Annotated in this window: 799 protein-coding genes, 14 tRNA genes, 3 rRNA genes, 12 pseudogenes and 2 riboswitches (2 of these 830 running past the window's edge); of the genes and pseudogenes, 322 read left to right on the top strand and 506 right to left on the bottom strand. The window is 67.8% G+C overall.

What is annotated here, in order from left to right; all coding sequences use genetic code 11:
• From M3M28_RS04410 to M3M28_RS04400, 3 genes are all read left to right on the top strand, one after another.
• Positions 1 to 1,048, top strand: the 3' portion of a protein-coding gene (locus M3M28_RS04410) for an MFS transporter (protein WP_249387611.1). It extends 314 nt beyond the left edge of the window; only the last 1,048 of its 1,362 coding nucleotides appear in the window; the start codon falls outside the window, past its left edge; the stop codon is at positions 1,046 to 1,048.
• Positions 1,049 to 1,151: 103 nt separating this feature from the next.
• Positions 1,152 to 2,414 carry an IS30 family transposase gene (locus M3M28_RS04405; RefSeq protein WP_431193840.1) on the top strand — a complete coding sequence of 421 codons (1,263 nt, stop codon included), beginning with the start codon at positions 1,152 to 1,154 and terminating at the stop codon, positions 2,412 to 2,414.
• Positions 2,415 to 2,503: 89 nt separating this feature from the next.
• The gene (locus M3M28_RS04400) at positions 2,504 to 3,364 is read left to right on the top strand and encodes a VOC family protein (protein ID WP_249387610.1); all 861 of its coding nucleotides are present in this window, start codon (positions 2,504 to 2,506) and stop codon (positions 3,362 to 3,364) included.
• Here M3M28_RS04400 and M3M28_RS04395 read toward each other — a convergent pair.
• Positions 3,361 to 4,962, bottom strand: coding sequence for an FAD-dependent oxidoreductase (locus M3M28_RS04395; RefSeq protein WP_249387609.1), 1,602 nt, complete (start codon positions 4,960 to 4,962; stop codon positions 3,361 to 3,363). The genes M3M28_RS04400 and M3M28_RS04395 overlap by 4 nt on opposite strands.
• 70 nt (positions 4,963 to 5,032) lie before the next feature.
• On the opposite strand from M3M28_RS04395, the gene M3M28_RS04390 reads away from it, so the two are divergent.
• Entirely contained in the window at positions 5,033 to 5,629 is a 597-nt protein-coding gene (locus tag M3M28_RS04390; RefSeq protein WP_249387608.1) for a helix-turn-helix domain-containing protein, read from the top strand.
• Positions 5,630 to 5,669: 40 nt separating this feature from the next.
• Here M3M28_RS04390 and M3M28_RS04385 read toward each other — a convergent pair whose 3' ends face one another.
• The 5 genes from M3M28_RS04385 to M3M28_RS04365 form a co-directional block, all read right to left on the bottom strand.
• The gene (locus M3M28_RS04385; RefSeq protein ID WP_249387607.1) at positions 5,670 to 6,947 is read right to left on the bottom strand and encodes an MFS transporter; all 1,278 of its coding nucleotides are present in this window, start codon (positions 6,945 to 6,947) and stop codon (positions 5,670 to 5,672) included.
• Positions 6,948 to 7,226: 279 nt separating this feature from the next.
• Entirely contained in the window at positions 7,227 to 8,792 is a 1,566-nt protein-coding gene (locus M3M28_RS04380; protein ID WP_249387606.1) for a cation:proton antiporter, read from the bottom strand.
• Between the two features lie 78 nt (positions 8,793 to 8,870).
• The gene (locus M3M28_RS04375) at positions 8,871 to 10,454 is read right to left on the bottom strand and encodes an MDR family MFS transporter (protein ID WP_249387605.1); all 1,584 of its coding nucleotides are present in this window, start codon (positions 10,452 to 10,454) and stop codon (positions 8,871 to 8,873) included.
• Entirely contained in the window at positions 10,451 to 11,119 is a 669-nt protein-coding gene (locus M3M28_RS04370; protein WP_249387604.1) for a TetR/AcrR family transcriptional regulator, read from the bottom strand. The genes M3M28_RS04375 and M3M28_RS04370 overlap by 4 nt, the downstream gene beginning before the upstream one ends.
• 99 nt (positions 11,120 to 11,218) lie before the next feature.
• A complete protein-coding gene (locus tag M3M28_RS04365; protein WP_249387603.1) occupies positions 11,219 to 11,761 on the bottom strand; it encodes an RNA polymerase sigma factor in 543 nt (180 codons plus the stop codon).
• Positions 11,762 to 12,018: 257 nt separating this feature from the next.
• Between M3M28_RS04365 and M3M28_RS04360 the strand changes: the two genes are divergently transcribed.
• From M3M28_RS04360 to M3M28_RS04345, 4 genes are all read left to right on the top strand, one after another.
• A complete protein-coding gene (locus M3M28_RS04360; RefSeq protein ID WP_249387602.1) occupies positions 12,019 to 12,876 on the top strand; it encodes a hypothetical protein in 858 nt (285 codons plus the stop codon).
• A 161-nt stretch (positions 12,877 to 13,037) separates the two neighbouring features.
• Complete coding sequence (locus M3M28_RS04355; RefSeq protein ID WP_249387601.1) at positions 13,038 to 14,114, top strand: hypothetical protein; 1,077 nt, start codon at positions 13,038 to 13,040, stop codon at positions 14,112 to 14,114.
• Between the two features lie 112 nt (positions 14,115 to 14,226).
• Positions 14,227 to 14,709 carry a hypothetical protein gene (locus M3M28_RS04350; RefSeq protein ID WP_249387600.1) on the top strand — a complete coding sequence of 161 codons (483 nt, stop codon included), beginning with the start codon at positions 14,227 to 14,229 and terminating at the stop codon, positions 14,707 to 14,709.
• A 109-nt stretch (positions 14,710 to 14,818) separates the two neighbouring features.
• A complete protein-coding gene (locus M3M28_RS04345) occupies positions 14,819 to 15,736 on the top strand; it encodes a hypothetical protein (RefSeq protein ID WP_249387599.1) in 918 nt (305 codons plus the stop codon).
• Between the two features lie 121 nt (positions 15,737 to 15,857).
• Here the strand turns inward: M3M28_RS04345 and M3M28_RS04340 are convergent, their stop codons facing one another.
• The 10 genes from M3M28_RS04340 to M3M28_RS04295 form a co-directional block, all read right to left on the bottom strand.
• Positions 15,858 to 17,306, bottom strand: a complete 1,449-nt coding sequence (locus M3M28_RS04340) for a dynamin family protein (RefSeq protein ID WP_249387598.1) — start codon at positions 17,304 to 17,306, stop codon at positions 15,858 to 15,860.
• Positions 17,306 to 19,537 carry an Hsp70 family protein gene (locus M3M28_RS04335; RefSeq protein ID WP_249387597.1) on the bottom strand — a complete coding sequence of 744 codons (2,232 nt, stop codon included), beginning with the start codon at positions 19,535 to 19,537 and terminating at the stop codon, positions 17,306 to 17,308. Before M3M28_RS04335 ends, M3M28_RS04340 begins: the two co-directional genes overlap by 1 nt.
• Positions 19,538 to 19,622: 85 nt before the next feature.
• Positions 19,623 to 21,470: a dynamin family protein gene (locus M3M28_RS04330; RefSeq protein WP_249387596.1), complete on the bottom strand. Its 1,848-nt coding sequence runs from the start codon at positions 21,468 to 21,470 to the stop codon at positions 19,623 to 19,625.
• A 75-nt stretch (positions 21,471 to 21,545) separates the two neighbouring features.
• Complete coding sequence (locus tag M3M28_RS04325) at positions 21,546 to 22,622, bottom strand: glutathione S-transferase family protein (protein ID WP_249387595.1); 1,077 nt, start codon at positions 22,620 to 22,622, stop codon at positions 21,546 to 21,548.
• Positions 22,623 to 23,230: 608 nt separating this feature from the next.
• Positions 23,231 to 24,160, bottom strand: a complete 930-nt coding sequence (locus tag M3M28_RS04320) for a 4-(cytidine 5'-diphospho)-2-C-methyl-D-erythritol kinase (RefSeq protein WP_249387594.1) — start codon at positions 24,158 to 24,160, stop codon at positions 23,231 to 23,233.
• 40 nt (positions 24,161 to 24,200) lie between these two features.
• A complete protein-coding gene (gene rsmA, locus M3M28_RS04315) occupies positions 24,201 to 25,046 on the bottom strand; it encodes a 16S rRNA (adenine(1518)-N(6)/adenine(1519)-N(6))-dimethyltransferase RsmA (RefSeq protein WP_249387593.1) in 846 nt (281 codons plus the stop codon).
• Complete coding sequence (locus M3M28_RS04310) at positions 25,039 to 25,971, bottom strand: TatD family hydrolase (protein ID WP_249387592.1); 933 nt, start codon at positions 25,969 to 25,971, stop codon at positions 25,039 to 25,041. Before M3M28_RS04310 ends, rsmA begins: the two co-directional genes overlap by 8 nt.
• Before the next feature lie 4 nt (positions 25,972 to 25,975).
• Entirely contained in the window at positions 25,976 to 27,535 is a 1,560-nt protein-coding gene (metG, locus tag M3M28_RS04305) for a methionine--tRNA ligase (RefSeq protein ID WP_249387591.1), read from the bottom strand.
• Between the two features lie 54 nt (positions 27,536 to 27,589).
• Entirely contained in the window at positions 27,590 to 28,420 is an 831-nt protein-coding gene (gene rsmI, locus M3M28_RS04300; RefSeq protein WP_249387590.1) for a 16S rRNA (cytidine(1402)-2'-O)-methyltransferase, read from the bottom strand.
• A gap of 3 nt (positions 28,421 to 28,423) precedes the next feature.
• A complete protein-coding gene (locus M3M28_RS04295) occupies positions 28,424 to 30,118 on the bottom strand; it encodes a dolichyl-phosphate-mannose--protein mannosyltransferase (RefSeq protein WP_249387589.1) in 1,695 nt (564 codons plus the stop codon).
• A 45-nt stretch (positions 30,119 to 30,163) separates the two neighbouring features.
• Here M3M28_RS04295 and hrpA point away from each other — a divergent pair, with 45 nt between their 5' ends.
• Positions 30,164 to 34,072 carry an ATP-dependent RNA helicase HrpA gene (gene hrpA, locus M3M28_RS04290; RefSeq protein WP_249387588.1) on the top strand — a complete coding sequence of 1,303 codons (3,909 nt, stop codon included), beginning with the start codon at positions 30,164 to 30,166 and terminating at the stop codon, positions 34,070 to 34,072.
• Between the two features lie 67 nt (positions 34,073 to 34,139).
• Positions 34,140 to 35,348 (top strand): IS30 family transposase, encoded by a 1,209-nt coding sequence (locus tag M3M28_RS04285; protein ID WP_249386060.1) that lies wholly within the window; start codon positions 34,140 to 34,142, stop codon positions 35,346 to 35,348.
• 65 nt (positions 35,349 to 35,413) lie between these two features.
• Here M3M28_RS04285 and M3M28_RS04280 read toward each other — a convergent pair whose 3' ends face one another.
• Entirely contained in the window at positions 35,414 to 36,046 is a 633-nt protein-coding gene (locus tag M3M28_RS04280) for a class I SAM-dependent methyltransferase (protein ID WP_249387587.1), read from the bottom strand.
• A gap of 66 nt (positions 36,047 to 36,112) precedes the next feature.
• Here M3M28_RS04280 and M3M28_RS04275 point away from each other — a divergent pair, with 66 nt between their 5' ends.
• The 6 genes from M3M28_RS04275 (at position 36,113) to M3M28_RS04250 (ending at position 42,706) form a co-directional block, all read left to right on the top strand.
• Positions 36,113 to 37,417 (top strand): enterochelin esterase domain-containing protein, encoded by a 1,305-nt coding sequence (locus tag M3M28_RS04275; RefSeq protein WP_249387586.1) that lies wholly within the window; start codon positions 36,113 to 36,115, stop codon positions 37,415 to 37,417.
• Between the two features lie 130 nt (positions 37,418 to 37,547).
• The gene (fepB, locus tag M3M28_RS04270; RefSeq protein WP_249387585.1) at positions 37,548 to 38,573 is read left to right on the top strand and encodes a Fe2+-enterobactin ABC transporter substrate-binding protein; all 1,026 of its coding nucleotides are present in this window, start codon (positions 37,548 to 37,550) and stop codon (positions 38,571 to 38,573) included.
• A gap of 20 nt (positions 38,574 to 38,593) precedes the next feature.
• Positions 38,594 to 39,727: a FecCD family ABC transporter permease gene (locus M3M28_RS04265; protein ID WP_249387584.1), complete on the top strand. Its 1,134-nt coding sequence runs from the start codon at positions 38,594 to 38,596 to the stop codon at positions 39,725 to 39,727.
• Positions 39,724 to 40,788, top strand: a complete 1,065-nt coding sequence (locus M3M28_RS04260) for a FecCD family ABC transporter permease (RefSeq protein ID WP_249387583.1) — start codon at positions 39,724 to 39,726, stop codon at positions 40,786 to 40,788. The genes M3M28_RS04265 and M3M28_RS04260 overlap by 4 nt, the downstream gene beginning before the upstream one ends.
• Positions 40,788 to 41,672 (top strand): ABC transporter ATP-binding protein, encoded by an 885-nt coding sequence (locus M3M28_RS04255; protein ID WP_431193857.1) that lies wholly within the window; start codon positions 40,788 to 40,790, stop codon positions 41,670 to 41,672. The genes M3M28_RS04260 and M3M28_RS04255 overlap by 1 nt, the downstream gene beginning before the upstream one ends.
• The gene (locus M3M28_RS04250; protein WP_249387582.1) at positions 41,669 to 42,706 is read left to right on the top strand and encodes an LLM class flavin-dependent oxidoreductase; all 1,038 of its coding nucleotides are present in this window, start codon (positions 41,669 to 41,671) and stop codon (positions 42,704 to 42,706) included. Before M3M28_RS04255 ends, M3M28_RS04250 begins: the two co-directional genes overlap by 4 nt.
• Before the next feature lie 90 nt (positions 42,707 to 42,796).
• On the opposite strand, the gene M3M28_RS04245 is transcribed toward M3M28_RS04250, so the two are convergent.
• From M3M28_RS04245 to M3M28_RS04215, 7 genes are all read right to left on the bottom strand, one after another.
• On the bottom strand, positions 42,797 to 43,321 hold the full coding sequence (locus tag M3M28_RS04245; protein ID WP_249387581.1) for an aminoacyl-tRNA deacylase: 525 nt from the start codon (positions 43,319 to 43,321) through the stop codon (positions 42,797 to 42,799).
• A 42-nt stretch (positions 43,322 to 43,363) separates the two neighbouring features.
• Positions 43,364 to 44,722, bottom strand: coding sequence for an iron uptake transporter deferrochelatase/peroxidase subunit (gene efeB, locus M3M28_RS04240; protein ID WP_431193856.1), 1,359 nt, complete (start codon positions 44,720 to 44,722; stop codon positions 43,364 to 43,366).
• 40 nt (positions 44,723 to 44,762) lie between these two features.
• Positions 44,763 to 45,974, bottom strand: coding sequence for an iron uptake system protein EfeO (efeO, locus tag M3M28_RS04235; protein WP_249387580.1), 1,212 nt, complete (start codon positions 45,972 to 45,974; stop codon positions 44,763 to 44,765).
• A 65-nt stretch (positions 45,975 to 46,039) separates the two neighbouring features.
• On the bottom strand, positions 46,040 to 46,951 hold the full coding sequence (efeU, locus tag M3M28_RS04230) for an iron uptake transporter permease EfeU (RefSeq protein WP_249387579.1): 912 nt from the start codon (positions 46,949 to 46,951) through the stop codon (positions 46,040 to 46,042).
• Positions 46,952 to 47,122: 171 nt separating this feature from the next.
• Positions 47,123 to 49,702 (bottom strand): esterase-like activity of phytase family protein, encoded by a 2,580-nt coding sequence (locus M3M28_RS04225; RefSeq protein WP_249387578.1) that lies wholly within the window; start codon positions 49,700 to 49,702, stop codon positions 47,123 to 47,125.
• A gap of 109 nt (positions 49,703 to 49,811) precedes the next feature.
• On the bottom strand, positions 49,812 to 50,591 hold the full coding sequence (locus M3M28_RS04220; RefSeq protein ID WP_249387577.1) for an amino acid ABC transporter ATP-binding protein: 780 nt from the start codon (positions 50,589 to 50,591) through the stop codon (positions 49,812 to 49,814).
• A gap of 9 nt (positions 50,592 to 50,600) precedes the next feature.
• On the bottom strand, positions 50,601 to 52,922 hold the full coding sequence (locus tag M3M28_RS04215) for an ABC transporter permease subunit (protein ID WP_249387576.1): 2,322 nt from the start codon (positions 52,920 to 52,922) through the stop codon (positions 50,601 to 50,603).
• Between the two features lie 298 nt (positions 52,923 to 53,220).
• Between M3M28_RS04215 and M3M28_RS04210 the strand changes: the two genes are divergently transcribed.
• A complete protein-coding gene (locus M3M28_RS04210; RefSeq protein ID WP_249387575.1) occupies positions 53,221 to 53,502 on the top strand; it encodes a DUF1540 domain-containing protein in 282 nt (93 codons plus the stop codon).
• A 160-nt stretch (positions 53,503 to 53,662) separates the two neighbouring features.
• Here the strand turns inward: M3M28_RS04210 and M3M28_RS04205 are convergent, their stop codons facing one another.
• Positions 53,663 to 54,505, bottom strand: a complete 843-nt coding sequence (locus M3M28_RS04205; RefSeq protein ID WP_249387574.1) for a hypothetical protein — start codon at positions 54,503 to 54,505, stop codon at positions 53,663 to 53,665.
• 117 nt (positions 54,506 to 54,622) lie between these two features.
• Between M3M28_RS04205 and M3M28_RS04200 the strand changes: the two genes are divergently transcribed.
• The gene (locus tag M3M28_RS04200; RefSeq protein ID WP_249387573.1) at positions 54,623 to 55,696 is read left to right on the top strand and encodes a flavin-containing monooxygenase; all 1,074 of its coding nucleotides are present in this window, start codon (positions 54,623 to 54,625) and stop codon (positions 55,694 to 55,696) included.
• Here M3M28_RS04200 and M3M28_RS04195 read toward each other — a convergent pair.
• On the bottom strand, positions 55,662 to 56,630 hold the full coding sequence (locus tag M3M28_RS04195; RefSeq protein WP_249387572.1) for a YibE/F family protein: 969 nt from the start codon (positions 56,628 to 56,630) through the stop codon (positions 55,662 to 55,664). The genes M3M28_RS04200 and M3M28_RS04195 overlap by 35 nt on opposite strands.
• Positions 56,631 to 56,839: 209 nt before the next feature.
• Between M3M28_RS04195 and M3M28_RS04190 the strand changes: the two genes are divergently transcribed.
• The 5 genes from M3M28_RS04190 (at position 56,840) to M3M28_RS04170 (ending at position 61,855) form a co-directional block, all read left to right on the top strand.
• Entirely contained in the window at positions 56,840 to 57,418 is a 579-nt protein-coding gene (locus M3M28_RS04190) for a TetR/AcrR family transcriptional regulator (RefSeq protein ID WP_249387571.1), read from the top strand.
• Positions 57,419 to 57,621: 203 nt separating this feature from the next.
• Complete coding sequence (locus tag M3M28_RS04185) at positions 57,622 to 58,890, top strand: ABC transporter substrate-binding protein (protein WP_249387570.1); 1,269 nt, start codon at positions 57,622 to 57,624, stop codon at positions 58,888 to 58,890.
• Positions 58,891 to 58,892: 2 nt separating this feature from the next.
• Complete coding sequence (locus M3M28_RS04180) at positions 58,893 to 60,047, top strand: ABC transporter ATP-binding protein (protein WP_249387569.1); 1,155 nt, start codon at positions 58,893 to 58,895, stop codon at positions 60,045 to 60,047.
• 1 nt (position 60,048) lies between these two features.
• Positions 60,049 to 60,975 carry an ABC transporter permease gene (locus M3M28_RS04175; protein WP_249387568.1) on the top strand — a complete coding sequence of 309 codons (927 nt, stop codon included), beginning with the start codon at positions 60,049 to 60,051 and terminating at the stop codon, positions 60,973 to 60,975.
• 10 nt (positions 60,976 to 60,985) lie between these two features.
• The gene (locus M3M28_RS04170; RefSeq protein ID WP_249387567.1) at positions 60,986 to 61,855 is read left to right on the top strand and encodes an ABC transporter permease; all 870 of its coding nucleotides are present in this window, start codon (positions 60,986 to 60,988) and stop codon (positions 61,853 to 61,855) included.
• An 89-nt stretch (positions 61,856 to 61,944) separates the two neighbouring features.
• On the opposite strand, the gene nrdF is transcribed toward M3M28_RS04170, so the two are convergent.
• Together nrdF and M3M28_RS04160 are read right to left on the bottom strand one after the other, a co-directional pair.
• A complete protein-coding gene (gene nrdF / locus M3M28_RS04165; RefSeq protein WP_125106361.1) occupies positions 61,945 to 62,913 on the bottom strand; it encodes a class 1b ribonucleoside-diphosphate reductase subunit beta in 969 nt (322 codons plus the stop codon).
• Positions 62,914 to 63,014: 101 nt separating this feature from the next.
• The gene (locus tag M3M28_RS04160; RefSeq protein ID WP_249387566.1) at positions 63,015 to 64,382 is read right to left on the bottom strand and encodes an NAD(P)/FAD-dependent oxidoreductase; all 1,368 of its coding nucleotides are present in this window, start codon (positions 64,380 to 64,382) and stop codon (positions 63,015 to 63,017) included.
• Between the two features lie 119 nt (positions 64,383 to 64,501).
• On the opposite strand from M3M28_RS04160, the gene M3M28_RS04155 reads away from it, so the two are divergent.
• Positions 64,502 to 65,095, top strand: coding sequence for a TetR/AcrR family transcriptional regulator (locus M3M28_RS04155; RefSeq protein ID WP_249387565.1), 594 nt, complete (start codon positions 64,502 to 64,504; stop codon positions 65,093 to 65,095).
• A gap of 169 nt (positions 65,096 to 65,264) precedes the next feature.
• Here M3M28_RS04155 and M3M28_RS04150 read toward each other — a convergent pair whose 3' ends face one another.
• From M3M28_RS04150 to nrdH, 4 genes are all read right to left on the bottom strand, one after another.
• Positions 65,265 to 65,864, bottom strand: coding sequence for a GrpB family protein (locus M3M28_RS04150; RefSeq protein WP_249387564.1), 600 nt, complete (start codon positions 65,862 to 65,864; stop codon positions 65,265 to 65,267).
• Between the two features lie 153 nt (positions 65,865 to 66,017).
• Positions 66,018 to 68,093: a class 1b ribonucleoside-diphosphate reductase subunit alpha gene (gene nrdE, locus M3M28_RS04145; protein ID WP_249387982.1), complete on the bottom strand. Its 2,076-nt coding sequence runs from the start codon at positions 68,091 to 68,093 to the stop codon at positions 66,018 to 66,020.
• Between the two features lie 62 nt (positions 68,094 to 68,155).
• The gene (gene nrdI / locus M3M28_RS04140; protein WP_249387563.1) at positions 68,156 to 68,575 is read right to left on the bottom strand and encodes a class Ib ribonucleoside-diphosphate reductase assembly flavoprotein NrdI; all 420 of its coding nucleotides are present in this window, start codon (positions 68,573 to 68,575) and stop codon (positions 68,156 to 68,158) included.
• 14 nt (positions 68,576 to 68,589) lie between these two features.
• The gene (gene nrdH, locus M3M28_RS04135) at positions 68,590 to 68,826 is read right to left on the bottom strand and encodes a glutaredoxin-like protein NrdH (protein ID WP_125106366.1); all 237 of its coding nucleotides are present in this window, start codon (positions 68,824 to 68,826) and stop codon (positions 68,590 to 68,592) included.
• Between the two features lie 372 nt (positions 68,827 to 69,198).
• Here nrdH and M3M28_RS04130 point away from each other — a divergent pair, with 372 nt between their 5' ends.
• The 6 genes from M3M28_RS04130 (at position 69,199) to trxA (ending at position 75,738) form a co-directional block, all read left to right on the top strand.
• A complete protein-coding gene (locus tag M3M28_RS04130; protein ID WP_249387562.1) occupies positions 69,199 to 70,758 on the top strand; it encodes a Mur ligase family protein in 1,560 nt (519 codons plus the stop codon).
• 53 nt (positions 70,759 to 70,811) lie between these two features.
• Entirely contained in the window at positions 70,812 to 72,035 is a 1,224-nt protein-coding gene (locus M3M28_RS04125) for an MFS transporter (protein WP_249387561.1), read from the top strand.
• 44 nt (positions 72,036 to 72,079) lie between these two features.
• Complete coding sequence (locus M3M28_RS04120) at positions 72,080 to 72,907, top strand: aldo/keto reductase (protein WP_249387560.1); 828 nt, start codon at positions 72,080 to 72,082, stop codon at positions 72,905 to 72,907.
• 119 nt (positions 72,908 to 73,026) lie between these two features.
• Complete coding sequence (locus M3M28_RS04115; protein WP_249387559.1) at positions 73,027 to 74,214, top strand: DUF4349 domain-containing protein; 1,188 nt, start codon at positions 73,027 to 73,029, stop codon at positions 74,212 to 74,214.
• A gap of 79 nt (positions 74,215 to 74,293) precedes the next feature.
• A complete protein-coding gene (locus tag M3M28_RS04110) occupies positions 74,294 to 75,226 on the top strand; it encodes a PRC-barrel domain-containing protein (protein WP_249387558.1) in 933 nt (310 codons plus the stop codon).
• Positions 75,227 to 75,327: 101 nt separating this feature from the next.
• A complete protein-coding gene (trxA, locus tag M3M28_RS04105; protein WP_249387557.1) occupies positions 75,328 to 75,738 on the top strand; it encodes a thioredoxin in 411 nt (136 codons plus the stop codon).
• 91 nt (positions 75,739 to 75,829) lie between these two features.
• Here trxA and M3M28_RS04100 read toward each other — a convergent pair whose 3' ends face one another.
• Complete coding sequence (locus tag M3M28_RS04100; protein WP_349305343.1) at positions 75,830 to 78,706, bottom strand: FAD-binding and (Fe-S)-binding domain-containing protein; 2,877 nt, start codon at positions 78,704 to 78,706, stop codon at positions 75,830 to 75,832.
• Between the two features lie 395 nt (positions 78,707 to 79,101).
• On the opposite strand from M3M28_RS04100, the gene M3M28_RS04095 reads away from it, so the two are divergent.
• Entirely contained in the window at positions 79,102 to 79,479 is a 378-nt protein-coding gene (locus M3M28_RS04095; RefSeq protein WP_249387556.1) for a VOC family protein, read from the top strand.
• Between the two features lie 26 nt (positions 79,480 to 79,505).
• Here M3M28_RS04095 and M3M28_RS04090 read toward each other — a convergent pair whose 3' ends face one another.
• The 3 genes from M3M28_RS04090 to M3M28_RS04080 all read right to left on the bottom strand — a co-directional run bounded on the left by M3M28_RS04090 (position 79,506) and on the right by M3M28_RS04080 (position 83,532).
• Positions 79,506 to 79,742 (bottom strand): hypothetical protein, encoded by a 237-nt coding sequence (locus tag M3M28_RS04090; protein ID WP_249387555.1) that lies wholly within the window; start codon positions 79,740 to 79,742, stop codon positions 79,506 to 79,508.
• Positions 79,743 to 79,846: 104 nt separating this feature from the next.
• A complete protein-coding gene (locus tag M3M28_RS04085; protein ID WP_249387554.1) occupies positions 79,847 to 81,178 on the bottom strand; it encodes a DNA methyltransferase in 1,332 nt (443 codons plus the stop codon).
• Positions 81,175 to 83,532 (bottom strand): ATP-binding cassette domain-containing protein, encoded by a 2,358-nt coding sequence (locus M3M28_RS04080; protein ID WP_249387553.1) that lies wholly within the window; start codon positions 83,530 to 83,532, stop codon positions 81,175 to 81,177. The genes M3M28_RS04085 and M3M28_RS04080 overlap by 4 nt, the downstream gene beginning before the upstream one ends.
• Before the next feature lie 87 nt (positions 83,533 to 83,619).
• Here M3M28_RS04080 and thrC point away from each other — a divergent pair, with 87 nt between their 5' ends.
• Both thrC and M3M28_RS04070 read left to right on the top strand, forming a co-directional pair.
• Positions 83,620 to 85,053, top strand: coding sequence for a threonine synthase (gene thrC, locus M3M28_RS04075; RefSeq protein ID WP_249387552.1), 1,434 nt, complete (start codon positions 83,620 to 83,622; stop codon positions 85,051 to 85,053).
• Between the two features lie 23 nt (positions 85,054 to 85,076).
• A complete protein-coding gene (locus tag M3M28_RS04070) occupies positions 85,077 to 86,279 on the top strand; it encodes a hypothetical protein (protein ID WP_249387551.1) in 1,203 nt (400 codons plus the stop codon).
• Between the two features lie 48 nt (positions 86,280 to 86,327).
• On the opposite strand, the gene M3M28_RS04065 is transcribed toward M3M28_RS04070, so the two are convergent.
• The 4 genes from M3M28_RS04065 to M3M28_RS04050 all read right to left on the bottom strand — a co-directional run bounded on the left by M3M28_RS04065 (position 86,328) and on the right by M3M28_RS04050 (position 89,615).
• Positions 86,328 to 87,575, bottom strand: a complete 1,248-nt coding sequence (locus M3M28_RS04065) for an MFS transporter (protein WP_249387550.1) — start codon at positions 87,573 to 87,575, stop codon at positions 86,328 to 86,330.
• Between the two features lie 68 nt (positions 87,576 to 87,643).
• Positions 87,644 to 88,363: a hypothetical protein gene (locus M3M28_RS04060; RefSeq protein WP_249387549.1), complete on the bottom strand. Its 720-nt coding sequence runs from the start codon at positions 88,361 to 88,363 to the stop codon at positions 87,644 to 87,646.
• Between the two features lie 2 nt (positions 88,364 to 88,365).
• The gene (locus M3M28_RS04055) at positions 88,366 to 89,259 is read right to left on the bottom strand and encodes an ABC transporter ATP-binding protein (protein ID WP_249387548.1); all 894 of its coding nucleotides are present in this window, start codon (positions 89,257 to 89,259) and stop codon (positions 88,366 to 88,368) included.
• Complete coding sequence (locus M3M28_RS04050) at positions 89,256 to 89,615, bottom strand: GntR family transcriptional regulator (protein WP_249387547.1); 360 nt, start codon at positions 89,613 to 89,615, stop codon at positions 89,256 to 89,258. Before M3M28_RS04050 ends, M3M28_RS04055 begins: the two co-directional genes overlap by 4 nt.
• A 155-nt stretch (positions 89,616 to 89,770) precedes the next feature.
• On the opposite strand from M3M28_RS04050, the gene M3M28_RS04045 reads away from it, so the two are divergent.
• Positions 89,771 to 90,442, top strand: coding sequence for a DNA alkylation repair protein (locus M3M28_RS04045; RefSeq protein ID WP_249387546.1), 672 nt, complete (start codon positions 89,771 to 89,773; stop codon positions 90,440 to 90,442).
• A gap of 131 nt (positions 90,443 to 90,573) precedes the next feature.
• Positions 90,574 to 91,425 carry an HpcH/HpaI aldolase/citrate lyase family protein gene (locus tag M3M28_RS04040; protein ID WP_249387545.1) on the top strand — a complete coding sequence of 284 codons (852 nt, stop codon included), beginning with the start codon at positions 90,574 to 90,576 and terminating at the stop codon, positions 91,423 to 91,425.
• A gap of 69 nt (positions 91,426 to 91,494) precedes the next feature.
• Here the strand turns inward: M3M28_RS04040 and M3M28_RS04035 are convergent, their stop codons facing one another.
• Positions 91,495 to 92,859 (bottom strand): NAD-dependent succinate-semialdehyde dehydrogenase, encoded by a 1,365-nt coding sequence (locus M3M28_RS04035; RefSeq protein ID WP_249387544.1) that lies wholly within the window; start codon positions 92,857 to 92,859, stop codon positions 91,495 to 91,497.
• 433 nt (positions 92,860 to 93,292) lie between these two features.
• Between M3M28_RS04035 and M3M28_RS04030 the strand changes: the two genes are divergently transcribed.
• A complete protein-coding gene (locus tag M3M28_RS04030) occupies positions 93,293 to 93,466 on the top strand; it encodes a BCCT family transporter (protein ID WP_431193855.1) in 174 nt (57 codons plus the stop codon).
• On the opposite strand, the gene M3M28_RS04025 is transcribed toward M3M28_RS04030, so the two are convergent.
• Positions 93,463 to 93,873, bottom strand: coding sequence for an EamA family transporter (locus M3M28_RS04025; RefSeq protein ID WP_249387543.1), 411 nt, complete (start codon positions 93,871 to 93,873; stop codon positions 93,463 to 93,465). The genes M3M28_RS04030 and M3M28_RS04025 overlap by 4 nt on opposite strands.
• A gap of 69 nt (positions 93,874 to 93,942) precedes the next feature.
• Here M3M28_RS04025 and M3M28_RS04020 point away from each other — a divergent pair, with 69 nt between their 5' ends.
• A complete protein-coding gene (locus tag M3M28_RS04020) occupies positions 93,943 to 94,839 on the top strand; it encodes a LysR family transcriptional regulator (RefSeq protein WP_249387542.1) in 897 nt (298 codons plus the stop codon).
• Positions 94,840 to 94,858: 19 nt separating this feature from the next.
• Here the strand turns inward: M3M28_RS04020 and M3M28_RS04015 are convergent, their stop codons facing one another.
• The gene (locus M3M28_RS04015) at positions 94,859 to 95,683 is read right to left on the bottom strand and encodes an endo alpha-1,4 polygalactosaminidase (RefSeq protein WP_249387541.1); all 825 of its coding nucleotides are present in this window, start codon (positions 95,681 to 95,683) and stop codon (positions 94,859 to 94,861) included.
• A gap of 2 nt (positions 95,684 to 95,685) precedes the next feature.
• A complete protein-coding gene (locus M3M28_RS04010) occupies positions 95,686 to 95,958 on the bottom strand; it encodes a hypothetical protein (RefSeq protein ID WP_249387540.1) in 273 nt (90 codons plus the stop codon).
• Positions 95,959 to 96,023: 65 nt separating this feature from the next.
• On the opposite strand from M3M28_RS04010, the gene M3M28_RS04005 reads away from it, so the two are divergent.
• On the top strand, positions 96,024 to 96,278 hold the full coding sequence (locus tag M3M28_RS04005) for a hypothetical protein (RefSeq protein ID WP_249387539.1): 255 nt from the start codon (positions 96,024 to 96,026) through the stop codon (positions 96,276 to 96,278).
• A gap of 46 nt (positions 96,279 to 96,324) precedes the next feature.
• On the opposite strand, the pseudogene M3M28_RS04000 reads toward M3M28_RS04005, so the two are convergent.
• Positions 96,325 to 97,212: pseudogene (locus tag M3M28_RS04000) on the bottom strand (ABC transporter ATP-binding protein).
• Positions 97,213 to 97,308: 96 nt separating this feature from the next.
• Here M3M28_RS04000 and M3M28_RS03995 point away from each other — a divergent pair.
• Positions 97,309 to 98,115 (top strand): annotated as a pseudogene (locus tag M3M28_RS03995) (EamA family transporter); the annotation flags it as partial.
• An 86-nt stretch (positions 98,116 to 98,201) separates the two neighbouring features.
• Here M3M28_RS03995 and M3M28_RS03990 read toward each other — a convergent pair.
• Positions 98,202 to 98,967: pseudogene (locus M3M28_RS03990) on the bottom strand (transposase); the annotation flags it as partial.
• 9 nt (positions 98,968 to 98,976) lie between these two features.
• Here M3M28_RS03990 and M3M28_RS03985 point away from each other — a divergent pair.
• The 3 genes and pseudogenes from M3M28_RS03985 (at position 98,977) to M3M28_RS03975 (ending at position 101,518) form a co-directional block, all read left to right on the top strand.
• Complete coding sequence (locus M3M28_RS03985) at positions 98,977 to 99,420, top strand: PadR family transcriptional regulator (protein WP_349305342.1); 444 nt, start codon at positions 98,977 to 98,979, stop codon at positions 99,418 to 99,420.
• The gene (locus M3M28_RS03980) at positions 99,417 to 100,046 is read left to right on the top strand and encodes an HAAS signaling domain-containing protein (RefSeq protein ID WP_048769063.1); all 630 of its coding nucleotides are present in this window, start codon (positions 99,417 to 99,419) and stop codon (positions 100,044 to 100,046) included. The genes M3M28_RS03985 and M3M28_RS03980 overlap by 4 nt, the downstream gene beginning before the upstream one ends.
• 165 nt (positions 100,047 to 100,211) lie before the next feature.
• Positions 100,212 to 101,518: pseudogene (locus tag M3M28_RS03975) on the top strand (ISL3 family transposase).
• 297 nt (positions 101,519 to 101,815) lie between these two features.
• On the opposite strand, the gene dld reads toward M3M28_RS03975, so the two are convergent.
• Positions 101,816 to 103,531, bottom strand: a complete 1,716-nt coding sequence (dld, locus tag M3M28_RS03970; RefSeq protein WP_249387538.1) for a D-lactate dehydrogenase — start codon at positions 103,529 to 103,531, stop codon at positions 101,816 to 101,818.
• Positions 103,532 to 103,903: 372 nt separating this feature from the next.
• Between dld and M3M28_RS03965 the strand changes: the two genes are divergently transcribed.
• Positions 103,904 to 105,021, top strand: a protein-coding gene (locus M3M28_RS03965) for an IS3-like element ISAar43 family transposase (protein WP_249387537.1) whose coding sequence is annotated in 2 segments (ribosomal slippage) — positions 103,904 to 104,174 and positions 104,174 to 105,021 — 1,119 coding nt in all. Because the reading frame shifts where the segments join, the coding sequence is not laid out codon by codon here.
• A 47-nt stretch (positions 105,022 to 105,068) separates the two neighbouring features.
• On the opposite strand, the pseudogene M3M28_RS03960 reads toward M3M28_RS03965, so the two are convergent.
• Positions 105,069 to 105,892, bottom strand: a pseudogene (locus M3M28_RS03960) (IS3 family transposase); the annotation flags it as partial.
• A 76-nt stretch (positions 105,893 to 105,968) separates the two neighbouring features.
• Here M3M28_RS03960 and M3M28_RS03955 point away from each other — a divergent pair.
• Positions 105,969 to 106,400 (top strand): annotated as a pseudogene (locus M3M28_RS03955) (ISL3 family transposase); the annotation flags it as partial.
• Positions 106,401 to 106,459: 59 nt separating this feature from the next.
• On the opposite strand, the gene M3M28_RS03950 reads toward M3M28_RS03955, so the two are convergent.
• Positions 106,460 to 107,080 carry a GyrI-like domain-containing protein gene (locus tag M3M28_RS03950; protein WP_249387536.1) on the bottom strand — a complete coding sequence of 207 codons (621 nt, stop codon included), beginning with the start codon at positions 107,078 to 107,080 and terminating at the stop codon, positions 106,460 to 106,462.
• A gap of 11 nt (positions 107,081 to 107,091) precedes the next feature.
• Positions 107,092 to 107,772, bottom strand: a complete 681-nt coding sequence (locus M3M28_RS03945) for a TetR/AcrR family transcriptional regulator (protein WP_249387535.1) — start codon at positions 107,770 to 107,772, stop codon at positions 107,092 to 107,094.
• Positions 107,773 to 107,883: 111 nt separating this feature from the next.
• Here M3M28_RS03945 and M3M28_RS03940 point away from each other — a divergent pair, with 111 nt between their 5' ends.
• Positions 107,884 to 108,720 carry an aldo/keto reductase gene (locus M3M28_RS03940; RefSeq protein WP_249387534.1) on the top strand — a complete coding sequence of 279 codons (837 nt, stop codon included), beginning with the start codon at positions 107,884 to 107,886 and terminating at the stop codon, positions 108,718 to 108,720.
• A gap of 254 nt (positions 108,721 to 108,974) precedes the next feature.
• The gene (locus M3M28_RS03935; protein WP_249387533.1) at positions 108,975 to 110,219 is read left to right on the top strand and encodes an acyl-CoA dehydrogenase family protein; all 1,245 of its coding nucleotides are present in this window, start codon (positions 108,975 to 108,977) and stop codon (positions 110,217 to 110,219) included.
• Positions 110,220 to 110,280: 61 nt separating this feature from the next.
• Here the strand turns inward: M3M28_RS03935 and M3M28_RS03930 are convergent, their stop codons facing one another.
• Both M3M28_RS03930 and M3M28_RS03925 read right to left on the bottom strand, forming a co-directional pair.
• Entirely contained in the window at positions 110,281 to 111,090 is an 810-nt protein-coding gene (locus M3M28_RS03930) for a thioesterase family protein (protein ID WP_249387532.1), read from the bottom strand.
• A gap of 10 nt (positions 111,091 to 111,100) precedes the next feature.
• Positions 111,101 to 111,916, bottom strand: coding sequence for a shikimate 5-dehydrogenase (locus tag M3M28_RS03925; RefSeq protein WP_249387531.1), 816 nt, complete (start codon positions 111,914 to 111,916; stop codon positions 111,101 to 111,103).
• Between the two features lie 74 nt (positions 111,917 to 111,990).
• Here M3M28_RS03925 and M3M28_RS03920 point away from each other — a divergent pair, with 74 nt between their 5' ends.
• On the top strand, positions 111,991 to 112,281 hold the full coding sequence (locus tag M3M28_RS03920) for a cupin domain-containing protein (RefSeq protein ID WP_249387530.1): 291 nt from the start codon (positions 111,991 to 111,993) through the stop codon (positions 112,279 to 112,281).
• 21 nt (positions 112,282 to 112,302) lie between these two features.
• Here M3M28_RS03920 and M3M28_RS03915 read toward each other — a convergent pair whose 3' ends face one another.
• From M3M28_RS03915 to M3M28_RS03905, 3 genes are all read right to left on the bottom strand, one after another.
• Entirely contained in the window at positions 112,303 to 113,379 is a 1,077-nt protein-coding gene (locus tag M3M28_RS03915; RefSeq protein WP_249387529.1) for a Gfo/Idh/MocA family protein, read from the bottom strand.
• Positions 113,380 to 113,540: 161 nt separating this feature from the next.
• Positions 113,541 to 114,866 carry a threonine/serine exporter family protein gene (locus tag M3M28_RS03910; RefSeq protein WP_249387528.1) on the bottom strand — a complete coding sequence of 442 codons (1,326 nt, stop codon included), beginning with the start codon at positions 114,864 to 114,866 and terminating at the stop codon, positions 113,541 to 113,543.
• A gap of 207 nt (positions 114,867 to 115,073) precedes the next feature.
• Complete coding sequence (locus tag M3M28_RS03905; protein ID WP_249387527.1) at positions 115,074 to 117,566, bottom strand: excinuclease ABC subunit UvrA; 2,493 nt, start codon at positions 117,564 to 117,566, stop codon at positions 115,074 to 115,076.
• Positions 117,567 to 117,867: 301 nt separating this feature from the next.
• On the opposite strand from M3M28_RS03905, the gene M3M28_RS03900 reads away from it, so the two are divergent.
• Positions 117,868 to 119,958 carry a heavy metal translocating P-type ATPase gene (locus M3M28_RS03900; protein ID WP_249387980.1) on the top strand — a complete coding sequence of 697 codons (2,091 nt, stop codon included), beginning with the start codon at positions 117,868 to 117,870 and terminating at the stop codon, positions 119,956 to 119,958.
• 10 nt (positions 119,959 to 119,968) lie between these two features.
• On the opposite strand, the gene M3M28_RS03895 is transcribed toward M3M28_RS03900, so the two are convergent.
• Complete coding sequence (locus M3M28_RS03895) at positions 119,969 to 120,418, bottom strand: ASCH domain-containing protein (RefSeq protein WP_249387526.1); 450 nt, start codon at positions 120,416 to 120,418, stop codon at positions 119,969 to 119,971.
• 65 nt (positions 120,419 to 120,483) lie between these two features.
• Here M3M28_RS03895 and M3M28_RS03890 point away from each other — a divergent pair, with 65 nt between their 5' ends.
• From M3M28_RS03890 to M3M28_RS12780, 14 genes and pseudogenes are all read left to right on the top strand, one after another.
• Positions 120,484 to 121,260, top strand: coding sequence for an enoyl-CoA hydratase-related protein (locus M3M28_RS03890; protein WP_249387525.1), 777 nt, complete (start codon positions 120,484 to 120,486; stop codon positions 121,258 to 121,260).
• 100 nt (positions 121,261 to 121,360) lie between these two features.
• Positions 121,361 to 122,119, top strand: coding sequence for an SDR family NAD(P)-dependent oxidoreductase (locus M3M28_RS03885; protein WP_249387524.1), 759 nt, complete (start codon positions 121,361 to 121,363; stop codon positions 122,117 to 122,119).
• Positions 122,120 to 122,124: 5 nt separating this feature from the next.
• Positions 122,125 to 123,282 carry an acyl-CoA dehydrogenase family protein gene (locus tag M3M28_RS03880; RefSeq protein ID WP_249387523.1) on the top strand — a complete coding sequence of 386 codons (1,158 nt, stop codon included), beginning with the start codon at positions 122,125 to 122,127 and terminating at the stop codon, positions 123,280 to 123,282.
• 14 nt (positions 123,283 to 123,296) lie between these two features.
• Positions 123,297 to 124,475: a thiolase family protein gene (locus M3M28_RS03875; protein ID WP_249387522.1), complete on the top strand. Its 1,179-nt coding sequence runs from the start codon at positions 123,297 to 123,299 to the stop codon at positions 124,473 to 124,475.
• A 53-nt stretch (positions 124,476 to 124,528) separates the two neighbouring features.
• The gene (locus M3M28_RS03870; protein ID WP_249387521.1) at positions 124,529 to 126,406 is read left to right on the top strand and encodes a sensor histidine kinase; all 1,878 of its coding nucleotides are present in this window, start codon (positions 124,529 to 124,531) and stop codon (positions 126,404 to 126,406) included.
• Positions 126,403 to 127,122 (top strand): response regulator transcription factor, encoded by a 720-nt coding sequence (locus tag M3M28_RS03865; protein WP_249387520.1) that lies wholly within the window; start codon positions 126,403 to 126,405, stop codon positions 127,120 to 127,122. The genes M3M28_RS03870 and M3M28_RS03865 overlap by 4 nt, the downstream gene beginning before the upstream one ends.
• Positions 127,123 to 127,217: 95 nt before the next feature.
• Positions 127,218 to 128,795: a hypothetical protein gene (locus M3M28_RS03860; protein ID WP_249387519.1), complete on the top strand. Its 1,578-nt coding sequence runs from the start codon at positions 127,218 to 127,220 to the stop codon at positions 128,793 to 128,795.
• Positions 128,796 to 128,997: 202 nt separating this feature from the next.
• The gene (locus tag M3M28_RS03855) at positions 128,998 to 129,492 is read left to right on the top strand and encodes an RNA polymerase sigma factor (RefSeq protein ID WP_249387518.1); all 495 of its coding nucleotides are present in this window, start codon (positions 128,998 to 129,000) and stop codon (positions 129,490 to 129,492) included.
• Positions 129,492 to 130,100: a methylated-DNA--[protein]-cysteine S-methyltransferase gene (locus tag M3M28_RS03850; protein ID WP_249387517.1), complete on the top strand. Its 609-nt coding sequence runs from the start codon at positions 129,492 to 129,494 to the stop codon at positions 130,098 to 130,100. Before M3M28_RS03855 ends, M3M28_RS03850 begins: the two co-directional genes overlap by 1 nt.
• Positions 130,097 to 130,738: a DNA-3-methyladenine glycosylase I gene (locus M3M28_RS03845; RefSeq protein ID WP_249387516.1), complete on the top strand. Its 642-nt coding sequence runs from the start codon at positions 130,097 to 130,099 to the stop codon at positions 130,736 to 130,738. Before M3M28_RS03850 ends, M3M28_RS03845 begins: the two co-directional genes overlap by 4 nt.
• A gap of 42 nt (positions 130,739 to 130,780) precedes the next feature.
• Complete coding sequence (locus M3M28_RS03840; protein WP_249387515.1) at positions 130,781 to 132,211, top strand: dihydrolipoyl dehydrogenase family protein; 1,431 nt, start codon at positions 130,781 to 130,783, stop codon at positions 132,209 to 132,211.
• A 93-nt stretch (positions 132,212 to 132,304) separates the two neighbouring features.
• Positions 132,305 to 132,922, top strand: coding sequence for a TetR/AcrR family transcriptional regulator (locus tag M3M28_RS03835; protein ID WP_249387514.1), 618 nt, complete (start codon positions 132,305 to 132,307; stop codon positions 132,920 to 132,922).
• Positions 132,922 to 134,598 carry an MDR family MFS transporter gene (locus M3M28_RS03830; RefSeq protein ID WP_249387513.1) on the top strand — a complete coding sequence of 559 codons (1,677 nt, stop codon included), beginning with the start codon at positions 132,922 to 132,924 and terminating at the stop codon, positions 134,596 to 134,598. The genes M3M28_RS03835 and M3M28_RS03830 overlap by 1 nt, the downstream gene beginning before the upstream one ends.
• A 402-nt stretch (positions 134,599 to 135,000) precedes the next feature.
• Positions 135,001 to 135,198: pseudogene (locus tag M3M28_RS12780) on the top strand (IS481 family transposase); the annotation flags it as partial.
• Between the two features lie 490 nt (positions 135,199 to 135,688).
• Here M3M28_RS12780 and M3M28_RS03820 read toward each other — a convergent pair.
• The 5 genes from M3M28_RS03820 to M3M28_RS03800 form a co-directional block, all read right to left on the bottom strand.
• Positions 135,689 to 136,444: a TatD family hydrolase gene (locus M3M28_RS03820; protein WP_249387511.1), complete on the bottom strand. Its 756-nt coding sequence runs from the start codon at positions 136,442 to 136,444 to the stop codon at positions 135,689 to 135,691.
• A 172-nt stretch (positions 136,445 to 136,616) separates the two neighbouring features.
• Positions 136,617 to 137,525: an NADP-dependent oxidoreductase gene (locus M3M28_RS03815; protein ID WP_249387510.1), complete on the bottom strand. Its 909-nt coding sequence runs from the start codon at positions 137,523 to 137,525 to the stop codon at positions 136,617 to 136,619.
• Between the two features lie 64 nt (positions 137,526 to 137,589).
• Positions 137,590 to 138,015, bottom strand: coding sequence for a cupin domain-containing protein (locus M3M28_RS03810; protein WP_123575383.1), 426 nt, complete (start codon positions 138,013 to 138,015; stop codon positions 137,590 to 137,592).
• A 126-nt stretch (positions 138,016 to 138,141) separates the two neighbouring features.
• The gene (locus M3M28_RS03805; RefSeq protein ID WP_249387509.1) at positions 138,142 to 140,142 is read right to left on the bottom strand and encodes a heavy metal translocating P-type ATPase; all 2,001 of its coding nucleotides are present in this window, start codon (positions 140,140 to 140,142) and stop codon (positions 138,142 to 138,144) included.
• Positions 140,143 to 140,230: 88 nt separating this feature from the next.
• A complete protein-coding gene (locus M3M28_RS03800) occupies positions 140,231 to 140,464 on the bottom strand; it encodes a heavy-metal-associated domain-containing protein (RefSeq protein ID WP_249387508.1) in 234 nt (77 codons plus the stop codon).
• Between the two features lie 161 nt (positions 140,465 to 140,625).
• On the opposite strand from M3M28_RS03800, the gene M3M28_RS03795 reads away from it, so the two are divergent.
• On the top strand, positions 140,626 to 141,309 hold the full coding sequence (locus tag M3M28_RS03795; RefSeq protein ID WP_249387507.1) for a Crp/Fnr family transcriptional regulator: 684 nt from the start codon (positions 140,626 to 140,628) through the stop codon (positions 141,307 to 141,309).
• 132 nt (positions 141,310 to 141,441) lie between these two features.
• Here the strand turns inward: M3M28_RS03795 and M3M28_RS03790 are convergent.
• The 6 genes and pseudogenes from M3M28_RS03790 to M3M28_RS03765 all read right to left on the bottom strand — a co-directional run bounded on the left by M3M28_RS03790 (position 141,442) and on the right by M3M28_RS03765 (position 147,720).
• Positions 141,442 to 142,612, bottom strand: a pseudogene (locus M3M28_RS03790) (IS3 family transposase).
• Positions 142,613 to 142,617: 5 nt separating this feature from the next.
• Positions 142,618 to 142,887, bottom strand: coding sequence for a cation transporter (locus tag M3M28_RS03785; protein WP_249387506.1), 270 nt, complete (start codon positions 142,885 to 142,887; stop codon positions 142,618 to 142,620).
• A complete protein-coding gene (locus M3M28_RS03780) occupies positions 142,880 to 145,336 on the bottom strand; it encodes a phosphoketolase family protein (protein WP_249387505.1) in 2,457 nt (818 codons plus the stop codon). Before M3M28_RS03780 ends, M3M28_RS03785 begins: the two co-directional genes overlap by 8 nt.
• Positions 145,337 to 145,426: 90 nt before the next feature.
• Positions 145,427 to 146,592, bottom strand: a protein-coding gene (locus tag M3M28_RS03775; RefSeq protein ID WP_249387504.1) for an IS3 family transposase whose coding sequence is annotated in 2 segments (ribosomal slippage) — positions 145,427 to 146,322 and positions 146,322 to 146,592 — 1,167 coding nt in all. Because the reading frame shifts where the segments join, the coding sequence is not laid out codon by codon here.
• A gap of 64 nt (positions 146,593 to 146,656) precedes the next feature.
• Positions 146,657 to 147,403: an IS3 family transposase gene (locus M3M28_RS03770; RefSeq protein WP_249387503.1), complete on the bottom strand. Its 747-nt coding sequence runs from the start codon at positions 147,401 to 147,403 to the stop codon at positions 146,657 to 146,659.
• A gap of 5 nt (positions 147,404 to 147,408) precedes the next feature.
• Positions 147,409 to 147,720: a transposase gene (locus tag M3M28_RS03765; protein ID WP_064914646.1), complete on the bottom strand. Its 312-nt coding sequence runs from the start codon at positions 147,718 to 147,720 to the stop codon at positions 147,409 to 147,411.
• An 8-nt stretch (positions 147,721 to 147,728) separates the two neighbouring features.
• On the opposite strand from M3M28_RS03765, the pseudogene M3M28_RS12775 reads away from it, so the two are divergent.
• Positions 147,729 to 148,094 (top strand): annotated as a pseudogene (locus M3M28_RS12775) (recombinase family protein); the annotation flags it as partial.
• On the opposite strand, the gene M3M28_RS03760 reads toward M3M28_RS12775, so the two are convergent.
• The 7 genes from M3M28_RS03760 to galU all read right to left on the bottom strand — a co-directional run bounded on the left by M3M28_RS03760 (position 148,077) and on the right by galU (position 153,668).
• On the bottom strand, positions 148,077 to 148,562 hold the full coding sequence (locus tag M3M28_RS03760; protein WP_249387502.1) for a hypothetical protein: 486 nt from the start codon (positions 148,560 to 148,562) through the stop codon (positions 148,077 to 148,079). The pseudogene M3M28_RS12775 and the gene M3M28_RS03760 sit on opposite strands and share 18 nt — an antisense overlap.
• Before the next feature lie 133 nt (positions 148,563 to 148,695).
• Positions 148,696 to 148,768 (bottom strand) — tRNA-Ala (locus M3M28_RS03755).
• Positions 148,769 to 148,979: 211 nt separating this feature from the next.
• Positions 148,980 to 149,954: a hypothetical protein gene (locus M3M28_RS03750; protein WP_249387501.1), complete on the bottom strand. Its 975-nt coding sequence runs from the start codon at positions 149,952 to 149,954 to the stop codon at positions 148,980 to 148,982.
• Positions 149,955 to 150,037: 83 nt separating this feature from the next.
• The gene (locus tag M3M28_RS03745; protein ID WP_249387500.1) at positions 150,038 to 151,288 is read right to left on the bottom strand and encodes a hypothetical protein; all 1,251 of its coding nucleotides are present in this window, start codon (positions 151,286 to 151,288) and stop codon (positions 150,038 to 150,040) included.
• 9 nt (positions 151,289 to 151,297) lie between these two features.
• The gene (locus M3M28_RS03740) at positions 151,298 to 152,074 is read right to left on the bottom strand and encodes a YwaF family protein (protein ID WP_249387499.1); all 777 of its coding nucleotides are present in this window, start codon (positions 152,072 to 152,074) and stop codon (positions 151,298 to 151,300) included.
• Between the two features lie 14 nt (positions 152,075 to 152,088).
• Positions 152,089 to 152,724 (bottom strand): GNAT family N-acetyltransferase, encoded by a 636-nt coding sequence (locus tag M3M28_RS03735; protein WP_249387498.1) that lies wholly within the window; start codon positions 152,722 to 152,724, stop codon positions 152,089 to 152,091.
• A 2-nt stretch (positions 152,725 to 152,726) separates the two neighbouring features.
• Positions 152,727 to 153,668 carry a UTP--glucose-1-phosphate uridylyltransferase GalU gene (gene galU / locus M3M28_RS03730; protein WP_249387497.1) on the bottom strand — a complete coding sequence of 314 codons (942 nt, stop codon included), beginning with the start codon at positions 153,666 to 153,668 and terminating at the stop codon, positions 152,727 to 152,729.
• A 43-nt stretch (positions 153,669 to 153,711) separates the two neighbouring features.
• Between galU and M3M28_RS03725 the strand changes: the two genes are divergently transcribed.
• Both M3M28_RS03725 and mscL read left to right on the top strand, forming a co-directional pair.
• The gene (locus M3M28_RS03725) at positions 153,712 to 154,293 is read left to right on the top strand and encodes a 5-formyltetrahydrofolate cyclo-ligase (RefSeq protein ID WP_249387496.1); all 582 of its coding nucleotides are present in this window, start codon (positions 153,712 to 153,714) and stop codon (positions 154,291 to 154,293) included.
• 169 nt (positions 154,294 to 154,462) lie between these two features.
• Positions 154,463 to 154,858, top strand: coding sequence for a large conductance mechanosensitive channel protein MscL (gene mscL / locus M3M28_RS03720; protein WP_249387495.1), 396 nt, complete (start codon positions 154,463 to 154,465; stop codon positions 154,856 to 154,858).
• Between the two features lie 7 nt (positions 154,859 to 154,865).
• Here mscL and M3M28_RS03715 read toward each other — a convergent pair whose 3' ends face one another.
• From M3M28_RS03715 to M3M28_RS03705, 3 genes are read right to left on the bottom strand one after another with little or no spacing between them, the layout of a single operon-like run.
• The gene (locus M3M28_RS03715; RefSeq protein ID WP_249387494.1) at positions 154,866 to 156,176 is read right to left on the bottom strand and encodes an MFS transporter; all 1,311 of its coding nucleotides are present in this window, start codon (positions 156,174 to 156,176) and stop codon (positions 154,866 to 154,868) included.
• 6 nt (positions 156,177 to 156,182) lie between these two features.
• Positions 156,183 to 156,353, bottom strand: coding sequence for a hypothetical protein (locus M3M28_RS03710; protein ID WP_249387493.1), 171 nt, complete (start codon positions 156,351 to 156,353; stop codon positions 156,183 to 156,185).
• Between the two features lie 17 nt (positions 156,354 to 156,370).
• Complete coding sequence (locus M3M28_RS03705; RefSeq protein WP_249387492.1) at positions 156,371 to 160,423, bottom strand: AAA family ATPase; 4,053 nt, start codon at positions 160,421 to 160,423, stop codon at positions 156,371 to 156,373.
• Positions 160,424 to 160,510: 87 nt separating this feature from the next.
• Here M3M28_RS03705 and M3M28_RS03700 point away from each other — a divergent pair.
• Positions 160,511 to 160,582 (top strand) — tRNA-Arg (locus M3M28_RS03700).
• Between the two features lie 57 nt (positions 160,583 to 160,639).
• Here the strand turns inward: M3M28_RS03700 and M3M28_RS03695 are convergent.
• Positions 160,640 to 162,058: an aldehyde dehydrogenase family protein gene (locus M3M28_RS03695; protein WP_249387491.1), complete on the bottom strand. Its 1,419-nt coding sequence runs from the start codon at positions 162,056 to 162,058 to the stop codon at positions 160,640 to 160,642.
• A gap of 155 nt (positions 162,059 to 162,213) precedes the next feature.
• Here M3M28_RS03695 and M3M28_RS03690 point away from each other — a divergent pair, with 155 nt between their 5' ends.
• Positions 162,214 to 162,882 carry an AIM24 family protein gene (locus tag M3M28_RS03690; RefSeq protein ID WP_249387490.1) on the top strand — a complete coding sequence of 223 codons (669 nt, stop codon included), beginning with the start codon at positions 162,214 to 162,216 and terminating at the stop codon, positions 162,880 to 162,882.
• A 9-nt stretch (positions 162,883 to 162,891) separates the two neighbouring features.
• Complete coding sequence (locus tag M3M28_RS03685) at positions 162,892 to 163,401, top strand: SRPBCC family protein (protein WP_249387489.1); 510 nt, start codon at positions 162,892 to 162,894, stop codon at positions 163,399 to 163,401.
• On the opposite strand, the gene M3M28_RS03680 is transcribed toward M3M28_RS03685, so the two are convergent.
• From M3M28_RS03680 to M3M28_RS03665, 4 genes are all read right to left on the bottom strand, one after another.
• Complete coding sequence (locus tag M3M28_RS03680; RefSeq protein ID WP_249387488.1) at positions 163,402 to 163,896, bottom strand: HNH endonuclease; 495 nt, start codon at positions 163,894 to 163,896, stop codon at positions 163,402 to 163,404.
• A 356-nt stretch (positions 163,897 to 164,252) separates the two neighbouring features.
• Positions 164,253 to 165,317, bottom strand: coding sequence for an NlpC/P60 family protein (locus M3M28_RS03675; RefSeq protein WP_249387487.1), 1,065 nt, complete (start codon positions 165,315 to 165,317; stop codon positions 164,253 to 164,255).
• Positions 165,318 to 165,522: 205 nt separating this feature from the next.
• On the bottom strand, positions 165,523 to 166,557 hold the full coding sequence (locus M3M28_RS03670; RefSeq protein WP_249387486.1) for a C40 family peptidase: 1,035 nt from the start codon (positions 166,555 to 166,557) through the stop codon (positions 165,523 to 165,525).
• A 226-nt stretch (positions 166,558 to 166,783) separates the two neighbouring features.
• Entirely contained in the window at positions 166,784 to 167,473 is a 690-nt protein-coding gene (locus tag M3M28_RS03665) for a metal-dependent transcriptional regulator (protein ID WP_249387979.1), read from the bottom strand.
• Between the two features lie 99 nt (positions 167,474 to 167,572).
• Between M3M28_RS03665 and serC the strand changes: the two genes are divergently transcribed.
• The gene (gene serC, locus M3M28_RS03660; RefSeq protein ID WP_249387485.1) at positions 167,573 to 168,682 is read left to right on the top strand and encodes a phosphoserine transaminase; all 1,110 of its coding nucleotides are present in this window, start codon (positions 167,573 to 167,575) and stop codon (positions 168,680 to 168,682) included.
• On the opposite strand, the gene M3M28_RS03655 is transcribed toward serC, so the two are convergent.
• Together M3M28_RS03655 and M3M28_RS03650 are read right to left on the bottom strand one after the other, a co-directional pair.
• Positions 168,683 to 169,147 (bottom strand): DUF3027 domain-containing protein, encoded by a 465-nt coding sequence (locus tag M3M28_RS03655; RefSeq protein WP_249387484.1) that lies wholly within the window; start codon positions 169,145 to 169,147, stop codon positions 168,683 to 168,685.
• Complete coding sequence (locus M3M28_RS03650) at positions 169,140 to 169,523, bottom strand: cold-shock protein (protein WP_249387483.1); 384 nt, start codon at positions 169,521 to 169,523, stop codon at positions 169,140 to 169,142. Before M3M28_RS03650 ends, M3M28_RS03655 begins: the two co-directional genes overlap by 8 nt.
• A gap of 90 nt (positions 169,524 to 169,613) precedes the next feature.
• On the opposite strand from M3M28_RS03650, the gene M3M28_RS03645 reads away from it, so the two are divergent.
• The 4 genes from M3M28_RS03645 to M3M28_RS03630 all read left to right on the top strand — a co-directional run bounded on the left by M3M28_RS03645 (position 169,614) and on the right by M3M28_RS03630 (position 174,211).
• Positions 169,614 to 169,874 (top strand): hypothetical protein, encoded by a 261-nt coding sequence (locus tag M3M28_RS03645; RefSeq protein WP_249387482.1) that lies wholly within the window; start codon positions 169,614 to 169,616, stop codon positions 169,872 to 169,874.
• Between the two features lie 68 nt (positions 169,875 to 169,942).
• Positions 169,943 to 171,550 carry a helicase-associated domain-containing protein gene (locus tag M3M28_RS03640; RefSeq protein ID WP_249387481.1) on the top strand — a complete coding sequence of 536 codons (1,608 nt, stop codon included), beginning with the start codon at positions 169,943 to 169,945 and terminating at the stop codon, positions 171,548 to 171,550.
• 11 nt (positions 171,551 to 171,561) lie between these two features.
• Positions 171,562 to 173,205 carry a DNA repair helicase XPB gene (locus M3M28_RS03635; RefSeq protein WP_249387480.1) on the top strand — a complete coding sequence of 548 codons (1,644 nt, stop codon included), beginning with the start codon at positions 171,562 to 171,564 and terminating at the stop codon, positions 173,203 to 173,205.
• 7 nt (positions 173,206 to 173,212) lie between these two features.
• Complete coding sequence (locus M3M28_RS03630) at positions 173,213 to 174,211, top strand: LLM class flavin-dependent oxidoreductase (protein ID WP_249387479.1); 999 nt, start codon at positions 173,213 to 173,215, stop codon at positions 174,209 to 174,211.
• Between the two features lie 12 nt (positions 174,212 to 174,223).
• Here the strand turns inward: M3M28_RS03630 and M3M28_RS03625 are convergent, their stop codons facing one another.
• Complete coding sequence (locus M3M28_RS03625) at positions 174,224 to 175,033, bottom strand: methyltransferase domain-containing protein (RefSeq protein WP_249387478.1); 810 nt, start codon at positions 175,031 to 175,033, stop codon at positions 174,224 to 174,226.
• 80 nt (positions 175,034 to 175,113) lie between these two features.
• Between M3M28_RS03625 and M3M28_RS03620 the strand changes: the two genes are divergently transcribed.
• The 3 genes from M3M28_RS03620 (at position 175,114) to M3M28_RS03610 (ending at position 177,955) form a co-directional block, all read left to right on the top strand.
• A complete protein-coding gene (locus M3M28_RS03620; RefSeq protein ID WP_019618916.1) occupies positions 175,114 to 175,815 on the top strand; it encodes a response regulator transcription factor in 702 nt (233 codons plus the stop codon).
• Between the two features lie 68 nt (positions 175,816 to 175,883).
• Positions 175,884 to 177,572 carry a sensor histidine kinase gene (locus M3M28_RS03615; RefSeq protein WP_249387477.1) on the top strand — a complete coding sequence of 563 codons (1,689 nt, stop codon included), beginning with the start codon at positions 175,884 to 175,886 and terminating at the stop codon, positions 177,570 to 177,572.
• Between the two features lie 92 nt (positions 177,573 to 177,664).
• Positions 177,665 to 177,955, top strand: coding sequence for a WXG100 family type VII secretion target (locus tag M3M28_RS03610; protein ID WP_249387476.1), 291 nt, complete (start codon positions 177,665 to 177,667; stop codon positions 177,953 to 177,955).
• Between the two features lie 64 nt (positions 177,956 to 178,019).
• Here the strand turns inward: M3M28_RS03610 and groL are convergent, their stop codons facing one another.
• From groL to M3M28_RS03590, 4 genes are all read right to left on the bottom strand, one after another.
• On the bottom strand, positions 178,020 to 179,639 hold the full coding sequence (groL, locus tag M3M28_RS03605; protein ID WP_249387475.1) for a chaperonin GroEL: 1,620 nt from the start codon (positions 179,637 to 179,639) through the stop codon (positions 178,020 to 178,022).
• 110 nt (positions 179,640 to 179,749) lie between these two features.
• Positions 179,750 to 179,962 (bottom strand): cold-shock protein, encoded by a 213-nt coding sequence (locus tag M3M28_RS03600; RefSeq protein WP_249387474.1) that lies wholly within the window; start codon positions 179,960 to 179,962, stop codon positions 179,750 to 179,752.
• Positions 179,963 to 180,030: 68 nt separating this feature from the next.
• The gene (locus tag M3M28_RS03595; protein WP_249387473.1) at positions 180,031 to 180,606 is read right to left on the bottom strand and encodes a LytR C-terminal domain-containing protein; all 576 of its coding nucleotides are present in this window, start codon (positions 180,604 to 180,606) and stop codon (positions 180,031 to 180,033) included.
• A 29-nt stretch (positions 180,607 to 180,635) separates the two neighbouring features.
• The gene (locus tag M3M28_RS03590) at positions 180,636 to 180,923 is read right to left on the bottom strand and encodes a DUF3263 domain-containing protein (RefSeq protein ID WP_249387472.1); all 288 of its coding nucleotides are present in this window, start codon (positions 180,921 to 180,923) and stop codon (positions 180,636 to 180,638) included.
• Positions 180,924 to 181,035: 112 nt separating this feature from the next.
• Between M3M28_RS03590 and msrB the strand changes: the two genes are divergently transcribed.
• On the top strand, positions 181,036 to 181,440 hold the full coding sequence (gene msrB, locus M3M28_RS03585) for a peptide-methionine (R)-S-oxide reductase MsrB (RefSeq protein WP_125106435.1): 405 nt from the start codon (positions 181,036 to 181,038) through the stop codon (positions 181,438 to 181,440).
• Here msrB and M3M28_RS03580 read toward each other — a convergent pair.
• The 3 genes from M3M28_RS03580 to M3M28_RS03570 all read right to left on the bottom strand — a co-directional run bounded on the left by M3M28_RS03580 (position 181,430) and on the right by M3M28_RS03570 (position 182,905).
• Positions 181,430 to 181,975: a YceI family protein gene (locus M3M28_RS03580; RefSeq protein WP_249387471.1), complete on the bottom strand. Its 546-nt coding sequence runs from the start codon at positions 181,973 to 181,975 to the stop codon at positions 181,430 to 181,432. The genes msrB and M3M28_RS03580 overlap by 11 nt on opposite strands.
• A gap of 56 nt (positions 181,976 to 182,031) precedes the next feature.
• Positions 182,032 to 182,107, bottom strand: a tRNA-Thr gene (locus M3M28_RS03575).
• A gap of 45 nt (positions 182,108 to 182,152) precedes the next feature.
• The gene (locus M3M28_RS03570; protein ID WP_249387470.1) at positions 182,153 to 182,905 is read right to left on the bottom strand and encodes an SDR family NAD(P)-dependent oxidoreductase; all 753 of its coding nucleotides are present in this window, start codon (positions 182,903 to 182,905) and stop codon (positions 182,153 to 182,155) included.
• An 84-nt stretch (positions 182,906 to 182,989) separates the two neighbouring features.
• Here M3M28_RS03570 and M3M28_RS03565 point away from each other — a divergent pair, with 84 nt between their 5' ends.
• The gene (locus tag M3M28_RS03565; protein ID WP_249387469.1) at positions 182,990 to 183,988 is read left to right on the top strand and encodes an ABC transporter ATP-binding protein; all 999 of its coding nucleotides are present in this window, start codon (positions 182,990 to 182,992) and stop codon (positions 183,986 to 183,988) included.
• Here the strand turns inward: M3M28_RS03565 and rlmB are convergent.
• Genes rlmB through M3M28_RS03545 form a run of 4 tightly spaced genes read right to left on the bottom strand, consistent with a single transcriptional unit; the run spans position 183,985 to position 188,078 of the window.
• Positions 183,985 to 184,956: a 23S rRNA (guanosine(2251)-2'-O)-methyltransferase RlmB gene (gene rlmB / locus M3M28_RS03560; RefSeq protein WP_249387468.1), complete on the bottom strand. Its 972-nt coding sequence runs from the start codon at positions 184,954 to 184,956 to the stop codon at positions 183,985 to 183,987. The two genes, M3M28_RS03565 and rlmB, sit on opposite strands and share 4 nt — an antisense overlap.
• Positions 184,953 to 186,359 carry a cysteine--tRNA ligase gene (gene cysS, locus M3M28_RS03555; protein WP_249387467.1) on the bottom strand — a complete coding sequence of 469 codons (1,407 nt, stop codon included), beginning with the start codon at positions 186,357 to 186,359 and terminating at the stop codon, positions 184,953 to 184,955. The genes rlmB and cysS overlap by 4 nt, the downstream gene beginning before the upstream one ends.
• A gap of 5 nt (positions 186,360 to 186,364) precedes the next feature.
• On the bottom strand, positions 186,365 to 187,579 hold the full coding sequence (ispD, locus tag M3M28_RS03550) for a 2-C-methyl-D-erythritol 4-phosphate cytidylyltransferase (RefSeq protein ID WP_249387978.1): 1,215 nt from the start codon (positions 187,577 to 187,579) through the stop codon (positions 186,365 to 186,367).
• 16 nt (positions 187,580 to 187,595) lie between these two features.
• A complete protein-coding gene (locus M3M28_RS03545; protein WP_249387466.1) occupies positions 187,596 to 188,078 on the bottom strand; it encodes a CarD family transcriptional regulator in 483 nt (160 codons plus the stop codon).
• A gap of 162 nt (positions 188,079 to 188,240) precedes the next feature.
• Between M3M28_RS03545 and M3M28_RS03540 the strand changes: the two genes are divergently transcribed.
• The gene (locus M3M28_RS03540; protein WP_249387465.1) at positions 188,241 to 188,780 is read left to right on the top strand and encodes a hypothetical protein; all 540 of its coding nucleotides are present in this window, start codon (positions 188,241 to 188,243) and stop codon (positions 188,778 to 188,780) included.
• Between the two features lie 69 nt (positions 188,781 to 188,849).
• On the opposite strand, the gene M3M28_RS03535 is transcribed toward M3M28_RS03540, so the two are convergent.
• Both M3M28_RS03535 and M3M28_RS03530 read right to left on the bottom strand, forming a co-directional pair.
• Entirely contained in the window at positions 188,850 to 189,533 is a 684-nt protein-coding gene (locus M3M28_RS03535) for a response regulator transcription factor (protein ID WP_249387464.1), read from the bottom strand.
• Positions 189,534 to 189,598: 65 nt separating this feature from the next.
• Positions 189,599 to 190,783, bottom strand: coding sequence for a sensor histidine kinase (locus tag M3M28_RS03530; RefSeq protein WP_249387463.1), 1,185 nt, complete (start codon positions 190,781 to 190,783; stop codon positions 189,599 to 189,601).
• Positions 190,784 to 190,963: 180 nt separating this feature from the next.
• Here M3M28_RS03530 and phoU point away from each other — a divergent pair, with 180 nt between their 5' ends.
• Positions 190,964 to 191,623, top strand: coding sequence for a phosphate signaling complex protein PhoU (phoU, locus tag M3M28_RS03525; RefSeq protein ID WP_249387462.1), 660 nt, complete (start codon positions 190,964 to 190,966; stop codon positions 191,621 to 191,623).
• A gap of 67 nt (positions 191,624 to 191,690) precedes the next feature.
• On the opposite strand, the gene M3M28_RS03520 is transcribed toward phoU, so the two are convergent.
• The 7 genes from M3M28_RS03520 to M3M28_RS03490 all read right to left on the bottom strand — a co-directional run bounded on the left by M3M28_RS03520 (position 191,691) and on the right by M3M28_RS03490 (position 197,745).
• Positions 191,691 to 192,446: a phosphoglyceromutase gene (locus tag M3M28_RS03520; protein ID WP_249387461.1), complete on the bottom strand. Its 756-nt coding sequence runs from the start codon at positions 192,444 to 192,446 to the stop codon at positions 191,691 to 191,693.
• An 18-nt stretch (positions 192,447 to 192,464) separates the two neighbouring features.
• The gene (locus M3M28_RS03515; protein WP_249387460.1) at positions 192,465 to 193,082 is read right to left on the bottom strand and encodes a response regulator transcription factor; all 618 of its coding nucleotides are present in this window, start codon (positions 193,080 to 193,082) and stop codon (positions 192,465 to 192,467) included.
• On the bottom strand, positions 193,079 to 194,176 hold the full coding sequence (locus tag M3M28_RS03510; RefSeq protein WP_249387459.1) for a sensor histidine kinase: 1,098 nt from the start codon (positions 194,174 to 194,176) through the stop codon (positions 193,079 to 193,081). The genes M3M28_RS03515 and M3M28_RS03510 overlap by 4 nt, the downstream gene beginning before the upstream one ends.
• 25 nt (positions 194,177 to 194,201) lie before the next feature.
• Entirely contained in the window at positions 194,202 to 195,029 is an 828-nt protein-coding gene (locus tag M3M28_RS03505) for an ABC transporter permease (RefSeq protein ID WP_249387458.1), read from the bottom strand.
• A 9-nt stretch (positions 195,030 to 195,038) separates the two neighbouring features.
• Positions 195,039 to 195,974, bottom strand: a complete 936-nt coding sequence (locus M3M28_RS03500; RefSeq protein WP_249387457.1) for an ABC transporter ATP-binding protein — start codon at positions 195,972 to 195,974, stop codon at positions 195,039 to 195,041.
• A gap of 89 nt (positions 195,975 to 196,063) precedes the next feature.
• On the bottom strand, positions 196,064 to 197,125 hold the full coding sequence (ygfZ, locus tag M3M28_RS03495; RefSeq protein WP_249387456.1) for a CAF17-like 4Fe-4S cluster assembly/insertion protein YgfZ: 1,062 nt from the start codon (positions 197,123 to 197,125) through the stop codon (positions 196,064 to 196,066).
• On the bottom strand, positions 197,122 to 197,745 hold the full coding sequence (locus M3M28_RS03490) for a heme-binding beta-barrel domain-containing protein (RefSeq protein WP_249387455.1): 624 nt from the start codon (positions 197,743 to 197,745) through the stop codon (positions 197,122 to 197,124). The genes ygfZ and M3M28_RS03490 overlap by 4 nt, the downstream gene beginning before the upstream one ends.
• A gap of 236 nt (positions 197,746 to 197,981) precedes the next feature.
• Here M3M28_RS03490 and M3M28_RS03485 point away from each other — a divergent pair, with 236 nt between their 5' ends.
• The 4 genes from M3M28_RS03485 to M3M28_RS03470 all read left to right on the top strand — a co-directional run bounded on the left by M3M28_RS03485 (position 197,982) and on the right by M3M28_RS03470 (position 201,956).
• Positions 197,982 to 198,563, top strand: a complete 582-nt coding sequence (locus tag M3M28_RS03485) for a hypothetical protein (RefSeq protein ID WP_249387454.1) — start codon at positions 197,982 to 197,984, stop codon at positions 198,561 to 198,563.
• A gap of 116 nt (positions 198,564 to 198,679) precedes the next feature.
• Complete coding sequence (locus M3M28_RS03480) at positions 198,680 to 199,351, top strand: hypothetical protein (protein ID WP_249387453.1); 672 nt, start codon at positions 198,680 to 198,682, stop codon at positions 199,349 to 199,351.
• Positions 199,352 to 199,611: 260 nt separating this feature from the next.
• The gene (locus M3M28_RS03475; RefSeq protein WP_249387452.1) at positions 199,612 to 199,866 is read left to right on the top strand and encodes a hypothetical protein; all 255 of its coding nucleotides are present in this window, start codon (positions 199,612 to 199,614) and stop codon (positions 199,864 to 199,866) included.
• A 29-nt stretch (positions 199,867 to 199,895) separates the two neighbouring features.
• Positions 199,896 to 201,956: a M3 family metallopeptidase gene (locus tag M3M28_RS03470; RefSeq protein WP_249387451.1), complete on the top strand. Its 2,061-nt coding sequence runs from the start codon at positions 199,896 to 199,898 to the stop codon at positions 201,954 to 201,956.
• On the opposite strand, the gene M3M28_RS03465 is transcribed toward M3M28_RS03470, so the two are convergent.
• The 6 genes from M3M28_RS03465 to clpX all read right to left on the bottom strand — a co-directional run bounded on the left by M3M28_RS03465 (position 201,953) and on the right by clpX (position 206,622).
• Positions 201,953 to 202,489, bottom strand: a complete 537-nt coding sequence (locus M3M28_RS03465) for a hypothetical protein (RefSeq protein ID WP_249387450.1) — start codon at positions 202,487 to 202,489, stop codon at positions 201,953 to 201,955. The two genes, M3M28_RS03470 and M3M28_RS03465, sit on opposite strands and share 4 nt — an antisense overlap.
• Positions 202,490 to 202,506: 17 nt before the next feature.
• Positions 202,507 to 203,091, bottom strand: coding sequence for a hypothetical protein (locus tag M3M28_RS03460; protein WP_249387449.1), 585 nt, complete (start codon positions 203,089 to 203,091; stop codon positions 202,507 to 202,509).
• Positions 203,092 to 203,147: 56 nt separating this feature from the next.
• Entirely contained in the window at positions 203,148 to 203,786 is a 639-nt protein-coding gene (locus M3M28_RS03455; protein WP_249387448.1) for a lipoprotein LpqH, read from the bottom strand.
• 42 nt (positions 203,787 to 203,828) lie between these two features.
• Positions 203,829 to 204,443, bottom strand: coding sequence for a hypothetical protein (locus M3M28_RS03450; RefSeq protein WP_249387447.1), 615 nt, complete (start codon positions 204,441 to 204,443; stop codon positions 203,829 to 203,831).
• A gap of 167 nt (positions 204,444 to 204,610) precedes the next feature.
• On the bottom strand, positions 204,611 to 205,249 hold the full coding sequence (locus tag M3M28_RS03445) for a lipoprotein LpqH (RefSeq protein ID WP_249387446.1): 639 nt from the start codon (positions 205,247 to 205,249) through the stop codon (positions 204,611 to 204,613).
• Between the two features lie 83 nt (positions 205,250 to 205,332).
• The gene (clpX, locus tag M3M28_RS03440) at positions 205,333 to 206,622 is read right to left on the bottom strand and encodes an ATP-dependent Clp protease ATP-binding subunit ClpX (protein WP_249387445.1); all 1,290 of its coding nucleotides are present in this window, start codon (positions 206,620 to 206,622) and stop codon (positions 205,333 to 205,335) included.
• Positions 206,623 to 207,198: 576 nt separating this feature from the next.
• On the opposite strand from clpX, the gene M3M28_RS03435 reads away from it, so the two are divergent.
• Positions 207,199 to 208,080, top strand: coding sequence for a DUF1684 domain-containing protein (locus M3M28_RS03435; RefSeq protein WP_249387444.1), 882 nt, complete (start codon positions 207,199 to 207,201; stop codon positions 208,078 to 208,080).
• 357 nt (positions 208,081 to 208,437) lie between these two features.
• Here M3M28_RS03435 and M3M28_RS03430 read toward each other — a convergent pair whose 3' ends face one another.
• From M3M28_RS03430 to M3M28_RS03405, 5 genes are all read right to left on the bottom strand, one after another.
• A complete protein-coding gene (locus M3M28_RS03430; RefSeq protein WP_249387977.1) occupies positions 208,438 to 209,064 on the bottom strand; it encodes an ATP-dependent Clp protease proteolytic subunit in 627 nt (208 codons plus the stop codon).
• A 61-nt stretch (positions 209,065 to 209,125) separates the two neighbouring features.
• Positions 209,126 to 209,743: an ATP-dependent Clp protease proteolytic subunit gene (locus M3M28_RS03425; protein ID WP_125107407.1), complete on the bottom strand. Its 618-nt coding sequence runs from the start codon at positions 209,741 to 209,743 to the stop codon at positions 209,126 to 209,128.
• 166 nt (positions 209,744 to 209,909) lie between these two features.
• Complete coding sequence (gene tig, locus M3M28_RS03420) at positions 209,910 to 211,277, bottom strand: trigger factor (RefSeq protein ID WP_249387443.1); 1,368 nt, start codon at positions 211,275 to 211,277, stop codon at positions 209,910 to 209,912.
• 216 nt (positions 211,278 to 211,493) lie between these two features.
• Positions 211,494 to 213,218 carry an ABC transporter permease/substrate binding protein gene (locus M3M28_RS12750; RefSeq protein WP_349305340.1) on the bottom strand — a complete coding sequence of 575 codons (1,725 nt, stop codon included), beginning with the start codon at positions 213,216 to 213,218 and terminating at the stop codon, positions 211,494 to 211,496.
• Complete coding sequence (locus M3M28_RS03405; protein ID WP_249387442.1) at positions 213,215 to 214,534, bottom strand: quaternary amine ABC transporter ATP-binding protein; 1,320 nt, start codon at positions 214,532 to 214,534, stop codon at positions 213,215 to 213,217. The genes M3M28_RS12750 and M3M28_RS03405 overlap by 4 nt, the downstream gene beginning before the upstream one ends.
• A gap of 574 nt (positions 214,535 to 215,108) precedes the next feature.
• On the opposite strand from M3M28_RS03405, the gene M3M28_RS03400 reads away from it, so the two are divergent.
• Positions 215,109 to 216,167, top strand: a complete 1,059-nt coding sequence (locus M3M28_RS03400; protein ID WP_249387441.1) for an FUSC family protein — start codon at positions 215,109 to 215,111, stop codon at positions 216,165 to 216,167.
• A 214-nt stretch (positions 216,168 to 216,381) separates the two neighbouring features.
• A complete protein-coding gene (locus M3M28_RS03395; RefSeq protein WP_249387440.1) occupies positions 216,382 to 217,824 on the top strand; it encodes an HNH endonuclease signature motif containing protein in 1,443 nt (480 codons plus the stop codon).
• Between the two features lie 35 nt (positions 217,825 to 217,859).
• Here the strand turns inward: M3M28_RS03395 and M3M28_RS03390 are convergent.
• Positions 217,860 to 217,936, bottom strand: a tRNA-Pro gene (locus M3M28_RS03390).
• Between the two features lie 94 nt (positions 217,937 to 218,030).
• Between M3M28_RS03390 and M3M28_RS03385 the strand changes: the two genes are divergently transcribed.
• Complete coding sequence (locus M3M28_RS03385) at positions 218,031 to 218,606, top strand: DNA-3-methyladenine glycosylase (protein ID WP_249387439.1); 576 nt, start codon at positions 218,031 to 218,033, stop codon at positions 218,604 to 218,606.
• 62 nt (positions 218,607 to 218,668) lie between these two features.
• Positions 218,669 to 219,505, top strand: a complete 837-nt coding sequence (locus M3M28_RS03380; RefSeq protein ID WP_249387438.1) for an NADPH-dependent oxidoreductase — start codon at positions 218,669 to 218,671, stop codon at positions 219,503 to 219,505.
• 281 nt (positions 219,506 to 219,786) lie between these two features.
• Here M3M28_RS03380 and M3M28_RS03375 read toward each other — a convergent pair.
• Positions 219,787 to 219,857, bottom strand: a tRNA-Gly gene (locus tag M3M28_RS03375).
• 180 nt (positions 219,858 to 220,037) lie between these two features.
• Here M3M28_RS03375 and M3M28_RS03370 point away from each other — a divergent pair.
• Positions 220,038 to 224,645 carry an SCO7613 C-terminal domain-containing membrane protein gene (locus M3M28_RS03370; protein ID WP_249387437.1) on the top strand — a complete coding sequence of 1,536 codons (4,608 nt, stop codon included), beginning with the start codon at positions 220,038 to 220,040 and terminating at the stop codon, positions 224,643 to 224,645.
• A gap of 1 nt (position 224,646) precedes the next feature.
• Here M3M28_RS03370 and M3M28_RS03365 read toward each other — a convergent pair whose 3' ends face one another.
• From M3M28_RS03365 to M3M28_RS03335, 7 genes are read right to left on the bottom strand one after another with little or no spacing between them, the layout of a single operon-like run.
• On the bottom strand, positions 224,647 to 225,630 hold the full coding sequence (locus M3M28_RS03365) for an Fpg/Nei family DNA glycosylase (RefSeq protein WP_249387436.1): 984 nt from the start codon (positions 225,628 to 225,630) through the stop codon (positions 224,647 to 224,649).
• A gap of 2 nt (positions 225,631 to 225,632) precedes the next feature.
• Positions 225,633 to 226,166 (bottom strand): ribose-5-phosphate isomerase, encoded by a 534-nt coding sequence (locus M3M28_RS03360; RefSeq protein WP_249387435.1) that lies wholly within the window; start codon positions 226,164 to 226,166, stop codon positions 225,633 to 225,635.
• Entirely contained in the window at positions 226,166 to 226,777 is a 612-nt protein-coding gene (locus M3M28_RS03355) for a mycothiol-dependent nitroreductase Rv2466c family protein (protein WP_249387434.1), read from the bottom strand. Before M3M28_RS03355 ends, M3M28_RS03360 begins: the two co-directional genes overlap by 1 nt.
• A 19-nt stretch (positions 226,778 to 226,796) precedes the next feature.
• A complete protein-coding gene (locus M3M28_RS03350; protein WP_249387433.1) occupies positions 226,797 to 228,611 on the bottom strand; it encodes an ABC transporter ATP-binding protein in 1,815 nt (604 codons plus the stop codon).
• Positions 228,608 to 230,356, bottom strand: coding sequence for an ABC transporter ATP-binding protein (locus M3M28_RS03345; RefSeq protein WP_249387432.1), 1,749 nt, complete (start codon positions 230,354 to 230,356; stop codon positions 228,608 to 228,610). The genes M3M28_RS03350 and M3M28_RS03345 overlap by 4 nt, the downstream gene beginning before the upstream one ends.
• Positions 230,357 to 230,406: 50 nt before the next feature.
• Positions 230,407 to 231,123: an ABC transporter ATP-binding protein gene (locus tag M3M28_RS03340; RefSeq protein WP_249387431.1), complete on the bottom strand. Its 717-nt coding sequence runs from the start codon at positions 231,121 to 231,123 to the stop codon at positions 230,407 to 230,409.
• A 20-nt stretch (positions 231,124 to 231,143) separates the two neighbouring features.
• The gene (locus M3M28_RS03335) at positions 231,144 to 232,229 is read right to left on the bottom strand and encodes an ABC transporter permease (RefSeq protein WP_249387430.1); all 1,086 of its coding nucleotides are present in this window, start codon (positions 232,227 to 232,229) and stop codon (positions 231,144 to 231,146) included.
• A 139-nt stretch (positions 232,230 to 232,368) separates the two neighbouring features.
• On the opposite strand from M3M28_RS03335, the gene M3M28_RS03330 reads away from it, so the two are divergent.
• The 3 genes from M3M28_RS03330 to pepN all read left to right on the top strand — a co-directional run bounded on the left by M3M28_RS03330 (position 232,369) and on the right by pepN (position 236,806).
• Entirely contained in the window at positions 232,369 to 233,586 is a 1,218-nt protein-coding gene (locus M3M28_RS03330) for a sensor histidine kinase (protein ID WP_249387429.1), read from the top strand.
• Positions 233,583 to 234,197, top strand: a complete 615-nt coding sequence (locus tag M3M28_RS03325) for a response regulator (protein ID WP_249387428.1) — start codon at positions 233,583 to 233,585, stop codon at positions 234,195 to 234,197. Before M3M28_RS03330 ends, M3M28_RS03325 begins: the two co-directional genes overlap by 4 nt.
• 62 nt (positions 234,198 to 234,259) lie before the next feature.
• Positions 234,260 to 236,806 (top strand): aminopeptidase N, encoded by a 2,547-nt coding sequence (gene pepN / locus M3M28_RS03320; protein WP_249387427.1) that lies wholly within the window; start codon positions 234,260 to 234,262, stop codon positions 236,804 to 236,806.
• A 64-nt stretch (positions 236,807 to 236,870) separates the two neighbouring features.
• On the opposite strand, the gene M3M28_RS03315 is transcribed toward pepN, so the two are convergent.
• Both M3M28_RS03315 and M3M28_RS03310 read right to left on the bottom strand, forming a co-directional pair.
• On the bottom strand, positions 236,871 to 238,034 hold the full coding sequence (locus tag M3M28_RS03315) for a YeiH family protein (protein ID WP_249387426.1): 1,164 nt from the start codon (positions 238,032 to 238,034) through the stop codon (positions 236,871 to 236,873).
• A complete protein-coding gene (locus tag M3M28_RS03310; RefSeq protein ID WP_249387425.1) occupies positions 238,034 to 238,213 on the bottom strand; it encodes a hypothetical protein in 180 nt (59 codons plus the stop codon). Before M3M28_RS03310 ends, M3M28_RS03315 begins: the two co-directional genes overlap by 1 nt.
• A gap of 137 nt (positions 238,214 to 238,350) precedes the next feature.
• Between M3M28_RS03310 and M3M28_RS03305 the strand changes: the two genes are divergently transcribed.
• Positions 238,351 to 239,280: a mechanosensitive ion channel family protein gene (locus M3M28_RS03305; RefSeq protein ID WP_249387424.1), complete on the top strand. Its 930-nt coding sequence runs from the start codon at positions 238,351 to 238,353 to the stop codon at positions 239,278 to 239,280.
• Positions 239,281 to 239,327: 47 nt separating this feature from the next.
• A complete protein-coding gene (locus M3M28_RS03300; RefSeq protein ID WP_283255716.1) occupies positions 239,328 to 239,732 on the top strand; it encodes a globin in 405 nt (134 codons plus the stop codon).
• Positions 239,733 to 239,796: 64 nt separating this feature from the next.
• Here M3M28_RS03300 and M3M28_RS03295 read toward each other — a convergent pair whose 3' ends face one another.
• Both M3M28_RS03295 and M3M28_RS03290 read right to left on the bottom strand, forming a co-directional pair.
• Positions 239,797 to 240,903: an NAD(P)-dependent alcohol dehydrogenase gene (locus tag M3M28_RS03295; protein ID WP_249387423.1), complete on the bottom strand. Its 1,107-nt coding sequence runs from the start codon at positions 240,901 to 240,903 to the stop codon at positions 239,797 to 239,799.
• A 79-nt stretch (positions 240,904 to 240,982) separates the two neighbouring features.
• Positions 240,983 to 241,555, bottom strand: a complete 573-nt coding sequence (locus M3M28_RS03290) for a hypothetical protein (protein WP_249387422.1) — start codon at positions 241,553 to 241,555, stop codon at positions 240,983 to 240,985.
• Between the two features lie 79 nt (positions 241,556 to 241,634).
• Between M3M28_RS03290 and M3M28_RS03285 the strand changes: the two genes are divergently transcribed.
• Positions 241,635 to 242,270, top strand: a complete 636-nt coding sequence (locus tag M3M28_RS03285; RefSeq protein ID WP_249387421.1) for a rhomboid family intramembrane serine protease — start codon at positions 241,635 to 241,637, stop codon at positions 242,268 to 242,270.
• On the opposite strand, the gene M3M28_RS03280 is transcribed toward M3M28_RS03285, so the two are convergent.
• The 13 genes from M3M28_RS03280 to M3M28_RS03220 form a co-directional block, all read right to left on the bottom strand.
• On the bottom strand, positions 242,176 to 242,847 hold the full coding sequence (locus M3M28_RS03280) for an ABC transporter ATP-binding protein (RefSeq protein ID WP_249387420.1): 672 nt from the start codon (positions 242,845 to 242,847) through the stop codon (positions 242,176 to 242,178). The genes M3M28_RS03285 and M3M28_RS03280 overlap by 95 nt on opposite strands.
• On the bottom strand, positions 242,844 to 244,487 hold the full coding sequence (locus M3M28_RS03275) for an ABC transporter permease (RefSeq protein WP_249387419.1): 1,644 nt from the start codon (positions 244,485 to 244,487) through the stop codon (positions 242,844 to 242,846). Before M3M28_RS03275 ends, M3M28_RS03280 begins: the two co-directional genes overlap by 4 nt.
• Positions 244,474 to 245,526 carry a thiamine ABC transporter substrate-binding protein gene (locus M3M28_RS03270; protein ID WP_249387418.1) on the bottom strand — a complete coding sequence of 351 codons (1,053 nt, stop codon included), beginning with the start codon at positions 245,524 to 245,526 and terminating at the stop codon, positions 244,474 to 244,476. Before M3M28_RS03270 ends, M3M28_RS03275 begins: the two co-directional genes overlap by 14 nt.
• Positions 245,527 to 245,574: 48 nt before the next feature.
• Positions 245,575 to 245,678: riboswitch (TPP riboswitch) on the bottom strand.
• Positions 245,679 to 245,715: 37 nt separating this feature from the next.
• Positions 245,716 to 247,062, bottom strand: a complete 1,347-nt coding sequence (gene gdhA, locus M3M28_RS03265) for an NADP-specific glutamate dehydrogenase (RefSeq protein ID WP_249387974.1) — start codon at positions 247,060 to 247,062, stop codon at positions 245,716 to 245,718.
• Positions 247,063 to 247,111: 49 nt separating this feature from the next.
• The gene (locus M3M28_RS03260; protein WP_249387417.1) at positions 247,112 to 247,849 is read right to left on the bottom strand and encodes a hypothetical protein; all 738 of its coding nucleotides are present in this window, start codon (positions 247,847 to 247,849) and stop codon (positions 247,112 to 247,114) included.
• Entirely contained in the window at positions 247,846 to 248,382 is a 537-nt protein-coding gene (locus M3M28_RS03255; protein ID WP_249387416.1) for an acyl-CoA thioesterase, read from the bottom strand. Before M3M28_RS03255 ends, M3M28_RS03260 begins: the two co-directional genes overlap by 4 nt.
• Positions 248,382 to 250,064, bottom strand: a complete 1,683-nt coding sequence (gene ettA / locus M3M28_RS03250) for an energy-dependent translational throttle protein EttA (RefSeq protein WP_249387415.1) — start codon at positions 250,062 to 250,064, stop codon at positions 248,382 to 248,384. The genes M3M28_RS03255 and ettA overlap by 1 nt, the downstream gene beginning before the upstream one ends.
• A 14-nt stretch (positions 250,065 to 250,078) precedes the next feature.
• Positions 250,079 to 250,540: a DUF6993 domain-containing protein gene (locus tag M3M28_RS03245; protein ID WP_249387414.1), complete on the bottom strand. Its 462-nt coding sequence runs from the start codon at positions 250,538 to 250,540 to the stop codon at positions 250,079 to 250,081.
• A gap of 116 nt (positions 250,541 to 250,656) precedes the next feature.
• Positions 250,657 to 251,151 carry an acyl-CoA dehydrogenase family protein gene (locus M3M28_RS03240; RefSeq protein WP_249387413.1) on the bottom strand — a complete coding sequence of 165 codons (495 nt, stop codon included), beginning with the start codon at positions 251,149 to 251,151 and terminating at the stop codon, positions 250,657 to 250,659.
• Positions 251,054 to 251,908 (bottom strand): acyl-CoA dehydrogenase family protein, encoded by an 855-nt coding sequence (locus tag M3M28_RS03235; protein ID WP_249387412.1) that lies wholly within the window; start codon positions 251,906 to 251,908, stop codon positions 251,054 to 251,056. Before M3M28_RS03235 ends, M3M28_RS03240 begins: the two co-directional genes overlap by 98 nt.
• 185 nt (positions 251,909 to 252,093) lie before the next feature.
• A complete protein-coding gene (locus M3M28_RS03230; protein WP_249387411.1) occupies positions 252,094 to 252,543 on the bottom strand; it encodes a single-stranded DNA-binding protein in 450 nt (149 codons plus the stop codon).
• A 111-nt stretch (positions 252,544 to 252,654) separates the two neighbouring features.
• Complete coding sequence (locus M3M28_RS03225; RefSeq protein ID WP_249387410.1) at positions 252,655 to 254,001, bottom strand: acyltransferase family protein; 1,347 nt, start codon at positions 253,999 to 254,001, stop codon at positions 252,655 to 252,657.
• An 82-nt stretch (positions 254,002 to 254,083) separates the two neighbouring features.
• The gene (locus tag M3M28_RS03220) at positions 254,084 to 254,788 is read right to left on the bottom strand and encodes a response regulator (RefSeq protein WP_249387409.1); all 705 of its coding nucleotides are present in this window, start codon (positions 254,786 to 254,788) and stop codon (positions 254,084 to 254,086) included.
• 148 nt (positions 254,789 to 254,936) lie between these two features.
• Here M3M28_RS03220 and M3M28_RS03215 point away from each other — a divergent pair, with 148 nt between their 5' ends.
• A complete protein-coding gene (locus M3M28_RS03215; protein WP_249387408.1) occupies positions 254,937 to 256,718 on the top strand; it encodes a sensor histidine kinase in 1,782 nt (593 codons plus the stop codon).
• 31 nt (positions 256,719 to 256,749) lie between these two features.
• Here M3M28_RS03215 and putP read toward each other — a convergent pair whose 3' ends face one another.
• Together putP and M3M28_RS03205 are read right to left on the bottom strand one after the other, a co-directional pair.
• On the bottom strand, positions 256,750 to 258,327 hold the full coding sequence (gene putP, locus M3M28_RS03210; protein WP_249387407.1) for a sodium/proline symporter PutP: 1,578 nt from the start codon (positions 258,325 to 258,327) through the stop codon (positions 256,750 to 256,752).
• A gap of 72 nt (positions 258,328 to 258,399) precedes the next feature.
• Positions 258,400 to 261,951 (bottom strand): bifunctional proline dehydrogenase/L-glutamate gamma-semialdehyde dehydrogenase, encoded by a 3,552-nt coding sequence (locus tag M3M28_RS03205; RefSeq protein ID WP_249387406.1) that lies wholly within the window; start codon positions 261,949 to 261,951, stop codon positions 258,400 to 258,402.
• Positions 261,952 to 262,144: 193 nt separating this feature from the next.
• On the opposite strand from M3M28_RS03205, the gene M3M28_RS03200 reads away from it, so the two are divergent.
• Positions 262,145 to 263,077, top strand: a complete 933-nt coding sequence (locus M3M28_RS03200; protein WP_249387405.1) for a LysR family transcriptional regulator — start codon at positions 262,145 to 262,147, stop codon at positions 263,075 to 263,077.
• On the opposite strand, the gene msrA is transcribed toward M3M28_RS03200, so the two are convergent.
• Complete coding sequence (msrA, locus tag M3M28_RS03195; protein ID WP_249387404.1) at positions 263,058 to 263,582, bottom strand: peptide-methionine (S)-S-oxide reductase MsrA; 525 nt, start codon at positions 263,580 to 263,582, stop codon at positions 263,058 to 263,060. The genes M3M28_RS03200 and msrA overlap by 20 nt on opposite strands.
• A 130-nt stretch (positions 263,583 to 263,712) precedes the next feature.
• Here msrA and M3M28_RS03190 point away from each other — a divergent pair, with 130 nt between their 5' ends.
• On the top strand, positions 263,713 to 263,955 hold the full coding sequence (locus tag M3M28_RS03190) for a hypothetical protein (protein ID WP_249387403.1): 243 nt from the start codon (positions 263,713 to 263,715) through the stop codon (positions 263,953 to 263,955).
• 7 nt (positions 263,956 to 263,962) lie between these two features.
• On the opposite strand, the gene nadE is transcribed toward M3M28_RS03190, so the two are convergent.
• The 3 genes from nadE to M3M28_RS03175 all read right to left on the bottom strand — a co-directional run bounded on the left by nadE (position 263,963) and on the right by M3M28_RS03175 (position 266,078).
• On the bottom strand, positions 263,963 to 264,775 hold the full coding sequence (nadE, locus tag M3M28_RS03185; RefSeq protein ID WP_249387402.1) for an ammonia-dependent NAD(+) synthetase: 813 nt from the start codon (positions 264,773 to 264,775) through the stop codon (positions 263,963 to 263,965).
• 101 nt (positions 264,776 to 264,876) lie between these two features.
• Complete coding sequence (locus M3M28_RS03180) at positions 264,877 to 265,074, bottom strand: hypothetical protein (RefSeq protein ID WP_249387401.1); 198 nt, start codon at positions 265,072 to 265,074, stop codon at positions 264,877 to 264,879.
• Positions 265,071 to 266,078, bottom strand: coding sequence for an NAD-dependent epimerase/dehydratase family protein (locus tag M3M28_RS03175; protein ID WP_249387400.1), 1,008 nt, complete (start codon positions 266,076 to 266,078; stop codon positions 265,071 to 265,073). Before M3M28_RS03175 ends, M3M28_RS03180 begins: the two co-directional genes overlap by 4 nt.
• A gap of 124 nt (positions 266,079 to 266,202) precedes the next feature.
• On the opposite strand from M3M28_RS03175, the gene M3M28_RS03170 reads away from it, so the two are divergent.
• Positions 266,203 to 267,072, top strand: a complete 870-nt coding sequence (locus M3M28_RS03170; protein ID WP_249387399.1) for a transporter substrate-binding domain-containing protein — start codon at positions 266,203 to 266,205, stop codon at positions 267,070 to 267,072.
• A 6-nt stretch (positions 267,073 to 267,078) separates the two neighbouring features.
• Here M3M28_RS03170 and M3M28_RS03165 read toward each other — a convergent pair whose 3' ends face one another.
• Positions 267,079 to 268,101: an NADP-dependent oxidoreductase gene (locus M3M28_RS03165; RefSeq protein ID WP_249387398.1), complete on the bottom strand. Its 1,023-nt coding sequence runs from the start codon at positions 268,099 to 268,101 to the stop codon at positions 267,079 to 267,081.
• A 41-nt stretch (positions 268,102 to 268,142) separates the two neighbouring features.
• Positions 268,143 to 268,532, bottom strand: a complete 390-nt coding sequence (locus tag M3M28_RS03160) for a DUF1304 domain-containing protein (RefSeq protein WP_249387397.1) — start codon at positions 268,530 to 268,532, stop codon at positions 268,143 to 268,145.
• A gap of 86 nt (positions 268,533 to 268,618) precedes the next feature.
• Here M3M28_RS03160 and M3M28_RS03155 point away from each other — a divergent pair, with 86 nt between their 5' ends.
• Together M3M28_RS03155 and M3M28_RS03150 are read left to right on the top strand one after the other, a co-directional pair.
• A complete protein-coding gene (locus tag M3M28_RS03155) occupies positions 268,619 to 269,212 on the top strand; it encodes a TetR/AcrR family transcriptional regulator (protein ID WP_249387396.1) in 594 nt (197 codons plus the stop codon).
• A gap of 360 nt (positions 269,213 to 269,572) precedes the next feature.
• A complete protein-coding gene (locus M3M28_RS03150; protein ID WP_249387395.1) occupies positions 269,573 to 271,045 on the top strand; it encodes an HNH endonuclease signature motif containing protein in 1,473 nt (490 codons plus the stop codon).
• 26 nt (positions 271,046 to 271,071) lie between these two features.
• On the opposite strand, the gene M3M28_RS03145 is transcribed toward M3M28_RS03150, so the two are convergent.
• Positions 271,072 to 271,144, bottom strand: a tRNA-Arg gene (locus tag M3M28_RS03145).
• A gap of 70 nt (positions 271,145 to 271,214) precedes the next feature.
• Between M3M28_RS03145 and orn the strand changes: the two genes are divergently transcribed.
• Positions 271,215 to 271,853 (top strand): oligoribonuclease, encoded by a 639-nt coding sequence (gene orn / locus M3M28_RS03140; protein ID WP_249387394.1) that lies wholly within the window; start codon positions 271,215 to 271,217, stop codon positions 271,851 to 271,853.
• Between the two features lie 42 nt (positions 271,854 to 271,895).
• A tRNA-His gene (locus tag M3M28_RS03135) sits at positions 271,896 to 271,971 on the top strand.
• On the opposite strand, the gene M3M28_RS03130 is transcribed toward M3M28_RS03135, so the two are convergent.
• The 4 genes and pseudogenes from M3M28_RS03130 to M3M28_RS03115 all read right to left on the bottom strand — a co-directional run bounded on the left by M3M28_RS03130 (position 271,964) and on the right by M3M28_RS03115 (position 275,291).
• Entirely contained in the window at positions 271,964 to 272,299 is a 336-nt protein-coding gene (locus M3M28_RS03130; RefSeq protein WP_249387393.1) for a hypothetical protein, read from the bottom strand. The genes M3M28_RS03135 and M3M28_RS03130 overlap by 8 nt on opposite strands.
• A gap of 102 nt (positions 272,300 to 272,401) precedes the next feature.
• Positions 272,402 to 272,641: a recombinase family protein gene (locus tag M3M28_RS03125; RefSeq protein ID WP_249387973.1), complete on the bottom strand. Its 240-nt coding sequence runs from the start codon at positions 272,639 to 272,641 to the stop codon at positions 272,402 to 272,404.
• 58 nt (positions 272,642 to 272,699) lie between these two features.
• Positions 272,700 to 272,762, bottom strand: a pseudogene (locus tag M3M28_RS03120) (hypothetical protein); the annotation flags it as partial.
• 948 nt (positions 272,763 to 273,710) lie between these two features.
• Positions 273,711 to 275,291 (bottom strand): SDR family oxidoreductase, encoded by a 1,581-nt coding sequence (locus M3M28_RS03115; RefSeq protein WP_249387392.1) that lies wholly within the window; start codon positions 275,289 to 275,291, stop codon positions 273,711 to 273,713.
• A 30-nt stretch (positions 275,292 to 275,321) separates the two neighbouring features.
• Between M3M28_RS03115 and M3M28_RS12725 the strand changes: the two genes are divergently transcribed.
• From M3M28_RS12725 to M3M28_RS03105, 3 genes and pseudogenes are all read left to right on the top strand, one after another.
• The gene (locus tag M3M28_RS12725) at positions 275,322 to 275,450 is read left to right on the top strand and encodes a hypothetical protein (protein WP_283255715.1); all 129 of its coding nucleotides are present in this window, start codon (positions 275,322 to 275,324) and stop codon (positions 275,448 to 275,450) included.
• Between the two features lie 14 nt (positions 275,451 to 275,464).
• Positions 275,465 to 275,869, top strand: a pseudogene (locus M3M28_RS03110) (MMPL family transporter); the annotation flags it as partial.
• Positions 275,866 to 276,312 (top strand): pyrimidine dimer DNA glycosylase/endonuclease V, encoded by a 447-nt coding sequence (locus M3M28_RS03105; RefSeq protein WP_249387391.1) that lies wholly within the window; start codon positions 275,866 to 275,868, stop codon positions 276,310 to 276,312. The pseudogene M3M28_RS03110 and the gene M3M28_RS03105, both read left to right, overlap by 4 nt.
• A 13-nt stretch (positions 276,313 to 276,325) precedes the next feature.
• Here the strand turns inward: M3M28_RS03105 and M3M28_RS03100 are convergent, their stop codons facing one another.
• Positions 276,326 to 276,790 carry a MarR family winged helix-turn-helix transcriptional regulator gene (locus tag M3M28_RS03100; RefSeq protein WP_249387390.1) on the bottom strand — a complete coding sequence of 155 codons (465 nt, stop codon included), beginning with the start codon at positions 276,788 to 276,790 and terminating at the stop codon, positions 276,326 to 276,328.
• A gap of 82 nt (positions 276,791 to 276,872) precedes the next feature.
• Here M3M28_RS03100 and idi point away from each other — a divergent pair, with 82 nt between their 5' ends.
• The 7 genes from idi to M3M28_RS03065 are packed head-to-tail and all read left to right on the top strand — an operon-like array spanning position 276,873 to position 282,338.
• Positions 276,873 to 277,403, top strand: a complete 531-nt coding sequence (gene idi, locus M3M28_RS03095; protein ID WP_249387389.1) for an isopentenyl-diphosphate Delta-isomerase — start codon at positions 276,873 to 276,875, stop codon at positions 277,401 to 277,403.
• On the top strand, positions 277,391 to 278,422 hold the full coding sequence (locus tag M3M28_RS03090) for a polyprenyl synthetase family protein (protein ID WP_249387388.1): 1,032 nt from the start codon (positions 277,391 to 277,393) through the stop codon (positions 278,420 to 278,422). The genes idi and M3M28_RS03090 overlap by 13 nt, the downstream gene beginning before the upstream one ends.
• Positions 278,419 to 279,291 carry a phytoene/squalene synthase family protein gene (locus M3M28_RS03085; RefSeq protein ID WP_249387387.1) on the top strand — a complete coding sequence of 291 codons (873 nt, stop codon included), beginning with the start codon at positions 278,419 to 278,421 and terminating at the stop codon, positions 279,289 to 279,291. Before M3M28_RS03090 ends, M3M28_RS03085 begins: the two co-directional genes overlap by 4 nt.
• Complete coding sequence (gene crtI / locus M3M28_RS03080; protein ID WP_249387386.1) at positions 279,288 to 280,820, top strand: phytoene desaturase family protein; 1,533 nt, start codon at positions 279,288 to 279,290, stop codon at positions 280,818 to 280,820. The genes M3M28_RS03085 and crtI overlap by 4 nt, the downstream gene beginning before the upstream one ends.
• Positions 280,820 to 281,161: a lycopene cyclase domain-containing protein gene (locus tag M3M28_RS03075; protein ID WP_249387385.1), complete on the top strand. Its 342-nt coding sequence runs from the start codon at positions 280,820 to 280,822 to the stop codon at positions 281,159 to 281,161. Before crtI ends, M3M28_RS03075 begins: the two co-directional genes overlap by 1 nt.
• Positions 281,158 to 281,466, top strand: a complete 309-nt coding sequence (locus M3M28_RS03070; protein ID WP_249387384.1) for a lycopene cyclase domain-containing protein — start codon at positions 281,158 to 281,160, stop codon at positions 281,464 to 281,466. The genes M3M28_RS03075 and M3M28_RS03070 overlap by 4 nt, the downstream gene beginning before the upstream one ends.
• Positions 281,463 to 282,338 carry a prenyltransferase gene (locus M3M28_RS03065; protein WP_249387383.1) on the top strand — a complete coding sequence of 292 codons (876 nt, stop codon included), beginning with the start codon at positions 281,463 to 281,465 and terminating at the stop codon, positions 282,336 to 282,338. The genes M3M28_RS03070 and M3M28_RS03065 overlap by 4 nt, the downstream gene beginning before the upstream one ends.
• A gap of 304 nt (positions 282,339 to 282,642) precedes the next feature.
• Here the strand turns inward: M3M28_RS03065 and M3M28_RS03060 are convergent, their stop codons facing one another.
• A complete protein-coding gene (locus M3M28_RS03060; protein WP_249387382.1) occupies positions 282,643 to 283,584 on the bottom strand; it encodes a GlxA family transcriptional regulator in 942 nt (313 codons plus the stop codon).
• A gap of 107 nt (positions 283,585 to 283,691) precedes the next feature.
• Here M3M28_RS03060 and M3M28_RS03055 point away from each other — a divergent pair, with 107 nt between their 5' ends.
• Together M3M28_RS03055 and M3M28_RS03050 are read left to right on the top strand one after the other, a co-directional pair.
• Positions 283,692 to 284,003, top strand: coding sequence for a putative quinol monooxygenase (locus tag M3M28_RS03055; RefSeq protein ID WP_249387381.1), 312 nt, complete (start codon positions 283,692 to 283,694; stop codon positions 284,001 to 284,003).
• A 131-nt stretch (positions 284,004 to 284,134) separates the two neighbouring features.
• Positions 284,135 to 284,545 carry a GlcG/HbpS family heme-binding protein gene (locus M3M28_RS03050; RefSeq protein ID WP_249387380.1) on the top strand — a complete coding sequence of 137 codons (411 nt, stop codon included), beginning with the start codon at positions 284,135 to 284,137 and terminating at the stop codon, positions 284,543 to 284,545.
• A gap of 366 nt (positions 284,546 to 284,911) precedes the next feature.
• Here M3M28_RS03050 and M3M28_RS03045 read toward each other — a convergent pair whose 3' ends face one another.
• A complete protein-coding gene (locus tag M3M28_RS03045) occupies positions 284,912 to 285,754 on the bottom strand; it encodes a variant leucine-rich repeat-containing protein (protein WP_249387379.1) in 843 nt (280 codons plus the stop codon).
• Between the two features lie 77 nt (positions 285,755 to 285,831).
• Positions 285,832 to 286,662, bottom strand: a complete 831-nt coding sequence (locus M3M28_RS03040) for an HAD family hydrolase (RefSeq protein ID WP_249387378.1) — start codon at positions 286,660 to 286,662, stop codon at positions 285,832 to 285,834.
• A gap of 55 nt (positions 286,663 to 286,717) precedes the next feature.
• Between M3M28_RS03040 and trhO the strand changes: the two genes are divergently transcribed.
• Positions 286,718 to 287,617 (top strand): oxygen-dependent tRNA uridine(34) hydroxylase TrhO, encoded by a 900-nt coding sequence (gene trhO / locus M3M28_RS03035; RefSeq protein WP_249387377.1) that lies wholly within the window; start codon positions 286,718 to 286,720, stop codon positions 287,615 to 287,617.
• Here the strand turns inward: trhO and M3M28_RS03030 are convergent.
• From M3M28_RS03030 to gltB, 4 genes are all read right to left on the bottom strand, one after another.
• Positions 287,598 to 288,152 (bottom strand): hypothetical protein, encoded by a 555-nt coding sequence (locus tag M3M28_RS03030; RefSeq protein ID WP_249387376.1) that lies wholly within the window; start codon positions 288,150 to 288,152, stop codon positions 287,598 to 287,600. The genes trhO and M3M28_RS03030 overlap by 20 nt on opposite strands.
• A gap of 3 nt (positions 288,153 to 288,155) precedes the next feature.
• The gene (locus M3M28_RS03025; protein WP_249387375.1) at positions 288,156 to 288,575 is read right to left on the bottom strand and encodes a hypothetical protein; all 420 of its coding nucleotides are present in this window, start codon (positions 288,573 to 288,575) and stop codon (positions 288,156 to 288,158) included.
• Between the two features lie 161 nt (positions 288,576 to 288,736).
• On the bottom strand, positions 288,737 to 290,197 hold the full coding sequence (locus tag M3M28_RS03020; RefSeq protein ID WP_249387374.1) for a glutamate synthase subunit beta: 1,461 nt from the start codon (positions 290,195 to 290,197) through the stop codon (positions 288,737 to 288,739).
• Entirely contained in the window at positions 290,190 to 294,728 is a 4,539-nt protein-coding gene (gene gltB / locus M3M28_RS03015) for a glutamate synthase large subunit (protein ID WP_249387373.1), read from the bottom strand. Before gltB ends, M3M28_RS03020 begins: the two co-directional genes overlap by 8 nt.
• A 135-nt stretch (positions 294,729 to 294,863) precedes the next feature.
• Between gltB and M3M28_RS03010 the strand changes: the two genes are divergently transcribed.
• Entirely contained in the window at positions 294,864 to 295,517 is a 654-nt protein-coding gene (locus tag M3M28_RS03010) for a trimeric intracellular cation channel family protein (protein WP_249387372.1), read from the top strand.
• A gap of 9 nt (positions 295,518 to 295,526) precedes the next feature.
• Positions 295,527 to 295,892, top strand: a complete 366-nt coding sequence (locus tag M3M28_RS03005) for a metallopeptidase family protein (RefSeq protein ID WP_249387371.1) — start codon at positions 295,527 to 295,529, stop codon at positions 295,890 to 295,892.
• On the opposite strand, the gene M3M28_RS03000 is transcribed toward M3M28_RS03005, so the two are convergent.
• Together M3M28_RS03000 and M3M28_RS02995 are read right to left on the bottom strand one after the other, a co-directional pair.
• The gene (locus M3M28_RS03000; protein ID WP_249387370.1) at positions 295,889 to 296,443 is read right to left on the bottom strand and encodes a nucleoside/nucleotide kinase family protein; all 555 of its coding nucleotides are present in this window, start codon (positions 296,441 to 296,443) and stop codon (positions 295,889 to 295,891) included. The two genes, M3M28_RS03005 and M3M28_RS03000, sit on opposite strands and share 4 nt — an antisense overlap.
• Positions 296,444 to 296,659, bottom strand: coding sequence for a hypothetical protein (locus M3M28_RS02995; protein WP_249387369.1), 216 nt, complete (start codon positions 296,657 to 296,659; stop codon positions 296,444 to 296,446). It lies immediately after the preceding gene.
• An 85-nt stretch (positions 296,660 to 296,744) separates the two neighbouring features.
• Between M3M28_RS02995 and glgX (M3M28_RS02990) the strand changes: the two genes are divergently transcribed.
• The 3 genes from glgX (M3M28_RS02990) to treZ are packed head-to-tail and all read left to right on the top strand — an operon-like array spanning position 296,745 to position 303,071.
• Positions 296,745 to 298,922 (top strand): glycogen debranching protein GlgX, encoded by a 2,178-nt coding sequence (gene glgX, locus M3M28_RS02990; protein WP_249387972.1) that lies wholly within the window; start codon positions 296,745 to 296,747, stop codon positions 298,920 to 298,922.
• Positions 298,923 to 298,935: 13 nt separating this feature from the next.
• Complete coding sequence (treY, locus tag M3M28_RS02985) at positions 298,936 to 301,278, top strand: malto-oligosyltrehalose synthase (RefSeq protein WP_249387368.1); 2,343 nt, start codon at positions 298,936 to 298,938, stop codon at positions 301,276 to 301,278.
• The gene (treZ, locus tag M3M28_RS02980) at positions 301,278 to 303,071 is read left to right on the top strand and encodes a malto-oligosyltrehalose trehalohydrolase (protein ID WP_249387367.1); all 1,794 of its coding nucleotides are present in this window, start codon (positions 301,278 to 301,280) and stop codon (positions 303,069 to 303,071) included. Before treY ends, treZ begins: the two co-directional genes overlap by 1 nt.
• A 7-nt stretch (positions 303,072 to 303,078) precedes the next feature.
• Here treZ and M3M28_RS02975 read toward each other — a convergent pair whose 3' ends face one another.
• Entirely contained in the window at positions 303,079 to 303,720 is a 642-nt protein-coding gene (locus tag M3M28_RS02975) for a Type 1 glutamine amidotransferase-like domain-containing protein (RefSeq protein WP_249387366.1), read from the bottom strand.
• A gap of 70 nt (positions 303,721 to 303,790) precedes the next feature.
• On the opposite strand from M3M28_RS02975, the gene M3M28_RS02970 reads away from it, so the two are divergent.
• The 3 genes from M3M28_RS02970 (at position 303,791) to M3M28_RS02960 (ending at position 306,670) form a co-directional block, all read left to right on the top strand.
• Positions 303,791 to 305,101, top strand: coding sequence for a Cpe/LpqF family protein (locus tag M3M28_RS02970; protein ID WP_249387365.1), 1,311 nt, complete (start codon positions 303,791 to 303,793; stop codon positions 305,099 to 305,101).
• Positions 305,102 to 305,190: 89 nt separating this feature from the next.
• Positions 305,191 to 305,823: a TetR/AcrR family transcriptional regulator gene (locus M3M28_RS02965; RefSeq protein WP_249387364.1), complete on the top strand. Its 633-nt coding sequence runs from the start codon at positions 305,191 to 305,193 to the stop codon at positions 305,821 to 305,823.
• Complete coding sequence (locus M3M28_RS02960; RefSeq protein WP_249387363.1) at positions 305,816 to 306,670, top strand: 3-hydroxyacyl-CoA dehydrogenase; 855 nt, start codon at positions 305,816 to 305,818, stop codon at positions 306,668 to 306,670. The genes M3M28_RS02965 and M3M28_RS02960 overlap by 8 nt, the downstream gene beginning before the upstream one ends.
• 6 nt (positions 306,671 to 306,676) lie before the next feature.
• Here the strand turns inward: M3M28_RS02960 and dinB are convergent, their stop codons facing one another.
• Complete coding sequence (dinB, locus tag M3M28_RS02955) at positions 306,677 to 307,951, bottom strand: DNA polymerase IV (protein WP_249387362.1); 1,275 nt, start codon at positions 307,949 to 307,951, stop codon at positions 306,677 to 306,679.
• Between the two features lie 29 nt (positions 307,952 to 307,980).
• On the opposite strand from dinB, the gene M3M28_RS02950 reads away from it, so the two are divergent.
• From M3M28_RS02950 to M3M28_RS02935, 4 genes are all read left to right on the top strand, one after another.
• Positions 307,981 to 309,705, top strand: a complete 1,725-nt coding sequence (locus M3M28_RS02950; RefSeq protein ID WP_249387361.1) for an AMP-binding protein — start codon at positions 307,981 to 307,983, stop codon at positions 309,703 to 309,705.
• On the top strand, positions 309,702 to 310,673 hold the full coding sequence (locus M3M28_RS02945; RefSeq protein ID WP_249387360.1) for a LacI family DNA-binding transcriptional regulator: 972 nt from the start codon (positions 309,702 to 309,704) through the stop codon (positions 310,671 to 310,673). The genes M3M28_RS02950 and M3M28_RS02945 overlap by 4 nt, the downstream gene beginning before the upstream one ends.
• Before the next feature lie 45 nt (positions 310,674 to 310,718).
• Positions 310,719 to 311,729 carry an agmatine deiminase family protein gene (locus tag M3M28_RS02940; protein WP_249387359.1) on the top strand — a complete coding sequence of 337 codons (1,011 nt, stop codon included), beginning with the start codon at positions 310,719 to 310,721 and terminating at the stop codon, positions 311,727 to 311,729.
• Between the two features lie 78 nt (positions 311,730 to 311,807).
• A complete protein-coding gene (locus M3M28_RS02935; protein ID WP_431193866.1) occupies positions 311,808 to 312,719 on the top strand; it encodes an acyl-CoA thioesterase in 912 nt (303 codons plus the stop codon).
• Here the strand turns inward: M3M28_RS02935 and M3M28_RS02930 are convergent.
• The 3 genes from M3M28_RS02930 to M3M28_RS02920 are packed head-to-tail and all read right to left on the bottom strand — an operon-like array spanning position 312,703 to position 316,199.
• Entirely contained in the window at positions 312,703 to 314,166 is a 1,464-nt protein-coding gene (locus tag M3M28_RS02930) for an MFS transporter (RefSeq protein WP_249387358.1), read from the bottom strand. The two genes, M3M28_RS02935 and M3M28_RS02930, sit on opposite strands and share 17 nt — an antisense overlap.
• Positions 314,163 to 315,506, bottom strand: a complete 1,344-nt coding sequence (locus tag M3M28_RS02925; RefSeq protein WP_249387357.1) for a M20/M25/M40 family metallo-hydrolase — start codon at positions 315,504 to 315,506, stop codon at positions 314,163 to 314,165. Before M3M28_RS02925 ends, M3M28_RS02930 begins: the two co-directional genes overlap by 4 nt.
• Before the next feature lie 30 nt (positions 315,507 to 315,536).
• Positions 315,537 to 316,199 carry an NUDIX domain-containing protein gene (locus tag M3M28_RS02920; protein ID WP_249387356.1) on the bottom strand — a complete coding sequence of 221 codons (663 nt, stop codon included), beginning with the start codon at positions 316,197 to 316,199 and terminating at the stop codon, positions 315,537 to 315,539.
• A gap of 34 nt (positions 316,200 to 316,233) precedes the next feature.
• Between M3M28_RS02920 and M3M28_RS02915 the strand changes: the two genes are divergently transcribed.
• Entirely contained in the window at positions 316,234 to 316,983 is a 750-nt protein-coding gene (locus tag M3M28_RS02915) for an MBL fold metallo-hydrolase (RefSeq protein ID WP_249387355.1), read from the top strand.
• Between the two features lie 46 nt (positions 316,984 to 317,029).
• Here M3M28_RS02915 and gatB read toward each other — a convergent pair whose 3' ends face one another.
• From gatB to M3M28_RS02880, 7 genes are all read right to left on the bottom strand, one after another.
• Positions 317,030 to 318,538, bottom strand: coding sequence for an Asp-tRNA(Asn)/Glu-tRNA(Gln) amidotransferase subunit GatB (gatB, locus tag M3M28_RS02910; RefSeq protein ID WP_249387354.1), 1,509 nt, complete (start codon positions 318,536 to 318,538; stop codon positions 317,030 to 317,032).
• Between the two features lie 4 nt (positions 318,539 to 318,542).
• Entirely contained in the window at positions 318,543 to 320,051 is a 1,509-nt protein-coding gene (gatA, locus tag M3M28_RS02905) for an Asp-tRNA(Asn)/Glu-tRNA(Gln) amidotransferase subunit GatA (RefSeq protein WP_249387353.1), read from the bottom strand.
• Positions 320,051 to 320,350 (bottom strand): Asp-tRNA(Asn)/Glu-tRNA(Gln) amidotransferase subunit GatC, encoded by a 300-nt coding sequence (gene gatC, locus M3M28_RS02900; protein ID WP_164509824.1) that lies wholly within the window; start codon positions 320,348 to 320,350, stop codon positions 320,051 to 320,053. Before gatC ends, gatA begins: the two co-directional genes overlap by 1 nt.
• Before the next feature lie 281 nt (positions 320,351 to 320,631).
• Positions 320,632 to 322,944 carry an NAD-dependent DNA ligase LigA gene (ligA, locus tag M3M28_RS02895; protein WP_249387352.1) on the bottom strand — a complete coding sequence of 771 codons (2,313 nt, stop codon included), beginning with the start codon at positions 322,942 to 322,944 and terminating at the stop codon, positions 320,632 to 320,634.
• Positions 322,945 to 322,946: 2 nt separating this feature from the next.
• Positions 322,947 to 323,420 (bottom strand): hypothetical protein, encoded by a 474-nt coding sequence (locus M3M28_RS02890; protein ID WP_249387351.1) that lies wholly within the window; start codon positions 323,418 to 323,420, stop codon positions 322,947 to 322,949.
• A complete protein-coding gene (gene mnmA / locus M3M28_RS02885) occupies positions 323,417 to 324,580 on the bottom strand; it encodes a tRNA 2-thiouridine(34) synthase MnmA (RefSeq protein WP_249387350.1) in 1,164 nt (387 codons plus the stop codon). Before mnmA ends, M3M28_RS02890 begins: the two co-directional genes overlap by 4 nt.
• Before the next feature lie 34 nt (positions 324,581 to 324,614).
• Entirely contained in the window at positions 324,615 to 326,459 is a 1,845-nt protein-coding gene (locus M3M28_RS02880) for an ABC transporter ATP-binding protein (protein WP_249387349.1), read from the bottom strand.
• 87 nt (positions 326,460 to 326,546) lie between these two features.
• Here M3M28_RS02880 and M3M28_RS02875 point away from each other — a divergent pair, with 87 nt between their 5' ends.
• A complete protein-coding gene (locus M3M28_RS02875; protein WP_249387348.1) occupies positions 326,547 to 328,244 on the top strand; it encodes an amidase in 1,698 nt (565 codons plus the stop codon).
• Here M3M28_RS02875 and M3M28_RS02870 read toward each other — a convergent pair.
• Both M3M28_RS02870 and M3M28_RS02865 read right to left on the bottom strand, forming a co-directional pair.
• Positions 328,241 to 329,545, bottom strand: coding sequence for a uracil-xanthine permease family protein (locus tag M3M28_RS02870; protein ID WP_249387347.1), 1,305 nt, complete (start codon positions 329,543 to 329,545; stop codon positions 328,241 to 328,243). The genes M3M28_RS02875 and M3M28_RS02870 overlap by 4 nt on opposite strands.
• Positions 329,546 to 329,690: 145 nt before the next feature.
• Positions 329,691 to 330,884: a cysteine desulfurase family protein gene (locus tag M3M28_RS02865; RefSeq protein WP_249387346.1), complete on the bottom strand. Its 1,194-nt coding sequence runs from the start codon at positions 330,882 to 330,884 to the stop codon at positions 329,691 to 329,693.
• 26 nt (positions 330,885 to 330,910) lie between these two features.
• Here M3M28_RS02865 and glgX (M3M28_RS02860) point away from each other — a divergent pair, with 26 nt between their 5' ends.
• The 3 genes from glgX (M3M28_RS02860) (at position 330,911) to glgB (ending at position 337,284) form a co-directional block, all read left to right on the top strand.
• Positions 330,911 to 332,965: a glycogen debranching protein GlgX gene (gene glgX, locus M3M28_RS02860; RefSeq protein WP_249387345.1), complete on the top strand. Its 2,055-nt coding sequence runs from the start codon at positions 330,911 to 330,913 to the stop codon at positions 332,963 to 332,965.
• A gap of 143 nt (positions 332,966 to 333,108) precedes the next feature.
• A complete protein-coding gene (locus tag M3M28_RS02855) occupies positions 333,109 to 335,061 on the top strand; it encodes an alpha-1,4-glucan--maltose-1-phosphate maltosyltransferase (protein WP_249387970.1) in 1,953 nt (650 codons plus the stop codon).
• Between the two features lie 42 nt (positions 335,062 to 335,103).
• Entirely contained in the window at positions 335,104 to 337,284 is a 2,181-nt protein-coding gene (glgB, locus tag M3M28_RS02850; protein ID WP_249387344.1) for a 1,4-alpha-glucan branching protein GlgB, read from the top strand.
• A 22-nt stretch (positions 337,285 to 337,306) separates the two neighbouring features.
• Here the strand turns inward: glgB and M3M28_RS02845 are convergent, their stop codons facing one another.
• The 5 genes from M3M28_RS02845 to M3M28_RS02825 all read right to left on the bottom strand — a co-directional run bounded on the left by M3M28_RS02845 (position 337,307) and on the right by M3M28_RS02825 (position 342,053).
• Positions 337,307 to 338,308, bottom strand: coding sequence for a proline racemase family protein (locus M3M28_RS02845; protein WP_249387343.1), 1,002 nt, complete (start codon positions 338,306 to 338,308; stop codon positions 337,307 to 337,309).
• On the bottom strand, positions 338,308 to 339,771 hold the full coding sequence (locus tag M3M28_RS02840) for an FAD-dependent oxidoreductase (RefSeq protein WP_249387342.1): 1,464 nt from the start codon (positions 339,769 to 339,771) through the stop codon (positions 338,308 to 338,310). Before M3M28_RS02840 ends, M3M28_RS02845 begins: the two co-directional genes overlap by 1 nt.
• Positions 339,771 to 340,094 carry a (2Fe-2S)-binding protein gene (locus M3M28_RS02835; RefSeq protein ID WP_249387341.1) on the bottom strand — a complete coding sequence of 108 codons (324 nt, stop codon included), beginning with the start codon at positions 340,092 to 340,094 and terminating at the stop codon, positions 339,771 to 339,773. Before M3M28_RS02835 ends, M3M28_RS02840 begins: the two co-directional genes overlap by 1 nt.
• Positions 340,091 to 341,290, bottom strand: coding sequence for an NAD(P)/FAD-dependent oxidoreductase (locus tag M3M28_RS02830; protein ID WP_249387340.1), 1,200 nt, complete (start codon positions 341,288 to 341,290; stop codon positions 340,091 to 340,093). The genes M3M28_RS02835 and M3M28_RS02830 overlap by 4 nt, the downstream gene beginning before the upstream one ends.
• Before the next feature lie 91 nt (positions 341,291 to 341,381).
• Positions 341,382 to 342,053, bottom strand: a complete 672-nt coding sequence (locus M3M28_RS02825; RefSeq protein WP_249387339.1) for a GntR family transcriptional regulator — start codon at positions 342,051 to 342,053, stop codon at positions 341,382 to 341,384.
• Positions 342,054 to 342,276: 223 nt separating this feature from the next.
• On the opposite strand from M3M28_RS02825, the gene M3M28_RS02820 reads away from it, so the two are divergent.
• Together M3M28_RS02820 and M3M28_RS02815 are read left to right on the top strand one after the other, a co-directional pair.
• Positions 342,277 to 343,815, top strand: a complete 1,539-nt coding sequence (locus M3M28_RS02820; RefSeq protein WP_249387338.1) for an alanine/glycine:cation symporter family protein — start codon at positions 342,277 to 342,279, stop codon at positions 343,813 to 343,815.
• 35 nt (positions 343,816 to 343,850) lie between these two features.
• Positions 343,851 to 345,197, top strand: a complete 1,347-nt coding sequence (locus tag M3M28_RS02815; RefSeq protein WP_249387337.1) for an MFS transporter — start codon at positions 343,851 to 343,853, stop codon at positions 345,195 to 345,197.
• 63 nt (positions 345,198 to 345,260) lie between these two features.
• Here M3M28_RS02815 and M3M28_RS02810 read toward each other — a convergent pair whose 3' ends face one another.
• From M3M28_RS02810 to M3M28_RS02795, 4 genes are all read right to left on the bottom strand, one after another.
• Positions 345,261 to 346,232, bottom strand: a complete 972-nt coding sequence (locus M3M28_RS02810; RefSeq protein ID WP_249387336.1) for an ornithine cyclodeaminase family protein — start codon at positions 346,230 to 346,232, stop codon at positions 345,261 to 345,263.
• Between the two features lie 116 nt (positions 346,233 to 346,348).
• Positions 346,349 to 347,254, bottom strand: coding sequence for a dihydrodipicolinate synthase family protein (locus tag M3M28_RS02805; protein ID WP_249387335.1), 906 nt, complete (start codon positions 347,252 to 347,254; stop codon positions 346,349 to 346,351).
• A gap of 191 nt (positions 347,255 to 347,445) precedes the next feature.
• Entirely contained in the window at positions 347,446 to 348,411 is a 966-nt protein-coding gene (locus M3M28_RS02800; RefSeq protein WP_249387334.1) for a co-chaperone YbbN, read from the bottom strand.
• Positions 348,412 to 348,421: 10 nt separating this feature from the next.
• Complete coding sequence (locus M3M28_RS02795) at positions 348,422 to 350,830, bottom strand: hypothetical protein (protein WP_249387333.1); 2,409 nt, start codon at positions 350,828 to 350,830, stop codon at positions 348,422 to 348,424.
• Positions 350,831 to 351,146: 316 nt separating this feature from the next.
• On the opposite strand from M3M28_RS02795, the gene M3M28_RS02790 reads away from it, so the two are divergent.
• Both M3M28_RS02790 and M3M28_RS02785 read left to right on the top strand, forming a co-directional pair.
• On the top strand, positions 351,147 to 352,745 hold the full coding sequence (locus tag M3M28_RS02790) for a DivIVA domain-containing protein (protein ID WP_249387332.1): 1,599 nt from the start codon (positions 351,147 to 351,149) through the stop codon (positions 352,743 to 352,745).
• Between the two features lie 5 nt (positions 352,746 to 352,750).
• Positions 352,751 to 353,797, top strand: coding sequence for an AI-2E family transporter (locus tag M3M28_RS02785; protein ID WP_249387331.1), 1,047 nt, complete (start codon positions 352,751 to 352,753; stop codon positions 353,795 to 353,797).
• Positions 353,798 to 353,973: 176 nt separating this feature from the next.
• Here the strand turns inward: M3M28_RS02785 and M3M28_RS02780 are convergent, their stop codons facing one another.
• The 8 genes from M3M28_RS02780 to rpsB form a co-directional block, all read right to left on the bottom strand.
• Entirely contained in the window at positions 353,974 to 354,258 is a 285-nt protein-coding gene (locus M3M28_RS02780; protein WP_249387330.1) for a hypothetical protein, read from the bottom strand.
• Positions 354,259 to 354,264: 6 nt separating this feature from the next.
• A complete protein-coding gene (locus M3M28_RS02775) occupies positions 354,265 to 355,035 on the bottom strand; it encodes an aggregation-promoting factor C-terminal-like domain-containing protein (RefSeq protein ID WP_249387329.1) in 771 nt (256 codons plus the stop codon).
• Positions 355,036 to 355,136: 101 nt separating this feature from the next.
• A complete protein-coding gene (locus M3M28_RS02770) occupies positions 355,137 to 355,703 on the bottom strand; it encodes a DivIVA domain-containing protein (protein WP_125107912.1) in 567 nt (188 codons plus the stop codon).
• 12 nt (positions 355,704 to 355,715) lie between these two features.
• Positions 355,716 to 356,720, bottom strand: a complete 1,005-nt coding sequence (locus M3M28_RS02765) for a phosphatidate cytidylyltransferase (RefSeq protein WP_249387328.1) — start codon at positions 356,718 to 356,720, stop codon at positions 355,716 to 355,718.
• On the bottom strand, positions 356,720 to 357,274 hold the full coding sequence (frr, locus tag M3M28_RS02760) for a ribosome recycling factor (protein ID WP_249387327.1): 555 nt from the start codon (positions 357,272 to 357,274) through the stop codon (positions 356,720 to 356,722). Before frr ends, M3M28_RS02765 begins: the two co-directional genes overlap by 1 nt.
• A gap of 63 nt (positions 357,275 to 357,337) precedes the next feature.
• The gene (pyrH, locus tag M3M28_RS02755; RefSeq protein ID WP_249387326.1) at positions 357,338 to 358,069 is read right to left on the bottom strand and encodes a UMP kinase; all 732 of its coding nucleotides are present in this window, start codon (positions 358,067 to 358,069) and stop codon (positions 357,338 to 357,340) included.
• Between the two features lie 117 nt (positions 358,070 to 358,186).
• The gene (gene tsf / locus M3M28_RS02750) at positions 358,187 to 359,044 is read right to left on the bottom strand and encodes a translation elongation factor Ts (protein ID WP_249387325.1); all 858 of its coding nucleotides are present in this window, start codon (positions 359,042 to 359,044) and stop codon (positions 358,187 to 358,189) included.
• Positions 359,045 to 359,063: 19 nt separating this feature from the next.
• Positions 359,064 to 359,939 (bottom strand): 30S ribosomal protein S2, encoded by an 876-nt coding sequence (gene rpsB, locus M3M28_RS02745; RefSeq protein ID WP_249387324.1) that lies wholly within the window; start codon positions 359,937 to 359,939, stop codon positions 359,064 to 359,066.
• A 299-nt stretch (positions 359,940 to 360,238) separates the two neighbouring features.
• Here rpsB and M3M28_RS02740 point away from each other — a divergent pair, with 299 nt between their 5' ends.
• Both M3M28_RS02740 and M3M28_RS02735 read left to right on the top strand, forming a co-directional pair.
• The gene (locus M3M28_RS02740) at positions 360,239 to 360,829 is read left to right on the top strand and encodes a M23 family metallopeptidase (protein WP_249387323.1); all 591 of its coding nucleotides are present in this window, start codon (positions 360,239 to 360,241) and stop codon (positions 360,827 to 360,829) included.
• A gap of 36 nt (positions 360,830 to 360,865) precedes the next feature.
• Positions 360,866 to 362,500 (top strand): LPXTG cell wall anchor domain-containing protein, encoded by a 1,635-nt coding sequence (locus tag M3M28_RS02735; protein WP_249387322.1) that lies wholly within the window; start codon positions 360,866 to 360,868, stop codon positions 362,498 to 362,500.
• Positions 362,501 to 362,538: 38 nt separating this feature from the next.
• On the opposite strand, the gene M3M28_RS02730 is transcribed toward M3M28_RS02735, so the two are convergent.
• From M3M28_RS02730 to M3M28_RS02715, 4 genes are read right to left on the bottom strand one after another with little or no spacing between them, the layout of a single operon-like run.
• Positions 362,539 to 363,444 carry a tyrosine recombinase XerC gene (locus M3M28_RS02730; protein WP_249387321.1) on the bottom strand — a complete coding sequence of 302 codons (906 nt, stop codon included), beginning with the start codon at positions 363,442 to 363,444 and terminating at the stop codon, positions 362,539 to 362,541.
• A 37-nt stretch (positions 363,445 to 363,481) separates the two neighbouring features.
• Positions 363,482 to 364,747: a DNA-processing protein DprA gene (gene dprA / locus M3M28_RS02725; protein ID WP_249387320.1), complete on the bottom strand. Its 1,266-nt coding sequence runs from the start codon at positions 364,745 to 364,747 to the stop codon at positions 363,482 to 363,484.
• A gap of 20 nt (positions 364,748 to 364,767) precedes the next feature.
• Entirely contained in the window at positions 364,768 to 366,339 is a 1,572-nt protein-coding gene (locus tag M3M28_RS02720; RefSeq protein WP_249387319.1) for a YifB family Mg chelatase-like AAA ATPase, read from the bottom strand.
• A complete protein-coding gene (locus M3M28_RS02715) occupies positions 366,340 to 366,699 on the bottom strand; it encodes a YraN family protein (protein ID WP_249387318.1) in 360 nt (119 codons plus the stop codon).
• Positions 366,700 to 367,095: 396 nt separating this feature from the next.
• Between M3M28_RS02715 and M3M28_RS02710 the strand changes: the two genes are divergently transcribed.
• Entirely contained in the window at positions 367,096 to 368,787 is a 1,692-nt protein-coding gene (locus tag M3M28_RS02710) for a thiamine pyrophosphate-binding protein (RefSeq protein WP_249387317.1), read from the top strand.
• A 40-nt stretch (positions 368,788 to 368,827) separates the two neighbouring features.
• Here M3M28_RS02710 and M3M28_RS02705 read toward each other — a convergent pair whose 3' ends face one another.
• The 6 genes from M3M28_RS02705 to M3M28_RS02680 form a co-directional block, all read right to left on the bottom strand.
• Positions 368,828 to 369,151: a DUF2469 family protein gene (locus M3M28_RS02705; RefSeq protein ID WP_249387316.1), complete on the bottom strand. Its 324-nt coding sequence runs from the start codon at positions 369,149 to 369,151 to the stop codon at positions 368,828 to 368,830.
• Between the two features lie 29 nt (positions 369,152 to 369,180).
• Positions 369,181 to 369,843: a ribonuclease HII gene (locus tag M3M28_RS02700; protein WP_249387315.1), complete on the bottom strand. Its 663-nt coding sequence runs from the start codon at positions 369,841 to 369,843 to the stop codon at positions 369,181 to 369,183.
• A complete protein-coding gene (gene lepB / locus M3M28_RS02695) occupies positions 369,840 to 370,688 on the bottom strand; it encodes a signal peptidase I (protein WP_249387314.1) in 849 nt (282 codons plus the stop codon). Before lepB ends, M3M28_RS02700 begins: the two co-directional genes overlap by 4 nt.
• 100 nt (positions 370,689 to 370,788) lie before the next feature.
• A complete protein-coding gene (rplS, locus tag M3M28_RS02690; protein ID WP_249387313.1) occupies positions 370,789 to 371,136 on the bottom strand; it encodes a 50S ribosomal protein L19 in 348 nt (115 codons plus the stop codon).
• Positions 371,137 to 371,297: 161 nt separating this feature from the next.
• Positions 371,298 to 371,912 (bottom strand): hypothetical protein, encoded by a 615-nt coding sequence (locus M3M28_RS02685; protein ID WP_249387312.1) that lies wholly within the window; start codon positions 371,910 to 371,912, stop codon positions 371,298 to 371,300.
• A gap of 38 nt (positions 371,913 to 371,950) precedes the next feature.
• Positions 371,951 to 373,042 carry a carboxylate-amine ligase gene (locus M3M28_RS02680; RefSeq protein WP_249387311.1) on the bottom strand — a complete coding sequence of 364 codons (1,092 nt, stop codon included), beginning with the start codon at positions 373,040 to 373,042 and terminating at the stop codon, positions 371,951 to 371,953.
• A gap of 219 nt (positions 373,043 to 373,261) precedes the next feature.
• Between M3M28_RS02680 and rpsP the strand changes: the two genes are divergently transcribed.
• Genes rpsP through trmD form a run of 4 tightly spaced genes read left to right on the top strand, consistent with a single transcriptional unit; the run spans position 373,262 to position 375,218 of the window.
• A complete protein-coding gene (gene rpsP, locus M3M28_RS02675; protein ID WP_249387310.1) occupies positions 373,262 to 373,693 on the top strand; it encodes a 30S ribosomal protein S16 in 432 nt (143 codons plus the stop codon).
• Positions 373,694 to 373,711: 18 nt separating this feature from the next.
• Entirely contained in the window at positions 373,712 to 373,942 is a 231-nt protein-coding gene (locus tag M3M28_RS02670; RefSeq protein WP_125107893.1) for an RNA-binding protein, read from the top strand.
• Between the two features lies 1 nt (position 373,943).
• Entirely contained in the window at positions 373,944 to 374,495 is a 552-nt protein-coding gene (gene rimM, locus M3M28_RS02665; protein WP_249387309.1) for a ribosome maturation factor RimM, read from the top strand.
• A gap of 6 nt (positions 374,496 to 374,501) precedes the next feature.
• Positions 374,502 to 375,218 (top strand): tRNA (guanosine(37)-N1)-methyltransferase TrmD, encoded by a 717-nt coding sequence (trmD, locus tag M3M28_RS02660; protein ID WP_249387308.1) that lies wholly within the window; start codon positions 374,502 to 374,504, stop codon positions 375,216 to 375,218.
• A 24-nt stretch (positions 375,219 to 375,242) separates the two neighbouring features.
• On the opposite strand, the gene ffh is transcribed toward trmD, so the two are convergent.
• Together ffh and M3M28_RS02650 are read right to left on the bottom strand one after the other, a co-directional pair.
• Positions 375,243 to 376,802: a signal recognition particle protein gene (ffh, locus tag M3M28_RS02655; RefSeq protein ID WP_249387307.1), complete on the bottom strand. Its 1,560-nt coding sequence runs from the start codon at positions 376,800 to 376,802 to the stop codon at positions 375,243 to 375,245.
• 50 nt (positions 376,803 to 376,852) lie between these two features.
• On the bottom strand, positions 376,853 to 377,758 hold the full coding sequence (locus tag M3M28_RS02650) for a LysR family transcriptional regulator (protein WP_249387306.1): 906 nt from the start codon (positions 377,756 to 377,758) through the stop codon (positions 376,853 to 376,855).
• A gap of 52 nt (positions 377,759 to 377,810) precedes the next feature.
• On the opposite strand from M3M28_RS02650, the gene M3M28_RS02645 reads away from it, so the two are divergent.
• On the top strand, positions 377,811 to 378,365 hold the full coding sequence (locus tag M3M28_RS02645) for a gamma carbonic anhydrase family protein (RefSeq protein ID WP_249387305.1): 555 nt from the start codon (positions 377,811 to 377,813) through the stop codon (positions 378,363 to 378,365).
• 61 nt (positions 378,366 to 378,426) lie between these two features.
• Here M3M28_RS02645 and M3M28_RS02640 read toward each other — a convergent pair whose 3' ends face one another.
• Positions 378,427 to 379,698, bottom strand: coding sequence for a S1C family serine protease (locus M3M28_RS02640; protein ID WP_249387304.1), 1,272 nt, complete (start codon positions 379,696 to 379,698; stop codon positions 378,427 to 378,429).
• 257 nt (positions 379,699 to 379,955) lie between these two features.
• Here M3M28_RS02640 and M3M28_RS02635 point away from each other — a divergent pair, with 257 nt between their 5' ends.
• On the top strand, positions 379,956 to 381,395 hold the full coding sequence (locus M3M28_RS02635; protein ID WP_249387303.1) for an amino acid permease: 1,440 nt from the start codon (positions 379,956 to 379,958) through the stop codon (positions 381,393 to 381,395).
• Between the two features lie 74 nt (positions 381,396 to 381,469).
• On the opposite strand, the gene ftsY is transcribed toward M3M28_RS02635, so the two are convergent.
• A complete protein-coding gene (gene ftsY, locus M3M28_RS02630) occupies positions 381,470 to 382,351 on the bottom strand; it encodes a signal recognition particle-docking protein FtsY (protein ID WP_249387302.1) in 882 nt (293 codons plus the stop codon).
• Between the two features lie 38 nt (positions 382,352 to 382,389).
• Between ftsY and M3M28_RS02625 the strand changes: the two genes are divergently transcribed.
• Both M3M28_RS02625 and M3M28_RS02620 read left to right on the top strand, forming a co-directional pair.
• Entirely contained in the window at positions 382,390 to 382,971 is a 582-nt protein-coding gene (locus tag M3M28_RS02625; RefSeq protein WP_249387301.1) for a histidine phosphatase family protein, read from the top strand.
• A 140-nt stretch (positions 382,972 to 383,111) separates the two neighbouring features.
• Positions 383,112 to 384,140 carry a TerC/Alx family metal homeostasis membrane protein gene (locus tag M3M28_RS02620; RefSeq protein WP_249387300.1) on the top strand — a complete coding sequence of 343 codons (1,029 nt, stop codon included), beginning with the start codon at positions 383,112 to 383,114 and terminating at the stop codon, positions 384,138 to 384,140.
• Positions 384,141 to 384,195: 55 nt separating this feature from the next.
• Here M3M28_RS02620 and M3M28_RS02615 read toward each other — a convergent pair whose 3' ends face one another.
• From M3M28_RS02615 to M3M28_RS02595, 5 genes are all read right to left on the bottom strand, one after another.
• Positions 384,196 to 385,305, bottom strand: a complete 1,110-nt coding sequence (locus tag M3M28_RS02615) for a bifunctional 2-methylcitrate synthase/citrate synthase (protein WP_249387299.1) — start codon at positions 385,303 to 385,305, stop codon at positions 384,196 to 384,198.
• Between the two features lie 26 nt (positions 385,306 to 385,331).
• Positions 385,332 to 386,231 (bottom strand): methylisocitrate lyase, encoded by a 900-nt coding sequence (gene prpB / locus M3M28_RS02610; RefSeq protein WP_249387298.1) that lies wholly within the window; start codon positions 386,229 to 386,231, stop codon positions 385,332 to 385,334.
• Positions 386,232 to 386,241: 10 nt separating this feature from the next.
• Positions 386,242 to 387,777 (bottom strand): MmgE/PrpD family protein, encoded by a 1,536-nt coding sequence (locus M3M28_RS02605; RefSeq protein ID WP_249387297.1) that lies wholly within the window; start codon positions 387,775 to 387,777, stop codon positions 386,242 to 386,244.
• A complete protein-coding gene (locus tag M3M28_RS02600) occupies positions 387,770 to 388,426 on the bottom strand; it encodes a GntR family transcriptional regulator (RefSeq protein ID WP_249387296.1) in 657 nt (218 codons plus the stop codon). Before M3M28_RS02600 ends, M3M28_RS02605 begins: the two co-directional genes overlap by 8 nt.
• Before the next feature lie 90 nt (positions 388,427 to 388,516).
• Positions 388,517 to 389,383, bottom strand: a complete 867-nt coding sequence (locus M3M28_RS02595) for a LuxR C-terminal-related transcriptional regulator (RefSeq protein WP_249387295.1) — start codon at positions 389,381 to 389,383, stop codon at positions 388,517 to 388,519.
• A gap of 124 nt (positions 389,384 to 389,507) precedes the next feature.
• Between M3M28_RS02595 and M3M28_RS02590 the strand changes: the two genes are divergently transcribed.
• From M3M28_RS02590 to M3M28_RS02580, 3 genes are read left to right on the top strand one after another with little or no spacing between them, the layout of a single operon-like run.
• Positions 389,508 to 391,547: an AMP-binding protein gene (locus tag M3M28_RS02590; protein ID WP_283255714.1), complete on the top strand. Its 2,040-nt coding sequence runs from the start codon at positions 389,508 to 389,510 to the stop codon at positions 391,545 to 391,547.
• An 8-nt stretch (positions 391,548 to 391,555) separates the two neighbouring features.
• The gene (locus M3M28_RS02585; RefSeq protein WP_249387294.1) at positions 391,556 to 391,924 is read left to right on the top strand and encodes a DUF485 domain-containing protein; all 369 of its coding nucleotides are present in this window, start codon (positions 391,556 to 391,558) and stop codon (positions 391,922 to 391,924) included.
• Complete coding sequence (locus M3M28_RS02580) at positions 391,921 to 393,552, top strand: solute symporter family protein (protein ID WP_249387293.1); 1,632 nt, start codon at positions 391,921 to 391,923, stop codon at positions 393,550 to 393,552. Before M3M28_RS02585 ends, M3M28_RS02580 begins: the two co-directional genes overlap by 4 nt.
• A gap of 113 nt (positions 393,553 to 393,665) precedes the next feature.
• Here M3M28_RS02580 and M3M28_RS02575 read toward each other — a convergent pair whose 3' ends face one another.
• Entirely contained in the window at positions 393,666 to 396,224 is a 2,559-nt protein-coding gene (locus M3M28_RS02575) for a DEAD/DEAH box helicase (RefSeq protein ID WP_249387292.1), read from the bottom strand.
• 52 nt (positions 396,225 to 396,276) lie between these two features.
• Between M3M28_RS02575 and M3M28_RS02570 the strand changes: the two genes are divergently transcribed.
• From M3M28_RS02570 to ribH, 7 genes are all read left to right on the top strand, one after another.
• Positions 396,277 to 396,981, top strand: coding sequence for a hypothetical protein (locus M3M28_RS02570; RefSeq protein WP_249387291.1), 705 nt, complete (start codon positions 396,277 to 396,279; stop codon positions 396,979 to 396,981).
• A gap of 80 nt (positions 396,982 to 397,061) precedes the next feature.
• Positions 397,062 to 397,589, top strand: coding sequence for a copper chaperone PCu(A)C (locus M3M28_RS02565; protein WP_249387290.1), 528 nt, complete (start codon positions 397,062 to 397,064; stop codon positions 397,587 to 397,589).
• Positions 397,590 to 397,591: 2 nt separating this feature from the next.
• Positions 397,592 to 398,815, top strand: coding sequence for a Dyp-type peroxidase (locus M3M28_RS02560; RefSeq protein WP_249387289.1), 1,224 nt, complete (start codon positions 397,592 to 397,594; stop codon positions 398,813 to 398,815).
• Positions 398,816 to 398,884: 69 nt separating this feature from the next.
• A riboswitch (FMN riboswitch) is annotated at positions 398,885 to 399,033 on the top strand.
• An 82-nt stretch (positions 399,034 to 399,115) separates the two neighbouring features.
• Positions 399,116 to 400,171, top strand: coding sequence for a bifunctional diaminohydroxyphosphoribosylaminopyrimidine deaminase/5-amino-6-(5-phosphoribosylamino)uracil reductase RibD (ribD, locus tag M3M28_RS02555; RefSeq protein ID WP_249387288.1), 1,056 nt, complete (start codon positions 399,116 to 399,118; stop codon positions 400,169 to 400,171).
• A 1-nt stretch (position 400,172) separates the two neighbouring features.
• Entirely contained in the window at positions 400,173 to 400,784 is a 612-nt protein-coding gene (locus M3M28_RS02550) for a riboflavin synthase (protein ID WP_249387287.1), read from the top strand.
• Positions 400,781 to 401,413 carry a 3,4-dihydroxy-2-butanone-4-phosphate synthase gene (gene ribB / locus M3M28_RS02545; protein WP_349305339.1) on the top strand — a complete coding sequence of 211 codons (633 nt, stop codon included), beginning with the start codon at positions 400,781 to 400,783 and terminating at the stop codon, positions 401,411 to 401,413. Before M3M28_RS02550 ends, ribB begins: the two co-directional genes overlap by 4 nt.
• Positions 401,410 to 401,904, top strand: a complete 495-nt coding sequence (gene ribH / locus M3M28_RS02540; protein WP_249387286.1) for a 6,7-dimethyl-8-ribityllumazine synthase — start codon at positions 401,410 to 401,412, stop codon at positions 401,902 to 401,904. The genes ribB and ribH overlap by 4 nt, the downstream gene beginning before the upstream one ends.
• Before the next feature lie 266 nt (positions 401,905 to 402,170).
• On the opposite strand, the gene M3M28_RS02535 is transcribed toward ribH, so the two are convergent.
• Positions 402,171 to 403,511, bottom strand: coding sequence for an APC family permease (locus tag M3M28_RS02535; protein WP_249387285.1), 1,341 nt, complete (start codon positions 403,509 to 403,511; stop codon positions 402,171 to 402,173).
• Positions 403,512 to 403,564: 53 nt separating this feature from the next.
• Positions 403,565 to 404,431, bottom strand: coding sequence for a carbon-nitrogen hydrolase family protein (locus M3M28_RS02530; RefSeq protein ID WP_249387284.1), 867 nt, complete (start codon positions 404,429 to 404,431; stop codon positions 403,565 to 403,567).
• A 165-nt stretch (positions 404,432 to 404,596) separates the two neighbouring features.
• Here M3M28_RS02530 and M3M28_RS02525 point away from each other — a divergent pair, with 165 nt between their 5' ends.
• Complete coding sequence (locus M3M28_RS02525) at positions 404,597 to 405,316, top strand: FadR/GntR family transcriptional regulator (RefSeq protein ID WP_249387283.1); 720 nt, start codon at positions 404,597 to 404,599, stop codon at positions 405,314 to 405,316.
• A gap of 4 nt (positions 405,317 to 405,320) precedes the next feature.
• On the opposite strand, the gene M3M28_RS02520 is transcribed toward M3M28_RS02525, so the two are convergent.
• The 3 genes from M3M28_RS02520 to smc are packed head-to-tail and all read right to left on the bottom strand — an operon-like array spanning position 405,321 to position 409,728.
• Complete coding sequence (locus M3M28_RS02520; RefSeq protein ID WP_249387282.1) at positions 405,321 to 405,632, bottom strand: hypothetical protein; 312 nt, start codon at positions 405,630 to 405,632, stop codon at positions 405,321 to 405,323.
• Positions 405,633 to 405,665: 33 nt separating this feature from the next.
• Positions 405,666 to 406,157, bottom strand: coding sequence for a GyrI-like domain-containing protein (locus M3M28_RS02515; RefSeq protein WP_249387281.1), 492 nt, complete (start codon positions 406,155 to 406,157; stop codon positions 405,666 to 405,668).
• Between the two features lie 34 nt (positions 406,158 to 406,191).
• On the bottom strand, positions 406,192 to 409,728 hold the full coding sequence (gene smc / locus M3M28_RS02510) for a chromosome segregation protein SMC (protein WP_249387280.1): 3,537 nt from the start codon (positions 409,726 to 409,728) through the stop codon (positions 406,192 to 406,194).
• 78 nt (positions 409,729 to 409,806) lie between these two features.
• On the opposite strand from smc, the gene M3M28_RS02505 reads away from it, so the two are divergent.
• Together M3M28_RS02505 and M3M28_RS02500 are read left to right on the top strand one after the other, a co-directional pair.
• The gene (locus tag M3M28_RS02505; RefSeq protein WP_249387279.1) at positions 409,807 to 409,986 is read left to right on the top strand and encodes a hypothetical protein; all 180 of its coding nucleotides are present in this window, start codon (positions 409,807 to 409,809) and stop codon (positions 409,984 to 409,986) included.
• Between the two features lie 50 nt (positions 409,987 to 410,036).
• Positions 410,037 to 410,606: an amidohydrolase family protein gene (locus M3M28_RS02500; RefSeq protein WP_349305348.1), complete on the top strand. Its 570-nt coding sequence runs from the start codon at positions 410,037 to 410,039 to the stop codon at positions 410,604 to 410,606.
• A gap of 141 nt (positions 410,607 to 410,747) precedes the next feature.
• On the opposite strand, the gene M3M28_RS02495 is transcribed toward M3M28_RS02500, so the two are convergent.
• The 14 genes from M3M28_RS02495 to M3M28_RS02430 form a co-directional block, all read right to left on the bottom strand.
• Complete coding sequence (locus M3M28_RS02495) at positions 410,748 to 413,435, bottom strand: excinuclease ABC subunit UvrA (protein ID WP_349305338.1); 2,688 nt, start codon at positions 413,433 to 413,435, stop codon at positions 410,748 to 410,750.
• A gap of 105 nt (positions 413,436 to 413,540) precedes the next feature.
• Positions 413,541 to 413,861: a DsbA family protein gene (locus M3M28_RS02490; RefSeq protein ID WP_249387277.1), complete on the bottom strand. Its 321-nt coding sequence runs from the start codon at positions 413,859 to 413,861 to the stop codon at positions 413,541 to 413,543.
• 184 nt (positions 413,862 to 414,045) lie between these two features.
• Positions 414,046 to 414,636 (bottom strand): HNH endonuclease, encoded by a 591-nt coding sequence (locus tag M3M28_RS02485; RefSeq protein WP_249387276.1) that lies wholly within the window; start codon positions 414,634 to 414,636, stop codon positions 414,046 to 414,048.
• Positions 414,551 to 415,438 (bottom strand): adenine-specific methyltransferase EcoRI family protein, encoded by an 888-nt coding sequence (locus M3M28_RS02480; protein ID WP_249387969.1) that lies wholly within the window; start codon positions 415,436 to 415,438, stop codon positions 414,551 to 414,553. The genes M3M28_RS02485 and M3M28_RS02480 overlap by 86 nt, the downstream gene beginning before the upstream one ends.
• 533 nt (positions 415,439 to 415,971) lie before the next feature.
• Complete coding sequence (gene mutM, locus M3M28_RS02475; protein WP_249387275.1) at positions 415,972 to 416,838, bottom strand: bifunctional DNA-formamidopyrimidine glycosylase/DNA-(apurinic or apyrimidinic site) lyase; 867 nt, start codon at positions 416,836 to 416,838, stop codon at positions 415,972 to 415,974.
• A gap of 10 nt (positions 416,839 to 416,848) precedes the next feature.
• The gene (gene rnc, locus M3M28_RS02470) at positions 416,849 to 417,589 is read right to left on the bottom strand and encodes a ribonuclease III (protein ID WP_249387274.1); all 741 of its coding nucleotides are present in this window, start codon (positions 417,587 to 417,589) and stop codon (positions 416,849 to 416,851) included.
• A 23-nt stretch (positions 417,590 to 417,612) separates the two neighbouring features.
• Positions 417,613 to 417,816, bottom strand: coding sequence for a 50S ribosomal protein L32 (gene rpmF, locus M3M28_RS02465; RefSeq protein ID WP_019619328.1), 204 nt, complete (start codon positions 417,814 to 417,816; stop codon positions 417,613 to 417,615).
• Between the two features lie 198 nt (positions 417,817 to 418,014).
• On the bottom strand, positions 418,015 to 418,575 hold the full coding sequence (locus M3M28_RS02460; protein ID WP_249387273.1) for a YceD family protein: 561 nt from the start codon (positions 418,573 to 418,575) through the stop codon (positions 418,015 to 418,017).
• Positions 418,576 to 418,598: 23 nt separating this feature from the next.
• Complete coding sequence (coaD, locus tag M3M28_RS02455) at positions 418,599 to 419,102, bottom strand: pantetheine-phosphate adenylyltransferase (protein ID WP_249387272.1); 504 nt, start codon at positions 419,100 to 419,102, stop codon at positions 418,599 to 418,601.
• 63 nt (positions 419,103 to 419,165) lie between these two features.
• The gene (locus tag M3M28_RS02450; protein WP_249387271.1) at positions 419,166 to 419,879 is read right to left on the bottom strand and encodes a copper resistance CopC family protein; all 714 of its coding nucleotides are present in this window, start codon (positions 419,877 to 419,879) and stop codon (positions 419,166 to 419,168) included.
• 34 nt (positions 419,880 to 419,913) lie between these two features.
• Positions 419,914 to 422,061 (bottom strand): ATP-dependent DNA helicase RecG, encoded by a 2,148-nt coding sequence (locus tag M3M28_RS02445; protein ID WP_249387968.1) that lies wholly within the window; start codon positions 422,059 to 422,061, stop codon positions 419,914 to 419,916.
• 8 nt (positions 422,062 to 422,069) lie between these two features.
• Entirely contained in the window at positions 422,070 to 424,511 is a 2,442-nt protein-coding gene (locus M3M28_RS02440) for a transglutaminase family protein (RefSeq protein ID WP_249387270.1), read from the bottom strand.
• Positions 424,508 to 425,770 carry a DUF58 domain-containing protein gene (locus tag M3M28_RS02435; RefSeq protein WP_249387269.1) on the bottom strand — a complete coding sequence of 421 codons (1,263 nt, stop codon included), beginning with the start codon at positions 425,768 to 425,770 and terminating at the stop codon, positions 424,508 to 424,510. The genes M3M28_RS02440 and M3M28_RS02435 overlap by 4 nt, the downstream gene beginning before the upstream one ends.
• A gap of 6 nt (positions 425,771 to 425,776) precedes the next feature.
• A complete protein-coding gene (locus tag M3M28_RS02430) occupies positions 425,777 to 426,745 on the bottom strand; it encodes an AAA family ATPase (RefSeq protein ID WP_249387268.1) in 969 nt (322 codons plus the stop codon).
• Between the two features lie 71 nt (positions 426,746 to 426,816).
• Between M3M28_RS02430 and rsmD the strand changes: the two genes are divergently transcribed.
• Positions 426,817 to 427,380, top strand: a complete 564-nt coding sequence (gene rsmD / locus M3M28_RS02425) for a 16S rRNA (guanine(966)-N(2))-methyltransferase RsmD (protein WP_249387267.1) — start codon at positions 426,817 to 426,819, stop codon at positions 427,378 to 427,380.
• On the opposite strand, the gene M3M28_RS02420 is transcribed toward rsmD, so the two are convergent.
• Positions 427,356 to 428,384: a thiamine-phosphate kinase gene (locus M3M28_RS02420; RefSeq protein ID WP_249387266.1), complete on the bottom strand. Its 1,029-nt coding sequence runs from the start codon at positions 428,382 to 428,384 to the stop codon at positions 427,356 to 427,358. The genes rsmD and M3M28_RS02420 overlap by 25 nt on opposite strands.
• A 58-nt stretch (positions 428,385 to 428,442) precedes the next feature.
• Between M3M28_RS02420 and M3M28_RS02415 the strand changes: the two genes are divergently transcribed.
• Positions 428,443 to 428,931 (top strand): DUF3515 domain-containing protein, encoded by a 489-nt coding sequence (locus M3M28_RS02415; protein WP_249387265.1) that lies wholly within the window; start codon positions 428,443 to 428,445, stop codon positions 428,929 to 428,931.
• Between the two features lie 36 nt (positions 428,932 to 428,967).
• Here the strand turns inward: M3M28_RS02415 and M3M28_RS02410 are convergent, their stop codons facing one another.
• The 8 genes from M3M28_RS02410 to M3M28_RS02375 all read right to left on the bottom strand — a co-directional run bounded on the left by M3M28_RS02410 (position 428,968) and on the right by M3M28_RS02375 (position 436,672).
• On the bottom strand, positions 428,968 to 430,077 hold the full coding sequence (locus M3M28_RS02410; RefSeq protein WP_249387264.1) for a D-alanine--D-alanine ligase family protein: 1,110 nt from the start codon (positions 430,075 to 430,077) through the stop codon (positions 428,968 to 428,970).
• Complete coding sequence (locus M3M28_RS02405) at positions 430,074 to 431,159, bottom strand: NAD(P)H-dependent glycerol-3-phosphate dehydrogenase (RefSeq protein WP_249387263.1); 1,086 nt, start codon at positions 431,157 to 431,159, stop codon at positions 430,074 to 430,076. The genes M3M28_RS02410 and M3M28_RS02405 overlap by 4 nt, the downstream gene beginning before the upstream one ends.
• Positions 431,156 to 431,971 carry a lysophospholipid acyltransferase family protein gene (locus tag M3M28_RS02400; RefSeq protein WP_249387262.1) on the bottom strand — a complete coding sequence of 272 codons (816 nt, stop codon included), beginning with the start codon at positions 431,969 to 431,971 and terminating at the stop codon, positions 431,156 to 431,158. Before M3M28_RS02400 ends, M3M28_RS02405 begins: the two co-directional genes overlap by 4 nt.
• A gap of 3 nt (positions 431,972 to 431,974) precedes the next feature.
• Positions 431,975 to 433,351 carry a UDP-N-acetylglucosamine 1-carboxyvinyltransferase gene (murA, locus tag M3M28_RS02395; protein ID WP_249387261.1) on the bottom strand — a complete coding sequence of 459 codons (1,377 nt, stop codon included), beginning with the start codon at positions 433,349 to 433,351 and terminating at the stop codon, positions 431,975 to 431,977.
• Positions 433,348 to 434,001: a 3-isopropylmalate dehydratase small subunit gene (gene leuD / locus M3M28_RS02390; protein WP_249387260.1), complete on the bottom strand. Its 654-nt coding sequence runs from the start codon at positions 433,999 to 434,001 to the stop codon at positions 433,348 to 433,350. Before leuD ends, murA begins: the two co-directional genes overlap by 4 nt.
• A complete protein-coding gene (gene leuC, locus M3M28_RS02385; protein ID WP_249387259.1) occupies positions 434,001 to 435,461 on the bottom strand; it encodes a 3-isopropylmalate dehydratase large subunit in 1,461 nt (486 codons plus the stop codon). The genes leuD and leuC overlap by 1 nt, the downstream gene beginning before the upstream one ends.
• A gap of 177 nt (positions 435,462 to 435,638) precedes the next feature.
• Entirely contained in the window at positions 435,639 to 436,493 is an 855-nt protein-coding gene (locus tag M3M28_RS02380; RefSeq protein WP_249387258.1) for a PP2C family protein-serine/threonine phosphatase, read from the bottom strand.
• Between the two features lie 103 nt (positions 436,494 to 436,596).
• Positions 436,597 to 436,672: transfer RNA gene (locus tag M3M28_RS02375), tRNA-Glu, on the bottom strand.
• Positions 436,673 to 436,800: 128 nt separating this feature from the next.
• Here M3M28_RS02375 and M3M28_RS02370 point away from each other — a divergent pair.
• Entirely contained in the window at positions 436,801 to 437,454 is a 654-nt protein-coding gene (locus M3M28_RS02370; RefSeq protein WP_249387257.1) for an MBL fold metallo-hydrolase, read from the top strand.
• 78 nt (positions 437,455 to 437,532) lie between these two features.
• On the opposite strand, the gene M3M28_RS02365 is transcribed toward M3M28_RS02370, so the two are convergent.
• Together M3M28_RS02365 and M3M28_RS02360 are read right to left on the bottom strand one after the other, a co-directional pair.
• Positions 437,533 to 438,333, bottom strand: coding sequence for an aldo/keto reductase (locus tag M3M28_RS02365; RefSeq protein ID WP_249387256.1), 801 nt, complete (start codon positions 438,331 to 438,333; stop codon positions 437,533 to 437,535).
• Positions 438,334 to 438,394: 61 nt separating this feature from the next.
• Positions 438,395 to 439,225, bottom strand: coding sequence for a siderophore-interacting protein (locus tag M3M28_RS02360; protein WP_249387255.1), 831 nt, complete (start codon positions 439,223 to 439,225; stop codon positions 438,395 to 438,397).
• A gap of 128 nt (positions 439,226 to 439,353) precedes the next feature.
• On the opposite strand from M3M28_RS02360, the gene M3M28_RS02355 reads away from it, so the two are divergent.
• Entirely contained in the window at positions 439,354 to 440,406 is a 1,053-nt protein-coding gene (locus tag M3M28_RS02355; protein ID WP_249387254.1) for an NAD(P)-dependent alcohol dehydrogenase, read from the top strand.
• A 2-nt stretch (positions 440,407 to 440,408) separates the two neighbouring features.
• Here M3M28_RS02355 and treS read toward each other — a convergent pair whose 3' ends face one another.
• Both treS and M3M28_RS02345 read right to left on the bottom strand, forming a co-directional pair.
• Positions 440,409 to 442,655 carry a maltose alpha-D-glucosyltransferase gene (gene treS / locus M3M28_RS02350; protein ID WP_249387253.1) on the bottom strand — a complete coding sequence of 749 codons (2,247 nt, stop codon included), beginning with the start codon at positions 442,653 to 442,655 and terminating at the stop codon, positions 440,409 to 440,411.
• 61 nt (positions 442,656 to 442,716) lie between these two features.
• On the bottom strand, positions 442,717 to 443,661 hold the full coding sequence (locus tag M3M28_RS02345; protein WP_249387252.1) for a ribokinase: 945 nt from the start codon (positions 443,659 to 443,661) through the stop codon (positions 442,717 to 442,719).
• A gap of 153 nt (positions 443,662 to 443,814) precedes the next feature.
• On the opposite strand from M3M28_RS02345, the gene M3M28_RS02340 reads away from it, so the two are divergent.
• Positions 443,815 to 444,780 carry an MsnO8 family LLM class oxidoreductase gene (locus tag M3M28_RS02340; RefSeq protein WP_249387251.1) on the top strand — a complete coding sequence of 322 codons (966 nt, stop codon included), beginning with the start codon at positions 443,815 to 443,817 and terminating at the stop codon, positions 444,778 to 444,780.
• 19 nt (positions 444,781 to 444,799) lie between these two features.
• Here the strand turns inward: M3M28_RS02340 and M3M28_RS02335 are convergent, their stop codons facing one another.
• Positions 444,800 to 444,952 carry a hypothetical protein gene (locus tag M3M28_RS02335; RefSeq protein ID WP_249387250.1) on the bottom strand — a complete coding sequence of 51 codons (153 nt, stop codon included), beginning with the start codon at positions 444,950 to 444,952 and terminating at the stop codon, positions 444,800 to 444,802.
• Positions 444,953 to 445,074: 122 nt separating this feature from the next.
• On the opposite strand from M3M28_RS02335, the gene M3M28_RS02330 reads away from it, so the two are divergent.
• Entirely contained in the window at positions 445,075 to 446,277 is a 1,203-nt protein-coding gene (locus tag M3M28_RS02330; RefSeq protein WP_249387249.1) for an MFS transporter, read from the top strand.
• Between the two features lie 4 nt (positions 446,278 to 446,281).
• Here M3M28_RS02330 and M3M28_RS02325 read toward each other — a convergent pair whose 3' ends face one another.
• From M3M28_RS02325 to M3M28_RS02310, 4 genes are all read right to left on the bottom strand, one after another.
• Positions 446,282 to 447,184 (bottom strand): TIGR01777 family oxidoreductase, encoded by a 903-nt coding sequence (locus M3M28_RS02325; protein WP_249387248.1) that lies wholly within the window; start codon positions 447,182 to 447,184, stop codon positions 446,282 to 446,284.
• Positions 447,181 to 449,367 carry an MMPL family transporter gene (locus M3M28_RS02320; RefSeq protein WP_249387247.1) on the bottom strand — a complete coding sequence of 729 codons (2,187 nt, stop codon included), beginning with the start codon at positions 449,365 to 449,367 and terminating at the stop codon, positions 447,181 to 447,183. The genes M3M28_RS02325 and M3M28_RS02320 overlap by 4 nt, the downstream gene beginning before the upstream one ends.
• 119 nt (positions 449,368 to 449,486) lie before the next feature.
• Positions 449,487 to 450,044: an NADPH-dependent FMN reductase gene (locus M3M28_RS02315; RefSeq protein ID WP_249387246.1), complete on the bottom strand. Its 558-nt coding sequence runs from the start codon at positions 450,042 to 450,044 to the stop codon at positions 449,487 to 449,489.
• A 153-nt stretch (positions 450,045 to 450,197) separates the two neighbouring features.
• Positions 450,198 to 451,013, bottom strand: a complete 816-nt coding sequence (locus tag M3M28_RS02310; RefSeq protein WP_249387245.1) for a DUF1206 domain-containing protein — start codon at positions 451,011 to 451,013, stop codon at positions 450,198 to 450,200.
• Positions 451,014 to 451,141: 128 nt separating this feature from the next.
• Here M3M28_RS02310 and M3M28_RS02305 point away from each other — a divergent pair, with 128 nt between their 5' ends.
• A complete protein-coding gene (locus tag M3M28_RS02305) occupies positions 451,142 to 452,185 on the top strand; it encodes a YeiH family protein (RefSeq protein WP_249387244.1) in 1,044 nt (347 codons plus the stop codon).
• Between the two features lie 16 nt (positions 452,186 to 452,201).
• Positions 452,202 to 452,765 carry a 4'-phosphopantetheinyl transferase family protein gene (locus M3M28_RS02300; RefSeq protein WP_249387243.1) on the top strand — a complete coding sequence of 188 codons (564 nt, stop codon included), beginning with the start codon at positions 452,202 to 452,204 and terminating at the stop codon, positions 452,763 to 452,765.
• Here M3M28_RS02300 and M3M28_RS02295 read toward each other — a convergent pair.
• From M3M28_RS02295 to M3M28_RS02270, 6 genes are all read right to left on the bottom strand, one after another.
• Positions 452,752 to 454,071 (bottom strand): M1 family metallopeptidase, encoded by a 1,320-nt coding sequence (locus M3M28_RS02295; protein WP_249387242.1) that lies wholly within the window; start codon positions 454,069 to 454,071, stop codon positions 452,752 to 452,754. The genes M3M28_RS02300 and M3M28_RS02295 overlap by 14 nt on opposite strands.
• 28 nt (positions 454,072 to 454,099) lie before the next feature.
• A complete protein-coding gene (locus M3M28_RS02290; RefSeq protein WP_431193854.1) occupies positions 454,100 to 458,077 on the bottom strand; it encodes a Pls/PosA family non-ribosomal peptide synthetase in 3,978 nt (1,325 codons plus the stop codon).
• 159 nt (positions 458,078 to 458,236) lie between these two features.
• Positions 458,237 to 459,277, bottom strand: coding sequence for a DUF998 domain-containing protein (locus M3M28_RS02285; protein WP_249387241.1), 1,041 nt, complete (start codon positions 459,275 to 459,277; stop codon positions 458,237 to 458,239).
• Between the two features lie 134 nt (positions 459,278 to 459,411).
• On the bottom strand, positions 459,412 to 459,618 hold the full coding sequence (locus M3M28_RS02280; protein ID WP_249387240.1) for a cold-shock protein: 207 nt from the start codon (positions 459,616 to 459,618) through the stop codon (positions 459,412 to 459,414).
• Positions 459,619 to 459,772: 154 nt separating this feature from the next.
• Positions 459,773 to 459,928 carry a hypothetical protein gene (locus M3M28_RS02275; RefSeq protein WP_249387239.1) on the bottom strand — a complete coding sequence of 52 codons (156 nt, stop codon included), beginning with the start codon at positions 459,926 to 459,928 and terminating at the stop codon, positions 459,773 to 459,775.
• Positions 459,925 to 460,797, bottom strand: a complete 873-nt coding sequence (locus M3M28_RS02270) for an alpha/beta hydrolase family protein (protein ID WP_249387238.1) — start codon at positions 460,795 to 460,797, stop codon at positions 459,925 to 459,927. Before M3M28_RS02270 ends, M3M28_RS02275 begins: the two co-directional genes overlap by 4 nt.
• 646 nt (positions 460,798 to 461,443) lie before the next feature.
• Between M3M28_RS02270 and M3M28_RS02265 the strand changes: the two genes are divergently transcribed.
• The 10 genes and pseudogenes from M3M28_RS02265 to M3M28_RS02220 all read left to right on the top strand — a co-directional run bounded on the left by M3M28_RS02265 (position 461,444) and on the right by M3M28_RS02220 (position 469,542).
• Positions 461,444 to 461,620, top strand: a complete 177-nt coding sequence (locus M3M28_RS02265; RefSeq protein WP_249387237.1) for a hypothetical protein — start codon at positions 461,444 to 461,446, stop codon at positions 461,618 to 461,620.
• Between the two features lie 156 nt (positions 461,621 to 461,776).
• A complete protein-coding gene (locus M3M28_RS02260) occupies positions 461,777 to 463,291 on the top strand; it encodes an amino acid permease (RefSeq protein ID WP_249387236.1) in 1,515 nt (504 codons plus the stop codon).
• A gap of 13 nt (positions 463,292 to 463,304) precedes the next feature.
• Positions 463,305 to 464,183, top strand: a complete 879-nt coding sequence (locus tag M3M28_RS02255) for a hypothetical protein (RefSeq protein WP_249387235.1) — start codon at positions 463,305 to 463,307, stop codon at positions 464,181 to 464,183.
• Positions 464,184 to 464,225: 42 nt separating this feature from the next.
• Positions 464,226 to 464,345, top strand: a pseudogene (locus M3M28_RS02250) (nucleoside triphosphate pyrophosphohydrolase family protein); the annotation flags it as partial.
• A 16-nt stretch (positions 464,346 to 464,361) separates the two neighbouring features.
• Positions 464,362 to 464,580 carry a DNA/RNA helicase domain-containing protein gene (locus M3M28_RS02245; protein ID WP_349305337.1) on the top strand — a complete coding sequence of 73 codons (219 nt, stop codon included), beginning with the start codon at positions 464,362 to 464,364 and terminating at the stop codon, positions 464,578 to 464,580.
• Between the two features lie 9 nt (positions 464,581 to 464,589).
• Entirely contained in the window at positions 464,590 to 465,366 is a 777-nt protein-coding gene (locus M3M28_RS02240) for an IclR family transcriptional regulator (RefSeq protein WP_249387234.1), read from the top strand.
• Positions 465,367 to 465,518: 152 nt separating this feature from the next.
• Positions 465,519 to 466,631, top strand: a complete 1,113-nt coding sequence (locus M3M28_RS02235) for a zinc-binding dehydrogenase (protein ID WP_249387233.1) — start codon at positions 465,519 to 465,521, stop codon at positions 466,629 to 466,631.
• A 32-nt stretch (positions 466,632 to 466,663) separates the two neighbouring features.
• Positions 466,664 to 467,986: an MFS transporter gene (locus M3M28_RS02230; RefSeq protein WP_249387232.1), complete on the top strand. Its 1,323-nt coding sequence runs from the start codon at positions 466,664 to 466,666 to the stop codon at positions 467,984 to 467,986.
• On the top strand, positions 467,979 to 468,767 hold the full coding sequence (locus M3M28_RS02225) for an HpcH/HpaI aldolase family protein (RefSeq protein WP_249387231.1): 789 nt from the start codon (positions 467,979 to 467,981) through the stop codon (positions 468,765 to 468,767). The genes M3M28_RS02230 and M3M28_RS02225 overlap by 8 nt, the downstream gene beginning before the upstream one ends.
• Before the next feature lie 196 nt (positions 468,768 to 468,963).
• Complete coding sequence (locus tag M3M28_RS02220; protein WP_249387230.1) at positions 468,964 to 469,542, top strand: NADPH-dependent F420 reductase; 579 nt, start codon at positions 468,964 to 468,966, stop codon at positions 469,540 to 469,542.
• Between the two features lie 115 nt (positions 469,543 to 469,657).
• Here M3M28_RS02220 and M3M28_RS02215 read toward each other — a convergent pair.
• Positions 469,658 to 469,732: transfer RNA gene (locus tag M3M28_RS02215), tRNA-Gln, on the bottom strand.
• Positions 469,733 to 469,898: 166 nt separating this feature from the next.
• On the opposite strand from M3M28_RS02215, the gene M3M28_RS02210 reads away from it, so the two are divergent.
• Positions 469,899 to 470,279 carry a VOC family protein gene (locus M3M28_RS02210; RefSeq protein ID WP_249387229.1) on the top strand — a complete coding sequence of 127 codons (381 nt, stop codon included), beginning with the start codon at positions 469,899 to 469,901 and terminating at the stop codon, positions 470,277 to 470,279.
• A 41-nt stretch (positions 470,280 to 470,320) separates the two neighbouring features.
• Here M3M28_RS02210 and M3M28_RS02205 read toward each other — a convergent pair whose 3' ends face one another.
• The gene (locus tag M3M28_RS02205; RefSeq protein ID WP_249388051.1) at positions 470,321 to 470,458 is read right to left on the bottom strand and encodes a hypothetical protein; all 138 of its coding nucleotides are present in this window, start codon (positions 470,456 to 470,458) and stop codon (positions 470,321 to 470,323) included.
• Positions 470,459 to 470,732: 274 nt separating this feature from the next.
• On the opposite strand from M3M28_RS02205, the gene M3M28_RS02200 reads away from it, so the two are divergent.
• Positions 470,733 to 472,391: a DEAD/DEAH box helicase gene (locus M3M28_RS02200; RefSeq protein WP_431193853.1), complete on the top strand. Its 1,659-nt coding sequence runs from the start codon at positions 470,733 to 470,735 to the stop codon at positions 472,389 to 472,391.
• A gap of 143 nt (positions 472,392 to 472,534) precedes the next feature.
• Here M3M28_RS02200 and M3M28_RS02195 read toward each other — a convergent pair whose 3' ends face one another.
• From M3M28_RS02195 to M3M28_RS02165, 7 genes are all read right to left on the bottom strand, one after another.
• On the bottom strand, positions 472,535 to 473,845 hold the full coding sequence (locus M3M28_RS02195; RefSeq protein ID WP_249387227.1) for an O-acetylhomoserine aminocarboxypropyltransferase/cysteine synthase family protein: 1,311 nt from the start codon (positions 473,843 to 473,845) through the stop codon (positions 472,535 to 472,537).
• Complete coding sequence (locus tag M3M28_RS02190; RefSeq protein ID WP_249387226.1) at positions 473,842 to 474,894, bottom strand: LLM class flavin-dependent oxidoreductase; 1,053 nt, start codon at positions 474,892 to 474,894, stop codon at positions 473,842 to 473,844. The genes M3M28_RS02195 and M3M28_RS02190 overlap by 4 nt, the downstream gene beginning before the upstream one ends.
• Before the next feature lie 14 nt (positions 474,895 to 474,908).
• Positions 474,909 to 475,940 carry an ATP-grasp domain-containing protein gene (locus M3M28_RS02185; RefSeq protein WP_249387225.1) on the bottom strand — a complete coding sequence of 344 codons (1,032 nt, stop codon included), beginning with the start codon at positions 475,938 to 475,940 and terminating at the stop codon, positions 474,909 to 474,911.
• Entirely contained in the window at positions 475,940 to 476,461 is a 522-nt protein-coding gene (locus M3M28_RS02180; protein WP_249387224.1) for a flavin reductase family protein, read from the bottom strand. Before M3M28_RS02180 ends, M3M28_RS02185 begins: the two co-directional genes overlap by 1 nt.
• Positions 476,458 to 477,870, bottom strand: a complete 1,413-nt coding sequence (locus M3M28_RS02175; RefSeq protein WP_249387223.1) for an LLM class flavin-dependent oxidoreductase — start codon at positions 477,868 to 477,870, stop codon at positions 476,458 to 476,460. The genes M3M28_RS02180 and M3M28_RS02175 overlap by 4 nt, the downstream gene beginning before the upstream one ends.
• A 143-nt stretch (positions 477,871 to 478,013) precedes the next feature.
• The gene (locus M3M28_RS02170) at positions 478,014 to 478,604 is read right to left on the bottom strand and encodes an HD domain-containing protein (RefSeq protein ID WP_249387222.1); all 591 of its coding nucleotides are present in this window, start codon (positions 478,602 to 478,604) and stop codon (positions 478,014 to 478,016) included.
• A complete protein-coding gene (locus M3M28_RS02165; protein ID WP_249387221.1) occupies positions 478,598 to 478,996 on the bottom strand; it encodes a hypothetical protein in 399 nt (132 codons plus the stop codon). The genes M3M28_RS02170 and M3M28_RS02165 overlap by 7 nt, the downstream gene beginning before the upstream one ends.
• A 284-nt stretch (positions 478,997 to 479,280) precedes the next feature.
• Here M3M28_RS02165 and M3M28_RS02160 point away from each other — a divergent pair, with 284 nt between their 5' ends.
• Positions 479,281 to 479,919 carry a SatD family protein gene (locus M3M28_RS02160; RefSeq protein WP_249387220.1) on the top strand — a complete coding sequence of 213 codons (639 nt, stop codon included), beginning with the start codon at positions 479,281 to 479,283 and terminating at the stop codon, positions 479,917 to 479,919.
• Positions 479,920 to 480,272: 353 nt separating this feature from the next.
• Positions 480,273 to 481,571, top strand: coding sequence for an HNH endonuclease signature motif containing protein (locus M3M28_RS02155; protein WP_249387219.1), 1,299 nt, complete (start codon positions 480,273 to 480,275; stop codon positions 481,569 to 481,571).
• On the opposite strand, the gene M3M28_RS02150 is transcribed toward M3M28_RS02155, so the two are convergent.
• Together M3M28_RS02150 and gltX are read right to left on the bottom strand one after the other, a co-directional pair.
• Positions 481,568 to 482,500, bottom strand: coding sequence for an NAD(P)/FAD-dependent oxidoreductase (locus tag M3M28_RS02150; protein WP_249387218.1), 933 nt, complete (start codon positions 482,498 to 482,500; stop codon positions 481,568 to 481,570). The two genes, M3M28_RS02155 and M3M28_RS02150, sit on opposite strands and share 4 nt — an antisense overlap.
• 9 nt (positions 482,501 to 482,509) lie before the next feature.
• Positions 482,510 to 483,994 carry a glutamate--tRNA ligase gene (gltX, locus tag M3M28_RS02145; RefSeq protein WP_249387217.1) on the bottom strand — a complete coding sequence of 495 codons (1,485 nt, stop codon included), beginning with the start codon at positions 483,992 to 483,994 and terminating at the stop codon, positions 482,510 to 482,512.
• A gap of 38 nt (positions 483,995 to 484,032) precedes the next feature.
• Between gltX and M3M28_RS02140 the strand changes: the two genes are divergently transcribed.
• Together M3M28_RS02140 and M3M28_RS02135 are read left to right on the top strand one after the other, a co-directional pair.
• Entirely contained in the window at positions 484,033 to 485,067 is a 1,035-nt protein-coding gene (locus M3M28_RS02140) for a magnesium and cobalt transport protein CorA (protein ID WP_249387216.1), read from the top strand.
• Between the two features lie 84 nt (positions 485,068 to 485,151).
• On the top strand, positions 485,152 to 486,000 hold the full coding sequence (locus M3M28_RS02135; protein ID WP_249387215.1) for an ion transporter: 849 nt from the start codon (positions 485,152 to 485,154) through the stop codon (positions 485,998 to 486,000).
• On the opposite strand, the gene M3M28_RS02130 is transcribed toward M3M28_RS02135, so the two are convergent.
• The 3 genes from M3M28_RS02130 to M3M28_RS02120 all read right to left on the bottom strand — a co-directional run bounded on the left by M3M28_RS02130 (position 485,975) and on the right by M3M28_RS02120 (position 489,279).
• The gene (locus tag M3M28_RS02130; RefSeq protein WP_249387214.1) at positions 485,975 to 486,745 is read right to left on the bottom strand and encodes a fumarylacetoacetate hydrolase family protein; all 771 of its coding nucleotides are present in this window, start codon (positions 486,743 to 486,745) and stop codon (positions 485,975 to 485,977) included. The genes M3M28_RS02135 and M3M28_RS02130 overlap by 26 nt on opposite strands.
• A 19-nt stretch (positions 486,746 to 486,764) precedes the next feature.
• On the bottom strand, positions 486,765 to 488,327 hold the full coding sequence (locus M3M28_RS02125) for an APC family permease (protein ID WP_249387213.1): 1,563 nt from the start codon (positions 488,325 to 488,327) through the stop codon (positions 486,765 to 486,767).
• A 61-nt stretch (positions 488,328 to 488,388) separates the two neighbouring features.
• Complete coding sequence (locus M3M28_RS02120) at positions 488,389 to 489,279, bottom strand: universal stress protein (RefSeq protein ID WP_249387212.1); 891 nt, start codon at positions 489,277 to 489,279, stop codon at positions 488,389 to 488,391.
• Between the two features lie 124 nt (positions 489,280 to 489,403).
• On the opposite strand from M3M28_RS02120, the gene M3M28_RS02115 reads away from it, so the two are divergent.
• Positions 489,404 to 490,069, top strand: a complete 666-nt coding sequence (locus tag M3M28_RS02115) for a TetR/AcrR family transcriptional regulator (protein WP_249387211.1) — start codon at positions 489,404 to 489,406, stop codon at positions 490,067 to 490,069.
• Here M3M28_RS02115 and gabT read toward each other — a convergent pair.
• Positions 490,050 to 491,381, bottom strand: a complete 1,332-nt coding sequence (gabT, locus tag M3M28_RS02110; protein WP_249387210.1) for a 4-aminobutyrate--2-oxoglutarate transaminase — start codon at positions 491,379 to 491,381, stop codon at positions 490,050 to 490,052. The genes M3M28_RS02115 and gabT overlap by 20 nt on opposite strands.
• 143 nt (positions 491,382 to 491,524) lie before the next feature.
• On the opposite strand from gabT, the gene M3M28_RS02105 reads away from it, so the two are divergent.
• A complete protein-coding gene (locus tag M3M28_RS02105) occupies positions 491,525 to 492,976 on the top strand; it encodes a PucR family transcriptional regulator (RefSeq protein ID WP_249387209.1) in 1,452 nt (483 codons plus the stop codon).
• Here the strand turns inward: M3M28_RS02105 and M3M28_RS02100 are convergent.
• The 13 genes from M3M28_RS02100 to M3M28_RS02040 all read right to left on the bottom strand — a co-directional run bounded on the left by M3M28_RS02100 (position 492,973) and on the right by M3M28_RS02040 (position 508,737).
• Positions 492,973 to 494,070 (bottom strand): branched-chain amino acid aminotransferase, encoded by a 1,098-nt coding sequence (locus tag M3M28_RS02100; RefSeq protein ID WP_249387208.1) that lies wholly within the window; start codon positions 494,068 to 494,070, stop codon positions 492,973 to 492,975. The genes M3M28_RS02105 and M3M28_RS02100 overlap by 4 nt on opposite strands.
• Positions 494,071 to 494,089: 19 nt before the next feature.
• Complete coding sequence (locus tag M3M28_RS02095) at positions 494,090 to 495,139, bottom strand: 3-isopropylmalate dehydrogenase (RefSeq protein ID WP_249387207.1); 1,050 nt, start codon at positions 495,137 to 495,139, stop codon at positions 494,090 to 494,092.
• Between the two features lie 42 nt (positions 495,140 to 495,181).
• Positions 495,182 to 497,005, bottom strand: a complete 1,824-nt coding sequence (locus M3M28_RS02090) for an ABC transporter ATP-binding protein (protein WP_249387206.1) — start codon at positions 497,003 to 497,005, stop codon at positions 495,182 to 495,184.
• Positions 497,006 to 497,075: 70 nt separating this feature from the next.
• On the bottom strand, positions 497,076 to 498,101 hold the full coding sequence (gene ilvC / locus M3M28_RS02085; RefSeq protein ID WP_249387205.1) for a ketol-acid reductoisomerase: 1,026 nt from the start codon (positions 498,099 to 498,101) through the stop codon (positions 497,076 to 497,078).
• 48 nt (positions 498,102 to 498,149) lie between these two features.
• The gene (gene ilvN / locus M3M28_RS02080; protein WP_249387204.1) at positions 498,150 to 498,656 is read right to left on the bottom strand and encodes an acetolactate synthase small subunit; all 507 of its coding nucleotides are present in this window, start codon (positions 498,654 to 498,656) and stop codon (positions 498,150 to 498,152) included.
• A 5-nt stretch (positions 498,657 to 498,661) separates the two neighbouring features.
• A complete protein-coding gene (locus M3M28_RS02075; protein WP_249387203.1) occupies positions 498,662 to 500,422 on the bottom strand; it encodes an acetolactate synthase large subunit in 1,761 nt (586 codons plus the stop codon).
• A gap of 29 nt (positions 500,423 to 500,451) precedes the next feature.
• A complete protein-coding gene (ilvD, locus tag M3M28_RS02070) occupies positions 500,452 to 502,173 on the bottom strand; it encodes a dihydroxy-acid dehydratase (protein ID WP_249387202.1) in 1,722 nt (573 codons plus the stop codon).
• Between the two features lie 9 nt (positions 502,174 to 502,182).
• A complete protein-coding gene (gene mnhG / locus M3M28_RS02065; RefSeq protein WP_249387201.1) occupies positions 502,183 to 502,635 on the bottom strand; it encodes a monovalent cation/H(+) antiporter subunit G in 453 nt (150 codons plus the stop codon).
• Complete coding sequence (locus M3M28_RS02060) at positions 502,625 to 503,053, bottom strand: monovalent cation/H+ antiporter complex subunit F (protein WP_249387200.1); 429 nt, start codon at positions 503,051 to 503,053, stop codon at positions 502,625 to 502,627. The genes mnhG and M3M28_RS02060 overlap by 11 nt, the downstream gene beginning before the upstream one ends.
• On the bottom strand, positions 503,053 to 503,733 hold the full coding sequence (locus M3M28_RS02055) for a Na+/H+ antiporter subunit E (protein WP_249387199.1): 681 nt from the start codon (positions 503,731 to 503,733) through the stop codon (positions 503,053 to 503,055). Before M3M28_RS02055 ends, M3M28_RS02060 begins: the two co-directional genes overlap by 1 nt.
• Positions 503,733 to 505,316, bottom strand: coding sequence for a Na+/H+ antiporter subunit D (locus M3M28_RS02050; RefSeq protein WP_249387198.1), 1,584 nt, complete (start codon positions 505,314 to 505,316; stop codon positions 503,733 to 503,735). Before M3M28_RS02050 ends, M3M28_RS02055 begins: the two co-directional genes overlap by 1 nt.
• Positions 505,313 to 505,801, bottom strand: a complete 489-nt coding sequence (locus tag M3M28_RS02045; protein ID WP_249387197.1) for a Na(+)/H(+) antiporter subunit C — start codon at positions 505,799 to 505,801, stop codon at positions 505,313 to 505,315. Before M3M28_RS02045 ends, M3M28_RS02050 begins: the two co-directional genes overlap by 4 nt.
• Positions 505,798 to 508,737, bottom strand: a complete 2,940-nt coding sequence (locus M3M28_RS02040; protein WP_349305336.1) for a Na+/H+ antiporter subunit A — start codon at positions 508,735 to 508,737, stop codon at positions 505,798 to 505,800. The genes M3M28_RS02045 and M3M28_RS02040 overlap by 4 nt, the downstream gene beginning before the upstream one ends.
• A gap of 119 nt (positions 508,738 to 508,856) precedes the next feature.
• On the opposite strand from M3M28_RS02040, the gene M3M28_RS02035 reads away from it, so the two are divergent.
• A complete protein-coding gene (locus M3M28_RS02035) occupies positions 508,857 to 509,660 on the top strand; it encodes a sugar phosphate isomerase/epimerase family protein (RefSeq protein ID WP_249387195.1) in 804 nt (267 codons plus the stop codon).
• A gap of 62 nt (positions 509,661 to 509,722) precedes the next feature.
• On the opposite strand, the gene rrf is transcribed toward M3M28_RS02035, so the two are convergent.
• From rrf to M3M28_RS02005, 6 genes are all read right to left on the bottom strand, one after another.
• Positions 509,723 to 509,839 (bottom strand): 5S ribosomal RNA (gene rrf, locus M3M28_RS02030).
• A 90-nt stretch (positions 509,840 to 509,929) separates the two neighbouring features.
• A 23S ribosomal RNA gene (locus M3M28_RS02025) occupies positions 509,930 to 513,000 on the bottom strand.
• Between the two features lie 454 nt (positions 513,001 to 513,454).
• Positions 513,455 to 514,977: ribosomal RNA gene (locus tag M3M28_RS02020) — 16S ribosomal RNA — on the bottom strand.
• The 16S, 23S and 5S rRNA genes sit together here, the layout of an rRNA operon.
• A 432-nt stretch (positions 514,978 to 515,409) precedes the next feature.
• Positions 515,410 to 517,749 carry a YhgE/Pip domain-containing protein gene (locus tag M3M28_RS02015; RefSeq protein WP_249387194.1) on the bottom strand — a complete coding sequence of 780 codons (2,340 nt, stop codon included), beginning with the start codon at positions 517,747 to 517,749 and terminating at the stop codon, positions 515,410 to 515,412.
• A complete protein-coding gene (locus tag M3M28_RS02010; RefSeq protein ID WP_249387193.1) occupies positions 517,746 to 520,685 on the bottom strand; it encodes an MMPL family transporter in 2,940 nt (979 codons plus the stop codon). The genes M3M28_RS02015 and M3M28_RS02010 overlap by 4 nt, the downstream gene beginning before the upstream one ends.
• A gap of 12 nt (positions 520,686 to 520,697) precedes the next feature.
• A complete protein-coding gene (locus M3M28_RS02005; protein WP_249387192.1) occupies positions 520,698 to 521,276 on the bottom strand; it encodes a TetR/AcrR family transcriptional regulator in 579 nt (192 codons plus the stop codon).
• 168 nt (positions 521,277 to 521,444) lie between these two features.
• Here M3M28_RS02005 and M3M28_RS02000 point away from each other — a divergent pair, with 168 nt between their 5' ends.
• A complete protein-coding gene (locus M3M28_RS02000; protein ID WP_125107780.1) occupies positions 521,445 to 521,639 on the top strand; it encodes a hypothetical protein in 195 nt (64 codons plus the stop codon).
• 104 nt (positions 521,640 to 521,743) lie between these two features.
• Complete coding sequence (locus M3M28_RS01995; protein ID WP_249387191.1) at positions 521,744 to 522,589, top strand: hypothetical protein; 846 nt, start codon at positions 521,744 to 521,746, stop codon at positions 522,587 to 522,589.
• A 70-nt stretch (positions 522,590 to 522,659) separates the two neighbouring features.
• On the opposite strand, the gene M3M28_RS01990 is transcribed toward M3M28_RS01995, so the two are convergent.
• The 7 genes from M3M28_RS01990 to M3M28_RS01960 all read right to left on the bottom strand — a co-directional run bounded on the left by M3M28_RS01990 (position 522,660) and on the right by M3M28_RS01960 (position 528,450).
• Complete coding sequence (locus tag M3M28_RS01990; RefSeq protein WP_249387190.1) at positions 522,660 to 523,304, bottom strand: vitamin K epoxide reductase family protein; 645 nt, start codon at positions 523,302 to 523,304, stop codon at positions 522,660 to 522,662.
• A 3-nt stretch (positions 523,305 to 523,307) separates the two neighbouring features.
• The gene (locus M3M28_RS01985) at positions 523,308 to 524,141 is read right to left on the bottom strand and encodes a DsbA family protein (RefSeq protein ID WP_249387189.1); all 834 of its coding nucleotides are present in this window, start codon (positions 524,139 to 524,141) and stop codon (positions 523,308 to 523,310) included.
• Positions 524,142 to 524,236: 95 nt separating this feature from the next.
• Positions 524,237 to 525,520, bottom strand: a complete 1,284-nt coding sequence (locus tag M3M28_RS01980; RefSeq protein WP_249387188.1) for a D-arabinono-1,4-lactone oxidase — start codon at positions 525,518 to 525,520, stop codon at positions 524,237 to 524,239.
• A 125-nt stretch (positions 525,521 to 525,645) separates the two neighbouring features.
• A tRNA-Lys gene (locus M3M28_RS01975) sits at positions 525,646 to 525,718 on the bottom strand.
• An 83-nt stretch (positions 525,719 to 525,801) separates the two neighbouring features.
• Entirely contained in the window at positions 525,802 to 526,581 is a 780-nt protein-coding gene (locus M3M28_RS01970) for an amino acid ABC transporter ATP-binding protein (RefSeq protein ID WP_283255713.1), read from the bottom strand.
• The gene (locus M3M28_RS01965) at positions 526,578 to 527,540 is read right to left on the bottom strand and encodes an amino acid ABC transporter permease (protein ID WP_249387187.1); all 963 of its coding nucleotides are present in this window, start codon (positions 527,538 to 527,540) and stop codon (positions 526,578 to 526,580) included. The genes M3M28_RS01970 and M3M28_RS01965 overlap by 4 nt, the downstream gene beginning before the upstream one ends.
• Positions 527,530 to 528,450, bottom strand: a complete 921-nt coding sequence (locus M3M28_RS01960; protein ID WP_249387186.1) for an ABC transporter substrate-binding protein — start codon at positions 528,448 to 528,450, stop codon at positions 527,530 to 527,532. Before M3M28_RS01960 ends, M3M28_RS01965 begins: the two co-directional genes overlap by 11 nt.
• Before the next feature lie 292 nt (positions 528,451 to 528,742).
• Between M3M28_RS01960 and M3M28_RS01955 the strand changes: the two genes are divergently transcribed.
• A complete protein-coding gene (locus M3M28_RS01955; RefSeq protein WP_249387185.1) occupies positions 528,743 to 529,219 on the top strand; it encodes a peroxiredoxin in 477 nt (158 codons plus the stop codon).
• Here M3M28_RS01955 and M3M28_RS01950 read toward each other — a convergent pair whose 3' ends face one another.
• Complete coding sequence (locus tag M3M28_RS01950; RefSeq protein ID WP_249387184.1) at positions 529,220 to 529,630, bottom strand: hypothetical protein; 411 nt, start codon at positions 529,628 to 529,630, stop codon at positions 529,220 to 529,222.
• 164 nt (positions 529,631 to 529,794) lie between these two features.
• Here M3M28_RS01950 and M3M28_RS01945 point away from each other — a divergent pair, with 164 nt between their 5' ends.
• Entirely contained in the window at positions 529,795 to 530,043 is a 249-nt protein-coding gene (locus M3M28_RS01945; RefSeq protein WP_125107770.1) for a WhiB family transcriptional regulator, read from the top strand.
• Between the two features lie 57 nt (positions 530,044 to 530,100).
• Here M3M28_RS01945 and M3M28_RS01940 read toward each other — a convergent pair whose 3' ends face one another.
• The 3 genes from M3M28_RS01940 to M3M28_RS01930 are packed head-to-tail and all read right to left on the bottom strand — an operon-like array spanning position 530,101 to position 533,595.
• Positions 530,101 to 531,606, bottom strand: a complete 1,506-nt coding sequence (locus tag M3M28_RS01940) for a sensor histidine kinase (RefSeq protein WP_249387183.1) — start codon at positions 531,604 to 531,606, stop codon at positions 530,101 to 530,103.
• A 9-nt stretch (positions 531,607 to 531,615) separates the two neighbouring features.
• Positions 531,616 to 532,983, bottom strand: coding sequence for an AAA family ATPase (locus tag M3M28_RS01935; protein ID WP_249387182.1), 1,368 nt, complete (start codon positions 532,981 to 532,983; stop codon positions 531,616 to 531,618).
• A 3-nt stretch (positions 532,984 to 532,986) separates the two neighbouring features.
• Complete coding sequence (locus M3M28_RS01930; protein ID WP_249387181.1) at positions 532,987 to 533,595, bottom strand: SAF domain-containing protein; 609 nt, start codon at positions 533,593 to 533,595, stop codon at positions 532,987 to 532,989.
• A 136-nt stretch (positions 533,596 to 533,731) separates the two neighbouring features.
• On the opposite strand from M3M28_RS01930, the gene M3M28_RS01925 reads away from it, so the two are divergent.
• Entirely contained in the window at positions 533,732 to 534,019 is a 288-nt protein-coding gene (locus M3M28_RS01925; RefSeq protein WP_249387180.1) for a helix-turn-helix domain-containing protein, read from the top strand.
• On the opposite strand, the gene M3M28_RS01920 is transcribed toward M3M28_RS01925, so the two are convergent.
• A complete protein-coding gene (locus M3M28_RS01920) occupies positions 534,016 to 534,624 on the bottom strand; it encodes a hypothetical protein (protein WP_249387179.1) in 609 nt (202 codons plus the stop codon). The two genes, M3M28_RS01925 and M3M28_RS01920, sit on opposite strands and share 4 nt — an antisense overlap.
• A gap of 166 nt (positions 534,625 to 534,790) precedes the next feature.
• Here M3M28_RS01920 and M3M28_RS01915 point away from each other — a divergent pair, with 166 nt between their 5' ends.
• Positions 534,791 to 535,246, top strand: coding sequence for an Rv3235 family protein (locus M3M28_RS01915; protein WP_249387178.1), 456 nt, complete (start codon positions 534,791 to 534,793; stop codon positions 535,244 to 535,246).
• Between the two features lie 7 nt (positions 535,247 to 535,253).
• Here the strand turns inward: M3M28_RS01915 and M3M28_RS01910 are convergent, their stop codons facing one another.
• The 7 genes from M3M28_RS01910 to mtrA all read right to left on the bottom strand — a co-directional run bounded on the left by M3M28_RS01910 (position 535,254) and on the right by mtrA (position 544,852).
• Complete coding sequence (locus M3M28_RS01910; RefSeq protein WP_249387177.1) at positions 535,254 to 535,964, bottom strand: tyrosine-protein phosphatase; 711 nt, start codon at positions 535,962 to 535,964, stop codon at positions 535,254 to 535,256.
• A gap of 2 nt (positions 535,965 to 535,966) precedes the next feature.
• Entirely contained in the window at positions 535,967 to 538,963 is a 2,997-nt protein-coding gene (secA, locus tag M3M28_RS01905) for a preprotein translocase subunit SecA (protein ID WP_249387176.1), read from the bottom strand.
• A 118-nt stretch (positions 538,964 to 539,081) separates the two neighbouring features.
• Positions 539,082 to 539,774 (bottom strand): ribosome hibernation-promoting factor, HPF/YfiA family, encoded by a 693-nt coding sequence (gene hpf, locus M3M28_RS01900; protein ID WP_249387175.1) that lies wholly within the window; start codon positions 539,772 to 539,774, stop codon positions 539,082 to 539,084.
• A gap of 113 nt (positions 539,775 to 539,887) precedes the next feature.
• Positions 539,888 to 540,559, bottom strand: a complete 672-nt coding sequence (locus M3M28_RS01895; RefSeq protein ID WP_249387174.1) for a ComF family protein — start codon at positions 540,557 to 540,559, stop codon at positions 539,888 to 539,890.
• Positions 540,560 to 540,614: 55 nt separating this feature from the next.
• A complete protein-coding gene (locus M3M28_RS01890) occupies positions 540,615 to 542,318 on the bottom strand; it encodes an LpqB family beta-propeller domain-containing protein (protein WP_249387173.1) in 1,704 nt (567 codons plus the stop codon).
• A complete protein-coding gene (gene mtrB / locus M3M28_RS01885; protein ID WP_249387172.1) occupies positions 542,315 to 544,165 on the bottom strand; it encodes an MtrAB system histidine kinase MtrB in 1,851 nt (616 codons plus the stop codon). The genes M3M28_RS01890 and mtrB overlap by 4 nt, the downstream gene beginning before the upstream one ends.
• A 3-nt stretch (positions 544,166 to 544,168) precedes the next feature.
• Positions 544,169 to 544,852 carry an MtrAB system response regulator MtrA gene (mtrA, locus tag M3M28_RS01880; protein WP_283255712.1) on the bottom strand — a complete coding sequence of 228 codons (684 nt, stop codon included), beginning with the start codon at positions 544,850 to 544,852 and terminating at the stop codon, positions 544,169 to 544,171.
• 99 nt (positions 544,853 to 544,951) lie between these two features.
• On the opposite strand from mtrA, the gene M3M28_RS01875 reads away from it, so the two are divergent.
• The 8 genes from M3M28_RS01875 to M3M28_RS01840 all read left to right on the top strand — a co-directional run bounded on the left by M3M28_RS01875 (position 544,952) and on the right by M3M28_RS01840 (position 553,807).
• Entirely contained in the window at positions 544,952 to 546,508 is a 1,557-nt protein-coding gene (locus M3M28_RS01875; RefSeq protein WP_249387171.1) for a glycerophosphoryl diester phosphodiesterase membrane domain-containing protein, read from the top strand.
• Between the two features lie 6 nt (positions 546,509 to 546,514).
• Positions 546,515 to 547,162 (top strand): DUF4129 domain-containing protein, encoded by a 648-nt coding sequence (locus M3M28_RS01870; protein WP_249387170.1) that lies wholly within the window; start codon positions 546,515 to 546,517, stop codon positions 547,160 to 547,162.
• A complete protein-coding gene (locus M3M28_RS01865) occupies positions 547,159 to 548,451 on the top strand; it encodes a DUF4350 domain-containing protein (protein ID WP_249387169.1) in 1,293 nt (430 codons plus the stop codon). The genes M3M28_RS01870 and M3M28_RS01865 overlap by 4 nt, the downstream gene beginning before the upstream one ends.
• Complete coding sequence (locus tag M3M28_RS01860; RefSeq protein WP_249387168.1) at positions 548,444 to 549,397, top strand: AAA family ATPase; 954 nt, start codon at positions 548,444 to 548,446, stop codon at positions 549,395 to 549,397. Before M3M28_RS01865 ends, M3M28_RS01860 begins: the two co-directional genes overlap by 8 nt.
• Positions 549,398 to 549,405: 8 nt before the next feature.
• On the top strand, positions 549,406 to 550,713 hold the full coding sequence (locus M3M28_RS01855; protein WP_249387167.1) for a DUF58 domain-containing protein: 1,308 nt from the start codon (positions 549,406 to 549,408) through the stop codon (positions 550,711 to 550,713).
• A 460-nt stretch (positions 550,714 to 551,173) separates the two neighbouring features.
• Positions 551,174 to 552,721 (top strand): HNH endonuclease signature motif containing protein, encoded by a 1,548-nt coding sequence (locus tag M3M28_RS01850; RefSeq protein ID WP_249387166.1) that lies wholly within the window; start codon positions 551,174 to 551,176, stop codon positions 552,719 to 552,721.
• A 327-nt stretch (positions 552,722 to 553,048) separates the two neighbouring features.
• Positions 553,049 to 553,333, top strand: coding sequence for an RES family NAD+ phosphorylase (locus M3M28_RS01845; RefSeq protein ID WP_249387165.1), 285 nt, complete (start codon positions 553,049 to 553,051; stop codon positions 553,331 to 553,333).
• A gap of 90 nt (positions 553,334 to 553,423) precedes the next feature.
• On the top strand, positions 553,424 to 553,807 hold the full coding sequence (locus tag M3M28_RS01840; RefSeq protein WP_249387164.1) for a hypothetical protein: 384 nt from the start codon (positions 553,424 to 553,426) through the stop codon (positions 553,805 to 553,807).
• A gap of 6 nt (positions 553,808 to 553,813) precedes the next feature.
• Here the strand turns inward: M3M28_RS01840 and M3M28_RS01835 are convergent, their stop codons facing one another.
• From M3M28_RS01835 to M3M28_RS01825, 3 genes are read right to left on the bottom strand one after another with little or no spacing between them, the layout of a single operon-like run.
• A complete protein-coding gene (locus M3M28_RS01835; protein ID WP_249387163.1) occupies positions 553,814 to 554,500 on the bottom strand; it encodes a response regulator transcription factor in 687 nt (228 codons plus the stop codon).
• Positions 554,497 to 555,978: a sensor histidine kinase gene (locus M3M28_RS01830; protein WP_249387162.1), complete on the bottom strand. Its 1,482-nt coding sequence runs from the start codon at positions 555,976 to 555,978 to the stop codon at positions 554,497 to 554,499. Before M3M28_RS01830 ends, M3M28_RS01835 begins: the two co-directional genes overlap by 4 nt.
• A complete protein-coding gene (locus tag M3M28_RS01825) occupies positions 555,968 to 556,963 on the bottom strand; it encodes a stage II sporulation protein M (RefSeq protein ID WP_249387161.1) in 996 nt (331 codons plus the stop codon). The genes M3M28_RS01830 and M3M28_RS01825 overlap by 11 nt, the downstream gene beginning before the upstream one ends.
• 16 nt (positions 556,964 to 556,979) lie before the next feature.
• Here M3M28_RS01825 and M3M28_RS01820 point away from each other — a divergent pair, with 16 nt between their 5' ends.
• Entirely contained in the window at positions 556,980 to 557,849 is an 870-nt protein-coding gene (locus tag M3M28_RS01820; protein ID WP_249387160.1) for an RDD family protein, read from the top strand.
• Here M3M28_RS01820 and M3M28_RS01815 read toward each other — a convergent pair.
• The 4 genes from M3M28_RS01815 to M3M28_RS01800 all read right to left on the bottom strand — a co-directional run bounded on the left by M3M28_RS01815 (position 557,846) and on the right by M3M28_RS01800 (position 564,702).
• Positions 557,846 to 560,077, bottom strand: coding sequence for a hypothetical protein (locus M3M28_RS01815; RefSeq protein WP_249387159.1), 2,232 nt, complete (start codon positions 560,075 to 560,077; stop codon positions 557,846 to 557,848). The two genes, M3M28_RS01820 and M3M28_RS01815, sit on opposite strands and share 4 nt — an antisense overlap.
• 11 nt (positions 560,078 to 560,088) lie before the next feature.
• Positions 560,089 to 561,864 carry an HSP90 family protein gene (locus tag M3M28_RS01810; RefSeq protein ID WP_249387158.1) on the bottom strand — a complete coding sequence of 592 codons (1,776 nt, stop codon included), beginning with the start codon at positions 561,862 to 561,864 and terminating at the stop codon, positions 560,089 to 560,091.
• Between the two features lie 21 nt (positions 561,865 to 561,885).
• Positions 561,886 to 563,115, bottom strand: a complete 1,230-nt coding sequence (locus M3M28_RS01805) for an MFS transporter (RefSeq protein WP_249387157.1) — start codon at positions 563,113 to 563,115, stop codon at positions 561,886 to 561,888.
• A gap of 108 nt (positions 563,116 to 563,223) precedes the next feature.
• Positions 563,224 to 564,702 (bottom strand): NAD-dependent succinate-semialdehyde dehydrogenase, encoded by a 1,479-nt coding sequence (locus M3M28_RS01800; protein ID WP_249387156.1) that lies wholly within the window; start codon positions 564,700 to 564,702, stop codon positions 563,224 to 563,226.
• A gap of 165 nt (positions 564,703 to 564,867) precedes the next feature.
• On the opposite strand from M3M28_RS01800, the gene M3M28_RS01795 reads away from it, so the two are divergent.
• Positions 564,868 to 565,599 carry an IclR family transcriptional regulator gene (locus M3M28_RS01795; RefSeq protein WP_249387155.1) on the top strand — a complete coding sequence of 244 codons (732 nt, stop codon included), beginning with the start codon at positions 564,868 to 564,870 and terminating at the stop codon, positions 565,597 to 565,599.
• A gap of 378 nt (positions 565,600 to 565,977) precedes the next feature.
• Positions 565,978 to 566,562 (top strand): septum formation family protein, encoded by a 585-nt coding sequence (locus M3M28_RS01790; RefSeq protein ID WP_249387154.1) that lies wholly within the window; start codon positions 565,978 to 565,980, stop codon positions 566,560 to 566,562.
• A 72-nt stretch (positions 566,563 to 566,634) separates the two neighbouring features.
• Here the strand turns inward: M3M28_RS01790 and M3M28_RS01785 are convergent, their stop codons facing one another.
• Genes M3M28_RS01785 through M3M28_RS01775 form a run of 3 tightly spaced genes read right to left on the bottom strand, consistent with a single transcriptional unit; the run spans position 566,635 to position 569,468 of the window.
• Positions 566,635 to 567,840: an NAD(P)/FAD-dependent oxidoreductase gene (locus M3M28_RS01785; RefSeq protein WP_249387153.1), complete on the bottom strand. Its 1,206-nt coding sequence runs from the start codon at positions 567,838 to 567,840 to the stop codon at positions 566,635 to 566,637.
• Positions 567,841 to 567,842: 2 nt separating this feature from the next.
• Positions 567,843 to 568,160, bottom strand: a complete 318-nt coding sequence (locus M3M28_RS01780) for a 2Fe-2S iron-sulfur cluster-binding protein (RefSeq protein WP_249387152.1) — start codon at positions 568,158 to 568,160, stop codon at positions 567,843 to 567,845.
• 36 nt (positions 568,161 to 568,196) lie between these two features.
• Complete coding sequence (locus tag M3M28_RS01775; protein ID WP_249387151.1) at positions 568,197 to 569,468, bottom strand: cytochrome P450; 1,272 nt, start codon at positions 569,466 to 569,468, stop codon at positions 568,197 to 568,199.
• Between the two features lie 151 nt (positions 569,469 to 569,619).
• On the opposite strand from M3M28_RS01775, the gene M3M28_RS01770 reads away from it, so the two are divergent.
• Entirely contained in the window at positions 569,620 to 570,537 is a 918-nt protein-coding gene (locus tag M3M28_RS01770) for a LysR family transcriptional regulator (protein WP_249387150.1), read from the top strand.
• Here M3M28_RS01770 and M3M28_RS01765 read toward each other — a convergent pair.
• Positions 570,520 to 571,944 (bottom strand): MFS transporter, encoded by a 1,425-nt coding sequence (locus M3M28_RS01765; protein ID WP_249387149.1) that lies wholly within the window; start codon positions 571,942 to 571,944, stop codon positions 570,520 to 570,522. The genes M3M28_RS01770 and M3M28_RS01765 overlap by 18 nt on opposite strands.
• A 194-nt stretch (positions 571,945 to 572,138) precedes the next feature.
• Here M3M28_RS01765 and M3M28_RS01760 point away from each other — a divergent pair, with 194 nt between their 5' ends.
• The 3 genes from M3M28_RS01760 to M3M28_RS01750 all read left to right on the top strand — a co-directional run bounded on the left by M3M28_RS01760 (position 572,139) and on the right by M3M28_RS01750 (position 575,064).
• Positions 572,139 to 573,161 carry an AraC-like ligand-binding domain-containing protein gene (locus M3M28_RS01760; protein WP_249387148.1) on the top strand — a complete coding sequence of 341 codons (1,023 nt, stop codon included), beginning with the start codon at positions 572,139 to 572,141 and terminating at the stop codon, positions 573,159 to 573,161.
• A gap of 89 nt (positions 573,162 to 573,250) precedes the next feature.
• Positions 573,251 to 574,144 (top strand): transketolase, encoded by an 894-nt coding sequence (locus M3M28_RS01755; protein ID WP_249387147.1) that lies wholly within the window; start codon positions 573,251 to 573,253, stop codon positions 574,142 to 574,144.
• Positions 574,141 to 575,064 carry a transketolase family protein gene (locus M3M28_RS01750; protein ID WP_249387146.1) on the top strand — a complete coding sequence of 308 codons (924 nt, stop codon included), beginning with the start codon at positions 574,141 to 574,143 and terminating at the stop codon, positions 575,062 to 575,064. The genes M3M28_RS01755 and M3M28_RS01750 overlap by 4 nt, the downstream gene beginning before the upstream one ends.
• 5 nt (positions 575,065 to 575,069) lie before the next feature.
• On the opposite strand, the gene M3M28_RS01745 is transcribed toward M3M28_RS01750, so the two are convergent.
• The 11 genes from M3M28_RS01745 to M3M28_RS01695 all read right to left on the bottom strand — a co-directional run bounded on the left by M3M28_RS01745 (position 575,070) and on the right by M3M28_RS01695 (position 586,048).
• Complete coding sequence (locus tag M3M28_RS01745; RefSeq protein WP_249387145.1) at positions 575,070 to 576,044, bottom strand: ornithine cyclodeaminase family protein; 975 nt, start codon at positions 576,042 to 576,044, stop codon at positions 575,070 to 575,072.
• 35 nt (positions 576,045 to 576,079) lie between these two features.
• A complete protein-coding gene (locus M3M28_RS01740) occupies positions 576,080 to 577,117 on the bottom strand; it encodes a zinc-dependent alcohol dehydrogenase (protein WP_249387144.1) in 1,038 nt (345 codons plus the stop codon).
• Positions 577,107 to 577,811: an ABC transporter ATP-binding protein gene (locus M3M28_RS01735; protein WP_249387143.1), complete on the bottom strand. Its 705-nt coding sequence runs from the start codon at positions 577,809 to 577,811 to the stop codon at positions 577,107 to 577,109. Before M3M28_RS01735 ends, M3M28_RS01740 begins: the two co-directional genes overlap by 11 nt.
• Complete coding sequence (locus M3M28_RS01730; protein ID WP_249387142.1) at positions 577,804 to 578,595, bottom strand: ABC transporter ATP-binding protein; 792 nt, start codon at positions 578,593 to 578,595, stop codon at positions 577,804 to 577,806. The genes M3M28_RS01735 and M3M28_RS01730 overlap by 8 nt, the downstream gene beginning before the upstream one ends.
• A 2-nt stretch (positions 578,596 to 578,597) precedes the next feature.
• Positions 578,598 to 579,581 (bottom strand): branched-chain amino acid ABC transporter permease, encoded by a 984-nt coding sequence (locus M3M28_RS01725; RefSeq protein WP_249387141.1) that lies wholly within the window; start codon positions 579,579 to 579,581, stop codon positions 578,598 to 578,600.
• A complete protein-coding gene (locus M3M28_RS01720; RefSeq protein ID WP_249387140.1) occupies positions 579,581 to 580,468 on the bottom strand; it encodes a branched-chain amino acid ABC transporter permease in 888 nt (295 codons plus the stop codon). Before M3M28_RS01720 ends, M3M28_RS01725 begins: the two co-directional genes overlap by 1 nt.
• Positions 580,469 to 580,481: 13 nt before the next feature.
• Positions 580,482 to 581,750 (bottom strand): ABC transporter substrate-binding protein, encoded by a 1,269-nt coding sequence (locus M3M28_RS01715; RefSeq protein ID WP_249387139.1) that lies wholly within the window; start codon positions 581,748 to 581,750, stop codon positions 580,482 to 580,484.
• Between the two features lie 61 nt (positions 581,751 to 581,811).
• Complete coding sequence (locus M3M28_RS01710; RefSeq protein ID WP_249387138.1) at positions 581,812 to 582,564, bottom strand: SDR family NAD(P)-dependent oxidoreductase; 753 nt, start codon at positions 582,562 to 582,564, stop codon at positions 581,812 to 581,814.
• 11 nt (positions 582,565 to 582,575) lie between these two features.
• Complete coding sequence (locus M3M28_RS01705) at positions 582,576 to 584,027, bottom strand: aldehyde dehydrogenase family protein (RefSeq protein ID WP_249387137.1); 1,452 nt, start codon at positions 584,025 to 584,027, stop codon at positions 582,576 to 582,578.
• Positions 584,028 to 584,047: 20 nt separating this feature from the next.
• Positions 584,048 to 585,247 (bottom strand): iron-containing alcohol dehydrogenase, encoded by a 1,200-nt coding sequence (locus tag M3M28_RS01700; RefSeq protein ID WP_249387136.1) that lies wholly within the window; start codon positions 585,245 to 585,247, stop codon positions 584,048 to 584,050.
• Positions 585,248 to 585,379: 132 nt separating this feature from the next.
• The gene (locus tag M3M28_RS01695) at positions 585,380 to 586,048 is read right to left on the bottom strand and encodes a GntR family transcriptional regulator (RefSeq protein WP_249387135.1); all 669 of its coding nucleotides are present in this window, start codon (positions 586,046 to 586,048) and stop codon (positions 585,380 to 585,382) included.
• A gap of 164 nt (positions 586,049 to 586,212) precedes the next feature.
• Between M3M28_RS01695 and M3M28_RS01690 the strand changes: the two genes are divergently transcribed.
• Both M3M28_RS01690 and M3M28_RS01685 read left to right on the top strand, forming a co-directional pair.
• Positions 586,213 to 586,977, top strand: a complete 765-nt coding sequence (locus M3M28_RS01690; protein ID WP_249387134.1) for an SDR family NAD(P)-dependent oxidoreductase — start codon at positions 586,213 to 586,215, stop codon at positions 586,975 to 586,977.
• 2 nt (positions 586,978 to 586,979) lie between these two features.
• Complete coding sequence (locus M3M28_RS01685) at positions 586,980 to 587,714, top strand: SDR family NAD(P)-dependent oxidoreductase (protein WP_249387133.1); 735 nt, start codon at positions 586,980 to 586,982, stop codon at positions 587,712 to 587,714.
• 76 nt (positions 587,715 to 587,790) lie between these two features.
• Here M3M28_RS01685 and M3M28_RS01680 read toward each other — a convergent pair whose 3' ends face one another.
• Positions 587,791 to 588,501 (bottom strand): GntR family transcriptional regulator, encoded by a 711-nt coding sequence (locus M3M28_RS01680; RefSeq protein WP_249387132.1) that lies wholly within the window; start codon positions 588,499 to 588,501, stop codon positions 587,791 to 587,793.
• Positions 588,502 to 588,551: 50 nt separating this feature from the next.
• Here M3M28_RS01680 and lhgO point away from each other — a divergent pair, with 50 nt between their 5' ends.
• Both lhgO and M3M28_RS01670 read left to right on the top strand, forming a co-directional pair.
• Positions 588,552 to 589,781, top strand: a complete 1,230-nt coding sequence (lhgO, locus tag M3M28_RS01675; protein WP_249387131.1) for an L-2-hydroxyglutarate oxidase — start codon at positions 588,552 to 588,554, stop codon at positions 589,779 to 589,781.
• A gap of 31 nt (positions 589,782 to 589,812) precedes the next feature.
• Positions 589,813 to 590,526 carry a Pr6Pr family membrane protein gene (locus tag M3M28_RS01670; protein WP_249387130.1) on the top strand — a complete coding sequence of 238 codons (714 nt, stop codon included), beginning with the start codon at positions 589,813 to 589,815 and terminating at the stop codon, positions 590,524 to 590,526.
• Here the strand turns inward: M3M28_RS01670 and M3M28_RS01665 are convergent.
• The 13 genes from M3M28_RS01665 to M3M28_RS01605 form a co-directional block, all read right to left on the bottom strand.
• Positions 590,492 to 591,589 (bottom strand): Atu2307/SP_0267 family LLM class monooxygenase, encoded by a 1,098-nt coding sequence (locus tag M3M28_RS01665; RefSeq protein ID WP_249387129.1) that lies wholly within the window; start codon positions 591,587 to 591,589, stop codon positions 590,492 to 590,494. The genes M3M28_RS01670 and M3M28_RS01665 overlap by 35 nt on opposite strands.
• Before the next feature lie 101 nt (positions 591,590 to 591,690).
• Complete coding sequence (locus tag M3M28_RS01660; protein WP_249387128.1) at positions 591,691 to 593,160, bottom strand: APC family permease; 1,470 nt, start codon at positions 593,158 to 593,160, stop codon at positions 591,691 to 591,693.
• A gap of 36 nt (positions 593,161 to 593,196) precedes the next feature.
• Complete coding sequence (gene solA, locus M3M28_RS01655; protein ID WP_249387127.1) at positions 593,197 to 594,372, bottom strand: N-methyl-L-tryptophan oxidase; 1,176 nt, start codon at positions 594,370 to 594,372, stop codon at positions 593,197 to 593,199.
• 15 nt (positions 594,373 to 594,387) lie between these two features.
• A complete protein-coding gene (locus tag M3M28_RS01650) occupies positions 594,388 to 595,521 on the bottom strand; it encodes a tyramine oxidase subunit B (RefSeq protein ID WP_249387126.1) in 1,134 nt (377 codons plus the stop codon).
• Positions 595,522 to 595,786: 265 nt separating this feature from the next.
• Entirely contained in the window at positions 595,787 to 597,304 is a 1,518-nt protein-coding gene (locus M3M28_RS01645) for a GMC family oxidoreductase (protein ID WP_249387125.1), read from the bottom strand.
• A gap of 357 nt (positions 597,305 to 597,661) precedes the next feature.
• Entirely contained in the window at positions 597,662 to 599,884 is a 2,223-nt protein-coding gene (locus M3M28_RS01640) for an arginine/lysine/ornithine decarboxylase (RefSeq protein ID WP_249387124.1), read from the bottom strand.
• Between the two features lie 30 nt (positions 599,885 to 599,914).
• On the bottom strand, positions 599,915 to 601,237 hold the full coding sequence (locus M3M28_RS01635; protein WP_249387123.1) for a class-III pyridoxal-phosphate-dependent aminotransferase: 1,323 nt from the start codon (positions 601,235 to 601,237) through the stop codon (positions 599,915 to 599,917).
• Positions 601,234 to 602,127 carry a MurR/RpiR family transcriptional regulator gene (locus M3M28_RS01630; RefSeq protein WP_249387122.1) on the bottom strand — a complete coding sequence of 298 codons (894 nt, stop codon included), beginning with the start codon at positions 602,125 to 602,127 and terminating at the stop codon, positions 601,234 to 601,236. Before M3M28_RS01630 ends, M3M28_RS01635 begins: the two co-directional genes overlap by 4 nt.
• Positions 602,120 to 603,313 carry a M20 metallopeptidase family protein gene (locus M3M28_RS01625; RefSeq protein WP_249387121.1) on the bottom strand — a complete coding sequence of 398 codons (1,194 nt, stop codon included), beginning with the start codon at positions 603,311 to 603,313 and terminating at the stop codon, positions 602,120 to 602,122. Before M3M28_RS01625 ends, M3M28_RS01630 begins: the two co-directional genes overlap by 8 nt.
• Complete coding sequence (locus tag M3M28_RS01620; protein ID WP_249387120.1) at positions 603,310 to 604,473, bottom strand: amidohydrolase family protein; 1,164 nt, start codon at positions 604,471 to 604,473, stop codon at positions 603,310 to 603,312. The genes M3M28_RS01625 and M3M28_RS01620 overlap by 4 nt, the downstream gene beginning before the upstream one ends.
• A complete protein-coding gene (locus M3M28_RS01615) occupies positions 604,463 to 605,788 on the bottom strand; it encodes a type I glutamate--ammonia ligase (protein WP_249387119.1) in 1,326 nt (441 codons plus the stop codon). Before M3M28_RS01615 ends, M3M28_RS01620 begins: the two co-directional genes overlap by 11 nt.
• The gene (locus M3M28_RS01610) at positions 605,785 to 607,224 is read right to left on the bottom strand and encodes an APC family permease (protein WP_249387118.1); all 1,440 of its coding nucleotides are present in this window, start codon (positions 607,222 to 607,224) and stop codon (positions 605,785 to 605,787) included. The genes M3M28_RS01615 and M3M28_RS01610 overlap by 4 nt, the downstream gene beginning before the upstream one ends.
• A gap of 94 nt (positions 607,225 to 607,318) precedes the next feature.
• On the bottom strand, positions 607,319 to 607,993 hold the full coding sequence (locus M3M28_RS01605) for a GntR family transcriptional regulator (protein ID WP_249387117.1): 675 nt from the start codon (positions 607,991 to 607,993) through the stop codon (positions 607,319 to 607,321).
• A 262-nt stretch (positions 607,994 to 608,255) separates the two neighbouring features.
• Between M3M28_RS01605 and M3M28_RS01600 the strand changes: the two genes are divergently transcribed.
• From M3M28_RS01600 to hpaD, 5 genes are all read left to right on the top strand, one after another.
• Positions 608,256 to 609,566: an MFS transporter gene (locus tag M3M28_RS01600; protein WP_249387116.1), complete on the top strand. Its 1,311-nt coding sequence runs from the start codon at positions 608,256 to 608,258 to the stop codon at positions 609,564 to 609,566.
• A 630-nt stretch (positions 609,567 to 610,196) separates the two neighbouring features.
• A complete protein-coding gene (locus M3M28_RS01595; RefSeq protein ID WP_249387115.1) occupies positions 610,197 to 611,660 on the top strand; it encodes a fumarylacetoacetate hydrolase family protein in 1,464 nt (487 codons plus the stop codon).
• The gene (locus tag M3M28_RS01590; RefSeq protein WP_249387114.1) at positions 611,660 to 612,352 is read left to right on the top strand and encodes a GntR family transcriptional regulator; all 693 of its coding nucleotides are present in this window, start codon (positions 611,660 to 611,662) and stop codon (positions 612,350 to 612,352) included. The genes M3M28_RS01595 and M3M28_RS01590 overlap by 1 nt, the downstream gene beginning before the upstream one ends.
• A gap of 30 nt (positions 612,353 to 612,382) precedes the next feature.
• On the top strand, positions 612,383 to 613,876 hold the full coding sequence (hpaE, locus tag M3M28_RS01585; RefSeq protein WP_249387113.1) for a 5-carboxymethyl-2-hydroxymuconate semialdehyde dehydrogenase: 1,494 nt from the start codon (positions 612,383 to 612,385) through the stop codon (positions 613,874 to 613,876).
• Positions 613,877 to 613,915: 39 nt separating this feature from the next.
• Complete coding sequence (gene hpaD, locus M3M28_RS01580) at positions 613,916 to 615,058, top strand: 3,4-dihydroxyphenylacetate 2,3-dioxygenase (protein WP_249387112.1); 1,143 nt, start codon at positions 613,916 to 613,918, stop codon at positions 615,056 to 615,058.
• Between the two features lie 116 nt (positions 615,059 to 615,174).
• Here the strand turns inward: hpaD and M3M28_RS01575 are convergent, their stop codons facing one another.
• Together M3M28_RS01575 and M3M28_RS01570 are read right to left on the bottom strand one after the other, a co-directional pair.
• Entirely contained in the window at positions 615,175 to 616,599 is a 1,425-nt protein-coding gene (locus M3M28_RS01575) for a purine-cytosine permease family protein (protein WP_249387111.1), read from the bottom strand.
• A 116-nt stretch (positions 616,600 to 616,715) separates the two neighbouring features.
• A complete protein-coding gene (locus M3M28_RS01570) occupies positions 616,716 to 617,324 on the bottom strand; it encodes a TetR/AcrR family transcriptional regulator (protein WP_249387110.1) in 609 nt (202 codons plus the stop codon).
• A 177-nt stretch (positions 617,325 to 617,501) separates the two neighbouring features.
• On the opposite strand from M3M28_RS01570, the gene M3M28_RS01565 reads away from it, so the two are divergent.
• Positions 617,502 to 619,472, top strand: a complete 1,971-nt coding sequence (locus M3M28_RS01565) for a primary-amine oxidase (protein WP_249387109.1) — start codon at positions 617,502 to 617,504, stop codon at positions 619,470 to 619,472.
• Between the two features lie 92 nt (positions 619,473 to 619,564).
• On the top strand, positions 619,565 to 620,221 hold the full coding sequence (locus M3M28_RS01560) for a hypothetical protein (RefSeq protein ID WP_249387108.1): 657 nt from the start codon (positions 619,565 to 619,567) through the stop codon (positions 620,219 to 620,221).
• A 250-nt stretch (positions 620,222 to 620,471) separates the two neighbouring features.
• On the opposite strand, the gene M3M28_RS01555 is transcribed toward M3M28_RS01560, so the two are convergent.
• From M3M28_RS01555 to M3M28_RS01540, 4 genes are read right to left on the bottom strand one after another with little or no spacing between them, the layout of a single operon-like run.
• On the bottom strand, positions 620,472 to 621,962 hold the full coding sequence (locus M3M28_RS01555) for an aldehyde dehydrogenase family protein (protein ID WP_249387107.1): 1,491 nt from the start codon (positions 621,960 to 621,962) through the stop codon (positions 620,472 to 620,474).
• A 15-nt stretch (positions 621,963 to 621,977) separates the two neighbouring features.
• A complete protein-coding gene (locus M3M28_RS01550; protein ID WP_249387106.1) occupies positions 621,978 to 623,192 on the bottom strand; it encodes an amidohydrolase in 1,215 nt (404 codons plus the stop codon).
• Positions 623,185 to 623,862, bottom strand: coding sequence for a DUF1028 domain-containing protein (locus tag M3M28_RS01545; RefSeq protein WP_249387105.1), 678 nt, complete (start codon positions 623,860 to 623,862; stop codon positions 623,185 to 623,187). The genes M3M28_RS01550 and M3M28_RS01545 overlap by 8 nt, the downstream gene beginning before the upstream one ends.
• Positions 623,863 to 623,864: 2 nt before the next feature.
• Positions 623,865 to 624,290 carry a RidA family protein gene (locus M3M28_RS01540; RefSeq protein WP_249387104.1) on the bottom strand — a complete coding sequence of 142 codons (426 nt, stop codon included), beginning with the start codon at positions 624,288 to 624,290 and terminating at the stop codon, positions 623,865 to 623,867.
• A 143-nt stretch (positions 624,291 to 624,433) separates the two neighbouring features.
• Here M3M28_RS01540 and M3M28_RS01535 point away from each other — a divergent pair, with 143 nt between their 5' ends.
• The 6 genes from M3M28_RS01535 (at position 624,434) to M3M28_RS01510 (ending at position 630,023) form a co-directional block, all read left to right on the top strand.
• Positions 624,434 to 625,378, top strand: a complete 945-nt coding sequence (locus tag M3M28_RS01535; protein ID WP_249387103.1) for a LysR substrate-binding domain-containing protein — start codon at positions 624,434 to 624,436, stop codon at positions 625,376 to 625,378.
• A gap of 196 nt (positions 625,379 to 625,574) precedes the next feature.
• The gene (locus tag M3M28_RS01530; RefSeq protein WP_249387102.1) at positions 625,575 to 626,864 is read left to right on the top strand and encodes a flavin-containing monooxygenase; all 1,290 of its coding nucleotides are present in this window, start codon (positions 625,575 to 625,577) and stop codon (positions 626,862 to 626,864) included.
• A gap of 140 nt (positions 626,865 to 627,004) precedes the next feature.
• Positions 627,005 to 627,631 (top strand): DUF4232 domain-containing protein, encoded by a 627-nt coding sequence (locus M3M28_RS01525; protein ID WP_249387101.1) that lies wholly within the window; start codon positions 627,005 to 627,007, stop codon positions 627,629 to 627,631.
• A gap of 93 nt (positions 627,632 to 627,724) precedes the next feature.
• Positions 627,725 to 628,510 (top strand): 2-oxo-hept-4-ene-1,7-dioate hydratase, encoded by a 786-nt coding sequence (gene hpaH / locus M3M28_RS01520; protein WP_249387100.1) that lies wholly within the window; start codon positions 627,725 to 627,727, stop codon positions 628,508 to 628,510.
• A complete protein-coding gene (locus M3M28_RS01515) occupies positions 628,495 to 629,319 on the top strand; it encodes an HpcH/HpaI aldolase family protein (RefSeq protein ID WP_249387099.1) in 825 nt (274 codons plus the stop codon). The genes hpaH and M3M28_RS01515 overlap by 16 nt, the downstream gene beginning before the upstream one ends.
• Positions 629,320 to 629,468: 149 nt before the next feature.
• Positions 629,469 to 630,023 (top strand): lipoprotein LpqH, encoded by a 555-nt coding sequence (locus tag M3M28_RS01510; protein ID WP_249387098.1) that lies wholly within the window; start codon positions 629,469 to 629,471, stop codon positions 630,021 to 630,023.
• Positions 630,024 to 630,093: 70 nt separating this feature from the next.
• Here the strand turns inward: M3M28_RS01510 and M3M28_RS01505 are convergent, their stop codons facing one another.
• Both M3M28_RS01505 and M3M28_RS01500 read right to left on the bottom strand, forming a co-directional pair.
• Entirely contained in the window at positions 630,094 to 631,266 is a 1,173-nt protein-coding gene (locus M3M28_RS01505) for an acetyl-CoA C-acyltransferase (RefSeq protein ID WP_249387097.1), read from the bottom strand.
• A gap of 141 nt (positions 631,267 to 631,407) precedes the next feature.
• The gene (locus M3M28_RS01500; protein ID WP_249387096.1) at positions 631,408 to 632,454 is read right to left on the bottom strand and encodes an enoyl-CoA hydratase/isomerase family protein; all 1,047 of its coding nucleotides are present in this window, start codon (positions 632,452 to 632,454) and stop codon (positions 631,408 to 631,410) included.
• Between the two features lie 400 nt (positions 632,455 to 632,854).
• Here M3M28_RS01500 and M3M28_RS01495 point away from each other — a divergent pair, with 400 nt between their 5' ends.
• Both M3M28_RS01495 and M3M28_RS01490 read left to right on the top strand, forming a co-directional pair.
• A complete protein-coding gene (locus M3M28_RS01495; protein ID WP_249387095.1) occupies positions 632,855 to 634,393 on the top strand; it encodes an aldehyde dehydrogenase (NADP(+)) in 1,539 nt (512 codons plus the stop codon).
• A gap of 341 nt (positions 634,394 to 634,734) precedes the next feature.
• Positions 634,735 to 635,976 (top strand): winged helix-turn-helix domain-containing protein, encoded by a 1,242-nt coding sequence (locus tag M3M28_RS01490; RefSeq protein ID WP_249387094.1) that lies wholly within the window; start codon positions 634,735 to 634,737, stop codon positions 635,974 to 635,976.
• A 142-nt stretch (positions 635,977 to 636,118) separates the two neighbouring features.
• Here the strand turns inward: M3M28_RS01490 and M3M28_RS01485 are convergent, their stop codons facing one another.
• From M3M28_RS01485 to M3M28_RS01475, 3 genes are read right to left on the bottom strand one after another with little or no spacing between them, the layout of a single operon-like run.
• On the bottom strand, positions 636,119 to 637,087 hold the full coding sequence (locus M3M28_RS01485) for an ABC transporter permease (protein ID WP_249387093.1): 969 nt from the start codon (positions 637,085 to 637,087) through the stop codon (positions 636,119 to 636,121).
• Entirely contained in the window at positions 637,084 to 638,178 is a 1,095-nt protein-coding gene (locus tag M3M28_RS01480; protein ID WP_249387092.1) for an ABC transporter permease, read from the bottom strand. Before M3M28_RS01480 ends, M3M28_RS01485 begins: the two co-directional genes overlap by 4 nt.
• A gap of 48 nt (positions 638,179 to 638,226) precedes the next feature.
• Complete coding sequence (locus M3M28_RS01475) at positions 638,227 to 639,798, bottom strand: ABC transporter substrate-binding protein (RefSeq protein ID WP_249387091.1); 1,572 nt, start codon at positions 639,796 to 639,798, stop codon at positions 638,227 to 638,229.
• 301 nt (positions 639,799 to 640,099) lie between these two features.
• Between M3M28_RS01475 and M3M28_RS01470 the strand changes: the two genes are divergently transcribed.
• The 5 genes from M3M28_RS01470 to M3M28_RS01450 all read left to right on the top strand — a co-directional run bounded on the left by M3M28_RS01470 (position 640,100) and on the right by M3M28_RS01450 (position 645,876).
• Positions 640,100 to 641,032 (top strand): 2-hydroxyacid dehydrogenase, encoded by a 933-nt coding sequence (locus M3M28_RS01470; protein ID WP_249387090.1) that lies wholly within the window; start codon positions 640,100 to 640,102, stop codon positions 641,030 to 641,032.
• A gap of 212 nt (positions 641,033 to 641,244) precedes the next feature.
• The gene (gene kdgD, locus M3M28_RS01465) at positions 641,245 to 642,171 is read left to right on the top strand and encodes a 5-dehydro-4-deoxyglucarate dehydratase (RefSeq protein ID WP_249387089.1); all 927 of its coding nucleotides are present in this window, start codon (positions 641,245 to 641,247) and stop codon (positions 642,169 to 642,171) included.
• 117 nt (positions 642,172 to 642,288) lie between these two features.
• Complete coding sequence (locus M3M28_RS01460; RefSeq protein WP_249387088.1) at positions 642,289 to 643,017, top strand: FadR/GntR family transcriptional regulator; 729 nt, start codon at positions 642,289 to 642,291, stop codon at positions 643,015 to 643,017.
• Between the two features lie 212 nt (positions 643,018 to 643,229).
• Positions 643,230 to 644,567, top strand: coding sequence for an MFS transporter (locus M3M28_RS01455; protein ID WP_249387087.1), 1,338 nt, complete (start codon positions 643,230 to 643,232; stop codon positions 644,565 to 644,567).
• A 34-nt stretch (positions 644,568 to 644,601) separates the two neighbouring features.
• Positions 644,602 to 645,876 carry an alpha-hydroxy acid oxidase gene (locus tag M3M28_RS01450; RefSeq protein WP_249387086.1) on the top strand — a complete coding sequence of 425 codons (1,275 nt, stop codon included), beginning with the start codon at positions 644,602 to 644,604 and terminating at the stop codon, positions 645,874 to 645,876.
• Positions 645,877 to 646,070: 194 nt separating this feature from the next.
• Here the strand turns inward: M3M28_RS01450 and M3M28_RS01445 are convergent, their stop codons facing one another.
• Both M3M28_RS01445 and M3M28_RS01440 read right to left on the bottom strand, forming a co-directional pair.
• On the bottom strand, positions 646,071 to 647,054 hold the full coding sequence (locus M3M28_RS01445; RefSeq protein WP_249387085.1) for a 2-hydroxyacid dehydrogenase: 984 nt from the start codon (positions 647,052 to 647,054) through the stop codon (positions 646,071 to 646,073).
• The gene (locus tag M3M28_RS01440) at positions 647,048 to 648,382 is read right to left on the bottom strand and encodes a glucarate dehydratase family protein (protein ID WP_349305335.1); all 1,335 of its coding nucleotides are present in this window, start codon (positions 648,380 to 648,382) and stop codon (positions 647,048 to 647,050) included. Before M3M28_RS01440 ends, M3M28_RS01445 begins: the two co-directional genes overlap by 7 nt.
• Before the next feature lie 164 nt (positions 648,383 to 648,546).
• Between M3M28_RS01440 and M3M28_RS01435 the strand changes: the two genes are divergently transcribed.
• From M3M28_RS01435 to M3M28_RS01420, 4 genes are all read left to right on the top strand, one after another.
• Positions 648,547 to 649,485: a LysR family transcriptional regulator gene (locus tag M3M28_RS01435; protein ID WP_249387084.1), complete on the top strand. Its 939-nt coding sequence runs from the start codon at positions 648,547 to 648,549 to the stop codon at positions 649,483 to 649,485.
• A gap of 147 nt (positions 649,486 to 649,632) precedes the next feature.
• Positions 649,633 to 651,294, top strand: a complete 1,662-nt coding sequence (locus M3M28_RS01430) for a dipeptide ABC transporter ATP-binding protein (RefSeq protein WP_249387083.1) — start codon at positions 649,633 to 649,635, stop codon at positions 651,292 to 651,294.
• Positions 651,295 to 651,510: 216 nt separating this feature from the next.
• Positions 651,511 to 652,848: a M20/M25/M40 family metallo-hydrolase gene (locus M3M28_RS01425; RefSeq protein ID WP_249387082.1), complete on the top strand. Its 1,338-nt coding sequence runs from the start codon at positions 651,511 to 651,513 to the stop codon at positions 652,846 to 652,848.
• A gap of 44 nt (positions 652,849 to 652,892) precedes the next feature.
• Positions 652,893 to 653,399: a HutD family protein gene (locus M3M28_RS01420; protein WP_249387081.1), complete on the top strand. Its 507-nt coding sequence runs from the start codon at positions 652,893 to 652,895 to the stop codon at positions 653,397 to 653,399.
• A 130-nt stretch (positions 653,400 to 653,529) separates the two neighbouring features.
• Here M3M28_RS01420 and M3M28_RS01415 read toward each other — a convergent pair whose 3' ends face one another.
• Genes M3M28_RS01415 through M3M28_RS01400 form a run of 4 tightly spaced genes read right to left on the bottom strand, consistent with a single transcriptional unit; the run spans position 653,530 to position 655,080 of the window.
• Positions 653,530 to 653,745 (bottom strand): hypothetical protein, encoded by a 216-nt coding sequence (locus M3M28_RS01415; protein WP_249387080.1) that lies wholly within the window; start codon positions 653,743 to 653,745, stop codon positions 653,530 to 653,532.
• The gene (locus tag M3M28_RS01410) at positions 653,742 to 654,431 is read right to left on the bottom strand and encodes a DsbA family oxidoreductase (RefSeq protein WP_249387079.1); all 690 of its coding nucleotides are present in this window, start codon (positions 654,429 to 654,431) and stop codon (positions 653,742 to 653,744) included. Before M3M28_RS01410 ends, M3M28_RS01415 begins: the two co-directional genes overlap by 4 nt.
• Before the next feature lie 48 nt (positions 654,432 to 654,479).
• Positions 654,480 to 654,683, bottom strand: coding sequence for a hypothetical protein (locus M3M28_RS01405; protein WP_249387078.1), 204 nt, complete (start codon positions 654,681 to 654,683; stop codon positions 654,480 to 654,482).
• Positions 654,684 to 654,726: 43 nt separating this feature from the next.
• Positions 654,727 to 655,080, bottom strand: a complete 354-nt coding sequence (locus M3M28_RS01400; RefSeq protein WP_249387077.1) for a hypothetical protein — start codon at positions 655,078 to 655,080, stop codon at positions 654,727 to 654,729.
• A 157-nt stretch (positions 655,081 to 655,237) separates the two neighbouring features.
• Here M3M28_RS01400 and M3M28_RS01395 point away from each other — a divergent pair, with 157 nt between their 5' ends.
• From M3M28_RS01395 to M3M28_RS01380, 4 genes are all read left to right on the top strand, one after another.
• The gene (locus M3M28_RS01395; protein ID WP_249387076.1) at positions 655,238 to 655,645 is read left to right on the top strand and encodes a VOC family protein; all 408 of its coding nucleotides are present in this window, start codon (positions 655,238 to 655,240) and stop codon (positions 655,643 to 655,645) included.
• A gap of 41 nt (positions 655,646 to 655,686) precedes the next feature.
• Positions 655,687 to 656,109, top strand: a complete 423-nt coding sequence (locus M3M28_RS01390) for a helix-turn-helix transcriptional regulator (RefSeq protein ID WP_249387075.1) — start codon at positions 655,687 to 655,689, stop codon at positions 656,107 to 656,109.
• Positions 656,110 to 656,236: 127 nt separating this feature from the next.
• Entirely contained in the window at positions 656,237 to 656,599 is a 363-nt protein-coding gene (locus tag M3M28_RS01385; protein WP_249387074.1) for a YidH family protein, read from the top strand.
• Positions 656,596 to 656,940, top strand: coding sequence for a hypothetical protein (locus tag M3M28_RS01380; RefSeq protein WP_249387073.1), 345 nt, complete (start codon positions 656,596 to 656,598; stop codon positions 656,938 to 656,940). Before M3M28_RS01385 ends, M3M28_RS01380 begins: the two co-directional genes overlap by 4 nt.
• A gap of 161 nt (positions 656,941 to 657,101) precedes the next feature.
• On the opposite strand, the gene M3M28_RS01375 is transcribed toward M3M28_RS01380, so the two are convergent.
• Complete coding sequence (locus M3M28_RS01375) at positions 657,102 to 658,310, bottom strand: cobalamin-independent methionine synthase II family protein (protein ID WP_249387072.1); 1,209 nt, start codon at positions 658,308 to 658,310, stop codon at positions 657,102 to 657,104.
• A 107-nt stretch (positions 658,311 to 658,417) separates the two neighbouring features.
• Between M3M28_RS01375 and M3M28_RS01370 the strand changes: the two genes are divergently transcribed.
• Positions 658,418 to 658,651 carry an RNA-binding S4 domain-containing protein gene (locus M3M28_RS01370; protein ID WP_249387071.1) on the top strand — a complete coding sequence of 78 codons (234 nt, stop codon included), beginning with the start codon at positions 658,418 to 658,420 and terminating at the stop codon, positions 658,649 to 658,651.
• Between the two features lie 169 nt (positions 658,652 to 658,820).
• On the opposite strand, the gene M3M28_RS01365 is transcribed toward M3M28_RS01370, so the two are convergent.
• A complete protein-coding gene (locus tag M3M28_RS01365; protein WP_249387070.1) occupies positions 658,821 to 659,306 on the bottom strand; it encodes a pyridoxamine 5'-phosphate oxidase family protein in 486 nt (161 codons plus the stop codon).
• Between the two features lie 342 nt (positions 659,307 to 659,648).
• Positions 659,649 to 659,738 (bottom strand) — tRNA-Ser (locus M3M28_RS01360).
• A gap of 206 nt (positions 659,739 to 659,944) precedes the next feature.
• On the opposite strand from M3M28_RS01360, the gene M3M28_RS01355 reads away from it, so the two are divergent.
• Positions 659,945 to 661,717 carry a hypothetical protein gene (locus M3M28_RS01355; protein ID WP_249387069.1) on the top strand — a complete coding sequence of 591 codons (1,773 nt, stop codon included), beginning with the start codon at positions 659,945 to 659,947 and terminating at the stop codon, positions 661,715 to 661,717.
• Positions 661,718 to 661,899: 182 nt separating this feature from the next.
• Positions 661,900 to 663,390: a DNA repair protein RadA gene (gene radA / locus M3M28_RS01350; protein ID WP_249387068.1), complete on the top strand. Its 1,491-nt coding sequence runs from the start codon at positions 661,900 to 661,902 to the stop codon at positions 663,388 to 663,390.
• A 7-nt stretch (positions 663,391 to 663,397) separates the two neighbouring features.
• Here the strand turns inward: radA and M3M28_RS01345 are convergent, their stop codons facing one another.
• From M3M28_RS01345 to M3M28_RS01330, 4 genes are all read right to left on the bottom strand, one after another.
• Entirely contained in the window at positions 663,398 to 664,075 is a 678-nt protein-coding gene (locus M3M28_RS01345) for a hypothetical protein (protein WP_249387067.1), read from the bottom strand.
• A 301-nt stretch (positions 664,076 to 664,376) separates the two neighbouring features.
• Complete coding sequence (locus tag M3M28_RS01340) at positions 664,377 to 667,025, bottom strand: 5'-nucleotidase C-terminal domain-containing protein (protein WP_249387066.1); 2,649 nt, start codon at positions 667,023 to 667,025, stop codon at positions 664,377 to 664,379.
• 149 nt (positions 667,026 to 667,174) lie between these two features.
• Positions 667,175 to 668,128: an aldo/keto reductase gene (locus tag M3M28_RS01335; protein WP_249387065.1), complete on the bottom strand. Its 954-nt coding sequence runs from the start codon at positions 668,126 to 668,128 to the stop codon at positions 667,175 to 667,177.
• A gap of 79 nt (positions 668,129 to 668,207) precedes the next feature.
• Complete coding sequence (locus tag M3M28_RS01330) at positions 668,208 to 669,194, bottom strand: helix-turn-helix transcriptional regulator (RefSeq protein ID WP_249387064.1); 987 nt, start codon at positions 669,192 to 669,194, stop codon at positions 668,208 to 668,210.
• 101 nt (positions 669,195 to 669,295) lie between these two features.
• Between M3M28_RS01330 and M3M28_RS01325 the strand changes: the two genes are divergently transcribed.
• Positions 669,296 to 669,751, top strand: a complete 456-nt coding sequence (locus M3M28_RS01325; RefSeq protein ID WP_249387063.1) for a VOC family protein — start codon at positions 669,296 to 669,298, stop codon at positions 669,749 to 669,751.
• Positions 669,752 to 669,859: 108 nt separating this feature from the next.
• On the opposite strand, the gene M3M28_RS01320 is transcribed toward M3M28_RS01325, so the two are convergent.
• Positions 669,860 to 673,087 carry an ExeM/NucH family extracellular endonuclease gene (locus M3M28_RS01320; protein ID WP_249387062.1) on the bottom strand — a complete coding sequence of 1,076 codons (3,228 nt, stop codon included), beginning with the start codon at positions 673,085 to 673,087 and terminating at the stop codon, positions 669,860 to 669,862.
• A gap of 402 nt (positions 673,088 to 673,489) precedes the next feature.
• Positions 673,490 to 673,999, bottom strand: coding sequence for an amino-acid N-acetyltransferase (locus M3M28_RS01315; RefSeq protein ID WP_249387061.1), 510 nt, complete (start codon positions 673,997 to 673,999; stop codon positions 673,490 to 673,492).
• A 57-nt stretch (positions 674,000 to 674,056) separates the two neighbouring features.
• On the opposite strand from M3M28_RS01315, the gene M3M28_RS01310 reads away from it, so the two are divergent.
• A complete protein-coding gene (locus M3M28_RS01310; protein ID WP_249387060.1) occupies positions 674,057 to 675,010 on the top strand; it encodes a Ppx/GppA phosphatase family protein in 954 nt (317 codons plus the stop codon).
• A gap of 281 nt (positions 675,011 to 675,291) precedes the next feature.
• Here M3M28_RS01310 and M3M28_RS01305 read toward each other — a convergent pair whose 3' ends face one another.
• The 5 genes from M3M28_RS01305 to M3M28_RS01285 form a co-directional block, all read right to left on the bottom strand.
• Complete coding sequence (locus M3M28_RS01305; protein ID WP_249387059.1) at positions 675,292 to 676,590, bottom strand: MFS transporter; 1,299 nt, start codon at positions 676,588 to 676,590, stop codon at positions 675,292 to 675,294.
• 210 nt (positions 676,591 to 676,800) lie between these two features.
• A complete protein-coding gene (locus M3M28_RS01300; protein WP_249387058.1) occupies positions 676,801 to 677,430 on the bottom strand; it encodes a YdcF family protein in 630 nt (209 codons plus the stop codon).
• 2 nt (positions 677,431 to 677,432) lie between these two features.
• A complete protein-coding gene (locus tag M3M28_RS01295; RefSeq protein ID WP_249387057.1) occupies positions 677,433 to 678,548 on the bottom strand; it encodes an NAD-dependent epimerase/dehydratase family protein in 1,116 nt (371 codons plus the stop codon).
• Between the two features lie 150 nt (positions 678,549 to 678,698).
• Complete coding sequence (locus M3M28_RS01290; protein WP_249387056.1) at positions 678,699 to 679,292, bottom strand: arsenate reductase/protein-tyrosine-phosphatase family protein; 594 nt, start codon at positions 679,290 to 679,292, stop codon at positions 678,699 to 678,701.
• A gap of 11 nt (positions 679,293 to 679,303) precedes the next feature.
• Positions 679,304 to 680,920, bottom strand: a complete 1,617-nt coding sequence (locus M3M28_RS01285; protein WP_249387055.1) for a tyrosine-protein kinase domain-containing protein — start codon at positions 680,918 to 680,920, stop codon at positions 679,304 to 679,306.
• Positions 680,921 to 681,061: 141 nt separating this feature from the next.
• Between M3M28_RS01285 and M3M28_RS01280 the strand changes: the two genes are divergently transcribed.
• Entirely contained in the window at positions 681,062 to 682,390 is a 1,329-nt protein-coding gene (locus tag M3M28_RS01280) for a hypothetical protein (RefSeq protein WP_249387054.1), read from the top strand.
• Positions 682,387 to 683,415 (top strand): glycosyltransferase family protein, encoded by a 1,029-nt coding sequence (locus M3M28_RS01275; RefSeq protein ID WP_249387053.1) that lies wholly within the window; start codon positions 682,387 to 682,389, stop codon positions 683,413 to 683,415. Before M3M28_RS01280 ends, M3M28_RS01275 begins: the two co-directional genes overlap by 4 nt.
• 201 nt (positions 683,416 to 683,616) lie before the next feature.
• Here the strand turns inward: M3M28_RS01275 and M3M28_RS01270 are convergent, their stop codons facing one another.
• The 11 genes from M3M28_RS01270 to M3M28_RS01220 all read right to left on the bottom strand — a co-directional run bounded on the left by M3M28_RS01270 (position 683,617) and on the right by M3M28_RS01220 (position 695,181).
• Positions 683,617 to 684,825 (bottom strand): hypothetical protein, encoded by a 1,209-nt coding sequence (locus tag M3M28_RS01270; RefSeq protein WP_249387052.1) that lies wholly within the window; start codon positions 684,823 to 684,825, stop codon positions 683,617 to 683,619.
• A gap of 13 nt (positions 684,826 to 684,838) precedes the next feature.
• Complete coding sequence (locus M3M28_RS01265) at positions 684,839 to 686,065, bottom strand: glycosyltransferase family 4 protein (RefSeq protein WP_249387051.1); 1,227 nt, start codon at positions 686,063 to 686,065, stop codon at positions 684,839 to 684,841.
• Positions 686,062 to 687,243: a DegT/DnrJ/EryC1/StrS family aminotransferase gene (locus M3M28_RS01260; protein ID WP_249387050.1), complete on the bottom strand. Its 1,182-nt coding sequence runs from the start codon at positions 687,241 to 687,243 to the stop codon at positions 686,062 to 686,064. The genes M3M28_RS01265 and M3M28_RS01260 overlap by 4 nt, the downstream gene beginning before the upstream one ends.
• Positions 687,240 to 689,090, bottom strand: a complete 1,851-nt coding sequence (locus M3M28_RS01255) for a polysaccharide biosynthesis protein (RefSeq protein WP_249387049.1) — start codon at positions 689,088 to 689,090, stop codon at positions 687,240 to 687,242. The genes M3M28_RS01260 and M3M28_RS01255 overlap by 4 nt, the downstream gene beginning before the upstream one ends.
• Positions 689,091 to 689,550: 460 nt before the next feature.
• The gene (locus M3M28_RS01250; protein ID WP_249387048.1) at positions 689,551 to 690,195 is read right to left on the bottom strand and encodes a DUF6226 family protein; all 645 of its coding nucleotides are present in this window, start codon (positions 690,193 to 690,195) and stop codon (positions 689,551 to 689,553) included.
• 188 nt (positions 690,196 to 690,383) lie between these two features.
• The gene (locus M3M28_RS01245) at positions 690,384 to 691,064 is read right to left on the bottom strand and encodes a haloacid dehalogenase type II (RefSeq protein WP_249387047.1); all 681 of its coding nucleotides are present in this window, start codon (positions 691,062 to 691,064) and stop codon (positions 690,384 to 690,386) included.
• 34 nt (positions 691,065 to 691,098) lie between these two features.
• Positions 691,099 to 692,301, bottom strand: coding sequence for an FAD-dependent oxidoreductase (locus tag M3M28_RS01240; RefSeq protein WP_249387046.1), 1,203 nt, complete (start codon positions 692,299 to 692,301; stop codon positions 691,099 to 691,101).
• Between the two features lie 51 nt (positions 692,302 to 692,352).
• A complete protein-coding gene (locus M3M28_RS01235) occupies positions 692,353 to 693,003 on the bottom strand; it encodes an amino acid ABC transporter permease (protein WP_249387045.1) in 651 nt (216 codons plus the stop codon).
• Positions 693,000 to 693,656, bottom strand: a complete 657-nt coding sequence (locus M3M28_RS01230; protein WP_249387044.1) for an amino acid ABC transporter permease — start codon at positions 693,654 to 693,656, stop codon at positions 693,000 to 693,002. Before M3M28_RS01230 ends, M3M28_RS01235 begins: the two co-directional genes overlap by 4 nt.
• The gene (locus M3M28_RS01225; RefSeq protein ID WP_283255711.1) at positions 693,653 to 694,429 is read right to left on the bottom strand and encodes an amino acid ABC transporter ATP-binding protein; all 777 of its coding nucleotides are present in this window, start codon (positions 694,427 to 694,429) and stop codon (positions 693,653 to 693,655) included. The genes M3M28_RS01230 and M3M28_RS01225 overlap by 4 nt, the downstream gene beginning before the upstream one ends.
• A gap of 8 nt (positions 694,430 to 694,437) precedes the next feature.
• Complete coding sequence (locus M3M28_RS01220) at positions 694,438 to 695,181, bottom strand: substrate-binding periplasmic protein (protein WP_249387043.1); 744 nt, start codon at positions 695,179 to 695,181, stop codon at positions 694,438 to 694,440.
• 334 nt (positions 695,182 to 695,515) lie between these two features.
• On the opposite strand from M3M28_RS01220, the gene M3M28_RS01215 reads away from it, so the two are divergent.
• Positions 695,516 to 696,502: an Lrp/AsnC family transcriptional regulator gene (locus M3M28_RS01215; RefSeq protein ID WP_249387042.1), complete on the top strand. Its 987-nt coding sequence runs from the start codon at positions 695,516 to 695,518 to the stop codon at positions 696,500 to 696,502.
• A 13-nt stretch (positions 696,503 to 696,515) separates the two neighbouring features.
• Here the strand turns inward: M3M28_RS01215 and M3M28_RS01210 are convergent, their stop codons facing one another.
• The 4 genes from M3M28_RS01210 to M3M28_RS01195 all read right to left on the bottom strand — a co-directional run bounded on the left by M3M28_RS01210 (position 696,516) and on the right by M3M28_RS01195 (position 701,781).
• A complete protein-coding gene (locus M3M28_RS01210; protein WP_249387041.1) occupies positions 696,516 to 697,484 on the bottom strand; it encodes a D-2-hydroxyacid dehydrogenase in 969 nt (322 codons plus the stop codon).
• 173 nt (positions 697,485 to 697,657) lie between these two features.
• On the bottom strand, positions 697,658 to 700,186 hold the full coding sequence (locus tag M3M28_RS01205) for an ATP-dependent Clp protease ATP-binding subunit (RefSeq protein ID WP_249387040.1): 2,529 nt from the start codon (positions 700,184 to 700,186) through the stop codon (positions 697,658 to 697,660).
• Positions 700,187 to 700,308: 122 nt separating this feature from the next.
• Entirely contained in the window at positions 700,309 to 701,409 is a 1,101-nt protein-coding gene (locus M3M28_RS01200) for a hypothetical protein (protein ID WP_249387039.1), read from the bottom strand.
• A gap of 183 nt (positions 701,410 to 701,592) precedes the next feature.
• Positions 701,593 to 701,781, bottom strand: coding sequence for a hypothetical protein (locus M3M28_RS01195; protein ID WP_125108038.1), 189 nt, complete (start codon positions 701,779 to 701,781; stop codon positions 701,593 to 701,595).
• A 231-nt stretch (positions 701,782 to 702,012) separates the two neighbouring features.
• Here M3M28_RS01195 and M3M28_RS01190 point away from each other — a divergent pair, with 231 nt between their 5' ends.
• Both M3M28_RS01190 and M3M28_RS01185 read left to right on the top strand, forming a co-directional pair.
• Complete coding sequence (locus M3M28_RS01190) at positions 702,013 to 702,918, top strand: SDR family oxidoreductase (protein ID WP_249387962.1); 906 nt, start codon at positions 702,013 to 702,015, stop codon at positions 702,916 to 702,918.
• Between the two features lie 92 nt (positions 702,919 to 703,010).
• The gene (locus tag M3M28_RS01185; protein ID WP_249387038.1) at positions 703,011 to 703,631 is read left to right on the top strand and encodes an FHA domain-containing protein; all 621 of its coding nucleotides are present in this window, start codon (positions 703,011 to 703,013) and stop codon (positions 703,629 to 703,631) included.
• Between the two features lie 52 nt (positions 703,632 to 703,683).
• On the opposite strand, the gene lysS is transcribed toward M3M28_RS01185, so the two are convergent.
• The 4 genes from lysS to M3M28_RS01165 all read right to left on the bottom strand — a co-directional run bounded on the left by lysS (position 703,684) and on the right by M3M28_RS01165 (position 707,381).
• On the bottom strand, positions 703,684 to 705,186 hold the full coding sequence (gene lysS / locus M3M28_RS01180; protein ID WP_249387037.1) for a lysine--tRNA ligase: 1,503 nt from the start codon (positions 705,184 to 705,186) through the stop codon (positions 703,684 to 703,686).
• Positions 705,187 to 705,237: 51 nt separating this feature from the next.
• The gene (gene panC, locus M3M28_RS01175) at positions 705,238 to 706,086 is read right to left on the bottom strand and encodes a pantoate--beta-alanine ligase (RefSeq protein WP_249387036.1); all 849 of its coding nucleotides are present in this window, start codon (positions 706,084 to 706,086) and stop codon (positions 705,238 to 705,240) included.
• Positions 706,087 to 706,295: 209 nt separating this feature from the next.
• Positions 706,296 to 706,520, bottom strand: coding sequence for a hypothetical protein (locus M3M28_RS01170; RefSeq protein WP_249387035.1), 225 nt, complete (start codon positions 706,518 to 706,520; stop codon positions 706,296 to 706,298).
• Entirely contained in the window at positions 706,521 to 707,381 is an 861-nt protein-coding gene (locus M3M28_RS01165) for a hypothetical protein (protein WP_249387034.1), read from the bottom strand.
• A 200-nt stretch (positions 707,382 to 707,581) separates the two neighbouring features.
• Here M3M28_RS01165 and M3M28_RS01160 point away from each other — a divergent pair, with 200 nt between their 5' ends.
• Together M3M28_RS01160 and M3M28_RS01155 are read left to right on the top strand one after the other, a co-directional pair.
• Positions 707,582 to 708,415 (top strand): LppP/LprE family lipoprotein, encoded by an 834-nt coding sequence (locus M3M28_RS01160; protein ID WP_249387033.1) that lies wholly within the window; start codon positions 707,582 to 707,584, stop codon positions 708,413 to 708,415.
• Between the two features lie 127 nt (positions 708,416 to 708,542).
• Positions 708,543 to 710,342, top strand: a complete 1,800-nt coding sequence (locus tag M3M28_RS01155) for a hypothetical protein (RefSeq protein WP_249387032.1) — start codon at positions 708,543 to 708,545, stop codon at positions 710,340 to 710,342.
• A gap of 1 nt (position 710,343) precedes the next feature.
• On the opposite strand, the gene M3M28_RS01150 is transcribed toward M3M28_RS01155, so the two are convergent.
• From M3M28_RS01150 to M3M28_RS01140, 3 genes are all read right to left on the bottom strand, one after another.
• Positions 710,344 to 710,925 (bottom strand): YdcF family protein, encoded by a 582-nt coding sequence (locus M3M28_RS01150; RefSeq protein WP_249387031.1) that lies wholly within the window; start codon positions 710,923 to 710,925, stop codon positions 710,344 to 710,346.
• A gap of 1 nt (position 710,926) precedes the next feature.
• The gene (locus M3M28_RS01145) at positions 710,927 to 711,670 is read right to left on the bottom strand and encodes a DUF2520 domain-containing protein (RefSeq protein WP_249387030.1); all 744 of its coding nucleotides are present in this window, start codon (positions 711,668 to 711,670) and stop codon (positions 710,927 to 710,929) included.
• A gap of 112 nt (positions 711,671 to 711,782) precedes the next feature.
• Positions 711,783 to 712,385, bottom strand: coding sequence for a DUF3558 domain-containing protein (locus tag M3M28_RS01140; protein ID WP_249387029.1), 603 nt, complete (start codon positions 712,383 to 712,385; stop codon positions 711,783 to 711,785).
• A gap of 62 nt (positions 712,386 to 712,447) precedes the next feature.
• Between M3M28_RS01140 and M3M28_RS01135 the strand changes: the two genes are divergently transcribed.
• Positions 712,448 to 712,915, top strand: a complete 468-nt coding sequence (locus M3M28_RS01135) for a protease inhibitor I42 family protein (RefSeq protein WP_249387028.1) — start codon at positions 712,448 to 712,450, stop codon at positions 712,913 to 712,915.
• A 13-nt stretch (positions 712,916 to 712,928) separates the two neighbouring features.
• On the opposite strand, the gene M3M28_RS01130 is transcribed toward M3M28_RS01135, so the two are convergent.
• Positions 712,929 to 713,747, bottom strand: coding sequence for a universal stress protein (locus M3M28_RS01130; RefSeq protein ID WP_249387027.1), 819 nt, complete (start codon positions 713,745 to 713,747; stop codon positions 712,929 to 712,931).
• A gap of 341 nt (positions 713,748 to 714,088) precedes the next feature.
• Here M3M28_RS01130 and M3M28_RS01125 point away from each other — a divergent pair, with 341 nt between their 5' ends.
• From M3M28_RS01125 to M3M28_RS01090, 8 genes are all read left to right on the top strand, one after another.
• Positions 714,089 to 717,616 (top strand): family 78 glycoside hydrolase catalytic domain, encoded by a 3,528-nt coding sequence (locus M3M28_RS01125; protein ID WP_249387026.1) that lies wholly within the window; start codon positions 714,089 to 714,091, stop codon positions 717,614 to 717,616.
• A gap of 173 nt (positions 717,617 to 717,789) precedes the next feature.
• Positions 717,790 to 719,520: a glycosyltransferase family 4 protein gene (locus M3M28_RS01120; protein WP_249387025.1), complete on the top strand. Its 1,731-nt coding sequence runs from the start codon at positions 717,790 to 717,792 to the stop codon at positions 719,518 to 719,520.
• Between the two features lie 83 nt (positions 719,521 to 719,603).
• Positions 719,604 to 720,596: an ABC transporter permease gene (locus M3M28_RS01115; RefSeq protein ID WP_249387024.1), complete on the top strand. Its 993-nt coding sequence runs from the start codon at positions 719,604 to 719,606 to the stop codon at positions 720,594 to 720,596.
• Entirely contained in the window at positions 720,580 to 721,518 is a 939-nt protein-coding gene (locus M3M28_RS01110; RefSeq protein WP_249387023.1) for an ABC transporter ATP-binding protein, read from the top strand. The genes M3M28_RS01115 and M3M28_RS01110 overlap by 17 nt, the downstream gene beginning before the upstream one ends.
• A 35-nt stretch (positions 721,519 to 721,553) precedes the next feature.
• Positions 721,554 to 722,690: a non-hydrolyzing UDP-N-acetylglucosamine 2-epimerase gene (gene wecB, locus M3M28_RS01105; protein WP_249387961.1), complete on the top strand. Its 1,137-nt coding sequence runs from the start codon at positions 721,554 to 721,556 to the stop codon at positions 722,688 to 722,690.
• A gap of 56 nt (positions 722,691 to 722,746) precedes the next feature.
• A complete protein-coding gene (locus M3M28_RS01100) occupies positions 722,747 to 723,631 on the top strand; it encodes a hypothetical protein (protein WP_249387022.1) in 885 nt (294 codons plus the stop codon).
• A gap of 2 nt (positions 723,632 to 723,633) precedes the next feature.
• A complete protein-coding gene (locus M3M28_RS01095; protein ID WP_249387021.1) occupies positions 723,634 to 725,232 on the top strand; it encodes a CgeB family protein in 1,599 nt (532 codons plus the stop codon).
• Complete coding sequence (locus M3M28_RS01090; protein WP_249387020.1) at positions 725,232 to 727,706, top strand: CgeB family protein; 2,475 nt, start codon at positions 725,232 to 725,234, stop codon at positions 727,704 to 727,706. The genes M3M28_RS01095 and M3M28_RS01090 overlap by 1 nt, the downstream gene beginning before the upstream one ends.
• Positions 727,707 to 728,049: 343 nt before the next feature.
• Here M3M28_RS01090 and M3M28_RS01085 read toward each other — a convergent pair whose 3' ends face one another.
• The 9 genes from M3M28_RS01085 to M3M28_RS01045 all read right to left on the bottom strand — a co-directional run bounded on the left by M3M28_RS01085 (position 728,050) and on the right by M3M28_RS01045 (position 741,094).
• Entirely contained in the window at positions 728,050 to 729,363 is a 1,314-nt protein-coding gene (locus M3M28_RS01085; protein ID WP_249387019.1) for an ISL3 family transposase, read from the bottom strand.
• A gap of 896 nt (positions 729,364 to 730,259) precedes the next feature.
• On the bottom strand, positions 730,260 to 730,925 hold the full coding sequence (locus M3M28_RS01080; RefSeq protein ID WP_249387018.1) for a DUF6270 domain-containing protein: 666 nt from the start codon (positions 730,923 to 730,925) through the stop codon (positions 730,260 to 730,262).
• Between the two features lie 143 nt (positions 730,926 to 731,068).
• Entirely contained in the window at positions 731,069 to 731,881 is an 813-nt protein-coding gene (locus M3M28_RS01075) for an ATP-grasp fold amidoligase family protein (protein WP_249387017.1), read from the bottom strand.
• Between the two features lie 385 nt (positions 731,882 to 732,266).
• Complete coding sequence (wecC, locus tag M3M28_RS01070) at positions 732,267 to 733,544, bottom strand: UDP-N-acetyl-D-mannosamine dehydrogenase (RefSeq protein WP_249387016.1); 1,278 nt, start codon at positions 733,542 to 733,544, stop codon at positions 732,267 to 732,269.
• Between the two features lie 16 nt (positions 733,545 to 733,560).
• A complete protein-coding gene (locus M3M28_RS01065; RefSeq protein WP_249387015.1) occupies positions 733,561 to 735,444 on the bottom strand; it encodes a glycosyltransferase family protein in 1,884 nt (627 codons plus the stop codon).
• Between the two features lie 142 nt (positions 735,445 to 735,586).
• The gene (locus tag M3M28_RS01060; protein ID WP_249387014.1) at positions 735,587 to 736,360 is read right to left on the bottom strand and encodes a DUF6270 domain-containing protein; all 774 of its coding nucleotides are present in this window, start codon (positions 736,358 to 736,360) and stop codon (positions 735,587 to 735,589) included.
• Between the two features lie 108 nt (positions 736,361 to 736,468).
• The gene (locus M3M28_RS01055; protein WP_249387013.1) at positions 736,469 to 737,428 is read right to left on the bottom strand and encodes a type IV toxin-antitoxin system AbiEi family antitoxin domain-containing protein; all 960 of its coding nucleotides are present in this window, start codon (positions 737,426 to 737,428) and stop codon (positions 736,469 to 736,471) included.
• A 524-nt stretch (positions 737,429 to 737,952) separates the two neighbouring features.
• Positions 737,953 to 739,848 carry a hypothetical protein gene (locus tag M3M28_RS01050; RefSeq protein WP_249387012.1) on the bottom strand — a complete coding sequence of 632 codons (1,896 nt, stop codon included), beginning with the start codon at positions 739,846 to 739,848 and terminating at the stop codon, positions 737,953 to 737,955.
• Positions 739,841 to 741,094: a glycosyltransferase family 4 protein gene (locus M3M28_RS01045; RefSeq protein ID WP_249387011.1), complete on the bottom strand. Its 1,254-nt coding sequence runs from the start codon at positions 741,092 to 741,094 to the stop codon at positions 739,841 to 739,843. Before M3M28_RS01045 ends, M3M28_RS01050 begins: the two co-directional genes overlap by 8 nt.
• 87 nt (positions 741,095 to 741,181) lie before the next feature.
• Here M3M28_RS01045 and M3M28_RS01040 point away from each other — a divergent pair, with 87 nt between their 5' ends.
• Positions 741,182 to 742,198 (top strand): LCP family protein, encoded by a 1,017-nt coding sequence (locus tag M3M28_RS01040; protein WP_249387010.1) that lies wholly within the window; start codon positions 741,182 to 741,184, stop codon positions 742,196 to 742,198.
• Between the two features lie 36 nt (positions 742,199 to 742,234).
• On the opposite strand, the gene M3M28_RS01035 is transcribed toward M3M28_RS01040, so the two are convergent.
• The 5 genes from M3M28_RS01035 to M3M28_RS01015 form a co-directional block, all read right to left on the bottom strand.
• Positions 742,235 to 743,131 (bottom strand): dihydrodipicolinate synthase family protein, encoded by an 897-nt coding sequence (locus M3M28_RS01035; protein ID WP_249387009.1) that lies wholly within the window; start codon positions 743,129 to 743,131, stop codon positions 742,235 to 742,237.
• A gap of 44 nt (positions 743,132 to 743,175) precedes the next feature.
• Positions 743,176 to 743,526, bottom strand: a complete 351-nt coding sequence (locus tag M3M28_RS01030; RefSeq protein WP_249387008.1) for an antibiotic biosynthesis monooxygenase family protein — start codon at positions 743,524 to 743,526, stop codon at positions 743,176 to 743,178.
• On the bottom strand, positions 743,523 to 744,497 hold the full coding sequence (locus M3M28_RS01025) for a MerR family DNA-binding transcriptional regulator (protein ID WP_249387007.1): 975 nt from the start codon (positions 744,495 to 744,497) through the stop codon (positions 743,523 to 743,525). Before M3M28_RS01025 ends, M3M28_RS01030 begins: the two co-directional genes overlap by 4 nt.
• Before the next feature lie 210 nt (positions 744,498 to 744,707).
• Positions 744,708 to 747,290, bottom strand: coding sequence for a PH domain-containing protein (locus tag M3M28_RS01020; protein ID WP_249387006.1), 2,583 nt, complete (start codon positions 747,288 to 747,290; stop codon positions 744,708 to 744,710).
• The gene (locus M3M28_RS01015; protein ID WP_249387005.1) at positions 747,290 to 747,772 is read right to left on the bottom strand and encodes a PH domain-containing protein; all 483 of its coding nucleotides are present in this window, start codon (positions 747,770 to 747,772) and stop codon (positions 747,290 to 747,292) included. The genes M3M28_RS01020 and M3M28_RS01015 overlap by 1 nt, the downstream gene beginning before the upstream one ends.
• Before the next feature lie 268 nt (positions 747,773 to 748,040).
• On the opposite strand from M3M28_RS01015, the gene M3M28_RS01010 reads away from it, so the two are divergent.
• Positions 748,041 to 748,790: a hypothetical protein gene (locus M3M28_RS01010; RefSeq protein ID WP_249387004.1), complete on the top strand. Its 750-nt coding sequence runs from the start codon at positions 748,041 to 748,043 to the stop codon at positions 748,788 to 748,790.
• A gap of 95 nt (positions 748,791 to 748,885) precedes the next feature.
• Complete coding sequence (locus M3M28_RS01005) at positions 748,886 to 749,275, top strand: hypothetical protein (protein WP_249387003.1); 390 nt, start codon at positions 748,886 to 748,888, stop codon at positions 749,273 to 749,275.
• Between the two features lie 193 nt (positions 749,276 to 749,468).
• On the opposite strand, the gene M3M28_RS01000 is transcribed toward M3M28_RS01005, so the two are convergent.
• From M3M28_RS01000 to folP, 3 genes are read right to left on the bottom strand one after another with little or no spacing between them, the layout of a single operon-like run.
• Positions 749,469 to 750,011, bottom strand: a complete 543-nt coding sequence (locus M3M28_RS01000) for a DUF3180 domain-containing protein (RefSeq protein ID WP_249387002.1) — start codon at positions 750,009 to 750,011, stop codon at positions 749,469 to 749,471.
• A complete protein-coding gene (gene folK, locus M3M28_RS00995; protein ID WP_249387001.1) occupies positions 750,008 to 751,132 on the bottom strand; it encodes a 2-amino-4-hydroxy-6-hydroxymethyldihydropteridine diphosphokinase in 1,125 nt (374 codons plus the stop codon). The genes M3M28_RS01000 and folK overlap by 4 nt, the downstream gene beginning before the upstream one ends.
• Entirely contained in the window at positions 751,129 to 752,016 is an 888-nt protein-coding gene (gene folP, locus M3M28_RS00990) for a dihydropteroate synthase (RefSeq protein ID WP_249387000.1), read from the bottom strand. Before folP ends, folK begins: the two co-directional genes overlap by 4 nt.
• A 162-nt stretch (positions 752,017 to 752,178) precedes the next feature.
• On the opposite strand from folP, the gene M3M28_RS00985 reads away from it, so the two are divergent.
• On the top strand, positions 752,179 to 753,675 hold the full coding sequence (locus M3M28_RS00985) for a purine-cytosine permease family protein (RefSeq protein ID WP_249386999.1): 1,497 nt from the start codon (positions 752,179 to 752,181) through the stop codon (positions 753,673 to 753,675).
• Between the two features lie 269 nt (positions 753,676 to 753,944).
• Here the strand turns inward: M3M28_RS00985 and folE are convergent, their stop codons facing one another.
• The 11 genes from folE to M3M28_RS00930 form a co-directional block, all read right to left on the bottom strand.
• Positions 753,945 to 754,571, bottom strand: coding sequence for a GTP cyclohydrolase I (gene folE, locus M3M28_RS00980; RefSeq protein ID WP_249386998.1), 627 nt, complete (start codon positions 754,569 to 754,571; stop codon positions 753,945 to 753,947).
• Between the two features lie 2 nt (positions 754,572 to 754,573).
• Positions 754,574 to 756,811 carry an ATP-dependent zinc metalloprotease FtsH gene (gene ftsH / locus M3M28_RS00975; protein ID WP_249386997.1) on the bottom strand — a complete coding sequence of 746 codons (2,238 nt, stop codon included), beginning with the start codon at positions 756,809 to 756,811 and terminating at the stop codon, positions 754,574 to 754,576.
• Between the two features lie 361 nt (positions 756,812 to 757,172).
• Positions 757,173 to 758,258: an HTTM domain-containing protein gene (locus tag M3M28_RS00970; RefSeq protein WP_249386996.1), complete on the bottom strand. Its 1,086-nt coding sequence runs from the start codon at positions 758,256 to 758,258 to the stop codon at positions 757,173 to 757,175.
• The gene (locus tag M3M28_RS00965; RefSeq protein ID WP_249386995.1) at positions 758,255 to 759,022 is read right to left on the bottom strand and encodes a DUF5819 family protein; all 768 of its coding nucleotides are present in this window, start codon (positions 759,020 to 759,022) and stop codon (positions 758,255 to 758,257) included. The genes M3M28_RS00970 and M3M28_RS00965 overlap by 4 nt, the downstream gene beginning before the upstream one ends.
• A 338-nt stretch (positions 759,023 to 759,360) precedes the next feature.
• Positions 759,361 to 760,320: a sugar ABC transporter substrate-binding protein gene (locus M3M28_RS00960; RefSeq protein ID WP_249386994.1), complete on the bottom strand. Its 960-nt coding sequence runs from the start codon at positions 760,318 to 760,320 to the stop codon at positions 759,361 to 759,363.
• 57 nt (positions 760,321 to 760,377) lie between these two features.
• Positions 760,378 to 761,379 carry an ABC transporter permease gene (locus M3M28_RS00955; protein ID WP_249386993.1) on the bottom strand — a complete coding sequence of 334 codons (1,002 nt, stop codon included), beginning with the start codon at positions 761,377 to 761,379 and terminating at the stop codon, positions 760,378 to 760,380.
• Entirely contained in the window at positions 761,379 to 762,242 is an 864-nt protein-coding gene (locus M3M28_RS00950) for an ATP-binding cassette domain-containing protein (RefSeq protein WP_249386992.1), read from the bottom strand. The genes M3M28_RS00955 and M3M28_RS00950 overlap by 1 nt, the downstream gene beginning before the upstream one ends.
• Before the next feature lie 205 nt (positions 762,243 to 762,447).
• A complete protein-coding gene (locus M3M28_RS00945) occupies positions 762,448 to 763,908 on the bottom strand; it encodes an APC family permease (protein WP_249386991.1) in 1,461 nt (486 codons plus the stop codon).
• Positions 763,909 to 763,934: 26 nt separating this feature from the next.
• Complete coding sequence (locus M3M28_RS00940) at positions 763,935 to 764,909, bottom strand: D-2-hydroxyacid dehydrogenase (RefSeq protein ID WP_249386990.1); 975 nt, start codon at positions 764,907 to 764,909, stop codon at positions 763,935 to 763,937.
• A gap of 35 nt (positions 764,910 to 764,944) precedes the next feature.
• On the bottom strand, positions 764,945 to 766,714 hold the full coding sequence (locus M3M28_RS00935; protein WP_249386989.1) for an IlvD/Edd family dehydratase: 1,770 nt from the start codon (positions 766,712 to 766,714) through the stop codon (positions 764,945 to 764,947).
• Between the two features lie 54 nt (positions 766,715 to 766,768).
• The gene (locus M3M28_RS00930; protein WP_249386988.1) at positions 766,769 to 767,560 is read right to left on the bottom strand and encodes an SDR family NAD(P)-dependent oxidoreductase; all 792 of its coding nucleotides are present in this window, start codon (positions 767,558 to 767,560) and stop codon (positions 766,769 to 766,771) included.
• Between the two features lie 196 nt (positions 767,561 to 767,756).
• Between M3M28_RS00930 and M3M28_RS00925 the strand changes: the two genes are divergently transcribed.
• Entirely contained in the window at positions 767,757 to 768,944 is a 1,188-nt protein-coding gene (locus tag M3M28_RS00925) for a Gfo/Idh/MocA family protein (RefSeq protein WP_431193852.1), read from the top strand.
• Between the two features lie 66 nt (positions 768,945 to 769,010).
• Here the strand turns inward: M3M28_RS00925 and iolG are convergent, their stop codons facing one another.
• The 12 genes from iolG to M3M28_RS00865 all read right to left on the bottom strand — a co-directional run bounded on the left by iolG (position 769,011) and on the right by M3M28_RS00865 (position 787,045).
• Complete coding sequence (gene iolG / locus M3M28_RS00920; protein WP_249386987.1) at positions 769,011 to 770,018, bottom strand: inositol 2-dehydrogenase; 1,008 nt, start codon at positions 770,016 to 770,018, stop codon at positions 769,011 to 769,013.
• 8 nt (positions 770,019 to 770,026) lie between these two features.
• Entirely contained in the window at positions 770,027 to 771,382 is a 1,356-nt protein-coding gene (locus M3M28_RS00915) for an aldehyde dehydrogenase family protein (protein ID WP_249386986.1), read from the bottom strand.
• 99 nt (positions 771,383 to 771,481) lie between these two features.
• Entirely contained in the window at positions 771,482 to 773,428 is a 1,947-nt protein-coding gene (iolD, locus tag M3M28_RS00910; RefSeq protein WP_249386985.1) for a 3D-(3,5/4)-trihydroxycyclohexane-1,2-dione acylhydrolase (decyclizing), read from the bottom strand.
• A gap of 105 nt (positions 773,429 to 773,533) precedes the next feature.
• Complete coding sequence (locus tag M3M28_RS00905) at positions 773,534 to 775,039, bottom strand: PucR family transcriptional regulator (protein ID WP_249386984.1); 1,506 nt, start codon at positions 775,037 to 775,039, stop codon at positions 773,534 to 773,536.
• Between the two features lie 38 nt (positions 775,040 to 775,077).
• Positions 775,078 to 776,226, bottom strand: coding sequence for a Gfo/Idh/MocA family protein (locus tag M3M28_RS00900; RefSeq protein WP_249386983.1), 1,149 nt, complete (start codon positions 776,224 to 776,226; stop codon positions 775,078 to 775,080).
• 141 nt (positions 776,227 to 776,367) lie between these two features.
• Positions 776,368 to 778,128, bottom strand: a complete 1,761-nt coding sequence (locus M3M28_RS00895; RefSeq protein WP_249386982.1) for a hydantoinase B/oxoprolinase family protein — start codon at positions 778,126 to 778,128, stop codon at positions 776,368 to 776,370.
• Positions 778,125 to 780,326, bottom strand: a complete 2,202-nt coding sequence (locus M3M28_RS00890) for a hydantoinase/oxoprolinase family protein (RefSeq protein WP_249386981.1) — start codon at positions 780,324 to 780,326, stop codon at positions 778,125 to 778,127. Before M3M28_RS00890 ends, M3M28_RS00895 begins: the two co-directional genes overlap by 4 nt.
• Complete coding sequence (locus tag M3M28_RS00885) at positions 780,265 to 781,152, bottom strand: fumarylacetoacetate hydrolase family protein (RefSeq protein ID WP_249386980.1); 888 nt, start codon at positions 781,150 to 781,152, stop codon at positions 780,265 to 780,267. The genes M3M28_RS00890 and M3M28_RS00885 overlap by 62 nt, the downstream gene beginning before the upstream one ends.
• Entirely contained in the window at positions 781,149 to 782,444 is a 1,296-nt protein-coding gene (locus M3M28_RS00880) for an aspartate aminotransferase family protein (protein WP_249386979.1), read from the bottom strand. Before M3M28_RS00880 ends, M3M28_RS00885 begins: the two co-directional genes overlap by 4 nt.
• A 19-nt stretch (positions 782,445 to 782,463) precedes the next feature.
• Positions 782,464 to 783,384 carry a C-terminal binding protein gene (locus M3M28_RS00875; RefSeq protein WP_249386978.1) on the bottom strand — a complete coding sequence of 307 codons (921 nt, stop codon included), beginning with the start codon at positions 783,382 to 783,384 and terminating at the stop codon, positions 782,464 to 782,466.
• A 227-nt stretch (positions 783,385 to 783,611) separates the two neighbouring features.
• Positions 783,612 to 785,411: a helix-turn-helix domain-containing protein gene (locus tag M3M28_RS00870; RefSeq protein WP_249386977.1), complete on the bottom strand. Its 1,800-nt coding sequence runs from the start codon at positions 785,409 to 785,411 to the stop codon at positions 783,612 to 783,614.
• A gap of 176 nt (positions 785,412 to 785,587) precedes the next feature.
• Complete coding sequence (locus M3M28_RS00865) at positions 785,588 to 787,045, bottom strand: phytoene desaturase family protein (RefSeq protein ID WP_249386976.1); 1,458 nt, start codon at positions 787,043 to 787,045, stop codon at positions 785,588 to 785,590.
• A 98-nt stretch (positions 787,046 to 787,143) separates the two neighbouring features.
• On the opposite strand from M3M28_RS00865, the gene M3M28_RS00860 reads away from it, so the two are divergent.
• Positions 787,144 to 788,646 (top strand): RNB domain-containing ribonuclease, encoded by a 1,503-nt coding sequence (locus M3M28_RS00860; protein ID WP_249386975.1) that lies wholly within the window; start codon positions 787,144 to 787,146, stop codon positions 788,644 to 788,646.
• A gap of 115 nt (positions 788,647 to 788,761) precedes the next feature.
• Here the strand turns inward: M3M28_RS00860 and M3M28_RS00855 are convergent, their stop codons facing one another.
• From M3M28_RS00855 to M3M28_RS00830, 6 genes are all read right to left on the bottom strand, one after another.
• Positions 788,762 to 789,700, bottom strand: coding sequence for a class C sortase (locus M3M28_RS00855; RefSeq protein WP_283255710.1), 939 nt, complete (start codon positions 789,698 to 789,700; stop codon positions 788,762 to 788,764).
• 87 nt (positions 789,701 to 789,787) lie between these two features.
• The gene (locus M3M28_RS00850) at positions 789,788 to 791,287 is read right to left on the bottom strand and encodes a SpaH/EbpB family LPXTG-anchored major pilin (RefSeq protein WP_249386974.1); all 1,500 of its coding nucleotides are present in this window, start codon (positions 791,285 to 791,287) and stop codon (positions 789,788 to 789,790) included.
• Between the two features lie 95 nt (positions 791,288 to 791,382).
• Complete coding sequence (locus M3M28_RS00845; protein ID WP_249386973.1) at positions 791,383 to 794,001, bottom strand: prealbumin-like fold domain-containing protein; 2,619 nt, start codon at positions 793,999 to 794,001, stop codon at positions 791,383 to 791,385.
• Between the two features lie 396 nt (positions 794,002 to 794,397).
• Complete coding sequence (locus tag M3M28_RS00840) at positions 794,398 to 797,010, bottom strand: helix-turn-helix transcriptional regulator (protein ID WP_249386972.1); 2,613 nt, start codon at positions 797,008 to 797,010, stop codon at positions 794,398 to 794,400.
• Positions 797,011 to 797,380: 370 nt separating this feature from the next.
• Positions 797,381 to 799,891 carry a helix-turn-helix transcriptional regulator gene (locus M3M28_RS00835; RefSeq protein ID WP_249386971.1) on the bottom strand — a complete coding sequence of 837 codons (2,511 nt, stop codon included), beginning with the start codon at positions 799,889 to 799,891 and terminating at the stop codon, positions 797,381 to 797,383.
• A gap of 124 nt (positions 799,892 to 800,015) precedes the next feature.
• Positions 800,016 to 802,442, bottom strand: coding sequence for a helix-turn-helix transcriptional regulator (locus M3M28_RS00830; protein ID WP_249386970.1), 2,427 nt, complete (start codon positions 802,440 to 802,442; stop codon positions 800,016 to 800,018).
• Positions 802,443 to 803,025: 583 nt separating this feature from the next.
• Between M3M28_RS00830 and M3M28_RS00825 the strand changes: the two genes are divergently transcribed.
• Positions 803,026 to 804,741 (top strand): sensor histidine kinase, encoded by a 1,716-nt coding sequence (locus tag M3M28_RS00825; RefSeq protein ID WP_249386969.1) that lies wholly within the window; start codon positions 803,026 to 803,028, stop codon positions 804,739 to 804,741.
• Here the strand turns inward: M3M28_RS00825 and M3M28_RS00820 are convergent.
• A complete protein-coding gene (locus M3M28_RS00820; RefSeq protein WP_249386968.1) occupies positions 804,738 to 805,235 on the bottom strand; it encodes a mycothiol transferase in 498 nt (165 codons plus the stop codon). The two genes, M3M28_RS00825 and M3M28_RS00820, sit on opposite strands and share 4 nt — an antisense overlap.
• Before the next feature lie 147 nt (positions 805,236 to 805,382).
• Positions 805,383 to 806,399 (bottom strand): hypothetical protein, encoded by a 1,017-nt coding sequence (locus tag M3M28_RS00815; RefSeq protein ID WP_249386967.1) that lies wholly within the window; start codon positions 806,397 to 806,399, stop codon positions 805,383 to 805,385.
• A gap of 165 nt (positions 806,400 to 806,564) precedes the next feature.
• On the opposite strand from M3M28_RS00815, the gene M3M28_RS00810 reads away from it, so the two are divergent.
• Positions 806,565 to 807,005 carry a hypothetical protein gene (locus M3M28_RS00810; protein ID WP_249386966.1) on the top strand — a complete coding sequence of 147 codons (441 nt, stop codon included), beginning with the start codon at positions 806,565 to 806,567 and terminating at the stop codon, positions 807,003 to 807,005.
• 49 nt (positions 807,006 to 807,054) lie between these two features.
• Here the strand turns inward: M3M28_RS00810 and M3M28_RS00805 are convergent, their stop codons facing one another.
• Positions 807,055 to 807,762, bottom strand: coding sequence for a lysophospholipid acyltransferase family protein (locus M3M28_RS00805; RefSeq protein ID WP_249386965.1), 708 nt, complete (start codon positions 807,760 to 807,762; stop codon positions 807,055 to 807,057).
• Between the two features lie 111 nt (positions 807,763 to 807,873).
• Between M3M28_RS00805 and M3M28_RS00800 the strand changes: the two genes are divergently transcribed.
• Complete coding sequence (locus tag M3M28_RS00800; RefSeq protein ID WP_249386964.1) at positions 807,874 to 809,724, top strand: heavy metal translocating P-type ATPase; 1,851 nt, start codon at positions 807,874 to 807,876, stop codon at positions 809,722 to 809,724.
• A gap of 65 nt (positions 809,725 to 809,789) precedes the next feature.
• On the opposite strand, the gene M3M28_RS00795 is transcribed toward M3M28_RS00800, so the two are convergent.
• The 3 genes from M3M28_RS00795 to M3M28_RS00785 form a co-directional block, all read right to left on the bottom strand.
• Positions 809,790 to 809,862 (bottom strand) — tRNA-Phe (locus tag M3M28_RS00795).
• A 61-nt stretch (positions 809,863 to 809,923) separates the two neighbouring features.
• Positions 809,924 to 809,997: transfer RNA gene (locus M3M28_RS00790), tRNA-Asp, on the bottom strand.
• Positions 809,998 to 810,054: 57 nt separating this feature from the next.
• Positions 810,055 to 810,127: transfer RNA gene (locus M3M28_RS00785), tRNA-Glu, on the bottom strand.
• 326 nt (positions 810,128 to 810,453) lie between these two features.
• On the opposite strand from M3M28_RS00785, the gene M3M28_RS00780 reads away from it, so the two are divergent.
• Complete coding sequence (locus M3M28_RS00780; RefSeq protein ID WP_249386963.1) at positions 810,454 to 811,863, top strand: M23 family metallopeptidase; 1,410 nt, start codon at positions 810,454 to 810,456, stop codon at positions 811,861 to 811,863.
• An 88-nt stretch (positions 811,864 to 811,951) separates the two neighbouring features.
• Here M3M28_RS00780 and M3M28_RS00775 read toward each other — a convergent pair whose 3' ends face one another.
• Entirely contained in the window at positions 811,952 to 812,440 is a 489-nt protein-coding gene (locus tag M3M28_RS00775) for an inorganic diphosphatase (RefSeq protein ID WP_125107622.1), read from the bottom strand.
• 174 nt (positions 812,441 to 812,614) lie between these two features.
• Here M3M28_RS00775 and tilS point away from each other — a divergent pair, with 174 nt between their 5' ends.
• Together tilS and hpt are read left to right on the top strand one after the other, a co-directional pair.
• Entirely contained in the window at positions 812,615 to 813,634 is a 1,020-nt protein-coding gene (gene tilS, locus M3M28_RS00770; protein WP_249386962.1) for a tRNA lysidine(34) synthetase TilS, read from the top strand.
• A 21-nt stretch (positions 813,635 to 813,655) separates the two neighbouring features.
• Positions 813,656 to 814,285 carry a hypoxanthine phosphoribosyltransferase gene (gene hpt, locus M3M28_RS00765; protein WP_249386961.1) on the top strand — a complete coding sequence of 210 codons (630 nt, stop codon included), beginning with the start codon at positions 813,656 to 813,658 and terminating at the stop codon, positions 814,283 to 814,285.
• Between the two features lie 67 nt (positions 814,286 to 814,352).
• Here hpt and yccX read toward each other — a convergent pair whose 3' ends face one another.
• Entirely contained in the window at positions 814,353 to 814,628 is a 276-nt protein-coding gene (gene yccX / locus M3M28_RS00760; protein ID WP_249386960.1) for an acylphosphatase, read from the bottom strand.
• Positions 814,629 to 814,778: 150 nt separating this feature from the next.
• Here yccX and M3M28_RS00755 point away from each other — a divergent pair, with 150 nt between their 5' ends.
• On the top strand, positions 814,779 to 815,528 hold the full coding sequence (locus M3M28_RS00755) for a MerR family transcriptional regulator (protein ID WP_249386959.1): 750 nt from the start codon (positions 814,779 to 814,781) through the stop codon (positions 815,526 to 815,528).
• A 402-nt stretch (positions 815,529 to 815,930) separates the two neighbouring features.
• Here M3M28_RS00755 and M3M28_RS00750 read toward each other — a convergent pair whose 3' ends face one another.
• Together M3M28_RS00750 and M3M28_RS00745 are read right to left on the bottom strand one after the other, a co-directional pair.
• Complete coding sequence (locus M3M28_RS00750; RefSeq protein WP_249386958.1) at positions 815,931 to 817,484, bottom strand: PTS ascorbate transporter subunit IIC; 1,554 nt, start codon at positions 817,482 to 817,484, stop codon at positions 815,931 to 815,933.
• Between the two features lie 95 nt (positions 817,485 to 817,579).
• A complete protein-coding gene (locus tag M3M28_RS00745) occupies positions 817,580 to 818,407 on the bottom strand; it encodes a PTS sugar transporter subunit IIA (protein ID WP_249386957.1) in 828 nt (275 codons plus the stop codon).
• A gap of 187 nt (positions 818,408 to 818,594) precedes the next feature.
• Here M3M28_RS00745 and M3M28_RS00740 point away from each other — a divergent pair, with 187 nt between their 5' ends.
• Positions 818,595 to 818,888: a YciI family protein gene (locus tag M3M28_RS00740; RefSeq protein WP_249386956.1), complete on the top strand. Its 294-nt coding sequence runs from the start codon at positions 818,595 to 818,597 to the stop codon at positions 818,886 to 818,888.
• Between the two features lie 54 nt (positions 818,889 to 818,942).
• On the opposite strand, the gene M3M28_RS00735 is transcribed toward M3M28_RS00740, so the two are convergent.
• The gene (locus M3M28_RS00735; RefSeq protein WP_249386955.1) at positions 818,943 to 820,139 is read right to left on the bottom strand and encodes an MFS transporter; all 1,197 of its coding nucleotides are present in this window, start codon (positions 820,137 to 820,139) and stop codon (positions 818,943 to 818,945) included.
• Positions 820,140 to 820,248: 109 nt separating this feature from the next.
• Complete coding sequence (locus M3M28_RS00730) at positions 820,249 to 821,292, bottom strand: FUSC family protein (protein ID WP_249386954.1); 1,044 nt, start codon at positions 821,290 to 821,292, stop codon at positions 820,249 to 820,251.
• A 66-nt stretch (positions 821,293 to 821,358) separates the two neighbouring features.
• Here M3M28_RS00730 and M3M28_RS00725 point away from each other — a divergent pair, with 66 nt between their 5' ends.
• Positions 821,359 to 822,216: an aminotransferase class IV gene (locus tag M3M28_RS00725; protein ID WP_249386953.1), complete on the top strand. Its 858-nt coding sequence runs from the start codon at positions 821,359 to 821,361 to the stop codon at positions 822,214 to 822,216.
• A 77-nt stretch (positions 822,217 to 822,293) separates the two neighbouring features.
• Here the strand turns inward: M3M28_RS00725 and M3M28_RS00720 are convergent, their stop codons facing one another.
• A complete protein-coding gene (locus M3M28_RS00720) occupies positions 822,294 to 826,205 on the bottom strand; it encodes a DUF7937 domain-containing protein (protein ID WP_249386952.1) in 3,912 nt (1,303 codons plus the stop codon).
• 273 nt (positions 826,206 to 826,478) lie between these two features.
• On the opposite strand from M3M28_RS00720, the gene M3M28_RS00715 reads away from it, so the two are divergent.
• From M3M28_RS00715 to M3M28_RS00705, 3 genes are all read left to right on the top strand, one after another.
• The gene (locus M3M28_RS00715) at positions 826,479 to 826,778 is read left to right on the top strand and encodes a rhodanese-like domain-containing protein (protein ID WP_249386951.1); all 300 of its coding nucleotides are present in this window, start codon (positions 826,479 to 826,481) and stop codon (positions 826,776 to 826,778) included.
• 89 nt (positions 826,779 to 826,867) lie between these two features.
• Positions 826,868 to 828,676 (top strand): DNA helicase RecQ, encoded by a 1,809-nt coding sequence (recQ, locus tag M3M28_RS00710; RefSeq protein ID WP_249386950.1) that lies wholly within the window; start codon positions 826,868 to 826,870, stop codon positions 828,674 to 828,676.
• Between the two features lie 566 nt (positions 828,677 to 829,242).
• On the top strand, positions 829,243 to 830,721 hold the full coding sequence (locus tag M3M28_RS00705) for an HNH endonuclease signature motif containing protein (RefSeq protein WP_249386949.1): 1,479 nt from the start codon (positions 829,243 to 829,245) through the stop codon (positions 830,719 to 830,721).
• A gap of 57 nt (positions 830,722 to 830,778) precedes the next feature.
• Here M3M28_RS00705 and M3M28_RS00700 read toward each other — a convergent pair whose 3' ends face one another.
• The 6 genes from M3M28_RS00700 to M3M28_RS00675 form a co-directional block, all read right to left on the bottom strand.
• On the bottom strand, positions 830,779 to 831,165 hold the full coding sequence (locus tag M3M28_RS00700) for a hypothetical protein (protein ID WP_249386948.1): 387 nt from the start codon (positions 831,163 to 831,165) through the stop codon (positions 830,779 to 830,781).
• 6 nt (positions 831,166 to 831,171) lie between these two features.
• Positions 831,172 to 832,056: a KPN_02809 family neutral zinc metallopeptidase gene (gene ypfJ / locus M3M28_RS00695; RefSeq protein ID WP_249386947.1), complete on the bottom strand. Its 885-nt coding sequence runs from the start codon at positions 832,054 to 832,056 to the stop codon at positions 831,172 to 831,174.
• A 47-nt stretch (positions 832,057 to 832,103) separates the two neighbouring features.
• A complete protein-coding gene (locus M3M28_RS00690; protein WP_249386946.1) occupies positions 832,104 to 834,188 on the bottom strand; it encodes an acyl-CoA dehydrogenase family protein in 2,085 nt (694 codons plus the stop codon).
• A 216-nt stretch (positions 834,189 to 834,404) separates the two neighbouring features.
• Positions 834,405 to 835,598 carry an ABC transporter permease gene (locus M3M28_RS00685; protein ID WP_249386945.1) on the bottom strand — a complete coding sequence of 398 codons (1,194 nt, stop codon included), beginning with the start codon at positions 835,596 to 835,598 and terminating at the stop codon, positions 834,405 to 834,407.
• Positions 835,598 to 836,494, bottom strand: a complete 897-nt coding sequence (locus tag M3M28_RS00680) for an ABC transporter ATP-binding protein (RefSeq protein ID WP_249387958.1) — start codon at positions 836,492 to 836,494, stop codon at positions 835,598 to 835,600. The genes M3M28_RS00685 and M3M28_RS00680 overlap by 1 nt, the downstream gene beginning before the upstream one ends.
• Before the next feature lie 43 nt (positions 836,495 to 836,537).
• Positions 836,538 to 836,933 carry a response regulator gene (locus M3M28_RS00675; protein WP_249386944.1) on the bottom strand — a complete coding sequence of 132 codons (396 nt, stop codon included), beginning with the start codon at positions 836,931 to 836,933 and terminating at the stop codon, positions 836,538 to 836,540.
• Positions 836,934 to 837,093: 160 nt separating this feature from the next.
• Between M3M28_RS00675 and M3M28_RS00670 the strand changes: the two genes are divergently transcribed.
• From M3M28_RS00670 to M3M28_RS00660, 3 genes are read left to right on the top strand one after another with little or no spacing between them, the layout of a single operon-like run.
• Entirely contained in the window at positions 837,094 to 837,651 is a 558-nt protein-coding gene (locus M3M28_RS00670; RefSeq protein WP_249386943.1) for an ECF transporter S component, read from the top strand.
• Complete coding sequence (locus tag M3M28_RS00665) at positions 837,648 to 839,321, top strand: ABC transporter ATP-binding protein (RefSeq protein ID WP_249386942.1); 1,674 nt, start codon at positions 837,648 to 837,650, stop codon at positions 839,319 to 839,321. The genes M3M28_RS00670 and M3M28_RS00665 overlap by 4 nt, the downstream gene beginning before the upstream one ends.
• Positions 839,318 to 840,088, top strand: a complete 771-nt coding sequence (locus M3M28_RS00660) for an energy-coupling factor transporter transmembrane component T family protein (protein WP_249386941.1) — start codon at positions 839,318 to 839,320, stop codon at positions 840,086 to 840,088. The genes M3M28_RS00665 and M3M28_RS00660 overlap by 4 nt, the downstream gene beginning before the upstream one ends.
• A 66-nt stretch (positions 840,089 to 840,154) precedes the next feature.
• Here M3M28_RS00660 and M3M28_RS00655 read toward each other — a convergent pair whose 3' ends face one another.
• The 3 genes from M3M28_RS00655 to M3M28_RS00645 form a co-directional block, all read right to left on the bottom strand.
• Positions 840,155 to 843,145: a lamin tail domain-containing protein gene (locus M3M28_RS00655; RefSeq protein WP_249386940.1), complete on the bottom strand. Its 2,991-nt coding sequence runs from the start codon at positions 843,143 to 843,145 to the stop codon at positions 840,155 to 840,157.
• A gap of 111 nt (positions 843,146 to 843,256) precedes the next feature.
• The gene (locus M3M28_RS00650; RefSeq protein WP_249386939.1) at positions 843,257 to 844,642 is read right to left on the bottom strand and encodes a DEAD/DEAH box helicase; all 1,386 of its coding nucleotides are present in this window, start codon (positions 844,640 to 844,642) and stop codon (positions 843,257 to 843,259) included.
• Between the two features lie 38 nt (positions 844,643 to 844,680).
• On the bottom strand, positions 844,681 to 847,851 hold the full coding sequence (locus M3M28_RS00645) for an efflux RND transporter permease subunit (RefSeq protein WP_249386938.1): 3,171 nt from the start codon (positions 847,849 to 847,851) through the stop codon (positions 844,681 to 844,683).
• Positions 847,852 to 847,907: 56 nt separating this feature from the next.
• Here M3M28_RS00645 and M3M28_RS00640 point away from each other — a divergent pair, with 56 nt between their 5' ends.
• Genes M3M28_RS00640 through M3M28_RS00620 form a run of 5 tightly spaced genes read left to right on the top strand, consistent with a single transcriptional unit; the run spans position 847,908 to position 851,486 of the window.
• Complete coding sequence (locus M3M28_RS00640) at positions 847,908 to 849,164, top strand: GNAT family N-acetyltransferase (protein ID WP_249386937.1); 1,257 nt, start codon at positions 847,908 to 847,910, stop codon at positions 849,162 to 849,164.
• A 30-nt stretch (positions 849,165 to 849,194) separates the two neighbouring features.
• Complete coding sequence (locus M3M28_RS00635; protein WP_249386936.1) at positions 849,195 to 850,169, top strand: DUF4097 family beta strand repeat-containing protein; 975 nt, start codon at positions 849,195 to 849,197, stop codon at positions 850,167 to 850,169.
• Positions 850,166 to 850,717 (top strand): PadR family transcriptional regulator, encoded by a 552-nt coding sequence (locus M3M28_RS00630; RefSeq protein ID WP_249386935.1) that lies wholly within the window; start codon positions 850,166 to 850,168, stop codon positions 850,715 to 850,717. The genes M3M28_RS00635 and M3M28_RS00630 overlap by 4 nt, the downstream gene beginning before the upstream one ends.
• 9 nt (positions 850,718 to 850,726) lie before the next feature.
• The gene (locus M3M28_RS00625; protein ID WP_249386934.1) at positions 850,727 to 851,110 is read left to right on the top strand and encodes a fluoride efflux transporter FluC; all 384 of its coding nucleotides are present in this window, start codon (positions 850,727 to 850,729) and stop codon (positions 851,108 to 851,110) included.
• Positions 851,103 to 851,486 (top strand): fluoride efflux transporter FluC, encoded by a 384-nt coding sequence (locus tag M3M28_RS00620; RefSeq protein WP_249386933.1) that lies wholly within the window; start codon positions 851,103 to 851,105, stop codon positions 851,484 to 851,486. The genes M3M28_RS00625 and M3M28_RS00620 overlap by 8 nt, the downstream gene beginning before the upstream one ends.
• Here the strand turns inward: M3M28_RS00620 and M3M28_RS00615 are convergent.
• Positions 851,483 to 852,616 (bottom strand): NAD(P)-binding domain-containing protein, encoded by a 1,134-nt coding sequence (locus tag M3M28_RS00615; RefSeq protein WP_249386932.1) that lies wholly within the window; start codon positions 852,614 to 852,616, stop codon positions 851,483 to 851,485. The two genes, M3M28_RS00620 and M3M28_RS00615, sit on opposite strands and share 4 nt — an antisense overlap.
• 169 nt (positions 852,617 to 852,785) lie before the next feature.
• On the opposite strand from M3M28_RS00615, the gene M3M28_RS00610 reads away from it, so the two are divergent.
• Positions 852,786 to 853,022: a DUF3073 domain-containing protein gene (locus M3M28_RS00610; protein WP_249386931.1), complete on the top strand. Its 237-nt coding sequence runs from the start codon at positions 852,786 to 852,788 to the stop codon at positions 853,020 to 853,022.
• Positions 853,023 to 853,064: 42 nt separating this feature from the next.
• A complete protein-coding gene (locus M3M28_RS00605; RefSeq protein ID WP_249386930.1) occupies positions 853,065 to 853,412 on the top strand; it encodes an SdpI family protein in 348 nt (115 codons plus the stop codon).
• Here the strand turns inward: M3M28_RS00605 and purM are convergent.
• The gene (gene purM, locus M3M28_RS00600; RefSeq protein WP_249386929.1) at positions 853,409 to 854,512 is read right to left on the bottom strand and encodes a phosphoribosylformylglycinamidine cyclo-ligase; all 1,104 of its coding nucleotides are present in this window, start codon (positions 854,510 to 854,512) and stop codon (positions 853,409 to 853,411) included. The genes M3M28_RS00605 and purM overlap by 4 nt on opposite strands.
• Before the next feature lie 10 nt (positions 854,513 to 854,522).
• Positions 854,523 to 855,290, bottom strand: coding sequence for a tyrosine-protein phosphatase (locus M3M28_RS00595; protein ID WP_249386928.1), 768 nt, complete (start codon positions 855,288 to 855,290; stop codon positions 854,523 to 854,525).
• A gap of 107 nt (positions 855,291 to 855,397) precedes the next feature.
• Here M3M28_RS00595 and purF point away from each other — a divergent pair, with 107 nt between their 5' ends.
• Positions 855,398 to 856,855: an amidophosphoribosyltransferase gene (purF, locus tag M3M28_RS00590; RefSeq protein ID WP_249386927.1), complete on the top strand. Its 1,458-nt coding sequence runs from the start codon at positions 855,398 to 855,400 to the stop codon at positions 856,853 to 856,855.
• Between the two features lie 18 nt (positions 856,856 to 856,873).
• On the opposite strand, the gene M3M28_RS00585 is transcribed toward purF, so the two are convergent.
• Together M3M28_RS00585 and M3M28_RS00580 are read right to left on the bottom strand one after the other, a co-directional pair.
• Positions 856,874 to 857,305: a hypothetical protein gene (locus M3M28_RS00585; protein ID WP_249386926.1), complete on the bottom strand. Its 432-nt coding sequence runs from the start codon at positions 857,303 to 857,305 to the stop codon at positions 856,874 to 856,876.
• 17 nt (positions 857,306 to 857,322) lie between these two features.
• Entirely contained in the window at positions 857,323 to 857,691 is a 369-nt protein-coding gene (locus M3M28_RS00580; protein ID WP_249386925.1) for a sterol carrier family protein, read from the bottom strand.
• A 53-nt stretch (positions 857,692 to 857,744) separates the two neighbouring features.
• Between M3M28_RS00580 and purD the strand changes: the two genes are divergently transcribed.
• Positions 857,745 to 860,027 carry a phosphoribosylamine--glycine ligase gene (gene purD, locus M3M28_RS00575; RefSeq protein WP_249386924.1) on the top strand — a complete coding sequence of 761 codons (2,283 nt, stop codon included), beginning with the start codon at positions 857,745 to 857,747 and terminating at the stop codon, positions 860,025 to 860,027.
• 6 nt (positions 860,028 to 860,033) lie between these two features.
• On the opposite strand, the gene M3M28_RS00570 is transcribed toward purD, so the two are convergent.
• Positions 860,034 to 861,269, bottom strand: a complete 1,236-nt coding sequence (locus M3M28_RS00570) for an AI-2E family transporter (RefSeq protein ID WP_249386923.1) — start codon at positions 861,267 to 861,269, stop codon at positions 860,034 to 860,036.
• Positions 861,270 to 861,417: 148 nt separating this feature from the next.
• Between M3M28_RS00570 and purS the strand changes: the two genes are divergently transcribed.
• Positions 861,418 to 861,681, top strand: coding sequence for a phosphoribosylformylglycinamidine synthase subunit PurS (gene purS, locus M3M28_RS00565; protein WP_249386922.1), 264 nt, complete (start codon positions 861,418 to 861,420; stop codon positions 861,679 to 861,681).
• Entirely contained in the window at positions 861,681 to 862,373 is a 693-nt protein-coding gene (gene purQ / locus M3M28_RS00560) for a phosphoribosylformylglycinamidine synthase subunit PurQ (RefSeq protein ID WP_249386921.1), read from the top strand. Before purS ends, purQ begins: the two co-directional genes overlap by 1 nt.
• 12 nt (positions 862,374 to 862,385) lie before the next feature.
• On the opposite strand, the gene M3M28_RS00555 is transcribed toward purQ, so the two are convergent.
• The 16 genes from M3M28_RS00555 to M3M28_RS00480 all read right to left on the bottom strand — a co-directional run bounded on the left by M3M28_RS00555 (position 862,386) and on the right by M3M28_RS00480 (position 876,197).
• Complete coding sequence (locus tag M3M28_RS00555; protein WP_249386920.1) at positions 862,386 to 863,369, bottom strand: helix-turn-helix transcriptional regulator; 984 nt, start codon at positions 863,367 to 863,369, stop codon at positions 862,386 to 862,388.
• 80 nt (positions 863,370 to 863,449) lie between these two features.
• Complete coding sequence (locus tag M3M28_RS00550; RefSeq protein WP_249386919.1) at positions 863,450 to 863,611, bottom strand: hypothetical protein; 162 nt, start codon at positions 863,609 to 863,611, stop codon at positions 863,450 to 863,452.
• Positions 863,604 to 863,966: a hypothetical protein gene (locus tag M3M28_RS00545; RefSeq protein ID WP_249386918.1), complete on the bottom strand. Its 363-nt coding sequence runs from the start codon at positions 863,964 to 863,966 to the stop codon at positions 863,604 to 863,606. The genes M3M28_RS00550 and M3M28_RS00545 overlap by 8 nt, the downstream gene beginning before the upstream one ends.
• A complete protein-coding gene (locus tag M3M28_RS00540; RefSeq protein WP_249386917.1) occupies positions 863,963 to 864,958 on the bottom strand; it encodes a thiopeptide-type bacteriocin biosynthesis protein in 996 nt (331 codons plus the stop codon). Before M3M28_RS00540 ends, M3M28_RS00545 begins: the two co-directional genes overlap by 4 nt.
• Entirely contained in the window at positions 864,955 to 867,405 is a 2,451-nt protein-coding gene (locus M3M28_RS00535; protein WP_249386916.1) for a hypothetical protein, read from the bottom strand. The genes M3M28_RS00540 and M3M28_RS00535 overlap by 4 nt, the downstream gene beginning before the upstream one ends.
• Positions 867,402 to 868,550, bottom strand: a complete 1,149-nt coding sequence (locus M3M28_RS00530; RefSeq protein WP_249386915.1) for a M50 family metallopeptidase — start codon at positions 868,548 to 868,550, stop codon at positions 867,402 to 867,404. The genes M3M28_RS00535 and M3M28_RS00530 overlap by 4 nt, the downstream gene beginning before the upstream one ends.
• A gap of 101 nt (positions 868,551 to 868,651) precedes the next feature.
• Complete coding sequence (locus M3M28_RS00525; RefSeq protein ID WP_249386914.1) at positions 868,652 to 868,831, bottom strand: thiocillin family RiPP; 180 nt, start codon at positions 868,829 to 868,831, stop codon at positions 868,652 to 868,654.
• Positions 868,832 to 868,934: 103 nt separating this feature from the next.
• Complete coding sequence (locus M3M28_RS00520; protein ID WP_249386913.1) at positions 868,935 to 869,117, bottom strand: thiocillin family RiPP; 183 nt, start codon at positions 869,115 to 869,117, stop codon at positions 868,935 to 868,937.
• Positions 869,118 to 869,171: 54 nt separating this feature from the next.
• Positions 869,172 to 869,351, bottom strand: a complete 180-nt coding sequence (locus tag M3M28_RS00515) for a thiocillin family RiPP (RefSeq protein WP_249386912.1) — start codon at positions 869,349 to 869,351, stop codon at positions 869,172 to 869,174.
• Positions 869,352 to 869,401: 50 nt separating this feature from the next.
• On the bottom strand, positions 869,402 to 870,151 hold the full coding sequence (locus M3M28_RS00510) for a nitroreductase family protein (protein WP_249386911.1): 750 nt from the start codon (positions 870,149 to 870,151) through the stop codon (positions 869,402 to 869,404).
• On the bottom strand, positions 870,148 to 871,818 hold the full coding sequence (locus M3M28_RS00505) for a nitroreductase family protein (protein ID WP_249386910.1): 1,671 nt from the start codon (positions 871,816 to 871,818) through the stop codon (positions 870,148 to 870,150). The genes M3M28_RS00510 and M3M28_RS00505 overlap by 4 nt, the downstream gene beginning before the upstream one ends.
• Entirely contained in the window at positions 871,811 to 872,518 is a 708-nt protein-coding gene (locus tag M3M28_RS00500) for a hypothetical protein (protein ID WP_249386909.1), read from the bottom strand. The genes M3M28_RS00505 and M3M28_RS00500 overlap by 8 nt, the downstream gene beginning before the upstream one ends.
• 24 nt (positions 872,519 to 872,542) lie before the next feature.
• On the bottom strand, positions 872,543 to 873,886 hold the full coding sequence (locus M3M28_RS00495) for a YcaO-like family protein (RefSeq protein WP_249386908.1): 1,344 nt from the start codon (positions 873,884 to 873,886) through the stop codon (positions 872,543 to 872,545).
• On the bottom strand, positions 873,883 to 874,941 hold the full coding sequence (locus tag M3M28_RS00490) for an ABC transporter permease (RefSeq protein ID WP_249386907.1): 1,059 nt from the start codon (positions 874,939 to 874,941) through the stop codon (positions 873,883 to 873,885). Before M3M28_RS00490 ends, M3M28_RS00495 begins: the two co-directional genes overlap by 4 nt.
• Positions 874,938 to 875,954 carry an ABC transporter ATP-binding protein gene (locus tag M3M28_RS00485; RefSeq protein WP_249386906.1) on the bottom strand — a complete coding sequence of 339 codons (1,017 nt, stop codon included), beginning with the start codon at positions 875,952 to 875,954 and terminating at the stop codon, positions 874,938 to 874,940. Before M3M28_RS00485 ends, M3M28_RS00490 begins: the two co-directional genes overlap by 4 nt.
• Positions 875,955 to 876,005: 51 nt before the next feature.
• Entirely contained in the window at positions 876,006 to 876,197 is a 192-nt protein-coding gene (locus tag M3M28_RS00480; protein WP_249386905.1) for a hypothetical protein, read from the bottom strand.
• A gap of 305 nt (positions 876,198 to 876,502) precedes the next feature.
• On the opposite strand from M3M28_RS00480, the gene M3M28_RS00475 reads away from it, so the two are divergent.
• The 12 genes from M3M28_RS00475 to M3M28_RS00420 all read left to right on the top strand — a co-directional run bounded on the left by M3M28_RS00475 (position 876,503) and on the right by M3M28_RS00420 (position 890,018).
• Positions 876,503 to 877,582, top strand: coding sequence for a DMT family transporter (locus M3M28_RS00475; protein WP_249386904.1), 1,080 nt, complete (start codon positions 876,503 to 876,505; stop codon positions 877,580 to 877,582).
• 9 nt (positions 877,583 to 877,591) lie between these two features.
• Positions 877,592 to 878,017: a DUF3817 domain-containing protein gene (locus M3M28_RS00470; RefSeq protein WP_249386903.1), complete on the top strand. Its 426-nt coding sequence runs from the start codon at positions 877,592 to 877,594 to the stop codon at positions 878,015 to 878,017.
• 66 nt (positions 878,018 to 878,083) lie between these two features.
• Positions 878,084 to 879,520, top strand: a complete 1,437-nt coding sequence (locus tag M3M28_RS00465) for a phytoene desaturase family protein (RefSeq protein ID WP_249386902.1) — start codon at positions 878,084 to 878,086, stop codon at positions 879,518 to 879,520.
• Between the two features lie 7 nt (positions 879,521 to 879,527).
• Complete coding sequence (locus tag M3M28_RS00460) at positions 879,528 to 880,073, top strand: hypothetical protein (protein WP_249386901.1); 546 nt, start codon at positions 879,528 to 879,530, stop codon at positions 880,071 to 880,073.
• Positions 880,073 to 880,960: a hypothetical protein gene (locus M3M28_RS00455; RefSeq protein ID WP_249386900.1), complete on the top strand. Its 888-nt coding sequence runs from the start codon at positions 880,073 to 880,075 to the stop codon at positions 880,958 to 880,960. The genes M3M28_RS00460 and M3M28_RS00455 overlap by 1 nt, the downstream gene beginning before the upstream one ends.
• A gap of 108 nt (positions 880,961 to 881,068) precedes the next feature.
• Positions 881,069 to 882,193 carry a P-loop NTPase family protein gene (locus M3M28_RS00450; protein WP_249386899.1) on the top strand — a complete coding sequence of 375 codons (1,125 nt, stop codon included), beginning with the start codon at positions 881,069 to 881,071 and terminating at the stop codon, positions 882,191 to 882,193.
• The gene (locus M3M28_RS00445) at positions 882,193 to 883,893 is read left to right on the top strand and encodes an ABC transporter transmembrane domain-containing protein (RefSeq protein WP_249386898.1); all 1,701 of its coding nucleotides are present in this window, start codon (positions 882,193 to 882,195) and stop codon (positions 883,891 to 883,893) included. The genes M3M28_RS00450 and M3M28_RS00445 overlap by 1 nt, the downstream gene beginning before the upstream one ends.
• Positions 883,894 to 884,001: 108 nt before the next feature.
• Positions 884,002 to 885,105 (top strand): hypothetical protein, encoded by a 1,104-nt coding sequence (locus tag M3M28_RS00440; protein ID WP_249386897.1) that lies wholly within the window; start codon positions 884,002 to 884,004, stop codon positions 885,103 to 885,105.
• A gap of 78 nt (positions 885,106 to 885,183) precedes the next feature.
• A complete protein-coding gene (gene purL / locus M3M28_RS00435) occupies positions 885,184 to 887,493 on the top strand; it encodes a phosphoribosylformylglycinamidine synthase subunit PurL (protein WP_249386896.1) in 2,310 nt (769 codons plus the stop codon).
• A 41-nt stretch (positions 887,494 to 887,534) separates the two neighbouring features.
• The gene (locus M3M28_RS00430; RefSeq protein WP_249386895.1) at positions 887,535 to 888,014 is read left to right on the top strand and encodes a hypothetical protein; all 480 of its coding nucleotides are present in this window, start codon (positions 887,535 to 887,537) and stop codon (positions 888,012 to 888,014) included.
• A 122-nt stretch (positions 888,015 to 888,136) separates the two neighbouring features.
• On the top strand, positions 888,137 to 889,279 hold the full coding sequence (locus M3M28_RS00425; RefSeq protein WP_431193865.1) for a fatty acid desaturase family protein: 1,143 nt from the start codon (positions 888,137 to 888,139) through the stop codon (positions 889,277 to 889,279).
• 61 nt (positions 889,280 to 889,340) lie between these two features.
• Entirely contained in the window at positions 889,341 to 890,018 is a 678-nt protein-coding gene (locus M3M28_RS00420; protein WP_283255709.1) for a metal-dependent transcriptional regulator, read from the top strand.
• 6 nt (positions 890,019 to 890,024) lie between these two features.
• Here the strand turns inward: M3M28_RS00420 and M3M28_RS00415 are convergent, their stop codons facing one another.
• On the bottom strand, positions 890,025 to 891,263 hold the full coding sequence (locus M3M28_RS00415) for an Nramp family divalent metal transporter (protein WP_249386894.1): 1,239 nt from the start codon (positions 891,261 to 891,263) through the stop codon (positions 890,025 to 890,027).
• A gap of 122 nt (positions 891,264 to 891,385) precedes the next feature.
• Here M3M28_RS00415 and M3M28_RS00410 point away from each other — a divergent pair, with 122 nt between their 5' ends.
• From M3M28_RS00410 to M3M28_RS00395, 4 genes are all read left to right on the top strand, one after another.
• Positions 891,386 to 892,063, top strand: coding sequence for a YoaK family protein (locus M3M28_RS00410; protein WP_249386893.1), 678 nt, complete (start codon positions 891,386 to 891,388; stop codon positions 892,061 to 892,063).
• 141 nt (positions 892,064 to 892,204) lie between these two features.
• A complete protein-coding gene (locus tag M3M28_RS00405; RefSeq protein WP_249386892.1) occupies positions 892,205 to 893,059 on the top strand; it encodes an ABC transporter permease in 855 nt (284 codons plus the stop codon).
• A gap of 59 nt (positions 893,060 to 893,118) precedes the next feature.
• Positions 893,119 to 894,162 carry an ABC transporter substrate-binding protein gene (locus tag M3M28_RS00400; RefSeq protein WP_249386891.1) on the top strand — a complete coding sequence of 348 codons (1,044 nt, stop codon included), beginning with the start codon at positions 893,119 to 893,121 and terminating at the stop codon, positions 894,160 to 894,162.
• A 35-nt stretch (positions 894,163 to 894,197) separates the two neighbouring features.
• Entirely contained in the window at positions 894,198 to 894,983 is a 786-nt protein-coding gene (locus M3M28_RS00395; RefSeq protein WP_249386890.1) for an ABC transporter ATP-binding protein, read from the top strand.
• A gap of 424 nt (positions 894,984 to 895,407) precedes the next feature.
• Here M3M28_RS00395 and M3M28_RS00390 read toward each other — a convergent pair whose 3' ends face one another.
• The 4 genes from M3M28_RS00390 to M3M28_RS00375 all read right to left on the bottom strand — a co-directional run bounded on the left by M3M28_RS00390 (position 895,408) and on the right by M3M28_RS00375 (position 899,882).
• Complete coding sequence (locus tag M3M28_RS00390; RefSeq protein WP_249386889.1) at positions 895,408 to 896,283, bottom strand: sugar phosphate isomerase/epimerase family protein; 876 nt, start codon at positions 896,281 to 896,283, stop codon at positions 895,408 to 895,410.
• The gene (locus M3M28_RS00385) at positions 896,280 to 897,503 is read right to left on the bottom strand and encodes a dihydrodipicolinate synthase family protein (RefSeq protein WP_249386888.1); all 1,224 of its coding nucleotides are present in this window, start codon (positions 897,501 to 897,503) and stop codon (positions 896,280 to 896,282) included. Before M3M28_RS00385 ends, M3M28_RS00390 begins: the two co-directional genes overlap by 4 nt.
• Positions 897,503 to 898,693 (bottom strand): Gfo/Idh/MocA family protein, encoded by a 1,191-nt coding sequence (locus tag M3M28_RS00380; RefSeq protein WP_249386887.1) that lies wholly within the window; start codon positions 898,691 to 898,693, stop codon positions 897,503 to 897,505. Before M3M28_RS00380 ends, M3M28_RS00385 begins: the two co-directional genes overlap by 1 nt.
• A gap of 151 nt (positions 898,694 to 898,844) precedes the next feature.
• The gene (locus M3M28_RS00375; protein ID WP_249386886.1) at positions 898,845 to 899,882 is read right to left on the bottom strand and encodes a LacI family DNA-binding transcriptional regulator; all 1,038 of its coding nucleotides are present in this window, start codon (positions 899,880 to 899,882) and stop codon (positions 898,845 to 898,847) included.
• A gap of 72 nt (positions 899,883 to 899,954) precedes the next feature.
• On the opposite strand from M3M28_RS00375, the gene M3M28_RS00370 reads away from it, so the two are divergent.
• Together M3M28_RS00370 and M3M28_RS00365 are read left to right on the top strand one after the other, a co-directional pair.
• Positions 899,955 to 901,094: a glycerate kinase gene (locus M3M28_RS00370; protein WP_249386885.1), complete on the top strand. Its 1,140-nt coding sequence runs from the start codon at positions 899,955 to 899,957 to the stop codon at positions 901,092 to 901,094.
• A 304-nt stretch (positions 901,095 to 901,398) separates the two neighbouring features.
• Entirely contained in the window at positions 901,399 to 902,823 is a 1,425-nt protein-coding gene (locus M3M28_RS00365; RefSeq protein ID WP_249386884.1) for an HNH endonuclease signature motif containing protein, read from the top strand.
• Positions 902,824 to 902,953: 130 nt separating this feature from the next.
• On the opposite strand, the gene M3M28_RS00360 is transcribed toward M3M28_RS00365, so the two are convergent.
• Complete coding sequence (locus M3M28_RS00360; protein ID WP_249386883.1) at positions 902,954 to 904,333, bottom strand: dihydrolipoamide acetyltransferase family protein; 1,380 nt, start codon at positions 904,331 to 904,333, stop codon at positions 902,954 to 902,956.
• The gene (locus M3M28_RS00355) at positions 904,333 to 906,522 is read right to left on the bottom strand and encodes an alpha-ketoacid dehydrogenase subunit alpha/beta (protein WP_249386882.1); all 2,190 of its coding nucleotides are present in this window, start codon (positions 906,520 to 906,522) and stop codon (positions 904,333 to 904,335) included. Before M3M28_RS00355 ends, M3M28_RS00360 begins: the two co-directional genes overlap by 1 nt.
• Before the next feature lie 151 nt (positions 906,523 to 906,673).
• Here M3M28_RS00355 and M3M28_RS00350 point away from each other — a divergent pair, with 151 nt between their 5' ends.
• Positions 906,674 to 907,189 carry a VOC family protein gene (locus M3M28_RS00350; RefSeq protein WP_249386881.1) on the top strand — a complete coding sequence of 172 codons (516 nt, stop codon included), beginning with the start codon at positions 906,674 to 906,676 and terminating at the stop codon, positions 907,187 to 907,189.
• Here the strand turns inward: M3M28_RS00350 and M3M28_RS00345 are convergent.
• From M3M28_RS00345 to M3M28_RS00320, 6 genes are read right to left on the bottom strand one after another with little or no spacing between them, the layout of a single operon-like run.
• Positions 907,186 to 908,457, bottom strand: a complete 1,272-nt coding sequence (locus tag M3M28_RS00345) for an NAD(P)/FAD-dependent oxidoreductase (protein ID WP_249386880.1) — start codon at positions 908,455 to 908,457, stop codon at positions 907,186 to 907,188. The genes M3M28_RS00350 and M3M28_RS00345 overlap by 4 nt on opposite strands.
• Positions 908,454 to 909,149 (bottom strand): type 1 glutamine amidotransferase, encoded by a 696-nt coding sequence (locus M3M28_RS00340; RefSeq protein WP_249386879.1) that lies wholly within the window; start codon positions 909,147 to 909,149, stop codon positions 908,454 to 908,456. The genes M3M28_RS00345 and M3M28_RS00340 overlap by 4 nt, the downstream gene beginning before the upstream one ends.
• Before the next feature lie 17 nt (positions 909,150 to 909,166).
• On the bottom strand, positions 909,167 to 910,171 hold the full coding sequence (locus M3M28_RS00335; RefSeq protein ID WP_249386878.1) for a dipeptidase: 1,005 nt from the start codon (positions 910,169 to 910,171) through the stop codon (positions 909,167 to 909,169).
• Positions 910,168 to 911,310, bottom strand: a complete 1,143-nt coding sequence (menC, locus tag M3M28_RS00330) for an o-succinylbenzoate synthase (protein ID WP_249386877.1) — start codon at positions 911,308 to 911,310, stop codon at positions 910,168 to 910,170. Before menC ends, M3M28_RS00335 begins: the two co-directional genes overlap by 4 nt.
• Entirely contained in the window at positions 911,300 to 911,971 is a 672-nt protein-coding gene (locus M3M28_RS00325) for a MurR/RpiR family transcriptional regulator (RefSeq protein WP_249386876.1), read from the bottom strand. Before M3M28_RS00325 ends, menC begins: the two co-directional genes overlap by 11 nt.
• On the bottom strand, positions 911,968 to 912,723 hold the full coding sequence (locus tag M3M28_RS00320) for a GNAT family N-acetyltransferase (RefSeq protein ID WP_249386875.1): 756 nt from the start codon (positions 912,721 to 912,723) through the stop codon (positions 911,968 to 911,970). The genes M3M28_RS00325 and M3M28_RS00320 overlap by 4 nt, the downstream gene beginning before the upstream one ends.
• 92 nt (positions 912,724 to 912,815) lie before the next feature.
• Here M3M28_RS00320 and M3M28_RS00315 point away from each other — a divergent pair, with 92 nt between their 5' ends.
• The 7 genes from M3M28_RS00315 to M3M28_RS00285 all read left to right on the top strand — a co-directional run bounded on the left by M3M28_RS00315 (position 912,816) and on the right by M3M28_RS00285 (position 922,426).
• Entirely contained in the window at positions 912,816 to 913,889 is a 1,074-nt protein-coding gene (locus M3M28_RS00315; RefSeq protein ID WP_249386874.1) for a M20/M25/M40 family metallo-hydrolase, read from the top strand.
• Positions 913,890 to 914,198: 309 nt separating this feature from the next.
• Entirely contained in the window at positions 914,199 to 915,923 is a 1,725-nt protein-coding gene (locus tag M3M28_RS00310; RefSeq protein WP_249386873.1) for an ABC transporter substrate-binding protein, read from the top strand.
• Positions 915,924 to 915,943: 20 nt separating this feature from the next.
• Complete coding sequence (locus tag M3M28_RS00305) at positions 915,944 to 916,987, top strand: ABC transporter permease (protein ID WP_249386872.1); 1,044 nt, start codon at positions 915,944 to 915,946, stop codon at positions 916,985 to 916,987.
• Positions 916,984 to 917,892: an ABC transporter permease gene (locus tag M3M28_RS00300; protein ID WP_249386871.1), complete on the top strand. Its 909-nt coding sequence runs from the start codon at positions 916,984 to 916,986 to the stop codon at positions 917,890 to 917,892. Before M3M28_RS00305 ends, M3M28_RS00300 begins: the two co-directional genes overlap by 4 nt.
• Positions 917,892 to 919,550 (top strand): ATP-binding cassette domain-containing protein, encoded by a 1,659-nt coding sequence (locus tag M3M28_RS00295; RefSeq protein WP_249386870.1) that lies wholly within the window; start codon positions 917,892 to 917,894, stop codon positions 919,548 to 919,550. The genes M3M28_RS00300 and M3M28_RS00295 overlap by 1 nt, the downstream gene beginning before the upstream one ends.
• A 3-nt stretch (positions 919,551 to 919,553) precedes the next feature.
• Entirely contained in the window at positions 919,554 to 920,387 is an 834-nt protein-coding gene (locus M3M28_RS00290) for a serine hydrolase (RefSeq protein ID WP_249386869.1), read from the top strand.
• Positions 920,384 to 922,426 (top strand): D-alanyl-D-alanine carboxypeptidase, encoded by a 2,043-nt coding sequence (locus M3M28_RS00285; RefSeq protein WP_249386868.1) that lies wholly within the window; start codon positions 920,384 to 920,386, stop codon positions 922,424 to 922,426. The genes M3M28_RS00290 and M3M28_RS00285 overlap by 4 nt, the downstream gene beginning before the upstream one ends.
• On the opposite strand, the gene M3M28_RS00280 is transcribed toward M3M28_RS00285, so the two are convergent.
• A protein-coding gene (locus tag M3M28_RS00280; protein ID WP_249386867.1) for a DMT family transporter crosses the window boundary here: on the bottom strand, positions 922,423 to 922,746 show its end. The gene runs 576 nt beyond the window's last position; the window shows 324 of its 900 coding nt (coding positions 577–900); the start codon falls outside the window, past its right edge — the gene reads right to left on this strand; it ends in the stop codon at positions 922,423 to 922,425. The genes M3M28_RS00285 and M3M28_RS00280 overlap by 4 nt on opposite strands.

The raw sequence follows: 922,746 nt of genomic DNA, 5'->3' as shown, positions 1-922,746 counted from the left end.
CACCCCGACCGCCGAGACGATCGGTGCCGGTGCCGCCGTCATCCTCATCCTCTGCCGCCTGCTGCAGGGCTTCGCCACCGGTGGTGAGTACGGCACGAGCGCGACCTACATGTCGGAGGCCGCGATCCCCGGCCGCCGTGGTTTCCTCTCGTCGTTCCACTACGTCACGCTCGTCGGCGGCCACGTGCTCGCGCAGACGACGCTGCTCATCATGGTGCTCACGATCGACACCCAGGCGATCTCCGAGTGGGGCTGGCGCGTCGCGTTCGGTATCGGTGGCGTCGCTGCCCTCGTCGTGTTCTGGCTGCGCCGCACCATGGACGAGTCGCTCTCGGCCGAGGTCATCGCCGAGACGAAGGCGGGTGGAGCGAAGGCTTCGGGCTCGATGCGCGAGCTGCTCGTGAACCAGTGGCGCCCGCTGCTGCTTTGCTTCCTCGTCACCATGGGTGGCACGGTCGCGTTCTACACCTACTCGGTCACCGGCCCGGCGATCGTGAAGTCGGCCTTCGCCGGCGACGACGTCGTGACCGGCACCGTCATCAACCTCATCGCGCTGACCATCCTCATGCTGCTGCAGCCGCTCGGCGGCTGGATTTCGGACATCGTCGGTCGCAAGACGCTGCTCGTGTTCTTCGGCATCGGCGGCGTGCTCTACACCTGGGTGCTGCTCACCCTGCTGCCGCAGCAGACGAGCGCACTCACCTCGTTCGCGATCCTGGTCGGCGGCTTCATCATCCTCACCGGCTACACGTCGATTAACGCGGTCGTGAAGGCCGAGCTGTTCCCGTCGCACATTCGCGCGCTCGGCGTCGGCTTCGGCTACGCCATGGCGAACTCGATCTTCGGCGGCACGGCACCCGTGCTCTACCAGGCCGCCGGCGCGGCCGAGCAGGTGCCGATGTTCATCGTCTACGTGACCGCCGTCATCGCCGCATCGCTCGTCGTCTACGTCTTCTTCCTCAAGAACCACGGCCGCACCTGGCTCGACCACGAGAAGGAGCTTCACGCCGAGGCCGAGGGCCGCACCCTGGAGCGCCAGCCCAGCTAACCCTTCCGTCGCCACCTAACGCAGTTGAGTGGGCAGTTTTTGTAGTTCTGGCGCCGGCGGGTTCGTGGGGTGAGTGCAATTCCCTGAAGTTCAGGGAGTTGGTATGTATCCACTGGCGTACCGCGTACGCGTGATCGAGTTGGTGCTGGACGGGATCCCGGCACGGTCCCGGGCACTGCGACAGCAGTGTCCGGGCCTGGGCATGGCAACGTTGTCGCGTTGGCTTCGATGGGCAGGAGTACGCATGCAACAAGGACGACCAAGCGCGACCCGCTCCCCGGTCGTGTTCCCCACCCCGCTCGACCCGGACACGCTCCCGCCGACCGGGCACGGGCGCCGCCTCCAACTCGGCGACCGGATGCTGATCCAGCTCGGCCTGGAACAAGGCCTGTCCCAGGCCCGGATCGCGAAGCTGATCGGGTTCTCCCCGGCAACCGTGTCCAGAGAAATCCGTCGCTCCCAGCTCACGCTCGACACGAGCGGGACGACACAACACCAGTACAGCGCCAAGTTGGCGCAGTACCGTGCAGAACATGCCCGCGCCCGCCCGAAACCCCGCAAACTCGACACGAACACGCCGTTACGGGACGTGGTCATCGGCTACCTCAACAAGAAATGGTCCCCGCCCCAGATCGCCGCGCGCCTGCCGGTCGTGTTCCCGGAGAATGCGGCCATGAGGATCAGTCACGAAGCGATCTATCAAGCCTTGTACGTCCAAGGCACGAGCGGGCTGCGCCACGAACTCACCGTCGCGCAAGCACTACGGTCGGGCCGCACCGGCCGCAAACCTCAATCGAAACTCCCTCCACGCAACTCCCGGCCGTGGCTGGACGGATACCGGCTCGCGGACCGCGACGAGCAACTCGCGGCCGAACACGCCGGCCGCGCGGTACCCGGGCATTGGGAGGGCGACCTCGTGGTCGGGCCGAACAATTCCGGGATCGTGACATTGATGGAACGCGCGAGTCGGGTGTGCCTGATCGGCCGACTCCCCGGAGCGCGGGACTCGCAGACCGTGATCGATGTGCTCACGAGCATGGTCGAACGACTCCCGGCCGCGGTGCGCGCGTCAGTGACGTGGGACCAGGGCACGGAAATGGCGCAGCATCGACAGTTCACGGTCGCGACCGGATGCCCCGTGTTCTTCTGCGATCCGCACTCGCCATGGCAGCGGCCAAGTAACGAGAACTTGAATGGCCAATTGCGGTGGGACTTCCCGAAGGGCACTGACTTCAACACGATCACGGACCAGGAACTCCAAGCCGTTCAAGACAGTCTGAACTCCCGGCCCCGTGTCGTGTTGCAGGGCTACACGCCAGCTGAAAGACTCCAACAACTCATCGATGGAGTTGCACTCACCGACTGAACACCCCAGTGCCAGAACTACAAAAACTGCCCACTCAACTGCGTGAGCGATTGACTTATTTAGTTGTAGTTGCAAGTATTTGAGATGTGATGAATGAAAAACTTGCTGCCGACACGACCATGGGCGCCGTCACCCTGTTCGTCGCCGACCTCGACGTGATGATCCGCTTCTACCGCGATGGCGTGGCTCTCGACCTCATCGCGCAGGAGGGTGACACCGCGTATCTCGGCCGCGGCGCCAAGACTCTCGTAATCCTGAAGCACTCCCCCGAGCTGAAGCACGCAGCGCCACACGAAGCCGGGCTATTCCACACGGCCATCCTGTTCGACAGCGAGGCCGCGCTCGCCGCATCCGTCTATTCGACGGCGCAGAGGTACCCCGGCCAGTTCACCGGCAGCGCCGACCACCTCGTGAGCCGCGCGTTCTACTTCAACGACCCCGAGGGCAACGGCGTCGAGCTGTACTGGGATCGCGACCGCACCGAGTGGTCATGGGTCCACGGCCAGGTCGAAATGGACAGTCTCTTCCTCGACCCCAACGCCTACCTCCGCGAGCACCTCACCGAGGCGACCGTCGCGGCACCGAACGTCGGCGACGCCACCGTCGGCCACGTGCACCTCAGCGTCGGCGACATCGACTCGGCCCGCGAGTTCTACGTCAACCAGCTCGGCTTCGACACGACGAACGACTTCCGGGGTTCGGCCCTGTTCGTCAGCGCCGGCGGCTACCACCACCACATGGCCATGAACATCTGGAACAGCCGCGGCGCCGGCCGCCGCCAGCCCACCCTGGGCCTCGGCGAGGTCGACCTCGTCGTGCCCACGTTCGACGAGATCGGCACACTGACCGAGCGGATGCGCCACTACGGTGTCGACGCCCGCGACGACGGCCGCTCGGTCACCTTCGACGACCCCTGGGCGAACCAGGTGCGCGTCACCGTCGCTGCCTAACCCCGATCGACGCCGACGCGGCGCAGCAGCACGACCGAGTCGTCGATCGTCGACGGGGTGCCGTCGGGCGCCGTGATCTCGCGCTGGCGCAGCTCGGCGAGCTCGACCTCCCACTCCGCGCCGTCGAGGTCGAGCGCCGCGAGCTCGTCCGCGGGCTGAATGAAGCGCCCGGGCCCGTGCCCGGCTCCGGCATCCGCGTGCTCGGCAGCCCACGCGGGCGGCGCGGCGTGCGAGGTCAGCAGCAGTCTCCCACCGGGGCGGATGCGCGCCGCTGCAGTCCGCAGCGCGGCCGCACGCTTGAACGCGACGGGCGACTGGAAGAAGCTCGCCGTCACGAGATCGAACTCCTGCCCCGAGAGCTGCGCCAGCGCATCCACGACGTCGGCGGCGACAAACGTCGCGCCGCTCACGCCGGCATCGGCGGCCACGGTCTGCGCCCGAGCCACCGCGCTCGACGAGAGGTCGATGCCCGTCGCATCCCAGCCACCGGCGGCGAGCCAGAGCACATCGGCGCCCTCGCCACAGCCGAGGTCGAGCGCGCGGCCGACGGGCAGGGGCGCCACCACGTCCTCAAGCACGCGGTTGACCCGGCCCGACCAGACGCGGTCCTCGCCACCGTACTTGGCCTCCCAGAACTCGGCGGCGATCGCCCGATCGGCATCCTCTTCGACAAGGAACCAATTCACAATCGAACCCGTCATTGTGCCGCTACCGAGCGAGATCGGCACATTCGCCATCGGCGTGACGACGTTGCCGGTCGCCCACACGCGCGGGTTGCTCGTCTGACCAGTTTGGTCAACCTTGATGACCGAGCCGAACGGCGTCTCATCGCGCACGAGCTCGAGCCCGGCGACCATCGCGTCGTGCGGCACGAACGCGCCGGCGGCGAACACCGCGTCGATGTCGAACGATCGCCCGTCGTCGAGCCGCACCTGCTCGAGCCCCAGCCCCTCGCCCGAAAACGCCACGACGGCCGCATCCGCAACCACCTCGACGCCGCGCGCCCGCAGACGCTGCGCGACCTCGTCGGGCACCGTCACCGCGGGCACCACGAGCTCGCCCTCGGCGTTGCGCGCGCCACCGACGAACACGGTCATGCGATCGCTCAACTGCCGCACGAGCTGGGCCGGATGCAGTGCCGCCTCGCTCGTCACGAGCACGCCGAGGCGCTGGTCGCGCACCTCGTAACCGTGGCAGTACGGGCCGTGCAGCACCGAAACGCCCCACCGCTCGCGCAGCCCCGGCACGTCGGGCAGCACGTCGGTGAGCCCGGTCGCCACGACGAGCGAGCGCGTGACTTCGACGCCCGCCCCGGTCACGACCTCGAGAGCATCGCCGCGATCGCGCACCGTCGTGACCTCAGCCGCACGAAACTCGACGCCGTACGCGGCGGCCTCGTCGCGGCCACGAGCGCGCAGCTCGGCCGGCTCAGCGCCATCGAAGCCGACGACGCCGTGCATGTGCTCGGCGAAGCGGTTGCGCCCGCTGCCCGAATCGAGCACGAGCGTGCGGCGGCGAGAGCGCCCGAGCATCTGCGCTGCCGCGAGGCCGGCCGGCCCGGCGCCGATGATGATTACGTCCCACTTTGAAGTCTGCATGTTCGTAGGTTGCGACGAACTTGTTATTCTTGCAATCGAGTTTGCAGAAATGGCAAGTTAGGAGCATCTCATGCACGCCGACCTCGAACTCCTCGGCGCCCGAATTCGCGCCGCCCGGCAGGCCCGCGGCATGACGCTTGCCGAACTCGCCGCGGCGGCCGACATGTCAACGAGTACGCTCTCGCGCCTCGAATCGGGCAAGCGCCAGGCGAACCTCGAACTGCTCATCCCGATCAGCCGTCGCCTCGGCATCCGGCTCGACGACCTCGTGCATCCCACCGCACCCGACCCGCGCGTGCGTCGCGACACCGAAGAGCGCGGCGGCATGCGCGTCACTCCGCTGACCCCGGAAGACTCGCCCGTGCAGACCTACCGCGTGACCTACCCGCCCTCGCAAGAACTCCCCCAGCTGCGCATGCACGACGGTTACGAGTGGTGCTACGTGCTCAGCGGCAAGCTGCGCCTGCGCGTCGGCGACCACGATCTCGAGCTCTCGCGCGGCGAGGCCGCTGAATTCGACACCCGCACGCCGCACGCGATGTCGGCGGCCGGCGGCAAACCCGCGACGGTGCTCAGCATCTTCAACCAGGCCGGCGAGCGGATGCACACCCGCCTCGGCGACGCCGGCGCGGCTCCCAGCGCCGGCGAGCCCGCGCCTGAGAGCTAGCTCACCGCGACGCTCTCGCCAACACTGTGGCGAACGAGCGCTACCCGATGCGGATCGGCCCGGTGCCCGAGGCCGCGAGCGCGCGATCGCGAGCCTCCCGCTCCGCCTCGGTCTCCGAGCTCGAAGCGCCGGCGCTCTTGCGCCGGTCACCGGCCAGGCTGAACAGTACGAGGATGAAGCCGACCCCGGCGAGCGTGAAGCCGACCCAGCCGGGCGCGAAGTAGCCGAGCCCCTGGGCGATGACGAGCCCGCCGCCCCAGGCGCCGATGCTGTTGCCGATGTTGAATGCCGCGTGGTTTGTCGCCGCGCCAATGAGTGGGGCGTCGCCGGCGAGGGCGATCAGGCGCGACTGCACCGACGGCGTGAGCGTCGACGAGGTGCCCGCGACGAGCGGCATGAGCACGAACAGCAGCACGGGCGTGGTCGCGAGGGTCGAGAACAGCGCGAACATCGTGAGCAGCGCGATGAAGCCGACGACGATGCTGCCGCGCGGGAACCGGTCGCTGAGCCAGCCGCCGACGAAATTGCCGATGGTCATACCGACGCCGACCATGGCGAGCAGCCACGGCACCTGCGATTCCTCGAGCCCGACGCCGAGCACGGCGATGTCGGCAATGTACGAGTACACGGCGAAGAAGCCGGCGAAACCAATCGCGCCGACGAGGATCATGAGCAGGAACGGCCCGCGCGTATACGCGCGCAACTCATCCATGGGGTTGCGCTCGGGCGTGCCGGCGAGGCGGGGCAGGCTGAGCCAGGCGAGCAGCAGCGAGAGCGCGAAGATGCCCCCAACCGCGACATAGGCCCAGCGCCAGCCGGCGGTCTGGCCAAGCCAGGTGCCAAGAGGCACACCGAAGATGTTCGCGATCGTGAGGCCTGAGAGCGCGATCGAGATGCCCAGCCCCTGCTTACCCGGCCCCATGATGCGGGCGGCGAGCAGCGACGCCACACCAAAGTAGGCGCCGTGTGGCAAGCCCGACAGGAAGCGGGCGATCGCGGTCGTCGTGAAGTCGGGCATCAGCGACGAGAGCGCGTTCGTGACCGCGAGCGCGGCGAGCAGCAGCATCGCGAGGCGGCTCTGCGACATGCGCGAGCCGAAGACGGCAATCGTTGGCGCGCCGACGACCACGCCGAGCGCATACGCCGTCACGAGCCAACCCGCGTCGGCGATCGCCTGCTCGCGGTGGCTCTCGAACGCCGGCACGAGGTCGGCCGCGATCTGAGGCAGCACGCCCATAGTGCTGAATTCGGTCGTGCCGATGGCGAACCCGCCAAGCGCGATCGCGAACAGCGCCAGCAGCGTGCGCGACTTCGACATCAGCGGCATCTTGAGACCTTTCCACGGTTATGAACAGACGTGGAGCCTCGTTGCGCCAGGTGCCAAGACTACGACGAATTCGCCCTACGCAACAGAGCTGAAGGTTCGCTGAGCGCGCACGGCAGCCGCGCGCGCCCAGCGGCCTAGGCCTGGCCGAGCTGCATCGTGCCGTTGTCAATGACCGCCTGGGCGCTCTCGATCGTTTCGGAGCGATACGTGCCCGAAGAGCGCGCCTCGATCAGCGCCGCATGCTCGGTCGTCAGGACGATGCGCTGCAGTTCAGCGTGCTGCGCGCACGCCGTCGGCGCGTGTGTGTTCGAGCAGTTGCGCGTCGCCCTGCTCGAGCATCATCGTGTTGCGGTCGAGGATGCTCTGCACGATCTCCTGGTCGAACTTCGACCCGTCCGGTCGACGCAGTTCGGGGCTGCTGAGCGCGTCGTTCGTCGCGGCCGCGAGCTCGCGCAGCAGCCGGATGCGCTCCCGAGCGAGCTCCTCCTCCGGCGTCCCCTGCACCCCAAGCACGCGGATGAGCAGTGGCAGTGTGCCGCCCTGCAGTACGAGGGTCACGATGGCGACGGTGAAGGCGATGAGCACGAGCTGGGGCCGATACGGAATGTCGACCGGTAGGGTCTGCGCCGCCGCGAGCGTGACGACGCCGCGCATGCCCGACCACGCGAGCACCGCGCCGCCGCGCCAGTCGAGCCCTTCGTTGACGTAGAACTTCGCGTCGGCGACGCGATGTCGGATCGCCCGTTCGATGCGCGGCGAGGTCGCCTTCAGCGTGCGCTCCGGGTCATCAATGGTCGAAATCACGCGTTTATACGCGGTGATGCGGTCTTGATGCTTCGCCTGGTTCTGCCGCAGCCAGTAGACGAGCGGCACCATGAACACGGCCCGCAGCAGGATCAGCGCGACGGTGGCGATGAGGCCGATGCCGATGGTGGCGGCAACGCCGAAGTCGGCCGAGTCGACGCCCTCGAGGATGTGCGTCAGCTGCAGGCCCATGAGCAGGAACACGCCGTTCTCGAGCAGCAGCTGGATGGTGCGCCAGTTCGTGCGCTCAGATATTCGGTCCTCGGCACTGAGCTTGCGCGGGCTGAGGGCTCCGGTCACGAGCCCCGCGGTCACCACCGAGAGCACACCCGAAGCGTTGAGTGCCTCGGCCGGCAGGTAGGCCAGGAACGGCACGACGAACGATACGGCCGTCGTGAGCTGCACCTGGCTGATCTTCGAGCGGAAGTACGTGGTCGCGAGGCCAACGACGGCGCCGAGCACGATGGCGACGATGACCGCGTAGCCAAAGTCGACCACCGCATCCCAAGCCGAGAAGGTGCTGCCGATCGCGGCGATCGCCGAACGCAGCAGCACGAGGGCGGTCGCGTCGTTGACGAGCCCCTCCCCCTCGAGGATGGTCACGAGGCGGGTCGGCAAGCCGAGCTTCTTACCGATCGACGTCGCCGCGACGGCGTCGGGCGGGCTGATCACGGCACCCACGGCGACCGCCGAGGCGAACGAGAGATTCGGAAACACGAGGTAGATGAGCGCGCCCGCGCCGAACGCGGAAACGAGCACGAGCACGACCGAAAGCGCCGAGATGGTGCCGAAGTTGCGTCGGAAGTCGGTCGTCGGCATGTTCACCGCGGCGCCGTAGAGGATCGGCGGCAGCACGACTGCGAGGATCAGCTCGGGTTCGACCTCGAAGTCCTCCATGCCGGGCAGGAAGCTGACGCCACGGCCGAGGAGTGCCACGATGATCGGCACGGCGACGCCGAGTCGCGACGCGAACACCGAGCCGAGCACGATGACGAGCACGCCGATGACGACGAACAGTTCGGTTTGGAGCAAGGCTCGTTCCTATCTGTCTCTGGAAACGACGCGGCGGGGACGCCGGAAGCGCTCCGGCGTCCCCGCCATACCGAAACATTATGCGGTTACATCCGCAGATTGGCTGGCTTCCGCCTCCTCGTTTGCCACCGTGGTCGCGAGGTTCTTCTCCTTGACGAAGAAGACGAGCACGAGCCCAATCAGCACGAGCGGCACGATGTAGAGCAGGATCGGCAGGAGCGCCTCGTTATAGGCCTCGATGATCGGTTGGCGCACCGCATCCGGCAGGCCGTTCACGACGGCCGGCGTGAGCGAGGTCGCGCCAAGGTCACTGCCCGAAGCGGCCGGCGCCTGCGACATTTTCTCGGTGAGCAAATCGACGAGCCGGGATGAGAAGAACGAACCGACGACGGCCGAGCCGATGGTCGCGCCGACCTGACGGAAGTAGTTGTTCGCGGCGGTCGCCGTGCCGACCACGCGGCCGGGGAACTCGTTCTGCACGACGAGCGTGAGGATCTGCATGCTAAAGCCGATGCCGATACCCATCACCGCAAGGTAGGCGCACATCACCCAGATCGGCGAGTCGACAGCGAGCGTCGACAGCAGCGCGAGGCCGATCGAGAGGATCACGAGGCCCACGAGCGGGAACGCCTTGTAGCGGCCCGTGCGTGAGACGACCTGACCCGAGACGATCGAGGTGACGAGCAGCGAGCCCATCATCGGCGTCATGAGCAGGCCCGCCTCGCTCGCCGTCACGCCGGTGACCATCTGAATGTAGGTCGGCATGTAGCCGAGCGTGCCGAACATCGCGATGCCGACCGCCAGGCTGGCACCGGTGGTGAGCAGGAAGTTGCGGTTCTTGAACAGGTAGCCGGGCAGCACGGGGCTCTCGGCCTTGCGCTCGACGAGGGCAAAGGCGATGACCGCCACGACGGCGCCGGCGATGAGGCCGATGATCGTGGGCGAGTTCCACTCGTAGGTGGTGCCGCCCCAAGTGCACACGAGCACGATGGCCGTGGTCGCGGCCGCGATGAGGGCCATGCCGAGGTAGTCGATGCGCGGGATGTCGCGCTCGCGCTTGTGCGGGTGCAGGAAGAGCAGCACGGCGACGATCGCGAGCACGGCGAGCGGGATATTCATCCAGAAGGCCCAGCGCCAGCCGGGTCCGTCGGTGAGCCAGCCGCCCACGAGCGGGCCGGCCACCGAACAGACGGCGAACACGGCGCCGAAGATACCCATGTACTTGCCGCGCTCGCGAGCCGGAATGACGTCGGCCATCGCGGCCTGCGAGAGGATCATGAGGCCACCGCCGCCGAGTCCCTGAATGACGCGGGCGACGATGAGCCACCCCATGTCCTGCGCGAGGCCACCGATGACCGAACCGATCATGAAGAGGGCAATCGCGACGACGAGGATGGCCTTGCGGCCGAAGATGTCACTGATGCGGCCGTAAATCGGCATCACAACAGTGCTGGCGAGGATGAATGCGGTCACGACCCACGCCATGTGGTCGGCGCCGTTGAGTTCGCCAACGATGGTCGGCAGCGCCGTCGAAAGCACGGTCTGCCCGAGGGCCGACATGAGCATCGTGACGAGCAGGCCGACGAACAGCATGACGATGCTCTGCTGCTTTTCGGGCTCGGCCCGCTGAGGTGCGCCCGTAGTTGGGAGCGTCTTGGTCATTGCACTTCTTTCAAGGCGGTACGGAAGGCGCGAATGGTGGGCTCGAAGGCCTCGCGCGTTGGGTTATCGAGAATGTCGGGGTTGCGGCGGAAGCTGTACTTCAGCACCGCGCCCGCGAGCGTGATCATGGCTTCGGAGAGGGCCTGCGCGTCCGCGCCGTCCTCGCCGATCTTTTCGACGTCGCCGAGCTGATCGAGCTTGTCGAGTGCGAGCTCGGCGACCTTGTCCTGGATCTCCTGGAACCGCTGGTGCATGCGCTCCTGCAGCTCCGGGTAGCTCGTGGCGAGGCGATGGACCTCTTTCCGGCTCGTGCCGCTCTGGCGCATGTTCAGCGCAGTGCGCGCGAGCAGAACGACGATGCGGGCGAGCCGGTCGCCGGCCTGCTGGTTCTCGAAGAACTCGTCGATCGCCTCGGCGGGGATGATCGTCTCGGCTAGTCCGAGCACAGCATCCTCTTTGGTTGCGTAGTAGTTGAAGAAGGTGCGCCGCGACACACCAGCACGCTCCGCGATGGCCGCGATCGTGGTCGCGGCGAAACCGTTCGCCTCGACGAGGTCGCGCGCGGCTTCGTGAATCTGCTTCAGCGACTCAAGCCGCTGACGCTCCCGAAGTCCGGGTGCCGGTGCAGTCTCAGCGACCTGACCGGTCGAAATAGAATTTTGCACCCGTGCATCTTATGCACTGATGCACCTCGTAGGCAAGGAGCACACACAGCAAACTCCCCACCACGAGACGTGATGGGGAGTCGGAAATGTGCCGGGCGGCTAGAGCTCCTGCGCGAGCAGGGCTTCCTTGAGTTGCTTGCGCGCCCGATTGAGCCGCGAGCGAACCGTCTGGACCGGCACCTGCTGGTACTCGGCGATCTGCTCGTAGGTGTAGTCACCGAACTCGCGCAGCACAAGCGCCACGCGGAAATCTTCGCCAAGCGTACTGATCGCCTGTTGTACGCGGTCGCGCACCGCGTGGTCCTCCGCGAAGTCCGGCCCGCCGTCGCCCTCGAACACGAACTCGGCCTCATCATCCACGGTAATTTCGCGGCGCTTGCGCACGAGGGCGAGCGCCGCGTTCGTCGCGATGCGGAACGCCCACGTGCTGATCGACGCCTCGCCGCGGAACTTCGGCAGGTTCTGCCAGATCGCGATCATCGCGTCCTGCAGCGCATCCTCCGCATCCGCTCGGTTGCCGATCGTGCGCACGCACACGGCGAAGAGCCGGTCGCGGTACGGATGCAGCAGCGCACTGAACGCGGCACGGTCCCCCTGCTTCGCCTTTGCCAGCAGGGCGGCTTCGGTGGCGGATGCGTCCAAGATTTCGTCTTCCTTTACGTCGATTCCCCCAGATCCATCGCGGCACCGATCGGGCGGCCGCGACGCGTAATTGTTCGATCGTAACCGCCACAAGCTAACGGGAGTCTCCGCACCCGCCAGGCGTACGCGGGGATTCACCCAAAGTCGGATGCGACGGTCAGGCGAAGTTCTACATGATGTTCTTATTGCCGCGGGAACTTTCCGCGCATCCGGCACATCCAATCTTCGTTCTGCACGCCAGATACAGGGAGAACCCAATGACTACCAACGGACCCGAAGCGACCAACGGCTACGCGAGCCAGACCGGCTACGACACCGACGGGGACGGCAACGTCGAGACCGTCGAGTACGACGTCTACGGCCAGGGAGAGGTCGACGAAACGCACTACGACACGAATGCCGACGGCAAGATCGACGACATCTACTCGGACACCGACGGCGACGGCTACATTGACGCCCGCTTCATCGACACCGACGGCGACGGCGTGATCGACTACGCCGATGTCGACACCGACGGCGACGGCATCATCGACACCACGATGTACGACACCGACGGCGATGGTGTGCTCGACGAAGCGCACGTCGACACCGACGGCGACAGCTACGCCGACGAGTACTACTCGATGGCCGACGGTGAGGCGCCAGCCCCAAACGTCACGCCGAACGCCGATGTCGACGAGAGCAACACGGCCCCCGAGGGCGAAACCCCCGCCGAGCCCGACGCCCCGGCCGACGAGGCTGGCGCCGAGGACATCCCCGGCAGCGAGGACGCCGAGAGCGGCGAGGGTGGCGACACCGCCGAAGACGACGGCACGATCGACACCGACAGCGTCGACTACTCCGACTCGCAGTACCTGGAGGGAGAGGCGACGGTCGACAGCGACGGCGACGGCGTCGCCGACAGCGCCGAGGTCGACATCGACGGCGACGGCGAGATCGACGGTCTCATGACCGACCTCGACGGCGACGGCCTGGCCGAGGACATCGCGTACGACAGTGACGGCGATGGCGTCTACGACACGTTCGGCCACGACACCGACGGCGATGGCGTTGCCGATGAATACTCCATCGACACCGACGGCGACGGCGTCGCCGACACCCCGGTGGACATGTAGTTCGACGATTGGGCCCGGCCGCATTGCGGTCGGGCCCTTCCGCCGTTCATGCCCATCCCCGAAGAACTCGCCAATCAGGATGCACGGGTCGGGAACTTTACCGGCCCCGACCGCATCCAATAACCGATCGCAGCCCACACCACCAACAAAGGACGAGGATCATGAGCAATACGAACGGCATCCAGCACTCCGACGGCGCCCAGGACCCCACCACTGACACGACGACCGGCAACGCCGATGAGTACAGCAACTACTCGTCGGACGGACGCAGCCAGTACGTCGACACCGACGGTGACGGCCTCGGCAACGTCTACAACGTCGACGAAGACGGAGACGGCTACGCCGAATCGACCTACATCGACACTGACGGCGACGGTACCCCAGACTCGATCGTGACCGACACCGATGGCGATGGCGTTCCCGACGAGAACTGGTCGGGTAACGACACGACCGACGAGTACTCGAGCGACAGCTCGACTGACTCGAGCGAGTCGGAGCCGATCCCCGCGAGCCCCGAGTCGACTGACTCGACCGACACGACTGAGTCGACCGAGTCGAGCTACACCGACGACCCAACCGACGTCATCAACCCCGACATCACCGGCTACGCCTCCTCGGTGCAGTACGACGTCGACGGCGACGGCGTCATCGACGCGACCGAGTACGACACCGACGGCGACGGCTACGTCGACACCACCACCTACGACAACAACGGTGACGGCGTCGCCGACGAGATGCTCATCGACGCGGACGGCGACGGCTACGCCGACACTCAAGTCATCGACACCAACCGTGATGGCACCTACGACTACGCCGAGATCGACACGAACGGCGATGGCGTGACCGACGTCTGGGCCTACGACACCGACGGCGACGGCAAGATCGACACCGTCGACTACGACACCGACGGCGACGGCCTCGCCGACGTCACCGAGAGCGCCAACGGCGCCGAGTCACAGAACACGAGCTACGCGGCGCCCACCACCGGTGCGCAGCTCGACCTCGACGGCGACGGCGTCAACGAGTCGACCTACGTCGACGTCGACGGCGACGGCGTGATCGACGGCATCGGCAGCGACTTCGACGGCGACGGCATTGCCGAAACCGTGTACGTCGACACCGACGCCGACGGCGTGGTCGACACGGTCATCATGGACACCGACGGCGACGGCTACCTCGACAGCGCGGCGACCGACGCCGACGGCGATGGCTACGCCGAGACCGAGGTCTCGTTCTAGCGAGAACGCGGCTGCAAAGAATCTCGCAAAAAAATCTGCGCGGGGCGGGAACTTTTCTCCCGCCCCGCGCATCTCATACGTAACGCGACATTTGTAATCGAAGGATCCGATCATGGTGAATGAACCACAAGAAGAGTCACTCCTCGGCGATGTCCCCGCCGTCAGCGACGCGCAGTGGGACAGCATGCTCTCGTCGACGTTCAGCGCCCCTCCGGGCTTCGCTGACTACCTCGTCGACATGTTTGACTCCGTCACGGAAGATGGCACGACCCCCGATGCGGCGGCCGGCGAGACCGACACCGCAGACGACGGCTCGATTGATCCCGACGCGATTGACGACCTCGACGCCGACGACACGCAGCCGCAGGCCGACGCATCCGACGATGCCGAGACTGACAACCAGAGCGACACCGACGACCAGACGGCCGGCGAGCACGTCGACGACACCCTCGTCGACGACGACCCCACCGACTCCCTCACGGGTGCCGGCGAGTCCACCGACACCGACTACGACGCGTACGACACGACCGCCGACTACTCGCACGACGATGCGCTCGGCGGCGACGACATCGACCTCGGCGACCTGGGACTCTAGGCACATCCCCAACGTGGCCAAATAAGTTTTTCGCCACGGGAACTTTCGACCGCCCAACCGCATCCAATCTACGTCCCCCAGCAGCAAGCACAAACAAGGGAAAGCAGACATGAGCAACTACCAGCCCAACGAGAGCATCGACCTCAACCAGGACGGCATCACCGACGCTCAGGCAGTTGACAGCGACGGCGACGGCTACGCCGAGTCGGTCGTGATCGACAGCGACCAGGACGGCGACATCGACATGTCGGTCTCCGACCTCGATGGTGACGGCTACGCCGAGACCACCCTGCTTGACACCGACGGCGACGGCGCCGCGGACACGCAGCTGGTCGACACCGACGGCGACGGCTACGCCGACGAGGTAACGAGCCTCAACGGCAGCGAGCCGGTGGCCCCGACCGACACCACCACCGAGACTGAGACCGACACGGTCACGGACACCACGACCGAGACCGACACCGACACCACGACCGACACCGGTTCGGGCTACTCGGGCGGCTCGGGCTACACCGACGCCCAGTACGACACCGACGGCGACGGCGTGAACGACTCGGCATACTTCGATCTCGACGGCGACGGCTACCAAGAGACCTTCGGCACCGACACCGACGGCGACGGCTACATCGACACGGCGGTCATCGACACCGACGGCGACGGCTCGTTCGAGACCTACGCCGAAGACACCGACGGCGACGGCGTGCTCGACTCGACCTCGAGCGCCGACGGCACGAGCTCCGGCACCGAGACCGACTCGGTCTCGAACGAGACCTCGACCACCGACACGTCGGGCACCGAGACCTCGACCTCGACCTCGACCTCGAGCGACGGCTACTACGACCTCGACGGCGACGGCTACGAAGAGACCTACGGCGCCGACACGAACGGCGACGGCGTCGTCGACGCGATGGCCTCGGACACCGACGGCGACGGCGTCTATGACCTCTACGGCGAGGACACCGACGGCGACGGTGTGATCGAGAGCTTCGACACCGACGGCGACGGCGTCATCGACACCGTCTACTAGGCCGCGAGCCACTCCGCACCGCGAAGATCCCCGCCAGGCACCAGCCTGGCGGGGATCTTGCTTGTATGCACGGCAGACAAAACGGCGCGTGGCAAGTGCGTCGGTGCGTGCCGAAATCGGCTCAGCCCTGGCGGACCGCCATGAGCGTGAACGAGCGGTCGAGGATCTGGTAGGCGTTCTGGCGTTCGGGGTACGGCTCGACAACGGCCGCGCGGCGCGCCTCAACACTCCAGCTCAGCGCCTGCTCGCGCAGCTGCATCGGCGAACTCTGCGCCGGCATGGCGAGGCGCTCGGCGTCGTTACGCGCCGAGAGCTGGCGGTCGAGCATCCCGACGAGCGGGTGGTTCGGTTCGATGGCGGCGAGACGCTCGAGCGCATCCAGCTCGGCGAGCGGATGCAGTTCGGCCCGCAAGCGCGCCTCGGCCACGATCGCGCGCAGCGGCGGTGGGGCTCCGTTCGACCAGGCGAGCCGGTCGAGGGCGTCGAGCGCGCGACGCGCCTTGACGTGGGCGTAGCGGCCCACGTAGCGGTTCGCGAGGGCCCGGCGCAGGTCGTCGATGCCCGAGGCCTGCACGAGCCAGTCGCTCATGGCCCGGGCGCCGCGACGCGCCTCGTTGCGACCGTGGCGGATGCCATACTCGCCGATCAGGTCGGCCAGGCGTGAGATCTCGGAGCCCGGGATGCCCGGGCCGACGACGCCTTCGCCGCTCGGGTCGCGCAACTCGAGGTCGAGGTCGTCGACGTTTGCGAGCTGCGAGAGTGTGCCGGCATCGTGCTCTCGCACGAGCCCGGCGCGCGCCGCCTGCGCCATGTTGCCCGCCACCGCGATGACCGTACCGAGGTGGGCGCCGTGCTGACGCGAGAACTTCTCGGCGCCGGTGCGTGCGAGCTCGATCGGGTCCTGATTGCCCCAGGGCGTGCCGCCAAAGGTGTCGGCGTGACTGAGCACACCGATCGCCCGCGAGGCCGACTCGGCCGGGGTATCGGTGATCGACCCCCACTCGTGTAGAAAGTCGGTGTCGTCGCGCAGCATCATGTCGTGGAACACGTAAATGAGCGCGTCGGCCTGCTGCACGCTCTCGTGCCCGAGCACCGTGCGGCGTGCCGCATCCTCGAGTTCGGTGGTGGTGGTCGACAGACCCGGGGTGTCGATGAGCGTCAGGTCGCGCAGCACCTCGGACTGCAGGAACACGACCGCGTGCGCGATGTGTTCGGTCGGCACGGGCAGCCGCTCGGGCAGGCAACCGTGGTCAAGGTCGAACGGCACTTGCTGGCCGTCGCGCGTGATGACGAGCCCGCGTTCGGGCCCACCGAAGGTGTAGTGCGTCGAAATGCGCGTGCATTCGGTCGCCCCGGTTGGCGCCACCACGCGCCCGACAAGCGCGTTCACAAGTGTCGACTTACCCGCCTTGACGCGCCCGACGACCGCGAGCCGGATCGTCTCGTTGAGCTGCCGCCGAACGCCGTCGGTTACCCGCGCGGTGCCGCGCCGGTCAACGTGGTCGAACGCATCGCACACGTCGAGCACGGCTCGACGCATGAGTTCGGTGACGGTAGCCCACGTGCTCATTAGTTACTTGAGGAGGTGCGGTCGGTCGTCGCGACGGCGTACGCAACGTCGGCGAGCGGCTTCGGCGTGAAGCGGCCCTGGATGTCCGAGAGGTTGTCGTGGTTGCCGCTGTCGTCGTTGCCGAGGGCGATGAAGACGCCGTACGGCTGGTCTTCGTAGACGTAGTAGTGCGAGTAGCCGCCGCCAGCGTCGGTGTACTCCCCCTCAAACTGCGTGCCCGCGACCTCGTCGCCGACCTTCCAATCGGTGTCGGTGTCGTACGACGTCTGCCCGTACTCGAGCGCCTGCTCGTAGCTGTCGAACTCCATGACGTAGAGGTGGGTGTTCGAGCGGTCGTACCAGGTGCAGTCGATCGTCGACTTCACACCGAGGTCGGCATCGGTGCAGCTCGCACCGTCGACCTTGACCACCCATTCGAGCCCCTGCGTGCCCGTGAGTTCGGCGCAGTTTTCCTGGCCCGAGACGGTCGAACCGTCCCAGCACTCGATCTCGCCCGAGGGAACCTCCGGTGAGAGCGCCTCTTCGGCGGGCTGCTCATTCTGGTTGCTGAAGAGGGCGATGCCGCCCCAGATGCCGCCGCCGATGACGATGACCGCGATCACCGCGATGATCGAGATGAGCAGTCCGCGGCGCTTCTTCTTCGGCTGGCCACCCGAGTTCGAGTCGGGGCCAGAGCCATAGGCCGCCTGCGCCGTGGGCGTGTAGCCCCCGCCGTAGCCCGAGCCACTGTTGTTCGACGACGAGTAGGCGCCATACGACGGCGCCGACGAGCCGGAGTCCTGGCGGTCACCGCCGGGGCCGCGGCCGGTCGACTGTGAGTCGAGGCTGCCGAAGCTGCGGGTCGGCGCCGACGACGTGTTCTGCCCGTAGCCCTGCGCGCCCGAGTTCGACTGCTGCTGTTGCTGCGGCGGCGCACCGTACTGCTGGGTCGAGTTGTACTGCTGCGTGTTGTATTGCTGCGTCGGCGGCTGCTGCTGATTGCCCTGTTGCTGGCGCGGCATGCTGCTCGTCTGCGGCGCCACCGAGGGCTGCGCGGCGGTGTCGTTCGGTCGCTGGCCCTGCGGCCCCGTCGGGCCCACCGGAGCGGCCGGGGCGGGCGGGAAGTGGCCGGTGGGAGGCACGGTGCCCGGGGCCTGCGCGGGCCGAGTCGAACCCAGCGGCGCAACGTAGAGCGCGCCCTCGGCGACGACGAGCTTCGGGTCGTCGAGCGTCGCAATGCGAATGCCGGTGCGCTCGCGAATCATCTCGCTAATCGCGGGCGTCCGCGACGAGCCACCCGTGAGGTACATGACCTCGGCGCCGGGGCCCGAGACGGTGTCGAAGACTTCCTTGAGCAGCTTGCCGGCTCGGTCGAGGTCGTCGGCGATGAGCGTCTCATACTCCTGCCGCGTGATCGTAACCACCGCATCCTCGTCACCGAGGCTCACCGCAATGTCGGCGTCGGGTCGCGTCGACAGCTCGGTCTTCGCGGCCGTCACGGCGCGGCTCAGTGAGGTCTGCGCGCGGAGCTCGGCCATCGTCTTCGGCTGGTGCAGGCGCTTCGCGAGCTCCTCGCTCCCGCGGTTCGACAGCGTGTCGAGGGTCCAGTCGAGCAGGCGAGCGTCGAACGAGCGGCCACCGAGCACCGGGTCGCCACCGTAGGCGAGCACGCGGTAGCCCTGGGGTTCGAGGGGCGCGCGCTCGAGCACCGCAATGTCGAGCGTTCCGCCACCGAAGTCGAACACCGCGACGCGCGAGCCCGGCGCCGCCTGGTGGTTGCGTGCGTAGTGCGCGGCCGCGGCGATCGGCTCGTTCACGGTGCGGATGCTCTCGGGCGCGAAGCCCGCGGCCACCGCGGCGCTGCGCAGCGTTTCGATCTGCGAGGGCGCCCACGCCACGGGATGCGTCAGCCACACCTCGGCCGGCGGCTCGTTGTTCTGACGGCGCAGGCTCGCGGCGCGCACATAGCTGTAGATCTCGCGCGCGATTTCCTCGGGGTCGACGATCTTGCCGGCGAGCACCACCTCGCTGCGACCGATCAGCGTCTTTGGCGTGCGCTCGAACCCGTCGGGGTGGCGCAGCTGCGCGTTAATCGCCTCGTCGCCGACGCGGTAGCCGTTCGGCGTGAGCACGATTGCCGAGGGCATCGAAATGCTGACGTCCGACAGGGCGACGGGACGAACGTTGCCGTTCGTGTGGATCGCCGCAGCCGTGTTTGACGTACCGAAATCGATCGCGAGTCGCCAAGCCATCTGTGCGGTTTCCTTTACTGGTGAGGGTGTGCGTGCGCGGGCTTTCCACGAAATCCGCAACGCGTGTGCAAATTAGGATACGAGGTCAGGGTTTCTCGCCCGTGCGTTTCTGTTCAATTGCACGTGCTTCCTGCTCCGCGAGCGCGATTGCGTCACGCAATTGCTTGATCTGCGGGTCGAGTTTGCCGATGCGTTCGCGGCGCTCGGCCTCGGATGCGCGGCGCGCCGACTCGAGGCGCTGCAGCTCAGACTTCGCGGCATTCGCTGACTCGCGCAGGTCGCGGTCAAAGACCTTCTTCGCGTCGGTCGTGATCACGCCAAGCACGCCGCGCACGGCTCGGTCGAGCACCTCGCGCATCTCGGTCGAGGCGTCGGCGACAACCTGAATGACCGACTGCCGCTTCGCCTGGCGGCGCGCGAGCACGAACGAGAGGGAGCCCATCACACCGGCGCCGATGGCCGTGCCGATGCCCGGGAAGATCATCGAGCCGATGCCCGAGCCCATGAGGAACCCCGACATGAGCATGCGCGGGTCGGAGCTTGCGGCCTTGCGATCGCCGAGCTCGCGCTTGCTCTGCCCTGCCTCGTGCGCACGTCGCTCGACCTCGCCGAGCAGGCTGCGCTGCGGGTCCATGCCCGCGGCCGAGTAGAGCTCGTGCAGCAGCATCGTCGAGCGCTGCACGATGCCGTGCATGGCCCGGCCGATCTGCACTTCGACGTCGGCGGCCATCTCGTTCGTCATCGCCTGCGACTGGCGCGCGCTCATGCCCGTGCCCTTGCTCTGCGCGAGCTCTTTCCAGTGCGTGCCGAAGTCGCGGGCGAGTCGCGCATTCGCGCTCGTGAGGTCGACGCGCACCCGGTCGACGTTCGCGCCCCAGTCGTACTTCGCATCCTCGAACTTGCGCAGCAGCTGGTCGCGGTGTTCCTTCACGGCCGTCATCGACGACTGGTCTTCCACCACGCCTCCGAGGGCCTCGCGCTCAGTTTCGAGGGCGATGAGGGGCTCGCGCAGCAGGTCGGCACCGCGGCGCAGCGCGTTGAGCGTCGGCAGCTGGCCGGCCATGCGCAGCGGGTCGCGCAGCGTCGCCGCGAGCTGTGGGATGCCGCTCATCTCGAGCAGCCGGCCGCGGCGCTGCTCGTCGGGCTCGGCGGCGGCACGCTCGCCCCAGGCGCCCGAAACCCCGACGATCGGGATGTTGCCGAGGCGCGGCTCGCGCTGGGCCAAAATCTGGCGGTTCTCTTCGAGCACGGCCTGCCAGTTGCCCCGGTAGAGGTCGATCTTCGTCACCGCAAGCACGAGCTGGTCGATGGTCGCGCTGCAGCGCACGAGGAACTCGAGCGCGGGCGCGGTGATGCGGCCGGATGCGTCGGTCACGAGCAGCAGCACGCTCGCGTCGTGCGAACGGGCGATCGCGCGCATCGCGTAGGCCTCGCTGAGTCCGCCCGAGCCGGGCGTATCAACGAGGGTGGCGTTCGGCACGTAGCCCGGCCGCACGGCGAGCGACGCCTGCAGCGGCTGCTCGTCGGCGTTCATGAAGATCGGCGAATCGACCTGCACCCAGCCCGGCAGCTGCTGCGCGGGGATGCGCCGGCGCGTCGGCTCCGACGCAAACTCGAGCTCGGCGGTGCCCTGCGGGAACTCCTTGGTTGCCGGCGTGTAGTTCACCGCGAGGGCGGTCGTCTCGATCGGCGCCGTCGGCGCGAGGCCGGGGGCTGCGAGCAGCGCGTTGATGAGCGTCGACTTGCCGCGGTTCATCTCGCCGACCACCACGACCGACGGTGCGACGCCCTGGGCGTTCTTCACCATGCGGGCGATCGCCGAGAACTCCTGGCCGAGACCGTGCGCCTTCGCGGCCTGGCCTACGCCACGAAACGCGACGGTCGCCGGGTTCGCCTTCTTGGCGGGCCGTTGCGCGGGGACAGTCGTCGTCATGACGTCCACGCTACTTGCTCAGCGCATCCGCCTGCCACCTTCGGCCGGTGCACGAGACGTACTACTCCAGGCGGTTTAGCCCGCGAACTGGGCCGCTTGCGCCGCCACGAGCTCGTCGATGGTGTGTCCGGGCTCGAGCGGTTCGCGGATCTCGCCGGGCGCCGTGCCGTCGCCGAACGGCGAACCGCCGAGCTGTTCGCGGTGGTGCGGCGTGAGCCAGTTCGCGAAGAGCGGGCCCTGCGGCACGATGCGGGTCGGGTTGATGTCCTCGTGCACCTCGTAGTAGTGGCGCTTGATGTCGACGAAGTCGATCGTGTCGCCGAAGCCGGGCGTCTGGAAGAGGTCGCGGGCGTAGGCCCAGAGCGTCGGCAGCTCGCTGAGCTTGCTGCGATTGCACTTGAAGTGGCCGTGATAGACCGCGTCGAAGCGCGCGAGGGTCGTGAACAGCCGCACGTCAGCTTCGGTGATGTGGTCACCCATGAGGTAGCGGCGGGTCTCGAGCCGCTCAGACACCTTGTCGAGTGCCGTGAACAGGCGCAGGTACGCCGCATCGTAGGCCTCCTGGGTGCCCGCGAAGCCGCAGCGGTAGACGCCGTTGTTGATTTCGGTGTAGATGTGGCGCATGACGGCGTCCATCTCGTCGCGCAGGGCCTCGGGGTAGAGCTTGGGCGCGCCATCGCGGTGGAACTGCGTCCACTCCGTCGAGAAATCGAGGGTGATCGAGGGGAAGTCGTTCGTCACCACGCCGCCCGTCGGCACGTCGACGATCGCCGGCACCGTGATGCCCTTCGGGTAGTCGGGGAAGCGGGCGAAGTAGGCCTCCTGCACGCGCTCGTAGCCGAGCACGGGGTCGCGGCCGCCCGGGTCCTTGTCGAAAGTCCAGGAGCGCACGTCGTGCGTCGGCCCGCACACGGCCATAGAGATCGCGTCCTCGAGGCCGAGCAAGCGGCGGACGATCGTCGTGCGGTTCGCCCAGGGGCATGCCCGCGAGACGACGAGCCGGTAGCGGCCAGCCTCGACCGGCCAGGTCTGGATGCCCTCGCCGACCGAGCGGCCGTCGCGAGTGATGCGATCTTCGATGTAGTTCGTGTCGCGCGTGTACGCGTCGCCGGCGTTCATGTACGCGCCCTTTGTTGAAAAGTCATCGACCATGATGCAAGCCTAGGCGGCCAAGGTGCGTGCCGCATGGATGCGCGGTGCGGGTTGAGCCGCGAGCCCGGTTGGATACGCGGCACAGCTTCGACAGCAATCCCCGCCGGATGCGCGAGCCGCGCTAGTTGTAGCTCCCTGACACGTTGTGAACGTCTTAGCCGGTGGGGTCCTCTCCGATCCCCGAGGCCGGCCTGCGCCGCACCACCGTGCCGTCGCCGCACGAAGGGGCGCCGTCAGCGACAACTGGCGCCGGCAGCATCGCGCCAATTGTCGCTGAAAGCGCCCCTTTCGCTCCCACCGCGTCGCTGAGCGCGCCACTTCCATTCGGCCGCGTCGCTGACAGCGCCACTGCTGAGACGAAAGTCATCCGAACGCAGTTGGGCGACGGCCGCGACACAAATTGGGGCCCCCTGGCACCGAAGTCCGCGGACACTTCACGAGGCGTGCCCGCTCCATATGACCCAGCTGTCCCCCATATGGCGCAGGAGGTATCTATCCCTTCTGCGCCATATATGGGACGGCTGGGTCACGTTGCCTCGTCGAGCCGTTGAGCCGTTGAGCCAACGAACTCGCCATCACACCGTTCACAACGTGACCGGGAAGAACAGCTAGTCGGCGAGGATACGAGCGCCGCCACTCGGCCCGTTCGCGCGCACGACGGTGTCGCCACGCGCGCGGAACTGCTCGGCCAGCGCATCCGCCGCCGCCGCATCCGCCGCGAGGAACGCGAGCGTCGGGCCCGAGCCCGAAACGATGCCGGCGAGCGCGCCGGCGCCCTCGCCAAACTCGAGCGCCTCGACGAGGTCGGGGCGCAGCCGCAGCGCCGGCGCCTGCAGGTCGTTCTGCATTGCGTCGGCGAGCGCGACCGGGTCGCCCGAGCGCAGCGCGAGCAGCGCGGCCTGGGGCACCACGGGAACCGGCTTCGTGAAGAGGTGGCTCGCGTGCTGGGCGCGGTGTTCGTCGAGCGCGCGGTAGGTCGCGGGGGTCGACATGCCCTCGTCGCTGAGCCGCAGCACCCACTCGAAAGCGCCTCCGGCGAGCGTCGGCGCGAGCTCGGTGCCGCGGCCGGTGCCGACGGCGACGTTGCCGAGCAGCGCGAACGGCACGTCACTGCCGAGCTTCGCGCCGAGATCGGCGAGGTCCTCGCGTGTGAGGTTCGTCTGCCAGAGCGCGTCGAGGGCCACGAGCGTCGCGGCCGCGTCGGCCGAGCCACCGCCCATGCCGCCGGCGATCGGCACCTGCTTGCGGATCACGAGCTCGGCGAGCGGCGCGCGACCGGTGAACTCGGCGAGCAGCCGCGCGGCTCGGATCGCGAGGTTGCCCTCGCCCGCCTCGAGCCCCTCGGTGTCGATCGGGCCGGGCGCGAAGCGCAGCGACAGCGTTTCGGCCTCGCGGGCCTCGACCTGCTCGACGAGGTTGAGCGCCATGAACAGCGTCGCGAGCGGGTGGTACCCGTCGTCGGCGACCTCGCCCACAGACAGCGTGACGTTGACCTTGCCTGGGGCCGTCGCCGTCACGCGCCGCGGTGCGTCTGTCATGGCTCCTAGCCTACCCGGGCGGCCGCGCCCGGATTCGCCGCTAGGAGGCGTCGCGCGCGAGGCGCAGAAAGTCGTCGGCCGCGAGCTGCTCGCCGCGCGCCGTCGGCTCGAGTCCGACGCGTTCAAGCGCCGCCGAGGCCTCCTGGGCCGAACCGCCGAAGCTCGGCGCGAGCGCCTGGCGCAGCATCTTGCGCCGCTGGCCGAAGGCGGCGTCGACAAGCTCGAACAGGCGCCGGCGCAGTGCGTCGTCACCGAGGGGCTCGTCGTGAGCGCGGAACTCGACGAGGATCGAGTCAACGTTCGGCACGGGCCAGAACACCTTGCGGCCGACGAGGCCGGCCGTGCGCCACTGCCCATACCAGGCGGCCTTCACGCTCGGGGCGCCGTAGATCTTCGAGCCTGGGCCGGCGGCGATGCGCTCGCCGACCTCACGCTGCACCATGACGACGCCGCGGCGCAGCGAGGGCACGCGCGCGAGCAGGTGCAGCAGCACCGGCACCGAGACGTTGTAGGGCAGGTTCGCGACGAGCGCGACGGGGTCGCCCTCGACGGCATCGACCTTGAGCGCATCCGACTCGACGACCCGCAGCTCGGCGCCCGGCGCGCGCTCGGCCACCGTGAGCGGCAGCTGCTCGGCGAGGCGAGGGTCGATCTCGATCGCGGTCACGCGCGCGCCCGCCTCGAGCAGGGCGAGCGTGAGCGAGCCAAGGCCGGGCCCGACCTCGAGCGCGTGCTCCCCCGGCGTCACCTCGGCCGTCGCCACGATGCGGCGCACCGTGCCGTGATCGTGCACGAAGTTCTGGCCGAGCTTCTTCGTCGGCTGCAGGTCGAGCCGCTCCGCGAGGTCGCGGATCTGCGCCGGGCCGAGCAGTTGGACGTCAGCCACGTCGCGCCGCCCGCCACGAGGCTCGTGCTTCGACGCCGAACGGGCCGTAAAGGTCGAGTGTGTTGCTCGCGATCTGCGCCGCGAGCTCCTCGGCGTCGACGCCGAGCTCGGCCGCCATGAAGCGGATGGTGACCGGAATCAGGTAGGGCGCGTTCGGCCGGCCACGGAACGGGACGGGCGTCAGGAACGGCGCATCGGTCTCGACCAGGATGCGCTCGCGCGGCACGACCTGGAGCGCGTCGCGCAGCAGCTGCGCGTTCTTGAAGGTGATGTTGCCCGCGAACGAGCAGTACCAGCCCTCGTCGCCGGCGATCTGCGCGAGCTCGGGGCCGCCAGAGAAGCAGTGGAACACCGTGCCCTCGGGCGCGCCGACGCGGCGCAGCAGGGCGACCACGTCGTCGTGCGCGTCGCGGTCGTGGATCTGCATCGGCAGCCGCTCGCGCTTGGCAATGTCGATGTGCCCCTCGAACGACGCGTGCTGCGCGCGCAGCGCCTCGTCGCCCGAGGTGCGGAAGTAGTCGAGGCCGGTCTCGCCGATCGCCGCGACCCGAGCATCCTGCGCGAGCCGCGCGATCTCGGCGAGGCCCTCGTCGAGCTCTCCGGCCTCGGCGTAGCGCGGGGCCTCGTTCGGGTGAATCGCGACGGCCGCGAGCAGGCGCTCGTGCGCGTTCGCCGCCTCGACCTGCCACCGGCTCGACGGCAGGTCGCCGCCGACGGTGATCGCTCCGACGACGCCGGCCTGGGCCGCGAGCTCGAGGTGCTCGGCGAGCTCGAGCCCCGCCTCACCGTCCTCGATCTCGAGGTGCGTGTGGTTGTCGTAGCTCGGCACCGCGAGCGCCTCGGGCACGTCCGGATACCGCAGGTCGCGGCGCTGGCCGTGCTCGGCCGTCGCGTCGCGCTTGCGCGGATGCTGCGAGACGGTCACGAGGCTAGTCGGCCTGGTCGATGCGCGGGAACAGCGCCTGCAGCTCGCCGATGCGACCGGTCGAGCGCCACTCGAGCGCCGCATCCGGCCGTACCTCGCCGAGCTCGCCCTCGCCGCCGACCGCGGCCCAGAGCTTCTCGGACGCGAGCGGGATGATCGGGTGCAGCAGCACCGCGAGAATGCCGAGGCCGCGCACGGCCGTGCCGAGCACGCCCTCGAGGCGCTCGCGCAGCGAGTCGTCCTTCGCGAGCTGCCAGGGCGCCTGGTCGGTGATGAACTGGTTGAGCGCGTCGACGAGCCGCCAGACTTCGGCGATGGTCTGGTCGATCGCGAAGCGGTCGATGGCGTCCTCAGCACCGGCCACCGCGGACTTCGCGAGGTCGAGGAGGGCGAGGTCATCGACATGGGTCGAAGCCGCGGCCGGGATCTCGCCATCGAAGTACTTGTTCACCATCGCGACGACGCGCGAGGCGAGGTTGCCGAGGCCGTTCGCGAGCTCGGAGTTGTAGCGCGCGTGGAGGTCCTCCCACGAGAACGAGCCGTCCTGGCCGAGGTGGATGGCGCGCATGAAGTAGTAACGGAACGCGTCGGAGCCGAAGGTGTCGGTGATCTCGCTCGGCTCGATGCCGGTGAGCTTCGACTTCGACATCTTCTCGCCGCCCACGAGCAGCCAGCCGGTCGCGAAGACGCGCTGCGGCGGCTCGATGCCCGCGGCCATGAGCATGGCGGGCCAGATCACCGCGTGGAAGCGGATGATGTCCTTACCGACAATGTGGTTCGCGGGCCAGCGGCGGTCGAAGTTGCCGTCGTCGTCGCCGTAGCCGACTGCCGTGATGTAGTTGAGCAGCGCGTCGACCCAGACGTAGACGATGTGCGCGTCGTCCCACGGCACCCGCACGCCCCAGTCGAAGCTCGTGCGCGAGATCGACAGGTCGTGCAGGCCGCTGCGCACGAAGCTGACGACCTCGTTGCGCGCCGACTGCGGCTGCACGAAGGTCGGGTTCGCCTCGTAGAAGTCGAGCAGGCGCTGCTGGAAGTCGGAAAGCTTGAAGAAGTAGTTGCGCTCGGCCATGAGCTCGAGCGGCTTCGAGTGGATCGCGCAGACCTTTTGGCCCTCGTACTGGCCCTCGCCGTCGACGATTTCGTTGTCGGGCTTGAATTCCTCGCAACCCACGCAGTAGAGCGCCTCGAACTCGTCTTCGTAGATGTAGCCGGCGTCGTTGAGGTGCGTCAGGAACTTCTGCACGCGGGTCTCGTGGCGCTCCTCGGTCGTACGAATGAAGTCGTCGTTCGAGAGGTTGAGCGTCTTGAGCATCGGCTTCCACGCGCCGTCGACGAGCTTGTCGGCCCACTCGCGCGGCGTCATGCCGTTCGCGACGGCCGAGCGCATGATCTTCTGCCCGTGCTCGTCGGTGCCGGTCAGGAACCAGGTGTCGTCGCCGCGCTGACGGTGCCAGCGGGCAAGCACGTCAGCAGCCACCTCCGCATACGCATGCCCGATGTGGGGCACGTCATTGACGTAGAAGATGGGAGTGGTGACGTAGAACGATTCGCCAGAAGCCATGCCGGAAAGTCTATCGGGTTGCGTGGGCGTCAATGACACGGCCGTTGCCGATGGTCATACGGCACCATTCACACCGCGTGCCGCGAGCGCCGCGTCGTAGAGCGCGCGCTTGCGCAGGCCCGTGCGAGCCTCGACCTCGGCCGCCGCATCCTTGAGCCGCAGGCCGCCCGCCGCGAGCCGCAGCACCTCGGCAACGGCGTCGTCGAGCTGCACCTCGCGCGCCTCCGCGCCCGCGAGCACGAGCACGATCTCGCCCCGCACGCCCTCGCTCGCCCACTGCGCGAGCTCAGCGCAGGTGCCGCGACGCACCTCCTCGTGCAGCTTGGTGAGTTCGCGGCAGACGACGACCTGGCGCGCGGGCCACGCGGCGGCGAAGTCGTCGAGCGTGGTCGCGAGGCGGTGCGGCGACTCGTAGAGCACCGTTGTTCGGGGTTCGTCGGCAAGCTGCTCGACGAGCTTCGCCCGGTCGGACTGCTTGCGCGGCACGAAGCCCTCGAAGCAGAAGCGATCGGTCGGCAAGCCGGCCACCGCGAGCGCCGTGATGACCGCGCTTGGCCCGGGCACCGACGTGACCGTCACGCCGGCCTCGGCACAGGCCCGCACGACGCGGAAGCCGGGGTCGGAGATCGCCGGCATGCCCGCATCCGACACGAGCACGACCGTCTGCGCGGCGGCCAGGCGGGCTACCTCATCCGCCGCCTCGTGCTCGTTGTGTTCGTGTAGCGCGATGAGCTTCGGGCGCTCGGTGACCTCGAGCAGGCCGAGCAACTTCGCCGTGGTGCGGGTGTCCTCGCACGCGATGAGGTCGGCCGCGCGCAGGGTGTCGGCCAGGCGACTCGAGGCGTCCCCGAGATTGCCGATCGGGGTTCCGGCAAGGATGAGCATGGCCTAGTACCAGCCCGGCAGCCAGTGAGTGAGGTTGAAGTACCAGTCGGGAATCTGCAGGCCGGTCCACACCGGGTAGAAGAACACCGACACGAGGATCGCAAGCACAAAGAACCCGGTAATGAGGTTGACGGCGAGCGTGCGCTGTTTTCGCGGATCCTTCGCTTCGCCCGCGAGCGTCTGGAGCGCGAGGGCGGCCGCGAGGAACATGAACGGCAGCCAGACGATGACGTAGAAGTGGTACACCGAGGTGCGGCCCGTGAGCAGCCAGGGCAGGTAGCCCGCCGCGTACGACACGAGAATCGCGACGTACGGCCAGCGCGGCTTCACGAACAGCATCATGATGAGGAACACGACGGCGATCGTGCCGAGCCAGTACAGCAGCGGGTTCGACAACGAGGTGACCGCCTGCACGCACTGGTCGGCATGGCAGCTCGGGTCGGTCGCCGGGTCGATGTAGGTGTACTGGAATGCGGTGGGTCGCAGCAGGAACGGCCACTCGTACGGCGCCGAGTTGTAGGAGTGCCCCGCCGCGAGCCGCGAGTGGAACTCGTAGACCTGCATCTGATAGTCGACGAAGTGCGAGAGCGACAGCTTCGCCCACTCGAAGAAGTTGCCGCCCTGCCACGCGCCGGTGTCGACGATGCCGTTGAAGCCGCGACCGGTGATGAACCAGCCCGCGTAGCTCGTGAGGTAGATGACGACCGTGAGCGGCACGGCGAGCAGGAACGAGATGGGCCCCTGCTTCAGCGTCGCCGACGAGAGCCAGAGCGTGATGCCCGACTGCTTGCGGTTGTATGCGTCGAGCGCGATCGTGAGCACGCAGTAGAACGCGAGGTAGTAGAGGCCCGACCACTTCACGCTCGTGGCGAGCGCGAGGGCAATGACCATCGCCACGAACCAGGGGCGGCGCCAGACGACCGGACCCCAGTCCGGACCGGTCGGCCGCTTGGCGGGCGGGTCGATCGTGCTCGTCCACTTGACCGGCGTGCTCTCAAGCGGCACCGACGCATCCTTCGCGTGCTCGCGCTGCCGCCACGCCGCCACCCAGCTCGCGAGCTGCCGCTGCTGGTCGTCGCGGTCGTAGAGGAGGAAAAGGAAGGCGAGCAGCACGAAAAACATCACGAAGATGTCGAGGATGCCCGTGCGGCTCATCGCGATGGCGTGGCCGTCGATCGCGAGCATCGCCGCGGGGATCGCGCCCATCGCGATCGAGCGGAACAGCTTCTTGCCGACGAGGTAGAGCAGCGGCACTGAGGCGGCGCCGAAGAGGGCGACGCCGAAGCGCCAGGCCCAGACGTGCTCGACCCCGAACAGGTGCATGAAGATGCCGATGAGGTACTTGCCGAGCGGCGGGTGAACGACGTACTCGGCATCGTTGAGGTAGCCGCCGTAATCGCCCGTCGCCCAGAGCTCATCTTTGTTCTCGGGCCACTCGGATTCGTAGCCGTTGTTCGTGATGGTCCAGCCATCGGGCACGTAGTAGATCTCGTCAAAGACGATGCCGTTCGGCTGGTCGAGCCGCACGAACCGCACGAGCACCGCGACGAGCGTGATGATGCCGACGATGATCCACTCGGTGCGGCGCCGAGCCTGCGGCGTTGCCGTCCACCGGCCCCAGCGATCGTCCGCCCACGACCCCACCGGCGGCGTCGGGGTGCTCGCGCCGTCACGTTGGAGTTGGGTCGGGGCAGTCACTCGACCATCGTAGGGGATGCCCCTGTCACCTAGACTGGTGGGCCGATGGTCGCCATTCACTTCCCACCCGAGCTGCCGGTCTCGCAGCGCCGCGACGAAATCGCCGCGGCGATTCGCGAGCACCAGGTGGTGATCGTCGCGGGCGAAACCGGCTCGGGCAAGACGACGCAGCTGCCAAAGATCTGCCTCGAGCTCGGGCGTACCGCGATCGGGCACACGCAGCCGCGCCGCATCGCGGCCCGCACGATCGCCGAGCGCGTGGCCGAGGAGCTCGGGGGCAAGGTCGGCGAGCTCGTCGGCTACCAGGTGCGCTTCACCGACGCCTCGAGCGAGTCGACGCGCATCAAGCTCATGACCGACGGCATCCTGCTCGGCGAGCTGCGCCGCGACCGGCTGCTGAAGCGCTACGACACGATCATCATCGACGAGGCGCACGAGCGCTCGTTGAACATCGACTTTCTGCTCGGCTACCTCAAGCGCCTGCTTCCCGAGCGCCCCGACCTCAAGCTCATCATCACCTCGGCAACAATCGACCCCGAGTCGTTCTCACGGCACTTCGACGACGCGCCGGTCATCGAGGTGTCGGGCCGCACCTACCCGGTCGAGGTGCGCTATCGGCCACTCGTCGGCGAGGCCGCCGAAGACGACGAGGCGGATGCGCAGGACGCGCCGTCGGCGACCGACGACCGCGACGTGAACGAGGGCATCGTCGCGGGGCTGCGCGAGCTCGCCGGTGAACGGGCCGGCGACGTGCTCGTGTTTCTGCCCGGCGAGCGCGAGATTCGCGAGGCCGAGGCGGCGATTCGCGCATCCCTCTCGACCCGCGAACTCGAGGCGACCGAACTCCTCCCCCTCTATGGCCGGCTCAGCGCGCACGATCAGCACCGCGTGTTCGAGCCGAGTACGCGGCCCGGCGTGCGGCGCCGCGTCGTGCTCGCAACGAACGTCGCCGAGACCTCGCTCACGGTGCCGGGCATCGCCTACGTCATCGATGCGGGCCTCGCGCGCATCTCGCGTTACTCGGTGCGCGCGAAGGTGCAGCGGCTGCCGATCGAGGCGATCTCGCAGGCCTCGGCGAACCAGCGCTCGGGCCGCTCGGGTCGCACCCGCGACGGCATCGCGATTCGGCTCTACAGCGAAGAGGACTTCGAGCGTCGGCCCGAGTTCACCGACCCCGAGATTCTGCGCACGAACCTCGCGAGCGTGCTGCTGCAGATGCTCGAGCTCGGACTCGGTGCGATCGAGGACTTCCCCTTCCTCACCCCGCCCGACTCGCGTGGCGTGAAGGACGGCGTCGATCTGCTGCGCGAGCTCGGCGCGATTCGCGGCGGCACCGCCCGCAGCGTGCCGCAGCTGACGAAGATCGGCCGGCAGCTCGCATCCCTGCCCATCGAGCCCCGCTTCGCCCGCATGGTGGTCGAGGCGAAGCGGCTCGACGTCGCCCGTGACGTGCTCATCATCGTCGCCGGCCTCACGGTGCAGGACATCCGCGAGCGGCCGCTCGAGCAGCGCGCCAAGGCCGACCAGTTGCACGCGCGGTTCCGCGACCCATCGAGCGACTTCTTGTCGCTGCTCAAGCTCTGGGGCTACCTCGAGGAGCAGCAGCGCGAGCTCGGCTCCTCGGCGTTCCGCCGGCTGTGCAAGGCCGAGTTCCTCAATTACGTGCGCCTGCGCGAGTGGCAAGACCTTTTCCGACAACTGCGCGAGACCGCGAAGCCGCTCGGCCTGCGCATCCAGCGGCCGGATGCGGGGGCCGAGCCGGGCGAGAACGCCGACGCCGTGCATCGCGCGCTGCTCGCGGGCCTGCTCAGCCACATCGGGGTGTTCGACCGGCAGCGGCGCGACTATCGCGGGGCGCGGAACACGCGATTTCGGGTGTTCCCAGGTTCGGGGCTCAAGGGCTCGAACCCCGAGTCGGTCATGGCCGCCGAGCTCGTCGAGACCTCGCAGCTGTTCGCGCGCACCGTCGCGAAGATTCAGCCCGAGTGGGCCGAGTCGCTCGCGGGCGAACTCGCGAAACGGCAGCACTCCGAGCCGCACTGGGAGCGCAAGCAGGGGCAGGCGGTCGCGCTCGAGACGGTGACGCTCTACGGCGTGCCGATCGTGACGCAGCGCCGGGTCGGTTTCGCGAAGATCGACCCGTCGTGGAGCCGCGACCTGTTCATTCGGCACGCGCTCGTCGAGGGCGATTGGACGGGCCGGTACCCGTTCGTGCGCCGCAACCAGCAGCTGCTACGCGACGTGGCCGAGTTTGAGGAGCGCACGCGCACGCGCTCGCACCACGACGACACCGAGGTGCTGTTCGAGTTCTTCGACGAGCGGTTGCCGGCCGAGGTCGTATCGCAGTCGACGTTCGACCAGTGGTGGCGCGCCGCGCAGCAGGAGCAGCCGAAGCTGCTCGACCTGCGCCGCGGCGACCTGCTCGAGGACGAGGGCGAGACCGAGGACGCCGAGGCGTACCCGCGCACCTGGCAGCAGGGCGAGCAGCAGCTGCGGCTGCGCTACAAGTTCGACCCGCAGGCGCCCGACGATGGCGTCACGGTCGTCGTGCCCGTGCAGCTGCTCGCGATGCTCACGCCCGACGGTTTCGACTGGCAGGTGCCGGGCCTGCGCGCCGAGCTCGTGACGGCGCTGCTGCGCACCCTGCCGAAGGCGACGCGACGCAACTTCGTGCCGGCCGCCGACTGGGCGACGCGCCTGCTTGAGCAGGTCGGCGAGGTGCGGCCCGATCGCGGCGAGCCCGTCGACGCGCCCCTCACCGAGGTGTTGCACGGGCACCTGCAGCGGCTCGGCGGTATCCGCTTCGACGCCGGCGAGTTCGAGCCCGAGCGGGTGCCCTCGCACCTGCGCATGCGCTTCCTCGTGCTCGACGACCGCGGCCGCGAACTCGGTGACGGCAGCAACCTGCTCGAGTTGCAGCAGCGGCTGAAGCGCCAAAGCGAGGCCGCGCTCGTGCGCGCGACCGAGGCTCCTCCGACGCCCGGAAATCGGCGCGGCCGCGGCAGCCGCAAGGATACGCCGGGCGGCGATGCCGCAGCCTCGGCGGGGCCCCCGGGTGGGTCGAAGGAGTCCGTCGCCGAGCAGCGCGAGCTCGACGGCTGGCCGGAACGCGATCTGCCCGAGACCTTCGAGATTCGCCGCAAGAACGGCGTGATTCGGGCCTGGCCGACGCTGCAGCTGCGCGACCCCGCGCATCCCGCGGCGAGCGAGGTCGACCTCGTGCTCGCGACGACGAGCGCCGACCAGGTGCGGGAGCATCCACGGGCCGTCGCTGTGCTGCTCGCCCGGAGCGTGCCCTCGCCGGCGACCTACGTGCTCGCGCACCTCACCTCGCAGGAGAAGCTCGCGCTCGCGGCGAGCCCGTACCGCTCGACCGAGCTGCTGCTCGCCGACGCCACCATCGCGCTTGCCCAGCGGGCCGTCGACGCGGCCGGCGAGCCGGTGCGGACGCGGGCCGCGTTCGACGCCATGCGCGAGCGGTTCAACGCCGAACTCATCGACGCGCTGTTCGACGTCGTGCGGCTCGTGGGACAGGTGCTCACAGCGCACCGCGACGCCCTGCGGACGATCAAGGGCAGCAACGCGATGGCGTACCTCGCGACCCTCACGGATGTGCGCGGGCAGCTCGAGGCCCTCGTGTTTGACGGCTTCGTGTCGCGCACCGGGCTCGAGCAGCTGCAGCACCTGCCTCGGTATCTGCGGGCCGCCACGGCGCGCATCGAGCGGCTCAGCATGAGCGCGGCGACCGAGCGCGCGGGCGCCGCCGAGCTCGAGCAGGCGCTCGCGCTCTACCGGGATGCGGGCGGCACGCTGCCGCTCGGGCTCGACGCGCCGGAGCACCTCGTCGCGGCGCGCTGGCTGCTTGAGGAGTTCCGCGTCAGCCTCTTCGCCCAACAGCTCGGCACGGCCCAACCGGCCAGCCTCAAACGCCTCCGCAAACTTTTAGGGGGTTGAGTGGTCACTTTTGTAGGTTTGGCGGCGGTGGATTCATACGGTCGTTGCAACATGAGGAGGATGTTGCATGCCGAAGAATCCCCACGGGAACCGATACAAGCAGGCCGTTCGGGACCAGTTCGTTGACCTGATCTGCAAGGACGGGTTGCCGCCCGCCAGGGCGGCAACCCGTCTCGGCATCGGGTCAGGCACTGCGGCCAGGTGGCGACGGAAGTATGTCGGAATGACCGCGTTCGAACTCCGCCACCACACCCCAATCACTATCGATCAAGAACACATCGGACGCGGCCTCACGTTCGAAGAACGCGTGCTCATCCAGGCCGGGATCCGTGACCAATGGACCCAATCCCGCATCGCGGCAGAGATCGGCCGGGACCGGTCCGTGGTCTGCCGCGAACTGCACCGCAACACCCACGCAGACGGCCAGTACTCGGCCGCGGCCGCGCACCTGAACGCCCGCCACCGACGACGTCGGCCAAAACCCCCGATCCTGTGCCGCGAGGACACCGCTCCGTTACGCGGGTTCATCGAAGACGCGATGGATGTGGGCTGGTCCCCGAAACTCATCGCGGACATGTTGCGCCGGGAACCCGACGCCACAATGGGGCGTGTGAGCCACGAAACGATCTACCGCGCCCTGTACGTCCAAACCCGGGGCGGGCTGCGGCAAGACCTGGCAAAACAGCTATCCCTGGGGCGTAGCCAACGCAAACCCCAGGGCACGACCGAGCGGCGGGGCCGGTCAATCTACCAGGATGCGTTCACGATCAGTGAGCGCCCGCCCGAGGTCGAAGACCGCGCCATCCCCGGGCATTGGGAAGGCGACCTCATCGTCGGGCCGGGGAGTAAGTCCGCGATTGGCACGCTCGTGGAACGCGCGACCCGGTTCGTGATCCTGCTCCACCTCCCCGACGGGCACACCGCGAACCAGGTCGCGACGCAAATGATCCAACAAATGCGCCAACTCCCAGAACAACTACGGCAATCGATCACCTGGGACCGCGGCACCGAATTAGCGGAGTACCGGCGCATCCAAACCGAACTCGTGGACGCCGTGTACTTCGCCGACCCCCACTCGCCCTGGCAGCGCGGATCGAACGAGAACACGAACCGACTGCTGCGGCACTGGTTCAAAAAGGGCACCGACCTGTCCGGGCACACGCAACAGGACCTGGACGAGGTCGCACGCAAACTCAACACACGACCCCGCCCAACCCTGGACTACGACACCCCAGCCAAGCGCCTCAACCAGATCCTTGTTGCATCCACCAGTTGACAATGCCGGCGCCAAACCTACAAAAGTGACCACTCAACCCCCTCTCCGCTCGCCAGAGGGAGTGGTTATTCGTCTTGTTCGGGGGCGTCGGGGGTGCGGGTGAGCACGGCGACGAGGAAGTCCTCGGCCGGGGCGTGGAGCTGCCACGTCGAGTAGTGCTGCTCGAGCACGAGACCCGACTCGAACGCATCCGCCGTGAAGTCGACGAAGTCGTAGCCGCGGCCCGCGCCGAAGCCGACGACGAGACGACCGTTCGGCGCGAGGTGGCCACGCAGTCTCTCGAGCGCAGGCTTGCGCTCGGCCTCCGAGAGGAACGTCATGACGTTGCCGGCCGACACGATGAGGTCGAACTCCTGCAGATCGCCAAACTCATCGTCGACCGCGAACGTCGCGAGATTGCCGACCTCCCAGCGCGCCTGCGGGTAATCGGTGCGCGCCACCGAGATGAGGTACTCGTCGAGGTCGACGCCGACCACCTCGTGCCCGCGCTCGGCGAGCCAGCCGCCGATGCGCCCGGTGCCGCAGCCCGCGTCGAGGATGCGGCTGTGTCGTTCGGCCATCGCGTCGATGAGCCGCGCCTCGCCGTAGATGTCGCGGCCCGCATCGGCGAAGCTGCGCCACCGCTCGGCGTAATTGCGGGCGTGATCGGGGTTTGCTCGCACGGCGGCGAGCCAGACGTTTTCTTGGGGAGCGGGCATTCTTCCAGTATCTCGCACCCGGGCCCGGCCGGGCTCCCAGCACCGCGGCGAGTAACGTATCGCCCCGTGACTGACTCCGCGCCCTCCCCCGACCACCTCCGCCGCACGACTCCGCCGCACGCGCCTCGGCCCTGGCCGCTGCCGGTCACCGAGTCCCCGCGCATCCGGGCGCTCGAAACGGCACTCGCCGGCGCAGCTGCCGCGGATCGCGCCGGGCACGTCGACGCGTTCCTCGCCGAGCTCGGGGCCGCGGGCGCGCCACTGATCGAGCCAGCGGATGTGCCGAGCCACCGCGTCGTCACGTTCCTCTACCGCGGCCCGGCACCCTTCGTGTATCTCTTCGCGAACAAGCTCACCGACCCGTTCACACCGGCCGAGGGGCGCCTTCGCCAAGTCGGCGAGAGTGACCTCGCAACACTCTCGCTGCGCATGCCCGCCGACTGGATCTGCTCGTACCACTTCCTCACTCCCGAGGCCGAGCTCGAGGCGGGCGGCCGTCTCAGCATCCGCGACGTGATGCGGCAGTCGGCCTCGCTGCTGCCCGACCCGCGCAACCCGCGCCAGCGCCCGAACAAGCTGCTGCCGCAGGCGCCGCACAGCATCGTCGAGCTCGATCGCGCGCCGCAGGAGCCCGCCACCGCGGACTTCGACGACTGGCGCTCGGTGGGCGCGCCCATCACGCTGCCCGTGAGCCGCACCAAGGTCGAGGCGACCGTGCGCAGCCACCCCGCCGCGAGCCCCGATTCCCCGACAATGCTGCTGCTCGATGGTGAGGTGTGGCTCGACGACGAGCTGCTCGCCGGCGCGCTGAGCGCCCGGATCGCCGAAGGCACGTGCCCGCCGCTGCACCTCGTCTACCTGCCGTCGGGCGGCCCGGACGACCGCATCCTCGACTACCCTGCCGGGCCGCTGCAGCAGCGCGAGCTACTCACGCAGGTGGTCGACGCGCTCGAGGCCGCGGTGCCGGGCTGGCACGGCGGCCTGATCCCGGCCGGGCAAAGCCTCGGCGGGCTCTTCGCGCTGTTCGCCGCCGTGCGCGCGCCTGAGCTCGTGCGCGCCGCGGTCGGCCAGTCGCCCTCGCTCTGGTGGCCCACGGTCGAGGCCCCCGAGCTGAGCCCCGGCGCCTGGTTCGCCGAACTCGGCGCCGCAGGCGAGTGCGCGCCCTGCGTCGTGCAGCTCGGTCGCACCGAGTGGGTGCTGCAGGAGGCGGTGCTGCACGCCCGCGAGTTCCTGCGCGGCATCGGCAGCCTCGTCGAGACGCCGACCGATCTCGTCACGGGCGGTCACGACGTCGCCTGGTGGCGGCGCACCCTCCCGGACGCCATCGCCGTCGCGGCCACGTCGATCGGCGGGCCGTCGGCGAATTCCTGACTTTGCGTCGTGTCCGGCCGCGCCGTCATGTAACTTAGGTAAGCCTTACCTTCCTTGGAGAGCTGTCTGATGCTCAGGTCGGTGCGGAATGACCATGCCTGTGGCGCAGCCGCAGCGGAAGGGATGCACAGTGAAGTCTGGTGCGATCAAGTCGACAGGAATCCCGGGGCGCGTCCGCGCCGCGCTCGTCGGGGTGGCGGTGACCGCACTCGCGCTCACCGGCTGCGCCGCGAGCGACGCCGACGCCGAGTCGACGGATGCGGCCACGGGCGAGGCCGCCGCGTCGAACGTCGAGTACCCCCTCACGTTCGAGAACGCCGACGGCACCACGACCGAGATTCCCGAGCAGCCGACGAACATCGTCTCGACGTCGGTCACCGTCACCGGCTCGCTGCTCTCGTTTGGCGCGCCCGTCACCGCCTCGGGCGCCGCCGCGAACGGTCAGTTCTTCGCCCAGTGGGCTGACATCGCCGACGAGGCCGGCGTCGAGGCGATCTGGGCGGCCGGTGAGGTCGACGTCGAGTCGGTCATTGCAGCCGACCCCGACCTCATCGTCGTCGCCGCCACCGGTGCCGACTCGGCGATCGACAACCTCTCGGACTTCCAGGACATCGCCCCGACCATCGTCGTCGACTACGGCGGGGAGACCTGGCAGGAACTCACCCTCGAGCTCGCCGAGGCGACCGGCCTCACCGAGGATGCGCAGGCCACGATCGATGGCTTCGAGGCGCACGTCGCCGAGGTGAAGGAGCAGATCACCGTGCCCGAGGGCGAGGCGAACATCATCTCGTGCAACGGCCCGGGCGAGAACAACCCAATCGGTCGCGTCGGTGGCCCGCACGCCGAACTGCTCACCGAGCTCGGCTTCACGATCGAAGACCCGAACGTCGAATGGCACAACCAGGAGGGCGACCCGCGCAACGACTTCGTGTGGGCCAGCTACGAGAACCTCACCGAGCTCACCGCCGACACCACGTTCATCCTGTCGCAGGACAACGAGGGTGCCCAGGCATTCGCTGACGACAGCGTGCTCGCGAACCTGCCGAGTGTGCAGAACGGCCAGGTCTACGGGCTCGGCGTGAACTCGTTCCGCGTCGACTTCTACTCGGCAACCGAGATCGTCGACGGCGTGCTCGCGAACTTCGCCACCGCGTAAGCGCCTTCGTTTCTGAGGACTTGAGCACGACCAACGCGCGCAGCGCGCAGACCGCACGGGGCACCGCCAATTCGGCACTGCCCCGTGCGGCGTCCCCGTCGCCGGCCACAGCCCCGGCACGGGCTCCGCGCTCGCGCCGCCGCGGCACCCCGACGGGCGCCAAGCGGCCCGGCCTCTGGCTGACCCTCATCGGCGTCCTGATCGTGGCGCTGTTCCCAGTCTCGATCGTCGTCGGCACCGTCGATGTGTCGTTCGCCGACGCCTGGAACGCCTACTTCGCCTTCGACCCCGCGAACACGAACCACCTGCTCGTGCGCGAGGTGCGGATGCCCCGCACCGTGCTCGCGATCATCATCGGTGTCGGCCTCGGCGCCTCGGGCGTCGTGATGCAGGCCATCACCCGAAACCCACTCGCCGAGCCCGGCCTGCTCGGTGTGAACGCCGGCGTCACCTTCACCGTCGCCGTCGCGATCGCGTTCTTCGGCTTCGGCACGCTCACCGCATCGATGGTGTTCGGCTTTCTCGGCGCGGGCCTCACCGGCGCGGTCGTCTACATTCTCGGCGGGGTGCGCCGCGGAGCCGGCCCCGTGCGCCTCGTGCTCGCGGGCGCCGCGGTCAACGTCGTGTTGCTCGCGGGCACCCGCATCATCCTCGTCAACGTCGACACGACCGTCTTCGACCGCTTTCGAAGCTGGACCGTCGGTTCGCTCGAGGGCCGCGGGCTCGAACTCCTCCTGCCCACCGGCAGCGCCGTGCTCGCGGGCCTCATCATCGCCTACGCGCTCTCGGGCGCCCTCGACGCGAGCGTGCTCGGCAAGGACCTCAGCCGCTCGCTCGGCGCGAACCCGAACGTCGTGCTCTCGTTCGCGGCGCTCGCCATCATCGTCATGTGCGGCGCCTCAACCGCCGCGGCCGGCCCCATCAGCTTCGTCGGGCTGACGGCCCCGTTCGTCGGCCGCCTCATCGTCGGGCTCAACCACCGCCCGCTGATTCCCGCGACCGCGCTCGTCGCGGCCGCGGTCATGCTCGTCGCCGACATCGCCGGCCGCCTCATCGTGCCCTCCGGCGACATCGGCGTCGGCATCATGGTCTCGCTCGTCGGCGCCCCGACCTTCATCGCCATCGTGCGCCGGCGAAAGATTGCGCAGCTTTGACCGATTCCAAGACCCGTCCTGCCCCGCGGCTCGTGCGCGGGCGCGCGGTGCGCCTGCGCCGCGTCTCGTTCATCGTGCATCCGCGCGCCGTCACTATCACGCTGGCGCTGCTGCTCATCACGCTCGCGCTCGCCTCGCCCGCGATGACGCTCGGCAAGGTGAGCGTGCCGCTCGACGACCTGCTGCCCTCGATGTTCGGCCTGTCGGACGAGAGCAAGCACAACACCGTGGTGCAGAACCTGCGGTTCCCGCGCGTACTCGCCGCACTCTCGGCCGGCGCCGCGCTCGGCGTCTCGGGCGCGGTGTTCCAATCGGTCTCGCACAATGCGCTCGGCTCCCCCGACATCATCGGCCTCACCTCGGGCGCCGCGACCGGTGCCATCAGCCAGATCATTTTCTTCCAGGCCGGCCCGATTCAGGTCACGATCGGCGCCCTCATCGGCGGTGTCGGCACCGCGCTCATCATCTACCTGCTCTCGCTCAAGGGCGGCGTCACGGGCGGCTACCGGCTCGTGCTCATCGGTATCGGCGTCGGCGCCCTGCTTTCGTCGCTGAACAGCCTCATGATGGTGCGCGGCGACATCGACAACGCGTTCGCAGCGAACGTTTGGATCTCGGGGTCGCTCGACGACGTGAAGTGGGCGCAGGCGCTGCCGGCGTTCCTCGTCACGCTCATCGTGATTCCGCTCGTCGCGCTCTCGGCCCGACGTGCGACCCTGCTCGAGATGGGCGACGACATGGCCCGCCAGCTCGGCGTCAACGCCGAGGGCACGCGCCGCACGCTCATGCTGCTCGCCGTGATCCTCGCGGGCATCGCCACGAGGGCGGTCGGCCCGATCGCCTTCATCGCGCTCGCCTCGCCGCAGCTCGCGAAGCTCCTCACCCGGTCGACGACGTTCTCGGTCGTGGGCGCCGCGGCGATGGGCTCGTGCCTGCTCATGGTCGCCCACGTCATCACCGCCGTGCTGCCGGTGAGCATCAACCTGCCGATCGGTCAGGTCACCGGCCTCATCGGCGGCGTCTACCTCGCGTGGCTGCTCACCCGCTCAAACCAGGTCTGATGCCGAACCCGACCCCCGCATCCGCGCACCCAAACCAGCCCGACCCCGCCACCGCATCCGAAGGACTCTCGACCGCCGTGACCGCCGCACCTGCCCTGATCAAGGGCGAAGACCTCTCCCTTTCGTACGAGGAACGCCTCGTGTCGGAGCACCTCGACGTCGAGATTCCCAAGGGCGAGATCACGATCATCATCGGCCCGAACGCCTGCGGCAAGTCGACTCTGCTGCGCGCGCTCTCGCGCCTGCTCACGCCGAAGACGGGGCACGTCTCCCTCGACGGCAAGGATGTGCATCGGCTGCCCGCGAAGGAGTTCGCCCGCCGCCTCGGGCTGCTGCCGCAGCAGTCGAGCGCGCCGTTCGGCATCACGGTCGGAGACCTCACCGCCCGCGGCCGCTACCCGCACCAGAACCTCATGCAGCAGTGGACCGAGGCCGACGAGACCGCCGTCGACCGCGCCCTGCGCGCGACCGACCTGCTCGCGCTTGTCGACCGGCCCGTCGATGAGCTCTCGGGCGGGCAGCGCCAGCGCGTGTGGATCTCGCTGCTGCTCGCGCAGGACCCGCCCGTGATGCTGCTCGACGAGCCGACGACCTACCTCGACATCGCGAACCAGCTCGAGGTGCTCGAGCTCTGCCACCGACTCAACCGCGAGGAGGGGCGCACGATCGTGCTCGTGCTGCACGAGCTCACGCTCGCCGCACGCTACGCCGACAACCTCATCGTGATGCGCCAGGGCGAGATCGTGCGCCACGGCCCGGTGCGCGAGGTGCTCACCGAGCCCCTGCTCGAGGAGGTCTTCGGCATCACCTCGCACATCATCGACGACCCGGTGTCACACCGCCCGCTCGTGATCCCTCTCGAAAGCGTCAAGGCCCGCGCATGAGGCCGGCGCCGCTCGCAGGCCTCTCGCTCTCACCTACCTGGCTTCGCGGTGGGGCATGGCGGGATGCGCCGCAGCGCGCCCGCGAGTACGTCGCGGGTGCCGGGGCCATCGCCGTCGCGCAGCGCGCCGAACGCGCGGGCTGGGACTACCTCCTCAAGCCGGATGTGCCGGCACTGCCCCTCGTGCGTGCGGGCCGCGGCGCGGAGTTCTTTGGGCCCGACCCGCTCACGCTCATGAGCGTCATTGCGGGCGCGACCGAGCGCATCCGGCTCTTCCCCACCTGTTCCACGACATTCTCGCGACCGTATCAACTCGCCCGCGAGTTGCGATCGCTCGACGCCCTCAGCGGTGGCCGAGCCGGCTGGAACGCCGTGTGGTCGCTTGCCGGACACGACAACTTCGGGCTCGTGCGCGAGGATGCGCCGGCAACCCGCCTGGCGGCAGCGAACGCGGCGCTCGCGGCGCTGCACGACCTCTGGTCAGGCTTCGACGCGGATGGCCTCGTCGCCGACGCCGCGACCGGCGAGTTTGCGCGACTCGAGCGGCTGCGCGTTGGCGATGCGCAGCTCGCCGCCGGCGTGCAAGGCCCGCTCACGCTGCCCGGCCGCGGAGCGTTGCCCATGATGACCGCGGCTGGTTCGCCGTTGATGCTCGACTTCGCCGCCAGGTGGGCCGATTCGATGTTCGCGGCGACCGGCAACGTCGCAGCTGCCCGCTCGCTCGCCACTGACGTCTCGCGCCGCGCGCTCGAGCATGGCCGGGCCGCCGACGTCGTTGGCGTGCATCCGGGCATCATCATGTCGGTGCGCTCCGGCGGCGCCGCGCCCCTACCAGAGGCGGACGGCGCGGGCGCGCGTCACTTCGTCGCGGCGGGCACACCCGAGGAGGTCGCTGCTCGCGTCGCCGAGTTTCTGCACGACAGCGATGCGCCCGGCTTCGTCGCCCTGCCGTTCGGCGGGTGGGAAAGCCTCGAACTCGCTCTCGAAGAGGTGCTCCCCCGCCTTCGTGCCCGGCTCGGGGCCGCCACCACGTGATCGGCCCGCGGCCGGCCGTCGCGCCATGGGTGTCGGGTTTGGCCACGTTCGCGGCTCGTTGTCGCGAGTTCTTGGGGCTGACCGCAACACCTATGCTTCGGCGGGCGCCTCGACGAATGCCGGGTCGGGCTCGGTGATGTCGACGCGCTCGGCGCCGAAGTGGGCGAGCAGGTCGTCGCCGTCGAGGTAGATCCCGACCGAGTACGCCCCGCCGCCGACGGTGATGGGCCCGGGCTCGACGAGCACGTCGGCCACGACGTCGAGCGGCGTCAACGTGCCGAACGGCGTGATCGTGCCGCGGGCGAAGCCGGTGACCGCCTTCGCCTCGTCGGCCGAGGGCATGGCGGCCTTGTTCACGCCGAGCACGGCGCGCAGCTTCGGCCACGAGATGACCCGGTCGCCGGGCACGAGCACCACGTGGTACTCCCCCGTGCCGTCCTTCACGATCATCGACTTCACGATCTGCCGGGGCCGCACGCCGCGCAGCGCCGCCGCCTCGGCGAGCGACGACGCCTTGCCGTGCGTGCGCACCTCGTGGCGGATGCCCGAGGCCGCGACAGCCGCGACCGCCCGGTTGTTCGCGGGGTCGAGCTCGGGTGATTGCACAGAAGTCATACGAAAGAAGACGACGCAGCTCTGCCGATTATTCCCGCCCCACTACGCCTCGAAGAGCGTCGCCCCCGCGTAGCTGCCGTCGGTCGGAATCGGCGGTACGGCCCAGACCCCGCTCGAGACGTGGCGAATGTACTCGTTGAGCAGGTCGCGCGAGAGGTTCTTCTGAATGTCGATGAACTGCTGCGGGTCACGCTGGAACGAGATGAACAGCAGGCCCGCGTCGAGCAGCCCGAGTTCGTCGTTGCCGTCGACGTAGTTGAAGGCGCGACGAAGGATGCGCTTGCCCCCGTTCTGCTCGGGATGCGCGAGGTGCACGTGCGATTGCACCGGGATGCGGGGCTCCCCGGCCGAGTCGGTCGCGGCGAAGTTCGGCGCGGTGAACTCGTCGCCGCCCGAGAGCGGCGCCCCCTCGCCCTTGTCGCGGCCGAAGACGCGCTCCTGCTCGCCGAGCTGCGAGCGATCCCACGACTCGATGAGCATGCGGATCTTGCGCACGATCATGTACGAGCCGCCGGCGAGCCAGTCGGGGCCGTCGCCCTGCTGCACCCAGACGTAGTCGTTCGTATCGTCGACGTCCTCCGCCATGATGTTGTGCGTGCCGTCTTTGAACCCGAAGAGGTTGCGGGGCGTGCGCTGGGCGCGGCTCGTCGAGGAGGTGCGCCCGAAGCCGAGCGAGCTCCATTTCAGGGTCGCGGTGCCGAATGCCATGCGGGTGAAATTGCGGATCGCGTGCACCGCGACCTGCGGGTCGTCGGCGCATGCCTGCACGGCGAGGTCGCCGCCCGAGATCGCCGCGCGCAGGTCGTCGCCCGAGAATGCCGGCAGCGGGGCGAGGGCCTCGGGTCGCTGGTCGCGCACGCCGAAGCGGTCGTTGCCATCCGCATCCTCAAATACCCCGGGGCCGAAGCCGATCGTGATCGTAAGGCCCGACGGTGGCAGACCAAGCGCCTCGCCGGTGTCGTCGGGCGGCGCGTACTCCGACCCGCCGACGGCGCCCGAGGCCGAAACGTCGAGCCCAAGCTGGAGGCGCGACGCGGCGTAGCTCCACCGCTGCAATAAGTCGATGAGTTCCTCGCGCGACGCGTCGTCGTCGATGTCGAAGGCCGCGAAGTGCACGCGGTCCTGCATCGGCGTGGTGATGCCGGCCGGATGCTCGCCGAAGAAGGCGTACGTCGTGCCGTCGCCCTCTGACTGCTCGGCGATGGTCTGGCCGAGCCGCACCCCGGCGCCGCCAGCGAGCATCCCCATCACGCCGCTCGCGGCGATGGCGCCGAAGAGCCCGCGCCGGCTGACGTGCTCGGGCTTGGGTGTCGCCGCCGAAGCGCCCGCCTCGCCCGAGTCGGTGGACTCGGGCGAGGCGGGCTGGTCGTCGTCGGCGCCGGTGAGACCGGTTGTTGCCATGGTGTTCTTCCTCCCGCTCACGCGGGGTTACGGATGTGCCTTAGCCGAGCAGCAGCGCGGTGAGCTGCGACAGCGGTTCGGCGAGTGCCGAGACCTTGTCGCTGAGCCCCTTGATCTGCTCTTCGGTGAGATCCTCGTAATTCGTGAAGCCGTCGTCAAGCGACCCGTACTGCGCGAGTTCGGCGTTGAGTTCGTCGAAGCCCGCGTCGATGTCGGCGACGAGCTGCGCACCCTCTTCGCCCTTCGCGAGCGCCATGTCGCGCACGATGCCGAAGGCCACCTCGGCGCCCTCGACGTTCGCCTGGAAGTCGGTGAGGTCGGTGCCCGACCACCAGTCTTCCTCGCCGGTGATCTTGCCGGTCGCGACCTCGTCGAGCAGGCCGATGGCGCCGTTCGAGATGTCACCGAGCTGCAGCTCGAAGTCGTCGGAGGTCACGAGGTCGTTGAGCTCGGCGATGTCCGAGACGAGCTGCTCACCGAGTTCGGCGCGCTCGGCGTCGGTCGACGGGGTCCAGCCCTCGAGCGCATCGGTGTCGTCGGAGTTGAGGTCGCCATCGGTCGGCGGCCAGAGGTCCTTCTCGATGCGGTGGAAGCCGGTCCAGTCGAGGCCCTCCTCGCGGGCATCCACCTCGCGGTAGTCGATCTTCGGGTCGAGGTCGCCGAAGGCCTCGGCGGTCGGCTCGATGCGCTCGTAGTAGACGCGGGTGCTCGCGAACAGCTCGCGCGCGGTCTCGTCGTCGCCCGAGACGTAGGCCTCGACGAACTCGTCGACGGCGGGCACGAGCTGCGACACCTGGTCGCGCACGTAGGCCTTGTAGTTGTCGATCGCCGTTTGCTGCAGCTCGGCGTCGTCGCCCGAGAGCTCGACGCGGTCGCCCGAGACCGAGAAGTCGGTCTGGCCGACGTTGTCGCCGACCATGCCCGGCTTGCAGGCGGTGAAGTAGCTGCCCGGTTGCGCGACAACGGTGAGCGTTCGCACGGTGCCGGGCGCGATGTTCTCGACCTCGCCCACAATGCGCAGGCCGTCATCGGCGAGCAGGTAGAACTCGGTGACCCGGTCGCCGTCGTTCGACACGTTAAACGTGAGGGTGCCCGCGGTGGCCTCGGCGGTCGAGACCGTGCACTTCGAGTCGGTGCTCGAGACGGTGATTGCTTCGCCCGCCGCGTCGGTGCCGGCGTTCGGCACGCAGCCAGCCAGCACGAGCGTGAGCGCCGCAAGGCCGGGCACGAGCCCGAATCGTAGTTTGCGCATGAGTGTCCTGTTCTTCTGATGCGTGAGAAGGGTGATCTAAAGGTGCTGGCGGGCGGATGCCGGGGTCAGGCGGTCGCGACGCGTGCGGCTTTGGCCGCGGCCCGGGCCGCGCGGCTGCGGCGGTACTGGCGCAGGAACAGCAGCATCGTGATGAGGAGGTAGGCGATCCAGGCAATGACCGAGAGCTTTGACATGTCGGGCACGAAGCCGATCGTGCCCTTGAGCAGCGAGGCGACGAAGCCGTCGGGCGGGATGCTGCTCGAGAGCTGGAATGCCCAGGCGTCCTGCCCGTACCAGCTCGCGAGCCAGGCGGGCGCGCCGTCCGGCGCCGCGAGGTACGGGCCGGGCAGCACCGCGGCTTCCTGGAGGTCGCCGATGGCGTAGGCGAGCACGCCGCCCGCGAGCACGACGAGCACGATACCGGTGACGAGGAAGAACTTTGAGAGGTCGACGCGGAGCATGCCGCGCATGAGCAGCCAGGCGATCGCGACGGCGGCGAGGATGCCGAGCACCGCTGAGCCGAGGCCGGTGTACCACGGGGTATCGCCGGTGCCGCGGGTCGTCGACCAGACGAACAGCGCGGTCTCGAGGCCCTCGCGGCCGACCGACACGATCGCGAGCGCGACGATGCCCCAGCCGCTGCCCTGGTGGATGCGCGCATCCACTTCGCGCTCGAGGTCACCGCGGAGGTTCGCCGAGGTCTTGCCCATCCAGAAGACCATGAAGGTCACCATCGCGACCGCGACGAGCGAGAGCGAGCCGCCGATGATCTCCTGCGCCTGAAACGAGAGGCCGTAGGCGCCGAAGGTGAGGATCGCGCCGAGCAGCAGGCTGATGGCGACGGCGATGCCGACGCCGATCGTGATCGGGCGAATCAGATCGCGGCGGTCGATGCGGCGCACATAGGCGAGCAGAATGCCGACGACGAGTGCGGCCTCGAGCCCCTCACGGAGGCCAATCAGGAATGCTCCGAGCATTGGGGTAGCGGATCCATCTCTGGTGCAGTACGGCCCCACCCGGGTTAGGTAAGGCTCACTTAATAAACTATAAATCACACGCGGACCCGAGATGAGGAAAAACGAGCCCCGGGCCCCAAAAACCTGCGGCGGCAGGGTTTCGGAACCCGGGACTGTGGTTGCGCGCTACTACTACGTTTGGTTGCGGCGGCGCAGCACGAGCGCCGCGCCCGCGGCGATGGCGCCCGCGGCGAAGAGGCCGATCAGCGCGATCGTGCCCGCGTCGGCACCGGTGGTGGCGAGGTTGCCGTTAGCGTCGGTGGCGGTGTCGCTCGGCGAGGCGGCCGGCTCGGATGCGCCATCGGTCGACGAGGCGCTGGCCGTCGTGGTGGGCACGGCGGTCGAGGTCGGCTCGGTCGTCTCGGTGGGCTCGGGCGACTGCGTCGGTTCCGGGTCGGTACCGAACGCGTCGTCCGCCGAACCGAGGCGGAGGAACACGGTCTCGCCGGTGGCGTCGTCGAGGCCGTCGTTGTCGGTCACCGCGTAGAGCTGGCCGTCGGCCGAGATGGTGAAGCCCTCGAGCTTCTCCTGGGTCCAGCCCTTCACGGACTGCAGCTCGGGCAGCACGTCGATCGCGAGGTTCTTCTCAACGGGAATCACCGCGCCATCCGCGTCGGCGATCGCCTGTGCATCCGGAATCTCGACCGTGTAGATGCGCTTGATCGCGGCATTCGGGCCGTTGAGCTTGTCGCGCTCGATCACCGCGAGGGTGTTGTCGTCGACGACGGTGATCTCCGAGAGGCCCATCCAGTCGCCGGCGACGTCGGTCGACTCGAGCTCGTAGCCGAACCAGGCGAACTCGCCGGTCGCCGTCGAGAACTGGCCGATGCGGGTCGTGTTCGCGCCCTCGAGCGGCTCAAGCGGCGACGCGGCGGGGTCAACCCACAGCGGGCGCTGCACCGCGAAGTAGAGCACCTCGTTGCCGTCGGCGTCCTCGGTCACCGTGACGCCCTCGAGGCCCCACTTGCCGATGTGCGCCGAGACGTCCTCCGGCAGCGAGATTTCCTGCACCACGTTGAGCTCGGCGTCGAGTTCGACGAGGAGGTTCTCGGCGCCCGTCGCCCCCTCCGAAGCGAGCCAGAATCCGCCGTCGGCCTTTGCCGCGATACCCTCGATGTCGTACGAGGTGACCACGCCATCCTTCGTGACGTCGCGGGCCTCGGTGATGAGGGCGGGCTCAGCCGACACGTCGATCGTGTAGATGCGGTTGTTCTTCAGCGCCGCGTCGGTCGCCGAGTAGAGCAGGTTCGCGTCGCTCGGGTCTGCCGTGAGCGCGCCGAGCGCCGACCAGCCGATGGGCAGGCCGTTCTCGTCATCGCCCGAGACGATGCTCGGCTGCGCCGGGGTGGCGTCGCCGAACTGGAAGATGTTCACCGAGCTGCGGAAGCCGGCCGAAGCCTCGTCGACCTCGCTCGAGACGAGTAAGAGGTCGCGCGACGGCACGGGCAGAACGCCCTCGGGGCCGTTCGTCGTGAACAGCAGCTGCTCGTAAGCCGGGTTGGCGGGGTCGTCGACGTTGTAGACCGCGACGAAGTTCGAGCGCTCCGAGGCGATGAACGCATAGTTCGTGCCGTTGTACTCGGCGATCGCGAGGCCCTCGGGCTCGGGGCCCTTCTTGCCGGCGCGGCCGTCGTTGTAGAGGCCGTGCTGGATCGCGAGGTGCTCGAAGCTGTTGCCGGCGTCCCACTGCACGGTGCCGTCGATGCCGAAGACGGTCCAGCCGCGGGTGCCGCCCTTCCAGTCGCCCTCGTTCGCGGTCGCGAGCGTGGTGTTGTTCACCCAGCCGACCGCGTCGGGCTCGCGCGGGGTGTCGGTGATCGAGCCGCTGAGGTCGATCACGCCGTCGTCCTCGGTGTCGAGCTGGTTGACCGAGACCGTGCCGGCGCTCCACGCATCGGTGACGGTGCGCGTCTCGAGGTCGATGATCGCGACGCCGTTGTTCTCCTGCAGGGTCACCGCGGCGACGTTGTCGCTGTTGATCGAGACGTACTCGGGCTCCGGATCCTCCGGGGTGTCGAGGCCGGCGTTCGCCATGACCTCGATCGGGGCGCCAGTCTCGTCGACGAGGTCGACGCGCTCCGACTGCCAGGTCGTCGGGTCGCCCGCGAGGTCGATCACCGAGACGAAGCCGGCGGGGAGCTGCGGTAGGCCGCCGTCGACGTCCTCGCGCTCCTCGTCGCGCTGGTTCTCGATCGCGATGGCCGCATACTGGCCGTCGTCCGAGATGTCGATCGAGTCGGGCTGCCCCTCGAGGTCGATCGAGGCAACGCGCTCGCGGTCGCTGATGCGGAGCACGTCGACGCGGCCCTTGGGGTGCTCGAAGTCGCCGCCGGTCTCGTCGATGACGACGAGCACGTAGTCGCCGATCGCCGCGACCGAAGTCGGCTGGTCGTCGGCGTGGCCGAGCTCGGCCAGCGAGACGGTGCCGGTGCCCTGGGGCGACGAGGGGTCGGTGACATCGATGAAGCCGATGCGCTGGCCGAGCGCGTCGGTGTAGATCATCGTCGAGCCGTCGGGGGTGATCGTCGAGATCTCGGCGACGGTCTCGGCCGCGGGGTCGACGCCTTCCGGCACGTTGAGGTACACGGGATAAGTGGCCGTGCGGGTGAATGCCCCGTCGGCGGCAACGGCGGGTCCGGCAGCCACGAAGCAGCTCAGGGCGAGGCCCGAAACGGCAAGCGCGGCGACCGGAGCGATGCGGCGAATGCGCATGGTGCTCCTTTGCAGATGTCAGCGTGTGCGACTTCCCACTCTGGTCTGCGCGCGGAAACGCACAGCGACCTCCGGGTAAACACGGAGGTCGCTGTGGGTGGTGATTTCGCTAGAGCACCTTCGAGAGGAAGTCCTGCGTGCGGGCCTCCTTGGGCGAGTCGAACAGCACCTTGGGGTCGCCCTCTTCGACGACGACGCCCTCGGCCATGAACACGACCCGGTCGGCGACCTCGCGGGCGAAGCCCATCTCGTGCGTGACGAGCACCATCGTCATGCCGGATGCGGCGAGGTCGCGGATCACCTGGAGCACCTCGCCGACCATCTCGGGGTCGAGGGCGCTCGTGGCCTCGTCGAACAGCATGATCTGCGGGCTCATCGCGAGCGCGCGGGCGATCGCCACGCGCTGCTTTTGCCCGCCCGAAAGCTGCGACGGGCGCGCATCCGCCTTGTCGGCGAGACCGACGCGCGTGAGCAGCTCTTCGGCCCGCTTGCGCGCATCCGCCTTCGACATCTTCTTGAGCTCGGTCGGCGCGAGCGCGACGTTCTGCAGCACCGTCATGTTCGGGAACAGGTTGAAGTGCTGGAACACCATGCCGATGCGCTGGCGCACCTTGTCGAGCTTCTCGCCCTTCGCGGCGGCGATGTTCTCGCCGGTGATGAAGACCTCGCCGCTCGTGACGTCCTCGAGTCGGTTGAGGCAGCGCAGCAGCGTCGACTTACCCGAACCCGAGGGGCCGATGACGGCGATGACCTCACCGTTCGCGACCTCGAGGTCGATGCCCTTGAGCACCTTGTTCGAACCGAAGGCCTTGTGCAGGTCGACGACCCGGATCGGCGTCTCGTCGGCGGTGGAGACAGGCTGCGTGTACAGCGTTTTGTCGTTCGTCATGTTCTCGCCTTACTTGTTGAGCTTGCGGTCGACCCAGTTGCTCAGCAGTGTGAGCAGCCAGATCACAATGAAGTACATGAACGCGACGACGATCCAGATCTCGAAGGAGCGGAAGGTCGAGGCGATCACGATGCGGCCCTGGTAGGTGAGCTCGGCGAAGCCAAGCACCGACAGCAGCGAGGTGTCCTTCAACGTGATGATGAACTGGTTGATGAGGTTCGGCGTCATGATCTTGAACGCCTGTGGCATCACGACGCGGCGCATCGAAGCGCCCCAGCCGAGACCGAGCGAGCGCGACGCCTCCATCTGTCCCGGGTCAACCGACTGCACGCCACCGCGCACGATCTCGGTGATGTAGGCACCGGCGTTGAGCGAGAGGGTGATGACACCGGCCGTCAGCGCGTCGAGCGTGACCTGCTGTCCCAGGAATTGCTGGAAGAACGCGGGCACACCGAAGTAGAAGAAGAACGCCTGCACGATGACTGGCGTGCCTCGGAAGATGTTCACGTACGCGCCCGCGAGGCCGCGCAAGAACCAGTTGCTCGAGAGCTTGAGAATGCCGAAGAGGATACCGAGCACCATGGCGAAGACGATCGAAAGGAACGTCGCCCAGAGGGTGAAGCCAAGACCCTGCATGAGGGCCGGCATCGCGTTCGCGACGAGGGCGAAGAACGACGTGCCCGCCGCCTCCTCTTCATTCGCGAGGTAGCGGTCGATGATCTGCTGGTAGGCACCCGATTCCATCGCGGCGTCGAGGCCGGCGTTGAACATCTCGAGCAGCTCGGCGTTCTCACCCTTGTTCACCGCGAAGCCGTAGTCGGCACCGGGCTCGGGGTCGGTCACGATCTTGAGCGGTACATTGCCCGAGGCGATGCCGTACTGCAGCACGGGCGCATCCTCGAACGCGGCCACCGAGTTGCCGGTCGCGACGTCGTTGTACATGTCGGCCGAGTCCTGAAACGAGTTGAGTTCGAAGCCGATGTCCTTCGAGAGCGTCTCGGCGAACGCGTAGCCCTCGGTGCCGGTCTTCACGGCGACGGTCTGGCCCGCGAGGTCCTCGTAGGTCGAGATGTCGCTGTCTTCGGCGACGGCCATCTGCACGCCCGACTGGTAGTAGGGCTCGGAGAAGTCGAAGACTTCCTTGCGCTCGTCGGTGATGCTCATGCCGGCCATCACCGCATCCGCCTGGCCCGACTGCACCGCCTGCAGGGCCGCGTCGAAGCCGAGCGACTGGATCTCGACCTCGAAGCCTTGGTTCGCGGCGATGGCCTTGAGGAGGTCCATGTCGATGCCGACCATCTCGCCGTTCTGCTGGAACTCGAAGGGCGCGAAGGTGGTGTCGGTGGCGACGACGAAGGTGCCGTTCTCGACCGGGGTGTCGGTCGCGAAGTTCGGGTTGTCCGGCAGCTCGCCGGGCTCGCCGTAGTCGAGCTGCTCGTTGCCGAGCGCAGCCTGGCCGTTACCGATCGAGGCGGCCTCGGGCGCGTTCTCGCCGAGGTACTCGTCGAGGATGTCCTGGTAGGTACCGTTCTCGATGACGTTCTTCAGACCGTCGTTAAAGGCGGCGACGAGCTCGGGGTTCTGGCCCTTCTGCACGCCCATGCCGTAGCTCGAGGCCTTCTCCTGGTCGGTGACCGTCTTGAGGCCCGAGTTACCGGTCGCGATGGCGTAGGCGAGGATCGGGTAGTCGTCGAACACGGCGACCGAGTTGCCCGACGTGACGTCGTTGTAGGCGTCGGCCGCATCCTGGAAACCGGTGACCTCGAAGCCGTAGTCCTCCGCGAGCGTCGTCGCGAAGTCGTACCCTTCGGTGCCGGTTTTCGCCGACACCGTCTCGCCGGCGAGATCCTCATAGCCCTTGATGCTGTCGTTGTCGTCGGCGACGGCCATCTGGATGCCCGAGTCGAAGTAGGGGTTCGAGAAGTCGAACGACTGCTTGCGCTCGTCGGTGATGCTCATGCCGGCCATCACCGCATCCGCCTGGCCCGACTGCACGGCCTGGAGCGCGCCGTCGAAGCCGAGCACCTGAATGTCGATGTCGAAGCCTTGGTCTTCGGCGATCGCGTTGATCAGGTCCATGTCGATGCCGACGAGCTCGCCGCCCTCTTCGAACTCGAAGGGCGCCCACGTCGTGTCGGTGGCGATAACGAAGGTCTGCCCCTCCGCGGGCTTCGGATCCTCAGCCGACTGCGCCTGGTTGCCGGTGATCGCCTGCGCTGCGCCGGCGGCGGTGCCGACCGTGAGCAGCAGTACGAGTAGCACCGCGAGAGTCGAGAGTGCCGAATTGCGGTGGTGTTGCCACTGCAGGAGGCGTTGCTGGAACGATTTCATGCTCTTCCTCTGGTCAACGTTGACCCCAGCTTGTGAATCAGATGCTCACTTGCTGAGAATTCACCTCACCACCCTAGGTGACTTGGCTCGCATGCCGTGGAAGTCGGCGCGATCCGCGCGCGATCGTTACCCGATTGCGGGAGATACCGGGGTTCTCACGGCCATTTGTCCGGGTGGAGCGTGTTCACACGCGTCGCACAGGGCAGCCTTCCCTTGCTGGTGCGTTCGCTGCGAGCACAGTAACTTGGCCGCAAGCGGCGCGAAAAAGCGGATGCGTGCCAGGCGGAAGGCGAACATCATGACGGACCTCACGGCAGTTCAGGCGTGCAGCACCACGGCATGCTCGTACAACAACGGCGGCTGCACCGCAGCCGGCATCACCGTCGGCGGCAGCGAGCAGGGCGCGAGCTGCACGACCTTCATCACGCTCGACGCGCGCGGCGGCCTGCCTGTCGCGAACTCGCACGTGACCGCGTGCCAGCGCCTCGAGTGCGTGCACAACACCGACCTCATGTGCTCGGCAGCGGCCGTCTCGATTCAGGGCGACACCGCGAACTGCTCGAGCTACGAGGTTCGCTAGCCCTTCTTATCGAATTCGCCCGGGCTCACCGGCGTCTCGGTCGCACAGTCTGCGCGGCCGGCGCCGGTGAGCTTTTTCGTGAAGAAGACGCGATTGAAGCCGCCATCGCGGCGTCACTCGGTTTCGACGTGGCCGCGCGAGCGCCGACATTGGGGTGGAGCTATTCGCTCGCGGACAGGTCGAGGTCGAGCAGCGCCTTGAGGTCGGCGCGGAGTTCGCTCTCGCTGCGCGCGGCCTCATCGAACGGCGCGAACACGATGGTCGTGTCGTCGTCGCCGACGTGCATGAGTGTGAGGCCCGACTGGTCGACGTCGACGACGAACGTGCGGCCGACGACGGGAACGCACGGCTCGGTCGTCTCGCGGCGCGACAGCGTGATGCCGCCGAACCAGCCCTCGATGAAGGCGGCCGCGTACATGCTGAGTAGGTCGTCGTCTGCCGCGAAGGTGAGTTCCGCGGCGACGTCGTCGACGCGGCGCGCGAAGAGGGCATCGCAGGTGCGGTGGCGGGCCGCGATCTCACCGAAGGGCATCGCTGTGATGCCGTTGCTCGTGTGTGTGACGACGCGGTCGCTATGAACGATGCCGAGGCGGCCGCCCGGCTGCGACGCGAGCTCGACGAGGTGCGCCGGCAGCAGCACGTCGCGGAGCGCGAAGTCGGCCTCGGCCAGCGTGAGCCACTCGAGTGTGCCGAGCAGGTGGGTCGTCGCCGAGATGATGCGCACGTCGAAGGCGGGCGACTCCTTGAGGAAGTCGAGGCGCACCTCGATCGGCTCGTCGCCGCGGAAAGCGTCGTCGACGTCGTCAACCGCGACATTCGCGGCGACAAGCAGCGTGCCATCGCTCGCGAGACCGTGCGCGACCGAGTGCAGGTGCGGCTGCTCGGCGGCCTCGAACGCAATGATTGCGCAGGTGCCGGCGCCAGTGAGGATGCGGTGGGTCAACGAGTGCGCCCGGTTGTCGAGCAGTGTCTTGGTCTGCACGGACTCCGCAGCGTTCGTCATTTGCATCCTCTTCTCGGTGGGCAAGTAAGTACAGCCTAAGCTAAGTGACCCTGTGGGCATAAGTCCCACGTCATTGCGTTACCTCTCAGGGACGAATTCGCGCGCATGGAGGCTGGGATGTTTGACGTTGTGGTGATCGGTGCCGGGCAGGCCGGGCTCGCGGCGGCGTACTGGCTGCAGCGCCGCAGCCTCGTACCCTGGCGCGACTTCGTCGTGCTCGATCGCAACGACGGCCCCGGCGGCGCCTGGCGGCACCGGTGGCCGACCCTGACGCTGGGACGCGCCCACGGCATCCACGACCTGCCGGGCCTCGCGCTCGGCGAGCCGGATGCGGAGCGGCCCGCGAGCGAGGTCGTCGCCGAGTACTACGGGCGGTACGAGCGCGAGTTCGGGCTGCCGATCGAGCGCCCCGTGCGCGTTGGCCGGGTTGAGGCGGAGCATGCGGGCGCGGATGCGCCGCTCGTGGTGCGCGCCGGCAAGCGGAGCTGGCGAACGCGGCTCGTCATTTCGGCGGCGGGCACGTGGACGAAGCCGTTCGTGCCGCACGTGCCGGGCATCGAGTCGTTCGCGGGGCGGCAACTGCGCACCGTGGATTTTTGGGATGCCGAGGAGTTTCGCGGCCAGCACGTGGTCGTCGTGGGCGGCGGGCTGAGCGCCGTGCAGTTCATCCTCATGCTCGAGCAGGCCGGGGCGACGACGACCTGGTCGACGCGGCGCGAGCCGGACTGGGTCGACGACCCGTTTGACGAGCGCTGGGGTGTCGCGGTCGAGGAGCGCGTGGATGCTCGTGCGAGCGCCGGGCTCGTGCCGTTCTCGGTCGTGCGCAACACCGGCATCCCGCCCTGGCCCGAGTATTTGGCCGCGCGCGACCGCGGCCGGCTCGTGTCGTCGGGGCCGATCCGCCGCATCCGGCCCGACGCCGTCGAGTTCGCGAGCGGCGAGGTGGTGCGTGCCGACGCGATCCTCTGGTCGACCGGCTTTCGCGCCGACCTCGACCATCTCGCGCCCCTGCGTCTGCGCGAGCCGGGCGGCGGCATCGCGACGCGCAACGGCGTCGAGGTTGTGCGCGACGACCGCGTGCTGCTCGTCGGCTACGGCGCATCCGCCTCGACGGTCGGCGCGACGCGCGCGGGCCGCCGCGCCGCCCTCACGGCCCTCACCCGCCTCCCCGCCCCCGCGCTGCTCGGTTGAGTGGTCGTTTTTTGTCGTTTCCAGTCCCTGGAAACGACAAAAAACGACCACACAACCGGCGGGAGCGGAGGCGAGGGCGGCTACCAGACGGCGCGGTCTGCGTCGAAGCGGGGGCCGCGTTTGACCGTGCTGGCAAGCATCGCCGCGATGCCCGTCGTGAGCGGGATCGCGAGCACGAGGCCGATCGAGGCGACGAGCGTGCGGAACACCTCGGCGCCGATCTCGCCGGCGGTGATCGTGTCGAAAAAGCCGCGATGCCGGCGCAGGTGCCGATCACCGCCGTCGTGGTGCGGATCGAGATGCCGTGGGCGATGTAGACGCTAGGGAAGATCATCGCGCCGGCCGCGACCAGGGCGACGAGGGTCGGGCTCACGCCCGACAGTAGCGCGGGTGCGAGGAACCACGCGACGACGCCGACACCGACGCTGAGGCCGAGCACCGCGCGCAGGCCCCGACCTCGGGCGACGAGCACGACGACAAGCAGATAGAGCACGAAGAGCAGCCCGAGCGGGAGCTTTCGCTCGTGGTCGAAGTAGGAATAGGTCTGCGCCGCCTCGGCGTTGGCAGCCGGGTCGGTCGCGCCCGTCACCGAGATGATGCGGATGCGGTCGCCCTCGTGCATGCCGCTGAGCACGTCGGCGGTTACGTGCACCTCGATTGACTCGCCAGCGATGGAGTCGGAGACGCCCGTCGCGCTGACGGTGCCGAGCTGCGGATCTGCGGGCACCTCGTCGACGGTCGCCTCAAGCAGTTCGACGCCCGGCGCGAGCAGCTGCGTTTGCGGCACCTGCGACGCGTTCGGCCAGAGGGCGATGAGCCCGACGATGGTGGCGATGAACAGCGCCACCGCGATCGCGCCGAGGGTGATGGTCGAGGCGCGCGAGGGCGCGGTCTCATGGTCGACGGTGTGCCCGCGCACGTGGGAGGAACCCATGCCGCCAACCCTAAGACGCGAGGACGCTCCCCCACCTCTGCCTCGCCGCGAGGGGGTTGAGTGGTCAGTTGTTGTAGTTCTGGCAGTGCCAGAACTACAACAGCTGACCACTCAACCCCCGCACGAGACTGGAGCGGGTGACCGTCTAGCCGGTACACTCAGCCGAACTCCGTGCATCGAAGCACGGGCCAGGTCATAAAGGAGCTGCCATGCCTCCGATCGCCACCAACCGTCGCGTCGAGTTCATCGACGCCTACCGCGACCTCGTGCTCGAGCGCGGCGAGCGAGGCGCCACCCTCGACGCGCTCGCGAAGCACGTCGGCGCCTCCAAGGGCGGACTGCTCCACCACTTTCCCTCGAAATCCGCGCTCGTCGACGGGCTCTGCGAACGCTTCACCGAGCTCGTCGCCGAAGACATCGCCGACCTCCCCGGCAGCGGGCTCACGCCAACCGAGTGGTACCTCGGCACCTCGAACGACTACACGGCGCCGCTCGAGCGCACCATGTCGGCGCTCATCCGTCTCACCCCGGCGAACGAGGCGACGATCCGGCCAGTGCTGCGCCGCGCCCGAGCCCAGTGGTACAGCATCATCCTCGCCGACGTGGGCGACGCGGTGCTCGCGAAGTCGATCATCCTGCTCGGCGACGGCATCGCATATCACGCCGAGACGTATGGCACGAGCGATGACTCGGAGTTCACCGATTCCGCCAGCGTCGAGCGGGTCGTCGAACTCGTCGCGCAACTGCGCGAGCAGCGGGCCTCGCGGCCCAACGCATCCCCCCACTGAAATTCGTTGAGATATACCGACCAGACGGTGTACTCTCAGTCCAACTCAACCCGACGCCACTACGTACGCGACCCGGCAACATCCCACCGGCACCGCGCCACGGCACTGGTAACCCTCGGAATGCCGAAGTTTCGAGCAGTGCACACCGCGGAGTCGGACCCGGTGCGCAAATGTCGAGGCGTCCTGTTCAACCAGGAGCCGATATGTCTCGTGAGTTCGTTTTTCCCGACGCCAACGCACCCCGCGACCCAATGATCGAGTCGCTCGTGCGCATGAGCCGCCAGGCCGCAGGCACTGGCCTCACGCGGCGCTCCCTCCTCGCCGGCGCCGGCGCCGCCGGCCTGCTGTCGCTGCTCGCGGCCTGCGGTACCGGCGGCACGACCCCTTCAGGCGGCGGCGAAACCGGCGCCGCGCTCACCCCGGCGACCGACCTCTCCGACACCGAGAAGCTCGTGCGCTGGTCGAACTGGACCCTCTACCTCGACTACGACGACTCGAGCGGCACCTACCCCACACTCGAGAAATTCATCGAGACCTCGGGCATCGACGTCACCTACACCGAAGACATCGACTCGAACGACTCCTACTTCGGCAAGTACCAGAACCAGCTCTCGAACGGGCAGGACATCGGCGCCGACGTCATGACCCTCACCGACTGGATGGTCGCCCGCCTGATGCGCCTCGGCTACGTGCAGCCACTCACCCTCGACAACATGCCGAATGTGCAAGCGAACCTGCTGCCCGAGTACATGAACGCGAGCTTCGACGAGGGCCGCAAGTATTCGGTCACCTGGCAGGGCGGCTTCACCGGCCTCGCCTGGAACAAGGAACAGGTGCCGAACGGCCTGCACACGCTCGACGACCTGTGGGACCCGGAATACAAGGGCCGCGTCGTCGTGCTCGACGAGATGCTTGACACCATGGCCCTGCTGCTCATGGGCAACGGCGTCGACATCGCGAGCGACTGGGGCGACGACGAGTTCGACGCCGCGCTCGACGTGCTCAAGGAGCACATCGCCTCGGGCCAGATTCGCCAGGTCAAGGGCAACTCCTACAAAGAGGACCTCATCTCGGGCGACGCCGTCGCGGTGCTCGCATGGTCGGGCGACATCACACAGCTCAACTTCGAGAATGGCGACCGCTGGGACTTCGCGCTGCCCGAGTCGGGCGGCGACCTCTGGGCCGACAACTTCACGGTGCCGATGGGCGGCACCCACACGAAGAACGTCGAAACGCTCATCGATTACTACTACCAGCCGGAGGTCGCCGCCGAGGTCGCGGCCTACGTGAACTACATCTGCCCGGTCGAGGGTGCCCGCGAGGAGATGGAGAAGATCGACCCCGAGCTCGCGAACAACGAGCTCATCTTCCCGACCGAGGAGTACCTCGCGAACTCGCAGACCATGCGCGCGCTCACGCCCGAAGAAGACTCGAAGTACAACCAGCTCTTCCAGCAGGCGATCGGAAACTAACCATGACCACCACATCGGCTGCAGACCGCGCCACGGGCGCGTCGAGCTCGGGCGGCTCCATGCTCGAGCTCGACGCCCTGGCGAAGCACTACGGCGAATTCACCGCGGTGCACCCACTCGACCTCAACATCCCTGCCGGGCAATTCTTTGCCCTGCTCGGCCCATCCGGATGCGGCAAGACCACCACCCTGCGGATGGTCGCAGGCCTGGATGCGCCGAGCGCGGGTTCGATTCGCATCGGCGGCACCGACATCACCCAGCTGCCGGCCCACAAGCGGCCGGTGAACACGGTGTTTCAGTCGTACGCACTGTTCCCGCACATGAGCGTGTTCGAGAACGTCGCGTTCGGCCTCAAGCGTCGCCGGGTCGGCGATTGGAAGGCACGCGCGCAGGAGTTCCTCGAACTGGTCGAGCTCGAGCACCTTGCCAATCGCAAGCCCACCCAGCTCTCGGGCGGGCAGCAGCAGCGCGTCGCCCTGGCGCGGGCGCTCGTGAACAAGCCTGAGATCCTGCTGCTCGACGAGCCGCTCGGCGCGCTCGACATGAAGCTGCGGCGGCAGATGCAGACCGAGCTCAAGCGCATCCAAACTGACGTCGGCCTCACCTTCGTGCACGTGACGCACGACCAGGAAGAGGCCATGTCGATGGCCGACACCGTCGCCGTCATGAACGCGGGCCGCATCGAGCAGCTCGGACCGCCACAGGAGCTCTACGACCTGCCGCGCACGGCGTTCGTCGCGAACTTCCTCGGTCGCTCAAACCTCATGCCGGGCACGGTGGTTGGCCGCCGCGGCGAGTTTCTCGAGGTGGATGCGGCGGGGCACCGCGTGCTGCTCTCCTCGGCTCGCGCCGTGTCCGAGTCGGGCGGCGTGCTGGTCGGCGTGCGGCCCGAGAAGCTCGACATCCGAGCCGCGACGCCCGGCGAGGACTCCACGGCCGAGAACGAGCTGGCCGGCACCGTCACCGACACCGCCTTCGCGGGCATGTCGAACGAGTACCACGTTGAGGTGCCCGGGCTCGGCGACTTCGCCGTGTTCGCGCAGAACCGCGGTGCGGCGATCCTGCAGCCGGGCGACGCGGTGAAGCTGTCGTGGCACCCCGAGCACGCGTTCGGATTGGACGGCGCCGAAGACGCCGACGCGGGCGAGGAATCGTGACATGGCCCGCACCGACTCTGACGCCACCACCGCCATTGTGGTGAAGTCGGGCGGCGAGGTGCCGAAGGGCCGCCGCTCGAGGGCGGGCTATGGCCTCATCGCCCCCGGTCTGCTGTTCCTGCTCATCTTCTTCGTCGTGCCGGTGTTCACGCTGCTCGCGACGTCGCTCTACGTGAAGCCGCCGGGGGCCGACATCGGACAGTACGCCCCGGCGCTCGAGTTTGGCAACTACGCCATCGTGCTCGGCGACTACTGGCCCGAGCTGCTGCGTTCGTTCGGCTTCGCGCTCATCGCGACGGTGCTCTGCCTCGTCATCGGGTACCCGATGGCCTATCTCATCGCGGTGCGGCTGCGGGGGCACGGGTTCTTGCAGGGGTTACTGCTCGTGCTGCTGATCGCGCCGTTCTTCACGTCGTTCGTGCTGCGCACGCAGGCGTGGCGGCAGGTGCTCGCCGACGAGGGCTTCATCGTGCAGTCACTGAAAACACTGCACCTCATGCCCGCCGACGCGACGCTCACCGCGACGAGCTTTGCCGTGGTCGCCGGCCTCACCTACAACTTCCTGCCGTTCATGGTGCTGCCGATCTTCGCGAATCTGCAGGCGCTCGACGGGCGGCTGCTCGAGGCGGGGCGCGACCTGTACGCGAACGACATGACGGTGTTCCGCAAGGTCACCTTCCCGTTGTCGGTGCCGGGCGTGCTTGCGGGCACGCTGCTCACGTTCATCCCCGCGGCGGGCGACTACGTCAGCGCCGCGATCCTCGGCAATAACCGAAATACGACAATGATCGGTCAGGTCATCGAGTCGCGGTTCATGCGGGTGCTCGACTATCCCGGCGCGGCCGCGCTGTCGTTCATCCTCATGCTGTCGATCCTGATTCTCGTGTCGCTCTACGTGCGCCGCTTCGGCACTCGAGACCTCGTCTAGGAGACCCGCAATGGCTATCGCAACTCAAAGCCGCGGCGCGAAGATCGGCGCCGCGCTCGGACGCTGGGCGATCCCCGTGCTCGGCGGACTCGCGTTTCTCTACCTGCTGCTGCCGATCGCGTACATCTTCGTGTTCTCGTTCAACGAACCGGCGCGCACGAACCTCACGTGGCGCGGCTTCACATTCGAGAACTGGGCGAACCCGTGTGGTGCGCCGGGCGTGTGTCAGTCGGTCGGGGTGTCGATCCAGATCGGCCTCGTGGCGACCCTCATCGCGCTCGTGCTCGGCACACTCCTCGCCTACGGACTCGACCGCTTCGCGTTCAAGTTCCGCGACTCGATGGGCTTTCTCATCTACCTGCCGCTCACGACCCCCGACGTCGTGCTCGGCGCATCTCTGCTCGCGTTCTTCCTCAACGTCGGCCTCGAGCTCGGGTTCTGGACGATCGTCATCGCGCACTCGGTGTTCTGCATGTCGTTCGTGATCGTGACGATTCGGGCGCGCATCGCGACGCTGAATCCGTCGATTGAGGAGGCCGGCCGCGACCTCTACGGATCGCCAGCCCAGGTGTTCCTGCGGGTCACGCTGCCGCAGCTCATCCCCGGCATCCTCGCCGCCGGCCTGTTGTCATTCGCGATGAGCTTCGATGACTTCATCATCACGAACTTCAACTCAGGCACGGTCGAGACGTTCCCGAAGTTCGTGTACGTCGCGGCGGCCCGTGGCATCCCGGCCGAGGCGAACGTCATCGGCTCGGCGATGTTCCTCATCGCCGTGCTCGTGGTCGTGCTCGGCCAGGTCGTGCCGTGGCTGCAAAAGCGCCGGATGCGGGCGGCCACCGAGGTGCCAACAACCACCCGAGCCCTCTCCCGCCGCTAACCCCCTCTCGGCGGGCAAGGAAGAGGCCCGGTCCGCGAATTGTCGCGGGCCGGGCCTTTCGCGCGAGCCAGGAGCTCAGCGGGACGGGGCTAGAACGCCCAGTCGTCGTCCTCGGTGTTTTCGGCCTTGCCGATGACGTACGACGAGCCCGAACCCGAGAAGAAGTCGTGGTTCTCGTCGGCGTTCGGCGAGAGCGCCGACAGGATCGCCGGGTTCACGTCGGTCACGGTCGACGGGAACATCGCCTCGTAGCCGAGGTTCATCAATGCCTTGTTCGCGTTGTAGTGGAGGAACTTCTTGACGTCCTCTGACCAGCCGACCCCGTCATAGAGGTCGTGCGTGTAGGCAACCTCGTTCTCGTAAAGCTCGTACATGAGCCCGAAGGTCCAGTCCTTGAGCTCGTCGCGACGCTCCTGCGATTCGCGCTCGAGGCCCTGCTGGTACTTGTAGCCGATGTAGTACCCGTGCACGGCCTCGTCGCGAATGATGAGGCGAATGAGATCGGCCGTGTTCGTGAGCTTCGCGTGCGACGACCAGTACATCGGCAGGTAGAAGCCTGAGTAGAAGAGGAACGACTCGAGCAGCGTCGAGGCCACCTTCTTCTTCAGCGGGTCGTCACCGTGGTAGTGGTCGAGCACGATCTGCGCCTTCTTCTGGAGCAGCGGGTTCTCCCGCGACCAGCGGAACGCGTCGTCGATCTGCGGCGTGTTCGCGAGCGTCGAGAAGATCGACGAGTAGCTCTTCGCGTGCACCGACTCCATGAACGCGATGTTCGTGTAGACGGCCTCCTCGTGCGAGGTCACGGCGTCGGGAATCAGTGAGATTGCACCCACGGTGCCCTGCAGCGTGTCAAGCAGGGTGAGCCCCGTAAACACGCGCATCGTGAGGCGCTGCTCGTCTTCGGTCAGCGTCGCCCACGACTGAATGTCGTTCGACAGCGGCACCTTCTCGGGCAGCCAGAAGTTGTTGGTCAGCCGGTTCCAGACCTCAAGATCTTTATCATCCTGGATCCGGTTCCAGTTGATTGCCTCCACGTGCGTGAGCAGGTGATCACCCATAGAAACGCTCCTCCTTGTCGCGACGAGTCTAGCCCGAGTGGAGGGCCGACTCGGGTGTAAACACGGGCCCCAGCCATTCGATTCCGCCCGCGGTGAACACGCTACGAATCGAAGCCGAGCCCGACCGCATCCATCGTGCGCAGCCAGAGGTTTCGCCGCCCCGTTTCATCCTCGCGCGCCATCGACCAGCGCGAGAGGTTGACGCCGAGCGCGCGGGCCGGTTCGGGCGGGAACCGCAGCGGATGCTTGCGCACGAGATCGAGCGCGAGACGGTCGGTCTGCTCCCCCGTGAGCTGGTCGAGCATCACCTGCGCGCCGAAGCGCGTGGCGGCGACGCCGAGCCCCGTGAACCCGACCGCGTACGCGATGCGCCCGCGCGACACGACATCGCTCGTCACGCAGAACTGCGTCGACGTGTCGATCATGCCACCCCACTGGTGTGTGAACCGCACGCCCTCGAGCTGCGGATACGTCGCGAAGAAGTTGCGCTCGAGGGTCGCGAACGTCTCGGCGCGCTGCGTCAGTGACTCGCTGCGGCGCGAGCCGAAGTAGTAGACGGCGTCGTAGCCGCCCCAGAGAATACGGCCGTCGTCGGTCTTGCGGTAGTAGTGGAACTGATTGCCCGCATCCGAAAGCCCCTCCTGGCCCGTCCAGCCGATGCGCTCGAACTGCTCGTCGCTCAGCGGCTCGGTCATGAGCGCATAGTCGTACACCGGCACCGTCACACCCGCGAGGCGGCGCAGCAGCGGCGGATACGCGTTCGTCGCGAGCACGACCTGCTTCGCTCGGATGCTCCCCCGCTCGGTGTGCGCCCGCAGCTCGCTCGCGTGGTCAAGTCGACGCACGATGCTGTGTTCGTACACCTCGACGCCCGCCGCGAGCACCGCATCCAGTAGACCGAGGGCGAGCTTGTACGGGTCGACAGTCGCGCCGGCCGACGTGTGCGTCGCGGCGACGTAGGCGGGCGACTTCGTGAACTCACCGATGCGATCGGGCCCGATGAAGGTCGTCGGCTCGCCGTGCGCCGTCGCCTCGGGCGCGAAGTCTTCGAGCGCATCCGCCTGCCACTGCGTGCGCGCGAACGTGAGGTTGCCGGCCTCGGTCCAGTCGCACGCGATGCCGTGACGGGCGACGTCGGCGCGCATCCCCTCGAAGTTTTCGTCGCTGAGGCGCGCGATCTCGCTCGCCTGCTCGGGCCAGCGTTCGAGCGCGTTGCCAATGCCGTGGCTGATGCTCGGCTCGACAAAGCCACCGTTGCGGCCGCTCGCTGCGTGGCCGATCGTGCCGCCCTCGAGCAGGGTGATGCGGCGGCCGGGTTCGCGTTCGGCCGCAAGCAGGGCCGACCAGAGGCCGGTGTAGCCGCCGCCGATGATGAGCAGGTCGGTGTGCTGATTGCCGTGCAGCGACGGGCGCGGGGCGCGCTTCGGTGCGCGATCGATCCAGAATGAGCGAGCAATACGGTCGTGCATCGGTGCCACGGGTGCATCCCGGCGAGGTGCCGGCTGGGCGACTGCACCCACCCCCTACCGTCCAGACGGTACAGTATCAAGCCGGGAGTCCGCCACCCCCACGCCAGTAGACTGTCACGATGACTTCGCCAGGAGCAGCACCCGCAGCCGGCACCGAGCGAAACCGACGTCGCGATCTCCTCATCGCGTTCGCCGATCTCGTGCTCGAAGAGGGCGAACGCGCCGCGACCCTCGACGCCGTCGCCGCCCGGGCCGGCGTCTCGAAGGGCGGCCTGCTCTATCACTTCCCGAGCCAGCGAAAACTTCGGCACGGACTCGCCGAGTTCTACCTCCAGCAGCTCGATCTCGAGATCGAAGAGCTGCTGGCCTCAGGCGAGTCGCCCGCGCGCTGGTACCTGCGCACCTCATCCGACTATCTCAGCGAGCTCGAGCGCATCACCGCCGCGCTCGTCGCGATCGAAAACACGAGCACCGACGAGATTCGCGAGACACTGCAGCGCGGACGCGACCGGTGGGCAGAGCTCATCCGCGACGAGCTCGGCGATGACCTCACGGTCGTCGTGATCCAGCTCGGCGACGGCATCGCCTACAACGCGCAGGTCGACGGCACCGGGGATGCGGGCGGCAGCGCGAGCGAATTTGGCACCTCGGCGCGTGCCGAGCGCCTGCTGGATGCGCTGCGCGAGTATCGCGCGAGCGAATCCATGTCCTAGCGCGACAACACGGATGCTCGAGGCAAGCACGCGCTCACCCCGAGCATCCGTCGGGTCACGATCAGTCCGTGCTCGTCTTCGCCGGTCGACTCGCGCCCATCATGACGGCGACGATCGAGACCGGCATATCGGTGCGGTTGCTCCATGCGTGCACCGCGCTGACCGTCCGCTAATACCCGGCCGCAGCAAACGCGCGCGCGTAGATTTCGCGGATGTACGCCTGCTTGCGCGCGTTGTATTCCATGACGGTCTCGGCGCCGGCCGTGGCCAGGCGCGATGCCTCGCGCTTCACCTCGGCATAGCGCTCCCGGTCGCCGTCGTCGCGACGTAGGTGGTCGCGGAAGATCCGGTGCTTCCACGGCTCGGGCGAATCGGGTGAGAAGGCGTGCACGTTCGCAATGGGATCCGCATGCTTGACCAGGCGGTGCTCGTGCCACCAGGGCTCGCGCACCGTGAGCACGAAGCCGGCTTGCTCAAGCGCCGGTAGCCAGCCCGCCTCATCCCCGGGATCGGCGACGATGAGGTCGGCGTCAATCACCGGCTTCGCCGGAAGCCCAGGCACCGAGGTCGACCCGACGTGCTCGAGCGCGAGCACGCGCCCTCCAAGCGCAGTACGGATGCGCGCGTCGAGTTCGTCGAACCGTCGCGGCCATTCGGGGTCGGGCTCGGCGACGACAATCGGCTCGCGCGTCTGCGGCACCACCCACGGCGACTGGCCGACGGGCGGCTCGTCGTCGGCAAACTCAAGAATCTCAGCAGCACTCGGCACCCGCCCACCCTACTAAGGGGGTTGAGTGGTCACTTCCCTAGGCAGCAGCACGTGGGGGGCCAACCTGGTTGGGGCGGAAACGGAGGGCGGCCGGCCCCTGGTGGGGTCCGGCCGTCCTGGTGGGCGCGCGTTAGCGCGTGGGAGGGGTGGAGATTAGAGCATGCAGCTGACGCAGCCCTCGACCTCGGTGCCCTCGAGCGCGAGCTGGCGCAGGCGGATGTAGTAGATCGTCTTGATGCCCTTGGTCCATGCGTAGATCTGCGTCTTGTTGATGTCGCGGGTCGTCGCGGTGTCCTTGAAGAAGAGCGTCAGCGACATGCCTTGGTCGACGTGCTGCGTCGCCTCGGCGTAGGTGTCGATGATCTTCTCGGGGCCGATTTCGTAGGCATCCTCGAAGTACTCGAGGTTGTCGTTGTCCATGAACGGCGCTGGGTAGTAGACGCGGCCGATCTTGCCTTCCTTGCGGATCTCGATCTTCGAGGCGATCGGGTGGATCGACGAGGTCGAGTTGTTGATGTACGAGATCGAACCGGTCGGCGGCACCGCCTGCAGGTTGCGGTTGTACATGCCGTGCTGCTGCACGAGGGCCTTGAGCTCGCGCCAGTCATCCTGCGTCGGGATGTGGTGCTCGGCGAACAGCTCGCGCACGCGCTCGGTCTTCGGCGTCCACTCCTGCTCGGTGTACTTGTCGAAGAACTCGCCCGACGCGTACTTCGAGTTCTCGAAGCCGCGGAAGCGCACGCCGCGCTCACGCGCGATCTCCATCGACTCACGGATCGCGTGGTACACGACCGTGTAGAAGTACATGTTCGTGAAGTCGAGGCCCTCTTCGGAGCCGTAGTGGATGCGCTCGCGACCGAGGTAGCCGTGCAGGTTCATCTGGCCGAGGCCGATGGCGTGTGAACCGTCGTTGCCCTCGCGGATCGACGGCACCGAGTCGATGCTCGACATGTCGCTCACCGCGGTGAGCGCGCGGATCGCCGTGCCGACGGCCTTGCCAAGGCTGTCCGAGTCCATCGCGAGCGCGATGTTCATCGAGCCGAGGTTGCACGAGATGTCCTCGCCGATGTGGTCGTACGAGAGGTCGTCGTGATAGGTCGACGGCGAGTTGACCTGGAGGATCTCGCTGCAGAGGTTCGACATGTTGATGCGGCCCTCGATGGGGTTCGCACGGTTCACGGTGTCTTCGTACACGATGTACGGGTAGCCCGACTCGAACTGAATCTCGGCGAGGGTCTGGAAGAACTGGCGCGCGTCGATCTTATGCTTGCGGATCTTCGCGTTGTCGACCATCTCGTAGTAGTGCTCGGTGATCGAGATGTCGCCGAACGGCTTGCCGTACTCGCGCTCGACGTCGTACGGCGAGAAGAGGTACATCGGTTCCTTGCGCTTCGCGAGCTGGAACGTGATGTCGGGAATCACGACGCCGAGCGACAGCGTCTTGATGCGGATCTTCTCGTCGGCGTTCTCACGCTTCGTGTCGAGGAAGCGCATGATGTCGGGGTGGTGCGCGCTGAGGTACACCGCGCCCGCGCCCTGGCGAGCGCCGAGCTGGTTCGCGTAGCTGAAGCTGTCTTCGAGCAGCTTCATGATCGGGATGATTCCGCTCGACTGGTTCTCGATGTGCTTGATCGGGGCGCCGGCCTCACGCACGTTGCTCAGGCTGAAGGCGACGCCGCCGCCGCGCTTCGAGAGCTGCAGGGCAGAGTTGATCGAGCGACCGATCGACTCCATGTTGTCTTCGATGCGCAGGAGGAAGCACGAGACAAACTCGCCGCGCTGCTTCTTACCGACGTTGAGGAAGGTCGGGGTGGCCGGCTGGAAGCGGCCCGAGACCATCTCGTCGACGAGCGCGGTGGCGAGCTTTTCGTCGCCCTGCGCGAGGCCGAGCGCGACCATGAGCACGCGGTCCTCGAAGCGCTCGAGGTAGCGCTGGCCATCGAAGGTCTTCAGCGCGTACGAGGTGTAGAACTTGAACGCACCGAGGAAGGTCGGGAAGCGGAACTTCGCGCGGTAGGCGCGGTCGCGCAGCTGACCAATGAACTCGAGCGAGTACTGCTCGATGACGCCACCCTCGTAGTACTCGTTGTCGACGAGGTAGGTGAGGCGTTCTTCGAGGTCGTGGAAGAACACGGTGTTCTGGTTGACGTGCTGCAGGAAGTACTCGCGCGCCGCCTCACGGTCCTTGTCGAACTGAATTCGCCCCTCGGCGTCGTAGAGGTTCAGCATCGCGTTGAGCGCGTGGTAGTCAATACCCGAGCTCTGCCCCTTCTTCGGGGCCTCGATCGTGATCACGTCGTCGCGAGCGTCGGTTGCTGTTGCCAAAACTGGTCCAATCCCTTGTTGACGTTCTGCACATCTTCTGGAGTGCCGAAGAGTTCGAAGCGGTAGAGCACGGGTACCTGGCATTTCGCCGCGATGACGTCGGCTGCCAGACCGTAGGCCCGACCGAAGTTGGTGTTCCCGGCGCCGATGACGCCGCGCAGCAGCTCCCGATTCTCTGGGAGGTTCAAGAACTTAATGACCTGCTTGGGTACCGCGGTTTTCGGTGTACCCCCGCCGTAGGTGGGAACGATGAGCACATAGGGCTCGTCGGCGAGGATCGTGGGTTCGTAGGTAAAGAGAGGGATGCGCCTGGCCTCGCGCCCCAGCTTGGTCAGAAACCGGTGCGTGTTTCCCGAAGCACTCGAGAAATACACGAGGCCAGACATGACACCTCCCGAAGTTATGCGCTGCGCAGCTGCGCGAGCTCGGTGATCTTGTCGGGGCGGAAGCCCGACCACGAGTCGTCCTCGGTCACGACGACGGGCGCCTGGAGGTACCCGAGCGCCTTGACGGCCTCGAGCGCCTTGTCGTCAGCCGACACATCGAAGACTTCGTACTCGATGCCCTGGTTGTCGAGGGCACGGTAGGTCGCGGTGCACTGAACGCAGGAGGGCTTGCTGTACACGGAAACGGTCATGCTGCTGCCTAACTAAGCGAGATCTGACTGGGGTAAAACTTTGCGATCGTCATGGTGTCTCCGAAGCGGTGGCGCCACTAGATGTTGTGTTCAAGGAATCTAGCACCACTACATCTCGGATTACAAGCGTGTAATTATCCACATGAACATCCACAGATTCACGGCGTGTCTGCACAGTTTTTCGGGTGTTATCCACACGGCCTCCACAGTTCGATGCACACTGACACGACAAGTCGACCATGAGCCTCCGACATGCTTTGCCTGGCGCGAACGACCCGGCAAATCTGCGGCCCCTCACCGTGTCCAAGTGCCGTTCCGGACGCCGATCCACTAGCGTTCGTACCGGCCCTCAACCCGTCTTACGGAGCACCCATGAGTTACAACCCCGCACGCCCCGAAGGTCTTCCCGCGACACGCCTTGCAGCGATCGCCCAGGCCGTCGGCGCGACTTTTGCCGACCCCACAGCCACCAACGGTGACGTGGAGGTGAACGGTGTTTCGAGCTCGACCAACACTGTCGTCGCGGGCTCGCTCTTTGTCGCACTCCCCGGCGCACGCACGCACGGTGGGAAGTTCGCGGGCAAGGCGGCCGAATCCGGTGCCACCGCGGTACTCACCGACCCGACCGGCGTCGAGCTCGCGAGCGAGACAGGCCTGCCAGTGCTCGTGCATCCGGACCCCCGCGCGGTGCTCGGCCAGGTGGCCGCGCTCGTCTACGGCACGCACCGCGACTCCCCCGTGCTCATCGGCGTGACCGGCACGAACGGCAAGACCACCACCGCCTACCTCGTCGACGCCCTCCTGCGCGCGCTCGACATTCGCAGCGGCCTCTCAGGCACGGTCGAACGTCGCATCGGCGACACGAGCATCACGACCCGCGACTCCGGCCGCCTCACGACGCCCGAGGCCGACGACCTGCACGCGCTGAACGCCGCCTTCCGCCTCGCCGAGGTCGAAGCCGCCGCGATCGAGGTGTCGGCGCAGGCGATCACGCATCACCGCATCGATGGCCTGTTCTTCTCGAGCGCCATCTTCACGAACTTCGCACAGGACCACCTCGACGACTACGGCACGATGGACAACTACTTCGCGTCGAAGCTCGCGCTGTTTACGCCCGACCGGGTCGGCCACGCCGTCACCCTCGTCGATGACGAGTGGGGTGCTCGGCTCGCGAACGAGGCGAAGGTGCCAGTCACGACGATCAGCACGGATGCGCAGACCGCGGCCGACTGGCACGTCACGACCCGAGAGGTCGAGCTCGACCGCACCGAGTTCACGCTCACCTCGCCCGACGGCCGCTCGCTCACAAGCTGGGTCAATCAGCCCGGCTCGTTCGTCGCCGTCGACCTCGCGCTCGCCGTCGTCGCCCTCGTCGAGGCCGGCTTTGCCTTCGACCGCTTCCTCGCGGCCCTCGACACCGAGCGTGGCGTCGAGTTCACGCTGCCCGGCCGCCTTGACCCCGTCAACCCGGGCGGCTCCGGCCCCCGCGTGTACGTCGACTACGGCCACACGCCTGCCTCGTTCGCGGCCGTGCTCACGACGCTGCGCCAGTTCACGAAGGGCCGCCTGTTCATGGTGTTCGGCGCCGATGGCGACCGTGACCAGACGAAGCGCCCCGACATGGCCCGCTCGGCAGCGATCGCCGACGTCGTTGTCGTCACCGACTACAACCCGCGCTTCGAAGACCCCGCGGCGATCCGCAAGACGCTCGTCGACACGCTCCACACCGAGTTCCCCGACCGCGAGGTCTACGAGATCGGCGACTCAGCCGAGGGCATCGCCAAGGCCGTATCGCTCGCGAACGAGAATGACATCATCTTTGTCGGCGGCCACGGCCACCGTCAGGATGTCGAGGTGCGCGGAACGCTCGTGCCCTACTCGGTCAAGGACGCCGTCCGCGACGCCCTGCGCGCATCCGGTTGGGACGCGTAAGCGCGCCAGTTTCACCGTCACGCACGCCGCGAGCCCTCAACTAGGCTCGTGGCGTGCGTCACTATTTTGAGGTGCTGCGGTCGCGCGGAGTTGCCCGGCTCCTGTTCTCGCAGCTTGCTGCCCGCTTTCCCACCGGGATGCTCGCGATCGGGCTGCTCATTCACGTCGAGCAGCGCCTCGGCAGCTACACGGCCGCCGGTATCGTGCTCGCCGCGTTCGGCATCGCCGAGGGCATTGCCGGCCCGCTCGGCGGCCGCCTTATGAGTCGCTTCAGCATGCGCGGCATCCTCGTGCCCACCATGCTCATCTGCGCCCTCGCGCTCGGCGCGATCGCGCTCGTGCCGATGCCCACCTGGCTCACCGCCGCCGTGGCGTTCGTGGCCGGCATCACGGTACCGCCCGTGTCGTCCGCCGTGCGCACCGTCTACCCCACCCTCGTGCGCGGGCCGAAGCTCGTCACGCTCTTCTCGTTCGACGCGACGCTGCAGGAGCTCATCTGGATTCTCGGGCCGCTCGTCACGATCGGCATCGGCGCGATCTGGGGCACGAGCCTCACGATCCTCATCGCCGCGATCGTATTGCTCGTCGGCAGCGTCTGGTTCGCGAGCGCGCCGGAAATCGGCATGGTAAAGATTCCACCCTCGCCTCGGCGCATGGGCGCGGTGCTGCGCAACCCCGTCGTCGTCATCATGTGCGTCGTGCTCATGCTTACGCTGAGCATCTGGGGCGCCATCGACGCGTCGATCGTCGCGCACTACGGCCACGACTCCCCCATCACTGGAGTGATCCTCGCGGTCTCGGCGGTCGGCTCGTTCGCCGGCGGCCTACTCACCGGCAACCTGCCGATGCGCCGCAGCTCGCTCACCTCGCGCGTGTTCCTCGCCGTCGTCGGCACCATGCTCGCGCTCCTCGTCGCCGAGACGCCCTGGCTACTCGCGATCGCGCTGTTCGTCGCCGGCGCCTCCTGTGCGCCCGTCATCGCCGTCGCGAACGCGAGCGTCAGCGCGAAGGTGCGCTTCAGCGACACTGCCGAGGCCTTCGGCTGGCTCGCGACCGCGATCATGTTCGGTTCATCGCTCGCGAGCAGCCTCGCGGGCATCGCGATCGACCACCTCGGCGCGCGCGGCGGCCTCTACGTTGCCGCGGGCCTCGTCACCGCGGCCTTCCTCGTGGCGTTCGCGACCATCCGCTGGCACCCCGACCTGCGCCAGGCCAGCCTTGAACCGAAGGCCGATACCGGAGCAGCACCCATCATCGATCTCCGGCAGGAGATCTAGCGGGCCGGATGCGCCGGTCACCGCCGAGGGTTAGGGTCGAGGGCGTGAGTGAACTTTCGCCTACACGTGAACTTCGCTGCGGCAGTCGCATCCCGCTCCTCGGCCTCGGCGTCTACAAGATCAGCAACGAGGATGTGCCCGGCGCGATCGAGTCCGCGGTCGAAATCGGCTACCGGCACTTCGACACGGCCACCCTCTACGCGAACGAGGCCGGAGTCGGCGAGGGACTGCGCCGCAGCGGCATCGACCGCAGTGACGTCTTCCTCACGACGAAGGTGTGGCAGGACAGCCACGGTTATGACGCCACCCTGCGCTCGTTCGACGATTCGCTCGAGGAACTCGGCGTCGAAGAGGTCAACCTCTACCTGATCCACTGGCCGTCGCCCGCGCAGAACAAGTTCGTCGAGACGTGGGAGGCCCTGCTCCGTCTGCGCGACGAGGGGCGCGCCCACGCCATCGGCGTCGCCAACTTCACGCCGGCCCACCTGCAGCGCCTCATTGACGAAACCGGCGAGACCCCCGAGGCAAACCAGGTCGAGCTGCACGTGCGCTTCCAGCAGCCCGAGCTGCGCGCCTTCCACGACGAGCACGGCATCGTCACCGAGGCCTGGTCGCCGCTCGGCCGTGGCATCGACCTCGAGAACCCCACGGTGCAGGGCATCGCGCAGCAGCACGGATGCACGCCCGCCCAGGCGATCCTCGCGTGGCAGCTCGCGATCGGCAACGTCGTGATCCCGAAATCGGTGCACGCCGACCGCCAGCGCGAAAACTTCGAGTCGCTCCAGGTGCGCCTCAGCGAAGCCGACCTCGAGGCCTTCGCGGCGCTCGACACCGGCGAGCGCGCGGGCAAAGACCCGAACCTCTTCGGTTAGGCCCGGTGGGCGGAAAGTTCCCGCCCACCGCGAAACTACTCCCGCCGTTGCGTGTCTGACAGGTCACGATCTGACGTCAGGGTGACGATTTTGCTGCGCAGAACGCGGAGACTGAGGGCATGACTCCTACACGACGACGCCTCATTGCCTCCCTCACCGGTGGGTTCGCTCTCGTGGGCCTGCTCACCGCCTGTGCCGTCGGCCCCGGTACCTCCGGCGACGCCGACCAGCAGGTCTCCGAACCGCAGCCAGGCTACGACTCGAGCGAAGGCGGGGCCCAAGACGAGGCCGCGCCCCAGGAACAGGCCGGCGACTCGGACCCCACCGCCGAGCGCGCCGTCATCACGACGACCTCCGCCTACGTCACCGTTACGGACGTACCCGGCGCCATCTCAGCGCTGCGCACCCTCGTGGACAAGTACGACGGCTACATCGAGGCGCGCGACGAGTCGCTCGACTCGAGCAGGCCGAGCGCCTACGTCACGGTGCGCGTGCCCGCCGAGCACAACGACGCCTTCATCGCCGAGCTGAGCGACTTCGGCGAGGTGACGAGCCTGCAGTCGAGCTCGCAGGACGTCACGATGGAGAAGGTCGACCTCGAGTCGCGCATTTCCGCGCTCGAGTCGTCGATCACCTCCCTCGAGGCCATGCTCGAGGCGACCGACAACGTCACCGAGCTGCTCGAGGTCGAGGAGAAGCTCAGCGAGCGCCAGGCCGAGCTGCAGAGCCTCGAAAGCCAGCTCGAGGTGCTCGACGACGACGTGGCGATGTCGACCGTCACGGTGAACTTCAGCACCGAGTATGCCGCGCCCGATGACGACAACGGCGGCACCTTCCTCGACGGCCTCGGCCAGGGCTGGCACGACTTCGTCTCGTCGCTCGGCCGTTTCTTCCAGGGCCTCGGCTACGCGATCCCCGGCCTCGCCATCTTCGCGATCATCATCGCCGTGCTCTGGTTCGCGGTGGTCCGCCGCCTCATTCGCCGGGCGCGACGCGGCCCAGGCGGCCCGCGAGGCGGCCGCGGCAACTCCGGCCCGCAGCCGCCGACCTGGCCCGCCGGCCCCGGCGCACCGCAGTCCGCGGCGCCGCAGCAGCCAGCGCCGCAGCAGGGCCCGCAGCCCCAGCCACAGCGGGAGCCGGCCCGCCCGGAGTCAGCAAGCAGCGCATCCGAACCACCGGCGAACGGCGCCGGCCGCCCCGCCGACGCGACGAGCGACGCCCCGGTCAAGCCCCACGACCACGACGCGACCCCGCAGCAGCGCCTCGCCGACGGTTTGCCGCCCTTGCCGCCACCCGGTGACCGCTAGCGGGCAGCAGGCGCTCTGCGTGATTGGATAGTCTGCACAGTGCGTGTATTCGCGCGAAGTCCAACCGCAGAGGAAAGCAATGGCTGATTCGAACGACTTTCAGGACGACGCTGTCGACCCGACCAGCGACGACGCAGCGTCGGTGCCCGCCGACGCCGTGAGCCCCTCGGACGACTCCGTTGACGCATCGATCGAGACGCCCGAGGGCGGCGACGACGAGATCTCGGTCGCTCCGAGCGAGGTCGAGAACGCCGCGCCGAGCGAGGAGGAGCTCGCCGCGCGCGAGGCCGAGGCCGCGCTGCTGCTGATCTTCCAGTCGACCGTGTTCGACAAGAACGGGGCGAAGATCGGTCGCGTAGGCCAGGTCTACCTCGACGACCAGACACAGGAGCCCAACTGGGTCACGGTGAAGACCGGCATGTTTGGCACCAAGGAGTTCTTCATTCCGCTCGACGAGGCCGAGCAGACCGAGAAGCGCATCACCGTGCCCTATGAGAAGGCGAAGGTGCACGGTGCCCCCTTCACCGAGATCGACCAGAACCTCTCGCCCGAAGAAGAGGACGAGCTCTACAACTACTACGAAGTGCCAGGTCGCACCACGACCGAGGGCACCCTCAACGTCGCCGACCCCAACGACGACGCCCCGAAGCAGAAGGCCGAGCCCGAGACCATCGCTCCGCTGGGCGGCGGCGTCTCGCGCGAGGACACCCCGCTGAAGGCATCGGAGCTCCTCGGCGACGACACCGAAGCGGCAACCGACGACGCCCCCACGACGTCGGCGTTTGACGACATCGTCGCGGATGCGCCGAGTTCGCCGGGCGCGGAGGACTCGGCCCCCGACGCGGACACCAGCGATGCGTCACCGTTCGACGCGCTGGCGGCCGACGCCGAGGCCGAGACCCCGCAGCGCGGCGACTCGGATGCGTTGAGCTTCGACGCCTTCACTGACGACGGCCAGGACGCGGTGGATGGCGATGCCTCGCCGTTCGAGCGCCCCGACCGCGAGAACTGATACCCACGCACACGGCCCGGCGGAATATGACCGCCGGGCCGTGTGTTCTCTCCACTATCGATCGAACTCCGCACCGGGTGTGCGGTTAGGAGGAGGCGTTTATGGCAACCACCGAGCTCACCGAGCAGAACTTCATGGAGACCGTGACTGGCGAGGGCATCCACCTCGTCGACTTCTGGGCCGCCTGGTGCGGTCCGTGCCGCCAGTTCGGCCCCATCTACGAGAAGGTGAGCGAGACTCACCCCGACATCACCTTCGGCAAGGTCGACACTGAGGCGAACCAGCAGCTCGCTGGCGAGCTCGGCATCCGCTCGATCCCGACGCTCATGGCGTTCCGCGACGGCGTGCTCATGTTCAACCAGGCCGGCGCCCTGCCCGCAGCCGCCGTTGAGCAGGTCATCGAGGCCGTCGCAGCGGCCGACATGGACGAGGTGCGCGCCGAGATTGAGAAGCAGCAGTCGGCTGCCGCAACCGGCGAGCCCACGCCGCGCACCGACGGCGCGCAGGTCTAGGGCTAGCTCACCAAGCGAGCCAGCAACGCCAACGGGGCGTGGTAACGAGGGTTCCCTCGCGACCACGCCCCGTTGGCGTTTGGGCGGCGGCTCAGAACCGCTGCGCGAGCAGGGTCGCAAGGTGCACGCCCTCCTTGCCCGCGAGCTGCTCGGCCTGGGTGCGGCATGAGAACCCGTCGGCGAGGAAGATCGCGTCGTCGCTCGCCTGCCGCAGCGCCGGCAGGAGCGCGTTCTCGGCGACCGCGACGGAGACGTCATAGTGACCCTTCTCGAGGCCGAAGTTGCCCGCGAGGCCGCAGCAGCCGGCGAGCTGCGTGAGCTCGGCGCCGAGCGAGGTGAGCAGCTGCCGATCGGGCGCGAAGCCCATCACCGAGTGCTGGTGGCAGTGCGGCTGCACCACGAGCTCGAGGCCATCGAGGCGCGGCAGCTCGACGTCGGCGTCGGGGGTCACCGGCGAGCGCCCCATGAGCACCTCCGAAAGCGTGAAGGTGTTCTCGGCGATCAACTTCGCGCGGGGGTCGTCGGGGAACAGCTCGAGCAGGTCGCTGCGCAGCACGGCGGTGCAGCTCGGCTCGACGCCGACGACCGGCACGCCCGACTCGACGATCGGGGCGAACTCGTCCATCAGCTGCGCGAGGCGCTTGCGCGCGCCATCGAGCTGGCCCGTTGAGATCCACGTGAGGCCGCAGCACACGGGCTGCGCGGGCGTGACCACCTCGAGGCCAACGCGCTCGAGCACGCGCACGACGTCGTGGTCGACGCCGGGCGCGAAGCCGTTCGAGAACGAGTCGGCCCACACGAGCACGCGGTCGGTCTTGGTGCGGGCATCGGTCACTCGCAGGGCCACGCCTGCTTTCTCGGCGCGGCGGCGGTCGGCCGCGAAGCTGCGGCGCGCGACCTTCGGGATGCGTCGGCGCGAGTCGACGCCCGCGACCGGCAACAGCAGCTTGCGCAGCCAATCCTGGCCCATCACGCCATTCACGACGGGCGCGAACGGCACCATGAGCTTCTCCCAGCGCGGCAGCTGGCCGAGCACGTAGTGGTTCATCGGGCGCAGCTTGCCCTTGTACTTGCGGTAGAGCGACTCCGACTTGTACGCCGCGACGTCGACGCCCGCCGGGCAATCGCTCGCGCAGGCCTTGCAGCTCAGGCAGAAGTCGAGCGAGTCGGCGAGCTCGTGCGAGCTGAAGCCGCCCTTGATGATGCCGCCGTTCGTGACCTCCTGCAGCACACGCGCGCGGCCACGGGTCGAGTGCGTCTCGTCCTTCGTTGCCTGGTAGCTCGGGCACATGAACCCGCCCGCGGCCGAGTTGTCGGCGCGGCACTTGCCCATGCCGACGCAGCGGTGCACGGCGCGCGTGAAGTCGCCGCCGTCCTCGGCCCACGAAAACCCACCGCGGATGCGCGGGGTCGGCAGGGCTTGCGGGCGCCGCAGGTCGGCGTCGAGCGCCGCGGGCTGCACGAGCACGTCGGGGTTGAGCACGTTGCGGGGGTCGAACAGCGCCTTCACCTCGCCGAACGCGGCGATCGCCTCGTCGGAGTACATGAGCGGCAGCAGCTCGCTGCGGGCGCGGCCGTCGCCGTGCTCGCCCGAGATCGAGCCGCCGAAGTCGGCGACGAGGCGGCCGGCGTCGAGCATGAAACGGCGCATCGCGGCACCGTCGCGCTCGAGCGGAATCGACAGGCGCACGTGGATGCAGCCGTCGCCGAAGTGGCCGTAGGGCATGCCCTCGATGCCGTGCTGCTCGGTGAGTTTGTCGAACTCACGCAGATAGTCGCCGAGGCGCTCCGGCGGCACCGCCGCATCCTCGAACCCCGGCCAGGCCTGCTCCCCCGCCGGCGTGCGGCTCGCAAGCCCCACGCCGTCCTCGCGCACGCGCCAGATCGGGCGCGCCTCGGCCGGGTCGGCGATGACGTTCGAGGAGATCGCGGCGGAGGCGCGGATCAGCTTGTTCGCGCGATCGAGCGCGTCGGCCTCGTTCTCGCCGGGCATCTCGATGAGGAGCCAGCCGGCGCCCTCGGGCAGCGCTGAGACCGCCTCGGCGCCATGGCTGCGACGCACGGCGTCGACGAGGCGCGCATCCATACCCTCGATCGCGCCGGGGCGCTGCTCGAGCAGGTACGGGATGTCGTCGGCGGCCGCGTACATCGACGAGTAGCCGAGCGCGATGGTGACAGGCGCCGACGGCACATCGACGAGCCGCACGGTCGCGCCGAGCGTGACGCCGAGGGTGCCCTCGGAACCGACGAGGAACTGCGCAAGATTGTGTCCGCGTTCGGGCAGAAGCGCCTCGAGCGCGTAGCCCGACACCTGGCGGCCGAAGCGGCCAAACTCGGTGCGAATCAGCGCGAGGTGGCTCGTCGTGAACTCCTGCAGGCCCGGCACGACGCTGAGGTCGTCGGCCGCGGTAAAGCGGCGGCCCTGACCGTCGACGACGTCGAGGTCGATGACGTTGTCGGCGGTGCGGCCGAAGCGCAGCGAGTGCGATCCGCAGGCATTGTTGCCGATCATGCCGCCGACGGTGCACCGGGTCCACGTCGACGGGTCGGGGCCGAAGCGCAGGCCGTGCGGTTTCGCGGCGTTCTGCAGCTGCGCGACGATGACGCCCGGGTCGATGCGGGCGATCTTCTCGACCGGGTCGATCTCATGAATGCGGTTGAGGTAGCGCGAGGTGTCGACGACGATGCCGGGGCCCATCGCGTTGCCCGCGATCGACGTGCCCGCGCCGCGCATGTGCAGCGGCGTGCTCGTGGCACGCGACACGTCGGCGACCGCGACGAGGTCGTCGGCCGAGCGCGGGAACACCACCACCTTGGGCACGATGCGGTAGTTCGAGGCGTCGGTCGAGTACTCACCGCGGCGCAGCGTCGACGAGTCGACATCGCCCTCAATCGCGTCGCGCAACATACCCGCCAACTCGCGGGATTCGTCGTGCTGAGTGCTCGTCAGGGTGTCGCCGACCGTCACGTGGAACCTTTCTTCCGCACCACTGCCGCGGCCTGGGGGTGCCGCGCAGAAAGCGTGTCTTCGATCGTACCGGCTTCCACGCAGCCGACTTTCGGACGCGGTTTTTACACTGGCGCCGCGGGCACCGCAGCCCGCGCTCATCCGTTCGTGCGCCGCCCGCGCACCCAACGACAAGGAGCCGCTATGACCACCAACGAGTCCCAGCAGACCAACGACGACGACGCGCTGGCCGCCGCCCTCGCCACTCCGACGAAGTCCGAAGCGAGCACCACAGCGACGGGCAGCTGGATGCGCCCGTCGCGGGCACGTCGAACGCCAACGACACCGATGCAACCGCAGCCCCGGCAGCCGAAGGCAGCGCCGCACCCGACGCGCAGTGGAGCACGGGCCGCCCCGTGCACTTCGAGATTCACGCGGCCGACCCGAAGCGCGCCGCGGAGTTCTACGCGGCCGCGTTCGGCTGGAAGCTCGAGGACTGGAGCGAGTACGCCGGCATGCCGTACTTTGGCGCCACCACCGGCGTCGGCAACGGCATCGACGGTGCGATCATGCAGCGGCAGGGCGCGAACCCGCCCGCCGGCGGCGCCGTCGCCGGTGCGGTGATCACGATGGGCGTCGCCAACTTCGACTCAGCCGCCAATGCGATTCTCGCGGCGGGTGGCACCGTGGCGCTACCGAAGTACGCGCTGCCGGGCATGGCGTGGCAGGGGTACTTCCTCGACACCGAGAACAACGTCTTCGGCATCCACCAGCCCGACCCGAGCGCCGCGTAACGGCGCCGAGCTACCGAAGCGAGCGGTTAGGGCTCGTCGCGGTTGCGGCGGTTGCGGATGAGAATGAGCGCCGTGCCCAGCACGAGCAGGGCCGCAACCACGCCCGCGGCGATCCCGAAGCCGCTCGCGCCGGTGACGGCGAGGGGCATCGCGGCGATCGGCGTGATGTCGGCCGCGTGGGCCACGCTCACTCCGGTGAGAATCAGGACGAGGCTCAGCATTGACGTCAGCACACCGAAAATAACGTTCTTGATCTTGTGCATGGCATCTCCTCCCCGAGAAGCCGGCTGCGGCGCCGGGCCCTTAGCTACGACTTTAGGCGCAAACGACACCGAAATGTGGCGCTGACCCGAGTTATTTACCCGCGTTACGCCGACGGCGTAGCCACGCTCGTGACTCCGGCGAGGTCGATCACCTCAACCGTGACTTCGGCGGGGTCGACGCCTGCCGGAACCTCAAGCTCGGTCTCGAGTCGGCCGCGCGCATCCCGCCACGCACTCGCGAGGCGCGCGTCGCGGTACCGCAGCGTCCACCCGCCGACGCCGGCGAGGGCGTCGGCCCCGACCCGGGTCACCGCATTGGCCGGCGCGTTGCGGGCGGCACGAAACGCGCCGAGCGCCGCGCACGCGCTCGACTCGAGCCGCACCGTCGTTCCATCGACCGACGCGCGGATGCTCGCCTCGCCCCAGTACTCGCGCCCCACGAGGTACTCGTGGCCGCCGCCGTCGAGCCGCGCCTGCGTCGTCGCGACGGCCTGCGGGTTGCTGTCGACGCTCATCCACTCGCGCCCGAGGCTCGCCGCCGCGAGCGCGGTCGTGCCCGAGCCGCCAAACGCGTCAACGACGAGATCGCCGGGGCCCGTCGTCCAACGCAGCAGCACCTCGAGCAGGCCGAGCGGCTTCTGCGTGGCGTAGCCGGTGCGTTCGGCCGAGACGTTGAGCACGGGGCGCACGCTCACCGAGTGCACGCCGCCGTCGCTCACGAGATTGAACGAGCCCTCGAGCACGTCGCGCAGCAACGTGTCGACGTAGTGGCGGCCCTCGTCGTCGACCTTGCTGCCGATGAACGGCCGCTCGAGATATTGCCGCTCGGTGAGCGGGCGGATGCGAAACGCGTCGCTGCGGCGGTAGAGCAACAAGTCGTCGTGCTTGCGGGGCACCGAGCGCGTGCGCGAAGCACCGCCCGAGCGGTAGCTCCACACGAGCGCGTTGACGAAGTTGTCGACGCCGAAGATTTCGTCGAGCACGACCCGCACCCAGTGCGAGGCGTGCCAGTCGACGTGCACGCACACCGCACCGTCGGCGGCGAGCAGCTCGCGCACGAGCACGAGCCGGGCCACGAGCATCCTCAGGTAGTCGGGTGTGCCGCCGCCCCAGCGGTCGGAGTAGGCGAGGTGTTCGAGCGCCACGATCTCGCCATCGGCGAGGGCGGTCGTGACCCGCGAGCGGTAGTCAGCCTTCGAATCGAACGGCGGGTCGAGGTAGACAAGTGCTGGGCGCCGCTCCCCCGCCTCGGCACCGACGACGAGCTCGGCGAGCGCCCGCAGGTTGTCGCCGCACACGAGTCGGCCGGGCACGGCGTGGGTGTGCGGCACGATCGGCGCCTCGCCGGCGCGCGCCCGCTCGAGCGCCGCCTGCGCATCCGCCTCGGCCGCCCGCAGCAGGCCGGGCAGCTGGCCGAGCACGCCGGTCACGGTCACGCGCTGACGTAGGCGGCGAGGTGCTGCCCGGTCAGGGTGGAGCGGGCCTCGACGAGCTCGCGCGGCGTGCCCTCGAACACGATCTCGCCGCCCTCGTTGCCGCCGCCGGGGCCGAGGTCGATGATCCAGTCGGCGTGGGCCATGACGGCCTGGTGGTGCTCGATGACGATCACCGATTTGCCGCCGTCGACGAGGCGGTCGATGAGCCCGAGCAGCTGCTCGACGTCGGCAAGGTGCAGGCCGGTGGTCGGCTCGTCGAGCACGAAGATCGCGCCCTTCTCGGTCATCTCGTTCGCAAGTTTGAGGCGCTGTCGCTCGCCGCCCGAGAGCGTCGTGAGTGGCTGGCCGAGCGTGATGTAGCCGAGGCCGACGTCGACGAGGCGCAGCAGAATCTTGTGCACGGCGGGGATGCGCGCGTCGCCCTCGGCGAAGAACTCCACGGCCGCGGCGGCCGGCAGTTCGAGCACCTCGGCGATGTCCTTGCCCCCGAGCGTGTACTGCAGCACCTCGCCGTCGAAGCGGCGCCCCTGGCAGACCTCGCAGGTCGTGGTGACGCCCGAGGCGATCGCGAGGTCGGTGTAGATGACGCCCGCGCCCTTGCAGTTCGGGCAGGCGCCGTCGGAGTTCGGCGAGAACAGCGACGGCTTCACGCCGTTTGCCTTCGCGAACGCCTTGCGGATGCCGTCGAGCATGCCCGTGTAGGTGGCGGGGTTGCTGCGGCGCGAACCGCGGATCGCCGACTGGTCGACGAGGATCACCCGGTCATCCTTGCCCACAACGTCGCCAAGTAGCGAGCTCTTGCCCGAGCCCGCGACGCCCGTAATGGCGGTGAGCACGCCGAGCGGGATGTCGACGTCGACACCCTTGAGGTTGTGCGTGCTCGCGCCACGCACCTTGATCGCCTCGGTCGACGAACGTGTGACCTCCTTGAGCTGAGTGCGGTCGTCGAGGTGGCGGCCGGTGAGCGTGTCGCTGCGGCGCAGCTCGTCGACGGTGCCCTCGAAGGTGATCGTGCCGCCGGCCGTGCCCGGGCCAGGCCCGATGTCGACGACGTGGTCGGCGATCTGAATGGTCTCGGGCTTGTGCTCGACCACGAGCACGGTGTTGCCCTTGTCACGCAGCTCGCGCAGCAGCTCGTTCATGCGCTCGATGTCGTGCGGGTGCAGGCCGACGGTCGGCTCGTCGAAGACATAGGTGACGTCGGTGAGTGAGGAGCCGAGGTGGCGAATCATCTTCGTACGCTGCGCCTCGCCGCCAGAAAGCGTGCCCGAGGCCCGATCGAGCGAGAGGTAGCCGAGGCCGATGCGCACGAACGACTCGAGCAGGTGCGAGAGCGAGCGCAGCAGCGGGGCGGCCTCGTGCGCATCCAGTTCGCGCACCCACGCGGCGAGCTCGGTGAGCTGCATCGCGCAGAGCTCGCCAATGTGCTTGCCCGCGATCTTCGACTCGCGAGCGGGCTGCGCGAGACGTGTGCCGCCGCACTCGGGGCACGGCCGGAACGCGACAGCGCGATCGACAAACGCGCGGATGTGCGGCTGCATCGACTCGCGGTCCTTCTGCAGGAACGACTTCTGGATGCTCGGCAGCAGGCCGTTGTAGGTGATGTTGATGCCGTTGAACTTGATCTTCGTCGGTTCTTTGTCGAGGAAGTCGTGGCGCTCTTGCTCCGTGAAGTCCTTGATCTTCTTGTCGGGGTCGAAGAAGCCCGAGTCGATGAACATCTTCACGTTCCAGCCGTCGGGCGTGTACCCGGGAATGTCGAACGGCCCCTCGCGCAGCGACTTGTTCTTGTCGAAAAGCTCGTCGAGGTCGAGATCGCTCACCTGCCCCATTCCATCGCAGTTCGGGCACATGCCGCCGAGCACCTCGAAACGGCGCACCTCTTTCTTGCCGCCCTGCACCGACACGGCGCCCTGGCCCGAGGCCGACGCGACGTTAAACGAGTAGGCCTGCGGCGAGCCGAGGTTCGGCTCGGCCAGGCGAGAGAAGAGGATGCGCAGCAGCGCGTTCGCGTCGGTCACAGTGCCGACCGTCGAGCGCGAGTTCGCGCCCATGCGCTCTTGGTCAACGATGATCGCGGTCGTAAGCCCCTCGAGCAGGTCGACCTCGGGGCGGCCGAGCGACGGCATGAAGCCCTGCACGAACGCGCTATAGGTCTCGTTGATCATGCGCTGCGACTCGGCGGCGATGGTGTCGAAGACGAGCGAGCTCTTGCCCGAGCCCGACGCCCCGGTGAATACGGTGAGGCGACGCTTCGGCAGATCGACCGACACGTTCTTGAGGTTATTCTCGCGAGCGCCGTGCACCCGAATGAGGTCGTGCTGGTCGGCGGGATGCGGCTGGGTCGCAGTCATGCGCCCAATCTTGCCACTGGGCGCGGGTCGGTCACCTACCCCTGGCAGAATGGACACGAGTAGTCGTCGAGTCAAAAGAGGACCCCAGTGCAGTTCGTATCCACACGCGGCGGCATGCAGCCCGCATCCTTCAGCGACATTCTTCTTGAGGGGCTCGCGCCCGACGGCGGCCTCGTCGTACCGCAGGAGATTCCGCAGGTGACGAGCGAGCAGCTCGAGTCGTGGCGAGGGCTGAGCTACCCCGAGCTCGCGGCCGAGGTGATCGGCTTGTTCTGGACCGACATCCCGCGCGAGGACCTCGACGCGATCTGCGCCCGGGCCTACGGCGAGCAGTTCTCGGCGGTCGTGCCGATCACGAAGCTCGACGAGCAGCTTTCGCTCGTCGGCCTCTCCGAGGGTCCGACGCTCGCGTTCAAGGACATGGCGATGCAGTTCCTCGGTGAGGCGATTCCCTACGTGCTCGAGCAGCGCGGCGAGACCCTCAACATCCTCGGTGCCACCTCCGGCGACACCGGTTCGGCGGCGGAGTATGCGTTCCGGTCAAAGCCGAACATCGGGGTGTTCATGCTCTCGCCCCAGGGCCGCATGAGCGAATTCCAACGCGCCCAGATGTACTCGCTGCAGGATGACAACATCCACAACATCGCCGTCGAGGGCGTCTTTGATGACTGCCAGAACCTCGTCAAGGCGCTCAACGGCGACCTCGAGTTCAAGGCCGAAGTCACCCTCGGCACCGTGAACTCGATCAACCTCGGCCGCGTCGCGGCACAGGTCGTCTACTACTTCTGGGCCTGGTTGCGGGTGACCGACGCGCTCGCCGAGTCGGGGGCGGATGCGGCGACCCTCGCGGGCACGCAGGTCTCGTTCTCGGTGCCGTCGGGCAACTTCGGCAACATCTTCTCGGGGCACTTGGCGAAGCAGATGGGAGTGCCGGTCTTCCTGCTCGTGCTCGCGACGAACGAGAACAATGTGCTCGATGAGTTCTTCCGCACCGGCATCTACGCGCCGCGCTCGCGCGCCGAGACGCTCGCGACCTCGAGCCCGTCGATGGACATCTCGAAGGCATCGAACCTCGAGCGCTTCATCTACACGCTGCTTGGCAGCGACCCGGCCAAGCTGCGCGCAGCTTGGGAGGAACTCGACGCCACCGGCACACTCGACCTCTCGGCCGAGCAACCGCGCTTCGTACCCGAGTTCGGCATCGTGGGCGGCATGAGCACGCACCTCGACCGCATCGCCGCGATCCGCGCGACGTATGAGAAGTCGGACTACATCCTCGACCCGCACACCGCCGACGGCGTCACCGTCGCGCGCGGCTTCCACGAGCCCGGCGTGCCCATGCTCGTGCTCGAGACCGCGAAGCCGCAGAAGTTCGCCGAAACGGTGCGCGAGGCGATCGACCGCGACCCCGAGGTCTCCGAGGAGCTCGCCGACCTCCTGCAGCGGCCGCAGCGCACCGTGAGCATGCCCGACGATGCCGAACAGCTGCGGGCTTTCATTCGCGCGCACGCCATCCGCTAGCCACCAGGGCAAGCAACGACATCGTGTTGCGAGTTATCTGGTTCATTGCGTTCGGGATGGTGCTCGCCGCCATTTCCATGTCGTTGCTCGGTGCCTGGGACGCGTTTACGTGGACGTTCACCGTCGGGATGGTGGTGTTGGTGCTCGCCAGCATCCTCATCATCCTCGCTTCGGTGTCGGACGTCGGCATGGCGAGCGCCGCGCCGAAGCTGATTGAAACGGCGCTTCGGCAGCGACGCGGCGCCGTCGCGCGCATCGACAAGATCCGCACCACCGGCACCGAGCTGAATGACCAGCCGCTGTGCGAACTGGAATTAACCGTGCGCTCGGCCCACGGTCTCGCGTACCGCACGAAACTGCGCAAGGTCATTCGTCTGACCGACCTCGGCCTGTTCCAACAGGGCACGGTGCACCCAGCCGCCGTGCTCACTGAGGACGGCCCCGAGCTGGCGCTGCTCGCCAATGACGCTGCCGCCGCAGGTACCGCGCTCGAGCAGACCCGAGGGCTCGAGATTCCCGACGCCACCGCGGCGGGTGAACTGCGCGTCGCTCCCGACGGCATCGTGCGCGACGATGGCACCCGGAGAAAGCCGGTGCTCGGCCGCGGCAAACAGGGCCGCGCCGGCCGACGCGTGCTCTTTGCGGTAGCCGTGATCGTCGGCTTCGCAATCGCCGTGCTGCCGAACGCGCGTTTCGTGAGCTACACGGCGCTCGCGCTGCAACAGGGGCAACTCACCCTCAACAACTGGGACTCGGACTACCTTGGGTTCATCATTCCGAAGCTCGAAGACGAACTCGGGCACGACCTCGTCGAGTCGGTCTACCTCGGCAGCGCGATCATCTCGGTCAACGCGCCGATCGGCACGGATACCACCAATACCGACGGCTGGACGATTCGCGCTGGTGGGTTTGAGCACGACGGACCGTACTCGTCCCAGCCGGAATCCACGGCGGAATTCTTCTCCCTCAGAGAAGTCAATTGGGCCGGCATCGAGTCGCTCGTTGCGGAGGCGCTCGTCGAGGCGAACCCCGAAATCGGCGAGGTGGCCGAGGACGACATCTCGGTGTCGATCACCAGGGCAACCATCAGCGACGTTGACTCGGACCACTTCGGCCAGAGCGGGGGCAGCATCGAGATTCGTATCAATCTCACCGGCGCCTACTCGAGCGCCCAATTCCTCGCCGATGGCGACGCCGAGCACCTGGAACTAATTTCGGTCTCGTAACCGAGGCAACACGCGCCCGCCACGAGCCCGACGAGATCTGCGCGGAGCCTAGCGAGCGACTCGACGCCCCGCCGCCGTGAGCACGGCGAGGGGAACTAACAGCGCAAGGGCAACGAGCGCAAGCACCGAGAAACTCGTGGCCGCCATGAGCGGCCCCGACGCGAAGGCGGCGACCGCGGCACAAAGGTTCGCGAGCGCATCCACGCCGCCCTGCGCCTGCGCGCGGTGCGCGTCCGCCACTACCCCGCTGAAAAGTGCCGAGGCGGCGACGTTGACGAATGACCAGCCCACGCCGAGCAGCACGAGCGAGACGACGACCCAGTTCGTGTCGCCGGGGCGCAGTGCCCCGACGATGCACGAAGCGGCAAGGCCGACCACGCCGATCGCGATCGTGGCGCGGTGGCCGAACCACCCTACACACCAGCCAACGACGGGCGCAAGCACGTACATGCCCGCGACGTGGAGCGAGATGGTGATGCCGATGATGGTGACCGAGTCGCCAAGATGGGTGAGATGCACCGGCGTCATCGTCATCACCGCGACCATGACCGATTGCGCCACGAGGATGGCGATGAGCGCGTAGCGGGCCTGCGGGTTGCGCCGGATTTCAGCCGCGACGAGCCGAAGCCGCGTGCCACGGTGCGTGTCGCTCGCAAGAGGTGCTGGCGCCATCAGCTGCAACGTGCGCAGTGGATCGGGCCGCAGCAGCGACCAGACCACCATCGCCGCGACCGCGAGGCAGACCGCGGCGATCAGAAATGCGCCCGCGAACACCGTGAGCCCGAGCCGTTCGCCGAGCCAGGCTCCCGGCACACCGAGGTTCGGCCCGAGCACCGACCCGAGCGTGCCGACCCAGACGACGAGCGCGAGCGACCTTGCCTTCGCGGATGCGGGGGCGAGGTCGGTCGCGGCAAAGCGGGACTGCAGGCCGGCCGCCGTGCCCGCACCAATGCCAAAGAGCCCGAGAAAGAGCGGCACGACGAGCGCCCCCTGAGCGGCAAGGACGAGCAGGCCGGCACCCAACGCGGCCACGAACCAGCCGAGGGTCAGCGCGGTGCGGCGCCCGAAGCGGGCGGCAAGGCTGCCCAGCGGCAGGCCGAAGAGCGCCGCGCCGAGCGTGGTAGAGCTTCGGGCGAGCCCCGCGACGGCCTCATTCTCGGTGACCTCATTCGCGAGCAGGATGCCCACCGAAGGCGCCGCTCCCACGCCGATCATGCCGATTACCTGCATGCCCACGAGCACCCACATGGTGCGCTGCTGCACCGACACCGCGTCGAAGTTCTGACTGGAGCTCACCCGCTCACACTACTGGCGCCCGGGCGGGGCACATGACCCGCCCGGGCGCCAGTTTCGCAGGCCTCGTGCTAGCGCAGCTGGGTGCGCCGCACGAGCACGAGCCAGGCCACGCCCGAGACCACGGCAACGATGGCGAGGGTGAGCATGTATGCCCACCAGTCGAGGGTGAAGAGGCTCCCGAACCACGTCGCGAATTCGAACGACCGCATCGACAGAATCGCGACGGCGAGGCCAACTACCGCCACGGTGACGAAGAAGCTCCAGATGAAGGTCTGGCGCCAGCGGAAGTAGCCCGAGATAAACGCCGCACCCACGAGCATCGCGCTCATGGCGATAAGGAAAGTCTGAATCGCCGTCTGCCACAGCGGGCCAAAGCCGACGTACGCGACATCAAAGAACCGAACCCGCAATCCGTAGCCGTCCGTTGCGAGCTCGATGCTCTTGCCGATGAGCACGATCGCGGTGAACACGACGGCGTAGCCGAGGAACACGAGCGAGGTGCCGAGCACGTATTCGCGCCGGGTCAGCCCCAGGCCGAGGGCGAGCGGGAAGTACTGCCCCATCGAGATGAAGCCGAGCATGACGATCGGGCCGAGCACGGTGAAGATCGCGCCGTTGAAGCGCATGCCATTGTTCATGCCCTCGACGCCCTCGGCGTCCGACACCGAGTGCACCGTGAGGCCGATCGCGATGACGAAGGCCATCGCAATCAGCATAATCACGAGCGGCCAGCCGTACGTCTGCATGCGGTTGACGGTGTGCATTTTGACGACACTCTTGTAGCGCATGGCTACTCCTTTCCTGCCGTGACGGCGCCCGGCGCCGCCGAGGTCGTGAGGTGAACGATGTAGTCCTGCAGCGACACGGGCGCGGTGTCGAGCCCAGCGGCGGATGCCGCGGCGACGATCTCGCCCCGGTCGCCGAGCACCGCGGCCGTCGCGAGGCTGCCGAGTGTCTGCAGCTGCAGTGTCTCGCGGTCGGCGGCGAAGGCGCGCACGTCGCTGGCCCGCCCCGAGACCTCGGTCGCCGCGCTGCGCAGTTCGTCGACCGAGGCGTCGGCGAGCACGCGGCCCTCGTCGAGCAGCACGACGTGCTCGAGCAGCTTCGAGACCTCGTCGATGTGGTGAGTCGAGAGCAGGACGGTGCGCGGATGCTCACCGAAGTCGGCAAGCAGGCGGTCGAAGAACAACCGGCGCGCGATCACGTCGAGGCCGAGGTACGGCTCGTCGAAGATGGTGAGCGGTGCCCGCGAGGCGAGGCCGATGATGATACCGACGGCCGAGAGCTGGCCGCGCGAGAGCTTCGGGATCACCCGTTTCACGGGCAGGCGGAAGTCTTCGACCAGCTGCGCCGCGAAGTCGGCGTCCCACTCGGGGTAAAGCCCCGCGGTGATGTCGAGCAGGTCGCTCGCGCGGAACTGTTCGGGGTATTTTTGGCTCTCTTGGATGAACGAGGTGCGCGACAGCACGCGCGCCGACTCGACGGGGTTCTCGCCGAACACCCGCACGCTGCCGGAGGTCGCGAATTGCTGCCCCGTGAGCAGCTTCATCAGGGTGGTCTTACCCGCACCGTTGCGGCCGAGCAGACCGTAAATTCGGTGCTCGTCGAGGGTGACGGAGACGTCGTCGAGCGCGTGGACGTCGCGGAAGTGCTTGCTGACATTGGTGAGTTCGATAGCGTTCATGAGGTGGTCTCCTCCGTGATCATGGTGGCGATCTCTTCGGGGCGGATGCCGAGCTGCGCGGCTTCTCGCAGCAGCGGCCGGATGTACTGCTCGCGAAAGCCGTCCTTGCGACGGCTCCGCAGGCGGTCGATCGCGCCGACGGCAACAAACATGCCGATGCCGCGGCGCTTCGTGAGGATGCCGGCATCGACAAGGCGGTTGAGTCCCTTGCCGGCGGTGGCCGGGTTGATCCGCAAAAATGCGGCCAGTTCGTTGGTAGAGGGGACGGCGCTGTCTTCGGCGTAGGTGCCGTCGAGAATGCCATCTTCGATCTGTTCGGCCACCGCGATGAACAGCGGTTTGGAATCGTCGAGCATGTCACCTCCGGTCGGTCAAGGCGATGGGTTCACCACCGCCGTGGTTCATTACTCAACTAACTAACCATGGAACCTAGCCCAGGTCAACCCCCAGCAACCGCCGTGCCTTACTAGGCTGAGGGTGAACCACCCAGGCCAGCCCCGAGGAGACCGCCATGACTGAGAACGTGCCCGCGCTGCTCGCCGAGTTCGACACCATCAGCGACCCGAAGATGGCCGCCATCAACGCAAAGCATGGCGACGCGCACTCGGTCAACCTCACGAAGCTGCGCGCGATCGCGAAGCGCGTGAAAAAGCAGCAACCACTCGCGCGCGAACTCTGGGCGACCGAAGACCCGAACGGCCGCCTGCTCGCGCTCCTCATCTGCAAGCCGCGCGAGTTCGACCGTGCCGAGCTCAACGACTGGCTGCGGGGCGCGAACACGCCCAAGGAGCAGGACTGGATCGTCAATTACGTGGTGAAGAAGAGCAAGCACTCGGAATCGCTGCGCGAGGAATGGTTCGCCGACGCGGACGCCGTCGTCGCGAGCGCCGGGTGGGCACTTACGAGCGAGCGCGTCGTGAAGAGCCCCGAGGGCATCGACGGGCCAGCACTGCTCGACCAGATTGAGCGCGAGATGCGGGATGCGCCCGAGCGCCTGCAGTGGGCGATGAACCAGACCCTCGCCGAAATCGGCATCGCGAACCCCGAGCTGCGCGAGCGAGCCATCGACATTGGCGAGCGGCTCGAGGTGCTCAAGGACTACCCGACTCCCCCGAACTGCACGTCGCCGTTCGCGCCGATCTGGATCACCGAGGTCGTTCGCCGCAACGAGGCGAAGGCGTAACCCCCGCCTCGCATCACCCCGCTGCGCGAAAGGGGCGATGCGGCTTGCGTATCGCTGGCCCAACACTGCTGCCCTCACGGGCCCATGTTGGCTAGGCTTGCTAGTCGGGCCACTCTCACGAAAGGGAATGCATGTCGAACTCGCCGAAGCAGAAACTCGAGGTTCCTCCGGAGATCTCGCGGTCGTGGCTACTTCTCTCTGCCCGCTCGACCGACAAGTTCGACTCGGCCCGCGCATCCCGTACCGACCAGCTCATCCTCGACCTCGAGGATGGCGTCGACCCGAACTACAAGAACGAGGCGCGCGAGGATGTGCTCGAGTGGTTCGCCGGCGGCGGCTCGGCCTGGGTGCGCATCAACCCCCGCAGCACCGAGTTTTGGGCGGGCGACGTCGACGACCTCGCCGGGGTAAAGGGCCTGCAGGGCGTCATGCTCGCGAAGACCGAATTTCCCGAAGAGGTCTCGGAGACCTTCGACCGCCTCGGCGGGAACACCCCCGTCATTCCGCTCATCGAGTCGGCCCTCGGCATCGAGTCGGCCGTCGCGATCGCCCAGGCGAAGGGCGTGTTCCGCCTCGCGTTCGGCTCGGGCGACTACCGCCGCGACACCGGCACCGAGGCGTCGGACCTCGCCATGGCCTACCCCCGCTCGCGCCTCACGACGGCGAGCGCGATCGCCGGCCTCACCGGCCCGATCGACGGCCCGACCGTGAGCAAGAGCCACCCGGTGATCCGCGATCAGTCCGAAACCGCGGTCAGCCTCGGCCTCACCGGCAAGCTGTGCCTCGATGTGAACCAGCTGCCGGTCATCAACGAGTGCCTGAGCCCGCCGCCCGCCGACGTCGGCTGGGCGCGCGACTTCATCGCCGAGTTCGACGCGCGCGGCCGCATCGTGCGTGACGGCAGCGACCTGCCGCGCCTCAAGCGCGCCGAGCGCATCGACCACCTCGCGCGCGCCTTCGGCATCGAGCCGGTGCGCTACTAGCGTCGCCGAGCAAGCGAAAACGGCCCCGGAACCCACCAGCGTGGATTCCGGGGCCGTTTCCGTTGTGCGCTACTTCTTCGCGGCGAAGCGGAAGAGCTTCTTGTTCGCGAACTCGAGCATGCCGACCTTGCCGAGCTCACGGCCGTAGCCCGACTTCTTCACGCCGCCGAAGGGCACGTCGGCTCCCTCGAGGCCGGTGGCGTTGATGAACACCATGCCGACGTCGAGCTGGTTGCCGACAGCCTCGGCGTGCGCCTCGTCGTCGCAGAACACGGCCGAGCCGAGCCCGTACGGCGACGAGTTCGCAAGGCTGATCGCCTCGTCGTCGGTCGAGAACTTGTAGAGCTGCGCGACGGGGCCGAAGAGCTCCTGGCTGTAGACGTCCATCTCGGGCGTGATGCCCGTGATCACCGAAGGCGTGTAGAGGTTGCCGTCGGGCGTGTTGTTGCCGACGAGCTGCTCGGCACCCTGGTCGAGCGCGCCCTGCACCTGCTTGGTCAGGGTGCTCGTCGCACCGGCCGACGAGAGCGGGCCGAAGTCGCCGTTCTCGTACGACTGGCCGGCGATGGCCTCCTTGAACTTCTGCGCGAACTCCTCGAAGACCGACTCGTGCACGACGATGCGCTTCGAGCCGTTGCAGGCCTGGCCGGTGTTCTCCATGCGGCCACCGACAGCGTGGCGCACTGCGCGGTCGATGTTCGTGGTGCCCTCGAGCACGACGAAGACGTCGGACCCACCGAGCTCGAGCACGCACTTCTTGAGGTGCTTGCCGGCCTGCTCGGCGACGATCGCGCCCGCGCGCTCCGAACCCGTGAGCGAGACACCCTGGATGCGGTCGTCGGCGATGATGTCCGAGAGCTGCTCGTGCGTCGCGAAGACGTTGACGTAGGCACCCTCAGGGAAGCCAGCGTCGAGGAAGAGCTGCTGCAGCGCGAGCGCCGACTCGGGGCACTGGGCCGCGTGCTTGAGGATCACGGTGTTGCCGAGGATCAGATTCGGCACGGCGAAGCGGGCGACCTGATAGTACGGGTAGTTCCACGGCATGATGCCGAGGATCACGCCGGTGCCCTGGAAGCGGAAGAACGAGCGCAGGCCGTCCTCCACCTCGAGCTCCTCGTCGGCGAGCCACTTCTCGGCGTTCTCACCGAACGCCTTCGAGATGGCGCCCGAGAACTCGGCCTCGCCGATCGACTGGTCGAGCGGCTTGCCCATTTCGCGGTTGATGATCGCGCCAAGCTCCTCCTGGCGCTCCTCGAACAGCTCACCGAGACGCACCGCGAGCTTCGCCCGCTCGGCGACCGTGGTCTTGCGCGACCACTCCTGGTAGGTCTGCTGCGTCGATGCGAGCGCCTGCTCGATCTCGGCCGCAGTCGCGTCGGGGTACTCGGCAAGAGTCTCTCCCGTGGCGGGGTTAATGACAGCAAAGGTGGTCATTCTGGACTGCTCCATTCTGGGTTCGGCGTTGAAGCGGTAAATGGCATTCAATTATTGCAGCACGGGGCTGAACGCGACCCCAGCATGCGTAAATCCGAACATTTTCGTGCGGCTGCACGCCGTTCGAGGGCGGGGAGCGATACCACTTCTGCCGGGAAATTCCCCGAGTGCTAGGACGAGCCCTGGTTGGTCCGGTTCAAGTACCGCGCAGTTTCGCGAGCCGCTGGCGACAGGTCTTCTCGGGCACGCTGCCGCCGGTCGCCGCGACCGTGCGGCGGCGCAGGCGACCGCCCTCGCGCTCGGCCCTCTACATGCGCAACACCTTCTGGAACGCCGCCATCACGAGCCGCGCCACGATCGTGACCGGCAGGGCGAAGATGAGCGTCGCGTACTCCATGGTGCGCACGCCGCCGGCGTCGACATCGACATCGACATGCTGTTCTACTCGGTGACCGGCCCGATCACGCAGTACATGACGCCGCCCGACGCCGACCCGCAGAGCGCCGCGGCGCTGCAGGACTCGGTGGTGTGGACGATGTTCCACTACGGCGTTGCCGGCTGGGCCATGTGCTCGCTGCTCGGCATGGCGATGGGCTACTTTGCCTAAGGCTGGGGCATGCCGCTCTCGATTCGCGCGGCGACGGGCCCGAGAAATTCGAGGGTGATGGTGAGTCCGAGCCCGATGCGGTCGATGGCGACGTACACGCAGAGATTCATGAGCATGAACGTGAAGGCGAGCACGAGGATCGGCCGCCACTGCGAGGCCCGGAATCGCCAGAACTTTGGCCGCGCCGCCGCGCCGAGCACGATCACCGCCACCCATTGCCGCACCGCAACGACGCCCACCGGGCCGATCGCGGGGAACGCGAGGGCGCCGAACGAGGCGCCGAACAGCGTCGAGGTCCCCGCCGTGAGCATGAGCGCCACGCCGGTCGCCCGCTGCCGCCCCGTGCTCTCGATCGGAGCGGGAACCGGCGCGGTCGGCAAATGCTGCGGGGACAGGCTGCGGGCCATGCTGCCCACGCTACGGTCGCGCCATCATTACGCAAAATGCAATTGAACGGCCATTGATACGCTGAGCGTATGGATGTGTTTGGCCCAGATCGCCTCGAGCTGCGGCACCTGCAGCACTTCGTTGCCGTCGTCGATGCCGGTAGCTTCACGAGTGCCGCGCAGCAGCTCGACGTGTCGCAGGCCGCGGTGTCGCGCAACATCAGCTCGCTCGAGCGCGCGCTTGGCGTACAGCTGCTCGTGCGCAACAGCCGCTCGGTACGGCTCACGACCCCGGGCACGCGCATCCTGCCGCGGGCGCGGGCCACCCTCGCGTCGGTGGATGAGCTGCTGCGCGAGGCGGCGTCGGGCGCCGACACTGTGCTCCTCGGCCACGCGTGGTCGTCGTTCGGCGCGCGCACCCAGGCCTTCCAGCGGCGGTGGCAGCGCGAGCATCCCGGCACCACGCTGCGGTTGGTGCACCACAACCTCGCCAACGGTGGCCTCGGCCAGGGGCTCTGCGACATCGCGGTGGTGCGCGACCCGGTGAGCTTCGGGCCCTGGCCGCACGCCCTCATTGGCTACGAGCGGCGCTTCGCCGTACTGTCCTCCGACGACCCCTGGGCCCGGCGGCGCAGCGTGAAGTGGGACGAGCTGCGCGAGCGCACCCTGCTCGTCGACCGAGCCTCGGGCACGACGCATGCCGGGCTCTGGGACGGCGAACCGAAACCGCGCGTGCTTCCCACGGGAGGCATGGACGACTGGCTCGCGATGATCGCGGCCGGCGAGGGCACCGGGGTGAGTTCGGAGGCGACGGCGGCGCAATACCGGCGCGAGGGCATCACGTATCGCCCGATTCGCGACGCGCCGCCGATCAGCGTGCACCTCATCTGGGGCACGCAGGATGCGCACCCGCTCACGCCCGCGCTCGTCGCGCTCGCGATCGACCTCTACCGCGACAGCCTCGCGTTGCAGCCCGGCGCGAGCTAACGGGCCCCACTCCCCCGATTCACGACTGCGGGCAGGCCTCGAAGACGTAGTCGGGGTCGCCCGCCGCCACGAGCTTCGGGTCGCGCAGGATCATCGTCGTGGGGCGATCGGGTGCCTCGCATGCTGCCGCGAAACCGGCCTCGCCGAGTTCGTCGGTGTACTCGATGTCGAGTACCACGGGGTACGCGTCGGCATAGTCGGCGCACTCGTCGAACTCGGCGCACGACTCGGTAATCGCGAAATCGAAGCCGACGTCGCGCAGCTGGCTCGCAAGCTCGACCGCGTTCTTCTGCGCGACCGCGAGGCCCGCCTGGTGTGCGAGCTGCGCGTAGGTGCTCGCGAGGGCGACGTTGTCGGCCTCGGTCAGCGCCCCGTCGGCACGCAGGTAGGAGTCGAGGTTGTCGAACTCGACGGCGTCGTACCCGGCTGCCTGGCAGTCGTGAATTTCCTCGCCCACGAGCTCCGCAATCCAGGCGCGGTTCGCCTCGGTCGAGGTGTCGTAGAGGAATTCGTCGGGCCAGCCGGGGTCGATGAGCGGCTCGCCACCCGCCGTCACGAGCAGCTCCCGATGCTCGGCGGCGAACGTCTCCGATGCCTCGGGTTGGGTTTGAAAGCCGTTCACGTAGCAAATGTCGTAGCCGAGCCCGGCAGGCTCCGCCGTGCGGTCGCGCTCGACGACCGTCACACCCTCGGGTGGGTCGTACGCGCCACCGAGCTGGTAGTCGAAGCCCGCATCCGTCGGCGGCTGGCGCACCTGCGCGCCCGAGTCGGCCGCGCATCCGCTCAGCGACAGCGCCGCCGCGAGCGCGAGCGGGCCGAGCGCGGCGAGTGTCGGTCGTGCCATGCCTACCTTCCGATGTCTCGGCGCCGGAAGCTGACGACGCCGACCAGGGTGAGCGCGATCGTCACGAGACTGATCCAGAGTAGCCCCCACCAGTCGGCGTTCGCGTCGGTCACACTCGGCACGTGCCAGAAGGGACTGATCGCGAGCGCCCAGTCCCACAGCTTGAACGTCGGGCCGAGCAGCGTGAGCACGAACGAGACGAGCACGCGGGCCCAAGCGGCGAGCGAGACGGCGGGATGCGCGCCGATCACCGCCACCGCGACGGCGAGCGTCACGGCCGAGCGCGCCCGAGGCGAGTAGCTCGGCCTGCCCCGAATCCTCCTGGCCGCGGGCGGCGCGGGTGACGGTGAGGATCGCGCCGAGCGCGACGAGGAAGCCGCCGAGCGCGAGCGAGCGCCACGAGGTGAAGCCGTCGTTGGTCGAGAGGTCGAACACGGGCCCGAACACCAGCCCGAGCGCCGGGTTGCCGTCGATGACGGCCGAGAGCCCGGCGCGCTCCGCCGCATCCGGAAACACCCAGGGGTACGCGACGACCGACGATACTGGCAGCAGCGTCGCGATCGCGATCCACGGCGCGAAGCGTCGCCCGTCGTAGCGCAGGTTGGCCCGCAGCAGGGTGCCCGCGCCGGTGAGCGCGCTCATCAGCGGTCCTCATACAGGTCGAGAAAGAGCGACTCGAGTGACGGCGGCTCGACGGTGAGCGCGACGATGCCGTACGGCGCGAGGCGCGCCAAGGCATCGCTCACGCGATCGCTGTCGACGGCGGCGGTGAGCCGGGCGCCGTCGACGTGCGCGTCGTGCAGTCCGTGCAGCGCGGCCCGGTCGATCGGCCGCTCGAGCGTCGCGCGCACCTCGGTGCGGGCATGCGCCCGCAGTTCGTTTAGGGTGCCCGCGCGCACCGTGACGCCGTCGCGAATGATGCTGAGTCGGTCGGCAAGCTGCTCCACCTCGGCGAGAATATGGTTCGACAGCAGCACGGTCGCGCCCCGCGCCGTCGCCTCGCGAATCACCTCCTGGAACACGTTCTCCATGAGCGGGTCGAGGCTGCTCGTGGGCTCGTCGAGAATGAGCAGCTCGGCGTCGGAGGCGAGGGCCGCGACGATCGCGACCTTCTGCCGATTGCCCTACGAGTACTGGCGCCCGCGCTTGCTCGGGTCGAGCTCGAACTGGTCGATGAGTTCGTCGCGCCGCGCCTCGTTGAGGCCGCCCCGGAGCGAGCCGAGCAGATCGATGGCTTCGCCGCCACTCATGTTTGGCCAGAGCGACACGTCGCCGGGCACGTAGGCGAGCCGGCGATGCAGCGGCACGACGTCGCGCCAGGGGTCGAGGCCGAGCACGGATGCGGTGCCCGCGTCGGCGCGGAGCAGGCCGAGGAGCACGCGGATCGTCGTGGACTTGCCGGCGCCGTTCGGCCCGAGCACGCCGTGCACCTCGCCGCGCGCGACCCGCAGGTCGAGGCCGCGCAGCGCGGGGAACTTGCCAAACGACTTCGTGAGGCCTTCGATCGTGATGACGTCGGAATCGGTCATGCGTGACCCTCCTGATTCGCGAGCCCGCGCGGGGTGCGCGCGGGGAGCATCCGCTTGAGGTCAACCTACGCCGAAATCTCGCCCCAGGCTGAGGGAATGACCAACCCCGCGGCGCCCTCACGCGAGCCAGGAACGCATGGCGGACCCGACCGGACCTCGGTGCTGCGGGCCCTCGGGCTCGTGCTCGTCGGCTCGCTCGGAATTCAAACCTCGGCCGCGATCTCGTCGAGGCTGTTCGGCGACTACGGCACGTACGGCACCTCGGCGGTGCGCATGCTCATTGCTGCCGTGATCATGCTCGTGATCGTGCGGCCCCGGCTGCGCGGGCGCGGTGGGCGCGAGTGGCTCGGCATCGCCGTCTACGGCGTCGCAATGGCCGCGATGAACCTCTGCCTCTACAACGCGATCGACCGCATCCCGCTCGGCGTCGCCGTGACGCTTGACTTCCTCGGGCCGTGCGCGATCGCACTGCTCGGCTCGCGACGACTGCGCGAAGGCCTCTGCGCGCTCGTCGCCGTAGCCGGGGTGGCGCTCATCTCGGCGGGCCCGCTCGGCTACTTCGACCTCGCCGGGTACCTGTTCGCGCTCGGGGCGGCGTTCTTCTTCGCGGTCTACACCGTCGGCGCCGACCGCATCGGTAAGGCGAGCAGCGGACTCGACGGCGTGGCGCTCTCGGTGACGATCGCGGCGATTGTGACGCTGCCGATCGCCGTGCCGCAGTTGCCGCGCATCGACGGCCCCGACTGTTGGCTGTTCACGCTCTCGGCCGTGATCGGCGTCGCGATTCCGTTCTCGGTCGACACCATCGCCGGCCGCATTACCTCGGCGCGCATCATCGGCGTGCTCTTCGCGGTCGACCCGGCGCTGAGCAGCCTCGTCGGCTTCGTGCTGCTCGGCCAGGCGATGTCGCCGCAGGCAATCGCGGGCATCGGCCTCGTCGCCGTCGCGGGCGCGCTCATCGTCTGGTTCGCGAAGCAGCCGAATCCGGCTCATCGCATTCCAGGGTGTAGGCGGGGTCTGAAGCCACCCGCCCCGAGCAGGGATCGGGCGATGCAGTGCGTGAGATCTCGGAAGCCGAGGGCGGATCCGTGGGGGTGTTTGAGCCTGCCGTTGGTGGCCTCGGTGGGGCCGTTGCTGGCGCCGGGTAGGTCGAAGAATGCCAGCACGTCGCTGGCTCGCCGACGCAGAGCTCGACCGAGGCGGGCCTGTTCGTCGAGGCCTTCGGGGATAGCCGTGCGGAGGACGTCCATGACGGCCTGCATCTCTGGTTTCCCGAGTGTGCGGTCCGGGAGGCGGCGATCATGCGCTGGGAGATGCCCCAGGTCGCTTTCATTTCGACGTGTTGCTCGTCGGCATACAGGTCCTGGATCCGTTCGACCTGGCGGTCGGTGATGAGCGCTGCTCCAGTGTGAAGGGTGCATCGGCAGGAATAGAGCGGGTCGCCGGCGCGGCGCGGTGTCCGTGCAGGAGTAACTGGATGCGCCGTCGGCAGACGTCGACCGCTTCCCCGGCGAGCCGCCCGACGCGGAAGGGGTCCATTACCGCGACCGTGTCCGGGAATTTCTCGGCTGCGGCGGTCTTGAACCCGGTGAAGCCGATTGTCACAACAACTTCCACTGCCTCGCGCCAAGTCTAGGGGCGGGCGGCGAGCCAGGTCTTGAACACTGCCTTGGAGCGGCCTTCGACCATGTCCAGCAGCCTGGAAGGGCCGCTGTCCTGGCGAACCGTGGTCAAGTCGATGATCACCGTACAGTGCGGCCCGATATGCGACGGCGGGCTTGCAGGGCGGAGACCACCCGCGCGCAGGATCCTTGGCCTCGTCTACCCCACACCGAACAGATCCTGGCGGAGCGTGCTACCTTGTGGCGCATGGAACCTGACGCTGTTCACCTCGTAGGGCAGTTGCGCCGCGGCGCCCTCGAACCATGTGTCCTCGCCGTCATCGCCCAGCAACCGACCTATGGTCTCGACCTGGCTCGAACGCTGAGCGAACGAGGACTCCTCGAGAGCGAAGGGACGCTGTACCCGCTCCTGTCGAGACTCCGAAAACGCAACCTCGTGACCACTGCCTGGCAAGAGTCCCCGAGTGGACCCCCGCGCCGCTACTACCACATCACCCCGGCAGGCAAGACCGGACTTGCTACATTCACCCAGGAATGGGGCCGCTTCCGGCAAGCCGTCGACCTCGTCATTGGAGACCACGCATGACCACTCTGCCCTCGTCCGCCGCCGCCCAGGCCTACCTCAAGCGCCTCACTGCCCTGACCGAATCGCTCCCCTCCAGCGAGCAGCTGGATCTTCTCACCGGAATCGAGGAACACCTCAGGGACGCCGAACAGCGAGGCGTGATCCAGGCGGCACTCGACAGTCTCGGCCCACCTGAGCAGATCGCCCTGGAAGCCGGGGCAGAGACGGCCGGCACACCGCGGTGGATGCGGCTGCTCGCCGTAGCAAGCGCCGTGGCCACAGTGGGAGGCTTCATGGCACTGGGGGCACTGCTGTGCTTCACGGCGTACTTCGACGATGACTCCGAATACGCTCTACACCCGATGCTCATCCTGCTCGCCTTCGGTGCCGGCAGCATGACAGGAGTCTTCTCGACCGTGCTGTCCTTCCTCGTCAGAGAGCTGACCGGACAGCAGCGGGTTCTGCTGACCGCTTCGTGGATCGCCTCCTCGCTGCTGGCCATCGTGTTCGGCATCGCGGGCGGGAGCGTCCCGGTCGGAGTCAACCTCCCTCTCAGCGCCCTCCCGCTCCTGATGGGTGCCATCGGGGTCGTCCTCGTCCTGCGCTACACCGCACCGAACCCCGCTCGCAAACTGGTCCGAAGCTGAGCCACCCTGGGCCCCATCGCACGTCGCGCTGGGCCGGGTTTCGGGGCTCCTCACAGATGAGGGTGTAGCTGTGGTGCGACCTGGGGCGGCGCGTCGGTGTCGGGGTGAGGGTCGAGGTCTTCCGATGATGGGAGTTCTCACACAACCCGTCCGGAAGACCTCGACGTGCCTGACGCTACCTTCACGCGCCCTGACCTGACTACCTTCACCCGCCTCGACGGCCTCGGTCTGGAGGTCACCGGCCAGCTGCTCGAGCCTGACCGGTCCGTGCTGGCGTGCCGGGTCGTGGAGCCGGACGACTGGTGCAGGCGGTGCGGCTGCCAGGGCGTGCCCCGTGACACGGTGAGCAGGGAGTTGGCGCACGAGCCGTTCGGGTGGCGCCCTACCACGCTGGTGCTCACCGTGCGCCGCTACCGTTGCAAGGAGTGCTCGCACGTGTGGCGTCAGGACCCCACCGCTGCGGCGCCGCCGCAGGCCAAGATCTCCCGCGCCGGCCTGCGGTGGGGTCTGGTCGGGATCGTCGTCGGCCACCTGTCGATGGCCCGAGTTGCCGAAGGACTGGGCGTGGCGTGGAACACCGCCAACGACGCGGTCCTGGCTGAGGGCCGGCGTCTGCTCATCGAGGACCCGACCCGCCTGGACGGTGTCAAGGTCGTCGGGGTCGATGAGCACGTGTGGCGGCACACCGGCGCGGTGACAAGTACGTCACCGTGATCATCGACCTCACCCCGGTCCGGGACGGCACCGGGCCCTCACGCCTGCTGGACGTGGTCGAAGGTCGGTCGAAGAAGGCGTTCAAGGACTAGCTGGCCGAGCGGGACCAGGCTTGGCGCGATGGGATCGAGGTCGTGGCCATGGATGGGTTCGCGGGCTTCAAGACCGCCACCACCGAGGAGCTGCCGGACGCCGTCACGATTACGGATCCCTTCCACGTCATCCGGTTGGCCGGGGACGCTCTCGATGAGTGCCGCCGCCGAGTCCAGCAGGAACTGCACGGACACCGCGGACGCAAGGGCGACCCGCTCTACACCGCGCGGCAGACCCTGCACACCGGGGCTGACCTGCTCACCGACCGCCAGCACGAGCGCCTTGACAAGCTCTTCGCTGGGGACCGGCACGTGCAAGTCGAGTGCACCTGGGGGATCTACCAGCGCATGATCTCCGCCTACCGTCACCCCGACCGGGCAGCCGGCCGCGTCGAGAAAAGCTCCGTGATCGACGCCCTCGCCGACAGTGTGCCTGAGGCGTTGGTAGAACTGCGCAAGCTCGGCCGCACCCTGACCAGACGCGCCTGCGACGTCCTGGCCTACTTCGACCGGCCGCGCACGAGCAACGGACCTACCGAAGCCGTGAACGGTCGCCTCGAGCACCTGCGTGGCCTGGCCCTCGGCTTCCGCAACCTCACCAACTACATCGCCCGCGCACTCCTCGAAGCCGGCAGATTCAGACCACACCTACACCCCGAATTGTGAAGAGCCCAATATGTTCAGGCAATGTGTTTCAGCAATAGCCTCCGGGCTCGTCGATGTGGCCGGTGGCGAGGATTTCGCCGGTGTGCCGGCCGTCGCGGGTCAGCTGACGGCGTGAGGCGATGACCCGTTCTCGGACCGGGCGCGGCCCTCGCCGCCACGCGATTCTATGGCCTGCCCAGCCTCTGACCGATGTCTCGACTCATCCGTCCCGGTGGACCTAGGGAGTCGAGCCCTAGGTCCACCCGAGATGGATAAGACATCGCTCAGGCTCTCACGGCGTCGCGCTACCTTGGGGACTTAGGCCCAGTCCTTGTGCGGCGACGTGCCGCCGATACCGGCGTTGAACGTATTCGTCGGATCGAGCTCCTTGAAGTGCTCTTCCATGGACTCCGGCAGCTTGTAGATGCGACCGTAGTTGTGCTCGGCGGGCAGCTTCGCGCCGCGCTCCTCCAGCAGGTGCTGGATGCGGTCGTGCAGCGCCTCGGGATCCACGCCCTGCTTGGCGACATAGTCCTGGTGCATCACATGGCAGAAGAAGTGCCCGTAATACGCCTTGACCTCAAGCTGGTCGTCGATCTCCTCCGGCAGCACCTCGAGCCAGTTCCAATCGTCGCGACGCAGGGCCACATCGATGGGGATGAGCCCTGCGATGTGCCGGCGCTTCAACGCGGCGTAGCGAGTGGCGGCACTGGCCGCGCCGAACCGGTTGAGCGACGCGCTCTTTTCTTCATCAGACGTGCAGATGAAGAACTCACCAGTGTGCTCGGGCTCTGCGAAGAACTCCTTGAGCATCTTCTCGCTCGCGGCCTTCTGCGACTCGCTGACGGTGAGCAGCAGGTGATGCTCGAAACGGTTGCGGTACTCCATCATGCGCTTGGGCAGCTGGTTGGGCAGCACGCTGAACATGGCTTGCGATACCGTGTCGGCGAAGGTCGGACCAATGCCGGGAATCTTCGAGAACAAGCCGTTGGCCCACGTCTTGAACGAGAACATGCGCGTCTGCAGCGCTGGACTCATGAACTTCAGGAAGACGAAGGTGTCTTTGCCGTACTTCTCGGCCAAGTCGAAGGCACTGCGGCCCATGTACTCACCAGAGATAGGCAGCGGCATGTCGGCTTCGAGGAACAACCGACGGATCTCTTCGAGCTCGTGCGTGTTGTTCGTGCCGATGTAAAACACGGTCGGGTGCACTTCGCGAGGGAAGGTGCGGGTGCGCACCGCGAACACCATCAGCTTGCCGGCCGAGCCGGATGCCTCGAACAGGTACTCGGGGTTCGCATTGTAGCGAGCAGGCGAAGGCACGATCTTGCGCAAGTGCTCGGCGTACTCGGTCTCGTTCGAGTCTTCGGGAGCTGGGGTGACATCCTCGGGAGACCACTCGCCGCGCTGTAGACGGTCGAGTGCGACCTCAGGGTCGTCTCCGAGCGGGATGCCCAGGTGATTGACCAGCTCGACCTTGCCGTCGTCGTTGACGCGGGCGAAGATCGCTTCGCGCGTGAATGCCGGACCCTTGCGAATCTGGCTGCCGCCCGAGTTGTTCGCGATGCCGCCGATGACCGAGGCGCCGATTGATGTCGACCCGATCACCGAGTGCGGCTCGCGCTGGTGCTTGGCGAGCGCGTCGGTCAGGTGTGTCAGCGGGGTGCCCGCGAGCGAGATCGCCTCGCGCGCGTCGTTGATGAGGTGCACCTCATCGATGCGGTGAGTCGAGATGATCACAATGGGGCGATCGTAGTCTTGGAAGCCGGGGCCGGATCCACCAGTCAGGCCCGTGTTCGATGCCTGCGGGATGACGATGAGGTTGTTGTCGACGGATACCTGCAGCGCCCGCCACATCTCGACCAGCGTGCCGGGGCGCACCACGGCGAAGACTGGTCCTCCGCCGAATCGATAGCCTTTGCTGAATGGCATCGTGGCACGCTCAGAGGTCAGTACATGTTCGTCGCCGACGATTCTCTTGAACGCATCGATCGCTTCGTGCGAAGTCGTGGTGGTCTGTCCTCGTTGCGTCATCTCTAAGCTTCCTATATTCAGTTGCATCACAAGCGCGTCATGATGCTGAAGGGGATGTCGCCTTGATCCGAGCTAGTCCGCGGTCGTTCATTTTTTGATGGGCGGGGAAACGAGCCAGGGGGACGACGTCTGCGACCGTCTGCCCGGAAGCTCGCTACGGCGTCCAAGGAGTGTGCGTGTGCGTATGCATGTGCATACGCGCATCCTCATTGTAGAAGATGCGCATCAGATAGTTTCGGACCGCGGTACTTTCGGACTCCGGTAGGTTCGGACCGCGATAGTTCGGACTGGGCTGACCCCGTTCGGTAGGTCCGGTGGTTGTGTGAGTCGTCCTGTTGCCCGGGGGGGCCGGGCAGGGAGACTGGTCAGATCATGACGAACAGCAGGAAGCGCCACACTCCGGAGCAGGTCGTCCGTAAGCTCGGGCAGGCCGACAGGATGCTCGCGGGCGGGAGCGACATCGCCGGGGTGTGTCGAGAGCTCGGGGTGTCCGAGCAGACGTACTACCGGTGGCGGAACCAGTACGGCGGATTGAAGGCCGACGACGCGAAGCGGCTGAAGGAGCTCGAGAAGCAGAACGCCACGCTCAAGCGGCTGCTCGCCGAGGCAGAGCTCGAGAAGGCCGCGCTCAAGGAGCTGGCTGAGGGAAACTTCTAGGACCGGGCAGGCGCCGCGCCGCCGTCGACCACCTCAAGCGCAAGCTGCGGGTGAGCGAACGAATGGCGTGCCGTCTGGCCGGGCTGAGCAGGTCCGCATACCGTCGCCCGCTCCAGGGCGAGACGACAGCCGACCCGGACCTGGCGTTGCGGGACTGGCTGCGGGCGTATGCGAAGAAGCGCCCGCGGTGGGGATACCGCAGGGCCTACCACGATGCCCGCGGCGAGGGGTGGGTCGTGAACCACAAGAAGATCCAACGGCTCTGGCGCGAGGAAGGGCTGCGCGTCCCGCAGCGGCGTCGCCGCAAACGCGTTGGGTCTTCGACCGTCGACGCCCCGGCAGCGGTCGCACCGAACCTCGTGTGGGCGGTGGACTTCCAGTTCGACGCGGACGAGCAGGGCCGTCCGATCAAGATCTGCTCCATCGTCGACGAGCACACCCGCGAGTGCATCGGCGGGCTCGTCGAACGGTCGATCACCGCGGACCGGCTCACCGCCCACCTCGAGGACCTCGTCGCAGTCCGCGGCGCCCCCGCGGTGCTCCGATCCGACAACGGCCCCGAGTTCATCAGCGACGCGATGGCCCACTGGGCCGGCAACCGCACCGGCCTGTTCTACATCCCGCCCGGTTCGCCCTGGCACAACGGGTACGTCGAGTCGTTCAACAGCAGGCTCCGCGACGAGTGCCTGAACATCAACAGCTTCTACTCGCTGCTCCACGCCCAGGTCGTGATCGGCGACTGGAAGACCGAATACAACCACGACCGCCGGCATTCATCGCTCGGCTACCTCGCACCCGTCGACTACGCTCGGCAAGGCACCCATCAATCGTAAACCGACGACTCGCACAGCGACCGGACCGAATGAAGGGGGCGGCCCACCATCTCCACCGCGTTCACCGCGATGCGGGCCTTCATCCGCGAATCGATCGAGTACCCGACGACACGGTTCGAGTAGACGTCTTGAACCGCGCAGCAGTACAACCTCCCCTGGGCGGTCCGGTGCTCGGTAATATCGGTCAACCACAGCTGGTTCGGACCATGCGCGGTGAACTCGCGATTCACGAGATCGTCATGCACCGGCGGCCCCGCTGTCCGATACCGGCGTTTGCGGGACGTGATCGTCGAACGAATCCCCGCGACACGGCATAACCGCCACACACGCCGCTCGCTGAGCTGGTAACCACGCTCGGCAAGATCGTCCGACAGCACCCGATACCCGCCCTCAGGGTCGTCCTCGTGCAGTTCCCGGAGCACCTCGATCAGGTGCGCTTCCTCGACTTCACGCGCCGACACAGGCCGGCGCAGCCACTTGTAATACGCCTGCTCAGAGAACCCGAGTACCCGACACGCCACCGCGACCGGCACCCGTACAGGGGCGTCGACCGCGGCCATCTCACGGACGAGCGGGTAGATCATTTTGGGGGCAGCAGATGCGCCTGCGACAGATACGCCGCAGCCCGCCGGAGTACCTCGTTCTCCATCTCCAGCTCCCGGATCCGCCGCAACGCCGCGGTCATCTCGCGACGCTCATCAAGATCCGTCGTAGGGGTCATCCCATGCGAACGGAACCGGTCATCTCGGATCCAGGTCTGCAACGCGGTCTTCGAGATCCCCAGATCCCTGCACACCTGCCGCTGCGACGAGCCCGCAGCCACCATCGCTACAGCGTCCCGTTTGAACTCATCAGAATAGATCTTCGGCACGATAGCCATCCTTCCAGCACGACTCCTGCTTCGGAATCATGCGGTCAAGGACTCAACCAAACCTTCAGCAGACCCGACCCTGCACACCGGGGCTGACCTGCTCACCGACCGCCAGCACGAGCGCCTTGACAAGCTCTTCGCTGGGGACCGGCACGTGCAAGTCGAGTGCACCTGGGGGATCTACCAGCGCATGATCTCCGCCTACCGTCACCCCGACCGGGCAGCCGGCCGCGTCGAGAAAAGCTCCGTGATCGACGCCCTCGCCGACAGTGTGCCTGAGGCGTTGGTAGAACTGCGCAAGCTCGGCCGCACCCTGACCAGACGCGCCTGCGACGTCCTGGCCTACTTCGACCGGCCGCGCACGAGCAACGGACCTACCGAAGCCGTGAACGGTCGCCTCGAGCACCTGCGTGGCCTGGCCCTCGGCTTCCGCAACCTCACCAACTACATCGCCCGCGCACTCCTCGAAGCCGGCAGATTCAGACCACACCTACACCCCGAATTGTGAAGAGCCCCGAATCCCGTCGGCGTGCATCCACTGCCGCCCGAATAGCTAGGGTCGACGGCTCAGGCCGGCGCGACGGGCTGCCGCAGGATCGTGCAAAGGCGCTCGGGTGCGGTGCGCCGCGGGTCGCCGAGGTAGACCTCGTGGTGCAGGCCGCGCGGGCGCAGTCCGTTCGCGGGCAGGAATTCGTCGTGCAGCCGGGCGAGCACCGGCGTCTCGTCGTCGTAGCTGCCGATGTGCAGGGTCTGCACGCAGGCGCCCTCGTCGAGCTCACGCAACTCGACTGCGTCGAGCCAACCCGGCGCATCCTTGCTGCGCACCTGATCGATTGCCGCAGCGACCTCGGCTTCGCCGAGCCAGTCGGGCACGAGCAGCAGCATCGTCCAGCGCCAGCGTGACTTGTCGCGCGCGGTGGTGAAGCTCGCGTAGTCGTCAGCCCACCAGAGCCCCTCGAGCGGCGGCACGACGTAGTCGCGCTCGAGCGTGCGTTTGCTCGCGAACTTCAGCGCGTACGCGACCGGGTAGAGCGCCGCGAGCGCGGCCGCGTATTCGGGCGCCGCGTTCGGGTCGCCTTGTCCGTCGACCGCGAGGTACTGGCGGGGCGGCAGCTCGAGCTGGCGAAACTCGCCACGTTTCGCACGGTAGGAGTCGAGCGACTTCTTGAAGTCAACTTTCTCGGGCATGCGGGCTCCCATCACTCGGTGACGTCATCACCCGACACAGTTTGTCGCAGCAGGGCGTGCGTGTCATCGGTGCTGAGCGCAGGGATGGGCAACTCGGTTCGCGTCGCCGGCTCGCGGATGCCGTCGAGGAATACCCCGAGGTAGCGCCGATACAGCTCCGGGGCGTCGGCGCGATTGATGTGGTCGGCGCCGTCACGCGCGGTGGTGGCGATCGCCGTAAGTCCGATCTGGAGAAAGATGAGATCGGTGCCGGTGAGGTCGGCCCGCACGACACCGGTCTCGCGCGCCCGGTCAGCCAGCCGATTCACGAGGGGCGCGAGCCGGGCTCGCTGCGCGTTGTACTCTTCAAGGCTGGCCCAGCTGCCCGAGAGAATCTGCGCCATGCCGCGGTCACGGGCCTGTATCGCGAGGGTGCCCTCGAGGTAGTTCACGAGACCCCGCCAGGCGTCCTCATCGGCAAGTGACTCATTGAGAATCGCGCCGAGTTCGTCGACTTGCCGCACGAAGATCGCGTCGATGAGCTCGTCCTTGTTGGCGAACCGCCGGTACGCGGTGCCCACGCCGACCCCGGCCGCCTTGGCGACGTCGTTGAGACTCGCGCCGAGGCCGCGCTCGGCGAACACCTTGCGCCCGGCCTCGAGTAGCCGCTCGCGGTTGCGCTCCGCGTCCTTCCGAAGACCCTGCTCGTTCATGCAGACAACTCTAACGAAAAAACGGATGCGCGGCATCCACTTATTCGCTACACTCGCTAACCGGAAAGAAAATTCCACTTTTATGTTCGACGCAGGAACGGACGCACGCACATGACTTCCAACGACACACTGACCCTGAACAACGGCCTCGCGATTCCGGCGCTCGGCTTCGGCGTCTTCCAGACCGCACCCGCCGAGACCTCCGCCGCGGTCAGCGAGGCGCTTCGCGTCGGCTACCGTCACATCGACACCGCCGCGGCCTACGGCAACGAGCGCGAGGTCGGCGCCGCCATCAAGGCGAGCGACCTTGCCCGCGACGAGATCTTCATCGAGACGAAGATCTGGATCAACGACTTCGGCTACGACGAGACCCTGCACGGCTTCGAAAAGTCGGCCGGCAAGCTTGGTGTCGAGCAGGTCGACCTACTGCTCCTGCACCAGGCCGTCTCGACCGAGTTCGACCGCGCGCTCGAGGCGTACCGCGCGCTCGAAACCCTCCTCGCCGACGGCCGCGTGCGCGCCATCGGCGTGAGCAACTTCATGGTGCCCGAGCTCGAGCGAATCCTCGCCGAGCGCGACGTCGTGCCCGCCGTGAACCAGATCGAGGTGCACCCGTACTTCCAGCAGCGCGAAGTCGCCGAGTTCGGTGAGTCGCACGGCATCCTCACCCAAGCCTGGTCGCCCATCGGCGGCATCACGTTCTATCAGGACGGCAGCAACGGCTCGACGCTGCAGGACCCGATGCTGCTCGACATTGCTGCGGCCCACGACAAGTCGGCCGCCCAGGTCATGCTCGCGTGGCACCGTCAGCAGGGCCGTCAGGCGATCCCGAAGTCGATCACGCCGAGCCGCATCGCCGAGAACTTCGATGTGTTCGACTTCGAGCTCACCTCCGACGAGCTCGCCCGCATCGACGCCCTCGAGACGGGCGTACGCGGCGGCCCCTAACCCGCGTCGATCACTATCGAGAGCTTCTCGATCGAAATCCCCGAGGCGTAGTTCGACCTCGTTCGAAGCCACAGCCCCATTCGCGCCGATCGCCCTACCTCGAGTGGGCGGTCGGCGCGACGCTGTTGACGGGGTGTGTCATGGCTGCGTCACATGTGACGCCCCGTGAATCATCGTGACGCGGCCCACTTTTGCCCGCGCAGTCTAGCCCCTAGCTTGGCCGGACGTTGAAACGACCGACCAAGTGAGGGGCCATGACCACGAACCAGCAATTGCAAGACCATTTCGCGCCCGTGTTCGCGGCGATCGCGGCGGGTGCCGTCGAGCGCGAACGCGGGCGCGCCCTGCCGGTCGCCGAGGTGCGCGCCCTCGCCGAGGCGGGCTTCGGGCGGGTACGCCTGCCCGAAGGCGCCGGCGGCTTCGGCGCGACCGTGCCACAGCTCGCCGCGCTCCTCGTCGAGCTCGCCGCTGCCGACTCGAACCTCGCGCAAATCTGGCGCGGCCACATCGCCTTCGTCGAGGATGTGCTCGTGTCCCGCCACAGTGACTTCCGCACCCGCTGGCTGGCCCGCCTCGCCGAGGGTGCCGTGGTGGGCAACGCGTGGAGCGAGATCGGTGCGGTCGAGCGCGGCCAGCTCGGCACGCAGATCGATTTCGTGGGCGACGCGGCCAGCGTGACCGGCGAGAAGTTCTACACGACCGGCTCGATCTACGCCGACTACTCCGATACCACGGTGCAGGGCGACGATGGCACGCCGTACATCGCCGTCGTGCCGCTCGCGCAGGACTCGGTGACGATCAGCGACGACTGGGACGGCTTCGGCCAGCAGCTCACCGGCACGGGCACGATCGTCTACGGCGGCGCCGTGGTCGAGCGCGCCGACGTGATTCCCTTCGACGACCGCTTCGCCTACCAGACCGCGCTCTACCAGCTCGTGCTGCTCGCGACCCACGCCGGCATCGCCCGCGCGGTGCTCCGCGACGCCTCGTCGGCGGTCGCCGCCCGCGAACGCACCTACAGCCACGGCAACGCCGACCGGGTGCGCAACGACCCGCAGATTCTCCAGGCCGTCGGCGAGATCGGGGCGACCTCGTACGCGGCGGATGCGCTCGTGCAGCGCGTCGCCGAGTCGATCGAGCACGCGTACCAGACCGCCGCAGCGGTGCGGGGTGGGCTCGGTGGGGACGACTCGGTGTCGGCTGCGCAGGCCGCCGTGGTCGCTTCCGAGCTCGATTCGGCGCGCGCCCAGGTGACGCTCTCGCGCCTCGTGCCCGAGGCCGCGACCCGCCTGTTCGATGCGCTCGGCGCATCCGGCGTGCGCGCCTCGGCCGCGCTCGACCGACACTGGCGCAACGCCCGCACCGTCGCCTCGCACAACCCCTGGCTCTATAAGGCGCGCACCATCGGCGACTTCGAAGTCAACGACACCGAGCCCGGGTACCAGTGGGCGATCGGCACCGTGACGCAGCCGACGCCGGCAAGCGCGCCGGTGTCGTAGCGTTCGTGTGCAGAAGTCGGGCCGCGCAGCTGGTAGCTGGGCGGCCCGACTTCGTGGTGCGCTAGGCGCGCCGCGGACGCACCGTGAGCGTCTGCGCGAGGGTACCGATCGGCCCTGCGGCGTCGTGCAGGACGCTCTGGGTGAGCCCGGCGCCGCGCGGGCCGATCGAGACGTGCGTGTCGAAGCCGAGCCACTCCCCGACCGGCACGCGGAAGAGGTGCGCCGTGAGGTCGAGGTTCGGGAACGCGACCTCGTCGGGCGACACGAGCGTCGCCGAGCCGTTCGCGACATCGGCGACCGAGAGCATCCGAGCCGTGCTGCTGACCGGCTCGCCCGTCAGCAACGGCCGCTGGGGCCGGATCCAGTACTGCGCGACCCCCGGGCCGCTCGACTGGCGACGCACATCGAGCGTCTCGACGAAGGCGCCGTCCCAGGTGTCTTCCATGTCCCAGCTCGGCAGTTCGTCGACCGACGGGATGCGCGGCACGGTCGAGCCCGCGATGTCGTCGGTGTCGAACTCCTTCGTGAGCCAGGCGCGGGCACTCACCGCCGGGCGGCCGCCGTGCGTCAGCACCGCCTCGACGAGTTCGATCGTGCGGCCGGGGCGCACGACGCGAATCTCGACGTCGAATGGCTCGATCGGGATCACGCCGAGGATGTCGCACGAGAGCCGGCTCATGCGCAGCGCGCTGTCGCCATGACGCTCATCGCGATCGGTGAGGATCAGGTGACTGATGAGCCCGACGACGGGCGCGATGTGCTGCTCCTGCTTGTTCCAGCTGCCGCCGGTCTCGGGGTTCGGGCGGAACCGCGTCGCGGACTCGCGCACGAAGTAGGGCGCGGCGTCGGGGTTGAGATTGGGAGTCGTCATGCCGTCGGGTCTACGCCTCACGAGCGAAGGCGGCGGCCCGGTCGATCTGGTCCTGCGTCAGCTCGACGCCCGTGTAGCGCTTGAATTGGCCGGCGGCCTGCAGCGCGAACACCTCGGAACCCGAGATGGTCGGCACGTTCGCGGCCTGCGCGGCGCGAATGAGCGGCGTCTCGGCGGGCAGTGCGACGACATCGAAGACCTGCTTCGCCGCGCCGATGTGCGCCTCCGAGAACGAGAGTGTCTCAGCATCCGCCCCTTGCATGCCGAGCGGCGTGACGTTGACGAGCAGGTTGTGGCCGGGCTCGGGGTCGTCGGTGACCGCGGGGTAGTCGTAGCGGTCGGCGATGGCCTGGCCCGCCTCGGCGTTGCGCGCGACGATCGTGAGGTCGTCGAAGCCGGCGCCGCGGAACGCCGCGATGACGGCCTTCGCCATGCCGCCCGAGCCGCGCACGAGCACCGACATCGAGGTGTCGAGCTGGTGGTTCTTGAGCAGCTGCACGACGGCCTCGTAGTCGGTGTTCGCGGCAGCGAGGTGACCATCCGTGTTGACGATCGTGTTCACCGAGTCGATGGCCGCGGCCGATTCTTCGAGCTCGTCGACGAGCGGAATCACGGCCTCCTTGAACGGCATCGAGACCGAGCAGCCGCGGATGCCGAGGGCGCGCACGCCGGCGATGGCATCGGTGATGTTCGTCGTCGTGAACGCCTTGTAGATGTAGTTCAGGCCAATTTCGTCGTAGAGGAAATTGTGAAACCGCGTGCCGTAGTTCGACGGCCGCCCGGCGAGCGAGATGCAGAGAGACATGTCTTTGTTGAGAATCGGCACATCGCCATTATGTACCCCGTAGGCTGGGCCCGAGCGGCGGACTTCGCCGCGAACGAGCCGAAGGAGCCCCGCGCATGAGCACCGGATCAACCGGCGAACTACAGCTCGAAACCGAGCACTTTCGCGTGATGAAGTGGACGATCGCGCCTGGCGGGGTGATCCCAATGCACCGCCACGACTTCGAATACGTGGTGGTACCGATGGTGACCGACCGCATGCACGTCGTCACCGCCGAGGGCGAAGAAATCGTGGCCGAGCTCGTCGCGGGCACGAGCTACACGCGCGCCGCCGGGTCGGAACACCAGGTCGAGAACCGGGGCAGCGCATCCGACATCGTGTTCGTCGAGATCGAGCGACTCGCCTAAGCGGTCGCTCGGCGCGGGTCGCTACGCGTCGACCCAGGCCTGGCTCGCGGCCGAGGCGAGCACCCGCTCGGTGAGTTCGACGGCCCGCAGGCCGTCGCGCACCGTCGGCAGGCCGTCCGGAATCACGCCGGTCGACATCGCCGCGTAGCTGTCGCCGACGAAGGCCGCGAACGCGTCGAGGTAGCCGAGCGGATGCCCGGAAGGCACGTTGCTGAGGCGGGCGACGTCGCCGCCGATGAGCTTCGGGTCGCGCTGCAGCAGCGCCGAGCCCCCGCGGTGGCCGATCCAGAGCGTTTCTGGGTTCTCCTGCTCGAAGCGGACCGTCTCGTGGGCGCCGCCGATCTCGACGCTGAGCGAATTCTTGCGGCCGGCCGCGACCTGCGAGATCGAGAGCGTGCCGAGGGCCCCCGACTCGAACTCGACGAGCAGCACCGCGAGGTCTTCGGTCGTGACCTCGCGGCCGGAGCGCTCGGCGTGCACAGTCTTGGTGCGCGCCGTGAGCCGCGCGATGCGCTCGCCCGCGAGGAACTCGGTGAGGTCGGCAAGGTGCGAGCCAATGTCGGCGAACGCGCGGGAGGCGCCACCCGCCTCGGCGTCGACGCGCCAGTTGTCGTCGCCAGGCTCAAGCAGCCAGTCCTGGTGGTAGACGCTCGTGATGCCCGTGAGGTGGCCGAATGAGTGGGCGGCGATGCGGCGACGAGCCTCCCGCGTCATCGCGTGGAAGCGGTAGGCGAAGGGCACGGTAAGCAGCCGATCGCTCGACTCGACGTCGGCGACGAGCTGGGTTGCCGCGTCGAGGTTGACGCCGATCGGCTTCTCGCAGACGACGTGCTTGCCGGCCGCGATGGCCGCGCGGGCGAGCGGCACATGGCTCGCGTTCGGAGTGCAGACGTGAATGACGTCGATGTGCGGGTCGCCGATGAGTTCCTCGGCGTTCGCCGCGCGGTCGATGCCGATCGTGGCTGCCGCCTCGCGAGCTCGCTCGAGGCTCGACGAGGCGATGCCTGCGATCTCGCCGCCGGCGATGCGGATCGAGCGCGCGTGCACCTCCCCCATGAACCCGGCACCGATGATGCCGGCGCGAAGTCGAGTCGTCATGAGGTTCTCCTTTGAACCGGGCCCCGTGGGGCGAGGGGTGGGTGATGCGGTGGTCGCGCGCGGCTCGCGCACCGAGCGTGGTGGGCCGAGCGCCATCGCTCGCCCGCCCATCCTGCCACCGCTTCTGCAACGCTGGCCGGAAGCGCCCGGCCGGTCGGCCGTTAGCGAATGCGACCCCGCCGCCGCGTGACGCTCTGCAGGGTGTCGCGAATCGGCGCGCCGAGGAACAGGCCGAGCGACGCCCCCGACGCGAGGGCGAGGCCGATCGCGCCAGCGCTGACGAGTTCGGCGAAGCCGACGATGAGGCCCTGCGGGTCGTTCTCGGCCGCGACGATCGCGAGGATGCCGCGGAAGACCATCGAACCGGGCACCATCGGCACAATCGCGGCCGTGGTCACGGCGATCGACGGCACGTGCCAGCGGTGCGCGATGAGCGTGCCGAGGAAGCTTGCGAGCAGTGCACCGAAGCCGCTCGCGGGGGCCATACCTATGCCGCCCAGCAGCGCGATGCTGTAGCCGCCCCAGGCGGTCGCGCCGAGCGCCGCCGAGATCGCGATCGTGCGAAGGCCGGCGCCGTTCCAGACCGCGACGGTGACGGCGATGAGGATCGCTCCGATGACCTGCATACCCACCGAGCCGAGCGCAGGCGGTTCGCTCGCGAGCGGGATGCCGATGCCCAGCGACTGGGTCAGCGCTACCCCGCCGACAATGCCGATGACGACGCCGAGGGTGAGCAGCGCGAGGTCGAGGATGCGCCCGCCGGCCGTGAGCGAAAAGCCGTCAATCGCATCCTGTGCGGCCGCGACCACCGACATGCCCGCGAGCATCAACACGATGCCGGCCGCGACGATGACGGTCGGCCGCACCTCGTCAAACAGCGGCACGCCGAGGTCGCGGAGCCAGTTCGAGACCGCGGCGATCGCGACGACGACGAGGGCGCCGGCGGCCTGCGAGAAGAAGAAGGGGACGTGCCATTTCCCGAGCAGCCGCTGCGTCATCGCGGCCGAGCAGGCGGCGAGCGCGATGATGAGCAGCACAAACCAATTGGCGCCGTAGAGCACGCCCACGCCGAGGGCGAGGGTGCCCTGGGCAAGCACGATGACGGCGGGGCGGTACGGGAACGGTCGGCGGCGGATCTTGTGGAAGCGTACTCGCGCGTTGTCGAGGGTCACGCTGCCCGATTCGATGTCGGCGACCAGCGCCTGAAGCTGTTGGAGCTTCGTGTGGTCGGGCACGGGCGCGCGCACCACACGGATGAGCGTGAAGGGCAGCTCGGTCTCGTTGCGGTGGTAGGAGACACCGATTGAGTTGTAGGTGATGTCGACGTGCACGGGCTTGATGCCGAGCGCTGCCGCGACGCGGATCACGGCGAGCACGACCTCGTTCGCGGAGGCGCCCACGGCGATGAGCGCCTCGGCGATGCGCATCGCGAGGTCGATGACCTTGCGGGCATACACCTCGTCGATCGACAGCAGCGCCTCAGTCATCGGCCTCGACGCGGGGTCGGTGCGGATGACGTTTTCGATGCGAGCTCGCCACTGCCTACGTGAATTCACGGCCCCATCGTCCCACGCCCCTTTCCCCCTGTGTCTAGTCGCGGTTGAGTGGTCGTTTTTTGTGGTGTCCAGCGCCTGGAAACGACAAAAAACGACCACTCAACTTCTCGGAGAGAGCGGCGAGACCGGCGGGGCGGGTTATGGGAGGAGCGGGGAGAGGTAGGGGGCCGTGGCGCTGGCCGGGGATGCGGCGACCTCGGCCGGGGTGCCGGTCGCGACGACGCGACCGCCGTCGATGCCGCCGCCCGGGCCCATGTCGATGAGGTAGTCGGCGTTCGCGATGAGGTCGAGGTCATGCTCGATGACGACCACGGTGCCACCCTGGTCGACGAGGCGCTGCAGCACACCAATAAGCACCCGCACGTCGAGCGGATGCAGGCCGACGGTCGGCTCGTCGAACACGAAGAGCGTGTGGCGCTGGCTGCGATCGAGCTCCGACACGAGCTTGAGTCGCTGCGCCTCGCCGCCCGAGAGCGCGGGCGTCGACTCCCCCAACGTCAGATACCCAAGCCCCACATCTCGCAGCCGCGCCATGCGCGTCGCAGCGCGCGGCAGGTCGTCGATGAACGCCACGGCCTCGTCGACAGTCAAACGCAGCAGCTTCGGCAGCGAAATCGCCAGCTCTCCGGCGCCGCGCTCGAACGCGTCGGCCTCGGGCCCGTACCGCGTGCCATCGCAGTCGGGGCACACAATGTCGATGTCGGGTAGGAACTGCACGTCGAGCGAGATCTGCCCCGTGCCGTCGCAGCGCGGGCAGCGCAGCGAGCCCGTGTTGTACGAGAAGTCGCTCGCCTTGAGGCCCGCCGCCTTCGCGCCGTCGACCTTGGCATACGCCTTGCGCAGTTCATCGAGCACGCCCGAATACGTCGCCACGGTCGAGCGCACGTTCTGCCCGATCGGCGTCGCGTCGACGACATTCACCCGCTCGATCGTCGCCGGTTCGATCGACGCGACGTGCTCGGGCAGCGCGCCGTCACCCGCAGACAGCGCCGGCGCCAAGCTCTCGAGCACGAGGGTCGTCTTGCCCGAGCCTGAAACGCCCGTCACCGCGGTGAGCCGGCCCACCGGAATCGCGACATCGAGCGCCTCGACGGTATGCACCGGCGTCGTCTGCAGCCGGATGCTCCCGAACGCAAACGTCTCGGCCCCGGCCACGCGCGGGCGCACCACGATTTCCTCGCGGCCCGCGAGGAAGCCGCCGATCCGCGACTCGCTCACCCCGGCAACCTCGTCGACCGTGCCCTGCGCCACAACCGCTCCGCCGCCGCGCCCCGAATCGGGACCGATCTCGATGAGGTGGTCGGCGTGCCGCAGCACGGCGACGTCGTGGTCGACGAGCACGACCGAGTTGCCGCCGTCGAGCAGGTCGTCGATCACCCCGAGCAGTCCTTCGAGATTCGACGGATGCAGCCCGATCGATGGCTCGTCGAGCACATACAGGACTCCAGTCGTCTCGTTGCGCACGGCCCTCGCCAGCTGCACGCGCTGCCGCTCGCCAGTCGAGAGCGTCGAGCCCGCCCGGTCGAGCGAGAGGTACCCGAGCCCGAGCTCGAGCAGGCGCCGAGCCATCGGAATGAGCGTGTCGGCGAGATTCGTCGCCATCGGTCGCATCTCGGGCGGCACCTGCTCCGCGAGCCGCCCGGCCCACTCCACGGTGTCGTGGAGCGCGAGTGCCGTCACCTCGGCAAGGTTCTGGCCGTCGATTGTGGGCGCGAGCGCCATCGGCGACAGCCGCGTGCCGTGGCAGGCTGGGCACACCGACTCGACGAGAAACCGACGCACCCGCGCGAGTCGCTTCTCGTCGGCGGCACGCTCGAGCTCTTTCGTGACGGTAAGCCGCGCGTTGCGGAACGTGAAGTCGAGGTCGTGCACCCCCTTCTTCGACGTGACGGTGATGTGCTTCTTCTCTTCGGGCCCGTCGAGCACGATCTCGCGCTCCCAATCTGCGAGCTCGCGCCACGGCACGTCGGTGCGCACACCAAACTCGCGTGCGATCTGCGGCTGCACGTTGAACCCGAACGTCTGCCACGGCAGCACGGCCCCCTCGTCGATGGTGAGGGCTTCGTCGCGAATCAGCGTCGCGTCGTCGACCTGCCGCACCGTGCCGATGCCCTCGCACGTCGGGCAGGCGCCCGCCGAATTGAACGCGAGCGCCTCGGCTCCCGGCGCTTCAAACTCGACGCCGCACGTCTCGCACGCAATCGGTTGTTCGGCCGCGACGGCGAGCGTCGGCGGGTTGCGGTGCCCGTTCGGGCAGACATGGGATGCGAGGCGAGAGAACATGAGCCGCAGCACGTTGAGCAGTTCGGTCGAGGTGCCAAACGTCGACCGCACACCCGGCACACCCGGCCGTTGCCGCAGGGCGAGCGCGGCGGGCACGTGCGACACGCGGTCGACGTCGGCGCGCGTCGCCTGCCCCATGCGCCGGCGCGTGTAGGTCGACAGTGCCTCGATGTAGCGGCGCGAGCCCTCGGCATAGAGCACGCCCATCGCAAGCGACGACTTGCCCGAGCCCGAAACGCCGGCGATCGCAACGAGACGGTCGAGCGGCACATCAACGTCGACGTTCTTGAGGTTGTGCACGCGCGCGCCGCGCACCTCGATTACCGACGGTTGACGATTTGTTCCCATAGGCCGCCACGGTACTCGCCGCCTCCGACACGGAGAGGAAGTTTGCCGAATCTGGAATGCTGGACACGAACGCTCGGTTATACCCCACAGGGGTATAAAGGATGCGTGGCCCGGGCGGTCGCGCGAGGGAAGCAAGAGGGTAGACGAGATGGCGAATCACACGCACGACGAACACCAAGAACTGGCCGGGCAGGAGGCTCAGCCGAGCGCCGATCCGCACGCCGGGCACGAGCTGCCTGCCGGTCACAGTGGGCACGATGCTCATGCGGGTCACGGATCGCACGATATGCACGCCGGCCACGTGAAGCACGCCGATCACTCGAGCCACGAGGGACACGACGCACACGCTGGACACGACATGCACGCCGGTCACGACATGCACGCCGGACACGGCGGTCATGCAGGCCACGGCGATCACGTCGGCCAATTCCGCCGCCTCTTCTGGCTCATGCTCGTCATCGCAATCCCGGTCGTCGCAGCCAGCGCCATGTTCGCGAGCATCATTGGCTACGAGTTGCCCGACGTGGCCTGGCTCGCGTGGGTCTCGCCAGTGCTCGGCACGGTCATGTACGTGTGGGGCGGCCGCCCGTTCCTCACCGGCGCGGTGAGTGAGATCCGCAGCCGTAAGCCGGGCATGATGCTCCTCATCGGCCTTGCGATCACGGTCGCGTTCCTCGCTTCGTGGGGCGCGAGCCTCGGACTGCTCCACCACGAGCTCGACTTCTGGTGGGAGCTCGCGCTGCTCATCGTGATCATGCTGCTCGGCCACTGGGTCGAGATGCGCTCGCTCGCGCAAACCACCTCGGCCCTCGACTCGCTCGCGGCGCTCCTCCCCGACGAGGCCGAGCGCGTCGTCGGCGACACGACCGAGACGGTCTCCCCCGCCGAGCTTGCCGTCGGCGACGTTGTGCTCGTGCGCCCCGGCGCGACCGTGCCGGCCGACGGCGAGATCGTCGACGGCGCCGCCGCGATGAACGAGGCGATGGTCACCGGCGAGTCCACGACCCAGCGCCGAGGCGTCGGTGACCACGTCGTCGCCGGTACCGTCGCGACCGACTCGGCCCTGCGCATCCGCGTCACCGCCACCGGCGACGACACGACGCTGGCGGGCATCCAGAAGCTCGTGTCCGACGCGCAGGCCTCGTCTTCGCGCGCGCAGCGCATCGCCGACACGGCGGCCGGCTGGCTGTTCTGGTTTGCCCTCGGCGCCGCGGCCATCACCGCGGTCGCCTGGTCACTCGTCGGCCTGCCCGACGAGGCGGTCGTGCGCACCATCACCGTGCTCGTCATCGCCTGCCCGCACGCGCTCGGCCTCGCGATTCCGCTTGTCGTGTCGATCGCGACCGAGCGCGCGGCCCGCGGCGGCGTGCTCGTCAAGGACCGCCTCGCACTCGAGTCGATGCGCTCGGTCAACGCCGTGCTCTTCGACAAGACCGGCACCCTCACGAAGGGCGAGCCGACCGTCACCGACATCGAGCCCACCTCGGGCCTCGAGGCGGATGCGGTGCTCGCGTTCGCGGCCGCCGCCGAGTCCGACAGCGAGCACCCGCTCGCCCGCGCGATCGTCGGCGCAGCCGAGCACCGCGGCCTCGCGCTCGCGAGCGCCACCGACTTCTCGAGCTCGCCCGCGGTCGGCGTGCGCGCATCCGTCGAGGGCCGCACCATCGAGGTCGGCGGCCCGTACCTGCTCGAGCAGCATGGACTCGCCGAGGCTGCCCCGGCCGCGGCCTGGCACGCCGAGGGCGCCATCTTGCTCCACGTACTCGCCGACGGCGAGATCATCGGCGCGCTGCGGCTCGCCGACGAGGTTCGTTCCGAGTCACGCGACGCCGTGGCCGCCCTGCACGCGCAGGGGGTCGAGCTCGTCATGATCACCGGCGACGCCCAGGCCGTCGCCGAATCTGTCGCGGCCGAGCTCAGCATGGACCGCGTATTCGCGGGTGTGCGCCCCGAGGACAAGTCGGCGAAGGTCGCCGAGTTGCAGCGCGAAGGCAAGCGCGTCGCAATGGTCGGCGACGGCGTCAACGACGCCCCGGCCCTCGCCCAGGCCGACGTCGGCATCGCGATCGGCGCCGGCACCGACGTTGCCATCGCCTCGGCTGGCGTCGTGCTCGCGTCGAGCGATCCCCGCTCGGTACTCTCGGTGATCGAACTGTCGCGTGCGAGCTACCGCAAGATGCGCCAGAACCTCTGGTGGGCGGCTGGCTACAACCTCATCTCGGTGCCGCTCGCCGCGGGCGTCCTCGCACCGATCGGCTTCGTGCTGCCGATGAGCGTCGGCGCGATCCTCATGTCGCTGTCGACGATCGTGGTCGCGCTCAACGCGCAGCTGCTGCGCCGCCTCGACCTGACGCCCGAGGCGAGCGCGAGGCGGATGCGCGCCGGCAGCTAGCGGCGCCCGCTCACGAATACACGAGCACGAACGCCTCGCACACGACCGGCATATCGGGCTCGAACCCGCGCGGGTTCTCGGAGTATTCGCGCCAGAACCGCTCGTGCACCGCGCGCCAGTGCGCGAGCGTGCGGTCGCCCTCACCCTCGGCGTGCGCGTGGCGCGCATCCACCTCGTCAAAGGGGCGGATGCGCACCTGCGTCGTCTCGATGACCGCGCGGGGCTCGCCCACCCCGTCGAGCAGGATGCTGTGCTCGCCCTCGCGGGGCATGGCCTCGCCGGTCGCCTCGAAGTCCCAGAGCGACGAGGCCGTCGAGGTCTTCGTGCCGGCGAGCACCAACGCGAGCAGCTCGTCGGCGTGCGCCGGGGTCGCGCCGAAGGCCCACGCTTCGGGCACCGCTTCCGGCAGCTCGGGCTTCACGTCGCGCACCTGGCGCCAGTACTCGGCGGGTGTTGTCATTCCGCCAGCATAATTGGCCACACGAGGGCCGCCGCCCGCGCCGCCACCGCACGCTAGGAGCATCCGTGCCGCAGTACGACCTCATCCTCACCGAAACCCGCAACCGCGTCGGCTACATCACGCTGAACCGGCCCGAGGCGCTCAACGCGCTCAACCTGCAGCTCAGCGGCGAGATCATCGAGGCCGCGCTCGCCTACGATGCCGACCCCGAGATCGGCGCCATCGTCATCACGGGCTCGGAACGTGCCTTCGCCGCCGGCGCCGACATTCTCGAGATGGCCGACCGCAGCTACGCGAGCATGTTCCTCAACGGCCCGTTCGCTCGCTGGGACGCCTTCACCGCGATGCGCACGCCCGTCATCGCCGCCGTCGCGGGCTTCGCGCTCGGCGGCGGCTGCGAGCTGGCGATGATGTGCGACATCATCCTCGCCGCCGACACCGCGAAGTTCGGCCAGCCCGAGATCAATCTCGGCGTGATTCCCGGCATGGGCGGCTCGCAGCGCCTGCCCGCCGCGATCGGCAAGTACAAGGCCGCCGAGATGCTGTTCACGGCGCGCGTCATGCACGCCGATGAGGCCGACCGCGCGGGCCTCGTCTCGCGCGTCGTGCCGGCCGCCGAACTGCTCGACGAGGCGACCAAGGTGGCCGAGACGATCGCCGCAAAGTCGCTGCCCGTCATCTACGCCATGAAAAACGCGCTGCGCGTCTCGCAGGACTCCGGCATCACCGACGGCGTGCGCTACGAGCAGCAGGCGTTCACCTCGGGGTTCTCGCTGCACGACCAGAAGGAGGGCATGGCTGCCTTCCGCGAGAAGCGCGACCCGGAGTTCCGCGGCGAGTAGCCGCCGCACGCCGCCGCCTCCATGAACTTTTGCGGTGGCGTGACTACGGTGGGCGGTACGCGCGCGACCGCCAACGGCGGCGGTCGGCGGAAAGGTCGACATGGACGTCACTGACCAGGTAGCGGTCGTCACCGGGGGCGCCTCGGGCCTTGGCCTCGCCACCGCGAAACGGCTGCGCGACCGCGGCGCGCGGGTGCTCGTCGTCGACCTGCCGGGCACGCCGGCGACCGACGCCCTCGCTGCCGAGCCGGGCATCGCCTTCGCCGACGCGGATGTGCGCGACGAGCAGCAGGTCGCGGCCGCCCTCGACGCCGCGGCCGAGCTCGGCGACCTCCGCGTCGTCGTCAACTGCGCCGGCGTTGCCGAGGCCCTCAAGGTCGTCTCGAAGCACGGCCCGCACCCGCTCGACCGCTTCGAGCGCGTGCTTGCGATCAACGTCGTCGGCACGTTCAACGTGATTCGGCTCGCGACCGAGCGGATGCTCCGCCTCGACCCGCTCGGCGAAGAGCGCGGCGTCGTGGTCAATACTGCGTCGGTCGCCGCCTTCGACGGGCAGATCGGCCAGGCCGCCTATTCGGCGTCGAAGGGCGCGATTCACGCGATGACGCTGCCGATCGCGCGCGAGCTCGCCGAATATCAGATCCGCGTCGACACGATCGCCCCGGGCACGTTCGACACGCCCCTGCTCGCGGCGCTGCCCGAGGCGGCGCGCGAGTCGCTCGGCAAGCAGGTACCGCATCCGGCCCGGCTCGGCCGCCCCGAAGAGTTCGCGCTCCTCGTTACCCAGATCATTGACAACCCCATGCTCAACGGCGAGACGATTCGGCTCGACGGAGCGATTCGAATGGCTGCGAGGTAAGCACAATGCGTTCCACGTTCTATGACGATGACCACCAGGAGTTTCGCGAGCTGGTGCGCGACTTCATCGCGCGCGAGATCACGCCGAACTACGCGCGGTGGGAGGCCGACGGTGGGCTGCCGCTCGAGCTCTACCCGAAGATGGGCGAGACCGGGCTCGTCGGCCTCGCGATTCCCGAGCAGTACGGCGGCATGGGCCTCGACGATTACCGCTTCCGCATGGTCATCAACGAGGAGCTCTCGCGGGCGCAGGCTCCGAGCGTCAACGCGGCCTTCGGCGTGCACGACGACATCGTCATCGCCTACTTGCTCGACCTCGCGACCGATGAGCAGCGCGAGCGCTGGCTGCCCGGCATGGCCGACGGCACGCGACTCAGCGCCGTGGCCATGACCGAGCCCGGCGCCGGCAGCGATCTGCAGGGTATCCGCACCCACGCCGAGCGCGACGGCGACGACTGGGTGCTCAACGGCTCGAAGACGTTCATCACGAACGGCGTGAACGCGTCGCTCGTGCTCGTGTTCGCCCGCACCGACCCCGACGCGGGCTCGCACGGCTACTCGCTTTTCGTGGTCGAGAACGGCATGCCCGGCTTCGAGCACGGCCGCAAGCTCGACAAGGTCGGCCTCCACTCACAAGACACGGCCGAGCTGTTCTTCAGCGACGTTCGGGTGCCCGCCGCAAACCTCCTCGGCGAGGCCGGGCAGGGTCTCATCTATTTGCTCGAGCGGCTCCCCCGCGAGCGCATCTCGATCGGCGCGGCGGCGCTCGCCTCGGCCGAAACGGCCTACGACTGGGGCCGCGAGTACGTGTTCAACCGCAGCGCGTTCGGCCAGACCATCGGTGACCTTGCCACGGTGCGATTCACCCTCGCCGAGCTCGAGACCGAGATCGACATCACGCGCGCGTACGTCGAGCGCTGCATCCTCGCGCTCAACGACGGCGAGCTCACGACGGTCGAGGCATCGAAGGCGAAGTGGTGGGCGACCGAGCTCGAGCAGCGCGTTATCACCCGCAGCCTACAGTTGCACGGCGGCTACGGCTTCATGGAGGAATACCCGATCGCGCGGGCCTTCCGCGACTCGCGCGTGCAGTCGATCTACGGCGGCACGACCGAGATCATGAAAGAGATCATCGGCCGCGACATCGCGAAGCGCTCGCGCTAGCAAAGGGGCGACGGATGCGCGAAGCAGTCATCGTCGACGCGGTACGGACCGCGTCGGGTCGCGGCAAGCCGGGCGGCGCGCTCTCAGGCGTGCATCCCGTCGACCTGCTCGCCTCGGTGCTCGAGCAGCTCGTCGAGCGCACTGGCCTCGACCCCGAACTCATCGACGACGTCATCGCCGGCAACGTGAGCCAGGTCGGTGAGCAGGGCGGCAACATCGGCCGCACCGCCGTGCTCGCCGCCGGGTTTCCGCACACCCTGCCCGCGACGACGATCGACCGGCAGTGCGGCTCCAGCCAGCAGGCCGCGACCTTTGCAGCGCAGGCGATCATGTCGGGTAGCCAGGACGTCGTGATCGCGTGTGGCGTCGAGTCGATGAGCCGCGTGCCGCTCGGCTCCTCGACCGCGGGGCAGGATGCACTCGGCCCGCGCGTGCGCGCCCGCTACCCCGAGGGCCTCGTGCACCAGGGCGTCTCGGCCGAGCTCATCGCCGCGAAGTGGGGCTTCTCGCGCGCCGAGCTCGACGACTATGCGGCCCGCTCGCACGCGCTTTCCGCGGCCGCCGCGAGCGCGGGCGACTTCGACGCCGAGCTCGTGCCGATCGAAACCGAGGCGGGTGCGCATCTCGTCGACGAAACGGTGCGGCCGAGCACGACCTCCGCATCCCTCGCCGGCCTTTCGCCCGCGTTCGCGACGCCCGAGTACACCCGGCGCTTCCCCGAGCTCGACTGGAAAGTGACGCCCGGCAACTCCTCACCCCTCACCGACGGCGCCTCGGCCGCGCTGATCATGTCCCGCGAGCGAGCCGATGCGCTCGGCCTGCGACCGCGCGCCCGCTTCGTCGCGTTCTCGGTCGTCGGCGACGACCCGATTCTCATGCTGACCGGGCCGATCCCGGCGACCGAACGCGTTCTGAAGCGGGCCGGCCTTGGCATCGACGACCTCGACGCCTTCGAGGTGAACGAGGCCTTTTCTTCGGTCGCGCTCGCGTGGCAGCGCGAGACCGGCGCGCCGATGGAGCGGCTCAACCCGCGCGGCGGCGCCCTCGCCCTCGGCCACGCGGTCGGCTCATCGGGCACGCGGCTGCTCGCAACGCTCCTCAACCAGCTCGAGGCGAGCGGCGGACGCTACGGGCTACAGACGATGTGCGAGGGCGCGGGTATGGCGAACGCGACCGTCATCGAGCGGCTCTAACTCTCATTCGAAATGCACTCGCCGAGGCGCCACGCCCGCTCTAGAGTGACCTCATGGCGGGTTTGCGGTGGCGCAGCCACCGGCACTGGATCTTCGTCGTTCTCGTGGGTGTGTGGACGACCTATTTCTTGAGCCCGCCGGCATCGCCGTGGGTGTGGAGCGTCGTGCCGGTATCCGTCGCCGGCGCCGCGATGCTCATGAATCGGCCGATCGCCGGCAATGTCGTGACCCTCGCCGCGAGCCTGATGTCGGCGGGTTTCGAGGTCGAATACGGGCGCACCGAGGTGCTGCTGCCCGTCATCGGGGCCCTGTTCATGTTGGGGCGCTCGCGCGCGCCCATCAGCGTCGGGGTGGCGTTTTTGCTCGCGCAGATCGGCACCACGCTGCTGCGCGACGGCGCGACGATCGAGTCGATCCCCACCCAGTTCATCGTCTATGCCACGCCCTGGCTCTTCGGCCACATCGCGGGTCGGCGCGCCGACTCGGCGCTCGCCGCGGTGCACGAGGCCGAACGGCTCGCGGCGATCGACGTCGCCCGCGTCGCCCAGAGTGTCGCCGAAGTCGAGCGGCAGCGCGTCGTCAACGACTCGATCGACACGCTCGGCACCGCCCTCACGCAGATTCAGCAGCGCACGACGTTCGCGTTGCAGGCGCCACGCGACGACCGCATCCGGGCGATTCAGGATGCGGCGAAGGCCGCGATCCAGCGGCTCCACGTCACGCTCAGTGCCCTTCAATCCGTGCCGCCCGCCGTGGCGCACAAGCGCAGTTCCGGGCCGGCCAAACCGCCGCTGACGCCGCGACGACGCCTCATATTCGGCGCGCTGCTCGCGGTCGTCGGTACCCTCGTCATGCTGCTCTTCTCGGCGCCCCTCGACAGCGACTGGTACCGGCCGGTGTCCCTCGTGCCCGCGCTCATACTGCCCGCGGCCGCGCTGCTTGCCCGACAGTTCCCTCTCCCGGCGGCGCTCGCGGCGGCCGCGGCGCTCGTCACCGCGGCGCTTGACTCACCGCATCCGCCCGAGGCGCTTACGCCCTGCGCATTCCCTGTCGCCGCGCTGTGTTGGCGCATCGCGCAGGCCGAGTCACGGCAGCGAACCTGGGCGATCGCACTCGTTACCATCGCGTCACCCGTGCTCGGCATGAACCATGGCCGCGAGGGCGTCGGGTTCTCGCTGCTCGTCGTGTTTCTCGGCGTCGTCGGCGGGCTCGCGTGGAGCGACCGCGACGCGGTGTTGCAACGCGAGGAAGCCCGCGCGGCGAAGCTCACGGCGCAGCTCGCTGCGGTGCGCATCGGCGCGGCCCGCGAAGAACGAGTGCGCGTCGCCCGCGAACTCCACGACGTCGTGAGCCACGCCATCGCGAGCGTGAGCCTGCAGGCGCAGCTCGCGCGCGTCCGCCTCGACGACGACCCCGACGAGAGTGAAGCCGCGCTCGGGCGTGTGCTCGTCACGACCGCGCACGCCTCGCACGAACTCGCGGTCATCGCGCGGCTGCTGCAACCGAGCGACGCAGGGCTCGACGTGTGGCGACTCGTCGAAGGGGCAGCCGACCTCGGCCTGCGCGTCTCGCCGCACATCTACGACTCCCTACGCGGCGATGAGCTCGCGTACCGTGTCGTGCAAGAGTCGCTCACGAATGCCTCGCGCTACGCGCAGGGTTCGAGAGTCGACGTGCGGGTCGCTCTCGAGAACGGACGGGTACACATCATGGTGCGCAACGAAGCGCCGCTGCTGCCGACGATCGACTCGGTCGGCACCGGCTCAGGTTTGGCCGGGCTGCGCGACCGGGTGGATGCGCGCGGCGGCGCTATTACCTGGGGGCCGGTCGGTGACTGCGGCGGCTTCGAGGTGAACGCGAGTTGGCCCGTCGGCCGCGTGCCGCTTGACGATCCGGAGGGCATGCGCCACGGCGACGGGGTGCGGCCGTGATCCGCGTCGTAGTCGTCGACGACCACGAGCTCTCGCGCGAGGGGATCGCGGCGATTCTTGCGAGCGAGCCGGATATCGAGGTGGTGGGTACGTTGCCCGACGGCGCACCGGCCGCAGCGTTCGTGGCCGACAACGCGATCGATGTCGTGTTGATGGATGTGGCGATGCCCGTCGTTGATGGCATCACCGCGACCGCCCAGGTGCTCGAGCGCACGCCGCAGGCCGCGGTGATCATGCTGACGACGCTGCCCGATGACGAGCACGTGCGCGAGGCCCTGCGGGCGGGCGCGCGTGGGTACCTCCTCAAAACCTGCTCGGCCGAGGAACTCCGCTTCGCGGTGCAGGCAGCTCGGGATGGGCGACGCTGGTTCGACCCACTCGTGCTGGAACGCCTGGCCGCGGGTTTCGCCGGCCTCAACCCCGCCTCGTCGGGTGGCGTCGACGAGCCCGGCGAGGTGCCCGAGGTGCTCATGACGCTCACCCAGCGAGAGCTCGAGGTCTTCCGCGAAATCGGCCGGGGCCGCTCGAACGCCGAGATCGGCGAGACGCTCTTCCTCAGTGAGAAGACCGTGAAGACCTACGTCAACCGCATCCTCGGCAAACTCGGGCTCTCGAGCCGGGTGCAGGCGGTCGTGCTCGCATTCGAGTCGGGTTTCATCACGCGGGCGAGTACGACGCCCGACGTCGAGTCACCAAACGTCAACGATCGTCGTTGACTTCGGGTGATTCCGAATTCGTAACGCCGAGGTCACGATGAGCTGGGGGTGACCTGGGAGCGCGGTGCTCTCGCCCTGAGCGAAGGACGAACGTAGTGCAGCGCAGAGCAAGACTCGGGAAAAGGACGGCCTCGGTCGTCGCACTAGGGGCGCTCGCGGGCGCCGGACTCATCGGCCTCGGCAGCGGTGCCGCGAACGCCGCGCCAGGCCAATTCTTTACGGTATCCGGCGTCGTACTCGATGAGAACGGGCAGACCGTCATTCTTCCCTACGACGAGCCGTGGGACGTCACCGCGACGTCGGCGGCGGCGAGCTACAACAGCGTTGAGCAGGACAATCCCTGGGGCATCAACGCCGATGACGCACCCGCCGGCACCTATCACGTCACTATCGACCCTTTCCAAGACGCCCTCGAGTTGGCCACGTTCGCCTGCTACGAGTTCGACGCGAACAACGCCGAGCTCCCGACCGCCGTGGCAAGCGTCACCGGTAGCAGCACGAGTGGCTGGAACGTGCCGGTCGGCGAACTCTCAATCGCCTGTATCGCCGAGTACCGACCGGCTGGCCAACTCGCCGAACCTCGCGTTTCGATCGACCTCTCGGTCTTGATCGGCGATGGAGCCGACGGCCAACCCACTCCGGTCGGCACGGAGTCGGACTTCGAACTCGGGCTGCGAGATGCCTCGGGCACGGTTCACGCGATTCCCGCCGAGGGCGAAATATCGGTGCCCGCGGGTGATTACACCCCGGTGCTGAGTGCCTCCGCCAACGCCCAGGCCGGTTTCGACATCAGCGAGTGGTCCGTCTACCTCTGGGGATGCACGGGACACATCGGCAACGAGTTCGGCGACGCACTGACCCTCACTGCGGGCACGCTCACTTCCTGTCAGCTCTTTGTCGCGAACAGCGACGTCGACCTTTCGCTCGATACCGAGGTCGAGGGCGACTACGGGCTCGACTGGTACGGCATCACCGGCGCCGTTGGTACGCCCATCGACTACTCGCTTACCGTGACGAACTCCGATATTTTTACGGTTGGCGCCGGCCGGACTGCCCCGGTGGCGATTCGCGTGACGCTCGGCGACAACATGCAGGCCCGCGACCCGTTCGTCCTCACCGACGGCTTCACGGCCGAACTCGAGAGCGAAGGCACCTACCTCATTACCGGCGACGCGCAGCTCGCCTCGGGTGAATCGGTCACCGTGCGACTTGGCCTCGAGTTGACGGCCGAGGTGCCCGGCAGCCCCCTCAGCGCATGTGTGCTGGTTCCCGCGGGGTACACCGATTTGTACGCGCAAGACAACTGCTGGACCGAAGAGCTCAAGGCAGACGGTGGCGGCGATGGAGGCGAGCCGACGCCCACTCCGACCCCCACACCAACGCCGACCGCGACTCCCACGCCGACGGCCACACCCACCGCGACGACGCCGGTAGTGCCGACCGTCACGCCCACGCCCACGCCCACGGCGACCGAGTCCGCGACGGCGACCGAGTTGGCCACGGCATCGGCAATCCCGAGTTCCGATGACGACCCGGCGGCCCCTGCAGCCGACGGCGACCTTGCGACGACCGGTGCTAACACGGCACCGATGATCACGCTCGTCCTCGCTCTCCTCGTCGCGGGCGGCGCGCTCCTCGTGCTGCAGCGCCGACGCGAGCAGCAGTCGGCCTAGCGCGAACTAGCGGATGCGCGGGACTGGTCGGCTTCGGTCGGCCGCCCCGCGCATCCCGCGTTTTCCCGAAATCGGATGCGGCAGGAACTGGCACCGCGTCCGCCCGCACTCTCCCGGCAACTCGGCTCAAGAAAACTCCCACAAAAAAACTCATCCACAGGGGTCACGTTTTACCGTTCTGATGCGTCTACCTTGTGTGAGCATGAAGCAACCCTTCGACCAGGCCGTCGAGCGTCACGGCGTCACGGTGCTGCGCGTCTGTCGCGCGGTGCTCGGGGCGACCGCCGACGCTGACGATGCCTGGTCGGAGACGTTTCTGGCGGCCCTTGAAACCTGGCCAGAGTTACCACCCGACACGAACGTCGAGGCGTGGCTGGTGCGCGTTGCCTATCGCAAGGCCATCGACGTCACCAGAGCCCGGGCGAGGCACGCGGTCCCGGTCGCCGATGTGCCCGAATCGCGCACCGAGCTGGGCGTGCCCGAGCGCGACGAGGATGACCTTTGGCGCGCTGTCGGCACCCTCCCCGAACAACAGCGGTTCGCCATCGCGTACCACTTCTTCGGCGGACTCACCCATGCCCAAACGGCCGAACTCATTGGCAGCACCGAGGCCGCGGTGCGCCGAGCTGCGGCCAACGGCATGCGCACCCTCCGCAAAACGTTTGCACCTGAAGACTCCTTGAAGGGAGGCCACTGATGCCCGGCCCCACACCAAACCTCTCCCCCGACTACCTGCCGCTCGGGCCGGTTGATCTCACCTCGCTCCGCGGCCACTTGGCCGAGCAAGCGAACCGACGAGGTCTCCTCGACGTCGCCTACCGCACCGTCGACAGCCCAGTCGGCCCGCTCTTGCTCGCCGCCACCGAGCGCGGTCTCGTGCGGGTGGCCTATGAGCGCGAGGATTTTGACGCCGTGCTCGAGCGACTCGCTGCCAAGGTCAGCCCCCGAGTGCTTCGTGCGCCCCACCAACTCGACGACGCTGCTCGGGAACTCGACGAATACTTCGCCGGCCGCCGCCGCTCGTTCGACCTCCGGCTCGACTTCGCGCTCTCCAACGGCTTCCGTCAGTCGGTGCAGCGGTACCTGCCGCACATCGACTACGGGCGCACCGAGTCCTACCGTGAGGTCGCCGAGCACGTCGACAATCCCAAGGCCGTGCGCGCGGTCGGCACCGCGTGCGCGACCAATCCCCTCCCCATCGTGGTGCCGTGCCACCGCGTGCTGCGCGCCGACGGAACCCTCGGCGGCTACATCGGCGGCCTCGACGCCAAATCCACCCTTCTCGAACTGGAGCAGACGACATGAGCGACCACACCCCTACCGCGACTCAGCCCTCCATTATCGACCTGACCCCCGGCCTCGTCATCGGCGACGATGGTCTCGCCCGGCCACTCTGGGCGAGCAGCGACGAACTGCTGCGCGACTACTACGACACCGAATGGGGCATGCCGGTGCGCGACGAGCACGGCATGTTCGAGCGGCTCAGCCTCGAGGCCTTCCAGTCCGGGCTGTCGTGGGCGACCATCCTGCGCAAGCGGCCCGCCTTCCGCGCGGCGTTCGACGACTTCCACCCCGACGTCGTGGCCGAGTACGACGAGCGCGACGTCGAACGTCTGCTCGGTGACGCGGCAATCGTACGCAATCGCGCGAAGATCATGGCCACCATCGGCAATGCCCGCGCCACGGTGCAATTGCGCGACAAAGGTGGGCTGAGCGAGTTTGTCTGGTCGTTTCAGCCGGCCGTTACGCCGGCGCCACGGTCAGCTGAGGAGGTGCCGAGCCGGTCGGCGGAATCGGTCGCTTTGGCCAAGGCGCTCCGCAAGGAGGGATTCTCGTTTGTCGGCCCGACCACCATGTACGCGCTCATGGAGGCCGTCGGCATGATCGACACCCACCTCATGGGCTCCCACCGACGCGGAAGTTCTGGGGTTTGGCCCGAGTAGCTGTGCTTCGCTGGGCGCATTCGTTCGATCGCAGGAGCTGACATGTCAACGCAGAACGCACCCGTCGGGCCACGCGCCGTCGACTACGACCTCGTCGTCATCGGCGCAGGCCCCGTCGGCGAGAACGTCGCCGACTACGCCGCGAAGCAGGGCCTGCGCGCGGCCATCGTCGAGGCCGAACTCGTCGGCGGCGAATGCTCATACTGGGCGTGCATGCCGTCGAAGGCACTCCTCCGCAGCGGCCAGGCGCTCGCCGCAGCGCGACGTGTCGACGGCGCGAAGCAGGCCATTGGCGAGATCGACGTCGAGGCGGTGCTCCGGCGCCGCACGGCGTTCACGAGCAACTGGCGCGACGACGGTCAGGTTGCGTGGCTCGAGTCGGCGGGCATCGAGCTGCTCCGCGGCACGGGGCGGCTCGTGGCGCCGGGTCGCGTCCAGGTCGGCGAGCACACCTATTCCGCGAGCGCCGTCGCGCTCGCGACCGGATCCGTGCCAACGCTGCCGAGCATCCCGGGCCTCGCCGAGGCCGAGCCCTGGGGCACGCGCGATGCGACCTCCGCGAGGTCGGTACCGCCCCGGCTGGCGGTGCTCGGTGGCGGCGTCGCGGGCGTCGAGCTCGCCTACGCCTACGCCTCGCTCGGTTCGAAGGTCACGTTGCTCGCGCGCAGCGGCCTGCTGCGGCAAGAAGAACCATTCGTTGGCCAGCTCGTGGCGGATGCGCTGGTCGAGGCCGGTGCCGAGGTGCGCGTGGGCGTCTCGCCGCGTCGAGTCGACCGATTCCCCACGAACGATGGTGGCCGCAACGCAGTCCGCATCGAGCTCGACGACGGCACGATCCTCGAGGCCGATGAGCTACTCGTGTCGACCGGTCGACGCGCCAACACCGACGGGCTCGGACTCGAGGCCGCCGGAGTCGACGCGCTCGAGGTCGACGACACCATGCTCGTGACTGGCACCGACTGGCTCTACGCGGTCGGCGACGTGAACGGGCGCGCCCTCCTTACCCATCAGGGCAAATATCAGGCACGCGCCGCTGGCGAAGCAATCGCCGCGCGCCTACGGGGTCAGTCTCTCGATGATGCGCCCTGGGGCCGCCACGTCGCGACGGCCGACCACGACGCGGTGCCCCACATCGTGTTCAGCGACCCCGAGGTCGCGAGCGTCGGGCTCACCGAAGCCCGCGCGCGCGGGCGTGGGTTTCGCATCCGGGCCGTCGAGTTCGACCTTGGCGCAGTGGCAGGCTCGGCGCTGCACGCCGACGGCTACACGGGCCGGGCCAAGCTCGTCGTCGACGAAGACCGACGCGTCGTCATCGGCGCCACCATTGTCGGCCAGGACGTCAGCGAGCTTCTGCACTCCGCCACCATCGCGATCGTCGGCGAGGTGCCCGTCGACCGGCTCTGGCACGCGGTGCCCTCCTACCCCACCATCAGTGAGGTTTGGCTACGCCTGCTCGAGACGTATTTCAGCTAACGACGCCCCGCGCCGATACCGCGGACGAGCCGCACTCCGCGTTACCAAAATTTCAATTGCACTTTCACTAACAATAGTGCAGACTTGCACTCTGTGATTGAGAGTGCAACTGACGCCCGGGAGCAGCGCAAACGCGAAACTTCCCGGGCGTTAACTTGTCATGCCCGCCAGCTGACCTCCGAACTTGGCTTCTCCGGTTTCACGATCGAAGAACTCTGTTCCTCCGTTGGCGTCTCCCGGCGCACCTTCTTCAATTACTTCGAGTGCAAAGAGAACGCGGTGCTCGGCTATGGCTTCGCCACGGCCGACCCCCGCGAACACGCGATCGGTGAGGACTTCGTTGCTGCCCGGGGCGACCTGATCGACGACTTCGTCGAGATGATCATCTCCCGGTGGGAGATCGTGAACCCCGTCGAAGACACCGAGGCGATGTTCGCGGCGATCGAAGACGAGCCTCGCCTGATCAAGGCCGCGTTCAGAGAGCTCCACAAGAACGAGCTCCGCGACGTCGAACTCATCACGCGGCGCTTGGGCGACAGCCCAGAGACGCAACTTCGAGCCGAGGTGATCGTGCACGGCATCGGCGCGCTCATCCGGCTCGCTCTCGACCAACTCATCCACCACCACTCGACCGACTCACCGCGCGAGTTGCTCCTGCAGCGAGTGCGAATCGCCCGAGCCGAATTCACCACCTCACAGAAAGCCAGCTAATGCCAACCTCCGCAGCGCAGGGCGCACCATTCCTGCTCACTCGGCGACGAATCTGGCTCATCTTCGGCGCCCTCATCGCGGGCATGCTGTTGTCGAGCCTCGACCAGACCATCGTGTCAACCGCCATGCCGACGATCGTCGGCCAGCTCGGCGGCGTCGACCACCAGGTGTGGATCACGACCGCCTACCTGCTCGCCAGCACGATCGTCATGCCGATTTACGGCAAGTTCGGCGACGTCCTCGGCCGCCGCAATCTGTTCTTGATCGCGATCGCGATCTTCACGCTTGCCTCGATTGGCTGCGCCTTCGCGGGCAACTTCTGGGCGTTCGTCATCTTCCGTGCCGCGCAAGGCCTTGGCGGCGGCGGCATGATGATCCTGTCGCAGGCCATCATCGCCGACATCGTGCCGGCGAACGAGCGAGGCAAGTTCATGGGCCCGCTCGGCGCCGTGTTCGGCCTCTCGGCCGTCGCCGGCCCGCTCCTCGGCGGCTACTTTGTCGACCACCTCACCTGGCAGTGGGCGTTCTACATCAACATCCCGATCGGCATTGCAGCGTTCGCGATCGCATACTTCGCGCTCCAGCTGCCGTCACGCAAGCCCGAGAAGCGCATCGACATTCTCGGCGTCGTGTTCATCTCAATCACAACGGTCTGCCTCATCTTCTTCGCCGACTTCGGTGGCGACACCGCCTTCGGTTGGGGCTCGCTCGCGACCTGGGCGTGGGGCGCGGGCTTCGTCGTGGCGGCAGCCGCGTTCGTCTTCACCGAGGCGCGCGCCGAAGACCCGATCATCCCGCTGAGCCTCTTCCGCAACCCCGTCTTCATCAACGCCACCGCGATCGGACTCATGCTCGGAATCGGCATGTTTGCCGCCATCGGCTTCATCCCGACGTTCCTGCAGATGGCCTCCGGAACCTCGGCCGCGGTCTCGGGCTTGCTCCTCGTGCCGATGATGGTCGGCATGATGGGCACCTCGATCGCCTCCGGCCTGCTCATCACGAAGACCGGTCGGTACAAGATCTATCCGATCCTGGGCACGGTCGTCACGGCGCTCGCGATGGTCGCGTTTACGAGCCTCACCGCGGAGACGCCGATCTGGCTCACCTGTGTGTTCCTGTTCGTCTTCGGCGTTGGCCTCGGCCTGATCATGCAGGTCGTGGTGCTCGTGGTGCAGAACGCGGTACCCGCCGACGAGATCGGGACCGCGACGAGCACGAACAACTACTTCCGTGAGGTCGGCGCGTCGCTCGGCACCGCGGTGTTCGGCACGATCTTCACCACGCGGCTCACCGAGAACCTCGTGAACGTCTTCGCTACGAGCGGGGCGTCGGCCGATGCGGCATCCCAGGCCGCCTCGACGATCGACCCGGAGACGCTCAACGCGCTTCCCGACGACGTGCGCACGGGCATCATCTCGGCCTACGCCGACGCACTTGCGCCCGTGTTCTGGTACCTGCTGCCGTTCATCGCGCTCGCGTTCATCCTCGCGCTGTTCCTCAAGCAGATCCCGCTCTCGGATCAGGCCGGGCTCGTCGCGCGCGGCGAGGCGATCGGCGGGGCCGAAGCCGAGCAGCTCGAGGCGCAGCGACACGAGAACGCGCTCGTGGATGTCGTCACCGGCCCGACCACGACACTCGAGTCGGGCGACGTCGAACCTGATCGCCTCTCTTCATAGCGTTCAATCCTGATGCGACGGCCGCTGCCGCCCGCCATACACGGGCGGCAGCGGCCTTCTTCGTGTCGCTGGCCGATCGGCACGGTTTCGATCCACCACCGCTTGTGTCCGATCCTTATGCGTTGGGTCCCTCGGCAACGCACACGAGATCGCGCTCAAGGAGTCGATCAACGAGATCTACCAAGCCGAGTGCGGGCACACGGAACTCTTCCGCGACGGCCAGCACAAGACGATCGCCATCATCGACTTCGCTACCCTGACTTGGTCAACTTGTACAACGCCCGCAGACTCCACGCTAGCCTCGGGACGGTCAGCCCCGACGCGTTCGAGCCTGCCTACTCAGCCGCGCTCAGGAGAGCGCCGCTCCCCCGCATAGCAGCGGCGCAGATCTCGGGACGGTTCGTCCTCAACTGGCTCGACGACCACGACCGATACCTGCTCTCCTGCACCGTCCACACCTCAGTCACCGGCGACGACGTCGTCCCCAGCTTCCTCGCGAACATCGAACGCCACGGCCCACCCGCGTCCACCCTCACCGACAACGGCCGCGTCTACACCACCCACCACGGCGGCGGCCGCAACGCCTTCGAATACGTCCTCGCGATCGCCGACGACACCACCGTCACCGTCACCCACCTCACCACCGGCGAAGTGCTCTCCACCCACGACATCGACCCCGACCGCGGCTACTGGAGAAACAAACAACGAGAGCCTGGCCGATGGCCAGGCTCTCGTTGAGTGACATATCCCGTGACTCATCTGGGACATATGTCCCGACTCATCACAATGGTGGACCTAGCGGGAGGCTTGTCGAAACTTGCCCCGCCGCTGGCCCGCTTGAGTTTGATGCACCGCGCGATCCGTCTTCGTGCGCGGCATGGTGTCCGTCGCGAGGAGCCTCACGTCCGACAGCAGGCAAGGGTCAGCGGTGAGGTGCTCCTTTCGGCAGAGGCTCAATACGCCGCCGGTGAGACGCTGCGCACGATAGCCACGGAAGTCGGCGTGAGTCGGCAGCGGCTAGCGTCACTGTTGCGCGAGCGAGGTGTGCGTCTTCGTCGCACCGCTCCCTCGAATGCGGAGGTTCAGGAAACTATAAGTACAAGAGCGTGTCCGCGACAGGTTCGGGTAGGCGGTCGATGGCACCGGAGCGCTCGCTGAGCGTGCGCAAGTTCCACCAGGTCGCTGCGCGAACCTCTTGTGAGCTTGTACCCCAGGCCTGACTCAGCAGTAACTCGATGCTTCCTGTGTCGGCTGGCCTGCGGGAACGCACCTTGCGTGCGGGAAAGTCGGTCTCGCACAGAACCCGGTCCCGCGGAAGTCGTCGGATCTGATCTTCGGACATTGCAGCGTTGACCGAAAAGTATGCATCGACGTCGATCGCCCGCTTGACATCGGTGTCATCTCCGTTGAACCAGTGCAGGATCGCTCCGCGCGTCTTGGCATCGGTAAGGTACTGGACGACCTCGGTTGTCGCTCCGGAGCTGTGAATGGAGACCAGCACGGGCCCGCTGCGCACGATGGTCAGTACGTCTTGGAAGATGGAGCACTGCCGAGCCCAGTCGCCTCCGCGGCGGTCCAGGCCGACCTCGCCAACTAGCGCGAAGGAACGGAGGAGGTCTTTGAACCGTTCCGGGTCCCATGCGGCGCGGGCGGTTGCGACTGCCGGATGGATACCGAGCCCCCAGATGAGCGAGTGATCGCGTCGGTTCTTGACCTGACTAGCTTCGTGGAGGCTTCGGGTCATAGCGAACACGACGGCGTCGCCGAGGGCTGTGATTTGGTCTCGGGTGACGTCGGGAGTGATGTGGACGTGGGCGTCCAGCGCCGGAAGGTCGGCGCTGGTCACGTCAGGTCGACCTTCCCGAGTTCGGCGAGTCCGCACCAATGCGGCTGACATCATCACGTGCCAGGGACGAGGTTCGCGCCCTCGTCAGCGACGACGCAGATCGGGCCATGATGGACGCGTTGCGTAAGGGCATCCGCAGTACGCAACTCGCCCCCACGCCCGGCATGGCTGATCAGCCTTCGGGAACCACGACGACCTTGCCGCCGGCGTGCCCGGTCTCCACGGCTGCGATCGCCTGACCTGCGTCATTGAGGTCGTACTGGGTGTCCGCATGGGGGTCGACCAGCCCGTACTGGATCACCTCGGTGATCTTCCCCATGGCCTCAGTCGTACGTGCCAAGCCCCGGCCGCCCAGTTCGACCGCGGCGTCCGGATCGGCCGCGGAGATAATCCGCCCCGGATCGGCCACCAGATCGGCGACGGCACGCAGCGCGTCACCGCCGACGAGATCGACGATCAGGTCGATGCTGGAAGCGACTTCTCGCACGCGATCGGCCACGCCCGAACCGGATCCGATGAAGGCCGCACCGGTGGACTCGATCAGTTCCCGCTTGGCCACGTCGGCCACGCCGAGGACCGTGAACTCGTGTACCCGGCCGATCTGCGCGGCCATCAGCCCCACCCCGCCGCCAGCGCCCAACAAGAGCAGGGTCTGGCCTGGTTCCAGTTCGATTTGGTGGGTGGCGTCATAGGCGGTGGCTGCGGCCACCGGAATGGTGGCGGCGTCGATGAAGGAGATCTCCTCGGGCTTGGCCACAGTGGTGGAGGCGCTCAAGAGCGTGTGCTCGGCCAGTCCGCCCTGCCCGGGCGCCACCAGGCCGAGCACCTCATCGCCCACCGCGAAGCCTTCGGTCCCGCCGCCCACCGCGATGACCACGCCGGCGGCTTCACGGCCCATCGGCGCCGGCAACGACCAGGCACGACCCAGCCGGCCCTCGCGCATCTTCCAGTCGGCCGGATTCACACCGGCGGCCCGGACCTCGATGGCCAGTTCCCCGGGTCCAGGCTCCGGAATAGGCCGGTCGATCAGCTGCTGGGTTTCGGGTCCGCCGTAGTCGGTGAAGACGTAGACCTTGGACATGAATGCGATCTCCTTCTGATCTGAGCGGTGTGTCTTAGTGCCCTAGATAACGTGACGATGGGGGTCAGAGCCGAGGGGGTTCGTCCTCACCGGCGGCTTCGGCGGCGTCGGCTTCCTCCCGGGTCGCGAAGGCGGCGCCGGCAGCATGCTCCGGTGGGCTGTAGATGGTGTAGAGCACCAGCGGCTCGTCGCCGGTGTTGCGGAAGTTGTGCCGGGCTCCGGCCGGTACCGCGCATTGGTCACCGGCATCGATGGGGTGGGTGTGGCCGTTGAGATCGGCTTCGCCGGTGCCGGAGACGAAGGTCAGGATCTGGTCGGTGTGCTCGTGGACCTCGTCGCCGATCTGGCCGCCGGGCGGGATGGTCATCACCACGATCTGGGCGTGTTCACCGGTCCACAGCACCTTCCGGAAGTCGGGGTTGTCCCGGGCCACGTCCGCGATGGTGAAATGCTCGACGTTGTCTCCCAGGGTGAAGTTCTTTCCGTTCATGATTGCTCTCCTCCAGTTGCGTTTTTCGTTTTCGGTGTTCGGGTCGTTGTTGTGAATTTGTCGGTGTGTCCCGCGCCGGGAGCGGTAGCGGCTGGGTACCTGTTTGCCGCTTACGCGGGTTCGATGTCAGGCGTTGACCTGTTGCACCGCTGTTCCGGTGGTCCTCTCGCTCTTGGGCATCGTGGTGGAGCCGCGGGCGTTGCGCAGTAGTCGCATCGCGTTGGCGATGACCACCAGTACGGAGGCTTCGTGGACGAGCATGCCGATCGACATGGTCACTCCGCCGGCGAAGACGCCGGCCAGCAGCAGCACCACGGTGATCAGGGCGATCGCGATGTTCTGCCGCATGACGGACACGGTCCGCTTGGCCAATCCGATAGCTTCCGGCAGCTTGAGCAGGTTGTCGCCCATCAGGGCGATGTCCGCGGTCTCCACGGCTACGGCCGAGCCGGCCGCCCCCATCGCCACGCCGATGTTCGCGGTGGCCAGGGCCGGGGCGTCGTTGACGCCGTCGCCGACCATGGCGATCGTGTGGCCCTCTTGCTGCAGCTGCGCGACCACGTCCAGCTTGTCCTCGGGAAGCAGGGAGGCGTGGATCTCGTCGATCCCGGTCGCCTTCCCGATGGCCTCGGCCACCAGCCGGGTGTCACCGGTGAGCATGACCACCTTCTCCACGCCGGCCCGGTGCAGGCGGGCAACCATCTCGGGTGCATCCTGTCGGACCTGATCGGCGACGGCGACGACGCCGATCACCTTGTCATCGACCGCCACGATCATCGGCGTCTTGCCCTCGGCGGCCAGCGATTCCGCCGCCTGGGCGGCGCTGCCGTCATCGACAACGCCGTACTGGAGTAGTAGCGGCGGGTTACCGATCAGTACCCGCCAACCGTCGACATCGGACACGATGCCCTTGCCGGGGACCGGGGTGACCGTGCCGGGGATGCCGTGCGGGCCTACTCCCTCGGCCTGGGCGGTGTCCAGGATGGGACGGGCCAGCGGGTGTTCGGAGCCGGCCTCAGCGGCGGCAGCCCAGCGCAGCACCTCGCTGCGCTCCAACGCCGAGTCCAGGACGACGACGTCGGTCAGCTGCGGGCGTCCCTCGGTCAGGGTGCCGGTCTTGTCCACGGCGACCGCGGAGATCTTCGCCGAGGTCTCCAGGAATTCGCCGCCCTTGATCAGGATGCCGTTGCGGGCGGCGCGGCCGATGCCGGCCACGATCGCGACCGGGATGGAGATCACCAGGGCGCCGGGACAGCCGATGACCAGCAGAGTCAGGGCCAGCACCACGTCGCCGGAGATCAGTCCGGCCGCCAGGGCCAGCACCATCACCGCGGGGGTGTACCAGCCGGAGAAGCGGTCGATGAACGCCTGGGTGCGGGCCTTGGCGTCCTGGGCCTCCTCGACCCGGTGAATGATCCGGGCTAGGGTGGTATCGGCACCGATGCCGGTGGCCAGCACCTGCAGGAAACCGCCGCGGGAGACGGTGCCGGCGAAGACCTGTCCGCCCTTGGATTTTTCCACCGGGATCGATTCGCCGGTGATCGAGGCCTCATCGATGGCGCCGGTGCCCGAGACGACTCGACCGTCGACGGGGACCTTCGCGCCGTTCTTGACCAGCACGATCTCGCCCATTCTCACCTGCGCGGCAGGGACCTCCTGTTGCTGACCGTCGCGCACGACGGTCGCGGAATCCGGGGCAACAGCGACCAGTTCGGCCAGTGCCGAGCGCGTCTTGTTCAAGGTGGCAGCTTCCAGGGCGTGGCCGATGGCGAACAGGAACGTCACCGCCGCGGCCTCCCAGAAGTTGCCGATGATGACAGCGCCGATGGCCGCGACCGACACCAGCAGGTCGATGCCGATGACCTTGGCGATCAGCGCGCGAACCGCCTTGAGTACGATCCCGTAGCCGGCGACGGCGGCCGCGGCGATCATGAAGACATCCCCGAGGGTGAAGGCCGCGCTGGCATGCGCGGCGTGGGTGCCGGCGTCCAGCCACCACTGCGGGCTGACGGTGAGGTTGGCGACACCTCCGCCCAGCCACTGGAGGGCGAACGAGATGATGATGAGCACGCCGGACACGACGGGAACGGACCAGTTTCCATAGACCCATTTCTGGAGCCTGTTCACTTTCGGGTACGACCTTTCTGCGTCTTGAGCCGGCGTACCGGCAGGATGAAGGGGGAAATGTGAGCGGGCCCCGTGGGGCCCGCTGGCGTTAGAAGGCCGCGGGCGTGGCCTTGTAGCCGGCCTTCACGACGGCGGCAACAAGGTCATCCACCGAAACGCGCTCGGCGTCGTGGTCGATCTCGATGCGGGCGGAGGCGAAGTGGACCTTCACGTTCTGGACACCCTTGAGGCGGCCGACCTGCTTCTCGATCTTGGCCACGCAGGAAGGGCAGGAAAAACCTTCCGCGCGGAGGATGGTGTGGGTTGTGGTCGCGGTGGTCATTGTGGAGTCCTTCCGTCTTGGTGTTTCTTACTGACACCTTCACCGTAGGTTCGCCGTGCCGCGAACTCCTTGACATAGATCAAGTTCGCGGGGCTCCTCCCCGAGCGCCGCTGGCCCGTCCGTTACGGTCGCGTCGGGTCGGCGTGGGATAAAGTGGTGTCATGCCCGAGGATGACTTGTGCGTCACCCGCGTCCCGATCTTCCAAGGCCTCACCCGTCAGGAACAGTTGCGTGTTGCGGACTTCGCCCGCCCGGTACTCGCCGAAAAGGGGGAGATCGTCTATGCGCCCGGACAGCCGGTCTCGCGCCTGCTGGTGATGCACAGTGGGCAGCTCAAGGTCAGCCACGCGGCCGCCAATGGTCAGGAGCAGATCCTGCGAACGGTGACCGAGGGTGACGTCGTGGGTGAACGTGCCTTCCTGACGGGCCACCGTCCGAACGATCTCGCCGTCGCGCTGGAAGAGAGCAGGATGTGCGTGTTCGACCATGCCGACCTTGCAGTCCTACTTCGTGACTACCCCGACATCAGTCAGCGGATGCTGCGGACGCTCTCCGACCGCCTCTCTTCCGTCGAGCGACTGCTGGCCGCCATCACCTCCAGCGATGTCAATGCCCGTGTCGCGGCCTACCTCCTGGACTTACCTGGCACCATGCGGGACGGAGCGGCCACGGTGAGACTTCCGATGGCGAAACAGGAAATCGCGGCGTACCTCGGCACGACACCAGAGACCCTGAGTCGACGCCTTGCCGCGCTCTCTGCCTCCGGCCTTATCGAATTGCACGGGCGCCGGGAGGTCACGATTCTCGATATCGATGCGCTCGAACACGTAGCCACACCTCGATAGTCGGGTGCCGCTGCGGCGTGGCGGCCTCCTGGGCAGTATCCGGTGCAACTCGAACCCGCCCTTGACCTTCTTGCAGTGGCGTCACCTGTGTGGGCTGCTCGGGTCTGCTGAGGGTTGAGTTGAGTCCGGGGTTTATGCCGCCAGAGCGACGGCATCCATCATTATGGTCTCGAACTCGACCGGTGTCAGCTTCCCGAGCCGGCGCTGTCTCAGTTTCCGGTGATGCTTCCCCTCGATCCACGACACGATCGCGAGGCGCAGCTCCTGCCGGCTCCGCCAGGGCCGCCGGTCGAGCACGTTCTTCTGCAACAGCGAGAAGAAACTCTCCATCGCCGCGTTGTCCCCACACGCCCCGACTCTGCCCATCGACCCCTGAAGCCCATACTGTTTCAGAGCCTTCTGGAATTTCCGGCTTCGAAATTGGCCCCCACGATCAGAATGTATGATCACACCCTTCGGGTAGCCGCGCTGCAAGAGCGCATTCTCGAGCGCACGAACCGCGAGCGACGCCTTCATTCGCTTATCGATCGCGTACCCCACGATCCGGTTCGAACAGACATCCTTGATCGCGCAGAGGTAGAGCTTGCCCTCCCCGGTCCAATGCTCGGTGATGTCGGTCAACCACTTCTGGCCGAGAGCATCTGCGGTGAAATCACGCCCCACAAGATCGTCCCCCACGGGCTCCCCGGCCTTCTGATAGCGGCGTTTCCGCCTCGAGATCACGGGCTGGATGCCAGCGATCATGCACAGCCGCCACACCCGCCGCTCCGAGACCTGATAGCCAAGATCGTGGAGGTCATCGGCAAGGACCCGATACCCACCCTCGAGGTCGTCTTCGTGCAACTCCCGTAGCACCCCGATCAGATGCTGCTCTTCGGCCTCACGGGCCGACACTGGCTGCTTAAGCCACTGGTAGTACGCCTGCTCACTGAACCCCAGCACCCGGCACGCCACCGCGACCGGCACCCTGACACGGGCGCCGGCCGCAGCCATCTCACGGACTAGCGGGTAGATCATTTTGGGGGCGTGATGTGCACCTGTGACAGGTACGCTGCCGCACGGCGCAGCACCTCGTTCTCCATCTCGAGCTCACGGATACGCTTCAACGCTTGCCGCATTTCGCGCTGCTCGTCAGGATCCTTCGACGGGGTCATCCCACAGGTTTTGAATCTGGAATCTTGGATCCACGCGCCGAGCGCGGACTTCGAGATCCCAAGGTCTTTGCACACGGTTTTCTGTGCGATACCGGACTCCACCAGCGCGACAGCGCACGCTTGAGCTCCTCGCTGTACTTGATCGGCATGGCGATTATCCTTTCAGCGCTGCTCTCCCGAGCGGAGCAGTCTTGGACTCAACCAAACCCTCAGCAGACCCATACCCGCAGTCGATGACCCACTGCTGCAGGTGCGCGACCGAGGTGGTCTCGGGGTCGTAGGTGACGGTCGCGGTCTGCGAGACCGGGTTCGCGTCCACGGCGATCACCCCGGGTTGGCGGCTCAGGTGGGCTTCGGTGACGTTCTTGGAGGTCGCGCGGATCATGCCGCTGACCTGCAGGGTCACGGTTCTGGTGTCACTCATTTCGGTTCCTTCCCGATGGTGGGTCGGTGGTGTCGGGGTGGGGCCAGTGCCAGTCGGCGACGGCGGGGATGTCGGTGCCGTGCTCACGGGTGTGGGCGCGGGCATGCAGGCGGGCGTCCTGCAGCTCCTGCCGCAGCTCCGCGTGGCGGGCGGCGAGGCCCGGGACGTGGTCGAGGACGTCGATCGCCAGCCGGTACCGGTCGAGGTCGTTGAGCATGACCATGTCGAACGGGGTCGTGGTGGTGCCGCGCTCCTGGAAGCCGTGCACGTGCAGGTTCTGGTGCCCGGCGCGCTTGTAGGTGAGTCGGTGGATCAGCCACGGGTAGCCGTGGTAGGCGAAGATCACCGGCTTGTCGGGAGTGAAGATCGCATCGAACTCCCGGTCCGGGAGACCGTGCGGGTGCTGGTCCTCGGATTGCAGCCGGGTCAGGTCGACCACGTTCACCACCCGCACTCTCAGGTCGGGGATGTGCTCGCGCAGCAGCGCCGCCGCGGCGAGGGTCTCGAGGGTGGGGACGTCGCCGGCGGCGGCGAGCACCACATCCGGCTCGGTGCCTTCGGTTTCGGTGCCCGCCCACGGCAGGATCCCGAGCCCGCGGGTGCAGTGCTCGATCGCCTCGTCCATCGTCAGCCACTGCGGGGCGGGCTGCTTCCCGGCGACGACGACGTTGATGTACCCGGCCGAGCGCAGGCAGTGGTCGTAGGTGGACAGCAGCGTGTTCGCGTCGAACGGCAGGTAGACGCGGACGATGTCGGGGCTCTTGTTCAGGGCGAGGTCGATGAACCCGGGATCCTGGTGAGAGAACCCGTTGTGGTCCTGCCGCCAGACGTGGCTGGAGAGCAGGTAGTTGAAGCTCGGGATCGGGTCCCGCCACGACACCTCCCGGGCCGCTTCGAGCCATTTGGCGTGCTGGTTGAACATCGAGTCGACGATGTGGGTGAACGCCTCGTAGCAGTTGAACAGCCCATGCCGGCCGGTAAGGACGTAGCCCTCGAGCCAGCCCTGGCACTGGTGCTCGCTGAGCACCTCCATCACCCGCCCAGTCGGGGCCAGGTGCTCGTCGACGGGCTCCACGGCCGCGTTCCACTGCTTGCCGGTGGCCTGGTAGACGGGTGGGGCGAGCCGGTTGGAGGCGGTCTCGTCCGGGCCGAAGATGCGGAAGTTGTCCGGGTTGTCCCGGATCACCCCCGCCAGCCACTCGCCCAGCACGCGGGTCGCTTCCCCGGTTCCCGCACCCCGCTCGGCCGGGTCGACCGGCTGCGCGTGCTTGTGGAAGTCCGGGAGCCGCAGCGGGACGGTGAGTTGTCCGCCGTTGCCGGCCGGGTTCGCGCTCATCCGCCGATCCCCGTCCGGGGCGATCGCGACCGTGGCCGGGCGGGGGGCGCCGGTCACGTCGAACAGCTCGTGCGGGCGGTAGGACGCCAGCCAGTCCTCGAGGATCCGCAGGTGCTCGGGATTGTCGCGGACCTCGGCGAGCGGCACCTGGTGTGCCCGCCAGGTGCCCTCCACCGGCAGACCGTCGATGATCTTCGGGCAGGTCCACCCCTTCGGGCTGCGCAGCACGATCGCCGGCCACGCCGGCCGCCCCTCCAGCGTCCCGGCCGCCGCGGCGGCCTTGATGTCCGCGATCTCATCCAGCACCGCATCCAGGACCGCCGCGAACGTCGCGTGGGACTCCTGCGGGGTCTCGCCATCGAAGCCGACCGTGACGACGTGGGGGTGATGGCCGTAGCCGCGCAGCAGCGCGACCAGCTCTTCCTCGGGGATGCGGGACAGCACGGTCGGGTTGGCGATCTTGTACCCGTTCAGATGCAGGATCGGCAGCACCACCCCATCCGCGGCGGGGTTGAGGAACTTGTTACCGTGCCACGCGGTCGCCAACGGCCCGGTCTCTGCCTCCCCGTCACCGATCACGCAGGCGACCAGCAGGTCGGGGTTGTCGAACGCGGCCCCGTAGGCGTGCACCAGGGAGTAGCCCAGCTCGCCGCCCTCGTTGATCGACCCCGGCGTCTCGGGTGACGCGTGCGAGGGGATCCCGCCGGGGAAGGAGAACTGCCGGAACAACGCCCGCAGCCCCTCTTCGGTGCGGTCGATGCCCGGGTAGCGTTCGGTGTAGGTGCCGTCCAGGTAGGCGTTGGCGACCATGCCGGGTCCGCCGTGCCCGGGCCCGGTCACGTACAGGGTGTTCAGGTCGCGGTCGCGGATGGCGCGGTTCAGGTGGGCGTAGAGGAAGTTCAGGCCCGGGGTGGTGCCCCAATGGCCCAGCAGCCGCGGCTTGATGTCGTCTCGGATCAGGCGGTGGCGCAGCAGCGGGTTACCCTGCAGGTAGATCTGGCCGATGCTCAGATAGTTCGCCGCCCGCCACCACGCATCCACCGCCGCCAACTGTTCGGCGGTGGCATCGGTGGTGCGGTGCGCCCACGCGGGGGGTGCCGGTGTGGGGGTCATGGTCGGTCTCCTTCCGATCCGCGGCCGCTCGGGTCGCGCCAGGTGCGAATGACGGTGGGGGTCTGCTGAAGGTTTGGTTGAGTCCGGGGTTTATGCCGCCAGTGCGACGGCTTCCATCATTATGGTCTCGAACTCCACCGGGGTCAGTTTCCCAAGTCGTCGTTGCCGCCGCTTGCGGTGGTAGACCCCCTCGATCCACTGCACAATCGCCAGACGCAACTCAGCACGCGTGGCCCACAAGTGCCGATCCAGGACGTTCTTCTGTAACAAGCTGAAGAACGATTCCATCGCGGCGTTGTCGCCACACGCACCCACACGCCCCATCGAGCCGATCAGGTTGTACGTGTGCAGGGCCTTGACGAACTTCCGGGACCGGAACTGCGAACCGCGGTCGCTATGCACGATCACACCCTCAGGGATACCGCGATGCGCGATCGCCATCTCCAACGCGTTCACCGCGATGCGGGCCTTCATCCGCGAATCGATCGAGTACCCGACGATACGGTTCGAGTAGACGTCTTTAACTGCGCAGCAGTACAACTTCCCCTGGGCGGTCCGGTGCTCGGTAATGTCGGTCAACCACAGCTGGTTCGGACCATGCGCGGTGAACTCGCGATTCACGAGATCGTCATGCACCGGCGGCCCCGCTGTCCGATACCGGCGTTTGCGGGCCGTGATCGTCGAACGAATCCCCGCGACACGGCATAACCGCCACACACGCCGCTCGCTGAGCTGGTAACCACGCTCGGCAAGATCGTCCGACAGCACCCGATACCCGCCCTCAGGGTTGTCCTCGTGCAGTTCCCGGAGCACCTCGATCAGGTGCGTTTCCTCGACTTCACGCGCCGACACAGGCCGGCGCAGCCACTTGTAATACGCCTGCTCAGAGAACCCGAGTACCCGACACGCCACCGCGACCGGCACCCGTACAGGGGCGTCGGCCGCGGCCATCTCACGGACGAGCGGGTAGATCATTTTGGGGGCAGCAGATGCGCCTGCGACAGATACGCCGCAGCCCGCCGGAGTACCTCGTTCTCCATCTCCCGGATCCGCCGCAACGCCGCGGTCATCTCGCGACGCTCGTCAAGATCCGTCGTAGGGGTCATCCCATGCGAACGGAACCGGTCATCTCGGATCCAGGTCTGCAACGCGGTCTTCGAGATCCCCAGATCCCTGCACACCTGCCGCTGCGACGAGCCCGCAGCCACCATCGCTACAGCGTCCCGTTTGAACTCATCAGAATAGATCTTCGGCACGATAGCCATCCTTCCAGCACGACTCCTGCTTCGGAATCATGCGGTCAAGGACTCAACCAAACCTTCAGCAGACCCGCTCGGTCTTGTAGAGGTTGTTGACCGCCTCGGCGAGGGCGTTGTCATACGAGTCCCCGACGGTTCCCGTCGAGGGTGTTGCGCCAAGCTCGACGACCCGGTCGGTGTAGACCATCGACATGTAGTTCGAGCCGTGATCGGCGTGATGGATCAGCCCGTCCAGCGGGCCGTCCGCGCCCCAGGCGGCCATGTCCAGCGCTTGCAGCGGCAGCACCTCCGCGCGCAGCGTCGCCGCGACGTTCCAGCCCACGATCCGACGTGAATAGACGTCGGTGACGAACGCGACGTATGCGAAGCTCGCCCAGGTGGCCACATACGTGATGTCTGCAACCCAGAGTCGGCGCGGCGCGTCCGCACGGAACCGCCGCTGGACGAGGTCCCGCGGTAGGGCCTGCGCCTTGTCCGGCCTGGTCGTGAACACCTTCTTCGACTTGCGAACCCCACGCACTCCCGCGAGGCGCATGAATCGCTCGGTCTGGTCGCGGCCGATGTCCCACCCCTGCCGTTTCAGGAGAGCATGCATCTTCCGCCGCCCGTAGACGCCGTAGTTCTCCGCATGCAGCCTGGCGACCTCGGGCACCAGCAGCTCGTCGCGCAGCTGCCGGGCGGAGGCTACGCGGGTCTTCGCGGCGCGATACCCGCGGGACGTGATGAATCCCTGCACTGCCGGGCGCAGCGTCCGGCAGATGAGCTCGACCCCGAACCGCTCTCGATACTCGTCGATGAAGCGGATCATCTCGGTCAGGGCCGGTCGAGCTCCTTCGCGAAAAACACGCTCGCAGCCTTGAGGATCTCATTCGCCTTTCGCAGCTCGGCCACCTCGCGGCGCAGGCGCTTGTTCTCCTCAGCGACATCGCTCGGGACACCGGGCTTCGCGCCGGCGTCGACCTCGCGGCGGCGATGCCACACCCGCAGCGTCTCCGCGCTCATGCCGAGGAGCCCCGCAACATGCCGCACGGCGGACATCAGATTCGAGTGCTCACCGGAGGCCTTGGCCTCATCGAGCATCCGCAGCGCGCGCTCGCGCATCTCGGGAGAGTACTTCTGGTTCATCGTGTTCCATCCTTGCTTCAAGAACGGAACGAAACCCAGGCCGATTCACCACACCCTCCCAGCCGGCGAAGCCGGTCACCACCACGGGGCTGCACAAGGTCCTGACCAACCCCTACTACCAGGGCAGCACCGTCACCTTCCGCGGCGTCACCTACGACGGCGCCCACAGCCCGCTGGTCGACACAGACACCTGGCTGCGAGTCCGGACGCAGCTCGATGCGAAGAACGCCGTCGGTGAGCGGCCCCGGAAGTACGACCACTACCTCAAGGGGACCGTGTGCTGCTCGTGCGGCGCCAAGCTCATGATCGAACGGCCCCGTGACAAGCAGGGCGATCGCTACGAGTACTTCACCTGCTCAGGGCGACGCAAGAAGAACGGCTGCACCCGCTCGGCGATCCTCGCCGAACGGGTCGAGGACCGCATCGAACGCGACTACGGCACCAACGGGCTCACCAATGAGGAAGCCGAGCACGTCAGCCAGGTCCTGCATCAGGTGTTCGCCCAGCTCGAAGCCTCCAGCGACGATGAACGCGCCGTGCTGACCGCCCAGCGCGACAAGCTCGAAGCCGAACGCCTCAAGCTCGTCCAGGCCCACTACGCCGATGCCATCCCGCTCGACCTGCTCAAGAGCGAACAGGACCGCATCCGCACCAGCCTGGACGCGATCACCAACCGCCTCGACAGTCTCGCGACTACCTACCACAACGCTCACGAGGGACTCGATCAGATCCTCGGTGTCCTCACCGACCTCGGGGACCTCTACAGCAAGTCCGAACCTGCTGAACGCCGCATCCTCAACCGCGCGCTGTTCAAGCGGATCTTCATCGACGAGGACGAACACGTCACGTTCCTACCAGCCGAGCCGGCTGCCGCTGTCCTCGCTCAGGAGCACCGGGGCGAGACGCCCCAACCGGACCCGGACGCGAACCTGCCCCGCCATCAGGCGGGGCAGGTTTCGAATTTCTCAACTTACGTGGACCTAAGGGGATTCGAACCCCTGACCTTCTCATTGCGAACGAGACGCGCTACCAACTGCGCCATAGGCCCTTACAACAAGAGTCAACGTTACCATCCGTTTCGCGGCAGCGCGAAATCGATGGCGGCCACCCACGCGCACGAGCGAACTGGCACCGACGCCAACAAGCTCGCGGCGCGCGGGCGAGGCGCGAACAATATGGGAATGTTGGCTTACTGAACTCAGCCCAATAGTCCTGCGCCCCATGAAGACTCAGGCGAGTCGACGGACGAGCAGTAAGCCTTAACCGTTGCCCAGGCCGTTGCCGCCGCCGTTACCGGTGTCGTCGCTGGTCTGCGTGGGCTCCGGGTCAACCGGGTCCGAAGGGGGCTCGGGGTCACTGCCGCCGCCACCGATGCCACCGGTCTCGGTGGGCTCCTCGGTCTCCTCGGGCGCCTCGGGCGCCTCGGTTTCTTCGGGCTCCTCGGTCTCCTCGGGCGTTGCGCTCGGGCTGGGGTCGGGCGTCGCAGTCGGCGAGGGCGCGACATAGGTCACGCGGTTCGCGTAGTGCTCGTCACGAGCGTCACCCAGCGCGGTTGCCAGCTGAATCACCGCGTTGGCAATCTGATCAAGCTGGCCCCCGGCGAGCGCCGTGTTGACCTGCTCGGCGGCCGTGTCGATCTCGGTCGAGGTGTCCCAGTTCATCGCCGACCAGTTCGCCTTGTGCTCGGGCACCATCGACACGAGCTCGGGCGCGTAGGTGCCCGTGAAGTACGAAATCGAGTCATCCGAAAGCGACTGCGTCTCGCCAGCATTGTTGTCAATGACCGACGACGACACGGCCTCGATGCGCTGCTGCATCTCGTCGCTCGTCTCGTCGGCCACGAACGCCGACGACATCGCGTAGGCGCCGAGCACGGGGCTCGACGAATCGGCCGCCGCCTGCACATCGGCGTCGATCACGACCACATTCACAGGCTGCACGCCAGCAGCATCCGCCGCGGCAATCGCCTCGCGACGATTCGCCCCCACAAAAGAAATGAGCATGGGCAGCACGATCACGACGACGAGCACGACGATGAGCAGCGTGACGAGGTTGACGCGGCGCTGCTGCGAAGAACTCCGCCAGCGAGCCCCGGGGCCACCGCCCGCCGCACGGGCATTCGACGCGCCGGTGCGACCGCGGTCGCGACCAGCGGAGGTAAACAGGCCCGACTCAACCTGCAGCGAATCGTTGCTGGTCTGGTCGAACGGATCCGGACCTTCGCGTCGCGCCATCGAGTGCCTGCCAACCTTGTTGCTGAATACGGGGAGCTGCCGGGCCGTCACGAACGACGACCGTCAGCCCCTCATCCTACTGACTAACCCGCGCGACGGCGACGAAGCAACGCGTCCAAGTCGTCGTATTCGCCGGCGCCGGCGTCCTGCACGATCGCGTCGACGTCGCCCATGTGGCTCCACTCGCTCGCGCTGCCGACGGTGATCGGGCGGATGCGCTGCACACCGTTCGGCAGGCTCGCGACATCGCGGTGCGCGTCGCGCAGTGCCTGCGTCGAGCGGTCCGACTCCTCGCGCAGCAACTGCGCGAGGTCAGCATCCATCTGGTCGCGCTTGCCGCCGGGCCCGTCGGGACCACCGTCGGGCCCGTCAAGCTCGTCCGACGTCGCCCGACCGAGGTAAAGCGGCTTCGGCAGCGGCACGGGCGTCCACGAGTTCGCGGGCGCCGGCGCCGCATCCTCTCGCGTCTCGACGTCAAAGAAGATGAGGTCGCGCTGCTTCGGCCGCGCCTCGGCAATCTCCTCGAGCTGCTCGGCAATCTCCTGTGCTTCGGGGGCCGCCGCAACGACAACTTCGTCCTGCTGCGCGAGCCACACCGAATTAATGCGAGAAAGCATCCAGCCAGCGCCAACCGCCGCCGTGGCGCCGAACACCAGCAGCGAAATACCGAGCCCACTGAGACCGACGACCAGGCCGATCACGGCGAGCAGCAGACCAAATGCGCCCACGCCGGTCGCCGTCAGTCGGCCACGCTGCCGACGCTTCGCCGCCTCACGCGAGCCATCGATGCGGGGCACCTGACCCGTGATCTTCCGCTCGACTGCACGTTCCGAACCCGACGAGCCACCAGCCCACCGCTCCTGCGCCGTCTCGCACGTGCCGCGAATCTCTGCTTCGCGCTGCGCCGCACGCGCCGCCGCGGCCCGTGCCCGGGCAGCGGCCTCACGTCGTGCAATTGCGTCTGCCATCTCCGCCTCCGCTGCCTCTCGTTCTTGTCTGCTTGCCCGTGCCTCGGCCAGTCGCAGCCGGGCGGATGCCTCTCGTTCTGCCGCGACCGCGCGCGCCTGCTCCCGCACCGCGTCGGCCTCAAGCTGCCGGGCACGCTTCAGCTCGCGGCGCTGCGTGCGAACCTCGCGGGCGTTCGCCTCGAGTTCGTACACCTCGGGGTGGGCCGCCGTCTGCGCGAGCGCGCGAATCGTCTGCTGCAGGCGCACCGCATTTCGTTCGCTCGCCCGAGCGTTGTGCTCGCGAACCCACGTCGGCACGTAGAATCCGACGGCAAGCAACGCGATCAACGCGAGCGCGAGACTGCTTGCCCCTCCGAATTCCTGCATGCGATCACGTTAGGGTGCCGCCCGATCGTTGCCGCGGATTGTTCCGGGAGTGTCTGGTGTGACGTATGTGGTTTCCCAGGTATTTCGCAGTTTCCCGCATCCGTGGACGAACTGCCAGGTCATCAGCGCCCACACTCCCCCAACGAGCAGCAACAGAATCGGCACGTACCAGGGCCACTCCGGCATCGCGTCCAGGGCGGATGCGGTGGGCGGCTTATGCGCGAGGAACCCGTAGTTGGCACCCGAAATCACGTTGCCAACTCCTGCCACAACGGCCCACGCCACCGCCGACCCGAATGCCCACCAGTACTCGCGCCAGCTCGGCCGATACCCGTGGCCCCACACGATGACGATCGCCGCGAGCTGGACGAGCAGGTGAAAGCTCCAGTAGTCAACGAATTCGGCCCCGGGCGACACGTAGTAGTTCAGCGACGGCGTCACGACGGCCTGCAGGTTGAGCGTGAGACCCCAGAAGAACAACAGTGCGAGCCAAAACCGCTGGCGCGTGATCAGCGCGAGCGCCGCGATGAGCCGCAGCGCATCCGAATAGTGCAGCGGCAGCGACTCCGCGGGGTTCCAGTTCTCGGGCAGCATCGCCCAGACCCACCACCCGATCGACCAGAGGAGCAGTGCCCAACCGCACCAGCGATACGCCTGCGCTTCGCGCGCAGTGTCACGGATGCGCCGGCCCAGCGGCACGCACACGGCCACGAGCACGACGAGCAGCGCCAGCATCGCCCAGTGCGCGGCCCCGTAGTTCGGCATCGAGCCGATGATCTCCTGCACGCCCGCAGCGCTATCTAGGAAAGCGGTCCCGTTTCGGGCCGCGCCGCAACCCGCTCATCGACGTCGCCCGCGCGCCAGCGTGCCAGCACGCCCTGCGGCACCTCGTCACGCACGAGACCGAAGCAGTAGTGATCGCGCCAGTCACCATCGATGTGGATGTACCGGTCACGGCGCCCCTCAAAGCGAAAGCCGAGCTTTTCCACGACCCGCAGCGACGGTCCGTTCTCGGGGCGAATGCAGATCTCGACCCGGTGCAGGCCAAGCTGGCGAAAACCGTAATCGGTGGCCATCGCCACCGCGCTCGGCGTAAACCCGCGACCCGCGACGCTCTGCGCGACCCAATACCCGATCGTCCCTTGCAAGACCGCGCCCCACTGAATGTTCGACATCGTGAGCTGCCCCACGAGCTGCCCGCCAACCTCGAGCACCCAGGGCACAGCGGTGCGCTGCCCCGACTGCTCAAGCAGCGAGCGCACCGCGCCGCGCACGTTCCAGTTGCCCGAACCTCCTGGCAGCGTCGCCTCCCACGGCTGTAGCCAGGGTCGGTTCTCGAGCAGCACGCGCTCGAGTTCCCGCGCATCTCGCGTGCGCAGCGAACGCAGGGTGAGCTCGCCGTCAGTGAGCGCGGGATGCTCCACCCCGGCAAACATAGCTAGCTTCCGCTCTGCGACTGCTGCGCGAGTTGCTGCGCGTACTGCTGGATCCACTCGCGCACCTCGGGGCCGTGGTCAGAGTTCGCAATCGCGAGCTCGATGTTCGCTTTGAGGTACTCGAACTTGTTGCCGGTGTCGAAGCGACGGCCGCCGTAGACGAGCGCGACGACGCCGCCGGTCTCCTCACGGTTCGCGGCCATCTCGACGAGGGCGTCGGTGAGCTGAATCTCACCGCCGCGTCCGGGAGGCGTGTTCTCGAGAATCGCGAACGCCTCGGGGCGCAGCACGTAGCGACCGATCACCGCGAAGTTCGACGGCGCGTCCTCAACGGCGGGCTTCTCGACGAGTGAGTTCACCCAGTAGGTCGGCCACTCATAGTCACCCGCGCTCTTGAACTCGCCGTCGACGAGCTGCGGCGCGACGACACCGTACGACGACACCTGCTCCTGCGGCACTTCCTGCACCGCGACAACGCTCGCGCCGGTCTCGCGGTGCACGCGCACCATCTCACGCAGCAGCTGGCCACCCTCGGCAATGATGTCGTCGCCAAGCAACACGGCGAACGACTCGTCGCCAACGTGCTGGTGGGCGCGGTACACCGCGTGGCCGAGGCCGAGCGGGCTGCCCTGACGCAGGTAGTGCACGTCGGCGAGGTTGCTCGCGTGCCGTACGGCCTCGAGCTTGTGCTGGTCGCCGCGCTCCTCGAGCGCCGACTCGAGCTCGAGCACGCGGTCGAAGTGATTCTCGAGCGGCGTCTTGTTGCGCCCGGTCACCATGAGGATGTCGGTCAGCCCCGCCTCGACGGCCTCCTCGACTACATACTGGATCGCGGGCCGGTCGACGACCGGAAGCATCTCCTTCGGCATCGCCTTCGTTGCCGGCAAGAATCGGGTGCCGAGACCAGCTGCGGGAATGACCGCCTTGTTCACCTCAAACGTCATAATGTGCATCCTAATCATCCGCGTTGACCGCTAGCGTTGACCCATGGCCAGCAAATACGAGCTCCGCGCAACGGTGCGCGGCATGCGACGGATGCGCGGGCAGACCGCCACCGCGGCCCTCGCCGACAGCCTTGCCGAGCAGCTGCGCGGCCTCACGCGCAAGTTCGACGCCCGCGTGGTCGCCTGCTTCGCGTCCACCACCCTCGAGCCACCGACCACCGCGTTCCTGAGTTGGGCCCGCGACCACGACGTGCAGGTACTCCTCCCCCGCGCCAGCTCCGAAACCACCCTCGAGTGGTGCGTCGACACGGGCGAGCTCACCGAGCATCCCCGCCTGCGCGTGCCCGAGCCGCTCGGCCCGGCCCTCGCATCCGGCCTCGACACGGCCGAACTCCTCCTGCTACCGGCGGCCGCGGCCGACCGAAGCGGCACGCGCCTCGGCTGGGGCGGCGGCTACTACGACCGTGCCCTCGAGGTGCTCGAACCCGAGCAGCGGGCCCGCCTCGTCGCGGTCGTGCACGATGACGAGGTGCTTGAGCGGCTGCCGCGCGAGCCCCACGATGTGCGCGTCGCGGGCATCGTGACCCCATCGATGTATCTCGATACCCGCGCCAATTCCAGCTAGCCAGCGCCCCAAATTCCGATGAACTGTGCGGCGTGTCGCACTTGTTTATTTAGCGCAGGGTTATGCTCAGTTCGCTGCTGCGATGATTGCGCCCAGCCGCAAGCGCGACGGGTGCGCTCTCTCCCCGGTAGCCGGACATGACGCTAATTCCGACTCACAAGGAGGAGCCATGCAAGGCTTCAAAGAATTCATTATGCGGGGCAATGTTGTCGAACTTGCCGTCGCGGTCATCATCGGTACGGCATTCACTGCGATCGTCAACGCGCTCGTTGAGGGCATCTTTAACCCCCTCATCGCCGCAATGTTCAACGCTGACCAGCTCGCCAGCGCCGTGTGGCAGGTTGGCCCCGTCGCCTTCGGCGTCGGCCAGGTCATCGCCGCCGTCATCAACTTCCTGCTCATCGCGCTCGTCGTCTACTTCGTCATCGTTCTGCCGATGAACAAGCTGAACGAAGCCATGTACATCCGAAAGCACGGCCACCGCCCAGAAGAGGAAGAGGCCGCGGCGACCGAGACCGACCTGCTCGTCGAGATCCGCGACCTGCTCGCGACCCGCCACCAGTAGTCGCTGCTTACCGAATTGGGCTCGGCCGTTGGCCGGGCCCACTTTCGTTTCCCGGCAACGTGTCGCGAGTGAACGCCCACGCAATCGCCGGCAGCAGCAGCACACCGGCGGCAACCACAAAGGCGAGCTCGTAGCTCACGAAATCGATGAGCAGCCCCGCAATCATCGGCCCGGCGATCTGGCCGAGGTCCTGCAGCATCTGGAACAGCGACAGCGCGCGGCCGCCCGAACGGTTCGGCCCGATGATGTCGCCCACCGCCGCCTGCGACACGGGGCCGCAGAGGCCGCTGCCGATGCCGGCGACGAAGCTGACCAGCAGCACCGCCCAGAGTTCGTGCGACCACACCATTGCGACCATCGCCGCGGCCGACACGACGAGTCCCGCGAGAATGAGCGGCCGACGCCCGCGGTGGTCGCTCGCCCGACCCGACCACTGCAGAATCAGCACCATGCCCACCGCCGCGGCGGCCACCACGAGGCCCGCGGCGTACGGCTCGTCGTTGACGACCTGGCTCACGAACAGCGGAATCACGGCGGCGCGCATGCCGAGGTTCGCCCAGCCGTTCGCAAAGCCGAACAGCAGCGAGGTGCGGTAGGCCGGAATCGCGAGGGCCTCGGCGAACGTCATCGGCGGCGCCTTCACCGCACCCTTTCCAGCGCGCGTTGGGCCGCCCCGCAGCAACACCGCCACGAGCACCGCGGCGACCACCAGCGCGCAGCCGTAGACGAAGAACGGCACGCTCATGCCAGCCTGACCGAGGATGCCGCCGAAGATCGGCCCCGAAATGTTGCCGATGAGGAACGTGCCCGACCACAACGAGGTCACGCGGCCGCGGATCCGCGGCGGCGAGAACTTCACGACCATCGCCGACGCCGACAGGGTAAAGAGTGCCGAGCCGATGCCGCCAAGCCCGCGGAAGATGAGCAGCTCGACATAGCTGCTCGCGAAGGCAGATGCGAAGCTCGAGATCGCGACGATGAGCAGGCCGGAAATGTACATCGGCCGTTCGCCGAAGCGATCGACGAGGATGCCGCCGACGGGCGCCGTGATGAATCGCATGAATGCGAACGCGCTCACCACCACCGACACGAGGAAAGCGCCGACGCCGAAGCTTTCGGCGTACTGCGGCAGCACCGGCACGACGAGCGCGAATCCGACGGCCACGAAGAACGTTGCACCGATGAGAATCCAGATCTCGCGTGGGATGCGGTCGGCCTGCTTCGCGGCGGCGGCGATGTCGCCCAGGGGAATCTGCCCGGTTTCGGCGGCGACGAGATCACGTTCTTCGTCGTCGCGCTCGGGGTGACGCGTACTCATCGACACCTAAACGTTCACGTTGTGTGGCGGCACGTTATCGCGCAGCCGGTCATCGTTCGCGGAGTCCTCCGCCTTGCGCGGCGCATCCCCCCACTGCTCGGGGCGGTCTTCGCCCGCGAGCTCGGGATAGGTTTCGGCCGGATGCGGATCGCTGCCAGCGGGTGCCTCGGTGGTCACCCGCCGATGCTTGCGGGTCACTCCGCCTCCGCTCGCGGCAGCTGCGGCTTGCCGCGCGTGAGCTCAGGCAGGTCGGCGGCATCCTCGTCGGGAATCGGCACGTCGAGCGCGATCGCGATGCGCCGGGCCACGGCCTCGGGGTTCGCGAACAGCTCGAACGCGCGCACGCGCAGGTAGTACCAGCCGAGGCGCTTGAGTAGCTCGGGCCGCAGGCGCAGCGACTCCCGCAGCGTCGTGGTCGGCGTCGACTCGCCGGCGGCGACATCCATGTCGATGACGATGGCGCGGTTGCCGTACGACGCGGCGAGCGGAATCTCGCCGCGGAAGCCGAGCTCGACGCGCATCCCGAACGACGCGAGGCGGCGTGCGAGGTCAACGAGCATCGGCGCCTCGCCGCTGCCGTCGGGGTCGGAGCCGCCGGGCTGCTCGGTGCGCTCGCCGAGCTCGGTGAGGATCTCGGCGAGCCCGACGGTGCCTCGGGTCAGGCGCGACACCTCGAACTGGTCGGGGCGCACGCAGGTGACGATGACGAGCGAGCGACGCGCGCGGGTCATTGTCACCGCGAGTGCGCGCTCGCCGAGCGGGCTGCCGAGTACCCCGAAGTCCGAGAGCACGCGGCCGTGCGGCGTCACACCGTAGCCGAGCGAGAAAATGACACGGTCGCGCGCCTGCGCCGCCGAAGCCTCGATGGTCGCGACGGTGAACGGCTCGTTGCGCGGCTTCGTGAAGAACTCAGCGAGGTCGCTGCGCTGCGAGACCGCCGACCAGATCGCCTGCTCGACGCGTTCGGCGTGGGCCGCCGACGCGCTCACAATCATGAGCGATTCGCGCGGGCGGTGAATCGCGTGGTCGAGCACGAGCTCAACGACGCGGGTGACCTCGGCATCGGTCGCCTCGACGGTGCCGGTGCGGCGGTCGGGCAGGCCGGTGCCGCCGGGCACGTACGAGTACGTGAGCGACGAGTGGCCGAGGAACGCGCCGGCCCAGGGCATCGAGTGCAGCCGGCCGCCGTAGAAGCGCTCGTTGACGAGCTCGGTGAGGTCCTCGCCGCCGGCGCGGTACGAGCGCGTCAGCGAGATCGTCGGCAGCAGCTGCGCGAGCTGCGCGTACGCGGTGTCGTCGATGCTCGCCTGCACCTCGGCCTCGCTGCGGTTCACGCCCGGCTGCGGCTCGCTCGGCGGCAGCACGGCCACGCTGAACGGGGTCGGGTACTGCGTCACCGGGTCGCCGAAGGCGATCACCTGCGTGCCGCGGCGAATCGCGCCGACGACTTCGGCGGTCTGCACGGCCGCGGCATCGACGAGCAGCACGGCGTCAAACTTCGCGCGCGGGTCGATGCGGGGCACGTCGTAGGGCGTCGTGATCCACACCTGCGACACCGAGCGCGAGAGGCCCGCTGCCTGATCCACGAGCTGGCGCGAGGTGAGGCCCGGCGTGCGCAGCAGCTCGCGCAGCGAATCCGCTTCCTCGGCCCGGTCGACGAGAGCGACCTTCCACGCCTGCGCAAGCTGCCAGGCGAGCTGGTCGGCGCTGGATGCGGTGTGCGCCTCGTCGACGACGCGGAAGTCGCTCTCGAGTCGCGTCAACACGCGCGTGTTCGCGTTGAGCAGCGCCTTCTCGTTCGCGAGCTGCTCCTCGAGCACCGACTGCCACCAGGCGAGCTCGAGCTCGTCCTCGACCTCATGGGACTCGAGGTGGCGCTCGCCGAGGTCGTCGAGCAGCTCGCCGAGGCCCTGGCCCCGCAGCTGCTCGTTGAGGGCGAGCCGATCTACGGCGTTGTCGAGCACCTCCGACTTCGCCGCGAACTGCTGCAGGCGCTCCTCGAGCTCGTCGAGCTTCGTGTCGGCGAGGGTCGTCTTACCGGCGTCACCGAGGGGCGCGTCGACAATCTGCACGAGCGCGTTCACATCTCGCCACTCCGAGCGCATGCGGTCGATGCCGGTCGGCACGTTCGGCTGCGCCGCGTCACGCACGTAACGGTGCCACATGATGCGCTGTCGCTGCACGTACTTGAGCGACTCGTGCAGCTCGTTCACGGTCACGCCGGGGCGCACGAACTCGCGCGAGTAGTTGCGCAGCTCACGGCGACGGGAGGCCGACATGTCGCTGCCCTCGCGGCGTGGGCCGGTCGCCTCGATGAGCTCCGACAGGTCGGCGTCGAAGATCTCGGGCGTGAAGCGGTCGAGCGTCTCGCGAATGTCGGCGAGCAGCCGCAGGTAAATGCCGAGCTCGGCGAAGGTCTCGGGCGCGCGGAGGTTCGTCTGCTCGATGAGCTTCTCGCCCGAGCGCAGCAGCTCGCTCGTGCGGCCGTCGGCGAGGCGCACTGCGGTCGAGTGCACGTGCTCAACCTCGTCGGTGCTCTGGAAGCCGAGCCCGTACCAGGGCGATTCGTCGTGCGAGAAGCGGAACTCCCCTAGCTCGGCGAGGTCGCGCATCTGTGCGGCGACGCCGGCTCGTTTCGCGGGTTCGCGCAGCGCGACGAGCTGCTCGTGGCCGAGGCGCGCGGTCGTCGACGGCGGCACATCGCGCAGCTCGAGTCGGCTGAGTTCCTCGAGCGCGTCGAGCGGCGACACCCCAAACTCAGGGTGGTCGGTCGTGAGCGCGCTGCGGTAGTCGGCGAGGACGCGACGCAGGCGCACGAGCGCGTCGTCGAGGTCGGCCGTGTTCGGGCGATCCGCGCGCTCATTGCGCGAGATCGCGGCGATGACGTCGCGGCGCAGCGTGCGGGGCGTCACCGCGAGGCCCTCGAGCCCCACGTGCTTGAGCCGTGCGCGAATGGCGCGAATCGAGGCGATACGCGGCGTCACGACGAGCACGCGGCGGTCGCGGTCGACGAGGTGGCCGATCGCGTTCACGACGGTCTGGGTCACGCCGGTGCCGGGCAGCGTCTCGACGACAAAGCTCGAGCCGCCGAGGATCGCGTCGACGACGCGCTCCTGCTCGGTGTCGGCATCGAGCAGTAGGCGGTCGGATGCGGGGTCGCGGCGGTCGGGATCGATCGAGGTCTCGGCGCTGATCGGCCGCGAGAGCCGCTCGCGCGCATCCCGATCGCCCGCGAGGGCGTCGAGCACCGGGTGGCGCAGCTCCTCGGCGTCGTCGAGCATCGCGCCCGAGAAGTCGGCGAAGGTGGAGAGCGCTGCCATCGAGTCGACCTCAAACTTCGGCAGCTTCGCCCCCGCCTCGCGCACGTACTCGAACGCCGAGTCGGGGAACAGCGAGCCCGAGTCGCCGACGCGCGTCTGCAGCTCGCTCGCTCGCACGGTCACGCCGTCGTCAAACAGGGCGCGCAGCAGGGCGATGTTCGGCTGCAGCTTGCCGCGGAGACGAATCTCGTAGTCGCGCCCGAGGCGGCGCAGGGTCGCGGTGCGCAGGAAGATGGGAGCGTGGAGCTCGCCGTCGCTCGACAGCCAGCTCGCGAAGCCGATGGCGAGCTGCACGCAGCTCAGCCCCCGGCCCGCCTCGAGCTCGGCGCCACGACGGGCGACGAGGCCGGCGGCCTCGAGCGCGGTGCGGAACGCGATGGGCTCGCGCACGAGACTCGAGAGCATGACGGGGCGTCGCGCGAGCAGCGTCGCGATGCCGGAGGGATGCGCTGTCGTCAGGTCAATGTAAGTGCCGCGGCGAGCCGCGAAGTTGCGCAGCGGCGAGGTGCCGCCGAGCTCAGCGATCTCTTCGCGCCAGCGAACGTGCGTGTCGACAATATTGACCGGCTGCGCCGCCACAGGCGAGGTCTCGGGTGCGGCGAACTCGCTGTCGGCCGGCGACTCGGACTCGGCATCCTGCTCCTCTACCTCGACTGCGGGCAGGGTCGGCATCGGCGCAAACGCCGTGGTGTCGGTCGACTCGGATGCTTCCTCGGCGGGCTTGGTCGCACGGGTCGCGCGCGCCTGGTTGATCCACTCGGTTGGGCGGTCGCCAACCGCGACGCCGTCCTCGAGTTCTCGCTCACCCTGTTCGCGTTCGAGAATGGGTTCGGTCGCGCTCGCCTCCTTGCGATCGCGCTCCGCCGAGACGTCGACGGCTGGTTCGTCGTTGTTCTTGGCGTTCTGCCTACGGAAAATGCCCCACACAGGTTTCAACCTATTCGACGTTGCCCGGTGATTGCCGCAGTGGCCGTGGAGTTTCACGCATTCGCGGGCCCGCTACGATTGCACTGCGCCTTCGTAGCTCAGTGGATAGAGCGTCCCTCTCCTAAAGGGTGTGCGCGGGTTCGATTCCCGCCGAGGGCACGAAACACGATCGCGGCCCCACTCATGCGAGTGGGGCCGCGATCTTCTTCAGCGCGATTACGCCTTGGGGATGGTGATCACGTGCGGCTGGCCGAGCGCCTTGAGGCCGGCAGTGCCGAACTCGAGGCCGTAGCCCGACGCCTTCGCGCCGCCGAACGGGATGCGCGGGTCGATGGCGCCGTGCGCGTTGATCCACGTGGTGCCGGCCTCGAGCTGGCGGGCGACCTCGACGGCCTTGGCCGTGTCGGAGCTCCACACGCTCGACCCGAGGCCGACCTCGAGGCTGTTCGCCCACTCGATCGCCTGGTCGAGCGAGTCGTACTTGATGATCGGCAGGGCGGGGCCGAACTGCTCCTCGGCCACGAGCGGATTGTCGTTGCTGATGTTCGACACGATCGTGGTCGGGTAGAAGAAGCCGGGTGCCGAGGCATCCGGGTCGCCGCCGACGTTGATCGTCGCGCCGCCGTCGCGGGCTGCGTTCACGAGGCGGTCGACCACCTCGTACTGGCCCTGATTCTGCAGCGGGCCGAGCACGTTCTGCTCGTCGAGGCCGTTACCCATCGGCATGTTCTTCGCGACCTCAACGAGCGCCTCGACGACGTCGTCGTAGATCTCGGCCGGAACGTAAAGGCGCTTCAGCGCCGCGCAGGTCTGGCCGGTGTTGATGAACGCGCCCCAGAAGAGATCCTCCGCGATCGCCTTGGCGTCGACGTCGGGCAGCACGATGCCCGCGTCGTTGCCGCCGAGTTCGAGGGTGACGCGGGCGATGTTCTCGGCGGCGTCGCGCGCGATGATGCGGCCGACCTCGGTCGAGCCCGTAAACATGACCTTGCCGATCTTCGGGTGGCGCGTGAGCGCCGCACCGACCTTGCTGTTCGCTGGCACGACGATGAGCACGTCTTCGGGCAGCGCCTCGTTCATGACCTTCGCGAGCGCGAGCACCGAGAGGGTGGTCGAGCTGGCCGGCTTCGAGACGACCGTGTTGCCCATCCGCAGCGAGGGCGCGAACTGCCAGATGGCGATCATCATCGGCCAGTTCCACGGGTTGATCGCGGCGACGACGCCGATCGGGTCGTAGTGGAGCTCGGCGCGCTGGGTGTCGTCCTCGACGAGCACCTCGGGCTCGAGCTCAAACGCGGCATTCGCGCGCAGCCAGCTGACGCAGGCGCCAACCTCGAAGCGGGCGTTCGGGCCGTTGAGCGGCTTGCCCTGCTCGCGCGACAGGAGCACCGCGAGGGCCTCGCTCGACGCTTCAATCGCATCCGCCGCCTTATTCAGGTAGTCGCTGCGCTCTGCGTGCGACAACTTTGCCCACGACTTCTGCGCGGCCTCGGCGCGGTCGACCGCCGCATCGAGGTCCTCGGGCGTGGCGACGGGCACCTGCGTGAATGCTTCACCGGTGCTCGGATCAATAACGTCTCGACCGCCGCTTGCGGGCTGCAGCGCGGCAATGAGTTCGTCAGCAGTGGAGAACATGGACCCTCGTTTCATCGACGTTGATGGTGTTCGGCCAGCCTATGTCCGCCCCCTGGAGTAATCCGCCTCCGCCGCAAGGGGTGCACCGGCGGGCAAGCAGTGAGCGCGCCTGGTCAACGCGTGTATAACTTGCAGCAAGACGAAAGGAACGCACCATGCGCAGCCCCATCTTTGACAAGGACAACTTTCGCGACCCGTCGACCGACCGCTGGGTGCTCGAGAGCAGCAGGCTCCTCCGTACTGGCTTCGGCCCCGGCGTGATCGCGCGCAAGGGCGTCATGGTCGCCTACCGTGGCGGGCTCGACTTCGCGCACCAGGGCTCAAAGTCGGTTGGTCAGTTCTTCAAGAAGCAGTTCACGGGCGAGGGCAAGGGACTCATGCACGTGACTGGCCAGGGCGAGGCGTGGTTCGCGAATCGCGCCCAGCAGGTCTTCATGATGGAGCTCGAGAACGAGGGCATCACCCTCAACACCGACCACCTCCTCGCCTTCGACGACACCCTCCAGTACGAACCGCGGATGCTCGGCAACGCCGGGCTGCTTGCTGGCGGCCTCTTCAACCTCGAGATTGGTGGCACGGGCACCGTCGCGCTGACTTCAGACGGCACGCCCTTCGTGCTCGACGCGAGTCAGGGCCCCGTGTACACCGACCCGCAGGCCACCGTCGCCTGGTCGGCCAACCTCCAGCCCACGCTGAAAAACGACTTCAAGATGGGCTCGCTCATCGGTCGCGGCAGCGGCGAGGCGTTCCAGCTCGCGTTCCATGGGCAGGGATTTGTCGTGATCCAGCCCTCCGAGGGGTGGCCGCTGCAGACCAGTTCGTAGACTGGAAGCATGTCGCAGTCGTACGAGGTCACGGCCACCGTTCCACTCATCCCCGAGGAAGCGTTCGCGCTCGCGCACACGCTCGGCCCCGACCGCACGGCGTGGGACACGCGGGTCGTCAAGCAGCTCTTGCTGCGGGATGCGGAGGCACTCGGCGAGGGCACGCAGGTGTTCGTGCGCCTCGATGACGGCCTGCGACTCATTCAGGAGTACGACCTCTGGTTGCCCGGGCAGCTCTCGAGCACCAGGCTCATCAAGGGCCCGTGGTGGCTCGAGAGCTACGGCGAGGGTTGGCACTTCACTCCGACGAACGGCGGCACGCGCGTCACGTGGAAGGTGGCCTTTCGCCACCGAATCCCCCTGTTCGGGCCGCAGGCCGAGCAGGTCGTGCTCGTCAAGCTTCGCGCCCAGCTCGAAGCGCGCATGGAAGACTTCCGCGCGGCTGCCCGCGACGTTGAGCTCATCGAGCGCGCGACCGCGGAGTCACTCCCCCACGGCGCGCGCCACCGCGACCGCTAGCTAGGCCGCGAGGTACGGCGCCCACTCCTCTGAGGACTCCCGGTCGACGCCGCGCACGTGCCAGCCGTGGCTGACCGGGGCCGCAGGGCGGCGCAGCAGTTGCCAGCCCATCTCCTCGGGTGTGCGGTCGCCCTTGACGTTGTTGCAGCGCAGGCAGCACGCCACGAGGTTCTCCCACGAGTCGCGTCCACCGCGCGAGCGGGGCTGCACGTGGTCGATCGTGTTCGCGAAGCGGCCGCAGTAGGCGCAGCTGTTGTCGTCGCGACGCAGCACGCCCTTGCGCGACACTGGCATGCGGCGCGCCATGGGGATGCGCACGTAGCGCTTGAGCAGGATCACCCGAGGCCGCGAGAACTCCTCGTTCGTGGAGCGGAGCGGCACGGTGTCGTCGGCCTCGAGCATGGCGGCTTTACCGCCAAGCACCAGCACGAGTGCGCGGCGGTCTGAGACCACGGCGATCGGTTCGTACCCGGCGTTCAAAACGAGTGTGCGCATGTTTGCTCCTGGAATGCAGACAAAAAATGGCACTGCCACAGGGCAGTGCCATCACTGGACGCAGGCGCGACTATTCCATGGTGGAAATGGCGCTCGAAACCGGAGCAGGCGCACGCCTGCGGCCTGACCTGACGACGTTGCAAGGTCATGACTGCTCCTTTCGGACTCGAGTCACCGGGGTGATCTGTGGAAGATGCTACTGCCCCACTCGCGGGAGTAGCCGATTTTGCCGCGGCGACGCGCGAGCTCGTCACGCAGAGTTCACGCATTCGACACCTCGCCGGCGTGCTGGGGCGGAAACGCAAACGGGCGGACACCACTCGAAGAGTGCTGCCCGCCCGCATGCGAAACCGGTACTAGCCGTTGACGCGAATGATGACGTCGTAGAAGTACGGGTCGGCCTGGTACGAGGTGAGGACGTTGTCGTCCGCCGCACCGTTCCAGCCACCGTGGTACGCCTGGCCACCACCGGCGTACACCGAGACGTGGTAGCCGTACTTGATCATGATGTCGCCGGCCTGCGCCTGGCTCGGGTCGATCTGGGTGCCGAACTGCGTGAAGTCGCCCACACCGTAGTCGTAGCCGCCGTCGAGGCGAGCGGTCGTGAGGCCAGCCGCGGCAAGCGCGTTCTGCACGTAGTCGGTGCAGTCCATGCCGTACGAGCCGAGCATCGACTGGAGGTAGCTGAGCATGACCTGCTGCACGTTGCCGGTCGCCGGGGCCGGAGCCGGGGTCGAGGCCGAGCTGCTGCTGCCGGTGCTGTCGGACGACGAAGCCTCGGTCGACGACGAGCTGCTCGTGTCGGCAGCAGTCGTGGTCTCTTCGGGCTCTTCGGTCGGCACGGCGACGGCCGCCGAGGCGACGGTTGCGGTGTCGAACGACTCGATCTCGGTTGCCTCGGTCGACTCGGCGGCGGGAGCGGCCTGCTCCTGCGCGGCGGCCTCTTCGGCCTTCTCGTCTTCGGCGGCCTGGCTCGCGGCGTCGGCGGTCGCGCCGGTCACCTGCGAGTTGACGGCCGAGAGCAGGTCGGCCTGGTGCTGCGTGTCGGCAACAACGGCGCCCTGACCGGCGACAGTGGTGAGGCCGACGGCGGCGAGTGCGGTCACCGAGGCCGCGGCGGCGAAGCCACCCGCGGTACGACGACGACGCTGCGCGATGAGCGCGGCCGGGCGGGCGGCGCGGACCGTGAGGCCGCGGGGTGCCTCGGCCTCGGCGGCCGGCTCGCTGAGCTGCGTAATGAGTTCGGTCGGGAGCACCGAGATGAGCGCGGTCATCTCGTTGCGCTCGATGCGACCGGTGTCCTCGCGGTGGAACGACGAGCCGGGCTCGGCGTTTGCTACGGGACGGACGCCGGTACGACGCTCGATCTCACGTGCCTGACGGCGGGTGAGCGTTGCGCCATTCTGAGTGGTGTTGTCCAATTTCGACCCTCCGCACCGCGGATATTTCCCCGCCCACCGAGACTTTGGTGAGTGTACCGAGGGGGCGGGTTTGCGGTGCCTCGGTATGACCTGAACACGGTCGTGTTCGTCGACAAAAATGAGCGTAACGAAAGATCACGGGAATGTCACGCCCATGTGACGGAAATCTCACAAAAAGATAACGAGATTTGTCACGGAGTCCGATTTAACCGAGGTGCACGAAGTAGTGCGAGCCCCAGTCAATGGTGCCGTAGCGGACGACATCGCCTGCGTACGGAGCGTGCAGCATCGAGTTCGGGCCGGCATAGAAGCCGATGTGACCGTCGTAGATCACGAGGTCGCCCGGCTGCGGGTCGGTCGTCACAGTGCCCATCGACGCGAGCTGCGCGATCGAGGTCGTGGCGCTGTAGCCAGCCTCGTTGAGCACCCACGCGACGTAGCCGGCACAGTCGAAGCCCGACGGCGTAGTGCCACCCCAGACATAGGGAGTGCCCAGGTACTGCTCGGCGATCGACATGATCGAGCTGCCCGAGGTGCTCGCAGATGCGGTGGCGCTCGAGTCGGCGGCGGCCGTGGTGTCGTCGGTCGCGGTCTCGGTGGACCCTTCGGCGCTCACCTCGGTGACCTCGACCTCGGGCTCCTCAACCTCGGTGGCCGCAGCAGCGGACGACACCGAGGCGGCGTCGAACGACTCGATCTCGGTCAGCTCGCTCGACTCGGCGGCCGGCTTGCTGGTCTCAGCGGTTGCATCCTTCTCAGCGTCGCTCGCTTCGTCCGACTTCACGATGCCGTCGGACTGCTTGAGCGCCTCGTTTGCGCCGACGCGGGCGAGCAGGTCAGCCTCGTGGTTCGAGCTGTCGGCCACAACGGCACCCTGGCCAACGACCGAGGTGAGGCCGACCGCGGCAAGCGCGGTGATGGATGCGGCGGCGGCGAATCCGCCGGCGGTGCGGCGACGGCCCCGGGCCACGAGCGCGGCGGGGCGCTCGGCGCGAACCGTGAGGCCACGGCCTTCGCCGCTCGTCGCGGCGGCGGCCTCAGCTTCGGCAGCGAGCTCGGTAGGAATCACCGAGAGCAGCGCGGCCATTTCGTTGCGGTCGATGCGACCGGTGTCCCAGACGTTCGAGGTGGTGGGGCACGGGGAGGCAGTCGTCGACGCGAGGGGCCGGACGCCGGTGCGGCGCTCGATCTCGCGGGCTTCCCGACGAGTAAGTGCGCCAGTGGGGGTGGTGTTCTGCAAGGTTTCGACCCTCCGCACCGCGGATGCTCCCCCGCCCACCGAGATCTAGGTGAGAAGTACCGAGGGGGCGGGTTCGCGGTGCCCCGGTACATCGTGAACGCGGCTGCGTTCGTCGATATACCAACGGTAACGAAAGATCACGAAAATGTCACGGTAATGTAACGAATTCGGATACTTTAGATAACGTTTCCCTGGTCAGACCCACTTTTTAATTATAACGGCGCGTCTACTCGGCCGTGATGTACACGTGCCGGGCGAGCTGAATTGGCACGTCGACCTTCGTCGACCCGCCCACCGGCGAGAGCCGAATGTCATCGCCGAGGTACTCGACCACGACGCGACTGCCAGGCAGCACGCCCTGTTCCCGGAACATCCGCATCGACTCGAGATCGGCCTGCAGCGGCTCGCCCAGGCGGCGCACCTCGGCGACATCGCCCGAAGAGATCTCGGCCTGGTCGAGCGACGCGACGCCGCGAAAAAACTCCACGTCGGGCTGCAGCCCGCAGTCGACCTCCGAGGGGATCGGTGTGCCGTACGGCGATTCGGTCGGTTCCCCGAGCAGCTTGTAGATGCGCTCTTCGGCCTCGTCGCTCATGACGTGCTCCCAGCGGCAGGCCTCATCGTGCACGATGGCGAGGTCGAGGCCGATCACGTTCGCCAGCAACGACTCGGCGATGCGGTGCTTGCGCAGCACCCGAATCGCTTTTTCCCGACCCGTCGTGGTCAGCACGAGTCGTCGGTCTGGGGCTACCTCAACGAGGCCATCGCGCTCCATGCGCGCAATCGTCTGCGACACCGTCGGCCCCGAGTGTCCGAGTCGCTCGGAAATTCGGGCACGCAGCGGAGTGATGTCCTCTTCTTCGAGGTCAAGAATCGTTCGGAGGTACATCTCCGTTGTGTCCACCAGGTTCGACACCATGCACCCCCTTCCGCTGTTCGCCAGGCACGTTATCCAAATATATCGGCTCCGCCCGAATGCAATGCGCAGGCGCACGCCGGACGTATTCTTATTGTCATGACTGACATTCGCATCCCCGTCGATCTTCTGCCCGCTGACGGCCGGTTCGGCTCGGGCCCCTCGAGGATCCGCGAAGCGCAGCTCGACGAACTCGTGGCCCGCGGTCGTGACGTGCTCGGCACCTCGCACCGCCAGGCGCCGGTGAAGCAGTTGGTGGCATCGGTGCGGGCACAGCTCGCCGAGCTCTACGCCCTGCCCGACGGCTACGAGGTCGTACTCGGTAACGGCGGTTCGACGGCATTTTGGGACGCGGCGGCATTCGGGCTGATCGAAACGCGCGCACAGGTCGCGTCGTTCGGCGAGTTCGGCGGCAAGTTCGCCAAGGCCGCGGCCGCGCCGTGGTTGCAGGCGCCGGATGTTCGACAGGCGCCGGGCGGCGAGGTCGCGCTCCTCGAGGCGGCCGAGGGCATCGACCTCTACGCCACCCCGCACAACGAGACCTCGACGGGTGCCATGGTCACGCCGAAGCGAGTCGACGTCGCCGGCGCGCTGACGATGGTCGACGCGACAAGCTCGGCCGGCGGCACCGAGGCCACGCCGAGCGAGTGGGACGTCTACTACTTCGCCCCGCAGAAGAACTTTGGCAGTGACGGCGGCCTCTGGTTCGCGCTGTTGAGCCCCGCGGCCCTCGAGCGCATCGAGCGCGTCGCCGCATCCGGCCGCTACATCCCCGAATCGCTGAGTCTCACGCAGGCCGTCGCGAACTCGCGCAAGGAGCAGACGCTCAACACGCCCGCGGTCGCGACGCTCTCGCTGCTCGACTCGCAGCTGCGGTGGATGCTCGAGCTCGGCGGCCTGCCCGCCGTTTCGGCACGCACGAAGGCCTCGAGTGACTACCTGTACGCCTGGGCAGGCGAGCGCGACTGGGTCACCCCGTTCGTGCAGCAGCCCGAGTACCGCTCGCAGGTCGTCGCGACGCTCGATCTCGTGCCCGAGGTCGACAGTGCGCAGTTGCGCACGATCCTGCGCGAAAACGGCGTCGTCGACATCGACCCGTACCGCAAGCTCGGCCGCAACCAGCTGCGGGTCGGCACCTTCGCCTCCGTACCAACCTCCGACGTCGAGCGCCTCGCGGCCGCGATCGACTACGTCGCCGAGCGCCTCTAGCTAGGAGCTCCGGCGGCGGCGCCGGCGGCGCGTGCGACGTTGCGTGCGCGTCGAGGACTTGCCGCGCGTGCTGCGGGGCGCGTCCGACTCGGCTTCGGCTTCCTCGACTTCGGGCGCTTCGCCCTCGTCGTCGAGTTCGTCATCCTCGTCCACGAGCTTGCCGTTGCGGTCGTGGGTCGCGCGGAACTCGGCCAGGCGCTCGGCCCACGGAATCCATGCGGGCGCGAGCAGGGCATCCTCGCCGGGCAGCAGATCGCACTCGAGCACGGTCGGTTCGTCGTCCTCGACCTGCGTCGTCCAGACGGTCCAGAACCAGTCGGGGTGCCCCGGAACATCCGAGGCGAAGCGGAGCGTGCGCACGCCCTCCTCGTTGGGCTCGCTCGTCGAAACGAGCTCGCCAATCTGCTCGGCGGGGGCGACCTCACCGAGCGCGACGAGCGCGAGCTGCGTCAGCGGCTCAGGCATCGAAGTCATCCGCAACGCGGCGCAACATCGCCGCAATCTTGGCGCCGGTGGCACCCTCGGGGTACTTGCCGTGACGCAGCTGGCCGGCCGAGCGGTCGAGCACCTTAATGAGGTCTTCGACCACGACCGCCATGTCGTCGGCCGACTTGCGCTTCATGCGCGTCACCGAAGCGGGAGCCTCCACGACGCGCACCGACAGCGCCTGCGGGCCGCGACGGCCGTCAGCGATGCCGTACTCGAGCTTGGTGCCGGCGCGCAGCTGCGTCACCTCGGCGGGCAGCGCGGTGGCGTGCAGGAAGACTTCCTGACCGTCGTCGCCCTGCACGAACCCAAAGCCCTTGTCGGCGTCATAAAACTTGACCTTGCCCGTTGGCATGGCACATCTCCTTGTGCAGCGCGGTCGCGGCTGCGTCGAATCGAACGAACCCTCATTCTACCGACGCCCGCGGTGGCTTAGGCTTGTTCGGTGACCAAGTCCCAGAACCAGGCTCCGGTGGGTCGAGGCGAGCGTGTGCTCGCCAATGCCACCGCGACACTCGCGATCGTGGCGGTTATCTGCCTGCTCGCCGTGCTCATCGCCCCGCTCGTGGGCGTCGATTTCGCAACTGACGCGACGTGGTTCTGGCCCGTGGCGTTGCTCGTCGCCTGGTGGGGGTTCCCGATCGCGCTCATCGGCGTCACCGCGGTGATCGTCTGGCGCATCATCGCGAACCGCAGGTACAAGTGACTCCAGTCCCCGACTCGCTACGAATTCTCGCTGCGCTCCGACAGCTTGATGAGTCGGGGTTTGTCCGTTTGCTGCGCGCGCGGCGCGTGCCGACGCGCGGGCTCACCGACCCGATCGACCTCGCAGAGTGGCTCAGCGACGACGTGAACGTCGCCTCGGGACTGCGCCGCCTGCACTGGCGTCTGCTGCGCGGCCTTCGCCTCGGGAGTGACGCTGCGCTCGAGGCCGCCGCCCGGCTACAGCTCGCGGTGCGCGGCGATGCCATCGAGCTGCTGCCGCACGCGCGGGCCGAACTCGAGCGCATGCTGCCCGAGGTGCCCGAGTACGCGGCCTCGCTCGCCGACGACGCGCCGAGCGGCAGCGACCGGGCCCAGGAGGGCGCACAGCTCGCGCTCGACGCGCTCTGGCAGCTGGATGCGCGGCGCCGCGCCGTGCAGCACGCGCGCACCGGCGTTCGGCTCAGCGCGATCGAACTGCGACGCCTCGCCGGCGAGCTCGAGCGGCCCGTCGAGGTCGTCTCGGCCGTGTTCGCCTGGCTCGCCCACGCAGAACTCATGGCACCAGCCAGCGATATTTGGGCGCCCACCGAGGCCGGTCGCGGCCTCGCCGCGCAGCCGATCCAGCAGCGTTGGCGCATCCTCGCCGAGGCCTGGCTGGCCGAGCTCACGCTCGACGAGGTGCGCGAGGCCGCCTGGCTGCGCGACCCCGAGCATCCGGCGGTTGCGCTCGGCCTCGCCGACGCCGCGCGTGGCACGCTCACGCGGCTCGGCGCGCTCGTGCTCGACGGGCGCGGCGACGAGGCGAGCGAACTGCTCGCGGGCGAGCTCACGCCGCCGGTGCGCGGCGTCTACGTGCAGCCCGACCAGACCATCATCGCTCCAGGCCCGCTCAGCGCGGCCGACGATGCCGCCCTGCGCGGCGTCGCCGATCTCGAGCACCGCGCCCTCGCGAGCCAGTTCCGCCTGACGCAGGCGTCGATCGAGCGGGCCCTGCTCTCCGGCGAGACGCTGGCCGGCATCCGAGGGCAGCTCGAGCAGCTCTCGCTCACGGGCATCCCACAGCCCGTCGCCTACCTGCTCGAGTCGAGCGCCGAGCGCTTCGGCCGGGTGCGCGTGCGCGCACATGTCGACGACCTCGGCCGCATCAGCTCGCGGGTGCGCGCCGAATCGCCGGAGCTGCTCGACACTCTGCGGATCGACACCGCCCTGAGCTCGCTCGCGCTGCGCCCAACCGAGGCCGAACTCGCCTCCGCTGCGAGCCCCGAGACGACGCTACTCACGCTCATCGAGGCCCGCTACCCCGCGGCGCTCGAGGACCTCGACGGCGAACTTCGCCGCGGCGTCGACCCGGTCACGGCACCCGCCTACCGGCCCGAGCCGAGCGCGACCCTCCGCGCCGCAGCCGCCGCCCTCGCCGAGCACACCGCGGCCGAGCCCGAGCGCGACGACGAGGCGACCTGGCTGCGCCGCCGCCTCGAGCTCGCGCGGCGCGACCGGGCCGAGCTCCGGCTCGAGATTGCCCTCGGGGGCGACCGCACCGCGCAGCTCGAAGTGGTGCCGATTTCGGTCACCGAGCAGCGGCTGCGGGCCCGTGACACCGAGGCCGAGGTCGAGCGCACGGTTCCACTGCGGGCGATCGTCGCGGTCGAGGGCACCCGGGTCGCCGGACGCGACTAAACTTGCAGGTTATGGCTGACGGACCTCTCATCGTTCAAAGCGACCGCACGGTGCTGCTCGAAGTGGCGCACCCCGACGCGGATGCGGCCCGTCACGAGCTCGCGGTGTTCGCCGAGCTCGAGCGGGCGCCCGAGCACATCCACACCTACCGCATCACGCGGCTCGGCCTCTGGAATGCGCGGGCGGCCGGCCACGACGCCGACGAGATGCTCGGCACGCTGAATCGTTACGCAAAGTTTCCGGTGCCCGATGCCGTCGCGATCGACCTGCGCGAGACCGTGAACCGCTACGGCCGCCTCACGGTCGACCGCGATGAGGACGGCGGGCTCGTGCTGCGCAGCACCGACGAGTCGGTGCTGCGGCAGGTCTCGTCGAACAAGAAGATCGCGCCGATGCTCCATGGTGAGCTCGCGCCCGGCGTCATGCGGGTCGACGACTGGGCGCGCGGCGAGCTGAAGCAGCAGCTCGTGAAGCTCGGCTGGCCAGCCGAAGACCTCGCAGGCTACACGCCGGGCACTCCGCACGAAATCGACCTCAACGAGGACGGCTGGAGCCTGCGCGACTACCAGCGCGACGCCGTCGACCACTTCTTCACCGGCGGCTCGGGCGTCGTCGTGCTGCCCTGTGGCGCGGGCAAGACGATCGTCGGCGCCGGCGCGATGGCCGCGGCCGACACAAACACCCTGATCCTCGTGACGAACACCGTCTCGGCGCGCCAGTGGCGCAGCGAGCTGCTCGCCCGCACCTCGCTCACCGAGGAAGAAATCGGCGAGTACTCGGGCGAGGTGAAGGAGGTCAAGCCGGTCACGATCGCGACCTATCAGATCCTCACCGCGAAGCGGAAGGGCCAGTACGCCCACCTGTCGCTGCTCAACGCGCTCGACTGGGGCCTCATCGTCTACGACGAGGTGCACCTCCTCCCCGCCCCCGTCTTCAAGCTCACGGCCGAGCTGCAGGCGCGCCGACGCCTCGGCCTCACCGCGACACTCGTGCGCGAGGACGGCCGCGAGGGTGACGTGTTCTCGCTCATCGGGCCGAAGCGTTTCGACGCGCCCTGGAAAGAGATCGAGGCGCAGGGCTACATCTCGCCCGCCGAGTGCTTTGAGGTGCGCGTCGACCTGCCGTATGAGGCCCGCATGGAGTACGCCGGTGCGAGCGACGAAGACCGCTATCGCATCGCCGCAAGCGCCGAGGTGAAGCACGACGTCGCGCGCCGGCTCGTGCACAAGCACGCGGGCGAGCGCATCCTCATCATTGGCCAGTACCTCGACCAGCTCGACGCGATCGCCGAGGAGCTCCAGGCGCCGAAGGTGACCGGCCAGACCCCGGTTGCCGAGCGCGAGGAACTATTCAACGCGTTCCGCTCGGGCGCCGAGCCGATCCTCGTCGTGTCGAAGGTCGCGAACTTCTCGGTCGACCTGCCGGATGCCTCGGTCGCGATTCAGATCTCGGGGTCGTACGGCTCGCGGCAGGAGGAGGCGCAGCGCCTCGGCCGCCTGCTGCGCCCGTCGTCATCCGGCGTCACCGCGTCGTTCTATACCGTCGTGGCGCGCGACACTGTTGACCAAGACTTCGCGCAGAACCGACAGCGCTTCCTCGCCGAGCAGGGGTACTCCTACTCCATCCTCGACGCGGACGAAATCCCCGCAAGCTAGGAGCATCATGGCGTTCACCCACCTCGGATTCATCCACCTCGTTCCCTTCGAACGCGACGCCCCGCGCGCCGGTTTCGAGGATGCAATCGAGCTGTTCCGCTTCGCCGACGAGCTCGGGCTCGACTCGGGCTGGCTGCGCACGCGGCACATGCAGTACGGCGTGCCTTCACCCGCGGTGCTCTTCGGCGCCCTCGCGCGCGAGACCTCCCACCTCCAGCTCGGCAACGCCGTGATTCCGGTCGAGTTCGAGAACCCGTTCCGGCTCGCGGAAGACCTCGCGACGGCGGATGTCCTCACGGGCGGCCGTGTGCTGCCCGGCCTGAGCGTGCATCCTCCGCGCTACGAGGAGGCGACGAACGACCTCGTCTTCGACTCCGGCTGGCGCGAGGAGGACTACGGCTACGGCCGCATCGAGCGGCTACGCTCACTGTTGCGCGGCGAGCGAGTGCGCGAGCTCGAGGCGTACTCGGGCTTCGGCGGCGACTTCGACTCCGAGCGCGTCGAGCCGCACGCCGAGGGCCTCGCCGAGCGCCTCTGGTATGGCGGCGGCTCGCTCAAGTCGGCCACGTGGGCCGGCGAATCAGGCCTCAACTGGCTCGTGAGCAACATCTCGTCGTCGGAGAACGGCATCACCAACTTCTCGGAGGCGCAGCGCAAGCAGATCGACACCTACCGCGCGGCCGGCGGCTCGCGCGTCACGGTGGCTCGCGTCATCGTGCCCACCGACGGGGCGACGGATGCGCAGGTCGAGAAGTACCGCGCGTACGCCGAGGGCCGCAACCCGCGCACCGAGGGCATCGTCGGCCGCAACACAATCATCGCGAAGGATGTGCTCGGCTCGCTCGACGAGATCCTCGAGTTTGTTGCGAACGACGCCGCGATTCAGGCGGCCGACGATCTACTGTTCGAGCTGCCGTTCGAGATGGAGCTGGCCGACTGGAAGCAGATGCTCGAGCAGCTCGCGACGCGCATCGGCCCCGCGCTCGGCTGGTCGCCGAAGCGCTAGGCCGCACGCCCGCTAAACCGTCGGCCGGAAGGCGAGGAGCTCGCCGTGCGTCATGATGAACATGGCGTCGGCGTCGCTCCCCCAGGCCTGCCAGGCGCTCGAGATCTCCTCGAGTTCCTGCTGGCTCGCGAGCTCGCGTTCGAGCACCTCCTCGGTGAAGCGTGACGTGAGCGCCCGCTTCTGCCAGAGGTTGCCCCACCACGAGCAGGTCTCCTCATCGGCGTAGGCCCAGGTCGAGGCACCGAGCTCGATGTTCTCGAGCCCCGCGGCCCGCGCCCACGCGCGCAGGTGACGCGCCGCATCCGGCGTCGCCTCGTTCGCGCGCGCGATCGCCAGGTAGAGCTCGCGCCACCGGTCGAGCTCACGCGGCTGCGGGTGCCAGGACATCTCGGCATAGTCGGCGTCGCGCACCGCGAGCACCCCGCCCGGCGCGAGCACGCGCCACATCTCGCGTAGCGCTGCGACCGGGTCGGTGAGGTGCTGGAGCACCTGGTGGGCGTGCACGACGTCGAAGCTGCCGTCGGCGTAGGGCAGCGCCATGACGTCGCCGGCCTCGAAGCGGGTGCGCTCGTCGCCCCGGCGTGCGGCCTCGGCGCGCCCCAGCTCGAGCGTCTCCTCGAGCAGCTCGAGGCCCGTCACCTGCCCGCTCGGCCCGACCAGCTCGGCGAGGTCGAGCGTGATCGTCGCTGGCCCGCAGCCGACGTCGAGCACGCGCATCCCCTCGCGCAAATGTGGCAGGAGATGACCGCACGAATTCTCGGCGGTGCGAACGGTGTGGGACGCGAGCACCGAGGGTGCGTGTCCGTGCAGGTAACGAGCCATGTGCTCAACGATATCGACACATAACTTCCGCATAACCGCGCATCAGACGGCATTCAGCAAGCTCGCGCCAAAATAGCTGCATGACTGATGGTGGACCAAAGATCCTGGTGGTAGACGACGAGCCGAACATTCGCGAGCTGCTCTCGACGAGCCTTCGCTTCGCAGGGTTCATGGTGCGCACGGTGGGCAACGGCGCGGGCGCGATCGCGGCCGTCATTGACGAGGAGCCCGACCTGATCGTGCTCGACGTCATGCTGCCCGACATGTCCGGTTTCGCCGTGACCAAGCGCCTGCGGGCCTCGGGGTACGTGTCGCCGATCCTCTTCCTCACGGCGAAGGACGACACCGACGACAAGATCGAGGGCCTCAACTCGGGCGGCGACGACTACGTCACGAAGCCGTTCAGCCTCGACGAGATCGTCGCCCGCATCAAGGCGATCCTGCGCCGCACGATGCACACCGAGGAGGAGGCCGTCATTCGTGTCGGCGACCTCACGATGGACCAGGACACGCACGAGGTGTTCATCAACGACGAGCCGGTGGATCTCTCCCCCACCGAGTTCAAGCTGCTGCGCTACCTCATGCTCAACCCGAACCGAGTGCTGTCGAAGTCGCAGATCCTCGACCACGTGTGGGAGTACGACTTCAACGGTGACGCGGGCATCGTCGAGTCCTACATCTCGTACCTGCGCCGCAAGCTCGACGCGCACACGTCCGAATCGCTGATCCAGACGAAGCGTGGCTTCGGCTACATGCTCAAGGTTCCCGGGGTCAAGGCGTAACGCGTTTGACCTCCGGCCCCTCGCGGTGGGATCAGTTTTCCCTCCGAAACCAGCTCACGATCGTCAACGTGGTGCTGCTTGCCCTCTCTCTCGTGATTGCGGGCAGCGGCACCACGTTGCTGCTGCGACCCACGCTCGTGGGGCAGCTCGACGCGAGCCTGCGTTCGATCGCGGCCGATCCGACGCTCGTGCTCGGCGGCGACGCGAGCACGGGCGAGTTCGGCTTCGAGAACATCCGCACGGCGCCGCAGCCGTACTACGTCGCGGTCGTCGACGACTCGGACCAGGTCATGGTCGACAACTGGGAGTGGCAGCCGCGTTCGGTGGCCCCCGACCTGTCGACCATGGAGCTGAAGTTCGACAGCAATAGCGGGGCCGGCTTCGCCATCTACGAGCTCAAGGATGGGCTCGGGGCGCCCTGGCGCGCGGTCGTGGTGCCCGAGGACCAGTACAACTCGAACCAGGTGTTCGGCACGCTCATCGTCGCGATGCCGATGTCGAGCGTGAACGCGACAATGGCGAGCTTCCTCGCAATCTTCTTTGGCTTCGGCCTTTCGGTGCTCATCTTCGCCGCCGTGCTCACGCGCATGCTCGTCTCGGCGACGCTGCGCCCACTGCGCAAGGTCGAGTCGACCGCCATGAACTTCGCCGCCGGTGACTACGACCAGCGCCTGCCCGAGGCCACCCCGAACACCGAGGTCGGCAGGCTCTCACGCTCACTCAACTCGATGCTGGGGCAGATCGACTCGGCGCTGATCGAGCGAGATAGAACAATCAGTCAGATGCGCCGATTCGTCGGCGATGCGTCCCACGAGTTGCGCACGCCGCTTGTGACGGTGCGCGGCTACGCCGAGCTCTACCGCATGGGCGCGCTCGACGAGCCCACCAAGGTGGGCCAGGCCATGGACCGCATCGAGGGCGAGGCGAAGCGCATGGGCGGCCTCGTGGAGGACCTCCTGCAGCTCGCCCGGCTCGACGAGAACCGCGAGATGGCGAAGGATGTGCTCGACCTCGAGCCGCTCGTCGAGGATGCGGCGATGGACACCCGCGCGCAGGCGCCCGACCGCACCATCCGCGTGCATCCGACCGTGCTCGTCGCCGACGAGGATCACCCCTACCGACCAGAGGAGACGGCGTTCACCGATCTGCCGGTCGAGACGGAGGCCCCCGCCGAGCCCGAGCCTGACACCGACGCACCGGAGCCCGCGAAGGACACCACCCGCGGCCGCCTGGCGCGCGTTCTCGGCCTGCGGCGACGCTCCACCCCCGCTGTCTCGGCCGAGCCTGCCGACGCCGCAGACGCGCCCGCGGGCGTACCGCTCGAGGCCGCCGACGAGTTCGAGTCGGACGACGACGTGCCCGCGATGATCTACGGCAACAGCGACAAGATTCGACAGGCGATCCAGAACATCGTCGGCAATGCGCTGCGCTACACGCCCGAGGGCACGCCGCTCGAGCTCGGCGTCGTGATCGACGTGACGCGCGAGCGGGCGATCATCGAGGTGATCGACCATGGCGAGGGCATCCCCGAGCAGAGCCGCGCGCAGATCTTCCAGCGGTTCTGGCGCGCCGACACCTCGCGCACGCGCGACACCGGCGGCACGGGGCTCGGCCTCGCAATCGTGTCAGCGATCGTGCAGACCCACGAGGGCACGGTCGACGTCGTGGAGACGCCGGGCGGCGGTGCCACATTCCGCCTGAGCTTCCCCCTGCTCATGGCGCCACCTGTGGATGAAGAACCCTCCACAGAATCATGACTCAGAGCCCGGCGCACGCAGCGCCGGGCTCTACTTTTGGGGCCGTGCCTCGCACGAACCAAGGGTGTGGGGCCGCAGGAAGGGAGCCCCACATGGCCAAGTTCACCGTTGACAGCGAAATTATTCAGAGCGCGGTCTCGACGGTGCAGATCGACATCGAGTCGGTCCGCACCGCAGCCACTCAGCTCACCACGCATCTCACGAGCCTCCAGGGCTCATGGCAGGGTCAGGCACAGGCCCAGTTCCAGGGCATCGTCGACCAGTGGAAGTCGACCCAGGGACAGGTCGAGACCTCGATCGAGCAGATCAACCAGGCGCTCTCCTCGGCGGGCGTGCACTACGGCAACACCGAGAACGACGTCATCCGCCTGTTCACCGTCTAACGACAGCGACGGCGGGCGACTCGGTCGAGTCGCCCGCCGTCGCGGGAGCAGCTAGCGCTACGGACTAGAAGTCCATGCCACCCGTGGGGTCACCGGCAGGAGCGGCGCCAGCCGGCTGCGGCTTGTCGGCGACAACGGCCTCGGTGGTGAGGAACAGGCCGGCGATCGATGCGGCGTTCTGCAGCGCCGAGCGGGTCACCTTGACCGGGTCGAGGATGCCCTCGGCGATCATGTCGACGTACTCGCCGGTCGCAGCGTTGAGGCCGTGACCGGTCTCGAGGCCGCGGACCTTCTCTGCCACCACGCCCGGCTCGAGGCCAGCGTTGAGGGCGATCTGCTTGAGCGCGGCGTCGAGGCTCGACTTCACGATCGCAGCACCGGTTGCCTCGTCGGCCGACAGCTCGAGGCCGTCGATCGCGGCGCCCGACTGGGTGAGCGCAACGCCACCACCGGCGACGATGCCCTCCTCGACGGCAGCCTTCGCGTTGCGGACGGCGTCCTCAATGCGGTGCTTGCGCTCCTTGAGCTCAACCTCGGTGGCCGCGCCCGACTTGATGACGGCAACGCCGCCGGCGAGCTTGGCGAGGCGCTCCTGGAGCTTCTCGCGGTCGTAGTCGGAGTCGGTGTTCTGGATCTCCTGCTTGATCTGCGCGACGCGACCCTCGATCTGCGCGGCCTCGCCGGCGCCCTCGACGATCGTGGTCTCGTCCTTCGAGATGATGACTTTGCGTGCGCGGCCGAGCATGTCGAGGTTCGTGTTCTCGAGCTTGAGGCCGACCTCTTCCGAGATGACCTGGCCGCCGGTGAGGATCGCGATGTCCTGCAGCATGGCCTTGCGGCGGTCGCCGAAGCCGGGAGCCTTGACGGCGACCGACTTGAAGATGCCACGGATCTTGTTGAGCACGAGGGTGGCAAGGGCTTCGCCCTCGACGTCCTCGGCGATGATGAGCAGCTGCTTGCCAGCCTGCATCACCTTGTCAACGACGGGAAGGAGGTCCTTCACGTTCGAGATCTTGCTGTTGACGATGAGGATGTAGGGGTCCTCGAACACCGCTTCCTGGCGGTCGGTGTCGGTGACGAAGTACTGCGACAGGTAGCCCTTGTCGAAGCGCATACCCTCGGTGAGCTCAAGGGTGGTCTCGAAGGTGTTCGACTCTTCGACGGTCACGACGCCCTCGCGGCCGACCTTGTCGATCGCCTCGGCGATGAGCTGACCGATGTGCGGGTCAGCGGCCGAGATCGACGCGGTTGCGGCGATGTGGCCCTTGCTCGAGACCTCGACGGCCGAGTCGAGCAGGTGCTTCGTGACGGCCTCAACGGCCTTGTCGATGCCGCGCTTGACCGAGATGGGGTCGGCGCCGGCAGCAACGTTGCGCAGGCCTTCCTTCACGAGGGCCTGAGCGAGCACGGTCGCGGTGGTCGTACCGTCACCGGCGACGTCATCAGTCTTCTTCGCGACCTCCTTGACGAGCTCCGCACCGATCTTCTCGTACGGGTCCTCAAGCTCGATTTCCTTTGCGATCGAGACTCCATCGTTCGTGATGGTGGGGGCGCCCCACTTCTTCTCGAGCACAACGTTGCGGCCGCGCGGGCCGAGGGTCACCTTGACGGTGTCAGCGAGCGTGTTCAGGCCACGCTCGAGACCGCGACGAGCCTCTTCATCAAAGGCGATCATCTTCGACATAAATGTGTCGTCCTTTCAGGACCTGAGTGGTCTTCGGATTAGCACTCAGTGTCGTGGAGTGCCAAGACCAATGTTGGCACTCTCACCCTGAGAGTGCAAGGAGAGTCCGCCTACAGCGAGCGCACGTGCTCGGCCTGCGGCCCCTTCTCGCCCTGCGTCACCTCAAACTCGACCGCCTGGTTCTCCTGCAGCGTGCGGAAACCAGTCATATCGATCGAGCGGTAGTGCACGAATACTTCCTGCGCGGGGGTGGTGTCACCGTCGACGGTGATAAAACCGAAGCCCTTTTCCGCGTCGAACCACTTCACGATGCCTGTAGCCATAGCGGCACCCTAGGCAAGGCTCGCAACAGGCACGTGAAATTCGAGTGACGAGATGGGCAACGTTGCCGCTAGAGCAGCGCGTCACCCGCATCCGAGCCAAGGATCACGACGAGCGTGCCCTCGGCGGCGATGTTCGGGTCGACCGAGATCTCGCCGAAGCCGAGCGTCTCCTGCGCACCGAGGGCCGCGCCGCGCTGGTCTTCGCTCGCGACGACAATGCTCGTGGTCTGGTAGTCGAAGCTGTCGGCGTCGGCGACCGTGCCGACGGTCCAACCGCCGCTCGTCATGGCCTCCGAGCCCGCGGTCGCGAGGCCGGGCGTGCCAATGCCGTTGAGCACCGTGACGCTGAGCGAAGCATCCACCGTCGCGCTTGGGCCGGTCTCGGTCGGCGTGGGGGTCGGCCCAGCGCTGCTCGACTCGGTCGGTGACGTCGTCTCTTCCTGCCCGCCCATGTCGGCGGTGAACTGCACCTGGTTGTCGATCGCCCACATCACGCCGACGCCGATGCCGACGAGCAGCACGAACGCGACGATCGCCACAATCCACGACATGAACTTCGACGCCCAGGTTCGCGGCGCGCGGTGCGCCCCGCGGCGCTTGAGCGTGCGGGGGAAGTCGTCGAAGCGATCCTTGGGGTACTTCACGTGTGCTGAATCTTCCTGCAGGGGTGGGGCTAGTTGCGGCCGTCGACCGTACCGAAGCGGTGCGCTCGACGTGCCTCGCGCATCCGCCGAAGCCGGTGCACAAGCATCGGATACGCGACGAGCGCCGAGGGCGACTCAATGAGCGTACCGAGAATCTGATAATACCGAGCAGCGGAATAGCCGAACTGGGCGCGAATCGCATCCTCTTTCGCGCGTCCGTGGCGAGGATGCTCCGCTTCGAATTCGAGCAAGGCTCGGTCTTCGTCGTGGAGCGGCGGCGGGCTCGAGTGGCGCAGGGCGCCTGCGGCTTCGGGCATATTCGCCTCCTCAGCGGTGTTGAACTCATTACGGAATGCTCGTCCCGAGCCTACGCGCGCTCGGGCAGATTGCCCTCGCGGCGCGCGTACACTTGCCTATCCAGGAGGTCCCATGTCGTACGAAGTTGAACGCACTGATGCGCAGTGGCGCGAGGTGCTCAACCCCCAGGAATTCCAGGTGCTGCGACAGGCCGGCACCGAGCGGGCATTTACCGGCGCGCTGCTCAACGAAGAACGCCCGGGGACCTACACGTGTCGCGCCTGCGGCAACGAGCTCTTTAACGCGACGACGAAGTTCGACGCGGGGTGCGGCTGGCCCAGCTTCTGGGAGCCGCTGCGTGAGGGCGCCGTGGAGTACCTCGAAGACAACACGCTCGGCATGCGCCGCGTCGAGGTTCGCTGCGCGAAGTGCGGTTCGCACCTCGGGCACGTGTTCCCCGACGGCTACGGCACCCCGACCGGCGACCGGTTCTGCATGAACTCGGTCAGCCTGGAGTTCGTGCCCGCTACTGCTTAACTAGGGCGAGTTCGAACTCGAGCGTGATCTTGTCGCTGACCAGCACCCCGCCCGAATCGAGCGGGGTGTTCCAGCGAACATCCCACTCGCGGCGGTCAATGCGTCGCGAGCCTTCGAGGCCAGCACGCGTTGCGCCCATCGGGTCGTGCTCAACACCCATCAGCTCGAGCGGGATCGACGTTTGACGGGTAATCCCCCGAATGGTCAGGTCTCCGGTCACGATGAATTGGTTGTCACCAATCTCGTCAATCGAGCTCGAAACGAACGTGATCTGCGGGAACTCGCCGACGTTGAGAAAGTCGGGGCTGCGCAGGTGGTCGTCGCGCTCCGGCTGGCGAGTGTCAATGCTCGCGGCCTCGATCGTGACCTGCACGTTCGACTCGGCCAGGTTCTCAGCGTTGATGTTGGCCTGACCCTGCACGTTGTTGAACGCACCGCGAACGCGCGACACCATGGCGTGGCGCGTCGAGAACCCCACGCGCGAGTGCGCGTTGTCAATCTGCCAAGTTCCGGCAAGCTGCGGATCAATTGCCATGTGCTGGCTCCTTTTGTCGTGCAGTGGTAGCGACTCACCTTACCCCTGCAAAACACTGGAGCCGCCTATCGGGTTCGAACCGATGACCTTCTGTTTACAAGACAGATGCTCTACCAGCTGAGCTAAGGCGGCAACAGCATCCCATACTACGGGGTGATGGGATGCTGCGGTGACAGGCTAGACGGCCGTGTAACCGCCGTCGATGAGGTAGTAGCCGCCGGTGACGAACGAGGCGTCCTCGCTGAGCAAGAAGCGCACCACCTTGGCGACCTCCTCGGGCTCGCCGAGGCGACCCAGCGGGTGCTTCGCGGCGAGCGCGTTGTACATCTCGTCGGGCATCTGCTTGAGCAGGGGCGTGTTGATGTAGGCCGGGCCGACCGAGTTGATGCGCAGGCCCTGGGCGCCGTACTCGGCGGCGGCGTTCTTCGTGAGGCCGACGACCCCGTGCTTTGCCGCTGTGTACGCGCCATTGCCGAGCGCCGCGACGGTGCCGTGAATCGAGGCCATGTTGACGATCGCGCTCTCGGCAGCACCGGCTTCGAGCATGGCGGGAATCTGGTAGCGCATGCCGTAGAGCACGCCGTTGAGGTTAATGTCGATGACGCGGTCCCAGTCGTCAAGGTCGACCTGCCCGGCGGGGGCGTTCGCGCCGCCGATGCCGGCGTTGTTCACGGCGTAGTTGAGCTTGCCGTAGGTCTCGATCGCGAACGCGACCGACTTCTCGCTGTCTTCCTTCACCGCCGTGTTCGCGACGAAGGCGACCGCGGTTCCGCCGGCGCCGGCGATCTCGTCGACGACGCGGTTGGCGCCATCCTCGTTAATGTCCGACACGACGACCTTGACGCCCTGTGCGGCGAGTTCCTTCGCGATGGCTTCACCGATGCCCGAACCGGCTCCAGTGACCAGTGCGACGCGACCTGCAAATGACATGAATATGACCCCTTCTGTTCTCGATGGGAGGTCTCCTCATGGTCGCACCGCGCACTGAACGACACCCGACTACGATGGCTCGGTATGGCCGCAGTTACCTTCGCGAGTGTCTCGCGCCGCTTCCCCGGCGCCACCCGAAACGCCGTTGACGATCTCAGCATCGAGATTGCCGACGGCGAGTTCTTGGTACTGGTGGGCCCCTCGGGCTGCGGTAAGACCACGACGCTCCGGATGCTCGCGGGCCTCGACCCGGTCGATGACGGCCGCATCCTCATCGGCGACGATGAGGTGACGAACGTCGCGCCGAAGGATCGCGATATCGCGATGGTGTTCCAGAATTACGCGCTCTACCCCCACCTCACGGTCGAGCAGAATATGGGCTTCGGCCTCAAGACGCGCGGCGTCTCGAAGGCCGAGCGCAACGAGAAGGTACGCGAGGCGGCGAAGCTGCTCGACCTCGAGCCGCTGCTGCACCGCCGGCCCTCGGAACTCTCGGGCGGCCAGCGCCAGCGCGTGGCCATGGGTCGCGCCATCGTGCGCGAGCCCCAGGTCTTCCTCATGGACGAACCGCTGTCGAACCTCGACGCGAAGCTGCGCGTACAGACGCGCGCGCAGATCGCCTCGCTGCAGCGCCGGCTCGGCACCACGACGGTCTACGTGACGCACGATCAGACCGAGGCGATGACCATGGGCACGCGCATCGCGGTACTCAATGAGGGCAAGCTGCAGCAGCTCGGCACGCCGCAGGAGCTCTACGACCGCCCCGTGAACGAGTTCGTCGCGAGCTTCATCGGCACGCCGGCGATGAACCTCTGGACCGAGAACGGCGAACGCGTCGGTGTCCGTGCCGAAGACCTCCGCCTCACAAACGAGGGCGGCATTCCGGCGCGCGTCACCCTCGTCGAAGAGCTCGGCTCCGACGGCTACCTGTTCTGCTCCGGCGAGATCGCGGGCGACGAGGTCCAGCTCGTCGCGCGCGTCGACGGCCGCGATCACCCGCAGATCGGTGACGAGGTGCGCCTCGAGGCGAACCGGCAGCGACTGCACCGGTTCCGCCTCGACGACGGCACTCGCCTGAACTAGAGCAGGGCTTCCTTCGCCTCGGCGGCCGCCGCACGCAGCTTCGAAATCTCGTAGCAGGTGACGGATGCGGCGATGCCCGCATTGAGCGACTCGGTCGCGGCATCGATCGGAATCGACACGATCGCGTCGCACTGCTCGGCGACGAGACGCGACAGGCCCTTGCCCTCCGAGCCGACAACGACGAGCAGCGGCGAGGTCGCGAGGTCGAGTCCGGGCAGTTCGACGTCGCCGTCGCCGTCGAGGCCGACGACGAAGACGCCCTGCTGCTTGAGCGACTTGATCGTGTTCGTGAGGTTGCTCGCGAGCGCGACGGGCAGGCGCGCGGCGGCACCCGCCGAGGTGCGCCACGCGGTCGCCGTCATACCCGCGGCGCGGCGCTGCGGGACGATGACGCCGTGGCCGCCGAACGCGGCCACCGAGCGGATGATCGCGCCGAGATTGCGGGGGTCGGTGATGCCGTCGAGCGCCACGAGCAGCGGCACGTCACCGCGCGAGATCACTCGTTCGGCCAGCTCGACCGGGTCGGAGTACTCGTACGGCGGAACCTTGACTGCGACGCCCTGGTGCACGGCGTCGAACGGCACCATGCGGTCGAGCTCCTGGCGGGTCACCTCGAGCATCGGGATCTGGCGCTTCGCCGCGAGCTGGATGATCTCCTTGATGCGGTCATCCACCTCGATGTTCTGCGCGACGTACACCGTCGTGGCGGGAATCTCAGCACGCAGCGCCTCGACCGCGGCGTTGCGCCCGGTCACCAGCTCAGTGTCGTTCTGCGCGCTCGACGACGCGCGGCGCTGCCGCTGCTGCGGGCGCGCCTGACGGTTCTTCGCCTCGGCAGCCTGCTTGCGCCGGCGGTCCTTTGCCCAGTGACGGTCTTCCGCCCGCGGGGTCGGGCCCTTGCCTTCGAGTGCCTTGCGGCCGAGGCCGCCGGTGCCCTTCGAGGGGCCTTTCTTCTGTGACTTGGTCATTCGTTCACGCTCCAGTGTGGTCCCTGCGGGCTGTCTTCAATCGTGATGCCGGCCGCGGCGAGGCCGTCGCGGATCCGGTCGGCAGCGGCCCAGTCCTTCGCCGCGCGCGCCGCGGTGCGCTGTTCGAGCAGTTCGCCGACGAGCTTGTCGAGCACGGGTTCGAGCGAGGCCGACTGGCTGTCTTCGGCCCATTCCTCGGCGAGCGGGTCGAGGCCGAGGATGCCGAGCATCCCGCGCACCGCCGCAACGGAGTCCCGCACGCGCTCGGCGTCACCCGCGCTGACCGCGTTATTGCCCTCCGACACGGCGTCGAAAATGACGGCGAGGGCCTGCGGCACCGAGAAGTCGTCGCGCAAGTGCGCCTCGAAGGCCTCGGGCAGCTCGACCGCGGCGTCGACCGCACCGACGAGCCGCGTGGCCCGCTCGAGGAAGTTCTCGACGCGCGCGAACGCGGCCTCGGCCTCTGCGTAGGCGCTGTCGCCGGCCTCAATCGTCGAGCGGTAGTGACCGGTGCCGAGCAGGTACCGCACGACGATCGGCCGGCGCGTGCGCACGAGCTCGGTCGCCGAAATAACGTTCCCGACCGACTTCGACATCTTCGTGCCGCCAAGCGAGACGAGTCCGTTGTGCAGCCAGTACCGCGCAAACTCGTCGCCCGCCGCCTTCGACTGCGCGAGTTCGTTCTCGTGGTGCGGGAACCGCAGGTCGCGGCCGCCACCGTGAATATCGAACGCGGTGCCGAGGTACTTCGTCGACATCGCCGAGCACTCGATGTGCCAGCCGGGGCGCCCCTCACCCCAGGGCGAGGCCCAGGCGGCCGAGGCGGGCTCGTCGGCCTTGCGGCCCTTCCAAAGCGCAAAGTCGGTCGCGTTGCGCTTCGCGCGCTCGGGGCCGTCCTCGGCTTCGACCATGTCCGCCGGGCGCTGATGCGTGAGCTCACCATAGGCAGGCCAGCTCGCGGTGTCGAAGTAGACGTCGCCCGAGCCGTCGTTCGCGGCGTAGGCGTGGCCCCGCTCGATCAGGCGCGTGATGAGCTCCTGCATCTCGGGGATCGCGCCGGTCGCGCGCGGCTCGTACGTCGGTGGCAGGATGCGCAGCGCGCCGTAGACCTCACCGAACTCGCGCTCGACGCGGTACGCCAGCGCCCACCACGGCTCCTCGGGCGTCGCGTTCGCGAGCGTCTTGTCGTCGATGTCGGTCACGTTGCGCACGAGCGTCACGCGGTAGCCCTCGTGCGTGAACCAGCGGCGAATCTGGTCGTACACGAGCGCCGAGCGCAGGTGCCCGAGATGCGGCCCCGACTGCACCGTCGGGCCACAGACATACAGCGATACCTCGCCCGGGCGGAGCGGGGCGAAGTCGACGAGCGATTGCAGTCGAGTGTCGTAAAGGCGCTGAGTCACGCCCTCTATCTTAGGTTCTCGTTTTCGAGCAGCGCCGTGGCGATCGCGAACACGCCGCCATCGGTCGTGCGGGCCATGAATCCGAGCCCATCGCTCGTCGTCGCACTCACCGAGATCGGTGCGCCGAGCACGCGGCTCAAGAGCTCCGAGGCCTCCTCAGACCTGCGGCCGAAGCGGGGCCGGCGGCAGATTACCTGCACGGTGGCATTGCGGATGCGCCACCCGGCCTCCTCGAGCAACTCGCGCGTCGCGCGCAGAAAGACCTCGCCGTGCGCGTTCGCGAAGCGCGGGTCGTCGGTGCCGAAGGTGCTGCCGATGTCGCCGAGTCCGGCGGCGCCGAGTAGCGCGTCGACGAGGGCGTGGCTCGCAGCGTCGCCGTCGCTGTGGCCCGAGAGGCCCGGCTCCCCCGGGAAGTGCAGGCCAGCAAGCCAGCAGGGCGAGTGGTCGTCGAAGGCGTGAATGTCGGTGCCGACGCCGACTCGCAGCTCGACCGTGGCGCCGGCTCGGCGGGCAAGCTCTCGCTCGACCCGCGCGAAGTCGTGCGGCGTCGTGATTTTGAAGGCGTCCTCGTGGCCGGGGATGATCTTGACCGTGCCGCCGGCGGCGGCAAACGTCGCCGCGTCGTCGGTGTCGGCGACGCTCCCCCGCTCGTACGCGCGACGGAGCGCATCCGCGGGAAATCCCTGCGGGGTCTGCATGGCGCGCAGCGGCGAGCGATCGACCGTCTCGAGCACGACCTCGTCGTCGTCGACGCGCTTGATCGTGTCAACGACGGGCAGGCCGGGCACCGCACCGTGGCCGGTGGCGCGCACCGCGCCGGCGACGCGCTCGTGCAGTTCGCCGGGCGTAAGCGCACGCGCGGCGTCGTGCACGAGAATGACGTCGCAGACGTCGGGCAGCTGCGCAATCGCGGCCCGCACCGAGTCGTACCGCGTCGCGCCGCCCTCGACGACGGCGGCGCTGATGAGTCGTTCGGACCCCATGCTCGCGGCGAGTGCCGCCAGCAGCTCATGGGCGATGCCGCCGCGCTCGGCATCGGCGGGCGGGGTCGCGATCGCGACGGCCACGCGCCCCGGCAACGCGTCGAGGGCGCGCACGGTATGCGCGAGCATGGGCTCACCGGCGAGCTCCGCGAACGCCTTCGGCACCCCAAAACCAAGGCGGGTACCGCTGCCCGCCGCCACAATCACGACGCCGGTGCAGGGCACCCCCAGGTGCATAGTGGTCACCGCGGAACTAGGCCGCGAGCACCTTGTCGAGGTGCTCGTTTGCGGCAACCTCGTCAATTTCTTCGGCGAGCGCGAGCTCGCTCACGAGCACCTGGCGTGCCTTCGCGAGCATACGCTTCTCGCCTGCCGACAGGCCCTTGTCCTGGTCGCGGCGCCACAGGTCGCGCACGACCTCCGACACCTTGAGCACGTCACCCGAGGCGAGCTTCTCCTGGTTCGACTTGTAGCGTCGCGACCAGTTCGTGGGCTCCTCGGTGATCGGTGCTTGGAGGACATCGAAGACCTCCTGGAGGCCGCGCTCGTCGATGACGTCGCGCACTCCGACCAGTTCGACGTTCTCGGCCGGCACCTCGATCGTCAGGTCGCCCTGCGATACGTTGAGCTTCAAGTAGGTCCGCTCTTCACCCTTGATGATGCGAGTCTTGACTTCTTCGATCGTTGCCGCGCCGTGGTGCGGGTAAACGACGGTCTCGCCGACCTCAAGATTCATAGATGGGCCCCTTTCTCCAACGGCCCATTCTATCACGGAGGAGTGCTAGTATTCCGCGCCGCCGACGCGGTGCGCGGCGCAGCGCCCACAATCCGCTAGGCTTGGGACAGCTTTATTGGGCGAACCGGGAGCGGTTCGCAACCACACCGGGAGGCCCCTGCCGTGAAGATCCGTGCCGTCGCCGCATCCGCCCTGGCTCTTGCGCTTGCTGCAGGCCTGACCGGCTGCAACATGTTCAGCCCGCAGCGCACGACCATGGAGTACGCGGCGAGCGATGGCGTCAACATCGACCTCGGCGACGTGCACGCGCGCAACGTGCTGCTGCTCACCAACGACGCCGGCACCGAGGCGAACCTCGTCTTCACCGCGGTCAACACGACTTCCGAGAACGCCCAGCTCAACCTCGACATTGAGGGCACGACGGTGAGCCTCCCCCTCACCTACACTGCGGGCCAGCAGCTCACCGACATCGGCTTCGGCGACCAGGGCCAGCAGCTCGTGCAGGGTGACTTCACCACCGGCACGACGGTCGAGGTGACCTTCCAGGCTTCCTACACCGACGCCGACGGCGCTCGCCAGACGGTCGAAGAGACCCACGCGGTGCCCGTGCTCGGCGACGACGACGCCGCTTCGGTGCATGAGGAATACCAGACGCTCCTGCCGCAGCAGTCGACCGACGCTGAGAACGCACCGGTCGGCTAAGGCCACGCAGGCAAAGAGGGAGGGCCCCAAGCGATCGCTTAGGGCCCTCCCTCTTTGCGTATCGCGCGCTTAGCCCTCGAAGCGGTAGCCGAGGCCACGCACGGTCACGAGCAGCTTCGGCGACGACGGGGTCACCTCGATGCGCGAGCGGATGCGCTTGATGTGCACGTCAAGCGTCTTCGTGTCGCCGTAGTAGTCGGGCCCCCAGACCCGGTCGATGAGTTGGCTGCGGGTGAGCACACGGCCGGCGTTGCGCATGAGGTACTCGAGCAGTTCGAACTCCTTGAGCGGCATCTGCGTGAGGTTGCCGCGTACGAGCACGGTGTGGCGATCGATGTCCATGCGGATGTCACCGACCTGCACGATGCTCTCGTCTTCGTCCTCCGAGTCGACCTCGCTGCGACGCAACACGGCGCGCACGCGGGCGAGCAGTTCACGGGTCGAGTAGGGCTTCGTGACGTAGTCGTCGGCGCCGAGTTCGAGGCCGACGATGATGTCGACCTCGGAGTCCTTCGCCGTCAGCATGATGATCGGCACGGTCGAGGTGGCGCGGATGCGCTTGCACACCTCGGTCCCCGGCATCTCGGGCAGCATGAGGTCCAGCAGGATGAGGTCGGCCCCGTCGCGCTCGAACTGTTCGACCGCGTCGGTGCCGGTTTCGGCGATCGCGGTCTCGTAGCCCTCCCTCTTAAGCAGGAATGCGAGTGGTTCGTTCAGGGATGACTCGTCTTCGACGATCAGGATTCGTGTCACGTCTCCATTGTGCATACGGCGGGGAAACGTTTCGTGAACCTGCAGGCGCGCTGCATGTTCGGGTGTTAAGAGTTCACCTTTTTGGGCAGCCGGATGCTCTCGGTCGTTTCGTCGCGGCCCGAGCGGCGCGCTTCCGCCGCCTGCAGGCGAACCGTGAACGTCGAGCCCGAACCGAGCTTCGACCACACGCGGATCTCACCGCCGTGGTTCTCGATGATGTGTCGCACGATGCTCAGGCCGAGCCCGGTGCCGCCGGTGTTGCGCGAGCGCGCGGCGTCGACCCGGTAGAACCGCTCGAAGATGCGTTTCTGGTCGTCCTCCGAGATGCCGATGCCGCGGTCGGCCACCGAGACCTCGATGACGTCGCTGAGGCGGCGCGCGCCGATGCCGATGTGCGAGCCGACCGGAGAGTAAGTGATCGCGTTGGTGATGAGGTTCTGGAAGCACATGAGCAGCAACCGCTCGTCGCCCCAGACCACGAGGCCCTCGGTGATCTTCGCGTGCACCCGGATGTCCTTGCGCTCGGCGTTGACGCGCGTGAGTTCGATGGCCTGTTCCACGATGTCAGACACCTCGACGTCGGCGGCCTCTTCGAGCGTGTCCATCGCCTGCAGCCGCGAGAGGTCGATGAGCTCGCGCGTGAGTCGCGCCAGCCGTTCGGCCTCGAGCAGCATCCGGTCGGAGAAGTACTGCACCTGCTCGTGATCGTCGGCAGCCTCTTTGACCGCCTCGGCGAGGAGCGTGACCGCGCCGATCGGCGTCTTGAGCTCGTGCGACACGTTCGCGACAAAGTCACGCCGGGTTGCCTCGACGCGGAGCGACTCGGTGATATCGGTCGCGAGGATCAGCACGTAGCGCGGTTCGAGCAGCGCGGCACGCACGCGGTAGGTCAGCTCGACCGAGCCGAACGGCCCACGGGGCACCCGCACCACCTCTTCAACCGGGTTACCGGTCTGCCAGGCGCGGGAGGCGATGTCGTGGATGTCGGTCGTGAGCCGCCCCGGCCGCGAGACGAGGCCCGAGGTGTAGGCGTTGTCGGAGGCCCGAACGACGTTGTGCGACGGGTCGGCGACGATCGCGGTCTGCGGCAGTGCCCGCAGCACCTCCTCGACGCCCTGGGGCACGTGCGGGTTGCGCAGCGCCGCGACCTCGGCCCGGTTGCGTCGCGCAACAAAGACCACCGAGGTGCCGACGATGCCGATGACAACGCCCGTCAGAATCGCGAGGAAGAAAATCAGGCCGGGGCTCACAACCTCTAAGCATAGGAGCCGTCGGTTTCCTCGCCCCTGAGTTCGTCAATCATCGGTTTGGCGCGTGCTGTTCACCGCCACGTCACCGGAAACCACTAGCTTGGAGAATGAACCCCGAGTTCATCGGCCCTTCTTTTTGGCACAAGCCCACTAAGTTCCACTTCCATCGAAGGACAGACCATGCGTGAAATTTTCCAGCAAGAGCTCGCCCAGGTGCAGGGCGGCCTCGTCAACATTGCCAACCACGTGCAGTCGGCCATGACTCGTGCCCTCGCCTCGTTCGCGCACTCTGACGTCGCAGTTGCTGACGAGGTCATCGGTGATGACCTTAAGATCGACGAGCAGACCGCGCAGCTCGACGACCTCACCCTCGAGATCCTGCTCATGCAGGCACCGGTCGCGAACGACCTCCGCTTCATCGTCTCGACGATGCGCATGAGCGGCTCCCTCGAGCGCATGGGCGACCTCGCCGCGCACATCGCGCAGCTCGCCCGCATGCGCTACCCCGAGGAGTCGGGTGCGTCGCAGGTGCGTCAGCACCTCCTCGAGATGGGTGCGCTCGACGTCGCGCAGGCCGAGCGTCTCGTTCGTCTCTTCGAGACTGAGGAGCCCCGCCTCATCGACGAGATCGTCGCGGCAGACGACGAGATCGATGCAAAGCACAAGCAGGTGCTCGACACCCTCGGCGAGCTTGAACAGGACGGTAACCAGGAGGCCTCGCCGACCCAGGTCGTCGACGCGACCCTCGCGAACCGCTACCTCGAGCGCTTCTCCGACCACGCCGTCTCGATCGCCAAGCGCATCCGCTACCAGCAGGAGGGCACCGAGCAGGAGGCCTAGGCCCGCTCGACGCCAACGAAGAACGGCCCGCTTCCACTCGGAGGCGGGCCGTTCTTCGTTGGGCTCGCTACTTCTGGGCGCCCTGGTTTGCGACGGCGGCGGCACCCGCGGCGGCGGCCTCCGGGTCAAGGTAGGCGGCAGGGGCGACGGGCTGCAGCGTCTCGGGGTCGAGCTGGTAGACGAGCGGGATGCCGGTGGGGATGTTCAGCCCTGCGATCTCGTCGTCCGAGATGCCGTCGAGGTGCTTCACGAGCGCGCGCAGCGAGTTACCGTGCGCCGCGACGAGCACCGTCTTACCGGCCTTGAGGTCGCCCGCGATGTCGGACTCCCAGAAGGGCAAAAGTCGCTCGAGCACGTCCTTGAGGCACTCGGTGCGGGGCGCGTCGTCGCCAAGGGCGGCGTAGCGGCGGTCGCCGATCTGCGAGAACTCATTGTCGTCGGCGATGGCGGGCGGCGGCGTGTCGTACGAGCGACGCCAGGTCATGAACTGCTCCTCGCCGAACTCATCGCGCACCTGCGCCTTGTTCTTGCCCTGCAGCGCGCCGTAGTGGCGCTCGTTGAGACGCCAGTCGCGCTTCACCGGAATCCAGTTAAAGCCGGCCTCCTTCAGCGCGATGTTCGCGGTCTCGATGGCGCGCGTGAGCAGCGAGGTGTAGAGGATGTCGGGAGCGAGCTCGGCGTCGCGGATCAGCTCGCCGGCGCGCTTGGCCTCCGCGCGACCCTGATCCGTGAGGTCGACATCGACCCAGCCGGTGAAGAGATTCTTTTCATTCCAGTCACTCTGACCGTGGCGGACGAGGATGAGCGTGAGCGGTGCGTTCATGCCTTCAGCGTAGCGAGGTCACGTGTCCAATAACCATCCACGGTCCCGAGCAATCCGCGCGGCCTCGGCACGGTTGCCGGCGCCGGTCTTACCGATGGCCGCCGAGAGATGATTTCGCACCGTGCCGGCCGAAAGATGCACCCGCGAGGCGACCTCTCGCACGCTCGCACCGTCGGCCGCCGCGGCCAGCACTTCGGCCTCGCGTGGGCTGAGCGGGCTCTCCCCCACCCCCATTGATTCGGCCGCGAGCACGGGGTCGACGACGCGGCGCCCCGCCGCGACCTCGCGGATCGTCTTTGCGAGCTCCTCGGCCGGGGTGTCTTTCACGACGAAGCCGCGCGCACCGGCCGCCATCGCACGGCGAAGGTAGCCCGGGCGGCCGAACGTCGTGACGATGAGGGCCCGGCACGACGAGCCCGAGCTCGTGAGCTCGGCCGCAACGTCGATGCCGTTGCGGCCGGGCATCTCGATGTCGAGCAGCGCCACGTCGACGTCGTGCTCGGCCACGAGCGCCGCCACCTCGTCCCCGCGGCCGGTCTGCGCGACGATCTCGAGGTCCTCCTCGAGCCCGAGCAGGGCCGCGAGCGCCCCGCGGATGAGGTCCTGGTCGTCGGCGATAAGGATGCGGATGCTCATGACTCGTACTCCACGATGAGTTGGGTGCCGGGGCGCTCGAGCGCGGCGTTCGCGGGCCGCAGGCGCAGGGTGGCCCCAGCATCCTCAATGCGCCGACGCAGCCCGGTCAGCCCGTGGCCCTCCTCGGCGCAGATGCCACGACCGTCGTCGGCAACCTCGAGGCGGTCGGGCTCGAGGGCGATCATCACGTTCGCGGCCTGGGCGTGGCGCACGACGTTCGTCGTTCCCTCGCGCAGGGCCCAGGCAAACAGCGCCCGGCGCGACGCGGGCACCCGTTCGCTCGCACCCCGCACCTCGACGTGAATCTCGGCCGCCTCGAGCACTTCGCGCGCCGCGGCGAGCTGCGATGTCAGGTCGGGGGTGCTCATGCGCCCCACGACGCCGCGCACCTCCTCGAGCGAGCGCTGCGTGAGCTGCAAAAGCTCCTCCAGCTCGGCCTCGGCGCGATCCGGGTCGGCACGCAACAAGCGCCGAGCCACCTGCGCCTTGAGCGACACGGCCGTGAGCGAGTGGCCGAGCAGGTCGTGCACATCGCGCGCGATCTCCTCGCGTTCGCGCGCCGTCGCGAGCTCGGTCGCGAGCGACTCCTCGCGGGCCGCGCGTTCGTTGAAAAAACGGAAGAAGCAGATGAACAGGAGCGCCATGGTCGGGCCGATCCAGACGCTGGCCATGTCAGTGCCGAGGTAGAGCCAGATGAACCCCATCGACACGCACCACCACGCTACCGCCGCGAACATCGCGAGGCCCATCGGCAAGGCCCACATCCACACCGCCGCGAGGAACGGCATCATCGCCGTCGCGTTCGGGCCGAGCGACGGCAGCGTGAGGGCGACGCAGCCGAGCAGCAGCACCGTGCCGATGCTCGCCAAGCCGAGGTTGGGGCGAGCACCGGCGACGATCGACGGCATGTCGCGCGCGATCATGCATCGAAAGACCGCGATGTAGATCACCGAGAACGCGGCGATGGCGAGGTAGGCTGCGACGTCCCACCACACGCCGGCGTCGGAATAGAGCGCGACGAACAGCACCGGGAGGAGCAGGAAGACCAGCCATACCCCGGCGTAGAGGTCTTCGTATCGCAGGATTCGCTTCACAGTGCCATCAGCCTAGAGGCTGGAGTCAGCGACGGCTCGTGCCGCGGCGCGCCCCGAGCGCGGCCAGACCGGCGAAGATGAGGCCCCACACCACAACGTTGGTGATCGGCTGCCACAGCTCGTACTGCGTGAGGGCGTCGGCGCTCAGCACCGTTCCCTCTTGCAGCGGCCACAGGGCGAGCTGCATGACGCCCCAGACCGGAGTGAACGGCGAGAGGTCGAAGAGGAAGCCCGACAGCGGCATGAACGCGTTCCCGAGGAACATGAAGATCACGATCATGCCGCTCGCGGCGCCCACGGCCGTCTCGCTGCGAAACAGCGTGCCGATCGCGAGCCCGTAGAGCGAGAACACGATGGCGGGCACGAGCACGAGCACGCCGCACGCGACCCAGATCCAGCCGTCAAGCCGTGCCGTCGTGAGAGCACCGGCGAGGAAGATGACGCCGACCGGCAGCAGCGCGAGCACCATCGCCACGATCGTCTTTGAGATAAGGAAGTGCGTGCCGCGGAACGGGGTGATACCGAGCTGGCGTCCCCAGCCTTGCTGCAGCTCAATCGCGGCCGAGCCGGCCAGCCCTGCGGTGGCCGTGATCGCGCCGTAGGAGGCGAACGACACCATGATCGACGCCGACACGTTGCCGTTGCCATTCGGGAGTTCGGTGGTCGAATACTCCTGCATGGCGCCGAAGATGAGGAAGAGCATGAGCGGCAGGCCGACCATGAACACGAGATTTGAGACCTGGCGGAGCTGGCGCACGAGCTCGATGCGCACATACGTGCCGATCATGTTGGTGCTAGCCACCTTGGCGCTATCGCGGGGTGTGGCGGCGGGGGCGGTGGCAGTTGCAGACATCTCTGGCTCCTACTTGGTCGTGGCCGGCGTGCGGTCGGTCGAGGTGAGCGCGCTGAAGGCATCGTCGAGGCTGGCCGCAACGATTTCGAGGTCGGATGCGGCGGTCTCGGTGAGGAGGTAGCGCGCGGTCGCGTCCGCGTCGCCCGACTCGAAGGTGATGCGCTCGCCGGTGCGGCGCAGCACCCGCTCGGCGCCCGCGACCCGCGCGAGCTCGTCATCGCGCGCATCCGCCCACCTGGCCGACACGTGCTTGCGGCCCGCGAGGGCGCGGATCTCGGAGACGCTGCCGTCAGCGACAATCTCGCCACCGGCCATCATGACGATGCGCTGGGCGAACTCGTCGGCCTCCTGCAGGTAGTGCGTCGCGAAGATGATCGTGCGGCCCTCGAGCGCCTCCTTGCGCATGGTGCCCCAGAAATCACGGCGGGCGTTGACGTCCATGCCCGAGGTCGGCTCGTCGAGAATGAGCAGTTCGGGCTCCGAGAGCAGCGACAGCGCGAAACGCAGCCGCTGCTGCTCGCCGCCGGAGCACTTCGCGACCGTGCGATTCGCGAGCCGATCGAGACCCGTTCGGCGCATCACCTCGTCCACGTCGAGGTGGTGGCGGTAGGTGCTCGCGATGAGCTGCACCGTCTCGCCAACCTTGAGGTCGCGCAGCAGGCCACCGGTCTGCAGCACAGCCGAGATGCGGCCGTTCGCGACCGCCTGCTCGGCCGTGCCGCCAAGCACGCGCACCTCGCCCGAAGTGGGCGGGGTGAGACCGAGCACCATGTCGAGCGTCGTGGTCTTTCCGGCGCCGTTCGCGCCGAGCAGCGCGACGATCTCGCCGCGCTCAATGGAGAGGTCGATGCCTCGGACGGCGCGGACCGTTTCGGTGCCGACGCGGAAGGATTTCGTGACGCCCGTGAGTTGCAGTGCGGTGCCTGAGCTGCGTTCGGTGTTCATGCCACCAGCATGCGTCGCGAGGCAACGCTCGGGCTCGCTGAAGCGTCACGACTTCGCCGTGACATTCGTCACAGCGTTCGTGGGCTTAGCTAGCGGCCGCGGAAGGCGCTGAGGTCGACCGTGCTGCCGGCGCCCTGGGGCACAATCACGGTCTGCGCCGCCGCGATGCGCGCGTCGTCGCCGTCGGCGACCTCGAGCTGCGCGTCGACGTCGGTGCCGCGCTTCACGATCGCGAGCGCGATCGGGCCGTCCTCGAAGTGATTCGCGCTCGACGTCACGCGGCCGACCGGCTTGTCATTGCCGGGCACGTACACGAGGGCGCCCGGCTGGGCGAGCGTGCCGTCGAGGTCGAGCTGCACGAGACGCCGCGGCGGGTGGCCGAGGTTGTGCACCTTCGCGACCGTCTCCTGGCCGCGGTAGCAGCCCTTCGTCAGGTGCACGGCGCTGCGCAGCAGGTCGAGCTCGTGGGGCAGCACGCGGTCGTCGAACTCGCGGCCCTCGCGCGGTCGCCACGCGGCGATGCGCAGCGCCTCAAGCGCGTCCACGCCGGCGAGCTGCTCGGCCTGCGCGGCGGCACGGTAGGCGTCGGCCTCGAGCAAGTGCAGCTGCAGGGTGTATGCAGTGCCGGGGTGAGTGCCGGTCGCGGCGTAGGTCACGCCGCCGATCGCGCCCTGCGCCCACGGGTCGCGCCACACGAGGGTGGCCCCGAGGTCGCGGTCGGCCAGGGTTCCGACCGGGAAGATGTCGTCGCTGCGGTCGAGCACCTCGACGCGCATCATGAATCGCATCTTCGTGAACCAGGCGGCCAAGTCGGCGGCCGCGGCAGTCTCGGTGATGAGCCAGGCGCTGCTGCCGTCGTCGAGCATCCCAAATTCGTGCTCGATGCGACCCTGCGCCGAGAGGAGCAGGTTGTCTGCACTCACGCCATCGGCGAGGTTGACGACGTGCTGGCTCGTGAGCGAGTTAATCAAGGTGAGGCGGTCGGCGCCGCGCACCTCGACGACGCCGAGGTGGCCGAGGTCGACGATGGCTTCGCCGGCCGCGAGCGCACGCTGCTCGGGCAGCGGCTGACCGTAGTGCGCCGCGACGCCGACGTCGGGGCCGGACTCAACGGCGACCGCGCCGGCGCGGTCGAGGAAGGGGGAGGTCACGATTCGTCCGATTCGTTCGAAACTCGGCTGAGCTGGCCGGATGCGTGAGTCGCGAGCTCCTGCCCGAGCGCCGCGATGTCCCACGCCCAGAACAGCATGTTGTTGACGAGGCCGTACATGCGCGTCGCGGACTCGTAGGCGTGCGCGCCCTCGGCGAGCTGCACCGAGCACGTCGCGAGGTCGATGCGCGGGCCAGCGATGGTGCCGGTGTAGATCTCGGTGAGGCCGGTCGGATGCGCCAGCGTCACCTCGAGGTCGAAGCCGCCCGTCGCATTGCGGAGCGCCTCGACGTCGTCAACGCCCTGCACCGGAGCGTCGCCAGACGGCGGTAGGATGCCCGGGCCGACGTCGCCGTCGGTGCGCGGACGCGCAAGTCGCCAGTAGCCGGACTCGGCCGTGAGCGGGGTCTCTTCGCCCGACTCGTCGTCGAGCAGCCACAGCTGCGAGCGATACTCGAGGAACGGCAGCTCGCGGTGGGTGAATTCGAGTTGCTGGCGGAACGCGTGTTCGCGGAGCTGCCCGTCGACCGAGTATTCGATCATGCCGGTGCCCTCCCAGGTGCCAATCACCCAGGCCAGCGGAACCAGTTCGGGTTGCAGCCCGACCGGAATCTCGATCATTTGGTTTAGCTCTGGCCCTTGAAGAGGCGGCGGAGCACGACGACGCTGACGCCCAGGATGCCGATAACCGCAGCGCTGAGCAGACCCAGGAAGAGAATCTCGAAGAACATTTCCATGCCCCTAGCCTATCGGGTGTTTCCGCGCCGGGGCGACGGTTACTCGCCTGTGGATAAGTCGGACCTCCGATTGCTGAAGTTTCGTACCCTCAGCGAGTTGCTTCATTTTGAGGAGGGCGGATGCGCACACCAGGTTCACCCCGCGGGGTCCGGCACGCCGCCGCGCTGCTCGCGGCCGCATCGATGCTCGCGCTGACCGGATGCGCCGGGGGCGGCGACGCGGCCCCGACCGGCACCGCTGCGCAAGAAACGTCGGCGGCTGCACCTACCCCAACGGCCACCGAACTGACCGAGGCCGAGGCCCTCGACATCGCGGTCGCGACCTACGAGGAGTACTTGGCCGCCGAACGTGAAGTGATTGCTTCGGGTGGCGACAAAACTGACGCGTTTGAGTCACTGACCACAGAGAACATGCAGGACTACTTCGACCAACTGGTCCAGCTTGCGGCATCTGACAATTTCACTGTTGAGGGTGACCTCTCGGTCGCGAACGCAGAAGTCCAACAATACAAAGACGACGAAATCACCGTGTACGTGTGTATCGATCTTGCGGATAGCCAGGTCTATGACGGCACCGGTGTCGAATATGGCGAAGAACGATCCGGCGTCATTCAACCTGCAGAGGTTCGCGTTGTGAATCTCACTGACACCCCACAGATTGACGCACAGAAGCTATGGCCCGAACTCGATCTCTGTCAGTAGCGGTTCTTTTCGGATTCCTCGTTAGCCTGATCGCTCCTCAGGCTGTGGCAGCGGCCCCGAGTTGTGACTCGTCGTCGCCCTGGTTGACCACATGCGCTGATAGTGACGGGGCCTCGGTGGACGTCTCCATCGACTACTCGCAGGGCAGCGGTGGCTCGGGTGGATCCGGTGGCGGCTCCAGCGGTGGAGGATCCGGCGACTCCGGCGGCGGCACGTCGTATGTGCCGGAGGGTCCCTGTGTGAACGGCACCGCCGAGGAGCGCTGCTTGGACGGCCTCGACTTCGGCGACCCCGCCCCGGCCGATAACAACACATCGGGCCCGGCGCCGTTGCCCGATGTGATCCAGGTGACCGACCTCGCGAACGTCACCCCGGCGCAGGCGCAGCTCTTCATGGAGCCCAACGGTTGGGCAATCCTCGGCCAGCCGGTGAATTTCTGGACCACCGCATCCGCCCATTCGGTTGGGGCGACGGTGCTCGGGCATGAGGTCACCGTCACCTTCACGCCCGTCTCGACCACGTACGACTACGGTGATGGCACCTCACAGACCCTCGAGACGCCGGGCTCGTCGTGGGCTGACCAGGGACTCCCAGAGCTCAGCGACACCCACACGAGTCATCGCTACGACAGCAAGGATCCCGTCACCGTCGTCGCGACCATCAACTACTCGGCCACCGTCACCACCGACGGGCGCACGATCACCGTTAACGGCACCGTGCAGAACCTCACCGGCACGCTCTCGTTCGACCTCTACGAGTCCGACACGTATCTCTCGGCGAACCCGTAGCGCAGGGAGGCGGAAACGAGAGAACCGGGTGGCGGCGTTCCCCCTGAACACCACCACCCGGCGATTCCCTCCCCAGGGTCCCGGCAAGAAGTACCGGGAGTGCCACGGCTAGCGCGGCACAAACTCAATCTATGAGGAACACCGTCCAGGCACCATCACCCGCTTCGCCTATCCTCGTGTACAACTCACTGATGACTTCTGCGACGCAGGCCAAGTTGTCGCCCAAGTACGTCACATTTCGTCGCCAAATCGGAGGCAGCATGCAGATCGGCACCCGTTGGGCGGTCGGTTCTCCGGCCCCGAGTAGCATCCCGGCTGCGGTGGCCGAAGCCTGCACGAAGTTCGAGTCCGATGGCGACTTCGCCGGCGACTGGACCCTCACGTGGCTCGAGGGGCGCGCGGTCGCAACCCACACATCCGGGCTGCGCGTGCTCGAACGCGAGGATGGCACCGCCGCGACGCTCGCGCCGGGCGAATCCGAGTTCGACCTCGACGACGACGACTGGCTCAGTTAACCCAGACTGCGACGCGTAGGGTGAGGCGCATGACTGCCGCGCTCTCGCCTGAGAATCCGTTCGCCGCCCCTTCGCCGCTCCCCTACGAGCTCCCCGACTTCGAGCAAATCCTGCCGGAACACTTCGCGCCGGCCATCGATCAGGGTTTCCGCGACCGCGAGGCAGCGATCGACGCGATCACGAGCAACGCCGAGGCCGCGACCTTCGCCAACACGCTCGAGGCGCTCGAGGCCTCAGGCGAACTGCTGTGGCGCGCAGGCTCGGTGCTGTTCGCCCTCGCCTCGTCCGACGCAACCCCCGAAATTGAGGCACTCGAAGAGGAGTACGCCCCCAAGTTCGCGGCGCACGAAGACCGCATCCACCTCAACAGCGCCCTCTACGCCCGGGTGCACGAGCTCTACGAGCAGCGTGACTCGCTCGGCCTCCGCGACGACCAACTCAAGCTGCTCGAGGACTACGACCTCCAGTTCCGCCTCGCCGGTGCCAACCTCGGCGACGCCGACAAGGAACGCCTCGCTGAACTCAACCAGCGCGAGGCGCGCCTGCAGTCGCAGTTCGTGCGGCAGCTGCTCGCCGACACGAACGAACTCGCGGTCGTCGTCGACGACGAGGCCGAACTCGACGGCCTCGACCCGGCCGACAAGGCCTCTGCGCTCGAGGCCGCGACGGCCGCGGGGCTCGAGGGCAAGTACCGCATCACACTGACGCTGCCGGTCGGCCACGCCTGGCTCGCGAAGCTCACCAACCGGGCCCTGCGCGAGCGCATCTACCGCGCGTCCCGCAGCCGCGGCGCCCGCGATAACGGCAACAACAACTCGGCGATCGTGCGCGAGCTGCTGCAGCTGCGTGCGGAGAAGGCGACGCTGCTCGGCTTCGACACCTACGCCGACCTGCGCCTCGCCAACTCCACCGCGGGGTCGAAGGATGCGGTCAACGAACGCCTCGCACGCCTCGGCCGCGCGGTCGCCCCGAGCGTCGAACGCGAGCAGGCGAAGCTGCAGGAACTCGCCGGCGACACCCCGATCGAGCCGTGGGACTGGGCCTTCTACGCCGAGCGCGTGCGCCAGCGCGACTTCGACGTCGACGAGACCGCCCTGCGACCCTACTTCGAGGCGGGCCGCGTGCTCGTGGAGGGCGTGTTCCGCGCCGCGAACCTGCTCTACGGCATCACCTTCCGCGAGCGCGAGGATCTCGTCGGGCACCACCCCGATGCTCGCGTCTTCGAGGTGTTCGACGAGGACAGCAGCGGCCTCGGCCTCTACATCGTCGACTTCTACGCCCGCGACGTGAAGCGTGGCGGCGCGTGGATGTCGACCTACCTGCAGCAGAACGAACTGTTCGGGCACAAGACGGTCGACTTCAACATCCTCAACGTCACGAAGCCGCCGGTGGGCTCGCCGACGCTGCTCACCTTCGACGAGGTCGAGACGCTCTTCCACGAGTTCGGCCACGCACTGCACGGGCTCCTCGCGCACACCGTGTACCCGGCGCAGTCGGGCACCGAGGTGAAGCGCGACTTCGTCGAGTTCCCGAGCCAGGTCAACGAGTCGTGGATGCTCCACCCGCAGATCCTGCCCGGTTACGCACAACACTTCGAGACCGGCGAGACCCTGCCCGAAGAGATCGCGGGCAAGCTTCGGGCCGCCGCGACCTTCAACCAGGGCTTCCTCACCGCCGAGAACGTCGCCGCAAGCACGCTCGACCAGGCGCTGCATCAGCTGTCGCCCGACCAGGCCGCGAACGTCGGCGACCTCGCCGAGTTCGAGCAGCGCGTGCTCGCCGATGCTGGCCTCGATTTCACCGCAGTGCCGCCGCGCTACTCAATCACGTACTTCCAGCACATCTTCGGCGGCGGCTACGCGGCGTCGTACTACGGCTACCTCTGGTCGGAGGTGTTCGACGCGGCCTCGGTCGACGTGTTCGAGCGCTCAGACGACCTCGCGGCCACCGGCCGCCGTTTCCGCGAGGCCGTGCTGCAGCCGGGCGGTTCGCGTGACGAGCTCTCGATGGTGCGCGACTTTCTCGGCGAAGACCCGAGCATCACGCCCCTGCTGCGCCGTCGGGCGCTGCTCGACGGCGAGGAAGCCTAGTTCCAGCTATCGCAGGTGAGGCGGACCTCGAAGTTGATCGGGGTCGCATACTCAAAGTCGGAGTACTGAAATGCTTGCCCCTTGACGACGACGCGGTCGCCCTCGAAAACCACCTTCCCCGGGTCCACCTTGGTGGGCATTCTCGAGGTCTCGGCCGACGAATACCAGAGGAAGTTGTCGTAGGAGTCGGAGCTCCCAGCTGCCTGCAACTGCTCGACGGCCCCGTCGTCGTCAATGCGGATCGAGATGTAGGGGTCCGCCGCGGAATTGGTGCTGCCATAGGCAAACACGGCATAGTACTCATTCGGCTGGCAGTCGACGTCCCAGTCGACGCCGCTCAGGTCGGGCCCGCCATCCCACGTCACGACCTCGCCCCACGCCGAAGTGAAGTCGATACCGACCTCGTACCAATTACCGTCGGTAGGGTCGATGTCGGCCTTAGCGCTGCTCTGCGGCGAGCATCCGGCCGTTGACAGCATGACGGCACTGGCTGCCGCGACCGTGCCGATCCCTTTGCCAAGCTTGCCTCGCATGCCGCATCCCCTCTTCGCTAGTTCGTGGTGTCGCAGGTGAGCGTGACGTCGTAGCTGATGGGTTTCGCGTAATCGAAATCGTCGTATTCGTACGTTTGGCCGGTGATCGTCACCTTGTCATCCTTGAAGTCGGGCCCCGACGTTTCGAGGGCAGTGGACTCGCCCTCGTGCTCGTTGACCCAGTACCAGTACCGCACCGTCGAAGTACCGTCGTCGGGCGCGAATTCGAAACGTTCGAACTTGCCCTCGGTATCGACGAGCACGTACAGGTAACCGCCGTTGTCATTCGAGGCGTTGACGCGGTACGTACCCGTCGCGTCAGGCGAGCAAATGACCTCCCACGACGTCTCCGTGACATCAGCACCGTCAAAGCTAATGGTGTCCGTGCCGTCGCTCTCGCCACCGCCATTCGACGAACTACTCGGCGTCGGGTCAGGTTCGGAAGTCTGAGTCGGTGTCGGGTCGGACTCGTCATTTCCCGGCAGCGCAAACGGGAGGTTGCTGCCGTCCGACTCCGGGCGTTCGGGCTCAGGGTCGTTCCCGCCGGGCTGCGTGCAGGCGGTCAGCGCCAGGAGCGATACCGACAGGACACCGATTGTCATCAGCGCGCGTCGCGTTCGTGAGTTCACTGCCACTCCCAAGAGAATTGCCGTGTCAGTTAGAGCTTCGAGTCGCAGGTGAGCTTGATCTCGAACTGGGCGAGGTTTGAAGTGTCGTAGTCAAGGAAGGCCTCGCCGCTCACCTCAAAGTCCATGCCCTCGAACGACACCTTGGGCGGGTCGCCCTCAGAGAGATCGCTCGAGTAATAGAGCGACGACCCCTCCACCGGCATCACCATGACGTAGTCGACGTTGCCGTCACTGTCGAGCGAGACGCTGACGCTGTTGTAGTCGGCCGAGTAGTCGGTGCCCTCAATGTCACTCGCCATCAGGTAGTCATCCATGCACGTGACGGTCCAGTTCGAGTCGGACAGGTCAACGTCGCCGTACTTCACGACCGAGGTGCCATCGCCGCCGCCGGAGCCTCCCGAGTCACCGGAGCTGTCCGAGTCACCGGAGCTGTCCGAGTCACTGTTCGAACCGGAGTCGCTGCCTGTGGTCTCGGTCGGCCCGGGATCAGTTGTCGTACTGCCGCCGCCGCTGGCTGGCAGGTCGAACGGCAAATTGCTGCCGTTCGATTCGGGCCGGTTCTCGTCAGCTTCGGGCGAGTCACCATTCGAAGTCGAGCAGCCGACGAGCAATGTCATCGCGGCCAGCGCGGCGATGACGCCGCTCACGTGTCGCAGGTTTGCTCGCATGGCATGCACCTCTCCTAGGGGTCTGTTCAAGTTACTTGCTCGCTAGAACGTCGAGTCGCACTTGAGCGTGATCTCGAAGTCCTCATACTCGGTGAACTCGTAGTCGACCGTACCTGTTCCGCTCGCCTGCAGTTCAACGCCGGGCGTGTAGCTCGCGGTGGCCGCAAGCTCCGGGTAGCCGCTGACGCCGTCCGAGTAGTACAGCGAGAAGTTCGTGTCAGAGTCGATCATGACGTAGTCAACGGAGCCATCTTCATTCAGTGAGACCGACACGCTGTGATAGTCATCGCCGTTCTCGCCGTCAAACACGTAGCCGTTGGCGTAGTCATCCGTGCATGAGACGTCCCAGTCTTTGTCAGAGAGGTCAACGTCGCCGTACTTGACGACGTTGCCCCCGCTCGAGCCGCTTGAGCCGCCCGTGTCGGCCGTGGCCTGCGGAGTGTCCTGCGTTGCCTCCGGCGCTTCGGCCGTGGGCGGCGGTTCGATGGGCGCCGGGGACGGCTCGGGTTCGGTCGTGGCCGACTCCTCGCCCCACACAAACGGGGGCGCGGGACGCGTCGAGCCGGCGTCGTTGCTGCTCGAGGAATCGCTGTCCCCCGCTTCGGGTGAGCTGGTGCTCGCGCAGGCCGTGAGGCCGAGAGCGGCAACCGGAATCATCGCGGCAGCAAACAAACTTTGCAGAAGTCGGTCGTTCCGAGGCACGATGACGTCCTTTCAGTGGGTAACTCGTGGCAGTGAACGCCACGAAAGCCAAATTACCGACTCGCCATTCGTGAGTCGTCGGCCTGTGGGCGGAGGCGATCGCCAACCATCGGCGCCGGCGCCTACGCCGATGCGCAGGTCACTGCGAACGAATAGATCGTATCGGCACTCGTGCCGGTGACGTCGGGCCCAAATTCGAGGCCACGACCGGTCGACGTCACAGTCGACGAGTCGATCTCGAGCGAGCCGCTCCCGTGGCCCGCGCCGGGGTTCACCGTGAGGCCGGTGTTCGTGTGCGAGCTGCCGCCCGCTTCGCCCGCCGACAGCGTGAGCGAGTTCAGCGACGAGGGCGATGAGCCGAGCAGCACGAGGGTGAGGTGCAGCTCGCCGTCGCTCGCCGACGCGATGATCGTCGGGTTCGCTTCGAGTCCTGAGCAGGAGACGTGCCAGTCGAGGTCGGTGTAGTCCTCGTCGCCAACTTCGAGGGTGGTGAGTTCGGATGCGCGCGGGCCGTCGTCGGCCGACTGCGTCGGCACGACCACCTCGGAGCCGTCGGTCGGCGCGGGCGCGGCCTCGCCACCAAACTCGCTCGTGTTCATCGGCGGCTCGGTGCTAGGTTCGTCAAGCGGCTGCGCCGACGGCGACGCCGAGCTACTCGGGGTGACGCCCGTCGCGGTGCAGCCAACGAGCAGCGCTCCCACGGCACACAGCGCCGCCGCCCCCAGCAGGGCGGTGGCTACGGAACGCTGGCGAAGCGGCATGAGTGGAGCTCCAGGCGGATTGCCGAACAGGTGCGACAAATTCTACCTGGCGCGCCGTCGCCGCGCGCCCCGCGTCGTGCCGGCTACGCTGACTTCTCGTTCGGAACGGCCTTCGGGGGCTTCGGCACGATGGTCGGGGCCGCGTTCTTGCGCACCACGTCGGCCGTGATCTCGACCGTGCCGACGTCCTCACGCGAAGGAATGTCGAACATGATCGGCCCGAGCACCTCCTCGAGGATCGCGCGCAGGCCGCGCGCGCCGGTCTTGCGCTCGACCGCGAGCGTCGCGATCTCACTCAGCGCCTCGTCGGTGAACTCGAGCTCGACGTCGTCGATCTCGAACATGCGCTTGTACTGCCGGACGAGCGCGTTGCGCGGCTCGGTGAGGATGCGCACGAGCGCGTCCTCGTCGAGCGGCTCGACGGTCGTGAGCACCGGGAGTCGGCCGATGAACTCGGGGATGAGCCCGAACTTGTGGAGGTCTTCCGGCTGCACGTCAGAGAAGACGTCCTCAGTAATGTGCGGCGTGTGCAGGGGCGAGCCGAAGCCGATGCCCTTCTTCCCCGCACGCGACGAGATGATGTCTTCAAGCCCGGCGAACGCGCCGGCGCAGATGAACAGCACGTTCGTCGTGTCGAGCTCGATGAACTCCTGCTGCGGGTGCTTGCGGCCACCCTGCGGCGGCACCGAAGCGGTTGTGCCCTCGAGGATCTTGAGCAGCGCCTGCTGCACGCCCTCGCCCGAAACGTCGCGGGTGATCGAGGGGTTCTCGGCCTTGCGCGCGATCTTGTCGATCTCGTCGATGTAGACGATGCCGGTCTCGGCGCGCTTCACGTCGTAGTCGGCGGCCTGAAGCAGCTTGAGGAGGATGTTCTCGACGTCCTCGCCCACGTAGCCGGCCTCGGTCAGCGAGGTCGCGTCGGCGACGGCGAACGGCACGTTGAGACGGCGCGCGAGCGACTGCGCGAGATAGGTCTTACCGGTGCCCGTGGGGCCGATGAGCAGGATGTTCGACTTCGCGATCTCGACGTGGTCGTCGGACTGCTGCTCGTCGACCGCGGCGATCTCGCCGCGCGAACGGATGCGCTTGTAGTGGTTGTAGACGGCCACCGACAGGGCGCGCTTCGCGGCTTCCTGACCAACGACGTACTGCTGCAGGAACTCGAAGATGTCGCGCGGCTTCGGCAGCTCGAGCTCCGAGACCTCCTCGCCAACTTCTTCGCTCATCCGCTCGCGGATGATCTCGTTGCACAGTTCAACGCATTCGTCGCAGATGTAGACGCCAGGGCCAGCAATGAGCTGCTTGACCTGCTTCTGGCTTTTTCCGCAGAACGAACACTTGAGCAGGTCGCTGCTCTCACCGATTCGTGCCATGAGTTCCTCCCAACGCGGTGCGACCCAGCCTAACGCGAGCACCCGACAAAGCCGAGAGCGACGCACGCGAGGTTACGTTCGCCTACCGCGAGCAAACTCCCCCGAGGGTGCTAGACGTACGTGGATGGGTCGAGGCCGAGCCTGCGCCGGAAGATCGCGGTGCCCGCCCACTGCAAGCCAGCGATGCCGAGCAGCACGCTGCTATGGATGCTCGTTCTCTGCGATGTTCCACCCTGTCCGGTGCCGGCGGTACGGACCACGGCGACCACCCGACGTGGACCAATACGAGAGCTGCCCCGTGTAATTCTGGAAGTCGACGAAGTCGCTCGGGAACGAGCCCCCGTAAGCCAGGTGGTCAGAGCTCTTGGCGACCGACTGCTTAGCCATCGCGCGTCACTCCCCCGCGCCTCCTGCCCATCGCCCGAAGCGGACGAGCGCCCGCGCGTATTACCGAGCGTGACGCATCGTGACGTCGGGCGCTCGCCGGGTGCAAATTCCGGCGGCCGCCCGGCGCATACTGGCCCTAGTTCCGGCCGCTGCACACCCACCCGCGGCCTACGAGGCAGGAGCACGACGATGACGCAGACCACGCCGACGACACCGAGACCGAGCGACGAGACGGCCTTCGCGAACGACTGGCGCGAGTGGCGCGCGTCCCGCGAGCAGAACCTGCGTGACCCGAAGGGCTTCCTCGCAATCACGAGCCTGCTCTGGCTCGGCGAGGAGCCCATCTCGGCGTCGGATGCGCCCGGCGCCTGGACTTCCATCGACGACATCGTGCGCGTCAGCCTCGCCGACGGCGAGTGGCTCGAGCTCGACGGCGAGCGCATCACCGGCGAGTACGAGTTTGCGCCGATCCCCGAGCGCGGCGGCGTGCTCGTGCGATTCGACGGCGGCTGGATCGAGGTTGCGAAGCGCGGCGGCTTCGACATCATCCGCCCCCGCCGCGACGAGGCGAGCTTCCTCGACACCTACACGCAGACCCCGGCCTACGAACCCGACGCCCAGTGGCGCCTCGACGCGACCTTCCTGCCGTTCGACGAGCCCCGGCCCGTCACGGTCGACGGCGCGGTCGACACGATCCAGCACGTCTACGACTCCCCCGGTGAGCTCGAGTTCACCGTCGATGGCGAGGCGCACCGCCTGCTCGCCTTCCCGGGCCGCGACGACGGCCTGCTCGTGCTGTTCAAGGATGCGACGAGCGGCGTGACCACCTACGGCGCGCTGCGCTCGCTCGCAGTGGGCGCACCCGACGCCGACGGCCACACCCAGCTCGACTTCAACCGCGCGAGCAACCTGCCCTGCGCCTACACCGACTTGGCGACCTGCCCACTGCCGCCCGCCGAGAACCGCCTCGACTTTGCAGTCGAGGCCGGCGAGCGGACACCGCTCGAGCGCAACCACGCCGCACCGACTGAGATCGGCCTCGAACTCGTCGACGCCGCTCCCGCCTCCTAGCAGCACTAGCGCACTCGGCACCGGGTGCCGGCCGCCTGACGTTCGACGCCTGCCTCGGCGCGGGCTTCGCCACGGTGCTCGATTCCTCCGTCATTGCCTTCGTTGCCCCGGTGGCGCCGGCATCATCAGCGCGCATGGCCGCCGCGAACTGGGGCGCCGCGATCTACCTGCGGCACGGCGCGAAGTCGGTCGCGGCCGGCCTGGCAACGCAGGTGCACAGCATCTGCGGGTGGCCTCGCGCTCGCGCTCATCGTTTGTCTCGTAGCCACCCTCATAGCAGCGATCGCCTCACTGTCGCCGGCGCTGGTGGCGCCGGAACAGTGAGGCGATCGTGCGTGTGGTGACCGGGGCGTCGAACTAGTCGACGATCACCGGCTGCGCGCCCTTACGGCTCGTCAGCACCTGGTCGATGAGGCCGTACTCGAGGGCCTCATTCGCCGAGAGGATCTTGTCGCGCTCGATGTCGCTCGAGATCGACTCCTGGTCCTTGCCCGAGTGCTTCGCGAGGGCCTCTTCGAGCCACTGGCGCATGCGCAGCACCTCGTTGGCCTGGATCTCGATGTCCGAGGCCTGGCCCTGGCCCTGGCCGCTGACGGCGGGCTGGTGAATGAGCACACGCGCGTTCGGCAGCGCGAGGCGCTTGCCCGGCTGGCCGGCGGCGAGCAGCACGGCGGCGGCCGAGGCTGCCTGGCCGAGGCACACGGTCTGCACCTCGGGGCGGATGTACTGCATCGTGTCGTAAATCGCGGTCATGGCCGTGAACGAGCCACCGGGCGAGTTGATGTACATGGTGATGTCGCGGTCCGGGTCCTGCGACTCGAGCACGAGCAGCTGCGCCATGACGTCGTCGGCCGAGGCGTCATCGATCTGCACGCCGAGGAACACGATGCGGTCCTCGAAGAGCTTCGCGTACGGGTCCTGGCGCTTGAAGCCGTAGGCCGTGCGCTCCTCGAAGTTCGGCAGGATGTAGCGCGAGCTCGGCATGTTGTCGGCTGCGCCGGATGCGGGGTAATTGAACACTTTGGTAGTCCTTCTTCCTTCGCGCCTAGTTCTCGTCGCCCGGCTTGGAGGCTTCGCCCGGGTCGCTCGAGATGCGACGGTCGGTGCCGCCACCGCCGACGACCGAGGTGGCCGTCTCGGAGATGTGGTCGACGAAGCCGTACTCGAGGGCCTCTTCTGCGGTGAACCAGCGGTCGCGGTCACCGTCTTCGTTGATCTGCTCGACGGTCTTGCCGGTGCGCTTCGCCGTGATCTCGGCGAGGCGCTGCTTCATGTCGAGGATCAGTTGCGCCTGGCGCTGGATGTCCGACGAGGTGCCACCGAAGCCGCCGAGCGGCTGGTGCAGCAGCACGCGGGTATTCGGGGTGATGTAGCGCTTGCCCTCGGCACCGGCGGTCAGCAGCAGCTGGCCCATCGACGCGGCCATGCCCAGGCCGACCGTGACGACGTCGTTCGGCACGAGCTGCATGGTGTCGTAGATCGCCATGCCCGCGGTGACCGAGCCACCCGGCGAGTTGATGTAGAGGTAGATGTCGCGCTCCGGGTCTTCCGCCGAAAGCAGCAGCATCTTTGCGCAAATTTCGTTCGCGTTGTCGTCTCGAACGTCTTCGCCCAACCAGATGATGCGGTCCTTCAGGAGTCGGTCGAAGACACTATTCGGCATTTGCAGTTCAGCCACGGATGCTTCTCCTTCGTAGGTCTCCTGGAAAACCTAGCCGAGGCGACCTTGAGGATTCGCACCTGTTCGCCGTGGGCGTGGACGAGCATCCGTGGCCGGAAACGGCGGCGCCGGGCCGGTCACAATGACCGGCCCGGCGCACGTGCGGGAACTACTTGCTTTCGTCAGTAGCCTCGGCGGTTTCGGCCTCGACCTCAGCGTCGGCTTCGGACTCAGCTTCGGCCTGCTTCTCGCGGGCCTGCTTCACGACGGCGGTGTACTCCGAGATGTCGACCGCGTTGCCGGCGGCGTCAACGACCTCGGCGTCCTCGAGCACGTAGAGGATCGCCTTCGAGCGAGCAACCTCGCCGATGATCTGCGGCATCTGGTTGTTCTGCTGCAGCACCTCGACGTACTGCTGGGGAGCCATGCCGTACTGCGAGGCCTGCTGGAACAGGAACTCCGTGAACTCGTTCTGCTCGACCTCGACCGACTCGGCCTTGATGATCTCGTCGAGAATCACCTGCTGCTGGAACGACTTCTGCGCCGACTCGCGCACCTCTTCGCCGTGCTTGTCGTCGGGCTGGAGGCCTTCTGCCTCGAGGTGGCGGGCCACCTCTTCCTCGATCATCTGCTCGGGAACGGGCACCTCGGTCGACTCGATGAGCGCGTCGATCGCCTTGGCGCGGGCCTGCTCGACCTGGGCAAAGGTCTTCTTCTTCGCGGCCTGCTCGCGCAGGTCGTCACGAAGCTCGTCGACGGTGTCGAACTCGCTCGCGAGCTGGGCGAAGTCGTCGTCCACCTCGGGAAGCTCGCGCTCCTTGACCGAGGTCACAGTGACCGAGATCTCGGCGGTCTCGCCGGCGCGGTCGCCACCGAGGAGGGTCGAGTTAAAGGTGGTGTCCTCACCGGCGGTCAGGGTAAGCAGGGCTTCGTCGGTGCCCTCGAGCAGCTCGCCCGAGCCGACCTCGTGCGACAGGCCGGTGGCCTCGTCGACGATCTCGCCGTCGATCTTCGCGACGAGGTCGATGATGGCGAAGTCGCCGTTCTCGATCGGGCGGTCGACGGTCTTCAGGGTGCCGAAGCGCTCGCGCAGGGTGGTGAGCTCCGCCTCGACATCCTCGTCGGCGACCTCAGCGGTGTCGACCTCGATCTTGAGGCCCTTGTACTCGCCGAGTTCAACCTCGGGGCGCACGTCGACCTCAACGGTGACGACGAGGTCGCCCGAGAAGTCCTTGAGGTCAGGGGTGTCGGCGACGTCGGCCTCCGGACGGCCGAGCGGCAGCAGGCCCGACTCGTTGAGGGCGCGCTGGTAGAAGGTGTCGAGACCATCGTTGATCGCCTGGTCGACGACGACCTCGCGGCCGACGCGCTGGTCGATGATCTGGTTCGGCACCTTGCCCTTGCGGAAGCCGGGGATCTGAACCTGGTTCGCGATGGCCCGGTAGGCCCCATCGAGGTAGGGCTTGAAGTCCTCCGGCGTCACGTTGATCGTGAGCTTGGCGTGGGTCGGGTTGATCTTGTCGACCGTGGTCTTCACGTGCGAATTCTCCTGCGGATAGATGGAGGCCGAACGAGCGGCCAGAGCGTGGTGATGGCGCCGAACCCGAAGTCGAGTCACGTTACGGCACACAAACAGCGTCTAATACTACGCGCCGCAGGTGAAACTGCCCGAATTTTCCTTTTCTAGTGGAAAAGGCGGATGCGGTGGTCGCGCGCTCGCGCAACCACCGCATCCGGCTGGTCGAGGTCAGGACTACTCGGTCAAGCTATTGACGTAGTCCTGGTTCTCGCTGATCCACTCTTCGACGATCGGACCGTAGTCGTTCCCGTCGTATTCGTTGAACATCGCGTTCTCGAGCGAGTAGAGCGTCTCCGAATCCATCTTGAAGTCGGTGATCCACTGCGTCACGTTCGGGTGGGTGTCACCGAACTCCTGCGAGCTGAAGCTGTAGATCGACTCCGTCTCGCCGAGGGTGCCCTCCGGGTCCTCGAGATCCTTGATGTCGTACTCGTCGTAGGCCCAGTGCGGGCGCCACAGCGTGACGACGACGTTCTCGCCCGACGACATCGCCGAATCGAGTTCCGCGAGCATGGCCGGCGTCGATGAGGTGATGTATTCCATCCCCTCAAGGCCGTAGGTCGGAATCACGTTGTCCTTGGTGGCCGCCGTGAGACCAGCGCCGGGCTCGATGCCGTAGATGGTGTTGCCAAACTCGTCGGCGTGCTCGGCGAGCTCGTCAATCGAGTCGATCGGCGCATCCGCGTTCACCGCGAAGGTGAGCACGGCCTCGTCGTTCCACGCGCCGAGCTGCGTGATCTGGTCGCCGTATTCCTCGATGTACTGGGCGTGCGTGATCGGCAGCCAGGTGTCGAGTAGGAGGTCGTAGCGGCCCTGCGAGAGGCCGATGTACCCGGCGACGGCGTCGACGTACTCGAGGTTGACGGTATAGCCCTTCTCCTCGAGGATCGCCTTCCACAGCTCGCTGACGGCCTCACCCTCGGGCCAACCGGTGAAGACACCAATGGTGACCTCGGCTTCGTCCCCATTGTCGGGGCCGGAGCCCGCCGCGGGGCTCGGGATGAGGTTGGCGACGACCACCGCGACGATGACGGCGATGGCGACGATCTTGCCCCACAGGCCGCTGAAGCGCGACTTGCCGATGGAGCCGGTGATGCGGTCGAGGATCATCGCGAGAATCACGACGGACATACCGGCCTCGAAGCCGAGCGCGACATCCGCGGTACCGAGCGAGGAGGTGACCTGCTGACCGAGGCCACCCGCGCCGACCATACCGGCGATGACGACCATCGACAGCGAGAGCATGATGACCTGGTTCACACCGGCCATGATCGACGGCATGGCGAGGGGCAGCTGCACCTGGCGCAGGATGCGACCAGGCGTCGCGCCGAACGCGTAGCCAGCCTCAACCATTTCCTTGTCGACGCCGCGAATACCGAGCTCGGTCATGCGCACACCCGGCGCGACCGCGAACAGCACGGTCGCGAAGATGCCGGGCACCGGGCCGACGCCGAAGAGGATCAGCGCCGGGATCAGGTAGACCATGGCGGGCATGGTTTGGAGGAAGTCGAGCACGGGTCGGATAACCGATGAAGCTCGCGCGGATTTCGCCGCCCAGATGCCCACCGGAATCGCGATGATCAGCGCCAGCACACTCGCGACGAGGACGAGCGACAGCGTCGACATCGCGTTGCCCCACTGGTCGACGAAGTAAATGAAGAACAGGCCGATGATCGACCCGACCGCGAGTTGCCAGCCCTTCATCATGAAGGCGAAGGCCGCGATGAGGATGATCATCACCCAGAACGGGGGCCAGTTGAAGAAGGTGTTGAGGGCGTCGTAGAAGAACTCGAGGACAACGCGGACAACGTCGAAGAAGCCGCCGAAGACCTGGACAATCCAGTCAACGGCGATTTCGATCCACGTGCCGAATGGGGCGCGCCAGAACGGTTCGCTCATCGGGTGGCCTCCTCTCCGGGCTCGCTGGTGGATGCTTCGGTCGCAATCGCCTCCGCGGCAGTCTCAGCGGTGGTTCCCTCAGGCACGACGGGCAACTGCGGGTCGGTGAGGGCCGCGCTCTGCGGCAGATCGAGGGTGCCGGTATTCGTCGTCATCGAGCTGAGCAGCGCCACGCGCGGCACGATGCCGAGGATGCGATCGCGCTCGTCGACGACAGGCAGCGGCATCGAGGTGTCGACCGACGCTTCGAACAGGTCGCTCAGGATGTCTTCGGGCTTCACACGCGGAATGTCGCGGTCGACGATGTCGGCGAGTTGCACATCCCCGCGGCGACGCGCGCGGCCGATCTGCGCCTCGGTGACGCCGCCGACGAGCTTGTTGCGCTCGACGAGGAACACGCCCGACACCTGCATGTCGCGCATGACCTTCGCAACGCCGTTGACGCCGACGCTGAGCGGCACGACCGCGAGGGCCGGCTGCATGACCGCCGAGGCGGTGAGCACGCGCGAACGGTCGACGTCCTGCACGAACTGCTCGACGTAGTCGTTCGCCGGGCTTGTGAGGATCTCCTCGGGGGTACCGATCTGGACGATTTCACCCGCGCGCATCACGGCGATGCGGTCGCCGAGGAACATGGCCTCGTTGAGGTCGTGGGTGATGAAGACGATGGTCTTGCCGAGCTGCTGCTGCAGGTCGACAAGCTCTTCCTGCATTTCGCGACGGATCAGCGGGTCGAGCGCGCTGAAGGCCTCGTCCATGAGCAGGATCTCAGTCTCGGCGCAGAGGGCGCGCGCGATGCCGACGCGCTGCTGCATGCCGCCCGAGAGTTCGTTCGGGAACGAGTCGGCCCACTGATCGAGGCCGACAGTCTCGAGCACCTTGCGGGCCTGTGCCTCCCGCTTGTCCTTCGGCACTTCCTGGACCTCGAGGCCGAACGCCACGTTCTCGAGCACCGTGCGGTGCGGGAAGAGCGCGAAGTGCTGGAAGACCATCGAGATGTGCTCACGGCGGATCTTGCGAATCGTCGCCGGGTTCGCCCCGACGATCTCCTGGCCGCGCACCTTGACCGAGCCGGACGTCGTCGGGTTGAGGCCGTTGAGCATCCGGATCAGCGTCGACTTTCCGGAACCCGACAGACCCATGACGACGAAGATCTCGCCCGGTTTCACGTCAAAACTCGCGTCGATCACGGCTGCCGTTGAGGCAGGCGCGAGATCATCGCGAGTGGCGCCTTGCTTAAGACGCTCAACAGCCTCCTTGGGCTGCCTGCCGAACACCTTGTACAGGTGCTCGACCGAGATGGCTGTGTCTGGCACGAACGCTCCTTTTGGGTTAGTCGTTGCCGCGCACGCAAATCGCGCACGAGGGATGCTCCACGGCATCCGCTTGATTCGGTGCGGTGTCGCACATCGCCGAGCAATGACATCGGGTCTTGAACTCGGCGGGTTTCACCGCAAATGGCGCGGGAGCGCAGTGCTCACCGCGGCGCAATTTGGGCGGCGGGGCGCCCGAATTACGGCTCAATAGCAACGCAATACTACCGACTTGAGTGTTTCCGACAGGCGCCGGGAAGCCCGATTCGGCCGGTTTCGCGGCGATGTCGGGTGCTTCGAGGGGCGTCGGATCCTTGCGCTTTCAAGCGAGTCGCGCGTGCGGGGCTATCGTTATGAAGACGTTAAGTCTCCGTGCTGCCTGCCATCGATTCCGCGGTGTTGCGCTGTCAGTAGGTGGTCGCGTCACTTTGCTCGCCTCGGTGCCGCTGCCGTTGGGCGCATCCCGAGGATGTGTGCCCGAGGCTGCCGATCGCACGAACCGAAGGGAGCCACGCAATTGACGTCACCGAGCACCGGCCAGGATCCCGAGCGGAAGCCCGAGAGTGCGTGGACCGAAGTGAACCCGTTTACCTCGGTGCTGCGCATTGACCCGGCGAATCGAGACCACGAGGTGGCGATTCGCTGCACAATTACCGTGCTCGTGCCGCTATTGGTGTTGCTGCTGACCGACCGGCTCGACCTCGTCGTGTTCGTGTCGTTCGCCGCTTTTCCAGGCATCTATGGGCGCAATCTCGAGCACGGGCCGCGGCTGCGGATGCAGTTGCGCGCCGGCGTGCTCATGTTCGCGACGCTGATGTCGGCGACGATCATGGCACGGCTGCTCGACGGGGTGCCGGGTGAAGTCTGGATCGCCGTGCTGTGCACCTCGGTGATGGCCGGGTTGAGCGCACTCGTGGCGCAGTATTGGCAGCTGCGGCCCGGCGGCGCGATTTTCAACGTGTTCGCCTTTGGCGCGGTGGTTGCCGTGCCGAAGCAACCGGTGCTGTGGGAGGCCGCGCTCGCAACGCTGGTGGTGATTGCCTGGGCGGTGTTGATGGGCATGTCGTCGCGGCTGCTCGGTCGGCGCTTTCGGCAGCCGATTGTCTGGCCGCGGGAGGCGACGTTCGCGGGTCGGCCGCATGCCACGTTCTTGACGGATGCTGGACTCAACTTCGTCGCTGCGGGTGCGGCCGGGGGCGTCTCGCTTTCGCTAAGCGGGCCGTGGAACATCGACCACACCTACTGGGCGCAGCTCGCCGCGGTGGTGCCGCTCGCCGGCCACACGACCAAGCACGCCGTGAACCGTGGTTTTCACCGCATCATCGGCACGTTTCTCGGGCTGTTTGGCACCGCACCGATTCTTTGGTTGGCGACGCCGGTGTGGGTGCTCATTCTCGTGATCGCGCTGCTGCAGGGGCTGACCGAGCTGTTCGTGCTGCGGTCGTACGGGCTCGGGCAGGTGTTCGTCACTCCCCTGGCGCTCGTTTCGATTGCACTGGCGACGGTTGGGAGCGGCGGGTCGGTGCGCGCGGATGGGCTCGTGTACGACCGGTTGATTGAAACGGTGATTGGCTCGCTTTTGGGTGTTGTTGTCGTGTTGGTGCCGTGGGCGGTGCGACGGGCGCGGCGGGGGTAGTCGGCTGGAGTCGGCTGGTTTCGGCGGTTTAGCGCGCATGTCGGAGGCTCGTGCGAGAGTGAGGCTGAGCCAGGAATGGCTCACGGATGATCGAAGCGCCGAACGTTCACGGCGACGAATTTAGAACATCTGTTCGCTACCAATTTCACTGGCATACGTATATACTTGCTACAACGGTTCGCCCATTGACGCACCTTCGAGGAGGTGACGCCCGATGACCGCAACGTCTCCCGACAATGACTCCCCCGAGCAGCCCCGCCGCGCAAAGAAGCACCGACCCGATGGCACCACACCCGAGCCCGAGACCGACGGTCTGAACGAACTGTTCAGCGACATGACCGGCACATTCGTCGATGTGTTCAACGCTGTGAAAGCCGGCGAGTTCGCGATGGCGCTGATTCTGGCGAGGGCGTACGAGGGTGCGGAACTGCGCACGAAGTGGCAGACCGACGAGCGCAGCTATGTTGCGAACTACGACGACCAACTGCGCCTCAATCTGCGTTCCGTGCTCGCAAGCTTCGGAGTGCCGACGAACTTGTCCGACGTCGCGCTCATCAATCGTGCCTATGACGCGCACTGGTTGACGACAGAGTTCGCCAACTGGTGCGAGCCTCTGCAAACGGTCGAAGTGACCATGCAACATTCCGGAGCGCTTCTGCGCCACGCGAACAAGGTCCCCCAAGACCGTCGAGACGAGTTCTCGGAGCGCGTCCTCGACTTCGCTCGCACGGCAACGGTCGGACAAACCGAGACCTTCGCGAAGAAGCTCGCCGCCGCACTCGGGGCGGCGGAGTTTGAGGAGACCTGCGAGCGTGAATACGCCGAACGCCGAGTGACGATCGAAGACCTCGACTTTGGCATGTCAGTCATTACCGCGACCGTCCGAACTGGCGAAGCGCACGCGCTCTACGACCTGCTCACGAAACAGGCGATCGTGCTGCGAGACGAGCACCGCGACGACGCAAAGGCACACCGTCAGCGTGTGCGCGAGGCCGCGAACACGGGCACCGCTCTGTCGACAGTCGATGCGGAATTCGTCGAGGATCCCCGCACGCTCGACCAGATCCGCGCCGACCTGTTCATCGAGACGATACTCACCGCGACGCCGCAGAGCATCCTCGAGTCGCACACCGCAGGCGCGGCTCGAATCACCGCCAACGTGAGCATCGTCATCCCTGTCATGTCGCTGCTCAACCCCGACGCACCGCGTGATGTCGCCACCATCGACGGCCTGAACCCGATGAGCATGGTCGAAGCTCGCGAGATCGCGGGCACGGCGTCCTGTTTTCATCGGCTCCTCACCGACCCGATCACCGGGCACGCGCTCACCGTCGACACACGAAAACCGACCGCCGAGATGCGCAGATTCCTGCAAGCTCGCGACCAAACGTGCATATTCCCGGGCTGCCGCAGGCCAGCACCCCAAAGCGAACTCGATCACACGCACCCCTGGGCCGCGGGTGGCAAAACGAGCGTCAACAACATGGCACACCTCTGCGTGCGCCACCACACGCTGAAACATCAGAAGCCGTGGAGGTGCCGGCATAAGGGCAACGGAGAAATGGAATGGATCCCGCCCTACGGCGAAACCATCACGGTCGAACCGGCACGCGTCGGCCCGGTGTTCAAACCACTCGAAGACCCTGTTCCCTTCTAAGGGAGAGCTCTGTCCGAATCGCGACATCAGCAAATTGGTCGGGACGACAGGATTTGAACCTGCGACATCCTGCTCCCAAAGCAGGCGCGCTACCAAACTGCGCCACGTCCCGATGTGCATACGCACGCGCGATCTCCAAAGAGATCAGCCTCACGAAGTTACCACGCCCCAAGAGGGTTCACCAATGCGCTCGGTAGCCTGAAGTGATGAGTAACGACGGCACCTGGGACTGGCTCCACGCGCCCGTTGAGGTCGCGGCGCGCCGACTGCTCGGCTGCACCGTCGTGCGCGAACTCGACGGACGCATCCTTCGAGCCCGCATCGTCGAGGTCGAGGCCTACGACGAAGAGGATCCCGCGAGTCATACCCATCGCGGCCCAACTCCGCGCAATGCCGCGATGTTCCTCGCCGCCGGTCACGCCTACGTCTACCTCAGCTACGGCATCCATCACTGCCTCAACGTCGTCGTCGGCGAGGCCGGGCACGGCGCCGGCCTGCTGATCCGCGCCGTCGAGCCGCTCGAGGGCGAGGACGTGATGCTCGCACGCCGCGGCACGAGCCGCCGGCAACTCACGAACGGTCCCGGCAAGGTGTGCGCCGCCCTCGGCATCGACCTCTCGCTGACCGGCCACGACCTCAGCCTGCCGCCGCTGCAACTCGAGCGCGAATGCGAGCATCCGCTGAGCGACATCGTCGTGACGACCCGCATCGGCATCAGCAAGGCGGCCGAGGCACCCCGGCGCTTTTATCTCGGCGGATATCCGGATGTTTCGCGCAAATGACACGTTCTTAGGCCCTGCCCCACCGCGTCGTTACGATCGACGCACGCCTATCAGGAGCACGCATGACCACCACGAACACCGCCCACACCACCGAACAGCTCGTCAGTGAGCGCTACGGCGCTGACCCCGAATCGCCGGTCGCCGACGGCACCGAAACGATCGATCTCCAGCTCGCCCACCGGTCGGTGCGCGAGTTCTTAACCGACGAGATTTCGGATGCACAACTGCGGCTCATCATCGCCGCGGCCCAGTCCGGTTCAGTTTCGTCGAACCTGCAGACGTGGAGCATCATCGCGATCCGCGACGAGGACCACAAGCGCCGGGTGTCGCAGGCAATTGGCGGACGTTCGTATGTCGAGGACGCCGCTGTGTTCCTCGTGTGGGTCGTCGACTACCACCGCGCGGCGCAGATCGCGCAGCAGCGCGGCTCCGAGGTCGAGACCGTGAAGTACCTCGAGAACACGCTCGTCTCGTTCGTCGACGCCGGCATTAGCGCGCAGAACGCGCTGCTTGCGGCCGAGTCGCTCGGACTCGGCGGGGTCTTCGTCGGGTCGATCCGCAACAACCCACCCGGCGTGGTCGAAGAACTTGAGCTTCCCGAGCACGTGTTCCCAATCGTTGGGCTCGCGATCGGCGTACCCGACCCCGATGAGGCGGCGAGCACGAAGCCTCGACTCCCCCAGGCGGCCGTGCTGCACGAGGAAACCTACGATGCTGACGCGTGGGCGGATGCGTCGGCCGAGTACGAGACGCGCCTCGCCAGCTACTACGCGAACTACGACAAGCCCGACTACAGCTGGGCCCGCACGCTCGAGCGCCGCATCGGCAACGTGAAGGGCCTCTACGGCCGCGAGCGCATGCGCGAGTGGCTCGGCGAGCAGGGCCTCACCTCGGAATAGCGGCGAAGCCGCGAGGGAGGGGATGACGGGAATCGAACCCCGCACGCCGATGAAGCGACGCATCGCGTCGCGCGGCGGGCGCCGGCGGAGCCGGTTCTCGGGTTCTGAGGATTCCCGAGTCCCTGAGTGAAGCGGCGAAGCCGCGAGCGAGGGGATGACGGGAATCGAACCCCGCACGCCGATGAAGCGACGCATCGCGTCGCGCGGCGGGCGCCGGCGGAGCCGGTTCTCGGGTTCTGAGGATTCCCGAGTCCCTGAGCGAAGCGGCGAAGCCGCGAGTGAGGGGATGACGGGAATCGAACCCGCGTGACCAGTTTGGAAGACTGGGGCTCTACCATTGAGCTACATCCCCGCGTCGTGCAATACGACTCCGCAAGTCTAGCGGAAATCTGCTGAATCACGCGCGTCGCATTCTCCGCGCCAGCTTTCGGCTACTCCTCGTCGTCCTGAAGATGTCCTTTGTGGATAAACGGGCGATCCGTGATCCACGTTCGCCTAATCTGCGAAGAGGACGGGACTTCGAGGAGCGGCTATGGATTCGGGCAATGACACCCACGCACCGCGCTTTCCAGAAAGCCCGCAGGACCTCCTGTCGACGACGACGTGCCCGTACTGCTTCACGCCAACGCACGGCGCCCCGCGGTGCGTGAGCTGCGGACTCGACCTCACGAATCCGCGGCTCGCCGAGGTCTTCAAACTCTCGACGTCAAGCGCCGAACTGCTGACACAGCGGGGGCGAATCCTGGCGGAGATCCGAGCTGAGCAGGATGCTCAGTATGTCGAAGCGGAGGTGCCGGCACCGCCCGCGCTCCCCCAGCAGCAATCTGCGCCCAGCCCCGCGCCACAGGGCTCCATCGCTGGCGCGTGGCTCAACCAACCTGCCCCGCCCCTGCCACAGCCTGAGCCACGGTCTGAGGCAGAGCCTTCGACACCCAAGCGCTCGGGCGTGCAGCTCGCGATGCTCATCACGGGCATCGGCTTCCTCGCCGTCGCGGCGCTCGTCTTCGTCACGGTCGCCTTCGTCCTCTTCGATCTCATCGTTCGCGCGGCGATCACGGTCGCGATCACGGCGGGCGTCATCGCCCTCGCGAGTTGGCTGCGGCGCCGCAAGCTCGGCGCGACGGCGGAGGGCGTTGCGGTGCTCGGTGCCGTGTTGCTCGCGCTCGACGCGTGGGCGATACCGGCGCTGAAACTCTTCGGACTCGACCGAGCCGACCCCGCCCTGTACTGGGGTGTGGCGTTGCTGGTGCTTACCGCCATCTTCGGCGCGTGGTGGCGCTGGTCGAAGCTCTCCACGCCCAAGCTGCTTGCGTCGATCACCCTACTCCCGGCCATCACCCTCCTCATCGCCTGGCTGGCACGGTTGCCGCTCGACGACCACCTCGGCTGGGCACTCGGCCTCGCCACGGCGAGCGTCGGGAGCGTGGGCGCCGCCCGCGCCTGGCAGCGCGCGGCCGAGGCGCGAATCGACACTGACCCGCTCCCCGTGGGCATCTCGCTCGCGCTCGGCGTCGCCTCCCTGCTCCTGGTGCCGACGGTGCTGGGCATCGCGCCCGAGCCGAATGCGGGCATCCTCGTCGCGATCCTCGCGCTCGCGATTGCGGCGGTCGCGGCCGTGCTCATGGTGCTCTGGACGACCCGCGAGCCGCAGGCGCGCAAGTTCGCCTCCTTCGCCGATATTGCGGCAGCCGTCGCGGCGGTGCTGCTGCTCGGCATCGGCCTGCGCACCGGTGCGGCCCTCGTGCGCGCGCTGCCCGAGTATCCGAGCGGCATCGGCGACGACCCCGGCGTCGTGGGGCTCGGCTTCGCGCTCCCGTTTCTATTCGCGGGCGTGCTCGCGTGGCGCGTCGCCGCGAGCCAACAGCCCGCGCTCCGTCGCAGCGCCATGTTCGGCTCGTACAGCGCGGCCGCCCTCGCGACCATCCCGCTTCTTGTCATCCTCCTCCAGCTCGCGATCGCCGGCGTCGTCTTCACCGACCGAGGTGCGGATGCGCCGGCCCACCTCGCGCTCCTGCTCGCGAGCCTCCTCGGTCTGCTCGTGAGCGCCGTGCCGCTGTTCTGGCGGGGCGACGCGCATCTCGGCAAGGGCTTCCCAAGTCTCCTGCCCATCGCGGCCCCCGTCACCGGCACGCTCGCTTCGGTGACCGCCGCGTCGCTCCCCGGCGCGGCACTCGGTGCCGGCCTCAGCGTCATCGCCACGGCGGCGTGCGCCGGACTTGTCGCGACGCGCTTCATGTCGCCCGATCGCACGCTGACCCTACGATCCACCTCAATCGCCGCGCTCGCCTCGTCGCTCGTGCTCATGACCCTGTTCTTCGGCGTTGGCGAGCTGCTGCCGACAGTGCTGCTCGCGAGCGTCGCGTGCATCCTGCTCGTCGCCCGCACCCTGCGCCCCGCAACGCCAGGCCTCGCGGTCACGATCTTCGCGGTCGTCTTGGCCGTCGTCGCCTGGTGCAGCGTCATCGTGGGGATCGCGCTCGAACTCGAAGAGGTGGCGAGCGCCGGGTTCATGATGCGCATGGTCACTGGCGTGGTGATCATCGCGATGCCGCTCGTGGTCGGCGCCGCGGGGGCACGACTTGAGCTGCCCCGGGGCGAGTCACACTTGGTCGCCATCGTCGGCTTCGTGATCGCCTGCACGGGCATGCTGCTGCTCACGTTCGACACCAGTAACAACGACAGCGACTGGATGTTCTGGTCGTTGGGCGCCCTGTTCTTGCTCGTCGTGGCAGCGCTCGTCGCCGCAATTCTCTGGGATGCGCGAGGCAGTACTCCGCAGCCGACGCCGCGCTTTCAGGGCACGATCGCGCTCGCGTCGCTGTGGATGCTCGTCGGTACCGCCATCTTCGCGTTCGGTCAGCCACTCACCGACGAGTTCCGCTTCGGCTGGGGCTACGCGTTCGTTGGCCTCATCGTCTTTGGCGTCACACTACTCATTCGGCGCGCGTGCAACGGTCACATCAACACCGTGCCGGCCGAAGGATTTGGGCTAGTTGGGGTTGCGGGCGCGCTCGCCGCCGCCTTCATTCGCGCCGACCCGGACCGTCTCTGGCCCTGGTTCGTGTTCGCGATCGCCTGCGCGACGCCGCTGCTCGCCCGAGTTCGCCCCGACGCGGTACACCCCGGGTGGTCGCGCGCTGCGACCTGGGTCAGCGCGGCCAGCCTCGCCGTAATCGGCCCGATCTTCGTCTCCAGGTCGGTGGCGGATGCGCTGGCCGTCGTCATCGCCGCACCGACGCTGCTCGCGCTCGCGATCGTCGCGATCGTCGCCGTGGTGCGCGCATCGCGCTACCCCGCCGCGCCCGCGCAGGCGACGATTGCACTGTCGCTCGGGATCTCGCTCGCGACGACCACCTTCCTCGCCGACTGGCAGACCTCACCGACGGCCTGGTTCACGCTTGCGCTCGGCATCGCCGCCATCGTCGCGGCGATCACGCTGCCGGCACGCGGCGTGTGGGCGTGGGCCCGGCTCGGGCTCGCGGCGCCCGGTGGCCTCGGCGCCGCCCTCGGAATGGTCGCGCTCGGCCTCCGGTCGCTCGACGCCATTGACGCCACCGGCAGCATTCCGGGCGGGCTCGCCTCGGCAGTCTTCGTCACCCTCGGGATTGCCGTGCCACTTATCTTGCTCGCGCCGATCAGCCGCGTGCTCGGCACCTCCCCCGGCATCGACCCCGAGCTACGCCGCAACCTCCAGCTCGGCGTCTGGGCGGCGGTGTTGCTCACGGCGACGATCGCCCCCATCGGCATCGCGGCCGCGAACGCGCGCTCGGTCGACCTCGTCGGCACGCTCGTCGGTGTCGCGGCCGCGATCGCCGTGCTCGCCGCGATGTTCCGGCACACGAACCTGCTCGCGTGGGTCGTCATCGCCCTGCTCACCGGCGGCGCACACGCGTTCTTCGTCGCGACGCAGCCGGCGGGAGTCGCGAGCGAACTGCCGCTCGTCGTCGCCGCGCTCATCGGCCTCGGCGCCCTGGCCACGCTTCGAAGCGCAAGACCGCTGCTGCCGCTCGCGGCCTGGCTCGTGCTCACGACGCTCCCGCTCGCCGGCACCGGACTCGGCCTGTGGTGGACGGTCATCGCCGCGGGCATCCCCGCCGTCGCGGTCGCGGTGCTCGCCGTCGTGCGGTTCCGCCGCGACCGCGAAGCGACACCCACACTTGACCTGCTCACCCTGCTACTGCCGCTGTTCGCGACCGGCCTCACGTTCGACACCGACGCCATCAAGGTCGGCCTGCTGCTCAGCGCCGTCGCGGGCCTCGTCGCGGCGTTCGGCATCACGCTCCCCCGGCCGCGCACCTCCTGGGGCCCTGCGGCCCGCGCAGGCACCGCCGTCGCGACCATCGCAGCCGTGCTCTGGCTTTGGGAAGGCAGCAGCGAACTCGCGATCGGTGTGCCGGTCGGCGTGATTCTGGCCGCCTTCGTCGCCGGACTTTGGCTACTGCTGCGCCTTGCCGAGCGCGCCAGCAGCAACGTGGAACGCGCCGGCTACGCCGCGGCGGTTCCGCTCGCGTTCACGGTCGCCGCGCTCCCGGCTCTGCTCGAGCATCCGCTCGCGGCCGGCATTGCCGCCGTCGTCGGCGCGGCCGCCGCCGCGGCGCTCGTCAGCGCGTCGTTCCCCACTCGGCGCCTGGACCTCCGCCTCGGCGGCAGCGGCTTCGGCGCCGTGAGCATCGTGTTCGCGGCGATCGCCGTCGCCCAGGACGTCGAGGCGAGTGATGCCTGGGTGCTGCAGCCGCTCTGTCTCGCGGCCGCGGCCGTCGGCGCGGTCGCGCTGCGCACCTATCCGAAGCTGCGCAGTTGGGCGGCGCTCGGCGCGCCCCTCATCGCTTCGCTCGCCATCGCGCTCGCGGCCGAGTTCCAGCTGCCAAGCTGGTGGCGCATCGGCCTCGCGACGGCGCTCATCGTCGCGGCGATCCTCGTCGGCGCGCTCCTGCGTCTCCAGGCGCCGCTGCTCATCGGCATCGCCGCGGCGGTGCTCCACATCGTCGTGATGTGGCAGATGTTCCTGCCCCCGATCGCCGTGCCCTGGTGGGCATGGCTCGCGGCCGCGGGCGTCGTGCTCGTCTTCGTCGCGGCCACCTACGAGAAGCGGATGCGCGACGCGCGCAAACTCGCGGCGAGCATCGGCAGCCTGCGCTAGTTCAGGCCTGGCAGCTCGGGCACCAGTAGAGCTTGCGGTTCTGCATCTCGGCGAGCGAGATCGGCGTACCGCAGCGACGGCAGGGCTCGCCCGCGCGACCGTAGACCCAGTGGCGGTGGCGGACATCCTGCAGCGCCGCCTCATAGTCGTCACCGGTGAGCCCGTCGATCGTCATCATGCGGCCGACCTCGACGCCGACGCCCAGCAGCTTCACCCAGTCATTCCAGATGCCGTGCAGCACGTCGAGCGGCACCTCGTTGCCCGGCGTATAGGGATTGAGTCGGGCGCGGAACAGGATCTCGGCGCGATAAATGTTGCCGATACCTGCGACGACCGACTGATCCATGAGCAGCTGCCCGATGGGCACGCGACGCTTGCTCGCACGTTCGATGAAGCGGCGCTCCCCCACCTCGAGCTCGTCGACAAGCGGGTCGGGGCCGAGGCGATCGAGCACGGTGTTCACGCCGGCGGCGTCGAGCACCTCGCAGGCGGTCGGGCCGCGCAGATCGGCCACGACGTCTTCGGTGAGCAGGCGAAGCCGCACGGCGCCCACCGGCTCGGGCGGCCAGCCCTGGTCAAGCTCGGTTTCCTTCTCCTGCTCGGCCATGCGCAGCCGGGCGCGACGGGGCGCGCCGATCGACGACAGCGAGTCCTCGGCGTCCGCATCCTCGATGCGCGCGCCGCGGCCGTACTCGCCGGTCTGCCCGAGCTTCGTCGTGAAGTCGCCCGCGAAATCCCAGGCACCGTAGATGCCGAGGTGCACGCGCAGCCATACCGACGCATCCGCGCCGGGCGCCGTCGGGTCGTCACCGAACTCGGCGAACATCTGCTTGCCCACAGCGAAGCAGCGCAGCATCTCGCGGCCCGACAGCACCGCCGCGCCCTCGACGAAGCGCCCCTGCGGGCTCGAGGCCTCGCAGATGCGCCCGACGAAGTGCTTCGTGAACTGGCGCGCAATGCGGTGGACGGAATGCCCCTCGGGCACTCCTACGCCTCCGCCGCCGGGAGAACTGCCGGCACGTCGGAGTTCGTCGGCGCCAGCACCTCCTTGCCCGCGATCGACCCGGTGCCCTCGTACTCGCGCAGCTGCGAGATGCGGCGCACGTGGCGCTCCTCGCCAGGGAACGGCTCGGCGAGGAACGTGTCGACGAGCGTCACGGCCTCCTCAAGCGAGTGCTGGCGGGCGCCGATCGAGATGACGTTCGCGTTGTTGTGCTCGCGCGCGAGCTTCGCGGTCGCCTCGCTCCAGACGAGCGCCGCGCGCACGCCCGTGACCTTGTTCGCCGCGATCTGCTCGCCGTTGCCGGAGCCGCCGAAGACGACTCCGAGCGAGAACTCGCCCGCCGCCCAGTCGTTCGCGACCGCCTGCGCAGCGTTGATGCAGAACGACGGGTAGTCGTCGACGGCGTCGTACTCTTCGGGACCATGGTCGACAACCTCGTGCCCCGCAGCGCGCAGGTGCTCCTGCAGCTGCTGCGAGAACTCGAGCCCGGCGTGGTCGGTTGCTAGGTGGACCCGCATTAGTCGAACTGGGGGCCGCGCGTGCGCGAGCGCTTGATCTCGAAGAAGCCCTCGTAGCCCGCGGCTGCGACGACACCGTCGAAGAGCTGCAGCGCCATGTCGCCCTTCGGCGCCGGCGAAATCACGGGGCCGAAGAACGCAACACCGTTGACGGCGATGACCGGGGTGCCGACCTCGTCGCCGACGCGGTCGATCGCGCCGTTGTGCGAGGCGAGCAGCACCTCGTCGAACTCGCCAGCGTCGGCGCGGGCGATGAGCTCGCCGGGGACGCCGGCCTTCGCGGCGGCCTCCTCGAGCGTGCCGGCCTCGCCCGAGCGACCCTCGGGGTGGTTGATGGTGCCGATGGCGTCGTAGAACTTCACCATCGCCTCGTTGCCGAGCTCGGCCTTGACGCCGGCGGCGACGAGGCAGGAGCACTTCGAGAACGCGTGCGCCTTGCGGTGCTCGTCGGACATTTCGCGGCCCTCGTTGAGGATCGCGAGCGACATGACATTCCAGTCGACCTCAACGTCGTCGCGAAGTCGTTCGACCTCCTGAATCCAACGGGAAGTCATCCATGCCCACGGGCAGATCGGATCGAACCAAAACTCAACCTTGGTGCTTTCAGCCATGCCCCAAGACTACTGCGTTCTAGAGCGAGTCCTGCCAGGCTCGATACAGCTGCGCGAAGCGCCCGCCGGCCGCGATGAGCTCGCGCGGCGAACCGTCTTCGGCGATACGGCCATCGTGCACGACGAGCACGCGATCAGCGATCATCACGGTCGCGAGCCGGTGCGCGATCATGATGGCGGTGCGGTCGCCGAGCAGCTGCTCGAGGCCGTTCTGCACCGCCCGCTCGCTCGGAATGTCGAGCGAGCTCGTCGCCTCGTCGAGGATGAGCACGCGCGGGTCGGCGAGGAAGGCCCGGGCGAACGAGACGAGCTGCCGCTGCCCCGCCGAGAGGCGGCCGCCGCGCGTGTGCACGTCGGTGTCGTAGCCATTCGGCATGCGCTCGATAAACGCATGCGCGCCGATCGCCTTCGCCGCGGCCTCGATCTCATCGCGGGTCGCACCGGGCTTGCCGATCGCGATGTTGTCAGCGATCGAGCCGCCAAAGAGGTACGACTCCTGCGTCACCATGACCATCGCCCGGCGGAGGTCGTCGTCTCGGAGGTCGCGCAGGTCGATGCCGTCGAGCGTCACCCTGCCCTCGCTCGCGTCGTAGAACCTCGAGATGAGCTTCGCCACGGTTGACTTGCCCGCGCCGGTCTGTCCGACGAGCGCGATGGTCTGCCCCGAGGGAATCGAGAGGTCGAGCGGATGCAGCACCGTCGGGCCATCCTCGGTGTACTGGAACGACGTGCCCTCGAACTGAATCGCGCCGCCGCCCGTGGCCGGCAGCTGCTTCGGCTCGGCCGGCTCGGGAATGTCGGGGTCTTCGGCGAGCAGCGCCGAGATCTTCTCGAGCGCCGACACGGCCGACTGCAGCACGTTGTAGAAGTTCGCGATCATGTCGATCGGCTGGAAGAAGCGACGCGAGTAGAGCACGAGCGCGAGCAACATGCCGACGTCGAGGTTGCCGCTGAGCACGCGCAGGCCGCCGACGACGAGCACGACGACGACGATCACGTTACCGAGCAGGCGCAGACTCGGCTGGTAGATGCCCCAGATCTTGATGGCGGCGAGCGACGAGCGACGGTAGTCGTTCGCGATCTCGCCGTAGCGGCGGTCGTTCGCGGCCTCGCGGCGGAACGCCTGCACCGCGCGCATCCCGCCCATCATCTCAACGAATTCGACCGTAAGCCGCGCCGAGTGCGTGCGCTGCTCGCGGTAGGTGCGGCTCGACGCCTTCTGAAACCAGCGGCTCATGAACACCGCGGGGATGAGCATGAGCAGCATGATGAGGCCGGTCACCCAGTCCATCCAGAGGATGGTGACGACGGTGAGCACCATGAGCACGGGCGCGCCGACGATGGTCTCGACGCCGAACTCGAGCAGCTCGCGCAGCGACTCGGTGTCGTTCGTCTGTCGCGAAATGACGCGGCCCGAGGTGTAGCGCTCGTGGAAGCCGAGGCTGAGGCGCTGCGTGTGGCGGAACATGCGCCGGCGCAGGTTGTAGAGGATGTTCTGGCCGGCCCAGGTGGAGATGCGCAGGTACCAGTAGGTGGCGAGGGCGCGCCCGATGGCGATGAGGATGTAGGCGACCCCGACCCCCACCGCGAGCGCCGCGTCGCCGTCGATAAGGGTCGGCAGCGCGGTGTCGACGCCGTAGGCGATGAGGGCGGGGCCGACAACGGTGCCGAGCTGCACCAGCAGCGTCAGCACGGCGACCCAGGCGACCTGCCAGCGGTACGGCTTGATGAGCCCGCCGAGGAGCCCGAGCGAGCGGCGGCGCTTGTCTTTGTCGCTCACCGCGTCGGCGGCGAGGCCGCCATCGAGGTCTTCCTGCGTGGTATCGCTGCTCATCGTTCCTCCTCCCGGAGCTGTTCGAGGTCGAGCGCGCCCGTGAGGTTGAAGCTCGAGCTCGAGAGATCGGCCATGACGAATCCATAGCGCGGGTCGTTGAGCAGCAGCTCGGTGTGTGTGCCGACCGCGACGACGCGGCCGCCGTCGAGCAGCGCGACCCGGTCGGCGAGCGCGACGGTCGAGGTGCGGTGGGCGACGACGATCGTGGTCGTGCCCGCGAGCACGTCGCGCAGGCGGGCGGTAACGCGCTCCTCGGTGCTCGTGTCGAGCGCCGAGAGCGGGTCGTCGAGCAGCAGCACCTTCGGCTTCGCCGCGATCGCGCGGGCGAGGGCGACGCGCTGGCGCTGCCCGCCCGAGAGCGACATGCCCTGCTCACCGATGCGGGTCTCGATACCGTCGGGCAGCTCGTAGGCGAACAGCGCGTCGGCGGTTTCGAGCGCGAGGCGCGCGAGTTCGTCGAGTTCCTCCTCGCTCATACCCGGGGCAGCGCCGAGCAGCACGTTCTCGCGCACGCTGCCAGAGAACAGCGTCGCGTCCTCGAACGCCACCGAGGTGAGCTCGCGCAGTTTCTCGAGCGCGAAGTCGCGCACGTCGACACCGTCGATGCGGATGCTGCCTTCGGTGACGTCGTAGAGTCGCGGCACGAGCTGCAGCAGCGTCGACTTGCCCGAGCCGGTGATACCGACGAGCGCGAGGGTCTCGCCCGGGCGCACGCGCAGGCTGGCGTGGTGCAGCAGCAGGTCGTCCTCGGCCGCATCCGGGTAGCGGAAGGTGACGTCGTCGAACACGACCTCGCCGCGTACGACCTCGGGCTCGGTGGCGTGGGCGGGCGTCGTGATGGCCGGCGGTTCGTCGTTGACCTCGTTGATGCGCTGCAGCGAGGTGATCGTCGAGATGAGGTCGCTGATCTGCATGCCGAGCATCGCGACCGGCATCGTGATGAGCATGGCGGTGGCGAAGAATGCGCTCAGCGCGGCGACGGTTGTCGTGCCGTCGGCGACCTGGAACAGGCCGACGAGCAGGGCTACGCCAAGCGCGAGCTCGGGCAGGAGCGCGATGACCGAGTCGAAGCTCGCGACGAGGCGGCCGCGGCGAATCTCGGTGGCGCGCACCCGGCCGGCGTACTCGGAGTAGTCGTCGAGCGCATCCTCGGCCCGGCCGAAGGCCTTGAGGACGCGGATGCCGTGCACCGACTGCTCGACGTTCGTCGCGAGGTCGCCCGCCTGGTCTTGGCTGAGCCGCGAGATCTTCTGGAAGCGGGTGCCGAAGTTCGCGAGGATGATCACGAGCGGCAGCGCTCCGGCGAGGTAGATGAGAGCGAGCCAGCCGCTCGCGAACGACATGAGCACGATGCCGACGACAAGCATGAACACATCGTTGACGAGCATGATCGAGCCGAAGGCGAGCCAGCGGCGGATGCTCGTGTGGTCGCTCATCGAGCGCGAGAGCAGCTGCCCCGACTCCCACGCGTCGTGGAAGCTCATCTGCAGGCGCTGCAGCTTGGAGAAGAAGCCGCGGCGCATCTGGTACTCGACGCCCATCGCCGGGTCGACCGTGAAGACCCGGCGAAGCCAGATGAACAGGGCGTCGAGGATGCCAATGCCGAGCAGCGCCGAACCGGCCACGAGCACGGTCGTGACCGTCGCATCCTCACCGACCGCGTTGCTCACGAACGCTGCGAGAATCTGCGGCATGGCGAGGGTGGTGACGGCTGCGAGCAACGCCACCACGAGGCCGAGCAACATTCGGCCGCGAATTGGTTTGGTGACTGCCCACAAACGCCGCATTCAGCCCATTATGCCCCGTGGGCCCCAGCAACCGACATCCGTCGCTCGGCTGACAGTCGCCCGTCGTGCATCTCGTACTGGGCGTCGAAGCGCGGCAGCTGGCCGAGATCATGGGTGACGACAACGGTCGCGAGCTTGCGCTCGTGCGTGAGGTCGCGCAGCAGGCACATGATCTCGTCGGAGCGTGCCTCGTCGAGCGCGCTCGTCGGCTCGTCGACGAGCATGACCTCGGGGTCGTTCACGATCGAGCGGGCGATGTTGACGCGCTGGCGCTGGCCGCCCGAGAGCTGCGAGGGCATGAAGTGGGCGCGGTCGAGCATGCCGACCTCGTCGAGTGCGTGGTCGATGCGCTCGCGCAGCTGCGCCTTCGGGAGGTCGGCGAGCGGCTTCGCGCCCATGCGGGCCACGATTTCGAGCTGCTCGCGCACCTTGAGCGAGCCGATGAGGTTCGGCGCCTGGAACACGATGCCGAGCTTGTCGCGGCGCAGTTGGGCCGCCTGCGCCGTCGAGAGGCTGGATGCGGTGATCCCGTCGATCGTGACGGTGCCGCGGTCGGCGGTCACGAGCGTCGAGGCGAGCGCGAGCAGGCTCGACTTGCCCGAGCCCGAGGGCCCGGTGACGGCGACGAACTCGCCGGGCGCCACCGTGAGGTTCGCGTCGTCGACGGCGGTGAGGCGGCGGTCGCCGTCCTGGTAGGTGAGGGTGACGTGGTCGAGCTTGAGCATGGCGATTCTCCTTAGGCGAGTTACGCGGCGGTGGCGTTGAGGGCGACGAGCGGGTCCACGCGGTTGATCTGGCGCAGCGACACGAGCGCGCCGATGAGGCCGGCGATGAGCATCGCGAGGGCGGGCGGCAGAATCGTCCACCACGCGACGATGAAGGGGGCGACGGGTGCGATGAGCGCGCCGAGGCCAAGCGCGAGGGCCGAGCCGATGGCGATCGCGACGACGAGCAGGAACGCGGCCTGGCCGAGCGCGTCGCGGCGCAGCCAGCCCATCGGGGCGCCGAGCGCCTTGAGCACCGAGATGTCGCGCTGGCGCTGCATCGACCAGACGAGGAAGAAGACACCGACGATGAGCGCCGAGATGCCGAACAGCATGCCGATCATCATGCCGAGCGTGCCGATCTCGCTCTTGAAAGCCTCGAGGCCGAGGAGCGAGGGCAGCAGGCCCTGCGCCTGGGTGTCGCTGTCGGCGGCGACGGTGTCGGCGTGGTCGATCGTGCCGTTGACGAGCAGCACGCTCGCGGTGCGCTCGGGCTGCATCCTGTCGCGGAGGTAGCCGCGCCAGTCGTCGAGGGTGACGCGGGCGATGTCGGTGTGCGAGAACTGGCCGGTGTCGGCGACGGCCGCGACGGTGAGCTGCTCGCCCGCGAGCTCGATGGTGTCGCCGGTCGTGATGCCGAGGCTCGTCGCCGCATCCTCGGGCAGCACGATCTGGCCGTTCTCGAGCGGCGCGAGGTCGGTGCCGAGCGGGGTCGCGTCGGTGGGCTCGGCCCAGAGCGTCACGGCGGCGCTCGCGTCGCCGTGCTCGAGCCGGGTGGTCGAGACGCCCACGGGCGTGACGGTCGCGTCGGTGCCGGCGGCCGCATCCTGCCAGGCGGCGAGCTGCGCCTTGTCGACCTGGGCGGTCGACCAGCTGAATTCGTCGTCGGAGTTCGCGGCGACGACCGAGGAGGCGCCGGTGCCGAGGATGCCCGAGATGTTCTGGCCCGCGAGGCCACCGGTGAGGCCCGTGAGGAAGCCGACGAGCAGCATCATGAGCGCGATGACGGCGCCGATGAGGGTGAAGCGACCGGGGGCGTGCCGCAGGTCGCGAAGTGCGAGGTACATGCGAAGTCCTTTCTGGGATCCAGCGATCCGATACCTCCACACTCCGCTCGGCCGGCCCCCTCCACAGCGGCAGAACGGTCGGATTCGATCCCCTCCGTTTGGAGGAGGCGCCCGGCCGCAGGGCGCCTAGCATCGAGGTATGGCCGACCCCACAGCGCCAAGCGCGACCCGCCGCATCCAGCTCGGCACGCTCGCCGCGCTCTCGCTGCTGCTCGCGGTGCTGCTGTGGGTGCCCGTCTTGGTCGCGGTCGCCGACCCGATCACGGCAATCAGCGGCCGGCTCGGCTGGATGCTCTTCACGGCGATCGCGGGCACGGCCATCGCCGCCGGCGTCGCGGTCGTCGTGTGGCGCCGCCCCGACGCGTTCGGCGCGCCCGCGAGTCACCTCGACCCGCTCGGCATCGTCTGCGCGTTCCTGCTCGCGCTGCCGGTCGCCTCGATGACAGCGTTTTCGGTCGAGGGCGCCTACTCGGCGCTCGCCCTCTTCTTTATCGTGCTCTGGCTGCTGCCCGAGGGCCTCGGCATCGTCACAGTGCTCGTGCTCATGCTCGGTGTCGTAGCAGGCCAGGCAGTGCACCACGGCCTCGGCTTCGGAGGCGTCGCGGGGCCCGTCATCAGCGCCATCGCCGCGGTCGCGGTGATGTGGGGCTACCGCATGCTCGTTCGTTCGGCCGACGAGAACGCGCGGCTCGTCACCGAACTGCGTGAGACGCAGGCCGCGCTCGCGGCGACCGAGCGCGAGGCCGGCCGCGTCGCCGAGCGCGCTCGGCTCGCGCGAGACCTCCACGACACGACGGCGCAGCACCTCTCGAGCATCCGGCTGCTCGCCGCGAGCGGTGCCAGCCTCGACGAGATCGAGCGCACCTCGGGGGTGGCGCTGCGCGAGGTGCGCTCGATCATCGCCGGGCTCACGCCGTCCGAGCTGCGCGACGTCGACCTCGCGGCGGCGCTCGAACGCCTCGCCGTTGCCCGCCCGGGCGTAAGTTTCAGCGCGTCCCCCGCTCCGTGGCCGCTCGGCATCGCTGCAAGCACCGCGCTGCTGCGCGTCACGCAGGAGGCACTCAACAACGCCGAGACGCACGGCGAGGCCCCGCACGTCGCGGTGCGCCTCGAGTTCACCGAAGACGCCGTGAGCGTCGAAATCGACGACGACGGCGTGGGGTTCGACGCCGAGCGCTGGTTCGAGCAGCCCGAGCTCGCCGCGGCGCGCGCCGACGGCAGCGGCACGGGCCTGCGCGGCCTGCAGGCGCGCCTGCGCGAGCTCGGCGGCTTCGTCTCGGTCGTCGCCGACCCCGGCGAGGGTACGCTCGTGCGCGCCGAACTCCCCCGCCCCGCCGCCGAATCGAGGCGCTCATGACCCGCGTGGTCATCTGCGACGATCACCCGGTCGTGCGCGCCGGCCTGCGCGCCGTGCTCGCGCACGCCGACGGCCTCGACGTCATCGGCGAGGCCGCGAGTGCCGACGAGGCGGTCGCCCTCGCGCCGGGCGCCGACGTCGTCACGATGGACCTCCGCCTCGGCGAAGGCGGCGACGGTGTCGACGCGACCGCGCGCATCCGGGCCCTGCCCTCGCCACCGACCGTGCTCATCCTCACCAACTACGACACCGACAACCACATCCTCACGGCCATCGAGGCCGGTGCGTGCGGGTACCTGCTCAAGGATGCGCCGCCCGAGCGGCTCGTGCGGGCCGTGCAGCGGGCCGCCGCAGGCGAGAACGTCATGGACGCCGACATTCTCGAGCGGCTCGTCGGTACCCTGCGCGCCCCGCGCATCCACCTCACCCCGCGCGAGGCCGACGTGCTCGCCCAGCTCGCCACCGGCGCGACGAACCAGACCATCGGCGAGCGCCTGCACCTCAGCCCGACGACGGTGAAGAGCCACCTCGCGGCGATCTACGGCAAGCTCGGCGTCTCGAGCCGCACGGCGGCCGTGAGTCGGGCCCGCGACCAGGGCCTGCTCGACTGACCGCACTAGGCTGGTCGGGTTGCCAAAAGCGGCACCCAACACAACTGAACGAAAGGACGCACATGCCGGGCGAAAACCTCACCCGAGTCGAAGCCGACGAGCGTGCAGACCTCATCGCGGTCGACCACTACGACGTGGCGCTCGACCTGACGACTTCGGACACGACGTTCCGCACCATCACGAAGGTCACCTTCACCGCCACGGCCGGTTCGTCGAGCTTCATCGACGCCATTACCGAGACCGTGCACCGCATCGAGCTCAACGGCGAATCGCTCGACCCCGCCCAGCACGCCGACGGCGTGCGCATCGCGCTGCCGAACCTCGCCGAGCGCAACGAGCTGCTCGTCGAGGCCGACATGTTCTACATGAACACCGGCGAGGGCCTGCACCGCTTCGTCGACCCCGCCGACGGCGAGGTCTACCTCTACTCGCAGTTTGAGGTGCCCGACGCGCGCCGCATGTACCCGAACTTCGAGCAGCCGAACCTCAAGGCGACGTTCGCGTTCACCGTGACCGCGCCCGCGGCGTGGAAGGTCGTGTCGAACCAGCCGATCGCGCAGCGCACCGAGCTCGGCGAGGGCGTCGCGAAGTGGGAGTTCGAGACCACCGCGCGCATCTCGAGCTACATCACGGCGCTCGTCGCGGGCCCGTACCAGGAGTGGACCGACGAACTCACCTCGTCGGACGGCCGCACGATTCCGCTCGGCGTCTTCAGCCGCGCGTCGCTCGGCGAGTTCATGGACCCGGAGTACATCTTCGACATCACGAAGCGCGGCTTCGAGTTCTACGAGCGCGAGTTCGGCGTGCCGTACCCGTTCGACAAGTACGACCAGCTGTTCGTGCCCGAGTACAACATGGGCGCGATGGAGAACGCGGGCTGCGTCACCTTCACCGAGACGTACGTCTTCCGTTCGAAGGTGGCGGATGCGGTGCGCGAGCGCCGCGTCGTGACCATCCTGCACGAGCTCGGCCACATGTGGTTCGGCGACCTCGTCACGATGAACTGGTGGAACGACCTCTGGCTCAACGAGTCGTTCGCCGAGTTCATCTCGACGCTCGCGACCGCCGAGGCGACCGAGTGGACGAACAACTGGGTCACCTTCCTCGCCTCCGAGAAGACCTGGGCGTACCGCCAGGACCAGCTGCCCTCGACACACCCGATCGTCGCCGAGATCCGCGATCTCGACGACGTGCAGGTGAACTTCGACGGCATCACCTACGCCAAGGGCGGTTCGGTGCTCAAGCAGCTGTTCTTCTGGGTCGGTCGCGAGGCGTTCTTCAAGGGCGTCAACGCGTACTTCACGAAGCACGCGTTCGGCAACACCGAGCTGCGTGACCTGCTCGTGGAGCTCGAGGCGGCCTCGGGCCGTGACCTCAAGGACTGGTCGCAGAAGTGGCTCGAGACGGCCGGCGTGAACACGCTGCGCCCGAAGATCGAGATCGACGCCGAGGGCGTCATCACGAAGTTCGTGATCGAGCAGACGGCGACCGCCGACTACCCGACCTTGCGCCCGCACCGCCTCGGCGTCGGCCTCTACGACCTCAGCGACTCGGGCGACCTCGTGCGCCGCGAGCACCTCGAACTCGACGTCGACGGCGCCGAGACCGACGTGACCGAGCTCGTCGGCAAGGTGCGCGGCGACCTCGTGCTCGTCAACGATGAGGACCTCGCGTACGCGAAGATCCGCTTCGACGAGCAGTCGCTCGCGACCGCCCTCGCGCACGCCTCGAACATCAGCGACCCGATGGCGCGTGGCCTGGTGCTCGCGAGCCTGTGGGATGCGACGCGCGACGGCGAGCTGCCCGTGGCCGACTTCATCCAGCACCTGCTCACGTCGGTCGAGCACGAGACCGAGTCGACGACGCGTCGTCAGCAGCTCGGCCAGCTCGTGGTCGCCGCCCGCCGCTTCACGCCGAAGACGCAGCGCCAGGCGACGGTCGAGGGCGTGGCCGACCGCCTGCTCGAGCTCGCGAAGGGCGCCGAGCCGGGTTCGGATGCGCAGTTCGCGTTCGTCCGCTCGTTCGGCGACTTCGCGGCCACGGGCGCGCAGCTCGACGCCGTGCAGGCGCTGCTCGACGGTGACCTCGCGTTCGAGGGCCTCGAAATCGACACCGACCTCGGCTGGGAGCTGCTCACCGCGCTCGTCGCCGGCGGTCGTGCCGGCGAGGCCGAAATTGTTGCCCGCAACGAGCAGGACAAGACCTCGGGCGGCAACAAGCACGCCGCCGTCGCCCGCGCCGCCGCCCCGAACGCCGACGCGAAGCGCGCGGCGTGGGAGCTCGTGTGGGTCGGGAGTGAGCAGCCGAACGAGATTGTGCGCGCCACGATCGCGGGCTTCTGGCACGCCGACGACGAGCAGCTCGTCGCGCCGTACATCGCCCCGTACTTCGCCGAGTTGCGCAGCATCTGGGATGCGCGCAGCTTCCACAGCGCGGAAGACCTCATCGAGGGCTTCTACCCCACCTCGCTGCCGAGCGACGAGGTCGTCACCGCCGCGGAGGCCTGGCTCGAGGCGAACGCGGATGCGCCCGCCGCGCTGCGCCGGATGATCGTCGAGGGCCTCGACGACACCCTTCGCTGCCTGCGCGTGCAGGCCGCGGCGCAGTAGCCGCGACCGCAACGACGAAGCCCGGCGCCCACTGTGGGTGCCGGGCTTCGTCGTTGGCGCAGCGTTACGGGAACAGCACGCCGAAGAGCAGCGTCGACAGCGCGAGGCCCGCGATGAGGTTGACGATCGTGCCGGCGAAGAACACGAGCACCGGCTTCCAGCCCGCGTCGCGCAGCGCACCGAAACGGAACTCGAGGCCGATCGACACGAACGCGAGGGTGAAGAACACCGTCTGCAGCGTCTTCGCGGCGCTCATCCCGTTGTCGAGCCACGCGCCGTCCTCGAGCGCGGCCGGGAATGCTGCGGCGAGCATCGACACGACGAGCGAGGCGGCGATGAAGCCGAGCACGAACTTCGGGAAGCGCGACCAGACCTCGCCCCAGCCCGAGCGGGTGACGCGCATCGCATCCACGCCGGCAGGGCGGTCGACGCGCAGCGTGAAGTAGATCGAGAGCGCGACCGCGACGAAGCCGATGAGCGCGTTCTGAATCATCTTGACGATCGAGGCGTACTGGAGTACCTCGTCGCCCGCGACGGCGCCGGCCGCGGTCACGGCGGCGGTCGTGTCGATGTTGCCGCCGATCCAGGCGCCGGTGACGATCGGCGAGAGGCCCATGAGGTCGGCGAGCCACGGCAGCAGGAAGATCGCGGGCAGCGCGAAGACGATCACGAGGCCGGCGACGTAGGCGAGCTGCTCTTTCTTCGCGTGCACGGCGCCCGCCGCGGCGACGGCGGCCGAGACACCACAGATCGAGAGCGCCGAGGCGAGCAACGCGCGCAGGTGCGGCTCGAGGCCGATGATGCCGGCGAACCACCAGGTGAAGAAGAAGACGACCGCGATAAGCAGGAGCGCCTGCAGCACGGCGGGCAGGCCCATGTCGAGAATTACGGTGACGTTGACGCCGGCGCCGAGCAGCACGAGGCCGATCTTGATGAAGAACTCGGTGCGGAAGCCGCCCGACATGCGGTCGCGAATGCCGAGCAGCGAGAGGATGCCGTTGAAGGCGAAGCCGAGGATGATCGCGTAGACGGGGAACTCGATCGACTTCGAGACCTGGCCGAACCAGGTGCCCTCCGTCCAGTCGGGCAGGTTCGTCGTGAGCACCTGGACGATCCAGGCGAGGACGAGCACGAGCACGAAGCCCGCGAAGCCCCACGCGGGCGAGCCCTGCGGCTGCTCCTGCGCATCCTCGTTGACGATGGGCGCGTTCGTGTTGGTGGTAGCCATTAGAGGAACAGCCCCTTGATGTCGGGGATGACCTGCAGCAGGCACAGCCCGAGAATCACGAGACCGATGGCGGTCGCCGCCCAGTCTTCGTTGAGCGAAAACTTGCCGTGCGCATCCGGCGCTTCGACGTTGCTCGGCGGCACGTCGACGTAGTCGCCTGATTGGTTCGCCTGGGACATGGCAGCTCCTGTGTTACAAGATGTTCCGGTGACCTAACAATTCGTCATTGTAACCACGGCGCGTGGCTCAGAGGTTGCCCCGAGGTAACGGTCGCTGCAGGATTTCTCACGCTTCACGCCCTACGCTCGGTGGCGATATGCAAGAGTTTTTCGACAACGTCATCGCCGCACTCGGACCGTTCTGGCCCCTCGTGCAGGTCATCCTCATCATCGTCGGCGCCTGGGTGGCGCACTGGTTGCTGCAGCAGCTCATCAAGCGCTTCGTGCGGCAGATCGTCGAGGGGGTGAAGCGCAAGCGGGGCGTCGATGACACCCAGATGCTCGCGATCCGCTCGCCGCTCGAGTCGGTGCGCACCGTGCAGCGCACCCGCACGATCGGGCAGGTGCTGTCGAACATCCTCACAGTCGTCATCGTGATCATCGTGGTGCTCTGGTGCATCGGCGTCATCAGCCCGAGCTTCCTCCAGTCACTCACCGTGCTTTCCGCTGCGATCGGTGCCGGCCTCGGTTTCGGTGCACAGAAGATCGTCGGCGACGTACTCAACGGCATGTTCATGGTGATCGAAGACCAGATCGGCGTCGGCGACGACGTCGACATGGAGTACGCGATCGGCACGGTCGAGGCCGTCGGCATTCGTGTCACCCAGGTGCGCGACGTCTACGGCCAGCTCTGGTACGTGCGCAACGGCGAGATTCAGCGCGTCGGCAACTATTCGCAGGGCTGGAACCGCGCGATCATCGACCTGCCCGTGCCGTACTCGGAGGACCGCGAGCGCGTGCAGCGCGTGATTGAGCAGGTCGGCAGCGACATGTACGAGGACATCGACTGGATGATGAAGCTGCTTGAGAAGCCGAGCGTGTGGGGCCTCCAGACCCTCTCGGCCGACGCCGTCATCATGCGCCTCGCGGTGAAGACCTCGCCGGGCGAGCGCTGGAGCGTCGAGCGCGAGCTGCGCGCCCGCATCCAGGATGCACTCAAGGCCGAGAATATCGCGCTGCCGCCAATGAACCTCGTGCGCTTCGACGGCCCCAACGGCATCGAGCCCCGCCCGACCGAGGAGGACTAGACCTGTCACCGCCGGAGTATAGGTGCCCCTGTGGCTAGGCTGGAGGCATGTCTGATTCGTTGGCGCCCACTCTGTATGACGAAGTCGGCGGAATGACGACGTTCGAAACGCTCGTGCGGCGTTTCTACGACGGCGTGCAGCAGGATCCGGTGCTCTGGCCCATGTACCCGGCCGACGACCTCGAGGGGGCAATCTGGCGCCTGAGCCGGTTTCTCGGCCAGTACTTCGGCGGGCCGGCCACCTACTCGTCGATGCGCGGGCACCCTCGCCTGCGCATGCGCCACGTCGAATTTCATGTGAACCCCGACGCGCGCGACCGCTGGCTCACACACATGTGTGCGGCCCTCGACACCATGGGCTTTTCGCCGATGGTGCGCTCGTCGATGGATGCCTACTTCGACCGCGCCGCGCACGCGATGGTGAACACATTCGAGCCAACGCCCGAGCCATAACCACCACGCGGAAAACGAGCAACGCCCCGGCCTGACGACCGGGGCGTTGCTCGTAGTGCGGTGCTTACTGTTCGAAGACGAGCACTGGCTTGATAACCTCGCCCGACTTCGACGCCTCGAAGGCCTCGTTGATCTGCTCGAACGAGAAGGTCTTCGAAATCTTCTCGATCGGGAACTTGCCGAGGCGCCACAGGTGCACGAGGCGCGGAATGAAGTCCTGCGGCACGGCGTCGCCCTCGACGATGGTCTTGAACGACCAGCCCTTGATGAGCGAGGCGCCCACCTCGAAGTTCACCTCGGCGCCGGGCTTCGCGGCACCGACGAGGCCAAGGGTGCCCTTCACTGCGAGCAGCGGCGCGGCCGAGCTCGTCACGGCGGGCACGCCGGTGGTGTCGAGCACGAAATCGAGCCCGCGGCCGCCGGTGATCTCGGCGACGCGCGCCTCGACGTCTTCCTTGCCGGAGTTGATGCTGTGGGTTGCGCCAAGCTCCTTCGCGAGCGCGAGGCGATCGTCGTTGAGGTCGAGCGCGATGATCGTGGTGGCGCCAACTGCTGCCGCGGCCATGATCGCGGCCGAGCCGACCGCACCGGTGCCGAAGACGCCCACGCTCGCGCCGGCGCCGACCTCGAGCGAGTTGATGATCGCGCCGGCACCGGTCGAAAGGCCACAGCCGAGGGGGCCGAGCAGTTCGAGCGGGGCGTCGTCGTCAACCTTCACGACGTTGCGCTCGGTGGCGATCGCGTAGGTGGCGAAGCTCGACTGGCCGAAGAAGTTGCTGCTGACGGGCTCGCCGTCGCGGCTGATGGCGCTCGAGCCGTCGGTGCGGCCGCCGCCGAAGTTGTAGGCGTTGAACTCGAGGCAGTACGCGGGCTTGCCGCCGAGGCAATTCTCGCAGTGACCGCACGAGTTGAAGCCGAGCACGACGCGGTCGCCGGGCTTCACCGAGGTGACAGCGGTGCCGACCGACTCGACGATGCCGGCGCCCTCGTGGCCGAGCACGACCGGGAAGTTCGTGGGATACCCGCCGTCGCGGATGAACGCGTCGGTGTGGCAGACACCGGTCGCGACGAGCTTGACGCGAATTTCGCCTGCGCGCGGGTCCTCGAGGTCGAGGGTCTGAATTTCAAAGTCGGCGGAGGCCGCCGACACGACTGCTGCACTAATTTGCATGCGTTTTCCTCTTTTCTGAAAGGAGTGACCATACTCCTCCTACACGAGGAATGCATGCAGGTTTGTTGATATGTGCGTGTTAGGCGTCGCCGAGGCGAATCGACGAGTCGATCGTTTCGATGAGCGCCACGCTGTCGTCGGTGTCCTCACCGGTGAATTCGACGGCGTAGATCGTGCCGGTCTTCTCGTCCTGGAGGAACCACCAGTGCGTCACCATCTCGGTGCCGGCCTCGGTCGCGAAGTAGTGCTCGGCGGTGCGGGCGGTCACCGCGCCCGGATACGGCTGGCCGGGCTGCGTCGTCGAGCCGGTGATGCCGTGCTCGGTCTCGGCGTCCTCGTCGGGCGCGCTCACCTGTGAGACGGCCTCGGCGACGGTCGTGGCGTTGTGATAATCGGGAGAGAAGCGCAGCGTCGAGGTCGCACCTCCCTTGTCGGTGCTCGAGTAGGCGACGGGATACACCTCGGTCGCGTCCGAGCGGCTCACGTCTTCCCAGTTCATCGGGACGTCACAGTGGAGCGCTGCGATCGAGATCGTCTCGGTCGCCATCGTCTCTTCCTGGCTGTCGGCCGCGCTCCATTGACTCGCGGTGTTCGACAGCGTCGGGGCGCACCCGGTGAGGCACACAGCGACGAGCGCCGACAACGCTGTCACCACTGCTCGCCTCGATTGCACCCCTAGACACTAGCAACACCTGAACCGATGCAAAAACCGATTCTGCTTGACTTGCTGCATGCGCGCGCACGAGCTGTCCCCCGCCGATCCCAAACCTCGTCGCTGGCCAGCCGTTTTTCCTCCGGCCGCGATGCTTGCCGTGATGTGGCTCGTCGAGATCTTTGACCGGATCCTCCCAGGTCAATGGGAGCGCTTCGGTATTCGGGCGTGGGATTTCTCGTCGTTGCCGGGAATCGTGCTCGCACCGCTGCTCCACAGCGACTGGAATCACCTCATCGGCAACTCCCTGCCGTTCCTCGTGCTCGGCGCGCTCGTGGCGCTCGAGGGGGCGCGGCGATTCTGGCTCGTGACGCTCATCGTCGCGCTGATCGGCGCACTCGGTCCCCTCTTCCTGACGGCGCCGGGCACCATCACGGTCGGCGCGTCGGGGCTCGTGTTCGGCTACTTCGCCTACCTCCTCACCCGAGTCTTCGTTGCCCGCGAGATGCGCCATCGCCTCCTCTTCGGCGTCATCGCGGTGGTCATCGTGCTGCTCTACGGCGGCGCGATGCTCACCGGCATCTTCGCGGCGGGCGCTGGAGTCTCGTGGCAGGGCCACCTCACGGGCGCGTTCGGCGGTCTGGCTGCTGCCCTAGTGCTTCGAGATCGACCACGCGATCCGCAATCGTCGTCGCCTCTTGGCGGTCGTGCGTGACGTAGATCGCGGCGGTTCCTGTCGATTTCAGAATATTGCGAAGATCGACCGCGAGTCGCCCCCGCAGGTCCGCGTCGAGCGCCGAGAGCGGCTCGTCGAGGAGCAGGAGACGCGGCGTCACCGCGAGCGAGCGCGCCAGAGCGACGCGCTGCGCCTGGCCGCCCGAAAGCGTCTGCACGGCGCGATCCTCGTAACCGGGCAGGTCAACGAGTTCGAGCATCTCCGCGACGCGCTCGCGGCGCTGCGCCTTCGGCATGCCCGCAACCTCGAGCCCATAGGCAAGGTTCTTCGCGACGGAACGATAGGGAAACAGCTGGCCGTCTTGAAACACCATGCCGCACCCACGTCGGTGCGTGGGCAGCTCGGTGACCAGTTCCCCGCGCATCCACACCTCACCCGCGCTGACGCGTTCGAGGCCCGCGATGCCGCGCAACAGCGACGACTTGCCGAGGCCGGATGCACCGAGCAGGGCAACGACCTCACCGTCGGCGACCGTGAGGTCAATATCGCGCACCGGCGTGCTGCCGTCGGGGTAGCGCACGGTCACGCCGCGCAGTTCGAGTGCCGGTTTGGTCACCAGGCACCTCCGATCGTGGTTCGGGCCGAGCGTGGGCGCAGGTATTCGCTGAGCAGCATCATGGTGCCGCAGATCACGGCGAGCAGCACCGACGCCGCAAGCGCCATGCCGTAGTTGTCGCCGCCTGGTCGGCCGAGCAGACGGGCAATGAGGATGGGCAGGGTCGCCCGCTCGGGTGAGGCGAGGAAGCTCGTGGCCCCGAACTCGCCGAGCGAGGTCGCGAACGCGAAGCCCGCGCCGATGCCGAGCGCCCGCGCGAGCACTGGCCCGTCGACAGTGCGCAGGATGCGCCAGGGCGTTGCGCCAAGGGTCGCGGCGGCGTCGCGGAGCCGTGGGTCGATCGCGCGCATCGCCGGCACGAGCGAGCGCACGACGAGCGGCAGGGCAACGACCGCCTGGGCGAGCGGCACGAGCGTGCCGGAGTGCGCAAGCTGCGGGGCGACGGCCTGGAGCGAGACGACATAGCCGAAGCCGAGCGTCACGGCCGAGACGCCGAGCGGCAGCATGATCGCGAGGTCGAGCACGCGCTGCCCGGCCGCTGCGGCACCGCGCACGCGCCGCGACAGGAGCAGGGCGAGGGGAATGCCGAAGAGCAGCGAGATCCAGGTGGCGTCGACCGCGGCCTGCAGCGAGTGTTGCAGGGCTTCAACCACGGTCACTCCCCCAGAGAAACCGTCGCCACTGCTCGAGAGCGCCGCGTAGTTGTGCAGGCTCCAGGCGCCGTCGACGCGCACCGAGCGGATGAGCAGGGTCGCGAGCGGCAGCAGTTCGAGGCCGAACACCGTGAACGCGGCGACGACCGCGGCCGGAACGTCGCCACGGCGCAGCGGGAGCTCGGGGTTGTCGCGCAGCTTGATGCGCGCCTCGGTGCGCCGGTTGAGCCGGGCCGACACCACGAGGGTCGCGACGACGATGAGCAGCTGCAGGGTCGAGAGCACCGCCGCGGTGCGAAGGTCGAGGAACACCGTGGTCTGGGTGTAAATCTCGGTCTCGAGCGTGCCGGGCGCTGGCGTGCCGAGCGTGAGCACGATGCCGAAGGCGGTCGAGCAGAACAACAGCACGAGGCACGCTGAGGCAACGATGGCCGGCATGAGCTGCGGCAGCGTGACGGTGCAGAACGCGCGCGTCGGCGACGCCCCGAGCGTGCGGGCCGCCTCGGCGAGGCGCGGGTCGAGGCCGCGCCAAAAGCTCCCCACCTGCCGAGCGACGACCGCGACGTTGAAGAATACTAGCGCGAGCACGACTGAAAACGTCGTGCCGTCGAGCCCGAGCCACCCGAGGGGGCCGGTCGACCCGAGCAGCGCCCGGAAGGCGACCCCGACCACCACGGTGGGCAGCACGAACGGCACGGTGATGAGGCCGCGCAGGAGCGCTCCACCGGGCACTCGGCGGCGATAGAGGATGCTCGCGGTCGGCACCCCCAGCACGACCGCGCCGAGCGCGGCGGCGAGGGCGAGGCCGACCGTGTTCGCGAGCAGCTGCCAGGTGCGGGCGCTGGCAAGCACCTCACCGTAGCCGGTGAGGTCAATGCCAGAGTCGCTCGAGATGCCCCGCCAGAGCATGCTGGCCACTGGCCAGCCAAAGAATATGGCGAGGAACGCGAGGACTACTGCGCCCGCAAGCCAGCTAGCTCGCCTCATACAGCGTGTTCCACTCCTCCAGCCAGGCGTCGCGGTTGGTGGCGACCTCGGCCGGGTCGAGGTCGAGCGGCTCCTCGACGAGGCTCGCGTGCTGCGCCCACTCGCTCGGCAGCTCGACCGCGTCGTCAACCGGGTACATGTACATCGACTCGGGCAGCGCCTGCTGGAAGTCTTCGCTCAGCATGAAGTCGATGAAGGCCTGCGCGCCGGTCGGGTTTTCGGCGCCCTTCGTGACGCCGGCGTACTCGACCTGGGTCGTGCAGCTCGCCTCGAGCACGCCCGTGGTGCCGCCCGATTCGGCCGGCGACGACGAGTAGCTCAGCACGAGCGGGAACTCGCCTTCACCCTCGGCGCCCGAGAAGTCGACATAGTAGACATCAGACCAGCTGCCTTCGACCTTGGCGCCGCCGTCGAGCAGCTGCTGCCAGTAGTCCTGCCAGCCGTCGCCGTACTCGGCGACGGTGGCGACGAGGAACGCGAGGCCGGGCGACGAGGTGAGTGGGTTCGTCACGGCGAGCAGCGGCGCGTACTCGTCGGTGGCGAGGTCGTCGAGCGTCGTCGGCTCGTCGACGCCATTCTCTTCGAACCATTCGTGGTCGATGTTGACGCAGACCTGTCCCTGGTCGATCGGCGTGAGCTCATCGCTGAGCGTGAGGGCGCCGGCGGATGCGGGCAGGTTTGGCGAGGTGTACGGCGCGAGCACGTCGGCGTCGATGACCGTCTGCGCCGAGTAGTTGTCGAGGCCGTAGACGCCGTCGACGCCCGGGGCGTCGCCCGCGAGCAGCAGCTGGCTCGTCACGACGCCGGCGTCGCCGGGCGAGGTGATGACGAGGTCGTAGCCGGTCGCCGACTCGAACTCGGCGATGAGCTCGTCGCTCACGTTGAACGAGTCGTGCGTGAGCATCGTCACGGTGCCCGAGGCCGACGAGCTCGGCTCGTTCGCCCCGGTACCGCCGACGAGCGTGCATCCGCTCAGCAGGAGTGCCGTCGCCGCGAGGGCCGCGGTCGAGGTGAGTCGGGTGGATGATCGACGTAGCATTGTGTCCTCCATTCGCATGGAGGGCATCCGCGCGCGATGTCGCGCCCGGATGGAGAGAACTCGACTTCCTTCGCCGGTACTAACCGGATCAGGTTCGAGGGTCTGCCAGTGTGGCACTCTCAGCGCCGCTCGGCGCTCCCCTGTCGTTGTCGTTCATCCTACCCGGCTGGCGGGCAGCGGCGAATCGGCCTAGACCAGGCCCTGCGCGATCATCGCGTCGACGACCTTGGTGACACCGGCGATGTTCGCGCCGAGCACGTAGTCACTCGGGGCGCCGTACTCCTGCGCGGTGGCGCGGCAGGTCTCGTGCACGTCGACCATGATCTCTTCGAGGCGGGTCTCGGTGTAGTCGAACGTCCAGCGGTCGCGCGAGGCGTTCTGCTGCATCTCGAGCGCGCTCGTGGCGACGCCACCGGCGTTCACGGCCTTCGCCGGGCCGAACAGCACGCCCTCGGTCTCGCGCATGAGCGAGGCGGCGTCGGCGGTGAGCGGCATGTTCGCGCCCTCGGCGACGACCTTGAGGCCGTTGTTGATGAGCGTCTGCGCCGCGTGCACGTCGAGCTCGTTCTGCGTGGCGCAGGGCAGCGCGACGTCGACGGGCACCTGCCACACGTCGTTGCGGTTCTCGTGGAACTCAACGCGGTTGCTGCGGCGGTCGGCGTACTCGCTGATGCGGCCGCGCTCCTCGAGCTTGATCTGCTTGAGCAGGTCGAGGTCGATGCCGTCGGGGTCGTAAATCGCACCCTTCGAGTCCGAAGCGGTCACGACGACCGCGCCGAGCTCCTGCGCCTTTTCGATCGCGTAGATCGCGACGTTGCCCGAGCCCGAGACCGAGACGCGCTTGCCCTCGAAGTCCTCGCCGCGCGTCGCGAGCATCTCGCGCGCGAAGAAGATCGTGCCGTAGCCGGTCGCTTCGGGGCGCACGAGCGAGCCGCCCCACGAGAGGCCCTTGCCCGTGAGCACGCCCGACTCGAAGCGGTTGGTGATGCGCTTGTACTGGCCGAACATGTAGCCGATCTCGCGCGTGCCGACGCCGATGTCGCCCGCGGGCACGTCGGTGTACTCGCCGATGTGGCGGTAGAGCTCGGTCATGAACGACTGGCAGAACGCCATGATGTCGCGGTCGCTGCGGCCGTGCGGGTCGAAGTCGCTGCCGCCCTTACCGCCGCCAATGGGCAGGCCGGTGAGCGAGTTCTTGAAGGTCTGCTCGAAGCCGAGGAACTTCACGATGCCGAGGTTGACCGTCGGGTGGAAGCGCAGACCGCCCTTGTACGGGCCGAGGGCCGAGTTGAACTCAACCCGGTACCCGCGGTTGATGTTGACGTTGCCCTTCGAGTCGATCCAGGGCACGCGGAAAATCACCTGACGCTCGGGCTCGCAGAGGCGGCGGATGACGTCCTGGTCGAGGTACTCCGGGTGCGTTTCGAGCACCGGCGCGAGTGAGTCGAGCACCTCGACCACTGCCTGATGGAACTCCGGCTCTCCGGCGTTGCGGGCGAGCACATCGTTCTTGAGCACCTCGATGGTGGCGTGCATTGCGGTCAAGGTGTGGATCCTCTCGGTTATCGTCCCTAGCCTTTGTAGCCTAGTGCGCGCTGGCGTAATTTCTGCGCCGCACGAGCACTTGGCCCGCCGCGAAGCCGAGGCGCCACCAGCCGGGCGCCGTCGAAAGTGTCCCAGTTTCTCCGGCGCGAAGGAACCCCAGCGCGTGCGCCGCGAAGGCCGCGCCGGCCGGCGGAAGCCGATCGGGCGCATCCTGATCAGCGATTTCGCTCGCCACCGCGTCGTCCGGCAGCATGCGCGTCCAAACATCGGTGCGCACCCGCTCGGCGAGTAATTGGCCGAGTTCGTTGCCGGTCGCCTGCGTGATTTCGGCGATGCCCGCATCCGCGACGCGCGTGAGCACGCCGGCGTCGAGGGACGTGACCCGGTGCCAGCCGCCGAGCGGCGGCCGCGTGCCGGTCCAGGCCTCGTGCAGCCGCTCGGGCGGCAGCGGGATGCTGCGGGCCTCCGCGTCGCTCTCTGGCTCGCGCGCGAGCCGGTCGAGCATGCCCCGCAACGGCACGATGGCGTCGAAGTAGCCGTCGAGCCGGTCGGACTCGTCGGCGCCGGTAACCTGCGCGCTCAGCGCGCGCACGCCGATGACGAGGGGCGAATCGGTGAGGATGCCCGCGGGCCGAAGCACCGGCACCCAGAGGGCAATGCCGGTTTCGGCGACCTGCTGGATGCGCACGCCCGAGTCCTCGATGCGGCCCGCGCGCCCGAGATAGGTCGCGAGGTCGGCGCGGGCAATGGGGTTGCCCAGCTGAAGGGTGGCTGTCATACCCGCAGCTTCTTGTCGGCGCGCAGCTCGACCCGGGGGCCGACGTACGGCCGCCAGGCAGCGCGTTCGGCCTCGGTCAGCCGGCGGGGCCGGCCGCTTGCCGCATCGATAAACACGATCGTGCTGCGCGCGACGGTGTAGAGCGTGCGCTCGGCGTCGCCGACGGGGCTCCACACCTCGTACGAGACCTCGGCCGAGGCCGCGCCGATCTCGCTGATCCACAGCGCGATGTCGAGGGGACGGTGCAGCTGCGGAATCGGCGCGCGGTACTCGATCGACTGCGCGGCAATGAGCGTGTTCGTGTCGGCGTCGGCGCCGGCGTTCACGACGCCGAGCGGCCTGGGTGGTTCGCCACTTTCCGGCGGAACCACCCAGAACGCCTGCACACGGGCCTCTTCGAGCAGCGTGAACATGGTCGCGTTGTTGACGTGACCGTAGCCGTCGAGGTCGCGCCAGCGCACCGGAATCGGCACGTGGTAGCGACGCTCGCCGTCGACGTCACCGCTCGACCAGCACTGGGCGCCGCTCGACATTAGTCGCGCGTGAGCTTGCGGTAGGTCACCCGCGACGGCTTGGCCGCCTCGGGACCGAGTCGCTCGACCTTGTTCGCCTCGTAGCCCTCGAAGTTGCCCTCGAACCAGTACCAGTTCGACGGGTTCTCCTCGGTGCCCTCGTAGGCGAGGATGTGCGTCGCGACGCGGTCGAGGAACCACCGGTCGTGGGTGATGACGACGGCGCAGCCGGGGAACTCGAGCAGCGCGTTCTCGAGGCTCGAGAGGGTCTCGACGTCGAGGTCGTTCGTCGGCTCGTCAAGCAGCAGCAGGTTGCCGCCCTGCTTGAGCGTGAGCGCGAGATTGAGACGGTTGCGCTCACCACCCGAGAGCACGCCGGCCTTCTTCTGCTGGTCGGGGCCCTTGAAGCCGAACGACGACGCGTAGGCACGCGACGGGATCTCGACCTGGCCGACCTGGATGTAGTCGAGACCGTCGGAGACGACCTCCCAGACCGACTTCTCGGAGTCGATGCCCGAGCGGCCCTGGTCGACGTATGAGATCTTGACGGTCTCGCCGATCTTGAGGTCGCCGCCATCGAGGGGTTCGAAGCCGACGATCGTCTTGAACAGCGTCGACTTACCGACACCGTTCGGGCCGATGATGCCGACGATGCCGTTGCGCGGCAGCGAGAACGAGAGGTGTTCGAAGAGCACTCGGTCGCCGAAGCCCTTCTTGAGATCCTTCGCCTCGATGATGATGTTGCCGAGGCGCGGCCCCGGCGGAATCTGGATCTCTTCGAAGTCGAGCTTGCGGGTGCGCTCGGCCTCGGCAGCCATCTCTTCGTAGCGCGCGAGACGCGCCTTCGACTTCGCCTGGCGACCCTTCGAGTTCGAGCGGACCCACTCGAGTTCTTCGGCAAGACGCTTCGCGAGCTTCGCATCCTTCTTGCCCTGAATCTGCAGGCGTTCCTGCTTCTTCTCGAGGTAGGTCGAGTAGTTGCCTTCGTAGGGGTAGAGGCGACCGCGGTCGACCTCGGCGATCCACTGGGCGACGTGGTCGAGGAAGTACCGGTCGTGCGTCACGGCGATGACGGCGCCGGGGTACTTCTGCAGGTGCTGCTCGAGCCAGAGCACGCTCTCGGCGTCGAGGTGGTTGGTGGGCTCGTCGAGGAGCAGGAGGTCGGGCTTCTCGAGCAGGAGCTTGCACAGCGCGACGCGGCGACGCTCACCACCCGAGAGGTTGGTGACGGGCTCGTCGGCGGGCGGGCAGCGCAGTGCATCCATCGCCTGCTCGAGCTGGTTGTCGAGGTCCCACGCGTCGGCCGCGTCGATCTCGGTCTGCAGCGAGCCCATTTCTTCCATGAGCGCGTCGAAGTCGGCGTCGGGGTTGGCCATCTCGGCCGAGATCTCGTTGAAGCGGTCGAGCTTCGCCTTGATGGCGCCGACACCCTCTTCGACGTTCTCGCGGACGGTCTTTTCCTCGTTCAGCGGCGGCTCCTGCAACAGGATGCCGACGGTGAAGCCCGGCGTGAGCTTCGCGTCGCCGTTCGAGGGCTCGTCGAGCCCGGCCATGATCTTGAGGATGGTGGACTTACCGGCACCGTTGGGACCAACCATGCCGATCTTGGCGCCGGGGAAGAAGGACATGGTCACGTCGTCGAGGATGAGCTTGTCGCCCACCTTCTTGCGAGCGCGGACCATTTGATAGATGTACTCGGCCATATGTTCCAGTCTACTTACCAGTCGATGTCTTGCGTCTTACCGATGAGGCACTTGCCGGTGCTCATGGGCTCGGCAACCATCGAGGCGTACCCCTTGCTGCTGCGCTGCCCAATGAGGCACTGGTCGTCGGGCATCTTGACCGACACGATGATGTAGTCGGCGTCGAGGTCGATGGTGGTCTTGTCGAACGTGACCTCCATCTTCGACTTGTCGAAGCCCGCATCCGCGAGGGTGTCGACGAAGTCGTGCGAGCTCGCCTTGTCGTTGTCGGCGAGCATGTCCTCGAGCGTCGCGTCGAAGTAGGCCTTGTTCGCCTCGGCTCCACCGTTCGGGTCAAACGTCGGCTCGGCGCTCTGCGTCGCCTGCGTCTCGTTCGGTTCGGGTTCGGCATTGCTGGCACAACCCGCGAGGAGGGCGGTCGCTGCCGCCGCGGTCACAAGCAGGCGGATCAGGCCGGGCGTACGAGACGTGCGCACTCGCATCCTTTCAACGACTCTCTGGAGGCGATGGCCGGGAAGCGGCCATGACGCACCCACACTACTGGAGCGTCATGGCCGCCACCTCTGTTGCGCCGCTGCCCGTTTGCTTGGTCTCAGCTGTACCAGGTCGGCTGCGGGATCTCGTTGACGAGGACATACATGCCGACTTCGTGCTTCTTGTAGGGGACGGGGTCGTGCAGGCTGTGGGTGCGGAGGTTGCGCCAGTAGATGTCGAGCCCCACCTTGTTCGCGCTGGCGCGGGCGCCGGTGAGCTCGAAGATCTTGGTGGCGACCTCGAGGCCGTCCTCGATGATGCGCAGCTTGCCCGCGGCGATGCGCACGGCCACCTCGCCGCGAGCGCGCTCGGTGAGCTGTTCGCGTGGTGCGTGCAGGATCTCGCTAATCTCGTGGTCGATCTGGTCGATCAGCGCGGCATCGGCCCAGAGCTTGGAGGCGAGCTCGCCGTACCCCTCGAGGACGTAGAACTCCTCGACGCCACGCTGCTTGTGCTCACCGCCGAACGGCCACGCGCGCGTGTTCTCGCGGGTGTAGGCCGCGGCCGTCTCGAGCGCGCCCTCGGCGATGCCGAGATAGAAGTTGTTGAACACGGACTGGAGTGCCGGGACGTTGAGGGTGTTGTACACCAGCGGCTGGAACTCCTTGTCGACGAAGCCCGCGGCCCCCGGCCCAGTCGACGCGCACGTCGTTGATATCGACGGAGCCAGATTCGGTGAGCCGCTGACCGAGGTTGTCCCAGTCACCCGCAAACACGATGCCGTCCTGCGCTGTGGGCACAATGGCAAAAATGTGCGTCTCGGTGTCCTGAAGCACGCCTTCGAGCACGGTGAGGTCGGCGACGCGGCCACCCGTTGAGAACGACTTGTGGCCGCTGAAGACGAGTTCGTTCCCGTCTTCGACGATCGTGAGATCGCTGTCACGGGGATTGACGGCGCCCCCGAAGAAGAAGTTGTTGGTGGTGTAGAGCTCCTCGACCGCCGCGATTTGGCCCTCGGTGCCGACGAGCCGCACGGCCCACGCCCAGAGGTAGTGGTAGCCGAGGAGTTGACCGATGGAACCGTCGGCGCGGGCGATGATGCGCACAATTTTCAGCACGGTTTCCCACTGCAAACCGGCACCGCCATGCTCCTGCGGGCCGAGCACCGTGACGAGGCCCGCGCCCTTCAGGAGTTCGACCTCGGCGTGAGGTGCGGCGCCGATGCGGTCACGCTCGAGGGCGTCGGCGGCGAGAATATCGGCGACCTCCTGCGCGCGGGCGAGCCAATCCGCGTCGGTGGCAGGACGCGGGGCATCCTGCCACCGGTTCAGCAGTTGGTCTGGGGCGGAGGTCAGCGTGGTGTCAGACATGGTGGTGGCGCTCTCTTTCTGTTGGCGGCGTCACCTCGCGCGGGTTGCGGAGGCAACTGCCACCGAACTTCGCAGCGCTCCGGCGTCGCGGGCAACGGCGCAACGCCAAATGGTCGTACGTTGACGCCGCGTTACCGCCGTGCGTCAGTTGGTCGTCACATTGCGCAACCAGCGCCATGACCGACTCAGAACGTCGGCTCGACCTTGGCGTCGGCAAGATTCGCCCACGCCGGCTGCGCCCCGGCAGGCTCGGGCTCGCTCGCCGAGGGGGTCTCGATCTGCTGCGGCTTGGGTCGCTGTGCGTAGGCGAGGTCGCGGCCGACGTGCGAGGCAATGACCTCGATGCCGTTGCCGGTCGAGCCGTCAGAACGCTCGAATGTCGTCACGCGCTGCTTGCCGGTGAGAATGACGCGCTGGCCCTTGTCGAGCGCCTCGCTGGCGTTGTTCGCGAGCTTGCCGAAGGCGGTGACCGAGTACCAGTTCGTGTGCACGTCCTCCCACTCGCCATCGCGGTTCTGGCGGCGCTCGGAGCTCGCAAGGCGGAAGGTGAGGCGGTCGATCGTGTTGCCGGCGCCGACCTTGCGGAGCTCGGGTTCGGTGCCGATAGTGCCGGTAAGAGTGATGTGGTCGGTCATGATGCTCCTTCGTTCGAGAGTGTGCGCGGCCCGGCGCGGAGGTGCCGTGCGAGGTGGTGGTTCCGCGCCGGGACGCACCCACAGCTTGCGGGGCCGAGGCGACCGCCGCAGCTACCGGCCGTCGCGCGGTGGAAAGCCGCGCATCCACAGCTCCCCCGGTTGCGGTGCTGGCTGAACGCGAGCTGCGGGTTTCGGCGAGGTGAGCCGGTTGGCACCCGCGATGCTCATCGTGAGCAGGGCGAGCGCCGCGGCCACGACGACCGGCTGCGCGAAGCCGAGCACGAGCACCGCGCCGATGCCGACGACGCCGGCGGTCACGCTGAGCGCGGCGAGCGCGCGGTCGCCGATGCGTGGGGTCGGCAGCACGAGCCGGGGCGTCCAGCGCTCGATCGGCGCGAGCCGCCCGGCCAGCGGGAACACGAGCAGCGCGACCAGCGCGAGCCACGGTAGGCGTGTGAGCCACCACGCGAGTGAGTGCACCTCGGGCATCGGCGCACCGAGGGCAAAGCCGACCCCCACCAGCGTGAGCATGAGCGGCATGTGCCAGAGATACATGGTCATCGAGCGAGGACCGAGCGCAGCCGAAACTCGGGCGACACCTGGCCTGGCCGCGATGCGATCGAGCCATGGCTTGCCGAGCCGCACGAGCCCGAACGACACGACCCCGTAGAGCCCGAGCACAACATTCGGCGGGTTGAGGTTCTCGTACATGTCGGCCGAGGCGCCGGTCGCGACGCAGAGCAGCACGCCGACGAACGCGGCTACGGGCAGCGCGACGCTCCCCCGCGCGCCCGGGCCGACCTCGCCGTCGAGCAGCAGGTAGCCGAGCTGGTGCACGAAAAGCCAGACGAACGCGAGGTTCGCGTAGGCGAGCCCAGGCATCCCCGTTGCCGCCGCGAGCGCGTCGACCGCGACGACGGCGCCGGCGAGCGCGATGAGCGTCGCCGCGCGGTGGTGTTCGTGCAGCCAGCTCGTCACCGGCACGAGCGCGGTGACGCCGAGATAGACGGCGAGGAACCAGAGCGGCTGCCCGGCCCGCAGGCTCGCCTCCCCCACGAGTTCGGGTGCGAGGCCGAGCTCACCGGCGAACGTGATCGCGACGCCCACGACGGCGATCATCACGGCGGCGGGCACGACGAGCCGACGCGAGCGGCCCGCGACATACGCCCGCCAGCCCTCGCCGCGCTCGCGCATCCGCCGCCACTGGCTCAACGAGGCGAAGCCGCCCGCGATGAAGAACAGCGGCATCATCTGGGTGACCCACGTGATCGGCACGAAGAACGACTCGCCCACGAGCGCGACGCTCGTGCGCAGTTCGCCGTTCGCCGCGATCTCGGCGCCGACCATGAGCGAGTGCAGCGTCACCACCGTGATGAGGCTCGCGGCGCGCAAGAGGTCGATCGCGCCGTCTCGGTGGCTGGCTCGCGGTGGGCTGGGCTTCGTCGTGATGACGGTCATGGGGTGCTCCTCGTTTCGATGTGCGAGGAACGTATGGCCGCGGTCGCGGAGCGCGCGCCACCCGATCGGGTGGCCGAGGACCCTACCTTTGGGTCGAGTCGGGCGCGTCGCCCACCCGCACGAGGCCCGACTCATACGCGGCGACGACGAGCTGCGTTCGATCGCGCAGCCCGAGCTTCTGGAGCACGCGGGAGACGTGCGTCTTCACGGTCTGCTCGCCAAGGAACAGTTCGCCGGCGACCTCGGCGTTCGACATGCCGCGCGCGATGCGCTGCATCACCTCGAGCTCGCGCGCCGTGAGGTCGTTGAGCCGGGCCGAGTCGCGAGGCGCGGCGGGGCGGGCGGCGTAGTCGGCGATGAGTTTCTGGGTGATCGCGGGCGCGAGCAGCGCCTCGCCGCCCGCGACGACGCGCACGGCCTCGACGAGCGCATCCGCCGTCGCGTCCTTGAGCAGAAAGCCGCTCGCGCCCGCACGAATCGCCTCGAACACGTACTCGTCGGCGTCGAAGGTCGTGAGGATGATCACGCGCGGATGCTGCTCCCCCGGCAGCGCGAGGATCTGCCGGGTCGCCTCGAGGCCGTTCATGTTCGGCATGCGGATGTCCATGAGCACGACATCGGGCTGTGTGCGGCGCACGAGCGCGGCCGCCTCGCTGCCGTCACCCGCGCTGCCGACAACGGTCATGTCGCCCTGCGCGTCGAGCAGCGCCCCGAAACCCTGCCGCACCATCGCCTGATCGTCGACAATGAGCACGCGGATGCCGGATTCGGCCGTGTTCTGCTTCATGCTCCCCAGCGTAGGTCGGCGGCGGGGGCGCGGGCTCCCCCAAAGGTAGCGGTCGCGATCACTCCGTACAGTGACGTCCACGCGGTGGATTCGCCCGTATGGTGCCTGCGCACGACACGCACGACCACCGCAGACGAAAAGGAATCTCATGCAATCGCGTCAGCACTCCACCGCCACCCTGCGTCGCGACTTTGCTTACCTCCTGCCCGGCCCCGTATTTGCCCTCGCGTCGTTCACCTCGCTGATCACGCTGTTCTCGCTGTCGGTCGGCACGTTCATCATCTGGGTCGGCGCGGCCCTGCTGCCCATCACGCTGCGCCTCGCGACCTGGTTCGCCGACCGCTCGCGCGGCCGAGTGCGGGCATGGGGGCTCGAGGTGCCCGAGGAGGAAGTGCCGCCGCGGCAGCCGGGATTCGGCGGGCTGCTGCGCGAGCTGCGCCGCCCCGGCGCGTGGCGCGACCTCGTGTTCGAGCTGCTCGTGACGATGCCGCTGCGCTTCACGACGGGACTACTCGCCTTCTGCTGGCCGCTCGTCGCGGTCGGCGGCCTCACCTATTGGGTGTGGAGCTGGTCGCTGCCGGAGGGCGGCGGCAGCATGGCGGAATTGTTTGGTCTCGTGTTCCCCGACGCGCAGCTCGCGGCCTGGTTCGACGGCAACCTCTTCGACATCGTCATCAACCTCGTGCTCGGCCTCGCCTTTCTCGCGACCCTGCCCGCGGTGCTGCACGGCCTCGCCTGGTTCGACGCGCACGTCACGAGGTTTGTGCTCGGCCGGGTCGATTGGTCGTGGCTGCTCGGCGGCATCGCGGGCGTGACGCTGCTCGCCGTGACCTGGCCGGTGCTCGCCGCGATCTATGGCGTGCACGCCGCCCTCGCCGGGGCGCTCGCGCTCGCGACCGCGGGTGCCGTCGTGCTCGCCGTACGGCTGCCGGTAACCTCGACCATCGTCGCCGCGATCGGGCTACTCGCGACGGCGCTCGCGTCGGCCCCGGCGCCCGGGCTGCCGTGGCCCGTGCCGGCGACCGGCATCGTCGCGGGCGTGCTCGTCATCGCGATCGTCGGGCTGCGGCGACCCTGGTACCTCGCGGTGCTCACTTGGGTCGTGCTCAGCGGCGCGAGCCTCGCCGGCGCACTCATCGGCACGGGCGGCGGCACCGGCGGCGCGCTGGCCAACTTCACGACCTTCGCGTCGATCGCGGCGGGCGTGGCCGTGCTCGCGATGGTGGCTCGCACGCTGCGCTCGAACCGCGGCGAGATTGAGCAGGTGCGCGCACTGACAGCGCAGGAGCAGCGCAAGCGGGCCGAGCTTGAGGAGCGCAACCGCATCGCGCAGGAGCTCCACGACGTAGTCGCGCACAGCCTCTCGGTGACGAGCGTGCAGGCCACGACCGCGAAGTATCGGCTGCCCAACCTCGTCCCCGAGGTCGTCGACGAGTTCGACACCATCGCCGACTCGTCGCGCCGTGCCCTCGGTGAGATGCGTGGCCTGCTGCGGCTGCTGCGCGGCGACGGCGACGCCGAGCTCGCCCCGCAGCCGACGCTCGCCGAGCTTCACCACCTCATCGAATCCTCTCGCGCGAGCGGCGCCGAAGTCGAGTACATCGACGGGCTCGGCGACGCCGCCGCGCGCGAGATTCCGGCGACCGTCGCCCTCGCCGCCTTCCGCATCGTGCAGGAGAGCATCAGTAACGCGCTGCGCCACTCGCACGGCGCCAGGATTCACGTGGAGCTGCGCCGCGCATCCGACGCACTCGAGGTCGAGGTGGTGAATGGGTCGCCCGACGAGTCGAGGCCAGTGCAACCGAGCCCGGGCGCAGGGCTCGGCCTTGCGGGGCTCCGCGGCCGCACCGAGGCCCTCGGCGGCACCTTCGCTGCCGGCTCCGAGCGGGGAAACGGCTTCGCGGTGCGCGCCCGGTTGCCAATCGACTAACCGGGAGCGCACCGCGAAGGTGGGGCGGTGCCTACTGGCGCTTGGCCTGCTCGGCGGCGACGCGACGTGCCTCGACCCGCGCGGCAGCCGCATCCGCGGCGTCCTTGCGGTCGCGAATCGCGACGATCGCGCCGGTTTCGGTGAACTCGCGCTCGATCTCCTCGTTCGGCTTGGGCGCCGCAATGCTCACGATCATCGCCGTCGCGAGGGCGAGGATGAACGCGGGCAGCAGCTCGTAGAGGCCGATGCCGAGCGCCGCGTCAATCGCCTTGTAGACGAATACCGCGACCGCGCCGACGATCATCCCCGCGAGCGCGCCCCAGTTCGTGAGCTTGCGCCAGTAGAGGCTGAGCAGCACGATCGGGCCGAAGGCGGCGCCGAAGCCGGCCCACGCGAAGCTCACGAGGCCGAGGATCGAGTCGTTCGGACTGATCGCGAGAATACCCGCGATGATCGCGACCACGAGCACGCCGACGCGACCCAGCCAGAGCAGGTTCTTCTGGCTCGGCGGGGTCTTCTTGAGCGCACGGTAGGTGTCCTCGACGAGCGCCGACGAGCAGACAATGAGCTGGCTCGACAAGGTACTCATGATGGCCGCGAGCACCGCGGCGAGCACGAGGCCCGCGACGAGCGGGTGCAGCAGCACCTGCGAAAGCAGCAGCACGACCGTCTCGGGGTCGGAGGGGCCATCGCCGAACTTCGCGAAGTACGCGATGCCGACGAGGCCGCTGACGACCGCACCCAAGAGCGAAAGGAACTGCCAGCTCGTGCCAATGCGGCGCGCGGAGGCAGCCTCCTGCGGCGAGCGCAGCGCCATAAAGCGCACGATGATGTGCGGCTGGCCGAAGTAGCCGAGGCCCCACGCGAGGCCCGAGAGGATGAACATCACGACCGCGAACGTCGAGAGCGAGCCATCGCCGAACAGCGACAGCGCGACCGGATTGTTCTCGGTGATGAGCGTCGTCGTCTCTTGGAAGTTGCCGATGGTGAACAGCGCGACGACCGGCACGACGATGAGCGCGATGACCATCATGAGGCCCTGCACGACGTCGGTGAGCGAGGCGCCGAGGAAGCCACCGAACAGCGTGTACGCGAGCGTGACGACCACGACGAGGATCATGCCGAGCGTGTAGTCACCGCCGAACGCCGACTCGAAGAACTTGCCGCCGGCGACCATCCCACTCGACGCGTAGAGCGTGAAGAACACGAGGATGATGATGCTCGAGACCGTGCGCAGCAGCCGCGAGCGGTCGCGCGTGCGGTTTTCGAAGAAGCTCGGGATCGTGATCGAGTTGCGCGAGACCTCGGTGTAGGCGCGCAGTCGCGGTGCGACGAGGCGCCAGTTGAGGTACGAGCCGATGAGCAGGCCGATCGCGATCCAGCTTTCGAGCAGGCCGCTCAAGAAGATCGCGCCGGGCAGGCCCATGATGAGCCAGCCCGACATGTCGGAGGCGCCGGCGCTCAGCGCCGCCACCCACGGGGGCAGGCCGCGCCCTCCGAGCATGTAGTCCTCGTGGTCGCTGGTGCGGCGGAACGCGAGGTAGCCGATCAGCAGCATGGCGGCGAAATAGATTCCGAGTGCGATGTAGAGATACACCTGGTCAGACACCGTTGTCACCTTTCTCTCTCTATTGGGCGGCCGCGGCACGGCCAGGATAGTCGGACGATAGGCCGTCGGAGGCTAAATGAGCCCCTCCGACAGATGGTTCGGTGTGCCAAATCGATGGGCGGTGATGGAGACCGCCTGCTCACGCAAGTGTGGCAGCATTTCGACCCGCCCGGCGCGAACGACGTCACCGGAGTACACGGCAATGTCGGGTTTGCCAGCGCTCGCCTCGGTGATCGCGGCGTGCTCGGCCGCGTGCGAGGCGCCCGCGACAAGGCGGATGCGCGCCCCGGCGTGCGGCCCATCCTGCGCGGCGAGGCGGGCGACCCGGCCGCGCCAGATGTCGTCGTCCTCGACCACGACGGTGGCGCCGAGGCCGCGCAGCTGCTCGGCGATTTCGGCGGGCAACGCGGTGGCGGTCGACACCGTCGGCGTCGACTCGGCGGCGAGCGCGGCCGCGAGCACGCGCACGGCGTCGCGCAGAACGGCGTCGGCCGCGATGCGCACCGTGACGGGCACGGAGCGGTAGCGCAGCAGGTTGCGCTCGACGCCGAGCTGCGACGCGTCGCGGGCGATGCCGAACTCGTCGTTCCACGCGTGGGCGTCGGAGCTTGCGGCGTCGCGCAGCCACTCGAGGTCGCTGCCCGCGACGCCAGCGCGTTCCGCCGCGGCGAGCAACTCGGCCACGCGCGGGCGGGGTGCCGCGGGCGCAGCCGTCACCGGCGCATCCGCCCACTCGCCGAGCGCGTGCAGGTAGTTCGGGCCGCCGGCCTTCGTGCCGGGGCCGATTGCCGACTTCTTCCAGCCACCGAACGACTGGCGGCGCACGATCGCGCCGGTGATGCCGCGGTTGATGTAGAGGTTGCCGGCCTCGGTGCGCTCGAGCCAGGTCGCGAGGTCGCCGCGGTCGAGCGAGTGCAGGCCCGAGGTGAGGCCGTAGTCGATCTCATTGACCATGTCGATTGCCTCGTCGATGGTGTCGGCGGTCATGATGCCGAGGATCGGCCCGAAGTATTCGGTGAGGTGGTACTCGGAGCCGCGGCGCACGCCCTCGCGCACGCCCGGGGTCCAGAGCTTGACGTTGCCGTCGGCGTCGCTCGCGAGCGGGCCGGCGTGCTCGACCGGCTTCGGCTCGACGAGCCACGACTCGCCCTCGCCGAGCGTCGTGAGGCCGCGCAGCAGCTTGCCGCTCGGCGCCGCGATGATCGGGCCCATCTGGCTCTCGAGGCGGTCGGGGGTGCCGACCTTGAGCGAGTTCACCGCGTCGAGCAGCTGGCGGCGGAAGCGCTTCGACTTTGCGACCGAACCGACGAGCACGACGAGTGACGCAGCCGAGCACTTCTGGCCGGCGTGGCCGAAGGCCGAGTTCACGACGTCCTTCACCGCAAGGTCGAGGTCGGCGTGCGGGGTGACGATGATTGCGTTCTTGCCGCTCGTCTCGGCGAGGATCGGCAGGGCGGGGCGCAGCTCGCGCATCTGCACCGCAGTCTCGTAGGCGCCGGTGAGGATCACGCGGTCGACGCGCTCGTCGGCGACGAGCTTCGACGAGAGGCCGCGGTCGGCGAACTGCACGTACTGCAGCACCTCGCGGGGCACGCCGGCCTCCCAGAGTGCCTCGACCATCACGGCGCCGGTGCGGGCCGCCGCCGAGGCGGGCTTGAAGATGACGGATGCGCCCGCCGCGAGCGCTGCGAGGGTGCCGCCGGCCGGGATCGCCGTCGGGAAGTTCCACGGCGGAATCACCGCGATGAGGCGCTTCGACGCATAGCTTGCGCCGTCGACATGCTCGAGCGCCTGGCCGAGGCTCGCGTAGTAGTGGGCGAAGTCGATCGCCTCGCTCACCTCGGGGTCGCCCTGGTCGAGCGTCTTACCGCACTCCGAGCCCATCACCTCGAGCAGCTCGGCGCGGCGGGCCTCGAGGCGCTCGCCGGCGCGGTGCAGGATGCGCGTGCGCTCTTCCACGCCGAGGTCCTGCCAGGTCTGCTGGGCCTCGACGCCGCGGGTGATGACCTCGTCGAGCGCGGCCTCGTCGGCGATGCGCGCGGAGCCGACGAGCTCGGTGCCGAGCTGCGAATCGACCATGCGCTCAGCGATGCCGCGGCCCCAGGCTCGGTTGCCCGGCAGGTCGGGGTCGGTGTCGGGGGTGTTGTGGAAGCCGTCGATACCGCCGGCGGTCCACGCGTCGACGCGCGCCTCGAGGCCGGCGTCGTCGAACTCGCGGCGGTCCTGGCGTCGGTTCGGCAGCGGCACCGCGTAGTGCTCCTCCGAGCCGTCGCCGGTGATGGTCTCGAGTTCGGCGAGCGAGGCGAGGAAGCGGTCGCGCTCGCGGTCGAACAGCATCGGCGAGTCGTGCAGCTCGAATACGGCCGACATGAAGTTCTCGTGGCTCGCGCCCTCCTCGAGTCGGCGGATGAGATACGCGATCGCGACATCGAACTCGTTCGGGTGCACGACCGGGGTGTAGAGCAGCAGCGAGCCGACCTCGCGCTTGATCACCTCGGCCTGGCCGGTCGCCATGCCGAGCAGCATCTCGAACTCGACGCCCGACTCGGCGCCGCGTGCCTTCGCGAGCAGCCACGCGAGCGCGACGTCGAAGAGATTGTGGCCGGCGACGCCGACCCGCACGTGCTGCACGTGCTCGGGGCGCAGCGCGTAGTCGAGCACGGCCTTGTAGCTCGTGTCGCTGTCGCGCTTCGTCGACCACGTGGCCTGGGGCCAGCCGTGAATCATCGCGTCGACGTGTTCCATCGGCAGGTTCGCGCCCTTGACGACGCGCACCTTGACGGGCGCCCCGCCGATCGCGACGCGGTCGGCGGACCACTCCTGCAGTCGCATCATCGCGCCGAGCGCGTCGGGCAGGTAGGCCTGCAGCACGATGCCGGCCTCGAGGTTTCGGAACTCAGGGCGGTCGAGGATGCGCATGAACACCGCCATGGTGAGGTCGAGGTCCTTGTACTCCTCCATGTCGAGGTTGATGAACTTCCGCGGCGTCGCGGCCGCCGCCTTCTCGAACAGCGGCACGAGCTGCGACTCGATGTGGTCGACGGCCTCGTCGAACGACCAGTGGTTGTGGGGCGCGACGGTGGCCGACACCTTGATCGACACGTAGTCGACGTCGTCTCGGTCGAGCAGTCGGTGGGTGCCCTCGAGGCGGCGCTGCGCCTCGTTGTCGCCGAGGATCGCCTCGCCGAGCAGGTTGATGTTGAGGCGCACATCGTCGCGCTTGATCTTCGCGATGGCGGGGCCGAGCTTCTCGTCGGTCGCGTCGATGATGAGGTGGCGCACCATCTGGCGCAGCACCGTGCGCGCGATCGGCACGACGACGCCGGGCAGCACCTTGCCGGCGGCGCCCCCGAGGCCAATGGCGCCGCGCAGGGGTGCCGCGAGGAACTTCGGCGTGATCGGCGTGAGCTTCGCGAGGTTCGCGGCGGCGGCCGAGAGGTCCTCGGGTCGCACGACGCCGTCGACGAAGCCGACGGTGAAGTCGAGGCCGTTCTCGTCGCGGAGCACGCCGGCGAGGCGTTCGGCAGCGGCGTCGACGGGCTGCTTCGCCGACTCATCGAGCCACCGGCGCACGAGCGTGATCACCTCGTCGGCGAGGTCTTGCGGGCGAACATCACGGGTCACGTTGGGGTGCGACAGCACAATCGGCCTTTCGACAGATCGAGCACGGCTCGATGAATGGGGCGCCGAGTCAAGCCATCTTTGGCCCGCGGTCGCCGGGATTGACTCAAGTGTGCCGCCGAGAAACCTTGACGTAAAGTAACGACTTGTACCGATTACGGTGCAGTTTTTCTACTGTATTCGACGGGAGTCGACCTTGCTCGAGATGAAGCGTCTGCGCCTGCTGTGGGAGCTCAGCACCCGCGGCACCGTCGCGGCCGTCGCCGAGGCGCTCCGGTACACGCCGTCGGCGGTGTCGCAGCAGCTCGCGCTGCTCGAGCGCGAGGCGGGCGTGCCGCTGCTGCGCAAGGCGGGCCGGCGACTCGAGTTCACCGCCGCGGGCGAGTCGCTCGTGCGCGAGGTCGAGGGCCTGCTCAACGGCCTCGAGCGCGCCGAAGCGATGCTCCACTCCGCCGGCGACGAGATCACGGGCACGATTCGCGTCGCGTCGTTTCAGACCGCGGTGCTCGCGCTGTTCCCCGCGGCGCTGCGCCACCTGCGTGAGACGGCGCCGCACCTGCGCGTCGAACTCGTGCAGTATGAGCCCGGCGCCGCGCTGAGCGAGACCTGGGCCCGCAGCTTCGACCTCGTCGTCGCCGAGCAGTACCCGCACCACGCGACCCGGCACATCCCAGGGCTCGACCGCGTGCCGCTGACGACCGACCGCATCCAGCTTGCGGTGCCGCCGCTCGGCAGCGGCGTCGCCGAGTTCGACCGGGTCGAGTCGATCACCGATGCGGCTGGGCTGCCCTGGGTGATGGAGCCGCAGGGCGCCGCGACCCGGCACTGGGCCGAGCAGGCCTGCCGGCTGGCGGGGTTCGAACCGGATGTGCGGTTCGAGACCGCTGACCTCCAAGCGCACGTGCGGCTCATCGAAACGGGCAACGCGGTCGCGCTGCTGCCGTCGCTCGTGCACACCTCGACGCCGCGGGTGCGGCTGCTCGAACTCGAGGGTGCGCCTAGGCGCACCCTGTTCACGGCGGCGCGGGAGGCGAGCCAGGGCCACCCCGCGATCTCGGCCGTGCGCGACGCGCTCGACGTTGTCGTGCGCGAGGCCGAGGCGGCGCGGCTTACTTCATCCACTCCGTAAAGCCGGCGCGCACCTTGTTCACCTTGGGCACGGCGACCGCGAGACAGTAGCCCTGACCGGGGTTCTTCGCGAAGAAGTCCTGGTGGTAGTCCTCGGCGTCGTAGAACACGTCGGCGTCTTCGAGCGAGGTAACGACGCCGCCGCCCCACATCTCGTTCGCGCGCTCGACGGCCGCCTCGAACAGCTCCCACTGGTCTTCGTCGCTCGGAAACATCGCCGAGCGGTACTGCGTGCCGATGTCGTTGCCCTGCCGGTTGAGCTGGCGGGGGTCGTGCAGCGTGAAGAACATGTCGAGAATGACGTCGCCCGGAATCACCGACTCGTCGAACACGACCTTGACAGCCTCGGCGTGGCCGGTGCTGCCGGTGCAGACGAGCTCGTAGTTCGGGTGCTCGACGGTGCCACCGGTGTAGCCCGAAATGACGTCCTCAACGCCCTTCACATTGCGGTACACCGCATCGAGGCACCAGAAGCAGCCACCGGCAAGAACGTACGTCGTAGTCATGCCTCAATGCTAGGCGCCCTTGCTGCGCGGCCGCCAAGTGCGAGCGACCTCGCGAACGTGTCGGAGGCTCGGCTTAGCGTGCGAGTACGCAGCACGCGGCGCCGCAGGCGCCATTGCGAAGGGAATCGAAATGACCGTCACGCTTCTGCCCCGAACCACCGACCTCATCCGCGAACGCGCGGGCCTGCGCATCCACCAACTCACCGAGACGCGCTGGCGCGTATCGCAGCCAGCCGGCGCCATCGTCGGCTACCTCGAGCGGCGCGGCGCCGAGGTCGCGGTCATGCGCATGACCGCCGACCGGCGCGGCTTCTTCGACCTCGGCACGTTTGACGACCTCGACGAGGCGTTCGACGCGCTACGGCGCATGTAGCTCGCGGCTAGCGCCACCAAGTGTCGAAGGGCGTCACCGGCACGGTGCGCTTGTGGCGCGTGCGCGAGAAGTAGCCCTCGAGCTTCTCGGCGACCTCGTCGGCCACCTCGCCGCCGGTGAGGTAGGTGTCGATGTCGGCGTAGCTGAGCCCAAGTTCGTCTTCGTCGGCGCGGCCGGGCGTGCCGTCGAGCAGGTCAGCGGTGGGCTGCTTGAGGTAGAGCCGCTCGGGCGCGCCGAGGTGCTCGAGCAGCTGCCGCCCCTGCCCCTTCGTGAGGCCGGTGAGCGGCGTGAGGTCGCAGGCCCCGTCGCCGAACTTCGTGAAGAAGCCGGTGACCGCTTCGGCGGCGTGGTCGGTACCGATGACGAGCGCGCGGCGCTCGGCGGCAATCGCGTACTGCGCGACCATGCGGGTGCGCGCCTTCGAGTTGCCACGAGTGAAGTCGGCGAAGGTGAGACCATCGGCGCCGTGATCGAGGCCATCGACGGCGGGCTTGATGTTGAACGTGACCGCGTCGTCAGCCTGGATGAACTCGAGGGCGAGCTGCGCATCCGCCTCGTCGGCCTGCACGCCATACGGCAGGCGCACTGCGGTGAACTTGGCGTCGTGCCCCTCGGCTCGCAGCCGCTCGACCGCGAGCTGCGCGAGGCGGCCCGCGAGGCTCGAGTCCTGCCCGCCCGAGATGCCGAGCACGAAGCCGTGGCTGCCGGTGGCGACCGCGTAGTCGTGGAGGAATGCGACGCGGGCTTCAATTTCCGCGCCGGGGTCAATCTCGGCTTTCACGTCGAGTGCTTCGATGATCGCTGCCTGTGCCTCTCGCATGCGCCTAGTTTTGCACGATGCGCGACATCTGACGCGAAAACTTTCACCCAGGCAACGCTTACCTAGAATCCCTGCCGCCACCCCCACGACATCGAGTCAGGTCAGACCACCACTCGCTGCATGCCAACAATCCCGTCCTGCGATACGGCGGCACCGAAGTGGTCCACGGCGTCCCGCTCGTAGGCGTGCACGCGGTGGGTGGCGGCGAGCGTGGTCTGCTGCAGCCTCATCAATTCGAGCGAGCCGTCGCCCTCGACCTCCTCGGAGAGGTCGTGGCCGTTGATGGCGATGCGCGTCACCACTTGGCGTTCGCAAAGTCGGCGAGCAGCTCGCGCTCCTCAGCGTCGGTCAGGCCCGCGCCGTGGGGGTTCGGGATGCCGTGCTCGAGTTCGTGGCGCAGCGAGTCGGTGAGCGTCTCGCCGAGCGGCCGCAGCGTGAGCCCGGCCGCGCGGGCCCGCTCGGTCGAGCGCGCGTTCATGCCGTACCAGTCGCGCGCGGCGATCCAGAGCGGCAGCGAGCGCGGGCCCATCCACTGCGCGACCTCGCGGTCTTGGAGCCATGCTTCGGGCGCGGCCACGATCTCGGCCGGGCTGCCGGCGGCGGCGCGGGCGGAGTCGAGGTGGGCGGGCAGCGGATGCGCGTCGCCGAGCGCATTGAACGCGCCAGTTGCGCTGCCGGCCGCGAGCGCGACGATGAAGTCGGCGAGGTCGCGCACGTCGATGATCGCGGTCGGAAGCTCGGGGGTATCGGGCGCGAGCACCTGCGCCTCTTCGTTCGAGGGTGCGGCGAAGCGGCGCACCCAGTAACTCGTGCGGCCAGTCGGGTCGCCGGGGCCACCAATGAGCCCGGGCCGCACGATTGCGGCGCGCCGCTCGCCGAAGGCGTGGCGGACGGCCTGCTCGCACGCGGCCTTCGCCTCGCCGTACTGTTCCATGCTCGCCATCGCGTCGGCCTCCAGCGCAGGCAGCAGCTCGGTCGACTCGTCCGCTCCGATCGTCGCGTGACTCGCGTAGGCGCTGCAACTCGACACGAAGACGTATTTGGCAGCCACGGGCTCGAGGGCGCGCACCGCGCGGCGCACCCGACCGGGCTCGCTCGCGAGGTCGACCACGGCATCCCAGCGCTCTTCGCTCACTTCGTGCAGGGCATCGTCGGCATCGCGGTCGGCCCGCACGAAGCGTGCACCTTCCGGCGCTGGGGCACTGCCTCGGGCGAGGCAGGTGACGTCGTGGCCTTCGCCGATGGCGGCTTTGGCGACCGCGTGGCCGAGCCAGGCGGTGCCGCCGAGCAGAAGCAGGTTCATACCTTCAGCTTTGCAGCCGTGCCCGAACGCGAGGTGGCCGTTCGCGCTCGGCGGAGGCTGGGCATCCGGGCCGACAAGTGTCGTTTGCTAGGGTCGGCCGCACTACGTGACGAAGGAGACACGCATGAAGAAGCCACGTCGATACCTCGTGCCGATCGCGATCGCGGCGCTTGCGCTCACCGGCTGCCAGTCTGGCGGCGACACCGCCTCGACGGACGCGGCGACCCAGGATGCGGGGGCCACTGCCACGGCCGAGTCCGCTGCGCTCGAAGACGGCGTGCTGCAGGCCTGCTACACCGGCGACTATCGACCGTTCAGCTATGACGACCCCGACACCGGCGAGCGCACCGGCATCGACGTCGCCCTCATGGAGGACCTCGCCGAAAACCTCGGCGTCGAACTCGAGTGGGTCAAGACCTCGTGGTCTGACCTCATGTCGACCTTCCTGAGCTCGTGCGACATCGCGGTCGGCGGCATTTCCGTCACCGACGAGCGTGCCGAACAGGTGGCTTTCAGCGACCCCGTCATCGTCGGCGGCAAGGCCGCGATCACGACGTGCGGACGCGAGGATGAGTTCGACGAGCTGGAGGAAGTGAACCAGCCCGACACCACGCTCATCACTCCCGTCGGCGGCACCAACGAGGCGTTCGCTGACGAGAACGCGCCCGAAGCCGACATCGTGCGCTACGACGACAACAACACGATTTTCGACCAGATCGTGGCGGGCGACGCCGATGTCATGATCACCGATGCGCCCGAGGTCGTCTGGGCCGCCCACGAGCATCCGGAGCTCTGCGAGGTCAACGCCGACGACCCGTTCACCGACGCGACCCTCGCCTACATGCTGCCGCTCAACGATGCCGAATTCGCGGCGACCGTGAACACCTGGCTCGCGAGCACCCACGAGGATGGCACCTGGGATGCGGCCGTCAGCGATTGGTTCGGCGACGACTCGGTGTTCTCCGCCGAGCAGTTGCAGGAGGTGCTCGACTAGGGGCGATTAGGCCTCCGGGTCGATGCGCACGAGCATCTTGCCGGTGTTCGCGCCGCGCATCATCTCGAGGAACGCGTCGACCGAGTGGTCGATTCCGTCGACGATCGTCTCGTCGTAGGCAATCTTGCCCTCGCCGAACCAGCTCGACATGTGCTGCTGAAACTCGGGTGCGAGGTGAATGTAGCTGCCGAGCGTGAAGCCCTTGAGCGAGAGGGCGCGCGTGATGATGTTTGCCATGTTGTCGGGACCCGCGGGCTTCTCATCGGTGTTGTAGCCGGCGATCGCGCCGCAGAGCGCGATGCGGCCGCCGTCGTTCATGACGTCGAGCGCGGCCTCGAGGTGGTCGCCGCCGACGTTGTCGAAGAAGACGTCGATACCCTCGGGGGCGATCTCGGGCAGCTGCTCGCGGACCGGCGCATCCTTGTAGTTGATGGCGGCGTCATAGCCGTACTTCTCGGTGAGCAGCGCGACCTTCTCAGCCGAACCTGCCGAGCCGATGACGCGCTTCGCGCCGAGGAGGCGCGCGATCTGGCCCGCGGCGGTGCCGACGGCGCCGGCAGCGCCCGAGATAAAGACGGTGTCGCCCTCCTTGAGGCCGGCGATCGCGGTGAGGCCGACGTAGGCGGTCATGCCGGTCATGCCGAGGATGCCCATGCGCACCGAGTGCGGCACACCCGGCAGCTCGGGGACAGCGCGGAATGCGCTGGCGTCAGCCTGGGCGATGTCGCGCCAGCCGAGGTCGTGCTGCACGAGCGTGCCGACGGGCAGCGCATCCGAAGTCGAATCGACAACGCGGCCGATCGCGCCGCCGGTCATCGTCTCGCCGAGCACGTACGGCGGGGTGTAGCTCTTGACGTCGTTCATGCGGCCGCGCATGTACGGGTCGACTGAGATGAACTCGTTGCGCACCCGAACCTGGCCGGGCTCGGGGTCGGTGTACTCGACCTCGACGTAGCGGAAATCCTCGTGCGTCGGCCATCCCTGCGGGCGGGCGACAAGTTGAACCTGGGTGCTGACGGCTGCGGGCATGGAGGTCCTGCTTTCTGTTGGTGCGGTCGCGGTTGGACGGGCTAGAGCGCGACGCCGATGGCGAGGGCGATCACGCCGAGCGCCGGGATGACGCCCTGCTTGAGCGCCGCTGCGGCCTTGTCGGGACTCGTGATGAGCAGCACGAGCGAGGCCGCGACCATCGAGCCGGCGCCGGTGAAGACGAGGGTCGCGCCGATGGCGGGCTGGCCCGCGGCGTAGAAGATGATGCCGAGGATCACGGCGATGGCGAGGAAGAGGTTGTAGAAGCCTTGGTTGAAGGCAAGCTCTTTCTGCACGGCGGCCTCTTCTTCAGTGCCGGTGCCGAACGTCTTGCGGGCAAGCGCTCCCGTCCAGGCGATCGACTCGAGATAGAAGATGAACACGTGCACGACCGCCGCGATACCGGCGAGTACGAGACCTGCAATAACCATGATGAAGTTGCTCCCCCTTGCGTCGACTAACGCTTTCAATAGTGAACCGACCGGTTTAGAATATACTGAACCGGTCAGTTCACGCAATGGAGGAAATCATGGGTCGCACCCAAACCTTTGACACCACCGAGGTGGTGCGGGCGGCACGGGCAGTCTTCTGGCAGCACGGTTTCGAGAATGCCTCCCTCACTGAGCTTGAGCAGGCAACCGGACTTAACCGCTCGAGCATCTACTACGCATTTGGCTCGAAGCGCGGTCTGTTCGATGCAGCAGTCGAGAGCTATCTCGACGAGATCATCCGGCCGCGACTGCAGCCACTGACCAGCGCTGAAGTTTCAACAGACGCCCTCGACAGTTACCTCGTCGGCTTGCGCGCCGCACTGCTGCGAGGCGGTTCGCTGGCGGCGACGCACGGATGCATGCTGGTCAACACTGCCGGCACGCCGATCAGCCACGACGAAGCCGTTGCACAGACCATCCGCGCCTATACCGCGGAGTTGCGCGCAGCAATGACCGCGGGAGTGCGCGCCGCTCTTCCCAACGCACCCGCCGCATCGCAGGATGCACTGGCCGAGGCCTGCACGAGCCACGTGATTACCGCCATGGCGATCGTGCCAATCAGCCCCGATGACGCCGCCCGGGCGCTGGATGCGGCGCGCGGGTTGATCGCCGCGGGGTAGTTCGCGGGGCTCGCCTGCGAGTTGGCCAGGCCGCAGCCTTGTGAGCAGAGCGTGGTCACGTTGATATGGCTCCGGCGCTACCCAACACCATCCCACGCTGCACGATAGCCATGCCGATGCCGGAGGGTGGCGGTGAACTGAAACCAGCCACCAAACCGTCAGGAAACCGGCCCACCTAGGGCATGTCGGTGGCTCGTGCGAGAGTGAACCTAGGTCGAAAACCGGCCCATGGATGCTCGAAACCTCGAACATCCACGCCGGCAATATTAGAACGTATGTGCGCTTCAATCTTGACTCCATGCGTATATACTTACGACAACGGTTCCCCGCATTGACGCACCTTCGAGGAGGTGACGCCCGATGACCGCAACGACTCCCCCATCAGGCTCTGATGCTGATGAGCCGATGCGTCGTGCACCGAAGCACCGGCCAGACGGCACCACCCCTCCACCCGAGACCGACGGGCTCAATGACGCGCTCGCGGCGATTGAGGGCATGGTGTTGAACGGGGCGAAACTTGAACAAGTCGGCGCGTACATGAAGATGATGGGGCTCGCGCAGGCCTACGCGGTCGCAGAGCACCGGACGCACGCGCAACTGCAGGAACGTTCCTCGGTCGCGAGCCCGGACGATTTGCTGCGGTTGAACCTGCGGTCGATCGTGGCGGAGTTCGGGATTCACACGAACGAGTCCGACACCGCGCTCCTGAACCGGGCGTATGACGCGCATCGACTGGGTACCGATTTTGTTGTGTGGCTCGACCCACTCCGCGAGGCGGCGGTGACGATGCGGCATGCTCGCGCGCTGTTGCGGCATGCGGGCATCGTGCCCGACGGGCGCCGCGATGACTACGCGACCAAGGTGCTCGAGTTCGCGACGGGCGAGACCGTCGCCGCGACCGACACCTACGCCCGCAAACTCGCCGCCGAACTCGGGGCCGAAGAGTTTGAGGCCGCGTTCGAGCACGAATACCAGGCCCGCCACGTCAAGATCGAGGACCGCGAGTTCGGCATGTCGCGCATCACCGCCGACATCCCAACGCTGCAGGCCCACGCGATGTACGACCTCATGCAGCAGCAAGCCAAAGCGCTCCGTGAGGAGCACGTGACCGAGGCCGACGAACACCGGCGCCGCGTCCGCGACGCACAAGCACGCGGGGAAGCACTCTCTGCTGCAGACGCCGAGTTCATCGAAGACCCCCGCACGGTGCGCCAGCTGATGGCCGACCTGTTCGTCGAGACCTTCCTCACCACGACGCCGCAGAGCATGCGCGAGTACGACGCCAAGGGCCACTCGCGCGTGACCGCGACGGTGAGCATCGTCATCCCGGTCCTGAACCTCCTCAACCCGGACGCACCGCGTGATGTCGCGACACTGAACGGGATGATGCCGGTCAGCATGACCGAGGCCCGCGACATGGTCTCAAAGGCGAAGTGCTTCCAACGAATCTTCACCGACCCGATCACCGGGCACGTGTTGACCGTCGATACCCGCACCCCGACCCCATCGATGCGCAGATTCCTGCAAGCCAGGGACCAAGTGTGTTTATTCCCGGGCTGCCGCAGACCCGCACATCAAAGCGAACTTGATCACACGAAACCGTGGGCCGCGGGCGGCAACACCGATGTCGAAAACCTGGGACACCTCTGCCCAAAACACCACACGCTGAAACATCAGCGTCCGTGGGCGTGCGAGCAACTCGGTGGCGGCAAAGTCAGGTGGCGAACCCCGCGCGGCGAATGGGTCACCGTCGAACCAAGACCAGTCGGACCGATCTTCAAACCCGTCGACGACCAGAGCTATGACGCGATCAATGATCCCGCGCCGTTCTAGCGCGGCGGGACTCCGTCTCTCAGTTGCGCCCCCGGCAGGAATCGAACCTGCGACCAAGAGATTAGAAGGCTCCTGCTCTATCCGCTGAGCTACGGAGGCAACCATCTCAGTCTAGCGAGTTATGCACATCCGACGGGCAGATGGCCCGCACGGAACTACGATGAACTGCATGAGTGCCTCGAGTGACAAAAATGGCCGCATGGTGTGGATCGACTGCGAGATGACGGGTCTCGACATTGGCGTCGATGAGCTCTGCGAAATCGCGGTGTTCGTCACCGACTCCGAGATCAACGTGCTCGACGCGAAGGGCCTCGACGTCGTAATCAAGCCGTCGCAGGCGGCCATGGACAACATGGGTGAGTTCGTCACGAACATGCACAAGACGTCGGGCCTCGCGGAAGAGATCCCGAATGGCGTCACCGTCGAGGAGGCGCAGCAGCAAGTGCTCGACTACGTCAAGCGGTTCGTGCCTGGCGAGCGCACCGCTCCCCTGGCCGGCAACACCATCGGTACCGACCGCATGTTCCTCGCGAAGCAGATGCCTGAACTCGACACCTACTTGCACTACCGGAACATCGACGTGTCGACGCTGAAGGAGCTCGCGCGACGGTGGTACCCGCGCATCTACTTCCAGTCGCCAGAGAAGCACGGCGGCCACCGTGCGGCGGCCGACATCCTCGAGTCGATTCGCGAGTTGCGCTACTACCGCCAGGCCATGATCGTGTCGGCGCCCGGCCCCGACACCGAGTCGCTCAAGCAGATTTCGAAAAGCATCGTCGACGAGTTTTCACCCCTGCTCGAATCGTGATGTAAGATCGTGTGGTTGCCGCGCGAACGGTGCGGCGACATGGTGGGTATAGCTCAGCTGGTAGAGCGCTTGGTTGTGGTCCAGGAGGTCGCGGGTTCAAGCCCCGTTACTCACCCCAAATGGGTCAGGTTTGACCTTTCGACCAAGGGTCCGCCCTTGGTCAGGGTTCCAACCTGGCCCTCGTTCTTTTCTTGGGCGGACCAGCTCAGGGCGTCGGCATGGAGGCCGGGGACGCTCAGCCCGTCGCACGGGTTGCGGTAGCCGACGCGCACGTCGTTGTCCTCGTCGATCCAGGACTCGATGGTCTGCAGCGACGCGGTGATCCGATTCTGGAGGTCGGGCGGGATCGCTCCTGCGTAGTGGGCCTGGAGCAGCTTATGTTGCTCGCCTTCGCGATGGGTCCTCCGGGACGCGAGGTCGGCGAGTTCGGCGGCGCCTTCAGCCATGCCGGCTCGCGCACACGAAGTAGGGGTAGATCGTGCCCTAGTTGCCCTTGGCGTTGCACACGATCAGGCGCGAGCCGCACTGCCCGCAGAACATCCTGCCCTTCAAGTAGTGCTCGTGCACCCGCGTTGCGTCCGCGGCGAGCGGTGCCTACCGAGCACGGTCTGCACGTAATCCCACACCTTGTTCGGGACGATCGCCTCGTGCGCTCCGGCATAGGTGACACCTTGGTACCGCACGCTGCCCTTGTAGTACGGGTTCGTCAACATCCGGTGCACCGATGGCTTGGCGATGGGCCGAGAAGGTCGCCGCGGCGTCGCAGCTGTCGTCAGCCCGCGCGCCACCCGCGTCCTTGAGTGCAAGGTGGATCGTCACATCGTCGGCACGGTTGCGGGCGAGCCGGTCGACCCTGTGGACGATGCAGTAGTTCGTCGAGTGCTTGGCGACGTACTCGATGATCCGCATGAGTTCGGTCCGGTCAGCCTTACGTATGGACTCCCCCGCGTCGGCACCCTCCGCGGCGTCCGCGCCTCAACTGAACTCGGGTACACCTCCCTCGTCGTCAGTTACCGCAACACCGCAGAATGGCCACGAGTCGGACCCGGCCGAACAACCCTCGGCCGCACAGAGACGAACGGTGTAGACGAGGCCATCGGGTTCGCCGTTCGACGTCGAGCGCAACGCGTCGCGCTTTTCGGCCGGTCAATGGGTGCCGCCATTGCCCTCCAACTCGCCGACCACCCCGACACGAAGAGCTGATCGCTGCGCTCATCCTCGCTTCACCGGTCCTCAACTGGGCGGAAGTCATCACGACCAACTGCGCTTGCAGTGGACTACCCGCCGCAGCAGGGAAGCTCGCAATCCCGTGGCTCACCCTCGACTGGACCGCATGAGCCGTATACCTCGCCACGCCGACCCTGATCCTCCACGGCGCCCGAGACGACTCCGTTCCCGTCCGAATCTCGCAAGCACTCCGCGACGTCCGCCCGGACCTCATCGAGCTGGAGACCTTTGAGGCCGGCCACACCCTCTGCTGGAACACGGACCCCGACCAGGGGCGTGAAGACGCCCAAGGTATCGGCAGGCCATCCGAAGCCCCGGGCAGGCCGGCCTGGACGCTGAGAATCCACGAGGCGTTGAGCAGTTGTGACGCAAGGATCCACCATCCCGTGCCGCAATGCCTCTCCCGTGCGGCTTGGCGGGGAGCTCCTGCCAGCCAGCGTAGCCGAGCAGTCCGAGATAGATTACGCACCAGATCGAGAAGGTGGGAACGGCGGGGACGATGACCGTGGCGGTCGCGGACAGCGCCCCGTCCGCGGCATCCTGCACCCGCCGACGACGGAGACCTGCCGCGCACGGTCGGCGACGGTGCCTGCGGATTCGATCTCAGCGCTTGCGGTGATGTGCTCTATTTCATTCTGCGGCCTCCGCTGCTGCGGTGAAGCGATGAGCCATTCCACGGAAGATGAGCCCGTGAAAGGGCAGGACGGCGAGCCAGTACAGACGCCCGGCGAGTCCGCGCGGAAAGAACACCGCACGCTGGTCGAAGCGCGACCCGGTGCTTTCGGGACTTGCCCTCAGTTCGAGCCAGGCGAGCCCCGGAACCCGCATTTCGGCGCGCAAACGTAGCATTCTTCCCTGTTCCAGTGCCTCGACACGCCAGAAGTCGATGACGTCGCCGACTGCCACCTCAGAACGGCTGCGTCGTCCCCGCGACAGTCCCACGCCACCGGCCAGCTTATCGGCCCACCCGCGCAGCGACCACAGTAGCGGCGTGGAGTACCAGCCGTTGCTGCCGCCGATCCCAGCGATCACGGCCCACAACTGCTCGGCTGGCGCTCGGGTGCGCGCCGTCCGCACGTCGGTGTAAACGGTACGCCCCGCCCAGTCTGGGTCGCTCGGCAGCGGGTCGCTGGGTGCGCCGAGTACGGCCTGGTCCTGCCAACTCGTCTCGATCGAGTCGGCATCGATGCGGCCGAGCGCGAGCTGCACGGCGCGCCGGTAGGGAGTGAGTCCTCCCGCAGGCGGGGGGATGATCGCATCCACGCTGCGGTCGCGGACCACGCAGTCATGTTGAAGAGATTCGACGAGGGGCCGTGCGATGGAGCGCGGGATCGGGGTGACCAGGTTCACCCAGTGCGAGGCTAGCCACGGTGTCAGCACCGGCAGCGCGGCGATGTGTCGCTGGTGCAGACCTGCCTCAACGGCATACGCGTTCATCATCTGGCCGTACCGCAGAACGTCCGGCCCGCCGATGTCAATAGCCGCGTTGACCTCGGGCGGCACGAGGGCGGCGCCGAGCAGATAGTGCAGCACGTCGCGGACCGCGATCGGCTGGATGTGATTTCGCACCCAACGTGGCGCGGGCATATACGGCAGCACCTCCGTGAGGTGTCTGACCATCTCGAACGAGGCGGAGCCGGATCCGATCACCACACCTGCTTGAAGGGCCAGCGTGGGGACGCCGCTTCCCAGAAGGATATGACCGACCTCGACGCGTGAGCGCAGGTGCGGGGAGAGGTCCCCATCCGGATGCAAGCCGCCGAGGTACACGATACGACCGACGCCGCTTTCGGCAGCCGTCCGAGCTGTCGTATGTGCAAGCTGTCGATCGGTCTGCTCGAATCGCGATCCGGATGTCATCGAATGGATCAGGTAGTACAGCACCTGTACGCCTTCGGTAGCCGCTCGCATCACGGACTCATCTGCGGCATCCCCGACGATAACGTCCACGCGGCCCGCCCACGAGAAGGCGTCGAGTCGTTCCGGACGCCGAACGAGCACGCGAACCCGATAGCCGCCGTTCAGCAGCCGGGCCACCAGTCGACCGCCGAGGTATCCTGTGGCGCCGAGGACGAGCGCAAGAGGTGGTTGACCGTCGGCCGGAATGCGCGCGCGCAACTCTGGCTCCGCACCGGTCGGGGCGGACGTGCGGTCTGAATTCTGCTCCACGCGGCGACCTCCGATGATTGGAACCGCTGTTCGTTCCCTCATAGTGTTTCACTAGCGTATCTAGTGAAACAAGTGGGTTCCCATCGCACCCAGGCTGCCCTCGCGGTCCGGCAGCCCGCCTACATCCTCGTCGGCAAGAGCAATCTGACGGGTGCGGCGGATGCCGTGCTCGACCTGCCGGCGCGAGCAGCGCCGAGGTGAAGCTGCCGAACCACGGTGCGGACCCGGCCGTGCCGCTGTTCTCATTCGTGTTCCTGGTAGCGCTGAGGATCGACTACAGTATCTTCCTCGTGACGAGAGTGCGCGAGGAACCCCATCGGCACGGCATCCGTGAGTGGGATGTGCGCAGGCTTGGCATGACCGGTGGTGTCACCACATCCGCCGGCCTGGTGCTGGCGGCGACGTTCGCCGCACTCTCGATCATCCCCATCCCCTTCCTCGTCCAGATCGCGTTCATCGTCTCGTTCGGTGTGCTGCTTAACACCTTCCTCGTTAGGAGCCTGCTCGTGCCCGCGCTGAGCTATGACATCACCCGCGCGATCTGGTGGCCGTCGCGTTTGAGCCGAGAGTCTGCACCGCCGATCGGGCCTGACGAAGTGCGAAGCGAGGAGTTGGCATGAGGATCTGGTCGTTGCATCCTCGGCACCTCGACCGGATCGGTCTGGTCGCCTGCTGGCGTGAGGCGCTCCTCGCCCAGGCGGTGCTCGCCGAGCGCACGAAAGGCTACCGCCACCATCCACAACTGCTGCGGTTCCGTGCCGCACCCGACCCGCTCGCGGCCATCGGCTGCTATCTCGAAGGGGTCGCCGCCGATGCTCGCCGGCGCGGCTATCGTTTCGACAGCGAGCGGATCCTGCGACCAGGATCGGAGGCCGTCGCGTTAACGGTGACGCTCGGTCAGCTCGACTTCGAGTGGCGGCATCTCGGTGAAAAACTACGCGCCCGCAGCCCCGATGACGCGGCGATCTGGCTGACGGACGCCGCATCACCGCACCCGATCTTCCGAACGATTCCCGGAGGCATCGAATTGTGGGAACGCGCGGCGTCCGAACCGAAGAGCTGAGGCGAGGATGCCGTCATTCGTCGTCCATCGCTACGCCGATCGCGCTCAGTAGTCGCCGCGCTGCATCCAACTCGGCATCCGTGAAGTCCGTGAGCACGGCGCGCATGGCGGCGAGCCTCCGACCGAAAAGCCGGAAGAACTCCGCGCGAGCGGCATCCGTCAACTCGATCGAGCGAGCACGACGATCCGACGCATGCGGGTGGCGTGTCACGTGACCGGACTCCACCAGTCGATCAAGAAGCTTCGTCGTCGAGGCAGTGGAGATCCGAAGATGGCGAGCGATGTCGGCTGGAGTTACCACGAGCCCCTGTTCTTTTCGCATGATGAGCAGGCGCAGGGTGGCGACATCGGTGATGTTCATGTCCATCCCGTGCTTCATCCCACTGCTCATGCGGTCATGTGCATCGCCGAACGCACGAACTTCGCGAAGCACGTCCATGACCAATGCTTCGCGATCAGATGGCTCGATTCCAGGCATAGTCCTCCATTCTCCACGCGTGGCTATTCCATCATTCACCCGACTTTGCTAGGTTGCTAGAAAATCTAGTGATTGGGGCAGAATGGATGCGCGTGAGCAGGTTGTGCTCCTGAACGAGGCAGGCGTGCCGATCGGGACCGCGCTCAAGCATGAGGTTCATCATCGGCAGACCCCACTGCATCTGGCGTTCTCCTGCCACGTCATCGACGCCGCAGGCCGCCTCCTCGTGACGCGGCGGGCGCTGGGGAAGCAGGCCTGGCCCGGGGTGTGGACAAACAGCTTCTGTGGCCATCCTTCGCCGGGTGAAGAGATGGCGGATGCTGTCCGCCGACGTGCGCGGCAGGAGCTGTCCGTCGAACTCGACGATCTCGCGGAGGTGCTGCCCGACTTCCGCTACCGTGCGCTGGACGCGAGCGGCATCGTCGAGAACGAGATCTGCCCGGTCTTCCGCGCGACGATCGTGGGCGAGCCCAGGCCGGATCCGAACGAGGTATGCGAGCACGTCTGGGCGGAACCGGGTCGCATCCACGCCGCCGCGCAACTGACGCCGTGGGCGTTTAGCCCGTGGTTCGTGATGCAGCTCGCCCAGTTGGAGCAGCGATGTGCAGCCTGACCGACGCGGACCGCAGCCGTATCGAAGAGGAGCTGCAGACCGCCATCGATGCTCTCCCTCTCCCCGGTGAACCGGGTGAAACGCTTCGAGGACAGATGCGGGCAGCGGTCGCCGGCGGCAAGCGCTTCCGACCCGAACTCGTCATCCGCTCGTTTCGATCGTTCAGCACCCGGCGGCCCGAGCCTGCGGCGCTGTGGCAGGTCGCCGCGGCGTTCGAGCTCCTGCACGGCGCGTTCGTGGTGCACGACGACATCATCGACCAGGACACTCGTCGCCGCGGTGTGCTCAACGTGCGCGGCACCCTTGCCCAGGACGCTCGACGCATGGGAGAGGGCCTGGACGCGAGCCGTCGTGTGGGCGATGCCGGCGCGCTGCTGGTCGGCGACCTTCTGCTCTACGCTGCGTCGCGCACCCTGCTCACGGCAGATGTGCGATCGCCGATCAGAGGTCGCCTGGTGGCTCACCTCGACGAGGCGATCGCGGTGTCAGCCGTCGGCGAATGGGCCGATGCCACTCGCGGGGGCACGGACTCCGCAGCCGCGCTGCGGATAACCGCCGACAAGACTGCGGCCTACTCCTTCTCCGCACCGTTGCGCTGTGGTGCGCTGATGGCCGGCGCGGGGGGCGAAGACGACCGCGACCTCGCCGGGATCGGCATCCACCTGGGTATCGCGTATCAGCTCGTCGACGATCTCATCGGCGCCTTCGGTACTCCGGCGCAAGCCGGACGCGAAGCCGGATCCGACCTACGCGAGGGTAAGCGGACGCCTCTGGTCGCCTTGGCACGCGGCGCCGCGACATGGCCGGAGGTCGAGGGAGCGTTAGCGCTCGCCCGCACCGGACCGGTTGCCCTGCGGCATGCGCGGCTGGAACTCGAGCGCAGTGGTGCGCGGGATGCGGTCGCCGAGCTGGTGGAGCAGCACCTGGAGAGCGCTCGCTCGCTGGCGCGATCGTTCTCGAACGGCGTCGCGGCCCTCGTGGAGGACGTCGCGACCGAGATTGAGGGGCGGATGCCATGAGAGATGCCCTGGGAAGGGAAGCGACTGATGCCGAGCGTTACGACGCGGTCGCACGTGCCGCTGCGCTGGTGGTGATCGATCACTACTCGACGTCGTTCACGCTCGCGACCCGCCTGCTCGGACCCCGAGTACGTGATCACGTGCGCACCGTCTACGCTCTGGTACGCATTGCCGACGAGATCGTTGACGGACCCGGTCGCGCCGGAGCAGGGGACGAGACCGGGCTGCGTCGACTCGTCGATGCCTTCGAGTCCGAGACGATCGCCGCCGTTGCATCGGGGTTCAGCACCGACCTCATCATCCACGCTTTCGCGAGCACCGCGCGAGAATGCGGCATCCAAGAGGGTTTGATCCGCCCATTCTTCGACGCCATGCGCACCGACGTCACCGTCACCACGCACGATGCCGCGTCGCACGGAACGTACGTCCACGGGTCTGCTGAGGTCGTCGGACTGATGTGCCTGCAGGTGTTCCTGAACGCCGGACGACACCGCACTCTGACCGCCCCCGCTCATCTCAGGGCAGGTGCGCGGCACCTGGGGGCCGCGTTCCAGGACATCAACTTCCTGCGCGATGCCGACCATGACCGACAGGTACTCGGGCGCGACTACCTTGGCGGCGACGACGCGACCGTGCGAGCGGCGACCCTCGATCGCATCCGCCGCGATCTCAACGTCGCCGCCCGTGCGATCCCCGACCTTCCCCCGGACTGTCGCCGTGCTGTCGTCGCCGCCCATCAGCTCTTCGCGGCACTTGCACGACGCCTGGAAGCAGGAGGATCGGGCCGCGCCTCGGTGCCCAATTCGCACAAGGCGCTCATCGCGTTGCGCGCCTCGTTCGGGGGCACCGCCCGCGAGGTCACGGCATGACCCGGGCGATCGTCATCGGCGGCGGTGTCGCCGGGCTCGCGACAGCGGCGCTGCTGGCCGAAGGCGGACTTCAGGTCGACCTGCACGAAGCGCGCAACGAACTAGGTGGGCGGGCAGGCACGTGGGAGCAGGACGGGTTCCGCTTCGACACCGGACCGAGCTGGTACCTGATGCCGGAGGTGTTCGATCACTACTTCCGGCTGCTCGGGACCACCGCGGCCGATGAGCTCGATCTAGTGAGCCTCACCCCGGCGTATCGGGTGTTCAGCGAAGGTCACGACCCCTTCGACATCGTGACGGGTCGCGCGCAGACCACGTCGCTGTTCGAATCGATGGAGCCCGGCGCGGGGGCGCGGCTCGACGCATACCTCGAATCCGCCGGCAGCGCCTACCGGCTCGCGCTCGACCACTTCCTCTATGACAGCTTCTCCACCGCCGCCGTGCTGCGGCATCCGAAGGTCCTGCGCAGCCTGCCACGGCTCGCACCGGCACTGCTGCGCACGCTCGCCGGGCACGTAGAAGACCGCTTTCACGACCCGCGACTCCGTCAGGTGCTGGAATACCCAGCCGTATTCCTAGGTGGCTCGCCGTACGAGGTTCCCGCGCTGTACCAGCTGATGAGCCATCTCGACCTCGATGACGGCGTCCTCTACCCGATGGGCGGAATGCGAACGGTCGTCTCCGCGCTGGAGCGACTGGCGACGACTCGGGGTGTGCGCATCCACCGAGGCAGTGATGTGCGGCACATCGCCCACCGTGACGGGGCCGTCACCGGCGTTGATCTCGCCGACGGAGCGCACCATTCAGCGCAGATCGTCGTCTCCTCCACCGACCTGCACCACCTCGAACACGACCTCCTCGAAGGTGCGGCCGACAAACCCAGACGAAGTGACCGGTCACCGAGCTCCGGGGCGCTGCTGCTTCTGCTTGGTGTGCGTGGGGAGATCGAGCAGCTCGCGCATCACACGCTGCTGTTCACGGACGACTGGCGTGCGAACTTCGAAGCGATCACCCGCTCACCCGGCCACCTTCCCGACCCGGCGTCGCTCTACGTGTGCGCGGCGTCGCACACTGACCCCAGCGTTGCGCCGCCGGGCCACACCAACCTTTTCGTCCTTGTTCCCTCACCCGCTGACCCATTGTCCGGTCGTGGCGGAATCGACGGGACGGGAGATGCTCGCATCGAGCGCGCCGCAGACCGCGTCATTGAACAGATCTCGCAGTGGTGTCAGATTCCCGACCTCGCCGACCGGATCGTCGTGCGGCGCACGATCGCGCCCCAGGATTTCGCCACTGATCTGCGAACGTGGCGCGGGAATGCCCTCGGCATGGCGCACACCCTGCGCCAGAGCGCGATGTTCCGTGACCGGAACACCGTGCGTGGAATCGACGGGCTCTACAGGGTGGGCGCTGACGTGGCACCGGGCATCGGGTTACCGATGTGTCTGATCTCCGCCGAGATCGTCACCAAGCTCATTCGCGGGGATCGATCACCCGGACGGATGCCCGAGATGACGGCAACTGGCTGATGCCTGGCCTCTACCTGACAGCCATCGTCGCCGCGACCGCCGGTGTGATGGCGTGCGACGCCCGCTGGAAGCTAGCGCTGTGGCACCAGCCGGCGCGCACCGGCATCCTCCTCGGCGGCGGTTGGTTGTTTCTGCTCGCCTGGGACATCGTGGGCATCGCCACGGGCGTGTTCGTGCGCGGATCGGGCCCATGGTTCGTGGGTGTCGACATCGCGCCGCACCTGCCCATCGAAGAGCTGGGGTTCCTCGCCTTCCTCACCTACCTTGCGCTGGTGCTGTTTGCCGTCTTCGAGCGCGTGATCGGGGTGCGCTCGGCTGATAGTGACGGTGGTGACCGGTGACGTACTTCCTGATTAGCCTGCCGTTCCTTGTGGCTGCTGCGACCGCCGTCGGGTTCTCGATGCGGCGACCAGGGGCGAAGCGTCGGCTGGCCGCGTCGTCGTGCACGGCAGTGGTGCTGGTGGTACTGACGGCGATCTTCGACAACATCATGATCGCTGCCGACCTGTACAGCTACCCCGATCAGCTGGTCAGCGGTCTGCGCATCGGACTCGCCCCGATCGAGGACTTCGCCTACCCGATCACGATCGCATTCGGACTACCCGCCGTCGGTGCTCTCGCCTTCGACCGAGAGGTGACACGATGACCACCTCCGCAACGCCCCTCGCAATTCTGGTCTCATCGCGCCCGATCAGCTGGATCAACACCGCTTTCCCGTTCGCTGCCGCCTACCTGATGACGACACGCCACCTCGACATCGCCCTCGTGGTCGGAGCCGTATTCTTCCTGATCCCGTACAACCTGCTCATGTACGGCATCAACGACGTCTTCGACTACGAGTCCGACCTGCGCAACCCACGCAAGGGAGGCGCGCAGGGTGCCGTGCTTGATCGGCGTCTTCACCGCACCACGGTGATCGCCGCGACCCTGTCGAGCGCGCCCTTCATCGCCTGGCTGCTGATCATCGGCAACCCGGCGAGTCGCATCGTGCTCGTCGTGAGCGTGTTCTTCGTCATCGCCTACTCGGCCCCGCCGTTTCGATGGAAGGAGGTGCCATTCCTCGACTCCGTCACCAGCTCAGTGCACTTTTTCTCGCCGGCGGTCTACGGCCTTGTTCTCGCTGGTGCCGCATGGGACTTTCCGCTTGTGCTGACAATCCTCGCGTTCGCCCTGTGGGGGATTGCGACCCACGCGTTCGGCGCGGTGCAGGACATCATCGCCGATCGCAACGCCGGCATCGCCTCGGTCGCGACCTTTCTGGGGGCCGGACGCACCACCCGGTTCGCGCTGATCGGCTACATCGGGGCCGCTCTGGTGATGCTGCCCAGCTCGTGGCCGGGTCCACTCGCCGCCGTCGTCGTGCTGCCCTACATCGTAACGATCTGGAAGTACAGATCTCTGGCGGACGAACGCTGCGAAGAGGCCACGATCGGCTGGCGACGTTTTCTCTGGCTCAACCAGATCGCCGGTTTCCTCGTTACGATGCTGCTGATCTGGACGTGGGCGGTGCACGCCTGAACACTCACCTCAACCGTGCACGACACGTGTTATTCCTTGACACGTTCACTCGCGCAGTACCGGTTCAAGCCGCAAGCAAGGACAGTGCGGTCGCTGCATGCAGAGGCAACACTCCGTTGCCGAGCGCGGTGATCTTTTGATTCTGTGTCAGCTCGCCGCTGTCCATGACTCACGCTATGGGTCAGCGAGTCCACAGCACGTAGGGGGTCACGTCACCAAGATCGTCCAGGGGCGACTGGCCAGTCACTATCGCCTGGAATCAGTGCCGCCCGGCGAGGACACCGGCTACAGGCATGGCGATAGGTCAGGAACGGCGTCGCTCCCTGCGCAGGAGGGAGCGCAGAGTCTCGGCGTTCGCGTAGCCGACCCGTAGCGCGATCTCGGCGGAGGTGAAGTCCGTGGTTGCTGAGAGGTGCCGAGCTCGTTCGATGCGAAGCCGTTGGACGAAGCCGAGCGGAGTGAGGTTGAGCGCCGCACGGACTCGTCGTTCGAGGGTGCGCCGGCTGGTGCCGAGCGACTGCGCGACGGAGGCGACGTTGAACGGTTCGTCCAGGCGGGCGCGCACGAAGCGTTCGAACTCGACGACGATCGGGTCCTCGTGCCGGAGATGTTCGTAGGCGACGAAGGCCGCCTGCGACGGACGCTCGTCGATGATGAGGAGCTTGGCGACATGTTGGGCCAGGTCGGGGCTGATCGATCGCACGAGTGAGAGCGCGAGGTCGATGTGGGCGAACGCGGCGCCGGCGGTGACGAGGTTCCCGTCGGCCACGACCATGGTGTCGAGATCGAGGGCGACGGTCGGATAGCGCTTCAGGAACTCCGGCCCCAGGAACCAGCTAGTCGTCGCCCTCCGATGATGCATCCGTCCGGTCTCGGCGACAGCGAACACGCCGGTGCACGCCGCGGCGATCCGGGTGGTCGCCTCGTCGAGGCGCCCGAGCGAGGTGATGACCGAACGAGCATCTCGGCTCTGGAGGACGTCGTTGGTGGCGGCGGCCGTAAGGGTTCCAAGCGCAGGGACGACGACCACGTCGAACTCTCCGGACTCCGACAGCGGGTGGTCCACCGACAGGGTCATCGATGCCGTCGTGGTCACTCGCCGTTTCGGTCCGAGGATGGCGAGTTCGATCGGGTCGATCCGCGGGTCGACATCGCCGCGGGCTCCGTCGGCCACCCGCACGATGTCGATGATCGACGCGATAGCCGAACCGAAGCAGCCGTCGATCGCGATGAGTCCGATACGCATGACGTAAACAATAGCAATACTGCCGTATACGCCACTCCCCACCGGCCCTCGCTCGTCATACGCTCAACTCGTCCCACGAAGAACCCCGACGTCAAGGAGAGTCCCTCATGTCCACACCCGCATCACTCCCGTATGCCTTCGTCGCCAAGATCGTCGCGGCCGATGGACAGCACGACGCGGTCGCCGATCTGCTCGCCGGCGCTGTCACCCTCGCCAACGAAGAAGTAGGAACGATTGTCTGGTTCGCGGTCAGGACCCACGCCGACACCTTCTGGATCTTCGATGCATTCCCCGACGAGGCCGCTCGCGACGCCCACGCCAACGGCGCCATCGTCGCCGCCCTGATGGCCAACCAGCACCTCCTCGGCGCAGCACCCGAGATCCTGGCGGCCGACGTCCTCGCGTCCAAGCTCCCGTAGTCCGCCCACGCACGTTCGCAACGCGAAGCACAACACGAGCGCTGTCTGTCACAAACTCAACAGGCAAACCAACGGGCGGCTCTGGAGCGGCTCGAGTCACAAAGCGCACGCCACATTCGAAGGAGCAAGCGATGCTATCTATTCCTACATTGTCGTTGGACGACGCCAAACGTGTCATCGCGGCAGCAGAAGCTGAATCCAGCACGCAGGGTCAGCCCAGTAACATCGCCGTCGTCGATGCCGGCGGCAATCTCGTCGCTCACGTACGGATGGACGGAGCGTGGCTGGGCAGCATCGACATCTCGATCAACAAAGCCTTCACGGCCCGCGCGTTCGACACAGCCACCAACGACCTCGGCGACCTCGCCCAACCCGGTGAGCAGTTCTACGGCATCGACGCCTCCAACGACGGTCGGGTGATGATCTTCGCCGGTGGCATCCCGCTCGAGCGCGACGGCCAGGTCGTCGGCGCCGTCGGCGTCAGCGGAGGAACCGGTGACCAAGACCAGGCCGTCGCCGAAGCCGCCGCCAGCGCCTTCTGAGACCGACCCGCACCGAACCCGGCCCCCGGCCGGCAGCCCACCCACCGAAGGAGCCGCACCATGCGTGCTCTCGTGTACCACGGTTGTGAAGCGCCCCAGGTTTGATGCCGCTTTCTTGATGCGAGGACCTCGATCGTCGTGAATCAGAGTTGGGGTTTGAGAACTGTCTATGCAGGAACCTCACTCTGTAGGCCAGGACCCCAGCAAGACGCCGGGAAGGCGGAGAATTCGGCCAACGCTTCGAGGTACTCGTCACGCCGAAGCGATGCGCGGAGTGCGCCTTAGCAGGTGCCATTGCGGGCACGATGAAACGAACGATGGCCACGGTCGCGCAGACCGTGGCCATCGTCATGATCGACTAGCGACCTAGCCCTTGCGGCGCTGCATGATGTCGAGCACCGTGCCGGCGATGATCGCGAGGCCGACGAGCAGCACGACGAAGATGCCGAGGCCCGGTCCGAAGCCGGAGCCGGCGACGTTTGCCAGGGTCGCGATCGCGTCGATCACCGAGACGACGCCCGCGATGAGCGCGACAACCCACGAAGTGATGAGTACGGGTCGCTGCGTCGAGTAGCCCGAGAATATCGTGAGGCCGATCGTGCCGAGGAACAGAATCAGCAGCAGCACGCCGTCACCCGACTGAATGAAGCTCGCCGAGACGCTGAACCCGTACGCGCTCGCCGAAACGGCAGGCAAGAAGAGACCGATGAATCCAACGACGGCCGCAATCACGACGCCGACCTGACCCCACGTGAACTTGTTGAGGAAGCTATTCGGGTCGTCGCTCGCCCGCTTGCTCGCGCGCTGACCGGCATCGTTGAGGAAGCTCTTCGCGCCCTGTGCCATCTGCTGAGCACCATCGAAGAACTGGTTTGTGCCGCCCTGTTGCTGACCGGGCTGGCCCTGCTGCTGGCCGTACTGGTTCTGCTGCTGGCCGTACTGGCCCTGCTGCTGATCGGGCTGGCGCTGCTGCTGACCGGGCTGCGCCTGCTGCTGGCCGTGCTGGTTCTGCTGCTGCGCAGGCGGCACGTTCTGGACACCCTGCTGCTGGCGGATCCAGTCGCCGAGTTCCGGGTAGCAGTTCGGGTTCGCGAGAATAGCCGACCACAGGTCGGGGCGCACAGCGGCGGCCCGCGCGAGTGTCGCGGCGTCGGTGCTCGGGCTAGCAAGCTCTTCGGCGGTGAAGCTGCCGGGTTCGCGATCGGTCATCGTGGTCTCCATCCAGTTGTCCGCACCGAGGCGGGTCGTCGTGCCGGCCCTACGATTTTCCGACACCTGCGGGCAGCCTAGCTGGAGAGCAAGTACGTCAGCACCCGCACGACGCCGAACTCGTCGTTGCTTGGTGCCACGTAGTTCGCCTCGGCGAGCACGTCTGGGTGGGCATTCGCCATCGCGAACGACCAGTCGCCGGTCGAGATCATGTCAAAGTCGTTGAGGTAGTCCCCGAACACGGCGGTCTGCGCGGCAGTCACACTGAGCGCCTCCTGCAGGGCCCGCACGCCGAGCCCCTTGTGCACGCCGGGCACCATGATGTCGACCCAGTTCGCGCTTGAGACCACCACCTGAAGCGACTTGGCGAGGTCGCCGAGCAGCGCATCCGCCACCGCCTGCGAGCTCGTGAAGTCGAAGATCGCGAGCTTGAGCGCCGGGTCGTCAACGTGAGTGAGGTCGTCGACCACATCCAACTTCGCGTAGTACTTGCTCGCCTCGGCGAGGAAGGCGTCGTCAGTGCGCTCGACATACGCGCCGTTCACGCCGCAGTAGACAAGCCCGATGTCGAAGCCCTCGGCCTCGCGCACGGTGGCAACCACTCGCGTCACGGTGTCGCGGTCAACGCTCGTAGTCGAGATGACCTCGCCGTTGTGCACGACGATACTGCCGTTCTCGGCGACGAACGAGCCACCCTCAAGCCCGGGAAACATGTGCTCGAGCGTCGCAAGCTGGCGACCGCTCGCGGGCACGAACGTCACACCCCGCGCCCGCACGAGCTCACGCAGCTCGTCGAAGCCTTCGGGGAAATGCCCGGCGGTCGTCAGCAGGGTGCCGTCCATGTCACACACGACAAGCTGAATGTCGGTGGCGGCGGGGTCGATCGTTGTCCAGGATGCGGCAGTCACCAGCCCAGTCTAGGGATACGCGGCGAACGCCCTCGCGAACGTAGAATTGGCGACTATGGCCACTCCGAAGATCCTCCTCTATTACGTCTTCACTCCCCTGGCCGACCCCGACGCGATCCGGCTCTGGCAGCACACGCTGTGCGAGCGACTCGGGCTGCGCGGCCGCATCATCGTGTCGCCGCACGGTATCAACGGCACGGTCGGTGGCGACGTGGTGGAGTGCAAGAAGTACGTGCGCGCGCTGAAGCAGTACGCGCCGTTCAAGGACGTCGACATGAAGTGGTCGGAGGGCACCGGCCTCGACGACGAGGGCTTCAGCCTCGACTTCCCCCGCCTCACGGTGCGAGTGCGCCCCGAGATCGTGTCGTTCGGCACACCCGACGAGCTCGAAGTCGACGAGCAGGGCGTCGTCGGCGGCGGCACGCACCTCGCCCCGGAGGAACTCCACAAGCTGCTCGAGCAGAAGCCCGATGCCGTCTTCTTCGACGGCCGCAACGCAGCCGAGGCCACGGTCGGCCGGTTTAAGGATGCGGTGGTGCCGGACACCGTCACCACCCACGACTTCATCCGCGAGCTCGACTCGGGCAAGTACGACGACCTCAAGGGCAAGCCCGTGGTCACCTACTGCACCGGCGGCGTGCGCTGCGAGGTGCTCTCGGCGCTCATGATCAATCGCGGCTTCCAGGAGGTCTACCAACTCGACGGCGGCATCGTGCGCTACGGCGAGCGCTTCGGCAACGACGGGCTCTGGGAGGGCTCACTCACCGTGTTCGACGGCCGCCAATACATCGACTTCGCGCCCGACGCCAAGGTCATCGGCCGCTGCGTCGTCTGTGACTCCCCCACCCCGCGCCTGCAGAACTGCGCCGATGACACCTGCCAACAGCGGCTCGTAGTGTGCGAAAACTGCTCGGCCACCCACCCCGTGTGCGCGGCTACTGCGGCGAAACAGTGACGTCGTCGACCGAATCGACACCGAGGTCGTCGAGCGAGAACTCATAGGCGTAAACGGCCTGCGGGCTCCATGCACAGTTCATCTGGTCGTCGCCGCTCGACTCGCTCGTGACGAGGTCATAGGCGATTTGCCCCGCGCCGTCGGTCGCGAACGTCAGCGACTGCGGCGGGCATGAACCGAAGTTTGCGATGACGAGCACTTCGCTCGCAAACTCCGGGTTTGGCGTCTGCAGGCTCTCGTCGCGGAGGTCTTCCGGCAGATCCGACCACCAGGCCTCCCACCCGTCTTCGTCGGTGAAGAGCAGTGGCAAGTCATTGTTGGCGACGAGCGCATCGAACTCGCTGCGCGCCGCCACCACATCCTGCTGCCAGAGGTAGCTCTTGGATGCGGGGTCGAGTTCGGTGAGCTGCGTCGTCGCACCGTCGCTGGGGCCCGGCGCCGGGTTCGGCCCGGGCACTCCGCCCGCGCCGCAGCCCGCGAGCATTCCCACCGCAAGGGCCGCCGCGACGGTCTGCCACCAGCGAGAACGCGACATCGGCTACTCCTCTTCTTCTTCCGCCACAAACTTCACCTTAGTGCTTGCATCGACACCGAGATCGTCGAGCGCAAACTCATACAACACGACCTCGCGGGGGTCTTCCCCGCAGTCGTAATTGTTGTCGAGGTTGATCGGACGAAACTCGAGAAAGAGGTCGCCACCACCCGACGTCGCGAACTCCGCCTTCATCGGGTGGCACGTGCCGTGCACCACGAGCACCGCGACCGTGCTGCCGAAATCGAGTTCGGGCAACGGGCCCCACTGGTTCGCGACGTCGTCCTCGGTGGCAATGAACTCGCTCGAGTCGCGAAACGTGTAGCGGTCGACGAACGCATCGCGTTCGTCCTCACCCACCGAGTACTCGGTCCACAATTCCGTCGTCAACGCCGGGTGAATCTCATCGGCGTAACTCGGGGTCACGCTCCCCACACTGTCCGCACCATCACCTGTGCACCCCGCCAAGGGTGCTCCGGTGACGCCGGCCGCGGTGAGCGCGACCCCGCCCCGCATCACTCGCTGCTCCCCAACCATGGCCGCCACTGTTCCATAGTGGGCAGGATGCTGGGTGAACGAGCGCCCAACTACGAGAGCCTCAGCGGCCGCTCACTCGCACGCACCGGCGCGGGCAGCACCGTCGAGCCCGTGAGGTAGCGGTCAACTGCGGCCGCGGCTGATCGGCCCTCCGCAATGGCCCACACGATGAGGCTCGCGCCTCGACCGGCATCGCCCGCCACATATACGCCAGGCTCCTCGGTCGCGTAGTCGTCATCGCGCGACACTGCGCCGCGTTCGAGCGTCACACTGAGCTGCTCCGGCAGCGACTCCGCGTCGGTGCCGGTGAAGCCGAGCGCAAGCAGGCACAGCTCGGCGGGAATCTCCCGCTCGGTGCCCGCCTTCGGGCGGCGCACGCCGTCGACAATCTCGGTCTCGGCCACGAGTAGCGCGCGCAGTTTGCCGTCGTCGTCCGCGAGGAACTCGACGGTCGACGCGAGGTACTTGCGCTCGCCGCCCTCCTCATGGCTCGTCTGCACCTCGAACAGGTTCGGATGCGTCGGCCACGGCTGGTGTGCCGGACGCTCGCTCGGTGGCTGCACGCCAATCGCGAGGTTCGTCACGCTCTTGGCTCCCTGACGGTGCGCGGTACCGATGCAGTCCGAGCCGGTGTCGCCACCGCCGAGCACGACCACGTGCTTGCCCTTCGCCGAGATCTGCTCGGCGACCTGGTCGCCCGCACTCGCGTGGTTCTGCTGCACGAGGTACTCCATCGCGGTGTGCACCCCGTCGATGTCGCGCCCCGGCACTGCCAACTCACGCGACTTCAGTGCTCCGGTCGCCACGACGACCGCGTCGAAGCGCTCGCGCAGCTGGCGCCACGTCATGTCGCGGCCGATCTCGATGCCGGTGCGGAAGCGCGTGCCCTCGGCCGTCATCTGCTCGATGCGGGCGTCGATGCGGTCCTTCTCGAGCTTGAAGTCGGGGATGCCGTAGCGCAGCAGGCCGCCGATGCGGTCGTCGCGCTCGTACACCGCGACGGTGTGACCGGCGCGCGTCAGTTGCTGCGCCGCCGCGAGACCCGCGGGCCCCGAGCCGACAACCGCGACCGTCTGGCCAGTGAGGCGGGCGGGAGCGTGCGGCTCCATCCAGCCGTTCTCGGCGATGTCGTCAGCGATGGCCTGCTCGATCGACTTGATCGCGACGGCGGGCTGGTTGATGCTCAGCACGCACGACGACTCGCAGGGCGCCGGGCAGAGACGGCCCGTGAACTCGGGGAAGTTATTCGTCGAGTGGAGCCGGTCGGCGGCAAGCTTCGACTCGCCCCGCCAGATGAGGTCGTTGAACTCCGGAATCAGGTTGCCGAGGGGGCAGCCCTGGTGGCAGAACGCCACACCACAGTCCATGCAGCGACCCGCCTGACGCTGCAGCACCGCACCGTCACGTTGAATCTGCTGCACCTCTTTGAAGTCGAGGATGCGCACCGCCACCGGTCGCTTCGGCGGCAGTTCACGCTCAGTTACCTTGAGAAATCCACGCGGGTCAGCCACGGGTCACCTCCTTGATCTTTTCCCATACGAGTTCGCTGTCGGGGTCATCGCCCTGCTGCTCGGCCCGGTCACGAATCGCGTGCACCGCCGCCCAGTCGCGCGGCACGAGCCGCGTGAAGCGCGACCAGTCCGCAGCATCCAGCAGCCGTCGCGCGACGGCCGACTCGGTGAGCTCGGCGTGCCGCTCAAGCAGCACGCGCAGCTCCATGACGTCCTCATCGCTCAACGACTGCAGCTGCAGCTCGCCGCTCGCGAGGGCCTCGGGGTTCACCTTGCGGGTGTCGAGGTCGAGCACGTACGCCGTGCCACCCGACATGCCCGCGCCGATGTTGCGGCCGGTCGGGCCGAGAATCACCGCGGTGCCGCCGGTCATGTACTCCAGCGCGTGGTCGCCGACACCCTCGCAAATGCCGATCGCGCCCGAGTTGCGCACGAGGAACCGTTCGCCCACGACGCCGCGCAGCGCCAGAACACCGCTCGTCGCGCCGTAGCCGATGACGTTGCCCGCGATGACGTTGCGCTCGGCGACGAAGCTCGCGCGGCGGTCGGGGCGCACCACGACCTGCCCGCCCGAGAGGCCCTTGCCGACGTAGTCGTTCGCGTCGCCGAACAGCGTGATGTTGATCCCGCGAGGCACGAACGCGCCGAGCGACTGCCCCGCCGAGCCCGTGAAGTTGAGCTCGATCGTGCCGGGCTCCGCGCCGGCCTCGCCGAGCAGCTTCGTCAGCTCGTTGCCGAGCATCGTGCCCACGGAGCGGTCGGTGTTCGCGATCGCGAGATCAAGGCGGATGCGCTCCCCCGACTTCAGCGCCTCGCGCACCTGCGGAATGTAGGCCCAGTCGAGTTGCGCCTCAAGCTCGTGGTCCTGCTGCGTCGTGTGGCGGCGATCGCCGCGACCGGCCACAGCAAACACGCCCTCGAGGTCGAGTCCGTCGGCCTTCCAGTGTTCGACGGCGTCGTCGAGGTTGAGTAGCTCGGCGTGGCCGGTCGCCTCCTCGAGACTGCGGAAGCCGAGCGACGCGAGAATCTCGCGAACCTCCTCAGCGATGTACTCGAAGAAGGTCTCGACGAACTCCGGCTTGCCGGTGAAGCGCTCGCGCAGCTGCGGGTTCTGCGTCGCGACGCCGACCGGGCAGGTGTCGAGGTGGCACACGCGCATCATGATGCAGCCCGACACGACGAGGGGCGCGGTCGCAAAACCGAACTCCTCGGCGCCAAGCAGCGCGCCGATGACGACGTCGCGGCCAGTCTTGAGCTGTCCATCCACCTGCACCGTCACGCGACCGCGCAGCCCATTGAGCATGAGCGTCTGCTGCGCCTCCGCGAGGCCGATCTCCCACGGCGTGCCCGCGTGCTTGAGCGAGTTGAGCGGGCTCGCGCCGGTGCCGCCGTCGTGGCCCGAAACGAGCACCACATCCGCCTTCGCCTTCGCCACGCCGGCCGCCACTGCGCCGATGCCCGAGTGGGATACGAGCTTCACGTGGATGCGGGCGTCGCGGTTCGCGCGCTTGAGGTCGAAGATGAGCTGCTTGAGGTCTTCAATCGAGTAAATGTCGTGGTGCGGCGGCGGTGAAATGAGGCCGACGCCGGGCGTCGCGTGCCGCGTGCGCGCGACCCATGGGTAGACCTTCTCGCCGGGCAGCTGACCACCCTCGCCGGGTTTCGCGCCCTGCGCCATCTTGATCTGAATGTCGTCGGCGTGGGTGAGGTACATGCTCGTCACGCCGAAGCGACCCGAGGCAACCTGCTTGATCGCGCTGCGGCGCTCGGGGTCGAGCAGGCGGTCGGTGTCTTCGCCGCCCTCGCCGGTGTTCGACTTGCCGCCAAGGCGGTTCATCGCGATCGCGAGCGTCTCGTGCGCCTCCTGCGAGATCGAACCGTACGACATCGCGCCGGTCTGGAACTTCTTGACGATCTCGCTCACCGACTCGACCTCGTCGATCGGAATCGGCGAGCGCGCCTCGGTGCGCAGCTTGAACAGGCCACGCAGCGTCTTCAGCTCGCGCGCCTGGTTGTCCACAAGCGAGGTGTACTCGCGGAACACGTCGTAGCGCTGGCTGCGCGTCGAGTGCTGCAGCTTGAACACGGCCTCGGGGCTGAACAGGTGCGGGGCACCGTCGCGGCGCCACTTGTACTCGCCACCCGACTCGAGGCGGCGGTGATCGAGCGCCGCGCGTTCCGACTGGTACGCGAGCACGTGCCGCTGCCGGGTCTCCTCGGCGATCGTGTCGATGCCGATGCCGCCGAGGCGGCTCACGGTGCCGGTGAAGTACGTGTCGATGAGCTCCTGCGAGAGGCCGACCGCCTCAAATGCCTGCGCGCCGATGTACGACGACACAGCCGAGATGCCCATCTTCGACATGATCTTCATGACGCCCTTGCCGAGCGCCTTGATGAGGTTGTGCACGGCGTCGTCGACGGTGATGCCCTTAAGCGAGCCGCTACGCACGAGCTCCTCGGCCGACTCCATCGCGAGGTACGGGTTCACCGCGCTCGCGCCGTAGCCGAGCAGCGTCGCGATGTGGTGCACCTCGCGGGCGTCGCCGGTCTCGACGAGCAGGCCGACCTCCATGCGGTGTCCCTCACGAATGAGGTGCTGGTGCACGGCGCTCACGGCGAGCAGGGTCGGGATCGGTGCAAGCTGCTCGTCGGAGTCGCGGTCAGAGATGATGATGAACTGCGAGCCGCGCGCGACCGCCGCATCCACCTCTTCGCACATCGCCTCGAGGCGATGCTCCATGGCGTGCTCGCCCTCGGCCACGGCGTAGAGCGCCGAGATGACGCGCGTGCGGCGCGAACCGGGCGTGCGGTCAATGTGACGAATCTTCGAGAGCTCATCGTTATCGATCACCGGGAAGTCGAGGATGACCTGGCTCGCGTGCTCCTCGGTCGCGGTGAGCAGGTTGCGCACCGGGCCGAGCCCGCTCGACATCGACGTCACGACCGACTCGCGGATCGAGTCGAGTGGCGGGTTCGTCACCTGCGCGAACGCCTGGGTGAAGTAGTCGAACAGCAGGCGTGGGCGCTCGGACAGCACGGCGATCGGGGTGTCCGAGCCCATCGCGCCGAGCGGCTCGGCGCCGGTGCGAGCCATCGGCTCGATGAGCATCTTGAGCTCTTCTTCGGTGTAGCCGAAGGCGCGCTGGCGGCGCACGACCGAGGCGGGCGTGTGGCTCACGTGCTCGCGCTCGGGCAGGTCGTCGAGCTTGATGCGGGTCGACTCGAGCCACTTCCCCCACGGCTTCGAGCGGGCGAGCTCCATCTTCACCTCGTCGGAGGGAATGATGCGGCCGGCCTCGGTGTCAATGAGGAACATCACTCCGGGCTGCAGACGGCCGCGGGCGCGGATGCGCTCGGGCTCGAGGTGCGGCATGACGCCGGTCTCGCTCGCCACGACGACGAGGCCGTCCTCGGTGACCATCCAGCGGCCCGGGCGCAGCCCGTTGCGATCGAGCGTCGCGCCGACGAAGCGGCCATCGGTGAACGAGATCGACGCGGGCCCGTCCCACGGCTCCATGAGCAGCGAGTGGAACTCGTAGAAGTCGCGCAGCTGCTGGGGCATGTCGTCGGAGTTTTCCCACGCCTCCGGCACCATCATCATCATGGCGTGCGGCAGGCTGCGGCCCGAGAGCGTAAGCAGCTCGAGCACCTCGTCAAACGAGCCCGAGTCGCTCAGCCCCTCGGTGATGATCGGGTAGAGCGGGCGCAGGTCGCCGAGCAGCTCGCTCTCGAGCTGCGACTGACGCGCGAGCATCCAGTGGCGGTTGCCCTCGACGGTGTTGATCTCACCGTTGTGCGCGATCATGCGCAGCGGCTGCGCGAGCGGCCACGAGGGGAACGTGTTCGTCGAGTAGCGCGAGTGCACGATCGCGAGGCGCGAGGTGAAGCGCTGGTCGCTGAGGTCGGGGTAGAAATCCTCGAGCTGCAGCGTCGTCACCATGCCCTTGTAGGTAACGGTGCGCGCCGACAGCGAGGGCAGGTAGTCGCCGAGTTCGCGCTCGATGCGCTTGCGCATGCGGAACGTGAGGCGGTCGAGCTCGATGCCGCTCGCCCTGGTTGTCGCCGAAGTCACGAAGATCTGGCGGATGACTGGCATCGCGTCGCGCGCGAGCGAGCCGAGCACCTCGGGCCGCGTCGGCACCTCGCGCCAGCCGAGCACTTTGAGGCGCTCCTGCGACGCGATGCGCTCAATCGCCTTCGCCGCGGCGTCGGGCTCGTCGACCGGCAGGAACACGAGGCCGGCGGCGTACTCGCCCGGGCTCGGGAGCGAAAAGTCGACGACCGCACGGAAAAACTCGTCGGGAATCTGCGACAGGATACCGGCGCCGTCACCGGTGCCTTCGTCCGAGCCCACGGCGCCGCGGTGCTCGAGGTGGCGGAGCGCGTCGAGGGCGCCCTCGACCACGTCGTGGCCCGGTGCGCGGCGCAGGGTGGCCACCATGGCGAGGCCGCATGAGTCCCGTTCAAACACGGGATCGTATAGGCCCTGTCGTTCGGGCGTGTTGAGCGCCGAAATGCGCTGCTGCGACATGTCTCACCTCTTTGCGGGTTGGGTTTTGTGGCAGGTCGAAACGTCGTCGATTCGACCGACAGTTCGAAAGTTTACACAGAGCGCAGATCACACTAAATGTATGGGCTTCATTCTTGGTGGTGCGACCATGGCTCTGTGACTACCGCCGAACTCATCGTGAGGCTCTTCGACTACCTCGGCACCTTCGCGTTCGCTTTGAATGGCGCGATGGCGGCGACGCGTGTCGTGCGCCTCGACATTGTCGGCGTCGTCACGCTCGGCATCATCACGGCGACCGGCGGTGGCGTGGTGCGCGACGTGCTGCTCGGCGACACACCACCGGCGATGTTTGGCGACTGGATCTATCTCGCGGTGGCGCTCGTTGGCGCGCTCATCGCGTTCTTCGTCGCGCGGCCCCACCACATCCTCAACTCGACCGTGCAGGTGCTCGACGCGGTGGGTCTCAGCCTCTTTTGCGTCGTCGGCGCTCAGAAGGCGCTCGCATTCGGCGTCGAGCCAATTCCCGCCGTGCTCCTTGGCGTCATCACGGCCGTCGGCGGCGGCACGATCCGCGACATGATGCTCGGCCGGGTGCCGACCGTGCTCACGAGCGAGCTCTACGCGATTCCGGCGCTCGTCGGCGCCACCCTCGTGGTCGTGCCATTCGCCATTTGGCACCTCGACGGCCTACTCGGCGTCTCGACACAACTCGTCGGCGCGATCGTCTGCTTCCTCATCCGTACCCTCGCGATTCACTTCAAGCTCAGCGCGCCGATCGCGCGAGCGACGCCTGACAAGCACGATCACTAGGCTGGCGTCATGCCCGACGCGCCCCTCGAGTTCCCGAACATCGACCTGGATGCCTTCGAGCAACTCGTCTTCGCCGAGCTCGATGCCCTGCCAGATGCCGCGGTCGACGGGCTCGATAACGTCGTTTTTCTTGTCGAGGATCGCCCCGAAGATGGCTGGATGCTCGGGATCTACGACGGCGTCGACCTCACCGAACGCGGCACCTACGACTGGGGCCCGCTGCCCGACCGCATCATCTTGTTTCGCGAACCGCTGCTCGAGTTCTGCAGCTCACTCGACGAACTACGGCACGAGATTCACGTCACGCTCGTGCACGAGATCGGGCATTACTACGGCATCGACGACGCACAGCTCCACGACCTCGGCTGGGGCTAGGCCACCCGCTGCGGGGCCGGCCAGCCGTGGTCGGCGAGCACCGCGATCGCCTCGGCGACGCCGATGTCGGCGGGCAGTGTGAGGTCGGCAAGTTCGGCCGAGCCCTCGGCCGCGTAGAACGTGTCCTCCTGCTGACGCCACGCCTCCCACCAGGCGTCATCGCCGTCGCGCAGTGAGGCGCGACGGTGACGCAGTTCGGCATCGACCTCAAACCACGCGCCCACGGTCACGAGCCGTCGGCTCGCGCGCGTCAGGGCACCGCATCCCTCGACCACAATGAGCCCGGGATGCACGGGTACGCCGAGTTCGAACGCGTCGGCATGCCAGTTCCAGCGCCGCGGCACGACCACGTCACCCGCAAGCACGGGCTCGAGCACCTCGCGCACGAGGTAGTCGGCACCGTCGGCGAGTCCACCCCAGCCTGGGTAGAAGTCCTCGACGTGCACGAGCTGCGCGCCCGTCACGAGGGCGACATCGCTCGCAAGCGTCGTCTTGCCGGCGCCCGAGCGACCATCGATGGCGAGGATGCAGCTCGTGCGCTGCGTCGCCACCTAGCGGCGCTTCTTCTTCAGCGCCTTGAGAATGCGCGGCACCGCCCAGCCCGACACGACCATGAGCGGCGTGAGCACGGCCAGCAGCGCGACGATGTTCGGGCGGAAGCGAGTGCCATAGCCGTCGGTGAGCACGTAGCCCAGCGGCAAGGAGACGTTGCCTGCCGTGAACTCGACCTGTTCGATCGACTCGGATGCGGTGGTTGCGTCAGTCATACAACTCACGATAGGCGGCTCGTCTGGGCAGAGTCAGGAAGCCGCCGACCCCGCGCACTACGCTGGCAGCGTGACTCAAGACACCATCGAGAGCTGGCCAGGCACGCCTTACCCGCTCGGAGCAACCTATGACGGCTCGGGCACGAACTTCGCGATTTTCTCGGAGGGCGCCGAGTTGGTTGAGCTCTGTCTGTTCGACGACGAGGGCGTCGAAACGCGCGTGCGGTTGTACGAACGTGACGGCTTTGTCTGGCACTGCTACCTGCCCAAGGTGCTGCCCGGACAGCGGTACGGCTTCCGCGTGCACGGCCCCTACGACCCGGCGAGCGGTCAACGCTTCAACCCAAACAAGCTACTGCTCGACCCGTACGCGAAGGCGATCGACGGCAACATCGAGTGGAACCAATCGGTGTTCGCGTACAACTTCGGCGACCCCGACTCTCGAAACGACGAAGACTCCGCGGCGTCGATGCCGAAGGGTGTCGTCATCAACCCCTTCTTCGATTGGGTCGGCGACCGCCACCCGCGCACGCCCTACGCCGACTCGTTCATCTACGAGGCGCACGTAAAGGGCCTCACCCAGCTCCACCCGGATGTGCCGGAGGACATGCGCGGCACCTACGCGGGCATCGCGCATCCCTCAGTTGTCAACCACCTCAAGAACCTCGGCGTGACCGCGATCGAGCTCATGCCGGTGCACGAGTTCGTGCACGACTCAACCCTGGTCGAGAAGGGCCTGCGCAACTACTGGGGCTACAACACCCTGAACTACTTCGCACCGCACGGCGACTACTCATCGGCCGGCGACAACGGCCAGCAGGTGCAGGAGTTCAAGGCGATGGTGAAGACCCTGCACGCGAACAACATCGAGGTGATCCTCGACGTCGTATACAACCACACGGCGGAGGGCAACCATCTCGGCCCGACCCTGAGCTTCCGCGGCATCGACAACGAGGCCTACTACAAGCTCGAGGGCAGCGACAAGCGGTACTACACCGACTACACGGGCACGGGTAATTCGCTCAACATGCGCAGCCCGCACTCGCTGCAGCTGATCATGGACTCGCTGCGCTACTGGGTGCTCGAGATGCACGTCGACGGCTTCCGCTTCGACCTCGCCTCGACGCTCGCGCGCGAGCTGCATGACGTCGACAAGCTCTCGAGCTTCTTCGACCTCGTGCAGCAGGATCCAATCGTCTCGCAGGCGAAGCTCATCGCCGAGCCGTGGGATGTTGGTCCCGGCGGCTACCAGGTGGGCAACTTCCCGCCGCTGTGGACCGAGTGGAACGGCAAGTACCGTGACACCGTGCGCGACTTCTGGCGCGGCGAACCGGCAACGCTTGGAGAATTCGCCACCCGCATCACCGGCTCGAGCGATCTCTACCAGCGCGACGGCCGCCGGCCCGTCGCATCCATCAACTTCGTCACCGCCCACGACGGCTTCACGCTGCGCGACCTCGTGTCGTACAACGACAAGCACAACGACGCGAACGGCGAAGAGAACCGCGACGGCGAGAGCCACAACCGCTCGTGGAATTCGGGGGTCGAAGGCCCGACCGACGACCCGGCGATCAACGAGTTGCGCGGGCGCCAGCAGCGCAACTTCATCGCGACGCTCATGCTCTCGCAGGGCGTGCCGATGCTGCTGCACGGTGATGAGCTTGGCCGCACACAAAACGGCAATAACAACACCTACGCTCAGGACTCGGAGCTGAGCTGGGTGCACTGGGACACCGCCGACGCCGAGCTCGTTGACTTCACGCGGAGCCTCGCCGAGCTTCGCCACAACCACCCGACGTTCCGTCGCCGGCACTTCTTCTCGGGCCGCATCGCAAAGCGTGGCGAGGGTGAGGGCCTGCCTGACGTCGTCTGGCTGTCAACCGACGGCAGCCGCATGGAGAGCGAGGACTGGAACGAGGCGTTCGTGCGCGCCATGGGCTACTTCCTCAACGGCGACGCCATCACCGGCCGCGATTCGTGGGGCCAGCGGATCACCGATAAGTCGTTCCTCATCTACTTCAACGCGTCGGAAACCGACGTCGAGGTGACCGTGCCCTCACACGAGATCTCGATGACGTGGGAAGTCGTCGTCGACACGGCCAGCGGCGAGCGCACGCACGCGCAGCCCGGCGACACCTTCGTGATGCCCCAGCGGTCGATGGTGGTGTTACGCGAATGGAGCGAGGCGGATGCCGTGCCGACGGTCACGTCATCGATCTCCGTCGTCACCCCGTCGCCGACCGATCAGACGTCCATGAGCTAGCGAAAGGAATCGCATGCGCACCCCGGCGAGCACCTACCGACTCCAGCTTTCTTCGGAGTTCACCCTCGACGATGCCGCCCGTCTTGTGCCCTACTTTGTCGATCTCGGCGTGGATTGGCTCTATCTCTCCCCCATCCTGCAGTCGACCGAGGGGTCAACGCACGGGTACGACGTCGTTGACCCGAGCCGCGTCGACGAAGCCCGCGGAGGCCGCGAAGCCCTCGTACGCCTCGCCGAGGCCGCGCACGAGGCCGGCCTCGGCATCCTCGTCGACATCGTGCCGAACCACGTGGGCGTCGCAGTGCCGCGGCAGAACCCGTGGTGGTGGGACGTGCTGCAGCACGGCAAGGGCTCGCGCTACGCGCACTTCTTTGACATCGACTGGCCGGCTGGCGGCGGCAAGCTACTCCTGCCGGTGATCGGCGACGCCGACATGCCCACCGAACCGGGCGCGCCCATCAACGGCATGTCGGTTGATCGCGAGGCCGGCGTGCTCCGCTACTACGACCACGAGTATCCGCTCGCCCCCGGCAGCGCCGACGACGAGTCGCTCGGCGTGCGCACGGTGCACGACGCCCAGCACTACGCGCTCGTGCACTGGCGCCGCGGCGACTGGTCGCTCAACTACCGCCGCTTCTTCACGGTCACCGAGCTCGCAGGGGTGCGGGTTGAGGAGCCGGAGGTGTGGGATGCGGCGCACGCCGAGATCCTCTCGTGGGTGCGGGAAGGACTCGTCGACGGGCTGCGCATCGATCACGTCGATGGCCTGCGCGACCCCCGCGGCTACCTGCAGCGCCTGCGCGAGCACGCGAACGTCTACATCTCGGTCGAGAAGATTCTTGAGCCCGGCGATCAGCTGCAGCCGTGGCCGATCGACGGCACCACCGGCTACGACGCCCTCGGCGAGTTCGAGCGCGTGCTCGTCGACGACGAGGGCCGCGACGATCTCGACGAGCAGTCGGCGTCGCTCTCGCACGAGGACGTCGACGACTGGCAGACCCTCGTGCACGGCGCCAAGCGATTCGTCACCGATGGACCCCTGCACGCGGAGGTTCGCCGCGTCGCACGAGACCTCGACGGCGTCGCCGAACCCGACGAGCGCACCGTCGACGCGATCAGCGAGATCGCCGCGTGCTTCGGCGTCTACCGCACCTACCTGCCCGACGGCGTCGAGCACCTCGAGCAGGCGGCACGGGATGCGGCCGACTGGCGCAGCGATCTCGCCGACGCGATCGAGCGGGTGCTCGGCAAACTGCGCGACCCCGCCAACGAGGGCGCGCTGCGGTTTCAGCAGACGAGCGGCATGATCATGGCGAAGGCGGTCGAGGACCGCTCGTTCTACCGGTACTCGCGGCTCACCTCGCTCAACGAGGTCGGCGGCGACCCCTCGGTCTTCGCGTACTCGCCCGAGCGGTTCCACGAGTTGCAGGCCGAGCGCCAGGATCGCTGGCCGCACGCGCAGACCGCGCTGACCACGCACGACACGAAGCGCAGCGAGGATGTTCGGGCCAGGCTGGATGCGCTGAGCGAGCACCCAGAGCTCTGGCGCGACTCGCTCGAGCAGCTGCTCGAGATCGCGCCGATCTCGAACCCGGCCTTCGGCAATCTGCTCTGGCAGGCGATCATCGGCGTCTGGCCTGCGAGCCGCGAGCGCCTCTATGCCTATGCCGAGAAGGCGGCGCGCGAGGCCGGCGACCACACGACTTGGACCGAGATCAACAGCGGCTACGAGGAAGAGCTGCGCGCCGCGATCGACGCGGCCTTCGACCATCCGGCCGCCCGCGCAATCGTCGCGAACCTCATCGAGGAGCTGCGGCAGCCCGGCTGGTCGAACTCGCTCTCGATGAAGGCGCTGCAACTGCTCGGCCCCGGCGTGCCCGATGTCTACCAGGGCACCGAGCTCTGGCAGCACTCGCTCGTCGACCCCGACAACCGCCGGCCCGTGCCGTGGCTCGAGCAGACGGCGGCGCTGAGCGCGATTCTGCGCGGCGCTCGCCCCGCGTTTGACGAGAGCGACCTCACCGGCAGCGTGAAGCTGCTGCTCACGGTAATTGGTCTGCGCCTGCGCAAGGGCCTGCCCGACCGCTTCACCGAGTACCGGCCGCTGCACGCGCACGGCGCCTCGGCCGACCACCTCATCGCGGTCGACCGCGGTGGCGTCGTCGTGCTCGCGACGCGGCTGCCGATCGACCTCGAGCGCGGCGGCGGCTGGCACGACACCCGCCTGCAGCTGCCCGAGGGCCGCTGGGTCGACCAGATCGACGGCATCACCTATGAGGGCGAAGTCGGCGTCGCCCACCTGCTCAAGCACTGGCCCGTCGCGATGCTCGCGCGCAGCGATCGTGAGGAGCAGTAATGCGCGACAGTCGCTTCGATGTGTGGGCGCCACGGGCGCAGCGGATGCGCGTGCGCATCGAGTCCGACACTCACGACATGCGCCGCGAGCGCGGCGGCTGGTGGCGACCCGAGGGGCTCCCCGAGCTGCCGAGTGAAGTCGACTACGGCTACCTCATCGACGACGAGGAGACGGTGACGCCCGACCCCCGCTCGCGTCGGCAGCCGGCCGGCGTGCACGGCCCCTCGCGCACCTTCGACGCCGACGCCTACGAGTGGCAGGACGAGCAGTGGCGTGGCCGCCAGCTCGCGGGCAGCGTGATCTACGAGTTGCACGTCGGCACGTTCACGCCCGATGGCACCCTCGATGCCGCGATCGAGCGACTCGATCACCTCGTCGACCTCGGCGTCGACTTCGTCGAGCCCATGCCTGTCAACGCCTTCAACGGCGACGTCGGCTGGGGCTACGACGGCGTCTACTGGTATGCCGTGCACGAGCCCTACGGCGGGCCCGGTGCCTACCAGCGTTTCGTCGATGCCTGCCACGAGCGCGGCCTCGGCGTGATTCAAGATGTCGTCTACAACCACCTCGGCCCCTCGGGCAACTACCTCGGGAAGTTCGGGCCGTATGTGTCGTCGCGCCACCAGACCGACTGGGGCGACGCGATCAACCTCGACGACTTCGACTCCGACGAGGTGCGCCAGTACATCATCGACAACGCGCTCATGTGGGTCACCGACTTCCATGTGGACGGCCTGCGGCTCGATGCCGTGCACGCGCTCATCGATACCCGGGCGACGCACATTCTCGAGGAGCTCGCGAACGAGGTCGAGGCGCGCTCGGCGTTTCTGGGCCGGCCGCTGACGCTCATCGCGGAGTCCGACATGAATGCACCGCGGCTCATTTCGCCGCGCGCCGCCGGCGGCTACGCGCTCACCGGCCAGTGGTCAGATGATTTCCACCACGCCGCGCACGTGTCGCTCTCGCGCGAGTCCGACGGCTACTACGAGGACTTCGCGAGCACGCCCGGCCACGGCCTCGGCGCGCTCGAGAAGGTGTTCACGCAGGGTTTCTTCCACAACGGCGCGATGTCGACGTTCCGCCGCCGTCACCACGGCCGGCCGCTCGGCCCCGCCACGAACGCGTGGCGCCTCGTCGTGTCGACGCAGAACCACGACCAGATCGGCAACCGGGCCCGCGGCGACCGACTCAGCGAGACGCTCAGCGTCGGGCAGCTCGCGGTGGGCGCGACGCTGATGATGTGTTCGCCGTTCACGCCGATGCTGTTTATGGGCGAGGAGTGGGGCGCGACGACGCCGTTCCAGTACTTCTCGTCGCATCCCGAGCCCGAGCTCGCCGAGGCCGTGAGCCGCGGCCGCATCAGCGAGTTCTCGCGCATGGGCTGGGACGAGTCGCAGGTGCCCGACCCGCAGGATCCCGACACGTTCCGCGCATCCCGCCTCGAGTGGATGGAGCTCGACGGCCCCGAGCGCCAGTGGCTGCTCGACGTCTACCGGCGACTCATCGCGCTGCGCCGCAGCCGGCCGCAATTCACGCGGCCGTGGCTGCGCGACGTGTCGGCGAAGGCCGACGCCGAGCTCGGCGTGTTCACGTTCTGGCGCGGCGACCTCGAGGTGGTCTGCAACTTCTCGGATGCGGCGCGCGAGCTCGAACTCGACGTCGACATCGCGTGGACCTCGTACGAGGAACTGCCCGAGATCGTGTTCGCGACCGACGAGCGCGTCACGGTGGCCGGCACGCACGCGTTCCTGCCGCCGCACTCGGCCGCGGTGTTCGCCCCGCAGCTCGAGTAGCGCAGCGCTACTCGGCCGAGGAGATCAGGCGCTCGCCGCGGTCGTCGACGACGTAGGCCTGGTCGTCATCGACGGGCTGCAGCTGGTAGCGCTCGCCGTAGGTGGTGAGGATGCTCGAGATCAGCTCGGGCGGGTACGGCGGCAGCTGGCCATCGGCGTGCGGGACGATGACCGCGTCGATGAGGCCGAGGCCCCGGTAGCTCGGAAGGTTGGGAGCCTCGTCTGGGTCGTCCATCGGCACGATCGGCTCGAGGCTCGGGCCCACGACGATCGAGCCCGCGCTGAGGCCGATGTAGGGCAGGCCGGCCTTGACTCGCTCGATGATGAGCTTGTCGGCGCCCGAGATGCGCATCGCCTCGCGCAGCAGGAAGGTGTTGCCGCCGCGCACGTAGAGGGCGTCGATACGGTCGAGCGCCTCGGCGACCTCGTCGGGCTTCATCTCGGCGAGGAAAAGGTCGTCGACCGTCTCGACGAGGTCGACGACGCGCTGGCGCTCCTCATAGAGCCACGCCTGCATGGTGTCGTGCTCGGGCACGCGCCCAATCGCGTCGTGCACGAAGCCGATTCGCGCCTTGCCCGGATGCTCGAGGTGGTTGCGCAGGAAGCCCCACAGGGCACCGGCCTGCATGGACAGCAGCAGCAGCTTCATGCGCACAGGGTACCGAAGCCGCGTGTGCCGCGACCGATACCCTGGACGTTCGCCAGCCGACAGGAGCCCCATGCGAATCCGACACCTGCTGACAGTGACCCTCGCGACGGCGATGCTGCTGCTCGCCGGCTGCGCGAGTGGCGCATCCGAACCCGAACCGACGCGCACCGAGGCGGCCGGAACGAAGCCGGCCGAGTTGCCCGAGACGCCCGCGGGCGAACGGATGCGCTGGCTCCACGAACTGCTCGAGGGTGACGACGACGTCACCCCGCACGACCTCGACGGCGTGTTCAGCGAGGAGTTCACGGCCGCGGTTCCGCTCGACGAGGTCGTCTCGCTGCTCAACACGAACATCCGCCCCGCCGCGCCATTCGCGCTGCGCGACTACGTCGGCGACGAGCTCAGCGCGAGCGTCGTGTTCGAGGGCGCGATCGGCGAGCCGTTCACGGCACAGCTTTCGGTGACGAGCGACGGCACGATCACCGGCCTGCAGCTGCTGCCCGAGCTCGAGCACGAGGCGGCCACGAGCCTCGACGAGGTGCAGGAACGCCTCGCGGCCCTGCCAGTTTCGACGGAGCTGTTCGTGCGCGTCGACGATGACGATGTCGCCGCCACGGACGGCGAGGCACGGCCGATCGGGTCGATCTTCAAGCTGTGGGTGCTGCTCGCGGTCGTCGACGCGATCGACGCCGGCGAACTCTCGTGGGGCGACGAGCTCACGGTGACCGACGACGCCAAGTCGCTCCCGAGCGGCCGACTGCAGGACGAGCCGTCGGGCACGACCGTGACCGTCGCCGAGGCGGCCGAGCTCATGATCTCGATCAGCGACAACACCGCGACCGACCTGCTCATGACGGCGGCCGGCCGCGAGCGCGTCTCCACCGCGGCGCCCGAATCGATGCGCCCCGTCGCGTCGACCGCCGAGATGTTCGAGCTGCTTTACGGCGGCGACGCCGAGCGGCTCGCGGCGTACGAGGCGGCGGATGCGGCGGGCCGGCAGGAGATCCTCGACGGCATCGACTCGCTCACGGTCGAGGTGAGCGACGTCGACCTCACGGTCTCGATGGTGGCGGCGCCGACCTGGCAGGCGACGCCCGCCGACATCGTCGATGCCTACGACCAACTCGCCGAGGACGCGACCGCGCATCCCGAGGTCGACGCGGCGCTCAGCGCGAACCCCGGCGTACCGGTCGAGGGATACGACTCGCTCTGGTTCAAGGGCGGCTCGCTCTCGGGCGCCGTCGCGGGTTCGTGGCGCGGCATGCTGCCGAGCGGCGAAACGGTCACCGTCGTCGTCATCGCATGGGGTGACACGCAGCCCGTCGCCGACGCCACCGTCGAGACGCTGCTGCTGGCCGGAGATGCGCTCGCGCTGCCTTGACCGAGCCTGTCTTGACCCGCACTTAAAAATGAGTATGCTCATTAATAATTGAGGTCAAGGTTTCGGACTCAGTGAAGAAGGTGATCCGGATGACCGACGCACCGCAGGGGCGGCGCGAGCGCAACAAGCACGAGAAGCGCACTCGCATTCTCGCCGAGGCGGGCCGCCTGTTCGCCAAGCACGGCTACGCCGCGACGACCACGAGCGCCATCGCCGAGGCCGCCGACGTCTCGCACGGCACGCTCTTTCGCTACGCGCCCTCGAAGCCCGCGCTCATGCTCATGGTCGGCAACGCCACGCTGAGCGCGCGGCTCGCCAAGTACTCGGTTGCGGGGCACGGCACCCCGACCGACCGCATCGTCGCGCTCGTGGCGCCGTTCTTCGACGACCGCACGCAGCTCGAGAACCTCGTCGCGTACCAGCGCGCCGCGCTCGACGGCGACCCACACGAGGAGCACTGCGCCGAGGCGGTCGCCATCGTCGAGCGGCTCATCGACGCGATCGGCGAGCTCCTGCTCGAGGTCGCGGAACGACCCGATTCGACCGACGGGGCGCACCTGGCGGCCGAGGCGATCTACGCGTCGCTGCACCTGCAGATCGAGCTCGCCGACCGTGACGGGCGCTCCCCCGCCGACCTCACGACACACTTCCGTGGCCAAACCGAGCTGATCGTTCGGGGCTATCTCGCCACGGTCACAGGAAAGAAGGAAAGCAATGACTGACATCAAGAACGTCACCGTGCTCGGCTCGGGCGTGCTCGGTTCGCAGATCGCGTACCAGACCGCCTACGCCGGCTTCACCGTCACCGCATGGGACATCAACGACGACGCCGTCGCCGCGGCGAAGGAGCGCTTCGCGGGCCTCGCCCAGCGCTACGACGCCGAGGTTGAGGGCGCGAAGGACGGCAAGTCGGCCGCCGCGCTCGAGCGCCTCACCGCGACGAGCGACCTCGCCGCAGCGGTGGCCGACGCCGACCTCATCATCGAGGCCGTGCCCGAGAGCCCCGAGATCAAGACCTCGACGTGGGAGCAGGTCGGCGCTCTCGCCCCCGAGAAGACGATCTTCGCCACCAACTCGTCGACCCTGCTGCCCTCGAGCTTCAAGGATGCGACCGGCCGCCCGAACAAGTTCCTCGCGCTCCACTACGCGAACCAGATCTGGGCGCAGAACACCGCCGAGGTCATGGGCACCGCCGACACCGACCCCGAGGTCTATAAGACCGTGGTCGAGTTCGCGAAGGAACAGGGCATGGTGCCGATCGAGGTAAAGAAGGAGCAGCCGGGCTACGTGCTCAACACGCTGCTCGTGCCGCTGCTCAACGCCGCCGGCTACCTCTATGCGAACGGCATCGCCGACGCCGAGACGATCGACAAGACCTGGCGCATCGGCACCGGCGCACCCCGAGGCCCGATGGAGATCTTCGACATCATCGGCCTCACGACCGCCTACAACGTGTCGATCATGGGCGACGAGGAGTCGCAGAAGTTCGCAAAGATCCTCAAGGAGGACTTCATCGACAAGGGCAAGCTCGGCATTGCCACCGGCGAGGGCTTCTACAACTACAAGTAAGCCCACCTAGGTCGACGGTCGGTTCGGGCGCTCGCTGAGTCCCGTGCCGCCGTCGCGCCGTTCACCCCGGCCGAGCAGCGACGCGGGGCGGATCGCGGCCTTGCCGAACTTCGCAACCGCCGCATCCGCCGCCCGCTCGGCCGCCGACCACTCGTCGTCGCGTTGCTCGTCCCAGAGCAGCAGCGACGTCGCCTGCCCGGCCTCGACGAGGTCGGCCGCGCGCACTCCGATGAGCCGCACCGGTCGGCCCTCCGCATGCAGCTCGTCGAAGAGCTGCCCGGCCGCGCGATACAGCGTAAGGCCCGTGTCGGAGGGCCGCTCGAGGCGCACCTGCCGCGAGACCGTCTCGAAGTTCGACCAGCGCAGCTTCACCGCGACGGTCGCCGCCGCGAGGCCGGCCCGGCGCAGGCGCGCGGCCACCGCATCCGCCTGCGCCCGCACCTCGCGCAACAGGGCCGCGTGCGAGGTCACGTCATCTTCAAACGTCTGCTCGTGCGACACCGACTTCTCGCGTCGCGTCACCTCGACGGGCCGCGAGTCGCGCCCCCACGCGAGGTTCGCGAGGTGCGCGCCCATCGACTTGCCGACGATACGCTCGAGCGCCGCGGGCGGCGTGTGCGCGAGCTCAAACACGGTGTGGATGCCGCGGCCCCGCAGCTTCGTCTCGGTCGTCTCGCCGACGCCCCAGAGGGCGCCCACCGGCAGGGCGTGCAGAAACGGGATCGTCTCGGACTCGGGAATCACGAGCAGCCCGTCGGGCTTGCACTTGCCGCTCGCGAGCTTCGCCACGAACTTCGTCGATGCGACGCCGACCGAGCAGGTAAGACCCGTGCGCGCGTGCACCTCGCGGCGGATGCGCCGGGCGATCTCCGAGGGCGAGCCGAAGAGTCGCACCGAGCCCGACACATCGAGAAACGCCTCGTCGATCGACAGGGGCTCGACGAGCGGCGTGAACTCGCGGAAGATCGCCATGACCTCGTCGGACGCCTCGCGGTACTTGTGCATGTGGCCCGAAATCACGGTGGCGCCGGGCGCGAGCTGCAGTGCCCGCGCCATCGGCATCGCGGCGTGCACGCCGAGCGCCCGCGCCTCATAGCTCGCCGACGACACAACGCCGCGGCCGCCGGCGCCGCCCACAATGACGAGTTCGCCGCGCAGCTCGGGGCGGTCACGCACCTCGACGGAAACGAAGAACGCGTCCATGTCGACATGCAGAATCGTGGCGCTGCCGTCGTCGTGGGCATCACCCACTTCGCGCGCGCCGAGCTGTTTCCGAGACATGCATCCATTCTGGTCAATAAACTGCACATATGAGCGATGCCGCAGTCAACGTTGCCGAGTTCAACGCGAATCGCGTGTGGACCAAGAACTACGCGCCGGGGGTACCCCGCGATATTGAGCCAGTCACCACCTCGCTCTACGACGAACTGGCCGACCGGGCCCGCAACTTCGGCGATCGGCCCGCGCTCGAGTTCTTCGGCGCCGAGCTCACCTTCGCCCAGCTGCACGATCACGTCGTGCGCTTCGCGAACGGCCTGCGCCGCATCGGTGTGAAGCGCGGCGACCGCGTCGCGATCGTGCTGCCGAACTGCCCCCAGCACGTCATCGCCTACTACGCGACCCTGCGCCTCGGCGCGACCGTCGTCGAGCACAACCCGCTCTACACCCGCAGCGAGCTGCGCACGCAGTACCAGGACCACGGCGCCGTGTTCACCATCGCCTGGGACAAGCTCGCGCCGGTCGTGCAGTCGCTCGCGGGCGAGGTCGACGTGCGCCGGGTGATCTCGGTGAACATGACGAAGATGATGCCGACGAAGATGCAGCTGCTGCTCAAGCTGCCGGTGAAGAAGGCGCGCGAGTCGCGTGACAAGCTCACCGGCAAGGCGCCCGGCACCGTGCCGTTCGAGAAGATCCTGCACCAGGTGCCGATCGGCGACGAGGTGCCGAAGCCCGGCCCCGACGACATCGCGATGCTCGCGTACACCTCGGGCACGACCGGCACCCCGAAGGGCGCCAAGCTCTCGCACGCGAACCTGCTCGCGAACGGCCGCCAGGGCAAAGCATGGATGCCCGAGTTCACGATGGGTGAGGAGACGATCTACGCGTTCCTGCCGATGTTCCACTCGTTCGGCAACCTGCTCGGCACGATCTACGGCGTCGTGACCGCGTCGCGCGTCACCCTCTTCCCCACTTTTGACCCCGACCTCATCGTCGACGCGTCGAAGGTGCACCCCGCCACGTTCTACCCCGGCGTGCCGCCGATGTTCGACCGCCTCGCGCGCATCGCCCGCGAGGGTCGCCTTGACCTCTCGAACGTGCGCTACGCGATGAGTGGCGCGATGACGCTGACCGATGCCGTGGTCGAGCGCTGGGAGGCCGTCGCCGGCGGCGGGCTCAACGAGGGCTACGGGCTTACCGAGGCCTCCCCCATCGTGTTCTCGAACCCGTTCGGTCCGACCCGCAAGATCGGCACGATCGGCCTGCCCCACGCCTCCACGACGATTCGCGTCGTGAACCCCGACAACCCCGATGAGGATGTTCCGCTCGGCGAGGTCGGCGAGCTCATCGTGCACGGACCCCAGGTTTTCCAGGGCTACTGGAACAACCAGGAAGAGACCGACAAGGTGCTGCTGCCCGGCCGCTGGCTGCGCACCGGCGACCTCGTGACGCAGGACGCCGACGGCTTCATCACCGTCGTCGACCGCGCGAAGGAGCTCATCATCACGGGCGGCTACAACGTCGCCCCGACCGAGGTCGAGCAGGTGCTCGTGCAGGTGCCGGGCATCGCCGAGGCCGCCGTCGTCGGCATCCAGCGCGGTTCGTCGGGCGCCGAGTCGGTGACCGCGGCGATCGTGCTCGAGGAGGGCGCGAGCTTCGACGAGGCGGCGACCCGCGCGTACGCGCACGACCACCTCGCCGAGTTCAAGGTGCCGCGCAGTTACACCGTCGTCGACGAACTGCCGAAGTCGCTGCTCGGCAAGGTGCTGCGCAAGAAGGTGCGCGAACAGCTCAGCGCCCCCAAGGCCGGCAAGTGAGCCGACCCACCCTGCGCGACGTCGCGGCCCGCGCGGGCGTGTCGACCGCCGCCGCCTCGCTCGCGCTGCGCGATCTACCGGGCGTGAGCCCCGCGACGCGCGACAGCGTGCTCGACGCCGCGGGCGCCCTCGGCTACGTCGTCAACGTGAGCGCCCGCAACCTGCGCCGCCGCCGCACCGACACGATCGGCATTTACCTGCCGCCCGGCACGACACTGCAGTGGTACTACGCCGACTTCGCGGTCGGGGTGAGCAACGCAGCCGGCGACCGGGGCGTCGCCGCCCTGATCCTGCCGCAGCACGGCGACCCTCGCCCGTTTCTCGCGCACGTCGACGGCATCGTCACGGTGGATGTGCGCACCACCGACCCGCTCGCCCGCGCCGTGCTCGGGGCGGGCCGCGAGGTCGTCACCGGCGAGCGCGTGCCCGAGGGCCAGCCACAGCCCGACGGCGTCGTCTTCGTCGACCACGAGCGCGAGATGACCGGGCTGCTGCGCCACCTCGAGCAGCGGGGCTCGACCTCGATCGGAGTGCTGCTGCCGCCCGAGGACACCGCCTGGGGCATCGAGGTCGCCCGCGCCGCCCGCCGCTTCGCCGACGACTCGGCGGTCGAGGTGCACGAGGTGCCGGTGTCGTTCTCGCCCGAAACCGAAGAGATTCAGGCCGCCTGCGCCGCGCTGCCCGCCGGCGTCGACGCGATCGTCGCGGTGCCCGACGGCACGGCCACGAGCGTCGCCGGCGTGCTGCGCTCGCGCGGCCAGCGCATCCCCGAGGATGTTCGGCTCGCGTCATACACCGACGCGCAGTCCGACCGCCTGCTCGACCCGCCGGTCACCGCGATCGACCTGCGGCCGAGCGAGTTCGGGGCGCGCTGCGCCCAGCTGCTGCTCGATCTGCTCGAGGGCGCAGACGTGCCCCGCGAGCAGCAACTCGACGTCGAGCTTCGTGCCCGAGCAGCAACCAACTAAATCGATTAAGCTGGCGAGCGTACCCGCCCGAAAGGACCTGCAACGATGAAGATGCCCGCGGAATGGGAGCGCCACGAGCGCACCTGGATGGCCTGGCCCGGCCCCGGCTACCTCTTTGGTAGCTCCGAGGCCGATGCCGACGAAGCCCGCGCCACGTGGGCCTCGGTCGCGAACGCCACCGTCGATTTCGAGCCCGTGACGATTCTCGTGCCGAGCTCCGAGCTCGGCGCGGCGAAGCGCGCGCTCTCGAGCCGCGTGCACATCGAGGAGGCCGAGCTCAACGACGCTTGGATGCGCGACATCGGCCCGACCTTCGCCTTCGACGGCGACGAGCTCGTCGCGGTCAACTGGGTGTTCAACGGCTGGGGTGCCCAGTCGTGGGCGAACTGGGACAAGGACCAGCACATCGGCCGCCGCGTCGCCGAGCTCGCCGGCGTGCGCGTCGTCGACTCGCCCCTCGTCAACGAGGGCGGCGGCATCCACGTCGACGGCGCGGGCCAGGTCATGGTGACCCGCACCGTGCAGCTTGACCCGGGCCGCAACCCGAACTGGAACACCGCGAAGGTCGAGCAGGAGCTCGCCGACAAGCTCGGCACGACCTCGACCGTCTGGCTCCCCCGCGGCCTCACCCGCGACTCCGAGGAGTTCGGCACGCGCGGCCACGTCGACATCGTCGCGAGCTACACGCCCGACGGCCGCGTGCTCGTGCACGACCAGCGCGACGAAGCACATCCTGACTTCGCCGTGACGAAGCAGGTCATCGCGGCCCTCACCGAGGCGTTCGACGCGACCGACACGCCCCGCGAGATCCTCCGCGTGCCCGCGCCGAAGGAGCTCCGCGACGCCGAAGGCTGGGTCGACTACAGCTACATCAACCACCTCGTGGCGAACGACGCGGTCATCGCCTGCGGCTTCAACGACGCGAACGACGCCGAGGCGTTCGAGGTGCTCGCCGAGGCGTACCCCGGCCGCGAGATCGTGCCGGTGGATGCGCGCCCCATCTTCGCGCGCGGCGGCGGCGTGCACTGCATCACCCAGCAGCAGCCCGCTCGCTAAGCTGACGGTGTGAACGAATCGCCACAGCACCCGGTCTCGCCGCTCGCGGCAAGTAGCAATCGCCCGAGCGGCGCGATCCTGGCGCCGGGCGACACCGTCGACCTCACCGAGCTCGAGAAGGTGCCACCGCTCGAATCGTTCCTGGGCACCCTCGCGCTCTCAGAGACCGGTGCGCGCACCTCGCGCGACATCTTCACGGGGCAGAGCCAGTGGATGCCCCACGGGCGCATCTTCGGCGGGCAGGTCGCGGCGCAGTCACTCGTCGCCGCGACCCGCACCGTCGCCGACGACCGGCACATCCACTCGATGCGTGGCAACTTTCTCCGCCCCGGCAACGTGCACGAGCCGATCACCTTCTCGGTCGAACGCAGCCACGACGGCAACTCGTTCTCGACGCGCCTCGTGCAGGCGTTCCAGTACGGCGAGCCGATCTGGTCGATGATCGCGAGCTTCCAGGTCGACTCGGAGGGGCTCGACCACTACGCCGAGATGCCGCACGGCATCCCCGGCCCAGAGCAGCTGCCGAGCGCAGCCGCCCAGGTCGCGGTTGCCGGTGAGGCCCTCGCGAACTACTGGATCAACCGGCGCCCGTTCGAGCTGCGCTACGCCGACGAGCCCATCTTCCTCCAGCCCGCCTCCGGCCGCGTCGCCGAGCAGGCCGTGTGGATTCGCGCCGTCGACCAGCTGCCCGACGACGAGGTCGTGCACCGCGCATCCCTCGCCTACGCGAGCGATTACCTCATGCTCGACCCCGTGCTGCGCCGCCACGGCCTCGCCTGGACCGAGCCGCGGCTGCGCGTCGCGAGCCTCGACCACAGCGTGTGGTGGCACCGCTTCGCGCGCGCCGACGAGTGGCTGCTGCTCGTGCTGCACTCGACGAACGCGCACGGCGGGCGCGCGCTCACGCACGGCGAGTTCTACACCCGCGAGGGCCTGCTCGTCGCGAGCGTGTCGCAGGAGGCGATGATTCGCCTCAAGCCCGAGGCGTAGGCGCTGGCGCCGCCGCGTCGGTGAACGCCGCCTTCGGCACGAACAGCAGTAGCACGGCCGCGATGAGCCCCGTGACGCCGCAGACGATCCAGACGGTGAAGTAGCCGGCGAGCGAGCCGGCGGTCGCATCGGCCGTCGCCGTGGGGCCGGCCGTGCCCTGCATGAGCGCGATGCCGAAGGTGGCCGACGCGATCGCGCCGCCGACGGTCTTCACCGAGTTCGTGAGGCCCGTCGCGACGCCGGTCTGCGTCGGTGGCGCGGCGGCTGCGGCGGCGGCCGGAAGCGCCGCGACAAGCGCGCCCGAGCCGACGCCCGCGACGACCATGTTCACGATGACCTGCGCGTACGTGTTGTGGAGCGGCAGGAAGAGCAGGTAGCCGACGCCGACGAGCAGCGCCGCGGCGACGAGCGTGAGGCGCGGCGTGATCCAGCGCGACACCCGCGAGAAGAGCAGCGCGCCCGCGATCATCGCGATGAGGTAGAGGCCGATGATGAGCGAGGTGCTGAAGCCCGAGGTGCCGAGTCCATAGCCGTAGACCTCGGGGTCGGTGCGGGCGAACGTCGACAGCGGCGCCTGCGAGCCGAGCACGCTCACGCCGAAGAGCCCGGCCGTGAGGAACACGGGCGCGAGGGCTGGCGAGCGGAACATCCGCACGTCGATGAGCGGGTCGGGGTGGCGCAGCTCGTAGCGCACGAACGGCACGAGCAGCAGCAGGCCGAGCGCGACGACGCCCCAGGCCACCGGGCTCGCGGCTCCCCCGAGCCGCAGCAGGCTCAGGCCGCCCGTGAACGCGATCAGCGCGAGTGACACGAGCACGAGCCCCACGAGGTCGATCTTGCCGCCCGTGAGCAGGTCGGACTCGCGCACGCCGAAGCGAATCACGAAGAAGCACGCGACGACGAGCAGCGCCGGCACAAGCAGCACGACCCAGAGCGGCAGCGTGTCGACGAGCTGGCCGCCGAGCAGCGCGCCGGTGATCGCGCCGGCCTCGAGGGTGGCGACGAGGATGCCGGCGGCGCGGGCTGTGAGCAGCGAGGCGTCCTCGCGGCCGCGGGTGCGCGACCAGATGATTGCGACCTCGAGGGGCAGCCACACGACGTAGACGCCCTGCAGCGCCCAGGCGGCGAGGAAGAGCCCGAATGAGTTCGAGAACGGCAGCGCGAGCGACGCGATGGCCGTGATCGCGGTCGACCAGAGCAGCATGCGCTTGTGCCCGAACATGTCGCCGAGCTTCGCGAACGCCGGCACGACGAGCGCGCTGAGCATGAGCTGCGCGCCCTCGAGCCAGTTGACGTCGGCATCGTGCACGTCGAGGTGCCGCGCGATGTCGGTGAGCATCGGGGTGTAGTACCCCTGCAGCACCCCGCTCGTGAACTCGACGAAGGCGAGCAGGCCAACGATGCCCGCGAGCGGGCCGAGGGATGCGCGCCGGCGCCGGGCGCTCACGCTCGGATTCCTTCGATGAGGGTGCGGTGGAACCGCTCGCCGCGCTCGAGCTCGGCGATGTCGACTCGCTCGTCGACGCCGTGAATCGAGGCGCGCTGCTCGGCGTTCATGAGCAGCGGCGCGAAGCGATACGTCGCGGGGCAGATCTGGTGGAAGTACCGCGAGTCGGTCGCAGCCATCGTCACATAGGGCACCGTGATCGCGGCCGGGTGAGAGACGCGCACCGCCTCGGCGATGAGCGCGAACTGCGGGCCGTCGCTCGGCGACTCGGGCGACGCGTCGCTGCCTTCGAGCACCTCGACCGCGACGCTGCGGTCGGCGATGCGACGCTGCAGCCGCCGCACCGTGCCGGCGACCGTCTCGCCGAGCGCGAGCCGCAGGTTGACGACGGCCTCGGCCTGCGAGGGCAGCACGTTGTGGGCCGTGCCGCCGGTGATCTTCGTGGGTGCGACGGTCGTGCGCACGAGCGCGGCGGCCTCCCCGCCGAGCCGCGCGAAGCCGCGCGCGTTGAGCCAGGGCCATGCCGCGAGCAGCCGGTAGAGCAGCCGGCCGACGCCGGTGCTGCGCGCGGCGAACAGCCCGAGCATCCGGGTAATCGCCGCCGGCACCCGCGCCGTGAACGTCGTGGGCGTGAGCCGCGAGACTGCGCGCGAGACGCGGCCGACGGCGGTGAGCGGCGGCGGAGTCGAGGCGTGGCCGCCGTCGCTGCGGGCAGTGAGCTGCACCGTCGCGACGCCCTTTTCGCCGACGCCGACCATCGCGGCGAGGCCCAGCACGAACGGGAGCGGCGCGTCGGTGACCGCGCCGCCCTCGTCGAGCACGAGCCACGGCGTGAGCTCGCGCTCGCGGAACACCTCGACGATCGCTTGCGCCGCGGCGCCGAAGGTCTCTTCATTGCCGCCGAACGAGAGGTAGACGTCGCGTGCGGGCACGAACTCGTCGGCGAGCAGGTTCTCAACGGCGTCGAGCAGCACGACGAGCGGCCCCTTGTCGTCGAGCGCGCCGCGGCCGTAGACGCTGCCGCCCTCGATGTGACCCTCGAAGGGCGGGTGGGTCCAGGGGTCAGACTCGTCGACCGGCACGACGTCGTAGTGCGCCATGAGCACGACCGGGTCGGCCGTCGGCGTTGCGCCCGGCCAGCGATAAAGCAAGCCGAAGTCGGTGATGCGCTCGAGCTCGAGCGAGGCGTGGATGCGCGGGTACAGCTCGGCCAGCAGACTGACGAACGCCTCGAACGGCTCGTGCCCGCGCACGTCGAGTTCGGCCGACACGGTTGGCACTTGAATCATGCGCGAGAGGCGTTCGGCAATGCCGGGCCGAGGCGACGCTGCTTGGCTCATGTGCTCAGCGTAGTGCGGTCTGGGCGGCGATTAGCCCCGGAGGTAGCGCCAGGGTTTCGTGGCCGTCTCGACGCGGTGGCGGGCCTCGCCGAGGGCCTCGGGGTCGTCGTAGATCGCGTCGCCCGGCCAGCAGATGATGCCGCCGTCGCGCGCCCGGGTCGGGAGTTCTTCGAAGCCGCCCGAACGCAGCTCGGCGAGGGCCTCGGCGACGCCGGCATACTTCGTGAGCTTGTCGAGCATGACCCAGGTCGGCACGATCAGCGTGAGCGCGTCGTTCGCGTGCGCGTCGAGCATCTGCTGCGGGCGCACCCACTCGAGCGCCACCGCCTCGGCCTCGGCAGGCACCGGCGTGCCCGAGAACGTCGGGGCGACGAAGAACCAGGTGCGAAATCGCGGCGTGACGCCCTGCGGCGGGCTGAAGATCGCGAGCGGCGTGAGGCTCGCCGGGTCGACCACGAGCTCGGTCTCCTCGCGCACCTCGCGGGCGGCCGCGACGCGCGCCGCTGCCTCCTCGTCGGCCAGGTGGCCGTCTTCGGGGTCGACCTTGCCGCCCGGGTACACCCAGGCGCTCGCAAAGGAGCCGCGCGACGGGCGCTGCAGCATGAGCACCTCGATGCCCTCGTCGCCGTCGCGCAGCAGGAGCACGGTGGCGGCGAGGCGTTCGGTGGTTTCGGGCGATGCGGGTGTGGTCACCTGTGCACCATATCTCGGGCGATACGCTGGCGGTATGGCTGTCGACATCGCGCAGGTGCGGGCGAACAACCCGTCACCGATGACCCTGACCGGAACGAACACGTACGTCATCACGAGCGGCGAGGTGAGCTGCGTCGTCGACCCGGGCCCGCTCGAGGCCGAGCACCTCGATGCGATCGTCGCGACCGCCGAGCAGATCGTGCTCGTGCTCTCCACCCACCGCCACAGCGACCACACGGCCGCGGTCGACGAGCTCGTGACGCGCACCGGCGCATCCGCCCGCGCCATCTCGCCCGAGTGGTGCCGGGGTGCCGAGCCGCTCCACAACGGCGAAGCGATCGCGCTCGGCGACACGAGCCTGCGCATCCTCGCCACCCCGGGCCACACGAGCGACTCGATGAGCGTGCTCGTGCCCGAGGCCCACGCCGTGCTCACCGGCGACACCGTGCTCGGCGGTTCGACCACCGTGCTCGAATACCCCGACGGCACGCTGCGCGACTACCTCGCGTCGCTCGACCAGCTCGAGAAGCTCGGCGCCAGCCGCATCCTGCCCGGCCACGGCGACGAGATCGAGGCGGGCGACGAGGCCGTACGCGAGCTGCGCGAGCACCGCCTCGGCCGACTCAAGCAGATTCAGGATGCGCTCGCGCAGCTCGGCGAGGCACCCCGCGTCGACGAGGGGCTCATCGACCGCCTCGTCGAGCTCATCTATCCGGGCGTCGCCGCGGCGGGCGCCGCCCGGTTGTCGGTCGCGGCTCAGCTCGACTACCTGGCGGAGACGTAAGAAGTGGGCGGTGGGCATCGTGCCCACCGCCCACTACTTTCTGTGGTTACGCCTGTGCGCGCTCGAGAATGAGCTCGCGCACGCGCTTCGCGTCGGCCTGGCCGCCCATGGCCTTCATGACCGCGCCGATGACGGCGCCGGCGGCCTGCACTTTGCCGTCCTGAATCTTCGCGAGCACGTCGGGCTGTGCCGCGAGCGCCTCGTCGATTGCGGCGATGAGCGCGCCGTCGTCCGAGACCACCGCGAGCCCGCGCGCATCCACGACCTCGCGCGGCGACCCCTCGCCCGCGAGCACGCCCTCGAGCACCTGGCGCGCGAGCTTGTCGTTGACGGTGCCGTCGGCGATGAGTGCCTCGAGCTCGGCAACCTGCTGCGGCGTCGCGAGGGCGGTCGGGTGCACGCCCTGCTCGTTCGCGAGGCGGCTCAGCTCGCCGAGCCACCACTTGCGGGCGCCCTGCGGGGCCGCACCGGCCTTGACCGTCTCGTCGACCGCGTCGAGCAGGCCACCGTTGACGATGTCCTGGAACACTTGACCGCTGAACTCCCACTCGCCGCGCAGGCGCCGGCGGCGCAGCACCGGTTGTTCGGGCAGGGCCGCCCGCAGTTCCTCGACGAGCTCGCGGCTCGGGCGAAGCGGCATGAGGTCGGGCTCGGGGAAGTACCGGTAGTCATCGGCGTCAGACTTCGGACGCCCCGACGAGGTGCGGCCGGTGTCTTCGTGCCAGTGTCGCGTCTCCTGCGTGATCGCGGTGCCCTGGTCGAGCAGCGCGGCCTGACGCTGAATTTCGTAGCGCACGGCGCGCTCGATCGAGCGGAACGAGTTGATGTTCTTCGTCTCGGTGCGCGTGCCGAGCTTCTCCTCGCCGCGGGGACGCAGCGACACGTTCGCGTCGCAGCGCAGGTTGCCGCGCTCCATGCGAGCGTACGAGACGCCGAGCGAACGGGCGATGTCGCGAATCGTCGACACATACGCCGCCGCAAGCTCGGGGGTGCGTGCCTCGCCGCCGAAGATCGGCTTCGTGACGATCTCGACGAGCGGCACACCCGCGCGGTTGTAGTCGACGAGCGACGAGCTCGCGCCCTGGATGCGCCCGGTCGAGCCCATGTGCGTGAGCTTGCCCGCGTCGTCCTCCATATGCGCGCGCTCGATCGGCACCTGGAACACCGTGCCGTCCTCGAGCTCAACCTCGACCTCGCCCTCGAACGCGATCGGGTCGTCGTACTGCGAGATCTGGTAGTTGCGGGGGCTGTCGGGGTAGTAGTAGTTCTTACGCGCGAACGACGACTCCTCGGCGATCGAGCAGCCGAGCGCGAGCCCGAGCTGAATCGAGTAGCGCACCGCCTCCTCGTTCACGACGGGTAGCGTACCCGGCAATCCGAGGTCGACGGGGCCGATCTGCGTATTCGGCTCGGCGTCATGTTCGTCGCCCGAGGGGTTCGGTGCGGGCGAGAACATTTTCGTCTTCGTCGAAAGCTCGACGTGCACCTCGAGGCCGATGACGGGCTCGTACTTCTCGAGCGCGGCATCGAAGTCCATGAGTTCCGGCTTCGCCATCTCGCTACGCCTCCTTCAGCTCGGGGGCCTGCGCGTAGAGCGGGCTCCCCCATTGTTCGTTGAGTGCTGCCTCGAGCGCGGCGCCGACCTTGTAAAGGCGGGCGTCCTCGCGCGCGGGCGCCATGAATTGGAAGCCGACCGGCAGGCCCTCGCTCAGGCCCATGGGCAGCGACAGGGCCGGGATGCCCGCAAGGTTCGCGGGAATCGTCGTGATGTCGGCGACGTACATCGCGGTCGGGTCGTCGAGGCGCTCGCCGAGCTTCCACGCGACCGTCGGCGACGTCGGTGCGACCAGCACGTCGACCTCGCCGAACGCGCGGTCAAAGTCACCTTGCACGAGGGTGCGCACCTTCTGCGCCGAGCCGTAGTAGGCGTCGTAGTAGCCGCTCGACAGGGCGTAGGTGCCGAGCAGGATGCGGCGCTTCGCCTCGTCGCCGAAGCCGGCGGCACGGGTCGCGCTCATGACCTGCTCGACGTTCGCGCCCTCGGGCGTAACGCGCAGACCGTAGCGCACCGAGTCGTAGCGGGCGAGGTTGCTCGAAACCTCGGCGGGCATGAGCAGGTAGTACGCCGCGACGGCGTAGTCGAGGGTGTCGAGGTCGATCCAGGTGATCGTCGCGCCGCGAGCGGTGAGCACGTCGAGCGCCTCCTGGAAGCGCTCGCGCACGCCCGCCTCGAAGCCCTCGCCCTCGGCCAGCTGGCGCGGCACGCCGACGCGCAGGCCAGCCACCGCATCCGACTCGAGGCCAGCTTGCGCGGCAGACGCGAACGACGGCCAGTCGTGGGTCATCGAGGTCTGGTCGCGCACGTCGTGGCCACCGATGACGTCGTGGAGCAGCGCCGCGTCGAGCACCGTGCGCGCGGCGGGACCGATCTGGTCAAGCGAGGAGGCCATCGCGATGGCGCCGTAGCGGCTCACGCCGCCGTAGGTCGGCTTCACGCCAACGGTGCCGGTGACCGAGGCGGGCTGGCGCACCGAGCCGCCCGTGTCGGTGCCGAGCGCGATCGGTGCCTCGAAGGCGGCGACGGCCGCGGCCGAACCACCGCCCGAGCCACCAGGGATCCGGTCGAGACCCCACGGGTTGTTCGTGGCGCCAAAGCCCGAGGTCTCGGTCGACGAGCCCATCGCGAACTCATCCATGTTCGTCTTGCCGAGAATCGGCATGCCGGCGGCGCGCAGGCGTTCGATGACGTGCGCGTCGTACGGCGGCTGCCAGCCCTCGAGGATGCGGCTGCCCGCCGTGGTCTCGAGGCCGCGGGTGACGAGGTTGTCCTTGACCGCGATCGGCACGCCGGCGAGCGGCGAGGTGGTGTCACCGGCAGCGCGGGCCGCGTCGGCGGCCTCAGCCTGCTGCAGCGCGCCCTCGGCGTCGACAGTGAGGTACGCGTGCACGACGCCGTCAACGGCGGTGATGCGGTCCAGGTGCGCCTGCGTCGCTTCGACCGAGGTCGTTTCGCCGGCCGTCAGGCGCTGCGCGAGTTCGGCGGCGGTGAGCTTGGTGAGGTCGGTCATTAGGCTTCCTCCCCCAAGATCGCGGTGACCTTGAACCGGGTCTCGTCGCGGTCGGGGGCCTGTTCGAGCACCTCATCGCGGTCGAGGGTCGGCGCCGCCTCGTCGGGGCGCGTGACATTCGCGTTCACGAACGGGTGGCTTGCGGGCGCAACGTCGGGCGTCGCGACCTCCTGAACCTTGCTGATGAGCTGGTTGATGGCGCCGAGCTGCTCGGTCATGCGCCCGATCTCTTCTTCCGTGAGATCGATGCGCGAGAGCTCCGCCAGGTGCTCGACGTCTGCACGAGTGATGTCTGACATACCGTTCCGTCTTCGAGTGCGATTACGACCAATCCAGTCTAGTTCGCCCACCCCACACCCCGACCCCTTCCGTTGAGTGGTCGTTGTTTGGAGTTTCCAGGGCGGTGAGACTACAAAAAGTGACCACTCAACATCGAGCAGGGCAGCCGAACCGCACCTGGCATATCACCCGACCCGGCGATTCCAGCTGAACTGGCGCCGTCACCGACAAGTGGCACGATCCTCACGGCGCCGGTTGTCGTTCACGGCGCCACTTGCGGCGCGGGCGACTGCGTCAGGCGTCAGGCGTCGGCGTCGGCAGCAAGCCCTGCCACCGCATCCGGGCCGCCGTCGAGCAGCAGGCGGAAGCCGTCGGCGTCGAGCACCGGGATGCCGAGCTCTTCAGCCTTCGTGAGCTTCGAACCCGCGCCGGGGCCCGCAGCGACGAAGTCGGTCTTCTTCGAGACCGAGCTGGCGGCCTTGCCGCCCGCAGCGATGATCGCCTCCTTCGCGCCCTCGCGCGTGAAGCCCTCGAGCGTGCCGGTCGCGACGACGGTGAGGCCGGTGAGCGGGCCCTCGATGTCTTCTTTCGCGCCCGGGCCCGGGTGACCGGGCGTCGCCCACTGCACGCCGGCGGCGGTCCAGCGGTCGACGATCTCTAGATGCCAGTCGACCTGGAGCCACTCGGCGATGGATTCGGCGATGATCGGGCCAACACCCTCGACGGCCGACAGCTCTTCGACCGAGGCCGCGCGAATCGCGTCGAGCGAACCGAACCAGTCCGCGAGCGCGCGCGCCGCAACCGGCCCGACGTGGCGGATGTTCAGCGACACGAGCAGGCGCCACAGCTCCTTCGTCTTCGCCTTCTCGAGCTCGTCGAGCAGCTTCTGGGCCTGCGTCGACGCGCCGTACACCGGCACATCCTTCTTGAACCCGGCCTTGCGGCGCTCGGCCGCGGTCATGCCCTCGGCCTCGGGCGCGTAGGTCTTCGACTTGACGACGCGGAAAGGCGTGCGCCGCCGCGGCGTCCCGTCAGCATCCACCTTCGGCTCGCCCGTGTCGGCGTCGCGCACTGTCACGACGATGGGCACGAGCTCGTCGAGCGTGAGGTCAAACAGCGAGGCCTCGGTCACGAGCGGCGGTGTCTCGGGTTCATCCGGTTGGGTGAGCGCCGCCGCGGTCACCTCGCCGAGTACCTCAATGTCGAGGCCCGAGCGTGAACCGATGTGCTCGACGCGGCCGCGCACCTGCGCCGGGCAGCTGCGAGCGTTCGGGCAGCGCAGGTCGACGTCACCCTCTTTCATCGCGCGCAGCTCGGTGCCGCACTCGGGGCACACCGTCGGCATCTCGAAGGGGCGAGCGTCGTCGGGCCGCTCCGCGAGCACCGGGCCGAGCACCTCGGGAATCACGTCGCCGGCCTTGCGCAGCACGACGGTGTCGCCGATGAGCACGCCCTTCGCCACCACGACATCCTGGTTGTGCAGCGTCGCGAACGTCACGGTCGAGCCGGCGACGCGCACCGGCTCCATCACGGCGTACGGGGTCACCCGGCCGGTGCGGCCCACGCCGACGCGCACGTCGATGAGCTTCGTGTGCACCTCTTCGGGTGGGTATTTGTAGGCGATCGCCCAGCGCGGGGCGCGCGAGGTCGCGCCGAGCTCGTCGTGCTGCGCGAGGTTGTCGACCTTCACGACGATGCCGTCGAGCTCGTGCTCGATCGAGGCTCGGCGCTCGCCGTACTCGGCGACGTAGTCGACCACCGCATCCGCCGAGTCGAGCACGCGCGTGTGCGGGCTCGTCGGCAGGCCCCAGCTCGCGAAGAGCTCGTAGTAGTCCGACTGATTCTCGAGTCGCGGGCTCGCGTTCGCGCCCTGCTCCCACGCGCCGATGCCGTGCACGTACATGCTGAGGCGGCCGAGCCGCCTGCGCATGAGGTCGAGCTTCGTGCCGGTCTTACCCTCGCGCTTCTGCCGCAACGAGCCGGATGCGGCGTTGCGGGGATTCGCGAACAGCGGCTCGCCCGCCTCGGCCTGTTCGGCATTGAGCGCGCGGAAATCGTCGACGCGGAAGAACACCTCGCCCCGCACCTCGACGAGCTCGGGAATGCCCTCACCGGTGAGCTGCTGCGGGATCGCCGCGATGTCGGCAATGTTCTCGGTGACGTCCTCACCCGTGCGCCCGTCGCCCCGCGTCGCGGCGATCGTCAGGGCGCCTCGCTCGTAGGTGAGCGAAATCGCGAGCCCGTCGATCTTCACCTCGCTGAGCCAGCGCACCGTGCCACCGGCCGCCTCGCCGGTACGCCCGAGCCAGGTGCGCAGCTCGTCGACCGAGAACACGTTGTCGAGCGAGAGCATCCGTTCGCGGTGCGTCACCTCGGCGAAGAGCGAGGAGGCGCCACCGCCGACGACCTGCGTCGGCGAGTCTTGCGACTGCAGCTCGGGGAACTGCGCCTCGAGCTCGCGCAGGCGCGCCATCGCGGCGTCGTACTCGGCGTCGGTGACGAGTTGCGTGTCGCCCTCGTAGTACGCGGCCGACCACTGGGTGAGCTGATCGGCGAGCCGATCAGCCTCCTCGCGAGCCTCGTCGAATTCCAGAGCGGGATCGCGGTCGGCCATGGCTAGCTCCTCTTGGCGCGGCGTTCGCGCACGACCGACTCGGCGGCGCGCAGGGAGGCTCCGAGGAGCCATTCGGTCTTGTCGTGCAGGCGCTTCTCGGCGCGCGCCGTGCTCGTCGTGTCGCGGTAAACGAGCGCGACGCCGAGCACGAAGATGACGATGGCGACGGAAACGAAGATCCAGAACCAGGTGATGTCGGGCTGCATCAGGAAGATCGAGGCCATGAGTACGCCGGCCGCGATGATGAGCCAGAGCAGCACGGCGAGAATCCAGTCCTTGACGCCGAATCGCCTCGCCGGCTGCGTGCAACGCGCGGCGAGCTGGCCGGCCTCGTGGCGGAACTTCGCGTCAAAGTCGGCGCGCAGCTTCGTCTCGTCATCGATGTGCTTGTAGCCGCGCGCCCAGCGCTCGGCCTGCTCGCTGAGACGATCGAGCGCCTGCCCATCCTTGAGCTGGGGTGCGGCTGCGCCGGTCAACTGGCCTCCTTGGCGAGGGATGCGGGCTCGAGGTCGAGCTGCGAGGTTGCGATGTCGATGGTGAACTGGCCGAGCACGCGGCTGCCGACGTAGACCACGGCCGACTGGCCGGTCGCGACGCCGACGAGCGGGGTGTCGACCCGCACCGAGATCTCGACGCCCGGCTCGGTCGCGTCGGGCCGGGTCGAGCGCGCGGCGCGACGGATGCGGCAGGTGCCGGGCTGCGGGTCGGCGTGCGCGCGAATCTGCACGTCGCAGCGAAACTCGGTGATGTCGGGGGCGGCGCCCGCCCAGCTAAAGCGCTGGCCGGCGATCTCGCCCACCGCGAGCGCCTCCTTCGGCCCGACCGTGACGGTGTTCGTCTGCGGGTCGGTGCCGAGCACGAACCGGGGGCGGCCGTCGGCAGCCGGACGCGAGAGGTTGAGGCCCTTGCGCTGGCCGACCGTGTACGAGCTCGCACCCTGGTGCTCACCAAGCACCTCGCCAGAGCGGTCGACGATCGCGCCGGGGCGCAGCGGGATGTGCTCGCCAAGCCACGAGCGCGTGTCGCCGTCGGGGATAAAGCAGATGTCGTAGCTATCGGGCTTGTTCGCCGTGACGAAGCCGCGCTCGCGCGCCTCCTCGCGAATGAGCTCCTTCGACGGCGTCGCGCCGAGCGGGAACCAGCAGTGCTCGAGCTGCTCGGCGGTGAGAACTCCGAGCACGTACGACTGGTCCTTCGCCTCCTCCGACGAGCGGTGCAGCTCGCGCTGGCCGTCCTCGCGGTCGACGACCTCGGCATAGTGGCCGGTGACGACCGCGTCGAAGCCGAGGTCGAGCGCCTTGTCGAGCAGCGCCGCGAACTTGATCTTCTCGTTGCAGCGCAGGCACGGGTTCGGGGTGCGGCCCTGGGCGTACTCGGCAATGAAGTCGTCGACCACGTCGAGCTTGAAGCGCTCCGAGAAGTCCCAGACATAGAAGGGAATGCCAAGGGCGTCCGACACGCGCCGCGCATCCATCGCATCCTCGATCGTGCAACAGCCGCGCGAGCCCTGCCGCAGGGTGCCGCCCGCGCGCGAAAGCGCGAGGTGCACGCCAACCACCTCGTGGCCAGCGTCGACCGCGCGGGCCGCCGCGACCGACGAGTCAACGCCGCCGCTCATTGCTGCAAGAACCTTCATAACCCGTCTAGTTTACGAGGGTCGCTTGGATGCGCTACTCTCCCGACTCGGCGTACAGGGTCGCGTAAGCTCCGCCGGCCGCGAGCAGCTCGTCGTGCGTGCCGCGCTCGACGATCTCGCCGTGGCTCACGACGTGAATGACGTCGGCCTCGCGGATCGTCGAGAGCCGGTGCGCAATCGCCACCACGGTGCGGCCCCGGCTCGCCTCATCAATCGCCGCCTGCACGTGCCGCTCGCTCACCGCATCCAGCGCGCTCGTCGCCTCGTCGAGCACGAGCACCGCCGGGTCTTTCAGCAGCACGCGGGCGATCGCGACGCGCTGCTTCTCGCCGCCCGAGAGGCGGTAGCCGCGCTCCCCCACGATCGTCTCGTAGGCGTCGGGGAACGTCATGATCTGCTCGTGGATGCTCGCCTTGCGGCACGCGGTCTCGAGCTCCTCGAGCGAGGCGTCGGGTTTCGCGAGCCGGAGGTTCTCGGCGATGCTCGCGTGCACGAGGTACGACTCCTGGCTCACCATGCCGACGTTTGCGACGATGTCGGCCCGGCGCAGCTGCTTCACGTCGGTGCCCGCGAAGGCGACCACCCCATCCGTCGCGTCGTAGAGCCGCGCCGAGAGGTAGGCGATGGTCGATTTGCCGGCGCCGGATGGGCCGACGAACGCCACGAACTCGCCCGACTTCGCCGAGAACGAGACGCCGCTCAACGTCGCCGGCTCGTCGTCGCGCTGGTCGGGGTAGCGGAAGACGACGTCGCGGAACTCGATGTCGCCGACGCGCTCGGGCCGCAGCGGCTGCGGCTGCTCGGGCTCGACAATGGCCGGCTGGAGGTTGAGGTATTCGAAGATGCGCGCGAACAGCGCCTTCGAGGTCTGCACGTCGAGGCCGGTGCGCATCAGGCCGAGCAGCGGGCGGCGCAGCTGCGTGTTCACGCTCGTGAAGGCGACGATCGTACCCGCCGTGAGCGTCGCGCCGCCGGTGATGAGGTAGCCGGCGACGACGTAGATGATGACGGGAACGAGCGCCATGACGACGCTGACGAAGGCGAAGAAGCGCTGGCCGGCCATGGCCTGCTGAATCTGCAGGCCCACCTGCTGCTCGTTCGCGGCGCGGTAGTCGGCGGTCGCGGCGTCTTCGCGGCCGAGCGTCTTCGTGAGCAGCACACCCGACACCGAGAGCTGCTCCTGGGTCATCGCCGTCATATTCGCGAGCGACTGCTGCGTCTTCGTTGCGATGCGCGCGCGGCGCTGGCCGACGCGACGCTGCAGCAGGAGCAGCGGCGGCAGGATAATGAGCGAGAGCACCGCGAGCTGCCAGCTCAGCACGAACATCGCGACGATCGAGGCGATGGTCGTGACGATGTTGCCGACGATCGAGGTGAAGGTGTTCTGCAGCACGTTCGCGACGCCGCCGACGTCGTTCTGCAGGCGCGACTGCACCTCACCCGTCTTCGTGCGGGCAAAGAACCCGAGCTCCATCGACTGGAGCTTCTCGAACAGGCGCATGCGCAGATCGGCCGTGACCGAATTGCCGACCTTCGCGGTGAGCCACGTCTGCCACACCGAAATGCCGGCGCTCACGATAAGCACGGCGACCATCGCGCCGACGATCCACCACAGGGCGACCAGGTCGGGGCCGCCACCCGCGACCGGGAACAGGCCGCGGTCGAACGCCTGCTGCGTGAGCAGCGCGGGCGCGACACCGAGTGCCGCGGTGATAAGCACGAGGATGAGCGCGACCGAGAGCGGCGCGCGGTAGGGCACGAAGAGGGTGCCGATGCGGCGCCAGAGGTGCGGTACCTCGGGCGCGGCGCCGTTCTGCTCGCGCATCACCGACTCGTCAGGAATGTTCCGACCGGTGCCTCGCCCGTGCATCATTGTCATGCGACCAGCGTAGGTGGGCCGGGCCTACACTTCGGGAACTAAATCGATTAAGCTGGCGCCGGTGCAGCCGGATACAAGGAGGTCGCCGTGACCCAACGCCCAGTCGACGTCGTCGAAGCGAGCATCGCCGAACTTCGCGAGGCCCTCGAAACGGGCCAGGCCACCGCGGTCGACCTCGTCGAGGCCTATCTGGCTCGCATCGACGCCTACGACGGGGCGCTCAACGCGATCGTCGTGCGCAACCCCGACGCGCTCGCCGAGGCGCGCGCATCCGACGAGCGCCGCGCCCGCGGCGAAACCCTCGGGCCGCTCGACGGCATCCCGTACACGGCGAAGGACAGCTACATGGCGCGCGGCCTCACCGTCGCCGCCGGCTCCCCCGCGTTCAAAGACCTCGTCGCGCAGCGCGACGCGTTCACAATCGAGCGGCTGCGCGCCGGCGGCGCCGTGCTGCTCGGGTTGACGAACATGCCACCGATGGCGAATGGCGGGATGCAGCGGGGCGTCTACGGCCGCGCCGAGAGCCCGTACCAGCGCGAGTGGCTCACCTCGGCGTTCGGCTCGGGGTCGTCGAACGGCTCGGGCACTGCGACCGCCGCGTCGTTCGCCGCGTTCGGCCTTGCCGAGGAGTCGTGGTCGTCGGGCCGCGCGCCCGCCTCGAACAACGCGCTCTGCGCCTACACGCCCTCGCGCGGCGTCATCTCGATGCGCGGCAACTGGCCGCTCGTGCCGACGATGGATGTCGCGGTGCCGCACACCCGCAGCATGGCCGATCTGCTCGAGGTGCTCGACGCCGTGGTCGCCGACGACGCCGAAACGCGCGGCGACTTCTGGCGCGTGCAGCCCTGGGTCACGATCCCCGCCGCCTCCGAGGTGCGGCCCGCGTCCTACCCGGCGCTCGCTGCGTCGGCGTCGCTGCAGGGCAAACGTTTCGGCGTGCCGCGCATGTACATCAACGCCGACGAGGCGGCCGGCACCGGCGAGCAGCCGCGCTTCGGCGGGCCGACCGGCACGCGCATCCATACCCGCGAGTCGATCATGGAGCTCTGGCGCGCTGCCCGCGCCGACCTCGAGGCGGCCGGCGCCGAGGTCGTCGAGGTCGACTTCCCCGTCGTGAGCAACTACGAGGGCGACCGACCCGGCACCCCGACCATCGGCACCCGCGGCCTGCTGCCCGAGGGCTACCTCGACCACGAGATTCTCGAGCTCTCGCTCTGGTCGTGGCACGACTTTCTCGATGCGAACGGCGACCCGCGACTCAACCGCCTCGCCGATGTCGACGAGGAGCTCATCTTCCCGCAGCCTGCCGGCGCGCTGCCCGACCAGTACGGCTCGCTCGACTTCGACATCCGCCGCTACGTCTGGTTCGCACGTGAGCACGGCATCCCGGTGCTCGAAGACATCCCAACCATCGGCGAGGGGCTGATGGGTCTCGAAGCGACGCGCCGCATCGACCTCGAGAACTGGTTGCAGGCGCTCGGCCTCGACGCCGTGGTCTTCCCCGCCGTCGCCGACATCGGGCCGGCCGACATGGATGTGAACCCGGCCTCGGCCGAGCTCGGCTGGCGCAACGGCGTGTGGGTCGCGAACGGCAACCTCGTGCCACGCCACCTCGGCATCCCGACCGTCACCGTGCCGATGGGCACGATGGCCGACATCGGGATGCCCGTGGGCCTCACCTTCGCCGGTCGCGCCTACGACGACAATGCGCTGCTCGGCTACGGCGCAGCGTTCGAGGCCATTCGCCCGCGCCGCACCGTACCGGGCGGAACCCCGCGGCTCTAGCTGCGGGGCGCATCCTGCACTGGGACCGACGACGTCGCGGTTTCGCGCGGGTCGGTGCCGGTGAGGCGGCCGAGCTGGTTCATCAGGTGGTAGATGATGAGCGCCGCGAGGGTGCCAAGGGCGATGCCGTTGAAGATGATGCCACCGAAGTCCCACGTGACGTTCGCGATGCCGACAACGAGTGCGACGCCCGCGGTCATCTGGTTCTTCGGCTTGGCGAAGTCCACCTTCGAGTCAACCCACATGCGAATGCCGACGATGCCGATGAGGCCATAGAGCACGAAGGTAACGCCACCAAGCACGCCGGCCGGAATCGAAAAGATGATCTCGCCGACCTTCGGGCTCATCGCGAGCAGGATCGCGGCGATGCCCGCGACCCAATAGGCCGCCGTCGAGTAGACGCGGGTGGCGCTCATGACGCCGATGTTCTCGCCGTAGGTGGTCGTCGGCGAACCGCCGAACGTCGCCGAGAGCGCGGTCGCGATGCCGTCGGAGGCGAGCGTGCGGCCAACCATGTGGTCGAGCTTGCGGCCGGTCATTTGGCCAACCGAGGTGACGTGGCCGACGTTCTCGGCGATGAGCACGAGAATCACCGGGAGGAACATTGGCAGCACCGCGAGGTTGAACTCGGGGGTGTGGAATTCGGGCAGGCCGATCCAGGCCGCATCGGCGACGCGGTCGAAGTTCACCTCGCCGCGGAAGATCGCGAAGACGTACCCGACGACAACGCCGAGGAGCACCGAGACGCGGCCGAGGATGCCGCGGAACAGTGCGGTGCAGAGCACCACCGCGAACAGCGTGACGACGGCAGTCGGCGCCGACTGTTCGAAGTTGTCGTAGGCCGTGGGCGCAAGGTTGAAGCCGATGAGCGCGACGATCGAGCCCATGACAACCGGGGGCATGAGCCAGGTGATCCAGCGCGTGCCGACGAGCTGCACGAGGATGCCGATGAGGGCGAGCACGATGCCAGTGATGAGCACACCGCCGAGGGCGACCGCCATATTGTTCGACGCGGTCGCGGCCATGATCGGCGAGATGAACGCAAAGCTTGAGCCGAGGTAGCTCGGCACCTTGTTCTGCGTGATGAGCAGGAACAGCAGCGTGCCGACGCCCGAGAACAGCAGCGTCGTCGAGGGCGGAAAGCCGGTGAGCAGCGGCACGAGGAACGTCGCGCCAAACATCGCGATGACGTGCTGAGCCCCGATGCCGATCGTGACGGGCCACGCGAGCCGCTCATCCGGTGCGACCACCTCGCCCGGCTTCACCGTGCGGCCATTCCCGTGCAGCTTCCAACTCAACATGCGCTCCCCATCCTCAAACCAGACCCGACAATTCTCCCCCACCGCAACCCCCTACGTTGCCGCCCTACTTAGGTTGAGTGGTCGTTTTTTGCAGTTTCCAGGCACTGGAAACTCCAAACAACGACCACACAACCCCCTCAGGGGGTCAGCGGGGGCGGTTGCTGAGGCCCGCTCGGCGGGCCGTGTTGTAGGCGGCGGGGAGGGCGTCGAGGAGGGCTGCGACGTCGGCGGAGGTCGAGTCCCAGCCGAGGGTGAAGCGCAGGGCGCCTCGCGCCGTCGCCTCGTCGTCGCCCATCGCGAGCAGCACGTGGCTCGGTTCGGGGATGCCCGCCTGGCACGCCGAGCCGGTCGACGCCGACAACTGCGCCATGTCGAGCAGATAGAGGAGCGAGTCTCCCTGCGCGCCCGGGAACGTGAAGTGCACGTTGTTCACGAGCCGCGGATCCGCACCATCGGCCGGTTCGGCCCCACGCAACCGCGCCTCGGGAATCGCCTCGCGAATTCCTTGGATGAGCGCATCACGCAGCCCGCGCAGGCGCTCGCGCTCGGCGGGGTCGGCTGCCTCGTCGAGCGCCGCCGCGAACGCCGCCGCGCCCCCAACATCCTGTGTGCCGCTGCGCAGCCCGCGCTGCTGGCCGCCGCCGTGCACGAGCGCCTCGAGCGTCGCATCCCGCGACACCACGAGCGCGCCCACGCCGACTGGCCCGCCGACCTTGTGCGCCGACACGCTCACCGCCTGCACACCCCAGCCGCGCAGATCAACATCCTCGTGCCCGAGCGACGCCACCGCATCGATGTGCACCGGCACGCCAAACCGCCGCCCGAGTTCGCCGAGTTCGGCCACCGGCTGCACCGTGCCCACCTCGTTATTGGCGTGCAGCACCGAGATCACGGCCGTGCGATCGGCGCCGTCCGCGAGCAGCCGCTCGAGCGCATCCAGGTCGACGCACCCCCGCGCATCCACCGGCACGAACTCGGCCTCGGCGCCCTGGTGCGCGACGAGCCACTCGACCGCGTCGAGCGTCGCGTGGTGTTCGGCCCGGGTGGTGAGGATGCGCGGCCGAGCGGGCGCGCCGGGCACCGGGTTCGCCGCCCACCAAAACCCCTTGATCGCGAGGTTGATTGACTCGGTGCCGCCGGAAGTCAGTACGACCTCGATCGCCTGCGCGCCGAGGTGCCGCGCGAGGCGATCGCGCGATGACTCGAGGCTCGCGCGGGCGCTCTGCCCGTGGGCGTGAATAGAGGCGGGGTTGCCGACGCGTTCGTGAGCCGCAAGCCAGGCGTCGCGGGCTGCGGGGCGAAGCGGCGTGGTCGCCGCATGATCCAAATAGATCGGCATACTCCTAATTGTAAAATCGGTGACCGATGCAGGCACACGACCTTCCCCCACTCGGACTCCACACGGGCACGCTCCGGGTTTGGTCCCACCACGCGAGCGATATGGCGCTCGTGCTCTTCGACGACGCCGGGCAGCTTTCCGAGCGCCTGCGGATGCGCCGCGACGGCGACATCTGGTCGGTCACATGCGATCGGCTGACGCCCGGCCGCCGCTACGCACTTTCGGTCGACGGCCCGAGCGGCGACGTGCACCGCTTCGACCCCGAGCGCTTCGTGCTCGACCCGTACGCCCGCTCGGTCGAAAACCTCGGGGATGCGCGTGAGCAGCGCTGGGTCGCGATCGTCACCGAGCACGAGGCGTTCGACTGGTCGACAAAGCCCGCGACGAAGCTGCAGGACTCGGTCATCTACGAGCTCCACGTGAAGGGCTTCACGAAGCTCGCCGAGTTCGTGCCCGAGCCGCTGCGCGGCACCTACGCCGGCCTCGCGGATCCGAACATCATCGCCCACTTGCAGCGCCTCGGCATCACCGCCGTCGAACTGCTGCCCGTGCAGGCGTTCACAAGCGAGACGCACCTGCGTCGCGCCGACACGACGAACTACTGGGGCTACAACACGCTCGGTTTCTTCGCGCCCCACGCCGACTACGCGACGGCCGATGCGCAGGCCGCCGGCCCCGAGGCAGTCGCCCGCGAATTCAAGTCGATGGTGCAGACGCTGCACGACGCGGGCATCGAAGTGCTGCTCGACGTCGTCTACAACCACACCGCCGACGAGGGCGACACCGGCGAGCCCGTGCTGTTCGCCGGCATCGACCGCGCGAGCTACTACCGCCACCTCGACGGCGAGCAGCTGCTCGACGTCACCGGCTGCGGCAACTCGCTCGACACGAACCTGCCGGCCGCGCAACGCCTCGTGCTCGACTCGCTGCGGTACTGGACCGAGGAGTTCGGCGTCGACGGCTTCCGCTTCGACCTCGCCGTGACGCTCGGCCGTGGCGCCGACCACGCCTACCACCGCGACCACCCGCTGCTGCAAGCGATGACGAACGACCCGGTGCTGCGCGAAACAAAGCTCATCGCCGAGCCGTGGGACGTCGGCACCGGCGGCTGGCAGACCGGCAACTTCCCCGGCGACGAGGAGTTCAGCTGGGCCGAGTGGAACGACGAGTTCCGCGACCGCGTGCGCAGCTTCTGGGTGCACAGCTTCTCGCAGGCGCGCATCACCGGCCAGCACCGCCAGGGCCTCGGCGAGTTGTCGACCGCGATGGCGGGGTCATCCGATCGCTTCAACGATGCCCGCGGCCCGCTCGCCTCGATCAACTTCGTCACCGCCCACGACGGCTTCACGCTTCGCGACCTCGTGAGTTACAACGTCAAGCACAACCTCCTCAACGGCGAGCTCGGGCGCGACGGCACGAACGACAACCGCTCGTTCAACTTCGGCCGCGAGGGCGACAGCGCCGACCCGCTGATTGACCGCAGCCGCCAGCTTGCGATCCGCAATCTGCTCGGCACGCTGCTCATCTCGGCCGGCGTGCCGATGCTCGTCGCCGGCGACGAGTTCGGGCGCACGCAGCACGGCAACAACAACCCGTACAACCAGGACAACGCCGAGTTCGGCTGGGTCGATTGGAACCTCACCGGCCCGCAGGAAGCCCTCATTCCGCACGTGCGCCGACTCATTCAGCTGCGGCAGGAGCATCCGGTGCTGCGGCCGCGCCTCTTCAACCACACCGACACCACGCGCTCCGAGGCCGCCCGCCTAAGCTGGTTCGACCCGCTCGGCGAGCCGATGCACGACTGGCAGTGGCACACCCCAACGCTGCGCTCGCTGCAGTTCCTCGCCTCGACCGAGGTGCCGGGCGATGGCCGCGACCGTGTGCTCGTGCTCATTCACGGTGTCGAAGACCCGGCGCCTTTCCGCATCCCGCTCGGCCCGAAGATCGACGGCTACCGCCTGCTCTGGGATTCGAGCGCCGAGCAGGTGGCCGAAATCGACTCGGATGCGATGAGCGTGCTGGTGCCCGGCGACCGTCTGCGCATGGTCGGCCCGTCGATGCGGATTTACGCGGCGGTCTAGGTCGCTCGGCGTTCCGCGAATCCAGGCAAGTTTCGCCCGCTGTTGCTAGCGTCGAAAATGTGGCAATGACAGCTGGCAACAACGCGAATGACCCCCACGAGTTCCCGGGCGACTACAGGCCGCGCTACGGGCGGATTCCCGTGATGCAGCTGCAGCCGCAGCTCGACGACAACCGGTTCCCGTCCCGCGCCTCGGTCGGTGAGGTCGTGCCCTTCCAAGCGGTCGCGTACCGCGAGGGCCACGACCTCATCGGCGCCGAGATCGTGCTCACCTCGCCCGAGGGCGTGACCGAGCGCATCCGCATGCGCCCCGGCCGCCCCGGCCTCGACGAGTGGGTCGCGTCGGCGCAGGTCACGACGGTTGGCACCTGGAGCTGGCACGTCGAGGCCTGGGGCGACGACTTCGCTACCTGGCAGCACAACGCCGAGATCAAGGTGCCCGCCGGCATCGACGTCGAGCTCATGCTCGAAGAGGGCGCCCGCGTGCTCGAGCGCGCGGCCGCCGACGCCGCCCTCACCGTGGCCGAGCGCGACACGCTCCTGCAGGCCGCGATCGTCGCCCGCGAGACCACACGCCCGGGGCAGGAACGCCTCGACGCCGCGACGACGGATGCGGTGCTCGAGCTGCTCGCGCAGCACCCGGTTCGCTCGCTGGTCACGCCCTCCGACACCCTCGAGATCCGCGTCGAGCGCGAGCGCAGCGGCTTCGGCGCCTGGTACGAGCTCTTCCCCCGCTCGGAGGGTGCGCGACGCAACCCGGACGGCACCTGGGCCTCGGGCACGTTCCGCACCGCCGCATCCCGCCTCGACGGCGTTGCGGCGATGGGCTTCGACGTCGTCTACCTGCCACCGATCCACCCGATCGGCCGCACCAACCGCAAGGGTCCGAACAACACCCTCAATGCAGGGCCAAACGACCCGGGCTCGCCCTGGGCGATCGGCGCCGCCGAGGGCGGACACCGCGAGGTGCACCCCGACCTCGGCACGATCGACGACTTCACCGCCTTCGTCGCGCGGGCTGAGGAACTCGGCCTCGAGGTCGCGCTCGACCTCGCGCTGCAGGCGACCCCCGACCACCCGTGGGTCGCGGAGCACCCGGAGTGGTTCACGACGCTCGCCGACGGCACGATCGCCTACGCCGAGAACCCGCCGAAGAAGTACCAAGACATCTACCCGATCAACTTCGACAACGACCGCGCGGGCATCTACCGCGAGGTGTTCGAAATTGTCGAGTACTGGATCGGCCTCGGCGTGCACATCTTCCGCGTCGACAACCCGCACACGAAACCGCTGCAGTTCTGGGAGTGGCTGATCCACGAGATCAACGCGCGCCACCCCGAGGTGATCTTCCTCGCCGAGGCGTTCACGCGCCCCGCGGTGATGCAGTCGCTCGCGAAGGCCGGCTTCCAGCAGTCCTACTCGTACTTCACGTGGCGCAACACCCGCGAGGAGCTCGAGGAGTTCCTCACCTCGGTGTCGCACGAGACGAGCCACTTCATGCGGCCGAACCTCTTCGTGAACACCCCCGACATTCTCACCGAGTACCTGCAGCACGGCGGCCGCGCCGCGTACGAGGCCCGCGCCGTCATCGCCGCCACAGCCTCGCCGAACTGGGGCGTCTACGCGGGCTACGAGCTCGTTGAGAACGTCGCGCGCCCCGGCTCGGAAGAGAACATCGACAACGAGAAGTACGAGTACAAGGAGCGCGACTGGGCCGCCCGCGAGGCCGACGGCTCGTCGCTCGCCCCGCTCATCACGAAGCTCAACGAGATTCGCCACGCGCATCCGGCTCTCGCGCAGCTGCGCAACTTCGAGGTGCACGACGCCGACTACGACCAGATCCTCACGTTCTCGAAGCACCTCTCGGGCGCCTACACGCCAACCGGCATCGACGACACGATCATCGTCGTCGTGAACCTCGACACCGCGAACACGAACATTGCGAACGTGCACCTCGACCTCGAGAAGCTCGGGCTGCCCGCAGCGAGCGCCTTCGGCGTCGTCGACCTGCTCAGCGGCCAGCGCTGGACGTGGCGCTCGTCGAACTACGTGCGCCTCGACCCCGGCCAGGCGCACGTGCTGCACGTGCAGCGCTAACCCAACTCGAAAGATCCACCTCGAAGAGGAGAACGCAGCATCATGAGCACGCCGACCGTACCCAGCCAGCCGAATCTCGGGCCGACCATCCCCGACGGGGAGTTGCTCGCACTCTCAGAGGGGCGCCACTCGGGCCCGCACGGCGTGCTCGGTCAGCATGAGCTCGACGGCGGCAACGTGTGCGTTCGCGTGCGCCGCCCGCTCGCCGACTCGGTCGCGGTGCTGCTCGCCGACGGCGGGCGCGTGCCGCTCACCCACGTCGCGCACGGCATCTGGGTGGGCGTGCACGAGCAGGGGCTGCAGGCCTACCGCATCGAGGCCCGCTACGGTGGCGGCACGACCGACGTGGCCGAAGACCCGTACCGATTCCTGCCCACGCTCGGCGACACCGACCTCTACCTGTTCGGCGAGGGCCGGCACGAGGAGCTCTGGCGCTCGTTTGGCGCGCACGAGCGGGTGATGGATTCGGTGCGCGGCACGGCGTTCAGCGTCTGGGCCCCGCACGCCGCTGCGATTCGCGTCGTCGGCTCGTTCAACGACTGGGATGGCGCGCGCCACGCGATGCGCAAGCTCAACGACCAGGGCGTGTGGGAGCTCTTCATTCCCGACGTGACCGCGGGGCACTCGTACAAGTTCCAGATCCGCACCGCCGAGGGCACGTGGATCGATAAGGCCGACCCGCTCGCCCGCTCCGCGGAGGTGCCGCCGCACACCGCATCCGTCATCACTGCCGCCTCGCAGTACGAGTGGGGCGACGAGAACTGGCTCGCCTCGCGGGCGACCCATGACCCCCACAACTCCCCCATGAGCGTCTACGAGCTGCACGCCATGTCGTGGCGCGAGGGCCTGAGCTACCGCTCGCTCGCCGACGAGCTCATCGACTACCTCGACGAGATGGGCTTCACCCACGTCGAGTTCATGCCGCTCGCCGAGCACCCCTTCGGCGGCTCGTGGGGCTACCAGGTCTCGGGCTACTACGCGCCGACGTCGCGCCTCGGCACGCCCGACGAGCTGCGCTACCTCATCGACCGGCTGCACCAGGCGGGCTACGGCGTGCTGATGGACTGGGTGCCCGGGCACTTCCCGAAGGATGCGTTTGCTCTCGCCCGCTTCGACGGCCAGCCGGTCTACGAGCACCCTGACCCGCGCCTCGGCGACCAGCAGGACTGGGGCACGCACGTCTTCGACTTCGGTAACTCGCAGGTGCGCAACTTCCTCGTCGCGAACGCGCTCTACTGGCTCGAGGAGTTCCACATCGACGGCCTGCGCGTCGACGCGGTCGCCTCGATGCTCTACCGCGACTACTCGCGCGACGACTGGCTGCCGAACAAGGACGGCGGCCGCGAATACTACGAGGCGATCGACTTCCTCAAGGAGGTCAACGCGACTGCCTACAAGCGCAACCCCGGCATCGTCATGGTCGCCGAGGAGTCGACGAGCTTCCCCGGCGTCACGAAGCCCACGAGCATGGGCGGGCTCGGCTTCGGGCTGAAGTGGAACATGGGTTGGATGAACGACAACCTGCGCTACTTCGAGAAAGACCCGATTCACCGCAAGTGGCACCACGGCGAGCTCACGTTCTCGTTCGTCTACGCGTGGAGCGAGCAGTACGTGCTGCCGATCTCGCACGACGAGGTCGTGCACGGCAAGGGCGCGATGTTCGCGAAGATGCCGGGCGACGACTGGCAGAAGGCGGCGAACCTGCGTGCGTTCTACTCGTACCAGTGGAGCCACCCGGGCAAGATGCTGCTGTTCATGGGCCAGGAGTTCGGCCAGACGCAGGAGTGGAGCGAGGCGCGCGGCCTCGACTGGTGGCTGCTCGACAACCCGACGTTCTCGGGCATTCAGCGCTATGTCGCCGAGCTGAACCAGCTCTACCGCGACGTGCCGGCACTCTGGGAACTCGACAACGACCCCTCGGGCCTGCAGTGGATCAGCGGCGGCGACAGCGACAACTCGCTGCTCGCCTACCTGCGCCGCGACCGCTCGGGCGGCGTCATCGCGTGCATCCACAACTTCTCGAACCAGCCGCTCGAGAACTACCGCCTCGGGCTGCCCGAGGGCAACTGGCGCGAGGTGCTCAACTCCGACGACATCGCGTTCGGCGGTGGCGGCGTCACGAACGCCGAGGTGCGGCTCGATGCCGACGGTTGCAACGGCTTCTCGCACTCGGCCGCGCTTCGCATCCCGCCGCTCGGCGCGACGTTCCTGCTGCGCGACTAACCGCCGCGCAGCAGGCGGGCGCCTAGAACTCGAACCCTTCGGGGAACGGGTCGCTCGGGTCGAGCAGGTACTGGCCGATGCCGGTCACCCAGGCGCGGCCGGTGATGGTCGGGATGGCCGCGTCGTACTTGCCGACCTTGGTCTCGGCGATGAGGCGGCCGGTGAACTGGCTACCGATGAACGACTCGTTGATGAAGTCGGTGTCGAGCGGCAGCTCGCCGCGGCTGAAGAGCTCGGCCATGCGGGCCGAGGTGCCGGTGCCGCAGGGCGAGCGGTCGAACCAGCCCGGGTAGATCGCCATGGCGTGGCGCGAGTACTCAGCGGTCGAGCCGGGCGCGATGAACTCGACATGGTGCACGTGGTCGAGGCCCTCGATCGTCGGGTGCTTCGGCGGCTGGGTCTCGTTGATCGCATCCATGATCTTCAGACCGGCCTGCAGAATCTCCTGCTGGTGTTTGCGGTCGAATTCGATGCCGACGTCGTCGAGGTCGACCATCGCGTAGAAGTTGCCGCCGAACGCGAGCGAGTACGGCACCGTGCCGAGCCCCGGCACCTCGACCTGCGCATCCAGCCGTTCGGTGTAGCTCGGCACGTTCTCGATCGTGACCGAGTCGGCGTGGCCGTCCGACACCGCGACGCGCGCGATAACGAGGCCGGCGGGGGTGTCGAGGCGGATGGTCGTGACCGGCTCGACGACCTCGACCATGCCGGTCTCGACGAGCACCGTCGCGGTGCCGATCGTGCCGTGGCCGCACATCGGCAGCAGGCCCGACACCTCGATGTAGAGGACGCCGAAGTCGCAGTCGTCGCGGGTCGGCGGCATGAGAATCGAACCGCTCATGGCGCCGTGGCCGCGCGGCTCGGTCATGAGCAGCCGGCGCAGGTGGTCAAGGTTTTCCTGGAAGTAGAGGCGCTTGTCGTTCATCGTCTCGCCGGGAATCGGCGCGAAGCCGCCCGTAACGACGCGCGTCGGCATGCCCTCGGTGTGCGAGTCAACGGCAGAGAACAGGAGTTTCGAACGCATCAGCTTTCGCTTTCTTCGGTGCAGGTGGTGGGCGCCGCGGCGCCAGCGGTGGCGAGGTCGGCAAGTCGAATGGGCGCGACGATCGGTCGTCGATCGGTGCGCGCGCTGTCGCCGACGGGGTCGCCGGTCGCCTCGGCGAGCAGCGCCTCGACGTTGCGGCCGCAGATGCGGCCCTGGCAGATGCCGAGCCCCGCGCGGGTCGTGAGCTTCGTCGAGCGGAGGCCCGCCGAACCGGTCACCGCGACGGTGTAGCGGAAGCTCTTCACGCTTGTCTCTTCGCAGCGGCAGAGCGTCGTGTCGTCGCTGAGCCAGGAGGTCCAGCCGGGGCGGATGCCGTGGGCGGCCTCGAGCCGACCGGCGAAGTGAGTAAAGGTGGCGCGCTGTCGCACCGCGCGGCGCAGCTCGGGGTCGGCGACGTCGCCGCCGGCGGCGCAGTGGCCGGCGATCTGCCCCTCGTAGAGGGCGGCATCGCTGCCGCCGATCGAGGTGATCTCGCCCGCGGCGTAGACGCCGTCGACGCTCGAGCGCTGGGCGTCATCGACGCGCACGAACTTCTGCGGCGAGATGTCGCAGCCTGCCGCGATCGCAAGTTCGATGCGGGGCGTGAAGCCGTGACTCACACAAACCGCGTCGGCAGCGTACCGCCGCTCGGTGCCGGCGATCGGGCGCCAGTTGCGGTCCACCTTGGCGATGGTGACCGCCTCGACGCGGTCGGTGCCGTGGGCCGCGACGACGGCGCGGCCGGTCTTGTAGGGCACGCGGTGGCGCACGTGCGCGCCCACGTACTCGAGCAGCTCGCCCGCCTTGTGGGATGCGCCGGCCAGCTTCCAGGGGCGGTCGGCGACCCAGCCGCCCAAGTTGCGCAGCGGGTTTGCCTCGAACACGCCGACGACGTTCGCGTTCGCCGAGACGAGCGACGTCATCACCGGCAGCAGGAACGGGCCCGCGCCAGCAATGACGACCTTCTGGCCGAGCGCGATGCGCTCACTCTTCGCAAAGGCCTGCGCGGCGCCGGCGGTGAAGACGCCCGGGAGGGTCCAGCCGGGGAACGGCAGGGTGCGGTCGTGCGCGCCCGTCGCGAGCACGAGCGCATCCGGCGCGAGTTGGAAGGTCTCGCGGCTACCGGAGTCGACCGGACCGCGGGCGATGTTGAGCTGGATGCTGCCCTGCGGGTCGCGCTCAAGCGACCAGACCTGGGCGTTCGTGAGCACTTCGCAGCAGGCCGCGCCGAGCACGGTGTCGCGCAGCTGCGTGTAGGTCGACCAGTTGTGGTGCAACCGCGATTCCTTCGCGCCGGCACGTTCCTGCGGAAGGTGCCGCCAGAACTGGCCGCCGAGTTCGTCGCCCGACTCGAGCAATGTGACCCGAGCGCTTGCCGCGATCGCGGCGGCAGCAGCGGCGAGGCCAGCCGGGCCGCCGCCGACCACGACAACGTGCCTGTTGCGTGAGGTCTCCCCCGCCATCAGTGCTTCACCTCCGGAAGTTCGTCGTGCTGCGGGCAGACGACGTCGCCGTCCTGCACCCGCCGCTGGCACGCGCGCACATCGCGCTCGTCGTTCACCGTGACGATGCAGTCGAAGCAGACGCCGATACCGCAGAAGAGCCCGCGGGGTCGTCCGTTGACGCTCGTCGTGCGCCACGAGTCGATGCCGTTGGCGAGCAGCAGGCCGGCCACGGTCTGGCCGGCCTCGCCTTCAAGGTGCTTGCCATCGAACGTCGCGGTGAGACGCGCGGCCGCCCGGCGCTCGATCGGGTCGTCTTCGGCGCGGATGAGCCGAGCGGTCATGCGGCCTCCTTGAGGTAGCTGGCGAGCGAGGGCCGGCGCAGGTCGAAGGGCTCGGTCTCGATCGGGCCGAGCGCGCTGCGCGGGGTGCCGCCGAGGATGAGCGCGGCGAGGATCTCGGCGGTGACGACCGAGAGCCCAATGCCCGCGCCCTCGTGCCCCGAGGCGAAGAACAGGCCGGGCACGCGCGGGTCGTCGCTCGCGACGGGAAGGTGGTCGGGCATGTAAGGGCGGAACCCGCCGTAGCTGCGCATGATGCTCGCCTCGGCGAGGAACGGGAACACCCGGAGCGCCTTCTGCGCCATCTCGCCAAGCACGCGCGCCCGCATCGACTCGTCGAAGCCGACCTGCTCGCGACTCGAGCCGATGAGCACGGTGCCGGCCTGCGACGATTCGATCACCGCGGCCGTCTGCAGGGCGGCGTCGGCTGACTGGGTCGCCCCGAAATAGTCGCCGTCGTAGACCTTGTGGAACACGCGGTGCGGCATGCGCGAGGTGACGAGCACGTTACCCCGCCGCGGGGCCACCGGCACGGGTGCGCCGAATCGCTGCGAGAGCTCGCCAGTCCAGGGGCCCGCGGCGATCACGACCGACTTCGCCGCAATGGTGCCGGTGGCAGTCTCGACGCCCGTGACCGCGCCACTCGCGTCGCGCACGAGCCCGGTCACCTCGGTGCGCCCGAACACCTGCGCACCGTGCTTCTTCGCGACCGCGAGCAAACCCTCAGTCGCAATCGTTGGCTGGATCTGCGCATCCTCGGGGTAATACACCGCGGCCGTGCACTCGGGGTTGAGCCACGGCTCGCGCTCGAGTGCCTCGGCAATGGTGAGCACGCGCGCGTCGATGCCCGCCGCACGCTGCTTCCCTGCGAAGTCGAGCAGGGGCTGCGCGCCCGCGGCGGTCGTCGTCACGACGATGCCGCCCTTCGGCTCGAACTCGAGCGACGGCATTCCTTGGCCCAGCTCATCCTCGATCTCGCGCGCGAGGGTCGGCCACATCGCGAGCGAGTGCCGGGCGAGGTCAAGCTCGGGCCCTGGCCCCTTGTCTGAGACGAGCAGGTTGCCCTCGCAGTGGCTGCTCGTGCCGGATGCAGGCAGCGAGCGGTCGAGCACGGCGACGGATGCGCCGCGGGTCGCGAGCGCGTGGGCGCACGCGGCGCCGACGATGCCCGCGCCGATGACGGCGATGTCAAAGGCCATATTCGCTCCCTGTGGTCACTTCTGCGTGAGTAATATGTCACACATTAAAGCGTGGGATGCGCGCTTCGCAAGCAGCCCCGCCAGGCTCGCGCTACTCGGTTTCGGCGCGCCCAGCCCAGATGCCGACGGTGTGCCCGACGTGGCGCCGCATGATCTCTTCGGCGAGTTCCATGTCGTGCGCGACCAGGGCATCCACGAGCTCGTGATGCTCCGCCGCCGAGGCATCGAGGTGCCCCGATTCGGCCATCCTCTGCAGATTCGTGAGACGGGCGCGGGTGCGCAGATCGTCGACGAGCTGTGTCAGCAGCGGATTGCCGAGCATCGAGGTGAGCCGCGAGTGGAACTCCACGTCGGCCTCGAGGTAGAGCTTGAGGTCGACCTCCTTCGCGCCCTGCGTGATGCGGTCGGCCAGCTCGCGCATCTCGGCTTCGCGCTCGAGGTCGAAGTTCGGCGCGAGGTCGCGCATGCTCGGCGGTTCGAGCAGCAGGCGAATCTTCGCGAGCGACTCGAGCTCCGCATCCGACACCGCGGTCACCCGGAAACCCTTGTTGCGCACGGGTTCGACCAGCCCGCGGTGCGCGAGGTCGAGGAGCGCCTCACGCACGGGAGTCGCCGACACCTCAAACTTCACGGCAAGCGTGGGCACCGTGAGCAGCTCCCCCGGCTCGAGCTGCCCCGAGACGATGGCGGCCGACAGGGCACGCTCAACCTGCGCGCGAAGACTCGGGCGGCTCGCGACATCGGCACCAATAGAAAAGGCCATGTGATCACGCTCCATCAGGTTGTCCACGCGGCTGCCCCATGGTACCGCGTGACACGGCACTGCTTTCTTCGAGCCAATTCGAATGTAAGGAAATTCACGCGGAACCCTCGACAACTTGACGACCACTTGTAATATGTCACATATTAACCAGCAAGCCGCGCTGCGCACCTACAGGCAGAGCGGCTCCGATTCCAGGCACACCACGACGACGTGAAGGAACCAAATGGACGGGCTATCAGGATTCATGGACTCGCTCACCGGCGTACTCCAGACCATTGGCAATATTGGCTGGGAGTGGCTCGCGTATCTCGCGCTCGCGCTCGGCCTGCTGTTCACCATCGTTGTTAAGTTCACCCAGGTCCGCCGCTTCCCCGACATGATCCGCCTCATCACGAGCGGCGGAAACAAGGACGAAGACGGCGGCGTCTCCTCTTTCCAGGCGCTTGCGCTCACGCTCTCGAGCCGCGTCGGCGTCGGCGCGATCGCCGGTGTCGCGACCGCCATCGCGGCCGGCGGCCCCGGCGCGATCTTCTGGATGGCCGTAACCGGCCTGCTCGGCGCGGCGAGCTCGTACGCCGAGTCGACCCTCGCCCAGGTGTACAAGCGCCGCATCGACGGCGAACACCGAGGCGGCATTCCCTATTACATTTACCACGGTCTCAAGCTGCGCTGGCTCGCAGTGGTCGCCGCGCTCGTCGCGTTCCTCGCCTACGGCTTCCTCGTGCCGGGCATCCAGTCGAACAACATCTCGTCGAGCGTTGAGTACGCCTTCGGCATCGACCCGTGGATCACCGCGACGATCGTGACCGTGCTCCTCGGCCTCGTGATCATCGGCGGCACGAAGCGCATCGTCAACGTCGCGCAGCTCATCGTGCCGTTCATGGCGGCTGGCTACATCATCGTCGCGCTCGTCGTCATCTTCTGGAACTTCCAGGCGATCCCCGAGACTGTCAGCGTCATCATCTCGAGCGCGTTCGGCGCGCACGAGGTGTTCGGCGGCATCCTCGGCTTCGCGATCACCTGGGGCATCCGCCGCGCGATCTTCACCTCGGTCGCGGGCGTCGGCGAGGGAACCTACGGCGCGGCCGCCGCCAAGGTGAGCCACCCCGGCAAGCAGGGCCTCGTGCAGGCCTTCTCGATCTACGTCGACGTGCTGTTCGTCTGCATGGCCACGGGCCTGCTCATCGTCGCAACCGACTCGTTCAACGTCATCACGCCCGCGGGCGAGCTGATCCACCAGGGCAACATCCCGGCCGACCTCGTGACCGGCGGCGCGAACGCGCAGGCCGCGATTGACACGGTCTTCCCCGGCTTCGGCTCGGCATTCGTCGCCGTCGCGATCTTCCTGTTCGCCTTCACGAGCCAGGTCGCGTTCTACTACATCGCCTCGTCGAACCTCATCTTCCTCACGAAGGAAAAGGTGAACAACACCGCCCTGTGGGTGCTCAAGATCGGTTCGCTCGTGATCTCGTTCGTCGGCGGCGTGATCTCGGCCGACATGATGTGGGCCGCCGGCGACATCGGCTACGTCGTGCTCGGCTTCATCAACATGGCGAGCATCATCCTGCTGCTGCCGGTCGTGCGCAAGGTCTACCGCGACTACGAGCGACAGCGAAAGGCCGGCAAAGACCCGGTCTTCCATCCCGAAGACCACGGCATCACCGGCGCCGACTTCTGGCTAGCGCCGAGCGCCACCACCCCCATCCCGACCGAGGAGCGTCGCCACCTCCAACGAGAGATCGATAACTCCGACAACCGGTAACTCTCCCCGCCTACGCACCATCACGAGGAGTCCCCATGTCAACGCAACAACCAACAACGTCAACCGATACCGCCGCCAAGAAAGGCATCGGCAAGGTGATGGCCGCCTCGGCCATCGGGCACTTTGTCGAGTGGTTCGACTTCGCGGTGTACGCCTACGCCGCACCGGTCATCGCCAGCCTGTTCTTCCCCGAGTTCGACCCGGCGTCGGCGCTGCTGTCGACGTTCGCGGTGTACTCGGTCGGGTTCATCGCCCGGCCGGTTGGCGCGTTCCTCATCGGCGCGCTCGGCGACCGCTTCGGGCGAAAGCGCGTCCTCGCGATGGTCATCCTGCTCATGGGTGTGAGCACCACGCTCATCGGTCTGCTGCCGACGTATGCGGTCATCGGCATCTTCGCGCCGATCCTGCTCATCGTGCTGCGGATGCTGCAGGGCCTCTCCGCCGCGGGCGAGACGATTGGCTCGAACTCGTTCGTGGCGGAGCACTCTCCGATCGCGACACGCGGCCGCAACGTCGGCTTCGTCTACACGGCGTCGAACTTGCCACCCGTGCTCGCGGCGCTGCTCGTGCTCTGGCTCACGGCGATCATGGCGCCCGAGGCGTACCACGAGTGGGGCTGGCGCGTGCCGTTCCTGCTCGGCGCACCGCTCGCCATCGTCGGCCTCTACATCCGCACCCGCGTCGATGAGTCGCCCGCGTACGTCGAGATGCGCAAGTCGAAGGCGGTCGAGTCGGCACCGATTCGCACCGTGTTCGCGACGCACTGGCGCGCGATGCTCGTGGTGTTTGCGATGTCGGCGGTGGCGAGCCTCGGGTACTACTCGCTCACGGGCTACTTCTACTCGTACATGACCGTGACGATCGGGCTCTCCTCCGACGACGCACTCATCTCGAACAGCATCGCGCTGCTGATCACCTTCGTGATAGTGCCGGTTTCGGCGGCGATCTCCGACAAGATCGGGCGCCGCAAGATGCTCCTGATCGCGATCGCGTTCAGCGCGATCGTCTCGCTGCCAGCCTACTTCCTCGTCGGCACCGGCACCCTGTGGGCGGCCATTGTCGCGCAGGGCCTGCTCGGTCTCGCGCTCGGCCTCGTGTTCGGGCCCGCGGGCCCTGCCTACGTCGAGATGTTCCCGGCACGGGTTCGCTACACCGGCGCATCGATCAGCTACAACCTCGCCTTTACGGTCTTCGGTGGCACGGCGCCATTGCTTGCGACGGCGCTCATCGCAATGACCGGATCGAATGTCTCGCCGGCCTGGTACATCGCGGCGGTCTCGGTGCTCGCGCTGGTCGTGCTGTTCGCCATGATGCCCGAGACGAAGGATCGCTCGATGCAGCACGGTGCCGACGAGCAGGACTTCGCGACAACTCGCCCCTAGGCACGGTGGCAGGAAAACGGGCCCCGCGATTCGTCGCGGGGCCCGTTCTCTTCTGTGACTTAGCTACTCGACCGCGTCGGTCTGCTGGCCGCGGTAGACGATGCTCGCGAGCACGAGGTCTTCCCACGACATGCCGACGCCGGTGTAGAGCGCGGGCTTGCCGGCCGTGCGCGTGAACTCGCCGCGCACGGCATCCCTGATGTTGCTCGGCTGCAGCTGCTGCCACTCCTCAAGGCTGCGGGCCGGAATGATGTTGCCGCCCTCGCGGAACATGCCGGTGCGACTCTCGAGCATAACGTCGGCGCGTTGCACGAGCTCCGCGTCGACCTCGTGGGCGTCGAGCCCGTGCTGCCCCACCGAGGCGACGAGAGCCCCGCCGTGCACGAGGCTGCCATCGAACACCGGCGTGCTCGACGACGTCACCGTAATGATGACGTCGGCGGCGCGCACCGACGCGTCGGCGTCGTCGCTCACGTCGGCAACCTCGATCCCCTCGGCTGCGAGTGTCTCGATGGCGACCTGGATTCGCTCGGGGCGACGGCCGACCACCTGGAAGCGGGCGTCGGGCCAGGCCCACTTCGCCGCGCGGATGTGGTTGATGCCCTGGATGCCGACGCCAAACACGAGCACCGTGGGCGCTGCCGGCAGTTCGTCGCCGGCCGGCGCGGCGGCCGCGAGCGCGCGCAGGCCGGTCAGCGTGACCGCGGGCGTACGCACGGCCGTCACCTCGATGCCGTCCATGACGCACAGCGGTGCGGAGGTGTCTGCGTCGTAGAGCAGGTAGAGACCCTGAATCTTCTCGAGCCCACGCGCCGGGTTGTCGGGCGACACCGTCAGCACCTTGACCCCCATTACCTCCGGGGCCGTGGCGGGCATGATCAGGAACTCACCGTTCGGCGTGGGCGCAAAGATACGTGGCCCGTCCGCCTCCGGGTCGACGCCGCCGCGGAGGGCCGCTTCAACACCCTCGATCGCGACGTCCCAGGGAAGGGCTTCGCGCACATCCGGCCCCGAGACATAGGGAATGCTGCTCATTGTGAAATCTCTCCTTAGCTTGTTCTGACTGACTGCATCACACACCGTGCCGAAGAACAAAACGGAGCCCGCCAACCGACACGGTTGACGGGCTCCGAAAGGTCAAATGGCAAGGCCTACTTGTAGCCCTTTGCGAGCACGGCCTCGGTGTCGGCGATGATCTTCGCGCGCACCTCGTCGGCGAGCGGGAGGCGCGGCGGGCGGCTCGGCCCACCGTAGCGACCGACGACATCCATCGAGAGCTTGATCGATTCGACAAATTCGGTCTTCGTGTCCCAGCGCAGCAGCGGGTGGAGGTCGACGTACATCTCGCGGGCCTTCGCCCAGTCCTCGGCCTTGCCCGAGGTCGAGAGGCGGTAGAGCTCGACGGTGCTCTGCGGGATTGCGTTCGGGTAACCGGCGACCCAGCCGACGGCGCCGGCAATGCCGACCTCAAGCACCGAGTCGTCGGTGCCGATGAGGATGTCCATCTCGGGTGCGAGTTCCTTGATCTCGTACGAGCGGCGCGCGTCACCGGTGAACTCCTTGATGCCGACGATGAGACCAGCTTCGTGGAGACGAGCAACGAGAGCCGGCTTGAGGTCGACCTTCGTGTCCTGCGGGTTGTTGTAGGCGACGACGGGGAGGCCGGCCTTGGCGACCTCTTCATAGTGCGCGAACACCTGATCGTCGTTGGCGCGGTAAGTGTTCGGGGGCAGCTGCATCACGGCCTGGGCGCCAGCCTCGGCGGCCTGCTCGGCCCAGCGGCGGCTCTCCATGGAGCCGTAGGCGCCGGTGCCGGCCATGACGACGAAGCCCTCAGGAGCGGCGTCGACGGCAACCTCGACGACCTTCGCGCGCTCCTCGGGGGTGAGGTTCTGGTACTCACCGAGCGAGCCGTTCGGCGCAATGCCATCGCAGCCGTTCTCGGCGAGGAACTGGACGTGCTCGGCGAACTTGTCGTAGTTCACCGAAAGGTGGTCGTTGAGGGGCAGCGCCGAAGCGACGAGCACTCCGTGCCAAGGCTTCTTGTTCTCAGACATGTGGGTTCCTTTCCGAGCTGTCGAGGTGCGTGGCGACCATCGCTCAGTAATATATTACCTGTCGCTTTGAATAATATGTTACTGATCCGCTTTTCGCCACCCAAGCCCGGAAATCGCTGAAAATACCTGATCAACGACAAGGGAGGGCGTGGCCTGCTGGCCACACCCTCCCTTTTTGCTTGTCAGTTCGACTACGCGAACAGCAGGCTCGTGAGCCGCTGTCGCGCGCGCACGACGCGGGGCTCGTCGCCGCCCACGACGTCGAAGAGTTCGATGAGTCGCTCGCGCACGCGCGTCTTGCCGTCGGCGTCGACCTTGGTGAACAGGCTGAGCAGGCGGTTGAACGCGTCGTCGACGTGCCCGCCCGAAAGGTCGAGGTCGGCGACATCGAACTGCGCGTCGATGTCATTCGGGTTCTCGGCGGCCGCCGAGCGAATCTGTTCGAGGGTCTTGCCCTGCAGCCGCTCGAGCAGGCTCACCTGCGCGAGACCGATCTTGGCGTCGTCATCGGCCGGCGATTCCGCGAGTGCACGCTCGTAGGCCGACTTCGCGGTGGCGATGTCGCCGCGCTCGAGGGCGTCCTTCGCCTCCTGGTGCAGCGGGTGCAGCGGCGCCTCCGCCGGCGCCGCGTCCTCGGCCACACCATCCGCGTCGCCCGTAATCTCGGCGTAGCCGGTGAGGCCCTGTTGCGCGGCGACGGCGAGCACCTCGCTGATCACCTGCACGAGCTGGTCCTTCGGCGGGTTGCCCGCAAACAGCGGCGCGGGACGGCCGCCAAGCAGCGCGAGCACCTGCGCCTGGTTGCCGAGGGTCGGATGCGCGTCCAGGTCGAGCCGCAGCAAGACCAGGCGACCTTCCGCCGATCGCACGATTTCCGCGAGCACCGGCGAGAGCGCCTTCGAGTCGGGCGACGACGCCGAGTGCATCTCCACGAGAACCGGCATGCGCTGCGAGAGCGCCGCGAACTGCTCGAGGTCGGCCTCGCCACCGTTCACCACCGCATCCGGCAGCGACAGCAGCGCCTCCCCCGCTGGCGCGCCGGGTTGCTGCGGCGGCTGTGCGGCGCCCGGCGCCTGGCCAAGGCCAGACAAATCAACGGCGCCTTGCAGCGAGATATCTGGCTGGGGCTGCGACGATGCGGCATTCGGCTGGGTCATCTAAATCCTCCTACTCGCTGAGTTCGCTGGCGCTGGTCATCGCCTGCGACACTCCAAGGAACTGCACCTCACCGCCGGTCTCGGCCGAAGGCACGTAGAACAGCAACTGGTCGGTATAGGTGCGGGTAAAACCGTACTCGGTTGTCTCGATGCCCGACAACGCGGCGGTGGCACCCGAGACGGTGATGCGCGCGCGGTCGTTCGCGGCGCTGACCGTCTCGATCTCGTTGATCGACACCGCGATGATCGCTCCGTCGTCGAGGCTGACCATGCCGAGCGGAGCGGTATCGGTGCCCTCGTACTGGAACTCGACGTCGGTCGCCTCCGGGTCGAGGGCCTCGGTCTGCGAGTCGCGGTAATCCTGGTTCACCTGCGCACGCAGCGTGTCGTTGTCGGCCGAGAAGAGCGACGCGTACTGCGAGTCGCCGCCGTTCGCGATCACGTCGGCGTACGCGCCCGCGAGGTCGCTCGGGGCGACGACGAGGTCGCCGGGCAGATCGCGGATGCTCGCCGAGCCAACGCTCGTCGGGGCCGACTCGGGCAGGCTCACGTTCGCCGCGAGCTGCGTCAGCGATGCCACCTTGAAGTTGTCGCGCGCGGTGTCCTGCACGAGCATGACGCCGAACGGCGCCTCGGAGGCCTCGGCATTCGCATTGACGACCACGAAGATCGTGCGCGGGAACTGATCGGTCGACTCCGGCACGGCGTACACCACGTCGCCGGTCGGGAACGCCGCCGGGCTTGGCAACTCGTCGTCTGCCTTCTTCGCCTTGTAGAGCGCGATGCGCTCGGCGAGGGCGTCACCCTCAAAGCGGGGCTCGAGCACCGACGAGTCGAGCTCACTGTCGGCCTGGTTCGCGAGGTCGGCGGCCTCGGTCACGACGTTCTGAATCTGCTCCATGTTGAGTGCGGGCGGATGCGCACCCTCGTCGAGCAGGGCCGCGTCGACGGTCGAGGTCGCGGTGCCCGTCGGCTGCAGCTCGGCGTTCGTCCACTCGGCGGGCCAGTACTGCGGCGCGCAGCCGGCGAGCGTGAGGCCAACCACCATCGCGACGGGCGCGATGAGGAACGAGCGCTTCGGCGCGCTCGAGCGGTTGCGGCCGCGCGGGCGGCGCCACTTCGAGTCGTCGTCGTCGGATGCGGTCGCCGCGGGCGTCTCCGGCGCAGGCTGCGGCTCGGGCTCAGCGTCGTCGTGCGACACGGTCTCCTCCGATTCGGGGGCACCCGCGTGCCGCGAGACGTGCTCGGGCTCGGGCTCGGGCTCGGATGCAGTTTCCGACGCCGACGCGGGCTCGGTCGCGTCGGTGAGTTCCTCGGCGGTCCAGGTGTCTGAAGAGTCCTCGCTCGGCGGGGCAAATGCCGAGTTCGGTGCCTCGGTCTGCTCGGCTTCAGCAGGCGCAGCCTCGGCGGGAGTCTCGACGACGGGCGTCTCTTCGGCGGGCTTCTCCTCGATCGACTCCGTACTGGGCTCCGGCTCGACGGGTGTGGGCGCAATTGGCTCGAGTTCGATCGGCTCCGCCACAACAGACTCCGATTCGTCGGACTCGGCGGCGACAGGCTCCGATGCAACGGGCTCCGGCACGACCGACACCGGCGCAGTCGCGGGCTCGGCCGGGAACTCGATCGGCGCATCCTCGTCGACGGCAGGCTCGCCGCCGGCCACCACGTTATCGGCGCGGGCCTGCGCGGCCTCGGCCACCTCGTCGTCCCACGGCACGGCCGACCACTCGGCATCCGCATCCGTGCCGGCGGCCGCGACCGCGACGGCACGGCTGCGCTTGCGCGTAGCCGTGGCGAGCTGACGCTTGACGCGGCGACGGTGCGCGATGGCCCACCACAGCAGCGCGAGGGCGAGCACGAACAGCACAGCGCCGATCACGAGCAACGGGCCAGACATCGGGGCATAGCCGCCGAGCGGCCAGGTCACCGAAACGCTCGAGGGCGCGGGGTTGTCGCCGTCGGAAGTAATGAGCATCGAGTAACCGGGAGCGACGACCGTGCTGAGCTGCACCGAGCCCTCACCCTCGTGCTCCTCGTACCAAAGGTCGTTGCCGATGGGGTTCGGCACCGACTCTTCGGTGCCTGACTCGGTGAACTTGAGGCCGATGTGTTCGCGCGAGTGGGTCGCGTCTTCGTCGAGCGTCACTACGTCGTGCCGCGCGTTGCCAACCCAGGCCTCGATGTCGCTCGTGCGACCGATGATCACGTTGATCGCGCCGTCGCCCTCGATCAGGATGTCCTGCAGGCCGGCTCGCGATGAGAAGACGTCGTCGTTAATGACGATGACCGGGGCGCCGCTGTCGGTGGTGCCGTCGGCGGTCACGGTCGTCGCCTGCGCGGCGCCAACGAATTGAACTCCTCCGACGACAAGCGCGACGACGCTCGCCACAAAGGCTACGGCCGCAAGGATGAAACGCACGGAGAAGCTCCTCGGGTCTCGGATACAGGGATAACGTTCGTTGCCCACTGCTTACCGGAAGCGTAGGGGCGCGGACGACGCCGCGGGGCACGCCACGCGCGAATTACCAGCAACCGGCAAACGGACAAGCGTCCAGACTAGCGCATTCACCAATTTGTGACCTTATTGTGACCAGGCTTCCTTCAGGGTGAACTCCACCGACGAGGACGAACTCGCGCGAATCTGCTGAGCTCTCAACCGCACCGATCTAGACTTTCATCACATCCTGCTTGCCGGTTCGGGCCAGCACCCCAACAATCCTTGGAGGATCACGCACGTGGAATCGTTCAACTTCACCACTGCAATGCGCGGCTACCAGCGCGAAGAGGTGGATCAGGCCCTGAACGACCTCCAACAGCAGCTCAAGCAGGCCCAGGCCGCCTACGAACGCGCGCAGCAGCGCACCAGCGAGCTCGAGCAGCGCCTCAAGAAGGCCGAAGCCGATCTCGCCGAGGCCGAGGCCCCGAGCTACGCCGGGCTCGGCACGAAGCTCGCGGGTACGCTGTCGACCGCCGAAGAGCAGGCGATGCGCATTGTCTCGGATGCGCAGCGCGAGTCCGAGAAGCTGGTGTCTGACGCGCGCAAGAACGCCGCGCGCATCCACGAAGACGCAAACGACTACGCCGAACGGGTCACCCGCGAGGCAGATCAGTCGGCGCAGCGTGTGGCGCAGGAGGCGCAGTCCTCCGCCGACCAGCTCGTTGAGAACGCGAAGCAGGAGGCCGAGCTCACGCGCATTAACCAGGAGCGCGAGATCGACTCGGTGAAGGACCAGGTCACGAGCGAGCTGCGCGAGCGCCGCCACGCGGTCGACCGCGAGATCGAGGCGAACCGCGCCGAGGTTGCCCAGGAGCTCGCCACGAAGCGCCAGCGCCAAGAGGCCGAGCTCGCGGATGCGCTCGCCAAGTTCACCGAGCAGCAGCGCGAGTTCGAGGCGAACCGCTCGGCGACCGAGCAGGATCTCGAGGAGCGCCGCGAGGCATTCGAGCGCGAAATGGTCGAGCGCCGGGGTGCGCTCGAGAGCGAGCTCTCGAAGCAGCGCGCCGAGCAGGAGAACGAGCTCGGCGAGGCACGGGCAAAGTTCGTTCGCGAGACGACCGCCGAGCGCGAGTCGCTCTCGGCCGAGGTCGCGCGCCAGCGCGCCGAGCTCGCCGACTCGATCGAGGCGACGAAGTCGGCGCACGAGCGCGAGCTGACGACGGCACGCGAGAACCACATCCGCGAACTCGAGCAGACCCGCGCCGAGGCCGAGGTGGCCGCGGCCGAGCTCGCCGGCACCCAGCGCCGCGAGCTCGAGGCCGAGCGCCTGCGCGTCACCACCGAGCTGGCCGAACTGCGCGAGACCACAATGCGCGAGCTGGCCGAGGCCCGCAGCTCGCAGGAGGTTGAGCTTACGACCAAGCGCAACGAATTCGAGCAGCAGCTCGTGGTCGCCGGCCGCAACGCCGAAGCGGCAGCCAAGCGCATGATCGACGAGGCCACCGAGCAGCTCGCCGACCTCAACCAGCGCAGTGAGCAGGTGCGCCGCGAGGCCGGCAAGATCACCGCGGATGCTCGCAAGCGCGCCCAGGAGACGGTGCAGGCCGCCGAGCGGCAGGCCGCCAACCTGCTCGAGAACTCGAACAAGCAGGCCCGCGAGCGCGCCCGCGAGCTCGAGACGCGCACCCTCGCCGAGCAGCAGGCCGCTGAGCAGCGCCTCACCGCCGTGCGCGACGAGCGCGATCAGATCGAGGCGTACCTCGAGCAGATGCGCGAGCTCGTCGGCCGCATGCCGCTCATGTCGTCAAAGAAGCAGGAGTCGCAGCCCGACCAGGGCACCGCGTCGCAGCAGGGCGCTGCCCCGAAGCAGGGCGCTTCGCGGCCCCAGAACGGCTAACACCAATGCGCATCGAGAATCCGTTCAAGATCGGTTTCCTCGCCACCCTCGGTGCGCTCATTGCGCTCACGCTCGGCGGCATGGTCGAGTCGCTCTCGACGGTGCTCACCTACATTGCGACGGCACTCTTCCTTGCCCTCGGCTTTGACCCCGCGATTTCGTGGCTCGAGCGCCGCCGCTGGCCTCGCTGGGCCGCGGTGCTCGTCCTAATCGTCGGGGTCATTGTCGTTTCCGCCCTCGTGGTCTGGGCGATCGTGCCGTCGATCACGGCGCAGGTGAACGAGATCTCGGCGCGCTACGGCGCGATCATCGGCGACATCGTCAATTCGAATGCGGTCGAGTGGCTCACGGTCACCTTCCCCGCGCTCGACGTGCAGTCGATGGTCGCGCAGGCCGCGTCGTGGCTGCAAGGCAACCTCGGCGCCATCACCGGCGGCGTCTTCCAGGTCGGCGTCGGCATCGTCAACGGCCTGTTCGCCACCATGATGGTCACGATCCTGACGATCTACTTCGTCGCGAGCCTCCCGAGCATCAAGCGGGCCTTTTACCAGCTCACCCCAGCGTCATCGCGCCCCCGGGTCGCGGAACTCTCAGAGCGCATCACAGGGTCGGTGGGTGCCTACGTGCTCGGCATGGTCACGCTCGCCCTGATCAACGGCGTGCTGACGTTCATCTTCCTGTCGATCGTCGGCGCCGCGATGCCGATGGTGTTCGCGGTCATCGCATTCATCGGCTCGATGATTCCGATGATCGGTACGATCTCGGCCTCGGCAATCATCGTCCTCGCCCAGCTCTTGCTCCTCGAACCCGGCTCGCCCGTCTGGTGGATCGCCGCGATCTACTACCTCGTCTACATGCAAGTCGAGGCCTACATCCTCACCCCACGCGTCATGTCGCGCGCCGTGCAGGTGCCCGGCGCGATCGTCGTCATCGCGGCCCTCACCGGTGGCACCCTGCTCGGCCTGCTCGGGGCGCTCGTCGCGATCCCTGTTGCGGCCAGCCTGATGATCATCATCAACGAGGTGCTCATCCCCCGCCAGAACGAGCGCTAGCCCCGCGGCGTGCTCAGCGACAATTGGCGCTGTCAGCATCGCGCCAGTTGTCGCTGAGCGCGCCCTGTCGTTCGTGCAGCGTCGCTGACGGCGCCACTGCTCGCCTCCCCGCCGGGAACGCAACTAGCCCCGCGCGGAGCATGTCCGCGCGGGGCTAGTTCTATTAGGTCTCGGGGCTAGGCGATGCGCCAGCAGTGGCTGTGCCAGTGGCGGCGATCGGCGATGGCCGCGTCGTCACCCATGATGTTGTCGGCGCTGAACACGACGACGTGCGCCTGCCCGACGGGAATCTCGAGGTTACAACCGGGGCAGGTGTACACCTTGATCGCTCGCTCGGCGCTCACCTGCTGCACGGTGTACTCACGACCGCGCCGCACCTCGGTGCGGCGAAGGCCGCCCCGGATGCGGTCGAGGTCGAGCGGGACGAACTCCCGGTTACGCCGGGAGTTGCGACGCCCCATCTCGGCTTAGTACCAGCCGACGGACTGCGAGTGGCCCCACGCGGAGCAGGGCGTGCCGTAGACGCCCGAGATGTAGCTCAGGCCCCAGGCGATCTGCGTGGTCGGGTTCGTCGCCCAGTCGGAGCCGGCGGTCGCCATCTTGCTGCCGGGCAGCGCCTGCGGGATGCCGTAGGCACCGGATGAGGAATTGGATGCCGACGGGTTCCAGTTCGACTCCTTGGTCCACAGGCTGTCGAGGCACGCGAACTGGTCGGAACCCCAGCCGTACTGCGACGAAGCCATCGACGCAGCCGTCTCCTTGATCGAGCCCGCGCTTGGCGCAACGTAGTCGGCGCTTGCGCCCGACGTGTCAGTCGACTCGGTCGAGGTCGAGTCGCTCGTCGTGGTGTCTTCGGTCGTCGTGTCTTCTTCAACGACCTCAGGCTCAGGCTCAGGCTCGGGTTCGGGCTCGAGTTCGACGCTCACGTCGCTGCGGCCCGAGGTAATCGACGCCGAGGAACCGGCGTCGTCGCCCTCATCGGCGGAGCCGCCGGTCGGCTGCTCCGAAACATAGCTCTGGGGGTTCGCCTTCGTGATGTCAGCCAGCGAGGGCTGGTACGACCCGGCGGCCTGCGTGGCAGTGGGCGCTGCGAGGAACGGCTGCGCGATACCTACTGCGGCGACTGCAGCCAGCGCGCATCCGGCGACCACCGAGGTGACCTTGCGGTTGCGACGCGACGAGCGAACTGCCCACGGCACGGCGGCTCGGGTCGACCCCGATCGCGTGATTTCCGTCATCTGCTGCTCTCCATTCGTAACTGGCACCCGTCTACGATAACGGATTGGTTACGAAGAGACAACGGAATGGTATAGCGCGTTCAGCTTGCGGTCAGACTTCGTTAGCGAATCGCGAGCATGACGTCGACGACCGCGTCAATGAGTAGGTCGACCTGACCCTCTTCATAGCCGCGACGCTTCGACGTGAACGCGACGCCGCGGGCCTCGCGCAGCGTCATCGACGCCTTGCCTCGCAGGAAGTCGTCGACGCGGTTGCAGAACGACTCGACCTCATCGACCGAGTAGCCCCGCTGCAGCAGCGAGACGCGACGGAAACGGTCACCTGAGGGGCGCTCGAGGCGCTTCAGCACGGCGCGGGCCGCGTCCTTGATCTCGGCCATGTACTCGTCGCGGCCGCGGTGTGCGATGCGCTCCTCATGCTCGCGCACGGCAACGGCATCTTCCAGCCGCTCGAGCGCGGCATCGACGTGGGGTGCGGAGTAGCCGCGCTTACGCATGGTGAATGCGGTGTGGCGGATGCTCTTGGCCGTCAGGCGCTTGCCTTCAGACCCATTGTCAAAGTTCTCGTACCGCTCGCGGGCGACGCGCAGAGCCCGGTCGACCTCTTCAGGGTCGTAACCGTACTCCCCTCGCGGGGCTCGGGGGAAAGGCGCCTCAGTCTTCATCATTGCTATTTTGCCTCAGCCGAGTCGCTGCGCAAACTCCATTAGCGGCGTTGACCAGAAATAGAGCGCGAACGCCATCGCTCCAGACGGAATCATCGAGTCGACCCTATCGAAAAAGCCGCCGTGACCGGGCAGCCAGTTCGACATGTCCTTCACCCCGAGGTCGCGCTTGATCATCGACTCGGTGAGGTCGCCGCAGACGCCGGTCACCGTGAGCGTGACGCCCATGATGATGCCGAACCACCACGGCAGCCCGAGCAGCAGCACGCAGGCCGCGATGGCGATGAGCGTGCCGAGCACGACACCGCCAGCGATGCCCTCCCAGGTCTTGCCCGGGCTGATGCGTGGCGCAAGCTTCGTACGCCCCCATTGCAAGCCCGCCGCGTACGCGCCCGTATCGACGGCCACGACGACCGCGATGAACGAAAGCACCCAATACTCCCCCAGCGGCTGCGAGAGCAGCATGACAGTAAAGGAGGCGAGGAAAGTCACGTAGAAGTGCACGAATGCGGTCGACGATGCATCGATCGCGAGCTGCCGCTTCGACGTCACAATACGGCCGCGCTGCAGTCGGTGGATGCCCGCCTCGACGAGCCGCCAGCCAACGACAAACATGACGCCGACCAGAAACGCGACCCAAAACGCCGAGGGCGGGAAGAAGTAGGCGATCGGCACGGTCGCAAGCGCGACGATCGCAGAGGGCACGCGGGGCACGCGGCGACCCACGCGCCGCATGGCAATCGTGAGCTCCATGACGACGAGCACGGCGATGGCCATGCCAAGCGGAATGAACAGCCGCTTGTCGATGAGCAGCGACAGCAGCACCGCCGCGATGAGCACGACGGCGATGCCAATCGCGCTGAGGAGGTTGCGGCCAGATCGCTCGTTGACCTGGTCGTTGATGCGGCGCACCTGGCGACGGATGCGCGCCGCCTCGATTTCCAGGGAGCGCGACGCGGGCGGGGTGGCGCCTGGTTGCGCGTCCCGCCCGTCCTCGTGCTCGCTGGGGGGAGTAGGCACTAGACCTCGAGCAGGTCGGCTTCCTTGTTCTTGAACGCCTCGTCGACGCGGTCAACGAAGCCCTTCGTGATCTTGTCGAGTTCCTTCTCGGCGCGACCGACCTCATCCTCACCGAACTCGCTCTCGAGCGCGGAGAGGTCGGTCATGCCCTTGCGGCGGATGTTGCGCACGGCAACGCGCGCCTCCTCGGCTTTGTCGCGGGCGATCTTCACGTACTCCTGGCGGCGCTCCTTCGTGAGCTCCGGCATCGTGACGCGAATGACCTGGCCCTCGTTCGAGGGGGTGACGCCGAGGTGTTGAGCAGCGACAATCGCCTTCTCGATGTCCTTCAGCGCGCCCTTGTCGTAGGGGGTGATGACGAGCATGCGTGCCTCGGGCTGCTGAAGCGAGGCGAGCTGGCCGAGCGGAGTCGGGGTGCCGTAGTAGTCGACCAGGAGCTTGGTGAACAGCGCCGGGTTGGCGCGCCCGGTTCGGATGTTGCCGAACTCCTCGTGGGCGTGCTCGAGGGCCTTTTCCATCTTCTCTTTGGTGTCGTCGAGGACGTCGGAGATCACAGGGGTTCCTTTCGGTGCGTATCAGCCCCATCCTACGCAGGGCCGAGATGCGGGCGGATGCCGCTAGCTGCGGAAGCTGTTGGAGACGAGCGTGCCGATGTCGTCGCCCAGGATGGCGCGCTCGATGTTGCCGTCGGGGCTCATACCGAACACGCGCATGTCCATACCGTTGTCCATGCAGAGGCTGAACGCGGTCGAGTCGACTACGCGCAGGCCGCGACGGAGCGCATCTTGGTACGAAATGCCGTGGATCATCTCGGCGGTCTCGTCACGGTTCGGGTCGGCGGTGTAGACGCCGTCGACACCGTTCTTCGCGACGAGGAGCACGTCGGCGTGCACCTCGAGCGCGCGCTGCGCGGCGACGGTGTCGGTCGAGAAGTAGGGCAGGCCTGCGCCGGCGCCAAAGACGACCACGCGGCCCTTTTCCATGTGGCGCTCGGCGCGCAGTGGAATATAGGGCTCGGCGACCTGGCGCATCTCGATGGCCGACTGCACGCGGGCGCTCGCGCCGGCCTGCTCGAGGAAGTCCTGGAGCGCGAGCGCGTTCATGACAGTGCCGAGCATGCCCATGTAATCAGCACGCGAGCGGTCCATGCCCGCGTTGGCGAGCTGGGCACCACGGAAGAAGTTGCCGCCACCGACAACTACGGCGATCTGCACCTTCTCGGCGGCGCGGGCGATTTCGTTCGAGATGCTCGTGAGCACCTCGGAGTCGACCCCGAGCTTGCCGCCTCCGAAGGCCTCTCCTGAGAGCTTGAGTAGAACGCGGCGAGGCTTGTTGGCAGACGAAGTCATCTGGCTCCTTTGGGAGGCGAGGTCGATAGGGGTCGGGGATCCACACTAGTGCGCCGAGGGCGGCCCATGCTGTGCATGGGCCGCCCTCGGCGTGAGTCGCGCGTGCGCGCGGCGAGACTACTCGGCGTCGTCGCTTGCTTCGACGCCAGCGCCCACCTTGAGACGAGCGAAGTCGACGATCGTCAGACCGGCCTGCTCGGCGATCTGCTTGACCGAGTGCTTCGGGTCGCGCGCGTACTCCTGCTCGTTGAGCACGATCTGCTTGAAGAACGCGCCGAGGCGGCCTTCAACGATCTTCGGCAGCGCGGCCTCGGGCTTGCCCTCGGCGCGAGTGATGTCCTCGACGACCTTGCGTTCCTTGTCGATGTCTTCCTGCGGGACGTCTTCGCGGTTGAGGTACGACGGGTTCGCGAACGCAATGTGCTGCGCGATACCGTGCGCGGTCTCCTCGTCGCCACCGGCGTAGCCGACAACAACGCCAACCTGCGGCGGGAGGTCCTTCGACGTGAGGTGCAGGTAGATGTCGAACTGCTCGCCCTTGACGAGGCGAACGTTACGCAGCTCGAACTTCTCACCGATCACCGCGGCGACAGCGTCGATGCGCTGCGCAACGGTTTCGCCATCGGCGTCAGCCTTGAGGGCTTCCTCCGCGTTGCTCGCGCCGGCGGCAGCAGCCGCGTTGAGCACGACGTCGGCCAGTGCGATGAACTTTTCGCCCTTCGCAACGAAGTCGGTCTCGCAGTTGAGCTCGATGATGGTCGCGGTGCCGTTGCCGTTCGTCTTGGCAGCGATGAGGCCCTCCGCGGCCGAACGGTCGGCGCGCTTCGCGTTGCCCTTCGCGCCCTTGAGGCGGAGCAGCTCCACGGCCTTCTCGAGGTCGCCGTCGGCTTCCTCAAGTGCCTTCTTAGTGTCGGTGAGTCCGGTACCGAGCTGCTCGCGCAGCGCCTTCACGTCAGCGATGGTGAAGTTTGCCATTGACTGAGTCTCCTCTTGGTTACTTGGTCTCGTCGGCGGGGGTAGCCGCAGCTTCTTTAGTCTGCGCGGCGTCGGTTGCCGGCTCCTGAACAGCCTCGGCAGCGGGGGCGGCGGCTTCTTCAGCCTTGGCCTCGCCCTGCTTGAGCAGCTCGAGCTCCCACTCAGCCAGCGGCTCAGCGGCCTCGCCAGCGCCCTCGGCGGGCTTCTGGTGGCGGGTCATGAGGCCCTCAGCCGCAGCGTCGGCGACGATGCGGGTGAGGAGGCCGACCGAACGGATCGCGTCGTCGTTGCCCGGAATCGGGTAGTCAACGTCGTCAGGGTCGCAGTTGGTGTCGAGGATCGCGACAACCGGGATGCCGAGCTTCTTCGCCTCGTCGATGGCGAGGTGCTCCTTGTTGGTGTCGACCACCCAGAGCGCCGACGGCGTACGCGACATGTTGCGGATACCACCGAGGGTCTTCTCCAGCTTGTCGCGCTCGCGACGCTGGATGAGGAGCTCCTTCTTGGTGTAACCGGTTGAGGTGTCCTCGAAGTCGACGAGGTCGAGCTCCTTGAGGCGGTTGAGGCGCTTCTGCACGGTCTGGAAGTTCGTGAGCAGGCCACCGAGCCAGCGCTGGTTGACGTAGGGCTGGTTCACGCGGAGCGCCTGCTCAGCGATAACTTCCTGCGCCTGCTTCTTGGTGCCGACGAAGAGCACCGAGCCGCCGTGCGACACGGTCTCCTTGACGAAGTCGTAGGCCTTGTCGATGAAGGCGAGCGACTGCTGAAGGTCGAGGATGTAGATGCCCGAACGCTCGGTGAAGATGAAGCGCTTCATCTTCGGGTTCCAGCGGCGGGTCTGGTGACCGAAGTGGACACCTGCGTCAAGCAGCTGACGCATCGAGACGACTGCCATGGTCGAATCTCCTTGGGTAGGGCACACCTGTGGTGTGCGGTTTTGGTTGCTACTGCCGCGATGCGGCAATCCTGGTGTCCGGTCACAACTCCGCTCACCGCTCGGGTGAGACCGTCGAAGTTGATCGCATAGTGGACACGCGAAGTCAGCCCGTTGACGGACTGCAATCGATTACTCTAGCGCGTTTTGGCCTTGTACGGCACCCCGAAGCGCCTACCGCGCCGCCTGTGGATGAGTGACTGTCCACCGGTGGCGCCCTTTGGCGGGCACCGCGAGCGCAAGCCGGCGACGCTGGGGCCATGATTTCACGACGTCGCGGGTCGCGCATCCTCACCGCACTGGCGCTGGCCAGCCTGCTGTTCTCGACGCTGCCCGCGACCCCGCCGGGTGCCAGCGCCGCCCCTTCCCACGCGGCGCCGGCCGAGGCGGATGCGCCGGGCCAGTCGGATGCGGCAGCCGAGGCGGATGCGCCGGGCGACGCGATCTGGTCGTGGCCGATTCAGCCTCGGCCCGAGGTCACCCGACTGTTCGACCTCGAACATCGTTACAGCGCCGGCCACCGCGGCATCGATCTCGCGGTGCCCGCGGGCACCGCCGTCTACGCCCCCGACGACGGCACGGTGCACTTCGTCGGCTGGGTGGTCAACCGACCGCTGGTCTCGGTGCAGCACGCGAACGGCATTCGCTCGACCTTCGAACCCGTCGACGCTGTGGTCGCCGAGGGCGACGTCGTGACGCGCGGGCAACTCATCGGCCACGTCGCCGACTCCCCCGCGCACGAGCCATCGGGTGGCCTGCACCTCGGCGCCCGGCTCGGCGACGACTATCTCGACCCGCTCGCGCTGCTCGGCGAGGTGCCGCGCGCGATCCTCCTGCCCATCTCGCCGTAACCCCAGTCACGCTTCACTCGACGCGAAAGGCCGCTCATGCCCACTCTTCCGTCTCCGCCACCCGGCAGCCTCGCGCGCCGCGTTCCCCCGCCCGAATTCCCCTCGCCCCGCCTCCGGCTCGGGCTCGCGTTCGTGTTGCTCGCGGCGATCGTCGCGCTCCTGCTTCCTCTTGGGATGCGCGCCGCCTCCGCGGCCGAGCTCGGCGCCGGCTACTCGAACTCGAACGGCACCTTCATCGGCGCCATGCGCTACGACGGCCAGAACGCGTACTGCATCGAGCTCACGAAGCCTCGCCCCGTCGGCAAACCCACTCGACCACTCGGCCGCGACGAACCGATGCCGGCCGCGGTGTCGTCGCTCTCGGCCACCGAGCGCGCCCAACTGCACTGGGCGGTGAGCAATGCCGGCGCCTCGAGCGACCCGACCCTCACGACGGCCGTCGCGATGCTCGTCTGGTCGATCGCCGACGCGGGCCACTACCCCGGCGACCAGCACTACTTCACGAAGATGCCGCAGGCGACCGCCTCCGCGGTGGCCGAACAGCTCGAGCAGCTTCGCGGCGAGCTCGCGATGGTGCAGGTCATCGAGCGCCCCAAGTCGGTGGCGGTCACCGTTGTGCGCCTCAACGACGGCGTGCACGTGCAGGTGCCGAAGGTCGGCACCGGTGTGCACGTGACCCTGTCGCTCGAGGCCGCAACCATCGACGGCTCATCCGTCGTCGCGCTCGATGGCGGGAGGTCGCACGACCTCCTCGTGAAGCACGACACCCGCAAGCCAGAGGTGATCGCCGATGTCAGCACCGCGCCGGCAGCGGGCTACGCCACCTCCGACCTGCGCGTGCTCGTCACCGAGGGCAGGCAGCTGCTGATTCAGTCGAGCCAGGCCGCATGGCCCCAGGCGAGCGACCGCCTCGGCATCGGCGCCATCGCGAACAAGACAAGGGTTCCCGAGACGACCCCGCCGGCGTCAACTCCGGTTGGAAACACACCGAGCCCGACGCCGGTCGGGTCGACGCCGAAGCCCTCACTCGTCGGCAAGCCGAGCACGCCCGCCCCGACGCCGACTCCAACATCGACGCCTACGCCTACGCCTACGCCCACGCAGAGCGTGCCGAACACCCCAACGCCCACCACGACGCCGACACCCACGGCAACGCCAACGCCGAAGCCGAAGCCGAAGCCGACCAAGACTCCGGTGCCCACGACCACGCCCACCCCGGCTCCAACTCCGACTCCAAAACCAACGACGACGCCGACACCGACACCTGAGACGCCCAAGCCGAGCCCCACCCCGACACCCGAATCGACGACCCCGGCCGCTCCCCCGGCGCCGCCCGAGCGTGTCGAGACTCCGGAAGCTCCGCCGACCGAGTCGCCGACGCCCACGCTGACCCCGACCCCCGCACCGACGCCACCACCGACACCAACGGCGACGGCAACGCCAAGCGAATCGCCAGCACCGCCGGCCGCCGCGTCGCCAACTGAGTCGCACGACGACGAGACGCCCGCACCACCCGCACCCGAGGCCAACGACGAGACCCCGCGGCTCGCCGAGACCGGCGCAAAGCCGGGGATCTGGTTCGGCGTGGCCGGCGCCGGACTCGCGCTGATCGGACTCGGCGGCTGGCTCATCGCGCGCGACCGCCAGCGGCGCGAAGCGACGAGCTGGTAGCCGCGTACCGCCCAGCACAGGCGGGTGCACCCCTGCGCTTAGGCGCGGGGGTGTGCCCGCTTGTAGGTCTCGCGGAGTCGTTCGGCCGAGACGTGCGTGTAGATCTGCGTCGTGCCGAGGTCGGCGTGGCCGAGGTATTCCTGCACGCCGCGCAGATCGGCGCCGCCGTCGAGGAGGTGGGTCGCGGCCGTGTGCCGGAATGTGTGCGGCCCGGACGGCCCCTGGCCCGGAGCGAGCTGCAGGAGTTGGCGGCTCAGCTCATACACGCTGCGCGAATTGAGGCGACCGCCGCGAGCGCCAAGAAACAGGGCGTCGCCCGATGCCGCACCCGCGAGCACGCCGCGGCCTCGCTCAAGCCAGGCGTCGATGGCGCGTGCCGCCGGCTGCCCATACGGAATGACGCGCTCGACATTGCCTTTGCCGATGACGCGCACGAGGCTCGCCGAGGGGGTGAGCGAGTCGAGATCGAGCGCGCAGAGTTCCGAGACGCGCATCCCGGTCGCGTAGAGCAGCTCGACGATCGCGAGGTCGCGCAGGGCGCCCGGTTCGTCGGAGTCGGCGCGGTCGCGCAACGAGGCGAAGATGTCGTCCATCTGCCCCTCGCTGACGAGCCGCGGCAGCGAGCGCCCGACCTTGGGCGACTTCAGACGACGCGCGACGTCGTCGCCGCGGCCGGTCGAGTGGCACCAAGCAGTGAAGCGGCGGGCGACGGATGCGCGGCGCGCGATGGTCGCGGGCGCGTGGCCCTGTTCGCTTTCGCGCCAGAGCCAGTCGCGAAGGTCCTCGAGCGTGAGCTTGCTCGTGTCGACGGCCCCCTCCCGCTCGACGGAGTCGGCGAAGCGCGAGAGGTCGCCGAGGGCGGCCCGGCACGTGTTCGGCGAGCGGCCAAACTCACGTTCGAGCGCGAGGACGTAGTCCTCGATCGCCGCCCGGAGTTCTGCCATGCCGCCATCGTAGTTGCGGCGGCATGGCGCCCCGCGTCTAGGACACGCGCCGCCAGCCGGTGTCGCCGAGGTCGGCGCGGCCGAGCAGCTCGAGCTCGGCGAGCCCGGCGCGGGTGTCGGCGAGGCTGAGGCCCGCGAGGGCGGCGAGTTCGGCCTCGCCGTTCCCCCGGCGGGGCCGAAGCGCGTCGAGCACCCGCACCGCCTCGTCGCTGAGCCGCGGCGAGCGTTCCACGACCTCGAGGAGCGGGACGGGCGCATCCACCGCGTTGCCCGGTGCTTCGTCGCTCTCGAACAGACCGCCGCCCGAACACGCGAGCCGCCACAGCTCGACCGCGTCGTCGCCCGAACAGACCATGCTCGCGGCGCCGTCACGAATGAGCCGGTGGCACCCCACCGACGTCGCCGAGGTGATGGCGCCGGGCACCGCGCCGAGCTCGCGCCCGAGCGCACTCGCGTGGTTCGCGGTGTTGAGCGCACCGGATCGCGCGCCCGCCTCGACGACGATCGTCGCCGGGGCGAGCGCCGCGATCAACCGGTTGCGCTGCAAAAATCGCCACTTGGTCGGCGCCTGCCCGCAGGGCGCCTCCGAAACGATGAGCCCGCCCTGGGCGAGCAGCCGTTGGAATAGCTCGCTATTGCCAGCCGGGTACAGGCGGTCGACCCCGCCGGCGAGCACGGCGACGGTGTCGGCCTCGCTCGCGATCGCGACGCGGTGCGCCTGGGCGTCGATGCCGTAGGCGCCACCGGAGATGATCGACAGTCCGGCACCGGCGGCCGCAACGACGAGTTCGCCGGTGACGTTGTTGCCGTACTCGGTGCTCGCACGCGAGCCGACGACGGCGAGGTTGCGCGCATCCCGGTGCAAAGCGTCGAGGCGGCCCCGGGTCCACAGCCCGACGGCAGTGTGGACGCCGAGGTCGTCGAGCTGCGCGGGCCAACTCGGGTCGCCCGGCATGAGGAAGCGCGCGCCGACCTTCGTCGCCGCCCGCACGAGCGGAATGACGTGCTCGTAATTGAGCCGGGGCCGCCATCGGGCGATGGCGGCCGACCAGTTGCGGGAGCGAGCCTCGAGTGGGTCGGCCGCGTGCATCCGATGTACGACGACGTCGGTCCACCCCGCGATGAGGTCGAAGATGCACTCCACCCCGAGGGTGTCACGCAGCACACCGGCGTCGCCGTCGCCCGGCTCGACGACGCAGCTCCAGCAGATGCGGGCCGCGATATCGGCAAGATCGTCGTCGTCACCGCCAAAGCGGAGCTCGCGCACGAGCGGAGCGAGTCGGCGATACGAAGAGGTAGACATGGTGGCTCCTTGACGTGCGTTCAGGCGTCGACCGACGACGCGATGCGGGTGCGGTAGAAGAGGGCCTCGGAGATATGGCCGCGATCGGGCCGGGCGGCGCCGGCGAGGTCGGCGAGCGTCCAGGCAACGCGCTGGGCGCGGGCGTAGCCGCGCATCGTGATCTGCCCTCGGCTCAACGCCTGGTCGAGCGGCTCGGCCGCGCCGGGCTCGCAGCGCAGACTCGCGTGCCGCAGCAGGGCGCCGTCGAGCTGCGCGTTGGCGCGCACGCCGAACTCCGCGAGCCGGTGCCGGGCGCGCTCCCGGGCGATCCGAACATCCGCCGCCGCCGACTCGGTGGTGACGCTGCCGCGCTCCCCCGCAGCGGCGAGCCGCGCCGTCGCGGTCGAGACGCGCTCGACGCGCAGCTGCAGGTCGATGCGATCGAGCAGCGGCCCGCTGAGTCGCTGCAGGTAGTTGCGCTGCATCGTCGGCGAGCAGTGACACTCGACGCCCCGCACCCCGGAATTGCCGCAGGGGCACGGGTTCGCCGCGAGCACGAGCTGCGGGTTCGCCGGGTACGTTACGGTGCTGCGCACCCGATGGATCGTGATCGAGCCCGACTCGAGCGGCTGGCGGAGCGCGTCAAGCACTCGGCGCGGAAACTCGGGCGCCTCGTCGAGAAACAGCACCCCGTGTGCCGCGAGCGAGAGCGCGCCGGGCTGAATGACGCCCGAGCCACCGCCGATGAGCGCGACGGCCGAGGCGGTGTGGTGCGGCGCCTGCAGCGGCGGGCGCCGGTCGAGCCGCTCGCCGAGCGGCAGCCCGCGCAGCGAGCGCAGCGCGGCGACCTCGATCGCGGCATCGTCGTCGAGGTCGGGCAGGATGCCCGGGAGCCGCTCGGCGAGCATCGTTTTGCCCGAGCCAGGGGGACCGATCATCGCGAGGTGATGCCCGCCCGCTGCGGCGATCATGACCGCCCGCACCGCGCTGTCGTTGCCGACCACGTCGGCCAGGTCGCCGGCCGGGCTCGCGCTCACCGCGGCCTCGGGCAGGTGAAACTCGCGCTCGGCGCGGGTGGGTGCCGCGAGCGCCTCCGGGTCGGCGCCGTAGTATTCGGCCAGTTCGGCGAGCGAGGCAACCGGCACCACGCGGATGCCGTCGACGAGCTCGGCTTCGGCCCGCGCCGACGCGGGCACGAGGATCGCCTCAAAGCCGTGCCGCTTTGCTGCGTGCACCGCCGGCAGGATGCCCGCGACAGGCCGGATCGCGCCGGTCAGCGCGAGCTCGCCGATGTGCGCGTTGCGAGCGGGCGCCTCGGCATCGATCACGCCGAGCCCGGCGAGCACCGCGCAGACGATCGGCAGGTCGAAGCCCGCACCGTGCTTGCGCAGCTCGGCCGGCGCAAGGCTCACGGTGATTCGCTTCGGCGGCAGCGACTGCTTCGACGACTGCAGGGCGGCGCGGATGCGGTGCTCGGCCTCGCCGATGGTCGCGTCGGGCAGGCCGATAATGAGCAGCTTCGGCACCCCGGCCGCGACCTGCACGTCGACCTGCACCGCATCGCCCCGCAGGCCCGCGAGCGCTATGCCCCAGGTGCGGGCATTGCGCGCCATCTACTCCCCCACCCCTTCAATGTGGAGCAGGCTCGAGCTCGCCAAGCGGGGCATGACGATCGACACGACGTCGAGGCGAATCGGCACGAACGGGCCGGGATGCTCGTCAAGCCAGCGATACGCGACCCGCGTCATGCGCGTGATCTTCGTCGGGGTGATCGCGTCGAGCGGATGCCCACTGCCGATCGAGCTGCGGGTCTTCACCTCAATGAAGACGAGGTAGCCCTCGCCGCGCGCGACGATATCGACCTCGCCGTCGGCGCAGCGCCAATTGCGGTCGATGATGTCAAAACCCGCGTCAGCGAGGTACTTCGCGGCGAGTTCCTCGCCCTCGCGACCGAGCGTGATGTGCCGTGCCATGTGTGCCTCCCCAAACTGCGGTGAATGCAGTCATCTTGAAGAAGCGCGCCGGCGTACACCCGGCAGTGGGCTCGGACGGTGGAAAGTCACGCATCCACAGGCGCCGCGGGAGGCGCCGCGACACGCGCGCAAGTCGTGGCGGAGCGGCCTGAAGTGCAACCTGGGTGTGCGTAAAGGCACGTGCGGCGCCGCTCAGCGAGTTCGCCCCGCATGCTCGCCCCCCGCGATTTACCATTCGCGCACCGACGCCACGCCGGCGTGACACTTCACAGCGTGTTCACCACACACTTTGTAATGCTTTTTCGCCGCAGATGTTGCAGAAAGCACATCTCGAGTACCGTCAGCAGGTATCCGGAGACGCCGAAGTCCCGCATCCACCCGTGCCAAGGAGTGACTATGACCACCGTCGCCGAGCGACTCGCCACCGCCCTCGCCCCCTACGCAGACGAGATGTTCGGCCTGCTCGGCAACGGCAACGCCTTCGTCGTCGACGCGATGCTGCGCCTCACCCCGATCCGCTATACCGCGGTGCGCCACGAGGTCGCGACGGTTGCCTCGGCCGACGCGTACTACCGCGCCACGCGCAAACTCGCGATCGCCACGGCCACCTACGGCGCCGGCTTCACGAACACCATCACGGCACTCGCGGAGGCGTCGATGGCGCGCATCCCGATGCTCGTGCTCGTCGGTGACGCACCGACCACCGGAGCGCGGCCCTGGGATCTCGACCAGGAGGCCATCGCCCGCGCCGCGGGCGTGAAGACCGTCACGGTGCGCGCCGACTACGTCGCTGCCGCCGTCAACGACGCGGTGCGCCTCGCGCTCACCGAGCGCCGCCCGGTCGTGCTCTCGCTGCCCTATGACCTCCCAGTCGCGGCGACCGACGAGGGTGACGTCGCGCCAATCGACTTCGACCAGGTGCTCGCCTCCGAGCGTCCGCAGGCCGATGCGGCGGTGCTTGAGGCGCTCGCGCGCGACCTCGCCGCGGCCCGCACCCCGATCATCCTCGCCGGTCGCGGCGCGCTCGACGCACGCGGCGACCTCATCGAACTCGCCGACCGCCTCGGCGCCATCACCGTCACGACGGCGGCCGCGCGCGGCCTGTTCACGGGGCGTGCGCTCGACGCCGGCATCTGCGGCGGTTTCTCGTCGGAGCCGACCGCCGAGTATCTCGCCGCGGCCGACCTTATCGTCGCGTTCGGCGCCGGCCTCAACCAGTTCACGATGGGCTTCGGCCGCATGTTTGCGCAGGCCCGCCTCGTGCAGCTCGACCTCGCCGATGCCGCCACCCACCCGGCCGTCGAAACGTTCATTCGCACGGATGCGGCGAGCGCGGCCGCCGCGCTGCTCGCGCATACCCCCGTTCCCGAGCACACGACGTGGCCGTTGCTCGGCCGCGAGGCCGTCGCCTCGGCCCAGTTCGACCGCCCGTTCGGCCGCACGAGCACCGACGCCGCGCAGCCCTCGCCGATCGCGGCCGACGGCCAGCTCGACCCCCGTGCCGTCACCGCCGCGATCGACACACACCTGCCCGCCGAGCGGCTCATCGCCACCGACGGCGGCCACTTCATCGGCTGGGCGAACACCTACCTCAATGTTCCGGGCCCCGACTCGATCGTGCTCGTCGGCACGGCCTTCCAGTCGATCGGCCTCGGTTTCTCGAGCGCGCCCGGCGCCGCCATCGCGGCGAACGCCGACGGCCGGATGCTCGTACTGGCGACCGGCGACGGCGGCGGTCTGATGGCGCTCGCCGACCTCGACTCGCTCGTGCGCACCGCCGAGCGCGCCACGGTCATCGTCTACAACGACGCGGCCTACACGGCCGAGATCACGCAGTACGGCATGCAGGGCCTCGACGAGCGGCCGATGCGCATCGACCAGGTGAGCTTCGCCGGCCTCGCGCAGGCCGTCGGCGCCAACGGCACCGAGGTGCGCACCCTCGACGACCTCGACGCGTGGGCCGAGTGGGTCGCCTCGGACGAGCGGGGCACCTGGGTGCTCGACTGCCGCGTCTCGGGCGAGGTCATCGCGCCGTACCAGCTCGAGATCATGGAAAACCTCAAGCGCCAGGCCGCCGCCGCACGCTAAGTCGCTTTCGCGACGTCAGCCCGTCCCACTTTGGGGCGGGCTATTCGTCGATCGAGAGTTCCTTCGGCAGCTCGAAGTCGTGCACGTTGAGCTCCTCGATGTTCACGTCCTTGAACGTGAGCACGCGCACCTGCTTGACGAAGCGGTCGGAGCGATAGATGTCCCAGACCCACACGTCGCGCATCGACAGCTCGAAGTAGAAGTCGTTCGCCGCATCCTTGCGTTCGAGGTTGACCTCGTTCGCGAGGTAGAAGCGGCGCTCGGTCTCGACGACGTATTTGAACTGCTTCGCGACGTCGCGGTACTCGCGAAACAGTGCCAGCTCTACGCTGCGCTCGTAGTCGTCAAAGGCGTCCTCGTTCATAACGCACCAGTCTAGGCCCGACAGGTGACTTACGCGTCAAGGATCTTGCCGAGCCAGCTTCGGCGATGCTCTGCGCTCGGCCCGAGCTCGCGAATCGCGTCGCGATGCCCCTGCGAGCCGTACCCCTTATTCTTCTCCCAGCCGAACGCGGCGAGACCCTCGTCGCCCAGCGCGAGCTCGCGCATCCGAGTATCCCGCGCGACCTTCGCGACGACGCTCGCGGCCGCGACGCTCGCGCAATCGCGGTCGGCCTTCGGCTGCACCATGACGCGCAGCGGCTGCGTGAGCGCCGGCGAGAGCCAGTCGTGGCTGCCGTCGAGCAGCACACTCGCGAGGTCGACCGGCACGCCTGCCTGCCAGAGCTCGCCGAGCGCGCGCACCGCGGCGGCTGCGAGGCACTGCCTGATGCCAAACTCGTCAATCTCGGCGGCGGAGGCCCAGCCGACGGCGCTCGCAAAAGCCCACTCGGCCGAGGCGGGCGCGAGCCGTTCACGGGCCTTCTCGGTGAGCAGCTTCGAGTCGCGCAACCCCTCGGGGTACCCCTGCTGCGCCTCGACCTCACGAATCGCGCAGGCCCCCACCGCGACCGGCCCAGCGATCGCGCCGCGGCCGACCTCGTCGATGCCGATCACGAATTCCGTGTCGGTGAACAGCACCCGCTCGACCTCGAGCGTCGGCGAGACCGGGGTCACGGCTGCCGGGTCGGGATGCCCGCGAACACCTCGGAGTAGTTGCTGAGGAAGCGGAGCCGGTCGAATGGCCAGTTGATCATGAACGCGCGGCCCACGATGTTCTCGTACGGCACGAAGCCGCCGGTCGGGGTGTCCTGGTGCGCGCGCGAGTCGGCCGAGTTGTAGCGGTTGTCGCCCATGACCCACACCGCGTCGGCGGGCACGGTCACATCGAACTCGGTGCCGGATGCGGCGGTGTTGTCGCCGAGATCGACATACGGTTCGCTGATCGGCACGTCATTGATCATGATCTGGCCGTAGGCGTTGCAGCACTCGACGTGGTCGCCCGGCAGCCCGATGACGCGCTTGATGAGGTGGCTGTTCGTCTCTTCGGCCTTGAGCCCGATGAGCTCGAGCGTGCCATCGGCGAACGCCTGCAGCGGCGCCTTCTCGATAGTGGGCTGCTCGGGCAGCCACCCACCCGGGTCCTCGAACACGATGACGTCGCCGCGGTTGAGCGGCACGAGGTCGGGCACGAGCTGGTTCACGAGCACGCGATCCTGCTCGATCAGCGTCTCGTGCATCGAGGCCGAAGGAATATAGAAGGGCTTGAGGAAGAACGTCTTGACGACGATCGAGACCACGAGCGCGATCGCGACGATGACGACGACGTCGCGGATGAACATCCCGAGCGTCGCGCCACGGGCCACGACGTTGCCGCGGTCGTCGACCGCGATGTCGTCTCTGAGCCGGTGCCGCGGGGCGTGGGCGTGCCGAAAGACCTCGTAGACGAGGGCATCGTCCTGGCCATCGGCGCCGGCGTTGCCACTCAACTTCGGCAACTGATACTCGGCGTCGTCACGCACCCATGGGCTCCTCGTCGATTGTGGTCAGTTGATCTAAGCACGAACGAGATTGACCCCAGTGCACAAACGCACTGGGGTCAATCAAATCGTGATAAACGAACTAGCTTTCGCGACGCTCGCGGATCTTCGCGGCCTTACCGCGACGGTCGCGCAGGTAGTAGAGCTTCGCACGGCGAACGACACCGCGGCTGACGAGCTCGATGCGGTCGATGATCGGCGAGTGCACCGGGAAGACGCGCTCGACGCCGACCTGGAAGCTCACCTTGCGGACCGTGAAGGTCTCCTTGACGCCGGCGCCCTGGCGGCCGATGACGATGCCCTGGAACACCTGGATACGGCTGCGGTTACCTTCAACGATGTTGACGTGCACCTTGACGGTGTCGCCCGGGCGGAAGTCCGGGACGTCCTTGAGCGACTGTGCGTCGATCTGGTCAATGAGGTTGGTCATGATGATCAATCACTCTCTGCGCCGCCACAGGTCGAACGCAATAGAAGTAAGTTTCTGAATTCCGCGGGCAGAGTGTCCCCTGTGGCAGAGTCACGCCGCGGCACAAACGACAAGCTTAGCGGGCAATCGGCCGCACAGACAAGCCTCGAGTTCGGCGTCGGCTAGCTCGCGTGGGGCCGCGCAGTCCACTCATCGGGCTCGTCGTCGTCGCGTGAGGTCGGCTCGTCGATGATCTCGGCCTCAATCGCCTCGGATTCGCGGCGCACGGTGCCACCCGCTTGCTCCTGCCAGGTCTCGTTCGTGTCGACGATGATCACGCGGCCGGCCTGCGGGCCGCGGGCTCGGCCGAAGCCGGCATTCGGGGATGCGCCGGCGGCACGCTCGGCGCGCTGGCGCAGCTGCTCTTCCGCCTCCTGACGGTTGCGGCGCCACAGCTGGGCGATCGCGACGCCGGCGAAGATCGCGGCCGCGACCTGCGCAACGGCGCCCCAGGTGCCGGGGATGGCGACGGCGGCGAGCCAGAACACGAGCGAGCCGAGGTACCAACCCGCGTCGATCGCCGTCGCCTTCTTCGAGATGCGGAAGCTCGGGCGCAGCCAGAGCGCGAGGCCGAGGATCGCCATCTGCGCGAACGACACGGGAATGAGAATGAACAGGCCGAGGAAGCCGCTCACCGAGCGCTGGAAAACGATCCACGCAATGACGGTCCAGGCACCTACCAGGAACGGTGCAGGTGCGAGGAGCGTGCTGAGTATTCGGTGGATCCGCTTGGGCATACCCATAAATTACGGAAACTTGCTCCGCGAACGCCGGATCAGCGCAGGAATTCCGCGCGCAGCGTATCGACGACACCGACGGCCGAACCCGAGCGCATCGTGGCGCGCTGGCGGTCGGCCGGGGTCGAGTCGACGATGACGAGCCCCGAGACGAGCTCGCCCTCGCAGCCGAGGTCGCGGGCGATCTCGAGCAGTTCGTCGATGCGGCGGGCGAAGCTGCCGCGGGCGGCCTCTTCGCGGCCGTCGGCCGAGACGATGAAGTTCGTGTCGAAACCCCAGCGGGATGCGCGGAACTTGTTCTCCTGCACGACCCAGTCGGGCAGGTGCATCGGTTCCTCACCCCGGTCGAGTGCCCGCAGCGCCTCTTCGACGATGCACTGGGTCAGCGCGGCGCCGGCGCCGATGTCGAAGAGTGACGGGGCGGAGTCGGCGATGCGCACCTCGATCGTGCCGAAGCGCGGCGCGGGGCGCACATCCCAGCGGAGCTCCTTCGCGTCGAGGATCGTGCCCGAACGCACCATCGCGTCGACGGTGTCACTGATGTCGTCCCAGTCGCGCAGCTGCGGCGGAATGCCACCCGTGGGCAGTTGCTGGAAGAGCATCGAGCGGTGCGAAGCGAACTGCGTGTCGACGCCGCCCCAAAACGGGCTCGAGCTCGACAGAGCGAGCAGCCAGGGCAAGTTCGCGAGCACCGCGTTCATCACCGGCACCACCACATCCGACGAGGGCAGGCCGATGTGCACGTGCAGCCCCCAAATCGAGAGCTGACGCCCCCAGTCGCGCGAGCGCTCGACGACGCGCAGGTAGCGGTCCTCGGGCACGAGCGTCTGCACGTGCCAGTCGGAGAACGGATGCGTGCCGGCACCGATCGCGGCGACGCCGAGTGGGTCGCACGCGGCCGCCAGCTTGTCGCGCAGGGTGCGCAGATCGGCGATGGCTCCGGGCACATTGCGATGCACCTCGGTGACGAGCTCGACCGTATTGGTAAGGAACTCGCCGACGCAACGGGGCTCGTTCACCGCGGCGATTACTTCACCGGCGCGACCGGCGAGATCGCCGGAGGCACGGTCAACTAGCGCGAGTTCCCACTCGACCCCGAGGGTGGCGCGTTCGGACAGGGTGAAGTCCATGGATGACATCGTACGCGGGGAGGGGATGCGATTATTTGATTGATCTGATTCCGCTCGGGACTCCCGCGGGGCCGAGAAATCTGCAAGAATGGTTAGCTGAGTCTGTGCCAGCGACCCTCTATCCGCAGCGTGCAGCGAATCCGGACGTCGGCTCGTGCGCCCCACGCACTGTGCCGCTCAGTCTTTGATCGTTAACTAGTTTCAACAAGCAGGAGACACGTGTCTGTCAAGATTCGTCTGAAGCGCCTGGGCAAGATCCGGGCACCGTTCTACCGCGTCGTGGTCGCCGACGAGCGCTCGAAGCGCGATGGTCGAGTGATCGAGGAGATCGGCAAGTACCACCCCACCGAAAACCCCTCGCTCATCGAGATCGAGTCGGAGCGCGCCCAGTACTGGCTTTCGGTTGGCGCGCAGCCCACCGAGGCCGTCCTCGCGCTGCTCAAGCTGACCGGCGACTGGGGTAAGTTCAAGGGCGAAGGCTCGACCGAATCGCAGGTCAAGCTGCCCGAGGCCAAGGAAACCTTCCAGGCCGACGAGAACAAGAAGCCCGTCCTCAAGCCGAAGTCGGAGCCGAAGGCTTCGCAGGCCGAGGCAGATGCTGACGCCGACGTTGCCGAGCCGGCCGCCGAGGCCGAGGCATCCGCCGAATAATCCCAAGAAGGAGTCCCCATGCTTGCTTCCGCGCTTGAACACCTCGTCCGTGGCATCGTTGACCGCCCGGACGACGTCCGCGTGGACGCAATCGACTCCGCCCGCGGCGAGGTCCTCGAGGTGCACGTGCACTCCGAGGACCTCGGCCGCGTCATTGGTCGACAGGGACGCACAGCGACGGCGCTGCGCACCCTCATCACCGCACTTGCCGACGGCCGCCGCGTCCGCGTTGACGTGGCCGATAACTAAGTTGTCCGCACGCAGCCGCAGCGGGATCACCCAGCTGCGCGTCGGACGCCTCGTCAAGGCACACGGGCTCAAGGGAGCCCTCAAAGTCGAGCTGTACACCGACGAACCCGAGCGACGCTTCGTGCCCGGCGCATCCTTCTCGCTGCAGGTGCCGACGACGTCGCCGTGGCGCGGCAAGAACGTGACCCTGCGCGAGCTGCGCTGGTTCAACGAGTCGCCCGTCGCATTCTTTGAAGACGTCACCGACCGCACCACCGCCGAGACCCTCATCAAGGCGATCCTCTGGGTCGACCAGGACGAGGCCGAGGAACTCGCGCCCGACACCTGGTACGACCACCAGCTCGTCGAACTCGACGTGCAGATCGACGGCGTCTCGGTCGGCACCGTCGAGCGCGTCGACCACTTCCCCGCGCAGGATCTCCTCGTCGTGAAGACGCCGAAGGGCGACGTCATGGTGCCGTTCGTGAAGGACATCGTGTCCGCGGTCGACCTCGAGGCGGGCGTCGTCACGCTCACCCCGCCCGGCGGCCTGTTCGACGACGCGAGCGAGTAGCCCGCGATGCGCATCGACATCGTCACGATCTTCCCGCAGTTCTTCGACATCCTCGATCTCTCGCTGCTCGGCAAGGCGCGCACGCAGGGCATCATCGACCTGCACATCCACGACCTACGCGACGCGGCGCACGACCGCCACCGCACGGTCGACGACACCCCGTACGGCGGCGGCGCCGGCATGGTCATGAAGCCCGAGCCGTGGGGCGAGACGCTCGACGGCATTCTCGCGGCCTCGCCCGCCGAAAACGGCCCGCTCATTGTCTTCCCTTCCCCCGCCGGCGACGTGTTCACGCAGGCGCGCGCGCACGACTTCGCGGGCGAGGAACACATCGTCTTCGGCTGCGGCCGCTACGAGGGCATCGATCAGCGCGTGTTCGACTGGGCCGCCGAGCGCGCCCGCGTCTCGCTCGTGTCGATCGGCGACTACGTGCTCAACGGCGGTGAGGTCGCCGTCATGGCGATGATCGAGGCCTTCGGCCGCCTGATTCCCGGCGTCGTCGGCAACCCCGCGTCGCTCGTCGAGGAGTCGCACTCCGACGGCCTACTCGAGTACCCGAGCTATACGAAGCCCGCGCAGTGGCGCGGCCTCGACGTGCCCGACGTGCTGCTCAGCGGCCACCACGGCAACGTCGCGAAGTGGCGCCACGAACAGCAACTCAAGCGCACCCAGCGCGTGCGCCCCGACCTCTACGAGGCCTTCACCACCCGCGACGACGCGTAAGTCTGCGCCGTCGCGGGCGCGTGCCTACTTGCGCAGGTACTTCTGCAGCTTCTCGAGCTCTTCGGGGCTCGGCTGACCGCCGCCGGCGCCGCCGCCGAAGGCACCGCCGCCGAACGACGAGCCGCGCGGCGCGCTCTGTGCCGGCGCCTCGATGCCGCGCTTCGCGGGGTTGCCCGAGAACTTCTTGCCCTTCTTGGCGTTCTTCTTCGCCTGCTTCGCCGCCGTGGCGCGGCCACCGCCCGACGAGGGCATGCCGGGCATCGACGGCATGCCGCCGCGCGCGACCTGGCGCATCATCTTCGACGACTGCTCGAAGCGCTTCATGAGGTCGTTGACCTCGCTCACACTCGTGCCCGAACCTCGGGCGATGCGCGAGCGGCGCGAGCCGTTGAGCACCTTCGGCGTCTTGCGCTCGAGCGGCGTCATCGACTGAATGATCGCCTCGATGCGCACCATGCTCGACTCGTCGAAGTCGTCGAGCTGCTGGCGCATCTCTTTCGTGACGCCCGGCATCATGCCGATCATCTTCTTAAAGTTGCCGGCGCGACGCAGCTGCTGCATCTGCTTGAGGAAGTCGTCGAGCGTGAACTCGTTCGCCGCGAGCTTCTCGGCGGCCTCGCGTGCCTCCTCTTCATCGAACGCCTTCTGCGCCTGCTCGATGAGCGAGAGCACGTCACCCATGTTGAGGATGCGGCTCGCCATGCGGTCGGGGTGGAACAGCTCGAAGTCGTCGAGGCGCTCACCGGTCGAGGCGAACATGATCGGGCGGCCAGTGGTCTGCGCGACCGAGAGCGCCGCACCACCGCGGGCGTCACCGTCGAGCTTCGTGAGCACGACACCCGAGAAGTCGACGCCGTCCTGGAACGCCTTCGCGGTCGCGACGGCATCCTGACCGATCATCGAGTCGATGACGAACAGCACCTCATCGGGGTTCGTCGCCTGCTTGATGTCGCGGGCCTGCTGCATGAGCGTCTCGTCGACACCGAGCCGACCGGCGGTGTCGATGACGACGACGTCGTGGAGCTTCTCGTTGGCGAGGCGGATCGACTCGCGCGCGACGCGCACCGGGTCGCCCTCGCCGTTGCCGCGCTCGGGCGCGAAGACCGGCACGCCGGCCTGGTCGCCGACGATCTGCAGCTGCTGCACCGCGTTCGGGCGCTGCAGGTCGGCCGCGACGAGCATCGGCGAGTGCTTTTGGCCGACGAGCCACTTCGCGAGCTTGCCCGCGAGCGTCGTCTTACCGGCACCCTGCAGACCGACGAGCATGATCACCGTCGGCGGGCGCTTCGCGAACTGCAGCTGACGGGCCTCCTCGCCACCGAGGATGCGAATGAGCTCATCGTTGACGATCTGCACGACCTGCTGCGCCGGGTTCAGCGCGCGGTTCACCTCGTCGCTCAGGGCGCGCTCGCGCACGTGCGCGGCGAACTCCTTGACGACGGGAAGCGCGACGTCGGCCTCCAGCAGGGCGCGACGAATCTCGCGGACGGTGCCGTCGACGTCGGCTGGAGTGAGCTTGCCCTTCGAGCGCAGATTGCTCAGCGCGTCGACAAGGCGGTCTGAAAGGTTCCCGAACAAGGCCATAGTGTCGGCCATTCTACCGGCAATCGGCCGGGACTACCGGGCGCGCGGGGTCAGTCGGCGGCGTGCTGGGCTGCGATCCGGATGAGCTCGCTCGCGCTGGCGGGCAGCTCGGGTTCTTCGCGCCAGATCGCGGTGAGCGGCCGGTGCAGCTCGAGGTCGGCGACGTCGACGCGGCGCAGGCGCCCCGCCGCGAGGTCCTCGGCGACCGTGAGCGCGCTCATGACCGCCGGGGCAATACCGGCCGTGACGGCGCCCCGCACCGAGAGGATCGCCGAGAACTCGGCCCGGGGCTCGGCGGCCTCGAGCTGGGGGTGCTGCTCCCCCAGCAGTTGCTCAAGCACCTGGCGCGTGCCCGAGCCCGACTCGCGCACGACGAGCGGCATCGCCGCGAGCTCCTGCGCGGTGATGAAATCGCGCGACGCCCAGTCATGGCTCGGCGCCACGACGACGACCAGTTCGTCGTGGCCGACCACGTGGTGCTCGAGGCCGCTCAGCTCGTCGAGCGACTCGATGAAGCCGATCACGGCGGCGCCCGAGTGCACCTCGCGGATCACCTCGACCGAGTTCACGGCGTGCACGTGTGGGCTCGTCGCGGTGCCGGCCTGCTCGAGCTGGCTCAACCACTGCGGCAGCAGGTAGCCCGCGATCGTCTGCGAGGCCGCGACCCGCAGCGTGCTCGTGCGGTCGGCGCGCAGCGACGTGAGCCGCTCTTGAAAGCGGTCGGTCGCGACGAGCAGCTCGGCGATCCAATCAGCCACCACCTGCCCGGTTTCGGTCGGCTGCGAGCCGCGGGCGCCGCGCTCGAGCAGGTCGAGGCCGAGTTCGTGCTCGAGCTTGCGCATCCGTTCTGACACCGCCTGCTGCGAGCGGTCGGCGGCCGCTGCGGCCGCGTTGATGCTGCCACGCTCGACAACACGCACGAATAGTTCGAGCGAATCCAGGTCTAGACGGGTCACAGAGTCAAGGTAGCGCCTCCCGGTGTCCGCGGCTCCCAATACACTGGGCAACATGCAAGGACCACTGTTGCTCCCCTTCAATGGCGTCAGCCCCCGCATCCACCGTTCGGCGTGGATCGCGCCGAACGCCACGATCATCGGCGACGTCGAGATCGGCCCCGACTCGAGCGTCTTCTATGGCTGCGTGCTGCGCGGCGACTCGGGCGCGATCCGCATCGGCGCGCGCTCGAACCTGCAGGACGGCACCGTCGTGCACGTCGACGCCGACGCGTCCTGCACCCTCGGCGACGACGTCACGGTCGGCCACGCCGCGATGCTCCACGGCACGACCGTCGGCAACGGCACACTCGTCGGCATGCGCGCCTCGCTGCTGAGCCACTCGGCCATCGGCACCGGCTCCCTCATCGCGGCCGGCGCAGTGGTGCTCGAGGGCTTCGAGATCGGCGACCGCGTGCTCGCCGCGGGCGTGCCCGCGAAGATTCGCCGCGAACTCACCGAAGAGGAGTCGGCCGGGTTCATCCCCCACGCCGGCGGCTACGTCGAGCTGTCGAAGCGCCAGCCGACGCTGCCCGAGGCGCTCTCGCTCGACACCTGCTGGTTCGAGTAATCCGCCAACAACAAGCGTGGGGCCGGTCACTTTCGCGACCGGCCCCACACTCGTTTTCCGCCTAGTTGGCCGGGCCCTCAACGAGGGTCGTCGTGCCGCTCTGCTCAGCGCCCGAGGCCGTCGTCCACGTCAGGGTCACCTCGGTGCCCGGCGTGTATTCGGCGATGAGGCCCTGCAGTTCGGATGCGCTGCCTACGGCGATTCCGTCGACCGCGGTGATCGTGTCGCCGGCCGCGAGGCCGACCTCGGCCGCGGGGGTCTCGTCGTAGACGCCCGCCACCGCGGCCCCTGCCACGGTGCTCGGGCTCGTGCCCGACGTCGTGTCGGCGAGCGCGATGCCAAGGAACGCGGGCGTGCCAAGCGTGTTCGAGTCGGTCTCGACGCCGTCGATGATGTCCTGCGCGACGCTGAGCGCTGTGTCGATCTCGATCGCGTAGCCCGAGATGTTCGTGCCACCGCTCGAGGCCGCGGTCGTCATGCCGACGACCTCGCCCTCGTCGTCGAGCACGGCACCGCCCGAGTCGCCCGACACCACGTCGGCGTCGATCTCGATCATGTTCGTGAGCGTGTTCGAGCCGGTCGTTCCGCCACTCGCTGCCTCGTTCGACGGCGTCACCGAGGTGTTGAGATCGGTCACGACGCCGTCGGCAGCCATGAGCTCGCCGCCGCCCTCGGCGTTGCCGACCGCGGTCACGGCGTCGCTCACGGCGAGGTCGTCGTCATCATCGATCGTCGCCGTGGTGAGGCCGCTCGCATCCTCGAGCTGCAGCACCGCGACGTCCTCCGTCGAGTCGGTGCCGACGACGGTCGCGTTGTAGCTCGTGCCATCGGTCGTGGTCACCTGCACCGAGGTCGAGCCCTCGACGACGTGGTTGTTCGTCAACACGAGCCCGTCAGAGCTGAGCACGATGCCCGTGCCCGCGGCCGCCGCGCTCTGATACTCAAGCTTCGTGTCGATGAGCACGATGCCGGTCGATTCGTCGGCGCTCGCGGCCGAGATGTCGAGGCTGTCGGTCGACTGCTGCGTCGAGCCACCGAGCGAGCCGCCGCTCTGCCTATCCGTGCCCTGCCCGAGCCCGCCGCTCGAGGTGCCCTCGTCGACCCACGGCACGAGGTCGAGTAGCTGCTGTTTCAGCGCCTGGGATCCGAGGCTGGGGCTCTGCGCCTGCTCGGCCGAGGCATCCGCGCCACGCCAGGCGCTTTGCGCGGTGTTGCCGGTGCTGACGGCAAGGCCGCCGAGCGCGCCAGCGAGGACGAGGCCACAGCCGGCAGCAACTGCTGTCAGGCCGCGCCAAACACGAGGTTTCGGAGAGGTGGGGACTGAGTCGTTCATGGCACTGATATCACCCCTCGTCGCGATGAGCCGGGCATGGGAAAGCTATGAGCCAGTTATGCGTCGATGTGACACGCGGCCAACACCCTGCGTAAAATCCTCATCGCCGACGACGACGCTTCTTGCACCGCCGCCGAGATACCCCGATGGCGGGATGCACGTTTGTACGGCACAGAGTGACAGCGCAGTGAGCCCGGACGTCTGCCGACAGCGGGACCCATGACCGAGCGCCCCGCGCGCGCAACCCGGAACGCGAAATGTCACAACAAACCGCCCAGGCTGGCACCGAAGCACAGCCAGCGAAGAAGCTTCGCAACCGCCACGTGACGATGATCACGCTCGGCGGCATCATCGGTTCGAGCCTGTTCGTCGGCTCGGCCAACGTCATCTCCCAGGTCGGCCCCGCCGCCCTCTTCTCGTACGCCATCGGCGGCCTGCTCGTCATGCTCGCGATGCGGATGCTCGGCGAGATGGCGACCGCCCGGCCGTCGATCGGCTCGTTCATGGAGTACGCCCGCAGCGGCCTCGGCGAGTGGGCCGGCTACCTTGTGGGCTGGCTCTACTGGTACTTCTGGGTCGGGGTCGTCGCCTACGAGGCCGTCATCGGCGGCGCGATCCTCAACGGCTGGTTCCCGGTGATTCCCTCGTGGGTCTTCGCCGTCGCGCTGCTCGTCATCTTCATCATCACGAACCTCGTCTCGCTGCGGTCGTTCGGTGAGGTGGAGTTCTGGCTCGCGAGCATCAAGGTCGCCGCGATCATCGTGTTCCTCGCCGTCGGTGCGCTGTTCATCTTCGGCCTCTGGCCGAACGCAACCCCCGGCATCAGCAACCTCTGGAGCCACGGCGGCTTCGCGCCGAACGGTGTCTGGCCAATCCTCTCGGGCGTCGCCATCGTGATCTTCTCGTACTTCGGCACCGAGATCGCCGTCATGGCGGCGGCCGAGTCGGAGGACCCTGCCCGCGGCGTGCGGCAGGCCACCAACACGATCATCTGGCGCATCCTGCTCTTCTACCTAGGCTCGGTGTTCCTCATCGTCGCGATCGTGCCGTGGAACGGCCTGCCCGACACTGACGACCAGGGCCCCTTCGCCTACCTGTTCTCGCAGTACGGGATTCCCGGCGCCGACCTCATCATGACCGCCGTGATTCTCACCGCCGTCTGCTCGGTGCTCAACTCGGGTATCTACTCGGCCTCGCGCATGTTCGCCTCGATCGCCGAGCGCGGCTTCGCCCCGAAGTTCATCGCCCGCAAGGCGAAGAACGGCGTGCCGGTCGCGGCCGTCATCGCCTCGACGCTCGGCGGCTTCGCAGCCGTGCTCGTGAGTTTCCTGTTCCCCGACAGTGGCATCTTCGACTTCATCATGAACAGTTCGGGCCTCGTCGCCCTGTTCGTGTACGTCTTCATCGCCCTGACGCAGGTGCGCCTGCGCAGCAAGATGAGCCCAGAGGAGCGGTCGCAGCTCAAGCTGAAGATGTGGCTGCACCCGTGGCTCGCGTACCTCACCGTCGCCGCCGTCGCGGGCATCGTCGTGATCATGCTCGTGAGCGGGCCGAGCACGCAGGTGCAGGTGTGGACGAGCCTCATCTCGGTCGTCGTGCTCGTGGCCGTGTGGCCGTTCGTGCGCCGCAACCTCAAGAAGTCGGGTCAGTACGGCAAGCCGATCACCGAGGCCGTCGAGGCCCCGATGGGCGAGTAACTCCCCCGCAGACAAACGAGCGGCGGCTCTCGACTTCGGTCGGGAGCCGCCGCTCGTTTGTCTGTCGGTCACCGCTACGCGTCGGCGAGCAGCTGCTCGGCGAAGACGTGCGGTGTGAAACCGGTGAGGTCGTTGATGCCCTCGCCCGTGCCGATGAGCTTGATCGGCAGCCCCGTGCGCTCCTGCACAGCGAGTACAAAGCCGCCCTTGGCCGAGCCGTCGAGCTTCGTGATGACGAGGCCCGTGACGCCGGCGTATTCGATGAACGCCTCGGCCTGCTGCACGCCGTTCTGCCCGGTCGTGGCGTCGAGCACGAGCAGCACCTCGCTCACGGGCGTGAGCTTCTCGACGACGCGGTGCACCTTCTTGAGCTCGTCCATGAGGCCGGCCTTCGTCTGCAGGCGGCCGGCGGTGTCGATAATCGCCATCTCGATGCCCTCGCGCATCGCGACCTCGACCGTCTGGTACGCGACGGAGGCGGGGTCCTGGCCGAACTGCTGCGGCCGCACGATGCGCACATCGGCCCGCATTGCCCACGTGTCGAGCTGCTCGACCGCGGCGGCGCGGAAGGTGTCGGCCGCGCCGACCACGACGGTGCGGTCAAAGTTGCGTAGGAACCGCGCGAACTTGCCGATCGTCGTCGTCTTGCCGACGCCGTTGACGCCAACCATGAGGGTGACGGCGGGGCGAGCCGAGAGGTTCAGCGTCGTGTCGAACTTCGACAGGCGCTCCTCGATCACCTCGCTGAGCATGCGGCGCAGGTCGCGCGCATCCGTCGTCTGGTGGTGTGCGACCTGCGCGCGCAGCTCGTCGACAATCTCGTCGGTGATGTCGGGCCCGAAGTCGGCCGTGAGCAGCGCATCCTCGAGGTCTTCCCACGTCGATTCGTCGATCGTGCGTCGTGCGAACATGCCGCGCAGGGCGTTTCCGAGAGACCAGGGTTTGCGTTCCGCCATGGGGCCAAGCCTAGCCGGGCGGGCCGTACCCTAGAGGCATGCGAATTGGGCTGATCAGGCACGGCGAAACCGAGTGGAACCGAAAGGCCCTCTTCCAGGGTATGAGCGACATCCCGCTCAACGACACCGGCTACGACCAGGCCCGGCGCACCGCGGTGCTGCTCGAGGGGCAGCCGTGGAGCGCGCTGTTCTGCTCGCCGCTCACGCGTACGACGCAGACCGCGACCGAGCTCGGCCGCATCACCGGGCTTGGCGAGCCCACCCCGTTGCCCGACATCGTCGAGCGCAGCTTCGGCGAGCTCGAGGGCGAGACGGTGTTCCTGCCCGACGGCACGCGGCGCCTCGCCGACCACCCGACCGTCGAGCCCGTCGCGGCGGTGCTCGAGCGCACCTACCGCGCCCTCGAGCACGTGGCCGCGACCGGCGCATCCGATGCCCTCATCGTCACGCACGGCACCGTCGTGCGATTGCTGCTCAACGACCTGCTCACGGTCGCCTCGCCCGCGATCAATAACCTCGCGCTCACGGTGCTCGAGACCGACCCGGATGCGCGACACGGCTTCCGCGTGCGACTCGCGAACGGGTACCCCGTGGCAGTGGAATTGACCCACAGCGTGTAACCTAGTGCGGTGTTGAAGGGGAGTATTCCTCCTCAACGTTCTCGTCATCACGGTGAAACACGGAGTTTCATCCGGGAACGTTGGTCGCAATCGCGGCGGAAGAGACCTTCGGAACGTTCAACGAACCTTCTGGAGGCTTCATGAATCACGTCGATATTTGGATCTGGGCGATCAGCATTGCGGTCGTCGTCGGGTTCTTCTTCTTTGACTTTTACTCGCACGTGCGCCACGCCCACGTGCCCTCGATGAAGGAAGCCGGCTTCTGGTCGGTCTTCTACATCGTGCTCTCGTTCGGCTTCATGTTCCTCGTCGCCTGGCAATGGGACTGGGCGCACGCGGGTGACTTCATCACCGGTTACTTCACCGAGAAGGCGCTCAGCGTCGACAACCTCTTCGTGTTCCTGCTGATCATGATCAGCTTCAAGGTGCCGAAGCTCGCGCAGCAGAAGGTGCTGCTAATCGGCATCGCGATCGCCCTCGTGCTGCGCACAATCTTCATCATCGCGGGTGCCTGGGTGCTCGAGGCCTGGGCCTGGGTCTTCTACATCTTCGGCGCATGGCTGCTCTACATCGGCGTCAAGCAGTTCATCGACTCGTTCGACGACTCCGACCCCGAGATGCCCGGCTGGGTGCGCCACGTGAAGCGCGTCATCCCCGCCTCGGAGAACTACAACGGCGACAAGTGGACCATCGTCGAGAACGGCAAGAGGGTCTTCACGCCGCTCGTGCTCGTCATCGTGTCGCTCGGCTTCACCGACCTGCTGTTCGCGCTCGACTCGATTCCCGCGATCTTCGGCATCACGCAGGAGCCGTACCTCGTGTTCATGGCGAACGCGCTCGCGCTGCTCGGCCTACGCCAGCTCTACTTCCTGCTCGATGGCCTGCTGTCGCGCCTCAAGTACCTCGACCTGGGCCTGGCGTTCATCCTCACATTCATCGGCGTGAAGCTCGTGTTCCACGCGCTTCACGTCAACGAGGTGCCGTTCATCAACGGTGGCGAGCCCGTCATGTGGGTGCCCGAAATTCCAACTTGGTTCTCGCTCATCTATATCTTCGGGGTGCTGCTCATCGCGGTCATCGCGTCGCTGATCTACTCGAAGCTCAACCCGGAAGACGAGAACGACGCCGTCGAAGCCACCCCGGCCGCCGACGGAGTCGACACCAAATAACCCCCAGAACCTCAAGAAGGAGGCCCCCGCCGTGGCGGGGGCCTCCTTCTTGAGGTTAGAGGTGGCGTTCTTCTGGGCCGTTGTAGACCGAGAGGGGGCGGATGAGGGCGTTGTTCGCGTTTTGCTCGAGCACGTGCGCCGTCCAGCCCGTGACACGCGCCGCGACGAACAGCGGCGTGAACGTCTGCGTGTCGAAGCCCATGAGGTGGTACGTCGGGCCGGCCGGGTAGTCGAGGTTCGGGTAGATGCCCTTGCGCTCGAGGAACTCCCCTGCGAGCGTGCGGTAGAGCTCGAGCATGTCGTCGCGGCCGTAGTACGCAATCATGCGCTCCATCGCCGCCTGCATCGTCGGCACGCGCGAGTCGCCGTGCTTGTAGACGCGGTGACCGAAACCCATAATCTTGCGCTTGTTCGCGAGCGCATCGTCGAGCCACGGCACGACGTTCTCGGCCGAGCCGATCTCCTCGAACGCGTGCATGACGGCCTCGTTCGCGCCGCCGTGCAGCGCACCCTTGAGCGCGCCAATGGCCCCCGTGACCGCGCTGTAGAGGTCGGCCGTCGTCGACGCGATCACCCGAGCGGTGAACGTCGAGGCGTTGAACGAGTGCTCGGCGTAGAGCACCATCGACACCCGGAACGCGTCGACCACCTCGGGCGCGGCCTCCTCACCGAAGGCCATCCAGAGGAAGTTCTGCGCGTAGTCGAGGTCGTCGCGCGGCTCCACGAGCGCCTCGCCGCGGCGGCGCCGCTGGTCGTACGCGACCACCGCGGGCAGCGCCGCGAACAGCCGCTTCGACTTGAGCAGATTCATCGCCTCGGAGTTGTCTTCGGTCGTCTCGTCGAGCGCGCCGAGCACCGACACCGCCGTGCGCACGACATCCATCGGGTGCGACGTAACGGGCAGGTCGTCGATCAACTGCTTGACGCGCTCGGGCAGCGCGCGGTTCGCGCGCTCGAACGCGGTGAACTCGGCCAGCGCATCCGCGCTCGGCAGCTCGCCGTGCCAGAGCAGCAGCGCGACCTCCTCGAACGAGCTACGCTCGGCGAGCTCCTGCACCGGATACCCGCGATAGAGCAGCGAATTCGTCTCGGCATTCACCTTCGAGATCGCGGTGTAGTCGACCGGCACACCGGCGAGACCCTTGTAAATTTCTTTGGCTTCCATAGCTCGCTCCTTTGCGGGGTTCGGGGCTACCGATCGACGCGGAAGTTGAAGATCGACGTATCGAAGTGGTTGTACGCCTCGTAATCGATGAGCTCGTACAACTCCGCACGGTGCTGCATCTCCCCCAGCTTCCCGCGCAGATGTCCGGTTTGCCTGAGTTCGTCGAGCGCGCGCTCGGTCGCGCCCATCGAGATGCGCAGCATCGACACGGGCCAGATCACCAGGTTCATGCCGACGTCGCGCAGCTCGTCGACCGAGAACAGCTCGCTCTTGCCGAACTCGGTCATGTTCGCGAGCAGGGGCACATCGACGGCCGCGCGCATCGCCGCGAACTCGTCGAGGGTGCGCATCGCCTCGGGGAAGATCGCGTCGGCGCCGGCATCGACGAGCGCCTTCGCGCGGTCGATCGCCGCATCGAGCCCCTCGGCGGCGCGGATGTCGGTGCGCGCCATGATCAGGAAGTTCGTGTCGCGGCGCGCGTCGACCGCGGCGCGGATGCGCTTGATCGCGGTGTCCTCGTCGACGACCTGCTTGCCGTCAAGGTGCCCGCAGCGCTTCGGATTGATCTGGTCCTCGATGTGGGCGCCGGCGAGCCCGGCGTCCTCGAGCTCCTGGATGCTGCGGGCCACGTTCATCGGCTCGCCGAAGCCGGTGTCGGCGTCAATGATCGTCGGCAGCTCGGTCATACGTGCGATCTGCTTGCCCCGGCCCGCGACCTCGCTCAGGGTCGTGAGGCCGATGTCGGGCAGCCCGAGGTCGGCCGCGAGCACGGCGCCCGACACGTAGACGCCGTCGAAGCCCTTGCGCTCGATGAGCCGCGCCGAGAGCGGGTTGAAGGCACCGGGGAACCGCAGCAGTTCGCCCGAGGCGAGCCGCTCGCGAAACGCCGCGCGCTTCTCGGCGGGTGAGGTGGATGCGTAGAGCACGGTCGGCCTCCTAGAAGATGCCGTCGGCGGGCGGGGTGAGGAGCTTGCCGGGCGCGGCCACGATCGTGAGTTGGCCGAGCTCCTCCGGCCCGAGCTCGGGCAGGCGCTGCGCGACCTCGAGGAAGCGCTCGATCTCGCCCGCCTCGAGCACGTCGGCGGCGAGCGTGCGGAACTTCTGCGCGTACTGCTCGCGGGCAAACGGCCGGGCGCCGAGCGGATGCGCGTCGGCGACCGCGATCTCGTCGCGAAGCTCGGTGCCGTCGGCGAGGCGAATGACGACCGCGCCGCCGAAGGCCTTCTCGCTGATGTCGAGCGAGTGGTAGCGGCGGGTCCACTCCGGGTCCTCGACCGTCGTCACCTTGTGCCAGAGCTCAACGGTGTCGGGCCGGGCCGCGCGCTCGGGCGAGTAGGAGCCGACGTGGTGCCACGTGCCGTCCTGCAGCGCCACCGTGAAGATGTACGGAATCGAGTGGTCGAGCGTCTCGCGCGACGCCGTCGGGTCGTACTTCTGCGGGTCGTTCGCGCCCGAACCGATGACGTAGTGCGTGTGGTGCGACGTCTCGATACGCACCGACTCGATGCGCTCGGGGTGCTCGACGAGCTCGGGATGCGCGTGGTGCAGCTTGCGCGCGAGGTCGATCCAGGCCTGCGCCTGGTACTCGGCCGAGTGCTCCTTCGTGTAGGTGTCGAGGATCGCGCGCTTCGCCTCGCCCGCCTCGGGAAGCGGCACCGTGTAGCGCCCCTCCGGGCCGTCGAGCAGCCACGCGACGACACCATCCTCACCCTCATAGATCGGCGTCGGGCTCGTCTGGCCGCGCATCGCCCGGTCGACCGACTCGACCGCCATCTTGCCGGCGAATGCGGGCGCGTGCGCCTTCCATGTCGAGATCTCACCCTTGCGCGACTGCCGCGTCGCGGTGGTGGTGTGCAGCGCCTGGCCGACGGCCTGGAAGATCGTCTCGGCGTCGAGGCCGAGCAGGGTGCCGATGCCGGCCGCGGCCGACGGGCCGAGGTGCGCGACGTGGTCGATCTTGTGCTTGTGCAGCGAGATGCCCTTGACGAGGTCGACCTGCACCTCATAGCCGGTCGCGATGCCGCGCACGAGGTCGCGACCGCTCAGGCCGCGGGCCGCCGCGAGGTGCTGCGCCACCGCGAGAATCGGCGGGATGTTGTCGCCCGGGTGCGAGTACTCGGCGGCGAGGAAGGTGTCGTGGAAGTCGAGCTCGCGCACGGCGACGCCGTTTGCCCAGGCGGCCCACTCGGGGCTCGTGCGCTCACCTGCGTCGAGGCCGAACACGGTCGCGCCCTCGCCGTGGCGCGAGACGGGATGCGCGGTGGCCTGCCCGCGCGCGGCAACGATCGGCGCGCGGTTGAGCGAGGCGGCGGCGACCGAGGCGTTGTCGATGACGCGGTTGATCACCATGTCGGTGACCTCCTCGCTCACCTCGACGGGGTCGGCGGCGACCTCGGCGAGCTTCCACGCGAGCTGGTCTTCGCGGGCGAGGTTCTCTTCGGATCGGTGGACGCGAACTTCGTGGTTACGCACTGGTGTCCTTTCGGTCGGTGCTGCGCGCGAGCGCGCTGTTGAGGCTTCGGTGCAGGTGGACGTGGGTCGCGTGCGCGGCGAGCTGCGCATCGCGCGCGAGGATCGCGTCGACGACGAGCAGGTGCTCGGCGGCGGCCTCGCGGAGGCGGTTCGGGTCGTGGCTCGCCAGGCGGCGGATGCGCGCCGAGTGCAGCCGCGCGCTCGCGAGCGCCGAGGCAAGGTAGGGGTTGTCGAGGGCATCGGCAATCGCCTCGTCGAGGGCGTCGACGACCTCGAAGTACGGCGCGATGCCGGCCTCCCCCGCGTCGAGCAGCCGCGGCGCCGCCTCGACGCGGGCGCGCAGCTCGGTGAACACGGCGGCGTCGCCCCGCTCGGCCGCAAGGGCCGCGGCGCTCGTCTCGAGCACGCGGCGCAGCTCATAGAGCGTGCGGATGCGCTCCTCGCTCAGCTCGGCAACGACGAGCACGCGCGGCGAGAGCGCCTGCACGAGCCCGTCGGAGGCGAGTCGGTTGAGGGCCTCGCGCACCGGGGTGCGGCTCACGCCGAGTCGCTTGCTCTGTTCGACCTCGGCGAGCTGGGCGCCGGGCTCAAGCACGCCGTCGAGGATTTCCTCACGCAGTGTCGCGTAGACGCGTTCGCTCGCTCGCATCTCGCCTCCCTCCACCGGTTTATGTATACATTAACCGCGATTCAAGGAAGCACAACTCGTAATTTCTCAGACTGTGCATGCACTAACGAGTCACGGCAGCAGTCCCGCCCGCCGCGCCGTGGTGACGGCGGCCGAGCGCGAGGGCTGCCCAAGCTTCTGCATCACCGAGCCGAGATAGCTCTTCACCGTCGATTGCGTGAGCCCGAGCGCCTCGGCGATCGAGGCGTTGCGCCAGCCGAGCGCGACGTACCCGAGCACATCGAGTTCGCGCGGCGAGAGCGTCGGGCGCTCAGCGGCGTCGGCCCCGAATTCGGGGTGCGCGATGCCGAGCAGCTGGTGTTCGAGCGCCTCGAGCCGGCGTCGCAGCTGCGCGTCGCTAACGTCGGCGCTGATCGCGCGCAGCTCGGCGTAGCTTTCCCGCAACTGCTCGAGCTGCGCGGTCGGCAGCGGGATGGGCTTGGTCTCGGCCGCGCGCGCAAGCTCGGCCTGCTCGCGGGCCCGGCGCACCGCATCCCTCGCCGCGAACTTGCGCCGCAGCTCGGCCGCCGCGCGCTCAGCCGGCACGATCGAGACGTCGCCGACTGGCGCGTCCGCCCGCTGCCCGCCGTAGAGCACGGCCCGCATCGCGCCGTCCACCTCGACGGGCACCGCGAGCAACGAGCGCACGCCTTCGCCGAGCACCGCGCGGTCGTAGTCGTGCGTGATCGAGCGTGACTTGCCATAGTGCGTCGTGAGCTGCGGCCGGCGTTCGGCGATGACGCGGCCGCCGAGGCCGCGCTCGGTGCGCACATGCAGCCCGGCCATGGTGCCCGTGAGCTGGCCGCGCAAGGCCGTCACCTGCACCCCGTCTTCGCTCGCAATGCCGCCAAAGACCAGCGAGAGGCCACTTCTGCGTTGAAATTCCTCGAGGGCCTGTTCGAGGAGTTCGTATTCGGAGACAACACTGCGCCGTTGCATGTTCATCGTTCGTTACCAACTTTCGGAGGTAGTGGGCAGCGTAGCGAATGCCTAGCTTGATGTCGACGTTGCGCACCGATGCGCAAACATGTTTCGCAATGACGCGAATCGTCAGGAGTTCTGGATGACCAATCCCCATATTCCGTCCGCGCCGGCGACCCCGGCCAACGAAACCCAAGCACCCGAAACCCCCGGAGCAGCCCGCGCCACCTGGCAGCGGAGCATCGACGATCCGAACCAATTTTGGCTCGAGGCCGCGAGGCTGCTCGACTGGCAGACCCCGCCCACCGTTGCCCTCGAGCAGCCGAGCGACGACGAGTGGACCTGGTTCCCCGACGGCACCCTCAACGCGAGCGTGAACGCCCTCGACCGGCACGTCGCGGCCGGCCGCGGCGACCGCACCGCCGTCATCTACGACTCGGCGATGACGGGCAGCCAGCGCTCGCTCACCTACGCCGAGCTGCTCGAGCGCACCGCGAAGTTCGCGGGCGTGCTGCGCGACCACGGCGTCGCGGCCGGCGATCGCGTGCTCATCTACCTGCCGATGATTCCCGAGGCGATCGTCGCGATGCTCGCCTGCGCCCGCCTCGGCGCCGTGCACTCGGTGGTCTTCGGCGGCTTCGCGGCGCCCGAGCTCGCGGTGCGCATCACGGATGCGCAGCCCAAGCTGCTCGTGACGGCGAACGGCGGCTTCGAGCCCGGCCGCACGATCGAATACCTGCCGATCGTCGAGCGGGCGCTCGAGCTCGCCGACGGCTCGGTCGAGGCGGTCGTCGTCACCCGCCGCCCGAGCGTGCCGGGCTCGGCCGCCGACTACGACGGAGGGGCCGTGCGCTACCTCGACTGGGTCGAGGCCGAGGCCGCATCCGAGCCGGCCGATCCCGTGTTCGTGCCTTCGGCGCATCCGGCCTACGTTCTCTACACCTCGGGCACCACCGGCACACCGAAGGGCGTCGTGCGCGACACCGGCGGCCACGCCGTCGCGCTCGCCCGCTCGATGGGCGCGATCTACGACATCGGCCTGGGCGACGTGTTCTGGTGTGCCTCCGACGTCGGCTGGGTGGTCGGCCACAGTTACATCGTCTACGGCCCGCTGCTCGTCGGCGCGACGACCGTGCTCTACGAGGGCAAGCCCGTCGGCACCCCCGACGCGGGCGCGTTCTTCCGCGTCATCGAGCAGTACGGCGTGAAGGCGCTGTTCACCGCACCGACCGCGGTGCGCGCAATCCGCCGCGAGGACCCGCAGCTCACTGGCGCCGCGCGCCACAACCTCGCGAGCCTCGAAACGCTGTTTCTCGCCGGCGAGCGCCTCGACCCCGAGACCTACCACTGGGCGAACGACGGGCTCGACTGCCCAGTCATCGACCACTGGTGGCAGACCGAGACCGGCTGGGCGATTTGCGCGAACCCGCGGGGCACCGAGCTGTTGCCAGCCAAGCCAGGTTCGACCGCCCTGCCGAGCCCGGGCGTGCAGCTGCGCGTGCTCGATGGGCAGGGTCGCGAAATCGATCGGCCCGGTGTCGAGGGCAACATCGCGCTGCGCCTGCCGCTGCCGCCGGGCTACCTGCGCGGCGTGTGGGGCAACCCCGAGCGGATGCGCACCTCGTACCTCGACGCGTTCCCCGGCTACTACGCGACCGGCGACTCGGGCTACGTCGACGACGACGGCTACGTCTTCATCATGGGCCGCACCGACGACGTCATCAACGTCGCCGGCCACCGGCTCTCGACGGGCTCGCTCGAGGAGGTGCTCGCGCGCCACGAGGCGGTCGCCGAGGCCGCCGTCGTCGGCGTCACCGACACGCTCAAGGGCCAGCGTGCCTACGGCCTCGTCACGCTGAAGCACGGCGCCAAGATCGAGCCGGATGCGCTCCGCCGCGAACTCGTCGGCCTCGTGCGCGAGCACATCGGGCCGGTCGCCGCGTTCCGCGAGGTCGCGGTCGTGCCGCGGCTGCCGAAGACCCGCTCGGGCAAGGTGCTGCGCAAGACCATCCGGCAGATTCTCGACGGCGAGGCGGAGATCCGCGTGCCCGCAACGATCGAGGATGCGAGCGTGCTCGACGACGTGCGCGCGCTCGGCCTCGCCGACCCATCCGGCGCCGCCACCGACATGTTTACCGCACCAATCGAAGTCGTTCGCAACGACGCGGACGACGACAACTAGGAGGATCAGTGTCCCATCCAGAATCGGCAACACCGTCGCCGGTCGACTACGTCGCCGTGCAAGAGTCCGAGAAATTCCAAGGGCACCGGCGAAGGCAACGCTCCTTCGTCTTCCCCATGGCGATCTTCTTCCTTGTTTGGTATTTCGCCTACGTGCTGCTCGGCGCCTACGCGCACGACTTCATGGCGACGCCCGTGTTCGGCAACATCAACATCGGGCTGATCCTCGGCCTGTTCCAGTTCGTCACGACCTTCGCGATCACGACGCTCTACGTGCGCTTCGCGAACCGCAAACTCGACCCCGTCGCCGAAGAGCTCCGTGGCGAGCTCGAAGACATTGAGGCCGGCGCCGCAACCATTGAGGGGAACGCCCGATGAATGAGTTCTTCAGCAATGTCGGCACCGTGCTCGCCGACACCGTAACCACCGTCGAAAACAATCCGGTGCTCAACATTTCGATCTTCGTCGTGTTCGTGGGCATCACCCTGTTCATTGTGATCCGCGCGAGCCGCAACTCCCGCTCTGCCGCCGACTTCTACGCCGGCGGCCGCTCGTTCTCGGGTACGCAGAACGGCTTCGCGATCTCGGGCGACTACCTCTCGGCCGCGTCGTTCCTCGGCATCGTCGGGGCGATCGCGATCAACGGCTACGACGGCTTCCTCTACTCGATTGGCTTCCTCGTCGCCTGGCTTGTCGCCCTGCTGCTCGTCGCCGAGCTCATGCGCAACACCGGTAAGTTCACGATGGCCGACGTGCTCTCGTTCCGCCTCAAGCAGCGCCCCGTGCGTATGGCGGCGGCGATTACGACGCTCGCCGTGACGCTGTTTTACCTGCTCGCGCAGATGGCCGGCGCCGGCGGTCTCGTCTCGCTGCTGCTCGGCATCGACGACAGGGTCGGTCAGAGCATCGTCGTCGCCGTCGTCGGCGTGCTCATGATCGTCTACGTGCTCATCGGCGGCATGAAGGGCACCACCTGGGTGCAGATCATCAAGGCGTGGCTGCTCATTGGCGCCGCGTTCGCGATGACGATCTGGGTGCTCGTGCTCAACGGCTTCAACCTCAGCGCCGTGTTCGACCGCGCCATCGAGGCGTCGTCGAATGGCGCCGCGATCCTCGCGCCGGGCCTCCAGTACGGCACCAACCCGCTCGACTTCGTCTCGCTCGGCATGGCCCTCGTGCTCGGCACCGCGGGCCTGCCGCACGTGCTCATGCGCTTCTACACGGTGCCCACCGCGAAGGAGGCCCGCAAGTCGGTCGTCTGGGCCATCTGGCTCATCGGCGCGTTCTATATCTTCACGCTCGTGCTCGGTTACGGTGCTGCGGCCCTCGTCGGCCCCGAGACCATCGCGGCCGCACCCGGCAAGGTGAACTCGGCGGCGCCGCTGCTCGCGCTCGAGCTCGGTGGTCCGATCCTGCTCGGCGTCGTCTCGGCGGTCGCGTTCGCGACCATCCTCGCGGTCGTCGCGGGCCTCGCGATCACGGCCGCAGCATCCTTCGCCCACGATATCTACGGCAACGTCATCAAGCGCGGCAAGGCCACGCCTGACGCCGAGGTGCGTGTCGGTAAGGTCACCGTGGTCGTGCTCGGCATCGTCGCGATCGCCGGCGGCATCGGCGTGCAGGGGCAGAACATCGCGTTCCTCGTCGCCCTCGCCTTCGCCGTCGCCGCGTCGGCGAACCTGCCGACGATCCTGTACTCGCTCTACTGGAAGGGCTTCACCACCCGCGGCGCGGTGTGGAGCATGTACGGCGGCCTCATCTCGGCGCTCGTGCTCATCACGTTCTCGCACGTCGTCTCGGGCGCCGAGACCGCGCTGTTCGGTGCCGGCGTCGACTTCGCGTGGTTCCCGCTATCGAACCCGGGCATCATTTCGATCCCGCTCGGCTTCTTCCTCGGCTGGCTCGGCTCGGTCACCTCGCGCAAGCGAGAAGACCCGCGCCTCGCGGCCGAGATGGAGGTGCGCGCCCTCACCGGCCACGGCGCCGAGCCGCCCGTGCACCACTAGCCCACCGGCCTGCTTCGGCAGGCGATCCGAACGCCGAGCGGCCCCCGCGTTTGCGGGGGCCGCTCGGCGTTCGCAGCAGGTTCGGATGCGCTGCCGCGGCTACGCGAACAGGCTCACAGCTCGACTACCTCGGTTAGGCGCACGATGGCCTCGCCTTCCTCCGCGGATGCGGTGAGGTCGACCTCGGCCCGGATGCGCCAGTCGTGGTGGTGCTCGGGGTCGTCGATCGTCTGCTCGACGAGCCAGAGGCCCTCGCGCTCGCGGCTCGTGTCGATGCGGCACAGCTGCGGCGAGCGGGCGGCCCCGTCGATGTTGATGTCGTCGTAGCGGTCGTAGTAGTCGTCAAGAATGTCGGGCCAGCCGAGCTCGGGGTCGAGCTTCTCGAGTTCGTCGTCGCGCTCGAGGGCGGCGAGCTGCACGCGGCGCCAGAGCTCGTTGCGCACGAGCACGGTGAACGCGCGGCGGTTCGCGACCACGCTCGGGGGCGTCGGCGGCAAGACCGGCTGGCCCTGCGCATCCGTCGGCGCGACGAGCTCGGCCCACTCGTCGACGAGGCTTGAGTCGACCTGGCGAATCAGCTCGCCGAGCCACTCGATGATCGACTCGAGTTCGTCGGTGAGGCGGTCTGACGGCACCGAGTGCTGCAGGGTGCGGTAGGCGTCGCTAAGGTAGCGCAGCACGACGCCCTCAGCGCGGGCGAGGTCGTAGAAGCCGGTGAACTCGGCGAAGCTCATCGCCCGCTCGTACATGTCGCGCACGACGGTCTTCGGCGCGAGGTCGAAGTCGCGCGCCCACGGCTGCCCCTCGGCGAACTGTTCGTAGCTCTGCTCGAGCAGCTCCTCGAGCGGCTTCGGCCAGCTGATCTCCTCGACCCGCTCCATCCGCTCGTTGTAGTCGAGGCCGTCGGCCTTCATCGCGGCGATCGCCTCGCCGCGGGCCTTGCGCTGCTGCGCCATGAGAATCGGGCGGGGGTCGTCGAGAATCGACTCGACGACGCTGACGACGTCGAGCGCGTAGTGGCCGCTGCCGACCTCGTCGGTCTTGCCGTCGGTCTCGACGGCCGGGTCGAGCACGTCGAGCACCGCGATCGCGAACGGCGACAGCGGCTGGTTCAGCGCGAAGTTCGGCTGCAGGTCCACGGTGAGGTGGAGGCTTGGGCGCGAGGTGCCGGGCACTGGCTCGAGGTAGTCGACCTCGACGATGCCAGCGTCGAGCAGGGTGCGGCCGAGCGCGAGGGCCCGGCGCGCAAGGTCGAACTGCCGCGAGCGCGACTCGTGGTTGTCGAAGCAGAGCCGACGAACGTTCGCGAACACGTCGCCGCCGCGGGCGACGACGTTGATGAGCATCGAGGAGGTCATCTCCATGTGGCTCGAGAGCTTCTCGGGCTCGGCGGCGACGATCTTCTCGAAGGTCTTGTCGGTGTAGTTCACGAAGCCCTGCGGCGGCTGGCGGCGCGTCACCTTGCGCTGCTTCTTCGGGTCACCGGCGGCCTTCGACATGGCGTGCTCGTACTCGACGACGTGGTCGGGTGCCTGCACGACGACGGTGCCGTGGTCGTCATAGCCCGCACGGCCGGCACGGCCCGCGATCTGGTGAAACTCGCGCGCCGAGAGGTGGCGCTGCTTCGTGCCGTCGAACTTCGTGAGCGAGGTGATGAGCACCGAGCGGATCGGCACGTTAATGCCGACCCCGAGGGTGTCGGTGCCGCAGATGACGCGCAGCAGGCCGCGCTGCGCGAGCACCTCGACGAGGCGGCGGTAGCGCGGCAGCATGCCGGCGTGGTGCACGCCGATGCCCTGCCGCAGCCAGCCCGAGAGCTTGCGGCCGAACGCGGTCGTGAATTTGAAACCGCCCATCGCCGCGATGATCTCGTCGCGCTGCTCGCGCGAGGCGACGCGGATGCTCGAGAGCGCCTGCGCGCGGTCGACCGCCTCTTTCTGCGAGAAGTGCACGACGTAGATCGGCGCCTCGTGTTCCTCGAGCAGGCGCTCGACGGTTTCGTGCACGGGGGTGAGCACGTATTCATAGCTCAGCGGCACGGGGCGCGTCGCGCCGGCGACGAGCTCGGTGGGGCGGCCGGTGCGGCGGGTGAGGTCGTCGCGCAGCGCGTCGGTGTCGCCGAGCGTCGCCGACATGAGCAGGAACTGCACGCGCGGCAGCAGGAGCAGCGGCACCTGCCAGGCCCAGCCGCGCTGGTGGTCGCCGTAGTAATGGAACTCGTCCATCACCACCTGGTCGACGTCGGCCGCCTCGCCGTCGCGGAGGGCCTTGTTCGCGAGGATCTCGGCGGTCGCGCAGATGATCGGGGCGTCGGGGTTCACCGAGCTGTCGCCCGTGACCATGCCGACGCGCTCGGCGCCGAAGATCTCGACGAGGGCGAAGAACTTCTCACTCACGAGCGCCTTGATCGGCGCGGTGTAATAGCTGCGCTTACCCTCCGCGAGCGCGATCGCGTGGGCGGCGATGGCGACAAGCGACTTGCCCGTGCCGGTCGGGGTCGCGAGCACGACGTTCGCGCCCGAGACGAGGTGCACGATCGCCTCGTCCTGGGCGTCATAGAGGTCGATCCCACGCCCGCTCGTCCACTCGAGAATCGCGTCGTAGACGTGGTCGGGGTCGTAGGGTGCCCCCGGGTCAGCGAGGGTCGGGATGAGCTCGGGCAGGGTAGGCATCCCCTCGATCATCCCACGCGCCTGCGACGTGATTACGACGTATCGTAGAGCTGTGAGTTTGCTGCGCCTCGAGAACGTGCCCGCGCCGGGCGTCGACTCGCGTTCGCGCGCCGCGACTCGTCGGCGACGGATGCGCCTCGCGCTCGTCGCCGCATCGTTCTCAACCTTCGTCGCGCTCGCCTCGCACCTCATCGCCGGCGGCGAACTGCCGGGCCTCGCGGGCATCCTCGTGCCGCTCGCGCTCGCCTACGTGTTCTCGCTCTGGCTCACGCCGATTCGCTCAAGCTGGTTGCGGCTCGGCCTCTCGGTCGGGCTGAGCCAGTTCGTGTTCCACGCGATCTTCACGATCGGCGCGCCCGCCGGCGTCGGCGGCGGCACCCTCGCACACCACCACGCGTCGAACGCCGAGATGGCGAGCGCGATCGCCGCGCACACCCAGTCAGCGTCGGTCTCGGTGCACCTCGGCCACGACACCCCACTCATGTGGGCGATGCACGGCGTCGCGGCGCTCGCGACGACGCTCGTCCTGTTCTTCGGTGAGGCGATCCTGCGCCGCCTGAGGCTCGTCGCCACGACGGCGCGCGAGTTCTTCGCGTTCCTGCTCGTGCTCGTGCGGGCCGTCACGCCGCGCCCGAGCGCGGCCCCGGCACCCCTCGCGCTGCCGTGGGTGCCGCGCCTCGCGGCCCGCGTCGCCGCGACGGCACCCCGACGAGGGCCGCCGTCGCGCGTATTCCTCGCGCACTCCATCCTGGCGTAGCTCCCCCGGCAGACGGGGTGCTCGCTGTGCGCGACGACCCCCGGCCCTGCCACATCGCCAACGCACTCAGGAGCATCCCTATGTCTATTTTCCGTACCGCCACCACGACCTTCCGGACCCTCACCGCACTCGCCGCGGCGGGCCTCCTCGCCGCCACCCTCGCCGGCTGCAGCGGCGCCCAGGCCGGCGCCGACGACGCGGCCCTCATCATCACCGACCCGTGGGTGAAGGCGACCGATACCGACATGACCGGCGTGTTCGCGTCGATCGAGAACACGTCGGGCCACGATGTCGTCATCGAGTCAGCCACGGTCGAGGGCGCCTCGATGACCGAGCTGCACGAGACGATCGTGCAGTCCGACGGCTCGAGCCTCATGCAAGAGATCGAGGGCGGCTTCGCGATCGCCGACGGCGAGACGCTCGAGCTGCAGCCCGGTGGCAACCACATCATGCCGATGGGCCTCGAGTCGGCGATCGAGCCCGGCGACGAGGTCGCGGTGACGCTGACGCTCGACGACGGCACCGAGGTCGACTTCACCGCGACGGCGAAGGAGTACACCGGCGCCGAAGAAACCTACGCGCCCGAGTCCGGGCACGAGGGGCACTAGTCATGGCCGCCGTTCGGGGGCCGCGGCGCCGCGACGTGCTCGTCGGCGCCGCCGCCATCGGCGTCGGCGCGGCCGCGGGCGTGGCGGGGGTGCGCCTGAACGAGCGCCTCACCGAGGCCGCGCCGCTCGGCCAGCAGCGCCGCGAGGCGAACGACGCATCCCTGCCGCCGGGCCTCGGCGTCGAGTCGGCGCACGCCGTGTTCATCGGGCTCGACCTCGCACCGGGGCTCGAGCGCGACCGCATCGCGAGCTTGCTGGGGCTCCTCCACGACGACGCGACGCGCCTCACCCAGGGCGCCGCGCCGATCGGCGACCAGGAGCCCGAGCTCGCCGAGCAGCCCGCGAACCTCGCGGTGACGTTCGGCTTCGGCCCGGGCCTCGTCGAGCGGGTGAACCCCGCCGCGCGGCCCGAGTGGCTCGCGCAGCTGCCGGCGTTCTCGATCGATGCGCTCGAGGATCACTGGAGCGAGGGCGAGCTGCTGCTGCTCGTGACCGGCGACGACCCGCTCGCGGTCGCGCACGCGCAGCGCATGCTGCTCAAGGATGCGCGGGCGTACACGACGATTCGCTGGCAGCAGCAGGGGTTCCGCAACGCCCACGGCGTCGCGAAGCCCGCCACGACGCAGCGCAACCTGTTCGGGCAACTCGACGGCACCTCGAACCCGATCCCGGGCACCGACGAGTTCGAGACGGTCGTGCGCATTACCGAACCGGGCTGGCTGCAGGGCGGCACGAGCCTCGTGCTGCGGCGCATCGAGATGAACCTCGAGACGTGGGACGAGGTCGACCGGCCCGGCCGCGAGGCCTCGGTGGGGCGCCGCCTCGACACGGGCGCGCCGCTCACCGGCACGCACGAGCACGACGAGCCCGACTTCGAGGCGGTCACCCCGCAGGGCTTCACCGTGATCAACGCGGCGAGCCACGTGCGGCGTTCGCGCCCCGACGACCCGAGCCAGCGCATCTTCCGCCAGCCCTACAACTACGACCTCCCCGTCTCCCCTGCGGCGGGCGAGGATGCGGTGGGCGGCCAGGGCGCGCAGGTCTCGAACTCGGGGCTGCTGTTCGCGTCGTTCCAGGCGAATCCGACGCTGCAGTACGTGCCGATTCAGCAGCGCCTCGCCGACGCCGACCTGCTCAACACCTGGACGACGCCGATCGGCTCGGCGGTGTTCGCGATCCCGCCGGTGACCGGCGATTTCCCCGGGCAGGCGCTGTTCGACGCCTAGCGCGCGTGGCGAAGTGTTACGACGGGGGTCTTGTGGCACGGGGTGCGGCTGCGTAGGGTTACCGCCAGCAACATGCTCCGGGGTCGGTGAAAGTCCGAACCGGCGGTGATAGCCCGCGACCGCAGCCCGTGCCCGACGCCTCGGCGTCGGGCACGAGCCGCGCTGATCTGGTGGAATTCCAGAGCCGACAGTCAAAGTCTGGATGGGAGGTGCATGGCTGCCGAGGTCTCCTCGGCAGTGGCGTGATTGCGTGCACGCGTCTCGTTTCCCCGGTGTGGTTCGACACCGGAAGGAAACGCAGTGCAACTCACCCCCGTCGACGCGATGCGGCGCGCCATCGAGCTCGCCGCTCGCGGCCCCGAGCGCGGCCCAAACCCGCGCGTCGGTGCCGTGCTGCTCGCGCCCGGCCCGGCCTCGGCGCCGCGCGAGGTGCTCGGCGAGGGCTGGCACCGCGGCGCTGGCACGGCGCACGCCGAGGTCGCGGCGCTCGCGGATGCGCGGGCTCGCGGCCTCGACGTGCGCGGCGCCACCGCCGTGGTCACCCTCGAGCCGTGCAATCACACCGGCCGCACCGGGCCGTGCGTCGATGCCCTGCTCGACGCGGGCATCGACGAGGTCATCTATGCCGTCGACGACCCGAACCCCGCCGCAGCGGGTGGTGCCGCGCGGCTGCGTGCCGCCGGCGCCACGGTGTACGCAGGCCTCGAGGCCGCGAGCGCCGGCGAGCTCATCCGCGCCTGGGCCACGCCGGCTCGGCTCGGCCGCCCCTTCGTCACGCTCAAGCTCGCGTTGACGCTCGACGGCAAGATCGCCGCCGCCGACGGCACGAGCCAGTGGATCACTTCCCCCGCCGCGCGGGCCCACGCGCACGGCGTCCGCGGCCGGGTCGACGCCATCGCCGTCGGCACCGGCACCGCCCTCGCCGACGATCCCGCGCTCACGGCCCGCACGCCCGAAGGCGCCCTCCTGCCCGAGCAGCCGGTTCGGGTCGTGCTCGGCGCCCGCGAGCTGCCCGCATCCGCCCAGCTGCGCGCCGGCCTCGCGCCGCTGCTGCAGCTGCGCACCCACGACGTCACCGTGGCGCTCGCCGAGCTGGCCGAGCGGCACATCCACCACGTCCTCGTCGAGGGCGGCGCGACCGTCGCCGCGGCGCTGCTGCGCGCGGATGTCGTCGACGAACTGCACGTTTACCTCGCGCCGCTGTTGCTCGGCGAAGGCACCGCCGCGGTCGCACCGTTCGGCGTCAGCACGCTCGCCAACGCGCGCCGCTGGCGCTTCGACGCCCCCGAGCCCCTCGGCCCCGACGTCTTCCTGCGCGCCCGCCGCGCCACCGACCCCACCCCAGAAGGAGCCTGAAATGTTCACTGGACTCATCGAAGCGCGCGGCGAGGTGCTGCGCCTCGACCACGAGCCGGGGCAGCCGGATGCTCGCCTCGAGATCCGCGCGCCCCGCGTCACCGACGATGCCACCCCCGGCGACTCGATCGCCGTCAGCGGCGTCTGCCTCACCGTCGTCACGGTCGCCGACGGCAGCTTCACCGCCGACGTGCTGCCCGAGACGCTGCGCCGCACCGCGCTCGGCGACCTCGCGCCCGGCGCGCCGGTCAACCTCGAGCGCGCGCTCGCCGCATCCGCCCGACTCGGCGGGCACATCGTGCAGGGCCACGTCGACGGGGTCGCGACCCTCGCCTCCCGCACCGCGGGCGAGCGCTGGGATGACCTCGTGTTTGAGGCGCCCCGCGAGCTGCTGCGATACGTCGCCGAGAAGGGCTCGGTCGCAGTCGACGGCATTTCGCTCACCGTCACCGGCGTCACGGCGCGCGGCTTCGGCGTTTCGATCATCCCGACGACCTCGCGCGACACGACGCTCGGTGCCCTCGAGGTCGGCGCCCGCGTGAACCTCGAGGTCGACGTGCTCGCGAAGTACGTCGAGCGCATGCTGCAGTGGCGAGAGGAGGAGGCGCGATGAGCACGACCGGCTCCCCCGACCTCGATCGGGCCATCGACGCCCTCCGCGCCGGTCTGCCCGTGCTCGTCGCCGACGCGGCCGACCGCGAGAACGAGGTCGACGCGATCTTCGCCGCCGATCGCGCGAGTGCGAAGTGGGTCGCCTGGGTCGTGCGCCACTCCTCCGGCTACCTCTGCGCGCCCCTGCCGGCGGCACGTGCCGATGCCCTCGAGTTGCCCCTCATGGTCGCGCAGACCCAGGACTCGCTGCGCACCGCCTACGCCGTCTCGGTCGACGCCGCCGTCGGCATCACTACGGGCATCTCGGCCGCCGACCGCGCGACGACGCTGCGCGCGCTCGCGAACCCTGACGCGAAGCCGAGCGACCTCATCCGCCCCGGCCACGTGCTGCCGCTGCGCGCCGTGCCCGGCGGCGTGCTCGCCCGCGCCGGCCACACGGAGGCAGCCGTCGACCTTATGCGCCTTGCCGGCACGGGCGAGGTCGGCGCGATCGCCGAGCTCGTGCACGACTCGGGCGAGGTCATGCGCTACCCCGAGGCCGCCGCGCTCGCCGAGCGCGAGGGCCTCCCCCTCATCACCATTGCCGAGCTGCGGGCGCACCGCACCTCTCACGAAAGGACCGTTGCATGAGCCGCGAAGGCGCCCCCACCATTAATCTCTCGCACCTCGACTCGTCGGCGGGCTCGCTGCGCGTCGCGATCGTCGTCGCGAGCTGGCACCGCGACATCACCGACGCGATGCTCGCCGACGCCATCACCGTCGTCGAGGCGGCCGGCGGCACCGCCGAGGTGATCCGCGTGCCCGGTACCTTCGAGCTCTCGGTCGCGGCGATGCGCATCGCCTGCAGCCCCCAGGCGCCCGACGCGATCGTCGCGCTCGGCGTCGTCGTGCGCGGCGGCACCCCGCACTTCGACTATGTCTGCCACGCGGCGACGGATGGGCTCGGTCGCGTCGCGCTCGACACCGGCATTCCCGTCGGCTTCGGCGTCCTCACCTGCGACACCGTCGGGCAGGCCCTCGAGCGCTCGGGCCTGCCCGGCTCGCTCGAGCGCAAGGGCGCCGAGGCGGCGGAGGCGGCGATCGCGACCGTCGTGGCACTCGCTGAGTACCCGCGAGGCTGAGACCCGGTTAGGTCGGCGTTCACTTCGGTCGCTCGGGTGCCGCGCATGCGCAACGACGCGTGCGACCGGGCCTTACGAGATGCACTGATTCACCTCGGCGCGCGCAAGATGCTCCGCAAGGTTGGCGTCGAGGGAGTTGCCTGGCACGTCGTGAACGTCTGGGTCCGGCGAAGGCATTCGCGCTCCCCGAGGCCGTCAGCGCCACTTCCACTCAGCCGCATCGCTGACAGCGCCACTGTCATTAGCGCCGCGGCGCGGCGCTCGCGCTAGCCCGAGAACGCCTCGCCCTCGACCTGCGGCGGCTGCCGGCGGAAGCCACCCGTGAGCGACGCAAGAATGACGATGCCGATCACGAGCCAGACGGCGCCAATGATGAGGGCGTTCGAGTCGAGCTGCGTGAGCAGGCCGATGATGACGATCGCGCCGATCGAGGGCGCGACGTAGTCGAGCAGCACGTTGACCCGCTTGCCCTCGCGACGTGCCTTCACGGCGAGCACGATGACCGAGATGTTCACCATCGCGAAGGCGATGAACGCGCCGAAGTTCACGAACGAGGTCGACGTGGCGACGTCGAGGAACATCGCGATGAGGCCCACGACACCGACGACGACGATCGAGCCCCACGGGGTCTGGAAGCCGCGGTGGAGGACCCCGAAGATGCGCTTTGGCAGCACACCGTCGCGGCCCATCGCGTAGAGCAGGCGCGAGCCCGAGGCCTGCGCGGCGAGGCCCGAGGTGAACTGGGCGATGATGAGGCCCGCGACGAAGATCGCCGAGAACACGTTGCCGCCGATCGTCTGCGCGATCTCGAACGCGGCCGACGACTCGTCGGTGAAAGTGCCGCCCGGATGCACGAGCTGCGTGAAGTAGGTGACGACGATGAAGATGCCGCCGCCGATGAGGGCGATGAGCAGGATCGCGCGGGGCATGACCTTCTGCGGGTTCTTCGTCTCTTCGGTGAGCGTCGTGACGGCGTCGAAGCCGAGGAACGAGTAGGCCGCGACCGCCGCCGCCGCGATGACGTTCGAGAACTGGGCGTTCTCGCCCACGAACGGCGAGGCACTCACGAGCGCGTCCGCACCATCCGCGCCCACGACGCTCGCAATGCTGAGCACGACGAAGATTGCGATGACGAGGAACTGGAAGGCCATGAGCACGAAGTTCACGCGGTCGGCCACCTTGATGCCGATGATGTTCAGCGCGGTCGTGATGAGAATGAATGCGATGATCCACACCCAGCTCGGCACGCCCGGCACCGCCGTCGAGAGGTACGAGGCGCCGATGAGCCAGATCACCATGGGCAGGAACAGGTAGTCGAGCAGAACGGCCCAGCCGACGAGGAACCCGGCGCGGCCGTCGATCGAGCGGCCGACGTAGGTGTACGCCGAGCCCGCGACCGGGAAGCGGGCGGCGAGGCGCCCGTAGCTCGCGGCGGTGAAGAGCATCGCGATGAGCGCGATGAGGTAGGCCGAGGCGCTCGCCCCGGCGCTCGCGCTCGCGATGACGCCGAAGATGCCGAGCACGATCATCGGGGTGAGGTAGGCGAGCCCGAACAGCACGAGCGAGCGCAGGCCGAGCGTGCGGTTGAGGTGGGTGGTATCGGTCATTGCTGGTCCATTCGAGCGATGAGGGGGAAGTGGTTGAGCGGCCGGATGCGCGGCTACGCGCCCGCGCCGGGTCGCCAGGTCGTGGGGTCGAGTCGGCCGTTGTAGAGCGGCAGCGGCACCGCGGCGTCACCGTCGGCGAACTGGCGCCACGGCACGACCGAGCCCTCGGTGCCGTCGCGCCGCACGCGTGCGACCTCGTCGAGGTCGAGCTCGACGACGAGCACCTCGGGCGCCTCGCCGGCGGTGGCGATCGGGCTGCCCTCGGGGTCGACGACGATGCTGCGGCCGCGGCCGATCGGGCCGGCCGTGTTCACGCTCACGGTGAAGTTCTGGTTCACGATCGCGTTCGCCTGCGCGAGCACGAGCTCCTGCTTGCGGTCGGGCGTCGTCGTCTTGACGATGTTGAGCACGACCTCGGCGCCCATCCAGGCGAGGTGGCGGGTGGCCTCGGGCCACCAGGCGTCGTAGCAAATCGAGATGCCGACGCGGCCGAGGCCGGGCAGGTCGACGACCTCGAAGCGCTCGCCCGAGGCGTAGGGCTCGGTGGGGCGCCACGGGAACACCTTGCGGTAGCGGCCGGCGATTTCGCCGCTCGGCGCGAGCAGCACGGCGGTATTAAAGGGGTCGCCGTCGGCACGTTCGACGAGCGAGCCGGGCAACAGCCAGACGCCGAGCTCCCGCGCAAGGTCTTGTAACGGCGCAACGAACTCGTCGAGGTCGACGGCGCCGTCGCGCAGGCGCGCGTTTTGTGCCTCGAGGTCGGCGTTGTCGGCGCCGAAGAGGTGCAGCTCGGGGTAGACGACGAGGTCGGGGCGATGCTCGGCGACGAGCTCACGGACCTCGCGCTCGAACGCGTCGAGCGCGGTGCTGATCGGGTGTGGTGCTGCCTGCACCGCGGCGATGCGGATGTGACGGGGCACGGTCCCTCCTTCGGGCGCCGCACGGTGACGGTGGTGTCACGGCGTGCAAATTGATCACAGTGATCACTTACTCGAGTCAGTATGCACCCCGCCCGCCGCGAGCGCAATTGCGCCCTCGCCCACGCCTTCGCCGCCGCGCTTAGCCGGCATCGCTACGCTGAGGCCATGCCCCGTTCAACCCCCGATTCGCCCGAGCCGGCGCCCGCCGTCGCGAGCCTGCGCCCGGTGAGCGCGCTCGAGTCGGTGCGCGCGCGCATCCTCGTCGCCCTGCGGCTCGGCACGCTGCGGCCGGGCGACCGCATCCGCTCGGCGCACGTCGTCGCCGCGGGGCTCGACGCGAGCGAGATCACCACCCGGCGCGCGCTCGAATCGCTCGTCGCCGACGGCACGCTCGTGCGCCGACGCGGCGCGGGCGGCGGCACCTTCGTCGCCGGCGAGCCAACGATCCCGGCGGATGCGGCGGTCGAGGCCCTCTTCGCCGCCGGCTCAACCGCGCGCGAGCTCGTCGACAGCCGCGTGCTCATGGAGTCGGCGCTCGCCAGCTTCGCGGCACAGGCGGCCGACGACGCGGCGATCGCGAGCATCCGCGACGCCGTCGACCTGGGCGAGGCCGCCACCGACTGGGCCGAGTTCCACGCCGCCGACCGCGCGTTCCATCACGCAGTGGCCCGAGCATCCGGCGTCGATCGCCTCGACACCTACTTCGCGGCGCTCGAGTCGCTCTACGCCTACTTCATCCCCTACCCGATCGAGCACCTGCACGCGTCGAACGACGCGCACCGGCGCATCCTCGAGGCCATCGTCGCGGGCGACCGCGCGCTCGCGGCCGACGAGGCCCGGGCGCACGTCGCCGCGCTCTACGACGAGATGTTCTTTGCGCTCTAGGCGCCTAGATGTCGTCCTCGCCGGGCATGCCGCCCTCGTCTTCCCAGTTCTCGACGCGGGCCGAGCTCGTCACACCGAACTTGCGGCGCACGCCGTAGCCGCCGTGCTCGTCATCAGGGAAGAACTCGACGCCGTAGTGCTCGAGGGCGCGGCGCAGGGCGAGGTTCTCGTCGGCGGTGATCGACACCTCGCTGAGCTCGAATTGGCGAAGCTGTTCGACGGTGAAGCCGGTCGCCGAGGCGACGGTTTCGCGGGACACCTGGGCGAGGGCTCGGCCGGCCCGGGCGAGGTCAGGGGGTAGCTGCTGCGTGCTCATGGGTGCTCCTTCTCGTGCGGGTGGTTCGGTGGGTCAGTCTATGACGGCGACGAGCTCGGTGCGCAGCGCCTGCGGGTCCGCGCCCGGGCCCGGGGTGGCGTGGTACGACTCCCAGTAGGGCTTGCGAGGCGCGCGGCCCGCCGCGGTGAGCTCGCCGAGGAAGCCCTGCCAGACGTCGGCGAGCTCGGAGTACGGGCCGACGTGGATCGCCCGCGCGAGCTCGCCGCCAGGTAGCTCGCCCGGCACGATCGTCAGGCCGTTGAATTCGAGGGGCGAGTCGAGCTGCGCGAGCAGCGGCATGCCCGCCTCGACGGTGACGTTGCCGACGAGCTCGGTGTCGTAGCGGCTGAACGCGAAGCCATCGGGCGCGATCGCCGCCGCGTCGACGGCGGCCCGCAGCACGGTGAAGGCGTCGTCAAGAAAGGCGATCATCTGCTCGACGGGCACGCCCTCGCCGCGCACCACGGCCGTGTGCTGCGGCTTGCGATGAACGAACTCGGGGGTCAGCTTAGGGACGTCAGACATGGCGACTCCTTTGTCGAGAACATGTCGTCTCATCCTACGTCTCGGCGAGTTCGCGAACCCGCTGACCGACCACGGTCGAGATGCCGTCGCGGTGCATCGAGACGCCGTAGAGCGCGTCGGCGATCTCCATCGTGCGCTTCTGGTGCGTGATGACGATGAGCTGGCTCGACTCGCGTAGGCTCTCGAACACCTCGAGCAGGCGGCCGAGGTTCGCGTCGTCGAGGGCGGCCTCGACCTCATCCATGATGTAGAACGGGCTCGGCCGGGCCTTGAAGATCGCGACAAGCAGGGCGACCGCCGCGAGCGAGCGCTCGCCGCCCGAAAGCAGCGAGAGCTTGTCGATCTTCTTACCCGCGGGCTTCACCGCGACCTCGATGCCGGTCGTGAGCAGGTCGTCGGGGTTCGTGAGCGAGATGTCGCCGCTGCCGCCCGGGAACAGCACGGGGAACACCTCGTGGAACGCCGCGCGGGTGTCGTCGAACGCGGCCGCGAACACCTCGCGCATGCGCACGTCGATATCGTCGACGATCTTGAGCAGGTCGGTGCGGGTGCGCACGAGGTCTTCGAGCTGCTCGCCGAGGTAGGTGTGGCGCTGCTCGAGCGCCGCGAACTCCTCGAGGGCGAGCGGGTTGATGCGCCCGAGCTGCGACATCTCGCGCTCGGCACGCGCGAGCCGCTGCTTCTGGCGCTCGCGATCGTAGGGCTCCTCGCCCTCGTCGTCCGTCGGCACCGGCTGGTCGGGGCCGTACTCGGCCACGAGCACCGCTTCGGCGAGGGAGAGCTCGCTCGCGGCGCGCTCGAGCAGGTTCGACAACTGCAGCTTGCGCTCGTAGATCTGCAGCTCGAGCGCGTGCACGTCCTCGGTGATCTGGTTGAGCCGTGCCCGCAGCTTCGCCTCCTGCTCGCGCAGTTCGACAAGCTCGCGGTCTTGCTCGGCGCGCTCGCGCTCGCGCTCGACGAGCTCGGCTCGGGCCTGCTCGAGCGAGGCGTCGACCTGGCGCTCGAGGGCCGGGATGCGCGCGTGCACCGCCGCCGTGCGCTCGAGTTCGGCGCGCCGCAGCACCGTCTCGCGCGCCGCCTTCTCGGCGGCCTCGCGCTCGGCGTCGCGCTGCTTCACGAGCTCGGCGGCGCGCAGCTGCTCGCTCCGCAGGCGCTCGCGAAGCGTCTCGAGGCTGAGGCGCGCCTCGACCTCGGCTTCGCGGGCGGCCTCGACCGCATCCGCGAGCTCTTGCCGCTTCGAGGCGTCGAACACGGGGCGCGGCTGCGACTCGTGGGTCTCGAGCTCGCGCTTCGCGGCCTCGACCTTCGCGACCGCCTCGTCGACGTTCTGGCTCGCGAGCTGGTGCGACTTCTCGGCGCGGGCGAGTTCGGCGGTCGCCGACTCGACGCGCGCCTTGGCCCGGTTGAGCGCCTCGCGGCGGGCGGCGAGTTCGGCGTCGAAGCCGCGCAGTTTCGCGAGGGCCGCGGCGGCGACGTCCTTCGCCGACTTCAGGGTCGCGCGGTGCTCGGCGAGCGTGAGCGAAGCGGTGTCGATCGCCTGCTGCACGCGCTCGAGGCTCGCGGCCGCTCGGTCGCGCTCGGCGACGAGTTCGAGGCGGCTCGCGCCCGAATCGGCGTCGCCGCCGGGGGCGATGAGCGTCGCGGCGTCGATCGCGGCGCCCGCGCGGCTCACGAGTCGGGTGCCGGCGGGCAACTCTTTGAGCAGGCGCGCCGCGGTGTCGGCGTCGGGCAGCTCGTTGACGATGAGGGTGCGGGTGAGCAGCCGCGCGATCGTCGCGTCGCCCGAGACGGATGCGGTGGCCGGCCGCAGCTCGACGCCCACCTCGGCCCCGAGCCGCGTCGCGAGTTCGGCGAGATCCTGCTCGGCCGGCGACTCGGCGAGCTCGGCGACGAGGTGAACGCTGCCGAACTCCTTCGCGGCGGCCGCGAGGTCGAGGGCGGCGCCGCCGGTGTCGGCGACGATCGCGTCGGCGAACGCCCCGAGCGCGGCGGTGATCGCGCGCTCGTCGCCGGGCTCGACGCGCAGCAGATCGCTGACGCGGCCGCGCACGCCGTCGGGCGTGCTCGCAAGGAGTGCCTGGGCACCGTCGTTCACCTCGGCCGCGAGCGCGAGGGCCTTGCGGCGGGCGTCGAGCGCATCCCGTTCGCGTTCGAGGCCGTGGAGCTCGTCGCGGAGTTCCTCGACGGCCGCCTGCGCCGTCGTGACCTGCTCCTGCGCGTGCGCGTAGTCGGCGTCGAGCCCGCTCGAGTCGGCCTCGCCGGCCTCCGCCTGCGATTCGACCTCGGTGAGTTCGCGGTTCGCCGCGGTGAGCCGGTCGGCCGCCGCTCGGCGCGAGTTTTCGCCGCGGAGCACCTCGCCGCGCACGGCCGCGAGCCGGCCGGCCGCCGCATCCGCCTTGCCTTGGAGTTCGGTCGTACGCAGCTCATGCTGCGAGAGCAGCGCTGCCTGGGCCGCGAGCTCGCGGTCGAGCGCGTCGAGATCGGCGCGCGCCCGCGCAGTTGCCTGCTGGGCCGCGTGCCAGGCCGACTCGGCCTCGGCGGCGCGCTCCTCAAGCGACTCGGCCTCGGCGCGCGCCTCGGCGACGCTCTGCTGCGAGATCGACACCGTGAGCGCGGGCTCGTCGAGGCGGGCCTGGAGCATCGACTCGCGCTGGCCGACGAGCATGAGGAAGTTGCGGAGGCGCTCGCGCACGCTCTCGAGGTCGAAGGCGACGCGGCGGGCCTGGTCGACGGCGTCGCCGCGCTGCGCCTCCTGGAGGTTCTGGATTCGCAGCACCGCGCGGTCAAGCTGCTCTTTGAGCACCATGCGCTCGGTCGTGCGCTCCTGCTCGGTGCTGCCGGCGTCGCGCAGCTGCTCGCGCAGGGTGACGGCGTCGTCGGCCATGATGCGGGCCTTCGCGTCGCGCACGACGGCGGCGATGCCCTGGGCGCGGCGGGCGACCTCGGCCTGCTTGCCGAGCGGTTTGAGCTGGCGGCGCACCTCGGCGACGAGGTCGCGCAGGCGCTGGAGGTTCTGCTCCATGCCCTCGAGCTTGCGCACTGTCTTTTCCTTGCGGCGGCGGTGCTTGAGCACGCCTGCCGCCTCTTCGATGAAGCCGCGGCGGTCTTCGGGAGTCGCGCGCAGCACGGTGTCGAGTCGACCCTGGCCGACGATGACGTGCATCTCTCGGCCGAGACCCGAGTCACTGAGCAGCTCCTGCACGTCAAGCAGGCGCACGCCCTCGCCGTTGATCGCGTACTCGCTGCCGCCGGTGCGGAAGAGGGTGCGCTGGATCGTCACCTCGCTGTACTCGATCGGCAGCGCCCCGTCGGCGTTGTCGATCGTCAGCGTCACCTCGGCGCGGCCGAGCGGGCCGCGAGTGGCGGTGCCTGCGAAGATGACGTCCTCCATCTTGCCGCCGCGCAGCGACTTCGCGCCCTGTTCGCCCATCACCCAGGCGAGCGCGTCGACGACGTTCGACTTGCCCGAGCCGTTCGGCCCGACGACACAGGTGACGCCGGGTTCGAATTCGAGGGTGGTGGGCTTCGCGAACGACTTGAAGCCCTTGAGGGTGAGGCGCTTCAGGTGCATGCGGCGGCTTTCGATCGGGGCGTGGTTGCCCTTAGTTTAGGTGGCAGCAGGCCGCCAGATGCGCTTAGGCTCGGGGGTATGCGCAATTCTCGTCGACTGTTTGCGGCCTCTGCCGCCCTCGTCGGCATCGTGCTGCTCTCGGGCTGCGTCTTCACGCCCTTCTTCTCGGAGATCTTTTACGAGGGCCCGACCTCGACCCCGGACTACACCGACCCCGTCGACTTCGGCTTCACCGAGTCCCCCACCCCCACTCCCTAAGTGAGGGGGAGGTTGAGTGGTCGTTTCAGGCGTTCGACCAGGGGTATCTCATCGACGCGCTCGCCGCCCTCGGCCCCACCTACGTCGGCGTCACCCAGATCCCAAGCGACACGAGCGACGAGCGCATCCGAGACCTCAACGCGGCCGGCGTGCGCGCCGTGCGCTTGAACGTCGCGCGCGGAGGCTCGGCTGACCTCGATGAACTCGAGCTGCTCGCCCGCCGCGTGTACGACCTTGCCGGCTGGCACGCCGAGTTCTATATCGACGCCCGCACGATCGACGACGAGCTCTCGCGCCGCATCGCCTCGCTGCCAGCGGCGAGTATCGACCACCTCGGCATGCACGGGGACGGCCTTGCGAACCTCCTGCGCCTCGTCGAGCAGGGCGTCAAAGTGAAGGCGACCGGCTTCGGCCGGGTCGAGCTCGACCCGGCCGCGACGATCAAGGCAATCATGTCGGTCGACCCGACCGCCCTCATGGTCGGCACCGATCTGCCCTCGACCCGCGCGCGCCGCCCATTCGAGAACGGCGACTTCAACACGGTCGCGGACGCACTCTCACCCGAGCAGCTCGACGCCGTGTTTTGGGGCAACGCGGCGCTGTTCTATCTGGACCGCTGATCGCTTGACGCACTGATTGCTGCGAGCCAGACGCGATGCGCGCCATCAATCTGTGGGCGGTGAACGACGCCGCGTTGACACCTGAGTGTCGCGAGCTGTGATCATACGCTCAGCTGCCTCAGGAAGCGACTGCTTCCACCCCTACACGGCAGCAGCCTCTTCGAGCGCAGTTGCCAGATACGGTGCCGACGCGCTCTTGGATGATGTCGCCACCTCTGCTGGAGTGCCGGTCGCGACGACTTGTCCACCGTTGTCCCCAGCACCGGGCCCGAGATCGATGACGTGATCGGCCTGTGCGATGACTCGCATGTCGAGCTCGACCATGACCACGGTATTCCCCGCGTCGACGAGCGTTTGTAAGTGCGTAAGGAGTTGGTCCGCGTCGGCGCAGTGCAATCCGGAAGTCGGTTCATCGAGCACGTAGAGCGTGTCGCCGCTTTGGGCGCGCTGCAGTTCGCTGGCAAGCTTGACTCGCTGGGCCTCACCACCGGACAGCTCAGTTGCGGGTTGCCCCAGACGCAGGTAGCCGAGTCCAACGTCGACCAGCGCGGTGAGTGAGCGCATGATGTCAAACTCTCCCTCGAAGAATTCGTGCGCCTCCGCGACGCTCATTGCGAGGATCTCCGCGATATTGCGTCCGTGCCAGAGGATCTCGAGTGTGCTCGACTGGTAGCGGGTGCCGTGACAGTCAGGGCACTCTGTGTAAACGGAGGGGAGGAAGAGCAGCTCGACCATGACCGATCCCTCTCCCTCACAAGTCGGGCACCGGCCACCAGCGACGTTGAATGAGAATCTTCCGGGCTTGTAGCCGCGTGCACGAGCTTCCGGGGTCTCGGCGAATCGACGTCGCACGTGGTCGAACAGACCTGTGTACGTTGCGACGTTCGACCGAGGTGTTCGTCCGATCGGCTTCTGATCGATGCTTACTACTCGGCGGATTTCACTGAGGTCTCCCGAGACAGAACCCTTGAGCTCTTCAGGCTCATCAGCAAGCAGCAATTCATCGCCGTCGAGCACTGGCTCGTCAGTCTTGATGGGGCGTCCGAGATGCTCGCTGACCAAAGTGGGGACAACTTGGCTCACGAGGCTGGATTTGCCCGACCCCGACACACCTGTGACTGCGGTGAATGCGTGTAACGGGATCTCGACTGAGATGTTCCGCAGATTGTTGCGTCCGATATTCTCAAAACGCAACCATCCTTGTGGCTTCCTTGGCTGATGAGGAGGGAGCCCGCTGCCGCCGAAGAGATAACCTCGAGTGACGGATTCCTCGACTTCGGCCAGACCTTCGGTCGGTCCGCTATAGATGACACGACCTCCACGTTCACCTGCGGCCGGCCCGATGTCGACAAGCCAATCCGCGTGGCGCATCACGTCGACGGAGTGCTCGACGATGAAGAGACTGTTGCCACTTTCCTTGAGCCCGTCGAGGATGTCCAACAGTGCACTGACATCTTGCGGGTGGAGCCCGGCAGAGGGTTCGTCCAGCACGTACACGACGCCGAAGAGTTCGGAAGTGAGCTGGGTTGCCAAACGCAGCCGCTGAAGTTCGCCACCTGAGAGCGTCGGCGTCGTGCGATCCAAGGACAGGTAGCCCAGACCGAGATCAATGATCGGACGAATGCGATCGATGAGTCCAGACCCTAAGCGGACGGTTGCCGCAAGTTTTTCGACCGATTGGTTTGGAGTTCGGCGGACATCAGGGGCCGTGGAATGGGCCGACCCTCCGGCTGCCACGCGCTGTTCATCCGCTTCGCGACGCAGGGCCTCGTCGAGGGCCTCACCCGATGAGGAAACCTCATCACGGGCATCAGGAGTTGCGTCTGCGGCCTCAGCGACTGCGGCTTGGATCAACGACATGAGCTCACGCAAGGGCATCTGTGAAAAGTCGGCGATGTCGAGCCCCTCGAATGTCACCGAAAGCGCCTCAGGCTTCAACCGTTTGCCATGGCATGCGGGGCACGGGGCCACTGTGAGGAACTCCGAGACACGGCGTTTCATCGAGCTGCTCTTCGTGTTCGCGAATGTGTCAAGGACATAGCGTCGCACCCCTACGAAGGTTCCCGAGTAGGTGGGCTCGACGCCCGCGGCTATGGCTTCACGTGCTTCAGCAAGGGTGAGTCGTGAGTGAACCGGCACGTAGGGCGTTTCGTCCGTGTACAGGATCCAGTCGCGGTCCTTCTTGGCGAGGTCTTTCCACGGAATGTCGACGTCGTAGCCAAGCGCAACGAGGACGTCCCTCAGCTGGTGACCGTGCCAGGCCGTGGGATATGCGGCGATTGCGCGTTCCCGGATAGTCAGTGTCGGATCGGGGACCATCTTTTCCTCCGGCACGTCATAGACGCGTCCGATCCCGTGGCATTCCGGGCATGCGCCCTGGACCGTGTTGGTCGAGAAGTCCTCCGCATAGAGCATCGGCTGCCCATCTGGATACTGACCCGCGCGGGAATACAGCATGCGGACCAAGCTGGAGAGCGTCGTGATGCTTCCGACCGATGACCGGGTGCTGCTCCCGCCGCGTTGTTGTTGCAGCGCCACCGCGGGCGGCATTCCGGTAATGGAATCGACGTCGGGGACTCCCGCCTGGTCGATGAGTCGCCTCGCATACGGTGCCACCGACTCTAAGTAGCGTCGCTGAGACTCCGCATATAGGGTGCCGAACGCCAGCGAGGACTTACCTGAGCCAGAGACACCGGTGAAGACCACCATGGCGTCACGCGGTACCGACAAGTCGATGTCTTTGAGGTTGTGCTCGCGAGCGCCTCGCACTCGAACGTCCGGTTGGATTAAGGCGGAGTTTTCACGAGTCGGCGTGGAGGGCCTGTTCATGAGCCAACGCTATCAACGAGTAGGTTCTGCAACCTGGCCAATCAACAGCAGTGCCGAACGACCGGCAGGTCACGACAGATTCTCCGCGCTCCGACGCCGACGCTCTCAACCCTTTCCGCTGGATGTCTCCCGGGTTCGTGTGCCGCGCCGGCTCGATTCGAGCGCCGCAGTTAACGTCCGGGCGTCATAGTCGCCCAATAGGCGGCGGCCCTCGATGAAGAAGGTTGGGGTGGCGTGTGCACAATATTCGCACTCAAAGTCGACATACTCGACCAGCGTCAGATTGGCGTCCTCCGGTCCGCGGATGTGATCAACTTCGGGATCGACCGGAGGGTCGAGCACCATGGGCAGATTTGCTGTCTCCTCGCCCCACCACTTCGCGGCAATCCTGAAAATCGACCAGCCCAGGGCGACGGCGAGCACCATTGACACCAGTACTCCAAGAGTCGCCTGTCGCCCTAAATCAGTTGTCGAGCCGCAGCTTCCGCCAGAACTTTGCCGCTTCGAACTGCCCTTGAGCCGAATAGACAGCACTCTCATGAATGCGGGAGGCCTCTTGCTCCAAGGCTGCACGCTGCGCCTGTTCGTCGCCGGGCTGCACGGCTATCGGTTACCCTTCGACCGGTTGTGCGGCACACAGAGCATCTCGCAGTTTTTCAGGTCGGTCGGCCCCGCCGTTGGACCAAGCCGTGACGTGATCTGCGTCCATTTCTTCGAGGCTGTAGATCCGCTTCGCATCGTTGTTGGTGCCGGCGGCACACATGGGGCAGTTGGAGGTGTCGGCCGCTTCTGCCGCGGCGGTCTGCTTGCCGTAGGCGGCGAGTTTGGTCTTCTCGTCGAAGACGCGGACCTCGAGCAGCTTCGTGTCGCTACTGCCACCGAGCAGGTACTCGTAGATGCCGGTCTTCTTCTTCACATCGGTGTCCGCCATAAGCTTGGCGACTGCGGCCTCAAGAGCGACGGGGTCGAAGTTCGTGCTCTTGTGCTGGTTGTACAGCGGACCCCACTTGACCGACTTCATCTGAGAGCGCGTCTTGGGAAAAATCGTCTGCACCCAGTCGATCACACCCTTGAAGTAGAGCCAGAGTTCGTTGGCATTGGTGTCGAACTGATGATCACGCATGTACTCGTCGACTTTGCCGTCGTTGAGCCATTCGATCGCTGTCTCGAGGTAGTCCTGGCGGATCGGTGAGCCGGTCATGTAGTCGAAACTGGTCGGGGTTGTACTTGCCCAGGAAAGTAATCGGCACGCCCATCGCTCCTAGGTAATCCATGGGGATGTCGACGACCTTGGAGACCTCGATCGCGTCGTAGTTGGCGTAGGCAGGGTACTGCTCGGGGTCGTAGCTCCGGTAGAGGACGATCTCCTCGTGCCGCTTGGAGTGGTCGAGGTTGGTGAACCACGCCGAATTCCCAATTGTCTGCCAGCGCTGGCCGTTTTCGTCGGTCTTCTGGCCCGACTTCACAGGGAAGTCGTCGTTGATGCGGAACCACATCTGGCCGGTGCCGGTGCGTGTGACGCCGAGCCACATGCGATCTTGTTTTACGTACGGCCAGATGTCCTTGTACTTCAGCGCATTCATGTTGCCGATGATGATGAACTTCTTGTCGTATTCCATCAGCTGGGACACATATTCGCGGAATAGGGAGAATGGCGGGTTGGTGACGACGATGTCGGCCTGTTCGAGGAGTGCGATGCTCTCAGCGGAGCGGAAATCGCCGTCGCCGGCGAACTCTTTGACCTCGATCTCCTCGTGTTCGGGGACGAGGTTCCCGTCTTTGTCGCCGGTGTATTCGAGGTAGACAGCACGCTCGGTGTCGCCCGTGGAGAAGAGATCGACATCCTGGCTCTTGTAGCAGGCGGCGATGAGCTTCTTGAGCCCGAGCTTCTCGAAGTTGTAGCTGAAGTAAGGGAAGAACTGAGACTCACGCGGGTCGTCGCAGTTCAGGTACACCGTCTTACCCTTGAAATGCTGCTTGTAGTGCCGCAGCTCTTTCTCGATGTCTGAGAGCTGTGTGTAGAACTCATCTGCCTTCGCGCCCTTGGCGGCACCAAGGCTCTTCTACTTCGACGCCATTTCCTATCCCCCGATCACCACGGTTCTGCACCGCCCGACTAGGAGTGACTCATATGACGGCATCCTATCGGCGACCCACGACATGGGCGCTGGAGCGCTCCGAGAAGGAGGAACTCGCCTGCAGCGATGCCCCTGCGCGGCCTCCACGACGAGGGCCCGGCGCGGAAGCTGAAGGCGGTGACGTGCTGAGGCTGGTCTGCGGGTGCAGTAGTGAGTGGCTCTATCCGCCAGGAACACTTCCGCTCTGTTCCACCGGAGGGGCGGCTTGGTTCCTCCGGGAAGGGCCCGCAGGTTACCCGCAGTGCGGACCCGACACGCCCGCGATGCACACAATCGGAGATCCCATCCGAAGTGATCTTTGTGAGTACTAGGAGACCATATCGAGTACCTATCGATACTCTCGCGAAATTACACTTGATCAGGGAACAACTGCCTCCAAGAGCCGCATCGGCTTGTGACTACGAAGAGCGCTTGCGCTGACACTGAGGACAGAAAAACGAGGATCGGTTCATAAATTTCACCCGGCGGATGGGTGACCCACATCGTGCACATGCCTGGTCGGTACGACCATAGGCATTTAAAGAGTGCGCAAAATAGCCCGATTCACCGTTGACGTTCACGTACAGCGCGTCGAACGAGGTGCCACCCTCGGCCAGCGCATCCTGAAACACCTGCACGACGTGGCCGAGCAACTCGCGCAGCTTCGCTGGCGAGATCGAACGACCAGGCCGGCCCCAGTAGAGCCGCGCGCGCCAGAGCGCCTCGTCGGCGTAGATGTTGCCAACACCTGACACGAGCTGCTGATCGAGAATGAGCGTCTTGATGTTGCGGCCGGATGCGCGCATGCGCGCCACGACCGCATCCACGTCGAACGCCGGGTCAAGCGGGTCGCGGGCGATGTGGCCAACCTGCGAGGGCAGCAACTCACCGTCGTCGGCGGGCAGCAGTCGGTCGACCGCGAGCGAGCCGAACAACCGCTGGTCGCTGAAGCGCAGCTCCAGCGCTCCCCCGCCGCGCTCGATGCGCATCCGCACGCGCAACTGACGCTCATCGACCGAGCCAATCGGCCGCACGAGCAGCTGGCCGCTCATACCCAGATGCGCCATGAGCGCGAAGCCGGCGCCGAACGGAATCCAGAGAAACTTGCCGCGCCGCTGCGGCTCGCCGAGCACGGCGCCCTCAATGCGGTCGACAAAGTCGAGCGCATCGCCGGTGTGCCGCTTCAGCGCGCGCTCGTCGCGCACCTCCACCGAGCGCACCGTGGCGCCGAACACCGCGGGCTGCAGCCCACGACGCACGACCTCAACTTCGGGAAGCTCCGGCACCCTCGACCGCCTAGGCCTGCGGCCGCTCGGTGCCGCTCAGCTCGTACCAGGCCTCGAGCGCCGCGGCCATCTCGGCCTGCTTTTTGCTCGGGCCCACGCCGGTGGCCGAGACGAGCTGCTGCCGACCGCGCTGCACCGTGACGGTCGCCTCGTAGCTGCGGTCATGGTCGGGGCCGGTACCCTCGACCACGTACTCCGGGTTGTCAGCCTTGTTCGCGGTGACCACCTCTTGCAGCGCCGTCTTCGGGTCCATTGCCGCACCGAGCCGGTCGACCTGGTCGAGATATGGGTCGAGCAGCCGCACAACGAAGGCCTCGGCCTCGAGGTAGCCGAGCGAGAGATACGCGGCGCCGATGAGCGCCTCGACGGCGTCGGCGAGGATCGAGTCCTTGTCCCACCCGCCGGTCAGGTGCTCCGAGCGCCCGAGGCGGAGGTACTCACCGATACCTTCGCGCCGGCCGATCTCGGCAAGCGTCACCGTCGACACGAGCGCGTGGTGGCGGGGGGAGAGCTCGCCCTCGCTGAGATCGGGATGCACGCGGTAGAGCAGCTGGGCGACCGACATGCCGAGCACCGAGTCGCCGAGGAACTCGAGTCGCTCGTTATCGGGCGCGCCATTGTGTTCGTATCCCCACGACGAATGCGTCAGCGCGAGATCGAGCAGTTCGGGAACGAAGTCGACCCCGAGTGCCTGTGCCAGCGGAGCTGGGTCGGCGACCTCGGGGTCGTGCTTCTTACGTTTGCGAGCCAATTGCCTGCCTGAGACGATCAGGCTTAGGCGTCAGCGACCTTGCGGCCCTTGTACTCGTAGTGCAGCGGGGTGCCCGCGGCGTCCTCAACGAGCTTCGCGCGGTGCGGGAGGCTGTAGGTGACCTTGCCGTTTTCGACGGTCTTGACGAGTGCGGGGGCCTGAGCCTTCCACTGCGAGCGGCGCGAACGGGTGTTGCTGCGGCTCATCTTGCGCTTGGGGAGTGCCATGCGTGCTTTCCTTCTAAGTTGCGATGTCTACACACCACCTGCAGCGAATCACAATGCGCTGCGGGGTGAAGCGGTGTTGGGAGTGCGCTGCGGCAATCTTGCCGGCGCTGAGTGCCTGCATCCGATGCGGCAACTAAACCCAACTGGATACTTTACGCGAGAACTGTCGCTCACGCGACCCCCGCGCCGTCGAATGGCCTACTTGTTCGACTCGGTCGAGTCGTTCGACTCGTCGCTGTCGGCCGCTGCCTCGCCCGACTGAAGCAGCTGCTCGAGCTGCGCCCAGCGCGGGTCGACGGCGTCTTCGACCTCCGGCAGCGGCTCGGTGAGCTTCTCGCCGGTCTGCGGGTCGAGCCCGAGGCAATCGGGCTCGCAGAGCGGCTGGAACGGCAGGTCGAGCACGACCGCGTCGCGGATCGGCCCCTCAAGGTTGATCACGTCGCCGTCGAGTGCATACTCGAGCGACTCGTCGGCCTGATAGCCGAACATCTCGGCGACGTGGCCCGACCACGCCTCTTCGAGCGGCTTCAGGCACCGGCTGCAATTGCCGGTGAGGGTGCCGCGCACATCGGCGCTCGCGAGGATGCCGTCGACAAGCGTCTCGAGCCGAAGATCAACCTCGAGCTGGGCGCCCTTGTCGAAGTAGAGCATGCCCTCGCCGATGCGTTCGGGCACCGTGACGTCAAGCTCAAGCTCGCGCATGCTGCCGGGCTTGTGCATGATCGTCGCGACATTGACTTCGTACGGGGATGCTGCCATGCCCGTAAGTCTACGGCTGCGAGCTAGTTCTTGATCGAGGTGTCCATATGCCCTTGGAGAAATTCGCGCACGACCGCGGGCACATACGGGGTGACGTCGCCGCCGAGCGAGGCGACCTGGCGCACGAGCGAGCTCGACACGTGCGCGTGCTCGGGGCTCGGCGACATGAACATGGTCTCGAGCTTGCCGAGGTGGCGGTTGACGATGGCCATCGGCAGCTCGTACGTGACGTCGTTCGCGCCGCGCACGCCCTTGACGATGACGTTCGCCCCGACATCGGTGCAGTAGTCGACGAGCAGCCCCATGCTCCACGAACGAACGACGATGTTCGTGGGCGCGCCGGCGTCGACGAGCGCCGACTCGATGAGGTCGACTCGGCGAGCGATGGGGATCATCGCCTGCTTGTCAGGGTTGTGAACGACCACCACGTGAACTTCTTCGAACACGTTGGCGGTGCGGATGATGACGTCGAGGTGTCCGAGTGTGACGGGGTCGAACGAGCCGGGCAGTACGGCGATTTTGGACATATTGAGGATCCTAGACCTTGCGGTAACGCTGACTACGAGATTGTCGCGGATGCGTACGACAGATTACGCGTCGGCGTCGGGCGATTTGTGCGCGTCAGACGAAGCCTCGCCCGCAGCGGGCGTCTGGCCGCCCGGCATGTTGCCCCGGCGCATCCGCATGACGATGAGCACCGCGGCGCCACCGATGACGAGCACGCCGACGAAGCTCATGATGCCGACGAGCCAGGGGCTCGTGCCCGAGTCGCTGCTCGCGCTGACGTCGACGTCAGCGGGGTCGGCGGGCTGGTTCTGGAACTGACCCGCGTCGGCAGTCGAGGCGCCACCGCCGAGGGTCGAGCCGACACCGAAGCCGATGGTGCCCGAGATGGGGTGGCCGTCTTCAGAGACGACGCGCCAGTTGAGCGAGTACTCGCCGTTCTCAAGCTCGGGCAGCGGCTGCGTGATCGAGGTGCCCGAGATCGTGTAGGTGTCGGGCAGCTCCACCGTGGCGCCGGAGGCGTCTTGCAGCGCAAACTCGGTGCCGACCTCCTGCACACTGCCCGAGAACTCGAGCACGGCCTCGGTCGGTGCACTGTCGAGCGAGTCGCCGTCGGCCGGGGTCGAGCTCACGAGCTCGTCGTGGGCAGAGGCGGCCGTCGCGGCACCCCACACTGCGGCCGCGAGCGCAAGCACGAGGGCGGCAAGCACGACGAGCACGCGGCGTGCGGCGTCGCTTGCGCTCGCCTGCCGGGCGATGGCAATCGGGCGGGGGCGGGTGTCGGGGCGCTGTTCAGTCACCCCACTATTTCAACATGAACGCCGTGGCGAACGCTTAGCCCATCTCCAGATGCGCGACGGTCGACCCGCCAAGCCGCTCGATGGCGGCCCGCAGCTCGGGGAAATCGGTGAGGTCTGGGTCGCTCTCGAGGAGTTGGGTGGCCACCTCACGCGCCGCATCAATGATGTCGATGTCCTGCGTCACCCGCAGCACCTTCAGCGACGAGCGGCTGCCCGACTGCGCGGCGCCGAGCACGTCGCCCTCACGCCGCAGCTCGAGGTCTTGTTCGGCGAGCTCGAAGCCGTCGAGCGTCGCCGCGACGGCCTCGACGCGCGTGTGCGCGAGCGACGCGGGCGGCGCCGAGGTGACGAGCAGACAAACACCGGGCCACTGGCCGCGACCGACGCGGCCGCGCAGCTGGTGCAGCTGCGACATGCCGAAGCGGTCGGCGTCGAGCACGACCATCACCGAGGCGTTCGGCACGTCGACGCCCACCTCGATCACGGTTGTCGACACGACGATGTCGATCTCGCCCGCCGCGAACTGCACCATGACGCGGTCCTTGTCGTCGGCGTGCATGCGCCCGTGGAGCGATTCGATGCGTCGGCCCGCGAACTCGGGCAGCTGCCGCAGCTGCGTCGTCACCTCGAGCACGTTCGCGATCGGTCGCGCGTCGTCGTCCTCGGCGGGCTGCGTGCCCTCTTCCTCGCCCGGCTCGATCGCGGCGCAGACGATGAACGCCTGCCGCCCCCGCTCGAGCTCCTCGGCGGTGCGCTGCCAGACGCGGGCGATCCACTGCGGATGCTCGGAGAGGCCGACCATGAACGACTCGATGCCCGCGCGCCCCGACGGCAGCGTGCGCAGCGTCGACACTTCGAGGTCGCCGAAGACGGTCATGGCGACGGTGCGTGGAATCGGCGTTGCCGTGAGCACGAGCTGGTGGGGCGGGTGAAGGCCGCGGCGGCGCAGGCGCTCGCGCTGCTCAACGCCGAAGCGGTGCTGCTCGTCGATCACGAGCAGCCCGAGATCCTCGAATTCGACGCCCTCGGTGAGCAGGGCGTGCGTGCCGACGACGATCTTCGCGTCGCCCGTGACCATGCGCAGCAGCGCCCGCTGCCGCTCCCCCTTGCTCAGCGAGCCCGTGAGCAGGGTCGGCATGAGCTCTCCGGCGAGCTCGGGGCCGAGCGACCGCGTGATCGAGCGCAGGTGCTGCGTCGCGAGCACCTCGGTGGGCGCCAGCAGCACCGATTGGCCGCCCGTTTCGGCGACCTGCAGCATCGCCCGTACCGCGACGAGCGTCTTGCCCGAGCCAACCTCGCCCTGCAGCAGCCGGTACATCGGCGTTGTGGTCGCGAGCTCGGCCTCGAACTGCTTGCCCACCTCGGCCTGGTCCGCCGTGAGTTCGAACGGCAGGGCGGCGTCGAAGCGCTCGCGCAGGCCTCCGAGATGAAGAGGTCGGGCGAGGGCCCCGACCAGCGTCGCGCGCGCCCGCTTCTGCGCGAGCGCCGCCTGCAGTTCGAACGCCTCGGTGAACTTGAGCGCCTCGCGCGCGGCGTCGAGATCGGTGTCGATCTTCGCGAGGTGGAAGGCGCGGATCGCCTCGTCGAAGCTCAACTCGCCCCGATCGGCGCGAACGACGCCGGGCACGGGGTCGGGCAGCTCGGGCAGCTTCGGCAGCGTCGACTGCATGAGCCGCGCGAACCGCCAACTCTGGTAGCTCGCGGTCGCGGGATAGATCGGGATGGGTCGGCTCGCCCAGTCGTCGGCCGCACTCGCCGCGTCTTGGGCGTCGCCAAACAGCTGGTACTCGGGGTGCGAGAGCTGCGGCGTGCCGTTGTAGAACGTCACCTTTCCCGAGAACAGGCCCGTCGTGCCGACATGCAGCTGCCCCTCTCGGTAGTGCTGGTTGAACCAGAGCATGTCGATGCTGCCGTGCCCGTCGGTGATCGTGACGGTGAGGATGCTGCCGTTGCGGTTCTGCATGCGCCGCAGATTCACCTTCGTCACCTGCGCGACGAGCGTGACGTATTCATCCCGCTCGAGGTTGGCGATGCGGGTGAGTTCGCCCCGGCGGGCGTGGCGCCGCGGCAGGTGCCCAACGAAGTCGCCAACCGTCTCCATCTCGAAGGCCTTCTTGAGCGCCTTCGCTTCCTTCGCCTCCACGATTGACGTCAGCGGTGCCATCAGCGGTGACGTCGGCATCGCGACCATTACGACTCCTTTCGACGCTGCTTCGCGGCCCGCGACCGGCGGCGGCGCAGCAGCCAGCCGCGCAGGCCGGTGGGCAGCGCCGACAGGGGCACGGTGCGGGCCGCGCGGCGCGCATCCTTGCCGGCCCGCTCGTGCAGGGCAGCGCGGATCGTCGCGACGTCGTCCCACGCCGCGACCCGGTAGTCGGGGCGCTCGGGGTCGGCGAAGTGCGCGGCGTTGTGGGCGTCGGTGAGGCGGCTGGCCGCCGCGAGCGCCGCATCGTGGCCGCGCAGCTCGCGCGCGAGTCGCGAGCGCTGCGCCCCCGTCGTGGCCGAGCGCGAAATCTCGATGCCGTAGTCGCGCGCCGTGTCGAGCACTTCTTGCCACGCGGCCTCGCTCACCGCGATCGCGGTCGAGCCCTCGGCGCGTACCTGGCGGCGTCGTGTGGCCGTGCGCTGCTGTCGCAGCAGCTTCGGCAGCAGGAGCAGCAACGCGATGAGTGCGAGCGGCACGAGCACGGCGAGCGCGATGCCGATCCAGCGGAACACCGCCTCGATGTCGAGCCCGCCGGCGTCGCGCTCACTGTCGTTGCTGCTGCCGCCGCCGCCGTTGTCGTCGGTCGCGTCGGGCGTCGCCTCGGCGTCGGTCGGCGTTGGGGTGGGTGTGGGTGCCTCGGTCGTCGGCGTCGGCACCTCGGTCGGGGCCGCCGTCTGCTCGGGCGTCTCTTGGTCGAGCGTCGGCTGGTTGAGGCCGTCCGACGGCGTGGTCTCGAACGGCACCCAGCCATAGCCGGGCAGCCAGAACTCGGCCCACGCGTGGAGGTCGTCGGTCGTGACGACGTAGACCGACTGGCCGATGGCGTTGACGCTCTCTTCGGTGCCCGGCGTGAAGCCGACCTGGATGCGCGTGGGGATGCCGAGCAGGCGACCCATGACCGCCATCGCGCTCGAGAAGTGCACGCAGTAGCCGCTGCGCACCTGCAGGAACTCGGTGATGACGTCGAGGCTCGTGCCGTCGTAGTCGTTCTCGACCGGTGCCTGCTCGGAGTAGTCGAAGGCGCCGCCCGTGAACCAGGCCTGCAGCTGCAGCGCCTGCTGGTACGGGGTCGCGTTCGCGTCGACGACCTGCTCGAGCTGCGCGCGGATCTCGTCGAGCGCCGCGCTGTCGTCGGGCAGCTCGGTGTAGGGCTCGAGCTGCGACGCAACGTTGAGCGGCGCGGTCGAGATCTGCTCCTCGGTGGGCCGCGGCACGGTGCTGTTGCCCTGGTAGCTCTGCGCGAGCGGCTCGTCGTTCGCCTCGCGCAGGTCGCCCGTCTCTTCGTCGCGCAGGTAGTCGCCCTCGAGGTCGCTGATCTCATTGAGGGTGCCGATGTGCGGCAGGTAGGCGCTCACGCCCTGCTCGAGCACGATGTTCGAATTCACCTGCAGCACGTTCGCGCCCGAGGCGAGGGCGCCGTCGGCAGGCTGTTCGCCGTTCGTCACGTCGCTCGTCTGGTCAAACTCTCCGGGCACCCATTCGGTGTCGCTGCTGAGCTGCGTCAGCGTCGTTAGCGAGAGGTACGGCAGCTGCCCCTGCGACTGCGAGGTCGCGTAGCGGAGGATATCGACGGGGTCGTCGCGCCGCAGGTCGTCGCCGAGGTCGATGATCGGGTTGACGCGGTTCGTCGCGAGCGAGGCGTTGCCGTTGAAGATCCCCCACCAGGCGCCGCTGGTCGGCGGCAGCAGCACGGCGATGAGGGCGGCGACCGCGATGGCCGCGACCCCACCGACCAGTGCACTGACGATGCCACCGCTGCCACGACCATCCGCCGTGAAGCCAACCGCGGCGCGGGCTTCGTCGTCGCCCTGCTGCAGCCAACGGTGGCCGACGTAGAAGAAGAGCACGAGCGCGAGCAGCGTGAGCGCCCAGAAGTACCAGGCCGCCGGCTCGACGCCGACCGTCACGGGCACGATGATGAGCGGCAGCAGCGTGATCGGGGCGAAGGCCGGGGCGCGCAGGGACTGCGCGATGATATCGGCGAGCGCCGCGAGGGCGACCGCGACGGTGCCGATCATCAGCGTGACCGGCTGGCTCTCGCGGATCGGCGGCGTATCGCTCGCGACCTGCTCGGAGAACTCGCGGAAGCGTTGGAACGGGGCCGAGAGGATGCTCAGCGGGTCGCTCGGGGTCGAGAGCACGACGATCGTGAGCACGACGAGCAGGAACGCGACGACCGCGCTCACCCACATTTGGCCGGTGAACTGGCGGGCGGCCTGCACCGCGACGAGCGAGACCACGACGGCCACCGCAACGGGCAGGTACCAGCCGAAGCCGTTCACGATCGGCGCGACGAGCGTCAGGGCCGCGAGCATGAGCAGCACGAGCCCGGTCGTGACGAACCACGAGCCGCGCTGCGTCGCTGCGGCCGCGCGCTCGCGCATCGCCGAGTTGCGGCGGGGGTTCAGGGTTGACTGCACACTCATGCGGCGGCTCCCAGCACTCGCACGCTCTGCCAGGGGTCGCGGGCGCCCGCCTGCATGAGCGCGACGCGCCAGCCGGCGCGCAGGAACTCGGCGACGCCCTCGGGTCGCTCGCCGGGGCCGTTCACGAGAATGGCGATGGCTGGCTCGCCGACCTCGCAGAGCGGCACGGCGGCCGTGTCGTTCACCTTGCCGACGTAGATGAGGGGCCCGCTGCCGACCCGGGCGATGACGTCGGCGAGCGCCTCGACCTCGGCCGGGGTACCGGCGGGCGCGGGCTGGATAAGCATGAGCCGGCGCATGAGCGGATGCAGCGCGTCGCTCGCCGCGGTCTGCAGCCGGTCGAGTTCGACGCCCTCGGCGTCGGGGGCGGGATGCGTGGCCGACGTCTCGGTGTCGAAGCCAAGCTCGTGCAGGCGCACGACCACCGACGCCGCGACCGACACGGCGAGGTCAAAGGAGTCGTCGAACCATTCGTCTTTCGACGGCGCCGTGCCGAGCACGACCATGCCGACGGCCTCGGAGTGGTGTTCCTCCTGCCGCACGCGCAGCTCGCCAGCACGGGCGCTCGCCTTCCAGTGCACGCGCCGCAGCGGGTCGCCGCGGCGGTACTCGCGCGTGATCACGTCGTCGGCCTCACCGCCGCGGCCGAGGGTGACCTCGACCTCCTCGCCGCTACGCAGAACCGGCACGTCGAACTGCGACACGTCGTGAACGTGCGGCCAGACCTCGATCTCCTGCACGTCACCGACGCGCACGACCCGGCGCGTCAGGCCGAGTCCGTCGGTGTTCTCAAGCAGCAGCGGGCCAACCTGGCGAATGCCGCGGCGCATCCGGTCGAGGCCGTACGCGATGCGGCGCCGGCGGCGCCCCTCGCGCGGATGCAGTCGGCTCGCGATCGCCGGCAGCACGCCACCGACGTGGGCGCGGTCGGCACCCGTGACGACGTCGAGGTATGAACCCGGCTCGACCCCGAAGATCGATTGATTCTGCACCTCGGCGACGACGCGCAGGCGGTCGCCCGCGGCAACCGTGGTCGGGTAGACCGTGCGTTCGACCTCGAGTCGGGGCCGCACGATGAACCGCGCGAGGAGCATGAGCACCGGCAGCACCGCGAGCGCGATGCCCGACCAGCGCATCGGCGGCACGTCGAGCAGATCGCCGAGCACGGCGATCACGACGCCGGCGCCAAGGAGCCACCACGCCCGCGCGGTGGGGCGCAGCGGGGTCGCGCGGATGCCGGAGTTCTCGAGAACCGACACCGGTGGCTACGCTCCGGTCGGCGCGGGGATGTGGTCGACGATCTCGGCGAGGACGCGCTCGGCCTCGGCGTAGGAGGACGCCTGGCGCCCGCGGGCGCCGAGCACGAGTCGGTGGCCGAAGACGGGGCCGACGAGCGCGCGCACGTCATCGGGAATCACGTAGCCGCGGCCGGCGACCGCCGCGGCGGCCTTCGCGGCGCGCAGCAGGTGCAGCGAGGCGCGCGGGCTCACGCCGACGCGCACCGCCTGGTGCTCGCGAGTGGCGCGCGACAGCTCGACGACGTAGGCCTTGATGCTCGGGGCGACGTAGATTTCCTGCACCTGCGCGATCATCTCGCGCATCTGCGCCGCGGTGACCTGCGGCGCGAGCTGCGTGAGCGGGTCGCTGCGGTCGCGCGACTCGAGCATCGAGAGCTCGGCCGAGCGGTCGGGGTAGCCCATCGAGATGCGGGCCATGAAGCGGTCTCGCTGCGCCTCGGGCAGCGGGTAGGTGCCCTCCATCTCGGAGGGGTTCTGCGTGGCGACGACGGTGAAGGGGTCGGGCAGGCGATGCGTCTCGCCGTCGACCGACACCTGGCGCTCTTCCATGCACTCGAGCAGCGCGGACTGCGTCTTTGGCGACGCCCGGTTGATCTCGTCGCCGATCACGATGTTCGCGAAGATCGGGCCGGGCTGGAACTCAAACTGCGAGGTGTGCTGGTCGTACACCGCGACGCCGGTGACGTCGCTCGGCAGCATGTCGGGCGTGAACTGAATGCGGCTCGCCTTCGAGTCCATCGCCCGCGCGAGGGTCTTCGCGAGCACGGTCTTGCCGACGCCCGGCACATCTTCCATCAAGAGGTGGCCTCCGGCGAGCAGCACGGTGACGGCGAGGCGTACCTGCTCGGACTTGCCGACGATGACGCTGCTCACGGCGTCGCGCAGATTGCTCGTGAGTTGGAACAGATGCGCGGCCGAATCTTGGTGCTGGCTCATGCGCGCTATCTTTCCACGACCCGGCGACAAATCCCGCATCGACCGGGCATCCTGGGGCCTAGGATCGGTGCGTGACCCGGATTATTGGTGGCCAGGCGGCCGCGGTGCGCCTCGAGGTGCCCCCGCGCGGCACCAGGCCGACGAGCGACAAGGTGCGCGAGGCGATGTTCTCGACGCTCGACTCGGCGTTCGAGCTCGACGGCGCCCGGGTGCTCGATCTCTATGCCGGCACCGGCGCGCTCGGGCTCGAGGCGCTCTCCCGCGGCGCCGAATCGGTCGTGCTCGTCGAGAAGTCCGAGCAGGCGTCGCGGCTGCTGCGCGCGAACGCGCGGGCTGTCTCCCGGCAGCTGCCCCGCGCATCCGCCTCGGTCGAGACCTCGGCCGTCGCCCGCTGGCTTGCGCGCGGCATCGGCGAGTTCGACCTCGTGTTCATCGACCCGCCGTATGACGTCGCCACCGCGACCGTGCACGCCGAGCTCGAGCTGCTGCTGCCCCTGCTCTCCCCCGACGCCCTCGTCGTCGTTGAACGGTCGAGCCGCAGCGACGCGATCGAGGCGCCCGAGGGGTATGCCCTGTGGCGGCAGAAGGACTACGGCGAGACGGTGCTGCGCTACTTCGAGCTCGCGTCGCGGTAGGGGTCCCAGCCCCGCGCCACCGCCGCCGGTCGGCCCCCGACCGTGACGCCGGACATGCCCTCGCGCACCGTGCCGATGCGCGTGAAGCCGTCGGGCAAGGCGACGCCCTCGGGGAACGTCGCGAGCATCGTGTGCTCCTCGCCGCCCGTGAGTTGCAGCTCGAGCGCGAGCTCCGCGCTCGCGAGCGGCTTGAGGCCGAGCAGCCGCGCGAGGTGCGAGGCGAGTCGGTCGCTCAGGTGCGCGAAGCGGGCCGGCTCGAGGTCGACGCGCACGCCCGAGGCCTTCGCCAGCCGGTCGGCGTCGAGCAACGGGCCGTCCGAGAGGTCCATCATGGCGGATGCGCCGGCCCGGGCCGCGTGGATGCCCGCCGAGAGCTCGGGCTCGGGCGCGAGCTGCGCAGTGATGAGCCGCTGCGCCTCGGCGTCGCGACTCTCGCGCAGCCCGGCAAAGAGCAGCTTCAGGCCGGCGGCGGCCTGACCGAGCGCGCCCGAGACGGCCAGCACATCCCCCGGCTTCGCGCCCGAGCGGAGCACCGGCGCCTGGCCGTCAAGCGACCCAAAGGCGGTGACGGCGATGAGTACCTGCGGCGCGGTCGCGAGGTCGCCGCCGGCGATACCGCAGCCGGGCGCGTGCCGGCGCAGGGCTTCGGCCATGCCCTCGGCGAGGCCCTCGACGAACGCGGCGGGCGTCGAGCCCGGCACCGCGAGCGCGACGACGAGCCCGGTGGGCCGGGCGCCCATCGCGGCGATGTCCGACAGGTTCGACACCATGGCCTTGTGGCCGAGCTGCTGCGGTGACGACCACTCGAGGCGAAAGTCGGGGCCCTCGATCATCGTGTCGCTCGTCACGACCACCTGGCCGTCGGGCGCGGCGAGAATCGCCGAATCGTCGCCCGGCCCAAGCGGCAGCTCGACGTCGGGCAGGCGGCGCAGGATGCGCGCGAGCAGCTCGCGCTCGCCAAGCTCGGCAACGGTCTCGGCCGCGGCAGCGATGGGTTCGGTCACCGCGCCACCATACCGCGCCGAGCGGCCCTCGGCCGCGGGCGGATAAGCTTGGGGCACAATGTCTCGCTTCTCGCTGCGCCCCCTTGCGGCGCTCACCATCGCCGGAATTGCCGTGTTGTTGTCAGGCTGCAGCGGCCCCTCGGTGGCGATGCAGCCCGCAGAGTCCGCCGCCGCGCCCGAGTGCGCCGACGTGACGGTGCGGCTGCCCGACACCGTCGACGGCCTCGAGAAGCGCGAGACGAACGCACAGGCCACCGGCGCCTGGGGCAATCCGGCATCGGTGCTGCTGCGCTGCGGTGTGCCCTCGCCCGGGCCGACGAGCGACCGCTGCATCTCGCTCAACGGCATCGACTGGATCGAAGACGCCTCCGAGGCGCCGACCTACCGCTACACGAGTTACGGCCGCACGCCGGCCGTCGAGGTCGCGATCGATTCGAGCACCGGTGTCTCGGGCACGAACGCCCTGATCGACCTGCAGGATGCGGTGGGCATGCTGCCGCAGACCGGCGAGTGCGTCGGCCCCGACGACCTGCTCAACACCCCGTAGCCGGGCCCACCCGCGGCGCGGACGAGCCCACGCTCGCTACTTCGTGTGGCGCGAGAGCGCGACCTCAATGAGCTCGGTGATGAGCTCGGGGTAGCTCACACCCGATTCCTGCCAGCAGCGCGGGAACATCGAGATCGGCGTGAAGCCGGGCAGCGTGTTCACCTCGTTGATGAGGAAGCCCTCGTCATCAAGGAAGAAGTCGACGCGCGCGAGGCCGTCGCAGCCGAGCGCTTCGAACGCGCGCACCGCGAGGTCCTGCGCGGCCGCGAGCTGCGCATCCGTCAGCTCGGCTGGGCACACGAGCTGCGCCGCCGAGTCGTCGAGGTACTTCGACGCGAAGTCGTAAAAGCCGCCGTTCGAGATAACGATCTCGCCGGCCACCGAGGCGCGGGCGCGCTCCCCCGGCCGCGACGCGAGCACCGCAATCTCGACCTCGCGGCCCGAGATGCCGCGCTCGATGAGCACGTGGTCGTCTTCGGCGAGCGCGACGCGCATCGCCTCGGCAAGCGCCTCGGGCACATCCACCTTCGACACCCCCACCGACGAGCCGGCGCGCGCGGGCTTCACGAAGGCCGGGTAGCCGAGCTCATCGCTGACGCGCGACGTGACGATGTCGCCCGCCTGCGCCCACTCCTGCGCGTGCACCGTGATGCCGGGGGCGGTGCGGATGCCCGCGGCCTCGAGCACGAGCTTCGTGTAGTGCTTGTCCATGCCCACGGCGCTCGCGAGCACCGACGAGCCAACGAACGGCAGGCCGACGAGTTCGAGCGCGCCCTGCAGGGTGCCGTCCTCGCCGAACGGGCCATGCAGCACCGGGAACACGAGGTCGATGTCGCCGAGCGACGAGATGACGCCGTCGCGCAGCACGCGCAGCTCGCGGGTGTCGGCCGAGTCGGGCAGCAGGATGCGTGTGCCGTTGTCGACGACCTCCGGCAGGTGCTCGGGGTCGAGGCGGAACTTCTCGGCGTCGTCGTCCTCGAGCACCCACGCGCCCTGGCGGGTAATGCCGACGGGAATCACGCGGTAGCGGTCACGATCGATCGCCCCGAGCACGCCCGACGCCGTGGCGCACGAGATCTCGTGCTCGCTCGAACGGCCGCCGAAGACGAGCATCACGGTCGTGAGCGGTGCGGCGGTGTCGGTCATGCGGTTTCTCCCTGCGGTTGTTCGTCGTGTTCGGTGGCGAGGTGCGGCGCGAGGTCGGAGGGATGCATCTTGCCCTGCAGCACATCGGCGATCTGCTGCACGATCGGCATCGGCACGCGGCGCGAATTCGCAATCTGGAGAATCGACGATACCGAGCGCAGGCCCTCGGCCGTCTGTTCCATGCGCGAGTTGACGTCTTGGTAGCTGTAGCCCTGGCCGAGCAGGCGGCCGGCGGTGAAGTTGCGCGAGAGCGGCGACATGCACGTCGCGATGAGGTCGCCCATGCCGGCGAGGCCCATCATCGTGTCGCGCGAGGCGCCGAGGGCGACCGCGAAATCGGTGATCTCGGCGAGGCCGCGGGTCATGATCGACGCCTTCGTGTTCTCGCCGAAGCCGACGCCGTCGCAGATGCCGATCGCGATAGCGATGAGGTTCTTGAGCACGCCGCCGAACTCGGTGCCGATGACGTCCTCATTGACGTAGCTGCGCAGGTAGCCGTTGCGCGCGACCTGCGCGACGCGCACCGCGAGCTCGCGCGACTGGCTTGCGACGACGATCGCGGTCGGCTGCTCGCGCGCGATCTCGAGCGCGATGTTCGGGCCGCTCGCCGCCGCGACGCGTTCGCCGCCGAGGTGCGCGACCTCGGCGATGACCTCGCTCATGCGCTTGCCGGTCGAGCGCTCGACACCCTTCATGAGGCTCACGATCGCCGCGTCGGGCGACAGCGCCGAGGCGAACTCTTCGAGGTTCTCGCGGGCCGACTGCGCGGGCACCGAGAGGAAGATGATCGAGCCGTCGGCAACGGCCGCGCGGGTGTCGCAGGTGGCATGGATGCGCGCGGGCAGGTTCACACCCGGCAGGTAGAGCGTGTTGCGGTGCGCCTCGTTAATCTCGGCGGCGAGCTCGGGGCGCCGCACGACGAGCGTGACATCGCGGCCGCCGTCGGCGACGACCTTCGCGAAGGTCGTGCCCCAGTTGCCGCCGCCGACCACGACGACGCGCTCCTGCTCAGCGGGCTGCCGATCGCTTTCCGCGAACGCGGGCAGCGTCAGCGGTTGGGTGAGCGGGTACCACTCGCTCATTGCGCCGCCCCCTCGTTCTTGCCGCGGCGGCGACGCAGCTTCGCCGCGGCGCGTTCCTCCCGCACCTTCGTCGGCAGACCGAACTCGGTCTCGCCGTGGTTCGCGGGGTCGTAGACCTCGGCGGGGGCCTCGCCCTCGCGAATCTCTTCGAGCAGGCGGGTGATCTCGGCCATGACCCGGCGCGTCGCTTCTTCGACCGCGCTGCGCGAGGTGTGCTTGCCGGCGAACTCGCTCAGGTCGAGGGGCTCGCCGACGTTGATGATGATCGGCGTGCGCCAGCGAAACTTGAACTTCTTCTCGAAGCGCGGCATGAGCGCCTGCGCGCCCCACGAGGCCATGGGGATTAGCGGCACGTTCGATTCGAGGGCGAGGCGCACCGCGCCCGACTTACCGCGCATGGGCCACGAGTCGGGCTCTCGGGTGAGCGTGCCCTCGGGGTACACGATGACGATGCCCTGCTGCGTCACGAGCTCGCGCGCGGCCGACATGCTGCCGCTGCGGTTCGCGGCGCGGGCGCGCTCGACCGGAATCTGCCCGGACTTGCGCAGAAACCAGCCGACGACGGGCACCTTGAACAGCGAGGCCTTCGCCATATAGCGCGGCTTGCGGCCGAGCTTCCACACCGCGACGCCGTTCGAGATGGGGTCGATGTCGGAGTAGTGATTCGGCGCGAGCACCGCCGCCCCGGTGGGCGGCAGGCTCCCGCGAATCTCGTACTTCGTCAGCAGCGACCACGGCGGCACCACGATGCCCGCCATCACCCAAAACAGCGACGGTTTGCGCCGTTCCGGGTAGCGCCCGCCTCGCACCATCGTCTAGTTCTCGATCTCGAAGTCGGCGCCGAGGTCGCGCAGCTTCGAGAGGAAGTTCTCGTAGCCACGCGCGATGATGCCAACGTTCGAGACGCGCGATTCGCCCTCCGCCATGAGCGCGGCGATGAGGTGACTGAAGCCACCGCGCAGGTCGGGCACCTGAATGTCGGCGCCGTGCAGCTGCGACGGGCCCGAGATGACGGCGGAGTGCACGAAGTTGCGCTGGCCGAAGCGGCACTTCTGGCCGCCGAGGCACTCGCGGTGCAGCTCGATCGTCGCGCCCATCGCCGAGAGCGCCTCGGTGAAGCCGAAGCGCTGCTCGTACACGGTCTCGTGCACGATCGAGACGCCGGGTGCCTGGGTCAGCGCGACCACGAGCGGCTGCTGCCAGTCGGTCATGAAGCCGGGGTGCACATCCGTCTCGATCACGACGGGGCGCAGCGGGTGCTCGTCGCCGGGGTGCGTGAAGCGAATGCCGTCGTCCTGCACCTCGAAGCGCCCGCCCGCCTTGCGGAAGACGTTGAGGAAGGTAAGCATCTCGCTCTGGGTCGCGCCCTCGACGAAGATGTCGCCCTTGGTCGCGAGCGCGGCGGCGGCCCAGCTCGCGGCCTCGTTGCGGTCGAACAGCGACTTGTGGTCGTAGCCGTGCATCGTCGAGACGCCCTCGATGCGGATCACACGGTCGGCGTCCACCGAAATGACGGCGCCCATCTTCTGGAGCACGTTGATGAGATCCATGATCTCGGGCTCGATGGCGGCGTTCGACAGCTCGGTGAGGCCCTGAGCGCGCACGGCGGTGAGCAGCACCTGCTCGGTCGCGCCGACCGACGGGTAGTCGAGGTGGATCTTCGCGCCCGTGAGGCCGTTCGGCGCCGTGAGGCGGATGCCCTCGGGCAGCTTGTCGACGACGGCACCGAACGAGCGCAGCGCCGAGAGGTGGAAGTCGATCGGGCGGTCGCCGATGCGGCAGCCGCCGAGGTCGGGAATGAACGCCTCGCCGAGCTGGTGCAGCAGCGGGCCGCAGAACAGGATCGGGATGCGGCTCGAGCCAGCGTGCGCGTTGATCTCTGCCGAGTGCGCGCGCTTCACGTTCGACGGGTCGAGGCGAATCTCGCCGCCCTCGACGTCGCGGTCGATCTCGACGCCGTGCACGCCGAGCAAGCCCGAGACGATGCGCACGTCAGAGATGTCGGGCACATTGCGCAGCACGCTCGGCGTATCGGCGAGCAGGGCCGCGACCATAGCCTTGGTTACGAGATTCTTGGCACCACGTACGTGGACACGTCCGTTGAGGGGCTGACCCCCGTGGAAAGTGATGGTGTCGGCGTCGAGTCCCGAGAACTTTGCGAAACGTGCAGCGTCCTCAGTCAGTGTGCTCACGCGCGATTCCCTCCAGTTGCTTCGGTAATTGCCGGGATTCCCGGCTCAGTTTCGCCCAGCGCGGGCAGGGTCCGCGGCATCCAGCTCGGGCGAGTCTTCTCAAACTCGTCGATCGCGGATTCGTCGCGGAGGGTCAGCCCGATGTCGTCGAGCCCCTCGAGGAGGCGCCAGCGCATGTACGGGTCGATCTCGAAACCAAACTCGAGTTCGCCCGCGCGCACAAGCTGCGCCTCAAGATCAACAGTCACCGCGGCGCCGGGTTCGGCCTCGAGGTACTCCCAGATCTGCTCGACCTGGGGCTCCTCGATGATCGCCACGAGCAGGCCCTGCTTGCCCGCGTTGCCGCGGAAAATCTCGCCGAAGCGCGAGCCAATGACGGCCTGGAAGCCGTAGTCCTTGAGCGCCCACACGGCGTGCTCGCGGCTCGAGCCGGTGCCGAAGTCGGGGCCGACGACGAGCACGCCGGGGTTCGCATACGCCGGCTGGTTGAGAATGAACTCCGGATCCTGCCGCCAGTTGGCGAACAGCGCATCGTCGAAGCCGGTCTTGGTGACCCGCTTGAGGAACACGGCCGGGATGATCTGGTCGGTGTCAACGTTCGAGCGGCGCAGCGGAACGCCGGTGCCGTTGATCTGCGAGATCTTGTCCATTAGGCGGCCTCCCCCGCGTGTGCCGGCGCCACGACGGGCTCCAGGTCGGATGGGCTTGAGAGCGTTCCGCGCACCGCGGTCGCGCCGGCAACGAGCGGCGAGACGAGGTGGGTGCGGCCGCCCTTGCCCTGGCGGCCCTCGAAGTTGCGGTTCGAGGTCGACGCGCAGCGTTCGCCCGGGGCGAGCTGGTCGGGGTTCATGCCGAGGCACATCGAGCAGCCGGCGAAACGCCATTCGGCGCCGAAGTCCTTGACGATGCGGTCGATGCCCTCGGCCTCGGCCTGCAGGCGCACGCGGGCCGAGCCCGGCACGACCATGACGCGCACGCCGTCGGCCTTCTGGCGGCCCTCGATGATGCTCGCGAAGGCGCGGAGGTCTTCGATGCGCGAGTTCGTGCACGAGCCCATGAACACCGTGTCGACCTTGACGTCCTTGAGCGGCGTGCCGGCCTTGAGGTCCATGTACTCGAGCGCGCGCTCGGCGGCGGTGCGCTCGTTCGGGTCGGCGATGTCGGCCGGGTTCGGCACGGTCTCCGACAGCGGGGCGCCCTGGCCGGGGTTCGTGCCCCAGGTCACGAAGGGCTCGAGCTCGTTCGCGTCGATGAACACCTCGGCGTCGAACGTGGCACCCTCGTCGGTGCGCAGCGTGCGCCAGTACTCGACCGCCGCATCCCAGTCGGCGCCAGCCGGTGCGTGCGGGCGGCCCTTGAGGTAGTCAAACGTCGTGTCGTCGGGGGCGACGAGGCCCGCGCGGGCACCCGCCTCGATCGACATGTTGCAGATCGTCATGCGGCCCTCCATCGAGAGCTCGCGGATCGCCGAGCCGCGGTACTCGAGCACGTAGCCCGCGCCGCCGCCGGTGCCGATCTTCGCGATGACGGCGAGGATGATGTCCTTCGCCGTGACGCCGGGGCGCAGGGTGCCCTCGACGTTGATCGCCATGGTCTTGAACGGCTTGAGCGGCAGGGTCTGCGTGGCGAGCACGTGCTCGACCTCGGAGGTACCGATGCCGAAGGCCATCGCGCCGAACGCGCCGTGCGTCGAGGTGTGCGAGTCGCCGCACACGACGGTGACGCCGGGCATCGTCAGGCCGAGCTGCGGGCCGACGACGTGCACGATGCCCTGCTCGCGATCGCCGAGCGAGTGCAGGCGAACGCCGAATTCCTTGGCGTTGTGGCGCAGGGTGTCGATCTGCGTGCGCGACGTGTCGTCGGCGATGCGGTCGAGGATGTTCACCGTCGGGGTGTTGTGGTCCTCGGTCGCGATCGTGAGGTCGGGGCGGCGCACCGGGCGGCCGGCCTGGCGCAGGCCGTCGAAGGCCTGCGGGCTCGTGACCTCGTGCATGATGTGCAGGTCGATGTAGATGAGGTCGGGCGCGCCGTCCTCGCCGCGCTTCACGATGTGGGCGTCCCACACCTTCTCGGGCAGCGTCTTGGGCGCCTGTGCGGCTTCTGTGCTCATGGTTCCAATTTCTCCTGGTTCAGCGGTTCAGGCGATGACTGACTCCGCGACGGGGTTGCCTGTGGCTAAATCCCGTCGCGGCACAGAAGGAGCCGCAGAACACGCATGCAGGTCATCGTAGCAACCGGCCCGAATTCGACCGAGTGACCGTTTTCGCCGTTCGCTGAGAACGTAGTGTCACGCGCCCGGCTCGGCGGGGGCGCTCGGGGGAGCTTCGACGCCCTCGGGCGCGACCACGGTCGACTCGACCACGACGACACTCACGTTGTCGCGGCCGCCGTGCCGCAGCGCATCCGCTACCAGCGCCTGCGCGAGGGTGTCCTGGTCGTGGGTGTTCTCGATGTGGTGGCGAATCGTCGCCGAGATCTGCTCGTCCTCGAGCTCCTTCGTGAGGCCGTCGGAGCAGATGATGAACACCTGATGGCCCTGCACCGGCATGAGCCAGAGGTCGGTGTCGACGAAGCTGTCCGAGCCGACCGCGCGGGTGATGACGTTGCGGTCGGGGTGTACGAGGGCTTCCTCGGGTGTGATGACGCCGAGCGCCACGAGCTCTTGCACGGCCGAGTGGTCGACGGTGATCTGCACGACCTCGCGGCCGTTCCAGCTGTAGACGCGCGAGTCGCCGACGTTGAAGATCATCCAGTGCGGCAGAATCTCGCTGCCGTCGCCAGTCGCGACCTCGACGAGCGCGACGCCGGTGAGGGTCGTGCCGGCGACCGCACCTGGGCCGTCGGCCTCGGTGATGAGGTCTTGGATGCGGTCGTTCGCGGCGTCGATCACCGCGAGCACTTCGGCGGGGGTGGAAGGCTCATCTGTGGGCAACAGCTCGTCGAACGCAGCGCCGATGGCTTGGCTGGCCCGGTCACCGTAGTGGTGGCCGCCCATACCATCGGCAACGAAGAAGATCGGGGCACGGGTGTATACGGAGTCCTCGTTGACGGCGCGCACCGCCCCGACGTCGGTCGCGGCGACGGCGCGGAGTTCGATATTGCCGCTGCGTGTCGCGAGCGTCGTAATCAGCTCTTCGGCCAACTTTCACCCCTATGCGTTCTGCCTGCCCAAAAACCTTAGCGGGTTCGAGGCATGCCGGGGAAACCAACAAAGCCCGGACCTTGCGATCCGGGCTTTGTCAGGTTGGTGACCCCAGCGGGATTTGAACCCGCGCTGCCGCCGTGAGAGGGCGGTGTCCTAGGCCGCTAAACGATGGGGCCGCGCTGACAACTCGTCTATCTTGGCACATGATTCAGCGCATGGTCAAATCGGCGTGCGAAAATTCTGAGGTTGCCCATTTTTCGGGCCCAAAGTCGGGCCAGTCCGAGCGATCCGAAAGGAAGACTCCGTGCGCGTCACCAAGCTTGAGCACTCCTGCATCGTCATCGAGGCGGGCGGCCGCAAGTGTTTCATCGACCCGGGCAAGTTCACGACCCCGATCACCGAGGCGGCGCTCGTCGATCTCGTCGCCATCACCCACGAGCACGACGACCACTGGACGCCCGAGCAGCTCGCGCGGCTCGCCGAGCGCTCCCCCGGACTGACGGTCGTGACCACCGCGGCGACGGCCGAGCGCATCCGCGACGCCGGCATCGAGGGCCTGCGCAACGTCATCGTCGGCAAGCCGGGCGCGACGTACGAGATCGGCGAGTTCAAAATCTCGTGCTTCGGCGGCAAGCACGCCGAGATCCACTCATCGATTCCGATCATCGACAACCTCGGCGTCGTCATCAACGGCAAGCTCGCCTACGGCGGCGATGCCTACGACCTGCCGCCGCTGCCCGTCGAGGCGCTCGCCGTGCCGAAGTACGGGCCGTGGATGCGCATGGCCGAGTCGATGGATTACCTCGCGCAGGTGCGCCCCAAGAAGGCCTTCGGCGTGCACGAAATGCTGCTCGCACTGCCGGGCAAACAGCTCGCGACGGCGCGCTTCAGCGAGATCGCCGAGTCGGTCGGCGCGAAATACCTCGACCTCGCGCCCTACGACTCCTTCGAGCTCTAGCCGCCGCGCGCATCCGTCATCGGGCGCAGCGAGAGTCACGGCAACCGCGGCAATCGTGGCTGCCGCGCACCCGCCCTGTTAGCGCTCGTCATGGGTGCGCGGGTCGAAGTCGCCGAGCTCGCGCTGCGGCTGCTGCGCGATCGCGGCGAGTTCGTCGTCGCTGAGGTGGATGCTGATGGCCTCGAGGTTCTGCAGCTGGCGGTCGGGATTCGACGAGCGAACAATCGGCACGCTGCCGATCGCGGCGTGCCACGCGAGCATCACCTGCGCCGGCGCAAGGCCGCGGTCGCTCGCGATCTTGCTCACCGCATCCTGCCCAACATCGCCGCGCGCGAGCGGCGACCAAGCCTGGATGTTGATGTCGCGCGCCCGCAGCTCGGCGACGAGGTCGTCGCGGCGCAGGCCCGGGTCGAGCTGAATCTGGTTCGTCCACGGCCGCTCCCCCGTGCGCTCCTCGAGCGCGTCGAGGTGCTCGGGCAGGAAGTTCGAGACGCCAATCTGGCGCACGAGCCCCTCGTCGCGCGCCTGCAGCATCTGCTCGAACGCGTCGACGTACTTGCCGAGCATCGGCAGCGGCCAGTGGATAAGCCACGAATCGAGATAGTCGACGCCAAGCAGCTCGAGGCTCGACTTCAGGGCGTCGCCGACGCGCTCGTGATCATCGCCGCGCAGCTTCGTCTGCACAAACAACTGCTCCCGCGGCACCCCGCTGCGCGCAATCCCCCGGCCGACCGCCGCCTCGTTGCCGTAGCGCGACGCGGTGTCGATGAGGCGATAGCCGACACCGATCGCGCTCACGACCGCGGCGGTCGCCTCGTCGTCCTGGAAAGGCCAGGTACCGAATCCAATGGTCTGCTGCTGAAGTGCGTTGTCGGTCATGGCCAAACGCTATGCCCGCAGGCTGAGCCGCGGCCGGATGCGGTGGCCACCCACCAGCCCGCTAGTCGATCTTCCCGATCGGCTCGCGCTTCTCGGCTTGGAAGCGATCCTCGGTGCGGCCGAGGGCCCAGTAGCCCGAGATCGAGAGGCGCTCGCGCGGCACCTCGCGCTCGCGGAACACGCGGCGTAGCGCCTTGATCGTCTCGCGCTCGCCGTGCGCGAACACCTGCACGTCGCCCTCGGGCCACTCGCGCGCGGTCACGAGACCGGCAAGGCGCTCAGTGTCGGCCGCGGTGCCCGCCTCAACGTGCCAGACGAGCTCGACCCCGGCCGGATGCGCGACCTCCTGGCGCTCCGCCTCGTGGTCGAGCGCGACGATCGCGAGGCCGCGGGCGTCGGCCGGCAGGCTCTCGAGCGCCGCCGCGATGGCGGGCAACGCCGACGAGTCACCGACGAGCAGGTGGAAGTCGGCCGCTGCGTCTGGCGCGTAGCCACCGCCGGGGCCGAGCAAGACGAGCTGGTCGCCGGGCTGGGCCTTCGCCGCCCACGGGCCGGCGTAGCCCTCCTCCCCGTGGATGACGAAGTCGATGTCGAGTGTGCCCGCTTCGGCGTCGATCGAGCGGATCGTGTAGGTGCGTGTGATCGGGCGGTCGTCAGGGTCGAGTTCTTCGCGCAGCACCGCCATGTCGTACGGCGGCGTGAGGCCGAGCTCGGGCTTCACGAACACAAGCTTCACGTAGGCGTCGGTCGAGTCATTCGGCACGAAGTCGGCGAAGCCCGGGCCGCCGACCGTGACCCGCTGCATCCAGTCGTTGAGCCGGGTGGTGCGCACCACCTCGAGCACCGTCTGCGGCTTGGCCTTGCGGGGTTGCTGTGTGTTCGCGGTAGTCATATTAGGTAAGCCTAACTTGCAACCCTGACCGTGCGAAATCATTCAGATTCCGAGACCTACACTTGTCGTGAACGCCACGCCCACGCGGTTCCAGGCGGGAACCCGGCGCGGTCCCCCAGGAGGAAATCATGAAGGCAGTTCGCTTCACGAACTGGAAAACATTCCCCGAACTCAAGGACATCGAGAAGCCGACGCCCGGCCCCGGCGAGGTGCTGCTCAAGGTGGCCGGCGCGGGCGCCTGCCACTCCGACGTCGCCGTCTTCAGCGACTACGACGCCGACTTCCCCGTCGCCCGCATGATGCAGCCCGAATTCACGCTCGGCCACGAGAACTCCGGCTGGGTCGAAGAGGTCGGCGAGGGCGTCACCGGCTTCACGAAGGGCGACGCCTACCTCGTCTACGGCCCCATCGGCTGCGGCCACTGCGCCGCGTGCAGCCGCGGGCAAGACACATACTGCGACAACGTCGCCACGATGCCCTACCTCGCGTCGGGCCTCGGTCGCGACGGCGGCATGGCCGAATACCTCGTCGTGCCGGCCCGCAACCTCGTGCCGCTCGGCGACGCCGACCCCATCGACGCCGCGCCGCTCTCGGACGCCGGCCTCACCCCGTACCACGCCATCAAGCTCGCGCTCCCGAAGCTCGCGGGCGGCGGCAAGACCGCGCTCGTCATCGGCCTCGGCGGCCTCGGTCAGGTGGCCGTGCAGATCCTCCGCGCCATCACCGGCGCCACCGTCATCGCGACCGACATGAAGCCCGAGGCGATGGCCGAGGCCGAGCACAACGGCGCCGTCACGGTGCCCGGCGGCGAGGGGCAGGTCGAGCGCATCCGCGATCTCACCGGCGGCAAGGGCGTGGATGCGGTGTTCGACTTCGTCGGTGTCAAGCCGACTATCGAGACGGCCCAGCAGGTCGTCGCGCGCCGCGGCCGCATCACGATCGTCGGCATCGCCGGCGGCGAGGTGAGCTGGTCGTTCTACTCGAACCCCTACGAGGCCGAGCTCACGAACACCTACTGGGGCACGATCGAGGAGCTCTATGAGGTGGCCGAGCTCTACCGCAACGGCCAGATCAAGCCCGAGGTGACGCGCTATGCGATGGCCGACGCGCTGCAGGCCTACCACGATCTCCACGACGGCAAGCTCTCGGGCCGCGCCGTCGTCGTGCCGCACCAGGCCTAGCCTCAGCCAGCCTGCCCACCCCGCTCGGCGAGCATCGCCGACGTCACGACCGGAATCGCTGACGTCGGCGTCTCGTCGCCACCGATGAGCAGGAACAGGCCCTCCATCGGCCCGATCTGCACCGGGAAACTCTGCAGGTCGTCGACGCGGCCGATGACCTCACGGCTCACCGCATCCGTCACCAGCCGTCGTGCCGGCAGCTCGTCCGAGCGCACGATGCCGAACACCGGCTCGTTCGAGAAGTTGAGCACCGTCACCTGCATCTGCGCGTCGAGCTGGTTCGGGTTGCCCTCGTCGAGCCGGTGCACGAGCACCAGCAGGCCCGGATGCGACACCTCGGGCACATCGACCTGGCTCGCCTGGGGCAGGCGGTGCTGCTCGCGCACGTGGATGACCCGCGCGAGTTCGCTGAGGAACGACGCGTCGTCGTCGAGCTGATCGGGGATCGAATCGTAGAGCGTGCGGGCGCGCGGCAGCCCCGCGTCGGACGCCTTGGCCTCGGGGTTCGAGTTCATGATGTCGACGGCGCCGCGCTCGATCCAGCGGGTGTCGCCGCCCGCGATCAGCTCGTCGACCGCCTGCTGCGGCACGGTGAGCGCGCCGAGCACATCCCACGCCGAGAGCGCGAACGCGCCCGGCTGCCACGCGTTGTACTTCGCGAGCAGCAGATGACCCTTGCGGATGCGCGCCGCGAGCTCGTCGTCGATGTCGTCGAGCCGCTGCACGCCGAGGGCCGCGGCGACGACGGTCGCGCTCGTGCAAGCGATGCCATTCGTCGTGAACACGAGGTTGTAGTCGATTTCGCCGCCGGTGAGCTTCTCGGTGAGCTCGTGCCGCACGGTCGCCGCGATCGAGGCACCCGCGACCTCCTGGTCGCGGAAGATGTAGGTGTCGGCGCCGTGGCGTGAGGTCCAGTGCACGAGCTCGTAGGTGAGCTCGTCGTGGTTCTGCATGCCGTGAATCAGGCTCGCGGGCTCGACGCCGTACTCGAGCGAGGTGCGCAGCGTCAGGCGCAGGAACTCGGTGTCGCCGGTGAGCAGCGCGTGCTGGTACGCGGGCCGGGTGATGAAGTCGTACGAGAGGTCGGCGCCGGCCGCGCCCGAGTCGCGGATGTCTTCGACCGTGAGGTTGAGCTCCTGAAACGAGAAGCCGCCGACCTTGCGAATCATGCTGCCGATGAACTGGTTCGCGGCGTGCGAGAGCGGGTGCCCCTCTGACCACGCCGGCCGCCCGTCGACCGAGCGCTCGGCGGCGAGGAAGCCGTTCGCGTCGAGACGCAGGGCGGTCGCCCCGAGGTCGCCGAGCGAGTGCAGCGCGTCGCCGATGACGAGGCGCATGCCGGCAAACGTGGGGTCGAGCCAGTTGATGGTGGGCTGCCCGGCCTTGAAGTAGTGCAGGTAGACCCAGCGGCGCGTGACGCCGTCGACGCCGAGCACCTCGCCCGTCGCGCTCCAGTTCGTCTCTTTTACGCCGGGCTGGTAGAAGATGACGCGCTGCAGCGAGCCGATGATGAGGCCCTCGCGCGCGAGCGAGGCCTCGGCCGAGGGGCTGAGGTTCGCCGAGTCCTCCCCCTCGGACACCTCGGGCAGCAGGTGCCAGAACTCCTCGGGGATGTTCACCATGTGGAAGATGCCCGGGTACTCCTTGTACCCCATCTCGGCGAGGCGGAAGTCGGCGCCCTTGCCGGTGTGGCCGGGAACGATGTCGTCGATGACGATGCCGCCGTACTCCTCGGCCCGGTCGGTGAGGCGCTGGAACTCGGCCTCGGTGCCGAACGCGCCGTCGACGCGGGTCGAGATGCGGTCGAACTGACCGTCGACGCTCGGGCTCGTCTGCCAGCCGACGATGCCGCCGGCGATCTTCGTCGGGCCCGTGTGAATCGCGCCGATGCCGATGCGCGCGAACGCCTGCCACAGCTCCTCGTTGCCGAGGGTCGCGAGGAACGACTCCCCCGGCTTCGTGATCATCGCGCTCGGGTAGGTCGTGAACCACACCGACGCCTGGTCGAGTGCGCGGCGCGCGTCGGGCACGGCGTAGGCGTTGCGCCACATGCTCGCCTGGCCCGACAGCCCGCGCGCCATGACGTTCGCGTCGCCGAGCATCGAGTGCCGCTTGAGCCACTCGACGTACGAGGGGTTCGACGCGTCGGCCCGGCGGGGGTCGGCGAACGTGCGCTGGATGCGGCTGATGCCGAGGCTCAGGCGGGGGCGTCCGCGGCCCTTGGGTTCGTTGGAATTCTGCTCGACCATTCGGCCTCCCATCGCTCGGGGCCAGTGTAGGAGCGGCGAGTACGCGCAGCCTGGATGGCCGCTAGCGTCGCGCCGCGAGTTCGCGATCGACCTCGTCGCGCGTCGGAATCGACTCGGATGCGCCGGGTCGCGTCGCCGCGAGCGAACCGGCCGCGAGTGCTCGCGTGACGGCCACGCGCAGTTCGGCGCCCGCCGCGAGCGCGGCGCCGAGGTGGCCCGCGAACGAGTCGCCGGCCGCGGTCGTGTCGACGGCGTCGACTGCGGCCGCGCGGAGGTGCCCGACCTCGACGCTCGTGACGAGACTCGCGCCGGCCGCCCCGCGCGTAATGAGGGCGACACTGGCACCCCGCTCGAGGAACCAGCGCCCCGCGCGCTCGGCCGAGGCGTCGTCGGTCACCTCAATGCCCGAGAGCAGGCCGGCCTCGTGCTCGTTCGGGGTGACCACCTCGACGTCGTGCCAGAGCGACGCGGGCAGCTCGCGCGCGGGCGCGGGGTCGAGCACGACCCGTAGGCCGAGCTCGCCGGCCGCGGCCGCAACGGCGACGACCGTCTCGAGCGGCACCTCGAGCTGCAGCAGCACGACGACAGCCTCGCTGGCGACCGCCCGCAGACTCGCGACCGCCCGCTCGGGGGTGAGGGCGGCGTTCGCCCCTGGAATCACAAAGATCGAGTTGTCGCCGCTCGCCGCGTCGACGCGAATGTGCGCGACGCCGGTCGTGCCGTCGACCTCGTGCAGCTCGCCGAGGGAGACGCCCGCCTCGCGCAGTGCGTGGATCGCGACGACGGCGAAGGTGTCGTCGCCGACGCAGCCGACGAACTTCGTCGACGCCCCCGCCCGTGCGGCCGCGACGGCCTGGTTCGCCCCCTTGCCGCCAAGCCCCATGGCGAAGTGGTCGCCGGTGCGGGTCTCGCCCGCGCTCGGCACCGGCGTGCCCGTCGCGGTGAGGTCGACGTTGACGCTGCCGACGACAATGACTTGGGTTCGCGGCGCTGCAGAGTTCGACATACGCACATGCCCTCTCGTGTTCGCTGGATGCTGCCGTGCCAACATACGACGAGCATCCGACACGGAGCCTCGACGCCCAAACTGGCGCGACGCCATGCGGAATTTCACCGCTCCATCTCCGTTGTCATCTGAGGAGCTCGGCGAAAGGAACCCATGCAGATCTCGCTGCTCGACCGCACGCGCACGCGCGTCGGCGAAACGGATGCGCAGGCCGTCGCGGCCACGGTCGAGCGGGCCGTGCGCGCCGACGAGCTCGGGTTTCACGGTTTCTGGGTCGCCGAACATCACAGCGTGCCCGGCATCGCGAGCGCGACCCCGGGCCTGCTACTCGCATCAATCGGCGCGCGCACCCGGCGCATCCGCCTCGGCACCGGCGGCATCATGGTGCCGAACCACCGCCCGCTCCTCATCGCCGAGCACGCGGCGCTGCTCGAAGCCCTGCATCCGGGCCGCGTCGACCTCGGGCTCGGCGGCTCGCTCGGCTTCATCCCCGCGGTGCGCGAGGCGCTCGGCCGGATGCGCGTGAGCGACGAAGAGTATCGCGACGAGATCGCGCAGGTGCGCGGCTTCCTCCGCGACGAGGGGCCGGTGCGCACGATGCCGCGGGTCGCCGCCCCGCCGATCTATCTGCTCGCGATTCGCGGCGGCCTCAAGCTCGCGGCTGAACTCGGCCTGCCCGCCATCGTCGGCGGTTCGCTGCTCAACAACGCCGAGGCGCTCGAGCGCTACCGCAACAGCTATGTACCGAGCGAAGCGGCGCCCGAGCCGCGGCTGGTCGCGAACGTCGACGTCATGGTGGCCGTAACCCGCGAGCGCGCCCGCGAGCTGCTCCTCCCGGAGGCGTGGGCGCTCGCCGACTCGCGCAACGTCGGCGAGTTCCGCGCCCTGCAACCGGTCGACGAGGTGCACCGCCGACGCGCGGCCGCCGGCGCGAAGCAGCAACAGGAAATCGCCCAACAGGTGCGGCGCGGCATCGCGGGCACGGCCGACGAGGTCGCCGAGCGGCTCAAGGAAATCGTCGCGCGCACCGGCGCCGAGGGCCTGCTCGTGAGCTCGAGCACCTTCGACCGCGAGGCCGTCGCCGCCACCGATGAGGCGCTCGCGACGCTGCTCACCTAAGCGTCAACCGCAGCCCAGCTCAGTCGTCGTCGTGGCCCTTCTCGACGGCGCCGCCCTCGTCGGCCCAGTCGGAGCCCGGCTCGATGTTCTCGGCGGGGTCGCTGACGACATCGGGCACGTGCGTCGGCACGTCGACGTTCGGCAGTGGCACGGAGATGGGGTCGATAGACATGGTCGTACCTTTCTCTCGTCAGGGATTTGGGCGTCAGGGTACGCCGCCTGGGTCGATGTTGCCTCAACGTTTTCGAGCCCACCGGGGGCGCACCGAAACTCCCGAACGATACGATCGCGAGCATGTCGTTGAGCCCCGCCGCCCCGCTCCCCGAGGACGCTCGAGCCCGGCGCGCGGTCGGCGCCCTTTTCCTCACGAACGGAGCGATCTTCGCGAACATCGTGCCCCGCTTCCCCGAGATCAAGGCGCAGCTCGGCCTCGACAATGCGGTCTACGGCCTCGCGGTCATCGCGTATCCCCTCGGCGCGATCCTCGCGGGCCTCGCGGCGGGCGCGCTCATCCGCCGCTTCGGCTCGGGCAAGCTCGCGGTCGCTGGCACGGTCGCGACGGGGCTCGGCGTGCTCGCCGCCGGCGCGTCGCCGACGCTCGCGCTGTTCGTCGCGGCGCTCGCCTTCGGCGGAGCGATGGATGCGGTCACCGACGTTGCGCAGAACACACACGGTCTGCGGGTGCAGCGCCGCTACGGCAAGTCGATCATCAACAGCTTCCACGCGATCTGGTCGATCGGCTCGGTGATCGGCGGCGCGATGTCGGCCGCCGCGATCGCGCTGCACGTACCGCTCGCGCTGCACCTCGGCATCTCAGTGGTGCTGTTCGCAACCGTCGCGCTCATCGCCTACCGCTATCTCTTACCGGGCCGTGACACCGAGGTTGAACTGGATACGCAGGGCGTCGAGGTCGTTCCCGCGCCTGCGGCCCGCCCGGGCCCGCGCATCTACGTGACGCTGCTCATGCTCGTACTCATTGCGATCGCCGGTGCGACGGTCGAGGACGCGGGTTCGTCGTGGGCCGCGCTCTACCTCTCGGACTCGCTCGGGGCGCCCGAGTCGCTGGCCGCGCTCGGCTTCATCGCGCTCGTCGGCGCGCAGTTCGTCGGCCGCATCATCGGCGACCCCCTCACCGACCGCTTCGGGCAGCGCACCGTCGCCTTCGCGGGCGGCGCCGTCGCGTTCGTCGGCATGGGCCTCGCGCTCTGGTTCCCGAGCGTGCCCGGCACGATCGCGGGCTTCGCGGCGGCCGGCTTCGGCGTCGCCACGCTCATCCCGGCGGCGATGCACCGGGCGGATGAGCTGCCCGGCTTCCGCCCCGGCACCGGCCTCACGCTCGTGTCGTGGCTGCTGCGCCTCGGCTTCCTGCTCTCGCCGCCGCTCGTCGGCTTCGTCGCCGACCATGCCTCGCTCCGGCTCGCCCTGCTCGTCGTCCCGCTCGCGGGGCTCGTCGTGATGGCGACGGCGTGGGCGCTCGACGGCCGCACGCGCGAGTAGCGACCTAGCCGCGCGCGGGCACCGCCGCGGCCACCGCATCCGCCACCGTCGGATGCTCGAACTCGAACCCACTCTCGACAAGCCGGGTTGGCTGCACGGCCGCGTCGGCAAGCAGCAGCGAGTCCGCGGCCCGGCGCCCGAGTGCCGTCCGCAGGCCCCACTTCGGCACCGGCAGCAAGTAGGGTCGCCGCAGCCGCTGCGCGAGGGCGCGCCCGAGGTCGTTCGAGGTCGCCAGGGTCGGGCCGGTGAGATTCACGGGGCCGGTGAGCCCCTCGTCGATGATGTGGCGAATCGCCCGCACCTCGTCGTCGAGCGAGATCCACGGCATGACCTGATGCCCGCCGCCGAGCGGCCCGCTCACCCCGAGCTTCGTCAGCGTGAGCAGCGGCTTGAGCACGCCGTCGGCGTGCACGAGCGGCGCCGTGCGCAGCAGCGCGACCCGCGCATCCGGCCCCGCGAGCAGGGCCGCCGCCTCCCACTGCGCGCAGAGCCGCGCGAGGTACGTGTCACCGGGCGCGCCCCGTTCGTCGAGGGTGGCGCCCGGCTGGTCGCCGTAGAAGCCGACGGCCGAGGATGAGACGAACGCCGGCGCCTCCTTACCGAGGGCGCGCAGCGCGTCGGCAAGCACGCGGGTCGGGCGCAGCCGCGAGCGCCGCAGTTCGGTCGCGTAGGCCGGCGTCCATGGCAGGCGGCCGATGCTCGCGCCGCAGAGGTTAATGACGGCCTTGCTGCCGGCCAGAATGCTCGGGTCGAGTGGCTCGAAGTTCGCCAGCCACTGCACCTCGTCGGGCGACTCGGTCGGCCGGCGCACGAGCCGAACGACGGTTGCGCCGTCGCGCTGCAGCGACTCGGTGAGCGCCCGCCCGATCAGCCCGGATGCGCCCGCGATTACGTACCGATCCATCATTGGTCTTCCTTCCGAGCGAGTTTCGAGGGCCACCAGATGGCGCGGCCTACGTCAGTGAAGAGCGCAGGCACGAGCACGGCGCGTACCAAGAAGGTATCGAGCAGAACTCCGAACGCCACGATGAACGCGATTTGGGCGAGGAAGAGGATGGGGATGACGGCGAGCGCCGCGAACGTCGCCGCGAGCACGAGGCCAGCCGAGGTGATGACGCCGCCCGTGGCCGCGAGTCCCCGCAGGATGCCCGCGCGGGTGCCGACCCGCAGCGTCTCCTCGCGCACGCGCGTCATGAGGAAGATGTTGTAGTCGATGCCGAGCGCGACGAGGAACACGAAGCCGTAAAGCGGCACGGCGGCGTCGGCACCCGGGAACTGGAACACCCCGTTAAACACGAGCGCCGCGACGCCGAGCGCGGCGAAGAACGACAGCACGGTCGTGAGCACGAGCAACACCGGCGCGAGCACTGACCGCAGCAGCAGCATGAGGATGAGCAGGATCACCACGAGCACCGCGGGGATGATGAGGTTGCGGTCGTGAATCGATGCGGCGTTCGTGTCGATGGCCGTCGCGGTGACGCCGCCGACGAGCGCGTCGAGGCCCGCGTCGGCGTAGGCGGCGCGCACCTCGGTCACGGTGGTCTCGGCGGCGGCCGAGTCGGGCGCGTCGGTGAGCGTGCCCTGGAGCAGCACGTGGCCGTCGACGACCGTCGGCTCGGGCGTTGGGGTGCCGGGTGGGCCCGCTGCGGAGATGCCGTCGGCCGTCACGGTCGCCGAGCCGGATGCGCTGTCGCCGCTCGCGACGGTGACGCTCGCGATGCCGTCGCGGTCGAGCAGCACGTCGGCTGCCTGCTGCAGCGAGTCGGCGTCGACGATGACGTTCACGGGGCTGCCCGAACCACCCGGGAAGTGCTCGCCGAGCGCGGTCTGGCCGTCGCGCGCATCCGAGCTCACGAGCACGAGGTCGGACTGCGGCACGCCGTGCGCCTGCAGCTGGGTCACGCCGAGCGCGCCGGCGAGCAGCACGAGCGAGGTGACGATCCAGACCGCCCGCGGTCGGCGCTGGATGCGGCGGCCGAGGCCGGCCCACCCGCCGGTCACGGCCTCGCTCGCCGCGGCGTCGGCGCCCGCGGCGTGCACCGGCTCGTACTTCGGTCGGCGCGGCCAGAATGCCGCGCGCCCGAACGCGTAGAGCACGGCCGGCAGCAGCGTGAGCGCTGCGAGCATGGCGAAGGCGATGCCGATCGCGGCAACCGGGCCGAGCGTGCTGTTCGACTTGAGGTCGCTGAGCAGCAGGCAGAGCAGGCCCGCGATGACGGTGCCACCCGAGGCCAGGATCGGCTCGAACGCGCCGCGCAGCGAGTTCTTGGTGGCCCGCCATTTGTCGTTCGTGTGGCGCAGCTCTTCGCGGAAGCGCGAGACATAGAGCAGCGAATAGTCGGTCGCGGCGCCGATGACGAGGATGAACAGGATGCCCTGGGTCTGGCCGCTCAGCAGCAGCACGCCTGCCTTCGCGAGCCACCAGACGGTGAGCAGGGCGACCGTGAGCGCAAACACGCTCGTCGCAAGCACCGCGATCGGCAGCAGGAGCGAGCGGTAGACGACGATGAGGATCACGAAGACGGCGAGGAGCGCCACGAGCAGCAGCACGCCGTCGATGCCCGAGAACGCCGCGCTGAGGTCGGCTGTAAACCCGGCCGGGCCGGTGACGTAGGCCGTGACTCCCGCGGGCGCGGCGGCCTCGAGCCGCTCGGAGAGTTCGGCCACGACGTCACCGATCTCGGCGTCGGCCGAGATCGGTACGAATGCCTGCGCCGCGAGGCCGTCGTCGGAGGGTATCAGCGGCGAAATGTCGTCGGGCACCGCGTCGAGCTGCGACAAGTCGGCCACCGCGGCCTCAAGAGTGTCGAGCTGCTGCGCATCCAACTCGGTGGACGACGTGAACACGACCACCGCCGGCAGCACGTCGTCGTCGGTGAAGCCGCTCGCAAGCTGCTGCACCCGCGTTGCGTCGGCTGAGTCGGGTAGGTAGGCGGTTTGGTCGTTCGACGAGACCTCGCTCACTTTGCCGAAGTACGGGCCTCCGATGCTCGCCCCGAGTAACCAGAGCAGGATGATCGCGGCGGGAAGGATCACCCTCAGCCAGCGCGGGATGGCGGCGGTCGTCGCAGACGAATTCGCGTGGCTCATGGGGCTCCTGTCGACTCCGACCAGTATTCCCGTCGTGCACCCACAAGTCCAACCAGAATGCACCGAAAACGGCGACGGCCCGCGAATCACCGCGGGCCGTCGCCGTGTCGAGGAGGCGCCTAGGCGTTCGCCTTCTGCACGCGCTCGATGAGCGAGATGAATGCGCCGAGGTAGGCGGTCAGGAACTCCTTGGTGCCATCGTTCGTGATCTCGCCGTGCTCGTTGATGAGGCCTGGAGTCATCTGGATCATGCCCTCGGGCTGACCCATGACGATCGCGTTGAAGTGGCCCATGATCGCGCGCAGGTGTTGCTGCGCCGCCGCGGTCGAGATGGGGCCGCCCGAGGCACCGATGACCGCGACGGGGCGGCCGCTGAACGACATGTTGCCGTAGGGGCGGGTCGACCAGTCGAACGCGTTCTTCAGCACACCGGGAATCGAGCGGCTGTACTCGGGTGTCGCGATGAGCACGCCGTCGACGTCAGCAATCGCCTGCTTGAAGTCGGTTGCGACCTGCGGGAAGTCGGCCTCAAGGTCCTCCGAGTAGAACGGCAGGTTCTTGATTTCGATCTCACGGAACTCGACGCCCTCGGGCGCGAGCTTCGCGATCGCCTCGACGAGGGCGCGGTTGATGGACGTGCTCGAGAGGCTGCCGACGATGTAACCGATGGTGGTCACGGATGTGCTCCTAAAAGTCAGGGGGAAGGGTCGGACCGACGCTGCGGCCCGAAGGAATGCAATGCGCGACGGCGCGCATCTATTCCCCCACTCGCTTGTTCGCCCCTTGTTCACCGCCCAAGCGCAGCGTGCGCTCGCGGCAGGCGAACGGAGTTACGCGTGCTTCGCGTGGCGCAGCAGGTGCCAGCACCAGAAAGCGAAGCAGCCGATGCCGACCGCGAGGACGACGAGCAGTGCGACGCCGAAGGGCTGCTGCGTGAGCGCAGTGAGCGCCTCGTCCATGCCGCCCGCCTCCTCGGGGTCATGGGCGATCGCCGCGGCGACGAACAGGCCGCCGATGAGCGAAATCGCGACGCCCTTCGCGATCCAGCCGGCGCCGGCCAGCCAGCGGGGCGTGCCGGTGAGCTCGGTCTCGAGTTCCTCGTTGAACTTGCCCGAGACGCCCTTCACGATCTGCGCAACACCGACGGCGACGATGCCGAGCCCGATCGCCACGACGAGCCAGGGCCCGAACGGCATCGACATGAGCCGCGAGGTGAGCGATTCCTCGCCGCCTCCCCCACCGCCCGACCCGCCACCGATCGCGGTGGCGATCGACGAGGCCGCGAGCACCGCGTAGAGCACCGCCCGCGCGAACGCGCCGAGTCGCTTGCGCAGGCGCTTGCCGCCATCGAACTCGCGGTAGCCGACGAACCCGGCGACGAGCTGCCACACGACGAGCGCGATGAAGCCGACGCCAACGATCCAGAGCAGCATGCCACCGAGCGGCGTCTGGGCGAGCTCCTTGAGTGCGCCGGTGTTCGAAGCATCGGCGTTGTGGTCGCCGAACGCGACGCGCAGGGCGAGCCAGGCGATGACGAGGTGCATGAGGCCGTAGGCGACCACGCCGACCTTGACGAGGGCGCGGTAGGCAGGCTGCCGTTGCACCTGGTGCGCGGCATCCTCGGCAGACTTAGCGACGTTCGACATGGTTTGACGCTAGCGAATCCGCGCGGCATTGGGCAGACCGCACACGAGGTTCCGGTTACAAGATGACCCGGTACCCCTGCCGAAAGGTGCCTCTACCGAGCGATCACGCGCCGCGGAAGCATCGAGGCATGGCCTCCACCACCGTTGACACACCTGCCCCGACCACTCGCACCCCGCGCATCCGTTCGACGATGCCCGGCGTCGCAGTGGCGCTCGCGGCCGCGGTGGCGTCGATGGGAGTCGGGTTGCTCGTGCCCGGCCTCAGCGCGATGCTCGTCGCGATCATCCTCGGCGTCGTCGCGGCAAACACCGGCCTCGTTCGGGCACCGCTCACGCCCGGCATCAGCTTCGCCGCGAAGCACCTGCTGCGGGCGGGCATCGTGCTGCTCGGCCTGCAGCTCGTACTCGGCGACATCGTCGCGCTGGGGGCACCCATGCTGCTCGTGGTGCTTGCGATTGTGACCGGCGGTATCTTCGGCACCCTCGCGCTCGGCCGCCTCTTCGGCGTGCCGCGGCAGTTGCGGCTGCTCATCGCCTGCGGCTTCTCGATCTGCGGCGCCGCGGCGGTCGCGGGCGCGGCCGGCGTCACCGACCCCGACGACAAGCACGAACACGACACCGTCACCGCGGTCGCGCTCGTCGTCATCTTCGGCACGATCATGATCTTCGCGGTGCCCGGCATCGCGACACTGATGGGCCTGGATGCGCGCACGGCCGGCATGTGGGGCGGCGGCGCAACCCACGAGATCGCGCAGGTCGTGGCGATCGGCGGCGTCCTCGGCGGCGGCGCGCTCACGGCAGCCGTGCTCGTGAAGCTTGCCCGCGTGCTCATGCTGGCGCCGGTCATGGCCGTGCTGAGCATCCGGGCACGCCGCAATGCCGCGGCGAGTGCCGGGCAGTCGGCGCCGAAGCTGCCGCCGATCATGCCGCTGTTCGTAGTCGGGTTCCTCGCCACCGTGCTGCTGCGCTCGTTCGTGCCGCTGCCGGCTCTGGCCCTCGACATCGCGGGCCAACTCCAGACCCTGCTGCTCGCGGCCGCGATGTTCGGGCTCGGCTGCGGCGTGCGCATCGCGCAGCTGCGCAAGGTCGGCGCGCGGCCATTCGCCCTCGCCGCCGCCTCCACCTTGGTCGTCGCTGGCATCGCCTTTGGCGGAGTGCTCATCGCCTCCTGACGCGTACGATGCTCGCGTGGAAACCCAGCAACTCGAGACCCCCGGCGGGGCCCGCCTCGCATGGGCGCGACCGGCGGTCGCGTCACGCCGCGAGGTCGCCCGCGGCGTGCTGCGAGAGCTGCTCGTTCCCGAATTCGGCGACGTCGCCTTCGAGCAGGAGTGCGCGGTCTGCGGCAGCCGCGAGCACGGCCCGCTGCGGGTCGTCACTCCGGCGGGCGCGAGCGTCGCGCGGGTCAGCGTGAGCGTGAGCTACGCCGGACCGGTCGCGGTCGTCGCGGTCGCGCCGCTCGGCGTTACGGAGTTCGGCATCGATGCCGAGACCGACTCGCCGCGCACCCGCGCCGCGATCGCCGAGGCGCTGCCCGACTCGCCCGAACCGAGCATCCAAACGTGGACGGCGCTCGAGGCCGTCGCAAAGGCGCGCGGCATCGGCCTGCGCGGCGACTGGCAGCGAGCGGATGCACGGGGGTTCACCGTCGAGCACGTCACGCTGCCCGTGGGCCCGGGCAGGCCCGACGCTGACCGCTGGCCGATCGTCGTGGCCCTCGCCGCGCGAACGCGCGACGCTACGCCGAGGTGACCGGTGGCAGCGGGGGCACGGGCTTTTCGTAGAGCCATGCCTTCCAGAGGTCGGCCTGCGGCGGAATGCCCGCGACCTCCTCGACCACCGCGAGGAAGTCCTCGGTGCCGACGAGGCGGTGGCGGTACTCGGTCACCCAGCGGTGCAGCACGGCCCGGAACACGTCGTTGCCGACCGTGCGACGCAGCGACTCGAGCAGCAGGGCGCCGCGCTTGTAGACGCGGTCGTCGAACAGCTGCTTCTCGCCCGGGTCGGCGAGCACGAGGTCTTGCCGCTCGCGCACGAGCCGCCCGTAGTGGTGCTGCGCGCACTCGGCGATCGTCCGGCCGCCAGCCGCCTCCGACCACACCCATTCGGCGTAGCAGGCGAAGCCCTCGTTGAGCCAGATGTCGGCCCACTGGCGAATGTCGACGCTGTTGCCAAACCACTGGTGGGCGAGCTCGTGCGCGATGAGTCGCTGCTCGTCGGGCGCGCAGTGGTTCACGCCAAAGGTCGCCATGCCCTGGGCCTCGAGCGGAATCTCGAGTTCCTCCTCGGTCACGACCGTCGTGAGGTCGACCTGCGGGTACTCGCCGAACCAGTCTTCGAACACCTCGACCATCTTCGGCATCGGCGAGAACGCCTGGCGCACCCGCGACCACTGGGCGGGCGGCGTGACGATGCGCCCGGTGCCGAGCTTGTACTCGCGGTACTCACCGACGTGCACGGCGACGAGGTAGGTCGCCGTCGGCACCGAGCTCGCGAAGCGCCACGTGCGCTTGCCGCCGCGCGACGACACGCGCCCCGGCTTGCCGGTCGCCGCGACAAAGAAGTCCTTGTCGCAGGTGAAGGTGATGTCGTAGGTCGCGCGGTCGTCGACGCGGTCGTTGCACGGAAACCAGGTCGGCGCGCCGGTCGGCTGCGAGGCGACGAGGGCGCCGTTCTCGAGCTCCTCCCAACCGATTTGCCCCCACTTCGAACGGGTTGGCCCTGGTCGGCCCGCGTACTCGATCTCGACCTCGAAGCGCGCGCCGGCCTCGAGCCGATCGCCAAACTTGAGCTGCACGCTGCGGCGATCCTGCGAGAACTGTTTGTGCACCTTGCCGCGCACCTTCATCTTCGACGCCTTGAGCGCGTGCAGGTCGACCCGCAGCGACTTCGTCGCCTCGAGCACGAGGACGCGCAGGGTCGCGGTGCCCTCGAGCCGATTCGTGCGCGGCGTGTAGTCGAGCTCGAGCTCGTAGTGCTCTACCGAGTACCGGCCGTCGCCCGAGTCGGGCATATAGGGGTGCGGAAAGGCAGTGGGCAGCGTGGAAAGTGACTTCATTCGGGAGTATCTCAGCGCGTGTGCGCGGTTAGTTGGTGGATTGGTAGGCGCGCACCTTCACGGCGCGCCACGGGCCGATGGGGTTGCCGCTCCAGCGCGAGCCGACGGGCACCGATTCGCCGCGCATGACGAGCGACGCGGGGCCGACCGTCGCGTGGTCGCCGATGCTCGCGGCGGGCAGCACCACGCTGTGTGGGCCGAGCGTCGCGCCTGCGCCGAGCTCGACGGTGTCGATGCTCATGATGCGGTCGTGGAACAGGTGCGTCTGCACGACGCAACCGCGGTTCACGGTCGAGCCGTCGCCGAGCGTGACGAGGTCGGGCTCGGGCAGCCAGTAGGTGTCGCACCAGACGCCGTGGCCGACCTTCACGCCGAGCGAGCGCAGCCACACCGCCATCGCTGGCGTGCCGATGGCCGAGCGGGCAAACCAGGGCGCGGCGAGCATCTCGGTGAACGTGTCGCTCACCTCGGTGCGCCACACGAAGCTCGACCAGAGCGGATGCTCGCCAACGCGGATCGGGCCGACGATCGTCCACTTCGCGATGGTCGTGATGAGCGCGGCGATGCCACCGGCGACGAGCATGACGACGCCCGAGAGCAGCAGGGTCCACAGCGGGCCTGTCGCGTCCCACAGCCACGCGAAGGTGAACAGCACCGCGACCCCGAGGCCGCAGGTGACGAACACGGGCACGATGCGGCAGAGCTCCCAGAGCGTGCGCGCGATGCGCAGGCGACCGCCGGGGTTGTATGTGCGCTCGTCGTCACCGTCCTGCGTCACGCGACGCAGGCGGGTGGCCGGCGAGCCGAGCCACGACGAGCCCGACTTCGCCTTCGACGGGGCAACCGAGAGCACCGCGACGAGCGAGTTCTTTGGCACCTTGTGGCCGGGGCCGGCCATGCCGGAGTTGCCGAGGAACGCCTTCTTGCCGATGCGCACCTGGCCAATGCGCAGCCAACCGCGGTGCAGCTCGTACGAAGCGACCATCGTGTCGTCGGCGAGGAACGCGCCGTCGTCGATGCGTGCCATCTTCGGCAGCAGCAGCACGGTCGAGGCCTCGACGTTCTTGCCGACCTTGGCCCCGAGCATCCGCAGCCAGATCGGCGTGAACAGGCTCGAGTAGAGGGGGAAGAGGAAGTTGCGGGCCGCGTCGAGCAGGCGCTCCGTGGTCCAGGCCGCCCAGCCCTGGCGGCTGTGCACCGGGTAGGTGCCCTCGCGCATCCCAATCGACAGCAGGCGCACGAGCACGACGACCGCGCCGGCGTAGACGATGCCGGCGGCGAGCACGGCCGGCACGAGCCAGGCCATCACGCCACCGAACGCGCCGAGCAGCGTCTCGGCGCCGCGGATGCCCGGTGCGAGCACCAGCGCGCCGACCGTAAAGGCGACGAACGGCAATAGCGCGAGGCCGACCGATGAGATGCCGTAGGCGAGCTTCCAGACGGGGCGCTGCGGGGCGACGCCCCTCGGCCAGCCCTCGAGCGCCTTGCGCTTCTTCGAGTCCTTCGCGCCGCCGATGCGCACCGCGGGCGAGCCCGCCCAGAGCTGCTCCGACTTCACGCGGCCGAACACAGCCGAGCCGGGCGCGATCTCGGCGCCGTCGTCGACGCGGGTGCCCGGTGCGAGCGTCGAGCGCGCGCCGACCGTGACGTTGTTGCCAATCTGCACACCGCCGAGGCGCAGCAGGTCGCCGTCGATCCAGTAGCCGGTAAGGTCGACCTCGGGCTCGATCGCGCTGCCGCGGCCGACCTCGAGCATGCCGGTGATCGGCGGCAGCGAGTGGAGGCTGACCTCCTTATCGACCTTCGCGCCGAGCAGCCGGGCGTACACCGAGACCCAGGGGGCGCCGGCGAGGCCGACCGCGTCGATCTGCGTCGCGAACTGTTCCGCGAGCCAGAGGCGCATGTGCACGCCGCCGCCGCGCGAGTAGTCGCCGGGCTTCACGCCCGCGAGCAGCAGACGCGAGACGAGCACCGCGATCGACATGCGACCAAACGGCGTCGAAACGATGACGAGACCAATGATGAGCGCCACCCACGAGACCTCGGGCAGCACGGCAAACGCGACCGGGTCGATCGCGTGCAAAATCGTGCTCGCGGTGAGCAGGTAGAGCAGCCAGCGCACGCCGCTCGCAATAAACAGCGGGATGCCCGCGAGGGTCTGCGCCCACTGCGTGCGCTTCGGCGTCGGCCGGGGCTGGTGGTAGCTGTCGGGGTCGGCGTTCGCGTCGGTCGCCGCGACGGCCTTCGCCATGGCGGCGAGGCGCGGCACGTCGTAGATGTCAGCCACCGTGAACTCGGGCACGCGGGTGCGGATGCGCGACACGAGCTGCGCCGCGGCGAGCGAGCCGCCACCAAGGTCGAAGAAGTCGGCGGTCACCGACGGCACCGGCACGCCGAGCACGGCCTGCCACTGCTCGCCGAGCCAGCGTTCGGCATCGGTGAGATCGGGATTCGCGTCGAGCCCCTCCCCCGCGCCGGCGCCCGGAATCGGCCACGGCAGTGCGGCGCGGTCGACCTTGCCCGAGGTGCGGATGGGCAGCTCGTCAACGACCGCGAGCAGCGGCATGACGCCGGCCGCGAGGCGCGAAGCGAGGTAGTCACGGGCGTGCGCTCGGTCGAGTTCGCCACCGTTGCCCTCGACAACGAGGTAGCCGACGAGCACGGCAACGCCGGCCTCGCTCTTGCGCACGGCGGCCGCGGCCGCGGTCACGCCGGGCAGATCCTGCAGCGCATTTTCGACCTCACCGAGCTCGATGCGGCGACCACCGACCTTGACCTGGTCGTCGGCGCGGCCGAGGAACATCAGGCCGGTCTCTTCGAAGCGCACGAGATCGCCCGAGCGGTACGCGCGCTCCCACCCGAGCGACGGCATCGGCGCGTACTTTTCGGCGTCCTTCGCGGGGTCGAGGTAGTGGGCGAGGCCGACGCCGCCGATGATGAGCTCACCCTGCTCGCCCGGGGCGACACGGTTGCCCTCGGCGTCGACGACGGCGAGGTCCCAGCCATCGAGTGGCAGGCCGATGCTGATCGGCGAGACGCCGTCGAGCTGGCAGCCGCACGAGACGACGGTGGCCTCGGTCGGGCCGTAGGTGTTCCAGACCTCGCGGTCCTCCTCGACGAGGCGGGCGGCAAGCTCGGGCGGGCAGGCCTCGCCGCCGAAGATGAGCAGGCGCACGTTCTCAATCGACTCGGCGGGCCACATCGCGGCGAGTGTCGGCACGGTCGAGACCACCGAGATGCTCTGGCGCACGAGCCACTGCGCGAGGTCCTCGCCCGAGCGCACGAGCGCGCGCGGGGCGGGCACGAGGCAGGCCCCGTGGCGCCACGCGAGCCACATCTCCTCGCACGACGCGTCGAACGCGACCGAGAGGCCCGCGAGCACGCGGTCGCCGGGGCCGAGCGGATCCTGCTGGAGGAACATGTTCGCCTCGGCGTCGACGAACGCGGCCGCCGAGCGGTGCGTCACGGCAACGCCCTTCGGCACGCCGGTCGAGCCCGAGGTAAAGATAATCCAGGCGTCCTCTTCGAGGGCCGGGTCGGCCGAGTCGATCGGCGCCTCGGGCGGCTCAACGCCGCCGAGTTCGCGCTCGCTCGACACGTAGCCGTCGTTGCCGATAATGCCGGCGACGTGCGCTTCGCCGAACACGAGGTTCGCGCGCTCCTCGGTGTCATCGGCGTCGACCGGCACGTAGGCCGCGCGGGCGCGCATGATCGCGAGAATCGCGATGTAGAGCTGCTGCGAACCCGAGTCGACGCGCACGCCGACGCGGTCACCGGGCCGAACGCCCGCGGCACGCAGGGTGTCGGCCATCGCCTCGACCTCCTCGAGCAGCTGGCCGTAGCTCAGCGCCGCCGAGCCGTCGTCAATCGCCGAGGCGTCGGGATGCTCCGCCGCCGTGGCCCGCAGAATATCGATCAGCGTGCGGGGCGCCGGGGCATGGCTGGCGCGCCGCAGCACCTCTTGCGCGTTCGGGGAGGACTGCGCTGGGGGCAGGGCTGTATCCAAGTTCTCCGGTGCTCCTTCTTCGGGATCCGCGGAAGTCGGATCAATGCGACAACCTCTATTCTCACACCAGCCAGCGACACCGGCGGCCCCGCATCGGCGCCAGTTCGGCGAACTTCGCCGGTTGTTTACTTTGGCGGGCAGCCTTGGTGCGCGCGCGACTCACCGAACGATGAAGATCGTCGTGCGCCGCGCCGGGCGGGTCACCTGCGGTGTCAGCACCGCGAGCATCCGCACCTGCGTCGTGAGCCAGAGCAGGCCGAGGCCGATCACGATCGCCTCGAGCGCCGTCACCGAATAGAGGTCGAAGCCGAACGCGAGCACGGCCGCGAGGACGATGAGCGCGGCGATCGCGACCGACGTCACCACGAGCGGCCGCGGTGGGCCGGGCATCACGATCGTCGTGACGACGCCCGCCACCGTGAACAACACGAGCGCCGACAACGCGAAGAGGTTGTGGCCGAGCAGGTTGCGTTCGAGCGGCACCATGCCGACGCCCGCGAGCGCGACGCCCGTCGCGGCCCAGAGCACGACGACCCACGCGATCCGCCCGAGCGCCGCATCGCCGAGGATGCGGTGCAGGTCGCGGCCGATATACGAGCCGACGGTTGCGATGAGGAGTCCCGCGACGACGAGCGTGCCGTTGAACGCCCACGCGCCGGCCCCGATGCCGAGCTGCGAAAAATTGAGCTCCCACCAGCGCGGGTCGGCGGCCGTAATCATCGCGAACAGCGTGCCGACGATGAGATAGACGAACAGCAGGTTTGCGAGGTCGGTTGTGCGCAGCTCGATGCCGGCTTCGAACGTGAGGCGTCCACCCACCGCGCTCGCGACGCCCGTGAGGATCCCGCCGCCGACCGCCGGCAGTTCGAGCCCCTGCAACCCAACGGCGAACACCTCGCTCGCGAGCAGCACCGCGAGCGCGGTCACGCCCGCGAACGCGATCGTGAGTGCGACGGCCGAGAGCGACGAGATCGCGACCTGCCAGCCGGGCATGCTCGCGTGGTCGCCGCGGCGGTGCATCCCCGTGCTCACGACGAAGGCCGCGGCCGCGACGAACCCCGCGACGAGCGCCATCGGCATCGCGACCGAGCCGTCGCCGGCGACCGGGCGGGGGTTGCCCCAGAGCACGAGCACTCCCCCGAGCAGGCCGGCGACGAAGCAGACGGCGGTTGCCCAGACCGCCCGAGTCTCCTGTGCCATGCGCCGTTGCGTGTCCATGTGTTCATCCCACCACCAGATCTCGCACTCGCGCCGATGCCGCGGCGTCGCGCGGAAACGACAAGAGCGCCCCGCCCGAGCGATGAAGCCCGGGCGAGGCGCCCTACGTAGTCGTACTACGAGATAACGGTGATGTTCGCCGCCTGCATGCCCTTGGGGCCCTGCTCTGCGTCGAACTCGACCTTCTGGCCCTCTTCGAGACCGCGGAAGCCGGTGCCGTTGATCGCGCTGAAGTGCGCGAACAGGTCAGCCGAACCATCGTCGGGCGCGATGAAGCCGTAGCCCTTTTCCGAGTTGAACCATTTGACGGTGCCTGTGGCCATGACGTCATACTTTCTTTGTCGTGGACCGGTGGTGATCCCTGATACCGCGACGATGGCACCGCCGCGGGTAGGTCGTACGGGCGCGCATCCGAGGACACACGTGACCGCACTATTCGCGTGCGCACTGCGTACGGCACGGAATCCTTCTGCAACCCTATCGTGCCCCAGCACCTGCTCGGCGCGCCCGGAGCTTTACGTACAGCGACGAGAGCCGCCCGGTGGCCATGAGCAGGAACAGCGAGAAGTAGCCAATCATCGGCAGCGCGACCGCGATGACGACCAGCACGATCGTGCCCTCAGCGGCAATCACGCGGATGCGGTGAGCCAGTCGACGAGTTCGGGCCAGGCCGCTTCGCCCACCTTTCGACGCAGGAGGCCGTGGTGTCCGAGCTTCGCGACGCCGAGTTCCGCGGGTGAGTAGGTGCGCCGCTCGACGCGGGCCGAGGTGAGCCGCGAGGTGAGCGCATCCATCTGCCGCGGCGAGGCCCACGGGTCATCGACCGCGCCGATTGCATAGACGTCACGATCGACCGCGGCGGCCCGCTCGATGGCGCCCATGCTCGGGTCGTCGAAGAAGTAGCCCGGCTTGCGGGCCCAGCGGCCCCACTCGATCATCGCGGCGGCCGGGATATCTTCGCCGATGCCGAGGCGCTTGCCGGGCATGTACCCGAGTCCGCGGCTCAGCGTCGGGCCGATCACGCTGAGGATGGCGCCGACGCGCAGTCGCTCGCCCCGCGGCTCGATCGACCGTGTGTAGGCGGCGTGCGAGGCGACGATCGCGAAGCGGTCGAGCTCGTCGATGCCATAGCCGAGCACCATCGCGTGCCCGCCAATGCTGTGGCCGACCGCCGTGATCGGCACCTGCGGGAATCGCGAGCGCGCCCACCCTGCGACGGACGGCACGTCGACCTGCATCCAGTCACGCATGCGCAGTTGCTTGTGGTCGCGAGGCGAGCCGGATGCGCCGATGCCGCGATAGTCGTAGGTCACGGCGGCGAGGCCGCGGCTCGTGAGGTACTCGGCGAAGGTCGAGTAGAAGCGTTCGGGTGTCGCGGTGGCCGGATTGACGATCACGACGCCGCTCGGCTCCGCTGCGGGGAGCCAGACCGTGCCGGCAATCGTGTCGCCACCGACCGAGATGGCGAGTCGTTCGGTGCTCGACGTTGAGGCTGAAGACATGTCGAGGAGCCTAGAGCGGGGCTCAACCGCCGAACCAGAATTTGGATGCTCCCACCCAATTCCTAGCCTCCGAGTCGCTCCGAGTTGTGCATCAATTCGAACCCCGGTCGTTCGTTGAATTCGGATACACCACGCGCGAAACTTGCACGAGCGCGAGCACCACAGACAATTTTCAAGATATTTCGCGAATTGACTTGACTCGCGCGCATTTGGGTGCGTACGTTGAAGAGGTCTCAAAGAAAGGGGGCAGGAAGATGATTAATTCAACTCGGTACATCACGTCAGGCAACGTCTTTGCTGGCACGCCGATTTTCCTTCGCTGCGCCCCAGGAGTAGCCCTCCACTAGGCACGAAGCTGGGCCTCCGCCCGCTTGATCTGCGCGAATCAGCATCGCTGGGCTCGATGCGGGAGACGTCGCTGCACTGCCGCCGTGCATCCCCTCGATCATTCTCGAGCCAGGAACTCACGCACCGCCGCAATTCCCCACCGCCAATTCTTTGGCGTGCGCAATTACTTCTTTGTGACTCGAAAGTCTTTCTCGTGAACAATAGCGTTCAACTCATATCCACCGACCGCAATCACCAACAACTGTCCGTTCAATTACCCGTTCAAGAACAATTCGAAGGGCTCAGTTTCTTCGACCGCGTGTCACTCCGCATGGGCGTCTGGCTCGTGCTGCGCGCCGAACGCCGACGCGTCGAGGAGGCACACGAGCGCGAGACCCTGCTGCTGCGGCACCGCCTACAGCACGAGGCCGAGCGTATGAAGGCCGAGCACGAACGCAAGTTTGCGGTTCCTGGCCTGCAGCGCCGCATGTTCTAGGCGCGTGTGTCATGGCACCGCCGACATCACCGGAGGTGGGACCCGGGGTGGTCGCTGTTCAGACCGCCCCGGGCGTCACCGCCGCCGGGCCAGCGATGCCTGTTCATCCTCATCGCCGATTTCGACTGGCGCCGCGCGCGAGTACCGTAGACCCCCATGAGCCCGCAGACGAACCCGACCGCACCCACGCCGACCGTCAGCGCAGCCGCCTCGCCGCACGGCGAGCAACCGCACCTCAAGCGGGCGCTGCAGAGCCGCCACATTCAGCTCATCGCCATCGGCGGCGCGATCGGCACGGGCCTATTTATGGGCTCGGGCAAGACGATCTCGGTCGCGGGCCCCTCGGTGCTGCTCGTCTATCTCATCATCGGCGGCATGCTCTACTTCGTCATGCGCGCGATGGGTGAGTTACTGCTCTCGCGGAAGTCGTACCGCAACTTCGCCGACATGACCGGCGACCTGCTCGGCCCGTGGGCCGCCTACTTCACTGGCTGGACGTACTGGTTCTGTTGGGTCGTAACCGCCGTCGCCGACGTCATCGTCATCGCGTCGGTCTACGTCGTCCACCTCGCGCCGGCGCTGCCCGAGTGGTCGCTGCCGGTCATCGCGTTCGTCGTCATCCTCATTCTCATCGGCTTGAACCTGCCAACCGTGCGGGCCTTCGGCGAGACCGAGTTCTGGTTCGCGATGGTGAAAATCGTCGCGATCGTCGCCCTCATCATCGCCGGCCTCGCCCTCATTCTGCTCGGCTACGAGGGCGAGCACGGCCGCGCGAGCTTCGCGCACCTCTGGGCCGACGGCGGCTTCTTCTCGACGGGGTTCATGGGCTTCGTCGCCGCGTTCCAGATCGCAACGTTCGCCTTCGTCGGCATCGAGCTCGTCGGCACGACCGCGGCCGAGACACAAGACCCGGATCGCAATCTGCCGAAGGCCGTCAACTCGATTCCGGTGCGCATCCTGCTCTTCTACATCGGCTCGCTCGTCGTGCTCATGTCGGTGATGCCGTGGACTGCCTACGACGCCGACAACTCCCCCTTCATTCAGGTGTTCGACGCGGCGGGGCTGCCGGCGGCCGCCGCGATCGTCAACCTCGTCGTGCTCACCTCGGCCATGTCGTCGGCGAACTCGGGTATCTACTCGACCTCGCGCATGGTCTACGGCCTCGCGACCGAGCGGGATGCGCCGTCGCTGTTCGCGCGCCTGTCGCGGCGCAACGTGCCGCAGAACGCGCTGTTCCTCACCGGTGTCGTGCTGCTTTCAGCTGTGGTGATGCTCGCATTCGGACTCGGCGAGTCAACCGGCTTCGCAATCGTCACCACCGTGTCGTCGCTCTGCTTCATGTTCGTGTGGAGCATGATCCTCATCAGCTACCTCGTCTACCGCAAGCGCCGGCCGCAGGAGCACGCGGTGAGCAAGTTCCGCATGCCCTTTGGTCGGGTCATGCCATGGGTCGTGCTCGCGTTCTTCGTGTTCCTCCTCTGGGCGTTCACGGGTGACGCCGACACGAGAGTCGGGCTCGTCGCGACGCCGGTGTGGTTCGCGCTGCTCGGTATTGGCTACCTCGGACTGCGCCGCACATCCGCCCATCGTCGCGCCCGCGACGAGCACCGCGCCGTCGCGGCTCGCGAGCGTGAGCTCGCCGAGCGGTGGCGCCAGGGCACCGATCGCTAGCGCGGTATTTGGCATGAAGTTCACTCGCGACACGCAGCGTGGCGACTGGCTGCGCCACCGCGTCGGAGATTGGGCCCACGTCGGCGGCGTCGCCGGCACGGGCTTCGAGGCCTACGCGCGCATCCTCCACCCCGCCAACGCGTGGCGCTTCGGCCCCGAGATCGATGAGTGGGGCTCGCCCCGCATGACCGAAGATGGGCGCTGGGGATGGGCGCGCATCGCCGAGCGCAACGGCCGCGTCATGCATCCGCTCGTGCAGTGGCGCCGGCTCACCGACGACGAGACGTCGCTCTCGTTCAACGACGGCTGGGAAGTCTCACAAGGTGACGAGGGCCGCCTTGACCCCCGCTTGCTCGCCGCGCTCACGGCGCACCTCAGCGCCGCGACGACCACGCCTGACGAGGTCACCGTCGGCGTCTGGAACGGCTGGGGCGAACTCCACGATGGCGGCTCGAGCGCCTACATTGCCTTCGGCACCGACGAGGCCGAGGCGAAGCGCGAGCGGGCACGACTGGAGGCCGAGGCACGCGCGTCCGTGGCGCCCGAGGTGCGCGAGGCCGTGCGCCGGGGCCCCTGGCTCGAGTGGCCCGGCCGCGAGTTCCTGCTGTTCGACACGAGCCTCGCCGAGCTCAGCGACCCGGGCTGGATGCGCGGTGCCGGCCTCGGCGCAACGAACGATGACGACGGGGTCACACCACAGCTGCTCTGGCCGGCCGACCAATCGTGGGTCGTCGCTAGCGAGATCGACTGGGACTCGACCATCGTCGCTGGTAGCCGCGGGCTCGTCGACGCGGTGCTGGCCGACCCCACGTTCGAGGCATTCGAGGTTGACGAACACTCAGATCTGTCTTGGGAAGGCGACACCGTCAACCCGGCGGGCACCCATAACTGACACCAGTGCGGCGATCTCCTGGACGACTGCGAGCTTGAGGTCATGGCTGAAGATGTCGTCCGTGAGCGGCTGCGCGCATTCGTCGCGGAGCGAGACGGGGCACAGTTCCACTCGCCAGAAAACCTCGCGAAGAGCATCACCATCGAGGCTGGTGAACTGCTCGGCGACGCAGCACCTGGTGTTTGATCGTGGCGAGTATCACGACAAGAAGGGCCGAGAGAACAACCCGAAACTCGGCATCACCTGTTCCGACGCCGACCTCCTCGAGTATGTGAAGAACATCTACTCGGTGCTCCTCACCCGCGGCATCCGCGGCACCTACGTCTATGTCTGCGACGAGGCGCTCCGCGAATATCTGCGTCCGTTCTTCGCGCGGGCGACGACAGGAGTCGCATAAACTGACCGCATGAGTTCCGATGAGCGGATCACGCCGCGTTCGATGATTGGCCGAGTTGCCGCCGTGCTCGGTGCCTTTTCCGGCGAGCGACCGGTCATCGGCGTTAACGAAATTGCGCGCAGCAGCGGGCTCGCGAAATCGGTCGTGTCGCGCATCGTGAGCGAACTCATCGAGGTCGATTTTCTCGAGCGGGCCGACTCCGGGGTCCGGGTAGGCATCCGCCTCTTCGAACTCGGCGAACTCGCCCAGCGATCGAAGGAGCTCCGTCAGCTGGCCCTCGGCGCCATGGCCGACCTCCGACAGGCGACCGGCATCACCGTGCAGCTCAGCGTGCTCAAGGGGGCCGACCAGGTCTACGTCGAAATCCTCCGCGGGCGCGACTCCGACATGAACATCCGCTCCCGCATTGGCGGGCGAGTTCCCGCCTACGCAACCGCCGGCGGCAAGGCCGTACTCGCGCACTCCACTGAGGCGGCGGTGCAGCTCGCCATCCCCGAAAAGTTCGAGCTGCTCGGCCCCGGCACCGTCGCCGACGAGCGGTCGTTCCGCAAGCAACTCGAGCTCGTGCGCGTCAACGGCTACTCCCACGAGGTCGAGGAATCGAACCCGGGCGTCGAGTGCGTGGCATGCCCCCTCCTGCGAGCCGACGGCACCCCGATCGCGGCGATCTCGGTGACCGGGCCTGCCGGCCGAATCAATGTGCTCCAGCACGCCACCGCAGTGCGCATCACAGCCCTCGGACTCAGCCGGCGCATTCGCGCGAACTCGGCATTCAGCACTCTTTAAGCGTCCCGCTCACCGGAACTACTCTTACCCGCCTCACTCGGCGTCGAAATAGTGTGACCGGCGGCAGATACCGCACTGCCGCAGCAACGCTCGCGTGGCGATGACGCCAGCGCCGTTGCTGCGCCACATTGATTCAACGAGGAGGCGCTCAGATGAGGGCGATGGTGATGCATGAGGCGGGTTCCCCGCTCGTACTTGAGGACTTGGACCTGGATGCGCCAGGCCCCGGCGAAGTCCAGGTACGCATCGAGGCTGCGGGCGTCTGCCACAGCGACGTTCACTACCTAACCGGTGGCTTGAATGCGAAGACGCCGATCGTGCTCGGCCACGAAGGCGCCGGCATCGTCGAATCGGTCGGCGAGGGCGTCACCCGCGTCGCTCCCGGCGACAAGGTCATCATGCTGTGGCGTCCGCGCTGCGGCGAGTGCCAATACTGCCTCAAGGGCATGCCCGGCCAGTGCGAGCTCGGCAAGATTCATGGGCAGACCAACGAGCTCCTCCGTGGCGGCACCCGCCTGAGCAAAGATGGCGTGCGCTACCACCACCTCATGGGCGACTCCGTCTTCGCCGAGCGCGCCGTCGTCTCGCAGGAATCGCTGATCGCAATCGATCCGAGCATCCCTTCCGAGGTTGCCGCGATCGTCGGCTGCGCCGTCATCACCGGCATGGGCGCGATCCTCAACCACATGCCCGACCTGGCGGGCAAGTCGGTCGTCGTCATCGGCGCCGGTGGCGTCGGCCTCTCCGCGATCATGGCGGCAGAACTCGTCGGCGCGGCGCAGATCATCGTGTCTGACCTCGTGCCCTCACGCCTCGAAAAGGCCGTCGAGCTCGGCGCGACCCACACGATCGACTCGAGCAAGGAAGACTTCGTCGAGCGCGTGCGTGAAATCACCGGCGGCGGCGCGCACTACGTGCTCGAGGCCATCGGTCGCTCGCAGACTATCCGTGCCGGCTTCGAGTCGCTGCAGCCCGGCGGCACCGAGGTCGTCGTGGGTCTCGGCGCGGTCGGCGACGAGGTCGCGCTGCCTGTCAACGTGCTCGTGCAGGGCGACCGACGCCTCGTCGGCTCGCTCTACGGCACCGCGAACAGCCCCATCCAGATCCCCGAGATCCTCGGCCTCTATAAGTCCGGCAAGCTTCAGCTCGAAGCGCTGCTCGACGAGAGCTTCCCGCTCGACGAGGCAAACGCCGCGATCGCCCACCTCCGCACGGGCGCGATCGGCCGACCCATCTTGACTCCGAACACCCCCGCATCCGCGTAGCAACGCAACTCACGGCTATCAAAGGAGACAGCATGACTGCTACAAATTCCAACGTGTCGCCCGCGACTGACATTCAGGTCAGCGCGCGGGATCGACGTCGTGCCCTCTGGGGCAGCGCCGTCGGCTCCACGATCGAGTGGTACGACTACTTCCTCTACGGCACGATGGCGACCGCCGTCTTTAACGTGCACTTCTTCCCGAGCGACGACGCCACCGTGAGCTCGATGCTTGCGTTCGCATCGTTCGCGCTCGCCTTCGTCGTGCGCCCGCTCGGTGGCGTGGTCTTTAGCCACATCGGTGACCGCATTGGCCGCAAGAAGACCCTCGTGATCACCCTGACGCTGATGGGTGTCGCGACCATGCTCATGGGAGTGCTGCCCGACTACGCCGCGATCGGCGTTGCGGCGCCGATTCTTCTGACGCTCCTACGCCTCGTCCAGGGACTCGCCCTCGGTGGCGAGTGGGGCGGCGGCCTGCTGCTCGCCGTCGAGTACGCGCCGAAGAACAAGCGCGGCTTCTACGGCGCTGTGCCGCAGATCGGCGCCCTCACCGGCCTCGCGCTCGGCAACATCGTGACGATCGTCGCCCGCGCGATCTTCCCTGAGGATGCCTTCGCCGAGTTCGGCTGGCGCATCCCGTTCCTCCTCTCGGGCGTGCTGCTCGCGGTCGGCCTCTGGATCCGGTCGAAGATCGACGAGACCCCGTCGTTCCGTAAGGTCAAGGCTGAGGGCACCACCGAGAAGCTCCCGATCGCGACCGTCTTCAAGCACTACTGGCGCGAGGTCCTCATCTCGACCGGCGCGAAGTTCATCGAGACGAGCACGTTCTTCATCTTCGCGACGTTCTCGATCTCTTACGCCACCGGCTTCGGCTACGACTTCACCGCCATCCTCGGCTTCGTGCTCGCCGGTTCGATCATCGGCGTCGGCGGCATGCTGTTTTACGGCGGCCTCTCCGACCGCATCGGGCGCAAGAAGGTGTTCCTCGGCGGTAGCGTCGCGGTCGCAGTTTTCGTGTTCCCCTACCTCGCCATGCTCTCGAGCGGCAGCCTCGCGCTCGCCGGCATCGCGATCATCGTCTCGTTCGCGATCATCTGGCCGACCTACGGTTCGCTCATCGGCACCGTGCTCGCCGAGAACTTCGCGCCCGAGATCCGCTACACCGGCGCATCCCTGGGCTACCAGATCGGCGCTGCGCTTGTCGGTGGCCCGGCCCCGCTCATCGCCACCGCTCTGCTCACCACGTTCTCGGGCAGCTGGATTCCGGTCGCGCTGTTCGTCGTCTTCTGTGCCGTCGTGAGTTTCATCTCAGTGTCGTTTGTGAAGGTGCGCCACAACGAGGATCTCGATGCCTAACGCAACGATCGGACGACAGCAGGATGCGCCGAGCTTCGGCGCCTGGGTCACGCTCGATTCGCCGGTGGGCACCGAACAAATCGCGCGCAGCGGTTTCGACTACGTCTGCGTGGATGGTCAGCACGGACTCGTCGGCTACGACGCGCAGGTGCGTGCACTTCTCGCGATCACTGCGGGCGGCGCGACCCCGTTTGCGCGAGTCTCGACGAACTCACCCGCCGAGATCGGCCGTGTGCTGGACGCTGGCGCGCACGGCGTGATCGTGCCGCTCGTGAATTCCGCGGCCGAGGCGGCGAGCGCGGCCCGTGCGGCCCGCTACCCAACTTCGGGTGGCGACCGCTCGTATGGACCGATGCGACTTGGCTCGCATTTCGAGAACACCCCGGGAGAGACGGATGCTTCGGTGACCGTGCTCGTGATGATTGAGACCGCCGCGGGGCTTGCCGATCTCGAGGCAATCCTTGAGGTCGATGGTGTCGACGGCGTGTACGTCGGTCCCTACGACTTGTCACTGGCCCTCGGCGCGAAGGTGCCGTTCGAGGACGAGATCCTGCCTCGGCTGGATGCGGAGCTCGAGCGGGTCGCGCAGGCCGCGACCTCGCGGGGCAAGATCGCGGGCGTGCACTGCGCCGACGGCGAGCAGGCCGCGCAGCGGGTGGAGCAGGGTTTCACGTTTATCACCGCGGCGACCGACATCTCATCGCTGCGTGCCGATGCTCAGCGACAGCTCGCGGCCGCAAAGCGGGCCGAGCCTGCCGAGCGCGAGGGGATGAGCTACTAGGGTTCGACGACATAGTTGTGCCGAGTGGGGTGCTGGCCAGTATTGGTCGGCACCCCACTCTCGTTTCCCGACGCATCCGTGACGCGAGCTTGAAGTTCCCTCCACATCTCCCCAATTAGTTGCACCTTGAAGTGAATCGTGCTTCTATTTACTTGAAGCTGCAACAAAGAGCTGCGGCACGAAAAGGAGTTCAATCATGACCACCTTCACGATCTTCGGCACTGGCAACATGGCCAACGCGATCGGCGGCGTCCTCGCTGCCGGCGGCGCTTCGGTCGACCACATCACGCACGAACAGGGTGCGGGCGCCACCATCTCGGGCGACGTCGTCGTGCTCGCAGTGCCCTACCCCGCCCTCGCCGAAATCGTCGCGAACTACGGCGAGCAGCTCAGTGGCAAGGTTGTCGTCGACATCACCAACCCGCTCAACTTCGAGACCTTCGACTCGCTCGTCGTGCCCGAGGGCAGCTCCGCCGCGGCTGAGCTGCAGAAGCAGCTGCCGGGCGCTCGCGTACTCAAGGCCTTCAACACGAACTTCGCCGCGACGCTTGCCTCGGGCAAGGTCGGCGAGAACGCCACCACCGTGCTCGTCGCGGGCGACGACACCGACGCCAAGTCGCAGCTCGTGAACGCCGTGGTTGCGGGCGGCCTCAAGGCCATTGACGCCGGTTCGCTCAAGCGCGCGCACGAGCTCGAGGCCCTCGGCTTCCTGCAGCTCACGCTCGCTGCAGGCGAGAAGATTCAGTGGACGAGCGGTTTCGCGGTCGTCGCGTAGTTTTCGCAGCCACAACAAGGGGCGTGCGCCGACTTCGGTCGGCGCACGCCCCTTGTTGCTTCCGGCAAACATCCACCGGAAACGAACAAACCCTCGCTCTCGCGAGGGCTTCGATTGGCTGGGGTACCTGGACTCGAACCAAGAATAACGGTACCAGAAACCGTCGTGTTGCCAATTACACCATACCCCATTGGTGCGCCCGCCGACCCGTGGAAGAGGCCGCGGCACAACGGATTACTTTACAGGGTTTCGAGCGAAACGCAAAACGGGCCAGGCTTCGGCAACCACACACCTCCGCACGCAATACTGACCGAGCCCAGCATCCCCACACCGAAGCCAAGGCCACGGAGGCAGCCATGATCACCAAGTTCGGCAACGTCATGATTTACGTCGAGAACCCCCGCGATGTCGCGGACTTCTGGGTCGACACCGTCGGCTTCACCGAGGTCGACGCCCAGCAGGTCGACGGCGCCACCCTCTTCGTCGAGCTCACGCCGACCGCCGCATCCGACGCCCACATCACCCTGTTCGACCGCAACGTCGTCGCGCAATCCTCGCCCGAGCTCGACCTCGCGACCCCGTCCATCCTCTTCAAGAGCCCCGACATCACGGCGATGCGCGACAGCCTCGCCGCGGCAGGCACCACGGTCGGCGACATCGTCGAGGCGGGTGGCATGACCACCTTCAATTTCGCCGACCCCGAAGGCAACTGGTTCGCGGTCAAGCAGGTCGCGTAGCCCACCAAATTCGAGAGGAACCCACGATGTCCTCCACCACCTCACGCGTTCGCGTGCACAACTTCACGATTTCGCTCGACGGCTTCGGCACCGGCGCTGAGCAAACCCACGAGTCGCCGTTCGGCCACGCCGGTGAGCACCTTCAACATCGAGTCCGTCACTTCGCCGAGCGGCGTCATCCACCTGACACTCTGGCGACGCGGCTAACCGCAGCGTGCCGGCTACGTGCCGCCGGGCGTTCGCGTTCGGCGGCATATTTCTGCGTGCGCCCGGGGCGCCGACTCTGGCCGCGCATCCCAAGCGCCTGTAGACTAGGCAGTCGGTCCTCTTTGAGGCCCATCGTCGCTGACGTAACTTGCCCGGGCATTCCAGCACCGTGCGGCACTCTTCCGCGGCGAACCGATGCGCAACATCCTGCGCACTCGCCGACTAAGTCACGATACATTCTGCGCGATGCAATCCGTCGCGCTGGAGCCCGTGGCTGCACACCGAAAGCACAACTTGACTTCACCTACCTTCGCCGAGCTCGGCGTTCCGGCCCCAATGGCCGCCGCCCTCGAGCAGAACGGCAAGACCACCGCCTTCCCCATCCAGCGCGACACTCTCCCCGACTCGCTCGCCGGCCGCGACGTGCTCGGCCGCGGCCGCACCGGCTCAGGCAAGACCATCGCCTTCGGGATCCCGCTTGTCGCGAACCTCGCGACGGATGCGCAGGCCAAGCGCAAGCAGGCGCACCCGCGCGGCCTCGTGCTCGCGCCGACGCGTGAGCTCGTCACGCAGATCGCCGAGACCATCGAGATGCTCGGCACCCCGATGGGCGTGCGCGTCACCACGATCTTCGGCGGCGTCTCACAGAAGCGCCAGGAAGACGCACTCAACCGCGGCGTCGACATCGTCGTGGCCGCGCCGGGTCGTCTCGACGACCTCATGCGCCAGGGCGTCGTGAGCCTCGACTCGGTCGAGATCACCGTGCTCGACGAGGCCGACCACATGGCCGACATGGGCTTCCTGCCCGTCGTCACCCGCATCCTCAACGCCACGCCGAAGCGCGGCCAGCGCCTGCTGTTCAGCGCGACCCTCGACGGTGGCGTCGACGGCGTCGTGAAGAAGTACCTCCACTCCCCCGTGCTCCACTCGGTCGACAGCGCCGAGTCGCCCGTGCCGCAGCTCACCCACCACGTGTTCGACGTCGCGGGCAAGGCCGAGAAGGATGCGCTCATCGAGGCGCTCGCGTCGGGCACCGACCGCCGCATCTTCTTCACGCGCATGAAGCACCAGGCGAAGAAGCTCGCGCGCCACCTCACGGCCCGGGGCATCCCCGCCGTCGAGCTGCAGGGCAACCTCTCGCAGAACGCCCGCGACCGCAACCTCGCCGAGTTCGTGAGTGGCGAGGCCAAGGTGCTCGTCGCGACCGACGTCGCTGCGCGCGGCGTGCACGTCGATGGCGTCACCCTCGTGGTGCACATCGACCCGCCCGTCGAGCACAAGGCCTACCTGCACCGCTCGGGCCGCACCGCGCGTGCCGGCAACGAGGGTGACGTCGTCACCATCGTGCTGCCCGAGCAGCGCGGCGAGATGAAGCAGCTGCTGCGCGCCGCGAAGATTCGCGTCACGCCCGAGCAGGTCACCGCGACGAGCCCGTCGGTCGCGCCCCTCGTGGGCGAGGTCGCCCAGCGCGTCGACCCGAAGGTCACCGAGCGCAAGCGCGCCGACGCGCAGGCCGCCCAGCAGCGCGCGAACGGCCAGGCTCCCGCCGGCGAGGGCCGCTCGCAGGGCGCCAACGCGAAGCGCAAGCGTTCACGCGGTGGCCGCGGTCGTGGCAACGGTTCGGGTCAGGGACAGAGCCAGGGTCGTCAGGACTCGCAGTCGCGCGGCGACAGCCCGCGGCAGAACACCGGCGGGCACCGCCCCGCGGGCGAGCGCGCCGGCTCCGGCCAGCGCTCGGGTTCGGGCCAGCGCTCGGGTTCGACGTCGGGCAACGGCCAGCGCTCCGGCTCGGGCCAGCGCTCGGGCTCAACCTCGGGCAAGTTCGCGAGCCAGTTCCCGACGCAGGGTTCGGGCCAGCGTCGCGGCGGCCGCCGCGCGCAGAGCCCCGGCGGGAGCACCCGCTAGCTAGCCGTTCGTCGCGGTTCGCCGCGACGTGATTGGACGAAGGCCGAGATTTTGGCGGTTTGAACGGGCTGAGCCCGTTCAAACACCCGAAATCTCGGCCTTCGTCCACGTTTCCGGGCCGCACCCGCCCCAAAGGCGCAAAGTTACCGCGCCACGACCGCCGCGAGCGCGCCGGCAAGGTCGGCGCGCAGGTCGTCGACCGACTCGATGCCGATCGAAAGCCGCACGAGCCCCTCATGAATGCCGAGCGCGGCGCGGCGCTCGGGCGTGAAGTTCACGTGGGTTGTCGTGCCGGGATGAATCACGAGCGAGCGGGTGTCACCGATGTTCGTCATGCGCGAGAACACCCGTAGGTGATCGATAAAGGTGCGCGCGCCCTCGAGCCCGCCCGCAACCGTCACCGAAAACACCGAGCCGCTGCGTCCGTCATAGAGCCGCTGCGCGAGCTCGAAGTCGCGGCTGCCAGGCAGCCCGGCGTAGTCGACCGACTCGACGCCCGGCTGTTCGGCGAGCCAGAGCGCGAGTTCGTGCGCGTTCGCGGCGTGCCGCTCGAGGCGGAGCGACAGCGTCTCGAGGCCCTGCTGTAGCAGGAAGGCGTTGAACGGCGAAAGCGTCGCGCCGAAGTCGTAGAGCTGGTTGAAGCGCATGAACTGCGCAAACGCCTGGCGCTCGCCCCAACGCGTCACCGCGTCGGCGAGCTGCGGGTAACGGTCGGCATTCGCCGCCCAGTCGAACGTGCTGCCGTCGACGACGACGCCCGAGAGCGTCGCGCCGTGGCCGCCGAGAAACTTCGTCGACGAGTGCACGACAATGTCAGCACCGTGCTCGATCGGGCGGATCAGCGCGGGCGTGCCTATGGTGTTGTCGACGATGAGCGGCACGCCGGCCCCGCGTGCCACCTTCGCCACCGCGGCGACGTCGACAATGTCGTTCTTCGGGTTCGGAATCGTCTCGGTGAAGACCGCGCGGGTCTCGGGTCGCAGCGCCGCGCGCCACTCGTCGGCATCGCGCCAGTCGGCGACGAACGACACCGAGATGCCGAGCCGGCTCAGCGTGCGCTCGAACCCGGCGATCGTGCCGCTGTAGATGCTCGCGGTCGAAACGAAATGCTCGCCCTGGCCGCAGAGCGCGAGAATCGTCGCCATGATCGCCGCACTGCCCGAGGCAAACGCAACCGCGCCCGAGCCGCCCTCGAGCGAGGCGATGCGCTGCTCGGCGACCTCGACCGTCGGGTTGAGGTGCCGCGAATAGAGTTGGCCATCTTCGACACCGGCGAAGCGATCCCAGGTGTCCTGAAACGAGTCGAAACGAAACGCATTGCTCACGTGAATCGGCACGACTCGGTCGCCGTGATCGGCGTTCGGCCGCTCGCCCGCGTGCACCTGGCGCGTGTCGAAACCGAACGCATCCCAGTCGTAGTTCGGCGGCACGACGCCGTCGCCGGGCGTCGTCATTGGCCGACCAGTTCGGCCGCCCGCAGCTGCTCGACGAGCGGAATCACCTGCTCGCCGAAGCGAATCAGCTCGCCCTCGGGGTCGGCGAATTGGAACAGCAGCACGTCGAGACCGACGCGCTCAAACTCGAGGATGCGCCGGGCCACCTGTTCGGGCGTGCCGACGAAGTTCGGGCGCAGGCCACGATTCGAAACCGAGTAATCCTCGGGTGAGACGTTGACGTTGAGCTCCGACTTCGAGATGAAGTCCTGGTACGACTCGAAGCCCGGCGAGCCCTCGGCGACGTTCGTAATGCGCTCGCGCTCGGCGAGGGCCTCGGCTTCGGTGTCACGCACGATCGCGAAGGCCGCCATGCCGAAGTGCTTGAACGGCGCGAGACCGGTCGCCTCGCGGCGCACGCGCATGTCGGCGATCTTCTCGCCCAGCTCTTCGACGGTGCCGCCGTGGGTCAGGTATGAGTCGGCGTACTGCGAGATGGATTCGCGGCCTGCCGGCGACTCACCGCCCGCGAAGATGTGCGGGGCCGGGCTCGGCTTCGGCTGCAGGTGCGTGCCCTCAAACTTGATGAACTCGCCGTCGAAGTTCGCGACGTCGTCGCGCCAGAGCGTCGTCAGCGCGTCCACGTACTCGCGCGTGAACGCGTAGCGGTCGTCGTGCGCGGCAAACTCGATGCCGTACTGGCGCGCCTCTTCGGCCCACCAACCCGACACAACGTTGAGGCTGAATCGGCCGCCGGTGAGGTACTGCAGCGTCGCCGCCTGCTTCGCGGCGAGCTGCACCGGCTGGTGATAGATCGGGCGAATCGCCGCGAGGATCTCGAGCCTCTCAGTCGAAGCCCCGAGCGCCGAGGCGAGCGACCAGGCGTCGAGCACCGGCCCATCCGCCCCGCCGATGTCGCTGAGGTTGAGTTCGAGAATCAGCGTGATGTCGAAGCCGACCCGCTCGGCCGCGCGCGCGATGCGCTGCTGCGCCGCGAGGTCGATCGGGAAGGTCTCATCAACGTTGCGAAGCCAACGATCCATCGTCGGCGTCCAGTAGCCAAAGCGCATCGGGGGAAGGTTTCTTACTTTCGGAGCTGGTCGAGTTCGCGGCCGAGGGCACGAACGAGGGATGCGGCGGCCGACGCGGGGGCGATGGCCTCGACGTCGGGGTTGTAGTTCGTGTTCGTGTTGATGTCGTAGACGACGCGGCGGCCGTCGACCGTCTCCATGAACTCGATGCCGGCGATCTCGATGCGGTTCGCGGCGAGGAAGTCGCGCAGGCGCACGATGAGCTCGTCGTCGACCGTCACCGACTCGCGGATGCTGAATAGGCTGTCGGCGCCGACCTCGCACGCGGCGGCGGCCGGCGCGAAGTCACCGAGTTGAATCGGCGCGGCCGCGAGGCCCTCCGCCTCGACGCCACCGGCGCCGACGGGCACGGCGCACGCCTCGGCTGGGCAGAGCTCGAAGCTGCCGGCCGACGTGTCGACGCGCACGGCGTAGACGAACTCGCCGTCGACGAACTCGGCGCGAGTGATGAACGCCTCGGCGCCGACGAGGTACTCCTGCAGCAGCGTGATGCCGTCGATCGGCTCCTCGAAGTCGGGCCCGTCGACGTACGCGACGAACTCCTCGAGGCTGTCGAAGCGGCGCACGCCGAGGCCCTTGCCGCCCTGGTTGTGCTTCGTGATGAATGGCGTCGCGAGCTCGGCCGCGCGGGCGACCAGCTCATCCTTGCCGAACACCGCGACGGTGTGCGGCACGTCGAACCCGGCCGCCGCGAGCGCCGCGGTCTGCGCAACCTTCGACACCTCGAACTCGATCACGTGCGAGCCATTCACGACCCGGCGGCCGTGCGCCTCGAGCCAGCGCAGCACGGCGCGGGCGTACTCCTTGGCGTGGCCGTGGTCGCGCGTGTGCGACGACGCGCTGAGCCGCGACCAGAAGACGCCCTGCGGCGGCTCGGCCGCGAGGTCGATCGACCCGGCGGTGAGTTCGATCTCGCGCAGCGGCACACCCGGCGCGGCGAACGCCTCGCGCAGCGGCGGCAGCCAGTCCTCGTTCTCGTGCAGCACGTAGACGGCAGGCTCAGCCTGCCGGGTGAAGTCGCTCACTAAATCTCGAACTCCTCGAAGCGGCCGAAGCGGCCGCGGTAGTACGCGAGCGGTCCGCCGGATGCGGCGGTCGCCTCGAGCGCGCGGCCGAAGTACACCGTGTGGGTACCGCCGACCGGCGTGTCCATGACCTCGCAGACGATGGTCGCGAGGGCGTCGTCGAGCGTCGGCACGCCGCCGAACTGCGAGCGGCTGTAATTCACGGTGGCGAACTTGTCGTCGTTCTTGCGCGAGAAGTGCTTCGCGAGTTCGGCGTTCTGCTCGCCGAGGATGTTCACCGCGAAATAGCCCGAGCCGGTCACGGCCGGGTTGGTCGTACTCGTCTTGTTGAGGCAGACGAGCACCGACAGCGGGTCCATCGACAGCGACGAGAAGGCCGATGCCGTCGAGCCGTAGAGCTTGTCGCCGAACGCGGTCGTGACGACCGTGACGCCCGAGGCGAAGTGGCCAACGACGTTCTTAAACTCGGCTTCGGTCAGCGCGTCGAACTGCGTGTGCGTGGTGGTGTTGGTGTCTGTCATAGTGCGAACTCCCGATCCTCTGCATCTTCCACCGTCTCAGTGAATGCGCCCCGATAGCGGGCGGCCGGGTGCGAGTCGAGCACGCGCGACTGGCCTTCACCGTAGAGCCCCTCGCGGAGGGTCGAACCGGTGTACTCGGTCTGGGCGCGGCCGCGGCGCTGCAGCTCGGGCACCACGTAGTCGACGAGGTCTTCGAACGTACCCGGCGTCACCGCGTAAGCGAAGTTGAAGCCGTCGAGCCCGCCGACCTCGACCCAGCGCTCAAGCTCGTCGGCGACGGTTTCGGGGCCACCGACGATCACGGGGCCCATGCCGCCGATGCCGCGGCGCTCGACGATGTCGTTGACCGTCCACTGCACGGTGTTGTCCGACGAGGCGAGCGATGCGAGCACCGAGCGCAGGCTGTCATTGTCGACGGCCTCGAGCGGCTGGTCGCTGTCGAACTTCGAGTAGTCGATGCCCGTCCATCCGCCGTAGAGCGCGAGCACGCCCTCGGGGCTGGCGTAGCTCAGGTAGTCCTTGAGCTTCTCGACCGCCTTCGCGTCGGTCTCGTCGGTGACGACGGTGACGAGGGCGAAGATCTTCACGTCGTCACGCGAGCGGCCCTGCGCCTCGGCGCGGTCGCGGATGTCGTCGGTGATGACGCGGGCGCCCTCGGGCGTCGCCGGCGAGATGAACACGCCCTCGCCGTGCGAAGCGGCGAAGGTGCGGCCGCGGGGCGAGGCGCCGGCCTGGAAGATCACGGGCGTGCGCTGCGGCGACGGCTCGGTGATCGCGAAGCCGGGCACCGAAAAGTGCCTGCCTTCGTGCTTGATCGGGTGCACCTTGGCGGGGTTGGTGAAGACGCCGTTCTCCTGGTCGAACACGACCGCGTCGTCGTCCCACGAGCCTTCGAGAAGCTTGTAGACGACGTCGAGGAACTCCTCGGCGAGCTTGTAGCGGTCGTCGTGACCGAGCTGCTTCGTGAAGCCGTGGTTGAGGGCGGCCGAGTTGAGGTATGAGGTCACGACGTTCCAGGCCACGCGGCCCTTCGTGAGGTGGTCGAGGGTCGCGATGCGGCGCGCGAACGGGAACGGCTGATCGTAGGTGACTGCAGCGGTGACGCCGAAGCCGAGGTGCTTCGTGACGGCGGCCATGGCCGGCACCTGCAGGAACGGGTCGTTGACCGGCGTCTGGGCGCCGTCGCGGAGGGCCGCTGCGGCCGAGCCGCGGAAGACGTCGTAGGTGCCGAGCACGTCGGCGATGAAGATGCTGTCGAAGCGGCCGCGCTCGAGCGTCTGAGCGAGGTTCGTCCAGTAGTCGAGGTCTTTATAGCGGTGAGCCTGGCTGTCAGGGTGGCGCCACGTGCCCGAGCTTTGGTGCGTCGTCGTGGTCATATCGAACGCGTTGAGAATAATGCGTTTCGTCATCGGCGTTCCGTTCTCTCGAGGTCAATTGGCCGCGCGCACGAGTGGCGCGACCAATTCATCTTGTGGGTGATGGCCTGCCGAAGCGAACCGCGGTGACCCCGAGTTACAGCTATTACGGTGTGTGACGAGTTGGGCGATTGGGGCTAGCGAAGATCGTCGAGTTCGCGCAGCAGGTTCACGCGGGCCCGGTCCTCCCAGTGTTCGCGGCCATAGTCGGTGAAGAAGATCTGCGGCCGCGCGACCAGGCCCTCGACCTGCTTGCGGCGGCGGGCACGCCAGGCTCGACCGCTGAGTTCCGGCAGTTCGACGCGGATACCCTCGATGTTTTCCTCGTACGCGTCCCAGTCGAGCGCGAGGCCGACCAGGTCGGCGTCGGACACCCGCGCGCCCGCCGCGTCCTGCGCATCCGGCCGGTGGTTGATGGTGATGAGGATGAGCCGGGTCACCTCGTCGAGTTCGCTGTCGGTGAGGTTGCCCCAGAGCAGTTGCTCGGCGATGTCGACCGAGGCGTGTTCGTCGTCGGGCGAGGTGTTCGTGTGCACCGCGTCGTGGCACCAGAAGGCGATCTTCTCGAGCTGCGTGCCGCCGAGCGTGTCGAGCGCCGCGAGGCCCGACTCGAGGTGGGTCACGCCGTGATAGTCGCGGTGGGGCTCCTGCCAGAGCTCGAGCAGTCGGTGCTGCACCGAGTCGGGCAGCCCCGCCGCGTCGAGGTTGCTGCCGTCATAGGTCACCACAGTCGCACCACTCCATACGCGATTCCAGCGAACGCGGCCGCCCAGAGCATGCTCGCGAACGTTCCAATAATGAAGAGCTCGCCCACGCGAGAGTCGGCCTGTGCGCGCAGCTCGGGGTATCGCCCGAGGCCCTTGATCGCGATGATCATCGCGAGGCCCGCGGGGAAGCCGGCGACGAGCGTCGCGTAGACCGCGGCGCGCTCGAGGATGCCGATCCAGCGGCCGCCGCGCAGCACGCGGCCGGTCTCGAGCAGCGGTAGGCCCGCCTCGGCCGACGGTTGCGGCGCGTCGATGCGGCGCAGCAGGAGACGCACGACCGGGTTGCCAAGCAGCGCGACCACGCCAAGAGCGGCGATGATGAGGGCCTTGAGCAGGAGCTCGAGGGGGTCCATGTCGCCTCCTTGGTGCGGTTTTCAGGGCTGAAGCACGGTGAGGGCGTGCAGGTGTTTCCTTCATTCTTGAAAGATGAAGGATTGCCGCGCATCACGTACAGGCGGGTGCACCGACTTATTGATTCTTGCAGTTTCACCCGACACACATTGAGGTGCGCCAGCTCACTGCAGCTTCCTCAAGTGAATCAGACGCCCCCGACATCGACGACCAAACGTGGGCCCCGAAACCTCGCGCCAGCACGCCAGTCCTTCAAATTTCGGCGAAATAAAGGTAAAGTCTTCATATGAGCAAAATGAAGGCAAATTCTTCATGTGTGGCGCTGCTCGTCGACATCGTCGACTCGCGCGGCTCTGACCGCTCGACGACACACGCGGCGATCTTGGCAGCGCTGCCGGAGCTCGACTCCGAGGCGGCACTCGAGCCAGTGCACCCCACCGTTGGCGACGAACTGCAGGGCATCTTCCGCACGCTCGGCGCCGCCCTCACCGCGAGCTACCACCTGCGCCTGTTGCTCGACGGCGCGGTCGAGCTACGCTTCGGGCTCGGCGGCGGCGAGGTGCGCGTCATCGACGAACAGCGCAACATCCAGGATGGCAGCGCCTGGTGGCGCGCTCGCGAAGCGATCGAGGCCGTCGAAACCCTCGAATCCGACCCGCAATACCCCGGCATCCGCACCGGCATCGTCGACGGTCGCTCCGAAAGTAATTCACTGGCACCGGCGACCGCGCAGCTCGTGGATGCGCAGCTCGCGCGGCTCCGCGTCGGCGCGCGCCACAGCCTCCGCCTCCTGCTCGACGGCCTCGACAACCAGCGTGCCGCCGAGGCCATCGGCATCAGCGCATCCGCGAACTCGCAACGCGTGCGCACAAATCAACTGCGCATCCTTGCCGACACCATGCTCGAACTCGGCAAGCTCGACTAGGCAGCATGAAGACGCTGCGCCGAGCCAGGCAGCAGCATGTCGAGCTTCAGCCACACTGACTCCATGTCGTAGGCCCGTGGTGTGCTTGCTTCAGCACCACATGACTTCGGCTCGCACGACGAGAGGATGCACGCTAAAGCACCTGACCTTAATTAGCATGTTTGTTCTAATCACATGAAATTCTCTCTTGCATTTACGTTCTAATAGTGCGAGAATTGAGTCACCCGCGAAGGAGGTACAGTTCGATGTCATCTACTCCACCAGCCGACGACTACTTCGGCGCTGCCACGCCTCCTCCCGAGACTGATGGACTTAACGAGCCACTGCAGCAGATCGGCGACTTCCTCGTAGAAGTGAAGGCAGCACGCGGGAAGGCAGACGCCGCCGAGGCACAGGCACTCTCCGCCGCATTCCTTATCACCGAGCAGCGGTCACACGCCGAGCGTGCGGAACACCCAGGGCGCGGGGCATATGCCGAGCTGTTTCGCTACAATTTGCGCTCGATCATGGGCTCCTACGGCGCCCTCCTCAACCTCAGCGACACCGCGCTGATCACACGCGCGCACGCCGCACACCGACTCACTTCGAAGTTCCCCTCTTGGCTCGAGCCGTTGCGCGCTGGCGAGGTGTCGAAGCAACAAGTCGACTCCGTGCTGCGGCATTCGAAAGACCTGCCCGACGAAGTCATCGATTCTTTCGGCGAGCAGGTGCTCAACTATGCCAAGAACCACCTCCCCGGCAAGACCGAGAAATACGCCGAATGCCTAGCCGCACGACATGCGGCAAGCGAGTTCGAAGCGAATCATGCACGAGAGGTGAAAGAACGCCGCGTCGTCATCCAAGATGTCGAGAACGGCATGTCTTGGCTCTCGGCGTACCTTCCCTCCAGCTTCGCGAACGCCGCTTTCGACCTCCTGACCACCGAGGCCAAGATCCTGCGTGACGAGAACAAGCGCGAGATCGCCGAGCTCAGGGCTTCGAACGACGAAGATGCAGCCGACACTGATTCTGCCGAGTTCCTGCCCGACGAACGCACGATCGAGCAGATCCGTGCAGACCTCCTCCTCGACACCCTGCTCACCTCCACCCCGCAAGGCATTCTCGAGAGCAAGTCCGCCGGTAAGCGGCGAGTGGAGGCCAACATCAGCATCGTCGTGCCTGTGCTCGCACTTCGCGACCCTGAGACGCCGCGCGACATCGCGACACTCAACGGAACACAGCCGATGAGCGTCGATGAGGCTCGCGACTGGTTCGGCGACGTGCCCTCGATCGAGCGCATCCTCACCGACCCCATCAACGGCCACGTCATCACCGCCGACACGCGCGTCGCGACTGCTTCGCTCACTCACTACCTACGTGCACGAGACCAAACTTGCCGGCACCCCGGTTGTCGCCGGCCCGCGGCCAAATGCGAACTCGATCACACGGTTCCATGGGAAATCGGCGGCAAGACCGTGCCCGAAAACCTGCAATACCTCTGCAAATGCCACCACATACAGAAACACCGGAAGCCATGGAGAGTACGACATCTCGGCGGCGGCGTGCTCGAGTGGACCTCGCCACTCGGACATGTGTTCATCGATTACCCAGAACCGATGGGCCCGGTGTTGGGCCCAGAGTTCAAGTACGCCGACGACCCGGCGCCGTTCTAGAACCCGATGGCGTCGCGGTGCGCGGCGATCGCGGTACGCGCACCCTTGCCCGCCGAGATGATGAGCACCTCGGGGCCCGGCGCGGTGAGCTCACCGGTCGCGTAGAGGTTCTGCACGCGGGTGCGACCGAAATTATCGGCGACGATGAGCCCCTCGGCATCCAGATCGGGCCGCAGATCGTCGTCGAGAAAACCGATCTGCGCTTCGAACGCCGGCAGCACGAAGGCCGCCTCCACCGGCACCACATCGCCATCGACGGTACGCACGCCGGTCATGGTCGCGCGCTCCCCCACAACATCCTCGATGTCGCGACGGTCGACGGCCACACCGAGCAAGCGCAGCCGCTCGGCATCGACCTCGTGCACCTGCTCCTCATTCGCGAACAGGGTGACGTGCGAGCCAATCCGCGACAGCTGCGCCGCCCGGTACGCGAGCGTCTTCGCGCTCGGCACGCCGAACACCGCGATCGACGCATCGCGCTTATTCCATGCGTCGCACACCACACACGAGTGGATGTGCGTGCCGTAGTACGCGCGCAGGGTCGGCAGTTCGGGGAAGATCTCCTTCAGTCCGGTCGCGAGAATCACGCGCTCGCCGTGCACGAGCCGCGCACGCGAACCGCGCACGCCCTTCGCCTCGACCCGGAAGCCCTCGCCATCACGCGAGATCCGCGTCACCTGTGCGAACTGAATCTCGGCGTTCTCGTACGCCTCAACCGACTCGCGGCCGGCGGCGCGCAGCTCGTTCGGCGGAATGTTGTCGCGCGAGAGAAACCCGTGTGCCTCCATCGTCGCCGAGTGCCGCGGTCGATTGCCGTCGAGCACCAGCACGCGGCGCAGCTGCCGCGCGAGCAGCAGCGCGGCCTGCAGCCCGGCGGGGCCGCCACCGACGATGACGACCTCGTAGTGGTCTTCCGGCGCGATGGTCACAGCGGCCTCCTAGGCGCTCAGGTGGTCGCGGAGCTTCTGGATGCGCGCCAGCGTCGCGTCGCGACCAAGCAGCTCCATCGACTCAAACAGCGGCGGCGAGATGCGGCGGCCCGACAGGGCCACGCGGGCCGGGCCAAACGCGAGCCGCGGCTTGATGCCGAGCTCGTCGATGAGCTTCGCGCGCATCGCGGCCTCGATCGGCTCGGTCGCCCACTCGCTCACGCCCTCGAGCGACTCGGCGGTTGCCGCGAGCACGTCGAGCGCGCCGTCCTTGAGCGTCTTGAGCGCGTCGTCCTCGAACACGAGGTCGTCGGTCGACACGAAGAGGAAGCCGAGCAGACCCGGCGTCTCGCCGAGCAGCTGCATGCGCGACTGCACGAGCGGCGCGGCCTGGCGCACGATCTCGAGCTGCGCATCCGTCGCCGGCGTCGCCACGAGCTCGGCCGCCTGCAGGTACGGCACGAGCCGAGCCGCAAAGTCTTCGGGCTCGAGCAGGCGCACGTGCTCGGCGTTGATCGCCTCGGCCTTCTTCAGGTCGAAGCGCGCCGGGTTCGGGTTGACGTCGGCGACGTCGAACGCCGCGCACATCTCTTCCATCGTGAACACGTCGCGGTCGGCAGCAATCGACCAGCCGAGCAGCGCGAGGTAGTTGAGCAGGCCCTCGGGGAGGAACCCGCGGTCGCGGTGCAGGAACAGGTTCGACTCGGGGTCGCGCTTGGAGAGCTTCTTGTTGCCCTCGCCCATGACGTACGGGAGGTGACCGAAGCGCGGAATGAACTTCGCGACGCCGATCTCGACGAGCGCGTGGTACAGCGCGATCTGCCGTGGCGTCGACGAGAGGAGGTCCTCGCCACGCATGATGTGCGTGATCTCCATGAGCGCATCATCAACTGGGTTCACGAGCGTGTAGAGCGGCTGGCCGTTCGGGCGCACGACGACGAAGTCGGGGAACGAGCCCGCCTTGAACGTGATCTCGCCGCGCACGAGGTCGTCGAAGCTGAGGTCGGTGTCGGGCACGCGCAGACGCAGGCTCGGCTCGCGGCCCTCGGCGCGGAACGCCGCCTTCTGCTCGTCGGTGAGCTCGCGCTCGAAATTGTCGTAGCCCTGGCGCGGGTCGCGACCGTTCGCGACGTTGCGCGCCTCGATCTCCTCGGCCGTCGCGAACGACTCATAGAGGTGACCGGCCTCGAGCAGCTTCTGAATCACATCCTGGTAGATGTCACCACGCTGCGACTGGCGGTACGGTTCGTGCGGGCCGCCGACGCCGATGCCCTCGTCCCAGTCGAGACCGAGCCAGTTCAGCGCCTCGAGAATCTGCTGGTAGCTCTCCTCCGAGTCGCGCTGCGCGTCGGTGTCCTCGATGCGGAACACGAACTTGCCGCCGACGTGCTTCGCGTACGCCCAGTTGAACAGGGCGGTTCGGATGAGCCCGACGTGCGGGGTGCCGGTGGGCGACGGGCAGAAACGAACACGAATCTCTGATGGTGCAGTCATGGTGTCTCCATCCTAGTGTTCGTGAGACCATTCGACTCGTGACTCATGGCCCGATCATTCGCCTTATCTCTGGTGGGCAGCCCTCGAAGGCCCCCGCCGACACGACGCCCGCCGACGCGCTCGACTTCGTTGGTGACGCGCCCGATCGCATGGCCATGTCGTTCTACCCAGAGCCCACGCCCGAGCAGATCGCCGAGCTCGGCACCGCCTGGCAGCTGCACCCGGTCATGCTCGAAGACATCCTCATCGCGAACCAACGGCCGAAGCTCGAGCGCGCCGGCGACGTGCTGCTGCTCGTACTGCGCTCGGCCCGCTACCTTGACGACATCGAAGAGATCGACTTCGACGAGTTTCACGTGCTCGTGCGCCCTGGTAACGTCGCCGTGCTCTGCCAAGACAACGAATGGATCGACGGCACGCGGGTGAGCGATCACGACGCCGAGCATCCCTTCAGCCTGATTCGCCGCGACGACGACAGCGTGCTGGCGCAGACGAACCTGCTCTCGCTCGGCCCCGAGGCGGTCGTTTACCGCGTCATCGACGCGATCGTCGACGGTTACGAGCCGGTGCTCCGCGGCCTCGAGATCGACCAGGAGCAGATCGAGCGCCAGGTATTTAGCGGGGATGCGGCGGTCACCGAGCGCATCTATCGCCTGAGCCAGGAGGTCATCGACATGCTGCAGACCATGTCGTCAATGACCGAAGTCGTGACGGCTCTGCGCGGCGGCTTCGGGAAGTACGACATCCCCGCCGAGCTGCAGAAGTACCTTGACGACGTCGCCGACCACCTGGCGCGCCACGTCGCGCAGACGCGCGAACTCAAGGAGTCGCTCACGCAGATTCTCAGCGTCAACTCAACCCTTGTGGCGCAGCGCCAAAACGAAGACATGAAGAAGATCTCCGGTTGGGCCGCGATCCTCTTCGCCCCGACCCTCGTCGGCGCCATTTACGGCATGAACTTCGACGATATGCCTGAACTCCACTGGGCGTTCGGCTACCCGATGGCGCTCGGCATGATGCTCGCGGTCGGCGTCGGGCTCTACTTCTTCTTCAAACGCGCAAATTGGATGTAGCTGGCCGCGTCCCGTCCGAAGGCGCAGGCCAAGTACGCCGACGGGGCGATGTCGATGCGCCCGCACGCTTTCTAGGCTTAGCGAATGCGCACCGCCTCCCCGCCTGAGCCCTGGCAGCCCAATCCCCACGCGACGGGCATTCGGCGCCGCGTCGGCGAACTCGTGCTGCACCCCGCCGTGCAGAACTTCATCATCGCCGTGATCATCGTGAATGCGGTGACGCTCGGCCTCGAAACCTCGGATGCGGTGATGGCGCGGGCGGGCGGGCTCCTGCACGTGCTCGACGTGGCCGCGCTCGTGATCTTCATCATCGAGCTCGCGGCGAAGATGTTCGCGCTCGGGCGCGCATTCTGGCGCGATGGCTGGAACGTGTTCGACTTCCTCGTCGTCGCGATCGCGCTCATCCCTTCATCGGGCCCGCTCGCGGTGCTCCGCGCCCTGCGCGTGCTGCGGGTGCTGCGGCTCGTCAACCGACTCCCTCAGCTGCGCCGCATCGCCGAGGCGATCATCCGGGCCATCCCCGGCATCGGCGCGATCGCCGCGCTCATGGCGATCATCTTCTACGTCGGCGCCGTCATGGCGACGGTGCTCTTCGGCGACTCACACCCCGAGATGTTCGGCTCGATCCCGACGTCGCTGCTCACGCTCTTTCAGGTGATGACGCTCGACAGCTGGGCGCTCGGCGTCGTCGTGCCGGTGATGGATGCGCATCCGAGCGCGTGGCTCTTCTTCATCCCGTTCATCCTCGTCTCGGCATTCGTCATGCTCAATCTCTTCATCGCGGTCATCGTCGACACGATGTCGAACCTGCACGAGACGGCGCCCGAGGACGAACGCCAACCCCTCCCACACGACCGCGAGCTCGCGGCCATGCGCCACGAGCTCGCAGAAATTAAGGCGTTGCTACTTAAGCAGCAGTCACCGGGTTCATGAGCGCGCCGATGCCTTCGATCGCGCAGGTAACCTCGTCACCCTCGACAATCTGGCCGACGCCCTCGGGGGTGCCGGTGAGCAGCACGTCGCCGGGCAGCAGCGTGAAGATGCTCGACGCGTACTCGATCAGCGTGCCGATCGAGCGCTCCATCTGGTTGAGGTTGCCGACCTGGCGGGTCTCGCCGTTCACCTGGCTGCCGATCGCGCCCTCGGTCGGGTCGAACTCGGTCTCGATGTAGGGGCCGAGCGGGCAGAACGAGTCGAAGCCCTTCGCGCGCGACCACTGGCCGTCCTTGCGCTGCAGGTCGCGTGCGGTCACGTCGTTGCCGACGGTGTAGCCGAAGATGACCTGCTCGGCGTCGTGCGCGGGCACGTTGCGCGCGACCTGGCCGATCACGACGGCGAGCTCGGCCTCGTAGTGCACCTCTTCGGACTGCTTCGGCAGGATGATCGGATGCCCGGGGCCGACGATCGACGTGTTCGGCTTGAGGAACATGAGCGGCTCGCCCGGTACCTCGTTGCCCATCTCGGCGGCGTGGGCGGCATAGTTACGGCCAAACGCAACGACCTTCGAGCGCGGGATGACCGGGGCGAGCAGGCGCGCCTCGTCGAGCGGGATGCGCTCGTCGGTCGTCTCGAAGCCGGTGTAGAGCGGGTCGCCGAAGAGCTTGACGAGTTCGTTGGTCTCTTCGTCGAGAATGCCGTAGGCGAGCTGGTTCTGGTAATCGAAACGTGCGATCTTCACCGGGCCAGCCTAACGCGCCCTACTCGGGCAACAACTCGACACCCTCGACCTTGTCGCGCTCATACTCCGACACCTCGAGGGTCTCACCGCGGAAGTAGCGTGGGTTCACGAGGCGCATCACGATCATGAGCACCACACCGAGCAGCAGCACACCGATGCCGAGCACAAACACGAGTCCCAGGCCCCCGATCGACGAGCCCGAACCATACTCCGGGTCGATCGAGTCGATGCAGGTCTGCACGAACATCCACACGAGCGTCGCGCCGCCGGCGAGCGGCAGCAGGAATCGCATGAAGAAGTTCCGCACGCTCGTGAACCAACTGCGGCGGAAGTACCAGACCGCCGCCAAGCCGGTCGCGCCGTAATAGAAACACACCATCATGCCAAGGGCGGTGATCGTGTCCCACAGCGCGTTCTCGCTGACCAGGCGCATCACCACGTAGAAGACGATGGAGGCGGTGGCCGCGACGAACGTCGCGACGCCCGGCGACTTGAAGCGCGGCGAAATCTTCGCGAACGACTTTGGCATGGCCTCGTAGAAGCCCATCGCGAGCATCGTCCGCGCCGGCGACACCATCGTCGACTGCAGTGAGGCGAGCGATGAGGTGAGGATCGCGATCGACATGAGAATCGCGAACGGCCCCATCACCTCGGGCGCGAGCACCGCGAAGATCGACTCCTGGTTCTTGGGGTTGCCGGCTCCGAGCCCCTCATCGCCGACACCAGCCCACATCAGGGTCGCGACCGTGACGAGCAGGTAGAGCATGACGATCGTGATGATCGTGACGGTGGCGGCGCGGCCCGGCGTGCGCTTCGGGTCCTTCGTCTCCTCGTTCATGGTGATCACGGTGTCCCAACCCCAGAACATGAAGATCGAGAGCGAGACGCCGGCGATGACCACCGAGAGGTCGCCGACCTCAAACGGGTTGAACCAGCTCACGTCGACGGGCGTCGCGTCGAAGGCGTCGCCGCCGAGCGCCGAGGTGATCGCGGCGACCGAATACCAAACGAGCGCGATGAGCTGGAACACGACGAGGCCCCACTGCACGCGCTCGGTCGTCTCGATGCCGCGATAGCCGATCCACGCCGCGAGCGCGACGAAGATCGTGGTGACGACGATATTGAGAAAGAGATGATCGGAGGGGATGTCCGAGAGCGCCGAGTTGCCGCTGATCTGCGCGAGCAGAATGAAGAAGAAGTCGGTGGCGACCGCCGCGAGGTTCGAGAGCACGAGAATCGTCGCCGACACGAGGCCCCAGCCGGTCATCCACCCGATGATCGGGCCAAACGCGCGCGTTGCCCAGGTGAACGAGGTGCCCGAGTCGGGCAGGGCCATGTTGAGCTCTCGGTACCCAAAGAGCACGAGCAGCATCGGGATGAAGCCGATGAGCAGAATCGCGGGCGTCTGCAGTCCGACCTCCGAGACGGTCGGCCCGAGCCCCGAGGTGAGGGTGTAGGCGGGCGCAATGGTCGAGACGCCGATGACGGCGCCGCCAATCACGCCGACTTTGCCGACGCTGAGGCCCTTCGAGCTCGGGCCCTTAATCGCGGTGGTGATGGGGCCGTCAACTTGGTTCGTCATGCCGCTCCATTAATCGATTTAGTTCAGACCAATAGGATGCGCCGCTCAGGCGCGTGAAGACTCAGTCGCGAAACTCGCTCGGCAGCACGACGACGGGCGCCTCGAGGGCATCGAGGATGCGCCGGGCGCGCGAGCCGAGGAACACGCTGAGCCCGCGGCCGAGTCGGCTCGACCCGAGGTAGGCGACGTCGCCAGGGAGCCACTCGATCTTCGCGAGTGCATCCTCGAGGCGGTGCCCCTCGGCGATCTCAATCGTCGCGCGGCCCGAATCGAGCAGCCCGGAGGCGACGGCCTCGAGTTGCTCGCCGCCGAAGCGCCGTGCCTCGTCGGTGATCTCGCGCACCTCGCGCGGGGCGATCTGGTCGACCTGCACGAGCGACACGAGCCGCAGCGGCACGTCGCGGCGCACGGCCCGCACGACCGAGCGGCCGATCACGACCTCGCTGCCCGAACGCGTGCCGTAAATGCCGGTGACGCGTTGCACGCCGCCGCCCGGGTTCTTGAAGCGGCGCGGGGCGAGCCCAACGGGCACCGGCGAGGCGTGCAGCAGCGCATTCGCAACCGAGCCGAGCGTGAACTTGCCGAGCAGCGGCCCGGCCTGCGCGCCGATGACGATCATCTTCGCGTCGAGCTCGGCCGCCGCATCCAGCAGCCCGTGGGCGGCCGAGTCGTTGAAGCGAAAGTCGACCTGCGCGTGGATGCCCTCGGGCACGCGCCGCAGGGCATCGTCGGCCCAGTCACGCAGCTGCTGCGAGTAGATGTGGTCGCTCGGCACGGGCGTACCGACGCTGGCGGTGCCGAAGGCGTTCGGCTCGGGCAGCACCATGACGATGCGCACCTCGGCGTCGATGCCCTCGGCCATAAAACTCGCGAACTCGAGGGCGTCGTAGCCGCGCGCATCCGCGATATACCCAACGACGAATCGGTCGCGGGATACCTGCGTTTCGGCCATACGTTGCCACTCCTCTGTGTCGCGCACGCAACTCTGCGCACCGACAATGCTACCCCGAGTGGCGACACTGACGAATGACAATCATTTATTGATTACGCTGGAGACATTCACCAAGGAGGTCGAAATGGTTGGCAATCGACGCCCGGCAGGGCGGCCGCGCACGCGCATCCTCGGCCGCGAGGTCATCACCGAGGCGGCCCGCAAGATCATTGCCACGAACGGCGTGCAGTCGTTCACGATGACGCAGCTCGCGTCACAACTCAACGTCACGCCCTCGGCGGTCTACAACCACGCCGATTCGAAGCTCGAGATCCTTCGTTGGATCGAGGACGCGATCATGGGCGAGGTCGACACCTCGGCATTCGAGACGCAGCCGTGGCGCGAGGCGCTCAAGGTCTGGGCCCGCAGCTACCGCGACATCATGGCGCGCCACTCCGAGCTCATCACGGCGATCGCGACCACCGAGGTGATCGAGTCACCCCAGACCGTGGCGATGTACGAGCAGGTGACGAAGGTGCTCGTGGCGGCCGGTTGGCCGCTCGACTCGGTCGTGCCGCTCATCACGGCGCTCGAGTCGTTCATCTACGGCAACGCGATCAACGAGCACGCGCCGGAGGATATTTACAACGTCGGCGAACTCGCCGGCTACGCCCCAACCTTCTCGAAGGCGGTTGAGGCGCAGCCGACGCGCAGCCAACATGACGTGAATGACGAGCTGTTCGATATCGGCTTCGAGGCCATCGTCAGCTGGTCATACGACCACTACGTCGTTACGCGTTCGCGCGGATAGCCTCGACGAGCACGTTCAGGCCGTCGCGGAGGGTCTCCTCGGGCATGACGAGGGGCGGCAGCAGGCGGATCACGTTGCCGAAGGTACCGCACGTGAGGAACAGGACCCCCTGCTCGAGCGCGGCCTTGACGATCTTGCCAACGACCTCGGCGTTCGGCTCCTTCGAGCCGTCCTTGACGAACTCGATCGCGAGCATGGCGCCGCGACCGCGCACCTCACCGACGATGCCGATCTCGTCGACGAGCGGCTCGAGGATCTCCTTCGCCACCTCGCCGATCTTCAGCGCGGCGTCGAGCAGGCCCTGCTCTTCGTAAGCGTCGAGGGTTGCGAGCGCCGAGGCATTCGCCACCGGGTTGCCCGAGTAGGTGCCACCGATGCCGCCGGGCTGCGGAGCATCCATGATCTCGGCGCGACCGACGACGGCCGACAGCGGCATGCCGCCCGCGAGGCCCTTCGCGGTGGTGATGAGGTCGGGCTCGATGCCGCTCCACTCCGAGCAGAACCACTTCCCGGTGCGGGCCATGCCGGCCTGCACCTCGTCGGCGACGAAGACGATGCCGTTGTCATTCGCGAACTTCACGAGCGACTCGAGGAAGCCGTCGGCGGGCACGAGGAAGCCACCTTCGCCGACGAGCGGCTCGATGACGATCGCGGCGACGTTGTTCGCGCCGACCTGCTTCTCGATGGCGGTGATGGTGCGGGCCGCAGCCTCTTCACCGGTCATGCCCTCGGGGTCGCGGAAGGGGTAGCTCAGCGGCACGCGGTAGATCTCGTTCGCGAACGGGCCGAAGCCATCCTTGTACGGCATGTTCTTCGCGGTCATCGCCATGGTGAGGTTCGTGCGGCCGTGGAAGGCGTGGTCGAACACGACGACGGCGTTGCGGCCGGTGTACTTGCGCGCGATCTTCACGGCGTTCTCGAGTGCCTCGGCACCCGAGTTGAACAGCGCGGCCTTCTTGTCGAAGCTGCCGGGGGTGAGCTCGGTGAGGCGCTTGCAGAGCTCGATGTAGTTGCCGTAGGGCGCGGTGTTGATCTGCAGGTGCAGCGCATTCGCGGCGGCCTCCTGCACGGCCTTGACGACCTTCGGGTTCGCGTTACCGACCGTGGTCACACCGATGCCCGAGCCGAAGTCGATGAACTGGTTGCCGTCGACGTCGCGAAGTACGACACCGTCGGCGTCCTCGATGTAGCTGGGCAGAGCCGAGCCGATCGACGCGCTCACGTACTTGGCACGCTCCTGCGCGAGCTCCTGCGACTTGGGGCCGGGGATCTCGGTGACAATCTTTCGCTGCTGTTCGAGACGGAACTCCATTGCTCTGCCTTCCTTTCGTTGTTGACGGACGCAATTCTTCGCCACTGAGGTCAGCGTACGCTGATGGCCCCGGCGATTTGATGTGGCCTTGCACCACACTCATTTCGCTTGTTGTGCATGCGCACGAGCAATAGGCTCGGTCCATGGTCACGACAATTGCCGGTCTGCTGCGCACCCCCGAGCTCGGGCTGCGGCCCCGCCTCGGCGACGACGCGCAGCTGCGCCGCCCCGTCGACTGGGCCGTCGTTACCGAACTCATCGACCCCTCCCCCTACCTCGCGGGTGGCGAGCTTGTTCTTACCACCGGGGTGCGGCTGCGCACTCCCGGCAATTTCGAGCAGTTCGTCTCGACGGCCGCGAAGGCCGGCTCGGCGGGCATCGGCTTCGGCGTTGGCATCAGCCACGATGAGCTGCCGGATGCGCTGCTCGCGTCCGCGAGGCGCGCGGGCCTGCCGGTGTTCGAGGTGCCCTTCGAGGTCGCGTTCTCGGAGGTAATCCGTCGCGTCGCCGAGCTCAACGAGAGCGAGCGCGTCGCGAAGCTCGAGTCGCGCTACCGGCAGCGCCACCGCCTGGTCGAGCTACTGCTCAGCGACGGCGGGCTCGACGCCATGCTCGAGCGGCTCGAGAAAGAGACCGGCGCCCACTTCGCGGTGTCGCTCAACGGTGAGGTCGTCTCGGGCACGCTTGAGGTCGACGACCCCGCATCGAGCGGCTGGGATGCGCTGCCGATCGCCCTCGGCAACTCGGGCCAGGCGACGCTGCACGCGACGCGCCCGCGCGACGACGACCTCGTCAACGTCGCCCGATCGCTCGTCGGCCTCTACCTCGCGCAGGCGGCCCGACGGGTCCGCGCGGCGCGCGAGCAGGCCGGGCAGGTGCTCGCCGAGCTCGGCGACGACCGCCTCGACGACGCGGCCACCGCATCCCGCCTCGAGCAGCTCGGGCTGCGCCCCGGCCGCAACTACCGGATGGTCGTGGCCGAGCAGCAGCGCGGCTCGCGCGGGGAGCTCGGCGGGATGCGCATCCCCGTCTCGCTGCAGGCGACGGCGACGGCGATCATCGACGACGCGCTCGTCGTCGTGCTCGACGAGCGCGTCGTCGACCCGCACATCGCGGCCGAGGTGCTGCTCGTGACCGCCCGCGCGGCCGGCATCTCGGTGCATCTCGGCGTCGGCGGGGCTTACCCCGTCAGCCCGGCGCTGCGGTGGAGCTGGTACGAGGCGCGCGACGCCCTCGCGTCGCTCGGCGAGGGCGAAGAGATCGGTCACGCCGAACGACTCTCGCTCGCCTCGCTCATCCTCAGTGCCGAAGAGGCGCCGCTGGCGCAGCTCGCGCAGCAGGTGCTCGGGCCGCTCGAGCGCAGCGACGCCGAGCACGGCACGGCGCTCGTCGACACCCTCGACGCCTGGCTCGCCCATTCGGGCAGCGTCGCCGAGGTGGCTGACGCGCTCGGCACGCACCGCAACACGGTGCGCTATCGCATCGAGCAGATCGTCAAGGTCTCGGGGCTCGACCCGCGGGTCACGGCCGACGTCGTGCAGTTCTCACTCGCCCGCACCGCGACCCGCTTGCTGCGCCGGAGCGCCCGTCGCTAGACGAGCTGGTGCAGCCAGCCGTGGGTGTCGGGCACCTCACCGTTCTGAATGCCGGTGAGCTGCGCGCGGATGCGCATCGAGAGCGAGTCGAGGGTAACCGGCGGGTTCTCGATAACGAAGTCGGTCGCCTTGAGCGTGCCGATCGGCGCGATCACGGCGGCGGTGCCGACGGCAAACGCCTCGGTGATCTCGCCGGCCGCGGCGCCCTCGCGCCACTCGTCGAGCGTGATGCGGCGGCGCTCGACCTTGTGGCCGGCCTCGGCGACGAGCTCAAGGATCGCCTCGTTCGTGACGCTCGCGAGAATCGAGTCCGACTCTGGGGTCGCGACGGTGCCGTCCTTGAACGCGAGCACGATGTTCATACCACCGAGCTCCTCGAGGTACTTCTGCTCGAACGCGTCGAGGAACAGCACCTGCTCGCAACCGTTCGCATACGCGGTCTGCTGCGGCAGCAGGCTCGCGGCATAGTTGCCGCCGCACTTCGCCGCACCCGTGCCGCCCTTGCCCGCGCGCGACAGCTCGCGCTCAAGCCAGATGCTCACCGGCTGAGTTGGGTCTTGGAAGTACGAGCCCGCGGGCGACGCGATGACGTAGTACGAGACCGACTCCGCGGCCCGCACACCGAGGAAATCCTCGTTCGCGATCATGAAGGGGCGCAGGTAGAGCGACTGGTCCTTGCCATACTCGGGCACCCAGCGCTGGTCAATCTCGACGAGTTGGCGCAGCGACTCGATGAACAGTTCCTCGGGCAGCTCCGGCAGCGCGAGGCGACGGGCCGAGCCCGCGAAGCGGGCGGCGTTGCGGTCGGGTCGGAAGGTGTGCACCGTACCGTCGGCGTGACGGTAGGCCTTCATCCCCTCAAAGATCTCCTGCGCGTAGTGGAGCACCGCGCTGGCGGGGTTGAGCATGAGGGGGCCGTAAGGCACGACGCGGGCATCCTGCCAGCCGCCGTCCTTGGTCCAGTCGATGACCACCATGTGGTCGGTGAAGTAGTGCCCGAATCCCGGGTTCTGCAGGATTTCGGCGACCTCGGCATCCGACTTCGCGCTGCTGTTGCGCTCGATCCGGAATTCGAGTTCGGTCGTGGTCGACATGGGAGTCCTCTCAAAAAACTTAGTTCGTGAGCTGCGCGACGATGGCGTCGCCGATCTCGCTCGTGCTGCGAGGCGCGCCGTCACGGGCGACGAGGTCGGCTTCGCAGGCCGCCTCGACACGGTCGGCCGCATCGGCGTGACCAAAGTGGCGCAGCAGCAGTGCAACCGAGAGGATGGCCGCGGTTGGGTCCGCCTTGCCGGTGCCTGCAATGTCTGGTGCCGAGCCATGAACGGGTTCGAACATGCTCGGGAACGCGCCCTCGGGGTTGATGTTGCCCGAGGCTGCCAGGCCGATACCACCGGTAACGGCGCCAGCAAGGTCGGTGATGATGTCACCAAAGAGGTTGTCGGTCACGATCACGTCGAAGCGAGCGGGATCAGTAACCAAGAAAATTGTAGCCGCGTCGATGTGCAGATAGTCGACGGCGACCTCGGGGTACTCGGCCGCGACCGCGTTCACGGTGCGGTTCCAGAGCAGGCCGGCGTTGATGAGCACGTTCTTCTTGTGCACGAGCGTGAGCTTGTTGCGGCGCGTCCTCGCAAGCTCGAACGCGTAACGCACGGTGCGCTCGACGCCGTACGCGGTGTTCACCGAGGTCTCGGTTGCGACCTCGTGCGGGGTGCCGGTGCGCATCGTGCCACCGTTGCCGGTGTAGAGGCCCTCGGTGCCCTCACGCACGACGACGAAGTCGATGTCGCCGGGCGTCGCGAGCGGGCTGCGCGCGCTCGGCCAGAGCTTCGACGGTCGCAGGTTGATGTAGTGGTCAAACGCGAAGCGGAGCTTGAGCAGCAGGCCGCGCTCGAGAATGCCGCCCGCGAGCTTCGGGTCGTTCGGGTCGCCGCCGACGGCGCCGAGCAGCAAGGCGTCGTGGCCCTTGAGCTTGTCGAGTGACTCGTCGCTGAGCACCTCACCGGTCGCGAGGTAGTGGGATGCGCCGTGCGGGTATTCCGTCTCGGTCAGCTCCACGCCCTCGGGCAGCGCCGCGCGCAGTACCTTCCGCGCCTCAGTAATGACCTCGGGGCCAATTCCGTCGCCCTGAATGATCCCAAGATCTAGCTGCTGTGCCACCCGGTGTGTCCTTTCACTCACGTCCTCCCAGCTTACCGCTCGCTATCCGTCGATGCCGTAGTCCTCCCGCAGCCGCTCGCGGCTCGCGGAGGTGCCCTCGAGCTGCAATGCAAGCAGCTCGGCATAGATGCCGCCGGATGCGGCGAGTTCGGTCGGTGAGCCGATTTCGTCGATGTGGCCGTCGCGCAGCGTGATGATGCGGTCGACGTCGCGGATCGTCGAGAGCCGGTGGGCGATGATCAGGCTCGTGCGGTCCCCCGCCATGAGCGCATCCAGGCCCGTCTGCACGGCGCGCTCGCTCTTCGTGTCGAGCGCGCTCGTCGCCTCGTCGAGAATGAGCACCGGGGCGTCCTTGAGCATGGCTCGGGCCACGGCGATGCGCTGCTTCTGCCCGCCCGAGAGCTTCAGCCCTCGCTCGCCGATGACGGCGTCGAGGCCCTTCGGGAACCCCGAGATGAAGTCCCAGGCGTTCGCGCGCCGGGCCGCGTCGACGATCTCGGCCTCGCTCGCATCGGGGCGACCGTACGAGATGTTCTCGCGGATCGTACCGCTGAACAGCGACGGCTCCTGGAACACGACGCCGATCTGGTCGCGCAGCGAGCGCATCTTCAGGTGCGCGATATCTTCGCCGAACAGCTCGATGCTGCCCGCGTTCACGCGGTAGAAGCCGAGCAGCAGGCTGACGATCGTGCTCTTGCCACCGCCCGAGCCGCTCACGAACGCGATGCGCTCGCCTCGACGCACGTCGAACGAGATACCCCGCAGCACGGGCGTCTCCTCGTCGTAGGCGAAGCGCACGTCGTCGAAGCGCACGGGCAACGCCGTCGCCTGACCTTCGCGGCTCTCGGCGATCGCGGCCGGGTCACGCAGTTCGAGGCCCTCGCGCTCGTCCTGCGGCAGCTCCATCACCTTGAAGTAGTCGCGCGAGCCGGCCACGGCGTGCTGAGCCGCGTCGACCATCCACGACATCATCGACACGGGCGCGCGAGCCATGCTCACGAGCTGAATTAGCAGCACCATGTCGCCGAGGCTGAAGTGCCCCTGCGCGGTCTGGATGAACAGGATGAGGTAGATGCCGAAGAACGCGAGGTTGAGGGCGAGGCGGCGCAGCGCATCCATGCCGTGCCACAGGCGCGACTGCGAGCCCGTGAGCCGCACGGTCGCCGTGAACTCCTCGACAAAGAGCTTCCACTCGCGCCGCTCCTGCGCGAACGAGCGCACGGCGGGCAGCTGGCCGACGACCTCGCTGAAGCGGCCGCGCGCGGTGTCAACGTGGGCGTTCTTCTCGTGCTCGATGCGCTGCCAGCGCTTCGACGTGAGCGCGGTGAGCCACATGTAGATCGGGAACAGCAGGAACAGCAGCAGCGCGATCGGCCACGAATAGAACGCGGTGATGACGAGCACCGCGACCGTCGTGATGAGCATCGAGAACATGTTGTTCGCGAACGACTGCATGAACCGCGTCACCTCGGTGATCGTGCGGTCGAGGCGCGAGACGATCGTGCCCGTGAGCTCGTCGTCGAAGTAGCGCTGCGGCAGCTGCAGCAGCTGGTTGTAGTAGCGCGTCGAGAGCAGCGAGCGCATCTTCGCGCTCATGACGTCGCCGAAGTAGCCGCCGCCGGCATCGGCCCCGGTGACGACGAGCTCGATCGCCAGAAACGCGACCGCGAGCCAAACGACGCCGGCGATCGCGGCCTCGAACGTGCGCTCGCCGCCGACGATCGCGACGATCTCGTCGGTCGCGGCGCCGATGATGAACGGGGTCACGAGCGCGCCGCCCGCCGAGACGAGCGTGAGCAGAATGATCGCGAGGTAGTACGGGTTGAGTTCCTTCGTATACGTAACCAGCTTCGCGAGACTCTTCACTTCGCCAATACTAGGCAAGGCGCCACCCGCGAACGGGTGGCGCCTTGCCGAAAGGTGGTGCTGTTCGCGACTAGCGTGCTGCCTGGCCGTCGGTGTAGTCGCTGTCCTGCTGCGACCACGAGAAGAGCTTGCGCAGTTCCTGACCGGTCTTCTCGATCGGGTGGCCCTGCTCCTGTTCGCGGAGCTTCTTGAACTCGGGTGCGCCCGCGTCCTGGTCCTCGATGAAGCGCTTCGCGAAGGCACCCGACTGGATGTCCGCGAGCACGCCCTGCATGTTCTGCTTCACGTTCGCGTCGACAACGCGGGGGCCCGAAACGTAGTCGCCGTACTCGGCGGTGTCCGAGATGCTCCAGCGCTGCTTCGTGATGCCGCCCTCCCACATGAGGTCGACGATGAGCTTGAGCTCGTGCAGCACCTCGAAGTAGGCGATCTGCGGCTGGTAACCAGCCTCAGTGAGCACCTCGAAGCCCGCCTGCACGAGGTGGCTCATGCCACCGCAGAGCACGGCCTGCTCGCCGAACAGGTCGGTCTCGGTCTCTTCGGTGAAGGTCGTCTTGATGACGCCGGCGCGGGTGCCACCGATCGCCTTCGCGTACGACTTCGCGGTCTCCCAGGCCGAGCCCGACGCGTCGTTCTCGACGGCGATGATGTCGGGGATGCCGCGGCCGGCCTCGTACTCGCGGCGCACGGTGTGGCCCGGCGCCTTCGGTGCAACGAGGATCACGTCAACGCCGGCGGGCGGGGTGATGTAGCCGAAGCGGATGTTGAAGCCGTGCGCGAAGGCAAGGGTCTTGCCGTCGGTGAGGTTCGGCTCGATCTCCTCGGCGTACAGCGAGCGCTGGTTCTGGTCGGGCGCGAGGATCATGATGAGGTCGGCCCACTTGGTGGCTTCGGCGTTCGTGAACACCTGGAACCCGGCCTCTTCTGCCTTCGCGGCCGACTTCGAGCCCTCGCGGAGCGCAATCGCAACCTCGACGCCCGAGTCGCGCAGGTTCTGCGCGTGCGCGTGGCCCTGCGAGCCGTAGCCGACGATGGCTACCTTCTTGCCCTGGATGATCGACAGGTCTGCGTCGTTGTCGTAGAAGATCTCAGCCATGTGTGATCGGTTCTCCCTTGAATTCTGTTCTGTATGTGATGTTCGTGGTTAGCGCAGCACGCGCTCAGAGATGGACTTGGGGCCGCGGCCAACCGCGATCAGGCCGGACTGCACGAGCTCGCGGATGCCGTACGGTTCCAGCATGCGCAGCAGCGCCTGAACCTTGCCCGAGTCACCCGTCGTTTCAATGACGAGCGAGTCGGGGGCGACGTCCACGACGCGCGCCCGGAACAGGTTCACGGCCTCGATAACTTCGGAGCGCGTCTGCTTATCCACGCGCACCTTGACGAGGACGTGCTCCCGCTCGACCGCGCTGGCTGGGTCAAGCTCAACGATCTTGATGACGTTGACCAGCTTGTTGAGCTGTTTCGTCACCTGTTCGAGCGGGAAATCTTCGACGTTCACAACCACGGTCATGCGCGAGAGGCCTTCGACCTCCGACGCACCGACCGCGAGTGAGTCAATGTTGAAGCCGCGACGTGCGAACAGGCCCGCGACGCGGGTGAGCAGGCCGGGCTTGTCTTCGACGAGCAGCGAAAGAATGTGCTTCGACATCTGAGTTACTCCCCCTCGTAGGCCGGGCTGGCTTCGCGCGCGTAGCGAATGAAGCTGTTCGAGACGCCCTGCGGCACCATCGGCCACACCATCGCCTCGGCCGACACGACGAAGTCGATGACGACCGGACGGTCGTTCGTCTCGAGCGCGAGCTTGATCGCGTCGTCGATCTCGTCTTCCTTCTCAACGCGAATGCCGAGGGCACCGTAGGCGTCCGCGAGCTTCACGAAGTCGGGCACCCGCACCGAGGCGTGCCCCGTGTTGAGGTCGGTGTGCGAGTAGCGACCGTCGTAGAAGAGGGTCTGCCACTGGCGCACCATGCCGAGGGACGAGTTGTTGATCACGGCGATCTTGATCGGGATGTTGTTGATGACGCAGGTCGCGATTTCCTGGTTCGTCATCTGGAAACAACCGTCACCGTCGATCGCCCACACCACGCGGTCGGGCTGGCCGACCTTGGCACCCATGGCCGCGGGAACCGCGTAGCCCATGGTGCCGGCGCCGCCGGAGTTGAGGAACGAGTTGGGTCGCTGCAGGCTGAGGAACTGTGCCGCCCACATCTGGTGCTGACCGACGCCGGTCGCGTAGACCGCCTCGGGGCCCGTGAGGTCGCTGATGCGCTCGATGATGTGCTGCGGCGCGAGCAGGCCGTCGGTCGACGGGGCGAAGCCGCGCGGGAACTCCTTGCGGAGGCCGTTGAGGAACTCCCACCACTCGCTGAGGTCGGGCTTCTCGCCCGAGTCCTCGCGCACGGCGCGAATCACGTCGGCGAGCACCTCCTTCGCGTCGCCCACGATGGGCACGTCGGCGGTGCGGATCTTCGAGATCTCGGCCGGGTCGATGTCGATGTGCACGACTTTCGAGTTCGGCGAGAACAGCTCGGATTTGCCGGTAACGCGATCGTCGAAGCGGGCGCCGACTGTGAACAGCAGGTCGGCTTCCTGCAGCGCGAGCACCGCGGGCACAGTGCCGTGCATGCCCGGCATGCCGAGCATCTGCTCGTGGTCGTCGGGGAACACGCCGCGCGCCATGAGCGTCGTGACGACGGGCGCGCCGGTGAGCTCCGCGAGCTCCTTGAGTTCGGGGGATGCGCCGGCTCGGCCAACGCCGCCACCCGCGTAGATCACGGGTTTGCGAGCCGCGCGCAGCGCCTCACGCGCCGCGACGATCTGCTTGCCGTGCGCCTTCGTAATGGGGCGGTAGCCGGGCAGGTCGATCTTGACGGGCCAGCTGAAGTCGAATTCGTTCTGCTGGGCGTCCTTCGTGATGTCCACGAGCACGGGGCCAGGTCGGCCGGTCGAGGCGATGTGGTAGGCGCTCGCGATCGCGGCGGGCACGTCCTCGGCACGCTTCACGAGGAAGGAGTGCTTCGTGACGGGCATCGTAATGCCGACGATGTCGGCTTCCTGGAACGCGTCGGTGCCCATGAGCGTCGAGAACACCTGGCCGGTGATCGCGAGCATCGGCACCGAGTCCATGTAGGCGTCGGCAATCGCAGTGACGAGGTTGGTGGCGCCGGGGCCGGAGGTGGCGATGCAAACGCCGACCTTCCCGCTCGCGGCGGCGTACCCCTCGGCCGCGTGGCCGGCGCCCTGTTCGTGGCGTACGAGGATGTGGTTGAGCGTCTTTGCGTCGAGGATGGCGTCGTAGGCAGGCAGAATCGCGCCGCCGGGCAGACCGAACACGTCGGTCACGCCCAGCAGCTCGAGTGTGCGCACCACGGCAGCGGCACCCGTCATCCGCTCCGGTGCAACTTGAGTTGTCATATGCGTCGATATCTCCAGTGAGAAGGGAGTTAACCCGTGACGGCACCCTCAGAAGCGGAGTGCACAAGCTTGGCGAACTTCGCAAGCACACCGCGCGTGTAGCGCGGAGGCAGCGGTTCCCAGCCTTCACGGCGGGAGGAGAGCTCGGACTCGTCGACGAGTAGGTCCATAGTCCGAGCGGCGATGTCAACCCGAATGAGATCACCGTCGCGCACAAAGGCGATGGGTCCTGCATCTACTGCCTCGGGCGCGACGTGGCCGATGCACAGGCCAGTTGTGCCGCCTGAGAATCGACCGTCAGTGAGCAATAGTACATCCTTGCCGAGACCGGCTCCCTTGATCGCTCCGGTGATCGCGAGCATCTCGCGCATGCCGGGGCCACCCTTCGGGCCCTCGTAGCGGATCACCACGACGTCGCCGTGGTGAATCTCACCGCGGGTCAGCGCATCCATGGCCTCGCGCTCGCGCTCGAACACGCGCGCCGGGCCCTCGAACACGTCGAGGTCGAAGCCGGCCGACTTCACGACGGCGCCCTCGGGGGCGAGCGTGCCGTGCAGCACCGAGATGCCGCCCTTCTCGTGGATCGGGTTGTCGAGGGTGTGGATGACCTCGCCGTCGAGCGGCTCGGGCGAGAGCTCCTCGAGGTTCTCGGCCACGGTCTTGCCGGTGCAGGTGAGCGCGTCGCCGTGGATCATGCCGGCGTCGAGCAGGGCCTTCATGACGACGGGGATGCCGCCGACGAGGTCGACGTCGTTCATGACGTACTGGCCGAAGGGCTTCATGTCGGCGAGGTGCGGCACCTTGTCGGCGATGCGGTTGAAGTCGTCGAGGGTGAGCTCGACCTCGGCCTCGTGCGCGATGGCGAGCAGGTGCAGCACGGCGTTCGTTGAACCGCCCATGCACATGACGACGGCGATCGCGTTCTCGAACGCCTTCTTCGTGAGGATGTGCTCGGTGGTGATGCCGAGACGCAGCATGTTCACGACGGCCTCGCCCGACTTGTGGGCGTAGTAGTCGCGGCGGCGGTCGGCCGACGCGGGCGCGGCCGAGCCGGGGATCGACATGCCGAGGGCCTCGGCGACCGAGGCCATGGTGTTCGCGGTGTAGAAGCCGCCACAGGCACCCTCGCCCGGGCAAATGGCCTCTTCGATGCGCTTGCGGTCTTCCTCGCTCATGAGGCCGGCCTTGCAGGCGCCGACGGCCTCGAACGCGTCGATGACCGTGACGTTCTCTTTCAGGGTGCCGTCAGTGAGCCGCACCTTGCCGGGGTAGATCGAGCCGGCGTAGAGGAAGACGCTCGCGAGCTTGAGGCGTGCGGCGGCCATGAGCATGCCGGGCAGCGACTTGTCACAACCGGCCAGCAGCACCGAGCCGTCGAGGCGCTCGGCCTCCATGACGGTCTCGACCGAGTCAGCGATGACCTCGCGCGAGACGAGCGAGAAGTGCATGCCCTCGTGGCCCATCGAGATGCCGTCGGAGACCGAGACGGTGCCGAACTGCAGCGGGTAGCCGCCGCCGGCGTGCACGCCCTCCTTGCAGCCCTGCGCGAGGCGATCAAGGCTCAGGTTGCAGGGCGTAATTTCGTTCCACGAGCTCGCAATACCGATCTGGGGCTTCGCCCAGTCGTCATCGCCCATTCCGACCGCGCGAAGCATGCCGCGCGACGCGGTGGCCTCGATGCCGTCGGTAATGACGCGGGACTTCGGCTTGATGTCAACGCCGTTGGTGGATGCAGAAGCTTGCTCGGTCATGAGCAAAGTCTATAGCTTCGGCGCGTTCGGATTTCTCGTCTCGGGCTCAGGCGCATCAGCCGCGTCACCGGCAATCGTGACCTGCCCGCGGGCCGCTTCTTCCTCTTCCGCTCGCTGGGCGCGCTTGACCTCATCCTCGAGCTCATCGATGCGAAGTTCGACGTGCTCGAAGTGGCGCGAACGATACCCGCCGCGGGCAAGCACCATACCCGCGGCTGGGGTGGTGAGGAACTGGAAGACGACGATCGGCACGAGGAACGCGATGGTCCACGCATCCGTCTGCTGCAGCGCGAGGCCGATGAGAATGAACAGCAGGCCGGCCGCCTGCGGCTTCGACTGCGCGTGCAGGCGCGCGATCATGTCGGGGAACCGCAGCAGGCCGAGGCCCGCGGTGAACGAGAGGAAGGCGCCCGCGAGCACCAGGATGATGGTGGCGAGGTCGAGCCAGGTGTTACCGCTCACGGCGCACCTCCCGGGCAACCACGTCGTGCGCGAGCTTGTGCCGCGACGCTTCCTCCTGCGCGATCGAGCCGTCGGTGTCGCGGTGCCGCTCAACATCGTCGTGCTCGGGGCGCTCGGGGTCGGCGGTGCTCGAGCTCAGCGAGTTGCCCGAGCGGCCGCGCGAGACGAAGCGGGCGACGGCCATGGTACCGATCGAGGCGGTCATCGCGAGCCCGAGCACGAGGGGCAGGGTCGTGGTGTGGCCCCGAAGCGCCATGTCGGCCGAGAGCACGCAGATGAGCACGGTCGCGAGTGTGTCCGAGCCGACCATGCGGTCGACAACGCTGGGCCCGCGAATGATGCGGATGAGCGACATCAGGGCCGCCGCGGCGAAGAACGCCGCGATGATCCAGATGAGCACGGTGAATAGCGGTTCCATCAGAGCTCCGCCTCCCATTCGGCTTCGCGTGCCTTGCGATCGGCCTCGCGCAGCACCTCGTAGCTCTGCTGCTCGCGCGACGCGAACAGCGGCGGGCGGTCGTGCAGGCGCCGGTCGTCGTTGATGAGCGCGATGTCCTCGTGGTTGCCGAGTGCGACGACGATCGCGTCCTCGATCTGCTCGGCGGCGAGGCGGGCCCGCTGAATCTTCTCGTCGGTGTCGGCATCGAGCACGTGGAGATAGAGGATGCTGCGCAGGCGGTCGACCTCGACGACGACCGAGCCGGGCACGAGCATGTTGATCTCGGCGGTGAGCGTGAGCAACCAGTCGGAGTGCACGCGCATCCGCACTGCGAGAATCGACGCTTGCGGCACCGCCTTCGGCCGCATCGCGAGCCAGGCCATCTGGAACGTCGAGCCGATGAGCCACCAGAAGAACTTCGCGAGCAGCACGATGGTGTACCAGACGTGGATGCGCCCCGACAGCAGCACCGGCGGCAGCGAGAACAGGCGCACCACGATCAGCGAGAAGACCACACCGGTGACGAGGCTGATGACGTCGAGGTGGCCCCAGAGCACGATCCAGAGCACGACCAGCCCGATGAGCAGCGGCAGCTGCGTCAGCAGGGCAACGCCCGGGCGCTGGAGACGCTCGGCGCGGATGTGCGGATCGGCAGACATTAGGGCTTCGTCCCTTCTGTTCCGGTCACGATATCGACGTAGTGGTCGGGAATCGTGAGATTGGCCGCGGCCGCACTCGCAAATTCGTAGATCTGGCCCGCGAAGATCGTCATGCAGACGGTGACGAGCACCATCGCCGCGGTGGCGGTGTTCATGATCATGGAGTTCGCCTTACGCTCGGCGACGACCTCGCCGTCGGGAGTCTCCTCGAGGTGCGAGGTGAGCGGCGACTCGAAGCCGGTCACCTCCTCCTGCGAGCGCCAGAAGCCGAGGTTCCAGACACGGATGAGGGCGTAGAGCGTGAGCAGACTCGTCAGGGCACCGATGCCGATGCCGACCCAGACGAGCCACTGCGGCACCGAGAGGGCGGTGCCCTCAGCACCCGCGATGAACAGCCCGAGCTTGCCGATGAAGCCCGAAAAGGGTGGGATGCCGCCGAGGTTGAGCATCGGGATGAAGAACAGCACGGCCACGAACGGCGAGCGCACGAGCATGCCGCCGAGGTGCGTCAGCGTCACCGTGCCCGCGATGCGTTCGATCAGACCCGTCACGAGGAACAGCGCGGTCTGCACCAGAATGTGGTGCGCGATGTAGTAGACCGTGGCCGCCCAGCCCACCTCGGTGCCGAGCGCGATACCGAAGATCATGTAGCCGATATGGCTCACGAGCGTGAACGAGAGCATACGGCGGATACCCGCCTGAGCGACCGCACCGAGGATGCCGATCACCATCGTGAGCATCGCCACCACGATGAGCAGCACCGAGATGTCGTTCTCGCCGAAGAGCAGCGACTCCGAGCGCAGGATCGCGTAGACACCGACCTTCGTCAGCAAGCCGGCGAACACGGCCGTGACCGGCGCGGGCGCCGAGGGGTACGAGTCGGGCAGCCAGAACGAGAGCGGGAAGAGCGCGGCCTTGATGCCGAAGCCGACGAGCAGCAGCAGGTGCAGCGGCAGCTGCACCTCTTGCGGCAGCTCGGCCATGCGCACCGCAATCTCGGCGAAGTTCACGGTGCCGACGGCGGCGAAGATCGCCGCGATCGCGACAAGGAAGATGAGCGACGAGACGAGCGACACGACGATGTACGTGATGCCGGCGCGGATGCGCGACGCCGTGCCGCCGAGGGTGATGAGCACGAAGCTCGCGACCAGCAGGATCTCGAACCCGACGTAGAGGTTGAAGAGGTCACCCGCGATGAACGCGTTGTAGACGCCCGCCGCGAGCACGAGGTAGGTCGGGTAGAAGATCGACACCGGCGTCTCGTCGTCGCCGTCGGTGGCGCCCTGGCCGATCGAGAACGCCATGACCGCGATGAGCACGATGCTCGTCACGAGCACCATGAGGGCCGAGAGGCGGTCGACGACGAGCGAGATGCCGAACGGCGCGGCCCATCCCCCGACTTGAATAACGAGCGCCTGATCGGTCTGGTGCACCGCGATGAGCAGCGCGATCGAGATCGCGAGGGCGATGACCATCGTGATGCTCGCGAACAGAATCTGCAGTCGCTGCTGCCGCGCGGCGGTCAGCGTGATCGCGGCGCCGAGGAGCGGCACGAGCACGACGAGGGGAACGAGCCAACTCATGCGTCTCCCCCGTTCTTCGCGTCGAGTTCTTCCTTCGTCCGTGCGCCCTCTACGGCGGCCTCGGCGTCCTCACCGAACTCGGTGTCGCCGGAGTCGTCTTCGTGGAACACCTCGTCGTCGTCTTCGGGGTCGACGTGCCGCAGCGAGATCGAGTCATCGTCATCGTCGACCTCGTCACCGTGCGCGAGGCGCCACGAGCGGTACAGCAGCGCGAGCATGAACGCCGTCGTCGCGAACGTGATGACGATCGCGGTGAGGATGAATGCCTGCGGCAGCGGGTCGGAGAACGTCGAGGGGTCGGCGTCGTCGCCCATGATCGGTGCGTCGCCGAAGCCGCCCGAGGTGAGGAAGATGAGGATGTTCGTCGCGTTGCCGACGAGCATCACGGCGAGGATCATGCGGGTGAAGCTGCGTTCGAGGAGCATGTAGACGCCACAGGCGTACATGATCACCATGCCGATGAGCAGCATGAAACTGAGAGTCATCGCTTCGCACCACCGTCGTGTCGGCGGATCGCCGGCAGCGAGCCGGTGATCGGGTCGTTGGCGGGGGTGGTGCCGCGAATCTCGGCGTCGTCGATGACGGTCGCGGCGACGTTGCGCTGGCTGAGGTGCTCCTCTTCGGCCTGGAAGTCAAGCTCGGAGCCGAGCGAGCGCAGGATGTCGATGACGAGGGCGATCACGATGAGGTAGACGCCGATGTCGAAGATCGTCGAGGTGACGAAGATGATGTGGCCGATGCCTGCGATCTCGTTGTCGATCCAGAAGCTCATGAGCGGCGGGTAGCCGAACAGCATCGGGGCGAGCGCCGAGCCGGCCGCGAGCACCATACCGATGCCGAGCAGGCGACCCGCGTCGACCCGCACCGCGGCATCGAGCTCTTCGCGGCCACCCGCGAGGTAGCGCGCGGCGAGCGCGAGGCCCGCGACGACACCGCCCGCGAAACCGCCGCCGGTCGAGTTGTGCCCCGCGAAGAGCAGGTAGAGCGAGGTGATGAACAGGGCGTGGAAGATGAGGCGCACGACGACCTCGACCACGATCGAGCGGTTGTCGGGGGCGAGCGAGTTGCCCGCGATGAGCCAGGCGCGGCGGTCCTCGCTGAGCTTCTGCAGCATCGCCTTGCGCTTCTTGAGCGGCGGGCGCGGGGGCGGCGGCGTCTGCCGCTGCGAGCCGCGCGCACTGAGGTAGACGAGGCTCGCGACACCCGTGGCCGCGGCGATGAGCACCGACAGTTCGCCCATCGTGTCCCACCCGCGCAGGTCGACGAGGGTGACGTTGACGACGTTGTAGCCGTGCCCGCCCTCGACCGCGAGCTCGGGGAAGCTGAGTCCGTCGGAGGGCGCGATGCGGAAGCCCATCGCGATGGCGGTGATGACGCCGATGGCGATCGCGACGGCGAAGGCGATCACCCAGCGCAGCCACGACGGCAGGTTGTTGTCGATGTGCGCGTGCTTCGCCGGCAGTCGGCGCAGCACCAGCACGAACACCACGAGCGACAGGGTCTCGATGAGCGCCTGCGTCATCGCGAGGTCGGGCGCGCCGTGGAGGGCGAAGATGATCGAGATGCCGTAGCCCGTCGCGCTCACGAGGATCACGCCGTGGAAGCGCCGCTTGCTCTGCGTCACTGCGATGGAGGCGAGCACGAGCACCACCACGATCGCGAGCTGCACCCACGAGAACTCAAGGGTGAGGTCGAGCTGCGAGTAATCGATGAACGGCAGCGGCACCGCGATGGCCGCGACGAGCACGATGAAGATGATCGCGAGGTAGAAGGGCAGCGAGCCTCGCTGGGTGCTCGAGGTGACGCGGGCCGCGACCGAGTCGACGATGCGCAGCGACAGCCAATACCCGCGGGCCGCCTCGAACACGTCGGGCACAAACGACTGGATGCGCTCAACCTTGCGTCGTGCGGCGAACAGCCCGAGGCCACAGAGCAGGGTGATTGCCGAGAGCAGCAGCGCCGGTTCGAGGCCGTGCCAGATCGCGAGGTGATAGAGCTCCTCGGAGTCGATCGCGGGGGCGGTGTCGGCGAACTGCGCGATGAGGTGGTCGATCGGCGTCGCGAAGAACGGGATGACGATGGTCGCAACCACGAGGATCACCGGCGAGATGAGGTCTTCGACGTGGCTCGTCGCCTTCTCCACCGGGTCGACACCACGCTTCGTCGCGAAAGCGCCGAAGAGGAAGCGGCAGGTGTACGCCACCGTGAGGATCGAGCCGACGGCGGTGCCGACCAGCGCCACCCAGCCCCACGCATCTCCCGCCGAGGCGGCCTCGAGGAAGCTCGAGAACACGCCCTCCTTCGCCACGAAGCCCCACAGGGGTGGAATGCCCGCCATCGAGGCCGCGGCAATGATGGCCGTGGTCGCGAGCACCGGCGCGCTGCGCCCGAGCCTTGAGATCTTGCGGATGTCACGGGTGCCGAGCTGGTGGTCGATGATGCCGACGATGAGGAAGAGCGCGGCCTTGAACAGCGCGTGGCCGAGCACCATCGCGATGGCGGCGAGCACGGCGTTGCGACCGCCGAAGCCCGCAATGGTCATCATGAAGCCGAGCTGCGACACCGTGCCGTAGGCAAGGATCAGCTTGAGGTCGAACTGGCGCAGTGAGCGCCAACCGCCGACGAGCATCGTCCAGACGCCGACGATGACGAGCGTCTCGCGGAACCCGGGCACGTCGCTGAAGGCGGGCACGAGGCGGAGCACGAGGTAGACGCCGGCCTTCACCATCGAGGCGGCGTGGAGGTAGGCCGAGACCGGGGTCGGTGCGGCCATGGCGCCGGGAAGCCAGAAGTGGAACGGCAGCTGCGCCGACTTCGTCAGCGCACCGACGATCACGAGAATGAGCGCGGTGATGAGGAAGCCATCGCGCGGGATCTCGGCGGTGAGGATCTCGCTAAACAGCGCGGAACCGGCAGCCACGTGCAGCATCACGAGGCCGACGAGCATCGCGAGGCCGCCGAGCGTGGTGACGAGCAGTGCCTGCATCGCGGCACCGCGCGAGGGTCGTCGACCGGTGTAGTGACCGATGAGCAGGTACGACAGGATGCTCGTGGCCTCCCAGAACACGAACATCAGGTAAATATTGTCGGTCGTGACGAGGCCGAACATGACGCCCGCGAAGCCGAGCAAAACCCCGGCGAATCGGCCGAGTCCGGGCTCATCCTTCTTGAAGTAGCTCGCACAGTAGAACAGCACGAGCGAGCCGATCGCGGTGACGATCATCGCGAGCACCCAGCTCAGGGCGTCGATCCGGAAGTCGAGGTTCATGCCGAGCTGCGGCAGCCACTCGTAGGAGACCCGCCAGGTTTCGCCCGCGAAGATCTCGGGCGCATGGCTCGCAGTCCAGATCGCGGCGACCGCCGACACGGCGGCGGCGACGTAGAAGAGTGAGGTGCCGGGCAGTTTGCGAAGAAGTGGCATGGCGACGCTCGCTACTGCGAAGAGCGCGAGCAGGAAGGCCATCCACGTCTCCCATCTTTTCGACCCACAACTGAGATCATTTTACCGGGTCGCAAGGGTGTGGGGTTACGCTGACCGCGATGATCAAGATCGGTATGAGCACCTCGTGCACTTTCCCTAAGCCCACCGCGCAGTCTTTCCAGATTGCGGCGGCCGCAGGCTACGACGGCATGGAGGTGATGGTGTCGACGGAAAACGACTCGCGCAACCCCCATGCATTGCGTGCGCTCTCGCATCGCTTCGAGCTGCCCGTGCTGTCGATCCACGCGCCAGTGCTGTTCTACACGCAGTTTGTCTGGGGCACGAAGCCCGACGAGAAGCTGGTGCGCACCGTCGACCTCGCCCACGAGGTCGGCGCGACGACCGTCGTCGTGCACCCACCCTTCCGCTGGCAGGGCCAGTATGCGACGCGGTTCGAGGAGCTCGTGACGAAGCTCGAGCGTGACTCGGGCATCACGATGGCCGTCGAGAACATGTTCCCGTGGAATGTCGCCGGCAGCCAGAAGGCGTACCTGCCGGGAACGAACCCGATCGAGATGAACGTCGATTCGATCACCCTCGATTTCTCGCACGCCGCGCTCTCGGGCGACGACTCGTTCGAGATGGCAAAGGCGGCCGGTGATCGCCTGCGCCACATCCACCTCTGCGATGGTGAGGCGCCGAACGGCAAGAAGCGCCTCTTCGACGAGCACCGGATGCCCGGAGAGGGCGGCCAGCCCGTCGAGAAGACGCTGCGCTACCTTGCCGATCGAGGCTGGGACGGCCAGGTCGTCGCCGAGGTGAACACCCGCTCGGCACGGAAGGACGAGGCGAAGCGACTGCACATGCTGCGCGAGACACTTGAATTCGCTCGCCAGCACACGACGGTCAATTCACTCAGCTAAGAAAGTTCCGGAAAAAGCAAGAAGAGGTTCCCCATAACGGGGAACCTCTTCTTTAACGTTAAGTTCGGCGGTGTCCTACTCTCCCACAAGGTCCCCCTTGCAGTACCATCGGCGCAAAGACGCTTAGCTTCCGGGTTCGGAATGTAACCGGGCGTTTCCATCTCGCTAAAACCACCGAAACACTTTCTAACACACTCATCGTATGTCAAGAACCACACAGGGACGCGAACAACTCACAACAGCAACAAGCACATACATTGGTGAGAAAAATATTGAAGTCTTCGGCGTATTAGTACCGGTCAGCTCCACACCTTACAGCGCTTCCACATCCGGCCTATCAACCCAGTCATCTACTGGACACCTCACCCCAACAAAGGGTAGGAAGTCTCATCTTGGAGCCGGCTTCCCGCTTAGATGCTTTCAGCGGTTATCCGTCCCGAACGTAGCCAATCAGCCATGCCCTTGGCAGAACAACTGACACACCAGAGGTTCGTCCTTCTCGGTCCTCTCGTACTAAAGAAAGATCTCCTCAAACTTCCAACGCGCGCAGCGGATAGAGACCGAACTGTCTCACGACGTTCTGAACCCAGCTCGCGTACCGCTTTAATGGGCGAACAGCCCAACCCTTGGGACCTACTCCAGCCCCAGGATGCGACGAGCCGACATCGAGGTGCCAAACCATGCCGTCGATATGGACTCTTGGGCAAGATCAGCCTGTTATCCCCGAGGTACCTTTTATCCGTTGAGCGACAGCGCTTCCACAAGCCACTGCCGGATCACTAGTCCCGACTTTCGTCCCTGCTCCACCTGTCAGTGTCACAGTCAAGCTCCCTTGTGCACTTACACTCGAAATCTGATTACCAACCAGACTGAGGGAACCTTTGGGCGCCTCCGTTACTCTTTGGGAGGCAACCGCCCCAGTTAAACTACCCACCAGGCACTGTCCCTGAACCGGATCACGGTCCGAAGTTAGATAATCAGAGTGACCAGAGTGGTATTTCAACAACGACTCCACCAACACTAGCGTGCCAGCTTCACAGTCTCCCACCTATCCTACACAAGCCACACCAATCACCAATACCAAGCTATAGTAAAGGTCACGGGGTCTTTTCGTCCTGCTGCGCGTAACGAGCATCTTTACTCGTACTGCAATTTCGCCGAGTTCGCGGTGGAGACAGCTGGGAAGTCGTTACGCCATTCGTGCAGGTCGGAACTTACCCGACAAGGAATTTCGCTACCTTAGGATGGTTATAGTTACCACCGCCGTTTACTGGGGCTTAAATTCTGTGCTTCGCCAAAGCTAACACTTCCTCTTAACCTTCCAGCACCGGGCAGGCGTCAGTCCGTATACATCGTCTTGCAACTTCGCACGGACCTGTGTTTTTGATAAACAGTCGCGTCCCACTAGTCTCTGCGGCCACCACACCCTTTCGGAGTAAATCCTAATAAGTGGATGGCCCCCCTTCTCCCGAAGTTACGGGGGCATTTTGCCGAGTTCCTTCACCACGATTCTCTCGAACTCCTTAGTATTCTCTACCTAACCACCTGTGTCGGTTTGGGGTACGGGCAACTCAGACCTCGCGTCGATGCTTTTCTTGGCAGCAGAGGATCACCAACTACGCCTTTACGGCTTCCGCGTCAGTTCTCAGGCATCCACGTGGCGGATTTACCAACCACGAACCCTACAACCTTGCCCGGATACAACCATTCACCCGGATTGGCTACCTTTCTGCGTCACACCTGTTAATACGCTACCCGCCCCAGCATAGGTTCGAACGCTCCATCCCCACACCACACCAAAGGCGCAGCAGGGAACTTCAGGCTCTTAGCATCACTGGATTGGATTGGACGGTCTTTCGCCGGTACGGGAATATCAACCCGTTGTCCATCGACTACGCCTGTCGGCCTCGCCTTAGGTCCCGACTTACCCAGGGAAGATTAGCTTGACCCTGGAACCCTTGGTTATTCGGAGGACGGGTTTCTCACCCGTCTTTCGCTACTCATGCCTGCATTCTCACTCGTGTACCGTCCACGACCACGTTCCCGTGCCGCTTCACCCAGTACACGACGCTCTCCTACCCAGCCCAACAAATGGACTGCCACAATTTCGGTGGTGTGCTTGAGCCCCGTTACATTGTCGGCGCGGAATCACTTGACCAGTGAGCTATTACGCACTCTTTCAAGGGTGGCTGCTTCTAAGCCAACCTCCTGGTTGTCACTGCAACTCCACATCCTTTTCCACTTAGCACACGCTTAGGGACCTTAATTGGTGGTCTGGGTTGTTTCCCTCTCGACAATGAAGCTTATCCCCCACTGTCTCACTGCTGCGCTCTCACTTACCGGCATTCGGAGTTTGGCTGACGTCAGTAACCCGGTAAGGCCCATTAGCCATCCAGTAGCTCTACCTCCAGCAAGAAACACGCAACGCTGCACCTAAATGCATTTCGGAGAGAACCAGCTATCACGAAGTTTGATTGGCCTTTCACCCCTAACCACAGCTCATCCCCCCAGTTTTCAACCTAGGTGGGTTCGGTCCTCCACGACGTCTTACCGACGCTTCAACCTGGCCATGGCTAGATCACTTCGCTTCGGGTCTAGAACATGCGACTCAACGCCCTCTTCAGACTCGCTTTCGCTACGGCTACCCCACACGGGTTAACCTCGCCACACATCACTAACTCGCAGGCTCATTCTTCAAAAGGCACGCCGTCACCCCGAAAGGCTCCGACGGATTGTAAGCAAACGGTTTCAGGAACTATTTCACTCCCCTCCCGGGGTGCTTTTCACCTTTCCCTCACGGTACTCGTCCGCTATCGGTCATCTGGAAGTATTTAGGCTTATCGGGTGGTCCCGACAGATTCACACAAAGTTTCACGGGCTCCGTGCTACTTGGGATACTCATCAGCACCAACACACTGTTTCGGATACGGGACTCCCACCCCCTACGGTCAGGCATTCAAACCTGTTCTCCTACACTGCATTGCCATACTCGCCGCGTGGTAGCACGACACAACAAGTCCCACAACCCCGATCATGCAACCCCTACCAGGTATCACACACAACCGGTTTAGCCTCATCCGCGTTCGCTCGCCACTACTAACGGAATCACAATTGTTTTCTCTTCCTGCGGGTACTGAGATGTTTCACTTCCCCGCGTTCCCCCTCAACACCCTATATATTCAGGTGCGAGTAACCACAATAAATGTGGCCAGGTTTCCCCATTCGGAAATCCTCGGATCAACGCCCGTTTATCGGCTCCCCGAGGCTTATCGCAGATTACTACGTCCTTCATCGGCTCCAGATGCCAAGGCATCCACCGTTCGCTCTTAGCAACTTCAAAATCACCAAGTACGATACATAAGAATAAGAATCAAAAAATTTGAACTCTAAAAATCTAGAAACTATTACACCATCACGCAACACCACACCCACTCACGTGACTGCGATCTACGCGACAGCTAATAAGATGCTCGCGTCCACTATGTAGTTCTCAACATACAATCAGCACCACCCCACACCACCAGACAATCCGTCCAGCAGCCTGCAGTGGCCTGCAGGAAACCGCCACCCAACCCGAAGGCCTGGCAGTTGACCGGTCCCCAAGGACCCAACAGCGTGCACACCATGCGCCGGCTCCACCACCCCCGTTCCACCAACTCCGAAAAGCTAGGTACTAGAGTGCGATCTCACCCACACACTTGTCATATGTTCCACCCTTGAGCACCCACTCACCACACTCGGGCAAGACTGGGCACCACGACCACACGAATCGTGACCGTGTCAATGCTCCTTAGAAAGGAGGTGATCCAGCCGCACCTTCCGGTACGGCTACCTTGTTACGACTTAGTCCTAATCACCGATCCCACCTTCGACAGCTCCCTCCACAAGGGTTAGGCCACCGGCTTCGGGTGTTACCGACTTTCATGACTTGACGGGCGGTGTGTACAAGGCCCGGGAACGTATTCACCGCAGCGTTGCTGATCTGCGATTACTAGCGACTCCGACTTCATGGGGTCGAGTTGCAGACCCCAATCCGAACTGAGACCGGCTTTTTGGGATTCGCTCCACCTCGCGGTATCGCAGCCCATTGTACCGGCCATTGTAGCATGCGTGAAGCCCAAGACATAAGGGGCATGATGATTTGACGTCATCCCCACCTTCCTCCGTGTTGACCACGGCAGTATCCCATGAGTTCCCACCATAACGTGCTGGCAACATAGGACGAGGGTTGCGCTCGTTGCCGGACTTAACCGAACATCTCACGACACGAGCTGACGACAACCATGCACCACCTGTATACCGACTGCAAGCAGGGCAACCATCTCTGGAAGTTTCCGGTATATGTCAAGCCTTGGTAAGGTTCTTCGCGTTGCATCGAATTAATCCGCATGCTCCGCCGCTTGTGCGGGCCCCCGTCAATTCCTTTGAGTTTTAGCCTTGCGGCCGTACTCCCCAGGCGGGGCGCTTAATGCGTTAGCTACGACACAGAAACCGTGGAATGGTCCCCACATCTAGCGCCCAACGTTTACGGCATGGACTACCAGGGTATCTAATCCTGTTCGCTCCCCATGCTTTCGCTCCTCAGCGTCAGTAACGGCCCAGAGATCTGCCTTCGCCATCGGTGTTCCTCCTGATATCTGCGCATTCCACCGCTACACCAGGAATTCCAATCTCCCCTACCGCACTCAAGTCTGCCCGTACCCACTGCAGGCCCGAGGTTGAGCCTCGGGATTTCACAGCAGACGCGACAAACCGCCTACGAGCTCTTTACGCCCAATAATTCCGGACAACGCTTGCACCCTACGTATTACCGCGGCTGCTGGCACGTAGTTAGCCGGTGCTTTTTCTGCAGGTACCGTCACTTTCGCTTCTTCCCTACTAAAAGAGGTTTACAACCCGAAGGCCGTCATCCCTCACGCGGCGTTGCTGCATCAGGCTTGCGCCCATTGTGCAATATTCCCCACTGCTGCCTCCCGTAGGAGTCTGGGCCGTGTCTCAGTCCCAGTGTGGCCGGTCACCCTCTCAGGCCGGCTACCCGTCGTCGCCTTGGTGGGCCTTTACCCCGCCAACAAGCTGATAGGCCGTGAGCCGATCCGAAACCGAAAAATCTTTCCAACCAGAGGAGATGCCTCCCTGGCACATATCCAGTATTAGCCACCGTTTCCGGTAGTTATTCCAGAGTTTCGGGCACGTTGCTCACGTGTTACTCACCCGTTCGCCACTAATCCACCCAGCAAGCTGGGCTTCATCGTTCGACTTGCATGTGTTAAGCACGCCGCCAGCGTTCGTCCTGAGCCAGGATCAAACTCTCCGTAAAAAATGAGTTCAATCCAGAATCAAAACACCAAAATTAATCTGGCGATCATCATCCAAAATATTAAAAAAGGAACCAAATAAACCAACCAGCCGAAGCTAGCCAGTCACGAGGTAACCATATAAAAAATGGCATATGACAATTTATTTAGTGCACACTGTTGAGTTCTCAAAGACCAATCGCTTTCGGTTTCTGCGGCGGTTATTTCCCTGCCGCTTCTCTCCGAAGCAACCTGATTAGCTTATACCCAGTAACTTTCGTTTGTCAACCTGGCGTTTCCGTCTTGTTCAGACTCTGTTTCCGGTCAGACCCTCGGAGCTCTTAGAGCATCGAGCTTGGCTCGTAATGAGCCTTGCACCCGGTCTTGGGCTTTGCTGCCCCTTCCGGCGCAACTCCATAAGCTTATGACATGGATTTCAGTTCCGTCAAATCCCGTCATGCGTGGCGCTCCGACAACGCGCTGATCTGGGATTTTGCGGTCGCGTGTCGGCGTGTCGTCATGACGATTGTGGCGATCACGGCCCCCGCAACCGTCATCAGTATGAGGATGATGACCGGCCCAACGACTGCTCCGGCGCTCGCACCCGCATAGCCGGCCTGTATTCCGGCAGCCAGCTGCGCGAGCGGCGCCCAGCCGCTCAGCGTCTCGACCCAGCCCGAACGAAGCTCGAGCGGGAAGAACCCGCGCACGAGCAACAGCTGTAGCGCCAGCGCGACGAGCGAACTCAATACGGCGGTGCGCCGCTTCGCGCAGGCGGCAAAGAGCAGGTGCAGCGCCACGGTCACCGCGGTGCCGAGCAGTGCGAAGAGGATCGTGATGCCGATCCCCGACCACGGCACCCCGAAGAAGACGTGCTGCGCGAGGGTCACGACGCTGGCAACGAGGAGCACCGGCTGTGCCAGGCGGCGCGTGGCCGCGAGCAGGATGCTCCAGGTCGATGCGCTCGACGCGAGCATCTCGTCGGTGACGAGGCCACGGCGCAGCGAGGCGATGAGGCCGGCAAGCCAGATGCCGATGGGCAGGAGGAGCGCGGCGAGCATCCCGGCAAAGGTGGGGTTGTGCACGCCGTTCACCTCGGCAACGACCGGCTGCGCAACCGCGTCGGCGAACGCATCCGGGTCACCGATCGCGTTCTTCGCCTGATCGGCGCCGTCCTGCAGCGACTGCGACATCGTGCTCGCACTCTCGCGCAGGCTCTGAATGCCGTCGCCGAGTTCGTCGCCGCCCTCCACGAGTTGCTGCTGGCCGTCGGCGAGCTGGGTCAGCCCATCCGAGAGTTCGCCCGCGCCACTCGACAGCTCGCTCGCGCCGCCGGTGAGCTGGCCGCCCGCATCCTGCAGCTGGCCGCCCGCGTCACTGAGCTGCGTCGATGCACCGCTGAGCTGCGATGCGCCCGACGAGAGTTCGCTCGCACCGGAAGAGAGTTCTCCCCCACCGCTGACGAGCTCGTCGCCGGCGGCCGAGAGTTCGCTCGCGCCCTGCGCCGAGGCGGTGACGCCCTCGGTGTACTGCGTGAGGCCGTCGGCTAGCTGGCCGAGCTGATCGCCGGCATCCTGCACGCCACCGACCTGGTCGATGAGCGAGTTGAGCTCGCTCTCGATGCCGCCGAGGTCGATCGTGCCGCCGGGCAGCTGGCTCACCATCTGCTCGATCGCGCCACGGCAGGCGTCCGCCTGCGCCGGGTCGATCGCTTCGAGCTGATCGCAATAGGTGGTCAGCGCGCTCGGGTCGAGCGAATCGAGCTGCGAGATCAGGGTGCTGAGTTGCTCGAGCCCCGCGAGCGCCTGGTCGATGTTGCCGCTGTTCGACTCGAGCTGGCCGGCGATGTCGTTGAGCTGGCCGGCCGCATCCTGCAGCTGACCGCTGCCCGCATCCAGTTGCCCGAGCCCGTCGGCGAGCTGCTGCACGCCGTCGACGTACTGGCCAACGCCGTCGGTGTAGGTGTCGATGCCGCCCGCGAACTCGGTTACACCCGAGGCCAGCTGGTCGGAGCCCGAGGTGTACTGCTCAACCCCGTCGATGTACGAGTCGACGCCCGACACGTACTGTTCGACGCCGTCGCCGAACTCGCCCGCGCCGTCGGCAAGCTGCGAGGCGCCGTCGGCGGCCTGGCCACCCGCATCCGCGAGCTCCTGCGCGCCGTCCTGGTACTGCGTGAAGCCCGAGCCGAGCTCGCCCGCGCCATCGGCGAGCTGCTGCGCACCGTCGGCAGCCTGTTCGAGTCCGTCGGCCGAGTCGTTGAGCCCGTCCGCGAGGCCGACCGCGACCTGGTTCGTGAGCTGCTGCCCGAACTCGGCAGTCATGCCGTCGAAGAGCTGCTGGGTGACCTCGCCAGTCATCCAATCGGACGACTGGCTCACCGTCACGTTGATGCGCGCGGCCTCGGGCTCGCCTCCGCCGAGCGACACGACCGCGGCCGAAAAGTTCTCGGGAATCTCGACGGCCGCGTACGCGGTGCCCGCGTCGAGCCGCTCCTGCGCCGTCTCAGCGTTGACGAGCTCCCAGTTATAGGCGCCGGCGTTCTCGGGGTCGGTGAGCCAGGTGACGAGCAAGCGGCCCGCGACGACCTGGGTCGTCGTGCCGTCGTTGTTCGTCTGCTCGACCATCTGGTCGTTGTTTACGAGCACGACGGGCAGGGCGTCGTCGCGCTGGCTGCTGCCGCTCAGCGCGGCGAAGTAGAGGCCGACGATCGCGAGTGGGAGCAAGACCGCGATGAGGATGTTGCGAATACGTGCGCCGGTGAAGCCGGTCGCGGTGCGCTGCGTGCCGCTCATCGGTGCAGCTCCTTTCGGGCAGAAGAGTCAAGATTGGCGGATGCTGGGCTCGATTTCGCGCGGACGAGGTTGATGACCTCGATCTCACGCCCGAGCTCGCGCAGCTGCGCGGCGTCGAACGCCACGCCCGTCGTGAGTACGAGGGTGACGTCGTCGCGGATCAGCCGCTGCACGGCCGCGACGGCCCGTGCGACGAGCGCGCCCGCGCGGAAGTCGAAGCCGAGCGCACCGACCTCGAGCACGAGCAGCTCGGGAAGCTCGACCACGGCGGCGCCTGCGAGCGCGACGGCGCGGCCCAGCGCATCCAGGCTGGTGAGCCGGGTCTGCGCCGTGAGGCGCGGGCCGTCCCAGCCGACCGAACGCAGCGCGGCGTCGAGGTCCTCAATCACCGACACGACCTGATGCTCGGGCAGCTCGGTGCGCAGGTCGGTGCGGCCGAACGCGCCGTGGCGGCCGATGAGCTGGCCGAGCGACAGTTCGCGCGCCCGGTCGTCGAGGTTGCCGAGGTCGGCGATCGCGACGCGTGAGATCAGGGCGCCGCCGTCGCCGGGCAGCGTGCGGCCGAGCACGTGAAGTCGGCCACCGTAGGGGTTCACCCGGCCGGCGAAGGTCGCGGCGACGACGGCGCGCGGCGCCACCTCGCCCCGCACTACGAGCACGCCGCCCGCGTGTACCTCGCCCGTCACCGGGGCGAACTGCGCGCGCTCGCTGCCCACGACGAGGTCTTCGAACGCGATCGCCGCGTGGTGCTGCTGCGCCCACTCGGCCCGTCCGCGGTACTCGCGCAGGTGCTCGCCCTCGATGTCGAGGTCGGGTAGATTGCGCTCGAGCCACTTCGGCAGCTGCCAGGCGTGCCTGCCGAACAGCGCCATGAGCGCGGGCACGAGGGTCATGCGCACGAGGAATGCGTCGAAGAAGATGCCGACAGCGAGGCCGAGCGCGATCACCTTGATCACGCCCGCGCCCTCGGGCACGAAGGCGACGAACACGAAGAACATGATGAGCGCGGCCGCGGTGACGACGCGGGCGGCCGACGCGAACCCCTCTTCGATCGCCTCCCTCGGTTCCAGCCCGCGCACGTGCGCCTCGCGCATGCCCGAGACGAGGAACACCTCGTAGTCCATCGCGAGCCCGAAGACGATTGCGAGCAGGATGACCGGCAGGAACGAGATGATCGGCCCGGGCACGATGCCCATGATCGTGCCGAGCACGCCGTCTTGGAACACCATAACCACCACGCCGAACGCGGCGAACGCCGAGAGCAGGAAGCTCACGGCCGCCTTGAGCGGCACGAGGATCGAACGGAAAACGAGGGCGAGCAGGATGAAGCTGAGCCCGACGACGACGCCAGCGAAGGGCAAGAGCGCGCCGTTGAGCCGGTCGGTGATGTCGATCTGCACGGCCGTCGAGCCAGTGACCGAGCTCACAGCGTTGTAGTCGGCCTCGATGCCGGCCGCGAGCGCGCGGAGCGCGGCGACGGTCTTCGTCGTCTCGGGGTCGGCGGGCCCGGTCGTCGGGATCACCTGGATGATCGCGGAGTCGACCGTGGGATTCGGCAGGGCGTCACCGGCGGACGCGACACCCGGCACTGCCGCGACGCGGTCACGGATCGCTGCGAGATCGTCGACGAGCGTGTCGTTGTCCATCTGCGTGATGTCGAGCATGACGAGCATCGGGCCGTTGCTGCCCTCACCGAAGTGATCGGTGATCATGTCGTACGCCTCGCGGGCGGTTGCGCCCTCGGCCTCGTTCTTGCCGCTCGGCAGCGAGGTCTCCATGTGCAGCGCCGGCAGGGCGGTGACCCCGAGCACACCGATGACGAGAATGACGAACACGATGGGGGCCCGCAGCACCAGCCGCACCCATCGGCGACCCATCGTCGGCTTCGCGTTCTCGCCGGTCTCGCGTCGCCAGACGCGGCTGCCCTCCTTCGGGCGCAGGCGCTCGCCCGCGAGCCCGAACAGCGCGGGCAGCAGGGTGAGCGCGGCGAGCAGCGCCATGAGCACGCCGCCCGCCGCCGCGACGCCCATGACCGAGAGGAAGGGGATGTCGACGATGAGCAAGCCAAGCAGCGCCACCATGACGGTGGCCGCGGCGAAGGTCACCGCCGAGCCGCTCGTGCCGACGGAGGTCGCGGCCGATTCCTCGACCCGCATCCCCTTTGCCAGCTGGTTGCGGTGCCGCGACAAGATGAACAGGGCGTAGTCGATGCCGACCGCGATGCCGATCATTACGGCGAGCAGCGGGCTCGCGTTCGAGACGACAACGAAGCGGGTGACGAACAGCAGCGCGCCCATCGTCACGCCGACGGCAAGCAGCGCGGAGGCGAGGGGCAGGCCCGCGGCGAGCACCGAGCCGAAGGCGACGATGAGCACGATCGCGGCGAAGGCCACGCCGATCGCCTCGGTGACGGTGAGCCCGTAGGTGATGTCTTGATAAAGGGTGCCGCCGAACTCCACGCGCAGGCCGTCGTCTTCCAACGTCTCGGCGATGTCGACGACGTTCTGCTTGTCGTCGCCGAGTTTGTCCATCATGTCGGTGTCGAACTGCACCTGGATGATCGCGGCCTCGCCGTCGTCGCTGAGCGTGCCGGTCGCGTACTCCGAGTACGGATCGAGCGCCTGCGTCACGTGCTCGAGGTCGCTGATGTCACTCGCGACCTGCGCGAGTTCGTCGCGGTGGGTGTCGATTGAGCTGCCGTCGGTCGTCTCGATTACGACCTGGGCGCTCAGCCCCGCGACTTCGGGGAACACCTGCGCGAGGCGGTCGAGCGCATCCTGCGACTCGCTGCCGGGAATCTCGAACGACTCGTTCATCTGCCCGCCGAGCCCCAGCCCGAGGCCCAACGCGGCGGCAAATACGACGAGCCAGGAGACAAGCACCTGCCAGGCGTGCCGAAATGAAAAGCGTCCGATGCGATAGAGAAGCAGCGCCACGGGATGAAGTCCTTAGAGCGAGGGGGCGAGGGTGAGTTGGCAGACGAGCTGCGCGATGGCGTCGAGGCTCGTGAACCCCGGGAAATCAACGTCGAACTGCGGGAAGTCGGCAGCGTCGGCGTCTTCGGGGTCGACCGAGAGCACATAGGCGATACCGATGAACGCGACCACGGCGCGCGTCGGCGCGGTCGGATCGTTCGGCGCAAGCTTCGCCGCAACGCGCTGGATGATGTCGAGGAAGAAGTTCGCCTCGCGGGCGTCTGGCAGCGAGCGGTGGTGGAAGACGAGCATCCTCACCGCGTGGCGGTTATTCACCATGAGTTCGGCCGCGCCTCGCGCCGGGTCGAAGTCGGGCTCGACGTCGAGGCGACGCTCGAGCTCGCGGCTCGCCTCGATCACCGGCGCGAGCACCGCCCGGAAGAGCTCCTCTTTACTGCCGAAGTGATAGAGCACATTCGCCTTCGTGCAGCCGCTGCGCTCGGCAATCTGCTGGAGTGAGACGCCATAGCCGCGGGCGGCGAACTCTTGGAGGGCAACGGTACGGATGCGTTCGGCGAGCTCATGCTTGGCCGGCGCGCTGGGTTCTGTCACGGGGGTCCTTCAGCGGGAGGGGCGATGAATCGTCAAGCCCTGACCGATCGGTCAGCATTTACGGTACACGCCGCCACACCGCGTCGCAATGGCCGCAATGGGGCGCTAGGCTGGTTCGCGACATCGCGGCGCTGCGAGCCGCCAACCCACCGCAAGGAGTGATGACCGGTGCGCAAGTATCTACTCAACGGGGCAGTCCTTTCCGCGGTCGCGGGCATCGTCCCCGCGGTGAAGACGACGCAGGAATCGAACTCGACGCTGCGCATCGTCGCGACGTGGATCGCCGTCGGCGCCACGCTCGCCCTCGCGATCGCCGGAGTGCGCGAGCGCGTCGAAGAGGCACGCCAGGAAGAACTCGACTAGTTCCCTGAGCGCGAGTGTCGCACCCGGATTCTGAGGCGCTGAATCCGTAGGCTTCGTGTACGCGCGCGAGTTTCGCGTGCCCACACGTAGGAAAGGGGTGCCCAATGTTCGGCTGGTTCCGCAAACTCGCCGGCCTCGGCGAACCGCAGGCAGACAGCGCTCAGACCGCACCGGCTCCGCAGGCCGAGCCGACCTCCCCGTCGCAGGCACCCGTCTCGATGCCCGAGCAGTGGGCGCAGCCCCGTGTCGCGGCGCCCCTGCAGGCAGCCGCGCCGCAGCCGACCCCCGAGGCTCGCGCCGTCGTGACCACCCCCGCCGACTATGTCGTGCCCGAGCCGCCGACCGTCGCGGTGCCGGAGCACCGAGTCGAAGCGCCGGCCGCGGCCGCCTCGCCGCCCGCCGAGGTCGCACCCGCGCCGGCCGCCGAAGTCGCGCCCGTCGAGGCGCCGGTGGAAGCACCGAGCTTTGAGGTCGCCGAGCTCGACTCGATCGACGAGGACGACTACGAGGAGCCCGAGGCGACCGAGGTCGAGGCCGAGTCCGAGGAGCCCCGCTACGCCGGTCTCATCCCGACGCCCTCCGGCCGTCCGGCGATGCCGCTCAGCGCGCATCCGAACTTCGCCGGTCTCGGCCTCGCGCCGGCGCCCCAGCACCCGCCGCGCATGCTCCAGCCCGAGGCCGCGCTGACGACCGAGGCCCAGCTCGAGCTGCTGCGCCTGTTCGACGACCTCTTCGGCCCGCGGGGCCGCTACCGCCTCGAATGGCGCACGGGCCGCGACCCGGGCGACGACGCGGTGTTCTCGGAAATCATGTCGGCCGACCTCGTGCGCCGCGTGCAGAACACGATCGCCGACGTCGCCGAGCTCGAGCGACCCGAGCCCCTGCGCGCCATCGAGCCCGCGAGGCCGGCAAACGACGCCGGCGACGACGAGCTCAAGCGCGCGAGCTAAGCACCGCTACAAACGCTTCGGGCGGGTGACCGGTTGGTCACCCGCCCGAAGCGTTTGTGGGGATGCGCTGCTAGATCAGGCTGAGCCGGATCGGTTCCCACATGCCGGCGAGCACGAGGCCGATGACGGCGAGGTACCAGATCACGACGACGACCCACGCCCAGTTGGCGAGGCCCTTGCCGAGCTTCACTCCCCCGCGGCCGAGGCGGCCGTTCGCGAGGTTGCCGATCGTGGTGAGGGTGACGGTCGGGATCGTGGCGGTCCAGATGACCATGCACCAGAGGCAGAGGGCGCGCAGCTCGAAGGCCGAGAACCACTGCAGGTAGGTGATGAGCACTGCGGCGCCGATCAGGCCGATCTGCAGGCCGACGAAGTACCAGTCCGGCAGCTTAACACGGGCGACGAGCACGACGCCCGAGACGACCGCGATCGTGAAGCAGACGAGGCCGAGAATGACGTTCGGGAAGCCGAGGATGGCCCCCGCGGTCGAGTTCATCGCCGGCTGGCAGGTGACAAAGACGCTGAGGTCGCAGAGCAACTCGGCGCTCGGGTCGGCGAGGTTGTGGAAGTACTCGATCGTGAGCATGAAGCTCGCGATGAGGCCAATACCGCCGCCGATGAGGAGGGTCCACCCCGTGACGAGGGTGCGGGCGGCAGCCGGAATGGCCGTGTCGCTCGCCTCCTCGCCGAGGCGTTCGTCAAGGGTCGCGCTCAAGAGCTAGTTCCCCGTCGTGGCGGTCGGCTCGGTGGTCGAGTCGGTCGTCGCCGCGGGCTCGGCGCCGATGGCGTCAAGCAGCTCGTCGAGCGAGGCGGGCACGGTCTCGAGGAGCGTGCCGTTCACTGCAACGGAAGGGGTGCCCGAGATGCCGTCTTCACGGGCGCGCTGGGTGTTGTCGCTGATCCAGCCGCCGTAGTTGCCGTCGGCGATGTTCTGGATAACCTCTTCGTCGGTGAAGCCGAGGGTCTGTACGTACGACGCGTAGTCGCTGTAGCCCCAGGTGACCTGCGTCTCGGCCGGCACCGAGAAGATGCCGTTCACGACGGTGTAGAAGAGGCTCGGGTCTGCGCTGATGACACCCGCGGTGGCCGAGCCAGCGTACTGGCCGTAGTCCTGCACGAAGCGGATCATGTGATAGGTCACCTGCACGTCGCCGTCGGCAATAACCTGCTCGTACGACGACTCCATCGCGGTGTGGTAGTCCTGGCAGTGCGGGCAGGAGAAGTCGAAGTAGTAGTCGAGCTTCGCGGGCGCGTCGTCAGAGCCGACCACGACGCCGCCATCTTCCTCGACACGGATGGGCAGGCTCACTGCCTCGCCCGCCGAGTTCGTGAGTTCGATCTCGCCTTCAGCGGACGGTGTCACCTGGTTACTGAACCACTTCGGGCCCATCACGACGAGGAGCACGAGCGCCGCAATCACGACGACGGCGCCGGCCACAATACCGAGCTGGGCGAACATCCGGCTGCGACGCTTGCGAGCCTCTTCCTTCTTGCGAAGCGCGTTGGCTTCCTCACGAAGCTGTCGAATACGGTCGCGGTCTTTACTGGCCATGCCCTGGGATTTCCATTCGTCGTGGGAAGGTGCTGAACGCACCGATTCTAGGACGCCCGCATGCGAGCCCCCTAAAAATAAGTTTCCTCTGAAACTTAATGCACCAGGCGGTCCGCCGCCGCGTTCCTGAAGATTCCATCAGGATCAAGGTCGTGAGCGATGTGCACGAAGTCGCTGTAGCGGGGCATGACGTCGGCAGCTTCGCCGGCGGTGAAGGTGTTCCAACCCGCCCAGTTCGGCAGCCCGCCGAGGTAGATGAAGAGTTCCTCGGTCTGCTGCAGGGCCTCGAGGTTGCGGCCGGATGCGTCACTCACGTCGAGCGCGACGGCCACGACATCCTGTCCGTACGCCGGCGACAGCCACACGTCGTCGCGCGCGACCATGCCGAGGCGCGCCTGGACGCCCGAGAACGCGCGGTTGCGCTGCGCGAGCTCGTGCAGCGCCTGCAGCACGAGGTCGACCTTGTAGAGCGGGAACTGGTATTCCATCGTCACCGCGCTCGAGTTCGCGCCGGCGACGTCACGCCCCTCGGCGAGCGAGCCGGTCGAGCCCTCGCGGCGCTCGTCGAGGCGCTCGGTGCCGCCGCCGAACAAGCGACGCACGCCGGCGCGGAGGCGACCAAACAGGCTCGGCTTTTCGTCCTGCGCGTGGAGCGCCGATGACAGATTGCCGCGACGTGCCGCGACCTGCGCGGGCGACGCATCCTCGAGCCAGCCGAGCGTGAGCTTGACGGCGTCGTGGCCGGGGCGCCAGGCCGCGACGTAATAGTCGACCTTGCTGCGCGCCTCGGGCAGGTCGCGGAGCATCGAGCGCAGGTCGGCCTTGACCCGCTTGACCCGGAGCGCCTGATAGCGACGCACCCGCACAGTCACCTCGGTGACAATGCCGAGCGCGCCGAGCGAGAGACGCGCGGCACTCCAGTAGTGGGGGTTGCGCGAGGCCGAGACGCGGAGGACTGCGCCGGTCTCGTCGACGAGCGTGACGCCGGCGATGGATGCGGGGAAGCTCGCGTCGCGCGGTGCGCCGCTGTGACCGCCGAGCACGACGCCCTCGCCGAGCGTGAGCTTCGCGTTGCTCGGCGCACCGACCATCGACAGGCCCTCGGCCTCGAGTTGGGTCGCAGCCTGATCGATCGTCGTGCCGGCGAGGAACGTCGCCGTGCCCGCCGCCGGGTCGACGCTCACGAGCCCGCGGAGGCCGCGCGGGTCGATCGTGATGCCGGGCTGCGCGGCGTCGCCGCTACCCTGCAGGTCGATCAGCCGCACCTGTGCGCCGGTGAGATGCGCGCGCCGCACCGTGTCTTGCACCTGCGCAAGTGTGGTGGGACGAACGAGTTCGATCGCTGACTCGCGCTTGTCGAGGACGGTACCTACAGCCACGCTCTGCCTTCTTTCGGATCCCAGGAAAGTCTGCGTTGTTCTATTCTGCCCCAGCATTGTCACTGTCAGGTTCACGCGGAAACGAGGAATCCCCACCGCGGCGATGCCGTGGTGGGGATTTGTCGTGCGCCCCCCGGGACTTGAACCCGGAACCCGCTGATTAAGAGTCAGCTGCTCTGCCTATTGAGCTAGAGGCGCGAATCGAGCGGCGGAGTCTACTTGTCAACCTCGCCGTACCGACTGGAAGACACTACCACCGCTCGACACGTGTTTGCAAGTCGTTAACCAACCCGCGAGAGGAACGCCTTCGTGCGCGCGTGCTGCGGGTTCGAAATGACGTCCCGCGGGTCGCCCTCCTCCACTACGACGCCCGCGTCCATGAACACGAGGTGATCGCCGACATCGCGTGCGAACGCCATCTCGTGCGTCACGACGACCATGGTCATGCCGCTCTCGGCGAGCTGCTTCATGACGCCGAGCACGTCACCGACGAGCTCGGGGTCGAGCGCCGAGGTCGGCTCGTCGAAGAGCATGAGCTTCGGCTGCATCGCGAGCGCCCGGGCGATCGCGACACGCTGCTGCTGGCCGCCCGAGAGGTGCCCGGGGTACGACTTCGCCTTGTGGGCGAGGCCGACCTGCTCGAGCAATTCCATCGCCCGCTTCGAGGCGACCGACTTCTTCTCGCGCTTGACTCGCATCGGGGCCTCAATGATGTTCTCGAGCGCGGTCATGTGCGGGAACAGGTTGAAGCGCTGGAACACCATGCCGATGTCAGCGCGCTGCGTCGACACCTCCTTCGGCGTCATCTCGTAGAGCTTGTCGCCCCGCTGCCGATAGCCGATGAGCTCGTCCTCGACCCAGAGCCGCCCGCCGTCGATCGTCTCGAGGTGGTTGATGCAGCGCAGCAGGGTCGACTTACCCGAGCCTGACGGCCCGATCAGGCAGAGCACCTGGCCGCGCCCGACCTCGAGCGAGATGTCCTTGAGCACTGTGTTCGAGCCGAAGCGCTTGACGATGTGTTCCGCGCGCACCATCGGCGTCGCGGTGGCTGTTGCGGTCATGCGCCGTCTCCCGTCGTTCGCGTCGAGGTCGCCGAGTCGGCCGTCGGCACCGCCCCGGTTTGCTCCCCTGCCGGGAGCTTGAGCACGCCGGTGTCGGCGACGCCCGTGTCCTTCTGCGGCGCTACCCCGCGGCCGAAGTATGCCTCGAGGTAGTGCTGACCGACCATGAGCACGCTCGTGACCACGAGGTACCAGATGCTCGCCACGATGAGCAGCGGCACCGGCTCGTAGAGCGCGGCCGAGATCTCCCGCGAGCGCGCATAGAGGTCGAGCGTGAACCCGAGCGCTGTCACGAGCGAGGTGGTCTTCAGCATCGAGATGAGCTCGTTGCCGGTCGGCGGAATGATCACCCGCATCGACTGCGGAATGATGATCCGCAGCATGGTGTCGCGCCAGCTCATGCCGAGCGCCTTTGATGCCTCCTCCTGACCAGCATCGACCGAGAGAATGCCCGAGCGCACGATCTCGGCCATGTACGCGGCCTCGTTGAAGGCGAGGCCGAGCACGGCGAGCCAGAACAGGTCGATTGCCTCGAACGGGGCGATCGTGAAGAAGGTCGTGTCGGTGAACGGCACGCCGACCTCGATCGACCGGTAGATCGTCGACAGCAGACCCCAGAACACGAGCTGCACATACACTGGCGTGCCGCGGAAGAGCCAGAGGTACAGCCACGACAGGGTGCGCAGCACCGGGTTATCGCTGAGCCGCATGACGGCGAGCACGAGGCCCATGACCACCGCGAGCACCATCGAGAGAATGGTGAGGGCGAGGGTCACGCCGACGGCCTGGAAGATCCGAGTGTCGAAGAGGTACGCCCCGACGAGGTGCCAGCGGAAGGTCTCGCGCGTTGCCGCGTCGTAAATGAATACGGCGAGCAGCAGCACGAGGACGATCGCGACGGTCGTCCGCCAGGGGTGTCGCAGCTTGACCGCGACGATGGGTTCGGTGCTAGCTGACACCGTTGATCACAGCTTCGTCGACGGCGCCGTCCTGAACACCCCAGTTGCTGAGGATCTGTTCGTAGGTGCCATCATCCATGAGCTCCTGCATGGCGGTCTGAACCGCCTGCGTCAGCTCGGTGTCCTTCGCGAACACGAGGCCGTACGGTGCCGCGTCGAAGACGTCGCCCTCAAGGGTGATCTTGTCGGAGGCCTGCAGCACGCTGTTCTGCGCAATCGGAGAGTCGGCGAGCATGTAGTCGGTGTTTCCAAGCACGACGTCGTTCGTGGCCTCGTCCTGACCGTCCTTCTTCACGAGGTCGATCGGCTCCTCGCCGTTCGCCTCGCACTCGTCGCTCGCGGCCATGAGGTAGTCGTCGGAGGTGGTGGTCGCCTGCGCGCCGATAGTGAGGCCGCACAGCGAGTCCGGCAGCGGGTCGACGTCAACGCCGCGTACATACTGGAGGCCGGCAGAGTAGAAGTCGACGAAGTCAACCGACTCCTGGCGCTCGACGGTGTCGGAGAAGCTCGACGAGCCCATGTCGAGCGTGCCACCGGTGACCTTCGGGATGATCTGGTCGAAGCCCTCCTTCGACCACTCGACGTCGAGGTCAAGCTTCGTGCCGATCGCCTCGACGAGTTCGACCTCCCAACCTACCGGCTGCCCGTCGGGGCCGGCGTACTGGTTCGGAGCGTAGGTGGCGTCGGTGCCCACGCGGAGCACGCCAGCGCTCGAGATCTCCTCGGGCACGAGCGCGGCGGCGGTGTCAGACTTCGTCACCGAGATTTCGGCGCTCTCGGTGGGGTTGGCGTTGCCGCCGGTCCCCTCGGTGTTCTGGACGCAGCCGGTGAGCACGAGGGCAACCGCGGCGAAGGCGCCAAGGGCACCGAGGGCTTTCCGGGAAGAACGAGCGACGGACGATTTCACCATTGCTTTTGCCTTTCAGACGCCGACGCAGCACGCTGCGCCGACACGGGAACCACCGCGCCCCACCTCAATTGAGCTTCGTTGCTGCTGCGGGCCGCAAGCAACGCTGATCGCGTCGCAGCCGAGTGAGGGCGCTGGGTTCCAATTTTCAGATGTGTGGGGAGCATAACCCGCACCCGGGGCATTATGTGCACTCTGATGGGGAACAGACCAAAGTGTGTTCAAATTGCCGCATGATCCTGGCTGCGGCGTACATTCGTCCGTCGCGGCTCCGCCCGACCCTGAGGAGAACTCCGTGACCGAACCCATCCGACTGCAGCCCGGCGACAACTTCCCGGAATTCACGCTCAGCGACCAGGACGGCAAGCAGGTGTCCCCCAGCGATTTCCGCGGCTCGAAGCTCGTGGTCTACACCTTCCCGCAGGCGTTCACCCCGGGCTGCACGCAGGAGGCCTGCGACTTCCGCGACAGCGACGCGCGCCTCACCGCCGCCGGCTACAAGGTGCTCTCGCTGTCGGCCGACTCGGTAGACAAATTGGCACAGTTCAAGACGGAGTACGAGCTGCCCTACACGCTGCTGAGCGACCCGGGCCACGAGGTGCAGACCCGCCTCGCCGCCTACGGCGAGAAGAACAACTACGGCCGCATCGTCGAGGGCGCGATTCGCTCGACCTTCCTCGTTGACGAGGACGGCAAGGTCATCGAGGCGCTCTACAACGTCAAGGCCACCGGCCACGTCGACCGGATCCTCAAGAAGCTCGGCGACAGCTAGCTACTTCAAGCGCCCGCTCACCGCGGGGTGGAAGACGAGCAGCAGGCCGACGAGCGACGCCACCGCGAGCGCCCAGCCGAGGCCGGGCATCATGTCGCCACGGATCACCGTGACGGCGGCCGCGACCTGCAGCGCCTGCCACACGGCGGTGAGCCCGCGCACCCAGCGCTGCCCGAGGCAGACACCCACCGTGAGCGCGATGAGCAACACGGTGGCGAGCCCCGCCATGACGATGAGCGCGATCGACGACGCGACCGAGAGCGCGTCCTCCGCGAAGAACTCGACAAACAGCAGCACCGTCACCCACGCCATGACGAGCGCCTCGAGCCCGAGCACCATCGCCAGAAGAATTAACGGCCACACCGGCCCGGTCGTGGCGGCCCCGGTGGGGTGTTCGCCCTCTGCGTTCACTCGAATATTCCCTTGATCAGCATGCAACTGCGTGGCAAAATACTACAGATCAGGACTTCGGCGCCCTTGCGCAAACCCGCAGTTTGGTGTGCCGCTGTCATCACGACTCCGTCTGAGAGTACGGCCTCCGCGTGCCAAAACGCGTAGACAAGGAGCCCATTTACATGGATTGGCGTGATCGCGCTGCATGCTTGCATGCTGACCCCGAGCTGTTCTTCCCGGTTGGCAACACCGGCCCCGCGATTGAACAGATCGACGCCGCCAAGTCAATCTGCTCGCGCTGCCCGGTAACCGAGCAGTGCCTGCAGTACGCACTCGACACAAACCAGGACTCTGGTGTTTGGGGTGGCCTTTCTGAGGACGAGCGTCGCGCGCTCAAGCGTCGCGCTGCCCGCGCCCGCCGCGCCAGCTAACCCGAGCAGCTCGACACTGCGTGCCTCGGCGGAATCTCCGCCGAGGCACTTCGTTTGTTACCCCACGCCCCAGCGGCGCGGGATGCTGATCTGCACGATGGTGCCGCCGCTCGGGTTTTCCTGCCACGAGATGGCGCCGCCGAGCTCACCCTCGACGAGCGTTCGCACGATCTGCGTGCCGAGGCCCGAGCCTTCGTGGCCGCCGACCATGCCCACGCCGTTATCGCGCACCTGAATGGCGAGGTTGTCGTCGTCGCGCTCGACGGTGACGGCGACCTGGCCGTCGGAGCTGCCCGCCGGAAACCCGTGCTCGACAGCGTTCGTAACGAGCTCGGTGAGCGCGAGCGCGAGCGGTGTCGCGAACTCGCTCGGCACCGAGCCGAACGACCCCTCGAGCACCGGTCGCACCTCGGTGCCGGTGCCGCCGGCGACCTCGGTCGCGAGCCGCATGACGCGGGCGAACACCTCGTCGAAGTCGACCGACTGCGAGAAGCCGCCCGAGAGGGTGTCGTGCACGACGGCGATCGACGAGACGCGGCGCATCGCCTGCAGCAGCGACTCGCGGGCCTCGTCGGCCTTCGCGCGGCGGGCCTGGATGCGCAGCAGCGCCGCGACGGTCTGCAGGTTATTCTTCACCCGGTGGTGAATCTCGCGAATCGTCGCGTCCTTGGTGATGAGCTCCTGCATCTGATTACGCACATCGGTCGTGTCGCGGCAGAGCACGATCGCGCCGAGGCGCTCGCCGCCGCGCCGCAGGGGAATCGCCCGCAGCGTGACCGTGACGCCGCGCGCATCCACATCGCTCATCCACGGCGCCCGGCCGGTCACGACGAGCGGTAGCGCCTCGTCGACCGTGACGTTGCGCTTGTCGTCGACGAGGGTCGAGGCGACCTCCGAGAAGATCTCGCCCTCGAGCTCGCCGCCGAAGCCGAGCTTGTTCAGCGCCGACAGGGCGTTCGCGCTCGCAAAGGTGACGACGCCGTCGGTGTCGAGCCGCACGAGACCGTCCGAGGCGCGGGGTGCGCCGCGACGCGAGAATTCGGGGGCGTCGAGGTCGGGGAACTCCCCCGCCGCGATCATGTCGAAGAGGTCCTCCGAGCACTCGCGGAAAGTGACCTCCTGGCGGGTGGGCTGCCGGGTGCCGGCGAGGTTCGTGTGCCGCGTGATGATCGCGATCGGCCGCTCGGAGCGCTGCGCCCGGCCGTCGGCGTGACGGGTTGAGAACACGGGGCTCGTCGTGAGCTGCGCCGGAATCTCGTCAAACCAGTCGGGGGCGGATGAACGGATGGTCACGCCGCGCTGGTAGACCGCCTCGACCTCCATCTCCCACTGCTCGCGCACCCGCTGCCCGATGAGGTCGCGGTAGAACAGCGTCGGCGCCGACGCCGGCCGCGCCTGGCTGACGGCGACCCAGCGAGCCTCGGAGTCGCGCACCCAGAGCACGAGATCGGCGAGGGCGAGGTCGGCGAGCAGCTGCCAGTCGGCGAGCAGCAGCATGAGCCACTCGCGATCGCTCGAATCGAGGTCGCTGTGGCGTTGAATGAGGTTGGTGAGGCTCGACACGCCTCCACATTATTGGACGAGTGAGCGATCTGATTGGAGATCCGCCGCAATCGGTGCTGCGGTGTCGTCAACGTGGGCGAGCCGGAGGGCCAGCGCGTCGAGCTGTTTCGCGAGTTGCGACCTCGGTGCCGCGTCGACCACGGCGATCGCCTCGGCCATCGCCCGGTCGACGGCCTTGGGGTCGTCGGGCAGCAGGGTGGCCCGTTCGATACCGCCGAACCGCAGCAAGACCTGACGCACCTGCCCGGCCGAGTCGGTGCCCGTGGCCCCGCGGCGCAGGCGGGTGATCACCGTCTCGAGGTGCGCCGCGTCGCCGCGAAGGTCGACGAGGCCGAGCCGCGCCCGCAGGTAGCGTTGCAGGCCGACCGGGGTGGCCTCGCCGACCGCGACCACGGCATCCGCCGCCTCGATCGCGGCGTGCGCGGCGGCGTTGCGGCGCGGGGCCGCGACATCGCTCACGAGTTCCTCGTCGCGCTCGAGGTTGAACCCGACGTCGACGACGACAAACTCATACTCGTCGCGCGCGAGCCACAGCACGGCGCGCATCCGCTCGCTCGGCAGCTCGGGCCAGCGGGCGGGATTGCTGATGCCCGAGAGCACGCGCAAGGTACCGCGGGCGCACGCGAGTTCGGAGCTCACGCGGTCGAGCTCGCCGGCTGAGAGCGAGCCCGCCCCGGCGAGGCGGCAGGCGGCCGCGAGCCCCGGCGCCTCATCGGCGATGCCGAGCGCGGGAGCGATGGCCCCGCCGTAGGTGTCGGCGTCGACGAGCAGCACCCGGTGGCCCTGGTTCACGAGCGACGCCGCGAGCGCGATCGCCACCGTAGTCACGCCCGGCGATCCGTGCGGGCCCCAGACGGCGAGGACGCGGCCGGGCGCGGGTTTTGTGGGTGGCGGCGTCGTACCCGACTCGGGTGGCCGCGGGGCGGCGTCGCGCGGCGCGTTGCGGCGGCCACGCCGCGATTCCTCGCGGCGGCGATCCTTGCGGCTGCGCGGCGGCTCCTTCGCCGCCGCAGGTGCCGCGGTCGGCGGCGCAACGCGGGCGGCCTCGCCCTCGAGGAGTCGCTCGACCGCATCCCACCCGTCGTCGGCGCGGATGCGGTCGACGAGCCCGAGCTCGGTGGCCTGCCGCCGCTCCTCCTCGTTGCCGACGACCGCGATGGTGCGGGCCCCGGCGCCGTCGCACGCGGCGAGGCTGCGGAGGTTAAGGGTCTCGGGGCCGGCCTGCGCGAGCACGAGTTCTGGCCGCGCGCGCTCGACAGCCACGGCAAGCGAAGTGGCGCCGGTGACGCGGTCAACGATTTCGTGCCCGGCGCGGATGATGCCCTCGAGCAGGTTTGCCTCGACGTCGTAGTCGACGGCCAGGATGATGCGCGCCACCGGTTACTCCTGCACCGGCTCGTGAATGGGCACAAGCTGCAGCCGTGCCCCGTTCGAGGTCGCGCTCATGACGGTGGCGATCTCGCCGTCGGGGATGCGCAGCTCGACGTCGACCTGCGCCGTCGCGACAAAGTCGTCTTGCTCGATGACGCGAATGACCTGCGCCTCGGCGACGATCACCTGCGGCGCGTCGTAGGTGCCCATTCGTTCACCCGCGGCGGCCGACCAGATCTCGACCGTCGTGCCGGTGCCTACCCCGCCCGGCAGCTCGCCCGGGATGCTCACCACCACGGCCGCGCTCGAGGTGTCGGCCTCGCCGAGCGCGGTGAGCGGCACGAGCTCGCCCGCGCCGATGGGGCGGGTCGCGATGTAACTGTCGGCGCTCGCGTCGGTGAGGTAGAGCTCGGTGGGCGTTGCGGCCGAGACCTCAACCGCGGTGAGTTGTTCCGCGGTGATCGTCTCGCCCGCGGCGACGGCCTGCCCCAGCGCGTAGACCGTCGTCGTTTGCGCCGTGGACTGCACGACGCCGACGACACCCGCGATCGACCCGGCGACGAGCACGATGCCAATAACGAGCCGTGGATCGACTCGGCTTCTACGAGCTGTTGCCACGGAAGCGCTCCTTAGTTACGGGAGATTGCGGACGCGCGTCCGCCTTGACGTGTCTATGTTGCGACATCGTCCGAATTCGCTGGGCAAGTTATCCACAGGCGGCGAGCGTGCAGGGAATCGCTGGGATACTTGGGGCATGTCTTCGAACCCCAACCAGGGGCTTCCCCGTTTCCTCACCCTGTCCGACGTGGCCGAGATCCTCAACGTCGAACTCGACGTCGTCCGCGACCTCGTGGACTCCAACGAACTTGCCGCGATCCGCATCGGCTCGGCCGGCGCGCTGCGCGTCGAACAGCTCGAGCTCGAGCGCTTTGTCGCCGATCAATACGAAGCCCGCCGCCGCGAGGCGATGTTTGGGCAGCAGGAATTCATCGATATTCCCGAGATCACCGGCTCGGGCAGCTGGCGCGACGGCAACAACTAGTTCCGCGCGTCGCCGGCGACCCGCACGAGGCGAATCTCGTCGAGCGGCACGACCCGAAAGGCGGCGACGTCGGGCGTGCGCCGCGGGGTGTCGAGGTCGTGCACCGCGAGGTCGAGGTGGTCGCGCGCGACGAGGTCGATCGTGCCGCGCAGCACGCCGAGGGTGGTCGTCAGCTCGCAGTGCACGCGTCGCCGCGCGAGATCGCGCAGCGGCATGACGAAGCCGAGCCGTGCCGTGAGCGATTCGGGAGCCTCGGGTCGTGGCGCGAGCGAGCGGTCAAGCTGGCTTCGCGTGAGCATCACCGAGCTCATGCCCGCGAGTGGCACGAGTACGCTCGCGTAGTGGCCGGCCGGCGACGCGAGCCTGGCGAGGAACCATTCGGCGCCGAACTCGATCGGCTCGGCGCGCAGGCGATCGCCGCTGCGAAGCTCGATGTCGATGCACTCCCCCGGCTCGAGCGCCGCCTGCAGTGCGGCGAGTCGCTGCCGCAGGGTCGTGCGCGCGACGCGAAGGCGCTCGTCCTCGACCGCCTCGAGGCGGCGGGCCCGCTCGTGTTCGGCGTCAAACTGCCCCGCGAGGTCGTCGAAGAGGTCGTTCCAGCGCACCAGACCAGTCTGATGCATCTCGGCCGCAGCCCGTCAAGTTATCCACAGGATGATTTGCACGTCACCCGAGCGGTGGACTTATCCACAGATTTTGACGAAACGCCCCACGGCCTGGCCTCGGATTGTTGAATGGCGACGTACGCCTGCCTCTCGACAGGAGCCAACGATGCCCCAGCCGCAGTCGCGCCTCTCCACCGCCCTCAACGACGATGTTCCGCAACCGCTGCGTTTTGGCGAGGGTGTGCTCACCGCGCTGCCCGCACCGCGCGGCACCGCCGCGCCGACGGGCGACCCCGAGCCGATGCTCCGCAATCTCGCGCGCGGCGTGTTCGAGGCGATGGCGGGCATCCGCGAGATCGAACAGCTGACGCGCTGGCTCGCGCCCGAGGTTGCAAGCAAACTGCTCGCGCGGGCGCAGCACGCGGCCCGCGCTCGGCAGCGCCGCGGCGGCGTGGCGATGCGGCCGATGATCGAGCCCATCCACTGCGTCTGGCAGTCGCCCCGCGAGGGCGTCGTCGAGGCGACCGTCGTCGTCGACCTCGGCAGCCGCTGCCGCGCCGTCGCGATTCGGCTCGAGTCGTATCGCGGTCGCTGGCGTGCGCAGCGCCTGCACGTGCTCTAGCGCGTTGCTAGCGCGACGCGATCAGCCAATCGCGCGCCCGCTCGACCGCCGCATCCGCCACCCCGTGGGTGCGCAGAAATTCATGCGCGTCGAAGCCCTCGGCAAACTCGCGCACCGCGTCGCCGCACGAGCGGATGATCTCGGCGAGCTCGGTCTCGTCGTGCCAGCGCTCATACGGGTGCGGCTTCGCGCGGTGCAGGTGATGCTCGTTGACGGCGCGCACGGCAAGCTCGTCCTCGTGCGCGAGCACCTCGGCGTCGGCACCGTAGCGCAGCAGCAGGATGCCCGTGACGAGTCCCGTGCGATCGCGGCCAGCCGAGCAGCAGACGAGCGTTCCCGGGCCGGCCTCTAGCACCTCGCCGACGGCGACGGCGACGCGCTCGGCGAAGAGCCCGACAAAGTCGGGGTACCCCGAAGGGTGGTTCAGATAGGGGTCGAAGCGCGCGCGGAACGCGGGCAGCTCCGGATCTTCGACCGGCGTGAACCGGTAGTCGATGCCGTCGGTGCCCGTGGCGCTGCCCCGCGGCTCGCTCGGGTCACGCAAATCGAGCACGCGGCGCACGCCCTCGGCCTCGGCGCGCACCCAGGCGTCGGGGCCCCACGTTTGCGGCTGCCCCGAGCGGAACAACACCCCGGGCGCGAGCACGCCCGCGGCCACGGGGATTCCCCCGAGGTCGCGGGCGTTAAAGGCGCCGGGCCAATCGCGTTCGCGAGCCACGACTAGTTGTCGGACTCGTCGGTGACCTTCTGGCCGAACGAGCCGCGCTGCTGCTTGCGCGTCGTCGCCTGCTGCTCGCGCGCAACCGCCGAGGCCGAACGGCCCTGCTCGCTCGCGTGCTTCGCCGGGTTGCCCGAGCGCGACTTCTTCTTCTGCGACGCGGTCGGCTTGCCCGCGGGCTTCTTCGCGGTCGTCGTCGCCGTCGCGGTGCGCTCGCTCGCCGCGGCCTCTGCCGCGGCGTCAGCCGATTCACCCGCGGCCTCGCGCATCGCCGAGGCGGTCCCGAGCGTCATCTCGCGGCGCATCGCGGCACGCGTCGCCCCCACGTTGACCCGGCCGGTGCCGTCGGTGACCCGCACGTTGCCGCTTTCGTCGGCTGCCGAGTAGTTGAGCTGCTGGGTCGGCTGCGCTTCGCCGTCGAGGTTGCGCTGGCGCACCTTGATCGACTTATGCTTTGTGCCGTCCTCGTGCTCGTGCTCTTCGACCTCGACCTCGGTGTTCATGAGGAACTGCACCGACTCCTCGCGAATACCGCCGAGCATCTGCTGGTACATCGTGAAGCCCTCACGCTGGTACTCGACGAGCGGGTCACGCTGAGAGAGCGCGCGCAGGCCGATGCCCTCCTTGAGCGCATCCATCTCGTAGAGGTGGTCGCGCCACTTGCGGTCGATCACCTGCAGCAGGATGCGGCGCTCGAGTTCGCGACTCGCCTCGTGGCCAAGCTGCTCCTCGCGTTTCTCGTAGGCGAGCTTCGCGTCGGCGATGACCTCTTCTTCGACGTGCTCGTCGGTGACCTGGTTCATACCGCCGTGCTCGTCGATGATCTCTTCGACCGTGATGGTCATCGGGTAGAGCTGCTTGAGGTCCTGCTCGAGCATCTCGACGTTCCAGTCGTCGGGGTTGCCCGCCGTGTGCTCGAGCACGATGTCGTGAATCGCGCCCTGGATGAAGTCCTGCACCTTGTCTTCGAGGTCGTCGCCCTCGAGGATCGCGCGGCGGTCGGCGTAGATGGACGAGCGCTGCTCGTTGAGCACGTTGTCGTACTTGAGCACGTTCTTGCGAATCTCGGCGTTGCGCGACTCCACCTGGCCCTGCGCCGACTGGATCGCGCGCGACACGATGCGCGACTCGAGCGCGAGGTCGTCGGGCGTCGAGTCGTTGTCCATGATCGCCCGCGCCGCGCCGGTGTTGAACAGGCGCATGAGGTCATCGGTCATCGAGAGGTAGAAGCGGCTCTCGCCCGGGTCACCCTGACGACCCGAACGACCGCGCAGCTGGTTGTCGATGCGGCGCGACTCGTGGCGCTCGGTGCCGAGCACGTAGAGACCGCCGAGCTCGGCGACCTCCTCGGCCTCGTCCTTCACCTCGTTCTTGACCTGCTCGAGCACCTCAGGCCACTTGGCCTCGTAGGCCTCGGCGTCCTCTTCGGGGTCGAGCCCGAGCTCGGTCATCTTCGCCACGGCGAGGAACTCGGCGTTGCCACCGAGCATGATGTCGGTACCACGACCGGCCATGTTCGTCGCGACGGTGACGCCGCCCTTGCGGCCGGCCTGCGCGATGATCGCGGCCTCGCGAGCGTGGTTCTTCGCGTTGAGCACCTCGTGCTCGACGCCGCGCTTCGCGAGCAGCTTCGAGAGGTACTCGCTCTTCTCGACCGAGGTCGTACCTACGAGCACGGGCTGGCCAGTCTCGGCGCGGTCGACGATGTCTTCGACCACCTGCGCAAACTTCGCGCGCTCGTTCTTGTACACGAGGTCGGGCTTGTCGAGGCGCTGCATCGGCTTGTTCGTCGGAATCGGCACGACGCCAAGCTTGTAGGTCGACTGGAACTCGGCCGCCTCGGTCTCGGCGGTACCGGTCATGCCCGCGAGCTTCTCGTACATGAGGAAGTAGTTCTGCAGCGTCACGGTGGCGAGTGTCTGGTTCTCAGCCTTGATCGTGACGCCCTCCTTCGCCTCGATCGCCTGGTGCAGACCCTCGTTGTAGCGGCGGCCCTTAAGAATGCGGCCGGTGTGCTCGTCGACGATGTTGACCTCGCCGTTCTGCACCACATACTCCTTGTTGCGGTGGAACAGCGCCTTGGCCTTGATCGAGTTGTTGAGGAACGAGATAAGCGGCGTGTTTGCCTGCTCGTAGAGGTTTTCGATGCCGAGCTCGTCCTCGACGCGGTCGATGCCCTCCTCGAGCACACCGATCGTGCGCTTCTTTTCGTCGACCTCGTAGTCGCGGCCCTCCTTGAGGCGCTTCGCGAGCTTCGCGAACTCGGTGTACCACCGGTTGACGTCGCCCGAGGCAGGACCCGAGATGATGAGCGGGGTGCGCGCCTCGTCGATCAGGATCGAGTCGACCTCGTCAACGATCGCGAAGTAGTGGCCGCGCTGCACGAGCGCCTGCTTCGAGACGGCCATGTTGTCGCGCAGGTAGTCGAAGCCGAACTCGTTGTTCGTGCCATAGGTGATGTCGGCGGCGTACTGCACGCGGCGCTGGTCGGGCGTGAGGCCCGAGAGGATGCAGCCGGTCGTCATGCCGAGCGCACGGAACACACGGCCCATGAGCTCCGACTGGTAGCTCGCGAGGAAGTCGTTCACCGTGATGACGTGCACGCCCTTGCCGGGAATCGCGTTGAGGTAGGCCGCGAGGGTCGCGACGAGCGTCTTCCCCTCACCGGTCTTCATCTCGGCGATGTTGCCGCCGTGCAGCGCCGCGCCACCCATGAGCTGCACGTCGTAGTGGCGCTGCCCGAGCGTGCGGCGCGCGGCCTCGCGCACGGCCGCGAACGCGAGCGGCAGCAGCTCGTCCAGGATGTCTTGATCTTTCTTGCCCGCGTCGACACCCTCTTGGTATTGCTCGCGGAACTCCTCGGTCATGTCGCGAAGCTCGTCGTCGCTGAGTTCCTCGAACTCACCCTCAAGCCCGTTGATCTGATTTGCCAACCGCTCGAGTCGACGAAGCTGGCGGCCCTCGCCGAAGCGAAGGACCTTATCGAGGATCGAAGCCAATGAAATTCTCCTGACGTTGCGTCCGGGTACCCGGGAAACTCGCTCAATCGTACTCGCCCCGGTTCAACAGAAACTCGGGCAGGGCGGAGGTTCCGCCCTGCCCGAGTTCGGGAGCGAACTAGGCCACCGAGTTCGCGGTGACTTCTTCGGGTGCGCTGCCCTCGGTCGCACCGTTCTCATCGAGCGCGATGACACCGTAGTCCCAGCCGCGGCGGCGGTAGACGACGGCGGGGCGCTCGGGGCCAGCCTCAATAAAGAGGAAGAAGTCGTGGCCGAGCAGCTCCATGTGGTCGACGGCCTCGTCGGGGGTCATGCGCTTGGGGGCAAAGACCTTCTCGCGAATCACGATCGGGTTGTAGTCGTCGTACGACGGCGCTTCGTCGACGCCCGCGGCCGGCTGTGCCTGCCCCGAGACGACATCAATGACACCGGTATCAGCGGGAACGATGTCGAGGTGCGAGAAGTCCTTCGCCGACGCATCCGCGAGGCTCTGGCCGCCGTGGCGGTGCTTCTTCTTGTCCTTCACTCGGCGCATCCGCTCGACGAGCTTATCGAGCGCGATGTCGAATGCCGCATACTTGTCGCCCGCGTCGGCCTCGGCACGGATAGTCGGGAACGGCCCGAAGACCGTGATCTCTACCTTCCCCTTGTCGAGGATGTTGCCGGCTCGGTCGGTGCGACGCTTGAGCTTCACTTCAACCGATTGGGCGCGCTCCGAAAGTTGCTGCACCTTCGCAGTGACTTTCTCTTCCGCGTAGTCCTTAAATCGGTCGGGAATCTCGGTGTTGCGGCCGCTGATTGTGACGTCCATCTCACCCTCCTGATCTGCGAACTCGGGGTTCGCGAACTCGGGACCCCGAGCCGGATGTGTATGTATGTCTCTCAGATACTACGAGAATCAACCTCCACGATTCCCCTACGACGTCAAGAATTTGCCGAGGTAATGTTGTGCTTTATGACTCGGGCGACTACGGCCGCCCCGAGCACCTTCGCGCCCGCCGCTTCGAGGGCCCGCTGGGCCTCGAGCAACGTCGAGCCGGTGGTCGAGAAGTCGTCGACCACGATGCAGTTGGCGCCGCGAAGTGCTGGCCGCGCGCGCAGGGCACCGTCGAGGTTCTCCGCCCGCTGCTCGCGGCTCAGCGCCGCCTGATCACGCACCCTGCGAATGTGCGCGAGCCCGGCGATGCCGGGCTGCCCCACGGCGCGCTCGAGCAGCAGCTGCACGTGGTCGAAGCCGCGGGCGGCGCGTGCCGAACGCCGCGAGGGCACGGCGACGAGCACGGTCTCGGCCGGCCGCTCGGGCAGGCTGCGCAGCAGCGCGAGCAGGGATGCACGCAGAAGCGGCGCGAGCACCCTCGCGACATCGACCCTGCCGCGCTCCTTGAACGCGTCGGCAAGCAGGCGCAGCCGGTCGCTGTAGTGGGCAGCGGAGGCGAGCGGGAGCGCGCCGAGCATCCCCACCTCGGGCACACACGCGGCCCGTAACTCGCGCCGGCAGGCCTCGCACACGCCAGTGTCGCGAGCGCCGCAGCCCGCGCAGCTCACGGGGAAGAGCGTCGCGAGCGCGTCGCGGGCGGCCTGCAGGGGATGTGCCATGTGGCCAGGGTGGCACGCGCGGCCCGGAGCGGGGCCGCGGTATCCACAGGCTCGGCTACATCTGGGCGAAGAGGAAGTTCACGACCGTTTCGGAGGCCTGCCAGCGGGTGCCCCGCGGCGCGTAGACGATGCCCTGGCGGTCGACGACGCGCATACCGGCGAGCGTGTTCGAACCGGCGACCTGCACGGCGTTGGGAATCGTGCCGAGCGAGGTGAGTTCGCCGCCGACGCGGTAGAGGCGCACCTCGGTCGTGCCGTCGCCGTCGTCAACGAGCATTGCGACGCTGTTGCTGTCGACCCACGCCACGTCGTTCGCGGTGTCTTCGGTGCCCGGCATCTCGAGCAGCAGCGGATCGCCGAGCGCCATCGGCTCGCCGCCGTCGCGCATGATCGGCATGATCGCGAGGGTGACGCCGTCGCCGTCGTCAAACAGCACCGCGAGGCGCGTGCCGTCACGCGACACCTGGTGCGAGATGAAGTTCGGGGCGACGCCCGACGGCAGCGGGATCTCGAAGATCGAGCCCTCGCCGATCTTCGACACGTAGAGGCCGGTCTGCGAGGTCGACTGGGTCCACACCCAGTCCCAGTTGTCGAGCGCGGGCTCGATCTGGCCGCCGCGGCTGTCGATGAGCGTCGGCGAGGTGTCGTCGTAGCGCATCGCATACGTGCCGTCTTCGGTGAGCATCGTCACCGTCTGCCTCGACGCCGAGAGGGCGCCACGAATCGGGTTAATCTCGGCCGCCGCGGCGTCGACATTCTCGGTGCCGTTCGGCAGCGACAGCGAGTTGCTATTGAGGTAGCCGATGCTGCCGTCCTGGTAGACGAGCGGCAGCGAGTTGACGTCGGGGCTCGTGATGACGGTGTCGGCGCCCGGCAGGCTCGCGTCGATGCGCGCGCCGTTCACGCGCAGTTCGACCGACTGCACCTCGTCGAGCACGGTGAGGCTTCGCTCAAGTTGCAGGCGCATGAGCGAGAGGTCGGAAGCGCTCGCCGCGGCCGAAGCATCGCCCGAGAGGTTCACGGTGGCCTGCCCGTCGGCGATCGTCACGTCCGACAGCAGCGAGGTGCCCGAGGGGAACGCCGTCGTGACGGCGTCGCCCGGATAGAGCCACTCGGCGGGGCCGCGCAGCAGTTCCTCGACCACGCGGGTCGCGTAGTCATCGGTGTTCGGGAACCAGCGGAGGTCCTGCGTCGCGTAGCGCTGCTCGACGTCGAGGAACGTGAGCGCGGTTGAGCGGTAGAGGTCGGTGAACGCCTGGCGCATGAGCACCACGCCGTCGGGCGCCTCGGAGATGCGCCACTCGCCGTCGACCTGTTGCAGCGTGAACTCGAGCGCTTCGCTGCTACTCGACAGCTCCTCGCGGTAGACGCCGTGCGCGTTCACCTCGCCGCTCACGGCGACCGACACGTTGATGACATCGTTGTCGTTCGTGCGCATCGAGACCTGGCCCGAGGTGATGAGCACCTGTTCGGTGGGATCCCACGACGCGGCGGCGTCGTCGGTGAGGTACTGGCGCGCGGTCGCGAAGTCGTTCTGGCTGCCCGTGCCGGCGTCGATGAAGCCCTGCACGATCTCCTCGCGGCTCGCGCCGTCGCTCGGGCCGGCCGGGTAGTAGCGCAGGCTCTGCGTCGTCGCTTCTTCCTGCGCCGAACCCTGCTCGACCGAGCCGGAAGTCGGTATCGACGCGCACGCCCCGAGGGCAAGGATGCTCACGCCCGCCACGAGGGCGAGCAGGGCTCGGCGGATGCGCGCGCTCACTTCGACTCCTCCTCGCTGTCCGTGTCGTCGTCCGACGCGTCGGCCCCGGCGGGGAAGCCCGGTTCGAGCCCCGGCAGGGTGATGGGCAGCGTGATCGGCTGCGTCGTGACGTCCTCGTTCGAGAACCCCTCCACCTTCTCACCCTGGTGCTCGCGCGTATAGGTCTCGGCCCCCGCATCCTCAGGCAGCAGCGGCAGCGGCGACGAGACGATCGGTTCGTCGGCGGCGATCGGCAGCGTGAGGCGGAAGTTCGTGCCAAGCTTTGGCACCGACCACACCTCGAGCAGGCCGTGGTGCAGGTGCGCGTCGTCCTTCGCGATCGCCATGCCGAGGCCCGAGCCACCCATCGTGCGCTTGCGCGAGGGGTCGGCGCGCCAGAAGCGCTCGAACACGTTCGCCTGCTGCTCTTCGCTCATGCCGATGCCATAGTCGCGCACCGAGAGTGCGACCGCCGTTGCGTTCGAGTCGACGGTGACGACGATCGGCCGCCCCTCGCCGTGCTCGATCGCGTTCGCGACCAGGTTGCGAGCGATGCGGTTGACGCGGCGGTCGTCGAACTGCGCAAGCACGGGGCGGTCGGGCGCGCGCAGCACGAGCGACTCGCCGTGCTCGATCGCGACCGGCAGCATCGCGGCAATGACGTCCTCGGCGAGCGCCTTGAGGTCGTGCTCCTTGCGCATGAGTTCGACGGCGCCGGCGTCGTAGCGAGAGATCTCGAGCAGGTCGGCGAGCAGGAGCTCAAAGCGCTCGACCTGGTCGTGGAGCAGCTCGGCCGCGCGCGAGAGTGTCGGGTCGAAGTCTTCTTTGCGCGAGTACACGAGGCCGCCCGCGAGCCGGATCGTCGTGAGCGGCGTGCGCAGCTCGTGCGACACGTCGGAGACGAAGCGCTGCTGCACCTTTGAGAGATTCTCGAGCTGCTCGATCTGATGCTGCAGGTTGTCAGCCATGTGGTTGAACGAGCGCGCGAGCGTACCGATGTCGTCCTCGCCTTTTTCGGGGATGCGCTCCTCGAGTTGGCCTGCCGCGAGCAGGCGACTCGTCTGGGCAGCGAGCCGCACCGGCTGCATGACGGCGCGCATGATCGAGCCGATGATGAGCCCGACGAGCAGCACGAGAATCGCCATCGAGATGGCGAGCGTGCGCTGCACGAAGTCGAGGGTGTCCTGTGACGACTGCAGCGAATAGACGAGGTAGAACTCGTAGTTGCCGGCGCTCGGCACCGTGACCACACGGCCGATGACGATGCCGGGCTCGACCTGGCCCTCCGCATCCGGCAGCCCAACCGACTGATAGTGCACGGTGTCGGGTTCGGCGCGCACGGCCGAGCGCAGCTCATCGCTCGTGAGGTTGCGGTCGACGCCCTCCGACGCGATGTCCTGAATCACGCTCGTCGTCGACTGGTCGGGTACGCGGTAGAAGGCCCAGCCGATCGCGTTGGGGGCCTGCGCGGTCGCCGCGTCAATCGCATCCTGCCGCAGCGCCGAGATCGCGAGCTCGTCGGTCTCGCCGCCAGACTCGAGCGTCGCCTGCGCGACCGAGGCCGCGCGCTGGGCCTCGAGCTGAACATCCTGCGTGCGCGAAGTAAAGAGGTCGCGCGCGATGGTGTTGCTCATGACCAGCGCGACGGCGATCACCGTGATGCTCGTCAGCGTCACCGCGACGACGGTTGTGCGAAACGGCAGCGAGGTGCGCCAGAGAAAGCGGATGTTCTGCCAGAACTCGCGCGGCCGCCACCAGCGCCCCGGGGGCGTGTCGACCCAGCCGGTGTCGACGCTGCTCGGCAGCCGAACCTGGATGCGATCGGAGTCGGGGGCGGCGCGCCCGCCACGAAAAAGTCGAAAGCGCATCACCTAGTTGCCGGTGTGCCCCGCTCGGTAGCCAACGCCCCGGACGGTCTGCACGATCTTCGGCTGGTCGGGGTCGATCTCGACCTTCGCGCGCAGGCGCTGCACGTGCACGTTGACGAGGCGGGTGTCTGCCTTGAAGCGGTAGCCCCAGACCTGCTCGAGGAGTTCCTCGCGCGTGAAGACGCGGTTCGGCTTGGCCGCGAGGGTGTGCAGCAGGTCGAACTCGAGCGGCGTGAGGTTAATGGAGGTGTCGCCGCGCATGACCTCGTGCGCCGCGAGGTTCATAGTGAGGTCGCCGACCTTGATGACCTCGCTCGGCTCGCTCGTCGTGGCGCGCAGGCGCGTCTTGATGCGGGCGACGAGCTCCTTCGGGTCGAAGGGCTTAACGATGTAGTCGTCGGCCCCGGCCTCGAGGCCGCGCACGACGTCGGTCGTGTCGGACTTCGCGGTGAGCATGATGATCGGCACGCCGGACTCGGCGCGGATCGCCTCGCAAATCTCAATGCCGTCCATGCCCGGGAGCATGACGTCGAGGAGCACAAGGTCGGGTTCTTCGTCTCGGAACTTCGCGACGGCGAGCGCGCCGTCGGAGCAGAAGCTGGGGTCGTACCCTTCTGAATCGAGCACGATGCCGATCATCTCGGCCAATGCGGTGTCGTCGTCGACGACCAAAACTCGACCGGGCACGTGTCCTCCCCAATGTTGATGATCTAGGCAGAGCCTACCCGGTCGTGGTCGTTCTTGTGGACGATGAAACGCGCGGCCGCGCTGTGGGACGATGAAAGGGTGAGTTACGAGCCGTACCCGAACCAGCCCGGAGCGACGCCCCAGGGTGCGAGCAATTGGCAACAACAAGGTTCCGCATCGTGGAACTTCGATGGCGGCGCTCCGCAGCAGCCGCTCGGCTGGCGCCCGCCGCCCAAGCCCGGCCTCTTTCCCCTGCGCCCGCTGACCTTCGGCGAGATCTTCAGCGCGACCTTCCGCCTGCTGCGCGTCAACGTGGCGGCGAGCTTCGGCGGGGCGTTCCTGATCCAGCTCGTCACCGGGCTCGTCACGGCCGTGCTGCCGACCATCGCGCTCATCGTCGGCCTCAACCGCATCTCGATGGCCGAGGTCAGCGACCAAGACGACCTCGCGATCTCGATGACAACGTGGCTGCTGCTCGCGCTGATCCCGGGCATCGTGATGTCGCTCATAAGCAGCAGCCTCGTACAGGTGATCGTGGCGCAGGTCGTCGCGGCCGGCACGCTCTCGCGCAAGCTCACGCTCGGCGAGGCGTTCCGCACCGCCTGGCGCCGCGTGTGGGCGGTGCTCGGCTACGTCGTCGTGGTGGCCGTCGCGAGCATCATCGCCATGGGCATTCTGCTGCTACCGATCATCATCTTCTTCGTGATCCTCGCGCAGAACGACAACCCCGTCGTCGTGCTGCTGCTGTTCGGCATTCTCCTGTTCTTTGCGGGACTCGCGTTGTTCTTCTGGGTAAACACGAAGCTGCTCGTCGCCGTGCCGTCGATCGTGCTCGAGGGCTACGGCCCGATCAGCGCCATCGCGCGCAGCTGGCGCCTCACGAACGGCTACTTCTGGCGCACCTTCGGCATCTGGATCCTCGTCTCGCTCATCGTCAGCGTTGCAACCCAGACCATCTCGGGCATCTTAAGCTTCCTGTTCTCCTTTACCAGCGTGCTCGTGCCGTTCGGGCAGACCACGACCGGCCAGGAGGGCGTCGTCTTCGGCGTCGCTATCGGCATGGCGCTGCTCTCGGTGCTGCTGTCGACCGTGCTGCAGGCGATCTCGACCGTGCTGCTCGGCGGCAACGCCGCGATCATGTACACCGACCTGCGGATGCGCAAGGAGGGGCTCAACATCCACCTCCAGCAGGCCGCCGAGGACTACAACGAGGGCCGCGAGCCCGAGCGCGATCCCTGGACCGCGCCCGACCTCGGGCCGGCCGCACCGCCCGCCGGGTACGCGCCGCAGCAGCCGTTCCCGCAGCCCGCGGGCGAGTACGGGCCTGCCGGGTATGGGCAGGCGTCGTATGGGCCGGGCCAGCCTGGGCAGCAGCAGCCGTATCAGCCGTATGGGCAGCAGCAGGCTGGGTATGGACAGCAGGATGCTTCGCAGCAGGGCTTTGGGCAGCGGGCTGAGTTCGGCCAGCAGTCCGGTCAGCCGTACGGTGGGGAGCCGGCCGTTGACGCGCCGACCTCCCCCTACGCGTCGGGCGGCCAGCAGGCGTGGAACAGCCAGCAGCCGAGCACCGGCGAGCAGGGTGGCGACGGCCGCGAGCCGGGCACCGGGGCTGCGACCGACAAGACCGACGGCCCTGAGCATCCCCGACCCTTCTAAGGCCGCATGACGATCCCACTCGACCCCGACGAGGACACCGCTCGCGATTGGCTCCTGCAGGAGCTCGCGAAGAGCGAGTATCAGCAGGCGAAGCCGAACCCAATCGACCAGTTTTTCAACGAGCTCTGGGAGTGGTTCGCCTCGCTGTTTAACTACGCCCCGAACGGCGTCTTCGGCATCAACCCCGCGTGGATCTTCATCATTATTGGCATCATCGCGGTGGTCGTGCTCGTCGTAATCTTCGGTCGGCCCCGCGCGGTCGCCCGGCGCCGGGCCGAGCACGGCGCCGTGTTCCTCGACAACGACACGCGCACGGTCGCGCAGCTGCGCGCGGCGGCGGATGCGGCGGCCGCGAAGGCGGACTGGTCGCTCGCGCTCACCGAGCGCTTCCGCGCGATCGCCCGCGGCCTCGCCGACCGCACCGTCATTCGACTGCGCCCCGGCACGACGGCGCAGGGCGTCGCCGCGGCCGCGACCGCACCGTTCCCGGACGAGGTCGAAGAGCTGCGCCGCGCATCCGGCTCGTTCGACCAGGTGCGCTACGCGGGTCTCGCCGCGGGCGAGGGCGATTACGAGCAGGTACGCGACCTCGACACCCGCCTCGAGCACACGCGACCCCACCTCCTGCCCGAGCCCGAGGCGCTGACGCGATGAGCGCATCCGCCCCCGAAACCACGACCGCCACGGCGCCCGCCGCGGCCGAATCGCTCACCCCGGATTCGCGGGGCGCGTGGCGCCGCATGCGCGGCTGGCTCGTCGCGATCGGCGGCCTGCTTGCGGCCGCGCTCGTCACGGTGCTCGCGCTCGGCTCGATGGGCTCGGTGTCGAACCGTCCGCTCGACCCGACGTCGCCAGCGCCGACCGGCGCGAAGGCGCTGTTCGAGGTGCTCGGCCAGCAGGGCGTCGACACGCAGCACGCCAACTCGCTCGACGAGCTCTCGTCGGGCCTCGATCAGGGCGGCTCGTCGACGGTCGTGATCGACGACCCGTCGTACATCCTCGCCGAGGAGCAGATCGATCAGATCGCGGCCGGCTACTTCGGCGACATCGATCGCATCGTGCTGCTCAACCCGTCGGGCAGCAGCTACGAGCTGAGCAGCCGCGTCGCGACGTTCGGCGGGCAGTACTCGTCGAACGAGAACGACCCGGATGCGGCGGCCACGTTCGACGCGGGCTCGGCCTGCGGGTTCGGCGAGCTCGCCCCGGAGATCACGAACGAGGGCGGGCACGAGTTCGAGCCGAGCGGCGACTCGGTCGGCTGCTATCAGGTGCGCGACGGCTACGCGGTCGTGATCGGCGTCGAGCAGGGTGTCGAGATCGTCGTGTTCGGGGCGTCGTCGAACCTCATGAACGCGATGATCGGCGAGGGCGCGAACGCCGCGATGGCGATCAACCTGCTCGGCGCGAACGAGCACCTCGTTTGGTACACGCCGTCGAGCGCCGACAGCCTCACCGACACCCCCTCGCTCGGCGACTACGTGCCGCCGTGGCTGACGCCGGTGATCATCCTGCTCATCGGAGTCGGCGTTGCCTGCGTCATTTGGCGCGGCCGACGGTTCGGCCCGCTCGTGGCCGAGCGCCTGCCCGTCACCGTGCCGGCCGCCGAGACCATCGAGGGTCGCGCCCGCCTGTACGACAACAGCGACGCGCGACTCCACGCGCTCGACAGCATCCGCCTCGGCACCATCACCCGCCTCGCAGAGCTGCTCGGCCTTGGCCGCGGCGAGGCGACCGAAGCCGTGATCGAGGCGACCGCCCAGACCGCCGGGGTGACGCGCGAGCACGCCTACCAGGTGCTGCTCGTTGGCTACCCCGATTCCGATTCGGCGCTCGTGGACCTCGCGAACGCCGCCGCCGAGCTCGAACGGCGCGTGCGCGCCGCGACGGGCCGCACCGAAACGACACGACGAACCGCCACGAAGGAGCACCCAAGCGATGAGTGACCAGATCCGTAACCAGCTCGGCCGCGTGCGTGCCGAGGTCGCGAAGGCCGTCGTCGGGCAGGACGCCGCCGTCGAGGGGCTCGTGCTCGCACTGCTCGCCGACGGACACGTGCTGCTTGAGGGCGTTCCCGGCACCGCGAAGACGCTGCTCGTGCGCACGCTGAGCACGGTGCTCGCGCTCGACACGAAGCGCGTGCAGTTCACGCCCGACCTCATGCCTGGTGACGTCACCGGTTCGCTCGTGTACGACAACAAGTCGGGCGAGTTCGAGTTCCGCGAGGGGCCCGTGTTCACGAACCTGCTGCTCGCCGACGAGATCAACCGCACCCCGCCGAAGACGCAGTCGTCACTGCTCGAGGCGATGGAGGAGCGCCAGGTGTCGGCCGACGGCGTCACCCGCAAGCTGCCCGACCCGTTCATGGTGGCGGCAACGATGAACCCGATCGAGTACGAGGGCACCTATACGCTGCCCGAGGCGCAGCTCGACCGCTTTCTGCTCAAGCTCGTGCTCGACCTGCCGCCGCGCGACGCCGAGATCGAGGTGCTGCGGCGCCACGCCGCCGGCTTCAACCCGCGCGACCTCGGCTCGGTCGGTGTGCAGCGCGTGCTCGGCGCGAGCGAGCTGCAGCAGGCCCGCGCGCAGGCGCAGCGGGTGCAGGTGAGCGGGGATGTGCTCGCGTACGTCGTCGACCTCGCTCGCGCGACGCGGCAATCGCCCTCGGTACGCATGGGCGTTTCGCCCCGTGGCGCGACGGCGCTGCTGCGCGTCGCGAAGGCGAGCGCGTACCTCTACGGCCACCCCGCTGTGACCCCCGACCACGTGCAGCGGATGCTGCTGCCGACCTGGCGCCACCGCATCGTGCTCGAGCCCGAGGCCGAGCTCGAGGGGGTTTCGGCCGACTCCGTGCTGCGGTCGATCATGCAGCAGGTGCAGGTTCCGATCTAGTTTTCGTCATGGCACTTAGCGGTATCTACGTCGGCTTGCTCCTGCTCGGGGCGCTGCCCATCATGCTGTTCGGCACGACCGCCGGCAGCGCGCTGGGCACGCTCGGCATTGTGCTGCTGGTGTGGCTGCTGCTCGGCGTCATCGACTGGCTGCTCGCGACGCCCGCCCGGCGCATCTCAATTGCGCGCGAACTGCCCGAGCGGGTGCGGCTTGGCGAGACGGTGTCGTCGACGCTGCTGCTCACGAACCTCGCCGGGCGCACGCTGAACGCGCAGGTGCGCGATGCCTGGGAGCCCTCGGCCGGTGCCCCGCGGATGCGCGAGCGCGTGCGCATCCCCGCCGGCGAGCGGCGCGCGGTCACGACCGACTTAAAGCCGTGGCGCCGAGGCGACCGGCGCAGCGAGGTCGTCGTTGTGCGGTCGTGGGGGCCGCTGCGGTTGGTGGCACGGCAGGCGACGCTGAAGTCGGCCGGTCGCGTGCGCATCCTGCCGCCCTTTAATTCGCGCCGGCACCTCGCGTCGCGCGTGCAGCGACTGCGCGAGCTGGATGGGCAGACGACCCTGCAGGTGCGTGGCCAGGGCACCGAGTTTGATTCGCTGCGCGAGTACGTGCGTGGCGACGATGTGCGTTCGATCGACTGGCGGGCGACCGCGCGGCAGCAGGAGCTCGTCGTGCGCACCTGGCGGCCGGAGCGCGATCGCCGCGTCGTAATCATCATCGACTCGGGCCGCACCTCGGCCGCGCGCATCGACGACGAGACGCGGCTCGACACCGCGATCGAGTCGGCGTTGCTGCTCGCTGCGCTGGCGACGCGGGCCGGCGACCGGGTTGATCTCGTTTCGTACGACCAGCGCGTGCGGGCGCGCGTGCAGGGGGCGAGCGGGCCTACCGTGCTTGCGAAGATCACCGATGCCATGGCGAATGTCGAGCCCGAGCTGCTCGAGATGAACTGGCTCGACGTGCCGAAGCTCGTGCGCGAGGTGACGACGCACCGTGCGTTCGTTGTGCTGCTCACGACCGCCGACAACGAGGGTTCGTCGCGCGCGCTGCTCGAGGCCGTGCCCGAGCTTGCGCAGCGACATCTCGTGCTGGTGGCTTCGGTGACCGATCCCGAGGTGGCCGAGGCCGCGCAGGATCTCAGCGAGCGCGACACCGTTTTCCGCGCCGCCGCCGCCGAACGGTCAATGCTGGATGCGCAGCGCGTCCGCCGCGCCCTCGGTCAGCTCGGCGTCGACACCATTACCGCGACGCCGTATGAGCTGCCGCCGCGAGTGGCCGATCGGTACCTGGAGCTGAAGAAGGCTGGGCGGCTGTAGCGGGGCGCGGATGGGCGCGAGTCTGGGCTCGGGCTTGGGCTCGGCGTACCACCATTCCTAGATCGTCGGATGGCAACAACCGGGCGCGAGCACTAGGTCCTCAGTGAGGGGCTAGCTGTCGACGACGAGTTTGGTTTGTTCACAGAGTGTGGGCCCCTGCAGAACCGCCCTGGCGAAGGATCCCAGCGCGTTCCAAAGCCGTCAGTTGTGTCGGTGGCTCGTGGTCCTCTTGATATGGGAAGAGCCCCCACGACTACCAGTTTCAGACAGGCCACCACAGCAATGTCGGTGGCTCGTGAAAGAGTGAACCTAGGTCGAAAACCGGCCCACCAAGGCTCGAACAATCGAACATCCAAGCAAGCAACATTCGCACATATGTTCCCTTCTGATTTTTCATCGATGCGTATATACTTGCTATAACGGTTCCCCCATTGACGCACCTTCGAGGAGGTGACGCCCGATGACCGCAACGACTCCCCCACGAGGCTCTGATGCTGATGAGCCGATTCGTCGTGTACCGAAGCAGCGGCCAGACGGCACCACGCCCCCGCCCGGCACAGGCGCTGCTCCTGACGAGCCGAGCCGTCGCACACCAAAGCACCGACCAGACGGCACCACGCCGCCACCCGAGACCGACGGGCTCAATGACGCGCTCGCGGCGATTGAGGGCATGGTGTTGAACGGGGCGAAACTTGAACAAGTCGGCGCGTACATGAAGATGATTGGCCTCGCGCAGGCCTACGCGGTCGCAGAGCACCGGACGCACGCGCAACTGCAGGAACGTTCCTCGGTCGCGAGCCCGGACGATTTGCTGCGGTTGAACCTGCGGTCGATCGTGGCGGAGTTCGGGATTCACACGAACGAGTCCGACACCGCGCTCCTGAACCGGGCGTATGACGCGCATCGACTGGGTACCGATTTTGTTGTGTGGCTCGACCCACTCCGCGAGGCGGCGGTGACGATGCGGCATGCTCGCGCGCTGTTGCGGCATGCGGGCATCGTGCCCGACGGGCGCCGCGATGACTACGCGACCAAGGTGCTCGAGTTCGCGACGGGCGAGACCGTCGCCGCGACCGACACCTACGCCCGCAAACTCGCCGCCGAACTCGGGGCCGAAGAGTTTGAGGCCGCGTTCGAGCACGAATACCAGGCCCGCCACGTCAAGATCGAGGACCGCGAGTTCGGCATGTCGCGCATCACCGCCGACATCCCAACGCTGCAGGCCCACGCGATGTACGACCTCATGCAGCAGCAAGCCAAAGCGCTCCGTGAGGAGCACGTGACCGAGGCCGACGAACACCGGCGCCGCGTCCGCGACGCACAAGCACGCGGGGAAGCACTCTCTGCTGCAGACGCCGAGTTCATCGAAGACCCCCGCACGGTGCGCCAGCTGATGGCCGACCTGTTCGTCGAGACCTTCCTCACCACGACGCCGCAGAGCATGCGCGAGTACGACGCCAAGGGCCACTCGCGCGTGACCGCGACGGTGAGCATCGTCATCCCGGTCCTGAACCTCCTCAACCCGGACGCACCGCGTGATGTCGCGACACTGAACGGGATGATGCCGGTCAGCATGACCGAGGCCCGCGACATGGTCTCAAAGGCGAAGTGCTTCCAACGAATCTTCACCGACCCGATCACCGGGCACGTGTTGACCGTCGATACCCGCACCCCGACCCCATCGATGCGCAGATTCCTGCAAGCCAGGGACCAAGTGTGTTTATTCCCGGGCTGCCGCAGACCCGCACATCAAAGCGAACTTGATCACACGAAACCGTGGGCCGCGGGCGGCAACACCGATGTCGAAAACCTGGGACACCTCTGCCCAAAACACCACACGCTGAAACATCAGCGTCCGTGGGCGTGCGAGCAACTCGGTGGCGGCAAAGTCAGGTGGCGAACCCCGCGCGGCGAATGGGTCACCGTCGAACCAAGACCAGTCGGACCGATCTTCAAACCCGTCGACAACCAGAGCTATGACGCGATCAACGACCCCGCGCCGTTCTAATGTTGCCGGAGTTCGTCTTAGCAATGCCGGAGTTCGTCTTGAGGAAGCCGGAGTTCGTCACCGATGCGGCGTTGATCGAGCATCGCCTGCGGATCTCGCGATTCGCGCGAGATGGCATGCTGGGCAGGTGGCAAGCATCGACTCGACCTTCGGTTCGGCAATTCGGGGAACCTTCTACCGAGCAATTGGTCCTCGCTTCCGTGAGTTCGCGATCGCCGGCTCGCGTTCGGCAGGACGGTACTCGAGGGCGCACGAGCCGACGCTGTATCTGAGTTCGTCTCCTAAGGTGTCGAAGCCGCGATGGTCGCGCACAAAGACGCCCGGTCGGTGACGCTCGAGATCGTCGAGGTCGAAGTCGAGGCGTCCGGCATCGTCGATCTGCGCGATCCGGACGCACTCACGGCGGCCGGCATCGATCTTGCTGACGCGATCACGCCCTGGCAAGACCTCGTCGCCACCGGAGGAACGCCGACGTCCTGGGCGGTGCGCGACCGCCTCCTCGAGATCGGTGCAAACGGGCTCATCGATCCCTCTCGCAAGCGCCCGGGGCTCTGGGACCTGGTGCTATTCCGCTGGAACGAGACCGACGCACCCAACGTCCGACTCGTGTGAACATGAGAGTTCTCTCATCTCTGCCTCATACGGGCGACTCGGCGCGCTGGCTACGCTCGCAGCATCCCGAGACCAACTAGGAGATCCGCCATGCACCGCCTCGCCCCCGTGCTGCTATCTGCCGCATCCGTGCTCGTGCTCGCGCTGCTCGCCTTCTCGGGCATCGCGATGGCGAACAGCGACCAGCAGCAGGAAGTCGGCGACGCCGTGACGATTCCCGCGAGCGGCACCCCGATCCCGACTTCGACTTCCTCGGCGACTTCCTCGGCGACGCCGACCGCAACACCGACTGGCACACCTGACCCATCCGACGATTCCGGCTCGCTGCCCCAGCCGCAGCCCGTCAACCCGGCGCCGGCACAACCGATTCAACCCGAGAGCGGGTCGGGGTCGGGCGGCAGCTACGACGACGATGACGATGATGAGTGGGATGACGACGAGTGGGACGACGATGACGACGAATGGGACGACTAGCGCCGCCTACGAGCGCGACGCGAGCCGGTAGCCAACCCCGCGAACGGTCTCGATGCGCTCGCTGCCGAGCTTGCGGCGCAGGTAGCGAATGTAGACATCGACGACATTCGACGCCGGGTCAAAGTCATAGCCCCACACCCGCGACAGCAACTGCTCGCGCGTGAGCACCTGCCCGGCATGCTCGAGCAGCTCCTGCGCGAGCGAAAACTCCCGCGCCGACAGCTCAACCTCGGCGCCGTCGACGGTCACTCGCCGAGTGCGCAGATCGAGGCGCACGCCACCGTGCTCGAGCGAGGTCGCACTCGCCGCGGCGGCTGAGCCCGGCGCATCCGCCGTCGCGCGCAGCCGCAGCCGCACGCGGGCGAGCAGCTCCTCGAAACGGAACGGCTTCGGCATGTAGTCATCGGCCCCGGTCTCGAGCGACTGCACGGTGTCGTCGACCGAGGTGCGCGCGGTCAGCACAATCACGGGCGTGCGCACGCCCGAGCCGCGCAGCTGATCGAGCACGTCGAAACCATCGATGTCGGGCAGACCGATGTCGAGCACGATGAGGTCAAACTCCTCGCTCAGCCCGTGATCGATACCCTCGCGCCCCGTCGCGACGCCGACCGCCGCGTATCCGGCCGCCTTGAGCCCCTTGGTAATGAACGCGCGAATACGCGCCTCGTCTTCGACAATGAGGATGCTGGTCACGCTGCGGCTCCGCTCGCTTCGGGTTCGGGGTCGGGTTCGGACTGACGTAGTGGCAGCACGAGCGTAAACCGGCTGCCGACGCCGGGCTGCGACTCGAGGTCGACGGCGCCGTCGTGGCCGCGGGCGATCGAGGTGACGATCGCGAGGCCGATGCCGAGCCCGCCGCCGATCGTCGGCAGTTCACCGCCGTCCTCCTCGCGCTCGAAACGCTCGAACACGCGCTGCCGCTGCTCGGGCGCGATGCCAACCCCCGCATCCTGCACCCAGATGCGCAGTATGCCGGCGGCCGGCTCGAGGTAGGCGCCAATCGCGACGCGGCTGCCGGGCGCGGAATACTGCACCGCGTTGCCCGCGAGCTGCAGCAGCGCCTGCGTGATGCGCTGAGGGTCGAGGCGCACGACCACCTCGGGCCGCGACTCGAGCTGCCAGTCGCGGTCGCCGAGCGGGCGCACCTTCTGCATGACGCCGTCGAGCAGCTCGGCGAGGTCGACCTCACTGCGGCGCACAAAGTCGGGCCGCCCCGACTTCGCGAGCAGCAACAGGTCTTCGATCAGCCGGTTCATGCGCGCGAGCTCGTCGAGCACGAGCGCGCGCGTGTCGGCGACCTCCTCGGGGTCATGCTCGTCGAGCAGCTCGAGGTGCCCCTGCACGATCGTGAGCGGCGTGCGCAACTCGTGGCTCACCTCGTCAAGCAGCTCGCGCTGCCCGGCAAACGCGGCCTCGAGCCGGTCAAGCATCGCGTTGATCGTGCCCACGAGCAGCGCGAGATCGTCGTTGCCTTCGACCGGAATCCGGCTGCTGAGATCGGATGCCGTGACCTCCTCGGCCGTCTGGCGCGCGGCCGTGAGCGGCGCGAGCACGCGGCCAAACGCGCGCCACGCGAACAGCCCGGCGAGCGCGAGCACGAAGGCGCCGACTAGGAGGCTGAGCAGATGCTGCTGCAGCAGCGCGCTGCGCCCGGTCGACACGTCATAGGCAATGACAAACGCATCGGTGCCGTCAGTCGCATCGTTCGCCGCCATCGCGATCGGCACGAGCAGCACGCGATAGGTGCGCTCGGCGGTACCAAAGGTGAGCTCGGTGGTGCCGCTCGCGCCCTCCGCCTCGGCCTCAACGCGCTCGACAAACTCCGGGTCGTCCTCGACGCGCAGCGCCACGGTCGTCGGCGCCGCCCACCGCGCCTCGCCGTCGACGATGCCGAGGAAGCCCTGCCCGGGCTCTGACACGGCGCGCTCAATCGCGAGCTGCACGAGCGCCTCGGCCGACGCGAACGGCTCGCCCGTCGCCGGGTCGACACCGTTGCGCGCGAGCTCGGTCACCTGCGCGAACGAGCGATCGAAGCCGCCGGCAACCTGCTCGTCGTAGTCGATCCAGTCGATGACGAAGTCAACGAGCGTCGTGATGAACAGCGTGATCGCGGTGATGCCGATAAGTGAGACGAGCACGCGATTGCGCAGCGACATCGTTTTAGTCGGCATAGACCTGGGTGTACCCAGCCTCGGATGCGCGCAGATCGCCGCGATGCCCCGCCAGGTACGAGCGCCGGCCAAGCACGAGGCTGTAGGCGAGATACGCGCCAAGTGCGAGCGCGCCGATGCCGATCTTCACCGCCCACGGCCATTCCTGCCGCGTGACGAAGCCCTCGACGAGGCCCGAGAGCAGCAGGAAGATCGTCGTGCCGACCGCGACGATGATGAGCGTGCGCCCGGCCGCGCCCATCGCATCCACCCGCGTGCGGTTGCCGGGCACGACGAGCGACCAGAACAGCGCGAAGCCCGCCCCGCCCGCGACGAAGATCATCGTGAGCTCAAGCAGGCCGTGCGGCGCGATCCAGAGGAAGAACGCGTCGAGGTGCCCGAACGACGCGAGCACCGCCGCCGACATGCCGAGGCCGATGCCGTTCTGAATGAGCACGAAGATCGGATAGATGCCGGTGATACCGAACGCGATACACTGCGCCGCGATGAACGCGTTGTTCGTGAACACTTGGGCAGTGAAGGCCGACTCGGAATACTCCGAGTAGTAGTTGATGAAGTCCTCCTCGGCATACTGCTGCAGGCCCGACTGGCTGCCGTAGAAGCTGAGGATCTCGGGGTTCGACATGTGCCAGAAGTACGAGAAGACGCCCGCGACGATGGTGAGCACGGCGGCCGCGAGAGTCCACCAGCGCACGCTATAGAGGGATGCGGGCAGCTGCTCAACGAAAAACTCGCGCAGCACGACGAGCACGTTGCGGCGCACGCGGGTGAAGCGGCGGCGGGCCCGAGCAAGGTCGAGCGAGAGGCGCACGCTCTCGGCACTGTCGCCGGTCGCCGTGCGGATGGCCGAGAGGTCGGTCGCGCCAGCCTGATACCGGGCGATGAGCGCATCCGAATCGGCGCCGCTAAGTCGGCGGCTGCGCGACAATTCGCTGAGCCGCTCCCATTCCGCGCGTTGCGCGGCCGCGTAGGCGTCGATGTCCATGTGGTGAAATACTCTCATGTCTTCGCAGCCCGCGCCCCGAGTTGCCTCGTTTGCCGACGACGATGTCGTCATTGGCGAGGGCGTCGCCCTGAGCATCCCGGCCGCCGGCTGGCTGTTGCGCGCGGGCAGCGCCGCGATCGACGCGTTCGTGATCTTCGTCGGCTACCTGGTCTCGCTGCTCCTGCTCGCCTGGATGCTCACGAACTTCCTACAGAACAGCAACGTGAGGTTCGAGGACGTCTGGATCAACGTGATTCAGATCACCTGGGCGGTGCTCTGGTTCATCCTCGTGCCCCTCACGATCGAGGTGCTCTCGAACGGCCGTTCGCTCGGCAAGCTCATCTTCGGGCTCCGCGTCGTGCGCGACGACGGCGGCGCGATCGGCTTCCGCCACTCGTTCGTGCGCGCCCTCGCGGGCCTCGCCGAGATCTTCCTCACGCTCGGTAGCATCGCCGCGCTCGTCGGCCTGTTCAATGGTCGCTCGAAGCGTGTCGGCGACTTCCTCGCCGGCACCTACGCGCAGTACGAGCGCGCGCCGCGGCCCCAACCGCTCGCCCTCGCGCTGCCGCCGCAGCTCGTGGCCTGGGCCCGCGTCGCCGACGTCGCGCGCCTGCCCGACCCGCTCGCCCGCCGCATCCGCGACTTCTTCGTGCAGTCAACGAAGCTCGCGCCGGCGGCGCGCCAGCACCTCGCGGGTGACCTGGCGCGCCGGGCGCGACCGTACGTGCATCCGATTCCCGACGTCGACGCCGAGACTTTCCTCGTCGGCGTCAGCGTCGTGCGTCGCGACCGCGAATACTTCGGGATGCAGCGGCGCCGGCAGCGCTCGGCCCGCCTCGAGGGCGTGCTGCACGGCAACCCGCACGGCTTCCCGACCCGCGGCTAGCCCTGCTGCTGCGCGTCGCGCAGCCACTGCGTATGCAGCCGCCAGCTCTGGAAGCTGTTGCCGTTGCGCGCATCGAGCTCCGCGGCAATGCGCTGCGCCTCGTCGCGGAACTGGGGCCCGCGCGGGTCGTCGGGCCGATGCGTGAGCAGGAAGTGCGCGGCGGTCGCAAAGATGTCGATGTCGACCGGCGCCCCCTCGTAGTCGACATTGTCGAGCGCGGCCTCGACGACCCACGCGAGCTCGTCGGGGTCCGTCTCCGCGAGCTGCACGAGCACCGAGTCTGGCACCGAGCCGAACTCACTGAGGTCGCGGTCAATCTCCTCGATGCTCGCGACGACCTCGGGCACCCGCTCGGCGCGGCCGTCCTGCAGCTCGCGCCACGCCACCCAGGCGAGCGCGGCGCGGCGGTGCTCGGCGTCGTGCGTCTCGTCGAGCACCTGGCTCGCAAGGGCCGCCGTGTAGTCGGGGCTGAACGGGGCGACGAGGCCCGCGGCCTGGAGCAGCAGCTTGTGCTCGTCGACCTGCTCGCTCTCGTGTTCGAGCCAGCGCGTGAACGTGGTGAGGAGCTCCTTGAGCGCGTCGACATTGCCGAGCTGGGCCGCGACCTCCGCTTGGCCGAGCGCGAGCTGGCTCGTCGAGCCGCCGACCTTCGCGCGCACCTCGTGCTCGCGGGTGATGAACTCGGCGACCGAGTCGATCGACACCTCCGGGTCGCCGAGGGCCTGGTGCACGACCTCGACGTAGCCGCCCTCGCCGGCGGCGCGCACGCCGGGCTCGATCGCGTCGTTGTCGTCGAGGCGCAGACGCTGGGTGCGCGCGAGGCCCTCGAGCATGGCGCGGTTCTCACCCACGACGGCGTGCTGCATCGCCCCGACGAAGAGCGTGCCAAACACGACGGTCGTGAGGCGCAACTCCTGCGCACGGGCGATGATCTTGTCGACGAGCTCGGGCTGCGTCGACTCCTCGCTCAGCTCCTGCACGGCCGAAATGGACTCGTAGTAGCGCTCGTTCATCGAGACGGGGGCACCGTCGATCGAAACGCCGTGAGTCTGGCGCGGCAGCCAGCCGGCCTGCAGGATGTGCTCGGCACGGGCCTGAGGGTCGCCCCAGACCGCCGCGTCGTCGACGATGTCGAGCTTCGGCGCATGCGGCAGGCCCTCGAGCCAGAACTCGCGCAGCTCGTCGAGGTGGCGGGTCGCGACCCCGCCGCGCTCGTCGTGCAGCTCCGCCGCATCCTCGGCGATCTTGAACAGCAGCCAGCCCTCGTCGTTCGCCGGGTCGGCGAGCACGCGCACGCGGGCGACCGCGGCGGTGGTGCGCCAGTTCGTCTCGTCGAGGTAGAGCTGGGTGAGAAGGTGGTCGGCGAACTCCTCCGCCTCGTCGCGGCGGTGCTCGAGCACCACCAGGAGATCTTGGGCCTCGATCTCGTCGATGAGCGAGTCGAGTTCGAACTGCTCGCGCAGCTCGTCGCCGATCTGCGCGGCGACCGCACGCTGGCCGGCACGGGCGTAGAGCACGCCCTGGCGCGCGCGGAGGCTCACGAGGTGCGCCAGCTCGGGGTGGTTGGGGTCGAGGGGGCCCGGGCCGACGCCGAGGCCGGCGAGCCGCTGCTCGAGCGTGCGCAGCGCGAGTTGCGGGTCGACGCGCACGAGCATCGAGCTCTCGTAGACCGAGCTGTACGGGCTGCCGGGCTGCCAGTAGTCGTTGTCGGTGGTGAGCCACTCGTTGAGGTGCTGCAGCGTTGCGTCGCGGTCGCCGAAGTCGGCGCTCAGCTCGGCCTTCGCGAGGAACGCCTCGCCGAGGTCGAGGCCCCGCTCGCGGATCTGCGCCTCGACGAGGCCGACGACCTGCTCGAGCTGGGCGCGCGGGATGCGCGGGTCGTCGACGAGCGTCGAGGCGACGGTGCTGATCGACTCGAGGAAGGTCGCGAGGTTCTCGGGGTGCAGGTGGTCGCCGTAGCGGGCGATGATCTGCATGAGGCGCGCATACGCCTCGAGCGCCTCCTGCGCCTTGCCGGACTGCGAGAACAGCGAGTACTGCCCGTAGCGGGCGCTCGCCGCGAGGTGCGGCACACCCTCGGCCTCGCAGTCGGCGACCTGCTGTTCCCACGCATCCGCGGTGTCGCGGTCGAGCGGCATGTCCCAGATCGCCGAGCTGCGGTCGATGAGGGCGCGGACGCGAATCGCTTGCTCGCCCTCGAGGTCGGCGACCTCGTCGTATCGAATCATCGGTGTTCCTTTCAGGTGGCCGCGACGAGCAACTCGCCCAGCGCATCCGCCAGGGTTCGCTGCTCATCAGCGTTGAGTCGTTGACCTGCCTGGAGCAGGCTGAGGAGGTAGAGGGCGCGCACGGCCTGCTGCTGCAGCTCGGGCGTGCGCGCGGCGACGACGGCGCGCACCGCGTTGGCGCGCACGTTGAGCACGAGCTTCGGGCGTCGGTCGACGGGGTCGGGCTTCTTGGCGTCGCCGATGAGGGCGGCCCACGGGTCATCGTCGGCAGCCTCGTCGGAGAAGTCGAAGCCGGCGGGCGCGGGCGGCACGTGCAGCGAAAGCACCGATGCCGGGGCGAAGTCGCGCAGGTCGAGCCCGACGCCGAGGTCGTCGAGCACCGGCGTCGCGACGGCCCGCAACTGCTCGGCGAGCGACCGCCGCTCGGGCTTCGGCTGCGGCAGTGCGTCGAGCTGTTCGGTGCGCGAGAACGGGCTCACCCGCACGCGCGTCTGGGCGCGACTGAAGGCCTCGAGCACGACGATCGAGTTCGTGTAGCCGCCGTTGACGAGCATCCCGCCCTGCGCCGCGACGAGCGGGGCGTTCGCGCTGAACTCCCCCACCGTCGAGGCGTAGCTGATCTTGCTCGGCATCTGCGCGAACGGCACGAGGCCCGAGCTCGTCTCCCAGAGGTAGTGGCGCGCGACGAACTGTAGCATCGCGTCGTCGGCAGCGGCCATCGCAAGCAGGTTCGTCGAGTGCACGTCGAGGAACTGGGCGAAGCGGTCGCCGCCCTCGGCCGCGAGGCGCTCGATGCCGGTGCGCAGCTGCCGGCCGACCTCGGCCTGCACGTCGCGCACGAGCTCGGTCTCTTGCAGGGATTCGCGGGATGCGGTGAGCGGCAGCGAGCCCGCCTCAAGCGCGACCTTCACGAATGTCGCCCACTCGGGCACGAGCTGGGTGTTGTCGTCGGCGACGAACATGCCGTTCGAGAAGACGCGGTCGCCGCCGCGGTGCTTCGTCGAGATCGAGTTGCTCGAGACGAACGCGAGGCCGCGCACGCCCGCGACGGGCACGTCGATCGGGAAGGCCGCGAGCGGCGAAATGCCGAACGTGCGCGAGCACCATTCGAGCGCATCCGGCTCGGCCAGCTGCCACGGCGGGGTATGCCGGCTCACGACTCGGCCGGGGCCGGTGTCGGCGCCGCGGCGCACCGTGATCGGCACCGGCAGCAGCTCGGCGAACTTCGATGCGAGCAGCTCGACGCGGTCGTAGCTCACCCAGTCGGCGTCCTCGGGCCGCGCCCGCACCCACACCTCGGTGCCGGGTGCGGCGAGCGGGCCCGCCGCCTCGGTCACGGTGAAGGTGCCGTCGCCGCTGCCGATCCAGTGCATCGTCGGGGCGTTCGGCTCGCGGGCGCTGCGCGAGCGCACCTCGATCTGGTCGGCGACGAGGAAGCACGAGAGCAGGCCGATGCCGAACTGGCCGAGGTAGTCGCGGCGGGCCTGCGCGAACTCGCCGCGCTTGCTCGACGCGCCGATGGTCGACAGCAGCTGCCGGGCCTCCTGCTCGGTGAGTCCGATGCCGGCGTCGCGCACGAGCAGCGCGCGGTGCGGCTCGTCGACGATGAGCTCGATCGGCGCCTGAAAGCCGGATGCGGTGGACTGGCCGAGGCGCTCGCGCGCGACCAGCGCATCCCTCGCGTTCTGGATGAGCTCGCGCACGAATACCCGCGGGCTCGAGTAGAGATGGTGCGAGAGGATCTCGACGATGCCGCGCAGGTCAACCTGGAAGTTCTCGGTTGTCACCCCGCCAGCATAGATACCGTTTTATGTGCGGTCTCCACGTTGCAGGTACGCGAGCACGAGCGCGAGCCCGAAGCAGAGCGCGTAGGTGCAGGCGACGGCGCCCCAGCTGGCGAGGAAGCCGCCCGTGTGGTCGACGAGCCAGCCGATGATCGCGGGGCCCGACGCGAAGCCGAGGTACATGCCCGCCGAGACGAGGCCGGAGGCGATGCCAATGCGGGCGCGCGGCGCGGCCGCGATGATGCCCGAGTTGATGACGACGTTGGCGGCGAGCGGGAGGGCCGCGTGCATCGCGATGCCAACCCAGACGAGCCATGCCTGGCCGGTAATCGACGCGAGGCAGAGCGCGCCGAGGCCCGCGATGCCGCCGAGATTCATGATCGAGATGAGCGGCACGGGGCGGCCCCAGCTGCCGTTGACGCGGCCCCAGCCGACGCGGCTGAGGATGCCGATAACGCCGATGACGCCGAGCAGCAGGCCGCCGAGCTCGACCGGGAAGCCGAACTCACGGATCGAGAACAGCGACACGTAGGTGTTCACGCCCTGCGTGCCGACGGCGTTGAGGAACGAGATGGCGGCGAAGACCCAGACCGCGGGCGGCAGTTTCGTCGCCTCGCCCGGGTTGGTGACGATCGTGCCGGTCGACGGCGTCGGGGCGCCATTGGCGGGGCGGCGAAGGCGGTTGAGCACGACCCAGCTGATCGCGAAGCAGGCGGCGCTGATCGCGGCGCCGAAGAGCGCTGCGGCGGCCCAGTCGCCGACCGCGGCAATGAGCGGGAAGCTCAGGCCGGCGACGAGCATGCCCATCTGCACGCCCGACTGTTTCCAGCCCATCCAGATCGAGCGCTGCGCGGCCGGCACGCGCGTCGCGACGAGCCGGTTCGTGACCGGGTTCGACATCGCCTGGGCTGGGCCGACGAGCAGCGCCGCGACGATGAAGCCGGCGAAGCTGTGCCAGACGATGGTGACGACGAAGGCGAGCAGCGTGCCGATCATGATGATCGCGAACTGCACGATGGTGCGCAGCCGGTCGGCGAGCACACCGAGTAGCGTCGAGGTGAGGCCGGCCGAGAGGAAGATCGTCGAGAGGATGATGCCGAACTGGCCGTCGGTGATGCCGAACGTCTCGATGAGCGGCGCGCTCAGCGAGGTGACGCCGAAGTTGAAGACGATGCCGACCGCCATCGCGGCGATCAACACAAACAACAGGATGCCCGGCGCGCGCTGCGCCCCACCCTCACGACTCTCCACCATCAGTCCCCTCTCCTCCCCTCGCGAAGAACAGTTGAGTGGTCACTTTTTGTAGTTCTGCGGTGGCAGAACTACAAAAAGTGACCACTCAACTGTTCTAGGTGGCCGCGGTTAGGCCGTGGCGTAGGGGTTCGGGATGGCGGTGTACTTCGTGTAGAGGTACTCCTCGATGCCCTCGAACGAACCTTCCTTGCCGAGGCCCGACTGCTTCACGCCACCGAAGGGCGCGGCCGCGTTCGACAGCACGCCGACGTTGAGGCCCATCATGCCCGACTCGATGCGGTCCATCATGCGCTGGCCGCGGTCGAAGCTCTCGGTGAAGACGTACGACATGAGGCCGTATTCGGTGCCGTTCGCGAGCGCGACGGCTTCGTCCTCGGTCTCGAAGGTGATGATCGGCAGCACCGGGCCGAAGATCTCCTCGCGGAAGATCTTGGCGCCCTCGGTGATGTTCTTCAGCACGGTCGCCTCGAAGAAGTACCCGTCGCCGTCGACCGGGCTACCGCCCGACACGACCTCGGCGCCCTGCTCCACGGCGTCGTCGACGAGCTCCTTGACCTTGTCGACGGCCTTCTGCTCGACGAGCGGGCCGATCACGACGCCGTCCTCGATGCCGGGGCCCATCTTGAAGTCGTTCACCTTCGCGGCGACACGCTTCGAGAACTCGTCGGCGATCGACGCCTGCACGATGATGCGGTTCGCGGCGGTGCACGCCTGACCGATGTTGCGGAACTTCGCGGCGATGACACCCTCAACGGCCTTGTCCAGGTCGGCGTCCTCGAACACGACGAACGGGGCGTTGCCGCCGAGCTCCATCGACGAGCGCAGCACCTTGTCGGCGGCCTTCTTCATGAGGCCAACGCCGACCGGGGTCGAACCCGTGAACGAAATCTTGCGGAGACGGTCGTCCTCCATGATCGCGTTCGTGACGCCACCGGTGTTGCGGGTGGTGATGACGTTGACGACGCCCTTCGGCACGCCGACCTCTTCGAGCACCTTCGCGAAGTAGAGCGTGGTGAGCGGCGTCAGCGACGCCGGCTTCACGATGACGGTGTTGCCTGCCGCGAGCGCGGGGGCAATCTTGCGCGTCGCCATGGCAAGCGGGAAGTTCCACGGGGTGATGAGGAAGCAGGGGCCGACCGGGTGGTGCGACACGAACATGCGCTGCGTGCCCTCGGGGTTCTCGGTGTAGCGGCCGACGATGCGCGGGGCCTGCTCGGAGAACCAGCGGAGGAACTCGCCACCGTAGTTCACCTCGCCCTGCGCCTCGGCGAGGGGCTTGCCCATCTCGAGGGTCATGAGCAGGGCAAACTCGTCGCGGCGGGCCATGACCTCGTCGAAGGCCTTGCGCAGCAGCTCAGCGCGGGTGCGGGCGGGCGTGCGAGCCCACTCGTCCTTGACCGCGACGGCGGCATCGAGGGCCGCAATGCCCTGCTCGACGGATGCGTTCGCCACGCGGACGAGTTCGGTGCCGGTCGCGGGGTTGTTCACGACGAATGCGTCGCCGCCTTCGCCATCGACCCATTCGCCGCCAATGAGCAGCTGGGTCGGAACCTTCGCGAGGAGCTCTGCCTCAGTTGGGTAGGTCATCTATGACTCCAATTCGTTGCGCTGGTATCTGGACGCGAATCACGCGCTCACGCGTCCTTCGACGGTACACCGCGCAGCTTCCGTCACCGCTGGTCCGGGGGCACGCATCCAGCCGGAATCTTTGTGCGAAACCACAACGGATTGCGCGCATGCCAAACTAGCGGCATGGCCCACACCACCGCGAACCGACAGACGTCCTCGCACGCGCAGACGCTGTCCCGCGGTATCCGGGCCCTCGAGGTGCTCGCGGAGGCCGGCCGGCCGATCTCGATCGCCGACCTCGCCGCGGCACTCGACGTGCACCGCTCGGTGGCCTACCGCATCCTGCGCACCCTCGAAGACCACGGGCTCGTGCGCCGCGACTCGCAGGGGCTCATTCGTCTCGGCCCGCGCATGGCGCAGCTCGCGCGCGGCGTGCAGCGCGACCTGCAGACCGTCGCGCTGCCCGAGCTCACCGACCTCGCGAACCGCTTCGCCGTCACCGCCTTCGTCGGCCTGCTCGACGAGGACGACATCGTCACCCTCATGAGCGTCGAGCCGCGGGTCGCGTCGACCTCAGTCGCGCAGCGCCCGGGCAGCCGGCATCCAGTCACGGCGGGCGCAGCCGGCCTCGCGGTGCGGATGCAGATGAGCGGCCCCGAGCTCAACGAACTTCGCGCACACGGCCTCGACCCCGACGACGAAGGCATCCGCGCGGCGCACCTGCGCGGCCACGCGACCTCGTCGAACGAAGCGGTGCCGGGCCTCTCGGCGCTCGCCGTGCCCCTCCCCCTCGCGGATGAGCAGCTCGCGTCGCTCGCCGTCGTGTTCCTCAACTCGGGCGAGGACCGCGACGAGGCCGCGATCGTCGCGGACCTGCACGAGGCGGCACGCACGATCTCGACCGCGCTCGCGTAGGCCACCGGAAAAGCGTCGTTGCCCCGGGGGAACACGGCATCCCCGAGGCAACGGACTCGCTCGCACCCCGGCGTTGCGGCGCGAAACTCGCGGATCTGGACTGGGCCGGTGCAACCAGCGGGGGCGGTCACAATTTCGACTCGGTTTTTGATCCTGTCCATAGTTTGCACCAAGATCTCAGATAGCACAAAGCCCGGCGTACATCCGCACAAGCACGCCGATGCCGCGCACGGTCGGAGGTGTCGATCAGCCTTCGGTCTGATTCCAACGACGGGACTGCAATCTTGCGGATGACGCCCCGGGCCGCCGCGAAAACCTAGGCTGTTCTCAGCCGGTTGGTGACCTGCATCCCGACCCCCAGCAAAGAAGAGGAACATCATGTCGACTAAGAAACTGCGCATCCCTGGCGTCCTCGCCGCCGTCGCGATCGCTGGGCTTGTGCTCACCGGTTGCCAGAGCGGCAACGAGCGCATCGAAGACCGCTCGAACACCGAGGCCGAGGCCGAGCAGGACACCACCGAAGAGACGACGGACATCGAGGAGACCACGGCGCCCGAGGAGTCGGACGAAGAAGAGTTCCAGGCTCCCGAAGAGCAGAGCGTCTTCGACATCACCGTCGGCGACTGCGTGACGCAGCCCGAGGAAGAGTCGTCCGAATACCAGAGCCTCGAGGTTGTGCCCTGCACCCAGGCACACGAGTACGAGGTGTTCTACGAGTTCAACGTCGAAGACCTCGACGAGTTCGACCAGACCGCGATCGAAGACGAGATTCTCGACCAGTGCTACGGCCAGCCGTTCGAGGACTTCATCGGCACCGCCTATGACCAGTCGACCCTCGGCGTGCAGTACCTCATGCCGACTCAGGGCAGCTGGGACAGCGGCGACCGTCTCGTGAGCTGCATGGTCTACGAGGCCGACGACACCAACGAGACGACGCAGTCGCTCGAGGGCTCGCGCCTCTAACGCCACCCCAAACAACAAGGCCCGCCCGGGCGAGGAACGAACCTCACTCGGGCGGGCCTTTTTGCCGCCTGATTACGCGGGCACGAGCGCCGACTTCAGCGTGAAGCCGGGCTCGGCCGCGGCGGCCGGGGTGACGGATGCGGCGCCCGCGGATGCGAGCAGCTTGCGGGCGGCGACGTGGTCGGCCGGCTTGTTCACCGACTCGACGCAGACGAGCCGCTCCCCCGCGAACCGCAGCACCGAGAACTTGCCCGCGGCGGGATCGCCGAGCACGACCTCGGCGTCGGCACCGTCGGCGAGGCCGGCGATCTGGAGCTTCGCGCCGGCCTGGATCGACCAGAACCACGGCACCTCGTCGTAGTCGCTCGCGCCGTGCACGATGGCGCGGGCCACGTGGCGGCCCTGCTCGGTGGCGTTTTGCACCGATTCGATGCGCTGGAACTCGCCCCGCGCATCCGGGAAGCGCGCGATGTCGCCGATCGCCCAGATGCCCGGCAGGCTCGTGCGCAGCGACGCGTCGACGATGACGCCGCGGTCGGTGGCGAGGCCGGCGGCTCCGGCGGCGTCGGCAAACACGGGGCAGTCGTCGACGCCGATGCCGACGACGGTGAGGTCGGCGGGCCAGTCGGCCAGGTCGCGCTCGTCGGCGAGGGCCTCGACGCCGAAGACGAACTCGACGCCGGCCGCGCGCAGGTGCGCCGTGAGCCAGTCGGCGGTCGTCGCCGAGGCCGAGCGCCCGAGCACGCGCGAGCCGCGGCTCAGCAGCGTGACCCGCTTGCCCTTCGTCGCCGCGACGGCCGCAAACTCGAGCCCGATGAAGCCGCTGCCGACCACGACAACACGCTCGGCGTCGGCGAGCCGGTCGCGAAGTATCTCGGCGTCGTCGGCCGTGCGCAGCACGTGCACGCGGGAGGCCTGGGCGTCGCCGCAGCGCAGGCGCCGGGCGCGTGCGCCGACCGCGAGCACGAGCTCGTCGTAAGTGATGTGCGAGCGCTCGCCCTGCGCATCCGCGAGCTCGATTACCCGGGCGCCCGGGTCGATGCCGCGCAGCTCGGCCCCGAGGCGCAGTTCGATGCCGAGGCGCTCGTAGAACACGGCGCCGCGCAGGGGCAGCGGCTCGTCGCCCGAGGCGAGGCCGTCCTTCGACAGCGGCGGGCGCTGATACGGCAGCCGCGCGTCACGGTCGAGCAGCACGATCTCGCCGTCGAAGCCCTCGTCGCGCAGCGTCTCGGCCGCCTGCACGCCCGCGTGCCCGGCGCCCACGATGACGACGCGCATCGCTACACCTGCGATTCGGGCAGGTCGACGGTGAGCTCGTCGAAGTCGCGGCCGGCGAGCAACTGGCAGCCGAGGCGCGAGTTGTCGAGGCGGTCCGAGGTGGTGCACTCAAGCATCTCGTCCTCATCGTCGCTCACCTCGGGCAGCTCGACGCCCTCGGGCACGTAGACGTGGCAGGTGGCGCACATGGCCTGGCCGCCGCACTCGCCGACGATGCCGGCCACATCGTTCTGCAGGGCGGCGCGCATGATCGAGGTGCCCTCGTCGACGACGACGGTGGCCGAGGTGCCGTCAACGCGGCGGTAGGTAATGCTGGGCATACGGGGTGTCCTTTCGGAAGAGTAAGCGGGGGCGGCCTAGGCGTCCCACGTGATCGGCATGTGCGTCATGCCGCGGAAGACCCAGCCGGTCTCAACGGCCTGCTGCTCGGGGTCGAGGCGCAGGCCCGGGAACTCGGCGAACAGCCGGGGCAGAGCGACGTCGGCCACCTGAGAGCGGGCGAGCCACGCGCCGGCGCAAAAGTGCACGCCGCCGCCGAACGCGAGGTGCGGCTGCTTCTCACGGCCGAGGTCGTAGCGGTCGGCGTTCGCAAACACTGACTCGTCGCGGTTCGCCGAGAGTGCCACGACGCCGAGCTTCGCGCCGGCCGGCAGCACGGTGCCGCCGAGCTCGACCTCGCGGGTGGTCTGGCGCGGGTACATGCCGATCGGGGCGATCCACCGCACGCCCTCCTCGAAGGCTTCCTTCCACGTGCGGGTGCCGTCGAGCACTGCGGCGCGCTGCTCGGGCTCGCCGAACAGGCCCATCATGATCGTCGTGATCGCGTCGCGCGGCTCGTTGATGCCGCCGCCGATCGACATCTTGAGGTTCGCGCGGATGTTCGCGAGCGTCACCTCGTCGCCGTTCGACGTGTGGATGATGTTCGAGATAAGCGTTTCGTTCGGGTGCTCCCAGTAGTGCGCGATCATTTCGTCGAGGGCGGTGTTCACCTCGTCGTAGCTGCGCTTCGCCTCGGCCCACACGTCGGGGTCGTCGGCGTAGTTGCCGGTGCCGTTAATCATCGTCTGCGACCAGCGGATCATGTCTTGGTCGGTCGCGTTCTCGAAGCCCATGACGCGGCGCAGGTTCTCGGCCGCGTAGGGGCCAGCGAAGTGGTGTACGAACTCGACGCCCGGGCCGACCTCGCGCAGCACGGCGGCGTAGCGCTCGTAGCTCTCCTCGAACACCTGGCGCCAGCTCGCCTTGATCGCCTTCGGCTTGAGCACGTTGCCGTAGGTCGCCCGCTGAACGGCGTGGTTCGGGTCGTCCATGCGCAGCATCGAGTGGCCCATCGACTTCTTCATGAGCGAGCCGCGCTCGTTCGCCGTGAAGGTGTCGGGGTCGTTGTCGACGGTGTGCACGTCCTCGTAGCGCGTCACGAAGTAGCGGCCGGCCGCCGGCACATACGGCACCGGATGCTCCTGGCGCAGCTTCGCGAACGTCGGGAACGGGTCGCGCGTGAGGTCCTCGAGCGTCACCCAGTCGGCGATGTACGTGCCGGGCAGCGGCGCAGGCGCCTCGTAGGGCGTGTACTCGGGCTCGGCGACGGCGGTCGCAGAACCGGCAAAGAACGGGCAGGTCGCGGTCATGGTGTGCTCCTCGGACGGCGGTGTCACGGTGCGGTGGGGACGCGTCGGTGCGGCCCAGTACTGCAACAATTCCACCGAGCGAACCAAAGCAAAAGCACGGAGTTTTGCAGAACATCCCCTATTTGAATGATGTTATGGGAAGATCGAGCGCATGTCCGACTTCACCCTGCGCCAGCTCGAGTACCTCGTCGCCGTCGCCGAGCACGGCACCATCGCCGCGGCCGCCGCGAGCTTGCACGTTTCAGAATCGGCGGTCGCGACCGCGCTCACCCAGCTCGAGCGAAGCCTCGGCACGACGCTGCTCGTGCGCCGCCGCGCGCACGGTGTGCAGCTCACCTCTGAGGGCACCCTCGCCGTCCAGCGCGCGCGCTCGCTGCTCGTACAAACGCAGGACTTCCAGGCGGAGTTCTCGTCGGTCGAGCTGCGCGGCACCGTGCACATCGCGACCTACCCGACGCTCGCACCCACGCTCGCGCCGCGACTCGTGCGCAAGCTCGAGGATGCGCATCCCGGCCTGCGCGTGCAGGTGTCGACCATGCCCGCCGCCCGCCTGCAGCAGGAGGTCGAGCACGGTCAGGTCGACCTCGGCATTTGCTACGGCTTCGACCTCGCCGGCGACTTCGAACGCAGGGTGCTGCGCCAGCTGCACGCCCACGTCGCGCTGCCACCCGACCACCGCCTCGCCGACGCCGAGCGCGTCGACCTGCGCGAGCTCGCCGACGAGCCGTTCATTCGCTACGACCAGTCGCCGAGCTGGGAGCACACGCAGTCGGTGCTCGAGGCTGCGGGCATCTCGGTGAACACACGCTTCTCGACCGACGGCTACGAGCTCGCGCGCTCGTATGTCGCGGCCGGCCTCGGCTGGAGTCTCTTCGTCATGCGCTCGCTCAACGAGGGCACGCGCGACGGCGGCCACATCGTCGTGAAACCAATTTCGCCGCCACCCACCCCGACCGAAGTCGTGGCGGTGTGGCGGCGAAACCGGCCGATGCGGCGGGTGCAACCGCTCATCGACGCGCTCGTGGCCCTCGTGCAGGAGGACGCGCGAACGCTACCGGAGCTTGGTTAGCTTGTCGGCGCCGTAGTACTCGACCATGATCGCCGAGGTCTCGGTGGGCAGCCGGTCGGGGTCGAACAGGTGGTACCGGCCCGACTCCTCGAACCCGACGTCGAGCGGAATGCCGCGGCGGTCGCGCAGCACGAGCACGGCGCTGAGCGAGATGAGGATCATGACGAGCAGGTACTGCGACACCGCCTGCGTCGTGCCGAACTGCGCGACGAGCGCGGCGGCGATGGTCGGGGCGAACGCGCCGCCGAGGATCGCGCCGAGCGCGTACGAGATCGAGACGCCCGAAGTGCGCACCGAGGCCGGGAAGGTCTCGGCATACCAGGCGGCCTGCGGGCCGTAGGTGAGGCCGAGGCCGACGGCGAAGATGACCATGCCGACCGTGAGCCAGAGCAGGTCGCCGGTGTTGACGAACCAGAACAGCGGGAACGCGAACAGGGCCATCCAGAGGAAGCCGATGATGTACGTGTTCTTGCGGCCGATGCGATCGGCGAGGTAGCCCGAAACCAGCGTCGCGACGAACCACATTCCCGCGGCGAGCGTGACCGCGTTGAGCACGCTCGTGCGGTCCATGGCGAGCAGCCCCTCGGGGTTCGTCGAGTAGTTGAGGATGAACCCGCCGGTGATCATGTAGCCGGCCGCGTTGTTGCCCGCGAAAACGAGGGCGAGCAGGATGACGAGCTTCCAGTGCTTGCGAAAGAGTTCGACGATCGGCATCTTGATGCGCGAGCCCGCATCCTTCATCTCGGTGAAGACCGGCGACTCCTCGACCGACTGGCGCACGATGAAGCCGACGATGACGAGCACGATCGAGAGCAGGAACGGCACGCGCCAGCCCCACTCGTTGAACGCCTCGCCGGGCGAGATGACGCCCGACATGAGCGCGAGCACGCCGGTCGCGAGCAGCATGCCGATCGGCACGCCGAGCTGCGGGAACATGCCGTAGCGGCCGCGCTTGTTGACCGGGGCGTATTCGACGGCCATGAGCACCGCGCCGCCCCACTCACCGCCGGCCGAGACACCCTGCAGGATGCGCAGGATGATGAGCAGGATCGGCGCGATGACGCCGACGTCTTCGTAGGTCGGCAGCACACCGATGAGCGTCGTGGCCGCGCCCATGAGCACGAGCGTGATGACGAGCATGAGCTTGCGACCGAGGCGGTCGCCGTAGTGGCCGACGAGGGCGGCGCCGAGCGGGCGGAACAGGAACGAGATGCCGACCGTGAGAAAGGTGAGGATCTGGCCGAGCGTGCCGCCGACCTCGGCGAAGAAGAGCTGGTTGAACACGAGACCGGCGGCGTTCGCGTAGATGAAGAAGTCGTACCACTCGATGGTGGTGCCGACGATGGTCGCGCCGACGACGCGCCGGCGCTCTTTCGCAGAGCGCTGCTCCGCGGAGGTTTCAGACATGGGGGACTCCTTTGTCAACCACGATGCAGCGTGGCTTGGTGAGGTTCGCTTCTTCGGCGATGAAACATGCGGGCGCTCGTCGACCGCGGAAGAAGTTGCCTCCTCAGTTTCCGTCGAATCGTATTTGAAATCAAATCTAATTCTGGGAGGATCTCCGGCCGCCTCTACGCTCGACTGGCTACGATGAGTGGCAAATGTCGCAGGCATGGACTGACACCGAAGTCACCGAGGGCCCCGATGGCACGCCCACCGGTACCATTGACGCGCCTGGCGGCGGGCCCGACCAGTTTGGCCCCGTCAACCTCACGCTCGCGCAGTTTCAGCAGCAGGTGAACGCCTCGTTCGTGCCCCTCATCGTCACGAGCGAGCTCGGCGACGACTTCCGCGGCCGCATCAACGGCGTCAACGTGCACGGCGTCGGCTTCACCGATGTGCGCGCCGACCCGCAGCTCGTCGAACGCACACCCGAGCTCATCGCCGAGGCAACCGAGCACTTCTACAAGATCTCGCTGCACCTCGAGGGCACGGGCATGCTGCGGCAGGGCGGCCGCAGCGTCACGCTCTCGCCCGGCGACCTCGCGATCTACGACACCTCGGTGCCGTACGAGCTCGAGTTCACGCACCGCTTCCGCTCGCTCGTGATCATGCTGCCGCACGCGCGCCTCAGCGTGCCGCACCGGCTCTCGTCGCAGTTCACGGCGATCCTGCTCGCCGGCTCGGAGGGGCTCGGCCGCGTCGTGTCGCCGTTCCTCGCGACCCTCGGCACGAACATGCACGAGTTGCGCGGCCCCGCCGGCGCCAAGCTCGTGCAGAACGCCGTCGACCTGCTCGACACCCTGCTATCGAACGAGCTCGATCTCGCGAAGTTCGCGGCCGACCCGCACCTCTCGCTGCTGCAGCAGGTGCGCGACCGGATTGACGACAATCTCGGGGATCCGGGGTTGAGCCCGAACTCGATCGCCGCCGACGCCTTCATCTCGGTGCGCCACCTCCACAACCTCTTCCAAGATCAGGGCCAGACGGTCGCGTCGTACATTCGCACTCGCCGCCTCGAGCGCACCTACCTCGACCTCACGAGCCCAGAACACGCGGATGTCTCGGTCGCCGCGATCGGCAACCGCTGGGGCTTTAAGGATCCGGCGCACTTCTCTCGCGCCTTCAAGCAGGCCTACGGCGAGTCGCCCCGCGACGTGCGCCGGCACGCGCTGGGTCGCTAGCCGCGCATCCGCCCTCACCTTTTTCGTGGCGAGGTGCGCCCCGCGTACAGTACGATTGGATCCAATCAGCAGATCAAGGGAGAGGCTGCATGGGACCCAACGACGCGACCCACCCCACGACGTCGCCGCGCATCGACGAGCTCGAAGCACTCGCTCGCGAGGGGCGCTGGCACGTCATTAACACCGTCACCGCCTCGAAGGCCGGCCACGTCGGCGGCCCGCTCTCGGCCATGGACCTGCTCGTCGCGCTCTACTTTGCGCAGCTGCGGGTCGATCCCGAGAACCCCGACGATCCGGGCCGCGACCGCTTCATTCTCTCGAAGGGCCACAACGCGATCGGCCTCTACTCGGTGCTCGCGATGCGCGGTTTCTTCCCCGTAGACGAGCTCGCAACCTTCGACCACGGCGACTCGCGCCTGCAGGGGCACCCCGACATGCGCCTCACGCCCGGCGTGGATGCGTCGACCGGCTCGCTCGGTCAGGGCCTCTCGGCCGGCGCGGGCATGGCGCTCGGTGCGAAGCGACTTGGATCCGATAACCACGTCTGGGTCATGCTCGGCGACGGTGAGATGGAAGAGGGGATGGTGTGGGAGACCGTGCTCTCGGCGCCCCGCTACCGGCTCGACAACCTCACCGCGATCATCGACCTCAACGGCCTGCAGCAGTACGGCTGGCCCGCAACTGACGACGACCGCTTCGACCGCAGCGAGCCGCTCGGCCACGTCGACCTCGCCGCCGTGTTCGCCGGCTTCGGGTGGCACGTACTCGAGATCGACGGGCACGACTTCGACGAGATCCTCGACGCGTTCAACACCGTCACCGAGGCGCGCGACCGCGACGGCCGCCCATCCGTAATTCTCGCGACCACGTCGAAGGGCCGCGGCATTTCGTTCACCGAGGGCACCTACGCGTGGCACAACGGCGTCGCGACCCCCGAACAGCTGGCGCAGGCGCGCCTCGACCTCAAGCAGGAGCAAGCATGACCGCGCAACGAAGTGTGTGGGGCGAGACCCTCGCCCGGCTCAGCGTCACCGACGAGCGCGTGATCGTGCTCGACGGCGACCTCGCCACCTCGACGAAGGCCGACACCGTCGCGAAGCAGAACCCGAAGGCGTTCGTGCAGGTCGGCATCGCCGAACAGAACCTCGTCGGCATGGCCTTCGGCCTCGCGACGATGGGCTATCGACCGTGGCTGTCGACGTTCGGGGTGTTTCTGACGAACCGCGCCCTCGACCAGATCCGCATGCTCGTGTCACAGACGAAGGTGCCGGTGCGTGTTTGCGCCGCCTACTCGGGCCTGCTCAACGGCTCGAGTGGCAAAACGCACCAGGACATCGAAGACCTCGCGATCATGCGCGCGATGCCGAACATGACCGTGCTCGCGCCCGCCGACGAGCACGAGGCCCGCGCGGTCACCGAGTGGGCGGCCGGCTTCGACGGCCCCGTCTACATTCGCTACGCCCGCGACGCGGTCGCCCCGGTGTTCGACGCCGACTACGAGTTCGAGCTCGGTGCGGTGCACACGCTGCGGCGCGGCGGCGACGTCACGCTCGTGTCGACCGGCGTGCAGGCCTCGCGCATGCTCGAGGCAGCCGGGCTCCTCGCGGCGGCCGGCATCGAGGCGCAGCTCGTGCACCTGCCGACGCTGAAACCGCTCGAGGATGCGCGGGTGCTCGCCGCGCTCGAGGGTGCGCCGATCGTCGTCTCGGTCGAGGAACACACCGAGATCGGTGGCCTCGGCGGCTTGCTCGCCGAAATGTTCGCGCGCCACGACGTGTCCACGCCGCTGCGCGTGCTCGGCCTCGCCGACGCCTGGTCGGAGTCGGCACCGAACGACTTCCTGCTCGACAAGTACGGCCTCAGCCCCGAGCGCGTCGCCGAGCGAGTCCGCGCGCTGCTCTAGGCAGGCTAGCGTCGATCGCGGGCGGGGGCTCCGTCGATCGGCAGCTCGATGCCGACGCCGCGTTCGGCGGCCCGGGTGGCGGCGACGGCCGCGAGCGCCGTGTCCCATGAGCCGGCGCCCTGCGAGACGAAGGCGGTGATCGCATCCGCGTCGCCGCGCACCTCGCCGAGCGCGAGCAGTTCGCCGAGCTCGCGCACGTCAGCCCAGTCGATCGCCCCGGCCTCGGCTGCGCGGATGAGCGTGCCGCCCTCGCGCTGCGCGGCCACGACATCGTCAGTCACGAGCAGGTCGATCTCACGCATCGCCTCGGGTTCGACCTCGGCGTTGGCGGCGTTGTTTGAGCCCGCGAAGATGTAGTGCTTGCCCGGCCACATGTGCCTGCGGAGGATCACCGGGTCGTATGCGCTCGTCATGGTGATGACGACCTGGGCGTCGGCGATCGCCTCGTCGATGGTGTCGAAGCGGCTCGCGGTCACGCCCGTGCGCTCGGCAAGCAGCGCGGCGAAGGCGTCGGCGCGCTCGGCGTTGCGGCCGTAGACGTGCAGCTTCGTCGCGCCGAGGGCGAGCAGCACCGCCTCGGCTTGCGTCTGCGCCTGGTACCCGGTGCCAACGATCGCGACGGTGTCAGCGCCGCCGGGCGCGAGCTCGCGGGCCGAGATCCCGCTCGCGGCGCCGGTGCGCAGCTGGCCGAGCCGGTCGGCCTCGTAGAGCGTCGTGAGCGTGCCCTCGTCGTCGAACAACAGGCCCCAGAACTTCGCGGCGCCGTTGCCGGTGACGTAGACCTTCGCGCCGATCGCATTCGCGCTCGCGACGCTGCCACCGAGCACATTGAGCACGAGCGGGCCGAGCTTCGCGCGCGTGCGGGGCGCGTTGCCCGAGTCGCCGCGACCCTGGTCGCGCAGCGCGTCGGTCACCGCCTCGAGCGCGTCGCGCTGATCGATGAGCCCGTCGATGTCGGCCTCAGTGAGAAAACGAACCACGATGGTCTCCTTCCACCCGGGAGCCTCCCGGGAAGCTATGCCGGGAACACGACGACCGGCTTCACGACGGTCGCGTCGGCCGCCGCGCGCAGCGCCGTCTCGGTCTCGGCAATGGTGAACTCTTCGACGATGCCACGGAGCGCATCGACGCGCTCCCCCACGATGCGCTCGGCCGCCGCGAAGTCCTCGCGGGTGTAGGCGTAGGAGCCGCGCAGCGTGAGTTGCCCACGCACGATCGCGTTCAGGTCGAGGGCGACCTCGGCCGCGAATATCGCCGGCACGCCGATGACCCCGCCGCGGCGCACGCGTGGCAGCGCTCCGCGCAGGGCGGCGCCGGCGCCGGAGGCGTCGAGCCACGCGTCGAACTCGCGGCCGGACGCATCAGCCCGCATGCCGAGCGCGAGCGCCGCGGCCATGCGTGACTCGGCGCCCGAGGGTGGGCCGCTGATCGTGACGTTCGCGCCAGCGACGAGCGCGGCACAACCGGCGAGGAGGCCGACGGCGCCGGGACCGCTCACGCAGAGCTCGATGCCCCGCAGTGGCTCGAGCCCGGCCGCATTGCTGTCGAAGACGGTCGCGATGCCCCGCAGCGCCTGATGCGCGACGGCGGTCGGCTCGATGAGCGCGGCAAGCCGGGCATCGAGCGACTGCTCCGTGAGCACGTGCAGGCGGCCGGCCGGGAACACGAACGACTCGGCGAGGCCGCCGTCGAAGTGCATGCCCATGCAGTTGCGCTCGAGGCAGCGGTTCGCCTGCCCGGCGCGGCAAACAGCGCAGTCGCCGCAGCCATCGATGGCGATCGGCACGACCCGGCGGCCGACGAGCGCCGCGTCGACGCCCTCGCCCACCGCATCCACCACCCCGACCACCTCGTGCCCGAGCACGACGTTCTCGGGCACCCATTCGTAGCCGGCATCGGCGCGCACCGCGTGCACGTCGCTGCCACAGAGTCCGACGGCCTCGGTGCGGATTCGCACCTCGCCCGCCGCGGGGCTCGGCTCGGCCACGCGGTCGATCACGAGATCCCACGGCGTGCGCGAGCGAAGCCGCGCCGCGAGCTGCTCAGTTGCCAAAGTACGACTCTCGCACCACGTCGCTGTCGAGCAACTCGCGCGCTGTGCCGCTGAGGCGCGACTGCCCGCCCTCGATGATGGTGCCGTGTTCGGAAACCTCGAGCGCGTTCTGCACGTGCTGCTCGACCAGCAGCACCGTCATGTCGGCAGTCGCGATCTCGCGCACGAGCGCGAACATCTGCTCGACGATCACCGGGGCAAGGCCGAGTGACATCTCGTCAATCATGAGCACCTTCGGGTTCGCCATGAGCCCGCGGCCGATGGCGACCATCTGCTGCTCACCGCCCGAGAGCAGCCCGGCCTCTTGCTTGCGCCGCTCGAGCAGACGCGGGAAGTGGTGGTAGACCTCGTCGAGCCGCGACTGGGCGTTGCCGTCCCCGCGGCTGACGAAGCCGCCGAGCAGCAGGTTGTCTTCGACCGACATCGACCCGAAGAGCTTGCGCCCCTCGGGCACCTGCACGATGCCGAGTTCGACGCGGCGCTTCACCGGCGCGTTCGTGATGTCCTCACCGTTGAAGATGATCTTGCCGGTCGCCGCCTTGAGCAGGCCCGAGATAACCCGCAGCGTCGTCGACTTGCCGGCCGCGTTTGGGCCGAGGAAGGCGGTGATGCCGCTGTCGGGCAGCGTCAACGACACGTCTTCGATGGCCTGGGCGTCGCCGTAGAAGGCGCTGATGTGCTGAACCTCAAGCATTGGATTGGCTCCCTCGCTGCTCGGCTTCCGAGATGATGTTGCTCGCGATGGTGTCGTCGGTGTGCTTCGTGCCGAGGTACGCCTCGATCACCTTTGGGTCGGTGATGACGTCCTGCGGGTCGCCCGCGGCGAGCACCTGGCCGTTGTTGAGCACCATCATCTGGTCGGAGACCTCCATGACTGCCGCGACGATGTGCTCGATCATGAGAATCGCGACGCCGCGGTCGCGCACCCGCGTGACGAACGGCAGCACCTCGATGACCTCGCGGCTGTTCAGGCCGGCGAGCACCTCGTCGAGCAGCAGCAGCTTCGGCTCGGTGCCGAGCGCCTTCGCCACCTCGACGCGCTTGCGCATCGCGAGGGTGAGCGACTCGGTGGGCCGCTCGGCGATGTCGGCGATGCCGAGGTCGTCGAGCAATTCCATCGCCTTAGTTCGGGCGACGGATGGGCGGGGATGGTTGATCAGCACCGGCACCATGACGTTCTCGACGACGGTCATGCCCGAGAACGGTCGCACGACCTGGAACGTGCGGCCGATGCCGCTGCGGGCGCGGGTGGGCAGGTCGGTCTTCGTGATGTCCTTGCCGTCGAACTCGATCGTGCCCGAGTCCGCGGGGAACAGCCCCGAGATGAGGTTGAAGAACGAGGTCTTGCCCGCGCCGTTCGGCCCGATGATGCCGATGATCTCGTCGCTGCCGAGCTCGAGCGAGACGTCGTTGACCGCCTGCACGCCGCCAAAGCGCTTGCTGACGTTGCTCACCTTGAGCAGAGTGTCATTCGCCATTGCTACTCACCGTCCTTCTTGTTCGAGTTCGCGCCCCGGCGCATCCAGCCGCGCAGCTTCTTCCAGCCGTCGACGAGGCCGCCGGGCATGAGGCGCACGATGACGATGAGCGCGACGCCGTAGATCATGAAGTTGAGGCCCTGCACACCCGAGAACGAGGTGCGCAGCCATTCACCGAGCGGTGTCATCAGCACCGCACCGATGATCGGGCCGACGATCGTGCCCATGCCACCGATGATGCCGTTCAGCGCCGGCTGCACCGAGTAGAGCGTCATCGAGAACTGGGTTTCGGGTTCGATCACGAACAGGTAGAGGGCCGCAAACGCGCCGAACGCGCCGGTGATCGCCGCCGAGACGGCGAGCGTGCCCACCTTGAGGCCGTTCGTGTGCACGCCGAGTGCACGGATCGCCTCTTCGTCGGTCTTCATCGCGCGCAGGTGATAGCCGATGCGCGAGTTGTAGAGCCAGACCGAGAACGCGACGACGACAATCACCATGGCGAGCACGATGAAGTAGTACGGCTGCCGATTCTCGAAGGAGATGAAGGCGAAGCCCTGGTCGGGCGGGGTCGTGATGCCGACCGAACCGTTCGTGAGCGGCACCGCCCAGATCGCGAGCAGGCGCAGCACCTCGACGAACGCGAGCGACGAGAGGGTGAAGAACGGCCCGCGCAGGCGCAGGAGCGGCACCGCGAGCACCATCGACGCGGCGGCAGCCATGACCATGGCGGCAAGGATGCCGACCCACGGGTTGACGCCGAGGTTCACGTAGAGAATCGCGACGGTGTAGGCGCCCACGCCGAAGAACGCGGCGTGGCCGAGCGAGAGGGTGCCGCCGATCGCCATGAGGTTCCACGCGACGGTGACGCCGACGTAGATAAAGGTGATGACGGCGATGTGGAGCACGTACTGGTCGTGCACGACAAGGGGCAGCAGCAGCGCGACGAGGCCGGCGATGCCCAGGCCGAGAATATTGCGGTTCGACATTACTTGAGCCCCACTTCTGCGTTGCGGGCCGAGCCACCGAAGATGCCCTGGGGGCGCACGATCAGCACGACGATGAAGACGGCGAACACTGCGACCTGTTGCAGCGCCGGGTCGATGTACGTTCCGGTGAGGGTTTCGATGACGCCGAGGAACAGACCGCCGATGAGCGCGCCGGTCATGTTGCCGAGGCCGCCGAGCACGACGACGACGAACGCCATGAGCGTGTAGTGCGCGCCGACGAGCGGGTACGCGGCCTGGAACGGGATGATGAGCACGCCGGCGATGCCGGTGAGGGCGGCGCCGAGGCCCATCGCAACCATGTAGTAGCGCTTGACCGGGATGCCGAGCATCCGGGCCGTGTCGCGGTCCTCGGCAATCGCGCCGAGCGCCTTGCCGAGCATCGTGCGCTTCATCATCCAGAACAGCGCGACGACAAGCAGGATCGCGACGACGAAGGCGATGACGCGGCCGTAGGTGGCGCTGACGCCGCCGACCGTGATCGACTGCTCGGCCCAGCCCACTGTGACGGTGCGGAACTGGCCGCCGAAGAGGAACAGCGCGAAGTTCTGCAGGAACACCGAGAGCCCGAGCGTGACGAAGATTTTCATGTTCGCCGAGGAGTCCTGCATCGGTTCGAGGATGAACTTCTGCAACAGCACGCCCGAGATGAACATGATGGGCGTGACGATGAGCAGCGACACGTACGGGTTGACGCTCCACGAGGTGTAGAGGAACCAGGTGAAGTACATCGCGATCATCACGAGCTCACCGTGCGCGAAGTTCGTGATCTTCACGACGCCGAAGATGATGTTGAGGCCGACTGCGACGAGCGCGTAGACCCCGCCGAGCAGGAGCCCGGCGACGAGGGCTTGAATGAGGAATGTCATGGCTTCGCTGACCTCACTGTCCGAACGGGCTGGTGTGCTTGGGCTCGGAGACGGCGACCTCGGTCGGGAACACCGTGACGAGCTCGTTGTCCTGCCACTGCATGATGTAGTCCTCGGAGCGCTCGTTCTGGTTGTTCGGGCCCATCTTGTAGCCCCAGGTGTTGACGCTCTGGCTGTTCGGCGCCTCGTACTTCAGGGCCGCCTCATGGAAGACATCGGGGTCGTCGCTGCCGCCGGTGAGCTCGAGGATGTCGAGCACGTACGAGGTGCCCGCGTAGTTACCCTGCGGGTAGCCCGAGCTCGGGAACTTGTTGTACTTCTTCTCGTAGCGCTCGAGGAAGCCCGCAAGCTCGGGCGCGGCGTCCGGGCTGAGGCGCGGCTGCGGGAAGTCGCAGTCGTAGACGCCCTCGGCGGCCGAGCCGAGCGCATCCCCGAACTCCTGCAGCGTGTAGCCGCCGCCGATGCCGATGAACGCGCCAACCTTGACGCCGGCGTCGCGCATCTGGCGGCCGAGCAGCACGGCGTCGGAGGCATAGGACACGGCAAGGATGACGTCGGGCACGGCCTGCTTGATGCGCGCAACGGTCGACGAGAGGTCGGTCTGCTTTGCCGAGTAGGCCTCGTGGTCGGCGAACGACATGCCGAGCGCGTCGGCGTTCGTGTCGGCGCTCGCCGTGACCGACTGGCCGTAGTTCGAGTCCTCGTGCACCATCATGAGCTTGAGGTCGGCCGGCTTCTTGCCGAGCTGCGGCGCGAGCACTTCGGCGGTGAACTTCAGCGCCTGCTCGGTCTGCTTCGTCGAGGCCGGGTTGATGCGGTAGACGCGCGGGTAGCCGCGGTCGGTGATGCCGGCCGCGACCGCGCCGAGCTCGACGAAGCTGTTGCCGGTGCGGGCGAAGACCTCGCTTGCCGCGGTCGACAGCGACGAGCTGTAGGTGCCGAGGCCGAGCTTGATGTTGTTGTTGAATACGAGACGGCGGGCCTCGGAGGTCGCGGCGTTGACGTCGGGCACGTCGGCGAGTACGACTTCGACGCGCTTGCCGGCGACGCCGCCGCGTTCGTTGCGGTCGGCGACCGCCATCTCGACGCCCTCCCAAGAGGCCTGGCCGAGGAGCGCATTCGTGCCCGACATCGGCATCATGACGCCGAGGCGAAGCACCTCCTCGGTCGTGCCGGGCGCCGAACAGGCCGCGAGCGAGCTGCCCGCCGCGACGGCGACGGCGGCCGCGCCGCCGAAGCGGAACAGGCTTCGCCGATCGAAACTTGCATGCAGTGGATTCATCTGAACTCCGTTGTTCTGAGGAGCTGGCCGAGGTGAGCCAGAGCGAGGGGAAGGGTGCAGATTAGGCGGCGGTCCAGCCGCCGTCGACGGTGATGAGCTGCCCCGTCAGATACGAGGCGGCGTCGGAAGCAAGGAACACGGCGGCGCCAGCGAGCTCCTCCGGGTCGCCGAAGCGGCCCATCGGGATGCGTGCGAGCATTTCTGCGTAGCGCTGCTCGTCGGTGAACACGGCCTCGGTGAGCTCGGTCCGGAAGTAGCCGGGCGCGATCGCGTTCGCGCGGATACCGCGGCCCGACCACTCAGAGGAGAGGCTGCGGGCGACGCCATAGACGCCGGACTTTGTCGCGGTGTATGCCGAGATCTGCGGCATCGAGATCGTGCTCGTGAGCGAGCCGATGAAGATGTGCGAGCCGCCCGCGCCGCGCTCGAGCTGGCGGCGCCCGAGCTCCTGGCTCAGCGCGAACGGCGCCGTGAGGTTGATGCGCAGCAGGCGCTCCCACTGCTCGGGGTCGAAGTGCTCGGCGGCCTGGCGGTGCTGCACGCCGGCGGCGTGGAGCACGATGTCGAGCGGCGCGCCGAGGGCGGCCTCGGCGTCATCGAGCAGCTGCGCGGGGGCAGCGGTGACGTCGGCCGCGATACCGATCGCGCCGAGCTCGTCGGCGGTCGCGGCCACCGCATCCGCCGAGCGCGCCACGACGACGACGCGCGCGCCGGCGTCGACGAGGCCACGGGCCATCGCCTTGCCGAGCCCGCGACTACCGCCGGTCACGAGGGCGGTCTTGCCCGCGAGCGAGAAACGGTCGTGAAGTGACATGCTGCTGCTTTCTAGTGCGTGCGAATCGCAACGGCCTTGGTGCGGGTGTAGAACTCGAGGGCGACCTCGCCCTGTTCCTTGTAGCCCGAGCCCGAGTCCTTGAACCCGCCGAAGGGGTGGTGGATGTCCCAGCCGCTCGTGGGCTGGTTGACCGACACTTGGCCGGTGTCGACCTGCGCGACAAACTGCATCGCAGAGCCGAGGTTCTGCGTAAAGATCGCGGCCGAGAGGCCGTAGCTCGAGTCATTCACGGCCTCGACCGCCTCCTCGAAGCTGTCGACCTCGAGCATCCCGACGACCGGGCCGAACACCTCGGTGCGCCAGATATCGTGCTCGCGCGTGACGTCGAGCAGCGTTGGCTCGACGAAGGCACCGGCCTCAGCGGCCGCGCCCGTGAGCTCAGTGCGGGCCACGACGGTCGCGCCCTCGGCGACCGCGCGCTCGACATGGCCGCGAATCTCCTGCTGCGCGCCCTCGTCGACGACGGGGCCCATCGCGACGCCCTCGGCGGTGCCCGGCGCGACGTTGATGCCGCGCACGTAGTCGGCGAGTCGCTCGCGCACCTCGGCGGCGACTTCGCGCTGCACGATGAGACGGCTCGTCGCGGTGCAGCGCTGGCCAGCCTGGCCGTAGGCACCCGCGGCGATGGTCGGAATCGCGAGGTCGAGGTCGGCGTCGGCGAGCACGACCGCGGCGTTCTTGCCGCCCATCTCGGTCTGCACGCGGATGCCGCGGCCCGCGAGCTTGCGCTGCAGCTCGAGGCCGACGGCGGTCGAGCCGGTGAACGACACGGCGCGAATCGAGTCGTCGTCGAAGAGCGCGTCGCCGAGGTCGCGGCCGCGACCCGTGACGGTGTTGAGCACGCCGGCGGGCAGGCCGGCCTCGTGGAAGAGGGCGGCGAGCTTGAGCAGGATGAGCGGGGTCGCCGACGCGGGTTTGATCACGACCGCGTTGCCCGAGATGAGCGCCGGGCCGAGCTTGCGGGCCGGGGTGAGCAGCGGGTCGTTCCACGGCGTGACGAGCACGACGACGCCGAGCGGCTCCTGCACGCGCGCGGCGAAGGTGTTCGGGCGGCCGTCGGCGAGGAGGCCGCCGAACTCGTCGCGCCCCATTCCGCCGTAGTACTCGAAGAACTCGGCGGTCTTGCCGACCTCGCCGGTTGCGTCGGCGACGGTCTTGCCGAGCTCGGCGACGATGAGGTCGCGCAGCTCGGTCGCGTGCTCGCGGATCAGCGCCGCGGTGCGCAGCAGCACGGCGCCGCGGGTGAGGCCGTTCGCGCGGCGCCACTCGGCCGCGCCCGCGCGGGCCGCCTCGAACACGGCAGGCAGCTCGTCGGCCGTCATGGCCGGCACGCTGCCGACGACGTCGCCCGCGGTGGCGGGGTTCGTCACCTCGAGGGTGCCGCCCGCGCTCGCGTCGACGAACTCGCCGCCGATGAGGTTCTTCAGGTGTCCAAACTGCATTGGGGGTGCTCCTCAGGTGGTCAGTTGGCGGTGGCGGCGAAGGCCGCGTCGAGGTCGCCGGTTTCGACGGCGGCGAAGAGCGCGCGCAGGCGCGGCTCGTCCATCGCCTCGGGGTTGGTGGGCCGCTGGTATTCGGCATTGCAGTAGCGGGCGAGCTCGTCGACCTGATCGGCCTCGATGCGCGCCTCGCCGAGGGTCGTCGGCAGGCTCATGCGCCGCGCGAGCTGCTGCACGGCGTCGGCGGCGTCGCGGAGCGAGGTGCTCGCGCCGTTCGTGAGCGCGAGCGCGATGCGCTCGGCGAGGCGGGGCTCGAGGTGTTGGTTATACGCGATGCAGTACGGCAGCGCGAGGGCGCACGAGACGCCGTGCGGCATTGGGGTGACGTGTGCGAACGAGTAGGCGATCGAGTGCCCGACGACGACGCCCGCGTTGAGCGCCTGCCCGCCGAGGTGCGAAGCCCACTGGGTGCGGGCGAGCGCCTCGGCGTCGCCGTTGTAGGCGGCCTCGAGGTTCGCGACGAGCAGCTCCATGGTGTGGAAGGAGGCGTGGGCCGAGAGCATCGACGCCTTCGACGACATGAGTGCCTCGACGGCGTGCGCGAGCGCGTCCATGCCCGTGGCCGCGATCACCTTGTTCGGCAGGCTGCTGACGAGCTCGGGGTCGAGCACCGCAACCTCGGGCACGTAGCTGCTGCAGACCGAGGCGCGCTTGGCGCCGTCGATCGTGACCATGGCGATGTTCGTCGCCTCGGATCCGGTGCCGACCGTGGTGGGCACGAGCACAAGCGGGGCGAGAGCGAGCTCGTCGGCAACGGGGCCGACCCAGTCGGCGCTCGTGCCGCCCTGGCGCAGCATGAGCGCGATGAGCTTCGACGAGTCGAGCACCGAGCCGCCGCCGACCCCGATGACTGCGGTGGCCCCGGCGTCGCGGGCAGCCTGTGCGACCTCATCGACGACCTCGGCCGTGGGCTCGGCGCCGAAACCACCGCGCACGAGCACGTCGATGCCGCCCTCGCGCAGGCCCGCTTCGATCGGGTCGATGAGGCCGGCGCCAGCCACCGCGTCGTCGATCGCGAGCAGGACGGTGCCGCCCTCGTAGCTCGAGTGCTTGCGGAGCGTCTCGGGCAGGCGTCGGGCGCTGCCGGCGCCGCCAACGACGGCGGCGGGGGCAAGGAAGATCGAGTCGGAAACCGGATTCGGCCACCAGGGTGCGGACGTCATCGTCGCTTCTTTCTGTGCTCGGTGCGGGAACTGCGCAGGGGACGCGATGCGCGCCCCAGGGATCCATCATTGGATCCAACAGTTTCCGATCGAACCACAGTTGCACGCAACCGTCAACCGGATTGGATCCAGCTACCCCTCGCCGAGTGCCTCGATGCTCGCCTCGCCGAGGATGCGCGTGCGGCGAATGTGCAGGCGCAGCACCTCGCCGAGCGACTCGGCATCGTTGTGGTCGATGTAGTAGCAAATGAGCTGGTGGTCGGCGTGCGTTGCGACGTTGTCGGCGTCGGTGAAGCGCGGCACCGTAATGCGGCGATAGCGCTGGGTCTTGTTCCACAGCTGCACGACGCGCTCGTAGAGCGACTCCTCGCGCACGCCGGCGAAGGTCGCGAGGTGGAACTCACGGTCGCGCCGCGTGAACTCCTCCACCACATCCGAGCGACCCGTCACCTCGGCCGTGGCCGCCGCCAACTCGTGGATGCGCTCGCGGTGGTCATTGGTCAACTTCGGCAAGCTGGCACGGATCGCGAAGGGCTCGAGCACCTCGCGCAGCTGGTACGTCTGCACGAAGTCCTCGGGGTCGATGCTGCTCACCCAGGCACCCGCGTTGGGCCGGAGCAGCACGAGCTCCTCCGCCTCGAGCTGCTTGAGCGCGACGCGCACCGGCATGCGGCTGGTCTCGAAGCGCTCGGCGAGTTCCTCCTGCCGGATGCGCTCCCCCGGTGCGAGCTCGCCCGTGAGAATGAGCGTGCGTAGCGCGTCGGTGATGCCCTCGCTACCGCTGGTGTCGCTGGTCCTCACACGTCGCTCCCTCTCTGGTGCAGGCAATCTTCGCATTCATCATGTCGCGAGTGCCGCGGAATTGCATCCAGCATGAGGTCGGCATTCGCCAGTTTGGATCCAATTCGCAATTTCGGAGTAGGGTTTCGGGCAGAACCTCGACTACCCGCACGAAGGAGTGCTCTGTGACCGAGCCCGACCAGATTCTCGCTATTACCGGCGGCGCCAGCGGCATCGGCTTTGCCACCGCGACGCACTGGCTGCGCGACCCCGCGCGCCGCGTGGTGCTGCTCGACCTGAACCAATCCACCCTGGACGAGGCGGTCGCACAGCTCGGCGACAGCGCGCGGGGCATCGTCGTCGACGTGACCTCGCGCGAGAGCGTCGATGCGGCGTTTGCCGACATCGCGACGACCGAGGGCGTGCTGCACGGCCTCGTGAACAGCGCGGGCGTCGCCCGGCCCCGCCCCACCGCCGAGCTCAGCGACGAGGACTGGAGCTTCCTCATCAGCGTGCACCTTGACGGCACGATGCGCGCCTCCCGCGCCGCCTATCCGCTGCTGTGTGCTGGCCGGGGCGCGATCGTTAACCTCACCTCGGTCGCGAGCAAGGTGGGCATGCCCCAGCGCGCGAGCTACAACGCAGTGAAGCACGGCATCGATGGGTTCACGAAGACCATCGCGGTCGAGTGGGCGCGCGACGGCATCCGGGCGAACTCGGTCGGACCGGGCTACGTCGACACCCCGTTCAACCGCAAGCTCGAGGCCGAGGGGCGCCTCAACACCGAGCGCATCAGCCGGCGCATCCCGATGCGGCGCTTCGCTGACCCGGCCGAAATCGCGGCGCCCATCGTCTTCCTGCTCGGCGCCGAGGCGAGCTACATCAGTGGCCACAACCTCATGGTCGACGCCGCGATGACCGTCGCTGGCGAGTGGTACGAGGAGGCGTAAGCGTGGCACGCTTCACCGACAAAACCGTCGTCATCACCGGCGCCGCGGGCGGCATCGGCTCGGCCCTCGCGCTCCTGCTGCGGGCCGAGGGTGCGCGGCTCGTGCTGCACGACCTCTCCCCCGACGCGCTCGCCGCGCTGCCGGCCGAGCTCGCCGCATCCGCCGAGGTCGTGCATGTCGCGGGCGACGGCACCGACGACGAGGTGCAGGCGCGCATCGTCACGGCGGCCGAGTCGCTCGGCGGGGTCGACGGCTTCGCGCCCGCCGCGGGCATCTACCTCGAGGCACCCCTCGCCGAGCTCAGCTTCGCGCAGTGGCGGCAGACGCTGTCGATCAACCTCGACGCGGTGTTCGCGCTCACGAGCAAGCTGCTGCCGGTGCTCAACGACAACGCGGCAATCGTGACGTTCGCCTCGGTCGCCGGCGAGCGCGGCTCGCGGGGCCACGCCCATTACGCCGCGTCGAAGGGCGCGATCGTCGCGTTCACCCGCACGCTCGCGCTCGAGCTCGGCTCACGCGGCATCCGCGCAAACGCCGTGGCGCCGGGCATCATCCGCACCCGCATGACCAACGACTCGGTGTCGAAGCACGGCGATGAGTGGGCCGCGGGCACGCCGCTCGGCCGCCACGGCGAGCCCGAGGAGGTCGCCCGCGCGGTCGCGTTCCTACTCTCCCCCGACTCCTCCTTCATCACGGGCGTGCAGCTCGACATCAACGGCGGCCTCTACATGGCGTAACGCTTGCACCATCGTGAGTTGCATGCAACACTGCAAGAGTTACATGCAACTTGCGAGGAGGGCGAGGATGCGCGGACTAGACCAGCCGCTCGAGCGCGACCAGCGCATCCGGAGTGCCGAAGTCGGCGCGGCTCGCCGACTCCTGTCGCAGCAGCAGCTCGGCGGTGTTGAGGATGTGCGCGCGCATCGCCGCGCCCGCGGCCTCGCCGTCGCCCGCCACGACCGCGTCGACGATCGCGCGGTGATCCTCGGCGCACTCGACCGTGCTGCGCATGTGCGGCACCGTGCCGACGCCGGTCTTCAGCACCATGTTTCGCTGCTCGGTGAGCACCTCGACGGCGCGCACATTGCCGGCAACCTCGAGCAGGCCCCGGTGAAAGTCGCGGTCGCAGCGCAACGTCGCGTCGACGTCGCCCGATTCGGCGACCTCGACGAAGCGCGCGAACTGCGCGGCAATCTCGGCGCGCTGCTCGGGCGTCGCCGCACTCGCCGCGCGGCGCGCGAGCGGCAGCTCGAGCATGAGCCGCACTTCGAACCCCTCAACGAATGCCTCAAGACTGGTCGGCAGCACGCGGATGCCCCGGTTGCGCTCGACCGACACGAGGCCGAGGCGCGCGAGCTCCTGCGTGGCCTCGCGGATGGGCGTGCGCGACATGCCGAAACGCTCGCCGAGTTCAGTTGCCGAGTACCGCTCCCCCGCCTCGAGCTCGCCGAGGACAATCGCCCGTCGCAGCTGCTCCACGGCACGCTCGCTCAGTGTCGGGCCTCGATCATTCACCGTCGCCATGCCGACAGTCTCTCATTCTCCACAACGTCTCTCAGAAAGGGGCTCCCCCTATGACCACCCCAACCACCCGTATCGCTGTCATCGGCGCCGGCATCATCGGTGCCGCCGTCGCCCGCGAGCTCAAGCAGCGCTACCCGCAGTCGCACGTCGTGCTCTTCGAGAAGGAAGACCACGTCGCGGGCCACCAGACCGGCCACAACTCGGGCGTCGTGCACGCTGGCCTCTACTACCAGCCCGGCAGCCTCAAGGCCCGGCTGTGCCGCCGCGGCGTCGACCTCATCACGAACTTCGCCGTCGAGAACGACGTCGCAATCGACGAGTGCGGCAAGGTCGTCGTCGCCCAGAACGAGGTCGAGCGCGAGCGCCTCGCCGAGATCCACAAGAAGGCGACCGCGAACGGCGTGCCCGACGTCGCGCTCATCGACGCAGGGCGCCTGCGCGAGCTCGAGCCGAACGTCGTCGGTGAGGCCGCCGTGCACTCGCCGCACACCGCGATCATCGACTACACCGGGCTGACGATGGCGCTCGTCGCCGACTTCGAGCGCGACGGCGGCGAGATCCGCCTCAGCACCGAGGTCGAGCGGGTACAGAGCGCGAACGGGCTCGTCACCGTGATCAGCACGACGAGTGCCGAGGTGTTCGACCACGCGATTGTCTGCGGCGGCCTGCAGTCCGACCGACTCGCCCGCGCCTCGGGCGCCGGGGCCGACCCGAGCATCCTGCCCTTCTTCGGCCAGTACTTCATCCTCGAGCACAAGCACGCCGACGTCGTGAACGGGCTCATCTACCCGGTGCCCGACCCCGCGTATCCGTTCCTCGGCGTGCACATCACGCGTCGCATCGACGGCGAACTCATGATCGGCCCGAACGCGTTCCTCTCGTTCGCGCGCGAGCAGTACCAGGGCTTCCCGTTCAGCCTTCGCGACTCGCTCGCGATCGCGAAGGATGCGGGGTTCTGGAAGTTCGCATCGCAGAACGCCGGCGCCGCGCTACGCGAGCTCGGCGGCGTGATCTCGATGGACCGCTTCGTCGAGGGCGCCGCGAAGTTCGTGCCGCAGCTCGAGGGTGCGAAGGGCAAGCGGGCGCCCCGCGGCGTGCGCGCCCAGGCGGTCGACCGCCAGGGCAAGATGGTCGACGACTTCGTGATTCAGCAGAGCGGCGGCGCGATGTTCCTACGCAACGCCCCCTCGCCCGGCGCGACCTCGTCGATGGCGATCGCCGAGTACCTCGTCGACGAACTCGCCGAGCGCTACGAGCTCGGCACGGCGCGCGCGGCGTAGGCGCCGCCCGGCGTCGACTAGCGTTCCCCGTATGGGGAGAACGACGACGTTGCCCGCGGTCAACCGCTTCGCACGCACGAACCGTGCCGTGCATCCAGACCGAGCTTGGGTGCGCATCCTGCGCCTCGCGCTCGGCCTCGCGGCGCTCGCCGGCGTCGCCCGGAACTTCTACCGCGCCGCGAACGGCATGGTCGAGTCGACGCTGATCGAGTCGATGTCGCAGTTCACGAACATCTCGAACCTGCTCTTCGGCGTCGTGCTCATCGTCGGCGGGCTGCGGGCCCGCGCGCGCCTGCCACTGTGGTGGGACGACCTGCGGGGTGCAGCCGCGTTCTACATGGTGATGACCGGCCTCATCTACGCGATTCTCGTCGCCGAGCCGGGCGCGCTCGCGCGCTGGGATCTCGAGTGGTCGAACATCCTGCTGCACCGCATCACGCCCGTGCTCGGCGTTGTCGGCTGGCTCGTCATCACGCAGACGCGCCGCGCCTCGTGGGGTCGGCCGCTCGCCTGGCTCGTCTATCCGCTGCTCTACCTCGTGTACACGTGGGTGCGCGGCGGCATCGTCGGCTGGTACCCGTACGGCTTTCTCGACCCGACCGGCTCGGGCGGCTGGGGCTCGGTGATCGCGACGACGGCGCAGGTGTTCGTCGCGTTCCTCGCCGTCGCCGTCGTGCTGCACGTGCTCGGCCTGCTGCGGGTGCGGCTCGCTAGTCGGCCAGCAGTTCGCGCACGCGGGGAATGACCTCTTCGCCGTAGAGCTTCAGCGACGACATCGCGTATTCGTGGGGCATCTGGCCCGACTGGTACTTGAGGTCGAAGCGCTGGGCACCGAGCGAGCGCATGCCGAAGGCGATCTTGCGCGCGACGGTGTCGGGGCTGCCGACGTGCAGGGCGCCGTCACCTTCGATGCCCGCCTCGAACTGCTCGCGCGTCGCGGCCGGCCAGCCGCGCTCGCGCCCGATGCGCGTCGTGTTCGCCTGCCAGAACTCGTAGAGCTGCTCCTTCGCCTCGGCATCGGTCGCGGCGATGTGGCCGGGCGAGTGGTAGCCGATCGTGGCGGTCTCGTGGCCGAACTTCGCCTGCGCCTGGCGGTAGAGGTTCGCAAACGGGGCGAAGCGGCTCACGCCGCCGCCGATGATCGCGAGCATGAGCGGGAAGTCGTAGTGCGCGGCGCGGATGACCGACTCGGGCGAGCCACCGACCGCGACGGCCGTCGGCAGAACGCCCGGGGTGCCGTCGGCCTGCGGCTCGACCGGCGGGTACACCGAGACATCGGTGAGGGGCTTGCGCACCGAGCCCGTCCAGGTGACGGGGCCGCCGGCCGCGAGCTGCGACCAGAGCTGCGCCTTCTCTTCGAAGAGGCGCTCGTAGTCCTGCATCTCGAAGCCGAACAGCGGGAAGGACTCGGTGAACGAGCCGCGGCCGATCATGATCTCGGCGCGGCGCTGCGAGAGCGCGTCGAGGGTCGACCAGCGCTCGTAGAGGCGCACGGGGTCGTCCGAGCTGAGCACGGTCACGGCCGAGCCGAGGCGGATGCGCTCGGTCTGCGCCGCGATCGCCGCGAGCACCATTTCGGGCGACGACACGGCGAAGTCGTCGCGGTGGTGCTCGCCGATGCCGATGAGGTCGATGCCAACCTGCTCGGCAAACACGCCCTGCTCGACGATCTCGCGGATGGTCTGCGCGTGGCTGTTCAGCTCGCCGTCGGCGCGCTGCGTGAGGTCGCCGAACGTGTTGATGCCGAACACGAGGGCGTTGGGGTCTACCTCGGCCGGGATCTCCGCCGCGCTGGTCTGGTCGGTCATCGCTCACTCCAATTTGCTTGAAAAGTCATTCAGCTTAATTGAACACGGGCCGGCGCGCTTCCATTCCCAGGATGCGCGCCGGCCCGTCCGCGACCGTGCGGCTAGCCGAGCTCGTCGACCCCGACGACCTCGGTCTTCGGCGTCATCTCGGCGCCGATGAGCGCATACCGCTCGGGCCGCGCGCGGCGCAGCCAGAGCGTGTAGAGCACGCCGGCGATGCCGGGCACGATGATCAGCGCGGGCAGGATGAACGTGGTCGCATTCGACTCTTCCTGGCCGAGCATGAGGTCGAAGTTCATGAGCACGAGCACGAACACGACCGCAAGCGCGAGGCCCGAAATCGCGGGCGCGATGAGCCGCGACCAGACGCCGACGCCCCGAGCATCCCGTCGGAAGAAGGCGATGACCGCGATGGCGACGAGCACCATGAGCAGTACAAGGCCGAACGCACCGGTGTTCGTGAGCCACGTGAACATCGTGAGCACGGGGAACAGCGGGTCGCCGGTGTCGGCGATGATGAAACCGATCGTCGCGAGTAGGGCGAGGAGGCTCTGCGTGAGCGAGCCGACGACGGGCGAGCCCGCGCGGTTGAGGCGGCCGAAGGCCTTCGGCAGCACCTCCTCGCGGCCGAGCTCCGAGAAGTAGCGCGAGACGGCGTTGTGGAACGACATGAGCGCCGCGAACAGGCTGGTGATAAAGAGGACATTCGCGAAGTCGACGAGGATGCTCGCGGCGTGCTCCCCGAGGAACGCGAAGAGCAGGCCGGGGCCGAGTTCGCCCGACTGCTCGACGATGTTCGACTGGCCGTAGGCGACGGTGAGCGACCACGCCGAGATGGCATAGAAGACGCCGATGACGATGACGGCGAGGAAGGTCGCGCGGGCGATCGTGCGGCGCGGGTCCTTCGCCTCGTTCGCGTAGATGGCGGCCGACTCGAAGCCCATGAACGCCGCGACGCCGAAGGCGAGCAGCACGCCGACGCCCGGGGTGAACAGCGAGGCGGGGTTGACCGGCTCGAGGCTGTACCCCTCGGGCGCGACCGTGATCGCGATGATGTCGAAGACGAGCACGACGAGGAACTCGAGCGCGACGAGCACGCCGATAACCTTTGCCGAGAAGTCGACGCGAAACAGGCCGAGGGCACCCACGACGACGATGCCGATGAGCACCCAGAGCCACCACTGGGTGGTGACGCCGAAGCGGCTCGAGAGCCAGTCGGCGATGCTGAAGCCGAACATCGCGAAGATGCCGATCTGCATGCAGGCGTAGGCGACGACGGCCGAGACCGCGGTGCCAACGCCCATGGGGCGGCCGAGGCCGCGGGCGACGTAGGCGTAGAACGCGCCGGCATTCTCGATGTGGCGGGCCATGGCGGCGTAGCCGAAGGCGAACACCGCGAACACGGCGGCGAGCACGATGTAGCTCGCGGGCACGCCCGTGAGCCCGCTGACGGCGAAGCCGGTCGGCGCCCCGCCCGCGATCGCGGTGAGGGGTGCCGAAGCGGCGATGATCATGAAGGCAATCGCAAGCACGCCAAGGCGGCGCTGCGGCAGAGGTGACGACGTTGTCATCGGAGTGCTTTCTCTTGGATTCGATCTGGGGAGGGGTTAGTGCCCGGTGCCCGAGTAGGCGCCGTGCTCGGCGAGGTAGTCGAAGTGGGCGGCGAGGGTGAACTGCTCGTTGCCGAAGCGTGCCTCGCCCTCGAGCGCGAGCTCGGTCGCGGCGGCGCCGAACGCCGTCGCGAACTTGAAGCCGTGACCCGAGAGGCCGGCGGCGACGATGATGCGCTCGCTCGGGTTGAGGTCGAGCACCGGCAGCCGGTTCGGCGTGTAGGCGCAGTGGTGCACGCTCGCGCGCACCGGCTCGGGGTTGATGCCGTTGAGCAGCTCGGCGGCGCGCTGGCCGAGCAGGTTGAGCTGGTCGGGCGTGTACTCGGTGGGTACGTCGGCGACGTCGCGCTCGACCGGCCACACGGGGTTGCCCGAGGCCTTGATGCTGTAGCCGTCGAGCGCCGGCACGCCGAAGAAGTGCGTGGTGCCGTGGTCACGCAGGAACGTCGGGAACTTGTCGGGCGTGAACTGCGACGGGTCCTTCACCATGAACCAGGTGAGGCCGAGCGGCAGCAGGCGCAGCAGCTCGTCGAGTTCAGGCAGCACGCGCTTCGTCCACGAGCCGCTCGCGACGATCACCTTGTCGGCGAGGATCGTGCCCTGCGAGGTGCGCACCGCGACGCCGCCGGGCTGCTCGTCGAGGCCGAGCACCTCGGTGTTGAAGCGGAGGTCGGCGCCCGCGTTCTCGGCGAGTTCGAGGGCCGACATGATCGCGACCTCGGGGCGGAGCCCGCCGCCGTATTCGTCGAGCACGGCGACGTCGCCGTCGTAGATCTTGTGCTGCGGGTAGGCCTTGCGCAGTTCCTCGGTGCTGAAGATCCGGTGCGGCAGGTCGTAGTCGCGCACGCACTCGAGCGTGGTCTGAAACTCGGGCTGCGACTCCTGCGCGATCGAGAGCGTGCCGGCCTCGAGGTAGACCTCGCGTCCCGACTCGACCTGCAGCTCGCGCCAGAGCTCGCGCGACTCGAGCAGGAGCGGCACGTAGAGGCCGCCCTCGTGGTAGGCGGCGCGGAACACGCGCGACTCCCCCGCGTACGAGCCGTGCGAGTGCACGCGGCCGTACTGTTCGAGGCCGATGACGTTCGCCTCCTGGCGCTTCGCGAGCTGCCAGGCGGTCATCGACCCGACCGAGCCGAGGCCGATGACGACGATGGTGGGCTTGTGCTGTGCCATCTTGCTGTTCCTTATCTACGCGCGCGCCGGCGCATCCCAGAGGTTGAGCGAGGTACCGATGCCGCGCTCGACGGCGTTGCGGTAGACCGCGGTGCCCCACGCGACGTCTTCGATCGGCATGCCGCCGACCGAGAAGAGAATGATCTCGTCGTCGTTCCGGCGCCCTTCCGCGGTGCCGTTAAGCACATCCGGGAGGTTCTCGAAGCGCTCGGACGCGAGCGTGCCGGCGGCGACGCGGTCGAGCAGATACATGCCGAGCAGGCCGACATACTCGTGCCCGGGGGTGGGCAGTTCGCGCTGCCACTCCTCGTAGAGGCCGCGGTGGTCGGCGAAGTGGCGGGCGCCGTCGACGAGGGCCTCGTCGATCATGATGTCGGCGGGCAGCGACACGAACGCGCCGGGCTTGAGCCACTCGCGCTCGAGGCGCAAGTAGTTCTCGCTGCCGGCGGGCGTCGTCGGCGCGATCGAGACGATGTCGCTGTCGCGCACCGCCTCCTCGACCGTGGCGACCGTCTGCACGTCGAGCTGCGGGAACGTCGTGCGCGCCCAGTCGACGAATGCCTGCGTGCTGCCGGCGCTGCGGCCCTTCACCTTGACCGTCGTGATGCTCGGGCGCACGGCGACGAACGCCTCGAGCGAGGTCTGGTTCATGACGCCGGGGGCGACGATGCCGACCGTGCGCGCATCCTGGATCGCGAGGTGGCGCGCGCCGACGCCCGGCACCGCGCCGGTGCGGTAGGCGCTGAGCAGGTTCGCCGACATGTAGGCGACGGGGGCGCCGGTGTCGGCGTCCGAGAGCGTGAACATGAGGATCGAACGGGGCAGGCCGTGCTCGCGGTTCGCGAGGTTCGAGCCGTAGAACTTACAGCCCGACATGCGGAAGCTGCCGCCGAGGTACGCCGGCATCGCCATGAAGCGGCGGTGCGGGCCGTCGGCGGGCATGCCTTCATGTTCGGGATGCGCCGGGAACGTCACCATCGCGCCGTGCGAGTTGCCCTCGGTCCCGGCCATCCGGTAGTCGCCGCGGCCCGCGAGCTGCAGGGTCTCCTCCATGACGTCGACGCACTGGGGCATCTCGGTGACGCCGGCCGCGATCATGTCGGGTTCGTTCAGGTAGAGAAAGTCGATGCGGGCTCCGTTGCCGCTCATGGTCAGTCCTTCAAAGTTGCGTCGAGGGATTCCGCGTTGTGGGCGGACGGCCTCGCTGCCGTTGAGCGTTAACGCTAGGCCGGGTCGCGGCGTGATCGGCCAGTTTTCGGGTTGCTGTGCACTCGGGGGCAAGCGTTGGGCCGTCCGAGTCATCCCGCATCGGGGTGTGCGGGAGGTTACACGGCGGGTGTCGGAAACGCGGCGGGCCCGCCGCATCCGCCCTCTTCGGGGTGGATGCGGCGGGTCGGCTTGGTGGGTTGCGGCGCTAGTTGCCGAGGATGAAGTCGGCGCCGCGCTCGCCGATCATGACCGACGGCGCGTTCGTGTTGCCGCTCGTGACCGAGGGCATGACCGAGGCGTCGATGACGCGCACGCCCTCGAGGCCGCGCACCTTGAGGCTGGTCGGGTCGACGACGGCGAGGTCGTCGCTGCCCATGCGGCAGGTGCCGACCTGGTGGTGGTAGGTGACGCAGTTCTTGCGGGCGTAGGCCGCGATCTCTTCGTCGGTCTGCACCTCGGGGCCGGGGTAGACCTCGACGGCGCCCCAGCCCTCGGCGAGCGGGGCCTGCGCCGCGATCTCGCGGCACTGCTTGACCGAGTTGACGAGGCTCGTGATGTCTTCGTCGGTCGAGAGGATCTGCGGGTCGAGCAGCGCGACGTCGTGCGGGTCGTTCGACGCGAGGCGGAACGTGCCGCGCGAGGTCGGGCGCACGAGGCCGGCGTGGAGGGTGATCGCGTTCGGGATCGGCTCCTGGAACTCGCTCACCATCGGCACGTCGAAGTAGATCGGCTGGGTGTCGGGCACGTCCTCGCCCTCGCGGAAGGTCGTGAAGTGGTGCATCTGCGAGACCGGCTCGTTGACGTCGCGCTCGGGGATGTCGCGGGTCGTGGTCTGCGCGATGACCGGCGCGAGCACGTGGTCGTGCAGGTTCTCGCCGACGCCCGGCAGTTCGTGCTGCACGTCGATGCCGACCTCGGTGAGGTGGTCGCGCGGGCCGATGCCGCTGAGCAGCAGGATGCGCGGGGTGTCGAGCGCGCCGGCCGAGAGGATGACCTCGTCCGCGGTGAGCTGCTCGGTCGCGCCGTCGATCTCGGCCTCGATGCCGGTGACGCGGCCGCCGTCGAGCAGCAGCTTCGTTACCCACACGCCGGTGCGGATCGTGAGGTTCTCGTGGGCTTTGATCGGGTCGACGTAGGCGCGGTAGGAGCTGAAGCGCCCGCCGTCGCGCACCGTTAGCTGCTCCCAGCCGACGCCCTCGATCGATTCGCCGTTGTAGTCGGGGTTCGCCGGCACGCCGGCCGCGACGGCCGCCTCGTGCATCGACTCGAAGACCGGGTTGTGCTGGTAGCCGTCGACCGTGACGTCGAGCAGTCCGTCGCGGCCGCGCAGCTCGTCGTCGCCGACGGTGGTCTTCTCGATGCGCTTGAAGACGGGCGCGACGTCGACCCAGCTCCAGCCCTCGGCACCCTCGCGCTCCCAGCGGTCGTAGTCGCCGTGCGCGCCGCGCACCCAGATGGTGGCGTTGAGCGAGTGCGAGCCGCCGAGCACCTTGCCGCGCGGCCAGTGCAGCTTGCGGTCGGCCGCGCCCGCCTGCGGGGTCGTGAAGTAGCCCCAGTCGTCCTTGCTGAGCCAGAGCTCGCCGAGGCGGCCGACGTCTTGGATCGCGGGGTTCACGTCGGATCCGCCTGCTTCGAGCAGCGTCACCTGGTGGCCCGCATCGATGAGACGGCGAGTGACGACCGAGCCTGCGGATCCGGCTCCGACGACGATGTAGTGCGACATGTACTCTCCCTTGAGCTTGCGCCAGCCACCATGGATGACGCGGTAATCGCGACTCTACGAAAACTGACTGAAGAGTCAGTATTTTTTGCGCGGGTGGTTGCGCGCGTTGCGAAGGACCGTGCACTGGGCGACAAGTGGGGTCGCGGTCGGGCGTGCGGTCATGCGTGCCTACGCCCTTACGTGACCCCGCGCATCCCGTGCGATTCCTGCCCGCGTGACCCAGCGAATCCCGTGCGGTCGTTGCGCACACGGGTTGCGTTGGGGCGTTCGCGGCGCAGGGTGTCCCCAATGTCCCACTTTTCGCGGAAAAAGTGGGATGTCGGGGACACTAAGCGGCGCGGAAGCGGGCCGAGCGACCTAGTCGACGACGCAGGCGACGGTGTGGGTGCCGTCGGCGGCCGTGCCGAGGCCGTGGGTGATGCCGTTGAAGCCCGGGAACCGCGCCGCGAGCTCGGCCTCGACCCGCAGATACTCGACGATGCGCTCGGTCACCCGCTCCCCCGGCACGAGCAGCGGAATGCCCGGCGGGTAGGGCGTCAGCAGTACGGCGGTCACACGTCCGGCGAGCTCGTCGATCGCGACGTGCTCGATGCGGCCCGAGGTCATCGCGGCCCACGCATCGGCGGGCAGCAGCGCGACCTCCGGCGCATCCAGGTAGATGTCGGTGGTGAGGTTCGCGATGTCGAAGCCGCGGTAGGCCGCGTGCAGGCGATCGCACAGCTCGCGCAGGCCGAGCTCGGCATATTGCGGATGCTCGTCGGCGAACTCGGGCATCGCCTCGCGCACCTCGACGTCGCGGTCGTAGAGCCGCTTGAAGCGGTGCAGCTCGGCGATGAGCGTGTTCCAGCGCCCCTTCGTGACGCCGATCGTGAAGAGAATGAACAGCGAGTAGAGGCCCGTCTTCTCGACGACGACCCCGTGCTCGGCGAGGTACTTCGAGAGCACGAGACCCGGAATCCCGCTCTCGCCAAACTCACCGTCGGTCGACAGACCCGGCGTCGTCAGCGTCACCTTGATCGGGTCGAGCATCGTGAACCCATCGTCGACCGCGTCGAAGCCGTGCCACGTCTGCTCGCCCGTGAGCTCCCACTCCGAGCGCTCGGCGAGCCCCTCGCGCGGCGGCGTATCGGGCCCCCACACGCCGAACCACCAGTCGCCCTCCGGCTGCTCGTCGGCGATGCGGATGATCGCGCGACGGAACTCCATCGCCTCGGTGATCGCCTCCTCGATGAGCGCGTGTCCGCCGACCCCGCGCATCATCTCGGCAGAGATGTCGCAGCTCGCGATAATTGCGTACTGCGGCGACGTCGAGGTGTGCATGAGGTACGCCTCGTTGAAGATGTTCGTATCGAGCTCGGCCGACTCCGCGTTCTGCACGAGAATCTGCGACGCCTGCGAGAGCCCAGCGAGCAGCTTGTGCGTCGACTGCGTCGCGTACACGAGCGAGCGTTCGGTGCGCTCGGCGCGATCGTCAACCGCGTGCATCCCGCGGTAGAGCTCGTGGAAGCGCGCGTGCGGCAGCCATGCCTCGTCGAAGTGCAGCACGTCGACGTGCCCGTCGAGCGTGCGCTTGATCTCGGCGGCGTTGTAGACGATGCCGTCGTAGGTGCTCTGGGTGAGGGTGAGGATGCGCGGGGTGCGGGTCTTGTCGGCGATGAACGGATGCGCCTCGATCTTGCGGTGGATCTCGGCCGGGTCGAACTCGCTGCGCGGAATCGGGCCGATGATGCCAGCGCGGTTGCGCGTGGGCATGAGGTAGATCGGGATCGCGCCGGTGAGCATGATCGCGTGGAGGATCGACTTGTGGCAGTTGCGGTCGACGAGCACGATGTCGCCGGGGCCGACGGCCGAGTTCCAGACGATCTTGTTCGACGTCGAGGTGCCGTTCGTCACGAAGTAGAGGTGGTCGGCGCCGAAGGTCTCGGCGGCGCGGGCCTCGGATTCGGCGACGGGGCCGGTGTGGTCGAGCAGTTGCCCGAGCTCCTCAACCGCGTTGCAGACGTCGCTGCGCAGCAGGTTCTCGCCGAAGAACTGGTGGAACAGCGTGCCGGCCGGCGACTTGAGGAACGCGGTGCCGCCCGAGTGTCCCGGGCAGTGCCATGAGTACGCGCCATCGTTCGCGTAGTTCGTGAGCGCGCGGAAGAACGGCGGCGCGAGCCGCTCGACGTAGCGGTTTGCCTCGCGCTGCAGCGTGCGCGCGACAAACTCGGGGGTGTCCTCGTAGGCGTTGATGACGCCCTCGATTTCGCGCAACACCTCGGTCGGCAGCTGGCGCGCCGTGAGCTGCTCGCCGAAGAGAAACAACGGCAGCTCGGCGTTGACGGCGCGGATCGCACGCACAAATTCGCGCAGGTCGCCGTGCTCGGCCTCCCCCGCCGCATCCGGCACGACGTAGACGACGAGCGCCTTGTCGTTGAGCGTGCGCGCGAACGCGCTCGGATTCGCGACCGCGGTGACGTCGACCGCGGCCGAGCCGAGCTCGCGCAGCTCGGCCATGAGCCGCGCGATTGAGGCGGTGAGTTCGGCGCCGACGGGGCGGGCGCCCGTGGCGAAGGCGACCGAGAGTCCGGAGTGTTGCACTGTCGTTCCTTTCGAGAAGGGCGGGTGCGGCTACCAGCCGCCGAATTCGGTGAGGATGCTGCGGGGCACGTCGCCCGCGACCGCGTCGTCGGCGGCGCGGAGGATCACGTCGAGGCCGGCCTCGAACTCGGCGGCCGTGATGCCGAGCGGCGGCGTGATCTCGAGCACGTTGTCGCGCACGACGTAGAGCACGCAACCGAGCTCCCACGCGCGGTACACGGTGAGGGCGGCGAGTTCGGCGCCCGTGCTGCCACCGGCGTCACCGAACTCGACGCCGAGCAGCAGGCCGCGGCCGCGCACCTCGGTAATCGCGGCGGCACCGGGCCGCCCGGCCGCCCGGGCCTCGGCGAGCCGCTGCCGCGCGGGCGCCTCGAGCCCGGCGGCGTTGCGGGCGAGCGTGCCGTCGGCGAGCAGGTCGAGCACCGCGTGGGCCGCGGCGACCGGCACCGGGCTGCCCGCGGTGGTGAGCAGGGCGGATGCGCGCGGCGAGCCGAGCGCCGACGCCGGGCCGACGACGGCCGAGAGCGGCAGGCCGCCGCCGAGCGACTTACCGAGCGTAACGAGGTCGGGCTCGATACCGCTCGCCTCGAAGGCGAACAGGCGGCCGGTGCGGCCGAGCCCCGCCTTCACCTCGTCGACGATGAGCAGCGTGCCGGTGTCCTCGCACGCGCGGCGCAGCGTCGGCAAGAAGTCGGCGTGGGGCACGCGCACGCCGCCGTCGCACTGCACCGCCTCGACGATCACCGCGGCGGTCTCGCGCGGGGCGAGCGCGGCCTCGAGCTCCTCGGCGACGCGCTCGAGGCCGGCCGCGTCGACCGGGTACTCGAGCACGTGGCCGTGCGCGCTCGCGCCGGGCTCGACGCCCATGCCCGAGACGGCGGCCGAGGGCCCGTGCCCGCCGTGGTAGCTCCCGCTGAACGACAGGATGCCCGCGCGGCCGGTCGCGCTGCGGGCGGCGGCGATGGCGACCGTGTTTGCGTCGGTGCCGCCGAGGCCGAGGTAGGCGCGCTCGGCGAGCCGCACCGGCACGAGGTCGACGAGGCGCTGCGCGAGCCGGGTCGTCTCGGTGACGGCCGACGAGAGCACCGAGGCACCGGCGCCACGCAGCGCGGCCGCGTGCACCGCATCCGCAATCCCCGGGTTACCGTGCCCGAAGGCCGAGGCGGTCCAGCTCGCCGAGAAGTCGAGCAGCTCGCGGCCCGCGGGCGTGACGAGCGTGCAGCCGTGGCCCGAGGCGACCACGAGCGGGAAGAAGCGGAGGTGCTCGACGCCGGCCACCGCATTCTGGTCGTCGGCGTAGGCGGCGAGCTCGACCTCGCGCGCAGCGTCGGTGAGTGCCTGGGGCGCGGTCATGAGTCCTCCCGGATGCCCGACTCGAGTGCGGTGCGCAGTGGATCGATTTGGCGCAGGCGCGCGATGCCCGCGTCGCCGAGCTGCTCGACGGCGAGCTCGCAGAGACCCTCGACGAGGGCGAGGCCCGGCACGAGGCTGTCGGAGGGGCCGTTCGCCTCGACGCGACAGCTCATGACGACGTCGGCGATGGCAGCGATCGGCGAAAGCCAGCGGTCGGTGATGAGTGCGACGCGCGCGCCGTGCGACTTCGCCTGCCGCACGATGCGCTCGGTCTCGGTGGTGTAGCGGCGGAAGTCGAACACGACCCACACGTCGGTCTTCGCGCCGGTGTCGACAAGCTGCGTCGCGAGCTCGACCGGGTCGCGCGGGCATTCGAGCACGTTCGGGCGGAACAGCAGGAGCTCTTTCACGAGGTGCTGCGCGAGCAGGCCCGAATAGAGCCCGCCTCGCGCCGTGATGCGCAGCTTCGGGTCGGCGAGCCAGCTCACGAGCTGGCGCACCTCGTCATCGCGGAGCGAGTCGAAGGTGCGCTCAATTCCCTCGGTGAAGGCGCGCTGCGAGGCCGCGAGCGTGCCGACCTTGACGCTACCCGACGCGGATTCGCGCCGCAGCGCCTGGCTCAGCGCCGAGTCCTCGCGCGTGCCGAGCTCGTGGCGCAGGCGGTCTTGAAACTCGCGGAAACCGTCGAAGCCGAGCGACTGGGCGAAGCGCACGATCGTCGCGCTGCTCACCGAGGCGCGCTCGGCGAGCTGCGTCACGGTGCCGAGCCCGACCGCCGGGTAGTCGGCGACGAGCGCGCGGGCGGTGCGCTTCTCGGCCGCCGTGAATTCAGCAAAGTGCAGCTTGATGAGCTCGGCGACGCTGCGGTCGGCCGCGGCCTGGTCACTCACCCGACACCCCCGCGGCCTCGAGGCGCTGGCAGGCGGCGAGGTAGCCGGCGACGAACGTGCGCGCGACGCGCTCGAGCGCGCCGTCGTCGGGCAGGAACGTCGCGTCGTGCAGCGAGGCCTTACCCGCGCTGCGCACGCCGACGAAACACATCGCGCTCGGCACGACCTCGCTGAAGAACGAGAAGTCGTCGGCGCCGAGCGAGCGCATCGGCTCGGTGGGGCGTAGCTCGGCCCGTTCGATCTCGGCGTCGAGCACCTCGACGAGCTCGTGGTCGTTGATGAGCGCCGGCTCGCCCTCGGTGTGGCGGAGGGTGCCGGTGCAGTCATACGCCGCGGCCTGCGCCGCGGCGAAGCGGCTGATCGCCTCGACGAGCCGCTCGGTCGTGCCGGGCCCCGTCGTGCGGATCGTCGCGAGGATGCGCCCGTGGTCGGGCAGCACGTTCGCCGCGCCGTTGCCGACCTGAATCGTGCCGACGCTGATGACAACCGGCTCCATCGGGTCGACGACGCGGCGCAGCATCTCGGGTAGGCCCATGACGATCTGTGCGACCGCGGCCGCGACGTCGGCGCCCGCGTGCGGATATGCGCCGTGGCCGCCCTGGCCCGCGACTTCGATCTCGAGCTCGCCGGCCTCGGCGTTGACGAAGCCCGCGCCGGTCGACACGGCACCGAGCGCGACGCCCGGATGCACGTGCACGCCGATGACGTGTGCGACGCGTTGCGCGCCGAGCACGCCGGCCTCCTCGATGTCGCGGGCGCCCGAGGGATACGCCTCCTCGCGCGGCTGCAGCAGCGGCACGAGTGCGTAGGGCAGCTCGAGCCCGCGGGCCGCGCGCACCACCGCGGTGAGCGCGGCGAGGTGCACGTCGTGCCCGCACGCGTGCATCGCGCCGTTCGTCGACGACCAGTCAAGGCCGGTCGCCTCGGCAACGGGCAGCGCATCCAGTTCGCCGCGCAGGCCGACACTCGGGCCGGTGCGCGGGCCGATGCGGCCGTAACCGCCGGTGTCGGCGACGGGCGTGATCTCGATGCCCATTGCCTCGGCGACGCGCTTCGCGGTGCCGGCCTCGGCGCCGCTGAGCTCGGGGGTCTGGTGAAGTTCGCGGCGCAACTGCACGGCGCCGGGAAGCTCGGCCGCGAGCGCGGTGAGCCACTGCTCGCGCAGGGTGTCGAGTGCCTCGCTCACCGGCCCGCCTCCCGGTCGTCGACGCCATAGAGTCGGGCGGCGTTGTCGTAGCCGATCATGCGGGCCACGCGACGGCACTCGTCGACGGGCCAGCCGTCGACCTCATGGAAGCGCCGGAGCGTCTCGGCCAGGCCAGCGCGGAACAGCTCGGTGCCGAGGTAGTAGAGCTCGGCCGCGCCGAACGCGTCACTCGAGAACAGGATCTTGCCGAACGGCGCGAGTTCGATCGACTCGGCGACGATCGCGGCCGAGCGGGCGCCGGTGTAGTTCACGGCGAGCCCGACGTCGAAGTAGACGTGCGGGAACACGTCGGCGAGGTAGCCCGCCTCGCGGTGGAACGGGTAGCAGTGCAGCAGCGCGAAGCGGGCGCCGGTGTCGGCAGATGCGCGCAGCAGCTTCGTGAGCAGCAGCGGGTTGCAGCGATCGAGATCGACGTCGTCATCGCCGTAGCCGATGTGGAACTGCAGCACGCTCGCCCGGTCGATGGCGAGCCAGATGAGGTGGCGAATCATTACCGGGTCGTCGAGCCGCAGCGGCGCGCTCGCCTGGAGCATCCGCCCGGCCGCGGCGACCGCCTCAGCGTGCGCGGGCCGCGCGGCGTCGAAGTCGAGGCCGATGCGGTACGCCGCGATCGACTTGACGCCGACCGCGTGCGCAAGCCGCGCATCCAGCTCGGCCTCGATGGCCTCGAGCAGCTCGGCCGCCGTCGTGCCCGAGTCGTGCGCGGCCTCGGCAACCTGCTCGGCGAGGCGCTCGAGGCGCACGATCTCGTGGGCCGTGCCGCCGGTGAGCCGCGCCATGTCGTCGACGGTGTTGATCGTGTCGGCGGCGTGGCCGGTTTCGATGCCGAGGGTGCGGATGTTCGCGGCGCGCAGGAGACGCGCGTTCACCTCGTCGGCGCCGAGCTCGCGGCGCCGGGCGAGGTACGCCTCGGGCGTCGCGAACGGCTCGAGGTCGAGCACGGGCGCACACTTCGCGCGGATCTGGAAGCCGACCTGCGAGTCGAAGCGGGTCGTGCCGGCGGTCGCGGGGCGCGAGGACTCGGAGATGAGCGCCTCGAACTCGTCGCGCTCGAGGTCGTTCGTGACGACGCCGTGGCAGTGATGGTCGAAGAGCTCGACGTCGTCGAGGCGCGCGCCCGGGTCGACGTTAGAAAACACGGTTGTACACCTCGCAGCGCTCGGCCGGGCTGAGCGGCTCGACCTGCTCGAGCTCGTCGCGCTTGATCGCGACAAACGTGTCGATGAGGTTCGGCGAGAACCAGCCGCGCACCGTCTCGTCGGCGAGCAGCGTCTCGATGGCCTCGGGCAGGCTCTTCGGCAGACACGTCAGGTCGCGGTGCTCGCCCTCGAGGTCGATCTCGCCGTGGATGACCGGGGCCGGGTCGAGCTCCTCGCGCAGGCCGGCGATACCCGCGCGCAGAATCATGCCGAGCAGCAGCCACGGGTTCGCGCCGATGTCGCCGCCGCGGAACTCAAAGTGCAGCTGGCGCTCGGGGTCGCGGCCGTCGATCTCGTTCGTCGGGCAGACGCGCACGAGCGCCTCGCGATTCTGCAGGCCGAGGAAGGCGGATGCGGTCGACCAGTTGTGCGGCGAGAGCCGGTCGTAGCTCGTGACGAGCGGCGCGAACAGCGCGGTCATGGCCGGGGCGTGGGCGATAATGCCGGCGACGAAGCGGCCCGCGAGCTCGGAGACGCGGCCGTCGCGGCTCGCGTCGAACACGAGCGACTCACCGTTGGGCCCGTAGAGGCCGAAATGCACGTGCACGCCGTTGCCGCCCGAGCCCGGGGCGCTCGTCGGGGCGAAGCTGACGCTGCGGCCGTTCGCCTCGTAGACGTCGCGTACGATGTCGCGCACGAGCACGGCGCGGTCGGCCGCCGTGAGCGGGTCGGACGGCTTCACCGTGATCTCGAACTGGTGGGGCGCGTACTCGGGCAGCCAGTTCTCGGGGTCGACGCCAGCGCGGTGCAGCACATCAACGAGCTGCGAGCCGACCGGTTCGGCGTTGCGGAAGTCCTGCAGCGAGAACGGATGGGCGTCGCTCGTCGCGCTCAGCTCGACGAACTCGTGCTCGAAGGCCGAGGTCACCGTGAGGCCGAAGTCGCGCTCGAGCTCAGCCACCGCATCCTTGAGGAAGGTGCGCGGGCAGGACTCCCACGGCCGGCCATCCGTCTCGACGATGTCAGCGAAGACGAGGTTGAGCGGCGGGCGCCCCGGCACGCCGTCGATGCGGGTGCGCGAGCTGAGGTCGGGCTTGAGGCGGAGATCGCCGGAGGAGCCGTATGGGATGCCCTCGACGATGTGGCCGAGCGGGCCGATGCCGAGGTTCGCCGGCACCCAGCCGAGCGTCGTGCCCGAGTCGAAGTCGGCGGCGCGCATCGCGCGGCCCTTCGTGCGGGCGGCGAGATCGCTCGTCGCGAGGAAGACGAGCTCGTCGTCGTCGGGCTGCTGGGGCTGCTGCGGGTTGGTGCTCATGCGTCAATCTCCTCAATGGTGAGGCGGCCGCCGATGCGCTTCGCGAGCGCGGGCCAGCTCACCACGATGATTAGGCCGACGAGGCACCAGGCCCCGGCGATCCATGGGAAGTAGGTATACGGGGCGACCTGGCCAGCCACTTGAATGACGTAGACGTAGACCAGGTACACGAGGGCGGCGAGCGGGAAGATGAGCTCCCACTTCGCGATGCCCGAGTTGGGGCGGAAGGTGTGGCGGATGACGCCGACCGAGGTCATGCCGTAGGCGATGACCATGCAGAGCGTGCCGATGGTGGCGTACCAGTAGTACGCGTCGACGCTCGTGGCGCCGAACGCGCCGAGCGCGAGCGCCATGAGGGTCGTGAGCACGACCGCGACCGAGACGGCGACCGTCGGCACCTTGGTCACGGGGTGCTGGCTGGCGAGGCGCTTCGGTCCGAAGCCGTCACGCGCGAGCGCGAAAAGCAGGCGGGATGCGGCGGTGGACGAGCTGAGGAACGCGCCGAACGCCACGAGGAACGCGATGATCGAGATGAGGATCGCGAACCACGGGCCGATGTAGGTCGACGCGAGCGTCGTGAGGGTGGATGCGGCGCTCGCGAACGCCTCGATGCCGGCGGCGTCGGTGCCGAAGCCGAGCGTCTGCGCGAACATCATGAACACGTAGACGAGGCCGCCGATGATGACCGCCATGAGCAGCGAGCGCGGGATGACGCGCTTCGGGTTGTCGGTTTCTTCGCCGAGCGAGGAGCCCGACTCGAAGCCGGCCCAGCTGAGGAAGCCGAAGACCGAGGCGGTCATGATCGCGGTGATCGGGGCGTCGCCCGGCGTGAGCGTCGAGAGGTCGATGCCGGTGCTGACCGGGGCGTTGCCGGTGGCGATGGTGACGAGGATCACGACGGCGAGCACGAGCATCGCGGCGATGCCGACGAAGCCGATGCCGAGCAGCGTGCGGGCGACGATCGCCGACTCGCGCAGGTTGAGCACGAGCGCAATGACGCCGACGACGACCGCGACGATCATCCATGTGCCCGGGGCCATGACGACGCCCATCTCGCCGAGCATCGCCTCGAAGAACACGGCGCAGGCGCCGACGATGCAGGCCGCGAAGAAGATGTAGGTGCCGAGCAGCGCGAAGCCGCCGAAGAAGCCGGCGCGCGGGCCGAGCGTGATGCCGGCGAGCGCGTAGACCGAGCCGGCGTGCGTGATGCGGCGGGTGAGGCGCACGAAACCGTAGGCGACGAGCAGCGTGCCGATGAACGAGATGAGGAAGGTAAAGGGAACGGCCTTGCCGACGAGTCCCGCAACACCGATGCCGTTGAGCGACATCGCCATAACGGGGCCCATGAAGCCGATGGAAATCGCCGTGATTTCCCAGGTGTGCAGCGGGCGCTTTGCTGGCGCGCTGGTGGTGGTGACGACGTCGTCATGTGCCATGGGATGGCCTTTCATCCGCAATGCGTGGTTGTGAAAGGTACGTTACAACAGCGCTTCCTTATATGGCCACTGAAATTCTTGATTCAGTCGATGGTTAGCGGAAAATCTCGGGATGCTCGGCGAGGTTGAGGCGCGTGCGACGCACGTGCAACTCGATGATGTGGCCGGCCTCGTAGACGTCGCGCGCGGCGCACGCCTTCACAAGCAGTTGGTGGTCGTGATCCGACGCGCGGTCACCGTGCGGCCGCGCGTTGTTCACGTATTGGCGCCGATAGTGCTGGGTGCGATCCCAGAGGTTTCGCACCGTGTCGGCAAGCAGATGCGTCGAGCCGGGCGAGTACGTGATGTCGTGAAACTCCCGATCGAGCTGCACGAATCGCTCCGGATCCTCGGTCTCCGCCATCTCGTCGGCGAGCCGCTGCAGTTCAGCAAGCTGCTCCCCGCTGAGCTGCGGCAGGGTGTATTCGAATAGCAGCGGCTCGATTCGCTCGCGCATCCGATAGAGCTCGGCGCACTCGTCGGCGCTCAACCGGGTGACCCGCGCCCCGGCGTTCGCGACGTGCGAGACGAGGCCCGTTGCAGCGAGGATGCGCAGGGCGTCGCGGATCGGCGCCCGCGTCGTGCCGTACCGCTCGGCAAGATCAACCTGCCCGAGCCGCGCGCCCGGCAGGAACTCCCCCGCGAGAATGTCGTCGCGCAGCAGCTGCGCGATATGCTCACCCGTCTGCCCGTGCGCGGCGGGCGCGAGGTTCATCGACTCAGATGCCATGCTTCGATTATTCCGGAGTCCGACAACCACCGCTTCTTTGGCGCCATTTTTGGAGTAACTTCCAGAAAATCCGAGAGATCCAAGTGGAATTGGCGACAATACTGGCATACGATGCTCTCTATCGCGGGATGCCCATCCCCGACCCGACTCGGCAACGTCGCCAGCACATCGACCCGGTGCACTGACGCGCCGCAGCCAAATCCCCGCCCCACCACCTTGCCGCGCGCACTGTCGAGCGCGACACCGATGAAAGGACGCCGTGATGGCACAGACGACCTCACTCGACCCGTCACCGTCGACCCAAACCACGATCTCCCTCGCCGACCGTCGCCGCTCGCTGCTCTCGAGCACCGTCGGCAACGTGCTCGAGTGGTACGAATGGACCGCCTACTCGGTCATGTCGCCCTTCATCGCCGCCGCGATGTTCGACCAGAACGACCCCGCCTCGGCGATCCTCTCAGTATTCGCCGTCTTCGCCGTCGGCTTCCTCATGCGCCCCATCGGCGGCATCTTCTTCGGCTGGCTCGGCGACCGCATCGGCCGAAAGGCAGTGCTGCTCACCACGATGCTCATGATGGCGGCGGCCTGCTTCCTCATCGGGCTCATGCCGACCTTCGCGATGGTCGGCGTGTGGGCCTCGGTGTTCCTGCTCGTGCTGCGCTGCGTGCAGGGCTTTGCGCACGGCGGCGAGTCGACCGCATCCATCACCTACATCGCCGAGATCGCGCCGAACAACCGCCGCGGCCAGTGGGGCTCGGTCACCGGCGTCTCGATCATCGGTGGCAGCGTGCTCGCGTTCCTCGTCGGCGCGCTGCTCAACTCGGGGCTCGGCGACGAGGCGATGGGCGAATACGGCTGGCGCATTCCCTTCTTCGTCGCCGGCGTCATGGCGCTCGTCGTGCTCTGGATGCGCCGCAAGATGAGCGAAAGCGACGTCTTCGAGAACGCCACGCAGGCCGTCGAGCACCCGAAGGTGCCGCGCCGCCGCGTCATCGCAATGACCGTGCGCATCATCGCGCTCATCTCAGGCGTCACCTGCTTCAACTACGTGTGGATGACCTACATGACCACGTACGCGATCAACGAGCAGGGCATGGGCTCAAGCGCGGCCTACTGGGCGACCGTCGTCGGCCAGCTCGCCTGCGTCGTCGTGAGCCCGTTCCTCGGACGCCTCAGCGACCGCATCGGCCGCAAGCCGATGTACGTCCTCTTCGCCGTGCTCGCGATCGCCGTGACCGTGCCGTTCAGCCTGCTCGTCAACGACCAGCCGTGGACGCTCACTCTCACCGTCGGACTCGCCCTGTCGATCTGGGCCCTCGCGAACTCGCCCCTCGCGGCTGTGCAGGCCGAGAGCCTCCCGACCTACGTGCGCGGCCGCGGCATTGGCTTCGCCTACTCGCTCGCCGTCGCCGTCTTTGGCGGCACCGCGCCCTACCTCAACCAGCTCTTCGTGTCGCTCGAGCAGCCGTGGCTGTTCAACGCGTACGTCATGGGACTGTGCGGCGTGACGCTGATCGCGTCGTTCTTCTTCCGCGAGACGAAGGGTGCCGACCTCAACAAGCTTGAGGTGTAGCCGGTCGGGTTTGCTGCCCGAAGCCGCCAGGTTGGATACCTGGCGGCTTTTGGGGTTTCCGGGGCGGGTGGCGGTTCGCGCCGGTGCGGGTTTGGGCAAGGAAGAGGGATGTGGGGTGCCGGCTGGCGGGCCGGTTTAGGTCGGGGGCGCGGGATGCGGCGGGGTCTTGTTCGTTCGCCACGGCAGGTGCGCGACCGGGGCCGCACCGATAGTCGACCACCGCATCCGGATGCTGGCGGCAGCTGGGCGCGGACCTCGCGCTGGCCACGCGCTGAGTGTCGCCGAAATCCCACTTTCAACGCGAAAAATGGGACAACGGGGACACTTTGCGGCCCGGTGCTGACCGCGTTGAGGTGACGCTCCGACTCGCGCGCTAGCGTGGCCAGCGCATACAGCAAAGCAAGTGAGTAAGGGCACCGGCCGCACCCGCGGGCGAGGCCGCGCCGCGCATCCGACCAGGCCCAGACCGACGCACGAACCCGCGCATCGGGCCCCGCCCAAACCGCCGGCCCAAACCCCCAAAACTGAGCCTCTACTGAATGCCCCTTGCGCTCGGCAGGCGATCGTATATCATTTCGTATATCAGCTGCTCACCCGCAGCTGCATCGCAGCGACGCGAAGGGAAACGCAATGTCAGTCGACTTCACCGACCGCACCAACCGCCCCGGCAAAATTCTTGCCCTGCACCTGAACTACCCTTCCCGCATCGCCGAGCGCGGCCGCTCCCCCAAGTTCCCCGGCTACTTCATCAAGGCCGGCACGTCGATCGCCAACACCGGCGACACCATCGAGCGCCCCAAGGGCACCGAGCTGCTCGCGTTCGAGGGCGAGATCGCCCTCATCATCGGCGAGACCTGCCGCCGCGTCAGCCCCGAAGAGGGCTGGTCGAAGGTGAGCGGCATCACCGCCGCGAACGACTGGGGCCTCTACGACCTCCGCCACGCCGACAAGGGCTCGAACGTGAAGAACAAGTCGGGCGACGGCTACACGCCGCTCGGCCCCGAGGTGATCCCGGCCGCCGACCTCGACCCGCAGGCGCTGCGCGTGCGCACCTGGGTCAACGGCAACCTCGTGCAGGACGACACGACGGCCGAACTCGCGTTCCCCTTCGGCCAGCTCGTCGCCGACCTCTCGCAGCTCATGACACTCGAGGTGGGCGACATCATCCTCACCGGCACGCCCGCGGGCAGCTCGGTCGCGCAGCCCGGCGACGTCGTCGAGGTCGAGGTGGATGCGCCGACCGCCCCCGGTGCCCCCTCGAGCGGGCGCCTGGTCACCAACGTCGTCGAGTCGCAGTACGGGCTGGCAGTATTCGGCGCGCAGCCGAAGGTCGACGACACCCAGCGTGAGGAGGCGTGGGGCTCGAAGGCGAAGGCTGGCCTCGCTGACCCGCGCGCCGTCATCACCCAGGAGCTGCGCGAGAAGGTCGCCGAGACCGCCGTCGCCACCCTCTGGGCACAGCTGCGCAAGCGCGGCGTCGAGAACTGCTCGATCGACGGCCCCACCACGAACCACCCCGGCCGCCGCATCCTCGGCTACGCGAAGACCCTCCGCTACGTGCCGAACCGCGAAGACCTCTTCAAGAAGTTCGGCGGCGGCTACAACGCCCAGAAGCAGGCGATGGACTCGGTCAAGCCCGGCGACGTCGTCGTCATGGAGGCCCGCGGCGAGAAGGGCACCGGCACCCTCGGCGACGTGCTCGCCCTGCGCGCCCAGGTGCTCGGCGCATCCGGCGTCGTCACCGACGGCGGCGTGCGCGACTCGGCCGCGGTCGCGGAACTCGGCATCCCGGTCTACTCGAACAGCTCGCACCCGGCCGTGCTCGGCCGCCGCCACGTGCCGTGGGAGTTCGACGCCACGATCGCCTGCGGCGGCACCACCGTGCAGCCCGGCGACGTCATCGTCGGCGACGACGACGGCGTCATCGTGATCCCGCCGCACCTGTTCGAAGAGGTTGTCAACGACGCCTTCGAGCAGGAGAAGCAGGACGCCTGGGTCTTCGACCAGGTCAAGGCCGGCAACAAGGTCGACGGCCTCTTCCCGCCCACCGGCGAGTGGAAGCAGAAGTATGAAGCATGGAAGGCCGGCGAATAATGACCACCGCCGTCGAACCGTCGAAGACGCAACAGGCGTACAACTACCTGCGCGAGCGCATCACCTCGGGTGCGTTCGGCCCCGGCTACCGGCTCGTGCTCGCGCAGATCTCGAACGATCTCGGCTGCTCGACGGTGCCGGTGCGCGAGGCGATTCGGATGCTCGAGGCCGAGGGCGCGGTGACCTTCGTGCACAACGTGGGTGCGCAGGTGACGATGCTCAACAGCGACGTCTACCACGAGACGATGGAGACGCTGAGCCTCGTCGAGGGCTACGCGACCGCGAAGTCGGCGCCGAAGCTCACCCCCGAGAACCTCGCCGAGGCGCGCGAGCTCAACGCGCAGATGCGCGCCCTCACCGAGCTCGAGCTGCTCGACGCCGCGAAGTTCACGCGCCTCAACCAGGAGTTCCACTGCGTGCTGTTCCAGCACTGCGACAACTCGCACATCGCTGACCTCGTGCGCCGCGGCTGGCACCGACTCGAGACCATGCGCGAATCTTCGTTCGCGTTCGTGCCCGGCCGCTCCACCGCATCCGTCGAGGAGCACGAGGCGCTCATCGCGCTCATCGAATCCGGCGCATCCCAAGACCAAATCGAAACCCAGGCGCGCGAGCACCGACTCAACACCATGAACGCGGTGCTGCGCTCGCTCAACGCCAAGACCGACCAGGCCCGCGGCCCGCGCGCCTAGCCACATCACCCACCAAGTAAGGAAAATCGCATGACTACTCGTCCCGCAGATCTCCCGAGCCACATCCAGCTCTACATCGACGGTGAGTTCGTCGACGCCAAGTCCGGCAAGACCTTCGATGTGATCAACCCCGCCACCAACGAGACCTACATGACCACGGCCTCGGGCGACAAGGACGACGTCGACCTCGCCGTCGCCGCCGCTCAGCGCGCCTTCGACGAGGGCAGCTGGTCGCGTGCGCTCAACCGCGACCGCTCGCGCGTGCTGCACAAGATCGCCGACATCATCGAGTCGCGCGACGAGCGCCTTGCGCTCATCGAGAGCTGGGACTCGGGTCTGCCGATCACCCAGGCAAAGGGCCAGGCCCGCCGCGCGGCCGAGAACTTCCGTTTCTTCGCCGACCTGATCGTCGCGCAGCAGGACAACGCGTTCCGCGTGCCCGGCCGCCAGATGAACTACGTCAACCGCAAGCCGATCGGTGTCGCTGGCCTCATCACGCCCTGGAACGTGCCGTTCATGCAGGAGTCGTGGAAGCTCGCGCCGGCCATCGCGACCGGTAACAGCGTCGTGCTCAAGCCTGCCAGCTACACTCCGCTCTCGGCCGCCCTGTGGCCCGAGATCTTCGAAGAAGCCGGCCTGCCGAAGGGCGTCTTCAACCTCGTGTTCGGCTCGGGCAGCACCGCGGGCGACGCGCTCGTGAAGCACCCGAACGTGCCCCTCATCTCGTTCACCGGCGACAGCTCGACCGGCGCGACCCTCTCGACGAACGCCGCGCCGATGCTCAAGGGCCTCTCGCTCGAGCTCGGTGGCAAGAGCCCCGCCGTCGTGTTCGCCGACGCCGACATCGAGGCCGCGCTCGACGCGACCGTCTTCGGTGTCTTCAGCCTGAACGGCGAGCGTTGCACCGCCGGTTCGCGCGTGCTCGTGCAGCGCGACATCTACGACGACTTCGTGGCTCGCTTCGCCGAGCGCGCGAAGAACATCGTCGTCGGCGAGCCCGGCGACCCGAAGACCGAGGTCGCGGCGCTCGTGCACCCGACCCACTTCGAGAAGGTCATGGAGTACATCGAGATCGGTAAGTCGGAGGGTCGCCTCCTCGCCGGTGGCGGTCGCCCCGAGAACTTCCCCGAGGGCACCTACGTCGCGCCGACTGTCTTCGCCGACGTGAAGCCGGATGCGCGCATCTTCCAGGAAGAGATCTTCGGCCCGGTCGTGGCGATCACCCCGTTCGACACCGACGAAGAGGCGCTCGAGCTCGCAAACAACACGAAGTACGGCCTCGCCGCCTACGTGTGGACCTCGAACCTCAAGCGCGCGCACAACTTCGCTGGCGCGATCGAGTCGGGCATGGTGTGGCTCAACTCGAACAACGTTCGCGACCTGCGCACCCCGTTCGGCGGCGTGAAGGCGTCGGGCCTCGGCCGCGAGGGCGGCTACCGCTCGGTCGACTTCTACACGACGCAGCAGTCGATTCAGATCACGCTGAACGAGGCGCACAGCCCGCGCTTCGGCACCGGCAAGTAGTCCCGCATCCCCACCACATAGCTACACGGAAGTAGAACAATGTCTGCATTCAGAGAAGAGGACCGCACGTCGGCCGGCTTCTACGTCACCAAGGAAGCCCCGATCGAGCCCGCGAACCCGGTCGCGACGCCGAAGGCCGAGGCTCCGGACATCCTGCGCTGCGCCTACATGGATCTCGTCGTCACCGACCTCGCGAAGTCGCGTGAGTTCTACGTCGACATTCTCGGCCTGCACGTGACCGAGGAAGACGACGAGGCGATCTACCTGCGCTCGACCGAGGAGTTCATCCACCACAACCTCGTGCTGCGCAAGGGCCCCGTCGCCGCCGTCGCCGCGTTCTCGTACCGCGTGCGCACGCCGGAAGACCTCGACAAGGCCGTCGCCTTCTACGAGGAGCTCGGCTGCCGCGTCGAGCGCCGCCCTGAGGGCTTCACCAAGGGCATCGGCGACTCGGTGCGCGTCGAGGACCCGCTCGGGTTCCCGTACGAGTTCTTCTACGAGACCGACCACGTCGAGCGCCTCTCGTGGCGCTACGACCTGCAGATTCCGGGCGAGCTCGTGCGCCTCGACCACTTCAACCAGGTCACCCCCGACGTGCCGCGCGCCGTGCGCCACTACCAGGACCTCGGCTTCCGCGTGACCGAGGACATCCAGGACAAGGAAGGCACCGTCTACGCCGCCTGGATGCGCCGCAAGCCGACCGTGCACGACACGGCCGCGACCGGTGGCGACGGCCCCCGTATGCACCACATCGCGTTCGCGACGCACGAGAAGCACAACATTCTCGCGATCTGCGACAAGCTCGGCGCGCTGCGGTACTCGGATGCGATCGAGCGCGGCCCCGGCCGCCACGGCGTCTCGAACGCGTTCTACCTCTACCTGCGCGACCCCGACGGCCACCGCGTCGAGATCTACACGCAGGACTACTACACCGGCGACCCCGACAACCCGGTCGTCACGTGGGACGTGCACGACAACCAGCGCCGCGACTGGTGGGGCAACCCGGTCGTGCCGTCGTGGTACACCGACGCCTCGCTCGTGCTCGACCTCGACGGCAACCCGCAACCGGTGATTGCCCGCACCGACGCATCCGAAATGGCCCAGACCATCGGCGCCGACGGCTTCTCGTACACCCGCGACGGTGACGACACCAAGGGCTTCAAGGTAGGCAGCCAGCTCTAAGCCGGGCTCGGGGGGCCGCCCCACCCGGCGCATCCGCCCTGCCCTAACAGTTGAGTGGTCGTTTTTTGTAGTTTCCAGAGCGGAAACACTACAGAAACGACCACTCAACTGGTTATTTAGGCGGATGCGGGGGTTTGGGTGGGGGTGGAGGTCACGGGCTTGCGGGTGCCGTCGCCGAAGATGCGGACAATGATGAGGTAGACGACGACGGTGACGGCGAAGCCGACGAGCCAGGCGATGTCGATGAATTGGAGCGGCTCGGCGAGCGGGCCCGTGAACAGCGGCGTCACCATGAACGGCACCTGCGCGAGCAGGCCGATCGCATAGGTCGACAAGCCCACCGGGTTCCAGCGGCCGTACTTGCCGTTGCGATCGAACAGCGCGCTGATGTCGTACTCGCCCTTGCGCACGACGAAGTAGTCGGTGAGGTTGATCGCCGACCACGGGATGAGCACGTAGAGCAGCAGCGTCAGGAAGCTCTCGAACATGGTCATGAAGTCGCCCTGCCCGAGAATCGCGATGAGCGTCGCGACCGAGCCGCACACGATCGTCGTCCACACCCGCGTCCGCGACGTAATCACGAGCCCGCGGAAGCTTGACTGCATCGTCGTCAGCGCGTTCATCACCGCCGAGTAGAGCTCGACACCGTTGATCAACGCCGACGTCACGGCGAACACGAGCAGCACGGCGAGCCCGACGCCGCCGAGCACCTCGCCGAGCGCCGAGAGCGGGTTCGACGCGTTCGCGGCGCCGAGCAGCACGCCGAGCGTCATGACGAACACCGAGCTGAGCACGAGGCCGAGGTAGGTCGTCCAGAACGCGGCCTTCGGGCCGGTGTTCTTCGGCAGGTAGCGGGAGTAGTCCGACACGTACGGCGCGTAGGCGAGCTGCCAGACGATGCCGATCGCGAGCATCGCGAAGAAGCCCTCAAAGTTGAAGGCCGCGTCGGCGCGCTGCGAGGTGACTTCCGGATGCGTCCAGAGCAGAATCATCGACAGCAACACGGCCACGGCGATGATGCCCGAGATGTAGACCATGATCTTGCTGAGCATGTCATAGCCGAACACGCAGAGCACGGTGCCGATCGCCGCGAACACGATGATCGCGGTGGTGCCGTCGAAGCCAGGGAACACCGAGAGCAGCGAGTCCTTCGCGACGATGAGGATGCTCGCGAAGAAGCCGATGAACATCACGAACGCGATGAGTGCGAACAGGCTCGCGCCGAGGTAACCGAACTGCGCGCGCGCCTGCAGCATCTGCGGGATGCCGAGGTGCGGCCCCTGCGACGCGTGCAGCGCGGCGCCGAACGCACCAATCACGTTGCCCGCGAGAATCGCGACGATGCTCCACCCGATCGACAGCCCGTAGCTGCCGCTCGCGACGGCACCGGTGACCACCGTCAGCGGCATGAGGTTGAGGCCGAACCAGATCGCGAACAGCGACCAGTTTGTGCCCGTGCGCTCGGTCTCGGGAATCGGCAGGATGTGCTGTTGCTCAAACTGCACGAATGATTTCGTGACCGGAGCTGGTTCGTGGCTCATTCGGTTCTCCTCACGGCTTCGTTGCCTGCCGGGCAGGTCCGACCTGCCCGTTTACGTCAATCCTGAGGAGCGCGCATCCATCTGTAAAATTCAGATTTCGGATGCGTGAGATCACTTCACGAGATTGGTGGCAGCGAGCAGCCGGTCAAGACCTCGGCGCAGGAGGCAATGAGCGCGTAGATCTCCTCGCGTTCGAGCGGCGTGCCACCGAGGTAGTGCAGCCCGTACGCATCCTCGAGCGCGACGAGATTGCTCGCCGCGGTCGCGACCGGCAGCCGCATCGCGAACTTGCCCGCGCGCATCCCGGCTTCGAGGGTCGAAGCGTAGAGCTCGACCTCGAGGCGGTAGAGCTCGGCCATGAGCCCCGCGTGATAGTCGTCGCGCGCCGCGTGCGTGTGCAGCTCGTTGAGCACCTGAAAGTCGACGTCGCCGCGCGAGGCCGGAATGCCGCTGCGGATGAGCCGGGCGAGCCGCTCGCGCGCCGTCAGCTGCTCGGGATGCTCGCCCAGGCGCTGCCACGTGAACCTCGCGACCGCGTCGCGATGCACCTCGCGCACGAGGTCGTCGAGATCGGGGTAGTAATACGCGACCGAGCCGGCGCTGAGGCCGGCACGCTCGGCGACGTTGATCGCCCGCAGCCCGGTGAGCCCGCGCTCGGCGATCGCGGCCTTCGCTGCCCGCACGAGCTCGCCGCGCCGCGCCGCCTGGTTCTTCGGTCGCGCCACCAGATCATCTCCTTCGGTGATGTAGATGCCCACTTCTCGGTATCGCCGAACGCTCGATTTCACTAGCCGAACGCCGCCCCTCGTGGAATTCTTTACAGTACACCTCAAAGAATTCGGGCGCCGCAGTGCCGCGGCGAACCCGTACACCCACACGGCATGGACAAGGGAGAAGTCGTCATGACCACCACACCGAGCGCCCCACAGCATCCGCTCAACCGCCTCACGGCCGACGAGATCGAGCGCAACCGAGCGATTATCGGCAGCGCGGGCCACGTCACCGAGCGCACCCTGTTCGCGCTCGTAAGCCTCGTCGAGCCCGACAAGCGCGAGGTCATCGCCGGCAACCGCGACCTCGACCGCCAGGTGCGCACCCTGCTCGTCGAGCCGAGCACCCGCGAACAGACCGAGGTGCTCGTTTCGCTCACGAACGACAGGGTGCTACTCGCCCGTGTGCTCGACGTCGAGACCGAGGGCCAGGCGCCAATCACCCTCACCGAGTACGAGGCCTCCGAGCAGCTCATCCGCCAGGACCCGACCTGGCGCGCCGCCGTCGAGAAGCGTGGCATCACCGACATCGACTCGGTGCGCGTCTGCGCGCTCTCGGCAGGCATCTTCGACATCCCGGGCGAGGAGGGCCGCCGACTTGTGCGCGGCTCCTCGTTCATCCAGGCGACGCCCGAGGAGAACGCCTGGGCGCATCCGCTTGAGGGCCTCGTCGCCTACCTCGACCTCAATACCGGCGAGGTCGTCGAGGTCATCGACACCGACGTCGTGCCGGTGCCGCAGGAGAGCTTCAACTACCACCTCGACGAGTGGCTGCCCGAGCCCCGCACGACGCAGAAGCCGATCGAGATCACCCAGCCCGAGGGCGCGAGCTTCAGCCTCGATGGCGACGTGCTCACGTGGGAGAAGTGGCAGGTGCGCCTCGGCTTCGACCCGGTCGAGGGCCTCGTGCTGCACCAGATCGGCTTCAGCGAAGAAGGCACCGTGCGGCCGATCATCTACCGCGCCTCGGTCGCGGAAATGGTCGTGCCCTACGGCGACCCAAGCCCCGTGCGGTTCTGGCAGAACTACTTCGACGCCGGCGAGTATTCGATGGGCAAGAACGCGAACTCGCTCGAGCTTGGCTGCGACTGCCTCGGCGAGATTCACTACTCGGATGCGGTAGTCGCCGACGACCAGGGCCACGCCCGCACGATCAAGAACGCCATCTGCATTCACGAAGAAGACGCCGGCATCCTCTGGAAGCACACCGACGAGTTCACGGGCGCGGTGGATGTGCGCCGCAATCGCCGCCTCGTCATCTCATTCTTCATCACGGTCGGCAACTACGACTATGGCTTCTACTGGTACCTCTACCTCGACGGCACGATCGAGCTCGAGTGCAAGGCGACCGGCATCGTCTACACCGCCGCGTACGCCGACGAAGAGCAGCGCCGGCGCTGGTCGTCGCCCCTCGGCGACGAGGGCCTCGGCATGCCGTTCCACCAGCACATGTTCTGCGCCCGACTCGACATGTCGGTCGACGGCCTCGAGAACGCGGTCGACGAGCACGAGGCCCTGCGCGTGCCGTTCGGCGACGACAACCCCTGGGGCAACGGTTTCACCCGCAAGGTCACGCGCCTCACCGAAGAGGGCGGGCGCCAGGCGAACGGCGAGACCGGTCGCGTGTGGCACATCGTCAACCCGTCGAAGCTCAACCGCCACGGCTTTCCCGTCGGCTACGAGCTGCGCGCCGCCGACCAGCCGACGATGATGGCGGCCGAGGGCTCGTCGATCTCGCGCCGCGCGGCCTACGGCAAGAACCACCTCTGGCTCACGCACTTCGACGCCGACGAGCGCTTCCCCTCGGGCACCTACCCGAACCAGCACTCGGGCAAGCAGGGCACGATCGCCCAGTGGGTCGAGCAGCAGCGGCCCGTCGACGGCGACGACATCGTCGTGTGGTGCTCGTTCGCGATGACCCACTTCCCGCGCCCCGAGGACTGGCCGATCATGCCCGTCGACCGCCTCGGCTTCTCGATGAAGCCCTACGGCTTCTTCGACCAGAACCCGACGCTGGATGTGCCCCGCCCGGCCTCCGCGCACTGCGCCGCCCAGCGTGGCGAGGGTGGTGCCGAGGGCGCCGGCCACTGCGGCTGCGAGTAGCCCGCTCCCCCGTTTCGGCGCGGTCAGGCAGCTGCCTGGCCGCGCCGACGCGTACCCGCCACCAGTACAACGACGTACCCGAATGGACCCTCATGTCTGAGCTCATGCCCTGGCTCATGGTCGCCGCGAGCGGCCTCTGCCTCGCCGCGGCGCTGCTGCACCGCCGCGCTGCCCCGATCTGCGGCGCGGCCGTGATGGCCGCCGCGATGATCGACGCGTCGATGACCGGACTCGTGCATCCCATCGCCTGGGCCGGCGTGCTCATGCTCGCCGGCGTCGGCATGGCTGCGTGGCACGCGCGGTCGGCGCGGCGCGCGGCGGTCGGGGCGCGTGGCGTAACGGCCGGTGCACGGAGCGTGCCGGCCGGGGCACGGGGCGTGTCGGATGCGCTAGCCACGCCGCGTGCCCGGCTGCTCGACCGCGCGGTGCCCGCCCTCTGCGCGGCGTCGTACCCCGTGATGGCCCTCCAGTTGCTGCAGCACGGCGGCGGGCACCCGGCGCACGGCACGCACACCGCGACGGTCGCCGCGGGCGGCGGCGATCAGCTCGCGAGCATGTCGGTCGCCGTCGCGCACGCGGGCCACTCGCACGACGGGTCGACGCTGTTCGTCGCGGTCACCGTCGTCGCGCTCGTGTTTGCCGCGGTGTTCGCGGTCGCGGCGGGCGCCGCGCTGCTGCGGCGCCGACTCCCACACGCGCTCGAGTCGCTCGGCATGGCCGCGATGCTCGTCGTCATGACAATGCACTAAGGCGCCGACCCGGGGCCTCAACCGTGCCACCTCGCGCCCAACGGCAAGGTTCCGTGACCCAACTGTCCCACTATTCCGTCAGGGGTATATCTCCCTTCTGGTCGATATATGGGACAGGTGGGTCACGCTGCCTCGTTGAGTGGTTGCACCGCGCCGGCGCCAACGGCCCAGAACAACGAACCGGGGGCCCGCAGCACGTGCTGCGGGCCCCCGGTTCGTTGGCGGCGCCTCACCGGCACCGGCGCGCGGGCTAACCCCACTGCATCCAGGTCGTCTTGTAGTCGGTGTAGTTCTCGAGGGCGTGCACCGAGAGGTCGCGGCCGAAGCCCGACTGCTTGAAGCCGCCGAACGGGGTCGTGAACCCGAGCGCGTCGACGGTGTTCACCGAGACGGTGCCAGCGACGAGCTGCGACGACACCCGGTGCGCGCGGGCGAGCGAGCCTGTCCAGAGCGAGGCCGCGAGGCCGTAGGGCGTCTCGTTCGCGCGGGCGATCGCCTCTTCTTCATTGTCGAACGGGGTGACGACCGCGACCGGGCCGAACAGCTCGTGCGTGTGCAGTTCGTGGTCGTCCGGCACGTCGGTCACGATCGTCGGCTCGATGAAGGCCGTCGAGCCGTTGATCGCGGGCCGGTTGCCGCCGGCGACGATCGTGCCGGCCGAGCGCGCGCGCTCAATAGCGTCCCAGACGCTGTCGGCGTGGGCGTTCGACACGAGCGAGCCCGTGCCCGAGGCCGGGTCGAGTGGGTCGCCAGGCGCGTACGCGGCCGCCGCCTCGACATAAAGGCGCACGAACTCGCCGTACACCGGCCGCTCGACGAAAATGCGCGAGTTGGCCGAGCACACCTCGCCCTGGTTGTAGAAGCTGCCGAACGCGGCCTTTTCGGCAGCGAGCTGCAGGTCGTCGCAGTCGGCGAAGATGAGGTTCGAGCTCTTGCCGCCCGCCTCGAGGGCGAGCCGCTTCATGTTCGACTGCCCCGCGTACTGCTGCAGCTGCTTCGCGACCTCGGTCGAGCCGGTGAACGCGAGCATGTCGACGTCGTTGTGCAGGCCGAGCGCGCGCCCGACCGTCGAGCCGCGGCCCGTCACGACGTTGAAGACGCCCGCAGGGATGCCCGCCTCGAGCGCGAGCTCGGCGAGCAGCAGCGTCGAGTGCGAGGCCTCGACTGGCGGCTTCACGACGACCGAGTTGCCGACGGCGAGGGCCGGCGCGATCTTCCAGGTCGCGATCTCGAGCGGGTAGTTCCAGGCGACGATCACCGCGACAACGCCGAGTGCCTCGCGGGTGACGAGCGCGGTCGAGCCGGGCGGCGTCACGGGCACCACGTCCTCGAGCTTCTCGATCGCCTCGCCATAGAAGCGGTAGAGCGCGGCCGAGCCCGGCGCATCCACCGTCGACGACTCGCGCACGGGCTTGCCCATGTCGAGGGTGTCGTAGAGGGCGAACTCGTCGGCGCGGGCCTCCATGAGCCGGGCGAACTCGAGCAGGCGCTCGCGCCGGAACCCGGCGCCGGCCCGCGACCATTCGCCCGCGTCGTAGGCGGCGCGCGCGGCGGCGACCGCCGCATCAACGTCGACGTCGTCGCAGGCGTGGATGTGCGAGATGACCTCGCCCGTCGCCGGGCTCGTCTTCGCGATCGTCGCGCCCGAGTGGGCGTCGACGCGGGCACCGCCGATGAACGGGCGGCCGTCAAAGGTGAGGGCGGCCGCGGCGGCCTGCCACTCGTCGTGTGTGCGCGTCATCGTTGGCGCTCCTTCTTATTGGGCTTGGTTGAGTCGGTCGAGGGCGACGTCGAGCGCCGTCCACGCGAGGGCGGTCGCTCCGTCGCGCAGGGTCTGCTCGGCGGCGGGGCCGACGCAGGCCGCGGCGAACGCGGGCTGGTGGTTGCTCGCGTCGCCACCGACGCCGATGTACGGGTGAATCGCGTCGACGACGAGCGAGACGTTGCCCATGTCGGTCGAGGCGCGGTTCATCGAGGCGGCGGCCGGGTCGACGTCGAAGTTGCGGCCGAGGGCGACGGCGTTCGCCCGGTAGCGCTCGAGCGCGGCCTCGTCGGTGCGCATCTCGGAATACCGCTTGCTCTCGGGAGTTACGGTGAGGGCGGCGCCGCTCGCGAGTGCGCCCGCCTCGAAGCAGTTGCGCACGCGCTGCTCGGTCTCGAGCAGCTGCTCCATCGTTTCGGCGCGCACGTACCAGCGGCCTTCGGTGCGCTCGGGAATCGCATTCGGGGCCTCGCCGCCGCGCGTCTGCACGCCGTGCACGCGCACGCCGGCAGGCAGCTGCTGGCGCAGCAGGGCGATCGCGGTCTGCGCGATGACGAACGCGTCGTTCGCGTTGACGCCGCGCTCGGGGTAGGCCGCCGCGTGGGCGGCGCGGCCGTCGTACTGCACATGCCAGTGCGCGACCGCGTACGGACGGGCCTCGACGACGTCGACGGGAGCCGGATGCGCCATGAGCGCGAAGTCGAGTTCGGTGAACGCGCCGCGCTCGAGCAGCTCGATCTTGCCGCCGCCGCCCTCCTCGGCCGGCGAGCCGATCACCTCGACGGCGATGCCGAGCTCGTCGGCGACCGCCGCGAGCGCAAGCGCGCCGCCGGTCGACATGGCGGCGATGAGGTTGTGGCCGCAGGCCTGCCCAAGGCCGGGCAGCGCGTCGTACTCAGCGACGAAACCGACGGTGAAGGCGGCCTCGTCGCGATCGCCGAAGGTCGCGCGGAACGCGGTCTCGAGGCCGAGGTACGGATGCTCGACCTCGAAGCCGTGCTCGGCCAGCAGGCGCGCTACCGCGGCCGAGGAGCGGTGCTCCTGCCAGGCCGTTTCGGGGTTCGCGTGGAGGTCGTTCGAGAGATCGACGAGCTTGGCATCAAGCGCTTCGCGGCGAGCGACGATGCGCTGCTTCAGGGCTTCGGTGGCGCTGGTCGCGTCGGCGGCGGATGCTGAGGCGTGATCGGATGCGGTGCTTGCGTCATTCATCGCCCGGCACTCCGTACGAGGGGGCCTCGGCCGGGTTGAGGCCGCGGCGCGTGTAGGCGTCGCGCTGGGGCAGCCACTCGTCGAGCGCGCGGCCAAGGTCGCCGATCGGGTCGTCCGACCAGTCGACGCGGAGGTCGGTGACGCGCCAGCCGGCATCGGCGACGACGGCGAGGCCGGCCGAGTGCACGGGGCCCTCTTCGCCGCCGGCCGCGATTGCAGCGTTGAGCGCGGCGAGCAGGCGGCGCTCGATCGGGCCCTCGGCGGTGAGCGCAGCGTCGACGAGCGCGTCGAGCACGTCGAGGCTCGCGAGCATGTTGCCTCCCGCAACCGCGTTCTCTCGCTGGGCGGCACCGAACGTGCCGAGCGCGCGCGGACCGGAGAAGACCGCCGACTGGCCTGCAGCATCCAACACGAGCAACTGGCGGAAGTCGATCGCGGCCGGGTCGGCCGACGCGACGACGCGAGCCAGCGCATCCTCGGCCGACGCGCCAGCGCGGAGCTCGTCGATGAGCTGCACGCCGAGCCGCGGGTCGGTGACGTTTTGCGAGTGGGCGCCGCCGACGCCGTCGGCGAGGTTGACGCAGCGCGCCGCGACGGCGGGCGACGACGACGAGATCACCGAGCCGAACTCACCCGTGACGGGGTCGCGCAGAATGAGCGAGAACGTCATGGCTAGGCCCGCTCGCTGATAACAGCGGTCGCGTCGATCTCGACGAGCCATTCGGGGCGGGCGAGCGCCTGCACGACGATGCCGGTTGAGACGGGGTACACGCCCTTGAGGTAGGTGCCCATGGTGCGGTAGACGTCTTCGCGGTAGCGCGGGTCGATGATGTAGACGATCACCTTGACGATGTCATCGAGGCCGCTGCCCGCCTCCTCGAGCAGCATCTTGATGTTCTCCATCGCGCGCTCGGTCTGCGCGACGACGTCGCCGATGCCGACAGACTCGCGCGTGTCGAGGTCTTGCCCGATCTGGCCCCGCAGGTAGACGACGCCGTTGGCGACGACCGCCTGGCAGAGGTCGTTGTCGAGGTTCTGCTCGGGGTACGTCTCCTTGGTGTTGAACTTGCGCAGGCGGACGTGGGTCGGCTCGGTCATGGGTCCTCCTCATCGAGTGGCGGTTGCGTTACCGCGAGTTCCCCTTATTCTTGAACCAGCGCGTCCATCTGTAAAATAGTGAAAATTTAGGCAGTGCATCTAGTAAATAGATCGGATCGCGGTGCGGCCCCGAGGAGGCTCCCATGGTGCAACGGTTTCCCATCACGCTGAATCAGCTCGTCTACTTCGCCGAGTGCGCGAAGCTGCTCAACATGACGGCCGCGAGCGCCGAGCTGCACGTGGCCCAGTCGGCCGTGTCGACCGCGATCACCCAGCTCGAGCGCTCGCTCGGGGCGTCGCTGTTTATTCGGCAGCACTCGAAGGGGCTCATTCTCACCCCCGCCGGCGAGACGCTGCTGCGCGATGTGCAGCGACTGTTTGGTGAGCTCGGCGCGACGATCGACAACGTGCGCGCCGGGCAGCACGAGGTGCAGGGCCGCATCACCCTCGCCTGCTTCTCGCCGCTCGCGCCGTTCATCCTGCCGCAGCTCCTTGGCGCGCTGCGCGAGAGCCAGCCAGCGCTCGAGGTCGACGTCATCGAGGGCAACCACGAGGAGTGCCTCGCCGCACTGCGGGGCGGTCGCGCCGAGATTGCGCTCACCTACGACCTGCCGATGGGCGACGGCATCGCGAGCACCGTGCTCGCGGAGTTTCGGCCGCACGTCATCCTGCCGGCGACGCACCGGCTCGCGAGCCGCAAGCGCATTGCCCTGCGCGAGCTCGCCGACGAGCCGTTCGTGCTGCTCGACCTGCCGAGCAGCACCGCGTACTTCCTCGACATCCTGCGCTCGGCGGGCGTCGAACCAAACCCGCGCTATCGCTCGTCAAGCTACGAGACGGTGCGGTCGATGGTCGCGGCCGGGCTCGGCTTCTCGATCCTGAATCAGCGCCCAAACACCGACGAGACCTACGCGGGCGATCGCGCGGTCGCCGTCGACCTCAGCGACGATGCACCGGGACTGCGGGTCGAGATCGCGGCGCTCGCGCAGGTGCAGCCATCGAGCCGGGCGCGGGCAGTCGAGGCGGCCGTGCGCGAGGTGCTTGCCGACCCCGCGCATCCGGCTCGGCCTCGGCTGCCGGGGGCGTAGGGGCGCGAGTTCTGCGGGTGGCCGTGGCGCGCATCCGCGTGCGGTTTTTGTGATCGCTTTTTCGGTTTGCATCTGGTGAATAGATGTTCTGCACCGGGAACAACTATTGGCGTCGCGGGCGGGGTGTGCGGTTGTCTGAAGCCAGCAGCGACGCGAAGAAGTGCCGCTGAGCTGACACCAGAGCGGAGATGAACACATGTCGAGCCCCCAGATCGAGCCCACCGAAGTGCTCGTAATCGGCGCCGGCCAGGCCGGAATTGCGACGAGCGAACACCTGAGCGCCCGGAGCCTCCCCCACATCGTGCTCGAGCGCAACCGCATCGCCGAGCGCTGGCGCAGCGAGCGCTGGGATTCGCTCGTCGCCAACGGCCCCGCCTGGCACGACCGCTTCCCCGGCCTCGAGTTTGACGATGTCGACCCCGACGAATTCGCGCCGAAGGAGCGCGTGGCGCGGTACTTCGAGCAGTACGCCGAGAAGTTTGCGCTGCCGATCCGCACCGGCGTCGAGGTGCGCAGCGTGCGCCGCGACGCGAGCGGCCGGTTCATCGCCGAGACGAGCGCCGGCACGTTCTCGTCGCGCTTCGTCGTCGCCGCGACGGGCGCGTTTCAGGTGCCCGCGTATCCCGCCCTCGTGCCGGCCGACGCCGGCATCGACCAGCTGCACTCGAGCAGTTATCGCAACCCCGAGCAGCTGCGGCCGGGCGGCGTGCTCGTCGTCGGCGCGGGGTCGTCGGGCGTGCAGATTGCCGACGAGCTGCGGGCGAGCGGGCGTGAGGTCGTGCTCGCGGTGGGTGCGCACGACCGGCCTCCGCAGCGGTACCGCGGGCGCAGCTTCGTGTGGTGGCTCGGGGCGCTCGGCCTGTGGGAGAAGGCGACGCCGCCTGCCGGCGCCGAGCACACGACCATCGCCGTGAGCGGTGCCCACGGCGGTCGCACGATCGACTTCCGCGACCTCGCCGCCGATGGCATCACGCTCGTCGGCCGCGCCGAGTCGTTTGCCGACGGCGTGCTCACGTTCGAGCCGAACCTCGAGCGCGACATTCGCCTCGGCGACGCGAACTATCTGTCGGTGCTCGAGCAGGCCGACGCCTACATCGAGCGCATGGGCCTCGACCTGCCCGAGGAGCCCGAGGCGTGGCAGCTCGGCGCACTGCCCGAGTCGGTGACGACACCGATCGAGTCGCTCGACTTGGCTGCGGCCGGCATCACGACGATCGTCTGGGCGACCGGCTTCGGCGTCGACTACGGCTGGCTCGAGGTCGACACCTTCGACGACCGCGGCCGCCCCGTGCAGCAGCGCGGCGTCTCGGAGGAGCCGGGCGTCTACTTCGTCGGCATCCCGTGGCAGTCGCGCCGCGGCTCGAGCTTCATCTGGGGCTGCTGGCACGACGCGCGCTACGTCGCCGACCAAATCGAAATCCAGCGCGGCTACCTCGCCTACGCGGGCAACGCCCTCCCCGCCACGGCCCCGGTCCCCCACCCCTAGCCGCCACGGCGCGCTTGGTCGGCAGGCCGCCCCGTAGCGCGGCCGCCACACGAACTGTTGAGTGGTCGTTCTTTGTAGTGTTTCCGCCTCACTAACTACAAAAAGCGACCACTCAACAGCTTTTCAAGGGAGGATGGGGCGTGGGGAAATTGAGTGGGATGCGGGCGGTGGTCGGATGCGCGGCAGCCGTTGCGCTGTTGGCGGCGTGCGCGAACACGGCCGGGTCGCGCATCCCCGAAGTGGATGTTGGCGAGAGCACCGGCGCGACTGACGCTTCCGAGCAGTCTTCCGGGCCGTACGAGGGCGAGCTGCCCATTCGTGAGGCCGCGACGCCCGCGAGCTGCGACGGCACCGACCAACTCGCGATCGGCTTCAGTATCGTCGACGCGGCAGCGGGCCGCCGGTATCTCAGCGTCGAGATTCTCAACTGCTCCGATGCGCCGGTCACGCTCAGCGAGCCGCCAACGTTCGCGACGTCAACGCTCGACGGCATCGACATCGATGTCGACTGGGAGGCCTCGCCCGGGTCCGAATCCGCCCCGACGATCGAGCCCGGAACGGCAGCCAAGCTCGAGCTCTCGTGGCAGTCAAACGGCCGCTGCGAGCGCGGCGCGCAGGTGCTCGAAGTGTCGATTGCCGGCGCATCCGGCCGCATCGAGGACTGCCTCCAACTCGGCAACGACCCGGGCTGGGAGGACCCCGCCGCGAACCAGGACACCTACGGCACTGACCCAGCCACCGCATCCTGGCGCTACCCCACCCCCTAATTCGCGGTTGAGCGGTCGGGCAGTTGAGAGCTCGGGCGGCGGCCACCGGCAAGCACTCGGACGAGGGTGAGGCAAATCAAATATGATCGGCGCATGCTTGCCAATGAGGACATCAGAAAGATTGCCGAGGAGCTCGCCGACGCCGAGCGCACTCACACGGTGATCCCCCGCATCACCGCCCGCTACCCCGACGCGACCGTCGAGGACTCCTACGCAATCCAGGGTGTCTGGCGCGACAGCCAGGTCGCCGCCGGCCGCAAGCTCGTCGGCCGCAAGATCGGCCTCACCTCGAAGGCGATGCAGGCCGCGACCGGCATCACCGAGCCCGACTACGGCGTCATGTTCGACGACACCGTCTACGAAAACGGCTCGGTCATCGACTTCGACCAGTTCACCAACGTGCGCATCGAGGTTGAGCTCGCGTTCGTGCTCAAGTCGCCGCTCGAGGGCCCGAACTGCTCGCTGTTCGACGTGATCCGCGCCACCGAGTTCGTCACGCCCGCGCTTGAGGTGCTCAACTCGCACATCGAGATGGAGGGCCGCACGATCGTCGACACCATCTCGGACAACGCGGCCTACGGCGGCATGGTGCTCGGCGGCATCCCGATGCGCCCCGACGAGATCGACCTGCGCTGGGTCTCGGCGCTCCTCTACAAGAACGAGACGATCGAAGAGACCGGCGTCGCCGCGGGCGTGCTCAACCACCCCGCCACGGGCGTCGCCTGGCTCGCGAACAAGTTCCACCAGCACGGCTCGCGCCTCGAGGCCGGCGAGATCATCCTCGCCGGCTCGTTCACCCGCCCCATGTGGGTCGAGCGCGGCGACTCGGTCGTGTGTGACTACGGAAAGATGGGCACCATTTCATGTCGTTTTCTCTAGAGCTCCCGCCCACCTTCAAGCAGCGCCTCGCCGACGCCGACCGCGGCCTCGCGGGCATGTGGCTCTGCTCGGGCTCGACGGTGAACGCCGAGATCGCCGCCGGCTCAGGCCTCGACTGGGTCCTCATCGACGGCGAGCACGCCCCGCTCTCGCTCGAGTCGATCCAGACCCAGCTGCAGATCCTCGCCGCCTACCCGGTCACCCCGGTCGTGCGCGTGCCCGTGAACAACGAAGTCTTCATCAAGCAGTACCTCGACCTCGGCGCACAGAACCTGCTCGTGCCGATGGTGAACTCGGGTGAGGATGCGGCTGCCGCAGTTCGTGCGGTCCGCTACCCGCCCGCCGGCGTGCGCGGCGTCGGCGCCGCGCTCTCGCGCGGCGGCCGCTGGAACCGCGTCGACGGTTACCTGGGGCGCGCCAACGACGAGCTCGTCTCGCTGTTCGTGCAGATCGAGTCGGCGGAGGCGGTGGAGAACGTCGAGGCGATCGTGAACACCGAGGGTGTCGACGGCATCTTCATCGGCCCGAGCGACCTCGCGGCCTCAATGGGCTTCATCGGCCAGCAGACGCATCCGGATGTTGTGGCCGGGGTGCGCTCGGCGATCGCGGCCGCCCGCACGGCCGGGAAGCCGGTCGGTATCAACGCGTTCGACCAGCAGGTCGCGCTCGGCTACCTCGACGACGGCATGGACTTCATCCTCGTCGCGGCCGATGTCTCGCTGCTGGCCCGCGCATCCGAAAAGCTTGCCGATACGTTCCTCCACGAGCGCTCCGGCGTGGCGGGCACCGGCGAGCGCGCAAGCTACTAATCGGTGCGAGTGGCACCAGCCCCGAGCAGCATGTGTCGTCGGCCTGCGGGCTGAGATCGACGAGCAGCGCTATCGCGGGTTGGTGCCGCGCAAATAGCATCCAAGCAGCGCCTCGCAACGACCCGCGTGGCCGCCAGAAAGGCACTGCAATGAACCGCAAGCACCTCATCTCTCTCGCCGCCGCAGCCACGCTGCTCGCGTCGCTCACCGCCTGCAGCAGCGGCGACGCCGAAGAGCCGGCCACCGACAGCAACCAGGACTCGGCCGACACCGGCAGCAACGAGTCGGAAGACACGACCACCGAAGACGGCGGCAGCGAGGAAGGCGGCGCGAGCAGCGGCTCGGGCGACTTCTCCCTCACCATCGACGGTCAGGCCGTTGAGTTCAGCGACGCACAGGTCGCCTGCGCCGACTCCGAGATGGGCTTTGCGATTTCGGTGACTTCGCCCGATCTCGACGCCGCCGCTGGCCAGTCCGTCGGCGCTGTCCTCGCGAGCGCCGATGACCCGACCGTCACCGCCGTCGGTGTCACCGACGCCGACGGCAACAGCCTGGCGTACGCCGAGGGCACCGGCCAGGGTTCGGCCGAAGCAACGGTCGACGGCAACACCTACACGATTTCGGGTGAGGGCCTCTCGACCAACATTGCCGACGCGACGAGCGTCGAAACGCTGCCCTTCGAGCTCACGGTGACCTGCCCGTAGCACGCAGGCCGCGCCGAAGCGGGCCGGGTGATGCACAACGCGTCGCCCGGCCCGCTTTCGTCTGCCCTGGCTAGAGCGCGCGCAGCACGACCGCGCTGCCCTGCCCGCCGCCACCGCAGATGCCGACGGCGCCGAGCGAGCCGGCGCCCGCGGCCTGCAATTGGCGCGCAAGCGTACCCACGATGCGTGCCCCGGATGCGCCAATCGGGTGCCCGAGCGCGATCGCCCCGCCGTGCTGGTTCACCACCTCGAGGTCGATGCCGAGCTCGCGCGCCGACTGCACGCCGACGGCCGCGAAGGCCTCGTTGATCTCGACAGCGGCGAGGTCGGATGCGGTGACCCCGTCGAGCTTCGCGAGCGCGGCCGAGATGGCCCGCGCGGGCTGAGAGTGGAGGTGGTTGTCGGGGCCGGCGACGAACGCGGTCGCCTCGATGCGGGCGATCGGCGCGAGGCCGAGCCGCTCGGCGGCGGCCTCGCTCACGATGACGAGCGCGGCGGCGCCGTCGGTGATCTGCGAGGCATTGCCGGCCGTGATCGTGCCGTCCTTGGTGAACGCCGGGCGCAGGCCGGCGAGCGACTCGGCCGTCGTCTCGGGGCGCACGCCGTCGTCAGCGTCGATGACGGTGTCGCCCTTGCGCGAGGTGACGGTGAACGGCGCGATCTCGCCGGCGAAGAACTCGCCCGAGGCCGCCGCGCGCTGGTGCGACTTCGCCGAGAACTCGTCCTGCTCTTCGCGGGTGAGGCCGAGCGGCACGTTGCCTTCTTCGGTGAGCGCCCCCATTGCGACCTGGTCGAAGGCGTCGGAGAGGCCGTCGTGGTCGACGGTGTCGATGAACGTCGCGGGGCCGTACTTCACGCCCGCGCGCAGCGGCGCGACGTGCGGCGCGAGCGACATCGACTCCTGGCCGATCGCGACGACGACGTCGGCCTCGCCCGCCGCGATAAGGCGCGCGGCCTGCGAGACCGCCTCGGTGCCCGAGAGGCAGACGGCGTTGATCGTGATGGCCGGCACGTTCATCGAGATGCCCGCGCCGACGGAGCTCTGGCGGGCTGGGTTCTGGCCGGCACCGGCCTGCAGAACCTGGCCGGCGACGACGAGGTCCACCTCGTCAGGGCTGATACCCGCGCGCTCGAGCGCGGCCTTCGCGGCGTGGGCGCCAAGCACGGTGGCGGGCTGCCCCGCAAGCTTGCCGGTGAACCGAGTAAAGGGCGTGCGGGCGTACCCCGCCACGAGTGCGGCCATGAGAGTGCTCCTCGAATCTCGACCGCGAGCGAACCCGCGGCGTTGCGACGTGTGGGCCCGAAGCGCGGGCCGTTCAATTTCTATTGTGCCTGCCACCACCGACATCTGGCTGCACGGTGCACACCGGGCCGACCCGCCCGCCTAGCCGAACAGCGCGGCGGTCGCGTCGGTCTCGAACATCCGCGAGATCTCGGCCGGGTCGACGTCCTCAAGTCGCGCCGGGCGCCACTGCGGGTTGTTGTCCTTGTCGACGACGCGCGCCCGCACGCCCTCGGCGAAGTCGGGCGCCGTCGCGAGGTGCATCCCCACCCGGTACTCGCGCGCGACCGCGGCCCGCAGGCCCGGCTCTGCCCGCGCATCCCGCAGCAGTCGTGCCGTCACCTCGAGCGACGTCGGCGACATCTGCCGGATGCTCGCGGCGGCCTCCCCCACGGCCGCCTGCCCCGCCGTGGACAGCGCATCCAACTCGGCCAAAATGTCGGCAACGCGCTCATGCCGGTAGACGACGTCGATCCAGTCGCGCTGCGGCAGCAGCTCGGCCTCGGGCGCCGGCTCGGCGAAGCGCGCGACGACCTCGTCGGCGGCCTCGGTTTCGAGCGCCGCGAGCAGCTCGCCGAGCCGCGCCGACGGCACGAACGCGTCGGCGAATCCGCCCGCGAGCGCATCGCCCGCGCCGAACGTGCCCGCGGTGAGGGCCACGTGCATCCCGACTTCGCCGGGCATCTCGGCGAGCCGCCAGCTGCCGCCGACGTCGGGCAGAAAACCGATGCGCACCTCGGGCATGCCGAGGCGGCTGCGCTCGGTGACGATGCGGTGCGACGCATGGGCGCTCAGGCCGATGCCGCCGCCGAAGGTGATGCCGTCGAGCAGCGTCACGTACGGCTTCGGCAGCTCGTTGAGCTTCACGTCGAGCCGATACTCGAGCGCAAGAAAGTCGTAGAACAGCTGCGGGTTGCCCGCCTCAAGCGCCAGGCGCGACTCAGCGATATCGCCGCCGGCGCAGAGCGCGCGCTCCCCCGCGCCCGTGAGCGCGAGTTGGCGGATGTTCGGGTCGGCGAGCCACGCATCCACCTGCGCATCGATGAGCTGCAACATCTCGAACGAGAGGGCATTGAGCTGCCGCGGGCGGTTCAGGGTGATGAGGCCGAGGTGGCCGCGCTGGTCGAAGAGCACCGGTGAAGCTGTCATAGCGGTCTCCACCCTAGTCTTGCGACGTGGCGGAGCACCCGACGCAGTGGCACGGACCTCGGCGACCCTGCCGGTGCATCCGTGCGTGAACGTGTTCGGCCCCGAGCCGAATCGTGCCGTGTAACGCTCGGACCGGGACCCGCGATAACCCTAATTGGACATTGTCTGAATTGCCTTCGTGCCTTTACACAAGGAAATGCCCGCGCATCGTGCCAATTCGTGCATTCATCAATGCGTTGGCCGACTGATCGCCGAGAGCGCAACGATTTCGGGTTTCGCGAGGGGCTCGCGCGATAGGCTTCGTGAACGTTCGGCAGGCGGCTGTTGCTGCGCGCTTTTTTTGCGCCCGCCCCCGAGCTGATGCACGCAGGCAGCAGCACGAGTTTCAGGGATGATGCTAATGACTACACCGCACACCAACAGCCCGTTGATTCAAGAGCTCGACCCCGAGATCGAGGCGCTCGTTGCCGCCGCCGACGCGGCCGCGCTTGCCTACGCCGACACGAACCCGAAGGAGCGCGGCGCTGCGCTCGTCGCCGCCGCCGACGCGCTCGACGCGAACGCTGACGAGCTCGTCGCGATCGCCCAGGAAGAGACCGGCCTCTCGGAGGGTCGCCTCCGCGGCGAGCTCAACCGCACCGCCGTGCAGCTGCGCCTGTTCGCCGACGTGATCGTCGACGGCGCCTACCTCGACGCCCGCATCGACTACCTCGACACCGACTACGCCCTCGGCGTGCGCCCCGACCTGCGTCGCGTGCTGCAGCCCGTCGGCCCGACCGTCGTGTTCGCGGCCTCGAACTTCCCGTTCGCCTTCTCGGTCGCCGGTGGCGACACCGCCGCGGCCCTCGCCGCCGGTAACCCCGTGCTGCTCAAGTCGCACTCGGGCCACCCGAAGCTTTCGGTGCGCACCGGCGAGATTGTCGCCGAGGCGCTCAAGGGCGCCGGCCTGCCCGACGGCGTCTTCGCCGTGTTCAGCGGCCAGGAGAACGGCACCTCGGTACTCAAGGACCCGCGCATCCAGGCCGGTGCCTTCACCGGTTCGGAGTACGTCGGCCGCCTGCTCGCCGACATCGCGGCTGCGCGCCCGCAGCCAATCCCCTTCTACGGTGAGCTCGGCTCGACGAACCCCGTGTTCGTCACGCAGGCCGCCCTCGACACCCGCGCCGACGACATCGTGAGCGGCTTCGCCACTTCGATCTCGGGCTCGGCCGGCCAGCTCTGCACGAAGCCCGGCTTCGTGTTCCTGCCCGAGGGCCACGGCCTCGACGAGCAGCTCGTGGCGGCGTTCGACGCCGCGAACGAGTCGACCGGCGAGCAGCGCCTGCTCAACCCGGGCATCACCCGCGGCTACAACAAGCGCCGCGACGAGGTGCTCGCCGCCAACGGCGTGCGCGTCATCACCGACGGCTCGTCGCGCGTCGACGACGACAAGCAGGGGTGGACCACCCCGACCATCGTCGCCGTCTCGCTCGACGACTTCCGCGCCGGTCGCGAGGCCATCCTCGCCGAGGTGTTCGGCCCGTTCTCGGTGCTCGTTGAGGTGCCCGCCGGCACCGACTACCCCGCGCTCGTCAACGAGTTCTTCACCGGCTCGCTCACCACGACCATCCAGGCCGCTGAAGGCGAAGAGAGCGACGAGCTCAAGTCGCTCGTGCGGGCCCTGCGCCAGGTCTCGGGCCGCATCCTGTTCGGCGGCTGGCCGACCGGTGTCGCCGTGACCTACGCTCAGCAGCACGGTGGCCCATGGCCCGCGACGACGAACGACTCGTCGACGTCGGTCGGCACCGCGGCAATCGGTCGCTTCCTGCGCCCGGTCGCGTTCCAGTCGATGCCGGATGCGCTGCTCCCCGCACCGCTGCAGGATTCGAACCCGTGGGGCGTGCCCCAGCGCATCGACGAGGCTGGCGCCTCGAAGACGTGGGGTTCGGCTGCGCGGTAGCTTGCGCTTGGCCGCTCGGTATTGCGGCTAGTTGAGAATGCTCGTGGGCTTGGCCCGCGGGCATTCTTCGTTTTCCGGGGGTGTGGGGTGGGACGGTGCTGGGTAGGTGGGTTGGTTTGGGATGGGTCGGGGTTGGGAGGCAAGGACGGGATGCGTCGGGCCAGGCGAGTGCGTTGGCCCGGCCGCGCGCCTGCCCGAGCCCGTGCATCCAGCCTGCCCCGCGCATCCCAGCACGGCCGCCGCAAAGTGTCCCCCACAGCCCAGTTTTCGCGGAAAAAGTGGGATCTTGGGGACACCCTGCGGCGTTGACGCATCCAGGCTCGGTGACTAGCGTCAGCGGGGTGACCCGCACCCTGACTCTCGCCCAGGCGCGCCGCGTCGCCATCGCTGCCCAGGGCCTCGATCGCCCGCGCCCCGAGACCGTGACGATGCGGCACCTCACCGGCGTGCTCGACCGCATCGGCCTGCTGCAGATCGACTCGGTTAACGTGCTCACGCGCGCCCACCTGCTCCCCCTCTTTTCTCGCCTCGGCCCCTACGACACCGCGCTCGTCGACCGCGCGACCGGCAAGGCCCCGCACCGCCTCATGGAGACCTGGGCGCACGAGGCGACCTACGTGCCGGCGGCGACGTATCCGCTGCTCAGCTGGAAGCGCCGCAACTGGGGCAGCATGAGCGCGGCCAACATCGAGGCGAAGCATCCGGGCATCATGGCGCTCGTGCGCGGCATCGTCGCCGAGCACGGCCCACTCACCAACCGCGAGCTCGAGCGCTACGTCGACGAGGCCCACGCGGCCCGACCATCCGACGGCTGGGGCTGGTCGTGGAGCGGCGCGAAAGTCGCCCTCGAGATCCTCTTCGACGAGGGCGTCATCACCTCGGCCCGCCGCAACGCGCAGTTCGAGCGCGTCTACGACCTCACCGAGCGCGTGCTGCCACCGGCCATCGCGGCGCAAGAGACCGCCGAGCGCGCGGATGCGGTGCGCGAGCTCGTGCGCATCTCGGCCCAGGCGCACGGCGTGGGTTCGCTCCGGTGCCTCGCCGACTACTTCCGCCTCGACACCGCGAGCACGAAGCGGGCCATCGCCGAGCTCGTCGAACTCGGCGAGCTCGAACCCGTGACCGTGCGCGGCTGGGATCGCGAGGTCTGGCTCGCGGCCGGCGCGCGCATCCCCCGCCGCACCGACGCGCGGGCGCTGCTCGTGCCCTTCGACCCGCTCGTGTTCGAGCGCCGCCGCCTGCTCGAGTTGTTCGGGATGCACTACCGCATCGAGATCTACACGCCCGCGGCGAAGCGCGTGCACGGCTACTACGTGCTGCCGTTCCTGCTCGGCGAGCACCTCGTCGCCCGCGTCGACCTCAAGCACGACCGCGCCCGCGGCGTGCTGCTCGTGCGCTCGGCATTCGCCGAAACCCCGGATGCGCAGGCCGCGAAAACCTGGCCGCGCGAGGACGTCGTGGTCGCGAACCTCGTCGAAGAACTGGGCGAGCTGGCCCGCTGGCTCGGCGCCGACGCCGTCGAGGTCGCGGCGGATGCGCGCGGCGACCTGCCCGCCGCCCTCAGCCTCGCGCCCGCTAACTGAGCGACGCCGCGAGTTGCCGCGAATCGCGCGTCACCAAGCTCGCCGCATCCGCACCATGCCGAACTAGCCTCGCGCTCCCCCACTAACGAGAGAAGGCCCCGCCCCGGCACCTGCCGAGGCGGGGCGCTCCCCCACGAGGTGGCTACTTCTTGTTCGCGAGGCGCCAGCGCTGACCCGGGTCGGTCGCGATGCGCAGCCACGCGGCGAGCACGTTTGCGCACACCGTCGTGATGACGATCGACAGGCCAGGCAGCACCGACTGCCACCAGGCGATCGACAGGTACTCGCGACCCTGCGACACCATCAGACCCCAGCTGAGGTCCGGCGGCTGAATACCAATACCGAGGAAGCTCAGCGACGACTCAGCGAGCATCACATAGCAAAACTCGAGCGTCGCGAGCGAGACGATCGTCGGCAGCACGTTCGGGAAGATGTGGCGACCCATGATCGTCGCGGGGCTCGCGCCGAAGTTGCGCGCCGCATCCACGAACATGCGCGTGCGCAGCTCGGCAGTCTCGGCCCGCGCGGTACGCAGGTAGATCGGGATGCGCGTCAGGGCGAGCACGAGCACGATGTTCGCGGCGCTCGGAGCGAAGATGTAGAGGATGACGACGGCGAGCAGCAGCGACGGGAACGACATGATGATGTCACCGATGCGCATCGACAGGCTCTCGCGCCAGCCGCGGTGGTAGCCGGCCCAGATGCCCCAGGCCGTGCCGATGATGCCGGCAACGACGACCGCGGCGAGTGAGACGCCGAGGCTCGTGCCGCCCGCGATCATCATGCGGGCGAGCATGCTGCGCCCAATCGCGTCAGAGCCGAGGATGAACTGCCACCCCTCGCCGATACTGAACGGCGGCAGGTTGCGGTTGGGCAGGTCGGGGCGCTGCGCGAGATCGCTCACGAGCAGCGGCGCGACGAGCGAGGTGAGGATGATGACGATGAGCACGACCGCGGCCGTGGTCGCGAACTTGTCGCGCAGCAGCAGCGTGAACAGGCTCGGACGTCCGCCCTCGCGCTTCAGCTGGCGGCGATCGGCCTTCGTCGTGAGAATCGCTTCGGTGCCACCGGCGTCAACCGCCGGAGTGTACTTGGGCTGGGTGTCGGTCATGCGCCTGCCCCCTGGGTTCCGGGTGCCTGAGTGGATGTGGTGGTGCCGGTGCTCGAGGCCGAGCCGGCGGATGCGGTGGCCACGGTCGCCTTGATGGCGCCGGGCTTGACGGTGCGCACACCGGTGGTCGCGGGCTCGCCGTCCTTCTTCCCCTGCTGCTTCGCGCTGCGACCGGTGGGGCGAACCCGCGGGTCGAGGGCGGCGTAGAGCAGGTCGATGACGATGTTCAGCACGAAGATCGCAACGGCGGTGACGAGCACGGCGGCTTGGAGCACCGGGAAGTCGCGCATGAGGATCGAGTCGATCATGAGCTTTCCGATGCCGGGCCAACCGAAGATCGATTCGACGACCACGGCGCCGTTGATGAGGCCGACGGTGAGGTCGCCCGCGACGGTGAGCGCCGGGGCGGCCGCGTTCTTCAGGGCGTGCCGGGTGACGACGAAGAACCGCGTTGCGCCGCGGCTGTAGGCCACCTTGATGTAGGGCTGGCCGAGCACGGTCACCATCGAGCCGCGCACGATCTGCGCGAGCACGCCCACGGGGCGCATCATCAGCGTCGCGACGGGCAAGATCCACACCTCGGGGCCACCCTGCACACCCGAGGTGGGCAGAATACCGAACGAGATCGCGAAGATCCAGATGCCGAGAATGGCGAGCCAGAAGTCGGGCACACTCGCGGCGACCATCGAGAAGAAGCTCACGATGCGGTCGGCGACGCCGTTCGGCTTGAGGGCGGCCCAGCAACCGATAACGACCGCGATGATGATCGAGAACAGCATCGTGAAGAACGCGAGCTGCAGCGTGGCCGGGAACGCCCGGAGCACCATCGCCGCCGCATCCTCGCCGGTGCGCATCGACTCGCCGAAGTCGAGCGTGAACGCGCCGCCGAGGAAGTTGAGCAGCTGCTGGAAGATGGGCAGGTCGAGGCCGTTACGGGCCGCGAAGTCGGCCTTCATCTCCTCGGTCGCGCTCAGCGGCAGGTAGAGCGACGACGGGTCACCCGTGAGGCGGGCGAGGAAGAAGACGCCGATGACGACGACGATCAGCGGGATCGCGCTTTGGAGGATTCGCTTCCCTAGGTAATTCAGCACGTGAGTTCCTCTCTGAACCGTTGCGTTGAGTCGGGTGCGGTGCCGGCGCTAGGCCGAGGTCACCGTGGAGATCCGCAACTCGTCGCCGGATGCCGAGTTCGGGGTGTAGTTGATGCGGTCGGAGACGCCGAGCATGCCGGTCTGGTGGGAGATGAAGGCCATCTGCACGATCGATTCGACCTCGTAGTTCATGATCTCCTCGTACGCCGCCTCGCGCTCGTCGCCGGAAAGCGGTCGGGCCGCATCCATCATCGCGTCGAACTCGTCGGTGCCGAACTCGCTCTGCGGGCCGTCGGAGAGGAAGTACTGGTCGACCGAGAACTGGGCGTCACCGGCCTGGTTACCGTGCTGAATCAGCAGCATGATGGGGCCCTGGTTCGTGACGAACGGTGCGGTCTGGTACTCGAGATGCTGCGCGGTCTCGAGCATCTGCAGGTTCACGTTGAGGCCGATCTCGGCGAATTCACCCTGCAGGATCTCGGCCACTTCCTGAATCTTCGGGAACTGCGCGGTGCGCACGACGAGCTGGATCTCGGTGTCGACTGGCACGCCGTCGGCGCGGGCCTCCTCGACCAGCTGGCTGGCCATCTCCGGGTCGAAAGGCCAGGGCTCGAGGTCGGGGTTGTGGCCAACCACGCCCTCGGGGATGATCTGCGCCGCGACCTGGTCGCCGTTCGGGTAGAGCGCGTCGACGATCCCTTGTTTGTCGATCGCGTAGTTGATCGCCTGGCGGATGCGGATGTCGTCGAGCGGCGCGACGTTGCCCTGGAAGCGCACGGCGACAGTCTCGTTGTTCGGGTACGGGACGCCGTAGTCGCCGATGCCGTCGTCCTGACTCAGGCCGGTCGCAATGTCGGCCTCGCCGTTCGTGATCATGGCCGCGCGCACGGTCGCCTCGCCACGCCACACATACTCGACGTTCGGGAACTCGGGCTTGTCGCCCCAGTAATCGGCAAACTGGGTGAGGCGGATGTTGTTGCCCGAGCTCCAGTTGGCGATCTCGTAGGGGCCGGTGCCGGCGGGCTCACGCACCTTCTCGGTGTCGGAGGTGGCGGGCGAGACGATCTCGATGAATGAGAGCTTCAGCGGCAGAATTGGGTCGGGCTCTTCGGTCGTGATCTTCAGCGTCGTGTCGTTGACGACGTCGAGACCGAGGTCGGCGTCGCCGAAGACGTAGCCCTCGACGTTGCAGCCGAGGTCGGAATTGACGGCGCGGTCGATCGAGTGCGCGGCGGCGGCCGCGTCGAACTTCTCGCCGTCCTGGAACGTGACGCCCTCGCGCATCGTGAACGTCCATTCGGTGTCGCCGGTCTGCGACCACTCGGTGGCGAGCAACGGGTCGAGGTCACCCGTCGCCGGGTCGCGCTCGACAAGGGGCTCGGTGATGTTCGAACGGACGACGACACCGGTCGAGGTGAGGTTCGCCTCGCACGCCTCGAGCGTCGGGGGCTCCTGCTGCAGCACGACCCGCACCGTGTCGCCCTCGAGGGCGCCGACGCCGGAGTCGGACTGCGAGTTGGCGACGGTGCAGCCGGTGAGCAGCGCGATGATCGGCACCACAGCGATGGCGCTGCGCGTGAGGCGCGCCTTGGCGCTCCTGGGAACTGCAGAACTTGTCATGCCGTTTGGCTCCTTTGCCATGGTGGATGTGGCCGGTCGCGTACGAGACGCGGCTGAGGTCTGATGCGGGGTGTCGACCGCGTTGTCGACGGACTCTCGCGTACCTAGAGTCAATCAATTTCGCGGAAGTTCGCAAGCAAGCATTCCGTAAGCAAATGACGTCGGATGCGCGGATTCGGCTTTTTCGCTCGGCAAAAGTCGCGGAATTCCACGCGACTCGCGGGATAGATGCACCGCGGGAATTGATCAATGCGTTTTACGTCTTAGACGATTTTTACCCGCCCGAACTAGCGTGAGCGACATGAACGCAACTTCCGTACTCCAGGTCGGCCCACTGATGCCCGCCCTCGAGACGCAACTCAACGATGAGTTTGCCGCCCGCGTCGTGACCCCTGGAGCGCCCATCGAGGGCGCCGAGGAGATCCGCATCGCGGTGACCAGCGGCCGCAACGGCGTGAAGGCCGAACTCCTCGAGCAGTTGCCGAATCTCGAACTCGTCGCGAATTTCGGCGTCGGCTACGACGGCAACGACACCGCCGCGCTCAAGGCTCGCGGTGTCGCGCTGACGAACACCCCCGATGTACTCAATGCCTGCGTCGCCGACACCGCGCTCGGTCTGCTGCTCAACGCCTTCCGTCGCTTCCCCGACTCCGAACGCTTCACCCGCGCCGGCGAGTGGGCCGCCGGGGCCAACTACCCGCTGACGCGACGCTTCTCGGGCAGCACCATCGGCATCCTCGGCATGGGTCGCATCGGCGCCGACGTCGCCCAGCGCGTCGAGGCTTTCGGCTGCAAGGTGCTCTATCACAACCGCCGTGAGGTGCCCGGCACGACCGCCGAGTACGTCGGTTCGCTCGAAGAACTTGCCCGCCGCAGCGACGCGCTCGTCATCACCGTGGTCGGCGGCCCCTCGACGAAGCACCTCGTCGATGCCGGCGTGCTCGCGGCACTCGGCCCCGACGGCATCCTCGTCAACGTCGCCCGCGGCACCGTGGTCGACGAAGCCGCGCTCATCGCCGCGCTGCAGGACGGCACGGTCGGCGGCGCCGGCCTCGACGTGTTCGAGGAGGAGCCGCAGGTGCCCGCCGAGCTGCTCAACCTGCCGAACGTCGTCGCCCTGCCCCACGTCGGCAGCGGCACGGTCGAGACCCGCAACGACATGAAGAACCTCGTGCTCGAGAACGTGCGCGCGCAGCTCGCTGGCGAGCCGCTCGTGACGCCCGTCGAGCTCTAGTTCGCGCATCCCAACCCCACCCGAGGGCCGCCTCGCGCCCGTCGCGAAGCGGCCCTGTCAGGTATCCCCCAATGCGAATTCGGAATTGATTTTGCGCGTTTCCACTTTTGATATCGGCGCATAGCCGACTTGGATAGCGAATCGCGTTTTCGCCTCCGAATTCCTCCTACGCTGACCAATACCCTCACAGATTTATTCGAAAAGGATTTGCCATGACCACGAAGTACACGCCGCAGGAGCTCGCGAAGCACCTCGCCACCGGTCTGCTGTCGTTCCCGGCCACGGCCTTCACTGCCGACTACGACTTCGATGAGGCTGCGTACCGCAAGCACATCGAATGGCAGTCGAGCTACGACGTTGCCGGCCTCTTTGCCGCAGGCGGCACCGGCGAAGGGTTCTCGCTCAGCGTTGACGAGTTCCCCCAGGTCGTGCGCGCCGCGGTCGAGTCGAGCCGCGACGAAGTTCCCGTGCTCGCGTCGGCCGGTGGCTCGACGAAGCAGGCCATCGCCAACGCCCAGGCCGCGACCGAGGCCGGCGCCGAGGGCCTCCTCGTGCTGCCCCCGTACCTCACCGAGGTTGACCAGGAGGGCCTGTTCAACCACCTCGACGCGATCGCCTCGTCGACCGACATTGCGCTCATCGTCTACAACCGCGCGAACGCGATCTACACCCCCGAGATCCTCCAGCGCCTCGCCGACAAGCACCCGCACTTCATCGGCTTCAAGGACGCGATCGGCAACATCGAGCACCTCGCTCGCGTGCGCGCCGCGCTCGGCGACCGCCTGTTCTACCTCGGTGGCCTGCCCACCGCCGAGACCTACGCGCTGCCGCTGCTGAAGATGGGCATGAGCACCTACTCGTCGGCGATGTTCAACTTCGTGCCCGAGTTTGCGCTCAAGTTCTACGACGCAGTGCGCGCCGAAAACGAGCCCGAGGTCAGCCGCATGGTGCGCGACTTCGTCATCCCCTACCTCGACATCCGCGACCGCAAGCACGGCTACGGTGTGTCGATCGTCAAGGGCGGCCTCAACGTCGTCGGCCGCAGCGTGGGCCCCGTGCGCCCGCCGCTGCAGGACCTCAGCGAGCAGGACCTCGCCGACCTCGACGCACTCGTGAAGACGGTGCAGGTTTCGGCGTAGCGTCGTTCCAACGTCGCGGATACGCGCAAGGGTGAGCGCTCTGGCCTTCGGACCGGGGCGCTTACCGCGTTTCCAGTGTGCAGTGGCGCCCGGGCGGCGAATGCAACAATTGTGCGAATGAAGGCACACGAAGTGGTTATGGCGTGGGTCACCGACGAACTCGCGAGCGGCCGTCTGCACGTCGGCGACCACCTGCCGAGTGAGCGCACGCTCGCCGAGACGCTCGGCATTTCGCGCAGCTCGGTGCGCGAGACGATGCGCGTGCTCGAGTCGCTCGGCACGATCCGCACCTCGACCGGCTCGGGCCCCCGCTCAGGCACGATCATCACGGCGGCGCCCGAACAGGCGCTCACGCTCGCGCTCAACCTGCAGCTCGCGACACGGCAGGTCGATCACCACCACATCTTTGAGACGCGGCTGCTGCTCGAGACATGGGCGGCCGAACACTCCGACCCCGCCTTCGGCGATTGGGAGAGTGCCGAGCGACTGCTCGACTTCATGGACGACGAGTTGCTCCCCGTCGAGGATTTCCTTCCGCTCGACGCCGAGTTCCACGTCGTGCTCTCGCGCGCCGCGGACAACCCGCTCATCAGCACGCTCATGGATGCACTGCGGCTGTCGATCGCCGATCACACGCTCGCGCTCGCCCACGCGATTCCCGAGTGGGCGACGACCTCGCGCAGGCTGCGGCGCGAGCACCGGGACATCTTCACGGCGCTCCGCGAGGGCGACCGCGAGGTCGCGGCAGAGCGTATCCAGGCCCACATTCGCGGGTACTACTTCGAAACGTCGGCGGCCGGCGAAGCCGCAGGCAACCTCGGCGCTCCCGCCACCGGCGCCGAGTAGTTCCCAGCCGCACCTTCTTAGGCCGGGCGGCCGCGCCCGGGGGTGTCTCCTGCGCATTTTGAACATTTTTTGTTGACGCGTTGAACAGCGAGTGCCTACACTCGTGTGGTCAGACCACATGGTCGTACCACACGTGTGGCCCACCCGCACCCGCACCCGCACCCGCACTGGCAGCGGAAATCTCAGTAGCAAAAATCTCAAGGGAGAGATTCATGAACGCACCGGGAACACCTACCCCAACACCCGACACCACAGAGAAGCTCAACCTGCGCGTGCTCCTCGGCAGCCTCAGCGGCAGCGTCATCGAGTGGTTCGACTTCCTCGTCTACGGCACCGTCGCGGCCCTCGTCTTCAACAAGCTCTACTTCCCGAGCGACGACGAATTCGTGTCGACGATCCTCGCCTTCGCGTCGTTCTCGCTCACGTTCTTCTTCCGCCCGCTCGGCGGCATCATCTTCTCGCACATCGGTGACCGCATCGGCCGCAAGAAGACGCTCTTCATCACGCTCACGCTCATGGGCGGCGGCACGGTCGCGATCGGCCTGCTCCCCGACTTCGCGGCGATCGGCATCGCCGCGCCGATCCTGCTCATCTGCTTCCGCATCCTCCAGGGCCTCGGCATCGGCGGCGAGTGGGGCGGCGCGCTGCTGCTCGCCTACGAGTACGCCCCGAAGCACCGCCGCGGACTCTACGGCGCCGTGCCGCAGATGGGAATCAGCCTCGGTATGCTGCTCGCCTCGATCGTCATCGCCCTGCTCACGCAACTGCCCGACGGCCAGTTCCTCACGTGGGGCTGGCGCGTGCCCTTCGTCGCGAGCATCGTGCTCGTGTTCATCGGCCTCTGGATCCGCAACGGCCTCGACGAGACCCCGGAGTTCCGCCGCATCCGCGAGACCGGCGCCCGCCTCAAGCTGCCGATCAAGGACGTCGTGACGAAGCACTGGGGCGCCGTGCTCGTCTCGATCGGCGCGAAGGCCGCCGAGACCGGCCCGTTCTACATCTTCGGCACCTACGTTGTCGCCTACGCGACGAACGTGCTCGGCGCCCGCGAGAACATGGTGCTCCTCGCGGTCGGCGCCGCCGCGTTCGTCGCGACCGTCTGGATGCCGATCTTCGGTGCCATCTCCGACCGCGTCTCGCGCGCCCTGCTCTACCGCTGGTCGGCGAGCGCGACGATCGTACTGATCGTTCCCTATTACCTTGTGCTCAACACCGGCGAAACCTGGGCGCTGTTCGTCACGACCATCTTCGCCTTTGGCCTGCTGTGGGGCAGCGTGAACGCGATTCTCGGCACGCTCATCGCCGAGAACTTCGCGCCCGAGCTGCGCTACACCGGCGCGACCCTCGGCTACCAGCTTGGTGCCGCGATCTTCGGCGGCACCGCCCCGATCATCGCTGCTTGGCTGCTCGAGATCAGCGGAGGCGAGTGGTGGCCCATCGCGGTCTACGTCGCGATCTGCGCCAGTATCTCGGTGATCGCGTCGTTCTTCATCAAGCGCGTTGCGCACGTCGAAACCGCTATCACTCCGGCAGCCGTGCCCGAGGCGTAGCCCCAACATCGTCGAAAACGAAAAGGTCTCCACCATGGTGCAACGTCAACTACCGAACCCCTCGGACATCTTCGAGTACCTGCAGTTCAAGAAGCCCGATTTCAACCTCAAGCGCCGCCGCCTCGAGGCGGCCCTCACCGTCGCCGACCTTCGGAAGATTGCGAAGCGCCGCACCCCCGCGGCCGCCTTCGACTACACCGACGGTGCCGCCGACGAAGAACTCTCGATGCGCCGCGCCCGCCAGGCCTTCCGCGACATCGAGTTCAACCCCGACATCCTTCGCCCGGCCGAGCACGTCGATACGACCACCAACATCCTCGGCGGCACGAGTGCCCTCCCCTTCGGCATCGCCCCGACCGGCTTCACGCGGCTCATGCAGACCGAGGGCGAGACCGCTGGCGCCGGCGCTGCCGCGGCGGCGGGCATCCCGTTCTCGCTTTCGACCCTCGGCACGACCTCGATCGAAGAAGTGCAGCGGGTCAACCCGAACGGGCGCAACTGGTTCCAGCTCTACGTCATGCGCGACCGCGAGATCTCGTACGGCCTCGTCGAGCGTGCCGCGAGGGCCGGCTTCGACACGCTCATGTTCACCGTCGACGCGCCGATCGGCGGCAACCGCATGCGCGACACCCGCAACGGCTTCTCGATTCCGCCGCAGCTCTCGGTGAAGACGATCGTCGACGCGATTCCGCGCCCGTGGTGGTGGTGGGACTTCCTCACGACACCGAAGCTCGAGTTCGCCTCGCTCTCGTCGACCGGCGGCACCGTCGGCGAGCTCCTCAGCTCGGCGATGGACCCAACCATCTCCGACGACGACCTCTCGATCATCCGCGACATGTGGCCGGGCAAGCTCATCGTGAAGGGCGTGCAGACCTTGCCCGACGCGGTGCGGCTCATCGACAAGGGGGTCGACGGCATCGTGCTCTCGAACCACGGCGGCCGTCAGCTCGACCGCGCACCCGTGCCGTTCCGTCTGCTGCCCGAGGTCGTGCGCGAAGTCGGGAGCGACGCGAACATCATGCTCGACACCGGCATCATGCACGGCGCCGACATCGTCGCCTCGATGGCGCTCGGCGCGAAGTTCACACTCGTCGGCCGCGCGTACCTCTACGGCCTCATGGCCGGCGGCCGCGAGGGCGTCGACCGCATGATCGAGATCCTTGGCTCGCAGATTCGTCGCGCGATGGCGCTGCTCGGCGTCTCGACGATCGAGGAGCTCGAGCCGCGGCACGTCACACAGCTGCAGCGCCTCGTGCCGGTGCAGGGATCGGCGGCCGCGCCCGCCGGGTCTCGGGTGACCGGGGCGTAGTTGCTTGGGCCGCGGGCGACTACCGGGGGCGCAAAGTACACACCCGTGGCAAATTCGCGTGTGGCTTGGAGGGCCGCAATAACAGCCCAAGCTCTCGGTGGTGGGGCTGCGCGGCCGGTGCCGTGGAGCCTTGCACAGCCCCGGGCATCCGGACCAATGGCGAATTAGCCCGGAATCAGGCGCCAACCCCACCCCTACCGAACCTGGCGCTCGAGGGGCAATCCGGCGGCGAGGCGGTCGATGTTGTGGGCGATGTCGCGGGCGCGGGCGATGAATACCTGCTCGGCGTGGCCGGAGTGGTGGGGGCTGACCACGGTGTTCGGGAGGCTCGCGAAGCGGGCGACCGACTTGGGGGCGCGGAGTCCGTCGTTGCCGCCCCACCACACGTCGAGGCCGACGCCCGCGATCGTGCCGTCGGCGACGGCCTCGGCCACCGCATCCTCGTCGAGCACGCCGCCGCGGGCGACGTTGAGCAGGTGCGCGGTCGGCTTCATCGCGGCGAGCTGCGGCCTCGAGATCATGCCGCGCGTCTCGTCGTTCAGCGGCGCGCACACCACGACGATGTCGCACTCACCAAGGAACGCCTCGAGCTCATCAAAGCCGTAGACGCGCTCGAATGACGAGCCCGCGGGCACGCCGGCCGAAGCGTTGCGGCGAACGCCGATCGTGCGCATCCCGAGCCCTGCCGCGAGCGCCGCGACCTCCTGGCCGATCTCGCCGGTGCCAACGACGCCGAGCGTGTCGCCGAACGCAAGCCGATGGTACGGCGTGGCCGGGTCGCTCGCGACGGTGCGCCACTCGCCCGACCGCAGCTGCGCATCCGTCGTCAGCGCGCGCCGACGCAGCATGAGCAGCTGCATGATCACGTGCTCGGCAATCGAGCGGCCGTGATGCCCGGTATTGCAGATCGCAACGTCGGCGGGCAGCAGCGCGACGTCGACGCGATCGGTGCCGGCGCCGGTCACGTGCGCGAGACGGATGCTCGACTCGCGCAAGTCAGCCGGCTCGGCGAGCTTCGAGAGCACGAGCACGTCGGCATCGGCCGCCACCCGGTTCAGCTCGGCGGCGTCGCCCGAAGTCGCGTAGACCCACTCGTGCGGCTCGGCCGTCGCCTCAAGCTGCGCGCGAAACGGCGCGATGATCGGGTCGCTGACGACGATGCGCAGCGGAGTTACCACTTCGGCACCTCGGGCGAAAAGTCGGGGCGGATGCGGTGCATGTACGTCGTGTCGTCGCGCTGCGTCTGGCCCGCGTCGAGGTACTGCTGGTGCAGCGCCGCGAGGCGGTCGCGGTCGAGCTCGACGCCGAGGCCGGGACCCTCGGGCACGTTAACCGAGCCGCCCGCGATGTTGAACACGTCGCCGACGATGACGTCTTCGTCGGCCCGCTTCCACGGCCAGTGGGTGTCGACGGCGAAGCTGAGGTTCGGGGTCGCGGCGGCGAGGTGAATCATCGCGGCGAAGCTGATGCCGAGGTGCGAGTTCGAGTGCATCGACAGGCCCCAGTCGACGGTCTCGCAGATGCCGGCGAGCAGCTGCGAGCGCTTGAAGCCGCCCCAGAAGTGGTGGTCGCTGAGCACGATGTCGACCGAGTTCTGCTCGATGGCGGGGCGGATGTGGTCGAACGAGACGACGTACATGTTCGTCGCGAGCGGGATGCTCGTGCGCTGCTTCACAGCGGCGAGGCCGTCGAGGCCGACGGTCGGGTCCTCGAGGTATTCGATGACGCCCTCGAGCGCCTCGGCCACCTTGACCGAGCTCTCGACGGTCCAGGCGCCGTTCGGGTCGATGCGCAGCAGCACGTCGGGGAACGCCTCGCGCAGCGCGAGAATCGCCGCGACCTCCTCCTCGGGCGGGAAGACGCCGCCCTTGAGCTTGAGCGCGGTGAAGCCGTAGCGGTCGATCAGGGTGCGGGCCTGCTCGACGATGCCTGCAGGATCGAGCGCGGGGCCCCACGCGTCGTCTTCGCCCGGCTCATTCTGCTCGGTGAGGTGGCCGCCCCACTTGTAGAACAGGTAGCCGCTGAGCTCGACGCGCTCGCGCACACGGCCGCCGAGCAGCTCCGACACCGACACGCCGAGCTGGCGGGCGCGGATGTCGAGCGCGGCGACCTCGAACGGCGAGAGCACGCGGTCGGCGGCCGTGGTGCCGGTGACCATGCCCGACATGCCGTGGCCGCCCTCGATGGTGTCGTTCTCGAGCGCCTCGATGACGCGGCGGCGCAGCTCGTTCGTCTCGGTGACGTCGAGGCCGACGAGCACCTCTGCCGCGAGCGCGAGGCGCTGGATGTGCTGGGCATCGCCGTAGGTCTCGCCGAGGCCGACGGTGCCGTCAGCCGCGGTCACCTCGATGATGGCGCGCAGCGCGAAGGGCTCGTGCACGCCGACCGAGTTGAGCAGCGGCGCGTCGTGGAACGCCACTGGCGTGATCACGATCTCGGAGATGCTGCCCGGGGTTGCCCCGGCTGCTTGCTGGTCGTCGCGTCGAAAACGGCGGATCTGTTCCACGGCGTCATTGCCTTTCGTCGGTGCACTGGGACACGGCGCGGTCGCCGTCCACGACATTGTGCAACGTCTGGCGCGGGCAACGGGACGCCATAGACTTCACCCTAGGAGCCCGGGTCGATGCCACCAACACGTCCTATGGAATAATCAATACCGGGAAGGTATTGATGTTCTCGCTAATTCAGATGGAATGCTTCGTCGCCGTCGCCGAAGAGTTGCACTTCGGTGAGGCGGCCGCGCGGCTGCAGATGACGCAGCCGCCGCTGAGCCGACAGATTCAACAGCTCGAGCGCGAGCTTGACACCCAGTTGTTCGTGCGCACGAGCCGTCGCGTCGTGCTCACCGAGGCCGGTCGGGTGCTGCTGCCGCACGCCCGGCAACTCCTCGACCTCGCCGATCGTGCCGCCGCCGACACGAAGGCGGTGGGGCTCGGTGCCGAGGGCAGTCTGTCGATCGCCTATACCGCGATGGCCGGACGGAGTATCCTTCCCGCCATCGTCAAGCTCGTGAACAAGCACCTGCCTGGGGTACGCCTCAACCTCACCGAGCGCATCACCGCTGACCAGCTCGACGAGATCGAGCGCGGCACGGTTGACATCGGCCTGCTGCACCCGCAGCTCAACCGACCGACGATCACCGAGCGCACGCTGCTCACCGAGGACATGCTCGTGGCGGTGCACACCTCGTCGCCGCACGCCGCCTCCGCCGAGCCGATTCGTCTCGACGCCCTTGCCCGCGAGCCACTGCTCATGTACCAGCCGAAGACGGCGCGGTACTTCCACGACCTCGCGATGCTCGCGCTGCAACGGGCTGGCATCGAGCCGCGCATCTCGCAGTACGCGGGGCAGATTCCGGTGCTGCTCTCGCTCGCGAACGCGGGGCTCGGCTTCGCGATCGTGCCCGCCTCGGCACGGCATTTCCTGCCCGAGGATGTGCGGCTGCGACCGATCGACTTCGAGGGCATGCAGGTGAAGCCGGTGCAATCCACGCTCTCGCTCGCCTGGAACGCGGGCACGACGAACCCCGTCGTGTTCCGTTTTCTCGACGTGCTCGAGGAGGACGTCGCGCAGGAGCACTCGCTCATTCGCGCGACACAGCTCATCTAGGCGGGATGCGCGGCTCGCGACCCGAGCACGAGCCCCGCCCCGCTCATCCACTTTCTGCATTGATCCATGCAGACATGAGCCTGCCTCGCTGTTCGGGCCCGGGCTAGCCTCGGGGGAAGACTGGTCATCACTCAACGAGGAGGATCCATGACCGCGACTCCGCTTGCCGACACCACCGCATCCGCCGACCGCCCCACCGAACCGCTGCTCGAAGTCGACGACTTGCGCGTCGCGTTCCAGGTCGGCGACAAGCTCGTGCATGCGGTGCAGGGCGTCAGCCTCGACCTCGCGCCGGGTGAGATTCTCTCGATCGTGGGCGAGTCGGGCTCGGGCAAGAGCACGGTCGTCAACGCGATCCAGGGCTTGCTCTCGCCGAACGCGAAAATTCAGGGCGGCTCGGTGCGCTTCGACGGACGCGACATGCTGCGCCTCAACGAATCGCAGTGGCGCGAGGTGCGCGGTAAGGACATCGGCTTCATTCCGCAGGATCCGGCCGGCTCGCTCAACCCCGTGCGCAAGGTGGGCATTCAGGTGGCCGAGCCCCTGCTCATCCACCACCTCGCCGACCGCAAGACCGCGACGAACAAGGCGGTCGAGCTGCTCACGATGTCGGGCCTGACGCACCCCGAGGAGCGCGCGAACCAGTACCCGTTCCAGTTCTCGGGCGGCATGAAGCAGCGCTCGCTCATCGCCGGCGCACTGTCGACGAGCCCGAAGCTGATCATCGCCGACGAGCCGACGAGCGCGCTCGACGTGACGGTGCAGAAGCAGATTCTCGACTACATCGAGCAGCTCGTGCAGGAGCTCGGTGTGGCCGTGCTCATGATCACGCACGACCTCGGCCTCGCCGCCGAGCGCAGCGACAAGGTCGTCGTGATGCGCAAGGGCGAGGTGGTCGACGCCGGCCCCGCTCGCGCAGTCATGTCGAGCCCGAGCGCGAGCTACACGCGCACGCTCATTGACGCCGTGCCGAAGATGGACGCGTTCGACACCCGTGCCACCCGCATCCGTGAGGTCGAGGAGGTCGAGGAGGTTGCGCCCCTCGTCGAGACCCGCGACCTCGTGAAGATCTTCGACCTGCCCCGCGGCGGTTCAGCGAAGACGCTCACCGCGGTCGACCACGCGAACCTGACGATCCGCCGCGGCGAAACGCTCGCGGTCGTGGGCGAATCGGGTTCGGGCAAGTCGACGCTCGCCCGCATCATCCTGCGCCTCGACGAGCCGACGAGCGGCCAGATTCTGTTTGATGGCAAGGACATCACCAAGGTCGACGGCCGTGCCCTGCGTAAGCTGCGCCAGCGCATGCAGATGGTCTACCAGAGCCCGTTCGACTCGCTGAACCCGCGCATGAACCTGCAGCAGATCATTAGCGAGCCGCTGAAGTCGTTCAAGGTCGGCGACGCCGCCGAGCAGAAGAAGCGCGCACGCGAGCTGCTCGACCAGGTGTCGCTGCCGTCGAACCTCATCGACCGGTTCCCCGATGAGCTCTCGGGCGGTCAGCGCCAGCGCGTCGCGATCGCGCGCGCCCTCGCGCTCGAACCCGAGTTTGTCGTGCTTGACGAGGCCGTGTCGGCGCTCGACGTGTCGGTGCAGGCGCAGATCCTCAAGCTCCTCGACGAGCTGCAGGGCGAGCTCGGCCTGAGCTACCTCTTTATTACGCACGACCTCGGCGTCGTCGCCGAGTCGGCCGACACCGTCGCCGTGATCCAGCACGGCAAGATGCTCGAGTACGGCCCGACCGCCGAGATCTTCCGCCACCCGCAGAGCGACTACACCCGCAAGCTGCTCGACGCGGTGCCGAGCCTGTAGCCCGCGCCCGCGCCGCCCGCCCGGGCCGCGCATCCGCCATCGCGCTCACTTTGTGGGTGGTTCGGCCGGCGGGTAACAGTGTTGCGGGGCGCGTGCGACATACTCGGTCACACGGCTTGGGATGCCCGGGGTCGCCCGCTTGACTGGATGCACGGCCCGGTCACCGCGACACGGCGCGGCCCGGGCCGGCCAACTTCCACGACGGCAGGAGCGCCAATGACGACCCCCGACCACGCCGCCGCGGTGCGAAGACTCGAGGACGAGGCGCTCGAGTTCACGCGGCAGCTGATTCGCATCGAGAGCATCAACACGGGCGACCTCGCGACGATCGGTGACGGCGAGACGCGCGCCGCGAGGCTCGTGCAGGAGTGGCTTGGCGAGGTCGGTATCGAAGGTGAGTTCTTCGAACCGCATCCCGGCCGCGGCTCGTTCGTCGCGCGCGTGCCGGGGAGTGACCCTTCGGCGCCCGCGCTGCTCGCACACGCGCACCTCGACGTCGTGCCGGTGGATGCGCGCGACTGGGCCGCGCCGCCCTTCGGCGCCGAGGTACGCGACGGGTTATTGTACGGCCGCGGCGCCGTTGACATGAAGCACTTCGCTGGCACGCTCGTGGCCGTGGTGCGGCACTTCGCACGCACGGGTGTGCGGGCGCGGCGCGATCTCGTACTCGCGTTTCTCGCCGATGAGGAGGCGGGCGGAGTCTGGGGCTCGCGGTGGCTCGTGCGCAATCGGCCCGAGTTGTTCTCGGGCGTGACCGAGTCGATCAGCGAAGTCGGCGGGTTCTCCGTGCCCTTGGATGCGTCGGGCCGACGCGCGTACCTGCTCGCGACCGGCGAGAAGGGCCCGGCGACCGTGGCGCTGACGGCGCGCGGGTCGGCCCGGCATGCTTCGGGGCTGTCGTCGGAGAACACGGTGGTTGCGCTGGCCGAGGCGGTCGCGCGCATCGGGGCGTACGAGTTTCCGGTCGCGCGCACGCGTGCACTCGAGGCTTTCCTGGATGCGTTTGGTCGCGCCCGCGGCCGCGCGTTCGACGAGGCGACGCTCGAGGCCGAGCTCGCGGGGCTCGAGATCGCCGGGCCGCTCGTCGGTGCCGGCCTGCGCACGACCGCGACCCCGACCGTGCTCGAGGCCGGCGGCAAGCCGAACGTCGTGCCGGGGCGTGCATCCGCGCTCGTCGATGTGCGGGTGGTTCCGGGGCAGGACGAGCTCGTGCGCGCGACACTGCGCGAACTCGCGGGGCCCGATGTCGAGATCGAGGAGCGCGCCTGGTACCGCGGCACGGAGTCGCCGGCGTCGGGGGCGTTCGTTGAGGTGCTGCGCGAGGCCATCGACGTCGAGGATGCGCAGGGCGAGGTCGTGCCATACATGCTGCCCGCGAGCACCGACAACAAGCACTTCTCGACGCTCGGCATTGCCGGGTACGGGTTTACTCCCCTGCGCGTGCCGCTCGACTTCGACGTGTTCGCGCAGTTCCACGCCGCCGACGAGCGCGTGCCCGTCGAGGCGCTGCAGTTTGGGGCGCGCGTCACGGCGCGTGTATTGGAGCGGGCGTAGTGGCGGGTGCTGAGGGTGCGCCTGGCCGGGCCGGGGGTTGGCGAGTGATCCGCTCGCTGCGCGACCGTAAGTCGACCCCATGGGCGAATGGCCTCGGATCGACGACCGAACTGGTCGGCCTCGACGAGGAGGTGCCGGGAATCGATCGCGACGGCCGCCGGTGGAAGCTCAGCGTCGCGGACCTCGAGCAGCCCGCAGACTTCTCGCCGCTGCCGGGGCTGCAGCGCACGTTCGTGCCGGTGGGCGCATCCGTTTCGCTCGAGGTTGACGGGCGTCTCCATCGCGTAGACGACTGCGTGCCACTGAGGTTCGACGGCGGCGCGACCACCGTGCTCGTCACGCTCGACGCGCCGTGCAACGCCGTGAACCTCATGGCCGAGCGTGCCGAGCTCGACCTGCAGGTTGCCGCGTCGGCAGCGGATGCGCCGGGTGCGTTCGCACTCATCGCGCTCACCGACTCGGAGCGGGTCTCGCGCTTCGACCTGCTCGTCCCTGGCGGCGACCTCAGCGACGAAGACCTGCCCGAAAGCCTCGGCGCGCTGGTCGTCTAACTTCCGACACCGCGCGCGTAACTCGTCGCCGTCTTGCGGGCATCGGGTGTCCCCGATGTCCCACTTTGAGGCACTGGAAGTGGGATTCCGGGGACACTCGATGGGGCCGAGCCGCCTGCAGCGGACGCCGTTAGTCGCAGGTGCCGTCGATTGAGCAGGTGGTCGCGGTGACCGCCCCGCCAAGCAGACCGTCGAGGCCCTGAATCGCGGGCAGCTGCGCTGGCGACTCGCTCCCGTCGGATGCGATGGTCGCGCCATCATCGTCGGCATCGGCCGCGCGGTTCGTCGCCGCTTCGGTCGCGGCGTCGCCGAAGTCTTGCGCCGAAGCGATACGCGGCTCGCTCACTTCGCGGCCTGCGCATCCTGCTCGGCCACGAGTGAGCGCACGACCTGGCGGAAGGTGTCGAGCGGCAGCGCGCCCGGCGCCGTGTACTTGTGGTTGAAGAGGAAGAACGGCACGCCCTGGGCGCCGAGCATCTGGGCGCGGCGGGCCTCGTCGGTGACGTCCTGGTCGAAGTCGTCGCCGGCGAGCACCTCGCGGGTGCGGGCCTCGTCGAGGCCCTGCTGCTCGGCGCTCGCGACGATCTCGTCTTGGTTGAAGGGGTTCACGTCGCCGGCGAAGTAGCGGCGCTGCAGGTCAAGGAAGAACGCGTCGCCGTCGCCGCCATTGTCGATGACCGCCTGGCGCACGCGGTGCAGCGGGCGCGTGTTCGCCATGGGGCGCTCGGTCGCGTAGGGGCGTCCGATTTCGTCGGCGAGGCCGTGGATCTGCTGCTCCATCTGCTCGATCTGCTCGCGCGGCATGCCCTTGCGGCGGGCGAGGTGGTCGACGTTGGTCTCGCTGCCGTCGCCGACGGGCGACGTCGGGTCGAGCTCGAAGGCGTGCAGCTCGATCTTGAAGCGATCGCTGAGGCCCTCAGCTTCGAGGGCGTCGTGGAGGCGCGATTCGCCGATGTAGCACCACGGGCAGACGACATCGGTCCAGATGTCAATGGCGATCGGCTCGGGGGTGGCCTGCGTGTTCGAAGTCATGCCCGTAGCAACGCGCCGCGGGCCGCGAGCATTCCCGCGGCCGCGGGGTCAGAAGAACACGCGCCACCGCTGGAAGATGGCAAAGTTTGCGAGGCACGCGATGAGGCCGATCATGCACACCGTCATGACGATGAGGAAATAGCTGGGCGGCACTAGCGAAAGCGCGCCGAGCACGGTCGCCGCCACGGCCTTGATTCGCCCTGGCGAGGCTGCCGGCTGCTCCGCCTCGCTCTGCTGACCAACATCGCTCATGCGCGTCACCCTAGCCGCGCATCCGCAGGGCGGGATGCTCCGACTACGTCCACCACGTCCAGGGCTGGAAGTAGGCGAGCACGACGAGGCAGGCAACGGCCCCGAGGATGCACAGCGCGAGGCCGACATTCGCCTTCGCACCCTGCCGCTTCGCCCAGATCGCGAGCCAAATGCCGACGCCGGCGAGGATCACGCCGACCGGTGCCATCGGAATCGTGAGCAGCCCTAAGTAGCCGATGAGCGACTCGGGGTTCAGCTGCTGGAGCAGCCCGATGACCAGGAAATACACGGGCGGAATCAACGACACCGCGCCCAGCACGATCGCGGCCACGGCCTTGCCATGCGCCGGCTTGGCTGCCTCGCTCGCTGGCGCGACCGGCTGCAGAACTTCGCTCATGCGCGTCATAGTAGCCCCGCATCCGCCGCCCCAAACCGAGCACAAGATTGCAGTTTCATCACCGATCCGACGAGCCGCGCATCCGTCTGCCGCCGACCACCGAACTTGGCAGGAATCAAGAAGCCGCGCCCACCCGCCGCGCCATAGCGTTGCAGCCATGAAGATCAACATTCACTACGCGTTCCTGCCCCACACCGACCCCGAGGCATCGCTGAAGTTCTACCGCGACGCCCTCGGCTTCGAGGTGCGCCAGGATGTCGGCTACGAAAACATGCGCTGGATCACCGTCGGTCCGACGAACCAGCCCGAAACCTCGATCGTGCTCACTCCCCCGGCAATCGACCCGGGCCTCACCGACGCCGAGCGCGAGACCATCCTCGCAGTCATCGCGAAGGGCGCGTACGGCGCCATCACCTTCGCGACCGAAGACCTCGACGCCCTCTACGAGCAGCTCGAGGCCGCTGGCGCCGAGGTCGTGCAGGAGCCGACCGACCAGGACTACGGCGTGCGCGACTGCGCATTCCGGGACCCGTCGGGCAACCTCGTGCGCATCAACCAGCTGTAGTCGTGTGCGCCCCGTGGATGCGGCCGTGGCAGAATCGCGTCATGGCCAGCTCTGATTCGCAGCAGCTGCGCGACCTCGTTGCCATGCGCCGCATCCGCGATCGCATCGACCGCGAGTACGCGCGGCCGCTCAACGTCGATGCGCTCGCGCACGGGGCGAACATGTCGGGCCGGCACCTCGCGCGCGAGTTCAAGCGCGTGTTCGGCGAGACGCCGTACTCCTATCTCATGACCCGCCGCGTCGAGCGCGCCATGACGCTGCTGCGTCGCGGCGACCTCAACGTCACCGAGGTCTGCTTCGAGGTCGGGTTCTCGTCGCTCGGCACCTTCAGCACGCGTTTCACCGAACTCGTCGGCATGTCGCCGAGCCGCTACGCCCGCGAGCGTGCGGACGCGACCGAGGGCATCCCGCACTGCCTTGCACGGCAGGTGTCGCGGCCGATTCGGCGCGACCGCGTATCGTGAACCGCCCTCCCACGCCCCAGCGCGCATAGGTCTTGCGTTTGGGCCCACTTTCGGGCCGACATCGCGCTTCGATAGAGCGAACCGCAACGCGTTGGCTGGCGTGACGCGCGCAGCGCACAATAGTGGCATGTCTGCTGAGTCGCGTTTTCCGAAGTCGGTCTATTCGGCGGGCGAGGAGCCGGATGCGCGCTTCACGCTGTCGAACGAGCGCACCTTTCTCGCGTGGATGCGCACCGCGATCGCGCTGATCGCCTGCGGCATCGCGCTGCAGTTGCTTGGCCAGCAGCTGCACGAGGTGATGCGGATGCTCGCGGCCGTCGCGCTCGTGCTCACCGGCATCGTGCTCGCGGTCGCCGCGTGGTTCTCGTGGATGCGCACCGAGCGCGCGCTGCGCCGTGACGAGCCGCTGCCGCGCACGCCACTCGGGCTGATCCTGTCGATTTCGGTCGCGGTGTCGGGCGCCTTGCTCGTCGCGGCGATGTTGCTATGACGCTGCACTCGTACGACCCCGACGACGTCGCGTTGCCGCGAAGCGAGACGCGGTTTGCGTGGCAGCGCACCGCACTCGAGATCGGCATCTACTCGCTGCTCTGGTCACGGCTCATGCTCGGCCGCGCGGGCGAGGACGTGCTCGCGCTGCTCGGCTACCTCGGCATCGCCGCCGCGGCCGCGCTGTATCTCGGCGCGAGCATCCGGCACTCGGGGCGCCGGCCGGTGTTCAATCGTGCGCCCTGGCTGCAGTTGGCGCTGCTGCTCGGGACGGTCGGGGCCGGCGTCGTCGCCCTCGTCGTGATCGCGCTGTCGGTACTGCCGCAGGCGGTCACGCCGTAGGTCGGGCCGCGCGTATGGGTGGTGAAGGCGGTGCACAAGCCACGTTCGATGCGGTTTCCTACGGTCGTCATTTCTGCCGCTGCCATCTCCGCGGCACCCATCTCGCGCCACAGAAAACGCGAAGAGGCCCCGCACGCGGCGGGGCCCCTCAGCGAAAGCGACTAGATGCGGGCGACCGCGCGGCGCGCGCCCTCACCGAGCGAATCGAGCTTCGCCCAGGCGATCTGCGGGTGGATGCGGCCACCGAGGCCGCAGTCGGTCGACGCGATGACGCGCTCGGGGCCGACGATCTTCGCGAAGCGCGCGATGCGCTGCGCGACGAGGTCAGGATGCTCGACGAGGTTCGTCGAGTGGCTCACGACACCTGGCACGAGCACGAGGTCGTCGGGGATGATGGCCTTGTTCTCTTCCCAGATCTCCCACTCGTGCTCGTGGCGCGCGTTCGCGGCCTCGAACGACACCTGGCCGACGTTCGCTGAGAGCACGGTCTTGAGGATGTGCTTCAGCTCGATGTCGGTCGTGTGCGGTCCGTGCCACGAGCCCCAGCAGAGGTGCAGGCGCACGAGTTCCTTCGGCAGGCCCTTGATCGCCTCGTTGATCGCGTCGATGCGAATCTGCGTGAACGCGAGATAGTCCTCAACGCTCGGTTCGGGGTTGATCTGGTCCCAGTTCTCGGCGAGCGACGGGTCGTCGAGCTGCACGATGAGGCCGGCGTCGGTGACGGCCTTGTACTCCTCGTGGAGCGCGGGGATCCAGGCGTCGATGTGCTCCTGCTCGGTCGCGTAGAAGTCGTTCTGGATGCGCGCGGCCGAGCCGGGCGCGATCGCGGTGATGAAGCCGCGCTCGCCGGCCTCGAGGGCCGAGCTGAGGTTGCGCACGTCGCTGGCAATCGCATCCTGGCCGACATACTCGATCTCGCCGGTCGTCGCCGGCCACTCGGTCGCGTTCTTGCCCGTGCCCATGCCGCTGTTCGGGTCGGCGTAGGCCTCGGCGAAGATCGTCCAGTCGCGGCGGTCGGGGAACGACGTGAGCTGCACGTTGCCCGGCGTCGAGCGCACGGGCTCCTGCGTGAAGGGGTTGTCGCCGGTGAGCGAGAGACCCTTGTTGCGCTGGAACGAGTAGGTCCACCAGGCGCCGTAGTCGACCGGGCTCGACATCGCCTTGCCGAACTCACCGTCGCCGGGCTGCGTGATGCCGAGCTCACGCTGGCGTGCGACGACGTCGCGCACCGCCTCGGTCACGAGGGCGTCGTATTCGGGCGTCGACTGCAGTGTGAAGCCGTCGTCAGCGACGGTGCGCGCCGAGTTGGCGTCGATGAGCGCCTGCGTGCGGGGCAGGCTTCCAGCAGTGGTGGTTTCGATTTTCGTCATAGTGCTCAAAAAGTATCGAAGTACCCCGATATTTCTGCGGATTGTGACGCCGTGCGACGTTGCACGGCGATTGGGGTGGGGCCGCGCCCGGTCGCTAGCATGAGGGCATGAGCAGCAGCGACCCGATCGACGATGTCCAGATCGAAGGCGACATGATTCGTCTCGGGCAATTCCTCAAGTTCTCGGGGCTGCTCGACACGGGCGGCGACGCGAAAGAGGTCATCGGCGAAGGCCACGTGCGGGTGAACGGCGAGGGCGAGACGCGCCGCGGCCGACAGCTGCACGACGGCGACGTCGTCGAACTCGGGGGACACGGGGTGCGGGTGCGCGCCGGGGCGTGAACGGCGGCCAGCACTGCGCTGGCAAGCCTGCTTCGCTCGTGCGCTGACAATTGACGCTGCAGCCAATAACTGGCGCCGTTATGACAGCAACAGTGGTCGCTTGAGGCGCCGCTGGTGTCTCTGTTCAAGACCCCGCCCGCCCGGGGTTCCCGGGCGGGCGGGGTCGCTGCTACAACTCGGTGGTCGCCGAAGTGCCGGGGCCGTCGGAGCCCCGGATCTTGGCGGCCAGGATCTTTACCGCCGCGATGACCTTGTTGCCCTCGACTCCCCAGAACTGGGCCGACTCGGGCACAACCTTGAGCAGCCCGAGGTTGGGGTCGTCCTTGCCCCCGTCGAAGTACGCGGCGACCTGGCCGTCCCAGAGTTCCTCGACCTTGGCTCGGTCGTCCACGAAGTTGGCCGTGCCCGAGACCGAGAGCCACGACCCCGTGTCCGCGAAGGCGAGGTTCACCTGCGGGTTCTCGCGGATTGCATCGGCTTGATCGCCCTGTAGCCCGATGAAGAACCAGGCAACTGCGTCGTCGTCAATCGCCTGCGCTGTCATCGGATGCGCGACGATCTTGCCTTCCTTCGTTGCGGTGGAGAGCATAAGGATCTGCTCGCCTCGCATGATCTCGAGAACCTGCTCCCTGCTCAATTCGTCCTGCGTACCCATGACGCCTCCCTAACGATCGAAATTTCGCCGATTTTACGAAGACTGCCTTACCGGGTACTCAGACACTGACTCGACGTACTTCAGAACCACGGAACGACCAATTGCCCAGCCTTGGACCGGCGAGACCGCTGTCCGCGCACCTCACGACCCGCGACTGGCGCTGCTGCAATCAACTGGCGCGATCAGGACGGCGCCATGTGTCGCTGGCAGTGCCAGTGGCGGCTGGCGGTGCCAGTCGCACCCGGGCGGCCCACCCACGATTCAGGCGACGGCGGCACCGGTCACCGCATGACAAAGGCCCCGACTCCTCAGCGTTTCGCTGAGAACTCGGGGCCTTCAACCTGGCGGTGACGGTGGGATTTGAACCCACGGTGGAGTCGCCCCCACACAACATTTCGAGTGTTGCACCTTCGGCCGCTCGGACACGTCACCAGCGTCTATTTTAAGCACATTTCTCAGTGCTCGCGCAACTTATGTTTTGCCGAGTTTTGGCGAGGGCCGGATGTGGTGGTCTGGCGGGCGCGGATGTCGCGGGCTCGGCGGGCCCCTCGGCTCTACTGAGGTCACCGCCGAGCCCGCGACCCCGCCCGCCCCACCAGCAGCCCCACCCCACGCCCGCGAAACCACGCCTCGGTACGATGCCACCAGGCCACCGCCCGCGCACGACCGCGAAGGATGACGACGACTCGATGACCTCCGACCGCACGAACGCCCCTGCTCGCCGGTCTCCGAGACTCGCCTGGATCATCGCCGGCGCATCCGTCGCCATCGTCGTGCTCATCGCAGCCATCGTCTTCGCGCCCCACGACGCGACCGAGACCGGCCCGACCGACTCGGGCACCGCATCCGACGCCGCGACCCCAACCCCGACGCAGAACATCGCCGAGCAGCTCATCGTTCCGGGCTACGACCCGAACCCCGGCACATTCGCATTGCCCGACGCATCTGGGCTCTCGGCCGAGCCGATCACCGCGAACTTCGCGCTCGCCGACGACGCGACCGCCTGGGGCGGCACCTTCGGCCTCAGCTTCGAGGCGACCGAGCTCGCAAATCCGGCCTGGAACAGCGACAACTCGAACCTCACGACGACCCTCGCCGCGCTCGGCAACCCCGTGCTGCGCTTCGGCGGCAACAAGGTTGACCGGCGGATGTGGTGGACGAGCACCGACGAACCCGCGCCCGAGTGGGCCGAGGCGACGGTCACTCCGGCCGACCTCGAGCGCGTCGCGGCGGTCGTCGAGGCGGTTGATGCCGACGTCACGCTCGTCGTCGACCTCGGCCACAACGACCCCGAGCGCGCCGCCGACATGGTGAAGTACGCGACGGCCGCGTTCGGCGACCACCTGCTCGCGATCACGATCGGCAACGAGCCGAATGGCTACTCCCCCGAGGCGCAACCCGACCTCGCGGTGCGCGGCGACGACTGGGACACCGACGCCTACCAGGATGCGCTGGTCGAGCACTCCGACGCGATCGACGCCGAGACGCCGGGCACGAACTACGCCGGCCCGGGCGCCTACGACACGACCTGGCTGCGCGCCTACACCGAGTCGGATCTGCCGAACAAGACCGCGGTGACGATGCACTGGTACCCGCTGTGGCGCTGCGACGCGACGAGCAACCGGTCGTCGACCACGACCATCGAGAACCTCACCTCGCCCGCGCTGCGCGAGAGCGCGCACAAGATCCTCAGCCTCGGCAAGGGCGTCGCCGACGACGCCGGGCTGCCGTTCTGGGTCGAAGAGACGGGGCCGACCTCGTGCTCGGGCGGCAACGAGACCTCGCGCACGCACGCCCAGGCCCTCTGGACGAGCGACTACGTGCTCACCGCCGCCGAGATCGGCGCCGAGCGCATCGCGTTTCACTCGATGCTCGGGGCGTGCGATGGCGGCGCCCCGATGAGCCCGGTCTGCGCGAGCGGCACGGTCGACGAACCGGGTGAAGTGATCGAGGGACGCTCGAACTTCCTCGCGCTCATGCTGCTGAGCTGGGTGCCTGACGGGCAGGTGCTCACGCCCTCCGTGAGCGGCGACGGCAGAGTGATGGTGCACGCCGTCTACGGCGACGACGGCTCGCTCACGTACGTCATCGTCGACATGCGCGACCCCTCGGCGACGGATGCGCTCGCGCCAGTTTCGTTGCACGCGCCCGAGGGCTTGGGGGCGGATGCGCCGGCCGCGTGGACGCCCGACTCCGGTTCCCAGCTCGCGAGCGATTCCCTCGACTCGACCGAGAGCACGCTGCCCGCGATGGCGCCGGTGCAGGCCGAGCTCGCGGGTGCGACCCTGACCGCGGATGCGCCGCTCACGGTCGCGAGCACGCCTGGCACCACGACCGTGCTCACGTTCGACGACGCGGCGTCGCACGCCGACGGCGACGGCCCGACGGCGACCGCTTCGGCTACTCCGTAGGGGTGGGATGCGCGGTCGCGGCCCTCGCACACGTGCCGCCGCGCACATCCGTCGACCGCGGCCACATAGTGTCGCCGATGTCCCACTTTTCGCGCGAAAAACGGGACAACGGGGACACCCTGCGCCGCGGCCACCTATCCACAGGCCAACCCCATGTCGCAGGCCGCAACTACGCTGGAGGCATGGCCACGAAGAGCAAGCAGCGCAACACCTATGAGTGCACGGAGTGTGGCTACGAGTCGATCAAGTGGGTCGGCCGCTGCCCCGAGTGCCAAGCGTGGGGCACGGTCATCGAGAAGGGCACGCCCACCGGCATCGAGGCCCGCGCGCAGGCCCTCGCGCCGCGCCACCGGGCGGTGCCGATCACTGAGGTGCCCGCATCCGAGGTCGCGCAGCACCAGCCCACGAGCATCGGCGAGTTCGACCGCGTGCTCGGCGGCGGCATCGTGCCCGGCGCGGCCATCCTGCTCTCGGGCGAACCCGGCGTCGGCAAGTCGACGCTGCTACTCGAAACCGCATCGCGCATCGCAGCGACCGGCGCGCGCGTGCTCTACGTCTCGGGCGAAGAATCGGTGAACCAGGTGCGGATGCGCGCCCAGCGCACGCACGCCCTCCAGCCCACGCTGCTGCTCGCGAGCGAGACCGACCTCGGCACGGTGCTCGGCCACATCGAGCAGACCGACCCGGCCCTGCTCATCCTCGACTCCGTGCAGACCATCGCATCGGCGAACGTCGACTCGCTCGCCGGCCAGCCGAGCCAGGTGCGCGAGGTCGCGACCGCGATCATCCGCGCCGCGAAGACCCGCAACATGCCGGCGATCCTCGTCGGCCACGTCACGAAAGACGGCAACGTCGCCGGCCCGCGCCTGCTCGAGCACCTCGTCGACGTCGTCGCCCACATCGACGGCGACCGCCAGACTGCGCTGCGGTTTGTGCGCACGCTCAAGAACCGCTTCGGCCCCACGGATGAGGTGGGCTGCTTCGAGATGTCGGGCGACGGCATGGTCGAGGTGCCAGACCCGTCGGCGCTGTTCGTGAGCCAGCGCGACCAGCCCGTGGCCGGCTCGGCGATCACCGTCGCGCTCGAGGGCAAGCGCGTGCTGCCCGTCGAGGTGCAGGCACTCGTCGTGCACTCGCAGGCGCCAAATCCACGCCGCGTCACGAACGGCGTCGACTCGAACCGCGTCGCGATGATCCTCGCGGTGCTCGAGCGGCGCTGCGGCATCCAGCTCGCGAGCCACGACGTCTACGTGTCGACCGTCGGCGGCGTGCGCCTCACCGAACCGGGCGCCGACCTCGCAATCGCCGTCGCCCTGAGCTCAGCGCAGAAGAACCGGCCGACGAAGCCAAACACGGTCGTCGTCGGCGAGATCAGCCTGGTCGGCGAGATTCGGCATGTGTCGTCCGAGAAGATGCGGTTCGCCGAGGCGAAGCGGCTCGGCTACGGCAAGCAGTTCGGGCCCGAGCACGGCACGGTCACGAATGCTGTCGACCTCGCGCTTGACCTCGAGCTTGGCGGTGGCCGCAGTGGCGGCGGCCGTAACGGTGGAGTCAGAGGCAGCGGCAGCGGCAACAACAGTGCCGGCAGCAACCGCAGCGGCAACAACAGCAACCGCGGCACTAACGGGAACCCCGGCGGCAACCGCAACGGCAACCACCTCCGCCCGGTCTAAACCGCCGCTATTGCAGTTCGAAGAACACGGGCTCCGACGAGATGCCGCCGATCGACACCGTGAGCGAGTAGTACGCGCCGCCGCCGACCGCGGCGGGCCGCGAATCGGAGTCGCAGGTGTCAGTCGTCGAGCGCTCGCGCACCCACTCGATCGCGGGCGACGTGACTTCCTTGCCCGGCGTCAGCTCGACGACCTGGCTCGTGCCGTCGGACTGGCAGTCCGTCGACGTCCAAATCGTGTCGTCGCCCGACTTGATCGTGTAGATCTGCGCCGACGTGCCCACGTCCATCCGGCACGGGCTGTCGCTCGTGTTCACGAGCTTCATCGAGAGCTGCGGCAGCGCGTCGGCCGCGTACGTCGCCGCGTCCGTGATGGCCGTGACCGTCACGTCGCCCTCGGTGCAGACAGCCGGGGTGTCGTCGGTCGGCTCCGGGGTTTCGGATGCGGTGGCTTCCGGCGACTCGGTCGGCTCGGCTTCGCTCGTGGTCGCGTCCGGTTGTGCGGTCTCGGTCGGGCTCGGCGCCGCACCGGTTGACGTCGGGTCGTCGCCGCCGCGGAGCGCCCCGAACAGCGAAACGACGCCCCAGACGAGCAGCGCGATGACGATCACCGCGAGCACGAGCGCGACGAGCCGCCGGCGCCGATACACCGCGGCGCTCGGCTTGCCACCCCGCTGCCCAGACATGTGAGAAATCGTACGCAACCCGGCGCCGGCCGACGCGATCCCACACCGCGGCCCCGCGCATCCGCCCCTGACCGAGCCCAAGCCCAAGCCCAAGCATTAGCGATACGGCCAACCATTAGCCGTAGACCGCTCGTCACTCGCGCCAACGCTAATGACAACCCCACGCACCCGCCCGCCGCTGCACGGGCTGCACGGGCTGCACGGGCCACGCGCGCAACCCGCCCAACCCCCACGGAAACCGCCAGCGGCGGCCAGAGCCGAAGCTCCGACCGCCGCAGCGGATCGCCCGAAGGCGTGTTACTTACGCGTCGTTGTTACGACGGCGCAGCAGCATCAGGGTGCCACCGAGCGCGAGGGCGATGACGCCCGCCGCGATGCCCGCGAACATCGCGGTCTCGTTCGCACCGGTCGTCGCGAGCTGGTCGCCCGAGCCGTTGTTGCCGGCCGCCGGCACGGTCGAGGTGCCGTCGGTCGAGCCACCGTCGGTCGCCGCACCGGTCTCGTCGCCAACCGTGAAGGTCACGGTCGCCGAGAGGTCACCCTGCGTGGCAACGATGGTGTAGGTGCCGGCCGGCCAAGGCAGGTTGTCCTCGATGACCGCGCCGGTCTCCTGGTCAACCGTCTGGTAGGTCAGCTGACCGCTGATCGTGCCATCGGCGTCAGCGAGCACCGAGTCAACGCTCTGCGCGTCGCCACCGTCAACGCTGATCGCGATGTCGACGGCCTCGTTCGCGGCGAAGTTCACGCCGACGTAGTTGACGCCATCGGCCGACTCGGCCGTGGTGTAGTGCTCCTGCTCGGTGACGAGCTGGGGCTCCTGCGATTCGGTCTCCGACGGGGTCGGCGCCGGGGTCTCGGTCGACGGGGTGGTCGGCGGCGTCGTGGTCGGCGGGGTGGTCTCGGTGGCCGCGGTCACGGTCAGCGGGAGGTTGACGGTCGAGCCCGAGGGCTGCGCGACGACCTGGATGGTGTAGTCGCCCGCCGCGGTGTCGGCCGGAACCGTGAAGGTCACGTCGGCAGTGGTGGTCTCGCCCGCGAGGGTCGAGCCGGTCACAGTGCCCTCACCGATGACGTTGCCGTCGAGCAGCACCTCAACGGTGGTGTTCGCGACGAGGTCGAGCGAGTGCAGGTCAACGTCGGTGACGGTGATGGTCTGCTCGGCGCCGGCCTCGATCGACGGCGCAGCGCCGTCCTCACCGAAGTAGCCGTCGATCTGGAAGCCGTTGCGGGTCTGCTCGGGCTCGAGCAGCGTGCCGGGGAGGCTCTCGACGTACTGCACGAACGCGTCGAGGTCGACCGAACCGGTGTCGTAGACGCCCTCGTTGTTGTTCAGCGAGAGGAAGTTGTCGCCACCGGCCGCGAGGAACGACGGCATGACGACCTTGTAAACCTGCGCGTCATCGAGGGCAACGCCGTCGATGTAGACCGAGGTGATGTGGCTGCCCTGCGTGGTCAGCGGGTCGTCCGAGGTCGAGCCGGTGTAGCTGTAGTCGACGTTCGACGAGAGGCCGAGCTGCAGGTAGGGGCGCGACGGCACGGTGCCGTCGGCCTGCAGCTGCCACTGCTCCTCGAGCACGTTCTTGAGCTCGGCGCCAGTGATCGAAACCACCGAGAGGTTGTTCACGAACGGCAGCACGACCTGGCCGTCCTTGTAAGTGAGGGTGCCGTCGCCCGCGATGTCGGCGCGCATGCCGCCCGGGTTCATGATCGACAGGTCGGCGTCGAGCGCCTCAGTGCCGACGCTCTGCGCCCAGAGCATCATCGAGTCGGCAACAACGCTGCCGAGGGTCGACTCCTGCGCGCGGTTGTCTTCGACCGTCACGGCGCCGGTGGCGTCGTAGGTCTTCGCGCGGGTGATGTCTTCTTCAACGACACCGATCTGCTCGGCGCCGAGCACCTCGGCCTCGGCGAGCGCGGCCTCCTGGATGCCGACGACGGTGTTGTAGACCGCCTGCGAGTCAGCCGACAGGGTCGACGCGTCGACGCGCGGGGTCTCGCCATCCTCGAGGAAGGTCGGGACGACCGACGACGACGAGCTCACGACGTTGCCGTCAGCGTCGACGTCGAGCACGATCTGGCCGACGTTCTCGGCGTACTGACCGGCCTGAACCACCTGACGGATCTTGCCGTCAATGTTGGTCTCGTAGTTGTAGGTCTGGTGCGTGTGCGCCTCGTAGATGGCGTCGACGTCAGCCGACGTCTCGGTCGCCATCTTCGCGAAGGTCTCGTTCGACGAGTTGTCGTCGTAGCTGCCGCTCGAGGGGCCACCCTCGTGGTACGAGGCGATGATGATGTCGGCTTCGCCGTTCGACTCGTCGCCGTCGGAGAGCTGCGCGGCAACGTCGTTCACGGCGTCGACCGGGTCGGTGAAGCTGAGGCCCTCGATGCCCGCGGGGCTCACGCCGGATGCGGTGGACTGCGTCACGGCGCCAACGACGGCGACGGTGTGGCCGGCAACCTCGAAGGTGCTGTACGCGTCGAGCAGCGGGGTGCCATCGGCCTTGATGACGTTCGCGGCGAGCAGGGTGCCGAACGTGTCGCGAATCGCGAGCGCGTCTTCCTGGCCCTTGTCGAACTCGTGGTTACCCGAGGTGTACGAGTCGACGCCGAGCGCGACGAGCGCGTCCTTCGAGGGCTGGTCGCCGGCGACCGACGACTCGAACTCCGAGGCGCCAACCTGGTCACCGTTGCCGATGATGATGCTGTTGTCGGCGCCGAACGTGTCCTGCACCTGCAGCACGTTGGCGGCAAAGGCGTCGACCTTCGTGATGCGACCGTGGAAGTCGTTGAAGCCGATGAGGTTGATCTGGGTGGTGCCTGCGGTGGGCTGAATGACCTCACCGGTGTTGAGCGCTTCGGCGTTTGCCGGAGCAACGAATGCGGTGGCAGCCAGCGCGAGGCCGAGGGTGGCCGCGACACCGCCCTTCACCATCGGGGACTTCTTAGCCACAAGGCCTCCTAGAACCGTGATACGAACGCATGTACTTTTCCATGCTGAGGTAACGCTCAGGTAAAGCCAAGGGTCTTCTCACTATTTGATTCGCAACGGCAGGATGCGCGACCCGGCCGGGCGGCCCGAGTCGCGCATCCGCGGGGTCGCTACGCGGGCAGCAGCGCCGACGAAACTTCCGAGAGCGACGCGAGCTCCGCATCCGTGAGCTCGAGCGTGGCGCTGGCGACGAGGCCGGCGATCTGCGACGGCTTCGACGCGCTCGCGATCGGCGCGGCCACGGTGGGCTGCTGGCGCAACCACGCGAGGGCGGTCGAGGCGATGCTCGCGCCGTGCTCGCTGGCGATGCGCTCGAGCTCGTCGATGATTCGCAGGCCCTCGGCCGTCGCGTACTGCGAGGCGCCGCCGGCGCGCGGCGACTCCCCCGCTTCGACGGGCTCGCGGTACTTGCCGGTGAGGAAGCCGCTCGCGAGCGAGTAGTACGGCAGGATGCTCAGCTCGTGGCGCTGCGCCGTGGCGAGCAGCGGGCCCTCGACGTCGCCGCGGTGCACGAGGCTGTACTGCGGCTGGAGCGCCACCGGCTTCGCGGCACCGGTGTGCTCAGCGATGTCGAGCCACTGCTCGACCTGCTCGGCAGAGTAGTTCGAAAGGCCGATGTTGCGGATGAGTCCGTCGCGCACGAGCGCGTCGAACGCCGCGACGGTCTCCTCGAGCGGGGTCACGTCGTCGGGCTTGTGTGCATAGAAGAGGTCAATGGTTTCGACGCCGAGGCGCTGCAGCGACTGCTCGGCGACCGCGCGCACGTTGGATGCGGTGAGCTGCGGGCCGCCCGGCTGCATGCCGACCTTCGTCGCGAGCTGTACGCCCTGGGGCTTGCGCGCCGCGATCCACTCACCGATCGTGCGCTCGCTTTCGCCGCCCGAGTGTCCCGGCACCCAGTGGCTGTACGAGTCGGCGGTGTCGATGAGCGTGCCGCCCGCTTCGGTGAAGGCGTCGAGCACGGCGAAGCTCGCGTCGCGGTCGGCTGTCCAACCGAAGACGTTGCCGCCGAGGGCGAGCGGGAAGATTTCGAGGTCGCTAGAACCGATGCGCGTTGTGGTCATGATTGCCTCAACAGCGGGGATCGGTCGCGCATTCCGGCGAACCGACCCAAGACGTGACGTGCCCGGATGCGGTCGCGGGCTATCGGGGCGTGCCCGCGGCGTCGCGGTAGCGATTGGCGAGTGTCGCGAACGCTTCGGCGAGTTCGGGCGGGTGGAGGACCTCCATCGGCGCCTCGAAGCGGCCGAACGAGGCGGCGAGCGCTCCCCATGACCAGGATCCTGATTCGAGCACGCACCGTCCTTCGCCGTAGGCTCGCACCGCGCCGTCGCCGGCGAACGGGAGGACCTCCTCAACGGGGAGGTCAAGGATGACGGTGCCGCGGTACGGCCACTGATTGACGTCGGAGCCCTTGAAATGGGCCAAGACGAACTCGTGCACGTCGCCGCCCGGCGCCTCGCGCGGAGTGAAGCGCGAACCCGTCGGGGTGCGAGGCGCAATCCGATCGACGCTGAACGTACGCCAATCGTCTCGCTCCAGGTCCCACGCGAGCAGGTACCAACGGCCCTGCGCGGTGACGAGGTGATGCGGCTCGACCCGCCTCGGTGGGAGGAATGAATCATCTGCCGACGCGACGCGCGGGGCATAGTCGAAGCGAAGCACCTCTCGGGCGCGGATTGTCGTTGCCAGTGACAGCAGCACCTCGATCGAGATCTCACCAGGAGCGCCTACACCCGGACGCTGCCGAATCGCAGTGACCTCGAGCGCATCGAGGCGGCGGCGCAAGCGGGACGGCATTACTTGCCGCATCGTCGCCAGTGCCCGAATCGCACCCTCACCGATTTCCGCCCCTACGACGGTGGCGGCCTGCAACGCGACTGCGATCGCGACGGTCTGGTCATCGTCGAACAGCATCGGCGGCAGGTCGCTGCCGGCCGCGAGCCGGTATCCCCCATCGCTGCCCATGGTCGCGTCGATCGTGTAGCCCATTTCGCGAAGGCGCTCGACGTCGCGCCGCACCGTGCGGGCGCTCACCTCAAGCCGTTCCGCGAGCACCGAGCCAGGCCAGTCGCGGTGCGTTTGCAGCAACGACAGCAGTTTCAGGAGTCGCGATGTCGGGGTGGTCATGGTTGAACCTTACGACTCAACTAGGACATGATTTGACCTAGTGGCCTGCGAGGCTCGAATTACCGACCGAGACCGGTCGATATTCAACGCTAGGAGCAGCCATGAGCATCCAAACCACCACCCACCTGAACTTTCGCGGCGATGCACGTGCAGCGCTCGAGTTCTACGGCTCCGTGTTCGGCGGGCACGTCGTCATCAACACCTACGCCGACTTCGGCATGCCGGCCGAGGTCCCCGGCGCCGACAAGGTCGTCTTCGGTCTCGTCGCCGCCGACAACGGTTTCCGCGTCATGGGCTACGACATCCCTGGCCAGACCGAGGGCGGCATCGCCGGCAGCGGCGCGACCCGCCGCGAGAACCACACCACGGTGACCGACCAGGCCCTGTTCGTCTCCATCAGCTCCGACAGCCTCGAGGAACTGCGGGGTTACTGGGATGCGCTCGCGGCGGGCGCCACGATCGTCGAGCCGCTCGCCGCATCAGCCTGGAGCGCCGGCTTCGGGATGCTCACCGACCGGTTCGGCGTCACCTGGAGCGTCACCGTCACCGCGAACTGACCTCTCCCGCATGGGTGTCGCGGTTAGCCCGATTTTCCGGCGGAAACGGCGGCGGCGGCCGGAGTCGAAGCTCCGACCGCCGCCGCGGATCACCCGAAGGCGACTGGCTTACGCCTCGTTGTTACGACGGCGCAGCAGCACGAGCGCTCCGCCGAGCGCGAGCGCGATGACGCCCGACGCGATGCCCATGAACATCGCGCTCTCGTTCGCACCGGTCGTCGCGAGCTGGTCGCCCGCGTTGTTGGTGCCGTCGGCCGGGATGCTCGTGGCGGTCGCGGGGTCGGTGTCGCTCGGGTCGCTGGTCGCGGTCGCCGAGGCGGTCGCGGTCGCGGTGCCGTCGGTCGCCGCAGCGTCCTCGCCAACCGTGAAGCTCACGGTCGCCGAGAGGTCGCCCTGCGTCGCGACGATCGTGTACGAACCGGCCGGCCAGGGCAGGTTGTCCTCGATGACCGCACCGTTCTCGGAATCAACCGCCTGGTACGTCAACTGGCCAGTGATCGTGCCGTCGGCGTCGGCCGTGAGCGACTCAACGCTCTGCGGCTCGCCACCGTCGATCGAGATCGCGATGTTCACCGACGCGTTCGCGGCGAAGTTCACGCCGACGTACTTGATGCCCGCGGCCGACTCGGCGGCCGTGTAGTGCTCCTGCTCGGTGACGAGCTGGGGCTCCTCCGACTCGGTCTCCGAGGCGGTAGGCTCCGGGGTCTCGGTCGACGGGGTCGTCGGCGCGGTGGTCTCGGTCGGATCCGGCGTCTCGGTCGGCTCCGGGGTCGGGGTCGGCTCCGGCGTCTCAACCGGCGTCGTTGACATGCCCACGATGATCGGGTTGTGGTCCGATGCGCGGTACGGGCTCTCGTCGTAGAAGTTCGTGACGTTCGCGTTGAAGCGGCTGTACTCGAGGGCGATCGGCTCGTAGGCGTTGATCGTCCAGATGTCCGAACCGTTCATCTGCTCGGCGGCGGCCGGCGAGAGCAGGATGTGGTCGAGCGAGCCGACCGTACCGATCTTGCCGCCGGTCGCGAGCTCCGAGGTGTAGAGGTAGCTGTACTCCGAGCCGTCCGATGCGACCGGCACGTAGCCCGCGTCGGTCAGCGTCGTCACCGGCGCCTCCATCGAGTACGAGTTGAGGTCACCCGTGATGAAGAGGAGGTCGGTCGACTGCTCGGCCTGCTGCGCCTCCGCGAACTCGAGCAGCGCCTGGGCCTGGCGCACGCGGTCGCCGTTCCAGCCGCCCGTCGCCGAGGCGGGGTTGCCGTCGTCGTTGTTCGCGTTGTCGCCCTCGCCCGAGCCACCCTTCGACTTGAAGTGGTTCGCGATGACGACGAAGTGCTCGTCCTCGTTCGCAACGGGGGCGAAGGTCGCGGCGAGCGGCGCGCGAGCGTTCACGAACGCGCTGTCGTCGAGAATCTCGGTCGAGCCATCGACATAGCTGACCTCAGCATCCTGGTAGATGAACGCGGTACGGATGACGTCGTCACCGTTCGCGGGCACCGTGTCGGGCGAGGCCACGTACGACCACTTGTCGCTCCCGGCGGCGGCGTTGAGCTCGTCGACGAGGTTGGCGAGGGCCGCGTCGCGGTCCTGACCGAAGTCGCTCGAGTCCTCGATCTCCTCGAGTGCGATGACGGATGCGTCGAGCGCGTTGATCGCGTTCACGATCTTCACCTGCTGGCGCTCGAAGTTCTCGGTGTCGTAGGCGCCGCGGACGGTGCAGTCGTTCGCCGTCGTCGGGTTGCCCTCGCGGTCGGTGTAGTAGGCACAGCCGGCCTCGTCGGTGCCGAGGGTCGTGAAGTAGTTGAGCACGTTGAACGAGGCGACCGAGTAGTCGGAACCCGAGAAGTCGACCGGCGCATCCTCACGCACCTCGCTGAAGCTCACGGGCGCGTTCTCGGCGCCGACGACCTGCTGCTGCGGTTGGAAGCGCCACATGTCGAAGCCGTACGAGACGATCATCGGCTGCTCGAAGCTCGCGGTGGCGCCGACCGTGACCGGCGTCTGCAGGCTGAGGTAGGGCAGCGGCGAGTTCTTCGCCGTCGCGTTGCTCTGGTAATTCCAGCTCGAGCCGTCGTCGAGCAACACGGCGCGGGCCGTGTTCTCGTCGACCTGGGCCTGCGCCTCGGCCGAGCCGGGAGCACCGACCTCGGTCGCGTTCACGAGCGGGCCATCGCCGAAGGCCAGACCGACCTCGCCGTAGCTGTTGAGCGTGTAGTTGTCGGTCACCGTGTAGGTGCCCTGCGGCGTGACGAGCATGCCCTCGTAGAGTTCGCGCTCGTCTTCGGTGGTCGGCCACGCGGCGAGCTCAAGTGGCTCGACGGTGCCGAGCGCGTCGACCGCGGTGATGTTCGGCTGCACGAGCTGGGTGAGGCCGTAGTACTCGTTCGGAGTACCCGTGACCTGCACCGAGTCGCCGATCGCGACGGTCGGCGCGTTGTTCGTGTAGACGAAGATGCCGTTCGAGGCGTCGTCGGCCTGCTCGACCGGTTGGCCCGCAGCATCCGTCGTCGGGGTCTGCAGGTAGAAGCCGTTGAGGCCGCCGGTGGTGTACGACGCGGTCACGACGCCGCAGGTGGTGACGGCCTGGTCGGTCGGCAGCGGGGTCGATGCGCCCGTGCCCTGGATCTCCGAAATCGCGACGTCGCACTCGGCGGGGTCGGTGGGCTCGGTCGGGTCGGTCGGCTCGACGGGGTCGGTGGGCTCGGGGGTTTCGTCGCTGTCGTTGAGGGCACCCGGGGTCGGGTCGGCGGCGGCGAAGTCGGCGCTGTTGTCGTCGGTGTCGACGCCGTCGGGGATGCGCTGGGCCGAGGTCGAGTTGCTCAGGCCGGGTGCGGCCGCGGTCTCGAAGGCGTTGCCGCCGACCGTGCCGAAGCCGACGAGGTCGACGATGGCGCCCGAGGCGTCGGTGAGGTCGACCGCGCCGTTCGAGGCGCCAAGTGCGAACTCGCCTTCGACGTCGACGGGAACGTCGGCGGCCGAGGTGTTGCTGCCGTAGGCGCCGCCGACGACGAGCGTGGCGCCCGGCTCGATGGTCGTGCCCGCCGGGATGGTGACGGTGTCGCCCTGCGGGTTACCCGAACCCGAGTAGCGGACGACTTGGTAGCCGCCCAGGTCGATTGCAGCGTCGGTGGGGTTGTAGAGCTCAACGAAGTCGCGGTTGTAGGGGGCGCCGCTGTTGCCGCCACCGCCGTAAACCTCGTTGATGACGACGGTCGAGCCGTCGGCCGCAGCGGATGCTGGGTCGGGCTGGCCGAGCGAGGCGACGGCGCCCGCTCCCAGCACGACCGCGAGCGCCGCAGCACCAAGCTGCTTGATCGAGATGCGCACGAACAGATTCCTCACAGTAGAAAGACGAAACTGCTCGAGAGAGTATGGGGCCGCGGCAACGAATCGGTAACGACCCAGGTAGCCGGATTCTGAACTACAGGTGTCGTGCGGGTGAAGCCGGGTGCCTGGCCGCGCGCCGCAAAGTGTCCCCGGAATCCCACTTTTCGCGCGATTTTTGGGATGTTGAGGACACTAGGCAGCGGAATCCGGCGGCTGCCCACTCGGGTCGACCCCGCGCAGCATCGCCGTCCTTGCCTGCTCTCGCCGTGTGTCCCTAAAAGCCCACTTTTCGCGCGAAAAGTGGGATGTCGGGGACACTAGACCGCGCAAGCCGGCTGCCGCGCACCCAACGCGACCCCGCGCATCCTCGCCGCCCTTGCCGGGCCCACTAAACGAGCCGACCCAAGCCCGAACCGCTTACGCCCGCGCCATCTCCAGCAGCATCCGGGTGTTGCCGAGGGTGTTCGGCTTGACCCAGGGCAGGTCGAGGAACTCGGCGGTTCCGGCGTCGGGCGAGTGGAGGATCTCCTTATATACGTCGTGGTCGACAACGTGCTCGCCCACGGCCTCGAAGCCGTGCCGCCCGAAGAACTCCGTCTCAAACGTGAGGCAGAACAGGCGCGTCAACCCGAGCACGTGCGCGCGCTCAATCAGCCCCTCAAGCATCGTGTGACCAACGCCCATACCGCGCACCTCAGGGGTGGTGGCGATCGAGCGCACCTCCCCCAGGTCGCGCCAGAGCACGTGCAGCGCGCCGCAGCCGACGATCTTGCCGTCAAGCTCGGCGACCAGGAATTCCTGCACAGCCTCGTAAAGCACGACGAGGTCTTTTCGCAGCAAGAGGTTGGTGACCATCATCGGTTCCAAGACGTCGCGAATCGCGACAACGTCATCCGTGCGCGCTTGACGCACCACCAAGTTCTGCATCCCTTCATGGTAGTTCGGGCGTCGGGCGCACGCGGCGGGCGCACGTACACTGTGGGAATGCGACTGGGCGTACTCGATGTCGGTTCCAACACGGTCCACCTGTTGGTGGTCGATGCGCATCCTGGCGCCCGGCCCGTGCACAAGACCTCAACGAAGTCGGTGCTGCGGCTCATGAAGTACCTCGAGCCCGACGGGTCGATCTCGGACGAGGGCGTCGAGCACATCATGCAGACAATGCACGCCGCGGCCGAGCACATCGCCTCGGCGAACCTCGACGAGCTGCTGCCGATGGCAACGAGCGCGCTGCGCGACGCGACGAATGGGTCGAAGCTGCTCAAGCGCATCCGCAAGGAGTGCGGCATCGACCTGCAGGTTATGTCGGGCAAAGACGAGGCGCGCGTCACTTTCCTCGCCGTGCGCCGCTGGTTCGGCTGGAACGCCGGGCGCATTCAGCTCGTCGACATCGGCGGCGGGTCGCTCGAACTCGCGATCGGCAGCGATGAGCTGCCCGAGTTTGCGATGTCGCTGCCGCTCGGCGCCGGCCGCATGACGAAGACCTACCTCACCGATGATCCGCCCACCGAACCCGAGCTCGAGGAGCTGCAGACCTACATCGACGACGTGCTGCCGGATGCGGTGAGCAAGTTCGCCGAGCTGCGCCAGCCCGATCAGGTGGTCGGGTCGTCGAAGACGATTCGTTCGCTCGCGCGGCTCGCCGGGTCGCAGAGCGGGGGTATGGGCGGCAACGCGATGACGTTCTTGTACCGGTGGCAGCTTGAGGACTGGCTGCCGCGCCTCGCGAAGCTGCCGTCGGAGTCGCGGCACGCGCTGCCGGGCATCACCCAGGATCGCGCTTTTCAGATCGTCGGCGGCGGCACCGTGCTGCTCTCGGTGATGCGCGCGCTCGAGATCGAGCGCCTCGACGTGTCGCCCTGGGCCATGCGCGAGGGCGTGCTGCTCGACTACCTCGACCGGCTGCCGCACAGCGTGCGCGCAAAGCGGAAGAAGTAGGGGGCGCGGGAGCGGCTTAGTCACGCGGCAGAGTGTCCCCGTTGTCCCAAAAATCTCGCGAAAAGTGGGATCTCGAGGACACTCTGTCGCGGGCAGGGCAAGGGCAAGGGCGACGAGGATGCGCGGGGTCGCGTCGGGCCGGATTCGGCAGTCTAGCGTCCCCGACATCCCAAAAATCGCGCGAAAAGTGGGATCTCAGGGACACTCGACGCGGGTGCCCGCCGCTCGCGGAGGCGCCTCACTCGCGGGGCGCCTCACTCGCGGCGCGCGCCCTGCCCAAGTCACCGCCAGCGCGGCTTCGGGATGTACTTCGGGATATACCGCCACAACAGCCACGCCCCGAACAGCCCGAGCACGCCGAAGAATCCGGAGGTCACGGCGATCCCGACAAACGCGTGCAGCCCCGCCACGACGAACGGCACGGTCGAGCTCGCCCCATCGGTGACGGTGCGCCACGCGGCCAAGAAGGGCGCCGGATGCTCGCGGTCGGCGAGGTCGGCGGCGAGCGTCATGACGATGCCCGACCCCACACCGTTCGCGACCCCGAGCCAGAGCGTGATCACGACGAACCACGCGGCCGACGCATCCAGGTCGTGCGTGAACGCGAGCACCGCGAAGCCGAGGCCCATGCCAAGCAACGCGGGCACGCCGCTGGCCGATCGACCGAAGCGGTCCATGATCCACCCCGACGTGAAAAACAGCGCGAAGTCGATGGCGCCCGCGATGCCGATGATCAACGTCGTGAACGCGTCGTCGAGCCCGATCGACAGGCCCCACAGCGGCAACAACACCTGCCGGCCCGAGCGCATCATCATCAGGATGCCCGCGCCGGTGCCAAGCCGCAGCAACACATCGCCGCGCCGCCAGAATGTCTGCGCGATCGACTCGCGCCCGCGCGACGAACCGGCCCCAGCATCCTTCGCCACGGGAATCGCCCCGGTCGGCGCGTCCCCACCCGCGTCATATACCTCTGCCGAATCCCGCGACGCGCTCGACACCTTCTCAACGTCGGGCAACACCGCGACGGCAATCGCCGCGAGCGCCGAGCACACGATGAAGACCCAGAAGTTCATCTGCGCGTCGCCGGTCGCGGTGATCATCCATGTCGCGATGAACGGTCCAACGAACATGCCCGAACGGAACACCCCGCCGAGCGTCGACATCGACCGCGCCCGGTACTGGAACGGCACATACGTGCTCAAGAACGCCTGCCTCGCGAGCGCGAACGTCGCGGTCATCAGTCCCTGCACGAGCACGCCGACGAGCAGCATCCACGCATTCACCGCGAACACCGAGACCAGCGCGCCAACGATCGTCGCGAACGCCGAAAACACCATCGCGCGCCGCTCGCCAAAGCGACTCACGACGGCCCCGGCGGGCAGGTTACCGACCGCCTGGCCGATGAGCAGCGACCCCGCGATAAACCCCGCGAAGCCGAGATCAGCGCCGAGCGACGTCGCGACCGCCGGAATCACCGGCACAATCGCGCCCTGCCCGACCGAGTAAATGAAGGTCGGCAGCAGGGCGATGATGAGGATGCGCCACAGGGGCGGTTGGGTGCCGTTCGTCTCGGTCGCCATGCTGCCCTTCGTCGTTGCGTACGCCTTGCACGCTACTCCTCTCGGGGCTCGGGCGGCGCATCGGCCCGGTCGCGGTGACGCCGAAAGACAGGCCGGATGCTCGGGCTCAGCCACGCGCATCCCTCGCACGCTCGGCCTACCGCACCCCGATATACCGCGCCGGATGCTCGGGCTCAGCCCGCGCGCACCCCGCGCAACCCGCCTACCGAACTACCCACACTTCACAGCAGTTTCGGCAATCGCCTTGATCACCGCGGCGTTCTCGTAGACGAGTTCTTCGCCCCACTCCTCGCGCGACAAGTGGGTCGGCGCAACCTCAACATCAACGGTCGTGCCGTGTGGCAGGCAGCGTTCAAACACGTACCGTGCGCGGAACGCGTGGGTGCGGTCGGTCACGACGAGCACGCTCGTCCAGCCGTACTGTTCCAGCAGCTGCCGCAGCGAGAGCGCCTCCCCGAGCGTGCTGTCTTCGGTCGGCTCGAAACAGTGCACGTGGGGGTCAACGTTGCTCGCGCACACGTTCGTCTGCAGCTCGATGCGCGGGTACAACTCGTCCCCGAGCGACGCATCCTCGGCGATCCACGAGATCGCGAGGTTCTCGGCCACGCGCCCCGAGTAATACAGCTCGAGCGCGGTCGGCAGCCGAAACTCCCCCGGCGCGAGCGACACGATCACGTCGTACCGCCCCTTCACCCCGTGGCTCGGGAACGCGACGTTGAGCGTCACGAGCCCCACCCACGCGAGGGCGCAGCTCAGCACCACCGCGATGCCGATGCGCAGCAGCCGAACAACCGCGCGTCGTCGGCCGGTCGCCCTCGAAACCGCCGGCGGCGCAGTCACGCTCAGGCGAGCTGCGCGAGCGCCCGCGTGGCCGCCGACGCCGCGGGCTGGGCCGCCGTCTCGGCGTGCGCGGGCTCGAGCGGATGCACCGAGGCGAGTTCGCGCGTCGCCTCGGGCTGGTATTCGAGGTACCAGTCGACGAACGCCTTCACGCCGGCCTCGATCGGCGTCGCCGGCTTGAAGCCGGTGAGGGCCTCAAGCAGCGCTGGGCTGGCGAGCGTGTCGACGACGTCGCCGGCCTGCATCGGCAGCATCCGCTTGCGCGCGACCTGCCCCATCGTCTCCTCGATCGCCGTGATGAAGCGCATGAGCGGAATCGGCTGCCCGCCCGCGATGTTCACGACGCGCCACGCGGCCACGGGCGACACCGAGTCGAGCTCGCCCGCAGCATCCGCGAAGCCACCGGCCTGGGGGACCTTGTCGCTGAGGCGCACGATGCCCTCGACGAGGTCGTCGATGAACGTGAAGTCGCGCGACATCTCGCCGTTGCCGTAGACGTCGATCGCTTCACCGCGTTGGATGCGGTCGACGAACTTGAACAGCGCCATGTCGGGCCGACCCCATGGGCCGTACACCGTGAAGAAGCGGAAGCACGTCGTTGGAATGCTGAAGAGGTGCGCGTACGAGTGGCTGATCGCCTCGGTCGCGCCCTTCGTCGCCGCGTAGAGCGACACAGGGAACGCGGTGCGCGCCGTCTCGGCGAATGGGAACACCGTGTTCGCCCCGTAGATCGACGAGGTGGATGCGAGCAGCAGGTGGCGGGGCGGGTGGTAGCGCAGCGCCTCGAGCAGGTTGAAGGTGCCCTGCACGTTCGCGCTGATATAGGCCCGCGGGTTGTCGATGCTGTAGCGCACGCCAGCCTGCGCGGCGAGGTGGATCACGATCTCGGGGCGCTCGTCGGCGACGATGCCCGAGAGCAGCTCGAAGTCCTCGAGCATCCCCCGCACCGCCCGATATCCGGGATATTCGAGCAGGAGTTCTTCGCGGCGGGCTTTTAATTGGGGATCGTAATACTCGGTGAACCCGTCATATCCGATAACCTCGTGCCCCGCCTCGAGAAAACGTCGCGAGGTATGAAAGCCGATAAATCCGGCCGCCCCGGTAATCAAAACCTTCATTGGAATTCGGAACCCTTCCAGTACCAGCGCAAAGACATTGCAAATTCGATGCCCGGGCAGGCATCTCACGCGTTTCACGCTAGCCACGGGCGACCGCAACCAGGAGGGACAACTTCGCAGCGCAGGGGCGACAGAAAACCCCGCGCGGGGTCAACTTTCGGGGGTAAAGGCAGAAACGCTGCGGGCGAAGAATCGGGCGATCGAATTCACCGCGGGCGCAACCTCGGCGGCCGCCCTCTCGTGCACCCGCGCCGAGCGACCGTACGGGTCGACCACATCGAGCGTCGACGGCGCGGCCGGCGGCAGCATGCCGCGATGCGCCGCCACCGCCTTGAGCGCAGCATGCACGGGCTGCTTCGCCTCAGCGACCACGGCCGCGAACTCGGCGTCGGGCACCTCGTCGACGATCCGCGCGAACTCGCGCAGCGTGTACGTGTACTTCGCCGCGGCGGGCCGCAGCTCAACAATCTGCCGGCGATGCTCGAGCGTCAGCGCGAGCACGAGGTCGGCCTCGGCCACCATGTGCCGTGTGAGCTGCCGCGCAACGTGCTCCCCCGCATCCGGCACCCCGAGGCGCTCGGCGATGAGCCGCGACACCGGGTCCATCGGCGCACCTTCAACGGCGGCAACGCCAGCGCTCGCGAGCGAAAACTGTTGCGGGTCGAGCTGCAGGCGCAGCAGCTGCATGGCCATGGGCGATCGGCAGATATTGCCGGTACACACGGGGAGGATGCGCACCGTCATAGCGGGGGTTCCTATCTGTCGGTCGAGGCGGAGGCCTTCGCTGAGGTGGGTCGGTTCGCGGATGCGGCGCCTGGGGAGGATGCGCCGGCTGAAGCGGATGCACTGGTCGCGCCGGATGCGGAGGTCGCGCCGGTCGCCCCGCGCCCCGGCCGCGCGGCCCGCGTCGATCCGCCGCCCGCCTGCCCAATCGTCAGCCCCGGCAGCAGCTCCTCATCGGAGGCATCGCTCGCGCTCGGATCCGCCTCAACGACGGCCGGATCGCCGTAGGTCTGCGTCACCCCGTAGCTGCCATAGCTGCCGTAACTCGCATCCTTGAGCGGCACCTTCGTGAGCACGATGCCGAGCAGCTTGCTGCCCGCGCGCTCGAGGGTCTGCACGGCGCCGGCGAGCTCCTGTCGACGTGTCGAGCCCGAGGCCGCGACGAGAATCACGCCGTTCGCGTGCTGGGCCGCGACCGCCGCATCCGTCACGAGCAACAGCGGCGACGAGTCGATGAGCACATAGTCGGCAATCTCTGCGAGATCCGCGAGCACCTTGTTCATCGCGACCGAACCAAGCAACTCGCTCGGGTTGGGCGGGATGCGCCCCGCCGGCAGCACCCGCAACTCGGCGCGACCCCACGGCTGCACGACATCGTCGAGTTCGACATTGCCGATGAGCACATCGGTGAGGCCGACGGCGCCCTCGATGCCCATGTAGTCGGCGATGCGGGGCTTGCGCAGGTCGCCGTCGACGAGCACGACGCGAGCGCCCGCCTCGGCGAGCGCAATCGCGAGGTTCGCGGTCGTGACCGACTTACCCTCGCCCGGCATCGCGCTCGTGACGACGAACACTTTGCTGCCCTCGTCGGGGGTGACGAACTGGAGGTTCGTGCGCAGTGAGCGGTAGCGCTCGGCGCGCGGGTTGCGCGGCTCGGCATGCACGATGAGCGGGCGTTGCTTCGCCTCGGCGTCTTGGTTGATGCCGCCGAGCACGGGCGCCATCGTAATGCGCTGCACCTCCTTCGGCGAGTGCACGCGGTTGTCATTGATCTCCCGCAACACCGCGAGCGCGATGCCGACGAGCAGGCCGAGCACGAGGCCGAGCCCGATGTTGATGGGGTAGTTCGGCGTCACCGGGCTCGCCGGCACCACCGCGGGCTGAATCGTGATGATCTGCACGCGGCTCACGCCCGTCGCATCCGGAATCTCGATCTGCGTCGAGACCGTCTCGGCAAAGATCGTGCCGGTCGTGTTCGCGAGCTCGGTGACGTCGTCGGGGTTGGTGCCGGATGCGGTGATGTTGATGAGCACGGAGTCGGTCGGGGTCTCGGCCCGCACCTCGTGCTTAAGCACTTCGGAGCCACCGTCGATCCCGAGCTCGGTGGCAACCTGGTCGAGCACGATGGCGCTCGTGACGACATCGACGTAGCTGACGACGGCCTGGCGGGCGAAGGTCGTGCCCTGCACGAGGTCACTCGCGCCCTGGTCAGAGCTCGTGCGCACGGCGACGTAGAGCTGGGTCGTGGATTCGTATTTGGGTGTCGCGAGCATCGAAAAGCCCCCGCCGATCAACACGCCCAGGAGCGTGCAAGCGACAATCAGGAGCCAGCGCTTGCGCAGCACTCGCACATAGTCACGCAGATCCAATGTCGGGCCTTTCGTCTTCCCCCGGTGTTGTGCGCTCACACTACGCACACTTTCACCACCCCAAAGGGGCCGAATCGGGCGCCGTCACCCCTGCCTATGATTGCCGCATCGACTCCGGCGACACCGACGAAAGCAGGCAACATGAGGGCGCTTCAGGTCTCAGTGCTGGGCCTTGCCTGCCTGATGTACGTCGTGTTTCGGCCGGTGTCGGCCGGCAATATCCTCTACCCGGTGCTCGCGATCATCGCGACGCTCTCGCTCGCCGATCTGCTCGGGCTTTCAACGCTGCGCAGCCGCCGGCTCGACCCGAAGTACGTGCTCGCCGTGCTGCTGCTCGGCGCCGCGATCCTCATCGCCTCGCTCGTTGGCGCGGTGCGCGACACCCCTGGGCTCCTCCAGCAGTTCCTCGTCTGGTTCGGCGGCACCCTCATCTGGTCGATCTGGGCCGCGGCGATTCGGGCAGAGCACATCCGCCGCTTGCTGACGGCGGTCACGGCGTCCGCGGGCGTGCTCGCTGGGCTCATCGTGCTCTACGTGGGCGCGAATCTCGGCTGGCTGCCCTCGATCATCCCGCCCGCGCTGCTCGAGGAGCAGGGCGCCGGCTTCGACGGCAGTGACGGCTCGGCCATTCGCCTCTACGGGCTCTCCTCGCTCGTCATCGCGGGGCCGCTCGCGGTGGCGGGCGCGCTCTCGCCCCGCAATGCGTACCTGCCGAAGCGCTGGCTGCTCATCGTCGTGGCCGTGCTCGCCACGCTCGCGTCGTTTGTGGCGGGGCGGCGCGCGATCACGCTCGTCATTGTGCTCACTCCCCTGCTGATGCTGCTCGTGCGCCTCGTGTTGCAGCCCCGCCGCGAACGCACGAGGCCCACGAATGTGCGCATCCCCATCTGGGTTGTCGTTTTTCTCCCCGTGGCTATCCCCCTGCTCGCCTGGTTCGTCACCACCCCCCTCGCGAAGCAGATCGGCGAGGCGTTCGTCAGCGTGCTCGACCTCCTCGGCATCCTGCAATCGGGCACCGACTCGGCCGATCTGCGCACGGAGCAGGCGGGCGAGTTGTTGAGCGGATGGTCGCAGCATCCGTTCTTCGGCGCCGGGCTCGGCGGGGTGCTCGAGTCGGGCTACACCCGCTCTGACGAGCGGCACTGGGCCTTCGAGCTGCAGTATCACCAGTTCTTGTTCAACTACGGCGCGGTCGGTGTCGTGCTGCTCAGCCTGGCGGCCGTGCTCATCCTCGCGCTGGCGCGGCAGGCCGCGGCGGCGAATGCGAGCAACTTGCCCGTGCTCATCGTCGTCGGCACCGCGGCGCTCGCGCTGCTTATCGCGAACGCGACGAACCCGTACCTGCAGGCCACCGGGCACCACTGGGGCATCGCGCTCGCGGTCGGGGTTGCGCACGCCCTCGCCGTCGACCGCGCCGAGCCCGCGCTCGCCCCCGCACCCAGACCGCACCTAGCGGAGCTGCGCACATGACCACTGACCTCACCGTGGTCGCGTCGTACGGGCGCACGGCCGGCAGCGCCCGAGTGCGCATGTACGACTGGCTTGATCACCTCGGGCTCGTGGCGCGCGAGTACAAGTACCTCGATACGTCGCGGCTCGGCATGGGCACGCTCGCGCGGCGGCCCCTCGATGCCACGCGGGCCGAACTTGGGCTCGCTCGCCTCGCAAGCCGGCCCGGCCAGGGTCCCGTGCTGCTCTCGCGTCGCGCGAGCCCCATCAGCACCGGGCGACTCGAGGCCTCGCTCCTGCGGCGTGCGGGGCGCGGCATCTACGACTTCGACGACGCCCTCTCGGTGGCGACCGACGGGCCATTCCCGCTCGCGAAGATCTGGCGCCGCTCGGTCGAGGCCGTCGACGTCGTCATCGCCGGCAATGACCTGCTTGCCGCCGAGGCGCGGCAGTACGCTGACAACGTCATCGTGATTCCGAGCTGCGTCGAACCCGACATCTACCTGGCGAAGCACGACTACGAGTTCGACCGCCCGACCGCGGTCTGGATCGGCAGCCCGAGCACTGAGTCGTACCTCGCGACGATCGCGCAGCCGCTGCTCGAGGCGCACCGCCGCACCGGCCTACGGCTGCGGCTCGTGAGCGCGGGTGCGGCCTCCCTCGGCGCGCTCGACACCATGATCGACCGCGTTCCCTGGACTCCGACCGGATTCGCCGCCGCGCTCGAGTCGGCTGACGTCGGCATCATGCCGCTGCCCGACGATGCGTGGACCCGCGGCAAGTGCGCCTACAAGCTGCTCCAATACGCGGCGACCGCGCTGCCCCTCATCGGTACACCCGTCGGCGCGAACCGCGGCGTGCTCGACGGGGCGCAGGGATGGGCGGCGAACTCCGACGACGAATGGCTCACCGCCCTCTTCGCCTGCATCGAGGCGCCCGCCACCGAGCGCGCCGCCCGCGGCGCGGCCGCCCGCGAGTTCGTCACCGCCAACTTCAGCTTCGCGGCCTGGGCGCCCACCTGGCGCCAAGCCGTGTTCGGTAGCTAGGTGTAGTTCCCCCGGCCGAGGTTCCCTTAGCCCTCGAGGCCCGGTGCGTCGTCTTACTCGCGCCCCATCGAGCGCAGTGGCGCGAGCAGCGACAACTGGCGCCACCCCGTCCACGCCCCATCCACCCAGTGGCGCTGTCAGCGACAATTGGCGCTGTCAGCATCGCGCCACTTGTCGCTGAGCGCGCCCCTCGCAGCCGGGCTAAGCCGCCGCGAGCGCGCCCGGAGACTCCGGTGCCGCGTGGCGACGGTCGATCAGCGACCACACGATCGCGGTGCCGACGCCCGAGATCGCGTAGGCCCAGATCCCGCCGGGCAGTCCTCCAATCAGCACGCCGGCGATCGGAATCAGCGTGACAATGAGCGTCTGCGACACCCGCCCGGTGAGCAGCTCCCGCGTCGTCGCCCGCGAGCGACAGCGAATGTACGCATAGTGGCCGACGAAGTTCGCGAGCACCGTCACGGCCACCGGCACCGTGAAGGGCAGCAGCGAGTTGAGCACGCCAACCTGCCACCCGAACCAGCCGAGCGCCTCGAGGGCGAGCAACACGGCGAGCGACACGACCACGCCGCCCGCGACGACGCCCCACCACATGCGGTTGCCGGTGGCCCACTTCGCGTCGCGCGTGTTCGTGATCACGGGCCGCAACGGGTTAAGAATCAGTCGCACCGGCACGGCCACGTTCGACACCGCCCGGTACGTTCCGAAGCCGGCGACGCCGAGCATCGGCGCGAGGAAGATCGGCGTAAACACCGAGCCGACGTCCATCAAGATCGAGTCGGAGGCAAGCCTGCGCGCCTCGCGCCCGTGCTCGCGGAACCACGCCCACGGCCACGCAAACCGCCCCTCGGGTGCGGGCACAAACGCGAGCAGCGCGAGCCCGGCGGCGGCCCACGCGAGGTAGACGGCGAAGGTCGCGTCACCGGTGAACGCGAGCCCGAGCGCCCCGGCGCTGACGAATGCCATCGCATAGGCCACGTCGGCGAGGCCCGCCCGCCGCACCTGCTCGTGCTGCAGGAGGAAGTACCGCGTCGGTTCCCAGAAGGTCGCGAGCCCGATGGCGAGGCCGGCGAGCAGGGCGAGGCCGAGCGAGAAGCCGAGCACGAGCCCGAGCACGACCGCGGCCGTCGCGGAAAGGAGGGCGAGCCCGGCCGTCGCGGAGGCATACGGCAGCCAGGCTGCGCCCCGACCAGCGAGCAATCGAATGTGCCAGGGCTCGGAGATGAGCGACAGGCTCAGCGAGAGGCTCAGCGCGTAGGCGAAGTAGATGAGCGAGAAGCGGCCGAATGCCGCCGCGTCCATGGTGAGCAGCGCCGACACCTGCGGGGCGAGCCCCGCGAATGCGTTCAGCGCGGTGATCGTCGCGAGGCCGATCGCGCGGCGCTTCGTGGCGATGGCGACTCCCCCCATCTCGTGGCCAGCTCTACTTGCCCGTAATTCGATGTGCGATCTGCGGCTCGTCGACGCCCTGCAGAATCTCTTCGACGCCCGACCAGATGCGCTCGGGTTGAAACTCGGTGAGCACCCGCTGGCGTGCGGCCGCGCCCATCCGCTCGCGAAGCTCGTCGTCGGCCGCGAGCGTGTGGATGTGTCGCAGCAGCGTCTCCGTGTCGCCCACGTCGAAGAGCAAGCCGGTCTCGCCATCGACGACCGAGTCGATCGCGCCGGTGGCGCACGTCGTGATCGTCGGCATGCCGACCGAGGAGGCCTCGAGCACCACGTTCGGGAACCCTTCGCGCAGGGTCGGCAGGCAGAGCACATCCATGGCCGAGAGGTGCCCCCAGAGGTCGTTCGTCCACCCCACGACGCTGACGCGATCGCCGAGCACGTCGATCTGCGCGGCGAGTTCTGGGTTCTCGGGTTCGCCGATGCAGAGCAGGCGGATGCGCGGGTCGGTCAGGCGCGAGAACGCGTCGATGATCTGGTCGACGCCCTTGTCGTAGGTGATTCTGCCAACAAACCCGACCACGAAGTCGTCGGCGCCGAGACCGAGCCGCTCGCGCAGCTCGACGCGGTTGACCTCGCCGGCGCGCGCGGCGACCTGGTGCGCGAGCACGCCGTTGCTCGAGCCCGAGCCGATCGCCCACGACTTGCGGGCGTCGAGCAGCCCGCGCCGCTGCGCCTCGAGCGCGAGCGACGGGCTCACGAACAGCACGTCGGTCGCGACCCGCATCGTCGCCCATTCGGTGAGCCACAGGAGCCAGCTGAGAGGCCCGCGCGTGCCCTCGATGCGCAGGCCGCGCACGACGTAGAGACGCCGCGGCACCCGGCGCAGCCACGCGGCGACGCCGCCGAGCAGACCGGCCTTCGGCGTGCCGACGTTCACGGCGGCGGGCTTGAGCTTGTCAATGAGCTTCAGCCAGCGGCGCAGCGCGATCGCGTCCTGAATCGGCGTGATGCTGCGCGTCATCGGCAGCTGGTAGAACCGCACGCCCTCGCGCTCGGCCGCGATGTACGCGTCGTCGTCGGGCGACGAGACGAGCCGCACATCCCAGCCGCGCTCGCGCAGCCAGGCGAGCTGGCCGCGCAGCAGGCTGAACGCGCTGCCGCCGATCGTCACGCCGTAAATGACGCGGCCGGGCACGGGGGTGGTGTCGGGAGCCGCTGGGGAGACGGTCGTGCGGGTGCGGGCATCGGTGTTCGTGGTCATCGGGTTCCCGTCTGTGCGTGCGTGCGAACGACCGAGTGGATGCGCGCGATGTCGGCGTCGCTGAGCGCAGACCCGCTCGGCAGCGTGAGGCCCTGCTCGAAGAGTCGCTGCGAGGCACCGGTGATGATGCCGCGAGAGCCGGTGAAGACGGGCTGCAAGTGCATCGGCTTCCACAGGGGCCGGCTCTCGATATCGTCGGCAGCGAGCGCCGCGCTGAGTTCGGCCGCGCTCCAGCCCGTCACCGAAGCATCGACGATGACCGAGGTGAGCCAGGCGTTGTCGCATTCGTCGCCCTCGGTGCCGAACACCTCGACGCCGTCGATCTCGGCGAACAGCGCCTTATAGCCGTCGCGCACCTCGCGGCGGCGGACGATCATGTCGTCGAGGCGAGCGAGTTGCGCGCGGCCGAGCGCGGCGAGCAGGTTGCTGAGGCGATAGTTGTAGCCGATGTCGACGTGCTCGTAGTGCGTGACTGGTTGGCGCGCCTGCGTCGCGAAGTAGCGCACGCGGTCGGCCAATTCGCCGTCGTCGGTCAGCAGCATCCCGCCGCCCGAAGTGGTCATGATCTTGTTGCCGTTGAACGACACCGCGGCCGCCTCGCCGAAGCTGCCGGCCGCCCTGCCCGCGTGGGTCGCACCGAGCGACTCCGCCGCATCCGCAAGGATGGGCACGCCCGCGCGGGCGGCGATCGCCCCGATTGCCGTGTAGTCGACCGTCTTGCCGAAGAGGTCGACGGGCACGATCGCCGCCACGTGTTCGCCCGCGGCCCGCAGCTGCTCGAGTGCGCGCTCGACGAGCTGCGGGTCGAGGTTGCCGGTGCTCGGGTCGGCGTCGATGAAGAAGGGTTCGGCGCCGGTGTAGACGATGGCGTTCGCGGTGGCCGCGAAGGTCATGGTCGAGGTGATGACGACGTCGCCGGGGCCGACGCCGAGAGTGCGCAGGCCCAGGTGGAGCGCCGCGGTCGCCGAGCTGAGGCCGACGCCGTGGGCAACGCCGACGCGTGCCGCGAGCTCCTCCTCGAACGCGGTGAGGTCGGGCCCGGCGGGAGCGATCCAGCCGGAGCGCATGGCGGCCACGACCGCCTGCTCCTCGGCGTCGCCCACATCGGGTGGCGAGAGGAAGATGCGGCCGGTGGATTCGCCAGCGGGCGAGCGCGGCGAGTCGACGGTCAGGGTCACGGCGCCGCCACCGCCTTCACCGGCACGAGCTTGCCAGCGGGTTCAGATTGGCCGAGCCCCTGCGACACCGGCTGCGCGGCGTGCTTCGGCAGGTGCCGCTCGTGCTGCGTGCGCGCCTGCCAGCCGTCGAAGTCGAGCGCCGTCGGGGCGAGTGCCTCGACCTGCGCGTGCGAAATCTTCGGGTGGTGGGGGCGGTCGTTCGCTTCGAACACGTCGAAGAGCTCTTCGTGCAGCTTTTCGCCCTCGCGCAGGCCGGTGAAGACGATCTCGATGTTCTTGCCCGAGATCTCGATCATGCGCTTTGCGATGTCGAGAATGCGCACCGGTTCACCCATGTCGAGGATGAGCACCTCGCCGGTGCTGCCGATGCCGCCGGCCTGCAGCACAAGCTGGCACGCTTCGGGGATCGTCATGAAGTAGCGGGTGACGTCGGGGTGGGTCACCGTGACGGGCCGGCCCTCTTCGATGAGGCGAGTGAACAGCGGCAGCATCGAGCCGCGGCTGCCGATGACGTTGCCGAAGCGCACCGAGAGGTAGGGCTTGCCCGTCTCCCGGCCCATCCAGGCGGTGAGTCGCTCGGCGAGGCGCTTCGAGTGGCCGAGCACGCTCGTTGGGTTCGCCGCCTTGTCGGTCGAGATGTTGATGAACACGTCGACGTCGACCGAACGGGCCGCCTCGAGCACATTGCTCGTGCCGAGCACGTTCGTTTTCCACCCCTCGTTGGGGTACTGCTCGAGCATCGGCAGGTGTTTCAGCGCCGCGGCGTGAAACACGACCTCGGGCCGGCGCTCGCGGAAGATCGTCTTGAGCGCGTCGGGGTCGCGAATGTCGGCGAGCACGACGTCGGGAGTGTCGAGCAGGCCGTGGCCGTCGATGCCGATCGCGGTGGTCTGCAGGCCGGTTTCGTCGCGGTCGAGCATGATGAGCTCGGCGGGGTGGAAGCGCGAGATTTGGGCGCAGAGCTCCGAGCCGATCGAGCCGCCGGCGCCGGTGACGAGCACGCGGCGACCCGCGAGGTAGCCGGCGACGTTTTCGACGTGGGTGTCGAGCGGCGGGCGGCCGAGCAGGTCTTCGATCTGCAGGTCGCGCAGGTCGGACGGCCGCACCTCGCCCTGCCCGAACAGCTCGTCGATCGGCGGCAGCACCTTGACGTGCAGGCCGAGCGGGCCAGCGGCGGCATGGATGCGCCCGAGCAGCTCGGCGTCGGCGCGCGCGACGGCGACGACGATGGTCGTCGCGCTGGTCTCGCGGGCGATGCGCTCGAGGTCGTCGAGCGTGCCTCGCACGCGGATGCGGTGGGCCTCGAGATTGCGCTTGGCCGGGTCGTTGTCGACGAAGCCGACGGGCCAGAACAGGTTGTCGGGCTCGGTCGAAAAGCGGCGGGCGAGCTCGGTGCCGACGACGCCGGCGCCGAAGATGAGGGTGCGCTCGGCGTCGACCGCGGCGCGATAGCGCGACTCGACGTAGACGCGCTTGATCCAGCGCACCGCGAGCATCGTAATGAGCGCGATCGGCACAGCGATGAAGCCAACCGTGCGCGGGGTGTCGAGCGCGTCGCCGAACACGAGCACCGTCGTGAGCAGCGCGACGCCGACGACGAGCACGGTCATGGTGAGGCCGCGCACCTCGTCGAAGGTGCCGAAGGCGAAGCGCCCGCGGTAGAGGTAGTTGAGCAGGCCGACACCGAGCTGCAGCACGGCGACGCCGAGCACGAGGCCGACGAGCGGCAGCCACGAGACGCGGCCGAGTTCAAACTCGTAACGCAGCAGTTCGGCAAGCACGATCGCGAGTGCCCAGGCGCCGACATCGATGAGGTATTGCACGCCGAATCGAGGTGCCCAATTCATTGCAACAGTGCGATTGGGCGCAATAGCTTCCGCAGATTCCGATGCGGCTATTTCGGGTTCGTTCACATCAATTGGGCGCATGACAAAACACCCTTCCTTCGAGGGGAAAAGAAACAACTACGAAGGAGACTGACTGAGTACTCCACCGCAGAATCGGTAACGCGTTTCAGCCTAGGAGTGCCCTGAATGGGGCAACAAGGCGACATTTCCAAACCCGTTTCATCCCCCCGGGCGAGCCGAAATTCACCTCGGGGTGAAATGCGCGGGCGGCGGGGTGAATAGAACGTTTTCACCCTCTGGGGGTGAATTCAATTACCGTCGGGGTGACAATTGCGGGTGATATTCGCAGCGCCATTCGAGCGCGGCAACGCGCCCGGCGTAGGCTGCGCGCCGCACACGGCTGGCCGCCTCACACGCCAGCGAACCGGAGTGCGTCACCGCCCCAGTCTCCCTCGTGCGCTTACCCCAGCACGCTCGCCGGAATGCGCGCTCGCACCTTCGGCCAGGCAGCCCAGCCGATCGGCAGGCGAAAGAGGATGCGCTTGGCCGCGTCGACGCGGTCGCTCGGCCAGTCGTCGGCGCGCGAGCGACCCGACTCCTTGCCGTCGCGAAAGCTGAAGGCGTAGCCGATCCACGGGTGGGCGGCCTTGTCGATGCCCTCCCAGTATCGGCCCGCCGCGACCGCGAGCACCTCGCGCTCGAGTTCGTCGGCCTCGCGCATCCAGTCGGCGCCGGCCGCGTCGCGGGCCGGGAAGGGGAAGTCGTGGAGCACGCCGGCGTGCAGGCAGACACCGCCGGCGGTGTAGACAAGCGTGAGCGGCGCGCACTTTTCGTTGCGGGGCCGGATGCGCACGGCCCGTTCGATTTCGGAGTCGGGGTGGAACAGCAGGTCGTCGGCGACGGTGAGGCCGGTGGTGACCTCGACGTCATAGGCGGCCCGAAGGTGCGCGACGAGCGCGTCGGCGACGACTTGCAGGGCTGCACCCGGATGCGCGAACTTAGTCGGCGAGGCGGAGGCGGGACTCCGGTAGCCGGTGCCTGAAAATTGTCCGTCGAGTTCGAGGAACGCCATGGTGTCGATCGGCGGACGCACGTAGCGACTCATGCCCCGATCCTCCACCCGATCAGCGCATCCGGCAACGCACTGCCCAGCTTTCACCCCGCGCAGCGCCGTTCGGCGGGCCGGGCGCCACCCCCGCGCCAGCGCATCCGGCCCGCGCATCCGCCCTCAAACCCCGCCGTAACGAAACGTGGCGCCCACGCAATCGCGCGGGCGCCACATCCTCGGCGTAGCTACACGGCCGGCCAGAAGTCCGGCAGCGTCGAGAGGTCGGAGATCTGCTCGTACGGCTGGTAGAACTCGCTGCCCGGGAACCCGTAGCGGTTCACCCAGATGCGGCGCACGCCGTACTTCTTCGCGGGCATGATGTCGTACTCCCAGCCCTGCGCGACGTGCGTGATGAGCTCGGGGCCGCGGTCGATCGTCTTGAACAGGTGCTCGAACGCGCCGTCGTTCGGCTTGTACCAGCCGGCGTCCTCGGCCGTGATGACGTAGTCGAAGTCGACGCCGATGGTCTCAACGTGGTGCGTGATGAAGTCGCGGTCGGAGTTCGAGATGATCGCGAGCTGCACGCCCTTCTCCTTGAGCTGCTGCAGCGCGGCCGGCACCTCGGGGAACACCGGGAGTTCCTTCGCCTCTTCGACGAGCTGGTCGCCGAACTCGGCTTCGTAGCGCGCGCCGTGCAGCTGCATCGTCTTCTCGAGCGTGAGGCGCACGAGGTCCTGGTAGCGCGTGTAGGGCCCGCGAGCGACGGCGTAGAAGCGCACAACGCGGAGGTTGTCGAGGAAGGTGTCGTGGTCAATCCCAACCTCATCGAGACGGTCGCGCACGATCGGCAGCGCCAAACGGTTCAAATCAAAGTCGATCAGGGTTCGGTAGCAGTCGAACGTGGCGATCGGGCTGGTGTTGCTCATTCTGTTTCCTATCGGGTGAGTGGTGACTTATGGGCTAGTTGCCGCGGCCGGCCGACTCGACAACGGAGTTGCGAGTGGTCGCGCCGGTCGCGGCGTCGGTGATCTCGAAGACGGGTTGGGCGGACTTGAGGAACTCGAGGTCGAGGGCGCTCTCGCCGCTCACGGCGAGGTCGGCGCCGATCTGGCCGATGGCCGGCGCGATCTTGAAGCCGTGGCCCGAGAAGCCGCCGAGCACGACAGTGTTGCTGTGCCCCGGCGCGAGGTCGAGGTACTCGTGCATCGAGCGCGTGTAGCTCTCGACGTAGGTCTGCATGCGCACCGGGTTCGGCGCGAGCCCGGGCAGCAGCTCGCGCATCACCCACGCAAACTTGTCGCGCTGTTCGTGCGCGGCGTCGTGCTCGAGGTGGCGGGGCAGCGTGTCGGGGTCGCCGGTCGGCAGGTGGTCGTTGAAGCCGAGCCCGAGCTTGACCGAGCGGCCGCCCTCGGTCGGAATCCCATAGCAGTAGCCCGGGGCGACCTGCATGAACGGCGGCAGCCCGTCGAGGTAGCCGTCGTCGCGGCCGATGAACCAGGCCGAGGTGAGCCGGCGCGTGACGATCCAGTCGCGCAGCTCGGGCACGAGCTTTGTCGTCCAGCCGCCGCACGCCACCACGACCCGGTCGAAGGCCTCGACCTCGCCGGATGCGCGGGTCACCTCGACACCCTCGTTCGCCTCGCGAATCGACGCGACCGGGGCGAACTCGTGCACGGTCGCGCCGCGCTGCACGGCCTGGGCGACCGCGGTCATGATCGACTTCTCGGGCGAGATGACGCCGGCCGTCGTGTCAACGAGGCCGATCTGCCCCCTGCGGAAGGCGAATTGCGGGAACCGCGTGCGCAGTGCGTCGCCCTCGAGCTGTTCGTAGGGCAGCTCCCACTCGGTCGCCATGCGGGCCGCGTGCTGCAGCTGCGCGTCGCCCTCGTCGCCGATGAGCAGCACGCCCTGCCGCTGGATCAGCTCGGTGCCGCTCGCCTGCTCGAGCTCGGCCCAGGCGCCGGATGCGGCGCGCACGATCGGCATGTAGGCCTCGGTGGTGAGTTCGAAGTTGCGGTAGAGCCGACCCTCACCACCGGCGCCGGCGAACGGATGCCCGATGTAGCCGCTCTCGAAGCCGTGGGCCTCGACGCCCGGGCGCTGGCTGAGTTGCCAAAGCACCTGCGAGCCGATTGCGCCCACGCCAATTACTGCTATTTTCATGCTCTCGTTTTCTTTCGGTGAAGTCCCGCGCGAATTGCCGCCCGAATGGGCTTAGCGCTCTACCTTGAGTCGGTGTTCGACATTGGCGACGATGCGAGAAGAGACAATACAAATGACCGCGTACATTACACCGGCGAGCACCAACACGTTGAAATATTGGAAGGTCATTGCTCCGATCGAGAATGCCTTGCTCGTGAGCTCACCTACGCCAATGGCAAAGGCGAGCGATGTGGATTGAAACACCATAATGAGCAGCGAGGTCAGCGGGCCAAGCACCGCGCGCAGGGCCTGCGGCAGCACCACGTGGAAGAAGCCCTTCGTCGGCGAGATGCCAAGACTCGAAACCGCTTCGGTTTGCCCCTTCGGCACGTGGAGGATTCCAGCGCGGAATACCTCACTCGAATAGGCGGCGAGGTTCAAGCCGTGCGCCATGACCATCGTGACGAATGCGGTCAACGTAATTCCCGCATCCGGCAAGCCGAAATAGAACAGGTAGATGACCGCGAGCAGCGGAATTCCTCGACAGACCTCGATAAAGGCCACCATCAATCGGCGCACCCAGACCGGGCCGCCAACGCTAATTACTGCGAACAGCAATCCGAATGGCAGACCGAGTGCCGCCGTGACGCCGGTGAGCGCCAATGACATTCCCAGCCCCTCGACGAGCTGAGGGAACCATTCTCCCCAACGCTCGAAAATCATACTGAGACCACCTTGTCGCGAATCTTGGCGTCAACGAATCGTGAGAAGTACGAAAGCGGGATTCCCACGATGAGGTAGAGCACGGCGGCCACCGAGAAGACGAAGACGGCCGAGGCTCCGCGCGACACCTCGAGCTGCGCCACGAAGATGATGTCGGCGACGCCGATGATCGACGCCTTCGCGCTGTCCTTGAGCAGGCTCACCGCGTACGAGGCCGAGGGAGGCAGCGCGAGGTTGAGCGCCTGCGGGGCAACGACTCGCCAGAACTGGTTGGTCGGCGTGAGGCCGAGGGCCGCGGCCGCCTCGCGCTGGCCCCGGCTCACGTTGTCGATGCCCGAGCGGTAGTTCTCGGCGAGGTACGCGCCCGAGATCAGGCTCAGTCCAATGAGCGCGGCCGGCAGCGGTTCGAGCGCAAGGATCGGGCTGATGCCGTAGTAGATGATGAGCAGCCACACGAGCGGCGGCACGCCACGGCAGATGTCGATGATGCCGATGGCGAGCCAGCGCGCTGGCAGGAACTTCGACACCCTCGTGAGCGCGAGCGGCACCGCGATGATGGCGCCGGCGACGAACGAGACGACCGTCAGGATGATGGTGATGCCAAGCCCGGCGCTGATGCTCGTGAACAGGTCACCGATGCTGAAGCCGCTCATCGGTTGAGCACCGCCTGCAGGAACGTCTTCGTGCGCTCTTCCTTCGGGTTCTTGAAGAGCTCGCTCGGGGCGCCCTCCTCGAGAATCACGCCGCGGTCGAGCAGCATGACCCGGTCGGCGACGCGCTCGGCAAACCGCATCTCGTGCGTGACGACGAGCATCGTCATGCCGCTGTCGGCGAGGTCGCGCATGACCTTGAGCACGCCGTCGGCGATCTCGGGGTCGAGTGCCGAGGTCGGCTCGTCGAACAGCATCACTTCCGGGTCGAGGGCGAGCGCCCGCGCGATGGCGATGCGCTGCTGCTGGCCGCCCGAGCATTCGGAGGGCTTTGCGTTCGCCTTGTCGGGCAGCCCCACCTTCTCAAGCAGCTCGAGCCCGACCCGCTCGGCCTCCTTCGTGTCGCGCTTGCCGTTGAGCTTCTGCGCGAGCACGATGTTCTTCAGCACGCTGAGGTGGGGGAAGAGATTGAAGCTCTGGAAGACCATGCCGACGCGGCGGCGAAGGTCGATGAGCTCCTGCTTGCTCGGGCTCAGCGGATCGCGGAATACCGGCGCCCCGCCGAGCTCGAGCTGCCCGCCCGTGGGGCGTTCAAGGTAGTTGAGGCACCGCAGAAACGTGCTCTTGCCAGCCCCACTCGGGCCGATCAGCGCGATGACCTCGCCCGGGCGCACGTCGACCGAGATGCCCTTGAGGACCTCGTTCTTGCCGTACGTCTTGCTGATCGCTTCTGCCCGAAGCAGAACTTCGCCGGTGTTGGTGTTGGCGTGGGTCATTGGAGTGGTCAGCCCTCGGTCTCGGTAGGTTCAGTCGTCGCCTCGGTTGGGTCGGCGATCCACTGCGGGTCGAGGCCGTACTCCTCGAACTGTTCCTGCATCTGGCCCGACTCGATGTAGTCGGCGAGCACGAGGTTGACTCCGTCCTTGAGCGCGACGTTGTCCTTTTCGACCAGCACGACCGCGAGGGCATCTTGCTGCGTGTGTGGCAGCTGATCCGACGGCTCCATGGTTTCGAGCGTGAGTTCGGAATACTGCGGCTGCGTGAGTCGCCACGAATTCGCGTGGTTATTCACAATGCCGACGTCAATTCGGCCGGCCTTCACGTCGTCGATTACCGCCACGTCCGACTGATATTCGGTGACGTTGTCGCCGAATACGTCGTAGAGCTGCTCGTTCCAGAGATATCCCTGGGGCGTACCGATCTTCTTGTCCTTGAGCTCTTCGACGGTGTGCCAACCCTCGCCCTTCGTCACCACGCCCATCGTGCTCTGGTACATCGGGTTACTGACTTCGAACAGTTCGCGGCGTTCGTCATTCACGGTCCAGTTACTCGAGCTCAGGTCGGCTCGATTGTTCTGGAGGCCCTCAATTGCGCCGGCAAATGAGGTGACCTGGTAGTCGAGTTCGAGGCAGAGATTTGCAGCGATTTCTTTGAGCAGCGTGCCCTCGACTCCAGCAATATCACCGCCCTCCGTCGTAACGAATGGCGGGTGCTCAACGACGAGTGCGGTGAGTTTGCCCTCGGTCATCGTTTCAACTTCAGCGATTGGCTCGCAATCTGCCGAAACGGTCGAGCTTTCTGAAGCGCTCGCGCAGCCGGTCAGAAAAAAGACCACGGCAGCAAGGCTGCCCGCAAGAAGATGCCGTCCTGCGCTTTTGGGTTTTGGGTGACGAGTAATGGACATGGAATGATCCTCGATCCTGGGGGAATCAACTGTGATTCGCTTACTCCGTTTTGATTGACCCCAACACAACCATCGGTGCATGTTCATGTCAAGCCCCAGATTTGAGTTTTTTGCGCGCTCACTTGATTGTGCTTGCGGATCTGTTGCACAACAGGCCGCGACATGGAAGGATCTGTTCATGGAGCTTGATGAGCTAGATCGCCAGATCCTCGGCGCGCTGTACGCCGACGGACGCTCCTCCTGGGCAAAGATCGCCGAGGAGATCGGGAGTTCGACCAGCACGGTACGGCGCCGCTACGAATCGCTGTCGTCGCAGGGCCTCGTGCGGGTCATCGGCCGCACCGACGTCTCACGGCTCGGCTTCGGCCCACCCGCGATCGCGAAGTATGTCGGCCGCGACGCGCTGACGCCCGAGTTCGCCCAGCACCTGCAGCAACATCCACACGTGCGCTTCGCCGCCTCCACCGTCGGCTCGGGCGACGTGCTCGCTGAGATCGTGCCCCGCTCGCTCGCCGACCTGCAGCGCATCCTCACCGACATCTCGCAGAAGTTCGACGTCACGTCGGAGAGCTTCGTCGTCGCCCACACCTACACCTCCGGCCAGGACTGGCTGCCGAACGCAGCCCGCCGCATCGACACCGCCGCGCCGGGCGATCCGCTCCAGCTCACCCCCGAGCAGGCGAAGGCCCTCTCGGCACTGCTGCCTGACGGCCGCACGCCGCACGCCGCGCTCGCGAAGCTGCTCGGCAAATCCGAGAACACCACCCGCAAGATCGTCGACGACATGTTCCAGCGCGACCTCGTGTCGCTGCGCGTGCTCGTCGAGCCGGCCCTGCTCGGCTTCGAGACGTCGTTCTGGGCGTTGCTCAACGTCGACCCTGCCTCCCTCACGCAGGCGGCGCCGATTCTCGCAGAGCACCCATCGACCAAGACGCTCTTCGCGACGACCGGCAGCAGCAACATCCTCGGCCAGTTCGTGCTGCCCCACCACACCGACACCTTCACGTTCATGACGGATGTGCTCGGCACGCTGCCGGGCATTCGCGGCTTCGAGATTCTGGTCGAGTCGGCGACGCACAAGCGCGTGTGGAACACCATCAACGACGGCGTCTACGGCCCGATCGCGGGCCCCGACTGGCTGTTCGGCGACCACGCCGCAAGCTAGGCGGCGCACCGGCCTAGCCGTCGACGCGAAGCGCGCCGACGTTGACGACGTTGCTCAACGGCTCACCCGCTCGATGCCGCGCATAGTTCTCGAGGAATAGCTCGACCGCCGCGTCGCGCCAGCCGATCGTGTCGGCCGACTGGTGCGGTGAGACGAGCACCTGCTCCATCTCCCAAAGTGGACTTTCGGGCGGCAACGGTTCCTGCGCGAACACGTCGAGCGTCGCCGCGGCGGGTGCACCGCAGCGCAGCGCGTCGATGAGGGCCGCCTCGTCGACCAGCCCGCCGCGGCCAACGTTGATGAGGTGGGCGCTCTGCTTCATGAGCGCCAGCTCGGCCAGCCCGATGAGGCCCCGCGTCGCCTCGGTGAGGGGCGCCGCGAGCACGATGTCGTCGGCACCCGGCAGCAGCTCGTGGAGCTCGTCGATGCCGTGGACGACCCGGGTGCCGCCCCGAGCATCTGGTTCTTCGCGCCGCGTGCGCCCGATGATCGCGACGTCGATACCGGTGGCGCGCAGCAGCTCGGCGATCGTGCGGCCCACTCCCCCGGCGCCGACCACGAGCGCGCGCCGGCCGGCGATGCGACTCGTCGGCTGCTGGTCCCACACCTTGCCGCGCTGGTGTGCGAGCAGACGGTCGAGCCCCTTCGCGCGATAGAGGATGCTCGCGAGCACGAACTCGGCCATTGGCTGTTCGAAGAGGCCCTGGGTGTTCGTCACCGTGACCGAGTCGGCGACCTCGGCCGTCGCGACCGCGTTCACGCCGAGGCTGTTCGTGTGAATCCACTCGACCTTGCCCGGGCCGCACTCGTGCACGAGCTTCGTCTGGAGATCCCAGACGAGCAGCACCTTCGCGTCGGCCAGCACCGCCCGGTACTCCTCGGGAGTCGAGACGTAGTGGGGCGTGAGGTCGCGCTCGAGCCGCGCCAACTCCGGCGGCGGCTCTGCAGCATCCGCCACCGCCACCAGCACCATCGGTTTCATTGCCGCTCCTCTCGGACCCACCCACATTGGCAGCCACCGAGCGATCGTATAACAGTTATCCAGTTACCCCTAGCAGGCCCTTACGCGCCCGCAACATTCCCCCGCTAACCCGGAAAGAGCAGCAGGCCCGGTCACCCATCGGGGTGACCGGGCCTGCATGCCGAGCGAACTACCTACTCGTCGGTGCTCGTCGTGACGCCAGCTTCGGCATTGCTGGCGGCCGTTTCACCGGCCGTCACACCAACCGCCTGGCGCTCGGGACGCTTCACGTCGAAGTCGAACTTACCTTCGCCGAAGTTCACCGTGACGTGGTCGCCACCGCGCAGCTCGCCGCGCAGGATGAGCTCCGACAGCTGGTCCTCGACTTCCTGCTGCATCGCGCGACGCAGCGGGCGGGCACCAAGTGCCGGGTCGTAGCCGACCTTGATCAGCTGCTCCTTGGCGGGGCCGGTGAGCTCGACGGTCATGTCCTGATCGAGCATCCGGTCGGCCAGACGCTTCGTGAACAGGTCGACAATCTCGAGGAGTTCCTTCGGCGAGAGCTGCGGGAACACGATGGTGTCGTCGACACGGTTGAGGAACTCGGGCTTGAAGTGCTTCTTGAGCTCTTCGTTCACCTTGCCCTTCATCCGCTCGTACGAGGTCGTCGTGTCGCCCTCGATCTGGAAGCCGACGGGGCCACCCGTGATGTCCTTCGTGCCGAGGTTCGTGGTCATGATGATCACGGTGTTCTTGAAGTCGACCACGCGGCCCTGGCCGTCAGTGAGACGACCCTCTTCAAGAATCTGCAGCAGCGAGTTGAAGATGTCGGGGTGAGCCTTCTCGATCTCGTCGAACAGCACCACCGAGAACGGCTTGCGGCGCACCTTCTCGGTGAGCTGGCCGCCCTCTTCGAAGCCGACGAATCCGGGAGGGGCACCGAACAGTCGCGAGACCGTGTGCTTCTCGCCGAACTCCGACATATCGAGGGTGATCAGCGCTGACTCGTCGTCGAACAGGAACTCCGCGAGCGCCTTCGCGAGCTCGGTCTTACCAACACCGGTCGGGCCAGCGAAGATGAACGAGCCCGAGGGGCGGTTCGGGTCCTTGAGGCCGGCGCGGGTGCGGCGGATCGTGCGCGAGAGCGCCTTGACTGCGTCTTCCTGGCCGATGACGCGCTGGTGCAGCGCCTCTTCCATGAACACGAGGCGAGCGGTCTCTTCTTCGGTGAGCTTGTAGACCGGGATGCCGGTGGCCTGTGCGAGCACCTCGGCGATCAGGCCCGCGTCAACGGTGCCGGTCGCCTTGACCTCGCCAGCCTTCCACTGCTTCTCGAGGCGCAGGCGCTCGCCGAGCAGCTGCTTCTCGTCGTCGCGCAGCGAGGCGGCCTTCTCGAAGTCCTGAACATCGATCGCCTCCTCCTTGTCGGCGCGCACCTTGGCGATCTTCTCGTCAAGTTCGCGCAGCTCGGGCGGCGACGACAGCACCGACAGGCGCAGGCGTGCGCCCGCTTCGTCGATGAGGTCGATGGCCTTGTCGGGCAGCTGGCGGTCGCTCACGTAGCGGTCGGAGAGCTGCACCGCAGCGACGATCGCTTCGTCGGTGATGGTGACCTTGTGGAACGCCTCGTACTTGTCGCGGAGCCCCTTGAGAATGTTGATCGTGTGCTGCGCCGACGGCTCGTCGACGATCACCGACTGGAAACGGCGCTCAAGCGCGGCGTCCTTCTCAAAGTGCTTCTTGTACTCGTCGAGCGTCGTCGCACCAATGGTCTGCATCTCACCGCGCGCGAGCATCGGCTTGAGGATGTTCGCGGCGTCGATCGCGCCCTCGGCCGAGCCAGCACCCACGAGGGTGTGGATCTCGTCGATGAACACGATGATGTCGCCGCGGTTCTTGATCTCCTTGGTGACCTTCTTGAGGCGTTCCTCAAAGTCACCGCGGTAGCGCGAGCCGGCGATGAGCGAGCCGAGGTCAAGCGCGTACACCTGCTTGTCCTTCAGCGTCTCGGGCACCTCGTTGTTCACGATAGCCTGCGCGAGGCCCTCGACCACGGCGGTCTTACCGACGCCGGGTTCACCGATCAGCACGGGGTTGTTCTTCGTGCGGCGCGACAGAATCTGCATCACGCGCTCGATTTCCTTCTCGCGGCCGATGACCGGGTCGAGCTTGCTGTCGCGGGCCATCTGCGTGAGGTTCTCGCCAAACTGGTCGAGCACCGCAGAGCCCTGCGGGTTGTTCGACGACGTGGCGCCCTCGGGGCCGGCCGCGACCGGCTCCTTGCCCTGGTAGCCGGCGAGCAGCTGAATGACCTGCTGGCGCACCGAGTTGAGGTCGGCGCCAAGCTTCACCAGCACCTGCGCCGCAACGCCCTCACCCTCGCGGATGAGGCCGAGCAGGATGTGCTCGGTGCCGATGTAGTTGTGGCCAAGCTGCAGCGCTTCGCGCAGCGAAAGCTCGAGCACCTTCTTTGCCCGCGGGGTAAAAGGAATGTGGCTGCCGGGCTTCTGCTGCCCCTTGCCAATGATGTCCTGTACCTGGTCGCGAACGGCCTCGAGTGAAATACCGAGTGACTCCAGGGCCTTGGCTGCGACCCCGTCGCCCTCGTGGATCAGCCCAAGCAGCAGGTGCTCGGTGCCGATGTAGTTGTGGTTGAGCAGCTTCGCCTCTTCCTGGGCGAGCACGATCACGCGCCGAGCGCGGTCGGTAAAGCGTTCAAACATCAGGCGTCTCCTTCGGGCTGGTTGCTGTGCCGATTCGGGTACAGCCGTGCCAGTTGCTACGAGACTAAACGGGGGTTCCTGACTTTCGCGCCCCTGTTCGCCGTCGGCGTGCACTCACCCAGCTAGGGGCTGGGTACGACCTCGGGCGAGCACTTCGCGCTCGAATGCTTCATCGCGTGCTGCCAGATTTCGCCGAGTGCGGCCGACGATTCGGGCCACGTCGAGTCGCCGGTGAACGCGCAGTCCGACACCGTGAAGTCGAGCTTGAAGTTGCCGCCGTCGCTGAGTGGGTTGCCGAGCACCTCAACCTGATAGTTCACGTGATCGGCGAGGTCTTCCATGAGCGGCGCGAGCTGCTCCCAAATCGCGGTCTGCTGGAACGCGACATCGGCCTCTTCGGCCGTGAGGTTGTCGGTCTCGCTGTCGAACGAGACCACCTCGATCTGCAGCGGCACGTCGTGGTCGGGGTAGTACGACACCTCGGCGCTCGCGAGGTCGTCGACCGGCATGAACGTCGATGCGACCGTCGAGAGGTAGCCGTACTCGGTAACGCTCGGGAATTTCGCGTCGTGAAATTCGCCCTTGAAGTGCGCGCTCGGCACGACGAGGTCCCACTGGCCCGACTCGGCACCGGGGTCGGTCACTTGGCGCAGCTGCGCGACGATCGAGTCGGCCACATCGGCGTCGGCGTCGGCGGGTAGCTCGATCGCGACGTAGCGCGGGTCGGGCGTCGGCGACGTGGTCGGGTCGCTCTGCAGCGTCGAGATGCGCTCGGTGTAGCCGCTCATCGCGACCGAGTCGATGCCGTCGAGCTGCAGGTGCATCCAGTAGGCAAGCTGCGCGGTGAGCGCGTCGCCGTCGAGGTTGTCGAAGTATTCGAAGCTCGACTCGCCGCGCTTGAGTTTCGGCTGGGATGCGGTGAGCCCCGCATCCGAGGTAATGGTCGTGAAGTTCGCGGCCTCTGAGCCGACCGTCGAGAGCTCTTCGGTCGTGATGTCGTCGGTGAGCGTCACGTTGAGCCCGTAGACGTCGGTCTGCTGCCCCGTGATGCCGAGGGTGGCCGATTCAACGCCCGGCAGCTCGCGCAGTTGGTTCACGTAGTTGCCGAGTGGATTGTTGTTCTGCAGCGTGCCCGGCTCTTCTGCGGCGGCGCAGCCCGTGAGATTGGCCAGCGTCAAAGCCGACCCGAGCGCTGCGGCGACACCGATGAGGAACCTGCGCATGCGCATCCCTCCTCCGGCAGCCAGTCACGTGAAATCTCGCGAACAAGTTGACGTCCGCGAGACCTCAGCAGCGTACGACCGCGACCAGAGTGTCACCTGGTGTTTCGCCGAACGTCCGCTCACCGTGGCTGCCGTCGCGTGCTCTCGCGCGGCGGGATGCGCGGCTCGAGCCGCGCGGGATGCCTAGCTTTCGGCGCGGCGAGCGCGTTCGGCCTCGAAGCGCTCGCGCTCCTCGACCTCGATGCTCTTGCGCTCCTGGCGCACCTTGCGGTCGGCGTTGAGGGCTGCGTAGATGATGAGCCCGAACATGGCGCCAATGACGATCGTCGGAATCACCGACCAAATCGCGTTCCACCACCAAGCTGCGTCCATAACGCACCAATGATACCGCTCTTCAACGCCTCCGCACACGACGCGAATGCGGCGGCGCGCATCGACCGAGACTGCGAGGTGCACGCCTCTCGTAGCTGGCGCCGATGCATCCAGACACATGTGTGCCACCTGTGCATCAGCGGAGCATTGGAGGCACATTCCGAGGCAGGGCTGATCGGGTGAAGAGTGCGAGCGCACTCCGGCGCCGTCTTGACGAGAGAGGTGGCCCTCTTGGCTACACAACAGACCGACCAGCTCACCTTCCAGAACCCGGTAACTCGATATGAGTCAATCAGCCCGCCGGTGCAAGATCAGCCTGAGCCGGGGCTCGACCAAGACCTCACGCCACAAGCCGACCGCGGCGAACACTCCTACCGCGGCACGGGTCGCCTCACTGGCCGCAAGGCACTCATCACCGGCGCAGATTCGGGAATCGGCGCAGCCGTGGCGATTGCGTTCGCGCGCGAGGGCGCCGATGTCGCTCTCTCATACCTCCCAGAAGAGGAGGTCGATGCGCTCGAAATCAAGGAATTCATCGAGTCCAGTGCCCGCCGCGGAGTCTTGATTCCTGGCGACCTCACCGACCGAGAGTTCTGCACCACCGTGGTCGAGCAGGCAATGGCTGAGCTTGGGGGGCTCGATATTCTCGTCAACAACGCCGGTCGGCAGATCGCCGTCGAAGAGCTCGGCGACCTCACCGACGAGCAGTGGACCACCACATTCGAGACGAACATCCACGCGATCTACCGCGTGTGCAAGGCAGCGGTCCCTTACCTGCAACCGGGCTCAACGATCATCAACACGACTTCGATCCAGGCGTACAAGCCGTCACCGACGCTGCTCGACTATGCGGCGACGAAGGCGGCGATCAACAACTTTTCAAAGGGCCTTTCGCAGCAACTCGCACCGAAAGGGATCCGTGTCAATGCCGTCGCGCCTGGACCGGTGTGGACAGTGCTTCAAGTTTCCGACGGCCAGCCGAAAGAAAAACTCCCGGAGTTCGGTAAGAACACCCCTCTCGGGCGAGCCGGCCAACCCACCGAGGTTGCCCCGGCATTCGTCTTCCTCGCGTCGCCCGAGTCCAGCTTCGTCATCGGCGAGACGTTGAACGTAAATGGCGGCCAGCCCTCGCCTTAACCATGCGATGCGTAAGGCCAAGCGCCCCTTCCCTATTCAGATACTGGACCCAGCCAACCTGACTCCCACGAGATTGATCCGAGGTGGTTTCGATGCAGAACTCCGACCGACACGTGAACCGCGAGCGACACCCCGATTTTGCGGATAACCAATTCACGCATCCACCGCATCCGGCGCCGCCTGAAGATGCTGAAGCCGGCAACGGTACCCACAGCTCATACGGCGCGGGGCATCCACACCTCGTCATGACGGGCGTTGAGGGTGGCGGGGCCGAGTTCCCCCTCACCCGTGAAGTGACGACGATCGGTTCCGCGCCGGACAACGACATTGAGTTGCCGGGCCTGTTGCCTCACCACGCGCGAATCACGCACACCGAAACCGACGAGTACGTACTCGACTCGATCGGCGAAACGACCACCCCGTCGGCGGGTGAGGCTTCCCCCACCGACGACGCCCCGACAGGGGCGCGCTTGCGTCACGGCTCGGGTTTCAAGATCCGCGAGCTCGGGTTCGTTTTCCAGCGCGCGGAGTACGCCGACCACGGCCGGCCGTTCGGCGGCCGAGGTGGGGGCGAGGGAGAGAAACAGCCACAGCAGGCGCCGCCGCCCGACTATCGTCCGGCGCACGAAGCCGCAAGGGCCGCCGAGCGGTCGACCCACGATGGGGCACCACCTGTCGTTGACGAGGAGCGTTCGCCGCGCGAGCAACACTAGGCGAACGCGGTTCGTGCGAAAGGGCAACCGCACGAATCGTCTGGTCAGACGCCTACTTCACGAGCGGGAACAGCACCGTCTCGCGAATGCCGAGGCCGGTGAGCGCCATGAGCAGGCGGTCGATGCCCATGCCCATGCCACCTGCCGGCGGCATCGCGTACTCGAGCGCGGCGAGGAAGTCCTCGTCGAGGCGCATCGCCTCGTCGTCGCCGCGGGCGGCCTCGCGGGCCTGCTCGACGAAGCGGTTGCGCTGGTCGACGGGGTCGATGAGCTCCGAGTAGCCGGTGGCCAGCTCGAAGCCGCGCACGTAGAGGTCCCACTTCTCGACCACGCCGGGCTTCGAGCGGTGCGCGGCGGTGAGCGGCGAGGTTTCGACGGGGAAGTCCATGACGAACGTCGGGCGCTCGAGCTCACCCTTCACGAAGTGCTCCCAGAGCTCTTCGACGAGCTTGCCGTGGTTCGGCAGCTTCACCTCGACGCCCTCGCGCTCGGCGAGCGCAACGAGCTCATCGACCGTGGTGTCGGGGGTGACAGTGACGCCCGACTTCTCGCTGAGCGACTCGTACATCGACACGCGCGGCCACTCGCCGCCGAGGTCGAACTTCGTGCCGTCGGCCCAGGTGACGACGGCCGAGCCGTCCTCCGACACGGCCTTCGCCGCGTTCTGAATGAGCTCCTGCGTCACGTCGGCGATCGAGTTGTAGTCGCCGAACGACATGTACGCCTCGAGCATCGCGAACTCGGGCGAGTGCGTCGAGTCGGCGCCCTCGTTGCGGAAGTTGCGGTTGATCTCGAACACTCGCTCGAGCCCACCGACGAGCGCGCGCTTGAGGTAGAGCTCGGGCGCGATGCGCAGGAACAGCTCGGTGTCGAAAGCGTTCGAGTGCGTCACGAACGGGCGGGCCGCGGCGCCGCCGTGCATGACCTGCAGCATCGGCGTCTCGACCTCGAGGAACTTGTGGTGCGCGAACGTCGAGCGCAGCGACGCGTTCACCGCGGCACGCGTCTCGACCATCTGGCGCGCGGCGGGGCGCGTGATGAGGTCGAGGTAGCGCTGGCGCACGCGGGTTTCCTCGTTGAGCTCGCGGTGCAGCGTCGGCAGCGGGCGCAGCGACTTCGACGCCATCTGCCACTCGGTCGCCATGATCGACAGCTCGCCGCGGCGCGACGTGATGACCTCGCCCTTCACGAACACGAGGTCGCCGAGGTCGACGAATTCCTTCCAGCGCGCGAGCGCCTCCTCGCCCACCTCGGCGAGCGACAGCATCGCCTGAATCTTCGCGCCGGCGCCCGACTGCACCGCCGCGAACGCGAGCTTGCCCGTGTTGCGAATGTGCATGACGCGGCCAACGACGCCGGCGATCACGCCGGTGCGCACGTCGGCCTCGAGGCCCTGGTTGTTCGCGACGATGTTGTCGATCGTGTCTGAGATCGGCAGCTCGAGCGGGTAGGGCGTGAGCCCCTCCTCGATCATGCGGGCGCGCTTGTCGAGGCGAACCTGCGTCTGCTCCGAGAATTCCTCGGCGGTGAGTTCGTGCTCCTGGCTGTCGGCCATGCGTGCTCCTTGCTGATCGGGCGGGGCGGATGCGGTGGATGCGTCGGGCGGTCAGCCGACGCGGAAAGAACGGTTGTCGATGAGTCGGGTTGGTCCGACTCGCGCGGCGGTGAGTGCGAGCACCTCGCCGCGGTAGTCGTCGGCCACCGGCGCGAAGGTGTCGGGGTCAACGAGCTCTAGGTAGTCCATGCTAGCCAGCGGTTCGTCGGCGTACACGGCGAGGCCGGCCTGCTTCGCGGCGGCGGGCCCGGCGGATGCGCTGGCTTCGGCCGCCTGCAGCGCCCGCGAGAGCGTGAGGGCGCGGGTGCGGTCGTCGCCTTCGAGGAACGCGTTGCGGCTCGAGAGGGCGAGGCCGTCGGCTTCGCGCACGATCGGCTGGGCGACGATCTCGAGTGGGAGATGGAGTTCGCGCACCATGCGGCGCACGAGGGCGAGCTGCTGCGCATCCTTCTCGCCGAAGACCGCGAGGTCGGGATGGGCGAGGATGAACAATTTCGCGACGACGGTGAGCACCCCGTCGAAGTGGCCGGGCCGGGTGACGCCCTCGAGAATGCGCCCGGCCTCCCCCGCCGACACGGTCGTCGTCGCGGGCCAGTTCGGGTACATCTCTTCTGTCGTCGGGTGGAAGACGTACTGCACGCCGGCGGCCTCGAGCTTCGCGAGGTCGTGGTTGAAGGGGCGCGGGTAGCGGTCGAGGTCTTCGTTGGGGCCGAACTGCAGCGGGTTGACGAAGATCGAGACGATCACGGTGTCGGCATGCTGCTGCGCGAGGTTGATGAGCGCGAGGTGCCCGTCGTGGAGGGCGCCCATAGTCGGCACGAGGGCGACGCGGCCGAGATCGGGGCTGCCGACGCCGTGGCGCAGCGCGCGAAGCCCTGCGAGGTCGAGGATTTCTGTCACCAGACGAGTCTAGAGCGGTCGGCGGCGCCGCATCGCGCTGCGCGGGCCGCCCGTGGGCGCCTGCAACGGCCCCGAACCATGCGTGAGGTGGCGGTCTCGCTCCAGATCTCGGACGAACTCCGAGATTCTGCTGGTTTGAACGGGCTGAGCCCGTTCAAACCGGCGTTTCCTCGGAGTTCGTCCAAGTTCTCGGCTGAAAGAGGTGGAAGCTAGGCGCTTTGCGCTTGTTCGCGCAGGAAGTAGCGCCGATGGGTACGACGGATGGAGGCCTCGGAGTCACTGTTCAGTACGACGATCTCAGTGTCGCGACTCTGCCGCTCAGCCTCGAGACGGAACCGCTCCTCGAGCGCCTCGCGGGAAGCATTCGGGCCATCGAACTGACGCAGGTGGACCTCGCCGCTTGAGCGGCTATAGACAATGAGGAAGCTCGACATCTATCCACCCCCGTTTTCCTGGCTGTTGCGCTGTTCGGCCTGTTGCAGGCTCTCCAAGAGGTCACTCTCGACCTTCGCCCAGTCTTCCAAAATCGACTGTCTAGCGTCGTTCATATGCGCTAGTTGACTCTTGATCGTAGCCTCTAGTTCCGGAGATTTCCGCTTGATCTCGGTGAATGCGGGATCTGTTCGCAGCCGCACATCCCACTCGTCAGCACCCGTCCAGTCAGATTCAATCCTCGCGATGGCTTCGGTCGAGTACTTACGGATCTTCCTGATGATGGACCATTTTTCGACGATCTCGCCCGCCTCGTTGTACCGGATCTCGCGCCCGAAAATCTCCGCCATACGCTCATAGATGTTCGCCCACACACCCTGAAGTGCCGTCCGGATTTGCACTTCCGCACGCGCATGGACCGGTTCGCCAAAGATCAACTCAAGATGAACTGCCCGGTAGCCAAATTGATCGACCTGTCGGTAATCGATGGTCCTAATCTCTTCAGCTTTCCCCTCGAAGCATGCCTTGACGAGCTCCACGAGTGCGTCTTGATGTCTGAGATGAACGTCCGCTTCGACTCTGAGGCCAATGATGTCGCGCACTGTGTTGAGTCGCTGATTGGGGTAACGCCTTAGTTTGTCGCGCAAGGTGTCGATCGTCTTCACCCGAGCGGAGAACAAGATCTCCGGCCCAATCCAATGACCCTCCAGGTACGCCAACAAGTCGCTCTGCAACTCACTCAAGAGTGAGTCGTACCAGGCCGCGATCTCGCTAAACGAGGGTTCAACGTCACCTTCGCGGCCCTCTCGAATAGCCGCAGTGACGCGCTTCAGCTGGTTGTTTGACCAGGGTCGCTTCAACACTGAATCAGCCTATCCACGCGCCGCAGCGACTTGCGGCGTTATCCACAGCAGACCGCGGCCGAGAACGGCCCTCGGACGGCAGGGAACACTCCGAGTGGAATCTCGCCACACTGCGGACGTCACGGCCCTCGACTCCGAGACTTAGGCCTCCCCCGTTTCGTGATTGGCTAGGTTCAATTCCCCCAGGCAAGGGAGACCTGGTGACCGCCGCGCTTGGCGCTGCAACGCAGGTGCAGGGATGCGCCGACCCCCTTGACGATGAGACCACCGCGCACGAGTGGATGCTCGAGGTATCCCCCGACGCGCAGGCCCCGGTCGTCGCGGCGCTGCGCGAAGACCCTTCCGTTCTAGAGATCCGAACCGACGACGCCTTCGGGTTCAGCTTGTCGGTCTCCCGCGCGGGTTCGGCCGATCCGCTCGAGGTCGTCTATGTGTTCTCCGGCGAGACTTGGATCATCACCCTCGACGGCATTCAAGGCGGTGATTTCACCGAAGGCACCGTCGAAGACTTGCTGCAGCCGCTGAAGAACCTCAACGCGAACGCGATCTTCCAAATCAATTCGTCTAACAACGACTGGGCCACTCCAGACGCGTCCACCGGCGCTTGCGGCTTGAGTGCGGTCGAGGTGCTCGGTCAGTACGGCAGCGAGCTGGAACCGTATGTCGACGGGGATGACGAGTCGGCTTGGTCGCTCAAGGACGAGTTCACGTTGTCCGAGGCTGCGAAGACCTACGACCCGTGCGCGGAGCTATCGTCGATGACGGTCACCATCGAGCACGGAACGATCTCGACGCCCGCGCACGTCATTCTCTTCCACCACGATGAGTACCTCGGCACCGCGACCGAGAACCCCGTGATCTACTCGCCGACGGCCGAGCGACTTGCTGACGACTCGATCGAAGTCACGTTCATGTGGCCACTCGAAGGCGAAGGCGAAGGCTACGCCGACGCCAGCGGCAAAGGGGTCGCGGTCTTCACCTGGGACGAAGCAAGCCAGAGCATCGTCCACACCGGCGACCTCCCGCCCGAATGACAAGCGCTGAACGGTAATCGACTGCCGTTGGCCCGATTGTAGGGATGGCCCGTACTCCTGTGCCCGATATTGTGAGCCGAAGCCAGCCACAGGCCCGACCTTATTCGTTTTCGACCGGGGGAAACCGATGATTCAGCCCGCAACTGTCGTCATCACGGGCGCGCTTGGCCACTCGCCTCGCGTCACCGATGCGGAAGTGTTGTCGCCTGCGATTCATGTTCGGTGGAACAAGAATCCAAACAAGCACGCAATCGGACGACGAGGCACCGTCGATCTCGACGGAGTAATTCTGCTCGACGGCAAACTGCACACTCGAGCAGATTCTCTTCTGGAGGCGTGGCGCGGCGCAGAGTTAAACGACTTCGCTGTCCACCATTGGGGGAATCGAGCAAAACAAGCAGGCTGCGCCTGTATCTGGGATGCCCAACGTGAGCAATTTGCGATGCTGCCGGATCCACTCGGCGGCGCCTCACTATTTCGCCACGAGTATGACGGTCTCACCGTATGGTCAACCGACTACCGGGAGCTTGTGCGCACGTTGATCGAGCTCGGCGCCCGGCCAGAACCCAGTGGCGACTACCAGATCGAACGGCTCGTCCTGGGCAACGGCGGATTGACCGAAGCCAGCTTCGAAGGTGGCCGCCGCCTGCCCATCTTCCACGGCGTCATCGTCGACAGCGACGGTGTCCACATCGTCGAATACCAGTCGGCAGCGGTGCTCAGAGAAGACCGACCGTACATTGAGTCCGTCACTGCCCTGCGCAATGACATTCTCGAGTCGGTGAGCGCACTCGCCTCGGCGGATGTCCCAGTCAAGATCAGCCACATGACCGGTGGCAAAGACTCGCGGTTGGTCCTCGGCGCGCTCCTCGAAACCGGGCATGCCAATGAATTCTTGTTCTTCTGCAGCGGCCCCACGGGTTCTCCGGACCGGGACATTGCCGACGCACTGTCCCGACAATTCGGTCTGCGACGCGCAAGCTCTGGCGGCCTCACTCCTAAGACGATCGGCGACACGTTTACCCAGCGCGCTGCGCTGCTGAAGTACTCAGCCGGCCTAATGACTGCAGGACCGACCGGACACGAAGACGAGCTTCCCGTCATGATTGCTGCAGGTGGCTATGGCGAGCTCATGCGCAGCTTCTACCGAAAGCTCCCCACCCGCGACAAGGCCGAGTGGCGGGACGAGGCGAAGGTCTTGTCAAACGTCGCGGGCAAGGGCCTGGAGGACCTGCTTGCGAACGAAGCCATTGACACGCTCGCTCATAACCTCGTCACCAAGTTGCGCGATCTCACCGATCAGCGGGTTCCTCTCGATTTCGTCGGCAACGCGCTTTATCTCAGCGTCAGAAACCGCTATCTCGTGGGCGCGAAAGCCGTCATGTGGAACCGCGTGGGAGTGGAAACTAACCCGCTCTACTCAGTTCATGCCGTGGCAGCAGCACGACAGCTGGGCCCCGAAGCTCGCGACGCAAACGTCCTGATATTCGACGTGCTCCAGACTTTCGGTCACCATCTGGCGGAGCTCCCATTCGACAAGAATCCCCGCGGCGCGAAGTACGCCGAACAACGTCGGGTGCCAGAAGACCTCACGTTCACCGTCCACCACCCGAACATCGAATGGGTCGATGTCCCACGACAAGTTTCGGAATCAACGACGTCAACTGCCTCTAGCCAGCTCTCTCGCGACGAGATCCTGGCACGTGCAAACGCGATGGGCGTTCCGTACTGGCAGTCCCAGTTCTTGGAGAGCGCGCAGCAAGACCTTCGTGAGCTTTTGGCGTCCGAATCCGGGGACGCGCTCGACGGAATGTTCCGACGCGAGTACCTCCGTGAGATTTCACGAACGACTACCTGGAATCGTCGGCGTATTCGCCACGTATTCGCCGCCGGTTCCATCGCGCGTTGGTGGTCCGACCCCGTCTAGATCAGCAGGGGTCGACGACGGCCGCCTTCATCCAGGCGCCGGTCTCGTAGGCGAAGCGCTCGAGCACGCGGCCCGGCTGCCACGGCCGCGTGACGCCGATGAACGACGCCTCGACGTTCGGCGCGCACCGCTCGAAGTACCAGCGCGCCCGGCTCACGTGGGTGCGATACGTCACGACCATGACCTCATCCCACCCGTGCTCCGCCGCGAGCGCCGACACGTACTGCGCCTCACCGCGCGTATCGAACGGCTCGGGCGTGAAGCAGTACTGCGTCACCTCGACGCCATCGCTGAGGTCGAGCGTGTCGCCGAAGTCGTGCTCGCGGCACGTCCACGGCACCCGCGACGGCGCCACCAATGGATCCGGCGACGACACCACGAGCACGTCGGCATAGCCCCGATCGACCAGCTCGAGCGCATGCCCGAGTCGTTCATTCGGCACGCCGAGCACGACGATCGCGTCGACCTCATGCGCCTCGGTGCGCACCGGCAAAAAGTAGACGGCGCCGAAGCCGATCACCATCGCGGCGAGCGTCGCCCCGGCCTGCCACCACAGCCGCCGCAGCCACGCATCCGCGGCCACGCTACTGCCCCGCGGCGTCGTCGAGGTCGTCGGGAATGATGAGATCTTGCGCCTGCGCGAGCGCGTTGTCGGCGGCCGAGCGCACGAGACTCGACAGCACGAAGCCGGGCTGCTCGACGCCGATCTCGCTGAGGATGCTCGTCGACTGCTGCACGATCGACCGCGTGAACGACGTCGCGGTCTCGATCGCCTCGGCGTAACGACCGCGATGCTCCTCGGCGATTACGACCGGCTCGGCGCCAAGCTCGACGACGAGTGCCTGCGCGATCGGCAGCACGGGCCGCGGCGCGGTCACCGCGCACCAGCCCTCCTTCAACCGAGCAAGGTCGAGCGAGGTGCCGGTCACGTCGATCGCCGGGTGAATCGCGAGCGGAATCACGCCCCGATCCAACGCCTTCCCAAGCGGTGCGGTGCCGAATTCGGCGCACGTGTGCACGACAAGCTGCCCGGGCACCCACGCGCCAAGCTCGGTGAGCTCGCGGATGCGCGCCTCGAGTCGGTCGGCAGGTTCGGCCAGAATCACGAGCTCGGAGCGCTCAATTACCCGGGCCTCAGTGAGTCGACCGGCGCCGGGCAGCATCGCGGCGACCCGCTCGGCCGGCGACCCGTCGCTGACGGCAACGCCGATCAGTGCGTGCCCGGCACCGGCGAGCCCGGCCGCAAACACCGGGCCGAACGGCGCATCACCAACAAGGCCGACGCCGAGCCGGCCATCGCGCTGCTGCGCGGAATCGAAAGAGGTCATGCGTGCTTTCCCGAGGCGTCACGAACGCCGCCAATCCTACCGAGCGTCAGCGACGAGCGCCGTCGCCGAGTAATCGGTGGACGGCGCTCGTCGTTCGTGCGAGCTGCGGCCCCTACGACCGCCCGTAGTGCTCGAGCACGTCGCGCATCGCGAGTTCGAGGGCGTCGTGCGCGTCGATGTCGAGCTCGGCGCCGAGGTAGTTCACCGAGAGCGTGACGTCGTCGAAATAGGCGACGTAGCGCCCCGAGTTGCCGGCGATCGACCACACGTTGACGTCGACGCCGTCGATCGTCACGATCTCGTCGTCCTCTGACGGCGTCTCGGGTTCGGTCACCCAGAGAACGAGCGACGGCGTCGTGTAGTCGTTGATGCCGCTCCAGTCGCAGCCCGGTGCGTCGGCCGCCGTCAGCTCGACTGGCTCGAGTTCGGCGAGCCCGAGCGCTTCGAGCGTCTCGTCGCTTAAGGCCGTACAGGCGTCGATCTCGTCGGCCGCGAGCGGACGCTCGGCGTCGCTGACGTCTTCACCGTTGACCGTGTGCGTCACCTCCTGCACCGAGCAGCCGCTGAGCGATAACGCGGCGCCGGCGAACGCGGCTATCCCCGCGAGGCGAGAGCGGCGGGGAGAGAGGAACGAGAACGGCCGAGGCTCCATGCCCTCATCCTCGCCCGACCAGCAGGCGGTCGCATCACTCTCGGGAACGAGCTTGCCGCGCATCCGCGCGCAGGGGCGATGTGCGCACGCGGCTCCTCCCACCCGCCCTCGATACACTCCCCAGCATGCCGAAGTCCAAGTCGCTGCTCGCCCTCGCCACCACCCTCACCATCGCCGCCCTCGCGGTAACCGGATGCGCGCAGGCGAGCGACCCCGACTCCACCGACGCGAACGGCGACGCCCAGAACAACGGCGACTTCACGGTCGATGTCACGGCCGACTACACCGACGACGAGGTCACGTTGGCAGAGGGCGACGTGCTCGAGGTCAACTTCGGCACCATCAACACGAGCATCGGCGACGAATGGGGCATCACGGCCCAGCCCGACTCCGACATCGTCGTAAGCACGGTGCGCCCCGGCGACCCGAACGCCACCGCCGTCGCGCCCGGCAGCGACACCGAGTTCTCCCTCTACTTCGAGGCGGTCGGCACTGGCGAGACGTCAGTCACCTTCCAGTACAGCTACCGTGGCACCGCGACCACTCCGGCAGAGGGCCCGGGCTCCACGACGCTCACTATCAAGGTCGAGTAAGCCCCGCCGCGAGCTACCGCACAATCACGGTCGGCAGCGTCACATCCTGCAGCAACTCGTGACTCACCGAGCCGAGCAGCAGGCGACGGAACGCGCCGCGGCCGTGCGTGCCGACCACGAGCAGTCGCGCCTTCTCGGCCGCCTTCGTCAGCACATCCACCGGGTGCCCCTCCATCACCACGCGCTGAATCTCGAGGTTCGGGTATTTCGCCTCGATCGGCTCGAGTGCGCGGTCAAGCTCCTCCGCGCTTGACCGCTCGGTCGCCTTCGCGAAGTCCTCGCCGTACGCGTACTCGTAGCCGAGCCCGGCCGAGAGCTGCCAGCTGATCACCGCAATGAGCGGCACCTCGCGCGAGTTCGCCACCGAGGCCGCAAACTCGAGTGCGAGCCGCGACGGCTCCGAGCCATCGGTGCCGACGACAACACCACGACGGTTGCCGAGGTCGATCTCGGGCACCGCGACCACGGGTGCCTTGCTCGCGGCGGCGATGCGCACAGCCCCGGGGCTGCGCGAGCGCCTGCCGTGCGAGTCGCGTCCGATCACGAGCAGGTCGGCGTCTGCCGAGACCTCTTCGAACCCCTCGGGCAGACTCTTCGCGTGGTGCACTTCGGTGCGCAGCTCGGCGTTGGGGGCGATCGCCCGCGCCGCCGCGGCGTGCTCGGCGAGCAGCTCCTTCGCCCGGGGCTCGAGCTCGCCACCGGCACCACCCGCCGCGATCACGCTGAAGATCAGCAGCGTGCCACCCTCGCGCGCCACCTCGGTGGCGGCCCAAGCAACGGCGCTCGTATCAGCGCTCGAGCCATTGATTCCTACGACGATTCGACTTGCCATGATTTCCTCCTCGATGAGGCGTGATGGGTCTGTACATCTCGCGGGGTGCCCCTGGATTCGGGGTACTTCAACGCTATGCCCGCTCGGGTGAAAATTCACGCCACGCCACCGCACGCGGACCACCCACAGCACGTCGACACTTGTTGCATCGTTTCACATTGACTATCGTCGAAAGGGCCGGTCGCAACGTTGCGGCCGGCTTCCAATCATCGATCCCCCAATTCCTGCCCGAGTGCCGCGCCCGCGGGTCGCTTCGCGCAGATTTTGAATCGATTTACGAGCAGGAGGCGCCGATGCCTTTGTCCGCCCGTCGAGTTCCGAGGTCCATCTATTTATTGATCGTGAGCGTGTTCGCGCTGGCGCTCACGCTGCCGATGTGGCTCGCCAACATTCCACCGGCCGGCGCCGACGAGGGCAGCACCGCGCCAGCCGGCCTGCGCGTGAACGGCCTCGCCGAGCCCGCCGACCTCGACGACCTGAGCAGCCCATCCTTCTCGTGGCAGGTGCTCAGTCCCACGCAGAGCGCCTACCGCATCGTCGTGAGCGCGGATGCGGTGGCGGCGGCCCAGGGCACGGGCGACACCTGGGACTCGGGCAAGGTCGCCTCGGCCGAGCAGACGAACGTGCCGTACACCGGCCCCGAGCTCAACCCGAACCAGCGCTACTACTGGTCGGTCGAGACGTGGGATGCGGATGACGCGTCGAGCGGCCGCAGCGAGACCGCGTGGTTCGGCACCGCGCCGGGCTCGACCTGGGGCGACGCCGAGGCGATCTGGGCGTCCCTCCCCGACTCCGAGCAGGTGGTCTGGGGTGACTACACGGCGACGATGAACGTGACGATCACGCAGACCGCGCTCGGCGTGCTCTTCCGCTCGCCCGACAGCGGCAACGGCCTCATGTGGCAGTTCCGCGCCGACAACAACACGATCGTGCCGCACACCCTGAAGAGCGGCGCCTACGCCGCCCTCCCCGCGGTGCAACTGCCGGCCGGCACCATCGCGCTGAACACGCCGCTCGAAATCGCGATCACCGTCGAGGGCGCGACCGTCACCACCTCGATTGACGGCGTCGAGGTCGACTCGACCGAAAGCACGGATGCGCCTGCCGACGGCACGATCGGCTTCCGCACTGGCCGCTCGGAGGCGGGCCAGGTGCACGACGTCGCCGTCACGGCGGCCGACGGCACCGAGCTGCTCACGAACGACTTCGCCTCGAGCAACCCGTTCACCTGCGGCTCGATCGAGGGCGGCAACTACCTCGTGAAGAACAGCCAGGCCTGCACCGTCGCGAGCGCCGAGCAAAGCGACGACTGGGCGCTGCTGCGCACCGACTTCGCGCCGAAGCAGGACGACCTCGTCGCGGCGACGCTCTACGCGACCGCCGGCGACTTCCGCGACCACAAGCAGTACGCCTACAAGGCGTACGTCAACGGCGAGTTCGTGGGCCTCGGCCCGACGAACCACATCGATGCCGAGAACCGCTACGACGGCTTCGACGTGACCGACCTCGTCACGAGCGGCGACAATGCCATCGGCGTCATCGCCTACACACAGGCCGAGAAGAACCAGCGCTTCATCGCGATGCTGCGCCTCGACTTCGCCGACGGTTCGACGCAGACCATCACGAGTGGCGACGACTGGCAGACCCTCACCGGCGGCGAGATCTGGCCCGACGCCGGGTCGATCGGCACCGGCTACTTCTCGGCGCCGAAGGAGAACCTCGACCTGCAGCACTTCCCGTCGGGCTTCGACGAGGCGGGCTTTGACGACAGCGCGTGGCAACCGGCGACGGTGAAGACGCAGTTCGAGCAGCTCGAGGCGACCCCGACGGCGAAGGTCGAGGAGCAACTCCATGCCCCCGCATCCATCACCGAGGTCGGCGACGGCCACTACTTCGTCGACTTCGGCGAAACGTGGATCGGCGGCGTGAACCTGTCGTTCGCGAACGGCACTGCCGGCCAGCAGGTCGACCTGCGCTTCGCCGAGGTGCCCACCACGGCCGGCGGCACGACGGCGAAGTACCAGCTCAACACGGGCAACACGTACCAAGACGTCGTCACGCTGCGCGACGGCGAGCAGACGATTGAGACGTGGGGCCTGCGCGTGTTCCGCTACGTCGAGATCATCGGGGCGCCCGAGGCGATCACGGCCGAGAACCTCAGCGCGCTCGCGCTCGTGTATCCGTTCAACGAGGAGGCCTCGTCGTTCACGTCGTCGAACGACAACCTCAACCAGGTGTACGAGCTGTCGAAGCACTCGATTGAGGCGCTCAACGTGAACTTCTACACCGACTCGTGGACTCGTGAGCGCACGAACTACGAGGCCGACGCGTACCTGCAGCAGATGTCGACGCTGTACCTCATGGAGGACCTCTCGCTCGGGCAGTACTCGATGAATTACTTCGAGAGCAACCGCACGTGGCCGACCGAGTGGCCGATCTACGTGGTGCTCGCGGTGCACGACGCGTGGGCGCAGACCGGCAACATCGGCCAGGTCGCGAGCTACTACGACAACCTCGCCGAGAAGCTGCCCACCGAGTGGCTCAACGACGACACCGGCCTCATCGGCAAGTCGAACCGCTCGAACGGCTGCAACAGCCAGACCGATTGCGACATCGTCGACTGGCCGACGAGCCAGCGCGACGGCTACGAGTTCCGCTACTACAACACCGTGCTCAACGCCCTGTCGTACCGCGCGTACACCGACATGGCGAACATGGCGACGGCGCTCGACAAGCCCGAAGACGCGACGACCTACCAGGGCATCGCCGACGGCATTCGCGACGGCATGAACGAGTACCTGTTCGACGCCGACAACAACCGCTACGACGATGGCATGGCGGCCGACGGCACGCTCACCGGCCACTACGCCCTGCACGCGAGCGCGTTCTCGCTCGCGTTCGGCGTGGTTGACGACGAGCACGCCGCCGCGGTGGCCGAGTACGTCGCCTCGCGCGACATGGCCTGCAGCGTCTACTGCGCCGGCTTCTCGATCACCGGGTTGTTCAACGGTGGCCAGGCCGACGCGGCGATCGATCAGCTCTCGGCCGACGGCACGTCGAGCTGGATGAACATGATCAACCGCGGTGCCGGCGCCACGGCCGAGGCGTGGGATGAGTCGCAGAAGAGCAACCTCACCTACTCTCACCCCTGGGCCGCAAGCCCCGCGTTCCACGTGCCGAGTGGCCTGTTCGGCATCAAGCCGGTCGAGGCGGGCTACAGCAGCTTCGAGATCGCGCCGCAACCGGGTTCGCTCGACTACGGCACCGTGACCGTACCGACGGTCAAGGGCGAGGTCGGGGCGGGCTTCGCGCACGACAGCGCGGGCGACCTCGCGGTGATCGCGCAGGTGCCGGGCAACACGAGTGCGTCGGTGACGGTGCCCGTGCCCGACGGCACGACGCAGGTGTTCGTCGACGGCGACGCGGTCGACGTCACTCCGAGCGGCGGCAACGTCGTGCTCGACGACGTCACGGCAGGCTGCCACCTCGTCACGCTGAGCAACAGCTCCGATGCGGCGAGCGACGCGAACCTCACCTCGGTCTGCGACCCGACGACGGATGAGCCGGGCCCCGAGCCCGCGCCGGCGTGGGATGCGACGGCCACGTACAACGACGGTGACACCGTGACCTACAACGGCTCGACTTGGGAGGCGTCGTGGTGGACCCGCAACCAGGCCCCGGGCGACGCCTACGGCCCGTGGCAGGAGATCAAGGTCGACGACGCCGGCAACGTGGTGTGGACGCCGACGCGCATCTACGACACGGGCGACACCGTGGTGCACGACGGTAAGACCTACGTCGCGAAGTGGTGGACCCGCAACCAGGCCCCGGGCGACCAGTGGGGCCCCTGGGAGCTGCAGGAGGGCTAACGGATGCGCGTGGGCGGCAGCGCTGTAGCCGTCGCCCGCGCGCGCCTCCCGTACTCCTTCTTTGACGCGGTTCGCTCGCACGAGCGGACCGCGTCGCTCCCTTTCCGCTACCGTGAAGGCGCACGCCCGCGCCCGCGGAGCTGCGTGACCATCGCGAAGACCACCTGGCGCACATGACTCTGAATCTCCCTCGCAACCTGCGCATCGCCGCAACGGCCGTTGCCGGCCACCTGCTCGACGACCCCGCACGGTTTGCGCTGCTCGCCTCGCAGCGATTCCCGTCGGGGTTCGCCAAGCCGGTCGCGGCGCTGCTCGATCGCTTCGGCCCGCTCGGCGAGGCCTACGCCGAATGGATGCGCGGGCACCGCGACGACGCCGTCGCCAAGCTCGAGAACCTCCCACCGCAGCGCGGGCGCAAGCAGGGCTTGTTCGCCAACCTCGCGATCGCTGCCGACCGGCCCGACCTCCTCGAGGGCAACGCCTCGGCCACGGCCCCGGTACTCGAGGCTCGCGCGAAATGGCAGCTCGGCGAGCTGTCGCAGGCGTTGGCCGCGCTCGAGCACTCCTACGCGCCGAGCGCGCGGAAGTATCGCCGCGTGCTCGAGGGCGAGCAGACGCTCCTCACTCCTATCTATCGGCTGCCCAGCTCCGCGATGCGGATTCCCCAGGCGCCCCGGTCGAGCGCGCCGCGCGTGCTGCACCTGCTCACGAACTCGCTCCCCCACACGCAGTCGGGCTACACGCTGCGCTCACACGAGATCCTCAAGGCGCAGCGCGACGCCGGCATGGCCGTGTTGGCGGTCACCCGCATCGGGTATCCGGTGACGGTCGGCAAGCTCGGCGCGCACGACGTCGATATCGTCGACGGCATCGAGTACCACCGCGTCTTACCAGGGCGACTCGGATCGACAATGCCCGATCGCCTCGACAAGCAGGTGCGCGAACTCGACTCGATCGTGGCGCGATTCCAGCCGACCGTGATTCACACGACGACGAACTACACGAACGCACTCGTCGCCCAGTCGCTCGCCGCCCGCCACAGCTTGCCGTGGACCTACGAGGTGCGCGGCATGCTCGAGAAGACGTGGGCGACATCGCGCGCGACCGAGGCGGCCCGCGAGGCGGCTGCCTCGAGCGAGCGGTTCCAGCTCATGCACGCGCGCGAGGCCGAACTCGCCAAGGCCGCGAGCCACGTCTTCACGATCTCGTCGACGATGCGCGACGAACTTGTCGAGCGGGGTGTGCCGGCCGACAAGATCAGCCTCATCCCGAACTCAATCGATGGGCAACTCCTCGAGCGCAGCTCGGTTCCGGCCGAGGTCCGCGCCGAACTCGGGCTCCCCAGCGAGGGATTCTGGGCTGGCGCGGTGTCGTCCCTCGTCGACTACGAAGGGCACGATCTTCTGATCGACGCGGTCGGTCAGATGCGCACCCATGGCATTGACGCTCGTGTGTTGATCGCGGGCGACGGCGCCTCTCGCCCAGAGCTCCTGCAGCTTGCCAACGCGCTTGGCGACGCAGCACACTTGCCGGGCCGCGTGTCTCCAGAGCTGGCAAAGCGGTATGTCGAGGCGCTCGATGCGGTTGTCGTTGCCCGTCGCGACCTCGAAGTCACTCGGTCGGTCACTCCGCTGAAGCCGATTGAAGCGATGGCGCTGGGACGGCCCGTGGTCGTGAGCGATCTTCCCCCGCTACGCGAACTGGTCGGTGAGAACAAGCGTGGCGTCGTAGTTGAGGCAGATTCGGCAACGGCCGTGTCTGAGGCCCTGACTATGCTTGCAACAGACGCGTCCCGCAACGTTGAGCTGGCAGCAGCAGGAAAACAGTTCGCTTCCTCGATGACTTGGGACTCGGCCGCCACCGAGTACCGACGGGTTTTCACCGACCTTGAGCCCGGAAGTTAACTCCGGATTCGCTAGATGGTGAGACAATCCCCCGTTGAATTGCCCCTAGGCCCGAACCCTGTCCCCGACCGAAGTGAGTGTGAGTGAGTAGAGGACGCCGCGCCGCGAAGCGGAATGAAGGAACGATTCCGCTCGATGGTCCTCCCGCGCACGTTTCGCGTCGCCTGACTCGCCCCGAGCGCAAGGTTCGCGACCGTTTGAACCGGTCTGCGTTCGCGTTCGACGTTGAAGCAGCCTATGGCGATCTCACACACCTCACCCGTGTTAGCGTTCGGCCACCGCTCGGCGAGTACATTCGAGGAATCTGGGAGCGCCGACACTTCGTGTGGCGCGAGGCTCGCAGCCGAGTTGCTACGAGCAACACCCACGAACGCCTGGGCAACGCTTGGCTCATCATTCGCCCGATTCTCGACGCAGCCTTCTACTGGCTGATCTTTGGCGTCCTGCTGAATATGAGCCGTGGCATGTCGAACTATGTCGCCTTCGTCATCATCGGTATCTTCATGTTCCAATACACCGGAACGGCTCTCACTACTGGTGCCTCGGCGATCAGACAGTCACGAGCGCTGATTCGCGCGTTCAATTTCCCTCGTGCCTCGATTCTGGTCTCGATGCTGCTCCGGGACATGCTTCAAAGGTTTCCCGCGATGTTGGTCATGTTCATCATGATCATGGCAGTGCCCCCGCACGCACTGCCAAAGCTGACTTGGCTGCTCTTTCCTGTCATTTTTGTGCTGCACTCGCTCTTCAACTTCGGCATCTACCTGATCATGGCGCGCTTTGGTTCTGCCCTGCCTGACCTGTCGCAGGCAATGCAGTTTCTATCCCGAATACTGATCTATGGGTCGGCTGTGATCTTTCCGATCGATCGCTTCATCAATCACCCATCGATCTTGGCAGTGGTCGAAGCCAACCCGATCTACCAGTTTCTAATGGCCTATAGAACGACCATCATCGATGGTGCCGTGCCACCACTTGAGATCTGGCTCGCACTCGTCATCTGGGCAATTGCCACTCCCATGGTGGGCTTCGTCCTGTTCTGGTTTGCAGAGGAGTCGTATGCCAGAGAACGCTGAACTTCGACACAATCTCGTACTCGACGGCCCTCACCGCAAAGACTCACCGAGTATCACGGTACTCGCCGACGACATTCACATGAGTTATGACGTCATGGCAGACAAGCGCGCGAGAAAAGGCAGGCGAGCTATCGGTGGCCGTCAGAAGATGCGGTTCCGCGCCCTTCGCGGCGTCTCACTCGCGGCTCGCGAGGGCGAGTTCATCGGTCTTGTCGGACGCAATGGATCAGGTAAGAGCACCCTCCTCCGCGTACTCGCGGGCCTTGAACCTCCAACCAAGGGCACCGTGGTCACCTCGGCAAAACCTCAGTTACTCGGAGTCAGCGCCGCGATGATGCCGGATCTTTCCGGCGAAGAGAATATCCGCCTCGGGCTCCTAGCCATGGGCCTTTCCCCCAGTGACGTGCTGGATCGACGCAATCGCATCGCCGATCTTTCCGGACTCGGCGATGCACTTCGCATGCCAATGCGAACATACTCCTCCGGCATGGGTGCACGACTCCGCTTTGCCATCTCGGTTGCGGCCGACCCGGACATCCTCATGATCGACGAAGCCCTGTCGACCGGCGACGCATCGTTCATGGAACGTTCACGCCGCGCAATGGAGCGCATGATCGACACTGCTGGAACGGTCTTTCTGGTGAGCCACGCAGCGCAGACTATCGAGGAACTCTGCACCCGCGCGATTTGGATCGACCAGGGCGAGATCATTGCCGACGGCCCCGCTGTCGACATCGCCCGCGCGTATCGCTGGTATGCCCACAATTTGGCCCAAGACAAAGTTGATAAAGCCGCCGAGTTGTTGAATGACGCGCGTCAGTCGCTCGCATACCGCCAAAAAGCGATTCGTGCCGACGCCCGAATTTTGCGTCGAAAGAGCTTCGCCGAAGCAACCGGCCAGATTCAAATCGTCAAAGACTAGTTCGCCCTGAATCCTGAGAGGAACCTGCCTTGCCGTTGCCCAAGATCATGACCGTGTACGGTACTCGCCCAGAAGCCATCAAAGTGGCGCCGTTGATCAAGGCGCTCGAAGCGGACGAACGGCTGCAGTCAATTGCGGTATCTACAGGGCAGCACCGCGAAATGCTTGACCAGGTGAACGCGATGTTCGGCATCACTCCGAAGATCGACCTAAGCATCATGCGTCCCGGTCAGACACTCAACGGTATTGTTTCACGCGTGATCGGCGAGCTCGACTCTGTCCTCGATTCCGTTGCCCCAGATGCAGTGGTCGTCCACGGAGATACTTCAACCGCGATGGCCGCGGCTATTGCAGCATTCAACCGAGAGATTCCCGTAGTCCACCTTGAGGCCGGCCTTCGCACTGAAACGCTCATGTCGCCCTTCCCCGAGGAAGCCAACCGTAGGCTCATCAGCCGTGTTTCTTCTCTCAACCTCGCCCCGACTTCGGCGGCCCGGACAAACCTCCTTCGAGAGTCGGTTGCCGAAGACAGCATCGTCGTCACCGGCAACACTGTGATCGACGCGCTTTTCGAAGCATCGACCTGGGACACGCAATTCAGTGATTCACGCCTTCAAGAAATCGCAGAGTCCGGACAGCCCATGGTGTTGGTAACTACACATCGCAGGGAGAACATCTCAACGATGGCAGCGATCGGTAGCGCAATGCGAAGACTGGCTTTGAGCTATCCCGGTATCGCGTTCGTGCTACCGGCGCACCTGAACCCAAAGGTACGTGCCGCAGTCTTCCCGCACATCGAAGGACTCTCGAACGTCATCGTCAGCGAGCCCCTCCCCTACAACGAGTTCACCAAGCTGATGTCGATCGCCAGGATCGTGCTCACAGATTCGGGCGGTGTGCAAGAGGAAGCCCCCGGCCTCGGGAAGCCGGTACTCGTGATGAGGAAGAACACTGAACGACCGGAAGCTCTCGAAGCTGGTACCGTGCGCCTCGTTGGTACCGACGAGGACAGAATCGTAATCGAAACCTCACAGTTGCTCGATGACGAGATCGCGTACGCCACCATGGCCAATGCAGTCAATCCCTACGGAGACGGGGTGGCGGCCAATCGTGCGGTTGCCGCCATCGCTGAACTCGTTGGAGTCGGGCAGCGGGTCGCTGACTACGCCTAGCCAAGTTCCATTCCGTCGAAGCGTGACCCCGCCCCAACGTGATAGGAAGAAATGAGATGACTCGCAACCGACGACCTCACAACGTCGTTCGTTCCAATGCCAAACTACTTGTGCCCGCCGGGCTAATTTTGGTACTCCTTAGCGTTGTCTTTTTCCTGCTCGATATGCCAATGCTGGGAGGCATATTCGCGGCAACCGGCCTGACAGCGTTGATTGCAGTATCAATCGCACAGCAAAAAAACGTCGAATCATTGACTGCAGATCTATGGAGACAAAGGCACCTTCTAGCTCGCCTATATGACCGCACTTCGGAGATCACGTCAAAGCTAGACGAAATCAGCGACACCGCGACTACTGCCGCGAAGACGAGTGCGCAAATCTCCAAAAGTCAACACGAGCTGTCTAGCCTGAGCAATAGAACATACTCAGACGAGAACATCCTTCACAGCACTAAGTTTCAGGAAGACGTAACCGCGAGGCTCGCTGCGCTCGAACAGAACGTTTCTTCAAGCTGGGTACGTCAAGCAACGTCACTTCTCCGGCAATCCAACGGTGCACCTATCACCTTCCTCGGGCAAAAATCAACTTTTATTCGAGTTCACGACGCGGTACCTATGCAGTTGAGACACAATCTTCGGCTCGTGGACCTGGAATCCGCGAACCTCTTCCGTGAAACAATGAGTTCAGCGAGCTGGGACAACCTGATCATCGAGACATCTGAGCCCCTTCTCGCCGCGATTGACTCGAGTCGCATCTCCAAACGAATGCTCCGTTGGCTGCCACGATTCTCGACCGTTATTCAGTTGACCACAGGGACTAAACTTATCGATGAAGCCGTCCGGGAGAAACTGGCAGCACTCAACGAGTGCGACATATTCAATGACGTGATCGACGACCTCGCGAATCGGTGGGTCGTGGCGCTTGATCTAACTAGGGACTAAGCATGACACTTGACGAAGTAGTTTCCGACGCCATCAGACTCGAGCCTGGAACCTCGCCATACCTAAGCATTCCGGGGAATACTAATGGTGTCATAGTCTCGATTTTGGACGAGTTCTCACAATCATCCTTTCGACACGTATCCAACCTACACGCGATCGGACCAGTAAAACCCGAGCTCGACCTAGACCGGCTCGATCCGGCCGCACTCCTCGTAGAGTCAGCGTGGAATGGTAATCAGGGGCGCTGGCGCTACATGGTAACGTCAAGTAAGGGTCCCAAGCCACCGTTCCACCACCTTCTCGCAGAATGCAATAAGCGTGGCATTCCAACCATATTTTGGAACAAAGAAGACCCCGTCCATTACGACGAGTTCATTGACGCAGCAAAGTTGTTCGACTACGTTCTGACAACTGATGGCGACCTGGTTCCAACCTACAAGGAAGCGATTGGGCACGACCGCGTAGACCTTCTTCGTTTTGCCGCCGAGCCACACATTCACAACCCGCGCCGCGTCACCGAACACAGGCGAGGCGATATTGCCTTTGCTGGACAATACTTCCGCCACAAATACCCCGAACGCCGCATGCAAGTAGAAACCCTATTCTCTGCGGCACAAAACCATGATTTCTCAATCTATTCGAGAATGTTGGGATCAGACGAAAATTACCAGTTCCCGAAACAATATCAACACAATATTGTCGGCTCTTTGCCGTACACCGAAATGGTCAGCGCATACAAGCGGCACAAGATTTTCTTGAACGTAAACTCGGTGACGAGTTCCACTACGATGTGCGCACGTCGCGTATTTGAACTTGCTGCAGCCAAAACTATCGTGGTATCAATGCATTCTGACGCCATCAGGTCGGTGTTCCCCGCAGACGAGGTTGCGACCGTTGGGTCAGTAGAGGAGGCGGCCGAACTCTTTGATTTGCTCTTGACCGACTCGCTCGGGACAGCCGCCCGCGCACAGCGCGCTTGGCGAAGAGTCGCAACAAGCCACACGATGCGTGATCGAGTCGAACAGATTCGAAACATGATTGGCATTAGCATTCCGCATCGCTCAGCAAATATCGCTCTTCACGCATCCACCGAATCACTGACACGCGACCTCATTGAGGATCTCGCCTCGCAGACAATATTGGAATTCCCGTCCGCTACTATCACTGTCTTCACCCATGGGCAGGACAGCAGTAAAGATCCCCAACTGCCGACTCACATCACGATCTCACCCTCCGAAGATTTTCGGGCGAGAGATTTTGACTATGTTGGCCACGTAGATGGCAGTCTTCGATACGGCAAGAATTATATTAGCGATCAAATCCTGGTATTGGATAAATTTATTCCGGAGGCAATCGTAACGAAACCCCTTTGGAGTCCGAATAATGAACTCCCCAAGGCGGATGAAACTGATGTCACTTGGGTCCAACGTGGCGCATGGATCAGCCGATCAGACGCAGAGACACTCAATGAGTTGATCTTGAGCTCCGTTTCAGCAACAACTCCAATTGTCGACCTGAATGAATCTGCACCCGCCTACTGTGCAGATGTGTTTAACGTTGTGCCGGCCGAAAACTCGTATGATTGGATGTGGACCGCCTAATGAAGATCGCCTTTTATGACGGCATCCTCGAGACACACGTAGCTGACTCTCTCGAGCGCGCCCTCGTCTCCCGCGGCCATAACATATTCAACACTGGCAAGATCGGTCACGGCTTTGAATTCGCTAATGGCAAGGTTGACCTACAACGGTTGCAACTCGCAGTGAATGAAGTGCTAGAATTCGCACCGGATTGGGTTCTCGTTTTCCGGCCCGCGTCGCTGCCAATTCCTCTTCTAGAGCTTTTACGGAGTCGCGGTGCGAAGGTCGCTGCATGGTTCTCCGATGACCCTGTCTTGTTTGATTTGACTTATGGCCCGATTGTCAACTCCTACGATCTAATTCTTCACTGCGGCAACGCTGATGTGCTCAGCTTCTACGAACATCAATTTGGACGACCGACCGGCGTCAACGTTCCATTCTGGACTGATCACGTAGCATTTCCTGATGTATGGGGCACCGAACCTGCGACGACGGATGCACTCTTTCTCGGCAACGTTCAGGATGAAGTACGCCGTCAACGCTACTTTGACCTCGCAAAATTGGATGCCCACGTAACAATCTACGGGAATGTCGGTAACGATTATTACGGGCTAAGTGGGGGCTATCTAGATTCCGACGAGGAAGTCGTTGCGGCCGGGGCGCGATCAAACACTGCTATCAGTGTTCCTCAGTTCTTTAAAAACCACAAAGGGATGACGACCTGGTTCCCAGGTTTGGATCGTCTCGGATTCTTTGAGTACCCCAGTCGAATTGTTCAGTACATGGCTATGGGCCTACCAGTGTTCAACGTGATCCCTGGTAAGCCTGAGTTTGCCACGTTCCCCGAGATGATCGTTTGCGACAGCTTCCAAGAAGTTGATGAACGCTATGCCGAGTTGAGGGACTCGAATCAATTGGCAGATCTGAGTCGTCGGACAGTGCAGCGCTTCGATCGTCACTTCTCCGCGATGTCGCGAGCTTTGCTGCTAGAGGACCTATTTGAGAATGACGATTGGCGCACTTCAGACGTCGATGAACGTGCTTCCTGGTTTACACGCTATGATGCCCTGTCGATTCCGTCGAAGCTCGAACAGCTGCCGACCGAGTCGAATCCGATTAACCTGTCGCGAGGCGACAATGATCGGCGAGAGGACCACGCCCGCCTTCAGCACCCCCGTGTTGGCCTATTTGGTATTGGGTGGACTCAAGCTACATCTCGCGTGAGTACATACGCCCGAGCGATAGCATCGCTCGGGCTGGATGTGCAGACAATTAACCCAGCGTCCTGGCAAGGATCACTGGTGGAAGATCCCGGTAAGACGTCGAAGTTCGCTTTGAATGTGACACGTCTATCGCCCGTGCTGAATGACATCGACGTACTGATTGTGTGTGGCGTTGACGCATCAATCACGAGCTCCGGACGAAAGTTCCTTAACGACCGCAATGTTCGGGCCGTCTTCGTGGACGACACTGGGAACGGCGGCATCAAACGACTTGAACGGCTAGCGTCACGGTACGATACCGTTGCGACTTCCTCGACGAACTTCGTAGCCATGGCCGCGGATCATGGTATGGAGAATGTTGCGTATGCTCCCCACGCTGTGGACTCTGAGTTCCTCGAGATCATCGCTAGAGAGACCGCCCCATCCGATAGAAGTACACGATGGCGCGACTCCGCGCAGGCCGAGGAAGCCGCCGCACCCTGCTTCACAGTTGACCTGCGTACCCATGCCACCCTTTGGTCAGAACTTGAGGCCTTGGACCTCGAACAACTAGCCGAACGTCTGCACACTCGAATTGGCTTCGCATCATTTGGCGGGAATCGTTCGAATCCACGTGTCAGTCGCTTCATGCCTTATCTCGCGGCGGCAGCCGAGTGGCTCGTCATTCCGCGGCATGTGGGTTCAAATGAGGTCGCGACGTATCAACCTTTCTCATTGCAGGTACGTGAGCCTGGGGAACTACCCGTGAAGCTCCGTCAGCTCACTTCATCGGCGAGACTTCGCAATACCCTTGCGACGCAACGGCAAGTTGCCCTCGAAACAACTATTCGAGCCGAACACCAAGTCAAGCGGCTAATTTGTGAATTTGATGATGCACTCTCGCAACCTGAAGTGGACGCAAATCACGTCTCAGTCGACCACACGCATGGTTCAGCTACTTTTGATCTGAGCCAACACGCCAAGTCAGGTTCCCGGTCGCTTGTCCTAAATCTCGGACGTGTTGGGTACACCACGTCCATGACGGACACGATTTCGCTTTCCGTCATTGCCGGCGACAAGCTCGTTTGGAATTGTGATCTTGCGGACATCCCCGGTACTTTGCTTGTTGGGTGGCAGACCCAGGCTCAGCTTTCGGCACTGAAACTCCGCCTTTCAGCTGCAGGCGGGACAAAATTGAGCCGGCGTGAATGGGCTGGCATACAGGTAACCGTTTCGAATGCGACATACAGCTCAGTGGCTGTACCACTGGGGGTATACGCCGTCGGTATTTAGGGAGCGCGGTTGCGTTGATATCTGCGGACGTATATCCCTACTCACACTTGCCCCGCTTCAAAGAAGTGCGGCTCATTGCAAGCCCGGGTGTTGAGGTCGCCTGACCCCATCGATTCCGGTAACGATTGCGGGCCGGGGTTGTGCGTCAGGTTCCGAAGTCTGAGGCGGAGGCATTAGAGGCGACCGCTGAACGCCTGTGTTGGACAGCTCGTAAGACCGGGATACTCGTCAAGCCCGCAGCATGCCGGGACACAGTGTGGCGGACTCCACGTGGGTGGGCAAGGCTCGGCGGCGGTAGCCGCGGTCACACAGCACCGTGGACATGAGCGTGGGATAAAATGGCTCATTGTGTTTGAGGGTGTAGCCGCGGTCTGAACCCGCCGACCTCGAGTAGCGATCGGGCAATGTAGTGGGTCAGGTTCCGGAAGCCCAGCGCGGTGCCGCGGAGGTGCTCAAGGCGACCGTTGATCGCCTCGGACGGGCCGTTGGACGTGCCGGGGTGGTCGAAGAACGCGAGGACGTCGGCAGCGCGGCGCGTGATCGTGCGGCCGAGGCTGATCAACTCGCGCAGATCCTTCGGAACGCCGCTGGTAAGCCCCGCGATCACGGCCTCGAGGATCTTCTTCCCGCGCGCCGGGTCCTTGTGTCGGTAGGCGGCGACGGCGCGCTGGTAGATGTCCCAGGCAATCTCGACGGCGAGGTGGTCGGGGTGCTGGTCGAATACGTCCTCGAGCTTCGCGAGCTGATGCTGTTTCAACAGGCCGAGCCCCGTCCTGAGCAGGCGCCGGCAACCGTAAAGCGGATCACCCTTCCGGCCTCGATGCCCGAGAGTCTCCTGCTGAACACGCTGGCGGGTCTTATCAAGCGCGTCGCCGAAGAGCTGGACGACGTGGAATGGGTCCATCACCGCGATCGCGTCGGGGATCTCTTCGCCGGCGGCGGTCTTGTAGCCGGTGAACCCGTCCATCGCGACGATGTCGACCCCGTCCCGCCAGGCCTTCGGGCGACCGGCAAGCCAGGTCTTGAAGGCCTGCTTCGACCGGCCGGGAACCATGTCGAGCAGCCGGGCGGGGCCGGTTTTCTTGCGGGCCGGGGCGAGGTCGATGATCACGGTCACGTACTTGTCGCCGAGGCGCGTGTGGCGCCAGACGTGCTCGTCAACACCGATCGTGGTCACCCCGTCGAACCGGGCGGGGTCATCGATCAGGAGTCGCCGCCCTTCGGTGAGGACTGCGTCGTTGGCGGCATGCCAGGACACGTCGAGAGACTCCGCGACTCTGGCGACCGGTAGATGCTGGCAGACGACCGCCTCGAGCGCCCACCGGACAGCGGCGCGGGTGAGCTTCCCGCGCGGCTCGGCAGCCGCTGTGGTGTCCTCGCGCCAGATCGTCCCGCACGAGAAACAGGCGAAGCGGCGGACGCGGACCAGGAGCGTCGTCGGCCGCCAACCCAGCGGGACATGCGCGAGACGGCGCGCTTGCGTTCCTCGGGCTACGCCCTCAGCACCGCAGCCGCGACAGAACGGGTCGCGGTCGGTGACACGGCACTCCAGCACCGCCTTGTCCGGCGAGATTTCCTGACCGGTGACGGTGAGGCCGTGGTCGTCGAGGAGGCAGAACGCAGAAAGATCGGGGGTGGCGAATGTACCGTGGGACACGTCGAGGTCTTTCGGATGGCGAGCGTAGGAACTTCCATCATCGGAAGGCCTCGACCTCGCCTCCGCGACCGCCACGCCGCCGACTCGTCAGGCGGGCGCTACACCCTCAAACACGATGAGCCTCTTTCAGATGGGCAGTGTAGGAACTTCCATCATCGGAAGACCTCGACCCCTATCCGCGAACCAGCACGCCCATCCCGACTACACCCTCAACTGCGAAGAGCCCGTATACGTTGCACTTTGAGATCCTGGTTTCTCATACTTTTTAGCACGAAGCGAACCTCGGCGAGACGACTCAACCTCCTCGGAGAAGCTGAGTCTATCCCCTATATTCTGTGTATTGCGCTCGTTTGATAATCTTGCGCACGACTTTCATAGTCAAGTGGTGCCCGCTCGTGAATATCTTATATTCATGACTGGTCCTGTTTCACTTGGAGTCGTGGATGTAATTCCGAGTGTTCACGCAGAGACCCTCTCAACGTAATGGTCCAGTCTGGAATAGACGCTATCTCGTGGACTAGTGGATTGGCATTGACAAACCGCCCACATCTTGCCGTCGAGAGTGAGTTCCTTGCTAAACATACCTCTCTCAACCAGAGTTACCTTCTACTAGCAACAAATGCGGCGCAGACCACACGTTCTCGACTCTGACTACAGTTATGGGTCTAGCCATTCCTCGAGAATTTCAATGCATGATTTCCCGCCGCATTAAATGCAACTTGAGCGGATACCTTTGCGCACCCTAAAGATAGTACTCCCATGACTTATCCACCAGTGGAGTGGATATTGTCTCCGTATGTTAGTTAGGATGCCGGCGACATGAAATATGTGAACGTGTCAGTCTAATTACTTGCATAAGCAATCTGGTCAAGGTCGACCCGGTTGCGACTCGGAATCTAAGTCCGATTTTCGATGCAGTCTGCGAGATACGTGTAATATTTATCCACGTAATGAAAGGCTTCAAGACCCCAAGCATGTTGTCGGTCTGCCAACATTAGGGCCGGATCTGCACTTACAATTGGCATATTAATGCGCAGCAGATGATCATAATACCGCGAAAATAACTCGTTCCATTCGCGTGGACTCCGTCTCATTTTTTCTTCGAGAAGGTCCCCCTGAGCACTACGCTCGGCATATTGAGTTCTTATTACCACGGAACGCTCGAGTAGGCCACTCTCGTCTAGCCAATTCCTCAGGCGATCTGCGGCATTTACCCAAAGCTCAAAGTGCTCATCCGTACCAAAGTCAATTGTGTCGCCAGTCGCGATTTCATTATTCCAACCACTGTTTCTTAACTCGTAACTATTAGTAACGTATCCAGTTTCAGTGGGCACCAACCCAACGCGCTCGTCCACCAAATCCAATAACAATATTTCTGCATCTTCGGCGTTGTCAAATATTTCCCGCAATGCAGATGAAGCCAGATCCGCTTCCACCATCCTTTGCTGAAACTTAGATTTCAGCTGGATCTCTTGCTGGGGCTGTGTAGTTGGATCTGACAAAGCACTGACCCAGGATTGCCGAGCCACATAGTTCAAAACTTGAAATCGACCCGTTGCCACACGAGGTATGTCACGACTAACACATGACCCGTAAATCTGTATCTTCGTTCGCATATGCTGCCGGCTCCTTTCAGCCTCGCCTGTCCCATTCGCCAGCGGCTCTGCCGCACGGGAGCGCTGGTACTTGCAAGAATGCTTGGAATTCACTCAACCACAGGCATTGACATTCGTAGCCTTCTTGCGGCCTGTTCCCAAAGCTCACCGAACCTTAAGTTTTCATCGAGTGACAAGGTGTGTCCAGCTTCGTAGTAGAAACTGCCTGGAGTCAATGTAACTTCACCCAGCAGTGGCCCGGATTCTTTGTCCAGAAAAAGGTCGATTCGCGAGAATGGAGTCGGTACCGCATATGACGTTCTAACTGCAAGGTCTAGGAGAGAGCGCCAGTTCTTCGGCGGTAGGGCAAACTCCCTATCCGCAATCTTGGGGTTAAATTTAATACGCTCGTCAACTACTGGAACAAAGTTTTCGTCATAGTAATTCATCTTTAGTCGTCCAGCAGACCTGTCTATCCTAATAATAACCCCGATGCGACCTTGAAATGCGAGAAACTTATAATCTGGCGGAATGCTGAGTCCTTCACTGCAGATTACACGCTGTTCTGCTATCGTGTGACGACTATTTGTCTTAACGTACTTGTCGTAAATTTTCCCTTGGGTGAGCCGAATCTCGTCACCTGTCAACGTCCGCTGCGACATTGAATCAAAGTAGCCCCCGTCGACTCGAGTCAAGAGCATGACTCCCTCACCGGCGGATGCGTACGCGGGCTTCAACACGAACTCTTCGGGCAGTTTATCAAGATCAATGTCGCCTGGCGTGTCAAACTTGGCATACTCAATCGGAGTCGGAACCTTGACAACATCACAGAATTGCCTCAATCCGCTCTTATGCATCAAGCTTGTGGGCAATCGGTCCTCTTTGCCTTGAATCCTTGCCTTCATTAATTGCGTGTACTTCATTCTTCCTTAAACCTTTGTGAGTTAACGGCGTTGTAGGACTCAACAGTGAATTGAAGAATCACTAATTAATGAAGTCCTCTACTAGTCGCTGCCACTTGTACGACCCATGCAGGCAAGCCTACACAAGTTCATATAGGTCAAGGCCGGACGTGACATCGGAAGCGTCCGTCTACCGATCAGCGTGACATTCTCAGGATCCCTTGGCAGCAGACGTCTCGCCTCAGTGCAACGCCCCCGACCAAGCTTGCTGATTGGCACAGGTAGGGCCAGCAACATGGGAGCGTTTTCTCCATGGGCATCAGGGGAACGGGCTTCGACGATACTTCACGGTGAGACATCATCTTGGCTGCATCTTGCGCTCTGCCGTGCGTGACTCTGCCGAGTGCTAGCGCCAAATACCCTTTGTGTCGATGACGACCTTCTGCTCAAGCAGCGTGCGGTCAGCTTCTTTGAACTGATGGTGATCGACGAGCAGAAGCACGATGTCTGCCTCCTCCACAGCTTCTTCGAAAGAAGCCTTCGAGACGTTCTCGTGCTTGGAGAGACGCTCGGGGAGTTCCTCGACGTTTGGCTCGACAACGCGAAGCTGCGCGCCTTCAATACGGTCTGCGAGCTTGTCGACGATGTCGAGCGACGGTGACTCGCGCAGGTCGTCGATGTCGGGCTTGAACGCGATGCCGAGGGCAGCGATAACCGGCGCCTTGAAGCGCTCGGCGCGCTCGATAACCCGATTGATGACGTACTCGGGCTTGCTGTCATTGACATCGCGAGCCATCTTCACGAGGCGCGACGTGGTCGGTGCCGCCGAGACGATGAACCACGGGTCGACCGCGATGCAGTGGCCGCCAACGCCAGGGCCCGGCTGCAGAATGTTCACGCGCGGGTGGTGGTTCGCCAGCTCGATGAGCTCCCAGACGTTGATGCCGAGCTCATCGCAGATGAGCGAGAGCTCGTTCGCAAAGGCAATGTTCACGTCGCGGAACGAGTTCTCGGTGAGCTTCGCCATCTCAGCGGTGCGGGCGTCGGTGAGCAGCATCTCGCCCTTGCAGAACGTCGAGTAGAGGTCCCGCGCCATCTCGGTCGCGCGCGGCGTCACGCCCCCGATGACGCGGTCGTTCTCGGCCATCTCGACCATGATGCGGCCTGGCAGCACGCGCTCAGGGCAGTGCGCGAAGTAAACACTGTTCTTGTGCCCGTCTTCGGCGGTGAGGTCGGGGCGTACGTTGAGCACGTACTCGGCCATCTTCTCGGTAGTGCCGGGAGGGGAGGTCGACTCGAGAATGATGAGCTCGCCGCCCTGCAGCTGAGGGGCGATGTTCTCTGCCGCGGCCTTGATGTACTTCGCGTCGACCTTGTGGTCGTCCATGAACGGCGTCGGCACGCAGACGATGTACGCATCAGCGTCGGGCGTCGTCGTCTGGGCGCTGAGGCGGCCGCGTGCAACCACGCCGGCGAGCAGCGACTCGAAGTCGGGCTCGAAGAAGGGCACCTCGCCGGCATTGATCTGGTCGACGAACTTTTGGTTGATGTCAACGCCGATCACCTTGGTGTCGGAGCTGCCGCTCGAGGCGATAAACGCCGCGGTCGGGAGGCCGATGTAGCCGAGACCGACTACACAGACCGTGCCGAAACGCGACTCAGTAGCCGTGGCCGGTGCATTCATGCGCTGTGTCCTTCTTCTATTCGCCAACGAGCACATGCTGCTCGTTCAGTCCGTACGATTCGACCCGCGCGTTCGCGAGGAACTCGAGGTCTGCCACCTGCCAGGTATGGCTCGTCGAGCCACGCATCTGCAGGAAGTTGAAGCGGTCGGCGGAGTAGACCCGCCCGCCCGAGTCTCCGACGCTCCGCAAGAACGCGGTGTCCTCACCGCGGCTGCGCGACTCGAACGGGTTCGCCGCGAACGTCTCGCGGCTGCCTACGAGCGTCGGGCCCGCGACGAACGTCGTCCAGCGGTGCTCGCGTTCGGGGTTGCGCAGCAAAATCGCGTCACGCGAACCAAGGTAGAGGTAATTCGCCTGCTTGCCCACCACATCCGCGCCGCTAAACCACAGCGCGTTCGTCTGGTCGAGGAGGTACTGCGGGCCATAGAGGTCGTCGTCGTCCATCTTCGCGACGAAGTCACCGTCGGCCATGCGTACGAGCTGGTTCAGGCAATCGCCAAGCTCCCACGCCTCGTCGCCGCGGTGCACCTCAACGTGCTCAAGGCCGAGCTCACGCGCCTGCGCGCGGTAGTCGGCCACGTCGAGGTCGAAACCGTGCGTGACCAGCGCGAGCTGCACATCCACGCCCTGCTGCCGCGCCACCTGCTCAAGCGCGTGCCGCACCTGCCCCGGGCGGTTCGTCGACACCATCGCCGTGACGCTGCGGCGCTTCGTCGCCGACTCATGCTCAATGCCAGCCGCGCGCAACACCTGCTCGGCACGATGCGTATAGGTGTGCTCGCCCCAAATCTTGCGTTGCGCGCGATGCACCATACGATCGCGCAGCTGCGCCGAATTCACGAGCGCACGCATGCCCCAGCGAGCGTTCTCGGGGGTATCGACAACGAGCACCTCGTCTTGGCTGAAATAGTTCGGAATCGCCTCGCTCGGCGCGCTCACGACGGGCGTGCCGCTCGCCGTGATCTCGAACACGCGTCGCGCGCACATACTCGGGCTGTCGACCACCGAGTTCACGTTGAGAAACACCTTGTGCTCGCGGTACGCGCTGAGCATCTTGTCGTACGGCAGCGAACCAACCACGCGCTCATCGAACGGCGCCGGGAACTGGTAGTTCTCGTCACCCCCGGCGAAGCGGCTGTAAATAGTGAGGCCACGCGGCATCTTCGCGCTGACGTCGCTCGCCGCACCAAGCAGCAGATCCATCTGCTCGCGGCGCTCGGGGTACTTGTGCGCGAAGTACATGCCGGCGAAGGCGATGTCGCCCTCGGGCTCACCGCCGTGCGCGCGGATGGGGTTGTGGATCGCCGGCTGCGCCGCGAAGTTGAGCACGTCGACGCGGTCGTGGCCAAGCCGCTCGCGGTACTCGGGCAGCTTGTTTGCGTCGGAGGTGAAGACCGTGTCGAAGAGCTTCGCGGTGTCGAGGAAATCCTCGAAGTGCGGCGGGTCTTCTTTGTTCCAGAAGGCGGTGGGGATGCCCTTTTCGCGGCAGTACTCGACGACGTCGCGCAGCGCCTGGCTCGGGGCCCGCGAGCCGGTGAGCTGGTACTGCCAGGCGCCGTGGTTACCGTTCCATGCCGACTCGACGAAGAGCAGATCGACGTCGAGCATCTGCTCGCGCCAGGTCGCCGGCTTGAGTTCGACGGTGGTGAACTCGTAGCCCCACGCCTGCAGCGAGAAGTCGTCCATGATCACCGCGACGCGCAGCTCGCCGAACGCCTTCGGGCGCTCGATCGGCTCATAGGACTCGACGTCGAGCGGGTCGAAGCTGTCGGTGCTGGCCTTGCGCGGCGCCTCGTTCACACCGAGTCGCTGGCGGCGCTGCCACTCTCGCAGCTGGCTGGGCCCACCGTGGCGAAGGTGCCACAGGGCCGTGCGCCAATCGCTGGGCGTGCGGCTCATCCACTCGACTTTCTGACGGGCCTGCGCCACGTGCAACACGGGCGACGCGGGCGGGCAAGAACACACGGGTACGCGCCCCGCTTCAAGCAGACTTTAACAGGTGGGGGTACCCCGAAAGTGACGCGGGCTAGCCGACTTTGCTCTACGAAGTCTGTGGGAAGGCTTCAATCGCCTCGCGCACTCGCGCGTAGACGCTCGGTTCGTAGTGGAACGGGGCCAGGCCCCAGCGGTGACCCGGGTCGGCGCGGAGGTCGTGCATCCGCAGTACCTTGAGGCCGAGGCGCTCGAGGCGGTCGTAGTACCGCGCGAACATTTGGTTCGCCTGCGGGGCGGCCGTGCCCATCGACCACGGCGTGGTGTTGCCGTCGATGTCTTGCTCGGCCCAGTCGGTCGCAACGACGAGCACCTTGTCGCGCAGCCCGAACGCGTCGAGCGCGTCGACGAACACCGAACTCGCGCCGCACCAACGGTAGAAATGCTCGTCTTCGCCGAACTTGAGGTGGCGGGCCTGCTGCACGGCCTCGGCAAGCTCGGGAATGTTGATGACGTCGATGCTGCGCGTGATGACGCTGCCGTCGGCGAACTCGTAGACGCCGTGGCGCTCGTCGACGAGGTCCCAGAGCAGCACCTCGGACTTCGTCTTGCCCTGCAGCTCTTCGAGCAGGTTGCCCTTGATGTCACGCATGACGTTGCGCAGCTGGAACTTGCTCGACGTCGTGAACTGCGCCGGCAGGTTCGGGCTCGCGTCGGTGCCCGCTGAGAGCAGCGAGTAGCGGGCGTAGTAGCCGTCGATCGGGAACGCGTCGCGCGGCATCGTCTCGAGCGTGTCGCGGCTCACGCAGCTGCCGAGAATCGTGATCCACGTCGCCGAATCGTCGGTATCGACCTGTTCAGTGCGCCCTGGCTCGGTTCCCATACCTAGCAAGCTATGGCATTTGGCTGCTGGTGGTCGGCTGCCACTCTGGGATGCGACGGATGGCTCGACGCTTTTCCCTACGGCCGGGCCCGATGAGGGAGAGTGACCTCATCGAGCGGCTGCGTTGGTGGGTTTGGCCGCTTTTGCTGCCGCTCGCTTCGCTTCCAGCTCTTGGCGACGGATGGTTCTTGGCACAGTGGTCCACTCTTCCGGCTTACGGCGGTGATCGTCGCGCCCCACGATCTCGAGGATGTAATCGCCTATGGCGTCGAGCTCGCCAGTCACTTCTTCGTACGTGAGCCTCATGACCAAGTACCCGCGGGCGACGAGTTTGCGGTCACGTTCACGGTCGCTGCGGTACGCCTCTGCGGTGAGGTGGTGCGTCTTGCTGTCGACCTCGATGACGAGCCGGTTGCCGATGAGGAAGTCGACGCGGCCGACGTCCTCGATCTCCACCTGAGTGCGGTACTTGATTCGATGCTGATTCAGCCAGATCCGAAGCAGCGACTCGGTGCCCGAGCCGGCCGACGCATCAAAGTGGCGCATGACGGCGGCGCCGCGGCGCCCGGCCTTAGCGGCCGCCGACTTCACCTCATCCGCCGTCAGCAGCTTGCGCTCGACCGCAGAGTCGGCGAGCACCGTCGCCTGCGTGCACGTGTAATGGAGCATCGTCACGAGCAGGGCCGTGTCGGCGTCATCACACGACCTCGGCACGTGTTGGGCGCGCTCACGGTCAAGGAAGAACCAGTTATGGCTGCCTTTCGCCTTGCTCTCTTTCTTTCTTCGCCGATCGCTACCGCGCACCGCGAGCGTCGTGATCTCTGCCGGGCACCACAGCCCACGGGCCTTGAGCGCGGAGGGGCCAGTTAAGACGCCTCCCGCCGTGACCGCCCGAAGCACATCCGCATTCGCGGGGTAGGACTTTGAGACCCACCAGCCACGCCGCACCTTCTCGATTTGGCCGCTTTTGGCGATCGATTGCACCTCGCGTCGCGTCAGGCCTGTGTCGAGGAGTTGCTTCGTTCTGACGACGCCGAAGTTCTGTTCAAAGAGGTACGTGAGATTCATGCCGCGAGCTAAGCGGCGGGTCAGGTGGGGAGGCCCGCGAAGGTAGTCCGGCTGTGGATGGGCGGGTTTCCACAGGTGGCGCGGTCGGTGTATTTCCCGACCTTGCAAATGCTTGAGGTGGGATTTCCTCATCCCGCTCCCCGGTCGGGAAAACCGCCGCGCTCTGCGCCTGTTGAATGGCGCTTTTCCTTACGCAAGGCGGGCCAGAGGGAACTATCCCTCTGATGTCAGCTGCGTAGGGAAAAGCGACGGCTGGGGCAGCTGGGGCGGGTAACGGCTGGGGATGGGGCGGGTAACGGCTGGGGATGGGGCGGGCGTCGGCGGCCGGTCGAGAGGCGGCGCAATTCCCCACAGACGGCCTCCCAGAGGGAACTATCCCTTTTGGGACCACCTGCGTAGGGAAAAGCGTTGATTTGGGGCGGTGGGGCGACAGGGGCTGCGGCAACAGGTGCGGCAGCGGGATATCGGAGGTCGGCCGGTTCGACTACCCGCCGGAGAATGGCTGGCTACGCCCCGGTGTCGCGCTACTCGGGGTCGGTGATTTCGAGCAGCTCGTAGAGGCGCTTCGCCTTGCGGTCGGCCTCGGGCAACGACAGCGCCGTGAGCAGCAGGCGGCGCGAATTGAGCACGGGCGCCGGCACAGTGGCGAGGTCGTATTCGAGGTAGCCCTCGGCGCCCCACTTCGACATACGGTGCTCCCAATGGAACAGGTCGTAGATGCTGTGTCCGCCGAGCCGCTCGGTGTCGAACTCGGTGTAGGCGAACCACTGCTCGAGCCGGCGATGCAGCTCGGGGCTGTCGCCGAACTTCGAGTTCGCGTACTTGCGCGCGAGCAAGGGCGCGCTGAGCGTCTGCTCGTCGGTGTTACGGTACATGCCCGTGATGATGCCGCCGCCGACGCCGAACAGCGTCGCCGCCTTCGCAGGAATGTTTACGTAGAGCGCGGCCGCGAGGTTCGCGTAGCGGCGGTAGCTCGGGAACGTCGCGTTGTAGAGCTCGTCCATGGGCGAGCCGCGCTTGACGTTACGCACGTCGATGACGAGGTGCGGCAGGCCGGCCGCGGCCGAGATGCGGCCCGCGATGTCGAGGTCGGTGTGCGTGCTCTTCTGCGGCACGTGGAACGGGTGGTAGGTGAAGGTGAGCGCGCCAGCTTCTTGCAGTTCGATGATGCCCGCGGCGAGGATCGCGCGCGAATCGCGCCCCGAGGTGAGCGGCAGCGAGACTTCGCGGTGGGTGTCGCACCAGTTACGCACCTGCTGGCGCAGCTCGTCACGGAAGATCGGGAACGCCTCTTCGGCCGGATGCTCGGCGCGGTGGTAGCCGAGGGGCGGGAAGAAGCGGCGGTGGGCGGCCTCTTGGGCGGCGATGGTGAGGCGGCAGTTCGCCGAGACCTGGCGCACGTGGTCGTGCGCGGTGATGAGGCCGGGCATCCAGCGGCCGAAGTCGTCGGCGTAGTCGGGGTGCGTGAGCGCCCAGCGCTTCTCGCGGAAGGTCAGACCGCCCGCGTAGTTCGAGAGCAGCGCGGTGTGCGAGGCGACGGCCGGTGCGAGGGCGCGGAGGTTGTCGGGCGCCGGCGCGCTGCCCGGCAGGTTCGGATACGGGATTGCCGTCGTATGGGCGAACGGACCGTCGCTTGGTGCGAGGGCTTCGGTGCCGTCGACTGGAGCGGGGGCCGTTGCGCCGGGGTCGGCAGCCACTGCGGTCGCGGATACGCCCCCGCTGGCCGCCTGGCCGGTCGCGCGGGGCGCCTCGGCGGCGCCTTCCGCGAACGCGGTCGCGTTCGGAGCCGCGACGCGGATGTTGCCCTGGTCGAGGTAGTAGCAGGCTCGCGTCGCCATCGGGTCGCCGTAGACGTCGAGTTCCTCGCCGCGCAGCACGAAAGCGACGAAGCGGCCCGAGAGCCACGTGACGAGTTCGTCGACGCGGGTGCGGGACGCGCCGGCCGCTAGATCGGCGCGGGCAGCCGCGAGGAGATTGGCGGCCACGGCGTCGCGGCGGCTGGCTACCGTCGCGAGCCGAGCATCCGCGTCGCTGCGGGCCGTGCCGCCGGGCGCATCCGTCGCCGGGGCGAAGGCGTGGCCGAGGATCAGCACGGCGCAACGCTCCCCCACCGCCTGCCGGTGCTCGAGCTCAGGGTCGATCGCGAAGTGCCAGTCGCCGAACGTCAACCGCTGCCAGCGCTCGCGCGGTAGCTCGGGCTCGACGCCGCGGATGCCGATGAAGCCCTTTGCGAAGACGTTCTTGTAGCCCCAGTGCTTGTACGCCGGCGCCAGTTGCCGCTCGTGCCTGTGGAACTCTCGCACCGCCGCGAGGCGCCGCTCCTCCGGCGTGTGCGCCTGCTCGCCGGCGCCATCACGCGAGCCGGAAGTGAACATCCGCTTCGCTCGCGCCGCGAGCGCGCGCATCCGATTTTTAGGCACGCGACTCCGTCCGGTGGTCGGCCTGCACGCGCTCCAAAATCTCGAGGTAGCGTGTCGCGAGGCTGTCGTAGGCGACGTGCTCACGCGCCCACTTCTGCCCCGAATCGCTCACGTTGAGGCGCTCGGGGTGCTCGATGAGCCCGCGCCACGCACCCACGAGATCGTCGACATCGCCTGGCTTCACGACCGTGCCGACGCCCGCCTCCATGAGGATGCCCGCGCTCTCGCCGTCGAGGATGCCCGTGATGTGGCGGCCCGTCGAGAGCAGCTCGTAGAGCTTCGAGGGGATGGTCCAGAGGAACGGCTCCCAGTCACGCAGCGAGACGATGGTCGAGTCGGCCCAGGCGTAGTGGTGCACGACCTCGCTCGGCGGCACGCGGTCGAGAATCTCGACCGGCTCGCCGAGCTGCGCGTTGAGCTGGCGCAGCGCGGGGGCCTCGTGGCCGGCTCCGACGATGCGCGCGGCGAGGTGATAGCCCTGCTGGCGCAGGATCGCGGCGGCACGGATGATGAGGTCGAGGCCCTGGCTGCGACCGAGGTTGCCCATGTAGAGCACGCGCAGCTCGGGGTGGTCGGCGTCGCGGGCCGGCACCTGCTCGTACGTTTCGGGCACGGTGCCGTTGCGGATGATCTCGAGGTGCTCGACGCCGCGGTCTTCGAGCACGCCGGCGAACGCGCTCGTCGTCGTGACGACCTGCCCGGCCGAGAGCTGGGCGCGCGTGACCGACTCGTGGATGCGCCGCTTCACCATCGCGACCGGGCCGCGGCCGCTCGCGAGGCCGGGCGTGTAGGTGACGAGGTCGGGCCAGGCGTCGCGCATCTCGGTGATGACGGGCAGGTTGAACTTGCGGCCGAGCCAGTTGCCGGCGTAGATCGTCTCGATCGCGGGGGCCGTGGCGACGATGACGTCGGGGCGGATGCGGCCCTTCTTGATGAGCTGCGCCGCGCGGCGGGCGGTCGAGGTAGCGGCCGTCGCGTGGTCGAAGGTGCGCGTGATGATGTCGCCGCGGTGCGGCAGCCAGTTGCTGCGGAAGACCTCGACGCCGTGCTCAGTCGTCGTGTGGCTGCCGGCGCGGTAGGCGCGGCGGTGGTGTTTCGCGAGCTTGCCCGACGGATAATGCGGCGGCGGCGTGATCACCGCGACCTCGTGCCCGCGCTCGACGAACTCGCGCGTGAGCGCGCCCCAGCGTCGCTGCGGGGCACCGTCTTCGGGAGCGAAATAGTGGGTGAGCAGCAGAACCCGCACGTAGCCACTCCTCTCGTCCCCGGCAGACGTTCTCCCAGACTACGACGTGGATACCCGTTCGCGCACCGCTCGTGGGATACTGCCGCTATGCAAAACGAGGATGCGACCCGCGCCAATTCACGTACGCGAACCCGCGCGCAGCGCCGTCGCCGCAACGTCTGGATCGCGATTGGTTCGGTTTTCCTCGTACTCGTGTTGGCCGCCGGTGCCGCGATTTACTCGGTGTACGCGCGCTGGGGCAACACCGAGACGATCGAGGACGCATTCCCCGACGAGACGCTGCGCCCGACCGAAAACACGACCGGCTCGATGAACATCCTGCTGCTCGGCTCCGATTCGCGCGCCGACCAGGCCTCGACCGAACTCGACGGCACGGGGTCGCGCGCCGACACGATGATCGTGGCGCACATCCCGGCCGACCGCTCGGGCGTGCAGATGATGTCGATCATGCGTGACTCGTGGGTCGATATTCCGGGCTACGGCATGAACAAGATCAACGCGGCGATGGCGTACGGCGGCGTGCCGCTCGTGATTCAGACCGTCGAGGGCATCATCGACCAGCGCATCGACCACGTGATGATGGTCGACTTCGAGGGGTTCAAAGACATCACCGACGCGCTCGGCGGCGTGACCGTGAACAACCCGACCGAGTTCACCTCGGGCTCGCCCACGAACGAGCACTACCCGGCCGGGCAGATCACGCTGTCGGGCGACCGCGCGCTTGCGTTCGTGCGAGAGCGGTATGCCTTCACCGACGGCGACTACCAGCGCGTCGAGAACCAGCAGCTGTTCTTGAAGGCTGTGGCCGACAAGATGCTCAGCCGCGACGTGCTGACGAACCCGATCACGCTGAACTCGCTGCTGAACTCGGTGGTGCCGTACATCGCGCGCGACTCGGAGCTGACCGTGAACACCATGGTCGACCTCGGCACGAGCATGGCGTCGGTGAAGAGCAGCGACATCACCTCGTTCACGCTGCCGACTACCGGAACCGGCGACGAGGGCGGCCAGTCGGTCGTGTACGTCAATGATGCCGAGCTGCCCACCGTGCAGCAGCACTTCGCCGACGACACCCTCGCCGGGTACGACCCACCCGCGCGGTAATTCTCTGTTTGCGTGACGTTGGCGTCCGCCGATGGGTCAGGCGTCGAGGCCGAGCGTCTCGACGACGTGCCAGACCCGCTCGCGCTGCGCCGCATCCAGGCCCTGGATAGGCAGCGGCAGGCTGCGCTCCGGCGCCAGGCCAAGGCGCTCGGCGATCGCCGCAACGACGCGCAGGCTGCCGCCGAGTTCGGCGAACAGCTGCCAGAGCGGCGCGAGTCGCTCTGAGGCGGCGGATGCTGCGGTCGCGTCGCCGGCGAAAGCCGCGCGGGTGATCTCGAGCGCGGGCTCGGGCAGGGTGCCGCCGATCACCGAGTACCAGACGTCGCAGCCCGCGCTGAGTCCGGTCGCGGCGAACGCGTCGCCCGAGATGCCGATGGTGACGTGCTCGGGAATCGCGGCGCGAATCTCGTCGACGCGGGCCCGCACCGACGCGACGTCGCCCGGCATGCCGGGGATCTTGATCGACGCGATGCCCGGCAGCTGCGCGATGCGGCCGTAGAGCTCGGTCGTGAAGGTGAAGTGTGTGGTGCCGGGGTTGTCGTAGACGATGACCGGCAGTTCGCTCGCGTCGGTCACGGCGCGGAACAGCTCAAACACGTCGTCGTGTGTGAGCGGCTGGTACGTCATCGGGGCGAGCAGCACCGCCTGCGCGCCGGCTCGCGCCGCATTCTCGACGTTCTTCAGCACATCCGAAGTGCGTAGCGCGCCGACACCGACCGCTACCGGGATCTCGCCAGCGTGCTGCACGGCCAGCTGCGCGACCCGGGCGCGCTCTTCAACCGAGAGGTACGCGTACGATCCGGTCGAGCCCAGCGCGGTGATCGCATCCACGCCCGCGGCCGCGAGGCGCTCGACGAGGCCGGCGAAGGCGCGCTCGTCGACGCGGTCGTCGGCAAGGGGGGTGAGCGGGAACGCGTTGAGGCCAGTGAACACGGTGAGCTCCTGAGGGGTAGGCGGTGGGTTGGATACTAGGCGAGCTACGAGCCCGGCGTCGGGGCGTGCTCGATGCCGAGCGCCGGGTTGCCGTAGACCGACTGCACCTCGGCGATCACGACGCGGTACTCGCCGAGCCACTCGCCATGGCGGCGCTTCGCAAGCTGGTGGGTGTCCATGCCGACGAGCTGCTTCAGCGCATCCATGTCGGACCAGTAGTAGACCTCCGAGTACAGCCCGGTCTCGGCGTTGTGCCAGGCTTCCTCGCCGAGGAATCCGGGGATCTCGCGGGCACGGCGGGCGATCTCGCCGTCGATGCGGTGGAACTCTTCGGTGAGCTCGCCGGTCTCGAAGATGAACGTCGAGCTATATTTCGGGGTGGATGCGGTGGTCACTCGGCGGCGTCCTTTCGCGGGTTCTCCTGCAGCCAGGCGAGCACCTGCTGCGCGTGGGTGTTCGGCGGGAAGATCGGGTAGAAGACGTGCTCGATGACGCCGCCCGTAACGATGAGCGTGAGGCGGCTGTAGAGGCGATCGTGGCCCTCGGCCGCAAAGGTCGGCAGGCGCAGGGCCTCGCCAAGCGCGAACGACTCGTCGGAGAGCATCGGGAACGGCAGGCGCAGGCGGTCGACGACCTCGGCCTGGTAGTCGGCGTCTTGGCTCGAGAGGCCGAACACGCGGGTGACCCCGGCGTCGCGAAGCTCGGTGAAGTGGTCGCGGAAGTTGCACGCCTCGGTCGAGCAGCCGCGTGCGCCGGGAATCGCATCCCAGCCTTCGGGCAGGTCGACGCCCGGGCGGCCGGTGAGCGGATAGAGGTAGATCACGACGCGGCCCGGAATCGGCTCGTCGAGGCGCAGCTGCTCGCCGTTGCTCGTGGGCAGCGTGAGCGGCGGCAGCTTGAGGCCCGGCAGGTGCGCGGCCGCGCCGTCATCGTCGGGCACTGGCAGGCCGTCGGGCAGGATGGTGTAGTCGGTCACGTCGGGCTCCTTTGCGTTGCGTGACTGGTCGCTGAACGTTCGGGATGCGCTCGCGTTGAGCCGCGTTTGCAGGTCGTTACGGCGCCGCGTGAGCTCGACTATGACCCCGTCGATCTCGGCGATCGCGTCGCGGTAGACCGCGAGCGAGCTGACGCACTCGTCGCCGTGCTCGTGGCCGGCATCGAGGCACTCGAGAAACGGCGTCGCGCGAGCGGGCGCGATGCCGAGCGCCGCGAGCTTGCGGATCTCTTGCACCGCTTGCACGTGGTGCTCGCTGAACGTGCGGTAGCCGTTCGGCTGCCGATCGGGCGTGATCAGGCCAATCTGCTCGTAGTAGCGAACCGCCTTGACGGTGGCGCCAGCGCGCTGCGCGAGCTCTCCAATACGCATCTCAACCTCCAGGGCCAAGGTAAACCTTGACCCCAGGGGCAGAGTCAACTTGGGGCTTGGCCGGAGCGTGCGGCCGAACACGAGCCCGCGCATCCGGGTGGGTTGGGGCGCGAACCTGGTGACAGCAATTAGCGCCGCGGCGAGGCATTAGCGGTCTACGGCTAATGGCTCGCCGCGGCGCTAATGGCTACGGCTGGTCGGATGCGCTGGTTACGGGCGCGGTCCGGCCGGAGGCTGCGGGGGTCGGCCTTGGGTCGGGGCTCCCCCGGGGCCAGGGGCCGAACTAGCGCTAGCTGCCGAACCTGCACCCGGTGCCTGGCCCGCGCCCGGCGCCTGACCCGCGCTGCCGGCCGACGCGGCCTGCTGCTCGCGGCGCCACGCCTCTTCCGCTGCGAGGACGCGCTGGGTCTGGGGGTCGAGCGCGCGACCGGTGCGGCGCGCATCCGCGGCGTGCATGTGCGCGGCGGCGACCGTCGCTCGGGCCTGCGCCTCGAACCAGCGGTGCGAGGTGTCCTCCTTCGCGGCGCGGATCGCCAGCTTCGAGAGCTCCTCGTGCAACCCGTTGATCAGGTCGCCGGACACGGCCGGCAGGATCGGGTGGATCGGGCCGGCGACGGTGTCGATGCGTATGTTGCCGACGTTCGTCATCCGCTCGAACAGCGAGGCGCGCGCGGTCACCGACTGGATGCGCTCGCCCGGCACCATCGCGATCGACCGCGTGAGCCAGCCGGTGCGAATGTAGACGACGCCGCCGTCGATGGCGCCACCGATGAAGCGGATGCTGAACGGGTGCAGCCACCACGCGCGCAGCGGCGCCGGCGTGAACTCGCGGTTGCGGCCGCCCTTGAAGCCCGACTCGAGCAGCTGCGCGGTGCGCGGGTTCATGTGCATCGGCATGATGAGCTGCAGCACTCGCTCGACCTCGCCGCGCGTGCCGACCGGCAGCACGATGAAGCGCTGCAGGGCGTTCTGCTGCTCCTGCTGCGAGCTGCCGGTTTGCACATCGGCGCGGTTGACGCGAATCGAGTACCACTTGAACGGCTTCCAGAGCACCGGCTGTCGCACCTCGATCGAGTGGATGCGGCCCGGCGGCAGCGTGTCGTTCGTCTGGTTCAGAATGCCGCGGCCGACGCGCAGACCGTCGGGCGTGCCCGCGATCGTGTACTGCATGTTGCCGAGCGCGGTGCTGCCCGCCGAGACGAGCGTGATAAACAGCACGAAGCCGATCGTGCCGACCGAGCCGAGCAGCCACGCGACGTCGAATCCGAACGGCACGCCGCCGCGCAACGCCGCGCCGAGGATGCCGCGCACGACGATGTAGCCGATGATGCTCACGACGATGAGGATCGCCGCCGCGAGCACGCCGCCAAGCGCCGCGGTCGCCGCCATGCGGGCGGGCTTCACGCGCACGACCGACTGCTCAGCGACGAGTTCGGGACTGAGCTCGGGGCCGGCGAAGTCCTCGACCGCGCGGTCGACGAACGCGCTGAGCTGGCCGCGGCGCGGGGCCGGCGGCGGGGTCGTGCCCGGCTGCATCGGGGCGCCGGGGATGCCCGGGGCGCCCGGCGCTGCGGGCCCGGCGGGTCCGGCGTACTGGCCAGTCGGGGCCGCCGCCTGCTCGGCGCGCTGGTGGCGACGCTCGTTCTGGCGCTTCTTGGCACCGGATGCGCGGCGCAGGAGCTCGGCGCGCAGGCCGTTCGCCTGGTCGGCGTTGAGGTACTTCAGCGAGAAGCCGGCCTTGTCGCCCGCGCCCGACGTCTCGACATCGGTGAGGTTGAAGATGCGCGCGAACACCGGGCGGTTGAGGTTGACCGACTGGAGGCGGTCGAAGCGCACCTGGCGGTTCGATTTATTGAGCACGCCCTTGCGCAGCTCAAAGACCTCGTCGGTAAGCCGGAACTCAGTGTTGCGGTAGCCGAGCCACGTGCCGAGGATCGCGAGGATAAACACGACGAACACGCCAACCAGCGCGAGCAAGATCACCCAGCTCGGCAGGCCGTCCTCGGCCACGGCGGGAAAGAAGCTCATGAGCAGCGCGATGCCGACCCAGAAGAACGCAAAAATGCCGCCGACGATGTTGATCCAGAGGGTAGCCGGATGCAGTCGGTGCCAGTTTCCGTCGGCGAGATCGCCGACGCCGGCGGGGGCCTGCGGCGGGAACTGCTGCTGCGGCTGCTGGGGGTAGCCCTGCTGGGGTTGCGGCGGGAACCCTTGTTGTGGTTGCTGCGGCTGGGGCCGTCCCTGCTGCGGCTGACCCGGGTACTGGCCGAAACCTTGCTGGTGACCGGGCTGTTGTTGGTAGCCCTGCGGAGGTTGACCCGGCCGCTGCTCGCCAGGCTGCTGCTGCGGGTAGCCCTGCGGAGGCTGCTGGTTCGGCACCTGCGGCGGAGCCGGCGGCACCTGCTGGGGCTGCTGTTGTCCGTGCACTTGCTGTCCGGCGGCCTCGCGTTGCGCGGCCTGCCGCGCTTCGCGCCGGCTCATCGGCTGGGCCGCGGGTGCGGCCTGCGGCGGAGCCTGGTTCGGCGCCTGCTGGAACGGCGGGCGCCCCGGCGTCTGCCCGTACTGCGGCCCGGGCTGCTGCCCAAATGGCTGGTGCGCCGGGTACTGCTGCTGGTGCTGACCGAACTGGCCCTGCGCATCCGGCTGCGGCTGACCGGCGCGGCCCTGCGCATTGTGGCTGTGGCCCGCGGCCTGAGCCCGCGCATCCTGGCCCTGGCCCGCGGCCTGAGCCTGCGCATCCTGCCCTTGGCCTGGCGCCGGCGGGCGGTCCTGCTGCTCGAAATCGTCTGCCATTACAGGCCAGCCCGTCGGGTCTCGGCGACGCGGATGAGGTGGTCGCGCAGCTCGTCGGCCTCGGTCGGGGTGAGCCCCGGGATGCTCACGTTCGTCGACGCCGCGGCGGTCACCGTGGTGAGCGACGCGATGCCGAGCATGCGGTCGAGCAGTCCGCGGCTGACGTCGATGACCTGGAGGCGGCCGTACGGCACCGCGACGAGGCGCTTCGAGATGACGCCGCGCTTGAAGACGAGGTCATCGTCGCGCAGGGCATAGCCGATGCTGCGCACGCGAATGAACGACATCGGAATCTCGATGGCAGCGATGATGACGAAGACGAGGCCGATGATCCACCACGGGAACGAGCCCGGAATGAACGTGAGGCCGATCGTGACGCCCACGAAAATCACCAGCCAGATGATCGCGCCGACCAGGGTGCGGAACGCGAGCTTCGACGAAATTCTGCGCCATTGAATGCCGGGCGTATCGGGGTATTGCATTGCTGCCTCTCGACCTCGGGTGGGTGTCTCGGGAAAGCCTAGCCACCCGCGCGGCCACGCGGCGCCGGAATCATGCGTGCGATGGATGCTCCGTAGCGGCTCGCACGAGTTGTTGGCCGCTGGGCACTGACTGGGTCTAGTGATACTGGTGTGACCCGTGTTGAATAGCATTTGGCCACCCTCTGGTGATGCCTATACCGCAAAAATCTTGCGATAATGCAGTGAATACGCAGAGTCTGCGCCTGCTCTAGAGAACGGCAACACCCCAGTGACCCAGCCCCTTAATGACTATGGCGGACTGCTCGAAGAGGCAGGGCCCGGCGCGTTCGCGCGGTTTTCGGCCTGGATGCGTCAGCCGCGCAACCTGCTCGTCGTGGGTATCGTAGCGGTCGCCCTGGTGGTCGCTGGTGGCGCGCTCTCGTTGTTCCTGCAGTCATCCGCGACCGGGCCAATGGCGACCGAAACTCCGACATCGACGCCCACGGTCACTGCAACGACGACACCGACGCAAAGCCCGACACCCTCGCGGCCGGCGACGCGCACGCCCGTGCCGTCCGAGTCGCTGCCGCAGGCGCCGAAGCCGGATAACGACAGCCCCGAGGTTCCGATTGACCCGAATGCGGGTGGATCTGGGACGGGTGGCGCTGGGTCAGGCGGGTCTGGGTCAGGCGGCAGCGGCTCGGGTGGCACCGGCGGCGACATCGAGCCTTGCGCTGACGGCCTGCAGTTCGACGCGAACGGCACCTGTGTGCCGGTTTCGACTGACACGAACGGGTCGACCGACGGCGCTGCCGGCGGTGGCGGCGACACGGGCACCACGGATGGCGGCACTGGCAGCGGCTCTGGCAGCGGCTCTGGCACCGGCGGCGAGACGAACACCGGCGGACCCGGCGACACATCCGGCAACGGCGACTCGAGCGGCGAGTCGCCGACCGACCCGTCGACGCCCGACAGCGAAGGTGATGCCGGCCCGAACGCCGCAAGTCCCGACGACACCGTGACCGACGCCGTCAGCTAGCGGGCACACGGGCCGCTCACCGCATCCGTCCCAGGGATACGAGAGCGACGCTCGTTCGACATAGTCATGCTGCAATTTGTTTCTAGGCTGAGGTCGTGTGTGACGTGCACCGGGAACCTGACCCGACCGATGCAGCACAACTGTCCAAGGCTCTCGGCAACGAGTCGGGGGTCTGGCAACCAGTCGAGGCTCTGCGCAACGAGTCGAGGCTCTGGCTGTTGCGACTCATCGGCGACGTGCCAAAAACTGCGGGGCCAGTGACGATGGCGACGAGAATGTCGCAAGCACTGGTCTGCCCGCACCTCCGCACGCGTCGGCGATCGAGTCTCGTGCTCGCCAGCCGCAGCGGCAAAGAGGCGTCGTACGAGCTGGCCAATATGTGCGTTTCCCACAACATCGCTGATGCCGATGTCTTACCCGACGCCTCCTTCGACGCAACGCACGATGCCACCCCTGCGTGCATCTACCCGACGCACACCACCTAACAACCCACCCAAGACGCCTCCGCCTGCCTCGCTTCGGGGCGACGGAGCGCCTCACCGCGGCCCCGAGCGAGACAGGCGCGACCCGCCGGGCGCAGTTGCCCCCGAAACGCGGTGGATTTCCCGACGTGGGGAGGGGATGAGGGACATCTCCCTCAGCCCCTCCCCACGTCGGGTAATCCGACGCGTGACCGGGTTAGCTCGCGGTGGGGACCTGGTCGCCGGCCGGCTCGCTGTCGTCGGGCGGGAGGGCGCACCAGTTTTCGGCAACGAGGCCCGCGACGAGCAGCGCGACGGCGCACACGAGCGAGACGATCGCAAGCGGCATTCCCGCGCCAACGACGGTGCGCGAGGCGAGCCACAAGACCGTCGCTGTGCATCCTCCGGCGAAAATGCTGCCGCCCAGGCTCGACGCCTTCGCGAGCGCGAGCGCGAGCATCGCGCGCTGCGGATCCACCCGCTTGCTCGACACCTCGCGCCACTCAGGCCGGTCGTCGTCCGCGTCGTCACGCCGGCGGTCGCTCACATCCTGCGCCTTGCGTAGCGCCTGCGTGTAGCGGCGCACCGGCCACGCGAGCACGATCGTGACGACGCCGATGAGCAGCAGCGTGATACCGAATGGCAGCGACGGCACGATGGTCGCCGAGCCGCCCGACGTGAGCCACACCTGCAGGGCCCAGACGACGACGCCGGCCGCGACAAAGAGCAGGACGAGGCGCCAGGGGTTGGTGCGGGTCATCCGCGGTACCTCTCGACTCGGTCGGCGGCGTTCGCGAGCAGCTCGCGAATTGGTCCGCGGCCGGGCAGCGACGCCTCGGGCTCGATCTCGGCCCAGGGCGCGAGCACGAAGGCGCGCTCGAACGCGCGCGGATGCGGCAGCTCGAGCGTCGCATCGTGCAGCTGCAGCCCGCCGTGCTCGACGATATCGAGGTCGAGCGTGCGACTCCCCCACCGCTCGGCGCGCACGCGGCCGTGCCCGGTTTCGATCTGCTGCAGCCGGTCGAGCAGCTCGTGCGGCTCGAGGCTCGTGTGCACCGCAATCACCGCGTTGAGGTAGGCCGGCGCCGACTCGTCGATACCGTGCGTCGTGAGCGCGGGCGTCTCGTAGAGGCTCGAGCGCAGGTGCGGCCAGACGCCGTCGAGCGCCTCGATCTCTTCGAACGCGTCGCGAATCGTCGCCTCGCGATCGCCCAGATTCGAGCCGAGCGCGATGACCGCGCGGGCGCTTGGGCGGCGCGCCTCGATGGGCTGCGCACCCTCGGGTCGGTACCGCAAAATTGAAATCATCACGTCATCGAAGCGCAGCTTCACCGGCGCCTGCGGCTTGTGCACCGTGATGCGCACGGCCTGCGGCCCGGCAAACGCGAAGGTCACGGCCGCGAGCCGCTCGGCGAGGGTCTCGAGCAGGTCGACCGGCTCTTGCATCGCGACCTCGTAGAGCGCGCGCATGAGGTGGCCGTAGTGCACCGTCTGCTCAATCTCGTCGGATGCGGCGGCCGCGCGCGTATCAATCCAGACCTCGGCGTCGATGTAGAAGTCCTGGCCGTTCGCGCGCTCGTGCGCGAAGACGCCGTGGCGCCCATGCACGTGCAGCCGCTCGATGACGATGCGGTCGAGTTCGGGCGCGGGCAGGGCCGGATGCGCAGCCGGGCCCGGGCGGTTCGGCGTGAGCTGAATCGCGGCCTCGGCCGGGTGGATGCGCTGGGTCGCGGATGCGGCGGGCGCGTTCGCGGCCGAGCTGCCGGGCGCGACTCCTCCAGCCGGCGCGTTCGCGCTCGACTGCTCGCGCGCATCCGGCTCGGAGGCTGAGCCCGACTGTTGCTGCGCATCCCGGCCGAGCCCAGCATCCCGCTCGCTCAATGCTCGGCGCCTTGCTCGCGGAGGTCGGCGCCGTTCTGCCAGGCCGAGACCGTGTCGATGGCGACGCGGGTCGCCGCGACGTTGTGCACGCGCACGCCCCACACGCCGCGCTCGGCGCAGAGGGCAGAGACGACGGCGGTGGGCAGGTCGCGGGCGGCGACCGGCGCATCCTCAGGCAGGAGCTGGCCGATGAAGCGCTTGCGGCTCACCCCGATGAGCACCGGATGCCCGAGCCGCTGCAGCTCGTGCAGGTGGCTGAGCACGGCCCAGTTGTCGTCGCGATCCTTCGCGAAGCCGAGGCCGGGGTCGAGGATGATCCGCCCGGGCGCGACGCCCGCGGCGACAGCTCGGTCGCGCATCTGCTGCAACTCGGCGAGCACTTCGGCAGCGGTGTCGTCGTAGTCGGCGAGGTCGTTCATGATGACGCTGTGGCCGCGCCAGTGGCTGAGGATGAACCGCGCGCCGCGCTCGGCGACGACTTCAAGCATCCGCTCATCGGACCGACCACCCGACACGTCGTTGATGATGACGTCGCCCGCGTCGAGGCAGGCCGCCGCGGTCTCTGCGTACATCGTGTCGACCGAGACCGGGATGCCGTCGGCCACGAGCTGCTGCACGACCGGCAGCACGCGTGCGAGCTCTTCGGCCTGAGGCACGCGCTGGGCACCGGGGCGAGTCGATTCGCCGCCGACGTCGATGATCGTCGCGCCCTGCGCCACCAGCCGATACGCGCGGTCGAGCGCGGATGCGGTACGCGCCTCGGCGCTCTCGAAGTTGAGGGTGCCCCCGTCGCTGAACGAGTCGGGGGTGACGTTGAGCACGCCCATGATCTCGGTCGTGCTCGGGTCGATGGTGACTTCCGCGGACAGGCGCAATTCGGTCATGCGTTCATTCTCTCGCACTCACTCGTGGGGTGCTTGGGTCGATGCGGCTGCGCGGCGGAGCGTTCGCTGCCGACGGTGGGGGTGAAATCGAGCGACATCGGCGCTGCGGGGCGGCTCGCGGGAACATAGGATGCCGAAAAGACTCCCCAGCGAAAGGCCTCCATGTCGACGCAGACACCACCTGATTTGTCGGGTTCCTCCTCGAGCGGCGCGGTGCCCGCCGCATCCGCCGGGCTGATCGAGCGCCAGGGCATCGACGTCGTCGACCCGTCGCAGCGCACCGCGAAGCCATCCGACCTGTTCTGGCCGTGGTTCGCCGCGAACGTGTCGGTGTTCGGCATGTCGTACGGCGCGTTCATTCTCGGCTTCGGCATCTCGTTCTGGCAGGCGACGATGGTCGCGATCATCGGCATCGTCGTGTCGTTCTTCCTCTGCGGCCTCATCGCGATCGCGGGCAAGCGCGGCTCAGCGCCGACCATGGTGCTCAGCCGCGCCGCATTCGGCGTGCACGGGCAGAAGGTGCCCGGCATCATCTCGTGGCTGACGTCGATCGGTTGGGAGACGTTCCTCGCGATCATGGCCGTGCTCGCGACGTCGACCGTGATCACGCAGCTCGGCGGTGACGGCGGCGTGGTCGTGCAGATCATCGCGACCGTCGTGGTCGCGGCGCTCATCGTGGCTGCCTCGGTGCTCGGCTACCACGTGATCATGCGGCTGCAGTCGATCCTCACCTGGATCACCGGTGCCGTCACGATTCTCTACGCGATCCTCGCGTTCTCGCACATCGACTTCGCGGCCGTCTCGGCGCTCGAGAGCGGCAGCCTCGGCCAAGTCATCGGCGCGCTCGTCATGGTCATGACCGGCTTCGGCCTCGGCTGGATCAACATCGCCGCCGACTGGTCGCGCTACCAGCGCCGCGACACCCCCGACGGCAAGATCGTGTTCTGGAACGCCTTCGGCGGCTCGGTCGCGCCCGTCGTACTCGTCGTCTTCGGTGTGCTGCTCGCCGGATCCGACCCCGCGCTCAACGAGGCGATCGCGGGCGACCCGATCGGCGCACTCGCCGCGATCCTTCCGACCTGGGTGCTCATCCCGTTCTTGCTCACCGCGGTACTCGCGCTCGTGTCGGGCGCCGTGCTCGGCATCTACTCGTCGGGGCTCACGCTGCTCAGCCTGGGCATCCGCATCCCGCGCCCCTCGGCCGCCGCGATCGACGGCCTCATCCTCACCGCCGGCACGATCTACGTCGTGTTCTTCGCGACCGACTTCCTCGGGCCGTTCCAGAGCTTCCTGATCACGCTGGGCGTGCCGCTCGCGTCATGGGCGGGCATCCTCATCGCCGACATTCTCACGCGTCGCCGCGACTACGACGACGCCGCGCTGTTTGACGCGCGGGGCAGGTATGGGTCGTGGGACTGGCTGTCGATCGGCACGATGGTGGTCACCTCGGTGGTCGGCTGGGGCTTCGTCGTGAACTCGTTTGCCGAGGACGCCGCGTGGAACAACTGGCAGGGCTACCTGCTCTGGATGGTCGGGGGCCGCGATGGCGACTGGGCCTACGCCAACCTCGGGGTATTTTTCGCGCTCGTGCTGTCGTTCGTGGTCGCGTGGATCGGCCGGCGCGGCAAGATTCGCCGTCAGGAAGAGCTCGCCCGCTGAGGTTTGGGGTCTGGGTGGGGCGCGGCCGGTCGTGGTCGCGCCCCGCTCGTTTTTGGTGTCCCCGAAGTCCCACTTCTGACGCGAAAAGTGGGATCTTGAGGACACTTTGCGGCTGCCACCCTGGGCGTGGGTGCGCCCCTCAACGCAGAGTGTCGCCGATGTCCCACTTTCAGCGCGAAAAGTGGGATATTGGCGACACTAAGTCGCCACAAAAGCAGGAGCGGCGCCACGCGCCGCGGCATCCTCAGCGCCGCGAGCGGCGCGCTCCCCTACTCGTCGCGGTCGGACGCGCCCAGGGCGATGAGCCGCAGCACCTCGGCCCGCGCATCCGGGTTGTTGAACGCGCCCCGGGTCGCGAGCGTGACCGTCTCGGAGTCGCTCTGACGCGGCCCGCGGTCGGCGACGCATCCCTGCCGCGCCTCGAGCACGGCGATGGCGCCGCGGGCGTCGAGGCCGGTCATGATCGCGTCGACGAGGTCGTCGCCGAGCCGCTCCTGCAGCGTCGGCGCGCTCGACAGCGTCTCAACGAGGTCGTAGAGCCGGCCGAACCCGATGATCGAGTCACCGGGCAGGTAGGCGAGCTGCACCCAGCCGTCAAACGGCAGCAGGTGGTGCTCGCACACCGAACGGAAACGGATGTTCCGCAGCAGCACCGGCTGCCCCGATTCGACGGCCTCGAGGCGATTGACCGACGGCGCCGCATCGGGCTCGCCGAGCGAGATGCGTCCCTCGATCAGGGGCGCGACCGCGTCGACGCCGACTCCCGCGAACAGCTCGGCCGCTGCGGCGGCAACGCGCGCGGGCGTGCGCGCGAACTGCGCCGAATCCGGGTCGAGGCCGCAGGCGGCGAGCAACTCTCGCACGGCCGCCTGCGCGCGCTGCGCATCCACCGCCATCGCTACGACCAGGCGCCGGGGCGCGTCGGGCCCTCGGGGTTGTCGAGACCCGAGCCGGGCTCGGGCCGGTCGAGGCCAGGATGCACGTCGGTCACGCCGGGCTTGTCGCCCCCGAACCCGGGCTGCGGTGCACCACCAGGATGCGCGCCACCGTCGGGCTCGCCGGCGCCGCCGGGTGCGTGGCCGCCACCAGGCTGGCCGGCGCCAGGCTGACCGGCGCCGCTACCAGGCTGACCAGCACCGGCACCAGGCGCGCCAGCCCCCTCACCGTGCCCAGGCGCATCCTCACCAGCCCCAGTCGCATGGCTGCTCGGCGCCTCCTCACCGCTCGCGGGGAGGTGCGGCTTCAGCGGCACCGGCGGGCGCGAGCTGACGGGGCGCTCGGGGCTCGAGAGCCACTGCGGGCGCTCGGGCAGCTTGACGATGCCCTCGAAGATTTCGGCGAGGCGCTCATGGCCGATGGTCTCGACATCGAGCAGTTCGGCGGCGAGGCGGTCGAGCACGTCACGGTTGTTCGTGAGCACCCACCAGGCCTCCTGCTGCGCCTGCTCGAGCAGTCCCTGCACCTCGCGGTCGACGACGACGGCGGTCGTGTCGGAGTACGGCGCACCCTGCGAGCGCGAGTACGGCGACTCGCCCTCGTTCTCGCCGAGCTTGATCGCGCCGACGGTGTTCGACATGCCGTACTCGGTGACCATCTTGCGGGCCGTCTTCGTGGCCTTCTCGATGTCGTTGGATGCGCCGGTCGTCGGGTCGTGGAACACGAGCTCCTCGGCGATGCGCCCACCCATCGCGTAGGTGAGCTGGTCGAGCAGCTCATTGCGGGTGACCGAGTACTTGTCTTCAAGCGGCACGACCATCGTGTAGCCGAGCGCGCGGCCGCGCGGCAGGATCGTGATCTTCGTCACCGGGTCGGTGTGGCGCAGGGCCGCGGCCGCAATCGCGTGGCCGCCCTCGTGGTACGCCGTGATCAGCTTTTCCTGGTCGTTCATGACGCGGCTGCGGCGCTGCGGGCCGGCGATGACGCGGTCGATCGCTTCGTCGATCGCGCGGGCGTCGACGATCTGCGCGCCGAGGCGAGCCGTGAGCAGCGCGGCCTCGTTGAGCACGTTCGCGAGGTCAGCACCGGTGAAGCCGGGGGTCTTGCGGGCGACGACCGAGAGATCGACGTCCTTCGCGATCGGCTTGCCCTTCGAGTGCACCTCGAGGATCTTGCGGCGGCCCTCGAGGTCGGGGGCGTCGACGCCGATCTGGCGGTCGAAGCGGCCGGGGCGCAGCAGGGCCGGGTCGAGCACATCCGGGCGGTTCGTCGCCGCAATAAGGATGACGTTCGTCGTCGCGTCGAAGCCGTCCATCTCGACGAGCAGCTGGTTCAGCGTCTGCTCGCGCTCGTCGTTGCCGCCGCCCATGCCGACGCCGCGCTGGCGACCGACCGCGTCGATCTCGTCGATGAAGATGATGGCCGGTGCGTTCTGCTTCGCCTGCTCGAACAGGTCGCGCACGCGCGAGGCGCCGACACCGACGAACATCTCGACGAAGTCGGAACCCGAAATCGAGTAGAACGGCGTGCCCGCCTCACCCGCGACGGCCTTCGCGAGCAGCGTCTTACCGGTACCGGGAGGGCCGTAGAGCAGCACGCCCTTCGGGATTTTCGCGCCGACGGCGAGGAACTTGTCGGGTTCCTTCAGGAAGTCCTTAATCTCGGCGAGCTCCTCGAGCGCCTCGTTCGCGCCGGCGACGTCGGCAAAGGTGACCTGCGGGTCTTCCTTGTTGACGAGCTTCGCCTTCGACTTGCCGAACTTCATCATGCCGCCGGCACCGCCACCCTGCATGCTCGACAGCATCAGCCACACGAAGAAACCGATGAGCACGAGCGGCAGCAACAGCGAAAGCGCGGTGCTGAACCAGTTCGGGCCGGGCACCTCGTCGTTGTAGTTCTCGGCGATATCGGCGCCGTCGACCGCGCCGACGACGGCCTCGGCACGCGCATCCACGAAGTAGAAGTGCGCCTGCTGGCCGTACTCCTCGTCGGCCTCGACGAACTCGATGTTGACGCGGTTGTCACCCTGAACGATGGTGACGGTCTTGAGCTTGTCCTTCTTCAGGATCTCGAGACCCTGCTGCGTCGTGACCTCAGTGTTGCCCTGCTGGTTGATCAGGCTGAAGCCGATTCCGATGACGATCACCGCGAGCAGCACAATCGTGATCGGGCTCTTCAGGAGTTTCTTCAAGGTTTTCATGCGCGCGAGCGAACCCGCTGCCTTTCGTTCAGCGACGCCGGATGCCCGGCTCGGGAAGCGGGGCAGCAACACGCCCCTGCAGTTGCGGAAATCCTACTAGCGCCCACTTTGGCGCTGGCTGCCCGTTCGCCACCCGCGCACTGGGCGTGCGGCGGGCCGGATGCGCGGGTACGCCACCGGCCAACCGCGTTCAAATTCGTCACACATCGAACCGTGCCCGCAACTTCTTGGCGCAACTCCGAGATTTTGGTCGTTTGAACGGGCTGAGCCCGTTCAAACGACCATTTTCTGCGAGTTTGTCCGACTCACGGCGCCAGACGGTGCCGGTGCTCCGAAGAAAGGGCGGGCGCCGAAGGGCGTCCTACGGCGCTGGCACCCTCTCCCGTGCGACCGCGGCAGCCCCGCGGATGCGCTGGCCGTGGCCGTGTGCGATGGCGCGCCACGTGCGGTCGCGCACGAAAATCGAGTCGATCGCGATCATCGACAGCGAGAACCAGGGCAGGCCCATCAGCACGCCGATCGCGACGTGGAACGTGAGGATCGCGAAGAGGCCGATTACGCGCGTGAAGCGCGTGAGCAGCAGGAACGGGAAGGCGAGCTGCATGATGATCGAGCCCCAGGCCGCGACCGTCACGAGCGGCCCCCACGAGGTGATGAGGTCGCTCAGCACCGGCCAGGTGCCGAAGCGCTCGGTCATCAGCGGGTCGTAGACCGCGTGACCGTGCTGCCACGGTGCGCCGCCTGCCTTGTAGAGTGCGCCCGAAACGTAGACGAACGACACCTGCGCCGTGAGAATCACGAGCACCAGGTTGTGCAGCAGGTTTTGAATCTGGCGCCAGTTTTCACTCTTCGGCTCGAGCCCGCGCTTCTCCCGACGGCGCGCATCCAGCGACCATCGGCCGGCGCAGTCGGCGAACAGCATGAAGAAGAGGGCGATGCGGTACATGTTGTCGCCCTGGTCGCCGAGCATGTCGTTCGCCTCGATGAAGCTCACCCAGAGCACGAGGAACACGGGATGCACGACGCGCGTGCGCCAGCCGAGCGTGAACGCCACGGCGAGCGCGAGCAGCAGCAGGTAGAGCGCGGTGTAGGCGGCGTCATTCGCCATCGCGTTGTGGAACCAGCTGAACAGCCAGATCTTCGGGAAGTCGCTGACCGCCTCGATGCCCTCACCATTCCAGAGCGAGCCACTGCCGAAGGAGTAGAGCCGCGTGCGGAAGTTCGAGACCAGGAGCCCCACCGCGGCAGCGCCGAGCAGGATACGCGTAATCGCCAGCCCGTACGTCGCCTTCTTCGAGTCGAGCAGCCAGGCCTCGGCGAAGTCGTAGCCCTGACGGATGAGCTTGCCGGCGCCCCGCAGTAGCGCCGTCACGCCCTCCGCGATGAACGAGCCGATGCCGACCAGCACGCGACGCACCTGGGTGCCGAACCCTGCGCGCCCGCTCACTCCTGCATCCCTTCGTAGGTGTCGCGGAAGATCTCCTCGAACGCCTCGTCGGACTGCCCCTCGTTGCGCACCGTGCCGCGCCAACCGGGGCTGAGGATGGTCGGGTCGGGCAGGGTCGCGTCGGCGTCGTTGCGCTGTTCGAACGGAATGACGTTCTGGCGCGTCACCTCGAACTGCACGCGCACGACGCCGTCGCCCCAAATCGCGTGGGCGACCTGCGTCGCGTAAGCCGTGGCCATGTGCTCGGTCGGCATGTACGCGTCGACGGCGTTCTCGTCGCCGTATTCGTCGAGCTTGTCTTCGAGGCGCTGCTCGAAGTCGTCTTCAAAGTAGTTGAGCGCGACGACCACGCGGTGGTCGGCGTTGAGGTCGTCGAAGCTGCCCTTGTACGAGCTCGCGACCTGCGTCGATTGGATGCCCGCGCGCGGCGGGAACAGGTTGTACTGAATCATCGAGAGCTCGACCGCGGTGGCGTCGACCCACTCAGTCTCGGTGAGCTCGCCGTCGTCACCCTCGACCTGCGCGCGCACCTTGAACGTGTAGTCGCCGTTGATCGGCGCCGGCGCGAACACGCTCCACGACTGTCCGAAGAAAGGAATCATGTAGCTCGACAGCGCGTTGCCGGGCACGACCTCGCGCATCGGCGAGGTCGGCGCGATCCAGAGGAACGACGCGAACACGTGCCAGGCCGTGAAGAGCGCCGCGACGGCGAGCACCACTCGCACGAGCGGCGAGCGCTTCTTCTTGGTCTCGGATGTGGTCATTCGGGGCTTTCTCGAACAGCGGCCATTGACCTGTGAACGGGGCGGATGGGTGCTCGTCTCGGCACATCCCACTCACGTGGCTCAACCGGCTCGGGGATTCGGAGCAGGTCATCGTCGGTCCTGCGCAAGGGCAGGTTCCCGACAACGGCATGGTGCCGATGAAGATTGTAGAAGTGCCGCCGGCCGAGCAGAACCGCTGCCCGTGGTGATTTCACTTCCACCCGAGTTCAGACGAACACCTCCCGGGGCGTCGCCCCCCCCCCCCCGAACAGAGTTTGCGCCCGACCGAGAACTCGGGCGGGCGCAGACTCTGAGCGACGTATCAGACGCCGTGCGTGCTACTCGGCGAAGTCGGCCGCGTTTTCCTCGGTAATCAGCGTGAACGGCAGGGTGTAGCGGTCCTCGATGTCCTTGCCATCGAGAAAGTTCTGCACGACCTCAATCGTCTTTTCACCCTGGCCCGCCGAATCCTGTTGGACAGTCGCGGTCATGGTTCCGGATTGAATGGCGGCGATAGCTGGCTGAGTGCCGTCGACGCCGACGATGGCCTGGAATTCGTCGGTCCGCCCGGCGTCCTCAATCGCCGACGACGCACCAAGCGCCATTTCGTCATTGTTCGCGACAACGGCGTCGATCTCACCGGTGCCGAACCGCTGTAGGACATCCTCCATATTGCGCTTCGCTTCGTCACGGCTGCCCTTGCCTTGGAACTCGGCAACCGTCGTGATGTTGTCGTTGATCTTGTTCTCGTAGCCGGTGATGCGGCGGTCGGTCCACGAGGCACCGTAGGTACCGGCCGCGAACACGACGTTGCCGCCATCAGGGAGCACTTCGTTGAGGTACTCGGCCTGCATCTCCCCGGCGAGCGTATCGTCGATGCCGATGTAGCTCTCGTAGGCGATGTCGGCACCGTCGGCAAATTCGGTTGAGAGGACGAAGAGAGGAATCTCGGAGTCGATCACTCGTTGCGCCGCGTTCTGGCTCGCCTCACCGTCGAGCGGTTGCAGGACGATGGCGTCGACCTGCTGCGTGATCAAGTCTTCAACCTGGTTGAGTTCGGTCGAGACATCCTTCTTTGAGTCGGTGACCTTGAGTTCGACGCCGCGCGTGTCAGCCTCGGCCTGCATCGCCTCGGTCATGTGCGCGAGGTCTGGGTCCTGGAGATCGAGTACGACGACACCAATGGTGTAGCTGTCGCCCCCGCCAGCGCCAGGGGAACCGGAAGCGCACGCGCTCAGCAGAATCGTGGAAGTTGCGAGTGCTGCCAATGCCGACAGCAGCCGTTTGTGAACAGACATGGGGGTTCCTTTAGGGATAGTCGAAGGTGAGAGGAGTTTGGTTGGGCGGCCCGACGACTAGTCGGACTTCCACCGGTTGAGGAGCACTGCGAGTGCGAGGATGAGGCCCTGGACGCCCTGTTGGTAATAGGACGAAATGCCGAGCAGGTTCATGCCGTTCATGATCACGGCGAGGAGCAGCACGCCAACGACGGTGCCGCGTATCGTGCCCGAGCCACCGAAGAGGTTGGTGCCGCCGATGACAACAGCGGCGATAACCTGCAGCTCATAAGTGAGACCCGCAGTCGGCGCGGCGCTGTCGAGGCGGCCTGCCAGCACGAGACCACCAAGGGCCGCGAGCACGCCCCCGATGAGGTAGACGGTGAACAGCACGCGGGGTACCGAGATGCCGACTTTCTGCGCCGACTCCTCGTTGCCACCCACGGCGTAGACATGTGAGCCAAACTTTGTTCGGCTGAGCACGAAGTCACAGACAACAGCTGCGAGCAGGAAGATGATCACCGGCACCGGAATCGGTCCAATGAACCCGGAGCCGATCCACTCGGCTGGTCCGCTCAATCCCGAAACCACCTGTCCGTCGGTAATGACGAGTGCAGCAGTACGCGCAATCGCCATCGTTGCCAGCGTCGCGAGGAACGGCAGAATTTTCCCCCACACCACGAGCGCGGCGCTGAGGAAACCGACGAAGAGTCCGGCTCCGAGTCCCGCGATCATGGGCAGCCAGAAGGCCGTTCCGCTGGCCGGCGCAAGTATCGCGAACACCATGCCGGCGATGCCGACTACCGAGCCGACCGAGAGATCGATGCCTGACGTGATCATGATGAACGTCATGCCGAGGGCGATGATGCCGATGATGGACGACTGACGAACGACATTGATCAGGTTGTCGATGGTCAGGAAGTTCGGGGCCGCGATCGAGAGATAGAGCAAGACCAAGGCAAAAATGACGAGGATGCCGTAGTCGCCGAGGAATCGTCGAACCTTGGCGCCGGTCGAGATGCCGTCTCGTCGTTCCTTCGCGCGGATCAGGACCGCCACGGTGTCAGTGTTCTGGCTCATCAGTGTGTTTCCTTTGGGTCGCGGCGTTCTTCGTGCTCAACGCTGGACGTGCTGCCGATCATTCGACGGTCAGACACCATTTCGAGGTCGACGTAGTCATCGAGCGTGCCCTGCGAGATGAGGTGGGCGACTTGCGTCTCGGAGATCTCACCGGTCCGAAATTGCCCCACCACCTCGCCCTGACGCATGACGGCGAATCGGTCGGCAACGGCGAACGCCTCGTCTAGCCGGTGCGTGATGATGATCACGGCAATGCCGAGTTCTTTGAGCTTCTGGGTGACTTCGATGAGCTTGTCGACCTTGGCGACCGAGAGGTTCGCGGTCGGCTCATCCATGATGATGAGGCGGGCATCAAATGCGAGTGCCCGGCCGATCGCCACGGCCTGACGCTGGCCGCCCGAGAGCCGCTTCACCTTCAGTCGCGGATTGATCGGGATTCCGAGTCGCTCGAGCACGCGGTTGGTTTCTTCCTGCATCCGCTTACGGTCGACGACGCGGAGGAGCGGTCCGAGGATGTTCTTCTGCGGCTCACGGCCGAGAAAAATATTGGTGCGGACATCGAGATTGTCGGCCAGCGCGAAATCCTGATACACCATTTCGATACCCGAAGAGCGTGAAACTGCGGGAGTGGGGAATGAAACTGCTTTGCCGTCGAGGCGAATTTCACCGCCATCGGGCTGGTACACGCCGGTCAACACTTTCATCAGCGTTGATTTGCCGGCAGCGTTATCACCGAGCAGAGCAAAGGTTTCGCCGGGCTGCACTTGAATTGTCACCCCGCGGAGCGCAGTAACCGCTCCGAAGGTTTTCTTAATGTTATTGAGTTCGATAAACGGTGTCGAAATAGAGGGTGCTTTCGTCATGTCATCCTCGCCAGAGATGGATCTCGGTCCCCGATACGCGTTGCGTAGGGAGTCATCCTCGACCCCTCGCGACCGGTTGGCACAACTCTGCAGCGATCGCACCACCCAAGGTTGTGCCACATTGGGACGCGCCTTCACTGCCAAAACCGCCCACCCCGGGATACCCCGGAGTGGGCGGTCAGTTCGGTCGTTGCGCGGAAACGCGTTAGAACCGCTGACGACCGAGACGGTCGTAGACGTCTGGCAGCCGCTTTCGCAGGACTAGCGCATAAATGAATCCACCAATAAACAGGACAAACGTGAGCAACATAAATACTGCGCTGAGCACTCCAGACCCACCGACGAGTTCGGGGAAGTTAAGGACGGCGATCACCATGATTACCCCGAGAAATAGCATGCTTACGCCTGGAGCAATGATCGTTTTCCACACAGACTCGGGATTGCTGCTGCGTCGCCGCAAGAAATAGATCAAGACCGCCAGGCTGGTGATAAACATGAGCAGCAATACCGAAAACGTGCCACTTCCACTCGCCACGACGTAGATTTGCTCCGGGTCGGCGCCGACCACAGCCAGCACAATTATCGCCACGACCCACACCGCCCCGATCGCGAGCGCGGCAAGGTACGGCGAGTGGTGTCGCGGATGCACGTGGCCGAGTGCCTTGGGCAACGCGCGATCTCGGGCGAGCGAGAAGCCGTAGCGCGCGGCGATGTTCTGAATCGACAGCATGCACGCCAGCGTCGAGGTGATGAGCAGAATCGTCATGATGTCCGCAGCAATATTGCCGAGGAGCGCTACGATCGAGCCGTGGAACAGCCCCGCGGTGTTTTCGGTTGCGGCGGCTTGGATCTCCCCCGTGCCGAAGAATGCGACGTAGCCGGTCGCCGCGATGGCATAGAAGATTCCGATGCCCAGCACTGAGAGATAGGTCGCACGCGGGATGGTCTTGTCCGGGTCGCGAACTTCCTCGCGATAGATGACCGTGGCCTCGAAGCCGAAGAAGTTTCCGATCGCGAACAACAACGCCAGTCCGAGCGTTGCATCCCCCAGGCTCGGCAGTGAAATGCTCAGGCCCGCCTCCGGATTGCCGCCATTCGAGGCAAACGCGGCAACATCAAACACCACGATGATGATGACCTCGAGAACCATCACCGTCGTCAGCACCTTGGCGGACAGGTCGATTCGGTTGTAGGCGAGGGCCGTCGTGATGCCGACAATCACGAGGGCATACCAGTACCAAGCGATATCTGGTCCGCCGAGCGTTTCAACAACGAAGTTCTGCATTGTGACGGCGAAGAACACGGGGGCGAAAAACCCGATGAAGATGTAGCCGACCAGTGCCAGAAATGCACCCCCGAGCCCCGAAGCCTTGCCGAGTCCAGCGGTAACAAACGAATAGAATCCGCCGGGATTCTCGATGGTGCGACTCATCGTCACAAAACCGACCGAGAAGATGAGCAACATCAGGGTCAGGATGAGATAAATCGAAGGCGCGGTGTTGCCCCCGAACATCAGGAGGACCGGCATGGTCCCAGCCACGGTCGCGAGCGGCGACGAGAAGGCGAGCACGCTCATCATGAGCGAGCCGACGCCCATGTTGCCCTCGAGACGGTTGATTACGGTGGTATCTGCTGCCGGCTCAGTGGAGCTGTTCTTGGTACGCATGATTCTCTTTCGGTGGGAGGGATGGGCTACGACGAGAGCGCGGGGCCCGTCGCGCCGATCTTCGTTAAGTCGACAACATCGTGAAGCGGTTCGCCGGCATTCCAGCGCTCGAGATTTTCGGCGAATCGCTCGACGACGCGGCCTCGCCACCCCACGAGATCTCCGGAGGCATGCGGAGACACAAGAATGTTGTTCCGAGTCCACATGGGGTGGTCCTTCGGCAGCGGTTCTTGCTCGAAGACGTCCAGCGCCGCCCCGGCAAGGTGCCCGGAGTCGATCGCGTCGAGCAACGCCTGTTCGACCACGACGGCGCCTCGGCCAACGTTGACGAGATGGGCACCGGGCCGAACCTTCGCAAGCAGCTCGGCGTTCACGAGGCCACGGGTCTGAGGTGTGAGCGGCAGCGTCAGCACGACGTCGTCCGCCTCACAGAGGAGTGTTTCCAACTCCTCAAAGGCATGGATGGAGCCGAGCTCAGCGTCAGTGCGCGAGGAACGCCCCACGATATTGACGTCCATACCGGCAGCACGCAGGAGGAGCGCGGTTTCGCGGCCGACAGGGCCAGGCCCGACGACGAGCACCTTCCTGCCCAGAATCGGCTGTGTCTCACGATGCAGCCATTCGCGCCGCTGCTGAAGTTCGATCGTCGTGCGAATGTCCTTTGCAAACATCACGATGACGCCGAGAATCCATTCCGCGATCGGCCGTTCACAAACGCCGCGGGAGTTACTGACGATGATGTCGCTGTTCACGATCTCTTCGCTGAGCAGGGCATCCACGCCGATGCTGGACGTGTGAATCCATTTGAGGTTCCCAGTGCCCACCTCACGCAACAGATTGGTGCGGAAGTCGTTGAGGAACAGGATCTCGGCACATTCCAGCGCGTTTCGCAGCTCGTCCGCCGTGCGCACCACGATCGGCTCGGCGTCGGCTTCGATCCGCTCGAATGGTGGCACGGGCCGCCCTTCGGGCACGATCACGATTACGGGTTGTTTGGTCATGGTCTCTCCTTGGCGTGATGAGCGCTCGGCGACGGCTACCAGCCGCCCTGCCAGCCGCTCATGAGTCCGTACGGCAGTCGCTGAGGTTCCTCGCCCGGGATGCCCTGGAGGAAGTCGAAGTCGCAGCCCTCGTCGGCCTGCAGCACATGGTCGACATAGAGGCGGCCATAGCCACGGTTGTACTTGCGTTCGGGCAGCTTCACCTCAGCGAGGCGCCGCTCAATCTCTTCCTGAGGAATATCGAGGTCGAGTCGCTGCGTCGCAACATCCAGCACGATGGGGTCACCGTCCTGCACGATTGCGAGCGGACCGCCCACGGCGGCCTCGGGCGCAACGTGGAGCACGGTCGTGCCAAAAGCGGTGCCGCTCATCCGCGCATCCGAAATCCGAACTACGTCGCGGATGCCGCGCTTGAGCAGCTTTTCGGGAATCGGCAGCATGCCCCACTCGGGCATGCCCGGCGCACCGGCCGGGCCAGAGTTGCGCAGAACGAGCACCGAGTCTTCGCTGATGTCGAGCTCTGGGTCATCAATGCGTCGACCGAGGTCGTAGATGTCGTCGAAGACGACCGCCGGGCCGCGGTGCTGCAGCAGTTCGGGTGACGCGGCGCTGCGCTTGATCACCGCGCCCTTGGGCGCGAGCGACCCGCGTACGACGGCGATGCTGCCGGTGGCGTCGAACGGCTTGTCCAACGTGGTGATGACGTCACCATCGGGGTCCGGAGCATTCGCGTAGCCGGCCTCGAGTGATTCGCCCGTGACGGTGAGTACGTCGCGGTGCAGCAGCGGCGAAAGCTCCTTGAGTACCGCGCTAATGCCACCCGAGTTGAACAGTTGCTGCACGAGGTATTCGCCCGAGGGGCGAACGTTCACGATCCGCGGGGTGCGCTCCGAAATCTCGTGGAACCGGTCGAGTTGCAACTCGTAGCCAACGCGACGAGCCAATGCCAGCAAGTGGACCACGGCGTTCGTCGAGCCACCGACCGCCATCAACAGGGTGATCGCGTTGTCGAATGCCTCCGGTGTGAGGATCTCGCTCGGCTTCGGCCCACCCGTCAACGCCATCTCGACTGCCCGACGTCCGGTGGCCTCGGCGGCCTGGGCACGACGTGCGTGCACCGCCGGAATCGCAGCCGTCGAGGGCAGACACATGCCGAGCGCCTCGACGAGTGACGTCATGGTTGAGGCCGTGCCCATTTCGCTGCAGTGCCCTGCCGTGGGCTTCGCCGAGGCCTCGAGCTCATCGAAGTCCGCCTGGGTCATCTTTCCCGCGCGCAATTCGTCGGCGTACTTCCAAGTGTCAGTGCCCACACCAAGTTGCTTGCCGCGGAACACCGCAGGTTCTTGTGGGCCGCCGGTAAGCATGATGGTCGGCACATCTGCGCTGGCCGCCCCCATGAGCTGCGCGGGCACGGTCTTGTCACACCCGCCGAGCAGCACAATGGCGTCGAGCGGGTACGAGCGAATCGACTCTTCCGTGTCCATCGCCATGAGGTTGCGGAACTGCATGGCGGACGGCTTCATCAGGCTCTCGCCGAGCGACATGGTCGGGAACTCGAGCGGCAATCCGCCTGCCATCAAGACGCCGCGCTTCACCGCATCCGCGAGCAGCCGGAAGTGGATGTTGCAGTTCACGAGTTCTGACCAAGAGTTCGCGATCCCGACCACCGGGCGGTCCTTGACCGCAAAGCCTGAGAACCCCTCCGCTTGAATCGCGGTTCGGTGCACGAAACCCGTCAGATCGTGCGGGCCAAACCAGTGTGCGCTGCGCAGATCTGGGCGCGTGCCTTCTTCGTTGTTCGTCATCAGTCCTTCGTTTCCAATTGCTAGCTTGATCGGTTGATCGCCAGTTGCGGTGCCTCAAACCACCGAGGTGCCGCCGTCGAACTCGAGCGTCGCGCCGGTCGCAAATGTGCCGTCGACCGCCAGAAAATAGATGGCTCGAGCGACTTCGTCGGCACTGGCCAACCGCGCAAGTGGCACCGAGAGTTCCTTGGTGCGCAGTGCGGCGGCGGGGTCTGCTGCGGCCTCGATACCGGCCCGGAGCATCGGAGTGTCGATTGGCCCCGGGCAGACCGCATTCACTCGGATGCGCGGGGCAAGTTCCGCGGCGAGGCCACGGGTCAGGCCGACGACACCAGCTTTCGAGGCTGAGTAATGCACGAGCCCGGCCACGCCCATCGTGGCGAGGTCGGACGCCACGTTGACGACCGCGCCGCCATGCGGCAGGTAGTTCGCTGCCTCCCGGCACACGTAAAACGTGCCCGACAGGTTCGTGTCGATCGTCGCGCGCCACGTGTCACCGTCGAGTTGCTGCAGGGCTGCCTCTTGGGCGATACCGGCGGCGTTCACGACAACGTCGATGCCGCCGAAGTCCGAGTAAATCTGTTCGATCGTTTCGACCACCGCCCGTTCGTCCGCAATATCTACGACGTACCCGGACGCGAGTGGGGCCAGCTCGTCCTCGATTGTTTGAAGGGCGGCGGCGCGCCGGCCAAGGAGCGCCACTCGGGCCCCACGCGCGGCGAACAGTCGCGCGGTCGCCAAGCCGACGCCAGAGCCCGCGCCAGTCACAACGACGTTGAGATTCTCAAGCGACGCGTTCCCCCCCACCCGAGTGCCGGTTCGAGACTGTTCTTTGGTCCAACGCATGCCCGTGCAAACTCCCTTGTCATCACTGTCGCGACTCTGTGTGGACAAGTAGACCAAGCGGGGCATTTCCCTGGTTGTTCCAGATTGGAACATCTCGGGCCCGTGAAACGGAAATAGGCTCGCTGCCAAGTGAAGGCGATCCTGCCAACGCTTTTGAACCACGACGCCCGCATAGACTGGCGACGAAGGAGTCGACGTGACACAACAGCAGCGAATCGGTGTTGGACTGATTTCAGTCGGATGGATGGGGCGGCTGCACGCCCGCGCCTACTTGGCGACGCGACAGTTCTTTCCCGAGCTCGAAGCGCACCCCGAACTGGTGATTGCGGCAGACCCAGACCCCAACGGCCGGGATCATGCGACCACAGCCCTCGGCTTTCGGGAAGTGACGAACGACTACCACGAGCTGCTTGCGCACCCCGATGTCGACGTCGTTTCAATCTGTGCCCCGAATTTTCTCCACCACGAGATCGCCCTCGCCACGATTGCCGCAGGCAAGCCGTTCTGGATCGAGAAGCCCATGGGTATCAGCGCGACGCAGTCGCGGGAGATCGCCCAGGGTGCCGCGGCGGCAGGGCTCATCACTTCCGTCGGATTCAACTATCGCCACGCGCCCGCCGTCGCTGAGGCTCGTCGTCTCGTGCGCTCGGGTGAGCTCGGCACGATCACGAACGTGCAGATGCGCCTGCTGACGAGCTACGCATCCGACCCGAACGCGGTGTTTACCTGGCGATACGAAAAGGCCCGCGCGGGCACTGGTGTGCTCGGCGATGTGCTCTCCCACGGTTTTGACCTTGCCCAGTTCATCATCGGGCGCATCACTTCGTTGAATGCGATCACCGAGACCTTCATCACTGAACGTCCGCTGCCGGCCGGAAATTCCGCGAACTCCTTCAATAAGGGTGCGGCTTCCGACACTATGCGGAAGGTTGAGAATGAGGACTACGCGGCGGCGATCGCGCGGTTCGAGGGCGGCGCCGTCGGTTTCCTCGAGTCGACCCGTGTGGGCATCGGCCCGCACGCCCAGTACATCCTCGAGGTATACGGCACGAAGGGCTCGTTGCGCTGGAACTTCGAGCAGATGAATCAGCTCGAACTCGCCACGGATCTCAGCGGCTATCGCACGATCCTCACGGATCCCTCCATGGGCGAATTCGCGAGGTTCCAGCCGAATGCTGGTCCCGGCATTGGCTTTAACGACTTGAAGACGATCGAAGCGTCGCTGTTTATTCGCTCCGTTCTCGAGAACAAGCAGCTTGCGCCATCGGTTGCCGACGGCTGGTCGGCGTCGGAGCTCGTCGATGCTTCGCTTCGGAGCGCCGATTCCGGCACGTGGGTAGACGTGCCGGAAGTCTCAGGCAAAACCACGTTCAACGCTGAGTAGACGAACTAGATCGGGCCCGTAGTAGCAACGACGGGCCCGATCTAGTTGTGCCATTTCCCGAGAAAGTTACGAATCAAGCCGAACGGTGCGGCGCTCGTGTGCCGAGCGATGCGCCGCATCCGCGATCACCTGAGCGGCTTGACCGTCCTGGAACGTTGGGCTCGTTGCGGCTTCGCGCCGCACGAGTCGATAGAACTCGGTCAGCTCGCGAGCGTACGCGGTCTCGTATCGATCCAAGAATGACTCGACGTATGGCGCCTTCGTCTCCACGCCTTCGGCGGAGGCCGCGTGCACAAGTGAGGCCGGGGCGTTCGCCACCTGCAGGAGCCCCTCGCTGCCGAACGCCTCCAGACGTTGGTCGTAGCCGTACGCGCTGTGTCGTGAATTCACAATCGAGACCAATGCGCCGGAGGCTCCCCGAAGGGTGACGTTCACCGTGTCGAAGTCGTCGTGCTGCTGCGCACCCGCGTCGAAGAGTGCACTACCGAACGCGCTCACTTCAACTACCTCGCCCACAAAGAAGCGTGCGAGGTCGAAATCATGAATGGTCATGTCTCGGAAGATTCCTCCCGACACCGCGAGGTAGTCGGCGGGAGGTGGCCCAGGGTCACGGCTCACCAACACGAGCTGCTCGAGTTGGCCGATGGCTCCGTTCGCCACGCGCTCATGCACCTCGGCAATCGCGGGGTCAAACCGCTGATTAAACCCAATCGCAACGGGCACGCCGCTCGCGGCGACTTTGGCGGCAAGCCCATCGACTCGGGTGAGATCGAGATCAATCGGCTTCTCACAGAGCACCGGCACGCCGGCGTCGACGCAGGCCTCAATGAGATTGACGTGCTGAGGCGTCGGCGCCGCGACGACGACCGCGTCGAGATCGCCACTGTCGATAAGTTCTCGCGGGTCATCCGTCACTTCGCTGCCGAAGCCCTTGGCCAACTGCCTCGCGCCCTCGATGTAAGGATCCGCGATTCGTGCCAGCACCGAATCTGCATGGTTGCCGATATGGCGGCCGTGAATTTGGCCGATACGGCCAGTTCCAATGAGGCCCACCCGGAGCAGAGAATCCGTCATCTCACTTCCTAATCCGCGAAACGGAAGAGTTTCTTGTTCGCGAACTCGAGCATCCCGGCCTTACCAATCTCTCGGCCGTATCCGGACTTCTTCACGCCACCGAATGGCACGTCGGGCCCGCCGAGCATGCCGGCGCCGATGAACACCATGCCGACATCGAGTCGGTCGCCGATTCGTTCCGCGCGTTCCCGGTCATCACAGATGACCACCGCGCTGAGCCCGAAGGGGGTCGCATTGGCCAACTCGATCGCCTCATCGTCACTCGAGACCCGGTACAGCTGTGCGACCGGGCCAAACAGCTCCTCCTGGTAGAGATCCATTTGCGGCGTCACTCCGGTCAGCACTGAGGGTGTGTAGACATTGCGCTGCGGCTCGTTGTTGCCGACGAGCAGAGTGGCCCCCGCATCAAGCGCGCCCTGCACTTGGCTTGTGAGATCACGAGTCGCCGACTCCGAAGAGAGCGGGCCGTAGTCGCCATCCGCGAATGACTGGCTGCCGATCGCCGCGGCGAACTTTGCGGCAAACTCGTCGAAGTAGCGGTCGAGCACAGCGATACGCTTCGTTCCGCTGCAACTCTGCCCGGTGTTGTCCATCCGACCTACGAGTGCGTGCTGCACCGCGGCATCAATGTCGTCAGTTTCAAGTACGAGGAACGCGTCGGAGCCACCCAGCTCCAGGACGCACTTCTTGAGCGCCTGGCCCGCCTGTGCGGCGACCGTCGCTCCTGCCCGTTCCGACCCGGTCAGCGAGACTCCCTGGATGCGGTCGTCCGCGATCATCGTGGAAATCTGCTCGTGCGAGGCAAAGACATTCACATAGGCGCCGTCCGGGAACCCAGCGTCGGCGAAGAGTTGTTGCAGTGCGAGCGCTGATTCAGGACACTGTGATGCGTGGCGCAGCACCACCGTATTCCCCAGGATAAGGTTGGGCACTGCAAAGCGGGCGACCTGATAATACGGGTAGTTCCACGGCATGATACCGAGAATCGCGCCGAGCCCCTGGAAGCGGAAAAAGCTGCGGAGACCGTCGGCGGTGGGAATCGGCTCATCGGCGAGCCATGCCTCGGCGTTGCGGGAAAACGCTCGAGCAATCGAGGCAGCGAAGTGCACCTCACCGGCACATTGCTTGAGGGGTTTGCCCATCTCACGGTTGATGATCGCGCTGAGCTCGTCGATGCGTTCCTCGAGGAGATCGGCGAATCGTGCAGCAAGCGCAGCGCGCTCACCGGTGGACCAGGTGCGCGACCACGTTCGGTACGTCGAGTGCGCAGCGGCGAGCGCGGCCTCAACCTGGTCATCTGTTGCGGCCGGATACTCAGCCAGGCGTTCTCCAGTTGCGGGGTTGGTGACGGCGAAAGTAGTCATAGCAGTGTCCTTTGTCGCGACGTTGACGGCTCGGCGGTCGAGCCGCACCGGTGAATGACATCCATCACCACCGGCGCGGCTCGACCGAAATCGGGCGGGTTACTTCGTGGACGGCGGCGTCGTGGCGCCGTAGAAGCGCTGCCGAGCGCGGCCCTCCAGGTGCTTGCGGGTTCCTTCAACGCTGCCGCTGCGCCCGGAGGTCATCGGCACGCCGACGTCCCAGAACTCACCGTTGCCGGTCAGGTAGCGGTAGGGCTCAACGTGCGCGACGATGACGGCGGGTCGGCCTTCGACCTCGTCGGCAGCCGCGAGCGCCGCCTCGAACTCTTCGAGGGTGTTCGTCGACCAGGCAGCGCAACCGAAGCTGGCCGCATTCTCGGCGATATTCACCGGAACGATGTCGCCGTCGAGGCGACCCGATTCGGCACCGCGGTGGCGCAGCTGGGTGCCGAATTCCGACCCTTCGCCGCCCTTCGACACCTGGAGCGGCCAAATGCACTGGTGACCGCTGTTGTCGATCACCACGACGACGATCTTCTTCCGTTCCTGCACTGCGGTCACGAGCTCGGTCGGCTGCATGAAGTAGGTGCCGTCACCGATGAGCACATACACGTCGCCGGGGAGCTCGGGCTGACCTAGGCGGTAGCCGATGCCGGCCGGAATCTCGTGCCCCATGCAGGAGTTCGCGTACTCGAAGTGAATCTCGGCACCGTTCGACGGATCCCAGGCCTTGTGCACGCCTTCAACCACGCCGCCCGAGCCGAGCACGAGCGCATCCTCGTTCGTCAGCTTTCGGTTGAGCTTTTCGATGACCTGTGCCTGACTCATCTGCTCGTCAGCAAAGTCCTGCAGGTCGTGTTCGAGGTTGGCCGCGGTCTGCGCGCGGGCAGCGTCAATGTCTGCACCGTAGCCGCCGTATACCGAGTACCCCTGTGCGGTCAGCGACTCGGTGAGGGCTGCGAGGGACCGCTTCGCATCACCGATGACGGGGAATGCGCCCATCTTGTGGGCGTCGAATGCGCCCACGTTGAGGTTGACGATGTTCACCTCGGGGTTCTGGAACAGAGTGTGCGACGCCGTCACGAAGTCCTGCAGGCGCGTGCCGACTGTGATCACGCAGTCGGCATCGCGCGCGAGCTTGTTGGCACCGACGGTACCGGTGACGCCTAGGCCACCAAGACCAAGTTCATTGACCGGACCAGCGCCCTTGCCCGCGTACGTCTCGGTGACGGGGATGCCAAAGGTCGAGCTGAACTGCTCGAGTTCGGTCTGTGCCTTCGAGTACCGCACACCGCCACCCGCGACGATGATCGGTCGCTTCGCCGCTGAGATGATCTCGGCCGCTCCCGCGAGTTCCTCCTCGGCCGCGAGGCGGCGACGGATGTGCCACACGCGCGGCGTAAAGAATTCTTCGGGATAGTCATACTCAGCACCCTGCATGTCCTGCGGCAGGCAGACGACGACAGCACCGGTGTCGACCGGGTCAGTCAAGACGCGCATCGCCTCGGGCAGGGTCGACAGGAGCTGCGCCGGGTGGGTGATGCGGTCAAAGTATCGGCTCACGGGGCGGAAACAGTCGTTCGCGGATACGTCGCGCTCGACGGGGTGCTCGATCTGCTGGAGCACCGGGTCGCCCAGGCGGTTGTTGATGATGTCGGCGGGGAACAGGAGCACGGGCAGACGGTTCGTCGTGGCGGTCGACGCGCCGGAGATCATGTTCGTCGAGCCAGGGCCCGCCGAAGCCGTGCAGGCAAGCGTCGCAGTGCGGTTGGCGGCCTTTGCGTACCCCGCTGCTGCGTGCACGGCGCTCTGCTCGTTCTTCGCCTGATAGAACGGGAAGTCGGTGCCGTACTCGTTGATGCCCTGGGCAAGGCCAACCGAGTTACCGTGGCCAAAAATTCCGTACATACCGCCGATCAGACGGCGGCGCTCCCCGTCGTACTCGCTGTACTGCACCTGCAGAAACTCAACGATCGCCTGTGCCACGGTGCGGCGGCGGACATTCCGAGTCTCCGCCCGGGTAGCGACAGCGTCAATGCTGCTCATGCGTTCTCCTCAATTTGAATGGGGCACGCGACGTGCGGTCTCGTGCGTTCTCCACACAGAATTTCAGTGCCGCAATTCGTCGGGGTGTGTCACTTTGGTACGCGGTCACCGAAGCGCATTCGCTTGCACTGCAAGCCAGAGTTCAAAGGAGTCGGAGTACGCCTTGAGATTGCGGCGTGTGATTTGTTCGATCTTCTTGATGCGGTACGCCAGGGTGTGTTCATGTAGGAAGAGCTGCGCCGCGGTCATGCGCAACTTGCCCTGGCACTCGAAGTACACCGCGAGGGTATGTACGAGCTCGCTCCCGTTCGCTGCATCATGTTCGATGAGTGGCCGCAAGGTGTCGTACGCAAGCCGCTCAACAACCAGCTTGTCGGGATGGAGCCACTGCAGAATCCCGGGGGTCGACTCGGCGACGGCCATGCGAATGTCACCGGTCCCGTCGGCCACGGCCAACGTCCAGCGCGCCTGCCGTTGTCGTTGCCTGAGCTCGGCCATGTGCACGAAGCGGTTGCTCGCACCGATGGTGAGGCCTATGCCGTGGGCAAGCTGCTCAATTTCGGCGTCACTGCACGCGAGAATCGCGGTGAGGTCGTCGCGCGCCAGCATGAGGTAGGGAATGCTTCGATCGGTAAGCCAGTCGCGTGCCTCGATCTCCACACGGTCTCGGTCGTCGATGGGTGCGAACGCCAGCACCCGCTTCTCGTCGTCGGCCAAGAAACCGAGTTGCGCATATCGCTGCTCCAGCTCATCGGTGACGTGTTCAGACTCGAGCGTTTGCGCGAAGAGCACACTCCGTTGCCGATGCTCGGCTTCGCGTCGACGTTGGTCATCGAGCGCATCGAGGTAGGCCAGTGAACTCACATGCTGCAGTGCGGCGAGGCCTTCGGGCTCCGCATCCGGGTGCTCCATCGCCACGAGGTAGGCCGAGACTCGATCTCCCACCGCGAGCGGCAGGAGGTATCCTCCCGGAACCATCTGCAACTCGGTCAAGCCCGAGTAGTGCGCGAGGTCGAGGTCGTCTGGCACCCAATCCCAGTCAGCGATCAGTGGCAGGCCCGCTGGCGTGAGCACGGCCAATCGGTACCCGGTGATGGCTTCGAGCTGCGTGTAGATCTCAGCGATCGGCGTGCGCCCGTCATTTCTCAACCTCAGGGTCTCGAAGATGCGCAGATGTCGCGACAGGCGGCTCCGCGCGGATCGTGCACTGACACCGGCGACCAGGTAGGACAGTTCGATAAACGGGGTTGCCCTCGGGATCTTCAGCACCGGAAATTCGAGCCTGTCGGCCTCCGCGAGCAATTCCGGCGTGAGTTCGGGCGCGCGCACGCTCACGGCGATACCGGCCAGACGGTGTTCCGCGAGCCTGCGCAGATACCGCACCTGACCGTCCGGGCGGTCCGGCACCCCGAACCCATTGACGATGAGCAGTTCACCGCCCTCGAGCCAGGGGCCCGGATCCTCCAACTCCGAGGTGTGCGTCCACAGCACGACGCGATCGGCGCCGCCCGCGCCCGCAACAAGTTCGAGGCCGAGGTGTGGCATCGCCACGAGCTCAGCGATTGTCAGCTGTGTGCCCTCGGATCCGTGTTCATCGACGTCCGCAGGCACTGCGCACACCCCTCACGTGCCACACCCCGGCCTCTCCCCTACTCCGCGTCGTAGCGGAAGGGTTCGTTGGGCCCAATCGAGGGGAGCGGGCTCGGCCGCTCGCACGTGCTCTCGATGTCGATGTGCTCACCTCGAGCCGCTGACGCTTCGAAGGCGAGCAGGATCTCCAGCACGTGGTACGAAAAGCCACCTCCCGTTCGCGGTTCGATTCCTTCCCGGATTGCGTGCCCGAACTCTGCCAGGCCAATCCCGCGGTAGGCGTCGTCTCGATGGGTGAGGGGCGTCTCTCGCCAGTCGCCTTCGCCCGGAGGCGTCATGTCGAGCGAAAGGTCGCGTGCCTCACCGCGGCGCAGCACCGGTGCACCCGAGAAGTGGTCGGGGTTCGGCGCCGCGATCGTGCCGCTCGTACCGTAGATCTCAAAGTGCGGCAGGTTGTGATTCCAGACGTCCCAGCTCAGCATAACGGTCGCAACTGCGCCCGATTCAAACTCGACAGTGCCGGTGACGGTCGTCGGCGTGTTGATGTTGATCTCACCGGCAAAGCCGCCCTTCCCATCCGGCCGCGGGCGCAGCTCCGAGCTGCGCATCGCTGAACCTGAGACTCGCGCCGCCGGGCCGAAGATGTTGATGAGGTTGGTGATGAGGTAGGGGCCGATATCCAGCATCGGCCCGGCTCCTTCGCTGTAGAACGGGTCAACATTCGGATGCCAGTACTCATAACCCCGGCACGCAAAGGAGGCGAAGGCAGCGACTGGCCGACCGATCCATCCGTCGTCGATGAGCTTGCGGCTTGTCTGCATGCCCGACCCCATGAACGTTGCCGGCGCCGAACCGACACGAACTCCGGCCGCCTTAGCCGCGTCCAAGATCTCCTGCGCCTCCTCAAGTGAAGTGGCGAACGGCTTCTCAGAGAGGACGTGTTTGCCCGCCGCAATCGCCTGCAGCGTCACGGGGGCGTGGAGCTTCGGCGGCGTGAGGTTGAGAACGAGCTCGACCTCATCGTCCGCAAGCAGTTCGTCGGGCGTTACCGCCTTGCCGATTCCATACTCCTCGGCGCGACGCTGAGCCGCTTCGAGGTTCACGTCGCCGATGGCGACGACGTCGACGTCGGCGTGCAAGCCAATCTTGTCGAGGTATTGGTTCAGCACATTACCCGCACCGATAATTCCAACCCGAATCGGGTCCATTTGCTCCTCTTTTCTCATCTTCAAGATCACCTGCCGACGGCAGGACAGTGAGGTCCCACCGGTAGATGATTAGCGTTGCAGTACGAAAGCGGGTGCCGGTGTCCCGATCTGAGACACCGGCACCCGCCTGTGCACGTGCGGTTACGCGGTTGCCCGCTGCGAGCGTTCCCGCTTGGTGGCCTCCACGTCGACGGCTCCGGCATCAATCACGACACCATAGTTGACCCGTGCCCCGTCGACACTCACGCGCAGGTCACGCACATCGAGCAGGACCGCCTCGGGGTCACGCTCGAACGGGCTGCCATAGCCACCGCCACCGGGCGTAATCGACACGACCTTCTCACCTCGCTTGAGGTCATAACGCCCCACAACCGGAATGTCGTGGCGCTCGCCCGTCTTGAGGTCCTCAACCCACGTGTGCGGCTCGGCGCCGTCGTGGCCGCCTCGAACGCCCTTCGGCGGGTTGAGCTTGCCCTCGATGCCGTAGGTCAGCGTGACCTCGTCAACGCGCGGCTCGATCGTCACGCGGGTACCTAGCCCACCGCGCTGGCGACCAGCACCACCCGAGTCAGCCACGAGCACGCGTTCATGCACGAGGATCGGGTACCGCTGCTCGTCAACCTCGACGCTGTCGTGATAGAGGAGGGCACCGCAGACCGGTCGCTGGTATGTCGGCCAACCATCGACGAAGGGAGTCGCGGGCCCGCCGACCCCGCCTACGAGAATCTGGTTGACATAGGCGTTGCCATTGCGTTCGTCGATACCCGAGATGACCGATTTCGCGGGCGCCTGCCCCGAGGCTCCCTCGGCCGCGCCATAGCCATCGTCGATGCTCGAGAAGGCGGCCTGCACCACATTCACGATGCGGTCGGCGAGGTTGGTCGTGCCCGAGGAACACGAGAACGGATGCTTCGGCACGCCGACCGCACAGCCCTCGCGCAATTCCACCTGAATCCGGCGGAAAGTGCCCGCGTTGCTCGGCAGATTCTCCGGCACGCCGGAGAGGATGCCCGCGAGGGCAGCGCCAGTCGCCGTCGCCCGCGTGAGGTTAAGACCGTTCGGGAGGTTGTCGGGGTTATCGCGCAGGTCGATCGTGATCTTGCCGTCCTTCGGCTTCACACTGATGGTCGCCTGAAGCGGCACGCCGTCGGGGTCGGTGCCAGGGAACGGGTCGTGCCGGGTATTGCCGTGGAGTTCGACTTCGGGCAGCTTCTCAATCGCGCTGATGGCGAGTCGCTCCGAATAGTCGAACCACGCGTCGACGAAGTCGACAAGGTCATCAACACCGAATTTCTCAGCGAGTTCCTTGATCCGACGTTCCGCGATGCGCGAGGCGCCCACCGACGCGAGGTAGTCGCCGTACCACTGATCGGGCACTCGAATTCGCGCGCGGCACATGCGCACGATGTCGTCGTTGTCAACGTAGTCGCGCTGCACGCGCACGCACGGGAAGATGAGCGCACCTTCCTCATAGACGTCTCGTGCCGTCGCGAAGAACGTGGTGGGCAGCGAGTCGCCGCAGTCGGCCTGGTGTGCCTTGGTCACGGCCGTGAACAGGTGCCGTCCATCGACGAAGACGGGGACAAGAATGCAGTGGTCGGCCGCGTGCGAGTTGCCGCGATACGGATCATTGTGCAGGAACGCATCACCCTCGCGGATGTCATCGTGCAGCTCGATCATGTCTTCGCCCAGCGGGCCGGCGCCGAACACGTGGACGGGCACGCCTTCGGCCGCAGCAAGCAGCTGGTTGTCCGCGGTGAGCACCGCACACGAGAAGTCGCGGGCCGTGTTGATGACCGAGGATCGGGCAGAACGGAGCAAGCCGTTCGTCATCTCCCGGACAATGCCGTCGAAGGCATTCGCCAAGACCGACAGCTTTACGGGGTCAAATTGACGCGTCATCGTTGCGTCTCCTTACGAACGAGGTAGATGTTGGAACGGTCGTCGAGCCGGGCATCCCACTTCGGCGGCACGACGATCGTGGTCGTCGGCTGGTCGATGATGGCGGGCCCAGAGATGTGTTCGCCCGGTGAAAGCGTGGCGCCGCGATAGCGCGGAGTGTGCTGCGAAGCGCCGCCGAAGACGATCTCGTCTTCGCGGTGTACCTCGGTCTCGGTGGCGTCGCTGTCGGCGACGGCGAGCTGCTCAGGGCGAGGAATCTCGACTCGGACTCCCCAGGTGATGATTTCGACGCGGCTGCTCGCGTCGTGGGTACCGTTGCGACGATCGTGCTCTTCATGAAAGGCACGCTCGATCGTCTCGGCGGCGTCGGCACCGGTCGGCTTTTCGCTGAGGTATACCCTGAGGTCCCATGCCTGACCGGGGTAGCGCGCATCGACGAAGTAGGCGTACTCGGCGTTAGCGTTCACGCGAGTGAAGCGCGCCGCAAACTCGTCTGCCTTGCCCTCGATGTCCTGAACCGCCTTCGCCGCCGATTCACTGTCAAACGAGTGGGTGTCGTTGTGCAGCGGTGAGAGGAACTCAGTGGCAATCGGAGCGCGGTGCGCCCCATAGGCAGCGAGCACACCGGCGGTTGCCGGAATGAGCACCTCGTCGGTCCCAAGGATCTCGCCGATGATCGCAGCGACCATGGCACCCGCGCCACCGCCAGCAACTAACAAGGCCCCGCGGGGGTCGACACCTTGCTCTAGTGCCGCCTGACGAGTCGCGGTCGCCATCTGATTCCCCGAAACTTCGAGGATCGCCTGGGCGGCGTCGTGCAGTTCCATGCCAAGAGGACGAGCGATGCGCGACGTAATAGCTTCAACTGCAGCGTCCCGGTCCAGCGTGAAACCGCCTTCAAAGCCTTCGATGTCGAGGTAGCCAAGCACAACGCAAGCGTCCGTCACGGTTGGTTCAGTACCCCCGCGGCCGTAGGCCGCGGGACCTGGGGTGCTGCGGGCACTCTGGGGGCCGACCCGAAGCAGGCCGCCGCCGTCGATCCACGCGATGCTGCCGCCACCCGCGCCGATGCTCGTCACCGCGACCGAAGACAGTCCGGTGAGGTGTCCAACAAACGGCTCACCGAGCCAGGCCTCACGAGTGTGACGCACGACGCCCTCTTCGACAAGCGAAACATCGAAGGTCGTGCCGCCCATGTCGCACACCACCACGGTGTCACGGTCAGGTGCGGCCGAGGCACCAACGAGCGGCGCCATAGAGGGTCCCGAGTTCAGCAGGAGCACCGGTCGATCGAGCACATCGACAACGTCAAGCACGGCACCCTCGGACGTCACGACCAGCAGGTCGCCGTCAAAGCCAAATCCGACGAGGTCGGCCTGAAGGTTGCCGAGATGGGCGGCCATAAGCGGCTTCAGCGAGGCGTCAATTGCCGCCGCCGACGAACGGCGGTACTCCCGGATGGTGGGATTCGCCTCATTCGAGAGGGTGAACGGGACGTCGGGAAGCACTTCCCGGATGAGTTCACCGATACGGCGCTCATGCGCATCATTCACAATCGACCACAGGCACGACACGGCGATCGACTCGATTCCTTCGGCCTTCAGCGTGGCAAGGATCTCTCGAACCTGGTCCTCGTCGAGTGCGGTGAGCACTTCACCGTCTGCGGCGATGCGTTCGTGCACCTCATACGTCAGTTCGCGAGGAATATAGGGCCCAGGGTAGGCGGCTTTCGAGTCGAAGGCATCGCGACGCCCCCCTTCCCGAAGGAGCAAGGTGTCGGCGAAGCCCTCGGTGGTCAGCATCGCCGTCTTGGCAACCTTGCCGGTGAGAACGGCATTGGTCGCGTGCGTCGTGCCATACACGATGACGTCGGCGTTACGAAGCACGACTTCACTGTCCCAACCAACGGATTCCGCGGCGCGGCGCACCGCGCCTTCGAACCCGGTGAACACGCGATCGTAGGTGGTGAGTGCCTTGCCGACCGCCATCTTGCCAGTGCTGGAGCCAACGACAACGTCGGTGAAGGTGCCGCCGGTGTCGACGGCGATACGGTACCGCGCATCGGCAGTACGAGTCTGCGTTTCAGTCATGAGTATTTTTGCTTTCGTTGTGATGAGCTGAAGTGGTTGCCGGCATTCATGCCCCGGATGCGACCGAGTTGCGCAGTACTCCGACTCGGTCGATCTCGATTTCGACAACGTCGCCTGCTGCGAGCCACACGGGCGGGGTGCGCTTCGCACCGATTCCCTCGGGCGTGCCGGTCGCGATTACATCGCCGGGCTCGAGTGAGAGGAATCCGGTGAGGTATTCGATGACCTCCGCAATCGGGAAGATCTGATGCCGGGTATTGGAGCGTTGCATTTCTGCCCCGTTGACTCGGGTAACAATGTCGAGCGCCTGCGGGTCCCCCACTTCGTCCAAGGTGACGAGCGCCGGGCCCCAGGGCGTAGCTCCATCCACCGCCTTACCCGCGAGCCACTGTGTGCCCCGGTACTGCAGGTCGCGAGCGGTGACATCGTTGAGCACGGTAAGCCCGGCAACATAGTCGAGTGCATCAGCAGCGGCGACGCCTTCTGCGCGCTTGCCGATCACGACGGCCAGTTCGCCCTCGAAGTCGAGGTTATCGGTGACTTGCAAGGCACCGATTTCGTCATTCGGCCCGATCAGTGACGAGGCAAACTTCGCGAAGATGTCCGGATACTGCGGCAGAGCCCGCCCCGTCTCAGCAACGTGATCCTTGTAATTGAGTCCGATGCACAGCACCTTGCCGGGCTTGGCGATCGGACCGAGCAACGTCACATTGGCCAGGGCATCGACTCGAGCATTCGGGTGTTGCTGCACCCGCTCAGCCACATTTGCCGAGAGTTCGCTCAAGCGGTCGCCAAATGCGGTGACGAATGCGTCCAGTGTGCTCGCGGCCGGAGCGTTATCTTCGTGAAAGAGCTGCGAGGCATCGTAAACATCGCCGTCAACGAGTACCCCGGCTCGGGCTGCCGACGCTGCGGCATAGCTCACCAGCTTCATTTGGTGTCTCCCTTGGTTGTCGTGGCGTCGTCGCGCGCAGCGACTTCGAGCACAGCGCTGGCAAGTCGGTCGGCGATGTCGTTCGCGACCGCGTCATCCATCGAGGTTGAGAGCGACAGCAGATTCGCGGGCGAGCCGAGCAGGCCGCGGTCGTAGGACGCCCACCAGAGGGCGTGCTGCGTCGATTCGCCGACCTTGAGCGCGCCCGCGGGGACTGCGCGCAGGAGCGATCCACGCCCGCGAACCTCCCAACCCGCGTCGGTAACTCGGTCGTTGACCGCCTCACGGGTGCGGTCGCCAAGTTCGTTGAGGCGTCGCACTTCAGCCCCGTCGAACCGACGTAGGGCCACCGCACCAGCGGCCATGCTCACCGGGTTACCGGAGAACGTTCCGCCGTGCGGAAGGCTACCCGGGCGCGTGGGGTCGACTTCCGCCATGAGTTCGGCTTTGCCGACGACCGCGCCAACGGGGAAGCCGCCGCCGATCAGCTTGCCGGTCGTGAGGAGGTCGGGCTCCACGCCATATTCACCGCTGATGCCGCCGTAGCCGAGGCGAATGCTAATGACCTCATCAATGATGAGCACAATGCCGTACTTGGTCGCGAGGTCTCGAGCGGTATTGACGAACTCCTGCGAGATGCTGAGGAGTCCCGCACGATTCGGCAGCAGGTCGAGAATGATGGCTGCGTAGTCGCGCGGCGCCGCCTCAACCGCACTCTTGAGTGCCTGGATGTCGTTGAGCGGTACCGGAGCGACGTCATCGATGACGCCCTTCGTGAGGCCACGCGACGCCGACTCCCCACCGGCAACGAGCGCGACTTCGGACGTCCCGTGATAGCCGCCTTTTGTGACGATGACCTTCTCGCGAGCAGTGGCTCCTCGGGCGATACGAATCGCCGACATCACGGCCTCCGTGCCGGAGTTGGTGAAGCGCACCTGGTCGAGCGCGGGCAGGCGTCGCAGCAGGAGCTCTGCGAGCTCCCATTCGGGTTCATTGGGAATGCCCCAGCTCGCGCCATTGCGGAGGGTCGAAATGGCTGCCTCGGTGATTTCTGGATCAGCATTGCCGTGGATCAATACGGTGAAGTTGTTGTTCGCATCGATGAGTTCTCGGCCCCGGTCATCCCAGATCTTGTGGCCTTCACCGCGTACCGCATAGGGGCTTGGCCGGCCCGTGTAGTACGTCGAGCGGCCGTACCCACCCGGCAGCAGCGGGTAGCCTCGCGGGCCGAAACGGGCGTGCGGGTCGACGTCGCCGGGACGGTTGATGGTGGTGGTGGATGTGTGTGCCATCTCTGTTGTCTTCTCCGAGTTAGTTCACGAGATCGAGCATGGTTTCGCCTGTCAGCACGCGCCGAACACGTTCGACCGCGCCTTCTTGCAGCGCACCGGTCGACCGATTTGAGCGCCAGGCAATGTGCGGCGTCAGGATCGTGTTGGGGGCTTGTCGCAGGGGGTGCTCGACGGCAAGCGGCTCCTGCGCGAACGTGTCGATGCCCGCGCCGGCAATGTGGCCGGAGGTGAGGGCATCCGCCAGAGCGGCCTCGTCGATGAGACCGCCGCGCGAAACGTTGACGATGACTGCACCGGCACGCATTTTCGCGAGCACCTCGGCCGAGATGAGGTTCCAGGTGTCATCCGTCAGCGGCAGGTGGAGCGAAACGACGTCAGAATTCTCGAGCACGTCCTGGAGGCTCGCGAGGGGGTACTCGCTCTCGGTGACGAATGGGTCGTAGCCCCAAACTTTCGCTCCGACTGCGGCATACATGCGTGCGACATGTTGACCAATTCGGCCAAGGCCGACGACGCCGACCTCGAGCTGGGACAGGACTGGCGTGTCGTAGCCGATGATCCCGGCCCAGGCAGTGCCGCGGATCGCGGCTTCTCCGGCGGGGAACCTGCGAGTGAGGGCGAGCCCCATCGAGAATGCGTGCGACGCGACCTCTTCGGATGCGGTGCCCGGGACGATCGAAACGGGGATGCCCGCTTTGGTCGCGGCCTCGACGTCGATGTTGTCGTATCCAATGCCGTATCGAATGACGGCCCGGCACTTCGACAGCTTGGCGAAGTCCTCTGCAGTGAGCTTCGCGTAGGGAGTGATCATGATGATGTCAGCATCGACGATGCGCGCACGGAACTCGTCGGTGTCGGCCGTCGTCAGCAACTCGTAGTTGAACTCGGCCGCGAGCGCGTGCTCACGGTCGAGGTCGGGGAAATGGTGGGGAGCCACCACGATGGTTCCTTGAACTTCTCGCGTCATCTGCCGCCGTCCTCTTACTTGAATCTGTGTTGCGGGCACCCGGTCGCGAACTCGCGGTTGCCGGGTATGTCTCCAATTACAGATCCGTTCAAAGGGGCTGGTTCGTCTCAGTTCGGGACACTGCGGACGCCGGAAAATGGCAACGACCAAGGTCCCGCAGAGCGGGCGACTTGGCCGTTGCCGTGAAGCTCGAGGTAGGGCTAGATATCGAGTCCGCGACTGCGGAAGAAGTCCATGCGACGATAGAGCGTCGATCGACCGATCTGGAGGGTCTCGGCGGCAAGACGCCGGTTACCGTTGGACTCGCGTAGCGCGGCGCGCAACTCAGCGAGCTCTGCCTCTTCGAGCCGAGACAAGCGCCCCGTCGAGCGCACGGTCTGGAATCCCTGCGGCAGGTCGTCTCGTGTCGCCTCCGCGCCGCGTGCCTGGGCCACGGTGTTCAAGACAATCGACCGCAGCTGGTCGATGTTCCGCGGCCAATCGGCGTTCGTGAGTTCGGCAAGCACATGCTTCGAAAGCACCTTGTCGCCGACCTCTCGGGCAATTGCCGATGCGATCACCGTGATGTCCTCGCGTCGGTTCCGCAGCGGCACGGTCGAGATCTCGAGCGACGACACCGTCTCAGCGATGCGCTGCGTCGCGTCGGTGTGTCGCACCGCGGTCAAGTGAAGTACGGGGGCGCCCAAACCGGAAAGTTCGCGGCAGACCACGTGGACCTCGAGTTGCGTGAGTTCATCGGCGTTCGTGATGAGCAGGACGTCTGGGCGCTGCTGCGTCGCATTGAGGAACCGCTCGCGGAAGTTGGGCAGACCCGGAGCGCCTCGGCGGGCATCGATCTCGATGGTCGACCCTGTCAACCGCGCGATCGCGTTGGCAAGGCGCCGTTTTCCGGTGCCCGTCTCGCCCACGATGGCGGCCGCCCGACGTTCCGTCACCACGGTGGTTGCCAGCGAGAGCATCCGGTCGAACTCTGGCCCGACACCATCGAGCATCAGCTTGAGCGCTTCGCTGGTCTTGTCACAGGTGGGAGTTGTGTGCATCACTTCGGCTGCGCCCAGTGCCACCGACTTGCGTGGCTTCACGGGGCGGGTCACGACGATCGCGCCAAACGTTCCCCCGGGCAGCGGCACCGCCGTCACGTCGAGTTGCACGGCCCCGATGCCGTCGAGTTCGGCATACGGCTGTGCGGATCTGCCCGAGGCCATCGTCGCCTTGGCGTACCCGGAAACGGTCGCGAGGTCGTGGTCCTCAAGCAAGTCGAGCGCCGTGTTGTTCATGAGCGAGTTCTTGCCGTCCATCGCTACAACCGCCACGTCACGCCTCCGGCGGGACACCTTGAGATACTCGCGCAGCAGTATCTGTTCCTTCACGGAAGTCCGTGAGGCGATCTCCTGCTCGATCCGAGAAGCGACGCCCTGCAGCATCAGCAACGTCGAGGCCGGGTCGATCTCGGGCACGTTGGTCTGCGGGAAAGTGAGCCCAATCACGCCACGAACCCGATTATGAAACGGGTCGCGGATCAGCGTCGCGAAGCACCAGTTGTTGCGCATGTCGGCGCGGAAATGTTCTTCGGGCGCGAGCCAGACGCCTCGCCCTTCTTCCAGTGCGAGCCCTTCTGCGGTGCTGCCGCAGCTCTCCTCGAGGAGCGAGTAGCCTTCCGGAAATTGATCCGTGCTCCGCAGAAAATCGGGCCGCAGCAATGCACCGTTCGGGGCGGTGAGGTCGACATAGCCCCCGAGGTCGGCGGCGAACTCATCGAGCTGACGAAGCGGATCACTCGCGGCAAGCAGCGTGTACTCGTCGACCCGACCCGACATCATCACCGCATGTTCATTGAATGCATCGACTCCCGCGGCTCGACTCCGATACCAGGAACGCGCCACCACGGGCCGAATCCCCTCCGGCTTGGTGTTCGGGCTGTTGAGAAACCGAACCAGGTGGTCGTCGTGACCACGCGCGGAAAGTCCCCGATGAGCGGTGAATACGTTGCTGGCAGTCAAGATGAGGACCTCTCTGTCTCTGTCAACACGACGTCGTGTGATTTGGGGAAAAATTAGCACGCAGCAGAGGCCTCGCGAACTCTCGGATTGTCCAAGTTCGCCACCGATTACTCTCGGTTTCCAGAATTTCCAGCAAGTATGACGCCACCCCTGCCAGCCGCGGCCGCTCGCGCGAGCTACTCCAGCGACACGCTTTGTGGGTCGATCCTAAACGAATGCTTCAGCGCCGAGCGCGCCGCGTACCAACCACCGAGACCGTGCACCCCCGGTCCGGGCGATGCCGCCGACGACGCGAGGTAGATGCCTTCCCCCGGCGTGCGCCATGGCTCTGGCGAGAGCACTGGGCGCGCCAACAGCTGCCCGAGTTGCACCGCGCCCGAGCTGATGTCGCCGCCGACGTAGTTCGCGTTGTACTCGCCGAGTTCCGCCGCCGGCGTGCATTTCACCCCGATGACCCGCTCGCGCACCCCGGGCGCGAAGCGCTCGAGCTGCGCGAGCACGCGCTCGGTCACGTCGACCGTCGAGCCCCGTGGCACGTGCGTGTAGCTCCAGACGGCGTTGAATTCGGCGGGGTTGCGGCCCGGGTCAAACTCGGTCGGCTGCGCCAGCAGCACATACGGATGCTCCGGGTGCCGGCCGCGCGCGACCATCCCCTCAGCTTCCGCGACCTCGGCTCGGGTGCCGCCGAGGTGCACGGTCGGGGTCTGCGCGATGCGCGCATCCGCCCAGGGAATCGGGCCGTCGAGCACGAGGTCGACCTTCGCCGCGGCGTTGCCGAAGCGAAACCGGTCGAGCGTGCGCAGGTAGCCGCCCGGTAGCTTCGAGTGAGCGATCTCGGTGAGCGCGCGGGCCGAGGTGTCGAAGACGTGTACGTCGTAGTCGCCGAGCTCGGCGATGTCGCGGATGCGCCTGCCGGTCTCGATCTGCCCGCCGTGCGCGAGCAGATCGTCGGCGAGGGCCCGCGAGATCGCAGCCGAGCCGCCGACCGGCACGGGCCAGCCCCCGACATGCCCCGCGACCGCAAGCACGAGGCCGATCGCCGAGGTACCGAGCGCGGGCATCCGACCGATCGAGTGCGCCGCGACGCCCGAGATGAGCGCGGGTGCGGCCTCGTCGCTGAAGCCGAGGTTCCAGAGCGGCGAGCCCTGTCGCACCGCCGCGAGCCCCGTGAGCACCGTCGCGATCGGGTCGCGCGGCACCCGCACCATGCTGCCGCCGAGGGCGAAGTCGAAGACGCCGCCCGCGCGGTCGACGAGCGGGCGCATGAGCCGGCCGTACGCCGCGCCGTCGACGCCGAGTTCGGCGACGGTGCGGTCGAGATCGCGATACGCGATCGCCGCCTCGCGCCCCTCGAGCGGATGCGCGTACGACGCCTCGGGTACGACGAACTCGACCTTCTCGGCGAGCCGGAACTCGCGGAAGAACGCCGATGCGAATGCCATCGGGTGGATCGCCGAGCAGGTATCGTGCACGACCCCGGGCATGACCGACTCGGCGGTGCGCGTGCCACCGCCGATCGTGTCGGCCGCATCAAACACGGTGACGGAGATGCCCGCCCGCGCGAGCGTCACGGCCGCCGCGAGCCCGTTCGGGCCCGAGCCGATTACCGCCGCGGTGCGCGCTGCACGAGTCATAATGCTTCGATCGTAGCCAGTTGCCGCCGGTGCACTTGCAGCGCCGTCGCGCAGCCACCTGACAGGCAGACGGACTCGGGCCGAGTAGCCTCGGCAGCATGAGTGAGCGCAGCGCGGCATCCTCCGAACCCAGCACGACCGAGGGGCCGAGCAACATGGCCGAGCTCGACTTCAGCCCGGTGCGCGAGAAGTACGAGCTGCGCGAGGAGTTCTCGGCCGAGCTCGAGCAGGCGGCGGCCGAGGCGAGCGACCGTTTCGCCGAGGGCCGCGTCGACGCCCGCGACCTTGCGCTCGTCACCATCGACCCACCCGGCTCGAAGGACCTCGACCAGGCCGTGCGCATCCAGCAGGGCACCGAGGCGGGCCACGCTGGCTACACCCTCTTCTATGCAATCGCCGACGTCGGCGCGTTCGTCGCACCCGGCAGCCCGCTCGACGTCGAATCGCGCCAGCGCGGCGAGACCAAGTACCTGCCCGACGGCAACGTGCCGCTGTACCCGCGCATCCTCACCGAGCAGACCGCGAGCCTCGTCAAGGGCGAGGACCGCCCGGCCGTGCTCTGGCAGATCGAGACGAACAACCAGGGCGACCTCACGCGCGCCCGGGTGCGACGCGCGACGGTGCACGTGCGCGAACGCCTCGACTACCCGACGCTGCAGGCGCACTACGATCACGGCATACTGCTGCCCGAGCCGATCGAGCTGCTGTCCGAATTCGGCGGGGTGCGTGAGGAGCGCGCCCGCGAGCGCGGCGCCATCGAGCTGCAGCTGCCCGAGCAGGATCTCGTGCACGTCGACGGCAGCTGGCAGCTGCGCCTCGAGCCGCGCACCCAGATGGATGCGTGGAACGCGCACTGCTCGCTCGCGACCGGCATCGCCGCGGCGCGCATCATGCTCGCCAGCGGCACGGGACTGCTGCGCACGCTGCCCGCGCCTGACGAGTCGACGGTGCGGCAGTTCCGCCAGGCCGCCCGCGCTCTCGGCGTCGACGCCCGCGACGAGCAATCCCCCGGCGAGATCCTCGCGAGCCTCAAGCCCGACGACCCGAAGACGCTCGCCCTCAACTCGGCGGCGACGAAGCTGCTGCGCGGCTCGGGCCACCTCGCGTTCTCGCCCGACAACCCGCCCGAGAACAACGGCGCGACCTGGCACGCCGGCGTCGCGAGCCAGTACGCGCACGCGACCGCGCCCATCCGCCGCCTCGGCGACCGCTTCGTGAGCGAGGTGGCCCTCGCCTTCGGCGGCGAGTGGGTCGCGCTCGACGGCAGCGCGCAGGTGACGGGCGAGGTGCCCGCCGAGATTGCGGATGCGCTGCCCGAGTTGCCCGGCCTGCTGCAGAACTCGGGCCGGGTCGCAGCCTCGGTCGAGAACGAGTGCATCAACCTCGCCGAGGCGGTCGCGCTGCAGGATGCGGTGGGCCAGGAGTTCGACGCCGGTCTGCTTCGCGCGGGCGACGGCGATCACCACGCCGAAGTCTTCGTCTACGAGCCGCCGGTCATCGCGCAGTGCCGCGGCGACGTTCCCGCCGGCGAGCACGTGCGGGTGCGGCTCGTCGAGGCGAACACCGCGACCCGCAAGGTGCGCTTCGAATACCCGGCCTAGGAGCGCGTTGCGACCCAGCCATAGGTGTTGCGTTGAGCCCCAAAAACCCGTGAAAACGCGGCCTGAATGGGGCCAAACGCAACACCCATGGATTGGGATGCGAGGGATAGGCGTGTCAGGACTCTGGGGAGAGCGCGGCTTTCGCCGCCTTGCGGGCCGCGACCCGCGCATCCGCAATGCCGAGGCGCCAGAGCAGCACTCCCGCGGCCACGATTCCGCCGCCGTACATCACGGCCCACCAGGGGAATCCCGGCACGGTCGGGTCGGCGCCGGCGGCGTTGAGGTCGGCGATCGGCGTCGGGGTGACGCGCTCGGCGGTGACGAGGATGCGGTGCGTGTTGATACCGAGCGGGGTGCACGTGACGAGCGTGACGAGGTCGTTGTCGGCCACCGAGCGCAGCGAGTCGGTGTCTTCGGGCGCGACGACCTTGGTCTCGATGACCTCGTAGGTGAGCACCTCGCCCATGACCTCGATGGTGAAGCGGTCGCCGATGCCGACCTGGTCGAGGTTCGAGAACATTGTCGCGTTGGCGAGGCCGCGGTGCGCGGTGATCACCGAGTGCGTGCCGATGCCGCCGACTGGCAGGCTGGAGCCCTCGAGGTGGCCAGCGCCCTCCATGAGCGTGTCGTCGCTCGTGCCGTGATAGATCGGCAGGTCGAGGTCGATCGACGGAATCTTGATGCGCGCCATGAGACCCGAGTCGTCGGCCGTGAGCATGTCCTCGTAGGCGAGGTTGCCACTGCCCGTGCCGGTGCCGGTCGGCACGTTCGCGCCGGCCTCGAGGTCGACGCCCGCGGTGAGCGCGTCGTTGTACGCATGGGCGAGCGCGAGCTGATCTTCGGCGCTCGGGTCGGCGTGCTGCAGCTTCGACTCGTAGTCGCGAATGAGCGTCGACTGGTTGTACGACGACAGCCACTGGGCCGCGTACGGGTAGACGAGCACGCTGAGGCCGATCACCGCGATGAGCACAATCGCGATCGACAGCACACCCGGGCGCCAGCGAGGCGTGCGGGCCTCGGTGTCGGCGGGCTGCGCGGCAGCGGTGGTGGTCACGCGGTGATCCTTCTCGAGTAAAGGGGTGTGCCCCGCGGGTCGACGTACAGGGGGCGTGTCGACCCGCGGGGCAGCTTCGGGGTTAGCCTACTTCGCGGCGTTCGCGCGGCGGCGAGCCATCACGAGGCCGAGGGCGATCGCGAGCAGCGCGGCGCCACCGATGGCCATGAGCAGCTGGCCCTGGGCACCGGTCATCGGCAGCGAGGGAACCTCAGGCTGCGAGTTCTCGATCTGCGCGTCCCACTCGGCGTCGGCGGTGGTGCCGGCAACGACGGTCACGGGGAAGAGCGCGTTGTCGCCCTCGGGCAGCACGTACCCGGCGGGGGCAGCGGTCTCCTTGAGCACGTAGCAACGGGTGTCGCTGAGGCTGCCGGTGTTCGTATCGCTCACGAAGAGGCCGTCGATGCCCTCGACGAGGCCGTTCTCGTTCGAGGTGAACGAGGTGGCGCCGTTGATCGAGATCGCGTCGCCGGTCGGGGTCGCGGCCGAGCAGTCAGCGGCGTACGCGTCGGCGGCGGCGTAGACCTCGAAGGTCGCGCCCTGCAGCGCGGTGGCGGGGGTCACGTCGTTGATCTTCTGAATGCGCAGGTTGCCCCACTTGGTCACAACCTCGTTCGAGTCGACGCCATCGGTCTGCTCGGGGTCGTTCACGAACACGGTCGCGTCGTTGACGATCTCGCCGTCGCCCACCGAGGTCACGGTGCCCTGGAAGGTGGTGACGATGTTCTGGCCCTCGAAGTCAGCGGCGAGGCGCTCGAGACCGGCGGCGGTGAAGACGACCTGCACGGTGCTGCCGTTGACGACAACGTTGTAGTCGGTGCCGTCGACGAAGGTGACAGTGCCGTCGGCGTTGGTCACCGAGGGCACGGCAAGCGAGCCGAGGCGGGCGTCGAGCGTGTCGCTCACGACGTACGAGGTGATGCTGCCGTTCGTGGCAACGGTCGGCACCTTGGTGGTGACCGGGAAGTTCACGGTGGAGCCGAGGCCGAGGCCGCTCGGTGCTTCGACGTCCTTCGTGATGTCGGTGACACCGTTCTTCGGGTACGCGTGCACGTTGTAGAGCCAGCCGCCGTCGTAGGGCAGCGGCAGGGTCACGATGAACGGCGTCGCGTGGTCGACGACGCTCGAGGGCGCGTCGGTCTCGGTCACGACGTAGGCGCCGAGCTCGAGGCCGGCGATCGTGGCGACGCCGCCGTTCGAGGTGATCACCTCGCCGGCAGGGGTGAGCGTGTAGCCGGTGACGGTGCCGTCGGTGTTCGCGGTGAGGCCGTCGAGCGCGGCCCAGTCGGCCTGGTCGGCGAGGTCGATCTCGTTGATCTTCGAGATGGTGAAGGTCACGCCGTCAACGCCCGCGCCGAACGACGAGGTGTCGCCCGAAGCATCCGGAGCCACCGCGTTCTCGTCGTTCGTGCTCTGGTGCTCGTGCTTGTGGATCGTGAGCGAGCCAGTGCGGTCGAAGTCGATGTTGCCGTAGTCAACAGTCTCGGCAGCCTGGGCAGCGGATGCGCCCAGGAACGATGCCGCGCCGACCGCGAGCGCCGCGACGACCGAAGCCACCTTGCGCGAGCGGGAGTGATTCTTGATCATTCCGATTCCTTTCTTGATCTGCGAGGCACCGCAGAGGTGTGTTTTCGGGCGCAGTTGGCACGCCCAAGTCGTGGGTGAGGTGGAGGAGTTGGGGTCTAGGAGGTCGCTCGGCGGCGCAGGGCGCGGATGCCGAAGACGAGGCCGACAATGAGGAGGAGTCCGCCGCCGCCGAAGAGGAAGGCGTCCTGGCCGAGCCCACCGGTGAGCGGAATCTCGAGCCCGTCGCGCGGGTCGTTCGTGATGGCGCCGAGGTCGTAATCGAGCTGCTGGCCGTCACCGTTGCCGATCACGATCGTGTGCTCGGTCTCGTCGAGCAGGTACCCGGCGGGTGCCGCCGATTCGACGAGGGTGTACGTGCCCCACGAGAGCGACTGCAGCGAGAACCGTCCGGGCGCCGGGTCGCGATCGGGGCCGGTGCACTCCGACGCGTCGTCCGCGTCGCAGTCGGTGATCGTCGTGACGGTGCCGTCGGGGCCGGTGAGGGTCCACTCCGAGCCGCCGAGCTCGTTGTCGTTGCCGTCGACCTTGGTCCAGACGACCGAGCCGGGCTTGTCGGTGTTCACGAGCGTGCAGGTGACGGCCTTGTTCTCGGGCACCGTCACGTTGCCATCGGTGATGGTCGTGCTGGTGCCGTCGACCTCGCAGGTCATCGACTTGAGTTCATAGCCGGATGCGCTGGCGTCGCCGCCGCGGAACAGCTCGGTGATCGCGTAGGTGCCGGCCGCGACTTCCTTCGTCTCGCCGCTCGTGTAGTTGAGCGTCGCGCCCGAGGTGGGGGCCGCGGTGAAGGTCCAGTCGTTCTCGACCGCGGGGGCGCCGTACTGCAGCTCGAAGGCCTTGATGATCGTCAGCTCGGTCGGTTGCTCCTTGTTCACGAAGCCGCACTCCACCGAGTCGCCGGCCTTGACGCCGGGAACCGTGCCGGACTCGGCGTCGAAGACGATCGGCTGCGACTTCGAGCCGTCGAGGCTCGTAATCACACACTGGCCGCTGACGAACACGTAGCCGTCCTGCTGCGTCTCGGTGACCGTGACCGTCGACGTCGCCGTGGTCGAGCCGAGGCGAAGCTTCCAGTTGCTTGCGCCGCTCGAGTTCGTGGTCTGGGTCGTCGCCGAGGGGGTGAGCGTGCCGGTCGTCGGGTTGACGGTCATGGCCCAGCCCGAGGCGAGCGCATCGTTCTCACCGTGCGAGTCCTGCACCGTCTTCGTCACCTTGATCGCGGCGACGAGCGGCTTGTTCGTGATCGTGCAGACCACGGCGGCGCCGCCGCGGTTCGGAATCTTCACGGTGCCCTGCGAGGCATTGCCGGATGCGAGGGTCGCGCCGGTCTCGTCAACGCACTGGTAGCTGCTGGTGTAGTCCGCGAGCGTGGACGTCGAGCCCGAGGCCATCGACTCCGAGATCGCAACCACCTGGCCGGTCTGCACGGGGAACGGGCCGACCTGAACACCCTGGATGCCCGTGGCCGAGCCGCTCGTCGTGCCGGTCGAGATGACCGAGCCGGTCTGACTCGAGTCACGCAGGGTCAGGTTGAACTGGTCGCTCGAGTCGGAGCGGCCGGCGACGTCTTTCAGCAGCGTGACGGTGGCGGGCGAGGCGCAGCTCGCGAGGTCGGTGCTCGAATTGCTCGAGGGCGCAATCGTCAGGGTGCTAGTGTTCGGGATCTTCACACCCGTGGACGGGTTGTACTTTGACGCGGTCGTGCCGTCGCCGAGCATTACCGTGCCGTCCGGCAGGAAGGCGATTCCGTTCACACCACTCGGGGCGTTGGAGATGGTGTGGATAGTTCCAGTTGCCGCGGGAATCGCGTTCTGTGCGGGAGGATTGGCGATGGCAGCGGCGAGCTGGCTCGCGCTGATCGACGCGATCGACATGCGGATGTTATTGCCATTCTTTTGGCTCGCACGCACCGCAAACAGGGTGCCCGTGGAGTCAAAGGCGAAGTCACCGTTGTACCCGGAGTAATTGCCGCCCCAGGTGTCTCCAACGTTGGCGCGGCCAATGTAGGTGTGCTGGTTGCTTGCGGGGTTATAGACGTAGAGGTTCAGATAAACGGTGCCGCTCTGCGTCGAGTAGGCGCCATACACGTACAGACCCGTGTTCAGATCGACCGCGCCAGCGACGAGGCCGTTCGACCCACCGATCGAGTTGGCGCTCCCGGGGATGGCCTCCCACTGACCGCTTGCTGCGGTCCACCGCAGCATGGTCGAAATGTTCTGGACGTTGTTGCCCGAGCGCTGATAGGCGTACATCGTCTCGCCGTTCGCGCCGATACCGAGGCCGTTGACTTCCGAGCGCCCGGTCCAACTGCCCTCGGTCGATGCCGTGCCCGTTTCAGCGTTGATCTTGCGCACGGTGCCGTCGTTCCGCACCGAATAGAAGTACCCGTCGCCGCACTGCAGCGTTGGCACCGCCATCGGCGAGATGATCGCGTTCGGGGTCACCGCGTTGTACGACTCCGTCGTGGCGTCGGTGCTCGCGGCGTCGTCTTCGGCGCCCGCGGTCTCCGTGGGGGCCGTCGTCGACTCGGTGGCCTCGGTCGACGCATCGGCAGTCTCGCTCGCGGTGGGGGTTGCCGTGGGCTCGTCACCGGTGGCCGCGAAGGCACCGGTGGCGGGCATCCCGACCAGCCCACCGAGCAGCGCCGCGATCAGCGCGACGCGGACACCGCGGGTGGCGGTTCCTCGGCGAATCATGGCGCGACGCTGCTGCATGCGGGAGTCCTTCTTGTCTCGTGGTTGGGTGAACCACTTGACCGCCGGGTGCGAGCGAAGGTGCGCCGCGGCGTCAGGCAAAAGGCCAGGTGATTCCTGCCTTCAAGTTATGGGTTCGTTGCCTTTTGCACAGCCAAATCACAGACAGTTCAACGCCGCTTTTCCCCACTCGCATACCCCCACGATCTCGGCCGCGTACCCCCGCATCCCCCAATGCGTTTTCGTGCGTCCCCCCTCGTTCATCAAGCACGACCGAAGGTCTCGCCCAACACGTGTCGCCAGGCGACGCGACATCCCCCCCCCCACCGAACGCCCTCGCGGGCCGCGATGGCGCGGAAACGCGCAGGTGCGGGTGGCCCGAATCGGGTCACCCGCACCTGCGCCGCAAAAACGTGGCTACTTATCGGCCGCTGTCGACCGAGGGAACGAATCCTGGCCCCCACCACCGCCGGCGGTGCCGTCGTCACCCACCGGCGGCACCGGCGCTGCGCCGCGCTCACCATTGCGGGGCACAGCGCGAATCGGCTTGGTGCCGTGGTCGCTGAAGTCCTCCGGCGCCGCCTCACGCCCCAGTAGCTGGTTACGGTGCGCAATCTCGAGGGCCTCGGCCCTCCCGGCCGCCCCGAGTTTGCGGTAAATGCTCTTGAGTTGTGAACGCACCGTGGCAATCGTCACGTGCCGTTCACTCGCGACCTCGGTGTTCTTGAGCCCCTGATCAAGCAATTCGAGCACCTCGATCTCGCTGCGCGTCAACGCAAAGCTCTCGTACCACTCGACGTGGTGCGCATCGCCGAGCGAGGCGCGCACAACGGCGACGACCCGGCCGTCGAGCTGACCCTCAAGCTCAAGCATCGCTTCGACACTTGCCCGCGGGAGGTAGCGCAACGACCAGCGCAACAGTGCCGACGACTCAAACTCGCGCCACATCGCGTTGAGCCCACGCACCGCCGGAGCTGCGCGCTGGAGGCGAAGTTGGGAGGCCGCATGCAGCACGCGGTTCAGGAGGCTGAAGCGAGGGATGTCGCCGAGTGCTTCGGGCTGAACCCACCCGAGCGAGGACTCGTACTCTCCGTGCCACTGATCCCAGATCGTACGCATCGTGTTCGCGAGGTAATCATCGGCATCACCCACCCGTTCGACCAGTGCCGAGGCCGCCGCGCGATTGCCCTGGTTCAGGTAGACCGTGAGCGCGGCAAACGCGCTCATCGTGCTGGGGTAGGCGTCGTTCCAGACCTCCTCGCTTTTTTCGAGGGCCCGCTGCACGTCACGCTCGCTGAAGCTCTCAGGGGCGGCAAGGCCGCGCACGAGCATGGTGAACGTCTGCAGCGAGCTTTTCGCCGCCGCCGCGATCCGCACAAAGACGGGCGCCTCGAGCACCTCGATGGCCTCGGCATCGCGCCCCTCCTCAACGAGCCGCAGCGCGAGGGTGTGCCCCACGATGCCGTGCCCCGCGGGAAGCGCGTGCTCGCCGAGCTGCCGAAGACCGAGAAAGTCCTCGACCGCGGCGAGCGAATCCTGCCGCTGCGGCTGCGCGCGATCCGAGCTCGTGCCGTACCGCAGCGCCTGCTCGCCGAGGCGCAGTGCCGTCGTCATTTGATCGGCCATGACGGCGACCCACAAGAGGAGGCCGAAGTGACTCGCCGCACGCGACCGAGCCGCCTGTTCCGAACCCTGCAGCGCCTCGCCGAGCGGCCCAGCCGACAACTCGAGCACATAGTCGAGGTAGCGCACCGTGCGGGCGCGCTCGCCGAGAAATAGCGCCGTGTAGGCGAGCATGCTTGCCCGGTCGAGTTCGTCCTGCGGCGTGCGCGCCGTGCGGTCGCGCAAGGCGGCGTGCGCGACGCGGGCCCTCGGCAGCAGCTCGCGGATCGGCGTGCCGTTGGTCCACCGCACCTCGTTCTGCATGATCGACAGCGCCGGTGTCTCGTGCGGGTCAATCAGCGCCTCGACGATGTAGGACGCCTGCACATCGTCGATCACCTGCAAGATCTGCTGGTAATTGCCCGCAACGAGGGCGTCGGCCTCGGTGAACCGGCCGAGCGACATCAGGTAGTGCAGCTCGCCCGTAAGCCGGCCGTGCGCGCGGGCGGTGGCGAGCCCCTGCTCGAACATCGCAGTGCGCTCTTCGTCAGTCAGTTCTTGCAGGCGGGCCTGCCAGACATTCGCCGCCCACATGAGCCGCTCCTCGCCGAGCTCGAAGTCAATCGAGCGGGCGAGAAAGGGCAGATAGCGAAACCGCTGAAACATCTCGGCGAAGTCGGAATCGACGAGATTGGCATCGTCTTGAAAGTGCGTCTGCAGCTGACTCGCCGAGAACGACCGCAGCGAGCGAGCGCCGTGGAGCACCTGCCAGATCTTGCTCGGCCGCATGGCGCCGCCAGCCGAGCGCCGGCCCGAACGCTCGAGCACGAAGACAAGCGGCGAGGTCTCGGCAATGCGCCACGTTGAGCCGTACTGCTGGCCCAGCCGCACCCGCAGCTGTCGCGTCACGAGCATCGGATGCCCGTACGTGCCCTCACCAACGCGGGTCGCGAGGGCCGGCTGCGCCCGACCGGTCGTGAGCTCGACGAGCGCCTCGACCTCCTCTTCAGTGAACGCGAGGTCGCGTTCGCTCAAGGCGATGACGTCGATGTCGTAGAGCTGCTCAAAGGGCGGGGTGTCGACGCTCGTCATGACCACCCGAAGGCGCGGATTCGCCTCGAGTTCCGCAAGGATGCGCGGCCACATGTTGTCATCGACCGCATTGACGAGCGAATCGGCGACGAGCACGAGCTGCTCGGCAGGGTTAACCTCATTGAGATGGCGCCGAAGCTGGGCGCGCGTCACCGTCTCGACCACGCGGGTCTCGGGTTCGTGCTCGGCGAGGTGGGCAACACACTGCTCGAGCCACACCGTGGCTCCCCAACCCGGAAACACCGACACGACGGTGAGCTGCGGCAGTTCGTCCCAGATCGGCGCAAACCTCGTGCGAACGAGGGTGGGGACGGACTTCCAAATAGATGTGGGCAACTGGATCTCACGCTCATTTCGAGATGGGTGTCGCTCTTCACCTGCTCGGGCGCAGGTGTGCCATGTTTGCGCCGCTTCCACGGCGCTGGGGTGTGACCGACTCGGATCGTGCGCGGTCAAGGCACCGCCACGCGACCGTAATCGCGGCCACCGACACGGCATGCTGAGGAGCGACGAACCGCTGAGCTGCCGTATGGATCAGGTCGACGAGGAGCAGGTGCGCTGAACCGTCGGACGCTATTCCGTCATCTCTAGTTATACCCCGGTTGAAACGTATTTAAACAGCGTTTATGAGTGAACATTCAAAGTTTTCACCCTGCGGCGTATCCCCCCTGCATTTTTGTTCACCCCCTGCCCTGTCGGGCGTTGGTTAGCGGTCGGCCGCGGTCTGGCGAGGGTACGCGTCACTCGCCCCACCGCCTCCCTCGTGCGGCAGCAGGCGCAGGCGATGGGATGCGTCGATCGCCTCGTCGCGGTTCGTCACCTCGAGCTTGCGGTAGAGGCTCTTGAGCTGCGATCGCACCGTGTCGATTGACACGTGTCGATGGGTCGCGATCTCGGTGTTCTTGAGGCCGCGGGCGAGCAGCTGCAACACCTCGGCCTCGCTGCGGGTGAGCTGCACCGCCGGCTGCCAGTGCACGTGCCGGGCGTCGCCGCGCGCCTGGTCGAGCGCATCCCGCAACCCCGGCTCGAGCTCGGCGCCGAGCAGCGAGAACTCGTCGACTATGCCTTGCGGCACGTACCGCAGCGCAAAGCGCAGCAGGGGCGGCGCCTCGACCAGGGCCCACGCCTCGCGCAGCTGCTGCGCGGCCTGCTGCGGCTGCCCGGTGCGCAGCGCCGCGGCGGCGAGCAGCACTCGGCCGAGCGCCGCTATGCGGGGCAGCTCGCCGAGCGTTTCGGGCGTGAGCTCGACCGTCACGGCCGCGAAGTCGCCGTTCCACATCGACCAGAGTGAGCGCACGATGCGCGCGAAGACGTCGTGCTGGTCGGCGAGCCGAGCAACAAGCGCGGCGGCCGACTCGCGGTCACCGAGGTTCGCGAAGGCACCGAACGCGGCAAAGGCGAGCATCGTGCTCGGCGCCGCGCTACCCCAGAGGGCGCCCGCGCGCTCGAGCGACTCGTGCACCTCACGCGAGGTCAAGGCGTCGGGCTGCGCGATGCCGCGCACGAACAACACCATGGTGTCCCACGCGACGAGCGCCGCGGTCGCGATCCGCACGGCCATCGGGGCCGCGAGGTAGGCAACGGCCGCAGCATCCTGCCCCTCGTCGATGAGCCGCAGCGGCACCGCGTCCCCGAGCACGCCAGCGCCGAGCGCCTGCGTGCTGCGCGCGCCGATCGAGCGCAGGCCGAAGAAGTCTTCGATGCTCGCGAGGGTGTCTCGCCGCTGCGACTGCTCGCGGTCGGTATCGCTGCCGTAGAGCAGCATGCCGCGGCCCAGCTTCAGCGCAAGCGCGGGCTCGTCATTGAGCATCGCGGCCCACACCAACAGCCCGAGCTGGCACGCAGTCTGTGAACGAATCTCGTGGCTCGCCCGCTGCAGTGCGCGGCCGAGCGGTCCGTCGACGACATCGCGGATGCGCGCGAGGTAACGCCGCGCGCGCACCCGGTCGCCGAGGAACGTGGCGGCGTAGGCGAGCATGGTCGCCCGCGTCATCTGCTCGTGCAGGTCGCTCACCGAGGTCGCGAGCAACGCTGCGTGTGCGCCCTCGAGCAGCTCGCGCACATCACACGGCTTCGCGCCATCGCTGATGCGCACCTCGGCCTGCAAAATCGCGAGCGACGGCGTGCGGCGTGGCACGACAGTGAGGTCGTTCACGAGCGCCGCCGAGGCGGCGTCGAGCACATTCATCATCTGCTGGTAGTTGTCAGCGACGAGCTTGTCAGCGTCGTCGGTGCGCTCGAGGCTGAGCAGATAGAAGAGCTGATCGGCGAGGCGCCCGTGTCGCCGGGCGGTCTCGAGGGCGCGCAGGTTGCTGCTCGTGCGCTGCGCGTCGGTGCTTTCGTGCTGCACCTGCTGCCACACCGAGGGCACCCAGGCGATGCGCTCCTCGCCAAACTCGAAGTCGAGCACACGGGTAAACAACGGCTGGTGGCGAAATTGCTCGAAGGCCTCGGCATGGCTCACCCCGACGCAGTCCGAGCGGCCCTCGAGGTGCAGTTGCAACTGCCGCGCCGAGAACGAACGCAGTTCGCGCGCCACGCGCAGCACGCGCCAGAGGCAGCTCTCGCTCGGCGCCGCGATGTCGGTGTTGCGGCTTGTGAGCGCGAAGGCGTGTACCTCGGGCGGATGCTCGGAGGCGTCCCACAAGCCGTCGAGGGTCTTCGCCAGACGATTGCGCAGTTGCCGCGCGATGATCGCCGGGTGCCCCTTCGAGCCGTCGCCGACGAGTTCGGCGAGGGCTCCGCGCCCGGGGCCGGCAACCAGGTCGACGTAGGCCTCGGTCTCGGCCTTCGTAAACGCGAGTTGCTGCGACGAGAGCCGCAACAGTTCGATGCCCGAGAACGCCTCGAGGTGCGGCGGGTCGATGCTCGTCATGACCACCCGCAGCGTCGGGTCGGCGCGCAGGTGGTCGGCGATCTTGGGCCAGAGCTCGTCGTCAACCGAGTTGACGAGTCCGTCGGCGACGACGATGCGCTGTTCGGCGTCACCACGCTCGCCGAGCAGCCGAGCGAACTGCGTTCGGGTCACCGCCTGCTCGCAGGCGGCCCCGGGCACGTTGGTTTCGACGTACTCGAGGCACTGCTGCAACCAGACCGAGCGCCCCCAGCCGTGAAACGCGGTGAGCAGGGTGAGCTGCGGCAGATCATGCCAAATGGGCGCGAAGCGGCGACGGACGAGCAACCGCTGCTCGCTCCACATTGATTCGGGCGAAACCACCTATTCGACACCCTCTCCCCAAGCGTCGGGAGCCGGGCGCGAGGCCGCGCCGGCTGGAATTGCCCTCATTATCGCCCCGGCCTCCGACATTGAACAGTGTGAAATGTCACGGGGTTACGGCGGCCTACTTGTCGGCGGCGACCTTCCTCGCGAACACATCAGAACCGGTCCCACCGGCGGGCGAAATCAGGCCGTGTGCCCGGGCCTCGGCGAGGGCTCCCGTGCGGTCGCTCACCCCGAGCTTGCGGTAAATGCTCTTGAGCTGCGTGCGCACCGTGCCGAAGGTGACGTGCCGGGACTCGGCGATCTCCTGGTTCTTGAGGCCATGGCTCAGCAGGCGCACGACCTCGATCTCGCTGCGAGAAAGGGCCGAGACCGTCTTCCACGAGATATTCCGCTTGTCGACCGCCGACTCCTCGAGCACGCGAGCCAGCCCCGAGGGCAGGTCATCGCGCATTCCGAACAATTCGTCGAAGACGTCCTGCGGAATGAAGCGCAGCGCGAAGCGGAACAGGCGCGGCGCCTCGAACTCACCCCAGGCGCTGCAGAGCTCCTGCACGCAGCCCTGCGCATCCTCGAGTCGCAGCTGTGAGACCGCGACGAGCACGCGCTGCAGCACCGCGAAGCGCGGCAGGCCCTCGAAGCCGGCGTGGCTCGCCTCGCCGAGCGACTCGACGAAGTTGCCGTTCCACTGGGCCCAGAGCATCCGCGTCAGGCGGGCGAAGGGGTCGCGCGACTTCGCGATGCGCGCGACGATCTCGGCGCCCTCGTCCTGGCGGTTGCGCGACGCGGCGGCGAGCAGCACGGCGAACGAGAGGTAGGTACTCGGCACGCCCGTGCGCCAGAGCTCGGCGCTGCGCTCGATCGGCTGCAGCACATCCCGCACCGAGAGCTCGGCCGGCGCGGCGAGCGCGCGCACGAGCAGAATGTGCGCGTCGATCGCCGAGCGCGAGGCGGTGCGGATGCGCAGGGCCTGGAGGGTCTGGAGGAAGTCGATCGCGGCGGCATCGTCGCCCTCTTCGATAAACCGCACCGACACCGAGGCACCGTACATGCCGTCCTGGTGCGGGCTGACGCTGCCCGCGAGCGAACGCATCCCAACCGCATCCTCGAGGTTCACGACGTCGCGCGTGCGGCCGACGTGCCCCATGTCGCCCGGATTGCTCAGGCGCACGGCCTCGCGCGCGATGCGGAGCGCGCGGGCGAGGTGGTCGACCTGCATCGCGACCTTGACGAGCAGGGTGTGATGCTCGGCCAGCCGCGAGCGCGTGCGTGTCGACATCTGGCCGAAGCGGGTGCGCAAGCCGACGCTCAGTTCGGAGGCATACTCGAGGTAGCGCAGCACGCGCGGGCGGTCGCCGACGAAGGCCGAGGTGTGTGCGAGCAGCGCGGTGCGCGCGAATTCGCTCTCGACGTCGGCCGCCGTGACGGCGCGCAGGGCGTTGAGCGCCTGGTCGAGCGGCTCGCGCAGGTCGCGCTCGGCGAGGCCACTGCGGATGCGAATGTCGGCCTGCAACACCGCGAGCGCCGGGTGAATGTTCGCGTGCAGCGTCGCGTCGCCAATGACCGCGGCCGTGACCGCGTCGAGCCCCGCGATGAAGTGCTGGTAGTTGTGCGTGACGATGAGGTTGGCCTCGTCGAAGCGCTCGAGCGCGACGAGGTAATAGGTCTGCGCGACGATGCCGCCCGAGCGCCGGATGGTCGCGAGGCCGGTCTCGAGCTGCTCGCGGCGCACCTCCTCGGGCACCTCGGCGCCGACCTGCTGCCACGCGGCGTGCTGCCAGACGAGCAGCTCGTCGCCGGTGTCGATGTCGTTTTCGACGGTGAAGAAGGGGAAGTTGCGGAAGCGAATGAAGATCTCGTCGAGGTCGATGCCGTCGGCGAGCTCGGTGCCGTCGAGGTGCGTGTGCAGCTGCATGGCCGAGAACGCGCGCAGCTCCTTCACCCGCTGCAGGATCTGCCAGGTCTTGCTGAGCTTCGGCAGCGTCACCCCGACTGGCCGGCGGATGAGGTTGAGGGCGTGCACCTCGGGCGAGCTCTCGGCGATGCCCCAGCCGAGCCGGTCGTGCTGATCGAGGTGAGCACGAAGGCGACGCGAGATGAGTTCGATCATGCCGCGCAGACCGTCGGAGACGGCGATCGTGAGGGCCTCGTGGTTGCTGCCCGTTGTGAGCTCGACGTATTCGCGCACCTCGGCACGGCTGAACGCGAGGTCGCGCTCGGTGAGCACGAGGTAGTCGAGGTGGCCGATGAGATCGGCGCGGGGCACGTCGACGCTCGAGATGACCAGGCGAACCTGCGGGTTCTCGGCGAGCGCCTCGGTGATGACGGGCCAGAGGGCGTCGTCGGCCGCGCTGAGGAGCGCGTCGGCGAGGATCACGCGGTGCTCATCGCCACCCGGCTGGTGCAGAAGTTCGACGAGCTGGGCGCGGGTGTAGGCCCATTCGGTGGCGACGTCGGGCTGTTCCTCGCGAATGTGGGCGTCGCACTGCTGAATCCAGGTCGAGCGCCCCCAGCCGAGCAGGGTCGCCAGCACCGTAAGCTGTGGCAAGGCGTTCCAGATAGGAGCAAAACGTCGACGCACCAGCTTGGTGGGTTCAAGCCATGACCGATTTTCAGGCATTCGCAATTCACGTCCCTGGAGGTGTCAGACCAGCGTTGGTCATCTCCTACTTCAGGCCCGGAGTGCACCGAGCCAACCGTCGTTGTTGAGTTCAAGCTCGAAGGCAAGTTTTCTCGGCTCGCCTACGTGACGAGTTCGTCAGCTGGGTGTTCCTCCCCCGTCGGGCCCTCGTCTAAGCCCGGTACCACTATCTCCCCACCCTCTCGGGATATCTATGCGTACGACATGTACTTCACCCCTACCGATCACCCCACCGAAAGGCCTCATTTCACGATGAAGCCGCATATGATCCGAGCGGAACCCCCGATCAGCGCAGCGTTATTAATCGATTTAATTTGCATGCTTTAGCACTTGCCCGAGCGTGCGCACAAAAAACAAAGATTGACTGGCGTTCAACGCCCCGTTCGCGGGATTGTTGGTACGCGTCGCAAAACCACTCACGCCGACCCCGGCGCCGAGAGCGAGACTACGGAGCGCCACCCTTGTTCGACCCTTCCCCCGAAAACCCGTCATGAGCATCCGCGACGCCGTGTCGGCGTTCTTCCACGACGGGTTCGTTGCCGCGAAGCCTCGGCCGTTCGCGATCGCGACGCAGGGGGCGTTCGCCCTCGTGCTACTCATCGCCGACATCGCGTATTTTCTCGACGGTGATTCGCGCAACAGCGTGGCGTGCATGGCGGTCGGCGTCGTGCTGCTAGGGCTCGCGACCCTGCTCGCGGTTTTCGAGTGGAAGCTGCCGCGAGCTGCGCAGAGCGTGCTCGTCATCGCGCTGCTCGACTTCATCGCCCTCGGCCTGAGCCGCTTCGGTGCCCTGCCAGAGGGAGCCGCGCTCTCGCCGCTCGTGTTCTTCCCCGCGACCTGGCTCATGCTCACATACAAGTGGCGCGGGCTGTGGGCCTCGGTGGTGCTGGTGATCTGCTCGATCACCATCCCGTCGGTGTTCGCGTCGACCTTCGGCTTCGACCCGGCGCAGCTCATCGTCGTCGCGGTGCTGCCGCTCACCGTGCTCGTGGTCGGCGGCCTGCTGCTCGGCATGGATGCACGGCTGCGCGCCTTGCTCACCGAGCAGTCGCGGCTCACCGAGGAGAGTCAGCATTCGCGCGAGCTGCTGCGTCGCACGCTGAACAACATCGACGTCGCCGTCAACCTCCTCGACTCCTCGGGTGAGACGATCGTGCGCAACGAGGCGGGCGACCGGCTGATCAAGCAGTACGCGACCAACACCGACGGCAGCCTGCGCGCGATCGCAAGCATCGGCGGCTACATGCCCGACGGCGTGACGCCCTACAAGCTGAGCCAAAACCCCATCCGCCGGGCCATGCGCGGCGAGACGGTGCGCAACCAGCTCATCCTCGTCGGCGAACCGACCGGGCCGCAGAAGGCGTTCTCGGTGAGCGCCTACCCGTTGCGTGATGAGGGCCAGTTGCAGGGGCACCTCATCGTGGTCGCGGCCGACGTCACCGCGATGCAGCAGCTGCTGCGGCAGCGCGACGAGTTCGTTGCAGGGCTCTCGAGCGAGGTGCGGGCGCCGCTCAATTCGATTCTCGGGTACGTCGACATCACGCAGGACGAGGTCGAGCAGCTGCGCGAGGCCACCGCGAGCATGACGCACGACGAGCTTTCGGGGGCGGTGCGCGAGACCCCCGTGCCGAACTACCTCGACGTGGTGCAGCGCAATGCCGAGCAGGTGCTCAAGCTCATCGACGACCTGCTGCTCGAGCAACAAACGCGGCGAGGGCAGCTGCACATTTCGCGGCGCGAGTTTGAGCTCGTCGGATTCTCGCGGCGGGTCATGGAGTCGCTGCGCACCGCCGCGGCGCTGCGCGGTACGAAGCTGCGACTGGTTGCGCCCGACGAGCTGCTCGTCGTCGCCGACAAGCAGCGCATCGCGCAGGTGCTCGATGCGCTGCTGAGCAACGCGATTCAGTACGGCGGCGAGCAGGGCCTGGCCGAGGTGCGGCTTGAAGGCAACCCGACGGGGGTGACGCTGCGCGTGGTCGATCACGGGCCCGGCATGCCGCCCGATGAGCTGTCGCAGCTGTTCGTGCCCTTTCTCAGGGGAAGTCAGTCGGGCGATGGCGGCGAGCGGGGCACCGGCGTCGGCCTCTCGATCGTCGACCGGATCGTCACGGCACACGGCGGCACGATTCGCGCGACCTCCGAAGTCGGCGTCGGCACGACCATGACGGTCTGGCTGCCGCGAGCGCGGCCGGAGTCGGCTAGCTAGCTCTGCGTGCCGACCGCGTACGCGGCCTGGCCGATGTGCTGCGCCGCGTCGTCGATGATGCTGACGAGGCGCGCGCCGCGGGTCACCGGCGGGTTCCAGTTCGTGTCGATGACGTCGTCGAGGTCCGCGTCGCTGAGCGTGCCGAGGTAGGCGAGCAGCGCATCCGTCGTCGCCACGAAGTAGTCGAGCAGCGGCGAGGCGTCGTGGACGACGATGCTGCGTGCCTGCTCGGGCGTCTGTCCGTAGCCGCTCGTGTCGCCGAGTGCGCCGAGCGCGAGCTGCTCACGGAACCGCGGCCAGACCTCATCCGTGCCTGCGAGCGGCGCGAGCTGCGCGTCGATCTCGCGGCCGGCGTGCCAGATGAGCCAGGCGGGCGAGTTGTCGTGGCCGGCGGGGTGCGAGTTGAGCGCCTCGTCGCTGAGTTTCGTGCGGAATTCGAGCAGCGCGTCGCGGGGTCGGGTGGCGAGGTCGCGGAGTACTTCGGTGCCGTTCATGCGCGCCACCCTACTCTCGGTGCACGCCGGGCCGCTGACCGCTCCCAAGCATCCATAGGTGTTGCGGTTGATCCCATTCTCGCCACGAAAACGGGGCCAGATGGGACCAACCGCGACACCCATGACTTGTGGGCGAGGCGGGGTGGGTTATCGGCGGCGGAGTCCCTTGAGGAGGCCGCGCAGGCCCTTGGGTCGCGGCTTGGCCGCGGCGGCTTCCTTGCGTTCGGCCTCGGCAGCTTCGGCGCGGGCGCGTCGCTGCAGGCGCTTCTGATCGCGTTCGAGGCGCGGCAGGTCGAGGCGGATCACCTCGGAGATGCGGTCGGCCCGCTCCCCCGGCTCATCGACGCCGACGGGCACCTGCGCGAACTCCGAGTCGAGGTTGAACTCGATATTGCGCGCGACCTCGCGCCACGCGGCCTGCTGCGAGACCGTGACGAGGGTGTTCAGCGTGCCTTCATCGGTCGAGCGGCGCCGCAGGTCGGCCGCGACCGTCTCGGCGTTCTCCTTGCGGTGCTTGAGATTCGCGATGTCGCCGCGGCGGTAATCGTGCATGCCCGTCGACTTGAAGCCGAGGCTGCGGGCGCGCTTGATCATCTGGTCGAGGTAAGCCACCTCGTTGTCGCTCTCGTCGGCGAGATCGGTGAGGATCTGCATCGCCTCGCGCAGGTAGCGCTTGCGCGAGAACTCGCCGCCCGAACCGAGGATGTCCATGAGGATGTGGTTCTTCATCTCGAGCCGCGCCGCCGCCTGGGCGATCGTGATGCCCTCCTCCACCGAGGGACCGCTGCTCGCGAGATCCCCCGCCGCGATGACCTTGTTCTTGCCGGATGCGGTGGTCGCCCGCGTCGACGACGTCGATGACTTGGCTGGTTCGGCCGCTTCGGTCGGCTCAGCGTCCGGCGCAGCTACAGCAGCCTCGGCGGCCTCGACAGCTGCAGGGTCGTCCTCGGACTCAGCCGTCGCGGCGGCCTCGACAGCGTCGGCGGGCTCGGCAGCCTCAGCCGATTCGACGGGAGCCGCAGCCTCGGGAGCATCGCCGGCGGCGGGTGACCCGACCGCATCCGTTGCCTGCGCGGAGGTCTCGACCGGCGCATCCGAGCTGGGCGCTTCGGCAGGCGCGCGACTCGTCAGCCGCTGCGAATCGTCTGCGGTTGGCTCAGTCATGCGCACCCCCTCCTAAGTACGAGTCCTAGTGTCCCTGATTTCCGCGCGCTTTGCCGCTTCCCGACGGGCGTCGTCATACCGGATGCGCAACCCAGCCGGATGCGCGGGCTCACCCCAGCGCCGGGTGCGACAATCTCGGGGTTCCGCACGACGAAGGAGTCAGTCATGGCCAACAACGAATCGGGATTCAGCGAAGCCGAACGCGCTGCAATGAAGCAGCGCGCCGAGGAGCTCCGCGCGCAGAAGGGCGTGAAGGGCGCGGCGAAGCGTGAGCGCGAGTATCAGGCCTGCCTCGACGCGATCAACGGGCTGACCGGCGCCGACAAGCAGGTCGCCGAGCGGCTGCACGTCATCGTGAGCGAAGAGGCGCCCGAGCTCGACCCGAAGACTTGGTACGGCTTCCCGTCGTACGCCGACGACGGCGATGTGCTCGTGTTTCTGCAGCCGGCGTCGAAGTTCAACACTCGCTACCCGACCATCGGCTTTCAGCAGAACGCCCAGCTCGACGACGGCAAGTTCTGGCCGACCTCGTACGCGGCCCTCGAGATCGACGACGAGATCGAGCAGCAGCTGCGCGCCCTCATCCGCAAGGCCGTCGGCAAGTAGCCCGCCGCGAGCGCGCAGTGGCATGGATGCGCGGCGCGGCCGCCCAGCGCTACCGGGCGTCGCGCGAGGTCGCGTTCACCGCATCCGAGCGTTCTTGCCCCGTGAGCTGCGCGATCGCGGCCATGATGCGTTCGGTCGCCTCGGTGCGGGCGCGGCCGCCGGGCAGTGCGGCGAGGTCGCTGAGGTCGAGGGGCGCGCCGAAGCGCACCTCGACGTGGCGCGAGCGGCCGAAGTGGCGAAAGGCGCGCATCCCGTCGGCGCCGAGGATGCCGACCGGCACGACCTGCGCGTTCGTGTCGAGCGCCATCCAGGCGGCGCCGCTGTGCCCCTTGTGCAGGCGGCCGTCGCGCGATCGCGTACCCTCCGGAAACACGCAAAACGCGCTGCCGGCCTGCAGGATGCGGCTGCCCGCGTCGAGCGCCGCCCGCGCGTCGCGCCCCGCGGCACGCACGACGGGTACGCCGCCGATCGAGGTGAAGAACCAGCGGCCGAGTTTGCCCTTAAGCCCCGACCCCGTGAACAGCGCCGACTTCGTCAAGAACTGCACCGGCCGCGGCGCCGAAACCGGAATCAAAATCGTGTCCCACGCCGACTGGTGATTGCTCGCCAGCAGCACCGGCCCCTGCTTCGGCACGTTCGCCCGCCCGCGCACCCGCGGCCGATACGCGAGCCACAGCAACGGCCGCAGCACGGCCCGCCCGACGTAGTAGACGATGCCCGGCTTCGGGGCGGGTTCTGGCGCGGCGTCGGTGGTCACCCAACGAGCGTACGCGCGGCCGACCTCGCCACCCGCGCAACACCGGCAAGAGCGACTGAGGTAAGCCTTCCATTCCTAGCGCTGACCAGGGATTTTTACGATAATTAAGACATGAACAATGTCCGCTCCGCCCTCAGCTCCTATCCACTGGTCGCCGCGACCATCGTGGTCGGCATCGTCGGCTTGACGTTGCTCGCGACCCCGGCGAGCGGCATCGCTCCGTCGCTCGTCGGCACGTACGCCATCGCGATCGCGGCGTGGGAGGCCGTCGGCATGGTGCGCGAGCTGCTGCGCGGCCACGCGGGCCTCGACATCCTCGCGGTCACGTCGATCACGGCCGCCGTGCTCGTGGGCGAGGTTTGGGCCGCGCTCATCGTCGTGCTCATGCTCACGGGCGGCGCCGCGCTCGAGGACTACGCCTCGAACCGCTCGAAGCACGAGCTCACCGCGCTGCTCCAGCGGGCCCCGCAGACGGCGGTGCGCATCCGACCCGATGGCACCGCCGAAGAGCTCCCGGTCGACGACATCGAGATCGACGACGAACTGCTCGTGCGCCCCGGCGCGCTCGTGCCGGTCGACGCGGTGCTACTCGACGACCGAGCCGTCTTCGACGAGTCCTCGCTCACCGGCGAGAGCCTGCCCGTCACCCGGGCGGCCCGCGAGCGCGTCTCGAGCGGCGCGGTCAACGGCTCGGTCGCGGTGCGGATGCGCGCGGTCGCCCTCGCGCGAGACAGCGAATTCCAGCAGATCGTGCAGCTCGTCGAGGAGGCCTCGCAGAGCAAGTCGAAGGTCGTGCGCCTCGCCGACCGCTACGCCGTGCCGTTCACGATCCTCGCGCTCGTCATCGCCGGCATCGCCTGGGCCGTCTCGGGCGACCCGGTGCGCTTCGCCGAGGTGCTCGTCGTCGCGACGCCGTGCCCCCTGCTCATCGCGGCGCCGGTCGCGTTCCTCGGTGGCATGAGCCGCGCCGCGCGCTTCGGCCTCATCGTCAAGGGCGGCGACACCCTCGAGCAGCTCGCCCGCGCGAAATCTGTCGCGTTCGACAAGACCGGCACGCTCACGAGCGGGCGCCCCTCGCTCGAGCGCATCGACGCGGCTCCCGGCTTCAGCGCCGACGACGTGCTGCGCCTCGCGGCATCGGCCGAGGTCTACTCGTCGCACGTGCTCGCGGGCGGCGTCATCGCCGCTGCCACCGAGCGCGGACTCGAGCTCGCGAACATCTCGCAGGCCGAGGAGGTCGCCACCAACGGCGTCGCCGCCACTCTCGCCGAGGATGCGCCGTGGCGCGGCACCGTGCGCGTCGGCAAGCCGGCGTGGGTGCGCTCGTTCGCGCCCGCGCTCAAGAACGCGGCGCTGGGCTCGGGCGAGCTCGCGATCTACGTCACCCTCGACGACGCGGTCGTCGGCACCCTCGTTATGCGCGACCAGGTGCGGCCCGAATCGGCCGAGACCGTCGCGAGCCTCGCATCCCTCGGCGTCGAGCGACGGCTCATGGTGACCGGCGACATCGCCGCCACGGCCGAGCCCATCGCCGCGAGCCTCGGCATCGACGAGGTGCACGCCGAGTGCCGGCCGCGCGACAAGGTCGAGATCGTCGCCGGCGTCGAGCCGCGGCCGCTGATCATGGTCGGCGACGGCCTCAACGACGCGCCGGTACTCGCGGCCGCCGACATTGGCTTCGCGATGGGCGCGCGCGGCGCGACCGCAGCGAGCGAGTCGGCGGATGTGGTGAACCGCTTCGACTCGCTGGCGGGCGTCGCACACGCGGTGCGCATCGGCCAGGACACCGTGCGAATCGCCCTGCAGAGCGTGTGGCTCGGCATCATCATCAGCGTCGGGCTCATGCTCGTCGCCGCGTTCGGCCTGCTGCCCGCCCTCGCCGGGGCGTGGCTGCAGGAGGTCGTCGACCTCGTCGCGATCCTCGGCGCCCTGCGCGCGGTCGGGCCGCGCCGCGAGCGCTAATTATTGGCCGCACGGAAAACCACGGAAAACAGAAAAAGCCCCGGGCGTCGAACCCGGGGCATCTGTGGCTCCGACGGGCGTCGATCCCGTGACCTCTCGATTTTCAGTCGAACGCTCTACCAACTGAGCTACAGAGCCAAAGCAGCTTCCGCCGCTGAGAGAAACGCCCTCATCTTTCGACAAGGGCGTCGCTTCTCCGCGACCCTGACGGGACTTGAACCCGCGACCTCCGCCGTGACAGGGCGGCACGCTAACCAACTGCGCTACAGGGCCTCATATTAAATTTTTCAGACGGTTCAACCTACCAGCTTTTTCCCGGTGTCGCCACCGTGACCCCAACGGGATTCGAACCCGTGTTGCCGGCGTGAAAGGCCAGTGTCCTAGGCCACTAGACGATGGGGCCGAAGCTGTATCGGCATGACCGCCGAAGAAAGAGCCTAGTGCACATTCACGCACGAACGCAAATCGCACGCTCCGAGCCGTCACGAGCCTACGCCTGCGCCCCGCGCGTCCGGCGAAGCAACACTCGCGCGAATACCCGAAATGCGCAGCCGAACCGCGAAAACACGCCCATCCGGGGTTACAAATTCGTCACAGAGCCACTAATGTGGCGGATGTTAACCGTGTGACTTGAGTGATCCTCTGCGACAAATGCCTAGCTATGTGCATGACCACGCCCGCACCTGAACCGATTGCCCGCGCGCCTCGCGCAGCAAACGAAAGGCACCAATGTTTTCGTCCAAGACCTCCCGCCGGGCACCCCGCGCCCGCGCTGGCCGGTCAGGGCTGGTAACCGGCGCGGCCGCTCTGCTCATTATCGGCCTCGTAGGCAACGGCGCGATCGCAGCGAACGCCAAGGACCTCGACGACTACGCGACCTGGGACGACGTCATCGCCGCCCAGGACGACATCGACCAGCAGAACGCACTGATCGACGAGATCAACTCCCAGATCGACCAGCTCAACAACGAGGTCGCCGAGGCCGAGGTCGTCGCTGAAGAGGCAGGCAACGCCTACTCGGCCGCCCAGGCCGCGTCGACCGAGCAGTCCGAAAAGGTCTACACGCTGCAGCAGCAGGCCGAGGAGGCCTCCGCCGAGGCAGACAAGGCCGAGACCGAGGCCGCATCGTACGTCGCCGCCATCGCGAACCGCGTGCCCGTCGACCCGACCGTCGAGCTGCTCACGAACCCGAACGACGCCGACGGCTTCCTCATGGGCATGTCGACACTCTCGAAGCTCGGCACGCAGAACGGCGCTGTCTACGAGAACGCCATCTCGGCACGCAACAACGCCGACCAGCTCGGCGAGCAGGCGCAGGTCGCGCTCGAAGAGCTCGAGACCCTCGAGGCGCAGGCGCAGGCCGACTACGACGCGGCCGTTGACGCGCAGCTCGACCTGCAGAACAAGCGCGATCAGAAGACCGAGAAGGGCTCCGAACTCGAGGCGATGCTCGCCCCGCTGCAGGAGCACCGCGACGTCGTCGAGGCCGACTACCAAGAGGGCGAGCGCCTGCGCGAAGAAGAGCGCAAGCGCATCGAGGCGGAGCAGAAGAAGGCCGCCGAGGAAGCTGCCGCAGCAGCCGCGGCCGCAGCGGCAGCAGCCGCCGCTGAGGCCGAAGCCGGCTACAACTCGGGTGGCGGAAGCAGCAATAGCGGAAGCAGCAGCAGCGGTGGCAGCAGCAGTGGCGGCTCGACCGAGAGCGGCGGGGCCTCCCCGAGCGCGAGCGGCTATGCGCCGCCCCTCGGCTACAACGCCTACATCTCGAGCAACTACGGCATGCGCCTCCACCCGGTCTACGGCTATTGGAAGCTCCACAACGGCACCGACTTTGTCGTCTCCGGCGGCACCTGCGGCGCCCCGATCTACGCGGTCACGTCGGGCACGGTCACGTACGCGGCCTGGATGGACGGCTGGGGCAACCGCGTCGACATCCAGATGGACGACGGCAACACCACCGGCAACGCCCACATCATGCCCGGCGGCATCATGGTCTACCCTGGCCAGCGCGTCGTGGCCGGCCAGATCATCGCCTACGCCGGCACCACAGGTCCGTCGACCGGCTGCCACCTCCACTTCATGGTGAACAACGGCGCGAGCGACCCGCTGAGCTACCTCGCCTCACACGGCATCTACTACTAGGCCGCACGAGGCGCCGAGCAGGCCCAACGACGAGGGGCGCGCATCCAGCAGGATGCGCGCCCCTCGTCGTTGGGCTGGCGTCAGCTACTTATTCGGCGGGCTTGTAGGCCGCGAGCGAGCGCTCGATGATCGCCTCGGCGTCAGCCGCCGAGCCCCACGAGTCGACCTTGACCCACTTGTTGGGCTCGAGGTCCTTGTAGTGCTCGAAGAAGTGCTTGAGCTGGTCGCGGGTGTTCTGCGGCGCATCCTCGAGCTCCTGGATGTGCGCGAAGCGCGGGTCCTTCGCCGGCACGCAGAGGATCTTGTCGTCGCCGCCAGCCTCGTCAGACATGTGCAGCACGCCCACGGGGCGCACCTTCAGGCCGATGCCCGGGTAGACCGGGTACTCGAGCAGCACGAGCGCGTCGAGCGGGTCACCATCGTCGGCGAGCGTGTGCTCGAAGTAGCCGTAGTCGACCGGGTAGACGAACGGGGTGAACAGCACGCGGTCGAGGTAGACGCGGCCGGTCTCGTGGTCGACCTCGTACTTGTTGTGGCTGCCACGAGGAATCTCGATGACGACGTCGTAGGTGCTCAATTCTGCTCCTGGTGTAAAGGGTCGCCCGGGGGCGTTGACGGCACCAGATTACCGCCCGCGCGCGGCGCGAGCCCGAACATCCCGTCACCACCCGCAACCCGCGCCGAGCGCCGCTTGCTGAGCGCGATCAGCACTTCCGTGCAATCAGCGCCCTCGCCCGAGTACGATTGGGGTGTGACTGATCGACCCCGCCTCACCCCGCCGGTAGCCGATATTCGGCGCGCTGTGCGCAACTCGCTGCGCGGCGTCGCTGCCGAGGGTGACCTCGTGCTCGCTGCGCTGTCTGGCGGCCCCGACTCGCTCGCGCTGGCCGCGGGCCTCGCATTTGAGGGCCCGAGAGCCGGGATGCGCGTGGGCGCGGTCATCGTCGACCACCAGCTGCAGCCTGGCTCGGGTGAGCAGGCCGAGCGCGCCGCCGAGCAGGCACGCTCCCTCGGCCTCGACCCGGTCGTGATCGAGCGCATCGATGTCGTCGACGACGGCGCCGGCCCCGAGGCCTCGGCCCGCGCTGCCCGCTACGGCGCGATCGACCGCGTGCGCGAAGAGCTCGGCGCCTCCTACGTCGTGCTCGGGCACACCCTCGACGACCAGGCCGAAACCGTGCTGCTCGGCCTCGCCCGCGGCTCGGGCGGTAAATCGCTGCACGGCATGGCCGTCGTCAACGGCCCGCTCGTGCGGCCGCTACTCGGCATCCGCCGCGAAGAGACCAGCCAGGCCTGCCGCGACCAGGGCCTCGAACCGTGGCACGACCCGATGAACGACGACGAGCGCTTCAAGCGCGTGCGCATCCGCAAGAACGTCATGCCGGTGCTCGAGACCGAGCTCGGCCCCGGCATCGCCGAGGCGCTCGCCCGCACCGCGACGACGCTCCGCGAAGACTCCGAGACCCTCGACGCCCTCGCGCTCGAGTGGGCGCAGGAGATCGTCGACACCGACGCCGACGGCCGCGTCACCCTCGATGTCGGCGGCCTCGTGACCCAGCCCGCCGCGCTCCGCCAGCGCATCTGCCGCGCCGTCGCCGAGCAGGGCTTTGGCGTCTCGCTCTCGCGGGCGCACACCATGGCGGTCGCCGCGCTCGCCACCGAGTGGCGCGGGCAGGGCCCCATCGACCTGCCCGGCATCCGCGTTGAACGCAGCGCCGGCCGCCTGTTCTTCGGCTTCGCCGAGCAGGGCGTCGACGACACCGAGCACTAACGCCACCGCGAAAGGAACCACGTGCGCGCATCCGACATTGAGGCCGACGTCCGCGAAGTCCTCCTGAGCCGCGAGGAGATCTCCGAGCGCATCGGCGAGCTCGCCCGCGACATCGAAGCCGACTACCGCGACCGCACTCCCCTGCTCGTCGGCGTGCTCAAGGGTGCCGTCATGGTCGTGAGCGACCTCGCTCGTGAGCTGAGCATCCCGCTCGAGATGGACTGGATGGCCGTCTCCTCGTACGGCTCGGGCACCGTGTCGTCGGGTGTCGTGCGCATCCTCAAGGACTTGGACACCGACCTCAGCGGCCGCGACGTGCTCATCGTCGAGGACATCATTGACTCGGGCCTCACCCTGAGCTGGCTGCGCCAGAACCTCGAGTCGCGCGGCGCCGCCTCGGTCGAGATCTGCACGCTGCTGCGCAAACCCTCGCGCCTCAAGGTCGACGTGCCCGTGCGCTACATCGGCTTCGATGTGCCGAACGAGTTCGTCGTCGGCTACGGCCTCGACTACGACGAGCGCTACCGCAATCTCCACGACGTCGTCGTGCTGCGCCCGCACGTCTACGGCGCCGACGAGACCGACGCCACGGGCCCTGTCGAGCCGGCCCGCAAGGTATTCCTCCCGGGCCTCGAAGAGCCCGCGCAGTAGTTCGGCGACCCGTCGCCCGGCTCGAGCCCCCGCCGCAGCGGACCACGGGGCCCCAATTGCGTGGCTGCTAGCCCCGAATCTCAAACTCGGTGTCGCCGCGCGTCGGCTGCCCGCTCGTCTCGACGCCGTCGACGCTCGCCGAGCGGGGACCACGGTGCGCCCACACGACGAGCCGATCGACCGCATCCGCCTCGCCCTCGGCCTCGAACTCGACCCGGCCGTCGAACAGATTGCGCACGTACCCGCCGAGGCCGAGCCGCTGCGCCTCCTGGGCGGTCGAATAGCGAAACCCGACGCCCTGCACGACGCCTGACACGTACCCTCGCACTCGTTTCGTAGCCATGCGGACAGGGTACGGATGCGCGCCCGGCGGCGGCTGGATGCTCGGCTCGGGTCGATGCCTTGTGGGCCAGTTTCGCGCCGGTTGCGACTTGGGGCTTGCGGTTGACGTAACGTCAACCGATAGCGTCGTGACCGCATCGAAGGAGGGCCCATGGAATGGTCGACTCACGAGGTGGTCGCCGCGACCGGCGTCACCTCGCGCACCCTGCGCCACTACGGCCAGATCGGCCTACTGCCGCCCGACCGGGTGGGCCACGGCGGGCTGCGCTACTACGCGCAACCATCTCTCGTGCGGCTGCAGCGCATCCTCGGACTGCGCGACCTCGGCGTCGATCTCGCGAGCATTCGCGAGATTCTCGACGGGGAACGCGACGACGTCGCCGCGCTGCGCGAACTGCGCGAGCGGCTCACGAGTGAGCGGGCGCGCATCCGCCGTCAGATCGCCGCCATCGATGCGACCATCACCGCAATCGACGAGAAAGAAGACATTATGCCGAAGGACATGTTCGACGGCTTCGACCACACCCAGTACGACGCCGAGGTACGCGAGCGCTGGGGCGACGAGGCAGCCGACCGCAGCAATAGCTGGTGGGCGGGCCTCGGCGAGTCGGGCCAGGCCGAGTTCCGTGCCGAGCTCGAGGCGCTCAACGACGCCTGGGATGCGCGCATCACCGCCGGCGACGAGCCCGGCTCGGCCGCTGCGCAGCAGGTCGCGGCGCAGCACGTCGCCTGGCTGCGGCGCGCGTGGCAAGGCCAGCCGCTCACGGCCGACGCCCTGCGCGGCCTCGCCACCATGTACGCCGACGACCCACGCTTCGCGGCGAACTACACCCGCGCATCCGAGCACGGCGCCGAGTTCGTGCGCGACGCCCTGCTCGTCTACGCCGACGCGGCGCTCTAGGTGTAACGGCCTGTCACGTTGTGGACGTCGCGGGGAGGCGAAAACTCCCCGTTCCCCCAGTCTGTCCTCCGTGGCCCCACGGCACCCCGTCGCGTCGTCGCCCGGAATGGCGCGCTCAGCGACAACTGGCGTCGTCAGCATCGCGCCACTTGTCGCTGACCGCGCCACTACCATTCGCGCCACGTCGCTGAGAGCGCCACCACCGGCCCCCCTCGCCGAGTGGCGCCACCAACGACAACTGGCGCCATCACCATCGCGCCACTTGTCACTGACCGCGCCACTACCGTGAACTGCATCACTGGGAGGAACAACTAGGCCAGCGCAACAACGAAAATTCCCCGATGGGCGGGGCGAATCTTTCGGCCCACCCGCCGGGGAATTTCGTTGTCAGGAGGCTCGCGCCTAGCCCTCGATCGAGGCGGGCGGCCGGGGCGCGCCCTTCGGCGGGGCGATGCGCGCGAACTTCCCGGCGTTCGCCGCCGTGGTGGCCGAGCCCGCCGATTCGCTCGAGCCTCCCATCCCGCTGCGCCGGTTCGGCGCCGCATCCCAGTCGCGCTCGACGACGCGCTTCTGCACGATGATCGCCGCGACGAGAATGACGAGGCCGATCACCGCGAGTAGCACGGCACCGAGCACCGCGCCAGCGTTCGCGCCGTAGCCGATGAGAATACCGAACCAGCCGAAGTCGGCGTCGCCGAAGGTCGTGTTCGCCGAGCCGAAGCTGCCGAGCACCTGCATGAGGAACGCGGGCAGGAACGTGATGAGCAGACCGTTCACGAAGCCACCCGCGATCGCGCCGCGGCGGCCGCCGGTCGCATTACCGAAGACACCCGCGGCACCACCGGTGAAGAAGTGCGGCACGAGGCCTGGCAGGATCACGGCGAGGCCGAACGCCGGGCCGAGCCAGGCGGCGAGCACGAACAGACCGCAGAGGCCGGCAACGAACGACGAAATGAAGCCAATGAGCACGGCGTTCTGCGCGTACGGGAACACGATGGGCGCGTCGAGCGCGGGCACGGCGCCCGGCACTACCTTCGCCGCGATGCCCTGGAACGCGGGCACGAGCTCACCGAGGATGGTGCGCACGCCGAAGAGGATCACGGCGACCGCGATGCCGAAGCCGAGGCCCTGCGTGACCGATTGCATGAGGAAGTTGCCGACGTTGCTCGCGCCGCCGAAGGCCTCGAACGCCTCGGCTTCGCCGACGCGAATGAGGTAAATCACCGCGACGATGACGTACATGAGCACCATCGACAGGGCGGTGGCGACCATCGAGTCACGCAGGAAGCGCAGACCCTCGGGCACCTTGATGTCTTCGGTCGAGCGGCTCTTGCCCTTCGGGTCGACGAGGCGACCGACGGCACCAGCAGCGACGTAGCCGGCTGTGCCGAAGTGACCGATTGCGACCGAGCCGTCGCCGGTGACCTTCTTCATCCACGGGTGCGCGAGCGCGGGCAGCGCGACCATGAGGATGCCGAGCAGCACGGCGCCGAGAATCACGACGACCCAGGTGTTCATACCGGCCGAGGCCATGACGATGGTGATCATCGTCGCCATGAACAGCATGTGGTGACCGGTGAGGAACACGTAGCGCAGCGGCGTGAAGCGCGCGAGCAGCAGCGCGACGACGAAACCGAGAATCATGAGCCACGACACCTGCGCGCCGTACTCCTGCTGCGCGATGCCCGCGATGGCCTCGTTCGTCGGCACGACGCCCTGCGCGCCGAGCGCGCCCTGAATCATGACGCCGAGCGGTTCGAGCGAAGCGGTGACAAGGCCGGCGCCGGCGCCGATCAGCATGAAGCCGAGCGTGGCCTTGATACCGCCGCCAATCACCGCGCCTGCGCTCTTGCGCAGCGCGATGAGCCCGACCGCGGTGATGATGCCGATGAGGTACGCCGGCACACTAAGGATTTCGTTCACGAGAAACTGCGCGATCGCGTAGATCACGTCCATGATGCTCTCCAATGACTAGAAGCTGAGGGATGCGCTGGCCGGGTGCCGCGGTGTGCGAGCGGATGCGCGCCACGGCCCGAGAGCCGGGTCGCGCGTTAGACGGCGTAGCGGCGGCGCAGGGCGCCGTCGATCTCCTGCTGCGAGGTGAAGTCGCCGATGATCTCGACGGGCACGCCGAGGTCGCCGAGCGATTCGGCGATGGCGCCGGAGGTGAGCACGAGGTCGGCTTCCTTCGACTTGCCTTTGGCCGAGATGGTGTCGGTCGCTTCGACGGTGAAGTAGGGCGCCCAGCCCCACTTGCCGAGCACCTGCTCGAGCGTGTTCTTGAGGAAGATGCTCGTGCCGACGCCGTTGCCGCAGACCGTGAGGATGTGCCCCTTCGAGGCGACGGTGCCGGTGAGGTCGACCTCGCGATCATCGGCCACGGAAGCCGCGTGGCGGGGCGTGCTCGGCTCGGCGGCCGAGGCCTGCGCCGGGTCGCTCGTGAGCACCTCGAGCACGGCCTCGGGCGTGTTCGCCGTGTCGAGGGCGGCGCGGCGAACCGGGTCACCGAGCACGCCGGCCAGCGTGGCAAGCGCCTGCTGGTGTTCGGTCGAGTCGGCGGCAGCCATGCCCATGACGATCGTGACCGGGTCGTTGTCGCCGGCACCGAACTCGACGGGGTTCGCGAGGCGAACGAAGCTGAGGCCCGTGCGCTTCACGGATGCGTTGGGTCGCGCGTGCGCGAGGGCGAAGCCGGGCGCAATAACGATGTACGGGCCGTGCTCATCGATGGTCGCGAGCATCGAGTCGGTGTACTCGGGCTCGGTCGCGCCGGTCTGCACGAGCAGGTCGCCCGCCGCGATGACGGCCGAGCGCCAGTCCTCGGCGGGAACGTAGAGCTGCACGGCATCGGTGGATATGAGAGAGCTGAGCTTGCTCACTGGGTCTCCTTTGTACGGTCCTCGTCGGGCGGGCGCCGGTTCACAGGACACTTTGTGCTACTCCAAGTCAACGTTGAAATAATGCCCCTCGCAACTTTTCCTGTTGCGATCGCAAGTGGTAGGCGGCGTCGGCCCCCGCCCTACCGCGCGCTACGCTGCAAGGGCAAGCCACTACGAAGGAGCCCCGGTGCCGTACGCCATCAACTCAGACGACCTCCCCAACAGCGTTGACAAGCGCCTCGAACTACGCCCGGAGCACCTCGCGTGGCTGCGCGAGAACACCCCGCGCCTGCTCGCGGCGGGTGCGAAGCGCAACGAGGCCGGCGATCCGATCGGCAGCCTCGTCATCGTCGACGTCGAGACGCTCGAAGAGGCCGAGGCGTTCGCCCAGGCCGACCCGTACTCACAGCAGGGCCTGTTCGCGAAGGTCGAGATCACGGCCTGGAACAAGTCGTTCTTCAACTTCGAAGACCTGATCTAGCCGGCCCGCGCCGCAGACTTGCCGCCCGCATCCTCGCCCGAGGGTGCGGGCGGTTTAGCGCTCGGCCGGCGCCGCGCCGAGCGTGCGGTCGCGGCCCGCTGCGAGGCCCGCAAACACGAGGCCGACGACGCAGGCGAGCAGCAGGCCCAGCGTCGCCACCCAGCCGCCCGTCGCCTCAAACAGGCCACCGCCGATGATCGGGCCGAGGCCCGCGCAGAAGTACCCGATCGACTGGGCCATGCCCGACATGCGCGCGGCATCGCCCGCTGTCGCCGCGCGCTCCGAGATGAGCCCGAGCGCGACCGGCAGCATCATTCCTGTGGTGAGGCCGATCATGACCGTCCACACCGGCATGAGCTGCGGCAGGAACATCCCGCCGAGCAGGGCGATCGCGGTGATCGGCAGGAAGCTAATGGCGATGATGCGCTGGTCGCGCGAGCGGTTCATGAGCCACGCGACGAGGAAGCCGAGCGGCATGCCCGACAACTGTGCGATCGCGAGGTGCAGGCCCGCGTTCGCCTCGCTCACGCCACTGCTCTGCTCGATGGTGGGCATCCAGTTCACGAAGGTGTAAAAGACCGTCGACTGCAGCGCCATGTACGCGGTGACCGACCACGCGATCGGCGAGCGCCAGATGTTCACGTGCGGCGAGTGGTCGCTCGAGGCGACGCCGAGCCGATCGCGCCAGCCGCGCACCGCGAAGAGCGCGATCGCCACGATGACAACGGGCAGGGATGCGGCGAGCGCGAGCCGCCACTGGCCGCCGGTCGAGTCGGTGATCACCACCGCGAGGCCCGCGCCGAGCGCAGCGGTGCCGGTCATGGTGCAGGTCGTGACGCCGAGTACGAGCGGGGCGTTGGGGGCGAAGTCGCGTTTCACGAGCACCGGCAGCAGCACGTTCAGCGTGGCGACACCGATGCCGAGCAGCGCGGTGCCGACCCAGAGCGACCAGGCGGGCATGAGCAGGCGCAGGGCGAGGCCGGACGCGAGCACGATGAGGCTGAGCAGCGCGAGCCGGTCGAAGCCGAGACGGCGGGCCAGCGGCGCGGTGGGCACGGCGAACAGGCCGAACGCGAGCACCGGCAACGCCGCGAGCGCGCCCACTTCGGTCGCGCTGAGACCGACGTCGGCGCCGATGCGCACGGCGAGTGGGCCGAAGGCGGTGACGCCGGCGCGCAGGCTGCCCGCGAGCAGCACGACCGCGACGAGCGAGAACACGCGCGAGCCGCTCCAGAATCTCGCCTGTGTCATCGACTCAACCGCTTTCTCTCCCCCGCGGCGGGCGGGTGTGGCCGCGCCGCTCACAAGAGTCCAGTCTCCCACCCCTGAGGGGCCCGGGTGACCGCGTGTGACGGTGGGCCTACTCGTCGTCCTCGTCGATGAGCAGGGTCTCGCGGATGCGGCGCAGGTCTTCCATGAGCGAGCCGATGAGAATCCAGCGCTGCCCGCGCGGCGCCGAGAGCTCGAGGGGTGCGGTGAGGGCGGGGATCGCCGAGGTGAGTGGCTCGGGGTCGACCTCGGCGAGGTGTACCGCGAGCCGCACGTCGTGGGCGCAGCGACGCAGCTGCTCGGCGATGTCGTGCGCCATCGGCTCCTCGGGCAGCGAGTCGTCGTAGTGGTCGTAGAACGCGCGGGTCATGCCGATCACCTCGGTGACGATCGACTGCAGCTTCGTCTCGAGCAGCGCATCCATTTCGTCGAGCTGCTCGCGGTTCCTGCGGCCGCGCGGGTTGAGTGCGAGCGACTCCCGCGCCTCTTCGATCGCCTTGCGGCTCACCTCGACCATGTTGCGCAGCAGCCGTGCCTCGAGGATGAGCCCCTGCAGGTCGCCGGGGCTCTGGCGCACCTCGAGCGCGTCGGCGAGGCGGCCGAGCGAGGCCGCGAGCTCGCCGCCGAGGTCGGCGACGCGTTGGCGCGCGGGCTCGACGTGCACCGGCGCGACGATGAGCATGTTCACGAGGAAGCCGATGATCGCGCCGATGATCGTCTCGACAATGCGGTCGAGCGCGAACTCGACGCTGCCGCCGCCCATGACGATGACGATCATGCCGCTGATCGCCATCTGGTTGAGCATGCCGAGGCTGAGCCGGCCCGCCCAGCCGATGAGCAGGGCGACGGCGATGGCCGCGATCGCGGCGATCGCGTTGTGGCCGAAGATGCCGCCGAACACGGTTGCAATGATGACGCCGGCGATCACGCCGAGGGTGCGTTCGATGCCCTTCGACGCGGTCTGGTTGAGGTTCGGGGCGACGATGAGCAGCGCCGCGATCGCCGCGAAGATCGGCATGTCGACCTGCAACAGGAGCATCGACACGACCCACGAAATCGCGATGGCGATGAAGGTCTTCACGACCTGCAACCACGGGATGCGCTTGGTCGCGAGGAGGGGCGAAAAGAAGCGCATGACTTTCAGCTTAGGCTGCCCCGGCGAATGCCGGGCGAGAGCGGATGCGCCCCCTACGCTGGTGACATGACCGCTTCTGTTCCTCAGTTGGTCGCGCTGCTCGATGGCTCGCTCGTCGATGTCGAAACTCCATTGCTGCGCGCCGATGACCTCGGCGTCGTGCGCGGCGATGGCGTTTTCGACGTCGCCTCGTGCCGCGCCGGCCACGTGATCGACCTGCCCGCCCACCTCGACCGCCTCGCGACATCGGCGCGCATCCTCTCGCTGCCCGAGCCCGATCGGGCCGGCTATGAGCGCGCCGTCGCCGCGCTCGTCGCGGCGTGGGACTGGGATGCGCACCCCGAGGCCACCGTGCGCCTCGTCGAGACGCGCGGCCCCGAGTTCGGTGGCGACGCGACGTGCTGGGCGATGATGCAGCCGGTGTCGGATGCCGTGCTGCGTGAGCGCGAGGGCGTGCGCGTCGTGGTGCTTGACCGCGGCCACGAGGCCGAAGAGACGAGCGAGCTGCCGTGGCTGCTACCGGGCGCAAAGAGCCTGTCGTACGGCATCAACATGGCGGCGAAGCGCTGGGCGAAGGCGAACGGCGCCGACGACGCGATCTTCGTGACGCCGTCGGGCCGGCTTCTCGAGGGCCCGACCTCGGCGCTCGTCGTCGATCTTGATGGTGAGCTCGTGACGCCGAAGCAGGACGGCATCCTGCCGTCGACGACGCTGCGCGCACTCATGGATGCCGCCACTGAGGCCGGCCTCAGCGTGCGCTTCGACGAGCTGCCGCGCGAGGTGTTGTCGCAGGTGCGGGGCGCCTGGCTGCTGTCGTCGGGCCGCATCGTCGCGCCGATTCTTTCGGTTGACGGCGTCGACCTGCCGCGCTCGCCGCTGCACGGCCAGGTCGCGCGGATGCTGCGCGTGCCCGGCGCCGAGTAGCGCGCGTTAACGCGGCTTGTAGCTGAACGACGAAGCGGGGCGCCTCCGGTTGGAGACGCCCCGCTTCGTGGTTGGCGTTAAGCCTGGTGACCGCGGTTGCGCAGGTACGCGAGTACGGTCGGGTCGTTCGTCTGGCCGAGCCAGTCGAGCAGCTCGGGCGACGCGGCGGGCGCGGCCGCGAGGTACGGCCACAGCTCGCGGTGCTCCTTCATCGATTCGAGCTCGGATGCGCTGGCGTCAGCCTCGAGCGCCCGGCGCGCGAGCGCGGGCAGGTCAGCCGCTGCGGGCGCCTGCGGGGCGTCCTGCGCCTCGGGCGCCTCGACGCCGGTCGCCGGAGTCTCCTCGGGCTGCGAGAGGTAGCCGTAGCCCTGATCAGTGCTCGTCTCGGTGCTCGACTCGGGCTCGGATGCGCTGCTCGCGTCGGCCTGCGCCTGCGAGTTGTCGCCGCCGAAGTTGACGCTGGGCTGGTAGCCGTAGCTGTAACCCGAATCCTGCGACTCAGTCGCGGGCTCCTCAGCCGAGGCCGACTCGCGAGTCGATTCGGTCGCCGACTGCTCCTCGCCACCTCCGAAATTGACGCTCGGCTGGTACCCGTAGCTGTAACCCGAATCCTGCGACTCAGTCGCGGACTCCTCAGCCGAGGCCGACTCGCGAGTCGACTCGGTCGCCGACTGCTCCTCGCCACCTCCGAAATTGACGCTCGGCTGGTACCCGTAGCTGTAACCCGAGTCGGTGGCTGCCGACTCGTCGGTCGACGTTTCGGTTGCCGCGCTCGTGGCGTCGTCGGTTGCCGCGGCGTCGGTGCTCCAGCCCGGGGTCCAGCCCTCCGACGGCTGCGACGCAGTGTCGCCCGACTCGGTGCTGGGCTGCTCCGTGGTGTCGCTCTCGGCGCTGTCGCTCTCGGCGACGGGGGCGTCGCCGAAGCTGACGGCGGGTGCCTCGTAGCCGGTCGACTCGGCCGGAGCCTCGTCGGTCTCGACCTCGGCAGCGGCGTCGGCGACGGCCGCAGGCTCGGTTTCAGCGGCAGGCTCCGAGGTCGTCGGAGTCGCGCCCGTCTCGAGCGAGCCCCAGGCCGACGAGGGCTCCTGCGTCGTCGAACGGAAGCCGTAGCCACTCGTCGACTCGGTCGCGGTGTCGGCGGCGTCGGCCTCGGCGGTTGGCGTGGACTCGCTCGTCGCCTCGTCGGTCGCCTCGTCCGCGGATGCGGCGCCGGCGCTCGAGTAATCGGTGCTCGACGCGTCGCTGCCGTAACCGGCGTAGCCACCGAACGGTGCCGATGCGGTCGAGGTCTCCGAGGTCGAAGCATCGGCCTCCGCGTCGGCGGTGTCGCCGGCTGCCGGGGTCGCTTCGGTCGTCTCGTCAGCGGAAGCGGCGCCCTCGTCGCTCGACTCGTCGTCACTCGCCGCGGCCGAAGCTGCGGCCGCACCAACGGCGGCGGTTCCGGCAGCCGCGGCGCCGAAGCCAGCCCACGCGGGTGCGCCGAAGCCCGAGTCGGCGGCGTTTTCGTCACGCTGCGTCTCGGCGGGGACCGGTTCGGATGCGGTCGTCGAGTCGCTCGAGCTGGCCGAGTCGGCTGCCGTCTCGGTCGCGCCGGCCTGCTCGCTTGCCACGGGCTGACCGTAGCCGCCGAACGGCGACTGCTGCTGCGCGGCCTCGGGCTGCCCGAATGAGGACTGCTCGCCCTGCGCCTGCGACGCGCCAGCCTGCTGCTGGCCGTAGCCGCCCTGTGCAGGCTGGCCGAAGGCGCCGTTCGGCTGCGGGGGCTGACCGTAGCCGGCCTGCGACTGGTTCTGCGCATCCTGGTTGCCGAACTGGCCCTGCGAGCTCGCCGCGCCGGACTGGCCATAGCCGCCCGACTGCTCGGCGCCGGGCTGCTGCTGGCCGTACGGACCCTGCTGGCTGCCGAACGACTGCTGCTGGTTCTGCTGGCCATAGCCCTGCTGCTGGTTGCCCTGCTGCTGACCGAACTGCTGAGCCTGCTGGCCGTAGCCCTGCTGGTCGTTGTGCTGCTGGCTCTGCTGGCCGAAGCCCTGCTGCGGGCCGGGCTGATGCTGACCGTATCCTTGCGCGCCGAAGCCGGGCTGCTGCTGGCCGAACGGCTGCTGCTGACCGGTCTGCGGACCAGGCTGGCCATACTGACCACCGGGCTGCTGACCCTGGCCGAACTGACCGCCAGGCTGCTGGCCGAAGTTCTGGCCACCCTGTCCCCCGGTCTTGAGCGCCGTGCCGGTGGCGGTGAAGTGCTGCTTCACGGCGGGCACGAGCAGCACGCCAGCGGCGAGGATCAGCGGCAGGAGCACGTAGATCGCGAAGATGTAGATGGCGGGCACCATGCTCGCGCCGATCGCATTCGACATGCGCTGCTCGATGAGGCCAAAGATCATCGCGACGATGCCGACGCCGGCGATGCCACCCGTGATGATGAGCAGCACGAGCTGCGAGATACGCGGCAGCTGACCAGTGGCCTGCTGCTGCGGCTGGCCCTGCTGCGGGAACCCGGCCTGCTGGTGCTGCTGCGGCGGCGTGGCCTTGCCACGCAGCACGAAGTAGCCGTAGAGCGCAGCACCGGCGATGATCACCGAGAGCACGAGGATGATCACGGTGAGGGTCACGCGGCCGCTGTCGCTTTCAGCGCCGTCATAGACCGGAATGAACGAGCCGATCGCGCCGAGCGCGGCCGTCAAGGCGACCGCCGCGATCGCGAGCAGCGACAGGCCGAGCGCCGAGAACCAACGCACCGTCGGCTCGATCGGCTTGGTCGAGCGCTGCGCCTCAGGCGAAAGCGCGAGGGCACCGAGTGGCGCCGCGGCCACGAGCGCGAAGGGTACGAAGGCTGCGCCGCCCGAGAAGGCGGCGAGCGGCACGATCGACTCGATGCCGGTGATCGAGAAGGCGAGGCCGAAGGTGCCGTCGAGGATCCAGGCGAGCAGCGCCGCGGCGCCGATCGCGATGGTCGCGATGCGGGCCGGCTCGGAGCCAAGGCTGGCGAGGAGTGCCGGGGCGAGGCCGATCGCAAGCGCAAGCAGCACGCCGAACACGACCTTGAGGATGATGCCCACGGGGTTGACCGAGCCGTAGCTGCCGATCGCGTCGGCGAGCGATGCGGCGAACATGATCGAGCCGATGATCAGCACGAGCGCGCCAAGGGCGACGACGCCGACGAGCACCCAGTTGAGGATCTTCGTCGCGGTGACCGCGACGGGGTTGACCTGGTCGCGGCTCGGGCCGGCCTCGTAGTCGCGGCTCTGCACGTTGAGCGCGGCGCCCGTAAACGCGACGGCGGCACCGGCACCGAGGCCGATGAAGGAGATGTCGAGGCTGCCGCTGACGTCACTCGAGGTGGTGATGGCGTTGACGACGTCGAAGACGAAGTACACGACGAACGTCACGATGAACGGCACCTGTGCGCCCGCTCGGATGAGGTAGAGCGTGTTCTGTGGCATGCCGACGATGCCGAAACGCGTCACGATCTGCAAAATGCCCGCAAGCGCCGCAAGGATCGACGTGAGTACCGGAGCGATCTCGGTGGCGGTCAGCGCGACACCGCTGCGGGTCTGGGCGACGTGCCAGACCATAACGAGCGCGATGAGCGGCAACACCGCGCCACCGATGTCGCGCACCCAGTCGAGCTTCGAGCTCTTCAGTAGCTGCGGCCGCGGGCGAGGCTGCGGGGCGGGCTGACCGAACTGACCCTGCTGGTTGAACTGGCCCTGCTGACCGGGCTGGCCCGTGTATCCGCCAGGCTGCTGCTGGCCGTAGCCGGGCTGCCCCTGCTGGCCGCCAAACCGGCCCTGCTGGCTCTGGCCGTACTGACCAGGCTGGCCCGCGTATCCGCCGGGCTGCTGGCCCTGCTGACCGTAGCCCTGCTGCTGGCCGAACTGACCCTGCTGCTGGCCGTAGCCCTGGGGGTTCTGCCCAGGCGCGCCCTGGCCGTAGCCTCCCGAGGGAGCTCCGTACCCGTTCGGCTGGTTCGAGTAGCTGTCGCTCACTGCTGCTCCTTCGCGCGCGGCGGCGAACTGTCACCACGCTCATGAGTTCTGGTGGGTTCGACCCCGCAGCGCGGCGCCCGTTGGCAGCCCTCACTGAGGAGTTCGTGTGAAGCCTATCCGCCACCTGCGACAAAACCACGGGCCCAGGGGAAATCTGCGTAACGCAGCGACGAATCTCAACCGCAGGTTGGACTCGGCAGCGTTTCGATGCCATCGAAGGGCTGATGTTTCGCCGGGGAGATTCCCTCAAGAAATCGCGTCTAAGCTCACTTCATGGAGAACATTTCCGTTGCAGAACTGCACAAACTGGGTGAGAACATCACGCTCATTGACGTGCGTGAGAATGACGAGGTCGCCGAGGTGCGCATCCCGTTCGCGACGGTGATTCCGCTGAGCGAGTTCGCGGATCGCATGGACGAGGTGCCCGACGAGGGCGCCTACATCATGTGCCACGCGGGCGGTCGTTCGGCGCGCACCGTCGACTTCCTCGCACGCTATGGCAAGCACGCGACCAACGTCGACGGCGGCATTTCGCAGTGGGAGGCCGAGGGCTTCCCCGTCGAACGCGGGTAGCGCGGCGCGCTTCTGTGGAGAAGTGACCACGGCATCGACGCTGTGGAGAACTGAGTTGCGTGCTTGCGGCAGTGCCTAGGCTTGTGGGTATGGCAACGGCACAGCAGGTCCTCGAACAGGTATGGGGTTACCCAGAGTTTCGCGGGCAGCAGGCCGAGATCATCGACGCCGTCGTGCAGGGCAAGGACGCCCTCGTGCTCATGCCCACTGGCGGCGGCAAGTCGCTCTGTTACCAGGTGCCCGCGCTCGTGCGCGAGGGCACGGGCATCGTCATCTCGCCGCTCATCGCGCTCATGCAAGACCAGGTGGATGCGCTGGGCCAGCTCGGCGTACGGGCCGCCTACCTGAATTCGACGCTCGACAGCGACGAGCGTCGGCTCGTCGAGCAGCAGTACATCGCTGGCGAGCTCGATCTGCTCTACCTCGCGCCCGAGCGGCTGCAGGCGACCATCCCGCTATTGCAGCGCGGCAACATCTCGCTGTTCGCGATCGACGAGGCGCACTGTGTGAGCCAGTGGGGCCACGACTTCCGGCCCGACTACCTGCAGCTCAGCGTGCTGCACGAGCAGTGGCCCGATGTGCCCCGGGTCGCGCTTACCGCGACCGCGACGCTCGCGACGCGCGACGAGATTATCGAGCGGCTCGGCCTCGACGGGGCCGCGAAGTTCGTGTCGAGCTTCGACCGCCCGAACATTCAGTACCGCATCGTGCCGAAAGACCGCGCGCGTGATTCGCTGCACAAGTTCATCAAGGCCGAGCACCCGGGCGACGCGGGCATCGTCTACTGCCTCTCGCGCAAGTCGGTCGAGCAGACGGCTGAGTACCTGAGCGACCGCGGCATCCCTGCCCTCGCCTACCACGCGGGCATGCCGGCGGCGACGCGCGCGGCGAACCAGGCGCGGTTCCTGCGCGAGGAGGGGCTCGTGATGTGCGCGACGATCGCGTTCGGCATGGGTATCGACAAGCCCGACGTGCGCTTCGTCGGGCACCTCGACCTGCCGAAGTCGGTCGAAGGCTACTACCAAGAGACGGGGCGCGCCGGCCGCGACGGGCTGCCGTCGACCGCGTGGCTCGCGTATGGCCTGCAGGACGTCGTGCAGCAGCGCCGCATGATCGATCAGGGCGAGGGCGACGACTTCTATAAGCGGCAGCAGTCGCTGCACCTCGATGCGATGCTCGCACTGAGCGAGACCGCCGGCTGCCGGCGCCAGATGCTGCTCGACTACTTCGGCGAACGGTCGGAGCCGTGCGGCAACTGCGACAACTGCATCAACCCGCCCGCGACTTGGGATGGCACCGTCGCCGCGCAGAAGCTGCTCTCGACGATCGTCCGCATCGACCGCTCGCAGCGGCGCGCGTTCGGCGCTGGCCAACTCATCGACATCCTGCTCGGGCGCGACACCGACCGCATCGCGCAGAACCGCCACAACGAGCTGTCGACGTACGGCATCGGCACCGAGCTCGACGAGTCGGGCTGGCGCTCGGTGGTGCGGCAGCTACTCGCCATGAACGTGATTCAGGCGCACGGCGACTACGGCGTGCTGCGCATGACCGAGCGCGGGGCGTCGGTGCTCGGCGGGGGCGAGCAGGTGCAGCTGCGAACGGATGTGCGCGAGCAGCGCGTGCGCACCTCCCGTTCGTCGCGCCCCAAGCCCGAGCTCGACTCGCTGCAACCCGACCAGCTCGCCCGCTTCGAGCGCCTGCGCGAGTGGCGCCGCGACACCGCGCGCGAGCAGTCGGTGCCCGCGTACGTCGTCTTCAACGACGCGACGCTGCGCGAGCTCGCGGTCGAACGCCCCGACACCATCACCGCCCTCGCCGGCATCTCGGGCGTTGGCCGTTCAAAGCTCGAGCAGTACGGCGAAGAAGTGCTCGAAGTGATCGCGTCGCGCGAGTAGTCCCCAAGCCATGGCCCGCGCCCGCCATCGGCCATCGGCCATCGGGCATCGGGCATCGGGCATCGCGATGCAGTTGGCCGACAGTGCGGCGGAGGCGGCTGGCCAGTTGGTGTGTTGGCTTGGCTCGGCTGTGCCCGGCTCAGCTGAAATGACGTGGCGAGGCGTTGCCAGTCGGGTGCGCGCTCCGGAAGTGTGCGATGCCGCCGTGTCGGAGGCTCATGGTGAGGTGGAGGCAATCCTGCAGAACCGTGCGAATCCACCTCCGTCGATCCATGTCGGAGGGTCGTGATCTAGTAGAACCAGTCAACCGAAGTCCTCCAATTCCCCGCGGCCTGGCTATGTCGGAGGCCCGTGGTGAAGTGGAACCACTCCCCCAAATCCGTCGCCAACTCGTTCCTCGTCCGCAACGTCGCGGTCAGGAAGCTCCCAGCAAAAAGATCGCCTCCCGGGCTCACATTTTGGCCCGCTGACGCGTCTTCAAGACAACGACAACCAGACATCGCCTGAACTCCGATCAATCAGAACTCCGATCTCTCAGATGCTCGTGCTCGAGGAGGTGACGCCCGATGACCGCACCTAACCACTCAATACCGCCCGACGATGACGACTTCGAACCGACTCGGCACGCGAGCCGGCATCGGCCCGACGGCACCACGCCCGAGCCCATGTACGACGACCTCACCGAGCGCACCCGACGCATCGCCGACAACTACGTCGACTTCAACACGCTGCGCCGGCAAGCCGACCTCGGCGAGTGCCGCATGCTCGCCGAGGCGTACGACATCGCCGAAGAACACACTCGCCGCGACGCCGAAGCGGGCGCTCACATCATCTCCGACGAGAACCGCCTCCAATCCCACCTGCGCTCCACCGTCGCCAGCCTCGGCATTCGCACCAATGAAAGCGATATCGCCCTCACGAACCGCGCCCGCGACGCGCACCGGCTCACCACGCAGTTTCCGATCTGGATGACCGCGCTCGACGAGGGCGCCGTCACCATGCGGCACGCGGCCGCGCTCCTCCGGTTCGAGCGCAAGGTCGGCGACGAGCTGCGCGACGAGTTCGGCAAGAAGGTGCTCGACTACGCCCGCACCCACACGCATGGGCAGACCGAGAGTTACGCGAAACGACTCGCCGCCCGCCTCAACGCCGCCGAGTTCGAAGCCGCGTTCCACCGCGAGTACGAAGAGCGCACTGTCACCATCCAAGACTTCGGCAGCGGTATGTCGCGCCTCACCGCCGACATGCCCACCGGCATGGCCCACGCGAGTTACGACCTCATCAACAAGCGTGCAACCCAACTGCGCGACGAGCACCAAGAAGACGCGAAACAGCACCGTGCCCGCGTCCGCGCGGCAGAGGCAGCGGGCGAAGAACTCTCGGCCGAGGACACCGAGTTCATCGAAGACCCGCGCACCGTCGCGCAACTGCGCTCCGACGTGCTCGTCGAAACGCTCCTCACCACGGTGCCGCAGAGCACGCTCGAGTCCGAGGCCAAGGGCAATCCGCACGTCAACGCGACCGTGAGCGTCATCGTGCCGGTCACCACCCTGCTCGACCCCGACGCGCCCCGCGACATCGCCCTTATCGACGGTACCGAGCCCATCAGCGCGTTCGAAGCCCGCGAGCTCGCCGGCAGCGTGACCTGCTTCGACCGCATCCTCACCGACCCCATCAACGGACACGTGCTTACCGTCGACACCCGCATCGCGACCCCGCAGATGCGCAAGTTCCTCCAAGCCCGCGACCGCACCTGCCGTTTCCCCGGCTGCCGCCGCCCCGCCAACCGCAGCGATCTCGACCACACGCATCCGTATGCCGCCGGCGGTGCCACGAGTGTCGACAACCAGGCCCACCTGTGTCGCCGACATCACACGCAGAAACACCAACAGCCGTGGAGGGTCAGACACCTCGGCAACGGGGTCCTTGAATGGACCTCGCCACTCGGCGACGTCTTCATCACCAGGCCCGAGCCACCGGGCCCGATCTTCAAGCCCTCCGACGGCCTCGCGTACGACCCCGCCGTCGATCCCGCGCCCTTCTAGCCGGGGAGAACTCTGCCCACAGCCGGGACCGATCCGGCAGCGGGGCCGCCTGGCGTTCTAGACCAGCGCGCCCCAGGTCTGCGTCACGAAGACCAGGCCCACGAGGAACAACACAATGCCACCAGCAAGGAAGGCGATGCCGCTGCGGCGGACGGCATGCAGGTCGGCGTTCGAATAGCGCGCGACGTGCGAGGAGGCGCCGGGCGAGTCAGAGGTGACATCCGCATCCAACCAGCGCGGCGAATCCTCGAACCCGGCGGGCACCTGCTCGGGTCCGTCATAGTCGACGGCCTCCGAGTATCCGGGCTCCTGGGCGCGGGGTGGCGCGGGCTTCCGAGCGAGTCGAGCGGCGCCGATGACGATGAGTACGACGCCACCGATGGTGACGACTACGGCAACAACAACGGCAACAACTTGCAACGCGAGCAGAAGCGAAAACGTCATAGGTTCCTAGAGCTGGCTATCGGGCACGCTAAACGTATCGCACGAGCCAACGCCCTGCTCGTAGCCCGTGATCAGCCAATTCACGCGCTGCTCGCTCGTGCCGTGGGTGAACGCCTCGGGCTGAACTTCCATGCCCTGCTGCTCCATGATGTGGTCGTCACCGATCGCCTCGGCTGCCGAAATGGTGGTCTCGATCTCGGCACGCGTGGGCGCCTCGAGAATCGCGTTGCCGTCGGCATCGGTCTGCGAGGCGGCCTCGCCCATCCAGGCGCCGGCATAGCAGTCTGCCTGCAACTCGATGCGCACCTGGCCGCCGTTGTCACCGGTGTCGCGCTGGCGGTCCGAGGTCAGAGCCCCGGCCAGATTCTGGATGTGGTGGCCCCACTCGTGCGCGAGCACATACATCTCCGACAGCGGTCCGCCCGAGGCACCAAACTGCTCGGTGAGGATGTCAAAGAACGAGGTGTCCATATAGATGGACTGGTCGGTCGGGCAGTAGAACGGCCCAACCGCGTTCGAGGCGGTGCCGCACGCCGACGAGGTCTGGCCCTCGTAGAGGATCACGGTGGGGTCGACGTAGTCGCGAATCCCGACCTCAGAGGATGCGTCGGCCCAGTACGACTCGAGCGTCACGGCCGCGCCCTCGACGCGGCAGTCGCGCTGCGCGTTCGCCTCGGCACCGGTGCAGACGAGGTCCTCGTCACTGGCCGACTGCTGCTGCTCGGTGCCGGCGCCGCCGAAGAACTGCGTCAGGTCAACACCGAACAGCTGCGTCGACAGCAGCCCCAGAATGAGCACAACGACACCACCGCCGCCAACGGCAGCGGTGGTGCCCCCTCGACGCTTGCGAACATTGCCAGAGTCGAGATTTGAGTTCTCGTTGAACGTCATGTCGCTACAGTAACCCGCCCACGCGAGGCAGGCGACCACTCACGAAGCTAGCGGCGCGAGCCTCGCTTCATGCGGTAGATGTCGCGCTCGTCCTTCGGCTCCTCGCCGGCGGCGCGAAGCTGCTCGTAGTAGGCGTTCGCCTCCTCCTGGCGCTTCTCCTCGCGGTCATCCTCGATGATCTTCGCGCGCAGCTGCGCGTCGGTGTAGCCGAACGAGCTCACGAGGTCCTGCGCGAGCGGGCGCAGGCGCAGCACGAGGCGGTCGATGTACGAGGTGACGAGGCGCGCACGCTTCGCGGTGAGACGACCAGCGAGCAGGTACCACTGCAAGTCCCGCTCGATGAGGCTGAGGCCGAACAGGTCGCGCAGCCACGTCATGACCCGCTGCGTCTCCGACCCCTCCTCGAATACCGCGAGCTTGCGGGTGAACGCATCCCACTGCGTCAGCTCGGCATAGGCGCGAGCCGCGTCAATGAGCTTGTTCTGGTTCGCGTTGAACACCGCGTTCTGCTCGTCCGCGGAGGCCTTCGCGACCTTGCCGATCTCCATGCCGATCTCGGCAATCACCTCTTCAACCCGCGCCTCAAGCAGCGCGCGCTGGTTCTCGGGCTCGCGGAGCCAGCCCACCGAACGCGCCGACTGACCGAGGTCGCCCACAACGCCGCCAAGGCGAGCAAGGCCGATCTCACGGAACGCCTTGCCCGCGAACTGCGTGGCCACGATGCGAGCCTGGCCACGCGCATCCACGCCCTTGAACTTCGAGGCGTAGTCATCGAGCAGGCGCTTACCCACGAGCTGGTGCAGCACGGTGTTGTCGCCCTCGAACGTCGTGTAGACGTCGAAGTCGTGGTGCAGGCCGACAATGCGGTTCTCCATGAGGAAGCCGGCGCCACCGCAGGCCTCACGTGCGTCCTGCATCGTGTCCATCGCCTGCCACGTCGACAGCGGCTTCAGCGCGGCGGCCAGCGTCTCGAGGTCGGCACGACGCTCAGGGGTGTCGCCCTTGCCCGAGAACACAGCGTCGAACTCGCGCAGCAGCTCGTCGTGCGCGAAGGTCGCGGCGAAGGCGGTAGCGATGCGGGGAATCAGGCGGCGCTGGTGGCGACCGTAGTCGAGCAGCACGGTCTCGCGACCCGACTTGGTGTTGTCGAACTGACGACGCTGGTTCGCGTAGGTCACGGCGATCTGCAGCGACGCCTGCTGTGCGACGGCCGAGGCACCGTCGAGCGAGACGCGGCCCTGCACGAGCGTGCCGGTCATGACGAAGAAGCGGCGGCCGGGCGACTCGATCGGCGAGGTGTAGTTGCCCTCCTCGTCGACGTTGCCGTAGCGGTTGAGCAGGTAGTCGCGGGGAATGCGCACGTGGTCGAAGTGCAGCCGACCGTTGTCGATGCCATTGAGGCCACCCTTTTCGGCGTCGTCATCGCCGCCGACGCCGGGCAGGAACTCGCCCGCGTCATCGCGAATCGGCACGTAGAACGCGTGCACGCCGTGGTTGACGCCCTTCGTGATCAACTGCGCGAACACGACCGCGGCGATGCCGTGCTTCGCGGCGTTACCGAGGTAGTCCTTCCACGCATTGCGGAACGGCGTGTTGATGACCCACTCCTGCGTTGCCTCGTCGTACGTGGCGGTGGTGTCGAGGCCAGCGACGTTCGAGCCGTGGCCTGACTCGGTCATGGCGAAGGCACCGGGGATGCGCATCTCGATGACGTCGGGCAGCCAGCGCTTGTGGTGCACCTCGGTGCCGAGGTGCATGATCGCCGAACCAAAGAGGCCGAACTGCACGCCGGTCTTGATCTGCAGCGACGGGTCGGCGAGCGCGAGCTGCTCGAACGCGGCCAGGTTGCCGCCGTGGTTGTTGCCACCGCCGACGCTCTCGGGGAACGCAAGCTTCGGGGTGCCGAAGGCGACGAGCTTGTGCGACTGCTCAAGCACACGCTCGCGGTGTTCCGCCATGCTCAGGCTGTCGTCGCGCCAGAAGTCCGGGGTCGCCGCGACCTTTCGACCGAGCGCACGCTGCTCGGGCCAGCTACCCATGATGGCGGTGAAAATCGCTTCGCGGTCGATGCCGGATGTTCCGGTTGCGACCTCGAGGTCGTGGTCAAGATCTTCGAGGTGCTGGTCAGTCATGTGTCACCTTTTCTCTGCCGCTGCGGGATGCAAGTGGCTGTCGCGACAGTGCAACAGCGCACGTGTTCCCAACGCTAAGACAGCGCCCGAAGCGACCGCCCGCGGCCTGCGCCCTCAACACAATGGGGCGACGCGACCCCGCGCCTGACTTGGCGCAACCCCACAAACCTGCGGGTGCATCCTGTTCGCTCACGCACAAGGATGCACCCGGTCGGGCTACGAGCGCAGGGCGTCGGCGAGCTTCACCCGCGTGCCGGTACGCAGCACCGAATTGCGGTAGATGCGCCCCGCGAGCCAGATCACGACGACGACGAACACGACCATGACGGCGGTGGCCGCGAGCGGCTCCCACCACTGGGCGCTGCCCTGCAGAATGCGCAGCGGCATCGCCACTGGCGACGACACGGGAATGTACGACAACCAGGTCATGAGCGTCTCATTCTGGAAACCGAGCATCGGCCCGATGTACGGGATCATGAGCAGGTACGTGAGCGGCGCGGTGACGCTCGCGACATCCTCGGGGCGCGACACCGTCGCCGAGAGCGCGGCATACATGCTCGCGTAGAACATGAAGCCGAGCAGTGTGAGCACCGAGAACCAGACGAGCGAGACGCCGATATCGGGTACCTGCCCCAGCTGTCCCGCGACCGCGAGGCAGATGAGCGCGGCCGCGACGATCACGATGACCTGCACCATCGCAAGCACGGTGCCGCCGACGATCTTGCCCGCGAGAATCGTGCCTGGTTTCACGGTCGACACGAGCAGCTCGACGATGCGCGAGGCCTTCTCTTCGACGATCGACTGCGAAAGCCGCTGCGCGTAGAGCATGATCGCGAGGAAGAACACGAGGCCGTAGCCGAGGGCGACGAACATCATCATGAACTGCGGAATCTGCTGCTGGTCAAACTCGAGCGAGCCGGTGAGCGGCGACAGCGTGAGGCTCTGCGAGAGCGAGTCGGGCACCGAGTCCTTGCCAACGATGACGTAGCTCGGGGTGTTCGCGACGGTCTCGGGCGAGATGACCTCGCCGTCTTCCGCGTGCAGCTCGAGCCCCTCCGCGTCGGCACCCGACAGCACCAGCGCATCCAGCTCGCCCGACTCGAGCTGCGCGACGGCGTCATCGACCGTGTCGATGCGCACGAGGTCGCCAGCGATCGCGTCGGCGGGCAGCGCCGACTCGGGCAGCGTCGTGCCGATCTGCTGGTCTTCGCCGTTGCCGCCGGTGATCGCCGACATGACGTCGCCGAGGAACCGGCCGCCGAGCAGCACGAGCGCGATGATCGCCACGATCGAGGCGAGGCTCCACCACATGGCTTTCGCGCGCACGGCGGTCGAAATCTCGCGACCGGCAACGAGGCGCACGCCCTCCATGACACTGATTGTGCGTGGGGATGTGTTCTGCTGCGTCATTAGCGCACCTCCCGGAAGATCTGGGTGAGTCGGGTGAGTTCGCGCTGGAAGCGGCGCACTTCGCCCCGCTGAACGCCCTCGCGCAGCAGCTCCTGCGCCCGGTCCGCGGCGGCCTGCTCGTCGGCGGCGAGGATGCGGATGACCTGGCCCTCGCCGAGCGCGTCGACGAGTTCGACATCGGTGTGCGCCGCCAGCCAGGCGACGTCGTCGACGTCGATGCGGTAGAGGCCCTTCGAATGCTGCTCCTGCAGCTGGCGCCGCGAGCCGGTCGCCTTGATCTCACCCTCGGAAATGATCACGAGCTCGTCACTGAGCCGCTCGACCACATCAAGCTGGTGTGAGGAGAACAGCACGGGCACGCCCTTTGCCGCCTCCTCCTGCAGCACTGAGAGCACCGAGTCGACGGCGACCGGGTCGAGGCCCGAGAACGGCTCGTCGAGCATGAGGAACTCGGGCGAGTGCACGAGCGCGACGCACACCTGCGCGCGCTGCTGATTCCCGAGCGAGAGCGACTCGACGTTGTCGTTCGCCCGCTCGTGCAGGTTGAGCCGTTCAAGCAGCTCGTCGGCGCGACGCTTCGCGGCATCCTGGCCCACACCGTGGAGGCGGGCGAAGTAGACGATCTGCTCGCGCACCTTCATCTTCGGGTACAGGCCGCGCTCCTCGGGCATATACCCGAAGCGCGCGCGGTCGGCGTCATTGATGGGCGTGCCGTCGAGCAGCACGCGACCCTCGCGCGGCTTGAGCAGCCCGAGGATGGTGCGCATCGTGGTGGTCTTACCGGCGCCGTTCGCACCGACGAAGCCGGTCAGGTGACCGTCGGACACCGAGAAGCTGACGTCCTTCAGCACCTGCCGTTCGCCGTACCAATGACTGACGTGTTGGACTTCGAGCAGCATGCTCCCCCAAGATTTGGCTGCGGAAAGGTTCCAACCGAAACTACGGAAGTCGTGTAACAGTCCCCTGGGCGGCCGCGCGAACCACGTCGACGATGTCCTCCGGCGTCGCGAACTTCGAGATCACGGCGGCGACCCCGCGACTCGTCGCGACGTCGACGACCTCGGCGTCGTGCTTGCCGGTGAGCAGCAACACCACGGGCCGATAGCCCTCCACGTGCGTGAGCCGCTCGAGCGCATCCATCACGGTCGAACCATCGGCGAACTTCGCCGCGACGCACACGATGTCGGGGCGCTTCAGGTCGGCGAGCTGCACGAGCTCGTCGACGGTCTCACCCTGGCCGACGACATCGAGGTCGGCGGGGGCGTCGAGAATGAGCGAGAAGCCTGCCCGAACCAGCAGGTGCGGCTCCACCACGACCACGCTTGTCGACGACATAGCCACCTCCCCCTTCGGCGCACGAACGCGATTGCTTTGCCCGAACGCTACCCACCCTCGGTAACGCGCACCTTGAGTCGCGGCAAATTACAGGTGTGTATTCCGGCGTCCGCAGTCCCTCCCGGTCAGGTCACCCTTAGAATTGGGTGAAGAGGTGCCCATGAAGAACATCAGTACGCGTCTGCTCATGACGTGCGCCGCCATTGGCGTTGCCGGCGGTGTCTTGTTCACCGCCCACGCCTGGCTCGGGCTCATCACGGTGAACACGGTGCCCTTCGTCTACGGCCTCACGATGGGCCTTTACTTCTTGCCGGGCGCGCTCGCGCAGGCGCTGTTCCGCCGGCCCGGCATCGCGCTGCTCACCACGGCGCTCTCGGGCCTCGTCGCAAGCCCGTTCCAGCCCATCTTCTTCATGGCGTTCCTCACGAGCCTCATGATCGGCGTGGTGCAAGAGATCCCGTTCCTCGTCACCCGCTACCGCATCTGGCGACCCTGGCTCTTCGTGGTGAGCGGCGTGCTCAGCGCCGGCATCACGGCGGGCGCGGCGTTCGGCATCCTGGGCGGCGAGGACTACGGCAGGGCCGGCACCATCCTCATCGTCGGCTGCTTCCTCATCTCGCCGCTCGTGTTCACGATGGTCGGCGTCTGGCTCGCGGGCGCGCTCGACCGCGCGGGCGTCGCGCGCGGGCTGCAGCAGGACGAGCGCCGGCAACGGTGACCGCCCCGCTGCTGCGCTGCGACCAGCTCTCCGTAACCCACCGCGACGCCGACCGCCCCACGCCGGCGAGCGTAAGTTTCGAGGTGGCACCGGGTGAGGCCCTGCTCGTGCTCGGCCCCTCGGGCAGCGGCAAGTCGACCCTCGCCATGGCGCTGAACGGCCTCGTGCCGAAAAGCGTGTGGGCGGAGGTGTCGGGTCGCGTCGAGCTCGGCGGTCGCGACCTCGACGAACTGCGCCTCGCCGACGCGAGCGCGCACATCGCGATGGTGTTTCAGGATGCTGATGCGCAGATCGTCGCCAACACCGTGTACGACGAGGTCGCGTTCGGGCCCGAGAATCTCTGCGTGCCGGCCGCCGAAATCGAGCGCCGCGTTGAAGCAGCGTTGCGCGCGGTGCGGCTCTGGGATCGCCGAGACGACGCCCCCGAGGTCCTCTCGGGTGGCGGTCGACAGCGGCTCGCAATTGCTGCCGCGATCGCGCAGGGCTCCCCCTGCATCGTCCTCGACGAACCGACAGCGAACCTCGACCCGCGCTCGGCCGCCGAGGTGTACGACGTGCTCGGCGAACTTCTCGAGCGCGGCGACGTCGGCATCGTGCTCATCGAACACAACCTCGACCAGGCGCTGCGTATCGCGACCCGGGTGCTCGTGCTCGACCACGAGGGGCGTGTCGCGGTCACGGGCTCGCCCCGCGAGGCACTCGTCGACCACGCCCACGTGCTCGCCGAGCTCGGTGTCTGGCTGCCGGTCGCGACGCAGATCGGCGCGCGCCTGTGGGGCGCGGGCGTGCACTTCGACGAGCTGCCGCTGACGATTGATGAGCTGCGCGCGACCCTCACCAGCACGCCCCAACTCCCCGACGTCGCGACCCAGAACTCGCGCGCCGAGGTTCGCGCGCCCGAGGCCCTCAGCGCCCGCGCGCTCTTCGGTCACTTCTCGTTCTCGCTGCCCGCCGCATCCTTCACCGCGCTGGTCGGCCCCAACGGCGCCGGCAAGTCGACGCTGCTGCACGCGCTCACGGGCATCACTCCCCCGGGTCGCGGGCAGGTGTTCGTCGGCGGCGACGACCTCACGCGACTGCCCGAGCGCGAACTGCGCGACCGCATCGGCATCGTCTTCCAGAACCCCGAGCAGCAGTTCCTGACGGGGCGCGTGTGGGATGAGCTCGCGCTCGAACTCCGCAGCCGCGGGCTCGACGAAGAAGCGGTCGAGGCGCGGGTGCGCGCATCTCTCGAACGCTTCGACCTCGTTGCGCAGGCCGAGCAGCATCCGTTCGTGCTCTCGGGCGGGCAGAAGCGCAGGCTCTCGGTCGCGACGGCGCTGGTCTCCGGGGCGAACATCCTCGTGCTCGACGAACCCACGTTCGGGCAGGACGAGGCGCGCGCCGCCGAGCTCGTCGGCATGCTGCGCGAACTCGTCGACGCGGGAACGACGGTGCTCATCGCGACGCACGACTTGCAGCTCGCCGCCGAGGAGGCCGACCGGATGCTCGTGCTCGACGACACCCGCCTCGTCGCCGACGGCGCGACGCACGACGTCATCGCCTCGGGCGTGCTCGAGCGCGTGGGTCTCGGCCTGCCGCCAGTCGCGGCGGCTTTCCGCGGCATCGCGGGCCCGCACGGTGCGATTACGCGGATGCGCGAGGTGCCCGGCCGCGAGGTGTGGCGATGACCTCCGAGCGCCAACCGTTCCTCCACCACATCCACCCGTTGAGCAAGTTCGTGGTCGCGCTCGTGCCAATGGTGGCGCTGTTCTTCGTCGACGGCTGGCGCGTGCCCGCGCTGGTCGGCTCGGTGGCACTCGTACTTGTACTCGTCGGCACGCGAATGCGCTGGCGGCGGCGCATCGCGCTGCTCGTCGGCCTGCCCGTGCTCGCGTTCATTCTTTCGATCACCCTCGGCGTCTGGGTGAACCCCGTGCTCGGCGAGGGCACGCCGGTGCTCGCGCAGCTCGGCGACTGGCAGTTCACGCTCGGCACGTGGGAGCACGGCCTCGCGAACTCACTACGGCTCATCGCCTTGTTCGCGCTCGCGCTGCTCAGCGGCTCCTCGACCTCGGGCGACGACTTCGTGCGGGCGCTCGTGCAGCACCTGCACGTGCCCTATCGCTTCGGCTACGCGGGGCTCGCGGCGATTCGCTTCGTACCGCGGTTTCGCACCGAGCTCGAGAACATCCGCCGCGCGCACCGAGCCCGCGGCATGGTGTTCGGGCGGGGCGTTGGCGGCTGGTTCCGCCGGCAGCGCGCCTCGCTCGTGCCCCTGCTCGCCGCGTCGATGCGGCACGCCGACCGCGTCGCCCTCGCCATGGATGCTCGCGGCTTCGGCTACGCCGCCACCCGCACCGAGCGCCACCCGCTGCGCATCGTTGCAACCGACTGGGTTTTTCTTGTCGTGGGGCTGGCCGCCTTTGCCACGTGCTTCGTCGTCGGGCTCGCCTAGCTGACCGACCGACAAGAAGGCGGGCGCCCCAATCGGGACGCCCGCCTACTTGCTTGTTCGCGCTCGCTACTCCGCGTGATTGCCACGACGGATGCGCATGAGCACCAGGCTCGCGGCGAGCAGCACGCCGCTCAGGGCGAGCAGCGGGACGATGCCCTCGGCGCCGGTGGTGGCGAGGCCGTTGCCGCCAGCCTCGTTGTTGGTGCCGGACTCGTTGTTGTCGCCGGCAGCGGGGGTGCTGGTCGAACCCGCACCAGAAGTCGCACCCGAAGTCGAGCCTGCACCCGAGCCGCCCTGCGTCTCCGTGGCGACCGGGGTCTCCGACTCGCTCGGGTCCACACTCTGGCCCGGTCCGTTGGTCTCGACCGGCTGCTCGGTCGCCTCTGGGTCAGTCGGAGTCGGGGTGGGCGTCGGGGCCGGAGTCTCCGTGCCGCCATCCTGCACCTCGCAGTCGAGCATGGCCGAGCGCAGGGCCTCCGGCTGCACGCCGTCGGCGAACCACCAGGCGGGGCGCTGGCCGTCGACGCAGAAGTCGATCGACGCCACGGCGAAGCCCTCGTTGTTCAGGTTCTCCATGCTGGTCGGGCGGTCGATGTGCACGGCGTCGGGCGTGGTGGTGCCGTTGAGCGTGAGCTGCGCGAGGCGCCCGTTGTAGCCGTCGTCCGCCTCAACCCAGAGCACGCCGAGTGCCTCGTCGTAGTCAAGGCCCATGCCGCCGCCGATCTGCGGGTCGAGGTCGGCAACGAGCTCGGCCGAGCCGTCGGCGTTGAACACGAAGGCGTAGACGTGACCGTTGTCCTCGAGCGCGACGAAGAAGACGCCGTCGGCGACCGCGTTCGGGTAGTTCGCGGGGTCGTAGACGCCCTGCTCGCCGACGAGCTGGTCGCCCAGCGCGTCGTTCGAAACCCACTCGACGGCCTCAATGCCCACGTTCGCGTTCACGGCCGGGAGCAGCGAGGTGAGATCCCACTCGTGCTGCGCGATGAGGTCGGGACCGGCCTCGTTCGGGTCCACGACGAGCACGCTGTTGTAGTTCACGCCCTTGTCGCTGTTGTCACGCTCAGAAGCGACGTAGACCAGGCCGTCGCCGTCGACCGTGATGCCCTCAGTATCGGGGCCCGCGGCGTCGGGATTGTCGGCGTCCTTGGCGTAGCGCACGCGCTTGCCGTCAGCCCAGCCGTCAGCGAGCGAAACGCTGCCGTCGGCCTGCGCGTCAAGCTTCCAGATGGTGCCGGTGCCGTTGTCGACGGCCCAGAGCACCCCGTCGGCGAATTCGAGGCCCGAGGAGTCCTCGAGGAACGTGGGCTCGGTGTCCTGCACCGTCACGTCCTGGCTGCCGGGCCAGGCCATGACGTCGGGAATGCCCGCGCACTTGTTGCGCTCGCCCGGGGTGGGCTCGCTCGTCACGCCGTAGTCGCCGGTCGTGTCGGGGCAGCGGCCCCAGGTCGCGTCGGCGTGCTCGGTCCACGCGGTCTGTTCGACGACAGTGTCGCCGTCGACGATGCGCACCTCATCGCTTCCGCCGAGGCCGAAGCCGAAGTCGCTCTCAGTGAGCACGAGGTAGCCGTTCGCCTCGATGACGGTGCCGGCGGCGATCGTGGAGTCGCGGTCGTTGCTGTCCATCACGCCGAGGCCCGACACATCGAGCGGCTCGTCGAGCGGGTTGTAGAGCTCGATCCAGTCGTCGCCGCCCGCGGCGTCAGACGACTCAACCTCGTTGAGCACAACCGGGTTGCCGCACGAGTTCGCCTCGCCCTTGGTCGCGACGGCGACGTCGACGAAGTCGCCCGTGCCGTCCGGGCAGCGCGCGAGCACACCATCCGCGTGCTCCGCATAGCTATGTTCGGCAACCGTCACGCCAGCCGCGTCGCGGATCGTCGCGGTGTCGCCCGCGCCAAGTCCGAAGGTGAAGTGCTCGCCGCCGTCGAAGACGAAGAACTCGCCCGGCTGCAGCGTCGTGCCGTCGGCGAGCGGCGTCACGTCGGCGGCGTGGCCGATCGGGTCGTTGTCCATGAGCGTCCAGCCCGAGATGTCAATCGCGGTGGCGCCGGTGTTCATGATCTCGGCCCAGTCGGTGAGGTCACCGTTCGACTCGATCTCGTTGATCGCGACGCTCGGGGCGACGCCCTCGTTCGCGGCGCCCGGGGTGGCGTAGCTCAGCGTGAAGTTGCCCGTCGCATCCGGGTAGCGCGACCACGTCGCGGCGGTCTCGTCACCGTCGATGGCCGGGTGTTCCGTCCAGCTGTAGTTCTGAATGAGCGTGCCAGCTGCGTCGTAGACGCGAATGCTGTCGCCCGAGCCGATGCCGATCGCGGTCTCGAACGTGCCGGGCACGTACGTGTCGGTGGCGTCGTCGAAGTACTCGCCCTCGCTCGCCGCGTCGACGACGAGGTACTCGCCCGGCGCGATCGAGGTGCCGGCAGGGAAGCGCCAGCGGTGGTCATCGGAGTTGTCGCGGATCTCGAAGCCCGAGATGTCGAGCGCCTCATCACCAGGGTTCGTGAACTCGACCCAGTCGGCGGGCGACGAGTCGATCTCGTTGAGGATGAGCTCGGCCGGGGTCGGCTCGACCTCGACGGGCTCGCAGTTGTTCGCGGCGCCAAGGGTCACCTCGGTGCCGGGCGCCCACGCGCCCGTGCCGTCCTCGCAGCGCGACCAGTCGGCGAGCGGCGCGGTGTTCTCGTAGTCGAGGCGGTCGACCTCGGCGCCCGAGGCGTCCTTGAGCACGACCGAGTCGCCCTTGCCGAGGCCAAAGGTGAACTCGACATCGGCGTTGAGCACGAGGAACTCGCCCGGCGCAATGCTGCCGCTCAGTTCGCCCTCGCCCGGGCGGTCCTTGTCGTCGTGGACGCTCCACCCGGCGAGGTCGACGGCGGCCGAGCCCGCGTTGTAAAGCTCGATCGCGTCTTCGCTGCCCGAGACGTCGTCGTAGACGACCTCGTTGATGACAATGTTGTTTTCGACCGGCGCGGCCATCGCGATCGAGGGCGCGGCCATGAGGCCGGCGCAGCCGATCGTCGCAGCAGCGAGCAGCGAAAGCGGGCGACGAGTGCGCATTCAGAACTCCTGGGGCAGGGGCGGGGGTTGAACCTAGCCACCCAATCCCGCTCACCTAAGCGGCAGGTGTCGCCTCCGTGAACACGAGGCAAACCCCGCCCGGCCCAGGGGTTAGAACTGCGCGAACTCGTCGAGCTCGCGGCCGCCCGGCGATGCGGGCTGCACGTGCGCCTCAACGCCGGCCTCGACGAGCATGTCGCGCATCCGGTCGCGGTGCGAGGGCGTGACGAGCGTGATCACCGTGCCGCTCGCCTCCGCCCGGCCCGTGCGACCGGCGCGGTGCACGTAGGTCTTGTGGCCGATCGGCGGGTCGAACTGCACGACGAGGCGGATGTCGTCGACGTGGATGCCGCGCGCGGCGACGTCGGTCGCGACAAGCACGTCAACCTTGCCCGACTGAAAGCGGTCGAGGTTCTCGGTGCGCTGCTCCTGCGTCAGGTCGCCGTGGAGGGCGAGCGAGGTCACGCCGTGCTCGGCGAAAGCCTCGACGAGCCGGTCGGCGCCGAGCTTCGTGCGCACGAACACGAGCACGCGGCCGCCCGAGCCGGCGAGCTGCGCGGCCACCGCATCCTTGTCGTCGCGACGAACGGTGAGGATGCGGTGGTCGATTGCCGCACGGTCGTCGGCCACCTCGTAGACGGCCGGGTTCGGCAGGTAGCGCTCGACCAGGCCGCGAACCTGGCTGTCGAGCGTGGCAGAGAAGAGCATCCGCTGGCCCGAGGGTCGGGTGCGGAACAGGATGCTGTTCACCTGTTCGATGAACCCCATGTCGCTCATGATGTCGGCCTCGTCGAGCACCGTGATGACCACCTGGCTGAGGTCGAGCGTGCCGCGGTCGGCGAGATCGTTGATGCGGCCCGGGGTGCCGATGACGATGTCGACGCCGCGCTTGAGCCCCTCGCGCTGGCGCGCCGCGGGCACGCCGCCGTAGAGCTGCGTCGTAAAGAAGCCGATCGCGCGGGCGAAGGGCTGAATGGTGCGGTCGATCTGCAGGGCGAGCTCGCGGGTCGGCGCGAGCACGAGCGCCTGCGGGGCGCGACCCTCGACGCGGCCGCGCTTGCCGCGCAGCAGAAACAGCCGCTCGACGAGCGCCGCGCCGAACGCGATGGTCTTGCCCGAGCCCGTGCGGCCGCGGCCAAGCACATTGCGGCCGGCCAGCGCATCCGGAATCGTCGCCACCTGCAGCGGGTAGGGCGTCTCGGCGCCCTGCTTGGCGAGCTCGCGGATAATGCGCGGCCCGAGCCCGAGGTCGGCGAACGACACGCCCTCGGCCTCGGCGGCAGTGATGGTCGTGGCCGGCAGGGGTGCGTACACCTCGTCGGTCGGGATGCGCGGGGCACGCCGCTCGGGCGCCTCGCGCTTCGGCGCGCCCTTCTCGGGCGGCGTCGGCGCGGGGCGCGCGGACGGCTCGGGGCGGTAGCGCTTGTTGTTGAACTTGCCCGCGCCCTTCTTCTTGCGCGGGTCGTAGTTCGAGGGGGCCTTGTAGCCGCGGGCCATCTGGCACCTCCTGGTTGCTGACTCCCCAGCCTAGCGAGCTACGCCAGGCCGGCCTCCCGCAGCTTCTGCTCGTTGCGCTCGGCGCGGCGCTTCGCCCGCTTCTCGCGACGCCCCTCGACGAGCACATAGAGCGCGGGCAACACGACGAGCGTGAGCAGCGTCGACGAGAGCAGGCCACCGATGACGACGACCGCCATCGGCTGCGAGATGAAGCCGCCGTGGCCCGTGATGCCGAGCGCCATCGGGGTGAGCGCGAGAATGGTCGCGAGCGCGGTCATGACGATCGGGCGCACACGGCGCGTGGCGCCGTCGAAGGTCGCCTCGCGCACGTCGTTGCCCCTCGACCTGAACTGGTTGACGAGGTCGATGAGCACGATCGCGTTCGTCACGACGATGCCGATCAGCATCAACACGCCGATGAGCGAGGCGACGCCGAGCGGCAGGCCCGTGGCGACCTGCAGCAGGATGGCGCCGGTCGCGGCGAACGGCACCGACACGAGCAGCAGCAGGGGCTGCAGCAGGCTCTTCAGCGTCGCGACCATGACGATGTAGACCACGAGGATCGCGGCGAGCATCGCGAGGCCGAGCTGCTGGAATGCCTGCTGCTGATCGGCCGCGCTGCCACCGAGTTCGGCGGTCGCGCCGCCCGGCAGCTCGATGCCGTCGATCGCCTCGGTGATCGCGCTGCTCATGCCGCCCAGGTCGTCGCTCTCGCTGACGATCGTGATGTCGGTGTAGGGCGTGCTCGACTCGGCGGTGATCGACACGGGGCCGTCGGTCACCTCGACGTCGGCGAGGTCGCTGAGCGGCACGACGCCGGTGCCGGTCTGAATGTCGAGCTCGCGCAGCTCGTCGACGCTCACCGGCGGCTCCTCGTCGCCGACGAAGTAGACCTGCAACGAGCTGCCGTCGAGCATGATCGAGCCGGCGGGAACGGGCTGGAGCGCCTGCATCACCTGGCCGCCGATCGCGACGTCATTGAGGCCGGCCTCGGCCGCCGCGGTCTGGTCGATGTTGAGCTCGATGAATGGGCGGGTTTCGTCGATGCCGGTGTTCACCTGCTGCACGCCCTCGACGCCCTCGACCGCGAGGGTCACGGCGTCAACGGCCTCGCGCAGTACATCGGCGTCGGGAGCGCTGACGCGCACCGTAACGTCGGTGCTGAAGCCGGCGCTCGCACCGATCTCGACGTCGCCAAGGTCGTCGCGGCCCTCGACCTCGTCGCGCAGCTGCGACTGGATCGCGTCGGCGTCGGCCTCGGGGTCGGTCGTGATCGACCAGGTGATGGTGTCTGAGCCGCCACCCGTGAACATCGAGATGAGGTCGCCGCCGCCGTAGCTCACCTGCACGATGTCGATGCCCTCGGTGTCGTCGAGCACGCTCTCGAGCCGCTCGGCGTACTCGGTCTTCGCGTCAAGCGAGGCGTTGACGCCGACCTCCTGCGACATCTGGAAGGTGTTCTGCCCGGCCGAGCCAAGGAAGTTCGTCTTCATGAGCGGAATGAGCGCGATCGTGCCGGCGAGCACGACGACGGCACCCACGAGCACCCAGCCCGGGCGCACGATGATGCGGCGCAGCAGCGGCTCATAGAACTTCTGCAGCCAGTTGCGCGGTTCGTCGGCCTCGCCGCCCGCCGCGTGCGCGCCGTGCGTCTCGAGCTCCGACTTGCGCACCTTCGAGCCGCCCATGAACCAGTACGCGAGCACCGGCACGATCGTGAGCGAGACGAACAGCGAGGCGAGCAGCGCGACGGCGCTCGTCAGGCCGAAGGGTCGGAACAGCTCGCCCGTGACGTCGCCGACGAAGATGACGGGCAGGAACACGGCGACCGTCACGAGCGTCGACGCCGTGATGGCCATGCCGACCTCGCGCACCGCCTCGGTGATCACCTTGACGCGCTCGCCGCCGCGCAGGGCGGCCGACGGATTCATCGTGAGGTGTCGGCGGATGTTCTCGACGACCACGATCGAGTCGTCGACGACGCGGCCAATCGCGATCGTCAGCGCGCCGAGCGTGAGCACGTTGAGCGAGTAGTCGAGGAAGTAGAGGGCGATGAACGTGACGAGCAGTGAGGTCGGGATCGAGATCGCCGTGATGAGCGTCGCGCGCACCGAGAAGAGGAAGAAGAAGATGACGAGCACGGCGAACGCTAGGCCGAGCAGGCCCTCGGTGACGAGCGTGTCGATCGACTGCTGGATGAACGGGGCCTGGTCGAGCGCGACGGTGACGGTGATGTCGTCACCGAGCGCCGCCTCGATCTCCGGCAGCACCGACGCGACGGCCTGCGAAACCTCGACGGTGTTCGCCGAGGGGCGCTTCGTGACCGAGACGGTGAGCGCATCCTCGCCGTTCACGCGCGAGATCGAGGTGACGGGCGCGTAGTCCTGCTCAACATCGGCGACGTCGCCGAGGGTCACGACAGTGGGGGTTGCGGCCGGCGCCGTCGGGTCTTGCTGGGCCGTCGCATCCGCCGAGACCGGCATGGGAATCTCGCGGAGCTCGTCGACCGACGCAAGCAGATCGCCCGCCTGCACCGTGAGCGTCTCGTCGCCCTCGGTGATCGTGCCGGCGGGCACAAGCACGCCGGCGTCGTCGAGCGTGTCGGTGATGTCCTGCAACGACAGGCCGTTCGCCGCGAGCGCCGGCTGATCGGGCGCGATCGTGATGCGCTCGGCACGGTCACCCGAAACGTCGGCGGCACGCACGCCGTCGAGGCCGCGCAGCTCGGGCACGGCGAGCTGCTCGACGCGTTCGGCGAGCTGCGTCGGGTCGTCGCCAGTGAACGCGAGCTGCACGACCGGCAGGTCGTCAATCGAGCCCGAGAGCACGCTCCAGTCGGCGTCCTCGGGCAGCTGCGCGTCGATGCGGTTGAGTGCCTGCTGGATGCGCTGCTCGGCATAGACGATGTCGGTGCCGAACTCGAAGCTCGCCGAGACGACCGACTGGCCGTCGCTCGAGGTGGTCGTCGTCGAGTCGAGGCCCTGCAGTCCCTGCAGCGCCGACTCGATCGGCTGCGAGACGTCCTCGTCCACGATTTCGGGCGAGGCTCCCTGATAGCTCGTCACCACCGATACCTGCGGGAGCGAGATCGAGGGGATCAGCTCCTGCTTCAGGTTCGTCATGAGGAGCGCGCCGAAGATCGCGATCGAGATCGTGATGAGAGCGATGAGGGCGCGGTTGGCGAGGCTGAGCTTGGCAAGTGCGTGCACGAGTGCAAGTTTTTCATACTTGGGCAACCATCGGGCCGGTTCGCTAGCCTCACGCCGTGGACGATTCTTATCTGTACGGCCTGCTGCCCCTCGACGCACCCGATGACGACCCGCGCTGGCGCCAGTACCTCGACGTGTTCCGACTCACTCTGCTCGACGAACCGGCGGGCGACGCGCAGACCGAATTCTTCCGCCGCAACCGCCGCGCCGACGACGCGCGGCTCGCGATGATCACGACGCGCACCCACCTCGGCGACGCCGTCGTGGGCGGCTGCTCGTCGGTCGTCGGCCGCTATAACGCGGGCGCCGAAGATGTGGCCACGCTGATCATCAACACCATCGGGGTCAACCCGGCGCATCGCCGCCGCGGTCTGCTGCGCGAGCTCATGACCCAGCAGCTGAGGCAGGCGAAGGCCGACGGTATTCCGTTCGCGACCCTGTCGGCGAGCGAGGCAACGATCTACGGCCGCTTCGGCTTCGCCCCGAGCACCCGCATCGGCGAGGTGAAGATCGACGTCAAGCGGTTTAAGCTGCGGCCCACCGCCCCGGTCGCTGCGTGCCAGGTCGAGTGGGTCGAGCCCGCCTTCCTCGCCGAGCACGTTGACCGCGTCGTCGACGCTTTCCACGCCCGCCAGCTCGGCTCGGTGCGGCCCTATGCCCGCACGAAGATGGAGATCGTCGGCGAGTGGTCGGGCGAGGCGCAGGGCCCCGCGAAGAAACTCCGGGCGATCGCCCACTTCGACGAGTCGGGGCAGGTCGACGGCTTCGCGACGTTCGAGCACACGGGCTGGGAGCCGCCGCGCCGCGTCAAGGTCTTCTCGCTATTCGGCAGCACCCTCGCCGTCGAGCTGGCCCTCTGGCAGGCGCTCGCGAGCATGGACCTCATCGGCGAGCTCGGCTTCTACACGCAGCCGGGCGACCCGCTGCCGCTCGCCCTCGCCGACGAGCGGGCGATGGAGGTGAAGGACTTCGGCGACTGGACCTGGCTGCGCATCCTCGACCTGCCCGCCGCCATCGCGGCCCGCTCGTTCGAGCGCGACGGCGAGGTGATCGTGCGGGTCGAGGACGGCCTCGGCCTCACCGACGGCGTCTGGCACATCACCGTGCTCGGCGGGCGGGGCTCAGCGGTGCCGACGGATGAGGCGCCGCACGTCGCGCTCGACGTCGCCGAACTCGCGCGCATCTGGGAATCGAACGACTCCCCCGTCGCGCTCGCGCACGTCGGCCGCGTCGAGGGCGAGCCCGGCGCGATCCGCGACTTCGCGAGCCTCTTCTACCGCGCCGAGCCGGTGCGCAACCTCACGGGCTACTAGGCCCCCGCATCCCACCCGATTGGAGTCACCGTGGCAAGCGAAACGTGGCAGATAAATGGGCCCGAGTCGATCGACGTCGGCCTCGTGCGGCGCGTGCGCGCGAGTCTGATGGGCGGCAGCGTCAACGTCGTCGCGCACGACGACGCGAGCTGCCGGGTCGAGGTCGATGGGCTGACGGGCCGCGACCTCAAGGTCGAGCTCGAAGGCGACACGCTCACGATCGACCACCCGCAGCTCGACTGGCAGGCGTTCGGCACCTCGGTGCGCACGCTCGTCGACGGCCCGAGCGCGCAGGTGTACGTGCTCGTGCCGCGGCGCTGCGACGTCAACGTCAAGGCCACCTCGGCCGAGGTGCTCGTCGCGGGCGTCGAGGGCGAGGTGTCGCTCTCGACGGTGAGCGGCGAGCAGTTCGCCGACCAGACGGGAGGCACGCTCTCGCTGAGCTCAGTGTCGGGCAACGTCACCGCCCGTGAGCATGGCGGCCGCGTCGACGCGAAGACCACGACCGGCGACATCACGGTCTCGGGCACGCTGCTCGAGTACACGGGCAACACCGTCTCGGGCTCGGCGGTCGTCGACCTGCTCGACGCGAGCACCCGCCAGTTCACCCACAACACGGTGTCGGGCCGCGCCACGGTGCGGCTGGCCGCGGGCACGAACCCGAGCTACAACATCCAGACCGTCACCGCGACGACACACATCGGCGACGACACGATCGACCCGCTGCACGGCCGTCGCCACCGCGAGCAGGCGCCAGGCGACGGCGACTCGCTGTTCCTGCGCCTCAACTCGGTCGCGGGCTCGATCACCGTCGTCGAGGCCGAGGCCGAGGCGCCGCAGTCCGCCGCACACCGCGTCGACGACTCCCCCGTCGACTTCAGCAACGCCCCCAAGGTGCAGCGCGTGAACGAGCCCGAAGCCCAGGCCGCGCGCGAACCGCAGCCCGAGGGCGAGCGGCCCGACGTCACGGGCTTCCGCACCGCGAACGGAATGGAGGAGTCATGACCCCGGTACTGCGAGACGACGAACTGCGCCTCATCGCGCTGACGCTGCTGCACGAGCGCCCGCGCGAGTTCACCGAGCTGCGCGGAGCCCTGCGCGAGCGCCTCGGCGGCAACTACAACGTCGCCGGCTCGGTGCTGTCGCGGCTGCTCCACGACCTCGAGCGCGATGGCTCGGTGACGCCGAGCCACGGCGCGACGAATCTCCTCTACGCGACCACGCTGCAGGGCGAGGCCGAGGTGCAGGCACGGGCCGACGAGGCCGCGCGCATCACGAGCGCCGCCGACTCGGTGCGGGCGCGAGCGGATGCGGTGCGCCAGTCGGCCGCCGAGGCGCGCGACACCCTGCGGGCCACGCTCACGCCCGCCCTCGAGCGGGGCGAGCTCGCCGCCCGGCTCGACGCGGCCGCCCAGAGCTTCCGCCAGCAGCTGCGCGCCGCGGCGCGCACGGCGGATGAATCGGGTCGCCTCACGCCCGAGCTGGTCGCGCGCATCGAGGCAGAGATTCTCGGGGCACAGGCGCGCATCCGCGAGGAACTCGACGGGGCGTAACGTAGTGGGGTGACCGTCACGCCCACCCCCACGCCGCGCCTGCTGCGCAACGCGGCGCTCGTGTTCGCGGGCGGCGCCGTCGGCGCCGGCCTGCGCTTCGCGCTGACGAGCCTCGCGCCGCTCGGCTCGATGTGGACGACGCTCGCAATCAACCTCGTCGGCGCCTTCGCGCTCGGCGTGCTCACCGCCATCGCGCTGCGTCGCGGCACCGAGCAACTTCGCCTGCTGCTCGGCACCGGTCTGCTCGGCGGCTTCACCACCTACTCCTCGTTCGCGTTCGACGTGAGCGCCCTCGCGGCCTACGGTGACCTTGCCTGGATCGTCCTCGCTGTGGCGTCGCTGTTCGTCGGCTTCGCGTTCGCGGCCCTGGGTTGGCGGCTCGGCAGTGCCTGAGTTCACGCCCCTACTGCTGCTCGGCGTCGCGCTCGCTGGCGGCGTCGGCGCGGCCGCGCGCTACGTCACCGACACGCTGCTGCGCGAGCGCCGCGAGTGGACGGCGCCGGCCGCGACGTTCCTCATCAATGCCACCGGCTCGTTCCTGCTGGGCCTGTTCACGGGGCTCGTCACCGACGGCACGTGGCATGCCCTGCTCGGCGCCGGCTTCTGCGGCGGTTTCACGACCTTCTCGACCGCGATGCTCGACGTCGTGCGGCTCTGGCGTGAGCAGCGCCGCGGCCAAGCCGCCGTCTACCTGTTCGGGCAGTTCATCGCCTGTGCCGTGTTCGCGCTCGCCGGCGCGCTGCTGTTCGTGACGCCGGCTTCGGCCTAGCCCTCGAGCCGGTCGATCGCATCCTCGCCGATCACGAGGGCCTCGTCGAGCACGTCGGCTGGGTCCATGCCCGGGCCGTAGCCGAGAAACGCGACGCGGTCGTCGCGGCGCGACCAGCCACCCGCGATCTTCGGCGTGCCGCCCGCATCCCGCAGCCCGAGCGGGGCGAGATGGCGCAGCGACTCGCGCCCGCCGGTGGCCCAGATGATGGCGTCGACCTCGGCCTCGGCGCCGCTGGCGAAGCGCACGCCGCCCGGCAGCAGCCGCTCGAGCGGGCCCTCCGAGCGCAGCGTGCCGCGGCGTCGTGCCTCGAAGATCTCGCGGGTGAGCGGAATGCCGCGCACCGACACATCGCTCGGCATGCGCTTGCCGCGCTCGATCATGCGGCGCACCTTCGACAGGTTCGCGTCGGTGAGCTCGCTCACGGTGAGCGTCCGGCTCGGCAGGATGCCCAGGCTCGGCCGCTCGTGAAAGTCGGGTTCGCGCCGGGTCGACCAGAGTGTCTGCGCGCCGCGGCGCTCGAGCTCGAGCAGCACCGAGACGGCGCCGCGACCGCCGCCGACGACGAGCACGCGCTGCCCGCGGAACTGGCCGAAGTGGTCGATGCGATACGCGTGCACCTGCGTGCCGCGGTAGTCGAGCTGCCCCGGGTACCAGGGCACAAACGGGTTCGACCAGCTGCCGGTGGCGTTGATGACGATTCGTGTCGACATTTCGACCTCGCCCCCAACCGGGCCCTGATAGAACACGCGCAGGTCGTTGCGCCGCGGCTTCGAACGCACCTGGCGCACGCGTATCCCGTGCGCCACGAAGAGGCCGTAGGCGTCCTCATAGCGCCGCCACGCCGAGCCGACCGCTTCGTGCACGCGCCGCTTCGGGTCGAGGTCGCGAAAGCCGAGGCCGAGATCGGCCTGGCCCGCGAGGTCGATCAACTCGCCGAGCTGCAGGGCCCGCCCAACCGTCAGCGAGTTCCAGGCATGCTGCCAGGTCGAGCCGGGCTGAGGTTGCGCATCCAGCACGACGAAATCGCGCAGCGCCTGCAGGCCGAGCGCCCGCAGCGAATACGCGGCCGTGAGCCCGGCCGCACCCGCACCGATCACCGTGATATCGATGCTGCGGGAGGCTGGCACGCTGGCTCCTGGGGTGAAGAGGGACGCTTGTTGCAAAGGATACGGAACACGCGCTGCAAACTTGGCGCCCCCACCATGCGTGGTAAAGTTGCCGCACAATATTTATGTATGTCATTCCGTGCTGCGTCGGTACATCCGACCGGCACGATAGCTATTAGGGGGGTTACGCATGGGGCGTGGCCGTCAGAAGGCAAAGCACACCAAGGTCGCTCGGGAGCTGAAGTACAACATCCCCGAGACTGACTACGAGTCGTTGCAGCGCGAACTCCACGGCAACCACCACGAACCGGTGGTCACTCCGAGCGACGAGTCTGAAGAAGACGAGCTCTCGAAGTGGGCCGAGTATATCGACGACGACCGCGAGTACGAGGCCGGGGACGACCTCGACCAGCGTCGCCGCGCGTAGCGCACTTCACGCATGGAAAACCTGCAGGCCCCAGGGATCGCGATGTCGATCATCCTGGGGCTCATGCTTGTCGTCGGTAACTTCACGTCGCTTGCCGCAATACGCCTCGCGATCTCTGGCCGCATCATGCCGGGCACCCTCGGTGGCATCCGCACGAACGCGACCCGCGCCTCCGACGAGGCCTGGCACGCGGCGCACGAAGCCGCGTGGCCGTGGGCGCTCGTGTTCAACGGGCTCGGCGTGATCGCCGGCATCGCGACGATGGTGCTCGGCAACACCGTGCTGCCGTTTCTCGTGGCCGGGAGCACGGCGGTGATCTGCACCGCGATCGGCGCGCTCGGCCAGATCGTCATCGGCCACCGCGCCGCGCAGCGCACGCTCGAGCGCTAGTTCGCGTAGCTGCCGACGAGCTGCACTGCGCCGCCGTCGACGCCCTTCGCGCCCTGTTCGAAGCCCGCGAGGTCGCGCTCGCCGATTGTGACGTCGCCTGCGACCCAGGCCTCGTGGCCCTCTTCGCGCAGGGCGTCGATGACCGCGTCGGCGCGCGCCGCGTCGACGATGGCGAACATGCCGATGCCGAGGTTCCAGGTGCCCTCCACCGACTCGAGCGAGGCGCCCGCGAGCTCGGTGAGCACGCGGAACACGGGCAGCGGCGACCAGCGCGAGCGCTCGAGCTGCACCCAGCTGCCGCGGGGCAGCACCCGCGCGAGGTTCGCGGCAATGCCGCCGCCGGTGACGTGCGAGAACGCGTGGATCGCGCCGTCGAGCTCGGGGCGGCGCAGCACGCGCACGAGTTCGCCGGTGTAGAGACGGGTGGGCTCGAGCAGGGCCTCGCCCCAGGTGGTGCCGAGCTCGTCGGAGTGGGCGCGCAGGTCGACGCCGTGGTCGGCGATGATGCGGCGCACGAGCGAGTAGCCGTTCGCGTGCAGGCCGGATGCGCCGATCGCGACGATCACGTCGCCGTCGGTCACGCGCTCGGCGCCAAGCACACGGTCGGCCTCGACCACGCCGGTCGCGGCACCCGCGACGTCGTATTCGTCGTCGCCGAGCAGGCCCGGGTGTTCGGCGGTCTCGCCGCCGGTGAGGGCGGTGCCGGTCGCGGCGCACGCGCGGGCGATGCCCTCAACGATGTTCGCGATGCGCTCGGGCACGACCTTGCCGCAGGCGATGTAGTCGGTCATGAACAGCGGCTCGGCGCCGACCACAATGATGTCGTCGACGACCATGCCGACGAGATCCTGGCCGATGGTGTCGTGCTTGTCGATGGCCTGCGCGAGCGCGACCTTCGTGCCCACACCATCCGTCGAGGTCGCGAGCAGCGGCCGCTGGAACTTGGTGAGGCGCGAGGCGTCGAACAGCCCCGCGAAGCCGCCAAAGCCGCCGAGCACCTCGGGGCCGTGGGTGGCCTGCACCGCCTGCTTCATGAGTTCAACGGCGCGGTCGCCCGCGCGCGTGTCGACACCGGACGCCGAGTACAGCTCATCGCTCATACGCTCAAGCCTAGGCGACGAGGCGGCCCCGCAGCGTCTCGAGCTCCGCGTCGCTCAACCCGGCGTCGCGCAGGGTGGCCCACGCGTCGAAGCCGTCGAGCTGTTCGGCGACCGCCGATTCAATCGTGAAGCCATGGCGTTCGAGCGCGGCGTCGATGAGGTGCGACTGGTCGGGGAAGTCCATGCGCTCGAAGAACGGCGTGAGCGCGGCGGTCGAGATGCGGTAGTCGGCGGCGATCGCCTCCGGCTCGACGTCGGCAAGCGCGAGCAGCGTGAACGCGACGAGGCCGGTGCGGTCGCGGCCGATCGCACAGTGAAACAGCACCCCGCCCGGCGCCTGCGCCATCGCCCGAAGCACCGCGACGACCCGCTCGGGCTGTTCGCGGAGCACCGGCGTGAAGAAGCGGGGCGAGCCCAGCCGGCCCTCTTCGCGCATCCGCTGCCAGAACGCGTGGTCGCGCGTGTTGTCGAGCGGCACGCGCACGCCGAATACGCCCTCGGGCAGCTCGGCCTCGGGGGTGGGCGGCACGCGGTAGGCATTCGCCCGCTCCTCGTCAGCGTTGCGGGGCTCGACGTGCGTCTCGAAGTCGTTGCGCAGGTCGAAGACGGTGCGGATGCCCGCCTCCGCCATCTGCGCCAGGCCGGCCTCGGTGACGTAGCGCAGGTCGGCCGAGCGAACGTAGCCGCCGTGAGCGGTCGTACCGCCGCCTCGCGTCGGCAGCCCGCCGAGGTCGCGCGCGTTGTAGAAGCCGTCCCAGTCGAGAAGTCGTTCGCTCATAGCTCCATGGTTGCCCATGTGAATGTCGCGAACGCTGCGCGAGCGGCTCAGAAAGTGGGATGATGTTAGTCGCCTTGTTTCGCTGCCAGTCAGGAGCGCCCCATACCGTGTGCGGCATCGTCGGTCATGTCTCGACCAACCTCGTCAACCAGCAAATCTACGACTCGCTCCTGCTGCTGCAGCACCGCGGCCAGGACTCGACCGGGATCGCGACCGCCGAGGGCAACACGCTGCACCAGGTCAAGCTGAAGGGGCAGGTGCGCGAGGGCTACCGCACCCGCGACATGCGCAGCCTGCTCGGCAACGTCGGCCTCGGCCACGTGCGCTACGCCACCTCGGGTTCGGCGAAGAGCGAAGACGAGGTGCAGCCGTTCTACGTGAACGCGCCATACGGCCTCGTGCTCGTGCACAACGGCAACCTCACGAACACGCGTGAGCTCACCGACGAGCTGTTCAACATCGACCGCCGGCACCTCAACTCGCCGAGCGACACCGAGATCCTGCTCAACGTGCTCGCGAACGCGCTGCAGGAGCAGATCTCGGGCGCCGACCTCACCCCCGACGAGCTCTTCGACGCCGTCGCGAACGTGCACCAGCGCGTCGAGGGCTCGTACGCCGCGATCACGCTCATTGCCGGCCACGGGATGCTCGCGTTCCGCGACCCGTTCGGCATCCGCCCGCTCGTGCTCGGCCGCCGCCTCGACGAGGTCGGCCGCGAGGAGTGGGTCGTCGCCTCCGAGAGCCTCGTGCTCGACTCGGGCGGGTACGAGCTCGTTCGCGACATCGAGCCGGGCGAGGCCGTGTTCATCACGAACGCGGGACGCATGTACTCGCGCCAGTGCTCGACCACGACGCAGCTGTCGCCGTGCTCGTTCGAGTACGTCTACCTCGCGCGCCCCGACTCGACAATGTCGGGCATTTCGGTCTACGACACCCGCCTGCGCATGGGCGAGAAGCTCGCGCACAAGGTCGAGCGCGAGCTCGGCGTCGACGAGATCGACGTCGTCATGCCGATTCCCGACTCGGCTCGCCCCGCCGCGATGCAGCTCGCCGAGACCCTCGGCATCCCCTACCGCGAGGGCTTCTACAAGAACCGCTACGTCGGCCGCACGTTCATCATGCCGGGCCAGAAGGCCCGCAAGAAGTCGGTGCGCCAGAAGCTCAACGCGCTGCCGAGCGAGTTCGAGGGGAAGAACGTGTTGCTCGTCGATGACTCGATCGTGCGCGGCACGACCTCGAAGGAGATCGTCGAGATGGCCCGCTGGGCTGGCGCGAAGAAGGTCTTCTTCGCCTCCGCAGCCCCGCCCGTGCGCTACCCGCACGTCTACGGCATCAACATGCCGACGCGCGGCGAGCTCGTTGCCTCGGCCCGCACGGTCGAGGAGGTCTGCTCGGTGATCGGCGCCGACGCGCTGATCTACCAGGACGTCGACGACCTCTTCGACGCCATCACCGAGGGCTCCGACGTGACGAGCCTCGACATGTCGTGCTTCACCGGCGAGTACGTGACCGGCACGGTCACGCCCGAGTACCTCGCCTGGCTCGAGACCTCGCAGACGTCGTAGCTGGCGTTTCGGCCGCCGCTACTGTTCGCGGGTCAGCGTGATCTTGCGGGTGCGGCGGCCGATGAAGAAGTCGACGATGGCGGCGATGCCGACGACGATGATCGTCGTGAGCGCCGTGAGGAAGACAAGCAGGAAGCCGAGCACCTGGCCGCGCGTGAACTCCTCGTGCTCGGGGAACGCGTAGGTGAAGACGAAGGCGAGGATCACGCCGAGGACGAGGCCGAGCGCGATCCAGCCGCGCATGTTCACGCCGCGCCGCACCGTCGTCGTGACGGCGGTGGGGCCCCGCTCATCGACCTCAGCACCCTCGGCGACCTCGAGTTCGACGTACTCCGGCTCGGGCTCAAGGTAGTCGTCTGCGACGCTCTCGCGCTCTTGAGTCGCGGCCTCGTCGGGCGCAGCCTGTTCAGGCGTTGCGGGCTCGGCGTCGGGGGTTTGGGGGTCAGACATGGCTTCTATTCTCTCACTCACCGGCCGAACAGCGGCAGCGCGGCTGACACGTCGGCACGAACGCCGGATGCGCGCACCGCGGGGCCCGCGTCGGCCCACGCGAGCGCGCCGGTCGCGAGCGCGAGCCAGGTCTGCGCATCCGTCTCAATCACGTTCGGGGGCGTGCCGCGCGTGTGGCCCGGGCCGGGCATGCACTGCACCGCGCCGAACGGGGGCACGCGCACCTCGACCGCGTGGCCGGGCGCACGCTCGGCGAGCAGCTGCAGCGTGTAGCGCACGGCGGTCGCAAGCTCGGCGCGGGCGGGCGTCTCGCCGGCGTCGCGCGCCGCGCGCCAGGCGGCGATCGCGGCGGAGCCGTCGGGGTCGGAAATCGTTGCTCGAGCCATGCATCCATTGTCGCAACCACGACATCCGGGCGCCTGGCCGGTACCCTGGAGCGGTGAAGATCCTGGTACTCGGCTCGGGTGCTCGCGAACACGCCCTCGTGGCGTCGCTCGCCCGCGAAAACGCCCACGAAATCGTCGTCGCCCCCGGCAATGTCGGAATGGAGGCGCTGGCAGAGCGCATCCGCATCGATCAGACGAACCCCGAACTCATTGCGGACTTCGTCAAGGACGAGCAGGTTGAGCTCGTCGTGATCGGCCCCGAGGCGCCGCTCGTCGCGGGCGTCGCGGATGCGGTGCGCGAGCTGGGCGTGCCGGTGTTCGGCCCCTCGAAGGCCGCCGCCGCGCTCGAGGGCTCGAAGTCGTTCGCGAAGGACATCATGCAGCGCGCCGGCGTGCCCACGGGCCGCGCGGTGAAGCACAGCGAGCTCAGCGAGGTCATCGCGACGCTCGACGAGTACGGCGCCCCGTACGTGATCAAGGCTGACGGCCTCGCCTCGGGCAAGGGCGTCATCGTCACCGAAGACCGCGGCGACGCGATCACCCACGCCGAGCACTGGCTCACGCAGGGCCCCGTGCTCATCGAGGAGTTCCTCGACGGCAGCGAGGTCTCGCTCTTCTGCTTCAGCGACGGCGAGACGGTGCGCGCGCTGCCGCCGGCACAGGACTTCAAGCGCCTCTTCAACAACGACGCTGGCCCGAACACGGGCGGCATGGGCGCGTACACACCGGTGCCGTTCCTCAACGACCAGTTCGGCGGCGAGCGCAACTTCATGCAGCTCGTGGTCGACCAGGTGGCACAGCCCGTCGTCGACGTCATGCGCGCCGACGGCGTGCCCTTCCAGGGCCTGCTCTACTGCGGCCTCATCGTCACGGCCGCGGGCATCCGGGTCATCGAGTTCAACGCGCGCTTCGGCGACCCCGAGACACAGGTCGTGTTGCAGCGCCTCGCCGAGCCGCTCACGCCCCTGCTCTACGAGTCGGCAAACGGCACGCTCGGCAGCCATGCCCGCGAGCTCAAGCTCAACGATGCGTCGGCGGTCACCGTCGTGCTCGCTTCGGAGGGCTACCCCGACAAGGTGCGCTCGGGCCGCGAGATCACCGGCATCGCCGACGCCGAGGCCGCCGGCGCGCAGGTGTTCCACGCCGCGACCGGCGTCGCCGACGAGGCGATCACCGCCACGGGCGGCCGCGTGCTCAACGTGGTCTCGACCGCCGAGACGATTCAGCAGGCCCGCCGCGGCGCCTACGCGGCGCTCGGGCTCATCCGCCTCGAGGGCGGCCAGTTCCGCACCGACATCGCCCAGCACGGCGCCGCGCTGCAGGACAGCCAGCTCGCCCGCACCGGCGCGATCTCGCTGAGCGAGGCGCGCGACGTCGCCGCGACGACCGACTCGCTCGCGATTCAGGCCGCCGAGCAGCTGCCGACGCCCGCCCCGGCACCCGCCGAGCCCGACGCCTCCGCCGAGCTTGCCGGTTGGCGCCACATCTACTCGGGCAAGGTGCGCGAGGTCTACGAGTCGGAGTCGGACGCCGAGGTGCTCCTCGTCGTCGCGAGCAACCGCGTCTCGGCCTTCGACCACCTGCTCGAGCCCGATATTCCGGGCAAGGGCCGCATGCTCACCGAGCTGAGCCGCTGGTGGTTCTCGCAGCTGCCGTCGCCGAACCACCTCCGCGAGCCCGAGGGCTGGGATGCGCAGCTCGACCCCGAGCTCGCCGCACGGTCGATGCGGGTCGCGAAGCTGCAGATGTTCCCGATCGAGTGCGTCGTGCGCGGCTACCTCACCGGCTCGGGCCTCGCTGAGTACCGCGAGACCGGTAGCGTGTGCGGCGTGCCGCTGCCCGCCGGCCTCGAGGACGGCGACCGCCTGCCCGCCCCGATCTACACGCCCGCCTACAAGGCGCCGCAGGGCGAGCACGACGAGAACATCACCTACGCCCGCACCGTCGAGCTCGTCGGCAAGCAGCACGCCTCAGCGTTGCGCGAGCTCTCGCTGCGCCTCTACACCGCGGGCTCGACGATCGCCGCCGAGCAGGGCCTCGTGCTCGCCGACACGAAGTTCGAGTTCGGCCTCGACTCGGCCGGCCACGTCACGCTCGCCGACGAGGCACTCACGTCGGACTCATCGCGCTACTGGGACAAGCGTCGCTACAGCGACGAGTCGCGCCCACTGCCCGAGCGACTCGCGTCGTTCGACAAGCAGATCGTGCGCAACTGGCTGCGCGAGAACTGGAACGGCGAGGGCACTCCCCCGCAGCTGCCGAACGAGATCGTCGAGCAGACCGCGGCGAAGTACCGCGAGCTCATCGACCGGCTGACCGTCGAGCCGGTCGACTAGCGGTCGCTAATCTTCGCGTTCCGCGCGCCGCCAGCGCTCGCGCAGGCGGGCGCGAATCGTGTCGTCCTCCTGCTGCGCCTCAAGCTCGGGCAGCGACTCGTTCCAGGCTTTGATGAGCGCCCAAGCGACGGCCGTGAGCGGCACGGCGATGAGCGTGCCCATGATGCCGCCGAGCACGGTGCCGGTGGTCAGCGCGATCAGCACGACGAGCTCGTGCAGCTTGAGCGACTTGCCGAGCACGACCGGCTGCAGCAGGTTGCCCTCGAGCTGGTTCACGAGCACGACGATGCCGACGACGACGATCGCCGGCACGAAGCCGTTCGTCACGAGGGTCACGAGCGCCGCGATGATGCCGGCGAGCGTCGCGCCGACGACCGGGATGAACGCGCAGATGAACACGACGAGCGCGAGCGGCAGCCACAGCGGCACGCCGAGGATCACCATGCCGAGGCCGATGAAGACGGCGTCGACGAGCGCGACGATCACGGTGCCGCGCACGTAGCCGCCCATGACGCCCACCGCGCGGGCGCCCATGAGCTCGGCGCGGCGGTGCTGGTTCGTCGGCAGCGGGCGCACGATGAAGCTCCAGATCGAGGGGCCGTCTTTGAGGAAGAAGAACAGGATCACGACGAACAGCACGGCTGCCATCGCGAAGTTGCCGAATGCCGAGAGCCCCGAGGCGAGCCCGCTGCCCACCGCGCCGAAGTTGATGTTCTCGAGCAGTGACTGCACCGTCGCCCACAGGTCGTTGAGGCGTTCGTCATCGAGCGCGAACTGCGGGAACTGGTTGTTCCACCACGCCACGAGCTGGTTAAAGCCCTCCACCGCGGTCGACGAAAGGTCGTCCCACTGGTCCATGACCTGCATCACGACGATCCAAATCAGGCCGCCGAACACGACCACGACGAGCAGGAGCACGATCACGGTTGAGAGCACGCGCGGCCAGCCGTGACGGCCGAGCGCTGAGATCACCGGCTCGAACGCCGACGCCACAATGAGCGCAAGCAGGATCGGCACGACCACGATCGACACATTGAGCATCCCGATGACGAGGATGCTGAAGGCGGCGAGGATCAGCAGGCCCTGCAGCGAGCGGGTCGCGACGACGCCGACGCTGTCGGTCCAGAGCTGCGCCGGCCGGCGCGGGCTCACGAGGCGACCCTGTCGCTCCTGCTCCTGCGCTTTCGCCCGCAGTTGCGCATCCAGCTCGCGATCTTCGAGCGCGGAATCAGCTAGGGGCACCCCCGCAGCATCGGTCTTCGGCTTCCGTAGACGTCCAAACATGCTTGCCTCCACTAATTCGAACGCCATTCTTGCGCAGGCCGCCTGAATGGCGGCGCGCCACGAGTAGGATTGGGCGAAGATCCCCCAAACGGTGCAAGGAGATTCGATGCCCAAGATCGTCGTGCAGGTCATGCCGAAGCAGGAGCTGCTGGACCCAGCGGGCAAGGCCGTGCAGCGGTCGCTCGCCGCCGGCGGCCGCGAGCACTTCACGGATGTGCGCATCGGCAAGCGCTTCGAGATCGTCACCGACCGCGAGGTCACGCCCGAGCTGATGGACGAGGTCGCGCAGATCGCCGACGACCTGCTCTCGAACGGAGTCATCGAAGACGTGATCTCGATCGAGGTCGCGGGCGACGAGGAGCTCTCGTAGTGCGCGTCGGCATCATCACCTTCCCCGGCTCGCTCGACGACCGCGACGCGGCGCGCGCGGTCGAGATCAGCGGCGGCGAGCCCGTCATGCTCTGGCACGGCGACCACGACCTCCAGGGTGTCGAGGCCGTCATTCTGCCCGGCGGTTTCAGCTACGGCGACTATCTGCGCTGCGGCGCGATCGCCTCGCACTCGGCAATCATGCGCGAGGTGAAGGATGCCGCGGCAAAGGGTCTGCCCGTGCTCGGCATCTGCAACGGCTTCCAGATGCTCATGGAGGCGCACCTGCTTCCCGGCGGGCTGATTCGCAACGACCACGGCCGCTTCATCTGCCGCGACCAGGGCCTGCGCGTCGAGAACATCGACACCCCGTGGACCCGCGGCTACGAGCAGGACGAAGAGATCGTCATTCCGCTCAAGAACGGCGAGGGCTCGTTTATCGCCGACGACGAGACGCTGCGCCGCATCGAGGGCGAGGGCCAGGTCACGTTCCGCTACCTCGGCGTGAACCCGAACGGCTCGATGAACGACATCGCCGGCCTGCGCAACGAGGCGGGCAACGTGGTGGGCCTCATGCCGCACCCCGAGCACGCGGTCGAGCCTGGGTACGGCCCCGACATCGCCGAGCGGATGCGCTCGGGCATCGACGGTCGAGGCATGTTCATGGGCCTCGTGCGCGAACTCGTCGGCTAGCGCCCCGCTCCGCTAGAGCCAGCCGCGGCGGGCGGCGAGCACGCCGGCCTGGAATCGGCTGTCGGCGCCGAGGATCTCGAACAGCTGCGAGATGTGGCGCCGGCACGTGCGCACGCTCATCTGCAGGCGGCTCGCGAGGGCCTCGTCGGTCATGCCGATCGAGAGGCCCTCGAGAATCGCCTGCTGCGTCGCCGACAGCTTCACCGCATCCGCCGACTCGGCCTCGTCTGGGCAGATCTCGAACGGGGTCGCGTAGTCCCACACCGTGTCGAAGAGGCGCGCGAACACCATCGCGACGTCGGGGTCGCGAATGACGAGCGCGGCCGGGTCGTTCTTTTCGCGGTGCCGCGAGACGATCGCCTTGTTGCGGTCGAACACGAGCAGCCGCACCGGCAGCGCCGGCACGGTGCGGAACTCGGCGCCGAGCTCGCCGAGCCGCTCGACCGAGCGCCGCGTCGGCACGTGGTCGCGCCGGCGGTCGTGCATCAGGGTGCGGCGCGAGATGCCCGCCTCGAGCAGCTCGGCGTCTTTGAGGTCGGACTCCTCTTGCAGCTCGACGGTCGAGCCGCGGCCGGGCTGCACGATGAGCACTTCGCTCGTGACGCGGCGGCCGAAGTCGAGGATGAGCTGCTGCACCGTGTCGCGGCTCTCGACCACCTCGACCTGGCTGCTCGCGAGCAGGCTGTCGCGCGCATCCCGGTAAAGCGGGCCGAGCGGGAGCAGCTCACCGCGGCGGTCGGCGACGGCCGAGCGGAGTTCTTGGATGCGGCGCTCGTCGTCATCAACGAGTTGCACGAGCGCCACCTCGGGCGCGACCGCGATGTACGTCTCGGCGCCCTCATACGCGGGGGTGATGAGGCGGCGGTCGGCGAGCTCTCGCCAGGCCTTCTCGGTCTCGGTCATGCGCAGTGCGAGCGATACTGACGCCTGTTGCACGGTGGCGTCCGCCTGCGAGCTCACGTATTCGTAGAGCGTCGTGGCGTGCTTGCTCAGCATCCACGCCCCCTTCATTCGCCGCTGGTGTCGTGGCCATAGTAGCCACGCCGAGTTGCGGCGACGAAGGGGGCGCGTGATGTTCAGACTTTGGGCTGACCCGGGGTCGACTCGTCTTCCGAGGCCTCGTCAGCTTGGTTGTCGTGGTTCGGCGGGGGTTTCGGTCGCGGCGGCGCGTCATCATCGGGCCAGAGTTGCCAGGCCCACGCGCGCTCCGCGTCGGAGGTGTCGGAGTGATTAGCCATGGCGCAGCTGGCCCTTCGCGGGGCGCTTGGCGCCGACGGCGAGCAGCACGATGATCTCGACGGCGAAGATGCCCGAGACCACAGCGATCGGCACCACGACGCCGAGCTGGAACATCGGCGTCAGCGCGGCGATTGCGACGGCGGGCGTCACGAGCGACGTGACCATGCCGGTCGTCACCTGACGCTGGCGCACGAAGCCGACAACGACGACGACGGTGGCGACGACGCCGACGAGCAGGCCGATGACGGCGAGCGGCAGCACCTGCTGGGTGACGATGGTCGAAAGCGCCGCGGCGGCGAAGGCGAGCACACCGATGGTGCCGATGGTGAGCTGGGCTGAGCGGTTCTTGGTCATGAGAGGTCCTTTCCTCGAGGGGTGATTCGGTTTCGGGTGGGTTCGCCCTGCACCACTTCGGTGATCCAGGCGCGGGCATGGAGCCCGAGAAGGGCTTCTTCCTTCGGGAGGAAGCCGAGGCGGTTCATCAACATGTGGCTGTGATGAAAGGTCAGGTGCTGCGGAGTGCGGTTTGCACCGATCGGCGCGACGGCGCCGAGGTAGTCGTCGACTGCGGTGATCCACCGCCGACGCCAGGCATCGACGTCGGGGTCGATCGCGACCCGGCGCATCCGGTCGAAGAAGTCGTCGCGCTCGGTGAGCGCCCGCAGTTCGAGCTGGTCGCGCAGGAGGCCCCCGTCGTGGTCGGCACCGGTCCACCAGCGGGTGTGGGTCGACCAGTACTTCGCCCAGCCAAGCCGGCGACGTTGCGACCAGGTCTGCGCCCCACGGCCGAGCAGCAGCGACCCGGCGGTGTCGGCGAGCAGCAGCGAGGCGAGCGGATCGCGTGCGTCGCCCTTCGCGTGGGTCTGCACGGCCCACAGGGCAAGCTCAGACGAGAACTCGAAGAGGCGTTCCGCGAGGTCCATTGCTTCGATGCCGCCGTACTTCACGGTTTCCGGCTCGTAGACGCTCGGGTAGACCCCGATCTGCACATCGGCGCCGGCGGTGAGGGCGCTCGCGGCGCCGGGCACGAGCTCGACGTCCTCCCCCGTCGAGCGTTCGACCGTGCGCCGCAGCTGTGTCTGCAGCTCGGCGGTCGCCCGCACGAGCTGCGACATGCACTCCCCCGGCCCGAACACGCGCAGGCGGATGTGCGGGCCGCGCTCGTCGAAGTAGCGGATGAAGAACCAGCGGCTCGCGCCCGTGCGTCGGGCATCGGCGAGCAGCGGCGGCAGCGTGCCCGAGAGCACGTTGTCGGTCGCGTTGACGCCGCCCGTGTAGAGGCAGACGAACCACCAGCGGGAGGCCTCGCCGAGCCGCGGCGCGGCGAGGGGTGCGGAGAGTGTCACTTCGGGACTCCTTCCTGCCAATCGACGAACACCAGGTGTTCGACGGCGCGGCGACGACCGTCGCCGCCGCGGGGGTGCTCATCGGAGGCGGGCAGCGCTTCCGTGAACTCGAAGCCGGCCGTCTCGTCGTCGAAGAGGCTGAACAGGTGCTCGATCGCGTGCGCGCTGCGCAGGTCGATCCACACCGGCTTGCGGGCGTTCGGCTCGAGGCTCATGCGGGTGCGCACGACGCGCACGAACACCTCGTTCGGCATGCCGTGGGCTCGGCGCCAGGCGCCGACGGCACGCACGAGCTCGGCCGTGTCACCCGGATGCTCGGGCAGCTGACCGAGCGGCACGGTCCAGGCGGCGCGGCGCAGCACGAGACCGCCGTGCTGCCGGCGCGCGAACTGCCGGATCTCCTCGGCGTCGCCGAGGATCGGGTACACCGGCATGCCGACGCGGGGGCGGTGCCACGGGTCCGCGAGCACCGAGAGGATGCGCTCGGGGCCGTCACCGAGGTGCGCGGGCACGAGCCCGAGGTAGAGCGGCGCGCGCACCATGCCCTGCGCATCCGTAATGATGATGGAGTCGCTGGCGGGGTCGTGGCTCGCGCGCAGCGCGTCGACCCGCACCGCGTCGGCCGGATGCGCATGCACCGGCTGCGCGGTCGGCCACACGAGCGGCGCGAGCGTGCCGGCGGCCGCCGCCTGCATGCCGTTGACGTCGGCCGAGGGCACGACCTCGAACGGCACGGCGGGTGCGGTGAGGGCCTCGGCCCGGTCGCGGATGCCACCGCCGAGGCCGTCGGGGCCGTCGTGCAGTCGGGAGAACCGGGTGACGAGGCCGCCCTGGCCGGGCAGGATCTGGTTGATGACCGCGAGCGGTTCGTTGCCCTCCGCGAGCTGCAGCGCGAAGACGGCGCTCGGGCGGGGCATCGAGGCGCCGCGCGGGCGCGAGCGCGAGGTGACGTCGGGAGCCGAGGCCTCGCCCGAGGTGAATCGCTGCTGCAGTCCGTCATCGAGGCCGGCGCGGGTCAACCAGGCCCAGAGCGAGGGGGCCGTGCCGCCGACACCATAGCGGGCGACGAAGTCGTCGACGACGATGCGGTACGCCCCCGTGCGGGCCTTCGGCGCGCACTCGGCGGCGAAGGCATCGAGCTCGGGCACAATCGCGCTCGGCAGGGGTCGCGCCACCTCGCGCGGGGCGACATCGAGGTACACCTCGAATCGGCGGCGACCCTTGCCAACCCCGCGCGAGGCGAGGGCGCGCTCGGCGGTGCGCTGCAGCTCGGCCCGGATGCGACCTCGCTCGCGCCCGCGGGCTCGCAGCATCACGCGGGTGTCGCCGAGGATGCCCCGAAGCTCGGCGGCAATCGGGTGCAGCGGCACGGCCGACTCGAGTCGTTCGCAGAGGGTCACGAGGGCGGCGTGGTCGCTCGCGCTCCACGGTGCGACCGGGCGCAGGAGGCCGGTGTCGAGCAGCTGCAGGTAGGTATCGAAGGCCTGCTCGCCGCCGATCTGCTCGAGCAACTCGTGCACGCTCATGCGACCAAGCTGGTGCAGGGTGTCGAGCAGTTCGGACTCGCCGCGCAGCTGCACCGTCGCGGTGCGACGCCACACGAAGTCGGTCGACTCGCTGAGGTGGCCGACGGCGATGGGCGCCTCGCGGGGGTCGAGTCCGCCGGTGTCGAGCGCCTCGACCTCGAGCGAGTGGCAGCCGTATTCATCGCGGGCGATGACGTCGAGCCAGGCGGCGGCGTAGCTGTGCGAGATCTCGGCGACCTCGCGGTCGGGCGCTGTCGTGCCCTGCGCGTAGCCGACCCGGGTGAGCCGGCCGAACGGGCTCGGCTTGAAGGCCGAGCGGCCGGCGTAGGCGAGGATGCTCCGGGTCGTGTGCCGGGTGGGCGTGAGCGAGTTCTTGCCCGGCGCGGCCGCGAAGGCGGGGCTCGCGTCGGCGACCGCGGTGAGAAATTCCTCGTCGGTGCGCAGGGCCTCGAGGGTGTCGGTGGCCGCTGCGAGCTCGCGCTTGAAGGTGTCCTCGGCGGATGCCGTTACGGCCGCGTGCTCGCCGAGCAGCTCGGCCCAGCGGCGCAACCGTGCGCGGTCGTCGGCGTCGCCGAGTTGCTCGGCCAGCGCATCCGTCGCCGCCGCCTCGAGCGGCTTGGGCGCCGGCTTCTGCGTCTGCCGGCGGGCGCCGAGGGCCGCGCGGCGCAGCTCCTTGTCGTCTTCGAGCTGCGGCACGAGGGCGAAGAGCAGCTCGCTGACGGGCTCGCGCAGGGTGTCGAGTTCGGCGGCGAGCGTCTCGAGGCGCTCGGCCAACTCGTCGCTCTCGGGCATCGCGATGCGGAGGCGGTCGGTGTGGAGGCCCGCGACTCGGTCGACGCGCAGGGCCTCGTCGACGCTGTGCGCGAGGCGCCAGGTCGTCGCGGGCGCCGCGGTGACGGTCGTGGCGCGCTGTTCGTTCACTGGAGCGCCCCGATCACCGTGAGCACCGTGCGGCCGACCGCGAGCGCGAGCACCGCGAAGAACGCGAGGCAAGCGATGGCGTAGGCGACGAACCAGCGGCGGCGCTTGGTTGGGATGCGCTCGAGCTCGGGCGTGAGCGGCAGGCGCAGCACGAGGTGCGTGAGGTACGAGAGCGCCTGGCCGCGGAAGTTGATCGCACCCGAGAGCGCGCTCACCATGTGGTAGCCGTCGGAGGGCGAGACGGGGTTGAAGTTCATGAGCGTGAGGAACGCCTGGAAGATGAGGTAGGTGAAGGCGAAGTTGCCGAGCTCGGTGCCCTGGTTGGTGAGGGCGATGATGCCGGTGACGCCGAACCAGAGCTGGTCGTTGACGGGCCCGGCGAGGGCAATGAACGCGCGCGACTTGCGGTCGCGCACCCGGTAGGCGTCGGTACGGTCGACGTAGCCGACGGGCATGACGTAGAGCATGAGGCCGACGCCGGCCTCGCGGACGGGTGCACGGAGGTACTGGCAGACGAGCGCGTGGGAGAGCTCGTGGAACGCGATCTGCGTGAACATGAGCGGGTAGAGCAGCCAGAGGTACTGGGGCGGCTGCCACTGCGAGCCGGCGGTGGCGATGGCGTAGCCGCCGATCGCGAGGCCGACGAGGGCGAGCAGGCTCCAGACGAGGGCGAGGTGCTTGCCGGGAATCTTGCGCAGGAGCGCAACGGGCGGTTCGAGGAAGTCGCCGATCTTTCGGGTCAGCGGCAGGCGCAGCAGGTGTTCGCGCCGCATGAAGCGGGCGACGCCGGCGCGGCCGCCGAGCTGCGCGGGCTCCTCGGTGAGCGCGCCTGCCTGGCGCAGGCCGTGGGTGATCTTCGCGAGTTTGTCGGCGACGAGCTCGCGGTCGTGCTCGCCCTGCGCGGCGAAGCGGTCGGCGAGTTCGTCGCCCGTCGCGGTGCCGTCGAAGCAGGGCAGCAGCGGCACCACGCTGCTGCCGAGGGAGACGTAGCGGCCCGTCGATTCGATGAACAGCAGCGGGCGATCGTCGAGACCGCCCATGAGCGTGGCATCGTCCCGCAGCTGCGGGCGGGCCTCGCGAAACCACGACAGGGCGTCGTCGTGGTCGCCGCCGGTGTGACGGGAGGTGATGGTGTTGGTGCTCATGATGTCCTTCGTTTCGGTCGGGCTCCGGCCCGGTGGGGCGAGGGTGTGGCGGGTGCCGCGGCCCTCGCCCCTCCGGATCGGTGTGCTCGATGTGGGTGCGGTTAGTTCCCGACCGACGAGAAGCTGCCCGCGGTCGAAACGCTTGCGGCCGGGCAGGATGCACTGCCGGCGCTGGCAGCGCAGGCGGCGCTGGCGAAGCCGGCGGCCACCTCGTTGTCGAGCGCGTCAACCGCGATGTCCTCGGCGAACAGGTCCTGGGTCTCTCCGTTGATTTCAGACATTTTTTGTTTCCTTTCGAGAAGTGCTGTGGGTAAAGTGGTGGTGCGATTTATTGAGATGGTCGCCTCGTCGATTGCCGTTGACCGAGGTGGCCATTTCGTTTTGTTAGCCGACCGACGAAGCGGTCGAGGTCGAGCTGGCGGTCGAGGCGGGGCAGGATGCGCTGCCGGCGGTTCCGGCCGAGCCCCAGGTGCCGAGGGCGGTCTGGCTGTCGAGGGCGTCGATCGCGAGGTCGGCGTCGAGGTCGGTTGCGATGAAGTCGTTGATCGGGTTGGTGTTGTTCGCCATGGTGCGTTCTGCTTTCTGTTTCTTGGTGTTGGTGGTTGTTGGATTGAGCGGGGCTTAGCCCCAGGAGCCGACGGTGCCGAGCGTGCTCGCCGACGAGGCGGGGCACGAGGCGCTGCCAGCGGTCGAGCCGCTCGAGAGCGAGGCGAGCGCGGCGTCGGTGGGGAGCTCGCCGACCTCGATGCCCTCGAGCTCGGTCGAGAAGAAGTCGTCGGGCGAAGCGATGGTGGTTGCCATGATGGGTGTCCTGTTCTTTCGGTTGGGTGATGTGGTGTTTCTGGGTGAACTCACGCGGCCGGGTGGCCGAATGAGGCCGCGAACATTTGGGCGTTCGCGTAACCGTCGGCGTCAATGAGCCGGCGGAGTCCTGAGGTGAGGAAGCCCGCGAAGGGGCTTCCCGCGATGCCGAGCGAGGCGGCCTCGTGCAGGGCGGCGGAGATGGCCGCAGCGGCACGGGTGTTCGCGAGGCGTTCGCCGTGGTCGCCCCAGCGGGCGAGCAGATTGGCGAACGGCGCGAGGGCGATGAGGATCACGGGTGCGTAGGCGAACTCGATCTGGAGTACGAGATCCTCCGCGCCGCGCTCGGGCAGTGGGGCGAGTGGCATGAAGGTGTCGTCGACGAGGCGGTAGATCGCCGGGGCGGCGCCGTCGACGCTGCGGGCGGCGACGAGGAAGTCGAGGCCGAGGTCGGCCTGCGCATCTTCCGTCCACGTCGACCGGTCGAACTCGCGGGCGGCTCGCACGATGCGGGCGAGCGCCTCGGGTGCCACGGTCGCGTCGCTGTAGAAGCGGTCCGAGACGCGCTGCTCGAGCACCTCGTCGAAGGTGCGCTCGCGCTCGGGCAGCGGGGCCTCGACGCGCACCGGGGCGATCGTCGTCGTGTCGAGCACGCCCTCGGTGAGGCGGTCGCGCTCGCCGAGCGGATGCGGCAGCTGGGTGACGCGGTCGGCGTCGAGGCGCACGGCCCGCTGCAATTCGGTGACGAGCTCGTGCTGGGCGCGAAGTTCGGTGACGGTGGTGAACGGCGTGGTGGTCATGATTCGGCTCCTTCTGGGGCGGTGCGCAGCGAGACGACGGCGGTGATGGGTTCGGCGTCCTGGTCGATCGCGAGCAGGTCAGCGATCGCCTCGTCGTCCCAGGCACCTGCGGCGCGCGACTCGAGGTGGTGGGCCGCCGCGAGCATCCGGGTGTGGTGCACCGCGACGCCGGCGTCGAGGTGGAGGATGCGCCACGAGAAGGCGGCGTACTTGCTGCCGACTCGGGCTAGCGCGCCCGTGTAGATGAGCACGGCGTCGGCCTCGGGGTCGATGCCGGCGGGCGCGGTGGCGGGGTCGGCCCAGGGCAGCATCGCGAGCGCGTCGCTGCCGCGGTCGTAGCCGTAGACGCCGGGCACGAGGCCGTCGACGCGGCGCGCGATGAGGTACGCCTGCACCGAGCCGAGGTTGCCGCCGCTCGGTGCCCAGCGCCGCACCTTGCCCTCGAGCGGGGTGCCGAGGTTGCGGTTGCCGACCGAGCGCACGATGACGTCGGTGAGCGTTGCGAGGGGCAGCTCGGGCGCGTCGGCCGGGGCGTCGAGCTCGGGCCACGCCACGGTGGGGTGGGCCGGCCTCGGCAGCGGCAGGCTCGGGGCGCTCGGCCAGAGCTTCGACTCGCGCTGGAGCGCGATGTTCGACTCCTTGTAGTGCACCTGGTGGTCGCGCGGGTTGCTGAGGTGGCGCGGCGCGAAGGCGGTCGAGGCCTCGAAGGCGTAGGCGAGCGGGATGCCGTCGCGGGTGATTCGGGAGGCGACGAGCCCCTGTTGTTCGAGGGTCGCGAGGTCGAGCCGCATGAGCGACTGCTTCGACATGGTCGCGCCGACGCGGGAGCGCAGCGAGAGCACGTCGCCGGTGACGATCGCGGCCACGAGGGCGTGTTCGTCGCGCTCGGCGGGAGTCACGGCCTCGGCGGCGATCTGCCCGGCGATTTCGGCGAAGCTCGCGGTGTAGGTCTCGTCGATGACCGGGCCGTAGTAGACGTGCCGGCCGCGGGTGATGACGGGGAAGCTCGGCACGTGGTGCTCGACCGCGAGCCCTGCCGCCCGGCGCAGCGCGGGGGTGTCGCCAATGAGCAGGATGAGGTCGGCGGCGGCGATGCGTGCGTCGTCGGTGGCCTCCTCGGCGCCGAGCTCCGAGATCGTCACCCGGCCGATGCCGCCCTCGTCGAGCTGCTTCGCGATGGCGCCGGCGAGGGCCGCGTCGGCGTCGTTGTTCGCGGCGACGAGGTGGAGCTTCGAGGCCCGTAGCCGCTCGAGGGCGTGGGCGCCGGAGGGGTTCACGCGGGTCGAGTCGATCGACCGTGAGTAGAAGAGGTGGGCGGCCGACCCCGCGGCGTCGATCGCGGGCTCGTCGTGCGCATCCTCGAGCAGGCCGCTCGCGTAGAGCAGCGAGACCGCCGCGTGCGTGGTTGCCTCGGTTTCGCCGAAGTCGTGGGCGAGGGTGTCGAGGTCGCGGCTGCCGTCGAGCAGCGGCACGAGCTGCGACATGACGCGCTGTGCGCCCTGGCCGCCGAGTAGCTGTCGGGTGGGGCCGCCCTCGACGAGCACTCCGGAGTTGGTCGGCACGATGACGATGCCGGGGGCGATGCGGGGCAGCTTCGGCAGGCGGAACTGCGGGTCATTCTTTGCGGCGACGCTCATGGCGGTGGCGCCGAGTACTCCGTTAGCCACGGTGCAGGCTCCCTTCGGTGATGACGCCGCTCGGGGCGACGGCGAGGTGGGCGAGTTCGAGCTCGAGCTCGCGCCAGCTGGCGTCGGGCTGCGGAATGCCGCAGCGGTCGCAGCCGTGCAGCGGAATCAGCTCGCTGCGCGAGATGCCGCCCTGCAGCAGGTGCACGAGGGTGACGAGGTTGCGCTCGGTCTCGAGGTGGCCGGCCCGGGCCGCCGCAATCACGCGGTCGACGATCGCCGTGGCGAGCGCGACGTGACTCGGAAGGTAACCCTGCGGGCCAGCATCCGGCTCGGCCGCGTAGCGGGCCCAGAGGGCGGATGCGCGCTCGACGCCGGGGTTGTGCTGGCGCTGCCGCTTCGTGAAGCAGCGGTGGCAGCCGCCCTCGGTCGCGGCGGGGCCGCCGCTGCCGCCCGGCACGATGGTCGGGCCGACCCGAAGGCGCGGGTGCTCGAGCACGATCTGCGTGTAGGGCGTGCCGGCCTCGTGGGCGACCCGGTCAACCGCTTCGAGGAGGGCGGCGCTGTCACGCCAGGCGGCGACGATGCGGAAGTCGGCGGTGGGCCAGAACGAGGCGTCGATGCTCGCGTCGGAGGTGATCTCGGTCGCGATGACCTGGTCGCCGGTGGTGCGGAGGGCTGCGCTGAGCTGGTCGCCGATCGCGTGGCCTGCGGGGCCGGTGGTGAGAATGTGCACACGCATGGTGGTTCCTTTCTTGCTCGCGATTCAGGCGAAGGGCTGCGGCAGCGGGTTGATGTTCGGCTCGTCTGCGACGGGGTAGCCGAGCTTGGCGGGTGCCTCGTAGAGGCGGGGATGCGCGAGGTAGCGCGCGGTGTGGACGAAGGAGAGCGGCATGAGCTCGGGCACGATGACCCGCACGACGCGGAACCCGGCGGCCCGCGCCTCGGCGGTCGTGATCTCGACCACGAGCACCTCGGCGTCGATGGCGGCGAGCCGGCGCACCATTTCCTGCAGCTCGGTCTCGGGGTCGCCCGTCGTGAGGTCGGGGATCTCGGAGAGCTTGCGGCTCGTCGTCGAGTTGAGGAGGAAGTCGAACTCGCTGCGGCGCTCGGGGGCGCCCATGTAGCTCGCGCCGTGGAAGACCGAGACGAACTCGTCGACCTCGCTCGGCTGCTCGCGGCTCGACTGCATGGCGATGCGGGAGGAGGCGGACTCGCGGTACATCTTCGCGACCGAGTCGACCGGGTCGAGCGACGAGTTGCACATGACCAGCTGGCCGAGCACCTCGTTGTCGGGCGTGACGTCGATCGAGTAGAAGGTCGGGATGCCCGTGTCGGTCGTCGCGTCGAAGAAGTGGGTGGTGACGTGGCTGCGCTCGTATCGGCGGCGGAACGGCGCGAGGCGCTCGTCGTCGACGTCGATCTCGAGCTTCGGCCACGAGATGCGCTGCAACCAGGTGAGGGCGATCGAGTCGCGCTCGACGACCTCGGCGAGGCCATTGATGATCGCCTGGGTGAGCGAGGTGTGGGTGGCGCAGCCGGTCGAGATCGGCGAGGTGAAGCGTTCGGCGTGGGTGCGGGCGTTGATGTGCAGCCAGGTGCTCACGGCCGGCACCCACTTCGCGCGGCCCTCGGTGAGCGACCAGCCTCGCACCCAGCGGATGCGCGCCGCGGTGTCGATCGGCGCCATGAACGAGCGCGGGTTGGCGAGCTCTGTGGCGGAGCACTCGGGGAAGCGGGTGAGGTCGACCGCCTCGGCGCCGAGTTCGTCGGCGCTCGCCCAGAGCAGCTCGTCCTCGGGCACGAAGCAGGAGGCGTAGCGCTCGATCGCTTCGGCGAGACAGAGGCGCGAGGCCTTCTCTTCGTCGAGACCGCCGCCGGCGCCGTCGATCGTGCCGCGGGTTGAGGCGCCGCCGGTCGACTCGTGCACGTTTGCGCTTAGGGGCGTCAGGTCGCCGAGGCCGGCAACGTAGATCGGGAAGGCGGGCTCGCCCGGGTGGTTCGGCAGGCGGTTGACGCCGTTGATGACGCCGTAGGGGCCGACGAGGGTGTCGAGCTGGGCGAGGCCGCCGAGCTGGGTCTGGGTCGAGGTGGTGGTGTTGGTGCTCATCGCTGCTCCCCCTGGTCCCAGCGGAAGGCGAGGCCGGCGAGCACGGCGGCGACGATGCCGACGCCGGCGAGGTAGAGCCAGTAGACCCAGCTCGCGATGCCGGTGTCGGCGCCGACGAGGTCGACCGAGAGGGCGTTCGCGAGCACCGTCGTGGGCAGCCACTGCACCGCGTCGGCGAAGGCCTGCGGGAACATCGTGAGCGGAAAGATCGAGCCGGAGAGCATCAGGGCGACCGGGATGAGCAGTGAGACGACCGTCGTGGTGGACTCGGGGTTTCGGGCCCGGGAGCCGATGAGGTAGCCGATCGCGAAGAGCATGGCGAGGCCGAGCAGGGCGGTGATGACGAGGCCCGGGATCGCGGAGGGGCGCAGGTAGCCGAGCACTGCGGTGACGACCACCACGATGGCGAGCTGCAGCACCCCGATGAGGAGGCGGGCGGGCGACTGGGCGGCGATGTAGGTGGAGCGCTTGAGCGGCGTCGTGCCGAGCACCCGCAGGATGCCCTTGCCGCGTTGGCCGACGACCGGCACGGCGGTGCCGAGCAGGGCGAGCGTGAGGAACGAGACCATCACGATCGACGCGAGGCTGTTCTTGAGCGGGTCGAACACGGCGCTACCATCCTCGTAGCCAATGGCAATGTCGGGTTTGGCGATGCCCACGGAGGAGACGGCATCGACGAGCGGTCGCCACTGTGGTTGCGCCTCAGAGTCGAGCACGACCTGCGCCGTGTCGCCGTTGGCCGTGACGATCGCGGTGGTGCCGTCGGCCGGCGTCGCGTCGTCGGTGATGGTGGCGTCGATGCCCGCGGCGTCGAGCTCGGCGAGGATCGCGTCGCTCTGCTCGCCGGCGACCACCTCGACGACGGGCGCGTCGTTCTGGCTGTCGATCATGAACCCGAGGAAGCCGAAGAGGCCGAGGAAGAAGAGCGGGAAGAAGACGATGAAGAACATCGTTTTGCCGTCGCGCACGAGTTCGCGGGCGTTGGTCGCGGCAAGTTCGGTGAAGGCCGACCGTTTCGGTGGCGAGGTGCGCGTTTCTGGGGCGAGCGTGGTCATCGGTTCTTCCTTCCCTTTCCGCGGGGTTCGGTGATGCGCGAGGAGTAGTCGCTCGTGCTGGCGAGTTCGAGGAAGACGTCCTCGAGGCTCTGCGTTTCGATGGCGAGGTCGCGGGTGCGAATGCCCCGCTGGGCGAGCTGCACGACGAGTTCGTCGGCGTCGGTAGTCGAGACGGCCACGCGCCGCAGTTCGGCGGTGTCGTTGACGGCGATGTCGGTCACGCCGAGTTCGTCGAGCGCGGCGAGGTCGGTGCCGGCTGGCACGGTGAAGGTGACGCGGCGGCCCTGGGAGCGGGCTCGCACGAGTTCGTCGGGGGCGTCGATGGCGACGATGCCGCCGTCGACCATGATCGCGACGCGGTCGCAGAGGGCGCTCGCCTCATCCATGTGGTGGGTCGTGAGCAGCACCGTGGTGCCGCGGCCGCGGAGGCTGCTGATGAGATCCCAGAGCTCGTGGCGTGCGGAAGGGTCGAGGCCGGCGGAGGGCTCATCCAGCACCACCACATCCGGGTCGCCGATGAGCGCGACGCCGAGCAGGAGGCGGCGGCGTTGGCCGCCCGAGAGCCGCTTGGCGCGCACCTTGAGTTGGTCGTCGAGGCCGATGAGCTCGGCCATTTCCTGCACGGGGCGGGGCGCGTCGTGGAACGAGGCGAAGAGGGTGAGGGTCTCGCGCACCGTCAGGGTGTCGTAGAGGTTGGCCTCCTGCGGCTGCACCGCGACGCGGGCGGTGAAGGCGGCGCGGTCGCGCACCGGGTCGAGGCCGAGCACTCGCACGCTGCCCGAAGTGGCTTCGCGCAGGCCGACGATGAGGTCGATGGTCGTGGTCTTGCCGGCGCCATTGGGGCCGAGCAGCCCGAACACCTCGCCGGTTTCGATCGTGAGGGTGACGTCGTTCACCGCGGTGAAGTCACCGTACTGCTTGGCAAGGTCTTCGATGACGATGGCTGCGGGGGTTGGGGTCTGTTCGTTCGACGCGGCAGTGGTTGCCCGGGCGGGTGATTCCAGCGTGGTCATCGAAGTTCCTTTCTCGGTAGGGGTGTCGGTTCGTCAGTCAGCGGTGCGGGCTTATTCCCACTCGTCCCACTCCCACACCGCGCCGGTCGTGACGAGGTCGGTGTGGATGTCGACGCTGACCGACTCGGCGCTGACCACGGCGGGCTGCTCGTCGGCGTTGGCGACGACCGGGGCGGCGATGGCGAAACCGCCAGCGAGAAGAGCTACGGCCACGAGACGCTTGGGGGTGAAGTTCTTGAACATTTCTTGCCTTTCGCTGTGGCCTGGTGGCCGGTGGTTGCTCGGGGCGTTCCCTCGAGGTGGTTAGAGATTCGCCCGGCGCCGGGGTGGCCAACAAGATCAGCTTCGAGCCGTGTCCGGATGCTGCAACGGGGTGCGATCTGGCACCCCCGCATCCCTTGCAATCACTGGGGAGTCAGCCGTTTGGATGAGCGAAAAGTTCTCGTGGCAGGTAGTTCGCGTGGCAGCTTCGTGCAGCCAAATTTCGGCCGTTTTTTGGCCGCGAAACGTCGGGGTGACATCATTCATTCGTCGAGAAAGAGGGAGACATGGTGGAGCAACCGGAGCGCAGCGACAGGTCGCACTGGGCGAAGCCGAACGAGCGGCAGGAAGAGCCGGTCAGTGACGTCTACCCGGTCGTGCCGACGACGACGATGCTGCTCACGACGGCGATTCCCGCCGCCGAGCGCCGGCGCCTGCGCGCGGCTGGCAAGCGGGTGCCGAAGGACCTCTTCGCGTTCCTCACGAAGCTCGACGCGCGGCTCGTGGTCGTGCTCGGCTCGCTCGCGGTGGGCATGGGGCCGCTGCTCACGAAGATGTCGGGCGAGAACGCGGCGACGACGATCTTCTTCCGCTTCAGCATCGCGCTCATTCCGCTCGCGATCTTCGCGGTGCTCGAGTGGCGGCTCAACGGCCGGATGCGCTGGAAAGGCATGGCGATGCACCTGCTCGCGGGCGTGTTCTTCGGCCTCGACGTGGGCCTATTCATCCCCGGCGTCTACCTCGCCGGCGCGGGCATCGCGACCGTCGCCGGTAATTTGCAGGTCATCATCGTGCCGCTCATGGCGCTGCTGTTCTTCCGCGAGCGCATGGCGCGGCCGTTCGTCATCGCGATTCCGTTCATGCTCGCCGGTGTCGTGTTGCTCAGCGGCGCGCTCGAGCAGGGCTCGTTCTCGGGCCAGGTGTTCCTCGGCGTCATGCTCGCCGTCGGCGGCGGCTTCGCTTACGCGGGCTACGTCATGGTGATCGCGCGGGCGCGGCCGACGGGCCACGCGTGCACGCAGGTGTTCCTCTCGACGGCGTCGGCGATGGTCGTCGGCACGCTCGTCGCGATGCCGTTCGGCGCCCCGAACTACACGCCGCCGCTCGACCACTTGCTCGTCCTCATCGCCCTCGCGCTGCTCGCGCAGGTGATCGGCTGGATCGCGACGTCGAGCGCGCTCCCCCGCGTCGATGGCACGACCGGGCCGATGCTGCTGCTCATCCAGCCGCTCGTCGCGGTCGTGGGCGGCGTCGTCTTCCTCGCCGAGCAGATCTCGGTGCTGCAGTGGCTCGGCATCGCCATCGTCATCGCCGCGATCGGCTTCACGACGGTCGCGAACGCACGGCGAGCGGCCGCGAATCGCTAGGCTAGGCAGGTGCATCCCGCTCGTCTGCTTCGCGTCACCTCGATCATCGAGGCGTGCACGTGGGCGCTGCTCATCGCGTCGATGCTCATCCGTACGCTCGGCAACGCGGAGCTCGGCGGCACGCTGATCTCGTGGGCGGGCTCGCTACACGGCACGGCGTTTCTCGCGTACGGCTTCTCGGTGATCGTCGCGTGGGTGCACGCGCGCTGGCCGTTCCGCGTCGCGCTACTCGGCGGGCTCGCGGCGCTGCCCCCGTTCTGCACACTGCTGTTCGACTGGTACGTGCACCGCAAGGGCCACGTGCCGCCGCCGGTGCGCGCCGAGGGGTCGGATGCGCGCGGCCTCGTGCGCTGGACCGCGAGGCATCCCTTCACCCTCGCCTGCAGCACGGTCGCGGTGTTCGCGTTCGTGTTGACGTCGTCACTGTCGGCCTAGCGCCTCTCATCGCCCTCTCATAGTTGCCTCACGCCCGGCTCATGCCCGAGCGAAACAGTGTTGGGTATGCACACCCAACACGGGCGCCGCGCGAATGTCGTCGGCGCCGGCCCGAACGGGCTCACTGCGGCCGCCGTGCTCGCGAAAGCGGGCTGGCAGGTCGACATCTTCGAGCGCGCCGACCGCCCCGGCGGCGCGGCCGCCACCACCTCGGCGCTCGGGCCCGGCACGCTCGTCGACCTCGGCGCCGCCGCGCATCCCTTCGGCGTCGCGAGCCGCGCCTTCCGCGAGCTCGAGCTCACGAACTATGGCCTCGAGTGGCGGCACTCTGGGCTCGCGCTCGCGCATCCGCTGCCGGGCAGCGACGCGGGGCTCCTCCACCACCAGCTCGACTGGACCGCCGAGGGCCTCGGCGCCGACGCGGCCGCCTGGCGCCGCCTCCACCGCCCCGCGACCGACGACATCGACGCCCTGCTCGACGAGGTGCTCCAGCCCCTCGCGCACCTGCCCCGACACCCGCTGCAGCTCGCGCGCTTTGCCCCGGCCGCCCTCGCGCCGGCATCGACGATCGCGCGCCGTGCCCTCACGACGCCGGCGGCGCGGGCGCTCTTTCTCGGCTCGGCCGCGCACGCCTTCGCGCCGCTGCAGCAGCCGCTCACGGGCGCGTTCGGCGTGCTCTTCGGCGCGCTCGGCATGACGCACGGCTGGCCGGTTGCGGCCGGCGGCAGCCAGGCGATTACGGATGCGCTGCTCGCGGTCGCGCGCGCCCACGGCGCCCGGCTGCACCTCGACCACGAGGTCACCGGGCTGCGCGAGCTGCCGCCCGCCGACGCGACGGTGCTCGCGCTCACGCCCCACCAGATCGCGCGGCTCGGCGGCGCGCCCGAGCTCCCGCGAGGACTGCGCCGCTGGCGCCACGGCGCGAGCGCGTTCAAGGTCGACTACCTGCTGCGCGAGCCGATTCCGTGGACGAACCCGCGCATCGCCGAGGCGACCACGGTGCACGTCGTCGGCACCGCCGAAGAGCTGCTGCTCGCCGAGCGCGAGGTCGCGCGCGATCGGCTGCCCGAGCATCCGTTCGTGCTGCTCACGCAGCAGCAGGCGGCCGACCGCCTGCGCGCGCCCGGCGACTCGGTCGTCGTGTCGGGCTACGCGCACGTGCCGCACGGCTACGCCGAGTGGCACGAGGACGAGGTGGTCGACCGCATCGAGCGCCAGCTTGAGCGCTTCGCGCCGGGCTTCCGCGACACCGTCGTGTTCCGCCGCACCACCTCGCCCGAGCAGCTCGAGGCGTGGAACCCAAACCTCGTCGGCGGCGACATCGCCGGCGGCGCGATGACCGGCGCGCAGCTGCTGCGCCGCTTCGGCGTCGGCCCGAACCCGTACCGGCTCGCGCCCGGCACCTACCTCGCCTCCGCATCCGCCCCACCCGGCGCCGGCGTGCACGGCATGCCGGGCTACTGGGCGGCCAAGACCCTCATCGCCGACACCCGAGAGAAGTGAGTCGCCCGTGAAATCGCCCGTCACCGCCCGAGACACCCTGCCGCTCATCGGCTACGCTGCCCTCGCCGGCGTGCTGCTCGCCCCGCTGCGCCACTACCGCGGCACCCGCGCCGAAATCGACCGCGCGAAGTTCGAGCACGACTCGTTCCCGCTGTCGACCTACCCGATGTTCTCGGCCGACCGCCGTGGCCGGCTCTACCTGCCGCACGTCGTTGTCTTCACCGCGGCCGGCGAGCGGCGCATCCCCCACTACCGCCACTTCGGCGCCGGCGGGCTCAACCAGGTGCGCAAGCAGATCGCCCGCGCGGTGCGCGCCGGCCAGGCCGCGAGCGTCGCGCAGCAGTACGCCGACTCACTCGCCGCCGCCGGCGAGCGCGAGCTCGTGCGCGTCGAGGTCGTGCGCGCCCGCTTCGTGTTCGACCGCTACTTCGCCGGGCGCACCGCGCCGAGTTCCGAGGTGGTGCACGCCGAGTGCCGCGTCGGCGGCACGGCCGTGCGCTGCCGCGTCACCCGCAAGTCCGCCGCCATCGACCCCAGCCAGGAGCCAATGTGATGCCCATCGTTCGTGCCATGACGCGCACGCTTCGCCCCACCACCCACGCCACCCGGCCGGCACTGTTGCGACTCGGGGTCGGCACCTTCTCGGCGGTGCACAACATCCGCCGGCGCGCGATGTTTCGCACGCTGCATCGCCAGGACGAGGCTCGCTGGGCGCCCGTCGGGGTGGCGCGCGTGCTGCGCCGACCATTGCCTCCGCGGCTCGCCGACGCGATCTTCGACGCCGCGCAACTTGTGAACCTCGCCGCGACCGCGGGCATCGCGCACCGCGTGACCGGCCCGCTCAACGCCGCGCTGCAGCTGTGGACGATCACCTACCGCAACTCATGGGGCATGGTGTTCCACAACGACAACACGCTGACGATGCACCAGATGGCCCTCGGGCTCGGGCGCAGCGCCGATGCGCTCTCGGTGGACGCGCTCGTCACGCAGCGCACGCTGCTGCCGAACCGCGTCGGCCGGCACTACGGCGGCATCGCGACCGTCATGAATCTCGCGACCTGCGCCGTCTATCTCATCTCGGGCGTCGCGAAAGTGCGCAGCCCGAAGGGATGGGCCTGGGCGAGCGGCGACACCCTGCGCGAGCAGATCGCCGCCGACGCGATTCGCAAGGAGTCGTTCGGCGGGGTGCCGCCGACGCTCGCCGGCGAGCTCTATCGCAGCAAGGGGCAGTTTGGGCTGCTCGCGATCGGCGCCCTCGTCATCGAGCTCGGCGCCCCACTCTCGCTCTTCGACCGCCGGCTCGGCGCGCTCTTCAGCGCCGGCGCCTGGGGCATGCACGTCGGAATTCGCCTGATCATGGGCATCAAATTCAGTTACAACACCTCCGGCGTCGCCTATCTGCCCTACCTCACCAACGTGCCCGCGCTCAGCTCGCGCTAGCGCATGAGAACGCTCTCACGTCCACCACATCCGCACATCATGCGTGGGCGATTCACTCGTACTGAATCGGCAGACACCGCCGTTCCCACCGCTCGAAAGGCCGCCATCATGACCACCTCCGTCACCGCCCCGGCACCCACCACTGCGAGCACTCGGCAACCGCTGCCGGCCCGCATCCAGCCCGCCTACACCACCCGCTTCATCGGCGCCGCCGTCGAGGCGAACCGCGCCGCGTTCCACCTCGTCTCGGGCGCCGACGTGCACCCGAGCGCCGGCGACATCGTCGTCGCGCGCGTCACGAAGATCGGCAACCACAAGCGCATCGAGACGCCCGAGTCGCGCAAGGCGATTCTGTTCGTCGGCAACCTCGTCATGGTCGCCTACGGCAACCGCTACGCCGCCGACCAATTCCTCGCCCACGTGCCCGGCGACCTCGGGCCGTGCCACCTCGTCGCCGCCGGCGGCATCGCGGGCGCCGTCGAAACCCAGCACGACCGCATCGGCGCACCGACGCAGCTCGAGCCGCTCGGCCTGCTCGCCGACGACCGCGGCGTCGTCAACCTGCGCGACTACGCACCGTTCGCCGCGGCAGCTACCGACGCGCCCATCCGGCCGCTCGACGCCCGCGGCCGCAAGCGCCCCGAGGTCATCGCGGTGCTCGGCACCTCGATGAACTCGGGCAAGTCGACCTCGATGGCGACGCTCATCAACGGCCTCACGAAGTCGGGCCTGCGCGTCACGGCGGGCAAGGCGACCGGCACCGGCGCGGGCAACGACCCGACCATCTATCGCGACGCGGGCGCCGAGACCGTGCTCGACTTCAGCGACTTCGGCTTCGGCACGACGTTCAAGCTGCCGATGCCGCAGATTCGCGCGATCACGTTCGGGCTCATCGAGCAGCTTTCGGCCGGCGACCCCGACGTCGTCGTGGTCGAGATTGCCGACGGCGTGTTCCAGGGTGAGACCTCGCAGCTGCTGCGCGACCCGGGCTTCCACGCCGCGGTCGACCACGTCGTGTTCTCGGCGGTCGACGCGCTCGGCGCCCTCGCCGGGGTGCGCGAGCTGCAGTCGGCGGGCCTGCGCGTGAGCACCGCGACCGGTGTCATGACCTCGTCGCCGCTCGCGAGCACCGAGGCCCGCGCCGTGCTCGACCCGCTCGGCGTGCGCGTGCTCGGCACCTACGACCTCACGGCACCCGAGGTAGCGGTGTCGCTGCTCGAGCGGGCGAAGTAGTGGCCGCCTCGACGCCGAAGATGCCCGCCGTGTGGCGGGGTCGGCGCCGCGGCATGCTGCTCACCCTCGTCGGGCTCGGCGTCGCGCAGGCGGCCCTCGCGCTCGTGATGGCTTTTAGCGTGGATGCGGTGCTCGGCGGCGCCGCGGATGCCTCGACCTGGCTCGCCCTCGTCGCGCTCGTGACCTCGGTGCTGCTCATCGGCATCGCACGCTGGGCCGAGCGCATCGTCGCCGAGTCGCTCGGGCAGGACTACGTCTTCGAGCAGCGCCGCCACCTCGTCGCCGCCGCGCTCGGCAATGTCGGCAACCGCTCGCTCGGCGTCATCGTCACCCGCGCCTCGAACGACCTCAACGCGGTGCGCAACTGGATCGCGCAGGGCATCGTGCCGCTGTGCACCGGGCTCAGCCTCATCGGTGTCGTCATCGGCGTGCTCGCCGTGACGCAACCGCTCGTCGCCCTCGCGATCGCGGTGCCGATCGGCCTCATGGCGCTCGTGCTGCCGTGGCTCGCGCAGCTCGCCCATGACCGGGCCCGCGCGCTGCGCCGCCAGCGCGGCAAGATGTCGGGCCACATCGCCGACACCGCGCGCGCCGGCGAGTCGGTGCGCATCGCCGGGGCCGTGCGCCGCGAGCTCAGCGCCGTCGATCGCGCGTCGGCCCGGGTGGTGGATGCGGCGGTGCACCGCGCGCAGGTCACCGGCCTCGTGCGCGCGCTCACGGTCACGACGGCGTCGCTCTGCACCGCGGCCGTCGTGCTGCTCGCGCTGCTCGGCCAGCTCGAGGCGGCGGCGGTGGCCTCGGCGATGACGCTGCTCGGCGTCATGGCCACGCCGATGTCTGACCTCGGCCGCGTCGTCGAATATCGCCAGAACTATCGCGCGGCCCGGCGCATCCTCGCCCCGATGCTCGCGCAGGCGCGCGAGCTCACCGCCGCCGAGCGCGCCCGCGAGCGCGAATGGCGCCGCTCGCACGGCGATGCGGGTGCGCCCGCCGGCACCGGCAAGCTCCGCGTCGAGGGCGTGCGCCCCGGCGGCGTTGCGGTGCCCGAGCTGCGCGCCGAGCCGGGCGAGCGCGTGCTGCTGCGCTCCGCGCATCCGCCCCTCGTGCGCCGCGTGCTCGCCGAGCTGCTTGAGGGCGACCCCGAGTCGGGCGGCACGGTGCGCATCGCGGGCTTCGACCTGCGGCTCGCGCCGGCGCGCTTCCGCCGCCACCTCGTCGGCTTCGCGTCGAGCCAGCTGCCGCTCGAGCGCGGCTCGCTGCGTCGCCTCATCGGCTACCGGCTGCCCGACGCGAGCGACGCCGAGATCTGGCGCGTCGTGCGCGCCGTCGGCCTCGAGGAGCGCGTGCGCGCCGACCCCCGCGGGCTCGACCGCAAGCTCAAGAACGACGGCGCGCCCTGGTCAAGCGGCGACGTCGCGCGGCTCAAGCTCGCGCGGGCGCTGCTCGGCACGCCACCACTGCTCGTGCTCGAGCACCTCGACTCGGCGCTCGACGCGAGCGGGCTCGAGGCGCTGCGCGGGGTGCTGCGCGAGTACCCCGGCATCGCGCTCGTCGCCTCGCATCGGCCAGAAGCGCTCGGCGTGACCGCCCGCGACTGGCCGCTCGACGGCGCCGACCCCGCCAGCCGCGAGCGCACCGCGGCGGCCGTCGCCGCGTTCGGTCAGCGGCGCGAGGCCGATGACGCGGATGACGAGGAGTAGCCTCCGGGCCGAGGCCGCTACAACCGGCGACCGACGATCGGCGTCGCGCACCTGCGTATTCTTCAATTCGTGATGGGTTCTGGTGCGCGACGAGCGTCGATTACACGGATGCGGTGGCTGCGCGCCGCCGGCGGGTTCGCGCTCGCGGGCCTCGCGCTGACCGCCTGTTCGAGCGGCGGCGAGCGCATCGAGCCCAACGATCATTCGACCGACACTTCGCAGAAAGTCGCGGAGGCGCCCGAGGTCGAGTCGGTCATCACCGACCTCTTCACCGCGATCGAAGAGCACGACACCGACCGGCTCGACGAGCTCGTGCCCGACTACGACGACGTCGACGTGCAGGTGCCCGACGTGGGCCCCGAGCTCGTCGAGATCGGCGAGATCAGCGGCAACACGGGCCACTTCGACGGTGCCTCGGCGACCGTGCACGTGACCTACTCGCTCGCCGGCGAGGAGGCGTCGTGGGATGCGCAGCTGCGCTACGTCTCGAGTGGCAGCGACGACCCGGCGTGGCAGCTCACGAATGCCATCGTCGAGGTCGAGACGCCGAGCAGCGGCGGCAGCGGCCCCTACGCCGAGTACGAGGTGGTGCCGCAGCAAGACGGCATCGAGCTCGACGACAAGATCGACTCGCTGCCGGGTGCGTACCTCTACACCGTGACGCCGCCGACCGACGCATTTGAGGTGACCACCGATGCCGAGCAGGTGCCGGTGTTCGTCGGCGACCGCGAGAACGAGGCCCCGCCGACGCGCGAGGAGATCGCCTCGGCCGCGAGCATCCAGCTCTCGTCCGCCGGCATCGACCTCGTCTCGGGCAAGTACGCCGACGACGTGAACATGTGCTCGGGCTGGTGCAGCGAGCCGGCGAACGACAAGTGGCAGGCGATGGTGTGGTCGCAGGCCGTCGACGGCACCGGCATCTTCACGATCACGACCGGCCCCGGCGCCTCGTCGGTCACCCCGGTCGACCGCGACAACCCGGGCGACTGGGAGTCGGCGATCGCCGAGCAGGGCGACGCGGCCGCGCAGTACGCCGAGGTGAGCCCGCTCAGCATCGACTACTCGAAGGTGACCTGCTCGAGCGCATCCGCGAGCAGCTGCTCGGTCTCGCAGAGCGACGGCCTGCCGAGCACGCGCGACGCCGTGCGCCTGCTCTACCGCGTCGGCACCGACGGCTCGGTCACCCTCGCGGATGTGGCAGGCAACACGTAGGCGCACCGCGGCCCGCACGCCGACTAGACTCGGGGAAGGCGAAATCGCCGCCAGCATCCGTCTGCAAGGAGCCGTCACTTGAGCATCGAGCACGTTCCCGACACCGTTGAGCACGCCGAGGCATCCCCCGAGCGCGAGCAGCCGTACGAGGCACTCGGGCTCAAGGCCGACGAATACGCAAAGATTCGCGAGCTGCTCGGCCGCCGCCCCACTTCGGGCGAGCTCGCCATGTACTCGGTGATGTGGTCGGAGCACTGCTCGTACAAGTCGTCGAAGAAGTACCTGCGCCAGTTCGGCCAGAAGGTGAACGACAAGATGCGCGAGCACCTGCTCGTCGGCATGGGTGAGAACGCGGGTGTGCTCGACCTCGGCGACGACTGGGCCGTCACCTTCAAGGTCGAGTCGCACAACCACCCGAGCTACATCGAACCGTTCCAGGGCGCCGCGACCGGCGTTGGCGGCATCGTCCGCGACATCATTTCGATGGGCGCGCGCCCCGTGGCCGTCATGGACGGCCTGCGCTTCGGCGCCATTGACCACCCCGACACCTCGCGCGTCGTGCACGGCGTCGTCGGCGGCATCTCGTTCTACGGCAACTGCCTCGGCCTGCCGAACATCGGCGGCGAGACCTGGTTCGACAAGACCTACCAGGTCAACCCGCTCGTCAACGCGCTCGCCGTGGGCGTGCTCAAGCGCGACGACCTCCACCTCGCGAACGCGCGTGGCGCTGGCAACAAGGTCGTGCTCTTCGGCGCCCGCACCGGTGGCGACGGCATCGGCGGCGCCTCGATTCTTGCGTCCGACACCTTCAGCGAGGGCGGCCCGACGAAGCGCCCCGCCGTGCAGGTGGGCGACCCGTTCGCCGAGAAGGTGCTCATCGAGTGCTGCCTCGAACTGTTCGCGAACGACTCGGTTGAGGGTATTCAAGACCTCGGCGCGGCCGGCATCTCGTGCGCCACCTCCGAGCTCGCTGCTGCCGGCGACGGCGGCATGCACATCGACCTCGACAGCGTGCTGCTGCGCGACCCGACGCTCACCGCCGAGGAAATCCTCATGAGTGAGTCGCAGGAGCGCATGATGGCGGTCGTGAAGCCCGAAAAGCTCGACGAGTTCCTTGCAATTACCGGCAAGTGGGAGGTCGAGACCTCGGTGCTTGGCGAGGTGAACGACTCCGGCCGCCTCACGATCGACTGGCGCGGCGGCCGCATCGTCGACGTCGACCCGCGCACCGTCGCCGTTGACTCGCCGGTCTACGACCGCCCGGTCGCCTACCCGACCTGGATCGACGCGCTCCAGGCGAACAACGCCGAGGGCCTCCCCCGCCCGGCCTCGGGCGAGGAACTCAAGGCGCAGTTCCTCACCGTGCTCGGCTCGCCGAACGCGGCCGACCCGGCGTGGATCACCGACCAGTACGACCGCTATGTGCTCGGCAACACCGCCTTCGCGTACCCGGAGGACGCCGGCGTCGTGCGCGTCGACGAGACCACCGGCATGGGCGTCGCCCTCGCGATGGACGCGAACGGCCGTTATGCCCAGCTCGACCCCCGCGCGGGCGCACGACTCGCGCTCGCCGAGGCGTTCCGCAACGTCGCCGCAACCGGCGCCGCGCCGATGGCGGTCTCGGACTGCCTCAACTTCGGTTCGCCCGAGAACCCCGAGGTGATGTGGCAGTTCAAGGAGGCCGTTGAGGGCCTCGCCGACGGCTGCCTCGAGCTCTCGATTCCGGTGACCGGCGGCAACGTGTCGTTCTACAACCAGACGGGCGATGTGCCCATCCACCCGACCCCCGTCGTTGCCGTGCTCGGCAAGTTCGACGACGTCGCGCGCCGCGTGCCGAACGGCTGGCAGGAAGAGGGCCACAACCTCTACCTGCTCGGCGAGACCCACACCGAGCTCTCGGGCTCGCTCTGGGCGGATGCGGTGCACGGCCACCTCGGCGGCCACCCGCCGGTCGTCGACTTCGACCGCGAGCAGGCGCTCGCCGACCTCATCGACGGCGCCTCGCGCCAGGGCATCCTCGGCTCGTCGCACGACCTCTCTGAGGGTGGACTCGCGCTCGCGCTCGCCGAGTGCGTGACGCGCTTCGGCATCGGCGCGCGCGTCGTGCTCGACGAGATCATCTCGCGCGACCACGTCGACGCCGCGACCGCCCTCTTCTCGGAGTCGACCGGCCGCGTGCTCGTGTCGGTGCCGCGCGAAGAAGACGTGAAGTTCACGTACATGTGCGAGGCACGCGGCTTCCCCGTGATCCGCATCGGCGTCTCCGACGGTGTGGATGCGGACGCTCAGCTCGAGGTGCAGGGCCAGTTCACCGTGCCGGTCGCGAAGCTCCGCGAACTGCGCGGCGCGACGCTGCCGAAGCGCTTCGGTGAGCGCGTCGAGGCATAGCGTTTTCCGGCGCGCAACGCGCGTCGTTTATCCTGCGCAGCATGCGTGGTGGGCAAAGCGCGGCGACGCCGTGGTGGAAGAACGTGTGGACCTGGGTGGTCGTTGCGGGCGCGGTCATTGCGATTGTCGTGGTGATTCGCGTTGCGGCGCCGACCGTCGAGGTAAAGTCGGGCACGCCCGACAACGACACCGCCGCATCCCCATCGGCACCTGCCTATGACGGCACTGCACTCGCGAGCGCGACCGAGCAGGCCGTGCTCGACGCGTACGACGTCGACGAGTTCACCGACATCGAGGCGACCGACAACACAACGATCCTGATGTCGCACATCGCCTCATGGGACTCGTTCAGCGAGGGCCGCGTCACCGTCGTGCTCAGTGAAAAGGTGCGCCCCGACGATCTCGAGGCGTTCGCCACCGCCGTGCTCGAACAGGCCGAAGGGGTCACCGACCTCGACGCGGTGGTCGCCGTCGACGTCGAGGGCCTCGCCGTGTCGGCCGACCGCACCGAGGGCCCGTAGCAGAGGCGGGGTAACCGCATCCACAGGCGATGGGCACGTTGCGCCCAGTTTCGAGCGGCGCACGCTCGGTAGCGTGACTTGCAGCGATCGGTAATCTGCCTTTGGCTCCCCCAAGGGTCGATCTGCGGCCCGTAACGAAACAGGTACCGATCATCTCTCCCACCGCCACGCCCGTTGTTAGCGGGCTCGGTCCGCTGCGCACGACCAAGCGCGCCGACACCACCGACTTCCCGCCGATCGCGAAGGCCTACACCGAGGTTTCGGCCGTGGTGCGCGAGACCGGCCTGCTGCGCCGCACGCCCTGGTTCTACGGCCTCGTCGGCCTCGCGATCGTGCTCGCGCTCGGCGGCGCGGTGACCGGGTTCATCCTGCTCGGCCCGAGCTGGTTCCAGTTGCTCATCGCCGCGGCGCTCGGCATCATCTTCACGCAGGTCGCGTTCCTCGCCCACGAGGCGGCGCACCGCCAGATCCTCGAGTCGGGCCCGTCGAACAAGCGACTCGGGCGCATCCTCGCCTGCAGCATCGGCATGAGCTACGCGTGGTGGGACTCGAAGCACACGCGGCACCACGCGAACCCGAACCGCATGCGCAAGGACCCCGACATCGAGGTCGACACCATCTCGTTCCTCGAAGAGGATGCGGTCGATGCCCGCGGGCTGCGGCGCGCCATCACGAAGCGCCAGGGCTGGTTCTTCTTCCCGCTGCTCACGCTCGAGGGGCTCAACCTGCACCTGCACAGCTTCAAGCACCTGTTCCAGCGCGGGCCGGTCAACGGCCGCTGGACCGAGCTCGGCATCATCTTCGCGCGCTTCGTGCTGCTGCTCACCCCGATCTTCCTTTTCCTGCCCGTCGGCATGGCGTTCGCGTTCCTCGGCGTGCTCTACGCCGTGTTCGGCGTCTACATGGGCGCGTCGTTCGCGCCGAACCACAAGGGCATGCCGGTCATCGCCGAGGGCGCGAAGCTCGACTTCTTCAGCAAGCAGGTGCGCACCTCGCGCAACATCCGCGGCGGCTGGTGGGCCACCTGGCTCATGGGCGGCCTCAATTACCAGGTCGAACACCACCTGTTCCCGAGCATGCCGCGGCCCCACCTCGCGAAGGCCCGCGAGATCGTGCGCCAGCACTGCGAGACCCTCGGCGTGCCCTACACCGAGACCTCGCTCTGGCGCTCCTACGCGATCGTGATCGAGTACCTCAACCGGGTCGGCCTCGCGGCGCGCGACCCCTTCGACTGCCCGGCCGCCCAGCAGTTCCGGCGGGTCTAGGCGGGGCTCGCCCGGCGCCGAGTTTGGCAGCCCGAACTCGAAACTTTGGTACGGTTCATGCGTGTCGAACTCGCCGCTCTCGCCGAGCAACCTCAGCTACCTCAAGGCCGTCTGGGCCCTGGGCGAGTGGTCGCATGAGCCGGTGACGGCGACGATGATCGCTGCCCGCGTCGGCGTGCGCATGTCGACGGCGTCGGATGCGATCAAGAAGCTCTCCGAGCGCGGCCTGCTCGACCACGCGCCCTACGGCGCCGTGACACTGACCGAGGAGGGCACGGTGCACGCGGTGCAGACGGTGCGCCGCCACCGGCTCATCGAGACGTTCCTCGTTGAGGCCCTCGGGTACCGCTGGGACCAGGTGCACGACGAGGCCGAGCGGCTCGAGAACGAGGTCTCCGACTTCATGATCGAGCGCATCGACGCCTCGCTCGGCAACCCGCGCCGCGACCCGCACGGCGACCCGATTCCCGGGCCCGACGGCACGGTCGACAAGCCCGACGCGACCCCGCTCAGCGAGGCGAAGCCGGGCCAGTCGCTGCTCATCGAGCGTGTCTCTGACAGCGACCCGGCGCTGCTCGAATACCTCGCCGAGCAGGGCGTCATTTACGGCGCCGAGCTCGAGGTGCAGGGCTCGGCCCCGTTCACCGACACGGTGAGCCTCACGGTTCAGCCCTCGGGTGCGAGTCTGTCGATCAGTTCCACCGCCGCGCAAGAAGTTTGGGTGAGCGAGCGCGCATAACGCGCCCTACTGCATCCCAAACTGCAGCACGATCAGGCCGATGTTCAGCACGATGATCGCCGCAGTGATGAGCCAAGCCAGCGCCGTCGTCCACCACGCGTTGACCGCCGCGCCCATGACCGACTTGCGCGCGGTGAGCCAGACGAGCGGCACGAGGGCGAACGGGATGCCGAACGAGAGGATGACCTGGCTCCAGACGAGCGCCTGGGTCGGGTCGACGCCGATCGCGAGCACGATGATCGCGGGGATGATCGTGATGAGCCGGCGCGTGAGCAGCCGCATGCCGCGGTTGAGCAGGCCGCCCATGATGTCGCTGCCGGCGTAGGCGCCGACCGCGGTCGAGGCGATGCCCGAGGCGAGCAGGCCGATCGCGAACATCCAGGCCGCCGTCGTGCCGAGCGCGTGCTCGAGCGCGGCGTGCGCGCCATCGAGCGTGTCGGTGCCCTCGACCCCCGGAAGCACGGTCGCCGCGACGAGCAGCATCGCGAGGTTCACCGTGCCGGCGATCGTGAGCGCGATCGTGACGTCAACGCGGGTCGCGCGGATGAGCGTGCGTAGCGGCTTCTTCATACCCGCACCGAATCGGTCGCGGGCGAGCGAGGAGTGCGCGTAGATGGCGTGGGGCATGACGGTGGCGCCGAGGATGCTCGCGGCGAGCAGCACCGAGTCGGCGCCCTCAAAGCGCGGCACCATGCCGCCGAGCACGTCGCCGGCCGCGGGCGGCGCAAGCCAGAGGCTCCAGCAGAAGCCAACGGCGATGACGAGCACGAGGCCGATGATGACGAACTCGAAGGTCTTCGCGCCTCGGCGCGACTGAATGAGCAGCAGCACCGTCGAGACGACGCCGGTGATGATCGCGCCGACGACGAGCGGAATGTCGAACATGATCCAGAGTGCGACGGCGCCGCCGATGACCTCGGCGAGGTCGGTCGCGATCGCGACGAACTGCGCCTGCAGGCCATAGAGGACGCGCCCGGCGCGGTTCGAGATGCGGCGCCCGAGCAGCTCGGCGAGGCTCGCGTGCGTCGCGAGGCCGAGCTTCGCCGAGAGGTACTGCACGAGCCAGGCCGCGACGTTCGCGGCGACGAGCACCCACACGAGGAGGTAGCCGAACTGCGCACCCGCTGACATGTTCACGGCGACGTTACCCGGGTCGAGATACGCGACGCCGGCCACGAGGGCGGGGCCGAGCAACCATGCCGGCTTTGCCCGAGTTGCTCGCTGCGTGACGGTCGTACTCGCCATCGTGTCGTCCACCTTTTCGCCATTTGCGACAAACTTCGTCGCACCGAACTTTTGAAAACAGTAGCACCGAATATTTGTCGCGTGTGACGCGGCCCGTCACCCAGAGTCTCTAAGCTGGTGGCGTGAAAACGGTGACGCGCGATGGCCTGGTGCTCTCGTGTGCCCTCGCCTTCGCAGCCGGCTACATCGACGCGGTCGGCTTCGTCGCAACCGGCGGCATGTTCGTCTCGTTCATGAGCGGCAACTCGACCCAGGCCGGCGTCGAGTTCTTCCATAACGGCGCCGCGCAGGCACTGCTCGGCATCGGCCTCGTGGTCGGCTTCCTCGTCGGTGTGACGCTCGCGGGGATGTTCGCGAGCCGCATCGACGACCACCGGCGGGATGTGGTGGGCACCGCCGCGCTCGCCGTCGCGATCGTCGCGGGGCTTGAGCTCATCGGCTGGTCGTCGCCGTGGTGGTACCTGCTCGTCGCCGCCGCGATGGGCTCGCTCAACACGCTCTACCTGGCCGACGGCCGCGCCCGCGTCGCGATTACCTACGCGACCGGCACGCTCGTGAGCCTCGGCCTCGGCTTGGCCGCGCTGTTCACCGGCGGCTCGAAGGTCGCGTGGCGCCGGCCGCTGCTGCTGTGGGGCTCGCTTGCCATCGGCGCGGTCGCCGGCGCGGGCCTGCAGACGGTGCATCACGCGCTCTCGCTCTGCGTCGGCGCGGCCATGCTGTTCGCAATCGCGACCGCCCTCGCCGCGCGCCGCTTCCAGGGGCCCGTGCCCCGCTGGCTGCGCGGCACCGACGCGAGCTAAGACGCGGCGCGAGCCAAGCCGGAAACTTTTCCCGCGCATCCAGATGGTTGCCGATGCTGGTCACGCCGTTGTAGGCTGATACCACGGGAAAGCGTTTACCCATCGCCTCACAAATCTCTTACAACGATGTAAGGAGTGCACATGACAAGTGCAACTACTGCAACTCCGGTGATCGACTCACCAGACGCGCCAAAGCCTAAGGCTCGGCGCGGGGCGAAGTCGGGCTGGCTCCAGCAAACGAGCGGCTACGTCTACCCGACGATCTTCCTCGTGATCGCATTCATCGCCTGGTGGATCGTGACCGAGGCAGGCCTCGTCGCCCCGTACATCCTGCCCTCGCCGGCCGACACCCTCGCGGCGTTCACCGACAACGCGGCCTACATGTGGCAGCACACCTGGGTGACCACGACCGAGACCCTCATCGGTTTCGCGCTCTCGGTCGTCTTCGGTGTGCTCGTGGCGGTCGTGATGGTCTACTCGCGCACGCTCGAGCGCACCTTCTACCCGCTCATCCTGTTCGCCCAGGTGATCCCGAAGATCGCGATCGCGCCGCTGTTCATCGTGTGGATGGGCTTCGGCCCCGAACCGAAGATCCTCGTCGCCGTATTGATGGCCTTCTTCCCGATCGTCATCTCGGGCATCAGCGGCCTGCGCACGATCGACCCCGAGATCCTCGAGCTCACGAGCACAATGGGCGCCTCGCGCTTCAAGACCTTCGTCAAGGTGCGCTTCCCGGCCGCGCTGCCCGAGCTGCTCTCGGGTATGAAGGTCGCCGCGACCCTCGCCGTCACCGGTGCGGTCGTCGGTGAGTTCGTCGGCGCGAACGAGGGCCTCGGCTACGTGATCCTGCAGGCCAACGGCAACGTCGACACCGCGATGCTCTTCGCCGCACTGTTCATCATGTCGCTGCTCGGCATCCTGCTGTTCGCCGTCATCATCATCGCCGAACGCTTCCTCGTGCCCTGGCACGCGTCCCACCGCAACCTCGAGCAGTAACCCCACCCACGATCACATTCAACGACGAATTCGATCCTCACCAACCCGAGAGGCACTCCATGTTTACGAAGAAGTCCACCCGAATGGCCCTCGCGGCAGCCGCGACCGGCGCCGCCCTGCTGCTCAGCGCCTGCTCCGGCGGGGCCGGCAACGACACCGGCGCGACGGCGGCCGACGGCGAAATGACCGACGTCACCCTCATGCTCAACTGGTACCCGTACGGCGAGCACGCCGCCTTCTACTACGGCGTCGAAGAGGGCATTTTCGAGGAGCACGGCATCAACCTGACGATCCAGGCCGGCCAGGGCTCGACGAAGACGACGCAGGCCGCGGGCCAGGGCCAGGTCGACTTCGGCTGGGCCGACACCCCGGCGGTGCTCTCGAACATCGACAAGGGCGTCAAGGTGCACAGCGTCGGCGTGTTCCTGCAGACCACCCCCTCGGCCGTGCAGGTCTTCACCGACTCGGGCATCACCGAGCCCGAAGACCTCAAGGGCACCACCATCGCCGTCTCGGCCGGTGACGCGCCGACCACGACGTTCCCGATGTACCTCGAGGCCGCTGGCCTCCAGGAGAGCGACGTCACCCAGCAGAACCTGGATGCGGCGGGCAAGATGGCCGCGATGATCAACGGCCAGGTCGACGGCCTCATCGGCTTCGCGCACGACCAGGGCCCGACCATCGCCGCCGAGAGTGGCAAGGACGTCACGTACCTGCGGTACTCGGACGTCGGTCTCAACTTCTACAGCAACGGCCTCATCGCGAGCGACTCGATGATCAGCGACAACCCCGAGCTCGTCTCGGCGATGGTCGCGGCGACCTCCGAATCCTTCCAGGCCGCGATCGACGACCCCGAGGGCGCGGTTGCCTCGATGGACGGCAAGGACCCGCAGATGCCCGACGCTGAGGTGCTCGCCGAGCAGTGGGCTGGCACCATTGAACTGCTGAAGTCGCCGACCGACGGCGACGTCACCCCCGGCCTCAACTCGACCACCGACTGGGAGAACACCATCTCGGTGCTCGCCGAGGCGGGCCTCATCGAAGAGGCGAAGCCCGTTGACACCTACTTCAACGCCGACTTCCAGCCGGGCGGTGCGGAATGACCCTCATGGCAGATAGAGAGGATGTGGGGACTCGCATGGGATCTCGCAAGGACGTGCTGCTCGACGTCGACAACGTCGGCATCCGCTTCGAGACGAAGCGCCGTCAGGTGCAGGCGCTCGAGCACGTAGACCTCAACGTCAGCCGTGGCGAGTTCATCTCGATTGTGGGCCCCTCGGGCTGCGGCAAGTCGACGCTGCTGCGCGCCGTCGCCGGCCTGACCCTGCCCACCGAGGGCACGATCGAGCTGCGCGGATCGACGGTCACGAAGCCGCGGCAGGACGTCGGCTTCGTGTTCCAGCGGCCGGCGCTGCTGCCCTGGCGCGACGTACGCGGCAACATCATGCTGCAGGCCGAGATGCGCAATCTCGACAAGCGCGCCGCGACCCAGCGCTGCGACGAGCTGCTTGAGCTCACGAGCCTCACCGACTTCGCGAAGGCACTCCCCCACGAGCTGTCGGGCGGCATGCAGCAGCGCGTCTCGCTCTGCCGCGCGCTGCTCCACGACCCCGACGTGCTGCTCATGGATGAGCCGTTCGGCGCCCTGGATGCGCTCACCCGCGAGCACCTCAACGTCGAGCTCCAGCATGTCTGGGCCGAGACCGGCAAGACGGTGCTGCTGGTCACGCACTCGGTGCCCGAGGCTGTCTACCTCGCGAGCCGCGTCGTCGTGATGGGCCCTCGCCCGGGCCGCATCATCGAGGAGTTCGAGGTCGACCTGCCGCACGAGCGCGAGTACGAGCCCACGCTCGAGGACCCGCGCTTCCACGCGGTCGCCGGCCGCGTGCGCGAGCTGCTCGGCAGCCCGATGGGCGGCGACTAGGCGGCCGCTTGCTCGTCAGCACGGCGTGGGCCCCGCATCCTGAACTGGATGCGGGGCCCACGCCTCTTTGTTGGCGTACGTGTGGCGGGTTGGCGGCGTACGGCGAAGGCGGACGGGGCGGTGGGTGCGGTGGGCTGCGCCGCGGGCTGCGCGGCGGATGCGGTGGGCCGCGCCGCGCCCTCGCGTCCGCCCACCAGCCGCTCGCGCACCGAATCCTCGACGTTGCCATTCGCGCTCCGGCCAACCATGCGCCGTCTACCGCTAATGCATCGCCAGAACGCTACTGCGTCCGCGGGGACACGACCGTTCGCCGGGCGCGCGGCCGACACCAGATGCGCGGTCGTCAGCACCGCATCCGAGCTGCGCACGCAACGAAGTGGCGGCCTCCCCAACGCGGGGAGGCCGCCACTTCGTGGTGCGCTGGCTAGGCCGGCACGACCTCGGCGAGGTGCACGCCGACGGCGGCGTTGAACTTGGTCCAGGTCGCTTCGAGCGCCTCGGCGTACGGGGTGTCCCAAAGCTCTCCGTTAAACACCTCGACCTCAACGTCGCCCGCGTAGCCGGCGGCGTTGACGGCCTCGGTGAGCGAGGCGAAGTCGATGACGCCGTCGCCGGGCAGGTGGCGGCTCAGCAGCACATCCGCGGGCAGCGGCGTCTTCCAGTCGCACACCTGGTAGGTCGCGATCTGGCCGGCCGCACCGGCGCGCGCGACCTGCGCCGCAACATCCGGGTCCCACCACACATGGAACGAGTCGACAACCGCGCCGACCGCGGGGCTACCGATCGCATCCGCAATGTCGAGCGCCTGGCCGAGCGTCGAAAGCACGCAGCGGTCCGACGCGAACATCGGGTGCAGGGCCTCGAGCGCGAGGGTCACGCCGGCGGCCTGGGCCTCGGGCGCGAGGGTCGCGATGCCCTCGGCGAAGCGAGCCCGCGCATCCGCGATCGTGCCGCCCTCGGGAATCCCACCGGCGACCACGACGAGCACCGCCGCCGAGCCCGGGGCGCCCGCGGCCGCGAGCGTGGCCGTCTCTTCAATCGCGCGGCGGTTCTCGTCAAGCGAGACGCGCCAGGCGGCGTCATCCGGGTCGGTGAGAAAGCCCGAGCGGCAGTGGCTCGAGAAGCGCAGGCCCGAGTCGGCCAGCAGCTTCGCCGACTCGGCAAGGCCCACCTCGTTGACAGGCTCGCGCCAGAGGCCGATGCTCTGCACGCCCTGCGCGACGCAGAGGTCGAGCGCCTCGCGCAGGTTCGCGTACTTGATCGTCGCCTGGTTCAGCGAGAAGCGCGCGTGCGGGGTCATGCGCGCACCTCTCCCGCGTCGAGCACGCCGTCGAGGCGCAGCATCGAGTGCCAGCGCTCGGCCGCGAACTCGGGGCGCTCGAGCGCGCCCGACGCGTTCGCCAACTCGACGATGCGCGAGAGGTGCGGCAGGCTGCGCGCCGAGTGCAGGCCGCCGACCATCTTGAAGGCGGGCTGGTGACCGTTGAGCCAGCTCATGAAGGCGACGCCGGTCTTGTAATAGAAGGTCGGCGCCGCGAACACCTGGCGCGAGAGCTCCTGCGTGGGTTCGAGGATGCGCGTGAAGCCCTCGACGTCGCCCGCGTCGAGCGCCTGCACGGCCGCCGAGGCATTCGGCGCGAGCACGCTGAACGCGCCGAGCAGCGCATCGGAGTACTCGCCCGCCTCGTCGGCGCGGATGAGCTCGACGTAGTTGAAGTCGTCGCCCGTGAACATCGTGACGTCCTCGGGCAGCTGCCCGCGCACATACCGCTCGGCGTCGGCGTCGAGCAGGCTCATCTTGATGCCGGCGATCTTCGCGGCGTGGCTGTCGACGATCTCGAGCAGGTAGTCGGCGGCGGTGCGCCAGTCGCGATAGCCGAAGTAGCCCTCGAGCTGCGGATCGAACGCCGTGCCGAGCCAGTGGATAATCACCTTGCTCGACGCCTCACGCAGCACGCGGTCGTAGACGCGCAGGTAGTCGGCGGCTGACGTCGCCGCGCGGGCGAGGTGGCGGCTCGACATGAGCACGGGCGTGACGCCCTGCTCCTGGGCGAATGCGAGCTGCTCAAGGTAGGCCGTCTCGATTTCCTGCAGCGAGAGCTGCTCCTCGGCGCGGCCATCGGTGTTCACGCCGACCGCGACCGAGCCGCCCGCCTCGCGCGCGCACTCGGCCGACTTCGCGATGAGCTCGCGGGTCGCGGCCGCGTCGAGCCCCATGTTGCGCTGGGCGGTGTCCATCGCATCCGCGACGCCGAGGCCCCACGAGAAGATCTGGCGGCGGTAGTCGAGCGTCGCATCCCAGTCGATGTCGGCCGGGGCGCCGGGCACGTTCTCGGCGTGCACCTTCGGGATCACGTGCGCGGCCGCGTAAAGCGTGCGCGAGCGCAGCGGGCCGGTCGGCTTCGCGAACGCCGGCGCCGCGAGCAGCTCGGTGGCGCGGGTCGTGCCGTCGGCGTCGAGCAGCTGCAGCGTGATGTCGGTGGATGCGCGGCTCGCGCCGAGCGTCTGCGTCGCGGTCATTAGGCGTCCACCTGCTCTGCGGCGCGGTCGACGGCGTTGCCGAGCGCGAACTCCTGCAGGCTCACGCGACGACCCTGCGCATCCGACTCGAGGGCTGCCTCGGCGAGCAGCATGCCCGCGGCGCCCGAGCGGAAGTCGTAGTGGTGCTCGCCGTCGCCGACGACGTAGCGGAGGAACTCGATCCACTGCAGCTTGAAGCCGTTCTCGACGGCGTCGTTCTGCGGCACCTCAACCCAGTTCGACTGGTAGTCGTTCGCGTCGGGCAGGTCGGGGTTCCAGGTGGGCTTCGGGGTCGCGTTGCGTGGCTGCACCTTCGCGCCGAAGAGGCCGACGACGGCGCTGCCGTGCGTGCCGTCGACGTGCAGCTCGACGAGCTCGTCGCGGTTCACGCGCACCGTCCAGCTCGAGTTGAACTGCACGATGGGGCCGTCTTCGAGGTCGAAGATCGCGTAGGCGGCATCGTCGGCGGTGGCGGTGTAGGACTCGCCGTGCTCGTCGACGCGGGTCGGGATGTGCGTGCGCTTCTCGGTGTAGACCGAAGAGATCTTGCCGAAGAGGTTCTCGATGACGTAGTTCCAGTGCGGGAACATGTCGACGATGATGCCGCCGCCGTCTTCGCTGCGGTAGTTCCAGCTCGGGCGCTGGGCTGGCTGCCAGTCGCCTTCGAAGACCCAGTAGCCGAACTCGCCGCGCACCGAGAGGATCTCTCCGAAGAAGCCGCTGTCGATGAGGCGCTTGAGCTTGAGCAGGCCTGGCAGGTAGAGCTTGTCGTGCACGACGCCGTTCTTGACGCCGGCGGCCTCGGCCTCGTCGGCGAGCGCGACGGCCTCGGCGTAGCTCTCGGCGGTGGGCTTCTCGGTGTAGATCGCCTTGCCGGCGGCGATCGCCTTGCGGATCGCCGGCACGCGCAGCTGCGTGACGAGCGCGTCGAAGTAGATCGGGAAGTCGGGGTCGGCGAGCGCCTCGTCGAGGTCGGTCGTGTATTTCTCGACGCCGTGCTTCTCGGCGACCTCGCGGAGCTTCTCGGCGTTGCGGGCCACGAGGTAGAGCTCGATCGGCTGGCGCGAGCCGTCGGAAAGCGGGAAGCCGCCTTCGTCGCGCAGCGCGAGCAGCGAACGAACGAGGTGCTGGCGGTAGCCCATGCGGCCGGTCGCACCGTTGACGATGATGCCAATCGTGTTCTGAGTCATGTCGGTCCTCTCATGCGAGACCTCGTCGTTGAGGTTGTGGCAATCCTATGGGAAAGCGCTTACCCGAGCAAGCGGTGGATGCAACAACGGCCTCCGCGGGTGGGCGGAGGCCGGTTTTGGGGCGGGTTGGGACGGGCTTGCGGACGCGCGGCTAGGCGCCGCGGGCGGGCGTGCTCTCGCGGATCACGACCGACGTATTCGCCGCGAGGGCGACGGGGGCCCGCCCGGGGTCGTCCTGCATCGCGACCTTGACGGCGCGATAGCCCATGTCGTCGAGCGGCACGACGACCGTGGTGAGGGTCGGCGTGACGTCGCGGGCGGTGTCGATGTCGTCGAAGCCGGCGACCGAAACATCGCGGCCCGGCAGTTTGCCGAGGTCGCGCAGGGCCGTCATGGCGCCGATCGCCATGACATCACTCGTCGCGAAGATAGTGTCGACGTCGGGCATGCGCGAGAGTAGCTTGCGGGCGCCGGCGTAGCCGCCGTCGCGGCTGAACTCGGCCTCGACGTGGTGGTCGCCGCCGAACTCGATGCCCGCCTCGGCGAGTCCCTCGATGAACCCCTCGACGCGGTCGACGTTCGTGACGAGGCGGCGCGGGCCCGACACGATGCCGAACCTCGTGCCGCCGAGCTTCACGAGCGCGAGCGCGAGGTCCTTCGCCCCCTGGCGGTTCGAGAGCTCGACGACGTCGAACGGCGGGTGGTGCTGCGAGATGAGCACGACCTTGCCGCCGGTCGCGATGTAGTCGCTGAGGTGCTGGTCGAGCGCCGACTGGCTCACCGCATCCGTCGTACGCGAGCCGGTGAGAATGATCGCCTTCGGCCGCTGCGTGCGCAGCGTGCGCACAATCTCGACCTCGGAACCGGTGTCGTGGTGGGCCGTCGCAACTGTCACGACCAGGCCTTCTTCGGCCGCGCCGCGCATGACGCCGGCCGCGATCGCGCTGAAGTACGGGTCCGCGATGTCGCTCACGACGACCGCGATCGTCGACGAGGCGCCCTTCGCGACCGACTGCGCCGAGAGGTTCGGCAGATAGCCGAGGCGGTCTGCCGTTTCCTGCACGCGCGCGCGGATGTCTTCGTTCACGCGCCGGGTGCTGCCGTTGATCGCGCGCGAGGCGGTCGCGATCGAGACGCCCGCCTCACGAGCGACATCCCCGAGCGTCACCGGCTGCTTCGCTGCCGCCATGTGTCCCTCCGAATGTTCGTCGTAGTCGCAGTTGATTCTAGCGGGAAACGGCTTTCCGGCTAACCTTGACGCATGCATCGTCGCATCGTCATCTGCCCCGACTCGTTCAAGGGCACCTGCCCCGCTGCCGATGTGGCTGCCGCCATAGTACGGGGCTGGCGGTCGGTGCGGCCCGATGACGACTGCGTCGCGGCCCCGATGGCCGACGGCGGCGAGGGCACGATCGAGGCGATGGCCTCGGCGAGCGAGTGTGGCGTGATCGAGCGGATGCGCGTGTGCGGGCCCCTCGGCGAGCCGGTCGACGCGCAGGTGCTGCGGCTGGTCGACGACACCTGGGTCGTCGAGCTCGCCGAGACGAGCGGCATCGCCTATCTCCCCGAGGTGACGCGGGCGACGGCCGCCTCGGCGTCGACGTATGGGCTCGGCGAGGCGATTCGCTTCGCCGTGTCTCACGGCGCCCGGCGCGTGTTGGTCGGCCTCGGCAGTAGCGCTTCGACCGATGGCGGGCTCGGGGCCCTGCTCGCCCTCGGGGCCCGGGCGATGGATGCTGAGGGTCGCGAGGTTTCGCCCGGAAACGCCGGGCTGCACGAGCTCGCATCGCTCGACCTGAGTGGCTGCGCCGAGCTGCCGGCCGAACTCCTGGCCCTCACCGATGTCGAGAGCCCGCTGCTGGGCCCCACGGGTGCCGCCGCCGTGTTTGGACCGCAGAAGGGCGCAGCGCCAGAGGACATCGCTCGCTTCGACGCGGGCCTCGCGCGCCTCGCGGAACTGCTTGACGCCGACCCGGAGACGCCGGGCGCGGGCGCCGCCGGCGGAACGGGCTTCGGCCTGCTCGCCCTCGGGGCGCGCATCCGCCCCGGTGCCGTCGAAATCGCGCGAACGATCGGCCTCGCCGAGGTCATCGCCGGCGCCGATTTCGTGCTGACCGGCGAGGGCAGCTTCGACACGCAGTCGCTCGCGGGCAAGGTGCCGTCAATCGTGTTCGGCATGGCCGACGCGGCGGGCGTGCCCGCGGGTGTGATCGCCGGCCGCGTGGCCCCGGATGCGCTGCACCAGCGCCGCGCGACGGGCGAGGTCGAGGCCTGGTCGCTCACTGAGCTGGCCGGCGGCGCGGATGCGGCGATGCACGACACCGAGCGCTGGCTCGCGGTCGCGGGGGCACGGGCCGCGGAGTCGTTCGAGCGGGTTGGTGCGGGCCAGTCTGGCCGCTGAGCTGCCGTGCTGCCGACCTATGTCGGTGGCTCGTGATCAAGTAGAACCAGACCCCGAACTCCCCCGATTTCCCGCACCACTGGCCATGTCGGTGGCTCGTGGTGAAGTGGAACCAGTCCCCCAGCAATCCCCCTGAATTCCGTCGCCGACTCGTCCTTAACCACACCCTCGTGGTCAGGAAAATCCCAACAAAAAAACTCGCACCCGGGTTCACGTTTTGGGCCGCTCGTGCGTCTCCAAGGCAACAACGAAGAGCTCCACCAGACCCGGCATGCTGACGAACAGTTTTGAGGAGGTGACACCCATGGCATCCACCCGGCACCGACCCGATGGCACCACCCCCGACCCCGAATACGACGACCTCACCGAACGCACCAGGCGTTTCACCACCGGTTATCTCGACTACAACCAGCAGCGCCGCCACGCCGACGTCGGCGAGATCCGCATGCTGGCGGTCGCCTACGACATCGCCGCCGAACACACCCGCCGCGACACTACCGCGGGCGCGCACCTCATCTCCGACGAACACCGCCTCCACTCCCACCTCCGATCCATCGTCGGCACCGCCGGCATCCGCACCAACGACAGCGACCTCACCCTCGCCAACCGCGCCCACGACGCCCACCACCTCACCACCGCCTTCCCTGCCTGGATGACCGCGCTCGACGACGGCACCGTCACCCTCCGCCACGCCACCGCGCTGCTGCGCTACGCGAATAAGGTCAACGACGACCGACGCGATGACTACGGCACGAAGGTCCTCGACTACGCGGCGAAGCACACGCCAGGGCAGACCGACACCTACGCCAAGAAACTCGCGGCACGCCTCAACTCCGCCGACTTCGAAACCGCGTTCGAACGTGCCTACCAAGACCGCACCGTCACCATCCAAGACCTCGACGACGGCATGTCGATCCTCTCCGCGACCATCCCCACCGTCGCCGCACACGCGGGCTACGACCTGCTCAGCAAACAAGCCACCCAACTGCGCGACGACCACCACGATGACGCCAAAGCGTACCGCGCCCGCGTTCGCGAGGCGCAAGCAGCCGGGGAGGAACTCTCCCCGGAGGATGCCGCGTTCATTGACGATCCGCGCACCGTCGCACAACTCCGCGCCGATGTGTTCATCGAGACGCTCCTCACCTCGACGCCGCAAAGCATCCTCGAATCCGTCGCGAAGGGGAAACCCCGCGTGCAGGCGACGGTGAGCATCATCGTCCCGATCACCACGCTGCTCGACCCAGATGCGCCGCGCGATATCGCGACCATCGACGGGATGGAACCCATCAGCGCCTTCGAAGCCCGCCAAATCGCGGGCACCGTGACCTGCTTCGACCGCATCCTCACCGACCCGATCACCGGGCACGTGCTCACCGTCGATACCCGCACCGCGACTCCGCAAATGCGGAAGTTCTTGCAAGCGCGCGACCACACCTGCCGGTTCCCCGGCTGCCGCCGCCCCGCGCACCGCAGCGACCTCGACCACACAGTGCCCTGGGCCGCTGGCGGCGCGACGAACGTCGATAACCAAGCGCACCTGTGCCGCCGACATCACACCCAGAAACATCAACACCCGTGGAGAGTGCGGCACCTCGGCGGCGGCGTCCTCGAATGGACCTCACCAACCGGCGACATCTTCATCACCCGGCCCGAACCACCCGGGCCGATCTTCAAACCCGTCGATGGACTCGTCTACGACCCCGCCGTCGATCCCGCACCCTTCTGATCGGGGAGAACTCTGCCTACCGACATGGGCGACGACCGCTGGCTGAACAGACGAGCACTGCAGCAAGCCAACGCCAAACCCGCCCACGGACGCAGATGGAGTCCGTGGGCGGGTATGGCGTGCCGACGGCCTATACGAGCAGCGTCAGCGGGTTCTCGACTCGGCGCTTGAAGGCGGCGAGCCAGGTGGCGGCGAGGGCACCATCCATAACGCGGTGGTCGGCCGAGAGGGTGACGGTCATGACGGTGGCCGACTCGATTCCGGAGTCGGTCACCACGGGGCGCGGCGAGGCAGTGCCCACGGCGAGGATGCCCGAGTGCGGGGGGTTGATGATCGCCGCGAACTCTTCGACGCCGTACATGCCGAGGTTCGACACCGAGAAGCTGCCACCCTCGAGCTCGTGCTGGCGCAGCTTGCCGTCGCGAGCGCGATCCGCGAGTTCGCGGATCGTTCCACTCAAGGCGCTGATACTCAGCTGCTCGACGCCGCGCACGACGGGCGTGAGCAGGCCGGCATCGATCGAGACCGCGACCGCGATGTCGACCGAGTCGAAGCGCTCGGTGGCGTCGTCCGTCCAGATCGCATTCGCCTCCGGTACCTCAACGAGTGCCCCCGCGACGGCCTTCATGATGAAGTCGTTCACCGAGATCTTCGTCTCGGAGTTCGCGGCGTTCACCTGCTTGCGCAGTTCGAGCAGGGCATCGACCCGCACGTCGGCCTTGAGGTAATAGTGCGGCACCGTCGTCTTGCTCTCGGTAAGCCGGCGCGCGATCGCACGCCGCATGCCGGTGTGCGGGATGCGCGTGACGCCTTCGCGCTCGGGCGCAGACACAGACGCTGCCGCGGGTGCGGTTGCTGCAGGACCAGCCGCAACAGGAGCTGCCGCCGTCGACGCCTGAGCCGAATCCAACGCCCCTTCGACATCACGGCGAACGATACGACCGCCGGGACCAGTGCCGGTAATCGCTGCGATGTCGAGGCCGCGTTCGCGCGCGAGACGGCGCGCAATCGGGCTCGCGAAGCGGCGGATGTGGTCGCCCGGGTCAGCGACCGAAGGTGCCGTCTCTCCTCGCGACCCGTCACCAGTCGAGCAGCTTGTTTCTGCCGCGCACGAGGCCTCCGGAGATGCTGCAGTCGCTGTAGCAACTGCGGGAACTGTGGTGTCAGTCACAGAGTCGTCAACAGAAGCCCTGGCGTTTGCGGATCCAGCCGCGGTGTTACCGGCGTCGGCGCCGCTGCCAGCCGCCGCGAGCGCATCCGCTGCGGACTCGCCGTCGCCGGCCAGCACGGCGATGGGGGTGCCGACCGCGACGGTGTCGCCGATCTCGGCGAGGAAGCCCGCGACGGTGCCGCCCTCTTCGACGGCGTATTCGATGGTGGCTTTGTCGGTCTCGATGTCAGCGATCGCGTCGTCGGGGGCGAGCGTGTCGCCGACCGACACCATCCAGCCGGCAATTGCAGCCGACTCGGTGCCGGCGGAGATCTCAGGCATGCGAATGAGCACGGGCATTAGTTGGTCCCTCCGAATCCGGCGCGGACGCGTTCGAGGCCGGCGACGACCTCCTCGGTCCTCGCGATCGCGGCGCGCTCGAGCACCTTCGAGATGCTCGGGCTCGCCTCCTGGCCGGTGACGCGCTGCACGGGCTGGTCGAGGTAGTCAAAGAACCGTCGCTGAATCTCATCGGCGAGCCAGCCACCATACGAGGTGCCCTCGCTGCCCTGCTCAACGATCAGCACGGCGTTGGTCTTGCGCACGCTCTCGCCGATCGTGTCCCAGTCGATCGAGGCGCGGTCGAGCCAGCGCAGGTCGATGAGCTCGCCATCGATGCCGGTCTGCTCGATCGCCTCGAGCGAGTGATCGACCATCGAGAGGTAGCTGACCACGGTCACGTCGGCGCCCGAGCGGCGCACGGCGGCGCGACCCGGCGGCAGGATGTAATCCAGGTCGCCCTCGGGCACGCGGTCGGCCTTCGCATACAGGTCAACGTGCTCAATGACGAGCACCGGGTCCTCGAGCGCAAGCGCGGCGTTCATGAGTCCGACGTAATCTGCGGCACTCGACGGGGCGACGATGCGCCAACCGGGCGAGGTCGCAAAAATGCCCGCCGGGTCCATGAGGTGCTGCGAGCCGTAGCCCGAGCCCATCGCGACCTTGGTACGCAGTACCAGCGGCATCGCCGAGTCGCCACCAAACATGTGCCGCGCCTTGCCGATCTGGTTAAACACCTGGTCAGCGGCGACCCACATGAAGTCGGGATACATGAACTCGACCACGGGGCGCAGCCGCCCATCGAGCGCCGCGCCGCCGCCGAGACCGGCGAACGCATTCTCCGAAATCGGGGTACCGAGCACGCGCTCGGGCCAGCGCTTCGCGAGCCCCTTCGTCGCGCCGTTCGTGCCGCCGCTGAGCCGGTGCACGTCCTCGCCGAGCACGATGATGCGCTCGTCCTGCTCCATCCGCCGCTCCATGGTCTGCGCCACGGCGTCGACAAACTTCACGTCGCGCCACGCGCCGGCGTGCGACTCGGTCTCGGCAACGGTCAGCCCATCGAGCTCGCTCGCGTCGCCGCGCACGCCAACATTCACGAAGTCGGTCTCGGGCCAAAGCTCGGGGCGGATGCGGTTGCGGCCGGGCTTGTCGGGGTCGGCTTCGATCAGCTCGGCCGCCACGTCGTTCATCGCGGCCTGCGCATCCGCGCGCACCCGCTCAACCTCGGCGTCGGTAATCAAGCCGAGCGCGATCATCTCGCGCGCGACCTTCGTCAGCGGGTCGCGCTCGCGCCACTCGCGCTCCTCATCCTTGCTGCGGTAGCCGAACGCGCTGCCCGGGTACGGGCCATTCTGGTGGAAGAAGCGGTAGACCTCGGCCTCGACCACGACGGGGCCGTTGCCCGCGCGCATGTGCTCGATCGCCTCCTCCATCGCGAGGTGCACGGCGAGCGGATCCATGCCGTCGACGCGCCAGCCGGGCACTGAAAAGCCCTGGCCACGGATCGACAACCGGGTGTCCTTCGTGATCTCCGACACGTGCGTCGAGACACCATACAGGTTGTTCTCGATGAAGAAGCCAACCGGCAGCTCCCACGCCGCGGCGAGGTTCATTGTTTCGAGAATCGAACCGATCTGGCTCGCGCCGTCGCCGAAATAGTTCACGGTGACATCGCTCGTGCCCGCGCGCTTCTGCGCGAACGCGTTGCCCGCGGCAAACGGGGCGCCGCCGCCGACGATCGCGTTCGTGCCGAGCGCGCCTGCCTCGAACCACTGCAGGTGCATCGAGCCGCCACGACCGCGGCAGTAGCCCTGCGCCAGCCCGAGAATCTCGGCGAGCGTGCGCTGCAACACGGTGCGCACCTCCCCCGACACGAGCTCGCGCGGGTCGATCTCGCCGCCCGACACATGCGTCAGGGCCTTGGCGAGAAATTGGTGGTGCCCGCGGTGCGAGCCGCTCACCCCATCCGCCGAGCGCATGCCGACGATCGAGCCGACCGCACCGCCTTCCTGGCCAATGCTCGAGTGCGCGGGGCCGTGCACGAGGCCCTCTCCCGCGAGTTCAAGCACCTTTTCTTCGAAGGCGCGGATGAGGTGGAGCTGGCTCAGCATCGTGCCGAGCAGCTTGGGGTCGGCCCGCTTCCAGTCGGCCGCGGTGGTGCTGAGTTGCACCCACGGGACGTTGGTTTCTAATTGGCGACGACGCGGCATCTGTATCTCCATTGATCGGCGGTTTGCCGGGTTGCGTGTAACACCACCACCCTAGATTGAATCCAATCTAGGCGCAATAACGACATTTTGGGACAGTTTTCCACGTTTTTGCCGCCAATCTCGCTAGAGTTAGATCCAGAAAGGACTACCAATGGCGCTTCCTGGCATGCACGGCACCGACCACATCGGCATCACCGTGCCCGATCTCGACGAGGCCGAAGACTTCTTCGTCCGCATCCTCGGCGGCACGCTCATCTACTCGCTCGGCGGCAAGCGCTCCGACGACGACTGGATGCAGCGGCAGATCGGCGTGCACCCGCGCACGGCGATCGAGGAGATCCGCTTCATTCGGCTCGGCAACGGCAGCAATATCGAGCTATTCAAGTACGACGCCGCCGACGGGCAGCGCCCACAGCCGAGCAACAGCGACATCGGCGGCCACCACCTCGCGATCTACGTCGACGACCTCGACGCCGCCGTCGCCTACCTGCGCGCAGAACACATCGAGGTGATGGGCGAGCCCGTCGCGAGCGCCGAGGCCGCCGCCGGGCAGCGCTGGGTGTACTTCCGCAGCCCGTGGGGCATGCAGTTCGAACTCGTCAGCTTCCCCGACGGCAAGGCCTACGAGCGCGACGCCGCGGTCAAGCTCTGGCACCCCGCCGACTAGAGCAGGCGCTGCACCGCGAACGGCCCCAGGTCAAACGGCCACCCGTCGACCCCCGGCTCGCGCCCAGCCACGAGGTCGGTCACGATCTGCCCCGTGAGCGGCCCGAGCGACAGCCCGTGCATATTGTGGCCCGCCGCGACGATCACCTCATCGCGGCCCGGCAGCCGCCCGAGCAGCGGCAGGCCGTCTGAGGTCATCGGACGCGGGCCCATCCATTCGTCGGTGCGGGCATCCCAGTCGGCGCCCGCGATCACCTGCGAGGCGAAGCCAGCGAGCACGTCGAAGCGGTCGACGTTCGTGCGCTCAGGCATGCCGTCGAACTCCATCATGCCGACGATGCGCAGGCGCCCGTGCATCGGAATCGCGACGCAGTGGAGGTCCATCGAGTGCACGAGCGTCGCGGGCATCCGCTCGACCGGCACCGTGAAGCTGTACCCCTTCCCCGCGGTGACGGATGCGGCGCAGAAGATGCCCGAGCGGCGCAGCAGCCCGGTGGTCCAGGCTCCCGAGGCGAGTACGACGCGGTCGCCGCGCACCTCGACCTCGCGCGCATCCTCGTCTCGGCTGATGACGGATGCGCCCGAGCCGAGCCGCTCGGCCTCGAGGCCCGTGCGCACCTCGGCCCCGAGCTCCTCGACGCGTGCGATGAGGCTCGCGACGAACGTCACGGGGTCAAGTGAGAACTCGCCGGGCAGCATGAAGCCGTACTCAGTCTCGGGAGTGAGCGCGGGCTCGGCGGCGCGCAGCGAGGCACCCGAAAGCGGCTCACCCGGCGCCTCGGCCCAGCCACGAGTGGCGCGGTCGGCATAGAGCGCGTGGGCGGCAAGCAGCGTCGGCTCATCGCGCGCGGTCATGAGGTAGCCGCTGCCGCCACCCGAGGTGTCGACGCCGTCCTCGGCCATCGCCTCGAGACTCGGCAGCATGTGCGGCAGGAACTGCGCGAGGGCCGCATCGCCCTTCGCCCGCTGCCGCGGCAGCGAGGAGGCGAGGAAGCCGAGGCCGAAGCCCGCGAGCTGCGGCAGCTTGAGCGGCGCAATAGAGAGGTACGAGTTCGTCGAGAACAGACCCGACACGATGTCGCGCGCGGTGTTGCTCGAGGCAAGGGGCGCGACCATCTGCGGCGTCAGCTCGCCCGCGTTCCCGGTCGCGGCGCCGGCCCCGAGGTGGCTGCGCTCGACGATCGTCACGCGGTGCCCGGCCCGCAGTAGCCAGTAACTGGTGCAGAGCCCGATGAGCCCGCCGCCGACGACGACCACGTGTTTCGTCATCGTGCCGCCTCCGCATAGGCGTGCACCTGCTGCGCGAAGGCGCCGACGAGCCGACGGGATGCGTCGATGTTCTCGTCGTTCACGGCCATCGCCGCCGCCGCGAGCGCAGCCTTGTCGAAGCCCTTTCGTCCGAGCGCCGACTCATCCCAGCTCGCGACGCGCTCGGCACCGACTTCGGGGTGAAACTGCAGGCCCCACATGCGCGAACCAACCCGAAAGGCTTGGTTCGCGACATCGACGGATGCGGCGAGATGCACCGCGGTCGGTGGCAGCTGCGTGATCTGGTCGACGTGGTTCTCAATCATGTGCGCGCCCTCGCCGAGCACCCCGAGCACCGGGTCGGCGCGGCCCTCGGGCGTCGTCTCGATGAGCACGGCGCCGCTTTCGGGCGTGCCGTACTCGGCGCGCACCTCGCCGCCAGCGACCTTCGCAATCACCTGCCCGCCGAGGCAGATGCCGAGCGTCGGCACCTCGCGCTCAAGCGCGGATGCGGTGAGCGCGCGCTCCGTTGGCAGCCACGGTGCCTCGTCGTCGGCATCGGGCATGAGCCCGCCGCCCAGCAGCACCAGCCCGTCGTAGCCGTCGAGCTCCACCGGTAATCCCTCCTCGCCGATGCGCTCGTCGACCTCGAGCCCGGCCTCGGCGAGCCATTCGCCCAGACGCCGCGGCCCCGACTGCGAAGAGTTCGTCACCACCAGCACCTTCGGGGTCATCGTTCGACCTCCGAGAGAAATGCGCGGTAGTCAGGGTCGGATGCTTCGAGCACGCGCAACACGTTCTCGGTGCCGAGGCCTCGCAGCTCCTGCTCACTCCAGCCGCGACGCTCGAGCTCTTCGAACAGCGCCGGATACCCGCCGACGTCCTCGAGCCCGACGGGCATGTCGGCCGAGCCGTCGAAGTCGCCGCCGAGGCCGACGGCGTGCACGCCCGCCACTTCGCGGAAGTGGTCGACGTGGTCGGCGGCGTGCTTCACCGTCACCGGCTCTTCGGTCGTGAGGAACGAGGGCACGAACGTCACCATCGCGACCCCGTCGCGCGCGCCGATCTCGGCGAGCACATCGTCGGGCACGTTGCGCGGGTGATCATTGACGCCGATCGCACCCGAGTGACTCACCATCGGCGGGCGCTGTGTCACCTCGAGCGCATCCCGCATCGTCGACGGCGCGACGTGCGAGAGGTCGACGAGCACGCCGATGCGGTTCATCTCGCGCACAACCTCTCGGCCGAAGTCGGTGAGGCCGCCGTGGCGTGCCTCGTCGGTCGCCGAGTCGGCCCAATCAATGGTGCGCGACCACGTCAGCGTCATGTACCGCGCGCCGAGCCGCGCATAGTTGCGCAGCACCGCGAGCGAGCCGTGAATTTGCGCGCCGCCCTCGACGCCGAGCAGCGAGGCGATCTTGCCCTCGGCAATCGCGGCGCGCGCCTCGGCAGCGGTCGGTGTGAACGCGAGACGGTCGGGGTAGTCGTGAATGAGCCGGCGCACGAAATCGATCTGCTCAAGCGTCGCGACAACCTGCTCAGCCCCGGAGACCTTGTCGGGGTTCACCCACACCGACCAGAACTGGCCCGCAACGCCGCCCGCCTGCAGCCGCGGATAGTCAGTCTGCGTCGTCGCAATCGGTCCCTCGAACGGCTCGGTCGAGTACGCGAACTGCTTGCGGCACTCCCACGCGAAGTCGTTGTGACCGTCAATGACCTGGTATTTCGGGCTCATACTTCCTCTGCTTCCGGAACCCGCGCGGCGGCGGAGTCCCACACTCGCTTGGCCAGTTCGGTGATGCGATCGGCCCGCACCTCGTAGCCGAGGCCGGGCACCTTCGGTACCGCGACGGTGCCGCCTTGCGCGGCGACCGCGGGTTGGATGATGTCTTCCTCGTAGTACTTGTCGCTGCCCGAGACATCAGAGGGCAGTGAGAAGTTCGGCAGTGACGACACGGCGACGTTCGCGGCGCGACCGATGCCGAACTCGTGCATCCCGCCACACCACACCGGCACGCCGAGCTCGCTCGCGCGGTCGTGCGCCCGGCGCGCCTGCGTGAGCCCACCCATCCGCGACACCTTGACGTTGAGGATGCGCCCGGCGTCGAGCCGGACCATCGTCTCAAGGTCGTCGAGTTGCACGACCGACTCGTCGAGGCAGATCGGCGTGGCGATGCGCCGCTGGAGCTGCTGATGCGCGAGAAAATCGCGCACGCCGAAGGGCTGCTCAATCATCGTGAGTGCGCTCGCATCGAGCCGTTCAAACAACTCGGCAACCTCATCGCTCCAGTCGTACGCGCCGTTCGCGTCGACGTGGAGGTCGAGGTGCGGATGCGCGGCCCGCACCGCCGTGACCGGTTCCAAATCCCAGCCGGGCGCGATCTTCAGCTTGACGCGCGAGTATCCGGCGTCGAGCTGCCGCTGCACCTGCTCGAGCAGGGCGTCAATCGATGGTTCAATGCCGAGCGAGACGCCGGCCTGCACGACCTCGCGGGTGCCGCCGAGCACCGAGGCGAGCGAGCGGCCCTCGTACTGCGCGAATAGATCCCACGCCGCGCCAACGAAGCCGGCCTTCGCAAACTCGTGGCCACGCACCTTCGCCCACGCGGCCTCGAGCTCTTTGGGATGCGCCCACTCGCGATCGAGCACGGCGGGCGCGAGGAACTCGGGCGCGACGAGCCAGGCAGTACCGGTCGTCTCAGCGCCAAAGAAGGGGTCCTGCGGCGTCGCGATCTCACCCCAGCCAACCGCACCGTCGGCGCTCGTGGCTTCGACGAGCGCGTGCGTGATCGCGCTCTTCCGGTGCGAACTCGTCTCAAAGCTGCGGCGCAGCGGCAGCGATACCTCAAAGAGGCGGATGCGGTCAATTCTCACTGAGCGCCTCCTCATCGGGCTCGTAGAGCCCGAGCTCCTGGGCGAGTCGGTCGCGCTCGGTGAGCCGACGGCGGGCCCCCTTCGCGCTCGCCGAGATGAGCGTGCTGAGCAGGTGCGCCACGGCGACGACCGGCGTGGGGCTGTCGGCGTACGAGGCAGAGCCGGTGTCGACGATGATCACGACGTTCGCGAGGTCGACGAGCGGCGCCGACTCACTGTCGGTGATGCAGATGAGCTGCCCCCCGGCCTCATGGAAAAGTCGCCCGAGACGGATCACTTCGGCGCTGTAGCGGCGCATCGCGAAGACGATGAGCACGTCGGTCTCGCGCACATCGGTGAGCGCCACGATCGGGGTGAGCGCGCGGCCCTCGATGAGGTGGATGTTCGAAAGTGTCGCCGAGAGGTCGGTCGCGAGCAGCAGCGCGTAGGCAGCGCTTTTGCCCTCGCCTGCAATGAAGCGCCGGCGCGCGCCGAGCACGACGGCGGCGGCCTGCTGCGCCGCACCGCTCTCGTCGAGGCGCGCGTAGGTGTCCGCGAGGGCGCGGGTGTCGCTCGCGACGACGCGCTCCTGCATCGTCGCGGCACTCAGGTTCTTGCGCACGCGATTGCCGAAGCGGTCGCGTGGCGAGACGAGGCTGCGGTTGAGGTCTTCTTCGCTCATGACCGGCCCCCTGGTTCTCTCGGCACCGCGAGGTACACCGAGGTGTCTTCGGAGACCACGAGGCAATCCACGAGCACATTGCCGGCCCGCAGCAGTCCGTCGAGGGATGCGCGCACCCGGCTGGCGACTCGCTCGCGTTCGGTCGAGCCCAGCGGCGGCGTATGGCGCGGCACGCCGATCCAGGCGCGCTCCTCGTCGCGGACGATCGCACCCCAGTCCGCGCTCGTCAGCACCGGGGCCGGACTGGCCTCACGCGCCGTCGAACCAGTGAGGTCCCACTCGACCATGATGCGGTCGGTGTCGGCCCGGTCGTAGTAGTCGGGGTGAAAGCCGAGCCCGACCGCACCGAGGGTGTTGAGGTTGAAGTGGCCGTTGCGCGCGACGAGCGGGTCGAAGGCCCAGCGCATCCGCTCGTGCCCCCACTCGAGCGCGACATCGCGCTGCAGCAGCTTGAGCAGGCGCCCGATGCCGCGGCCCTGGTATTCGGGTGCCACGACGGCCGCCTGCGAGTAATGAAAGTCGACGCGATCGCGGTCGCGCCCCGCGAAGCCATAGGCAAAGCCAACGATGCGGTCATCGTCGTAGACGCCGACGGCCGAGCCACCGTTGCGAATAATCGCCTGCACGAGAAGGGGATTTAGGTTGACCCGCTTTGGCTCGTACCGAAACACCCGGGTGTAGAGCTCGGCGGCCTCGTGCAACTCGTCGGCACCAGCCAGGCGCCGCCCCACGAGTGACGACTGATGCGCCATCATACGTCTCCTATAGTTCCCCGTCGTGCAGAGTTGATCGTGAGCATATAGCGCCATTGCGTCGCTCACAAGGGAAGGATACGTTTCCTAACATGCGTGATTCCGAACCCTTAGCACTGCTGCATCGCCTTGTGCACATCGAATCACCGTCGAACGACACCGCCGCGACCGCGCGGCTGGCCGAACTGCTCGCCGTCGAGCTCGAGGCCTGCGGCGCCACCGTCGCGACGGAGGTCACCCCGGCGGGCACGAACCTGCGCGCCGAGCTCGCAGGCGAGGGCGCCCCGGTACTCCTGGTCGGCCACCTCGACACCGTATGGCCCGTCGGTACGCTCGCGGGCGAGGTTCCGTGGCGAGTCGACGACGACGCCGTGCACGGCCCCGGCGTCTTCGACATGAAGTCGGGCATTGTCGCCATGGTGCACGCGCTGCGCGCCCTACGCGGACTGCCGCATCGGGCCGTGCGCATCGCCCTCGTGTGCGATGAGGAGGTCGGGTCGCCAAACTCGCGCGACTTCGTGCTGCGCTGCGCCGAGGGCGCATCCGCGGCCATCGGCTTCGAGTCACCGCACCCCGACGGCGCCCTGAAGATTGGGCGCCGCGGCAGCTGCCGATTGCGCCTCGAGGTCACCGGCCGCGCATCCCATGCCGCCCTCGACCCCGAGGCCGGCGTCTCGGCCATCGACGAGCTCATCGACCAGCTGTTGCGCGTGCGCGCCATCACGAGCGACCCGGGCCTCTCGAGCCCCGTGCTCTGCAATGTGGGCACGGTGCACGGCGGCGGGCGCGCAAACGTGATCCCCGATGCGGCACACGCCGAGCTCGGGCTGCGCTTCGCCGATGCCGAGTCGGAGGCGCGGGTACTCGACCACCTCGCCGCGCTCGCGCCCATCCGCCCCGGCGCGACCCTGCGCGTCACTCGCCTCAGTCAGCGCCCGACCTGGCAGCCGAGCCCCGCCGACGAGGCGCTCGCCCGTGAACTCGGCCTTGAGGGGCGACCCGCCGCCGGCGGCGGCGACACGAACTTCCTCGGCGCGGCAGGCATCCCGACAGTCGACGGGCTCGGACCGCGCGGCGCCGGCGCGCACGCCACCACCGAGCACGCGAGCCTCGCATCCCTCAACGAGCGAATCGTTCAATTGCAGCAATTCCTGCAAATTCGGTGATTCCCACGCGCGGTTCCGCGACAGTACGTGCCAAGATGCGTTACGCATCCTGCATCAATGAGCGCGCATGCATATGGGAAATCGCGGGCATCTCGCGGATTCCAATCGCATTTGGGTTCAGGATACGTAACGGATCTATTGACCGCTGGAAATCTCCCGGTAATAATCAAGTGCAACCGCGGGTCAAAGATGAACTCGCGGCTGAAAGGATCCACGTTGCGAACCAAAATTCGACCTCTGGCGTTTCGCACCGCGGCCGCGTTAACCGCTGCTGCAGTCGGACTCTCGCTGTCGCCCGCGGGGCCCGTTGTGGCATCGCCGTCCGAGTCGGCCGTCAGCGCCACCACCATGCGCCTGGCCACCTCGGGCTTCATCGACTCATTCAATCCCTTCACCTCGATCTACCTCACGCCGACCAACGCGCTGCGGTACATGTACGAGAACCTCGTGCAGTACAGCGCCGAGGACGGCTCGCCGACCGAGGGCCTCGCCGAATCGTGGGAGACCGAGGAGGACGGTGCTCGCTGGGTCTACAAGATCCGCGAGGGCATGACCTGGTCCGACGGCGAGCCAATCACGGCCGAGGACGTCAAATGGACCTACGACCAGATGATGGAAGACGACCTCATGGGCACCGCCAACGGCAGCCTCGTGAGCAACTTCGAATCGGTCGAAGCGCCTGACGACACGACGCTGATCATCAACCTCACTGCGCCGCAGGCCCCCGTGCCCGGCCAGGAGATTCCGGTCGTGCCCGAGCACATCTGGAGCGAAATCGACAACCCGTCGGAGTATCCGAACGACGCCGACGTGGTCGGTTCGGGCCCGTACATCCTCGAGAGCTACTCACCGAATGAGGGCTTCGTACTCAAGGCGAACCCGGACTTCTGGCGCGGTGCTCCGAGTATCGACCAGCTCCAGTACGTCTACTACACCGATAACGACGCGTCGATCCAGGCGCTGCGCGCCGGTGACATCGACTTCATCTCGGGCCTCACGCCGCAGCAGTTCAGCGCGCTTGAGGGCGAAGAGGGCATCACCACGAGCTCCGGCGAGGGCCGCCGCTACACGTCCATCGCCATCAACCCGGGGCAGGTCACCCGTGACGGCGAGGCCTACGGCAACTCGAGCCCCGCGCTCGCCGACGTCGAGGTGCGCCAGGCGATCCGCAAGGGCATCGACAGCCAGGCATTGCTCGACAACGTCATGGACGGCCAGGGCGTGCACGCCACGAGCTTCGTGCCCGCGAGCTACGAGACCTGGATGCTGCCCGAGGACGACCCCTCGATTATGGAGTTCGACCCCGAGGCCGCGCGCACGCAGCTTGACGAGGCCGGCTGGACCGAGGGCGCCGACGGCATTCGTGAGAAAGACGGGGAAAAGCTCACACTGACCCTGCAGATCGACGGTTCCGACCCGACCGAGCAGGCGCTCTCGGAGTACATCCAGCCGTGGATGGCCGACATCGGCATCGACCTCAAGGTCGAGGCCACCGACAGCGACACCCTCTCAGCGAACACCACCGCGGGGAACTACGACATGTACTTCTCGGGATGGTCGCTCGGCCCCGACCCCGACTACCAGCTCAGTATCAACACCTGCGCCAACCTGCCCACCGACACCGAGGGCAACGGCGGCACGACGCAGGACGGCTACTGCGATGAGGAGTTCGACTCGCTCTACGAGCAGCAGCGCACCGAGCTCGACCATGATGCTCGCGTCGAGCTCGTGCACGAGATGCTCGCGATGAACTACACCGCTTCGGTGCAGGTCGCGCTCTACTACCCGAACCAGCTCGAGGCCTACCGCTCTGACCGCTTCGAGAACTTCACGAAGATGCCGACCGACAACGGCATCATCGCGAACCAGTCCGGCTACTGGGGCTTCATGGACGTGACCCCGGTGGGCGAGAGCGGTTCGGGCGGCGGTTCGCAGACCGGCCTGTGGATCGTCATCGGCGGTGTCGTGGTGGTTGCCGCGATCGTCGTCGTGGTGATGATCTCGCGCCGCAAGAAGTCCGCGGACATCGAGTAACAACGCCGAAGCGAGCCGACATGTCGAATGCAGTACCACCGTCAACATCCGCTATTCAAACCACCGCGCAGGCGGAGGAACCGCAACGCGATTCCTCGTTCTGGCGCTACCTCGGCGCCAAGCTTGGCGGGGCGGCGATCAGCCTCGTGATGGTGGTATTGCTCGGCTTCTTCGCCTTTAAGCTGCTCCCGGGCGACCCTGTCGCCAAGATCGCCCGGGAGCGGCCCATGTCGGCCGAGCAGATCGAGACGCTGCGCGAGCAGTACGGCCTGAACAAGCCGCTGTTCCAGCAGTTCTTCGACTTCATCGGCAACGTCTTCACCCTCAACTTCGGCGAGAGCTACGTCTATCGTCGGCCGGTTTCCGAGCTCATCGGGCAGTACTTCTGGCCGACGATCCTGCTCACCGGCACCGCCGCGATCCTCGCGATCGCCCTCGGGCTCTGGCTCGGCCAGCGCTCGGCGTGGCGGCACGGCGGGATGTTCGACAAGATCGCCTCGGGCGTCTCGCTCGTGTTCTGGTCGGTGCCAACGTTCTGGCTCGGCCTGATCCTGCTCATGGTCTTTGGCGGCACCCTGCGCTGGTTCCCGACGGGCGGCATGCGCTCGCCCGGGGCACCCACTGATCCGCTCGGGCTCACGCTCGACGTCATCGCACACATGGTGCTGCCGGTGCTCACGATGGTCGCAGTGGTGTTCGCGCAGTACCTCATGGTCATGCGCTCCTCGCTCATCGAGGAGATGAACGCCGACTACCTGACGACCGCCCGCGCGAAGGGCCTGCGCGAGGATCTCGTGCGCGAGCGCCACGCCGTGCCGAACGCGCTGCTGCCCACCGTGACCCTCGTGTTCATGCACATCGGCGGTCTCATCGCCGGCGCGGTCACGGTCGAAACGGTGTTCTCGTGGCCGGGCCTCGGCAAGCTCACCTTCGAGGCCATCCAGGGCCCCGACCTCCCGCTGCTGCAGGGCACGTTCGTCGTGTTCTCGGCCATCATCATCGTCATGAATCTGCTGGCCGACCTCATCTACCGCCAGCTCGACCCCCGAGTGAGGCGCGCATGACCATCACGGCAACCCGCTCCCCCGGCCAGATGGCCCGGGCCCGGCAGTGGAAATCGTTCTCGCAGTTCTGCCGCGACTTCTCGGCCTACAAGGCCGGCATGTTCGGCTTCGTGTTCCTCGTCATCGTCGGCGCCATCGCCCTCATCGCGCCGATCATCGCGCCCGACTGGATGCTCGACGTCACGAAGATCGGCACCCCCGACCGCTTCGCGCCACCTTCGGCCGAGCACCTGCTCGGCACCGACAACCAGGGCCGCGAGCTCTGGGTGCGCATGGTCTGGGGCGCACGCTCCTCCCTCGCCGTCGGCATCGCCGCAACCGCGATGTCGATGATCATCGGCACGATCGTCGGCATGGCCGCGGGTCACTTCCGCGGCTGGTTCGGCGGCCTGATGATGCGCATCATCGACTTCTTCCTCGTGCTGCCCTCGCTGATCCTCGCGATCGTGCTCTCGTCGGTGCTTGAACGCGGCACGCTCACGATCATCATCGCGATCGGCCTCACCTCGTGGGCCGGCACCGCCCGCGTCGTGCGCGCCCAGACCCTCGCAGTCGAGTCGCGCGACTACATCGAACGCTCGCGCGCCCTCGGCGCCGGCCACTGGCACCTCATGCTGAAGCACCTGCTGCCGGGCGTGCTGCCGCTCGTGCTCGCGAACACCACCCTCACGATCGGCTCGGCGATCATCGCCGAATCGACCCTTGCGTTCCTCGGCCTCGGCGACCCGCTCACGCAGTCGTGGGGCACGATCCTCAAGAACGCGACCGACGCATCCAGTGCCTCGAACGGCTACTGGTGGTACATCCTCATTCCCGGCCTTGCGATCGTGCTCGTCGTGCTCGCGTTCACGCTCATCGGTCGCGCCGTAGAGAACATCCTCAACCCGACGCTAAGGAAGCGCTGATGCCCGACCTGCTGTTTGAAGACGTCTCGATCGTCTACCGCACCTCGGGCCGCAACGACCGCGGCGAGGTGCACGCCGTGAAGAACGTGACGCTCGAGCTGCCCTCGGGCTCGACCCTCGGCATCGCGGGAGAGTCGGGTTCAGGCAAGTCGACGCTCGTCATGAGCGTGCTGCGGCTGCTGCCGAAGACCTCGAAGCTCACGGGCCGGGTGCTGATCGGCGACACCGACCTCGCCGAGCTCAACTTCGGCCAGCTGCGCGCGCTGCGCTGGGCTGAAGCGTCGATCATCTTCCAGGGCGCGATGCACTCGCTCAACCCGGTGCGCACCGTCGGGCAGCAGATCATCGAGGCGCTCGAACTGCACATCACAGATTCGTGGAAGACCGAAGCGGCCCGCAAGCAGCGCGTGGCGCAGCTGCTCGCCGACGTCGATCTGCCGGCCGAAAAGGCGCAGGCGTATCCGCACGAGCTCTCTGGCGGTCAGCGGCAGCGCGTCATGATCGCGATGGCGCTCGCCTGCGAACCCGACATCATCATCGCCGACGAGCCGACGACGGCGCTCGACGTGATCGTGCAGGAACAGATCCTCACGATGATCTCGAACCTCGTCGCCGAGCGCGGCATCTCGCTGCTCATGATCAGCCACGATCTCTCGGTGCTCGCGACGGCGTGCGAGCGCATCGCGGTGATGCGCGGCGGCGAGCTGGTCGAAGTCGGTCCGTCGCAGCAAATCTGCCTCGAACCGCGCGAGCCGTACACGCGCAAGCTCGCGAGCGCGTTCCCGGCGATCGGCGACCCCGATTCGCGCCTGCGGCCGGTCACCCGGCACGCCGAGGCCGATGAACCGGCCGATGCGGGGGTCGCGGCAGACGCCCCGGTGTTGCTCGACGCGAAGCACGTTGGCGTGACCTATCGCACGGGCGGGCGGCTCGTGCGCGCGGTGCGCGATGTCGACCTGCAGGTGCGTCGCGGCGAGATCCTCGCGCTCGTTGGCCAATCGGGCTCGGGCAAGTCCTCGCTCGCCCGCACGCTCATCGGGCTGCAGCCCGCCGACGCCGGGTCGAGCATCCAGTTCAATGGAGCACCATTGCCGACGCGGGGGCGGGCGCTGCGCGAATTCCACAACCAGGTGCAGCTCGTGCTGCAAGACCCCTCGGCGGCGCTCAATCCGAAGATGAGCGTCTACGAGTCAGTCGCCGAGGGCCTGCGCATCCAGCGCTTCGCGGGCGACGAGATGGAGCGCGTGCATCAGAGCCTGATCGATGCCGAACTCTCGCCACCCGAACAGTTCTTCAACGCGATTCCGCAGGAACTCTCCGGCGGGCAGCGACAGCGCGTCGTGATCGCCGGAGCGCTCGCGCTTGGGCCCGAAATGCTCATCGCCGACGAGCCCGTCGCCTCCCTCGACGCCTCCGTGCGCGGCGAGATTCTCGGCCTGCTGCTCTCGCTGCGGCGCCGCCTCGGCCTCGCTGCGCTCGTCATCACGCACGACCTCGGGCTCGCCTGGAACATCGCCGACACGGTCGCCGTCATGTATCACGGTGAGATCGTCGAGCACGGGCCAACCGAGCAGGTGTTGCTCAACCCGCAGCACGAGTACACGCAGACGCTGCTCGATGCCGCCCCGAGCATCCGCCCCGTCGCCGATGGGGTGTAATCGGTGACCTTCACGCTGCCGCCGCTGCGGCCCGAGGTGCGCTGGAGCATCCGCATCGTCGAGCTCGACAGCAACGAAGTGCTGCTCGAACACGAGCCGGATGCCCAGCTCAAGACCGCGAGCGTCGGCAAGATTTTCCTGCTGGTCGAGGTCGCGCGGCGGCTGTTCGACGGCACGCTGCGGGCGGATGCGCGCATCGAGATTCCCGACGCCCATCGAGTGGCCGACTCGGGCATCCTCTACCGCTTCGTCGACCCGCAGATTGCGGTCGCCGACGCCGGGCTGCTCGTGGCCGCGTTCAGCGACAACCTCGCGACCAACGCGCTGATTCACCTCTGCGGGCTCGAGCGCGTGCGCGCCGTCGCCGGCGAGCTCGGCCTGCGCAACACGGGGCTGCTCGACTACATCCGCGACGAACGCGGCCCCGAGCATCCGTGGACACCGTCGTTCGGCACCGCTCGCGAACTCGCCGACGTTATGCGCCGGCTCGACCGCGGCGAGATCGTCTCGCGCGAAGTGTCGCGGCAGGTGCTCGACTGGCTTGGCTCCGACGCCGACACCTCGATGCTCGCCGACGCCCTGCTGCTCGACCCGCTCGCGCACCTCGGCCCCGAGTATCAGGGCATGGTGCTGCGGCACAAAACCGGCAGCATCGAGACCGCGCGCATCGACGTCGGCGTGCTACGAGGGCCGCGGACGGGCGTGGCCTACGCGGTCGGCGCCAACTGGGCGGTCGGCGACAAGCGGGCCACCACCATCGACACCATGCGCGAGCTCGGCGAGCAGATTCGCCGCCATGTCACAGGGCTCGCGCGCGACGAAGAGGGCGACGCATGACCATCAGTTTTCCCAACGACTTCGGCTGCCGCTGGTCGGTGCTCGTGCGCGACATCGACACGGGCGAGGAGCTGCTGAGCCACACGCCCGACCGCGTGCTCAGCACCGCGAGCATCGGCAAGGTGTTTCTCTTGCATCGCCTGCTCCGCGAGGTCGACGAGGGCACGCGTTCGCTCGACGAGGTCGTCGCGCGCCGGCCGAGCGAGAAGATTGGCGGCTCGGGCATCTGGCAGCTGCTGCAACAGCCGACGCTCTCGCTCTACGACCTCGGCGCGCTCATCGGTGCCGTGAGCGACAATTTCGCGACGAACACGCTCGCGCGGGTCGTGGGGTTGGATGCGGTGACCGAGCACACCCGCGCGCTCGGTTACAAACGCTCGCGGCTCAACGACATCATTCGCTGGCCCATTCCGCCCGGCATGGCGCCGCGCCTCTCGGAGGGCAACGCGAGTGAGCTCGTCGACTTCGTCGCGCGCGTGCAACGCGGCGACGACCTCTCGGCGGCGTCGGCGGATGTGCTGCGCGGTTGGTTCGGCGCGGGCATGGACCTCTCGATGGTCGGTTCGGTGTTCGACCTCGACGGACCCGACCACAACACCTTCGACAATGGCGTGTGGTTTTGGAACAAGACCGGCACCGTGTCGACGGTGCGCGCCGACATCGGCGTCGTCATGTCACCGACCCGGCGCATTGCCTTCGCCGTGCTGGCACAGTGGGATCGGGGCGAGGACGCCCGCGGCCCCGTGCTCGAGACGATGGCCGAGATCGGCCTCCTCATCGGCGACGCGCTCGGCTGGGTCGACCCGCGGCCGAAGCGCCGCGAACTGCACGCGAGCGCACCTCTGGCTGCCCCTGTCGCCGCTCCCTCGCTCGAGCGCATCCGGGCGGCCGCCGCCGACGCCCGGCTGCGGGATGCGCGCTACCTCGTCATCGACGCCGCCTCAGGTGAGGAGCTCCTCGCCCGCAAGCCTGACGAGCCGACGCCCACCGCGAGCGTCATGAAGACGGTCACCGGCACCGCCGCGCTGCACGTGCTCGGGCCGGAGCACCGCATCCCGACGCGCGTGCTCACCGGGCGCGAGCCAGGGGAGATCGTGCTCGTGGGCGGCGGCGATGTCACCCTCAGCCGCGTGCCGAGCGGCCAACCGACGTTCTATCCGCACCCCGCGCACCTCGACGAGCTCGCCGCCGCGGTCCGCGAGCGCATCGGCGAAGTGACCCGCGTCGTGCTCGATGATCGCCTCTTCGCTGGCGCCGAGTGGCATGCGTCATGGGACGTCGAGGGGCGCTCACCCGAAGGCTATATCCCGTTTATCTCCGCCCTCCAGGTCGATGGCGACCGCGACGATCCGGTGCTCGACGACAGCCCTCGCACCGACGACCCCGTCGCGCGCGTCGCCAAACACTTCTCGGCGCTGCTCGGCGGCCCCGAGGTGCGTCGGGCCCGAGCCGACGAGGAGTTCCCCGGCGAAGAGCTTGCCCGGGTCGAGTCGGCCCCGGTGGAACAGCTCGTGCGCGAGATTCTCCGCTCAAGCGACAATGCCCTGTCGGAGGCGCTCGGCAAGCTCGTCGCCATCGCCCGCGGCGGTGACGCCTCGTTCGCCTCGGTGCATCGCGAGCTCACGGCCGTCGCGGCCGAACTCGGGCTCGACGTTGCAACGGCAAACATCGTTGACGGCTCGGGACTCAGCGACGAAAACCGCGTGACACCCCGCACGATCGCCGCGCTATTGCGGCGCGGTCACCGCGGCGACGGCGCGGCCGGGCTCATGGCCGAACGGCTCATGCGCACTGGCAGCACCATGGCGGCGAACCGCTTCGTCGGCGCGAACCGGGTCGTCGGTGACGCCGTGGCGGCGAAGACCGGGTTCATTAACTCCGTGCACTCCCTCGCCGGCGTGGTGCGCACGGTCGGCGGTCGCGAACTCGTGTTCGCGGTGTTCGGCTGCGACCTCGAGCGGCCGGTCGAGCCCGCCACGAGGCAGGCCGTTGACGATTTCGTCACGCGGCTGCACCTCGACGGGGATGCGCTGCGCTAGTTACCCGGTCGACGGAACGTGCTGAGGTTGGCCACCACGATCCCCAAGAAGGCGAGCGGCACCCCGACGAGCACGAGGATGCTGACGTGGCCGGCCGCGAGGTCAAACAGCAGCGCGCCGATGAGCTGGCCCGCGACGACCGAGAGCGTGAGCAGGAAGACGCCGAGGTGGCGCACCACCGCCGCCACGACGATGAGGTAGAGCACGCCGAGGGCGCCGCCGACATAGAGGTACCACTCGTCGGCGCCAGGCAGCGGTGCTGGAGCGACCCATCCGGCGGCCTGCGCGAGCACCGCCGCGAGCGCGAGCACCACGGCGCC

This window comes from Gulosibacter sediminis (assembly GCF_023370115.1).
Lineage (GTDB): Bacteria > Actinomycetota > Actinomycetes > Actinomycetales > Microbacteriaceae > Gulosibacter > Gulosibacter sediminis_A.
This window is presented reverse-complemented; position numbering and strand designations above follow the sequence as displayed.

Bases quoted from the DNA above. Each gene is read 5' to 3' on its own strand.
- M3M28_RS03855 (WP_249387518.1), top strand. From the start codon at position 128,998: ATGAAGCAACCCTTCGACCAGGCCGTCGAGCGTCACGGCGTCACGGTG.
- iolG (WP_249386987.1), bottom strand. From the start codon at position 770,018: ATGACGGATTCTCTGCTCCGGGTGGGCCTCATTGGAACTGGCCGTATC.
- M3M28_RS01275 (WP_249387053.1), top strand. From the start codon at position 682,387: ATGACCACTGACCTCACCGTGGTCGCGTCGTACGGGCGCACGGCCGGC.
- M3M28_RS01825 (WP_249387161.1), bottom strand. From the start codon at position 556,963: ATGGACATCGACGCCTACGCGGCCGCGCAACGCGCGGAATGGGAGCGG.
- M3M28_RS00895 (WP_249386982.1), bottom strand. From the start codon at position 778,128: ATGACGCGTCAATTTGACCCCGTAAAGCTGTCGGTCTTGGCGAATGCC.
- M3M28_RS03980 (WP_048769063.1), top strand. From the start codon at position 99,417: ATGACCACTCTGCCCTCGTCCGCCGCCGCCCAGGCCTACCTCAAGCGC.
- M3M28_RS04320 (WP_249387594.1), bottom strand. From the start codon at position 24,160: ATGACAGACGCACCGCGGCGCGTGACGGCGACGGCCCCAGGCAAGGTC.
- lhgO (WP_249387131.1), top strand. From the start codon at position 588,552: ATGACCACCCCAACCACCCGTATCGCTGTCATCGGCGCCGGCATCATC.
- M3M28_RS03085 (WP_249387387.1), top strand. From the start codon at position 278,419: ATGAGAGATGCCCTGGGAAGGGAAGCGACTGATGCCGAGCGTTACGAC.
- M3M28_RS04285 (WP_249386060.1), top strand. From the start codon at position 34,140: ATGCCGAAGAATCCCCACGGGAACCGATACAAGCAGGCCGTTCGGGAC.
- M3M28_RS01455 (WP_249387087.1), top strand. From the start codon at position 643,230: ATGAACGCACCGGGAACACCTACCCCAACACCCGACACCACAGAGAAG.
- M3M28_RS03395 (WP_249387440.1), top strand. From the start codon at position 216,382: ATGACCGCAACGTCTCCCGACAATGACTCCCCCGAGCAGCCCCGCCGC.
- M3M28_RS02240 (WP_249387234.1), top strand. From the start codon at position 464,590: ATGAGTTCCGATGAGCGGATCACGCCGCGTTCGATGATTGGCCGAGTT.
- M3M28_RS01410 (WP_249387079.1), bottom strand. From the start codon at position 654,431: ATGACTTCGAACACGCAGGCCACCCCCGAGCCGATCGCCATTGACATC.
- M3M28_RS03715 (WP_249387494.1), bottom strand. From the start codon at position 156,176: ATGAGTACGCGTCACCCCGAGCGCGACGACGAAGAACGTGATCTCGTC.
- M3M28_RS00655 (WP_249386940.1), bottom strand. From the start codon at position 843,145: ATGCGCACTCGTCGCCCGCTTTCGCTGCTCGCTGCTGCGACGATCGGC.
- wecC (WP_249387016.1), bottom strand. From the start codon at position 733,544: ATGAATGCACCGGCCACGGCTACTGAGTCGCGTTTCGGCACGGTCTGT.
- M3M28_RS01270 (WP_249387052.1), bottom strand. From the start codon at position 684,825: ATGGGGGGAGTCGCCATCGCCACGAAGCGCCGCGCGATCGGCCTCGCG.
- M3M28_RS03275 (WP_249387419.1), bottom strand. From the start codon at position 244,487: ATGAGGCGAGCTAGCTGGCTTGCGGGCGCAGTAGTCCTCGCGTTCCTC.
- pepN (WP_249387427.1), top strand. From the start codon at position 234,260: ATGCCGGGCGAAAACCTCACCCGAGTCGAAGCCGACGAGCGTGCAGAC.
- M3M28_RS01235 (WP_249387045.1), bottom strand. From the start codon at position 693,003: ATGATTTTCGAGCGTTGGGGAGAATGGTTCCCTCAGCTCGTCGAGGGG.
- M3M28_RS01865 (WP_249387169.1), top strand. From the start codon at position 547,159: ATGAGCGCATCCGCCCCCGAAACCACGACCGCCACGGCGCCCGCCGCG.
- M3M28_RS01555 (WP_249387107.1), bottom strand. From the start codon at position 621,962: ATGACGCGCACACACGACGAGTGGCAGGCCGCCGCGGCCGCCCTCACC.
- M3M28_RS00520 (WP_249386913.1), bottom strand. From the start codon at position 869,117: ATGGCGAACAACACCAACCCGATCAACGACTTCATCGCAACCGACCTC.
- M3M28_RS04020 (WP_249387542.1), top strand. From the start codon at position 93,943: ATGGATGTGTTTGGCCCAGATCGCCTCGAGCTGCGGCACCTGCAGCAC.
- M3M28_RS03885 (WP_249387524.1), top strand. From the start codon at position 121,361: ATGGACGTCACTGACCAGGTAGCGGTCGTCACCGGGGGCGCCTCGGGC.
- M3M28_RS01025 (WP_249387007.1), bottom strand. From the start codon at position 744,497: ATGCGTATTGGAGAGCTCGCGCAGCGCGCTGGCGCCACCGTCAAGGCG.
- M3M28_RS03060 (WP_249387382.1), bottom strand. From the start codon at position 283,584: ATGCGTATCGGACTCATCGCGATCGACGGCTGCTTCGGTTCGGCTATC.
- M3M28_RS04220 (WP_249387577.1), bottom strand. From the start codon at position 50,591: ATGACGAACGACAAAACGCTGTACACGCAGCCTGTCTCCACCGCCGAC.
- M3M28_RS02645 (WP_249387305.1), top strand. From the start codon at position 377,811: ATGCAAGGACCACTGTTGCTCCCCTTCAATGGCGTCAGCCCCCGCATC.
- M3M28_RS02105 (WP_249387209.1), top strand. From the start codon at position 491,525: ATGGTCACGACAATTGCCGGTCTGCTGCGCACCCCCGAGCTCGGGCTG.
- M3M28_RS00440 (WP_249386897.1), top strand. From the start codon at position 884,002: ATGCGGTGGCTGCGCGCCGCCGGCGGGTTCGCGCTCGCGGGCCTCGCG.
- M3M28_RS00385 (WP_249386888.1), bottom strand. From the start codon at position 897,503: ATGACCGCGACGCAGACGCTCGGCGCGAGCCGCGCATCCACCGACATC.
- M3M28_RS02880 (WP_249387349.1), bottom strand. From the start codon at position 326,459: ATGACAATGATGCACGGGCGAGGCACCGGTCGGAACATTCCTGACGAG.
- M3M28_RS03935 (WP_249387533.1), top strand. From the start codon at position 108,975: ATGACCACGAACCAGCAATTGCAAGACCATTTCGCGCCCGTGTTCGCG.
- M3M28_RS03485 (WP_249387454.1), top strand. From the start codon at position 197,982: ATGCGCACACCAGGTTCACCCCGCGGGGTCCGGCACGCCGCCGCGCTG.
- M3M28_RS02635 (WP_249387303.1), top strand. From the start codon at position 379,956: ATGTCACAACAAACCGCCCAGGCTGGCACCGAAGCACAGCCAGCGAAG.
- M3M28_RS03470 (WP_249387451.1), top strand. From the start codon at position 199,896: ATGACTGCCGCGCTCTCGCCTGAGAATCCGTTCGCCGCCCCTTCGCCG.
- M3M28_RS02355 (WP_249387254.1), top strand. From the start codon at position 439,354: ATGAAGGCAGTTCGCTTCACGAACTGGAAAACATTCCCCGAACTCAAG.
- M3M28_RS02780 (WP_249387330.1), bottom strand. From the start codon at position 354,258: ATGGGGCGTCGCAACTCCCGGCGTAACCGGGAGTTCGTCCCGCTCGAC.
- M3M28_RS04205 (WP_249387574.1), bottom strand. From the start codon at position 54,505: ATGACGAACGCTGCGGAGTCCGTGCAGACCAAGACACTGCTCGACAAC.
- M3M28_RS02125 (WP_249387213.1), bottom strand. From the start codon at position 488,327: ATGACGAACCAAGTTGACGGCCCCATCACCACCGCGATTAAGGGCCCG.
- ftsY (WP_249387302.1), bottom strand. From the start codon at position 382,351: ATGGCGGAACGCAAACCCTGGTCTCTCGGAAACGCCCTGCGCGGCATG.
- M3M28_RS03950 (WP_249387536.1), bottom strand. From the start codon at position 107,080: ATGCCCGAGAAAGTTGACTTCAAGAAGTCGCTCGACTCCTACCGTGCG.
- M3M28_RS00485 (WP_249386906.1), bottom strand. From the start codon at position 875,954: ATGACCACGCTGGAATCACCCGCCCGGGCAACCACTGCCGCGTCGAAC.
- M3M28_RS04325 (WP_249387595.1), bottom strand. From the start codon at position 22,622: ATGGTCGATGACTTTTCAACAAAGGGCGCGTACATGAACGCCGGCGAC.
- M3M28_RS01545 (WP_249387105.1), bottom strand. From the start codon at position 623,862: ATGACGTTCTCGCTCATTCTGCGCGACCCCGTCACGGGTGAGTTCGGC.
- M3M28_RS04025 (WP_249387543.1), bottom strand. From the start codon at position 93,873: ATGGCCCGCAGCCTGTCCCCGCAGCATTTGCCGACCGCGCCGGTTCCC.
- M3M28_RS03090 (WP_249387388.1), top strand. From the start codon at position 277,391: ATGTGCAGCCTGACCGACGCGGACCGCAGCCGTATCGAAGAGGAGCTG.
- M3M28_RS03345 (WP_249387432.1), bottom strand. From the start codon at position 230,356: ATGTTGCTCGGCCTCGTGGTGGCGTTGCTCGCAGCCGTCACCACCCTC.
- M3M28_RS03155 (WP_249387396.1), top strand. From the start codon at position 268,619: ATGGAGGAAATCATGGGTCGCACCCAAACCTTTGACACCACCGAGGTG.
- M3M28_RS02950 (WP_249387361.1), top strand. From the start codon at position 307,981: ATGAGCGATGCCGCAGTCAACGTTGCCGAGTTCAACGCGAATCGCGTG.
- ilvD (WP_249387202.1), bottom strand. From the start codon at position 502,173: ATGACCGAGCAAGCTTCTGCATCCACCAACGGCGTTGACATCAAGCCG.
- M3M28_RS01060 (WP_249387014.1), bottom strand. From the start codon at position 736,360: ATGGGAACCGAGCCAGGGCGCACTGAACAGGTCGATACCGACGATTCG.
- M3M28_RS01530 (WP_249387102.1), top strand. From the start codon at position 625,575: ATGTCGAGCCCCCAGATCGAGCCCACCGAAGTGCTCGTAATCGGCGCC.
- M3M28_RS01785 (WP_249387153.1), bottom strand. From the start codon at position 567,840: ATGCGCGTCGTCATCGTGGGCGCCGGGCACGCGGGCGTGCAGGCGGCC.
- M3M28_RS01140 (WP_249387029.1), bottom strand. From the start codon at position 712,385: ATGCGCGGCAAGCTCGTTCCCGAGAGTGATGCGACCGCCTGCTGGTCG.
- M3M28_RS00355 (WP_249386882.1), bottom strand. From the start codon at position 906,522: ATGCCGCGTCGTCGCCAATTAGAAACCAACGTCCCGTGGGTGCAACTC.
- M3M28_RS03545 (WP_249387466.1), bottom strand. From the start codon at position 188,078: ATGAATCTTGAGGTCGGCGAGACCGTCGTTTACCCGCACCACGGCGCG.
- M3M28_RS01020 (WP_249387006.1), bottom strand. From the start codon at position 747,290: ATGGCAGACGATTTCGAGCAGCAGGACCGCCCGCCGGCGCCAGGCCAA.
- M3M28_RS01355 (WP_249387069.1), top strand. From the start codon at position 659,945: ATGCCACCAGGCCACCGCCCGCGCACGACCGCGAAGGATGACGACGAC.
- M3M28_RS01680 (WP_249387132.1), bottom strand. From the start codon at position 588,501: ATGGCGACGGTGAATGATCGAGGCCCGACACTGAGCGAGCGTGCCGTG.
- M3M28_RS01705 (WP_249387137.1), bottom strand. From the start codon at position 584,027: ATGCAGTTTGGACACCTGAAGAACCTCATCGGCGGCGAGTTCGTCGAC.
- M3M28_RS02960 (WP_249387363.1), top strand. From the start codon at position 305,816: ATGACTGACATCAAGAACGTCACCGTGCTCGGCTCGGGCGTGCTCGGT.
- M3M28_RS00750 (WP_249386958.1), bottom strand. From the start codon at position 817,484: ATGGACGTGATCTACGCGATCGCGCAGTTTCTCGTGAACGAAATCCTT.
- M3M28_RS01565 (WP_249387109.1), top strand. From the start codon at position 617,502: ATGACCACCACACCGAGCGCCCCACAGCATCCGCTCAACCGCCTCACG.
- M3M28_RS04060 (WP_249387549.1), bottom strand. From the start codon at position 88,363: ATGCGCTACAAGAGTGTCGTCAAAATGCACACCGTCAACCGCATGCAG.
- M3M28_RS02045 (WP_249387197.1), bottom strand. From the start codon at position 505,801: ATGACTCTCAGTTTCATGCTGCTCATCGGCATGGTGATCATGTACGCC.
- M3M28_RS00320 (WP_249386875.1), bottom strand. From the start codon at position 912,723: ATGGCGCATCAGTCGTCACTCGTGGGGCGGCGCCTGGCTGGTGCCGAC.
- M3M28_RS01925 (WP_249387180.1), top strand. From the start codon at position 533,732: ATGTCTTCGAACCCCAACCAGGGGCTTCCCCGTTTCCTCACCCTGTCC.
- M3M28_RS01250 (WP_249387048.1), bottom strand. From the start codon at position 690,195: ATGAGTCGCTACGTGCGTCCGCCGATCGACACCATGGCGTTCCTCGAA.
- M3M28_RS04050 (WP_249387547.1), bottom strand. From the start codon at position 89,615: ATGCTCGACGATTCCAAACCGCTGTTCATCGCGGTGGCCGAACAGATC.
- M3M28_RS02280 (WP_249387240.1), bottom strand. From the start codon at position 459,618: ATGGCCACAGGCACCGTCAAATGGTTCAACTCGGAAAAGGGCTACGGC.
- M3M28_RS04155 (WP_249387565.1), top strand. From the start codon at position 64,502: ATGACTTCGCCAGGAGCAGCACCCGCAGCCGGCACCGAGCGAAACCGA.
- M3M28_RS01960 (WP_249387186.1), bottom strand. From the start codon at position 528,450: ATGGTGAAATCGTCCGTCGCTCGTTCTTCCCGGAAAGCCCTCGGTGCC.
- M3M28_RS01135 (WP_249387028.1), top strand. From the start codon at position 712,448: ATGCCGAAGTCCAAGTCGCTGCTCGCCCTCGCCACCACCCTCACCATC.
- M3M28_RS02590 (WP_283255714.1), top strand. From the start codon at position 389,508: ATGACCAATCCCCATATTCCGTCCGCGCCGGCGACCCCGGCCAACGAA.
- M3M28_RS04330 (WP_249387596.1), bottom strand. From the start codon at position 21,470: ATGACGACGACTGTCCCCGCGCAACGGCCCGCCAAGAAGGCGAACCCG.
- M3M28_RS00300 (WP_249386871.1), top strand. From the start codon at position 916,984: ATGACCATCACGGCAACCCGCTCCCCCGGCCAGATGGCCCGGGCCCGG.
- M3M28_RS04340 (WP_249387598.1), bottom strand. From the start codon at position 17,306: ATGAGCACGTGGGCTACCGTCACCGAACTCATGCGTCGAGCCGTGCTC.
- hpaH (WP_249387100.1), top strand. From the start codon at position 627,725: ATGCTTGCCAATGAGGACATCAGAAAGATTGCCGAGGAGCTCGCCGAC.
- M3M28_RS01330 (WP_249387064.1), bottom strand. From the start codon at position 669,194: ATGACCACCCCGACATCGCGACTCCTGAAACTGCTGTCGTTGCTGCAA.
- M3M28_RS02825 (WP_249387339.1), bottom strand. From the start codon at position 342,053: ATGGCCTTTTCTATTGGTGCCGATGTCGCGAGCCGCCCGAGTCTTCGC.
- M3M28_RS01000 (WP_249387002.1), bottom strand. From the start codon at position 750,011: ATGACCCGCACCAACCCCTGGCGCCTCGTCCTGCTCTTTGTCGCGGCC.
- M3M28_RS03520 (WP_249387461.1), bottom strand. From the start codon at position 192,446: ATGAACGCACCGCTCACGCTCATCCTCGTCCGCCACGGTCAGAGTGAC.
- hpaE (WP_249387113.1), top strand. From the start codon at position 612,383: ATGACTACTCGTCCCGCAGATCTCCCGAGCCACATCCAGCTCTACATC.
- M3M28_RS03800 (WP_249387508.1), bottom strand. From the start codon at position 140,464: ATGACCACCGCGACCACAACCCACACCATCCTCCGCGCGGAAGGTTTT.
- ettA (WP_249387415.1), bottom strand. From the start codon at position 250,064: ATGGCCGAGTACATCTATCAAATGGTCCGCGCTCGCAAGAAGGTGGGC.
- M3M28_RS02915 (WP_249387355.1), top strand. From the start codon at position 316,234: ATGGCTGTCGACATCGCGCAGGTGCGGGCGAACAACCCGTCACCGATG.
- M3M28_RS02535 (WP_249387285.1), bottom strand. From the start codon at position 403,511: ATGACCGATACCACCCACCTCAACCGCACGCTCGGCCTGCGCTCGCTC.
- M3M28_RS03635 (WP_249387480.1), top strand. From the start codon at position 171,562: ATGGCTGACGGACCTCTCATCGTTCAAAGCGACCGCACGGTGCTGCTC.
- M3M28_RS01815 (WP_249387159.1), bottom strand. From the start codon at position 560,077: ATGATTCGATACGACGAGGTCGCCGACCTCGAGGGCGAGCAAGCGATT.
- M3M28_RS00465 (WP_249386902.1), top strand. From the start codon at position 878,084: ATGCACACCCAACACGGGCGCCGCGCGAATGTCGTCGGCGCCGGCCCG.
- M3M28_RS04335 (WP_249387597.1), bottom strand. From the start codon at position 19,537: ATGGCTTGGCGACTCGCGATCGATTTCGGTACGTCAAACACGGCTGCG.
- M3M28_RS04355 (WP_249387601.1), top strand. From the start codon at position 13,038: ATGAGCAATACGAACGGCATCCAGCACTCCGACGGCGCCCAGGACCCC.
- M3M28_RS01850 (WP_249387166.1), top strand. From the start codon at position 551,174: ATGACCGCAACGACTCCCCCACGAGGCTCTGATGCTGATGAGCCGATT.
- M3M28_RS02710 (WP_249387317.1), top strand. From the start codon at position 367,096: ATGACCACCGTCGCCGAGCGACTCGCCACCGCCCTCGCCCCCTACGCA.
- M3M28_RS00945 (WP_249386991.1), bottom strand. From the start codon at position 763,908: ATGCGTACCAAGAACAGCTCCACTGAGCCGGCAGCAGATACCACCGTA.
- yccX (WP_249386960.1), bottom strand. From the start codon at position 814,628: ATGGCTACGAAACGAGTGCGAGGGTACGTGTCAGGCGTCGTGCAGGGC.
- M3M28_RS03810 (WP_123575383.1), bottom strand. From the start codon at position 138,015: ATGAACGGAAAGAACTTCACCCTGGGAGACAACGTCGAGCATTTCACC.
- M3M28_RS04160 (WP_249387566.1), bottom strand. From the start codon at position 64,382: ATGCACGACCGTATTGCTCGCTCATTCTGGATCGATCGCGCACCGAAG.
- M3M28_RS01295 (WP_249387057.1), bottom strand. From the start codon at position 678,548: ATGAAGGTTTTGATTACCGGGGCGGCCGGATTTATCGGCTTTCATACC.
- M3M28_RS03690 (WP_249387490.1), top strand. From the start codon at position 162,214: ATGCGCAGCCCCATCTTTGACAAGGACAACTTTCGCGACCCGTCGACC.
- M3M28_RS02270 (WP_249387238.1), bottom strand. From the start codon at position 460,797: ATGTCTTCAGCCTCAACGTCGAGCACCGAACGACTCGCCATCTCGGTC.
- M3M28_RS02015 (WP_249387194.1), bottom strand. From the start codon at position 517,749: ATGAGCGGCACGCAGCGCACCGCGACCGGCTTCACCGGCGCACGTATT.
- M3M28_RS03105 (WP_249387391.1), top strand. From the start codon at position 275,866: ATGAGGATCTGGTCGTTGCATCCTCGGCACCTCGACCGGATCGGTCTG.
- M3M28_RS03880 (WP_249387523.1), top strand. From the start codon at position 122,125: ATGCGTTCCACGTTCTATGACGATGACCACCAGGAGTTTCGCGAGCTG.
- M3M28_RS01170 (WP_249387035.1), bottom strand. From the start codon at position 706,520: ATGTCGAGCTTCCTCATTGTCTATAGCCGCTCAAGCGGCGAGGTCCAC.
- M3M28_RS03045 (WP_249387379.1), bottom strand. From the start codon at position 285,754: ATGACCGATCGCGAACCCGGCAGCTTCACCGCCGAAGAGCTTGCTAGC.
- M3M28_RS03175 (WP_249387400.1), bottom strand. From the start codon at position 266,078: ATGAACCTGCTTCTGCTCGGCGGCACCGCCTGGCTCGGCCACGCGGTC.
- M3M28_RS03115 (WP_249387392.1), bottom strand. From the start codon at position 275,291: ATGAGGGAACGAACAGCGGTTCCAATCATCGGAGGTCGCCGCGTGGAG.
- M3M28_RS00490 (WP_249386907.1), bottom strand. From the start codon at position 874,941: ATGACCACGCTCGCCCCAGAAACGCGCACCTCGCCACCGAAACGGTCG.
- M3M28_RS03450 (WP_249387447.1), bottom strand. From the start codon at position 204,443: ATGATTCCGGTTGCCGCTCTCGGCCTCACGGCCTGCGCGAGCACCAGC.
- M3M28_RS03565 (WP_249387469.1), top strand. From the start codon at position 182,990: ATGGCCGCAGTTACCTTCGCGAGTGTCTCGCGCCGCTTCCCCGGCGCC.
- M3M28_RS01225 (WP_283255711.1), bottom strand. From the start codon at position 694,429: ATGACCCACGCCAACACCAACACCGGCGAAGTTCTGCTTCGGGCAGAA.
- M3M28_RS02995 (WP_249387369.1), bottom strand. From the start codon at position 296,659: ATGACTGACGCAACCACCGCATCCGAGTCGATCGAACAGGTCGAGTTC.
- M3M28_RS01615 (WP_249387119.1), bottom strand. From the start codon at position 605,788: ATGAGCACCAACCCGCAGCAGCCCCAGCAGCCCGACGACGACGAGCTC.
- M3M28_RS03875 (WP_249387522.1), top strand. From the start codon at position 123,297: ATGCGCGAAGCAGTCATCGTCGACGCGGTACGGACCGCGTCGGGTCGC.
- M3M28_RS03515 (WP_249387460.1), bottom strand. From the start codon at position 193,082: ATGAGCATCCGCATCCTTATCGCCGACGACCAGGACCTCATCCGCGGG.
- ligA (WP_249387352.1), bottom strand. From the start codon at position 322,944: ATGGCCGACCGCGATCCCGCTCTGGAATTCGACGAGGCTCGCGAGGAG.
- M3M28_RS02550 (WP_249387287.1), top strand. From the start codon at position 400,173: ATGTTCACTGGACTCATCGAAGCGCGCGGCGAGGTGCTGCGCCTCGAC.
- M3M28_RS04195 (WP_249387572.1), bottom strand. From the start codon at position 56,630: ATGGGTTCCTCCCACGTGCGCGGGCACACCGTCGACCATGAGACCGCG.
- M3M28_RS01310 (WP_249387060.1), top strand. From the start codon at position 674,057: ATGCGACTGGGCGTACTCGATGTCGGTTCCAACACGGTCCACCTGTTG.
- M3M28_RS04405 (WP_431193840.1), top strand. From the start codon at position 1,152: ATGTATCCACTGGCGTACCGCGTACGCGTGATCGAGTTGGTGCTGGAC.
- M3M28_RS03910 (WP_249387528.1), bottom strand. From the start codon at position 114,866: ATGACTGAGGCGCTGCTGTCGATCGACGAGGTGTATGCCCGCAAGGTC.
- M3M28_RS00285 (WP_249386868.1), top strand. From the start codon at position 920,384: ATGACCATCAGTTTTCCCAACGACTTCGGCTGCCGCTGGTCGGTGCTC.
- clpX (WP_249387445.1), bottom strand. From the start codon at position 206,622: ATGGCACGAATCGGTGAGAGCAGCGACCTGCTCAAGTGTTCGTTCTGC.
- M3M28_RS03750 (WP_249387501.1), bottom strand. From the start codon at position 149,954: ATGGCGCGACGCGAAGGTCCGGATCCGTTCGACCAGACCAGCAACGAT.
- M3M28_RS01040 (WP_249387010.1), top strand. From the start codon at position 741,182: ATGCAAAACGAGGATGCGACCCGCGCCAATTCACGTACGCGAACCCGC.
- M3M28_RS02040 (WP_349305336.1), bottom strand. From the start codon at position 508,737: ATGCCACTTCTTCGCAAACTGCCCGGCACCTCACTCTTCTACGTCGCC.
- M3M28_RS02285 (WP_249387241.1), bottom strand. From the start codon at position 459,277: ATGGCACAGGAGACTCGGGCGGTCTGGGCAACCGCCGTCTGCTTCGTC.
- M3M28_RS00780 (WP_249386963.1), top strand. From the start codon at position 810,454: ATGTTTTCGTCCAAGACCTCCCGCCGGGCACCCCGCGCCCGCGCTGGC.
- M3M28_RS02720 (WP_249387319.1), bottom strand. From the start codon at position 366,339: ATGGCGCGCAATGCCCGCACCTGGGGCATAGCGCTCGCGGGCCTGCGG.
- M3M28_RS03620 (WP_019618916.1), top strand. From the start codon at position 175,114: ATGACTGATGGTGGACCAAAGATCCTGGTGGTAGACGACGAGCCGAAC.
- M3M28_RS03170 (WP_249387399.1), top strand. From the start codon at position 266,203: ATGAAGAAGCCACGTCGATACCTCGTGCCGATCGCGATCGCGGCGCTT.
- M3M28_RS04200 (WP_249387573.1), top strand. From the start codon at position 54,623: ATGTTTGACGTTGTGGTGATCGGTGCCGGGCAGGCCGGGCTCGCGGCG.
- M3M28_RS02485 (WP_249387276.1), bottom strand. From the start codon at position 414,636: ATGACCGGCTCACCGATCCGCCAGGACTACCTCGAGACAGCGATCGAA.
- M3M28_RS01245 (WP_249387047.1), bottom strand. From the start codon at position 691,064: ATGAGCAACACCAGCCCGATCGCCACGTTCGACTGCTACCGAACCCTG.
- M3M28_RS01015 (WP_249387005.1), bottom strand. From the start codon at position 747,772: ATGCAATACCCCGATACGCCCGGCATTCAATGGCGCAGAATTTCGTCG.
- M3M28_RS03385 (WP_249387439.1), top strand. From the start codon at position 218,031: ATGAGTAACGACGGCACCTGGGACTGGCTCCACGCGCCCGTTGAGGTC.
- M3M28_RS02405 (WP_249387263.1), bottom strand. From the start codon at position 431,159: ATGAGCGAGTGGTACCCGCTCACCCAACCGCTGACGCTGCCCGCGTTC.
- M3M28_RS01780 (WP_249387152.1), bottom strand. From the start codon at position 568,160: ATGCCCAGCATTACCTACCGCCGCGTTGACGGCACCTCGGCCACCGTC.
- M3M28_RS03305 (WP_249387424.1), top strand. From the start codon at position 238,351: ATGCAAGAGTTTTTCGACAACGTCATCGCCGCACTCGGACCGTTCTGG.
- M3M28_RS02205 (WP_249388051.1), bottom strand. From the start codon at position 470,458: ATGACGCCGCTCGGCGAAGTGACGGACTCGATGTTGAAGGTGCTCACC.
- M3M28_RS03830 (WP_249387513.1), top strand. From the start codon at position 132,922: ATGCCAACCTCCGCAGCGCAGGGCGCACCATTCCTGCTCACTCGGCGA.
- M3M28_RS04210 (WP_249387575.1), top strand. From the start codon at position 53,221: ATGACGGACCTCACGGCAGTTCAGGCGTGCAGCACCACGGCATGCTCG.
- M3M28_RS04110 (WP_249387558.1), top strand. From the start codon at position 74,294: ATGGCTGATTCGAACGACTTTCAGGACGACGCTGTCGACCCGACCAGC.
- M3M28_RS01390 (WP_249387075.1), top strand. From the start codon at position 655,687: ATGGCCAGCTCTGATTCGCAGCAGCTGCGCGACCTCGTTGCCATGCGC.
- gdhA (WP_249387974.1), bottom strand. From the start codon at position 247,062: ATGCACGCCACCATCGAGGTGCTCAAGAACGATGTGCTCGCCCGCAAC.
- M3M28_RS01725 (WP_249387141.1), bottom strand. From the start codon at position 579,581: ATGTCGAACCGCAATATTCTCGGCCTGGGCATCGCCGGCCTCGTCGCG.
- M3M28_RS02680 (WP_249387311.1), bottom strand. From the start codon at position 373,042: ATGGACTTCACCCTGTCCGAACGCGCCACCCTCGGGGTCGAGTGGGAA.
- M3M28_RS03590 (WP_249387472.1), bottom strand. From the start codon at position 180,923: ATGCCCGAAGCCGCAGGCGCCCTGCGCCACTCGAGCCCGCCGCCGCTC.
- M3M28_RS00305 (WP_249386872.1), top strand. From the start codon at position 915,944: ATGTCGAATGCAGTACCACCGTCAACATCCGCTATTCAAACCACCGCG.
- M3M28_RS00730 (WP_249386954.1), bottom strand. From the start codon at position 821,292: ATGCGCTTCTTTTCGCCCCTCCTCGCGACCAAGCGCATCCCGTGGTTG.
- trhO (WP_249387377.1), top strand. From the start codon at position 286,718: ATGGCCACTCCGAAGATCCTCCTCTATTACGTCTTCACTCCCCTGGCC.
- M3M28_RS00545 (WP_249386918.1), bottom strand. From the start codon at position 863,966: ATGACCAAGAACCGCTCAGCCCAGCTCACCATCGGCACCATCGGTGTG.
- gltB (WP_249387373.1), bottom strand. From the start codon at position 294,728: ATGTCGCAGCAGCGCATTTCGGCGCTCAACACGCCCGAACGACAGGGC.
- M3M28_RS03455 (WP_249387448.1), bottom strand. From the start codon at position 203,786: ATGCGAGCAAACCTGCGACACGTGAGCGGCGTCATCGCCGCGCTGGCC.
- gatC (WP_164509824.1), bottom strand. From the start codon at position 320,350: ATGTCAGACATCACTCGTGCAGACGTCGAGCACCTGGCGGAGCTCTCG.
- M3M28_RS04030 (WP_431193855.1), top strand. From the start codon at position 93,293: ATGCTGTTCTACTCGGTGACCGGCCCGATCACGCAGTACATGACGCCG.
- M3M28_RS03340 (WP_249387431.1), bottom strand. From the start codon at position 231,123: ATGCTCAAGCTCGACCACGTCACCCTCACCTACCAGGACGGCGACCGC.
- M3M28_RS01470 (WP_249387090.1), top strand. From the start codon at position 640,100: ATGAACGCAACTTCCGTACTCCAGGTCGGCCCACTGATGCCCGCCCTC.
- M3M28_RS00815 (WP_249386967.1), bottom strand. From the start codon at position 806,399: ATGACTGAGCCAACCGCAGACGATTCGCAGCGGCTGACGAGTCGCGCG.
- M3M28_RS00315 (WP_249386874.1), top strand. From the start codon at position 912,816: ATGCGTGATTCCGAACCCTTAGCACTGCTGCATCGCCTTGTGCACATC.
- M3M28_RS03350 (WP_249387433.1), bottom strand. From the start codon at position 228,611: ATGAGCAGCGATACCACGCAGGAAGACCTCGATGGCGGCCTCGCCGCC.
- M3M28_RS00380 (WP_249386887.1), bottom strand. From the start codon at position 898,693: ATGACTCAGAACACGATTGGCATCATCGTCAACGGTGCGACCGGCCGC.
- M3M28_RS01805 (WP_249387157.1), bottom strand. From the start codon at position 563,115: ATGGTGGAGAGTCGTGAGGGTGGGGCGCAGCGCGCGCCGGGCATCCTG.
- M3M28_RS03815 (WP_249387510.1), bottom strand. From the start codon at position 137,525: ATGTCCAAGGTCTACGTCTTCACCGACTACGGCGGACCCGAAACCCAG.
- nrdH (WP_125106366.1), bottom strand. From the start codon at position 68,826: ATGACCGTTTCCGTGTACAGCAAGCCCTCCTGCGTTCAGTGCACCGCG.
- M3M28_RS01605 (WP_249387117.1), bottom strand. From the start codon at position 607,993: ATGGCATCTGAGTCGATGAACCTCGCGCCCGCCGCGCACGGGCAGACG.
- M3M28_RS02620 (WP_249387300.1), top strand. From the start codon at position 383,112: ATGAATCACGTCGATATTTGGATCTGGGCGATCAGCATTGCGGTCGTC.
- M3M28_RS03580 (WP_249387471.1), bottom strand. From the start codon at position 181,975: ATGGCAATTGATCCGCAGCTTGCCGGAACTTGGCAGATTGACAACGCG.
- M3M28_RS02360 (WP_249387255.1), bottom strand. From the start codon at position 439,225: ATGACTACCGCGAACACACAGCAACCCCGCAAGGCCAAGCCGCAGACG.
- M3M28_RS01795 (WP_249387155.1), top strand. From the start codon at position 564,868: ATGGCCCACACCACCGCGAACCGACAGACGTCCTCGCACGCGCAGACG.
- mscL (WP_249387495.1), top strand. From the start codon at position 154,463: ATGCAAGGCTTCAAAGAATTCATTATGCGGGGCAATGTTGTCGAACTT.
- lysS (WP_249387037.1), bottom strand. From the start codon at position 705,186: ATGGCCGACAGCCAGGAGCACGAACTCACCGCCGAGGAATTCTCGGAG.
- M3M28_RS02515 (WP_249387281.1), bottom strand. From the start codon at position 406,157: ATGTCTGACGTCCCTAAGCTGACCCCCGAGTTCGTTCATCGCAAGCCG.
- M3M28_RS04015 (WP_249387541.1), bottom strand. From the start codon at position 95,683: ATGGCACGACCGACACTCGCCGCGCTCGGCCCGCTCGCGCTCGCGGCG.
- M3M28_RS01665 (WP_249387129.1), bottom strand. From the start codon at position 591,589: ATGACCGACCAGACCAGCGCGGCGGAGATCCCGGCCGAGGTAGACCCC.
- M3M28_RS01855 (WP_249387167.1), top strand. From the start codon at position 549,406: ATGGCACTTAGCGGTATCTACGTCGGCTTGCTCCTGCTCGGGGCGCTG.
- efeB (WP_431193856.1), bottom strand. From the start codon at position 44,722: ATGGCAACAACCGGTCTCACCGGCGCCGACGACGACCAGCCCGCCTCG.
- M3M28_RS04255 (WP_431193857.1), top strand. From the start codon at position 40,788: ATGCCGAACCCGACCCCCGCATCCGCGCACCCAAACCAGCCCGACCCC.
- M3M28_RS02685 (WP_249387312.1), bottom strand. From the start codon at position 371,912: ATGCCCAAGCGGATCCACCGAATACTCAGCACGCTCCTCGCACCTGCA.
- M3M28_RS01995 (WP_249387191.1), top strand. From the start codon at position 521,744: ATGTTCGGCTGGTTCCGCAAACTCGCCGGCCTCGGCGAACCGCAGGCA.
- M3M28_RS04185 (WP_249387570.1), top strand. From the start codon at position 57,622: ATGTCTCGTGAGTTCGTTTTTCCCGACGCCAACGCACCCCGCGACCCA.
- M3M28_RS00915 (WP_249386986.1), bottom strand. From the start codon at position 771,382: ATGACTACTTTCGCCGTCACCAACCCCGCAACTGGAGAACGCCTGGCT.
- M3M28_RS04090 (WP_249387555.1), bottom strand. From the start codon at position 79,742: ATGCACAAGATCAAGAACGTTATTTTCGGTGTGCTGACGTCAATGCTG.
- M3M28_RS03075 (WP_249387385.1), top strand. From the start codon at position 280,820: ATGCCTGGCCTCTACCTGACAGCCATCGTCGCCGCGACCGCCGGTGTG.
- tsf (WP_249387325.1), bottom strand. From the start codon at position 359,044: ATGGCAAACTTCACCATCGCTGACGTGAAGGCGCTGCGCGAGCAGCTC.
- M3M28_RS03600 (WP_249387474.1), bottom strand. From the start codon at position 179,962: ATGGCTACAGGCATCGTGAAGTGGTTCGACGCGGAAAAGGGCTTCGGT.
- M3M28_RS04170 (WP_249387567.1), top strand. From the start codon at position 60,986: ATGGCTATCGCAACTCAAAGCCGCGGCGCGAAGATCGGCGCCGCGCTC.
- M3M28_RS01830 (WP_249387162.1), bottom strand. From the start codon at position 555,978: ATGCCGACTAAAACGATGTCGCTGCGCAATCGCGTGCTCGTCTCACTT.
- M3M28_RS00360 (WP_249386883.1), bottom strand. From the start codon at position 904,333: ATGCCCGTGCTCATTCGCATGCCTGAGATCTCCGCCGGCACCGAGTCG.
- M3M28_RS01370 (WP_249387071.1), top strand. From the start codon at position 658,418: ATGAGCAGCAGCGACCCGATCGACGATGTCCAGATCGAAGGCGACATG.
- M3M28_RS02365 (WP_249387256.1), bottom strand. From the start codon at position 438,333: ATGACCGACAACGCACTTCAGCAGCAGACCATTGGATTCGGTACCTGG.
- M3M28_RS04225 (WP_249387578.1), bottom strand. From the start codon at position 49,702: ATGCGCATTCGCCGCATCGCTCCGGTCGCCGCGCTTGCCGTTTCGGGC.
- pyrH (WP_249387326.1), bottom strand. From the start codon at position 358,069: ATGACTTCGTCTGCCAACAAGCCTCGCCGCGTTCTACTCAAGCTCTCA.
- M3M28_RS00825 (WP_249386969.1), top strand. From the start codon at position 803,026: ATGAGCATCCGCGACGCCGTGTCGGCGTTCTTCCACGACGGGTTCGTT.
- M3M28_RS02975 (WP_249387366.1), bottom strand. From the start codon at position 303,720: ATGAAGCTGCTGCTGCTGTCCATGCAGGCCGGTGCCCTGTGGGGCTTC.
- recQ (WP_249386950.1), top strand. From the start codon at position 826,868: ATGGCAACGGCACAGCAGGTCCTCGAACAGGTATGGGGTTACCCAGAG.
- M3M28_RS02820 (WP_249387338.1), top strand. From the start codon at position 342,277: ATGGACGGGCTATCAGGATTCATGGACTCGCTCACCGGCGTACTCCAG.
- M3M28_RS01895 (WP_249387174.1), bottom strand. From the start codon at position 540,559: ATGGCACATCCCCTGCAGGCCGCCCGCGACGCGCTCGCGACGCTCTTC.
- M3M28_RS00630 (WP_249386935.1), top strand. From the start codon at position 850,166: ATGACCCCGGTACTGCGAGACGACGAACTGCGCCTCATCGCGCTGACG.
- M3M28_RS03725 (WP_249387496.1), top strand. From the start codon at position 153,712: ATGGCCAGCAAATACGAGCTCCGCGCAACGGTGCGCGGCATGCGACGG.
- M3M28_RS00295 (WP_249386870.1), top strand. From the start codon at position 917,892: ATGCCCGACCTGCTGTTTGAAGACGTCTCGATCGTCTACCGCACCTCG.
- M3M28_RS03870 (WP_249387521.1), top strand. From the start codon at position 124,529: ATGGCGGGTTTGCGGTGGCGCAGCCACCGGCACTGGATCTTCGTCGTT.
- M3M28_RS03920 (WP_249387530.1), top strand. From the start codon at position 111,991: ATGAGCACCGGATCAACCGGCGAACTACAGCTCGAAACCGAGCACTTT.
- M3M28_RS00455 (WP_249386900.1), top strand. From the start codon at position 880,073: ATGCCCATCGTTCGTGCCATGACGCGCACGCTTCGCCCCACCACCCAC.
- M3M28_RS01090 (WP_249387020.1), top strand. From the start codon at position 725,232: ATGAAGATCGCCTTTTATGACGGCATCCTCGAGACACACGTAGCTGAC.
- M3M28_RS02770 (WP_125107912.1), bottom strand. From the start codon at position 355,703: ATGATGAAGACTGAGGCGCCTTTCCCCCGAGCCCCGCGAGGGGAGTAC.
- M3M28_RS04400 (WP_249387610.1), top strand. From the start codon at position 2,504: ATGAATGAAAAACTTGCTGCCGACACGACCATGGGCGCCGTCACCCTG.
- M3M28_RS00800 (WP_249386964.1), top strand. From the start codon at position 807,874: ATGAACAATGTCCGCTCCGCCCTCAGCTCCTATCCACTGGTCGCCGCG.
- M3M28_RS02200 (WP_431193853.1), top strand. From the start codon at position 470,733: ATGCAATCCGTCGCGCTGGAGCCCGTGGCTGCACACCGAAAGCACAAC.
- M3M28_RS00430 (WP_249386895.1), top strand. From the start codon at position 887,535: ATGCGTGGTGGGCAAAGCGCGGCGACGCCGTGGTGGAAGAACGTGTGG.
- M3M28_RS02305 (WP_249387244.1), top strand. From the start codon at position 451,142: ATGGCCTCCACCACCGTTGACACACCTGCCCCGACCACTCGCACCCCG.
- gltX (WP_249387217.1), bottom strand. From the start codon at position 483,994: ATGACTGCACCATCAGAGATTCGTGTTCGTTTCTGCCCGTCGCCCACC.
- gatA (WP_249387353.1), bottom strand. From the start codon at position 320,051: ATGACCGACCTCACCAAGCTCACCGCCGCCGAACTCGCGCAGCGCCTG.
- M3M28_RS02560 (WP_249387289.1), top strand. From the start codon at position 397,592: ATGGCCGCCGTTCGGGGGCCGCGGCGCCGCGACGTGCTCGTCGGCGCC.
- M3M28_RS01380 (WP_249387073.1), top strand. From the start codon at position 656,596: ATGACGCTGCACTCGTACGACCCCGACGACGTCGCGTTGCCGCGAAGC.
- smc (WP_249387280.1), bottom strand. From the start codon at position 409,728: ATGCACCTGAAGCGCCTCACCCTCAAGGGCTTCAAGTCGTTCGCGAAG.
- M3M28_RS01495 (WP_249387095.1), top strand. From the start codon at position 632,855: ATGACTACACCGCACACCAACAGCCCGTTGATTCAAGAGCTCGACCCC.
- M3M28_RS04350 (WP_249387600.1), top strand. From the start codon at position 14,227: ATGGTGAATGAACCACAAGAAGAGTCACTCCTCGGCGATGTCCCCGCC.
- M3M28_RS01730 (WP_249387142.1), bottom strand. From the start codon at position 578,595: ATGGCGAATGACACTCTGCTCAAGGTGAGCAACGTCAGCAAGCGCTTT.
- M3M28_RS03300 (WP_283255716.1), top strand. From the start codon at position 239,328: ATGTCTGATTCGTTGGCGCCCACTCTGTATGACGAAGTCGGCGGAATG.
- M3M28_RS02180 (WP_249387224.1), bottom strand. From the start codon at position 476,461: ATGACAGACACCAACACCACCACGCACACGCAGTTCGACGCGCTGACC.
- M3M28_RS01395 (WP_249387076.1), top strand. From the start codon at position 655,238: ATGAAGATCAACATTCACTACGCGTTCCTGCCCCACACCGACCCCGAG.
- idi (WP_249387389.1), top strand. From the start codon at position 276,873: ATGGATGCGCGTGAGCAGGTTGTGCTCCTGAACGAGGCAGGCGTGCCG.
- M3M28_RS00985 (WP_249386999.1), top strand. From the start codon at position 752,179: ATGTCGACGCAGACACCACCTGATTTGTCGGGTTCCTCCTCGAGCGGC.
- M3M28_RS02925 (WP_249387357.1), bottom strand. From the start codon at position 315,506: ATGAGCCAAGCAGCGTCGCCTCGGCCCGGCATTGCCGAACGCCTCTCG.
- M3M28_RS04130 (WP_249387562.1), top strand. From the start codon at position 69,199: ATGAGTTACAACCCCGCACGCCCCGAAGGTCTTCCCGCGACACGCCTT.
- M3M28_RS01575 (WP_249387111.1), bottom strand. From the start codon at position 616,599: ATGAGCCACGAACCAGCTCCGGTCACGAAATCATTCGTGCAGTTTGAG.
- M3M28_RS02120 (WP_249387212.1), bottom strand. From the start codon at position 489,279: ATGGCCGAAACGCAGGTATCCCGCGACCGATTCGTCGTTGGGTATATC.
- M3M28_RS02565 (WP_249387290.1), top strand. From the start codon at position 397,062: ATGTCTATTTTCCGTACCGCCACCACGACCTTCCGGACCCTCACCGCA.
- M3M28_RS03150 (WP_249387395.1), top strand. From the start codon at position 269,573: ATGACCGCAACGACTCCCCCATCAGGCTCTGATGCTGATGAGCCGATG.
- ftsH (WP_249386997.1), bottom strand. From the start codon at position 756,811: ATGAAAACCTTGAAGAAACTCCTGAAGAGCCCGATCACGATTGTGCTG.
- M3M28_RS00735 (WP_249386955.1), bottom strand. From the start codon at position 820,139: ATGACACAGGCGAGATTCTGGAGCGGCTCGCGCGTGTTCTCGCTCGTC.
- M3M28_RS02410 (WP_249387264.1), bottom strand. From the start codon at position 430,077: ATGACCGACACCGCCGCACCGCTCACGACCGTGATGCTCGTCTTCGGC.
- M3M28_RS02505 (WP_249387279.1), top strand. From the start codon at position 409,807: ATGCGCAATTCTCGTCGACTGTTTGCGGCCTCTGCCGCCCTCGTCGGC.
- M3M28_RS03270 (WP_249387418.1), bottom strand. From the start codon at position 245,526: ATGCTACGTCGATCATCCACCCGACTCACCTCGACCGCGGCCCTCGCG.
- M3M28_RS01145 (WP_249387030.1), bottom strand. From the start codon at position 711,670: ATGACCTCTTTCGATTCCGCGCAGCAGCGCGATGGCCGGCTCGGCGTC.
- hrpA (WP_249387588.1), top strand. From the start codon at position 30,164: ATGGTCGCCATTCACTTCCCACCCGAGCTGCCGGTCTCGCAGCGCCGC.
- M3M28_RS01155 (WP_249387032.1), top strand. From the start codon at position 708,543: ATGATTCAGCCCGCAACTGTCGTCATCACGGGCGCGCTTGGCCACTCG.
- iolD (WP_249386985.1), bottom strand. From the start codon at position 773,428: ATGAGCAGCATTGACGCTGTCGCTACCCGGGCGGAGACTCGGAATGTC.
- M3M28_RS02970 (WP_249387365.1), top strand. From the start codon at position 303,791: ATGCGAATCCGACACCTGCTGACAGTGACCCTCGCGACGGCGATGCTG.
- M3M28_RS01265 (WP_249387051.1), bottom strand. From the start codon at position 686,065: ATGACCACGAACACCGATGCCCGCACCCGCACGACCGTCTCCCCAGCG.
- M3M28_RS02840 (WP_249387342.1), bottom strand. From the start codon at position 339,771: ATGGCGGGGGAGACCTCACGCAACAGGCACGTTGTCGTGGTCGGCGGC.
- M3M28_RS03230 (WP_249387411.1), bottom strand. From the start codon at position 252,543: ATGACCGACCACATCACTCTTACCGGCACTATCGGCACCGAACCCGAG.
- M3M28_RS00530 (WP_249386915.1), bottom strand. From the start codon at position 868,550: ATGAGCACCAACACCATCACCTCCCGTCACACCGGCGGCGACCACGAC.
- M3M28_RS02615 (WP_249387299.1), bottom strand. From the start codon at position 385,305: ATGGAAGCCAAAGAAATTTACAAGGGTCTCGCCGGTGTGCCGGTCGAC.
- M3M28_RS04395 (WP_249387609.1), bottom strand. From the start codon at position 4,962: ATGCAGACTTCAAAGTGGGACGTAATCATCATCGGCGCCGGGCCGGCC.
- purS (WP_249386922.1), top strand. From the start codon at position 861,418: ATGCCCAAGATCGTCGTGCAGGTCATGCCGAAGCAGGAGCTGCTGGAC.
- hpf (WP_249387175.1), bottom strand. From the start codon at position 539,774: ATGGACGTCACAATCAGCGGCCGCAACACCGAGATTCCCGACCGATTT.
- M3M28_RS00810 (WP_249386966.1), top strand. From the start codon at position 806,565: ATGGCCAACAACGAATCGGGATTCAGCGAAGCCGAACGCGCTGCAATG.
- rpmF (WP_019619328.1), bottom strand. From the start codon at position 417,816: ATGGCACTCCCCAAGCGCAAGATGAGCCGCAGCAACACCCGTTCGCGC.
- M3M28_RS02595 (WP_249387295.1), bottom strand. From the start codon at position 389,383: ATGCAACGGCGCAGTGTTGTCTCCGAATACGAACTCCTCGAACAGGCC.
- M3M28_RS01820 (WP_249387160.1), top strand. From the start codon at position 556,980: ATGTCTTCGCAGCCCGCGCCCCGAGTTGCCTCGTTTGCCGACGACGAT.
- M3M28_RS03360 (WP_249387435.1), bottom strand. From the start codon at position 226,166: ATGCGGGTCCACCTAGCAACCGACCACGCCGGGCTCGAGTTCTCGCAG.
- M3M28_RS01345 (WP_249387067.1), bottom strand. From the start codon at position 664,075: ATGTCTGGGCAGCGGGGTGGCAAGCCGAGCGCCGCGGTGTATCGGCGC.
- M3M28_RS04250 (WP_249387582.1), top strand. From the start codon at position 41,669: ATGAGGCCGGCGCCGCTCGCAGGCCTCTCGCTCTCACCTACCTGGCTT.
- M3M28_RS03055 (WP_249387381.1), top strand. From the start codon at position 283,692: ATGTCCACACCCGCATCACTCCCGTATGCCTTCGTCGCCAAGATCGTC.
- M3M28_RS03785 (WP_249387506.1), bottom strand. From the start codon at position 142,887: ATGAGTGACACCAGAACCGTGACCCTGCAGGTCAGCGGCATGATCCGC.
- M3M28_RS02870 (WP_249387347.1), bottom strand. From the start codon at position 329,545: ATGTTGAGTTGGAAGCTGCACGGGAATGGCCGCACGGTGAAGCCGGGC.
- M3M28_RS00480 (WP_249386905.1), bottom strand. From the start codon at position 876,197: ATGTTCAAGAACTTCACCCCCAAGCGTCTCGTGGCCGTAGCTCTTCTC.
- M3M28_RS00950 (WP_249386992.1), bottom strand. From the start codon at position 762,242: ATGACGAAAGCACCCTCTATTTCGACACCGTTTATCGAACTCAATAAC.
- M3M28_RS00955 (WP_249386993.1), bottom strand. From the start codon at position 761,379: ATGAGCCAGAACACTGACACCGTGGCGGTCCTGATCCGCGCGAAGGAA.
- M3M28_RS04180 (WP_249387569.1), top strand. From the start codon at position 58,893: ATGACCACCACATCGGCTGCAGACCGCGCCACGGGCGCGTCGAGCTCG.
- M3M28_RS01760 (WP_249387148.1), top strand. From the start codon at position 572,139: ATGTCGCAGGCATGGACTGACACCGAAGTCACCGAGGGCCCCGATGGC.
- M3M28_RS03905 (WP_249387527.1), bottom strand. From the start codon at position 117,566: ATGGGAACAAATCGTCAACCGTCGGTAATCGAGGTGCGCGGCGCGCGC.
- M3M28_RS01110 (WP_249387023.1), top strand. From the start codon at position 720,580: ATGCCAGAGAACGCTGAACTTCGACACAATCTCGTACTCGACGGCCCT.
- radA (WP_249387068.1), top strand. From the start codon at position 661,900: ATGGCCACGAAGAGCAAGCAGCGCAACACCTATGAGTGCACGGAGTGT.
- M3M28_RS00650 (WP_249386939.1), bottom strand. From the start codon at position 844,642: ATGGCCCGCGGCTACAAGGCCCCCTCGAACTACGACCCGCGCAAGAAG.
- M3M28_RS03650 (WP_249387483.1), bottom strand. From the start codon at position 169,523: ATGCCAACGGGCAAGGTCAAGTTTTATGACGCCGACAAGGGCTTTGGG.
- orn (WP_249387394.1), top strand. From the start codon at position 271,215: ATGAGTGCCTCGAGTGACAAAAATGGCCGCATGGTGTGGATCGACTGC.
- M3M28_RS01335 (WP_249387065.1), bottom strand. From the start codon at position 668,128: ATGACCACAACGCGCATCGGTTCTAGCGACCTCGAAATCTTCCCGCTC.
- glgX (WP_249387345.1), top strand. From the start codon at position 330,911: ATGCAGGCACACGACCTTCCCCCACTCGGACTCCACACGGGCACGCTC.
- M3M28_RS00715 (WP_249386951.1), top strand. From the start codon at position 826,479: ATGGAGAACATTTCCGTTGCAGAACTGCACAAACTGGGTGAGAACATC.
- rsmI (WP_249387590.1), bottom strand. From the start codon at position 28,420: ATGCTCATCCTTGCCGGAACCCCGATCGGCAATCTCGGGGACGCCTCG.
- M3M28_RS02135 (WP_249387215.1), top strand. From the start codon at position 485,152: ATGCGCACCGCCTCCCCGCCTGAGCCCTGGCAGCCCAATCCCCACGCG.
- M3M28_RS04040 (WP_249387545.1), top strand. From the start codon at position 90,574: ATGTCGAACTCGCCGAAGCAGAAACTCGAGGTTCCTCCGGAGATCTCG.
- ribH (WP_249387286.1), top strand. From the start codon at position 401,410: ATGAGCCGCGAAGGCGCCCCCACCATTAATCTCTCGCACCTCGACTCG.
- M3M28_RS01055 (WP_249387013.1), bottom strand. From the start codon at position 737,428: ATGAATCTCACGTACCTCTTTGAACAGAACTTCGGCGTCGTCAGAACG.
- M3M28_RS01650 (WP_249387126.1), bottom strand. From the start codon at position 595,521: ATGAGCGGCAACGGAGCCCGCATCGACTTTCTCTACCTGAACGAACCC.
- M3M28_RS04390 (WP_249387608.1), top strand. From the start codon at position 5,033: ATGCACGCCGACCTCGAACTCCTCGGCGCCCGAATTCGCGCCGCCCGG.
- M3M28_RS00525 (WP_249386914.1), bottom strand. From the start codon at position 868,831: ATGTCTGAAATCAACGGAGAGACCCAGGACCTGTTCGCCGAGGACATC.
- M3M28_RS01095 (WP_249387021.1), top strand. From the start codon at position 723,634: ATGACACTTGACGAAGTAGTTTCCGACGCCATCAGACTCGAGCCTGGA.
- M3M28_RS01870 (WP_249387170.1), top strand. From the start codon at position 546,515: ATGACGATCCCACTCGACCCCGACGAGGACACCGCTCGCGATTGGCTC.
- M3M28_RS00885 (WP_249386980.1), bottom strand. From the start codon at position 781,152: ATGAAGCTGGTGAGCTATGCCGCAGCGTCGGCAGCCCGAGCCGGGGTA.
- M3M28_RS03795 (WP_249387507.1), top strand. From the start codon at position 140,626: ATGCCCGAGGATGACTTGTGCGTCACCCGCGTCCCGATCTTCCAAGGC.
- M3M28_RS04045 (WP_249387546.1), top strand. From the start codon at position 89,771: ATGACTGAGAACGTGCCCGCGCTGCTCGCCGAGTTCGACACCATCAGC.
- M3M28_RS03985 (WP_349305342.1), top strand. From the start codon at position 98,977: ATGCGACGGCGGGCTTGCAGGGCGGAGACCACCCGCGCGCAGGATCCT.
- M3M28_RS00930 (WP_249386988.1), bottom strand. From the start codon at position 767,560: ATGCGTTGGACCAAAGAACAGTCTCGAACCGGCACTCGGGTGGGGGGG.
- M3M28_RS01400 (WP_249387077.1), bottom strand. From the start codon at position 655,080: ATGAGCGAAGTTCTGCAGCCGGTCGCGCCAGCGAGCGAGGCAGCCAAG.
- serC (WP_249387485.1), top strand. From the start codon at position 167,573: ATGACTGACATTCGCATCCCCGTCGATCTTCTGCCCGCTGACGGCCGG.
- M3M28_RS02160 (WP_249387220.1), top strand. From the start codon at position 479,281: ATGAGCAAAATGAAGGCAAATTCTTCATGTGTGGCGCTGCTCGTCGAC.
- M3M28_RS04190 (WP_249387571.1), top strand. From the start codon at position 56,840: ATGCCTCCGATCGCCACCAACCGTCGCGTCGAGTTCATCGACGCCTAC.
- M3M28_RS01765 (WP_249387149.1), bottom strand. From the start codon at position 571,944: ATGTCTGAAACCTCCGCGGAGCAGCGCTCTGCGAAAGAGCGCCGGCGC.
- M3M28_RS02800 (WP_249387334.1), bottom strand. From the start codon at position 348,411: ATGACCCAGCCGAATGCCGCATCGTCGCAGCCCCAGCCAGATATCTCG.
- M3M28_RS01430 (WP_249387083.1), top strand. From the start codon at position 649,633: ATGACCGCGACTCCGCTTGCCGACACCACCGCATCCGCCGACCGCCCC.
- M3M28_RS01215 (WP_249387042.1), top strand. From the start codon at position 695,516: ATGGAGCTTGATGAGCTAGATCGCCAGATCCTCGGCGCGCTGTACGCC.
- M3M28_RS00580 (WP_249386925.1), bottom strand. From the start codon at position 857,691: ATGGCTCGAGCAACGATTTCCGACCCCGACGGCTCCGCCGCGATCGCC.
- M3M28_RS02235 (WP_249387233.1), top strand. From the start codon at position 465,519: ATGAGGGCGATGGTGATGCATGAGGCGGGTTCCCCGCTCGTACTTGAG.
- M3M28_RS02115 (WP_249387211.1), top strand. From the start codon at position 489,404: ATGGTTGGCAATCGACGCCCGGCAGGGCGGCCGCGCACGCGCATCCTC.
- M3M28_RS02805 (WP_249387335.1), bottom strand. From the start codon at position 347,254: ATGTCTGAGAACAAGAAGCCTTGGCACGGAGTGCTCGTCGCTTCGGCG.
- gatB (WP_249387354.1), bottom strand. From the start codon at position 318,538: ATGGCGAAGCCGGAACTCATGGACTTCGATGCCGCGCTCGAGAAGTAC.
- M3M28_RS02225 (WP_249387231.1), top strand. From the start codon at position 467,979: ATGCCTAACGCAACGATCGGACGACAGCAGGATGCGCCGAGCTTCGGC.
- M3M28_RS02175 (WP_249387223.1), bottom strand. From the start codon at position 477,870: ATGACGAAACGCATTATTCTCAACGCGTTCGATATGACCACGACGACG.
- M3M28_RS03330 (WP_249387429.1), top strand. From the start codon at position 232,369: ATGGCCGACCCCACAGCGCCAAGCGCGACCCGCCGCATCCAGCTCGGC.
- ffh (WP_249387307.1), bottom strand. From the start codon at position 376,802: ATGGCCTTGTTCGGGAACCTTTCAGACCGCCTTGTCGACGCGCTGAGC.
- M3M28_RS02525 (WP_249387283.1), top strand. From the start codon at position 404,597: ATGCCCCGTTCAACCCCCGATTCGCCCGAGCCGGCGCCCGCCGTCGCG.
- M3M28_RS00700 (WP_249386948.1), bottom strand. From the start codon at position 831,165: ATGACGTTTTCGCTTCTGCTCGCGTTGCAAGTTGTTGCCGTTGTTGTT.
- M3M28_RS03460 (WP_249387449.1), bottom strand. From the start codon at position 203,091: ATGACAATCGGTGTCCTGTCGGTATCGCTCCTGGCGCTGACCGCCTGC.
- M3M28_RS01700 (WP_249387136.1), bottom strand. From the start codon at position 585,247: ATGACGTCCGCACCCTGGTGGCCGAATCCGGTTTCCGACTCGATCTTC.
- M3M28_RS00585 (WP_249386926.1), bottom strand. From the start codon at position 857,305: ATGTCTGACCCCCAAACCCCCGACGCCGAGCCCGCAACGCCTGAACAG.
- M3M28_RS01280 (WP_249387054.1), top strand. From the start codon at position 681,062: ATGAGGGCGCTTCAGGTCTCAGTGCTGGGCCTTGCCTGCCTGATGTAC.
- M3M28_RS04245 (WP_249387581.1), bottom strand. From the start codon at position 43,321: ATGACTTCTGTGCAATCACCCGAGCTCGACCCCGCGAACAACCGGGCG.
- M3M28_RS01075 (WP_249387017.1), bottom strand. From the start codon at position 731,881: ATGAAGTACACGCAATTAATGAAGGCAAGGATTCAAGGCAAAGAGGAC.
- mnmA (WP_249387350.1), bottom strand. From the start codon at position 324,580: ATGAAGGTTCTTGCAGCAATGAGCGGCGGCGTTGACTCGTCGGTCGCG.
- M3M28_RS00820 (WP_249386968.1), bottom strand. From the start codon at position 805,235: ATGAACGGCACCGAAGTACTCCGCGACCTCGCCACCCGACCCCGCGAC.
- nadE (WP_249387402.1), bottom strand. From the start codon at position 264,775: ATGCGAGAGGCACAGGCAGCGATCATCGAAGCACTCGACGTGAAAGCC.
- M3M28_RS01375 (WP_249387072.1), bottom strand. From the start codon at position 658,310: ATGACGAAAATCGAAACCACCACTGCTGGAAGCCTGCCCCGCACGCAG.
- M3M28_RS02195 (WP_249387227.1), bottom strand. From the start codon at position 473,845: ATGACGACGCCCGGCGACGGCGTCGTGCCGCCGAACTACGACTGGGAT.
- M3M28_RS01775 (WP_249387151.1), bottom strand. From the start codon at position 569,468: ATGACCGCGACCTGCCCGTTCTTTGCCGGTTCTGCGACCGCCGTCGCC.
- M3M28_RS00595 (WP_249386928.1), bottom strand. From the start codon at position 855,290: ATGAGCGAACGACTTCTCGACTGGGACGGCTTCTACAACGCGCGCGAC.
- M3M28_RS00610 (WP_249386931.1), top strand. From the start codon at position 852,786: ATGGGGCGTGGCCGTCAGAAGGCAAAGCACACCAAGGTCGCTCGGGAG.
- M3M28_RS03355 (WP_249387434.1), bottom strand. From the start codon at position 226,777: ATGGCTGAAAGCACCAAGGTTGAGTTTTGGTTCGATCCGATCTGCCCG.
- M3M28_RS02295 (WP_249387242.1), bottom strand. From the start codon at position 454,071: ATGAAGTCACTTTCCACGCTGCCCACTGCCTTTCCGCACCCCTATATG.
- M3M28_RS03430 (WP_249387977.1), bottom strand. From the start codon at position 209,064: ATGCCGAGCTCGCGCTACATCCTGCCGAACTTCGAGGAGCGCACGGCC.
- M3M28_RS02260 (WP_249387236.1), top strand. From the start codon at position 461,777: ATGAGCCCGCAGACGAACCCGACCGCACCCACGCCGACCGTCAGCGCA.
- M3M28_RS01315 (WP_249387061.1), bottom strand. From the start codon at position 673,999: ATGCAGAACTTGGTGGTGCGTCAAGCGCGCACGGATGACGTTGTCGCG.
- M3M28_RS12750 (WP_349305340.1), bottom strand. From the start codon at position 213,218: ATGAGCGAACCGTTCTGGCGCGCCCCATTCGGCACGTGGATCGAAATC.
- M3M28_RS01255 (WP_249387049.1), bottom strand. From the start codon at position 689,090: ATGAATTGGGCACCTCGATTCGGCGTGCAATACCTCATCGATGTCGGC.
- M3M28_RS00605 (WP_249386930.1), top strand. From the start codon at position 853,065: ATGTCGATCATCCTGGGGCTCATGCTTGTCGTCGGTAACTTCACGTCG.
- M3M28_RS03260 (WP_249387417.1), bottom strand. From the start codon at position 247,849: ATGACAGCCACCCTTCAGCTGGGCAACCCCATTGCCCGCGCCGACCTC.
- M3M28_RS00755 (WP_249386959.1), top strand. From the start codon at position 814,779: ATGGAATGGTCGACTCACGAGGTGGTCGCCGCGACCGGCGTCACCTCG.
- M3M28_RS04080 (WP_249387553.1), bottom strand. From the start codon at position 83,532: ATGACTGCGACCCAGCCGCATCCCGCCGACCAGCACGACCTCATTCGG.
- rplS (WP_249387313.1), bottom strand. From the start codon at position 371,136: ATGACCAACCTCATTGACCAGATCGACGCACAGTCGCTCAAGGACGTC.
- groL (WP_249387475.1), bottom strand. From the start codon at position 179,639: ATGTCGAAGATGATCGCCTTTGATGAAGAGGCTCGTCGCGGTCTCGAG.
- M3M28_RS01210 (WP_249387041.1), bottom strand. From the start codon at position 697,484: ATGAAACCGATGGTGCTGGTGGCGGTGGCGGATGCTGCAGAGCCGCCG.
- M3M28_RS02100 (WP_249387208.1), bottom strand. From the start codon at position 494,070: ATGTCGACCACGACCGAACTCGAATTCCGGATCGAGCGCAACAGCAGC.
- M3M28_RS04055 (WP_249387548.1), bottom strand. From the start codon at position 89,259: ATGAACGCTATCGAACTCACCAATGTCAGCAAGCACTTCCGCGACGTC.
- dprA (WP_249387320.1), bottom strand. From the start codon at position 364,747: ATGTCTACCTCTTCGTATCGCCGACTCGCTCCGCTCGTGCGCGAGCTC.
- M3M28_RS01305 (WP_249387059.1), bottom strand. From the start codon at position 676,590: ATGGCGACCGAGACGAACGGCACCCAACCGCCCCTGTGGCGCATCCTC.
- M3M28_RS01515 (WP_249387099.1), top strand. From the start codon at position 628,495: ATGTCGTTTTCTCTAGAGCTCCCGCCCACCTTCAAGCAGCGCCTCGCC.
- nrdF (WP_125106361.1), bottom strand. From the start codon at position 62,913: ATGGGTGATCACCTGCTCACGCACGTGGAGGCAATCAACTGGAACCGG.
- M3M28_RS02055 (WP_249387199.1), bottom strand. From the start codon at position 503,733: ATGTCTGCCGATCCGCACATCCGCGCCGAGCGTCTCCAGCGCCCGGGC.
- M3M28_RS03285 (WP_249387421.1), top strand. From the start codon at position 241,635: ATGCGCGCGCACGAGCTGTCCCCCGCCGATCCCAAACCTCGTCGCTGG.
- M3M28_RS00495 (WP_249386908.1), bottom strand. From the start codon at position 873,886: ATGAGCACCAACACCACCACCTCGACCCAGACCCAGCTCGGCGGCCTC.
- M3M28_RS02785 (WP_249387331.1), top strand. From the start codon at position 352,751: ATGCGCATCGAGAATCCGTTCAAGATCGGTTTCCTCGCCACCCTCGGT.
- M3M28_RS02165 (WP_249387221.1), bottom strand. From the start codon at position 478,996: ATGGACCCCCTCGAGCTCCTGCTCAAGGCCCTCATCATCGCCGCTCTT.
- M3M28_RS03325 (WP_249387428.1), top strand. From the start codon at position 233,583: ATGACCCGCGTGGTCATCTGCGACGATCACCCGGTCGTGCGCGCCGGC.
- M3M28_RS01290 (WP_249387056.1), bottom strand. From the start codon at position 679,292: ATGACGGTGCGCATCCTCCCCGTGTGTACCGGCAATATCTGCCGATCG.
- M3M28_RS00965 (WP_249386995.1), bottom strand. From the start codon at position 759,022: ATGACCACATCCGAGACCAAGAAGAAGCGCTCGCCGCTCGTGCGAGTG.
- M3M28_RS03335 (WP_249387430.1), bottom strand. From the start codon at position 232,229: ATGTACCTCGCACTTCGCGACCTGCGGCACGCCCCCGGTCGCTTCACC.
- solA (WP_249387127.1), bottom strand. From the start codon at position 594,372: ATGGCACAGCACAAGCCCACCATCGTCGTCATCGGCCTCGGCTCGGTC.
- M3M28_RS01970 (WP_283255713.1), bottom strand. From the start codon at position 526,581: ATGACCGCAACAGCCACCGCGACGCCGATGGTGCGCGCGGAACACATC.
- dinB (WP_249387362.1), bottom strand. From the start codon at position 307,951: ATGTCTCGGAAACAGCTCGGCGCGCGCGAAGTGGGTGATGCCCACGAC.
- M3M28_RS01720 (WP_249387140.1), bottom strand. From the start codon at position 580,468: ATGACATTCCTCATTCAAGCCCTCGTCGCCGGGCTCCTGCTCGGCGGG.
- ispD (WP_249387978.1), bottom strand. From the start codon at position 187,579: ATGCACCTGGGGGTGCCCTGCACCGGCGTCGTGATTGTGGCGGCGGGC.
- M3M28_RS02335 (WP_249387250.1), bottom strand. From the start codon at position 444,952: ATGTCTATCGACCCCATCTCCGTGCCACTGCCGAACGTCGACGTGCCG.
- M3M28_RS03030 (WP_249387376.1), bottom strand. From the start codon at position 288,152: ATGTCGCGTTCTCGCTGGTGGCAGACCGTCGCGGCGGCCCTTGCGGTG.
- M3M28_RS00675 (WP_249386944.1), bottom strand. From the start codon at position 836,933: ATGTCGTCGACAAGCGTGGTCGTGGTGGAGCCGCACCTGCTGGTTCGG.
- M3M28_RS03945 (WP_249387535.1), bottom strand. From the start codon at position 107,772: ATGAACGAGCAGGGTCTTCGGAAGGACGCGGAGCGCAACCGCGAGCGG.
- M3M28_RS03445 (WP_249387446.1), bottom strand. From the start codon at position 205,249: ATGCCGCTTCGCCAGCGTTCCGTAGCCACCGCCCTGCTGGGGGCGGCG.
- M3M28_RS03930 (WP_249387532.1), bottom strand. From the start codon at position 111,090: ATGACGACTCCCAATCTCAACCCCGACGCCGCGCCCTACTTCGTGCGC.
- M3M28_RS00500 (WP_249386909.1), bottom strand. From the start codon at position 872,518: ATGCGTGTGCACATTCTCACCACCGGCCCCGCAGGCCACGCGATCGGC.
- M3M28_RS03685 (WP_249387489.1), top strand. From the start codon at position 162,892: ATGTCGCAGTCGTACGAGGTCACGGCCACCGTTCCACTCATCCCCGAG.
- M3M28_RS02845 (WP_249387343.1), bottom strand. From the start codon at position 338,308: ATGCGTTCGAAACTCCTGTTCTCTGCCGTTGACTCGCACACCGAGGGC.
- M3M28_RS01600 (WP_249387116.1), top strand. From the start codon at position 608,256: ATGGCACAGACGACCTCACTCGACCCGTCACCGTCGACCCAAACCACG.
- M3M28_RS02670 (WP_125107893.1), top strand. From the start codon at position 373,712: ATGCTTGCTTCCGCGCTTGAACACCTCGTCCGTGGCATCGTTGACCGC.
- M3M28_RS03770 (WP_249387503.1), bottom strand. From the start codon at position 147,403: ATGATCCGCTTCATCGACGAGTATCGAGAGCGGTTCGGGGTCGAGCTC.
- M3M28_RS00370 (WP_249386885.1), top strand. From the start codon at position 899,955: ATGCATCGTCGCATCGTCATCTGCCCCGACTCGTTCAAGGGCACCTGC.
- M3M28_RS01645 (WP_249387125.1), bottom strand. From the start codon at position 597,304: ATGTCGCACTACATCGTCGTCGGAGCCGGATCCGCAGGCTCGGTCGTC.
- M3M28_RS02775 (WP_249387329.1), bottom strand. From the start codon at position 355,035: ATGACGGAAATCACGCGATCGGGGTCGACCCGAGCCGCCGTGCCGTGG.
- nrdI (WP_249387563.1), bottom strand. From the start codon at position 68,575: ATGTCTGGCCTCGTGTATTTCTCGAGTGCTTCGGGAAACACGCACCGG.
- M3M28_RS00660 (WP_249386941.1), top strand. From the start codon at position 839,318: ATGACCTCCGAGCGCCAACCGTTCCTCCACCACATCCACCCGTTGAGC.
- M3M28_RS03630 (WP_249387479.1), top strand. From the start codon at position 173,213: ATGGCGTTCACCCACCTCGGATTCATCCACCTCGTTCCCTTCGAACGC.
- M3M28_RS00555 (WP_249386920.1), bottom strand. From the start codon at position 863,369: ATGCTGAGCAAGCACGCCACGACGCTCTACGAATACGTGAGCTCGCAG.
- M3M28_RS02330 (WP_249387249.1), top strand. From the start codon at position 445,075: ATGTCGTTGAGCCCCGCCGCCCCGCTCCCCGAGGACGCTCGAGCCCGG.
- M3M28_RS01510 (WP_249387098.1), top strand. From the start codon at position 629,469: ATGAACCGCAAGCACCTCATCTCTCTCGCCGCCGCAGCCACGCTGCTC.
- metG (WP_249387591.1), bottom strand. From the start codon at position 27,535: ATGGCTTCTGGCGAATCGTTCTACGTCACCACTCCCATCTTCTACGTC.
- mtrB (WP_249387172.1), bottom strand. From the start codon at position 544,165: ATGCGCTTTCGACTTTTTCGTGGCGGGCGCGCCGCCCCCGACTCCGAT.
- kdgD (WP_249387089.1), top strand. From the start codon at position 641,245: ATGACCACGAAGTACACGCCGCAGGAGCTCGCGAAGCACCTCGCCACC.
- M3M28_RS01425 (WP_249387082.1), top strand. From the start codon at position 651,511: ATGACGACCCCCGACCACGCCGCCGCGGTGCGAAGACTCGAGGACGAG.
- M3M28_RS00845 (WP_249386973.1), bottom strand. From the start codon at position 794,001: ATGCAGCAGCGTCGCGCCATGATTCGCCGAGGAACCGCCACCCGCGGT.
- M3M28_RS02965 (WP_249387364.1), top strand. From the start codon at position 305,191: ATGACCGACGCACCGCAGGGGCGGCGCGAGCGCAACAAGCACGAGAAG.
- M3M28_RS04345 (WP_249387599.1), top strand. From the start codon at position 14,819: ATGAGCAACTACCAGCCCAACGAGAGCATCGACCTCAACCAGGACGGC.
- M3M28_RS00510 (WP_249386911.1), bottom strand. From the start codon at position 870,151: ATGACCACCACGCCGTTCACCACCGTCACCGAACTTCGCGCCCAGCAC.
- phoU (WP_249387462.1), top strand. From the start codon at position 190,964: ATGCGTGAAATTTTCCAGCAAGAGCTCGCCCAGGTGCAGGGCGGCCTC.
- M3M28_RS01130 (WP_249387027.1), bottom strand. From the start codon at position 713,747: ATGGCAAGTCGAATCGTCGTAGGAATCAATGGCTCGAGCGCTGATACG.
- M3M28_RS02255 (WP_249387235.1), top strand. From the start codon at position 463,305: ATGAAGTTCACTCGCGACACGCAGCGTGGCGACTGGCTGCGCCACCGC.
- M3M28_RS00375 (WP_249386886.1), bottom strand. From the start codon at position 899,882: ATGGCGGCAGCGAAGCAGCCGGTGACGCTCGGGGATGTCGCTCGTGAG.
- M3M28_RS03695 (WP_249387491.1), bottom strand. From the start codon at position 162,058: ATGTTCTCCACTGCTGACGAACTCATTGCCGCGCTGCAGCCCGCAAGC.
- M3M28_RS03625 (WP_249387478.1), bottom strand. From the start codon at position 175,033: ATGGCTCGTTACCTGCACGGACACGCACCCTCGGTGCTCGCGTCCCAC.
- M3M28_RS02495 (WP_349305338.1), bottom strand. From the start codon at position 413,435: ATGAACAGGCCCTCCACGCCGACTCGTGAAAACTCCGCCTTAATCCAA.
- treY (WP_249387368.1), top strand. From the start codon at position 298,936: ATGCGCACCCCGGCGAGCACCTACCGACTCCAGCTTTCTTCGGAGTTC.
- trxA (WP_249387557.1), top strand. From the start codon at position 75,328: ATGGCAACCACCGAGCTCACCGAGCAGAACTTCATGGAGACCGTGACT.
- M3M28_RS00880 (WP_249386979.1), bottom strand. From the start codon at position 782,444: ATGGCACACACATCCACCACCACCATCAACCGTCCCGGCGACGTCGAC.
- M3M28_RS03050 (WP_249387380.1), top strand. From the start codon at position 284,135: ATGCTATCTATTCCTACATTGTCGTTGGACGACGCCAAACGTGTCATC.
- M3M28_RS01735 (WP_249387143.1), bottom strand. From the start codon at position 577,811: ATGCTTGAGGTTCAGCACATCAGCGCCTTCTACGGCGACGCCCAGGCC.
- M3M28_RS04375 (WP_249387605.1), bottom strand. From the start codon at position 10,454: ATGACCAAGACGCTCCCAACTACGGGCGCACCTCAGCGGGCCGAGCCC.
- M3M28_RS00350 (WP_249386881.1), top strand. From the start codon at position 906,674: ATGGCGCTTCCTGGCATGCACGGCACCGACCACATCGGCATCACCGTG.
- M3M28_RS03215 (WP_249387408.1), top strand. From the start codon at position 254,937: ATGCAATCGCGTCAGCACTCCACCGCCACCCTGCGTCGCGACTTTGCT.
- M3M28_RS01670 (WP_249387130.1), top strand. From the start codon at position 589,813: ATGGGGAGAACGACGACGTTGCCCGCGGTCAACCGCTTCGCACGCACG.
- M3M28_RS03435 (WP_249387444.1), top strand. From the start codon at position 207,199: ATGACGCAGACCACGCCGACGACACCGAGACCGAGCGACGAGACGGCC.
- M3M28_RS03765 (WP_064914646.1), bottom strand. From the start codon at position 147,720: ATGAACCAGAAGTACTCTCCCGAGATGCGCGAGCGCGCGCTGCGGATG.
- M3M28_RS01100 (WP_249387022.1), top strand. From the start codon at position 722,747: ATGACTCGCAACCGACGACCTCACAACGTCGTTCGTTCCAATGCCAAA.
- M3M28_RS00935 (WP_249386989.1), bottom strand. From the start codon at position 766,714: ATGACGAACAACGAAGAAGGCACGCGCCCAGATCTGCGCAGCGCACAC.
- M3M28_RS03735 (WP_249387498.1), bottom strand. From the start codon at position 152,724: ATGTTTGCCGGGGTGGAGCATCCCGCGCTCACTGACGGCGAGCTCACC.
- M3M28_RS01750 (WP_249387146.1), top strand. From the start codon at position 574,141: ATGACCGCGCAACGAAGTGTGTGGGGCGAGACCCTCGCCCGGCTCAGC.
- M3M28_RS01500 (WP_249387096.1), bottom strand. From the start codon at position 632,454: ATGACAGCTTCACCGGTGCTCTTCGACCAGCGCGGCCACCTCGGCCTC.
- efeO (WP_249387580.1), bottom strand. From the start codon at position 45,974: ATGCGCAAACTACGATTCGGGCTCGTGCCCGGCCTTGCGGCGCTCACG.
- gabT (WP_249387210.1), bottom strand. From the start codon at position 491,381: ATGGAGTTCCGTCTCGAACAGCAGCGAAAGATTGTCACCGAGATCCCC.
- M3M28_RS01660 (WP_249387128.1), bottom strand. From the start codon at position 593,160: ATGACAACGTCGTCACCTCTGCCGCAGCGCCGCCTTGGCGTGCTTGCG.
- folE (WP_249386998.1), bottom strand. From the start codon at position 754,571: ATGGCGGTGGATGCGCAGCGCGCGCAGGCGGCCGTGCGAGAGTTGCTC.
- M3M28_RS03130 (WP_249387393.1), bottom strand. From the start codon at position 272,299: ATGGCTGAAGGCGCCGCCGAACTCGCCGACCTCGCGTCCCGGAGGACC.
- M3M28_RS01715 (WP_249387139.1), bottom strand. From the start codon at position 581,750: ATGAATCCACTGCATGCAAGTTTCGATCGGCGAAGCCTGTTCCGCTTC.
- M3M28_RS03940 (WP_249387534.1), top strand. From the start codon at position 107,884: ATGACTTCCAACGACACACTGACCCTGAACAACGGCCTCGCGATTCCG.
- M3M28_RS01205 (WP_249387040.1), bottom strand. From the start codon at position 700,186: ATGTTTGAACGCTTTACCGACCGCGCTCGGCGCGTGATCGTGCTCGCC.
- glgB (WP_249387344.1), top strand. From the start codon at position 335,104: ATGAGCACGCCGACCGTACCCAGCCAGCCGAATCTCGGGCCGACCATC.
- M3M28_RS01710 (WP_249387138.1), bottom strand. From the start codon at position 582,564: ATGTCACTTCACGACCGTTTCTCGCTCGCGGGCAAGACCGCCCTCGTG.
- M3M28_RS00690 (WP_249386946.1), bottom strand. From the start codon at position 834,188: ATGACTGACCAGCACCTCGAAGATCTTGACCACGACCTCGAGGTCGCA.
- M3M28_RS01365 (WP_249387070.1), bottom strand. From the start codon at position 659,306: ATGGGTACGCAGGACGAATTGAGCAGGGAGCAGGTTCTCGAGATCATG.
- M3M28_RS00865 (WP_249386976.1), bottom strand. From the start codon at position 787,045: ATGACTCGTGCAGCGCGCACCGCGGCGGTAATCGGCTCGGGCCCGAAC.
- M3M28_RS02325 (WP_249387248.1), bottom strand. From the start codon at position 447,184: ATGATGGATCGGTACGTAATCGCGGGCGCATCCGGGCTGATCGGGCGG.
- M3M28_RS02035 (WP_249387195.1), top strand. From the start codon at position 508,857: ATGATCAAGATCGGTATGAGCACCTCGTGCACTTTCCCTAAGCCCACC.
- M3M28_RS03840 (WP_249387515.1), top strand. From the start codon at position 130,781: ATGTCAACGCAGAACGCACCCGTCGGGCCACGCGCCGTCGACTACGAC.
- M3M28_RS03255 (WP_249387416.1), bottom strand. From the start codon at position 248,382: ATGTCGAGCGGCGCCCAGTGCTGGTCGAGCGGTGACGTCGACGGCGAG.
- msrB (WP_125106435.1), top strand. From the start codon at position 181,036: ATGTCGTACGAAGTTGAACGCACTGATGCGCAGTGGCGCGAGGTGCTC.
- M3M28_RS00335 (WP_249386878.1), bottom strand. From the start codon at position 910,171: ATGAGCCCGAAATACCAGGTCATTGACGGTCACAACGACTTCGCGTGG.
- M3M28_RS03295 (WP_249387423.1), bottom strand. From the start codon at position 240,903: ATGCAAATTAGTGCAGCAGTCGTGTCGGCGGCCTCCGCCGACTTTGAA.
- M3M28_RS02640 (WP_249387304.1), bottom strand. From the start codon at position 379,698: ATGAACGACTCAGTCCCCACCTCTCCGAAACCTCGTGTTTGGCGCGGC.
- M3M28_RS03380 (WP_249387438.1), top strand. From the start codon at position 218,669: ATGACCACCACGAACACCGCCCACACCACCGAACAGCTCGTCAGTGAG.
- M3M28_RS02320 (WP_249387247.1), bottom strand. From the start codon at position 449,367: ATGAGCCACGCGAATTCGTCTGCGACGACCGCCGCCATCCCGCGCTGG.
- M3M28_RS03570 (WP_249387470.1), bottom strand. From the start codon at position 182,905: ATGTCATTTGCAGGTCGCGTCGCACTGGTCACTGGAGCCGGTTCGGGC.
- M3M28_RS01460 (WP_249387088.1), top strand. From the start codon at position 642,289: ATGAAGGCACACGAAGTGGTTATGGCGTGGGTCACCGACGAACTCGCG.
- M3M28_RS01220 (WP_249387043.1), bottom strand. From the start codon at position 695,181: ATGACCGAGGGCAAACTCACCGCACTCGTCGTTGAGCACCCGCCATTC.
- M3M28_RS01790 (WP_249387154.1), top strand. From the start codon at position 565,978: ATGTCGACTAAGAAACTGCGCATCCCTGGCGTCCTCGCCGCCGTCGCG.
- M3M28_RS00705 (WP_249386949.1), top strand. From the start codon at position 829,243: ATGACCGCACCTAACCACTCAATACCGCCCGACGATGACGACTTCGAA.
- M3M28_RS04035 (WP_249387544.1), bottom strand. From the start codon at position 92,859: ATGACCACCTTTGCTGTCATTAACCCCGCCACGGGAGAGACTCTTGCC.
- M3M28_RS01475 (WP_249387091.1), bottom strand. From the start codon at position 639,798: ATGACAAGTTCTGCAGTTCCCAGGAGCGCCAAGGCGCGCCTCACGCGC.
- hpaD (WP_249387112.1), top strand. From the start codon at position 613,916: ATGTCTGCATTCAGAGAAGAGGACCGCACGTCGGCCGGCTTCTACGTC.
- M3M28_RS02855 (WP_249387970.1), top strand. From the start codon at position 333,109: ATGCAGCTGCAGCCGCAGCTCGACGACAACCGGTTCCCGTCCCGCGCC.
- M3M28_RS03165 (WP_249387398.1), bottom strand. From the start codon at position 268,101: ATGCCCGCAGCCGTCAGCACCCAGGTTCAACTTGTCGCCCGCCCGCAG.
- M3M28_RS00725 (WP_249386953.1), top strand. From the start codon at position 821,359: ATGACCGCTTCTGTTCCTCAGTTGGTCGCGCTGCTCGATGGCTCGCTC.
- M3M28_RS00670 (WP_249386943.1), top strand. From the start codon at position 837,094: ATGAAGAACATCAGTACGCGTCTGCTCATGACGTGCGCCGCCATTGGC.
- M3M28_RS01800 (WP_249387156.1), bottom strand. From the start codon at position 564,702: ATGACCTACCCAACTGAGGCAGAGCTCCTCGCGAAGGTTCCGACCCAG.
- M3M28_RS00405 (WP_249386892.1), top strand. From the start codon at position 892,205: ATGACAAGTGCAACTACTGCAACTCCGGTGATCGACTCACCAGACGCG.
- M3M28_RS00415 (WP_249386894.1), bottom strand. From the start codon at position 891,263: ATGGCGAGTACGACCGTCACGCAGCGAGCAACTCGGGCAAAGCCGGCA.
- M3M28_RS02190 (WP_249387226.1), bottom strand. From the start codon at position 474,894: ATGCGCTTTGGCTACTGGACGCCGACGATGGATCGTTGGCTTCGCAAC.
- M3M28_RS03500 (WP_249387457.1), bottom strand. From the start codon at position 195,974: ATGAACACCGAACGCAGCTCAGGCACCGCACTGCAACTCACGGGCGTC.
- M3M28_RS04360 (WP_249387602.1), top strand. From the start codon at position 12,019: ATGACTACCAACGGACCCGAAGCGACCAACGGCTACGCGAGCCAGACC.
- purM (WP_249386929.1), bottom strand. From the start codon at position 854,512: ATGAGCGATGAGCTGTACTCGGCGTCCGGTGTCGACACGCGCGCGGGC.
- treS (WP_249387253.1), bottom strand. From the start codon at position 442,655: ATGGTCGAGCAGAATTCCAACGAACCCAAGGGCCGCGGACGCCCCCGC.
- M3M28_RS01240 (WP_249387046.1), bottom strand. From the start codon at position 692,301: ATGAAAATAGCAGTAATTGGCGTGGGCGCAATCGGCTCGCAGGTGCTT.
- M3M28_RS01540 (WP_249387104.1), bottom strand. From the start codon at position 624,290: ATGACCGAGCCGACCCACGTCCGCCTGCGCAAGTTCAACACCAAGGAG.
- leuD (WP_249387260.1), bottom strand. From the start codon at position 434,001: ATGGACAAGATCTCGCAGATCAACGGCACCGGCGTTCCGCTGCGCCGC.
- M3M28_RS01505 (WP_249387097.1), bottom strand. From the start codon at position 631,266: ATGGCCGCACTCGTGGCGGGGTACGCCCGCACGCCCTTTACTCGGTTC.
- M3M28_RS03425 (WP_125107407.1), bottom strand. From the start codon at position 209,743: ATGCCGAATAGTGTCTTCGACCGACTCCTGAAGGACCGCATCATCTGG.
- M3M28_RS02440 (WP_249387270.1), bottom strand. From the start codon at position 424,511: ATGAGTGTGCAGTCAACCCTGAACCCCCGCCGCAACTCGGCGATGCGC.
- M3M28_RS03065 (WP_249387383.1), top strand. From the start codon at position 281,463: ATGACCACCTCCGCAACGCCCCTCGCAATTCTGGTCTCATCGCGCCCG.
- M3M28_RS02345 (WP_249387252.1), bottom strand. From the start codon at position 443,661: ATGTCGAACTCTGCAGCGCCGCGAACCCAAGTCATTGTCGTCGGCAGC.
- M3M28_RS03475 (WP_249387452.1), top strand. From the start codon at position 199,612: ATGCAGATCGGCACCCGTTGGGCGGTCGGTTCTCCGGCCCCGAGTAGC.
- M3M28_RS02735 (WP_249387322.1), top strand. From the start codon at position 360,866: ATGCCCACTCTTCCGTCTCCGCCACCCGGCAGCCTCGCGCGCCGCGTT.
- M3M28_RS03235 (WP_249387412.1), bottom strand. From the start codon at position 251,908: ATGTCTGACACCACGCTGACCTCCGCCCCAGACCAACTGCTGAACCGG.
- M3M28_RS03655 (WP_249387484.1), bottom strand. From the start codon at position 169,147: ATGCCTGAGCCGCTGACGCAGCTCGCGCTCGTCGCGCTCGGTGAGGTC.
- M3M28_RS03100 (WP_249387390.1), bottom strand. From the start codon at position 276,790: ATGCCTGGAATCGAGCCATCTGATCGCGAAGCATTGGTCATGGACGTG.
- M3M28_RS03915 (WP_249387529.1), bottom strand. From the start codon at position 113,379: ATGACGACTCGACTTCGCGCCGGCATCATCGGTGCCGGGTTCATGGGG.
- M3M28_RS04175 (WP_249387568.1), top strand. From the start codon at position 60,049: ATGGCCCGCACCGACTCTGACGCCACCACCGCCATTGTGGTGAAGTCG.
- M3M28_RS01635 (WP_249387123.1), bottom strand. From the start codon at position 601,237: ATGACCGCGCCCCAGGCACTCACCGACGCTGCGCGCGAGGTCGAGCTC.
- M3M28_RS00395 (WP_249386890.1), top strand. From the start codon at position 894,198: ATGGGATCTCGCAAGGACGTGCTGCTCGACGTCGACAACGTCGGCATC.
- M3M28_RS01200 (WP_249387039.1), bottom strand. From the start codon at position 701,409: ATGCGCAGGTTCCTCATCGGTGTCGCCGCAGCGCTCGGGTCGGCTTTG.
- M3M28_RS00345 (WP_249386880.1), bottom strand. From the start codon at position 908,457: ATGACGAAACACGTGGTCGTCGTCGGCGGCGGGCTCATCGGGCTCTGC.
- treZ (WP_249387367.1), top strand. From the start codon at position 301,278: ATGCGCGACAGTCGCTTCGATGTGTGGGCGCCACGGGCGCAGCGGATG.
- M3M28_RS00400 (WP_249386891.1), top strand. From the start codon at position 893,119: ATGTTTACGAAGAAGTCCACCCGAATGGCCCTCGCGGCAGCCGCGACC.
- M3M28_RS01550 (WP_249387106.1), bottom strand. From the start codon at position 623,192: ATGAATGACGCAAGCACCGCATCCGATCACGCCTCAGCATCCGCCGCC.
- folP (WP_249387000.1), bottom strand. From the start codon at position 752,016: ATGACCGAATTGCGCCTGTCCGCGGAAGTCACCATCGACCCGAGCACG.
- M3M28_RS01945 (WP_125107770.1), top strand. From the start codon at position 529,795: ATGGATTGGCGTGATCGCGCTGCATGCTTGCATGCTGACCCCGAGCTG.
- leuC (WP_249387259.1), bottom strand. From the start codon at position 435,461: ATGAGCACAGAAGCCGCACAGGCGCCCAAGACGCTGCCCGAGAAGGTG.
- M3M28_RS01185 (WP_249387038.1), top strand. From the start codon at position 703,011: ATGCAGAACTCCGACCGACACGTGAACCGCGAGCGACACCCCGATTTT.
- ribB (WP_349305339.1), top strand. From the start codon at position 400,781: ATGAGCACGACCGGCTCCCCCGACCTCGATCGGGCCATCGACGCCCTC.
- M3M28_RS02715 (WP_249387318.1), bottom strand. From the start codon at position 366,699: ATGGCACGGCACATCACGCTCGGTCGCGAGGGCGAGGAACTCGCCGCG.
- M3M28_RS02830 (WP_249387340.1), bottom strand. From the start codon at position 341,290: ATGGCCTTTGACATCGCCGTCATCGGCGCGGGCATCGTCGGCGCCGCG.
- M3M28_RS01770 (WP_249387150.1), top strand. From the start codon at position 569,620: ATGTCCGACTTCACCCTGCGCCAGCTCGAGTACCTCGTCGCCGTCGCC.
- M3M28_RS03745 (WP_249387500.1), bottom strand. From the start codon at position 151,288: ATGCAGGAATTCGGAGGGGCAAGCAGTCTCGCGCTCGCGTTGATCGCG.
- M3M28_RS01230 (WP_249387044.1), bottom strand. From the start codon at position 693,656: ATGAGCGGCTTCAGCATCGGTGACCTGTTCACGAGCATCAGCGCCGGG.
- M3M28_RS02835 (WP_249387341.1), bottom strand. From the start codon at position 340,094: ATGACCGCTCGGCTCATCCGCGCCGAAGACGACCCGATCGAGCGCCGG.
- M3M28_RS01120 (WP_249387025.1), top strand. From the start codon at position 717,790: ATGACTCTGAATCTCCCTCGCAACCTGCGCATCGCCGCAACGGCCGTT.
- M3M28_RS02490 (WP_249387277.1), bottom strand. From the start codon at position 413,861: ATGGTGCTCGCCGTCGCCCTGGGCTGGTCGATTTTCAGGATTGCCGCG.
- M3M28_RS02575 (WP_249387292.1), bottom strand. From the start codon at position 396,224: ATGCCTACCCTGCCCGAGCTCATCCCGACCCTCGCTGACCCGGGGGCA.
- M3M28_RS03370 (WP_249387437.1), top strand. From the start codon at position 220,038: ATGGATTCGGGCAATGACACCCACGCACCGCGCTTTCCAGAAAGCCCG.
- M3M28_RS03005 (WP_249387371.1), top strand. From the start codon at position 295,527: ATGCCCGACGCGCCCCTCGAGTTCCCGAACATCGACCTGGATGCCTTC.
- coaD (WP_249387272.1), bottom strand. From the start codon at position 419,102: ATGTCCAAAATCGCCGTACTGCCCGGCTCGTTCGACCCCGTCACACTC.
- M3M28_RS02865 (WP_249387346.1), bottom strand. From the start codon at position 330,884: ATGCCGATCTATTTGGATCATGCGGCGACCACGCCGCTTCGCCCCGCA.
- dld (WP_249387538.1), bottom strand. From the start codon at position 103,531: ATGACGCAACGAGGACAGACCACCACGACTTCGCACGAAGCGATCGAT.
- M3M28_RS00960 (WP_249386994.1), bottom strand. From the start codon at position 760,320: ATGTCTGTTCACAAACGGCTGCTGTCGGCATTGGCAGCACTCGCAACT.
- M3M28_RS02730 (WP_249387321.1), bottom strand. From the start codon at position 363,444: ATGGCAGAACTCCGGGCGGCGATCGAGGACTACGTCCTCGCGCTCGAA.
- M3M28_RS01915 (WP_249387178.1), top strand. From the start codon at position 534,791: ATGCCCCAGCCGCAGTCGCGCCTCTCCACCGCCCTCAACGACGATGTT.
- M3M28_RS02740 (WP_249387323.1), top strand. From the start codon at position 360,239: ATGATTTCACGACGTCGCGGGTCGCGCATCCTCACCGCACTGGCGCTG.
- M3M28_RS02340 (WP_249387251.1), top strand. From the start codon at position 443,815: ATGCAGATCTCGCTGCTCGACCGCACGCGCACGCGCGTCGGCGAAACG.
- M3M28_RS02445 (WP_249387968.1), bottom strand. From the start codon at position 422,061: ATGCCGACGTCACCGCTGATGGCACCGCTGACGTCAATCGTGGAGGCG.
- M3M28_RS00860 (WP_249386975.1), top strand. From the start codon at position 787,144: ATGAGTGAGCGCAGCGCGGCATCCTCCGAACCCAGCACGACCGAGGGG.
- ilvC (WP_249387205.1), bottom strand. From the start codon at position 498,101: ATGGCTGAGATCTTCTACGACAACGACGCAGACCTGTCGATCATCCAG.
- M3M28_RS03315 (WP_249387426.1), bottom strand. From the start codon at position 238,034: ATGGCTACCACCAACACGAACGCGCCCATCGTCAACGAGGATGCGCAG.
- rlmB (WP_249387468.1), bottom strand. From the start codon at position 184,956: ATGACCAAGTCACAGAAGAAAGGCCCCTCGAAGGGCACCGGCGGCCTC.
- M3M28_RS01985 (WP_249387189.1), bottom strand. From the start codon at position 524,141: ATGGCCAGTAAAGACCGCGACCGTATTCGACAGCTTCGTGAGGAAGCC.
- trmD (WP_249387308.1), top strand. From the start codon at position 374,502: ATGCGCATCGACATCGTCACGATCTTCCCGCAGTTCTTCGACATCCTC.
- M3M28_RS00365 (WP_249386884.1), top strand. From the start codon at position 901,399: ATGGCATCCACCCGGCACCGACCCGATGGCACCACCCCCGACCCCGAA.
- M3M28_RS01065 (WP_249387015.1), bottom strand. From the start codon at position 735,444: ATGAGCCGCACGCCCAGCGATTGGCGCACGGCCCTGTGGCACCTTCGC.
- M3M28_RS02430 (WP_249387268.1), bottom strand. From the start codon at position 426,745: ATGAGCCAGCACCAAGATTCGGCCGCGCATCTGTTCCAACTCACGAGC.
- M3M28_RS01840 (WP_249387164.1), top strand. From the start codon at position 553,424: ATGCACCGCCTCGCCCCCGTGCTGCTATCTGCCGCATCCGTGCTCGTG.
- M3M28_RS02310 (WP_249387245.1), bottom strand. From the start codon at position 451,013: ATGTCGAACGTCGCTAAGTCTGCCGAGGATGCCGCGCACCAGGTGCAA.
- M3M28_RS02050 (WP_249387198.1), bottom strand. From the start codon at position 505,316: ATGAGTTGGCTCGTTCCCCTCGTCGTGCTCGTGCCGCTCCTCGGCGCC.
- M3M28_RS01435 (WP_249387084.1), top strand. From the start codon at position 648,547: ATGTTCTCGCTAATTCAGATGGAATGCTTCGTCGCCGTCGCCGAAGAG.
- M3M28_RS02815 (WP_249387337.1), top strand. From the start codon at position 343,851: ATGTCAACGCAACAACCAACAACGTCAACCGATACCGCCGCCAAGAAA.
- M3M28_RS03190 (WP_249387403.1), top strand. From the start codon at position 263,713: ATGACCGTCACGCTTCTGCCCCGAACCACCGACCTCATCCGCGAACGC.
- ypfJ (WP_249386947.1), bottom strand. From the start codon at position 832,056: ATGACGTTCAACGAGAACTCAAATCTCGACTCTGGCAATGTTCGCAAG.
- M3M28_RS00515 (WP_249386912.1), bottom strand. From the start codon at position 869,351: ATGGCAACCACCATCGCTTCGCCCGACGACTTCTTCTCGACCGAGCTC.
- M3M28_RS01485 (WP_249387093.1), bottom strand. From the start codon at position 637,087: ATGACCGACACCCAGCCCAAGTACACTCCGGCGGTTGACGCCGGTGGC.
- M3M28_RS01535 (WP_249387103.1), top strand. From the start codon at position 624,434: ATGGTGCAACGGTTTCCCATCACGCTGAATCAGCTCGTCTACTTCGCC.
- M3M28_RS00900 (WP_249386983.1), bottom strand. From the start codon at position 776,226: ATGGACCCGATTCGGGTTGGAATTATCGGTGCGGGTAATGTGCTGAAC.
- M3M28_RS03505 (WP_249387458.1), bottom strand. From the start codon at position 195,029: ATGTCTGCAACTGCCACCGCCCCCGCCGCCACACCCCGCGATAGCGCC.
- galU (WP_249387497.1), bottom strand. From the start codon at position 153,668: ATGACGTTTGAGGTGAACAAGGCGGTCATTCCCGCAGCTGGTCTCGGC.
- M3M28_RS00450 (WP_249386899.1), top strand. From the start codon at position 881,069: ATGACCACCTCCGTCACCGCCCCGGCACCCACCACTGCGAGCACTCGG.
- M3M28_RS02705 (WP_249387316.1), bottom strand. From the start codon at position 369,151: ATGAACGAGGACGCCTTTGACGACTACGAGCGCAGCGTAGAGCTGGCA.
- M3M28_RS00550 (WP_249386919.1), bottom strand. From the start codon at position 863,611: ATGGCTAATCACTCCGACACCTCCGACGCGGAGCGCGCGTGGGCCTGG.
- M3M28_RS02400 (WP_249387262.1), bottom strand. From the start codon at position 431,971: ATGGTGCGAGGCGGGCGCTACCCGGAACGGCGCAAACCGTCGCTGTTT.
- M3M28_RS00850 (WP_249386974.1), bottom strand. From the start codon at position 791,287: ATGATCAAGAATCACTCCCGCTCGCGCAAGGTGGCTTCGGTCGTCGCG.
- efeU (WP_249387579.1), bottom strand. From the start codon at position 46,951: ATGCTCGGAGCATTCCTGATTGGCCTCCGTGAGGGGCTCGAGGCCGCA.
- M3M28_RS00325 (WP_249386876.1), bottom strand. From the start codon at position 911,971: ATGAGCGAAGAAGACCTCAACCGCAGCCTCGTCTCGCCACGCGACCGC.
- M3M28_RS01405 (WP_249387078.1), bottom strand. From the start codon at position 654,683: ATGAGCGATGTTGGTCAGCAGAGCGAGGCGGAGCAGCCGGCAGCCTCG.
- M3M28_RS03610 (WP_249387476.1), top strand. From the start codon at position 177,665: ATGGCCAAGTTCACCGTTGACAGCGAAATTATTCAGAGCGCGGTCTCG.
- msrA (WP_249387404.1), bottom strand. From the start codon at position 263,582: ATGACTACGACGTACGTTCTTGCCGGTGGCTGCTTCTGGTGCCTCGAT.
- M3M28_RS00940 (WP_249386990.1), bottom strand. From the start codon at position 764,909: ATGACCAAACAACCCGTAATCGTGATCGTGCCCGAAGGGCGGCCCGTG.
- M3M28_RS02600 (WP_249387296.1), bottom strand. From the start codon at position 388,426: ATGCGAGCGAGCGAACGCGTCTACGCGACACTGCGTGAGGAAATCCTC.
- M3M28_RS01590 (WP_249387114.1), top strand. From the start codon at position 611,660: ATGACCACCGCCGTCGAACCGTCGAAGACGCAACAGGCGTACAACTAC.
- M3M28_RS02460 (WP_249387273.1), bottom strand. From the start codon at position 418,575: ATGGCAGCATCCCCGTACGAAGTCAATGTCGCGACGATCATGCACAAG.
- M3M28_RS03680 (WP_249387488.1), bottom strand. From the start codon at position 163,896: ATGCGCACACTCGTTTTGAACGCCGGGTACGAACCGATCGCCGTGGTC.
- M3M28_RS01450 (WP_249387086.1), top strand. From the start codon at position 644,602: ATGGTGCAACGTCAACTACCGAACCCCTCGGACATCTTCGAGTACCTG.
- M3M28_RS01860 (WP_249387168.1), top strand. From the start codon at position 548,444: ATGAGTGACCAGATCCGTAACCAGCTCGGCCGCGTGCGTGCCGAGGTC.
- M3M28_RS04215 (WP_249387576.1), bottom strand. From the start codon at position 52,922: ATGAAATCGTTCCAGCAACGCCTCCTGCAGTGGCAACACCACCGCAAT.
- M3M28_RS02210 (WP_249387229.1), top strand. From the start codon at position 469,899: ATGATCACCAAGTTCGGCAACGTCATGATTTACGTCGAGAACCCCCGC.
- M3M28_RS03220 (WP_249387409.1), bottom strand. From the start codon at position 254,788: ATGAAGCAGAACACGGCCGAATCCGGCATCCGCGTGCTCATTGTCGAC.
- M3M28_RS02940 (WP_249387359.1), top strand. From the start codon at position 310,719: ATGAAGATGCCCGCGGAATGGGAGCGCCACGAGCGCACCTGGATGGCC.
- M3M28_RS00685 (WP_249386945.1), bottom strand. From the start codon at position 835,598: ATGACGCAGCAGAACACATCCCCACGCACAATCAGTGTCATGGAGGGC.
- M3M28_RS03895 (WP_249387526.1), bottom strand. From the start codon at position 120,418: ATGACAACACCCGCCGAGTACTGGCGCCAGGTGCGCGACGTGAAGCCC.
- M3M28_RS03160 (WP_249387397.1), bottom strand. From the start codon at position 268,532: ATGGTTATTGCAGGTCTCGTACTCGCCGGTATCGCGGCGGTCGTGCAC.
- M3M28_RS02230 (WP_249387232.1), top strand. From the start codon at position 466,664: ATGACTGCTACAAATTCCAACGTGTCGCCCGCGACTGACATTCAGGTC.
- M3M28_RS00390 (WP_249386889.1), bottom strand. From the start codon at position 896,283: ATGACCCCGCACGCGCGCTTCTCGCTGAACCAGGCGACGATCAAGTAC.
- M3M28_RS01595 (WP_249387115.1), top strand. From the start codon at position 610,197: ATGTCAGTCGACTTCACCGACCGCACCAACCGCCCCGGCAAAATTCTT.
- M3M28_RS02060 (WP_249387200.1), bottom strand. From the start codon at position 503,053: ATGGAACCGCTATTCACCGTGCTCATCTGGATCATCGCGGCGTTCTTC.
- M3M28_RS02075 (WP_249387203.1), bottom strand. From the start codon at position 500,422: ATGACAACTCAAGTTGCACCGGAGCGGATGACGGGTGCCGCTGCCGTG.
- M3M28_RS02520 (WP_249387282.1), bottom strand. From the start codon at position 405,632: ATGAGCACGCAGCAGCTACCCCCTGACCTCGCCCGGGCCGGCCGAGCC.
- M3M28_RS02220 (WP_249387230.1), top strand. From the start codon at position 468,964: ATGACCACCTTCACGATCTTCGGCACTGGCAACATGGCCAACGCGATC.
- crtI (WP_249387386.1), top strand. From the start codon at position 279,288: ATGACCCGGGCGATCGTCATCGGCGGCGGTGTCGCCGGGCTCGCGACA.
- M3M28_RS01195 (WP_125108038.1), bottom strand. From the start codon at position 701,781: ATGGACGCAGCTTGGTGGTGGAACGCGATTTGGTCGGTGATTCCGACG.
- M3M28_RS03780 (WP_249387505.1), bottom strand. From the start codon at position 145,336: ATGACCCCCACACCGGCACCCCCCGCGTGGGCGCACCGCACCACCGAT.
- M3M28_RS01610 (WP_249387118.1), bottom strand. From the start codon at position 607,224: ATGGCACATGACGACGTCGTCACCACCACCAGCGCGCCAGCAAAGCGC.
- M3M28_RS00475 (WP_249386904.1), top strand. From the start codon at position 876,503: ATGGTGGAGCAACCGGAGCGCAGCGACAGGTCGCACTGGGCGAAGCCG.
- ilvN (WP_249387204.1), bottom strand. From the start codon at position 498,656: ATGTCGAAGCACATTCTTTCGCTGCTCGTCGAAGACAAGCCCGGCCTG.
- M3M28_RS02810 (WP_249387336.1), bottom strand. From the start codon at position 346,232: ATGAGCAGCATTCCCTATGTCTCGGGGCCGGATGTGCGCGAAGCCCTT.
- M3M28_RS02415 (WP_249387265.1), top strand. From the start codon at position 428,443: ATGTCTCGCTTCTCGCTGCGCCCCCTTGCGGCGCTCACCATCGCCGGA.
- M3M28_RS03845 (WP_249387516.1), top strand. From the start codon at position 130,097: ATGAGCGACCACACCCCTACCGCGACTCAGCCCTCCATTATCGACCTG.
- M3M28_RS03310 (WP_249387425.1), bottom strand. From the start codon at position 238,213: ATGTCCCAGGCGAACCAATCAGGCGACTACGTCGACGTGCCGCCGAGC.
- M3M28_RS02580 (WP_249387293.1), top strand. From the start codon at position 391,921: ATGAATGAGTTCTTCAGCAATGTCGGCACCGTGCTCGCCGACACCGTA.
- rpsB (WP_249387324.1), bottom strand. From the start codon at position 359,939: ATGGCAGTCGTCTCGATGCGTCAGCTGCTTGACGCAGGTGTCCACTTC.
- M3M28_RS01755 (WP_249387147.1), top strand. From the start codon at position 573,251: ATGGGACCCAACGACGCGACCCACCCCACGACGTCGCCGCGCATCGAC.
- M3M28_RS03490 (WP_249387455.1), bottom strand. From the start codon at position 197,745: ATGATCGAGATTCCGGTCGGGCTGCAACCCGAACTGGTTCCGCTGGCC.
- M3M28_RS03225 (WP_249387410.1), bottom strand. From the start codon at position 254,001: ATGACCGTCATCACGACGAAGCCCAGCCCACCGCGAGCCAGCCACCGA.
- M3M28_RS01560 (WP_249387108.1), top strand. From the start codon at position 619,565: ATGTCTGAGCTCATGCCCTGGCTCATGGTCGCCGCGAGCGGCCTCTGC.
- M3M28_RS04385 (WP_249387607.1), bottom strand. From the start codon at position 6,947: ATGTCGAAGTCGCGCACGCTGCTGGCGCTGTTCGCGATCGCGCTTGGC.
- M3M28_RS04280 (WP_249387587.1), bottom strand. From the start codon at position 36,046: ATGCCCGCTCCCCAAGAAAACGTCTGGCTCGCCGCCGTGCGAGCAAAC.
- nrdE (WP_249387982.1), bottom strand. From the start codon at position 68,093: ATGCTGAACCTCTACGACGCCGAGGGGCGAATTCAGTTCGACAAGGAC.
- M3M28_RS01325 (WP_249387063.1), top strand. From the start codon at position 669,296: ATGAGCATCCAAACCACCACCCACCTGAACTTTCGCGGCGATGCACGT.
- M3M28_RS01385 (WP_249387074.1), top strand. From the start codon at position 656,237: ATGTCTGCTGAGTCGCGTTTTCCGAAGTCGGTCTATTCGGCGGGCGAG.
- M3M28_RS04115 (WP_249387559.1), top strand. From the start codon at position 73,027: ATGACTCCTACACGACGACGCCTCATTGCCTCCCTCACCGGTGGGTTC.
- M3M28_RS03465 (WP_249387450.1), bottom strand. From the start codon at position 202,489: ATGCGAGGCAAGCTTGGCAAAGGGATCGGCACGGTCGCGGCAGCCAGT.
- M3M28_RS02625 (WP_249387301.1), top strand. From the start codon at position 382,390: ATGCGAATTGGGCTGATCAGGCACGGCGAAACCGAGTGGAACCGAAAG.
- M3M28_RS03850 (WP_249387517.1), top strand. From the start codon at position 129,492: ATGCCCGGCCCCACACCAAACCTCTCCCCCGACTACCTGCCGCTCGGG.